This window comes from Arthrobacter sp. 24S4-2 (genome assembly GCF_005280255.1).
Taxonomy (GTDB): domain Bacteria; phylum Actinomycetota; class Actinomycetes; order Actinomycetales; family Micrococcaceae; genus Arthrobacter.
In genome coordinates, this window is sequence record NZ_CP040018.1 from 4,916,957 (window position 1) to 5,563,753 (window position 646,797).

General features: G+C 65.1%; 565 protein-coding genes, 2 tRNA genes, 6 rRNA genes, 33 pseudogenes and 3 riboswitches. Of the genes and pseudogenes, 269 read left to right on the plus strand and 337 right to left on the minus strand.

The genetic code is table 11. The annotated features are described in order from the left end of the window. Positions 1–41 precede the first annotated feature (41 nt). The 10 genes from FCN77_RS22825 to bcp all read left to right on the plus strand — a co-directional run bounded on the left by FCN77_RS22825 (position 42) and on the right by bcp (position 9,451). Positions 42–707, plus strand: a complete 666-nt coding sequence (locus FCN77_RS22825; protein ID WP_137324119.1) for an SRPBCC family protein — start codon at positions 42–44, stop codon at positions 705–707. Positions 708–799: 92 nt separating this feature from the next. Then, positions 800–1,354 carry a hypothetical protein gene (locus FCN77_RS22830; protein WP_175417361.1) on the plus strand — a complete coding sequence of 185 codons (555 nt, stop codon included), beginning with the start codon at positions 800–802 and terminating at the stop codon, positions 1,352–1,354. Positions 1,355–1,494: 140 nt separating this feature from the next. Continuing rightward, entirely contained in the window at positions 1,495–1,671 is a 177-nt protein-coding gene (locus FCN77_RS22835; protein ID WP_137324120.1) for a CsbD family protein, read from the plus strand. Positions 1,672–1,924: 253 nt separating this feature from the next. Next, positions 1,925–2,725 (plus strand): hydroxypyruvate isomerase family protein, encoded by an 801-nt coding sequence (locus FCN77_RS22840; RefSeq protein WP_137324121.1) that lies wholly within the window; start codon positions 1,925–1,927, stop codon positions 2,723–2,725. 54 nt (positions 2,726–2,779) lie between these two features. Next, positions 2,780–3,658, plus strand: coding sequence for a 2-hydroxy-3-oxopropionate reductase (locus FCN77_RS22845; RefSeq protein WP_137324122.1), 879 nt, complete (start codon positions 2,780–2,782; stop codon positions 3,656–3,658). Positions 3,659–3,809: 151 nt separating this feature from the next. Beyond that, positions 3,810–5,600: a glyoxylate carboligase gene (gcl, locus tag FCN77_RS22850; RefSeq protein WP_137324123.1), complete on the plus strand. Its 1,791-nt coding sequence runs from the start codon at positions 3,810–3,812 to the stop codon at positions 5,598–5,600. Between the two features lie 2 nt (positions 5,601–5,602). Continuing rightward, positions 5,603–6,847: a glycerate kinase gene (locus FCN77_RS22855; protein WP_137324124.1), complete on the plus strand. Its 1,245-nt coding sequence runs from the start codon at positions 5,603–5,605 to the stop codon at positions 6,845–6,847. Beyond that, the gene (gene allB / locus FCN77_RS22860) at positions 6,840–8,183 is read left to right on the plus strand and encodes an allantoinase AllB (RefSeq protein WP_137324125.1); all 1,344 of its coding nucleotides are present in this window, start codon (positions 6,840–6,842) and stop codon (positions 8,181–8,183) included. The genes FCN77_RS22855 and allB overlap by 8 nt, the downstream gene beginning before the upstream one ends. A gap of 11 nt (positions 8,184–8,194) precedes the next feature. After that, positions 8,195–8,896, plus strand: a complete 702-nt coding sequence (locus FCN77_RS22865) for a winged helix-turn-helix domain-containing protein (protein WP_137324126.1) — start codon at positions 8,195–8,197, stop codon at positions 8,894–8,896. Between the two features lie 75 nt (positions 8,897–8,971). Beyond that, positions 8,972–9,451 carry a thioredoxin-dependent thiol peroxidase gene (bcp, locus tag FCN77_RS22870; RefSeq protein ID WP_137324127.1) on the plus strand — a complete coding sequence of 160 codons (480 nt, stop codon included), beginning with the start codon at positions 8,972–8,974 and terminating at the stop codon, positions 9,449–9,451. A 220-nt stretch (positions 9,452–9,671) separates the two neighbouring features. Here the strand turns inward: bcp and FCN77_RS22875 are convergent, their stop codons facing one another. Beyond that, positions 9,672–10,658, minus strand: coding sequence for a polysaccharide deacetylase (locus tag FCN77_RS22875; protein ID WP_137324128.1), 987 nt, complete (start codon positions 10,656–10,658; stop codon positions 9,672–9,674). Positions 10,659–10,672: 14 nt separating this feature from the next. Then, positions 10,673–12,193: a cytosine permease gene (locus FCN77_RS22880; protein ID WP_137324129.1), complete on the minus strand. Its 1,521-nt coding sequence runs from the start codon at positions 12,191–12,193 to the stop codon at positions 10,673–10,675. Positions 12,194–12,301: 108 nt separating this feature from the next. Here FCN77_RS22880 and FCN77_RS22885 point away from each other — a divergent pair, with 108 nt between their 5' ends. Continuing rightward, entirely contained in the window at positions 12,302–13,924 is a 1,623-nt protein-coding gene (locus FCN77_RS22885; protein ID WP_137324130.1) for a PucR family transcriptional regulator, read from the plus strand. A gap of 124 nt (positions 13,925–14,048) precedes the next feature. Here FCN77_RS22885 and purU (FCN77_RS22890) read toward each other — a convergent pair whose 3' ends face one another. The 7 genes from purU (FCN77_RS22890) to glyA are packed head-to-tail and all read right to left on the minus strand — an operon-like array spanning position 14,049 to position 22,980. Beyond that, positions 14,049–14,945, minus strand: a complete 897-nt coding sequence (gene purU, locus FCN77_RS22890; protein WP_137324131.1) for a formyltetrahydrofolate deformylase — start codon at positions 14,943–14,945, stop codon at positions 14,049–14,051. Between the two features lie 3 nt (positions 14,946–14,948). Further along, entirely contained in the window at positions 14,949–16,322 is a 1,374-nt protein-coding gene (locus FCN77_RS22895; RefSeq protein WP_137324132.1) for an L-serine ammonia-lyase, read from the minus strand. Continuing rightward, entirely contained in the window at positions 16,322–16,957 is a 636-nt protein-coding gene (locus FCN77_RS22900; protein WP_137324133.1) for a sarcosine oxidase subunit gamma, read from the minus strand. The genes FCN77_RS22895 and FCN77_RS22900 overlap by 1 nt, the downstream gene beginning before the upstream one ends. Continuing rightward, positions 16,950–19,937 (minus strand): 2Fe-2S iron-sulfur cluster-binding protein, encoded by a 2,988-nt coding sequence (locus FCN77_RS22905; protein WP_137324134.1) that lies wholly within the window; start codon positions 19,935–19,937, stop codon positions 16,950–16,952. The genes FCN77_RS22900 and FCN77_RS22905 overlap by 8 nt, the downstream gene beginning before the upstream one ends. After that, entirely contained in the window at positions 19,934–20,365 is a 432-nt protein-coding gene (locus FCN77_RS22910; protein WP_137324135.1) for a sarcosine oxidase subunit delta, read from the minus strand. The genes FCN77_RS22905 and FCN77_RS22910 overlap by 4 nt, the downstream gene beginning before the upstream one ends. Positions 20,366–20,392: 27 nt before the next feature. Further along, positions 20,393–21,613 carry a sarcosine oxidase subunit beta family protein gene (locus FCN77_RS22915; RefSeq protein ID WP_137324136.1) on the minus strand — a complete coding sequence of 407 codons (1,221 nt, stop codon included), beginning with the start codon at positions 21,611–21,613 and terminating at the stop codon, positions 20,393–20,395. Then, complete coding sequence (gene glyA / locus FCN77_RS22920; protein WP_137324137.1) at positions 21,610–22,980, minus strand: serine hydroxymethyltransferase; 1,371 nt, start codon at positions 22,978–22,980, stop codon at positions 21,610–21,612. Before glyA ends, FCN77_RS22915 begins: the two co-directional genes overlap by 4 nt. Before the next feature lie 184 nt (positions 22,981–23,164). On the opposite strand from glyA, the gene FCN77_RS22925 reads away from it, so the two are divergent. Beyond that, positions 23,165–23,836, plus strand: a complete 672-nt coding sequence (locus FCN77_RS22925) for a GntR family transcriptional regulator (protein WP_137324138.1) — start codon at positions 23,165–23,167, stop codon at positions 23,834–23,836. 255 nt (positions 23,837–24,091) lie between these two features. Here the strand turns inward: FCN77_RS22925 and FCN77_RS22930 are convergent, their stop codons facing one another. Beyond that, complete coding sequence (locus FCN77_RS22930) at positions 24,092–24,673, minus strand: hypothetical protein (protein WP_137324139.1); 582 nt, start codon at positions 24,671–24,673, stop codon at positions 24,092–24,094. A 727-nt stretch (positions 24,674–25,400) separates the two neighbouring features. On the opposite strand from FCN77_RS22930, the gene FCN77_RS22935 reads away from it, so the two are divergent. After that, on the plus strand, positions 25,401–26,369 hold the full coding sequence (locus FCN77_RS22935) for an IS481 family transposase (protein ID WP_137324140.1): 969 nt from the start codon (positions 25,401–25,403) through the stop codon (positions 26,367–26,369). 13 nt (positions 26,370–26,382) lie between these two features. On the opposite strand, the pseudogene FCN77_RS27170 reads toward FCN77_RS22935, so the two are convergent. From FCN77_RS27170 to FCN77_RS22985, 10 genes and pseudogenes are all read right to left on the minus strand, one after another. Then, positions 26,383–26,480 (minus strand): annotated as a pseudogene (locus FCN77_RS27170) (sugar phosphate isomerase/epimerase); the annotation flags it as partial. 38 nt (positions 26,481–26,518) lie between these two features. Continuing rightward, positions 26,519–27,197: pseudogene (locus FCN77_RS22945) on the minus strand (Gfo/Idh/MocA family protein); the annotation flags it as partial. A gap of 72 nt (positions 27,198–27,269) precedes the next feature. After that, positions 27,270–28,289, minus strand: coding sequence for an acetylxylan esterase (locus FCN77_RS22950; RefSeq protein ID WP_137324141.1), 1,020 nt, complete (start codon positions 28,287–28,289; stop codon positions 27,270–27,272). Between the two features lie 322 nt (positions 28,290–28,611). Continuing rightward, complete coding sequence (locus FCN77_RS22955; protein WP_137324142.1) at positions 28,612–29,076, minus strand: hypothetical protein; 465 nt, start codon at positions 29,074–29,076, stop codon at positions 28,612–28,614. Between the two features lie 6 nt (positions 29,077–29,082). After that, positions 29,083–29,346 (minus strand): hypothetical protein, encoded by a 264-nt coding sequence (locus FCN77_RS22960; protein ID WP_137324143.1) that lies wholly within the window; start codon positions 29,344–29,346, stop codon positions 29,083–29,085. 172 nt (positions 29,347–29,518) lie between these two features. Further along, on the minus strand, positions 29,519–31,432 hold the full coding sequence (locus FCN77_RS22965; RefSeq protein WP_137324144.1) for a beta-L-arabinofuranosidase domain-containing protein: 1,914 nt from the start codon (positions 31,430–31,432) through the stop codon (positions 29,519–29,521). Positions 31,433–31,506: 74 nt separating this feature from the next. Next, positions 31,507–32,466, minus strand: a complete 960-nt coding sequence (locus FCN77_RS22970; RefSeq protein ID WP_137324145.1) for a glycoside hydrolase family 43 protein — start codon at positions 32,464–32,466, stop codon at positions 31,507–31,509. Positions 32,467–32,468: 2 nt separating this feature from the next. Then, positions 32,469–33,359 carry a carbohydrate ABC transporter permease gene (locus FCN77_RS22975; RefSeq protein ID WP_137324146.1) on the minus strand — a complete coding sequence of 297 codons (891 nt, stop codon included), beginning with the start codon at positions 33,357–33,359 and terminating at the stop codon, positions 32,469–32,471. Between the two features lies 1 nt (position 33,360). Continuing rightward, entirely contained in the window at positions 33,361–34,236 is an 876-nt protein-coding gene (locus FCN77_RS22980) for a carbohydrate ABC transporter permease (RefSeq protein ID WP_137324147.1), read from the minus strand. A 69-nt stretch (positions 34,237–34,305) separates the two neighbouring features. Then, entirely contained in the window at positions 34,306–35,625 is a 1,320-nt protein-coding gene (locus FCN77_RS22985; protein WP_137324148.1) for an ABC transporter substrate-binding protein, read from the minus strand. A gap of 197 nt (positions 35,626–35,822) precedes the next feature. Here FCN77_RS22985 and FCN77_RS27175 point away from each other — a divergent pair, with 197 nt between their 5' ends. Beyond that, positions 35,823–36,401 carry a hypothetical protein gene (locus FCN77_RS27175; protein WP_254678706.1) on the plus strand — a complete coding sequence of 193 codons (579 nt, stop codon included), beginning with the start codon at positions 35,823–35,825 and terminating at the stop codon, positions 36,399–36,401. Then, positions 36,350–37,057, plus strand: coding sequence for a transposase family protein (locus tag FCN77_RS27180; RefSeq protein WP_254678707.1), 708 nt, complete (start codon positions 36,350–36,352; stop codon positions 37,055–37,057). Before FCN77_RS27175 ends, FCN77_RS27180 begins: the two co-directional genes overlap by 52 nt. Positions 37,058–37,072: 15 nt before the next feature. Here FCN77_RS27180 and FCN77_RS22995 read toward each other — a convergent pair whose 3' ends face one another. From FCN77_RS22995 to FCN77_RS23000, 3 genes are all read right to left on the minus strand, one after another. After that, a complete protein-coding gene (locus FCN77_RS22995; RefSeq protein WP_137324149.1) occupies positions 37,073–38,086 on the minus strand; it encodes a LacI family DNA-binding transcriptional regulator in 1,014 nt (337 codons plus the stop codon). 193 nt (positions 38,087–38,279) lie between these two features. After that, a complete protein-coding gene (locus FCN77_RS26435) occupies positions 38,280–38,876 on the minus strand; it encodes a carbohydrate binding domain-containing protein (protein WP_217496188.1) in 597 nt (198 codons plus the stop codon). Then, positions 38,848–40,638: a right-handed parallel beta-helix repeat-containing protein gene (locus FCN77_RS23000; RefSeq protein WP_217496189.1), complete on the minus strand. Its 1,791-nt coding sequence runs from the start codon at positions 40,636–40,638 to the stop codon at positions 38,848–38,850. The genes FCN77_RS26435 and FCN77_RS23000 overlap by 29 nt, the downstream gene beginning before the upstream one ends. Before the next feature lie 185 nt (positions 40,639–40,823). On the opposite strand from FCN77_RS23000, the gene FCN77_RS23005 reads away from it, so the two are divergent. The 3 genes and pseudogenes from FCN77_RS23005 (at position 40,824) to FCN77_RS26120 (ending at position 43,071) form a co-directional block, all read left to right on the plus strand. Beyond that, the gene (locus FCN77_RS23005) at positions 40,824–42,362 is read left to right on the plus strand and encodes an alpha-L-fucosidase (protein WP_137324150.1); all 1,539 of its coding nucleotides are present in this window, start codon (positions 40,824–40,826) and stop codon (positions 42,360–42,362) included. An 11-nt stretch (positions 42,363–42,373) separates the two neighbouring features. Beyond that, positions 42,374–42,612: pseudogene (locus FCN77_RS27185) on the plus strand (carbohydrate ABC transporter permease); the annotation flags it as partial. A gap of 87 nt (positions 42,613–42,699) precedes the next feature. Continuing rightward, positions 42,700–43,071, plus strand: a complete 372-nt coding sequence (locus FCN77_RS26120; protein WP_175417362.1) for a hypothetical protein — start codon at positions 42,700–42,702, stop codon at positions 43,069–43,071. On the opposite strand, the gene FCN77_RS23015 is transcribed toward FCN77_RS26120, so the two are convergent. Beyond that, the gene (locus FCN77_RS23015; protein ID WP_368074347.1) at positions 43,025–43,423 is read right to left on the minus strand and encodes a DUF1349 domain-containing protein; all 399 of its coding nucleotides are present in this window, start codon (positions 43,421–43,423) and stop codon (positions 43,025–43,027) included. The genes FCN77_RS26120 and FCN77_RS23015 overlap by 47 nt on opposite strands. A gap of 91 nt (positions 43,424–43,514) precedes the next feature. Here FCN77_RS23015 and FCN77_RS23020 point away from each other — a divergent pair. After that, a pseudogene (locus tag FCN77_RS23020) lies at positions 43,515–43,934 on the plus strand (ATP-binding cassette domain-containing protein); the annotation flags it as partial. Positions 43,935–43,965: 31 nt separating this feature from the next. Here FCN77_RS23020 and FCN77_RS23025 read toward each other — a convergent pair. After that, positions 43,966–44,565, minus strand: a complete 600-nt coding sequence (locus FCN77_RS23025; protein ID WP_137324151.1) for an SDR family NAD(P)-dependent oxidoreductase — start codon at positions 44,563–44,565, stop codon at positions 43,966–43,968. Positions 44,566–45,132: 567 nt separating this feature from the next. Here FCN77_RS23025 and FCN77_RS23030 point away from each other — a divergent pair. Genes FCN77_RS23030 through FCN77_RS23055 form a run of 6 tightly spaced genes read left to right on the plus strand, consistent with a single transcriptional unit; the run spans position 45,133 to position 50,839 of the window. Then, a complete protein-coding gene (locus tag FCN77_RS23030; protein WP_254678708.1) occupies positions 45,133–46,206 on the plus strand; it encodes a zinc-binding dehydrogenase in 1,074 nt (357 codons plus the stop codon). Beyond that, positions 46,203–46,964 (plus strand): SDR family oxidoreductase, encoded by a 762-nt coding sequence (locus FCN77_RS23035; protein ID WP_137324152.1) that lies wholly within the window; start codon positions 46,203–46,205, stop codon positions 46,962–46,964. The genes FCN77_RS23030 and FCN77_RS23035 overlap by 4 nt, the downstream gene beginning before the upstream one ends. Positions 46,965–46,981: 17 nt before the next feature. Then, a complete protein-coding gene (locus FCN77_RS23040) occupies positions 46,982–47,569 on the plus strand; it encodes a bifunctional 4-hydroxy-2-oxoglutarate aldolase/2-dehydro-3-deoxy-phosphogluconate aldolase (RefSeq protein ID WP_254678709.1) in 588 nt (195 codons plus the stop codon). Further along, complete coding sequence (locus FCN77_RS23045) at positions 47,566–48,516, plus strand: sugar kinase (protein ID WP_137324154.1); 951 nt, start codon at positions 47,566–47,568, stop codon at positions 48,514–48,516. The genes FCN77_RS23040 and FCN77_RS23045 overlap by 4 nt, the downstream gene beginning before the upstream one ends. Beyond that, positions 48,513–49,505, plus strand: a complete 993-nt coding sequence (locus tag FCN77_RS23050; RefSeq protein ID WP_137324155.1) for an aldo/keto reductase — start codon at positions 48,513–48,515, stop codon at positions 49,503–49,505. Before FCN77_RS23045 ends, FCN77_RS23050 begins: the two co-directional genes overlap by 4 nt. Further along, positions 49,502–50,839 carry an L-fuconate dehydratase gene (locus FCN77_RS23055; protein ID WP_137324156.1) on the plus strand — a complete coding sequence of 446 codons (1,338 nt, stop codon included), beginning with the start codon at positions 49,502–49,504 and terminating at the stop codon, positions 50,837–50,839. The genes FCN77_RS23050 and FCN77_RS23055 overlap by 4 nt, the downstream gene beginning before the upstream one ends. On the opposite strand, the gene FCN77_RS23060 is transcribed toward FCN77_RS23055, so the two are convergent. Beyond that, complete coding sequence (locus tag FCN77_RS23060) at positions 50,785–51,561, minus strand: FadR/GntR family transcriptional regulator (RefSeq protein ID WP_137324157.1); 777 nt, start codon at positions 51,559–51,561, stop codon at positions 50,785–50,787. The genes FCN77_RS23055 and FCN77_RS23060 overlap by 55 nt on opposite strands. 22 nt (positions 51,562–51,583) lie before the next feature. Here FCN77_RS23060 and FCN77_RS23065 point away from each other — a divergent pair, with 22 nt between their 5' ends. The 4 genes and pseudogenes from FCN77_RS23065 to FCN77_RS23080 form a co-directional block, all read left to right on the plus strand. Continuing rightward, positions 51,584–52,465 carry an amidohydrolase gene (locus FCN77_RS23065; RefSeq protein WP_137324158.1) on the plus strand — a complete coding sequence of 294 codons (882 nt, stop codon included), beginning with the start codon at positions 51,584–51,586 and terminating at the stop codon, positions 52,463–52,465. A 54-nt stretch (positions 52,466–52,519) separates the two neighbouring features. Beyond that, positions 52,520–52,846 (plus strand): L-rhamnose mutarotase, encoded by a 327-nt coding sequence (locus FCN77_RS27845; RefSeq protein WP_137324159.1) that lies wholly within the window; start codon positions 52,520–52,522, stop codon positions 52,844–52,846. A gap of 1,079 nt (positions 52,847–53,925) precedes the next feature. Further along, positions 53,926–55,108: pseudogene (locus FCN77_RS23075) on the plus strand (IS3 family transposase). A gap of 41 nt (positions 55,109–55,149) precedes the next feature. After that, positions 55,150–55,383, plus strand: a pseudogene (locus FCN77_RS23080) (DUF4913 domain-containing protein); the annotation flags it as partial. An 87-nt stretch (positions 55,384–55,470) separates the two neighbouring features. Here FCN77_RS23080 and FCN77_RS23085 read toward each other — a convergent pair. Further along, on the minus strand, positions 55,471–56,562 hold the full coding sequence (locus FCN77_RS23085) for an IS630 family transposase (RefSeq protein WP_137324160.1): 1,092 nt from the start codon (positions 56,560–56,562) through the stop codon (positions 55,471–55,473). A 155-nt stretch (positions 56,563–56,717) separates the two neighbouring features. Here FCN77_RS23085 and FCN77_RS23095 point away from each other — a divergent pair, with 155 nt between their 5' ends. After that, positions 56,718–57,173 carry a transposase gene (locus FCN77_RS23095; protein WP_175417363.1) on the plus strand — a complete coding sequence of 152 codons (456 nt, stop codon included), beginning with the start codon at positions 56,718–56,720 and terminating at the stop codon, positions 57,171–57,173. A 366-nt stretch (positions 57,174–57,539) separates the two neighbouring features. Then, the gene (locus tag FCN77_RS23100) at positions 57,540–58,115 is read left to right on the plus strand and encodes a hypothetical protein (protein ID WP_137324161.1); all 576 of its coding nucleotides are present in this window, start codon (positions 57,540–57,542) and stop codon (positions 58,113–58,115) included. Between the two features lie 8 nt (positions 58,116–58,123). Here the strand turns inward: FCN77_RS23100 and FCN77_RS23105 are convergent, their stop codons facing one another. From FCN77_RS23105 to FCN77_RS23125, 5 genes are all read right to left on the minus strand, one after another. Further along, positions 58,124–58,915 carry a hypothetical protein gene (locus FCN77_RS23105; RefSeq protein ID WP_137324162.1) on the minus strand — a complete coding sequence of 264 codons (792 nt, stop codon included), beginning with the start codon at positions 58,913–58,915 and terminating at the stop codon, positions 58,124–58,126. Positions 58,916–58,989: 74 nt separating this feature from the next. Then, positions 58,990–60,312: an ISL3 family transposase gene (locus FCN77_RS23110; protein ID WP_175417334.1), complete on the minus strand. Its 1,323-nt coding sequence runs from the start codon at positions 60,310–60,312 to the stop codon at positions 58,990–58,992. A 116-nt stretch (positions 60,313–60,428) separates the two neighbouring features. After that, positions 60,429–60,833: a hypothetical protein gene (locus tag FCN77_RS23115; protein WP_137324163.1), complete on the minus strand. Its 405-nt coding sequence runs from the start codon at positions 60,831–60,833 to the stop codon at positions 60,429–60,431. A 93-nt stretch (positions 60,834–60,926) separates the two neighbouring features. Continuing rightward, a complete protein-coding gene (locus FCN77_RS23120) occupies positions 60,927–61,877 on the minus strand; it encodes an IS1595 family transposase (protein WP_137322286.1) in 951 nt (316 codons plus the stop codon). Beyond that, a complete protein-coding gene (locus FCN77_RS23125; RefSeq protein WP_137324164.1) occupies positions 61,822–62,970 on the minus strand; it encodes a hypothetical protein in 1,149 nt (382 codons plus the stop codon). The genes FCN77_RS23120 and FCN77_RS23125 overlap by 56 nt, the downstream gene beginning before the upstream one ends. A 358-nt stretch (positions 62,971–63,328) precedes the next feature. On the opposite strand from FCN77_RS23125, the gene FCN77_RS23130 reads away from it, so the two are divergent. From FCN77_RS23130 to FCN77_RS23150, 6 genes are all read left to right on the plus strand, one after another. Beyond that, complete coding sequence (locus FCN77_RS23130) at positions 63,329–64,045, plus strand: IclR family transcriptional regulator (RefSeq protein ID WP_175417365.1); 717 nt, start codon at positions 63,329–63,331, stop codon at positions 64,043–64,045. Between the two features lie 330 nt (positions 64,046–64,375). Continuing rightward, complete coding sequence (locus FCN77_RS27440; RefSeq protein ID WP_302646257.1) at positions 64,376–64,507, plus strand: hypothetical protein; 132 nt, start codon at positions 64,376–64,378, stop codon at positions 64,505–64,507. Beyond that, entirely contained in the window at positions 64,504–65,619 is a 1,116-nt protein-coding gene (locus tag FCN77_RS23135) for a styrene monooxygenase/indole monooxygenase family protein (RefSeq protein WP_217496190.1), read from the plus strand. The genes FCN77_RS27440 and FCN77_RS23135 overlap by 4 nt, the downstream gene beginning before the upstream one ends. 16 nt (positions 65,620–65,635) lie before the next feature. Next, positions 65,636–65,953, plus strand: coding sequence for an EthD family reductase (locus FCN77_RS23140; RefSeq protein ID WP_137324166.1), 318 nt, complete (start codon positions 65,636–65,638; stop codon positions 65,951–65,953). After that, the gene (locus FCN77_RS23145) at positions 65,950–66,456 is read left to right on the plus strand and encodes a flavin reductase (protein ID WP_137324167.1); all 507 of its coding nucleotides are present in this window, start codon (positions 65,950–65,952) and stop codon (positions 66,454–66,456) included. The genes FCN77_RS23140 and FCN77_RS23145 overlap by 4 nt, the downstream gene beginning before the upstream one ends. A gap of 345 nt (positions 66,457–66,801) precedes the next feature. Continuing rightward, positions 66,802–68,232 (plus strand): aldehyde dehydrogenase family protein, encoded by a 1,431-nt coding sequence (locus FCN77_RS23150; RefSeq protein ID WP_137324168.1) that lies wholly within the window; start codon positions 66,802–66,804, stop codon positions 68,230–68,232. Between the two features lie 216 nt (positions 68,233–68,448). Here the strand turns inward: FCN77_RS23150 and FCN77_RS23160 are convergent, their stop codons facing one another. The 9 genes and pseudogenes from FCN77_RS23160 to FCN77_RS23200 form a co-directional block, all read right to left on the minus strand. Further along, positions 68,449–69,771: an ISL3 family transposase gene (locus FCN77_RS23160; protein WP_137324169.1), complete on the minus strand. Its 1,323-nt coding sequence runs from the start codon at positions 69,769–69,771 to the stop codon at positions 68,449–68,451. A gap of 179 nt (positions 69,772–69,950) precedes the next feature. Next, the gene (locus tag FCN77_RS23165; protein WP_254678710.1) at positions 69,951–70,397 is read right to left on the minus strand and encodes a recombinase family protein; all 447 of its coding nucleotides are present in this window, start codon (positions 70,395–70,397) and stop codon (positions 69,951–69,953) included. Positions 70,398–70,888: 491 nt separating this feature from the next. Further along, entirely contained in the window at positions 70,889–71,116 is a 228-nt protein-coding gene (locus FCN77_RS26125; protein ID WP_175417366.1) for an integrase core domain-containing protein, read from the minus strand. Continuing rightward, positions 71,071–71,739, minus strand: a pseudogene (locus FCN77_RS23175) (IS3 family transposase); the annotation flags it as partial. The gene FCN77_RS26125 and the pseudogene FCN77_RS23175, both read right to left, overlap by 46 nt. A gap of 38 nt (positions 71,740–71,777) precedes the next feature. Further along, positions 71,778–72,068, minus strand: a complete 291-nt coding sequence (locus FCN77_RS23180; protein ID WP_137322234.1) for a transposase — start codon at positions 72,066–72,068, stop codon at positions 71,778–71,780. A gap of 145 nt (positions 72,069–72,213) precedes the next feature. Further along, positions 72,214–73,869, minus strand: a complete 1,656-nt coding sequence (locus FCN77_RS23185) for an amidohydrolase (protein WP_175417367.1) — start codon at positions 73,867–73,869, stop codon at positions 72,214–72,216. A gap of 49 nt (positions 73,870–73,918) precedes the next feature. Continuing rightward, positions 73,919–74,557, minus strand: a complete 639-nt coding sequence (locus FCN77_RS23190) for a TetR/AcrR family transcriptional regulator (protein ID WP_137324173.1) — start codon at positions 74,555–74,557, stop codon at positions 73,919–73,921. A 22-nt stretch (positions 74,558–74,579) separates the two neighbouring features. Next, positions 74,580–76,058, minus strand: coding sequence for an APC family permease (locus FCN77_RS23195; protein ID WP_254678711.1), 1,479 nt, complete (start codon positions 76,056–76,058; stop codon positions 74,580–74,582). 72 nt (positions 76,059–76,130) lie between these two features. Further along, positions 76,131–76,571 (minus strand): Lrp/AsnC family transcriptional regulator, encoded by a 441-nt coding sequence (locus FCN77_RS23200; protein WP_137324174.1) that lies wholly within the window; start codon positions 76,569–76,571, stop codon positions 76,131–76,133. A gap of 156 nt (positions 76,572–76,727) precedes the next feature. On the opposite strand from FCN77_RS23200, the gene FCN77_RS26440 reads away from it, so the two are divergent. The 5 genes and pseudogenes from FCN77_RS26440 (at position 76,728) to FCN77_RS23220 (ending at position 81,468) form a co-directional block, all read left to right on the plus strand. Continuing rightward, a complete protein-coding gene (locus FCN77_RS26440) occupies positions 76,728–78,527 on the plus strand; it encodes a phosphotransferase (protein ID WP_137324175.1) in 1,800 nt (599 codons plus the stop codon). Next, positions 78,521–79,672 carry an aminotransferase class III-fold pyridoxal phosphate-dependent enzyme gene (locus FCN77_RS23210; RefSeq protein WP_254678712.1) on the plus strand — a complete coding sequence of 384 codons (1,152 nt, stop codon included), beginning with the start codon at positions 78,521–78,523 and terminating at the stop codon, positions 79,670–79,672. The genes FCN77_RS26440 and FCN77_RS23210 overlap by 7 nt, the downstream gene beginning before the upstream one ends. A 74-nt stretch (positions 79,673–79,746) precedes the next feature. Then, positions 79,747–80,142 carry an SDR family oxidoreductase gene (locus FCN77_RS27190; RefSeq protein WP_254678713.1) on the plus strand — a complete coding sequence of 132 codons (396 nt, stop codon included), beginning with the start codon at positions 79,747–79,749 and terminating at the stop codon, positions 80,140–80,142. After that, a complete protein-coding gene (locus FCN77_RS27195) occupies positions 80,073–80,534 on the plus strand; it encodes an SDR family oxidoreductase (RefSeq protein ID WP_254678714.1) in 462 nt (153 codons plus the stop codon). Before FCN77_RS27190 ends, FCN77_RS27195 begins: the two co-directional genes overlap by 70 nt. Positions 80,535–80,580: 46 nt before the next feature. Beyond that, a pseudogene (locus FCN77_RS23220) lies at positions 80,581–81,468 on the plus strand (IS5 family transposase). 49 nt (positions 81,469–81,517) lie between these two features. On the opposite strand, the gene FCN77_RS23225 reads toward FCN77_RS23220, so the two are convergent. Beyond that, on the minus strand, positions 81,518–82,066 hold the full coding sequence (locus FCN77_RS23225; RefSeq protein ID WP_137324177.1) for a hypothetical protein: 549 nt from the start codon (positions 82,064–82,066) through the stop codon (positions 81,518–81,520). 95 nt (positions 82,067–82,161) lie between these two features. Here FCN77_RS23225 and FCN77_RS27200 point away from each other — a divergent pair, with 95 nt between their 5' ends. Together FCN77_RS27200 and FCN77_RS23230 are read left to right on the plus strand one after the other, a co-directional pair. Continuing rightward, entirely contained in the window at positions 82,162–82,452 is a 291-nt protein-coding gene (locus tag FCN77_RS27200; RefSeq protein ID WP_254678715.1) for a transposase, read from the plus strand. Next, complete coding sequence (locus tag FCN77_RS23230; RefSeq protein WP_254678716.1) at positions 82,452–83,345, plus strand: IS3 family transposase; 894 nt, start codon at positions 82,452–82,454, stop codon at positions 83,343–83,345. The genes FCN77_RS27200 and FCN77_RS23230 overlap by 1 nt, the downstream gene beginning before the upstream one ends. 458 nt (positions 83,346–83,803) lie before the next feature. On the opposite strand, the gene FCN77_RS23235 is transcribed toward FCN77_RS23230, so the two are convergent. The 8 genes from FCN77_RS23235 to FCN77_RS23275 all read right to left on the minus strand — a co-directional run bounded on the left by FCN77_RS23235 (position 83,804) and on the right by FCN77_RS23275 (position 91,961). Continuing rightward, a complete protein-coding gene (locus tag FCN77_RS23235) occupies positions 83,804–84,031 on the minus strand; it encodes a hypothetical protein (RefSeq protein ID WP_137324178.1) in 228 nt (75 codons plus the stop codon). A gap of 738 nt (positions 84,032–84,769) precedes the next feature. Further along, on the minus strand, positions 84,770–85,486 hold the full coding sequence (locus FCN77_RS23245) for a YoaK family protein (RefSeq protein ID WP_137324929.1): 717 nt from the start codon (positions 85,484–85,486) through the stop codon (positions 84,770–84,772). A gap of 37 nt (positions 85,487–85,523) precedes the next feature. Further along, the gene (locus tag FCN77_RS23250) at positions 85,524–87,113 is read right to left on the minus strand and encodes a gamma-glutamyltransferase family protein (protein ID WP_137324180.1); all 1,590 of its coding nucleotides are present in this window, start codon (positions 87,111–87,113) and stop codon (positions 85,524–85,526) included. Between the two features lie 49 nt (positions 87,114–87,162). Then, a complete protein-coding gene (locus tag FCN77_RS23255) occupies positions 87,163–87,570 on the minus strand; it encodes a hypothetical protein (RefSeq protein ID WP_137324181.1) in 408 nt (135 codons plus the stop codon). Positions 87,571–88,528: 958 nt separating this feature from the next. Beyond that, a complete protein-coding gene (locus FCN77_RS23260; protein ID WP_254678717.1) occupies positions 88,529–88,726 on the minus strand; it encodes a hypothetical protein in 198 nt (65 codons plus the stop codon). A 99-nt stretch (positions 88,727–88,825) separates the two neighbouring features. Beyond that, a complete protein-coding gene (locus FCN77_RS23265; RefSeq protein WP_137324182.1) occupies positions 88,826–89,638 on the minus strand; it encodes a sulfite exporter TauE/SafE family protein in 813 nt (270 codons plus the stop codon). A gap of 14 nt (positions 89,639–89,652) precedes the next feature. After that, on the minus strand, positions 89,653–91,212 hold the full coding sequence (locus FCN77_RS23270; RefSeq protein ID WP_137324183.1) for a gamma-glutamyltransferase family protein: 1,560 nt from the start codon (positions 91,210–91,212) through the stop codon (positions 89,653–89,655). Beyond that, positions 91,209–91,961, minus strand: coding sequence for a FadR/GntR family transcriptional regulator (locus FCN77_RS23275; protein ID WP_137324184.1), 753 nt, complete (start codon positions 91,959–91,961; stop codon positions 91,209–91,211). The genes FCN77_RS23270 and FCN77_RS23275 overlap by 4 nt, the downstream gene beginning before the upstream one ends. 102 nt (positions 91,962–92,063) lie before the next feature. Here FCN77_RS23275 and FCN77_RS23280 point away from each other — a divergent pair, with 102 nt between their 5' ends. The 12 genes and pseudogenes from FCN77_RS23280 (at position 92,064) to FCN77_RS26455 (ending at position 102,609) form a co-directional block, all read left to right on the plus strand. Further along, the gene (locus tag FCN77_RS23280) at positions 92,064–92,948 is read left to right on the plus strand and encodes an ABC transporter substrate-binding protein (protein WP_217496193.1); all 885 of its coding nucleotides are present in this window, start codon (positions 92,064–92,066) and stop codon (positions 92,946–92,948) included. A 15-nt stretch (positions 92,949–92,963) separates the two neighbouring features. Further along, positions 92,964–93,773, plus strand: coding sequence for an amino acid ABC transporter permease (locus FCN77_RS23285; protein WP_137324186.1), 810 nt, complete (start codon positions 92,964–92,966; stop codon positions 93,771–93,773). 72 nt (positions 93,774–93,845) lie between these two features. Then, entirely contained in the window at positions 93,846–94,604 is a 759-nt protein-coding gene (locus FCN77_RS23290) for an amino acid ABC transporter ATP-binding protein (RefSeq protein WP_137324187.1), read from the plus strand. A gap of 118 nt (positions 94,605–94,722) precedes the next feature. After that, on the plus strand, positions 94,723–95,409 hold the full coding sequence (locus tag FCN77_RS23295) for a TetR/AcrR family transcriptional regulator C-terminal domain-containing protein (protein ID WP_254679059.1): 687 nt from the start codon (positions 94,723–94,725) through the stop codon (positions 95,407–95,409). 311 nt (positions 95,410–95,720) lie between these two features. Beyond that, positions 95,721–97,127 (plus strand): NAD(P)/FAD-dependent oxidoreductase, encoded by a 1,407-nt coding sequence (locus FCN77_RS23300; protein WP_137324188.1) that lies wholly within the window; start codon positions 95,721–95,723, stop codon positions 97,125–97,127. A gap of 95 nt (positions 97,128–97,222) precedes the next feature. Further along, on the plus strand, positions 97,223–97,747 hold the full coding sequence (locus FCN77_RS27850; protein ID WP_137324189.1) for a LacI family DNA-binding transcriptional regulator: 525 nt from the start codon (positions 97,223–97,225) through the stop codon (positions 97,745–97,747). A 138-nt stretch (positions 97,748–97,885) separates the two neighbouring features. Beyond that, a pseudogene (locus FCN77_RS23310) lies at positions 97,886–98,134 on the plus strand (ABC transporter ATP-binding protein); the annotation flags it as partial. A gap of 323 nt (positions 98,135–98,457) precedes the next feature. Continuing rightward, positions 98,458–98,796, plus strand: a complete 339-nt coding sequence (locus tag FCN77_RS23315) for a hypothetical protein (RefSeq protein ID WP_137324190.1) — start codon at positions 98,458–98,460, stop codon at positions 98,794–98,796. Between the two features lie 135 nt (positions 98,797–98,931). Further along, entirely contained in the window at positions 98,932–99,156 is a 225-nt protein-coding gene (locus FCN77_RS23320; RefSeq protein ID WP_137324191.1) for a hypothetical protein, read from the plus strand. Positions 99,157–99,555: 399 nt separating this feature from the next. Beyond that, positions 99,556–100,038, plus strand: a complete 483-nt coding sequence (locus FCN77_RS26445; protein ID WP_217496194.1) for a DUF4158 domain-containing protein — start codon at positions 99,556–99,558, stop codon at positions 100,036–100,038. 256 nt (positions 100,039–100,294) lie between these two features. Next, positions 100,295–100,738, plus strand: a complete 444-nt coding sequence (locus FCN77_RS26450) for a hypothetical protein (protein ID WP_217496195.1) — start codon at positions 100,295–100,297, stop codon at positions 100,736–100,738. Beyond that, a complete protein-coding gene (locus FCN77_RS26455) occupies positions 100,735–102,609 on the plus strand; it encodes a Tn3 family transposase (RefSeq protein WP_217496196.1) in 1,875 nt (624 codons plus the stop codon). The genes FCN77_RS26450 and FCN77_RS26455 overlap by 4 nt, the downstream gene beginning before the upstream one ends. A 25-nt stretch (positions 102,610–102,634) precedes the next feature. Here the strand turns inward: FCN77_RS26455 and FCN77_RS23330 are convergent, their stop codons facing one another. After that, a complete protein-coding gene (locus FCN77_RS23330) occupies positions 102,635–103,240 on the minus strand; it encodes a recombinase family protein (protein WP_137324192.1) in 606 nt (201 codons plus the stop codon). 294 nt (positions 103,241–103,534) lie between these two features. On the opposite strand from FCN77_RS23330, the gene FCN77_RS23335 reads away from it, so the two are divergent. Beyond that, positions 103,535–103,777: a hypothetical protein gene (locus tag FCN77_RS23335; RefSeq protein WP_137324193.1), complete on the plus strand. Its 243-nt coding sequence runs from the start codon at positions 103,535–103,537 to the stop codon at positions 103,775–103,777. 119 nt (positions 103,778–103,896) lie between these two features. Here the strand turns inward: FCN77_RS23335 and FCN77_RS23340 are convergent, their stop codons facing one another. Next, on the minus strand, positions 103,897–104,298 hold the full coding sequence (locus tag FCN77_RS23340) for a nuclear transport factor 2 family protein (RefSeq protein WP_137324194.1): 402 nt from the start codon (positions 104,296–104,298) through the stop codon (positions 103,897–103,899). Here FCN77_RS23340 and FCN77_RS26130 point away from each other — a divergent pair. Next, a tRNA-OTHER gene (locus FCN77_RS26130) sits at positions 104,250–104,370 on the plus strand. The two genes, FCN77_RS23340 and FCN77_RS26130, sit on opposite strands and share 49 nt — an antisense overlap. Positions 104,371–104,494: 124 nt before the next feature. Here the strand turns inward: FCN77_RS26130 and FCN77_RS23345 are convergent. Further along, positions 104,495–105,586 (minus strand): oxygenase MpaB family protein, encoded by a 1,092-nt coding sequence (locus FCN77_RS23345; protein WP_175417369.1) that lies wholly within the window; start codon positions 105,584–105,586, stop codon positions 104,495–104,497. Positions 105,587–105,748: 162 nt separating this feature from the next. On the opposite strand from FCN77_RS23345, the gene FCN77_RS26135 reads away from it, so the two are divergent. From FCN77_RS26135 to FCN77_RS23365, 4 genes and pseudogenes are all read left to right on the plus strand, one after another. Continuing rightward, positions 105,749–106,363: a TetR/AcrR family transcriptional regulator gene (locus FCN77_RS26135; RefSeq protein ID WP_175417370.1), complete on the plus strand. Its 615-nt coding sequence runs from the start codon at positions 105,749–105,751 to the stop codon at positions 106,361–106,363. A gap of 422 nt (positions 106,364–106,785) precedes the next feature. After that, entirely contained in the window at positions 106,786–107,529 is a 744-nt protein-coding gene (locus tag FCN77_RS23355; protein WP_137324197.1) for a hypothetical protein, read from the plus strand. Next, positions 107,526–108,311: an ATP-binding protein gene (locus tag FCN77_RS23360; protein ID WP_137321461.1), complete on the plus strand. Its 786-nt coding sequence runs from the start codon at positions 107,526–107,528 to the stop codon at positions 108,309–108,311. Before FCN77_RS23355 ends, FCN77_RS23360 begins: the two co-directional genes overlap by 4 nt. A gap of 337 nt (positions 108,312–108,648) precedes the next feature. Beyond that, positions 108,649–109,616, plus strand: a pseudogene (locus FCN77_RS23365) (IS481 family transposase). Here FCN77_RS23365 and hxlA read toward each other — a convergent pair. Both hxlA and hxlB read right to left on the minus strand, forming a co-directional pair. Further along, positions 109,613–110,236, minus strand: a complete 624-nt coding sequence (gene hxlA, locus FCN77_RS23370; protein WP_137324198.1) for a 3-hexulose-6-phosphate synthase — start codon at positions 110,234–110,236, stop codon at positions 109,613–109,615. The pseudogene FCN77_RS23365 and the gene hxlA sit on opposite strands and share 4 nt — an antisense overlap. A gap of 68 nt (positions 110,237–110,304) precedes the next feature. Then, the gene (gene hxlB / locus FCN77_RS23375; RefSeq protein WP_137324199.1) at positions 110,305–110,907 is read right to left on the minus strand and encodes a 6-phospho-3-hexuloisomerase; all 603 of its coding nucleotides are present in this window, start codon (positions 110,905–110,907) and stop codon (positions 110,305–110,307) included. A 184-nt stretch (positions 110,908–111,091) separates the two neighbouring features. Between hxlB and FCN77_RS23380 the strand changes: the two are divergent. From FCN77_RS23380 to FCN77_RS23390, 3 genes and pseudogenes are all read left to right on the plus strand, one after another. Then, positions 111,092–112,434: pseudogene (locus FCN77_RS23380) on the plus strand (LuxR C-terminal-related transcriptional regulator). A gap of 64 nt (positions 112,435–112,498) precedes the next feature. Beyond that, positions 112,499–112,906 (plus strand): annotated as a pseudogene (locus FCN77_RS23385) (GNAT family N-acetyltransferase); the annotation flags it as partial. A gap of 155 nt (positions 112,907–113,061) precedes the next feature. Beyond that, complete coding sequence (locus FCN77_RS23390) at positions 113,062–113,871, plus strand: IclR family transcriptional regulator (protein ID WP_137324201.1); 810 nt, start codon at positions 113,062–113,064, stop codon at positions 113,869–113,871. 65 nt (positions 113,872–113,936) lie between these two features. Here the strand turns inward: FCN77_RS23390 and FCN77_RS23395 are convergent, their stop codons facing one another. The 3 genes from FCN77_RS23395 to FCN77_RS27215 form a co-directional block, all read right to left on the minus strand. Next, positions 113,937–115,073, minus strand: coding sequence for an aromatic ring-hydroxylating dioxygenase subunit alpha (locus FCN77_RS23395; protein WP_137324202.1), 1,137 nt, complete (start codon positions 115,071–115,073; stop codon positions 113,937–113,939). A 98-nt stretch (positions 115,074–115,171) separates the two neighbouring features. Further along, the gene (locus tag FCN77_RS27855) at positions 115,172–116,077 is read right to left on the minus strand and encodes an NAD(P)/FAD-dependent oxidoreductase (protein WP_368074299.1); all 906 of its coding nucleotides are present in this window, start codon (positions 116,075–116,077) and stop codon (positions 115,172–115,174) included. Next, on the minus strand, positions 116,068–116,502 hold the full coding sequence (locus FCN77_RS27215) for an FAD-dependent oxidoreductase (RefSeq protein ID WP_254678718.1): 435 nt from the start codon (positions 116,500–116,502) through the stop codon (positions 116,068–116,070). Before FCN77_RS27215 ends, FCN77_RS27855 begins: the two co-directional genes overlap by 10 nt. A gap of 251 nt (positions 116,503–116,753) precedes the next feature. On the opposite strand from FCN77_RS27215, the pseudogene FCN77_RS23405 reads away from it, so the two are divergent. From FCN77_RS23405 to FCN77_RS23450, 10 genes and pseudogenes are all read left to right on the plus strand, one after another. After that, a pseudogene (locus tag FCN77_RS23405) lies at positions 116,754–117,103 on the plus strand (bifunctional 3-phenylpropionate/cinnamic acid dioxygenase ferredoxin subunit). Positions 117,104–117,198: 95 nt separating this feature from the next. After that, positions 117,199–118,170: a formyltetrahydrofolate deformylase gene (gene purU, locus FCN77_RS23410; RefSeq protein ID WP_137324204.1), complete on the plus strand. Its 972-nt coding sequence runs from the start codon at positions 117,199–117,201 to the stop codon at positions 118,168–118,170. Positions 118,171–118,206: 36 nt separating this feature from the next. Beyond that, positions 118,207–120,713: pseudogene (locus FCN77_RS23415) on the plus strand (FAD-dependent oxidoreductase). 61 nt (positions 120,714–120,774) lie between these two features. Beyond that, positions 120,775–122,472 (plus strand): choline dehydrogenase, encoded by a 1,698-nt coding sequence (gene betA, locus FCN77_RS23420; RefSeq protein ID WP_137324205.1) that lies wholly within the window; start codon positions 120,775–120,777, stop codon positions 122,470–122,472. Beyond that, positions 122,469–124,022 (plus strand): aldehyde dehydrogenase family protein, encoded by a 1,554-nt coding sequence (locus FCN77_RS23425; protein ID WP_137324206.1) that lies wholly within the window; start codon positions 122,469–122,471, stop codon positions 124,020–124,022. Before betA ends, FCN77_RS23425 begins: the two co-directional genes overlap by 4 nt. Continuing rightward, positions 124,019–125,053 carry a glycine betaine/L-proline ABC transporter ATP-binding protein gene (locus FCN77_RS23430; protein ID WP_137324207.1) on the plus strand — a complete coding sequence of 345 codons (1,035 nt, stop codon included), beginning with the start codon at positions 124,019–124,021 and terminating at the stop codon, positions 125,051–125,053. The genes FCN77_RS23425 and FCN77_RS23430 overlap by 4 nt, the downstream gene beginning before the upstream one ends. Beyond that, positions 125,053–127,086 carry a proline/glycine betaine ABC transporter permease gene (locus tag FCN77_RS23435; protein ID WP_137324208.1) on the plus strand — a complete coding sequence of 678 codons (2,034 nt, stop codon included), beginning with the start codon at positions 125,053–125,055 and terminating at the stop codon, positions 127,084–127,086. The genes FCN77_RS23430 and FCN77_RS23435 overlap by 1 nt, the downstream gene beginning before the upstream one ends. A gap of 73 nt (positions 127,087–127,159) precedes the next feature. Further along, on the plus strand, positions 127,160–128,137 hold the full coding sequence (locus FCN77_RS23440) for an ABC transporter substrate-binding protein (protein ID WP_137324209.1): 978 nt from the start codon (positions 127,160–127,162) through the stop codon (positions 128,135–128,137). Positions 128,138–128,396: 259 nt separating this feature from the next. Continuing rightward, positions 128,397–130,553, plus strand: a complete 2,157-nt coding sequence (locus FCN77_RS23445; RefSeq protein ID WP_137324210.1) for a glycogen debranching N-terminal domain-containing protein — start codon at positions 128,397–128,399, stop codon at positions 130,551–130,553. Between the two features lie 290 nt (positions 130,554–130,843). Then, a complete protein-coding gene (locus FCN77_RS23450; protein WP_137324211.1) occupies positions 130,844–131,110 on the plus strand; it encodes a DUF1508 domain-containing protein in 267 nt (88 codons plus the stop codon). On the opposite strand, the gene FCN77_RS23455 is transcribed toward FCN77_RS23450, so the two are convergent. Continuing rightward, entirely contained in the window at positions 131,094–131,744 is a 651-nt protein-coding gene (locus tag FCN77_RS23455; RefSeq protein ID WP_137324212.1) for an RNA polymerase sigma factor, read from the minus strand. The two genes, FCN77_RS23450 and FCN77_RS23455, sit on opposite strands and share 17 nt — an antisense overlap. Before the next feature lie 249 nt (positions 131,745–131,993). On the opposite strand from FCN77_RS23455, the gene FCN77_RS23460 reads away from it, so the two are divergent. From FCN77_RS23460 to FCN77_RS23470, 3 genes are all read left to right on the plus strand, one after another. Further along, positions 131,994–132,344: a DNA-directed RNA polymerase subunit alpha C-terminal domain-containing protein gene (locus FCN77_RS23460; RefSeq protein ID WP_137324213.1), complete on the plus strand. Its 351-nt coding sequence runs from the start codon at positions 131,994–131,996 to the stop codon at positions 132,342–132,344. 235 nt (positions 132,345–132,579) lie between these two features. Further along, positions 132,580–132,819 (plus strand): hypothetical protein, encoded by a 240-nt coding sequence (locus tag FCN77_RS23465; protein WP_137324214.1) that lies wholly within the window; start codon positions 132,580–132,582, stop codon positions 132,817–132,819. Between the two features lie 183 nt (positions 132,820–133,002). Beyond that, positions 133,003–134,112, plus strand: coding sequence for an RNA polymerase sigma factor (locus FCN77_RS23470; protein ID WP_217496197.1), 1,110 nt, complete (start codon positions 133,003–133,005; stop codon positions 134,110–134,112). A gap of 48 nt (positions 134,113–134,160) precedes the next feature. On the opposite strand, the gene FCN77_RS23475 is transcribed toward FCN77_RS23470, so the two are convergent. Then, on the minus strand, positions 134,161–134,448 hold the full coding sequence (locus FCN77_RS23475; RefSeq protein WP_254678719.1) for a hypothetical protein: 288 nt from the start codon (positions 134,446–134,448) through the stop codon (positions 134,161–134,163). Positions 134,449–134,615: 167 nt separating this feature from the next. Here FCN77_RS23475 and FCN77_RS23480 point away from each other — a divergent pair, with 167 nt between their 5' ends. Continuing rightward, positions 134,616–135,965, plus strand: a complete 1,350-nt coding sequence (locus FCN77_RS23480) for an alpha-amylase family protein (protein ID WP_137324216.1) — start codon at positions 134,616–134,618, stop codon at positions 135,963–135,965. Here FCN77_RS23480 and FCN77_RS23485 read toward each other — a convergent pair. From FCN77_RS23485 to FCN77_RS23500, 4 genes are read right to left on the minus strand one after another with little or no spacing between them, the layout of a single operon-like run. Then, positions 135,962–138,346, minus strand: a complete 2,385-nt coding sequence (locus FCN77_RS23485) for an FdhF/YdeP family oxidoreductase (RefSeq protein ID WP_137324217.1) — start codon at positions 138,344–138,346, stop codon at positions 135,962–135,964. The two genes, FCN77_RS23480 and FCN77_RS23485, sit on opposite strands and share 4 nt — an antisense overlap. A 10-nt stretch (positions 138,347–138,356) precedes the next feature. Further along, the gene (locus FCN77_RS23490) at positions 138,357–138,977 is read right to left on the minus strand and encodes an MBL fold metallo-hydrolase (RefSeq protein WP_137324218.1); all 621 of its coding nucleotides are present in this window, start codon (positions 138,975–138,977) and stop codon (positions 138,357–138,359) included. Then, complete coding sequence (locus FCN77_RS23495) at positions 138,974–140,098, minus strand: S-(hydroxymethyl)mycothiol dehydrogenase (RefSeq protein ID WP_137324219.1); 1,125 nt, start codon at positions 140,096–140,098, stop codon at positions 138,974–138,976. The genes FCN77_RS23490 and FCN77_RS23495 overlap by 4 nt, the downstream gene beginning before the upstream one ends. A 59-nt stretch (positions 140,099–140,157) precedes the next feature. Further along, on the minus strand, positions 140,158–140,472 hold the full coding sequence (locus FCN77_RS23500) for a hypothetical protein (RefSeq protein ID WP_368074300.1): 315 nt from the start codon (positions 140,470–140,472) through the stop codon (positions 140,158–140,160). Positions 140,473–140,871: 399 nt separating this feature from the next. Here FCN77_RS23500 and FCN77_RS23505 point away from each other — a divergent pair, with 399 nt between their 5' ends. From FCN77_RS23505 to FCN77_RS23515, 3 genes are all read left to right on the plus strand, one after another. Then, on the plus strand, positions 140,872–142,302 hold the full coding sequence (locus FCN77_RS23505; RefSeq protein WP_254678720.1) for an MFS transporter: 1,431 nt from the start codon (positions 140,872–140,874) through the stop codon (positions 142,300–142,302). A gap of 91 nt (positions 142,303–142,393) precedes the next feature. Next, a complete protein-coding gene (locus tag FCN77_RS23510) occupies positions 142,394–143,650 on the plus strand; it encodes an aminopeptidase P family protein (RefSeq protein WP_137324220.1) in 1,257 nt (418 codons plus the stop codon). A gap of 88 nt (positions 143,651–143,738) precedes the next feature. Next, complete coding sequence (locus FCN77_RS23515; RefSeq protein WP_137324221.1) at positions 143,739–144,542, plus strand: IclR family transcriptional regulator; 804 nt, start codon at positions 143,739–143,741, stop codon at positions 144,540–144,542. A gap of 94 nt (positions 144,543–144,636) precedes the next feature. On the opposite strand, the gene opgC (FCN77_RS27220) is transcribed toward FCN77_RS23515, so the two are convergent. Genes opgC (FCN77_RS27220) through FCN77_RS23525 form a run of 3 tightly spaced genes read right to left on the minus strand, consistent with a single transcriptional unit; the run spans position 144,637 to position 147,697 of the window. After that, entirely contained in the window at positions 144,637–145,380 is a 744-nt protein-coding gene (gene opgC / locus FCN77_RS27220; RefSeq protein WP_254678721.1) for an OpgC domain-containing protein, read from the minus strand. Then, complete coding sequence (gene opgC / locus FCN77_RS23520) at positions 145,377–147,203, minus strand: OpgC domain-containing protein (protein WP_254678722.1); 1,827 nt, start codon at positions 147,201–147,203, stop codon at positions 145,377–145,379. Before opgC (FCN77_RS23520) ends, opgC (FCN77_RS27220) begins: the two co-directional genes overlap by 4 nt. Next, positions 147,200–147,697 (minus strand): histidine kinase dimerization/phospho-acceptor domain-containing protein, encoded by a 498-nt coding sequence (locus FCN77_RS23525; protein WP_254678723.1) that lies wholly within the window; start codon positions 147,695–147,697, stop codon positions 147,200–147,202. The genes opgC (FCN77_RS23520) and FCN77_RS23525 overlap by 4 nt, the downstream gene beginning before the upstream one ends. A gap of 280 nt (positions 147,698–147,977) precedes the next feature. On the opposite strand from FCN77_RS23525, the gene uraD reads away from it, so the two are divergent. The 5 genes from uraD (at position 147,978) to purM (ending at position 152,148) form a co-directional block, all read left to right on the plus strand. Further along, positions 147,978–148,475, plus strand: coding sequence for a 2-oxo-4-hydroxy-4-carboxy-5-ureidoimidazoline decarboxylase (uraD, locus tag FCN77_RS23530; RefSeq protein ID WP_137324223.1), 498 nt, complete (start codon positions 147,978–147,980; stop codon positions 148,473–148,475). Then, positions 148,472–148,813, plus strand: a complete 342-nt coding sequence (gene uraH / locus FCN77_RS23535; RefSeq protein ID WP_137324224.1) for a hydroxyisourate hydrolase — start codon at positions 148,472–148,474, stop codon at positions 148,811–148,813. Before uraD ends, uraH begins: the two co-directional genes overlap by 4 nt. Before the next feature lie 115 nt (positions 148,814–148,928). Further along, entirely contained in the window at positions 148,929–149,279 is a 351-nt protein-coding gene (locus FCN77_RS23540) for a hypothetical protein (protein ID WP_137324225.1), read from the plus strand. A gap of 47 nt (positions 149,280–149,326) precedes the next feature. Continuing rightward, complete coding sequence (purF, locus tag FCN77_RS23545) at positions 149,327–150,982, plus strand: amidophosphoribosyltransferase (protein WP_137324226.1); 1,656 nt, start codon at positions 149,327–149,329, stop codon at positions 150,980–150,982. Further along, on the plus strand, positions 150,979–152,148 hold the full coding sequence (purM, locus tag FCN77_RS23550) for a phosphoribosylformylglycinamidine cyclo-ligase (protein ID WP_137324227.1): 1,170 nt from the start codon (positions 150,979–150,981) through the stop codon (positions 152,146–152,148). The genes purF and purM overlap by 4 nt, the downstream gene beginning before the upstream one ends. Positions 152,149–152,232: 84 nt before the next feature. Here the strand turns inward: purM and FCN77_RS23555 are convergent, their stop codons facing one another. The 4 genes from FCN77_RS23555 to FCN77_RS23570 are packed head-to-tail and all read right to left on the minus strand — an operon-like array spanning position 152,233 to position 155,942. Then, complete coding sequence (locus tag FCN77_RS23555; protein WP_137324228.1) at positions 152,233–153,015, minus strand: amino acid ABC transporter ATP-binding protein; 783 nt, start codon at positions 153,013–153,015, stop codon at positions 152,233–152,235. Continuing rightward, entirely contained in the window at positions 153,012–153,938 is a 927-nt protein-coding gene (locus FCN77_RS23560; RefSeq protein WP_137324229.1) for an amino acid ABC transporter permease, read from the minus strand. The genes FCN77_RS23555 and FCN77_RS23560 overlap by 4 nt, the downstream gene beginning before the upstream one ends. Before the next feature lie 8 nt (positions 153,939–153,946). Next, complete coding sequence (locus tag FCN77_RS23565; RefSeq protein ID WP_175417372.1) at positions 153,947–154,888, minus strand: ABC transporter substrate-binding protein; 942 nt, start codon at positions 154,886–154,888, stop codon at positions 153,947–153,949. Next, positions 154,875–155,942 carry a succinylglutamate desuccinylase/aspartoacylase family protein gene (locus tag FCN77_RS23570; protein WP_137324231.1) on the minus strand — a complete coding sequence of 356 codons (1,068 nt, stop codon included), beginning with the start codon at positions 155,940–155,942 and terminating at the stop codon, positions 154,875–154,877. Before FCN77_RS23570 ends, FCN77_RS23565 begins: the two co-directional genes overlap by 14 nt. Before the next feature lie 113 nt (positions 155,943–156,055). Between FCN77_RS23570 and FCN77_RS23575 the strand changes: the two genes are divergently transcribed. Beyond that, positions 156,056–156,682 carry a GntR family transcriptional regulator gene (locus tag FCN77_RS23575; RefSeq protein WP_175417373.1) on the plus strand — a complete coding sequence of 209 codons (627 nt, stop codon included), beginning with the start codon at positions 156,056–156,058 and terminating at the stop codon, positions 156,680–156,682. Positions 156,683–156,709: 27 nt separating this feature from the next. On the opposite strand, the gene FCN77_RS23580 is transcribed toward FCN77_RS23575, so the two are convergent. Together FCN77_RS23580 and FCN77_RS23585 are read right to left on the minus strand one after the other, a co-directional pair. Next, the gene (locus FCN77_RS23580) at positions 156,710–157,591 is read right to left on the minus strand and encodes a VOC family protein (protein WP_137324233.1); all 882 of its coding nucleotides are present in this window, start codon (positions 157,589–157,591) and stop codon (positions 156,710–156,712) included. Beyond that, the gene (locus FCN77_RS23585) at positions 157,588–158,382 is read right to left on the minus strand and encodes a VOC family protein (RefSeq protein WP_137324234.1); all 795 of its coding nucleotides are present in this window, start codon (positions 158,380–158,382) and stop codon (positions 157,588–157,590) included. The genes FCN77_RS23580 and FCN77_RS23585 overlap by 4 nt, the downstream gene beginning before the upstream one ends. A gap of 194 nt (positions 158,383–158,576) precedes the next feature. Here FCN77_RS23585 and FCN77_RS23590 point away from each other — a divergent pair, with 194 nt between their 5' ends. Beyond that, on the plus strand, positions 158,577–159,359 hold the full coding sequence (locus FCN77_RS23590; protein ID WP_137324235.1) for an alpha/beta fold hydrolase: 783 nt from the start codon (positions 158,577–158,579) through the stop codon (positions 159,357–159,359). A 177-nt stretch (positions 159,360–159,536) separates the two neighbouring features. Here the strand turns inward: FCN77_RS23590 and FCN77_RS23595 are convergent, their stop codons facing one another. Continuing rightward, entirely contained in the window at positions 159,537–159,770 is a 234-nt protein-coding gene (locus FCN77_RS23595; RefSeq protein WP_137324236.1) for a DUF3073 domain-containing protein, read from the minus strand. 281 nt (positions 159,771–160,051) lie between these two features. On the opposite strand from FCN77_RS23595, the gene FCN77_RS23600 reads away from it, so the two are divergent. Then, positions 160,052–160,765 carry a septum formation family protein gene (locus FCN77_RS23600; protein WP_175417374.1) on the plus strand — a complete coding sequence of 238 codons (714 nt, stop codon included), beginning with the start codon at positions 160,052–160,054 and terminating at the stop codon, positions 160,763–160,765. 48 nt (positions 160,766–160,813) lie between these two features. Here the strand turns inward: FCN77_RS23600 and clpB are convergent, their stop codons facing one another. Then, a complete protein-coding gene (clpB, locus tag FCN77_RS23605; RefSeq protein ID WP_137324238.1) occupies positions 160,814–163,483 on the minus strand; it encodes an ATP-dependent chaperone ClpB in 2,670 nt (889 codons plus the stop codon). Positions 163,484–163,838: 355 nt separating this feature from the next. Between clpB and FCN77_RS23610 the strand changes: the two genes are divergently transcribed. Then, positions 163,839–164,378: a carboxymuconolactone decarboxylase family protein gene (locus FCN77_RS23610; RefSeq protein ID WP_137324239.1), complete on the plus strand. Its 540-nt coding sequence runs from the start codon at positions 163,839–163,841 to the stop codon at positions 164,376–164,378. On the opposite strand, the pseudogene FCN77_RS23615 reads toward FCN77_RS23610, so the two are convergent. Next, positions 164,375–164,826, minus strand: a pseudogene (locus FCN77_RS23615) (GMC oxidoreductase); the annotation flags it as partial. The gene FCN77_RS23610 and the pseudogene FCN77_RS23615 overlap by 4 nt on opposite strands. Before the next feature lie 160 nt (positions 164,827–164,986). Here FCN77_RS23615 and FCN77_RS23620 point away from each other — a divergent pair. Next, the gene (locus FCN77_RS23620) at positions 164,987–166,321 is read left to right on the plus strand and encodes an FAD-binding oxidoreductase (RefSeq protein WP_137324240.1); all 1,335 of its coding nucleotides are present in this window, start codon (positions 164,987–164,989) and stop codon (positions 166,319–166,321) included. A 246-nt stretch (positions 166,322–166,567) separates the two neighbouring features. On the opposite strand, the gene FCN77_RS23625 is transcribed toward FCN77_RS23620, so the two are convergent. The 3 genes from FCN77_RS23625 to FCN77_RS23630 all read right to left on the minus strand — a co-directional run bounded on the left by FCN77_RS23625 (position 166,568) and on the right by FCN77_RS23630 (position 169,540). Continuing rightward, a complete protein-coding gene (locus tag FCN77_RS23625; protein ID WP_254679061.1) occupies positions 166,568–168,184 on the minus strand; it encodes an HNH endonuclease signature motif containing protein in 1,617 nt (538 codons plus the stop codon). Continuing rightward, on the minus strand, positions 168,096–168,707 hold the full coding sequence (locus FCN77_RS27225; protein ID WP_254678724.1) for a hypothetical protein: 612 nt from the start codon (positions 168,705–168,707) through the stop codon (positions 168,096–168,098). The genes FCN77_RS23625 and FCN77_RS27225 overlap by 89 nt, the downstream gene beginning before the upstream one ends. A gap of 404 nt (positions 168,708–169,111) precedes the next feature. Beyond that, positions 169,112–169,540 carry an N-acetyltransferase gene (locus FCN77_RS23630; RefSeq protein WP_217496198.1) on the minus strand — a complete coding sequence of 143 codons (429 nt, stop codon included), beginning with the start codon at positions 169,538–169,540 and terminating at the stop codon, positions 169,112–169,114. Between the two features lie 375 nt (positions 169,541–169,915). Here FCN77_RS23630 and FCN77_RS23635 point away from each other — a divergent pair, with 375 nt between their 5' ends. Together FCN77_RS23635 and FCN77_RS23640 are read left to right on the plus strand one after the other, a co-directional pair. Next, entirely contained in the window at positions 169,916–170,803 is an 888-nt protein-coding gene (locus FCN77_RS23635) for a DUF4031 domain-containing protein (protein ID WP_137324243.1), read from the plus strand. Further along, the gene (locus FCN77_RS23640) at positions 170,800–171,552 is read left to right on the plus strand and encodes a 2-phosphosulfolactate phosphatase (RefSeq protein WP_137324244.1); all 753 of its coding nucleotides are present in this window, start codon (positions 170,800–170,802) and stop codon (positions 171,550–171,552) included. The genes FCN77_RS23635 and FCN77_RS23640 overlap by 4 nt, the downstream gene beginning before the upstream one ends. 86 nt (positions 171,553–171,638) lie before the next feature. Here the strand turns inward: FCN77_RS23640 and FCN77_RS23645 are convergent, their stop codons facing one another. From FCN77_RS23645 to FCN77_RS23655, 3 genes are all read right to left on the minus strand, one after another. After that, on the minus strand, positions 171,639–172,145 hold the full coding sequence (locus FCN77_RS23645) for an SRPBCC domain-containing protein (RefSeq protein ID WP_175417375.1): 507 nt from the start codon (positions 172,143–172,145) through the stop codon (positions 171,639–171,641). Further along, positions 172,138–172,488, minus strand: a complete 351-nt coding sequence (locus FCN77_RS23650; protein ID WP_137324246.1) for a helix-turn-helix transcriptional regulator — start codon at positions 172,486–172,488, stop codon at positions 172,138–172,140. Before FCN77_RS23650 ends, FCN77_RS23645 begins: the two co-directional genes overlap by 8 nt. A 157-nt stretch (positions 172,489–172,645) precedes the next feature. Next, the gene (locus tag FCN77_RS23655; RefSeq protein ID WP_137324247.1) at positions 172,646–173,047 is read right to left on the minus strand and encodes a YccF domain-containing protein; all 402 of its coding nucleotides are present in this window, start codon (positions 173,045–173,047) and stop codon (positions 172,646–172,648) included. 225 nt (positions 173,048–173,272) lie between these two features. On the opposite strand from FCN77_RS23655, the gene FCN77_RS23660 reads away from it, so the two are divergent. Together FCN77_RS23660 and FCN77_RS23665 are read left to right on the plus strand one after the other, a co-directional pair. Continuing rightward, positions 173,273–174,289: a magnesium and cobalt transport protein CorA gene (locus tag FCN77_RS23660; protein ID WP_137324248.1), complete on the plus strand. Its 1,017-nt coding sequence runs from the start codon at positions 173,273–173,275 to the stop codon at positions 174,287–174,289. Beyond that, positions 174,280–175,380: a serine hydrolase gene (locus FCN77_RS23665; RefSeq protein WP_137324249.1), complete on the plus strand. Its 1,101-nt coding sequence runs from the start codon at positions 174,280–174,282 to the stop codon at positions 175,378–175,380. The genes FCN77_RS23660 and FCN77_RS23665 overlap by 10 nt, the downstream gene beginning before the upstream one ends. A 27-nt stretch (positions 175,381–175,407) precedes the next feature. On the opposite strand, the gene FCN77_RS23670 is transcribed toward FCN77_RS23665, so the two are convergent. The 3 genes from FCN77_RS23670 to FCN77_RS23680 form a co-directional block, all read right to left on the minus strand. Further along, complete coding sequence (locus FCN77_RS23670) at positions 175,408–175,953, minus strand: YceI family protein (RefSeq protein ID WP_137324250.1); 546 nt, start codon at positions 175,951–175,953, stop codon at positions 175,408–175,410. Between the two features lie 92 nt (positions 175,954–176,045). After that, on the minus strand, positions 176,046–177,092 hold the full coding sequence (locus FCN77_RS23675; protein WP_137324251.1) for an LLM class flavin-dependent oxidoreductase: 1,047 nt from the start codon (positions 177,090–177,092) through the stop codon (positions 176,046–176,048). 115 nt (positions 177,093–177,207) lie between these two features. Continuing rightward, complete coding sequence (locus tag FCN77_RS23680; RefSeq protein WP_137324252.1) at positions 177,208–177,804, minus strand: phosphoribosylanthranilate isomerase; 597 nt, start codon at positions 177,802–177,804, stop codon at positions 177,208–177,210. Positions 177,805–177,942: 138 nt separating this feature from the next. Between FCN77_RS23680 and FCN77_RS23685 the strand changes: the two genes are divergently transcribed. Next, the gene (locus tag FCN77_RS23685; protein WP_137324253.1) at positions 177,943–178,605 is read left to right on the plus strand and encodes a HutD family protein; all 663 of its coding nucleotides are present in this window, start codon (positions 177,943–177,945) and stop codon (positions 178,603–178,605) included. A 23-nt stretch (positions 178,606–178,628) separates the two neighbouring features. On the opposite strand, the gene FCN77_RS23690 is transcribed toward FCN77_RS23685, so the two are convergent. Continuing rightward, positions 178,629–180,596 (minus strand): glycogen debranching N-terminal domain-containing protein, encoded by a 1,968-nt coding sequence (locus FCN77_RS23690; RefSeq protein WP_137324254.1) that lies wholly within the window; start codon positions 180,594–180,596, stop codon positions 178,629–178,631. Between the two features lie 239 nt (positions 180,597–180,835). Continuing rightward, positions 180,836–180,901: riboswitch (guanidine-III (ykkC-III) riboswitch) on the plus strand. A 9-nt stretch (positions 180,902–180,910) separates the two neighbouring features. Here FCN77_RS23690 and FCN77_RS23695 point away from each other — a divergent pair. The 6 genes from FCN77_RS23695 to FCN77_RS23720 all read left to right on the plus strand — a co-directional run bounded on the left by FCN77_RS23695 (position 180,911) and on the right by FCN77_RS23720 (position 186,454). After that, positions 180,911–181,234 (plus strand): multidrug efflux SMR transporter, encoded by a 324-nt coding sequence (locus FCN77_RS23695; protein WP_137324255.1) that lies wholly within the window; start codon positions 180,911–180,913, stop codon positions 181,232–181,234. Continuing rightward, positions 181,234–181,578, plus strand: a complete 345-nt coding sequence (locus FCN77_RS23700) for a multidrug efflux SMR transporter (protein WP_137324933.1) — start codon at positions 181,234–181,236, stop codon at positions 181,576–181,578. Before FCN77_RS23695 ends, FCN77_RS23700 begins: the two co-directional genes overlap by 1 nt. Positions 181,579–181,634: 56 nt before the next feature. Next, on the plus strand, positions 181,635–182,309 hold the full coding sequence (locus FCN77_RS23705) for a nucleoside/nucleotide kinase family protein (RefSeq protein WP_137324256.1): 675 nt from the start codon (positions 181,635–181,637) through the stop codon (positions 182,307–182,309). 168 nt (positions 182,310–182,477) lie between these two features. Then, entirely contained in the window at positions 182,478–184,667 is a 2,190-nt protein-coding gene (locus FCN77_RS23710) for a bifunctional diguanylate cyclase/phosphodiesterase (RefSeq protein ID WP_137324257.1), read from the plus strand. A 95-nt stretch (positions 184,668–184,762) separates the two neighbouring features. Beyond that, positions 184,763–185,782, plus strand: a complete 1,020-nt coding sequence (locus FCN77_RS23715) for an aldo/keto reductase (RefSeq protein ID WP_137324258.1) — start codon at positions 184,763–184,765, stop codon at positions 185,780–185,782. A gap of 21 nt (positions 185,783–185,803) precedes the next feature. Continuing rightward, positions 185,804–186,454 (plus strand): MBL fold metallo-hydrolase, encoded by a 651-nt coding sequence (locus tag FCN77_RS23720; RefSeq protein WP_137324259.1) that lies wholly within the window; start codon positions 185,804–185,806, stop codon positions 186,452–186,454. A 113-nt stretch (positions 186,455–186,567) separates the two neighbouring features. Here FCN77_RS23720 and FCN77_RS23725 read toward each other — a convergent pair whose 3' ends face one another. The 8 genes from FCN77_RS23725 to FCN77_RS23760 all read right to left on the minus strand — a co-directional run bounded on the left by FCN77_RS23725 (position 186,568) and on the right by FCN77_RS23760 (position 194,031). Next, positions 186,568–188,469 carry a DEAD/DEAH box helicase gene (locus FCN77_RS23725; protein WP_137324260.1) on the minus strand — a complete coding sequence of 634 codons (1,902 nt, stop codon included), beginning with the start codon at positions 188,467–188,469 and terminating at the stop codon, positions 186,568–186,570. A 273-nt stretch (positions 188,470–188,742) separates the two neighbouring features. Next, on the minus strand, positions 188,743–188,988 hold the full coding sequence (locus FCN77_RS23730) for a ferredoxin (protein ID WP_137324261.1): 246 nt from the start codon (positions 188,986–188,988) through the stop codon (positions 188,743–188,745). Then, the gene (locus tag FCN77_RS23735; protein ID WP_137324262.1) at positions 188,985–190,238 is read right to left on the minus strand and encodes an NADH-ubiquinone oxidoreductase-F iron-sulfur binding region domain-containing protein; all 1,254 of its coding nucleotides are present in this window, start codon (positions 190,236–190,238) and stop codon (positions 188,985–188,987) included. Before FCN77_RS23735 ends, FCN77_RS23730 begins: the two co-directional genes overlap by 4 nt. Continuing rightward, positions 190,235–190,792: a ferric reductase-like transmembrane domain-containing protein gene (locus FCN77_RS23740; RefSeq protein ID WP_175417376.1), complete on the minus strand. Its 558-nt coding sequence runs from the start codon at positions 190,790–190,792 to the stop codon at positions 190,235–190,237. The genes FCN77_RS23735 and FCN77_RS23740 overlap by 4 nt, the downstream gene beginning before the upstream one ends. Continuing rightward, the gene (locus FCN77_RS23745; protein WP_137324263.1) at positions 190,785–191,750 is read right to left on the minus strand and encodes an FAD:protein FMN transferase; all 966 of its coding nucleotides are present in this window, start codon (positions 191,748–191,750) and stop codon (positions 190,785–190,787) included. The genes FCN77_RS23740 and FCN77_RS23745 overlap by 8 nt, the downstream gene beginning before the upstream one ends. 1 nt (position 191,751) lies before the next feature. Continuing rightward, entirely contained in the window at positions 191,752–192,036 is a 285-nt protein-coding gene (locus tag FCN77_RS23750) for a hypothetical protein (RefSeq protein ID WP_137324264.1), read from the minus strand. A gap of 115 nt (positions 192,037–192,151) precedes the next feature. Next, entirely contained in the window at positions 192,152–193,330 is a 1,179-nt protein-coding gene (locus FCN77_RS23755; RefSeq protein ID WP_175417377.1) for a sensor histidine kinase KdpD, read from the minus strand. Positions 193,331–193,362: 32 nt separating this feature from the next. Beyond that, positions 193,363–194,031, minus strand: coding sequence for a response regulator transcription factor (locus FCN77_RS23760; protein WP_175417378.1), 669 nt, complete (start codon positions 194,029–194,031; stop codon positions 193,363–193,365). A gap of 417 nt (positions 194,032–194,448) precedes the next feature. Here FCN77_RS23760 and cycA point away from each other — a divergent pair, with 417 nt between their 5' ends. After that, positions 194,449–195,954 carry a D-serine/D-alanine/glycine transporter gene (cycA, locus tag FCN77_RS23765; protein ID WP_137324936.1) on the plus strand — a complete coding sequence of 502 codons (1,506 nt, stop codon included), beginning with the start codon at positions 194,449–194,451 and terminating at the stop codon, positions 195,952–195,954. Here cycA and FCN77_RS23770 read toward each other — a convergent pair. Continuing rightward, complete coding sequence (locus tag FCN77_RS23770; RefSeq protein WP_137324266.1) at positions 195,951–197,510, minus strand: MFS transporter; 1,560 nt, start codon at positions 197,508–197,510, stop codon at positions 195,951–195,953. The genes cycA and FCN77_RS23770 overlap by 4 nt on opposite strands. 106 nt (positions 197,511–197,616) lie before the next feature. Between FCN77_RS23770 and soxR the strand changes: the two genes are divergently transcribed. Then, positions 197,617–198,132 carry a redox-sensitive transcriptional activator SoxR gene (soxR, locus tag FCN77_RS23775; RefSeq protein WP_137324267.1) on the plus strand — a complete coding sequence of 172 codons (516 nt, stop codon included), beginning with the start codon at positions 197,617–197,619 and terminating at the stop codon, positions 198,130–198,132. Positions 198,133–198,173: 41 nt separating this feature from the next. Here soxR and FCN77_RS23780 read toward each other — a convergent pair whose 3' ends face one another. Beyond that, positions 198,174–199,205: an Lrp/AsnC family transcriptional regulator gene (locus FCN77_RS23780; RefSeq protein WP_137324268.1), complete on the minus strand. Its 1,032-nt coding sequence runs from the start codon at positions 199,203–199,205 to the stop codon at positions 198,174–198,176. Between the two features lie 158 nt (positions 199,206–199,363). Between FCN77_RS23780 and FCN77_RS23785 the strand changes: the two are divergent. Then, a pseudogene (locus tag FCN77_RS23785) lies at positions 199,364–200,582 on the plus strand (M20 family metallopeptidase). A 17-nt stretch (positions 200,583–200,599) separates the two neighbouring features. Continuing rightward, on the plus strand, positions 200,600–201,889 hold the full coding sequence (locus FCN77_RS23790) for an MFS transporter (RefSeq protein ID WP_137324269.1): 1,290 nt from the start codon (positions 200,600–200,602) through the stop codon (positions 201,887–201,889). A gap of 68 nt (positions 201,890–201,957) precedes the next feature. Here the strand turns inward: FCN77_RS23790 and FCN77_RS23795 are convergent, their stop codons facing one another. The 6 genes and pseudogenes from FCN77_RS23795 to FCN77_RS23815 all read right to left on the minus strand — a co-directional run bounded on the left by FCN77_RS23795 (position 201,958) and on the right by FCN77_RS23815 (position 208,323). Beyond that, entirely contained in the window at positions 201,958–202,392 is a 435-nt protein-coding gene (locus tag FCN77_RS23795; protein ID WP_254678725.1) for a TetR/AcrR family transcriptional regulator, read from the minus strand. A 466-nt stretch (positions 202,393–202,858) separates the two neighbouring features. After that, the gene (locus FCN77_RS27230) at positions 202,859–203,389 is read right to left on the minus strand and encodes an NAD(P)-dependent oxidoreductase (protein WP_254678726.1); all 531 of its coding nucleotides are present in this window, start codon (positions 203,387–203,389) and stop codon (positions 202,859–202,861) included. Further along, positions 203,378–203,835: pseudogene (locus FCN77_RS27235) on the minus strand (NAD(P)-dependent oxidoreductase); the annotation flags it as partial. The gene FCN77_RS27230 and the pseudogene FCN77_RS27235, both read right to left, overlap by 12 nt. Positions 203,836–203,840: 5 nt before the next feature. Beyond that, positions 203,841–205,628 (minus strand): TRAP transporter large permease subunit, encoded by a 1,788-nt coding sequence (locus tag FCN77_RS23805; protein WP_254678728.1) that lies wholly within the window; start codon positions 205,626–205,628, stop codon positions 203,841–203,843. A gap of 216 nt (positions 205,629–205,844) precedes the next feature. Beyond that, on the minus strand, positions 205,845–206,876 hold the full coding sequence (locus FCN77_RS23810) for a DctP family TRAP transporter solute-binding subunit (protein ID WP_137324271.1): 1,032 nt from the start codon (positions 206,874–206,876) through the stop codon (positions 205,845–205,847). Positions 206,877–206,970: 94 nt separating this feature from the next. Beyond that, positions 206,971–208,323, minus strand: a complete 1,353-nt coding sequence (locus FCN77_RS23815; protein ID WP_137324272.1) for an NAD(P)H-dependent oxidoreductase — start codon at positions 208,321–208,323, stop codon at positions 206,971–206,973. A gap of 237 nt (positions 208,324–208,560) precedes the next feature. Here FCN77_RS23815 and FCN77_RS23820 point away from each other — a divergent pair, with 237 nt between their 5' ends. The 3 genes from FCN77_RS23820 (at position 208,561) to FCN77_RS23830 (ending at position 211,509) form a co-directional block, all read left to right on the plus strand. Then, positions 208,561–209,589 carry a LacI family DNA-binding transcriptional regulator gene (locus FCN77_RS23820; protein WP_137324273.1) on the plus strand — a complete coding sequence of 343 codons (1,029 nt, stop codon included), beginning with the start codon at positions 208,561–208,563 and terminating at the stop codon, positions 209,587–209,589. Positions 209,590–209,602: 13 nt separating this feature from the next. Next, entirely contained in the window at positions 209,603–209,914 is a 312-nt protein-coding gene (locus FCN77_RS23825) for a putative quinol monooxygenase (protein WP_137324274.1), read from the plus strand. 425 nt (positions 209,915–210,339) lie between these two features. Continuing rightward, positions 210,340–211,509, plus strand: coding sequence for an ABC transporter substrate-binding protein (locus FCN77_RS23830; protein WP_137324275.1), 1,170 nt, complete (start codon positions 210,340–210,342; stop codon positions 211,507–211,509). Positions 211,510–211,631: 122 nt separating this feature from the next. Here FCN77_RS23830 and FCN77_RS23835 read toward each other — a convergent pair whose 3' ends face one another. Together FCN77_RS23835 and FCN77_RS23840 are read right to left on the minus strand one after the other, a co-directional pair. After that, positions 211,632–212,627 carry a Gfo/Idh/MocA family oxidoreductase gene (locus FCN77_RS23835; protein ID WP_137324276.1) on the minus strand — a complete coding sequence of 332 codons (996 nt, stop codon included), beginning with the start codon at positions 212,625–212,627 and terminating at the stop codon, positions 211,632–211,634. Position 212,628: 1 nt separating this feature from the next. Continuing rightward, positions 212,629–213,849 (minus strand): Gfo/Idh/MocA family protein, encoded by a 1,221-nt coding sequence (locus FCN77_RS23840; RefSeq protein WP_137324277.1) that lies wholly within the window; start codon positions 213,847–213,849, stop codon positions 212,629–212,631. Positions 213,850–213,955: 106 nt separating this feature from the next. Between FCN77_RS23840 and FCN77_RS23845 the strand changes: the two genes are divergently transcribed. After that, positions 213,956–214,999: a LacI family DNA-binding transcriptional regulator gene (locus tag FCN77_RS23845; RefSeq protein ID WP_137324278.1), complete on the plus strand. Its 1,044-nt coding sequence runs from the start codon at positions 213,956–213,958 to the stop codon at positions 214,997–214,999. On the opposite strand, the gene FCN77_RS23850 is transcribed toward FCN77_RS23845, so the two are convergent. After that, positions 214,986–216,215: an MFS transporter gene (locus FCN77_RS23850; RefSeq protein WP_137324937.1), complete on the minus strand. Its 1,230-nt coding sequence runs from the start codon at positions 216,213–216,215 to the stop codon at positions 214,986–214,988. The two genes, FCN77_RS23845 and FCN77_RS23850, sit on opposite strands and share 14 nt — an antisense overlap. A gap of 375 nt (positions 216,216–216,590) precedes the next feature. Here FCN77_RS23850 and trmB point away from each other — a divergent pair, with 375 nt between their 5' ends. Next, entirely contained in the window at positions 216,591–217,574 is a 984-nt protein-coding gene (trmB, locus tag FCN77_RS23855; RefSeq protein WP_137324279.1) for a tRNA (guanosine(46)-N7)-methyltransferase TrmB, read from the plus strand. 7 nt (positions 217,575–217,581) lie between these two features. On the opposite strand, the gene FCN77_RS23860 is transcribed toward trmB, so the two are convergent. Next, complete coding sequence (locus tag FCN77_RS23860; RefSeq protein ID WP_137324280.1) at positions 217,582–218,028, minus strand: hypothetical protein; 447 nt, start codon at positions 218,026–218,028, stop codon at positions 217,582–217,584. An 83-nt stretch (positions 218,029–218,111) separates the two neighbouring features. Continuing rightward, positions 218,112–219,689 carry a WXG100 family type VII secretion target gene (locus FCN77_RS23865; RefSeq protein ID WP_137324281.1) on the minus strand — a complete coding sequence of 526 codons (1,578 nt, stop codon included), beginning with the start codon at positions 219,687–219,689 and terminating at the stop codon, positions 218,112–218,114. Positions 219,690–219,970: 281 nt separating this feature from the next. Between FCN77_RS23865 and FCN77_RS23870 the strand changes: the two genes are divergently transcribed. Beyond that, on the plus strand, positions 219,971–220,777 hold the full coding sequence (locus tag FCN77_RS23870) for a DUF1206 domain-containing protein (protein ID WP_137324938.1): 807 nt from the start codon (positions 219,971–219,973) through the stop codon (positions 220,775–220,777). 36 nt (positions 220,778–220,813) lie between these two features. Beyond that, positions 220,814–221,293: an SRPBCC family protein gene (locus tag FCN77_RS23875; RefSeq protein ID WP_137324282.1), complete on the plus strand. Its 480-nt coding sequence runs from the start codon at positions 220,814–220,816 to the stop codon at positions 221,291–221,293. Positions 221,294–221,339: 46 nt separating this feature from the next. Here FCN77_RS23875 and FCN77_RS23880 read toward each other — a convergent pair whose 3' ends face one another. From FCN77_RS23880 to FCN77_RS23890, 3 genes are read right to left on the minus strand one after another with little or no spacing between them, the layout of a single operon-like run. After that, positions 221,340–222,572 carry a pyridoxal phosphate-dependent aminotransferase gene (locus FCN77_RS23880; RefSeq protein ID WP_254678729.1) on the minus strand — a complete coding sequence of 411 codons (1,233 nt, stop codon included), beginning with the start codon at positions 222,570–222,572 and terminating at the stop codon, positions 221,340–221,342. 31 nt (positions 222,573–222,603) lie between these two features. Beyond that, the gene (locus tag FCN77_RS23885) at positions 222,604–223,293 is read right to left on the minus strand and encodes an anti-sigma factor (protein ID WP_137324283.1); all 690 of its coding nucleotides are present in this window, start codon (positions 223,291–223,293) and stop codon (positions 222,604–222,606) included. Continuing rightward, positions 223,290–223,790, minus strand: coding sequence for a sigma-70 family RNA polymerase sigma factor (locus FCN77_RS23890; protein WP_137324284.1), 501 nt, complete (start codon positions 223,788–223,790; stop codon positions 223,290–223,292). Before FCN77_RS23890 ends, FCN77_RS23885 begins: the two co-directional genes overlap by 4 nt. Positions 223,791–224,008: 218 nt before the next feature. Between FCN77_RS23890 and FCN77_RS23895 the strand changes: the two genes are divergently transcribed. After that, a complete protein-coding gene (locus tag FCN77_RS23895) occupies positions 224,009–224,545 on the plus strand; it encodes a hypothetical protein (protein ID WP_137324285.1) in 537 nt (178 codons plus the stop codon). 19 nt (positions 224,546–224,564) lie between these two features. Here FCN77_RS23895 and FCN77_RS23900 read toward each other — a convergent pair whose 3' ends face one another. The 9 genes from FCN77_RS23900 to FCN77_RS23940 all read right to left on the minus strand — a co-directional run bounded on the left by FCN77_RS23900 (position 224,565) and on the right by FCN77_RS23940 (position 234,733). Next, positions 224,565–225,362, minus strand: a complete 798-nt coding sequence (locus FCN77_RS23900; protein WP_137324286.1) for a hypothetical protein — start codon at positions 225,360–225,362, stop codon at positions 224,565–224,567. Beyond that, on the minus strand, positions 225,355–225,909 hold the full coding sequence (locus FCN77_RS23905) for an RNA polymerase sigma factor (RefSeq protein WP_137324287.1): 555 nt from the start codon (positions 225,907–225,909) through the stop codon (positions 225,355–225,357). Before FCN77_RS23905 ends, FCN77_RS23900 begins: the two co-directional genes overlap by 8 nt. A gap of 130 nt (positions 225,910–226,039) precedes the next feature. Then, positions 226,040–226,693, minus strand: a complete 654-nt coding sequence (locus FCN77_RS23910) for a protein tyrosine phosphatase (protein WP_137324288.1) — start codon at positions 226,691–226,693, stop codon at positions 226,040–226,042. 231 nt (positions 226,694–226,924) lie between these two features. Then, positions 226,925–228,631: a cell wall metabolism sensor histidine kinase WalK gene (locus FCN77_RS23915; protein ID WP_137324289.1), complete on the minus strand. Its 1,707-nt coding sequence runs from the start codon at positions 228,629–228,631 to the stop codon at positions 226,925–226,927. 117 nt (positions 228,632–228,748) lie between these two features. Further along, positions 228,749–230,248, minus strand: a complete 1,500-nt coding sequence (locus FCN77_RS23920; RefSeq protein ID WP_137324290.1) for a glycoside hydrolase family 32 protein — start codon at positions 230,246–230,248, stop codon at positions 228,749–228,751. A 73-nt stretch (positions 230,249–230,321) separates the two neighbouring features. After that, positions 230,322–231,200 (minus strand): carbohydrate ABC transporter permease, encoded by an 879-nt coding sequence (locus FCN77_RS23925; protein WP_137324291.1) that lies wholly within the window; start codon positions 231,198–231,200, stop codon positions 230,322–230,324. Between the two features lies 1 nt (position 231,201). Continuing rightward, positions 231,202–232,161 (minus strand): carbohydrate ABC transporter permease, encoded by a 960-nt coding sequence (locus tag FCN77_RS23930; RefSeq protein WP_137324292.1) that lies wholly within the window; start codon positions 232,159–232,161, stop codon positions 231,202–231,204. A 78-nt stretch (positions 232,162–232,239) separates the two neighbouring features. Further along, positions 232,240–233,535, minus strand: a complete 1,296-nt coding sequence (locus tag FCN77_RS23935) for a sugar ABC transporter substrate-binding protein (protein WP_137324293.1) — start codon at positions 233,533–233,535, stop codon at positions 232,240–232,242. A gap of 133 nt (positions 233,536–233,668) precedes the next feature. Further along, a complete protein-coding gene (locus FCN77_RS23940; protein WP_175417379.1) occupies positions 233,669–234,733 on the minus strand; it encodes a LacI family DNA-binding transcriptional regulator in 1,065 nt (354 codons plus the stop codon). Positions 234,734–234,863: 130 nt separating this feature from the next. Between FCN77_RS23940 and FCN77_RS23945 the strand changes: the two genes are divergently transcribed. Together FCN77_RS23945 and FCN77_RS23950 are read left to right on the plus strand one after the other, a co-directional pair. Then, a complete protein-coding gene (locus tag FCN77_RS23945; RefSeq protein ID WP_137324294.1) occupies positions 234,864–236,090 on the plus strand; it encodes a pyridoxal phosphate-dependent aminotransferase in 1,227 nt (408 codons plus the stop codon). 121 nt (positions 236,091–236,211) lie between these two features. After that, on the plus strand, positions 236,212–238,848 hold the full coding sequence (locus FCN77_RS23950) for a GH32 C-terminal domain-containing protein (RefSeq protein ID WP_254678730.1): 2,637 nt from the start codon (positions 236,212–236,214) through the stop codon (positions 238,846–238,848). A 65-nt stretch (positions 238,849–238,913) separates the two neighbouring features. Here the strand turns inward: FCN77_RS23950 and FCN77_RS23955 are convergent, their stop codons facing one another. The 3 genes from FCN77_RS23955 to FCN77_RS23965 form a co-directional block, all read right to left on the minus strand. Beyond that, on the minus strand, positions 238,914–239,759 hold the full coding sequence (locus tag FCN77_RS23955) for a VOC family protein (protein ID WP_254678731.1): 846 nt from the start codon (positions 239,757–239,759) through the stop codon (positions 238,914–238,916). Positions 239,760–239,847: 88 nt separating this feature from the next. Next, entirely contained in the window at positions 239,848–240,141 is a 294-nt protein-coding gene (locus tag FCN77_RS23960; protein WP_137324295.1) for a putative quinol monooxygenase, read from the minus strand. Between the two features lie 73 nt (positions 240,142–240,214). Further along, entirely contained in the window at positions 240,215–241,210 is a 996-nt protein-coding gene (locus FCN77_RS23965; protein WP_137324942.1) for a LacI family DNA-binding transcriptional regulator, read from the minus strand. Positions 241,211–241,374: 164 nt separating this feature from the next. Here FCN77_RS23965 and FCN77_RS23970 point away from each other — a divergent pair, with 164 nt between their 5' ends. The 4 genes from FCN77_RS23970 to FCN77_RS23985 all read left to right on the plus strand — a co-directional run bounded on the left by FCN77_RS23970 (position 241,375) and on the right by FCN77_RS23985 (position 245,402). After that, positions 241,375–242,493 carry a substrate-binding domain-containing protein gene (locus FCN77_RS23970; RefSeq protein ID WP_137324296.1) on the plus strand — a complete coding sequence of 373 codons (1,119 nt, stop codon included), beginning with the start codon at positions 241,375–241,377 and terminating at the stop codon, positions 242,491–242,493. A gap of 19 nt (positions 242,494–242,512) precedes the next feature. Further along, positions 242,513–243,559: an ABC transporter permease gene (locus FCN77_RS23975; protein WP_137324297.1), complete on the plus strand. Its 1,047-nt coding sequence runs from the start codon at positions 242,513–242,515 to the stop codon at positions 243,557–243,559. Beyond that, positions 243,556–244,350: an ATP-binding cassette domain-containing protein gene (locus tag FCN77_RS23980; RefSeq protein ID WP_137324298.1), complete on the plus strand. Its 795-nt coding sequence runs from the start codon at positions 243,556–243,558 to the stop codon at positions 244,348–244,350. The genes FCN77_RS23975 and FCN77_RS23980 overlap by 4 nt, the downstream gene beginning before the upstream one ends. Positions 244,351–244,427: 77 nt before the next feature. Then, the gene (locus FCN77_RS23985; RefSeq protein ID WP_137324299.1) at positions 244,428–245,402 is read left to right on the plus strand and encodes a carbohydrate kinase; all 975 of its coding nucleotides are present in this window, start codon (positions 244,428–244,430) and stop codon (positions 245,400–245,402) included. Here the strand turns inward: FCN77_RS23985 and FCN77_RS23990 are convergent. After that, a complete protein-coding gene (locus tag FCN77_RS23990; protein ID WP_137324300.1) occupies positions 245,375–247,333 on the minus strand; it encodes a glycoside hydrolase family 32 protein in 1,959 nt (652 codons plus the stop codon). The two genes, FCN77_RS23985 and FCN77_RS23990, sit on opposite strands and share 28 nt — an antisense overlap. 146 nt (positions 247,334–247,479) lie before the next feature. After that, positions 247,480–248,400 (minus strand): hypothetical protein, encoded by a 921-nt coding sequence (locus tag FCN77_RS23995; RefSeq protein ID WP_137324301.1) that lies wholly within the window; start codon positions 248,398–248,400, stop codon positions 247,480–247,482. A gap of 177 nt (positions 248,401–248,577) precedes the next feature. Here FCN77_RS23995 and FCN77_RS24000 point away from each other — a divergent pair, with 177 nt between their 5' ends. Continuing rightward, the gene (locus FCN77_RS24000) at positions 248,578–252,048 is read left to right on the plus strand and encodes a DEAD/DEAH box helicase (protein ID WP_137324302.1); all 3,471 of its coding nucleotides are present in this window, start codon (positions 248,578–248,580) and stop codon (positions 252,046–252,048) included. A gap of 17 nt (positions 252,049–252,065) precedes the next feature. On the opposite strand, the gene FCN77_RS24005 is transcribed toward FCN77_RS24000, so the two are convergent. Continuing rightward, positions 252,066–252,452, minus strand: coding sequence for a hypothetical protein (locus tag FCN77_RS24005; protein ID WP_137324303.1), 387 nt, complete (start codon positions 252,450–252,452; stop codon positions 252,066–252,068). Positions 252,453–252,781: 329 nt separating this feature from the next. On the opposite strand from FCN77_RS24005, the pseudogene FCN77_RS27240 reads away from it, so the two are divergent. Together FCN77_RS27240 and FCN77_RS27245 are read left to right on the plus strand one after the other, a co-directional pair. Continuing rightward, positions 252,782–253,188 (plus strand): annotated as a pseudogene (locus FCN77_RS27240) (2-dehydropantoate 2-reductase N-terminal domain-containing protein); the annotation flags it as partial. A 207-nt stretch (positions 253,189–253,395) separates the two neighbouring features. Then, entirely contained in the window at positions 253,396–253,716 is a 321-nt protein-coding gene (locus FCN77_RS27245; protein WP_254679062.1) for a ketopantoate reductase C-terminal domain-containing protein, read from the plus strand. 14 nt (positions 253,717–253,730) lie between these two features. Here the strand turns inward: FCN77_RS27245 and FCN77_RS24015 are convergent, their stop codons facing one another. The 11 genes from FCN77_RS24015 to FCN77_RS24065 form a co-directional block, all read right to left on the minus strand. After that, positions 253,731–254,564: an alpha/beta fold hydrolase gene (locus tag FCN77_RS24015; protein WP_137324304.1), complete on the minus strand. Its 834-nt coding sequence runs from the start codon at positions 254,562–254,564 to the stop codon at positions 253,731–253,733. Between the two features lie 130 nt (positions 254,565–254,694). Then, positions 254,695–255,117: a helix-turn-helix transcriptional regulator gene (locus FCN77_RS24020; RefSeq protein ID WP_137324305.1), complete on the minus strand. Its 423-nt coding sequence runs from the start codon at positions 255,115–255,117 to the stop codon at positions 254,695–254,697. Positions 255,118–255,164: 47 nt separating this feature from the next. Continuing rightward, the gene (locus FCN77_RS24025) at positions 255,165–256,148 is read right to left on the minus strand and encodes a DnaJ C-terminal domain-containing protein (protein ID WP_175417380.1); all 984 of its coding nucleotides are present in this window, start codon (positions 256,146–256,148) and stop codon (positions 255,165–255,167) included. 264 nt (positions 256,149–256,412) lie between these two features. Beyond that, complete coding sequence (locus FCN77_RS24030) at positions 256,413–257,099, minus strand: nucleotide exchange factor GrpE (RefSeq protein ID WP_137324306.1); 687 nt, start codon at positions 257,097–257,099, stop codon at positions 256,413–256,415. Between the two features lie 2 nt (positions 257,100–257,101). Then, a complete protein-coding gene (dnaK, locus tag FCN77_RS24035; RefSeq protein WP_137324307.1) occupies positions 257,102–258,967 on the minus strand; it encodes a molecular chaperone DnaK in 1,866 nt (621 codons plus the stop codon). A gap of 382 nt (positions 258,968–259,349) precedes the next feature. Continuing rightward, positions 259,350–259,772, minus strand: coding sequence for a hypothetical protein (locus FCN77_RS24040; RefSeq protein ID WP_175417381.1), 423 nt, complete (start codon positions 259,770–259,772; stop codon positions 259,350–259,352). 197 nt (positions 259,773–259,969) lie between these two features. Further along, positions 259,970–261,505, minus strand: coding sequence for an alpha-N-arabinofuranosidase (locus FCN77_RS24045; RefSeq protein ID WP_137324308.1), 1,536 nt, complete (start codon positions 261,503–261,505; stop codon positions 259,970–259,972). Between the two features lie 38 nt (positions 261,506–261,543). Next, complete coding sequence (locus FCN77_RS24050; protein ID WP_137324309.1) at positions 261,544–262,446, minus strand: carbohydrate ABC transporter permease; 903 nt, start codon at positions 262,444–262,446, stop codon at positions 261,544–261,546. 2 nt (positions 262,447–262,448) lie between these two features. Continuing rightward, positions 262,449–263,411 (minus strand): carbohydrate ABC transporter permease, encoded by a 963-nt coding sequence (locus FCN77_RS24055; RefSeq protein WP_137324944.1) that lies wholly within the window; start codon positions 263,409–263,411, stop codon positions 262,449–262,451. A gap of 33 nt (positions 263,412–263,444) precedes the next feature. Further along, a complete protein-coding gene (locus tag FCN77_RS24060) occupies positions 263,445–264,776 on the minus strand; it encodes an extracellular solute-binding protein (RefSeq protein WP_137324310.1) in 1,332 nt (443 codons plus the stop codon). A gap of 185 nt (positions 264,777–264,961) precedes the next feature. Then, entirely contained in the window at positions 264,962–265,834 is an 873-nt protein-coding gene (locus FCN77_RS24065) for a TetR/AcrR family transcriptional regulator (protein WP_137324311.1), read from the minus strand. A gap of 143 nt (positions 265,835–265,977) precedes the next feature. Between FCN77_RS24065 and FCN77_RS24070 the strand changes: the two genes are divergently transcribed. After that, a complete protein-coding gene (locus FCN77_RS24070; RefSeq protein WP_137324312.1) occupies positions 265,978–266,907 on the plus strand; it encodes an NAD-dependent epimerase/dehydratase family protein in 930 nt (309 codons plus the stop codon). A gap of 22 nt (positions 266,908–266,929) precedes the next feature. On the opposite strand, the gene FCN77_RS24075 is transcribed toward FCN77_RS24070, so the two are convergent. Beyond that, positions 266,930–269,149: an efflux RND transporter permease subunit gene (locus FCN77_RS24075; protein WP_137324313.1), complete on the minus strand. Its 2,220-nt coding sequence runs from the start codon at positions 269,147–269,149 to the stop codon at positions 266,930–266,932. 162 nt (positions 269,150–269,311) lie between these two features. Between FCN77_RS24075 and FCN77_RS24080 the strand changes: the two genes are divergently transcribed. Next, on the plus strand, positions 269,312–269,875 hold the full coding sequence (locus FCN77_RS24080) for a MarR family winged helix-turn-helix transcriptional regulator (protein WP_137324314.1): 564 nt from the start codon (positions 269,312–269,314) through the stop codon (positions 269,873–269,875). On the opposite strand, the gene FCN77_RS24085 is transcribed toward FCN77_RS24080, so the two are convergent. Next, positions 269,766–271,052 carry an APC family permease gene (locus FCN77_RS24085; protein ID WP_254678732.1) on the minus strand — a complete coding sequence of 429 codons (1,287 nt, stop codon included), beginning with the start codon at positions 271,050–271,052 and terminating at the stop codon, positions 269,766–269,768. The genes FCN77_RS24080 and FCN77_RS24085 overlap by 110 nt on opposite strands. Before the next feature lie 125 nt (positions 271,053–271,177). Here FCN77_RS24085 and FCN77_RS24090 point away from each other — a divergent pair, with 125 nt between their 5' ends. The 4 genes from FCN77_RS24090 (at position 271,178) to FCN77_RS24105 (ending at position 273,859) form a co-directional block, all read left to right on the plus strand. Continuing rightward, entirely contained in the window at positions 271,178–271,993 is an 816-nt protein-coding gene (locus FCN77_RS24090; protein ID WP_137324315.1) for a class I SAM-dependent methyltransferase, read from the plus strand. Between the two features lie 89 nt (positions 271,994–272,082). Further along, positions 272,083–272,556 (plus strand): hypothetical protein, encoded by a 474-nt coding sequence (locus FCN77_RS24095; RefSeq protein ID WP_137324316.1) that lies wholly within the window; start codon positions 272,083–272,085, stop codon positions 272,554–272,556. A gap of 80 nt (positions 272,557–272,636) precedes the next feature. Next, the gene (locus FCN77_RS24100; RefSeq protein WP_137324317.1) at positions 272,637–273,188 is read left to right on the plus strand and encodes a dihydrofolate reductase family protein; all 552 of its coding nucleotides are present in this window, start codon (positions 272,637–272,639) and stop codon (positions 273,186–273,188) included. Between the two features lie 47 nt (positions 273,189–273,235). Further along, a complete protein-coding gene (locus tag FCN77_RS24105; protein WP_137324318.1) occupies positions 273,236–273,859 on the plus strand; it encodes a LysE family transporter in 624 nt (207 codons plus the stop codon). Positions 273,860–273,995: 136 nt separating this feature from the next. Here FCN77_RS24105 and FCN77_RS24110 read toward each other — a convergent pair whose 3' ends face one another. The 6 genes from FCN77_RS24110 to FCN77_RS24135 all read right to left on the minus strand — a co-directional run bounded on the left by FCN77_RS24110 (position 273,996) and on the right by FCN77_RS24135 (position 280,740). Continuing rightward, on the minus strand, positions 273,996–275,567 hold the full coding sequence (locus FCN77_RS24110; RefSeq protein ID WP_137324319.1) for a long-chain fatty acid--CoA ligase: 1,572 nt from the start codon (positions 275,565–275,567) through the stop codon (positions 273,996–273,998). A 42-nt stretch (positions 275,568–275,609) separates the two neighbouring features. Continuing rightward, positions 275,610–277,013, minus strand: coding sequence for an MFS transporter (locus FCN77_RS24115; protein WP_137324320.1), 1,404 nt, complete (start codon positions 277,011–277,013; stop codon positions 275,610–275,612). A gap of 68 nt (positions 277,014–277,081) precedes the next feature. Further along, positions 277,082–277,537 (minus strand): MaoC family dehydratase, encoded by a 456-nt coding sequence (locus FCN77_RS24120; protein WP_137324321.1) that lies wholly within the window; start codon positions 277,535–277,537, stop codon positions 277,082–277,084. 128 nt (positions 277,538–277,665) lie between these two features. Next, positions 277,666–278,889, minus strand: coding sequence for an acyl-CoA dehydrogenase family protein (locus FCN77_RS24125; protein WP_137324322.1), 1,224 nt, complete (start codon positions 278,887–278,889; stop codon positions 277,666–277,668). Between the two features lies 1 nt (position 278,890). Then, positions 278,891–279,784: an amidohydrolase family protein gene (locus tag FCN77_RS24130; protein WP_137324323.1), complete on the minus strand. Its 894-nt coding sequence runs from the start codon at positions 279,782–279,784 to the stop codon at positions 278,891–278,893. Between the two features lie 2 nt (positions 279,785–279,786). Next, positions 279,787–280,740, minus strand: a complete 954-nt coding sequence (locus tag FCN77_RS24135; protein ID WP_137324324.1) for an SDR family NAD(P)-dependent oxidoreductase — start codon at positions 280,738–280,740, stop codon at positions 279,787–279,789. A gap of 125 nt (positions 280,741–280,865) precedes the next feature. Between FCN77_RS24135 and FCN77_RS24140 the strand changes: the two genes are divergently transcribed. Further along, positions 280,866–281,342, plus strand: coding sequence for a MarR family winged helix-turn-helix transcriptional regulator (locus FCN77_RS24140; protein ID WP_175417382.1), 477 nt, complete (start codon positions 280,866–280,868; stop codon positions 281,340–281,342). Positions 281,343–281,408: 66 nt separating this feature from the next. Here the strand turns inward: FCN77_RS24140 and FCN77_RS24145 are convergent, their stop codons facing one another. After that, entirely contained in the window at positions 281,409–281,621 is a 213-nt protein-coding gene (locus FCN77_RS24145) for a hypothetical protein (RefSeq protein WP_137324325.1), read from the minus strand. A gap of 342 nt (positions 281,622–281,963) precedes the next feature. Then, positions 281,964–282,236 carry a hypothetical protein gene (locus tag FCN77_RS24150; RefSeq protein ID WP_254678733.1) on the minus strand — a complete coding sequence of 91 codons (273 nt, stop codon included), beginning with the start codon at positions 282,234–282,236 and terminating at the stop codon, positions 281,964–281,966. A gap of 726 nt (positions 282,237–282,962) precedes the next feature. Between FCN77_RS24150 and FCN77_RS27860 the strand changes: the two genes are divergently transcribed. Beyond that, positions 282,963–283,151, plus strand: a complete 189-nt coding sequence (locus FCN77_RS27860; RefSeq protein ID WP_368074348.1) for a hypothetical protein — start codon at positions 282,963–282,965, stop codon at positions 283,149–283,151. A 7-nt stretch (positions 283,152–283,158) separates the two neighbouring features. After that, a complete protein-coding gene (locus FCN77_RS24160) occupies positions 283,159–283,749 on the plus strand; it encodes a dihydrofolate reductase family protein (RefSeq protein ID WP_137324327.1) in 591 nt (196 codons plus the stop codon). Between the two features lie 44 nt (positions 283,750–283,793). On the opposite strand, the gene FCN77_RS24165 is transcribed toward FCN77_RS24160, so the two are convergent. Then, positions 283,794–284,372 carry a TetR/AcrR family transcriptional regulator gene (locus tag FCN77_RS24165; RefSeq protein ID WP_254678734.1) on the minus strand — a complete coding sequence of 193 codons (579 nt, stop codon included), beginning with the start codon at positions 284,370–284,372 and terminating at the stop codon, positions 283,794–283,796. A 141-nt stretch (positions 284,373–284,513) separates the two neighbouring features. On the opposite strand from FCN77_RS24165, the gene FCN77_RS24170 reads away from it, so the two are divergent. Beyond that, a complete protein-coding gene (locus FCN77_RS24170; protein WP_137324328.1) occupies positions 284,514–285,191 on the plus strand; it encodes an NADPH-dependent F420 reductase in 678 nt (225 codons plus the stop codon). Positions 285,192–285,470: 279 nt separating this feature from the next. Here FCN77_RS24170 and FCN77_RS24175 read toward each other — a convergent pair whose 3' ends face one another. From FCN77_RS24175 to FCN77_RS24190, 4 genes are all read right to left on the minus strand, one after another. Continuing rightward, the gene (locus FCN77_RS24175; protein WP_217496145.1) at positions 285,471–286,709 is read right to left on the minus strand and encodes a hypothetical protein; all 1,239 of its coding nucleotides are present in this window, start codon (positions 286,707–286,709) and stop codon (positions 285,471–285,473) included. Continuing rightward, positions 286,706–287,029: a helix-turn-helix transcriptional regulator gene (locus tag FCN77_RS24180; RefSeq protein WP_123253988.1), complete on the minus strand. Its 324-nt coding sequence runs from the start codon at positions 287,027–287,029 to the stop codon at positions 286,706–286,708. The genes FCN77_RS24175 and FCN77_RS24180 overlap by 4 nt, the downstream gene beginning before the upstream one ends. Continuing rightward, positions 287,026–288,102, minus strand: coding sequence for a site-specific integrase (locus tag FCN77_RS24185; protein ID WP_137324329.1), 1,077 nt, complete (start codon positions 288,100–288,102; stop codon positions 287,026–287,028). Before FCN77_RS24185 ends, FCN77_RS24180 begins: the two co-directional genes overlap by 4 nt. A gap of 253 nt (positions 288,103–288,355) precedes the next feature. Beyond that, positions 288,356–288,910, minus strand: coding sequence for a CGNR zinc finger domain-containing protein (locus tag FCN77_RS24190; protein WP_137324330.1), 555 nt, complete (start codon positions 288,908–288,910; stop codon positions 288,356–288,358). A 97-nt stretch (positions 288,911–289,007) separates the two neighbouring features. On the opposite strand from FCN77_RS24190, the gene FCN77_RS24195 reads away from it, so the two are divergent. Continuing rightward, a complete protein-coding gene (locus FCN77_RS24195; protein WP_254678735.1) occupies positions 289,008–289,679 on the plus strand; it encodes a LysE family translocator in 672 nt (223 codons plus the stop codon). A 193-nt stretch (positions 289,680–289,872) separates the two neighbouring features. On the opposite strand, the gene FCN77_RS24200 is transcribed toward FCN77_RS24195, so the two are convergent. Beyond that, a complete protein-coding gene (locus tag FCN77_RS24200) occupies positions 289,873–290,277 on the minus strand; it encodes a dihydrofolate reductase family protein (protein WP_137324331.1) in 405 nt (134 codons plus the stop codon). Positions 290,278–290,618: 341 nt separating this feature from the next. Between FCN77_RS24200 and FCN77_RS27865 the strand changes: the two genes are divergently transcribed. From FCN77_RS27865 to FCN77_RS24215, 3 genes and pseudogenes are all read left to right on the plus strand, one after another. Further along, positions 290,619–290,795: a PLDc N-terminal domain-containing protein gene (locus tag FCN77_RS27865; RefSeq protein ID WP_137324332.1), complete on the plus strand. Its 177-nt coding sequence runs from the start codon at positions 290,619–290,621 to the stop codon at positions 290,793–290,795. 517 nt (positions 290,796–291,312) lie between these two features. Then, positions 291,313–292,506 (plus strand): annotated as a pseudogene (locus tag FCN77_RS24210) (glycoside hydrolase family 32 protein); the annotation flags it as partial. Positions 292,507–292,815: 309 nt separating this feature from the next. Beyond that, positions 292,816–293,133, plus strand: a pseudogene (locus FCN77_RS24215) (DUF4113 domain-containing protein); the annotation flags it as partial. A 28-nt stretch (positions 293,134–293,161) separates the two neighbouring features. Here FCN77_RS24215 and FCN77_RS24220 read toward each other — a convergent pair. Next, complete coding sequence (locus tag FCN77_RS24220) at positions 293,162–293,512, minus strand: DUF3846 domain-containing protein (RefSeq protein ID WP_137324333.1); 351 nt, start codon at positions 293,510–293,512, stop codon at positions 293,162–293,164. Between the two features lie 111 nt (positions 293,513–293,623). Beyond that, positions 293,624–294,307, minus strand: a complete 684-nt coding sequence (locus FCN77_RS24225; protein WP_254678736.1) for a GntR family transcriptional regulator — start codon at positions 294,305–294,307, stop codon at positions 293,624–293,626. A gap of 331 nt (positions 294,308–294,638) precedes the next feature. Here FCN77_RS24225 and FCN77_RS24230 point away from each other — a divergent pair, with 331 nt between their 5' ends. Together FCN77_RS24230 and pabB are read left to right on the plus strand one after the other, a co-directional pair. Beyond that, positions 294,639–295,187 carry a low molecular weight protein-tyrosine-phosphatase gene (locus FCN77_RS24230; RefSeq protein WP_137324335.1) on the plus strand — a complete coding sequence of 183 codons (549 nt, stop codon included), beginning with the start codon at positions 294,639–294,641 and terminating at the stop codon, positions 295,185–295,187. Next, positions 295,184–297,249 (plus strand): annotated as a pseudogene (gene pabB, locus FCN77_RS24235) (aminodeoxychorismate synthase component I). Before FCN77_RS24230 ends, pabB begins: the two are co-directional and overlap by 4 nt. Before the next feature lie 7 nt (positions 297,250–297,256). Here pabB and cls read toward each other — a convergent pair. Next, the gene (gene cls, locus FCN77_RS24240) at positions 297,257–298,732 is read right to left on the minus strand and encodes a cardiolipin synthase (RefSeq protein WP_175417383.1); all 1,476 of its coding nucleotides are present in this window, start codon (positions 298,730–298,732) and stop codon (positions 297,257–297,259) included. A 123-nt stretch (positions 298,733–298,855) separates the two neighbouring features. Between cls and FCN77_RS24245 the strand changes: the two genes are divergently transcribed. Beyond that, positions 298,856–299,800: an aminodeoxychorismate lyase gene (locus FCN77_RS24245; protein WP_137324336.1), complete on the plus strand. Its 945-nt coding sequence runs from the start codon at positions 298,856–298,858 to the stop codon at positions 299,798–299,800. Positions 299,801–299,883: 83 nt separating this feature from the next. On the opposite strand, the gene FCN77_RS24250 is transcribed toward FCN77_RS24245, so the two are convergent. After that, positions 299,884–300,468 carry a DinB family protein gene (locus tag FCN77_RS24250; protein WP_137324950.1) on the minus strand — a complete coding sequence of 195 codons (585 nt, stop codon included), beginning with the start codon at positions 300,466–300,468 and terminating at the stop codon, positions 299,884–299,886. A gap of 152 nt (positions 300,469–300,620) precedes the next feature. On the opposite strand from FCN77_RS24250, the gene FCN77_RS24255 reads away from it, so the two are divergent. Next, complete coding sequence (locus tag FCN77_RS24255) at positions 300,621–301,268, plus strand: GNAT family N-acetyltransferase (RefSeq protein ID WP_137324337.1); 648 nt, start codon at positions 300,621–300,623, stop codon at positions 301,266–301,268. Here the strand turns inward: FCN77_RS24255 and FCN77_RS27250 are convergent. From FCN77_RS27250 to FCN77_RS24275, 5 genes and pseudogenes are all read right to left on the minus strand, one after another. After that, positions 301,265–301,705 (minus strand): EAL domain-containing protein, encoded by a 441-nt coding sequence (locus FCN77_RS27250; protein ID WP_254679063.1) that lies wholly within the window; start codon positions 301,703–301,705, stop codon positions 301,265–301,267. The genes FCN77_RS24255 and FCN77_RS27250 overlap by 4 nt on opposite strands. Then, entirely contained in the window at positions 301,690–302,403 is a 714-nt protein-coding gene (locus tag FCN77_RS27255) for an EAL domain-containing protein (protein ID WP_254678737.1), read from the minus strand. Before FCN77_RS27255 ends, FCN77_RS27250 begins: the two co-directional genes overlap by 16 nt. A 256-nt stretch (positions 302,404–302,659) precedes the next feature. After that, positions 302,660–303,622 carry a PLP-dependent cysteine synthase family protein gene (locus FCN77_RS24265; protein ID WP_254678738.1) on the minus strand — a complete coding sequence of 321 codons (963 nt, stop codon included), beginning with the start codon at positions 303,620–303,622 and terminating at the stop codon, positions 302,660–302,662. A 2-nt stretch (positions 303,623–303,624) separates the two neighbouring features. Further along, positions 303,625–305,291, minus strand: a pseudogene (locus FCN77_RS24270) (aromatic amino acid ammonia-lyase). Then, positions 305,251–306,546 carry an NtaA/DmoA family FMN-dependent monooxygenase gene (locus FCN77_RS24275; protein WP_137324338.1) on the minus strand — a complete coding sequence of 432 codons (1,296 nt, stop codon included), beginning with the start codon at positions 306,544–306,546 and terminating at the stop codon, positions 305,251–305,253. The pseudogene FCN77_RS24270 and the gene FCN77_RS24275 overlap by 41 nt, the downstream one beginning before the upstream one ends. A 242-nt stretch (positions 306,547–306,788) precedes the next feature. Further along, a riboswitch (SAM riboswitch) is annotated at positions 306,789–306,904 on the plus strand. Positions 306,905–306,977: 73 nt separating this feature from the next. Here FCN77_RS24275 and FCN77_RS24280 point away from each other — a divergent pair. The 4 genes from FCN77_RS24280 to FCN77_RS26460 all read left to right on the plus strand — a co-directional run bounded on the left by FCN77_RS24280 (position 306,978) and on the right by FCN77_RS26460 (position 309,156). Beyond that, positions 306,978–307,241, plus strand: coding sequence for a DUF1737 domain-containing protein (locus tag FCN77_RS24280; RefSeq protein ID WP_137324951.1), 264 nt, complete (start codon positions 306,978–306,980; stop codon positions 307,239–307,241). Then, a complete protein-coding gene (locus tag FCN77_RS24285) occupies positions 307,238–307,657 on the plus strand; it encodes a rhodanese-like domain-containing protein (protein WP_137324339.1) in 420 nt (139 codons plus the stop codon). The genes FCN77_RS24280 and FCN77_RS24285 overlap by 4 nt, the downstream gene beginning before the upstream one ends. Further along, complete coding sequence (locus FCN77_RS24290; protein WP_137324340.1) at positions 307,658–308,866, plus strand: O-succinylhomoserine sulfhydrylase; 1,209 nt, start codon at positions 307,658–307,660, stop codon at positions 308,864–308,866. Positions 308,867–309,003: 137 nt separating this feature from the next. After that, positions 309,004–309,156 (plus strand): hypothetical protein, encoded by a 153-nt coding sequence (locus FCN77_RS26460; protein WP_217496199.1) that lies wholly within the window; start codon positions 309,004–309,006, stop codon positions 309,154–309,156. Between the two features lie 6 nt (positions 309,157–309,162). Here FCN77_RS26460 and FCN77_RS24295 read toward each other — a convergent pair whose 3' ends face one another. The 7 genes from FCN77_RS24295 to FCN77_RS24325 form a co-directional block, all read right to left on the minus strand. Then, a complete protein-coding gene (locus tag FCN77_RS24295; protein ID WP_137324341.1) occupies positions 309,163–309,555 on the minus strand; it encodes a nuclear transport factor 2 family protein in 393 nt (130 codons plus the stop codon). An 81-nt stretch (positions 309,556–309,636) separates the two neighbouring features. Then, on the minus strand, positions 309,637–309,771 hold the full coding sequence (locus tag FCN77_RS27445; RefSeq protein WP_302646258.1) for a hypothetical protein: 135 nt from the start codon (positions 309,769–309,771) through the stop codon (positions 309,637–309,639). 217 nt (positions 309,772–309,988) lie between these two features. Beyond that, a complete protein-coding gene (locus FCN77_RS24305) occupies positions 309,989–311,215 on the minus strand; it encodes a glutamate--cysteine ligase (protein WP_137324342.1) in 1,227 nt (408 codons plus the stop codon). A gap of 46 nt (positions 311,216–311,261) precedes the next feature. Beyond that, complete coding sequence (locus FCN77_RS24310) at positions 311,262–312,785, minus strand: UDP-N-acetylglucosamine 1-carboxyvinyltransferase (RefSeq protein ID WP_137324343.1); 1,524 nt, start codon at positions 312,783–312,785, stop codon at positions 311,262–311,264. A 205-nt stretch (positions 312,786–312,990) separates the two neighbouring features. Continuing rightward, complete coding sequence (locus FCN77_RS24315; RefSeq protein ID WP_137324344.1) at positions 312,991–313,794, minus strand: energy-coupling factor transporter transmembrane protein EcfT; 804 nt, start codon at positions 313,792–313,794, stop codon at positions 312,991–312,993. After that, complete coding sequence (locus tag FCN77_RS24320) at positions 313,791–315,434, minus strand: ABC transporter ATP-binding protein (protein ID WP_137324345.1); 1,644 nt, start codon at positions 315,432–315,434, stop codon at positions 313,791–313,793. The genes FCN77_RS24315 and FCN77_RS24320 overlap by 4 nt, the downstream gene beginning before the upstream one ends. 16 nt (positions 315,435–315,450) lie before the next feature. Beyond that, positions 315,451–316,083: an ECF transporter S component gene (locus tag FCN77_RS24325; RefSeq protein ID WP_137324346.1), complete on the minus strand. Its 633-nt coding sequence runs from the start codon at positions 316,081–316,083 to the stop codon at positions 315,451–315,453. 71 nt (positions 316,084–316,154) lie between these two features. Further along, positions 316,155–316,296: riboswitch (TPP riboswitch) on the minus strand. Between the two features lie 175 nt (positions 316,297–316,471). Here FCN77_RS24325 and FCN77_RS24330 point away from each other — a divergent pair. Further along, on the plus strand, positions 316,472–316,735 hold the full coding sequence (locus FCN77_RS24330; RefSeq protein WP_137324347.1) for a DUF4235 domain-containing protein: 264 nt from the start codon (positions 316,472–316,474) through the stop codon (positions 316,733–316,735). A 54-nt stretch (positions 316,736–316,789) separates the two neighbouring features. On the opposite strand, the gene mnhG is transcribed toward FCN77_RS24330, so the two are convergent. Genes mnhG through FCN77_RS24360 form a run of 6 tightly spaced genes read right to left on the minus strand, consistent with a single transcriptional unit; the run spans position 316,790 to position 323,278 of the window. After that, positions 316,790–317,212 (minus strand): monovalent cation/H(+) antiporter subunit G, encoded by a 423-nt coding sequence (gene mnhG, locus FCN77_RS24335; protein WP_137324348.1) that lies wholly within the window; start codon positions 317,210–317,212, stop codon positions 316,790–316,792. Further along, on the minus strand, positions 317,202–317,480 hold the full coding sequence (locus FCN77_RS24340) for a monovalent cation/H+ antiporter complex subunit F (RefSeq protein ID WP_137324349.1): 279 nt from the start codon (positions 317,478–317,480) through the stop codon (positions 317,202–317,204). The genes mnhG and FCN77_RS24340 overlap by 11 nt, the downstream gene beginning before the upstream one ends. Further along, entirely contained in the window at positions 317,477–318,022 is a 546-nt protein-coding gene (locus FCN77_RS24345) for a Na+/H+ antiporter subunit E (protein WP_137324350.1), read from the minus strand. Before FCN77_RS24345 ends, FCN77_RS24340 begins: the two co-directional genes overlap by 4 nt. Beyond that, entirely contained in the window at positions 318,019–319,653 is a 1,635-nt protein-coding gene (locus tag FCN77_RS24350) for a Na+/H+ antiporter subunit D (protein ID WP_137324351.1), read from the minus strand. Before FCN77_RS24350 ends, FCN77_RS24345 begins: the two co-directional genes overlap by 4 nt. Further along, positions 319,650–320,258 (minus strand): Na(+)/H(+) antiporter subunit C, encoded by a 609-nt coding sequence (locus FCN77_RS24355; RefSeq protein WP_137324352.1) that lies wholly within the window; start codon positions 320,256–320,258, stop codon positions 319,650–319,652. The genes FCN77_RS24350 and FCN77_RS24355 overlap by 4 nt, the downstream gene beginning before the upstream one ends. Beyond that, positions 320,255–323,278, minus strand: coding sequence for a Na+/H+ antiporter subunit A (locus FCN77_RS24360; RefSeq protein ID WP_137324353.1), 3,024 nt, complete (start codon positions 323,276–323,278; stop codon positions 320,255–320,257). Before FCN77_RS24360 ends, FCN77_RS24355 begins: the two co-directional genes overlap by 4 nt. Before the next feature lie 204 nt (positions 323,279–323,482). Here FCN77_RS24360 and FCN77_RS24365 point away from each other — a divergent pair, with 204 nt between their 5' ends. The 3 genes from FCN77_RS24365 to FCN77_RS24375 all read left to right on the plus strand — a co-directional run bounded on the left by FCN77_RS24365 (position 323,483) and on the right by FCN77_RS24375 (position 326,630). Further along, positions 323,483–324,886 carry an MFS transporter gene (locus FCN77_RS24365; RefSeq protein WP_137324354.1) on the plus strand — a complete coding sequence of 468 codons (1,404 nt, stop codon included), beginning with the start codon at positions 323,483–323,485 and terminating at the stop codon, positions 324,884–324,886. Positions 324,887–324,951: 65 nt separating this feature from the next. After that, positions 324,952–325,434: a cation:proton antiporter regulatory subunit gene (locus tag FCN77_RS24370; RefSeq protein WP_137324355.1), complete on the plus strand. Its 483-nt coding sequence runs from the start codon at positions 324,952–324,954 to the stop codon at positions 325,432–325,434. 5 nt (positions 325,435–325,439) lie between these two features. After that, positions 325,440–326,630, plus strand: coding sequence for a cation:proton antiporter (locus tag FCN77_RS24375; protein ID WP_137324356.1), 1,191 nt, complete (start codon positions 325,440–325,442; stop codon positions 326,628–326,630). 71 nt (positions 326,631–326,701) lie between these two features. On the opposite strand, the gene dcd is transcribed toward FCN77_RS24375, so the two are convergent. Beyond that, positions 326,702–327,277 (minus strand): dCTP deaminase, encoded by a 576-nt coding sequence (gene dcd, locus FCN77_RS24380; protein WP_137324357.1) that lies wholly within the window; start codon positions 327,275–327,277, stop codon positions 326,702–326,704. 156 nt (positions 327,278–327,433) lie between these two features. Here dcd and FCN77_RS24385 point away from each other — a divergent pair, with 156 nt between their 5' ends. Continuing rightward, positions 327,434–329,182, plus strand: a complete 1,749-nt coding sequence (locus FCN77_RS24385; protein ID WP_254678742.1) for a CAP domain-containing protein — start codon at positions 327,434–327,436, stop codon at positions 329,180–329,182. 92 nt (positions 329,183–329,274) lie between these two features. Here FCN77_RS24385 and FCN77_RS24390 read toward each other — a convergent pair whose 3' ends face one another. Continuing rightward, positions 329,275–329,718, minus strand: coding sequence for an SRPBCC family protein (locus tag FCN77_RS24390; RefSeq protein ID WP_137324359.1), 444 nt, complete (start codon positions 329,716–329,718; stop codon positions 329,275–329,277). Positions 329,719–330,139: 421 nt separating this feature from the next. Between FCN77_RS24390 and FCN77_RS24395 the strand changes: the two genes are divergently transcribed. The 3 genes from FCN77_RS24395 to FCN77_RS24400 all read left to right on the plus strand — a co-directional run bounded on the left by FCN77_RS24395 (position 330,140) and on the right by FCN77_RS24400 (position 331,606). Beyond that, a tRNA-Gly gene (locus FCN77_RS24395) sits at positions 330,140–330,213 on the plus strand. Positions 330,214–330,299: 86 nt separating this feature from the next. Continuing rightward, positions 330,300–330,449: a hypothetical protein gene (locus tag FCN77_RS26140; RefSeq protein ID WP_175417384.1), complete on the plus strand. Its 150-nt coding sequence runs from the start codon at positions 330,300–330,302 to the stop codon at positions 330,447–330,449. Continuing rightward, positions 330,446–331,606 carry a N(5)-(carboxyethyl)ornithine synthase gene (locus FCN77_RS24400; RefSeq protein ID WP_137324360.1) on the plus strand — a complete coding sequence of 387 codons (1,161 nt, stop codon included), beginning with the start codon at positions 330,446–330,448 and terminating at the stop codon, positions 331,604–331,606. Before FCN77_RS26140 ends, FCN77_RS24400 begins: the two co-directional genes overlap by 4 nt. Here the strand turns inward: FCN77_RS24400 and FCN77_RS24405 are convergent. Further along, positions 331,539–333,068: an MFS transporter gene (locus FCN77_RS24405; RefSeq protein WP_137324361.1), complete on the minus strand. Its 1,530-nt coding sequence runs from the start codon at positions 333,066–333,068 to the stop codon at positions 331,539–331,541. The two genes, FCN77_RS24400 and FCN77_RS24405, sit on opposite strands and share 68 nt — an antisense overlap. 171 nt (positions 333,069–333,239) lie before the next feature. Here FCN77_RS24405 and FCN77_RS24410 point away from each other — a divergent pair, with 171 nt between their 5' ends. Then, positions 333,240–334,094: a LysR substrate-binding domain-containing protein gene (locus tag FCN77_RS24410; protein WP_137324362.1), complete on the plus strand. Its 855-nt coding sequence runs from the start codon at positions 333,240–333,242 to the stop codon at positions 334,092–334,094. A gap of 749 nt (positions 334,095–334,843) precedes the next feature. On the opposite strand, the gene FCN77_RS24420 is transcribed toward FCN77_RS24410, so the two are convergent. Beyond that, positions 334,844–338,371 (minus strand): bifunctional proline dehydrogenase/L-glutamate gamma-semialdehyde dehydrogenase, encoded by a 3,528-nt coding sequence (locus tag FCN77_RS24420; RefSeq protein ID WP_175417385.1) that lies wholly within the window; start codon positions 338,369–338,371, stop codon positions 334,844–334,846. A gap of 383 nt (positions 338,372–338,754) precedes the next feature. Next, the gene (locus tag FCN77_RS24425; RefSeq protein ID WP_137324363.1) at positions 338,755–340,218 is read right to left on the minus strand and encodes an amino acid permease; all 1,464 of its coding nucleotides are present in this window, start codon (positions 340,216–340,218) and stop codon (positions 338,755–338,757) included. A 142-nt stretch (positions 340,219–340,360) separates the two neighbouring features. Between FCN77_RS24425 and FCN77_RS24430 the strand changes: the two genes are divergently transcribed. The 3 genes from FCN77_RS24430 to FCN77_RS24440 all read left to right on the plus strand — a co-directional run bounded on the left by FCN77_RS24430 (position 340,361) and on the right by FCN77_RS24440 (position 342,887). Then, positions 340,361–341,296, plus strand: a complete 936-nt coding sequence (locus tag FCN77_RS24430; protein WP_137324364.1) for a LysR family transcriptional regulator — start codon at positions 340,361–340,363, stop codon at positions 341,294–341,296. Positions 341,297–341,388: 92 nt separating this feature from the next. Next, positions 341,389–341,817 (plus strand): aspartate 1-decarboxylase, encoded by a 429-nt coding sequence (panD, locus tag FCN77_RS24435; RefSeq protein WP_011693710.1) that lies wholly within the window; start codon positions 341,389–341,391, stop codon positions 341,815–341,817. 146 nt (positions 341,818–341,963) lie between these two features. Continuing rightward, on the plus strand, positions 341,964–342,887 hold the full coding sequence (locus tag FCN77_RS24440) for an AEC family transporter (protein ID WP_137324365.1): 924 nt from the start codon (positions 341,964–341,966) through the stop codon (positions 342,885–342,887). Here FCN77_RS24440 and FCN77_RS24445 read toward each other — a convergent pair. The 5 genes from FCN77_RS24445 to FCN77_RS24465 form a co-directional block, all read right to left on the minus strand. Continuing rightward, entirely contained in the window at positions 342,884–345,511 is a 2,628-nt protein-coding gene (locus tag FCN77_RS24445) for a trehalase-like domain-containing protein (RefSeq protein WP_137324366.1), read from the minus strand. The genes FCN77_RS24440 and FCN77_RS24445 overlap by 4 nt on opposite strands. A 151-nt stretch (positions 345,512–345,662) precedes the next feature. Next, positions 345,663–346,775 (minus strand): PP2C family protein-serine/threonine phosphatase, encoded by a 1,113-nt coding sequence (locus tag FCN77_RS24450; RefSeq protein WP_175417386.1) that lies wholly within the window; start codon positions 346,773–346,775, stop codon positions 345,663–345,665. 130 nt (positions 346,776–346,905) lie between these two features. Then, positions 346,906–347,895 carry an LLM class flavin-dependent oxidoreductase gene (locus FCN77_RS24455; RefSeq protein WP_137324368.1) on the minus strand — a complete coding sequence of 330 codons (990 nt, stop codon included), beginning with the start codon at positions 347,893–347,895 and terminating at the stop codon, positions 346,906–346,908. Between the two features lie 195 nt (positions 347,896–348,090). Beyond that, on the minus strand, positions 348,091–350,430 hold the full coding sequence (locus FCN77_RS24460) for a chromosome segregation ATPase (RefSeq protein ID WP_137324369.1): 2,340 nt from the start codon (positions 350,428–350,430) through the stop codon (positions 348,091–348,093). 229 nt (positions 350,431–350,659) lie between these two features. Next, positions 350,660–351,466, minus strand: coding sequence for a hypothetical protein (locus tag FCN77_RS24465; RefSeq protein WP_137324370.1), 807 nt, complete (start codon positions 351,464–351,466; stop codon positions 350,660–350,662). Between the two features lie 380 nt (positions 351,467–351,846). Here FCN77_RS24465 and FCN77_RS24475 point away from each other — a divergent pair, with 380 nt between their 5' ends. From FCN77_RS24475 to FCN77_RS24495, 4 genes are all read left to right on the plus strand, one after another. Continuing rightward, positions 351,847–352,326, plus strand: coding sequence for a helix-turn-helix transcriptional regulator (locus FCN77_RS24475; protein WP_137324371.1), 480 nt, complete (start codon positions 351,847–351,849; stop codon positions 352,324–352,326). Between the two features lie 10 nt (positions 352,327–352,336). Further along, a complete protein-coding gene (locus FCN77_RS24480; RefSeq protein WP_137324372.1) occupies positions 352,337–352,747 on the plus strand; it encodes a VOC family protein in 411 nt (136 codons plus the stop codon). A gap of 494 nt (positions 352,748–353,241) precedes the next feature. Next, positions 353,242–354,981, plus strand: coding sequence for a helicase HerA-like domain-containing protein (locus FCN77_RS24490; RefSeq protein ID WP_137324373.1), 1,740 nt, complete (start codon positions 353,242–353,244; stop codon positions 354,979–354,981). Positions 354,982–355,089: 108 nt separating this feature from the next. After that, complete coding sequence (locus FCN77_RS24495; RefSeq protein ID WP_175417387.1) at positions 355,090–356,082, plus strand: hypothetical protein; 993 nt, start codon at positions 355,090–355,092, stop codon at positions 356,080–356,082. 150 nt (positions 356,083–356,232) lie between these two features. On the opposite strand, the gene FCN77_RS24500 is transcribed toward FCN77_RS24495, so the two are convergent. The 3 genes from FCN77_RS24500 to FCN77_RS24510 form a co-directional block, all read right to left on the minus strand. Beyond that, positions 356,233–358,251, minus strand: coding sequence for an NHL domain-containing thioredoxin family protein (locus FCN77_RS24500; protein ID WP_137324374.1), 2,019 nt, complete (start codon positions 358,249–358,251; stop codon positions 356,233–356,235). Then, positions 358,251–360,398 carry a cytochrome c oxidase assembly protein gene (locus FCN77_RS24505; protein WP_137324375.1) on the minus strand — a complete coding sequence of 716 codons (2,148 nt, stop codon included), beginning with the start codon at positions 360,396–360,398 and terminating at the stop codon, positions 358,251–358,253. Before FCN77_RS24505 ends, FCN77_RS24500 begins: the two co-directional genes overlap by 1 nt. Positions 360,399–360,542: 144 nt before the next feature. After that, on the minus strand, positions 360,543–360,827 hold the full coding sequence (locus tag FCN77_RS24510) for an HU family DNA-binding protein (protein WP_028271010.1): 285 nt from the start codon (positions 360,825–360,827) through the stop codon (positions 360,543–360,545). A gap of 433 nt (positions 360,828–361,260) precedes the next feature. Here FCN77_RS24510 and FCN77_RS24515 point away from each other — a divergent pair. Next, positions 361,261–362,510, plus strand: a pseudogene (locus FCN77_RS24515) (IS256 family transposase). Positions 362,511–362,897: 387 nt separating this feature from the next. Here FCN77_RS24515 and rrf (FCN77_RS24520) read toward each other — a convergent pair. The 11 genes from rrf (FCN77_RS24520) to rpmB form a co-directional block, all read right to left on the minus strand. Continuing rightward, positions 362,898–363,014 (minus strand): 5S ribosomal RNA (rrf, locus tag FCN77_RS24520). Positions 363,015–363,246: 232 nt separating this feature from the next. Next, positions 363,247–366,384, minus strand: a 23S ribosomal RNA gene (locus tag FCN77_RS24525). 538 nt (positions 366,385–366,922) lie between these two features. After that, positions 366,923–368,446 (minus strand): 16S ribosomal RNA (locus tag FCN77_RS24530). Together the 16S, 23S and 5S rRNA genes form the textbook arrangement of a ribosomal RNA operon. A 542-nt stretch (positions 368,447–368,988) precedes the next feature. Continuing rightward, positions 368,989–372,000 (minus strand): glycoside hydrolase family 2 TIM barrel-domain containing protein, encoded by a 3,012-nt coding sequence (locus tag FCN77_RS24535; protein ID WP_137324376.1) that lies wholly within the window; start codon positions 371,998–372,000, stop codon positions 368,989–368,991. A 196-nt stretch (positions 372,001–372,196) separates the two neighbouring features. Then, positions 372,197–373,297 carry a LacI family DNA-binding transcriptional regulator gene (locus FCN77_RS24540; RefSeq protein WP_137324377.1) on the minus strand — a complete coding sequence of 367 codons (1,101 nt, stop codon included), beginning with the start codon at positions 373,295–373,297 and terminating at the stop codon, positions 372,197–372,199. Positions 373,298–373,472: 175 nt separating this feature from the next. After that, positions 373,473–373,589 (minus strand): 5S ribosomal RNA (gene rrf, locus FCN77_RS24545). Between the two features lie 232 nt (positions 373,590–373,821). After that, positions 373,822–376,960, minus strand: a 23S ribosomal RNA gene (locus FCN77_RS24550). A gap of 538 nt (positions 376,961–377,498) precedes the next feature. Then, positions 377,499–379,023, minus strand: a 16S ribosomal RNA gene (locus FCN77_RS24555). 737 nt (positions 379,024–379,760) lie between these two features. Further along, positions 379,761–380,066 carry a 30S ribosomal protein S14 gene (rpsN, locus tag FCN77_RS24560; protein ID WP_011693742.1) on the minus strand — a complete coding sequence of 102 codons (306 nt, stop codon included), beginning with the start codon at positions 380,064–380,066 and terminating at the stop codon, positions 379,761–379,763. Between the two features lie 4 nt (positions 380,067–380,070). Beyond that, a complete protein-coding gene (gene rpmG, locus FCN77_RS24565; protein WP_011693743.1) occupies positions 380,071–380,238 on the minus strand; it encodes a 50S ribosomal protein L33 in 168 nt (55 codons plus the stop codon). Next, positions 380,238–380,474 carry a 50S ribosomal protein L28 gene (rpmB, locus tag FCN77_RS24570; RefSeq protein ID WP_011693744.1) on the minus strand — a complete coding sequence of 79 codons (237 nt, stop codon included), beginning with the start codon at positions 380,472–380,474 and terminating at the stop codon, positions 380,238–380,240. Before rpmB ends, rpmG begins: the two co-directional genes overlap by 1 nt. 479 nt (positions 380,475–380,953) lie before the next feature. On the opposite strand from rpmB, the gene FCN77_RS24575 reads away from it, so the two are divergent. The 3 genes from FCN77_RS24575 (at position 380,954) to FCN77_RS24585 (ending at position 383,788) form a co-directional block, all read left to right on the plus strand. Then, entirely contained in the window at positions 380,954–382,399 is a 1,446-nt protein-coding gene (locus FCN77_RS24575) for a ferric reductase-like transmembrane domain-containing protein (protein WP_137324378.1), read from the plus strand. Next, positions 382,396–382,944 carry an FMN-binding protein gene (locus FCN77_RS24580; protein ID WP_137324379.1) on the plus strand — a complete coding sequence of 183 codons (549 nt, stop codon included), beginning with the start codon at positions 382,396–382,398 and terminating at the stop codon, positions 382,942–382,944. Before FCN77_RS24575 ends, FCN77_RS24580 begins: the two co-directional genes overlap by 4 nt. A gap of 70 nt (positions 382,945–383,014) precedes the next feature. Next, positions 383,015–383,788: an FAD:protein FMN transferase gene (locus tag FCN77_RS24585; RefSeq protein ID WP_137324380.1), complete on the plus strand. Its 774-nt coding sequence runs from the start codon at positions 383,015–383,017 to the stop codon at positions 383,786–383,788. A 28-nt stretch (positions 383,789–383,816) separates the two neighbouring features. Here FCN77_RS24585 and FCN77_RS24590 read toward each other — a convergent pair whose 3' ends face one another. Both FCN77_RS24590 and FCN77_RS24595 read right to left on the minus strand, forming a co-directional pair. Then, entirely contained in the window at positions 383,817–384,578 is a 762-nt protein-coding gene (locus tag FCN77_RS24590; RefSeq protein WP_137324381.1) for an SGNH/GDSL hydrolase family protein, read from the minus strand. Between the two features lie 65 nt (positions 384,579–384,643). Beyond that, a complete protein-coding gene (locus tag FCN77_RS24595; protein ID WP_137324382.1) occupies positions 384,644–385,123 on the minus strand; it encodes a MarR family winged helix-turn-helix transcriptional regulator in 480 nt (159 codons plus the stop codon). 139 nt (positions 385,124–385,262) lie between these two features. Here FCN77_RS24595 and FCN77_RS24600 point away from each other — a divergent pair, with 139 nt between their 5' ends. Beyond that, positions 385,263–385,550 carry a YciI family protein gene (locus FCN77_RS24600; RefSeq protein WP_137324383.1) on the plus strand — a complete coding sequence of 96 codons (288 nt, stop codon included), beginning with the start codon at positions 385,263–385,265 and terminating at the stop codon, positions 385,548–385,550. A 12-nt stretch (positions 385,551–385,562) separates the two neighbouring features. On the opposite strand, the gene FCN77_RS24605 is transcribed toward FCN77_RS24600, so the two are convergent. The 6 genes from FCN77_RS24605 to FCN77_RS24630 form a co-directional block, all read right to left on the minus strand. Continuing rightward, on the minus strand, positions 385,563–386,402 hold the full coding sequence (locus tag FCN77_RS24605) for an SGNH/GDSL hydrolase family protein (RefSeq protein ID WP_137324384.1): 840 nt from the start codon (positions 386,400–386,402) through the stop codon (positions 385,563–385,565). A gap of 167 nt (positions 386,403–386,569) precedes the next feature. Continuing rightward, on the minus strand, positions 386,570–387,631 hold the full coding sequence (locus tag FCN77_RS24610) for a siderophore-interacting protein (RefSeq protein WP_137324385.1): 1,062 nt from the start codon (positions 387,629–387,631) through the stop codon (positions 386,570–386,572). Positions 387,632–387,726: 95 nt separating this feature from the next. Next, positions 387,727–388,557, minus strand: coding sequence for an ABC transporter ATP-binding protein (locus FCN77_RS24615; RefSeq protein ID WP_254678743.1), 831 nt, complete (start codon positions 388,555–388,557; stop codon positions 387,727–387,729). Between the two features lies 1 nt (position 388,558). Continuing rightward, positions 388,559–389,596 (minus strand): iron chelate uptake ABC transporter family permease subunit, encoded by a 1,038-nt coding sequence (locus FCN77_RS24620; protein ID WP_137324954.1) that lies wholly within the window; start codon positions 389,594–389,596, stop codon positions 388,559–388,561. Positions 389,597–389,721: 125 nt separating this feature from the next. Next, positions 389,722–390,789 (minus strand): iron ABC transporter permease, encoded by a 1,068-nt coding sequence (locus tag FCN77_RS24625; RefSeq protein ID WP_137324387.1) that lies wholly within the window; start codon positions 390,787–390,789, stop codon positions 389,722–389,724. 9 nt (positions 390,790–390,798) lie between these two features. Further along, entirely contained in the window at positions 390,799–391,860 is a 1,062-nt protein-coding gene (locus FCN77_RS24630) for an iron-siderophore ABC transporter substrate-binding protein (RefSeq protein ID WP_254679064.1), read from the minus strand. A 338-nt stretch (positions 391,861–392,198) separates the two neighbouring features. Between FCN77_RS24630 and FCN77_RS24635 the strand changes: the two genes are divergently transcribed. The 3 genes from FCN77_RS24635 to FCN77_RS24645 all read left to right on the plus strand — a co-directional run bounded on the left by FCN77_RS24635 (position 392,199) and on the right by FCN77_RS24645 (position 395,597). Then, positions 392,199–394,169, plus strand: coding sequence for an MFS transporter (locus FCN77_RS24635; RefSeq protein ID WP_137324389.1), 1,971 nt, complete (start codon positions 392,199–392,201; stop codon positions 394,167–394,169). Beyond that, positions 394,166–394,723, plus strand: coding sequence for a TetR/AcrR family transcriptional regulator (locus FCN77_RS24640; RefSeq protein ID WP_137324390.1), 558 nt, complete (start codon positions 394,166–394,168; stop codon positions 394,721–394,723). Before FCN77_RS24635 ends, FCN77_RS24640 begins: the two co-directional genes overlap by 4 nt. Before the next feature lie 379 nt (positions 394,724–395,102). Then, on the plus strand, positions 395,103–395,597 hold the full coding sequence (locus tag FCN77_RS24645) for an FBP domain-containing protein (RefSeq protein ID WP_137324391.1): 495 nt from the start codon (positions 395,103–395,105) through the stop codon (positions 395,595–395,597). 155 nt (positions 395,598–395,752) lie between these two features. Here FCN77_RS24645 and FCN77_RS24650 read toward each other — a convergent pair whose 3' ends face one another. From FCN77_RS24650 to FCN77_RS24660, 3 genes and pseudogenes are all read right to left on the minus strand, one after another. Further along, complete coding sequence (locus FCN77_RS24650; RefSeq protein ID WP_137324392.1) at positions 395,753–399,202, minus strand: ATP-binding protein; 3,450 nt, start codon at positions 399,200–399,202, stop codon at positions 395,753–395,755. Between the two features lie 242 nt (positions 399,203–399,444). Next, a pseudogene (locus FCN77_RS24655) lies at positions 399,445–400,107 on the minus strand (DUF4194 domain-containing protein); the annotation flags it as partial. Positions 400,108–400,243: 136 nt separating this feature from the next. Then, positions 400,244–401,692, minus strand: a complete 1,449-nt coding sequence (locus FCN77_RS24660) for a DUF3375 family protein (RefSeq protein WP_137324393.1) — start codon at positions 401,690–401,692, stop codon at positions 400,244–400,246. 347 nt (positions 401,693–402,039) lie between these two features. On the opposite strand from FCN77_RS24660, the gene FCN77_RS24665 reads away from it, so the two are divergent. The 3 genes from FCN77_RS24665 to FCN77_RS24675 all read left to right on the plus strand — a co-directional run bounded on the left by FCN77_RS24665 (position 402,040) and on the right by FCN77_RS24675 (position 405,418). Beyond that, the gene (locus FCN77_RS24665; protein ID WP_137324394.1) at positions 402,040–402,342 is read left to right on the plus strand and encodes a hypothetical protein; all 303 of its coding nucleotides are present in this window, start codon (positions 402,040–402,042) and stop codon (positions 402,340–402,342) included. A 64-nt stretch (positions 402,343–402,406) separates the two neighbouring features. Continuing rightward, positions 402,407–404,392, plus strand: a complete 1,986-nt coding sequence (locus FCN77_RS24670) for an acyl-CoA dehydrogenase family protein (RefSeq protein WP_137324395.1) — start codon at positions 402,407–402,409, stop codon at positions 404,390–404,392. Positions 404,393–404,548: 156 nt separating this feature from the next. Next, complete coding sequence (locus tag FCN77_RS24675) at positions 404,549–405,418, plus strand: TIGR04086 family membrane protein (RefSeq protein ID WP_137324396.1); 870 nt, start codon at positions 404,549–404,551, stop codon at positions 405,416–405,418. A gap of 52 nt (positions 405,419–405,470) precedes the next feature. On the opposite strand, the gene FCN77_RS24680 is transcribed toward FCN77_RS24675, so the two are convergent. Next, positions 405,471–405,887 (minus strand): YchJ family protein, encoded by a 417-nt coding sequence (locus FCN77_RS24680; protein ID WP_137324955.1) that lies wholly within the window; start codon positions 405,885–405,887, stop codon positions 405,471–405,473. A gap of 264 nt (positions 405,888–406,151) precedes the next feature. Here FCN77_RS24680 and FCN77_RS24685 point away from each other — a divergent pair, with 264 nt between their 5' ends. The 5 genes from FCN77_RS24685 to FCN77_RS24705 all read left to right on the plus strand — a co-directional run bounded on the left by FCN77_RS24685 (position 406,152) and on the right by FCN77_RS24705 (position 411,330). Continuing rightward, entirely contained in the window at positions 406,152–406,874 is a 723-nt protein-coding gene (locus tag FCN77_RS24685; RefSeq protein WP_137324397.1) for a hypothetical protein, read from the plus strand. 187 nt (positions 406,875–407,061) lie between these two features. Beyond that, on the plus strand, positions 407,062–408,135 hold the full coding sequence (locus tag FCN77_RS24690) for an aldo/keto reductase (protein ID WP_137324398.1): 1,074 nt from the start codon (positions 407,062–407,064) through the stop codon (positions 408,133–408,135). Positions 408,136–408,186: 51 nt separating this feature from the next. Next, positions 408,187–409,191 (plus strand): aldo/keto reductase family protein, encoded by a 1,005-nt coding sequence (locus FCN77_RS24695; RefSeq protein WP_137324399.1) that lies wholly within the window; start codon positions 408,187–408,189, stop codon positions 409,189–409,191. A gap of 2 nt (positions 409,192–409,193) precedes the next feature. Beyond that, positions 409,194–410,096, plus strand: coding sequence for an SDR family oxidoreductase (locus tag FCN77_RS24700; RefSeq protein WP_137324400.1), 903 nt, complete (start codon positions 409,194–409,196; stop codon positions 410,094–410,096). Between the two features lie 124 nt (positions 410,097–410,220). Beyond that, complete coding sequence (locus tag FCN77_RS24705; RefSeq protein WP_137324401.1) at positions 410,221–411,330, plus strand: sulfite oxidase; 1,110 nt, start codon at positions 410,221–410,223, stop codon at positions 411,328–411,330. Between the two features lie 17 nt (positions 411,331–411,347). Here the strand turns inward: FCN77_RS24705 and FCN77_RS24710 are convergent, their stop codons facing one another. From FCN77_RS24710 to FCN77_RS24730, 5 genes are all read right to left on the minus strand, one after another. Next, on the minus strand, positions 411,348–412,229 hold the full coding sequence (locus FCN77_RS24710; protein ID WP_137324402.1) for a cytochrome c oxidase assembly protein: 882 nt from the start codon (positions 412,227–412,229) through the stop codon (positions 411,348–411,350). 108 nt (positions 412,230–412,337) lie between these two features. After that, positions 412,338–412,829 (minus strand): RpiB/LacA/LacB family sugar-phosphate isomerase, encoded by a 492-nt coding sequence (locus FCN77_RS24715; protein WP_175417388.1) that lies wholly within the window; start codon positions 412,827–412,829, stop codon positions 412,338–412,340. Continuing rightward, positions 412,826–414,577 carry a dihydroxyacetone kinase family protein gene (locus tag FCN77_RS24720; protein WP_137324403.1) on the minus strand — a complete coding sequence of 584 codons (1,752 nt, stop codon included), beginning with the start codon at positions 414,575–414,577 and terminating at the stop codon, positions 412,826–412,828. Before FCN77_RS24720 ends, FCN77_RS24715 begins: the two co-directional genes overlap by 4 nt. Before the next feature lie 45 nt (positions 414,578–414,622). Beyond that, positions 414,623–415,399, minus strand: coding sequence for an SDR family NAD(P)-dependent oxidoreductase (locus FCN77_RS24725; protein WP_137324404.1), 777 nt, complete (start codon positions 415,397–415,399; stop codon positions 414,623–414,625). 46 nt (positions 415,400–415,445) lie between these two features. Then, on the minus strand, positions 415,446–416,270 hold the full coding sequence (locus FCN77_RS24730; RefSeq protein ID WP_137324957.1) for a sugar phosphate isomerase/epimerase: 825 nt from the start codon (positions 416,268–416,270) through the stop codon (positions 415,446–415,448). A 192-nt stretch (positions 416,271–416,462) separates the two neighbouring features. Here FCN77_RS24730 and FCN77_RS24735 point away from each other — a divergent pair, with 192 nt between their 5' ends. The 5 genes from FCN77_RS24735 to FCN77_RS24755 all read left to right on the plus strand — a co-directional run bounded on the left by FCN77_RS24735 (position 416,463) and on the right by FCN77_RS24755 (position 421,002). Next, on the plus strand, positions 416,463–417,800 hold the full coding sequence (locus FCN77_RS24735; RefSeq protein ID WP_137324405.1) for an MFS transporter: 1,338 nt from the start codon (positions 416,463–416,465) through the stop codon (positions 417,798–417,800). A 5-nt stretch (positions 417,801–417,805) separates the two neighbouring features. Beyond that, positions 417,806–418,747, plus strand: a complete 942-nt coding sequence (locus FCN77_RS24740; protein WP_254678744.1) for a transketolase — start codon at positions 417,806–417,808, stop codon at positions 418,745–418,747. Next, positions 418,744–419,766 (plus strand): transketolase family protein, encoded by a 1,023-nt coding sequence (locus tag FCN77_RS24745; protein WP_137324406.1) that lies wholly within the window; start codon positions 418,744–418,746, stop codon positions 419,764–419,766. Before FCN77_RS24740 ends, FCN77_RS24745 begins: the two co-directional genes overlap by 4 nt. A gap of 116 nt (positions 419,767–419,882) precedes the next feature. After that, entirely contained in the window at positions 419,883–420,542 is a 660-nt protein-coding gene (locus FCN77_RS24750) for a GntR family transcriptional regulator (protein ID WP_137324407.1), read from the plus strand. Positions 420,543–420,573: 31 nt separating this feature from the next. Next, positions 420,574–421,002 (plus strand): DUF1003 domain-containing protein, encoded by a 429-nt coding sequence (locus FCN77_RS24755; protein ID WP_137324408.1) that lies wholly within the window; start codon positions 420,574–420,576, stop codon positions 421,000–421,002. Here the strand turns inward: FCN77_RS24755 and FCN77_RS27270 are convergent. From FCN77_RS27270 to FCN77_RS24785, 7 genes are all read right to left on the minus strand, one after another. Next, positions 420,996–421,214, minus strand: coding sequence for an SDR family oxidoreductase (locus FCN77_RS27270; protein WP_254678745.1), 219 nt, complete (start codon positions 421,212–421,214; stop codon positions 420,996–420,998). The two genes, FCN77_RS24755 and FCN77_RS27270, sit on opposite strands and share 7 nt — an antisense overlap. Beyond that, on the minus strand, positions 421,115–421,792 hold the full coding sequence (locus FCN77_RS24760) for an SDR family NAD(P)-dependent oxidoreductase (protein WP_254678746.1): 678 nt from the start codon (positions 421,790–421,792) through the stop codon (positions 421,115–421,117). The genes FCN77_RS27270 and FCN77_RS24760 overlap by 100 nt, the downstream gene beginning before the upstream one ends. Positions 421,793–421,892: 100 nt before the next feature. Then, positions 421,893–422,543 (minus strand): dihydrofolate reductase family protein, encoded by a 651-nt coding sequence (locus FCN77_RS24765; RefSeq protein ID WP_137324409.1) that lies wholly within the window; start codon positions 422,541–422,543, stop codon positions 421,893–421,895. Then, positions 422,540–424,156: a DUF4389 domain-containing protein gene (locus FCN77_RS24770; RefSeq protein ID WP_137324410.1), complete on the minus strand. Its 1,617-nt coding sequence runs from the start codon at positions 424,154–424,156 to the stop codon at positions 422,540–422,542. The genes FCN77_RS24765 and FCN77_RS24770 overlap by 4 nt, the downstream gene beginning before the upstream one ends. Before the next feature lie 41 nt (positions 424,157–424,197). Next, entirely contained in the window at positions 424,198–424,644 is a 447-nt protein-coding gene (locus FCN77_RS24775; RefSeq protein WP_137324411.1) for a flavodoxin domain-containing protein, read from the minus strand. After that, on the minus strand, positions 424,641–425,696 hold the full coding sequence (locus FCN77_RS24780) for a zinc-dependent alcohol dehydrogenase family protein (protein WP_137324412.1): 1,056 nt from the start codon (positions 425,694–425,696) through the stop codon (positions 424,641–424,643). The genes FCN77_RS24775 and FCN77_RS24780 overlap by 4 nt, the downstream gene beginning before the upstream one ends. Then, positions 425,693–426,094 (minus strand): hypothetical protein, encoded by a 402-nt coding sequence (locus tag FCN77_RS24785; protein WP_137324413.1) that lies wholly within the window; start codon positions 426,092–426,094, stop codon positions 425,693–425,695. The genes FCN77_RS24780 and FCN77_RS24785 overlap by 4 nt, the downstream gene beginning before the upstream one ends. 306 nt (positions 426,095–426,400) lie before the next feature. Here FCN77_RS24785 and FCN77_RS24790 point away from each other — a divergent pair, with 306 nt between their 5' ends. Beyond that, the gene (locus FCN77_RS24790; RefSeq protein WP_137324414.1) at positions 426,401–426,697 is read left to right on the plus strand and encodes a hypothetical protein; all 297 of its coding nucleotides are present in this window, start codon (positions 426,401–426,403) and stop codon (positions 426,695–426,697) included. 81 nt (positions 426,698–426,778) lie between these two features. Then, complete coding sequence (locus tag FCN77_RS24795) at positions 426,779–428,287, plus strand: amidohydrolase (RefSeq protein ID WP_137324415.1); 1,509 nt, start codon at positions 426,779–426,781, stop codon at positions 428,285–428,287. Positions 428,288–428,319: 32 nt separating this feature from the next. Here the strand turns inward: FCN77_RS24795 and FCN77_RS24800 are convergent, their stop codons facing one another. Continuing rightward, positions 428,320–428,826 carry a hypothetical protein gene (locus FCN77_RS24800; RefSeq protein ID WP_137324416.1) on the minus strand — a complete coding sequence of 169 codons (507 nt, stop codon included), beginning with the start codon at positions 428,824–428,826 and terminating at the stop codon, positions 428,320–428,322. A gap of 73 nt (positions 428,827–428,899) precedes the next feature. On the opposite strand from FCN77_RS24800, the pseudogene FCN77_RS24805 reads away from it, so the two are divergent. Further along, positions 428,900–430,072 (plus strand): annotated as a pseudogene (locus FCN77_RS24805) (DUF222 domain-containing protein); the annotation flags it as partial. A gap of 156 nt (positions 430,073–430,228) precedes the next feature. Here FCN77_RS24805 and FCN77_RS26145 read toward each other — a convergent pair. Continuing rightward, positions 430,229–430,384, minus strand: coding sequence for a hypothetical protein (locus tag FCN77_RS26145; RefSeq protein WP_175417389.1), 156 nt, complete (start codon positions 430,382–430,384; stop codon positions 430,229–430,231). A gap of 50 nt (positions 430,385–430,434) precedes the next feature. On the opposite strand from FCN77_RS26145, the gene FCN77_RS26465 reads away from it, so the two are divergent. Together FCN77_RS26465 and FCN77_RS24810 are read left to right on the plus strand one after the other, a co-directional pair. Next, entirely contained in the window at positions 430,435–430,578 is a 144-nt protein-coding gene (locus FCN77_RS26465) for a hypothetical protein (protein ID WP_217496200.1), read from the plus strand. A gap of 306 nt (positions 430,579–430,884) precedes the next feature. Further along, the gene (locus tag FCN77_RS24810; RefSeq protein WP_137324418.1) at positions 430,885–431,502 is read left to right on the plus strand and encodes a uracil-DNA glycosylase; all 618 of its coding nucleotides are present in this window, start codon (positions 430,885–430,887) and stop codon (positions 431,500–431,502) included. 60 nt (positions 431,503–431,562) lie between these two features. Here FCN77_RS24810 and FCN77_RS24815 read toward each other — a convergent pair whose 3' ends face one another. Both FCN77_RS24815 and FCN77_RS24820 read right to left on the minus strand, forming a co-directional pair. After that, entirely contained in the window at positions 431,563–432,792 is a 1,230-nt protein-coding gene (locus FCN77_RS24815; RefSeq protein ID WP_137324419.1) for a type II toxin-antitoxin system HipA family toxin, read from the minus strand. Next, positions 432,789–433,067, minus strand: a complete 279-nt coding sequence (locus tag FCN77_RS24820) for a type II toxin-antitoxin system Y4mF family antitoxin (protein ID WP_137324420.1) — start codon at positions 433,065–433,067, stop codon at positions 432,789–432,791. The genes FCN77_RS24815 and FCN77_RS24820 overlap by 4 nt, the downstream gene beginning before the upstream one ends. A gap of 165 nt (positions 433,068–433,232) precedes the next feature. Between FCN77_RS24820 and FCN77_RS24825 the strand changes: the two genes are divergently transcribed. From FCN77_RS24825 to FCN77_RS27275, 10 genes and pseudogenes are all read left to right on the plus strand, one after another. Next, positions 433,233–433,928, plus strand: a complete 696-nt coding sequence (locus FCN77_RS24825) for a FadR/GntR family transcriptional regulator (RefSeq protein WP_137324421.1) — start codon at positions 433,233–433,235, stop codon at positions 433,926–433,928. Between the two features lie 33 nt (positions 433,929–433,961). Beyond that, a complete protein-coding gene (locus FCN77_RS24830; protein ID WP_137324422.1) occupies positions 433,962–435,026 on the plus strand; it encodes an asparaginase in 1,065 nt (354 codons plus the stop codon). 7 nt (positions 435,027–435,033) lie between these two features. After that, positions 435,034–436,454 (plus strand): annotated as a pseudogene (locus tag FCN77_RS24835) (aspartate ammonia-lyase). Between the two features lie 108 nt (positions 436,455–436,562). Then, positions 436,563–438,113 (plus strand): amino acid permease, encoded by a 1,551-nt coding sequence (locus FCN77_RS24840; protein ID WP_175417390.1) that lies wholly within the window; start codon positions 436,563–436,565, stop codon positions 438,111–438,113. Positions 438,114–438,304: 191 nt separating this feature from the next. Then, complete coding sequence (locus tag FCN77_RS24845) at positions 438,305–439,252, plus strand: L-lactate dehydrogenase (RefSeq protein WP_137324423.1); 948 nt, start codon at positions 438,305–438,307, stop codon at positions 439,250–439,252. 162 nt (positions 439,253–439,414) lie between these two features. Continuing rightward, on the plus strand, positions 439,415–440,731 hold the full coding sequence (locus FCN77_RS24850) for an ATP-binding protein (protein ID WP_137324424.1): 1,317 nt from the start codon (positions 439,415–439,417) through the stop codon (positions 440,729–440,731). A gap of 14 nt (positions 440,732–440,745) precedes the next feature. Next, entirely contained in the window at positions 440,746–441,381 is a 636-nt protein-coding gene (locus FCN77_RS24855) for a hypothetical protein (RefSeq protein ID WP_137324425.1), read from the plus strand. Between the two features lie 44 nt (positions 441,382–441,425). Continuing rightward, positions 441,426–442,667, plus strand: coding sequence for a low temperature requirement protein A (locus FCN77_RS24860; protein ID WP_137324426.1), 1,242 nt, complete (start codon positions 441,426–441,428; stop codon positions 442,665–442,667). 147 nt (positions 442,668–442,814) lie between these two features. Further along, positions 442,815–444,194 (plus strand): carboxylesterase/lipase family protein, encoded by a 1,380-nt coding sequence (locus FCN77_RS24865; RefSeq protein WP_254678747.1) that lies wholly within the window; start codon positions 442,815–442,817, stop codon positions 444,192–444,194. Beyond that, entirely contained in the window at positions 444,170–444,325 is a 156-nt protein-coding gene (locus FCN77_RS27275; RefSeq protein ID WP_254678748.1) for a hypothetical protein, read from the plus strand. The genes FCN77_RS24865 and FCN77_RS27275 overlap by 25 nt, the downstream gene beginning before the upstream one ends. Here the strand turns inward: FCN77_RS27275 and FCN77_RS24870 are convergent. Both FCN77_RS24870 and gluQRS read right to left on the minus strand, forming a co-directional pair. After that, positions 444,322–444,927: an HD domain-containing protein gene (locus tag FCN77_RS24870; RefSeq protein ID WP_137324427.1), complete on the minus strand. Its 606-nt coding sequence runs from the start codon at positions 444,925–444,927 to the stop codon at positions 444,322–444,324. The two genes, FCN77_RS27275 and FCN77_RS24870, sit on opposite strands and share 4 nt — an antisense overlap. Positions 444,928–444,936: 9 nt before the next feature. Continuing rightward, positions 444,937–445,833 carry a tRNA glutamyl-Q(34) synthetase GluQRS gene (gene gluQRS, locus FCN77_RS24875; protein ID WP_137324428.1) on the minus strand — a complete coding sequence of 299 codons (897 nt, stop codon included), beginning with the start codon at positions 445,831–445,833 and terminating at the stop codon, positions 444,937–444,939. A 399-nt stretch (positions 445,834–446,232) separates the two neighbouring features. Between gluQRS and FCN77_RS24880 the strand changes: the two genes are divergently transcribed. From FCN77_RS24880 to FCN77_RS24890, 3 genes are all read left to right on the plus strand, one after another. Next, positions 446,233–446,700, plus strand: a complete 468-nt coding sequence (locus FCN77_RS24880) for an Lrp/AsnC family transcriptional regulator (protein WP_137324429.1) — start codon at positions 446,233–446,235, stop codon at positions 446,698–446,700. 104 nt (positions 446,701–446,804) lie between these two features. Next, positions 446,805–448,295 (plus strand): WXG100 family type VII secretion target, encoded by a 1,491-nt coding sequence (locus FCN77_RS24885; RefSeq protein WP_137324430.1) that lies wholly within the window; start codon positions 446,805–446,807, stop codon positions 448,293–448,295. Beyond that, positions 448,292–448,948, plus strand: a complete 657-nt coding sequence (locus FCN77_RS24890) for a hypothetical protein (protein WP_137324431.1) — start codon at positions 448,292–448,294, stop codon at positions 448,946–448,948. The genes FCN77_RS24885 and FCN77_RS24890 overlap by 4 nt, the downstream gene beginning before the upstream one ends. Before the next feature lie 49 nt (positions 448,949–448,997). On the opposite strand, the gene FCN77_RS24895 is transcribed toward FCN77_RS24890, so the two are convergent. Beyond that, entirely contained in the window at positions 448,998–449,453 is a 456-nt protein-coding gene (locus FCN77_RS24895) for an Lrp/AsnC family transcriptional regulator (protein WP_137324432.1), read from the minus strand. Between the two features lie 105 nt (positions 449,454–449,558). Between FCN77_RS24895 and FCN77_RS24900 the strand changes: the two genes are divergently transcribed. Continuing rightward, entirely contained in the window at positions 449,559–450,209 is a 651-nt protein-coding gene (locus FCN77_RS24900; RefSeq protein WP_137324433.1) for a LysE family translocator, read from the plus strand. Positions 450,210–450,238: 29 nt separating this feature from the next. On the opposite strand, the gene FCN77_RS24905 is transcribed toward FCN77_RS24900, so the two are convergent. The 6 genes from FCN77_RS24905 to FCN77_RS24930 all read right to left on the minus strand — a co-directional run bounded on the left by FCN77_RS24905 (position 450,239) and on the right by FCN77_RS24930 (position 455,903). Continuing rightward, positions 450,239–450,598 carry a nuclear transport factor 2 family protein gene (locus FCN77_RS24905; RefSeq protein WP_137324434.1) on the minus strand — a complete coding sequence of 120 codons (360 nt, stop codon included), beginning with the start codon at positions 450,596–450,598 and terminating at the stop codon, positions 450,239–450,241. 58 nt (positions 450,599–450,656) lie between these two features. Continuing rightward, complete coding sequence (locus FCN77_RS24910) at positions 450,657–451,622, minus strand: hypothetical protein (RefSeq protein ID WP_137324435.1); 966 nt, start codon at positions 451,620–451,622, stop codon at positions 450,657–450,659. 65 nt (positions 451,623–451,687) lie between these two features. Further along, complete coding sequence (locus FCN77_RS24915; RefSeq protein WP_137324436.1) at positions 451,688–452,188, minus strand: DUF456 domain-containing protein; 501 nt, start codon at positions 452,186–452,188, stop codon at positions 451,688–451,690. 148 nt (positions 452,189–452,336) lie between these two features. Beyond that, the gene (locus FCN77_RS24920; protein ID WP_254678749.1) at positions 452,337–453,557 is read right to left on the minus strand and encodes an NADP-dependent malic enzyme; all 1,221 of its coding nucleotides are present in this window, start codon (positions 453,555–453,557) and stop codon (positions 452,337–452,339) included. A gap of 303 nt (positions 453,558–453,860) precedes the next feature. Next, positions 453,861–454,436, minus strand: coding sequence for a TetR/AcrR family transcriptional regulator (locus FCN77_RS24925; protein WP_137324437.1), 576 nt, complete (start codon positions 454,434–454,436; stop codon positions 453,861–453,863). 150 nt (positions 454,437–454,586) lie between these two features. Next, on the minus strand, positions 454,587–455,903 hold the full coding sequence (locus FCN77_RS24930) for an MFS transporter (protein ID WP_137324438.1): 1,317 nt from the start codon (positions 455,901–455,903) through the stop codon (positions 454,587–454,589). A 156-nt stretch (positions 455,904–456,059) separates the two neighbouring features. Between FCN77_RS24930 and rraA the strand changes: the two genes are divergently transcribed. From rraA to FCN77_RS24945, 3 genes are all read left to right on the plus strand, one after another. After that, entirely contained in the window at positions 456,060–456,521 is a 462-nt protein-coding gene (gene rraA, locus FCN77_RS24935) for a ribonuclease E activity regulator RraA (protein ID WP_137324961.1), read from the plus strand. 116 nt (positions 456,522–456,637) lie between these two features. Continuing rightward, on the plus strand, positions 456,638–458,302 hold the full coding sequence (locus tag FCN77_RS24940; protein WP_137324439.1) for an MDR family MFS transporter: 1,665 nt from the start codon (positions 456,638–456,640) through the stop codon (positions 458,300–458,302). A 269-nt stretch (positions 458,303–458,571) separates the two neighbouring features. Beyond that, the gene (locus FCN77_RS24945; protein WP_137324440.1) at positions 458,572–460,011 is read left to right on the plus strand and encodes a sugar porter family MFS transporter; all 1,440 of its coding nucleotides are present in this window, start codon (positions 458,572–458,574) and stop codon (positions 460,009–460,011) included. A gap of 160 nt (positions 460,012–460,171) precedes the next feature. Here FCN77_RS24945 and FCN77_RS24950 read toward each other — a convergent pair whose 3' ends face one another. From FCN77_RS24950 to FCN77_RS24975, 6 genes are all read right to left on the minus strand, one after another. Then, the gene (locus FCN77_RS24950) at positions 460,172–461,398 is read right to left on the minus strand and encodes an MFS transporter (RefSeq protein ID WP_137324441.1); all 1,227 of its coding nucleotides are present in this window, start codon (positions 461,396–461,398) and stop codon (positions 460,172–460,174) included. Positions 461,399–461,423: 25 nt separating this feature from the next. Then, positions 461,424–461,873 carry a MarR family winged helix-turn-helix transcriptional regulator gene (locus FCN77_RS24955; RefSeq protein WP_137324442.1) on the minus strand — a complete coding sequence of 150 codons (450 nt, stop codon included), beginning with the start codon at positions 461,871–461,873 and terminating at the stop codon, positions 461,424–461,426. A 121-nt stretch (positions 461,874–461,994) separates the two neighbouring features. Continuing rightward, positions 461,995–462,486, minus strand: a complete 492-nt coding sequence (locus FCN77_RS24960) for a GNAT family N-acetyltransferase (protein WP_137324962.1) — start codon at positions 462,484–462,486, stop codon at positions 461,995–461,997. 187 nt (positions 462,487–462,673) lie between these two features. Further along, positions 462,674–463,828, minus strand: coding sequence for a mannitol-1-phosphate 5-dehydrogenase (locus FCN77_RS24965; RefSeq protein ID WP_137324443.1), 1,155 nt, complete (start codon positions 463,826–463,828; stop codon positions 462,674–462,676). Beyond that, complete coding sequence (locus FCN77_RS24970) at positions 463,828–465,783, minus strand: PTS mannitol transporter subunit IICBA (RefSeq protein WP_137324444.1); 1,956 nt, start codon at positions 465,781–465,783, stop codon at positions 463,828–463,830. The genes FCN77_RS24965 and FCN77_RS24970 overlap by 1 nt, the downstream gene beginning before the upstream one ends. 57 nt (positions 465,784–465,840) lie before the next feature. After that, a complete protein-coding gene (locus FCN77_RS24975) occupies positions 465,841–466,566 on the minus strand; it encodes a TetR/AcrR family transcriptional regulator (protein WP_137324445.1) in 726 nt (241 codons plus the stop codon). Positions 466,567–466,728: 162 nt separating this feature from the next. On the opposite strand from FCN77_RS24975, the gene ptsP reads away from it, so the two are divergent. The 3 genes from ptsP (at position 466,729) to FCN77_RS24990 (ending at position 469,853) form a co-directional block, all read left to right on the plus strand. Further along, positions 466,729–468,414 carry a phosphoenolpyruvate--protein phosphotransferase gene (gene ptsP, locus FCN77_RS24980; RefSeq protein WP_137324446.1) on the plus strand — a complete coding sequence of 562 codons (1,686 nt, stop codon included), beginning with the start codon at positions 466,729–466,731 and terminating at the stop codon, positions 468,412–468,414. Between the two features lie 39 nt (positions 468,415–468,453). Continuing rightward, positions 468,454–468,732: an HPr family phosphocarrier protein gene (locus FCN77_RS24985; protein ID WP_137324447.1), complete on the plus strand. Its 279-nt coding sequence runs from the start codon at positions 468,454–468,456 to the stop codon at positions 468,730–468,732. 227 nt (positions 468,733–468,959) lie between these two features. Next, the gene (locus FCN77_RS24990; RefSeq protein WP_254678750.1) at positions 468,960–469,853 is read left to right on the plus strand and encodes an SDR family NAD(P)-dependent oxidoreductase; all 894 of its coding nucleotides are present in this window, start codon (positions 468,960–468,962) and stop codon (positions 469,851–469,853) included. Here FCN77_RS24990 and FCN77_RS24995 read toward each other — a convergent pair. Then, entirely contained in the window at positions 469,845–470,894 is a 1,050-nt protein-coding gene (locus tag FCN77_RS24995) for an SAM-dependent methyltransferase (RefSeq protein ID WP_137324448.1), read from the minus strand. The genes FCN77_RS24990 and FCN77_RS24995 overlap by 9 nt on opposite strands. Before the next feature lie 133 nt (positions 470,895–471,027). Here FCN77_RS24995 and FCN77_RS25000 point away from each other — a divergent pair, with 133 nt between their 5' ends. The 3 genes from FCN77_RS25000 to FCN77_RS25010 all read left to right on the plus strand — a co-directional run bounded on the left by FCN77_RS25000 (position 471,028) and on the right by FCN77_RS25010 (position 473,280). After that, positions 471,028–471,435: a helix-turn-helix domain-containing protein gene (locus tag FCN77_RS25000; RefSeq protein ID WP_137324449.1), complete on the plus strand. Its 408-nt coding sequence runs from the start codon at positions 471,028–471,030 to the stop codon at positions 471,433–471,435. A 100-nt stretch (positions 471,436–471,535) separates the two neighbouring features. After that, the gene (locus FCN77_RS25005) at positions 471,536–471,796 is read left to right on the plus strand and encodes a hypothetical protein (protein ID WP_137324450.1); all 261 of its coding nucleotides are present in this window, start codon (positions 471,536–471,538) and stop codon (positions 471,794–471,796) included. 134 nt (positions 471,797–471,930) lie between these two features. Then, positions 471,931–473,280, plus strand: coding sequence for an FAD-binding protein (locus tag FCN77_RS25010; protein ID WP_137324451.1), 1,350 nt, complete (start codon positions 471,931–471,933; stop codon positions 473,278–473,280). Between the two features lie 31 nt (positions 473,281–473,311). On the opposite strand, the gene FCN77_RS25015 is transcribed toward FCN77_RS25010, so the two are convergent. Beyond that, positions 473,312–474,532, minus strand: coding sequence for a CdaR family transcriptional regulator (locus FCN77_RS25015; RefSeq protein WP_137324452.1), 1,221 nt, complete (start codon positions 474,530–474,532; stop codon positions 473,312–473,314). Positions 474,533–474,767: 235 nt separating this feature from the next. Between FCN77_RS25015 and ald the strand changes: the two genes are divergently transcribed. Then, the gene (ald, locus tag FCN77_RS25020; protein WP_137324964.1) at positions 474,768–475,886 is read left to right on the plus strand and encodes an alanine dehydrogenase; all 1,119 of its coding nucleotides are present in this window, start codon (positions 474,768–474,770) and stop codon (positions 475,884–475,886) included. A 93-nt stretch (positions 475,887–475,979) separates the two neighbouring features. On the opposite strand, the gene FCN77_RS25025 is transcribed toward ald, so the two are convergent. From FCN77_RS25025 to FCN77_RS25050, 6 genes are all read right to left on the minus strand, one after another. After that, positions 475,980–477,074, minus strand: a complete 1,095-nt coding sequence (locus FCN77_RS25025; protein ID WP_137324453.1) for a Gfo/Idh/MocA family oxidoreductase — start codon at positions 477,072–477,074, stop codon at positions 475,980–475,982. Positions 477,075–477,281: 207 nt separating this feature from the next. Continuing rightward, the gene (locus FCN77_RS25030) at positions 477,282–478,991 is read right to left on the minus strand and encodes an ABC transporter family substrate-binding protein (protein WP_137324454.1); all 1,710 of its coding nucleotides are present in this window, start codon (positions 478,989–478,991) and stop codon (positions 477,282–477,284) included. Between the two features lie 52 nt (positions 478,992–479,043). Continuing rightward, positions 479,044–481,278 (minus strand): ABC transporter ATP-binding protein, encoded by a 2,235-nt coding sequence (locus FCN77_RS25035; protein WP_137324455.1) that lies wholly within the window; start codon positions 481,276–481,278, stop codon positions 479,044–479,046. After that, on the minus strand, positions 481,275–482,258 hold the full coding sequence (locus FCN77_RS25040; protein WP_137324456.1) for an ABC transporter permease: 984 nt from the start codon (positions 482,256–482,258) through the stop codon (positions 481,275–481,277). Before FCN77_RS25040 ends, FCN77_RS25035 begins: the two co-directional genes overlap by 4 nt. A 2-nt stretch (positions 482,259–482,260) precedes the next feature. Beyond that, positions 482,261–483,247, minus strand: coding sequence for an ABC transporter permease (locus FCN77_RS25045; protein WP_137324457.1), 987 nt, complete (start codon positions 483,245–483,247; stop codon positions 482,261–482,263). Between the two features lie 360 nt (positions 483,248–483,607). After that, positions 483,608–484,246 (minus strand): TetR/AcrR family transcriptional regulator, encoded by a 639-nt coding sequence (locus FCN77_RS25050; protein ID WP_137324458.1) that lies wholly within the window; start codon positions 484,244–484,246, stop codon positions 483,608–483,610. A gap of 125 nt (positions 484,247–484,371) precedes the next feature. On the opposite strand from FCN77_RS25050, the gene FCN77_RS25055 reads away from it, so the two are divergent. Continuing rightward, entirely contained in the window at positions 484,372–484,938 is a 567-nt protein-coding gene (locus FCN77_RS25055) for an NAD(P)H-dependent oxidoreductase (protein WP_137324459.1), read from the plus strand. A gap of 213 nt (positions 484,939–485,151) precedes the next feature. After that, positions 485,152–485,985: a hypothetical protein gene (locus FCN77_RS27280; protein WP_254678751.1), complete on the plus strand. Its 834-nt coding sequence runs from the start codon at positions 485,152–485,154 to the stop codon at positions 485,983–485,985. On the opposite strand, the gene FCN77_RS25065 is transcribed toward FCN77_RS27280, so the two are convergent. Next, entirely contained in the window at positions 485,972–486,826 is an 855-nt protein-coding gene (locus tag FCN77_RS25065) for an isocitrate lyase/phosphoenolpyruvate mutase family protein (protein WP_137324460.1), read from the minus strand. The two genes, FCN77_RS27280 and FCN77_RS25065, sit on opposite strands and share 14 nt — an antisense overlap. Before the next feature lie 124 nt (positions 486,827–486,950). Here FCN77_RS25065 and FCN77_RS25070 point away from each other — a divergent pair, with 124 nt between their 5' ends. Together FCN77_RS25070 and FCN77_RS25075 are read left to right on the plus strand one after the other, a co-directional pair. Beyond that, on the plus strand, positions 486,951–488,258 hold the full coding sequence (locus tag FCN77_RS25070; protein ID WP_137324461.1) for a PLP-dependent aminotransferase family protein: 1,308 nt from the start codon (positions 486,951–486,953) through the stop codon (positions 488,256–488,258). Positions 488,259–488,324: 66 nt separating this feature from the next. Further along, positions 488,325–488,756: a universal stress protein gene (locus FCN77_RS25075; RefSeq protein WP_137324462.1), complete on the plus strand. Its 432-nt coding sequence runs from the start codon at positions 488,325–488,327 to the stop codon at positions 488,754–488,756. Here FCN77_RS25075 and FCN77_RS25080 read toward each other — a convergent pair. After that, on the minus strand, positions 488,753–490,336 hold the full coding sequence (locus tag FCN77_RS25080) for an AMP-binding protein (RefSeq protein ID WP_137324463.1): 1,584 nt from the start codon (positions 490,334–490,336) through the stop codon (positions 488,753–488,755). The genes FCN77_RS25075 and FCN77_RS25080 overlap by 4 nt on opposite strands. A 229-nt stretch (positions 490,337–490,565) precedes the next feature. On the opposite strand from FCN77_RS25080, the gene FCN77_RS25085 reads away from it, so the two are divergent. Further along, positions 490,566–490,904 (plus strand): hypothetical protein, encoded by a 339-nt coding sequence (locus FCN77_RS25085; protein ID WP_137324464.1) that lies wholly within the window; start codon positions 490,566–490,568, stop codon positions 490,902–490,904. Between the two features lie 120 nt (positions 490,905–491,024). Here FCN77_RS25085 and FCN77_RS25090 read toward each other — a convergent pair whose 3' ends face one another. From FCN77_RS25090 to FCN77_RS25105, 4 genes are all read right to left on the minus strand, one after another. Beyond that, complete coding sequence (locus FCN77_RS25090) at positions 491,025–492,593, minus strand: dihydrolipoamide acetyltransferase family protein (protein ID WP_137324465.1); 1,569 nt, start codon at positions 492,591–492,593, stop codon at positions 491,025–491,027. A gap of 25 nt (positions 492,594–492,618) precedes the next feature. Further along, entirely contained in the window at positions 492,619–493,599 is a 981-nt protein-coding gene (locus FCN77_RS25095) for an alpha-ketoacid dehydrogenase subunit beta (RefSeq protein ID WP_137324466.1), read from the minus strand. Further along, positions 493,596–494,858: a pyruvate dehydrogenase (acetyl-transferring) E1 component subunit alpha gene (gene pdhA, locus FCN77_RS25100; protein WP_137324467.1), complete on the minus strand. Its 1,263-nt coding sequence runs from the start codon at positions 494,856–494,858 to the stop codon at positions 493,596–493,598. Before pdhA ends, FCN77_RS25095 begins: the two co-directional genes overlap by 4 nt. Positions 494,859–495,007: 149 nt before the next feature. Beyond that, positions 495,008–496,126, minus strand: a complete 1,119-nt coding sequence (locus FCN77_RS25105) for a histidinol-phosphate transaminase (protein WP_175417391.1) — start codon at positions 496,124–496,126, stop codon at positions 495,008–495,010. Between the two features lie 60 nt (positions 496,127–496,186). Between FCN77_RS25105 and FCN77_RS25110 the strand changes: the two genes are divergently transcribed. Next, positions 496,187–496,612: a phage holin family protein gene (locus tag FCN77_RS25110; RefSeq protein ID WP_137324469.1), complete on the plus strand. Its 426-nt coding sequence runs from the start codon at positions 496,187–496,189 to the stop codon at positions 496,610–496,612. Here the strand turns inward: FCN77_RS25110 and FCN77_RS25115 are convergent, their stop codons facing one another. Both FCN77_RS25115 and FCN77_RS25120 read right to left on the minus strand, forming a co-directional pair. After that, positions 496,613–498,040, minus strand: a complete 1,428-nt coding sequence (locus tag FCN77_RS25115; RefSeq protein ID WP_137324470.1) for a hypothetical protein — start codon at positions 498,038–498,040, stop codon at positions 496,613–496,615. Further along, positions 498,040–498,345 carry a hypothetical protein gene (locus FCN77_RS25120; protein WP_254678752.1) on the minus strand — a complete coding sequence of 102 codons (306 nt, stop codon included), beginning with the start codon at positions 498,343–498,345 and terminating at the stop codon, positions 498,040–498,042. The genes FCN77_RS25115 and FCN77_RS25120 overlap by 1 nt, the downstream gene beginning before the upstream one ends. A 190-nt stretch (positions 498,346–498,535) precedes the next feature. On the opposite strand from FCN77_RS25120, the gene purB reads away from it, so the two are divergent. The 3 genes from purB to FCN77_RS25135 all read left to right on the plus strand — a co-directional run bounded on the left by purB (position 498,536) and on the right by FCN77_RS25135 (position 505,686). Beyond that, the gene (gene purB / locus FCN77_RS25125; RefSeq protein ID WP_137324471.1) at positions 498,536–499,978 is read left to right on the plus strand and encodes an adenylosuccinate lyase; all 1,443 of its coding nucleotides are present in this window, start codon (positions 498,536–498,538) and stop codon (positions 499,976–499,978) included. Beyond that, positions 499,975–500,646 (plus strand): histidine phosphatase family protein, encoded by a 672-nt coding sequence (locus FCN77_RS25130; protein ID WP_137324472.1) that lies wholly within the window; start codon positions 499,975–499,977, stop codon positions 500,644–500,646. Before purB ends, FCN77_RS25130 begins: the two co-directional genes overlap by 4 nt. Positions 500,647–500,805: 159 nt before the next feature. After that, a complete protein-coding gene (locus FCN77_RS25135) occupies positions 500,806–505,686 on the plus strand; it encodes an NAD-glutamate dehydrogenase (RefSeq protein WP_137324473.1) in 4,881 nt (1,626 codons plus the stop codon). On the opposite strand, the gene FCN77_RS26150 is transcribed toward FCN77_RS25135, so the two are convergent. Next, entirely contained in the window at positions 505,683–505,841 is a 159-nt protein-coding gene (locus tag FCN77_RS26150; protein ID WP_175417392.1) for a hypothetical protein, read from the minus strand. The two genes, FCN77_RS25135 and FCN77_RS26150, sit on opposite strands and share 4 nt — an antisense overlap. A 328-nt stretch (positions 505,842–506,169) precedes the next feature. Here FCN77_RS26150 and FCN77_RS25140 point away from each other — a divergent pair, with 328 nt between their 5' ends. Together FCN77_RS25140 and FCN77_RS25145 are read left to right on the plus strand one after the other, a co-directional pair. Continuing rightward, positions 506,170–506,673, plus strand: a complete 504-nt coding sequence (locus FCN77_RS25140) for a GNAT family N-acetyltransferase (protein WP_043485551.1) — start codon at positions 506,170–506,172, stop codon at positions 506,671–506,673. Between the two features lie 67 nt (positions 506,674–506,740). After that, on the plus strand, positions 506,741–507,175 hold the full coding sequence (locus tag FCN77_RS25145; RefSeq protein WP_104175167.1) for an acyl-CoA thioesterase: 435 nt from the start codon (positions 506,741–506,743) through the stop codon (positions 507,173–507,175). Between the two features lie 20 nt (positions 507,176–507,195). Here FCN77_RS25145 and FCN77_RS25150 read toward each other — a convergent pair whose 3' ends face one another. The 3 genes from FCN77_RS25150 to FCN77_RS25160 form a co-directional block, all read right to left on the minus strand. After that, positions 507,196–508,245, minus strand: coding sequence for an FAD-dependent monooxygenase (locus tag FCN77_RS25150; protein WP_137324474.1), 1,050 nt, complete (start codon positions 508,243–508,245; stop codon positions 507,196–507,198). An 82-nt stretch (positions 508,246–508,327) separates the two neighbouring features. Beyond that, the gene (locus FCN77_RS25155; RefSeq protein WP_137324475.1) at positions 508,328–509,515 is read right to left on the minus strand and encodes a 4-hydroxybenzoate 3-monooxygenase; all 1,188 of its coding nucleotides are present in this window, start codon (positions 509,513–509,515) and stop codon (positions 508,328–508,330) included. A gap of 142 nt (positions 509,516–509,657) precedes the next feature. Beyond that, positions 509,658–510,425 (minus strand): IclR family transcriptional regulator, encoded by a 768-nt coding sequence (locus FCN77_RS25160; protein WP_137324476.1) that lies wholly within the window; start codon positions 510,423–510,425, stop codon positions 509,658–509,660. A gap of 132 nt (positions 510,426–510,557) precedes the next feature. Between FCN77_RS25160 and FCN77_RS25165 the strand changes: the two genes are divergently transcribed. Next, entirely contained in the window at positions 510,558–511,823 is a 1,266-nt protein-coding gene (locus tag FCN77_RS25165) for an aromatic acid/H+ symport family MFS transporter (RefSeq protein WP_137324477.1), read from the plus strand. Here the strand turns inward: FCN77_RS25165 and FCN77_RS25170 are convergent. Beyond that, positions 511,820–512,896 carry an FUSC family protein gene (locus FCN77_RS25170; protein WP_137324478.1) on the minus strand — a complete coding sequence of 359 codons (1,077 nt, stop codon included), beginning with the start codon at positions 512,894–512,896 and terminating at the stop codon, positions 511,820–511,822. The two genes, FCN77_RS25165 and FCN77_RS25170, sit on opposite strands and share 4 nt — an antisense overlap. 187 nt (positions 512,897–513,083) lie before the next feature. Here FCN77_RS25170 and mscL point away from each other — a divergent pair, with 187 nt between their 5' ends. After that, positions 513,084–513,593 carry a large conductance mechanosensitive channel protein MscL gene (gene mscL, locus FCN77_RS25175; protein ID WP_254678753.1) on the plus strand — a complete coding sequence of 170 codons (510 nt, stop codon included), beginning with the start codon at positions 513,084–513,086 and terminating at the stop codon, positions 513,591–513,593. Positions 513,594–513,653: 60 nt separating this feature from the next. Here the strand turns inward: mscL and FCN77_RS25180 are convergent, their stop codons facing one another. The 10 genes and pseudogenes from FCN77_RS25180 to FCN77_RS25220 form a co-directional block, all read right to left on the minus strand. Next, positions 513,654–514,826 (minus strand): DegT/DnrJ/EryC1/StrS aminotransferase family protein, encoded by a 1,173-nt coding sequence (locus tag FCN77_RS25180; protein WP_137324479.1) that lies wholly within the window; start codon positions 514,824–514,826, stop codon positions 513,654–513,656. 236 nt (positions 514,827–515,062) lie between these two features. Beyond that, positions 515,063–517,657, minus strand: a complete 2,595-nt coding sequence (locus FCN77_RS25185; RefSeq protein ID WP_254679065.1) for a WecB/TagA/CpsF family glycosyltransferase — start codon at positions 517,655–517,657, stop codon at positions 515,063–515,065. Positions 517,658–517,675: 18 nt separating this feature from the next. Continuing rightward, entirely contained in the window at positions 517,676–518,272 is a 597-nt protein-coding gene (locus FCN77_RS27285; protein ID WP_254679066.1) for an acyltransferase, read from the minus strand. 126 nt (positions 518,273–518,398) lie between these two features. Continuing rightward, positions 518,399–518,734, minus strand: a pseudogene (locus FCN77_RS27290) (VanZ family protein); the annotation flags it as partial. Then, positions 518,731–519,864 (minus strand): DegT/DnrJ/EryC1/StrS aminotransferase family protein, encoded by a 1,134-nt coding sequence (locus tag FCN77_RS25195; RefSeq protein ID WP_137324482.1) that lies wholly within the window; start codon positions 519,862–519,864, stop codon positions 518,731–518,733. The gene FCN77_RS25195 and the pseudogene FCN77_RS27290, both read right to left, overlap by 4 nt. Next, positions 519,861–520,517, minus strand: coding sequence for a NeuD/PglB/VioB family sugar acetyltransferase (locus tag FCN77_RS25200; protein ID WP_137324483.1), 657 nt, complete (start codon positions 520,515–520,517; stop codon positions 519,861–519,863). The genes FCN77_RS25195 and FCN77_RS25200 overlap by 4 nt, the downstream gene beginning before the upstream one ends. Then, a pseudogene (locus FCN77_RS25205) lies at positions 520,510–521,684 on the minus strand (DegT/DnrJ/EryC1/StrS family aminotransferase). Before FCN77_RS25205 ends, FCN77_RS25200 begins: the two are co-directional and overlap by 8 nt. Further along, a complete protein-coding gene (locus tag FCN77_RS25210) occupies positions 521,681–522,676 on the minus strand; it encodes an NAD-dependent epimerase/dehydratase family protein (RefSeq protein ID WP_137324484.1) in 996 nt (331 codons plus the stop codon). The pseudogene FCN77_RS25205 and the gene FCN77_RS25210 overlap by 4 nt, the downstream one beginning before the upstream one ends. Then, positions 522,673–523,785 (minus strand): Gfo/Idh/MocA family protein, encoded by a 1,113-nt coding sequence (locus tag FCN77_RS25215; RefSeq protein WP_175417393.1) that lies wholly within the window; start codon positions 523,783–523,785, stop codon positions 522,673–522,675. The genes FCN77_RS25210 and FCN77_RS25215 overlap by 4 nt, the downstream gene beginning before the upstream one ends. Positions 523,786–523,800: 15 nt before the next feature. Next, complete coding sequence (locus tag FCN77_RS25220) at positions 523,801–525,369, minus strand: sugar transferase (RefSeq protein WP_137324485.1); 1,569 nt, start codon at positions 525,367–525,369, stop codon at positions 523,801–523,803. 426 nt (positions 525,370–525,795) lie between these two features. On the opposite strand from FCN77_RS25220, the gene FCN77_RS25225 reads away from it, so the two are divergent. The 6 genes from FCN77_RS25225 (at position 525,796) to FCN77_RS25250 (ending at position 532,122) form a co-directional block, all read left to right on the plus strand. After that, positions 525,796–526,635, plus strand: a complete 840-nt coding sequence (locus FCN77_RS25225) for an ACT domain-containing protein (RefSeq protein ID WP_137324486.1) — start codon at positions 525,796–525,798, stop codon at positions 526,633–526,635. Positions 526,636–527,063: 428 nt separating this feature from the next. After that, positions 527,064–528,341, plus strand: coding sequence for an MFS transporter (locus FCN77_RS25230; protein ID WP_254678754.1), 1,278 nt, complete (start codon positions 527,064–527,066; stop codon positions 528,339–528,341). Between the two features lie 83 nt (positions 528,342–528,424). After that, positions 528,425–529,108, plus strand: a complete 684-nt coding sequence (locus tag FCN77_RS25235; protein WP_137324488.1) for a GntR family transcriptional regulator — start codon at positions 528,425–528,427, stop codon at positions 529,106–529,108. Then, positions 529,105–529,935: an aspartate/glutamate racemase family protein gene (locus FCN77_RS25240; protein ID WP_137324489.1), complete on the plus strand. Its 831-nt coding sequence runs from the start codon at positions 529,105–529,107 to the stop codon at positions 529,933–529,935. The genes FCN77_RS25235 and FCN77_RS25240 overlap by 4 nt, the downstream gene beginning before the upstream one ends. Before the next feature lie 10 nt (positions 529,936–529,945). Next, complete coding sequence (locus FCN77_RS25245; RefSeq protein WP_137324490.1) at positions 529,946–531,385, plus strand: amidohydrolase family protein; 1,440 nt, start codon at positions 529,946–529,948, stop codon at positions 531,383–531,385. Positions 531,386–531,393: 8 nt separating this feature from the next. Then, on the plus strand, positions 531,394–532,122 hold the full coding sequence (locus tag FCN77_RS25250) for an aspartate/glutamate racemase family protein (protein ID WP_137324491.1): 729 nt from the start codon (positions 531,394–531,396) through the stop codon (positions 532,120–532,122). Positions 532,123–532,243: 121 nt separating this feature from the next. Here the strand turns inward: FCN77_RS25250 and FCN77_RS25255 are convergent, their stop codons facing one another. Continuing rightward, a complete protein-coding gene (locus FCN77_RS25255; RefSeq protein WP_137324492.1) occupies positions 532,244–533,230 on the minus strand; it encodes a diacylglycerol kinase family protein in 987 nt (328 codons plus the stop codon). Positions 533,231–533,339: 109 nt separating this feature from the next. Here FCN77_RS25255 and FCN77_RS25260 point away from each other — a divergent pair, with 109 nt between their 5' ends. Further along, a complete protein-coding gene (locus FCN77_RS25260) occupies positions 533,340–533,798 on the plus strand; it encodes a pyridoxamine 5'-phosphate oxidase family protein (RefSeq protein ID WP_137324493.1) in 459 nt (152 codons plus the stop codon). 9 nt (positions 533,799–533,807) lie between these two features. Here the strand turns inward: FCN77_RS25260 and FCN77_RS25265 are convergent, their stop codons facing one another. The 12 genes and pseudogenes from FCN77_RS25265 to FCN77_RS25320 form a co-directional block, all read right to left on the minus strand. Beyond that, a complete protein-coding gene (locus tag FCN77_RS25265; RefSeq protein WP_137324494.1) occupies positions 533,808–534,632 on the minus strand; it encodes an IclR family transcriptional regulator C-terminal domain-containing protein in 825 nt (274 codons plus the stop codon). Between the two features lie 140 nt (positions 534,633–534,772). After that, entirely contained in the window at positions 534,773–535,456 is a 684-nt protein-coding gene (locus FCN77_RS25270; protein ID WP_137324495.1) for a 3-oxoacid CoA-transferase subunit B, read from the minus strand. Position 535,457: 1 nt separating this feature from the next. Next, positions 535,458–536,147, minus strand: coding sequence for a 3-oxoacid CoA-transferase subunit A (locus tag FCN77_RS25275; protein ID WP_137324496.1), 690 nt, complete (start codon positions 536,145–536,147; stop codon positions 535,458–535,460). A gap of 15 nt (positions 536,148–536,162) precedes the next feature. Further along, positions 536,163–537,362, minus strand: a complete 1,200-nt coding sequence (locus tag FCN77_RS25280; RefSeq protein WP_137324497.1) for a thiolase family protein — start codon at positions 537,360–537,362, stop codon at positions 536,163–536,165. 81 nt (positions 537,363–537,443) lie between these two features. Beyond that, on the minus strand, positions 537,444–537,893 hold the full coding sequence (pcaC, locus tag FCN77_RS25285; protein WP_137324498.1) for a 4-carboxymuconolactone decarboxylase: 450 nt from the start codon (positions 537,891–537,893) through the stop codon (positions 537,444–537,446). Next, positions 537,890–538,707, minus strand: a pseudogene (locus tag FCN77_RS25290) (alpha/beta fold hydrolase). Before FCN77_RS25290 ends, pcaC begins: the two are co-directional and overlap by 4 nt. Then, complete coding sequence (locus tag FCN77_RS25295) at positions 538,700–540,166, minus strand: adenylosuccinate lyase family protein (protein ID WP_137324968.1); 1,467 nt, start codon at positions 540,164–540,166, stop codon at positions 538,700–538,702. Before FCN77_RS25295 ends, FCN77_RS25290 begins: the two are co-directional and overlap by 8 nt. Positions 540,167–540,213: 47 nt before the next feature. Then, positions 540,214–540,825 (minus strand): protocatechuate 3,4-dioxygenase subunit alpha, encoded by a 612-nt coding sequence (gene pcaG, locus FCN77_RS25300; protein ID WP_137324499.1) that lies wholly within the window; start codon positions 540,823–540,825, stop codon positions 540,214–540,216. Positions 540,826–540,841: 16 nt separating this feature from the next. Next, positions 540,842–541,768 (minus strand): protocatechuate 3,4-dioxygenase subunit beta, encoded by a 927-nt coding sequence (gene pcaH, locus FCN77_RS25305; protein ID WP_137324500.1) that lies wholly within the window; start codon positions 541,766–541,768, stop codon positions 540,842–540,844. A gap of 44 nt (positions 541,769–541,812) precedes the next feature. Beyond that, positions 541,813–543,801, minus strand: coding sequence for a bifunctional sugar phosphate isomerase/epimerase/4-hydroxyphenylpyruvate dioxygenase family protein (locus FCN77_RS25310; protein WP_137324501.1), 1,989 nt, complete (start codon positions 543,799–543,801; stop codon positions 541,813–541,815). Next, positions 543,801–544,682 (minus strand): shikimate dehydrogenase, encoded by an 882-nt coding sequence (locus tag FCN77_RS25315; RefSeq protein ID WP_137324502.1) that lies wholly within the window; start codon positions 544,680–544,682, stop codon positions 543,801–543,803. Before FCN77_RS25315 ends, FCN77_RS25310 begins: the two co-directional genes overlap by 1 nt. Before the next feature lie 166 nt (positions 544,683–544,848). Beyond that, positions 544,849–545,589 (minus strand): IclR family transcriptional regulator, encoded by a 741-nt coding sequence (locus FCN77_RS25320; protein WP_137324969.1) that lies wholly within the window; start codon positions 545,587–545,589, stop codon positions 544,849–544,851. 352 nt (positions 545,590–545,941) lie between these two features. Between FCN77_RS25320 and FCN77_RS25325 the strand changes: the two genes are divergently transcribed. Then, positions 545,942–547,261, plus strand: coding sequence for an MFS transporter (locus tag FCN77_RS25325; protein WP_137324503.1), 1,320 nt, complete (start codon positions 545,942–545,944; stop codon positions 547,259–547,261). Positions 547,262–547,328: 67 nt separating this feature from the next. Here the strand turns inward: FCN77_RS25325 and FCN77_RS25330 are convergent, their stop codons facing one another. The 4 genes from FCN77_RS25330 to FCN77_RS25345 all read right to left on the minus strand — a co-directional run bounded on the left by FCN77_RS25330 (position 547,329) and on the right by FCN77_RS25345 (position 551,403). After that, positions 547,329–548,411 (minus strand): ATP-dependent DNA ligase, encoded by a 1,083-nt coding sequence (locus tag FCN77_RS25330; protein WP_137324504.1) that lies wholly within the window; start codon positions 548,409–548,411, stop codon positions 547,329–547,331. An 84-nt stretch (positions 548,412–548,495) separates the two neighbouring features. Next, positions 548,496–549,869, minus strand: a complete 1,374-nt coding sequence (locus tag FCN77_RS25335; protein ID WP_137324505.1) for an NAD(P)(+) transhydrogenase (Re/Si-specific) subunit beta — start codon at positions 549,867–549,869, stop codon at positions 548,496–548,498. Further along, on the minus strand, positions 549,866–550,162 hold the full coding sequence (locus tag FCN77_RS25340; protein ID WP_137324506.1) for an NAD(P) transhydrogenase subunit alpha: 297 nt from the start codon (positions 550,160–550,162) through the stop codon (positions 549,866–549,868). Before FCN77_RS25340 ends, FCN77_RS25335 begins: the two co-directional genes overlap by 4 nt. Further along, positions 550,162–551,403, minus strand: coding sequence for a Re/Si-specific NAD(P)(+) transhydrogenase subunit alpha (locus FCN77_RS25345; protein ID WP_254678755.1), 1,242 nt, complete (start codon positions 551,401–551,403; stop codon positions 550,162–550,164). The genes FCN77_RS25340 and FCN77_RS25345 overlap by 1 nt, the downstream gene beginning before the upstream one ends. Before the next feature lie 203 nt (positions 551,404–551,606). Here FCN77_RS25345 and FCN77_RS27295 point away from each other — a divergent pair. The 3 genes and pseudogenes from FCN77_RS27295 to FCN77_RS25360 all read left to right on the plus strand — a co-directional run. Continuing rightward, positions 551,607–551,988: pseudogene (locus FCN77_RS27295) on the plus strand (LLM class F420-dependent oxidoreductase); the annotation flags it as partial. Between the two features lie 27 nt (positions 551,989–552,015). Further along, on the plus strand, positions 552,016–553,293 hold the full coding sequence (locus FCN77_RS25355) for an alpha-amylase family glycosyl hydrolase (RefSeq protein ID WP_368074349.1): 1,278 nt from the start codon (positions 552,016–552,018) through the stop codon (positions 553,291–553,293). Between the two features lie 293 nt (positions 553,294–553,586). Further along, complete coding sequence (locus FCN77_RS25360; protein ID WP_043485642.1) at positions 553,587–553,823, plus strand: hypothetical protein; 237 nt, start codon at positions 553,587–553,589, stop codon at positions 553,821–553,823. Positions 553,824–553,828: 5 nt separating this feature from the next. On the opposite strand, the gene FCN77_RS25365 is transcribed toward FCN77_RS25360, so the two are convergent. From FCN77_RS25365 to FCN77_RS25375, 3 genes are all read right to left on the minus strand, one after another. Then, positions 553,829–554,116 carry a MoaD/ThiS family protein gene (locus tag FCN77_RS25365; protein ID WP_137324507.1) on the minus strand — a complete coding sequence of 96 codons (288 nt, stop codon included), beginning with the start codon at positions 554,114–554,116 and terminating at the stop codon, positions 553,829–553,831. 9 nt (positions 554,117–554,125) lie between these two features. Continuing rightward, the gene (locus FCN77_RS25370) at positions 554,126–555,259 is read right to left on the minus strand and encodes a sialidase family protein (protein WP_137324508.1); all 1,134 of its coding nucleotides are present in this window, start codon (positions 555,257–555,259) and stop codon (positions 554,126–554,128) included. 70 nt (positions 555,260–555,329) lie between these two features. Next, positions 555,330–555,530, minus strand: coding sequence for a hypothetical protein (locus FCN77_RS25375; protein WP_137324970.1), 201 nt, complete (start codon positions 555,528–555,530; stop codon positions 555,330–555,332). 188 nt (positions 555,531–555,718) lie between these two features. On the opposite strand from FCN77_RS25375, the gene FCN77_RS25380 reads away from it, so the two are divergent. From FCN77_RS25380 to FCN77_RS25405, 7 genes are all read left to right on the plus strand, one after another. After that, positions 555,719–556,225 (plus strand): universal stress protein, encoded by a 507-nt coding sequence (locus tag FCN77_RS25380; RefSeq protein WP_137324509.1) that lies wholly within the window; start codon positions 555,719–555,721, stop codon positions 556,223–556,225. A 232-nt stretch (positions 556,226–556,457) separates the two neighbouring features. Continuing rightward, positions 556,458–556,781, plus strand: coding sequence for a DinB family protein (locus FCN77_RS27300; protein ID WP_254678756.1), 324 nt, complete (start codon positions 556,458–556,460; stop codon positions 556,779–556,781). Positions 556,782–557,089: 308 nt separating this feature from the next. After that, positions 557,090–557,746: a hypothetical protein gene (locus FCN77_RS25390; protein ID WP_137324510.1), complete on the plus strand. Its 657-nt coding sequence runs from the start codon at positions 557,090–557,092 to the stop codon at positions 557,744–557,746. Between the two features lie 88 nt (positions 557,747–557,834). Continuing rightward, positions 557,835–558,182, plus strand: coding sequence for a metal-sensitive transcriptional regulator (locus tag FCN77_RS25395; RefSeq protein WP_137324511.1), 348 nt, complete (start codon positions 557,835–557,837; stop codon positions 558,180–558,182). 75 nt (positions 558,183–558,257) lie between these two features. Beyond that, a complete protein-coding gene (locus tag FCN77_RS25400; protein ID WP_137324512.1) occupies positions 558,258–558,488 on the plus strand; it encodes a heavy-metal-associated domain-containing protein in 231 nt (76 codons plus the stop codon). A gap of 38 nt (positions 558,489–558,526) precedes the next feature. Beyond that, a complete protein-coding gene (locus tag FCN77_RS27305) occupies positions 558,527–558,976 on the plus strand; it encodes a heavy metal-associated domain-containing protein (protein WP_254678757.1) in 450 nt (149 codons plus the stop codon). Continuing rightward, a complete protein-coding gene (locus FCN77_RS25405) occupies positions 558,916–560,925 on the plus strand; it encodes a copper-translocating P-type ATPase (RefSeq protein WP_254678758.1) in 2,010 nt (669 codons plus the stop codon). The genes FCN77_RS27305 and FCN77_RS25405 overlap by 61 nt, the downstream gene beginning before the upstream one ends. 43 nt (positions 560,926–560,968) lie before the next feature. Here the strand turns inward: FCN77_RS25405 and FCN77_RS25410 are convergent, their stop codons facing one another. Beyond that, complete coding sequence (locus FCN77_RS25410; RefSeq protein WP_137324513.1) at positions 560,969–561,241, minus strand: DUF2277 domain-containing protein; 273 nt, start codon at positions 561,239–561,241, stop codon at positions 560,969–560,971. Positions 561,242–561,467: 226 nt separating this feature from the next. Here FCN77_RS25410 and FCN77_RS25415 point away from each other — a divergent pair, with 226 nt between their 5' ends. Next, the gene (locus tag FCN77_RS25415; RefSeq protein WP_137324514.1) at positions 561,468–561,731 is read left to right on the plus strand and encodes a hypothetical protein; all 264 of its coding nucleotides are present in this window, start codon (positions 561,468–561,470) and stop codon (positions 561,729–561,731) included. A gap of 98 nt (positions 561,732–561,829) precedes the next feature. Here the strand turns inward: FCN77_RS25415 and FCN77_RS25420 are convergent, their stop codons facing one another. Further along, complete coding sequence (locus tag FCN77_RS25420; RefSeq protein ID WP_137324971.1) at positions 561,830–562,801, minus strand: DMT family transporter; 972 nt, start codon at positions 562,799–562,801, stop codon at positions 561,830–561,832. A gap of 185 nt (positions 562,802–562,986) precedes the next feature. Here FCN77_RS25420 and FCN77_RS25425 point away from each other — a divergent pair, with 185 nt between their 5' ends. Together FCN77_RS25425 and FCN77_RS25430 are read left to right on the plus strand one after the other, a co-directional pair. After that, a complete protein-coding gene (locus FCN77_RS25425; RefSeq protein ID WP_137324515.1) occupies positions 562,987–563,544 on the plus strand; it encodes a CGNR zinc finger domain-containing protein in 558 nt (185 codons plus the stop codon). Between the two features lie 69 nt (positions 563,545–563,613). Continuing rightward, a pseudogene (locus tag FCN77_RS25430) lies at positions 563,614–565,097 on the plus strand (IS1182 family transposase). Between the two features lie 132 nt (positions 565,098–565,229). On the opposite strand, the gene FCN77_RS25435 reads toward FCN77_RS25430, so the two are convergent. From FCN77_RS25435 to FCN77_RS25445, 3 genes are all read right to left on the minus strand, one after another. Then, on the minus strand, positions 565,230–565,622 hold the full coding sequence (locus FCN77_RS25435; protein ID WP_254678759.1) for a hypothetical protein: 393 nt from the start codon (positions 565,620–565,622) through the stop codon (positions 565,230–565,232). Between the two features lie 82 nt (positions 565,623–565,704). Next, positions 565,705–566,304, minus strand: a complete 600-nt coding sequence (locus FCN77_RS25440) for a hypothetical protein (protein WP_175417394.1) — start codon at positions 566,302–566,304, stop codon at positions 565,705–565,707. Positions 566,305–566,369: 65 nt separating this feature from the next. After that, positions 566,370–567,722, minus strand: coding sequence for an MATE family efflux transporter (locus FCN77_RS25445; protein ID WP_137324516.1), 1,353 nt, complete (start codon positions 567,720–567,722; stop codon positions 566,370–566,372). 155 nt (positions 567,723–567,877) lie between these two features. Between FCN77_RS25445 and FCN77_RS25450 the strand changes: the two genes are divergently transcribed. Beyond that, a complete protein-coding gene (locus FCN77_RS25450; protein ID WP_137324517.1) occupies positions 567,878–568,312 on the plus strand; it encodes a DoxX family protein in 435 nt (144 codons plus the stop codon). 108 nt (positions 568,313–568,420) lie between these two features. Here the strand turns inward: FCN77_RS25450 and aztD are convergent, their stop codons facing one another. Further along, positions 568,421–569,521, minus strand: coding sequence for a zinc metallochaperone AztD (gene aztD, locus FCN77_RS25455; RefSeq protein ID WP_254679067.1), 1,101 nt, complete (start codon positions 569,519–569,521; stop codon positions 568,421–568,423). 404 nt (positions 569,522–569,925) lie between these two features. On the opposite strand from aztD, the gene FCN77_RS25460 reads away from it, so the two are divergent. Beyond that, positions 569,926–570,903, plus strand: coding sequence for an acyl-CoA thioesterase (locus FCN77_RS25460; RefSeq protein ID WP_137324518.1), 978 nt, complete (start codon positions 569,926–569,928; stop codon positions 570,901–570,903). Positions 570,904–570,959: 56 nt separating this feature from the next. On the opposite strand, the gene dnaB is transcribed toward FCN77_RS25460, so the two are convergent. Further along, entirely contained in the window at positions 570,960–572,342 is a 1,383-nt protein-coding gene (dnaB, locus tag FCN77_RS25465) for a replicative DNA helicase (RefSeq protein ID WP_137324519.1), read from the minus strand. 688 nt (positions 572,343–573,030) lie between these two features. Between dnaB and FCN77_RS25470 the strand changes: the two genes are divergently transcribed. Together FCN77_RS25470 and FCN77_RS25475 are read left to right on the plus strand one after the other, a co-directional pair. Next, on the plus strand, positions 573,031–573,498 hold the full coding sequence (locus FCN77_RS25470) for a hypothetical protein (protein ID WP_137324520.1): 468 nt from the start codon (positions 573,031–573,033) through the stop codon (positions 573,496–573,498). A 2-nt stretch (positions 573,499–573,500) separates the two neighbouring features. Further along, entirely contained in the window at positions 573,501–574,067 is a 567-nt protein-coding gene (locus FCN77_RS25475; protein ID WP_137324521.1) for a hypothetical protein, read from the plus strand. Positions 574,068–574,144: 77 nt separating this feature from the next. On the opposite strand, the gene FCN77_RS25480 is transcribed toward FCN77_RS25475, so the two are convergent. Next, positions 574,145–574,771 carry an FMN reductase gene (locus FCN77_RS25480; protein ID WP_137324522.1) on the minus strand — a complete coding sequence of 209 codons (627 nt, stop codon included), beginning with the start codon at positions 574,769–574,771 and terminating at the stop codon, positions 574,145–574,147. Between the two features lie 149 nt (positions 574,772–574,920). Here FCN77_RS25480 and FCN77_RS25485 point away from each other — a divergent pair, with 149 nt between their 5' ends. Further along, a complete protein-coding gene (locus tag FCN77_RS25485; protein ID WP_137324523.1) occupies positions 574,921–575,343 on the plus strand; it encodes a DUF1801 domain-containing protein in 423 nt (140 codons plus the stop codon). Positions 575,344–575,468: 125 nt separating this feature from the next. Here the strand turns inward: FCN77_RS25485 and rplI are convergent, their stop codons facing one another. From rplI to rpsF, 4 genes are all read right to left on the minus strand, one after another. Next, the gene (rplI, locus tag FCN77_RS25490; protein WP_137324524.1) at positions 575,469–575,921 is read right to left on the minus strand and encodes a 50S ribosomal protein L9; all 453 of its coding nucleotides are present in this window, start codon (positions 575,919–575,921) and stop codon (positions 575,469–575,471) included. A gap of 17 nt (positions 575,922–575,938) precedes the next feature. After that, positions 575,939–576,178, minus strand: coding sequence for a 30S ribosomal protein S18 (gene rpsR / locus FCN77_RS25495; RefSeq protein WP_003800144.1), 240 nt, complete (start codon positions 576,176–576,178; stop codon positions 575,939–575,941). Positions 576,179–576,304: 126 nt separating this feature from the next. After that, complete coding sequence (locus FCN77_RS25500; RefSeq protein ID WP_018775330.1) at positions 576,305–576,880, minus strand: single-stranded DNA-binding protein; 576 nt, start codon at positions 576,878–576,880, stop codon at positions 576,305–576,307. 55 nt (positions 576,881–576,935) lie between these two features. Further along, positions 576,936–577,241 carry a 30S ribosomal protein S6 gene (rpsF, locus tag FCN77_RS25505; RefSeq protein WP_137324525.1) on the minus strand — a complete coding sequence of 102 codons (306 nt, stop codon included), beginning with the start codon at positions 577,239–577,241 and terminating at the stop codon, positions 576,936–576,938. Positions 577,242–577,508: 267 nt separating this feature from the next. Between rpsF and FCN77_RS25510 the strand changes: the two genes are divergently transcribed. The 6 genes from FCN77_RS25510 to FCN77_RS27870 all read left to right on the plus strand — a co-directional run bounded on the left by FCN77_RS25510 (position 577,509) and on the right by FCN77_RS27870 (position 585,716). Continuing rightward, a complete protein-coding gene (locus FCN77_RS25510; protein WP_137324526.1) occupies positions 577,509–578,177 on the plus strand; it encodes a DUF1345 domain-containing protein in 669 nt (222 codons plus the stop codon). Between the two features lie 274 nt (positions 578,178–578,451). Then, a complete protein-coding gene (locus FCN77_RS27310; RefSeq protein WP_254678760.1) occupies positions 578,452–580,056 on the plus strand; it encodes an ATP-binding protein in 1,605 nt (534 codons plus the stop codon). A gap of 368 nt (positions 580,057–580,424) precedes the next feature. Further along, complete coding sequence (locus FCN77_RS27315; protein WP_254678761.1) at positions 580,425–581,156, plus strand: LuxR C-terminal-related transcriptional regulator; 732 nt, start codon at positions 580,425–580,427, stop codon at positions 581,154–581,156. A 717-nt stretch (positions 581,157–581,873) separates the two neighbouring features. Continuing rightward, entirely contained in the window at positions 581,874–582,536 is a 663-nt protein-coding gene (locus tag FCN77_RS25520) for an acetyltransferase (RefSeq protein ID WP_137324527.1), read from the plus strand. 111 nt (positions 582,537–582,647) lie between these two features. Then, positions 582,648–583,982 carry an oligosaccharide flippase family protein gene (locus FCN77_RS25525; RefSeq protein ID WP_254679068.1) on the plus strand — a complete coding sequence of 445 codons (1,335 nt, stop codon included), beginning with the start codon at positions 582,648–582,650 and terminating at the stop codon, positions 583,980–583,982. Between the two features lie 879 nt (positions 583,983–584,861). Then, positions 584,862–585,716 (plus strand): glycosyltransferase, encoded by an 855-nt coding sequence (locus FCN77_RS27870; protein WP_368074350.1) that lies wholly within the window; start codon positions 584,862–584,864, stop codon positions 585,714–585,716. Here FCN77_RS27870 and FCN77_RS25535 read toward each other — a convergent pair. From FCN77_RS25535 to FCN77_RS25540, 3 genes are read right to left on the minus strand one after another with little or no spacing between them, the layout of a single operon-like run. Next, entirely contained in the window at positions 585,700–586,929 is a 1,230-nt protein-coding gene (locus tag FCN77_RS25535) for a glycosyltransferase (RefSeq protein WP_175417396.1), read from the minus strand. The genes FCN77_RS27870 and FCN77_RS25535 overlap by 17 nt on opposite strands. Then, entirely contained in the window at positions 586,895–587,734 is an 840-nt protein-coding gene (locus FCN77_RS26155) for a chain-length determining protein (RefSeq protein WP_175417397.1), read from the minus strand. Before FCN77_RS26155 ends, FCN77_RS25535 begins: the two co-directional genes overlap by 35 nt. Next, entirely contained in the window at positions 587,731–589,143 is a 1,413-nt protein-coding gene (locus FCN77_RS25540) for an O-antigen ligase (protein WP_137324530.1), read from the minus strand. Before FCN77_RS25540 ends, FCN77_RS26155 begins: the two co-directional genes overlap by 4 nt. 249 nt (positions 589,144–589,392) lie before the next feature. Here FCN77_RS25540 and FCN77_RS25545 point away from each other — a divergent pair, with 249 nt between their 5' ends. Then, the gene (locus FCN77_RS25545) at positions 589,393–590,670 is read left to right on the plus strand and encodes a hypothetical protein (RefSeq protein WP_175417398.1); all 1,278 of its coding nucleotides are present in this window, start codon (positions 589,393–589,395) and stop codon (positions 590,668–590,670) included. 206 nt (positions 590,671–590,876) lie between these two features. Here the strand turns inward: FCN77_RS25545 and FCN77_RS25550 are convergent. The 3 genes and pseudogenes from FCN77_RS25550 to FCN77_RS25560 form a co-directional block, all read right to left on the minus strand. Further along, positions 590,877–595,639: pseudogene (locus FCN77_RS25550) on the minus strand (DUF4082 domain-containing protein). A 236-nt stretch (positions 595,640–595,875) separates the two neighbouring features. After that, complete coding sequence (locus tag FCN77_RS25555; protein ID WP_137324531.1) at positions 595,876–597,249, minus strand: M18 family aminopeptidase; 1,374 nt, start codon at positions 597,247–597,249, stop codon at positions 595,876–595,878. Between the two features lie 46 nt (positions 597,250–597,295). Then, positions 597,296–598,210, minus strand: coding sequence for an intradiol ring-cleavage dioxygenase (locus FCN77_RS25560; RefSeq protein WP_137324532.1), 915 nt, complete (start codon positions 598,208–598,210; stop codon positions 597,296–597,298). A 265-nt stretch (positions 598,211–598,475) separates the two neighbouring features. On the opposite strand from FCN77_RS25560, the gene FCN77_RS25565 reads away from it, so the two are divergent. Next, entirely contained in the window at positions 598,476–598,757 is a 282-nt protein-coding gene (locus FCN77_RS25565) for a hypothetical protein (protein WP_137324533.1), read from the plus strand. Positions 598,758–598,782: 25 nt separating this feature from the next. After that, positions 598,783–599,103: a hypothetical protein gene (locus tag FCN77_RS25570; protein WP_254678763.1), complete on the plus strand. Its 321-nt coding sequence runs from the start codon at positions 598,783–598,785 to the stop codon at positions 599,101–599,103. 57 nt (positions 599,104–599,160) lie between these two features. Here the strand turns inward: FCN77_RS25570 and FCN77_RS25575 are convergent, their stop codons facing one another. The 13 genes from FCN77_RS25575 to FCN77_RS25635 form a co-directional block, all read right to left on the minus strand. Continuing rightward, on the minus strand, positions 599,161–600,609 hold the full coding sequence (locus FCN77_RS25575) for an amino acid permease (RefSeq protein WP_137324534.1): 1,449 nt from the start codon (positions 600,607–600,609) through the stop codon (positions 599,161–599,163). Positions 600,610–600,836: 227 nt separating this feature from the next. Next, positions 600,837–601,592 (minus strand): response regulator transcription factor, encoded by a 756-nt coding sequence (locus FCN77_RS25580; RefSeq protein ID WP_137324535.1) that lies wholly within the window; start codon positions 601,590–601,592, stop codon positions 600,837–600,839. After that, positions 601,589–602,905: a sensor histidine kinase gene (locus FCN77_RS25585; protein WP_137324536.1), complete on the minus strand. Its 1,317-nt coding sequence runs from the start codon at positions 602,903–602,905 to the stop codon at positions 601,589–601,591. The genes FCN77_RS25580 and FCN77_RS25585 overlap by 4 nt, the downstream gene beginning before the upstream one ends. Positions 602,906–602,943: 38 nt before the next feature. Beyond that, complete coding sequence (locus tag FCN77_RS25590) at positions 602,944–603,861, minus strand: ABC transporter permease (RefSeq protein WP_137324537.1); 918 nt, start codon at positions 603,859–603,861, stop codon at positions 602,944–602,946. Positions 603,862–603,864: 3 nt separating this feature from the next. Next, on the minus strand, positions 603,865–604,809 hold the full coding sequence (locus tag FCN77_RS25595; RefSeq protein ID WP_137324538.1) for an ABC transporter ATP-binding protein: 945 nt from the start codon (positions 604,807–604,809) through the stop codon (positions 603,865–603,867). 152 nt (positions 604,810–604,961) lie between these two features. Then, entirely contained in the window at positions 604,962–606,479 is a 1,518-nt protein-coding gene (locus tag FCN77_RS25600; protein ID WP_137324539.1) for a bifunctional phosphatase PAP2/diacylglycerol kinase family protein, read from the minus strand. Positions 606,480–606,522: 43 nt separating this feature from the next. Then, positions 606,523–607,710 (minus strand): MFS transporter, encoded by a 1,188-nt coding sequence (locus FCN77_RS25605; RefSeq protein WP_137324540.1) that lies wholly within the window; start codon positions 607,708–607,710, stop codon positions 606,523–606,525. After that, positions 607,707–608,477, minus strand: coding sequence for a DeoR/GlpR family DNA-binding transcription regulator (locus tag FCN77_RS25610; protein ID WP_137324541.1), 771 nt, complete (start codon positions 608,475–608,477; stop codon positions 607,707–607,709). The genes FCN77_RS25605 and FCN77_RS25610 overlap by 4 nt, the downstream gene beginning before the upstream one ends. Positions 608,478–608,662: 185 nt before the next feature. Next, positions 608,663–610,345: an ABC-F family ATP-binding cassette domain-containing protein gene (locus FCN77_RS25615; RefSeq protein ID WP_137324542.1), complete on the minus strand. Its 1,683-nt coding sequence runs from the start codon at positions 610,343–610,345 to the stop codon at positions 608,663–608,665. A 39-nt stretch (positions 610,346–610,384) separates the two neighbouring features. Continuing rightward, positions 610,385–612,187 carry an S-layer homology domain-containing protein gene (locus tag FCN77_RS25620; RefSeq protein WP_137324543.1) on the minus strand — a complete coding sequence of 601 codons (1,803 nt, stop codon included), beginning with the start codon at positions 612,185–612,187 and terminating at the stop codon, positions 610,385–610,387. Positions 612,188–612,337: 150 nt separating this feature from the next. Beyond that, positions 612,338–614,326: a penicillin-binding transpeptidase domain-containing protein gene (locus FCN77_RS25625; RefSeq protein ID WP_137324544.1), complete on the minus strand. Its 1,989-nt coding sequence runs from the start codon at positions 614,324–614,326 to the stop codon at positions 612,338–612,340. A 124-nt stretch (positions 614,327–614,450) separates the two neighbouring features. Beyond that, entirely contained in the window at positions 614,451–615,107 is a 657-nt protein-coding gene (locus FCN77_RS25630; protein WP_137324545.1) for a response regulator transcription factor, read from the minus strand. Beyond that, the gene (locus FCN77_RS25635; protein ID WP_137324546.1) at positions 615,104–616,405 is read right to left on the minus strand and encodes a sensor histidine kinase; all 1,302 of its coding nucleotides are present in this window, start codon (positions 616,403–616,405) and stop codon (positions 615,104–615,106) included. The genes FCN77_RS25630 and FCN77_RS25635 overlap by 4 nt, the downstream gene beginning before the upstream one ends. Positions 616,406–616,608: 203 nt before the next feature. On the opposite strand from FCN77_RS25635, the gene FCN77_RS25640 reads away from it, so the two are divergent. Next, positions 616,609–617,721, plus strand: a complete 1,113-nt coding sequence (locus tag FCN77_RS25640) for an ABC transporter permease (protein WP_137324547.1) — start codon at positions 616,609–616,611, stop codon at positions 617,719–617,721. A 39-nt stretch (positions 617,722–617,760) separates the two neighbouring features. Then, the gene (locus FCN77_RS25645; RefSeq protein ID WP_137324548.1) at positions 617,761–618,474 is read left to right on the plus strand and encodes an ABC transporter ATP-binding protein; all 714 of its coding nucleotides are present in this window, start codon (positions 617,761–617,763) and stop codon (positions 618,472–618,474) included. Here the strand turns inward: FCN77_RS25645 and FCN77_RS25650 are convergent. After that, on the minus strand, positions 618,435–618,797 hold the full coding sequence (locus FCN77_RS25650; protein ID WP_137324975.1) for a helix-turn-helix domain-containing protein: 363 nt from the start codon (positions 618,795–618,797) through the stop codon (positions 618,435–618,437). The genes FCN77_RS25645 and FCN77_RS25650 overlap by 40 nt on opposite strands. A gap of 109 nt (positions 618,798–618,906) precedes the next feature. Here FCN77_RS25650 and FCN77_RS25655 point away from each other — a divergent pair, with 109 nt between their 5' ends. Further along, a complete protein-coding gene (locus tag FCN77_RS25655; protein WP_137324549.1) occupies positions 618,907–619,539 on the plus strand; it encodes an NAD(P)-dependent oxidoreductase in 633 nt (210 codons plus the stop codon). A gap of 12 nt (positions 619,540–619,551) precedes the next feature. Here the strand turns inward: FCN77_RS25655 and FCN77_RS25660 are convergent, their stop codons facing one another. Then, entirely contained in the window at positions 619,552–620,991 is a 1,440-nt protein-coding gene (locus FCN77_RS25660) for an NAD(P)/FAD-dependent oxidoreductase (protein WP_137324550.1), read from the minus strand. Next, complete coding sequence (locus tag FCN77_RS25665) at positions 620,984–622,456, minus strand: glycosyltransferase family 87 protein (protein ID WP_137324551.1); 1,473 nt, start codon at positions 622,454–622,456, stop codon at positions 620,984–620,986. The genes FCN77_RS25660 and FCN77_RS25665 overlap by 8 nt, the downstream gene beginning before the upstream one ends. Before the next feature lie 252 nt (positions 622,457–622,708). Here FCN77_RS25665 and FCN77_RS25670 point away from each other — a divergent pair, with 252 nt between their 5' ends. Then, on the plus strand, positions 622,709–624,160 hold the full coding sequence (locus FCN77_RS25670) for a glycosyltransferase family 39 protein (RefSeq protein ID WP_217496201.1): 1,452 nt from the start codon (positions 622,709–622,711) through the stop codon (positions 624,158–624,160). 156 nt (positions 624,161–624,316) lie between these two features. Here the strand turns inward: FCN77_RS25670 and FCN77_RS25675 are convergent, their stop codons facing one another. The 3 genes from FCN77_RS25675 to FCN77_RS25685 form a co-directional block, all read right to left on the minus strand. Then, positions 624,317–624,568, minus strand: a complete 252-nt coding sequence (locus FCN77_RS25675) for a hypothetical protein (protein ID WP_137324553.1) — start codon at positions 624,566–624,568, stop codon at positions 624,317–624,319. Positions 624,569–625,180: 612 nt separating this feature from the next. Next, the gene (locus FCN77_RS25680; protein WP_137324554.1) at positions 625,181–625,765 is read right to left on the minus strand and encodes a histidine phosphatase family protein; all 585 of its coding nucleotides are present in this window, start codon (positions 625,763–625,765) and stop codon (positions 625,181–625,183) included. Beyond that, positions 625,766–627,256 (minus strand): CCA tRNA nucleotidyltransferase, encoded by a 1,491-nt coding sequence (locus FCN77_RS25685; protein ID WP_137324555.1) that lies wholly within the window; start codon positions 627,254–627,256, stop codon positions 625,766–625,768. 208 nt (positions 627,257–627,464) lie between these two features. Here FCN77_RS25685 and FCN77_RS25690 point away from each other — a divergent pair, with 208 nt between their 5' ends. From FCN77_RS25690 to trxA, 5 genes are all read left to right on the plus strand, one after another. Further along, entirely contained in the window at positions 627,465–627,965 is a 501-nt protein-coding gene (locus FCN77_RS25690) for an NUDIX hydrolase (protein ID WP_028271870.1), read from the plus strand. A gap of 69 nt (positions 627,966–628,034) precedes the next feature. Continuing rightward, positions 628,035–630,128 carry a murein biosynthesis integral membrane protein MurJ gene (gene murJ, locus FCN77_RS25695; protein ID WP_254678764.1) on the plus strand — a complete coding sequence of 698 codons (2,094 nt, stop codon included), beginning with the start codon at positions 628,035–628,037 and terminating at the stop codon, positions 630,126–630,128. A gap of 166 nt (positions 630,129–630,294) precedes the next feature. Then, positions 630,295–631,932 (plus strand): ABC transporter substrate-binding protein, encoded by a 1,638-nt coding sequence (locus tag FCN77_RS26160; RefSeq protein ID WP_175417399.1) that lies wholly within the window; start codon positions 630,295–630,297, stop codon positions 631,930–631,932. 191 nt (positions 631,933–632,123) lie between these two features. Further along, positions 632,124–633,080: a thioredoxin-disulfide reductase gene (gene trxB / locus FCN77_RS25715; RefSeq protein WP_137324560.1), complete on the plus strand. Its 957-nt coding sequence runs from the start codon at positions 632,124–632,126 to the stop codon at positions 633,078–633,080. A gap of 37 nt (positions 633,081–633,117) precedes the next feature. Then, positions 633,118–633,444 (plus strand): thioredoxin, encoded by a 327-nt coding sequence (trxA, locus tag FCN77_RS25720; RefSeq protein WP_137324561.1) that lies wholly within the window; start codon positions 633,118–633,120, stop codon positions 633,442–633,444. A 7,261-nt stretch (positions 633,445–640,705) separates the two neighbouring features. On the opposite strand, the gene FCN77_RS25725 is transcribed toward trxA, so the two are convergent. From FCN77_RS25725 to rpmH, 8 genes and pseudogenes are all read right to left on the minus strand, one after another. Then, positions 640,706–641,902: a ParB/RepB/Spo0J family partition protein gene (locus FCN77_RS25725; protein WP_137324562.1), complete on the minus strand. Its 1,197-nt coding sequence runs from the start codon at positions 641,900–641,902 to the stop codon at positions 640,706–640,708. A 65-nt stretch (positions 641,903–641,967) separates the two neighbouring features. After that, positions 641,968–643,035: a ParA family protein gene (locus tag FCN77_RS25730; RefSeq protein WP_137324563.1), complete on the minus strand. Its 1,068-nt coding sequence runs from the start codon at positions 643,033–643,035 to the stop codon at positions 641,968–641,970. A gap of 87 nt (positions 643,036–643,122) precedes the next feature. Further along, a complete protein-coding gene (gene rsmG, locus FCN77_RS25735) occupies positions 643,123–643,773 on the minus strand; it encodes a 16S rRNA (guanine(527)-N(7))-methyltransferase RsmG (RefSeq protein WP_137324564.1) in 651 nt (216 codons plus the stop codon). 19 nt (positions 643,774–643,792) lie between these two features. Continuing rightward, positions 643,793–644,359 carry a R3H domain-containing nucleic acid-binding protein gene (locus FCN77_RS25740; RefSeq protein ID WP_137324565.1) on the minus strand — a complete coding sequence of 189 codons (567 nt, stop codon included), beginning with the start codon at positions 644,357–644,359 and terminating at the stop codon, positions 643,793–643,795. Further along, positions 644,359–645,335, minus strand: a pseudogene (yidC, locus tag FCN77_RS25745) (membrane protein insertase YidC). The gene FCN77_RS25740 and the pseudogene yidC overlap by 1 nt, the downstream one beginning before the upstream one ends. 16 nt (positions 645,336–645,351) lie before the next feature. Continuing rightward, positions 645,352–645,747 carry a membrane protein insertion efficiency factor YidD gene (gene yidD / locus FCN77_RS25750; RefSeq protein ID WP_137324566.1) on the minus strand — a complete coding sequence of 132 codons (396 nt, stop codon included), beginning with the start codon at positions 645,745–645,747 and terminating at the stop codon, positions 645,352–645,354. Beyond that, a complete protein-coding gene (rnpA, locus tag FCN77_RS25755) occupies positions 645,740–646,150 on the minus strand; it encodes a ribonuclease P protein component (RefSeq protein WP_137324567.1) in 411 nt (136 codons plus the stop codon). Before rnpA ends, yidD begins: the two co-directional genes overlap by 8 nt. A 42-nt stretch (positions 646,151–646,192) precedes the next feature. Continuing rightward, on the minus strand, positions 646,193–646,330 hold the full coding sequence (gene rpmH / locus FCN77_RS25760) for a 50S ribosomal protein L34 (RefSeq protein WP_003800212.1): 138 nt from the start codon (positions 646,328–646,330) through the stop codon (positions 646,193–646,195). Positions 646,331–646,797 lie beyond the last annotated feature (467 nt).

Consider the following 646,797-nt stretch of genomic DNA (forward strand, 5'->3'; position numbering starts at 1 on the left):
ATGACTCCTCATCAGCTTCGGTTCCAGTCGAAGGAGACGCTGTGAGCACGAAAGTTGAAAAGCAAATTGTGGTCAACGTGCCGGTGAGCACGGCCTACAGCCAGTGGACCCAGTTCGAGGACTTCCCACATTTCATGGCCGGCGTGGAGAGCGTCACGCGGCTCGGCGATGATCGCCTGAAATGGGTAGCCCACATCGCAGGGGTCCGCCGGGAGTGGGAGGCCAGCATCCTTGAGCAGGTTCCGGACCGGCGGGTGGCGTGGGCGGCCACCGCGGGTGCCACCAATTCCGGTGCCGTGGAATTCGGCGACGCCGGCGGCGGGAGGACGTCGCTGAAGCTCACCCTGGAATACCTGCCCGAGGGCGTCGTGGAGAAAGTGGGCGCCCTGCTCCATATAGTGGGCCGCCAGGCCGAACACGATCTCAAGGGATTCAAGAAATTCATCGAGCACGAAGGACATGCAACAGGCGCCTGGCGGGCAGCTGCTGCCGGCGGCACCGAAGTCACGGCCGGCACAGATGCAGCCGCCCCGGAGTACAACCGGTTCGCGCACCCGTTCGACCAGACCAACGGACTGGTCGACTTCGAGGGCGAGTCCGATGAAACAGCGGAGGGCGAAAACTACAGCGCCGCTGAACGTCAGCGCGAACTGCACCGCCACGACGGCCATCTCCCGCCGATGGGAGGCGGCCTGGGCCAGCACTGACCGGCTTCGCCCGTCGGAATTCACTTTCCCCAGCACTAAGGCACTCCCGCAGCACAAAGCACCGTCCCTGTCCGGAGCGGACGGGCGGGACGATGGCGGGCCTCTACTTCGCCGGGCTGCTCGCGGGCGTGATTGCATCCCTCGCTGCATCCCTCGTGGCGCTCCTGCTGCTGGCTTCGAAACCCCGGGGCCTGACCGCATTAGGGGGCGGACTTGTGGCTGTGCCGTTCGCTTCATGGGAGATGGAGTGGGTTGTCGGCCTCGTAGGGCACACCAATGTCCCCGTCGCAGTGCCGTCAGTTGCTCGCTGGATCCCCGCCATCCTCGTCGGTTGCGCCCTGGCCTGGTGCGGCCTTCGACCGGCGCGGCGGGCTGCGGTGTGGCTCGTAAACCTTGCCCTGTTGTGGGTGGTTCCCGCCCTCTTCATCTCAGTGAACTACGTTCTCGGGACGCGAGTACTGGCCGGCGACCTGCAGGAGATGCTGCTGATGAGCAGGCAGATCCTGGCGGCCAGTCTCGGACCCGACGGCGGAGCACTTCCCACAGTCTTCCTGGCCTTTGCCGTCGCACTGGCGGGGCTGGGCATCCGCTACGTTGCCGCTCGCAGACGGCCGGGGCAACACTCCTTAACTTTGTCCTCGCGCTGAACCACCGCCCCAGCCGGCATCTCGGTAAGTAGCCGATTTGAAACCGCCGGGGCCGTTCCCCAAGGCCATTTCTTCCTACAATTTAAGAGGCGGGAATTGCGGCAACCAGCCGCATGGGCCGCACCACAAGGAGGACCGCAATGGGTTTGGGTGACAGGATCCACAACGCCGCGGAGCGACTTCACGGCAAGGGAAAGAAAGCCGCCGGCGATGCCAGCGGAAACCGCCGGATGAGGGCGGAAGGCAAGGGCCAGGCGATTAAGGCCGACCTCAAGCAAGCCGGCGAAAAGTTCAGGCACGCCTTCAAGCGGCACTGATATCCGGCTGAATCGAATGGGCGGCTCCCCCCGGGGGGCCGCCCATTCCTTTGCCCTGCGGGCTCCGGGTCATGGCCGGGCCAGCCCGACCCACCCGGTCAGGCCCGGGGGCTCACCCACCATTAACGGTTGACGTCAACGCCCGGCTGGTCCTACACTTTTCATACAGCAGAATATAACTTCCACAATACGAAATAATGACGGAAGTTACTGTTGGACAGACGGAACCCCCGGACCACGCAAGGACATGACAATGACGTACACAGTGAACTGCTCCATCCTGCTGACGGAACTGCCGCTCCTGGAGCGGCCCGCCACAGCGAAGGCCGCCGGCTTTGACGCCGTCGAATTCTGGTGGCCCTTCGAAACCTCCGTCCCCACCGACGCCCAGGTCACCGAGTTCGAGAACGCCATCACCGACGCTGGCGTGCAGCTCACGGGCCTGAACTTCAACGCCGGCAACATGCCCGGCGGTGACCGCGGCCTGGTCTCCTGGCCCGAACGCTCCACCGAATTCCAGGACAACATTGACGTTGTCGCCGGCATCGGCGAGCGCCTCGGCTGCAAGGCCTTCAACGCCCTCTACGGCAACCGTGTCGACGGCGAATCCGCCGAGAAGCAGGACGCCATCGGCGCAGAGAACCTCGCGGCTGCGGCGGCCGGCGTCGCCCGCATCGGCGGCACCGTCCTCCTCGAACCCGTCAGCGGCGCACCCAGGTACCCGCTCCTCACCGCCGACGATGCCCTCAAGGTCATCGCCCGGGTCAGGGAAGAATCCGGCGCGCAGAACATCAAGCTCCTCGCCGACTTCTACCACCTGGCCGTCAACGGGGACGACGTCGCCGCCGTCATTGAAAACCACGCCAAGGACTTCGGCCACATCCAGATCGCAGACAACCCCGGCCGCGGGGCTCCCGGAACCGGGCAGCTTCCCCTCGGCGAGTGGATCGCCCGCAGCCGCGAACTCGGCTACACCGGCTACATCGGCCTCGAATACAAGGAACCGCAGGAAACGGCCTTCAGCTGGGCCATCCGCCAGCGCGTCTCCCGGTAACGGTTTCGACAGCCTCACCCCCACCCCACCAAAGACTTCAGAAAGAGAACCACAATGAGCAATGTTGCAGTCATCGGACTCGGAATCATGGGCCTGCCCATGGCCATCAACCTAGTCAAGGCCGGCCACACCGTCACCGGCTTCAACCGCAGCCAGGACAAGATCGACAAGCTCGTCTCCGAAGGCGGCAAGGGTGCCACCAGCATCGTCGACGCCGTCAAGGACGCCGACGTCGTCATCACCATGGTGCCGGACTCCCCTGATGTTGAGGGCGTAGTCAGCGGCAAGGACGGCGTCTTCGCCAACGCCAAGCAGGGCACGCTGTGGATTGACGCGTCCAGCATCCGCCCGGACGTGGCCAAGCGCCTGGCCGACGACGCCAAGGCCGCCGGCATCCGTGCCCTCGATGCCCCGGTCTCCGGCGGCGAGCAGGGCGCCATCGATGCCGCACTCTCCATCATGGTGGGTGGGGAAAAGGGAGACTTCGAGGCAGCGCAGGACGTCCTCAACGCCGTCGGCAAGACCATCGTCCACGTCGGCCCCGCGGGCTCCGGCCAGACCGTCAAGGCAGCCAACCAGCTGATCGTCGCCGTCAACATCGAGGTCCTGGGCGAAGCCATCGCGTTCCTCGAGGCCTACGGCGTTGACACCGACGCAGCACTCAAGGTTCTCGGCGGCGGCCTCGCCGGCTCCAAGGTCCTGGAACAGAAGGGCCAGAAGATGCTCGACCGCAACTTCGACCCCGGCTTCCGCCTGGCCCTGCACCACAAGGACCTCGGCATCGTCACCTCAGCAGCCCGCGAAGCCAATGTCGCCGTCCCGCTCGGCGCCGTCGTCGCACAGCTGGTCGCCGCCGCCGTCAACCAGGGCGACGGCGGACTGGACCACTCGGGACTCTTCAAGCAGGTCCTCCAGCTCAGCGGCCGGAAGTAAGCCAGCCGCGCTGACCGACCACAACTGCGGCACTTCGGCACGGACACGCCGGCCGCCGCCGTAATTTACGACGCCGACTCCCCCAAAGTGCACCGCGGCGAACGCCGGGCCTTCCATCAGCACACCCAAAAAAACTTCCTAGGAGTACACAATGACCAAGATGCGCACCGTAGACGCTGCCGTCGCAATCCTGGAAAAGGAGGGCGCCACCGAGGCGTTCGGCCTGCCAGGCGCGGCAATCAACCCGTTCTATTCGGCCATGCGTGCCCATGGCGGCATCCGCCACACCCTGGCCCGCCACGTTGAAGGCGCCAGCCACATGGCCGACGGCTACAGCCGGGCAAAGGACGGCAACATCGGCATCTGCATCGGCACCTCCGGCCCCGCCGGCACCGACATGATCACCGGGCTGTACGCGGCATGGGCCGACTCCATCCCCATGCTCTGCATCACCGGCCAGGCCCCGGTTGCCAAGCTGCACAAGGAAGACTTCCAGGCCGTGGACATCGAGTCCATCGCCAAGCCCGTCACCAAGATGGCCATGACCATCCTGGAGCCCGGCCAGGTTCCCGGCGCCTTCCAGAAAGCTTTCCAGCTGATGCGCTCCGGCCGTCCGGGCCCCGTGCTGCTGGACCTGCCGATCGACGTTCAGATGACTGAGATCGAATTCGACATCGACACCTACGAGCCGCTGCCCGTGGAGAAGCCCAAGGCCAGCCGCAAGCAGCTGGAAAAGGCCCTGGACATGCTGACGGCCGGCGAGCGCCCGCTGATCGTGGCCGGCGGCGGAATCATCAACGCCGGCGCGTCCGCACAGCTGGTGGAACTGGCCGAGCTGCTGAACGTCCCCGTGATCCCCACGCTGATGGGCTGGGGCGCCATCCCGGACGACCACACCCTGATGGCCGGCATGGTGGGCCTGCAGACCTCGCACCGCTACGGCAACGAGAACTTCCTGCGCAGCGACTTCGTGATCGGCATCGGCAACCGCTGGGCCAACCGCCACACCGGCGGCCTGGACACGTACACCGAGGGCCGCAAGTTCGTGCACATCGACATCGAGCCCACCCAGATCGGCCGCGTGTTCTCCCCGGACTTCGGCATCGCGTCCGACGCCGGTGCCGCCCTGGACGGGCTGCTGGAACTGGCCCGCGAACGCCGCGACGCCGGGTCGCTGCCGGACTACACCGCCTGGGTTGCCGAATGCGCCGAGCGCAAGGCCACCCTGCACCGCAAGACCCACTTCGACAACGTGCCGATCAAGCCGCAGCGCGTATACGAGGAGATGAACAAGGCGTTCGGCAAGGACACCACCTACGTGTCCACCATCGGCCTGTCCCAGATCGCCGGCGCCCAGATGCTGCACGTGTTCGGCCCGCGCAAGTGGATCAACGCCGGACAGGCCGGCCCACTGGGCTGGACCGCCCCCGCTGCACTGGGCGTGGTTCGCGGCAAGCCGGACGAGACCGTTGTTGCCCTGTCCGGTGACTACGACTTCCAGTTCATGATCGAGGAACTGGCCGTGGGCGCGCAGTTCAACCTGCCGTACATCCACGTGGTGGTGAACAACTCCTACCTGGGCCTGATCCGCCAGTCGCAGCGCGGCTTCAACATGGAACAGAACGTGTCCCTGGCGTTCGAGAACATCAACAGCGCGGACCTGTCCGAAAACACCAGGGGCTACGGCGTGGACCACATCAAGGTGGCCGAGGGCCTGGGCTGCAAGGCCATCCGCGTTGAAAACCCCGAGGACATGCCCGCCGCGTTCGACAAAGCCAAGGCACTCATGGGCGAGTTCCAGGTGCCCGTGGTGGTTGAAGTGATCCTGGAAAAGATCACCAACATCTCCATGGGCCTGGAAATCAACGCCGTGAACGAGTTCGAAGAACTGGCCCAGACCCGCGCCGACGCCCCCACCGCAATCCTGGCCCTGCAGGCATAAGAATGCGCGTCGTAATAGCGCCGGACAAGTTCAAGGGCTCGCTGTCCGCACCCGATGTTGCCCGGCACCTGGAAACAGGGCTCCAGGCGGCAACAGGCCACAACCTTGACGTCATCCGGATTCCGGTGGCCGACGGCGGCGAGGGTACCCTCGACGCCGCCGTCGGCTCCGGCTTCACCCGCCGGAGCGTCGTGGTCAGCGGCCCCACCGGGCAGCGGATCCGGGCAGAATTCGCGGTCCGCGGACGCGAGGCGGTCATCGAAATGGCCGCCGCGTCCGGCCTGGCAGTCCTGCCCGGCGGCGCCGGGTCCGGCGAAGGCGGCTCCAGCGGCCGGCCTGATTCGGCCACCGCCAAAGCCGCCACCAGCCTGGGCACCGGCGAACTGATCCGGGCAGCGCTCGACGCCGGGTGCCGGCAGATCATTTTGGGCGTCGGCGGGAGCGCCAACACCGACGGCGGCGCCGGCGTCCTGCAGGGACTCGGCGCCAAGCTCCTCGACGCCGACGGCAACGACCTGCCTCCCGGCGGCGCGGCCCTGGCCCGGCTGGACCGGATCGACTTCTCCGGCTTCGACTCCCGCCTGGACGACGCCCGCTTCATCCTCGCCAGCGACGTGGACAACCCCCTGCTCGGAACCGAAGGCGCCCCGGCGATCTTCGGCCCGCAGAAGGGTGCCACCCCCGAGGACGTGGCAACGCTCGACGCCGCCCTGGCCCACTTTGTGGACGTCCTCTCGGCCGAAATCGGGCCCCGCGCCCGGAAGGCCGCGGACGCACCGGGCGCCGGAGCGGCGGGCGGCGTGGGCTACGCGGCCATCGCGGTCCTGGCCGCAACACGCAGGCCTGGCATCGACGTCGTACTTGAATTCACCGGACTGGCCGACCGGCTGGCCGGCGCGGACCTGGTGATCACCGGCGAAGGCAGCCTGGACGAACAGAGCCTGCTCGGCAAGACGCCCATGGGTGTTGCGCGGGCGGCTGCGCGGGCCGGCGTGCCCGTGGTGGCCGTCTGCGGCCGGACCACGCTGACGCCCGGGCAGCAGAAGGATTCCGGTTTCCGGCAGGTCTACCCACTGACCTCACTGGAGGCCAAGGTAGAAATATGTATAGCCGAAGCAGGACCCCTGCTTGAACAATTGGGAAAGCACATCGGCGTGGAACTGGCGGACCTGGCCCCGGCCCACGCCGCGGTAGATTCCACCCCGTCAGCGAACATTGCCCGCACAAAGGAGCCCCTCAATGTCTGAAGAAACCTTTGACCTCGTCATCCGGGGCCAGCGCATCCTCACCACGGCCGGCATCGCAGCCCGTGAAGTGGGCGTGCGCGGCGGCAAGATCGTGGCCATCGAGCCGCTGGGCAACGGCCTTTCCGGCGCCGAAGTGATTGAGCTCGCCGACGACGAAACCCTCCTTCCCGGCCTGGTGGACACGCACGTCCACGTCAACGAGCCCGGCCGCACCGAGTGGGAGGGCTTCGCGTCCGCCACCCGCGCCGCCGCAGCCGGCGGCGTGACCACCATCATCGACATGCCGCTGAACTCCATCCCGCCCACCACCACCGTGGAAGGCCTCAAGCTCAAGCGCGAGGTGGCCGAGGACCAGGCGTTCGTTGACGTCGGGTTCTGGGGCGGCGCCGTGCCCGGCAACAAGTCCGAACTGCGCGGCCTGCACGACGAGGGCGTGTTCGGCTTCAAGTGCTTCCTGTTGCATTCCGGCGTGGACGAGTTCCCGCATCTGGAAGCGGACGAGATGGAAGAGGACATGGCCGAGCTCAAGTCCTTCGATTCGCTCATGATCGTCCACGCCGAGGACTCCCACGCGATTGACCGCGCACCGCACCCCGGCGGCGACCACTACTCCACCTTCCTGGCTTCCCGCCCCCGCGGCGCCGAGAACAAGGCCATCGCGGAGGTGATCGAGCGGGCCCGCTGGACCGGAGCCCGCGCCCACATCCTGCACCTCTCCTCCTCGGACGCGCTGCCCATGATCGCGTCCGCCAAGCGCGACGGCGTCCACCTCACCGTGGAGACCTGCCCGCACTACCTCACGCTGATGGCCGAGGAAATCCCCGACGGCGCCACCGCCTACAAGTGCTGCCCGCCCATCCGCGAGGCCTCCAACCGCGAGCTGCTGTGGAAGGGCCTGGAGGACGGCACCATCGACTGCATCGTCTCCGACCACTCCCCCTCGACGCTTGACCTGAAGGACCTGGAAAACGGCGACTTCGCTGTGGCCTGGGGCGGCGTCTCCTCGCTGCAGCTGGGCCTGTCGCTGATCTGGACCGAAGCCCGGCACCGCGGCATCCCGCTGGAGCAGGTGGTTTCCTGGATGGCCGAAAAGCCCGCCGCACTGGCACGCCTCTCCAACAAGGGCCAGCTGGCACTCGGGTACGACGCCGATTTCTCCGTCTTCGCACCGGACGAGGCCTTCGTGGTGGACGTCTCCAAGCTCAAGCACAAGAACCCCATCACGCCGTACGACGGCAAGGCACTCTCCGGCGTGGTCCGCAAGACATTCCTGCGCGGACATGTAGTGGACGGCCAGACCCCCAGCGGCAAGCTCATCCGCCGCGGCGGCGTCTGAGGCACCACGCCATGGCTGTCCAGGTACATTCCCCGCGCGGCATATGCGCGACGCGTCCGGCGCTGGCGAAGCCCGCATCGGCGGGTCCTGCGTTGAAGGCCCATGGCCTGGCCGTCTGGGTGACCCTGGACGGCGATGAGGACATCGATGACGCCGTGATGGCGCGCGCCGCGGAACTATTGCTGGCGCGCGCACTGAAGATTGCTCCGGAGGCGGAAGTCCACGTCTGGCCCGCCGCCGGAGCTGCAACCTCCGCTGCCCACGCTGCCCCGCCGGGGGGACCGCACGGGCCAGCAGGCAGCGGAACCCAGGGGCCGTCGTCGTCCGTTCCGGAGGACTCCCCGGAGGACGACGACGGCGCAACCCACCTCCCGCCGCTGGCCGGACCCGCCAGCCTGGTGTCGGTGGATCTTGCCGCCGGCGAAGTGCAACTGGACGGACAGCCCGTGCCGCTGACCGGAGTCGAGTTCAAGCTCCTGCGCTATCTCGTGGAGAATTGTTCGCGGGCCATCAGCCGGGAAGAGCTTCGGCTGTTCCTGGAATCGTTCGATTCCCCGGCGGCGGCCTCCCGTTCCATCGATGTGTACGTGGGCCGGGTGCGGCGGAAGTTGCGGGGCGGCCGGCATGCGATCGCCACGGTGCGCGGCGGCGGCTACCAATTCGTCCCGGGCCCGCATGCCAAAGTGCGCGGGCCTGCGGAATACTGCATCTGAACCCGTGGTTGTTTCAGTAGAAGCCGACCCAGTACTCATCGCTTTTGTCAGTAATCAGACTCCCGAAGGATCATCATGAGCCCCACTCTGACCACCAAGCTCCAGCCCGGAACCCAGGCGCCGGACTTCACCCTGCCGGACGCCCAGGGCAAGCCGACGTCATTGGCTGACTACCGCGGCAAGAACGTCATCGTCTACTTCTACCCGGAAGCGGCCACACCCGGCTGCACCACCGAGGCCTGCGACTTCCGCGACAGCCTCGAGTCCCTGAAGGGCTCCGGCTACGAGGTCCTGGGCGTCTCCCCCGACGCCCCCGAGAAGCTGGCCCACTTCACCGGCGACTTCGCCCTGACCTTCCCGCTCCTGGCCGACGAGGACCACTCCGTGGCACTGTCCTACGGCGCGTGGGGCGAAAAGCTGCGGGACGGCGAAGTCACCGAGGGCATCGTCCGCTCCACCGTGGTGCTGGACCCCGAAGGCAAAGTGAAGTTGGCCCAGTACCAGGTCAAGGCGCAGGGCCACGTGGCAGCGCTGAAGGAAACCCTCGGCCTCTAGGACGCTCTCTCACCTTTTGCACGATTTGGGTTGACGCTCTCTCACTTCCCGCGCGATTCGGGCCGACGCTCTCTCACCTTTCGCAACAAAAGCCGGAACGCTCTCTCACCGTGGTGAGAGAGCGTTCCGGCTTTTCCTGTATGTAGTGAGAGAGCGTCCCGGATTAAGCGGCGGGAAGTGAGAGAGCGTCGTCTGGTGGATCAGCTGTGTGACAGGCCGGTCAGGAGGCCCATCCGGACGGGCCGGCGGCAAGCTCGGTTTGGCGGACCTCTGCTGGCCGTAAGCTGGCCGGAGTGAAACAGGCGCCGGCGTCGGGAAAGCCCGGAACCACAATGCGGGCGTGGCTCTGGACTTCGGTCACGGTGTCCCGGGTGTGCTCAGCGATTTTGGCCATGGTGGTGACCCACATTCCGTCCATGGCCTTGACCCGGCTGATCAGCTGTTCCAGTGCCACCGCCTTGGAGGGCCGGCCGGAGATAAACGGGTGGTTGGTCAGCACGAAGCAGCTTCCGGCGGCGTGGTGCGCCTCCGCTTCGAGCGTCCACATTTCCAGGACCTTTGCGGGGCTTTCGATAACTCCGCTTCCGGTCACCCCGGGGTAGAAGGCGTACTGCTCCCAGTCGTCGAGCGCCCAGTCGACCGGGATTTCAACCAAGTCCCTGGGGTCGCCGTCGGCGACGCTGAAGCGGTAGGGGGCGTCGCCGTCGAGCAGGCTTGAGTCGTAGAGGAAGCCGCGGTCCGCCAGGAGGGCCGGCGAGTGCCAGTTCAGCTCCCACCAGGGGGCCCGGTAGCCAACCGGCCGCACGCCAGCGACCTTGGCCAGTGCTTCCAGCCCCCGGTCGATGTACCGTGCCTCTGTGGCGGCATCGATGCCCTGCATGGGTTCGTGCAGATAGCCGTGGTGGGCGACCTCATGGCCGGCGTCAACGATCCGGCGCACCACGTCGGGGTAGCTTTCGGCGGTGAAGCCGGGGATGAAGAAGGTGGCCGGGATGTCCTGGCGCTGCAGGATCTGCAGCAGCCGCGGCACCGCAACCTTGGGCCCGTAGGACTGGTGGGTCATGAGGGACATGCGGCGTGTGCTGGTGGGGTCGTGGGCGATGGTGCAGGATTCCGCGTCAACATCGAAGGTGAAGGAGGCGGCCGCCCGGTATCCTTCGGGCCAGGTGATGGGATGGGCAGAATCCGGGAATACGGGGAAGTCCATGGTCCGGTTCCTTTCTAGCGGGAGACGGCGGTTGCTGAGGGACTGGCTACTGTCTCCGGGACGGCTGCCGGGACGGGCTGCGATCCGTCACTGACCAGAAACCTGCGGTGGACCCGGGGGCCCAGGACGGCGTAGCACGCTGCGCTGCTGGCTCCGCCGGCGAGCCAGGAGAGGTCCCAGCCGCCCAGGGCCACGGCGATGGGGCCCTGCATGATCGGAATCAGGCCGTACATGAACAGCCAAGTGGCGAAGATGCCGACCAGGAGGGACACGACGCCGGCCCAGTTGACGCCGGGGAGGCGCTTGGTGCCCACGCCGTCGAACAGCCGTGCCGTGTCATCAGGCCAGCGCTTCTCGATCCAAAAGTAGTGGACCAGCATAACGCCGCCCCATGCGGCCACCCAGGCGACCAGGCCGATCAGCCAGGCATCGAGGACCGACGCAAAATCTTCCTGGAAGATGAAGAAGACGACGGCGGCCAGCGAGAAGACGCCGACGAAGAGGTTCAGTCTGCGCCTGCTGATGGAGATGTCCAGCGCCTGTGTAGCGACGGAGAAGGTGTAGATGTTGAGGATGTTGGTGGCAATGGGGCCGTGGAGCACCATAAGCAGCACGGGGAGGGCCAGCGCACCGAAGTTCTGAACGATGAGTTTGCCGGGGTCGATTTCACCCGTGTTGGTGGCCAGGCTGGCACCGAGGACGCCCAGCCAGACGACGGGGATGAACTGGCCAAGGACCGAGGCGAGGTAGACCTTGCGCTTGGGCACCGTGGTGCTGACGAAGCGGGAGTAGTCGGCGGCGTAGGTGAACCAGGTGATGCCCCAGCCGATGCCGATGGCCGTCATGACCGCGCTCATGGCCGCGATTCGTTCCGATCCTTCCAGGATGTGACCAGCGGGGCCCGCGTAGGTCCAGTTGATCTTCATGCCAAACCAGGCCACTGCCGACATCACGGCAAGGATGAGGATGGTGGGCGGCACAGTCCACTTTTCGAACGCCGCGATCGCCTTGTAGCCGAACCAGGCGATGGCAACCTGGACCGCCATAATGAAGGTGGCGATGCCTATCTTCCACGCGTAGTTATGCGCTTCCGGGTCAACCCACCCGAGGGTCCCGAACAAAGCCATCACCAGGTCCAAGATGATCCAGGTGTTGACCGCACACCAACCGATCACCAGGAGCGCCTGGATGGATGCCGGCAGGTAATTTCCGCGGCGGCCGAAGGCTGCGCGGGCGAGCACCATGCCGGTGGCTCCTGTCTTCTGGCCCAGCAGAACAAAGCAGCCGAAGAGCAGCATCCCGATCAGGTTCCCCAAAACCAGAACGGTGACGGTATCGGCAAAGCCCAGGCCGAGCTGGATGCCCAGCGCTCCGAGGACCCAGTTGATCGGGGCCAGGTTGGCACCGGCCCAGATCCAGAACTGGCCGGAAACCTTACGGGTGCGCTGGGATTCGGGGATGGGTTGGAGCCACGCTTCGTGGTCTTCGCCGGCCGCGGACGCTTGTCCGGCCGGGGCAGTGGAGTTGTTGTGCACGTGGGGCCTCCGTAGGGGGAAAGGGATAACCCAAGATTATGTGTCGCAGACCACACCCAACAAGATACTATGTGTACAACACAACGCCCATCCATGTTACGGATCGTCATGCCTGTATTGCTCACCGAAGTGCTGAAACATCCCACCCTCACGGCCGCCGATCCCGTGATCCGCGCCGGGGCGGTTGCAGCGGCGGGTACGCAGCTGCGCTGGGTCCATTCCAGTGAGGTGCTGGACATTGCACCGCTACTTAGCGGCGGCGAACTGCTTCTCACCGGCGGCGACGCCCTGGTCTCGGCCACAGACGGGCGACGCGTAGATTACATCCGGCAGCTGGCTGAGCGCGGCATCGGCGCCCTGGCCGTGGAGACGGGCCATACCCTCCCGTCACTTCCGTCCTCGATGATCCGGGCCGCGGAGGAAGCAGGGCTGCCCCTCATTGAATTCCGCAAAGTGGTGCCGTTCGTGGGCATCATGCAGGCCATCAACTCGATGCTGGTCAGCGAATCGGTTGCACACCTGCGCCGCGCGGACGAGGCCAGCCACGCCATGGCCGTCGAGCTGGCCCACGGGAGCAGCCTGGACCGGATTCTTGCCGTGCTGGCCGGAATCATTGACGCGACCCTGGAGCTCTCGTCGGTGTCCGGCGTGACGCTGGGAAGCGCCGGCCCGGATAGCGACGGTTCGAACCCGGCGGACGGTTCCGCTCCCCGGAACGAGCCGGGGCAGGCAGCCGGTTCCGCTCCGGCAGCCGGTTCCGTTCCCCGGGAAGAGGGGCAGGCAGCCGGGCCGGGCGCTGACGGAACTCTGATCAATATCGATGTACCCGTCCGCGGCGTGCCGTCCGCGAGGCTGGTGATCAATGTTCCCGCCCACAGCGACGTCAACCTGGCGCGCGTTGCCGGCGGCCGCTGCGTTGACATCCTGTCGCTGGCGCTGCTGCAACGCATGCCGCCCGGGCTGAAAGAGGTGGCAGGCACGGCACTGCTCCGTGCTGTCAGCTCCGGCAGCCAGCCCTGGCGGCTCAAACAGCTCTCCCCCGCAGCCGGGATCCCGGCCTCCGCAACGGTGGTCGCCGTCGTCGTCAGGACGTCCACGTCCCAGCAGATGCGGGCGGCAATGGACAAGATCCTGAAGCGTTCTGCCCAGCAGAGCGCCAGCTACGTAGACAATTCAGAGCTTCTGGCCCTCGCCGCGTTGCCTTTTGACGGCGCCCTAGCCGCCCGTGCGGAACTCGTCGCCGCCTTACAGGAGCTCCCCGTGGAGGTCGGAACCATGACGGCGGTGGGCCCTTTGGCGGCCGGGATCGAAAACGCGCCGTGGTCGCTCTCGGAGGCGAAATGCGCCCTGGATCTGGCCCTGAACGGATCACTCCGCTTGGCGGCGCGGCCGTCGTCGGAAGCTGCAGGCGTGGTGGTCGACGTCGAAGAACTCGCCGTGGAGCGGTTGGCCGCGCAGCACCTGGAGCAGGGGGCGCGGCAGGACTACGTGCAACAGCAACTGGGCCGCCTACTTGAACACGACGAGCGGCGCAACTCCCAGCTGCTGACCACGTTGTCGGTCTGGCTCGACTCCGGCTGCAACACGGCGCAGGCCGCCAGGGAATTGCACGTGGAGCGGCAGTCGATGCATCACCGGCTGCAGCGGATTTTTGACTTGTGCGGAGGGGATCCGCGCGGGACGGGCCGGCTCGTGGCCCTGCATCTGGCCACCCGGCTGGCCGGCATGTAGCCCCGCCGGGAAGAACGCTCTCTTGCCTTTCGTACGAAAAACCGGGACGCTCTCTCACTTCCTTGGGGGAAGTGAGAGAGCGTCCCGGCTTAAGCGACCGGAAGTGAGAGAGCGTCCCGGTAGGTTAGCGGAGCACCACTGTCCTGTTGCCCTGCAGGATCACCCGGCCCTCGCAGTGCCAGCGCACCGCGTTGCTGAGCGCCTTGCACTCGGTGTCGCGGCCGGCGGCCACCAGGTCTTCCGGTCCGTAGGTGTGGTCCACCTCCACCGTCTGTTGGGAGATGATGGGCCCCTCGTCGAGCTCGCCGTTGACGTAGTGCGCCGTGGCACCCACGGTCTTCACGCCGCGCGCGTAGGCCTGGTGGTACGGCTTGGCGCCCTTGAAGCTGGGCAGGAACGAGTGGTGGATGTTGATGGCACGCCCGTCCAGCTTGCGGGTGAGGCCGTCGCTGAGGACCTGCATGTAGCGGGCCAGCACCACGAGTTCGACGTCGAACTGGTCGATGAGCTCCAGCAGCCTGCCCTCCGCCTCCGGCTTGGTGGCGGCGGTGACGGGCACGTGGAAGAACGGGATGCCGTGCCATTCCACCAGCGTCTGATGGTCAGTGTGGTTGGAGACCACGGCCACCACGTCAATGGGGAGTTCGCCGATCCTGGCGCGGAACAGCAGGTCGTTGAGGCAGTGTCCGAACTTGGACACCATGATCAGCACGCGGCGCTTGGAGCCGTGCGGTTCCAGCCGCCAGCTCATTCCGAAGCGTTCCGCCACGGGGGCAAAAGCGGCCCGCAGGGTGTCCGCGGTGGAGGCGTCGCCGTCGGACGCGAAGTGCACCCGCATGAAGAAGTGCCCCTCGGAGCGTTCGCCGAACTGCTGGTTGTCGATGATGTCGCAGCCGTGTTCCAGCAGGAAGCCGGAGACGGCGTGGACGATGCCCGGCGACTCGCTGCAGTCCAAAGTCAGGACGTGCTCCACGGTGGTCGCCGGTTGAGAAAACGGGGTTTCAGTCTGAATGGCGGTCATGGCTCAGCACTCGATCACATTCACGGCGAGGCCCCCGCGGGAGGTCTCCTTGTATTTGGTTTTCATGTCCGCTCCTGTCTCACGCATGGTTTTGATGGCTTTGTCCAGCGACACCTTGTGGCTGCCGTCCCCGTGGAGAGCCAGCCTCGCGGCGTTGATGGCCTTGACGCTGGCGATCGCGTTCCGTTCGATGCAGGGAATCTGCACCAGGCCGCCCACGGGGTCGCAGGTCAGGCCGAGGTTGTGCTCAATCCCAACTTCGGCGGCGTTCTCCACCTGTTCGGGGGTGCCGCCCAGCACCTCGCACAGCCCGGCGGCAGCCATGGAGCAGGCCGAGCCCACCTCACCCTGGCAGCCCACTTCCGCGCCCGAGATGGAGGCGTTGATCTTGAAGAGAATCCCGACGGCGGCCGCCGCTAGCAGGAAGCGGACCACACCGTCGTCGTCGGCTCCCGGAACAAACTTGACGTAGTAGTGCAGGACCGCTGGCACAATGCCGGCCGCGCCGTTGGTGGGGGCTGTGACGATGCGCCCGCCGGCGGCGTTTTCCTCGTTGACGGCCAGGGCGAAGAGGTTCACCCACTCCATGGCCCGGAGCGGGTCGGTGACGCCGGTGTCCGCCGTCAGGGTCTGGAATAACGACGGCGCCCGCCGCCTGACGTTCAGCCCGCCGGGAAGGATTCCTTCCGCGGCGCAGCCGTTGTCCACGCATTCGCGCATGACGGCCCAGAGGCCCAGCAGCTTCTCGCGGAGCTCCGCTTCGCTGCGCCACACGAGTTCGTTGGCGAGCATCACGTCGGAGATGGACATCCCTTCGCGGCGGCAGATCTCCAGGAGTTCGTTGGCCGAGGTGAACGGGTACGGCAGCGGGGTGTCATCGGCCACCACCTGGTCGCCGCCGTCGGCATCGCCGTCAACAACGAAGCCACCCCCAACGGAATAGAAGCTCCGTTCGCTGAGCACGGCGCCCGTGTGGTCCAGCGCCCGGAAGGTCATGCCGTTGGGGTGGGCGGGCAGGGACTTGCGGCGGTGCAGCACCACGTCCTCGTCCCAGTTGAAGTCCACCCGGTGGTCCCCGCCGATCCGGAGTTCGGCGTCGAGGGCTGCCGCGGCCACCTGGTCGTCTGCGGTGGAGGTGTCCACCGTTTCCGGGTCCAGGCCCTGCAGGCCCAGCACCACGGCCTTGTCGGAGCCGTGGCCGCGGCCGGTGGCGCCGAGCGATCCGAAGAGTTCGGCCTGGACGCGTGTGGTTGCGCTCAGGTGGCCGTCGCCTTTGAGCCCGTCGGCGAACAGCTTCGCAGCCCGCATCGGGCCGACCGTGTGTGACGACGACGGCCCGATGCCAACGGAGAACAGGTCCAGGGCGCTGAGCGCCATCAGGGCACCTCGGGGGAAGCGAACTCCCTCATGGCGTCCAGGAGCCAGCGGCCCAGGAAGTCCGCGAACGAGGCCCGCGGGAACAGCCGGAAGCTGTCCTCGCCGGTCTTCAGCAGGGTGACCGGGATGTTGCCCACCTCCGTGGTCAGGGCGGTCCCCGGGGTGAAGCTGCGGGGGTGCAGGTCAAGGGCGCAGCCCTTCTCCAGCACTGCCCGGGCGCGCGGGCCGGAGAGCTCGAAGGTGGTCCGGTTGGCGGAGAGGTCCACTACCTGGCCCGGGGCGTCGCCGAGGGCGGCCGTGAGCGAGCCGATGAGGTCGCCGCCCAGGGAGTCGTGGGCCTCTTCCGGGGCCACAACAAGGAACTCTGACGGGCCCAGCCAGAGGACGCTGAGGCCCTCCGTGCCGCTTACCTCGCCGCAGCGGGCCGGCAGGCCGCCGGCGACGGACGCGATCCGGGCGCCTTCCTCCGAGCCGGGGTCAACGCGGACGCCGGCCATGGTCTGGAACGGGCCCTCCTTGAGGACCACCTTCCCTGCTATGGAGCCGGCGTCCAGTGCTGCGGCCAGGTGTGAGGCCGGGCTGCGGCGGATTTCCCGGAGTCCATTGATGCCTGTGAGTGCTGCGGTGTTAGCCATCTTTACGGGTCCCTTCGCGGTCAAAAAGTACGGTTTCGGCGACAACAACATCAACCAGCTGGTCGCCGGCGGCGGCCACGAGGGTCTCGCCGATGCGGTTGCGTCCGTTTTTGATCAGCGCCAGTGCGAACGACCTGCCGAGCGCGGCGCTGTGGTAGCTCGAGGTGACGAAGCCCTGCATCGGGACGGGTCCGTAGGCGGGGTTCGTGGTGATCCCCTTTTCCACCAGCTGGGTGCCTTCCGGCAGCCGCAGCGTCCCGTCCACGGGAAGCACGCTGACCAGGTGCTTGCGGTCCTGGCGCTGGGCGTCGGCCCGGGCGTAGGAACGCTTGCCGATGAACTCCTTGGCCTTCGAGACCACCCATTCCATCCCGGCATCCTGCGGGGTGACGGTGCCGTCGGTGTCCTGCCCGACGATCGGGTAGCCCTTCTCGGCCCGGAGCACGTGCATCGTTTCGGTGCCGTACGGGGTGATGTTGAATTCGGCGCCTGCGGCGGCCACGGCTTCCCAGGTGTTCAGCCCGTACCAGGACGGCACGTTGATCTCGTAGGCCAGTTCGCCGGAGAACGAGATCCGGCAGATCCGCGCCTGCACGCCGGAGGCGAGGGTGGTTTCGCGGAAGGTCATGAACGGGAAGGCGTCCGCCTCCAGCCCGCCGCCGGCGGCGAGTTCCGGTGCCACCTTGGCGATCACCGCGCGGGATTTGGGCCCGACGACGGCAATGGTGCTCCACTGTTCGGTCACCGACGTGCAGTGCACGTCCAGTTCCGGCCATTCGGTCTGCAGCCATTCCTCAAGCCAGTCCAGCACCTTCGCGGCGCCGCCGGTGGTGGTGGTCATGAAGAACCGGTCCTCGTCGAGGCGAAGGGTCACGCCGTCGTCGAAAATCATGCCGTCCGCCATGCACATGACGCCGTAGCGGGCGGACCCCGGCGCGAGCTTCTTGAACGCGTTGGTGTAGATCCGGTTCAGGAACTCACCGGCGTCCTTGCCCCGGATTTCGATCTTGCCGAGCGTAGTGGCGTCCATGAAGCCCACGGACTCGCGGACGGCGGCGCACTCGCGCAGCACGGCGGTGTCCATGTCCTCCCCGTCCTGCGGGTAGTACCAGGGGCGCTTCCACTGCCCGACGTCCTCGAACAGTGCGCCCTGTGCCACGTGCCACGGGTGGATCGACGTGACGCGGGCGGGGTCGAACAGTTCGCCGCGCTGGCGTCCGGCGAGTGCCGCGAAGGCCACGGGGGTGAACGGCGCCCGGTAGGTGGTGGTGCCGATGTCGCCGATGCCCCGGGAGGCTTCGCCGGCCTGCCGGAGGGCCGCGGCGATAACGCCGATCGCGTTGACGCCGGACGTCTTGCCCTGGTCGTTGGCGGTGCTGATGGAGGTGTAGCGCTTGATGTGTTCGACGGACCGCATGCCGGCCCCGGTGGAACGGAGGACATCGGCCACGGACTGGTCCCGCTGGAAGTCGACGAAGTGGTGGTGCCAGTCGTCCGGGGTGCCGGCCTGACCCGGCACCAGCCACAGCTGGCGGGTGGGACCGGAGGCTTTCGGCTCGCCGAGGACGGACGGCTCTACATCGGAGCTGAAGCCGGCCGCGATGGCCGCCGAGGCTCCGGCGGAGATACCTTCGGCGAGGCAGTCCCCGAGTTCGAAGCTGCCGCGGCCGGAGCCGACAATCTGCTGGTTGGGGACCACGGTGCTCGGCACGAACGCTGCCAGGTCCTCGTCCCAGCGGAGCTTGCCCTGCCGCTGCGAGTGCAGGTGCACCAATGGGCTCCAGCCGCCGGAGACTGCCAGCAGGTCGCAGGCGATCTCTTCGACGCCGGAGGTGAGTTCGCCGTCGTCGTTGATGCTGCGGACGGTGACGGCGTTCAGCCGGCCGTCGCCGGACTCGGAAGAAGCGGTGATTGTTCCGGCGGCCGTGTCGGACTCGGTAGAGGCGGTGTTGGCCACGGCGCTGCCGATCAGCACCCGTGTCCCGGATTCGACGGCGGCGGCAGCCACCGGGGTGAGGCCGGGGCGGGCGTCGACGACGGCCGCGACCTTGACGCCGGATGCACGCAGGTCCGAGGCCAGGGCATAGGCACTGTCGTTGGTGGTGCTGATGACGACGCGCTTCCCGGCGGCGACGGCGTAGCGGTTGAGGTAGCTGCGGACGGCCGAGGCGAGCATGATTCCGGGGCGGTCGTTGTTCTCGAACACCAGCGGCCGTTCGTGGGCGCCGGGAGCCAGGACCACCTGGTTGGCACGGATGTGCCAAATACGCTGGCGGGACACGCCCGGGGCGGCCGGGCTGGAAAGGTGGTCGGTGCGGTTCTGGACTGCCACGACGTAGTTGGCATCGTAGGCGCCGAAGGCCGTGGTGCGGTTCAGGACGGTGCATTCGGCGGCCGAGACGAGTTCGGCTTCCACGTCCGCCACCCATTCCAGGGCCGGCTTGCCTTCGATGGCCTCGGCCAGGCCGGGGGCGGTCGATCCGGACAGGAGCGTCCCGCCCAGTTCGGGCTGGTCATCGAGCAGCATCACACGGGCACCGGTGCGGACGGCCTCGCGGGCCGCGGCCAGGCCGGCGGGGCCGCCGCCGATGATCAGGACGTCCGTGTGCACGAACTTCTTGTCGTACTCGGCACGGTCTTCCTCGGGGTCCAGGCGGCCCAGTCCGTTGAGCAGGTCCGCCTTCAGGCCGTCCACCAGGGTGACGGTGGTGGCGGGGAGCATGGATTCGGACACGTGGCCCGGGAACCGCGCTTCGATCCGGACCATCGCGTTGGCTTCCTCCACCCCGGCGGACATGATGCCGCGGGGGCGGTCCTCGTAGAGCGAGTTGCCGGCGGCAATCCGGCCGTTGGCGAGCAGGGCCGAGGCCAGCGTGTCGCCGGGGTGGCCAGTGAATTCCTCGCCGTCCACGGTGAAACGCCAGGAGATGCTGCGGTCGATGCGTCCGCCGGCGGAGAGGCGGGCGTTCCGGGAAGTCACTTGGTTGCTCCTTCCGGGGCGGTGGTGCTGGCGGTGGTGCTGGCGGCGGTGCTGGTTGGAGAGATGCTGGTTGCGGAGGTGCTGGGCGCGGCTTCGCCGGTGGTGGTGCTGTCAGCAGCCGTGCTCGCAGTGCCGGATTCGGCCGCGGTCGCGGCCGCAGCAGGCCGGGGCGTGCCCATCGGGTAGACGGCCTGGATGTCGTAGGTGACCGTGTCACGGAGCATGTTGAACCACTGGCGGCAGCCGGTGCTGTGGAGCCAGCGTTCGGCGAAGCTGCCCTTGGTGTTGTCGCGGTAGAACAGGAACTCGGCCCATTCGCGGTCGTTCATGTCGTTCGGGTTCTCCGGGTACGGCACGTGGGCCTGGCCGCCGTAGTGGAACTCGGTCTCGTCGCGCGAGCCGCAGTTGGGGCATGAGATAAGCAGCATGTGCGTCTTCTTTCTATGGGACGGCGGCTAGTGGGCGACGGCGGCTGCGCCGTGTTCGTCGATCAGGGCACCGGTTTCAAAGCGTTCCAGCGCAAACGGCTTGTTCAGCTTGTGCGGGGTGCCCGTGGCGATCGTGTGCGCGAACGTGAGTCCCGCAGCCGGGGTGCCCTTGAACCCGCCGGTCCCCCAGCCGCAGTTGACGAACATGTTCTCCACCGGGGTGGTGCCCACGATCGGCGAGGCATCCAGTGTGGTGTCCACGATGCCGCCCCAGGTCCGGAGCACGTGGGCCCGGGCAAAGATGGGGAACAGTTCGACGGCGGCTGCCATCTGGTGCTCGATCACGTGGAAGGACCCGCGCTGGCCATAGCCGTTGTAGGAGTCGACGCCGGCGCCCATGACCAGTTCGCCCTTGTGCGCCTGGGAGACGTAGACGTGCACGTGGTTGGACATCACCACGGTGGGGTGGACCGGTTCGTGCAGTTCGGAGACCAGCGCCTGCAGGGGGTGGGACTGGATGGGGAGCCGGAAGCCGGCCATTTCGGCCAGGACCGAGCTGTGCCCGGCTGCGCACAGGCCCACCTTTTCGGTGTTGATGGTGCCGCGGTTGGTCTTGACGCCCACCACCCGGTTGCCGTCCTTGACGAAGCCCGTGACCTCGCAGTTCTGGATGATGTCCACGCCCAGTTCGTCACATTTGCGGGCGAAGGCCCACGCCACATGGTCATGCTTGGCGATGCCCGCGCGCGGCTGGTAGGTGGCGCCCATGACGGGGTAGCGGATGTTGTCGCTGATGTTCAGGATGGGGCAGAGTTCCTTGACCTGGTCCGGCTCCAGCCATTCCGCATCCACGCCGTTGAGCTTGTTCGCTCCCACGCGGCGGATGCTCTCGCGGACATCGCCCAGGGTGTGGGCGAGGTTCATGACGCCGCGCTGGCTGAACAGGAAATCGTATTCGAGCTCTTCCGGCAGGATTTCCCAGAGCTTCAGCGCGTGTTCGTAGATGGCCGCGCTCTCGTCCCAGAGGTAGTTGGAACGGATGATGGTGGTGTTGCGGGCCATGTTGCCGCCGGCCAGCCAGCCCTTTTCCAGGACCGCGATGTTGGTCATCCCGTGGTTCTTGGCCAGGAAGTAGGCCGTGGCCAGGCCGTGCCCGCCGCCGCCCACGATTACGGCGTCATAGGAGGACTTGGGCTCCGGGTTGCGCCAGAGGAAGTCCGGGTGTTCCGGGAGCTGTTGCGTGTTCACTGGGCTGCTCCAATCATTTCTGTTTCAAACGTGGCAATCTCGGCTTCGCCGGACAGGTGCGGGTAGAGGGGGAACTGTTCGGCGAGCGCGGTGACCCGGGAGCGGAGTTCGACGGCGGTGTCCTCGCTGAGCGGTCCACCGGCGGTTTCGCCGCCTGCGTCAGTGCCAGTTCCGGCGGAGGCGATGAGCGCCGTCGCGATGATGTCCGCGACTTCGGTGAACTCCACGGCGCCGAAGCCGCGGGTGGCCAGGGCGGGGGTGCCGATGCGGAGGCCGGAGGACACCATCGGCGGGCGGGGATCGAACGGCACGGCGTTGCGGTTGACGGTGATGCCGATCCGGTGCAGGGCGTCTTCGGCCTGTTGCCCGTCCAGTTCCGAGTTGCGGAGGTCCACGAGGACCAGGTGTACGTCGGTGCCGCCGTTGACCACTGAAATGCCGGCGGCGGCAACGTCCGGCTGGAGGAGCCGTTCGGCCAGCAGCTTGGCGCCCTCGAGGACGCGCTCCTGGCGTTCCTTGAATTCGGGGGTTCCGGCCAGCTTGAAGGCCACGGCCTTGGCGGCGATGACATGCTCCAGCGGACCGCCCTGCTGGCCGGGGAACACGGCGCTGTTGATCTTGCGGGCGTACTCCTCCTTGGCGAGGATGACGCCACCGCGGGGTCCTCCCAGCGTCTTGTGGGTTGTGGTGGTGACGACGTCGGCGTACGGCACCGGGTTGGGGTGCAGCCCTGCCGCCACCAGGCCGGCGAAGTGGGCCATGTCCACCATCAGGTAGGCGCCCACGAGGTCGGCAATGCGGCGGAACTCGGCGAAATCGAGCTGGCGGGAATAGGCGGACCAGCCGGCCACAATCAGTTTTGGCTTGTGCTGCAGGGCCAGCGCTTCGACCTCGGCCATATCGATCCGGAGGTCGGATTCGCGCACGTGGTACGGGACCACGTTGTAGAGCTTGCCGGAGAAGTTGATCCGCATGCCGTGGGTGAGGTGGCCGCCGTGTGCAAGGTCCAGGCCCATTATGGTGTCGCCCGGGTTCAGCAGCGCAAACATTGCCGCGGCGTTGGCCTGCGCGCCGGAGTGCGGCTGGACATTGGCGAACTCGGCGCCAAAGAGGGCCTTCACCCGGTCGATGGCCAGCTGCTCGATCACGTCAACGTGCTCGCAGCCGCCGTAGTAGCGCTTGCCCGGGTAGCCCTCGGCGTACTTGTTGGTCAGGACCGAGCCCTGTGCCTCCATGACTGCCGACGGGGCGAAATTCTCCGAGGCGATCATTTCCAAGGTGGACTGCTGCCGGCCCAGCTCATTCACGATGGCCTGCTGGACCTCGGGATCGACTGCGGAAAGTCGCTCGTTCAACTGCTCAACCACGGATGCTCCTTTGAAATACCACTATTGCTATGACTGATATATCAGTGTGAGGTCAATGGTATGATTGGGATCACAACAGAGTCAATAGCTGGAAGTAAAGTGGCACTGAGCTTCCGCTTGGAACTCGGACACCGACTACGATCCGACCAGTGACCAACCGAGCAGCGAAGAACGGAGCCGCGCCGTGAATGCACTTCCAGCCCTGCCGCCGGCAGATGACGAAGCCCCCTCCCAGGCGGAGGCCGCGTATCGGCAGCTGCGCGACAAGCTGATCATGCTGGAAATCCGGCCGGGCGACCCGCTCAATGACGGACAGCTGGCCGCCGAGCTCGGCTTCGGCCGCACGCCCGTGCGCGAGGCGATCAAACGGCTTGAAGTGGACCACCTGGTGGTGTCCTATCCGCGCCGTGGAACCTTTGCCACCACTGTGGACTTCACGGAACTGGCCGATGTTTCGGAAATCCGGGAACTGCTGGAACCGCTGGCGGCCCGCCGCGCGGCCACCCGGGCAAACGCCGCAATGCGCCGCGAATTACTGGATGTCGCCAAGACCATCGCGGAGCTGGCCCCTAGCCCCGCAGAGTCCCGTGAACTGATGCGCTACGACCTGACGGTGCACCGGCTGATTTATCGGGCGGCTGCCAACCCGCACCTGGAAGATACCCTGATCCGCTATGACAACCTGGCCACGCGCATCTGGTGCCTGGTCCTGGACAAGGTCCCGTCGGTGAGCGGTCACATCACCGAGCACGTTGAGCTACTCAGGGCGGTGGCCGCCGGCGACGCGGACAAGGCGGCCGAGCTGGCCCTGCACCACGTAACGAGCTTCGAGCAGACCATCCGGAAGGTGCTCTAGGGGCGACGCCCCCTGCAAACGCTCTCTCACTTTCCGCAACCAAAGTCGAAACGCTCTCTCACAGGTGAGGGAGCGTTTCGTTTCAGGCGACAGGAAGTGAGAGAGCGTTGCGCTTCAGGCGACAGGAGGTGAGAGAGCGTTGCGCTTCAGGCGACAGGAAGTGAGAGAGCGTCCGGAATAGGCAGAGTCCCCCGGGCTGCGAATGAACTGCACCCGGGGGACTGTTGCGTTTACGCCGTGTAAACGCCCTGCTTCCTAGTGTCCGCCTCCGCCGATCACGCCCTTCTCCACGGCCTTGGTGACGGCGTCGGCCTCTGCCTGGTTCAGGGTGCCGTCGCTAACGGCCTTGTCCAGCTTGGTCTTGAGTGCCGCCGCTCGCTCCGACTGCTCAGCCGTGCGGATTTCCGCCAGGGCAGCCGTGACCTTGGCTTCGTCAACGCCCAGCGACGCCGCCAGGGACTTGGCCATCGCCGCGTCCATGGCGGCGCGGTCCGGCTTGGCACCTTCCGCCGGTGCCGTGCCCTCCGCCGGGGCAGCGGCGGGCTTGTTGGCATCCCGGAACGCCTGGAGGGCCTCGGTCACCTTGGCCTCGTCCACGCCAAGCTTCGTGGCAAGGTCGGCTGCCAGTTGGTCGCCTTTGTGGCCGCCGCGCATTCCGTTGTCGGTGGTTGCCGAGCCGGAGGTGGATCCGTCGGTGGACCCGGTGCCCTGCGCCGATGCACTGACACTCGGGGTTGGGGTCTCGGCAGCCGATGCCATCCCCGTGACTCCCAGTCCGGCACCCAGCGCCAATGCGCCGGCCGTCAGGCCAAGCGTTACTTTCTTCATGCGTGACATCTGATGTCTCCTCGATCCGCCGTACGAAACGGCTCTTTACGGAAGAACGGCTGGTTTGCACCGCCCTTCACACAAAGATGCCGCCCCAAGGTATGGCGGGCCTGTCCGGAAACTGTCACAGTGCTGTGAATGCCGGCCGGGAGATCATGCGGCCGGTCAACGGCGGCCGGGCCTATGGGTCAGCCGTGCCTCTTCCAGCGTTTGGGCCACCTGATGTTAAGCAGCAGCAGTCCCAGCAGGAGTGAGTCCACGGTCATGATTGCCGCCGTGAGGTAGGCCCAGCCGATCATCATGAGTTGCTCACCGCCAACCGGGAGCGCGAAGTGCGGGGGTGCATCCTAATGCCCATAACGATCTCCTGACGTGGATCCCCCCAGTCAATCGATAGTCCACCAAGTGTGGCATGGCCTCGGTCCGGACGGAACGGCGCCCACTACTCGAATCCGGTGCTGAAATGCACGGGTTGGCGCGCCGGACACTTGCTCCGCCACGGACAGCAGCCGGCCCGGACAGGCCGGTGGGCCGGGCGCAACGCAAACGGCGGCCCGCACCAAAAGGTGCCGACCGCCCGTCGTGCCCTGCAACCGCGGGCAGCGCCCTGTGGTCACCGCCTGCTAGATGTATTGACCACGGAGGTTAGGAACATGCGGCGTGGTTAGGTGACAAAAAGAAGACCTCCGAGTGGGGTGGGGCTTGTCTAAGAGTCCGATCCACAAGGAGGTCTTCAATGTCCCATGCTAACGCGCTTCTGACGCCGAAGGGGCGGCTCCGGCTGGCCCGGTGCATCGTCGATGATGGGTGGCCGCTGCGCCGTGCTGCTGAGCGGTTCCAGGTGTCGGTGACGACCGCGGCGCGGTGGGCGGCCCGATACCGGGAGCACGGTGAGCACGGGATGGGTGATCGTTCCAGCCGGCCCATCAGCTCCCCGCGTCGGACCTCCATGCGACGGGAGCGGCGGATCATTGCGATCAGGGTCAACCGCCGGTGGGGGCCGGCGAGGATTGGCTATCAGCTGGGCATCCACCCCTCCACGGTGCACCGGGTCCTGTCCAGGTTCGGGCTGGCCAGACTGTCGTGGCTGGACCGTGCCACGGGCCGGGTGATCCGCCGCTACGAACACCCCAGCCCGGGGGACTTGGTCCACGTCGACATCAAGAAACTCGGACGCATCCCCGACGGCGGCGGCCACCGCAGTGTTGGCAGGGCCGCCGGTAACCGAAACAAGACCGGCGCCGCGGCCAACAGGAGACCGGGTCACGCTTTCTTGCACAACGCCGTCGATGACCACTCCCGGCTCGCCTACACCGAGATCCTGACCGATGAGAAAAAGGAAACTGCAGCCGGATTCCGGGAACGCGCCAACGCCTATTTCGAGTCCTGCGGGATCACCGTCAAACGGGTCTTGACCGATAACGGTTCCTGCTACCGCTCCTACGCGTTCAAAGACGCCTTGGGCCCGCAGATCAAGCACAAACGCACGCGCCCCTACAGGCCCCAGACCAACGGCAAAGTCGAACGCTACAACCGCACCATGCTCGACGAATGGGCCTACGCCCGTCCTTACAGATCAGAGGCCGAGCGTGTTGCCGGTTTCGGGGACTGGCTCCATCACTACAATCATCATCGAGGCCACACCTCACTCAAAGGTCAACCACCGGCCAGCCGCGTCACCAACCTCTCAGGTCAATACACCTAGGCCGCCCGTTGGCGTCGTCTTCAACCACTCGCTGGGGATCCAGGTGATCTCCCCAGCGGGCGATCTCCCAGCCGTCAAAGCCCGACGCCGTGGCACTTCCTCAACCGGCAGATCGGCTCACTGGCTGGTGAAGAGGGTGATGGGACTGGTCATAATGCTTCGTTCTGCCAGTGGCTTGCGTTCTCTGCGCTGGCCTCTGCCGCGGCCAGCACCTTTTGCACCTGCAAACCATCGGCGAATGTCGGCGAGGGCTGCTCGCCTGCGCCGATGGCAGTGACGAGGTCGACCACCTGATGCGTGAACCCGTGCTCATAGCCAAGGCCGTGTCCGGTGGGCCACCAGTTGCCGGCGTAGGGGTGGGACGGCTCGGTGACCATGATCTTGCGGATGCCTGCGTCCGGTTCCAGCGCGGAATCGTAGAACTGCAGGTAGTTCATATCCTCGAAATCGAAGGCAATCGAACCCTTGGTGCCGTTGAGTTCCAAACGCACGGCATTCTTGCGGCCCAAGGCAAACCGGGTCGCTTCGAAGATGCCAATGGGAGTTCGTTCCTTCACGAACGTCTCCAGAAGGGCCGAAACGCCGGTGATGTTGTGTCCGGTGATCCACTGCGCGGCGTCAATGCTGTGCGCGCCGATGTCACCCAGTGAACCGGAGCCGGACTTGGATTTATCCAGCCGCCACGTCAGGGGAGCGTCCGCGTCGCTGAGCCAGTCCTGGAGGTACTGAGCGGACATGGCGGATTTGGCCCAGACGGCCCTCCTCCACCGTTCTTTTCGCCAGGGCCAAAGCAGGCGTACGGCGGTAGCTGAAACCGCTGGGGACCCCTGCGAGGTTTCGGTCGCAAATGCACAACCATTCAGTAGCTGGTTTGTCTTTTCGGGCGACTAGAACCGAGCGTTAAGCTAGGAGCCTACGGAGAAAAAGCACCTGCTTTATCCAGTGGTGTTCCTGCCCTCCTTCATGGTTGTTGAACCTATACACCTCAATTTCCTTCGTTGGGCCGGGACCGGACGCATCAGAAGTGCCCGAGCCGTACGCGTTGAAGCTGGCGAAGACAGTAGAAGGCGGGCAGATGTCGTCACTTAGCGCTGCCGAGTACAGCGTCGGCGCTGTAGCCCATCGTCCGAGGTTGACGCCGTCGAAATAGCGTAGGACGTCAACTACTTGCTCATACCGGTCCCGGTGACGGGCAAGGAAGGCGGCGATTTCCGGGTACGGGCCACGCGGGGTGATGTCGATGGCGCGCGTAAAGTCCTGCAGGAACGGGACGTCGGGCAAAGCGGCCACGACGCCGTCGAGCCGGCCGGCTACCAGCCCGGAGACAGCTACCACAATGCCGCCGCCCTGACTTCCACCGGCGAGGACGACTCGTGCCGGATCCACCTCGGGGTGGGATTGTGCTGCCTCCACTGCCCGGAAGGCATCCGTGTACACCCGCCGGTAGTAGTAGTCTTCGCGGCTGCCGACGCCCCGGGTCATGAAGCCGGCATAACCTACGCCGCCAGCCGACGGATGGAGATCAGCAGTCTCACCCAGAGCAAAACCGTAGCCCTGGCCACGGGTGTCCATGATGAAATGCGCGTACCCCGCCTGCGCCCACCCTGTTTCCTGGTTCGCCAGTCCCCGCCCGCCGGAGTAGCCGACGTATTGGACCACCACAGGCAGCCTGGAACCTGAGTCCCTAGTGGCCGGGAGGTGCAGCCAGCCCTTGATGGGTTCCCCACCGTACCCTGCGAAGGTCACGTCAAAGGTGTCGATCACAGAAAGGTAGTTCTCCACGGGCTCAAACCGGGCGTTCAAGGGGTAGGCTCTGGCATCCCTGATCGTGGCATCCCAGAATTCGCGAAGGTCGTCCGGCATCGTCACATCGGAGATGTAGCTGCGGAGCTGGGACAACGGGAGGTCAAAGAGTGGCATCGCGTCCGTTTCTGTTGTTTTCGGGAGGGGTTGGCCTAGCTAGCAGACGGCTTGGGTGAGATTACTTTGCATGGAGGCCAACACGGTTGCGTTACCCGCCAGTACCTGAAGGGATATGTTGGCGTTCCCAGCGTAGCTTTATCTACCCATGCCGGGTCTCGCCAACTACGTTCCTCGTTCTGGAGGTACGCGCCTGTCTGCGAGTACCGAAGTAACGGAGTCAGGAACTTGCGGGCTCTACCAGGCCGTTGGAAGCTGATCCAATCAATTCCCTGCCCAACAGTGTGGGGCGAACTGTCGGCCGTGGTCAGCGGAGAGGTTATCAGTGGATCGGGCTGGGCATTTCCGTACCATGAGCCGGTCCGAGGACGGCAGCAGCGGAGAAGGCGCCATCGTTTGACCAGGAGTGGAGGACGGCGGCCACGTCCTGCCGCTTCTCGTCCCGGACGGCCACTTCGTAGGAACGTTCCAGTAGTGCGCGGATCTGCACCCGCCTGCCGGTGGCTGCGCTATCGATGAGTCGCTCCGGGCTGTCGGAAGGATCGAACGGTGAGATTCCAGACAGGTTGAAGGAGGTGAGAGCGTCGACGGTGACGGGTGCCGACGAATCGTTGACGAGTGCCACCTCCACCGTGACGTGGCGATCCCCCGTCCGGTGGGTCAGTGAGTGCTCTAGGCTGATGCCTTCGGCCGACCGAAACGCGGTGATAACGCGGGTGATGGCCCCGCGATGCTCAACTAGGTGATCGGCGAGGCGGAATCGGGCGGTGGAGGGCGACCACCGCATCGTGCGTCATTGGGCCCACCCATCTGTCGCAGCATCGCCCCGTAGCGCTGCATGCACCAGGGGATCGACTGTGCGCGCGGGCGGGTTGTCGGTGCCGGGTTGATTGGCGATGTAGGGCTCGTCGCCGATTCCAGTGCGCGCCGGGACCGGCTGCAGCGATGCGGGACACAGCACGAGTCCTACCTGCTCCGACTCGTCCACCCAGTAGTGGGCTGTCATGTCACCCAGTTCGTATATCGCGAGCTCACGCATTGTCATCTCCTGTGTCATGGCGTTCCCTTTCCGGTGCAGCTTAATGTCGCCCTCATCGTCGTGGCCGCCCACGGTCGCAAAACGATCGGTGCAGATTCCGACGCGAGGAGGGCCTCCAGTGCCTGTTCAAGCATGAGTTTAGAGGAAAGAGAGGTCTGGGTTGCGGAACCACTCGAAGCTCCGGGTCGGGCTACCGCCCGGCTATTTGAGTCGGTTGCTCATCGCCGCACTCCACGGGAAAGTAGACGGTGTAGGCGCCTTCAATGATGTCGCTTAGGGGTACGAATTTTATATCCGGGGTGCGGATGGTGCGATACGTGCCTGCATTCCACCAGTTGTGTGTCCTGCTCTCATCTGGTGCGAGAATCGTGGTCGCGTCGCCGTCCCCGCCGCGTGCACGCTCGACGGGTACGCGCTGTGCGACGAGCCCAGCGAGAACATAGGGTCCGTCTTCGAAGGAGACCACTGTGGGGCTATCGGGGGCAGGGACGGCCCGCACCTGGATTGGAAATTCGATACGCACGACATCACCCGCAGTCCAGTCGCGATCGACGAGAGCCCATCCCTCGTCGTCGACGTACGCAAGCTCATCCCCCTTGCAATACACGCGAAATGGGGCATGCACCCAATCCGGTATCCGCAGTCGCAACCCGAACCGCGCCGTTTGGTCTGGACGCACTTCGATATCGAAAACCATTCGGTCGGGGCGCTCGGTCGGCAGATCCGGCACCAGACGTTGGATGGCGTTGAGACCGCGCGGCGTTCCGGTTTCTCCGAATACCACTCCGGCGAGAGGATCCTGCTGAATCCGGATGGCGACGCTCGTCTCAGCGACATCGTCCCAACGCGTGTCAGAGGGTATGTATTGGCTGATGCGAAGACCGTCTTCGTCCCGCTGCACGGCAGCCGTCGCGTGCTGAGAGTGCGCTTGCAGGAGGGTGCCGTGGCAGCACCAGAAGTCGTTGGTGCGTGAACCCCATTGTTTCTCACTGCCGGGCGCGAGAGGAAGAAAGTACGCCACCATGCCTGTCTTCGGGTTTTGCTGTGCGAAAATTCCGTTGACCAGGTTGCGTTCCCAGTAGTCCGCGTATGTCTTTTCGCCCGTCCAGCTGTACAAGATTTGCGCCAGACGCATCATGTTGTAAACCGTGCAATGCTCCTGCACGCGGTGCAAACGGGAAAGTATTTTCTGCGCAGGCTGCCAGACTTCTCCCGATGTGGACCCGCCCGTACAGTACGTGCCACGCGAACTAACGGCCTGAGACCAAAACGCTTCGACGATGGCGCGCCAGCGGCGGTCTCCAGTGACCTCCCACGCTCGGGCAGCGCCTAGTATTTCCGGGATCTGTGTATTGGCGTGCCTGTTGGTCAACACGTCCTCACCGGCGAGCAGGCGATCAAAGAACCGTGGCCGGTCGTAGCGACTCATCAGCAGTGAGTATTTACTCTCGCCCGTTTCGCCGTAGAGATTCGCCCAGATCTCCAGCATCCCCCCCGTCTCGACGTCTAGAACATCGTCAAGCTTGTCGCGACTCATGTGATCCGTCCACTGCACGAACCAATCAGCGAAGTGCGTGAGCAGGGTGAACGCTGAGGCGTTGCCACCGACCGCATACATGTCCCAAAGCCCCATGAGGATCTTGTGAACCGTGTATTGCGGCGCCCACACCTCGTGGCCCTGGACAACCCGGTCCATATACCCGCGCGGAATCCCAGCCACCCACTGACCGCCATTCGCCTCCTGGCATCTGACCAGCTCGTTGACAATATGGTTGGCTCTAGCACGCACCTCGTCGTCATGTGTTGACAAGTAAGCCGCGGCCGATAGCCAGTGACCGAGGGTATGCCCGCGAAGATCACTCGTGGGCGATTCCCATCCCCAGTGCCAATTTTCGGGGCCGTCGGCTGCAGTCTCTCCGATAGTTGTCCCTACAGAACCGGAGTATCGCCACAATCCCGCCTCAAGGAGATAGGGGCGAAGTAAGTTCTCAGCGGTGAGACTCATCAAGTATTCGCGATTCATCTGTGCTCTGGACAGTGCGGGACCCTCGAGTAGTTCCGCATCGCGAGGACCAACGAAGCCAACCTGACTTTTCAAATTCATAGGATCTCCCGATCAGGGCAAGAACGGACACTAAGGAAGGCCAGCGGGCCAGGCCAGCGAGGCGATCGTTTTGTTTAGTTGGAATGGCCGGCATTAGCAGCTGGGATCAGATAGATCCCGTTGGTTTCAGCCACGCGTCTGATGGTCAGCCTTTCAAGCGTGAGTTCATTGGGCTGGTGAAACACCAGAAAGCGTTCATTTCGTGTTGTGAGCAGCATTGCATGTCCGCCATCAGACCCAACGAGGGGTTGAGGGTGGTGCACCCATGGTCCGGTGATGAGACCTGTGGAGCTGCGGGCCACGCCGACTGAGTAGCCTCCTTCGCCGCCGCTCGACCAGAGGAGTGCGAGCCCCGCGTCGTCGCGAACCACGAAGGGACCATCGGTGATGAACGCGACGTCGTCGTAACCCGTTTCTTCATTGCGAAAGGGTCGTGTCCAGGGCGCTTGCGAGGCAGTGAATAGGAGGATCGGAGCGCCTGTCGAGGTACGCAGGTCGTCACTGAGACGCTGCGCGTAGATCGCGCCCTCCCCGGCCTGCAGCCATTCATGGCAGAAGATTAGCCATGGAGCGCCGGCCTGGTCCTTGAAGAATGTGCCGTCAAGACACATCCACTCCGGTGGGGTGACGGGTCCGTCGCTCCAGGGTTGGAACAGTCCGTCTGGATCGGTTCCGATCAGAACCTGAGTGCCGCGACGGCCTGAGTGGTCGGCGAATGTCGCAAACATGAACCAGGCACCGTTGTAGGAATGCACTTCCGGCGCCCAGAACTGGGTTTCGCCCCAGAATCCAGGACCCGGGCGAAAGGCGGGAAATGGTCCCCTCCACCGCTCGAGATCATCGCTCTCGTACCGGTCGAACCCGACTCCCGGCCCCTGCCAGGGGCTCGGATCTGTCGTACCGAAGAGCAGGTAGCGGTCGTCGTGCTCCACGATGTACGGGTCACGGATGCGCAACTCGGACCGATCGATCATGTTGTGGCGTGGATAGGTGGAGTGGAGTGAGCTTTCCTGTTGTGACTTGTTGTGCGCCATAGTTACGACTTCACGGCACCCATCGTGAGTCCGCTCACGACGTGCCGCTGCAAGAAGGCGAACACGATGAGGAGTGGCGCGACGCCGAGCAACGCGGCGGGAAAGAGCAGGCTCGGGTCGAGCGTGTAGCTGCCAACGAGGGAGTAGGCGTTCACCATCACCGTTTTCAATGATGGATCCTGCAGGAAGACCAGCGGCACGAGCAGGTCATTCCAGACGCTCAGGGTCAGGAACGTGGCAAGGGTCGCCGTGACCGGCCGAAGGAGGGGGAACAGCACGACAAAGAAGGTGCGAATCGGTCCCGATCCGTCGATCGCCGCGGCTTCCTCGAGCTCTATCGGAATCTGTCGGAAAAAAGACGTGTAGAAGAAAATCGCGACCGGAAGGTTCATGGCCGTGTATGTGAGAATGACTCCCGCGTAGCTGTTCAGCAGGCCAGCGTCTCGGAGCAAGAGGTACAGCGGGGCAAGCAACACGAAGATCGGGACCGTCGAGCCCGCGATGAAGAGGCGGTAAACCCACGTCGCCCACGACCGGCTGATACGGGCAAGCGGGTACGCGGCAAGTGATCCGAGAACGATGGTGAAGATCAATGCGCCAGCCAAGACGATGGTCGAGCTGAACAAGCCCTGCGCGTAGTTCATCTTCGAATACGCGTCGGTGATGTTGGTGATGGTCAGGTTCGTGGGCCAGCCAAGCGGATCTTTGACCAGGTCCGAAGCGGGGCGCAGAGACGTCACTACCGTGTAGGCGAACGGCGCAAATATCAGGAGGACGGCGATGCCCAGTATCACGTCGCCGATCAGCGTTGCTGGTCCGCGTCGTGGTCGTCGCCGGCCAGCTCGACGTTCCTCACGGGACGCCGTCTGGGTTGTCTGGATTGTGGTGGCCATTTCAGATTCGCTCCTCGCGACGTCGAAGGAAGGATTGGGTTATTCCGCCAAAGAGGAGGACGAGAACGAGAAGGAGGAAGGCGATGGTAGCGCCATAGGCAAAGCTTCCCTGCCCCCCGAAGATCTTGGCGAAGATCAGCATTGTCAGGGTCGTGGTAGAACCGGCTGGTCCACCGTTCGTCATCACGAAGGGGAGCTCAAATACTTTGAGGGACCCGAGCAGGGAAAGGGTGACAGCCACGGTGGTGGCCGGGGCGAGAAGCGGCCACTCGACCGAGACGAATCGGCGCCAGCCTGCTGCTCCGTCCACGCTCGACGCGTCGATGAGTTCGGCCGGCAGGTTCATATATCCGGCCAAGAAGATGGCGGCTGAGTAGCCCGAGAACATCCATATGTTAACCAGCGCGATTGCCCAGAGTGCCGTCGAGGGATCGCCGAGCCACACGTGCGTGAGAGTGCTCAAACCGAGCGATCTCAAGAGGGAGTTGATCGCTCCGTCTGGCGCGAGAAGAGAGTTCCAGACGAACGCGGCCATGACGGCCGACATGAGAGTGGGAACGAGAATGAGGGTGCTGCCCAGTTGGCGGATCCGCGGGCGCATATATAGGGCCCTGGCGAGGACCAGACCGACCACGTTCTGCACGACAACCACTACGGCGGCGTACGCAAGCGTGATGCCCAGTGCTCGCATGACATCACTGTCGCTTCCCAGCGCGACGTAGTTTTTCGCGCCGACAAAGTTGCCGGCATTGCCGATCTTGCTGTCCGTCGCGCTCAAAACGAGCCCTTGCACCAACGGGTACAGAATGAGGACGAGGTACATGGCCAGGGCCGGAGCCATGAACGCGACGGCTATGAGAGGTTTGCGGTGGATCATCAGGTTTCCTTCAATTGAACGGAACGGCGGGGGCCGAGCTTGATGCGACTCGGCCCCTGCCGCAGGTGTTCACTTCGTGGGCTTGAGCTTCTCGTCGAGATTCTTGACAGTCTGATCGATGCTCTGCTGCCCCAGCCAGAGGGCCTGGACCTGCTCTTGCAGTGTCTTCTCGCCCGCGGCACTCAACCACGTGTTGGAAGGAAGGATGCGGTACCTTCCGTCGTTCACCGCCGCAACGAAGGTCTTGGTCGCGGCTCCCGACGGGTTCTCGCCGTTGGTGAACGGCGACACTGCATTCTCGGCCTCCAGGTAGAGCGAGGCGTTCTTGCCCGCAGACCAGAACTCTACGTACTTCTCTGCAGCCGTCTTGACCTTCGACTTGGCATTGACGCTGAGCATCGTGCCGACGAACAGGTTCGCGTTTGAATCGGGCTTGTCCGTGGCCGGCCATGGAATGAAGGAGTTGTCCAGTCCGGCCTTCGTGAACGTCGACTGGTTCCAGGCACCCTGCAAGTAGAACGCGCTCTTGCCAGCTTGGAAGTCTGAGATGCCGGTGCTCCACTCATCAACGCCGAGCTCGCTCTTGAAGTCGATGAACCCTTTCGACTGCAGGTCCATCATTTGTTGCAGCGACGACTTCCACGAAGAGAATGACGCCTTTCCTTGAACGAAGTCTGAGTCGAATGACGGCTGGTTTTTGTAGACGAGGGACGCGGCAATGGCGTTGATCGCCGCGTCGCCCGTCCACCCACCCTTGTTGGGCAAAGACAGTGGCGTGATTCCGGCGTCTTTCGCCTTCTGAAGGTCTGCCTCGAACTCGGGCCAGGTGGCCGGGTTCTGCGTGATTCCTGCCTTCTGAAGCAGTGCGTTGTTGGCGAACAGCGAGATGCCGATCACCTCCATCGGCATCGAGTAGGTCTTGCCGTCGTTCTCAACGAAGGGCTTGAGCTCCTTGCGCACTCCGGTCACCCACGGCTGCGACGACAGGTCTTCGAGGTATCCGGAAGATCCCCAGTCCTGAACCTTGGCCGAGTCGGTCATGATGACGTCGGCGGCGTTTCCGGCAAGAAGCTCGGACTGCACCCGCTGGGGGTATGCGGCGGAGGGGATGAACGAGTACTCGAGCGTGATGTCGGGATTGGCCTTCTCGAACGCGGCGTTGATCTCCTTCACGTTCGCCGGCTCGGCGTCTCCGCCCTTCCAGCCGTAGACCTTCAGGACCGTCTTGTCGCCGGCGCCGCCGGCGCCGCCGGCGCCGGTCGACGTACAGCCCGCGAGAAGAAGTGAGCCAACCGCGAGCATCGTGATGGCCACGAGGCGTCCACGGCTATTTCTAGTGCTGTCCGCAGGATCGACGCCCCTGCGAACTTTTCCGGTGCTGTGTTTCATTGTGCCCTCTCCATTGAGAATTTGTAGCGCTCCAAATCGCGTAACTACAGGATTGCTACACCCAGTGGGTTTGTCAAGTCAGCGACGAGACTCACCAATAGTGCTCGCGAAACGGGGTGCATGCCTCATTTGAGAAACGCTCGCGAAATCACGGGCCGCTGCGGGCACGGCGGTGACGATGAGGGATAGACCTGTCGATGGCAACGCGTAGGGAAATCACGAAGAAATACGTGGCCGATTATGCGAAGTCATCGAAGACGGCCAAGGGTTTGGTTCTGGACGAGCTGGTCGCCGTCACGGGGTGGTCCCGAGCCAACGCCCGCCGGGCACTGTCCACCGCGCGTAAACGAAAAGGCCCGGCGAAAGCGGTGGTGCGGAAGCCCCGGGGACGGACCTACGGCTATGACACCCTCAAGGTCCTGATCGGTGTGTGGCGGCTCGCCGGGATGCCATCGGGCAAATACCTGGCAGCGACCATGGACCTGTGGCTGCCCAAGCTTGAAGCCTTCGGGGAACTCAACGCGAAGAGGCTGACACCGGCTGTCAGGGCGCAGCTGATGCAGGTCTCCGGGGCTACGATCGACCGGCTCCTCAAGCCCACCAGGGACGCGGCCCGACCCAGGGCCTGGCCGCGACGAAGGCCGGGCCGCTGCTGCGGAACTCGATCACGGTCCGCAAAGCCGGGGACGAACGTGAACAGTCACCGGGGTTCATCGAGGCGGACATGGTCGTCCAGTGCGGCCCCACCCTGGCCGGGGAATTCGCCAGGACCCTGACCGCCACGGACGTCTTCACCGGCTGGACCGAGAACGTCGCGGTCCGGAACGGGGCACACAAATGGGTGCTGGCCGCCATGGACGAGGTCGTGGCGCGCCTGCCGTTCCCCCTGGTCGGCCTGGACACCGACAACGGCGGGGAATTCATCAACCATGCCCTGATCAGATGGGCCGGCGAGAAGGACATCTACTTCACCCGTGCCCGGCCGTACAAGTCCAACGACAACGCCCACGTCGAGCAGAAAAACGGCGACGTCGTCCGCCGGCACGCCTTCCACTACCGCTACGACACCGCAGCGGAACTGAAGCTCCTCAACACCCTTTACGCTCTGGTCCGGGTCTGGCTGAACCTCTTCACCGCGACGACGAAGGCCATCGGCTGGCGCTCGAACAAACACGGCAGGAAGACCCGCATCTACGACAATCCCCGGACCCCGTACCACCGCGTCATCGACTCCGGGACCCTCACCGAAGCCAAAGCCGCTGAACTCGCGGACCTGATGGAGACCACCAACCCGGCCGACCTCACCCGCGGCATCACCGCCATCCAGACCCAACTGATCGCCCTTGCCGCAGCGAAAACACGGGCTCTGGAAGCATCAGCCACGCGAGCAGAAATAGCTGAGGCACGCACAACACTTTCGCGAGCATCTTGACGTGAGTCGTTACGGTCAGCGGTACAGAGCGGTCGATTCGCGCGCGAGGAGGTGGAAGGGAACGCTGAGTTGTTCCGGAATCGAGTCGGGATCGGCGAGTTGCTTGGCGAGCAGCCGGACGGCCTCGCGCGCCATCCACTCCTTGTCGATGAACATCGTGGAGAGCGTGGGTGAGGCGAACCGGCCATCTTCGATGTCGTCGATTCCGATCACCGCGACGTCCTCCGGCACCCTCAGCCCGTGCCGCCGAAGGGCCGACAGTGCCCCCAGCGCGAGCAGGTCGTTGGCGCAGAAGACCCCGTCGAACCCGAAGCCCGCGTCGAGAAGCTCATCGACGGCGCGAGCTCCATCTTCGCGGGTCCAATCCCGAACGGCCCCAACAGGCCCGGCTTCGCGGAGGCCGGCCTCCTCCAACGCCTGATGGAATCCAGCTTCGCGCTCCGACACGACGAACGGGTCACCGAAGGTCTTGTCTCCGATCATCACCAGTCGTGAGCGGCCCTGATCCAACAGGTGCTTGGTGGCAGTATGCGAGATCGCCACCGAGTCGATGCCGACGCGATCGACGGACGACAACTTCGATCGCTCGCCCAACAGCACGAGCGGGGCGCGACCTCGCCTCACCTCGATCTCTTCGTCCTCGATCACCGATGGGCTGAAAATAAGACCATCGGCGGAGCCCAGGTTCCACGAGTCCGCAGCTTCTCGTTCACGCTCCAACAGATTGTCGGTCTGCTGAACGATCAGGCGCATCCCGGCATCGTCGGCTGCGGCAACCGCGGCCCGCGCCAACTCGGCGAAGTAGGGTTGCGCGAAATTGGGGATTGCAAGGCTCACAAGACCTGTCCGCCCCGAGACGAGGTTCTGACCGATTGCCTGCGGCCGGTAGCCGAGTTTGTCGATTGCCGCGTTGACGCGCTGGCGCATCGACTCCCGAACGTTCGGATGGTTTCGGATCACGTTTGAAACGCTGCTCTTCGAGACGTGCGCCTCGGCGGCGACGTCCTCTAATGTTACTTGCCGACCCATTCCCGTCCTTAAATCCTTGCCGCCTCGACGGCCCTTTCGGCCAGAGTCTCATTTGGAGCGTACCAAAATTGGGCATGGCGCGCGGGATGTGGCTGTGTCGACGAGTTTTCGACGCAGCCACATCCCGAGGTGATGACTAGCCCACGGCCATCAGTGCGAGGTCATCGCATGCTCCCGCACCCGATCCCGCCCCTTAGTAGCAATAGACGGTTGCTTGCGTGCTGGCAGTGCCCGTGGTGAACACCACCGCGGCGGGTGCGTATGTCGCCCCGGCCACCGCATGGAACGACTCCGCGGCGCCGAATGACTTGACGCCGAGAGCAATCTGCTCACCCGACACCGCATGCAGCCACCCCGTGAGAACGTACGTCGTGCCGGGCTGGAGTCCGCTGATCGTCTGCTGCACCCCGCTGTTCGCCGCTCCCGTCGCGAGCCCGAACGACCCGCTGTGGGCAGCCGAGGCGGTGACGTTGACTGCGACCGTCGACGACAGGCCCCACGGTGCTCGCGAGCCGGTCTCGAAGCCTCCGTTCACCACCAGGTCGGCAGGGTTCGACAACTTGACGATGCTGAAGTCATCACAGAAGCCCGGGCCGGAGCCGGTGTTCTTGTAGCAGTGGATCGTCGCGCTCGTGCTGGTTGGTCCGGTGGTGAACTGGACGGTATCGAGTGCCCAGGCTGCGTCGGTCGATTTGCTGAAAGTCTCCGTTCCGCCGTAGTTCTTGACCCCGATCGCGACCTGCTCACCGGCGACCCCGACCTTAACCCACGCCGAAACCCACGCCGACAAGAGGTAACTGGTCGACGTGGGTTAAGCCGCTCACGACGTTCTCGACTCCGCTGTTCGAGTTCCCCGTCTGCACTGCAGAGCTGCCGTTGAACGGCGTGCTCGTGGTGAGTGACGATCCTGCCCCACTGAGGGTCCACGGCGTGAGAGCCCCGGAATCAAAGCTGCCATTTCGAACGAGATTCGTGTCGGCTGTCTCATAGGCACCGATACTGGGTACCGCCGCGATCGGGTTGCCGGCGATATCCCGGCCGCCGTTGGAGGGGATCGCGACACCGGCGCCCAAGGCGGGCGACGATTCGCGGGGCTGATAGGCCGCCATACCGCCCGAGGCCTGGGTCGCAGATTGGAGGGGACCGACCACCTGGGGCGACAAGTAGATCGTGCCGGTCGTCGGCTCATTGTTGTTGCGTGGCCCGTACAGCAGGTTGTTGGCGAAGACGGAACCGGTTGTCTGCAGGTAGCCCTTGGATCCGAAGTTCAGCACCAGGTTGTTTCGGAACTTGTAGGAACCGGGTTGCGTGTTGCCGGTCCGCGTTCCGGTCACCGATGTGGCGCGGCCGGACGAGATGTAGATCGTGTTGTTGTAAATGTCTGGAAGGGGTGCGGCCGAACCGCTCTGGTTGGGAATCGCCCTCGGAAAGTCGAACACGTTGTGCGCTCTGTTGAAGTTGCTGGTAATTGGGCAGCCAGCCGTGTTCGTATCGTCTTCGCTCACGTTGTAGCGGACGACCGTTCCGTCGCTCGGGAGTTCGCCCCCGATCTGCTGCATCATCAAGAGAAAGCCACCGGAGTTATTGCGCGAGTAGTTGTACTGGATTGTTGTGTTGTGGTTGCCCCAGTCGACGTCGAACGCCATGCCGTCCTGCTGGTTGATCGTGCACGCCACCGTATTGTTCTGGATAGTCGTGTCGCTGCTGCCGGCCACCCAGATCGAAGCTGCCGCCGTATTGCAGATATTCCCGGAGGGCGGGCATCCGGTCGTCGCTTTGGGCCCGCCGTACGCCGCATCATTCCCGTCAATCAGCGCTCCATCGCCGTTGACGACCAGAATGTCGTCGCCGCCCGAGTACCGGATGTTGTTGTTCAGGATGCGAACGTTCGTCGTCATGCCGGTACCACGACCGTTGCCCTCTGGTGTGACAGCAATAGCGATGCGGTCGACGTGGTCGAAGGTGTTGTTGTCGATCGTGATGTCGTTCCAGGTGGAGACGGACGCGGTTTGGTCGGTCTGGATGGCGACTCCCGCGTTCGACGAGTACCAGCCGCCCGACCATCCGGAGATATTGCGAACCGTCATGTCGGTGATGGAAATGCCCGAGAGCGTCGTCCCCGACGAGTTCTCGACCAGCACTCCGGTCCTGAACGCGGGGGACGCCGCGGCGTTTCGGACCTCGAGTCCCGAGAGCTGCCACTGCTGGACGTTAAGAAGCTTGATCGTGGCACCCACCACGCCATTGCCGTCGATGATCGGCTTGGCGCCAGATCCATAGCTCGTGATGACGGCGGGGCTGCCTGCTGCTCCCGACCCGGACGGCGTCAGCTGACCGACGCAGGTCGTTCCCGCCTTGAACAGTACGCGTTCGCCAGGGCCGAACTGCAGGGAATTCACCGATGCCAGCGAATTCCACGGATCCGCCTGAGTCCCCAGGCCATTCGTGCTGGCCGAGCAATCAACGAAGTGGTCTGATCCTGCGGCGTTTGCCACCCCGGCGTTGCTTTGTGCCGCCACCGTAAGGAGCACGGCGGCGAGGAGGGAAAGCATGGCTCGTGGACGTTTCGGACTTTTCAACATGGGATGTCCATTCTCCTTTGAACGGCGGAATCCTTGGAGCGTTCCAAGGATGTGGGGTACGCTGTCCCGCAGAACGCCCAAGCTGTCAACCCACCATGCGGGTCGGTCTGGTCCAACGACCTCGATTTCACTGACGCTCGCGAGAAGGATCCACAATGACGTTGCCCTTGATCAACCCTGACGACCTCCCTTATCAGGTCGATGTTTCTGATAACACAGCAGCCTTGGCTGGCGTGAAGCAGGTCATCGACGCCGGGCCCTACGACTCGACCTGGGAATCGCTGCAGAGGTACCGGGCACCGCTGTGGTACCACGACGGCAAGTTCGGCATCTTCCTCCACTGGGGAGTGTTCTCCGTCCCCGCCTTTGGCGACGAGTGGTATTCCCGCTCCATGTACCTCGAAGGGACGAAAGCGTTCGAGCATCACGTCGAGACCTACGGACCGCAGAATGCATTCGGCTACAAGGACTTCATCCCGAGCTTCACGATGGACAAGTTCCAGCCCGACGACTGGGCCGCGCTGTTCAAGGAGGCCGGCGCGCAGTTCGTGGTGCCGGTGGCCGAGCACCACGACGGTTTCGCCCTGTACGACACCGGCCGTTCGCGGTGGAGCGTTACGAACATGGGCCCGCGCCAAGACATCTTGCGTAAGCTCGGCGACGCAGTGGATCGCGCCTGGATGGTTCTCGGCGCCTCAAGTCATCGCGCAGAGCACTGGTTCTTCATGAACGGAGGGAGCCGGTTCGACTCCGACGTTCGCGATCCCGCCTACGCGGACCTCTATGGGCCGGCCCAGCGTGAAGAGATCGCGCCGAATGAGCGCTTCCTCGAGGACTGGCTCCTGCGATGCGTCGAGATCGTCGACAAGTACCGCCCGCAAATCTTCTACTTCGATTGGTGGATCGAGTCGGCTGCATTCGAGCCGTATCTGAGGCGCTTCGCCGCGTACTACTACAACCGCGCCGCCGAATGGGGTCGTGAGGTCGTCATCAATTTCAAGTGGAACGCCTTCGCGAAGGGGAGCGCTGTCTACGACATCGAACGCGGGACCATGGGTGGCATCCGCGAAGACGTTTGGCAAAACGACACGTCGGTGTCGCGAACATCGTGGAGTTGGGTTGAGGGGCACGACTACAAGGACGCGCAGGAGCTGATCGCCGAACTGGCTGACACCGTGTCGAAAAACGGCGTGCTCCTCCTGAACGTCGGACCCAAAGCCGACGGCACGATCCCAGAAGAGGAACGTCGGCTCCTCCAGGCCATCGGGGAGTGGCTGACGCGAAACGGCGAAGCGATCTACGGCAGCCGACCGTGGATCATTCCCGGCGAGGGCCCGACCGTGGTCACGGTCGGCTCTTTCGTTGACAGCTCCTCGCCGGAGTACACGGCGGCAGATGTTCGCTTCACCACACGAACCGACGTTACCGGCGACTACGTTTACGGAACATTGCTTGCACACCCGCAGGACGGAATAGCCCGCATCCGTTCGTTTGGAAGCGGGGCCGGGCTCCTTACCCGAGGAATCCGGGAGGTTCGAGTCCTCGGTTCTGCCGAAGACGTTGCTTGGCAGCGATCCGCTGAGTCGCTTGAGGTGACGTTGCCGGCCCAATCGCAGACCGCGGCGGGTCCGGTCGTGCGGCTCTACCTCGAAGACGAGGCTCGGCCACCCCGTCACGACTTCTTGCACGGATGAGGAGGATTTCCGTGCTGGGCATGTCCTCAGTGATTGAGGCGGCGCGGGGCCCTGCGCACCTTCGGGTCGATAGTGCTTCCGCTGAGCAGGAATTCGCTAATTTCCGCCGCGCTCTTCACGTTCCTCTTTAGCTGGAACGACTTCCTGTTTGCTGTGACACTGACCACCACCGATCAGGCGGCGGACGGTGAACTTGGGCATCTCCCAATGCATCGGCGCATATGTGAACGGCTGGAGCTCGGAGGTTAGTGATCCAGACCAGAACGATGAAACCCGCCGGGACATCGAGGGCTCCCTGCGAGAATTCGTCACAGCACGTCGCACCGGCAAGGAGCCCATGGGAGAAGTGCACGGAAACATCATGGGTCTGGCCATGGTTGAAGCAGCCATGGCCAGTGCCTCAACCGGCCGCCGCATCATCTTGCAGGATCTGCTCGAGGAGTCCTACCAGCAGGCCCAGGCCGACGAAACCAATCCGGATGTCCTGGAGGTCCTCCAGTCCTGGGCCAGTGCTTCCGCATGGTTGACCGGGACCCCGCACATGGGCCCCAGTTCACCGGCGCACCACCAGCCGACCAGCTCCCTGTCAAGTAGTGCCCGTGGGAACGCCGACGAACTCTTCTCCCCACGTGAGCCCGGAGAACGAAGGACAGACTGCACTGTTATGGGTGGAGGCTGGTGTCCACGTCTGTTTTGCGCCACGAGGTGAAATTCACGACGAGGCCCGCTCGTGACGGAGCGCAGCAGAACGGCCCGGCGGTGACCGTAGCCGCAGGGCTGAGAGGTGCCACCCGAACCAGGCGCCACCCTTCGTCATCCACCCGGGCCCGGATCGTCACCGCGTCTCCCGAACGGCTTGCCCGCGTCGTCACGGTGCGACCAGCCCACCCAGAAGCTGGTCCAAGCGACCAGTCGGACACGCCACGGGTCACGACGGCGCCGAGGCTTGCCTCGCCATCGCTCCACTCGACGCCGGCCTTGATCGATTCCGTGTCGTCGACGCGGAGGCTCCGCCTGATCGAACTGTTCTGAGAAGTCCAGTTCGAACGAAAGCTCGACAGCCGCGTCCTGCTCTAGGGGAGCAAGGAGTGCATGGGCAATCCGGTTGCCGGGTGCGGAGAATCACCTCCATTTGGACAGGCGAGTCCGCGCCGGTACCCGCGGGAGTTCAGTGGTGGACAGCGTCAGCGAGTGGCCATCGCTCGGTCCCTCGCGCTCAAACCTCGACTGATCGTCTGCGACGAGCCCGTCTCCGCACTCGACCTCACCACCCAAGCGTGAGTCTTCGACCTTCTCGTCGACAATCAGCGCGAAACCGGAGTCGCCTACCTCTTCATCACCCACGAACTGCAGATGGTGCGCCTCGTGAGCCATCGCATCGCGGTGATGTACCAGGGCGAATTGGTCGAGACCGGGTCCGCAGCCGACGTCACGTTGAATCCACGGAACGAGTACACCAGGAGTCTGCTCCTCGCCTCTCTAACGGCCGACCCCGATCGGCAACGCCAACGACGGGAGCTGCGGAAGGCTCTTCGCGCAAGCACCACTGATCTTGTGGCTCGATCACACTGAATTGATACCGAGCTGCGCGCTCGGGTACGAGTCAGAAGACGGACTCACCGCCGTCCGAGGTCAGAATGGCTCCGTTCACGTTCACGCTGTCGTCGCTGAGGAGGAATGTGATCGACACCGCGAGGTTCTCGGGCAACGCGATCGGGACCGGCGGCGAGAAGCTCTGCACGCGTTCCGGTCCGTAACCACCCGTGATGACGGGGCGCATGCCGGTCAACGTTCCACCTGGAGCGACGGCGTTGACTCTGATGCCGTTCGGCTCGTACGTGAACGCCATGCTGCGGGTGACTCCGATCACCGCATGCTTCGAGGCGGTGTACGCGAGCCCAGACGAGGACCCGCGAAGCGCGGCCTCGGATGCGACGTTCACGACGGTGCCCCGTCCCGCGTCCAACATTAGGGGGACGACGGCGCGGGTGAGGCGTATCAAGGCGCGGGTGAGGCGTATCAAGGCGCGGGTGAGGCGTATCAAGGCGCGGGTGAGGCGTATCAATCCGAAGACATTGACGTTGAAGGTACGTTCCAGGACCGCGTCGGTCACCTCATGGATTGCACTGAAGTCGTCGGAGAGCCCTGCGACGTTGGCGAGACAATCGATTCTCCCGCCCGCCGCCTCGAGGACACGCGCGATCGCACTCTCGTCAGTGGACGAGAGGCGATGGTTTTCAAGGTCTTAATTTCCTATTACAGAATATGCATCCGATCAATCAGCGATCCCACTGGCGCCGACCGCGAAGTTTCGTTCGCGCGACGGATGGCCGCAGGTGCGTGAGCCTGTGAGACACACCAAGCCGCCAACTCATTCACCACTGGGCGCATCCAGCGTAGATTGATCATATCTATAACTGGCCACGGACCGTAAATTAGCAGTTTTAAGCAGTAGACATCTGATGAATAACCTGTATATAGTAATTTGGCTCTCGATCAGTAGAGCTAAGCCAAGAGTGGAGGCCGCTATCGTGCGTATTCGATCAATGGGGATCGCTGTAGGAACTGTTGTAGGAGTAGTGGCATTGGCGGGGTGTTCCGGAACCGAGCTGGATCAACTTCCTCAACGGGGCGATCATCCTCGGCGCACTGGTCATTAGCCGCCTGGCGTCCGGCAAGGACCAGAACGACTAAGGTCACCTACCCGCTGATTCGCGGCGCCGACCGCGGCTGGCCAAAACGACAGGGAACGTCACACCTCTCCGCGGGCGTGCGCAGCAACGCCGCGCCTGTGAACAGACATCAGGAGTACCAACGCATGAAAGCAGTCACCTATACCGGGGAACGCAGATTCACCCTCACGGACATCGAGCCGGAACCGGTTCGCCCCGGCAGCGTCAGGGTCGAACCGGCATATGTCGGACTCTGCGGGACCGATCTTCACATCTTCCATGGGCACATGGATTCGAGGGTCACGAAACCGGCAATCATCGGCCACGAAATGGTCGGCGTTATCACTGAACTTGGTGCTGATGTGTCCGGATGGAACATCGGTGACGTTGTGACCGTGATGCCCCTGGTCTGGGACAACACCTGTCCTGCCTGCCAGTCCGGTCATTCCCATATTTGCCAGAACCTGCAGTTCGTCGGCATCGACACCGCCGGCGCCCTGCAGCAGCAGTGGGTTGTTCCATCCGACCTTCTTGTCCGTGTGCCCGAAGGTGTTCGGCTGGCACATGCTGCCCTGGTCGAGCCCGTCGCCGTTGCAGTTCACGATGTGCGCCGATCCGAACTGACCAGAGGGCAGCAGGCCGTAGTCATCGGTGCCGGACCGATCGGTGTTCTCATCGCGACCGTCGCCCGGAGTGTAGGCGCCGATGTGGCGGTCATGGAACTGGATCCGGGCAGGCGCGCCCTGGCACAGGAACTCGGCCTGACCACTATCGACCCAAGCCAAGTCGATCCCGTGGCCTGGGTAACGGAGTGGACTCATGGAGCAGGAGCAGACGTCGTCTTCGAAGTTGCCGGCGCAGCAGCAGCGATCCGCACGGCAACTAATTTGGCAAAGGTACGCGGGACCGTCGTTGTTGTAGCGATTCACCCGGAACCGCGTCTTGTGGACCTCCAACGAGTTTTCTGGCGCGAATTGCGGATTCTCGGGGCCAGGGTCTATCAGCGCACCGATTTCGAAGAAGCGGTGAGGCTGATCGAGGCTGGGCTGATACCCGCTGAACAGCTCATCACAGAGATCGTACCGCTGAATGAGGTGCAGTCCGCGTTTGAAAAGTTGGAAGCAGGCGCCGCCCTGAAGGTACTCATCGAGGTTGGAGGACCGCAGCAATGAATCCCTTCGATCTGACAGGAAAAACGGCACTCGTCACCGGGGCAAGCCGCGGAATCGGCCTGGCAATGGCAGACTCTCTCGCAACCGCCGGGGCGGATATCATAGCCGTCTCAGCAACACTGGATCTGCACGGATCAGCTGTCCAGAAAGCGGTAGAGTCGCACGGACGATCGTTCACTGGGTACAGGGTCGACTTCGCTGACCCGGACGCCGTAACGTCATTCGGAGCAGAGCTCATCCAGTCCGGTTCGCCCATTGACATTCTTATCAATAATGCCGGAACTATCGAACGTGCACCGGCCGCACAGCACTCTGCGGACTCCTTCTCACGCGTAGTCCAAATCAATCTCACCAGCCAATTTTTGCTCACCCAGCTCATTGGGCGCGCAATGCTTGCCCGCGGAAACGGCCGCATCATTTTTACCGCCTCGCTGCTCTCATTTCAGGGAGGGATCAACGTGCCCGGATACACCGCATCCAAGTCAGCAATCGCAGGACTTATCCGCGCCCTCGCCAACGAATGGACTGCCTCGGGAGTGACAGTCAATGGAATCGCACCTGGATATATCGCCACCGACAATACGGCGGATCTGCGAGCGGACCTCGGTCGGAGGCAAGCCATTCTAGACCGCATTCCCGCGGCCAGATGGGGCGAACCGGAAGATCTCGGTGGAGCTGCCGTCTTTCTCTCCTCAGACGCAGCCCGCTATATCAGCGGTGCAATCCTCCCCGTCGACGGTGGGTGGCTCGGACGATGACCGTCATAACGGGCCCATTGCTTCCAATCGTAGTCGTCGACAACGCAGAGCACGCGGAGGCCCTCGGCACCGCACTCCTGGATGGTGGAATCAATCAGGTGGAGGTGACGCTCCGCACCGAAGCGGCAGTGGAGGTGATCCGCCGCCTAGCGGCTATCCCCGAACTCACCGTTGGTGCGGGAACAGTTCTCTCCGCAACTGATGTCGATCGCGTCACTGACGCAGGCGCCAAGTTCCTTATCAGCCCCGGGTGGGACGAAAAGGTTCACCAAAGCGCCCTCGATCACGGCGTCCCCTGGTTCCCAGGGGTAGCCACCGCTACCGAACTGATGACGGCACGCTCCGCTGGTATCAAAACCGTCAAACTTTTCCCCGCCGCGCAGCTGGGCGGAACAGCCTTCATTGACGCACTGACAGCAGCCTTCCCCGGAACCACATTTCTCCCTTCGGGAGGCATCAATATCGCCGAGGTCCCCGAGTACCTCCGTCGCCCCTCCGTCCTGGCAGTAGGTGGAAGTTGGATCGCGGGGCGCTCCCTCATCGCTTCGGGATCCTTCATCGAGATCGAAGACAGCTGCAGGAACGCCATGAGGACACTGCAATGAAGCGGCGGGTATTCACCTTTGGTGAGACGATGGCATTGTTCCGGGCCGGCTCGCCCGGAGGAATAGAGACGACCAGCGAAGCCAAAATTGGTATCGGTGGTGCTGACAGCAACGTCGCCATAGGCCTCAGCAGACTAGGCGTGTCGACCCAGTGGGTAGGTAGGGTAGGCGACGACTCCCTCGGAAGGCGTATTCAGCGGGAACTGCGGGCAGAAGGAATCGATACCCATGTAATCGTCGACCCGGCTCCCACCGGGCTCATGATCAAGGACCATCGTACGCCCCACACCACTCAGGTGCTGTTCTATCGACGCCACAGCGCAGGCAGCCGGCTCGCACCAAAAGACATCTCTCGGGACATGATCGCCCACGCCGGCATTGTCCATATCACAGGGATCACGGCGTCGCTCTCCAGCTCAGCTGAGGACGCCACCTTCACTGCCATCCAATACGCCCGCGAGGAAGGCGCCCAGGTGAGCTTCGACGTCAACCACCGACCAAGGCTCTGGCTCGACGATGACCCTGCTCCGTTGTACCGGAAAATCGCTAAGAGCAGCGACATCATCTTTGCCGGAAGCGATGAAGCACGGCTTCTGCTTGGCCAGGGAATCAGCTCCAACTCGACCTGGCTCGCCTGTGAGCTCGCAGAACTCGGACCGCGCGAAGTCATCATCAAACTCGGTGCAGACGGCTGTGTCGCAGATATTTCGGGTCAGGCATACACCCAGCCCGCAGTGCCGGTCACTGTCGTCGACACGGTCGGGGCCGGGGATGCGTTCGTCGCCGGTTATCTGGCTGCGCTCATCGAAGGAGCAGACCCCGCGGCGCGACTACGCCGCGCAGCAACCGTTGCAGCGTTCAGCTGTTTGAACGACGGGGACTGGGAAGGCCTGCCCCGGCAAGAAGACCTGCATCTCCTGGAAACACAGGACCCGGTGGACAGATGACTGAACTGACAATGAACACCTTGCGCACCGGTGTCCGCATATCCAACCTTGGCTTGGGCGCATCTCAGTTCGGCAACCTGAACCGGCTCACGACCGACCAGGCATCAACAGAGGCCGTCGCACGCGCATACGAACTAGGGCTGCGGTACTTCGACACCGCTCCCCACTACGGTCTGGGACTTTCGGAGTTGCGGCTTGGCGCTGCACTGCAGGCGCTGGACCGCGACGACATCGCCGTGTCCACGAAAGTTGGCCGACTCCTGCTCGATAGTCCGGAGACAGCGGATCGACTCGACGACGAAGGCTTCCTCGTCCCGGCCGCACGCAAACGAGTTTGGGACTTCAGCCGCGATGGCATCCTCCGATCTGTGGAGGAGAGCCTTCAACGGCTTCAGGTCGACACACTTGCGATCGCGTACCTACACGATCCGGACGATCACTGGGAACAAGCATCTACCACCGGAATCAATACACTCATCGAGCTCCGCGACCAGGGCGTCGTACGCTCGATCGGAGTGGGCATGAACCAGGCCGACATGCTTTGCGAGTTCATCCGCAACACCGATATCGATGTCGTTATGATCGCCGGCCGACTCACACTGCTGGACCAGTCCGCAACGACAGAGCTTTTGCCGCTAGCGCAGAGCAGAGGAGTGGGGATAGTTGCAGCTGGCGTTTACAACTCAGGCCTGCTCAGCTCCGTCACCGTAAAGGACGGTGCCAACTTCGACTATGCGCCAGCCTCGGACGCGATGACGGCAAGGGCACGTCGAATCGCAGCAACCTGCCAAGCCCACGGCCTTAGCCTTCCCGACGCCGCACTTCAGTATCCGCTCCGACATCCCTCCGTCCTGTCCGTGGTCGTCGGCACCCGCTCGACCTCACACGTCGACAGCAGTCTTGAACGCTTCCTCACCCCAATTCCCGACGAGCTCTGGGCCGAGCTCGACGCTACGGGCCTGGTCCCTGATCTGAACGGAACACCATGACCACCATTATCGACGCGCAGGTATATGACCTGCGGTTCCCCACGTCCCTGAGCCTGGATGGTTCCGATGCAATGAACAAGGACGGTGATTACTCAGCTGCCTACGTCGTACTTGTCACGGACGATCCGCAGCTGTCCGGATATGGGTTCACTTTTACGATCGGGCGGGGCAACGATCTGTGCGTGGCAGCTGCCCGCCAGCGTGCACTTCCGCTTATTGGCCGCGATGTCGCCAACATGGTAGGCGATCTCGGCGGTGTGTATCGGGATCTGGCCGGTGATACGCAACTGCGGTGGCTTGGACCGGAAAAGGGCGTCGTCCATCTGGCGATGGCAGCTGTGATGAACGCAGTCTGGGATCTTGCGGCGCGTCTGGCTGGGAAACCGGTATGGCGGCTGCTGTCAGACATGAGTCCGGAAGAACTTGTCGACGTTGCCGATCTGCGCTACCTTTCCGACGCACTCACGAGGGACGAGGCAATCGAAATTCTCCGCGAGATGGAGCCGACACGTCAAGAGCGAATCGACGAACTGGACCGTCGCGGTGGATACCCGTGCTACACCACAAGCGCAGGGTGGTTGGGATACAGCGATGACAAATTGCGCCGGCTGCTCAAAGAAGCTGTCGACAGCGGATACCAGCATGTGAAACTGAAAGTCGGTGCCAATCTCGAGGACGACCGGCGCCGAATGGGCATTGCCCGCGAGGTGATCGGATGGGACGCCAAGCTGATGATTGACGCGAACCAGGTGTGGGACGTCCCCGAAGCCATCGATTGGGTGAACGAGCTCGCGCATTTCAATCCCCTGTGGATCGAGGAACCCACCAGCCCCGATGACGTCCTCGGCCACGCAGCTGTACGCCGCGCCGTTGCACCCATCGGGGTCGCGACCGGAGAACATGGCATGAACCGGGTCTTGTTCAAGCAGATGTTCCAGGCAGGTGCAATTGATTACTGCCAGCTCGACGCGGCGCGGCTGGCAAGCATTAATGAAATTCTCGCCGTCTATCTCATGGCAAAGAAATTTGGTGTGCCGGTGTGCCCGCACGCAGGCGGAGTTGGATTGTGCGAACTGGTCCAACACCTGTCCATTTTCGACTACGTCGCGGTTTCGGGCACCCTTGAGAACCGTGTCACGGAGTACGTCGACCACCTGCATGAGCACTTCGTCGATCCATGCATCGTTGTCGAAGGGAATTATGTCCTGCCTTCGCAGCCCGGATACAGCGCCAAAGTGTTCCGCGAAACACTCGACGTGTACTCCTATCCGAAGGGAAGCTACTGGGCGGCTGCATCAGAGTCTGAGTCTGTAGGTGCGGTGTCGATATTGTGAGTGTCTGCGAAGTCTTCGACGGCGAGCAGGTGAGCGTGCATCCGCAACCTGGCCCGGTCGGGGTCGCGGCGGCGAATCGCCTCCAGAATCCCGCGGTGCTCAGCTTGGGTCGTTGCCGTCGCGCCCTGCTCGGTCATCGCCCTCCATACACGCGTTCGATAAGTACGGCCCGCCAACGAGTCAACGAGCGCTCCCAAAAGAGGGTTTCCCGAGGCGCTGGCGATGCTTCGGTGAAACTCAGTATCCACGTCGATGATTGCACTGACACTGGTTTCATCTATGTCTCCGTCCAGCAGGGCATCGACGCGAGCCAACAAAGAACTCATCTGTTCTACTTGTCTGTCCGTTACCCGCCTGGCGGCCAAGGATGCGCTCTCGGCTTCCAAAACCCGTCGCACATGAATCAATTGCGAGGGTTCTGCAGCCATCTGGCGGTTAGCAAAGAGTGTCAAAGGGCCGAGCAGCTTACTGGCGTCCAGGGAAGTGACGTAGGTACCATCCCCTTGACGGGTTTCCAGCACACCGAGGACCGCAAGCGCACGGACGCCCTCGCGCAAAGAGCTTCGCGAAACCCCTACGAGCTCGGCCAGGTCTTTTTCAATGGGAAGTCGATCACCAGCAGAGAGCCTCCCTTCATCCACCATGGCCAAGATGGATGCAACGACATGGTCGGTTTGCGAGCGGCGCACTGTCGGCAGGCCATCCGATGAGGAATCATTCATCTGATCATTTTAGAGGGGCACTGTGATTATTGACTCCCATATGCACGTCTGGGATCTTCAACGAGTCTCATATGACTGGCTGGGTCCGCATCTGCCGGACGTCAACCGCACCATCTCGTTCGATGAGATCGCGCCCGTCCTGGCTGATCTGAGCGTGGAGGGCGTCCTCCTCGTGCAGTCGGCAGATAACGCCGAAGATACACGCAACATGCTCGAAGTCGCTGCAGCGCACCCGGAAATCCTCGGTGTCGTCGGTTGGGTTCCCCTCGAGAACCCGGCAGAAACCCCGGTTCATCTCGCCAAACTGGTTCAATGTCCCGAGATCGTGGGCATACGGAACCTCATCCACGATCGGACCGATCCCGACTGGGCGCTTCGCCCCGCTTTCGATGACGGACTCACGATCATTGAAGAGCACGGGCTCCCGTTCGATTTTGTTACGAGCGGTCCGGAAGCCATTTCCCGGCTGATCACAGCTGCAGGCCGCCATCCCCGGTTGATGTTTGTGCTCGATCATCTCGGAAAACCCCCAATAAATGCCCCGGTGCGGGAGCTACGACGATGGGAGGACCTCATTGCCGCTGCGGCAGAACAGCCGAACATCGCCGCGAAAGTTTCAGGCTTATACCCCACAACAGGGTTAGCATCGGCATGGACCGTAGACCAGGTGGCCGGAATAGTCGAAACTGCGTTGGAAGCGTTCGGAGCGGAACGGCTCCTCTACGGCGGAGACTGGCCAATGTCAATCTCAGCTGGTGGGTACAGGCGAATGTTTGCCGCCCTCAGTTCGATTGTTTCTGCCTGGCCAGCCCACGCACGGGAGCAATTCTGGTCAGGGACCGCAACCCGTATATACCGGCTGAAAGGTACCCGGATATCCGGAACTGATCCGGATCACCGTTAGCACTTTGCAAGTCCAAACCAAATTTAAACTCGCAACAACGAACCGGAGGGCAGCATGGAACGTGTGGCACAAAGAATCGATCTGCCGCGATCGAACCAAGAGGAGTACCTCCGGCTTCACCGGTCTGTATGGCCAGAGGTGGAAGCCACACTAACCCGCGCGGGCATCCGGAACTACAGCATTTTTCTGGCCGATGAAATGCTCTTCGCATACTTCGAAATAGACTCTGCGACATCGTTTGCCCATGCTTCTGCGACCATTGCACAGGACCCGAAGACCCGGGAATGGTGGAAACTCACGGACCCCCTGCAGCGACGGGTGGAAGGAACGCCTGATAACGAACAGTGGTTTAGGCTCCAAGAAATCTGGCACCTCGACTGAATGACCTGACGAGGTGGACAACGTACCGACCGGACTTAAACATTTCCGCGAAGCGGATTAGGACCTCGAAGCCATCCGGGCAGAAAGCAGTCGTGGCCGCAGGCGCATGTGCCTCGGGGTCTTTTGGCCTGCTGGTAGCAGTAGCCGCAGATTCCTCCGTCTGTCCACCGGGCCGCGATTTGGTGGTATTAGGCGCAGCGCCGTCATGATTCAGGCCATTTGACGGGGTCGCTGGTTTTTCGTGTGGCGTAGTTGCGACATGCGTTCCCCTCGATAGTTCCCTGCCCGTCCTGCAGCAGACACGACCCTCAAAGCGATCGGGCCAGTGCGGACCTTCGAATTCTGCAAGGGGCCATGTCGAACGGGTGCCGTGGTTGGACGTAAACCTGACAATTAGCACCAATCCGGATCAGCAACAATTCCGACTTCGCCCACACCCCTCTACCAACCGAATAACGACGCTCACAGGTGGGTACCGATCAAGCCGTCCTGGTGTGTTAGCTGCAACTTTAAACTGACCAGAGACGGCAATTTGGATTGACCGTTCGCGGCAGTGGTTTTGACCAATGGCTGCAAGTACTTTTGACCAGTTCTTGGCCGTGCGTGTGGCCGGGGCTTGCTGGGATTCCCTTGTCCATCCCCCGTGTCATTACGGGGAGAGCCCCTTCCTTCCGCGGTGAAATAGCGATGCCAATCGTTTTTTGTTTCACCCATCGTGGGAAGGAAGGGGCTTGATGTGAAGTCTCCAGGAGAGTTCATGGAAATTTTAGCTGCTTATGATTTGACCCGGTCGTACCGGGATGCCGCGAAGATCTGCGGCGTTTCGCACAACACTGTCCGTTCGTATGTGAAGGCCCGGCAGGAAGGCGTCCAGGCGCCGGTCGCCCGCCAGCGGGGCCGGATCACCGACCCGTTCCTGCCGCAGATGAAGTCGCTGGTCGAGCAGTCCCGCGGGAAGATCCGCGGGGACGTTGTGCACGGAAAACTCGTTGATCTGGGCTATCCCGGATTGAGCTGCCGCGGAGATCTCGGACAGTGGGCCCTCTTAAAATGGGGGTCTACCGAAAGTAGAGATCAGCATGACCGCATCACGGAAGCGATTTACCCAGGAGTTCAAGGACGAGCTGTGCCGCGAGGTGATCAACACGTCCAAGCCGATCAAGGACGTGGCCACCGCATACGGTGTCGGCCCCGAAACGCTCCGCAACTGGCTGGTCAAGTACCGCGCGGCCAACGGCGGCACGGAGGCGGATCTGACGGTGTCGGAACGGGCCCGGCTGAAGGAGCTCGAGCGTGAAGTTCAAGAGCTGCGGGCGGAGACTGCCTTCTTGAAAAAAGCCAGCGCTTACTTCGCGCGGGAGCAGCGGTAGTGAGCAAGTATGAATTCATCAATCCCAAAAAGCCGAGCCCGCCAATCTGAATTCGGTCGTGAAAATGTGCCGCTGGTTGGCCGTGTCAACGTCCGGTTTCTATCACTGGGCCACCCGCCCGCAATCGGCCACAGCGGCCCGCCGCCAGGCCCTGACCGCGCGGATCCGGCATTACTTCGAGGCGTCCGACGGGACCTACGGGTACCGGCGCATCCACGCCGATCTCGCCGCGGAACAGACCGAGTGCTCACCCGAGCTGGTGCGGCAGATCATGCGCCACCAAGGCCTGGTGGCCTGTCAACCACGCCCGTTCCGCGTCACCACCGAGGCTGATGCTGAGGCAGCCGCGGGCATGCCCGACCTCCTCAAGCGGGACTTCACCGCCGACCGCCCCGGGGTGAAGTTCGTCGGCGACATCACCTACATCCACACCTGGCAAGGATTCGTCTACCTCGCCACCGTCATCGACTGCTATTCAAAGAAAGTCGTCGGCTGGTCCATCGCCGATCACATGCGCACCGAGCTCGTCGCCGACGCGCTCAAGAACGCCGCCGCTACAACCGGGATCGAGCCTCTCGCGATCTGGCACTCCGATCGGGGCAGCGTCTACACATCGACCGATTTCAGGGCCCTGGTAGCCGGCCTGGGCATGCGCTCCTCGATGGGACGCACCGGCGTGTGCTGGGACAACAGCATGGCCGAATCGTTCTTCTCAGCCCTGAAAAACGAGCGCGTCTACCGGACCGTTTACGCGACCAAAACACAAGCCCGGAGCGACATCATTCGCTACATCGAGGGGTTTTACAACAGCCGGCGCCGTCACTCCGCGCTCGGTTACCGTCGGCCCAACGAAGTCCACTATGGTTATCAACAGCCAGCCCTGGCAGCGTAGAAGTATCCACTAATTCCGCTGTCCGAAATCCCCGAAGCAGCTCAGTCTCCCGCGTGGCAGCCTTGTGGCGTTCCTGGGAGCACCTGCGCCTCGACCCGGCAACCGGCATGAGCGTCTGGTGGCGGGACCATGCAGACCACCACATGAAAGTCCTCTTGGACCCACAGGGACCGTTCTACAACTGCGGCATGAAAGAACACCGCGACCCCGAACACCTCGAACCCAGAAAAGCCCCGGCGGGATGGTTCCCAGACGTTCGGACTATTCCGGGCTGACAGGGACACCTACAGGACGCGACTTAAAAAAGAAATCAGGGCTGGAATCGGTTATCGGTTCCAACCCTGATTTTGCTTTTTCTGGTTCTAGTGTCCTGCGCCTGAAATTCGGTTCAGAAGTCGGCCGATGGATTCGAGGATTTGTTCTGCTGTTTTTGTCCATGTGAAGGGTGTGGGGCTGGTGTTCCACTCGCTGACCCATTTGCGGATGTCGGACTCGAGGGCCTGGACGCTGCGGTGATCGCTGCGCCGCAGCAGGTCCTCGGTGACGAAGCCGAAGAACCGCTCGACCTGGTTCAGCCAGGATGAGTACGTCGGGGTGAAGTGCATGTGGAACCGCGGGTGGTTCTGCAGCCAGGTCTTCACGCCGGGTGTCTTGTGGGTTTGGTAGTTGTCGCAGATCAGGTGCACGTCCAGGCCCTCGGGGACCTGTGCGTCGATCTTGGCCAGGAACTTCCTGAACTCGATGGCCCGGTGTTTGCGGTGCAGGGACGAGATCACGGACCCGTCCGCGGTGTTCAGTGCCGCGAACAAGGTGGTGGTCCCGTGCCGGACGTAGTCATGGGTGCGCTTCTCCGGCAGGCCGGGCATCATCGGGAAGGCTGGCTGGGACCGGGCCAGCGCCTGGACCTGCGATTTCTCGTCTACGGAGAGCACCACCGCGGATTCGGGCGGGTTCAGGTAGAGTCCCACGACGTCATAGACCTTCTCCACGAAGAAGGGGTCGTTGGTGAGCTTGAACCCGTCGGCGCGGTGGGGTTTGAGTTCGAACGACCTCCAGATCCGCCCGATCGTTGACTTTGAGAGCCCCGACCGCTCGGCCATCTTCGCCCGTGACCAGTGTGTGGCGTTCTTCGGCGTTGATTCCAGCGTCGCGACCACGACATCCTCGACCTGATCACTGGTGATACTGGCCGGACGGCCGGGTCTGGGATCATCGACCAGCCCGTCCAGCCGACGCTCCAGGAAACGGCGCCGCCACTTCGCCACGGTATGAGGTTCGACCCCGCACCGGGCGCCGACCTCCACGTTGCTCAGGCCCTCGGCGCTGCCCAGCACGATCCTGGAGCGCGTCGCCAGCGCCTGGGCCGATTTGGCCCTCCGCGCCCACCGGGACAGGGTTTCCCGCTCTTCATCCGACAGTTCCAAAGGGGCCTTCGGCCGCCCAACACTCGCCATACCCCATTCTACAATTACGAAGCGAATTTAAGGCGCAGGACACTAGTGAGCGGCTTCGTACTTCTCGACGACATCCGCTTGGATACGACCGCGCGCGTTTACCTGGATGCCATCTCAGCCGCCCACAGACGTACCCCTTTCGCATCCGGGCCGTCGTGGGAGGACTTCGTACCCAGCAGGTCAAGGGCCGCCGGTGCAGGGCCGTCGACAAAGCCTCGGCCCACCGCATGCTGCTCCTGCGCCCGGGCGATTCGCTCAGCCCCAGAGCAGCCAATCGGCTGGAGGAAGTATTCACCGTCAACGATCCGGCGGGCACCCCGCAGGCGGTCTGGAAGGTCAAGGAACAACTCAGGGCCCTGCTGCGCAGCGGCTCTCTGGAGGACGCCGCGGCAGCCAAAATAAAACTCGAAGAGCTCGTCGCGGCAGCTACGAGGCCGGAGACGAAAAGGCTCTACCGCACTGTCTGCAGATGGTGGAAGGAGATCGAGGTGCTGATCAATACCGGCGCTACGACAGGCAAGGTCGAGGCCAACAACACCGCGATCCAAAACATCAAACGCACCGCCCGCGGGTACCGCACGCCACCGACTTCAAATCGGTTATTCTTCTGAGAAGTGCCGTACGGACGGCGGCATGACACGCATCCCAGGGATCGAAATCCCCACGAACCGTGAAGAGCCTCTTTACTTGTGTAGATTCGCAGCCGAGAGTAGCTGTACTACGCTAAAGCGCGAGAGAACACGGTGGAGCTAATGAATCTGGATTGGTTGAACCAGTCGTTTGCACAATACAGTCTATTCTGGCTAGTCCTATCCGGGGTTATCGGAGGACTAACTGGAGCATCCTCAAAGTTTATCTTCGAAGACGTACTGCGTCCACGATTGAACTCAAACCGATCGATTGACGCGATTACTAAGCAGCATTCTGTGCCAATAATTCGCGCAGCAGATAATCTTGAGCGACGGATAAATAACCTCGTGCGCAACGCCGACAGGGGGTGGTACGCCAGTTCGGATCATTATAAAATCAGCACACTGTTCATTTTCGGGGAGTTTCTCGCGATTGTCCGCTCCATCGAACGTGAATTGGGATATCTACCTCATGAGTCCACGAACCGCGGAAAGAGTTTTAATGCTAAAGTATATGGACCTTTCCGAGCGATGACCAGCTTTGCATATTTCCGCACGGTAGCAGCAGACGCAGACGATATAGGCGCGTCAGGTGTTCCCCGCCTAATGCTAACAGCGATAGGTGAAAAGATGCTTACGGAACAGGGCCGAGTGCGAGAATTTACCGATTTTGCAACCTTGTTTTCCAATGATCCGAGGTTTCGGAAGTGGTTCGACGATCTGGATAAATTCCTCCTCGAGGCGACTACTATCAACGAACTAAGCTGGGATCGACTAATTGCCCTCGGCGCGAACCTTCGGCTTCTTGTAACGTTTCTCGATCCGAAATCGAAGTTGCTTGACCAACGCGATGTCGCAAATCTGGATTTGATCAAAAATCAGCAGGTTCGCTCAGCCCTCAATGCTGAAATAGCGGAACAATAAGCACTAAATCATACGCTTCCGAAACCAAGCAACTTATACCGCAGTGCTTCTTCAACCGCCAATTCTGCCTCCTCATCTGGTTCCCACTTAGAAGCGTCAAAGATACAGGCGTTAAATAATTGTTCACTGTTTTCGAAAGATACAACCGCCGCTACAGCACCTAACTTGGATGCATACTGTCGAAGTCTTAGGAGGCCGTGGATAGCCTCCTCCGCGTCCGAATATTCCGTCTTCGCTGCAAGACAAAAGAAGAATATCCCCAAGCTCGCTTGTCCGTCTTCCAGGAACTCCACGTATTGGGAACAATCCTCATGTGAGTCCAAGGTCGATTTCTTTACCTCACGCGGAACCGAGTTGGCAATTTGCCGGCTCGCTTTATCGAGGTTGAGTATGGCTTCGCTCACTCGCAGCCACCCAGGTGGCCGATTGCGTTCCAGGACGTTGAGCAATAGGTTGACGACCGGTTCCTCTATGCGTCTCGGCCTACTTGCCACGCTACGCCGCTCGCCATTTTTATGACCGTACCAATCGAGTAGATCATCGGCGAGGCCCGGAGTAAGCTCCGTATCGTCTGAAGCCGGAGATAGTCCCCAAGACACATAGTGCATCAAGTAGTCCAACTCGTCCCTGGCTAGGATCTTAGCAGCAGAGGCCCGGCGTTGTTTGAGGTAGTGGATGAATTCACTAGGCCTATCGAGAACCTCTTGGAGCACCTCCAAATCGTGAATGTTGAGAAGTAAAGGTGTCTCTGTTCCCGGAGGGCAAAGCAAGCTTTCTGCGAGGTCCTCCGAAACGGTCACAATGTGATTGAGGTCCTCTAAGGTAACTGCCAGAACATAGACCTCGGTGACAGCGCTTACGTGGCCCTTCGCATTTAGGCATGGTTGGTCGATTTGGTCCGGTAGGGCCGGTGGCCGCCGGCGGCGAGTAGGCATCTGAGTCTGTAGTTGGTGAAGTTGCGGAAGCCGCGGGCGATGCGGCGGGTGGTTTCGATGACGCCGTTGATTGCTTCGGTGGGCCCGTTGGAGGCGCCGTTGGTGTCGAAGTAGGCGAGGACCGCGGTCTTCCATTGTTTGAGTGTCCGGCCGAGCCGGGCCACTTCCGGGATCGGGCACGTCGGGAATGAGGAGATCACTTCGGTCACGAGTTCCCGTCCCCGCGACGGAAGGGCATGGTAGATGTTGCGGACCTTCTGGTAGCACTGCCAGGCCAGAGTGACTTCGTGGTCCGGATCCCCGGCGGTGAGTTTGGCATCGAGTCTTGCGGTTTGTTTGTCGGTGAGGTGTTCGGCGCCTATCTGCAGGGTCCGACGGATCCCGTAGAGCGGGTCCCCCTTGCGTCCGCGGTGCCCGAGGGTGTCCTGCTGGACCCGGCGGCGGACCTCATCGACCATGGCCGTCCCGAGCTTGACGACGTGGAACGCGTCCAGGACGGTGATGGCTTCGGGTAGTTCGTCGCGGATCGCATTCGCGTAGCCGCGGAACGGGTCCAACGCAGCGGTCTTGATACCGGCAGTGAACTCCTCGCCGCGCGCTCTGAGCCAGTCAGCGTAGGCCTTCCCGGACCGTCCCGGCACGAGGTCGAGAAGCCGTGCATGGACAGTGCCGTTGGCGTCGCGGGTGTGGTCCACGATGCCGGTGACCATGCCCGATCCGGGCGGGCCAGTGTGGGACCAGACATGCTCGTCGACGCCAAGCGCGTCCACGCCGGCGAGCCGGTCCGTGATTCCGATGCGTCTGGTGGCCTCTGCCTTGACGGCGTCCCAGACGGTGTGCCAGGAGACGCCGAGCTGGTGGGCCAGGGCTGAGACTGAGGTGTCGAACCGGGCCAGCGCGTCGGTCGCCCATGCCACTGCTCGGGCGGTGAGTTTCGCCCGCGGCCCTGCCAGTGGGTGTTCCTCGGTGAAGGTGTTCCCCGGACAGTCTGGGTCCGGGCAGCGCCAGACCCGCTTTGCCCACAGCAGCCGCACCGGCCTGCCGAAACAGGGAATGTCATGAAGCTGGACCTGCCGGCGTCCGTGGCCGATCGCGATGACGCCGCAGTCCGGGCAGCCGCTGAGGGTTTCCCCGGTTTCGACGCGCAGAACCAGGCCGTTCTCGGTTGCCGTGACGGAGCTGATGTGGATGCCCTCGACACCGAGCAGAGCATCAGCGCGCGTGCACCAGCGGCCACCGGAACAAGACATAGAGTTATTCATGTCAGGGTCTCTTTTGGGTATTGGTTTGCTTGGTCGCTACCAATTCAAAGAGGCCCTGACCTCTTTCCAGCCGCACCACGCCGCACCGCTCCGCACCATGCCACGCGGCGGTGCTCTCAGCCAGCCCTAACCATGCCTAAATGCGAAGGGCCGCTTACGTCGAGGAGCATGTTCTTCTTTATAACCTCAACCTGCGCCTTCATCTTGAAGTCAGTTGCGCGACTAATGCGTAGATGAGTGTTGTCCAATAACAACGGCCTAATTCGTTCACCTTGTTCAACAGCTGTTTTGACTAGCGGCTCTAAGGCTTGCCACAGAAGTTCGGGTGGGTCTAGAACATTGTGGGCGTTCGGGCGGAGACGATTGCTTTTCGCTTCTACAACTACTGCAATATTATCTAAAATAAGAAGACCGTCAGTCTCATAAACAACTTTGTTTGACGCGAAGTCCCGGTAGTAACACACGTTTGCCAGTGCGATGTCAGGATGCACCGCCTTCTCAAGAAGTTCTAGGGCTCTCACCTCCAAGTACTTGCTTCTATGGGCTAGGTATTCCTGATTTTGCGGATCGTACAGAGCCGCCTCGAAAACGCGCCTAGTGGGTATCCGGTTAGCTCAGGTAACGGGGTCCGATCCCGGATCGTGGGCAGTGATTTGGCGGTAGGTCGTCGGTGCTTGCGTAGTGCCGAGGCCGAGCAGGGACTGGAAGGCCGCCATGGGCGTGCCGCGCCTGTTGTAGCGGAACGTGAATTCATCCAGGTACACCTGTAGGTGTTCATTGCCTACGGAGCGGTGGGTTCCCCGCAGCCAGGTCTTGAGGTTGCTGATGGCGCGGTGCACGCGGGGAAGGACCGGGTCGGTGTCGCCGGCCTTCTTGGCAGCCCGCTGGGAGCGAGGGCGGTGGGTGTAGCCCTTTTTGGCCAAGGGGGCGTAGCCCATCCACCCGTCAGTATGCACGATGGCCCCAGGGGCCACGGTGTCCATCACGAAACCGGTCAGAGTGTCACCGGAGGCATCGTGGATCACTTTCATTCGCACCCTTCCCGAGCCCTGGCCGCGCACCTCCACTGCGACGACGACCTGCGTGGCCCGGGCTGTGAGGCTCCTGCCGCCGCGTCTGCCGATCTCAGGACCGCCGACCTCGCACTCGTCCACCTCGACCTCACCGGTCAGCAAGGTGCGTTCCGGGTTGACCATAGCCCGGCGCAGCTTGTGCAGCATGGTCCACGCCGTCTCGTACCGGGACAATCCGAGCTGTCGCTGCAGCTGCCGGGCGGAGATCCCCGGGGTACCCGTCGTCATCAGGTAGGCCGCCCAGAACCATAAATGCAGCGCTGTGTGGGTCTTGTGGAGCACAGTACCGGCCGTCAGCGAGACTTGGTAACGGCAGGCGGCGCATTCCCAAAGTCCCCGCGCCGCCAGGGGCCAGGCATACCGACCCTGACACCGCGGACACACGTAGCCGTCCGGCCAGCGGCACTCAGCCAGATAGTCCAGACACGCCTTCTCGTCACCAAACCGTGCCTGGAACTCCAGAATCGTCCGCGGAAAATCCGGTCTTGACATCTAGCCAGACTACCTGAGCTAACCGGATACCCACTACGCGCCTTATGCCAAAGATTATCCACGACGGCTGCACCAAGACCCACCGAATCTGCCCGTCGCCGGCGGCGGTCCGAATGAACGGTCGAGTAACCAGAGGGTTTTCTCCGTTTAGAAAGTCGTCCGTGAGCTTACCTTCACCACCGTCTAAGTCTATGGACATTCGGAGGAGTATTTCGTTTAGCGTGTCTGGATCGATCCCGGTTGCGGCTTTGAGCTCCTCCAGGCTAAATGACCCCATTTTTGCTGGTTTTGCAATTGCCGTCATTCGTTCGTCGTCATCATGCTGGGATTCCATCGCTTGCATAAATAGCATGAGATCTGCCGCAGCGCCCTTATCACCTAGGAATGAGACGCGGTCTAGGTAGCTTTCATAGCGTGGCGGAACCATACGTTCAAGGAAAGCTTGGCGGACGAGGAGTACATCTTCTAAGCCAAATCCCAGTCTTGCGATTAATTCAGCGTGGACGGCACCCGAAAAGAGCGTGCGCAGCATCTTTATTTCTTTGTCCTCAAAGTGAGCGTTGCGCAGGTGAAGCTCGCGCGCCAAAAAACCGAGCCTTATTCTTGGCGCAACAAACCCAGGAGTGTGGATAGCTGATGGCTGGCTCTTACTGTGCATTTGCATGGCCACTCGTCGCTGCTGTACAACGTAGAGCACGTGTACAAGGTTACTAATTAACTTTATAACTCTAATGCCTGCAATATGTTGTTTTTTTGAATAGACTGCGTTTGGCTTTTTGCGCGAAACCATGACGAGCGCAAAAAACTCGGGGGCTGAAAGCTCGGGTTTCCATTCAGATTCCTTATATGTTTCAGCATTTGTGAGCGTGCAATACAACCACAACCTTGGAATGATGTCGAGGGCGTCATATGCTCGACTGAAATAAGAAAGTAATAAATAAAGTGCAGAACGTGTGAGGCCCAATATGAGAATGGTAGGGGTGTATAAACGTAGAAAACGGATAACCCGGACAAGCGTAAGCGACCGATTCATTGTCGTTAAAAGTCGGCGTCCTTGAGGAGTGTCTCTAACTTTCATAGCATCGATAACCATGCGCACGCAGGTTAAAGTCGATTGCGTTGTCCTTCATACCCCTTGCTTTACATTTCGTCGTATCCTGCAACACTGTTGATCCGTTGCTTAAGGATTTTTCGTAGCAGGCGTTAGTCATGAGTTATTCTCTCTTTCACTGGATTTGAAGTTTACGCCAAGACCCCTCAGTGGGGATGATGTTTCCATCCTTCTTGGGCCACAAGAAAGTTGCCTTGAGATAGGGGCCGCGTACGGTGTCGGTGACGGTCGAAAAGTGAGCCATTGTGACGGTTGAGAACTGAGCCACCTGTTCCAAACGATTGGGTGGGTGATCACTCCGATAAGCTATTGGCAAGGTACGTGGGAGAAGGTGGGGGCATTGAGTAGCGAACGGGCTTCGCTGGACCCCAAGTCGAACCGAGGCGTGCGGTCCCAGACCCTGGAACGCGCCTTGGACGCCCTGCAAATTCTTGCGGACGGCAAACGGCGAACAAGCCAGGAGCTGGCGGACGAACTCGGCCTGCACCGGTCCATCGTGTACCGAATCCTCCGTACTCTCGAGGACTATTCGCTCATCGCCCGCGCCTCCGACGGGAAGTACCTGCTGGGACTGGGCATGGCTGCACTCGCGAAGTCCGGTATGGGCGATCTCGAGGTGCAGGTTGCCGCCGTGCTCCAGGAATTGTCCAACGTGACGGCCGCAACGGCAATTTTCTGCGGTCCCCAGAGGGACGATGCCGTCGTCTTGGCGTCCACACGGCCGTCACAGCGGCCCGCCTCGGTCGCCATCCGGACCGGAACGCGGTTCCCACTCAACGGCGGGGCACCAGGGATGGCCATCCTCGCACTCCGGGACCCCCGGGAGGATGAGTCGGACGAGACGGCCCTCGCCCGGCAGACTGGCATCGTCCACACTAAGGGTCAGCCGTTCGTCGGCCTGGAGGCGGTGTCCGTCCCGATCAGGATGCCGGACGGGCAGGAAGCCAGCCTCTCGTTGCTATTCCCCGTTGGCGACGCCGAGGCCACGACGGTCGCGCGCGAGCTCCGGACCTACAGCGCTCGGCTTGTCCTGCCGTCCGAGGTCTGGCAGCACTAAAGTCCGGACCGCTGGAGGCTTCCTCCCATGCGGCCAAGCCGGGAACTTCACCGCCCACGCGCAGCCCGACTCCGTACCGGCCGCGTCCCGCCCGCGGGGCAGCTGTCCATCAGCCGGCCGTTCGGCGTAAAGCTCGCCTCACCTCCTCGCGCCCGGCGACTGCCGCAAACTGCCCAAGTAAATGCACGACGCTCTTGCGTGACATGCACCACTGTCGCTACAGTAGAGCTCACATATAGAGCAGTATCTATAAGATTGCTCCTATATAGAGCACACGCTTCTGGGTCGCTTTGCGGCCTGGACAATGACGTCCCAGCAGAAGGCAGGACTATGAAGAACATCGGCATTATCGGTGCAGGCGTCGCGGGCCTCCACCTTGGTCTGCAACTACGCCAGCACGGCATTCCCGTGACCATTTACACCAACAGGACCGCCGAGCAGGTTCGCGGGGGCGGGTCATGAACAGCGTCGCCCACATGCACGTCACCCTGGCTTTGGAGGCCGATCTCGGCATAGACCATTGGCCCGGTGAGGAGTACACGTACAGCGCGCACTACCACCACAACGGCTGGGGCGATGAGCGCACCTACGCCGGCGAATTCACGGCCCCGTCGCGTACGCTCGACTACCGCATCTATCTGCCCCGGCTGATGGAGGACTTCACCGAGCGCGGCGGCGTGATGGAATACCGAGACCTGTCCGCCGGGGAGATCCACGCGCTGACAGACGTGCACGACCTGGTGGTGGTATCGACGGGCAAGGGCGAGATCGGGGCGATGTTCCCCAAACGAACCGACAAGTCGCCGTATGACCGTCCGCAGCGAAAGCTGGCGGTCGGGTTCTGGCATGGTGTTGCCCGCCGAGATCCGAACGGTGTGGAGATAAGTATCATCCCCGGCGTCGGCGAACTCCTGGCGATCCCGATGTGGTCATTCTCGGGACCGGTGATGGCCCTGTTGTTCGAAAGCGTGCCCGGCGGACCCCAGGAAGTGCTCACCGACCAGCGGTTCGAGGACGACCCCGAGGCCTACCGCAAACTGACGCTGGACGTGCTCGGGCGCTACCACCCGACCGTAATGGAACGCGTCGACGTCGATGGGTTCCGGATCCAGGGCGAACAGGACATCCTCCAGGGCGGAGTGACGCCCGTGTTGCGGGAAGACTACGTGCGGCTCCCGAACGGGAAGTTCCTCCTCGCCCTCGGCGACGTCCACCTGACAGTCGACCCTGTCCAGGCACAGGGCGCCAACGCCGCAGCCTACTCCGCCCGGGTCGTGGGCGACGCGGTCCTCGAGGACGAGGTCTTCGACGAGCGCTTCATGAAGAAGGTCGCCAGCCGCCGTGCCGAGCGCATCGAGGCCGCGAACGACTGGATCAACACAATGATCCACAATCCCCCCATGCCGCAGATCCCGGCGCTCTTGACCGCCATGGTCGGAAACCAGGCCCTGGCCGACGAGTTTACAGAGAACTTCAACTACCCCATCCGGCAGATCGATCTACTCGGCAGCGAGGCGAGGGTGGACGCAGCGATCGAGCGCGCCGCCGCCCGGACCACGGTGCCGGCAAACTAGCGAAAGGACCAGACAAATGCACAAGCTAATCGTGCTGTACCCCGAACCCGACAACCGGCAAGAATTCATCGACTACTACACGGCGAACCACCTCCCACTGGCCGCCCGGCTCCCCGGACTCGTCGGCTGGCGGTACTCGCTGGAGGTCTCGGACGGCCCGGCGGGAACGGCACCGTACTTCGCCGTCTTCGAGGCCGAATTTGCGCACGCCGAAGCGTTCCGGGCCGCAATGGCCTCCCCCGAGGGCCAGGCCGTCGGGGACGACGTGCCGAACTACGCCACGGGCGGCGCCATCGTCCTCGACTACGCAGTGTCGAGTGGAGGTCTCTCATGAGCGACCTGAAGCCGGACCAGCTGCAATTCCGCCAGGCCATGGCGCACCTCGCAGCTGCGGTCAACATTGTCACCACCGAGGGGCCGCATGGGCGGCTGGGCATCACCGTCAGCGCCGTCTGCTCGGTGACGGATTCCCCGCCCACCGTCCTGGTGTGCGTGAACCAGCGCAGCGCCGCGCACGACGTGTTCACCTCCAACGGCGTGGTGGCCATCAATGTGCTCGCAAGCGAACAGTCCGAGCTCGCCCGCCACTTCGCCGGAGCCACGAGCGTGCCCATGCAGGAGCGCTTCGCGTGGGACATCTGGGATGACGATGCCGCCGCGCCCACCCTGCGGCACGCGCGCGTCGCCATGGTGGGCAGGATCCGGGACACGTTGTCCCGGGGGACCCATTCAGTCATGTTCGTGGAGATCGACTCCATCCACATCCGCGACGACGCCGAGGGTCTCGTGTATTACGACCGCGGCTTCCACCGCGTCAGTGAACTGACAGCCATCTGACCGGTCACCAACGCCGGCCACTTCTTCTACGCACCGGTTTCCGCGCCGGGCGGGACGACGCCGCCCAGCAGTTCGCCGATACGCCGCGCATCACCGACCCGTACCCGAAGGCACCGGTGACGGTCCGCAGTTCGTGACCATGCTCCAACGACCCTGGGCCAGCACCTGCTCGCCGGAGCAACCGCAAACGGATGGGGCGGCCCCATACATGGGACGGCCCAAGGCGGGCTCGCCGCCGACTGCGCGGGGCGGCGGCGAGCCCCCACAAAGCAGAACCCACGATTCTTTCCCGTCCGCCACCCCAGCACACCGTCCGCCCGGGCCATTAACCAACAGGAGATAACGATGACCACCGACACCTCCACCACGTCCACAACCGCCGAGGACCTACTCGATGCCGTCCAGCCGACCGAGGGCGGCCGGGAGATCAAGGACCCGGCCACCGGGGAGCCGGTCGGCCGGGCCCCTGAGCACACAGTCGCGGACCTGGAGACCGCGATCGCCGCGGCCGGCGCCGCGCAACCGGCTTGGGGAGCACTGTCCCACGAGGAACGCTCCGCGTACCTGAACCGCGCCGCGGATGCCGTCGAGGCGAACGCCGAGGCCCTCGCGGTGCTGCTTTCCCGGGAGCAGGGCAAGCCGCTCAACGGCCCTAACGCGCGCTTCGAGGTTGGGGCCTGCGCCGCCTGGCTGCGGGCCACGGCATCGTTCGAGTTGGAGCCCGAGGTGCTGGTCGACGACGACGGCGGCCGCGCCGAACTGCACTACCGCCCCCTCGGGGTCGTCGGCGCAATCGGGCCCTGGAACTGGCCCATGATGATCTCCGTCTGGCAGCTCGCCCCGGCCCTGCGCATGGGCAACACCGTGGTCGTCAAACCCTCAGGCAACACGCCCCTGTCCGTCCTGACCCTGGTCCATGTACTGAACACCGCTCTTCCAGCCGACGTGCTCCACGCGGTGTCGGGCCGGCGCGATATCGGCGCCGTGATGGTCCGCCACCCGCGCATTGCCAAGATCATGTTCACCGGCTCCACCACCGCCGGCCAGGACATCATCCGCTCCTCTGCGGACACAGTGAAGCGCCTGACCCTCGAGCTCGGCGGCAACGACGCCGGGATCGTCCTCCCCGACGCGGACCCGAGGGCCATCGCCGAAGACCTCTTCTGGGGCGCGTTCATCAACACCGGCCAGACCTGCGCGGCCCTCAAGCGCCTGTACGTGCACGAGGACCTCTACGACCAGGTCTGCGAGGCCATGGTCGAGGTCGCTACCCGGATGCCGATGGGCGTCGGGCTGGACGAGAACAACGTCCTCGGACCCTTGCAGAACAAGGCCCAGTTCGACATCGTCGCCAACCTCGTCCAGGCCGCGAAGGACGCCGGGGCCAGGATCCTCCTTGGAGGCAATCCCGAGCCCGGGCAGGCGGGCCACTTCTACCCCACGACCCTCGTCGCAGACATCGACAATGACAACCCGCTGGTCGCCCAGGAACAGTTCGGACCCGCCCTGCCGATCATCAAGTACTCCAACATCGACGATGCGGTCGCGATGGCCAACGGCCTCGACGTCGGCCTCGGCGCCTCCGTCTGGTCCTCCGACAAGGAAGCCGCCCGCGCTGTCGCCGCCCGCATCGAGGCCGGCTCCGTGTGGATCAACAAGCACGGAACCGTGGACCCCCGCGTCCCCTTCGGCGGAGCGAAGCAGTCCGGATACGGCCTCGAGTTCGGGACTGAAGGCCTCAAGCACCTCGGACAGCCCCAGATCATCAGCTACTAGCCACGAACCGGCGGGGCCCCTCCACAGGGAGGCGGCCCCGCCGTATATCTGCCGCAGTTCCGCGTCCTGTGATGGCACTCATGGAGAACCCCCGGCTACCCCTTCTGGGTCTCGAAATGACGGTAGATTGTGGGTCTCGTGACACTGAACTCGGCCGCGATTGCCGACACGGTGTGAACCCGCTTGCCGTCGGTGCCGGTTTCTGGCCCTTCGCATTTAGGCATGGTTGGTGTCTTTGATCCGGTAGGGGCGGTGGCCGCCGGCGGCGAGTAGGCATCTGAGTCTGTAGTTGGTGAAGTTGCGGAAGCCGCGGGCGATTCGGCGGGTGGTTTCGATTACGCCATTGATCGCCTCGGTGGGCCCGTTGGAGGCTCCCTGGGTGTCGAAGTAGGCTAGGATGACCGCCTTCCATTGCTTGAGTGTCCGGCCCAAACGCGCGACTTCAGGGATCGGGCAGGTCGGGAACGACGCAGTCACCTCGGCCACGAGTTCACGGCCCCGTTCCGGCCTGGCGTGGTAGATGTTGCGGAGCTTCTGATAGCACTGCCATGCCAGGGTGACTTCGTGGTCCGGGTCCCCGGCGGTGAGTTTAATATCCAGCCTTGCAGACTGCTTCTCACTGAGGTGTTCGGCGCCGATCTGCAGGGTCCTCCGGATCCCGTAGAGCGGATCGCCCTTGCGTCCGCGGTGCCCGAGAGTGTCTTGCTGGACCCTGCGGCGGACCTCGTCGACCATGGCTGAGCCGAGCTTCACGACATGGAACGCGTCCAGGACGGTGATGGCTTCGGGCAGTTCGTCTCGGATCGCGTTGGCGTAGCCGCGGAAGGGATCCAGCGCCGCGGTCTTGATGCCGGCGGTGAACCCGCTGCCCCGGTCTTTGAGCCAGTCGGCGTAGGCTTTCCCGGACCGGCCCGGAACCAGGTCAAGCAGCCGGGCATGCACCACGCCGTGGGCGTCGCGGGTGTGGTCCACGATGCCCGTGACCATTCCGGTGCCGGGCGGGCCGGTGTGGGCCCAGACATGTTCGTCGACGCCAAGCGCATTCACCCCTTCGAACCGGCCCGTATCAGCGATCCGTCTGGATGCCTCCACCCGCACCGCGTCCCAGATGGTGTGCCAGGAGACGCCGAGCTGGTGGGCCAGGGCCGAGACCGAGGTATCGAAATGCTGGAGCGCATCGGTTGCCCAGGTCACGGCGCGGGCGGTGAGTTTCGCCCGTGGTCCTGCCAGCGGGTGTTCCTCGGTGAACGTTGTTCTGGGGCAGTCCGGGTCCGGGCAGCGCCAGACGCGCTTGGCCCACAGCAGCCGCACGGGACGGCCGAAACAGGGAATGTCGTGGAGCCGGACCTGCCGGCGTCCGTGGCCGACCGCGACGACGCCGCAGTCCGGGCAGCCTGCGAGGTCCTCCCCGGTTTCGACGCCCAGAACCAGTCCGGCCGCGGTTGCCGTGACGGAGCTGACGTGGATGCCCTGGACACCGAGCAACGCGTCCGCGCGCGTGCACCAGCGGCCGTGGGAACAAGACATAGAGTTATTCATGTCAGGGTCTCTTTGTGGTTTTGGTTGCTTGGTCGCTACCAATTCAAAGAGGCCCTGACCTCTTTCCCGCCACACCACGCCGCACCGAAACGTTCAACGCCCCGGCGGCAGTCTCAGACTGCTCTAACCACGCTCATCTGCGAAGGTCCCGGTTTCTTCGTACATTTCCCGGGCGATCTTCACCTGCCGGGGAGTGAGCTTCGGCTTCTGGCCGCCGGTCCGCCCCGGGCGCGGGCGGCGGCGAGCCCGTCGCGGGTCCGTTCGGACATCAGGGCGTGTTCGAACTCGGCGATCGAGCCGAGGATCTGGAAGAACATCCGCCCGGTGGCGGTGGATGTGTCGATGCCCTGGTCAAGGACGACGAGGTCAACACCGCGCTCCTGCAGGGTGTTGGACAAGTCGGTGAGGTTTTCCAACGACCGGCCGAGACGGTCGAGTTTGGTGACGACGAGCTGATCGCCTGCCCGGTTGGCCGAGAGCAGGGCCTTGTCGAGTTCGGGTCTGCGGGCGAGCTTTCCGGAGGCCGTGTCGAGGAAGACCTGCTGGCAGCCGGCCGCGGTCAGGGCATCGTGTTGGGCTTCGGGGTGCTGATCCCGGGTTGAAACCCGTCCGTATCCGATTCGCATTTCGGAAACGTATCACTAACCCGGTAGAACGTTACATAGGCGAGTACACGGGAAGCGTTACAAAATGAGCTCCGTGTTTCCGTGCCTTTTCGAACATGACCTGGAGTGTCTTGCGAACGATCCTTTCCCGACACCGGTCTAAGCGTGACATTCCCGAGCGCTGGTCCTCAAACCCCAAGATCCGCCGGTTTGATCCACTAGCGCCAACGGCGGCACGGCTCCTACTCAACCCCGAGCTTGAAACATCGGAATCCCGATATTTAGCAGACACGCCCTAGCCCCTGAGAGCGCCCTTCCGCGTGAGGAGGCCTGTGTATGCCCTCCAACGCGTCAGGCACCGTCAGCGGGGCGAAAATCTCGTCCTCGCAGACACGGGAAGTGTGCCGTTTAGCGCCCCTTCACGGACAGTTCACCGGACCGGTCTCAAGGGACGCCGCTTTCTCCGTGGGGTGTGTCAAGGATGTGAGACAGCCGGTTAGTTTCTTTTTGGGTTAGGCGGCCGCAGGTAGCGGCTGGTTTTTGGTCTTGAAGTTGGCCATTGCTGTTGCCGGCGGCAGCCCATCATTGTTGGTGTGGGGCCGCCAGCGGTTGTAGAAGACCTCGATGTAGCGCATGGTCGCCCGGCGGGCGTCCTGCCGGGTGGCGAAGCTGTGGTGGTGGTAGAACTCGTTCTTCAGGGATGAGAACGCCGACTCGGCGACGGCATTGTCCCAGCACACCCCGGTGGCCCCATGGACTGACGCACAGCGTTTCCGGTGCACCAGGCGCCCATTTCCCGGGAGGTGTATTGGGTGCCGCGGTCGCTGTGGAAAATGGCATTCGGGGCCAGGTGTCCTCGGTCCCGGGCCATCGCCAGCGCGCCCGTGACAAGGGAGGCGCGCATGTGATCGGCCATCGCCCAGCCAACGACCATGCGGGTGCACAGGTCGATGACGGTGGCCAGATACAGCCAGCCCTCGCCGGTACGCAGGTAGGTAATATCCCCGACGAGCTTCGTGCCGGGAGTATCTGAGGTGAAGTTCCGGCCGATGAGATCGGCAAAAACCTTGTCCGGGTCCGAGGGGATGGTCGTGCGTTTGAAGGCGCGCATCCGCTTGGCCGCCCAGCCGTTATCCGCCATGATGGCAGCGACCGTCCCCACGGAAATCTCCACACCCGTGGCGGCGAGTTTGGTGTGGACCATGCGATGGCCGAAGATCCCGTCGGAGGAATCGAACATCGCCTTGACCAGTCCGGTCAGCTCACGGTGCCGGGCAGCCGTCGGTGATTCTTCGTGGTCCAGCCACCGGTAATACGAGGCCCGCGGAATGCCCAGCCGGGCGCACATCCAGGTGACAGGGAATTCGGCGTTCTTCTCCTGAACAAGCCGGTAGAGGTCCTCTACCGTTGTTCTTTGGCGAAGAACGCCGAAACTTTTTTCAGGAAATCATTCTCCCTTTCCAGCTCCCGCAGCCGTGCCTCCATCGCCTTGTATTTCGCGGGATCCACCGGATCATCAGGCTTGCCGCCGGCCCCGGCCTCTCCTTCACGATGCAGCTGAACCCACCGCTTCAGCGCGGTCACGGAGATCCCCAGCTCGGGGGCAACTGAGGCGGGCGAACGGCCAGAGGAAATGACGAGATTCACGGCATCGGCCTTGAACTCATCGGAATAACTGGGACGGGAAGACATGGGCACAATCCTTTCAAACTGTGTCTCACATCAGTAGTACACCTCACCGAAGCAGCAAGGTGAATCGCAGCGATATGGGTCCTGGGGCGATCGCGTTGAGTTCTCCGGCTCTAAAGTCCTTCGTCCCGGCGGTCTGGAACTACGCCTAGCGGAGGTGAACGATTCGTGTTGCAAGGGCCAGACGGTTATCAACAACAACTTTCCCGTCAACCACGGTCAGGATCACCGGAGTCTGGGCGAACTCGTCCGGCTCTGTTGTCAGTGGATTGTGCCCTACCACCGTCAGGTCGGCGCGGGCCCCCTCCTCAACGATTCCGCCTTCTTCACCAACTGACCGCCAGTATTGGCTGGTGTAGCCTTCGAGCGCGGAACGCGCGGACAGTGCCTGTTGGAGCTGGACGGGTGGGACGTCCGGCCTTCCCGCTGGACGTCGTGTCTGGGCTGAGGCGATGATGGCCCGCGGGTCGAAGGGAGCGATGGGCCAGTCCGAACCGAGGGCAACGACGGCTCCGGCGTCCCGCAGGTCGCGGGTCCGCCAGGCGTGGTTGGCCCGTTCGGTGCCGAGCCTGCGAGACCAGTTGTCTGTGTGGTCGGCGCGGCTGTAGAGGGTGCAGTGGGTCGGTTGCAGGCTCGTGGTGGCGCCGGCGTGGATGATCTCTTCCAGGACTGAATCCGGGATGGACTCGATGTGCTCGATCCGGTGGACCGTGCCGTTCTTGGGAAGGTCTCCGATGGTCCGCGCGACGAAGGAGACGGCTTTGTCGCCAATGGCGTGCGTGGTTGTGGGTATCCGGTGTTCGTGGAAGAACCTCATGGCTGCTGCTAGGGCCTCAGGATCGTGCCAGAGCGGATGGAGGGATTCTCCGTGGGTGTCTGGCTCAAAAAGCCAGGCCGTTCCGTTGTCGATGGTGCCGTCCATCATGAGCTTGATCCCGTGAACGTGCCAGCGCCTGCCGTGCCGGCCCTGCATCGCGAGCATGGCCCGCAGATCCTCATCGGTGGCGCCGGGCATGAGCCACGGGGAGATCCGCAGCCGGATGCCGAGATCCCCTCGGAGCTCGAGGGCCTCCAGCACCTCAATGGTTTCCGGGACGCCGAAGTCAAGCATGTGGCCCGCTACCAGCCCGGACTCGGCCATGGAACGCAGGAGTTTCTCGAGTTCGTCGACGCGTTGCTCGAAGGAGCGCTGGGGCAGGATGCTGCGGACGAGGTCCTGGGCAGCCATTTCGTAGAGCATGCCGTTGGGCTTGCCGAGCTGGTCGACGCCGACATAGCCGGTACTCGGCAGCTCTTCCGCTCCGGTGATGCCGGCGAGGTTGAGGGCGGCGTCGGAAACGAGCGCGGCGTGGCCGTCGAAGAGGGTGATGAACACGAGTTCGTCATCGAGGATTCCGTCGAAGAGGGAGTTGTTGAAGCTTGCCTCCCCGAAGATGATCGGGTCGAGCCCCCAGGCGAAGAGCCACTCGGAACCAACGGTGTGGCCCGTGGAGGCTGCGTGTTTTACAAGGGCGGCGCGAACGGCGTCGAGCTCGGTGATTCCGTTCAGGTCAAGGCCACGTGCGATGTCCGCCCCGGCGATGGGGTGGATGTGGGCGTCAATCAGGCCCGGGCATACTGTTGCATCGCCGACGTCGACCACGTGCTTGGCCAGCGCAGTCCATTCTTCGGCTGCCTCGGCTCGGCCGACGAGGACGATGCGGCCATCGGAGACCGCGACGAAGCCGGCCGTTTCCTTGAGCTCCTCGCCGTAGAGAATACGGGACGAGAGGATGATGAGATCTGTGGGCTCGGGCGTGGTCAAGATATGACTCCTGGTTGTATTCGGGTGTTCGACGCCTGCCCGGGAAGGATCAGGCGTCTCTGATGGCGGCCCGCAATCCTGCCGAAAGGACATCGGCAAGGAAGCTGAAGCGGTCCACGGGGTGCTCTGCCACGGCTCTCTGTGCCGCGGTCAGATGGGGAAAGGTGCCTTGATCCTCTTCCTTGATGCTCCAAGCGGATTCCATGGTTATCGCGTCGAGGCTCGCGCCGATCGCGGCGCTGTCAAGGGTTTCCAAAACGGGAAGGACAAGATGCCTTGGCGTCCCCGCGAGCTCAAACGCTTCGGCAAAACGGTCGTAGGCCTCCAATGCTGCCGGGTGTGACACCGGTTGCGTGAGCAGGAGGGGGAGGAGCGCCGGCGCCAGGCTGTAGGCCGTTCGGAGTGCGTCAAAGGTCTGGCGGATGACATCGTCAAGGCTGCCGGACGTCAGTTCTGGCTTCGGAGCCCGCTCCACCAGGGCGCCACGGGCCAGTTCGATGATCTCCTGCCGGCCCGTAACGTGCTTGTAGAAGGATGACTGCCGGACACCGAGACGTTCCGCGAGCCGCGGGATTGAAAGGCTCTCTTCCTCTTCGAACATCTCAAGTGCCGCGCGGCCGATTGCCTTCCGTGAGAGCCTGGGTGTCCGTGGCCGTCCTAGCTGGCTGGTTTTGCTGGGATTCTGCATCTCTCAAGACTAGGCTCCGGATTCATTCTCCTTTGCCCTGTCCGATGCGCTGGTAAATGTCGGGCCGGACGCGGCGGAGGATGAGGGCTATGACGACGCCGACGATAAAGATGGCCGGCAAGACCATGATAAGGATCGTGTTAAGCGCGCCCCCGGCTGCTGCACCGGTCATCAGTTCGAGGTTGCTCAGCAAGAGGAATGAGACTGCGAACATGACGAGCGTGGCGATGATGGCCGATGGAATCACGTACCATTTGAGCGTCTTGTCCTTTTGGCGGATAAAGAAGACCACCACGCCGATGCTGGTGAGGGCCTGCAGGAAGAGCACGCCGAGTACTCCTGGGGTATTCATCCAGATCAGAAACTGGGTGAATGGATCCAGTTCGAGTGCCGCGAACACAACCACAGAAGCTACGGCCAGTACGGACTGGACAATTCCGGCGCTCGACGGCGTGCGGTAGCGGGGGTTGATCATGCCGGCCCACGCGGGGAAGACCCCTTCCCTGCTCAAAGACAGCGTGTAGCGGTTGATGGTGTTGTGGAATGCCAATTGAGCGGCGAAGATGCTCGTTACGATCAGTATGCTCATGAGGTTCACGCACCACTCGCCGACGAAGTTGCCCGCCGCGATGTAGGCGGTGTCCCCGGCGTCCAGGTGGCCTGCGGCGAACTCTTGGACAACGTTCGGGCCGAAGGCCTGGACGATGATCCAGACGGCGAAGGCGTAGAATGCGCCGATGAAGGCGATGGAGATGTAGGTGGCACGCGGGACACTCCGGTCGGGGTCCCGCGCCTCCTCGCGATACAGGGCTCCGGATTCGAAACCCATGAATGCCGAGAAACCGAGGGCGAGGACCGCGGCGAACTGCGGGGAGAAGATGGCCTCGGGGCTGAACGATTCGAAGCCGATCCCGTGTGCGCCTCCCTGGGCCAGGACGAACGCGGCGAGGATGGCAACGATCGCGGTTTCGAGAGTGAGCAGGACGGCGACCACCTTGGCGCCGACATCGATCCCGCGCCAGCCCAGGTACCAAACGGCCCCGATGGCCACGATCCCGTAGAGCCACCACGGGACTTCGACGCCGGTGATGGACTTGACGGCGAGATTGGCCTGGATTCCCAGCAGTCCGTAGAGGCCAATCTGAAGGCCGTTGTAACTCATCCATGCGGTGAGGCCGGAGCCAAGGCCGACGACGCGGCCGAGGGTCTTGGAGATGTAGCCGTAAAAGCCGCTGTAGGAGTTGACGTGTCGGGTGAGGGCCATGAAACCGATCGCGAAGAGCGCCAGGCTCAGTGCCGCGACGATATAAATGACGGGGGCGCCGACGCCGCCCACAGCGAGGGCGAGCGGGGCAATCCCCACCACGACGGTCAGCGGCGCGGCCGCTGACACCAACAAGAACACGATGTCGCGGGTTCCGACTGCGTTCTTTTTTAATCCGCCGTCAATGCCGACGGTCGCGGGCGGCATGACTGCTGCCTCTTTATTAGTGAAAGCCATTCACTTATTGTGATGGGCGGCACATGTATGAGTCAAGAGGGTGCTTCGGGAAAACTTTCCAGCGATGGGCGGCTAGTGAACGCCCCAAGTGAACCGGTGGGTGTGGGTCCGGTAGTAGGTGTAGGTTTCGACTGAGGCTATGCCGGAGACGAAACGGATCCTTCTGTTGATGACATCGAAGAGGCCTTCGTTATCGGGAGCGATGACTTCTGCGAGAATGTCGATCGAGCCCGCAGCGAGGACCACGTAGATAACTTCCTCCATGCGCCCCAATGCGTCAGCGACTTCCTCGACATCACCCTGGACGCGGATGCCGAGCATTGCCATGCTCCGGTACCCCAGCTTAAGAGGGTCGGTGACGCCCACCACGTCCAAAATTCCACGCTCTTTGAGCCGCTTAACCCGCAGGCGGGCACCCCCGGCAGACAGGCCTGCCGCGGCTGCCAGATCCGAGTACGGCATGCGGCCATCCTTCTGCAGGTGAGTGATCAGCACACGGTCTACAGCGTCCACATGCTCTAATCCTTGGTTCTGGGCTGATGCAGCATCGACCGATGACTCCGTATCAAACTCTTGATCGTCCATAGAACCATCGTATAGGATGATGATTCGTTATTAATTGTTCATCATGAGTGACTTTTCATCATCAATCTTTTCAAGAGAGTAACTATGTCTGCTTCAGTTATTGATCAAGAAGGCCTTCCCCGCCCTGATGTGTCCCCACAGGAAGCCTCCGAGCTGGCGCGCGACCTCTTCGACGTGGATGTAACGTCCATCAAGGAACTGGGTAGCCAGCAAGACCGCAACTTCCTGGTGTCAGATGGCGGCCAGCGATGGTTGCTGAAAGTCAGCAACCCGGCGTTCTCATCGGACGAAATTGCCGCGCAGAACGCAGCGATGGAACGGCTTGCCGCCGCGGGTCTCAATGCCCCGGTCCCGGTGTCTTCCCCTGCCGGGTTCCCCATCCACGTCACCTCAATAGCAGGCAGGGACCACTGCGTCCGGCTCCTCACCTTTGTCGACGGGACGCCGCTCATTGACAGGCAGCACCTCTCCCCCACGGTTCTGGGCGCACTGGGAAGTACCCTCGCCGAAGCCGCCAGCGTCCTTGCCGGCTTCGAGCACCCAGGACTGGAACGGGCCCTCCAGTGGGACCTTAGAGTAGGCGAAGAAGTCGTCGCCGAATTGCTGCACTTCGTCCGGGATCCCCATAAGCGCGACTTGCTTGAGAGCGCCTTGTCCCGCCTGAGGAAACGACTCCGGCCGCTCAGAGACGAGTTGCCTGTCCAGGCGATTCACGGGGACATTACCGACGACAATGTCGTGTTCTGCATAGATGAAACAGGTGGCACGCGGATCGCAGGCATCATCGATTTCAGTGACACGATGTACAGCTGGCGCATCAGCGAGCTCGCGGTAGCCTGTGCGTCCGTATTCCACCATGCCCCGGAGCAACCGCTGGCGCTTCTTCCGCTGGTCAAGGCTTTCAACGACGTACTTCCTCTGACCGAAGCTGAGATTACAGCTTTGTGGCCCCTGATCGTTCTTCGCGGAGCGGTGCTGGCGGTCAGCGGTGAGCAGCAAATCGCCATCGATCCAGACAATGAGTACGCTTCCTCGGCCATTGACCGGGAATGGGAGTGCTTCAACGTTCCGGCAAGCTTCGACTGGGATGTCGCCGAAGCCAGCATCAGGGCCGCCATCGGTCAACCGAAGACTCCAGCCGAACCCTCCCCACAGATGGTGCAACCGATGCTCCGCACTCAAGCCCGGACAGTGAATCTGGGCTGGGACAGCGACTCCTTCAGCGAAGGTTCCTGGCTGGAAGGTCGAGGTCAGGAACAGCGCCTCATTGACGGGGACCTCGTGGACGCCGAGGTCCTACTGACCCGCTACGGTGAAGCCCGCCTTACCCGGGCCCGTCCCCACAGCGAACTTGAACCGATCAACGTCGCTCTTGCCGTCGAGGTGCATGCAAAGGACCGACAGAGCCTCTACGCTCCCTTCGCAGGTTCGGTCACCTTCGACACCCAAACTGCCGTCCTGACACTGACCGGCACGCACGACACCATCACCCTGCAGGGACTATCAGAGGTCCCCACCCTCCCGGAAGGTCTACCGTCAACGTCGGGGATTCTCTCGGACTCATCGGCGCCGAGGGAATCACGGTCTGGCACACCCGCAGCGCGCTGGAGAACACCCGACCGCATCCGCCCCGTTTCGTCCGCGCTTCCGAGTTCTCTGGCTACTCAGCCCTGTACCAGGACCCATCCCAGCTGCTCACAGGAGCACCTGGATTCCTCGGGTCCGAAATGTCGAAGAATGGAGACACCGACGCAGTGCTGGAGCGCCGCCGGGGAGCCTACAACTCCTTGCAAGGCTATTACTACGACGCACCGCCTCAGATCGAGAGAGGGTGGAAAGAACATCTCATTGACACGAACGGCCGCCACTACCTGGACATGGTAAACAACGTCTCAGTCCTGGGCCACGGAAACCCGGTAATTGCCTCAACGGCCTACCGGCAGTGGAGCAGGCTGAACACCAATTCGCGGTTCAACTTCAACGCCGTGGCCGAATTCTCAGAAAGATTGCTGGCCAAGGTCCCCAAGAACCTGGACACCGTCTTCCTGGTCAACAGCGGCACAGAGGCCGTGGACCTGGCGCTTCGCCTGTCCAAGGCTTTCACCAAGCGCGAGGACGTTCTCTGCTGTGAAGAGTCCTACCACGGCTGGTCGCTTGCAGCCGATGCTGTTTCCACCTCCACCTCGGACAACCCCCAAGCAGCACAGAGCCGGCCAGCCTGGGTCCATGTGGTGGATGCGCCCAACGACTATCGTGGCACGCACCGCGGTGAAGGTGCAGGAGTTCGCTATGCAGAGGACGCCGCAAGGCTGCTGCACCAACTTGAACGAGACGGCAAACCCATCGGCACGTTCATCGCCGAGCCACGCAACGGCAATGCCGGAGCCATCGGAACGCCACGGGGTTACCTGAACGCCGTGTACGCCACTGTCCGGAACCACGGCGGGGTATGCATCGCTGATGAAGTCCAGGTTGGCTACGGGCGGCTGGGCGCCCACTTCTGGGGTTTCGAAGAGCACGGCGCCGAACCGGACATCATTACGATGGCAAAAGCCATGGGCAACGGTCATCCCCTTGGGGCTGTCATTACTCGCCGCGAGATAGCCGATGCCCTCGCAGCTCAAGGCGCCTTCTTCTCCTCATCCGGCGGAAGCACGCTGAGCAGCCGCATCGGTCTGACCGTCCTTGACGTGATCGAATCCGACAAGCTTCAGGCGAACGCAGCCGCAGTCGGCCAGATTCTCACTGACGGTTTCACCGAACTCATGAACAAACACGACATCATCGGAACTGCCCACGGCATGGGCCTGTACCAAGGGCTTGAATTCGTGCGCGACCACGTCACCTTGGAACCGGCCGCGGAAGAAACACGCGCGATCTGCGCCAGGATGCTCCAACTTGGAATCATCGTGCTGCCCACCGGGGACCGTCAGAACATTCTCAAAATCAAGCCGCCGCTTTGCTTCACTGCTGAGAGCGCCCGATTCTTCCTGCGAATGCTGGACAAAGTACTCAGGGAGGGGTGGTGACCTTGCTGGTTCCGACCGCTTCCGAAGACGGAGCTCGGCCTGTGGTCCATGTCCTCACCCACGAAAGGAGCCCTGTGCCCCACCACACCCAGGCCAGTAACACGATGCCGGTTGCATTGATTACGGGAGCCGGCAGCCAGACCGGAATCGGCATGGCGTGCGCCCGCCGTCTGGGCGCAACCCACCGACTCCTCATTACCTCCACCAGCGACAGGATCCATCGGCGAGCCCAGGAGCTGAACTCCCGCGGAATCCACACAGTGTCGGTAACCGCGGACCTGACCGACCCGCGCCACGCCACGGAAATGGTGGCAAACGCGATCGACCTATTCGGCAGGCTTGACGTGCTGGTCAACAACGCAGGAATGGCTGCGGTGGGAGAGACAGCCGAGAGCTCCCCGTGGCAGGAACCACGGACACCCAATGGCACCGATCCATCGCTCGCAACCTGGACACAACATTCTATATGACCCGCGCGGCGCTGGCGCCTATGCTCGAGGCCGGCTACGGGCGGATCGTGAACATGTCCTCGCTGTCGGGGACGGTCATGGCATACCGCCATGACGCCGGCTATCACGCAGCCAAGGCCGCCGTCGCCGGCTTCACCCGAGCTACGGCACTGGAGGTGGCCAGCTCCGGAGTGACGGTCAATGCTGTTGCTCCAGGATGGATCGCCACTGCTTCCTCTACGGCGCACGAGCTCAGTATGGGCGAAGCTACCCCGCTGGGACGCCCGGGCTGCCCGGACGAGGTAGCGGCCACTATTGCATTCCTGGCTTCACCGGGTGCGTCCTACATCACCGGCCAGGTCATCGTCATCGACGGCGGAAATTCCATTGCCGAAGAACGGCTCAGCCAGTAGGGCGTGTCTGCTAAGTATCGGGATTCCGATGTTTCAAGCTGGATAGATGGTTTGTGCGAATGTGATTTCAGATGAGTTGTGGACGGTTATCGAACCTGTCCTGCGGACGGCACCGGGCCGACGGGGCGGCCTTGGAATAATCACCGACTGACGCTGGAGGGCATCTGCTGGCGGTTCCGCACCGGTTCGCCGTGGCGGGATCTGCCGGCCGATTTCGGTGCCTGGCAATCGGTGTGGGAGCGGCACCGCCGCTGGTCGGCCGACGGATCATACGCGCGGATGTTCGCCGCGGTAAAGGAATCCACCGGGGTATGCGACATGGAACTGGAGTCGCTGCTTTCGGTTGATTCCACCAGTGTCCGGGCTCATCAGCACACCGCTGGAGCGCCGAAGCTGAAGGTCGATCCGAGCCACACAGGGGGCAGGAGCGAGTTACAAGTTTCTGCCCGACGAGCCTGCTGATCACGCCATCGGGCGCTCCAGAGGCGGGCTGACGACGAAAATCCACGCCCTCACCGACCAGGCATGCGCGCCGGTCACGATGCTGCTGACTCCCGGCCAGGCGGGTGATAATCCGCAGCTGTTGCCGCTGCTGGAAGCCCATAAGATCCAGGACGGCATCTGCTTCCGGTTACTGGCCGACAAGACCTATTCCCACCCTTCAACCCGCAGCGAACTGCGCTCCCGTAGGATCAAGCACACCATCCCGGAACGGTCCGATCAGATCGCACGGCGGAAGGCCAAAGGCTCAGCCGGTGGCAGGCCGCCGGCTTTCGATCCAGCAATCTACAAGGAACGCAACACCGTCGAACGCGGCTTCAACCGCCTCAAACACTGGCGCGGGATCGCCACCCGCTACGACAAATACGCCACCACGTTCCTGGGCGGAGTGCTACTCACCGCGATGGTCACATTCCACCGAGTCCACAATTAACAGACACGACCTAAAAATCACGGCTTCGCCGACTTAGCCTTCTAGGCGGCTAAGAGGTCCAGCGATGGATAAAAAAGGCCAAAGCCGAGGTGGCTGCGCTAAACCGGAACAGGGCCTCTTGCTCGCTGCTTAGGCCCGGGTGCGAGCCGTTCGTGTGGCTCATTTTCCAGAAGCCTTTAACGTAGTCGTGTTCGCCGGGTTCGAACATCCCTACTTCACTGAGTTTTTCGATGGCGGGGGTTCCATTGCTCTGACCTGGCCTGGGAGAGAAGTTTGCTTTCACCGCGGCAACTTCCACAAAGAAGCCCTCAATCGTGGCGCGGGTGGACGCGTTGCAGGCCTCCCAGTCCCGCCTTTTGAAAGCAGAGAAGGCCTGCTGGTAATGGTTGGCCGACACGGTGAATCCCTTGTCAGTGAGGGCAGCTTCCAGATCGGAAACTTGGGGAGACAATGGTATTTCCGCAGCACCTACCGGGGCGATAGACCACTTTCTCTTATTCACGCTGAGACTGTAGCCGTCGTCGAGCAGGCTTGAGCGCAACTCGGCCACCCATTCCTGGTCGCCGCTGGCGCGATCATTCAGGATTTTCGTTCCCAAGGCTATAAGGGAGTCATTGCTAGGGTTGAGCTGCCACAGAGATCTCGGACAGTGGGCCCTCCTAAAATGGGGGTCTACCGAAAGTAGAGATCAGCATGACCGCATCACGCAAGCGATTTACCCAGGAGTTCAAGGACGAGCTGTGCCGCGAGGTGATCAACACGTCCAGGCCGATCAAGGACGTGGCCACCGCGTATGGTGTCGGCCCCGAGACGCTCCGGAACTGGCTGGTCAAGTACCGGGCGGCCAACGGCGGCACGGAGGCGGATCTGACGGTGTCGGAACGGGCGCGGCTGAAGGAGCTCGAGCGTGAAGTTCAAGAGCTGCGGGCGGAGACTGCCTTTTTGAAAAAAGCCAGCGCTTACTTCGCGCGGGAGCAGCGGTAGTGAGCAAGTATGAATTCATCGATTCCCAAAAAGCTGAGCCCGCCAATCTGAATTCGGTAGTGAGAATGTGCCGCTGGCTGGCCGTCTCGACGTCGGGTTTCTATCACTGGGCCACCCGCCCGCAATCGGCCACGGCGGCCCGCCGCCAGGGCCTGACCGCGCGGATCCAGCACTTCTTCGAGGAGTCCGAGGGCACCTACGGCTACCGGCGCATCCACGCCGATCTCGCCGCGGAACAGACCGAGTGTTCTCGGAGTTGGTGCGGCAGATCATGCGCTGCCAGGGCCTGGTGGCCTGTCAACCACGTCCGTTCCGCATCACCACCGAGGCTGATGCTGAGGCGGCCGCGGGCATGCCCGATCTCGTCAACCGGGACTTCACCGCCGACCGCCCCGGGGTTGAAGTTCGTCGGCGACATCACCTACATCCACACCTGGCAAGGATTCGTCTACCTCGCCACCGTCATTGACTGCTACTCGAAGAAAGTCGTCGGCTGGTCCATCGCCGATCACATGCGCACCGGGCTCGTCGCCGACGCGCTCAAGAACGCCGCCGCCACAACCCGGATCGAGCCTGACGCGATCTGGCATTCCGATCGGGGCAGCGTCTACACCTCGACCGAGTTCAGGGCCCTGGTGATCGGCCTGGGCATGCGATCGTCGATGGGACGCACCGGCGTGTGCTGGGACAACAGCATGGCCGAATCGTTCTTCTCAGCCCTGAAAAACGAGCGTGTGTATCGGACCGTTTATGCAACTAAATCACAAGCCCGGAGCGACGTCATCCGGTACATCGAGGGGTTTTACAACAGCCGGCGCCGTCACTCCGCGCTCGGTTACCGGCGGCCTAACGAAGTCCACTATGGTTATCAACAGCCAGCCTTGGCAGCGTAGAAGAATCCACTAATTCCGCTGTCCGAAATCACCGCAGCAGCTCAGGTTCTTACCGAGGGCCGCGCTCACGCGTGTTGGTTTGTTGTTCCAACTCCCGTTGGGCTTCTCCGGTCAAGGGTCGTTCTTCCCAAGATTGGCATACTTCAACAGTGCGGTCAGTTCGCCGTGGCTGTATTCAGCAGCGCGTGCGCTGATGATCGCCTCAGTGCGTTCGGAGAGTGGCATGAATGCAGGTTACCTAGGCAAATTGAGATTGCTAAACGGATTTCAGGTACTCATTTCCGTTTCCTTGTTCGCAGCCAGCATCCTTCAGCGCTTCAAGGCCCCGGCACTCCTGTCCCTTTGTGACAAGTGTTACCGGATGCCATGTTACTTAGCGTTGGATTTTCGACGAATTCACAAGGCACCCCATTTTTGGGTCCGACCGGACGGAAGGGCCGCAACAGTGTCTGCAGTAGTCAAGCGGTTTGGCGTCCGGAATCGAGTTGATCCGTGTAGCCAAAGGGGACTGCATTGCTGAGGCCGACGACGAAGTGTCCGTCTCCGAGCCGGGTCACCATGATGCCGTGCGTCCGTTGCCGCTTGGCGCTCTCGATCATCCGGTCGACCGCGGCAGTGATGCGGCGGTCCATGGAGGCCCTGTCGCGGACCTTGATTTCGATGGGTTCCACATCCTGCATGTTCATGACTTGCTCACCTCGCTGGGTCGGATAAGTAGGGCGGTATAGCCCTGCGCTTTTTCGTACAGGGTTCGAGGTTCGACGCCGTAGGCTTCCAGCCAGAGAGTGTCCGCAGTAACGGCTACGTCCTCGACATACCCGGTCCGGATAGTTCGGCCTTCTTTCTGAACCTTGACCTGTCTGCCGGCCAAGTCCTTCCAATCTGCGTGGTCTCGCATGGAGCTGCCTTTCGTATCGCAATTCATGGTTTTGCTTGTGCCTGCGGCTTATTCCGCGGGAATTCCAAACCATCGGTCGACTCGGACCAGCATCGTGCGCTCCATGGCTGCGATCTAGCCACGCCTATTGGGTGACACACCGTAGGCCTTCGCGCTCTCCCCACCTCGAGTATTCGCTTGAGGTCGTCGGATGATGGTGGCGGCGCCGAGTGATTTCGGGGGTTTCCGGCCCTCACCGAGTGTGTTTCGGCTGGCCGTCTGTGGGCATCTTTGATGGCCGTGACCGGGCAAACCCCGTGGCCGCCACCGTGCACCGAACTGGCCGCCTGTGGGCAGTTTTTCATGGCCGCTAACAAGGGGTAAACCTTAGCGAAGTAGGCCAGTTCCGCCCATCGGCACACCTAACAGTGGGTACCGTTCTAGCCGTACTGGTGTGCTCCAAACAGTTGACAGAGTCAGAATGGACGCAGATGTGGCTACCCAGCACTCAACCCTCTCTAGTTTTGCTGACATGGAGTTTGGTTGGTTAGAGCGTGGAAGCCTGCATGCTCTGTGCCTTTGCGGAGTTGCTGTCTTGGGGCACGTTCCACTTGCTGATGCCGATTATCGTCACTGTCGCCGTGATCGCGGCTGAGACGAAGACGGGCACGCTGAGGCACAGATGCATCAACCCTGCTCCGGCCACGGCACCACAAAACAGGACGGCCACCGCTGCGAGCCTTCGGTTCCAGAGACGGTTTCCGGAGCTGAAGAAGGATTCCCCGGCGAGGGAAGCAAGGGTCGATGTGACAACGACTGTCGTCATGTCTTTTACGGCAAGGAAGCGGGCTATCAGGGCTTGGGAGCCCATTTGGACGGAGATGGCACAAGCTATGGCAATGCGGATCCATTCGGGTTGGGTGTCCGCCGTGGTGAGGAATAGTCCCGAGGCGATGAGTACTGCCGTGCCGGTGGTGAGGAGGATCGTTACACGAGTGTTCCATCCCGAGGTTTGGCGCCTGAGGACAGCCCCGGCTATCGCTGCGCCCAGCGTGAAGGCGACCAGGGCGAGGGCTGGACCCAGGATGTGCAGGCCTTCGCCGCCGGCCGCTGCCATGCCCAGAATGACGACGTTGCCGGTCATGTTTCCGGTGAAGATACGGTCCAGGCCGATGTAACCAACTGCATCCAACGCGCCCGTGACAAAGGTCAGGGCCATCATCAGCCATAGCCTCAACCGGGCGTTTCGCTCGTGTTTCAACATTTGCAGCTGTTCTGTTTGGAGGTCTGTGCGTCGCACATTAATTCCCTGCCCAGGCGGCGCCGTCGCTGCGGGGATCGGCCCCGGCATCGAGTGAGCCGTCGGCGTTGAGTCGGGCAACCATGGAATGTCCTGCGTCGCTGTCGAGTTCCTTCCCCAGGGTGACGGTCATGGTTGTTCTCCGGATTTCTGCGGCCCGGTCGTTTTCCAGTGAGGGCTCGATCATGATCCGGTCGTTGCTGCTTCCGGCTTCGAGGCCTCCAACGATGAACCGGGGTGCTGCAACTATTTGTAGAGGCGAGAGGCCCTGCAGGTAGCGGAGGATGAGTTGTGTATGGATTTGGGACTGTGCTTTGCCGCCCATCGTGCCGTGGGCGGCAACTGTACCGTCCTCGTGTTCGACGATGACTGGGACGAGTGTGTGTGCAGGGCGTTTCCCGGGCAGTAACTGGTTCGGTGATGTCGGGTCCAGAGTGAAGAATGCAGCCCTGTTGTGCAGGACAAGTCCCGTTCCGGGCTCCAGCAGCTGTGATCCGAAGGAGTGGAACACCGATTGGATTAGGGACACAGCCGTGCCATCGGCCGACACCGCTGCGACACCGACCGTGTCGCCGCCGGGCCGGGGCGTCCTGGCGAACTGTGGACGACCGTTGCCTGCAAGGCTGTTCTGTGCGGATGCGACGGCCCGGGCCAGTGCTTCCTCCGAAAGTTCGGCGTCGACATCAACCTTGACGAAGCGTGGGTCGGCCAGTTGGTTGTCCCGTAGCGCATCGGAGCTGTAGAAGAGTTCAGCCAGCAATCCGGCATTTACCGCGGAAGGGTCGTCGGTGTGCGCGAAGACGGCCCCGAGGTTCCTGAGCATGGTGTAGCCCTGTGAGTTCGGTGCCGCGGTCGACACTGTCAGCGGGCCGAAGGAGCCGGTCAGGGCGGATTCGATGCTGGGCCTGTGGCTCGCAAGATCCTGCTCCGTGACGGGGACACCCAAGGCTTTGAAACCGGCGGCGAGCCGGCCGGCGACGGCTCCCCGGTACATGGAGTCCAGGCCTTCACCGGCAAGCTGCGCGAGAGTTTCCGCCAGCGCGCTCTGGACGATAATGTCTCCGGCACGTCGGGGCGCGCCGTCGACGAAGAACATCGACCTCATCCCTTCGTCCTGGAGAAGGGTTGCCTTGTCCAGTTCAATGGCCTCAGCCAGCCCCGGGCTGACAGTCATCCCGTCCTTGGCGAGACGGATGGCGGGAGCAAGGACGTCGGCTACGGGCAGTGAGCCGCCATGCTCCAGCAGGGCGGCCCAGCCGGAGACAGCGCCGGGAACCGAGACGGTGAGCGGGCCGAGAATCGGCATGTTTCCGCCAGTCTCGGCCAGAGCAGCAGCTGCTTCTGGCGCTGACCCGTAGGCGCCTGATGCGTTGATGCAGATTTGCTGACCGTCGGGCTTTCTGATCAGCGCAATGACATCCCCTCCGACACTGCACATGTGCGGGTAAACGACGGTCAGCACTGCCGCCGCAGCGACTGCGGCGTCAATCGCGTTTCCTCCGGCGGCCGTTACCTCCCGGGCAGCTTCCACCGCCGCAAAATGAGGTGCGGCGATGGCGACGCTTTGAGTGTTGGAGGGGACGGTATTCATAAGTTAACTCCAGAATGTGTTGCTTGGTGAATGTAAGGGGACGAGGGGCTCAGAGCATTCGAACTTTGCGGTTTAGTGCCCGGTAGACGAGGTAGAGCGTGATGGCTGCTGCGATCGAGCCGAGACCAACGACCGAGAAGAACAGGCCTTCATTCTCGGGTGAGTACGCCTGGGCGACGACCCCGGAAAACGTTGAGCCTCCTGCCATAGTCAGGAAGTACAGCGAGGTCATCTGCGCCGACGCTGCCCGTGGGGCCAGCCGTGCAGTCAACGACAGGGCAGTCGGCACGACAACGATCTCAGCGACTCCGAATAGGACCATCGCAATAAGTACGATCAGAACGCTGTTCACCGGGCCTTCGGAACCGCCCATGAATGCGAAGCTCAGCAAGGAGACCGCCATACACGCGATGCCGGCAAGTACTTTTTTGCCCGGCTCAGGCTGTGAGGTCCCCATCTTTGACCATGGCCGGCTAGCCCGCTACAAGATTCCAAAGTCTGGACACCCATCCCACCGACCTGCACGGATGGCGCCGCTCCGGGCAGGCGCCCTGGTCCCAGCGGAGGGGATCTCAGTACATCGGAAGACTGTTCCGAATAGAATCTAGCGGTTCTTGGCTTCGTCACCGAGGATCTGCTGCGTCGCAGTGATAACCGCAGCGTCCAGGCCCTCGAAGCCCGACATCCGCAAAATGGGTCACCGAGTGGAACCTCACCCGGATCGGCAAGGGCCGCAGCTGAGGAGCTGACGTGCTGCCGGGGTTCACGACAGCCCTTTGACCGTCCGCGGCGTGCCCGGGCTTGCGGTCTCGGCTATGGCGGTTCTGCATTGATTGCGCGATTTTTTCATCCGATGCAATATCTGGAAGTGGTCGGCTGGCCTGCGCCGGCTGACTCCCCTATCCGTATAAGAGTCGTCCACGCGGACTGAGCCCCAGGAGGCAGGCCGGCAGGAGCTGGCTTGCAGGCGGAATGGTGGAACACTTGCATCCCATGACTCTCACCATGACCGGCTCACGTGATGTGCCAAGTGCGTCACAAACTGGCCTTTCAATGACCCCGTGGCATCAGGATTTCCCTCGCAGCAAATCGATTTCCCGGGTGGTGCCGAACGCGACCTCGGGGCTGAGGGCGATCGTGAATGTTGTGAAGTCGACCCTCGTTACAAGAATGCCGCAACCAATGGCTTTCTCGCGGAGTAGTGAAGAGGCCCGCTCCAGTTGTAGGTCTCGTGAAGCTGGGTCCTGGACTTTGACAGTATGCGTTGATGTTACGTTCGCCATAATCGTTCTTCTTTTCTCGTAGAGGGACAGCTCACAGAAAACGGGGGAGACTGCCAACAGGCGGTCTCCCCCTTTCTCTGGCCCGAATGAACATCCCTCCGGGATGGACCGGGCCATGGTCCGTGTACTGGGTTAGTGGCGTTTGAGGAAGAGGCTGACGTCGTCGTTGCTGATGAGGTCCGGTACGGTCCAACCGTCGAGGTCGTATTCGGCCAGGCACTGGTCCGCGAATCCCTTCATGGAATCGGTAGTTCCTTGGGCCTGCGCGGCGAAGAGGATCTCGGCCTTCACGTTCTCGTGGTGCTCTGCGGGCTCGGATCCCGGCATCATCGAGTAGCTCAACTATGGCCGTTTTCCACGGCTACCGCTCGTGCCCCGGCAACGCCGTAGATGCTCTCTCCTATAATGATTCGCTGGATACCCAATTGTTCAACTCCTCTTCAAACGCGTACGAAGGCGCTTGACGAGAAGCTGGATTGCAACTCCAGCCATCAGAACAGAGAAGGCCGCGTTGGACCAGAATGGGGATATCGCGTGTGCCGTCAGCAGTCCGAGCGGGGATGCGGTGCAGGCGCTAATGCCGACGAACGCCGCGATCCGCAGGTTGAAGTTCCGACGGCGTGTGTTACCGATGGTGGCAGAGATCGAGCCCGGGACCATCATCAAAAGTGACGTCCCCTTCGCGATGAGGTCGCTCGCGCCGAAGAAGAAGATGAGAATCGGCACGATAATGATTCCTCCTCCTACGCCGAGGAGAGCAGAAAAAATGCCGGTGACGATGCCAGTGAGAATGAGTGCAATTGCGGAGATTGGCGTCAGTGAGATGGCGTCGTCTCGTTGCGGTATTACAATCCACAGACTCACCACAACCGCTGTCATGAATACAAGGAATAACCAGAACAGTAGATCCTTCGGCAGCCTGGCCAGTAAATAGGAACCGAGCTGCGCTCCCGCGATAATTCCGAGGGCGAGCATGAGTCCGGCGAGCCAGTCGACGTCGCCGGATATGGCGTAGCCGGCAGCACCAACGATAGAGGTAGGCAGGATCGCAGCAACTGAGCTTCCGACTGCGATGCGCTGATCTACTCCCAGAAGTAGTAGCGCAGGAACTACCACCACACCACCTCCCACCCCAAAGAGACCTGAGAGGTAGCCTGTGACGATCCCAAGAAAGATGAGGACGAGGGGGGATGGGGCTGGCCTGGCAGGTGTTATCGATGGTAGTTCACTTGTTCGTGTCATGGGGTACGGTCCGCTCAGCTTCCGGCTTCGACGACGATCGCCGAGCCGTCAGATCGAGGGTCACTTGCAGCGTCGAAATTTGAACCAAGAATGCGAATAACGTTGGAGTGACCTAGGCGTTCGTCTCGTGGTTGAACCAGCTTGAGTTCACCCGAGCTACTCCTGAGTGAGCCGAGCGCCTTAGCGGACACATCAACTTCGACTGTCAACGTTGCCGGAGTGTCACCATCGTCTTGCGCACCAACGACCCAACGAGGCGCGCTCGTCGCTTCTATCGCCGATGCCCCTGTTAACAATCGCAAGAGCAGTTGCGCGTGGATCTGCGCTTGGGCTTGACCTCCCATTGTTGCCAAGGCGTAGGCGAGTTCTCCATCGCGAAGCACGAGCACAGGCATCAGGGTGTGTGGAGGCCGGGCTCCAGGAGCAAAGGCTGCAGGGTGGCTTGCATCCAGCGAGAAGGAGGTTCCGCGGTTTTGGAAGAGGACTCCAGTTGACGGTTCAAGTAGGGCAGATCCGAAGGCCCAATACACGGATTGCACAAGCGAAACTGACCAGCCATCGTCACTGACGGCCACTAATCCGACGGTATCCCCGCTAGCGGCCCTTGCGTCGCTTTCGCTTCCCTCAGCTGCCATGGAAATAAGATCGTCTGCGCTGAATGGACCAACGTCTGGATCAGCAAGCCAGCGGGACCGCACGACGTTGTTGGCAGCGAAAATTTCGGCAAGCCTGCCGGCATCCGCTTCCAGAGGGTCGTTGATACCTTGGTTTTGCAGGGCGTTCAGCGTGCGCAAAAGTGAAAAACCTTGAGTATTGGGAGGACTTGTCAAAACTTCAAAACCAGCTATTTTCGCTGTGATTGCAGATTCGATAGTGGGCGAATATTCCGCGACTTCATCCTCGGATATCGCACTTCCAAGCAGCCGCAGCCCCTTTACCCACTGGTGGGCTATCGCGCCTGTATAGAAGGCGTCGGGCCCCTGTGCCATTAGCTGTTCGAAGGTTGCAGCAAGTGCTGGTTGACGCAGCAAGTCGCCCTCCATCAGGGGAGAACCGCCGGGGAGAAAGATCTCGCGACAACCGGCGTCGGCTTGCAGCGCTTCGTGATCGAGTTGAATCGCTCGCCCCACTGATCGTGAGACTGGGATGCCGTCCAGCGCGCATAGGTGGGCCGGTGAAAGCAGATCTTCCCACCCAAGTTTGGCTCCCTGGTTAGCAAGCGCAGCCCAGCCCCGGACACCGCCAGGTATTGTGACGGTGTCAATGCCACGGTTAGGCAGTGCATTGCCGTGCCGCTGTCGAAGGGTTTCCAGCCCTAATTTTTTGGGGGCCCTTCCAGTTGCGTTGACAAAGGTAACTGCGCCTGAAGGATCACGAACGAGGGCGACCAAGTCTCCCCCAAGGGCAACATTGTTTGGGTACACCACGCAGAGGACGGCCGCCGCAGCGATCGCGGCATCGACCGCGTTGCCTCCCATCCGCAGAGCCTCAGCCCCTGCTTCTGTCGCCCGGTAGTGGGAAGTAGCTACCGCACCGCCTACGGCGGTCTGCTTTGATTTGTATTCGCCGTTCATGCCCGCTCCTCCACTTTGTGGGTCCAGTTTGAGGAAACCACCTTCAACGCCTCACGCAGAACCGAGTCAACGTGTGCCCGGGCCTCTGCCTCAGCCCGGGCAACATCATGCTCAGCTAAAGCTTCGAAAATTCGACGGTGATCAGCACTGGAAGCGTTCCTTCGTTCAGCACTTTGCACCGCTCGGCGCCTGCTAGGCGCTATCTCCTTGGAGATCAGATCGGTGAGCTGTGCCAACAACGGGTTATGCGTGTACTCGGAGATGGCCTGATGGAATTGCCGATCAAGATCGGCATACCTCTCGAGATCTACCTCTCGCTCCATCTCTTCGACAAGAGTGCGAAGTTGTTCAGCGTCCCGGCTCGTTAAGCGTTCTGCGGCAAGAGCAGCAATCGGCGGTTCGATAATGGCACGCAGCTCCATAATCCGAGCCAGTTCGGTCGCGCCGTTGGCCGACGCGGTAAGTAGTGCGTTAAGTGTCATACCAGCCTGGCCACCTCTGGAGGCAAGCGCGAGGACAGTAGTCCCCCGCCCCGGTTTTCGGGCAATGAGCCCCCGTGATTCCAGCTCATGAAGCGCTTGGCGGATCGACACGCGAGAAACCCCGAAAAGTTCGCTGAGCTCCTTCTCCGCCGGCAAACGATCGCCCTCCTTCAGCTCCCCCTCCAAGATGAGCCTTTCCAGATCCACCGCCAGGCGGTCAGGAACCGATAGCGGCGCCGAGCTCCGAGTCAGTGACGACCAATCCATATGCACTCCTCCCAGGGGTAGGCCGGGATCTCCCGCCTACATCAGATTCCTAAGCTTGACAGTTGGTCCTACCAACTGTCAAAGTTTTAGAAACATCTAAACGTGAGGAAAATCATGAACCGTAGGATTCCAGCCCGGCACCACCTTGCATCCGTAGGCGTTGCTTTCATCGCTCTATCGCTCGCCGCCTGCGGTGGCGGGCAGCCCGGCACTTCTGGCGCGTCAGGAACACAAGGGACCAGCAGCTCTGATCTGCCCTTGGTTAAGGAAGGCGTTCTGACATCCTGTGCGAATTTCAGTACGCCCCCAAATATTTTTGCGGAAGCGGACGGGACACCGGTTGGCGCTGAGGTAGACATCGCTAAAAGCATTGCCAAGGAGATGGGGCTGAAGATTGCTTTTCCTGAATATTCCTTCTCCGGCCTGATCCCAGCGCTGCAAGCAAAGCAGTGTGACGCGATCATCTCCGCGTTGTATATCAAACCGGAGCGAGAAAAGATTGCTGATTTCGTTCCGTACTTGAGGTCGGGATCCGGTGTCGCAGTCTCCAAAGAGAACCGTGCGAACGTGACCGGATACGATCACTCACTCTGCGGTGTCAGGGCTGTTGCCATCACCGGCGCTACCGGCGCCGGACTCCTGGAGAAGATGTCCGCGGAATGTGCAGCTGCGGGGCTGAAACCGACGGAGATTACTCTTCTGGACCGAAGCGCAGATGCGCTGCAGCAAATCATTGCCGGACAGGCAGATGCTTTCATGGACACATCCGAGTTGATGAGCTACTACGAGAAGCAGTCCGGGGGCAAATTCGTCGTCGTCGGGGAAACGGTCGGGCAGATCAACATCGGAGCGGCCACTCTGAAAGAGAACGTCAAACTGCATGAAGCTCTCAAAACCGCTTTTGACAAGGTCGTCGAAAGCGGTCGCTACGCCGAAGTCCTCAGTGAATGGGGACTTAAGGCGCAGGACATTACTAAAGCTCAATAATTCTGGAGAAATCACATGAACTTCGACTGGTCCTACTTTTGGGAAAGTCTCCTTACCCCCAGCCCTCAGTTCCTCAAGGGGCTCGCGCTCACAATTATCATCTCAGTGATCGCTATGTCTCTCGCTCTTGTCCTGGGTCTGATCGTTGGTCTTATGGGGCGGAGCAAATTGCTCCCATTTCAACTCTTCGCGAGCCTCTATATTTGGGTGATCCGCGGCACGCCGCTGCTGGTCCAGCTCGTTATCATCTACACCGGGTTTGCGGCCGCTGGCCTATTCCGATTTGAAGACACCGATATATTCGGGGCACTCATAAAGGGAGCGGTCCAAGCCGCGATCGTTGGCCTGATGCTCAACGAAAGTGCCTACATCTCGGAAATCGTTCGATCTGGCCTCGAATCGGTGGACCGCGGGCAAAACGAGGCTGCCCTCTCCCTGGGCATGACCCCCATGCATGCGATGCGCAGAATCATCGTCCCCCAAGCGATCCGCATCATGGTGCCCCCCTTGGGCAACTCATTCAACGGTTTGATGAAGAGTACCTCGATTTTGTCGATTATCGGCGTTAGTGAGATGTTCCAAGTAGGCAGCACCATGAGCGCTGCGACCTTCAAAGTCTTCGAGATTTACATGGTCGTTGCCCTTTATTACCTCCTTCTCACTACAGTCTGGACATTCATCCAAACTGCGATCGAGAACACTTTGAACGTTAGGGCCGGCCTCCCGCCCGCGGAACCTGTTTACAAGCGCCTCTTTGGTATTAGGAGCCGCAAGCAGCAAACAACGACTACCACCCCAGCCCTGCAGCCTGCCGACGCCGTCTAACGGAGTGAAAATGACCATGCCATACACTGCCCCAATGCAACTTCCGACCGCCTCTCCACACCGCCCGATGCCATTGTGCAGGCCCGCGACGTGTGCAAATCGTTCGGTGACAAAAGCATTCTCAAGAACGTAAACCTGGAGGTCGCACGTGGGGAGGTCGTCGTCATGGTTGGTCCCTCAGGTGCTGGCAAAACAACCATGCTGCGAACGATCAACCGGCTGGAATCCATCGATTCTGGCGAAATCCGCGTCAACGGAGACCTAATAGGGCAACGCCTCAATCAGCGTGGCAAGATAGTGAACCGTTCCGCTCGCGACCTTGCAAGACAGCGGGCCGACATCGGATTTGTTTTCCAGCACTTCAACCTTTTCCCCCACATGAGCGTGCTGGAAAACATCTGGCGCTCTGTTGTTGATGTGAAGCATGAACCCAAGCCCGAGGCCATTAAACATGCGCGGGAGCTACTTGATCGTGTCGGACTCGCCGACAAGGCGGATGCAAGGACACGCTCCCTTTCTGGCGGTCAGCAGCAGCGCGTCGCTATCGCCAGGGCGTTGGCAATGCGCCCAGCTCTAATGTTGTTTGACGAACCGACCAGCGCCTTGGACCCGGAAATGGTCGGCGAGGTCCTCACCGTCATGCGGGACCTCGCAGATGCTGGTATGACGATGATTATCGTCAGCCATGAGATGGGCTTCACGCGTGAGGTTGCAGATCGGGTTGTTGTCATGGACGCAGGTACCATCATCGAGAGTGGCAAGCCAGAACTGGTTTTCACTACACCGCAGCACGAGCGTACACGTCAGTTCCTTTCTAAAGTGCTCCAGTGAGGCCTTCCGCAGCCTCCTTGAGTTTCAAATCCGCTCATCCGCCTCGGCTCGTAGTGGAATAGGGACGAGGGTGGTGCGCACGGAGAGAGTCGGCGTGAATAGACCTAACGGAAATGCCATCCATGCCAGCAGAACCTGCGGTACAAGGACTCCGCCCGCAAGTGAAGGTCTTTCCAGAAGACGAGCGGGCAGACCGTTCGCGGCGATACTGGATAAAACACGCATCACCTCGGCGGCACTGGAAATTATCGGAAGGAAGGGCTACGACGGCCTCACCATGGCCGGGCTGGCCAAACAGCTCGAGGTGGCACCCTCGGCCCTCTACAACCACGTGACCGCCAAACGAGACGTACTACAGCTGGCGGAGGACCACCTTATATCCATGGTTGATGTATCCCTTTTCGGAAGGGCGCCCTGGGAAGAAGCTGCGCGCGTATGGGCCTGGAGCTATCGGGATGTTTTCGCGCAGCATACGTCCCTGATCCCAGTCATCGCTGTCCTTCCTGTGACGAATGCGCCGCAGACTCTTGAAATGTACGAAACCGTTACAAGGGCCTTTGCAGCCGCGGGCTTCCCCCAGAACCTCATCGTGTCGTCGATTGTAGCTTTTGAGTCCTTCATTTTTGGCTCAGCGTACGATGTCACAGCTCCCGATGACATCTTTGAAGCAGGATCGACGGTTGACTCGACTCCGCACTTCAGGGCAGCACTGAAAGCCGGCCGGGTAAACGAGCGGCCTGCAGATACTGCCTTCGAACTGGGGCTCGAGGCGCTGATAGCCGCGCTGGCCCGGTCTCTCTGCTGATGGTATCCAGCAGGCGCAATGCAATCACCGAATCTTCATGCCTGGGTTGCCCGCCCTAGCGTTCTTCCTGAGCGGGGGGTTGTGAGCGACGGGCGACTACGTCGGTTTTCCGGATCTATGACGGCGGTACCTCTGCAGGTCCGTCGTCTGGTCCTACCAGCAAACCAATGGGATGGCTGAATCTATGTCACGAAAGGCTTGCCTGGCGCGAGTTGCTTGACTTATGTGGTAGGACCAGTAAATCTCTTCAGTGTTGTGAACGGCATTCATTTATTAGCTCACTTAGCCTAGTGGGCCCAGAGGAGGACATTATGTTGAACCTGAACCGCGACGTTGTGGTCGTTGGAGCCGGGCCGTCCGGACTGACCGCGGCACGCGAACTGAAGAAGGCCGGCCTGAGTGTCGCCGTGCTTGAGGCGCGCGACCGTGTAGGCGGCCGCACCTGGACCGACACCATTGATGGAGCGATGCTGGAGATCGGCGGCCAGTGGGTCTCGCCGGACCAGACCGTGCTCCTGGAGCTGCTTGATGAGCTGGGCCTGCAGACCTACTCCCGGTACCGCGACGGCGAGTCCGTCTACATCGGCGCAGACGGGGTCCCCGTGCGGTACGCCGGTGACACTTTCCCGGTGGAGCCGGACACCGAAGCCGAGATGAACAAACTCATCAGCCTGCTGGACGGACTCGCAGCTGAGTTCGGCCCTACCGAACCCTGGGCGCACCCCAGGGCCCGCGAGCTGGATACCATCTCCTTCCACCACTGGCTCCGCCAGAACTCCGCCAACGAGGAGGCCTGCAACAACATCGGCCTGTTCATCGCCGGCGGCATGCTCACCAAGCCCGCGCACGCCTTCTCAGCGCTGCAGGCCGTGCTGATGGCAGCCTCCGCCGGCTCCTTCACCCACCTCACGGATGAGGACTTCATCCTGGACCGCCGCGTGGTGGGCGGCATGCAGCAGGTTTCCCTGCTGCTCGCGCAGGAACTCGGCGACGACGTCGTCCTCAATACCCCGGTACGCACCATCAACTGGGAGCCCGACGCTGACGGCGGCCACCGCGTCACCGTCGAATCCGACCTCGCCACGGTCAATGCCCGGTTCGTGATCATGGCCGTCCCGCCCAACCTGTACTCCCGCGTCTCGTTCAACCCGCCGCTGCCCCGGCGCCAGCACCAGATGCACCAGCACCAGTCCCTGGGCCTGGTCATCAAGGTCCACGCCGTCTACAGCCGACCGTTCTGGCGAAACTCCGGACTTTCGGGCACCGGTTTCGGCGCCGACGCGCTGGTCCAGGAGGTCTACGACAACACCAACTACGGCGACACCCGCGGCACCCTGGTGGGCTTCATCTCCAATGAAAAGGCCGACGCCGTCTTTGAGTTGAGCGCCGACGAACGCAAGCGCGCCGTCTTGGAGTCAATTGCCGGTTTCCTCGGCGCCGAGGCGCTGGAGCCGGAGGTCTACTACGAGTCCGACTGGGGCTCGGAGGAATGGACCCGCGGCGCCTACGCCTCCAGCTACGACCTGGGCGGGCTCCACCGCTACGGCAAGGACCAGCACGCACCCGTCGGACCCATCTACTGGTCCTCCTCCGACCTGGCGGCCGAAGGCTACCAGCACGTTGACGGCGCCATCAGGATGGGCCAACAGACCGCGGCCCGCATCACCAAAGAAGCAGGGGTTACAGCTGAAGCCAGCCTTACCGGAACTCTTAGATGACCAGCGACAGCTTCCCAAGCTCCGGCCGCAATTCAGGCCGCCGCGGAAACTGAGTGCGCGAACTTCAACGGTTATCACAGACCAGGAGCTTCAACATGCTGGACAAAATCCCATTGGGGGAACTAAAAAGCCCGGGAGTTAGAATTCGCGACATTGCCGCTGTCGCAGACCTCTCCGTCTCCACGGTCTCAAAAGCCATCAACCGTCCGCATCTGGTGGCCGCTGAAACGAGAGAGAAGGTCGCCTGCTTAGTTAGAGAGCTTAACTTCCGTCCAGTCCTACACCCACAAGAGCTGCGACCGCCCGTCCCGGGTCCCCCCTACCCATCCGCGGGCGTTGCGCCATCTTCCACCCAAGATTCACAGATCAGTTCCTCTGATGCAAGACAAGATAATCGGATTCAGCCTTACCGAAAAACCGAAAAGGTAAGGATAGAATCAGCGCTCCTCGTGCCAGGCGAACATCTATGTTTATGGACGGAGCACGAAGCTATGAGCGGCACCGTAGACGCTGTGATGGCTGACGAGTCATGCTTTTGGATCTGGGTGGACGGCGGTCTAGGCCGACGTATGGTGATTGCCAGTGATGTGCTCGCGCTTCAGACTGACAGGGTCGGCTAATCCCCCCCGTGGTGGATTCCAAAGAATGACCACGGGCCGAGGAGGTCACAAATATAGTTCTGACAGCTTTTCAGTCGGGATCTATTCCTAAAAACTGCTTGCGAAGTGGCCCCGCCCCTTTTGTATTCGTTCAAAGGGGAGCCCAAGCTGATCCTTGCCGATGGACTCACCGGGAACCTGGACGAGCAGACGGGTAACCACATCATTGAGCTCCTCAGGTCGCTCAGCCGGGACCACAACACCACCATCCTCGTGGTTACTCATGACCGCGCCCTGGCCAACAAGACCGACCCCCGCTTCCGGCTCCAGCAGGGGAAACTAAGCGAGGAAGCAGTGCGCAGTAGGCCTGCAGTAGCCACGCCGGCCATTTTGCCTACGGCAAGCTGAGGGCATCAGAGTTTCGGGCAATTGTGCGGCCCTTCGCAGTTAAGCATGGCCGGTCTGTTTGGCCGGGCAGGGGACTGGCGGGGCGGTGTTGAAATCAAAGACCGGGCCACCGGGACGGGGAGAACGTGGCCTTGGAAGCCGCCGTCTCGTCTTTGGTTGCGTGTCCGCCATCGGGGAAGCTGCCGGCCTACTCCCGGTGGCGGACAGCGCCCCCTCTGCGGCCCCAGGCCTGGTGGGGAGGAATCCACCGCGAACGCCCCTTTCTGCATATCGAGAGCACTTCCACAAGGGCCAAGACCCTCAAAGACCCGAAGGACAGATCGATGATCACCAGCCCCTCCGACCTGGCCCCCACGGTCCCCGTCACCTCCCGTGGCGCTGGAGAAGAAGCTTTCGCGCACATGTCGCGGGACGGATCCCAGGCCATGGCCCAGGCGGTGATCCTCGAACTCTCCGTCAGGATCAGCCGCAGAGTTGTTCTCTTGGAGGCGTCATCCAATGACCCGGCTCGATGCTTCGAGGACATGGCCGCCCTCGCATGGATCCAGCGGACCCTGGAAGACGTGGAAGCCACCCTCATTGGACTCTCTGCAGTACATCGCCGCCGTTCTGCGGCGTTCCAGGGTCCGGGCCCTTCTTCTGCTGGAAACCCGGTTACCTAAGGTTCCGCCGGGGCCGGCCGCCGCCTCGATCACGGCTGCTGTTGGCCATGCCGGCGGCCCTGCCGTTCCTCCTCTGGTCGCCAAGAGCATCTGGCGTGCCCGAAGTACGTATCACCACCATGAGAGTAAGGATTCATGACCATGAACGCAGCACCCTCTTGTCTCGTTGTAGCCGTTCAAACCCGAAAGGAGTTAGACGCCGCCCTGGATGAGGCGGTGGATCTTCTGAAGCCGGCGGCGATGACCGGACACGTCGGCATCTCCGTGACGCGGCTGGCCCTGGGGCGCTATGAGGCGCGTCTGAACAGCGACGTCCCGCCGCGCATGACCATCGAAAGATGGGCGAGTGATCCGCGATGAGCGAGCATCAGGGAGGTGTGCCCGGTGCGCCGGCCAGTAACGGTTTTAATATGGCGCCCGGGCCCCCAATCCAATGGCCGGATCGGTCCCGCTCCCGGGTCCAGGGCTTAGAAGCAGTGCATACAAAAGGGACAGCCCATGCCAATGGAGCCGTTTTCCACTCAAGAATTGACCGCTGCCCCAGGCCGGACGGACCGGGTGCCCGGCGCAGCACGTGCCGATGCTCCGCAAGGGGTCGGCCCGTCACGAACAATGGAACAGGATCCGGCGCTAACGGTCCTGGCTCGTTGATCTGGGCAAAGGCAGCGGCGGTGAACCTCGCCGAGCGATAGCTGGAACGCCTGTAACAGTTCTTCCGTTCTGTGATGTCTGTCGGGTCTTGGCTCTATGTTGGGGTTTATGCCGGTTGAGTTCCTCACTGATGTCCAGGCCGCGGCCTATTCTCGTTTCACACAGCCGCCGTCATTGGCGGAGTTGGAACGGTTCTTTTTCCTCGACGACACGGACATGGCGCTGGTGAACAAGCGGCGCGGAGACTACAACCGGTTGGGCTTCAGCCTTCAGCTGGGCACAGCGCGTCTGCTCGGTTCGTTCCTGGCGGATCCGTTGGACGTGCCGACTGAGGCGGTCGATTTCCTCGCCGAGCAGTTGGGGGTGGCTGACCCGTCATGTCTGAAGGCGTACGGGGAGCGGGAGAAGACCCGGCTGGAGCACCAGTGGGAGATCGCCCGCGAGTTCGGGTACCGCGACTTCCCAGCCGTCGAGGCTGAGCTGGTGCGGTGGGTGGATGACCGGGCGTGGAACACCGGGGATGGTCCGAAAGCGCTGTTCGAGGGGCGGTGGTGTGGCTTCGGGAACGGCGGGTCCTGCTGCCAGGGGTGACTATTCTCGCGCGACTGATCGCACGGGTCCGTGACGAGGCGATGCAGCGGTTGTGGGACGTGATGGCCTCGATGCTGACGGCCGAGCAAGCCCGGCTGGTGGAGCGTCTGCTGGAGGTTCCCGAGGGTGCGCGGGTTTCGGATCTGGAGCGGTTGCGGAAGGCGCCGCGGCCGCCGTCCGGGCGGAACATGGTCAAGTCCTTGGATCGGGTGGCTGAGGTGGCTGGGTTGGGGGTGGGGCGTTGGGCCTGGACGCGGTGCCGCATCGGCGGGTGGTGGAGCTGGCCCGGTGGGGCATCTCGGGGACCGCCACGGCGCTGCGCCGTCATCGGCGTTCCCGCAAACTCGCCACCATGCTCGCCACTGTGGTGTATTTGGAGGCCAAAGCGACTGATGACACCCTGGAAATGTTCGATGTCCTGATGACCACCGATCTGCTCGCTCGGGCGGAGCGGGAGTCCAAGACGGAGAAGCTGCGACGCTACCCGCGGTTGTCCAAGGACGCCGCGAAGTGCGCCGCCGCGGTGGAGGTGATGCTGGCTTCCACCGAATGGGGCGAGGAGATCACCATCGAGTTGCTGTGGGACGCGATCGAAAGCGTGGTCTCGCGCGCCGAGCTCCGCACCGCGGTGACCAACCTGAGCGACGTCATCCCCCGCCGGACGCCGACCCGAACGGGGACTGGCGGGCCACACTGGTGACCCGGTTCGCCGCGGTGCGGGGATTCCTGCCGCTGCTCACCGAGGTAGTCGCATTCGGGGCTACGGCCGAGTCCACACCGGTGCTCGACGCGATGCGTGCCTTGCCTGCGTTACTCGCGGCCAAGGCGAGCAAGCGTGTACCGGCCGGGTTCCTCGATGCACGGCTGGTTGCGGTGGACCTGGTACCGGCAGGGTGGTGGCGGCCGCTGGTGTTCCGGCCCGGACGTCCCGAAGGCACCGTCGACAGGGCAGGGTACGTGTTCTGTGTGCTGGAGCAGTTCCACCGGCACCTCAAGCGCCGCGACATCTACGCCGCTGCCTCGACCCGGTGGGCTGACCCTCGGGCACAACTGCTGACCAGGGCAGCGTGGGACGCCGCCTGCGGCCCCGTCCTCAACGACCTTCAGCTTCCCTTGGCCCCCGCCGAGCTATTGGCCAGCCGGGCGGGCGACCTCGACGCGGCCTGGCGCCACGTGGCCGCGGGGTTGGACGGTGACGCCGGGGTCCGCATCGATGACGAGGGGCGCCTGCACGTGAAAAAGGACCCTGCGATCACGGACCCGCCGAGCTTGACCGACTTGCGCAAACGCTGCGAGGCGATGATGCCCCAGGTTGACGTCGGTGAGCAGATCCTGGAGGTAATGACCTGGGAGCCAGATTTCTTCAAGGCGTTCACCGCCGCATCCGGCGGGCAGACCAGGCTGGATGACTTGCAGGTCACGATCGCGGCAGCGTTGACCGCGCAAGCGCTCAACGTCGGTTTCACCCCAGTCATCTCCGGGGCCCAGGCCCTGACCCGCAGCCGGATCAGTCATGTGGACCAGAACTACCTGCGGGCGGAGAGCTACGCCGCAGCCAACGCCTCTCTGATCACTGGTCAAGCTGAGGTGGCGCTGGCTCAGGCATGGGGCGGCGGGCTGGTCGCCGCGGTCGACGGGATCCGGTTCGTCGTCCCGGTACGCAGCGTCGACGCCCGCCCGAACCCGAAATACTTCGGTCGGGGCCGCGGCGTGACCTGGCTCAACATGGTCAATGACCAGTCGGTGGGCCTGGCCGGGCGGGTCGTGTCCGGAACCCCGAAGGATACCCTGCACTTGGTCGACCTGATCTACAGCCAAGACGGCGGCCGCCGACCGGATGTGATCATCACCGACTCCGGGTCTTACAGTGACATTATCTTCGGGCTACTTCAACTCCTGGGCTTTGACTACCGGCCGCAGCTGGCCGACCTGCCTGACGCGAAGCTGTGGCGGACTGATCCGGACGCCGATTACGGACCGCTCAACAGCGCCGGCCGCGGCAGGATTGACCTGACACGAATTGACCGGCACTGGCCAGAGATCCTGCGGGTGGTCGCTTCCATCCACACCGGTGCGGTCAGCGCCTACGACGTCATCCGGATGCTGCAACGCGATGGCCGCCCCACGCCGCTCGGGGACGCCTTCGCGCACTACGGGCGGATCTTCAAGACACTGCACGTTCTTCGTGTCGTCCAGGACGAGTCATACCGGCGCGAGATCAAGGGCATGCGCAACCTCCAGGAAGGCCGCCATGACCTGGGCCGGCACCTCTTCCACGGACGCAAGGGCGAACTGCGCCACGGCTACCGAGAGGGCATGGAAGACCAGCTCGGCGCGCTCGGACTGGTTCTGAACTGCATCACCCTTTGGAACACCGTCTACCTCGACCGTGTCCTGGACGCCTTGCGAGCGACCGGCTATCCCGTGCTCGACGCCGACGTCGCCCGGCTTTCGCCCTACATGCGCAAACACATCAACGTCCACGGCCACTACTCATTTTTACTACCCGAGCTCCTCAACGGCAGACGACCGCTGCGCGATCCAGTCGCCGCCACTGCCGAGGAAGACTAACCCCTGCCGGGGATGGTGGGAGTCGTTAGCCCTGGGCGCTGATCCAGTGCTGAGCTTCGATGGTGGCGATGCGTCGGTAGAGGGTTGCTCTGGACATGCCGAGGTCTTTGGCGACTTGGGTTGCCGATTCGCCTCCGTCGATGAGGCGGCGGGCGTTTTCGATTTGGCTGGTGGTGAAGGTGCTTCGTCGGCCGCCGAGATCTCTGCCGGCTGCGCGGCGTTTGCTGACACTGTCTATGATGCGTTCGCGTTTGATGTCGAGTTCCATTTGCGCCAGGGCGGCCATGACGGTGAAGGCCATCGCACCCATGGGGGTTCCGGTATCGACGTCTCCGCCGCCAAGGTTGAGGACGCGCAGGTTGATGTGCCGCCGACGCAGCTCAGTGGCGAGGTTGAGCATGTTGGCTGTGGAGCGTCCGAGCCGGTCCAGTGTTGTGATGGCCAGGGTGTCGCCTTCTTGCAGGGCCTGCAAGGCCAGGTCGAGTGCGGGGCGGTGGGCTCTGGCTCCACTGACGCCGTGATCGGCATAGAGGTCATCGCGGCGGACCCCTGCAGCGATGAGGTCAGTGATTTGCCGGTCTGTGGCTTGCGCCTTGTTGGAAACTCTGGCGTAGCCGATCGTTTTGCTCAATGCCCGGCCCCGTTCGTGTCTTGCAACAGTGGTTGGATACAGACATTCCAACTTGAAGTTGTGATACACGGTAGCAAGATATTTGCGCCAAGTATTTGCTAGGCGCCTGCAGCGCCCGGGTGTCTTGTCGGCGTGTCTTGCATCCGTAGGGATGCGAGACGGTCGAAGTCTCGAATGGTTGCATCCTAAGCATTCTTCTTTCAACAGATCATACGAGTTCGATTCTTATCAGCCTCTCCAAACGCTAGCCTTCTAAGCGGCGCGATTGCGCTCTCGTGCGAATGGAGCTTTCGGATGGCAGTCGATCCAACTGAGCATGGACGTCGCGCCAACGTGTGGCGCTACAGAGAGGGCACAATGTGGGGCCAAGACGAGGTCTGGGTGACCGGGGCTGGCGATGTCATCCCTGTCGAAGACATTCAGCCAGATCATCTGGATCGCATAATCCGTCGCAGCGAGCAGGGCAGCAATGCGGACATTATCGAAGGGACGCCGCTGATGCAACGGCTCCGTGAGCTCGACAACGACGACTCGTAGCGCGCGACGCGCATCCCGATATCAGATGCGCTCAGGACTCTCGTACTGGTGAAGACCGTTATCCGTTTTCACACTAAGGCGACGCGCAGACCGCTCTTGTCGAGTCGCTGGCGACTCACTTAGCCTGAATTTTCCGCGTGGTGCTGGCGCGTCCAGGAGTCCCGGATTGGGTGGGTGTCGTACACGATGTGAAGCCTGAAGATCAGGCCCCGCTCGTCGAGCTCAGCGACATCCACGACGGTGAACGGGGCTGGTGTTCCGTCTGCGAGGACCCAGCCGAAATCGAACCAAAATGCAAGAGTTGAGCCGTCCGGGCTGAGTAGTGTCTTTCGTAGCGAGAGCACGGATTCCGCCGTGTCCGCGAAGAGCATCGGGTAGAACTCGCGTGCTGGCAATTCTCCGTAGAGCGGCGAGTTCACGATCCCATCCGGGGTGAACAGACTGATCACCCGAGCCGCATCGGCGTCGCTGAGCGCTTGTAAGTAGGTCTCGACAAGGGCGTCAGCGGTCGGGGATTTCATCAGACCATTCTGCCGCCTTTGCTCGGAGAACCCGCACGGGTTCCGAGGGTTCAAATCCCTCCGGGCGCACCAGCGAGTGAGGCTTCGAATCCCTCCCTTGGCAATTCCTCGAGCCGTTCGGCGTCCGCTTGGTGCTCGCGCGCGAGCAGTCCAGGCCTTCCTTGGGATGCGATTTGTGCGCAGGCCCGCGACCGGGCTATGTGGTCTCTTGGAGTGCTGCTTCTTGGAGGCCCCGAGCGTTCCGGATGAGGTCAACGCCATCCGGTCCCCACAGAAGACGCATCAGACGAGCCTCGTTCTCGGGATTCTGAATCTCGCGGATGCCCTTCTCGTGCCGGGCGATGATCTCATCCGCTGAATCGATCTGCTCCCGGCTGAGGCCCGCTGCCGCTTGGAGTTTTTCAGGCAGTACCGCGGTCATGACATCGCTCCACTGCTCGTAGACCTCGAAAAGCGCATCGGTGGCCAGCTTGTGCGAAGGATCCCAGTTCTTCTGAGCGACGTCTTTATATTGCGCGATCATGTGGACCCCTGTCTCACGATCTGCGAACACACTCTCCTTGTGCCCGAAGTAGGGCCAGTACTTTTCGTAGAGAGCATCCAGCTCTGCCATGTTCCTGGGGATCTCGGACTCTTCGGCGCCGACGAGACGCAAGTAGGACCCGAGCTCCAGGACGTATTGATCCCGCTCCGCCGGCGTCAGCGGATGAGGCGCCTCGTCGCCGTTCCAGGCCAACTTCTCGTAGGCGCACAGGGTCGCGTGGAGCTCGGTGATCGCCGCCCACATTGCATCGCGCGGTTCGGCAGCCGCGTAGCCGCCGAGCGAAGGATCATCGGGATCGATGACGGGCCCTGTCACGCGACCGTGGATCCTGTGCAGATGAGCGGCCATGTTCTGTGCAGTAGGGGTGTCGCCGAGCCACATCGGAGCATGCATCCCGGAGTTCCGCTGAAAGCGTTCGAAGAAGTCGAACATCGTGAACGTCCCACGTCTGGCTTTCCGGGAGATGGGGTCTAGGTCGCGAATGCCTGCGGTGATCGGTTTGTAGAGGAACTGGGCCGCCGCCTGGGCGGCCGTCTCGAAGACGATCGTCGCGGGATGAAGAAGCACTCGCCAAGCGACCGAGCCCGGCCCGAATACGCCGTAGTCGGGGAAGCCGTTGCTGTCGAGCGATTGGCCCGCGGGGACAACCTCGCCAAACCTGCGCCAGCGCGATGCATTTCCGAGCATGAGCTCTTCAGTCAAAATCGGAATACCCGGCTCTTGTACTTCAACGCGTGCATCCACAGAAAGACTCCTTCGTCGTTCGCAAGTATTAGTTTCCATTTACGTACGAGATTCGTACGTAAACTGGACAGCACACCGACCTGCCCTCCATCGCAAGCTGCTTACGGCTCGCCAGACGGGAGACTCGATAATGGGGGGACGCGACGATTGAGTGGTGAAGTAGTGGAGCAGAAAAAATTGGCTGGACGACCCAGGGACCCAGAAATCCGGAAGAGGGTACTTCTAGCCGCTCAACGCGTCTACGTTCGCGCCGGCTTCAGCGGCATGACCTTCGAAGCTGTGGCCAGAGAAGCTGCCGTGGGTAAGCCTGCAATCTACCGAAGGTGGGCTTCCGCGGAAGCGCTCATGGATGACGTACTGTCGTCCCACGTCCTGGTCCCCGACAGGTCAATGCGAGGTGAGATCAGGCCGGTGTTGCGGGCGATAGCCATGTCTGTATTGCGCCTTGCCCATTCCGAGGAGGGTGCGTTCGTCCTGCGGGTGAGTTCTGAACGAGCCCTGCACCCAAAGTTGTTCGATCAGTATTTTGAAAGACTCCGAAGCGTCATCCACTTCCAGAATCGAGCGCTAATAGTGGAGGCCACGAGTCGGGGTGAGCTCGTGGAGAACTGCAACCCGGACATCCTCATTCAGACAATCACAGGCTCGGTTCTGGTGAGCGCGCTGATGGGCTTCACCGTGGCACCCGACAAGGATGAGGAAGGGGCCGCGCGGTACTGCGACGATCTAGTCGCTCAGATCCTGCGAGGCGTGGCGAGTGACCCGACGAGGCGCTGAGAGCGAGCAGCCTGCGGTCAGTCCTCCCGTGACGGCCGCACGAAAAGGCCCGATCAGCATGAGAATCGGGGGAGCGATGTCTTGTTACCCGTTTTCACACCATGTGCAGTTTCCGTACATAGTGTGTCTTCTTTACATATGCAGGGTTAGCCGTGGCGTGCTTCGCCAGCGTCGGATTGGAACCGGAGGATGATCGGCTCACGGGCGCCGGTGTGAAATTCCCTAAGTGATCCGCGTGTCTCGAAACCCGACTGTCTCGTAACCCATGGCTTCCAAGACAACCCTGTTGGCGGCGCCAGTCCACGTGTTGGATATTGCCGGCCCGATTAACGAACCCTTAGCGCCGGATACTGTTCCGTTGTTCGTGATAGGCCGACTCCTTTGCCGAGCTGGAAGCGGCGTGCGAGGCGTTTATGGAGGATGTGAATTCCAAGGTGCACCGTGCCACCCTGGAGATCCCCAGGGACATGCTGAGACTGATCGAACAGCCCAAGCTGCACCCGGTCCCGGCAGTGCCGGTGACGGCCAGTTTCGGGCAGGTCCGGCAGGTCCCGCCGAACACGCCCATGGTCACCTACGAGCACTCCCGCTACTCCGTCCCGCACACGCTGATGGGGCAGAGGCTCTGGGTGCGCGGCACCGACGCCGAGGTCATCATTGTCCATGTCGGCGAGCAGGGGCCGGTGGAAGTCGCCCGGCACGAACTTACCCGCCCCGGCGTGCCGGCGATCATTGATTCCCATTTCCCTCCTGCTTCCGGCGGGGCCCTGGAACGGGTTATTCGCCCCACGAACAAGGCCGAGGAGGAGTTCCTGGCCTTGGGCGCCGGGGCAGCGCTCTGGCTCAAGGAAGCCGCCGCGGCCGGGACGAATAAGATCCGCCACAAGATGGAACGCGCCGCCACCCTGGCCAAGGTCATGGGCAATGACGTGGTTGACCAGGGCCTCGGCGCGGCCGCCGTGCACCACCGCTTCAGCCACGAGGACCTGGTCTCCATCATCACCAACACCGCCACCGGCCAGCCGCCAAGCACCATCAGCACTACCCGGCACACCGTCACCGATCAAGGCCAGTGGCTGAGTCAGGGCACCAGCGCATGGGCCAACTTCGGCACCGCCAGCACAAATACCAGCGACGATATTGATCTTGAAGGAGCCACCGAATGAGCGCGACAACCCTTGCCGCCAGCCCGCTGGCGGATGTGGAGCACATCATCGCCTTGATGCGCACCACCCGCATGCCGCACGCCCGCGCCGTGGTCGCCGAGGTGTTGGCGACCGCGAAGGCCCAGCGCTGGGACCCCACAGAAGTCATTCGCGTCCTGCTCGAGGCCGAGGCGACCGGCAGGAACCGGTCGATGCTAACCACCCGGCGTAAACGCGCGGGGTTTCCCACCGGGAAAACCTTCGATGTCTGGGACGAGTCCCTCTCCACCCTCCCTGCGGCGACGACCTCGTTCCTGCGGACCCTGGAGTGGGTGCGGCGGCGGGAGAACCTGATCGCGTGCGGGCCCTCCGGGACCGGGAAGACCCTGCTGCTGGAATCCCTGGGCCAGCAGGCCATCGACGAAGGCATGTCCGTGTCGTGGCTGAGCCTGGAGGACCTCGGCGCCCTCGTGCGCCGGCACCGCATCGATGACAGCGTGAACAAAGCCATCACCCGCGTTACCAGCGTGGATTTGATTTGCATCGATGACATCGGACTCCTGCCGGTTTCCGGCGATGCCGCCGAGGGCTTCTACCGCGTCGTGGAGGCCTCCTACGAGAAGCGATCCCTGGCGATCAGCTCGAATATCCACCCCAGCGGCTTTGATGAGCTGATGCCCAAAACCATCGCCACCGCGACCGTGGACCGGCTTATGCACCACGCGCACCTATGCCAAACCAGCGGCGAGTCCGTCCGGCTCATGCAAGCCCAAAACGGGAAAGGAACCCGCCCGATGAACTAACCCGCAACGTGGTCAGGCGCCCCAACCCCAGCATGCCCCAGGCGCCTGACCAGTGTTCAAAAGTACTTGCCGCCACCGGTCAGTCCATTGCAGCCACCGGTCAACGCAAACTGCAGCCAGCGGTCAGTTTAAAGTTGCAGTTGACACTGGTGGTCCCCAAACGAGTTGACACAATCAAACACCCACTGTGCAGAGAAATCCCCGGAGCCTAGATGTTGTTCGTATCTAGGTGTATTAACCACGGACGTTAGGAACGTTCGGCGTGGTTAGGTGACAAAAAGAAGACCTCCGAGTGGAGTGGGGCTTGTCTAGAGTCCGATCCACAAGGAGGTCTTCAATGTCCCATGCTAACGCGCTCCTTACGCCTAAGGGCAGGCTCCGGTTGGCCCGGTGCGTCGTTGATGATGGGTGGCCGCTTCGCCGGGCGGCTGAACGGTTTCAGGTGTCGGTGACGACCGCCTCACGCTGGGCTGGCCGCTACCGGGATCACGGCGAGCACGGGATGAATGACCGTTCCAGCCGGCCCGTCAGGTCCCCGGGCCGGACGTCCGTGCGGCGGGAGCGACGGATCATCGCGATCAGGGTCAACCGCCGGTGGGGACCTGCCAGGATCGGTTACCTGCTCGGTATCCACCCCTCCACGGTGCACCGGGTCCTCTCCAGGTTCGGGCTGGCGAGGCTGTTCCGGCTGGACCGTGCCACGGGCAGGGTGATCCGCCGCTATGAACACCACAGCCCGGAGAGCTGGTCCACGTCGACATCAAAAAACTCGGGCGGATCCCTGAAGGCGGCGGACACCGCACGGTGGGCAGGGCCGCAGGCAACCGGAACAAGACCGGCACCACGGCGAACCGGCGACCGGGCTACGCCTTCCTGCACAACGCGGTCGATGACCACTCACGGCTGGCCTACACCGAGATCCTGGCCGATGAGAAGAAGGAAACCGCGGCCGGGTTCTGGGCGCGCGCCAACGCCTACTTCGAATCCTGCGGAATCACCGTTAGACGGGTCCTGACCGATAACGGCTCCTGCTACCGCTCCCACGCCTTCAAGAACGCCTTGGGACCGGAGATCAAGCACAAACGCACCCGCCCGTACAGGCCGCAGACCAACGGAAAAGTTGAGCGCTACAACCGCACCATGCTCGATGAATGGGCCTACGCCAAACCCTACGCATCAGAGTCCGAGCGTGTTGCCGCTTTCACCGAGTGGCTCCATCATTACAATCATCATCGAGGCCACACCTCACTCAAGGGTCAGCCGCCGGTCAGCCGCGTTACCAACCTCTCGGGTCAATACAGCTAGATGATCGCGGCGCGGAGCTGCTTGGCGGCGAGTGCGGGATCGTCGGCGCTGTAGATCGAACCGCCCACGACGGCGACATCCGCACCGGCGCGCTGCACGGCGCCGATGGTGGAGAGGTTCACGCCGCCGGCCACGGAGAACGGAACGCGGGCTTCCTCGCCGGCGCTGAGCAGCACGTCCAGGTTGTAGCCCGGCTTGGCCTGCTCGTCGAGGCCGGCGTGGAACTCGATGAACTTGGCTCCCAGGGCGCGGGCTTCCTTGGCACGGGTCACCTTGTCCGCCACGCCGATCAGGTCCACCACGATGCCCTTGTTGTGGGCCTTGGCTGCCTTGACCGCTCCGGCAATGGTGGAATCGTCGGCGCTGCCGAGGACGGAGACCAGGTCCGCGCCCGCGCCGAAGGCAATCTCGGCTTCCAGTTCGCCGGCGTCCATGGTCTTCATGTCCGCGAAGACGATCTTGTCCGGGTGGGCAGTCTTGACGGCGGTCACGGCGGACAGTCCGGCGTTCTTCACCAGCGGCGTGCCGAGTTCGATGATGTCCACGTATTCGGCAACTTTGCCGGCGAGTTCGAGGGCGGCTTCGACGGTCAGGACGTCCATGGCGACTTGCAGTTTCACGTTGTGGTCTCTTTTCTGGTTTGGTTTTCTGTTTCGATGGAGCAGGGTTTGGTCGGTGCGGGCTTGGGCTATTCGAGGTTCGCGTGGCGCTGCCAGAGTTCCTCCGCGGCTGCCGCGTCCTCGTCCCAGAGGCTTTGGAACACCGCTTCAGTGGTGGCAAACAGCACCTGTTCGAAGAGACTGCCTGAATACTGCCGGGTCACGGCTGAGCCGTGGTCCGTCTTTTGGGCGGCCGGGATGATTACGACGGCGGCAGCAACTGCCGCGAGCGGGGAACCGGAGCTGGTGGTGTAGGCGGCAACCCGCGCACCCTGTCCGGCCGCAGTTTCCGCCGCCTTAACGACGCCGGCGGTAGTGCCGGAACCGGAAGCCGCGAGCAGCAGGTCGCCGGCGCGGATGGCAGGCGCGGTCGTCTCGCCCACCACGTGTACGGTCAGCCCCAGGTGCATGAGCCGCATGGCCGCCATTTTCAGGACAAGGCCGCTGCGACCGGCGCCGGTCACAAAGATCCTGCCGGCCAGCCTGAGCTCGGTCACCAGGGCCGCGACCTCCGCCGGGTCAACGCGCTGGAACACTTCGCTGATTTCGTCCCGTACAAGCTCCCGGTTGCGGCTGAAAGCCCGGGACGTGTCGGCCAGGGCGGCCGGAACGGTTTCTGCGATGACGCTCATTGGCGGTACCTCCTTCACGAAAGTTGTTACCTACTCATCCTCACCTGCCTGTTGGACGGGTCCAACGCCATGATCGGACGGTTGTTACTACCCAAAGGGATAGGCAGATTCCGGAAAGCCGTAAACTGGGCAGGTGGCAACCCTCACCGATGCACCCGACGCCCATTCCCTGCCGCGGCCGGACCTGCCCAGGCTCGTTGGCGAGGCGCAGCCCCTGCTCGAAGCCATCGCGGCCCTGTCCACCTCCCAGCTGTCCACCATTGCCCAGCGGCTGCGGGAGGCCACCCTCCCCTACCTCGGCAGCAGCGCCCTGGTCATCTTCACCGAGGACTGCACCGGCCGGCCGCAGAAGAAGGCCGGCGACGAGGCAATCATCAGCCGCGTGTCCATCGCCGAACTCGACCACATCCGGGCCCTGCTGCCCGATGGCGGGAGTACGGATGGCGGGAGTACGGCTGGCGGGACTGCAGGTGGCGGGAGCACCGGCACCGGGAGCACCGCCTCCTGGCAGGGCGAAGCCGTGCTCGGAGGCAGCGAACACCAGGTCCTGGCCTTGTCCTCGCCGAGCAACGCACTGCTGGTCCTCGCCGACCCGCAGCCCCTCCCGGACCCGGCCGACCAAGCCGCGGCAGAGGACATGCTGCGCTACCTCTGGACGCTGGCTGCCGAGCGGATCCGGGAGAAGGTGGCCGATGCGCCGCCGTCGTACCTCATTGAATCCCGCGCCGCCTCTGCCGAGCGGGTCAGGGTGACGGCCGAACTGGTGGACCACCACTCCACCACCCTCGAGACCCTGCTCGCTGCACTGCGGTCGCCCGCGCTGGGCGACGATGCTGCCCGGAAGTCGGCCACCGACGTCGCCGCCAAAGCCCTGGTGGGTCTCCGCACGCTCAACGACCGCACCACAGAACTGGTGGAGGAACCCGTCGCCACGGCGTTCCAGCGCCTCCGCGAGGACCTGAGGCCGCTGATGCATTTCAGCGGCATCGACGTGCAGTTCATCGAGCCTCCCGTCAACGGCCGCGCCCTGCCCGGCGAGGTGGCGCACGCGGCCCGGGCGATCGTCCGGGGCTGGTGCTGGCCATGGTGGACCAGGGCGGGGTCCGCAGGGTCCGCACGCAGTGGGATTGCGACGGCGAGAACCTCCTGGTCAACGTCCGCGATGACGGCCCCGGCGAACTGTCCGCGGAAGCACCGAACATGGCCCGCCTCGCCCACCGGGTGGAGGCCCTGGACGGCCGCATGTCGGTCGATGTGATGCCCGGCTGGGGTGCCGACGTCGCCGTCTCCCTGCCGCTCGATCCGCCGGCGCGCCAGGTGGCCGACGTCTCTGAGTGGAAGCTCGGCGAGCGCGAGCTCGAGGTGCTGCAGCTGCTTGCCGCCGGCCAGCGGAACCGGGGCATCGCGGCGAAACTGCACATCAGCGAGAACACCGTGAAGTTCCACCTGCGGAACATCTTCCGGAAGGTGGGCGCCTCCTCCCGGACGGAAGCCATCGCAATGGCCCACAGCAACGGGCTTCGCTGAGCCCGGAACAGGAACACGGCCCGGGTGCCGTAAACAGGATCCGGGAACGAAAGGACTCCACGGAATGGCGATCGAGGTTCGTCCGGCGACGCGGTTCGAGGACGTAAGGACGATGGTTGGACCCAAGCGGTCCGATGCCACCGTGTGCTGGTGCCTGAGCTACCGCATCCCCTCCAAGCAGAACGTGGAGCTGCGCGGCACTGACCGCGGGCAGCTGGTGGAGCAGCTCGTCGGGCAGGACCCGCCGCCCGGGGTGATCGCGTACGACGGCGACGAAGCGGTGGGCTGGGCCGGCGTCCACCCCCGCGCCGACACCAGCTTTGCCCGCAACCGCAAGATCCCCCACGTGGATGACCTGGACGTGTGGTCGGTGCGGTGCATCCGGGTGCGGCCCGGACACCGCGGCGAGGGAATCGCCCATCACCTGCTGCGGGGCAATGTCGACTTTGCCCGCAGCTACGGTGCGCCCGCCCAGTGACGTGCAACGTGCGATAAACCGCTTAACGCAATGCCGGCTCCGTCGCACCTCCCGGCATAGGATCGAAAGTGTGCAACTGACCGAGAGGACGCTACAGGCGGCCTTGTGGCGGGTAAGCAAGCCGCAGAAACTACTTGAGAGTATGGATCATGGCTTCGAAGAATGACCCCGAATCCGACGTCGATGCGGAAGGCGGCCAGCACGGCGGCGTCCAGTCGGTGGACCGGGCCCTCGCGGTCCTGGAGATCCTGGCGCGGGACGGCCATGCGGGCGTGAGCGAAATCGCCGAGGAGATGGGCATCCACAAGTCCACGGTCTCCCGGCTACTGGGCTCGCTGGTAAGCAGGGAAATGGTCCACCAGAACAGCGACCGCGGAAAGTACCAGCTGGGCTTCGGCATCCTGCGGTTGGCCAGCTCCATCCCCGGCAGGCTCAGCCTGGTCCGCGAGGCCCGGCCCGTGTTGGAGAGCCTGGCGGAGGAATTCAAGGAGACGGTGAACCTGGCCGTCCTGCGGTCCAGCTACGCCGTCAACGTGGACCAGGCCATGGGGCCGTCAACGCTGGCCACGTACGACTGGGTGGGCAGCCTGACGCCACTCCATGCCACGTCCAGCGGAAAGGTCCTGCTCGCGGCGCTGTCCGCAGACGACCGGGACCGGATCCTGAAGGAGACCGGGCTCCCGGCCCGGACTCCGCGGACCATCACCAACAGGAACAAGCTCGAAACCCAGCTCCTCGACGTCGCCCGAGACGGCTACGGCGTGGTCCGGGAAGAGTTCGAAATCGGCCTCAACTCGATGTCCGTGCCGATCTACAACCACGTTGGCGCGGTGATGGGTGCGGTCAGCATTTCCGGGCCGGCCTTCCGTTTTGATCCCGAGAAGGAGCCGGGTCTGCTCGAAGCGCTGAAACAGGCAGGACTGCAGATCAGCGCGAAAATGGGCTACACCCGGCGTTAAACGCCAAACTGGTGGTCGAGCTTGTCGACTCGACAAACTCGACCACCAGTCACCGGAAGTAAGCCTCAGGAGCCGGGAACGACGTCCCCTACCTTCTCCTGCACCCAGTCGTGGAAGGCTCCGATGTGGTGCTCGCTCGGCACCAGCACCCCGCCCTTCGCGTAGACCTTCGAGCCCATGGCCGGCTGGCAGCGCTCGCAGGCGTCGAAGTCCTGCTCGTTGACGCGGTGGAAAAGCTCCACCGAGGCGCTGACATCCTTGCCGCTTTCCACAACGCTGGGAAGGTAAAGCCAGTCGCATTCAACGATGGTGTGGTCGGCTGCCATGGGGAACATGCGGTGGATGATCACGTGGTCCGGAACCAGGTTGACGAAGACCGTCGGCTTGATGGTCACTGCGTAGTAGCGCCGGTCCTGGTCCTCCCCCACGCCCGGAATCCGGTCCAGCCCTTCTGAGCCGTCGATGGTGAAGCCTTTGATGTCCTCGCCGAATTCGGCACCGTGGCCGACGAAGTACTGGGCGGCCAGGCCGTCCGCGAATTCAGGCAGCACCTCCGTGAGTTCGGGGTGGATTGTGGCGCAGTGGTAGCACTCCATGAAGTTCTCGATGATGAGCTTCCAGTTGGCCTTGACGTCGTACTTGATCCGGCGGCCCAGGCTGAGGTTGGCAACGTCGTAGCCTTCGATCGCCTTGAGGTCGCCGAGACGCTCCTCGATGGCGCCCATGACTTCCTCTTCGAACGACGGCGGCTCGTCGGCCAGGCACACCCATACGTAGCCCAGGTATTCGCGGATGTGGACCTTCACCAGGCCGTACTCGTCCCGGTCGATGTCCGGCATCTTGGTCAGGTTGGGCGCCGCGATGAGCTTGCCCTCGAAGTCGTAGGTCCATGCGTGGTACGGGCACTGGAACGAGCGTGCCGCTTCGCCCTTTTCTTCCATGCACAGCTTGACGCCGCGGTGCCGGCAGATGTTGTAGAAGCCGCGGATTTGGCCCTTGCGGGTGCGGCTGATCAGCACGCTCTCCCGCCCGATCTGGACGGTCTGCCAGGCGCCTGCCTTGTCCAGGTCCGCGGACCGCACGGCGCAGAACCACATCTGCTCAAAAATGCGCTCCTGCTCGGCCCGGAATACGGCTTCATCCACATACGTGTAGCCCGGCAGGGTGGGGATCAGACTCGGGGCACTTACCTCAACAGACAATTTGTCCTCCTAACGAACAACAGATCAACAAAGCCAGAAATTGTAGGGACGGGGTTTCAGGTACTGATTTCAGGACCGGGTTTTCCGGACACGGGGTTTTAGGACACGGATTTCAGTGCACGGTTTTCAGTGCACGACGCCGGCGGCCCCACGAGTGCGGAGGCGTCCGAACAGGCAGCCTGCTTGCCCACCCGGTCGGCCGGCCGCGCGGGCGGACGGACCGCCACCGGCGCCTGGGCAGGTGCCGGCACCGGTGCCTGGGCAGGTGCCGGCACCGGTGCCGCGAGGCTCCGCCGCCACTTGGTGAACAGCCGCGGCTGGTTCATGCCGAGCACCGCCACCGGGTCATCCCCCCGGTAGTACACCGCAAGGCAGCTGTGGGTGCGGGTGTCGCCCACCTCGATCTCCAGCCGGTCGTAGCCGGCGGAGTGGCCCGCGAACTGCAGCTTGACGCCGTACTGGTCGGACCAGAAATAGTGCGGCTTGTGCGGCTTCTGCGCGGCGCCAGGGTCCAGCAGCGCCTCGACGGCCAGCGCCGCCCGTTCCAGGGCGCCGGTCCAGTGCTCGATCCGGCGGTGCGCGCCGGCGGACTCGTCGAACCAGGCGGCGCAGTCCCCCACCGCCACGATTCCAGGGAGCCCGGTGCGGCCCATCGCGTCACACACGACGCCGCCGCGGAGCTCCAGGCCCGAACCTTCCAGCCAGCCGGTGTTCGGCTCGGCTCCAATGCCAACCACCACCACATCGGCGGCCACGTAGCGTCCGCAACCCAGCCGCATTCCGGTGACGTTGCCTTCGCCGCTGTAGAAGTCCTCGATGGTTGCCGATGAAATGAGTTCCACGCCGTTGGCTGCGTGGAGTCCGGCGACGACACCGCCCATCTCCGTGCCGAGCTGGGCGGCGAACGGTACGGGCTTGGTGTCGATCATGGTGACCTCCATGCCCCGCAACGCCGCGGCGGATGCCACCTCAGCGCCAATGAAGCCGGCGCCAATCACAGCCATCCTGCTTCCGGGCACCAGCTCGGGGCCAGGCTCTGCGCATCCGCGAGCGTGCGCAGCGTGAACACATTGCTCAGCCCGGCCAGCGTAGGGAGCTGCCGCGCCTTCGCGCCGGTGGCAATCACAATCCCGTCAGCCTGCACAGTGCGGCCGTCCTTCAGGAGGATGGTCCGGGAGGAGGCATCCAGGGACACAGCTTCGGCGCCGAGCAGCCAGTCAGCCTGCAGCTCGTCCGCGTCGGCCTCCAGGAATAGGTCATCCGCCGTGACCGTACCGAGCAGGAAGTCCTTGGACAGCGGCGGCCGGTCGTACGGGCGGTGCGGTTCATCGCCAATGATGACCAGCCGCCCGGTGAAACCTTGGGCGCGGGCCGCCCGGGCGGCGGAAAGCCCCGCCAGGGAGGCTCCCACAATCGCAAGCGTCTGCATCTCGGACCCTCTTTCAATTGCTTCTTACGCAACAACAATCGCTATATGCAACAGCGTGATCTATGCCACGGCCGCTGTCAAGGGTGCTTCCCGGGAGAAGTCAAGGTACCGAAACAGAGAAGAAAACCCTTGACAAGCACTGTGACCTAAAGCACTCTGTTGCATATTGCGATTGCTGTTGTTTAGTACGGAACTCCATCCAGTGATCGTCCCACAGCCAAGGATCCCCGAAACAAAGAAGAGGTCCCTCCATGCACAAGGCATGCCCGCTCAGCGAACTTGCGCCCGGGGAAGCGCTGCGGCTCGATACGTCGCCGCCCATCGCCGTCTTCCATACCGAGGAGGGCGAGCTCTTCGCCCTTGACGACACATGCACCCACCAGGATGCATCCCTGGCGGACGGCTGGGTGGAGGACTGCTGGGTCGAGTGCCCGCTCCACGCGTCAAAGTTCAACCTGCGCACGGGAAGCGTCGACGCCCCGCCGGCCAAGCTGCCGGTCCGCTCCCACCAAGTCACAGTGATCGATGGCGACATCATGATCACCGAATCCGAAGAGGTTCCCAACCTCCCCCAGGCCTGACAGTGGACGGCCACGTCTAGCACCAGCCCATGAAGCCGGACAAAGGGTCGCTGCCCTGGTGTTGAAACGAGCAGCGACGCCATCAAAGCCAACGGCAGCAACTAGGAGAGCAACCGTGACCACAATCATTGAAAGCCGCCCCATCGGCGCCGCCACCGGACCAGCGACGGCCGTATCGGGCGCCGCGACGACCATCGCCAAGACCCGCGCGGTGAATTTCGTGCTCACCCTGGCCTGCCCCGAGCGGCCCGGCATCGTCCGGGCGGTCACCGCCTTCCTGGCCGACCGCGGCTTCGACATCGTGGAGCATCAGCAGTTTGATGACCACGTCAGCGGCAAGCTTTACCTGCGTACAGCCTTCACCGGAGGCTCTTCCGGTGAAGGTGACCGGGCCCGTCGGGAGCACGGCAAGGTCGCAGAGGGCCTCAGCGCCGAGTTTGGGCCTACGGCCGAGGAATTCGGCATGGATTTCACCATCCACGACGGCAGACCGCAGCGACTCCTGGTGATGGTCTCGAAGTTCGGGCACTGCCTCAATGACCTTATCTTCCGCTCGCAGGCGGGCAGCCTTGGCGCGGAAATCGCCGTCGTGGTTTCCAACCATGAAGACCTGCGCTCCATGGCCGAAACCGCCGGACTGCCCTTTATCCATGTTCCGGTGACGCCCGGCACAAAGCCCGAGGCCGAGGCGCAGCTCCTAAAGCTCGTGGCCGAGTACGACGTGGACTTGGTGGTCCTGGCCCGCTACATGCAGGTGCTGTCCAACGATCTGTGCACCCAGCTGCGCGGCCGGGCCATCAACATCCACCATTCTTTCCTGCCCGGCTTCAAGGGCGCCAAGCCGTACCACCAGGCCTACGACCGCGGGGTGAAACTGGTCGGTGCCACGGCCCATTACGTCACGCCGGACCTGGACGAGGGACCCATCATCGAGCAGGAGGTCTTCCGGGTGGACCACAGCCTCGATCCCGATGCTTTGGTGACTGTGGGGCGGGACGCCGAATCGCAGGCCCTGTCCCGGGCGGTCAAGTGGCATTGCCAGCACCGCGTCCTGCTCAACAACACCCGCACCGTCGTATTCCGCTAATTTTTCCGCAAACGCGAACCAGGAGAACCACTGAACATGAGCGCATCACCACGCGTTGTCATCATCGGTGCCGGCATCGTCGGCACCAATCTCGCGGACGAACTCGCCAGCCGCGGCTGGACCAATATCACTGTCGTCGAACAGGGGCCGCTGGAGCTGGCGGGCGGTTCCACCTCGCACGCCCCCGGCCTGGTCTTCCAAACGAACCCGTCCAAGACCATGACGGAGTTCGCCAGCTACACGGTGGACAAGCTGCTGTCCCTCAGCGCGGACGGAGTGTCCTGCTTCAACCAGTTGGGCGGCCTCGAGCTGGCCACCACCGAGTCCCGCCTCGAGGACCTCAAGCGAAAGCTCGGCTACGCCACGTCCTGGGGAATCGATGGCCGGCTCATCGACGCGGACGAATGCGAGAAGCACTGGCCGCTACTGAACAGCGGCGCTCTTGCTGACGGCCGCCAAGTCCTCGGCGGCCTGTACGTCCCGTCGGACGGGCTCGCCTCAGCCGCACGTGCGGTCCAGCTACTGATCAGCCGGACCCGGGAGGCCGGGGTGACCTACCTGGGTTCCACCACTGTCACGGGCATCGCCCAGTGGGCGGGCAAGGTCACCGGCGTCGAAACCTCCTCCGGCGTCATCCCGGCGGACATCGTGGTGTCCTGCGCCGGCTTCTGGGGCCGTGAACTCGGCAAGCTGGTCGGCGTGAAGGTGCCGCTGCTTCCCCTGGCCCACCAGTACGTCAAGTCCACTCCGGTGGCCGAGCTCTCCGGCAGCAACGAGACGCCCAACGGCGCCAGCAAGCCCATCCTGCGCTACCAGGACCGCGACCTCTACTACCGCGAACACGGCGACCGCATCGGCATCGGCAGCTACGCCCACCGTCCCATGCCCGTCGATATGAACGCGCTGCCGAAGATCGGCGCCGGCGAGATGTCCGAGCACCGCATGCCGTCCCGGCTGGACTTCACCCTCGAAGATTTCGCTCCTTCGTGGGAGGACAGCATGGACCTCCTGCCCGCGCTTCGCGGGGCCCAGATCGAGGACGGCTTCAACGGCATCTTCTCCTTCACGCCCGACGGCGGGCCGCTCATGGGCGAGGCGCCAGACATCGAGGGCTTCTTTGTTGCCGAGGCCGTCTGGGTCACCCACTCCGCCGGCGTGGCCAGGGCCATAGCCGAGCTCCTCATCGAGGGCCAGTCCCGCACGGACCTGCACGGCTGCGAGCTGACGCGCTTCGAGAAGGTCCAGACCAGCGACCAGTACGTCAGCGAGACCTCCCAGCAGAACTTCGTGGAAATCTACGACGTGCTGCACCCGCTCCAGCCCAAGGAATCCCCCGGGACCTGCGGGTGAGCCCGTTCAACGTCCGGCAGAAGGAGCTGGGAGCGTTCTTCCTGGAGTCCGCCGGCTGGGAGCGCCCGCACTGGTTCGAGGCCAACCGCGGCCTGCTCGACGAGCTGCCGGCAGAATGGCAGGCGCCGGAGCGCGACGACTGGTCCGCGATGTTCCACTCCCCCATCTCGGCAGCCGAAGCGTGGAAGACCCGCACCGCCGTCGGGCTCTATGACATGACGCCGCTGAAGCGGTTGGCCGTCACCGGGCCCGGCGCCCAGGACCTGCTGCACCGGCTCAGCACCGGAAACATCACCAAGAAGCCCGGTGCCGTGACGTACTGCCTCCTGCTGGCGCACGACGGCGGCATCCGCAGCGACGTGACCGTGGCCCGGCTGGGCGAAGAGGACTTCCAGCTCGGCGTGAACAGCAACGTGGATTTCGACTACCTGCGTGTCGAGGCCCGGAAGCAGTCGGCAGCCGACCCCGCCCAGTGGGTGCACGTCTCCGACATCACCGGCAGCACGTGCTGCATCGGGCTGTGGGGTCCGCTGGCCCGTGAAGTGATCGGCAAGGTCAGCGCGGATGACCTCAGCAACGACGGCCTGAAATACTTCCGGACCAAGGAAATTTCGGTCGGCGGCATCCCCGTCACGGCCATGCGGCTCTCCTACGTGGGCGAGCTGGGCTGGGAGCTCTACACCACTGCCGAGTACGGGCTGAAGCTCTGGGACCTGCTGTACGAGGCCGGGCAGGAGCACGGCATCATCGCTGCTGGGCGCGGCGCGTTCAACAGCATGCGGCTTGAAAAGGGCTACCGGCTGTGGGGCACGGACATGACTTCCGAGCACCACCCCTACCAGTCCGGCCTGGGGTTCTCCATTGCAAAGGACAAGGAATCCTTCGTGGGCGCGGAAGCCCTCGCCGAACGCCGCGCGCAACCGGCTGCCATGCAGCTGCGCTGCCTGACGGTCGACGACGGGACATCGGTGGTGCTGGGCAAGGAACCCGTTTATTTCAAGGGCGAAGCCGCGGGCTACGTGACCAGCGCAGCCTACGGCTACACGGTGAAGCGGCCGATCGCCTATGCCTGGCTCCCGGCCAGCGCCTCCGAGGGCGATGCCGTGGAAATCGAATACTTCGGTACCCGGATCGCAGCAACGGTTAGCCCCGAGCCGCTGGTGGACCCGGGCATGGAACGCCTGCGCGGCTGAACCGGGACCCATCCGGACCCTTCACACGACTCCCAGACCACGCCCCAAGGAGATTTACCTGATGACGAACGAGAGCTACGACTACGTGATTGTCGGCGGCGGAAGCGCCGGATCTGTCCTGGCGGACAGGCTGAGCGCGGACGGGACGCACACCGTGCTGGTCCTTGAAGCCGGACGCAGCGACTACCCGTGGGACCTTTTCATCCAGATGCCGGCAGCGCTGACCTTCCCCAGCGGCAACAGGTTCTACGACTGGCAATACGAGTCCGACCCCGAACCCCACATGCACGGGCGGCGGATCGCGCACGCCCGCGGCAAGGTGCTGGGCGGCTCCAGCTCCATCAACGGCATGATCTTCCAGCGCGGCAACCCCTTGGACTACGAACGCTGGGGAGCCGACGCCGGCATGGAAACCTGGGATTTCGCGCATTGCCTGCCCTACTTCAAGCGGATGGAAACTGCGCTGGCCTCTGCTCCGACCGACGAACTGCGCGGCCACGACGGACCCCTGGTCCTGGAGCGCGGGCCTGCCCGCAATCCCCTGTTCCAGGCCTTCTTCCGCGCCTCTGAGGAAGCGGGTCACAAGCGCACCGATGACGTCAACGGGTACCGGCAGGAGGGCTTCGGCCCGTTCGACCGGAACGTCCACAAGGGCCAGCGGCTCTCGGCGTCCCGCGCCTACCTGCGCCCCAATAAGGGCCGGAAGAACCTGACGGTACGCACCCGGGCGCTTGCCGCCAAGGTCAAGTTCGACGGCACAACGGCCACGGGGGTCACCTACCGCCGGAACGGCCGGCTGCACACGGTCAACGCCAAGGAAGTGGTGCTGTGCGGCGGCGCGATCAATACACCCCAGTTGCTGCAGCTCTCCGGCGTGGGGGATTCCGCGCTCCTGTTGTCGCTGGGCATCAAGCCGGTGGTGGACCTGCCGGGCGTCGGCGAAAACCTGCAGGACCACCTGGAAGTGTACGTCCAGCACTCCTGCACACAGCCGGTTTCCATGCAGCCGTACCTGAGCCTGTGGCGCTACCCGCTGATCGGTCTCCAGTGGCTGCTCGGCCGCAAGGGCCCCGCAGCCACCAACCACTTCGAAGGCGGCGGCTTCGTCCGCTCCAACGAGGACGTCTCCTACCCCAACCTGATGTTCCATTTCCTGCCGGTGGCTGTGCGCTACGACGGCCAGAAAGCCAATGCCAAGCACGGGTACCAGGTCCATGTTGGCCCCATGTACTCCGACGCGCGGGGAAGTCTGAAAATCACCTCCACGGATCCGGCCGCACATCCCTCAATGCAGTTCAACTACCTGTCCACGGAACAGGACCGGCGGGAATGGGTGGAGGCCATCAGGGTCACCCGCGACATCCTGTCCCAGCCGGCACTGGATCCCTTCAGCGGCGGGGAACTCTCCCCCGGCCCGTCCGTCCAGACGGACGAGGAGATCCTCGACTGGGTGGCGCGGGACGCCGAAACGGCCCTGCACCCCTCCTGCACCGCCAAGATGGGTCCGGCCTCCGACCCCCTGGCGGTAGTGGACCCGCTCACCATGAAGGTCCACGGCACAACGGGGCTCCGCGTGGCGGACGCCTCGGCCATGCCTTACGTGACCAACGGCAACATCTACGCCCCGGTCATGATGCTGGCGGAGAAGGCTGCGGACCTGATCCTGGAACGTACGCCTCTGGCACCCGAGCACGCGGACTTCTACCGGCACGCCACCGACGTGGCTCCCGAAGCCGCACCAAGCCTGGGCCGCGCATGAGCGGCGTTCAGCTTGCCGGCATCAGCGGACGGACCGTAGGGGACCAGGACCCGGCGCCGGCACGGGGCCTGTTCGTGGACGGTCGGTGGAGCGGATCGGGCTCCGGGAAAACGCGGGACATCATGTGCCCCGCGGACGGCGAAAAAGTCGCCGAGGTGGCCGAATGCACTGCCGCCGATGCCCAGGCCGCAGTGGCCAGCGCCCGCAGGGCGTTCGACGGCGGAGCGTGGCCCGGCACCAGTGAAAAGGAACGCGGACAGGTCCTGCTCCGCACCGCCGAACTGCTGGAACGCGACAAGGCGCTTTACGCCCGGGCCGAAGCCCTCGACACAGGCAAGCGCTACGTCGAAGCGGAATACGACATCGACGATATCGCCGCCTGCTTCCGGTACTACGGCGGCATCGCCGGAACGGACGCCGGCCGCGTGATCGATACAGGGGTCCCGGGAACCATCAGCCGGGTGGTCCATGCCCCGGTGGGCGTGTGCGGGCTCATCACGCCATGGAACTACCCCCTCCTGCAGGCATCATGGAAGGTGGCCCCCGCCCTGTTGGCCGGCAATACCTTCATCCTCAAGCCCAGCGAGCTGACTCCCTCCACCTCCATACTGCTGATGGATACCCTCCTCGAGGCCGGGCTGCCGGCAGGAGTCGCCAACCTCGTCACCGGCACCGGTCCCGAGGTGGGCGCGGTCCTGAGCGAAAGCCCGGACGTTGACCTGGTCTCTTTCACCGGCGGCCTGGCCACCGGGATCAACATCATGAAGACCGCCGCCGACACTGTGAAGCGGGTTGCCCTGGAGCTGGGCGGGAAGAATCCGAACATAGTCTTCGCCGACGCCGACCGTGAGTCGGCCCTGGACAACGCCCTCACCGCGGTGTTCCTGCATTCGGGGCAGGTGTGCTCGGCCGGCACCAGGCTCATCATCGAAGAATCGATCCACGACGGGTTCGTGGCGGAGCTGGTGCGGCGCGCGCAGGCCATACGGCTTGGCGGTCCCTTCGATGAGCTCGCGGAGACCGGCCCGCTCATCTCGGCCGCACATCGTGACAAAGTCCATGCCTACGTCCAGGCCGGCATCGAGGAAGGAGCCACACTTCTGTGCGGCGGCTATATCCCGGACACCGGCTCGATGGCGCTCGGCAGCTACTACCCTCCCACCATCCTGGACGGGTGCCACACCTCCATGGAGGTAGTCCAGGATGAGTCGTTCGGACCGGTCCTGACCGTGGAGACCTTCAGCACGGAGCAGGAAGCCATCAAACTGGCCAACGACACCACCTACGGACTGGCCGGCGCCGTCTGGACAAACGACGGATCTCGGGCGCAGCGCGTGGCCGGTGCACTCCGCCACGGCACCGTATGGATCAACGACTACCACCCCTACGTTCCCCAGGCTGAGTGGGGCGGATTCGGCAAGTCCGGAAACGGCCGCGAACTGGGGCTCCAAGGTCTCGCAGAATACCGCGAAACCAAGCACATCTGGCAAAACATCAATCCCAAGCCCAGCCACTGGTTCGAGCCTCCACAGGCAGGAGTACAGCAATGAACAGCCCCGACATCTCAGTGCGCAACCTATGGAAGGTCTTCGGACCCGGGGGCGATAAAATCCCCAGCAATCCAGAGCTCTCGGCCCTCAACTCCGCGGAGCTGCTGGAACGCACCGGCTGCGTGGCAGCCGTCCGCGACCTGAGCTTCGACGTGGCCAAGGGCGAGGTCTTTGTGGTCATGGGACTTTCCGGATCAGGCAAATCCACCCTGATCCGCTGCCTGACCCGGTTGATCGAACCCACATCGGGGCAGGTCCTGGTGGACGGGAAGGACGTCCTGCAGGCAGGGGTCGCCGAGCTGCGCGAACTGCGCCGGCGGAAGATGTCCATGGTGTTCCAGCACTTCGGTCTCCTCCCCCACCGCACAGTGTTGGACAACGTCTCCTACGGGCTGCAGATCCGCGGGGCGGCCAAGAACGAACGCTACGCCAGGGCGCGGGAAATCATCGAGCTGGTTGGCCTGAAAGGCTACGAACAGCACTACCCGGACCAGCTGTCCGGCGGAATGCAGCAGCGCGTCGGCCTGGGCCGGGCCCTGGCCGGTGATCCGGACACCATCCTCTTCGATGAACCCTTCTCCGCACTGGATCCGCTCATCCGCCGCGACATGCAGGCGGAAGTCATCCGGCTGCACAAGGAAATGGGCAAGACCATGGTGTTCGTGACCCACGACCTCTCCGAGGCGCTCAAGCTCGGAGATCGCATCCTGATCATGCGCAACGGCGAGAAGGTCCAGTGCGGCACGGGGGACGAGCTGGTGGGGTCCCCGGCGGACAAGTACATTGAGGACTTTGTGTCCGAAGTCCCACGCGCGGATGTCCTTACCCTGAAATGGATCACCCGGCCCGTGGCAGCCGGAACGCCGGGAGACGCGCCGGTCCTCAGTTCCCGGATGATCATCCGGGATGCCATAGCGGCGGTCATGCACTCCTCCTGCCCCGTCCTGGTGGAGGATGCCGGCAGGATCACCGGGCAGATCGACCGCGACAGCATCCTGTCGGTGCTGCAGCCGGCGGAAGCAGCGGCCTGATGTCCACCCTCGTCCGCGACCGAACTACGGTCCAGCCCCCACCGGCCGCTGTCCGTGAGCCCCGCCGCCGGCCCAGCCGGCGCACACTCCTCCTGGCAGGCGCCGCCGTCGTCTGGATCCTGGGATTCCTCGTCCTGCGCGGAACGTCCACCCTGACCTTGCCCGCCTCAGAGCTGACGGACCTGCACCGGTCCCTGAACCAGTTCAACGCATGGGTGGCAGCGAACCGCGCAGACAACCCCGTCTTCCTGTACGTCTTCACGCCCTTGCGTGCCGCCGTCGACGCCGTGGCCAACCTGTTCATCACCACCTTTGCCGCGAGTTCCACGGGCCTGCGCCTGCCGGAGATCGGCTGGCTCGGAACCGTAGGCCTGCTGGGTTGGATCGCCTTCGCGATCGGCAACGCGCGGGTCGCGCTGCTCACTGTCGCCGTCTTTACGTTCTTCGGCCTCCAGGGTCTGTTCCTCGAAGCTACCTATACGTTCGCCCTGGTCCTCACAGCCGTGCTGCTGACCCTTCTGGTCGGGATCCCGCTCGGCGTTCTGGCCGGCGTCTACGGCCGGGTCGCCAAGGTGATCACGCCCGTGCTGGACTTCATGCAGACCCTGCCGACATTCGTGTACCTGGCCCCGCTTGCCCTGGTCTTCCTCATCGGCCCGGCGTCGGCCGTCATAGCCACCGTGATCTACGCTGCACCGCCCGTGATCCGGCTGACAGCACACGGCATCCGCGCCATCCCGGAAAACACTCGCGAAGCCTCCGATTCGCTGGGCACAACGGGCATGCAGCGACTGGTCACCCTGCAGCTTCCCATGGCCCGGCGGACCATCGTCATGGGAATCAACCAGAGCACCATGGCGGCCCTGTCCATGGTCACCATCGCGGCGCTGATCGCGGCACCCGGGCTTGGCCAGGTGGTGGTACGGGCGCTGCAATCGCTCGACGTCGGCACAGCTGTTAACGCCGGGCTCTCCATCGTCCTGCTCGCGATCGTGCTGGACCGGGTCACCACCGCCGCCAGCCGCCGCGCAGACCCGGGGACGGCCCGGAACCGCAGGGTTTCCCGCAGGACCAGGTACATCCTCCTCGGCGTCACCCTTGTGCTGGCACTGGCCATGGTGCAGTTCTCCCGGACCATGCTGTGGGCAGCAGCGTTCCCCAAGGATCTCAACATCGGTCCTGTCATCGTCCAGGCGGTGGCCGCGGCCAGCCAGTGGATGCAGACCAACCTCTCGCTGTTCACGGTGTCCTTCAGGGAAGCCGTCACCACTGGAATCCTCAACCCGTTCCAGTCGCTGCTCACGGACACTCCCTTCTTCATCCTCGTGGCCGTCATTGCCATCGCGGCCTACGCACTGGGCGGGTGGAAGCTCGCTACCCTGACTACGGCCTGCCTGGGCGTGATCATCTACCTCGGCCTCTGGAGCGACTCCATGGTCACCCTTGCGGGAACCCTGGTGGCCACCGCAGTTGTCATGGTCCTGGGCGTCATCTTCGGGGTGGCCATGGGCCGGTCCGAGCGGGTGGACCAGATCATGCGGCCCCTGCTGGATGCGGGTCAAACCATGCCCGCCTTTGTGTATCTTGTGCCGTTCCTAGGCCTCTTCGGGGCCACCCGCTTCACGGCGATCATCGCCGGCATCATCTATGCCGCCCCCGTAGCCATCAAGATCACGGCTGACGGCATCGCAGCGATTTCCCCCACCGTTGTAGAAGCTGCCGTTGCCAGCGGCTCCACGTCCTGGCAGGTCATCACCAAGGTCCAGCTTCCGATGGCCAGGCAGACACTGGCCCTCGCCGCCAATCAGGGCCTGATCTATGTCCTGGCCATGGTGGTGGTTGGCGCACTCGTGGGCGCAGGCGGCCTCGGATACGACGTCGTGGCCGGCTTTGTCCAAAGCGCGCTCTTCGGCAAGGGCCTCGCCGCAGGCGTTGCCATCGTCTTCCTCGGCATCCTGCTCGACAGGATGACGCAGGCTGCCGCAGCCACCCCGGTGCGGAAAATCCCCTCAACCAAGTCCAAAGCAACGTAACCGCATAACCGCCTTGCGCCTGGCGCAGGGCATGGAGGACCCCCACGCATTCCCCCCAACAAGGAGATCTAAGATGAAAAAAGCTGGACTGCTGTTCAAACGAGCTGTCCCGGCGGTGGCTGGAGCTGCTGCTGCCGCCCTGCTCCTGGCAGGCTGCGGCGGCGCCTCGGTGAACCAGGTGGCTGCTGCTAGCGGTGCCGCCGGTGCGCCCTGCGGAAGTGTCAATGTCGCGATGAACGCTTGGGTAGGGTATACGGCCAATGCCGCTGTGTACAGCTACGTGGCGAAGAACAAGCTTGGCTGCACCGTGGTCCAGAAGGACCTGAACGAGCAGATTTCCTGGCAGGGCTTTGCCTCTGGTGAGGTGGACGTCGTCATGGAAAACTGGGGCCACGATGATCTGGTGAAGCAGTACATTACGGATCAGAAAGTGGCCATCGACGCCGGTACCACCGGCAACGAAGGCCACATCGGCTGGTACGTGCCGCCATGGATGGCAGAAAAGTACCCGGACATCACCGACGGCAAAAACTTGAACAAGTACGCCTCCATGTTCGCCACCTCAGAGTCCGGCGGAAAGGGACAGGTCCTCGACGGCGATCCCGCCTTCGTTACCAACGACGAGGCCCTCGTCAAGAACCTGAACCTGGACTACAAGGTGGTGTTCTCCGGTTCGGAGGCCGCCCTGATCCAGTCGTTCCGGACGGCAGAGCAAAACAAGACGGCGCTCCTTGGCTACTTCTACGAGCCGCAGTGGTTCCTGTCCGAAGTGCCGCTCAAGAAGGTCAAGCTGCCGGAGTGGACCCAGGGCTGCGACGCGAACGCGGAAAAGGTAGCCTGCGACTACCCGGTCTACAAGCTCAACAAGGTTATTTCCAAGAAGTTCGCGGACAGCGGATCGCCCGCAGCCAAGCTGGCCAAAGCCTTCAAATGGACCAACGAGGACCAGAACTCCGTAGCCACGGACATCCAGGGCGGCATGGCGCCCGAGGCCGCGGCCAAGAAGTGGGTGGACGCGAATCAGAAGATTGTAGATTCCTGGCTTAATTAAGCGCGACCGTACCAGGAAAAGTCACCCACCCAGGGAGATCCGTGGGTGGGTGACTTGTTTCCCACGCTTCTGTTTCGCGCCGCAGGCGCTGGGTAATCAGTTCGGCGGCCCAAGGAATTGCTCAAGTTCTGCACGGTCCTCCACTCTGGCGTCGCTGGGTGGCCCGGCGTAGCGTCTGGAGAATAAGCAAAGGCCGCTGCGGGGGTTGTTTCGTGTCCAACCGCGGCCTCACCGGTGACAACCTGTGAAGGAGTCAGTAATGGCTGGATGGAATGCTGACACAGCGGCCGGGCCCTTGGGCGCCGGGACGATCACCCTGGTGGAAGGTTCCTCGTTCTGTATTTCCGCGGCGAACGGGGATATCCAACCGGAACACCCGCACGGTGTATTTTATGAAGACACCCGGATCCTGTCCCGTTGGAACCTGACGGTCAACGGCCAGGAAATAGAGCCTCTTGCCGCCGAGACCAGGGAGCCCTACCGGGCATTGTTTGCCGGCCGCGTTCCCCGCTCGGACGGGTACGCGGACAGTCCCCTGATCGTGGAGCGCCTACGTGAACTGGGTGCCGGAATCGCGGAGGAAATCAGTGTCCGGAACTACTCTTCAGACGCTGTTGAGTGCGTGGTTGCACTGGCCGTTGAATCGGACTTCGCGGACCTGTTCGAGGTCAAGGAAGCGCGGATCCAGCGGCGCTGGGAACAAAGCCGCCAGCCGGACGCCGACTCGCTGACCATCCTGGCCGCCTGGCAGGACGTCCGGAAGGGAGTGGTTGTCCACTCAAGGGACGCCGACGTCGGACCCGAGACCCTGAGCTACCGGGCGGTGATTCCGCCGCACGGACAATGGACCACCCACGTGAGTGTGGTCCCCAAGGGCGCCGGACCGGGCCCCACTGCCCCGTTCGTGCATCCTGCCGCGGGAGAAATGTCCCCGCGTGACCAGCGCCGGCAGGCCTGGGTGTCCAAAATTCCCGTGCTGCAGATGGGCAACCGCACCATTGAACGGACCCTGCGCCGCAGTTACGACGACCTGGGAGCGCTTCGCATCGAAGATCCCCGCGACCCGGACCGCATCGTTGTGGCAGCCGGCGCCCCATGGTTCATGACCCTGTTCGGACGGGACTCGCTGTTTGCTTCGATCATGGCTATGACGGTGGATCCCTCCCTCGCTCTTGGCACCGTGCAGACACTCGCCGACCGTCAGGGCGCCGTGGTGGACCTGATGAGCGAGGAGGAACCAGGCAAGATCCTGCACGAGGTGCGGCTCGACGTCTCCAGCGGGCTGGCGTTGGGCGGAAAGTCCGCTTATTACGGCACGGCGGACGCGACGCCACTGTTCGTCCTGGTACTCGGCGAGGTGAGCCGCTGGGGCTTTGGCCCGGACGCGATCGCCGCCCTGCTGCCCCATGCGGACCGGGCGCTCGAATGGATTTGGAGCTACGGCGACCGCGACGGAGACGGGTTTGTCGAGTACGCGCGCCTCAACGACAGAGGCCTGATCAATCAGGGCTGGAAGGACTCGTGGGACGGCATCAACTTCGCCGACGGCCGCCTGGCCGAGGCACCGATCGCGCTCTGCGAAGTTCAGGGCTACGTCTACGGCGCCTACATGGCGCGCGCCTGGATGGCTTACGACGGCGGCGATGAGGCTTTGGCCGCCGGCCTCCGGGCCCGCGCGGCACGGCTGAAGAAGCAATTCAACGAGCAGTTCTGGCTGCCCGAGCGCGGCTACTACGCCATCGCCCTGGACAAGGACAAGCGGCCCGTCGATGCGTGCGCCTCCAATATGGGGCACTGCCTGTGGAACGGCATCATCGACGAGGACAAGGCGCCGCTGGTGGTGGAACGGCTGATGTCGCCCGAGATGTTCAGCGGCTGGGGCGTCCGGACTCTGGCAAGCGACATGGGTGCGTACAACCCGGCGAGCTACCACAACGGCTCGGTCTGGCCGCATGACAATGCCATTATCCAGGCCGGCCTCCTGCGGTACGGGTTCGTCGAGGAGGCGCAGCGGATCTCCACGGCGTTGCTGGAGGCGGCCGAATACTCGGAGGGACGGCTGCCAGAACTGTTCTGTGGCTTCGACCGGCAGCATTTCGCCGCTCCGGTGCCCTACCCCACGGCGTGCTCGCCGCAGGCCTGGGCAGCCACCACACCGATCTACCTGGTGACCAACCTGATGCGTTACAACCCGCATGTTTCCCAGGGCGGCTTGTGGATGGATCCTGTGCTCCCGGAATCCTATGGCGACCTGCACATCACCAACGCACCCATGGCCGGCGGCCGGATCACCATCGACGTCTCCGGTTCTGACGCCACCGTCCAAGGGCTGCCCGACGGGATGGTGTTCCACCACGGAACCCGGCCGTGGATGGCCGACCTGGTACAACGGGCCGAGCTGCCCGAAAAGGACTGAGACCGCGCTTGAACCAATTGAATCAGGGCTGGAACGGCCCCACTTCGAACCGCTGTTCGATCCCGGCATGGAGCGGATCCGGGGGTAAGCGGTCCCCGGCCGTCCTGACCCTCTTTTTGAGTCAGAACGACTCCTGAGTCGACACGACGGCGACACACCGGCAAGCCCGGAGTGTCGCCGTCGTACTTGGCTAAACCGGGCCGATGCGCCCGGCTGCCGTCACGATCACCGCTCCATGCGGTTAAGACCCTGCGTTGTGAAGGATTCGCATCACGTTAGGAGAACGACTCATGACCGCTTTGTTCGAACTGTATATGGACGGCGACGATTGCTACAGGTTCCGACTGGTCGCAGAGGATGGTGAGGTGATGCTCACCTCGGTGGCATACGCGTACGAGGACGTCGCAATTGCCGGGATCTGGGCCGTGCGGGAAGCAGCAGTCAGCGGGAGCATCGTGGATCTCACTGGCATGAAACCCACGATCCAGGGCAGCGAGCCTCCGGGGGCTGCTGACACTGCGCCCATGTTCCCCGCCAGCGTCAGTTCGCTTCGCTGACGGAACTCAGTTCCGATCCGCTCTGTTGCTCGTATGCGGTGCGCAGCCCCGCCTTGGCACGGATTAGCAACGCGGACACCGCGTTGGGTTCGAGGCCCAGGATCGGTGCTATGTGTCGTGGCTTCTCGCCCATGACCTCGGCGTACCAGAGCACCGTCCGCCACCGCTCCGGCAGGGAACGCATCGCAGCAGCGACGTGTCCCTGCTCGAACACAGTCAGGACCGTCTCGAGTCCCTGGTCGTCAGCCGGTCCCGGATCCAGGTGTTCGTCCGGTGCCGGCTGCTCACGAACGCGCTTGTTCCAGAATGTCATCGCGACGGAACGGATTGCGGTGCACAGATACGGGCCAAACACATCCCTGGGCCCGTATCCGTTCCTGATCGCGCCAACAGCCTTCGCGAACGCGTCATGCAGCACGTCCTCGGACTCCTGGGCGCCGGACATCAGGCCCCGGATGAACCGCAGCCCCGGCTCGCGATACCTTTCATACAGCACCGCCATGGCCTCCGCGTCCCCGGCCCGGACGCCGGCAATCACATCCGATTCATCGCCCCCGGTGCTGCCGGATGACTCGTCGGATACTGCACGGCGCAGATGCCCGCCCCTCTGTGAAACGGGCTCAATTGTTTCCATATGGTTGCCTGCCCTCGATGCCGAAAAGGGAGAACGCCATGCAAGCGCCTCACCCCATTCACCCTGGGCGGGCCTGTTTCATGACGCGGACACCGAAATTGTTGTGAAAGCGTTTGCAGGGGGTTCGCGAGTCCGGGCGTTTGGAGCCGGCCCACAGTTGTCCGTCACGGACTCCTTGCAGCACGGTTAACACTCCGTGTGATTCCGCCGTCGCGGCGGGATCCTAATTACTGCGGAAGGATTCTTGTGATGCCGGACGGCCAGCAGACATGGTCAACGCGCTCCATTGAGCTGCAGCGGGCTCGTCCGATCTCTGAACTGCGCCTGCCTGCACGGGCAACGAACAGCCTCGCCCGACACGGCGTGAACACCGTCGGACAGCTGATTGCACGCTCGCGGCAGGATCTAAAGAACGAGATTCACGGCCTCGGGATCGGCAGCATCAGTGACATTGAGGGCGCCCTGAAGCAGGAAGGCCTGAGTCTCGCGAGCTCCGGAAGGGCGTTGCGGTATACGCGTCCACTCAGCCGGCATGCCCGGAATCACCGCGCATGGTTGGCAGGTCCGCCGATCTTGAAAGAGGCGGACAGAGTTCAGTGAAGTATTGCCGATTTCCGCCGTCCTCCCTGGTCCGCACCGGCCGCGTGGTCCAACAACACCCGCGAAACGACTGCCAGCCGGCAGACCGTGGCCGGCGGTTCGTTTGCGGCTGGCAGCAGCGCAACTGCGGCGGGCCGTTCCTGCACGGGATCCGGTGGCCTGTCGAAAGGCCGGATCGCCGCTGACCGGTAAAATGAGGACCAATCAGCACACGCAGCAATGGGGGGTGATCGGTATGTCCGAAGGACCTGACGGGCGGCTGACCGTATCGGTGGGCCGGCGGGAGTTCGAGCTACTGAACCGTGAGTGGGCTGACTACGTCGCCGCGACCGGTGCGGGAGCAAGCCCGGTTGATCCAGTTCTCACCCTAAGGCGCACCGGCGGGGTTCTGCGGTCCCTGGACCGGTTGCTGGCGTCGATCGAGCGCGAGGACAGCCAGGCCCCATCAGCCGCTGGCGCCGAGCCCCGCGAGTAGGGGCCGTCGCCGTCACGCGCTGACTTCTTCATGTTTTTTATGACCAAAACGCCTTCAACGCTTCATTACGTGATTACGTGAGCGCTAACACATCCTGCCACCAGGAATTCATCGTCCGCCCGGAGTCACTATGTTCCCAGTTTGCCGTCACTCACGTGCCGCGTCCGCGTGCCGGGCAATGCTGTGAAGGCCACCGCAAGCCCGCCGGACGGCGCGTCTGCGGGTACGGGACCCGCCGCGGCAGAAGCCGAGGCGCGGCTCGTCCAGGATTGCCGGGAAGGCAAGACCGGGGCCGTTCTGGAATTGTTCAGGACCCACTGGGAGCCGGCCTTGGCTTATGCCAACGTGCTGAGCAGATCCTCACATGATGCGGAAGATGCCGCCGCGACGGCATTCCTTAAATCCCTGACCGCAATGCGACGCGGCAAAGGGCCGGACGGCCCGGTCAGGCCTTATCTCCTCAGGGCTGTCCGCACTGCGGCAGTCGACCGCCATTCGTCCGGTGAGCATCCGTCCGGGCGAATCATGGAGCTGGCTGACGGCCAGAACACTGACGGGCTCCACAGCGGCGCGCAGGAGCACGACTTCGTCGCGGAGGCCTTCGCGACTCTCCCCCTTCGTTGGCAAAGAGTCCTTTGGTATGTCGAGATTGAAGGACTGAAGCCGCGCGAGGCCGCGCCGCTCCTCGACGTCGCCCCCAACGCACTCTCTGCCCTCCTTCGGCGTGCTCGCAAAGGACTTCGTAAGGCCTATCTCCTGGTGTATCTGCGCGACTCCGAAATCCGCGGCTGCGACTCCATGCTGCAGGTGTTGGCCGAATCTGTTCTCGCCCGCACCACGGTGGCGGGCCAGGCAAGAGTCGACGGACATATCCGCACGTGCCGGAACTGCCGCGGGGCACTCCAAGGTTTGCGTGATGTCCGTTCCAGAATGCAAAGTCTCCTGAATCCGGGCCTCCTGCCGGCGGTGCTCTCGCCACTCACCGCTGTCCGGATCCTCGAAACCCTGTCATCCCCGTCCCATTGCCCCTTGGGCCACCTCGCGGAAACCATCAATGAATCTGCTGACTTTGTACGTACGCTCTTCCACGGACTGAAAACGATTGGCGTATCGGCGGCGGTCGTCGTGCTCATGGTCCTGCCGGCAGCACCGAACGCTGCAACGCCCGAGCAGGAACCCCCTGGTCGCATAGGTGGTTGCGGCCCTTACGGAACATCCGTCGGTTGCGTGTACCGTTCAGCCACCGCCCCGGATTACCTCCAGTTGCGGGCAGGGACCCGCTCATCCCAATAGCCCTACTAGCTGATATGGCGTCACGCCGCCCTGACCGTCGTTCCTCGGCTAGCTCGCGGCGTAGGTTTTGGCTTCACGCTGAATGAGCCGGGTAACCTTTTCGACCCGTTCAGACATATACGAGCCGACCTGGAGCCGGTCGCCGGGCCAGCTGGAAGACTCCCGCGAGTCCTCGAGGGCTTTGGCCAGGGCACGGGAAAGTGAGTACACCTTCCAGGAGTGTTTCAGGTAGTGCAGGGCCCGCCTCTTGTACTCGGGGCTTTGCCTCACCAGCCGGACGACGGCGCGCGCCATGGCTTCGCCCAGCAGTTTCTCCCCGGCTTGAATTTTTTCCATGCGGACCTTCACCATCCCCAGTGTGCGGCCAGTTTCTTCCTTGAACCCTTCCCTTCGAGTGTGGCGAAGGCCGCTCAGCATCGACTCAAGGCAATGCAAGGATTTGCTCAAGACCCAGCCACAGGGCTTACGGAGTATGTTGGGAAGCCGACGAAAGGTGGATCTCAATGACGGAGCCGGACTGGGTCCAACACGCTATCTGGTGGCAGGTCTATCCGATCGGCTTCGTGGGCGCGGAGCCTACGGCAGGGGCGGGCCGGCCAGTGGTCCATCGGCTGGGCCAGCTGGTTCCCTGGCTCGATTACGTCCTTGAACTCGGAGCTTCCGGCCTCGCGTTGGGGCCCGTCTTCGCCTCGGAGACCCACGGCTACGACACCACGGACTACTTCCGCATCGACCCGCGGCTGGGTGATGACGCGGACTTTGACGAACTGATCGCGCAGTGCCACGCCCGGGGACTGAAGGTCCTGCTGGACGGCGTCTTCAACCACGTGGGCCGCAGCTTCGGGCCCTTCCAGGGGGTGCTCGCCGACGGACCCACGACGCCCGCCGCATCCTGGTTCCGCCTGCAGTGGCCGGACTCCGGGTGGGCGCCGGGCGCTGAACCCGGCTACGACGACTTCGAGGGCCACCATCACCTGGTGGCGCTCAACCACGACGATCCCGGGGTCGCTGCCCTGGTCACGGACGTGATGAAGCACTGGCTGGGCCGCGGCGCGGACGGCTGGCGGCTGGACGCGGCCTACGCCGTGCCGGCGTCGTTCTGGGCGCCGGTGCTGGCCGAGGTGCGCCGCGAATATCCGGATTCCTACTTCGTAGGCGAGTACATCCACGGCGATTTCGCCGACGAGGTGGAGCGGAGCACCCTGGATTCGGTCACACAGTACGAACTGTGGAAGGCCGTCTGGAGCTCGCTCAACGATGCCAACTTCTACGAGCTCGCCTCCGCGCTCGAGCGGCACAACGGCTTCCTGGACAGGTTCGTGCCGCTGACGTTCTTGGGCAACCACGACGTCACCCGCCTGGCCAGCAAACTGGACAACCCGGACCAGCTGGCCCTTGCGCTCACGGTCCTGCTGACTGTGGGCGGGACGCCGAGCATCTACTACGGCGATGAGCAGGCCTTCCGCGGCATCAAGGAGGACCGCGCCGGAGGAGACGACGCTGTCCGTCCCGCGTTCCCCGCCGGCCCCGCGGAACTGGCAGGGTCCGGCTGGCCGGTGTACCACCTGCACCAGGAACTGATCAGCCTCCGCCGCCGGCACGCCTGGCTGCACGGCGCCCGCACCAAGGTCCTGACGCTCAGCAACGAGCACCTCGTCTACGAAGCCCATGGCGACGGTAGTGCAGGCGACGGCGGTGCGCTGACAGTCGCGCTGAACCTTACCGGCAAGCCGGTGGACCTGCCCGTACCGTCCGGGTCCGGGGCACTGCTGGCCGGGCGGGCCCACCGGCATCCGGAACGCGACGCGGTGGGGCTGCCCGGCTACGGGTGGGCGGTCCTTGGCAGCGGCTAGCCCGCCGCGGCGGTTGCCTCGGTGCGCTCCGCAAGGGCATCCGCTGAGGCCGTCTCCAGCGCGCCGGCCGCCGCAGCCTCCGCGGGGTGGGGGACGAAGCGGACGAACATGGCTTTGAATCCGGGGGTGTTGGATTCCCGTGCCACGTTTTCCTTGTGGACCAAGGCGTTGGCCTCGGGGAAGTAGGCCGCGGCGCAGCCCTTCGCTGTCGGGTAGGCCACCAGCCGGAACTTGTCCGCCTGCCGGTCGTGACCCCGGAACGTGCTCACCACGTCCACCAGGTCACGGTCCCGGAAACCAAGCTCGGCCAGGTCCTCCGGGTGCACCAGGATCACCCGGCGCCCGTCCGAGATCCCGCGGTACCGGTCATCCAGGCCGTAGAACGTGGTGTTGTACTGGTCGTGGCTGCGGATGGTCTGCAGGACCAGGTGGCCGTCCGGCGGAGTCAGGTATTCCAGCGCGCTGACCGTGAACCGGCCACGGCCGATGTCCGTCTTGAAGGACCGGGTGTCCCGCGGCGGGTTGGGCAGCACAAAGCCGTTCCTGCTCCGGACCCGGGCGTTGAAGTCCTCGAAGCCCGGAATGACGCGCGAGATATGATCGCGGACCACGTCGTAGTCCCCGGCCATGGCCTTCCAGTCCACCGGATGGTCCTCGCCGAAGGTGGCGTCGGCCATCCGGGCGATGATCACCGGCTCGGCGAGCAGGTGCTCGGAGACCGGCTGCAGCCTGCCCTGCGTCGAGTGGACCACGGACATGGAGTCCTCCACGGACAGGAACTGGGCGCCGCCGGGGTGCTTGTCGTCCTTGTCCGTCCGGCCCAGCGTGGGCAGGATCAGCGAGGTGCGTCCGTGCACCACGTGGGAACGGTTCGGCTTGGTGGAGACGTGCACGGTCAGGCCGATCCGCTGCATCCCCGCTTCCAGGGCCTCGGTGTCGGAGCAGGCCAGCGAGAAGTTCCCGCCCATGGATACAAAAACGTCCACGTCGTTCCGTTCGAAGGCCTCCATGGCCTCCACGGCATCGAAGCCGTGGGGGCGCGGCGACGTGATCCCAAATTCCTTGTCCAGGGCTTCGAGCAGCCATTCCTTCGGTTTCTCCCAGATGCCCATGGTCCGGTCGCCCTGGACGTTGGAGTGCCCGCGGACCGGGCAGGCCCCCGCGCCGGGCTTGCCGAAGTTGCCCTGCAGGAGCAGGACGTTGACCATTTCCTTGATGGTGTCCACCGAGTGCGGCTGCTGCGTCACGCCCAAGGCCCAGCAGAAGATCGTCGCCCTGGACCGGATCAGCATTCCGGCCACGTTCTCGATCTGCTGCCGGGCCAGGCCGGTCGCCTTCTCGGTCTCCTCCCAGTCCAGCTCCCGGCGTGCGTTGCGGTAGGCATCGAAGCCGTCCGTCTGCGCCTCGACGAAGGAACGGTCGACGACGGTGCCGGGGTTCCGCTCTTCCTCCGCCAGCAGCAGGTGGCCCAGGGCCTGGAACAGCGCCAGGTCCCCGCCCACCTTGATCTGCAGGTACTCGTCGGCCAGCGGTGTGCCGTTTCCGACCACCCCGGAGAAGGTCTGCGGGTCCTTGAAGTTGAACAGTCCGGCTTCGGGCAGCGGGTTCACCGCCACCACCTTGCCGCCCTTGTCCTTGCATTCCTTCAGCGCCGAGAGCATCCGGGGGTGGTTGGTGCCCGGGTTCTGCCCCACCACGAAGATGAGCTCCGAGTCGTGGATGTCGTCCAGCGAGACGGTCCCTTTGCCGATGCCGATGGTCGGGTTCAGCGCGGAGCCCGAGGACTCGTGGCACATGTTGGAACAGTCCGGCAGGTTGTTGGTGCCCAGGGCCCGCGCGAACAGCTGGTACATGAACGCTGTCTCGTTGGCCGTGCGCCCCGAAGTGTAAAAGACGCAGCGGTCCGGCAGGCTGGCCCGGATGTGCTCGCCGATCAGCTCGAACGCCTCCGCCCAGGAGATCGGCGAATAGTGGGTTTCCCCTTCGCGGATCACCACCGGTTCGCTCAGCCGGCCCTGGTTGCCCAGCCAGTACTCGGTCTTCCCCGAGAGTTCGGCAATGGAATGTTTGGCCCAGAACTCGGCCCCGACGGTTCGCAGGGTGTTCTCCTCCGCCACCGCTTTGGCGCCGTTCTCGCAGAACTCGGCGACCTTGCGCTTCTTGTCCGTTTCCGGCCAGGCGCAGCCCGGGCAGTCGAAACCGCCGCGCTGGTTCAGGCGCAGCAGCGACTGCGCCGTCCGGGACACCCCGGCCTGGGCCACGGCGCGCTCCAGAGCCACCATCACGGCCTTGACGCCGGCCGCTTGGGTCTTCGGCGCGTGGACCTCCAGCTCGTCCTCGTTGATGTCCGCGACGGGGGCCGGCTGCCTGCCGAACTTCAGGGGACGCCTTTCATGCGGTGACCTTGGCCAGCGTCTCCCGCTCCGCTCCGATGGTGGTGTTGTCCCCGTGCCCGGTGCGCACCACAGTCCTGGCCGGCAAGGTCAGCAGCCGCTCCCGGATCGAGGCGAGGATGGTCGGGTAATCGCTGTAGGACCTGCCCGTGGCGCCCGGGCCGCCGTTGAACAGCGTGTCCCCCGTGAATACCGTCCCTTCGTTCTCAAGGTGGAAGCATGTGGACCCCGGCGAATGGCCCGGTGTGTGAATGGCCCGCAGGGTGGCCCCGCCCACCTGGAACACGTCGCCGTCAGCAAGATAGCGGTCCGGTTTGACGTCCGGGTAGACCTGTTCCCACAGCACCAGGTCGTCAGGGTGCAGGTGGATCGGCGCCTTCACGGCCTCCGCCACGGCACGCGCCGCACCGATGTGGTCGTTGTGCGCGTGGGTGAGCAGGATGGCCAGGACTTTCCGGCCGCGTACCTGCCTGATGATCGCTTCGGCGTCATGCGGGGAATCGATGATCACGCATTCGTCCTCGTTCCCCACGATCCAGACGTTGTTGTCCACATCCCAGGTGCCGCCGTCGAGCGAAAAAGTGCCGGAGGTGACGAGGTTCTCGATGGTGACACTCATGCGGACGCCACCGTCGGCTGGATGTCTTCGACGGACTGGACCTCCACCACGGAACGCAGCACCTTGCCCTCGTGCATCTTGCCAAAGGCCTCCTCCACCTGGTCGATGGTGATGCGCTCGGTCACGAAGGCATCCAGGTCCAGGTTGCCCAGCTTGTACTGCGCCACCAGCATCGGGAAGTCCCGGGAGGGCAGGCAGTCGCCGTACCAGGAGGACTTCAGCGACCCGCCGCGGCCAAAGACATCCAGCAGCGGCAGCTCGAGCAGCATCTCCGGCGTCGGGACGCCCACCAGCACCACTCGGCCGGCGAGGTCCCGGGCGTAGAACGCCTGCTTGTACGTTTCGGGGCGGCCCACCGCCTCGATCACGACGTCGGCACCGTTGCCGCCGGTCAGCGCCCGGATGGCTTCGACCGGGTCTTCCTTGCTGGAATCGACTCCGTGGGTGGCGCCGAGGGACTTGGCCATTTCCACCTTGTTGGCGTCGATGTCGACGGCGATGATCGTGGTGGCGCCGGCCAGCTTCGCGCCGGCGATGGCGGCGATGCCCACGCCGCCGCAGCCAATCACGGCCACGGATTCGCCGCGCTTGACCTCGCCGGTGTTGATGGCGGCGCCGATGCCTGCCATCACGCCGCAGCCAAGCAGCCCGACGGCGGCGGGATCGGCGTCCTCGTCAACCTTGGTGCACTGCCCGGCGGCCACCAGCGTCTTCTCGGCGAAGGCGCCGATGCCCAGCGCGGGAGAGAGTTCGGTGCCGTCCTCGAGCGTCATCTTCTGGGTGGCGTTGTGCGTGTTGAAGCAGTACTGCGGCTGGCCCTTGGCGCAGGCGCGGCATTCGCCGCACACGGCACGCCAGTTCAGGATCACCCGGTCGCCGGGAGCCACTTCGGTGACGTCCGGTCCGACGGCGCTGACCACGCCGGTGGCTTCGTGGCCCAGCAGGATGGGGAAATCGTCGGTGATTCCGCCCTGTTTGTAGTGCAGGTCCGTGTGGCAGACGCCGCAGGTGAGGATGTCCACCAGGGCCTCACCCGGTCCGGGATCCGGCACCAGGATGGTCTCGACCGAGACCGGTGCGTTCTTTTCCTTGGCAATGACGGCCTTGACTTTGTGAACCATGATTCCTGTGTTCCTTTCCTGAGCCCGGGGGCTCTTTGGCAACGGCGCCCGTTGCCAATCTAGCTGACTCGTTGCGGTTCCAAATCTTCGTCCAGCGGCTCGATGCCCCGTTCAGGGCAGCCGTTCACGTGGTCGGTCGGCGGGAAGCCGGATTCCTGTGCTGCTTTGAAGAAGGCTTGGAACAGCGGGGTTGCCGGACCAGGTTCCAGCACGCTGAGGACCTCGCCGCGGGCATGGGCAACCCGGTGGCCGCCCATGTGCGGCTCCGGATCCGACTCGTAGCGCCAGTCGTGGAGGGATTCCCGCTGGGGAAGGTCAGGCCGGGCGGCATCTGAATGAACAGGTCCCAGGGGTCGTTCTCTGTCATTGTGCAAAGCCTCCTTGTACGTCGTGCGGACCCGGCGTGGCAACGCCCGGCCTTTCCTTGATCGAGAAGCCGGCCTGCGGATACAAGGCCTGTTGAATTGCGTATTACACAACACGATGCACATAGCGCGTACTGGAAAATATGTCAGCCGTCACACGGGGGTGTCAATAGGTGCCAGCAGCGCGGCATTCCTGGACCACCCATGGATGTTTAGATGTGCATCAATAATGCAACCGCGTCCCGAGCAGTGCAACGACGCGAGTGCAGCCTGGTCCCAGATCCACTATGGACCCCCTTGAGGAATTTACAAACGGGAAGCGAAAAGGCATTGACTGTGTTGCATGTCACGCCTAATCTGGTGCAACAGCGTTGCGCTGAATGCAACTCCAAAACACTTGGTGGATACATGAGTAACGAAACTTCCTCCCCCGTCACTATTGCGGGACCGACCAGCCCGGAGTCGAATAGCCGGCATGGCAGTACATCCTCCGGACACACCACGTTGAGCGGCCGCGTGGACCCGGCCAGCGGCGGTGATGTCAGCGGTGGCATCAGCGGTGGCATCAGCAGGGAAACGCGCCGCCGGGTGGTCACGGCCAGCTTCATCGGCAATTTTGTCGAGTGGTTCGACTACGCCGTCTACGGCTACCTGGCCGCCACCATCTCGTCGGTCTTCTTCCCGGAGGCCGACCGGCAGGCGGCCCTGTTGGCCACCTTCGGCGTCTTCGCAGTCTCGTTCTTCGTCCGGCCCCTCGGCGGATTCTTCTGGGGACACATCGGCGATCGCCTGGGCCGGCGGAAAGCACTGTCGCTTTCCATCGTCATCATGTCCGTATCGACGTTCTGCATCGCACTGATCCCGGGGTACGCCAGCATCGGTGTGATGGCGCCGATCCTTCTCCTCCTCGTCAGGATCGTCCAGGGCTTCTCCGCCGCCGGGGAATACGCCGGCGCTTCGGCCTTTCTGGTGGAGTACGCCCCTGCCAACAAGCGCGGCCTCTACGCCGCCGTCGTTCCGGCCAGCACGGCGGCCGGCCTCCTGCTCGGCTCCCTGATTGCGGCACTCCTGAGCACCGTCCTCACCACCGAGCAGCTGCACGAGTGGGGCTGGCGGCTGCCGTTCCTGCTCGCAGCGCCCATGGGCCTGATCGGCCGCTATATCCGCACCAAGCTTGAAGACACCCCAGCGTTCCAGGCACTTGCCGCCGAGGACCACACAGTCAAGACCCCGGTCTTCGCAATGTTCCGGACATACCGCAAGCAGCTGATCATTGCCACCGGCGCTGTGCTGCTGAACGCCGTCGGGTTCTACGTGATCCTCAGCTACATGCCCACGTACCTCTCGGAGGAACTTGGCTTCGGCGCAGCGGAATCCTTCCTTGCCACCACCATCGCCCTGGCCAGCTACATCGGCTTCATCTTCCTGACGGGCATCGCCTCGGACAGGTTCGGCCGCAAACGCATGCTGATCACTGCCTCAGTGCTCTTTATCCTGCTGACCGTCCCGGCCTTCATGCTGCTGGACACCGGCAATTTCCTGGTCATCGTCGTGGTCCAGATCCTGCTGGGCGGCATGCTGACGCTCAACGACGGCACCCTCCCAAGCTTCCTGGCGGAGCTCTTCCCCACCCGCGTCCGCTACAGCGGGTTCGCCGTCAGCTTCAACCTCTCGAACGCGCTCTTCGGCGGTACGGCCCCGTTCATGGCCACGCTCCTCATCGGCCTCACGCAAAGCAAGGTGGCCCCGGGCTGGTACCTGGTCGCCGCGTCGGTCGTCTCCCTGGTCGCCGTCCTGTTCGCCGCCGAGACGTCCAAGAAGCCACTCAGCCAGGACTGAACACCTTCCTGCGCTGCCCCCTCAACCTGCCTCCGGCGGGTCACCACACACTTTCCTCACTCAATTCAGCACTAACGAAAGGTACGAACCCATGACCACCATCGAAACCGAGGCCGTCAACGATGTCGCCAAGCTGGACCGCCTGAAGGTCCTCAACAACGGCGAAAGGGTCCGGCTGACATTCTCCGGCACGGAGTTCGAACGCCGGTTGTCCGGCCTGCGCCGCATCATGGCCGAGAAGGACCTGGACGCCGTCGTCCTGACCAGCTACCACTCGATCAAGTACTACTCCGACTTCCTGTTCACCTACTTCGGCCGCTCGTACGCCATGGTGGTCACGAAGGACGACACCGTCACCGTGACGGCAAACATCGACGCCGGCATGCCGTGGCGCCGCAGCTATGGCGACAACATTGTCTACACGGACTGGCGCCGCGACAACTACATCCACGCTATCCAGGAAGTGCTGCGCACCCGCGGCATCAATGCCCGCCGGATCGGCGTCGAGGACGACTCGCTGCCGCTGGACAACCGCAACAAGTTCCAGGTCGCCTTCGCATCGGCAACGCTGGTTGATGTGGCCCAGGCGGCCATGCGCCAGCGGATGATCAAGTCCGCCGAGGAGATCGAGGTCATCAAGCACGGGGCGCGCATCGGCGACCTCGGCGGCGAGGCCATCCGCAATGCCATCACGGCCGGCGTCACCGAGTACGAGGTGGCGCTGATCGGAACCGAAGCGATGGTCCACGAAATCGCCCGCACGTTCCCGGACTCGGAAATCCGCGACACCTGGGTGTGGTTCCAGTCCGGCATCAACACCGACGGCGCGCACAACTGGGCCACCACCCGCAAGATCCAGGAACACGACATCCTGTCGCTGAACTGCTTCCCCATGACCTCGGGGTACTACACGGCGCTGGAACGCACCCTGTTTTACGGCGAACCGGATGCCCGCTCCCTGGAACTGTGGAACATCAACGTGGAGGTCCACAAGCGCGGCCTTGAACTCATCAAGCCCGGCGCCGTCTGCCAGGACATTGCCGCCGAACTGAACGAGATCTACGTGGGCCACGGACTCCTGGCGAACCGGACCTTCGGCTACGGGCACTCCTTCGGCGTCCTCAGCCACTACTACGGCCGGGAAGCCGGGCTGGAGCTCCGCGAGGACATCGACACGGTGCTGGAACCGGGCATGGTGGTTTCGATGGAGCCGATGATCACGGTCCTGGACGGCCAGCCCGGTGCCGGCGGCTACCGCGAGCACGACATCCTGGTAGTCGGCGAAGACGGCGCCGAGAACATCACCAAGTTCCCGTTCGGCCCGGAATACAACATCATCGGGGCATGACAGCACCATATCTGCCTTCACCGCGAAGCGGCGCCACGTACTCCGTGGCGCCGCTTTCCGGCTCACATACGGAATGATGGTGGACACCATGACCTCTGCAGAAGCAACCGAAACCGGCAGCAACGGCGACACCAAGGGCACCTCCGTCATTGTCAACGCGATCGCCGTGCTGCGCAGTTTTACCGCGAACGAGCCGCTGCTCGGCGTTACCGAGATCGCCAACCGCATTGGCCTGCACAAAAGCACCGTTTCGCGCATCCTGGCTACGTTCGAACAGGAACACCTCGTGGAGCGCGATCCGGAAACCCGCCGCTTCCGCCTGGGCCTGGGCCTGATCGCCGTCGCCGGGCCGCTGCTCGCCGAGCTCGAAGAAAGGCGTGTGGCGTACCCCGTGCTGCGCGAACTGGCAGAGCAGACGGGCGAAACCAGCGCTCTGATGGTGTGGAACGGTTCCGAGTCCATGTGCGTTGAGCAGATCGCCAGCCACCATCAGATCAAACACACCACCCCGCTTGGCGCCCGGTACAACGACGCCCTAAGCGCCTCCGTGCAGGTCTTCCTCGCCGCCGAACAGGCCGAGCGCGTCCGGGTGCTGCTCCGCAGCGGCGAAATCACCTATCCGGGCCTGGACGACACCAGCCTCGAGGCCTACCTGATCCGGCTCGGCGACGTCGCCAAACGCGGCTGGGCCATCAACTACGGCGAGTCCTCACTGGACGAGGTGGGCCTGGCGGCCCCGGTCTTCGACCACCGCGGCGACATCGTGGCGGCCGTCCTCATCCCGGCACCCCGGTTCCGTGTCTCCCCGGACACGCTCCAAAGTCTCGGCGAATCCTGCAAGGCGGCCGCGGACCGCATCACGGCACGACTCGGCGGCGCGGCCCCCGCCTGACGCTCTCTCACCTTCCGCGCGTTTCCACCCAACGCTCTCTCACTTCCCGAACGTTTCCACGCGGCGGATTCACGCGACCGGAAGTGAGGGAGCGTCAGGTGGGGACGACGCGGAACAGGAACCGCGTCCGAACCATCACCCAGAGAAGCGCCACGATGGCCGCATAGGCCGCCGTGTTCAGCCAGACGTTTCCCTGCTGCAGCGCGGGAATGTTGGCCACGACGGCGATCAGCACCACGTGCATGATGAACACGTACAGCGTGCACTGCCCCAGGGGTATCAGCAGCCAGCCCACCGCGCGTTCAATGGGTTTCCAGTACGCAGTGAGGAACGCGTAAACGGTCACCAGCAGGGCCAGGACGTTGAGCAGCCGGCCAGGTTCCAGATATGTCCGACCGAAGAATCGGTCGTAGATGGCCCGGTAGTTCGCATCCGAAGTCAGGACAAGCCGGACGTCGAACTCATTGGCGAGATACGGGTTGCCCCAGGACATCACCGCGAACGCCATGGTGACGGCGGCGCACACTCCTACCGCCCAGCGGTGCCCGGAGAGCCAGGCCACGATGGTCCGGCGGTAATAGCCGCCCACCAGGCCCAGCACGAAGAGGACCTGCCACACCAGCAGCGGGAAGGAATCCTCGAACTGCGACGGCAGGATCCTGAACCGGAACACGGTGCCCACGACATACACGGCGGTGGTGGCGGCCAGGACCCACACCACTTTGCCGCGGGTCAGTGCCAGCAGGATGAGCGGGCTGATCAGCAGCATGATCACGTACAGGCCCATGACATTGAACTGCCAGGGACCGAACTGCAGGAGCAGCACCGCCGGAATCACGGCCCGGACACCGGGAATTGCAGCAGACCCTGCATGCCGGCGTAGAGGTCGTACGTGCGTCCCGTTCCCGACCTTCCGGCACCGCCCGTCCCCTGGTCCGTGAACGTGGTCAACGCGTCCGAATTGAAAGCCGGGATGAGGCTGATGAGAAATACCAGGACAACAACCGCCAGTGCCGTAACGTAAAGCTTTCCTGCCCGCCGGCTGGTTTTCTCGGCCACTTGGCCAAGGCCGTCCTGCGCCTTGGGCCCGTAGACCATCCCAAGCACCAGCCCGGACAGCAGCACGAACAGCTCGGCGCCGGACACAAAGCCGACGGCTTCCTGGGTGAACAGCTGGAAAAGGGATGTCATGCCCACGTGGTTCACCACCACGAGCACGATGGCGAAGCCGCGCATCAGGTCCACCCGGGAGTCCCGCGACGTCTTGCCCGAATACAGCCAGGCCTTCGCGGAGCGCAAGCGCACAGGCACCAGCCACAGCAGGCACGCGCCGACGAGCAGTGCCGCCGCCGCAATCCCGGCTGAGACGCCGCTGAGCGCGTTGCCGGACAGTGGCCCGCCCCGCCCCTGCACGGTTTTGGTGACAGGACCGGTCACCAGCGTGGACTCCCGCACAGCCTGGCCTGCCGTGGCCGCCAGGGCCGCGTTCCTCGTGAGCCGCCAGTCGATGATGGTGTTGCCGGCGTCACCGACGTCCGTTTTTTCGTCCCAGACGACGGCCGCGATCCGCTCCGACTTGCCCGGTGCGGCCTCACCCAACACCTGCTTCCACCAGCTTGACTTGATCTCGGTCTCCGCGGGGCCGCCCGCAGACGGGCTGTAGTACGCCGCCGTTTGGAGCAGCAGGGGTTTGTTGCGCTGCGTGGCGTAGGAGTCGTAGAAGTTCGCGTCGCCGACGGCGGGTCCCGCCGAACCGCCGACGCTTCCGGACGCTGCACCCGGGGCGGTTCCCCTCAGCATGGCGGCGAATTCGCCGTCGTCCGGCAGCGAATTGACGGCGGCTCCGCCAGCCGTGTCATCGTGCAGCGCCGTCAGGCCCACCCAGTCCACGACGTCGTCGCCCGGGTAATAGGGCGCGTACGGCGCATCCGATCCGTTCCAGGCGCCGTCCGAGTTCGTGTCCAGCACGGCGAAGCCTTGCGTGCCGGGCGCCGGGGCGTTCCGGTTCCTGGTGAAGGGATAGTCCCTGCCCTGGAACGGCTGCCACACCATAACTGCGTTGCTTTTCGACTCGAAGGCCTGGGCCATGGCGCGGTACGCAGGCACGAACGCCCCGGGCTGCTGGCCCCAGGACACCCAGCTGGCATTCATGTCCGGGGCGAAGCGGATCAGCAGCTTTCCGGGGAAACCGGCAGCCAGCTGTTCGAGCTGTCCGGCAAAATCCGCGGCGCCGGCAGCAGTGACTTCCGCCAACGGCACCGTGGGGTTAACGGTCACCAGGGCGTGCGCACCTGCCGCGGCGCTCTGCCCGAGGAACTCCCGCAGATAGCCCTTTTCGGCCGCCTTGATGGGAAAGGATACGTCGTGGCCAAGGACCGACGGCGCGGCCTGCAGCCGCCCGGCGAACCCGGCGGCGTCATCCTCGCCCCACTCAAGGACGCCGCCCAGAAGCGGTTTTCCAAGGGAGGCGCCGAGGTCCTCACCACCGTTGATGTTCGACGCCGGGAAGCCGGGGAGCGCCGTTGGGCCGGTTTCCCGGGCGGCCAACGGAAGGCCGCCGGAACCACCGGCCACGGCAGCCCGGGCGGCGCCGGCCGGCAGGAAAACCAGAAGAACCAGCAGCAGCGCTGCGGTCCGAAGAGTCGCCCTAGGCGGCGTCATCCCGGCCGCCGTTCGGGAAGAAAGCTGAAACCGTCGTTTCGCCTCCGGGGGTTTCCGTGATTACGAGTTCTCCCCCCGTGTGACTTCACGATCCGCACGCACGTCGGGAGTCCCAGCAGTTCCGCGTCCGCGGATTCCAGCGCGGCACAGCAGCCGAACCCGTCGCCCAGGTCGCTGACCGCCTCTGCCCCGGCGCCCTGGAGGGACACGGACTGCCGACGCAGGGTACCTCCCACCCGGGAGTATCGGAGGACGTCATCGAGCATGCCCAGCATCCGCAGCCCGCTGCCGCCGATGCGCTGCAGGTACCCGGCCGCCGGGCTGTCCGGAAGGACGTCGGCGTCGTCTTCGCTCAGTTCCACATAGCCCAGGATGGTGGTCAACGGGATGCGAAGGTCGTGGCTGACCCGCCCGGCGAATTCCGCGAGCTTGCGGTTGCTGTGCCCAAGTTTCAGGTCAGCATTAAAAAGGATGCACCCATCTGCTCGAGCCACTGGAGTCCCTCCCCGCATTCAGGACAGCCGGCTAGGCGCCGCAGTCCCCCAGCAGGAGTCTAGCGGAGCGGATCGCCCCCGGCCTGGGTGCGGTAGTCTCTTGACACCACCGGCAAATTTCCGGTTAACTATTACGCATGCTGAAATAACAGTTCCATGATGTGGAATGCAGGCAGTGCTGCGGTAAAAGTCCACAGCGCTGTTCCTGCAGCGGGGGCATACCCCATATCCGCATAGCCGACGCCATGGATGGCAGCATTTGCACGAGGGATGATCAAGCATGGAGCTTGCCGTATTCAACGGGGCGGACCGCGCGGAAGTCACCGCCGCGCTTCGCCCCTGTATCGATGTCCAGCGCTGGGTGGACCAGATCGCGGACGCCCGTCCGTTCGCCAGCAGCCAGGCCTTGCTGGCCTTCGCCCGCGACGCCGCCGCCCCGTTCACACCGGACGAGGTGGAGTCCGCCATGGCGCACCACCCGCGCATCGGCGAACGCCCCACGGCCGCCACCACCGAGGCGTCCATGTCCCGTTCGGAGCAGGCCGGCGTGGATCCCGCGGACCAGGACGTGAGCACCGCGCTGGCCGAAGGTAACCGCGCCTACGAGGAAAGATTCGGACGGGTCTTCCTGATCCGCGCCGCAGGGCGCACCGCCCCCGAAATCCTGGCCGCGCTGCACGAACGCCTTACGCACACCCCCGACCAGGAAGACGCAATTGTGGCCCAGCAGCTGCGCGAAATCGCCCTGCTCAGGCTTGAAGGAGTGATCAGCGAATGACCGTTTCACAGGTGACCACGCACATTCTGGACACGGGGGCCGGGCGCCCGGCTGCCGGCGTCGCCGTCGTTCTTTACGCGCGCGCCGGCGCCGGCTGGAACCTCGTTGCTGCCGGAACCACCGATGCAGACGGGAGGGCGAAGGACCTTGGCCCTGCGCTTCTGCCAGCAGGGACGTACCGGCTGAACTTCGACACAGGGACTTATTACGACGGCCTGGGCACGGCCACCTTCTTCCCGGAGGTGGACCTGGTGTTCGCTGTGTCCGACGCGGGCGAGCACTACCACGTGCCGCTGCTGCTGAGCCCGTTCGCCTACTCGACCTACCGCGGCAGCTAACGCCACCGGGACGTCCCACCACCGCCCAAGATGAGTTTTTGTCCACATATCGAGCCCAAACGCGCCTTAAAGGCGCATTATGTGGACAAAAACCCGGGGCAGTAGGCTAGAAGGCATGGCTTCTGAAGACACCCCCGCCGAGCGCCGCGAGATTACCGTCCGTCGCGCGCCCAAATACGTGCCGTTCCTCATACTGGGCGGGCTCGTGGGCATCATCGTGGCGGCGGTCATCGCATATGCGCTGCCGGGAGACGCGAGTTACGATCCCAGTTCCGTCTTCGGGTTCTTCATGGTCCTTTGCGGCGCCGGCGGCGTGGTTTTAGGCGCCATCGTTGCCCTCCTGCTGGACCGGCTCAGCGTCCGCCGCACCGAACACGCCGTCGTCGAAGCCCTTCAGGACTCAGAGTCCGGCACCGGTCCGGACGACGGCGACGGCGGCGGCCCGGTTGCCGGCCAGCAGTCATAAACGGGCAGCCGGAAAACTCCTACCCCATCACGTGAGATAATCGACCAGTGGCACGCGGCGATGGAAAACTTTCTCATGATCTTCTCCCTGGCGAAAAAGGCCCCCAGGACGCTTGCGGCGTCTTCGGGGTCTGGGCACCAGGTGAAGAAGTAGCAAAACTCACCTATTACGGGCTGTATGCATTGCAGCACCGCGGTCAGGAGTCGGCTGGCATAGCAACCAGCGACGGCAAGCGGATCAACGTCTATAAGGACATGGGCCTCGTATCCCAGGTCTTCGACGAGACCACGCTGAACACCCTGACCGGGCACCTGGCCGTCGGCCACTGCCGCTATTCCACTACCGGCGCCAGCCACTGGGCCAATGCCCAGCCCACGCTTGGCGCCACCGCCACGGGCACCGTGGCCCTGGCCCACAACGGCAACCTCACCAACACTGCCGAGCTCAATGCCATGATCATTGAGCGCAACGGCGGCCAGCTCAGCGGCGAAATGAAGCAGGGCAACACCTCGGACACCGCCCTGGTCACCGCACTGCTGGAGGGCGAAGAGGGGAAGTCCCTCGAACAGACCGCCATTGAACTGCTGCCCAAGATCAAGGGCGGCTTCTGCTTCGTCTTTATGGACGAAGGCACCCTCTACGCCGCTCGCGACACCTACGGCATCCGTCCGCTGGTCCTCGGCCGGCTGGAGCGAGGCTGGGTGGTCGCTTCCGAGCAGTCCGCCCTGGCCACGGTGGGCGCCAGCTTCATCCGCGAAATCGAACCCGGCGAATTCATCGCCATCGACGAGGATGGCGTGCGGTCCCAGCGCTTTGCGGAACCGACGCCGGCGGGTTGCGTTTTCGAGTACGTGTACCTCGCCCGTCCGGACGCCGCCATCGCGGGACGCTCCGTGTACGAATCCCGCGTGGAGATGGGCCGCCAGCTGGCCCGCGAAAACACCCAGGAAGCGGACCTCGTCATTCCGGTTCCCGAATCCGGCACTCCCGCAGCCGTGGGTTACGCCGAGGAATCCGGCATTCCCTTCGCGCACGGCTTCGTCAAGAACTCCTACGTGGGCCGCACGTTCATCCAGCCCTCGCAGACGCTGCGCCAGCTGGGCATCCGGCTCAAGCTCAACGCCCTTGAGTCCGTGATCCGCGGCAAGCGCGTTGTGGTGGTGGATGACTCAATCGTCCGCGGCAACACGCAGCGTGCCATCGTCCGGATGCTCCGCGAAGCCGGCGCCGCGTCCGTCCATGTAAAGATTTCCTCCCCGCCCGTGCAGTGGCCCTGCTTCTACGGCATCGACTTCGCCTCCCGCGCGGAACTGATCGCCAACGGCGCCACCATCGAGGAAATCTCCCAGGCCATCGGCGCCGACTCGCTGGCCTACATCTCCGAAGACGGCATGATCGACGCCACCCGGCAGCCTCGCGAACGCCTCTGCACTGCCTGCTTCACCGGCAAGTACCCGATCGAACTTCCCGGCGCGGACAAGCTCGGCAAGAACCTGCTGGAACGCACCGACCTCGGCGGCCTGCCCGTTGCAGGAACCGCGGGAACCGCCGCTGGAGCCGCCACCGCCGCGGCTGTCGACACCGCCGAGGACCCGGCCGGAAAGCCCGGCGCCACGGGCTGCGATCCGGGACCGGACGCCGAGTTCGAAAACCTGCTGACCGACGCCGACCGTCTGACCGCTGACAAGAAAGAGTCCGTATGACTTCCGCATCACCCGCCGCCGGCAACGCCTCAGAGACAGCCCGCGGCATCACATACGCCTCCGCCGGCGTCGACGTCGAAGCGGGTGACCGCGCCGTTGAACTGATGAAGGACGCCGTCAAGGCCACCCACAATTCCTCGGTGATCGGGGGCGTTGGCGGCTTCGCCGGGCTCTACGACGTCTCGAAGCTCCTCACCTACAAGCGCCCGCTGCTGGCCACGTCCACGGACGGCGTAGGCACCAAGGTGGCCATCGCCCAGGCCATGGACATCCACGACACCATCGGTTTCGACCTGGTGGGCATGGTGGTTGACGACATCGTAGTGGTAGGCGCCGAGCCGCTCTACATGACCGACTACATCGCCTGCGGCAAGGTGGTCCCCGAGCGCATCGCGGACATCGTCCGCGGCATCGCGGCCGCCTGCTCCGTGGCCGGCACCGCCCTGGTGGGCGGCGAAACCGCCGAGCACCCGGGCCTGCTGGGCGAGCACGAGTACGACGTCGCCGGTGCCGCCACCGGTGTTGTCGAGGCCTCCGAGCTGCTCGGCCCGGACCGTGTCCGTGCCGGCGACGTTGTGATCGGCATGGCCTCCTCCGGCCTGCACTCCAACGGCTACTCCCTGGTCCGCCGCGTCATCAACCACGCCGGGTGGGCCCTGGACCGCCAAGTCTCCGAACTCGGCCGCACCCTGGGCGAGGAGCTCCTGGAACCGACCCGCGTCTACGCCGCCGACTGCCTGGACCTGGCACGCACCTTCCCGGTGAGCGGCTCCGCAGCCGGCAAGGCCGTGCACGGCTTCAGCCACGTCACCGGCGGAGGCCTCGCGGCCAACCTGGCCCGTGTTCTCCCGCAGGGCCTCATTGCCACGGTGGACCGCGCCACGTGGGAACTGCCTGCCATCTTCAAACTGGTCTCGGAACTGGGCAATGTGCCGCTGGCCGACCTCGAGCGCACGCTGAACCTCGGCGTGGGCATGGTGGCAATCGTCTCCCCCGAGGCCGCCGACGCCGCCGTGAACCGTCTGAACGACCGCGGCCTGCCCTCCTGGATCATGGGCACCGTCGAAGAGAACTCGGACTCCATCGTCAAGACCGGCCCGGACTACGTCCAGGGTGCCAAGGGTGTTGACGGCGGCGCAGTCCGACTGGTGAACGCCTACGCCTAAGGGTTCCTAAACCTCATCGAGTGCTCCGCAACCGCCGTTTCGAGACCTGAAAACGGCAGTTACGGAGCACTCGTCGTTTAAGACCTAAAGTACGGCGGACAGAAAGGCGCGCGTCCGTTCGTGCTGCGGATGGTTGATGACCGCTTCAGCTGGACCTTCTTCAAGGATGCGTCCACCGTGCATAAACACCACACGGTCAGCCACATCCCTGGCGAACCCCATTTCGTGCGTGACCACAATCATCGTCATGCCGGTCCGGGCAAGGTTTTTCATGACGCGCAGGACCTCGCCGACGAGTTCCGGATCCAGGGCGGACGTGGGCTCGTCAAAGAGCATCAGCTTCGGTTCCATGCAAAGCGCACGGGCGATCGCCACACGCTGCTGCTGCCCGCCCGAGAGATGGCGAGGATAGGCCTGCGCCTTCTCTGCCAGCCCCACCTCCTCCAGGAGTCCGAGGGCCCGACGCCGGACCTCGTCCTTCCGCTGCCTGAGCACCCTCAGCGGGGCTTCCATGAGGTTTTCGAGGACGGTCATGTGCGGGAAGAGGTTGAAATGCTGGAAGACCATGCCGATGCCGGCCCGGTCGGCGCAGATCTCGTTGTGGGACTGCTCGTGCAGCTTGTGGCCCTTGAGGCGGTAGCCCACCACCCGGTCCTCCACGCGGAGCAGCCCGCCGTCGATCTTTTCCAGATGGTTCACGCACCGCAGGAAGGTACTCTTTCCCGATCCGGACGCGCCGATGATACAGACCACTTCGCCGCGCCGGATTTCAAGATCGATGCCTTTGAGGACCTCGTTGTTGCCGAAGCTCTTTCGGACGTCCTCGGCGCGCACCAGCGGCTTTTGTTCTGCTGTCCCGGTTGTCATGATTGGCTGCCCCTTCCTGAGGCTTGTGGGGAGTGGACCCTGAAGAAACGACGCAGGCGCTCGGCCGCGGACGGCGGCAAGGACCGGGAGGTACCGCGGGAGAAACGCCGTTCCACGTAGCCCTGGCCAACGCTGAACACGGTGGTGAAAATGATGTACCAGATGCTGGCCACGAGCAGCAGCGGCACCACCTGGAGGTTCTTTGAGTAGATGATCTGCGCTGAATAGAGCAGTTCCGGGACGGCGATGACGCTGACCAGTGATGTCATTTTCAGCATTCCGATGAACTCGTTGCCGGTGGGCGGGATGATCACCCGCATGGCCTGCGGCAGGATCACCCGGAACAGGGTCTGCAGGCGGGACATTCCCAGGGCGCCGGCAGCCTCGCCCTGGCCCTGGTCAATGGACTGGATCCCGGCACGGACGATCTCCGACATGTAGGCCGCTTCGTTGAGGCCCAGGCCCAGGATTGCCGCGGCCAGCGGTGTGATCAGCTGATTGGCATCCAGGCTGACGCCCGGGATACCGAACGTGATTTCGGGATACAGCGCTGACAGATTGAACCAGAACAGCAGCTGCACCAGCACAGGAGTGCCGCGGAAGATCGTCACATACATGCCGGCTGAAGTCTTGACCACCGGATTGGCGGAGAGCTGCATTACGGCCAGGATGACGCCCAGGGCAACGCCCACTGCCATGCAGACGAGGGTCAGCATCAGCGTGATGCCAATGCCGTTGACGATTGTGGTGTCCCGGAAGTACAGGGCCACTTTGTCCCAACCGAAGCGCGGGTTCGTCACGGCTGAGGCAAGAACGAGAAGGACGACGGCGGCGACCGCCGCTGCGGCGACCCAGCGCCATGGGTGCCGGGCCGTAACCACGGTGTACTCTCCCCTGGCGCTGGCGGTCTTTGGAATGCTCATCGTGCCGCTCACCGGGTGGCACCTGCGTCGACCTGGTCCGCGCTGACCTTCACGGAATCGGGGATGCCGTACTTGGCGTTGATCGAGGTGTAGGTGTCACTTGCCACCAGCGCCTCGACGGCCGCCACGACGGCCTTGGTCAGCGGCGAGCCCTTCGGCATGGCGATGCCCACAGCCGTGGGATCCCAGCCGGTGCCGGGGGCAAGTTCGAAGGAGCCTCCGGACAGTTTGCTGGCGTAGGCCATGCCGATGTCTCCGGACAGGACGCCGTCCACACGGCCGGAGGTGAGGGCCAGGTTGGCCTCGTGCTGGGAGGGGAAGAGCTGGATGTCGATCGGGGGCCGCCCCGCGTCCATGCACTGCTTCGAAAAGGCCGGCAGGGTTTCGATGCCCTGCGACGTTCCCTTTTCGCCGCCGATCTTGGTGCCGCACAGCTTCATGGCGTCAAGGGCGAGGTTCTTCGGATTCCCCTGCTTGACTGCCAGGCCCGAGCCGCTGTTCATGTAGGTGGCGAAGTCGGCGTTCTTCTTCCGCTCAGCGGTGACGTTGAATCCGGAGATGCCGACGTCGTACTTTTGCGATCCCACTCCCGGGAGGATGGTGTCAAAGGTGGCCGGGATCATCTTCACTTCGAGGCCAAGGGTTTCCCCGAGGGCCCTGGCGAAGTCTGCGTCCCAGCCTGTCACTGTCTTGTTGTCCTCGGCGTAGAACTCGTAGGGCGGGAAGGTCGGGTCTGTTCCGACCAGCAAGGTTCCCTTGGACCTGACCTCCGCGGGCAGCAGGTCAGCGGCCGTCTGGTTGAGCGGCGCGGCGGATATGGCGCCGTTCTGCCCAGGCAGGGGGTGAGCGGCGGCGCTCCCGCCCTCAAGGGATGCGTTGGTGCAACCGCTCAGCCCCACGATGGCTGCGAGCAGCCAAGGGCCGGTGGTCACGACATTACGATGAGACATAGTTGCCTTCCGGGTGAGTTGTTCCATGGTCAACGGCGATGTTGACCATGGTGGTGCCGACGTTGACGGGGGCCGGATGCCGAACGATGGCAACCACCCCGTCAATGGGTGCAAAGAATTCCTTGGATGGGCGGTCGAGTTCCTCGACTGAATGGACCCTGGCCACGACGTCCCCCGCCGCCACGGATTGCCCCAGCTCAACGGTGGGTTCGAAGAGTCCGGCCATGGTGGAGTTCACCGGGGACAGCGGCGTGAGTTCCACCCACCGGACCGGGGATTGGGCGCCCGGTAGGACGGTGGCCCTTTCCCTGGCATGTCCCGGGGGCTGCCCGATCGCGAGGAGGCCCCAGTGGCCCAGAAGGGCCCGGAGTCCTGTCCGGGCGCGCTCCAGGATCCGCAGTGATACCGTCCCGCCGCCGCCCAGTTCGGTGGAGATCATGGGAACACCGGCCCGGTCGGCGGCGCCGCTGATGGAGCCGGATTTCAGCATGGGCTGCACCACCACCGAGTACGGCGCGTTGAAGGCTGCCACGGCTGCGGTCTTTTGTGCCCAAAGTTCCGGCGTGGGTCCGTGGTAGACGAACGCTGAAGGCACGTATTCGGAGGCGATTCCGCCGGAATGGATGTCCATGACGAAATCCGCCAGCGGGAGGAGCTCCTCCGCCACGATGGAAGCAATTTGCTGGGCGGGCCCACCGCCGGCGTCGCCTGGAAGGGCCCTGTTGAGGTTCACGCCGTCCACGCTGGCAACCCGGCGCCCTTCCCTGACCGCAGCGATGTTCAGCGCGGGCAGGATGATGAGGCGTCCGGAGACTTCCTCCGGATTGGTGGACCGGATGAGCTCCTGCAGGAGGATCTGGCCTTCGTACTCATCGCCGTGGGTTCCGGCGATCAAAAGCACTGTGGGGCCCGGGCCGCCGTTGAGAACAGCGATAGGGGACGGGATAACGGCCGCGTCGTGGGCGTTATCCGAATGTTCGATCTCCAGGTAACCGAACTGCCTGCCCGCAGCCAAGAAATCAATACCGGGAATTCGGGGGATACACAGGGTCATGGGCTTGCTTTCGGCTAGACTGAGAAGGATTGGATTCACTGTATACAGTGAATACTGTGATGTAAAGCACGTAGAATCGAATGGTTCTTGGGACCAGTGAGGGGATGAGGCAAATGGCTGCGCAAGTTGCCAGGAAGATGCGGCCGCTGAGCGAGCAGGTCTACGAGCGGATCAGCGACGAAATCGTCAACGGCGTGGTTGAGCCGGGCGCACCCCTGGTCCAGGAGCAGCTTGCGGACGAATACGGAGTTTCAAGAACCCCGGTCCGCGATGCGCTGAACCGGCTGGTACACGAGGGTTTGGCAACTTTGGTTCCGGGCGCCGGATACTTCGCGACGACCTTGACGCCGTCGAACGTGGCAGAGGTCTATGAGGTCCGCAAGGCCCTGGAGATCATGGCCATCAGGCAGTTCGGCGCCCAGTATTCGCCTTTGGAGCTGGCCCGGCTGGAGCTGATGATCGCCGAGGGATCCGCCAGCGCCGACGCGGAGGCGCTGTTCGCGGCAACACGGCGGTTCCACCTGAACATCGCAGCGCCGTGCCCGAACAAATTCCTGCTGACCACCCTCGAATCCGTGTGGGACAACCCCGTCCAGCGCCTGATCAGCCGCTCATATCCGCTGGACGAGGCCAAGCTGGCCCGCGTTGCCGATGCGCACAGCAAGATTCTGGCCGCAGCCAGGGCCGGCGACCCTGACCTCCTGATTTCCCTCCTGGATCTGTGCCACGAGCAGGACTAGGCGTAACGGCCGGAGCACCCGATCTGTTTAGACCTCCAACACGCTGAACACGCCGCCCTGCGGGTCTTGGAGCGTGGCCACGCTTCCGGCGTCCTCGTCGTCGGGGTCACCCTCCGGTTCGATCAGGACGATGGCACCCGCGGCGACAGCGGCGGCCACCGCGTCCGCGACGCTGGAGACGCCAAAATAGACCTGCCAGCCCGTCTGCAATGCATGCTCGTCCGGCTCCGCTTTGTCCCCGTTGCCGGCGGGGTACTCCGGCTCCGCACCCCAGAACTCCGCCTCGTCCTCCTCGTCGGCATCGTCGGCATCGTCCGCCGGGAGCGCAGCGATCCCTGCCACCTCGGCCGAGTCCACCATCAGCGTGGTGTACGTGCCGCCGTCGTCCTGCGGGTACTCGGTGACGTCATGACCGAACAGCTGCTGGAAGAAAGCGACGGCGGCCTGGGGCTCCGGGGTCAGCAGCTCCGCCCAGGCAAGCGCGCCGGGCTCGTTGTAGCGGGCGGCGCCGGTATGGGTTCCGGGCTGCCAGACCCCGGTGGTGCCGCCGCCGGGAGGCGCCAGGAAGACCATGATGCCGGTGTCCCCCACTTCCTCCGGTCCGAACTCCACTGCGCCGCCGGCATGCGGGGTTTCCTCCACTATGGCTCCGGCATCAGCGGCAGCAAAGTAGATGTTCCACTGCGCGGGCGTTCCGGAGGCTTCCTGCTGCGGGTTCTGCGGCGCGATGACGGTGACGAGGTCATCGCCCAGGAAGGCCTTCGAATAGCTGCGCCCGTCCGGGGTGGGCAGATTCTCGTAGCGCCAGCCAAACACTGCCGCATAGAAGGTCTTGGCCGCGGGCACGTCCTTGGTCTGAAGGTCGGCCCAGCAGATCTCACCCGCCTTGAACGTGGTGCGCCCGGTCACTGGGCTGCCGTGCTTTCGGCGGCCATGATGCTGAAGGCGGCCCCGTTCGGGTCCGCGAGCACGGCCAGACGGCCCACGCCGGGGACGTCGAATCCGGGAACGTGGACCTGCCCGCCGAGCTCGGCCGCACGTGCCGCGGCCACCTCCACATCCTCAACCTTGAAATAGGTCATCCAGAACGGCGGCCCGCCTTCCATCGGCGGCTTCATGGCCCCCGCCACGGGCTTTCCGTCCACGATGAAGTTGGTGTACTCGCTGAGCTCGCCCGCCGGCCCCGTCTGCGAGGTGCATCCGGTCACGGCCTCATAGAACGCGACGGCCCGGGGCACGTCGGCGGTCTGCAGCTCACTCCAGACCATGGTGCCGGGTTCGTCCACCAGTCCGGACCCGATATGGGACCCCGCCTGCCAGAAACCGACCTGGGCCCCTGTGGGATCCGCCGCAAAGAACCTCCGGCCGCCGCCGTTCTCGACGTCATCAACCGGATACACCAGCGTTCCGCCTGCCTCGGTGACCTTCGCGGCGGCCTCATCGGCATTGTCCACGGCAAGGTAGCTGGCCCAGTAGGAGGGCATGCCGGCAGCTGCCATGTCCGGCATCTGCTGCATCATCCCGGCTACGTAGCGGCCCTGCAGCCTTGCCATGTAGTAGGTCATCTCCGGCCGCGCGGGCATGGCGTCCAGCTCCCAGCCGAACAGCTGCGAGTAGAACGCCTTGGCCGCCTCGATGTCGCTCGCAGAGAGGTCCGCCCAACACGGCGTGCCCTGCTTGTAGCTCTCAACCTCTGGCATGGAATTCAATCCCCTTCGACCGCCGATGGGCCCGTCAATGGAACAGCCCACGATCAACCTAGTACGGGGGTGCGACACTGACAACAGCCGCCCCTGACCTCTCGCCGGGCCCGTTGTAGCGCCGGCTTCGCGGGAGGACAATGGCCGCAGGGACGGTCCGCCACCGCCGAAGGACCGCCGGGATGGAGTGCGTCATGGCCAGCCGCGTGGACATTAACGGGCACCCGACCTGGGTGGATGACCGCGGCGGCCAGGGCGAGCCACTCCTGCTGTTGCACGGCGGCCTGGGCAACAGCGACGACCTGCTGAACAGCATGGGTCCGGGCTTGTCGGAGCATTTCCGTATGGTCGCCTTCGACCGGCGCGGCCACGGTTACACCGCGGACACCGACGCCGACTTCCACTACACGGATATGGCCGACGAGACGGTGGCGGTGCTTGAGAAAGTCGTGGGCGGCGCGGCCCACCTTGTGGGATGGAGCGACGGCGGCATCATTGCGCTGCTCGTGGCACTCCGCCGGCCGGACCTGGTCCGCAAGCTTGTGGTGATTGGCGCGAACTACCACTTCGAGGGCACCGTGCCCATGGACATGGACCCGGAGTCTCCCGTGGCACAAGAACTGGGGAACGCCTACATCGAGCGGTCTCCGGACGGGGCAGCCCATCTGGAAGCCGTCATGGACAAGAGTTTCAGGATGTTCCGGTCGGAGCCGACGCTTACAACAGCTGACATCGCCAGAATCAGCATGCCGGTTCTCGTTGTCGCGGGCGACGATGACATTGTGGGCCTGCCGCACACCGTGTCCCTCTACGAAGCCCTGCCCGATGGACAGTTGGCGGTGGTTCCCGGCGCCTCCCATGGGCTTCCCCTGGAACAGCCGGAAACCGTCAGCCGCCTCATCCTGGATTTCCTGGCCGGATCCGCGCCGCCCCGGACACTCATGCCGGTACGGCGCGCCCGGGCCGCTGGTTTGTGACAGCAGAAAGGCCCGTTCGGGTACGCCGGATTCCGGCGTACCCGAACGGGCCTAATAGCTGAGGTCGGCACCGGGGTGCCGGAAAAGAAGAGCCGACAAGCCGCACGGCTCACTGTGGTGAACGGTACGACGGCGGCACGCCACTGGCTGCCTTACGGCAGGTTCAGTGGGCGAAAACTAGCCGATTCGACGGGTGTCAACCTCGTCGTCGTCTTCTTCCAAATCGTCCGCGTACTTATCCACATAAGCCGAATAGTCCGGCTCAACCGGCTCATTCGTGAAACGGCTCGGTGCACGACCCTCAGAGCTCTTGAGCTCACGCTGAAGCGCAGAGTAGTCAGTGTTCGGGGAATAGTACTTAATATCCCGAGCCTGCTTGGTAGCTTTTGCCTTTTGACGGCCGCGCCCCATGGCGTGACCCCCTTTTGTACTCGGACCGGAGGTGGTCACCATTGGCGTTAGTGAGGCCCCGGAATGTTTGGTCAATTTGTCGTACACCTAGATTACATGCTTTCAGCGGTAACTGCTCGCCGGCTCGGCCCCCCGGAGCAGTGTTCCCGCGTTTGCGCAGGTCGCGGCCATATCCGGCCCGCCGTTTTTCTTCGGTAGAGTCGTTTGATCGGCTCCGCCCCAGCAGCCGCATCCGGGCAGGCCCGCCGAGGAAACAGACACCGGGAAGGGTGAATCCTCAAGTGAATGACGAGAACACACCAGGCACCAGTGCCGGAAATCACGGGACATCTGCGGGCAAGGGATTGCCTCCGGTCCCGCCTCCGCCCTCGCGGCCTCCCACCAGCAGCCTTCCCGTTCAGCCGCCGGCCGTTACGGACGATCCCACGCCCAGTGACAACCCGTCCCATGACACCCCGCCGGCCGAGCGAAAGCAGACCCTCCTGAAGGCCGGCTTGGTGGTAGTCGGGCTGGTTCTGATCGGGTTCCTCATCTGGTGGCTCACGGCCCTGCTCGCCAGCAGCAACGAACAGGCAAACCAGGGCCCCGCGCCGGCGGCGTCGGGGTCCTCGTCCCCGACCGCGCAGGCCACCCGAAGCCAGCTCCCGCAGGATGGGGTGGGCGCCCTGGACTACCAGCTGGGCGACTGCTTCGAGAACTTCGATCCCGAAGCCACGGAATCCCGCGTTGTGGCGTGTACCACCGGTCACTCGGCACAACTGGTGGCCGTGCACCGGTACGCGGAATCGGACTCCTACCCGGGCATCGCCGCGCTGCGCGAGAAGGGCCGCGAGATTTGCCAGAACGCCGCGCTGACAGACGCCGTGGCCAACTACGTCCTCCTTCAGCGCAATGCGTACCCCAGCGACACGAGCTGGGCACAGGGCGACCGTCGGGTGGACTGCTATGTCACAGCGGACAAGGGCAACATCATTATGGAATCCCTTATCCCGTAGGCCGGGTTCCTCTGCCTGACCCCTCTGGCCTACGGGATAACCGACTCGCTAGTCCTTTCGCCGCACGGACAGCCCGGTGCCGGCGGGGGCGCCGCCGGCGGGCCCCACCAGGGCCTCAAGCCCCGCAACGGTGAGTTCATCGACGTCGGACCCGATGTCCACCACGACGGTGTCCCCGTCGTTGATGTCGCCGGCGAGGATGGCCTTGGCCAGGCGGTCGCCGATTTCGCGCTGCACCAGCCTGCGCAGGGGCCGCGCACCGTAGGCCGAATCGAAGCCGGACATTGCAAGCCAGGCGCGGGCGCCGTCGGTCACCTCAAGGGCGAGCCGGCGCTCGTGCAGTCTCCTGCCCAGCTCGGCCACCTGCAGCTCCACGATCTGTGCGAGCTCATCCACGGTCAGGGCATCGAAGAGCACCACTTCGTCCAGGCGGTTCAGGAACTCCGGCTTGAAGGAGGCATTCACGGTGCCCATCACAGCGCTCCGCTTGGCCTGCGCGTCCAACGACTGGTCCACCAGGAACTGGCTGCCCAGGTTGGAGGTCAGCACCAGGATTGCGTTGCGGAAGTCCACGGTGCGGCCCTGGCCGTCGGTGAGGCGGCCGTCGTCGAGCACCTGCAGGAGGATGTCGAAGACTTCGGGGTGCGCCTTCTCCACTTCGTCGAGCAGCACCACGGAGTACGGACGACGGCGGACGGCTTCAGTCAGCTGGCCGCCTTCCTCGTACCCCACATAGCCCGGAGGCGCCCCGACCAGCCGAGCCACGGAGTGCTTCTCGCCGTATTCGGACATATCAATCCGCACCATGGCGCGTTCGTCGTCGAACAGGAAATCAGCCAGCGCCTTGGCCAGCTCAGTCTTACCCACACCGGTGGGGCCGAGGAACAGGAACGAACCGGTGGGCCGGTTGGGGTCGCTGATGCCGGCCCGGGCGCGGCGTACGGCGTCGGACACGGCAGTCACGGCCTTGGACTGGCCGATCAGCCGCTTGCCGAGTTCCTCCTCCATGTGGAGGAGCTTCTGGCTTTCGCCCTGCAGCATGCGTCCGGCGGGGATGCCGGTCCAGGCGGAAATCACTTCGGCAATGTCGTCCGCCGTGACTTCCTCGGCCACCATGAGCTCCTGCTTGGCGCCGCCGCCGGCCACCCGTGCCGACTCTGCCTCGGCGGCAGCGTTCAGTTCGTGTTCGAGCGCGGGAATCTCGCCGTACAGCACGCGCGACGCCGTTTCCAGGTCGCCTTCGCGCTGGGCCTTGTCCGCCTTGGAACGGAGCTCGTCCAACTTGGCCTTCAGGTCGCCAACCCTGTTCAGTCCGGCTTTTTCGGCTTCCCAGCGGGCGTTCAGGGCGGCCAGCGCCTCTTTCTTGTCCGCCTTGTCCGCGCGCAGGGCAGCCAGTCGCTCCACAGAGGCGGCGTCCTTCTCGTTGGCCAGGGCCAGCTCCTCCATGGTCAGCCGGTCCACCTGGCGCCGCAACTGGTCGATCTCCTCCGGTGCGGAGTCGATCTCCATGCGCAGGCGGGACGCAGCCTCGTCCACCAGGTCGATCGCCTTGTCCGGCAGCTGCCGCCCGGAGATGTAGCGGTTGGACAGCGTGGCGGCGGCAACGAGCGCGGAGTCGGCGATGGCCACCTTGTGATGGGCCTCGTACCGCTCCTTGAGGCCGCGGAGGATGCCGATGGTGTCCTCCACACTCGGCTCGCCCACGTAGACCTGCTGGAAGCGGCGTTCCAAGGCCGGGTCCTTCTCGATGTTTTCGCGGTACTCGTCCAGGGTGGTGGCACCGATCAGGCGCAGCTCGCCGCGGGCCAGCATGGGTTTGAGCATGTTGCCGGCATCCATGGAGCTGTCCCCGCTGGCGCCCGCCCCCACCACCGTGTGGAGCTCGTCGATGAACGTGACGATTTGCCCGTCCGAGTTCTTGATCTCCTCCAGGACGGCCTTGAGCCGCTCCTCGAATTCGCCGCGGTACTTCGCTCCGGCCACCATGGAGGCGAGGTCCAGGGCGATCAGGGTCTTTCCGCGGAGGCTTTCCGGAACGTCGCCGGCCACGATGCGCTGCGCCAGACCCTCGACGACGGCCGTCTTGCCCACCCCGGGTTCGCCGATGATGACGGGGTTGTTCTTGGTGCGGCGGCTCAGTACCTGGATGATGCGCCGGATCTCCGTGTCGCGGCCAATCACCGGGTCCAGTTTGCCCGAGCGTGCCATCGCGGTGAAATCCGTACCGAACTTCTCCAGGGCCTGGAAGGTGTTTTCCGGATCCGGGCTGGTGACCTTGCGGTCGCCGCGGACGCCCGGCAGGGCGGCGAGCAGCGCCTCATGGGAGGCGCCGGCGTCGCGCATTAACCGCCCGACGGCGTCGCTGCCGGCGGAGAGCCCCAGCAGAAGGACCTCGGTGGACACGAAGGTGTCACCGAGTTTGTCGGCTTCGTTCTTGGCATTCTGGATTGCCTGCAGCGCGGGCCGGGACAGCTGGGCCTGCTGCGTGGAACTTCCCGACGTTGCCGGCAGTGCCTTGATGGCGGTGCTGGCCTGGACACTGACGGCATCCGCATCTGCGCCTGTGGCACGGAGCAGGGCGACGGCGACGCCCTCCCGCTGGTCCATAAGCGCCTTGAGGAGATGGGCAGGCTCAACCTGCGGGTTCCCTGCCGTGGAGGCGTTCATGGCTGCTGCCGAAAGAGCCTCCTGGCTCTTGGTGGTGAATTTGGCGTCCAAAGAGAGCTCCTTTCGGGGATAGTTCAACTCTTGAAGTTGAGTGTACAACGCTCAACTTTACGGACAGCGCCATAAGGTCCATGTTTGCCGACGGCGAAATGGCTGTCTAGGGGCGATTGGCCCGAAGCGCCGGGCCCACCCCGGCAACTCTGCCCGGACATGCAGGAGGGCGGCTCCCCCAAGGAACCGCCCTCCGGCTGGCGTGGCATCCGGTGCGCCACGCAGTGACTTCATTTGGCGGACCGCCGCCCACCGAAGGCAGGCGGGCGATCCGCTGGAAACACTACAGCCCTTTTGTGGCCGTGTCACGAAAATGACAAAACCTGTCATTCGCGTGCTGAGTATTCTGGGAGCCATGGACCAGACTCGCCAAGCCGACAACCCCACCTCGCAGCACATCTTCATCGACAAGGAGAACCCGTCCGTATGGCGGGCCCTGAACGGCCTGGGCCTGAAGGCACGTGAGGCGGCTGACGAAGCCGGTATCGGCCGGGCGCTTACCGAACTCCTCAACGTCCGCATTTCGCAGATCAACGGCTGCGCCTACTGCCTGAACATGCACGTTGCCGACGCTATGAAGCAGGGCGAGACCAGCCAGCGGCTCGCCGTTCTGTCCGCCTGGCGGGACACCGCCGTGTTCACCGAGAAGGAACGGGCGGCACTGACCCTGGCGGAGTCCATCACCACGCTTCCCGACGCCCACACGCGTGACCGTGAAGACGCCTACGCCCGCGAGCATCTCAGCGCCGCCGAATACTCGGCGGTCAGCTGGCTGGTAATCACCATGAATGCGTTCAACCGCGTGTCCATCACCAGCCAGCACCCTGTTCGCCGAGAACAGCAGGAACCGGCTCCGGTTCGCCCCGACGCAACGGAAACTTCCGCGGCGCGCTAGGAACCCTGCGCCCGCGCGGACTTTACCAATCCGGCGCAGCGTTCCGGATCATCATGGTGGTGATGTCCGGGTTCCAGCGGGACATCGCGTCGTCCACAGCGCCCATCCGGACCGTTCCCGCCGGGTGGTACCCGGTGTTGTGCGTCTTGCGGATGTAGTCGGTGATCTCCTCATCGCTCTGGATGGCCTCGCCGGGGTAGAGCTCCTTGCCGGCCCATTCGGCCATCTCCGGACGGGCCTCGATCTCCCATGCCTTGCGGATGCGGGCCACCATCACACGCATATCGTGCGGATCGGTGAAGTAGCGCGGGCCCACCTTGGGCTTGTCCCGGTAGTCGCGGTTGCGGAGCCGGACCGTTCCGCGTGACCTGGCGTGCGTGAGGTTGGGCGTGAGGCAGAAGCCGTTGCCCGTCGGGAAGTCCTGGCGCAGCGTGTGCATGTCGAACGGACCCCCCAGTTTTATGAGCCTACTCACTCGTTTGGTGCCGTTTACGGCCGTTCGAGGAACTTTGCCGTGAACGTTCGGCGCCAGGAAGCCGTAGCCCGCCGCAGGCAGCGGTAGTACGATTTCTTGTGGGGCGGAGCCGCCAGCGCCGAGGAGCGTTGCAATGAAATGGATCAGGCCGGACAGCCCGGATTACGACGAATCACGGAAACTCTTCAATGCAATGATTGACCGGCGCCCGGCCGTCATTGCCCAGTGCAGCACACCCGGCGAGGTTGCCGAAGCCCTGCAGCATGCCCGCGACAATGAACTCGCCGTCGCCGTTCGCGCCGGTGGCCACTCCGTGGCTGGCGCGTCCACGAACGACGGCGGACTGGTTGTCGATGTACGCCCGATGAAGTCCATTCGCGTGGACCCGGAAAACCGCACCGTGACCGTCGGTGCCGGCGTCACCTTCGGTGAGTTCGATCGCGCCACGCAGCAACACGGACTGGCCATGACCGGCGGGCGTGCCTCCACTACGGGGGTGGCCGGCTTCACGCTGGGCGGCGGCTCCGGCTGGCTGGAACGGGCATACGGATTCGCCTGTGATCACCTGACTTCGGTGGACCTCGTCACGGCCGGCGGAGAGAGGGTAACTACCAGCGCTCAGGAGAATCCCGAACTGTTCTGGGCCCTGCATGGCGGGGGTGGAAACTTCGGTGTAGCCACGTCGTTTAAATTCGCCCTCCACAAGCTGGGCCCCACTGTCCAGGCCGGCCTGATGCTCTGGCCCGGCGACGCTGCGCCGGAGGTCAGCCGGGGTTACCGGGACCTGGCGCTCAAGGCGCCTGATGCCGTCGGGTCAGCCTTGGTGTACCTGACGGCCCCGCCGGAACCGTTCGTGCCGGAGGACATGGTGGGCAAACTGGCCGTGGGTATGGCATTTGTATTCGCAGGAGACGCAGCCGAAGGCGCGGAACAGGCAAAGCCCTACCGCGGGTTGGGTCCCGCCGTGGATCTTGTGGGCGACATGGACTACGCCGATTTCCAGTGCATGATCGATGATCCGCCCAACCTCTACAACTACTGGAGCGCCGATTACCACGACGAGCTCTCAGACGATGCGCTAGACATCATCATCGATTCAGCTCACAGCCTGCCTGGGCCGCATTCCCAACAGCTGATTGCCCGGTGGGGCGGAGCCGTGGGTGGGCCAGCTGCCGCTCTAACTCCCCTGCAGAACCGGAACGCCAACTGGGTCAGCCACCCGTTCGGCATCGAGGAGACCCCCGAACGCGGTCAGGAAGCCAAAGCGTGGGTGAAGCATTTCCGCCACGACATCGCGCCCTACTCCACGGGCGGCGTGTGGCTGAACTTCATCGGCGACGAAGGGCAGGCCCGCGTCCAGGCAGCCTTCGGAAACGAAAACTATGCCCGGCTGTCTCAGGTGAAACGCGAATTCGACCCCGACAACGTGTTCCGCGGAAACCAGAACATTCCGCCCGCCCCGGCATAGACACATTGACCGCGCCCGTCAGCGACATACGACTCTGGTAAGTGGCAAAGGCTGTTATGCGACGTGGGGAGATGACAAAGGCTGTTACGCGCCCCAGGGATGATCACGTGCTCCGATGGCAGCCCCCGGCTGTACTTCGCCACCAGCATCTGGCCGATTGCGAACCGCGCTCCCGGCTCGACCCGATCGGCCGTGCTACCCGAGGGTTTCGTCGGTGCGCGGCAGGGCCAAGCTTCGGCCGGCAGTTCAGGTTTTGAAGTACCTGTTTCGTTGTGGTTGTTGGTGGGGGTCGATGTGGGGTGGCGGGATGAACCAGGGGATGCCGGTTTTGACCTGGATGGTCCACAGTTCTTTGTGGATGAGGTGGTGGTGATGGGAGCAGAGCAGGGTTCCGTTGTCGGTGCTGGTGGGTCCGCCGTGTGACCAGTAGGTGATGTGGTGGGCTTCGCACCAGGGTGCGGGGATGGTGCAGCCGGGGAAGGCGCAGCCCTGGTCGCGGGCGGTGATGACTTTGCGGATGTGGGGCGGGAAGATCCGGGTGGTGCGGCCGATGTCCAGGATGCGGCCTTCGCTGCCGAGCAGGACGGGGATGATGCCGGCGTCGCAGGCGATCTTCCGGACGGTGGCGGCGGTGACCGGGCCGGTGAACGTGAACGACCCCGTGCCCGGGATCCCGGTGGGCCCGTGGTGCCCAGCTGTAGCGCTTCCGAAGCCGTCGAAGCCATGGTCGGTGTGGTCGCCCGCATCGCGCGGGCCCTCACCCGGGGCGCAGCTCGTTGCGGGGCCGGCGTGGTTTCCTGTGGCATCATCGTAGCCGGCGTTGTCGGGGTGGCCAGCGCTGCCGGGGCTCCCCGTGCTGTTGTAGCCGGAGCTGGTGTCTGCGGTTCGGGAGCGGTAGCGGGGTCCCTGGTTGGTGGTGTGTTCGAGGAGGTCGCGGTAGTCGATGGTGACCATGACCTGGGGCCGTAGCCCGCCCGCGGCCGGGAGGGTGCCGGTGGCGAGGGCTGCCTTGCACGCGCCGATGAGGCCGTCGAGGAGCCGCTGCGGGAGGGTGCGCAGGTCCAGATCGGCATCAAGTGCACCGCTGTTGCCGCCGGTCTCATCGCAGCTGTCCCCGGCGCCACCGCCGGTCCCGCCACCGCCGTCCGCCACTGAACCGCCGTCCGTGCCGGTTCCGGTGTCCGCCATTACGCCCGTGTCCGCCGCCGCACCGTTGGTTGTGGTTGTGGTTGTGGCTGTGTCCGCGTCTGCGTCGTTGCCCTCAGTGGTCTTGGCCGGGGTGCGGGGGTTGGTGGCGGTGTTCATGACGGTGAGGAGGGATTCGTACTGGTCGGGGGTGGCGAAGATTTCCAGGTGGTGCAGTCCGCGGCGGGCCGGGCGGAGGAACGCACCCTGGCGGCGGCGGAGTTCTTCCTCGGAAGGCTCCGAACCGTCCTGGTCGATCGCATCGGTCCACTGGCGGGCGATGCGGGTCAGGAAGTCGGTGTCGCGTTCGGCCGCGGTGCGGGTCAGTGCATGTTCCATCCGGGCCAGGGCCTCGTCCGGGGCGTGGTGCCGGACCCGGTCCAAAGCCAAGGTGATGATGGTCGCGGGACGGGAGCCGATGGTCCCGGCCGCAACGGCGGCGGCGAGTTCGGGCCGCTCAGGGGGCTCCGTGTGGCCCGTGAACCCTGTCCGGGGCAGCACCGCCGATGCGAGAGTGATCCGGCGGCGTGCTTCAGCGGCGCTGATCCGCAGCCGGGCACGGAGGAACCCGGGGGCGTTCCGGGACCCGTCATCCGCAGGATCCGGCGGGGCGGATCCCGGCCCGCCGCTGGCCGCCGGATCCCGGCCCGCCGCTGGCCGCCGGATCGCTGGCCTCAGGGCTGCTTCCCGGTTGGCCGGTTTGGCTGTCGCCAGGCCCACTGTCCGTTTGACTGGCTGACCCCGTGACCCAGCCCACCGGCTCGCGCACGGCAGTCTCACCCCATCCCGTAACCCAGCCAACCGCCGCGCCCGACCCTGCACGCGCCGCTGCTGTGGCCTGGCGCCGGCTCCGGTCCACAGCACCGGCCGCAACAACCTGCAAGTATTCGACCGTCCGGGAGACTTCCTCGACGTTGGCGGCGAAATCCGCGGCCTCACGGAAATCAAGCAGTGCGGCCTCGGCGACCACCGTCGAACTAAGGCTTCTGAGCAGCTCAAGGCTCCGGGCCAGATCACTGGCCCCGTCGCCGTCGGACCCTACAGCCGGCTGCCCGCCGTCGCACTCCGGCCGGCCGCCGAAGCAGCTAGCCGGAGGAACAGCGCGCAGGGTCCGCCTCAGCGGCTCCGGCACCAACCGCGCGTCGGAACACTCCCCGAGGCGCTTGGCCTGGTTCGGGGCGAGTTCTCCAACGGCTTCCATGGGATAACTCTGCCAAGGGGGTCAGACATTCTAATGCCTGGTATTTGGCGCAGACGAACTGGCCAGGCGTGGTCCTAAGGACCGCCCAAGGGATCCGCCCGCCGGGGCAGCGGCCGGTCACCCGTCAGGGCGTCCGCCGGTCCGGCTCCGGCCCACTGCCCATGGTCTGTAAGTCTTTCCCTGGCTGCTCTGGGAGTGGCTGGCAGTCTGGTGCTGTGACCTGGCTGGGGTGTGACTCACCCATGGTTTTGCCTCCGACCTGAGCTTTTGTCGGAGCGCGCTTTGCTTGGACATGTCCGCCCCGGACGGGCCCGCGTCGGATTCCAGATCGCCGCACCCAGTCTGATCCCCACTCTGGGGTTCGCGCAAACGTGACCAAACGCAGCTCGTTCCTAGATCGGCTTTCATAGCTCCTTGAAGTAGACGGCAACAGCAATCTGCGCGCAGCCCAGGCTTTCGTAAAGGCTGCGGGCAGGGGCATGGAACGCGTCACCTCCGGTACCGATCTCAACGATTCGAGCCCCGAGGTTCTTCATCCTGGCCATGGCATGCTCACACAGCTGCCGGCCCACACGGGCGCGCCGGTGCCCAGACGCCACGGCGAGGATGCTGATCTCGCCATGCTCCCGGGCTACGTCTATCTGCCAGCTGACGAATCCCGCGACGGTGCCCTCAACTTCGCCCACGTCCACATACTTACCGGCACCAGGGGCATGCAGCCCGGGGATAGTCCTGGCGTATTCTTCGCGCCAGTCAGCGTGCTGGACGGCGAAAATAGCCTCGCCCATCGTCGGGCGGAACGATCCCTCGTAAAAGGGCTCGAACGTGGTCAATGTTAGGGCGACGATCGTTTGCTCATCTTGAGCAGCAAAAGGGCGAATAAGCATGATGTGAGCCTTTGATCGAGAAAAAGAGGGCATAACTCAGGCCACCTACAACCAAACGGGAGGCGGGCGGTCGTTCCTCAGAGACGCGTACGCGTCAAGCAAAAGTGCTCCACGCAAGACACCCTAGACGGAGCGAGCTACTTCCTACAATCGACCACAACTTCAGGGCGCACTAGAACTCGCGGGCTCTTCCGTGCAAGGCAACTGGTCTCTTCGACCACTCACAGGACATTCCACCGACGTAGTGGCCAAGATCGCTGCTTGACGAATATAGAAGCATCCCGCACGGACCACGGGAGCCCACGGCATTAGACTTCCCCCATGGCCGTCTACCTCGATCCGCCGCTCTGGCCAGCCCACGGAACCCACTTTTCGCACCTGATCTCGGACACGTCCCTCGACGAACTGCACCGCTTCGCCGAGGCCGCCGGCATTTCGGAACGGGCCTTCGACGGCGACCACTACGACGTGTCCGAGGCCCGCTATGACGCCCTCGTGGAGGCCGGTGCGGTCCCTGTGGAAGCGCGGATCCTGGTCCGCAAGCTGATCGCGAGCGGGCTCCGCATCCCCGCCCGCGAGCGCGGCAAGGCCCTCAAGGTGCCACTGCTTAACCGCTGGAACGCCGTGCTGCCCGGACACGACGCCCTTTTCCTGGACCTCCTGGACCGGTGGGGCGAGGAGCACCGGAAGTACCACGGGCACACCCACCTGCTGTCCGTCCTCGAGGCCCTGGACCTGCTGACAGAACCGGCCGATCCTCCCCGCACGGTACTCCTCGCCGCCTGGTTCCACGACGCCGTCTACCGCGGCATCGCCGGCCAGGACGAGGAGGAATCAGCCCGGCTGGCCGAGGACAGGCTCCTGCACGCCGGGCTGTCCGAGGACCAAGCGTACGAGGTGGGGCGGCTGGTCCGGCTCACTGCCGACCACCGGCCGGATGCCGGGGACGACGACGGCTCCCTCCTCTGCGACGCCGACCTGTCCGTCCTCGGCAGCGAACCCAGGCAGTACGCCCGGTACCTCAGCGCCGTCCGGGAAGACTTCGCGCACATTGGCGACGACGACTTCGCGGCCGGGCGGGCCGCCGTCGTCCGTCACCTCCTGGAACTGGACCCGCTGTTCAATACGGCCCGCGGCCGGGACTTGTGGCTGGATTCTGCACAACGCAACCTCCAAGGCGAACTCAACCCAAAAGACGGGCCCGCGTGAGCGAGGTGCCCGCCGCGCACCGGCAGCTGCCATTCACGGTCCGCTTCGAATGGGGTCCCGACGGCGCCATGGCCGTGGGGCCCGGGGCCGAACTGGCCGTGGTGGTGGACGTCCTGTGCTTCACCACCTGTGTGAGCGTCGCCGTGGACCGCGGAGCCGAGGTGCTGCCCTACCGGTGGAAAGACAACACGGCGGCGGAGTTCGCCGCGGAGCAAGGGGCGGTGCTGGCCGGCCGCCGCGGCGGGCCTGGCGTGAGTCTGTCTCCCGCCAGCCTGCGGGACGCGCAGGTCCTGGACCGGGTGGTGCTGCCCTCGCCCAACGGCTCCGCGCTGGCCCACTCCCTGGCGGGAGAGGTTCCCCGCGTGGCGGCCGTCTGCCTGCGTAATGCCCGCGCCACAGCGGAATGGGCTGCCCGGAACCTGCCGCCGGCCGCGGTGATCGCCGTCGTTGCGGCCGGCGAAAGATGGCCCGACGGCGGACTTCGCCCGGCGCTCGAGGACCACCTGGGCGCCGGCGCCTTCCTGGCCGCCCTCCCCAAGTACCGCAGGGCAGGCTTTTCCCCCGAAGCCCGCTGGGCCATGGAGGCGTTCCTGGCGGCGGAGCCGGACCTCGCTGAATCGCTGCTGGAATGCTCCAGCGGACGGGAGCTAGTGTTCGCCGGCTACCAGGAGGACGTGGAAATCGCAGCGGAACTCAACGGGAGCGCCGGCGTCGCACTTCTCGACGACGGCGCGTTCCGCCGGCCGTAATACCCGGCGGAAATCGCGCTTGGAGAGAGCTCCCTCCCCCAGGAAAGCGCCCCGCCGGAAAGCGAACGCCCTGTCGGCGGGGCGGCTCAGCCCGCGCTGCCGATGTGCTCGGCCAAACGGTCGAGGGACTCGCCCCAGCCGGCGCCATGCCCGTCGCGGTTCTCGTTAGTGTCGAAGGGCCCCTGGGTGAAAGTCATCCGGGTGGTGTCCGGGCCTGTTTCCTCGAGTTCGAAGGTCACTTCGGTTTCGAAGCCCCGGGTTCCGTCCGCGTTGTCCCAGGCATGGGTAAACACGAAGCGGTGCGGGGGATCGATTTCGGTGTGGATCCCGCTCCACCAGAGCTTCTCCCCGGTGGCTTCCCTGATCATGCAGGCGCGGTACATGCCGCCTACTTCAAAGTCGGCCTCGATGGTTTCCCTCGGCGTGTGGAAGCCGCGAGGACCCCACCACGCCGGAGCCTGGTCAAGGTCCGTGAGCGCGGACCACACCACGCGGATGGGCGCTGCGAAGTCGCGGGTGATCACCAGCATGGCGTCATCCGGCGCCGAGGGCTGCGAAGAAACTTCCGTTGCGGATCCTGCTTTGTCAACCATTTGACTCATCCTCGGTTTCCTGGGATTGGATTCTCTTGAGGTGCGCGTCCAGGCGGTCGAAGCTGGAGTCCCAGAACCCGCGGTACGTGTCCATCCACTGGGTGGCTTCCCGGAGGGGACCGGCCTCAAGGCGGCTGGACCGCCATTGCGCGGAACGGCTGCGGGAAATCAGCCCGGCGGCCTCCAGTACCTTCAGGTGCCTGGAAATGGCCGGGAGGCTGATCTCGAACGGCTCCGCCAGCTCGCTGACCGTGGCATCGCCGCTGGCTAGGCGCGCCAGGATTGCCCGCCGCGTAGGATCTGCCAGTGCCGCGAAGATCATGCTGAGCTGATCAGCCGCCATCGCATATAACCTATCCGTTAATTAACTAATAAGTTAAATATGGACCGGACAAGCGCCGGCGTCAAGCCCCTGGAGCAGGCCGCCGGGCTCAGGCTCCTCCGGGGCAGACTCCCGGGGGAGCACGCCGCTTGGGGCGGGCCGCTGCGGGGCAAGCGCCTTAGCGATAGCTGCTGATGAACGGCCGGTCCGTGGGCACGATCTGTTTGCCGAGGGGCATCAGCGAAACCGGGATGAGCTTCAGGTTGGCGATGGCCAGCGGGATGCCGATGATGGTGACGGCCATGGCGAACGCCGTCACCACATGGCCGATCGCGATCCAGATGCCGGCGACCAGCAGCCAGATCACGTTGCCCATCAGCGCAAACACGCCATTGCCGCCCGGCTTGTCCACAACCATGCGTCCGAACGGCCACAGCGTGTAGGAGGCAATCCGGAAGGATGCGATGCCCCACGGGATCGTCACGATAAGCAGGCAGCAGATGACCCCAGCGAGGAAATAGCCCAGGGCCAGCCAGAGTCCGCCGAATACCAGCCAAATGATGTTGAGCAATGTCTTCATAATGCCATTCTCCCCCGCGGCCGGCCCCTCCGGGCTCGGGGTTTGCCCTGAATCGGCCCTGAAATCGGGCCGTTGCACCGCAGTACTTGGCCGGACCCCTGTCTTTACGAAATCCTTACGCCGGCATCCCATAGCTGCGCGGCGGCGCTAGCGCATACTGTTGGCAGCGTGCCGGGGAAAGGCCACCGTCACGCCCCGGGGCCTTCCGGAGAAGGAGACGCAGCCGTGACCATAGTTGATAACGCCGTCTATGTGGACGGCAGGCGCACAGCCGATCCGGAGGGGCTGGAAGAGACGTACTTCCTGCTGCGGCAGCGTGAGGGCATGGCCTGGATCGGGCTGTACCGGCCGGACGCGCACGAGCTGCGCTCTGTTGCCGACGAATTCGACCTCAGCCACTTGGCGGTGGAGGACGCCCTGACCGGGCACCAGCGGGCGAAGCTGGAGCACTACGGCGATACCCTGTTCCTGGTGCTGCGCCCCGCCCGCTACCTCGACGACGTCGAAAAGGTCGAGTTTGGCGAGATCCACGTTTTCGTTGGCCAGGATTTCGTGGTGACCGTCCGGCATGCCGAGTCACCGGACCTGGCACGCGTCCGCCGGCGGATGGAAGGTGAACCTGACTTCCTGGCGCTGGGACCGGACGCGGTGCTGTACGCCATCCTGGACCAGGTGGTGGATGAGTATGAGCCTGTGGCCGCCGGGCTGGAAAACGACATCGACGAGATCGAGGATGACCTCTTCAGCGGCGACCCTGATGTCTCACGCCGGATCTATGAACTTTCCCGCCAGGTCATCATGTTCCAGCGCGGAACGAGTCCACTGGCGGGCATCATGCAGGCCCTCATCACGGGATCGCACGAGCACCGGCCCGGGCCGGAGCTTCAGGACCACCTCAGGGACGTCCTGGATCACGTCCTGCGCCTGGGCGAACGCACCGCGTCCTTCCGCGCCCTGCTCCAGAACGCACTCACGGTTAATGCTGCGTTGGTGGCGCAGCGGCAAAACGATGAAATGCGGCGCCTGACTGAATCCAGCTTCGCCCAAAGCGAGCAGGTTAAACGCATCTCCTCCTGGGCCGCCATCCTCTTCGCACCTACCCTGGTGGGCACCATCTACGGAATGAATTTCCGCACCATGCCCGAGCTGGACTGGATCTTCGGCTACCCCATGGCCCTGGGCCTGATGGCCGCCATGGGCGTAGCCTTGTACGCGGCCTTCAGGCACAACAAATGGATCTGACCGCGGTCCGGGCCGCCCTGGCCGAGACTGCCCGCGGGGCCAACGTTCCCGGAATGTCACTCGCGGTTGTATCGCGGGACCGGGTGCTCTATTCCGGCGGCACCGGCTTTGCTGACCTGGCTTCGCAATCTGCCGCAACCGCAGACACGGCGTACCCCTGGTTTTCCATGACGAAGCCCGTAACAGCCACCGCAGCCCTGCGGCTAGCCGATCAGGGGCTCCTGGACCTGCACGCCCCCGTCCACGAGTACGTCGCCTGGCTGCGGGCCCCCGGCCGGGCCCAGCCCACCATGTGGCAGCTGCTGACGCATTCGTCCGGGCTGGGCAATCCGCTGCCGGTGAAATGGGTCCATCCCGCGGGCTCCCCGGGGCCGGACCAGGAGGAGATGCTGCGGAAACTGATGGCCCGCCGCCGCCCGTTCCGCCACAGGGTGGGCGGAACGGGCCACTATTCCAACGTCGGCTACCTGGCCGCGGCACAGATCATCAGTACGGTGGCCGGCGAGCCGTTCCAGAGCTACGTCCAGCGAGAAATCCTCACACGGCTGGGCATGGCCGCAACTGCGTTCTCCTCCCTGCCGGGGCACCAAGCGGCCACCGGCTACGTTCGGATCCCCCGGCCGCTGACGCCCCTTCTGGCCGGCGTCCTGCCCGCAGGTATTGTCGGCCCCAGGCACGGCGGCTACTCCTCGCTCAACCCGTTTCTGGTTGACGGGGCCGGTTACGGCGGCCTGTTTGGCAGCGTGTTGGATGCCGCCACATTCGCCCGGCTGCACCTCAATGACGGGCTGGCGGCACCTCAAGGAACAGCCTCCGCGCCTGAGGGACGCCGCGTCCTGCAGGAATCCACTGCACGGACGATGCGCGATATCCACGTCAAAGGGAAGCGGTTCGACCACTCCGCAGGCTGGTTCCGGAAACACACCAAGGGGCCCCAAGGTTCCTACGTGGAGCACTTCGGCACCGGGCTGGGGTTCTGGAACATCATGCGGCTCTACCCGGAACGGGGCAGGGGAATGGTGATTATGTCCAACAGCACCTCGAGCTATGACTACGCCGCGCTGTTTTCGCTGATCCTCCGCATGCCCTGAACCTGAGGACTCCTGCCCCAGCGGCGTTTACTCCTTCTTGACCAGGGCCGCCTCAACGTTGATCTTGACCTTGTCGCTGACCAGCAGTCCGCCCGCCTCAAGTGCCGCGTTCCAGGTCAGCCCGAACTCCTTGCGGCTGATTTCGGCCTCCGCGCTGAATCCTGCCCGGGTGGCGCCAAACGGGTCAACAGCCACTCCGCTGAACTCCACCTCGAGCTCAACGGGCTTGGTGACGCCGCGGATGGTGAGGTCCCCGGTGACGGTGTAGTCCTCGCCCTCACCCTCGATGCCCGTTGCCCGAAAGGTCATCTCGGGGTAATTTTCGACGTCGAAGAAGTCGGCCCCGCGCACGTGGCCGTCGCGGTTGGCGTCACCGGAATCAAAGCTTGCGGTCTTCACGGTGGCATGCAGGCTGGAGGCCGTGAGGGAATTGCCCACATGCGCCTCCGCTGAGGCGTCGGTGAAGCGGCCCCGCACTTTGCTGATGCCGGCGTGGCGGACGGTGAACCCGATCTCGCTGTGGGACATGTCGAGGGTCCAGATGCCGGGGGTAATACCTTGGGGCAGTGTCACAGCGGGTCTCCTTCGACGCGGTGGCGGGCTCGGGCCCGCCGGTTTTCGGGGTGCTCCCCCAGCTGAATGCTAGCGAAGACCCCCAGCCACGGCTAGCCTTCCACCAGCGACGGCCACTTCCGCTGCCAGCCGATGGCCGGGGCGATGTGGCTGGCAATGTTGCCGAGGAGCTTGGCGTTGAAGTCCACGCCGAGCTGGTTGGGAACCGTGAGGAGGAGCGTGTCCGCAGCCTGCACAGCAGCGTCGGCGGCAAGGTCTTCGGCGAGCGCGTCAGGCTCTCCCACGTAGCTTTTGCCGAAACGCGCCACCAGCCCGTCGATGATCCCCACCTGGTCCCGTCTTTCGCGCAGGGCGCTGAGCCCGAAGTACCTGCGGTCCTCGTCATCGACGATCGGGAGGACGCTGCGGCTGACCGATACCCGGGGTGTGTGCTGGTGGCCGGCCTTGGCCCAGGCGCTGCGGAACATGCTGATCTGCTCGGCCTGGAGCTCGTCGAAGGGCACGCCGGTGTCTTCGGTGAGCAGCGTGGAACTCATCAGGTTCATGCCCTGTTCGGCCGCCCACACGGCAGTGGCACGGGATCCGGCTCCCCACCAGATCCGCCGGGCCAGGTCCGGGGAGTTCGGCTGGACCGGCAGCTTGCCGGAGCCGCCGCCGTAGCGGGGATCCCCCTCGGCCACTCCGGCGCCGGTGATGGCATGGCGGAACACCGCGGTGTGCCGGCGGGCCATGTCCGCCGGGCTTTCGCCGTCGGCCGGGACATGGCCAAACACCGCCGCACCGTCCTGCGCCGGCTCGGGTGAGCCCCGGCTGATGCCCAGCTGAAGCCTGCCGCCGCTGATCAGGTCGGTGGCGGCCGCCTCTTCTGCCATATACAGCGGGTTCTCGTACCGCATGTCGATCACGCCTGTGCCCACTTCAATCCTGCTGGTGCGGGCGGCGATGGCGGCCAGCAGCGGAAACGGCGAGGCCTGCTGCCGGGCGAAATGGTGGACGCGAAAGAAGGCGCCGTCGATTCCGAGTTCCTCCGCAGCCACGGCGAGGTCGATGCCCTGCAGCAGGGCATCCCGGGCGGTACGGGTCCGGGAACCCTCAACGTTGCCCCAGTGGCCGAAGGAAAGAAATCCGATGCGCTTCATGACTGCGGCAACAAGAACCCGGCACCCTTCATTCCGGCAGGCCGTGTTCCGGCCGTGTGTTCCGGCCCCCTATTCCGGCGCCTGCTTTCCGGCAGGCCGTGCATTCTGTGGCCGGCTACGCCTTCGCAGCGAGCACGAATGCCCGGATCTTCGCCAGGTCCTTCACCCCGCGGGAACTTTCGACGCCGGAGGAGACATCCACTCCCCACGCACCGGCTTCGCTCGCGGCCCGGGCGACGTTCCCCGGGTCGAGCCCGCCGGCGAGCAGCCAGTTGCGTTGGCCCAGTCCCTTGGCCCGGACGGAACCGTAGTCCCAGGCCTCGCCGGAGCCGGGCACGGCGGCATCGATGAGCAGCAGTTCCTCGCCCCAGCTTTCGAACGCGTCCGGCGCGGCACCCATGGTGACGGCCCGGATCACCATCATGCCGGCGTCGTGCGCTGTTTTGACGTCCGCCGGGGTGCGGTCACCGTGGAGCTGGATCCATTCGAGTCCGGCCTCGCGGGCGAGGACGACGGCGTCTGCCGCCGGTTCGTGGCGGAACACACCCACCGCCGGGGTGCCCGGCGGAACGTGGGCCAGGAGTTCCCGTGCCCTGGCGGGCGTGACTTCGCGGGGGCTCTTGGTCAGGACGAAGCCGACGGCGTCCGCACCCGCGCCGGCCGCTTCCCGGACGGACTCCGGCGTACTGAGCCCACACACCTTCACGAACATCCCCGGCTCCTCCTGCAATTCATTCCTCCACCTGAGGTTAGCAAGCCTCCGCGGGGCGGCGCGGACGTTACGCCGGGGCGCTTCATGTGGACGTGGTCATTTGGACGTGGGCCGCCGCGTGGCCGCTAGGCTGGGCGGATGGAGATCATCCGCTATGCAGAACTCAGGGCCGAACCGTGGCGCAACGCCGGCGGGGTGACCCGCGAACTGGCCAGCCATCCGAAGGCCGCGTCCGCGCAGAATGGCGCCTGGGACTGGCGGGTGAGCATCGCCGAAGTATCAAAGGCCGGCGCATTCTCGGCGTTTCCGGGCATGGAGCGCGTGCTCACCGTAATCGACGGCGAGCTCCTGCTGCTGACCGTGGACGGCGCCGAACATCCGCTGGAAAAGTACCGGCCGTTCCGGTTCTCCGGCGAGGCTGAGACAGCCAGCGCACTGCCCACGGGCGACATCCGCGACCTCAACGTCATCACTCGGAACGGCGCGTTCAAGGGCTACACATCCATCATCGAGCTCTCCAAGAAGCGCGCCCATCCGGTCTTCGAAGGCCAGCTCGGGATCCTGTTGCAGGGCCAGGCCACGGTCAGCCCGGGTACCGCGGGCGATTCAGCCGCTGCTGATTCAGCCGGGGCCGGCGACACCGGCGCCACCGATTCAGGCACGCCCGAAGCAGCCCCGGCCCCCGGTGAACCGGCGACGCTGGGCCGCTACGACGCCGTCGTCGGCTCCGATTCCCGGACGCCAGAGATCCTGGGCCGGGGCTTCCTTGCCGTTGTGTCGATCGACCGCGTTACGGGCTAGCGCCGCTGCCGGCCGGCACCGCGTTACCTGGTAGCGACGGCCCCGGACGGCTGCGGCAGTTTCTCCTGCTCCGGCCCCGCCGGAGTCAGCGCCGCGGCGATCACCACGGAACTGGCCGAAGCCCACGCCTGCGGACGGCAGCTGGCGGGAAACGGCACAGGCGTACGCATGGTGTCCGAACCGTGGCCGCCGAAGAGTTCCGGAAGCCGCCAGTCGTTGGCCTCGGCCACATTCAGCAACCCGGCAGCGAGCTGCGCCGCTTCACCCGGGAAGCCATCGGCCAGCATGCCGCTGATGATCAGGGCCGTGTCATGGCTCCAGACCGCGCCGGCGTGGTAGCGGGTGGGCCAGTAACCGCCGTTGGTGGTGGAGAGCGTCCGAACGCCATAGCCGGAGAACATGGTGGGGTCCATGACCCGGCGCACCACGATCTGCTGCTCCTCCTCGTTTAGGATGCCTGTGCCCAGCAGGTGCCCCATGTTGGAGGTCACGCCGTCCACGGGTTTCTTCTCCGCATCCAGGGCGAGCGCCGGATAAGGGCCCAGATCGTCCTCGCACCAGAACTGCGCGCGGAAGCGCTCGGCCATGCCTGCTGCGTAGTTCCGCCATTCCGCGGCTCCCGGGCGGCCGAAGGTGTCGAGTAGTTTGGCGCCCACGACGGCGGCCTCGTAGGCGTACGCCTGGACCTCGGCCAGGGCGATGGGCCCCTTTGCCAGCGATCCGTCATGCCAGCGGATGGCGTCGCCGGAGTCCTTCCAGCCCTGGTTCACCAGGCCCTGGCCGGAGGCGTCAAGGTATTCCAGGAAACCGTCCCCATCGAGGTCGCCGTGGTCCCTGAGCCATTCAAGGGCGTCCTGGAGGTTCGGCAGGAGTTCCTCCACCTCAGCATCCGGCATGCCGGCCTTCCAGGCATCGTGCAGGAGGCAGATCCACAGGGGTGTGGCGTCAATGGTGCCGTAGTACACCGGCGGCAGGCGCAGGGCCTGGCCGCTCTCGGCCATGGTCAGGACGGTCCGGCGCACCTCATGCAGTATTTTGCCGGGCTGGACGGCCGTGGTGTGATCCGTCTCCGTGCCCTGCCGGCCGGCCAGCGCCCGGAGCGTCCCGCCGGCAATGGCGGTGTTGACGGGCAGCAGCATCCGGGCTGCAATGATCGAGTCGCGCCCGAACATGGTGAAAAACCACGGCGCCCCTGCCGCCAGGAAGGTGTCGTTCGGATGCGAGTAATGGGCCAGCCGCAGGCTGTTGAGGTCGCTCACGGACCGTTCCAGGAGGCGGTGCAGCCGGGGATCGTCGGAGGCCGGAGCCGCGATGGGCTCGCCGTCCGCGGCGAGCATCGGCGAATCCGCATCCGTCAGGTCAACCGCCCAGGCCAGCTCCACCGGCACACCGGGAAGCACCTCCACCGACCATTCGATGGTGACCTTGCTGCCGTGGATGCTCACTGCCCCCTTGGACGCCGTCAGCGCCAGGGTGGTGTCCATGTCGCGCCAGGACCAGGTGGTTCCCGCCGGTTCCACCGACCCGCCATCCCGGAACCCCTGCTTGATGTCTTCCATAGTGGTGTTGTCCGCGCCAAGGCTCAACCGGACCGTCAGTGCCACTGGCTCCCGCATGGCCGATTCAAGGCGCAGCGTCTCTGCCACCCGACCCGAGCAGCCGGTGAGGCTCTCGGTGTCCTCACCGGGCCGGATCCGGCCGGAATCGGCTGTGCGCGTGCGCACCAGGGAAAGCAGCGGATCGGCCACCTCAGCCTCGGCACGCACAAAGTAGATGTAGTCGGTTTCCTTGGACGAACGCAGCTGGGTGGAAACCCATTCAGGCTCGCGTCCGTCCACGGTGAGGACCGCTGTGTTGAGGACGCGGTCATCGCCGCAGTAGATCCCCTGCGCGCCGTTGTGGCGGATCTGCCCGTGGGCGTCGGACCACGCCTGGATGGGCGCGCTGAAAACGCCGGAAAGGTTGTGCAGGTATGGCTGTTCAGAGGCCACGGTGAGACAACTCCTCGTTCTGCTGGGTTGGGTGCGGAGGCTGGCGTCCGCATTACCGGGCGTGAACCTGGGCGCGCACATCTGATCGGTCAAATTGCGCGGTTAAATTTTCTCACACGTTACGGAGGGATGGAAAAGTCCGGCATTGCTGGCCGGTGCTTGCCCGTGCTGGTGCCGGGAGCCCGGTGACCTTGGCCACCAACGGTGGCCGCCCGGCGTCGGGCGTTGCTAGGCTGGAATCAAGGTTCCCCTCCGGAACCTCCGGACGACGGTTCAGTACCCGGCACGCGACAAGACTGGCCAAAGGATCCGTCATGTCGTGGTTAATCCTCCTCCTCTCCGGGGCGCTCGAGGCCGTGTGGGCCGCAGCGCTGCACCGGACCTCCCGGGCAAAAGGCCGCCGGCGGGTGCTGCCCGTGGCCGTCTTCCTCGTTTCGGTCATCGCGAGCACCGGCGGACTCGCCATCGCCATGCAGTCCATCCCCACAGGCACCGCTTATGCGGTGTGGGTTGGCGTGGGCGTGGTGCTGACCTCGGCCTACGCGATCATCACCAAGGTGGAACGCGCGACGGCGGCGCGGCTGCTGCTGCTCGCCGGGATCGCCGCGTGCGTGGTTGGCCTTAAGGTGGTGGCGTGATGCTTGGGAACTCCGCCGGCGCCTGGCTGGTCTTGCTTGCCTCCGCCGTGCTGGAAGCCGTCTGGGCCACGGCCCTGGGGCTATCCGACGGCTTCACCCAGGCGCTGCCTACCGCCGTCTTTGCGGTCACCGCCACGCTGAGCATGGCGGGCCTGGGAATCGCCGTGAAGAGCATCCCGCTGGGGACCGCCTACGCCGTGTGGGTGGGGATCGGCGCTGCCCTGACCGTCGGCTGGGCCATGGCCACCGGCGTCGAGCCTGCCAGTCCGCTCAAGCTGCTGTTCATCGCCGGGATTGTTGGCTGTGCGGCGGGCCTGAAGCTCCTGCCGGCTCAGGACTCCTAGCGCCGGACTCCCGGCCCCGCACACCTAACCGGCGTTCCGCCGGTTAGGCTTTTGGCATGGCGACTCCTCCCGTGACCTCTCCGCGGACGTTCAGCGGTACCGCGCTCCGGCATCCGGAGGTGGCGGCGGCAGTGGATGCCCTCCGGCAGCGACTTGCCGGCGGAAACCGCGTCCTGCTCGGGATCACAGGTTCGCCGGGGTCCGGCAAATCAACGTTCGCCGCCGGCCTGCACGCCCTCTTTGCTGCCGGCACCGCTGTGGTGGTCCCCATGGACGGGTTCCACCTTGGCAACGCGATCATCGACGGCACACCGTTGCGGCAGCGCAAGGGCGCAATCGACACGTTCGACGTCGGGGGCTACTTTTCGCTGGTGGAGCGGCTCGCGAGGCGGGACGAGCCGGTGGTTTACGCCCCGGATTTCCGCCGGCAGATCGACGAACCCGTGGCGTCCTCCATCGCTGTTCCAGCCTCCGTGCCGCTGGTGATCACCGAGGGCAACTACCTCCTCGCGGACGATCCGCGCTGGCGCCGGGTGCGCGAACAGCTGGACGAGGTCTGGTTCCTGGACACTCCCCCGGCGCTTCGACTGGCCCGGCTGGTTGACCGGCATGTGAGGTTTGGAATGGAACGCCGGGCGGCCGAGGAATGGGCGGCCGGTTCGGACGAGGCAAACGCCCGGCTGATCGAATCCACGCGCACTGCGGCGGACCGGATCGTTCCCTGGTCGTAACACCTCGGAACGTGGCCTGCGGATGCCTTCACACAGAAAGTTTTTTCGGTGGCACACGGTGCGGCACCTGCCACCCTGTTAGCCTGCTCCTAGGATCACCGGACCGTTGAAGGGTCTCAGCCGGTGGCTGGGTCCCTGGCGGCTCCTGGACGCAGAGGACAACAGCACATGGATGCGAAAGCGCCGGGCAATGCTTCAGAAACGGCCCCGACGGCGGAGCCGCTGACAGCCCCTGCGGATCCGGCGCGCACGTGGAGCCTGCAGCGTGAATGGTCCAGGGCATTCCTGCTGATGCTGGCGGCACTGCTGCTCGGCGCTACCGTAACGATAGTCGGCGTACGGGGACTCATGGAGCAGGTGCATTCGACGGCGGCCCGGCTCCATGCAGAGGTGGATCACGTTGAGGCGCTCCGCGCCGCCCTCGACGCCCACGAGCTGCAAGGGCACCTGTTGCTGTCCAAGGCCCCCGCTGACCGATCGGCCTTCCTCCTGGAGCAGGACCGCATCTCCCACCTGTTCGAGGAGGCCGCCGTTGTTCCCGCGCCCGGGATGCGGGAAGAACTCCTCGCCGCCCGCCAGGCCTGGCAGGAATCCCTTTCGGCACATGGCCTCTGGGGCAGCCAGGTGGCGTCGCTGCAAGGCAACCATGTTGACGAGACCCCGTCCTTCGCGGCGGCCAGCGCCGGGGTTCGCCAGCAACTTGCGGAAATCCGCCATTTCTCGCTTGACGAACTGGACAAAGGGCTCGCCCACAGCGCCGAGCTTGAACAGCTTCTGTTTGTCGGGCGCATCACACTGTTCTTCGTGGCGGTGGTGGTAACGGTGTACTTCCGCCGCAGGATGGTCAAGGACCTGATGCGGCCTGTGAACAGCCTTCACCAGGGCGTACAGAAGCTGCGCAGCGGGAATTACAACCACCGCATCGAGGTCTTCCGCCGCGACGAACTCGGCGAACTCGCGGAGGCCTTCAACGGCATGGCCGCTGCCGTCCACAACAGCCATCTGGTCCTCACCCACCGCGCCACGCATGACCCCCTCACCGGACTGGCCAACCGTGCCGCGCTGATGGAACGCCTCACGGCATCCTTTGGCCCCGGCACCACCCGCAGGAACCGGCAGGAAGGGCTCCTGTTCATCGACATCGACAACTTCAAGGAGGTCAACGACTCCCTTGGACATGAACGCGGTGACGCGCTGCTGGTCGAGCTGGCCACGCGCCTCAAAGCCTGTGTCCGCGGCAGCGACCTCGTTGCCCGCCTCGGCGGGGATGAATTCGCCGTGGTGGTGATGGACGACGACGCCGGTTCCGTCACCGCCGGGATAGCCGAACGGATCCATGAGGCGTTGCGTCCGCCGTTTGTCGTTGGCGATGACCGGCTGACCGTCACCGCCAGCATGGGGGCCGTCCAGCGGCGCCCGGAAACAGCCGATGCGGCCGAGCTGCTGCGGCAGGCCGACTTCGCCATGTACCTGGCCAAACACGGCGGGAAGGGCCGCTACCAGCTGTTCGACGCCGAGGGCTACGACCACATGACGTACCGGGCCGCCCTCAAGCGCGACCTTGCCACGGCGGTGGACGAAGGACAGCTCCGGCTCGAATATCAGCCCGTTGCCGATTTGCGCACCGGGGAAATCGTCGGTGTGGAATCCCTTGTTCGCTGGCAGCATCCCACCCTGGGCCTGCTGCCCCCCTCGGAATTCATTCCGCTCGCCGAGGAGACCGGCGACATCGATGCTGTGGGCTGCTGGGTACTCGACACCGCCAGCCGCCAGGCGGCCAGCTGGCGGGCAACCTTCCCGCACTGCGCAAACCTGTGGATTGCCGTCAACCTCTCGACCATCCAGCTCCCCAATCCGCGGAATCTGGCGGCCATCAAGCGGATCCTGGCCCACCCCGCGGCGGAGGCCCACAAGGTGGTCCTGGAAGTCACGGAAACGGCCCTGGCGGGCAGTACGGACGGCGGCGTCGCTGCGCTCAAGACGCTGAAGGATACGGGCGTCCGCGTGGCTATCGACGATTTCGGGACGGGTTATTCTTCCCTCAGCTCATTGGCGGTGCTGCCCGCTGACATCCTCAAGATCGGGCGTTCATTCCTGGGGAGGCAGGCATCCCAGGCCCAGGCCGCCGCGATGCTCGAAGGCATCCTGGGGCTGGCCCGAATGCTGTCCCTGGACGTCATCGCCGAGGGCATCGAGGAACCAGGGCAGCTGGAGCTCCTCCGCGAGCTGGACTGCCAGATGGGGCAGGGATACCTCCTGGCCCGCCCCTGCCCGGCCGAGGCGCTCGCGGCGCTGTTGGCCGCAGGTGCCCGCCTGCAGCCCGGCCCGGCCGCCCTCGAGAAAGCCATCGATTCCTGAGGAATACCGGGCCGCCCGCCGCGGTTCTTGGCAAGGACGGCTGTTCCCTAACAGGCACCTTCCCAAAGCGGCAAGGCAGCGAAACGGAGACTCACATGGCACGGACATCTGCACCAAAGGTTCACCTCGGCGACGGCTTGGGCGTCAGCCCGCTCGGCTTCGGCGGCATGGCCCTCACGCCGGTCTACGGCGCCGTGGACCAGGGCGAGGCATTGCGCACCCTCCACCACGCGGTGGACGCGGGAGTCACCTTCATCGACACCGCGGATATCTACGGCGGCGGCAGTAACGAGGAGCTCATCGCCCGGTTGCTCAAGGAACGGCGGGACGAAGTGCAGCTGGCCACCAAGTTTGGCCTGGTCGGCAACCCGGCGAACGGCTACACGGACATCCGGGGCGACCGCGCCTACATCCGGCAGGCGGTCGAGGCCAGCCTCAAACGCCTCGGCACGGACACTATCGACCTGTACTACATGCACCGCCGTGACCTCCGCGTTCCGATTGTGGAAACCGTGGAGGCCATGGCGGAGCTGGTGCAGCAAGGCAAGGTGCGGCACCTCGGCCTGTCGGAAGTGACCGCCGGGGAGCTGCGCGAGGCCAGCAGCGTCCACCCCATTGCCGCCGTCCAGAGTGAGTGGTCCATCTGGAGCCGCGATGTGGAACGCAACGTTGTTCCCGCGGCGGTGGAGCTTGGAGTGGGTTTCGTACCGTATTCGCCCCTGGGCCGGGGATTCCTCACCGGCACCGTAGATGCGTCGCAGCTGGGGAGCGACGACTTCCGCCGCCGGATCCCCCGCTTTGCCGACGCTGCCGCGGATGCCAACCAGGAAGTGGTTGCCGCCGTCCAGGCGGTCGCCGCTGAATTGTCCGTTTCCGGACATTCCGCAACGCCGGCGCAGGTGGCGCTCGCCTGGCTCCTCGCCCAGGGCGAGAGGCTGGGCTTGCCGGTGGTCCCGATTCCCGGTACCCGCAAAGCGGCAAGGATCGACGAGAACCTCGGCGCCCTGGCGCTCAGCTTCACCCCGGCGCAACTGGAGAAGCTCGACGCCGCTGCAGACGCCGTCGTCGGCTCCCGGTCCGCGGACCCCAACTGGGTGTCCGAGGGCCGTGAATAGGGCCTCCGTAGACTGATCCCCATGGATTCCCTCATTCACGACTTGCGTGACATCACCATCCGCCGGATTTCAGTCAGCGAGATGGACAACAACGTGTACCTGCTCACCGCGAAGGGGTCCGGCGCGCAGCTGCTCATTGATGCGGCCGATGACCTGGCCGCCATCCAGGGACTGCTGGCCGACGCCGCAGCGGATACCGCAGCGGAACCTAAACTGGCCCTGATTGCCACGACGCACCAGCACTGGGACCACGTCCGTGCGCTGCCCGGACTGGTGGAGGCCACCGGAGCCAGGACTGCTGCCGGAACAGAGGATGCTCCGGAGCTGCCCGTGCCGGTGGATGTGCTGCTGGATCACGGGGATGTGGGCAACTTCGACGGCTTCGACGTGACGGCCGTCCACCTGCGCGGGCACACCCCGGGGTCCGTCGCGCTGGTGTACCAGGACCCGGAAGGCCCGGCGCACATTTTCTCCGGAGACTCGCTGTTCCCCGGCGGCGTGGGCAACACGCAGCAGGATCCTGAGCGGTTCAACCAGCTGATCAAGGATGTGAACGAGCGGCTGTTCGGGGCCTATCCGGACGACACCGTGGTGCATCCGGGCCACGGCAAGCCGACCACCCTTGGCGCGGAACGCCCGCACCTCGCGGAGTGGCGCGCCCGCGGCTGGTAGTAGGCGCTGCGCTTTGTAATTTGCGCTGCGCGAAATGCCGGTCGCTGCGAATTTCCCGTAGCGTCCGGCATTCCACGTAGCGCGAGCTACTTTATGTAGCGGAAACCCGAACCTTAGCGGCTGCGGCGTTCGTTCGACGCCGGAGCTGACGCGCGGCGGGGGCCGCTACGTGCCGGACGGCCTTCGCCGGAGCGGCCGTTGCCGCCGCCGGAGTATGATCCGCCCGAGGTACCACCGGTGTTGGAGGACCAGACTGCGGCGTTGCCGCCGGCCGAGCCGGACTTGCTGCCGGCAGCAGCGCGCTGGCCCGTTGCCGGACGTCCGCTGCGCTGGCCGCCTGTTGCCGCGCCGGTGCGGGGAGCACCGCCACGGGCGGACCCGCTACGGGGTGCACTGGTGCGGGTTGCGCCGCCGCGGGCGTCACCGCGCCCTTCGGTCGCACGGGCGTCGGACCCGCGGCCGGCCGATGCACGGCCACCTGCTGCGGGAACGTCGTTGTGGTGCGAGTAAGCGGTGGTGCGGCCACGGCCGCGGGCATTGCGGCGCTCGGCGCGCTCGGCGTCGGCGCGGTCCTGGTTCTTCTCCGCCACGCGCTCAGCGGCGTTGCGGGCAGCTGCCTGGCCTTCGTAGGCCACGGCGCGGCGTTCCGAACGCGGAAGATCCGTGCGGGGAGCCTCGGCCGAAACCCGGCCGCGTCCGCCACGGCCGCCGCGGCCACCCGCGGTGGGTGCAGCCTGGGTGGTGCGGCGGGCGCGCTTGCGCTCTGCATTGGCACCGGTGGAGCTGCCGCCGCCCTGGTTGGACTTGGCGGCCAGCAGTGCGGCGCGGGTGCGGGGATCGATCTTGTCGGCCATTTCGCCGACCAGTTCTGCAACCAGCGGTGAGTTGGCGGTGACGCGCTCGAAGTTGACCTCGACGCCGGCAGCCTTCATGAGCTTCTTGACGTCGGACTGCTGCTCCGGCAGGGTTAGCGTGACCACGGTGCCGTCGGAGCCGGCGCGGGCGGTACGGCCCGAGCGGTGCAGGTATGCCTTGTGCTCTGTGGGCGGATCCACGTGGATGACCAGCTCCACGTCGTCGACGTGGACGCCGCGGGCCGCGACATCGGTGGCCACCAGGACGCGGACTTCGCCGGAGGAGAACTCGGCCAGGTTCCGGTCGCGGGCGTTCTGCGAGAGGTTGCCGTGCAGATCGACGGCGGGGATGCCGGCGTCGGTCAGGGTCTTGGCAAGCTTGCGGGCGTGGTGCTTGGTGCGCATGAAGAGCACGCGGCGGCCGGCGCCGGAGGCGAGCTCGACGATCAGCTGCTTCTTGACGGTCTGGTCGTTGACGACGAGGACGTGGTGTTCCATCGTGGTCACGGCGGCCTGGGATTCATCCACGGCGTGGGTCAGCGGGTTGGACAGGTAACGCTGGACGATCTTGTCCACGCCGTTGTCCAGGGTGGCAGAGAACAGCAGGCGCTGGCCCTGGCTGGGGGTCATGTCCATGAGCTTCTTGACCACCGGCAGGAAGCCGAGGTCGGCCATGTGGTCGGCCTCGTCCAGCACGGTGATCTCGACACCTTCGAGGGTCAGGATGCGCTGGCGGATCAGATCCTCCAGGCGGCCCGGGCAGGCGATGACGATGTCCACGCCGGCACGCAGGGCCTTTTCCTGGCGGGCCTGGGAGATGCCGCCGTAAATCACGGTGGTGGTCAGGCCCATGGCCTTGGCCATCGGCTCGATGGTGGCGTTGATCTGGGTGGCCAGCTCACGGGTCGGCGCGAGGACCAGGCCCATCGGGCGGCCGGGCTTGCGGAAGTGCTTGGCTTCCCGCTCGGCGAGTCGTGCCACAAGCGGGATGGCGAAGGCGATGGTCTTGCCGGAGCCGGTGCGGCCGCGGCCCAGGACGTCGCGTCCGGCCAGGGTGTCCGGGAGTGTCTTGACCTGGATCGGGAAGGGCTCCACGATCCCCTGGGCGGTCAGGGTGTCGGCAAGTGCTTTGGGCGTGCCGAGGGCAGCAAAAGTAGTCATGTGTTTCAAAGGTCTTTCAGGCGGTATCCGTTTGGATATCGGCCCCCGGCGCCGGTTGGCCCAGGGGTTCGCCGAAGAAAAGTCAGGTGATCAACCGGGCTGCTACTAACCTTGCGGCAGCGGCAACCGGGACCAAATAGAACGCGTTCATCGACGCAGGATGTGCCTCTCACATGAAAAAAACCCACTCCCTGCCGGTTGGAACCTTAGGGGGATCCGGTTGATGAACCGGATCAAAGTGGGCATCACTGCACATCAAGTTCCATCAGTCTATCATCTGGCGGGCCGCCCACCGGACCCGCCGCTGCCGCCGACCACCCGGAGTGCCAGCCTGGGGCAGAGCTTGACGGCTTCGTCCGCGGCATCCGCGTCGTCCCGGCCGATCGCAATATCCGTGCGGTCGCCGCGCCGGGCCACCGGATAACCCCAGTCGTCGCGCCCCAGCAGTCCCGGCAGCAGCTCAGTGCACAGGCCGCGGCCGTCGCACTTGGTCCAGTCGATGTGCAGGGTCCGGCTCACGCGGCCCTCCCGTTCACGGTTGTGCAGGTGCCGGCCAGGTGCGCCTTGATCTCATCGGAGAAGACGTCCAGCGCGCTGCTGATCAGTTGGATGGTTCCGTCCGGATGGTGGCAGGCTCCCCGGCCCGCGACGAGCTTGCCCAACCGTTCCAGCTCCTTGACCAGCCGGGGGTCCCGTTCGCGGTAGGCGATGCGGTTGAGGACCCCGGCCATCGCGGGCAGCCCGAACATGCAGGGACCGCACTGCCTTGCGGACTCCCCCGCCAGGTAATCGACGATCCGGGCCGTGGTCTCCAGCCCGCAATACCCGGCAGGGAGTACGTGGAACACACCCGCGCCCGGGCGGACCGCATGGCTGGCCGGCCCGGAAACGGACAGCTTGTAATCATGGGGCTTCACCCAGCGGCCATGGTAGCCGCCGACCAGCACCGCGGCTACGTCGGCCGCGTCGATTTGGGAGCTGTAGAGAATCTCCCCTAGAGATTCGTTCCCTGCCACCTCCAGAACCTGGTCCGGGCCCGGACCCGACACGGAAATCAGCCGGGTGCCCGGATCGACGGCGGACCCCACGCTGCGGAACCACACCGCCCCATAGCGGGCGATCAGGGCGATGTGCGCCAGCGTCTCCACATTCAGCACCAGCGTGGGGCGGTTCTTCAGGCCGGATTCGCTCAACCGGCGCCGTTTGTCGAACGGCAGCGCAGAGCCCGTTGCGATCGCGTTGACCGCGGCGCTCGCCTCACCCGCAATGAACCGGTCCGGAGCTTCCACCAACCGGATCCCGCGGGCGGCCGGTCGCTCGGAGATGGCCCGTTCCACGGCAGGGAAACTTGCGGCCCCGGCGTACAGATACAGCTGCGAGCCGCCGACGGCGCGTGAGGCCGCCAACAGCCCATCGATCACCAGGTGCGGGGCCTCGGCCAGCAGCGTCTTGTCCTTGAAGCTGAGCGGTTCTCCCTCGGCGCCGTTGCCAATGACAACGGGCCGCGGCGCAAGGATCCCCGCAGACCGGGATTGCGCCGTGGCGGCCAATTTGCGCCACGATGCGAAGGCTGCTCCGCCGCGCCCGGTCAGGCCCGAGGCTTTCAGCACGCTGATGAGTTCCGGGCCCACGCTGTCCAGGTCCAGCGGACCGAACGTATCCACATGGCGCGCGAAACCGGCATGAGTACCTGCCGCGAACAGCCGAAACGTGCCGAACGGCGCGCGCCATCCGGTCGACTCAGGAAGGGCGGTCTCCTTGAATGTCATCGCAGGCCTCCTTCGCGGGCTTTGGCTGTTTCGAGGAAAGTGGAGGAAAGGCGCCAGATGACCGCGCCGCCAACGGCCGCCACGGAAGCGACAGCAAGCACCAGGAACCATTTGCCGGTTCCGTCTGTCCCATTGCCGATTGCGTGCGCCAACGCGATGGGCCACATGGCGTACGTGAGCCAGTGGACTGCTTTGAACGTGCGTTGGCCGAGCCGGTGGCGCAGGAGTCCTGTGACGACGACGGCGGCCACAAGGTCCAGGGCAACGGTCCCCAGCCCCTGCCAAAACGGCCGGTATGCGCCCACGAAAGGAACCAGGACGTCGATCACGTTGAGCTTGGCGTAGGAATCGAACAGCAGCGAGCCCACATGCAGGCCCAGGAACACGGTGGCGAGTAAGGCGATATTACGGTGAAGCAGCGAGATGGAAAACCGGGGAAGCACCAGCAGCGGGCGGCCTGAACGGTTCAGGATGCCCAGCAACACTGAAAAAGTGAACAGGGCCAGGGAAACGAACCCACTCACGCGGCCAAATGCCCACAGAGCCTCATCCATTGACTTCCCCTCCCGCGATGGCATGGTGGTCCGCCGCTTCCGCCGGCCACCCGCCGGTGTGAACGGTCCGCCCGTTCCCGTCCACGAAACGCGCGGGAATGCCCTCGCGCCGGAACCAGTCCACAGCAGCAAAGCCACGGACCACGCCGGCCGTGCTGTAGGCGTTGGCTTCCAGGCACGTGGGCGCGGCCACTGTGACCGAACGCCACACCGGCTCCGAGGGCAGGCCGAAGCGGGGATCAAGAATGTGATGGACCTGCGCCCCGGCGTGCTGCCAGCGGCGCTTTTGGGTACTGGAGGTCGCCATGGCGAACCCCGATCCCAGCGTGGTCTGCTGCACCGGGTCGTCCTCAAGGTCCTGGACGGTGACCTGCCAGCCGCCCCGGGGCGCCGGGCCGGCGGTGGCGAGGTCTCCGCCCAAGGCAACCAGGACGCCACATCCCAGAGCAGCGTGCACCCGGGCGGCGGCACGGTCCGCAGCGACCGCCTTGGCGGTGGCGCCCAGGTCCAGCCGGATGTCGGGAGGCACCGTGATGGTCTGTCCCGTTACGGTGACACGCCGCCACCCCTCGGGCCTGCGGGCGGGCCCGCGACGAGCAGTGACGGGCCCGGGGGAGGCAGCCGCATCCGGGGACAGGCGGACACTGACGATGTCCCGGTCATATCCCAAAGCATCCAGGTCCCGCCCCAAAGTGGGGTCGACGTCGCCCCCGGTCAGGACGGCGGCCTGAAGGGCGCGCTGGACCAGCAGGGCAAGCAGCGGGCTGGCCTCCGCGCCGCCAGCGAGCTGTGGCTGGAGTCGTAACAGTTCCGAGTCGGTCCTGAAGCGGCTGCAAGCGTCATCCACGTCCGCCACCACGGCGCGGACCACCCGGACGGCCTCGGCGATCGCACCGGGGCGGGTCACGGTGACGGCCGCCTCAAGGCCCCAGACCGTCCACGAGAAGTGGGCTTCCATGTCAGGATCCCGAGGACTTTCCGTGGACCGCACCCCCGCTGCCGGGCTGGACGGGGCTCACCCTGGAATAACTCTTGCCGGGGCGGGTACCGTTGTTGCTTGTGGCGCCGCTGCTGGAAGTTCCGCCGCTGCTGGAACCGGTGGAGGTAGTGGTGGCGGTGGATTTGGTGGCGGTCGTATTGGCGTACACGACGGCGGACGCCACCCCCGCGGTGGCCAGGCTGCCGAGCGTTGCCGCGGTGGTGATACCGATGGCCAGCCGTTTGCCGTTACTTCGAATGTTCATGGCCTGTTCCACCTGTCCTTGACGTGAATGCCCTTAACTCAATAGTCCTCGCGGATTCTTTGTGATTTCTTAGACGTCCCTGTCAGTCTGCTTTGGGTGTCAGTCTGGTTTGCTGTCAGGCAAGCGGCAGGGTGACCACCACGGCGGCTCCGCCCGTAGGGCCGGAATCAATCCCCACCGTGCCCTTATGGAGCGTGGCGATCTCAGCCACGAGGGCCAGGCCGAGCCCATAGTGCCGGGACACGCCCTCCTTTCCCGCGTCCGCACGTGAGGAGGCAAAGCGTTCAAAGGCCCGGGTGTCAAAGTCTGGCGGAAAACCGGGCCCGTCATCCGCAACCCGGATGACGGCCTCGCGGCCCTGGGCGCTGACCTGGATTGTGACGGCGCTTCTTGCGTGGTCCAAGGAGTTGGAAATCAACGCAGTGAACACCCGCCCCAGGGACACTTCGGAGCCGCGCACGGTTACGGGCACCGAAGGGAACTTCGATTCCAAAAGGATGGACCGTTTCTGCGCCTCCGCTTCGGCCAAGGCGGTCGCGTTGGCCCCAATGCTGCCAAGATTGACCGGCTCGTAGTCAGCAGCGGCGCGGGGATCGGCGGAGATCAGCAGATCATCCAGGATTCCGGTGAGGAGCTTTGCGTCTTCGACGATGCCCTCCACGCCGTCAGCCACTTCTTCGGGAGCCGGCCCGGCGCCGGGCCGCGTTAGTTTCCTTCGCAGCATCTGTGCCCTGGTGCTCAGCAATGTCAACGGGGTGCGTAGCTCGTGGCTGGCATCGGCCACGAACCGGCGTTGCAGGGCCAGGCTCTCGGCAAGCGGGCGCAGTGCCCTGCCGGCCATCCACACGGATACCAGTGCAGCAAGGACGGCGGCCGCCGCTCCGGTGGTGCTCATTGCCAGAACCAGCCGGTCTGCTTCCTCCTGGCTCTCATGGCGGTCCAACGCGGCCTGCGCCACCCTTCCGTCATGGAAGGCGGTCAGCACCGCGTAGCTCCTCCCTCCCACTTGGCTGGTCCCCGTTTCACTGCGGTGCGATGCCAGCACGCGGCTGATCGCGGAGGTATCGGGAAGCCCTGCGGGCATGTTGCGCGATACCGCCAACTGGCCATTGTTGAATATGGCCACGAAGACGTCCAGGGGGGCGTCTCTGGGCGAATCGATCAAGGTGGCTGCCGCCATCTTCCGGTTGTCCGACTCGCTGGCGGCGGTGGTAACAATCGAATACAGTAAGCCGCCCATGAGGGCGAGGATGGCCACGATGAGCGCCGTGAACTGAATCGACAGCCGCGTCACCGCGCGCCTGAATTCTGACTGGTCCCGCGTGGTCACTGGGCTTCACCGAGGCGGTAGCCGATCCCCCGGACGGTAAGCACAGAGGTCCGTCCCAGCTTCTTGCGCAGGTAGTGCACGTAGGTGTCCACCACCCCGTCGTCGTCGGCATCGGGAAAGACAGCTGCCCGCAGCGCCTGCCTTGTAAATATCTGCCGCGGACGGCGACCCAGCTGGGCCAATAGCCCGCTTTCCCGTTCGGACAGGACCACCACCGCCCCGCTGCCCAGCGTGACAGTCCGGCCGGTGATGTCCAGCATGCCGCCGGGGACTGGGACCGCATCCGCGCGTGTGGAGTGCCTTCGCAGGAGGGACCTGAGCCGCGCCAACAGCTCGTCGATGTCGAACGGTTTACCGAGGTAGTCTTCGGCCCCGCGGTCCAGGCCCTCCACCCTGTCGGCGGGATTGCTCAGCGCCGACAGGATCAAGGCAGGCGTGGAAATTCCCTTGTTGCGGAGCCTGCCCAGCACGTCCAGCCCTTCAATGGCCGGAAGTCCGCGGTCCATCAGCAGGACGTCGAAAGATTGGCTGAGGCCTTCGTGCAGGGCGCGCTGTCCGTCCGCCGCCAGGACCACCTCGTAGCCTTCGCCGACAAGTAACTCCCGCAACATCGAAGCCAGGACGGTGTCGTCTTCCACCAGCAGCACTTTCGGGCCGTCGCTCATGCTGTGAAGTATAGGTCCGCCGCACGGGCCATTGTTAAGTCCAACAACGGACTACGATTGATGCTTTGCGACTCGACGTTTGTCGAGGACCAAACGACGCGGACAGCGGCGGGCCCGCTCTTTCCGGGACCACGGAACAGGGAGGCGCCGCCATGGCCACGCAGCCCGGCAGCAAGCCGGAGAACGCCCTTTCCCACTTGGCGGCGCCGGACGCCATGCCGGACGTCCGCCGTCGGAATCGGGGCGATCCGCCGAACGGCAAGAACCACCGCCCCGCCGGAAAGCCCCCAATGTTGCCCCTAGTCTTAATCCACACCCCAACTGTTACCTCCGTCACATTTGTGGCGGCTCCGTGCGGATGGCGGCGCGGCACCTTGACCGCGACGCCGTCCGCCTGTGACAAGGAAAGAAGCAATGATGTCTGAACGCACCACCACGGTTGCCAGGAACACTGCAACGGAACCAACCAGCGGAGGCCACAGCCAGGAACCGCATCTTGCCCGCGCGCTGAGCAACCGGCACATCCAACTGCTGGCCATCGGCGGCGCCATCGGAACCGGCCTGTTCATGGGCTCCGGCAAGACCATTTCGCTCGCCGGCCCTTCCGTCATCTTCGTCTACATGATCATCGGCTTCATGCTGTTCTTCGTGATGCGGGCCATGGGCGAAATCCTGCTTTCCAACCTAAACTACAAGTCCTTCAGCGACTTCGCCGGAGACCTCCTTGGCCCCTGGGCCGGGTTCTTCACCGGCTGGTCCTACTGGTTCTTCTGGGTTGTCACCGGAGTCGCGGACATCGTGGCGATCGCCGGCTACGTGGACAAGCTGGCCCCCGGAACCCCGCTGTGGATCCCGGCGCTCCTCACCCCCGTGGTGCTGATCCTGCTGAATCTCCCCACGGTCAAGGCCTTCGGCGAAGCAGAGTTCTGGTTCGCCATCATCAAGGTCGTAGCCATCGTGGCGCTGATCGGCACCGGCATCGTGATGATCGCAACGAACTTCACCTCCCCCAACGGCGCTGTGGCCAACCTGGCCAACATGTGGAACGACGGTGGCATGTTCCCGCACGGGATGTTCGGCTTCATCCTCGGATTCCAGATCGCCATCTTCGCCTTCGCCGGCATCGAACTGGTGGGCACCGCAGCTGCTGAGACCAAGGACCCGGAGAAGAACCTGCCGCGGGCCATCAACTCCATCCCCATCCGCGTCCTGCTCTTCTACGTAGGCGCCCTGGTGGTCATCATGGCCGTCAACCCATGGCGGACCATCGACGCCGCCAGCAGCCCATTCATCGGCATGTTCACCCTGGCTGGCCTGGGCATCGCCGCAGTGGTCATCAACCTGGTGGTCCTCACCTCCGCGGCCTCCAGCGCCAACTCCGGCATCTACTCCACCTCGCGCATGGTCTACGGCCTGGCCCAGGACGGCAACGCCCCCAAGGCCTTCGGCAAGCTGAGCATCCGCAAGGTTCCGCAGAACGCCCTGCTGTTTTCCTGCATCTTCCTGCTGGCCGGCCTGGTGCTGCTCTACTCGGGCGACTCCGTCATCGGCGCGTTCACTGTGGTCACCTCGGTTGCCTCCGTGCTCACGATGTTTGTCTGGTCCATGATCCTGGTCAGCTACATCATGTTCCGCCGCCGCCGGCCCGAACTGCACGCAGCCTCGGCCTTCAAGATGCCCGGCGGCACCTTCATGCCGTACGTGGTGCTGGCTTTCTTCGTGTTCATGTTGGTGGCGCTGGCCCAGGCCGATGACACCCGTCTGGCCCTGTTCGTGGCTCCCCTCTGGTTCCTGATCCTGGGCGCGGCCTGGCACTTCAACCGGAAGACGCCGTTGCAGCAGGCACGGATCGCGGAGTGGACGGCTGAGTCCGCAACGGACAAGGCCGCCGCCGGCAAGACAGGTGCCAACACCCCGAGCTAGGACGTTTTGCGTGCCGCAACCCGCGGCGCGACAACCACAGCGACGACGGCGATGGCGGCCGTGAGGGCGAACACTCCCGCGAAGGAGGCGCCCGACACCCCGCCCGCCGTCGTCGTTGCCGTTAATGCAGTGAACACGATCCCGGTGGTGGCGAGGGACAGAGCACCGCCGAGGGAATCGGAAATGGACATGGCCGAACTGTTGAAGCCTTCGGTGTCCGGCGTGGACATGGCCAGCGTCATCACGCTCAGGCGCGGATACATCAGCCCCATGCCACCGCCGGCGAGGATCCAGCCGGCGATCGCGACGGCAGCCGGCCAGCCCAGGAGGGTGGTGGCCAGCGCCAGGGCGACGGCGGCGAGCACCATCGCGGTACCGATCATGATGGCCAGCCGGTGGTTCAGCTTCGCACCGAGCCTGCCCTGGACCCCTGAGGCGGCGGCCCAGGCGATCGCGCCGAACGTCAGGGTCAGCCCGGCGAAGGTGGGTGAATAGGCGTACCGCTCCACCAGCAGGTACGGCAGGTAGACCTCCGCCCCGAAGAACGCTGCCGACACCAGCCCGCGGGCCAGGATGACGCTCGGCAGCCCGCGCCGGGCCAACAGGGTGCCGCGGGGCACCAGCGGCCGCACCGCCACGAGGGCAATCACGACGGCGGCCGCCGCCAGCGCGCTGCCGGCCACCGGGACGTGCGCGGACAGGTTCAGCCCGAGCACGGCTAAGGCGGCGAGGGCAGCCCAGCCAAGCCGGCCGTAGGACCACCGCTTGGGGTCAGTGGCTTTCCCGGGCCTGTCAGCAGCCGCGGGGGCCCGGCCTTTTTCGAGGGCATGGTCTTTTTTGGGGTCATGGTCTTTTTTGGGGTCATGGTCTTTTTTGGGGTCATGGCCTTTTTCGGGGACACGGTTTTCGGGGAGATGGTTTTCGGGGAGATGGTGCAGCCCGCGCAGCGCCGGCACGATCATCAGGAGCGCCGGAACCACCAGCCCCACCACACCCAGGAACACCCAGTGCCAGCTGGCCGCCTGCGCCACGATTCCGGCTGCGAAGGGCCCCACCAGGGACGGGATCACCCAGGCCGCGGAGAAGGCGGCGAAGATCTTCGGGTGCAGCACGGGAGGGTAGACGCGCGCCACCACAACGTACAGGGCCACGGTCATGGCGCCGCCGCCCAGGCCCTGCACCAGCCGCCCGGCCACCAGCACCGCCATGCTTCCCGCGGTGCCGGCAATCAGCAGGCCCAGCACGAACATGGCCACCGACGCGTACAGCGGCCCGACGGGCCCACGGCGGTCCGACCAGTTGCCGGCCGCCACCATACCGATCACACCCGTGGCGAGCGGTCCGGCGAAGGCCAGGGCGTAGAGCCCTGCACCGTCCAGTTCGCGGCTTACCACCGGCATGATGGTGGTGACGGCAAGGGATTCGAAAGCGGCCAGGAACACCAGCGCGCACGCGCCGGCCGTCACCAGGAGGTAGCGGCGGTGCAGGATACCTGCGGTCTCGGGGGCGGAGGCGGGGGCGCTACGTTGCACGGTTGTGGCCTGATCAGTAGTCATGGACGTTACCGTAAGACCTCAACTAAGGTTGAGGTCAAGGTGCCGCCCGGGATGGAAATGACGCTCGGAGCTTCGGTGGGGCCTTCGTAAAAGCCTAGGGGGAAGCATGCCACAGCTTGCGGGCGGAGCACACCATGCCCTGAGCATCGGCGAGCTGTCCGAACGGAGCGGAGTGGCGCCGTCGGCCCTTCATTTCTACGAACGCAACGGCCTCCTCTTCGCCGAACGGACATCCGGAAACCAGCGCCGGTACCGCCGCGACGCACTGCGGCGCGTCGCGTTCATCCGGGTTTCGCAGCGGGTCGGCATCCCGCTGAAGGAGATCCGGGCCGCGCTGGACTCGCTGCCCGAAGGCCGCACACCCACCAAGCGCGACTGGTCCCGGCTTTCGCGCCTGTGGCGCTCGGAACTGGACGCGCGCATCGCTGCCCTTGAGCACCTGCGGCGGGACCTGGACGGGTGCATCGGCTGCGGCTGCCTCAGCCTGAAGGCGTGCCGGCTGCAGAACCCGGAGGACTCGCTGGGCGACGGCGGCACGGGCGCCCGGCGCTGGGACGCCGCGTCCGGGGACGCCGGCGCCGTGGGCGCTGGCATGGTGGACCCCGACGCCGGGAGCTCCTAAAGACCGGGCGCCCACGCCGGGCCCTCCGAAAAGTCGGACGCCTAACCGTCCAGCCGCAACCCGACGGACGGCACGACGGCGCCCGTCGCCGTCGAGTCCGGGTTCAGCATCCAGCCCACCCGTTTGACGCTGCTGAGCATCACCACGCTTTCCACCAGCTCAATCCCCGGGATGCGCTGCTGCAGCGCGAGTTCCTCGGTCAGGACATCGGCCACCGACTGCAGCCACATGATGATCACAAAGTTGGTCCGCCCGGTGGTCGAGGCGGCCAGCCGGACGTTGCGGAATCCCCGGAGTTCGGCCGCGGCCGCGTCATGCTGGCCCGGCGGAACATTCGCGAACCACTGGCACGTCACCGGGAACCCGGAGTATTTCTGCGCGATCTCGCAGCGGAAGGAGAGCACCCGGCTGGCCAGCACGCGGTTCAGCTGCCGCTGGACCGTGGCCGGATGCCGCCCCAGGGCGCGGGCAATATCCGCAGCAGTCGCCCGGCCGTCGCGGGCCAGGAACGGCAGCAGGTCCAGGTGGCTGGCGGGCAGAGGCTCGCGAAGGGACAGCGGCGGAGCGGACCCCGCGGCCTCCGGTCCTGCCTTGGCCCGCAGCGCCGCCACCTGGGCGCGGTCCAGGACGTTGAGCCGCCAGGAGTAGGCGCCGGTGTGCAGCCGAGTGCACAGTGCTGTCTGGTACTTGACGAGGCCGTCGATGTCCTTCAGTCGCGCGGCCACGGCCGTGCCAAACTCCTCCAGCGACTGCGTGATCGCGGTCAGCATCAGGTCACGGTTGCTGGCTGCTTCTTCCACGGTGACTATTTCCGGCACCGCCGCCAGGGCCTCTGTCACGTCGTCCCGGCGGTGCATCTCGCACTCCACGTCCACAAACGCCAGGCACATCTGCTGCGGGTCGCCCATCAGGTGGGCGGTCACCCAGGAAGCCCCGGCGGAACGCAGCCGCTCCCAGCGCGCGGCCAGCGTGGTGGCGTGGACGCCCAGGACGTCGGCGGCGTCGGCCCAGCTCAGCCGGGGCGCAATCTGGAGGGCGTTGATGAGGGCCAGGTCCTCCTCGCTGAGTTCCATTTATCCCTTTCCCGGCTGTTCCTGCTGAGTGAATCCTGCGTCAGATATTGCTGATATGCATTTTTCCAGCCATTCGGCGGTATGTGAAGTGTGTCACGACAGACTGGAGACCCGGGCCGCAGATCCGCTGATGGCCCGCCGAGAGATCAGGAGCACGGATGCCGATCGTCGCCGACGCCAAGGAGCTGCAGGGGACCTTGCAAGGTTCAGGCACCAGCTGCACCAGGAGCCGGAAATCGGCCTTGACCTTCCGCGGACCCAGGAGAAGGTGCTGAAGGCGCTGGACGGGCTGCCCTACGAGATCACGCCCGGTGAGAGCACGACGTCGGTCACGGCAGTCCTGCGCGGCGGCGCACCGCACGCTTCGTCCGCGAAGCCGGCGGTCCTGCTCCGCGCGGACATGGACGCCCTTCCGGTGCAGGAAAAGACCGGCGCCGCATTCACCTCGAGGATCGACGGCGCCATGCACGCCTGCGGCCACGACCTCCACACGGCCATGCTGGCGGGAGCCGCCACACTGCTGGCCGAGCGCCGGCACGATCTGGCCGGCGACGTCGTGCTGATGTTCCAGCCGGGCGAGGAAGGATTCGACGGCGCGGGCCACATGATCCGTGAAGGCGTCCTCGATGCCGCCGGGCGCCGGGTGGACGCTGCCTACGGCATGCACGTATTCTCCGCCCTTGAGCCCTACGGAAAATTCTGCACCCGGCCCGGCGTCATGATGAGCGCCTCCGACGGGCTGTTCATCACGGTGCTCGGCGCCGGCGGACACGGTTCGGCGCCGCATTCGGCCAAGGATCCCGTGACCGCGGCGGCCGAGATGGTCACCGCGCTGCAGGTGATGATCACCCGGCAGTTCAACGTGTTCGACCCCGTGGTGCTGTCAGTGGGCGTCCTGCAGGCCGGAACCAAGCGGAACATCATCCCCGAAACAGCCCGGATCGAAGCCACCGTGCGCACGTTCTCCGAAGAATCCCGGGAGAAGATGATGACTTCCATTCCCGTCCTGCTGAAAGGTATCGCCGCGGCCCACGGCCTGGAAGTGGATGTGGAATACCGGGCCGAGTACCCGCTGAGTGTCACCGACGTAGATGAAACCAACACCGCAGAGAACGTGATCCACGGGCTGTTCGGCGAAGGGCGGCACACCCGCTTCGCCACCCCGCTGAGCGGCTCGGAAGACTTCTCCCGCGTTATGAACGAGGTGCCGTCCACTTTTGTCGGCCTCAGTGCCGTTCCGCCCGGCGCCGACCACACTGCCGCAGCGTTCAACCACTCCCCTATGCCACGTTCGACGACGGCGTCCTCGCCGACGGCGCCGCGCTCTACGCCGAACTGGCCCTCTCCCGCATCGCCACCCTGGCCGCCCGGTCCTGAGAACCCTGGAGAACACCATGACAACCACCGTCAGCCCGCAGCGAGCGGCCCGCACCGCCACCAGGAAGACCATCATCGGCACCGGCATCGGCAACGCCGTCGAATGGTACGACTGGGCCATCTACGCCACCTTTACGCCCTTTATCGCCAGCCAGCTGTTCAGCAAGGCAGACCCGGCCTCCGCGGTGCTGTCCACCCTGGCGATCTTCGCCGTCGGCTTTGTGGCCCGCCCTTTCGGCGGCTTCCTCTTCGGCTGGATCGGGGACCGGATCGGCCGCAAGGCGTCCATGACCTTCGCCGTGGGCCTGGCTTCCCTGGGCAGCCTGATGATCGGCATCGCCCCCACCTTCGCGGCCGTCGGAGCCTGGGCATCGCTCATGCTGCTGGTGGCCCGGCTGGTACAGGGCTTGGCGCACGGCGGCGAGCTGCCGTCGTCGCAGACCTATCTTTCCGAGATGGCGCCGCGGGAACACCGCGGGTTCTGGGCCACGCTGATCTACACGTCCGGCACCGTGGGCATCCTCTTCGGAACCCTCCTGGGCGCTGTTCTGAACATGGCGCTGAGCACGGAAGTGATGAATGCCTGGGGCTGGCGGATCCCGTTCCTGATCGGTGCCGCCATGGGCCTTTACGCCCTGATCATGCGGTCGAAACTGCACGAGACGGACGTGTTCGAAGGCGAGACCAGCACGGAAAAGCGGGCACCCATCTGGCCGCAGATCGTGCGCCACCGCAAGCAGGCGCTGCAGGTGATCGGCCTGACCGTGGGCCTGACGGTGATCTACTACATCTGGGGCGTGGTGGCACCCAGCTACGCCACCACGGCACTGAAGATCGACCGCGGCGAAGCCCTCTGGGCCGGCGTGGTCGGCAACGTCGTCTTCATTGCCGCCCTGCCGTTCTGGGGCAAGCTGTCCGACCGGATCGGCCGCAAGAAGGTCCTCTGGGCCGGCGCCATCGGAGCGGCCGTGATGCACTTCCCCATGACCTGGCTGCTGAAGGATTCCGCGTGGCAGTTGGCCGTGGGCATGTCGGTGATGCTCATCTTCATCGCCGCCAGCGCCGCGATCGTGCCCGCCGTCTACGCTGAGCTGTTCCCCACCAGCATCCGCACCGTGGGCGTCGGCGTCCCCTACTCCATCTGCGTGGCCCTGTTCGGTGGAACGGCGCCGTACCTCCAGCAATGGCTCGGGACCACGCTCCAGCTGCCCAGCCTGTTCAATATCTATGCCGTGGTGCTGCTGCTCATCAGTGCGGCGTTCATCTTCACCATCCCCGAAACCAAGGGGAAGGACCTGCGCAGCTAGTGTTGCTTCGCGGGTGAATCGGCGAAGGCCGGGCGGCTTTGCCGCCCGGCCTTCGTTGTGGTGGGTCCTCACGCCGCCCGAGGCAGCGCAGGCCAGCCGCATAGCCGGAGCGTGGGGGCGGTGTCTTCTAGTTGCGGTGGTGGTCGATGAGCCAGCCGGCCATCTGCTGCGCCCGCCTGGACGCCAGGAAGTCCCCTTCGGGGCCGAGATCCGTCCCGGGCCAATGCGTCGAACATGCCGAGCAACTGGTCTGCCGGGTGGGTGGCGAACGGTCCCGCCGCCTGCTTCAAGGCTGCAGCCCAGCCGCTGCCCAGGTCATCGACATAGGCCAGGACCAAGTCATCCCTAGTGGCGAAGTGCTTGTAGAAGGTCGCCTTGGCCACGCCAGCCTCGGAGATTATGCGGTTGATGCCGACCTGGTACAGGCCTTCCGCTGCGAACAGTTCCGACGCAGTCTTGAGGATACGGTCGTTGACATCCCCCTTCCGGTTCGGGTTATCCATGGTGCACATCCTCGGCAGACGACGCACGGACAGATCCCGCCGGGTCGACAAGTTATGTGCGTGGATTGACGTTTGTTGGGTACGCCCGTTTCTTTTGGCAAAACGAATGAAATACCCACTTCCACTGTACGCCCGGCTACCGGAACGAAGGCGGGCTGCGCGCTAAGGTCGCGCGGGGCCGCGGTGCGGGCCACCTGGATCATTGGTATTGCTCCGGAATCAATGGTTGCCCGGAACCATTGACTGCCCGGGGAGCCATGCGCCCAACACGGCCAGCGCACTAAACCAGGTAGTTGCCTGCCGTTTCCGGCCCGCACCGTCGGGGTCTGACTATTTTCCAACGGCCCCGTTTGTCTTGGCCAGACCGGACTGTCTTGACCAGGCCGGGTCTGCGGAGTGAGGCCGAGCAGCGGCAACAGCAGGCGGCCCGTTGAACAGTCAAGGGCGCCTTCGCGGGCCGCCGCCCTCACCCAGGCAGTGCGTCGTGCGCGCGCATCCCTGAGACAAGACCACCTGTTCTAGCGGTTGTACCCGCGGGCCCTGCCGCAATGGTCCGATAGATTCCGGTATGGTCCAGGTCGCCGTCGCCCTCATGGATCATGCGGGCGAACACACTCCGGATCCGGGAAGAGAGCGGCAGGTTCAGGCCGCATTCCTCCGCAATCGCCGCTATGAAGTTCAGGTCCTTGAGCTGGTTTTTCGCCGAGCCGCCGCCTTCGAAGTCCCTATCAATCCAGCGTCGTCCCTTCTGACGCAGCACCTCTGAGTTGGCCAGTCCGCCGGAGAGGACGGACTGTACTTTTTCGAGATCCAACCCGGTGGTCGCGGCGAGGGCCATCGCCTCGGCCAGGGCCGTTACCGTGGCGGCGACGACAATCTGGTTGCAGGCCTTCACGGTTGATCCCGCACCTGTCTCGCCGAACCGGACAACCGTCGAGCTGTAGAGCCTGAAGAGCGGTGTCAGGCGTTCCACGACGCCGGGAGGGCCGCCGACCATGGTGCTTAGCCGTCCCTCCTCCGCACCGATGGTTCCGCCGCTGAGGGGGCGTCAATGACAGTGACTCCCCAGTTGCGGCGGCAGGCGTCGGCGAACTCAACGACCGCCACTGGGGACACGGTGCCGTGGATGACAAGGATTGGATGGTCTATTCCGGCAGCCTTCCATCCTTTCAAAAGGCCGTCATCACCGTGCAGGAGGGCTTCGACCTGCGGCAGGTCCGGCAATACGGTCAGCACGATCTCGCGTGCGGCGTCGGCCGGGGAGACCGCGACGGCGCCCCCTTCAATGGCCTGCGCCTTTGCTGGGGTGCGGTTCCAAAGGGTCAGTGGAATTCGGTTGGCGAGGATGTTTCGTGCGATCGGCGCCCCCATCGGTCCAGTGCCCATGAGTGCCACGGACAGTGGGATGCCGGGCACCTTCTGCTCAAATGTCGGAGTTGTCATGCCGTTTAGAAAGGGATCAGTCCGGCGAGGGCGGGAAGGAAGGTGCTGAACCACGGGACGGCGGCCAGCACGAGGAGCCCGAGGAACACGGCGATGAGGTAGGGCCAGAAGTGTTTGAGGCTCTTCTCGACGGTTTCGTGCGCGGTTGCACAGGCGACGTAGAAGCCCACACCTGCCGGTGGTGCGAACGAGCCGATACCCATGGAAATGATCAGCACCATGGCGTATTGCACGGGGTTGACGCCGAAGTCGACGGCGATCGGCAAGAGCAGGGGCGCGAAGATCAGTACCGCCGGAAGGCCTTCCAGTAGCTGGCCCATGATGATCAGCAGGACGACCGTGAACAGCATAAAGAGCAGCGGTGAGTCGCCCAGTCCTGACATGAGGTCGTGGATCTGCTGGGACACACCTGCGAGGGCGAGGGTCTGGGCAAGCGGGGACGCGGCAGCGATGATGAATAGGACCATTCCCGCCGTCGTCGTCGTTTCCCGCAGGGTGTCCCCAAGCAGGCGCTTGCTGCCGCGTCGGTAGGCGGCGGCAAGGATGAAGGCGTAGGCGACGGCCACGGACGACACTTCGGTGGGTGTGGCGAAGCCGCTCAGGATGCCCACCACCATGCCCACAGGAAGCAGAAGAGTCGGTATTGCGAAGAAGGTTGCCGACCCGCGAGCACGCCAGCTGGACTTGGGACTAGCGACGCCCCCTTGTTTGCGGGCTCGGAAGAAGACGAGCGCCATGACAACCAGGGCAAGGAATGCAGCGGGGACGAATCCGGCCAGGAACAGCGTGGTGGTGGAGATGGTGGTGATGGATCCGAGGATCAGGAGCACGATGCTCGGCGGGATGGTTTCGCCCATGATGGCCGAGGCCGACAGGACCGCGACGACCTCGCCGCGGGGGTACTTGCGCTCTTCGAGCATGCCGCGCATCGTCGTGCCCACTGCTGCGACGTCGGCCACCTTGGAGCCGGAGATGCCGGAGAAGATGTACATGGTCACGACGACCACCTGGAGCAGGCCCCCGCGCAGGTGCCCGATCAGCGCGTCGACGAGCTTGGCCAGCGGGAGGGTCAGGCCGGCGGAGTTCATGACCGTGCCGGCAAGGATAAAGAACGGGATGGCCAGAAGGACGAAGCCTTTAGCCCCGGAAGCCATTCCGATGGGGATGGCGCTGACCTCGGAAATGCCGCCGAGATAAAGGTAGATCCCGGATGCCAGTGCCAGAACGAATGCGATGGGCAGGCCCAGGAACAGCAGCATGAACAACAGCAGAAGGACGACGCCGAGAAGGACGTTGGGCGTGGCGTAGTAGAAAAGCGGTTGGGCCAAAAGGACGAGAACAATCAGTGCGGCCGCGATGCCCGCCGCAGTGAGCGCCGGGCGACGCTCCTGGCGCCAGAGCTTGAGGAGTGCGAACCAGGCGATCAGCACCATGCCGACGGAAAAGGGCAGTGAGACCCAGAAGACGGGGAGCTGCAGGATCGGGGTCTTTTCCTCCATCTGCTGGACAAGGGTGGGAACGAACAGCGCAAATGCCCCTGCGCTCATGACGAAGACCAGCCAGTCGACCAGGGCGGCCAGGTAAGGCTTCCATGCAGCCGGGAGGCGCATGATGAGGGCCTGGACGGACATGTGCGCACCCTTGGGGTACGCGATGGCGCCGCCCATGAACGCGATGGTCAGCAGCGCGATTTCGGAGACCTCCTGGGTCCAGAGCACGGAATCGCCGGTGACGACCCTGACCATGATGTTCAGCAGGATGACGACAAGCTCCGCGAGGATGGCAGCGCCCACGACCCATTCGAGCGTTTTGTCGAGCCACAGGGCGCCGCTCCAACGCGGGGGACATGGCCGTGGTGGAGGATCTCTTCCGCATCCGAGGGGAGGACCTCCTCGAGTTCCTCTGGCGTAGTGATGTTTTTCATGGGCTTCCAGACTGTCGACATTGAGAGTGGGGGCTTTTCCTTACGGGTGGCCCGGGGAGCAGTCGGCTCCCCGGGCCGGCGACGGCTACTTGGTGGTGGTGAAAGCGATGGCCTGATCGAAGAAGTCCTTGCCGATCAGCTGGGAGAAGACCGGGTAAAGGCTCTTGGAAGCCGCTTTGAATTCCTCCAGGCCGGAGGCGCTGAGTTCGTTTGATTTCATGCCCTTGGCGGTGAGTTCCTCGAGCTGCTTCTTGGACTGCTCGGCGTCGTAAGCTGTTTTAAAGGTGGCGGTTTCCTCAGAGGCGTCCGTGAGGGCCTTCTTTTGGTCATCGGTGAGGGTGTCCCACTTTTTTGAGGAAAGTGCTAGTACCCAGGCGTCGTTGATGTGGTTGGTCATCGAAATGTACTTCTGGACTTCGGAGAACTTGTTGGTCCATGGCACTTCAATAGGGTTTTCCTGGCCGTTGATCGTTCCGGTCTGCAAGCCGGTGAACACCTCAGAGAACGCCATGGTGGTGGGGCTGGCGCCCAGCTTGCCGAAGTAGTCGGTCCACAACGGGTTGCCGGGGACCCGGATCTTCAGTCCCTTCAGATCCGAGGGCTGCTCGATCGGGCGAACTGAGTTCGTAATCTCCCGCCCGGTCCGGGTGAGGAAGGAAAGCGCGACGGTGTCTTTGGCGGCGAGCTTCTCCTTCAGCGCCTGGCCCGGCTTTCCTGCCAGGAACGCCGCTTCCTCGGTGGTGTCTTTGAAGAGGAACGGAATGCTGATGGCGTTCATTTCAGGTACGACGGCGGCATACACGGACGTCGAGAGGATGAGTGCATCGAGGGATCCGCCCTGCAGGCGTGTCACAGCCGCGTTCTGGTCTCCGCTGAAGCTCGTTCCGTTGGGAACTACGGTGACAGTCACGGACCCGTTGGATGTTTTCTTGACCTGGTCGGCGAAATGCTGGGCCGAGACGCCGACGGAGGACGTGAGTGGGTCAGGGATCGAGAGCTGGATCTTGGCTACCGGTGCTCCAGCCCCGCCGGGGGCCCCGGAGGCGCATCCGGCGAGGACTGAGGCTGCGAGGGTGCAGGCCAGCACTCCGGTGAGGGCGCGCGTCTTGGATTTCATGTGATGCCTTTCTTCATTGGAAGGAGTCTTGGTCCGGAAGCGTGAACCACGTCGGCTGAAGTTCATTGCCGCGCCCGGTTTGGTGCGGGGAGCGTCAGACGTTGAGGGCGGATTCCGCCACGAGCGCTTCGGTTTCCCGGCGAACCTCCAAGGCCTGGGACAGGGAATCGTCCATGATGACATCGCCCCAGCCGACAACCCCGCCCTTGGTTACGTCGTTCCGCAGCTTCACGTGGTGGGCCAAAGCAACCGGGAGCGCGCCCGTGGCGACGGAGTGCCTGGCCGAAACCAGCTGGCCCCAGACCGTGTACCCGCCTTCGCCGTCGAGGAATTCACCGGCTTTGAGGTCCTTCTTCGCTGTCGCTACAACGTCGCCGAAGAACCCGATCGGCGAACCCGTGGCGATCCCGCGGAGAGCCGCGTTGGCGATGGACATATTCAGCTCAAGGCCCACGTAGTGGTAGGGGCGGTATAGCGCGGCGTACTGGCCGGTGGGGTCCGGGTGCCACGGGTACTCAGTAAAGCAGCCGGAAACGTAGTCGTTCGTGGCCTTCACCACGACGAACACGCCCTCCTGGGTGTTGTGGGGGATCCAGGTGCCGTCGCGGTTGACGCTGGACATGACGTCGACGCTGCCTTCGTGGGCGAGGACTCCCCCGACGTCCGCCGGACGGCAGATGGTGGCGATCTCCTCGACATCCCCCGGCGTAAACGTCAGTCCGCTGTCGGAAGGTACCAGTCCGGCGCCGTTGGCAACGGCGGCCATCTCGATGGAGGCCTTGGTGCCGTCACGGAAGGAGGTGTGCATGTTCGGGTTCAGCTGCCCGGAATCGGTGAGTTCCTGGGAGAACTCCCAGTTCTCCCAGACGTTGTCCGGGTTCATCTCGTGATAGTGGTCAAGGAACTTTGCGCCCTTGCCGGCACAGACAACGTCGAAGCCGCTGGTGCGCGCCCAGTCGACAAGTTCCATGATGAGGGCCGGCTGGTCGCCGTAGGCCATGGAGTAGACCACACCGGCGGCTTCCGCGCGCCTGGCCAGGGCAGGACCGGCCAGGGCGTCTGCTTCCACGGTGACCATGATGATGTGCTTCTTCGTCTCAATGGCACGCAGTGCGTGCTTCACGCCGACGATCGGGTTGCCCGTCGCTTCGACAATGACGTCGATGTCTACGTCAAACAGCTCGTCCGCGTTGGCAACTATCGTCGTGGAGCGGTCGCTGAGGGCGGTGGCGATGTCCGGGGCGATCTGGCTCTTCGGCCATCCGACCAGTTCGAATGCACCTTCGGCGCGCTTGACGTTGATGTCGGCGATCGCGACCACGTGGATGCCCGGGATGTTGTTTGCCTGGGCCAGGTACATGGTGCCGTAGCGGCCAGCTCCGATGAGTCCGACCCGAATTGGGCGGCCCTCTCGCTCGCGGTCGCTAAGAAGCTTGTGGAGGTTCATGGGGATCTCTCTGGTTGACGTTTCGCGCCGGAGAGGAGCTCTCCACCTGACTGGCGGAGCAACTTCTTCGTCGCAAATTGGAATTTTAGGACCGGAGTGGAATCGGTTCCACTTTTGTACCAGTCGGTGATAGGCTGTGTCAACAGTCACACCGGAGCGCAATCGTGGGTTTCCCAGGTACGCATCCCAGTCCGTGCTGATCGCCTGGCGGGACCGGACCCTCAACGAGGAGAAGAAGTGAAAAAGGCACCAACTATTCGCGATGTCGCGTCGGCGGCCGGAGTCTCGGTCTCCGTCGTGTCCCGGGTCCTGAACCCGGACTCGGGCCCGGTCGCACCGGCCAAGCGCGAAACGGTGCTTCGCGTGATCGGAGAACTCGGGTACCGGCCACGTGCCGCCGCCCGCGAGCTCAGCGCCGGCCACGCACTTACTGTTGGACTCGTGGTTGCGGACCTGGCCAACCCCTTCTTCGCCCAGCTTGCCGACCGCGTGGTATGGGAAGCCCGCAGCCACGGGGTGCAGGTGGTGGTCATGACCACCCAGGAGGATCCCCACCTTGAGGCCGACTCCCTGGACACCCTGCTGGACCGCTCGGTGGGCGGCGTCATTGCGACCCCGACCGGCGGGAACATCGAGAAGTGGGAGCGGCTGCGGGACCTGGGCGTACACGTCGTGTTCGTCGATCGCACCATCCCTGAACTTGAGGACGTGGACGTCGTCAGCATCGAGAACTCAGACTCGGCCCGACGTGCCACCGAGCACCTCATCGCACTCGGCCACAGCCGCATCGGCCTCATCACCGGCCCCACAAGCACGTCAACCGGCCGGGCGCGGATCGAGGGCTACCGAACCGCCCACGAAAACGCCGCGCTCGCGGTGGACCCCATGCTGATCCGGGATGTACCGTTCCGCGGAGACGGCGGCGGCGACGCCGTCGGGTCCCTCCTGGCACTTCCGGACAGTCCCACGGGAATCATCGTGGCGAACACCGCCCAGGTGCAAAGCTCTGTCCGGCGCCTCGTCCAGGTCGGCGTGCGGATACCCGAAGAACTGTCAGTCATCGTCTTCGACGACAACCCGTGGACCGAACTGACAAACCCGCCGCTCAGCATTATCCGCCAACCGATCGACATGCTAGCGGTCCATTCCCTGGAATTGGTCCTCGGCCGGATGCAGGGCCGGCTCCCGGCCGGCGCCCGAACCATCGAGGTCAAGGCGGACTTCGTTCCGCGCAACAGCACCGCCCCCTCATACGCTCCGCCGTAAGTTAGGAAACCCCATGCCCGTCATCGTTACCGCCGTGTTCACGCCGAAAGAAGGCGCCTTCGACGACGTCGTCGCGGCCCTCTCCCCCGCCATCACCGAGGTTCACGAGGAACCAGGCTGCCTGCTCTATGCCATCCACGAGCACCCGAACGGCCAGATCCTGATGGTGGAAAAATGGGAAACGGCGGAACTGCTCGACTCCCACGGCGAAGGCGATGCGGTCAAACGCCTGAACGCCGCACTCGAAGGACTCCTGGAGGAGGCGGTGGAAGTGACCCGCCTGGCGCCGATCCCGGCGGGGACGCAGCACCAAGGCACGCTCTAGCCAAAAGCGACAAAGCCCGCGGGCTGAGTTACCGCCGTCGTCCGATCCGGCGGGAACTCAGCTCCCCCCAGACACAGACCTTCTCCACCACGGAACCGCGACGGCGGCCGTTACGTTCGGTGACGGCCCTGTTACGTTTCGGGCGCCCCGGACTGCCGGTTTGGGCCCCTGGATGACGCTTCGAGTCACCCCGTTACCGCCGATGAACGCAGGCGACGCGGCGCATTGTTTACGCCGGATGCCGGAGCGTAATCTCAGTCCAAGCGCTGGGACCGGGGCACCGGACAAGCTCCACAAGAGCAACAGGCCCAGCAACTGGCCCACGACGAAGGGCTGCACAAGACTGCCGCCGCGAGCCTTCGTCCCCTCGACTGCTGTCCGGCGGCGGCCCCTTGCGGGGCTGCCCCACTCTTGAAGGAATCCCCATGTCATCGCATCAGAACCCTGAAGGATCCACCCGCATCGTTGCGGGCCAAACCTCCCAACCAAAGCGCAAACGCGCCCTCGGCATCGGTGTCGCCGCAGGCCTCGTAGCCCTGATCGCCGGCGGCGCGGCAGTGGCATCGAATCTCAACCGCGGCACCGAAGCGCAGCCTGCTGCCCCTGCCGGGACGCCTGCCGCGGAGCTGAAGCTTGGCTACTTCGGCAACGTCACCCACGCCCCTGCCCTGGTCGGGGTGAAGGAGGGCTTCATCGCGAAGAACCTCGGGGAGACGAAGCTGAGCACGCAGGTGTTCAACGCCGGCCCGGCAGCGATCGAGGCGCTGAACGCGGGCGCTATCGACGCCACGTACATCGGCCCGAGCCCGGCCATCAACTCGTTCGTGAAGAGCCAGGGCGAGTCCGTCAGCATTATCGCCGGTGCTGCCGCGGGCGGGGCGCAGCTGGTGGTCAAGCCGGAGATCGGTTCCGCGGCGGATCTGAAGGGCAAGACCCTCGCCTCGCCGCAGCTGGGCGGGACCCAGGATGTGGCGCTGCGGGCCTGGCTGGCCGGGCAGGGCTACAAGACCAACACCGACGGCAGCGGCGACGTGGCGATCAACCCGACTGAGAACGCGCAGACGCTCAAGCTGTTCCAGGACGGCAAGCTCGACGGTGCGTGGCTGCCCGAGCCCTGGGCGTCCCGGCTGGTGCTGCAGGCCGGCGCGAAGGTCCTGGTGGACGAGAAGGACCTCTGGGACGGCTCCCTGACGGGCAAGCCGGGCGAGTTCCCCACCACCATCCTGATCGTGAACAGGAAGTTCGCCGCCGAACACCCGGACACCGTCAAGGCACTGCTGAAGGGCCACGCCGAATCCGTCAAATGGCTCAACTCCGCTGCCGCGGACGAGAAGTCCACGGTCATCAACGCCGCCCTGAAGGAAGCCTCGGGCGCCGAACTGAAGCCGGACGTCATTGAGCGGTCACTTACGAACATCGTCTTCACCGTGGATCCGCTGGCCGGAAGCTACAAGAAGCTGCTCGAGGACGGAGTGAAGGCCGGCACCACCAAGCAGGCCGACATCAACGGCATCTTCGACCTCACCGCCCTGAACAGCGTCACCGGTGCGACCGGCGGCGACAAGGTCAGCGCTGCGGGGCTTGGCAAGGACTAGTCACTCAAGGACCGAACCTCGGAACTGAACAAGCACACCAAAACACACCAAGAACAGGGGCACCTGCCGGCATTTCCCGGCAGGTGCCCCTGGCGTTCCCGTGGCTTCGCCCGCGGCAGCGCTCAGTACTCGACCTTTTCGGTCCGTCCGCTGTGCAGGGACCGGGTGGCTGCCTCGGCGATGGCCTGCGCCTTGAGCCCGTCCTCCAGCGACGGGGTCGGGGCCGCGCCGTCCTCCAGGGCGGCTACAAAATGCGAGAGTGCTGCTGCGTAGGTGGGCTGAACCCGTTCAAACCAGCCGGGGTGCAGGCCGTCGTCGATGACCTGCCCCGCCCCGTAGCGGGACACGGCACCGGTGCGGCGGCGCTGCGTCTCGGCCATCCCCCCGGAGCCGAACACCTCGATGCGCTCGTCGTAGCCATAACTGGTGCGCCGGATGCTGTCGATCTGCACGAGCGCCCCGGTGGGGAGGCGGAGCGTCACGGCGGAGGTGTCGACGTCGTCGTATTCGGCCAGACTCGGTTCCGCCAGGGCGGAGCCGACGGCGGACACCTCCACCGGATCCAGTCCGGTCAGCCAGCGGACCAGGTCGAAGAAGTGCACCGTCTGGTCCCGCATCTGGCCGCCGGACGCGGCGATGTAGGACAGCGGCGGCACCGCCGGTCCGCGAGTGGACATCTGGAGGAGTTCGACGTCGCCCACCTCCCCGGCGTCGATGATCCGTTTGAGTTCGACGTAGTCACGGTCGAAGCGGCGGTTGAAGTCGACCATCACCGGAACGCCCCGCCCTGCCGCGTGGGCAGCGGCCTCGCGGGCCCGCCGGAGGTTCAGGTCGATCGGCTTTTCGCACACGACCGCCAGGCCGGCGTCGGCGGCGCGGACAAGATGCTGGGCGTGGGTGTCGGTAGAGGAGGCAATGAACACGGCATCGACGTGCCGGGGATCGAATACCTCGTCCAGGTCGCCGACGGCCTGAGTTCCGTGCGTTTCTGCGAGAGCCTTGGCCCGATCATGGTCGATGTCATAGATGCGGGAGAACTCGACGCCCTGGTGTGCGGCAAGGTTGGCGGCGTGGACGGAGCCGATGAACCCGGCTCCCAGGAGGGCGAAGCGCTGCATGTCAGATTCCTGCTTTCTGCGTTGATACGAACGGCTGGAGTGAGGCGCCGGGCTGGATGGATGCCACGGGGGAGACCCAGGCGGAGTCCTGGTGGTGCGAAGCGGCCACAGCCTCGACAAAACGGACTCCGATAAGCCCGTCGATGCCGGTGGGGATGGTCAGTTCGCGTGCCGGGGACGGGGTGCCGTCGCGGCGGGCACGCAGGATGTCCGCCAGGTCGCGGTAGAAGTTCGCAAAGGCCTCGAGGAACCCCTCCGGATGCCCAAGCCCCACCCTGGTGAGGCGGGTGGCGTCTTCGGAGAGCGTGCCCTGGCCGTGGGTGAGGACCGTGGTGGCGCCGTCCAGGTCCTGGACCGTGAGGTGGTGCGGGTCCTCTTGCTGCCATTCCAGGCTGCCCTTGTCGCCAAACACCCTGATGCGCAGGCCATGGTTATGTCCGGTGGCGGCCATGCTTGCCCACAGCCGGGCGGGCACTGCCCCGCCCAGTTCCAGCTCCACGGTGGCGTGGTCGAAGACGCGGCGCCCCGGCACCAGGGTGCCCAGCCGGCCGGACACGCGGTCCGCGTCCAGCCCCGTGACGTAGCGCAGCAGGTGATACGCGTGGGTACCGAGGTCCCCCACAACGCTTGGGAACCCGGCAATATCCGGATCGGTGCGCCAGCGCGCCTGCTTGTGTCCCTCCTGTTCGAGCGGCGTGGCCGCCCAGCCGGAGGCGTGCTCGACGTCGACAAACGTCACCCGGCCCAGCTCGCCGTCGCGGACCATCCGGGCCGCGTGCCGCACCATCGCGTAGGCGGAGTAGCAGTGCGGGACCGCCAGGAACACTCCCTTGTCGGCGGCGAGGCGCACCAGTTCGGCAGCGGTTTCCGAGTCCTGGGTCAGCGGCTTCTCGCACACCACCGAAATGCCGCCCTCGAGGAAGGTGCGGGCAATGTCAAAGTGGCTGTCGTTGGGAGTGGCCACCACCACGACGTCGGCGCCGTCGGGCCGGGTGGCCTCCGCCGCAGCCATTTCCGCGTAGTCCCGGTAGGCCCGGCCCTTGTCGATTCCCAGCACGGCGGCCACGGCGAGGGAGCGTTCCCGGTCGCGGCCGAAGACACCGGACGTTAGCTCGAACTGGTCGTCCAGCCGCATCGCATAGCGGTGGGTCTTGCCGATGTCCGCCCCCGCTCCCCCTCCGACCATTCCTGCGACCAGCCGGCGTGTGCGCGGTTCACTCATGACAGTTCCTTCGGTTTTGGACAACTATTGGACCGGTCCATAATGAAGGTGAAATGACGCGTTAGTCAACCCCTTATGCTGAGGTTGGACCGAGAGGAGAAGCAGCATGGACAGTTCGCCCGCCGTCGGTGACCAGCCGCGCCGTCCCACTATCCGGGACGTTGCCGAGCTTGCCGGAGTCTCCAAATCGCTTGTGTCTTTGGTGCTGGGCGGTTCCGCCAGCGTGAGCCCCAGCCGCCGCCAGGCTGTGCAGGACGCGGTGGCCGAGCTCGGCTACCGGCCCAACCAGCTGGCCCGGGGACTCTCGAGCCCGCGCAGCGGAACCATCGGTGTGCTGCTCAACGACCTGCGCAACCCTTGGTTTGTGGAACTGCTCGAGGGGCTGACTGCCTCGCTGCATTCGGCCGGGGTCTCTCCGGTCCTGGTCGACTCGTACACGGACCACCGGGTGGGCCGGAATTCGGTGGAGACACTGCTCGAACAGCGCATTGACGGGATCGTCGTCGTCGGCACCACCACGGAAACCGCCGCGCTCGAGGCAGCGGTCAGGACGGTCCCCGTGGTCCTCGCCGGCACGCGCGAGCCCGACCTGGACAGGACCGACGTCGTGGTCAACGACGACGAGGCCGGTGCCCGCCAGGCCACGGAGCACCTGATTTCGCTGGGCCACCGGCGCATCGCCCACCTTGAGGGGCCGGGCCGGATCGCCGAGCTGCGGCGGGAAGGCTATGAATCCTCCATGCGCGCCGCAGGGCTGGAGCCGCTGGTGGTGGCAGGCGGCATGAGCGAGGAGAGCGGGTACGACGCCACCAAGCGGCTGCTGGCCCGGCAGGAGCGCCCCACCGCCATCTTCGCCTTCAACGACATCGCCTGCATCGGCGCGTTGTCAGCAGCTGACGACCGCGGCCTCAGCGTCCCCGACGACCTCTCCCTGGTGGGGTACGACAACACTTACCTCGCCAAGATCCGGCACCTCTCGCTGACGTCGGTGGACAACGGCAACATCGCCGTCGGCCTGCAGGCCGGCAAGTTCATCCTGGAACGGCGGGAACGCCCGGACCTGCCGCAGCGGCTGCACCTGATCCCCACCCAGCTCGTCGTCCGGGGGTCCACCGGGCACGCGCCGCCGTCGAACGTCAACCGCCGATGAAGCGGTTCCGTCCGGCCCGGTAGCCGAACACGGCGGCGAGCGCCCCGACCGCCAGGAACAGCACGCCCGCGGGGACAAATGAGCCGGTGGCCTGGTGTAGCTGCCCCACCATGAGCGTGCCCGTGGAACCGACGCCGTAGCCCACGCCCTGCATCATGCCGGACAGGTGCGCGGCAGTGTGCCCGTCCCGGGTGCGCAGCATGATCATGGTCAGCGCCACCGCGGTCAGGCTTCCCTGCCCGAGACCCAGCAGCCCGGTCCACACCCAGATGAAGTCCAGCGGCCCGAAAATGCTCAGCGCGAACCCGCCGCCGGTCATCAGCGCCACCACCGTGTTGATGGTCCGCTGGTCGCGGAACCGCGCGGCCAACGCCGGCGCGAACAGCGAGCCGAGCATCTGCAGCACGATGGACGCGGACACGATCAGGCCGGCCGTTCCGCCGTCCACTCCGCGCTCCCGCAGGATGGGCGCCAGCCAGGCGAAGACGCTGAAGGACATCATGGCCTGCAGCACCATGAAGATGGTCACCTGCCAGGCGACCGCCGAGCGCCACACGTTGACGCCGTCGGCCACGGCTTGGTGCCGCGGATGCCGCTGCCGGATGGCCAGCGGAAGGAACAGGAAAAGTACGACGGCGGCGGGGAGCGCCCAGAACCACAGCGCCGCCGTCCACTCCCCCGATGCGGCGAACACCGGGTAGGTGAACCCTGCGCCCAGGGCGGCCGAGGCGCAGATGGCGGTGGTGTACAGCCCGCCCATCAGCCCCAGCCGGTGCGGGAAGTCGCGCTTCACCAGCCCAGGCAGCAGCACGTTGCAGAGGGCAATGGCGGCGCCGCAGGCCGCTGTTCCGACAAGGAGCGCGGGCAGGTGGCCGGCACCGGGAAGGTCGACCGGGCGGAGCAGCAGCCCCGCGGCAAGGACAGCCATGGCTCCGAGCAGCACGCGTTCGGCGCCGAAACGCCGGGCGAGGATCGGCGCCAGCGGAGCGAAAACGCCCAGCAGGGTGACCGGCACGGTGGTGAGGACCACCACCGCCCAGCCCGGCAGCCCGGCGTCGGACCGTAGTTCCGGCAGCACCGCGGCGAAACTGGAGAATACCGTGCGAAGGTTCAGCCCGATCAGCACCAGGCACACGCCGAGGTAGACCAGCGCGCGCGGGCCGCTGATGCGGGTGGGTTCGGCGGCAGGCACCTCATCGATTTCAGCGTCCACCAGCGTGCCGGAAGTATCGTTCCGGACGCGGCCGGGGGCCTTGGCTTTCGCGGCGGTGGTTGTGGCTTCGTTGCTGGCTTGGTTCCTGGCTTCGGTCACCGGCCCATTCTCGCAGGAGTTATCCACATAGCGACGATTCCCAGCTGCGGCCTGGGCATCGCAGCCGTCAGGGGTTCCGCGCCCCGATCGAACAGCTGGACGGCCGCCGCCTCAAGCCTGTGGATCTCCGGACTGCAGGTCGCCGCCGGGCTGGCTCTCGTGCTCCGGAACGGGGATCTCATGATTTTGTTCTGACCGCGCACAATCCCGTACGTGCTGGCTTCGGGCCAGCGGCCGTCGGCCCGGTTCCGCCTGACGATGTCCACTATTCTGGAAAGGATGAGTGAATCCCCAGAAACCCCTGAACCGACGAACGCCCAAACGCCGGAGGCCGCACCGGCTTCAGCCCAGGAATCAGCCCCGGAACCGTCCCAGGCGGCCCGTCCGGTAACCCCTGGGAGCCAGGCTTCGTTCGGCACATACGGCGGGCGGCCGGTCAGTTTCGTGCGCCGCGGCACCCGCCTGCAGGGACGCCGGCAGCTGGCCTGGGAGGAGCATTCGGACCGCTGGGCAGTGGACGTTCCGCGGCACATCGCCAACACCTCCGTACACCCGGACTACGTGTTCGACGCCGAGTCGGAGTTTGGCCGCAAGGCGCCCCTAATCGTGGAGATCGGCTCGGGACTGGGCGATGCTGTCTGCCATGCGGCCGAAGAGAACCCAGGCTGGGACTTCCTTGCCGTGGAGGTCTACACGCCGGGCCTTGCCAACACCATGATCAAGATCAACAGCCGCAAGCTCAGCAACGTCCGGGTGGTCGAAGCCAACGCCCCGGAGGTGCTTGCCACCATGCTGCCCGCGGGCTCCGTCAGCGAGGTCTGGGTCTTCTTCCCCGACCCCTGGCACAAGTCCCGCCACCACAAGCGCCGTCTGATCCAGCCTGAGTTCGCCGCCCTCGTCGCGACAGCTCTGCAGCCGGGCGGCCTGTTCCGGGTGGCCACGGACTGGTCCAACTACGCCGTGCATGTCCGCGATGTCATGGACGGCTCCGCCGACTTCGTGAACCTGCACGACGGCGAGCGTAAGGGACCCGAAAGCCCCCTCACCCAGGTGTGGCAGTCCGGCGTCGAGTCCCTGGTGGGCGGCGCGCCCGTGAAGGAGGGCCGCGCGCCGGTCAGCACTGAACATACCGGCCCGAACGAGGGCGTGGATGAAACCGGCGGCTGGGCACCGCGGTTCGAGGGGCGCATCCGGACCAGCTTCGAAAACAAGGCCCACGAAGCCGGCCGCCTCATCTTCGATCTTTGCTACCGGCGGCTGTAGGCGGGTGTCAGTTCACGCTGATGGCGCCGACCACTTCTTTGAGCAGGCCGATCCGCGGCTCCAGTTGGGGGTCAACGTACGGCCAAATGACCACAACGCCGATGAAGCGGCCCTTTTCCCATACCCCCACCGTGGCGGCCGCTTTTGCGTCGCCCCGCGCATCGTCATAACCGACCACGACCGCGTACGCGGCTTTGCCGGGAAGGTTCAGTTCACCCTCGGTCAGCAGGCTCCCGCCGCGCTCCTCCAGATAGTGGCCTGACATCAGGTGGGCCCAGCCGTTGGCCTGGGCCGGGCCGTCCACGGAGTTGTCATCCTTGATGACCGTGACCAGGATGTCCCCCAGCAGCCCGTACTGCTCGGTGCCGGGACCGGCGCTGGAATCGTCCAGCACCAGGGTGTGCTCGGGGAAGTCCGCCGTGAAACCAAGCGGGGATTCGATGTGAACTGTCATGGCTGGTGGTTGCTCCTTCAGCGAGGTTCAAGCAGCGGGGGTTCAAGTTGTGGGTTTTCAAGTTCTGCGGACCGGCACGTGGACTACATCCGGGACAGCTTCGTGTCGTTGGGGACCTTCTGGTACGTGCTGACGTTGGTGCTGACCTGGTTCTCCGTGCTCACCTTGACTTCACCGGCCTTGATGTCGAAGCCGGCCTCGTTGGAGGCTGTCACTACACTGTTCACCTGCACGGTGGCCGAGCCCGCTTCGTACAGTGTGGCGGCGTCCTGGGCGGCCGCGGCATTGTTCCCGAGCGCCACGTTCCGCATGTAGCTGTCGATCACGGCGCTGTTCTCCGGGGTGTAGTCGATATCGATCTTCACGGTCCCCTGGGTGCCGGCCGTGACGCTGGACTCGATATTGCCCGCCTTGACGTCCAGGCCTTCCTTGACGCCCTGCGCCACGGTTCCTTCCATGGACAGCGACACCGAGCTGACGTTGTTCTCCTTGTCCATATTCAGTTCCAGGCCGCCCTTGCCCGAAGCCTCGAACGTCCGCCCGTCCAGATCCAGGTTGCCTTCGGCGGAAACCTCCACGCTGGCCTTCGAGGTCCCGTCAGTCAGGTTCTTCTCGTAGGCCAGGTCCAGTTTGGCGGAGCCCGCGGCATCCGTGGACTTGGCCCCCGCCTCGAGCGAGAGCGATCCCTTGGCCTTGTCCTCGTGGCCGCTGGAACCGTTGTCCTTGGCGGCCCCGTCCAAGGTGTCCAGGATGTAGTCCGGCGGATTGCCGGCCACGTCCTTGATGTCACCAACACTGTCCGGCGGAAGGTCCTCGTACATCTGGTTCCGGGCCGCCATGGCCTCTTCGATGCTGTCGAACGTGTACTCGCGGGCCACTTCGCCGGTGAGGGTGGCCCCAGCGGAGCCCGTGGCGTCATTAACGCCCAGGCCCATGTTTCCATACACCTTCACCGTGGCTGAACCGTCCGCGTTTTCCACCACTTCGGTGCCCACCTCGGCGCCGCCGTGGACCCACAGGACGCGGGCTTCGATGGAGGCCCTGCCCGTCTCCGTGTAGACAGGGATGTCCTCCTTCGCCAGCTCCAGGAGGTGTTCGCGGGCGAGGTCCTGCGCGGATTCCGGGATCCCGCCGTCCATGGCCATCAGGTCCTTGGCCAACGGGCCGTCCGGGCCTTCGCCTTCGATCAGGTACTTCTTATCCTGAGCGGACAGGCTGTCCCACCATTTGGCCTGCTCCTCCGGGCCGGCACCGGACATCCTGTCCAGTTGGTCCTGCAGATCGGCCCGGTGCTCCGCCGCTTCACGGGCTTCCTCCAGCTTCTCCTGCGTCCAGTTCTTCAGCTGCTCGAACGTACCGGCCAGACCGCCGGCGCCCGCAGCGGTGCTGCCGGTGCCGGCCGCCGAGGACTTCTCCTGCTCGGCGGCGTGCTGGAGCAGGACCTTCGAGTTCCGCCGGAGGCTGGCCACCACCCGCTCGATGCTGGGCCGGTGGCTGCTGGTCCATTCCTGCCGGAAACGCTCGCCGTCGCCTCCTTTCCAGGGGGCGGCAAGAATCTGGCTCTGGAGCGACGAGGCCCTGGTGCTGAGCAGCGACGCAGCCTTGTCCGCCGCCTTGGCCAGCTCGCGAAGCTGATTGACGTCAGCACCGTAGAAAGTCATATGTCCCCCGGAGAATCAATCGGCTGCGAAGTAGCGGCTGCTCCACATCGTGCCATGGTGCACACGGGCCCGCCATGGGCATCACTCCCCATCAGGGCTCCGTCAACGCCCCCATCACGGGACGGGGATCTGTTCGGCAGCAGGTTCGCGTGGCACGATTGGGCCTACAACTGCCGGCGGGAACAGCCCCGCCAAAAGAACTTCACAGCGAAGAGAACTGCACGGCGAAGAGAACTGCACGGCGAAGAGAACTGCACGAGGGCCCCACCATCAAAAGAGAACTGAGAGAGGCCGCGGATACGGCCGAAGAAGTCACCAATTCACGTCCGCTGGAAATCATGGCCCGGGCCGGCTTCGCTGTGAGCGGCGTCCTGCATTTCCTGATGGGTTCCATCGCCCTCCGCCTTGCCATGGGCGGGGAGGGCAAGGCGGATGTCAGCGGTGCCGTGAAGGAGCTGGCCAGCCAGCCGGCCGGGCCCATCCTGCTGTGGAGCAGCTTCGCGGCCTGCGTGGCCCTGGCCATCTGGCAGACCAGCGACGCGATTTTCGATTACAGCCACCTGCCGAAAAAAGAGAAGGTCGGCCGGAAGCTCAAGGCCGCGGGGCAGGCCGTGGTGTTCGCGGCGTTCGCCGTCACGCTGGCCTCGTTCGCCATCGGAACGGGCAAGGACAACAGCCAGTCCACCAGCGACTTCACCGTGACCCTCATGAAGGCACCCGGCGGCGTTGCCCTGCTGATCATCATTGGCGCAGCGGTCGCCGTCACCGGAGTGGTGTACGCGATCCGCGGCGTCCGGAAGTCGTTCGAAAAGAACCTCAGGATGCCTGCCCCGGGCACCGCGCGCACGGCGGTCACCGTCCTGGGCGTGGTGGGTTACGTCGCGAAGGGCGTCGCGCTCCTGCTGGTCGGCCTGCTGATTGTCGTTGCCACCGCGAGGTCGCACCCGGAGGAATCCACCGGGCTTGACGGTGGATTGAAGGCGCTGCGGGACCAGCCGTTCGGCCTATACCTGCTGGCCGCCGTCGGAATCGGCCTCATCTGCTACGGGGTGTATTCGATGATGCGGGCAAAGCTGGCCAAAATGTGAGGCCGCCACTTACCGGCGCCCCGTTAGGGTGGAGGCATGCCCCAGGTACGCGCCGAACGATTCATCCGACTCGATCCGGAGACCGCCTTTGCGTTCTCCCAGACCACCGGCGACTTCCGGCTGAAGTGGGATCCCTTCATCTCGGCGCAGGGCTGGCTGGACGGGGCCCGGGCCGCCGGCAAGGGCGTCCGCACCCGCACCGTCTCAAAGATGGGGCTGGTGATGGTGAGTGAATACGTCTCCTTCTCACCGCCCCGGAATGTGGGCATGACCATGGTGTCCGGCCCCTGGTTCTTCGGCAACTTTGGCGGCGGGTGGAGGTTCACCCCGGCCGACGGCGGCACCCGCGCGGTCTGGAAGTACACCTTCTCCTGCCGGCCGGCATGGCTGCGGCCCGTCGCGGAGCGGGTGGGCAGCTGGCTCCTGGGCCGCGAAATCGAAAAACGCATCGAGGCCTTCGCCGGGGCGTGCGAGGACCCGCAACTCGTGGCGGAGTTCCGCGCCCTGCACCCCTAAGCCCACACCGCCGAAACCGTGGGTCCGTGCCGGGAGCTGCGTGCCGTCACGCAGTCGCCGGGCCGACCCCGCGGATTCGCTCGGCCGACGCCGGGCCGTACGCGCGATCCCGTCCGGAGTCCCCGAGGGCGGCCCGGACGCGCGCCCCGATTCCCTGCAGCCGGCCCAGCGGTTCAGTAGCGTAGACCAGCCGCACATACCGCGGCGCCACGTCCTGGCCCCACGCCGTCATGGGAGTGGCGGCGATCCGGCCGGCAGCCAGGAGCCGCCGCGACAGTTCCGGCGCATGCATCCCCAGCGCCTCGGCGTCCAGCAGCATCGACCACCCGCCCTCGGGAACCACGATGGGCAGCCCGGCCAGCTCGGCGATGACCAGGTCCCGGCGCGACTGCCACTCGCGGACGGCCCCGGCGATGCCGTCGTCGTCGTTGGTCAATGCGGCCAGCACCCCGGCCTGGCCGAAGCCGCTGGCCACGGTGGTGTTGTAGATCGCGGCGAGCGCCACGTCTCCCATAACCTCCGCCGGTCCGGCCGCCCAGCCAACCCGCCAGCCGATCATGCGGTAGTTCTTGGAGACGCCGCCCAGCGTGATGGTGCGGTGGGCAAGCTCGGGGAACGACGCCGGATGGCGGTAGGGCAGGCCGTCGAACAGGATCCGGTCCATGGCGGCGTCGTACAGCAGCCAGCAGTCCGCATGTTGGCAGGCATCACGGACGGCGCCCCATTCGGCGTCGTTGAACACGTGGCCGGACGGCATGGACGGGCTCATCAGCAGGATTGCCCGCGTGCGGGCGGAAACCGCTGCGGCCAGCCGTGCCGGGTCCAGGCGCCAGCGCCCTTCGTCAACCATCAGCGGGACAAACACCGGCACCGCCCCGGCAAGCCGGACGCGGTTGATCATGCCCGCATAGGTGGGGTCAGTGAGTATTACTTCATCGCCGTAGTCAACAGTGGCCAGGAGCACGCTGAGCATTCCCGCCAGAGCTCCTCCGGTGATCACCACCTCCGAGCGTGGATCGTAGGAGAGTCCCGTTTGCTGACGGAGCCGGTGCGCCACCGCCTGGCGGAGGGCCAGCGTTCCGGTGAAGGGGAGCCAGCTGTTGGCGGCCCTGCTTCCCACTGCCTCGCGGGTTGCGGTGATGGCCGACGGCGGCGGGGCCACATCCGTGTCCAGGTTCTCCATGCGGAGCACGTCGGGATCACCACCGACGGCGGCAGCCACCTTGTCGATGCCGAACGGCTCAATCCGGGCGAACCTCCCGGTCCTGCCGCGGACCATGTGCCCAGCGTCCCACCGGGCGCTGGCGGCGTCAATGGGCGCCGGAGGAGCCGTCCACCATGGAAATGACCGCTACCTTCTGCTGCCGTTCGTCGCGCAGTTCCACGCTGCTGATCCGGCTGATCTGGGTGGGGGTTGCCCCGGTGATCCTGGACCGGCCTCCGGGAGTCGCGGACCAGCTGCAGGCCCGGTCCTCGGTGCCGTTCTGGCCCTTGACCCACAGGGACAGCGTGCCCTGGGTGGGCAGGCTGGTCCCCGTGAACGAGACCTCAGTTCCCCAGGCTTTCTTCAGGAGGGCCAGCTGGACCTGCAGCCCGCCCGGGGCCTCCACCGAATAGCTCGCATCGGGCTTGGGCGGCTGGTTGAACAGCGGAGCGGCCACGACTCCCAAAGCCAGGCAGGCGGCGGCCACCGCCCCGACGAACGCCGCCCACCGCCGTCGGGATTTCCGCCGCCGCACGGCCAGCTCGTCCAGCAGCACGGCGGGGTCCCCCGCGGAAACCGCGTCCCCCAACGAAGTGGTTTCCGCGGGGCCGGTCAGGGCGACGGCGTCGGGAACAGGAAGGGCATCCAGCAGCGCGGGCAGGCTGGCGAGATCGTCCAGCTCCCGGCGGCAGTCCGCGCACCCGGCCAGGTGCTCCTCAAACACCAGCGCGTCGGCAGGCTCCAGCCCGCCCAGAAGGTACGCCCCCAGCAGCTGGTGCAGGTCCTCGGCGCTCACCGCTGCACCCCCATTTCGTCCAGGATGGTCCGCAGCGCCCGCACCGCGTAGAAGGCACGCGACTTCACGGTACCTGCGGGGATGTTCAGTTCCACGGCCGCTTCCGTGACCGTGCAGCGGCGGTAGTGCAGGGCCACCAGGACATCCCGGTGTTCGGTGCTCAGCCGCAGCAAGGCTTCCTCCATCAGCACGCGGTTGAGCAACTCATCAACGCGTTCGGTTGCTTCCGCCGGATCCGCCATGTCCCGTTCGCCCGCCTCGACCGGACGGCGCTGGGCCTTGCGGTAGTTGTCGATCATGATGTTCCGGGCGGTGCGGAACAGGTAGCTCCGCAGGCTGCCGGTGATCTGCGGCGCCTGCTGCCAGACGCGGAGCACTGTCTCCTGGACCACATCGTCAGCGAGCTGCGGGTCCCGGGAGGCGCTCAGCACGAAACGCCGCAAGGCGGCGCCGTGTTCGCGGTAGATCGCCGCCACCACATCTTCATCGAGCGGCATCCGTGCCCCTCCCGCTGTGCTGATCGTTTCCTGCATTGTGTGTGCTGCCTCGTGATGCTTCCGCGGCCGGCCGAACGCCCGCCGTTCCCTCGTTACGACGCCCATGGGGCACAAACGGTTCAGAGTGCCGCCGCATTGAACCATTCTCCGCCCAAGGACGTCGTACCGGTTAGCGCCGGGCCGCTCCGTTTGGCCGGCACGAAACCAAGGAGCTGGACATGAAAAAGCAACTGGGTATCAGCTTGTCCGTTGTGGCGCTGGCAGCGGTTCTCGCCGGCTGCGGAGGAGGTGCGGGAACATCGTCACCCACCACCGCGGAGGGTTCGACGGCGGCCTCCGCCCCGGCGGAAAGCTCGGCGCCGGCGTCGTCCCCGGTCCCCGCCGGCGCGGCAGAACTGAAAACGGCTTCATCGGGCGCCGGCCAGATCGTGGTGGACGCCAAAGGCATGAGCGTCTACTTCTTCACCAAGGACGTCAAGGACTCCGGGACGAGCGCCTGCACGGGCTCGTGCATTGTGGCATGGCCGCCGGTCCTCACCGACTCGGCGTCGCCCGCAGTTGAGGGCGTCACCGCCACGGTGGGAACCATCCCGACGCCGGAGGGCAAGAAACAGCTGACCGTTAACGGGCTGCCGGTGTACTACTACGCCAAGGACAAGTCCGCCGGGGACATCACCGGCCAGGGCGTCGGCAACGTCTGGTATCTGGTGGGCCCGGCCGGCGACATGGTGAAGGCCATGACCGGAGGGTACTAGCCGGCCGCTACAGCGGGGGCTAGCTCCCCGGCGACGGGCTGTGGCCAGGGAGCGGCAGGTCCACGGGCGGTGTGGGCACCAGCCCGGACGGGTCGGGGCTCACCGGCGAAGAAGGCAACGGCTTTCCGGAAGGCAGCTGGCCTGATCCCGGCAGTGTGCCCAGGTCCCGGGGATCGGGTTTCGGCAGGTTGAGGCCCGGGGTGTGGGCTTGGCTTGGCGACGGGGAGGCGGGAACGGCCGGCCTCCCCTGGCCAGGGTGCCCGCCAGGCACGGAACTGCCGTCCGAGGGAGAAGGGGCCGGCGCCGTGGGCGTGGACGCGGGCGAACCCGGCACCGCTCCGGCGGGATCCGTGGCGGGCTGGCCGCCGGTCTTTCCCCCGGTTCCAGAGGTCACCGTCCCCACAAAGAGCGTCACCGCATGGCCGACGTTTCCCAAGGTATGGCGGATGTTTTCATCCGACGCGGCGGCAGCGGCTCCGCCGGCGGCAAGGGCGGCCGCGACAGACAGGGCTGTGAGCGGGAGCCGGCTCTTGCGCCGGCGTCGGGCAGCCAGTTCGTCAACCACCGGTTCCGCCTGCCCGGCAGCCGGCAGGCCGGAGGCAGCTTCGGCGGGCACGGGAAGCGGCAAGGGGAGAGCCGCCAGCGTCGCGGGCGTGGCCATCAGCGCTTCCACTGCGGCGGACGGGCGGGGGCTGCCGCCGGCCAGGGCACGAAGTTCCAGCAGCACGGGGCGAAGATCGCCGGCGTCGTCCATGCCGGCGTCGGCCAGCAGTTCGTCGATGATCCGCTGGTTCGGGGATGAGGAGTTGTCACTCATGATGTGCCTTGCTTCCTATTGAGGCGCGTTCCCTGAGGGCGCAGAGCGCCCGGCGATACAGCTGTTTAACGGCTCCCGGCGTCCTGCCCATGATCTCCGCGGCCTGTTCAATGGACAGGTCCGCGACCACCCTGAGGGCGAGGACTTCCTGGTAATCCGGGCTCAAGCCGTCGAGGAGGGCTCCGGCGCCGCCATCAACCTTGGCGAGTGCGAGGTCCTCGGCCGAGGGCGTTCTGCGTGCGTCGAACTCGGACTCATAGGGGCTGAGGGACGGGGTGCGTTCATTGCGGCGGTAATGGTCCACCATGCGCGCGTGGGCAATGGAGAAGATGAGTGACTTTGCGCCCTGGACTCCGCCCTGCAAGCCGTCGAGCTTCGGGTAAAAGGCCAGGAACACGTCCTGGGTGACCGCTTCCGGGTCATCCACGCCCCGGGCCCGCAGGTAGCCGAGCACCGCGCCCGAGAACTTGCGGTAGACAAGGGTGAACAGCACGGCGGGGTCGGCCCCGTCCGTGTGAACGTATTCATCTGCCAAAGTTTCGAGCACCCTAGGGCTCCTCCATCCCACGCAGCGCGGTCACCTGTTCCAGGTCACGGAAGGCAGCGGACCAGCGCCTGTTGCACCGCGGGACTCCCGCCAAAGCGAAGGAGTCCCGCGATCCACCATAGCGGCTGTACTACGGACGGCCGGCAGAGGTGGGCAGCTCGGGGAGATGGGTGGGGACCTCAGCGGGGAGCTCAGGAGCCGAGGGAACTGCTGCCTGGGTGGGGAGTTCCGGGGCGGCCGGAACTGCCGGCGCTTCCGGGGCCTCGACGTTCGCGGCGGCGTCGCCCGATCCGGAAACCTCAGCCTTGTGGCTGCCGGATTTGCCTGCTGCGTTACCTGCCGCAGCTACGTCTGCGCAGAAGGACTCGATGTTGGCTTCGCCCTTGGCAGCAACGGTGAGGGACTTGAAACCGGTGGAGCTTGCGTCCAGGCCGCCCTTCGTGAAGGCTGTGCACAGGCCGAAGGCGGCGGGGCCGGTTGCATCCGGACCAACAGCCGTTGCGGATGCCTTGGCCTCGGCGTTCTCGCCCTCAACGGCGCCGGCAGCAGCAGCTGACGGGGCGTCAGACGCAGTGGCTTCAGCGTTGGCGTCGGCCGTGGCGGTCTTGGACACGCCGCCGACGTGCGGGGCGGGGGCGCCGAGCAGCTCGTGGGCGCTCTGCTGGACGTCAGAGGGAAGCGCTCCGGCAAAGGCGGCTGCGCCGGTGCCACCGACCGCCAGCGTGCCGGCCGCCAATACGCTCGCGGCAACCTTACTAGTGGCAAAAACAGTGAACAAAGACATGGAACCCTCCGAAAACATATACAACAGTGTCAGTAACGGCCAGGTTGATTCCGGCCTCAAGCTGCGCGGACGCGGTCCGCACTCCCCTTACATCGCTGCGGATTCCGAAAAGGTTACGCGGCGCCCAAAATTCTTTTCGAAGGCGTCCGCGGTGGCGGCATTAGGTCGTGGCTCTCCGGCTGGACGCCCCGGCGAAGGCGCTCCACCGGAACAGCTGACCCGGGGTCAGCGTTAGGCGGCGGGAAGGATGAAGGTCACCGTAGTGCCCGCGCCCGGTGCGCTGGTCAGGCTGATTGAGCCGCCGTGTCCTTCGATGATGGTCTTGCTGATGGGGAGGCCAAGGCCCGCCCCGGGAATAGCTGTGTTGCGGGCCCGGGCGGAACGGAAGAACTTGGCAAATGCCTGTTCCTGGTCCTCCTCCGTCATGCCGATGCCCGTGTCGGTGATCGAGCAGACCAGGTCTTTGCCGTCCCTGCGGGCCCGGGCGGTGATCCGTCCGCCGTCCGGTGAATATTTCACTGCGTTCGACAGCAGGTTGCCCACCACCTGCCGGATCCTGACGGGGTCCACCCGGGCGGTCAGCGGTTCCTCGGCGTCGAGCACCAGGTCCACTCCGCAGATGGCCGCCTGCGCGTGGGTAGCAGCCACGGCACCGGCCAGGAGCTTCGCGATGTCCGTCTCCTGCAGGACGAGGTCCACCTTTTCGGAAGCGACGGCAATCAGGTCATTCACGAGGCCCATCAGGTGGTTGGCATTCCGCTCCACGATCCGCAGCTCAGCCTCTATGCCCTCATGGCCGGGCTCGTCCAGGGCCAGTTCCAGGTAGCCGAGTATGGACGTCAGCGGCGTGCGCAGCTCATGGGAAACCGTGGCGACGAAGTTGTCCTTGGCGGCGAGCGCGTTGATCAGGGCCGTCACCTCGGCGAAGGTGACGACGGCACCGGCACTGGCGCCGTCCCGGGACCGGATGGCACGGCCGCTGACGGAATACGCCCGTTGCTCTGCGTCCTCGCCGGACCAGTACAGCTCATTGGCGAAAGTCTCACCGCGGGAGGCCCGCGCGGAGGGGAGTCCGTCCGGCGGGACAGGGGTGGTCCTGTCGCTGTGAAACAGCGCCGAAGGCCCCGCGGCCGGGGCAAGCCGGGCCAACGCAGGATCGGTCCGCATCGCCCGGTTGGTCAGCACGTCCTTGCCGTGCCCGTCCACCACCCACACGCCAACATCCACGGTTGAAAGAACCGCATCAAGCAGCCCCTGCCGTTGAACGCTCTCGGCGAGGGTGGCTGCCAGATCGCGGTCCTTGCTGACCAGTGTCCTGCGTTGCCGGTAAAGAGCGCCGGCTACGAGGTGGGCGGTCACGGCGATCGCGGCCATCACCAGAGGGAGGAAGATTGTCCGGATCATCGAACCCTGCGCCAGGTCCGCACCCAGGGCTGCTGCGGGGACCACCGTGCTGAGGACGGTCGCAATGACTGCCAGGACAACACGGTGCCGGTATCGGCTCGCGGACAGCCAGATCACCGGGAAGACCAGCATCAGGCTGAGGACGTTAAAGCTGGGTCCGCCGGCCTGCCGCGTAAATCCGACCGCCACGCAGTCGAGGACGGGAATCAGCGTGAATGCTTCGGGATGCAGCCGCCCCCAGGGAACAGCTGCACAGAGTGCGAACAGCGCGGCATGGGCCAGCAACGCAATCCGGAACGTGCCGTCCGCCAGAGTTGCCGGGCTGAAAATCGCCGCGGCAGCAACAACGAGGACCATGGTGACCGTGAGGGGCAACTGGCTCATCACCATCCGCCCCCGGACGCCTAACCTGCCGAATATCCGGTCGATCCCGTCGGCCAGCAAAGTGGCGTCAGCAGGTGGGCTGCTGACGTTGGACCCGGCCGGCCGCCGCACCACGCGAAGCGGACGACATAGTTCTTGGATACGATTCATGGCTCTGTCCCCCCGGCACAGAAAAGAAGCCCCCGGGCTGCTTCAAGGGCGCTGCCCACAGTGTAAACCGGCACGGCGCGGGAATGCCATGCGACGCCACCGTGACGCGACCCGCCCCTAACGGACGACGTCGAGCCTCACCACAGTGCCGCCGTCGCGGTCCGCGAACAGCGCCACCGCCGTGCTGGACTCCGCGGGGAAGACCTGGTCCGTGAGCGTGGCCAGGCCGTCCTGCGCAAAGACCTCCACCGAGCATCGGTCCAGATGGATCTCCAGCTTCAGGCGCCCGCCCTCCAGCGGCACCGCCACGCGTTCCACCGACGCGAAGGCCTCATGGAACTCCGTGTTGCCGGACGCCCGCCGGTCCAGGCTGAGCACGCCCAGGCCGGAATCGTAGGCCAGGACAGTCTGTTCGCCATTGCCGCAGCGGAGCAGAAGGCCCGTTTCCCCGGCCGCCGCCGGCTCCAGTTCGACGTCGATCCGCAGCACGTCGCCGGAGGCGTCCGACGGCAGCCATGTGGTGCCGGCGTCCAGCGGCTGCCCGGCCAGGGTGTACGCCGCAGCCGGGCTTCCGCCGAACGGGTCCACCGCTGCCTGGACCAGCACCACCTTTCCGCCGCGGCGGGCCAGCCTGACTTCCCGGACCAGGGACATGGCGCCGCGCCAGCCGGTGGTGGGTGTGGCGGCGCCGTACTGCCAGTTGCTCATCCAGCCGATCATGAGCCGCCGGCCGTCCGGTGCGTTGCTGAAGGAAACGGCCGCGTAGTAGTCCCGGCCCCAGTCCAGCCAGCCGTACTCCGCCATCCTGCTGTCATCTTGCTGGAGTCCCCCAGTGACAGTGGTCTCCGAAACGAACGCGACGCCGTCGAACGTTCCGATGAAGTACTGGCCGCCTGAGCCGCCGGCGATTCCGCCGGGGCTCAGGTTCACCACCAGCACCCACTTGGTGTTTTCCGCGTCGCCGTCCACCGGAAGTTCAAACAGGTCAGGGCACTCCCACACTCCGCCGGTGGCGTTCGCCGGGCCGAAGGTGCTCAGGTACTCCCAGGTCTTCAGGTCCGCGGACTTGTAGAGGACCACTTCCCGGTCCGTTGCCTCCACGGCCACCATTACCCAGTAGCTGCCGGCGTCGCCGTCGTACCGGAAGACCTTCGGGTCGCGGAAGTCCGCGGATGCGCGGTCCAGCACCGGGTTCCCGGCGTACTTGGTCCAGGTGGCGCCGTCGTCCGTGCTGTAGGCGAGGGACTGCGCCTGCCGGCCGCCCAGCTGGGAGGCGGGCGAATAGGCGCTGGTGTAGACGGCCACCAGCGGGGGGTTGTCCGCGGTGCCGAAACCGCTGGTGTTCCGCACGTCCAGGACGGCCGAGCCGGAGAAGATGGCTTCCTGTCCGTCGCAGGAGATGGCCACGGGCTGTTCGTCCCAGTGCAGCAGGTCCGTGGAGGTGGCGTGCCCCCAGGACATGTTGCCCCAGTCGTTCCCGGCGGGGTTGTGCTGGTAGAAGAGGTGGTACGTGCCGTTGGCGTAAACCAGTCCGTTGGGGTCGTTCAGCCAGTTGCGGCCGGCGGTGTAGTGGTGCTTCGGCCGGTACCGGCAGTCGAGCGCGGTGGTGGTTGTCATGGGGTTGTTGTCTGCTTTCACGGTGTGGCCGGGGCGGTGCGGGCCAGAGCGAGGGGGTACGGAGCGGCGGGCTTTAGCCCTTGACGCCGCTGGACGCGATGCTGTTGATGAAGGAGCGCTGGAAGGCGATGAAGAGGACCACCACGGGAACCGTGATGAGTGAGGCATAGGCCATTACTTCGCCCCAGGAGACGTTGAGCTGGAAGAAGTACTGGATGCCGATCATCACCGGGCGCAGTTCCTCGGACTGGACCACCATGAGGGGCCACAGGTAGGAGTTCCAGGCCGGCAGGAAGGTCAGGATCGCCACCGTGGCGGTGGCGGGTCCGGCCAGCGGCATGACCACCTGGCGGTAGATCTTGAACCAGCCCGCACCGTCGATACGGGCGGCCTCATCCAGTTCCTTGGGAATCGACTCGAAGTACTGGTGGTAGAGGTAGATGGAGAACGCGTTGGCGATGAACGGGATGATCTGCACCTGGTAGGTGTCCAGCCAGCCCTTGGAAATCTCGAGGCTGAAGCCGTTGAGTTCGAAGTATGGCAGCTGGTTGACCCACCAGACCAGGGGCAGGGCCAGGGTCTGGAAGGGCACGATCAGGGTGGCCAGGATGACGGTGAACACCACCCTCTTGCCGCGCACTTCCATGCGGGACAGGGCGAACGCGCAGAGGCTGTTGACGAAGATGCCCAGGACCACCGTGACGGCAGAGATGCCGATGGAGTTCACCAGGAAGCGTGCCGCCGGGACACGGTCGAACACGGCCGCGTAGTTGTCGATGGAGATGTTTCCCACCGGCAGAAAGGCCGCCACAGAGGACATGTCCCCGAAGATCTGGGTGTCCGGCTTCAGCGAGGACACCAGCATGAAGACGATCGGGAAGGCGGCGACGGCGGCAAACAGGATCCGCACCAGCATGGTTGACGCAGTACTGAGTCGAAGCGAATTTTTCACGTCAGTCCTTCTCTCGGGTCAGGTAGCGCTGCACCGCTGAGATGAGCAGCACCAGGACGAAGAAAACCAGCGAGATCGCGGAGGCGTAGGAGGTTTCCTGCTGCTTGAAGCCGGAGCGGACGGCCTCGTAGATGATGGTGGTGGTGGAGTCGAGCGGGCCGCCCTGGGTCATGACACTGACCTGGTCGAAGAGGCCGAGGGCCTGGATGGTGATGGTCACCAGCACCAGGCTGCGGGTGTGCTTCAGGCCGGGCCAGGTGACATACCGGAACTGGTGCCAACGGCTCGCGCCGTCGAGCTGGGCCGCCTCGTACAGTTCACCGGAGATGCTCTGCAGCCCGGCGAGCCAGATGATCATGTGGAACCCGGCCGCCTGCCAGATGGACAGCGCGATGATGGCCGGCATGGCCGTGGCGGGGTCGTTGAGCCAGTCCGCGCCCTGGATGAGGCCGAAGCTGAAGGTGGACAGCAGTTCGTTGATCAGGCCGTCCTTGCGGTACATGAACAGCCACAGCAGCGAGACCACCACCATGGAGGTGACCACGGGCAGGAAGTAGATGGTGCGGAAGAAGTTCACGCCGCGGAACTTCTTGTTGATCAGCAGCGCCATGGCCAGGGCCAGCGCGGACTGCACCGGGACCACCACCACGGCGAAGTACGTGACGTTCAGGAGCGCGCGCCAGAAAGTGGGGTCCGCGAACAGCCGGGCAAAGTTGTCCGCGCCGACGAATTCCACTGGCCGCGGCGAGATCAGCCGGGCGTTGGTGAAGGCCAGGCCGAAGCCCAGGATGGCCGGAAGGAACACAAAGAGCAGCAGCAGTATTGCCGCAGGGGAGATCATGCCCCAGCCGCTGATCTGTTCGCGCAGGAAGCCTGCCCGGCGGCGCGGTGCGGCCGGCACCGGGTGGGACGCCGTCTTGACGGCGGGACGGGGACGGGTGGGAAGTGGGCTGGTTGTCATGGGATTCTCCGTTGACCTGCAGCGCCGGGGTACGACGACGGCGGGACGCACCCGCCGCCGTCGTGCTCCGCGGCTGCGCTAGTTCTTGTAGCCGCCGTTGGACTTGATGTTGGCGTCGATGGCCTTGACCGCCTTGTCCAGGGCCGCCTGCGGATCGGCGCCGGCCAGGACGTCCTGGACGGCCTTGCCGAATTCGGTGGAGATGAACGGGTAGGCCGGGGTTTCGGGACGCATCACCGCGTACTTGCGGGAGAAGTCCATGAAGATCCGGTTCGCGCCGCCATCGGCGAAGGCGGGGATCAGGGCCGCGGCCTCATCCGTTGCCGGAATGGTTCCCGTTGCCTTCGCCACCGCGGCCAGGTTGTCCGGCTTCAGCGAGTAGGAAATGTAGTCCATGGCGGCGTCGGTGTTCGCGCAGCCCTCCGTGACGCCCCACTGCCAGGAGGCGCCGCCGATCTTGGGGCCGTTGCCGAGGTCCACCGTGGGCATGACCACCAGGTCCTCGCCGAGGGCGGCGCGGGCCTTGTCCGCGGCCCACGAGCCTGTGTACAGCAGGCCGCTCTTGTTGTTCAGGAAGTCCTGGGTGGAGTCCTTGCCGCTCTTCGTTGCCATAAAGCCCTGGTCCGCCAGCCCGCGGAACCACTTGGCCCACTCCACGGCCTTGTCCCCGTTGAGGACGCCGTCCGCCGACTGGAAGCCGTCGCGGTTGATGAGGTCCGCGCCGAAGGACTGCAGGAACGGCGAGTAGCCGTAGGGCAGCCATTCCCCGCTGCCGGCCGTGCCCATGTCCAGCGGGTACTCCCACTTGCCCAGGGCCTTGAGTTTGGTCAGTGCGTCCTGGAACTCGTCCTTGGTCCAGGGCTTGTCCACCGTTGCCACCCGCACGCCGGCGGCCTTGAGGTCGGAGGCCCGGGCCAGCATGGCCAGCGCGACGTCGTAGTAGCCCACGGCGTAGGTTTCCCCGTTCCATTTGGCCACGGTGCTGGGGAGGTTCTTGGACAGGTCCGTGGACAGCTTCAGCGGCGTCAGGTACTTGGCCCACGCCCAGTTGGGCACGTTGGGCCCGTCGATGTCCACGATGCAGGGCAGCTTGCCCGCGGCCGCTGCGGAGACAACGGAGTCGTTGTAGGAGTCCTGCGGAAACGCCTGCACCTTGATTTTGGCCTTGGCGCCGCTGCTCTTGTTATATGAGTCCACGACGCCCTGGATCGCCTTGAGCTCCTCTGGGTTTCCGGCGTTGTGGGTCCACATGGTGATCTCGTTGGAGCCTTCGGACGTGGCCGAGGCGCTCCCCTTGCCGCAGGCGCCCAGGCTGCCAACGAGGGCGGCCGCGGCTATGCTGGTGGCCAGGATCCGGGTGAATCGCTTGTTCATGAGCGGAGTCTTTCTGCTTATTTTGTATGCGGATGATTAGCCCGGGTCCGTTGGGGGCGCGGCCGGTGCAACGGCTGCGTCCCTTTTGCGGGAACCGGGTGGGGTGCAGTGCTGTGAAGCGTTGGAGGTTGCGCTAGTGGGGCGGGACCAGGCCAGAGGGACTCAGTCGGAGGGGCTCAGGCGGCGGCGGGCCGACCGACCCTCTCTCGATGAGCGGGCAGGAGACTTTCTCCTGGACCGGCGCCGATCCGGGAGTTTCGATATCGTCGAGGAGCCGGGTGACGGCCCAGCGTCCCATTTCGTAGTGCGGAAGGGCCACGGTGGTGAGGCCGGGCCAGAGGGCCGCGGCGATCAGCTCGAGGTTGTCCGTTCCAACAACCGACAGGTCCTCCGGTATGCGAAGACCCAGGACGGAGGCGGCCTGGTAGGCGCCCATTGCCACGCGGTCGCTGAAGCAAAACAGTGCGGTGGGCCGCTCCGGACGGCTCAGCAGTTCCAACGCGGCTTCCCGTCCGCCTTGGGTATCGGCCACACCGGTGGTCACGAGGTCCGGGGTGAACCCGAGTCCGTGCCGGCCCAGGGTGTTCCGGTAGCCCTGCAGCCGTCCGTGGGTTGCCGGGATGTCGTCAGCGTTGTTCAGCATCCCGATCCGGGTATGGCCGGCCTTGATCAGTGCTTCCACTGCCGTTTCCGCCGCCGCAACCTCGTCGGGGACCACCGAAGAGATGGATTCGTCGGAGCTAACGGCATCGAGAAGGACCGTGGGCAGTGTTCCCAGTTCCGCCGGGAAGCTGACCCCCTGGTGGTACATCCTGGCGTAGACGATCCCGTCAACCTGGTGCTGCTGCAGCGTGCGGATTTCGCGGTTTTCCAGTTCAGGGTCGCCGCCCGAATTGACCACCATGAGCACGTAGCCGCGTTCGTAGGCGGCGTCCTGCGCACCCCGGATCATGGCGCCGGCAAAGGGTGTGGTGGTGATTTCGTCGCTGACGAGGCCCAGGATCTGCGAGCGCTGGTTGCGCAGCCCGCTGGCCAGCCGGTTCGGCGCGTAGCCAAGGTCTTTGGCAATTGCGCGGATGTGCTCCTGGGTTTCCGCTTTGACCCGGGAGCCGCCGGTGGTGTTGAGGGCGTGGGACACCGTGGTCACGGAGACCCCGGCAGCTTTCGCCACGTCCCTTATCCCGACTTTCGTCACCATTGACTGTCCTTTGCAAAACGTTTTGGCATGTTGTGTCCATCACACTACACAAAACGTTTTGGCACTGTCAAGCGACTTAACCGCAGGGAGGCAGGAAAGACCTCAGGCCGGTGCTGTGAAAAGATCAAGCATGCGTCCGATGCAGCACTCCAGCAAACTCCAGAATGTCCGCTATGAACTCCGCGGGCCCATCCTCCAGGCGGCCAAGGAGATGGAGGCAGAAGGGCACCGCATCCTCAAGATGAATCTTGGCGACACCGCACCATTCGGACTGGAAGCGCCCGAATCCGTTGTGGTGGACATGATCCACCACCTGCGCGGGGCGCAGGGCTACAGCGATTCCAAGGGCATCTTCTCGGCCCGCACCGCCATTTCGCAGTACTACCAGACCCGCGGGCTCATGCAGATCGGCGTCGAGGACATCTTCATCGGCAACGGCGTGAGCGAACTGATTTCCATGTGCCTGCAGGCGTTCATGGAAAACGGCGACGAGATCCTCATTCCCGCCCCCGACTACCCCCTGTGGACTGCGGCCGTGACACTGACCGGCGGCAAGCCCGTGCACTACCTGTGCGACGAGGACGAGCACTGGTGGCCGGACATGGCCGACGTCGAGGCGAAGATCACCAAGCGCACCAAGGCCATCGTGATCATCAACCCGAACAACCCCACGGGCGCTGTCTACCCTCGGCACATCCTGGAGCAGTTTGCGGAGCTGGCCCGCAAGCACCACCTGGTGCTGTTCTCCGATGAGATCTACGAGAAGATCCTGTACGAGGAGGCCCAGCACATCCATACGGCCTCCGTGGCCGAGGACGTCTGCGTCCTGACTTTCAGCGGCCTCTCCAAGGCCTACCGGATGCCGGGGTACCGCGCGGGCTGGGTGGCCGTCACCGGCCCGCTCGCGGCAACACTGGCCTACCGGGAAGGCCTGGAGCTGCTGGCGTCCCTGCGCCTCTGCCCCAACGTCCCCGCCCAGCACGCCATCCAGACGTGCCTTGGCGGCTATCAGAGCATCGAGGCCCTGGTCCGGCGCGGCGGCCGCCTTCGCGAGCAGCGGGACCGGGCCCATAAGCTGCTCACGGCCATTCCCGGCGTCACGTGCGTCCCCGCAGCGGCGGCCATGTACCTGTTTCCCCGGCTGGATCCTGAGCTCTATCCGTTCCAGAGCGACGAACAGTTCGTCCTGGACCTGCTGCGCGAACAAAAGATCCTGGTCTCACACGGCTCGGCCTTCAACTGGCCCCGGCCGGACCACTTCCGTTTCGTCATCCTGCCCGCCGTCGAAGACATCGAGGAAGCCGTGCGGCGGATCTCCACGTTCCTCGCCTCGTACCGGAGCAGCGCAGCGGAATAGGGATGCCGCCCCGGGGTCCCCGGCACCCGCCAGTCCATCGCGGACCGTTGACTTGTCTCGTGGACTTAATTTAGCGTTCCCCGAACTGACAACGTTGTCTTCCTGCGGAAAGGCACGCGCGATGAAGGGCGACCTCAGCACTATGTACACAACACGAACCGTAAGCTTGCGGGCAATCACCGGCGTGGCATTGGCGGGCCTGGCCCTCGCGGGTGCCCTGGCCGGATCCGTCCCGGCCGGAGCGGCCACCACGCCGGGCGAAGAGCAGTACCGCCCGGCGATCCATTTCTCGCCGGAAAAGAACTGGATGAACGATCCCAACGGGATGGTCTTCTACAAGGGCGTTTACCATCTCTACTACCAGCACAATCCGTCCGGAAACACATGGGGAAACATGTCCTGGGGCCATGCGACGTCCACAGACCTGGTCCACTGGAAGGAGCAGCCGCTGGCCATCCCCACCGATGACCAGCAGGACATCTTCTCCGGCAGCGTGGTGGTGGACAAGAACAATTCCTCCGGCTTCGGCACGGCCACGAATCCTCCGCTGGTGGCCATTTTCACGAGCGCCTACAAGGATGCGTCCCCGTACCGCGGGCTGCAGGCGCAGTCACTGGCCTACAGCCTGGACCAGGGCCAGACCTGGACCAAGTACGCCCAGAACCCCGTCCTCAACCGCAACTCGCCCAACTTCCGCGACCCGAAAGTCTTCTGGTACGAAACCCCCGATGGCGGCGGCTACTGGGTGATGGCCGCGGTGGAGGCCCTGGACCACAAGGTGCTCCTTTACAAATCCAGCAACCTCAAGGACTGGACGGAACTCAGCGCCTTCGGGCCGGCCAATGCAACGGGAGGCCTGTGGGAATGCCCCGACCTGTTCCCGCTGGCCGTGGACGGGAACCCGGACAACGTCAAGTGGGTCATGGTGGTCAACATCAACCCCGGCGGCGTGGCAGGGGGTTCTGCCGGGCAGTATTTCGTTGGCAACTTCGACGGCACCACCTTCACTTCGGACACTACCGACCCCGTGGATTCCCTGCCGGCCGGAACCCCGCTGGCCGGTTTCAACGACGGCAGCTACGGCGGCTGGACGGTCAACAACGAACCGGGCAACTGGAAGAACGGGCCCTTCGGCAGCGCACCGGCACAGGGAACCCTGACCGGCCAGAACGAGGTGACCGGCTATGCGGGTGCGGGGCTGGTCAATTCCTTTAACGACGGCGACTGGCCGCTGGGCTCCGTGAGTTCACCGCAGTTTACGGTCGGCAGTGACTACATCAACTTCCTGGTGGGCGGCGGACAGCATCCGCGTGTGTCGGACAAGCTGGATAACGCCGCACCGGCAGGAGACCTGCTGTTCAACGGCTTCGAGGTTCCGGACGGCAGCACCCTGGCCGATGCCGGCTGGACCGGAACCGCGGACCTGGCGCCCGAGTTCCAGCCGGCCACGGCAGGCGGCGATTACTTCATCGGGGCCAAACGGATCAACACCTTCGAAGCGGGCGGCGCCCCGGGTGATGACCGCCAGGGCACCCTCACGTCCCCGGCCTTCACCGTCACGCGGAACTTCATGAGCATGCTCGTGGGCGGCGGTCAACGCGGCGCGGCCTCCGGGGAGGTCCTGGAAGCCCAACTCCTGATCGATGGCAACGTTGTCAGGACCCTGAGCGGAGATAACGCCGGCGCCCTCAATTGGAAGGGCTGGGACGTTGCTGAGTTCGCCGGCCGGAGTGCCCAGCTGAGGATTGTGGACCAGGCGACCGGCGGCTGGGGACACCTCACCCTTGACCACGTCATGCTGACCGACCAGGCGGCCGTTCCCCGCTCGGACGAGACCACAGCCAACCTCGTGGTGGACGGGCAGGTGGTCCGGTCCGCCACCGGAGCCAACAGCGAAGTCCTGGACTGGGCATCGTGGAATGTCGCGGAGTTCAGGGGCCGTCAGGCCAGCATCCGGATCGTGGACAACAACCGTTTCGGCTGGGGGCACATCCTGGCCGATGAGTTCGTTGCTTCGGCACGGCCGGCCAAGCCCCGGCTGCAGGGCTATGACTGGCTGGACTACGGTCGCGACTACTACGCCTCGGTTTCCTTCGGCAACATGCCCCAGAACAAGCGCGTCATGCTCGGATGGATGAACAACTGGGACTACGCCAACCTCGTCCCCACTTCCCCTTGGCGCAGTGCCATGTCGCTGCCCCGCGAAGTGGGCCTCACCCAAACGGCCGACGGGCCCCGGCTGACCCAGAAGGCGGTGAGCCAGGTGGACAAGCTGGCCGCCAAGTCTTCTTACAGCGAGAAGACGGCCCGCAGTATTGCACCGGGCGTCCACCCGCTTCCGGCCGCGGCGTCGGGCGATGTCCAGAGGATCGATGTCACGTTCGCCCCGGGGACGGCAGCCAAGTCCGGCATAACGGTCCTGGGAGACGGAACAACGTCCACCGAGATCGGCTACGACGCAGCAACCGGCGGGGTCTACGTGGACCGGAGCAATTCCGGCAACACCGGCTTCCACCCGCTGTTCACGTCGGTGGACTCGGCGCCCGTGACCGTTGATGGAAGCGGCAACGTGACCCTGCGGATCTACGTTGACCGCGCGTCGGTGGAGGTTTTTGCCCAGAACGGCCTGCGCACCATTACGGACCAGGTGTTCCCGGGTGCCGGCGCCGGTCAGGTGGCCCTCTTTGCCGAAGGCGGCACGGCCAGGGTCAAGTCGCTCACGGTCACCCCGCTGGCCGGGTCAATGTTCACGAGGTAGACCCCTGGTGGTCGGGCCCGTTGGATCGCGACGGGCTCGACCACCGGCAGGCTCGCTCCCCGATATCAGCCCGACGGCGGCGTGAACTGGCTCGCTGTGAACTCTGCTCCCCAGGGGTCGCGGATCCGCGCCGAACGCGTCCAATCGGTGTCGTACCGTTGAAGGACTGCGGCTCCGAGGCGCCTGGCCAGATCTGCTGTCTGGTCCCGGTCAGCGACCGTGAACGAGACGTGCCACTGCGCCGGCTCACCGGGATCCGCCGGCTTGACCCAGGCGACCGCGTCCTCGAAGCCGACTGGAGTAAAGTCCCCGGCCTGCCGGGCCCTGATGTCAGGGTCCACGGTGGCCTCCAAGTGGTCGCCGTACCCCGGCCTGCGGATCATCGTCCCGAAGCCCAGCTCATCGAACTGCCAGCCGAATGCCGCCACGTAAAAGCCCGTTGCCGCTGTGATGTCAGCTGTGTGTAGGTCGCTGAAATTCCAGCCGCCGGGCACGTTGACCGCCTGGGCGCCTGGCCGCGCCCCGGCTTGCCACAACCGGAAACCGGCGCCTTCAGGATCGGTCAGCACTGCCCGCACGCCCCCGGCCCCGCTTTCAGCCGGCGCCGACTGAAGAGCCGCTCCGAGGGACACCAGGTGCCGCACGGCGGCATCAGCGTCATCCACCGCCACATGCGTATTCCACGCGGCGGGCCCGTTGCGTGGACCGCCGACGGCTCCGACTTCCTGGCCGTTGAGCGTGGCCACGGCGTACCTGCCATGTGCACCGGGAACCAGGGCTTCTTCGAATTCCCACCCGAACAGTCCGCCATAAAACCGGATGGCAGCATCCATGTCGGGCTGCCCGGTGTCCACCCAGGAGGGTACGCCTGGCGGATACGTCCGGCCGGTCACATCTGGAAGTCGTTCCATGGATACGACCCTAGACAGCCCGACCGGATCCGGCAACGCCTCCGGGCCATCCACTGCACCGTCAACCGGCGGCTGCCAGCGGGGGCTGTCAGCCGACGGGCTGGAGCCAGGTCAGGACTGAACCGTCCCCTTCGATGTGGCGCCCCAGCTCGCCGTTGAAAACCGCACCATAGTCCGCGCTGATGTGTTCCTGGAACGCGGCCTCGTCCCGGTACACCTCGAAGACGAAGTACTCCCTCGGGTTCGACTCGCGCGTGTAGGGCAGGAACAGTTCGTTGCCCGGTTCGCTGCGGACCTTCTCGGTGAGCTCGCGCATCATTTCGGCCACCCGGGCTTCGCTGCCGGGCTTCACGGTGAATTCGGCGTAAAGCGTTTTGGTCATGGTGCTCCCTTTCGAGGATGTGTGTGCATTGGGTCTGTGCTGGGGCGAGGCAAAAGCGGACGGGGCCGGCAGCTCAGGACGGCGGGATCTCACCGGAGCCCCGCAGGATGAGTTCCGACGGCACGACGTACGTCGCCGGGGCAATCCGGTCGCCGTCGATGCGGGCCAGCAGGCGCTCCGCCGCGAGCTTGCCTATGCGCTCCGGGTGCTGGGCAATCACGGTGATCCCCGGTTCCATCATGTCCGCCAGAGTGAAGTCGTCGAACCCCACCAGCGCCACGCGTTTGCTGGCACCCAGCTCCTTGAGCGCCCTCATCACTCCGAAGGTGACCAGGTTCTGGCTGGAAAAAATGGCGGTGGGCGGGTCGTCCGAGGCCAGGAGCTCCCGTGCCGCCAGCCGGGCCGACTCCTCGTCATGCAGTCCTTCGCGGACGGGAACAGCTGACGTCGCGACGCCGGCCCTCCCGAGTTCCTCGATGAATCCCCGCCTCCGCTCCCGCGCCGTTTGGATTTCGGTGCGGTCGCCCAGGTAGGCGAGCTTCCTGTGCCCGTGGGCCAGCAGGTGGGAAGCCGCTGTAGCGGCACCGACGGCGTTGTCCGTCACCACGGCATCGGCTTCGATGCCTACGGGTTCGCGGTCGATGAACACCATGGGCAGGTCCCGGGAGTGCTCCGGGATGACGTAGGCCTGGCTCTTGGCAATGGGCGTCAGCACCAGGCCGTCCACCCGCCGGCCCAGGAAGGCGGCGACAAGTGCTTTCTCACGCTGGGGATCGTCGTCCAGGCTGGCGGCGAACACCGCGATCCCGCGTGCAGCGAGTGCGTCCTCCAGCGCCCGGTGGATCTCTCCGCTGAACGGGTTGGACACGCTGGGCAGCAGCAGGCCGATGCTCAGCGTCTGCCGCCCGGTCCGCCGGAGGCTTCCCGCCGCCATGTCCAGCTGGTAGTTGAGCTGCTGGGAGGCCCCGAGTACGCGGAGCCGGGTGGACTCGGAAACGCCCGGTTCATCGTTCATGACACGCGACACCGTCTTGATGCCAACCCCGGCCAGCGCCGCCACATGGCGCATTGTGGGCCTGCCCTGCATCGCCTCTGCTTGGTAACGATTAGACATCGTTGTCAAACCTCGTCCTTCATTATCGATTTATCCCTTGACTGTACCCTGTGAGCTTGGTTACATATTCCATGACATCGTTGTCAGGCACAACCCGTGCCAAGGAAACAGGAGATTCAATGTTGAGTTCCACAGCCCCGCGGACCGTCGCAACCCGTTTGTTCGCCCTCGGCGCCGTCCTGAGCCTCGGCACGCTCAGCCTGACGGCGTGCGGCGGAAGCCCCTCCTCCACCGGCTCCACCGGCGGTTCGTCGTCGGACAAGATCGGCGTCTCGCTGATCGTCAAGACCACCTCCAACCCGTTCTTCGTCTCCATGCAGGACGGCGCCAAGAAGGCCGCCGAATCCGGCGGCGTGGACCTCAAGCTGGCAGCCGGCAAGGCGGACGGCGACGAAGACACCCAGATCCAGGCTATTGAAAACGCCATCTCCAAAGGCGACAAGGGCATCCTGATCACGCCTAACGGCCCATCGGTTGTGGACGCGCTCAAGAAGGCGCGGGACGCCGGCCTGTTCGTCATCGCGCTGGACACGCCGCCGGACCCCGCGGACGCCGTGGACATCACGTTTGCCACGGACAACTTCGCCGCCGGCGAGCTCATCGGTAAGTGGACCGCCGCGCAGCTGGACGGCAAGAAAGCCACCATCGCGCTCGTGGACCTCTTCGATGACAAGGTGGTGTCGGTCGACTACAACCGGGACCAGGGCTTCTTGACCGGCCTCGGGATCGACACCGCGGACAAGAAGAAGAACGGCGACGAGGCCAAGACCGGCAAGTACACCGGCGGCAAGGGCGGCGACTACGAGATCGTCGGCAACCAGGCCTCGCAGGGCGCCGAGGACGGCGGGCGCACGGCCATGGAGACGCTGCTGTCCAAGAACCCGAACATCAACGTTGTCTACACCATCAACGAACCGGCCGCGGCAGGCGCCTTCGAGGCGCTGAAGTCGGCGGGCAAGGAAAAGGACGTCCTGGTGGTGTCCATCGACGGCGGCTGCAGCGGCGTGAACAACGTCAAGTCCGGCGTCATCGGCGCTACCGCCCAGCAGTACCCGGTCAAGATGGCCGAGCTGGGCGTGAAGGCCATCGTGGACCTTGCCAAGAACGGCACGAAGCCGTCAAACTCCGAGGGCCTGGACTTCTTCAACACCGGTGTGGAGCTGGTGACCGACAAGGCGGCGTCCGGCGTCAAGAGCATCACCACAGGTGATGCTGCCAAGATCTGCTGGGGCAAGTAGTCCCGTGACAGGAGCAATCGTGACACAGCAACAAACGGCGGGACCGCCCGGCGCCGGGCACGTTGACCTGGCCGAGGAGTTCCTGGACCGCCAGACACCCCTCAGCCGGATCCGCAACGTCCTGCACCGCTACCCGGCACTCAGCCCGGCCATCGTCCTGCTCGTGGCGGTGATCATCTTCGGACTTCTCAACGACCGCTTCCTGCGGGTGGAGAACCTGTCGCTGATCACCCAGCAGGTGGCCGTCGTCGGCACCCTGGCCATCGCGCAGACGCTGATCATCCTCACCGCGGGCATCGACCTTTCCGTGGGCGCCGTGATGATCCTGGCCTCCATGGTGGTGGCCCAGCTGGCCGTCGGCAGCGGGATGCCCGGGCCGCTCGCCCTGCTGGCCGGACTCGTCGTCGGCCTGGCAGCCGGTGCGCTCAACGGCTTCCTGGTGACGCGGTTCAGGCTCCCCCCGTTCATCGTGACGCTGGGAACCCTGAACATCTTCATCGCGCTGACCCTGCTGTATTCCGGCGGGTCCACAGTCCGCGGCTCCAGCATGCCGGCGCTGCTGACCTGGACGGGAAGCACCTTCCCCATCGGGCCGGTCCGGATTTCCACCGGTGTGGTGATGATGCTGCTGCTGTACGTGGTGGTCGCGTTCATTCTGGGTAAGACAGCATGGGGACGGCATGTGTACGCCGTGGGTGACGACAAGGAAGCCGCCCGGCTCGCGGGCATCCCGGTAAACCGTGTGCTCATGAGCGTGTACCTCGCCGCCGGCGCCGTCCTGGCCATCGGCGCCTGGATCCAGATCGGCCGGACCAACGCCGCCAGCCCCAACGCCGGCGTGGATCTGAACCTGGACTCCATCACCGCCGTCGTCATCGGCGGAACCAGCCTCTTCGGTGGCCGCGGCTCGGTCTGGGGATCACTCCTCGGTGCCCTCATCGTCGGCGTGTTCCGTAATGGCCTGTCCCTGGCCGGCCTGGACGTGCTTTACCAGACGCTCGCCGTCGGCATCCTGATCATCCTCGCTGTGTCCATCGACCAGTGGATCCGAAAGGTCAAGTCATGACCGCCACAGATATCCCGCCCACGAAGACGGAGACGCGCCAGCCGATCCTCCAGGCCCGGAACCTCGTCAAGACGTTCGGCCGGGTGGTTGGCCTGGACGGAGTCAGCCTGGACCTCTACCCCGGCGAAGTGCTGGCCGTCATCGGCGACAACGGCGCGGGCAAGTCCACACTGATCAAGTGCCTGACGGGCGCAGAGATCCCGGACTCCGGGGAACTGATGGTTTCCGGCCAGCAGGTCCATTTCAAGCGGCCGCAGGACGCCCGGGTACACGGCATTGAAACCGTGTACCAGAACCTGGCAGTCTCGCCTGCCTTGGACGTGGCCTCCAACCTCTTCCTGGGCCGGGAGGAACGCCTGTCCGGCCCGCTCGGCAAGATCTTCCGCGTCCTCGACACCAAAGGCATGCGCCGCAAGGCCAAGGAAGAGCTGAACCGGCTGGGCATCTCCACGCTGCAGGACGTGACAGTGCCGGTGGAAAACCTTTCCGGCGGCCAGCGCCAGGCGGTCGCGGTGGCAAGGGCCGCCGCGTTCGGCTCCAAGGTAGTTGTCCTGGACGAGCCGACGGCCGCGCTTGGCGTGCGCGAATCCAACCAGGTCCTGCAACTGGTCCGGGACCTGCGGGACCGCGGGCTCCCCGTGATCCTGATCAGCCACAACATGCCGCACGTGTTCGACGTCGCGGACCGCATCCACATCCAGCGGCTAGGCAAGTGCGCTGCCACCATCACACCGCAGTCCCACAGCATGACGGACGCGGTTGCCATCATGACCGGCGCAGCCACGGCCTAAAACACCCCCGCAGCATCCCCCAGCTCCGTCCGCGGACCGGACCACCGGTCCGCGGACGGCTTCACGAAAGAGACCAAATGTTAAACGCCGATACGCAGTCCTCCCCCGCCCGACGCCTCGATGTGGTTGTTGTCGGCGAGGCCCTGATCGACGTCGTCAGCCGTCCGGACGGCGACGTCGAACACCCCGGCGGCTCGCCGGCCAATGTCGCGTACGGGCTCGGGAGGCTGGGGGTCACCACCGGGCTGCTGACGGCAATCGGCGACGACGCCCGCGGCGCGGCGATCGAAGCCCACCTGGCGTCCGCGGGAGTGGAGCTGCTGCCGGGTGCCCGGTCCCTCGCGCGCACCGCATCCGCCACGGCCACCATCGCCCCGGACGGTTCGGCCAGCTACGTTTTCGATATCGACTGGAGGCTGGAACCGCTGGCCCCGGCATACCTTCCCAAAGTCCTCCACACGGGATCGATCGCCTCCTTCCTGGCGCCGGGCGCCGGCACCGTCCGGTCATTGCTGGAGCAGGCCCACCGGGAATGCATGGTCACCTACGACCCCAACATCAGGCCGGCGCTGCTCGGCAGCCACGCCGAAGCGAAGTCCGCGTTCGAGGAACTCGTCCCGCTGACCGACGTCGTCAAACTCAGCGACGAAGACGCGCAGTGGCTGTACCCTGGCCAGGATCTCGAGCAGACGGCGGAGCGGATCCTGCAGCTGGGCACGGGACTAGCCGTGATCACGGCCGGAGCCGAAGGGTCCCTGCTCCGCACCCAGGGGACACAGCTGAGCATTCCCTCCGTGACCACCTCCGTGGCGGACACCATCGGCGCCGGCGACTCCTACATGGCAGCCCTGATCCTGGGGCTCCTGACCCGCGGCACCGCCGGGCTGGCACCGGCAGTGCTCGAAACCATCGGCCGGACTGCATCGGCCGCGGCAGCCATCACAGTCAGCCGCCCCGGCGCCAACCCGCCCACGCTTGACGAACTCCGGGCCTCTCTGGACTCGGCGGCCGGGGATACGGCGGCTCAGGACGTGGCAGCCATCGGCGTGTAGCTGAAGGACCTGAGCGTCAGTGTTTTGTCCGTGGTCAGCGCCCTGACGCCCTTCGGGGCGCCCGCGGGGAAGACCAGCGAGCTCAGCGTTCTCTCACCGCCGTTCACGAACACCTCCACAGAGCTGTAGTCCACATAGATGCTGAGCCGGACCTGTCCGTCACGGGGAGCGGATTTGGCCCGCCGCACCGTGCCATATTCCGGCGCGAGGGCGGCGGTTTCCTTGGCGGCCCCGTCCCGGGAGACGAACGCCGTTTCTGATTCGAAGTCATAGCCCACGGTGGCGAAGACGCCGTTCTCGGCGAGGAGTTCCACCTTGGCTTCGGAGCCGTCGTCCCCGGCGGCCCTCTCGAGGGTCAGATCAAGCCGGTAGGCACCGCCGCCGGGTGCCGGCAGCCCGGCAGTACCGCCCGGAGTGAGTTTCCTGTCTTCCACAGTGACAGTGTCGCCGTCCAGTGACTTCAGTGCACTGGTCGGAGAGGAGACGAGGGTGGGCCTGCCGGAGACAGTCTTCAGCCGGATGTCCCTGACCACGGTATCGGTGCCGCCGTGCCAGTCCTCCGTGGGCAGCTTGCGTGCGTAGCTCCAGTTGTTCAGCCAGCCAATGGCGTGGCGGGCACCCATGCGCTGACCTTCCGTGAGCCGGGGGTCGTCCCAGGTCACGGCCGCGTAGAAATCGGAGCCCTCATCCAGCCACTGGTGCTTCTCTTCCGCCGGTGAGAACCGTGTGCCGTCCCAGGTGCCGGTCCAGTAGGCGACGCCGGTGGGCTTTCCTTCCTCGGCGCCGTTGGCGCTGGCGGCGAGCACCCATGTGCGTTTGGACGGATCGCCGTCGACGTCGAGCTGGAAGAGTTCGGGGCATTCGAGGACGCCCAGGCCATTGCCTTCAAAGCCCGAAAGGTAGCGCCACTCCTTCAGGTTCGAGGATGCGTACAGGCCGATCTTCCCGCCCTCCGCCAAAGCCATGACCCATTGCTTGTTGGCTTCATCGCGGATGATCTTGGGGTCGCGCCAGTCCTTCTCTCCGGGATTGTCCATCACGGGGTTCCCGTCATAGGCCTTGAAGGAATACCCCTTGTCGGTGGAATAGAACAGCGACTGCCGCTGGATGCCTTCGTCCTGCTGGGTCATGACCGCAATCACAGCGCCCTTGCCGAAGCCGGCGGAGTTCTCGTAGTCCACCACGGCGCTGCCCGTTTCGATGTCGCCCAGGCCGTTCTTGTACTTTTCGATGGCCACCCCTTCGTCTTTCCAGTGCACCAGGTCGGTGCTGGTGAGGTGGTACCACTCGGTGCCGTTCCCCTCGGGGTAACCGGAGTTGTAAAGGTAGTAGTAGTGCCACAGGCCGTCCAGCCAGAAGGGCCGCTGGGGATCGTTCATCCAGTTTTCCCGGGGTGTGATGTGGTAGCTGGGCCGGTAACCGGAGGCGCCCGCCGGGCGTTCGAACGCCGAGGCTGCCGGCGCAGGCAGCTCCGGCGCTGCCCCCAGGTCAGCCAGCATGGCACCCACCGCTGCCGGGGTGATGCAGTCCGGCAGCGGAATTTCGTCGGAGCCCGCCCGCACCACCTGGTCCCGCACGCTGGACCGCGCAAAGACGTCCTGTCCCACCCTCGCGGCGGCCACCCAGCCACCGGCACATTCGATGCTGCGGAGATCTGTGACTCCGGAGGTCCGCAGCGGATGCGCCAGCTCTTCCAGGCTGCGGTCTCCCCCCGTCAGCCAGAATGAGCCGAAACGGCCTGTGTCCTTCTTGGCCTCCGCCTGGGCGCTGGCAACGTCAGCCAAGGCTTCCTCCGCCGGGTTCCGCGGGTCCGGCCGCGACACCGCCCCGACCACGATGGCCACGGCCACCAGCACGAGCGCCAGGGCCGCGGCCACGGTTGCCCAAAAGGCGCGCGGCGTGAGCTTGCTGGGAAGAAACCTGAGTGACATGTCCACCGATCATCGTGACGCACGAACGCCGGCGCCGGTTTCAAGCCGGCGCCGGCGTTCGTGGATACTGGTCTGATTTCCCTCGATTTTACAGGGGACGCAGCTCGGTGTTCCCGCCGGGACCTCGGACGGCGCTGTGCGGGGACCTAGGCGTCGGCCTCTTCGAACTCCACCGCGGCAACAATTTCCTTGGTCGAGGGGCTGATCATGTAGGCCTCCTCGTCGTCCTCAACCATGATGAAATCACCATGGTTGGTGGTGAAGTGCCAGGCGAGGGTGGTCTCGCCGTTGTGCTCGTAGTTGGGATCGCCCATGGTGATTTTCCGGAGCTCCTGGCCCGCGACGTCGCACAGTTCGCGGATGATCAGTTCGAACTCCGGCGCGTTCTCAAGAGCCTCTTCCGCCGCTTCGGCCTGGCGTTCGGCCAGGTTGGGGATCTGCGCCACGCGCTCGGCGATGTGCAGCTCCAGCTGCTCGTCGTCCAACAGCAGCAGGCCTTCCTGGCTGCGGAGCCACGCGGCGTTGAGGGCAAGGATGTCCTCGGTTTCCAGCAGAGACTCGAATTCTTCGTCTAGCTCTTCGAGTTCCCGGACCGCCTCTGCTGACCGGTCCGCCTCCGCGGAGGCGGACCCGCCGTCGTCATCGGTGCTGTCTCCGTCAGTGTCTTCACTGTCGACACCGGCAAGGACGTCCGTATCCCCATCCAGGTATGCATCGGCGTCGTCTTCGGAGAGGGCATCAAACGCAGCGACCGTGCGGTTGAACAGCTCAAGATGGGCAGCGGCGCCCATCCCGTCCAGGCCTTCACGGACGTAGGCGTCGATCTCTTCGCGCTCCGGCACCGTGAAGACGTACTGCGCAAAGCCGCCGGCCAGCGCCTGGGTGAGGTAGAAGTCCACGTAGTAGCTGCGCAGGGCGTTCGGCGCGATTTCCGGAGCGTCGAGCAGTTCCTCGTACATGGCGTTGACCACCGTCACATTGGAATCAACCACCTCCTCGTTGGCCGTCTCGGTGCTGCCGGTTGTCAGGACGACGGGGTGCTTGCTGGCGGGCTGACCGGTGCTCATGGGAAATCCTCACTGCTGAAAGCGGGTGGTACTCAGGACCCTTTCACGCTATGCGGCGGACCAGTCGGCGGGTTGGAGGGGAGTTGAACGTTGGGCGAAGTTTCAGGGCCTCTCCCGGCTCGGTAAGATGGATCAGATAACCTGCAGATTTTTGACCTGCTGAAAGTAGCGCGCACCATGCCATCCCAACCGGACGAGAGTGCGGCACTGGCAATACAGACCCCCGCGATCAACGACCGCTCCCTCGCGGCCGGACTCGCCTACGCCATGGGCAGCCGGGTCTCGGGGATTTCCTTCGATGCCGCCACCGGCCTGATGCTCGGGAAGGTCCGCGGCGGCTCCGACGCACCCTACTCAACCACCGCGAAGCTGGTCCGGAAGGCCGGCGGCTGGAGCTGCACCGTGGGTGTGTGCAGCTGCCCGGTGCGCAAGGACTGCAAGCACGTGGCCGCGCTGCTGTTCGCTGCGGAGGACAACCCGGCCACCCGCGTCCAGCTCCTGGCCCCGGCCGAGTCCACGCGGCTGTCCCGCGAGCCCGTGGCGCTGGAGATGCCTGACTGGGAGCAGGCCCTGGGCCCGCTCATCGCCCGGCCTGGCATCACGCAGTCCACCAACGGCATCCCGCTGGCGCTGCAGTTCGACGTCGAAGAACCCGCCCCGCACTTCTCCTACACCGGCCGCCGTGATCCGCTCCGCAGCGTCCGCCAGCTCAAGGCGCGCCCCGTGATCATGGGGGCCAAGGGCAAGTGGATCCGCGGCGACGTCTCCTGGAACACCCTCAGCTACCTGAATTACCGGCGGGAATGCAACGAGGCGCATGTTGAGTGGATGCAGGAATTCCTCGCTTCCCATACCGCCCTCGCCAACCGGCAGCACAATTCCACCGCGCCGTGGCTGGGCCTGAACACCTACGCCGGGAAAAACATGTGGAGCCTGCTGGTGCAGGCCCGAAAGATCGGCGTCGCGCTGGTCCATGCCCGCGGGCTGGAACCGGTGCGGTTCGTGGAGGATCCGGCCGCCGTCGGACTCAATCTGACCCGCAGCGGGACCCCCGTTGAGGGCGAAGGCGCCGCTGCCGGCGGGAAAACGCCCGACGACGGCGGGCTGACGCTCGCGCCCACCATCACCGTTGAGGGCGAAGTGGTGGATCCGGCATCGGTGGGGACAATCGGCAGGCCTGCGCACGGCATCTTCCTGACCTCCGGCGGGGATGGCCTGCCGGGAGTGGCCACAGACTCCGTCATCACGCTCGCTCCCCTGGAAAACGGGCTCAGCGAGGAACTCCTGACATTCGTCACCGCGGGCAGTACCCTGCACATTCCGGCGCGCGACGAGACCCGGTTCCTCACCGGTTTCTATCCCAAGCTGAAGCAGGCTGCCCGGGTCACCGCATCGGACGAGTCGGTGGAGCTGCCCACGCTGGCCGTTCCCACGCTGTCCCTCCTGGCCAACTACGGCGCCGACCATAAAGTGCGGCTGCACTGGGAATGGCACTACAAGTCCGGAAACCTGGTCACGGCGCAGCCGCTGTGGCGGCACCCGGGCGACCACGGCTACCGTGACGACCCCACGGAAGCCCGCATCCTTGAGACGGTGGGCCAGCCCTGGGAAACAGTGCCGAAACTGGGCGAATCTGCCACCGGCGGCTGGGGCACGCCGCGGCTGGCAGCGTCGGCCGAACTGAGCGGCCTGGACACGCTGACGTTTACCGAGGAAGTCCTCCCCCGGCTCCGCAACACCCCCGACGTCGTGGTGGACACCGCGGGCGACATCGCCGATTACCGCGAGGCCGAGGAAGCTCCGGTGGTGGCCATCTCCACCAAGGCCACCGACAGCCGCGACTGGTTCGATCTGGGCATCGTGATCACCCTCGAGGGCCAGCCCGTGTCCTTCGCGGCACTGTTCTCCGCCCTTGCGGCTGGCGAAACACGGATGCTCCTGCCCAGCGGCGCGTACTTCTCCCTGGACCTGCCCGAACTGCACCAGCTGCGGGCACTGATCGACGAAGCCCGTTCGCTTCAGGACAACAAGGACGCGCCGCTGCAGATCAGCCGCTTCCAGGCCGGGCTCTGGGACGAGCTGGCACACCTGGGCATCGTGGACGAGCAGGCAGCCGCCTGGCGCGACGCCGTGGGCGGACTGCTGGAAGGCGGCATAAACGGGCTGCCCCTGCCTGCGGCGCTGAACGCCGAGCTGCGCCCGTACCAGCTGGAGGGTTTCAACTGGCTGAGCTTCCTCTACAAACACGGCCTGGGCGGGGTGCTGGCCGATGACATGGGCCTGGGCAAGACCGTCCAGGCGCTGGCGCTGATCTGCGCCGCGAAAGAGCACACCCGGGTTCCGGACGGAACAGCTGACGGAGGAAAGGCAGCCTCCGACGGCGCCGCCCCGCCCGCCTCCCCGGGTTCCGCTCCCTTCCTCGTAGTGGCCCCCACCAGCGTGGTGGGCAACTGGGAAGCCGAAACCGCACGCTTCGCCCCCGGGCTTACGGTCAAGGCCATCGGCGAAACCTTCGCCAAGAACGGCGTGGACCCGGCCGAGGCCATGGCCGGCGCTGACATCGTGATCACGTCCTATGCCCTGTTCCGGATCGACTACGAGGCATATGCGTCACGGGAATGGTCCGGCCTGGTGCTGGACGAGGCCCAGTTCGTGAAGAACCACCAGTCCAAGGCATACCAGTGTGCGCGCAAGCTGCCGGCCGTGTTCAAGCTGGCCATCACCGGCACCCCGCTGGAGAACAACCTGATGGAGTTCTGGGCCCTGACGTCGATCGTGGCGCCGGGCCTGTTCGCGAGCCCCAAGCGGTTCGCCGAGTATTACCAGAAGCCGGTGGAGAAGAACGGTGACAAGGGGCAGCTGGACAAGCTCCGCCGTCGGGTCCGTCCGCTGATGATGCGCCGCACCAAGGAGCAGGTCATCCACGACCTGCCGCCGAAGCAGGAGCAGATCCTTGAGGTGGTGCTTAACCCGCGCCACCAGAAGGTGTACCAGACGCACCTGCAGCGGGAACGCCAGAAGATCCTGGGCCTCATTGACGACGTCAACAAGAACCGCTTCACCATCTTCCAGTCCCTCACCCTGCTGCGTCAGCTGAGCCTGGATGCGTCGCTGGTGGATCCCTCGCTGTCCGGTGTCCGGTCCAGCAAACTGGACGTGCTGTTCGAACAGCTGGAGGACCTCGTTGCCGAAGGGCACCGGGCGCTGATCTTCAGCCAGTTCACCGGTTTCCTGGGGAAGGTCAGGGAGCGGCTCGTCGAAGAGAACATCGAGTTCTGCTACCTCGACGGCGGCACCCGCAACCGGTCCGATGTGGTGAACGAATTCAAGAACGGCTCCGCACCGGTGTTCCTGATCAGCCTCAAGGCCGGCGGCTTCGGCCTGAACCTGACCGAGGCGGACTACGTGTTCCTGCTGGACCCCTGGTGGAACCCGGCCTCCGAGGCGCAGGCCGTGGACCGCACCCACCGGATCGGCCAGGCCCGCAACGTGATGGTCTACCGGCTGGTGGCCAAGGACACCATCGAGGAAAAGGTCATGGCGCTCAAGGCCAAGAAGTCACAGCTGTTCGCCGACGTGATGGAGGGCGATGCGCTCTCCGGCGGTTCCCTGACGGCCGAAGACCTGGCGGGGCTGTTCAACGACTGACGGTTAACAACGGGCGGTCAGCCCATCGCGGGCGCGAGGGACCTTCCCGGCGACAGCTGCTTCCGCGCCCAGCCGGCGAGCTTCTTGCCTTTGCCCTTCCACCAGTTGTCCTCGTCCTTGTCGTGGTGCAGGCGGAAGACGATCATCACCATCACGAAGACGCCCATGGCGACGTCCATCCAGGACCAGAAGACGGCGTCAACCAGAACGCTGACCCCCATGACCAGGACGGACGGCACTGCCAGTGTGCGGAAAACGGTGCTGGCCACGTAGCGCCGGTGGGACCTGGGCACGGACAGGGCGCGGACCATGTCGAAACAGAGGCACACCACCACCATTGTCTGGCCCAACGACAGCAGCACTTGCCCGGCCATGGACCCTGCGAACATGGCAACGGATGCCATTCCCGGGCTCATCGGACGTCACCGGCCGTTGCAGGACGCGGGCAGCACACCACGGGATTGCAGAGACCACACATAAGAAAACCCCCAGAGACCAGAAACTACGCTGTGAGACCCAGCTGTGCTCCATTCAAGCGGCTGCCGCTAAGGTGCGTCACGAGTAGCGTGTACTCTATTCTGCCCGGGCCGGCGCCTGGCGCCGATTCACGGGTACTCAGTTCGGCGCACCCCGCACCCGCGTTGGGCAGGATACAGGCGTGGCAAAGTTGACCCGGAGCAGCTACGCCGCCGTCCTCTTCGGATCCGCAGCGACACAATCCCCAAGGAGCAGAATGACCAACCAGCCGAATGCCCCAAGAATCCTGGTTGTCGGAGCCGGCGCCACCGGCGGATACTTCGGCGCGCGCCTGGCGCAGGCCGGCCGGGACGTGACCTTCCTGGTCCGCCAGGGGCGGGCCGCCACCCTGCGCCGGCGGGGACTCCGCATCACGGGACTGGGACGCGAAGACGTCATTGAACCTGCCCTGGTCACCGCGGCGGATATCAACAGCCCCTACGACCTGGTGCTGGTTACGGTAAAAGCCTCCGCCCTCCCCCAGGCACTGGCCGACGTGGCGCCGGCTGTGGGGCGGAGACAGTCATCATTCCGTTCCTCAACGGCATGGCCCACATGGACACGCTGGAAGCCGCTTTCGGCGCCGACCGCGTCTTGGGCGGGATCGTCAAGGTGGTCACAACCGTCACCGACGACGGTGACATCCTGCAGATGAATCCCCTGGCGACGCTCACGGTCGGGGAACAGCACGGCCCGCCGAGTGAGCGCGTCCTGCGGGCAGTGGAGCTCTTCACGGTGCCCGGGTTCAAGGCCTCGTCCACGGCGGATGCGTTGGCATCCATGTGGCACAAATGGGTCTTCATCGTCGCCGCTGGCGCCGTGACCTGCCTGATGCGGGGACCGGTGGGCGCCATTGTCGCGGTAGCCGGCGGGACGGAATTCGTGCACTCCGTCCTGGCCGAGGCCGGTGCCGTCGCTGCCGCCGCCGGCTTTCCGGTGCCGGACCACGAAGTCGAAATGTCCGTCGGCATACTTACGCAGCCGCGATCCACCTTCACGTCGTCCCTCTACCGCGACGTCGTTGCCGGGCTCCCCGGGGAGACCGAACACCTGCTAGGCGACTTCACCCGGCGGGCACGCCTCCTCGGGGCCGGCACGCCGCTGATCGACCTGGCCCTGATGCAACTCAGGGTCCACGCCGCCACCAGCTAGCGTGCCGCCCGCCGTTACTTTTTGAGGAACGCCAGGAGTGCGCTGTTGACCTCCGGCGCGTGGGTCCACAGCAGTCCGTGCGGGGCGCCCTCAATCTCCACGTAGTCTGCATCGGGCAGGGCTTCCTTGAAGCGGCGGCCGGTGACGTCGATGGGCAGGATGTTGTCCGCCGTTCCGTGCACAATGAGCGCGGGAACGTCGATCTTGGGGATGTCCTCGCGGAAGTCCGTCAGCCATGTCGGCTGCGCGGCAACCGAGGCGTGCGCGGAGGACCTGCTAGCCGTGGCCCAGCTGGCCCGCAGCGCTTCCTCGCTGAGGCGGCTGCCAAGTGTGTCGTCGGTGTTGAAGAAGTTCTTGAAGAACTCGGTGAAGAAGGCGTAGCGGTCTTCCTTCACGGCACCAAGCAGGCCGTCGAACACCTCCTGCGGGACGCCGTCGGGGTTGTCCGCCGTCTGCAACAGGAAAGGCTCGAGGGACGCGAGGAACACGGCCTTGGACACCCGGCCCGATCCGTAGGTGCTGAGGTAGCGGGCAACTTCACCGGTGCCCATCGAGAAACCCACCAGGACAGCGTCGGCCAGGTCCAGTTCCGTGAGCAGGACATTGAGGTCCGCCGCAAAAGTATCGTAGTCGAAGCCCTCAGTAGGCTTGCTGGACTTGCCGAACCCTCGGCGGTCGTAGGTGATCACCCGGTAGCCGGCTTCCAGCAGCGCGGCGGTCTGCCGTTCCCAGGACGCGCCGTCGAGCGGATATCCATGGATGAGGACCACCGGCTGTCCCTGTCCGTGGTCCTCGTAGTACAGCTCAACGGTGGTGCTGTTTTCTTTTCCGACAGAGACAAAGGCCATGTGGGCGTTCCTTCCGGGGCAGTGAAGACTGGCAGTGAACAGGCGTAACCATTCACTCTGTTCCGGCACGCTTCGCGTGTCAAGGAACGGCGCGCCGGCCCCACACCGGGCCAGGTGGAGGGGCGTCCGGTCAGCCGGAAGGGCGGGGACGCCACACCACGACGGCCTGGGAACGCGCGCGCGGCCGCTGGCCCCGTGCCAGGCTGACCACGTCGCCGGCAGTCCCGGCGGCGAAAATGCGTGAATCGAGAGGGCTGCGGCGCCGGCCCAGTTCCTCGGTCAGCTCGGCCACCCGGTGCTGCAGCGCAGCCACCTGGTTCTCCAGGTGCAGGATCCGCTTGATGCCCTCCAGTGACACCCCTTCGTGCGAGAGCCGCTGCACTTCACGGAGCATGTTCACGTCACGCTGGGAGTACCGGCGGGATTTTCCGGGGGCGCGGCTGGGCGAGACGATGCCAAGGCGGTCATACTGGCGCAGCGTCTGCGGATGCATGTCCGCCAGCTCCGCCGCCACGGAGATGACGAAGATCGGCTGGTCGAAATCGATGTCCATGCCCGGCCCCTCTCCTGAAACCCTGTCCCTGCCGCCGAGTCCGAGTCCTAGAGGCGCGCCTTGGCGGCCAGCCCGGCACGGACTTCGGCACCGGACGTTGCTGCGGCGAACGCCTTGACGGCTTCCTCCGCTTCCTTGTTCAGCTTCTGCGGAACCACGACGTCGATGGTCACCAGGAGGTCGCCCGTCGCCTTGGAGTGCTTGACCCCGCGGCCCTTGACCCGAAGGGTGCGTCCCGACGGCGTGCCCGCGGGAACCCGGACCTTGACCGTGTCGCCATCGATGGTGGGTACCTCGATGTCGGCACCCAAGGCGGCCTCCGGGAAGGTGACCGGAACATGGATGCGGAGGTTGTCGCCGTCGCGGGTGTAGAAGTCGTGGCCCTTCACGTTGACGGTGACCATGAGGTCGCCGTTGCCGGCGGGGCTGTACTGGCCCTTGCCACGGACACGGACCTTCTGGCCGTCCTTGATCCCGGCCGGAACACGGACGTCGATGACGTCCCCGTCGGGTTCACGCAGGCCGATGGTGGTGCCGCGGATGGAACCCGCGAATGAAATGGTGGTGGTCGCCGTGCGGTCGGCACCCTTTTGAGGGGCGCGCTGGAAGCCTGCGGGACCGCCTGCCCCGCCGAAACCTCCGCCGAACAGGTCGGCGAACTCAGGCGGGACGCCGCCTGCCGTGCTGAAGCCGCCCGAGTGACGGCCGGCATTGCCGGTGAACAGGCCGCCGAAGAGGTCCTCGAAGCCGCCGTTGGAACCGGCGCCGGCACCGTGCGGAGCGAAACGCGCTCCCCCTCCCATGGCACGGATCGCGTCGTATTGCTGCCGCTCATCGCGATCCGACAGCACCGAGTAAGCCTCGGAGATGTCCTTGAACTTCTTCTCCGAGGCGACGTTCCCCGCGTTGGTGTCCGGGTGGTGCTGCCGCGCCAGCTTCCGGTACGCCTTCTTGATGTCAGCGTCGGAAGCGTCCTTGGCGACACCAAGGATCGCGTAAAAGTCCTTGTCCACCCAATCCTGGCTAGCCAATGGCGTTTCCTTTCAGATTTGTTGCCGAGCTCTCCGCGATACATGGGCCCCCGCCCCTTCGCGTGGCGGCTCAGTCCTTACGGACCGAGCCGCCACGCTCCGGCAGGCCCGATGCCACTCCCGGGGCCCATGTATCGCTGCGAGCTTGTGTTCACCTCACCTTAGGCGAGAAAACCGCTGGCGCGGAGGCCGGGTATGGGGCGGCGGTGTGGAGGGCACCGCGAAGCGGGCACCGCCCCATATCCGGCGTAGCGCCTGGCGTGGCTACGCCGGAACAGCCACAATCACTTGCGCTGCCCGGAGGACACGTTCGCCGGACTTGTAGCCGGAGCGCAGGACCTGGCTGACGGTGTCGATTTCGACATCCGCGCCGGGCTGCTGGATGAGGGCCTCGTGGATGGTCGGATCGAACTCCACGCCGGTCTCATCGATGCGCACCAGGCCGTAGGTCTTCAGCGCGTTCTCCAGCTTGGCGGCGATCGCGGCGAACGGGCCGTCCGCCAGGTCGCCGTGCTGGCGGGCAGCATCGACGTCGTCCAGGACCGGAAGCAGCGAGTTCAGGACGCCGATGACGGCCATCTCCCCTGCCACGGCACGGTCGCGTTCCACGCGCTTGCGGTAGTTAACGTACTCGGCCTGCAGGCGGCGGAGATCGTTCCTGAGTTCCTCCGCTTCCTCCGCGCCTACGCCCTGGGCCACCGACTCCTCGGCCGGAACCTCAACGCTGTTGAGGATGTCCTCGGCCTGGGACAGTGCGTCCCCGGACCCGGAGTGCCCAGCGGCAGCGGGTTCCTGGTCAGGGTGGCGGGCCTGGCCGGTCTTCGGATCAACCTTGCGGTTGTCGTGGATCACCGGCTTCTGCGGCTCGTTCTCCTGGCGCTCGTTCTCCCGGCTGTCGCGGCCGTGGTCTTTGGAAGAGTTGTGCTCTTCCTCGTTACCGTGATGCGGCATGATTACTTCTTCTCGTCTTCGTCAACGATCTCGGCGTCGACGATATCTTCATCAGCCTTGGCGTCACCGGCGGGGGCGCCTTCTGCGCCTGCGGCACCCGTGGCACCGTCCGGCGAACCGGCCTGTGCGTAGATGGCTTCGCCGAGTTTACTCTGGGATGCCTGCAGCTTCTCAAAGGCGGTTTTTACGGCGGCGTCGTCGGCGCCTTCGAGGGCCTTCTTGAGGGCGTCGACGTCGGCCTTGACCTCGGTCTTGACCTCTTCAGGCAGCTTGTCGGCGTTGTCAGCGATCAGCTTGTCCACGGAGTAGGCGAGCTGCTCGGCCGTGTTGCGGGTGTCGGTTGCCTCGCGGCGGGCCTTGTCCTCGGCTGCGTGCTCTTCGGCGTCCTTGACCATGCGGTCAATGTCTTCCTTGGAGAGCGCGGTGCCGCCGGTGATGGTCATGGACTGTTCCTTGCCGGTGCCCTTGTCCTTCGCCGAGACGTGCACGATGCCGTTGGCGTCGATGTCGAAGGTGACCTCGACCTGCGGGACGCCGCGCGGAGCCGGAGCGATGCCGGTCAGCTCGAACGTGCCCAGCGGCTTGTTGTCGCGGGTGAACTCGCGCTCGCCCTGGAAGACCTGGATGGCCACGGACGGCTGGTTGTCGTCAGCGGTGGTGAAGGTCTCGGACCGCTTGGTGGGGATCGCCGTGTTGCGCTCGATCAGGTGCGTCATGACACCGCCCTTGGTTTCGATGCCGAGGGACAGCGGGGTGACGTCGATCAGCAGCACGTCCTTGCGCTCGCCCTTCAGGACACCTGCCTGCAGTGCGGCGCCGACGGCGACGACCTCGTCCGGGTTGACGCCCTTGTTGGGCTCCTTGCCGCCGGCCAGTTCCTTGACCAGGTCGTACACGGCGGGCATGCGGGTGGAACCGCCCACGAGGACGATGTGGTCGATCTCGGAGAGCTTGATGCCGGCTTCCTTGATGACGTCCTGGAACGGCTTCTTGGTGCGGTCCAGCAGGTCCTTTGTGAGGTCCTGGAACTTGGCGCGGGTGAGCTGCTCGTCCAGGTGCACCGGACCGTCGGGGGTGACGGAGAGGTACTGGAGCGAGACGTTGGTGCTGCTGGAGGAGGAGAGTTCCTTCTTGGCCTGCTCTGAGGCTTCACGGAGGCGCTGCAGGGCGATCTTGTCCTTGGACAGGTCGATGCCCTTGACCTTGAGCTGGTTCAGCAGGTAGTCGACAACGCGCTGGTCCCAGTCGTCGCCGCCGAGGTGGTTGTCACCGGCGGTGGAGCGGACCTGGATGGTGGAGAAGTTGTCTTCGTCCTTGCCCACTTCCAGCAGGGAGACGTCGAACGTTCCGCCGCCGAGGTCGAAGACCAGGATGAGCTCGTCTTCCTTGCCCTTGTCCAGGCCGTAGGCGAGTGCGGCCGCGGTGGGCTCGTTGACAATGCGGAGGACGTTGAGGCCCGCGATCTCGCCGGCTTCCTTGGTGGCCTGGCGCTGGGCGTCGTTGAAGTACGCGGGAACGGTGACCACGGCGTCGGTGACCTTTTCGCCGAGGTAGGACTCGGCGTCGTTCTTGAGCTTCATCAGGATGCGGGCGGAGATTTCCTGCGCGGTGTACTTCTTGTCGTCAATGGCGACGTTCCAGTCGGTGCCCATGTGGCGCTTAACCGAGGCGATGGTGCGGTCGATGTTGTTGACGGCCTGGCGCTTGGCGATCTCGCCGACCAGGACTTCGCCGGACTTGGAGAACGCAACGACGGACGGCGTGGTGCGGCCACCCTCGGCGTTGGCAATAACGGTGGGCTCGCCACCTTCGAGAACGGAGACGACGGAGTTGGTTGTTCCGAGGTCGATACCTACTGCACGTGACATGTGTTGCTTCCTTCTTTCCGTGGAAACGATCCGGCGCCGGGTCGCCGGGGTGGACGATTCAGGCTGGTCGAAATTCAGGCACGCCCACTGATTGAGCGATCTGCACTCAACTTTACCTACAGCCGGATTTAAGTCAATCCAAAGTTGAGCGAACTCGACTCAACTTTGGGTTTTAACGATGGAGGAGCCGGGCCAAAAAGCCGGGATTCCACGGTTTTCAGCCAGTACGACGGCGGCCGCGGTCCGGTTTCGCTGTGCGTGAACGGGCCCCGGGCAGGCAAAAGGCGGCCGGCTCCATCAGCCCGGCCGCCTCCTTCGCACAGTCACCGAAAGCCCCGTCGCGAACTGCCCAGTTGCGGTCGGCCCAGTACCAGTCCGGCCCTCAGTCGCGCGGTGCCGCGGTGTCCGTGCCGTCCTCGGCGTCGTTTTCCGGCGTCACGTCCGCCTCGTCATCGACGAGCCGGTGTTCCGCACGCTCGCCTGTGGTTCCCGCCGCGCCGTAATCGCCGTCGGAGTATTCCGCGTCATCGGCCGTGACGAGGTTCTCGCCCACAGTCCCGGCGTTGCCGTAGTCGCCGGACTCGTATTCGCCTTCCACGGCGCCGGCCGTTTCCTCCACGACGTCGCCGGCGGCGCCGTAGCTGCCATCCGGATAATCGCTTTCTGCGGCGGCTGCCGTTTCCTCGCCCGCGATGCCTGCGCTGCCGTAGTCGCCGTCGACGTACTGGCCGGGCTCACCTTCAACGATCGCATCCCGGTCATCGGCGGGGAGCTTTTCTGGTTCAAATTCGCTGTTCTCTGACACTGACGGATCCCTCCTGGAAGAATCGGACGCCCGGACGGGCGCACGGGCATTCTATCCATCCTTCCGGCGCTCCAATAGGGGCGCACGGCACTGGTCCCGGCCCGGTCTCCGGCCCGCAAACGGGCGGCGGGCGGCCACGAAAACGTGCCGCCCGCCGTCGTCCGTCACTGCTCAGTCCGTTACCTCTGTCCGTTATCTCAACTGCGCACGACCTCCAGCTCGATGGCCGTCCAGGACAGGGCAGGCAGTGTCGCGCGGACCTCTCCGCCGGCGGCCTTGACGCCCTCCAGCGGGGTGAGGCCGACAGCGTCGGGGTTCTCCTGCGTGTTGATGAGGAAGCGGTCCGCGCCGTCGGGAACCCGCAGTACGTCGGCCCGGATGACCTGCCGGGCGTCAAAGCCGCGGAGGACCACTTCGACGCCGGCAGCCTCCTCCAGCCCGCGGTTGGCAAGGAACAGCGCCATGCGCCCGGTTTCCTCGTTCCAGGTGGCGCTGACGTCCACGAGGTCTGTGTCGCCGAACTTCGCGTTGCTGTATTTGTCCGAATCCACCGCCAGCCGGAGGACCTGGCCGTGTGCCAGCTCGGCCATGCGGGCGAAGGGATGGAAGATGGTCTGCTTCCAGGCCGGCCCGTTTTCCTCGCTGAGAATGGGGGCGATCACGTTGACCAGCTGCGCCTGGTTGGCGATCTTGACGCGGTCGCCGTGCCGCAGGAGGGAGTTGAGGAAGGTCCCCACTACAACGGCGTCGGTCACGTTGTACTTGTCCTCGATGACGCGGGGGTGCTCGCGCCAGCCGTGCTTGCCCACTTCCTCGGGGCTGTCGGCGTCGCCGGGGCGGGTGTACCAGACGTTCCATTCGTCGAACGAGAGGTTGATGTGCTTCTTGTGCTTGCCCTTGGCCCGGACGGCGTCCGCCGTGGCGATCACGGATTCGATGAAGTAGTCCATGTCCACGGCGCTGGCCAGGAAGCTTCCGGCGTCGCCGTCGTGCTCCTGGTAGTAGGCGTGCAGCGAGACATAGTCCACCTGTTCGTAGGTGTGGGTCAGGACGGTCTGCTCCCACGCGCCGAAGGTGGGCATGCCCGAGTTGGAGCTGCCGCAGGCCACCAGTTCAATGTCCGGATCCACGAAGCGCATGGCTTTCGCCGCTTCCTGCGCCAGCCGGCCGTACTCCTCGGCCGTCTTGTGGCCGATCTGCCAGGGGCCGTCCATCTCGTTGCCGAGGCACCACAGCTTGATGTTGAACGGATCCTCGTGGCCATTCTTGCGGCGCAGGTCGGACAGCCGCGTGCCGGAGGGAATGTTGGCGTATTCCACCAGCTCGCGGGCCGCATCGACGCCCCGGCTGCCCAGGTTCACGGCTTCCATGACCTCCACCCCGGCTTCGCGGGACCAGTCCACGAATTCGTGCAGGCCGAAGGCGTTCGTTTCCAGCGTGTGCCAGGCGCCATCCAGCCGGCGCGGCCGGTCGGCCACCGGCCCGACGCCGTCCTCCCAGTTGTAGCCGGACACGAAGTTTCCGCCGGGATACCGCACCACGGTGGCGCCGAGCTCCTTGACGAGGTCCATGACATCGCGGCGGAAGCCGCGCTCGTCCGCCCGGGGATGGCCCGGTTCGTAAATGCCGGTGTAGACACAGCGTCCCATGTGCTCAACAAAGGATCCGAAGATCCGGCGGGGAACCTCGGCTACGGTGAAGTCGCGGTCAATGGTGATTCGTGCGCGGGACATTTTGTTCCTGTCCTAGGTGTGGTTTGCGGGGTTCCGGCTCAGGTGCCGGCGAGGCCGGTGGTGGCCACGCCCTTGATGATCTGCCGCTGGAAGAAGAGGAAAACGACGATCAGCGGCAGTGCCGCCAGCAGCGCGGACGCCATGTTCTGGGCGTACTGGATGCCGTAGGCGCTCTTGATGGTCTGCAGTCCCACCGGAAGGGTCAGCAGGGAGTTCTCGTTGGTGGCGATGAACGGCCACAGGAAGTTGTTCCAGGCTCCGATGAACACGAAGATCGCCACAGCGGCCAGGATGGGCCGGGACAGGGGCAGCACAATGGTGGTGAAAATCCGCAGCCTGCCGGCTCCGTCCATCAGCGCCGCTTCTTCGAGTTCCCGCGGAATCTGGTCGAAGAACTTCTTCAGCACGAACACCATGGGTGGGTGGATCACCTGGGGCAGGATCAGCGCCCAGTAGGTGTCGATCAGGTTCAGGGACTGCATCTGCTGGAACAGCGGGATGATCAGGACCGGCGGCGGAATGATGATGGACGCCACGATGACCCCCATCATCACGTTCTTGCCACGGAAGTCGATCCGCGAGATGGCGTACGCGGCGGACGCGGAAATCACCAGCGTGATGGCCGTGATGGCCACGGAGGTGAAGAGGGAGTTGAACGTCCAGGTGGGGATGTTGCCGCTGCCCAGCACCTTCGCGAAGGCGTCCAGGGTGAAGCCCGACGCCGGCAGCCAGGAAATGGGGGTGGCGGCGGCTTCGGTTTCGGTCTTGAGGGCCGTGACGGCCGCCCAGGCGAAAGGCACCAGCCACGCGACGGCGAGGACCGCGACGATGGCGGTGGCCACCACGCGGGACAGCGGCATTTTCCTGCGCCGGCCGGAAGTGCGGCCGGCGACGGCGGTTCCGGCCTGTACTGCCGGCCGGGGAAGTGTTTGGGTTGCCATGGCTATGCGCTCCTTTTCCGGGTGATGAACAGCTGCGCGAGCGAGATCAGCAGGATCAGCCCGAAGAAGATGTAGGAAATGGCGGCCGAGTACCCCAGCCGGTAACCGGTGAATCCGGCTTCGAAGATGTACTGCACCACGGGGCGGGTTGTTCCGCCGGGTCCGCCGCCGGTCATCTGGTAGATCTGGTCGAACACCTTCAGCGAGGCGAGGACCTGGAGGATCACGATCATCACCGTGGTGGGGCCCAGCTGCGGGAGCGTGATGGAGAAGAACTGCCGCCAGCCGCCGGCGCCGTCGAGCGATGCCGCCTCGTAGTGCTGCTGCGGGATGTTCTGCAGCGCGGCCAGGTACAACAGGAAGTTGAAGCCCACCGTCCACCAGACGGTGGCGATGACGATTGCCCACATGGCCACGGAGGGATCGTTCAGCCAGGCGACCGGCGGAAGTCCCAGCTTCATCAGGATGTCGTTGAACAGGCCCAGTTCCGGGTTGTACATCCAGGCGAAGAAGAGCGAGACCACTGTGGAGGCAAGCAGGAACGGCGAGAAGAAGGAGAGCCGCCACAGCCACTGCGCCGGCAGGCCCATGTTCACCAGGGCCGCGAGGGCAAGGGCGACGACCACGAGCGGGACAGTGCTGATCAGCGTGAAGTAGAGGGTGTTCCCGAGGGACCGCCACATGTCGGGGTCGGCGAAGGCTTCGCCGTAGTTGGCAAGGCCGATGAAGGTGTCATTGGCACCGGTCAGCGATTTGCCGGTCAGGCTCATGTAGGCGCCGGACATCATCGGCCAGACGAGGAACATCAGGAAGAAAGCCAGGAACGGGGCCATGAAGGCCCAGCCCTGCCAGTTTTCGCGCAGCCTGCGGCGCGGGGCGGAACGGTGCGGGACTGGATTGCCCGGTGCGGAAATACCCGGAACGGTGCGGGGCTGGCGCCTTTGCGGCGCGGCCAGGCGGGGCATGGTCATGTGGACTCCTTTGTCACAAAGGGCTGGTCAGACGGGGTTCGGTTTGGCAAGGAGGGCATCGATCCGGGCGATGAACGCGTCCCATCCCTCTGCGGACTTGATCCTGCCCAGGAAGACGTTCTGGACGTTCTCGGCAAAGTACTTCTGGAAGTCGGAGCCCGATCCGGTGAACCAGGCCTGGGGGTCGTAGTTGATGATGTCCGCCGCGTGGGCGTAGTGGGCCTGGGGAAACAGGGCTGCGTATTCCTTGGACCGCACCACCGGCTGGTATGCCGGGATGTGCCCGGCCTCCGCCCATTCGAGCGAGCCCTGGAGCATTGAGGCCACGAACTTGTAGACATCCCGCCGCTTCGTCTCGTCTGTCTTGGCCTGGTGTGGCAGGACGAACGCATGCGAATCGGCGAACGCGGCGGGAGTGCCGAAGAGCGTGGGAATGGTTGTCGCATCGAGCGGCACGCCGGCAGCCTTCATGGTGGGCAGCTCCCAGACTCCGGTGAACAGCATTCCCGAGCCCTGGCCGGCGAACTCGGCAATGGCGGTTCCGCCGTCGCCGCTCTTGGTGGCAATCGTGTCGTCCAGCATGGATTTGATGAATTCGAGGCAGTCGATGGCGACGTCCCGGTCCACCTGCGCCGGCTTGCCCGGTTCCAGCACCATGTCCGCACCGTGCTGTTTGTAGAACGTGTAGAACATCCGCCACATCTGGGCGCCGTCCCCGAGGAAGCCGTAGGAGAGTCCGTGCTTCCCGGTCACGCGCTGCAGTTCCCGCGCCACCTCCAGGAACTGCGAGGGGGACGAGATGCCGGTGAGCTGTCCGTTGGCGCCCAGGACTCCCGCCTTGCCGGCCACCTCGGTGTTGTAGAGCAGGATGAACGGATGCGAGTCCAGCGCGATGGAGAAGACTTTCCCGTCCAGCTGGCTCTTCTGCCAGATGCGCGCGGTGAAATCTTCGGGCCGGACGCCGTACTCGGCCAGGAGCCCCAGGTCCCATGCGTCCAGCAGGCCGCCCGGGGCGTAGCCGGGCACCCTCGCGGCGTGCATGATCGCCACCTCCGGCGGACGGCCGCCTGCAGATGCCATGGCCAGTTTGGTGTAGTACGGCGGACCCCAGGCGAGCACCGTGGGCTTCACGGTGAATTCCGGATGGGCTGCGTTCGCCCGGTCAATCATGGACTGCATCTTGATGCCGTCACCGCCGGAGAGCAGGTGCCAAAACCGAAGATCGTTCCCCGCCGCCTGGGCCGCACCTCCGCAGCCGGTCACGCTTGCTCCGAGGGCAAGGCTGCCTGCGAGCACACCGCCCCCGAGCAGCAATTGCCTGCGGCTCAATTGCATCGGTCGTGAATCAACTTGCTTCACCGTCACTCCTTTGGACGTAGCCGTTGGAAAGAATTGCCCACCGTTCGGCTGCTGGCGGCCCGCGGGCCGCCCCTGACGGCTGTGGGCTGAACCACACTTTATATCGTTGTAAATTGAGTTACAAGACATTTTTGTTAGCGTTCACAAATTGAGGGTTATTACGCCACTGGCTGATGTGGCGGGAGTCAGACGAGTCCGGCCACACCGGCCATTACTTGCAGGTGATGCTCGAACAGTTCATCCCTGGCCGCGAAGGTGCCCTCGCCGTACTGGCCAAAGACTTCGAAGCTGACGGCGCCGAAAAGCGAGGTCCAGACGAGTGCCCCGCGGGCAAGCAGCGCGTCCGGAACCGCCAGCCCGAGCTCCGCCCGGATCGACCCCAGGTCCGCCGCCAGGGCAGGCGGAATCGCGGCGGCAGGCGCGGAGCCATCATCCGGGGAGTTGCGGCGGCGAGACTTGTGGCGCAGGGACGTCTCATGCAGGGCGCCGGCACGCCAGCCGGCGTCGAAAATTGCCATCAGGCTGTAGACCACCCTGGTCCCGGGCGCTGTGGTGCGCTCCGCAGGGGCCCGGTAGCCGGGCACGGGACTGCCGAAGAGGAGGGCGTAGCGGGCGGGCTCGCGGACCGCCCAGCCGCGGGCGGCCCGCCCCAGCGCCAGGAAGCGCCCGGTGAAGTCCCCTTCCGGCAAGCGCCCGACGGCGGCATCCACCTCATCGCCCAGCTCGCCATAGGCGTCGATGAGCAGGAGCGTCAGCAGCTCATCCCGGTTTTCCACGTAGCGGTACACGGCCGAGGACACCACGCCCAGGTCCCGGGCGACAGCACGCAGCGAGAGCGCCGCGGCGCCGTGGACCGCCAGGTGTTCCCGGCCCAGCCGGACAATGTCGGCAACAGTCTGCGCCCTGGCACGCTGGCGCGGGGTGCGGAGCGCCGACGTCAGGGTCGGGGTCGGTGTCGGCGCCGAGGTCCCGCCGCTGGGTGCGGGTGCGGGTGCGGGTGCGGGTGCGGGTGCGGGTGCGGGTGCGGGTGCGGGTGCGGGTGCATCGTCGGCTGGCATGAGCCCAGCATCGCACATTTCAGAGCACTGTCAACAAAGGAGAACAGTGCTCTTGACAATTCATTTCCGGACGATCATTCTTGCTTCTGAGAGCACCGCTCTCGCCCATGTAGCGCATACTGATGCCGAGGAAAGAGAACCCAATGTCCGAACTGTATGTGGTCACCGGAGCCGGCCCTGTCGGCTGGACCGTCGCGGAGCAACTCGCAGCCCAGGGAAAGCGCGTGCGGCTCCTCACCCGCTCGGGCAGCGGCCCCGAACACCCACTGATTGACAGGATGCAGGTGGACGTCTCCAACCCAACGCTCCTCGGCCGGGCGTTCAGCGGTGCATCGGCTGTCTTCCACTGCATCCACGGCTCCGCCTATGCCGCGGATGCCTGGCAGCGGGAACTTCCCAAGGCCGAGGACGCTGTCCTTGCGGCGGCCGGCGCGGCGGGCGCCGTCGTCGTATTTCCTGAAAGCCTGTATTCATACAGCCGGCCGGACGCCGTGATGGCGGAGGACAGCCCGCGGGAGGCGCAGGGCGGCAAGCGCGGCGTCCGCACGGAGCTGCTGAAGGCCCGTGTAGCCTCCCCCACCAACACCGTCAGCGTCGTGGCGGGCGATTTCTTCGGCCCCCGGGTGCGGACCTCGCATGCCGGCGAAAGGATCGTGCCCGCGCTCCTGGCCGGGAAACGGCTGCTGGTGATCGGCAGCGCCGCCCAGCCGCATTCCTTCACCTACGTGCCGGACCTGGCCGCGGCCATGATCCGCGCCGCACAGACGCCGGCCCTGTGGAACCGGGTATGGCACGCGCCCACGGGTCCTGCCGTGACGCAGCGGCAGCTCGCGGAGGCCTTCGCAGCGGCCGGCGGCGTGCCTACGCCCCAGGTTGGCGCCATACCCGGCTGGTTGCTGCGGATAATGGGGCTGTTCGCCCCAGGAATGCGGGAGGTTGCCGAGATGCTGTACCAGTTCGAGCGGCCGTTCGTGATGGCCTCGCAGGCCAGCGAGGCCGCTCTGGGACTCCGTCCGACGCCGCTCCCGGAGGCGGCGGCGGCCACGGTGGCATGGTGGCGGGCGCAGGATTGAGGCTCCGGACTGCGGGCCCGGCCTACCGGCGGGCAACGCCCTCCAGGTCAGACTCCGGGCGGTCCGCGGTGTCCCGCCGCGCAACCGAATCGGGCTCAGGCTTGCTGAGCTTTCCGGGCCACCAGATGCGCCGGCCAAGGTCGTAGGACAGCGCCGGAACCAGCAGCGAGCGGACCAGCACGGTGTCCAGCAGCACCCCGAAGGCGACGATGAAGGCGAGCTGGACCAGGAACATGATGGGGATGACGCCCAGCGCCGCGAAGGTTGCGGCGAGGACCACGCCGGCGGACGTGATCACGCCGCCCGTCACGCCCAGGCCCCGCAGGAGCCCCGGCCTGGTGCCGTGTTTGAGGGACTCCTCGCGGACCCGGCTCATCAGGAAGATGTTGTAGTCCACGCCGAGGGCCACGAGAAACACGAAGCCGAAGAGCGGCACCGTGGCGTCGGCTCCCGGGAATCCGAAGATGTTGTTGAACACCAGCGCTGAAACGCCCATGGCGGCGGCGTAGGACAGGACCACAGAGGCCACCAGCAGGACGGGCGCCAGCACGGAGCGCAGCAGCAGCATGAGGATGACCAGGATGACGGCCAGGACCACGGGGATGATGGTCACGAGGTCCCGCTGGGCCGTGGTGTTGGTGTCCAGTGCCGTGGCCGTCACGCCGCCCACCAGCGAACCTTCATCGGCCGTTTTGACGCTCTCGCGGAGCTTCACCACAACGTTTTCGGCATCAGTGGAGTCGGCCGCATAGTCGAGGATGGCGTTGATCAGCACCTTGCCGTCCCGGACACCGGGCGCCGTGGGTGCGCCGGGCGCGGCCGCTGCACCGCTGATGATGGGCACACCGCCGTCGGAGAGCAGGTAGGCCCCGCCGATGCCGTCGGTCGCCTTGACCTTGTCCAGCACGCGGTCGGCCGCGGCCTGGTCGGCGACGATCACCACGGGGCTGCCGGAGCCGGCGTCGAAGTGGCGGGCCAGGGCGTCCTGGCCGTCCACCGCGTTGGAAGCGGTCAGGATGACGTCGGTCTGCGGCACACCGTTGGCCTTGAGCTGCAGGATGCCGGCGGAAGCCGCCAGGAGCAGCAGCACGGAGGCGACCCATACGGTCCGCGGCCGGCGGGAGACCAGCGAGCCAGTGGCACGCCACAGCCCCTTCTGTCCTTCGAGCCCGGTGACCAGCTGCGGTTCACGCTCGGTTTCGGGCACCAGTTTTGGCCGGAACGGCCAGAAGGCGGCGCGGCCCAGCAATGCCATCATGGCCGGAAGCAGCGTCAGGGCCGCAAAGAGAGAACAAAGGATGCCGGCAGCCGCCACCGGGCCTAGCGCCTTGTTGGAGTTGAGGTCGGAGAACAGCAGGCAGAGCAGGGCAATGATCACGGTGGCGCCCGAGGCGAGGATGGGCTCGAAGGAGGCCTTCCAGGCCGTGAGCACGGCGGCGGTGCGGTTGGTGGTGTGGGTCAGGGCTTCACGGAACCTGGCCACGAAGAGCAGCGCGTAGTCCGTGGCCGCACCGATCACCAGGATGGACAGGATGCCCTGGCTTTGGCCGTTGAGCTGGATCCAGCCCAGCTTCGCCATCCCGAACACCAGCAGGATGGCGGCGCAGAGCGCGAACACCGATGTGAAAAGCACCGCGATGGGCAGCAGCAACGACCGGTAGACAATCAGCAGGATAACGAACACGGCGGCGAGGGCCACCAGCAGCAGGATGCCGTCAATCCCGGCGAAGGCGCTCACCAGGTCCGCCGCCAGGCCCGCCGGCCCCGTCACGAACGTCTGCATTCCTGCCGGCGCGGAAGCCGTCACTTCATCCCGGAGTTCCCGGACGATCTCTTTAACCTCCCCCGCGGACGGGATGGGCACCACGAACTGCACCGCCCGGCCGTCTTCCGACGGGATAGGGCCGATCACTGCGCTACCGGCCTGCAGGCTTGCGAGTTTGGCCTTGAGGACCGCGGCCTCGCCCAGCTGCGCGGGGGTGAACGCGGAATCGTTTTCGACCACGATGACGGCGGGGATCTCGTCCGAGTCCCTGAACCTGGCCTCCCAGCCCTGGGCCTCCGTGGCTTCCGCGCCGGCGGGAAGGAACGATGCCTGGTCGTTGGACGACACTTCATCCAACCGGCCGAAGGTGGGGCCGCCAACGCCGGCGATGGCCAGCCAGGTGACGACGAGCAGCACGGGGACCAGCCAGCGCAGCCAGAACGGGACGCGCGCGGTGCCGGAATTTCTCTGTTTCATGTGTCCTTCTGGTGTGCGCCGGGCAGGGCTAGAATCTATTCCACAATAGACTATCTCTACTATAGAGATAAATAGCAAGCGAAAAATCGTCGCGGATGATCCGTCAATGAGAGAATTTCCGCGGGGCGAAAGCATTCACCAGGGCAAAGAAGGAGGTTCGCCGTGTCAGAGGAGTCATCCGGGCGCCCCGAGCCTGCCGCGCCCCAGGGCCTGGTCCGGCTGCTGCAGGAGTTCACGCTCGAAGCCAACCGCTACGTGGACTCGGCGGGCGGCAGGAACCACATGCACCGCACGGACCTCAATGCGCTCGCCGTGATCATGCGGCATACGGCCAAGGACCAGATCGTCACTCCCGGGGTGCTCCGGAAGGAACTGAACCTCAGCTCCCCCGCCACCACCGCCTTGATCGACCGGCTGCACAACTCCGGCCACGTGCTGCGTGAGCGCCAGGGATCGGACCGCAGGCAGGTCCAGCTTCGCATGACACCCAAGGCCTACCGCGACGGCGGCGCCATGTTCCTTCCGCTGGCCCGCCAGATGGGCGCGGCGATGGCGGAGTTCACCCCGGCCGAGCTCGAGATAGCCGCCCGCTTCATGGGTTCGATGATCGAGGCGACTATCCGTGCAGCACAGGAAGCGGCCGGGCAGGACGCGGCTGGAAGCGTGCGCCCAGCCACACCGCAGCCGCAGCCAGCAGCACCGGAACCGCCAGCGCCCAGCCGCTGAAAAGCAGGATCAGCACCATCACGGCGGCCGCCACGATGACGCCGTACCAGGCCGCCGTACCCGGCCGCAGCAGCCGCGTTCCCGCAGCCAGGCCGAACGCGGTCACTGCGGTGAAGCAGGCCGAAGCCGCCCCGATCTGGAACTGCATGCTGGCCAGTCCGGCGATTGCCGCGCCGAAGGACAAGAGCGTCATCCCGGCCAGGGCGGCGAGGCTGGCGGCAGGCACCTCACCGGGACCGCCGCCGCGCGCCATCGCCGGCGGCAGCACGCCGTCGGCCGCCAATCTGGCGCCGAGCCGGCTTGCGCCGGCAATGAACGTGTTGAGCGGGCCGAACGTCAGCACCGCTGCGGCCACTGCGGTGAGCGGGGCGGCCAGGGGCCCCAGCCCCTTTTCGAGCAGGTCGGCAACCGGGACGGAACTGTCCGGCAAATCCGGGCCCAGTACCGCAACCGCCGCGGCGACGACGCCGATGTACACCACGCCGACGACGACGAGCGTCAGCCAGGTGGCGCGTTTGAGGTCGCGGCCAGGATTGCGGAACTCGGCCGCCAGGTGGGTCACCGCTTCCCAGCCGGCGAAGCAGAAGAACAGCAGGCTGGCCACTCCGCCCACCGGCCAGTGCCCGTGCGGGGCGAATGGTGCAAAGTTCCCAGCCCTGGCATAGGGCGCGGCCACGGCCACGGCGAGCGCGAGCAGGGCCACGAGCAGGACCATCAGCATCAGCTGGATGCGGCTGGAAAGCTTGATTCCGACGGCGTTGCTCGCGAATCCGGCCGCCAGCAGCAGTGCTGCGGCCACCAGCGCGGTCCCGTGGCCGCCACCAAGGGCATTGGCGATGTAAGTGCCGCCGATCACGGCCGTGGCGGGTGCGCCGAACGGAATGGCGAAGAAGAACAGATAACCCGCCACCACCGAGGCGCGGCGCCCGAAAGCCCGGGTGACGAAATGGGCGATCCCGCCGGCGTCGGGCTCCTGGCGGCTCATTTCGGCGAAACTGAGGGCGACCGGCGTGCAGAACAGCAGCAGCGCGGCCCAGGCAAGGAGCGAGGCCGGTCCCGCTTCCCGGGCGGCGATGGCCGGAAGGACCAAAACCCCGGATCCGAGGATCGCGCCCACGTAGATTCCTGTTGCCCGGAACAGCCCGAGCCCTGCCTTGCCTGCCTTGTTGTTTCCCACTCTTCCAATCCACCGCGAAGGCGGGTGCCGCAGAACCGGGGAAACTGACGGCCATGGACAATAAACTGCCTGTTTTCGTTCCGTCCGTTGCACGCATTTCCGCTCCGGAGTTGTAGCGTTTCCTTATGAGTGCGGAGCAGCCTGAAGATGTGTACACGCATGGACACCACGAGTCCGTGGTCCGCGCCCATGCCTCGCGGACCGCCGAGAACTCCGCCGCGTTCGTGATCCCCTACCTCACCCGCGGCTCGTCCGTGCTGGACGTCGGCTGCGGGCCCGGGAGCATCACCTGCGACTTCGCCGGCCTCGTCGCGCCGGGGCACGTGACCGGGCTGGACCGCTCTCCGGACGTGATCGCCCACGCCACCGAGCTCGCCTCCGATCGCGGCGTGGAGAACGTCGAGTTCGTGGCGGGCAACATCTATGACCTCGACTTCGAGGACGGAACGTTCGACGTCGTCCATGCCCACCAGGTGCTGCAGCACCTGACGGATCCGGTGGAGGCGCTGCGGGAGATGCGCAGGGTGGCCAAGCCGGGCGGCATCGTGGCCGTGCGCGACGCCGATTTCCACGGCATGAGCTGGTACCCGGCCATCCAGGAACTGGACGAATGGATGGACCTGTACCAGCGGATCGCGCGCCGCAACGGGGCGGAACCCGACGCCGGACGCCGACTCGTTTCGTGGGCCCAGGCGGCAGGGTTCGCCGACGTGGCGCCCACCAGCAGCAACTGGCTGTACGCCACAGGCCAGCAGCGCCGGTGGCAGGCCCGGGTGTGGGGCGAGCGCGTGCTGCACTCGGCGTTCGCGGACCAGGCGCTGGAATACGGCTTCGCCAACGCGGCGGACCTGGCCCGGATCTCTGCGGGATGGCACCGCTGGGGCTCCACCGACGACGGCTGGTTCCTGATCCCCAACGGCGAGGTCATCGCGCGGGCCTGAGTTTCATCCTTCGCTGAAACAGCGGTGCGATATCCACATAGGGCAATTAACTCCTGAGTCGCGATCCCTGCCGGCAATAGCCTCAAGGAATGATTATTCAAGCAGGCTTTGACCTCCAGATTCTGGCCCGGCCGCTTATCGTCCAGCAAGGGAGGGTCCTCCCCAGGCTCGTCGTAATAGGGCTGGATGCCGAGATGCAGCTGGACGGCGTTGAGGTTGTCAGTGACGAATTCGCCGGATCGCTGAAGCCCCATCACGATGCAATTCTGGATGGGCTGGATCCCGAGTGGACGAAGTATTTCGCAATCGCCCATGCCGGGATCTGGACCGAGCACAACTACCACTGCGACGATCCAATCCTCCTTGAGGCAGCGGAGCTGGAAACCGTGGCGGCCCATCGCGGATTCCACATGATCGGCCATTTTGGCCAGGACGAAACCGGGTACATGTCTGCCGGAGCGCATTCGTACTTTGACCAATATCCGCGCCATGTGGAGCTCCCCTGCACCATGACTCACTGGGTGAATTCGAAGGTCAGCACCTGTTGGCGCTGCTGCGTCTGACGAATTTTCCTGCAGCCCATTCCCTGGCCACCGATCTGTCCCTAGGATGCGAAGGAAAACCACCGGCGAGGAGAACCCCAATGCGTACATTGACCGCAGGCCTTTTCTATTCCGTGGACGGCGTGGTTGAGTCCCCCAACCTGTGGCAGTTCGACAGTTTCGACGAGGAACTCGGCGCCGGGATGAATCAGATGATGACCCGGGTGGAAACCGGGATCCTGGGCCGGGTGGGCTACGAGCAGTGGGCCAGTTTCTGGCCCAGCGCGGCCGACGACGCCAGCTTCGGCGAGTTCGTCAACAAGCTGCCGAAGTTCGTGGCCTCGAGGACCCTTTCGGGTGAGCTCGGATGGCAGAACTCCCGCCTTATGGACGCCCCGCTGGAGGAGTTCGTGGCCGGCCTCAAGAACGGTGATGGGGGCGAGATTGCGGTCTTCGCCAGCATCTCGCTGACCCGCCAGCTGCTGTTCGCGGGCCTGCTGGACTCGCTGATGCTGATGGTCCACCCCGTTATTGCGGGGAGCGGGCGGCGGCTGTTCGAGGACGGCGACCCCGTAACGCGGCTGGAGCTGCAGGATTCCCAGCGCACCAGCAAGGGAAACATGATCCTCAGCTACGGTGTCCGCGCAGCATAAGGCGGACAGCGACGTTGCGGCAGCTTTGCCGCCCCTAAACTGGATTGGTGCTCCCTTCACTTTGGCTGGCCCTGGCCGGCGCCGGCGTCCTGATCAGCTTCACTCCCGGAGCGGGTGCCATCAACACGATGAGCAACTCGCTGAACTCGGGTTTCCGGCGCTCCATCTGGGGAATCCTGGGCCAGCAGGCCGCGCTGGTGATCCACGTCCTGATCGTGGCACTGGGCGTGGGCGTCCTGGTGGCCAGCTCCCCTGTGGCATTCAACGTGATCCGGTACGCAGGAGCTGCCTACCTGGTCTATCTGGGCATCCGGCAGTTCCTGCACAAGCCCGATCTCGACCAGGAGAAAGCCGCCGAGCTCCGGAATGAACCGGCCGCCTCCATGTTCCGGCGCGGTCTGTGGGTCAACCTGCTGAACCCCAAGGCCATCGTCTTCTTCCTGGCCTTCATGCCGCAGTTCATCAGGCCTGAGCAGCCGCTGCTGCCCCAGTATTTGGTCCTGACGGCCACCGTGGTGGTCATCGACATCCTGGTCATGTGGTTCTTCTTTGCCGCCGCGGCCAAGTCATTCCAGCGGTTCACGCACAACGCGCACGGGCAGAAAGTCCTCAACCGGACATTCGGGGTGCTCTTCGTGGCCGTGGGCATCCTGCTGGCGCTGATCCACTAGCGGGGGTTGGTCCACTAGCGCGGCCCGCGAAAACAAGGCCACAACTGCCCGTTCGCGCTTAAAGCGCCGACTGCCCGAACCCGGATCCATGCCAGGATCCGGGTTCGGGCAGCTTTGGTTAGGGCTGCAGCTTTGGTTAGGGCTGCAGCTGCCCGTTCGCGGGCGTGAGCTTCCGCAGGTCCGCTTTCCGGATTTTGCCGCTGGCCGTCCGGGGCATCTCGTCCACGAACACCACCGACTTGGGGATCTTGTAGCGGGCCAGCCGGCCATCCAGGTGGGCCCGCAGCTGTTCTTCGCTCAGCTGTGCGCCCTCCCGCAGGAGCACCACGGCCCGCGGCACTTCACCCCACTTTTCGTCCGGCACACCGATCACCGCAACGCTGCCGACGGCGTCGAGCTCGGTGATGGCCTGCTCCACCTCCGCCGGATAGATGTTCTCGCCGCCGGAGATGATCATGTCCTTGAGCCGGTCCGAGATGAACACGAAACCGTCGTCGTCCTTGTAGCCCATGTCGCCGGACTTGAACCAGCCGTCCCCGGTGTAGGAGTCGGCGGTCGAGTCGGGACGGTTCCAGTATTCGTGGATGACGTTCGGGCCCTTGATCTGTATCTCGCCCACCGTGCCCGGTTCCGCGGGCATTGCGTCAGGATTGGCCAGGTCCGCTATCCGGACCTCCGTGAAGAAGTGCGGAAGTCCGGACGATCCTGCCTTGTCCCGGGACCGCGCCGCCGGCAGCGTGGTGGCTCCCGGCGCCGTCTCGGTCATCCCATAGCCGTTGGAGAAGCGCAGCCCGCGTTTCTCGTAGGCCTCCAGCACGCGCACCGGCACAGCTGATCCGCCGCAGGTGAGCTTGTTCAGGGAGCTGAGGTCCGTGGCTTCCCAGGCGGGATGTTCGCAGAGCATCTGGTACGTGGTGGGCACACCGCTGATGGTGGTGGCCCGGTGGTGCTCGATGAGCTGCAGGGTCCGGAGCGGATCGAACCTGGGTTCCAGGACCACGGTGCCGCCTTTGAGGAGCGTGGGCAGGACGCCCATGTCCAGGGAGGCCACGTGGAACATCGGCGAGATCATCAGGGCAACGTCCGTGGAGGCGAAGTCGAAATCGACAATCACGTTCATGCAGTTCCAGGTGATGTTTCCGTGTGTCAGCAGGGCGCCTTTGGGATGTCCGGTGGTTCCGGACGTGTAGAGGATCATGGCGCCGTCGTCCAGGCCCACCGGCTCGTCCGGGGCCACGTCCGCGCCGGACGCGACGACGTCCTCATAGTCCTCGGCCGCCGTCGTGCCTTCCTGTCGGGTGTCACCGGGGGAACGGTCGACGGCGATCCGCCGGCCTACCGCCGTCCCCGCCCCGCCGCGGACCGCCAGGTCCGAAAGGCTGTCGGCGTGCACCAGCAGGACTGCGCCGCAGTCCCGGAGCTGGAACTGGATTTCGGGCGGAGCCAGGCGCGTGTTGAGGGGGACGAAGACGGCCCCGGCCAGGCCGCAGGCGAAGAGTGTCTCCAGGAAGGACGGATCGTTCTCGCCCAGGTAGGCCACCCGGTCCCCGCGGGCAACGCCGCGGTCGCGGAAGGCGTTGGCGAGCCGGCTGGAGCGTTCCGCCAATTCCTCGTAGCTGAGCTCCCGGTCGCCGGCGATGATTGCTGTCTTGTTGCCCGACTTCGGGCGGCGCCGTTGCAGCCACGAGCCGATGCCAAAATTTTCCACGGCAAATCCTTTCTAATTAGACGGTAGTCCCTGGTGGCCGGATCAGGGCCGGACGGTCTGGAGATCGTTGTTCCTGGGCTCCCGGGTCAGCAGAATGAAGACGATCGAGACCACAGACATGATGGCCAGGTACCAAACCACGGAGCCCGTGTTCTGACCGGAATCCTTGAAGATCTGCGCCACGATGCCGGGCGTGAAGCCTGCACCGAGCAGCGTTGCCAGCTGGTAGCCCAGCGAGGCGCCCGTGTAGCGGGACGTGGTGCCGAACTGCTCGGACACGAACGCTGCGAGCGGCCCGAAGAGCGTGGAATGGATCATGAGCCCCACCGCGAACGCCACGAAGATCAGCATGATGTTGTTGGAGGACAGCAGCTGGAACATCGGCACGAGGTAGGTGATGAACACCAGCAGTCCGCCCACCATCACGGGCCGCCGCCCGAGCTTGTCCGAGAGCCTTCCGCCCAGGACCACAAAGACGATGGAGACCAGGGACGCGGCGGCGTAGGCGTAGAGCACTCCCTGCCGGTCGGCGCCCTTGGAGACGGCGAACGTCACAGCGAACGTTGCCAGCACCACCTGAAGGGCGAACCCCGCGGCGCCGGCCAGCATGGTGAAGATCAGCGTCTTGGGCCGGCGGAGCACCTGCAGTAGCGGGATTTCGCGGCGCACCGGAGCGGCGCTGCCCTGCGCGCCTTCGGCCTGGTCTCCTTCGGCCTGGTCTCCTTCTGCCTGTTCGGCGTCTTCCTGCTCCCGCTTCTCCTGTTCAAGGGCCGCCTTGAAGATGGGGCTCTCGGAGACCTTCAGGCGGACAAACATGCCCACGCCCAGCAGCACGAAGGAGAGCAGGAACGGCACGCGCCAGCCCCAGGCGAGGAACTGGTCGTTCGGCAGGGAAGAGAACGCGCCCAGGATGAACGTGCCCAGCACGGCGCCGGTCGGGGCGCCGGCGTTCACGAACGACGCCGCAAAGCCCCGCCGTCCGGACTCCGAGTGTTCCAGCGCCATCAGGGCGGCGCCGCCCCACTCGCCGCCGACGGCGATGCCCTGGAAGACACGGAGGATCACCAGCATCACGGCGCCCCAAGGGCCAACCACGGAGGCCCCCGGGACCAGGCCGATGAGCGTGGAGGCCACACCCATGACCAGCATTGACACAATGAGCATTCCCTTGCGGCCCACCCTGTCGCCGAAGTGGCCGAAGATGATGCCGCCCAGCGGGCGTGCCACGTAGCCGGCGGCGAAGGTGCCGTAGGCGGCCACCACGCCTACCCAGTCGTCCATTCCGGAGAAGAAGACCTTGGGGAAGACCACCGCGGCGGCCGTGGCGTAGAGGAGGAAGTCGTAGTACTCGATGGTGCTGCCCAGATAGCTGGAGGCGATGACCGTGCGCGCTTCCTTGCGGCGTTCGGCAGTACCCATGGCTTGGAGCTGAGTGAGTCCGGACATTGCTGTTCCTTAGGACAGAGGGACAAAAGGGTTGGTTACTTGTAGGAGCGGAAAACTGTAGAAGCGGCTTACTTGTAGAAGCGGGCCAGGAATTCGGCCACGACGGCGGGGCGTTCCTGGCCTTCGATCTGGATGGTGTTGGACACCTTGATCTGGGCGCCGCCCTTGACCTCGGTGACTTCGGCGATGGTGGCCTGCATGCGGATCCGCGATCCCACCTTCACCGGCGAGGTGAAGCGGACCTTGTCGAGGCCGTAGTTCACTTTGGTGGTGACGCCGTCGACGTCGAACAGCTCTCCCCAGAACGGGATGATGAGCGAGAGCGTGAGGAAGCCGTGGGCGATCGGGGCGCCGAACGGCCCGTCTTTGGCGCGTTCCGGATCCACGTGGATCCACTGGTCATCGCCGGTGGCGTCGGCGAACTTGTTGATCTGTTCCTGGGTGATTTCGCGGTATTCGGTCACGCCGAGGTCGGTGCCGGCGAGGGTGAGCAGTTTGTCGAAGTCGACGACGAGATTGGGCATCTTTGCCTCCTGTTGTGGTTCTTGGAGTTGCGGAAGTACGACGGCGGTGCGGTGGGGCCGCCGTCGGGTTTCAGTTGTTGTTCGGGTTCAGTCAGTGCGGCGCAGTTTGCGCTGTTCAGTTAGCGGCGTCAGCGGGTGAAGGCGCTTTCGCCGGTGAGGGCGCGGCCCACGATGAGCGCGTTGATTTCGTGCGTGCCTTCGTAGGAGTAGACGGCCTCGGCGTCGGCGTGGAACCGCGCGACGTCGGATTCGAGCGTGATGCCGTTGCCGCCCACCACTTCGCGGGCCAGGGCCACGGTTTCCCGCATCAGCAGGGACGTCTGCATCTTGGCCAGGGCGGAGTCCTGGTCGCGGTAGATCCCCTTGGTTTGCTGTTCGGTCAGCCGGACCACCAGGGACAGGGAGGCCGTGACGTTGCCGAGCATCCGGGCCAGTTTCTCCTGGACCAGCTGGAAGGATCCCAGCTGGCGGCCGAACTGCCGGCGTTCGGTCACATAGCGGAGGGCCGCTTCGAACGCACCGGCCTGGATGCCCGTGGCGATCCAGGCGACGTCGGAGCGCATGGCCCGGAGCATCGCGGCCACGTCCCTGAAGGAGTTCACGTCGTGCAGCCGCATGGATTCCGGCACTCGGACGCCGTCCAGGGTGATGTGGGCGTTCTGCATCATCCGCAGCGCGGTCTTGCCGTGGATCTTCTCCAGCGTCACGCCGTCCGCCTCGCGGTCCACCAGGAAGGCCTTGACCTGCCCGTCGGCCACGTCGCGGGCGAACACCGCCAGGACGTCCGCCGTGGCGGCTCCCCCGATCCAGCGCTTGGCACCGTCCAGGATCCACGAGTCCCCCTGCCGGCGGGCGATAGTGGAGAGCCCGCCTGCGATGTCCGAGCCGGACTCCGGTTCGGTCAGCGAGAAGACGCCTTTGAGCGTGAAGCCGATGACTTTGGGCATCCATTCGGCCTGCTGCTCGGCGGAGGCGCCAACGCGGATGGCCGTACGGAACAGCCCGGCCTGCGCGGTGTACCAGGTGGCCAACGACGCGTCCGTGCGGGCCAGCTCGAAGATCCGGAAGCCCTGGTAGATGCCCCGGGCGGGGCTGCTGCCCGGGCCGGTAAGTACTGCCGGTTCCATCAGGTCCAGATCGATCAGCGGCTGGGCGAGCTGCTGCGGAAACTCCCCGCGTTCCCAGTACTCGGCCAGCAGCGGCTGTGCTTCGCGGTCCAGGAAGCTCCGCAACCGTCCCAGCACGCGGCGCTCTTCCCCGGTGAGGAGGGACTCGGCGTCGTAATAGTCGCAGACGCCGTATAGCCGGGTCTTTTCGGCAGTAGGCGTCTGCTCAGCTGTAGTGGCACTCATGTCAGCCGTCCAGCCCGAGCAGGCGCACCGCGTTGTGCTTGAGGATCTTTGGCCGGACCTCGTCCTTGAGCTGAAGGTCCGCGAAGGCGCCCAGCCATTTCTGCGGCGTGATCAGCGGAAAATCGGTGCCGAAGAGGACCTTGTCCTGCAGGACCGAGTTGGCCATGCGGACCAGGGACTCCGGAAAGTACTTCGGGGACCAGCCGGAGAGGTCGATGAACACGTTGGATTTGTGGGTGGCGATCGAGTTGGCCTCGTCCTGCCACGGCACGGAAGGGTGGGCCATGATGATCTGCAGTTCCGGGAAGTCGGCGGCCACGGCGTCCAGGAGGAGCGGGTTGGAGTAGGCCAGCTTGATGCCGTAGCCGCCGGGAAGGCCGGCGCCCATGCCGTTCTGACCGGTGTGGAAGATGGCCGGCAGACCCAGTTCCTGGAGGGTTTCCCAGAGCGGGTAGAACTGTTCGTTGGAGGGGTCGAAGCCCTGCAGGCTGGGGTGGAACTTGAAGCCGCGGGCGCCAAGGTCGATGGCCTGGCGCTTGGCGCCCTGGATGGCCTCGGCGCCGGTGCGCGGATCCACGCTGCCGAAGGGGATCAGCACGTCGTTGTTCCTGGCCGCGCCGACGATCAGGTCCTCGATGCTGTTCGGTTCGTGCTTGAGCTGGGTGCGGGCGTCCACAGTGAACACGACGGCGGCCATGTTCAGTTCCCGGTAGACCTCCGCGATCCGGTCCAGCGACGGCGTGCGGTCCTCGGACTTGAAGTACTTGGCCGAGGCCTCGGTGAGTGCCGGCGGGAGCGACTCGTGGCCGTGGCCGTCCACTTCGAGGTGGACGTGCATGTCGATCGCGTCGAGCTTCGGGGCGTCGATGCCGAGCTCGTAGCGGGTGGCAGCCATGGCTAGCCGACCTTCGCAGGAGCTGCGGCCGGCTGCGCTTCCGGCTGGAGGTCTTCGGGCAGTGGCAGGAATTCCTCGCCCACGCCCTGCAGCTTGCCGCCGAAGAGCGGGCCGAAGTTCTCCACGAGGTCCTCGTAGCGCCAGCCGCCCTCGCGGTATTCGGTGGCTGCGGCCTCGGGATGGGTCCAGAGCTGGAGCCGATCGCCGCCGGCGCCGATGACCTGGCCGGTGATGCCGGCCGCCTCATCGGAGGCGAGGAACGCGACCAGTCCGGAGACGTCGCCGGCCGTTCCAAAACCGAGTTCGTGGCGGAAGAACGCCGGCATCGCCTCGCCGCGCTCATCCGCTTCCACCGCCTTCCGGAAGTACGGGACGGTCTTTGTCATGGCCGTGGCGGCCACCGGGATGACGGCGTTGGCGGTTACGCCCGCCTTCTTCATCTCCAGCGCCCAGGTGCGGACCATGCCCACGATCCCGGCCTTGGCCGCGGCGTAGTTGGTCTGGCCGAAGTTGCCGCGCTGCCCGGTGGGCGAGCCGATGGTGATGATGCGGCCGGCGATGCCGTTTTCCTTGAAGTAGGCGAACGCTTCCCGGACGCAGGTGAAGGTGCCGCGGAGGTGGACGTTGATGACGGCGTCGAAATCCTCGTCGGTCATTTTCAGCAGGCTCTTGTCGCGCAGGATGCCGGCGTTCGTGACCAGGATGTCCAGGCGCCCGAACGCCGTGACGGCTGCCTGCACCAGCTGCTTGGCAACGTCCGTGCTTCCGACGGGAGCGACGACGGCGGCTGCCTTCCCGCCGTCGGCCTCGATGGTCCGGACCGCTTCCGCAGCCACGTCGGCGTCGACGTCGTTGATGACGACGGCGGCACCCTGCCGGGCTAGTTCCCGGGCGTAGGCCATGCCCAGGCCCCGGCCGCTTCCGGTGACGATTGCTACTTTGCCTGACAGGCTCATGGCTGCTCCTTTGCTAGCTGACCTTGTGCATCCCTGCCATCGACGTGGGATGCTGTTCTGTATCCATGAAAATATGGATAGTTGAAAATGTCAACGATTTATTTTGACGATTATTGGAGTTGGGCATGACGATCGAGACACAGGGAGGTCAGCGGACCGGGCAGGCCCACAAGCTTGTTGCCGCGTCCATCAGCCAGGACCTGGGGTTTCTGCTGGCCAAGCTGCATGCCACGGGTTCCGTAGTGAATAACAGGGCGTTGGCCGAGTTCGACCTCAAGGAACGCTCGTACTCGATCCTCATGCTGGCAAACAGCGGGCTGGAGCCGACGCAGCGCGAAATGGCGGGCTTCCTCAGCTTGGATCCCAGCCAGATCGTGGCCCTGGTGGATGAGCTGGAGAAGCGGGGGCTCGTACTGAGGGCGCCCGGAAAGCAGGACCGCCGGGCGAAGACCGTCACGGCCACCGCCAAGGGAGGAAAGCTGCTCGAGCAGGCCGGCATTGCCGCGCGAAAGGCCGAAGCGGAAGTGCTCGACGGCCTGCCCGCGGAGGAAGCGGCCCAGCTCAAGGCCCTGCTCCGCAAGGCACTGTGGGGTGTCGCCTAACGTCGCGGAGCGTCCGGGCGTGGGGTGTCGGTTAGCCTGCCGGGTTGTCCGGGCCTTGGGTGTCGGTTAGCCTGCCGGGCTGTCCGGGCGCGGGCGCCCGTGGCATGCGGCGCCGTTCCGCCGCGCCAGCTCGGCCACGACCGCAGGGCTCACCAGACCGGCATGGTTCGGCCCGGGATTGCCGGAGTGGTTCCTCAGGAGGTCCACCAGGGCCTGGAGCTCGCCGGTCGGAACGGCCGACAACGAGGCGTAAGACTTGAAGATGCGCCGCTCAGCCATGCCTGAGACGCGGCTCCCCGGCGCGTTCAAGTCGCCCTCGAAGAGGGTCTGGCGGCAGCGGCTGATGCAACCGGGAGACGGACTTTTTCGAGCATGGGACATCCTCAGTGAAGAATCCGGAGGCTGCCTGCATAACCCGAAGCCAGAATACCGCAGGCACCCGGCGCGCGGAATCCCGTCCGGGAGTCCTGCCCTACACATAAACTGCGCCGGTCGGAAGGGCCGACGGCGACTGGGGACAGCCCGGGTCTCAGCGGGCTTTTCGCCGCCGGCCCCATAACAATTTTAGGAGATTCTGGCCCTCCGCGGGCGAGTGGAGGCTACCCGTTTTCGCCGGTTCGCCTAGGCGGACTTGGTCCCGGACACGCGGCCTTCGGCGCGGGCTGAGCGGCGGTTCCGGAGCCAGCGGCGGAAGAGGTCAACCATGGCCAGCAGGCCCGCGAGGGGCGAGAGCACCGCTGCGGAATAGACGAAGAGCAGCCAGGTGAGCGTCGCGATCGGCGGCTGGTTGGTGCTCAGGAGTGACAGCCCCCCGAAGAATGCAACGGTCCAGAAAACCACGACGCCAAAAAGCACCGCCGCAGCAGGGAAATACTCGTTTGTCACTACGGTCATCACAGTGTTCAATGCTCTTCCTCCTGACTGGTTTGGCGCCGGATATCACCGCGTCATTCTCAGTATGGGGGCACCGAATCCCGGATCCCGGCAGGACGCAGAAAGCGTGACCAAAATAACCCTTGCGCGTCGCCGGCCGCGCTCTGCCCAACGTGACAGCGGTATCGGCGACCGGCTGGTGTGCCGGACGCCGACACCCCGCCCCGCTCGTCACGTCAGGCCGGCGACGTTCCGGCCCGGCTGAGGTGGCGGGCGAAGAACCGGGTCGCGCTGTCGGCCTCGAATCTTGGCACGTCGCCATGCCCGCCCGCGTTGGCGTGCAACGTCTTTCCTTCGAGGCGAAGGCGTCGAACAACGCGAGACCGGATTGCCGGTCGACGTGCTCGTCGTCCCACTGGAGCAGAAACTCGATCGGGACGGTGATCTGTGCCGCCGCCTCGGTCAGGGATTCATGCCCGGGACAACCGAAGACCGCCGCCGTGATCCTGGGTTCGACCGCCGTCAACGGCACGCCGATGCCCGTCCCTGCATGATGCCCCAGAAGCCGATCGGATCGCGGGGTGGCGGGCGGCCAATTCTTCGAAGCCTTCACGACCTGAGTCGTCCGGCAGCAACCAAAGCCATGCCCGCCTCCCCTGGGTAGCCACGACCCTACAACGGCCACGGAAGACCACCCGGCAACAACATAAGGATCATCAACCAGGTGACCGCCGGCCCCGCGACGTTATCGATGTCGGTCGAGCCTGGATCCGCGGTGAGGTGCGTATGGGTGACGCACACCGGGCGGCCTTCCAGGCGAATGACGCGGCCGCCGCTACTCGGCATGGGCCGTTGTCGTGTCCTCACCTACGAGCGGCACGGCGGCGGCAACTATTGGCCGCTCAGCCGGACCCGCACCGCCGAGTGGTGACATGATGGGCGCATGAGCCGAGTCACGTGTGATCTGACCATCTCCCTCGACGGATTCGCCGCCGGCCCGAATCAAAGCCTGGCGGAGCCCCTGGGCGAGGGCGGAGAGCTGCTGCACAGATGGCAGTTCGAAGAAGCCCAAGCCAACGCGGCCGCCCGCGAAGGCATCCTCGCGGCCGGCGCCTACATCATGGGACGGAACATGTTCGCTGGGCCCGGGGCGTGGGATGAGGAATGGCGGGGATGGTGGGGTGAGGAACCGCCCTATCACGCCCCAGTGTTCGTTCTCACCCAGCATCCACGCGAGCCCCTGGAGATGCAGGGCGGCACGACGTTCAACTTCGTGACCGACGGGATCGAATCGGCGTTGGCCCAGGCCCGGAAGGCTGCTGGCAGCAAGGACGTGGCCATTGCCGGAGGACCGCAGACCGTCCGCCAATACCTTTCGGCGGGGCTGATCGACGAGCTGCGGCTCCACATCGCGCCCATCGTCCTGGGAGCGGGCGAGCGGCTGCTCGACGGCGTCGCGAACCTCAAGCTTGAGCCGACGGAAGTGAGCGGTACCCGCCTCGTCACCCACGTGCGCTATCGGGTAATCCGCTGAAAAGCTGACGCTCAATCGTCGGCGCCATCGCGCGTAAGGAGGCCCTAGGAGGGCGGGCAGGCGTTGTCAATAAGGAGCCGGGCCAGGCGGAGGGCGCGCTTGCCGTATGTGGCGCCGTCGAGGACGGCGGCGGTGGCGTAGGCACCGTTGAGGACGATGAGCAGTTCGTCCGCGAGCTGGCCGGGGTCCTGGGCGTCGGCGTTGACGGCAAGGGAGCGGAACCAGCCCCGTACCTGCTTCTTGTGTTCTATGGCCACCAGGTGTGCGGGGTGCCGGCCCTCGGGGAACTCCGTGCTGGTGTTCAGCATCGGGCACCCCCGGTAGGAGGGGGCGGCCGTGTCCCCGGCGAGCACTTCGAAGACAACCATCAATTTGCCCCTTGGAGTGGACGGCTCCTCGGCGGCCAGCTGCATGCGCTCGAACCAGGCGTCCGCTCGCCCCTGCACGTAGGCTGTGGCGAGGGCGTCCTTAGTGGGGAACTGGCGGTAAATGGTGGCGTTCCCTACGCCGCATTCCTTGACCACGGTGTCCATCCCGACCGCACGGATGCCCCGCTGGTAGAACAGGCGCGTCGCCACCTCAAGCACGTTGCGCCGGTTATCCTCGCCACTCTTGCGTGCCACGGAAACCTCACTCCTTCTGAATTTTCACCTGAACTTTGTTTCCTCAAGTTTGACAGACGGATCGATCCGTCACAAACTATTCGAGAACGATCCGTCACATCGGGTCGCTTGTTACAGAAAACGCATGAAGGAGATCACCCCATGAAGACCGCTATCCTCGGTACTGGGCACGTCGGACGCACGATCGCAGCACGGCTGGCCGAACTCGGGCACACCGTCACCATCGGCACCCGCGACCCTGAGGCCACACTTGCCCGCACCGGCACCGACACCACGGGCACTGCGCCGTTTGCCGCCTGGGCTGCAGAGAACGCCGGCATCACCCTGGCCAGCTTCCGCGACGCCGCAGCGGGGGCCGAGCTCATCGTCAACGCCACCAACGGTGCCGCATCCCTGGACGTCCTGGCCCAGGCAGCGGCCGAAAACCTCGACGGCAAAGTCATCCTCGACATCGCCAACCCCCTCGACTTCAGCCACGGCATGCCCCCGACCCTGTTCGTCAAGGACACCGATTCCCTCGGCGAGCAGATCCAGCGCGCTTTCCCCGCCGCCCGCGTCGTGAAGTCCCTCAACACCCTCAACGCCGACCTCATGGCACATCCGGCCTCACTCCCCGACGGCGGCACGGTCTTCGTCTCCGGGAACGATGCCGACGCCAAGCACACCGTCACCCAGCTACTGAAGGAGTTCGGCCACCAGGATGTCATTGACCTCGGCGACATCACCACCGCCCACGGCACCGAAATGCTCCTGCCCGTCTGGCTTCGCCTTTGGGGCGCACTCGGCACGCCCGCCTTCAACTTCAAGATTGTCCGCTAAGCCCTGGAGACGGGTCCTACGGCTTCCAACGCCAGGCACGCGCGGTTGACACACTCCGCTGCCGCAGAACGCCGCCCGCCGCTCACCGGACACTTCTCCGGACGGGTCTTACGGGACGGTCCGCCGTGAGTTCAGCCAGACTGAAGTCCCATTCCGTGGAACCCACGGCTTTTTTCGGGATGAAATGCGATAACCGGCGCGGTTCAGATTTCGCCATTGCGCATGGGGCCGTTGAGGGTGATTGACCTTCCGGGCTTAACCGCCGTGTTCGAGCTGGGCTTAGGTGATGGCTTGGGCGAAAGCGGTGTATCTGCTCGCGGTGGTGTGGCCTATGTTGAAGATCAGGGCGAGGTGCAGGGGGTCGGGCCCGATGCTGAGCGCTTCGTGAAGGATCCGATCATTGCGGATGCGGTCGATTCCTACACCGTCTGGCAGCAGCTGGTCTGTGATGTACGTCTGGCTGACGGAGCCGACGCCGTGGGCGGTGCCGCGGGAGATGAGCAGATGCGGGTTGGGTGTGTGCGGCCACGTGCTGCGGCGGTGTTCGGTCCAGACTTTCAAGGCCCGATGGGCCAGTGGCCCGAGAGGCTGGGCGACGCCGCGGAGGGTGATGCGCCGGTTGGGGAGGTCGACGTCGTCGAGGATGAGACCGCGGATGGTCGTGGCGTCGGCGGCGTGGACGGCCGCCAGGGCGACGACGAGCCGCTGCGCGGGGGTGGTGACGCGGGTTTCGATCGCACGGATCTCGGCGTCGGTCATCGGCAGCAGGCTGCGCTCACCGCCGGGATTGGTCAGGCGGGCTGTGGGATTGGTGAAGACGACCCGCCGTCGGGTGGCGAAGCGGAACAGTGAGCGCAGCGCGGTGATCGTGTTGCTGCGCGGCCATCCGCGCAAGGGCTCGATTGCGGTCGCGATGTCCGTGGAGGTAATCTCGCGCAAGTGTCCGCGGCTGGCTGACCACTGCTCCAGCAGCGGTCTGACGGAACCGAAGTAGCTGTAGACCGTTCGCGGCGATCGTGGCCGGCTGCGGGTGTCGCCGTCGAGGAGCACGAGCAGCCAGGCACGGACATCGGAGGCGAACGCGGCCGGCAGTTCATTGGTGCGGCGGTGGATCCAGGAACGGATCGCCGGCTCGGTGTCATCATCGAGCAACCCTGCGGCAGCGAGCACTTCGGCGATTCGGACACCGCGGCCTCGCTCGGACGCGCGGTGCCTGACCTCGGTGAGCGGGACAGTGTCGCCCGGAGCCCGGTCGTTGAGCAGCAGTGTCAGGCCGTCCAGCACGTAAAGGAAGGTCGCAGGTGACCAGCCGTGGGCCTGGCCGACCTGTTCGGCGCGGGCAGCCGCGAGGCGCAGGGCCGGCTTCTCGGAGCCGAGCGCCGGGTGACGCCATCTCGGGGGCGGCGGGGTTCCGGTCTGGCACCGGATCTCCGAGGCTCGTTTCCGGCAGTTAGGTCTGCAGTAGAGCCGGTCTCGGCGGCCGTCGGTGAAGACGGAGCCGCAGCGGACGCAGATCACCGCGGGGGCAGCGACCGCCCGGTGCGGGCGCGCGGTTTGACTGCGTGGTCCTGGCCGACAGCGAGGGTGCGCTCGGTGCTCGCCGGCGTCGGCGCGGGCACCGAGTCGGCGTCGGGCAGGAGCAGATCCTCGACGCCGCAGCCGAGCACCGCGCAGATCACATCGAGCTCGTCGAGACGGACCGTGTTTGGCTGGCCGGACCACAGCCCTGACATCTTCCCGGCGCTGATCACGAGGCCGCGCTCGGCGAGCATCCGCTTGAGCTCGCTGGCCTTCCAGATTCCGCGATTTGCCGCGGCCAGCCGGAGATTCCACTTCATGAGGTCAATCCCTTCCAACGGTCGGTGGCGCGCTCGTGGCCGCGCAGCCAGGCCTCTTCAACGTGAGAACGGTGGACATGGACGTACCGGGCCGTCGTTCCGGTCCACGTATGGCCCAGCAGCTCCTGAATCGCGAACAGCGTCATCCCGGAACGGTAGAGCTGGGATGCGCAGTAATGCCGCAGCACGTGCGGGGTGAGCTTGCCGGACCAGGCAGGCAGGTGCGCGTCCGTGGCTTCGGCCAGTGAGCGCCGGAACACGTCCGCGGTCGCACGAGCGCACGACCCATCGCCATTCTTGCGCTCGGACGGAAACAGTGGGGCACCAGGGCGAGCATCGTCGGCGTCGAAGTGGCCCCACACGTCCTCGATGAACCAACGCAGACTGCGGTCGGCGCCGTTGATCAGCGGTACCAGCCGAGGTTTGGGCCCCTTGCGACGCGAGCCCTTGCCGTGGCGGACGTTCAGCTTGCCGAACCGGCCCAATTCCCACCGCACGTCATCGAGGTCGAGCATGCGGGCCTCGTTGATCCGCAGCCCCACATCGGCAGCCAGCCGAGCCACCGCATAGTTGCGGGCAGCCGGACCGAACTTCCGGCAGGAGACCAATTCCTCCCGCCACCCGGCGAACAACCGGTCGATCTCGGGTTCGGTGGGCGGCACCCGCAACTGCGGGTCCGTTGAGGCACGCGGGCGGTTCATCTCATCCAACGGGCATTCGATGACACGTCCAGTAAGGCCGTGCAGCTCGACTTTGTGGCGGAGCTCGAGGAACTCGAAGAACACTGACAGCGCGCCCGCCCGACCGGTCCGAGTTGCTGGCCTGGCATCACGCAGTACCTTGCCGAAATAGGCATCGGCATCGGCAGGCTGCATCTCCCAAAGAGGCCGGCCGAACCAAGCCCTGATCAGCTCGAGATGGTTGGTGTCGTTGCGGATGGTGCTGTCGACCAATCCCGCCGAGGCACGAGCCAGCACGAACTCGGCGAGCAGGTCGGTCTCGAAGTCTGCGATTTCTTCTTCAGTCATCAACCGCTGATGTTCACGAAGATCACGCACAAGTGCCAGAGTCACGACTTGCCTCCTACTTCGAGTTCATCCTGAATGAAGCAATCACCTTCTAGACGAAATTCTGACACGCTTGGTGACAATCTTTCAGGAGGAGCCTCAGGTGAGTCCTGCCGGCATTAATAGCCCGAATCCGGGGCTATGGGGCCATGTATAGACGGCAGCCGGATCCAACGAACTCGTCGACTATTGCCCACTGTTTAGACCGGTATTGCAACGTCGCAGGTCAGAGTCCCAGATTCCCCGTAGCGGGACCGGCCTATGACACGATGCGGTCTTGCTTCGCGCGGGCGCGGTGTTTGCGGACGTTGTCACGGTTTGCGCAGCGCACGGAGCAGTAGCGCTGGCGACCGTTGCGGGTGACATCGACCACCACTGCCCTGCAGGGATCGCCTGATGACCTCCCTGCGGCGCATCGGCTGAGCCTATGAGCGCCGCGAGTGCTGAGGTGCAGCGCCGTTCCGACACTGATCACGGCGAGCAACACATGCGGAAGAGCCTGGTCAAGGTCGCGGTAGTGAAGGTGCCATCCTTCACCGTCGTGATCGGTGAGGCGCGGATAGGCGGCGGCAGCAGCCATCTGGGCGTTCAACAGAGCGGCCCTGTTCTGTGGATCGGGTTCATCGACGACTGAGAGCCACTCGTCAATGACGTCGCGGGTTTGCTCATAATCGTCTCCGGCGGAGAGCTTGTAGTCCATCGTCATACCGAACTCACGGGTCCGCTGCACGAGACCGTCCCTATCGGCTGGCCAATCGTTGGCCAACGAGGCGGCGAGGAGTACCGCGTATTCACCGTAAGGGTTGAGATGCATAAGGCTATTACATCATTGTTGGAGTCATGACGATTCTTCCTTGGGCTGCCGATCTGCAGACACGATATATGTATCCAGCGAGCAGGACGGTTCGCTCGTGATCGCGGCGACAGACTTCGGAACGGGAGTCTCGCTGGTCGCGGCAAGCGGGATGGCTCTAACGGCACTCGGCATGGTGCTCACGCCGGGCCCGAACATGGTCTACCTGGTCTCGCGCAGTGTGAGTCAAGGGCCAGTGGCGGGAATGATCTCTCTCGCCGGCACCTGTGCTGGCTTCCTCGTCTACATGACGATGGCGAACCTCGGGCTCGCGATGGTGTTCGTCGCGGTGCCGTGGCTCTATGCCGGAATGAAAGCCGCAGGAGTCCTCTACTTGGCCTACCTCGCGTGGCAGGCACTCAAGCCCGGCGGTCGCGGCGTCTTCGACGTTCGTGCACTCCCTCGCGATTCCGCACGCAAGCTCTTCCGCATGGGCCTCCTCACGAACCTGCTGAACCCAAAAACAGCCGTGATGTACCTTGCGCTTATTCCGCAGTTCATCGACTCGGGCCGGGGAGGAACAATTGCCCAGGGCTTCTCCCTCGGAGCGATCCAGATTGCCCTGAGCATGCTTGTGAACGCACTTATCGTCCTCGGTGCCGGGTCGATCTCTGCATTCCTCTCCACCCGGCCGAGCTGGACGAAATGGCAGCAACGTGTCACCGGCTCGGCGCTTGGCGTGGTGGCGGTCCTCCTCGCGCGGGAAGTGCCTGAAAAAGCACGCATGTAGCGATTCTGAGGATGAGAGTTCGCCGGGCCTATGTGCCCACACCGCCGGCGCGGCCAGCCTTAGCGTAGGCTGCCTGTGCGGCTACAGCCCTAGCCATCTGGATATTCGACCGAAGAATCCCGCACTGACCGCCGCGCCCTCCGCCCAAAAATCAAATGGCAGCCTGTAACCCGGCTCCCGACGGGTGTGCCCCTTAGGCGCCGTCGCCCGAGTAGTGGAGCAAAACCACGCCGTTGCCGAACGTCCGCGTCCCCTCGAGCCTGAGGTCCATCCGGACACCAGGGGCCTCGTGAATCACCGTGGTATTCCAGCCTGCCCGCGTGAGGGTCCGTGAAAAGACGAACTTGGGCATCTCGCGCCAGATCCCGGCGAACTCGACGAGTTCCGCCGAGATGTCCGGATCCTGGTCGGCAGTGGGCCAGTAATCGGCCATCAGCTCATGGGTGACGCGTCCGAACATGAAGGCTCCCATCGTCCGGAACTGCTCGTTCAAGTGGCGAAGGAGTTCGTCATCCACCAGGTGCCAGCTGATGTCCCGGTCGGGCGTCTCGAAGAACCCGTCCAAGGAGACCGACATCATGAGGATGATCTGGCGCATTCGAGTACCTCCGGTGGCGGCGAAAGGCGGCGTGGCCGTCGTCGTACCTTTCAGTGAAGCACTCCCGGATCCGGCGGAAAAGGGCATGACCCAAGCGGCAGCCTACCCGGTCCTTCGTCGGTGCAATTTCGCAAGGTGTTGGTGGACCTCCAAGTAGGTTTCCACCGAATTCAGTCCCTGCTGCTGGAAGAGTTCATATCTCCCGTGGTGTATTCGAACGCTGGCGGTAGGGTTTCTCGTATCCGCTAGCTACTCGGTCTTTGGGGGACGATGATGATAGGAACCGCAGTCGAGATGGCAGACCCTCTGGTGCCGTCTTTGGGATCCTGGGTTTCTTATTGATGGTGAACGCGGTCCTATTCATAGGTGCGCTGATCAGTATCGCGCGGACCAGGAATCACACCACCGGAAGCCAGGTCGTTTGGGCATTGATCGTGCTTGCGTTGCCGGTCATTGGAGCGTTGACGTGGTTCCTGATTGGGCGCAGAGTGAAGAACACCGCCGCCCTGAAGCAGTAGGGGCCAACTAGTTACCAAGTAGCATTCCGACGAGTTCGGGCTGTATTGAGGCCACGTTTGACCTCGCACCTTAGTGATGAGCTACCCCGTTCACGGCGGGGGTCTTAGTTCCTTGTTTTGCCGAGCAATCCCTAGTGGGGATGGCCATCACGCAACGGCTCAATGGAGAATAGCGCCATGGGCGGATCGATGTACGAGCGCAGGGACTCCGTCCCACACCACTCCTCCCTCCGTGACCGCATGAGGGCGGAACTCGAAGCCTTTGGCCCCTACGCAGTCCGCACAGACACAAAGGGAATCGAGCCTGGCAGCGTATCCACACCCTCACAGCGAGGTACAACCGGAGAGGCGGTCATTGCACGCTTCGCCATCGCGTCAGGGCCGGGCGCCGGAGCCGACGCACCCGAGTGCCTGGCGACCTTCAAGCCCGATCGACCCGGGCCCTATCACGCAGCATTCCTCCTGGCAGCCCTTACCAACGAGCTGACCGAGTTTGCCAGGACGCGGTTGCTCTCAGGTCTACACGAGCGCCTTCAAGGAAGGCTCGGTGCACCACGGGACACAAGCCCAGTCTCTCGCGTTCTCCACGGACGCCGGCATGACGTGGAACAAATACGCAGGCAACCCGGTGCTTGGCCGCGGCTCGGCCCATTTCCGGGATCCCAGGGTGTTCCGCTACGAGGGACCGGCCGGTTCCTGCTGGGTCATAGTGGCGGTGGAGGCCCAGCATCAGCAGGTTGTGCTGTACTGCTCGGCCAACCTCAAGGATTGGGAATACCTGAGCACCTTCGGCCCTGCAAACGCCACAGGAGGCGAATGGGAATGTCCCGACCTGTTCCCGCTCCCCGTCGACGGAGACCCGGACAGCGTCAAGTGGGTCCTGGTGGTCAATATCAACCCGGGTGCCGTGGCCGGCGGCTCGGGAGGGCAGTACTTCGTCGGCGACTTCGATGGGGTGCAGTTCACCGCAGAACCTGATTCACTCGTTCCAGCGGATGCCGACGGGACCACGGATCTCAGAGACTGTCTGTGGCTCGACTGGGGACGTGACTACTACGCCGCCGTCTCCTTCAGCAATGCCCCGGAGAACCGTCGCATCATGATCGGCTGGATGAACAACTGGGACTATGCCAACTCCTTGCCCACGTCTCCGTGGCGCTCCGGGATGTCGCTTGCCCGCGAGGTCGAGCTCGCGACGGTGGACGGTTTGCCGCGCCTGGTGCAGCGCCCGGTGCTCCCGTTGGACTGTGGGGAGCCGGCCCGCACCGTCCAGGACGTGGAACTTCACGACTCCCTGCTGCAACTGTCCGACGCGACGCCCGGATCAGCCCAGCTGATCGAGGCCGAGATCCTGCCCGGCACGGCCCGGACCGTTGCTTTCAGGCTTCTCGGCGCATCGGGCGGGAGCGCCGCAACGGTTCTCAGCTTCGATGCCGTTACGAGCCAGCTCACCCTGGATCGCCGCAACTCCGGAAACACCGCCTTCCACGGAAAGTTCGCGTCGGCTGAGTCGGCACCGGTGAAGCTCGACGACGGCGTGCTAAGGCTCCGTGTAATCGTCGACCAGAGCTCCGTGGAGGTCTTCGCCCAAGGCGGCAGGGTTGTCCTGAGCGATCTGGTGTTCCCCCTGTCCGGGAACCTGGGCACCGAAGTGTGCGTGGAAGGCGGCACGGCCATTGTGCGGAAACTGGCCGTCACGGCCTTGTCCTAAAGACAGCACCGCACTCCAGTGCCCACCCACGGCCTGCCGGAAACATCGGCAGGCCCCACGACTGGTCTATCAGGGCGCTCTCCCCGGGCCGATTCGGTTTGTCGGAGCCGACACCAGCTGTAGGACTGTCTCTGGCTAGCGTTTTGGCCAGATCCTCACGACTTTCACGGCCCGTTCCAGCTCCTCGCGCAGCGCCCGGTTCTCGAGAGTGAGGCGCTGGAGGTGAGCGATGGCGACTTCGAGCTGGCCGCGGAGGCGGGCTTTGTCGTTGCGCAGCTGTGCGATGGCGCTCATCGCGTCCGTACCGGGCTGCAGGCCAAGGTCCTCAACGCGTTCGCCGGCACATCGCACTACAACCCGCTGGATACGTCCTACCCGACTGTCACTGTGACGTTGCCCTTGCCCACCGCGGATCCGGTGCTGCTGACGAAAGCCTCGCACGCGCTGCTCCCCCGGATCCAGGAAGGAACCTTGCTGGAGGACATCAGCCGCAAGTACGGGCGGGGCTCGGTGGGCCTGGGACATGCCGGCATCCGGGGCGGACCCGACTGGTCCATGGAACGCGGCATGCTCTCGCCGCGGTACACCACCAACTGGGACGAGCTGCCAGTCGTCCGGGCAGCCTGAAGCGGAGGGACCATCCCGCGCCCTGCCCCTATGCCGCCAGCGGGGAGCCGAACATTTCCGCGGCGCGCCGCAACAGGTGCTCCGGGACGTCAGCTTCGCCGCCGCGTTCGGTCCGGCCAAGGAACACAGCTGTTCCGCGGGCCGCGTCTGACAGGTCGAGGCCGGCCTCGTAGATGAGTTGCGCCGCGCGGATGTTCGGCGGCAGGTTCATGGAGTGGCCTTCGGCGTTGAGGTAAACATGCCAATCGCCGCGGCTGACGGACTCCAGATGTCCCCCGACCAGCACCTGCAGGACATCCGGGGTAGCGTCGAGGGCCACGGTTCGCAGGGCTTCGTTCAACCGGACCGGAATGACAAGGGCGGTACAAGTGGTGCTCATTTTTTGTCCTCATTACTGACAACTGAAATGCCCTTCAATCTGTTCCCCTGAACGGCGGTTTTGACCGGCTCCGTAACGTGGATTTAGGCCCGGTAAAGGGGGCCCAGCGTGTCAGGGTTCCAGTGTCTGGGCCAGCCCGGCCAGGACAGGCTCGCGGCCAAGCTCGATGTGCGAGTACGCGAGCGAATACGCCAGATCCGCCTTCCCGGCAAGGATGGCATTGCACAGTTCCATGTGTTCGTCACGCTGGAGTTCGTTGCTGCGGTTGTGCGCCAGGCCAAAGATCCAGCGCATGCGTCCGAAGAGCGGTTTTACCGATTCGATGAGGAGGCGGCTGCCGGAAAGCCGGACGATTTCGGCATGGAATTCGGCACTGAGCCGCGCGACGTCGTCCCCCCGCCCGCCGTCGATCGCGTCCCGGGTTTCGTCCAGCAGCTCCTGAAGCAGGCGACCGGATTCGCCCCCGGATACACGCGTGGCTGCCATCCGCGCAGCAAAGGTTTCCAGGCAAAGCCTGACGTCGAACAGCTCGTGCACGTCGGTGAGGGTCAGCCGGCGCACCACGGCGCCGCGGCGCGGGAATGTCTCCACAAAGCCGTCCTGCTCCAGTCGCTGGATGGCTTCCCGGACCGGAATCCGTGAGACGTCATAGAGTTCGGAGAGCTCGCGTTCGCGCAGCCGCATGCCCTGCTCATATTTTCCGGCCACGATGCCCTCGAGGACCAGCTGGTAGACGTGCTCGGCGCGGGCTTCGTCGTCGCGGCCGTTCAGCGTTTCGGGCACAGGCTTGGCCACGTTCGCATTCCCCTCCGTACAGTCACCTTCGGGGCCGGAGGCACGGCCCCGCTCAGTGTTCCACCCGAGCATACACGGGCGGAAACAGCTCGGCCGCGGTCCTGCGGGACGCATCCCGCAGCGGGTATGCGGCCCGCATTTTGTCGAAGAGTTCCTGCCCCGTGCGACCTCGGGTACCCGAGGTCGACGCCGTCAATTAGCCGAGCCGGGGTGCGCTCGGCGGCTTGCCGCAGCGTCAGATGTGACCGGATCCGTAACATTGCTTACCCACCGGTAAAGGCGGACGGGCCGTGACTAGCCAAGAGGGGGCACCATCCCGCATGCTTGCTCCATGTCCTCAGTGTCGAGCCCATACCGGATCATCGCGGTCTGCACCGGAAATATCTGCCGGTCCCCGATGGCCGAGCTGATGCTGGCCGAGGCCTTCGCAGCAGCGGGGCTCGCCGGCGCCGTCGTCGTGGATTCAGCCGGAACCACTGCCTATGAGGCCGGCCGCCCCATCGATCCCCGGGCCGCCCGCAAACTGGCTGCCCACAAGCTGGCCTCGGACCGGCACATTGCGCGGGAGTGGAGGCCCGAGTGGTTCCGTGACCGCCACCTGATCCTCGCCCTCGATGTTGACCACTACGGCTGGCTCCGGGCCACTGCCCCGGGTGGGGAAGCGCTGGCGCGAATCCGGATGCTGCGCAGCTTCGATCCGGCCGTGGCCGGCAGGGACCTCCTGGACCAGGGCATCGAGGACCCCTGGTACGGCGGTCACGCGGACTTTGAGGTCACCTGGGACCTCATCAAGGCGGCCGTTCCGGGAATCGTGGAGCATGTCCGCCAGGAAGTGCGGCAACAGAACCAGCCCGGGCAGCAGGTACGCTCTATTTCATGACCCCTGCACCCGTGATCATTGCCATAGACGGCCGGTCCGGCGCAGGAAAAACCACCCTTGCAATCGAGCTTGCCGCCCGGCTGCGGGAGCACCGCAAAGTGTCGCTGTTCCACCTGGAGGACATCTATCCCGGCTGGAACGGGCTCGCGGCGGGCATTGAACGGTACATCACCACGGTGCTGGCCCCGCTCCGCCGCGGGGAGGCCGCCGAATGGGTCAGCTGGGACTGGGCCAGCCACTATGACGGCAAGGCCCGCACCACGCTGCCGGCAGAAATCGTGATCGTAGAAGGTGTCGGGGCCGCGGCCGAAGCGGCCCGCCCACTGCTGGATGCCGTGATCTGGGCCGAGTCGTCCGACGATGAACGGCGCACCCGCGCCCTGGCGCGGGACGGCAGCACGTACGAACCGTTCTGGGACCAGTGGGCGGCGCAGGAAGAGGCGTGGCTGGCGGCGGACGCCGTACAGGAGCACACCGACGTCCGCGTCTCCAACCGGGCAGACGGCAGCGCGCCGGACGACGTCCTGCAGGCGCTCCAGTACCTTCCCGCCCTCGCTTCAGTGCTGCTGCCTGAACTCTCGGCGCGCCGCGGCCTCCAGCTCCACGCCGAGCGGCTGGATGCCGGGCCGGATGCCGCCCGGCTTTTCGATGCCCTCTTCGGCCGCTCGCCGAATGCCGTGTGGCTGGATTCTTCCCTGCCGCCGGAGGGCAAAGCCGCCGAGCGCAGTCGGTTCAGCATTATGGCGGACGACGGCGGCCGGTTCGGCCAGCACGTCAGGCACCGTTCCGGAAGGACGACGCTGACCACCGGCACCGCCACGGTGGAAACCGCCGGACCGTTCTTCCGGTGGCTGGACGGCGTCTGGGGCCGCCGCGCCCTCCGTGCACCCGAGGGCTATGCCTGCGAGTTCACCCTGGGCTGGCTGGGATACCTCGGGTACGAACTCAAACGCGAAACCGGCGGCAGCGACGTCCCCTCCGGCACGCCGGACGCCGCCCTCATCTTCGCGGGCCGCGCCGTGGTCCTGGACCACCTTGAACACAGTGTCTGGCTCCTGGCCCTGGAAGCACCCGACACCGCGGAGTGGCTGAAGCATGCCCGCGCGGCGGTCACTGCGGTCACCGCGCCTGCAGCGCAGGCCGAAGCGGTCGAAAGCGCCGCCGGCGGCACCAGTAGCCATGGCGCCCCCGCCTTCACCGGCCGCGACACAGAACGGGACTACAAACTCAAGATCGCCGACGCCCAGCACGAAATCGCCGAGGGGAACACGTACGAGGTCTGCCTCACCACCGCCGTGAGTGCCTCGGTGCCGGCCGGACCAGGCGGCACCGCGGGACTGGACCCCTGGCGCGCCTACCTGGCGCTGCGCCGGAAGAACCCGGCGCCGTTCGCCAGCTACCTGCGGTTCGGTGAGCTCACCGTGGCCAGCACGTCGCCGGAGCGTTTCCTGAAAATAGCGGCCGACGGCGGCATGCGCGCCGAGCCGATCAAAGGTACCCGGCCCGGGCCGCGGAACCTGCCCGGGACGAGGAACTGCGGAGCGACCTGGCGTCCTCCCCCAAGGACCGGGCCGAGAACATCATGATCGTTGACCTGCTCCGCAACGATCTCAGCCACTTCGCCGTGGCCGGATCCGTCACTGTCAGCCGGCTCTGCGCGATCGAAAGTTACGCCACGGTCCACCAGATGGTCAGCACCATCGATGCGAAGCTGAAACCCGGGCTGCCGCGTGCCGAAGCTGTTGCGGCGTGCTTTCCCGCCGGCTCCATGACGGGGGCTCCGAAGATCAGCACCATGGCCATCCTGGACCGTCTGGAAGGAGCGCCGCGCGGGGTCTATTCGGGCGCCATCGGCTACTTTTCCCTCAGCGGGGCCATGGACACGGCCGTGGCCATCCGGACACTGGTGATCCGGGCCGACGGTGCGGGCCGCACGGAACTGAGCCTCGGCGTCGGCGGCGCCATCACAGCGGATTCCTCGCAGCAGGAGGAGTACGACGAAATCCGGACCAAGGCGTACGGCGTCCTCGCCGCGCTCGGCACGGGATTCCCCGAAAGCTGACGCCCGCCTACTGCAGGGTGGCCGTGAGCCGCGCGACGTTGTCCACGTATTTGGCCGCCATGGGCCGCTGCATCCAGTCCTCGAGCTTGAGCTCGTGGGAAATGTCCCGGTAGGTGTCCTCCACGGCACGCATCTTGGCCACGATGTCGGCGCCCAGGAGCATCACCGAAACCTCCAGGTTGAGCGAGAAGGACCTCATGTCCATGTTGCTGGAGCCCAGGACGGCAACTTCGTTGTCGATGGTGAAGTGCTTTGCGTGGAGCACGAACGGTGCCTTGTACAGGTAGATCCGCACGCCCGCTTCCAGCAGCGCCTCGTAGTAGGACCGCTGCGCGTGGTGGACCAGGAACTGGTCCCCCTTTTCGGATACGAAAAGTTCGACGTCGACGCCCCGCTGCGCCGCCGTCGTCACCGCATAGAGCAGCGAATCATCCGGAACGAAGTACGGGCTGCAGATGGAGATCTTGTGCTGGGCGGAGTAGATGAGGGTGTTGAAGAGGCGCAGGTTGTTCTCGGTGATGAAGCCGGGGCCGCTGGGAACGGCCTGGGCGGTCACGCCGCCCGGCGCAATCTCGGGCCGGTGGGCCAGCTGGTCCTCGAGCGATTCGTCCGTCTCACTGAGCCAGTCGGTGGCGAACACAACGTTGAGCGTGGTGACAATCGGCCCGCGCAGGCTGGCCATGAGCTCCACCCATTCACGCCCCACTTTGCGGTGGCGGGGGTTGTTGTAGGAGGGCTCGATCAGGTTCTGGGAACCCGTGAAGGCGATTTCGCCGTCGATCACCATGATCTTGCGGTGGTTGCGCAGGTCCGGACGGCGCCACTGCCCGTGCACCGGCCGCAGCGGCAGCATGGGCCGCCACTGGATCTTGCTCGCCTTGAGGCGCCTGATGAGTTTCCGGTAGCCCTTGATCCGCAGGGTGCCGAGGTGGTCGAAGAGCACACGGACCTGGACTCCGCGCTCGGCGGCCTCTTCCAGGGCGGCGAAGAGGTCATCCGTGATGTGGTCGGTGCTCATGATGTAGAACTCGGCGTTGACGAATTCCTTCGCCTCGCGCACGGCGGCCGCCATGGCGTTGATGGAGTCGGGGTATCCAGGCAGGAGCTCAACGCTGTTACCGTCCACCATGGGCAGGGACCCCAGTGTCTTGTTCAGTTCCGCGGCGGACGCCACCCATTCGGGGCCGCCGTAGCGGCTTTCGACGGCGTCCAGCTGGGACGTGCCGGCCCGGACCCGTTTGTTGACGGCGTCCTGCTGCGCCCGGCGCCTGCGGGACAGCTTGAAGTTCCCGAACAGCAGGAACAGGATCAGGCCGAGGGCCGGGACAAAGAAGATCCCCAGCAGCCACGCCATGGCCGTGGTGGGGCGGCGGTTTCCGGGAATAATCCCCAAAGCCAGCACCCGGATGACCAGGTCAACGAGGCTCAGCGCAAAGACAAGCCACGTGGGCGCGGTGCCCACCAGCGGAAACGGCCACAACACAGACAGACTCCCACGGTTCCTCGCCAGCCGGACCGGTTCCGGAACTGGCGCTCAGCACAGCCTATCCCGCGCAGGGCCGGGAACATCGGTGGGCTGACTGGAGGCCGCGGCTAAGCTGGAGACATGACTTCCGTTGCCCCGGCCACCGTGCTGGTATTCCTTGACCCCCGGTTCGACGACGGCCGGATCGCCGATGCCTCACAGCCGCAGCTGATGGCTACGGACCAGGGCGCCACCCGCGGCGACGGCGTCTTTGAATCAATGCTCGCCCTGGGCGCAAACCCACGAAAACTCGATGCCCACCTGAAGCGCCTGGAAGGTTCCGCCAGGGCACTGGACCTGCAGATTCCCGCCGAGGACGCATGGCGCCGGGCCATCGGGACGGCAGTCAGCGAATACCGTTCCCAGCACCCGGCCGGCACGCCCGAAGAGGACGAGGCCGTGGTGAAGCTGATCTGCACCCGGGGCACCGAAGGCACATCCACGCCCACATGCTGGGTCCAGGCATCGCCGGTTCCCGCAGCCGGCAAGCGTCAGCGGGAGACCGGAATCGACGTCATCCTCCTGGACCGCGGCTACGACAGCGAAGTGGGAGAACGCGCGCCGTGGCTGCTCCTCGGCGCCAAGACGCTTTCCTACGCCGTGAACATGGCCGCCTTGCGGTACGCCCACAAACAGGGGGCGGACGACGTCATCTTCACCTCGTCCGACGGCCGGGTCCTGGAAGGCCCCACATCAACGGTACTGCTCGCGCACCTTGACACGTCCGACGACGGCGCCGGCGGCACCCGCACTGTCCGCCGCCTCATCACGCCCCAGCTGGACAGCGGCATCCTCCCCGGCACCTCGCAGGGCGCACTTTTCGCAGCGGCCAAGGCGGCAGGGTGGGAACTCGGCTACGGGCCGCTGGAACCGCAGGACCTTTTTGATGCCGACGCAGTATGGCTGATTTCGAGCATCCGGCTGCTGGCTCCCGTGAACCACATCGACGGCAAGGAAATCGGCACCCCCGCACTGCGCAAGCAGCTGACCGCCGAGCTCAACGAACTCTTCGCCACGATCGCGTAGGGCTGCTCCCGACGCTCTCTCACTTTTCGTTGGGTTAATCCGGACGCTCTCTCACTTTTCGTCGGGTTAATCCCGACGCTCTCTCACTTTTCGTCTGCTGCCGCGCGGGCGGCCGCCTCGATCCGGGCCCGGTGGGCGACCCATTCTTCGGTGGTCCGCGTGGTCAGATTGGGGTCCCCGGGCCGCTGGCCAGCTGATCCGTCGATGAGCTCGCGGAGGATGTCGGCGTGGCCAAGGTGCTGGGCGGTTTCCACGCACATGTGAACCAGGATCTGGTGCAGTGTCACGTGCCGCCGCTCTTCGGGCCACCACGGCACCACACCAGGTGCGTCCAGCGGGAGGGCGTCAATCGTGGCGTCGCTGTGCTCGGCAGAGAACCGGTGGAGTTCCACGATCTGTTCCCGCGTCTCCTCCGTGCCGGCCCACAGGTCGGCGTCGGGCTCGGCATCATCGTCAAGCCACGGCAGTTCCTTGGGCGCAGGCCGGCCGAAGACCTCGCCGAAGTATCCCAGTTCCACACTTGCCACATGCTTGACCAGGCCCAAGAGGTTCGTGCCAGTCGGCGTCAGCGGCCTGCGGGCGTCGTACTCGTCCAGGCCGTCGAGCTTGCCGAGGAGGTCATCGCGCCGCGTGCGCAAGTAGCGGTGCAGGGTTGCCTTGTCATCCATAGCGGGCACTATACCGATCCTCTCTCACTTCCTGCCTCAAAATCCCCGACGCTCTCCCACTTCCAGCGGGAAAATCACCGACGCTCTCTCACTGGGTCCGAGGGAAAGCCCTGAGGTCCCTTCGTGGACAGTCACCCTGATTGAATGGCGTGATGATTCGAAAGGCGAACCGTGGGGACCTCAGCAGGATGCAGGCCATCGAAGTCAGTGCGGGCGAGCCGTTCCGCGGTCTCGGTATTGCATCCGTCGCCGATGATCCGCCGCTAAGTTCGGATGTGCTGGCAGCTTACGCGGATGCGGGGAGGGCTTGGGTGGCCACGGACAGCTTCGATTATCCGGCGGCGTACATTCTGGTGAGCGAGATCGACGGCTGCGCACACGTCGAGCAGGTTTCCGTGCACGCGCGTCACGCCCGCGAGCGCCTAGGCCAAGCCCTCATCGAAGAAGTAGGACGCTGGGCAGCTGCCTCGGGCCTCCAAGGACTCACCTTGACCACATTTGCGTGCGTGCCTTGGAACGGACCGTACTACGCACGCTTGGGATTTGTGCCGGTTCCTGAGGACCGCTGGTCGCCGGGGCTCCGCGAGATGGTCGCGGAAGAAGCGGCCCACGGTTTGGATGCCTGGCCTCGCGTTGTCATGAAACGGCCGCTCTCCGCCGTCGGTGATCCGCAGGAACTGCGACAGCGTCACCACCCGGACGACAGTAACTGCGACAGCGTCCCGATTCGGGCGGCAGGAAGGGAGAGAGCGTCCCAACCCACGCGACGGGAAATGAGAGAGCGTCCCGATTCGGGCTAGGCTGCCGGGCCGGCCGATCCCGAGACGGACGTCTTCTCTCCGGCAGCGGTGTGCCAGGCGGCCCAGTCCAGCGGCTGGACGGAGGGTCGGCCCAACAGGTATCCCTGCCCGGTGACCATTCCGAGCTCCATGACGGAGCTGAGCTCAGCCTGGGTTTCGATGCCTTCGGCCACCAGGTCCGCGCCGATCTGCCTGGAGAACTCCACCATGGCCGCGCCAAGGGTCTGCTGCCCTGCGCCACGGTCAATCCCGGCGATCATGTTGCGGTCGAGCTTGATGATGTCAGGGCTGAGCTGCTTGACCTGGCTCATCGATCCGAAGCCTGCTCCCGCACCGTCCACGGCCACGCGGAGTCCGCGCTGCCGCAGGGGTGCAAGGGCAGCGACGAGGGGAGCATATTCATCCTCGGCAAGCCGTTCCGTCAGTTCGATGACCATCCGGTCCACGGCCAGCCGGGATTGTTCCACAAACACCCGGAGGCGGGGTCGAGGCACGCGGCCGGTGACAGGTTCAGGCTCACATAGACGTCCGCCGGCAACTGTTCCGCAGCAACAAGGGCTGCCTGCAGTGCGGCGAACTCCAGGTCGGGGCCGAGGCCTACCGCGGCGGCCTCGTTGAACCAGTGATCCGCGCTGGCGCCATCGTCGCTGACAAAACGCGTCAGCGCCTCCGCACCAATAACGTTCCGGCTGGCAAGTTCATGGATGGGCTGGAACGCGGTGAGGAGCATCCTGTCGCCCAGGATCGCCTCAATGCGGCGCCTGCTGCGGCGGGTAAACAGCACGGGCTCGCCGTAGTCCTCATCAGGCAGGGGCAAATCGGGGGTGGGAAGGTTTTCTTCCTGAACCAGGTGCAGGCCGGGCTCGTCCGTCTGCTCGTCGGTGATGCCCCTGGTTGCAATCAGGTGCTCCAGCAGGGCGCGCTCGGGATTTCCCGGGTGTGATTCCATCCGGCTGCGCAACTGGTCTCGAGCCCACTCGCTCTGCGGAGTAGCGTCATCCAGCACAGACTCGATGATGTCCCGCGCCTGTCCGCGGATCGCCGAATCACCAGCGTCCGCGGACGGGATCGACTGGGGTCCCCTGCCCGTCGTCGATGCTCCATCGGTCAATGCTGGAAAAGAAGTCTCATCCATTGACATTGGCTATTCCTTTATAAGTGCTGGTCCCGGCTGAGCCCGGGACCCGTCCGTGGATACACCGCATTCTTAATTCGAGGATGCAGGAACCGCGAACGTTTCAAAAGCGTACAACGCGACCGTGTTGTCTGTCTGTACCTGTCTCCGAACTTGTGTCCGACTCGTGATACTAAGCGGACGCGCTATTCCTCCACGAATTCCGCTGCCAAATGGATGCTGTTGTCCGCCAGCCACACCGGGTTGAACGCCTTGCTTAGGTAGTTGCTGCCCGAGTCGGGGCCATTGCCACCACTACGGATCCGTGCGGGGCGGCGCGCGCAACCCTGAGGGCGGCGGCCACAGCCAGTCCCGAGGAGGGCCCCAGGGACAGCCCCTCCTCGTTCAGCAGCAGGTGCTCGGTGGTGTAAACCTCGTTGTTGGGGATGCGCAGGAAGCGGTCCACGATGCCGCGGTCGAAGATCTTGGGCCACTCGGCTTCCGGCCAGGAATTCCCTACCCCGTCCACCAGGATCTCGCCGGGGTGGCCGCCGCTGTATACGGAGCCGAAGGGATCCGCGGCGATCACCTCAACGTGTCCGCCCGTCTTTTCCTTCAGGTATCGGCCGGTGCCGCTGATGGTGCCGCCGGTGCCGATGCCGGCCACTAAATGCGTTATCTTGCCGGAGGTCTGCTGCCAGATTTCCGGTGCCGTTCCTTCGTAGTGGGCCAGCGGGTTGGCGGGGTTGTCGAACTGCTGCGGCCGCCAGGCGCCCGGATTTTCCGCCGTGATCCGGGCCGCCACAGCCCGCGCGTTCTCCGGCGACTCCGCCGGCGCCGTCCAGTCCGTCATCACCACCCGGGCGCCATATCGGTGCAGGGCTGCGAGCTTTTCCGACGAAATCGTGTCCCCGGTGACCACCACCACAGGATGTCCGGTCAGCGCACCGATCAGCGCCAGCCCGATCCCGGTGTTCCCCGAGGTGCTCTCCACGATGGTCGCACCTGCCCGGAGCTCGCCGCTGCGCTCCGCGGCGCGCACCATGCTCAGCGCGGTGCGGTCCTTGATGGAGCCGCCGGGATTGTCAGATTCCAGCTTGGCGTAGACAGTACTGCCCAGCCCTCTGCTCAGGACGTTCAAGGGCACCAGCAGAGTGTTTCCCACCTGCGCCAGCACGGCGGCAGCGTCCGCCGCAACGTCAGCTTCCTGAACCGCGTGCCTGCCTGTCATGGTGCTCATGCTCACCTTTCCACTCCGCCCTTGACGGCGCCGCTGAGGCCGCCCCGGAGGGCGCCGTTCAAGAAGCCGTTCAAGAAGCCGTCCAGGGCACCATTGAGGGCGCCGTTCAGTTCGGCGCGCGCCTGGTCCACCAAGTCTGCCGCCGGCAAGTGCCGGGCCAGCAGCCCGGAAAGAAGGTCGACGACGACGCCGGTCCCCTTCCCCAGCGGACGCACCGCCCGCGCTTCCGCCCCGCCCAGCAGATACACGGCGGTGAGGGCCTCGATCGCGAGCAATTTTTCGGCCGCGTCCACGGATCTCTCCAGCTGCTGCAAGGCCAGCGGCGCCAAAGTGGAGTGGTCCTCCACATCCGCGGACAGTGTGGGTGCACCCAGGGTGGCCGGCCCCGCGAGGGCCTTGAGCTCGGCCAGCAGCCCGGCCGCCGAATACCAGAGAAGACCGGGCAGCTGTTCCGATTCGAGGGCAGCCCCGTTCCTGGCTGCCTCGAGGTGGCGCTGACGGATGCGCCGCTGCGGCGGGTAGAGCTTGGCGATCCGGCGTTCGCTGCTGATACCCAGATGGGCCAGCCCCAGCCGCAGCGCCTCGAACGAGAGAGCCAGCTGCATGGGCTGGAAGTTGCCGCCGGAGACCATCCGGCCGGAGGCGAGATCGGTGAGCGGGTTGTCCCCCCGCCCGTTGAGCTCCACCTCCAGTGCGTCTTCCAGGGCAGTGACCTGCCACCTAAAAGCTCCGTGGGTCTGGGGTGCCGCCCGGAAGGACAGCGCGTCCTGCACGGACACCTCCCGGTCAGGATCCTCCAGCCAGCCCCCTTCAAGGAGCCGCAGCACATGGGCCGCCGTGACAGTCTGGCCCGCCACCATCTTGGCCGCCTGCACCGCCGGCGAAAACGGGCTAAGGTTCCCGCCGCCGTCGTGCCGTGCCGTCGCCTCCAGCGACAACGCCAGCGCAGTGTCCGCCAGGTCGGCGAGCCGCAGGCTCCGGTGCAGCACCAGCGCGCCGACGCCGATCGAATAGGAATTGGAGCTGACCAGTGCCAGCGCTTCACCGGGCGCCAGTTCCAGCGGCGCCAGCCCGGCTTCGGCGAGCGCCTGCCCGCCCGGCAGCAGGCCGCCGTCGGGCGATACCGCCCGGCCTTCCCCGATGGCGACGGCGGCCACGGCGGCGAGGTGGGTCAGGTCGGCGGAGCCCACGGACCCATCACGGGGGACCGCCGGCACCACGCCCCGGTTGAGCATTTCGGCATAGAAGCGGGCCGTTTCCGGCCGGACGCCGGAGCCGCCGCGGCTGAAACCCACCAGCCGCGCCAGGATCACCGCGCGGACCTCATCAGCGGCCAGCAACTCCCCACACCGCTGTTGTGGTAGCGCACCACCTGCACCTGGTACGCGAGGATCGACTTCTCGTCCACGGCAGTGTCACGCCCCGAACCGAGCAGGGTGTTCAGTCCGTACACCCTGTGGCCGGAGTCGATGGCCTGCTGCACCACTTCCCGGGAGAGCCCGATCAGCTCCAGCGCGTCCGTGCTCAGGACGAATTTCATGGCCGGATCCGCCGCGGCCTCAGCGATGTCCTTGGCACGCACGTGCGCCGTGCCGATGAGGAAAGTGCTGCCGCCGTTTCCCATGGCGCTAGAAGTCCAGCAGGTTCCGGCGGAACCCGCCGTCGCCATAGCTTGTACGGAGCAGCCCCCGCCGCCGCAGCACCGGCGCCAGGCGATCCAGGACGCCGTGAACAGTGGCCGGGTCTACGAAGCCGGAGAACAGGAACCCGTCCCCACCCACCTGGGCGCCGGTCTCCTCGAGGTACTCCGCAATGTCCTCGGCCGTGCCGATGATGCTGTCGCCCGCGCCGCCGCTGCGTGCCTGCAGGAGCTGGCGCAGCGTGGATCCGGGCGGACCTGCCTTGGCGAAGTGGTCCAGGGTCCCCTGGTTGCTGTTGGTGGTGAGTTCGGGGAGCGGCGCGTCGAGGTCGAACTGTTTGAAGTCGATGACCGAGAGGTAGGAGATGGAGTTCAGCTGGCTGTCGATGTCGCGCTGCGTGAGCTGCCGGCGCTGCTCACGGAGGTCATCAGCCTCGGCGCGGGAGCCCACCACGGTGGGTTTGAGGACGAACAGCACCTTGACGTCGTCTGGGTTCCGGCCGGCCGCGGCGGCCTCCGCCCGGATGGAGTTGCGGTAGTCCTTCATGCCGTCCGCGCCCCGGGCCAGGGCTATTGCGACGTCGGCGTTTGCGCCCGCGAAGGCCTTGCCCCGCGGCGACGCGCCGGCCTGGACCAGCACCGGCTCCTCCGGCAGCGGTGCGGTGTTCAGCGGCCCCCGGACCTTGAAGAACTCGCCGTTGTGGTTGATCGGATGGACCTTCGTGTGGTCCGCAAAGACGCCCGCTTCCGCGTCCTCCAGGATGGCGTCGGGGGCCCAGCTGCGCCAGAGTTTGCGGACAACGACCACGAACTCCTCGGCTTTCTCGTAGCGGAGGTCATGCTCGATCTGCTGGTCCAGCCCGTAGTTCTGCGCGGCAAGGTCGCTGCCGGACGTCACCACGTTCCAGCCCAGCTGGCCGTTGGAAAAGTGCTGCAGGGTGGCCAGCAGCCGGGCTGCCGTAAACGGCGGGTAGAAAGAGGCGCTGACCGTGGGAACAATGCCCAGGTGTTCCGCGGCGGAGAGCAGGTACGGGACCAGTGCCAGCGGATCGTGCTTGGGCGCAAAGGACGCCTGCGCCAGCGACACCTCGGCACTGCCGCCGTAGGTGTCCGGAACCGTGAGGGAGTCCTCGATGATGAACAGGTCCAGCCCGGCCCGCTCGAATTCGCGCACGGCGTGCTGATAGAGCGCCGGCTTTTTCCAGTCGTAGCCGACGCCGTAGCCGGGCGTTCCCCAGCCCTGGACGCCAAATCCGTGACCCACAAACCAACCGAAGTGCAGCATGGGACTGACTGTATTCCCGTTGGATCTGTTCACGGCTGCCTGGTTTCATCCGGCGTTACAGCGGTTCATCTCCCGTCATTATCCTCCCGGTGCGGCCATTTGTAACTGCAACGCAGGGTCATGTACGGGCCGCAATAACCCCCGATTGGCTCCGGGTTGATTGCGCATTGCGCGTGGTCCCGTTACGGAAGATGACGACGACGGCGGTGCGGGCCGCCGTCGTAAGTGTTACGTTTTTGGGGAGTAATGAGAACCGGTGCCAAGCCCTGACTGGCCGGTCGGCAACCCTCCCTTTCGCGGCGGGGTGCCTCAGGTGAATACTCGGCATATCGACCAATTCGAGCTGCAAGCGTGAGAGAAGGAGACCCGTCGTGTCTGACGCCCCCGCCCAACTGGTTCCGGCCGCCGCCCCGGCTGCCGCTGGCCAGGACCTGTCCCAGGAAAAGCTGGCGTACCGCCTGATCACCGGCCCGGATGACCGTTCCTTCTGCGAGCGCATCTCCGCGGCGCTGGCCGAAGGCTACGTCCTGCACGGGAGCCCGGCGGCCACGTTCAACGGCACCACCGTGATCGTTGCGCAGGCTGTGATCCTTCCGGCAGCCATCGCCACTGCCGACGCTGCTGTGGCAACCGCGGTGGACGAGCTCGACTTCGACGCCGACTTCCCCGGCGACGGTTTCGAGGGGCACGCGTGAGCTACGCCGGAGACCTGAGCCCGCAGGACGCCTGGGCCAAGCTGGAACAGGGCGCAGTCCTGGTGGATGTCCGCACCGAGGGCGAGTGGGCGCATATCGGCATCCCGGAAACGGCGTCCGCCAACGAAAAGCGAAATGATCCCCTCTTCATCCAGTGGACCTTCCCCGGCGGCATCCCCAACCCGGATTTCGTCGACCAGCTGAAGCAGCAGGCTCCGGAGGACACCGGCGTCGAATTGGTGTTCCTTTGCCGTTCCGGCGCGCGCTCGGTGGCCGCCGCAATTGCCGCCACGCAGGCCGGGTTCACGGCCTACAACGTCCTTGAAGGCTTTGAGGGCGAACCGGACCGATGGGGCGAGCGCACCGTCAACGGCTGGAAGAACCGCGGCCTGCCCACCAACCTCGGAAAGAACTAAGTGACCTTCAACCCCGACGCCGCCGGCTGGAGCCCTGACACCCAGGCTGTTCGCGGCGGTCTTGACCGCACCAATTTCCAGGAGACCGCGGAGCCGATCTTCCTGAACTCCGGCTTCGTGTATGAATCCGCGGCAGCTGCCGAGCGCGCCTTCACCGGCGAGGACGAACGGTTTGTGTACTCCCGCTACGGCAATCCCTCCGTGGCCACGTTCCAGGAGCGGCTCCGGTTGCTCGAAGGCACCGAAGCGTGCTTTGCGACGGCGTCGGGAATGTCCGCCGTCTTCACGGCACTGGGTGCCCTGCTGGCTGCCGGTGACCGCGTTGTGGCCGCACGCTCGCTGTTCGGCTCCTGCTTTGTGATCCTGAACGAGATCCTGCCCCGGTGGGGCGTGGAAACTGTGTTTGTGGACGGCCCGGACCTTGAGCAGTGGCGCGCCGCCCTTTCGGAGCCGACGACGGCGGTCTTCTTCGAGTCGCCGTCCAACCCGATGCAGGAAATCGTGGACATCGCCGCTGTCAGCGAACTGGCACACGCGGCAGGGGCGACCGTCGTCGTCGACAACGTCTTTGCCACTCCCCTACTGCAGCGCTGCGGCGAACTCGGTGCCGACGTGATCGTTTACTCCGGCACCAAGCACATCGACGGCCAGGGCCGGGTCCTTGGCGGTGCCATCCTGGGCACCAAGGAGTTCATCGACGGACCGGTCAAGCAGCTCATGCGCCATACCGGGCCGGCGCTGTCCGCATTCAACGCCTGGGTCCTGACCAAGGGCCTGGAAACCATGGCGCTGCGCGTCAACCATTCCTCCGCCTCCGCACTTCGCCTGGCCGAGTGGCTTGAGGAGCAGCCCGCCGTCAGCTGGGTCAAGTACCCGCTCCTGAAATCCCACCCGCAGTACGAACTGGCCGCCAAGCAGATGAAGGCCGGCGGCACAGTGCTCACGCTGGAGCTTTCAGCGTCCGGGGGCCGTACGGCGAAGGAGGCCGCCTTCGCGCTGCTGGATTCGCTGCGGATCATCGACATCTCCAACAACCTCGGCGATGCGAAGTCACTGATCACCCACCCGGCCACCACCACGCACCGCGCCATGGGTCCGGAAGGCCGTGCGGCCATCGGGCTGAGCGACGGCGTGGTGCGGCTGTCCGTGGGGCTCGAGGATGTTGACGACCTCATCCGCGACCTGGAGCAGGCACTCAAGCAGATCTGACCAACGCAGATCGGAATAGCGCGAACGAACAGCGCGAACGGGCAGATACGGCCCTGATTCCTGCATTTTGAGGGCCTTAACTGACCGTTCGCGCTAAAAAAGCGCCTTGCGGGTCACCCGGCGCCCCTCCGTCAACCGTGGGTTCTGGCTCTGGCCGCTACCGCTGGGGGGATACCCGGGTGGTGGCGCAGTGGGATGACGTTGGTGTGGCCGAGGCGTCGGTTCCCATCAGTGGCGAACTGGTTGCGGCCGCGGTGCCGGAGGTGCGGAAGTACTGGGTCTCGCTGTAGGTTCGGCTAGGCCCAGAATGCGTCGCCTTTCGCGGTGTCCTGGAAGAACTCCCGCCCCTCGGTGATCTTGCCGTCAGCCACCCGGAATGCAATTGCGCCGTCCTGGTCCAGGGCCCGGCCGCCGTTCTCTGCACGGTTGTTCTGCACCGCAACGGTGTTGGTTTCCCCACCGATGATCTCCTCAACGGTCACCTTCAGGTTGCCTCCGGAACGCGTTCCGAGTTCACCGAAATAGGCCAGGATGGCGTCGCGCCCCTCCTTCTTTCCGGACAGCACGCCGTCTCCGGCCACATGCCAGACTGCATCCTCCGCGAACATCTCGCCAAGGGTTGCCATGTCACCTGCGTTGAAGGCCTCGTAGCCGCGCCGGACCAGTTCAACATTCTCCTGGGTTCCCATATCGGGTACCTCTCCGTCATCGTCGTCGGGTAATTCTCGGACGGTTCAAGGCTATTCCCGCGGAATTTGCTTGTCGATGGGTCAGGTGTCCAGCTCCCAGTGGACGCGGATGGCATCGGCAACGGGCGCGGCGCCGACATCCACCCGGAAAGCCACCGGCGCTGTCCCCGTCTCTTCGATAACGGTGTCGTGGTAGACGCGGCCACAGGAGGGCACAGGGTATAGAGGTCCTCGTCGTCCGGCCAGGCAGCCAGCCCGGCAGGGACGGGTGTGTCCCCGCCAGGGTGAACAGGCATGCCGTCGGAGTTGGCTTGTATCAGTCCTTCATCGCCCACCGTGTTCCCGCAGACGCACACGATGGTGGTGACATCGTGGTCGGTGACTTTGGCGTATTCGGGTTCCATGGCGCGCTCCGGGGGTAGTTGGGCCTTAATCAGGACTGGCGGACGCGCAACAGCACCGGCGCCTGCTCCTCTGCGGTGGCGGCTTCGGCCCGGCTCATACTGACTTCCACAGAGTGGGCCACCACGGCGGCCAGGCCGGCGGCGGCGTCCGCGGTTGCAGCGAGTCCTTGCTGCATGGCACGGCGCTGCTGTTCGGAGCCCGTCCCGCGGGCAAGGATCCTACGGACGCCCTTCCGGGCCAATTCCAGCTCGCCCTGTTCCGCCAGGACGGGTGCCACGTACTCCACCAGCGCCTCCACCACCTCAGCGGCGGGTGCCGGACGGAATGTGCCGAAATCGAGCAAGTCACCGCGAAGGCCGCAATTGCTGGCCTGCCATGCCGCCATCTTCAGGAGCACGGTGGGTACCGGAGCCGGGTCCACACCGGCCAGCCATTCCCTGCTGGCAGATTCCACCAGGCCGCGCACCAGCACGGCAATTAGGGCGGCGTCCTCCGCCTGCAGGCAGACGTCGGCCACACGGACTTCCACGGTGGGGTGGTTACGGGAGAGCCGCGCATCGAAATAGATCATGCCCTCATCCAGCAGCACGCCGCTGTCCAGCAGCCGGGTCACCACGCGACGATACATGGAGTGGGTACCGAAGATCTGGGACGGCCCCGACGTCGGCCAGCGGTTCCAGGCCTGCGTGCGGTAACTCTCGAACCCGGTCTCCACACCATTCCAATATGGCGAGTTCGCGCTGAGTGCGGTGAGCACCGCCAGCTTGTCCCTGATCCGGTCAATGACGGCCACACCCTCTTCGGGCGACTCGACGAAAGTGTGGACGTGGAAGCCGCACGTCAGCTGTTCATGGACGGTGAGCCCAAACCGCTCCTGCATGGTGGCGTAGCGGGGGTTCGGCGTGGTGTGCGTTGTAGAGGCGATGGGCGATGTTGCCAGCGCCGCCACCCGGGCATCGTGTTTCTTCGCAGCATTGTCCGCCAAGGCGCGGCCCTGGCGGATCTGCAGGAGCAGCTCCTCATAGTTCAGGCAGGGACGCGTCTGCGTCTCGATCTGCTCAAGTTTCAGCTCGGCAGTCAGGCCGGTGCCGCCGTCGTCATGGGTTGCATCATGGGGATCCGGGAGCCGGGGCTTGTCCGGTGCGTCGTCGGCAGCGAGCTTCCGCCCTGTCAGGAGGGCGTCCGCCAGCGCCAGCGGCTCCCCGGTCACGGGGTCCACAATCAGCAGCTCTTCCTCAACCCCGAAAGTTCGCATGCATACATTGTGCCCCCGTGACGCGCCGTAAGACAGGAGCCGTCATTCAGTCCTGGAAGTACTCGATCTTCGCGCCGATGGAGTTGAGCCGCTCGGCCAGGTCCTCGTAACCGCGCTCGATCACATAGATGTTGCGCAACTCGGACACGCCGCGGGCCGCCAGCATGGCCAGCAGGAGGCACGCAGCCGGGCGGAGGGCCGGCGGGCAACCGACTTCCGCGGCGCGCCAGCGGGTGGGGCCGTTCACGTAGATCCGGTGCGGATCCAGGAGCTGCACGCGGGCGCCCAGCTTGTTCAGTTCGGTCAGGTAAATGGCGCGGTTCTCGTAGACCCAGTCGTGGATCATGGTCTGGCCTTCGGCGTTGCCGGCAATGACGGCGAAGAACGGCAGGTTGTCGATATTCAGGCCCGGGAACGGCATGGGGTGGATCTTGTCCGTGGGGGCATGCAGTTCGGAGGGCTTGGTGGTGACGTCCACCAGCCGCGTGCGGCCGTTCCGCGCAAAGTACTCGCCGGAAATCTCCAGTTCCTGGCCCATCTGTTCCAGGGTGGCGAGTTCGATCTCCATGAATTCGATCGGCACCCGGCGGACGGTGACCTCGGAATTGGTCACGATGCCGGCGGTGATGAGGCTCATCGCTTCGATGGGGTCCTCGGACGGGAAGTATTCAATGTCGACGTCGATGGTTGGGCGTCCGGTGATCTTCAGGGTGGTGGTCCCCACGCCGTCAATCTCCACGCCGAGGCCCTGCAGGTAGAAGCAGAGGTCCTGGACCATGTAATTGGGGCTGGCGTTGCGGATCACCGTCGTGCCGCGGCGGTGGGCGGCCGCCATGATGGCGTTTTCGGTGACGGTGTCACCGCGTTCGCTCAAGACAAAGGTGCGGTTGTCGCCGTCGGCCGGCGGTGCCTGCACGGAATAGAAGCCGGACGTGGCTTCCACTGAAAGGCCGAACTGGCGCAGGGCCTGCATGTGCGGCTCAACAGTACGGGTGCCCAAATCGCAGCCGCCCGCGTACGGGAGTCGGTACTCGGCGGACTCGTCCAGGAGCGGGCCCAGCAGCATGATCACGCTGCGGGTGCGCCGGGCGGCTTCCACATCCATGGAGCCCAGGTCCAGGACGGCGGGGCGGCGGAGCTGCAGATCGTTGGCGTTGAGCCACGTGCATTCGACGCCGATGCTGGTGAGCACCTCGACGATCCGGTTCACTTCCTCGATCCGGGCCAGCCGGCGCAACGTGGTGGTTCCCCGGTTGATGAGGCTGGCGCACAGCAGCGCCACCCCGGCGTTCTTGCTGGTGTTGACGTCCACCGAGCCGGACAGCGTGCGGCCGCCCTCGACCCGGAGGTGGGTCATCTGCGGCCGGCCCACCTTGACGATGCTGCGGCCCACAATGGCCTCGAGCCGCTGGATCATTTTCAGGCTGAGGTTCTGCTTGCCCTGTTCCATCCGGGCGATGGCGCTTTGGCTGGTTCCCAGCTCGGCCGCCAGCTGCCCCTGGGTCCAGCCCTTCTCGCCGCGGGCGTCGCGCAGCAGCAGGCCTACGTGTTCAGCTGTCTCTTGAGTCATACGAAAAAAATATCACGCATGAGCTATTTGGGCGCACGAAACGCCGGAAAGTGCACTTGAACTCACAGAATATCCACTTCGTGCGATATATGCGGGTCATCTGCGCAACGGTTCCGCCAGCGCCCAGGCGCCGGATACTCGTCCCATTGCCCGCCCAGCCGCCGTGCAGCAGGATGAAGTGGAACGCCAGTCCTTCCGGACGCGGCTACTGCTGCCCGAGGAACACCATGTTCCACGTGCCTGCGCCCACTGCGGCGGACACGGCTGTGGCGGCAATGAGCAGCCCGCCCAGGACCACCCAGATGTCCAACGCACTGTACGTGGACTCCCGCGCCCAGGTCCGCTGCGCGCCGCCAAAGCCGCGCGCCTCCATGGTGACCGCAAGCCGTGACGCCCTGCGGACCGCCTGGACCAGGAGCCCGAAGCTTTGCCCCAGCGTCGCGCGCAGGCGCTGCGCCGGGCTCCCGTGAGAGCCCACGCCGCGGGCGCGCCGGGCCATGCCGATGGTCTGCCATTCCTCGGCCATCAGCCCCACCAAACGCATGGCGGCCAGCGTGCCGAGCACAAAGCGGTGCGGCAGTTTCGCCTTCTGGGCCAGGGCGTCCGCCAGGTCCGTGGGGTCCGTGCAGCTCATCAGCAGCACCGCGGGGAGGGCGATCGCCAGTCCGCGCAGCAGGAATCCCAGCCCCAGCTCCAGCGAGCCTTCACTGATGGACCAGATGCCGACGTCGAGCAGGATCCTTCCGCTGTCCGGCGCCAGGATCGAGGTGCTCCAGCCGCCCAGCGCCGCCGCCAGGATCAGGGGCCAGCCGCGCTGCCACAGCAGCCCGGCGGTCAGGCCCGCGAGCGGGAAGAGCAGCAGTTCGAAGGCCAGTGCCACGGACGCGGACACCCAGTCAATAGACAGCGCCAGCACCACGGTCATGAGCATCACGACGGCGAATTTGGCCAGCGGGTTGGCCCGGGTGAGCAGGGCGTGGTTGGCGTGCAGGGTCAAGGCTTCCCTCATGGGGCGGCCACCTCCGGATTCAGCAGGCCGGGTTCCTGCGCAGCGAGTTTCAGCTGGGGTGCGCCGAGCTTCAGTTCGGTGCCGCCGAGGACGTCGCTGAATTCCTGGTCGTGGGTTACCGACACCACTGCTGTGCCGGCGTCGAGGAGTTCGGAGAGGAAGGAGGCCAGCTCCGCCCAGGTGTTGGCGTCCTGGCCGAAGGTGGGCTCGTCGAGGATCAGCACGCGGGGATGGGCGGCCAGCACGGTGGCCACGGACAGCCGGCGCTTCTCCCCGCCCGAGAGCGTGTAGGGGTTCGCATCCACCAGCTTGGTGAGCCGCAGGCGCTCGAGCAGTTCGTCCACGCGCTCCTCGCCGCGGCCCAGGTGCCGCGGGCCGAACATCAGCTCGTCCAGCACGCGGCCGGTGACGAACTGGTGCTCCGGTTCCTGGAACACGGTGCCGATCCGGGCGATCAGCTGCTCGGCCTTCCACTTGTAGGGGTCGATTCCCGCGCCGCCGCTGAGGTCAACGGTGGCGGACACCTTGCCAGCCACCGGCTGGAGCAGTCCGGCGAGGGTCAGTGCAAACGTCGATTTCCCGGAACCGTTGGGGCCCGTGATGGTCAGCGCCTGGCCGGCCCTGACCTGGGCCGTGATTCCGGACTGCACCGGGAACGGCGGGATGAATTTGAAGCGCCGCCGCCGGGGCCGCTCGCGGGAGACGGCCAGGTTTTCCGCCGCCAGCAGCAGGTTCCCCTGACCGGGCGCACCGGCGTCACCGGGCGCACCGGGCGCACGGGCGGCACCCGGCCCACCCCCGGCCCCCGTCCGCGCACGGGTGGCGGGCACATACCCGGGCACCCAGACGCCGGCGGCCACGAGCATGTCCCGCGCCTGGGCCAGGACCTGGTCCGGGGCCCCGTCCAAGAGGACCGCCGAATCAGTGCCCGATCCGGGCTGCAGCACAACGATCCGGTCAACGAGGTCTTTCCACACGCCCACGCGATGCTCCACCACCACGAGCGTGGCCCCGGTTTTGTCCAGGCACCGGCCCACGGCGTCGCGGACTTCCAGGACCCCCGCCGGGTCCAGGTTGGCGGTGGGCTCGTCAAGGAGAAGCAGTCCGGGGCGCATGGCCAGGATGCCGGCGAGCGCCAGGCGCTGCTTCTGCCCGCCGGAGAGGGCCGACGTCGGGTGGTCCAGCGGCAGGTGAGCCAGCCCGACGTCGTCGAGCGCTTCCTCCACCCGCTTCCAGATGTCCCGGCGCGGCACGGCGAGGTTTTCGGCGCCGAAGGCGACGTCGTCCCCCACGCGTGAGAGGACCACCTGCGTTTCGGGATCCTGCTGCATCAGGCCGGCGCGACCGCGCTGGGCGCGCGGCGGGGCGCCGTCGATCAGCAGGGTGCCGGTCTCGTCGGAGTCCTCGGCGTCGGGCGTGCCCTCACGGTGGGCGCCGGCGTCGCTGTCACCGAGCACCCCGGCGAGGGCGTGGAGCAGCGTGGATTTGCCGGCGCCGGAGGGACCCAGGAGCAGCACGCGTTCGCCCGGCTGGATCTCCAGGTCCAGGCCGCGGACTGCGGGCTGGTGCCGGCCGGCGTGCCGCCAGCCCCAGCCCCGTGCCGTGACCGCTGCGGGGCGGACGCTGTCGGAGGACGTCATGATCAGTGTGCGTTCATCAGGAGAAAACGGACTCCGTTGCTGCCTTGCGGGAGGCGAAGGAGCTCAGCACGCCGGTCCTGGCCAGGCCGCGGGTGGCGATCCAGGACAGCGCGCCGGCGATGATGGCGCCCGAGATGGCGGTGAAGATGATGTAGGTCAGTTTGTCCCCGGCGGCGTAGGCGATGTTCCAGCCCCACGGGGCGAAGGAATCGTTCAGGCCGCAGAAGAGCCCTGCGCCGGCGCCTGCCAGCAGCGAGACAGGCAGGTTGAACTTTTTGTAGACGAGCACTGCGAAAATGATTTCCGCACCGAGGCCCTGCACGAAGCCGGAGAACAGCACGGATGCGCCGTACTGCGAGCCCATGATCAGCTCGCCGGTGGCCGCCACCGTTTCGCAGAACAGAGCAGCTCCCGGCTTGCGGATGATCAGCATGCCCAGGACGGCGGGAATCATCCAGCCGCCGGCGATGAGGCCGGTCAGCGGCGGGTAGACGGCGTTCATGGGCGGCGAAACGGCGGCGGCGCCCTGGGACCAGGCCCAGAAGATCACGCCTCCGGCAACAGCGATCAACGCTGCCACCACGATGTCCACCACGCGCCAGTAGTATTTGCGATTGCCTAGCGTCTGCTTGGCGGTAATTCCAGTCATGTCTGCCTCCTGAGGTACAGGAGGGGAGAGTGTTCCCGACGGGACCGCGGCTTCCGCCGCCTGCTGCCGGACACTCTGAGAACTCGACTCCCTTGCGCCGGTACTAACCGGATCAGGTTCGAGGGTCTGCGGCTGTCCGCACTCTCAGCGCCCGCCTCCGGTTACTGGATAGCTCCAGTTAGGCCCGACGGCGGCGCTCCCCTGTCGTATCAAATCGCCCTTGTGGGCATTGACCAGTTTACACCCGCAGGACCGCTAAATCCCGGGGAAGTTGTCACAATCGGAAGCTGCACCGCGGCGCGGCCGGACCCCCGAACCTGGAAGCACCCGCGCACCGATGAGGCTAGGCTAGGGGAAGCCCTGTTTCCGTCCGCTGAGGAGTACCTAAATGAGTTTTTTCATCAAGCTGCTTGGAACCGGAGTGAGCCTGCTGGCCGGATTCGCCGGCACCAAGGCCGTTGACGTCGTGTGGGAAAAGGTCACCGGCAGGAAGCCGCCCAAGGGCGATAAGGACGACGTCCCCACCACCCTCCGCAGCGCCCTGACCTTTGCCCTGATCTCCGCGGCCGTCAGCGCCATCATCCAGGTCCTCGCCAACCGCGGCACGCAGCGGGCCGTCACCCGTTTCGCCAAGAGCCAGGACATCGTCTAGGCATTCATTCGGCGGTTGGGCCGGCTTCGGCAGGCCCAACCTCCGGCTTCCGGCTCAGGCATCGTCGTCTGCTGCCCGTTTGTCGGCTGCTTTCTCTCCGGCCGCCTTCTGCCCTGCCGCCTTCTGCACTACGGCCTCCAGTTCGTCCGTGGTGAGCAGTTCGCGGTGCAGGTGCTTGGTGCGGTAGCCGGCCCGGCCCACCATGTGCGCGGACACGGGCACGGTGAGCACCTGGAAGATCCATGCCACGAACAGCACGGGCCACACCCACCATGTCCGCAGCTGCAGCCCCACCGAGGCCAGCAGCAGGAAGAGGCCCAGCACCTGCGGCTTGGTGGCGGCGTGCATCCTGCTCATCAGGTCGGGGAAGCGCAGGAGTCCGACGGCGGCGCCGAGGGACATCACGGCGCCCGCCACCATAAAGACGGCCGAAACCGTGTCGATGACCGTATCCACGGCGGATACCTCAGGATTCATTGGGCCGCTCCCGCCGGTCTGCCACGAAACGTGCCACGGTGACGGAGCCGATGAACCCGATGATGGCCAGCGCCACGAGCAGCATCAGGTTGTTCAGGTGCCGGTTGACGGCCATGTCGATGCACAGGGCAGCTCCGATGATGGCCAGCAGCACGTCCGAGGCCAGGACCCGGTCCAGCAGGGAAGGGCCGATGGCGATCCGGACTATGGCACCCGCCGCCGCAAGGGACAGGATCACAGCCGTCACGGTCAGGACAATTTCCATCATGCGCCCACCTCCTGCTGCAGCGCGGCAAGTTCGTCTTTCGTGCCCATGATCCTGATCAGCCCGGCTTCGGTGTCCCGGACTTCCTTTCGCAGGCTCACAATGTCCTCTCCGTTTCGCACATTCAGGCCGTGGATGTAGAGCGTGGACGTGGAGCGGTCCACCTCCACCACCAGGGATCCCGGAATAAGCGAGATGACGTGGCCGGTTGCGGTCACCATCAGGTCCGAATGGCTTCGGAGCTGGACGGCGACGACGGCGTTGGTCACCTTGGGGCCGCGGGCCACCGCCAGGTACAGCACCTGGAGGCTGGCGGCCACCACCTTGCCCAGGAACACCACAGCGAACGGTACGGCACGCAGCACGTTGAACCGGCCGCCCAGTTCCACCGGGGGCAGGTAGAAGAGCCGGGCCACCACCACGGCGATGAGCGCCCCGAAGAGTAGGTTCCCGGGGCTGAAGTCCTGCCACAGCGCACCCCAGACGAAAACAAGCCAGACCAGGAGCGGCAGTTCCTGCCGGAGGGAGATCCGCCGTCGGCTCATTTCTGCGCCTCCTGCTGTGCGGGTTCAGGCTGTGCCGGTTCGGGCTGCGCGATCGGGGGCACCGGGGCGTTTTCGCCCAGCACCGCCTGGATGTAGGAGGACCTGTCCAGCATGTCCGCGGCGGACTGGTCCGCCACTTTGAACAGCGGCCCGGCGAAAACGGTCAGTGCCACGCCGAAGATCACCAGCCCCATGGTCGATCCCACCATGGTCCGGGGCAGCAGCGTGACGTTGCGTTTGCCCGCACGGGCGCCGGTGTCGGACTCCTCGGCTGGCGCCAGCAGCACCGGGTCCGGGTTCTCGGCGTCCTCGGGCTTGCGCCAGAATGCGCGGTTCCATACGCGGGCCACGGCCAGCAGCGTCAGCAGGCTGGTCAGGACGCCGCCGATCACCAGGGCGTAGGCCAGGGGGGTGCCGAGCTGCACGCCTGCCTGCATCAGCCCGAGCTTGCCGAGGAAGCCGGAGAACGGCGGGATCCCGGCCAGGTTCATGGCCGGGATGAAGAACAGCAGGGCCAGCACCGGGGACAGCTTGGCCAGGCCGGCCACGCGGTCGATAGACGAGCTTCCGCCGCGTCGCTCGATCAGGCCCGTGACAAGGAACAGGCTGGTCTGGATGGTGATGTGGTGGGCCACGTAGAAGACTGCGGCTCCGAGCCCGGCCACGGACGACATGGCCAGCCCGAACACCATGTAGCCGATGTGGCTCACCAGGGTGAAGGAGAGCAGACGCTTGATGTCGCTCTGCGCCAGCGCACCGAGAATTCCCACCACCATGGTGAGCAGCGCCGCCACCATCAGCGGGGTGTTCAGCGAGTCCCCCGGGAACAGCAGGGTTTCGGTCCGCACCATCGCGTAAACGCCCACCTTGGTCAGCAGGCCGGCGAACACCGCAGTGACAGGGGCAGGCGCCGTCGGGTACGAGTCAGGCAGCCAGAAGGACAGCGGGAAGACCGCCGCCTTGATGCCGAAGGCAACGAGGAGCATCACGTGCAGCAGCATCCTGGTCCCCGGATCCAGGTCCGCGAGCTTGATCGCGAGATCTGCCATGTTGATGGTGCCGGTGGCCCCGTAGATCATGGCGATGGCGATCAGGAAGAGGATGGACGAGACCACGGAGACCACCACATAGGTCACGCCGGCGCGGATGCGCGGACCGGTTCCGCCGAGGGTCATGAGCACGTAGCTTGCCGTCAGCAGGATCTCGAAGCCCACATAGAGGTTGAAGAGGTCCCCCGACAGGAACGCGTTGGACACCCCGGCCACCAGGATCAGGTAAGTGGGGTGGAAGATCGACAGGGGTGCGTCCTCGTCGCCGTCGGCCATACCCTGGCCGGTGGCGTACACCAGGACTGCGAGGCTGACGGCCGAGGAGACCACCAGCATCAGGGACGAGAACTGGTCCACCACCATCACGATGCCCCACGGCGGCAGCCAGCCGCCGATGTTGACGGCCGCCGTTCCGCCGTCCCACACCGAGGCCAGCAACGCACACTCGAGCACGAGGGTCAGGGACAGCAAGGTGATGCTGACTGCGCGCTGCGCCCGCGAGTGCCGGATCAGCACGAACGTCAGGGCGGCACCGAGGATGGGGAGGACGACGGCGAGCGGGGCAAAGCTTGCGACGTTCACTTCACGCCTCCTTCCGGGCCGGGGGTTACGTTCTGGGAACCTGGCTGTTCTTCCGCGGCGGCGTCCTTGGCTTTGATCTTGCGGTCGCCTGCTTTCACCATGGGGGTGCCGCTCTCGGCACTGTCGCCGTAAACATCGGAGCCGGACATGCCGGCGTCGGAAATGCCCTGGCCGTCGGACCCGATCATGGTCAGCGGAAACTCGGACGTCTCAACGGGGATCTCGGAATCGTCCTCGGCGTCGAAGCTGGGGGTTTCGGCAACGCGGATATCTTCCACGTCGTCCTGGATCTCATCGCGGCGGGCCAGCACCCAGGAACGGTAGATGATGCCCAGCATGAACGCCGTCACAGCGAAGGAAATCACGATGGACGTCAGGATCAGCGCCTGCGGGAGCGGATCGCTGTAATCGTGGGGGTCTGTGTCCTTGCTGAACATGGGTGCCAGGCCGGCGTGGCCGCCGGTGGCCAGGATCAGGAGGTTGGTGGCGTTGGCCAGCAGCATCAGTCCCAGGAGCACACGGGTGAGGCTGCGTTCCATGAGCAGGTAGATGCCGCAGGCGTAGAGAGCGCCCATGACCGTCAGCAGTGTCAGGTTGACGCTCATGCCCTCCCCCTCCCCGTGGTTTCGGCGGGGACTCCATCGGCTTCCTGGCCCTCGGTCTCGCCGGCCGGTTGTTCTTCGAAGTGCTCGTCGATCTCGGCGCCCAGGCTGCGCAGCACGTCCAGCACCAGCCCCACCACCACGATGTAGACGCCGATGTCGAAAATGGTGGAGGTGACGAACTTGATGTCGCCAAACACCGGCAGCCAGAGTTCGATGATGGCGCTCTGGAACACCTGGCCGCCAAGGAGCAGCGGCACCACGCCGGAGGCCGCGGCCGTCGCGAGTCCGACTCCCAGGAGGGTTCCCGCGCCCACCGGAGAAGCCTCCCGCAGTTCGAAACGGCCGCCGGCCAGGTAACGGATGGTCAGGGCAAGCCCGGCCATCAGTCCGCCGGCGAAGCCGCCTCCCGGAAGGTTGTGGCCGGCCAGCAGCAGGTAGATGGAGAAGACAACCATCGAATGGAACACCAGCCGGGTGACCACTTCGAAGATGATGGAGCGGCGCTCCGGGGCCAGGGTGCGTCCGGCAACCAGCCAGGCGTCGCGGGCGGACGCGGCAAACTGGCGCGTCAGGGCCAGTGCGGCATTGTCGCGGCTGCTCTGGCCCGTTGCCGTCCGGCGTCCGACGGTTCCCTCGGCCACGGTGGAGGAGGCGCGGATGCCGTCGCCGCGGCCCTTCACAAAGATGAGGCTGGCCACGCCGGTGGCGGCAAGGGCCAGCACGGAGATCTCGCCGAAGGTGTCCCACGCCCTGATGTCCACGAGGGTGACGTTGACAATGTTCAGTCCGCCGCCGCCTTCGTACGCGAGCCGCGGGAACTCCAGCGAGACCGGCGTCGCAGTCCGGGCACCCATGGCGTAGATGGCCACGAAGACCATGGTGACGCCGAACGCCGCCCCGATGATCACGCGGATCACCCGGTACTTGCCGCCGGTGCGGTCCCTGAGCTCGGCCGGCAGGCTGCGCATCGCCAGGACGAACGCCACCAGGATGATGGTTTCCACCAGCATCTGGGTCAGGGCAAGGTCCGGCGCGCCCTGCAGGGCGAACATCAGGGCGATGCCGTAGCCGGTCACCGAGACCATCAGCACCGCGAGGAACCGCTTGTTGGCCCGCACCGCCGCCAGTGCCCCGATGATGATGCCCGCGCCTGCCACCAGCTGGAGCGGCGAGTTGGGATCGATGAAGTACAGGCCGCCCGGGAGGGGCTTTCTGGCAATAATCAGGGCGGTGAGGGGAAGCGCGAAGGCCACCGTGAGGATCACCGCGAGGTAGAAGAACAGCGAACCACGCTGCGTGCGGCCGGTGATCCAGACGGCGACGTCGTCCAGGGCGCCGATGGTGACCTGGTAGGCACGGTCGCCGTCCACCCAGGCCGGGACCCGGCTTTGGGCACGGGCCACGAGGTTGCGGCCGTAGAACATGGCCAGGCCCAGCACGAAAGTGATGGCCGTCAGCCCAAGCGCGGGAGTGAATCCGTGCCATAGCGCGAGGTGCCCGGCGGCGCCGGCCGGTTCCCCGCCGTCGTGCACGAAGTCCGCCGCGTACGGCTGGATCCACTCATCCACGGGCGCCGGCCACAGGCCGTACACGATGGTCAGCAGGCTCAGCAGCGCCGGGGCGGCCAGGAACGACGGCTTAATGGATTTGAAGGGCGTGGGTTCCAGGCCCGGCTTCGCCGCGAAGGCACCCCACATGAAGCGCGCGCTGTACGCGAAGGTCAGGATGGACCCCAGGACCAGTCCGGCGAGCACCACCAGTCCCCAGGGATCCTGCTGTCCGCTGCCGTCGTGAGAGGCGTAGTGGACGAACGCCTCGAACACGGATTCCTTGGCCACGAAGCCGGCCAGCGGCGGGATTCCGGCCATGGATGCCGCGCCGATGGCCGCCACGACGGCCAGCGCCCGGGACGATTTGTAGACGCCGGACAGCTTGCGCAGGTCGCGGGTTCCGGACTGGTGGTCGATGATGCCCACCACCAGGAACAGGGTGGCTTTGAAGAGGCCGTGAGCCAGGAGCAGGGCCAGCCCGGCCAGCGCCGCGTCCGGCCTGCCGAGCCCCACCACCATAGTGAGGAAGCCCAGCTGGCTGACCGTGCCGTAGGCAAGGATGAGTTTGATGTCCGTCTGCCGGAGCGCCCGGTATCCGCCCACCAGCATGGTGGCCAGGCCCAGGCCCAGCACCATGGGCAGCCAGTACGCCGTTTCTGCGAACCCCGGGGCCAGCCGCGCCACAATGTAGACGCCGGCCTTCACCATGGCTGCGGCATGGAGGTACGCGCTCACCGGGGTGGGCGCCGCCATGGCTCCGGGGAGCCAGAAGTGGAACGGGATCAGTGCGGACTTCGTCACCGCACCGATAAGGATCAGTACGACGGCGGCTGCCACGGCCGCTGCAGCCGGCCCGGCTGCCAGCCCGGGGGCCTGCGCCAGGATCGCTGAGATCCGGTAGGTTCCGGCGCTGGAGCCCAGAATGATGAGGCCCACGAGCATGGCCAGGCCGCCCGCGGTGGTGACCATCAGGGCTTGCAGGGCCGAGCGCCTCGCGGAGAGCCGGGTGCGGGCGTAGCCGATCAGCAGATAGGACAGGACGGTGGTGAGTTCCCAGAAGATGAACATCAGGAGCAGGTCATCGGCTATGACCAGGCCGAACATCGCCCCGGCGAAGGCCAGCAGCTGGGCCCCGAAACCGCCCAGGTCGCTGTCCTTGTTCTTGAAATAGCGCGCACAGTAGACCAGCACCAGCGCGCCCACCCCGAGCACCAGCAGGGACATGATCCAGGCCAGGGCGTCCATCCGGAACGCGAGCTCGATCTTGAGTTCGGGAATCCAGGGAATGGTCTCGGTGATGGCGCCGGCGTCCGCTCCGGCCTGGTACACGGCGTCACGCTGCAGCAGCAGCCAGACGAACGAGCCGGCCGGGACCGCGGCCAGCGCGTAGAACGAATTCCTGCGGAACTTCCTGAAGAAGAACGGCGCCACAGCGGCCACCGCGAAATGCACGGCAAGGACTGTGATCACTGGTATCTCCGCAACGTCAGGAATTCGATTGTCAAAAGTTGGAGCAGGCGGCTATTCGTCAGGTTCGGTGCCGACAGTTTATCAAGCGGACGCAAACACTTTTGACGCGTGTTCACGCGCTGCCGCACGGATTCCCCGTGACGGCGGGGAGTTTCCACCCGCCGTTCACCGTCCGTTGCGCTTAGGGCGGATACGATTCAGCCTATGAACCCCGTGACAGCTTCCGCGGCCACCCAGCCTCCGTCCGAACTGGAGTCAGGCCCTCCGGCCACCAGCAAGGGCCGCGTGCTTGCCTGGGCCGCCTGGGACTGGGGATCGGCGGCATTCAACGCCGTCATGACCACCTTTGTGTTCACCGTGTACCTCACGTCCAATGCCTTCGGTGGCGAAGACCAGGCATCCGCGGTGCTCGGCGGCGCCCTGGCCATTGCGGGAGCGGCCATCGCACTCCTTGCTCCGGTGACGGGCCAGCGCTCGGACACCGGCGGACGCCGCAAGCTGTGGCTTGGCGTCAACACAGCCGCCGTCGCCGTCCTCACGGGACTGTGCTTCTTCGTCTTCCCGCGGCCGGAGTTCCTGCTGCTCGGCGTCACGCTGATCGCCCTGGGCAATGTCTTCTTCGAGTTCGCCGGCGTCAACTACAACGCCATGCTGGCGCAGATTTCCACCCCGAAGAACATCGGCAAGGTGAGCGGTTTCGGCTGGGGCATGGGCTACCTCGGCGGCATCGTGGCCCTTTTGATCGTGCTGCAACTGTTCGTCCAGCCAAGCTTCGAGTGGTTCGGCGCGTCCACCCAGGACAGCCTCAACATCCGGCTGGTGGCAGTGTTCTCCGCCCTCTGGTTCTTCATCTTTGCGCTGCCGGTGCTGTTCGCCGTACCTGAGCTGCCCAAGCCGAAGCAGGCCGCCAAGCTCGGGTTCCTGGCCTCGTACGGGTTGCTGGTCCGCCGTATCAAGGCGATCTACCGGACCAGCCCGCACACCATCTTCTTCCTGCTCGCCAGTGCCATCTTCCGGGACGGCCTGGCCGCCGTCTTTACCTTTGGCGGGATCATCGCGGCGGGGACGTTCGGTTTCGAGCTGAAGGAAGTGATCTTCTTCGCCATCTTCGGCAACATCGTGGCGGCCGTGGGCGCCATGATCGGCGGCTTCCTGGACGACCGCGTCGGGCCCAAGGCCGTCATCATCGGCTCGCTTGTGGGACTGCTGGTTGCGGGCACGGCCATCCTGGTGCTGGGCAACGGGAACTATGTCTTCTTCGGCCAGGCCTGGGCTGGTACCAGCACGTTCTGGGTGTTCGGGCTGTTCCTGTGCCTGTTCGTTGGCCCGGCCCAGTCCTCCTCCCGGGCCTACCTGGCCAGGGTTGCTCCGCACGGCGAATCCGGGGAGCTGTTTGGCCTGTATGCCACCACGGGCCGCGCCGTCAGCTTCCTGGCGCCATCGCTCTTCACCCTCTGCATCGCGGTGGCGTCGCCCCTTGTGGCGCCGGGGGAAGCCCAGCGCTGGGGGATCCTCGGCATCATGGTGGTGCTGCTGGCCGGGCTGCTGGTGCTTCTGCCGGTAAAGCCGCCGGGCAAGGTGGAAATCGCGGTGGTTCCCGAGGCCTGAGCCGGCCCTTGGGAAATCGGCGGTTCCCCACCTCCAACGGCCTGTACGCGGACTAGGCTGGTGCCATGAACGTGGATGAGACAGACCTCCCTGGCCTTGGCAGGCGCAAGGATTTCATGACCGCCTCGGGACGCCGGATCGGCGTCGTTGAGTACCGCGAAGGCCAGACCGAATTGATCGTTTCCACCTGGGACGATCCCGACACGTGCCAGGCTTCGATCCCGCTGACCGCCGATGAAGCCGCGGCCCTGGGCAACCTCTTGGGCGGACAGCGCCTGGCCATGCAACTCTCTGAAGAGCACCGGGAGATCCCCGGGATCGTCACGCGCCAGTTCTCCATTGGCGGGGACTCACCGTTCGTCAACCAGCCCATGGGGAAGGCCTGCATCCGCACCCGCAGCGGCGTCTCCATCGTTGCCATCATGCGGGAGGGAGAGGTGGTTCCGTCGCCGGGACCGGACGTCTTACTTCATCCCGGTGACCTGCTTGTGGCGGTGGGAACGCAAGACGGACTAGACAAAGCGGCCGATATCCTGCGCAACGGCTAAGCGGCATGGACCCGCTCGCGCTAACCCTCATCGAGTTGGGGGCCGTCGTGTTCTGCCTCGGCCTCCTGGCCCGGCTGGCCGGACGGATCGGCATGTCCCCCATCCCCCTGTACCTGGTGGGCGGGCTGTTTTTCGGGGCCGGCGGCCTGGTGAAACTCGAAGGCATGCACGAGTTCGCACACCTCTCCAGCGAGATCGGCGTGATCCTCCTGCTGCTTATGCTCGGATTGGAATATACGGCCGCCGAGCTGGTCACGGGACTGCGCCGGTCCTGGAAGGCCGGTGTCCTGGACTTTGTGTTGAACTTCCTGCCGGGAGCCGGGCTGGCCCTGCTGCTGGGCTGGGGTCTCGTGGGAGCCATGGTGATGGGCGGCGTCACCTACATCTCCTCCTCCGGCATTGCGGCGAAGGTGATTACGGACCTCGGACGGATCGGTAACCGCGAAACCCCCGTTGTGCTCTCGATCCTGGTCTTTGAGGACCTGGCGATGGCCATCTACCTGCCAGTGCTGACCGCCACGCTGGCCGGCGTCAGTTTCCTTGTGGGCCTTCAGACCGTGGGCATCTCCCTGGGCGTGGTCACGGTGGTGCTCGTGGTGGCCCTGCGGCACGGCCACCACGTGTCCAAGGCAGTGCACAGCGAAAACTCCGAGGTGTTCCTGTTGAACCTCCTCGGCGCGGCACTCCTCGTGGCTGGCCTGGCCGCCGCCATGCAGGTCTCGGCAGCTGTGGGCGCGTTCATGCTGGGAATCGCAATTTCCGGTGCCACGGCACACAGCGCCACCCGGATCCTCGAGCCGCTGCGGGACCTCTTCGCCGCCATCTTCTTCGTGGTCTTCGGCCTTAACACGGACCCGTCCTCCATACCGCCGGTACTCGGGTGGGCACTGATTCTGGCCGTCGTCACGGCTGCCACCAAGATGATCACGGGAATCTGGGCGGCAAGGAGCGCAGGAATCGCCCTGCCCGGCCGTTTCCGTGCAGGAGCCGCCCTCATTGCCCGCGGCGAGTTCTCAATCGTCATCGCCGGGCTGGCCGTCGCCTCGGGAGTGGTGCCGCACAACCTGGCCGCACTCGCCACGGCCTACGTGCTCATCATGGCCATCATGGGACCGCTGGCGGCACGGTATGTGGAGCCGATGGTCAAGATGCTGCGGCGCCCGGCAAAGTCCCGGCCTGCCGCCCGCCCCATCTGACGCTCTCGCACATCCCGTCGCCAAAACCGCGACGCTCTCGCACATCCCGTCGCCAAAACGGCGACGCTTCCTCAGATGTCGGTGCGGTGGAAGTTCAGGTGGCTGCGGCTCGCGGTGGGGCCGCGCTGACCCTGGTAGCGGTTGCCGTACTCTCCCGATCCGTACGGGAATTCGGCGGCCGAGCTCAGCCGGAAGAAGCAGAGCTGGCCTATCTTCATGCCCGGCCACAGCTTGATGGGCAGCGTGGCCATGTTGGAGAGCTCCAGCGTGACGTGCCCGGAGAACCCGGGGTCGATGAAACCTGCAGTGGAGTGCGTCAGCAGCCCCAGCCGGCCGAGTGAGGACTTGCCTTCGAGGCGCGCCGCAATGTCGTCCGGCAAGGTCACCGTCTCGTAAGTGGAGCCAAGCACGAACTCGCCCGGGTGCAGGATAAACGGTTCCCCGGCGTCCACTTCCACGAGGCGCGTCAGCTCAGGCTGGTCCTCGGCGGGGTCGATGTGCGCGTATTTGTGGTTGTCGAACAGCCGGAAGAACCGGTCGATCCGGACGTCCACAGAGGACGGCTGGACCATCACGGGATCATAGGGATCCAGGACAATCCGTTGGGAATCAATTTCGGCACGAATATCGCGGTCAGAGATCAGCACACTCAAAAATACCGCATCCATTGCCGACCCCGTGGTCCGGCATTACTGTTACCACTGTTAGGGAACGTCATCTCCGATAAACAATGAGGCTGATGTTGCCGCTGTTACGGAGCCTCTCCCCACAACGGAGACGGCACCGACGGACCTGGGGTTGGCTTGAGGAAAATTTCGGCACGGGCACTGGCGGCCATGATTTGCGTTCTGGCCCTCATCTCGCCTGGCGCCGGCCAGTTGGGGGGATCTTCCTCAAACCCTGGGCCCGCCGCCTCTTCCGCGTCGCCCCTCATTGTCCCCGGCCCGCCGTCGGCCGTTTACGACGGCGGCTCAGGCGCCGCTGATGCGGCACCGGGGCTGGGACTCGCCCCTGCAGTGGAGCCTGATATCCGGAGGGGTAACCCTGACGGCGTTGCCGCCGCGTTGGCCGACACGTCCGGCGCGGCCTCGGCAGTCGCCCCAACCGGGATGTCCGCCGCTCCTTCAGCGCAGGAGCCGCCCAAGCCGGCGGCCATCCCGCCGCTGTCTGCCACGGAGGCGGATCTGGCGGCGCTCAGCCAATCTCAGACGCCCTCGATGCAGACCCAGGCCGGGCCAGCTGCCAGCGCCGAATCCCTCCAGTCCCAGGCCCTGACCACGGAAGCGCTCGTCCGGGACGACGCCTCGGCCCAGATCAGTGCCGTCTTTAACGCGGTCAACACCTACCGGGCATCCTTCGGCCTTCCCGCCGTGAAGTACCACGCCACGGTGGCCGCCATGGCCCAGGAGTGGTCCGACAGCATCGCGTCCCGCGAGGTGATCGAGCACCGCTCCAGCTTCTGGACCGACCCCAGGGCGCTCAGCCCCACCAACGGCGCGGGCGAGGTGATCGCCGTCCGCTGGGACCGCGACGCCGCCCAGCTGGTGGAATGGTGGAAAGGCTCGCCCGCCCATAACGCGATCCTGAAGGACCCCCGGTTCAATGTGATGGGCATCGGCATCACGTTCACCGACGGCAACTGGCAGACCACGCCCAACCGGTACTCCATGTGGGGCGTGGTGGACTTCTTCGGCTACGGCACGCTGCCAGCGGGAACCACCGCGAGTCCCGGCGGCAGCGGTGCACTGCCGGTGCCGGCCGCAAGCGTGTGCGATCCGTTGGTACGCCATATGCCGCCGACGGCGGGCCTAACGGCTGCTGCCATCAAGGGTCCCGGAGACCTGGTGTCGGTGAACTCGTCCGGCGAACTCCTCAACCGGCCGTCCCTGGGGAACCGCCAGTTCGGTGCGCAGCAGGTCATCGGGAGCGGGTTTGGCGCGGCCAAGGAAGTGTTTGTCACGGACTGGGAGCGGGACGGCGTCTTTGACGTCCTGGCCCAATGGACTGACGGGCGGGTCACCCTGCACTCGGGCGTGGCCGGCGGCGGATTCCTCCCTGCCGTGACGCTGGGCCAGTCCGGATGGGCGGGCATGACGCTGGCGCTGGGCGGCTGGTGCGCGAACAACCGGCTGCCCCAGTTGGTGGCCCTGGACGGCTCCGGGAATCTGTGGCTTTACCTGAACCGAGGCAAGGGCGACCTGACGGAACGGACGCTGATGGCGTCCGGCGTTTCGGCGAACCGGCTGGCGATGGTGGATTACGACGCCGACGGGTTCCAGGACCTGTTGGCCCGCCAGCCGGACGGAAACGTCCGCCTCTACCGCGGCTCCGGCGCCCCTGCACCGCGTGCGGAAAGCCGCGCCCTGGTGGCCAGCGGCTGGACAGACGTCACGTCAATCCGTCCGCTGCGGGACGTCACCGGACTGAACTCCACAGGTGTGGCCCTTCGCCGGGCCGGCGACACAGTGCAGTACTGGGACCTCAGCATCGGAACGCTGGCCACGCCGTCGTCGGTTCCGGGTGCATGGACGGGCCAACGCCTCGCGCAGTAGCTGCCCTGCCGTTACTGTCCAGGCGCGTTACTGTCCAGGCTCGTTACTGTCCAGGCGCGTTACTGCCCTACCTTTACTGCTCAGCCCAAGTACTACTCCGTCGGCTGGGCTTCCAGGACCGCCTTGAGCCGTTCCAGTTGGGCCACTTCCGACTTCATGGTCCGCTGGATCATGAAGTCCATCAGCCCTGCGAGGCCCTTGGAATGGTGTTCCAGCGCGAACCGGACGCGGGTGTGCTTGCCCTCGGTGCTCAGGTAGTACCCGCCGCTCGGCCGGGCGGGGCCGGCAACCACCTGGAACTGGATCTCGGCGCCCGGCCGGAGCTGGGTGATCTGGAAATCGGCGGCGATGGGGCGCCCGGCGTGGCCGGTCAGGGTCTGCTGGTAGACGGCCCCCTTGGCGCCTACGGCGCCGGACCGCAGTTCGATGCTGCGGATCCCTTCCCGCCACGAAGGGAGATTTAGTCCATCCAGCAGAAATCGGTACACGGTCATCGCATCACGTTCAACAACAACCTCGAACTCTGCAAATGCCACGGGGATCCCTTGATTGTCGGACAGCTTTCTGACGTAGCCCGTTCCCCTGATACTGCAGCTAACCCCCTCAGGATATTCAGCCAGGACGGCTCGGGAGCGGCTGCGGCCGTGCCTTAACCGAAGAGTTATCGAAAGGAGTGAAGTGTTATCAAAAGCGGACCGCAGCCTCGTCGGTAAGCAGGGAAGTCGGGAAGCAGGGAACATCTTGACGGTGGTTTGCCCGACGGCGAGATTGAGAGCCTCAGGCGCGGAGGATTTTCACTTCCCGAGGCGGGACGCGATGGACGGCAAGGAAGTCGCCAGCGTCACTTTGGCGATCGGCTATTCCGGTGTCCCTGTTCGGGGACGGCGCGCGGCTGGGGTAAAGTAAATCCGGTTGACGCAACCGGGATTATTGACCAATTTATTGGCTGGTCCCCATGCGGCTGTAGCTCAATGGTAGAGCGCTAGCTTCCCAAGCTTGATACGCGGGTTCGATTCCCGTCAGCCGCTCCAATTTTTCCCCGCGCCGCCAGGGCATTAGGCGCCTACCTGTATCGTCAGAAGTCAGGAACCCCTTCGGTTCCGCTACAGGAGCAATCATGGCTGACAAGTCCCCGCGTCAAGCAGCATCCAAAAAATCCGGCAAATCCATCAAGGAAAAACGCGCCGACAAGAGGGCCGCGGAAGCGCCCGCCAGCTCCCTCGACAAGGCAACCGCCACAAAGTCCGCGAGCCCCAAAAAGAAGTGACCGGTTCCGTGAACCACCTCACCCTCGGAGTCCTTGCCAGCACGCGAAAGCCTGACGAACGGCGACTCCCGCTCCACCCCCTTCATCTGGACCGCATAGCACCGGAGCTCAGGCGGCAGATCATCCTTGAACAGGGTTACGGTGAACAGTTCGGCGTCTCGGACAGCCACCTGGCCTCCCTCGTGGGACGGATTGCCACCCGCGACCAGGTCATTGCCGACGCCGACGTCGTCCTGTTGCCCAAACCGCAGCCCGAAGACCTTGCCGAACTCCGCGACGGGCAGGTCCTGTGGGGCTGGCCGCACTGTGTCCAGGACCGCGCCATCACGCAGCTGGCCATCGACAAAAAGCTCACGCTTATCGCCTTCGAGGCCATGAACCACTGGGCCGGCGACGGCGGCTTCGGCCTGCATGTCTTCCACAAGAACAATGAGCTGGCCGGCTACTGCTCAGTTCTGCACGCCCTGTCACTGACCGGGTCCACAGGCGACTACGGCCGGCGGCTCACCGCCGTCGTCATCGGTTTCGGCGCCACCGCCCGCGGTGCCGTCACGGCGCTGAACGCCCACGGCATCCACGATGTCCAGGTGCTCACCAACCGGGGCGTGGCCGCTGTCGGCTCGCCGATCCACTCAGTGCGGATCGCCCAGTTCGACCACGACAGCGAGGCACCGTTCCTGAGCCAGGTCATCACCGAGCGCGGCAGGGTGCCGCTGGCACCCTTCCTCGCCGCGAGCGACATTGTGGTCAACTGCACCCTGCAGGACCCCAACGCCCCTCTGACCTACCTCCGGGAAGAGGACCTGGATGCCTTCAGGCCCGGCAGCCTGATCGTGGACGTGTCCTGCGACGAAGGCATGGGCTTCAGCTGGGCGAAAAACACCACTTTCGCCGAACCCATGCTGACCGTGGGCAACCACATTGACTATTACGCCGTGGACCACAGCCCGTCCTACCTCTGGAACTCCTCCAGTTGGGAGATCAGCGAGGCGCTGCTGCCCTTCCTGGAAACCGTCATTTCCGGCCCCGAGGCCTGGGCCGGAAACGAGACGATCGCCCGCGCCATCGAAATCCGCGACGGGCAGATCCTCAACAAGGACGTACTGCAGTTTCAGCAGCGGCAGGCTGGGTACCCGCACGCCCCTCTGGACGTGTAGCCGCCGGAGCGGCCGGCCGCTGTGCCGGCCGCTTCGCCGTGCGCCTCACGATGCGGAGCAGATGACGGCGGTCCTTGAGATTCACTTTGAGCGTCAGCTCACCGCGCCGGGCCAGTACGACGGCGACAGTCACCGCCGCCAGCGCCGGCACCCCGCCTGAGACCAGGATGGCTGTGTGCGGATCCAGGTGTTCGGCAATCCAGCCGATCATCGGGCCGCCGATGGCCTGGCCGCCGATCAGCACCATGATGTACAGGCTCATCACGCGCCCGCGGATCCCCATGTTGGAACTGATCTGGACCAGCTGGTTTGAGGCTGTCAGGAACATTAAGGCCCAGAATCCGGAGAGCACCATGGCAGCGCCGAACCACACCATGGACGGTGCCAGGGCCGCCAGGCAGAGCATGAGGCCGTACATTCCGGCGCCCAGGACCACCGACCGCAGCCGGAGGTGCCGGCGCCGGGTGGAGGCAATTGCACCGGCGAGCGCACCGAGCGCCACCAGCGCGTTCAGCAAGCCGTAGCCGCCGGCGCCGACGTCGTACACGTGGTCCGCGAAGGCAGCCAGCAGCACCGGCAGGCTCATGGCGAAAACCGAAATGAAGCCGGCCATCAGCCACGGCCAGTAGATGGTCGGCTTGCTGAGTGCGTACCGCAGCCCCTCCCGAAGCATGCCCTTCCGCTTGGGTGCCGGGGCACTGATGAACAGCTGGTCCTTGCGCAGGAGCAACAGCATGCTCACCGTGGAACAGCAGGCCACGGCGTTGGCGGCGAAGGCCCAGCCGGCGCCCACCGCTGTCAGTAGCAGGCCGGCAAGTGCGGGGCCGATGAGCCCGCCCAACTGGAACGTTGTGGAGTTCACGCTGATGGCGTTGCGCAGGTACGTGGGGCCCACGAGTTCGTTCACGAACACCTGCCGGGCAGGCTGGTCCAGGACGGTGACAAGCCCCAGCACCAGGGCGATGGAGTAGACGTGCCACACTTCGATGCGCTGGCTCAGCGCCAGCACGGCAAGGGCCGCCGCAAGAACGGCCGCCACCGACTGGCAGAGGATGAGGATCTTCCGCTTGGCAAACCGGTCGGCCACCATCCCGCCCCCCGGCCCCAGCAACAACGACGGCATGAACTGAAGCGCCACGGTGATGCCCACTGCCGTGACCGAGCCGGAGAGCTCCAGCACCAGCCAGTCCTGTGCGATCCGCTGCATCCAAAGGGCGATCACCGCGACGAAATGCCCGATGGCGAAAATGCGGAAGTTGGGGGCCCGGAGTGAAATGAACGTGTGGCGCCACGGCAGCCGTTCACTCACGACTGCGATCGGCTGGGTGACGCTCTGCGCCGGCGCAGTCTGCGGTGACGCTGACTGCGGTGACGCAGACTGCGGTGGCGGGGAATCGGCGGAGGCTGCGGAATCGATGACGGGCTGGCTGACGGTGGCCGTGGAAGGCGGAGGGGGTGCCACAGTGAATCCTCAAGGGTGCGGGTGAGCGGGATACCTCCACGCTAGGGTGGCCCGGACGGATTATGGAAGCGTATTGTTCCTATAACTAAGATTACGAACCGCAATGCCATCTTGTCCGTCCCCGATTCAGCGGCCACCGGCCCGGCGGCAGCCCGCGAGCCTAGGAGTGCCATGTTTGAACCCGCCCAGCTCAGATCCTTCCTGGCGGTGGCCGAGACCCTCAGCTTCACCAAGGCAGCCGAGCGGCTGGGCTTGGCCCAGCCCACGGTCAGCCAGCATGTGCGCAAGCTGGAAGCCGCGGCAAAGCGGGTGCTCATAGCCCGGGATACCCGTGACGTACGGCTGACGGACAACGGTGATGCCATGGCCGGTTTTGCGCGGACCATCCTGGCGGCCCACGACGCCGCCTCCCGCTACTTCTCCGGGTCCGCCATGCGCGGCCGCCTGCGGTTCGGCACGGCGGACGACCTCGCCATCACGGGCCTCCCCCGCATTCTTCGGGAGTTCCGCCAGATCTACCCTCAGATCAACCTGGAACTGACTGTGGGCCAAAGCGACCAGCTGTACAGGAAACTGAATGCCGGCCAGCTTGACCTGGTGTTCGTGAAGTGGGTTGCCGGGGCCAAGGACGGCACTGTGGTCCAGCACGACGCCTTCGCGTGGGTGGGTCTGGAACAGACGGCACTCGAACCCGGGGATCCGGTTCCGCTGATCGCCTACCCGTCGCCCAGCCTCAGCAGGAAGCTTGCCATCGACGCCCTCGAGTCCCGCGGCCGGACGTGGCGCATTACCTGCACCACGCGGCAGATCAGCGGAGTCCTGGCCGCCGTCCGGGCCGGAATCGGCGTCGCCGTTATGCCGTCGTCGCTGGTCCCGGAGGACCTCAAGATCATCACCCGCCGTTTTGACCTGCCGCCCGTGGGGGACGTCGACTTCACCCTGATCCGCAACCCGCTGGCCAATGCCGAGGTTATTGAGGCGCTCACCCAGGCAATCGTGGGGCGCACACTGAAGCGCTCGGCCTAGGAGCGGGTATCTGCCGAGTAAAGCCACGGAAACTGAATAATTGCGTAAGTATCTGCCCGAGTGCAAGTGGTAATTGCACGTAAGTGATTGAAGATATTACGTGCGTAATTTATGCTGAATTCTGTTAAAGGTTAAGCAGAAGCCAATGACAACGTTTCGATGACGAACCGTGTCCGCCGCTGCCGCCTTGGGGGCGCCTGACGGACAACGTTCGGGATAGGCATGCGATGACGCCAACCACGAACCACCCGCATCTCTCAGTCTCAAATCCAGTCCATTCCCTAAAAACGGTACGCCCGCTGACCCTGGGGACGCACCGCAACACGCCAGCACATCATGAAATGAGTGCACACGCTGAGCCGGTCACTCAGCGCGAACCGCACGCCGCCGCCACCCTAGTGGACACCGAGTTTGTGGGCAGCCCTACTGCGAGCGCTGCGGCACGGATGAGTTTATTTACTTGGAGACCTTCGTCCCGGCAAAGTACCGGCACGACGGCACCCTCCGGAAACCGGGCGAAGTTACGTACTTCTGCACCGGATGCGAAGATTTCTCGGCACACTCGGTCCCAGCCTCGTGGGTGCCGCCCGGCTGGTATTTGGGCTAGGCACAATCCGTCACATCCAACTACGCATACAAGAATCGCCGCCTGCACGCGCACCCGAGGGTGCAGTGCAGGCGGCGATTGCTTTGCGGCCGGTTGCCTTCGGCGGATACCCCTGCGGGCACGCCGTTACATCACCGGCCCCTTAGATCAAACTGTCGGAGAGGTGGTTGGGCGTACCGAAGCGGTGGGCGGTGATGCTGACGGCCTGCTCGTGCAGGAACGGCAGCAGCTCCACGCGACCGGCCTCGGTAACGGGGTGGGCGTAGATGGCAAGGTCCGGGCGCCCGCCCGTGGCTTCGGCCAGCGCCGTCGCGTCCCCGCCGAGGAGGCGGATGCGTCCGCCGGACAGCTTGCCCGCCTCGGCGAGCCGCGCTGCGGCGGCCAGCCACGCGGCGTCGTCCTCCACTGTGACGGTGATGTCCAGGGCGCCGACCGCTGCCTGCAGCGGAGCGGGGAGTTCGACGGCGGTGGACACGGTCAGGGCCGAACCGGCCAGAACGCCGGCTGCCACAGTCCGGACCAGGTCAGCGAGGGGTTCGCCGGCGGACAGACGCACCGTCACCGGCAGGGGCCGGTAGCGGAAGATGTTCCGCTCCGCGCTCAGGCCGGAGACATCCTTGGCCGTGCCGAACTCCTCGGCCCAGGCGAGGGCATCCGAGCCGAGGGCACGCTGCAGCGCTCCGAACTCGGCGGCGTCCAGTGAGGCCTTCGCGGCACCCACCAGACGGCGCAAACCCGGGTGGGTGACGCCCGCCTTGGCACCGGCAGCGATGCTGGACTTGCTGACCCAGTCGCCGAGCCCGGCGAGGTAGTTGGGTCCGCCGGCCTTGGTGCCGGCGCCGACAGCGGATTTCTTCCAGCCGCCGAAGGGCTGCCGCTGCACGATTGCGCCGGTGATACCGCGGTTGACGTAGAGGTTGCCGGCCTGGACGGTGTCCAGCCAGAGCCCGACTTCCTCGGTATTCAGCGAGTGCAGGCCGGCGGTCAGGCCGTACTCCACCTGGTTTTGGATGGCGATGGCGTCTTGCAGGGTGTCCGCGGTCATGACACCGAGCACCGGTCCGAAGAATTCCGTGAGGTGGAAGTAGGATCCTCGGCGCACGCCGTAACGCACACCCGGGCTCCAGAGCCGGCCTGTCTCGTCGAGTTTCCGCGGTTCAACGGCCCAGTTTTCGCCTTCGCCGAGGGTGGTGAGGGCGTTGAGGAGCTTGCCGTTGGCGGGCTCGATGATCGGACCCATCTGGCTGGCCGGATCCTCGGGGTAGCCCACCTTGAGGGAGGTGACAGCGTCAATGAGCTGGTTGTGGAAGCGCTTGGACGTGGCAACGGAGCCCACCAGAATCACCAGCGATGCTGCGGAGCACTTCTGCCCGGCGTGGCCGAAGGCGGAGTACGCGACGTCCTTGGCAGCAAGGTCGAAGTCAGCACTCGGGGTGACGATGATGGCGTTCTTGCCGCTGGTTTCGGCCAGCAGGGGCAGGTCCTTGCGGAAGGAGCGGAACAGTTCGGCCGTCTCGTAACCCCCGGTCAGGATGACGCGGTCCACGGCCGGGTGCGAGATCAGCTGCCGCCCGAGCTCACGCTCGCCGAGCTGCACCATGGTCAGCACGTCGCGGGGAACGCCGGCCTCCCAGAGCGCCTCGACCATCACGGCACCGCTGCGGCGGGCCTGCTTGGCGGGTTTGATCACGACGGCGGAGCCGGCGGCGAGGGCCGCGAGGGTGGAACCGGCGGGGATGGCCACCGGGAAGTTCCACGGCGGGGTCACCACGGTGAGCTTCGCCGGGACGAAAGTGGCGCCGTCGACGTCGTCCAGCTTGCGGGCGGACTCGGCGTAGTAGTGCGCGAAGTCGACGGCCTCGCTGACCTCGGGATCGCCCTGGTCGATCGTCTTGCCGGTCTCGCTGGCCATGACCTCGAGCAGGTCGGCCCGGCGGGCCTCCAGGATGTCGCCGGCACGGTGCAGGACGGCGGCGCGCTCGGCGCCGCTGAGGGCGCCCCAGGCCTGGCCCTTTTCGACGGCCGTGGCGATCACAGCGTCGAGGGTCTCTGCGTCCGTGATGGTCGCGGCTTCCACGGCGGCGTTGCCCAGGGTGGAGAACGGAACGCGTTCCAGGATGGCCCGGCCCCAGTCGCGGTTGGCGGGCAGTGAGGGGTCCGTGTCCGGGGTGTTCCTGAATCCCACGTGCGGCAGGGGCTGCGGCGGGAGGCTGCGGTTCTGCCGGCGGTTGGCCGGCGGGACCTCGTCGTCGAGCTCCGCCAGGGAGGCGAGGAAGCGCTGCTTCTCACGCTCGAAGAGCGCTTCGTTTTCGCTCAGCTCAAAGACAGCGGACATGAAGTTGTCCTGGCTGGCGCCCTCTTCGAGGCGGCGGATCAGGTAGGCGATCGCGACGTCGAACTCGGCGGGGTGCACCACGGGCGTGTAGAGCAGCAGCGAGCCGACGTCCTTCTTGACGGCCTCGGCCTGGCCCTGGGCCATGCCCAGCAGCATTTCGAATTCGATGCCGGACTCCACGCCGCGCTGCTTGGCGAGCAGCCAGGCGAACGCGATGTCGAAGAGGTTGTGGCCGGCCACGCCGATCCGGATGTTCTTGATCCTGTCCGGGTGCAGCGAGTAGTTGATGACGCGCTTGTAGTTGGTGTCCGAGTCCTGCTTGGTGCCCCAGGTGGCCAGCGGCCAGGCATGCAGGGAGGCTTCGACCTGCTCCATGGGCAGGTTGGCGCCCTTGACCACGCGGACCTTGATGGCGGCGCCGCCGTCGGCGCGGCGGGCAGCGGCCCAGTCCTGTAGCCGGATCATGGCGGACAGGGCGTCCGGGAGGTAGGCCTGGAGTACGATGCCGGCCTCGAGGTCCTTGAATTCGGGCTTGTCCAGGATCCGGGTGAAGACCGCGATGGTCATGTCCAGGTCCTTGTATTCCTCCATGTCCAGGTTGATGAACTTGGCCTTCTGTCCTGCGCCGGCGAAGGAGGCTGCGCGGGCGAAGAGGGGGGTGAGCTTCTCCACGACGTGCTCCACTGCCTCGTCGAAGGCCCAGGCGGAGTGCGGGGCGACGGTTGAGGACACTTTGATGGACACGTAGTCCACATCCGGGCGGGCCAGCAGCGTGTGCGTGCCTTCGAGCCGGCGGGAGGCTTCATGCTCACCGAGCACGGCCTCGCCGAGGAGGTTGACGTTGAGTTTGATGCCGTCCTTGCGGATCTTCGCGATGGCGGGGCCGAGCTTGGCGTCGGTGGCGTCGACGATGAGGTGGCCCACCATTTCGCGGAGCACGCGGCGGGCGATCGGGATGACCACCTGGGGCAGGACCGGGGCCATCGTGCCGCCGAGACGGACGGCGCTGCGCATGTGCCACGGCAGGAAGGCCGGGACCTTCGGCGCGAGGGCGGCGAGGTTGCGGGCGGCCACGTGAAGATCTTCGGGACGGACCACGCCGTCCACGAATCCCACCGTAAAGTCGAGGCCGTTCGGGTCCTTCAGGACGCCGGCGAGCTGTTCAGCGGAGGCATCCACGGGGACCTTGGCGGCCTCCGTGAGCCAATGGCGCACCAGCCCGATTGCTTCCCCGGCAATGGCCTGGGCATCGGGCACGTGGGACGTGGCTGGAACGGCTGGTGCAGCGGCCCTTTTCCCAGTGAGGACACCGGACTCCGTTGAAACGTTGGTCATATCTAACACTCGTTCTTTCCGTTGGTGAGGACGTTCTTTCCATCAGTATGAGCCTCCGCTCACTTAAGATAAAGCGACGTTTTCTGAGCAATACAGGTTAGAAAACCCAATGCTTGAAAATCCTGTCCGAACGTTCGGAAACCACCCCAAACGCTCTCTCACCTCCCGCACCTTTTTGGGCGACGCTCCCTCACCTTTCGCCGCCTCCCGGGCGATCCTCTCTCACTAGCACTAGCTGCCGCTTCCCGGGCGGCGCTCCCTCACTTCCCGCATTAAACTGACGAACCCTCCCGCACCGAGGTGAGGGAGGGTTCGTCACTAACGCGCCATACGTGAGAGAGCGTCCTGTGATTTGCAGCAGGAAGTGAGAGAGCGTTGGGCTGCTACCCCAGGGAGCGGTGCATCTCCACGGCTTCTTCGTGCCGCGGGCTGTTCGGGTTCATCAGCGAGTGCTTGCGGCCGTAGCCGAAGTAGATGATCAGGCCAACCACCAGCCAGACGAAGAATCGCAGCCAGGTCTCCCAGTGCAGTTGGAACATCAGGAAGGCGGACGCAAACATGCCGAACGCGGGAACCAATGGCATGAACGGCAGCCGGAAGGTACGCGGTGCTTCAGGCTTCTTGTACCGGAAGATGATGACCGACAAACAGACGACAACGAAGGCGGCCAGGATGCCGATGTTGGTCAGGTCTGCGACGGCTTTGATCGGGAACACCCCAGCCAGGAGAGCCGAGGCGACGCCGGCGATCCAGGTGACGCGCTGCGGGGTGCCGTGGCGGTCCGTCTTGGCAAACCACCCCGGGAGCAGCCCGTCGCGGCTCATGGAGAACCAGACGCGGGTGACGCCGAGGAGGAAGGTCAACATCACGGTGAGGATGGACAGCACCGCGAAGACCGAAATGATGGTGGCAATGATGGGCAGTCCCACACCGGTGAAGGCGGACGCGAAGCCGGCCTTGGGGTCAATGTCCTTGTAGTTCTGCATGCCGGTCAGGACCAGCGTGGCGGCGACGTAGAGCAGCATCGCGACAATGAGTGACAGGATGATCGCCTTCGGCATGTGCTTCTTGCCGTCCTTGGCTTCCTCGGCCGCGGTACTCATGGCGTCGTAGCCGAAGACCGCGAAGAACACGGTGGCGGAGCCGGCCAGCACCGGGCCGAAGCCGCTGGGCATAAACGGGTTGTAGTTGTTCGTGTCGATATAGAAAATTCCCAAACCGATGATGAACAGGATCAGCACCACCTTGATGGCCACGGCGACGAGTTCGAACCGGCCAAAAGCCTTCGTGCCGCGGGACAGGATCCAGGTCACCAGGAGGCAGACCAGGATGGCCGGAATGTTGATGATGCCGCCCTTGCCCTCGTCCGCCGTCGAGGTCATCCACGTAGGGAGATGAATTCCAATGCCGGAAAGGAAGGCGTCGAAGTAGCCGGAAATGCCGATCGCCACAACGGCCACAATGGCGATGTACTCCAGCAGAAGATCCCAGCCGATGAACCAGCCGATCACCTCACCGAGGGCCACGTAGCCGTAGGTGTATGCCGAACCGGCACGCGGAATCATGCCGGCGAACTCCGCGTAGGAAAGCGCCGCGGCCGCGGACGCCAAGCCTGCGATCAGGAAGGAGAACAACACCGCCGGACCAACGCCGGGCGTGTCTCCGCTGCCAGCAGCCACCAGCCCGGCCAGGGAGAAGATGCCGACGCCGATGATCCCCCCCACGCCGATTGCCGTGAGCTGCCACAGGCCCAGGGACTTGAATAGTCCGCTGTGTTTGTTCTCTTCTTCAATGTCGTCAATGGGCTTCCGCCGCATTATCGACTGGGTTGAATCTTTTGTGCTCATCAGGGACTCCTGCGTAGATGCGATTCCCATCAATCCGCCCTGTGATGGGGATAACTCGGTTTGATCAGTATGCAAGTACGATTGCATTAGATAAAGTGAATTCTCCTAATTAGTATTCATTAGATTTAGCGAAGGAACAGTCATGCTCGACGTCCGGCGGTTGAGGCTGCTCCGTGAACTGAAGATCCGGGGAACCCTCGCCGAAGTGGCAGACGCCCTCCAGTACAGCCCCTCGTCGGTGTCCCAGCAGTTGGCGCTGCTGGAAAAGGAAGCCGGAGTCCAGCTCCTGCGCAAGACCGGACGCCGGGTCCAGCTGACCCCGCAGGCCGAAGTCCTCGTGGCACACACCGCCCATCTGCTCGAAACGCTGGAGCAGGCCGAGGCGGACTTGGCGGCCTCGCTGACCACCGTTACGGGCACGGTCCGGATCGCCGTCTTCCAGTCCGCTGCCCTTGCCCTGATGCCCGGCACGCTGACGCGGATGGCGGCCGCTTACCCTGAGGTCAGGATCGAGATGGTCCAGCGGGAGCCGGAAACGGCACTGCATGAAACGTGGGCCAGGGACTTTGACCTGGTTATCGCGGAACAGTATCCCGGCCACGCCGCCCCGCGGTACGCGGAGCTGGACCGCGTCCGGCTGACCAGCGATGCCATCCGGCTGGCCATCCCCGGACCGGACAAGGGCTTGGCGCCCGTCAGCTCGCTCGAGGACACGGCGGACCTCGCGTGGGTGATGGAACCGAGGGGCGCGGCATCCCGGCACTGGGCCGAACAGGCATGCCGGAGCGCCGGCTTTGAGCCCGATGTCCGGTACGAAACTGCCGACCTGCAGGCGCAGATCCGGTTGATCGAGTCCGGCAACGCCGTCGGCCTGATGCCGGACTTGGTCTGGACCGGAAGGGGAACCTCGGCGCAGCTGCTGCTCCTGCCGGGCAATCCGCACCGGACCGTCTTCACCTCCGTGCGGCGGTCCAGCGTCAAACGACCCGCCATCCTTGCTGCCCGCGAGGTACTCGCCATAACCGCCGATTCGATTGCGCCGGCCGGACCGGTCCCGCCGGAGGCCAAGTCCGCCTGATGCCTGGGCATCATTTGAGGATGTTCACCGTCCTACAGGGAGTTGCCTGCGTCACAGCGCGGAAGTACGCCGCGCGTTAGACTGAACAGGTTATGAACCGCACAATGTTTAAGTCCAAAATTCATCGGGCCACTGTCACGCACGCCGATCTGCACTACGTGGGGTCGGTCACTGTTGACCTGGACCTGCTGGAGGCCGCTGACATTCTCCCCGGAGAGCTCGTGGCGATCGTCGACGTCACCAACGGCGCCCGCCTGGAGACGTACACCATTGCCGGCGAGCGCGGTTCCGGGGTTATCGGCATCAACGGCGCGGCTGCGCACCTGATGCACGAGAACGACATCGTCATCCTGATCACCTATGCCGAGATGACCACCGAAGAAGCCAAGGCCTACACGCCCAAGGTGGTCCATGTGGACAAGGACAACAAGATTGTCCAGATCGGCAACGATCCCGCCGAGGGGCACACCCGCGGCCTCATGCGGCCGCCGTTCGCCCTCAACAACTCCGCCCTAAACTAGGCCCGCTCCGCGCGGACCGGCCCCGTCCGGATACCGAGATCCTGCCCACACTCCGGCTTCAGGCTGAATAAATCTGATTAGGCTGGGATGGTGAACGCCAACCCCCGCCCGCCCGGCCTGCCAGGGGAACTGCCAGGGACATCCGGGTGCTAGGCGTTCTCGCTGGCTTCTTCGTGGTGTGGTCCATCATCCTGGTGGGCATGTTCGTGGGCCGCCGGAATGTGCTGGGAGAAAACGCCCGGTCAGTGCTCAGCGCGCTGACCTTCTTCGTGGCGAGCCCGGCACTGCTGTTCGAAACCCTCAGCAAGGCCAAGCTCCACGATGTCTTCGCCGCTCCCCTGCTGGTGACCGCCGCCGGAGCGATTGTCACGGCCGCAATGTTCTTCGTGATCGTCCGGTTCCTGCTGAAACGGACCGTCCCCGAATCGCTGATGTCGTCCATGAGCGCGTCCCTGGCGAACTCCGCCAATCTGGGTATTCCCATTGCCGTGTACGTCCTTGGCGACGCAAGCTACGTGGCGCCGCTGCTGATCTTCCAGCTGGCCTTCTTTACCCCCCTGTTCCTGATGGCCCTGGACGCCACCACCAGCGCACACCGGACCACACCCGCCGGCTTTGCGCTGATGATCGTCAAGAACCCGATGATCGTGGGCTCCGCGCTGGGCCTGGTGGTCGCCGGAACGCACTGGCAGGTGCCGGAGCTGGTCATGCAGCCCATCCACCTGATCGGCGGGGCAGCCATTCCGGCCATGCTGATCGCCTTCGGCATGAGCCTGAACGGATCGCGGCCCCTCCATGCAGCCGCCGGCCGCCGCATCGACACGCTGCTCGCCAGCGCGTTCAAACTCGTGATCCACCCGGCCATCGCCTACCTGGTGGCACGGCTGATCGGCATGGAGGGGCAGGCCCTGTTCGCCGTCGTCGTGACCTCCGCACTGCCGACCGCCCAGAATGTTTTCGTCGCGGCCAGCCGCTACCGGACAGGCATCACAGTGGCCAAGGACACCGTCCTGATCACCACGGTGGTGGCCGTCCCGGCCATGATCTGTGTGGCACTGCTCCTGACCTAGTTCTTCTGGTGCTGGTCCAGGAGCCGTGCACAACGGATGAAGCCCAGGTGGGAGTACGCCTGCGGATGGTTGCCCAGGTGGGTTTCGGTTCCGGGATCGTATTCCTCGGGCAGCAGTCCGGTGGGACCGAACAGGTTCACCAGCTGGTCGAACAGGTCCCAGGCCTCCTCGATCCGGCCCACCGCCACGTAGGCCTCAATCAGCCAGGTGGTGCAGATGTGGAAGCCGCCCTCCAGGCCCGGCAGGCCGTCGTCGTACCTGTACCGGAAAACGGTGGGTCCCACGCGAAGCTCCCGCTCCACGGCGGTGACGGTGTCCAGGAACCGCTGGTCGTTGACGTCCAGCAGGCCGGACAGGCCGATGTGCAGTACGGCAGCGTCCAGGTCCGGGCTGTCGTAGGCCACGGTGTACGACGCAGCGCGGTCATCCCAGCCTTCCCGGAGGACTTCCTCGCGGATGGTCGCGGCGGTGGACTCCCAGGAGGGTTCCGGCACCCTACCGTGCCGGGCAGCCGTGCGCAGCGCCCGGTCCAGCGTCACCCAGCACATGACCTTCGTGTAGACATGGTGCCGCGGGGCCCGGCGGGCTTCCCAGATCCCGTGATCGGCCTCGTGCCAGCGTGCCATCACGGCGGACGCCATCTGCACCATGAGCTCCCAGTGCGAGTCCGCCAGCGCGCCCTCGCGTTGGCTCACCGCGCAGATCAGTTCCGCGATGGGCCCGAACACGTCCAGCTGCACCTGGTGGTCCGCGGCGTTGCCGATCCGGACCGGACGTGATCCCGCATAGCCGGGCAGGCTTTCGATGATGGCCTCGGTGGACAGCGGCGCTCCGGTGACCGAGTACAGCGGGTGCAGCCATTCCGGCCCGGGCGCGTTGTCCAGGATCCGCCCCAGCCAGCGGAGGAACCCGTACGCCTCCGCGGTGGAGCCCAGGTCCACCAGCGCATTGACGGTCATGGATCCGTCCCGCAGCCAGCAGTAGCGGTAGTCCCAGTTCCGGGTGCCGCCGATTCCCTCGGGCAGCGACGTGGTGGGCGCGGCAAGCACGGCACCGGTCGGTTCATGCACCAGGGCGCGGAGCACCAGGGCTGAGCGCCGCACCAGCGACGGCTTGACGCCGGGCAGGTCCAGGTCCTGGACCCACCGCCGGGACTGATGGGCGACGGCGGCACGGCGCTCCGTTTCTCCGCTCACCTCTGCGTGGCTCGGATCGGTGTCACCGCAGCGCAGGTTGAGCACCACGGGCCCGTTCCGCAGGTTGACGTCGGCGGTGGCCGTGGCATGGCGGCCGTCCGAGGTGATGGAAAAGGTGACGCCGGGAGCCAGCAGGATGATGGGATCGGAGGTGCCCACCACATGCAGTTCCTCGCCCCGGGCCTCCATGCTGAACGGTGCGTTGGCGTAGTCGGGGCGCGGCGCGAAGACGATTCGCGCCGCTCCGCTCCCGGAAAGGACACGGACCAGGCTGGTGATCCCGTCCGGAGCAGGTTCGAGGTAGTCGGTCACCGTGACGTCGGCCCAGCGGGTTTCCACGATCATGGTGCTGTCCACGTAGCGCTGGCCAAGCACCTGGGACGCCTTGACCGGTTCCACCGAAAAGTGGCCCGCAGCGTCTCCGCCCAGGATGTGGGCGAACAGGGACCCGGAGTCCGGCAGCGGGTGGCTCATCCAGCAGACTTTGGCTTCAGGGGTGATCAGTGCCGTGGACGAGCCGTTGCCGATCATGGAGTGGCGTTCCAGGCCAACGGCGTCCTCCCCGAACAGCCACGCCCGGCGGAGTTCAAACAGGATGGCCAGGACCCGGGCGAAGGATTCAGGATCCCGGAGACGGTGGGCCGCGTTCGTGGGTCCCTCCCCCACCTTGATGCCCATGTCCGGCCCCCGGAGCGTGGCCATGGCCAGTTCGTCACTGGAGGCGTCCCCGGCGTAGAGGGCGGCGCTCACGCCCAGGCGGGCGCGGAGATGTTCCAGGGCGTCGGCCTTGGACGGTTCAACCACAGAAAGGTCCAGCACGGAACCGTCAACAATGTAGAAGAGGCCGTGGGCGCGGGCCACTTCCTCGGCCTTCTCCAGCACCTTCCCCACGATCGCGGGCGAGGCCGGGCGGGTGTGCACGGACACCGCCACCGGCTTCCGTTCGATGCTGATCCCCTTGTACGCGCCAATGGTCTCAGCCAGCGCCTGGCTGGCCTGCTGCAGCACGGATTCGGTGGCCAGCGAGAGCCCGTGGGCGAACCCCATGTCGAACTCGGCGCCGTGGGACCCCACCAGGTGCACCTCCGCCGGGAGCCTGGAGACGGCGGCCAGGTCCCGCAGCGACCGGCCGGAGATGACGGCGGCATGGGTATTGGGCAGGGCGGCCAGGGCCCGCAGGGCGATCGCGGCGCTGCCCAGCGGCAGGGTCTCGGTGGAGATGCCCTCCGCGTCGCAGAGGGTGCCGCCGTAATTGCAGGCCACCAGCAGCCCGGGCGTGCGGGCAATCATCTTGAGTTCGGCGAGCAGGTGCGGCGTGAGTCCGTCGTCGGCGGCGTCCGACTGCACAAAGGCTCGGAGCAGGCCGAGCGGCAACGACCGGGTCAGAAGGGCGGAATCGGCCACGGTCTGGTTTAGCGGAGTAGGCACAGGCGACGTCCTTCGGATAATCCCCAATAATGCGTGAGAAAGTCCGGCGAGGGACATACCCCCAGTTTCCTGTGCCGTGGTTACACCAGAATATCCCCGTCATTGCGGGAATGTAACGTGTGGGCGGACCTGTTTGCGGCAGCCGGCGAGGTTACGGCAGCTGCCGCGGCGCCCGGGTCAGCACAACCACGGTGGTGTCGTCGGAAACGTCGCGGCCGGAGGCCAGTTCCAGGACGGCGTCGCAGGCTTCCTGGGCGCTGGCGCTGCCGGAGACCGTGCCGGCCACTACCGCCGTCAGGACCTCGACGTCGGGGTAGACGTCCAGCAGGCCGTCGCTGACCACTGCCAGCGAGTCACCCGGCTCGAGCGCAACCTGGTGCGCATCCCATTCCTGGCCGGGCCAGGCTCCTACGGGTGGTCCGCCGGTGATGAGCCGTGCGGAACTTCCGCCGGCCTTGATGTGCAGCGCCAGTCCGTGGCCGGCGTCCACATAGTGCAGGACGCCGGTGGAGGCGGTGAGCCGGGCATGGAACAGGGTGACGAAGGATGCGGACTGCTCCAGGTCGGCTTCCAGGATCCGTGCGGCCGACCTGAACGCATCGCCCAGCGGTTCATTGTGCGCCACCGAACGCATCACGGCGCGGACGGTGGCGGCGATCAGCGCGGCACCCATGCCCTTGCCCATGGCGTCCGCAAGGGTCAGCTGCAGACCGCCGTCTTTCGGGTACCAGTCGAAAAAGTCACCGCCAACGTTGCGGGAGGGACGGAAAGCGCCGGCGATGTCGAACCCGTCGAGGGACAGGCCCTCGGCCGGGAGCAGGCTGCGCTGGACCTCGACGGCGCGGCGCAGATCGTCCTGGATTGCAGCTTCGTGGACGGCACTGGCACGAGGCCGGCGGAAAAGCGCGGTGATGCGGGACCCGAGTTCGCGTGGGCTGAACGGTTTGGTGAGGTAGTCGTCTGCCCCGGTGTCCAGTCCGGTGAGCCGGTCCAGCTCCTCGCCGCGGGCGCTGATCATAAGGATGTAGGCGTCGGAAAACTTGCGCAGTTCACGGCAGACTTCAACGCCGTCGATGTCCGGGAGGTTCAGGTCCAGCGTCACCAGTTCGGCGCCGTCGCGCTGCATCAGCTCAATGCCGGCTCGCCCCGTTGAGGCGGAAGACACCTGGAAGCCCTGCTTGGTCAGAATGTGGACCAGTAGGCCCCGGATGTCCTCATCGTCCTCAATGACCAGTGCACGGCGTACGTCCGGCTCATCAGTCATGCCCTTATTAGACTCCGTGCGGACCGCCGTTGTCACATCCGTATCATCCGGACTGTTCTGCCACACCAGTCGGTTCTGCCGGACGACGCCGGTCAGCCAGGCGGCGGGAGCGCCCCACGGCGGGAGGCGCCTAGACCCGGGCCATTCCGGCGGCGGCCGCGAGCAGTTCGACGGACCGCAGGCGGGCCTGAGTTCCGTTGCTCTGGTGGGCGACGATCAGTTCGTCCGCGTCAGCGTGTGCGGTGAACCCGTAGAGGTACTCCATCACCACATCCGGGGTCCCGATCGCGGAGTACTTCATCATCTGGGCCACGTGCTGGCCCTGCGGGGAATCGAGGATCATATCCGCCTCATCGTCGGTGAACACCCTGCCGTTGCCGAAGAATAGGGACACCCGGGCGCGCTTGGTGGCCTGGAACATCTCCTGCGCCTCGTACGCGGAATCTGCGGCGATGACGTTGACACCGGCGATGACATGAGGCGCGTCCAGCTGGGCCGATGGCTTGAATTCGCGGCGGTAGATGGCCACGGCATCCTGCAGTGCGTTGGGGGCGAAGTGCGACGCAAAGGCGTACGGAAGTCCCAGCTGCGCTGCCAGCCGGGCCCCGAATAGCGAGGACCCGAGGATGTAGAGCGGGACGTTCGTTCCCTTGCCCGGCGTCGCCTCGACGCCCTGGATGCGGGTTGGGCCGGTCAGGTAGCCCTGCAGTTCCAGGACATCCTGGGGAAAGCTGTCTGACGACATCGGGTCGCGGCGGAGGGCGCGCATGGTGTTCTGGTCGCTGCCGGGCGCCCGTCCCAGGCCGAGGTCGATGCGGCCCGGGTGCAGCGTCTCCAGGGTGCCGAACTGTTCGGCGATGGTCAGCGGGGAGTGGTTGGGCAGCATCACCCCGCCGGCGCCCAGCCGGATGCTGCTGGTGTTGGCGGCGATGTGGGCGATGAGCACGCTGGTTGCCGAGGAGGCGATGGAGGACATGTTGTGGTGCTCCGCGTACCAGACCCTGCGGTAGCCCAGCTCTTCGGCGCGTTGCGCCATGGCCACACTCCCGGCGAAACTCTCCGCCGCCGTCTGTCCCTTAGCAATGGTGGCCAGGTCAAGGATGGAAAGCGGAACAGTCACGGAGGAGCCGGCCTTTCGTAGCGGAGCGGTGTGGCGGTCCGTTCCGGTAGCGGAACGGACGCACTTGCGACAACGACGGCGGCGGCCGGGTTATTTCTGGATGTCGCCGTGGCGCCGGACACGCAGGAGCGGGGCCGCCATTTCCGGCGACCCCTTCCCTGCGTTTTAGCACATGCGTGCTACTTGCTTGCCGTTCTAGGCCACGCAACCGCCGAGGGCAATCTGTCCGTCGATGGCAGCGATCTGGTCCTGTACGCTGCCAAGCTGGGCCTGGAGGGACTTGACCTTCGCCTTCTGCGCATCGATGGCGTCCTTGTTGGCCTTCTTTTGCGCGGTCAGAGTGTTGAGCTGGCCCTGGGCGGACGTGACCTGCAGGTCCAGTGCTGTCAGCTGCGCCTGAAGCGTCTTGAGCTGAGCCTCCGTGGCGCTGATCTCGCCGTTGAGCTTGTTCAGCTGGTCCAGCAGCGGCGCCACCCGGGTCTGCAGATCGAGGATCTCCGCTTCCTTGGCGGCGATCCCCGCGTTGAGGGACGCAAGTTGGGCCACGAGCGTGTCCAACTCCCCGTTCAAAGTCGCGATCTCACCCTGTTTGGTGGAAACCGACGCGTTGGCGCCGTCCAGCGTGGCCTGCAACGCCGGCAGTTCGCCTTGCAGGCTGCTGACCTCTGCCTTTTTGGCCTCGACGGAGGAGTTTGCAGCGGCAAGGGCGTCCTTTGCTGCCGCCAGAGTGGCTTCCAGGCCACCCAGCACGGTCTTCTGCTCCGCGATGTCCGCTTGGGCCTCAGCCACGCCCTCGGTCAGTCCCGGCAATGCGGCCTCAAGGTCCGCTACGAGCTTTTGCTGCACGGAGACGTTGTCCGCGGCCGTGGCTGCGGCGCTTTGGAGTGCAGGCAGTTGCCCCTGCAGGGCACTGAGCTCACCCTGCTTGGCGGTGACGGCGGCGTTGGCATCGCTGACCGCAGCCTGAAGCGTCGGCACCTGGCCCTTAAGCGTTGCGATCTCGCCTTCCTTTGTGGCAACGGCGGTGTTCGCTGTAGTCAGGGCGGCCTGCAACGGCGCGGCCTGCTGCTGCAGGGTGCTGCTTTCCTGCTGCTTGGCCAGAAGCTGGGCGTTGAGGTTGTTGACCGAGTTCTGAAGAGCGGTCAGGTCACCCTGGTACCCGGAGATCTGGGTATTTTTGGTGGCGATCTGGGCGTTCACTGTGTTCAGCTCGGTCTGCTTGGCAGCGCGTTGGTCCTCAAGCTCCCGCTTCTTGCTCGCGTTTGAGTTTGGCGGAAACTCTGTGTTGATTCTGAGGGTAAGTGCGGCGATCTCCGACTCCAGGGATGTCTTACTGGCCTGCAAAGTAGTGAGCTGGCCCTGCGCCGTGCTCAGTTCGGACTGTTTGGCCGCGATCTCGGTGTTTTTCGCCGCGATCTGCGCCTGGAGCGAGGTGATTTCCGCATTGACTGCGGCGGTCTTGTTCGTGTTTGCGGCGAGCGCCGAGGCCGCCGAGGCCGCGTTCGTGTTAAGCGTGGTCAGCTCTCCCTGCGCCGTGGTGATCGCAGCGTTCTTGGCGGCCAGGGCGTCCGCAGCCTGGCTGGCGGCTGTTTGCAGCGCCGCGAGTTCGCCCTGCGCCGTGCTGATCTCTGAGTTCTTGGCGGCCACAGCCTCCGCTGCTGTTTGGGCTGTGGACTGAAGGGTCGCGAGCGTGGCTTTTGCCTCGGCAACCTTCGCCTGCTGGGCGTCGAGCTGCGCCTGCGCGGTATCCCCGATGCCCTGGAGCCGCCCGAGCTCGGCCTCGGCATCGGTGACTGCCTGGGCCGCTGCGGTGACGGCCGCGGCCGCGGTGTCCGCTACGCCCGTCAGCTTTGCCAGGTCTCCTTGCGCCGTAAGGATTTCGGCGTTCTTGCCGGCGAGGGAGTCCGCCGCGGCGGCGGCTGCGGTCTGGAGCCCGGAAAGTTCGCCCTCTGCGGCGCTGATCTCGCTCTTTTTCGCAGCTTCCTGAGCTTCGAGGTCTGCCTTCTGTTTGTCCAGCAGCGCGGCAGCGGCCTGGGCAACGCCGAGCTCTTCCTGCAGCGGCGTGAGTTGTGCTTCGGTGGCGGCTTTCTCCGACTCGAGTCCGTCCAGCGCCTTCTCGGCATCGGCAACCGCCTGAATCACGTTGGTCTGGGCCACCTTAAGCCCGGCAAGTTCGGTTGCCGCCGAGTCCATGTCCGAGATCAACTGCTGTTCCTCCGCGTTGAGGGCGGCAATTGCCTTGTCTGCCGCGGCGATGTCTGCCGAGAGGCCGTCCGCCGTTGACTGCAGTGCCGCCCGCTCCGCCTGCAGGGATGCGATGAGCACCGCGTTCTTGCGAGCCGCCGCCTGGAGGAGATTCTCCTGCACAGTGCCACGGTGGGCCAGCTGGTTCACCACCCCGTTGCAGATGCCGGTGGCGTCGCCGGCCGCCTGAGTCGCCGGGGCCAATACCAGCATGCTGGTCAGGACGCCGGGCAGGACGACGGCGGCAGCCAGCCGGCGGGCGAACACGGACGTAGTGGATACATGTTGCATGGAAACCCCCGGGTGCGAAATGGGAAATGCGACCATCATTGGCCGCACTAATAGTCCCGATGCTAAGGGTGCTTACCTAGGGAGACACCAGTAGAGTCCACTCGACTTCGGCTGGATCCATACCTGTTTTGTCCACGCAGTACTCACTTGTTCACTGAGTCTGACTCCTGCTGAATTGCGGCACTTCCGTCACACAGTTCACGCTGCCGCAGCTGGCGTCACGCGTTGGCTACTTGCAGGCGACGTCATAGTCGAGGCCGGCGGATACATACTGGGTCACCGTCACGCGGCTGCCCGGCGTGAGCCCTGCCAGGGCACAGTTCGACTTCGCGCCGTTCAGCGTGCGGGCACCAGCAAGCCAGCTGGGTAGCCCCGCCAGATTGCTGCTGGAGGGAACAGTACCGGCGATCTGGCCCCACTGGTAGCCGGTGGAGTAGAGGCCCACCTCGGCGCCGATGCTTTTGAAGTAGGCGGTCATGCCCTCGAGATCGGCCCTGTTGGCCACCTTATCCGGCTGCCAGCTGTTTCCGGTCTCCACGTCCAGCCACCAGAAATAGCCGCCCGGGTCGTTTACCCCGCGCACCACGGCGTCGTCGTACGCCTTCGCGTAGCCGTAAATATAGGCACACGCCTGGTCGTTCTTGCCCTCGCACCTACCGTACGGGTTGGCCACGGTGGTTCCCTGGTAGACGTTGGAAGTGGGCCACCAGGAGCCGGCCAGCCCCGGATTGGCGGTGTTCACGTAGAGGGCCACGCGCGGCTGCGCCGTCGCCTGCGGCTTCTTGATTGTCGTTTCGGCCCAGTCCAGCTGCGCGGCCAGGCAGGGGTTGGTGGTGTTCGCGAGTCCGTTGTTGACTCCCACTATTGCGAAGGCGAGTCCCGAGGGAAGCGTCTTTCCGCACTGTGGCCAGGACACATCGATGCCCACGGGATCGGCCGGTCTCGGCGGGGCCGCCATCGCAGGGCTGCCGCCCAGCAGGGTCAGCAGAACCGTGGTGGCAATCGACAGAACCATCTTCAGCATTGATGCGGCCATACCAAAGCTTACTGCCGGGCCCGCGGCGGGCCAGCGAATGTCCGGCACTTTAATGCACGTCGCGGCGCTGCCCCGGAGGATTCCGTGACGTCCCCTGACGCCTGATTAACCCCGGTTACCCTCTGTATCGCCGCCCTGCCGGATAGTTGCTGGCACACCCAATGCGACGACAGCCTTCAAGGCGGCCTCAGACACCAAGACCAAACTGGCAGGCCTGAACCAGCTGATCGAAAACGCCAGCTATGCCACGATCCTCGAGCGCTGCGGCCTCACAGCGGAGGCCGTTCAGACGTCCAAACTGAACCCTGCGGGCCTGCCGAAGAAGTAGTCCGGCTTTCGGTACCGTGGAAAACCCCGGCACGGCGGCGTACGCTCATGGCATGACCCCACAAGAGCTCGCCAACCTGGCTCACCTGCGCCGGGCCCGGGACCTGATCGATAGGGACTTTGCCCATGCATTGGACGTGCCCACCATGGCCCGCAAAGCCCTGATGTCCCCTGCGCATTTTTCGCGGCAGTTCCGGGCGGCTTACGGCGAGACTCCGTACAGCTACCTGATGACCCGCCGGATTGAGCGGGCCATGGCACTGCTCCGCGGCGGCATGAGCGTGACCGATGCCTGCATGGCCGTGGGCTGTACTTCGCTGGGATCATTCAGCTCACGCTTCACCGAGATCGTGGGCGAACCGCCCAGCGCCTACCGGACCGGCGAACACAGCGCGGTGGAGGCCATGCCCGCGTGCGTGGCGAAGATCCGGACAAGGCCCGCCCGGCACAGCATGGGGGCCGAAGCAGCCGGGGCTGAGGACGGAGTCCAAGCGAGCAGGATTCGAGAAGCGATGCTGACGCCGGCCGAATAGCGTTATTTGCATGAACATCTCACTCCAGTACTGCAACATCACAGTCAACGACACCGAAAAAGCCCTCACCTTCTACCGGGATGCCCTCGGGCTCGAGGTGCGCAACGACGTCGCCTCCGGAGGATTCCACTGGGTTACGCTCGGCAGCGCCGCCCAGCCGGACCTCGAGATCGTGCTCTCCGAACCGCATGCCGGCCGTTCCCAGGAGGACGGGGACATGATGCAGGAGCTCCTCACCAAGGGAGTCCTGCCCATGCTCGTTTTCCGCACCGACGACCTGGACGCAACGTTCGAAAAAGTCCGGGCGACCGGCGCCGAGGTAATGCAGGAGCCCATCGACCAGCCCTGGGGTCCGCGCGACTGCGCCTTCCGGGATCCCTCCGGCAACATGGTCCGGATCTCCCAGGCCACGAAGGCGTAACGTTCCACACCACAAATGAACAACCCGGGAATCCCCCGCCGGAACGTCCGGCGGGGGATTCCCGGTTTGGCGGGAAGGCCCAAACATTGGTCCGGCGGGCGGGCCTGGATCCCTGGAGGTGCTGCTGCCAGACCGTCAGCTGCAGCTTTCCGGAATCTGCCGAATATTGGTCAGCATCTTCCACTTCCGTCCCGGACACCTGGCCACCCATCGGCTCAGACCCTCGCTTCCGATGTTGCCGGCCTGGAGGTGGCGTCTGCAGCGCCGGCCCGCGCGCTGCTGATCGTCCAAGAGAACGGCGACTCGGTGGCAGGCGGCGCCCTCCGCAGGCACAGGATCTGGACCCACTCCGCCCACCGCCGCCGCGGACCGGCCCGATTCGTGCTGGCCGAAATTCAGGGTACGAGCCGCAGGTCGACCTGGCCTCGGATCGGGAAACCATCAAATTCCTGGCTTTCACGAAAGATCTGGACCCCCGCAGCTAAGCTATCGGCATGGCCATCAAATCCACTGCAGATAAAGTCGCCACCATCCAAAAGGGGTACACCCTGGAGGGCGCCACCATCGAGCTGGGAGCCGCCATCGTCGACGGCGAACTCCACAAGGATGCCCCCGTCCGGCTGCCGCTCTCCATGATGAACCGGCACGGGCTGGTTGCCGGCGCAACGGGCACGGGCAAGACCGTCACGCTCCACATGATGGCGGAACAGCTTTCCAATGCGGGAGTTCCCGTGTTCCTGGCAGACATCAAAGGCGACCTGTCCGGGGTAGCCACAGCTGCCATCGGCAGCGAGAAACTGAAGGTGCGCACGGACAGCATCGGGCAGGCCTGGGCCGGCAAGACGTTCCCGGTGGAGTTCCTGGCGCTCGGCGGGGACGGCAACGGCATCCCGGTCCGTGCCACCATCACCTCGTTCGGGCCCATCCTGCTCTCACGTATCCTGGACCTCAACGACACCCAGGAATCCAGCTTGCAGCTCGTGTTCCACTTTGCGGACAAGAACAACTTGGAGCTCATCGACCTCAAGGACCTCCGGTCCGTCATCCAGTTCCTTACCTCGGACGAGGGCAAGGACGAGCTTGAGGCACTGGGCGGCCTCTCCAAAGCCACGGCCGGCGTCATCCTCCGTGAACTCGTGACCCTCGAGGCCCAGGGCATGGAGGCGTTCTTCGGCGAGCCCGAGTTCGACACCGCCGAGCTGCTGCGCACCGCCCCCGACGGCCGCGGCGTCATCAGCTGCCTGGAACTGCCCACGCTGCAGACCAAGCCCCTGGTGTTCTCCACCTTCCTCATGTGGCTGCTCGCGGACCTCTTCGAGGACCTGCCGGAGGCCGGCGACCTGGACAAGCCCAAACTCGTCTTCTTCCTCGACGAGGCCCACCTGTTGTTCAACGACGCTTCCAAGGCATTCCTGGAGGCCATCACCACCACTGTCCGGCTCATCCGGTCCAAGGGCGTGGGCATCTTCTTCGTGACGCAAACACCGAAGGACGTTCCGGCCGACGTCCTTGGCCAGCTGGCCAACCGCATCCAGCACGCGTTGAGGGCATTCACCCCGGAAGATGCCAAGGCGCTGAAAGCCACGGTGTCAACGTTCCCGATAAGCGACTATGACCTTGAGGAAACCCTCACCTCCGCCGGCATCGGCGAGGCCGTCATCACGGTCATGAATGAGAAGGGCGCGCCCACACCGGTGGCCCTGACCCGGCTTCGCGCTCCGGAATCCGTGATGGGGCCCAGCTCCGACGAACTGGTCAAAAGCACCGTGGCAGGTTCCGCGCTCCTCGCCAAGTACGGCACGGCCGTGGACAACGTCTCCGCCTACGAAAAAATCACTGGCAAGGCCGCCGCACCCACGGGGGCCGCAGCACCGGGCCAGCCCCCCACGCCGTCCACAGGCGTGTTTGTGCCCGGGAGCCCTACGCCCGGTAGGCCTGACCCCGGGGCCATGGACCAGGCGGCGGTCGACGCCGACGCCCGGCGCATCGAGGAAGAAATCCTGGGGCGCCCCAGCAGCCGTCCGGCACCTGCGCCGGAACGGCCCAGGAACGTGGAACGCCAGGCGCCGCCGGCATCCCAGGGTTCCGGCGGCGGAATGGTGGGCGACCTCGGGGAAGCCTTGGGCGGCGCGCTTGGCGGTGGGCTCAAAAGCATGGCCCGGTCGCTGGGAACCCAGCTTGGCCGGGAGCTCCTGCGCGGCGTTTTCGGCACCTCCTCAAGACGCCGCCGGTAAGGCTGGCCAGCCGCCGCCGGACTGTCTGACAGCCGCCGGGCGGCGTCACGCGGGACTGCCGCTAATCCTGCTTTCGCGCACCTTGCAGGTAACGTAAGGTGCGTGCAGATGAGTCAAGCGTTGGTGAGGATCGCAGCCGGGTGGCTGCTGGGCCTTATGCTTGCCATCGCCGGGGCCGTAGTGGCCGTCAACCTCGTGAACGCCTCGGTGGCAGGTCCGGAGCAGCCCGTCCGCGAATATCTGGACGCTTTGCAGAAGGGCGAAGGCGAAAAGGCACTGGGCCTCCTGCGCGCATCGGTGCCTAACAGCGACGCCGCCATGCTCGACGGAACGGCGCTGCAGACCGCCGCGTCCCGCGTCACGAACGTGAAGTTCGGCGAGACCCAGGAGCGCCCCGGCAACCAGGTGATGGTTCCCATGGAGTACACCATCGACGGCAGCCGGCTGAACACCGAATTCCTGTTGGAGCGGACCGGGTCCGAGTGGCTGTTCTTCAACAAGTGGGCGTTTGTGCCGGCAGCACTGCCGGTCCTGGACGTCACGGTGGTCAACTCCAGCCAGGCCACGCTCAACGGTGTCCCGGTGAACATGCCCAATGGCCGCAATTCGTTCGCCGTCTTCTACCCCGGCGAATACGAAGCCAGCCTCAACGGCGAATACTTCTCAGCCCCCGCCACCCGCGCCACGGTGTCCGGCCGCGACGTTCCGACGGCCCCGCTGAGCCTGCTGACGCAAGCCACCCAGGGGCTGAAGGATGCTGTTGGCGCCAAGGTCAAGGAATTCCTCGACACCTGCGCCGCCGAGGCCGTGAAGGCACAGAAGCTCCAGCCCGACTGCCCGTTCTATCACGCCACCTTCAACCGGGTGACGCTGGGAACCATCGACTGGAGCATCAGCGAGTACCCGAAGGTCTCCATTGAGCCCTTCGGCGGCCGGTGGGTGGTGGCTCCGCTGGACGGGAAAGCACGGCTCAAGGCCCAGCAGACCGACCTGTTCACCGGCGCTGTGAGCGATCTGAACGTGGAACACGATTTCAGCTTCACCACCCGCCTGGACGTCGACGGCGACACCATCCGGGTGACCCCGCTGCTCAGCTACTAGGCCGCCGGACCTACGCGCGGCCGCGTTGGCGCACCTTTTCCGGCCCACTGGCTCACTTTTCCCGCCGGCACCAACAGAAATGGCCCGGCCATCAGCCCGCGAGGGTCGAAAACCGGGCCACTTCAGCGTACTTAAAGGGATGGCTGGACCTCAGTCCATGCCGCGGAGGTCCAGCACCAGTTCCGTGTCGCCGTCGGGCTGCAGCACCACCGGGATGCCCCAGTCCTGCTGGTACAGGTGGCAGGCCGCGTGGTCCGGGATCTCGCCATCCTCGGTTTCGGGGCCGTCACAGGCTGCCGCGCGCGCCGTAATGTGCAGCACGCCCTCGGGAATGTCGGAGGACAGCTCCAGGGTCCGGAGCAGGCCCACGGAGGTTCCGCCGCCGCTCACCAGCAGTTCGGGCGGCGTGGAGGAGATCTTAAGCTGCGTGGGGTCGCCCCAGCGGTCGTCGAGCTTCTGGCCGGTGGGCGCGGTGAAGCGGACAGTCAGTTCCAGCGGGCCCGCAGCCACGGGGCTCTTGGGCCGGTGCGTCTGCACGGCACCTTCGTCCACCTGCTGTGCTTCCTTGGGGATGGGAACGTAGACCAGCTGGTGCTTGTTGGCCTCCACCACCACCAGCAGCGGCTCGGAGCCGGCAACGTGCGTGTGGTCCACAATAACGTCGGACGGCTCGGACAGCCCCCGCGCAAGCGTGGACACGGTTCCGGTGGCGGGGTCGTAGCGGCGAACGGCGCCGTTGTAGGTGTCGGCGATGGCCACGGAGCCGTCCGGCAGCACCGTCACGCCGAGCGGGTGCTGCAGCCGCGCTTCGGACGCCGGCCCGTCACGGAAGCCGAAGTCGAAGAGGCCCTTGCCGACGGCGGACTCGACGGTGACCGTTCCGTCGTCGTCAATCACCAGTTTGCGCAATGCGGAGGTCTCCGAATCGGCCACCCAGATGTTGCCGTCGGCGTCCTCGGCCAGCCCGGAGGACTGCGCGAACCAGGCCTCGTGCGCAGCCCCGTCCAGGAGGCCCTCCAGTCCGTTTCCGGCCAGGATGGACACGGTTCCGGAGATCGGATCGAAGCTGAAGATCTGGTGCACACCGGCCATGGCAACCACCACGGCGTCCAGCTTGGCGGACCATACAACGTCCCACGGCGAGCTCAGCGCTACGTCCAGGGGATGGTCGCTAAGGCGTCCGGTGAATCCTGCCGCGTCCTCATCCACCCGCGCGGGTCCGGTCTCGAGCAGGCGCTGCACGCCGCTGCCGACGAGAGTGGTGACAGTTCCGTGCGCGAGGGACAGCCCCCGCAGGCGGTGGTTGACGGAGTCAGCGATTACGACGTCGTAGCCCGTCTTCGCTGCCACGTCTTCCGGCAGCAGGACAAGACCCTGCGGCTCGTTGAACTGTGCGGTGGGCCTGACGGAGTCGACGTCGGCACCGGCGCCGTCGGCGTAGCCCTTGGTCCCGGAACCGTAGGTGCGCAACACCGTGTGGAAGTCCGTGTCCAGCTCCACCAGGCGGTGGTGGCCGGTGTCCGTGACGAGCCAGGAGCCGGCGTCCGGAGTCCCGCCGTCGGAAGTCCCGCCGTCGGAAGCTCCGTTGGAGCGGGTGCCCCGCCCTGCCGGGAGGAAGAGGGCCTTGCCCGGGAAGCGCAAGGTGCCCGACGTCGGCTCCGGCGCAACGTACGGGCCGTGGCCGCGGTGCAGGGTCCCCTTTGCCTCATGCTGGGCGATAAGCTCCGGGATCAGCACCGACAGGCCGTCCGCATGGCCTTCACCGGAAAGGTGCGCCACGATGTAGCCCTCGGGGTCGATGACCACCAGGGTGGGCCAGGCGCGGGCCGTGTAGGCCTTCCAAGTCTCCAGCTCGGGGTCGTCCAGGACCGGGTGGTGGATCTCGTAGCGCTCCACGGCGGCGCCGAGGGCAACGGGGTCGGCCTCGTGCTCGAACTTCGGGGAGTGCACGCCCACCGTCACCAGGACGTCGGAGTACTTCTCTTCGAGCGGGCGCAGCTCGTCGAGCACGTGGAGGCAGTTGATGCAGCAGAAGGTCCAGAAGTCCAGGAGCACGATCTTGCCGCGCAGAGCTTCGAGGTCCAGGGACTTCCCGCCGGTGTTGAGCCAGTTGCGGCCCACCAGTTCGGAGGCGCGGACCCGGTGGTGGGTGCGTACGGTTTCGCTCATCAGCGTCCTTCCAGCTTTGAGTTGCGTTCAGCCAGCTTGGCGTCGCGTTCAGCCAATTTGGCAAACATATCGTTGTAAGCAGTGAGATCGGCGTCGTTATTCCTGTCGGCCGCACGGTCGGTCCTTTTGGACTCACGTGCATCGGACCGCGACCACATGACGGCGACGCCGATCGCCACCAGGAGGGTCGGCACTTCGCCGATGCCCCAGGCCACTGCGCCGCCCATCTGCTGGTCCAGCAGCGCTGACGGCCCCCAGGCCCGGCCCAGGTTGCCGAAGTAGTCAGCAGCGAGGAGGTTGGTCCCGCCCATGATGGAGACGCCGAAGAAGGCGTGGAAGCCCATGGTGGCCAGCAGGAGCAGCAGCCGCATGGGGTAGGGCGCACGCCGGGGCAGCGGGTCTGTGCCGATCATGGTCAGCACGAAGATGTAGCCGGTCAGGGCGAAGTGCAGGTTCATGAGTTCGTGGCCCACGTGGTCCCGCATGGCGTAACCGAAGGCGTCGGAATAGTAGAACAGCACGATGGAGCCGGCAAAGTTGGCGGCGGCGAAGAGCGGGTGCGTGACCAGCTGCGAGACTTTGGAGTGCACGAAGAGCAGCAGCCACTCGCGCAGACCCCGTGACCCGTCTCCGCGTGCCGGCAGGGCCCGCAGCGCAAGGGTTACGGGGGCACCAAGCACCAGGAAGATCGGGGCCACCATGGTGAGCGCCATGTGGTCCACCATGTGCGCGGAGAACAGAACACGGCCGTAGACCGACGGCGGGCCGGAGGTGATGTAAGTCAGGACTACCAGGCCGATCACCCAGTTGATGCTGCGGAACCAGGACCAGCTGTCGCCGCGGCGCAGCACCTTGGCCACGCCCAGGGAGTATGCCACCAGGCCGAAGGCTGCGATGGCGATCCACAGCCAGTCGAGGCGCCACTCCGTGAGCCAGCGTTCCGGGGTCAGCTCGGGCGGCAGCTCGTAGCCGGAGAGAATGAACGCCGGGGAGGCGTCGGGGGCGAACGTTGTGGGCTGGGGCGGCGCTGAACGGCCCAGGGCGACGGCGATGCCTGAGGTGACGCCCATGATCAGCAGCTCTGCCAGGACGAGCTGCCACAGCACGCGGCGTGAGGACAGCGCGGCGCCCTTGCGGCTGAGCTGCGGGATGACCCACTGGCGGTGCATGAGGCCGATGCCGCCAAGCAGCAGCGTGGCTACGGCCTTGGCAAGCACCATTTGCCCGTAGGCGGAGCCGAACAGGTCGTGCCAGCTGGTGATCCGGATGCTGGCGTTGATGACACCGGAGGCCAACACCAGGACGAAGGCAAAACCGGCCAGCGAGGAAAACCTCCGGAGCGTGGACTCGGTGATGTCAGCCTTGCCGGCTGCTTTTGTCCCGGTCAGGATGCCGGACAGCACGGCCAGCATGATGATGCCGCCCACCCACGCCGAGACACCCACCAGGTGCAGGGCCAGGGAGTTGATGGCGCCTTCGTGGTCGCTGGAGCTCGAGGAGTGGCCGATAAGGGCGATGGGCACCATTCCCACCAGGGTCAGCACCAGGGTGAGGGCCAGCCCGGTCAGGGACCGAACACCGAAGAGGGCCGTGGTTACCACGGCGGCCACGATCGTGACGGCGAGCCACGCGCGGCCAGTCTCGATGTCCGTCATGAAGTAGACCAGTGCCCGGGTGAATTCCGCGTCCCCCGACAGCGACTGGCCTGCCACATCAGAGTAGGTCAGCACCAGCACGGCGATCGCGGACAAGGTCCACGCGGCGCCAGCCGCCGCGGCCACCGCCAGTGCACGAGTGAACGCCGGGTGCTCGGGGGCTGTCGCATCCCTGGACCGGGAACCGTTGGCGTTCCGGGGCACGATGGCGACAGCGAAGATGAGGCCACCAATGACCGTGGCCAGCGACACGTTGTGAATGGCCTTGCTGATGGGGAGTCCCCAGCGGATCAGGGCACCGGGATCGGACACTTCCCGTGCCGCAGCTGCTCCGGAGAACAGGAGCGCGGCCGCAAGGCCCAGGAAGAGTGCTGCAAGCCCGGCAAGCTGCCATGGCCGCGAAATGCCTGCAGCACCGCCAGTTGCCCCACTCTTTCCCTGGCTCGGGGAAGGCTGCGGAAGTGTGGGACGGGATTTTGCTGCGGAGGGCACCTATCCATTGTCCGCTACGGGTGCCTGCGCCGCGAATCGGGCAACAGCCCACAAAAGGCTCCCTGCTGGGGTGCGGAGGGGGTAACGCAAAGGGAGCGTCAACCCTCAGGTTGCCGCTCCCTTATAAGCGTTGGACGCCGGATGCTACTTCTTGGAGACAGCAGCCTTCAGCTTGGAGCCGGCGGTCAGCTTGACGCTGTGGCCAGCGGCGATCTGGATGGTCTCGCCGGTCTGCGGGTTGCGGCCGGTACGGGCTGCACGGTCGGTACGCTCAACAGCGAGCCAGCCCGGGATGGTGATCTTCTCGCCCGCGGCGACAGAGGTCTCGAAAACCTCGAACAGTGCATCCAGCACGGAGTTGACGGCTGCCTGGCTGGTGCCGGCCTTGCCTGCTACCTCGGAAACAAGTTCACTACGGTTCTTAGCCATTGATGTCCTCCTGGACGGTCATGATTTCTGGAGCCTGAACGCGGCATGCGTACAAGCCACTGTTCGAAAACTTACCAGCTTGCCGCGGTCAGGTCCGCAAATTCCGCGTGTTTCCGCCATTTTTTGAGGTAAATCACCGGTAATGAGGCCTTTTTGGCCCGTATTTCGCCGACAGCGGACGGCTCCCGCAGCTGGCGCGGGATAGGGGCGGAACGGGCGGCGAGGGACGGAAGGGCGGGGGTGGACGGCCGAAGGCTCCTTCATCTTTCGCACTCCCCCGGGCCAGGACGCCCTCTCACTTCCCGCGGGAAAATCACTGACGCTCTCTCACTTCCCGCGGGAAAATCAGTGACGCCCTCTCGGGAGGGTCTGAATAACGGTGGATCCGGGATTGGCCTGACACGCCGGCGATGCCTGGCGGGGAGGACTGATCATGAGCGGAACCATGGATCCCATGGCGACTGAAGTGGATCAGCAAGAGTTAGCGCAGCAGCTCCTGGCCCAGGCCAGGGAACAGGGCATCGCCCTTGTCGGCCCGGACGGGCTGTTGAACCGGCCTACCAAAAGCGTCCTGGAGACCGCCCTGGAAGCGGAAATGGACGGGCACCTTGGATACGAAAAACACGACGTTGTTGGCGCGGAAGCAGGAACTCCCGTAACGGCACCCGCACCAAGACCGTGCTGACCGAGATCGGGCCGGTGGAGATCGACGTGCCGCGCGATACCGGTTCAACGTTCGATCCGCAGATCGTGAGGAAACGGCAGCGCCGGCTGAGCGGTGTGGATGAGATCGTGTTGTCGCTGAGCGCGAAAGACCTCACGACCGGGGAAATCGCGGCGCACTTCGCCGAGGTGTTCGGCGCCAGCGTTTCCAAGGACACTATTTCCCGGACCACGGAGAAGGTCATCGGGGAGATGACCGAGTGGCAGAACCGGCCGCTCGGCCGTGTGTTCCCGGTGGTGTTCATCGACGCGATCCACGTCAAGGTGCGCGACGGGCAGGTCACGAACCGGCCCGTTCGCGTAGCTATTGGCGTCACGGTCAACGGCGAACGGGACATTCTCGGGTTATGGGCCGGGGACGGCGGCGAGGGGGCGAGTTCTGGCTTTCGGTCCTGACCGAGATCAAGAACCGGGGCGTGCAGGATGTCTGCATCACGGTCTGTGACGGGCTCAAGGGCCTGCCGGAAGCCATCACCGCGGTCTGGGAGCGTGCTGTGGTCCAGACCGGCATAAGATCCATCTGATCCGCAACACCTTCCGGTATGCGGCCCGGCAGTACTGGGACGAAATGTCCCGTGATCTGCGCCCGGTCTACACAGCGCCGTCCGAGGCCGCAGCCAAAGAGCGCTTCGTGGACTTCTCGGGCAAGTGGGGCAGGCAGTACCCGGCGATCATCCGGCTGTGGGAGAACGCGTGGAGCGAGTTCGTGCCGTTGGACTATGACGTCGAAATCCGCCGAGTCATCTGGAGTACCAACGCGATCAAATCCGTCAACGCCCGTTCCGGCGCGCGGTCAGGGCCAGGGGACATTTCCCTACCGAACAGGCGGCCCTGAAATGCCTCTACCTGGCCACACCCGGGCACTGGACCCCGACAGGCAAAGGCAGGGCACGATGGGCCACACGATGGAAGCCGGCCCTGAACGCTTTCGCCATCACCTTCGAAGGAAGAATCAACTAATGCCAACCCCGGGCCACCGAAAAAGTGACACTCCCGCTCTCTCACGTGTTGTGTCCGGGGACGACGGCGGTGTGCGGGCGTGGGTGCCTCGCCGGCCCTTCGCGGAAGGAACGGAGCGTCCCGGGTTGCGGTTCAGGATCTGAGAGAGCGTCTTCCGAAAATTTGAAGGATGTGGGAGAGCGTTCGGGGTTTCGGTGCAGGATGTGGGAGAGCGTTCGGGGTTTCGGTGCAGGATGTGGGAGAGCGTTCGGGGTTTCGGTGCGGGATGTGGGAGAGCGTTCGGGGTTTCGGTGCGGGATGTGGGAGGGGGTGCCTGGGTGCGGGAGTGGTGGTTAACGTGGGAGAGCCCCGACCAGTTGCCTGGTTGGGGCTCTCGACCTAATGGTTGTCCGGCGGTGACCTACTCTCCCACACCCTCCCGGGTGCAGTACCATCGGCGCTGTGGGTCTTAGCTTCCGGGTTCGGAATGGGACCGGGCGTTTCCCCCACGCTATGACCGCCGTAACCCTTGTACCCGTTCCGCCCTGGCTTTGACCGGGGTGGTGGGAAATCTGTGGTTACAACATGTTCCTGCCGGTTAAGGCAGGTGTGGTGTTGTTATTCAGTTATCGGTTTCCGTGCAACGTGCCCGTGGTGCGGGTTTGTTGGTTGGGAACCACATAGTGGACGCAAGCAGTCTTGTTTCTTTTTACCATTGTTGGTGTGAACCCCTTTTGAACGGGTTCACCAATGGTGTGTGGTGTAAGTTATCGGCCTATTAGTACCGGTCAGCTTCACGAGTCGTTAGTCCTCGCTTCCACATCCGGCCTATCAACCCAGTGGTCTGGCTGGGGGCCTCTCACACACAAGGTGTATGGAAATCTCATCTCGAAGCGAGCTTCCCGCTTAGATGCTTTCAGCGGTTATCCCATCCGAACGTAGCTAATCAGCGGTGCACTTGGCAGTACAACTGACACACCAGAGGTTCGTCCGTCCCGGTCCTCTCGTACTAAGGACAGCCCTTCTCAAATTTCCTGCGCGCGCAGCGGATAGGGACCGAACTGTCTCACGACGTTCTAAACCCAGCTCGCGTACCGCTTTAATGGGCGAACAGCCCAACCCTTGGGACCTACTCCAGCCCCAGGATGCGACGAGCCGACATCGAGGTGCCAAACCATGCCGTCGATATGGACTCTTGGGCAAGATCAGCCTGTTATCCCCGAGGTACCTTTTATCCGTTGAGCGACGGCCATTCCACAATGTACCGCCGGATCACTAGTCCCGACTTTCGTCCCTGCTCGAGATGTCTCTCTCACAGTCAAGCTCCCTTGTGCACTTACACTCGACACCTGATTGCCAACCAGGCTGAGGGAACCTTTGGGCGCCTCCGTTACTTTTTAGGAGGCAACCGCCCCAGTTAAACTACCCATCAGGCACTGTCCCTGACCCGGATTACGGGCCGAAGTTAGATGTCCAAAGTGACCAGAGTGGTATTTCAACGATGACTCCACCCGAACTGGCGTCCGGGCTTCAACGTCTCCCACCTATCCTACACAAGCCACTCCGAACACCAATACCAAACTATAGTAAAGGTCTCGGGGTCTTTCCGTCCTGCTGCGCGTAACGAGCATCTTTACTCGTACTGCAATTTCGCCGAGTTTATGGTTGAGACAGCGGGGAAGTCGTTACTCCATTCGTGCAGGTCGGAACTTACCCGACAAGGAATTTCGCTACCTTAGGATGGTTATAGTTACCACCGCCGTTTACTGGGGCTTAAATTCTCAGCTTCGCCTTGCGGCTAACCGGTCCTCTTAACCTTCCAGCACCGGGCAGGAGTCAGTCCGTATACATCGTCTTGCGACTTCGCACGGACCTGTGTTTTTAGTAAACAGTCGCTTCCCCCTGGTCTCTGCGGCCCCGATCCCCTCCCCACAGCAAGTGTGGTTCAAGGTTGGGGCCCCCTTCTCCCGAAGTTACGGGGGCATTTTGCCGAGTTCCTTAACCATAATTCTCTCGATCGCCTTAGTATTCTCTACCTGATCACCTGTGTCGGTTTGGGGTACGGGCGGCTAAAACCTCGCGTCGATGCTTTTCTCGGCAGCATAGGATCACCAAATCCCCCCGTGAGGGGGTCCCATCAGATCTCAGGCATCATGAACGGCGGATTTGCCTACCGTTCGCCCTACATCCTTAGACCGGGACAACCATCGCCCGGCTCGGCTACCTTCCTGCGTCACACCTGTTAATACGCTTACCTCCCAGGATCAGGTCCCGCGCTCCACCAAAACCCACACACCCCGAAGGGTGCTAGGGCAGGTCTCGGGCGGTTAGTATCCCCTGTTCAGCATGGGCGGTTTTTCGCCGGTACGGGAATATCAACCCGTTGTCCATCGACTACGCCTGTCGGCCTCGCCTTAGGTCCCGACTTACCCAGGGCAGATTAGCTTGACCCTGGAACCCTTGATCATTCGGCGGACGGGTTTCTCACCCGTCTTTCGCTACTCATGCCTGCATTCTCACTCGTGTAGGCTCCACCGCTGGTTTACACCGCGACTTCACTGCCCACACGACGCTCCCCTACCACTCCAGACGCCTGAACCAACCCCACAAGGGAGCGGCTTGGCTACTATCTGAAATCCACAACTTCGGCGGTGTACTTGAGCCCCGCTACATTGTCGGCGCGGAATCACTTGACCAGTGAGCTATTACGCACTCTTTTAAGGATGGCTGCTTCTAAGCCAACCTCCTGGTTGTCTTCGCAACTCCACATCCTTTCCCACTTAGCACACGCTTAGGGGCCTTAGTTGGTGGTCTGGGCTGTTTCCCTCTCGACTATGAAGCTTATCCCCCACAGTCTCACTGCTGCGCTCTCACTTACCGGCATTCGGAGTTTGGCTGACGTCAGTAACCTTGTAGGGCCCATTAGCCATCCAGTAGCTCTACCTCCGGTAAGAAACACGCAACGCTGCACCTAAATGCATTTCGGGGAGAACCAGCTATCACGAAGTTTGATTGGCCTTTCACCCCTACCCACAGCTCATCCCCTCCATTTTCAACTGAAGTGGGTTCGGTCCTCCACGACGTCTTACCGTCGCTTCAACCTGGCCATGGGTAGATCACTTCGCTTCGGGTCTAGATCACGCCACTGCAACGCCCTATTCAGACTCGCTTTCGCTACGGCTGCCCCACACGGGTTAACCTCGCGACGTAACACTAACTCGCAGGCTCATTCTTCAAAAGGCACGCCGTCACCAGAATCAGACTGGCTCCGACGGATTGTAAGCACACGGTTTCAGGTACTGTTTCACTCCCCTCCCGGGGTACTTTTCACCTTTCCCTCACGGTACTGGTCCGCTATCGGTCATTAGGGAGTATTTAGGCTTATCAGGTGGTCCTGACAGATTCACACGGGATTTCTCGGGCCCCGTGCTACTTGGGATACTCTCACAGGCGGTACACAACATTACGGTTACGGGGCTCACACCCTCTCTGGCCGGCCTTTCAAGACCGTTCACCTATGCCTGCACATCACACCCCACTGTCCCGGCAGAGACAGTACGGAAAGTCCCACAACCCCGCCCATGCAACGCCCGCCGGCTATCACACATGGAACGGTTTAGCCTGATCCGCGTTCGCTCGCCACTACTAACGGAATCACTATTGTTTTCTCTTCCTGCGGGTACTGAGATGTTTCACTTCCCCGCGTTCCCTCCACGCACCCTATGTGTTCAGATGCGGGTCACCAGGCAGCTCGCGCCCCTGGCGGGGTTTCCCCATTCGGACACCCTGGGATCACAGTCCGGTTATCGACTCCCCCAGGCTTATCGCAGATTCCTACGTCCTTCTTCGGCTCCTAATGCCAAGGCATCCACCGTGTGCTCTTAAAAACTTGACCACAAAAGATCAAAAACGCTAATTTTCGAGAGAACCACAGAAACCAACCACACCCAACAACCACCAACCCCCAAAAGGGCCAGCCATCATCACGCGCAGCCAGATCCAGGTTCATATTCTTGGAAATTGCTTCTTATAAAAGATGCTCGCGTCCACTATGTAGTTCTCAAACAACAACCCCAAACCACACACCCCACACACCGGCATCTCCCAAAGGAAAAACCATCCGCGCATGATCGCTGCAGCCAGGAAACCAGAAACAAACAAATCCCGGGGCTAACCCCGGTCCTGTTGCCTCAGGACCCAACAGTGTGCCAAACACTAAACCGCGGTCCCCCCACCCGCACCGTTCCAGGACACCAGGCTCCAAAGAACCGGCATCCGTACTAGGCAGGATGAACAAAACCCGCGGCCGCTATCTGCTGATATTCCACCCGTGAGCACCCGCCGCAGAACAAACGTCTGCGCAACGGGCGTTACTCCTGACAACCCCACCACACGGGCATACGCCCGGCAGGGTGATTGTAGGTGCTCCTTAGAAAGGAGGTGATCCAGCCGCACCTTCCGGTACGGCTACCTTGTTACGACTTAGTCCCAATCGCCAGTCCCACCTTCGACAGCTCCCTCCCACAAGGGTTAGGCCACCGGCTTCGGGTGTTACCAACTTTCGTGACTTGACGGGCGGTGTGTACAAGGCCCGGGAACGTATTCACCGCAGCGTTGCTGATCTGCGATTACTAGCGACTCCGACTTCATGGGGTCGAGTTGCAGACCCCAATCCGAACTGAGACCGGCTTTTTGGGATTAGCTCCACCTCACAGTATCGCAACCCTTTGTACCGGCCATTGTAGCATGCGTGAAGCCCAAGACATAAGGGGCATGATGATTTGACGTCGTCCCCACCTTCCTCCGAGTTGACCCCGGCAGTCTCCCATGAGTCCCCGCCATTACGCGCTGGCAACATGGAACGAGGGTTGCGCTCGTTGCGGGACTTAACCCAACATCTCACGACACGAGCTGACGACAACCATGCACCACCTGTGAACCGGCCCCAAAGGGGAAGGACTGTTTCCAGCCCGGTCCGGCCCATGTCAAGCCTTGGTAAGGTTCTTCGCGTTGCATCGAATTAATCCGCATGCTCCGCCGCTTGTGCGGGCCCCCGTCAATTCCTTTGAGTTTTAGCCTTGCGGCCGTACTCCCCAGGCGGGGCACTTAATGCGTTAGCTACGGCGCGGAAAACGTGGAATGTCCCCCACACCTAGTGCCCAACGTTTACGGCATGGACTACCAGGGTATCTAATCCTGTTCGCTCCCCATGCTTTCGCTCCTCAGCGTCAGTTAATGCCCAGAGACCTGCCTTCGCCATCGGTGTTCCTCCTGATATCTGCGCATTTCACCGCTACACCAGGAATTCCAGTCTCCCCTACATCACTCTAGTCTGCCCGTACCCACCGCAGATCCGGAGTTGAGCCCCGGACTTTCACGGCAGACGCGACAAACCGCCTACGAGCTCTTTACGCCCAATAATTCCGGATAACGCTTGCGCCCTACGTATTACCGCGGCTGCTGGCACGTAGTTAGCCGGCGCTTCTTCTGCAGGTACCGTCACTTTCGCTTCTTCCCTACTGAAAGAGGTTTACAACCCGAAGGCCGTCATCCCTCACGCGGCGTCGCTGCATCAGGCTTGCGCCCATTGTGCAATATTCCCCACTGCTGCCTCCCGTAGGAGTCTGGGCCGTGTCTCAGTCCCAGTGTGGCCGGTCACCCTCTCAGGCCGGCTACCCGTCGTCGCCTTGGTGAGCCATTACCTCACCAACAAGCTGATAGGCCGCGAGTCCATCCAAAACCACAAAAAAGCTTTCCACCCCCCACCATGCGATGAGGAGTCATATCCGGTATTAGACCCAGTTTCCCAGGCTTATCCCAGAGTTAAGGGCAGGTTACTCACGTGTTACTCACCCGTTCGCCACTAATCCACCCACAAGTGGGCATCATCGTTCGACTTGCATGTGTTAAGCACGCCGCCAGCGTTCATCCTGAGCCAGGATCAAACTCTCCGTTGAAGTAAAACAAAAACAGACACACCATGCGCCCCCGGGAAAACGGGATGCACACAATGCACAAAATTTGAAACCAGCTGTAAAAACCAGACCACACCACGGGGTGGCATAATCCAGTCAATTCAACCAATCCATATAAACAAATTGGTATCAACAAACTTGGCACACTATTGAGTTCTCAAACAACAGACACACCCGGCACCACCACAACCAACAATTCGGTCGCGGATCGCTCCGGAGCAACTTCCCAAACTTACCCGCTTTCGAGGAACTTTGCAAATCAGCGTTTCCGCCGATTTCCATGTCCACAAGAGGTTCCCCACCCGGTTTCCGCACGCCATAAAAGCGCCGTTTTTCAGGCCATTCAGAAGGGGGTCGGTCGCTATCTTTCCGCATCAGCGGCGGCGACTCGAATTACTTTACACGGCCCGGGCACCCCACGCAAATGCACCCAATCGCCAAAGGCGTGGGCCGAAGATCCGCGGAATTCCGCGGATCTTCGGCCCAGTCAGCCGCTTCAGGGCGTCCCTGACGGCGGAGCGACCTTATGTGGACTGAGTCACATCGAATGCAACCGTGAAATCGGCCTCACGCGGCTCCAGGCGATAGCCGTCCAGGACCCCCGGGCCGCAGGCCGCAGTGCCGACGCCATGGAGCACGTGGTCGATGTAGACGTATGTGCGGCCATCCGGGACCAGCTCCGGCTGATGTGTGGCGGCGGCCAGGACTTCCTGGCTGTAGGGGCGCACGGTAAGTGCAAACGGTGCACCGCTTATGGCGAGCCGGCCGGCGTCGAGCTTCAAAGCTGCCGAGTACACGCCGGAACGGGCGCCCGATTCCTGGGGCCGGACATAATCCACGTCCATGTCCTGCAACGGCAGTTCGTACCAGCCCAGCTTGGTGCCCTGGCCTGTATCCGGGTAGCTGTGGTGCGGTCCCTGGCCAAACCACTCCACGGATCGGGTGGACGTGCCCATGATCATTTCAAACCCGATTCGAGCCCAGGTCACCGGCCACCCGGCGTTGGTCCACGACCCGTCGGGTTTGACCCTGGTCCGCAGGCTGACGCCGGTTCCATCGCTGGACCACGTGTACTCGGCAAGGACCCCGAACTGTTTCCCGGCAGGGGCTACCCGTGTCCGCACCACGAGTTCCTCTCCGCCGTCTGCCGAGGGGCGGGCAGCGATGCCGACCAGCCGCGCGTGCATCCGGTTGAGGCCCGCGTCCAACCACTGCTTCGCCGCGGGACGAGGATCCGGGCTCCCCCATTCCGCTCCGAGATCGTTGTCCGTGGGGGCGCGCCACAGCATGAGCCTGAGCCCTTCAACGGGGGTTTCGCCCAACCGCGCAAGTACACCTGTGGCACGGTCGAAGACCGCTGGCCCCAGGCGAAGAACATCATCTTCCACCTCTACCCTGGCGGCGGCCACCACCGCGGGGACCGCTGACGCATTGGCGAACGCCTGGCCCCAAGCAAGTTCATGCCCTGCACCTGCCCACGCCGCGTCCTCCCGAAGTACGGCACTGACCGTGAGCACCACGGGGGCCTGGACAGATCGTTCCAGCAGGCCAGCCGGCAGCCGGACGTCGGCGGATTCATGCGGCGCGACGGGCGCAACGTCAACCCGGCCGCCGTCGACCGTCACGCCGTCGGCCTCCACCGTGTACCGGAACTCCAGCCCCGAAGTGTCAGCAAAATCGAAACGGTTGGTGAGCGAGAACCCGGTTCCATCCCCTGATACCTCGATGGACAGCGGCTCGATCACTTTCTTGAAATCCAAAAGGCCCGGGCGAGGGTTCCGGTGGGCGTCAACAAGTCCGTCGGTGACGAAGTTGCCGTCGTGGACTTCCTCGCCGAAATCGCCGCCGTAGACGAAGTATTCTTTCCCGTCCTCGCCGGTGCGGACAATGCCGTGCTCGAGCCACTCCCACACAAAGCCGCCCATCAGCCGGGGGTAGCGCTCGAAGAGCTCCTGGTATTCGGTCATGCCGCCCGGGCCGTTGCCCATGGCATGGACGTATTCGCACAGGACGAACGGCATTTCCCGCCGCCGTGAGTCGAGGCCCGCATCATCCAAGGGAGGCTCCACGCCCTGGCCGATCAGCTCGGTCTCCGCCTGGCTGGCGTACATCCGGGAGTAGACATCGACGTACGCCGAGCTCCAGTCGCCCTCGTAGTGGATAGGCCTGGACGGGTCACGGAGCTTGGTCCAGCGGGACATCGCCGCAAGGTTCTCCCCCGTCCCCGCCTCGTTGCCCAGTGACCACATGATGACCGAGGCGTGGTTCTTGTCGCGTTCCACCGTCCTGGACATCCGGTCCACAAGAGTGGGCTGCCACTGCGGATCGGCGCTGGGGTTCTGCAGCCAGCCGCCTTCTTCGAAACCGTGGGTTTCCAGATCGCACTCGAGGACAACGTAGAAGCCCAGCTGGTCCGCCAGCGCCAGGAAATCCGGGTGGGGCGGATAGTGCGACGTCCGGATGGCGTTGATGTTGTGCTGTTTCATGAGCCGCAGCTCGCTCTCCATGACCTCCCTCGGCACCACGCGGCCCAGCCTGGGATGGTGTTCGTGGCGGTTCACACCGCGGAGCAGGATCCGGCGCCCGTTGACCTTGAACTGGGCATCTTCGATGCTGACGGTGCGGAAGCCGAGCTGCACGGCGACCGTCTCCCCCGGCGTGCTGACGCTCGCCCCGTACAACCGAGGCAGTTCCGCCGACCACGGGTCGATGCCCGGGAGCCGTTGCTCCGCCCCGGCCGGCAGCTCCAGTCCCAGTTCCGGGACGCGCACGACGGCGGCAATCGGCTCGCCTGCCCGGCTCACCTCGACGCGCAGGATCCCCTCCCCCGTGTGGTGGTCGAAGTCCGCATGGACAAAGACGTCGTCAATCCGCTCCGCCGGGCGCGCCTGCAGCGTGACGTCCCTGAAGATACCTGGCAGCCACCACATGTCCTGGTCCTCCACGTAGCTGGCGGCCGAGAACTGGGCGACTTGAACAGCGACGACGTTCCTGCCCGGTACCAGCACCCCGGTGACATCGAATTCGTGCGCGAGCCGGCTGCCGCGCGTGGTGCCCAGGAACGTGCCGTTTAGCCACACCGTGCCGGCAGATTCGAGGCCGTCAAAACGGAGTAACGCGGACGGGAAATACTCCGGGCCCGCGGCAAACTCGAAGAAGAGGTCGCCGACAGGGTTGGCGTCCGGCGCGTGCGGCGGTTCCACAGCGAAGGGGAATTGAACGTTTGTGTACCAGGGTGTCCCGTGGCCGTGCATCGGCCAGCTGGACGGCACTGGGAGATCGACGAAGTCCGGACGGTCCCCGCCCGATTGCCAGCCGTGCTCCGGTGCCCGACGGATCCCGGGGTGAAGCCTAAACTTCCACGTGCCGTTTAGGGATAGCCGGGGTGCGCTGCTTTCGAGGTAGGCACGCGCCGGCAGCGTGCCCTGCGGCGGTGCCAGGGACGCGAGCCCGGCAACCTGCTCAGCGGCCAGGTCAAGGGCGGATTCCGCTACGGCGACGGCGTCGTGTCCGGTGGTCGTGTGCTCAACTGACATGGCGTTTCCTCGGGTTGGGTTGTTCCGCTACCGGGGGCCGCGGAGTTGCGGATCAGCGGCATCCTAGTTTGCGTGAACGTTCACGTTTCCCAACGATCCTACGCGAACGTGCCATTTTTGAACAGGGTGTCGACAGCTTGGAGACGGCGGCGGCACCCAACCCGGCCGCGGCTGCCGGAAATGCCGGCGAAGCAGTTCAGGCCGAGCTTCGGAGGATCAGTTGATGCTGCAGCGTCAGCCGGGCATCCTTCGAGCCGGGCGCGACGGCCCCCGTTAGGAGACCGTCAAGGAGTTCGACGGCGGCCCGGCCAACCTCCCGCAGGTCCAGCGCCAGAGTACTGAGCTCAGGTGTCAGGAGTTCGCCCAACGGGATGCCATCCATGCCAACGACCGCGCAGTCTTCGGGGACCCGGAGCCCTGCATCAGCTACAGCCTTGAGAACGCCGGCAGCCATTAGGTCATTGAAGACCAGGATCCCATCGGTCCCGGGCCGCTCCTGCAGCAAGGCAGTCGCAGCCGCCCTCGCTGCGTCGGCCGTTTCCTCTGCTGCGAACAGTGACCACGATGCCCCGGTCTGGTCCAGTCGCCCGGCTACGGCCCGGCCGCGGACCGTGATCGACCCTCTGACGCCATCCGGCGATGGGGCGGGGTCCCGCTCGTCGGCACTCCCCTGCCGGACTGGGTTTTCCGGTGCCGGCCCGGGCGCCCTTCGACGGTAGTCGCTGGCGTCCAGATAGGCGATGTTGCGCCGGTTCGCGTTCCACAGATGATCCACGGCCAGCCTCGCCGCGTGGGCGTAGTCAAAGTTGATGCTGCCTGCCGCACCTCCCGGAGTCTCGTCCAGGACTATCAGCGGCCGCCGGCCCAGCGCGGCTTGGGCCTGATCGGCGTACCCGCCCAGGTATCCGATAATGGCGTCAACTTGGGGCGCCAGATGGTCCACCGCATCGAGCCCCGTCCGGCCGCCGTGGCCATAGTCGTCAACAACGACATGCCAACCCCGCTGCGTGGCCAGTTCCACCACGCTCGAAGCAAATGCTGGGAAATAAGGGTTTGTGAGATCGGGGATAGCAAGCCCTACCGAAGTCCTCGATCCCTGGACGAGGCCCTTTGCGAAGCGACTTGGTGTGTATCCAAGTTCCCGTGCAAGCTCCTGCACGCGTTCCCTGGTGGTTTCCTTGATCCCTGGCATGCCGTTCATGGCGCGTGTGACTGTTTGGCGTGAGACCCCTGCGGCGGCCGCTACGTCGAGGATTGTTGCCGGCTTGGCCGGGCGTCCGGAGGATGTGGGGCTCATGGAGAGTAAGTCTAGAGGTGACGCTGGGAGAAGGCTGCCCGAAAGGCTGCGGGATGTGGGAGAGGGTTGCCTGGAGGGCTGCGGGATGTGGGAGGGGGTGCCTGGGTGCGGGAGTGGTGGTTAACGTGGGAGAGCCCCGACCAGTTGCCTGGTTGGGGCTCTCGACCTAATGGTTGTCCGGCGGTGACCTACTCTCCCACACCCTCCCGGGTGCAGTACCATCGGCGCTGTGGGTCTTAGCTTCCGGGTTCGGAATGGGACCGGGCGTTTCCCCCACGCTATGACCGCCGTAACCCTTGTACCCGTTCCGCCCTGGCTTTGACCGGGGTGGTGGGAAATCTGTGGTTACAACATGTTCCTGCCGGTTAAGGCAGGTGTGGTGTTGTTATTCAGTTATCGGTTTCCGTGCAACGCGCCCGTGGTGCGGGTTTGTTGGTTGGGAACCACATAGTGGACGCAAGCAGTCTTGTTTCTTTTTACCATTGTTGGTGTGAACCCCTTTTGAACGGGTTCACCAATGGTGTGTGGTGTAAGTTATCGGCCTATTAGTACCGGTCAGCTTCACGAGTCGTTAGTCCTCGCTTCCACATCCGGCCTATCAACCCAGTGGTCTGGCTGGGGGCCTCTCACACACAAGGTGTATGGAAATCTCATCTCGAAGCGAGCTTCCCGCTTAGATGCTTTCAGCGGTTATCCCATCCGAACGTAGCTAATCAGCGGTGCACTTGGCAGTACAACTGACACACCAGAGGTTCGTCCGTCCCGGTCCTCTCGTACTAAGGACAGCCCTTCTCAAATTTCCTGCGCGCGCAGCGGATAGGGACCGAACTGTCTCACGACGTTCTAAACCCAGCTCGCGTACCGCTTTAATGGGCGAACAGCCCAACCCTTGGGACCTACTCCAGCCCCAGGATGCGACGAGCCGACATCGAGGTGCCAAACCATGCCGTCGATATGGACTCTTGGGCAAGATCAGCCTGTTATCCCCGAGGTACCTTTTATCCGTTGAGCGACGGCCATTCCACAATGTACCGCCGGATCACTAGTCCCGACTTTCGTCCCTGCTCGAGATGTCTCTCTCACAGTCAAGCTCCCTTGTGCACTTACACTCGACACCTGATTGCCAACCAGGCTGAGGGAACCTTTGGGCGCCTCCGTTACTTTTTAGGAGGCAACCGCCCCAGTTAAACTACCCATCAGGCACTGTCCCTGACCCGGATTACGGGCCGAAGTTAGATGTCCAAAGTGACCAGAGTGGTATTTCAACGATGACTCCACCCGAACTGGCGTCCGGGCTTCAACGTCTCCCACCTATCCTACACAAGCCACTCCGAACACCAATACCAAACTATAGTAAAGGTCTCGGGGTCTTTCCGTCCTGCTGCGCGTAACGAGCATCTTTACTCGTACTGCAATTTCGCCGAGTTTATGGTTGAGACAGCGGGGAAGTCGTTACTCCATTCGTGCAGGTCGGAACTTACCCGACAAGGAATTTCGCTACCTTAGGATGGTTATAGTTACCACCGCCGTTTACTGGGGCTTAAATTCTCAGCTTCGCCTTGCGGCTAACCGGTCCTCTTAACCTTCCAGCACCGGGCAGGAGTCAGTCCGTATACATCGTCTTGCGACTTCGCACGGACCTGTGTTTTTAGTAAACAGTCGCTTCCCCCTGGTCTCTGCGGCCCCGATCCCCTCCCCACAGCAAGTGTGGTTCAAGGTTGGGGCCCCCCTTCTCCCGAAGTTACGGGGGCATTTTGCCGAGTTCCTTAACCATAATTCTCTCGATCGCCTTAGTATTCTCTACCTGATCACCTGTGTCGGTTTGGGGTACGGGCGGCTAAAACCTCGCGTCGATGCTTTTCTCGGCAGCATAGGATCACCAAATCCCCCGTGAGGGGGTCCCATCAGATCTCAGGCATCATGAACGGCGGATTTGCCTACCGTTCGCCCTACATCCTTAGACCGGGACAACCATCGCCCGGCTCGGCTACCTTCCTGCGTCACACCTGTTAATACGCTTACCTCCCAGGATCAGGTCCCGCGCTCCACCAAAACCCACACACCCCGAAGGGTGCTAGGGCAGGTCTCGGGCGGTTAGTATCCCCTGTTCAGCATGGGCGGTTTTTCGCCGGTACGGGAATATCAACCCGTTGTCCATCGACTACGCCTGTCGGCCTCGCCTTAGGTCCCGACTTACCCAGGGCAGATTAGCTTGACCCTGGAACCCTTGATCATTCGGCGGACGGGTTTCTCACCCGTCTTTCGCTACTCATGCCTGCATTCTCACTCGTGTAGGCTCCACCGCTGGTTTACACCGCGACTTCACTGCCCACACGACGCTCCCCTACCACTCCAGACGCCTGAACCAACCCCACAAAGGGAGCGGCTTGGCTACTATCTGAAATCCACAACTTCGGCGGTGTACTTGAGCCCCGCTACATTGTCGGCGCGGAATCACTTGACCAGTGAGCTATTACGCACTCTTTTAAGGATGGCTGCTTCTAAGCCAACCTCCTGGTTGTCTTCGCAACTCCACATCCTTTCCCACTTAGCACACGCTTAGGGGCCTTAGTTGGTGGTCTGGGCTGTTTCCCTCTCGACTATGAAGCTTATCCCCCACAGTCTCACTGCTGCGCTCTCACTTACCGGCATTCGGAGTTTGGCTGACGTCAGTAACCTTGTAGGGCCCATTAGCCATCCAGTAGCTCTACCTCCGGTAAGAAACACGCAACGCTGCACCTAAATGCATTTCGGGGAGAACCAGCTATCACGAAGTTTGATTGGCCTTTCACCCCTACCCACAGCTCATCCCCTCCATTTTCAACTGAAGTGGGTTCGGTCCTCCACGACGTCTTACCGTCGCTTCAACCTGGCCATGGGTAGATCACTTCGCTTCGGGTCTAGATCACGCCACTGCAACGCCCTATTCAGACTCGCTTTCGCTACGGCTGCCCCACACGGGTTAACCTCGCGACGTAACACTAACTCGCAGGCTCATTCTTCAAAAGGCACGCCGTCACCAGAATCAGACTGGCTCCGACGGATTGTAAGCACACGGTTTCAGGTACTGTTTCACTCCCCTCCCGGGGTACTTTTCACCTTTCCCTCACGGTACTGGTCCGCTATCGGTCATTAGGGAGTATTTAGGCTTATCAGGTGGTCCTGACAGATTCACACGGGATTTCTCGGGCCCCGTGCTACTTGGGATACTCTCACAGGCGGTACACAACATTACGGTTACGGGGCTCACACCCTCTCTGGCCGGCCTTTCAAGACCGTTCACCTATGCCTGCACATCACACCCCACTGTCCCGGCAGAGACAGTACGGAAAGTCCCACAACCCCGCCCATGCAACGCCCGCCGGCTATCACACATGGAACGGTTTAGCCTGATCCGCGTTCGCTCGCCACTACTAACGGAATCACTATTGTTTTCTCTTCCTGCGGGTACTGAGATGTTTCACTTCCCCGCGTTCCCTCCACGCACCCTATGTGTTCAGATGCGGGTCACCAGGCAGCTCGCGCCCCTGGCGGGGTTTCCCCATTCGGACACCCTGGGATCACAGTCCGGTTATCGACTCCCCCAGGCTTATCGCAGATTCCTACGTCCTTCTTCGGCTCCTAATGCCAAGGCATCCACCGTGTGCTCTTAAAAACTTGACCACAAAAGATCAAAAACGCTAATTTTCGAGAGAACCACAGAAACCAACCACACCCAACAACCACCAACCCCCAAAAGGGCCAGCCATCATCACGCGCAGCCAGATCCAGGTTCATATTCTTGGAAATTGCTTCTTATAAAAGATGCTCGCGTCCACTATGTAGTTCTCAAACAACAACCCCAAACCACACACCCCACACACCGGCATCTCCCAAAGGAAAAACCATCCGCGCATGATCGCTGCAGCCAGGAAACCAGAAACAAACAAATCCCGGGGCTAACCCCGGTCCTGTTGCCTCAGGACCCAACAGTGTGCCAAACACTAAACCGCGGTCCCCCCACCCGCACCGTTCCAGGACACCAGGCTCCAAAGAACCGGCATCCGTACTAGGCAGGATGAACAAAACCCGCGGCCGCTATCTGCTGATATTCCACCCGTGAGCACCCGCCGCAGAACAAACGTCTGCGCAACGGGCGTTACTCCTGACAACCCCACCACACGGGCATACGCCCGGCAGGGTGATTGTAGGTGCTCCTTAGAAAGGAGGTGATCCAGCCGCACCTTCCGGTACGGCTACCTTGTTACGACTTAGTCCCAATCGCCAGTCCCACCTTCGACAGCTCCCTCCCACAAGGGGTTAGGCCACCGGCTTCGGGTGTTACCAACTTTCGTGACTTGACGGGCGGTGTGTACAAGGCCCGGGAACGTATTCACCGCAGCGTTGCTGATCTGCGATTACTAGCGACTCCGACTTCATGGGGTCGAGTTGCAGACCCCAATCCGAACTGAGACCGGCTTTTTGGGATTAGCTCCACCTCACAGTATCGCAACCCTTTGTACCGGCCATTGTAGCATGCGTGAAGCCCAAGACATAAGGGGCATGATGATTTGACGTCGTCCCCACCTTCCTCCGAGTTGACCCCGGCAGTCTCCCATGAGTCCCCGCCATTACGCGCTGGCAACATGGAACGAGGGTTGCGCTCGTTGCGGGACTTAACCCAACATCTCACGACACGAGCTGACGACAACCATGCACCACCTGTGAACCGGCCCCAAAGGGGAAGGACTGTTTCCAGCCCGGTCCGGCCCATGTCAAGCCTTGGTAAGGTTCTTCGCGTTGCATCGAATTAATCCGCATGCTCCGCCGCTTGTGCGGGCCCCCGTCAATTCCTTTGAGTTTTAGCCTTGCGGCCGTACTCCCCAGGCGGGGCACTTAATGCGTTAGCTACGGCGCGGAAAACGTGGAATGTCCCCCACACCTAGTGCCCAACGTTTACGGCATGGACTACCAGGGTATCTAATCCTGTTCGCTCCCCATGCTTTCGCTCCTCAGCGTCAGTTAATGCCCAGAGACCTGCCTTCGCCATCGGTGTTCCTCCTGATATCTGCGCATTTCACCGCTACACCAGGAATTCCAGTCTCCCCTACATCACTCTAGTCTGCCCGTACCCACCGCAGATCCGGAGTTGAGCCCCGGACTTTCACGGCAGACGCGACAAACCGCCTACGAGCTCTTTACGCCCAATAATTCCGGATAACGCTTGCGCCCTACGTATTACCGCGGCTGCTGGCACGTAGTTAGCCGGCGCTTCTTCTGCAGGTACCGTCACTTTCGCTTCTTCCCTACTGAAAGAGGTTTACAACCCGAAGGCCGTCATCCCTCACGCGGCGTCGCTGCATCAGGCTTGCGCCCATTGTGCAATATTCCCCACTGCTGCCTCCCGTAGGAGTCTGGGCCGTGTCTCAGTCCCAGTGTGGCCGGTCACCCTCTCAGGCCGGCTACCCGTCGTCGCCTTGGTGAGCCATTACCTCACCAACAAGCTGATAGGCCGCGAGTCCATCCAAAACCACAAAAAAGCTTTCCACCCCCCACCATGCGATGAGGAGTCATATCCGGTATTAGACCCAGTTTCCCAGGCTTATCCCAGAGTTAAGGGCAGGTTACTCACGTGTTACTCACCCGTTCGCCACTAATCCACCCACAAGTGGGCATCATCGTTCGACTTGCATGTGTTAAGCACGCCGCCAGCGTTCATCCTGAGCCAGGATCAAACTCTCCGTTGAAGTAAAACAAAAACAGACACACCATGCGCCCCCGGGAAAACGGGATGCACACAATGCACAAAATTTGAAACCAGCTGTAAAAACCAGACCACACCACGGGGTGGCATAATCCAGTCAATTCAACCAATCCATATAAACAAATTGGTATCAACAAACTTGGCACACTATTGAGTTCTCAAACAACAGACACACCCGGCACCACCACAACCAACAATTCGGTCGCGGATCGCTCCGGAGCAACTTCCCAAACTTACCCGAACTCAAGACTCAAAGCAAATCAGCGTTTCCGCGACCCACCCGTCATCGAGACCAGCCCCGCCTTCACACAGCACGCCAAGTGGCGAACCGTTTTTCAGGCTGTTTAGAAGGGGATTGGCCGCCTTCGGTAACCAGCTTCTCGCCGGCCCCCTCTCGGCGACTTAGAAAACAATACACCCACTTTGCCCCCACCGCAAACCCTCCCCCGTATCGGCACCAATCCCCGCCAATCCGGGGCGAAACGGGCCCCGGAGGCGCCCTCCCGGGCGCCGGCGTCGTTCTTGGTGTCTGTGTGGTGCGTCACCACGGACAACCCTCTGCAGATGCCGCCTGCATGAACCGGATATCGATGGCATCTCCGGAGCGCCTGCCCGGCAGGGCTAACTCGGGTTAAACGCAAGAAGGGCCGGCAACCCTGAGGTTGCCGGCCCTTCCTAGACCACTGGAATCAGCAGTGCTGACTTAGCAGCAGCTCTGAATTACCAGGAAGACTTGGTGATGCCCGGGAGCTCACCGCGGTGAGCCATGTCGCGGAAGCGAACACGGGAGATACCGAACTTCTGGAAGGTACCGCGAGGGCGGCCATCGATGATGTCGCGGTTACGCAGACGTACCGGTGAGGCGTTGCGGGGCAGCTTCTGCAGGCCGAGGCGTGCAGCTTCGCGTGCCTCGTCGGTCGACGCGGGGTCAACCAGGGCCTTCTTCAGTTCGAGGCGCTTTGCAGCATAACGCTCGACGATGACTTTACGCTGTTCGTTCTTAGCGATCATTGACTTCTTAGCCATGTGTTTAGCGCTCCTCTCGGAATTCGACGTGCTTGCGGATGCGGGGGTCGTACTTCTTCAGAACCATACGGTCCGGGTCGTTACGACGGTTCTTGCGCGTCACGTAGGTGTAACCCGTGCCCGCGGTCGACTTGAGCTTGATGATCGGACGTACGTCCTTATCCTTAGCCATTAGAGCTTCACTCCTCGTGCCAGGATGGCGGCTACGACAACGTCGATGCCACGCACGTCGATGGTCTTGATGCCACGTGCAGAGACCTGCAGGGTGACGTTACGGCGCAGGGACGGAACCCAGTAGCGCTTCTTCTGGATGTTCGGGTCGAACCGACGCTTGTTGCGTCGGTGCGAGTGCGAAATGCTGTGTCCAAAGCCCGGCTCGGCTCCGGTCACCTGGCAGTGTGCTGCCATGACGACTCTCCTCATGAAAATAAATGAAACGGTCCGCAGCGTTCCGCGTACCGTGCGACAGGCGGCGTCCGCATCCAGCGTTCACATGTCCGGTGTTCCGCAGGCGTGGACATCCGGCGAAAGCCGGCTGTTTTCCGCACTGCGGCGAAGATGATTAGCCACGAGTACCGGGCAGAGGAATCCACTGCGAAGTACCGGGATGCTGGGCGAATACAGGAGTGCACGCAACTTGAGCCCCTAACTACCGGCCTTTAGGACTGCCATCATTGAGGACAAATCCCGCCAACCGGAGCAATTGCACACGCTCCGCGCCACCTAGCGCCTACCAAGTCTACGAGCTTGACTAATTAAAGGCCAATCGGGTAGCCGTCATCGCGCCCGGCGGGTGTATAAGCCCGGCCGCCTCACCGTGCCGAAGTCATATCTGGGCCGCAGTAGTTTCACAGCAGAATGAAAGGCTTACGCCCGACTCTTGAGTCATGAACACACACCTCCTGCCGGCTCTGGCCGCCGATTCACGGGGCCAGGACTCCTCCCGGGGCAGCTTCAAAGCCAGGCACCGCCGTCGCCTCTTGCGTGCCGACCTGCTGACAACCGCAGCCTGGGCCTCCGTTGCCGCGGCCGTGGCGCTGTGGCTGGCCGACGGCGGCGCAACAGGATTCTCGACGATCGCCGGATCATTCACCGCCCTGGGCATCGTGGCGGGCCTTGCCGGCATGGACTTGGTGCTCCTGATGCTGTTGCTGGCGGCACGGATTCCGCTCATTGACCAGACAGTCGGCCACGACCGCGCCCTGGAATTCCATCGGAAACTTGGGAAACCGTCGCTCTACCTGCTGCTGGCGCACGGAATCCTCATCGCCATCGGCTACGGCATGGCCGAAGGGCTTGATCCCGTCAGCGAAGCGGTATCGCTCTGGGTGCTGGTGCCGGATATGTGGCTCGCGTTCGTCTCCATTGCGCTGTTCATCGCGGTTGTGGTGACCTCCCTCGTCGCCGTCCGGCGCCGTTTTCCGTACGAGTTCTGGTACGCGGTGCACCTGCTGACCTATGCCGCCGTCGCAACCTCGTTGCCCCACCAGTTCAGTGTGGGCGGGCTGTTCGCCGAAGGTACGTGGCAGCGCTGGTACTGGCTGGCGGTGTGCATCGCCACCGGTGCAGCACTCCTGCACTACCGCGTCCTGGAGCCGATCATTGCAACATTCCGGCACCAGCTGACAGTGAGTCGCGTGGTGCCGGTGGCACCCGGCGTCGTCAACATTGAAATGCACGGCCTCCGGCTCAACGAGCTCGCCGGAACGGGCGGCAGGTTTTTCATTTGGCGTTTCCTGGCCCAAGGGCTGTGGTGGCACCCACACCCGTTCAGCCTCTCGGCAGAACCGCTCCAATTCGACGCTGCAGGACGCGGCCTGCTCAGGATCACTGTCCGGAACCTCGGCAAGGGATCGGCTCAGCTCGCAGGGCTGCAGCCCGGAACGAAGGTCGCCCTGGAGGGTCCGTACGGAATCTTCAGCACGGCGGCCCGGAGCCGGGACAAAGTGGTGATGGTCGGGGCCGGCATTGGTATTACGCCGCTTCGGGCGCTGCTTGAGTCGACGCCGTTCGCACCAGGGAACGCCACCGTAATCCTCCGGGGCCGCAGCGATCAGGAACTCTACCTCGGCCAGGAGATCCTCGAACTAGCCCGGGAAAGGGGCGCCACCCTGTTCCACCTGACTGGCCAGCGGTCGGCCCGGAACACCGACAGCTGGCTTCCGGAAAGTGCCACCAGCGCCGGCCATCGCCTGAAGGATTACGCCCCCGATGTGGCAGATGCGGACGTGTATGTCTGCGGGCCGGCGGCGTGGGCCCGGAACGTCCTCCAGGACGCCCGCGCCGCAGGCGTCAAGGAAGACCAACTCCACTACGAAAGGTTTGACTGGTGAGAATACGGGCAGCAGTATCAGCAGCACTTGCCTCCGCGGGGATACTCCTGGCGGGGTGGCAGTCGGGCATCCACGTGGAGGACACAGGGAGCGACGCAGCCAGCACGTCGGCAGGGACAACAGGGGCCTCCGGGTCGTCGGCCGCAGGCTCGGCCGGAACCGGGACCACTGGTTCCACGGGAACCGGGCCCACCGGTTCAACCGGCACCGGAACGGGAACGGGAACGGGAACGGCCGCGGAGCCCACCACCGGCGCCGCGGCGAAGGCCGGCGGAACGTACGCGGGCAGCGTGGTGCAGACGAGATTCGGTGCCGTCCAGGTGCAGATCACGATGAAGGCCGGCTCCATCACCGACGTCCAGGCCCTGCAGCTGACCGACGACGACCGCAAGTCCGTGCAGATCAGCAACCGGGCAGCACCCCTGCTGCGGGCAGAAGTGTTGGCTGCCCAGTCAGCCGATGTACAGACGATCGGAGGCGCCACCGTGACCAGTGACGCCTACCTGAACTCCCTCCAGGCAGCCATCGATGCAGCGAACCTCTAATCATTCCGCGCTCCAAGGGGCGGCTCCGAAACAAGACGGGCCGGCGCTGCGGGCGAGGACCTTCAGCTGCATGGGAACGGTCATCAGCCTTACCCTGCCTTGGGCGTCCGGCGAGGACAAGCTGGTAGCCGCCACCGGCGTCGTCGAACGGCTCTTCGCGGGCCTGGACGAAACGTTCAGTCTGTACCGCCCGGAATCTGAGGCCAGCCGGCTGGCCCGCGCTGAGATCAGGCTGCCCGACGCATCCGAAGAGATGCGCCGGCTCTATGCCGACGCGGTCGGCTGGCGGCTGCTGACCGAGGGTGCTTTCACCCCTGAACGGCCCGACGGCGTCCTGGACCTGTCGGGGATCGTCAAGGGATTTGCGATCCAGGAGGCCGGCACGTCCCTGCTGGCGCTGGGCCTCCACGACTGGTGCCTCAATGCCGGCGGTGACGTGCTGGCCAGCGGATCGCCCGCACCGGGGAGCACCGAATCCGGAAAACGGCAGCCGTGGCGGGCGGGGATTGTGGACCCCGAGGACCGCCGCACGCTGATTGCCGGCTATCCGCTGGGCGGCCGGGCCGGGGCGAAACTGGCGCTGGCAACATCAGGCTCAGCCGAACGGGGGGACCACATCTGGGCCGCGGGTGCGGGTAGTGGAGCCCGGGCGGGAGCCTCGCCGCAGGTGTTCCGCCAGGTGTCCGTGGCCGCGGCGGACATCGTGACGGCTGACGTGCTGGCGACGGCGATCGTGGCGGGCGGGCAGCCGATGCTCGACCGTGCCACGGACGGTTGGGACATTGAGGTGCTGGCTGTGCGGACCGGCGGCGGGCTCCTCGCGACGGCCGGCTTCCGGCGCTAGGCGCAGTTCAAACCGGCGCCGGTTGAGGCTAGATCCGTGTGAGCTGGCCGTACCGCGGCTGGAGGCCGTCGCCGGAGGACTTGCCCGTAATCCGGCGGACAACCCACGGTCCGGCGAATTCGCGCACCCAGCGTGCATTCGCTCGGATGGCTTCGGCCCGGCTGAGTTCAGGCACCGGCGCCATGGGCGGCACCTCGATGGAGTGGTCATGTTCAAGTACAGTCAGGACCCTTTTCGCCATGTTCGCGTGGCCGGCCGGGGACATGTGCATCCGGTCCTTGGCCCACATGCCCCAGTCGTAGTACTCGCTGAAACGCCAGTAGTCCACCAGCAGCGCGCCGTGGTCTCCCGCGATGCCGCGGACCAGTTCGTTGTAGATGGCGGTGCGGCCGCGGGTGGTGCTGAAGACCTTGGAACCCCGTGAGTCAAAGCCCGTGAACATCACCACGGTGGCGCCGGTGGCGCTCAACTTGCGGATGCCGGCGTCGTACTCCACCAAAAGGTCATCGATGTCCACCTTGGGCCGAAGGATGTCGTTGGCCCCCGCGTAAATGCTCACCAGTGTGGGTTTAAGTTCGACGGCGGCGTCCACCTGCTCGGCCATGATTTGCCGGAGTTTCCTGCCGCGGATGGCGAGGTTTGCGTAGCCGAAGGAGGGGTCCGCGGCGCCCAGCTGTTCCGCGACCCGGTCCGCCCAGCCGCGAACACCGTTGGGGCGGGCCGGATCGTCGTCGCCGACGCCTTCCGTGAATGAATCTCCCAGAGCTACGTAGCGGGCGGCAAAGTCCATGCCGCTAGTCTGCCACCCGTTGCCGGGAGCAACAAAGCCGTGCCTGCAGCCCTCAGGGTTGCCGGTCAGGACTCGCGCAGAATCCAGTGACCGGAATCCAGGCGGCCCACAATTTTCTCGCCGATGCGGGCCAGATCGGCGACGTCGCGCTCGGAGAGTGCGTCAAGGAACAGCGAGCGGACGGCTTCCACATGGCCGGGCGCGAGTTCCACGATGGTGCCCATGCCGTCGTCGGTCAGGTGGGCGGTGGTGACGCGGGCATCACGCGGATGCGGACGGCGTTCCACCCAGCCGCGGTTTTGCAGCTTGGTCACCACGTGCGACAGCCGCGACAGCGAGGCGCTGGTGCGCGCGGCGAGTTCGCTCATGGGCAGGAAGCGGCCCTCAGCTTCGGAGAGCATGGCCAGCACGTTGTAGTCGAACAGCGAGAGCTTGCCCGCCGCGTGCAGCTTCGTGTCGAGGGCCGCCGGTAGCAGGGTGTTGATGCTCAGCAGGGCAAGCCAGGCACGGCGTTCGTCGGTATTGAGCCAGCGCGGTTCGGTCATGGATACATCCTAGGAGAAAAAATCATTGACAGTTCAAGCCACGGTTCTGATGATCACCGCCTTGGTCAGCGACGCACGACGGCGGGCCAAGGGTTGTTGCCCCTCGCAGGGACGATTGTGGAACCGGTAGGCTGGCCGCATGTACGTAGTCTCCCTGACCTACAAGGTTCCCGAAGAGATCGTCGATTTCCATCTCAAGGCGCACGTCGCGTGGCTGCAGGAAGCATTCGACCAGGGCATCTTCATTGTCGCCGGCCGGAAGATCCCCCGCACCGGCGCGCTGCTGCTGTCCAACGCGGACCGTGCCAGCCTGGACGCGGCGCTGGTCAAGGACCCCTTTTATGCGAACGGGGTGGCTGAGTTCGACGTCGAGGAATTCCACGCCGGCAGGGTGGCACCGGGTTACGAAAACCTCCTGGACGCTTAGGCCCTTAGGCGGCTAGTAGTCGCGGGCCGCCTTTTCCATCAGCTTCTTCAGTCCGCCCTTGCGCGGGACCCTTACCGGTTCCGGCCAGCGGGGGCTCAGCCTGTCACCGAGTGTGACGCCACGGAGCTTGCGGCCAAAGAGCGGCAGCACCCAGTCGTGCACCCAGCGGCGCTGCCGGCGTTCCCACTCCCGCAGGCTCAACCTGTCCGGCGGCTCCCAGTCCAGCGGGCTGATCTTATGCGGAACGCCGAGATGGTCCAGCACTTGGGCGGCAAGGTATTTGTGGCCAGCCTTCGACATGTGCAGGCGGTCCGAGTCCCACATGCGGCGGTCATGGAATGCGTCAAAGCACCAGTAGTCCACCAGAACGGCATTGTACTTTGCCGCGATTTGGCGGACCCGGTGGTTGTAGGCGGTGTTGCGTTTCTTCAGCGGTTCCAGGACAGCGGACACCTTGACGTCGAAGCCGGTGAACAGCACCACGGTGGCACCCGTAGCGGCGAGCCGGGCCACGAGGGCTTCATACTCGGCCATGAGGGAATCCATGTCCGTGCCAAAATCCAGGATGTCGTTTCCGCCCGCGTACAGCGTCACCAGCGTGGGTTCCATCGCAAGCGCCGGCGCCAGCTGCTCGTCGATGATGTGGCGAAGCCTTTTGCTGCGGATGGCCAGATTCGCGTACTCCCACCCCGGCTGCGCCTTTGCCAGCTTCTCAGCCACACGGTCAGCCCAGCCTCGCACCCCGTTGGGCAGCCGCTTGCTCCGGTCCCCCACACCCTCGGTGAAGGAATCCCCCAAGGCAACAAACCGCCGTCGCCCTCCCCTATCCGGCAGTAAAGGAAAAGAACCCACCCCGGCACCCTAGCCCCCGAAAGAAACGACAGGGTTAACGGCCAGCAACAGGACGTGCGAGAGCGTCGGCGATTAAGCGGCAGTATCTGCGAGAGCGTCCCAAAAGACCTGCAGGAAGTGCGAGAGCGTTAGGACCGGCACCGACGGCGCACCAAACCGGCAATGGCTTACAGCTCAGCCTTGCCCTTACGCCAGTAGCCCATGAACGCGACCTGCTTCCGGTCGATCCCGACGTCGCGCACCAGGTACCGCCGCATGTCCTTGATGACGCCTGCTTCGCCGGCAATCCAGGCGTAGAACGGCATGGCACCGGCGGGCATTCCGGGGTTCTTTGTGGCGGTGATGGCTGCGGTCTCCATCCTCGCGGGCGTTTCCCAGAGGATGTCCTGGTCCACGTCCACGTCCTCCGGTTCCGGGCCGGCCCCGCTGGCGGATGCCTTAATGCCCACCCAGCCGGGCTCGGGAACAGCGGCGCGGACGGCCTCCTGCAGGAGTTCGCCGTGCGGACGTGATCGGCCGATTGAGGCGCCGCGCGCCAGCCAGGTGATTTCGACGTCGGCGTCCGACTTCAGGTCCAGGAAGTCGCCGGCTTCCGGGACCTCAAGGAAGGCGTGCCCGCTCATGTAGGCCGGGAGGCTTTCCAGGATGGCGCTGATGGCCGGAACGGCGGTCTCGTCACCGGCGAGCAGCACGCGCTGGGCCAGGCCCGGACGCCATTCGATGCCGGAGTAGATCTCGGCGGTGACGCAGTGCGCGGCCCGGTTGTTGGGGCCGATGATGGTGAGGGCGTCCCCGGGTTTGGCGTTCAGGGCCCAGTTGGCGGCGGGACCGCCGTTGTCCTCGGCGTCGAAGTGCATCACGAAGTCCACGTCAATCTCGGGATAGACGGCGTCGAGGCGCTCCTGCCGCACGGTGTAGGTGCGCATGGAGCCGCGGGTTGCGGGATCCATGGCCAGCCATTCCCGGTACCAGCCGGACTGCCCCATCCGGAAGACCGGCAGCGGCAGCTGCGTGCCGTCTTCGGCAAGCGACGGGATCATCAGCTTCACGCGAAGGTCCAGGGTTCCTCCGTGGACACCGAAATCACGCAGGGAGTACCCGCCGAAGGTGATGCGGCGGAAGCTGGGGCTGAGCTCCTGGACGGCGGAGACGGTCACGTCGAAAGCCAGGGTCATGGGTTCGGTGGCCGGATGGTCTTTGACCGCCGAACTCGCACGGGCCGAATTCATACGGGCCGAACTCGCACGGGCCGAATTCGCACGTCGCGCCCGGGCCTCGCCCATGTCTGTTGCGTTGCTGTCAATTGCATTGCTGCTATCTGCCGTCATGGGACCAGCTCCAGGGTTGTGGTTTCGGCTTTGGGGAAATCGGTGTGGTGCCGGCCGAGCGGAATGATCAGCGGCGTGCCGGAAATAGGGTCGGGAAGAACCCGCGAGTCCAGGCCGAACACGTCGCGGACCAGGTCCTCGGTGACCACGTCGGTGGAGGTACCCTCGGCCACGATCCTGCCGCCCTTCATGGCGATGACGTGGTCTGCGTACCGGGCAGCAAGGTTCAGGTCGTGCAGGACGATGGCCACGGTGGTGCCGCGCTGCCGGTTCAGGTCGGTAACCAGGTCCAGGACCTCTACCTGGTGGGCCAGGTCCAGGTACGTGGTGGGCTCGTCGAGCAGCAGCACCTCCGTTTCCTGGGCCAGCGCCATCGCGATCCAGACGCGCTGGCGCTGCCCGCCGGAGAGTTCGTCGACGTTCCGCCCGGCGAGCTCCAGCGTTTCGGTGGCTTCCAGCGCGCGCTGCACCGCGGCGTCGTCGTCCGCTGACCAGCTGCGGAAGAAGCCCTGGCGAGGGTAGCGCCCGCGGCCCACGAGGTCCCTGACCAGGATGCCGTCCGGTGCTGTGGGGTGCTGCGGGAGCAGGCCCAGGATGCGGGCGAGTTCCTTGGCCGGGCGGGAATGGATGTCCTTGCCGTCCAGGGTCACGGTACCGCCGGCCGGCTTGAGGAGCCGGGACAGGCCGCGGAGGAGCGTGGATTTGCCGCAGGCGTTGGCGCCCACGATCATTGTCACTTTGCCCTCGGGAATCTCCGCGGTGAGGCCTTCCACGACGCGGCGCTGGTCGTACTGGAGGGTCAGGTCCTTGGCGTTGAGAACTGCCATGTCAGGCGTCCTTTCGGTTGGCTGTGACCAGGAGCCACAGCAGGAACGGGGCACCGAGGGCGCCGGTCACAACACCAACGGGAAGGACCGTTCCGTCCAGCAGCAGGGGGGCGATGTTGGCGGCGAAGTAGTCCGCGGCGAGGACAAGCAGGGCACCGACGAACGCGCCGGCCGGGAGGCTGGCCTTGCCGGTGAAGCGGCGGGCGATTGGGCTCGCCAGGAAGGCCACGAATGCCACCGGCCCGGCTGCTGCCGTGGCCACCGCGGCCAGGGCGACGGCGGTGGCCACGATGCCCAGCCGGGTGATGCCCACGCCGATGCCGAGTCCGGCGGCGGCGTCATCTCCGAGTTCAAGGATCCGGAGGGGGCCGGCGAGGAATGCGACGGCGGGCACCAGGACCACCAGCGCCAGGGCAAGGACCCCGGCGCGGTCCCAGCTGGTCGAGTTCAGCGATCCGTTCAGCCAGATCAGGGCTTCGGCCGCGGTGCGGATGTCGGTCCGCGTCATGAGGAAGTTGACCACGGCGTTCAGTGCCGCGGCGATGCCGATGCCTGCCAGGATGAGTCGGCTGCCGGCTGCGTTGCCTCGGTTGCCGCCGCCGGAGACGAGGGAACCGCTCCTGGAAATTGCGTAGATGACGACAGCCACGGCCATGGCCCCGCAGAGCGCAGCGCCCGAAACCGCCGCGCCGGACGCCCCGAAAACGACGAGCGCGGTGACCGCCGCCGCGCTGGCCCCGTAGCTGATGCCGATGACGTCGGGGCTGGCCAGCGGGTTGCGCAGCATGGTCTGGAACAGCGTGCCCGAGAGCCCGAAGGCAATGCCGATCATGGTGCCGATGACCGCCCGCGGCAGCTTGTTTTCCATCACGATGAAGCTGGCGCCGGGAATCTTCTCGCCGCCCGTGAGGTGCGCGGTAAGGATTTTGAAGAAATCAGGGATGGTGACGGTGTAGCTGCCCAGCAGGATGCTGACGGCGAGGAGCACCACAGCGGCGAACGCCAGGATTACGGTGCGGTTCAGGACGATCCGGCCCAAGCCGCGAGCGCGAACTGGCAGATAATGCCCTGCTGGCGCGGTTTTGAGGGCATTATCTGCCAGTTCGCGCCCTGCGGGGGCGTTGTCTCCCAGCCCGTGCCCAACGTTGGCCAGGTCTGCCTTGCTCACAGCCCGGCCCCCTTTCCGCGGCGGACCAGCCACACGAAGACAGGCGCACCCACGAGGGCCGTCATGATGCCCGCGGGGACTTCGCCGGGCAGCAGGATGACACGGCCCGCCACGTCCGAAAGCAGGAGCAGCGCCGGCGCCAGGACCAGTGAGAAGGGCAGGATCCAGCGGTAGTCCGGGCCGGTCAGGAAGCGGACGGCGTGCGGAACCACCAGGCCGACGAATCCGATCGGCCCGGCCAGCGCCGTGGCCGAGCCGCAGAGCAGCACGATGCCCAGTGCGGTGATGCCGCGGGCAAGGCCGACGCGCTGGCCCAGTCCCCGGGCGATGTCGTCCCCGAGGGCAAGGCTGTTCAGGATCCGTCCGGTGAAGAGGACAATCAGCGCCCCGGCGGCCAGGAACGGCAGCCCGGGCAGCACTACAGACCAGTCCCGGCCGGCGATCCCGCCGACCTGCCAGAAACGGAAGCGGTCCAGGGTGTCCTGGCTGGAGATCAGGATGACGTTCATCAGCGAGTACAGTCCGGCGCTCAGTGCCGCGCCGGCGAGGGCGAGTTTGACCGGCGTCGCCCCGTCCCGCCCCATGGAGGCGATCAGATAGACGACGACGGCGGCCACTGCGGAGCCAATGAACGCGAACCAGATATAGCCGGTCAGGGACGAAACGCCGAAAACGTAGATGCCGGTGACCACGGCGAGCGCAGCGCCCGCGTTGACGCCGATGATGCCGGGGTCTGCGAGCGGGTTGCGGGCCACGCCCTGCATGGCCGCGCCGGCGAGCCCCAGGGCGCCGCCGGCGACCAGTCCCAGCACGGTGCGGGGGATGCGGGCGTGGATGACGGCGTGGTTGCCGTCGGTGGGGTCGAACTGCGTGAGTGCCTGCCAGACGGTACCAAGGGGAACCCCGCGGGCACCGACAGCCAGGGACGCCGCACAGACCAGGACAAGCACGACGACGGCGGCCAGCAGCCAGGCAGCCTGCTTCGCGGCGGATTTCTTCCCGGTGCGGACCGAAGGTGCGCTGAGCGCACTGGCGGCGGGCGCCGTCGTCGTACTTTTCATCATGGAAAGGCCTTACTTCGCTGCGGCAGAGACTTTATCCGCTGCGCTGGCCAGCTGCGGCAGGAACGTGTCCAGCGACCACGGCAGGCTCAGCGGGGAGGAAGCGGAGACGGATAGCGTGAGCGTGTTGTCCGAGTCGGCAACCAGGGCGCCGCTCTTGATGGCCGGGATCTGGCCAAGCAGGGGGTCGGCCTTGATGGAGTCGGCGGTGGCCGCATCCGGCACCCAGGTCACGAAAATGTCCGACTTGAGCTCGTTGGCCTTTTCGGCGGACCACGGGATGAAGAATTCCTTGGAGCCCTTCGAGTTGTCCTCCACAACGGAGGCGAGCTTCATGCCGATTTCGCTGAGGAAGCGCGGACGGTTGTCGTTGGCGGTGTAGACGTTGACGCCGTCGCTCCTGTCCGGCTCCAGGTTGCCGTAGATGAAGGACTTTCCGGCGATCTGCGGGTACTTGGAGACCTTGTCCTTGATGGTGGCTTCAGTATCCGAAACCAGCTTGGTGGCCTCGGCTTCCTTGCCCAGGGCCTTGCCGATGATGGTGGTGGAGTCCTGCCAGGAGGTGCCGTAGGCGATCTCCGGGTGCGCCACGACCGGGGCGATTTCGCTGAGCTTCCTGTAGTCCTCCTCGGTCAGGCCGGAGTAGGCACCCAGGATGACGTCCGGGTTGAGCTTGGCGATCTCGGTGAAGTTAATGCCGTCAGCCTCGGAGAACTGGACGGGGGCCTTGTCCGAACCGAAGCCGGCGCCGAGCTTCTCCAGCGCGGCGTCCTTCCACGGGGTGGAGCCGTTGTCGTTGCCGCCCCATTCATTCTTGGGGACGCCCACGGGAACCACGCCGAGGGCGATGGCGACATCGTCGTTGACCCAGGAAATGGTGACCACGCGCTTGGGCTGTTCCTTGATGGTGGTCCCGCCGAAGACGTGCTGGATGGTCACCGGGAACTGCGAGCTGGCGGACTGGCTGGCTGCTGCGCTGCCGGAGCCGGATGCCGCCGGGCCGGTGGAGCATGCTGTGAGCGAGAGGGCAGCTGCGGCCAGGACGGCCGTTGCCTTGCCGGCTGTCTTGAGCAGCGTGCGGCGGGACGGGCCGGCGGCGACGCCGCTGTGGCCGGCTGCGAAGCCGCTGCCGGCGCCCGGGCCGGAGAAGAAGGGGGAAGTCACGGAACTCCTTAGGTGAATGATGCGAACCTAAGTAAGGTTAGCCTATCCTTCAATGAATTACGGAACGTTTGCGTAACGTAATTGCCTCGGTCATGCGTTGATTGCGGATCGATCGCGAGGGCCGCCGGGCAAAAGTGAGCCTTCACACCCAGAAATCTGTTGATGGCCCCGGGTGAACAATGGTTCACTCTTATAGAGAGTAAACGCGCGTTCACCCCTTGTGGCCGCCTCACGCCCAGAAGGCCCCCATGTCACAACCCCGCAGTAGATCCCTGTCCCCCGGCGCCATCACGGCCGTCCTCGCGCTGAGCGGAACCGTGGTGGCATTAATGCAGACCCTCGTGGTGCCGCTCCTTCCGGACTTTCCCAAGATCCTCGGAGTAACGGCCGACGACGCCTCCTGGCTGGTGACCGCCACCCTGCTCTCCAGCGCCGTGGCCACGCCCATCGTGTCCCGCAGCGCGGACATGTACGGCAAGCGCAAAATGATGGTGATGTGCCTCGCCATCATGGTGGCCGGCTCCATCGTCGCGGCAGTCGGGGGCAGCTTCCTCTGGCTCATCATCGGCCGGGCACTGCAGGGCTTCTCCTCGGCCCTGATTCCCGTCGGCATCAGCATCATGCGCGACGAACTGCCCAAGGAAAAAATGGGGTCCGCTGTCGCCCTCATGAGTGCCACGCTGGGCATCGGCAGCGCCCTGGGCCTTCCGCTGGCGGGGCTGCTCTATGAGGGCCTCGGCTGGGAGTCCATCTTCTGGGTCTCCGGCGCCGCGGGCACACTGCTGCTCGCCGCCGTCGTACTGGTGGTTCCCGAATCCAAAGTGCGCACGCCGGGCCGCTTCGACTACCTCGGCGCGGTGGTGCTCTCCGCAGCCCTGGCCGCCCTGCTCCTGGCCATCTCCAAGGGCGGCTCATGGGGCTGGAGCTCCGAGCCCGTGCTGCTGCTGTTCCTCGCCTCCGCGATCCTCCTGGCCATCTGGGTGCCCTACGAGCTGAAGGTCAGCCAGCCGATGGTGGACCTCCGGACCTCCGGCCGGCGCCCCGTCCTCCTGACCAACCTTGCCTCGCTGCTGGTGGGCTTCGCCATGTTCGCCAACATGCTGCTCACCACCCAGCAACTCCAGCTGCCCACGTCCACCGGCTACGGTTTCCAGCTGAACGTTATTACTGCGGGCCTGTGCATGGTCCCGTCCGGCCTGGCCATGGTGGTGTTTGCCCCCGTTTCCGGCGGGATCATCCGGCGGTTCGGCGGGAAGTCTGCGCTGATCTCGGGTGCCGCCGTCATGGTGGCGGGCTACGTGGCGCGCGTTTTCTTCTGGGACTCCATCGCCTGGGTAATCATCGGATCCACGGTGGTGAGCATCGGCACAGCCATTGCCTACGCCGCGATGCCCACCCTGATCATGGGCGCCGTGCCAATCACTGAAACGGCGTCCGCCAACGGACTCAACAGCCTGGTGCGGTCCATTGGAACCTCGACGTCGAGTGCGGCCGTCGCCGCCGTCCTCACCTCTGTGACCATCACCGTGGGCTCCGCCCGGCTGCCATCCTTCGAGGCGTTCAAGGACGTCTTCTGGATGGCGGCCCTGGCTTCCACCGCTTCCATGGTTGCCGCCGTGTTCATTCCGAGGGCCGCGACCGCCGCCAAGGCAGCAATCCCGGCTCCGCCCGCCACCGAACTGGTGGTACAGGGGCGCGTCCTGACTGCCGACCGCCGCCCGGTCACTCCCGCCGTCGTGACCGTCCTGCAGACCAGCGGCGAGCCCGTGGACTGGAGCCGGGTGGACAGCGACGGCAACTATTCGGTGGCCCTGCCCGGTGCGGGGAAGTACCTGATGGTGGCCAACGCCGCAGGCTGGGCGCCGATGGCCGAGGTCTTCGATTTCGACGGGCGGACCCTGCAGCAGAACTTCCACCTGGATGACCGCCTGGAGCTGGGTGGAACCGCAACAGTGGCTGGCGCCGCGCTGCCGGACGCCGTCATAACGCTGCTGCAGGCCTCCGGTGAACATGTGGCAACCACCCGGACCGGTGCCTCGGGCAGGTATTCGCTACCGCTTCCCCTCGCCGGGCGCTATATAGTGACCCTCCTGCACCCCGCGACCCATCAGGCCATGGCGCGGAAACTGGCCGTGGACAACCGATCGGTCACGGCGGACCTTGCCATGGACGCTCCGGCCGCACAAGACGTCACCGCCGGAAAGCTGGTGGACGCGTGAGCGCGGCGGCGGTTTCCAGCCGCGACGCGATCCTGGATTCGGCCGGGAGGCTGTTCGGCGAGCGCGGCTACCGCGGCGTGACGGTCCGCGACATCGCCTCGGACGCCGGGGTGTCCGCTGCCCTTGTGATGAAACTGTTCGGCTCCAAGGAGAAACTCTTCGCTGCCGCCAAGCCGGACGAATCGCTCCTGTCCGATCTCGACGTTCCCGCCGCCGAACTGGGAGGCACGCTGGTGTTCCGTGTACTGATGCGCCGGGAGCGCGGGCTCAAGGAACCCTGGGCCATGATCCCGTTCACCATCCAGGACTCCCCCACGCCCGACACCGCCCGCTCGGAAACGCGCGAACGGTATCTCGCCAGCATCGCCGGACTGATTGAGGACACGACGCCGGAGCGGCGTTACGCTTCCACCGTCGTCGCGCTCATGACCGGTTTCGGTGAGGCGGTGCGTACCCTCGGCATGTTCGATGGCTGGGACTTCGACGAACTGGTTGCCCACTACGGGGCGATCGTCCAGGCGCAGATCGACGCCTGCCAGGCACACCGCCCGTGACGCTCTCCCACCTTCTGCCGCCTTTCCCCCAAAGGCATTCCCCAACATCCCGTGTCCGCGTTGCCGGGAGGGCCGGGATTTGGGAGGATGGCTGGGCGGGCCGCTGGCGCCCGGCCATAAGGCGATTCGGATCGAATCGGCCGGTAACGAGGGGATGAGCATGCTGAAGACCGTTGAGGTCATCGCAGCCGTGGGAAGCGGGGCGGCCGCAATGGCCTGCTTTGCGTCCGCCGCGACGTCAGCCTTCCCCCGCCGGATCAGCTTCTAGCCGTCCCAAAGTGCAATGCCCAGGGCTGGGCTTCCTTTAGAGTGCGTGGATTCTGCTGACACCAACCGTCATTTCCCCTAAGGAACCACACGACTTCGAAAGCTCACAGCCATGCAAAAAATCACTGCCCGGCAGATCCGTTCATCCTTCGTAAATGCCAGCCGTTCCGAGGCAGCAAAGATGTCCTTGCCCCGCGACTTCGACACCCTGGACTGGGACAGCCTGGACTTCCTCGGGTGGCGGGACCACAAGATGCCGCTCCGCGGGTATCTCGTTCTGCCTGGCCAGGGAGGCCTCACGGGGATCATGCTCCGTGCCCCTGAAGGCGGAGCAAAGAAAAGCCGTTCCGTGCTCTGCGAGCTCTGCCGCGACGTGTTCTCCAAAGATGACGTGCTGATGTGGGTTGCCAAACGCGCCGGACAGTCCGGCAGGGACGGCAACACCGTGGGGACGCTTATCTGCGCCGATTTCCTCTGCTGCGGCAACGTCCGCGTGGAGCCACCGGCCAACGAGATCAACCCGGACCCGGCCGCCGTCGTACTTCGACAGATTGACGGGCTGAAAGCCCGGACCGGCCTGTTCCTGGACCGGGTTCAGGGACGCTAGCGTCGCACGCACTTCCGCCTCAGCCGCGGACGCTCCCTCACCCCCCGTGGGAGAGCGTCCGTGGAAACCCTGCGAAAAGTGAGAGAGCGTCGGCCGATTCGCTGCAGGAAGTGAGAGAGCGTCCTGATGGGCGGGCCGGGTTATGCGCGCGGGGGTTAGCGGAGGACGATGTCCACCGGGTTCGCCTCGGACCTCCACTGGCCCTCGGAACCGGCCCTCGGGCCGATCACCGGGGCCGTGAGCACACCGGAGCGGTTGGTCCGCTTGTCCCGGAGGATTTCCGTCACGGAACCGAGGTGCCGGGACAGGTCGATCACGTTTTCCGGGGCGGCCAGGAGCAGCTGGAAGCCGAATTCGTGCAGCGCCTTGATGCCCGCGCCGGCGAATTCCTCCGAGGCCAGGACAAACGCCTCGTCCATCATCACGGTGCCGTACGTGGTGAAGCCCTGCTCCGCGATGCCCAGCTGGTAGCTGAGCGCAGCCGCCATGATGAACGCCGTGAAGCGCTGCCGCTCGCCGCCGGACATGGAGCCCGTGTCCGCGTGCATGAACACGTCGGTCCGCTTGCCGCCGCGGGAACCTAGCACTTCGCGGTGCTCCTTGCACTGTATAAACAGGTGCCCGCGAACGTCCAGCACCTCGGCGCGCCAACGCCGGTCTTCCGGCGTCTGCGACCCCAGACGCTTCACGAGCGTTTCCAGGGACTTGTAACGGTTGGTGAGCTCGGCGTCGTCGTCCGTCTCCGAAGCCGCTGCCGACGCCGAGCGCGAGGGCCGCGTGTGCCGTGTCCTCAACGCGTTCTGGATGGCGTCCTTGAACTGCTTCGCCGTGGGCGGCAGGGTCTGCTTGATGTCCAGTTCCAGGAAGCTGCCCTCATGGAAATTGACCTCGGACAGGATCCCGTTCAGCGGCAGGATGCGGCTGGTGATGGACCGGCGTTCCTCGTCCAACAGGTGCAGCAGCGTGCTGAACGATTCGTGCGTGCGCTGGTTGAAGAACTGCCGGAACTCGGCCTCCTGCGCGGGCAGGCCGTCACTGACAATCGCGTGGTACCGGGCTTCGAACTCGCCGGCGGCGCCGATGGACGTGCCGTGGTCCGCCGAAATCGCCGTGCCCCATTCCCGGACGAAGCCCTCGAACATGCGGGTGAGCCGCTCTGACGTAGCCTGCCCGCGGGACTCCGCGGCGTGCAGTTCGGCAAGGAGCCGGGTCCGGACCTGGTTGGCCAGGTTGTCCAGCTCATGCATCTCGGTGACGTCGTCGAAACCGGCGAAGTACGGTTCCAGCGCCGTGACGGTGGAGTCCGACGACGGCGCCTGGCGAAGGCGGGTGCGTGCGGCTTCCAGCAGCGAATCCCCTGCGGTGAGCTGCTGGTCCAGCGCCTTGTACTCGCTCTGCAGGACGGCTGCAGCCTCGGTGCTGGACTGGTGCTTCTGCCGCGTCGCCTCGATGTTGGCCCGCAGCGGTTCCAGGTCCGCCTGCGCTGCAAGGGCATCCTTGAGGCGCTGCTCGATTTTCCCGAGCTCGTCCTGCGCCACGGCCGCGGAAACCTGCTCCCACGGCCGGTGGTCCTCGGCGATCCGGCGCAGGGCATCCAGCTGCCGGGTCATTCCCTGGTGCGACTCTTCGCGGCTTCGCGCAAGTTCGGCGGCCTTGGCCAGTTCCTGCTGCAGGTCTTCCACCTGCGCGGCCACAAGCTCAAGTTTCGAGGCGTTGTCGAAGCCGAGGACGTAATCCTGCCTGCCGGTGAAGCGGTCGTCCTTCTCCACCGTGTGGCGGTTGCGCTTAACCACGCCGCCCAGGCTGAGGCCCTTGTCCAGCCCGGCGAGCTCGTCCGGGTCCTCGACGCACGGATAGGCGAAGTCGACGGCGATCCGCTCACGGATCCACTGCCCGGCGTCGGCCACCGGCCCAATGGTGAGAATGTCCAGCTTGGTCAGCAGCTCGCCGTCGGCCACGTCCTCCACGGCCAGCGCGCCGCCCACGAGCGGCTTGGACACGTCAACGGCGCGGAGTGCACCGCGGACAGAGTGGCCGTTGAGGTAGCGGGTGACGGCGGCGAAGTGTTCGCCGGGAACCAGCAGCGTGGTGGCCAGGTTCCGCAACGCCCGCTCGGCGGCCGGCCGCCACTGTTCTTCCCCTTCGGCGAGGTCGATGAGCTCGCCGCCGAACGGCATCTGTTCTTCGGGCACCCCGGTTGCCGAGGCGATCGCTGCCCGGTTTTCAATGCTCGACGGCGGCAACAGGGACTTGCGTGTCTTCAGCGACACGAGCTCCTGCTGGGCCGCCGCGAGTTCACGTTTCTTGGTGGCATGACCGTCGAAGGCCTCGAAGCGCAGCTCCTTGAGGGTCTCCGAATCGTCCTGCAGTTCGGCCGAGCGGTCTGCTGCGTGCGTGTGGGCCTGCTCCCAGCCCTCGGAGGTCCATTCGAGGGCCAGGCCGGCGTCGGCCAAGGCCCGGCGTGCGGCCTCTTCGACCTGCTGGCGGAGCTTGAGCCCCACACGGGCGTTTTCCAGCGACTGCTCGATCGCCGAGATCGCGTTGCCGCCCTGGTTGTTGTAGTCCGCCTCGAGCTGGCGCAGTTCCTTGGCCAGCCCGTCACGGATACCGCGCTCGGCGCCGAGCTCCTTGGCCTTTGCCTGGGCGAGTTCCTTGTAACGGACCAGGGTCTTCTCGTGAACCGTTACCGCGAGCTGCTGCTTGTAAGCATCGAACTCTTCGCCGGCCAGTTCGCGCAGCCGGTTGGCGTCCAGCAGTGACTGCGCATATTCCTTGTTCAGCGCGGGCACCGGCGCGAGCTGGTCGCGCTGCTGGCGGACATCCTCCAGCCGCTGCCGAATGGACATCAGGTTGCTGAATTCCTCGACGACGTCGTCCGCCGCCGCCAGCGTGGCCGGTGCATCGAGGACCTGGTCACGGAAGAACGTGTTGACGCTGCCGCCCAGCCCTTTGCCGGCCTGGATCACGCGAAGCAGCGGCAGGGCCTGGTCCGAGTTGATGCCCAACAGCCGGCGGAACCGCTCGGCGAACGCCTTGTGCACATCGAAGACCTGCGCGTCCGGGAAGATCGCGTCCAGCGCGGCCTTGGTGAAGCGCTTCTCCGCGATGCCCTCGATCGCGGCAAGGTCCAGCGGCTTGTTGTCGATCAGGTAATAGCGCCCGACGCTCGACTCCGTGCCGTTCTTCGGCAGGTCGAAAAGCGCCGACACCGTCACCTTTGTGCCCGCTGCGTTATCGAACGTCAGGGCGACGGCGGACCAGGTGGCACCGGGCCGCTGGAAGGCACTGGCCGAACCCTCGCCCACGGCCTTGTCGCCCACCTTGCCGCGCATATACGTGAACGTGGTCCGCTTGTCCTCCACAGCACCGGAGCGCTGCGCGGCGGCCTCGTTGGAACGCGGCCGGGCGTCGAACACGCGCAGCATCGCGTCGAACAGCGTGGACTTGCCGACGCCCGAGTTGCCGGTCAGCAGCGTGCCGTTGCGGTCCACGTGCATCGTGTGGGCGCCATGGAACGTGCCCCAGTTGACCACCTGAACCAGCGCGAGCCGCATCTGGCCGGGGTTGGTCAGCTCGCCCATCGGCAGCATGGTTGCGATGCTCACTTGGCTGCCTCCGCTTCGTCAGTGTGGTTGCCTTCCGCGACCCCACCGGCCACATGCTCTGCATGCTCGCTCGTTCCTCGCTTAGACGCATGCTGCCGCATGTCCCCGGCGCGGCCGCTGTCTTCAGCGCTCAGGGGCGACGACGCCGGTGCCGCCCAGGGAGTGGCGCCCGGCTCAGGGGCGGTGGCGGCATCGGCGTCGTCGTCTGCCTCTTGGTCATCCGAGCTAGCGGGGTTCTCGCCGTCGAGCTCTATCAGGGCTTCCGTACCTGTGGGGTCTGCCGTGGCTGCTACCAGCGCCTCGATCTGGGCCGGGATGTCGCCGATGTTTTCGAAGGGGAGGGCCAGCGGGAGGGCGTTGGAGATGGTGTAGACGTCGTCGAGGCCCGTGGTGATGAGGAGCTGGCGGGCCAGGAGCTTGGTGATCGCGCGGTTGACGACGTCGGAGTCCCGCAGCGCGTCCTGCTGGCCGGACGGCTGGTAGTGGGCCACCAGTTCGGCGATTTCCTCTTTCGTGATGGTCGGATCCGTCTGGGCCGTGACGTGGCGGTCCAGCAGGAGCCTCAGGCGCAGCAGCACGATGGTCTCCACCCGGCTGAGCGCACGCTGCTGGCGCAGGATGCTGGAGCGGGTGCTGCCGCCGATGGCTTCCGGGTCAACCGGGCGCAGCACGGCAACCTTGCGCTCGTGGTCCAGCTGGAGCGTCAGGAACAGCTCGGACAGGCGGCTGCGCAGGATCAGCTGGTGGTCCAGCAGCGTGGTCCACAGTTTCTCGTCCCGTCCGCCGTCGACGTACGGACCCTTCAGCAGCTTCACGAGAGCCTGCCGGACCTTCATCGGGAGGACGCCGGTGTCCCCCGGGAACAGCGCAGCGCCGTCAACGAAGGTGTCCCGGGGGGTGACCAAAAAGGGGTCGGCGTGGGTGTGTGCGGGCGCCGGGGGGCTTCCTGGCTGTCCGCTTCCGCGGTGTCCGCTTCCTGGGTGTCACCGTCAACGGCAGCTTCCGCCGCTGCGCTTGTGGCGTTAATAACGTCAGTCATCGTCAGTCCTTCTTGAGGGTGACCACCGGCAGGAAGGCCTGGCGGGTGGTTCCGTCTATCTGTTCGAAGTCGATGGCATCCCAGCCGGCGCGGTCAAAGCCGGCACCATCGTGCAGTGCGTGCGACAGCAGGGCGCGGATGGAGTTGATATGGCGTTCCTCGGGCGGAAGCTGCTTCCACGCCTCCGTCAGGGTGGCAGCTCCGGCGAGCGCGGCGCGGATGGCGGCCGGCTTGGCCTTGCCCGTGCGCGGTGCGCGCACCCGGTCGGAGTCGCTGAAGGCGATGGGGTCCGCAAGTTTGGGCGGCGCCGCGAACTCATCGGGGTCGAAGAGTTTGACCATGGACAGGGACTCGAAGCCGGCGTTGAACAGCACCGGACCAGCCACCAGGCCCGGGCGTTCGCGCTCGTAGGGCAGGGAACGGATCGCCTGTTCAGCCTCGCGGAGCACCTTGCGGAGCCGCACTGACTGGCGGAAATCGTCACTCTGGATATAGGTGTTGAGGCTCTCGCTGAGCTTGCCGTAGATCCGCTGGATCTGGCTGTGCTGGGTGCGGAGTTCGGCCACCAGGTTCTTAAGCGTTTCGCGGTCCTCGTGGCTGAGGTCGTCCGCGAACTGCCGGCTGAGCACCTCGCCGATCGCGGACCGGAAGCGCAGCTGCTGCTGCGGGTCCTCCAGGAAGGCCGTGAATGACCGGAACGTCCGGCCCTCGGGACTCTGCCGAAGCCGTTTGTCCGCCTCGAGCACCTGCGCCATGGTGGCGCCCTTGCTTAAGGATTCCTCGATGATCTGGTTGCGGAGCTCGCCCACCAGCTCCTCGATCCGGTCACGCATCTTCTTGTAGTCCGCAGGCAGGCTGGCCGCGAGGTCCAGGATGTTTCCGGCGGCCTCCACAGCTTCGTCGTCGTCCAGGAGCCCGTCGAAGTCGCCGGAGCTGATGTCCTGGATGAGCTGCTGCCGTTCCTCGATCTCGTCCTCGAGGGACTCCAGCCGGGCGGTCTGGTCCGGGTTGGTCTCATTGGCGAGTTTTTCGACGTCGCCCAGCAGCGTCCCCAGCCGGGAACCGTTCAGGGTGGAGCGGTCGCTGGAGAGGCTGTCCAGGAACGCGAGGACACGGGCCGCCGGCTCGGTGACTTCGTAGACAATCTGCCCTGACTGGTTACGGCGGGTCAGGAAGTTCTTCCGGGTCCACTCGTCGCCAAAGGACTTTCCGTTGGCGCTGCCGCCCAGTCCCGGGTCCTGGCGGCGGAGCTGCTCCAGCAAGGCGTCGACGTCGGCGTGGAACTCTTCCAGCGGAAGCTGCGGACGGGTTCGGGTGAAAGAAGCCTGCAGGACGGCAATGACCCATGGTGCTGACCGGGTGAGCGCCCATGCAGGCCCCTTGGTGAGGAGTTCGAGGTCCCGGAGCCGGGCGCTGATCGCGTCCGCGGAGGACGGGGCGGAGCGGGACACACACTCTCCTTCAGCTGCCTCGAGACTCGTCGGGCAGCGGAAAACCCGAAAACTGCCAACTACAAGGTTAACGCAGTGGGCCGCCCGGCTGGCCCGGCGGCTGTGCCGGCCACCCCCTGCACCCCCGCCCGGGCCGTCCCGCGCCTCCCTTGGCAGGCGCGGGCCGCGAATTACTGTTACGCGTGTTACGGGTGGGGTTTCAGTGACCGCGCCGTGACCTACGGCCCGGTAGCATTTCGATCCCGTATCAACGCCCCCCGCCACGGCGTCGGACTCTGGTTGACGGGCGTGCCGCGCCCTACGCTCGTGCTACTTGATCCAACCAGGCAATGACGCAGGGGGAAACCATGCAGTTCGATCTCAGCGCAGTAGAGACAGGCACTTTCGTGTTCATCGGAACGCTCGTGTTTGGCCTGCTGATCGTGGGTTTCATGATGTCAGCCGCTTTCGTGGCGATGGTGATGGTGGGGGTGGGCCGCTTTGCCTGGTTCGTCATCGCCGGCGCCCTATTGGGGTTGGTCCACGGCATCAACCACCTGTGGGACCGGCTGGTGCACCACGCCTCAACCGTGGAACTCCCGGGCGACTTTCAGGGCCAGCCAGCCCCTAGCACGGGAACCTACCCGCGGGTAGCATTGAGGGACAGCTGAAGGGTTCTCCACCCGAGGCGGACCCAGGGCTCGAACCGGCCACCCCGGTTAGAGGAGATGCCCCGTGAGCTCTGCCACTGACAGTCCAGCCGCCGACGTTCCTGTCGCACCCGAACAGATCGGTCCCGGTGCCACCGAGGCGGACGCCCGCGCCATCACCGAGGCCGCCCGTGAAACCGCCTGGGACAGGCCCAGCTTCGCCAAGGGGCTGTACCTGGGCAACTTCGACCTCTCACTGATCCATCCCTGGCCCGAGGCCAAAACGGAGGACGTGGAACGCGGCGACGAGTTCATGACCCGCCTCACCGCCTACTGCAGGACCATGTCCGGCCGCGTAATCGAGCGCAACGCAAAAATCCCCGACGAATACCTCGCGGGCCTGGCAGACCTGGGTGTCTTCGGGATGAAGATCCCTCGCGAATACGGCGGCCTGGGACTGTCCCTGGTGTATTACGGCCGGGCCCTGGCGCTGCTGGGCTCGGTGCATCCGAGCCTTGGCGCGCTGCTGTCCGCGCATCAGTCCATCGGCGTGCCGGAGCCCGTGAAAGTGTTCGGCACTCCGGAACAGAAACAGGAGTACCTGCCCCGCTGTGCGGCCGGCGCCATCACGGCGTTCCTACTGACAGAGCCCGACGTCGGCAGCGACCCCGCGCGGATGGGCAGCACAGCTGTTCCCACGGACGACGGCGACGCGTACATCCTCGACGGCGTGAAACTCTGGACCACCAACGGCGTAATAGCCGAATTGGTAGTAGTGATGGCTGTGGTTCCGGGACACACCGATTCCGACGGCACCGTCCACAAAGGCGGCATCAGCGCATTCGTGGTGGAAATGGACTCCCCCGGCATCACGGTGGAAAACCGCAACGCCTTTATGGGGCTGCGCGGCATCGAAAACGGCGTGACCCGTTTCCACCAGGTGCGGGTTCCCGCGGCCAACCGGCTGGGCCGCGAGGGCCAGGGCCTGAAAATCGCCCTCACCACCCTCAACACCGGACGGCTTTCCATTCCGGCGCTCTGCGTGGCATCCGGTCGGTGGAGCCTGAAGATCGCCCGTGAATGGTCCAATGCGCGCACCCAGTGGGGCCGGCCGGTGGGGAAGCACGAGGCCGTGGGCAAGAAGATCGCGTTCATCGCGGCGAGCGCGTTTGCCCTGGACGCCGTGTTCGAGCTGTCCGCAGAAATGGCCGACGCCGGCCAGAAGGACGTCCGGATCGAGGCCGCCCTGGCCAAACTCTGGTCCACCGAGATCAGCTGCCGGATCGCGGACGAACTGGTGCAGATCCGCGGTGGCCGCGGCTTCGAGACCGCTGATTCACTGGAGGCCCGCGGCGAGCGTGCTGTCCCGGCGGAACAGCAGCTCCGTGACCTCCGCATCAACCGGATCTTCGAGGGTTCCTCGGAGATCATGAAACTGCTAATTGCCCGGGAGGCCGTGGACGCCCACCTCGCGGCCGCCGGGGACCTTGCCTCCGCGGATGCCAGCCTGTCCGACAAGGCGAGGGCTGCCGTCGGCGCCTCAGGTTTCTACGCGAAGTGGCTGCCCAGGCTGGTGGCGGGCGCCGGCATGGACCCGCGCTCCTACACCGAGTTCGGCAGGCTGGCCAAGCAACTGCGGTTCGTGGAGCGATCCTCGCGGCGGCTTGCCCGGCAGACCTTTTACGGAATGGGCCGCTGGCAGGCCAAACTCGAGCACAAGCAGGCGTTCCTTGGGCGGATCGTGGACATCGGCGCCGAGCTGTTTGCCATGGCGGCATGCTGTTCGCGGGCCGAGGGGATGCTGCACACCGCACCCGAACGCGCCGCAACGGCCTACGAACTCGCCGAGGCGTACTGCGAACAGGCGCGGGTGCGGGTTGACGAGTATTTCGACCAGCTGTGGCGGAACACGGACGACGCCGACCGCGAGCTCACGGAAAAGGTCCTCGCCGGGGACTACACCTGGCTGGAGGCCGGAGTCCTGGACCAGTCCGAAGGCACCGGGCCGTGGATCGCCGATGCCTCTCCCCGGGCATCCACCAAGGAGAACCTGCATCGCAAATACCGCTGATTCACGCTGATTTTCGCCCCGTCCGGGATACTAAGCATCCTTGCTACCACCTGCGTGCCGTGGTTAGGTGGAGAGGAGGCCACCATGCAGGTCCGCATAACGGCAGCCGGGGTCCAACAATGGGACCGGTTCTAGCGATGAAAGCGAGAACGCCTGATGAGCAGCACAGCAGGGTCCAACGACAGACCGACGCGCCGAGGCGCCCGCGCCGAGGACACCGGCCGCATTGATGCGAGCGGCACCGATGCCGGCACCGGCACGAGCCGCGTCGAAAACAGCAACGTTGAAGACAGCAACGTTGAAGACAGGCTGGAGGGCCGGCGCCGCTACGCTGACGGCCCTGAGGCGAGCCGGAACTACGACGCCGGCACCGGCTACAGCGACGATACCCGCGCCTACGCAGTGTCCCCCGCCGCCGAGACCGCCATGGTCGCTGACCCGAATGCCGCCACCCGTGAGACTGTAGCGGCGCGCGAAAGAGAGCAATTCGGCGGAATCAAAATTGGTTCGGCCTTCTTTGGCTGGCTGGCCGCGACGGGAATGTCCGTATTGCTGACCGCACTGGTGGCCGCCGCGGGAACAGCGGTGGGGCTTGCCACCAGCACGGACGTCAACGAGGCCGTGAACCAGGCCTCCTCCAACCAGACCGTGGGGCTGGTGGGCGTCATCGTGCTGCTGGCCATCCTGTTCGTCGCGTACTACTGCGGGGGCTACGTGGCAGGCCGCATGGCCCGCTTCAACGGCCTCAAGCAGGGTTTCATGGTGTGGGTCTGGGCCCTCATCTTCGCGGTGCTGGTGGCGCTGCTGGCCATGATCGCCGGCGAGCGCTTCAACATCCTGGCCAACCTGAACAGCTTCCCGCGCATCCCCGTCAACGAGGGACAGCTGACCACCACCGGCATTATCGCCGCCGTCGTAGTGGCCGTGGTGGCGCTGATCGGCGCCGTGCTGGGCGGACTGGCCGGCATGCACTTCCACCGCAAGGTGGACCGCGCCGGCTTCACCCCCGTGGAAGTTGAGGAGTAAGGCTAAGCCCGAACGCCAGCGCTGAACGGCCAACGCCGGGCGGCCTTCACGGCTAAAGCATCACCGCGTCGAGGTAGTACCAGCGCCGGTCCACGCGCAGGAACCGGCTGGTCTCGTTGTGGACGCCATGCTCGCCGTCGTGGCGGAAGTGGGCTTTGAACTCCACGGTCCCTTCGGAGTCCAGCGGACCGCCGCGGCCTGTGGACACAATATCCAGCCGGCGCCACTGCATGGCCGGATCCAGTTCAAGTTCGCCTGGCCGGGTTTCCGGGTGCCAGGTGCGGAGCAGGTAGGCGGCGTTACCGACCACGAACGCGCTGTACCGCGACCGCATCAGCTGCCCAGCCGTCGGGGCCTCGGCTTTCCCGCTGTGGAACCGGCCGCAGCAGTCCGCGTACTGCTCACCGGACAGGCACGGGCAGTTTCCGCGGAACTCCGGCGAACGGGCTTCCCGGACCTCACCATTAATTTCGGCTCGGGGATTTTCAGGCAGGGACTGCGACACGGAGGGTCCTTTCGGGGAGGCCGGGCGAGGGGCCAACTTGACTGGTTCCGACTATATGCGCAGCCGGACGGCACCCGCTTTGTCATATCGGATAACAGCTTCGACACAACCGGGCAGCAGACCCGCGATGCGGGCGTGTTGTCCCGCAAAAGTCCGTATTGTTAAGGGGTGCCATTGCCGGGTGATTGTTGCCGGCAGGCAGGTGCAGCAGGCTGTGAGGAGAGGTAAATGGAAGATCCCACCACCATTGCCCTGAACCTGACCTTTTTTGGCACCCTCGGTGTGGCCTTCGTCATGTTCATCGGACTGTTCCTGGTTTTTGTGGCCACGCTGGTGATTGCGGGCCTGGGCCGGCTGGTGGGCGTCCTGGTGATGGCACCGTTCGGCCGTCGGCCTCCATCGGCCGCGGGTGTCCGAACGCTGCGCCCACTGAAGGCGGCTGCCGGCCAGGACACCGCGTACGACGGCGCCACGGGCCTTGCGCCGGAACCGGAAGCGTCCGCCGACGCGCCACGCCGGACGCCCGGCCTGAAGACATTCCTTGCCAAGGGCCCGCTCTTGACTAAGGGGCGTGCTAAGACTGAGCGCCCGCCACTCGGCCTTCCGCACCGGGAACCACACATCCTGTCCGAGGACTGGGCCGCAGCGGTTGCCCAGGCGGACGCCCGTGCCGAAGCAAGGGCGAGGGCCGAGGTGGCGCCTGAGGTGAAGGTCACCGTCCGTGATCTTCCCAGCCCCGATGCTCCGGTGGAAGAGGTTAGGGCGGTGGCTCCCCTCGTGGAGTCCGCGACGGACCAGCATGCCATTGTGAACGCAATACCGCGCGCCTTCGAGAAACCTCCCGGCCCCGGACGCATGGCCATGCTGGAAACAGGTTCCCTGGTTTCGCTGGCCGGCCACCCGGCCGCCTTGAAAGGCACCCTCCCGGTGGAGCGCCGCCGCGCCGGCTAACGAGGCCGCCCGCGTCAACCGAGCGCCGCCAAGTCCGGTTTTCAAGTCGTCATTGGCGCGCCCTTCGTTACCCCGGACTACGGAAAGCTAAGAAGTGCTTCTCCTGCGTCCTGCGCCCGGCTGATTCTGTGTAGCCTCGTGACGATCCACAGCAATCAGCGTGGGAATCAAACGTGAGGAAACCGGGATGAGCCTCAACCAGCTACGGGTGTTCGGGCGCAGCGGGACGCTGATCAGCCCGCTCACATTGGGCACCATGAATTTCGGCGAAGGCGCGCCTGCAGGTTCGGCCGCAACAGGCGGCGCCTCAAAGGGCTACGCTCCCACCAGCGCGGACGATAGCATCCGCATCATCAATGCGGCACTGGACGCCGGCATCACTGCAGTGGACACGGCGGACGTCTATTCGCAGGGGCAGAGCGAACTGGTGGTGGGCCGTGCCCTGAAGGGCCGCCGCGACGACGTCTTCATCGCCACCAAATTCCACGGCCAGATGAGCGCCAACCCCGCCCACTCGGGCAACTCCAGGCGCTGGATCATGCAGGCCGTCGAGGGCAGCCTCCGCCGCCTGCAGACAGACCGGATCGACCTCTACCAGGCACACCGGCCCGACTACAATACGGACGTCCTCGAGACCATCACGGCCCTCAACGACCTCATCCGCCAAGGCAAGATTCTCTACTACGGGACGTCCGTCTTCACCCCGGCGCAACTGGTCGAAGCGCAATGGCTGGCCACCACCAACCACCTCATCCCGCCCGTCGCCAACCAGGTCCCCTATTCGATGCTGGTCCGCGGCACCGAGCGCGACGTTCTTCCCATCGCCCAGCAATACGGCCTGGGCGTTCTGGCCTACGGCCCGTTGGCGGGCGGCTGGCTGTCCGGAAGCTTCGTCCTGGACGCCGGAAAGCCGCCAACACGGGTGCACTCCCTGCCCGGCCGTTACGACATTTCCGGTCCTGCCAGCGAGCGCAAGCTGCTCGCTGCAGATTCCCTGGCCAGACTGGCGGACAAGCTGGAACTTCCGCTGGTGGACCTGGCAGTCGGCTTCGCGCTGAACCATCCAGCCGTCAGCAGCGTGATCGTTGGCCCGCGGAGTGAGGAGCACCTGCGCGCCTACCTCAAAGCCGCGGACACAGTGCTGGACGAATCCGTACTGGATGCCATCGACGAACTGGTGCCCCCTGGCACCAACTTCTTGGAACGGGACGCCGGCGCCGTGGTGCCATCGTTGGAGTATGCGGAGCTTCGCCGAAGGTAGCCTGGGGGAAAGCCCTTACCCTGAGCAACCAAGTGGGCTACGGTGAAAACCATGGAATTCAGATACCTCGGCAACAGCGGCTTCAAGATCTCGGAAATCACTTTCGGCAACTGGCTCACGCACGGCTCCCAGGTGGAGAACGATGTGGCCACCCAGTGCGTGCGGGCGGCACTGGACGCGGGAATCAGCACGTTCGACACCGCCGACGTTTACGCCAACACGGCGGCGGAAAAGGTACTGGGCGAAGCCTTGAAGGACGAGCGCCGTGAGTCCCTGGAGATTTTCACCAAGGTGTTCGGCCCCACCGGGCCCAAGGGCCACAACGATGTGGGCCTGTCCCGCAAGCACGTCATGGAGTCCATCAACGGTTCCCTGACGCGCCTCCAGACCGACTACGTGGACCTCTACCAGGCCCACCGCTATGACTACGAGACACCGCTGGAAGAGACCATGCAGGCGTTCGCGGACATTGTCCGGCAGGGCAAGGCCCTGTACATCGGCGTCAGCGAATGGACGGCCGACCAGATCAGGGACGGCCACGCACTGGCCAAGGACCTGGGGTTCCAGCTGATCTCCAACCAGCCGCAGTACTCCATGCTGTGGCGGGTCATCGAAGCCGAAGTGGTCCCGACATCCGAAGAGCTTGGCCTGTCCCAGATCGTCTGGTCCCCCATGGCCCAGGGCGTGTTGAGCGGCAAGTACCGGCCGGGGAAACCGGCCCCGGAGGGAAGCCGCGCCACGGACACCAAGGGCGGCGCCCGGATGATCGAACGCTGGATGTCCGACGAGGTCCTGAGCGGAGTGCAGCAGCTCAAGCCGATCGCGGAGGAGGCCGGGCTCACCATGGCCCAGCTGAGCATCGCGTGGGTGCTGCAGAACAAGAACGTTGCCTCGGCAATCATGGGCGCGTCCCGCCCTGAACAGATAGCCGGCAACGTGGCGGCCGCCGGCGTCAAGCTGGACCAGGCCATTATGGACAAGATCGATGGCGCCATCGGGTCCCTGGCCGAACGGGACCCGGCCCAGACCAAGTCGCCCGCGTCCCGGGAGGCCTAGCCGTGGCGGCCGGGGAAGCAGCGGCGGACACGGGGACGGCTCCACCGACGGTCGGGGACCTGCCCGATCTGGCCGTCACCGGCTCCACGGGGCAGCTCGGCGGACTCGTCGCCAGGATCCTCGCCGACGCCGGGCTGCCGCAGCGGCTGCTGGTGCGCGACGCCGCCAGGGCGCCTGGCCTTCCGGGCGGGGTTCCGGTGGTCTCGACTTATGCGGACCCTGTGCTGGCGAAGGCCTCCCTGGCGGGCGTGAAAACGCTTCTTATGGTCTCCGCCGCGGAGGCAGAGGACCGGCTCCAGACGCATTTCGCGTTCGTTGACGCGGCCGCCGCGGCCGGGGTTGAGCACGTGGTGTACACGTCCTTCTTCGGCGCGTCCGCAGACTGCACGTTCACGCTGGGCAGGGATCATTACGCCACCGAGGAGCGCATCAAGGCCTCCGGGATGAGGTACACGTTGCTGCGGGACAACTTCTACCTCGACTTCCTGCCGCTGCTCACCGGAGACGACGGCGTCATCCGCGGCCCGGCGGGCGACGGCGTCATGGCTGCCGTGACCCGCGGGGACATCGCCCGGTGCGCCGCGGCCGTGCTGCGCGATCCGGCCGTGCACGTGGGCCGCACCTACAACCTGACCGGGCCGGAGGACATTTCCCTACAGCGGGCCGCGGAGCTTCTCACTGCGGGCACCGGACGGACCGTCTCTTTCCACCACGAAACCGTGGAGGAGGCCTACGCCTCCCGGGCGTCCTACGGCGCACCAGCCTGGCAGGTGGACGCCTGGGTGAGCACATACACGGCCATAGCGCGCGGCGAACTGTCCGGACCGACGTCGGACGTTCATGGCCTCACGGGCAGGGAACCGCACGGGCTGGCGGACTTCCTGAAGGAGGCGCACCGCCTCTAGCCGCGAGGCCGCGGAGGTGGTCTTGACGGGCCGGTGGAGGCGGGCGTAAACCTGTGAACACGGGCAAGCTCCCGACGCAGAAACCGCACACCCAGAAACCGGCCCTACCCAGAATCGCAGTGCCATGACGAAGCAGATTTCCCGGCGCCGCCAAGCCGTACAGCCCACGGCGCATGCCGGACAACCCACCCACGGGCCGATCACCGCAGAAGAATTGCAGCTTGCGGTCAGGAACCATTCGATGCCGCTGGAGGCGTTGCGGGAGGACACCACGCCGCCGGGGCTGCACTACGTGCTGACGCATTTCGACATCCCGTTTATTGACGCCGGTGCCTGGCACCTGCGGATCGGCGGTGCCGTGCAGCGGGCCGTCGAAATCAACCTCAAGGCGCTCCGGCGGGACCCTGCCATCAGCATCCCGGTCACGCTGGAGTGCGCCGGCAACGGCCGCTCGATGCTGCGTCCCCGGCCGCTGAGCCAGCCGTGGCGGCTCGAAGGCGTGGGCACTGCGGAGTGGACCGGGGTTCCGCTGGCCTACCTGCTGGCCCAGGCCGGAGTTGATGAGGACGCCGTCGAAGTGGTGTTCACCGGCGCCGACGCCGGCATCCAGGGCGGCGTCCGGCAAAAGTACGCGCGCAGCCTGCCGATCAAGGAAGCGATGCGCCCCGACGTCGTGCTCGCGTACGAAATGAACGGCCGCGAGCTGCCGCCGCAGCACGGCTACCCGCTGCGGCTGGTGGTCCCCGGCTGGTACGGCATGGCCAGCGTCAAGTGGCTGGAGTCCATCCAGGTGGTGACGCATCCTTTTGAAGGCTTCCAGCAGGCGGTGGCGTACCGCTACCAGAAGGACGCGGACGACGCCGGCACTCCGGTGTCCCGCACCAAGATCCGTTCGCTGATGATTCCGCCGGGTATCCCGGACTTCTTCACCCGCAGCAGGGTCCTTTCCGCCGGTCCGGTAATGCTCACAGGCAGGGCGTGGTCCGGTGAAGGTGCCGTGGTCCGCGTGGAGGTGGGGATCGACGGGAAGTGGGTGGCGGCGCACCTTGGCCATCCGGCGGGGCCGTTTGCGTGGTGCGAATGGTCGCTGCCCTGGGTGGCGGACCGGGGCGAGCATGAGCTCGCCTGCCGCGCCACCGATTCCACCGGAGCGATGCAACCGCTGGAGCAGGCCTGGAACTACCAAGGCATGGGCAACAACGTGGTGCAGCGCGTGAAGGTCAGCGTGGAGTAGTGCCCAGGGCGGGGAACTTAGCGGCCCCGCCGCAGGTGCTCCGCGTTCAGTTCGTCCAATTCCTCGTCCGTGAGGTCATCGAAGCCGCTGGCCTCACGTTTGTCACTGCGGGAGAAGCGGATGAACATCAGGATGATCAGGGGCAAATCGACAATTTCGCAGATGAACCACAGGACGTCCCCCGCCAGCTGCTGGTCGCGTAGGGCGTCGGGGAACCAACCCGGCGGGGTTGACACGCTTGTGACGTGATCGAGGACCTGTCCGTTGAGGCGCAGCAGGATCCCGGGCACGGCATCGACCAGCAGTTCGATGAACACAAACACGAATTCCAGGATGAAGAAGGCGCTGGAACGGCGGAAATCCGCCTCCTCGATGATCGGCAGGGCCATCATCATGCCGAGCAGCGGGACCCCGACTACCAGCAGGGCCTCGGCCAGCGGGGCCGTACGCAGCGTGTAGAACGCCGGCGTGAGGAACGTTGAGAAGAGGGCGAGGCCCAGGAGCGGAGCGGCCATTGAGTTGCCGGCCAACCGCACCGCACGGTGTGCGAGCACTTTGTTTAGCCGGTCGACGCCCCGCGCCGGGAGGGCCGCCCGGGCAAGGGAGATCGGTTTACCCAAGCCGATCAGCAGCGGCACCACGAAGAGCAGCAGGGAAACCTTGAGCGTGAACGCCCACCGGAGCTGTGCACTGAACACGCCGGGGAAACCGCACGTCAGCACGGTCAGGGAACCCAGGCCCAGGAGGTAGAACGCCAGCGTCCGCCAAACGGGCTGGCGGTGGCCGCGCGCCGCCGCAGCCCTCAGGCCCAGCGCATACAGCACCGCCGAAACGCTGATGAGGGCAGCGGCGGCCCAGTCGATCTGCCAGGCGGTGAGAACTACATCAAGGGGCGGCACGGGCCCATGATAGGCGCCTTTCCTTGGAAGACCCCGGGTTTTCCAAGGAAAGGCCGGGGTTCCCTGGAAAACGGCCCGTGCGCCGCCGGTCAGCTGAGGCGGCCTGCGTCAGCAGCCTTCGAAGTCGGTGAGGACTTTCACCTTGCATGCCGAGGCGGAGGTGGGGTCGAAGGTATAGCCGAGCCACTCCTTGGCCAGCCTGCGCGCAAGCTCCACGCCCACCACGCGCTGGCCCATGGTGAGCACTTGGCAGTCGTTGGACAACACGGACCGTTCCACGGAGAACGAGTCGTGGGCCGTAGTTGCACGGATCCCGTCCACTTTGTTCGCCGCGATGGCCACACCGATGCCGGTGCCGCAGAACAGGATGGCGCGGTCCGCGAGCCCGTCCCGGATCATTTTCCCGGCGGCGATCCCCACATAGGGGTACGGAGTGGTGAACTGCTCCGGGGCATCACTGCGGTTGACGCCGATATCGATGATTTCGCTGACCCGGGGATCGTTCCGCAGGTCCGCCAGAATCCGGTCCTTGTAGTCAACGCCGGCTTCGTCGGCGCCCACGATGAGTCGGATGCCTGCCGGCTGTCCTTCCGTTGTCATGACGGTGTTCCGGCGGTGTGTCGCGCTTCAACCGGTCCAGCAAGGTGCGGGCCCATGACCGTGAAGATCATCGCCAGCGAAGTCGCCCCCGGGTCCGCCGTGCCCACGCTCTTCTCCGCCAGCGGCCGGGCGCGCCCCTTGCGTGGACGGAGCGAAGCCGTGGCTTCCGCAGCAGCGGCGGCTGCTGCGGTGGCTTCCGTCCAGGCCCGTGAAGGGTCGCCGCCTTCCGACACCAGGCGGCTGAATGTCTCAGTGAAGGGGAGCAGCGCGTCAACCATGGTCTTGTCCCCGGGCTCGGCCTTGCCGAGGCCGGTGATCCGCGCCGCGAAGGCGCCGACAGCGGTGGCCAGGTCCGTGGAGCCGGGTGACTGTTGGTTGCCGAGGGATTCGCCGAACGCCCGCAGGCCGGCACCCCACAGCACGCCTGAGGTTCCGCCGGCTTTGTCCGCCCAGGCGTCCCCGGAGGCTGTCAGCACGGCGCCTGCCCCTGCACCACGGGCAATGGTATCGCTGGCGGCTGCCACGGCGGCGTCGATGCCGCGGACCATTCCGCGCCCGTGGTCGCCGTCACCCGCGACGGCGTCCATGTCCCCCAGCCGGGTTTCGGCACCGTGCAGGGATTCCCGGGCGGCAGCGAGAGCGGCCACGCAGTTTGCCGCATAGCCACGCGACTCCTCGGTGGCGTCGAAAACGGCGGGTGCGGCGGTGTCGTCGGACGCGCGCTCCGCCATCCGGTCGCCGGGATGGAGGGCGGCATTGCCCCGCCGGTAGGCCGGCGTTTCGGCCGGAGCAGTCCACAGCGGCTCAAGTTCGTCGTCCAGCCAGGTGATGGTGAGGGAGACGCCGGACATGTCCAGGCTGGTGACCAGTTCGCCCACCTCCGGCATCACCAGCGTGTAGTCGGCGGCACGGAGCAGAGGAGCCACGGTGAGCCAGAGGACAAAGAGTTCCTCATGCTTGGTGGAGCCCAGGCCGTTGAGGATAACGGCGATGCGGTCGCCGGCGCCGTGCGGCGTCTCGGCCAGCAGCCGGGATACGAGTTCCTGGCCCAGCTCCTTGGCGGGCGGCAGCTCGGTGTCGAACAGCCCGGGTTCGCCGTGGATGCCCAGGCCCAGGCCCATCTGACGGTCCTTGAGGGTGAACAGGGGCGCCTCAGCACCCGGGAACGTGCAGCCGTGGAAGGCGCTGCCGATGGTACGGGTCAGGCTGTTGGCCTTCCGGCCAAGACGCACGACGTCGGCCAGGTCAGCGCCCGCCTCGGCGGCCGCACCCATGACTTTGAAGACCGTGAAGTCACCGGCGATGCCCCGGCGTTTGTCCGCTTCCGACGGCGGGGCGCTGGCGACGTCGTCCGTCACCAGCACGTTTTCCACCCGGATCCCCTCGGCCCCGAGACGTTCGCTGGCCATGCCGAAGTTCAGGACGTCCCCGGCGTAGTTGCCGTAGGTGAACACCACACCGGCGCCGGAGTCAGCGGCCTTGGCTACGGCGTAGGCCTGCTGCGCGGAGGGCGAGGTGAAGATGTTGCCCACCACGGCGCCGTCGGCAAAACCGGTGCCGATCAGCCCGGCGAAGGCCGGGTAGTGGCCTGAACCGCCGCCCGCGAGGACAGCCACCTTGGGCTTGGCTGGCCGGTGGCGGCGCACGGCCCCGCCCGTTACCTGGCGAACCAGGTCTGAGTGGACATCGCAGAACCCGGCAAGGGCTTCGTCGGCAAAGTCGGAGGGATCGTTGAAAATTCTGGTCATGGTGGGCTCTCCAGGTTGCGCTTGGTCTTCTGAACGGCGCGGCTGCTAGTGGATGTGGCTTCCGCCGTTGATGTCGATGGTGGTTCCGGTGAGGTAGGCCGATTCCTCGGAGGACAGGAACGTGATGACGGCGGCGATCTCCTCGGTGGTGGCGTTGCGGCCCAGGGGGATGCCGGCGTTGATGGCGGCCTCCTGCTCCTCCGTGCTGCCCACGCGGATGTTGGTGTCTACGGCGCCCGGCGTGATCGCGTTGACGGTTACGCCGGTAGCGCCGATTTCGCGGGCCAGGGACTTGGTGAAGCCGAGGATGGCGGCCTTCGCGGCCGAGTAGGGGACCTTGCCGAACACGCCGCCGCCGCGCTGTGCTGAGACGGAGGACATGTTGACGATCCGGCCCCAGCCGCTGGCGATCATGTCCGGGAGGAATGCCTTGGTGACCAGGTAGGTGCCGGTGGCGTTCACGTCCATCACTTTGTGCCAGAGTTCCAAAGTGGTTTCCAGAAACGGGACCGGCGAGGTAATGCCGGCGATGTTGGCGAGGGCACCCACTGGCGGCAGGTTGCCGGCGCTGACTTCTGCGGCCACAGCCTTGTACGCGGCGTTGACGGAGCCCTCATTGGCGACGTCAATCTCGTGGCCGAAGGCGGGGACGTTGAATTCGTTGCCGATTTCAGCGGCGACCTTGGCGGACTTCTCGCCGTCGAGGTCCAGGATCACCACCGCCCAGCCCTGGTTGGCGTAGCGGCGGGCGGTGGTGATGCCAATGCCGCGGTCCGAGGTGGCTCCGGTGAGGACGGCGGTGCGCTGGATGGTGGTGGTCATGATGATGCTCCTTGGAATTGGTAGTAGGCGTTGCTGATGAAGTGGTTCAGATGAGGTCGGTGATGAAGCTTGCCGCCTTGGCGGCTGCCGCGGGTCGTTCGTCATGGGTGACGTCCCGGGTTTCCAGTTCCAGCGAGAAGTGTCCGGTGTAACTGCGGTTGGCGAGGGAGCGGAGCCCGGCAGCAAAGTCCACGTGGCCGTTGCCGATGCTGAGGTTGATGTTGCCGGGAACTGCGTCACGCAGGTGCACGTGGGCGATCCGGCCTTCGTGGCGGCCGATGTATTCCAGCGGGTCCTCGCCGGCGGCGACGATGTGGCTGAAGTCCATCACGATCCCCACGCCGGAACCTGCCAGCCGCTGGGCCAGCAGTTCCGCGCGCTCCAGGTTCCAGCAGAAGCGCAGGAAGTGCAGGGATTCTGTCCAGAGTTCGACGCCGAACTCAGCGGCACGCTGTCCGGCGTGGATGAGCTGGGCCGCGATGGTGTCCAGGTCCTCGTCAACGCTACGGACCGGGTCGTGGCCCAACGCGCCGCACGGAAGGACCAGCGCTTTCGCGCCGGTGTTCGCGGTGAGGGTCAGCAGCGCTTCCAGGTGCCGTTCGCGGGCGGCAAGCTGGCCGGCGTCGAGCACTGCGTTGAGGTCCCCGATGTCCCCGTTGATCGAGCGGACGCGGAGTCCCGAGGCAGCAACCTCCGCCGTGACGGCCGTGACGGCGTCCGCATCCAGGTCGTAGGGGACGTGGTCGCAGACGCCGGGCAGGGCGCCAAGGTCGACTTCCTCGAAGTCCAGGCCGCCGATGGTCCGCAGGGCGGTGCTCAGGTCCTGGTGGCGGAAGCTGATGGACGAGCAGCCGAGTCGGGAGTTGAACATCTTCGTTGATCCTCTGGTCATGCCCGGGGCGGTAGTGATGGAAACCACACTACGGAAGTTAACTGTCAACAGTCAACCCTTGAAGTTGACTGTTGACAGATCTTCATGATGCGGGTCACACTGGCGTATCATTTGTTAACAGTCGACAGTGCCGATGCGGAAGCGTCGGTAGCTCTTCGAAAGGGATTCACAATGAGCAAAGAAGCTCTCACCATGCGGGGACCGGTCCACGGCACCAAAGACGCCAAGCGCGTCGCCATTGGGTCCAGCGTCGGCGCAGTCATCGAGACCTATGACTTCATCGGTTTCGGCACCGCAGCAGCCCTGTACTTCGGCACTGCCTTCTTCCCCACCGGAGACCCGGTGACCGGGACACTGGCCGCCTTCGCCACCCTGGGCGTCGGCTTTGCCGCCCGCCCGATCGGCGGCATCATCGGCGGCCACCTCGGAGACAAGCTCGGCCGCAAACCCGTCCTGGTCGCGTCCCTGATCCTCATGGGCGTCGCCACCTTCATCATCGGATTGCTCCCCACCTACAGCCAGGTTGGCCTCCTTGCCCCTGCGCTGCTGGTGTTCGTCCGGATCGTCCAGGGCCTGGCCTTTGGCGCTGAATGGGGAGGCGCCATCCTGATGAGCTACGAGCATGCACCCTGGAAGTCCAAGGGCAAATACACCGGAATGGTCCAGGCCGGCTTCCCGGTAGGCCTGCTGCTCGCCAACCTGGTGTTCCTGGTCAGCGTCCAGCTCGGCGGCGAACTCGCCTGGCGCATTCCCTTCCTTGCCAGCATCGTGCTGGTGGTTGTCGGCCTGATCATCCGCTCCAAGGTCCCCGAATCCCCCGTCTTCGATGAGATCAAGGACAGCGGCACCATCGTGAAGTCCCCCATCGTCGAGGTCCTCAAGACCGACTGGCGCAACATCGTCAAGGGCATCGGCCTCCGCATCGCCGAGACCGCCGGCTACGCCGTCTCCATCACGTACATGATTTCCTACCTGAACAGCCAGCACCTGGCCGACAAGACCCAGACGCTCGTGGCCCTGTGCATCGCCTCCGCAATCGGCATCTTCGCCACGCAGGCCTGGGCCCGGCTGACGGACAGGATCGGCCGGCGCCCGCTCTACATCTGGTCCTGCGCCTTCGCCCTGCTGTTCGCGATCCCCATGTTCCTGCTGGTCAACACCGGCCTGTTCATCTTCGTCATCGCCACCCTGGTGCTCTCCTACGCGGTCTGCCAGAACTCACTGGCCGGCGCCCAGGGTGCATGGTTCCCCGAGCTCTTCCAGGCCAAGACCCGAGCCTCCGGCGCCTCGCTGGCCTACCAGATCTCCGCCATGGTCTCCGGCTTCACCCCCTTCATCACCACGCTCCTGTTCGTCAGCTTCGGCTGGATGGGACCGGCACTCCTCTTCGGCACCTACGCCGCCATCGGCCTGTGGGCCGCCGTCGTCACCCGTGAAACGTGGGGCAAGCGCGAACGCGAGTTCGCCGACGAAGCCACCAAAAGCACCCCCCAGTCGGTGAACGCCTGATGGCAATGACCCAGGAACTGCAAAGCGCGGCACGCGCAGGAAACGAACAAGCAGGAAACGAACAAGCCGGGAACGAACCAACGGCCGGGGAAACGCCGGCGGCTCGCCTCGAGCGGGTTTCCGCTGCCGCCTACCGCATCCGTCACCATGCCCTGAATATGGGTGAGGTGCAGGGCCAGGGCTATGTCGGCCAGGCGCTCGGCGCCGCGGACATGCTGGCTGTGGTCTACGCGGACCAGCTGCGCTTCCGGTCCGAGGATCCGGAATGGGAGGCGCGGGACCGCTTCCTGCTCTCCACCGGGCACTACGCGATCGGACACTACGCCGCACTGGCCGAGGCCGGCATCGTCCCGGTGGAGGAGCTGGAGACCTACGGCTCGGACGATTCCCGGCTGCCGATGTCCGGCATGTCCACCTACACACCGGGCATGGAGATCTCCGGCGGCTCCCTGGGCCACGGCCTCACCATCGCCATCGGCATGGCACTGGGCCTCCGGTACCAGGACTCTGCGGCGAGGATTTACAACTTCCTCTCCGACGGCGAACTGGACGAAGGCTCCACGTGGGAGGCCGCCATGGGCGCGCACCACCACCAGTTGGGCAACCTCACCGCCATGGTGGACATCAACGCGCTGCAGGCAGACGGGAAGACGGACACCGTGCTTCGCACGGAGCCCGTGACGGAGAAGTGGGAGTCCTTCGGCTGGTACACCCAGCGCGTGGACGGGAACGACGTCGGTGCGCTGCTGGCGGCGTTCGACAACGCAGCCGCCCAGGCCGCCGCCGTCGGACGTCCTTCCGTGATCCTGTGCGACACAAAGGTGGGCCGCGGAGTACCGCTGCTGGAGAAGCGCGAGAAGGCGCACTTCATGCGCATCGAGGAACACGAATGGCAGCAATGCCGCGAGCAGCTGACCGCAGGATTCGAAGGAAAGGCCGCACGATGAGCGCCGCCACCGCCTCAAAGGGCACAGCAGTAAAGGGCGTCGCCCCCAAGCTGAAGACCTCGGCCATGATCGCGTCCTTCGCTGATCCCGGCCAGAAGACCGCCTCCGCACCGTTCGGGCACGCCCTGGTCAAGGCCGCGCAGGAGAACGACAGGATCGTTGGCCTCACCGCGGACCTGGGCAAGTACACCGACATGCACATCTTCGCCCAGGCCTTCCCCGAACGGTTCTTCCAGATGGGCATGGCCGAACAGTTGCTCTTCGGGGCGGCCGCCGGATTGGCCGAGACCGGCTTGGTGCCGTTCGCATCCACCTACTCGGTGTTCGCGGCGCGGCGGGCCTACGACTTCCTCTGCCTGGACAGCGCCGAACCGAACCTGAACGTGAACATCGTGGGAGGCCTGCCCGGGTTAACCACCGGCTACGGCCCCAGCCACCAGGCCACCGAGGACATGGCGATCTTCCGCGGCATGCCCAATCTGACCATCGTGGATCCCTGCGACTCGATCGACATTGAGCAGGCCGTCCCACAGCTCGCGACCAGTGAGGGCCCCACGTACCTGCGGCTGCTGCGCGGCAACGTGCCCACCGTGCTGGACGAGTACGGCTACACCTTCGAGCTCGGCAAGGCGAAGGTCCTGCGCGGCGGGAACGACGTCGTCTTCATCTCCAGCGGACTCATGACCATGCGGGCGCTGCAGGCCGCCAAGGCGCTGGCCGAACACAACGTGGATGTCGCCGTCGTTCACACGCCCACCATCAAACCTTTCGACGCGGCGACCGTCCTCGCCGAGATCAACACGGACCGCCTGGCCGTGACGCTGGAAAACCACAGCGTGATCGGCGGCCTGTTCGAAACCGTCGCGTCCGCCGTCGTGACCGCGGGACTGGGCAAACGGGTGGTGCCGGTGGCGTTGCCGGACGAGTTCCTCGATGCCGGCGCGCTGCCCACGCTGCACGAGCGCTACGGCCTGTCCGTCCAGCGGATCGTGGCGAAGGTCCTCGCAGAACTGGGCTAGGCCGATCGGCAGAAGCGCGGACCCGGATACAAGACGGGTCCGCGCTTCTGCCGTAAGATCAACAGTTAACACACCGACTGTAAACAGTCGACCACTGACAGTGAGGAAGTGCCGCGATGGCCGGAGTGACAGCGCCCCTGTTGGGACTGCAGAAGAAGAGCCTCCGCGAGCAGGCACTTTCTGCCCTGCGCACCGCCATCACCAGCGGAGAGCTGGAACCGGGCCGGCACCTGGTGGAAACCGAACTCTCGGACATGCTCCAGATCAGCCGGGGAACCCTCCGGGAGGCGTTGCGGCAGCTGGAGCAGGAGGGCCTGTTGTCGGCCGGACCGCGGGGCCGCCTTTCCGTCCGGCACCTCGACGCCAAGGAAATCCGGGACATCTACTCTGTGCGGGCGGCGCTGGAATCCCTCGCAGCGCGCACCCTGTGCGAACTGCCGGACCGCCAGTACGTGATCGGGTCGCTGCGCGCGGCCATCGGTGCCATGGATGCCGCGGCCAAGGGTAGTCTCGAGGAGCGGATCGAATCGGACCTCGATTTCCACCGCACCCTGTGCCGTCTCACGGGCAATGAGACGCTCCTCCACTCCTGGGAATCCCTGGAAGGCTCGATTCGTATGTCCATCATGTTTGCCGGCCTGGAAAAGGGCGTTTCGAACATGAGCGTGGACCGGCACCACGACATCGTGGCAGCCATTGAAACCGGCGACGCCTCCCTGGCCCGGAAGACCATCCGGGAACACATGGACACCGCCGCGGACAACCTGGTGGCGTAGAAGGCCCGGCTCCACGGCCTACGCTGGGCACATGACCGAGCAAAAGAAGACGTGGCACGCCGAACACAAAGCCGGCCTGAGCAGGGGGCAACGGGCAGCTGACGTCCTGCGCAACGGCATGGGCAGCTGGCCGTTCGTGGGAATCTTCATAGCGTCCATGATGGTGTGGGCACTGCTCAACTCAATTGTTCTTGCCAACAATGCCTGGGATCCCTATCCCTACATCCTGCTGAACCTGTTCCTGTCCATGCTGGCTGGCCTACAGGGCGCCATCCTGCTCATCGCCGCCAAGCGGCAGGATGCCATCGCAGCCGCCATGGCCCAGCATGACTACGACACGGATGTACAGGCGGAAGACGAAATCCAGAAACTCACCGCCATCAACAACCAACAGCTGGAGATCCTCCGGGAACTGCGGCAGCTCCTGGCCGAACGTGACGGCAAGGCGACGGCTCAGTAGTCCACGATCGCGCCGCAGGAAATATTCACCGTGGCGTCAGTGATGGCGCCGGCCCGGTCCGAGGCGATGAATACAGCCACGTTGCCCACGTCTTCCAGCGTCGCCGTCCGGTTCAGGTGAGCAGTCCGGGTGATTTCCTCCACGATCTCCTCACGGCCTTCGGCTTGCCAGGGAATGGTTTCCACGATCCCGCCCGTAACCAGGGTGACCACCCTGATGCCGTTCTTGCCGAGCTCCAGCGCCCACTGCCGGCGCTGACCCTCCATGGCGTCCAGCGCGATCTTGAACCCGCCCAGCCCGGCCAGGGTCTGGGGCCGGAGCCGCCGAACATCAGGACGACGCCGGACCGCTGCCTGATCATGTGGCGCGCCGCGGCGCGGGTGGTGAGGAAGTGCGTGCGCGTCGCGGCGTTGATGGGCTGGGTGAAGTCATCGGCTGAGATGTCCATCAGCGGCTGCTGGACGTCCCCGTACGAGATCAGGTTGAAGGAGACGTCGATGCGCCGGCTCTTCTTCGCCGCCTGGTCCACGAACGCGTTCACCTGGGTTTCGTCCAGGGCGTCCACGACGGCGGTTTCCGCCACGCCGCCTGCCTCACGGATGTCCCGGGCTACTTTCAGGAGGCGGGACTCCGTGCGGCCGGCCAGGAAGACATCCGCGCCTTCCGCCGCGAAGGCCCGGGCGACGGCACCACCGACGGGACCGCCCGCCCCGTACACGAGGGCGGTGCGGCCCCGCAGCAGGCCGTTTGGGACTGTCCCGTTGGGCTCCTTACCGTTTTCCAGCAGCATTGCGGGCCTCCTGCCCCGGAGTGGTGAATCCCTCCACTATGTTCTTGCGGGCGGCAGGTCGCAAGGGTTCCACTTCGGCTGGAGGCTCAAGCGCAGCGGCTCATTCCTTGATCTGCTCCCGCCCCTCCTGCACTTCGAAGTCCCCCACCTCCAGCTCGCCAGCACCAAACGCTGTGGGCTCCAGGACCAGGTAGACCGCGCCTGACGCCGTGGTCTTGCTCCGGGCCAGGGTGAAAGCGGACGGCGCGGCCCCCGATTCAAAGAGCCGCTTGCCCTGGCCGAGCACCACGGGAAAGACGATAATCCTGTATTCGTCCACCAAGCCTGCATCGTGCAGGGCGCGGGCCAGACGGTGGCTGCCGTGCACCTGCAGTTCCCGGCCGGGGCCGGACTTGAGGTCGTCGATCGCTTCCAGAAAGTTGCCGGAAAGAATGGTTGTGTCGTTCCAGGTGGCTTCGGTGATCGTGTTGGAAACCACGTACTTGGGCAGGGCGTTGAGCGCTGCTGCCACGGTGTTGTCCGGGTCGGTGACCTCTTCCCAGTAGGGCTGGAACAGCTGGTACGTGGTCCGGCCGAGAAGGATGGCATCGGCCTCGGCGAACCAGCCGTCAACGATCCGGCCGAAGTCGTCGTCAACGTGCGGGACCAGCCAGCCGCCGAATTCGAATCCGCCACTGGTGTCCTCTTCCCTGCCGCCAGGGCCCTGCATGACGCCGTCGAGGGTCAGGAACGTGTGGACCGTGAGTCTCATGGTTCGCCTTCCGGGGTTTGCGTTTCGGGACGGGCGGGAACCGGCGGCGGGTAGCCTACCGGCGGAGCGTCGGCGGGGTCTGACGGGCCCATGTCCAGGCGGAACGGAGGGTATTCGTCCCGCATCAGCGCCACGTAGGCAATGACGCGGTGGGTCCAACGGTTCAGGCCGATCAGCAGGTCAAAGAGCCTCCGGCCAAAGCGGCCGGTGAACAGCAGGCTGAAGCCGGCCACGATCACCAGCAGCCCGATCAGTGAGATCCCGCCGCCGCCCTGGTATCCAACCCAGGTTCCGTCAACCCAATTGCCGTCCACCCATCTGCCGTCCACCCAAGTGCGCCGGGTGCCCCAGGTGCTTGCCGCCCCTGAGAATGCGGAGACAATCAGGAGCTGGGGAAGGGCCAACAGCCACCATTTGATCAGCACCAGGCCCCGGGAGAGGTGCTCGGGGTACTCGACGTCGAAATCCGCCGGGTAGTCGGTCCTCGCCAGCGTAAAGGGCGGGTAGCGGTCCGTCCCGATCGCTGCGTAAGCGTAGAAGGCAACACGCCAGTTCCACCGCAGGACGCCTACGTTGAAGTTGAACAGCGAGCGCGGATAGTGGCCGGTGAACAGGATGGCGAAGCCGGCCACGATGGTGGTTACGAAGAACGCGAACCACAGGAAGAACAGCACGATGTAGTGCGGGATCGCCAGGAACCACTTGATCAGCCACATTCCGCGGGAGAGTCCCGGGTCCAGATACCCATTCAACCGCACGGGGTACCGGGATGTCTCTGAGGGCTGCGGGTCCGTGGGCAACGGTCTGCCACCCCCTCCTGGCGGTATGGGCGCAGCGGCTGTGGCGTAAGGGGCCTCGGCGTTCGGGCCGTGGGCATCCGGCCCCACCGGCACGGCGCCTGGGGCCACACGAGCGGCCTCCGGGTAGTGCGGCGGCGGGCCGTGCCTGCCGAGTCCTGCGGCGCCAGCCACAATCAGCGGCACCCCTACCACCAGCAGGGCGATGCCGCCGATCAGGAGCCCTATGAAGACCGGCCACAGCAGATCGGACCGGACGCCTGCCTGCAGGTCAACGGAAACCGGAGCGGCGCCGTCGGCGTTCATGACCACCACTGCCCAGCGGCCGCTGCGCAGGTCCCACTCAATCTGCTGGGTCCCGGTTCCCTGGGCGGATGTGGACCAGAATGGCTGCGTTCCCGGGGCAACGGGTACGGCGTCGCCGGGTACTTCGCGGTACTGGACGCGGAACGGGTAGGAGTTCAATTCGGTGATTTCAGAATGCCGGACGTTGTCAAGGTACCGGGCCACGTCCTCCTGGGGTCCGATGCCGATGAAGATCTGTTGTCCCGCTGCCCCCGTGCCGCGCAGCAGCAACCGGCCCGCACTGTCCACCGGCAGGACGTCCGGCAGTTTCTCGTCCACCAGGACGTTCAGGCCGGGCGAGGTGATGGCCCGCGTGGCCACGTCATAGCGCTCGGTGGGCGTGGTCAAATATCCGTTGTCGCGCTGCTGAAAGTTGACCCATCCGACGGCGCCGGCGGTTATCAGCAATCCAAGCCCCATCAGGGCGGCGAGGGTGCCGAGCACCAGCATGACTATCCGGCCTGGTTTCATGGCCGCAGTCCTTTCTTGCCTCTTGCCTGGCCCCCCGGCGGCTATCCACCCACTCTTTTGAGCAGGTCCGCGGCCCATGCGGCCGCTTTGTCGAGTTCCCCGCTGCTCAACGGGCCCTCGCTGCCTTGCACGTAAAACGCCATGGGCTTGGAGATGATGTCGGCGCCGCCGGCCCTCAGGGATTTGGTCATCTTCTTCGCCGCGTCCCCGTGGAGGAAAAACCTGACCCGAGTGTCGAAAGCGGCCGCCTTGACGCCGTTGAGGCGGCCACCGCCGAGCGTCGTAAGCATCTCGGTGACCTTCGGCGTCGGCCGCCAGCCGTTGATGGGGCTCCCAACGACGAGAAGGTCGCCTTCTGCGAGCGCGGGTGCCTCGAAGTCCGTTACGGAAAGAGCCGCAGCCTGCAAAGGCTCCAGGGAGGCGACGATGGCCTCGGCCACCTGCCGGGTGTTTCCGTAGGCGGAGTCGTAGACAACCAGGGCTTTCACGCAGTGATCACCACTTTGAGGGCCTTGGTTTCGGCGGCGCGGGCAAAGGTGTCGTAGGCGTCCATGAACTGGTTGAACGTGAAGTGGTGGGTGGCGAATTTCTCCGCCGGAACCTTCTTCTGGGCCACCAGCTTCAGGAGCATCGGCGTGGTGTTGGCGTTGACCAGGCCCATGCTGATGTTGATGTTCTGGATCCAGAGGTTCTCCACGTGCAGCTCCACGGACTTGCCGTGCACGCCCACGTTGGCCACGTTGCCGCCGGGCCGGACGATGTCGGTGCACATGGTGAAGGTCGCCGGGATGCCCACCGCCTCGATGGCCACATCCACACCCTGTCCGTCAGTGAGCGCCAGCACCTGTTCCTTCCAGTCGGCGTCGCCGGAGAGAACGACGTCGGTGGCACCGAACTCGCGGGACTTTGCCAGCCGGTTCGCGTCAAGGTCGATTGCGATGATGGTTGCCGCGCCGTACAGCCCGGCGGTGGCGATTGCTGCCAACCCGACCGGACCCGCGCCCACAACCGCCACGGTGTCCCCCGGCTTGACCCGCCCGTACTGCACGCCGATTTCGAAGCCGGTGGGCAGGATGTCGGAAAGCATCACGGCCTGGTCGTCGCTGACCCCTTCGGGAAGGAGGTGCAGCGAGTTCTCGGCGTACGGGACGCGCACATATTCGGCCTGCGTACCGTCAATCAGGTGGCCGAAGACCCAGCCGATCCCCGCTGCCCCTTCCTCGCCCATGCAGTGCGAGTAAAGGCCGGTCCTGCAGTTTGCGCAGTGGCCGCAGGACTTGATGCAGGAGATGATGACCCGGTCCCCCACCTTCAGGCTGGTGACCGAGGCGCCCACCTCGGTGATGGTCCCCACGCCTTCGTGGCCCAGGATCCGGCCTTTCTGCACTGCGGGCACGTCCCCCTTGAGGATGTGCAGGTCCGTTCCACAGATGGTGGTGGTGTCCACCTTGACGATCACGTCGCTGGGGTTCTGGATGGTGGGATCCGGGACGTCCGTCCACGACTTTTCGCCGGGACCGCCGTAGACGAGCGCTTTCATGCGTACTCCTTGACTTTGTGGATAAAGCCGGGATCCACGATTTTCACGCGGCACGGCACTTCCGAACTGTCCACTCCGGACGACAGTCGGGACAGCCGGGCACACTCGTGGAGTTGCTCGAGGACCGTGTCGGTTGCCCGGGCGCGGGAGAGATCGATGGTGAGGTCTTTGCCATGCAGCAGCGATGTGGTGCGCCGCGCGATCACGTAGAGTGCGCGGAGGCTGGCCCCGGTCACAACGCCGTGGACTTCCATGCTGGCAGCCTCCAGGTCCGCCTCAATGCGGACCATGATCTTCAGGCGATGCTCAGAATGGTCGTAGTGCGTGGTGGATGCGGCTCCATGACGGGAGGCGACGGAGGTTCGGGTACCCAAGACGGTACGGGTCTGGTGATTCATGAGGCCGTGGTCTCCTGCTATATCCGGGAGGCGCACTGCGCCAGCCCTTCCCCAATGTCGTAGCGAGACCTTTTGCTGATCGGCGAAGCATTTCCCTTCCCAAGGTGCGTGCGTGAGTAACGCAGGCGTGAGATGCCCCACATCAAGGATGGCTGGTCCGCGCAGCAAGGGTAAGGGACGAAAGTCCCGGATGTTCCAGGTGCGGTCCGGGCCGCCGACCGGCTATTGACAGGCACAACGCCGGGGTCTGGTACTGGCCGTGTCAGGCATGTGCCACCGTCCCAACTCCCACCGTTAGGAGCAGAAATGACTGCCACTGCATATGGAATCGTGCACTTTTTCGCCGGAGGCACCAAAGAGCAGTATGACGCCTCGATTGCCGCGGTTCACCCGGGCGAGGGCGCGCTGCCGGAGGGCCAGGTCTTCCACGCCGCCGGCCCGTCGGCCGGCGGCTGGACCATCATGGCCGTCCATGAGTCGAAGGAGAGCTGGGAGAAGTTCCGCGACGGAATCCTCATGCCGCGGATGCAGGCGGGCATCGAGGGCGGGTTCGCCGCACCGCCCGAAGAGACCGTCATTGATCTCTACAAAGTGATGCCCTAGCAGCGGCAGGAACACCTTCAATGGGCGAGTTGTGGACGCGCCCGGATTGTTGCCGCGACGTCCGCACCCTAGCCTGTTCGTATGCCACACGGAGCCCAGCCTGCCCTCGTCCTTGCCTCCCTCCGGCAGCCCGGGGAAACGGAATCCCGGAACATTCACATATCCGGAGGTGTTGTCACCCGGATAACGGCCGCACAGGATGGCCCGCCAGGTGCCCGCATCGTTGACTTCGGCGGCCGGTACGTCATTCCGGGCCTGTGGGACGAGCATGTGCACATGACCCAGTGGGCAATGGCGGCGAAGCGGACCGACCTGTCGCACGCCGCATCGGCCCGCGCCGCCGTCGACATCATCCGCTCACGGATGGCCGGCGACCACGGCCAGGACGGCGGCGGCGGCCCGACGCTGGTGGGCGTCGGCTTCCGCGACGCCGTCTGGGCGGACGACCCCAGCCTGGAGATGCTCGACGCCGTGACACAGGGCCTTCCCGCGGCGCTCATCAGCCACGACCTCCACTGTGTCTGGGTGAACAGTGCCGCCGCGAAACGCTACGGCGTGGACGTGGGCGCCAGCGGCCTGCTGCGCGAGGATCCGGCGTTTGCCCTGACCCGCGAGCTCGGCCGCCTGCCGGACTCCGTGGTGGACGCCTGGGTCCGGGAAGCCGCACAGAAAGCCGCCGCCCGCGGGGTGGTGGGCGTAGTGGACTTTGAGATGACCTGGAACCGCGACGTGTGGCTCAGGCGCGTCACCGGTGGCTTCGGCTCCCTGCGGGTGGATGCCGCCGTCTATCCCGAGCATCTGGACCGTGCGCGGCTTGAGGGCATGCGGACGGGCCAGGACATTCCCGGCGGGAACGGCCTGCTCCGGGTGGGGCCGCTCAAGGTGCTGATCGACGGCTCGCTCAACACCCGGACCGCCTACTGCGTGGACCCTTATCCGCATGGCGGCCGGGGCATGCTCACCGTCAGTGAAGCGGAGCTGCTGGCCCTGCTGGTCCGCGCCGGAGGGGAAGGTTTCTTGCCCGCCGTCCACGCGATCGGCGACGCCGCCAACGAAGTGGCGCTGAACGCATTCCAGGCTGCCGGCATCCGCGGACGGATAGAACATGCCCAGTTTGTCAGGCAGGAGGACTTCGCCCGCTTTGGCCGGCTGGGCCTGACTGCGAGCGTCCAGCCCGCGCATGCCCTGGATGACAGGGACGCTGCCGACGCCAACTGGGGCGACCGCACTGACCGGGCGTTCCCATTGCGGTCGCTGCTGGCTGCCGGGGCCACGCTGGCATTCGGCTCTGACGCGCCGGTGGCGCCACTGGATCCGTGGACCGCGATGTCGGCCGCGACCACAAGGTCCGCCCTGGACGGCCGCGGGCCTTGGCACCCGGAGCAGGCGATCACCCGGGCGGAAGCCTTGTTTGCGTCTTCCCGGGGACGGGTCCGGATCCGCGTGGGAGATCCGGCGGACATCGCGGTGCTGGACGCCGATCCGCTCGGCGTACCGGACAGGACGTTCGCGTCCATGCCGGTAGCGGCGACGCTCGTTGCGGGGCAGTTCACGTACGACGGCGGCGCGCTGGCTATGCAGGGCGGCTGACCAGCGCGAACGGTCACTTGCGCCCCCCAACGCTAGCTTTTCGAGCGGGCCTGGACGAGGTTGGCGAACGGCAGGCGGCCGAATTCCCCGCGGAAGTCAGCGTGGTACCCCGCTTCGGCCGCGTTGAGCTGCTCAACAGGCAACTCTTTCCACGCCACAACCAACGAACCGGCCGCGGCCAGCTGCCAGATCAGCCGGCCGTCCCAGTGGCCCGGTGGCCTGCCCCTGCCAAAGTCGGCGAATTCCTGGATCTGCCGGCGCAGTCCGCGGTTGCCCTTGCTGCCGGGGCCGGCCTTGCCCACGTAGAGGACGTCGGCGCCGTCAACCCATTCGGCGTCGAGCTGCTCCGTTTTCAGGGTGGGGTCCTTCTTCTTGAAGATTCCGGCCGTGCTCTTGGCCAGGAACTGCGGCTGGAAGCCTTCGGGCCGCAGCACGGCGAAGATCCCGGGTTTCTGCGGGATCCGGTTGATGTCCAGGTCCGCGAGCGGCCGGAATCCGGTGAACCCGTCCTGTTTCAGCGACTGTCTGTTGATCGGCATGAGTTCCTTGGCTCGGGGGCGTTGCTAGTAGCTTACGGATTCGCGGGTTCCGTGGCCGCTTTATTGTCAGTGGTCGCAGCGCCGCGACCAGGCCCGCGCTGGTGTGCCCGCCGAAGAGCTGGGCGCTGGGATCGCTGCGCAGATCGCCCTCGCCCGGAGGGAATCACCGGCCAAGGGTAGCCGGCTGCTGGGTCTGGCGAAGGCGCTCGTCACCGAGATGCCGCATGCCCTTGCCGGGCTGGAGACAGGCCGGCTCAATGAATGGCGCGCCACGCTTTTGGTCCGTGAGACCGCTTGCCTGTCCGCGACTGACCGCAGCGCCGTCGACGAAGAATTGGCGTCCGACGCCGGGAGGTTCAGTGGAGCGGGCGATCGTGCCGTTGTCGCCGCGGTACGGTCCGCCGCATACCGGCGGGATCCTCGGTCTGTTGCGGATCGAGCCAGCCACGCCGCCGCCGAGCGCCACGTGAGTCTTCGGCCGGCGCCCGACACCATGTGCTACGTGACGGCATTCCTCCCAGTCGCCCAGGGCGTGGCCGTCCACGCTGTCCTCACCAAGCATGCCGACACCCTCCGCTCCAACGGGGACCCGCGGTCGCGCGGCCAGCTCATGGCCGACGCGCTGGTTGAACGCACCACGGGGACGGCAGGTGGACTCAGCGGCATCGAGATCCAGCTCGTGATGACCGACCGCACGCTGTTCCAGGCAGACAGCGAACCGGCACGGCTCCCGGGCTACGGCATCGTCCCTGCGGGGTGGGCCCGCGAGATTGCTGTTCAAAACCAGGACCGACCCATGAACATTTGGCTCCGGCGGGTCTACACCGCCCCGGGTACCGGAGATCTGGTGGCGATGGAGTCGAAAGCGAGGCTCTTCCCGCCCGGATTGCGCCGCCTTGTCCAAGTCCGGGATTATACGTGCCGAACGCCGTATTGCGACGCCCCGATCAGGCACCTGGACCACGTCCTCCCGTGGCACAGCGGCGGAACCACGACCCAGAGCAACGGCGCCGGGCTCTGTGAAGCCTGCAACCACTCCAAGGAAGCACCCGGGTGGAGCACCCGCCCCCGGCCGGGCCCCCGGCACACGACCCAACTGACAACGCCCACCGGGCACAACTACCAGTCCACGGCCCCGCCGTTACCCGGACATCCGTATCCCGAAACAGCAGCCTCCCGCCGCCGGCGCCAACTCCGGCACTTGGCCAAGGCGCTCAGGCGTGGCAGGCTCAGGACCGCGGCATGAGTCGCAGCGGGTTAACCTGCTGACGCACGCGCCTGAACGAGGTTGGCGAATGGTAGTCGACCGTGGAGCCGGCGAAACTCTGTAGAGGACATCAACGCCGCCTACCCACTCGGCGGCCAGAGCTGCTGCGCTCAGTGAGGGGTCATTCTTCTTGAATCAACCGCCCACGCTATCTTTCAGGAAGTGTGGTTCATACTCATCAGGCACAAGGACGGCATAGATCCCGGGAGACTGCGGAACCTCGCTGAGTTCAAGTTCGGCGAACGGTCTAAACCCGACGAAGCCATCTTCGATAAGCGTGCGCCTCTTCATTCTTGCTCCTTCGATCAGGACTGGGTTCTGCCCTTAGCTACACAGCAGTTTTGGCAGCAGACCCCGCCGTCCAGGCGAAAGCGAAAATGCTGACCGAAACCGGCAAGACGGTATACCAGGCAGTAACCAGCCCCGAAGCCAAACGGGCGTACCGCCAAGCTGCAGAGGTAACAGGGAAGATGCGAAAGAAGTAGCGCGCAGCCTCACCGGCACCACGCTTTAAACAACAAAGACCTGCAGGTACCTTCGCGATCTCGCTAAGAGACGGCCCGGACATTCGCATGTCCCGAACGGCCCGCGTTATCTGAACGGTTACCTGCAGGCGCTTTAAGCGTACGCCCGTACGGTCCGCCTGAAAATAGGTCAGGAGCCCCTTGCCTGGGACCCGAATGGGGCGCCGTCACTGCTGCTGCCAAAATCCGCCGAACATCAACCCCGGCCAAAAGCGTAGAGTGGAACCAGACGCCTGATTCTGGACGCCGTGTGCTGAGGGAGAAATCGTGACGATTGACTGGGACGAAAAAAAGGCCCTGCTGCAGGAACCGAACATCGCTGCTGTAACCCAGCTTTGCGACGAACTCATGGAAAAGAAGCCGGGCTCCGTTGTCCCGTACATCGACCCCGTCCATGACGAGGACGAATGCAGGATCGTCAGTCTCCATGTCAGCCCCGGCAAGGGCACCGAATCGGGCTTCGTTTCGCATTTCAACGACGACGAAGCGGCCCGGCGGGCCACCTCAATCTACGAAATCGTGGAACTCGACGCCCGCTATGTCATGCCGTGGAACGCCTACCCCTGGGTGCGCGACCCCGACCTGCCCTCGGCCCTCAACGTCCAGGAAAAGACGGACGGCCTCAGGCCCTTCCGCCAGTTCCTCAAGATCAACAGGCGCGTCTCGGCCATCATCGCCCACGGCACGGACGCCCAGACCTTCCTGACTCTCTTCGAAAAGACCTACCATCAGTCTTTGAAGAACTCCGGGATCAAGATCTACAAGGCCAGCGCCCTCGGCGGCCGCGCCTTCGCGGTCTCCGCGAACAAGCAGGAAGAGCTGCTGAGCAGGAGCGTCGAAATCTACAAAGACGCGATGCAGCGGGCCGGGATCCAGCACCTCTAGCCACCGCCTCGCCATAGGTAACGCCCGACGCCGGGACTAGCCATAGCCGTGCGCCCTCCCTTACGCTTCCAGCAGCCGGCGTCGGTGCTTGAGTTCCTTGAGCCAGGACCTGGTGACCATCGCCGAAAACGGCGAGGCGCCGTCGTCGTTCGTTCCCGAAAAAGCCGTTCCCGCTTCCAGATCCGCCACCAGCGGACCCGACGCCTTCAGTCCCAGCTCCAGCACCTGCGACGCCGCGCGTTCCGCTAGCCCCAAGCCGGTGGCCCACGCCAGGAAATGCTTCCGCGAGATCCCGGTCCGCTTGCCGTCCAACGTGAGGGCGAGCGTTTTGTCGCCGTAAACCACCGTGGAGGGGATGTCGTACACGGGCGCGATGGACCATTCCCCCGACGGCTGCTGCACCATGGACACGTTCTTCGCATGAAGGTCGCCGTTCCCGCTCAGCCATGCGAAGGCGGCCTGGATGGCCAGGTTCCGCAGCGCCGGCAGCGGCGCCGCGCAATAGTCCGCCAGCGCATGGCACACCTGCCCGTAGCCCACGTTGTACTTGTCCGCCGGGTAGAGCCGCAGCACCTGCGCACCGTCCTCGACAGCGAGCCGCTGCACCGCGCCGTGCACGCCGCCAGCCAGCGGAATCCGGTCGAAGCGCTCCACCAGAAGCCCCGGCCGGCCGCCGACGTCCCGGATCAGCCGCACCTTGCTCAGCGGAAGCCGCAGCCTGGCCGCATACCGGAACATCACGAACTCGTTCTCCACCACATGCGGGAACTCTGGCGCATTGAGCTTGAGGATGTAGCGCCGGCCTGCACTGGCCACGGGCATGGAGATCATCCCGGCGGACAACTTGTCCTGCACGCCGGCCAGGGCAACGGGGTCGATCAGCCCGGAATCGCCGAGCAGCGCATCGAAATCGACCGGTGCCCTGGGGTTCAGCTCGACGGCGTGCTCGTCCGGGTCCAGCGGTTCGCCGTGCCCCACGATCTGCACATTTCCCACCGGGTTGGCGCCCGCCGCGATGAGCAGTGAGAGTTCGTCGTCCACGCTGGTCTTCACCGAACGGCGCAGCGCGTTCAGCCGCCTGCCCTCCGGCAGCAGCCCCGTAAAGTAGGGCGGCGCGGCACCCGCCGCGGACAGCACGGGTTCGGCTGTTAGAGGCAGGGAACTGGCGACGGCGGGACCTCCCGCTGCCAGGTACGCCGGCAGGTAGCTGAACCTGGTGCCGCCCTCATGCCTTTCGAGCCGAGCAGCCAGCACGCCGGCCTTGTAGACATCGGCGACGCGGTGCCTCATGGCTGGTCCCCTGGCAGGGGTTGGTTTGTGGCCCGGTGTCCGTCGATGGCGCGGGCCGCGGCGCGCGTCCGCCGGGTCAGCTGAAGCTCCAGCCCGAGCGTCTCAAGCAGCGCCAGGAGCGAGTCCAGCTGCACGCTGCGCTTCCCCTGTTCCACGAAGCGGACGAAGCGCTCGGACACTCCGGCGAGCTGGGCCAGCTCGTGCTGGGTCAGCCGGAGGGCCGCACGCCGGGCCCGGACCTCTGCCGCGAGCCCGTCGGTGAACGTTTCCGTCAAAATGAACCTCCCGATAGGCACGAACGTACCGTTTTCTGCTGGATTCCATTCTATTGAGTGGCTCGCGAACCCGTATAGGGCAATTTCGGAACGAACGTGCCGGATTCAGCACCCGCGACCGGAATCACAATTGACAGCCCGTGTGACCCGTGCCATATTTGAAGTGTGAACCTGTCAGACAGCCGGACAGCAGGACAGCCCCTCGCCCGCCTTAGCGCGGCCGAAGCCGTCTTCAACGTCCTCCGCACGGATATCGAATCCGGCAAGCTCGGGGTCGGCGCCAAGCTGAGCTCCGAAGCCACCCTCGCCCAGCAGTACGGGGTGAGCCGTTCCGTGGTCCGTGAGGCATTGCGCTCCTGCAACGCCCTCGGCCTGACCATGACCAAAACCGGCCGCGGCACGTTCGTCGTGGCCGACCGGGTTGCCAAGGACCTGGTGCTCGGCCAGTATTCCGCCCTGGACCTGACCGAGGCCCGCCCGCACATCGAAGTTCCCGCCGCCGGCCTCGCCGCCGAACGGCGCACCCCGGAGGAACTTGAGGCGTTGCGGGACATCGTTGCTGCCATGTCCACCGAGGACGATCCCGAGGCCTGGGTAGGCCTCGACTCGAGCTTCCACGCAGCCATCGCCCGGGCCAGCCGCAACAAGGTGTTCGAGAACGTCGTCTCCGACATCCGCGACGCCCTGGCCTACCAGTCCGAAACGCTCAACATGGTGGCAGACCGCCAGCACGCCTCGGACCAGGAACACCAGCGGATCCTGGCCGCTATCGAAACGGGCAACGCCGCCGAGGCCCGGGCCGCCATGCAGGACCACCTGCATGCCGTAGGCCTGGCCCTCGAATCAATCCTCAGCCAGTAGCTCCCAGCAACCGACACCAATCACAAGGACCCCATGCTCTCCCCAGCCTTGCCCGTCCATGCCCAGACTCCGGTTCATACTCCGGATGTCATGGCCCTGCCGCAGCACGCCGCTTTGGCCGTGCAGACCCGCGACGGGCTCGTGGAAAGCATCCACTACGGCTCCGTAATCGCTACGGCCCCGGACGAAACCGCTGACGACGGGCTCCGCACCCTGCTCTCCGCAGGCGACCCGCTGGCCCCTTTCTACCCGCGGTCCTCCCTCAAACCCCTGCAGGCCGTCGCCATGGTCAGCGCCGGCCTTGAGCTCCCCGCCGATCTCCTGGCCCTCACCGCGGCCAGCCACTCCGGAGCCGCAATGCACCGCGACGGCGCGCTCCGCATCCTCGAAATGCACGGACTGACGGCCGATGCCCTGGGAAACAGCACGGACCTCCCGTACGGCACCGACGAGCGGGACGCCTGGCTCCGCAACGGCGGAACCGCCACCCAGCTGACCCAGAACTGCTCCGGCAAGCACGCTGCGATGGCCGCAACCTGCGTCATCAACGGCTGGCCCGTAAGCGGCTACCTTGATCCGGAACATCCTCTGCAGCAGCTCGTGGCCACCACCGTCCGGAACCTCACGGGCGAAGCACCGGAGCGCACCAGCACCGACGGCTGCGGGACTCCCCTGTTCGCCCTCACCCTCCGCGGCATGGCCCGCGCGTTCGGACGCCTAGCCACCGCTGTGGTGACCGACCCGGAAAGCACGGAAGCCGCCGTCGGCCGCGCCATGATGCAGCACCCCGAAATGGTTGCCGGCGTAGGCCGCGATGTCACCGAACTGATGCGCCTCTCCCCCGGGCTCCTGGCCAAGGACGGCTTCGAAGGCGTGCAGCTGGTGGGGCTTCCGGACGGCCGCGCCGTGGCAGTGAAGATTTCCGACGGCGGGGACCGCGCCCGCATGCCCGTCACCGTCCGTGCGCTGGAAGCGCTCGACGTCGACACCGCACCGCTCGCGGGCATCGCCACCGGCGTTGTCCTCGGCGGGGGACGGCCCGTGGGCCTGCTGCAGGCCACCGATTTCTTGTCCACGCCCGTCACCGAAGCCCTGTGAGGACCCCATGACCACCATTGCCGATACCGCCCCGGCCGCTTTCCGTTCCGAGCACGATCTCCTCGGTGACCGGGACGTCCCGGCCACCGCGTACTGGGGCGTGCACACGCTCCGCGCCGTGGAGAACTTCCCCATCACCGGCCAGCCGCTGTCCACCAACATGCATCTGGTCCGCGGCCTCGCCGCCGTGAAACTCGCCGCCGCCCGCACCAACCGCGAACTCGGACTCCTGGACCCCGAACGCGCGGACGCCATCGAAGCCGCCTGCACCGACGTGATGAACGGACACCTGGCCGAGCAGTTCGTCGTGGACGTGATCCAGGGCGGTGCGGGGACGTCCTCGAACATGAACGCCAACGAGGTCATCGCCAACCGCGCCCTGGAAATCCTCGGCCACCCCAAAGGCGACTACGCCCGCCTGCACCCCAACGACCACGTCAACCTCTCCCAGTCCACCAACGACGTCTACCCCACCGCCGTGAACCTCGCGACGATCTTCGCCGTTCGGGAACTCCTCGCCGCGCTGGCCGAACTCGAAGAAGCGTGCGCGGCCAAGGCCGTGGAGTTCCGCACCGTCGTCAAAATGGGCCGCACCCAGTTACAGGACGCCGTCCCCATGACCCTGGGCCAGGAATTCGGCACCTACGCCGTCACCATCGGCGAAGACCGGCTCCGGCTCGCCGAAGCGGACCTGCTCATCCACGAAATCAACCTCGGCGCCACCGCCATCGGCACCAGCCTGAACGCCCCGGCCGGCTACGCCGACACCGCCTGCCGGCACCTGGCCGAAATCACCGGCCTGCCCCTGGTCACCGCCATCGACCTCATCGAAGCCACCCAGGACGTCGGCGCGTTCGTGCACCTCTCCGGCGTCCTCAAACGCGTCGCCGTGAAACTCTCCAAAATCTGCAACGACCTGCGCCTGCTCTCCTCCGGCCCCGCGCCGGATTCGGCGAGATCAACCTGCCCGCCGTGCAGTCCGGATCCTCCATCATGCCCGGCAAGATCAACCCGGTCATCCCCGAAGTCGTCTCCCAGGTCGCCTACGAAGTGATCGGCAACGACGTGACCATCACCATGGCCGCCGAAGCCGGGCAACTCCAGCTCAACGCCTTCGAACCCATCATCGTCCACAGCCTCCACAAGAGCATCTCCCACCTCGAAGCCGCCTGCCGCACCCTCACGGCACGCTGCATCCGGGGCATCACCGCCAACACCGAACACCTCCGCCTCACCGTGGAACAATCCATCGGCCTGGTCACCGCCCTGAACCCCCACCTGGGCTACACCACCGCCACCGCCATCGCCCAGGAAGCCCTCGCCACCGGCAAGGGCGTCGCTGAACTCGTCCTCGAACACGGCCTCCTCACCGACGAACAACTCCAGGAACTCCTCAGCCCCGAACGCCTGGCCAACCTCAGCAAATAATCCCAACCGCTCCCTAACCCCGCAAGCCCGGCTAGGGAACCCAGCGGTTGCAGCCCCACCCACCGAAGCACCTCCGGCTCCTCCCCAACAGGAAACCAAAGGACTCCCATGACACAGCCCCAACAGGACACTGCCCAAAAGCGTGTCGTCACTGACCACACCATTCCGGCGCACGCGCACGCCTCCGAAGCCACCCTCCACCGCGAGGACGAGGGCTACCACAAGGGGCTCAAGCCCCGGCAGGTCCAGATGATCGCCATCGGCGGCGCGATCGGCACCGGGCTCTTTATGGGTGCCGGCGGCCGTCTTGCCAGTGCCGGGCCCGCCCTCGTCATCAGCTACGCGGTGTGCGGGTTCTTTGCCTTCATGATCCTGCGCGCCCTCGGCGAACTGGTGATGCACCGCCCCTCCTCGGGATCGTTCGTCTCCTACGCCCGTGAGTTCTTTGGCGAGAAGGCCGCCTTCGTCACCGGCTGGCTGTACTGGCTGAACTGGGCGATGACCGCAATCGTGGACATCACCGCCGTCGCGCTTTACATGAACTTCTTCAAGAAATACTGGGCACCCATTGCGGATGTTCCCCAGTGGGTCTGGGCACTGACGGCCCTGATCCTGGTGCTCGGCCTCAACCTGATCTCCGTCAAGGTGTTCGGTGAGCTCGAGTTCTGGTTCGCCCTCATCAAGGTGGTGGCGCTGGTGACCTTCCTTGTGGTGGGCATCTACTTCGTCATCTTCGGCACGCCGGTGGACGGCCAGCAGGTGGGGTTCAGCCTGATCGCGGACAACGGCGGCATGTTCCCCAACGGGCTGCTTCCGGCCATTGTGGTGATGCAGGGCGTGGTGTTCGCCTACGCTTCTATCGAGCTGATCGGCACCGCAGCCGGTGAAACCGAGAACCCGGAAAAGATCATGCCCAAGGCCATCAACACGGTGATCGTCCGTATCGCGGTGTTCTACGTCGGTTCCCTGGTGCTGCTTTCCCTGCTCCTGCCGTACACCTCGTACAAGGCCGGCGAAAGCCCGTTCGTCACCTTCTTCGGCTCCATCGGGGTCGAAGGCGTGGACGCCATTATGAACCTGGTGGTCCTCACCGCGGCGCTGTCCTCGCTCAACGCCGGCCTGTACTCCACAGGCCGCATCATGCGCTCCATGTCCGTCACCGGTTCCGCCCCCAAGTTCGCCGCCCGCATGAACAAGGCCGGCGTCCCCTACGGCGGCATCGCACTGACTGCTGCGGTGGCCGTCTTCGGCGTGGTGCTCAACGCCCTCGTTCCCGCGGAAGCCTTCGAGATCGTCCTGAACGTCGCCTCGTTGGGCATCATCAGCACCTGGGCCGTGATTGTGATGTGCCAGATGCAGCTGGCGCGGCTGGCCAAGCGCGGTGAACTCCTCCGCCCGGCGTTCCGGATGCCCGGCGCCCCGGTGACCGGCTGGATCACGCTGGCCTTCCTGCTGGCGGTGCTGGTCCTCATGGCCTTCGACTCCCCCGTGGGCACCTGGACCATCGCTTCACTGCTGGTGGTCATCCCGGCGCTGATGCTGGGCTGGCGCCTCTGCCGGGAACGTGTCCTGGAGCTCGCCGCGGTCCGTGACGGCTTCACCGGCCCGTACCCGCTGGTAGCCAACCGCCCGGGACCGGGCGCGAAGGACAAAAGCTAGCCCTCCCTGCAGCCAACAGTCCCCATAGCGTGAACGGACACTTGCAGCCCCGAAATCTTCGGATTCAAGGGCAGCAAGTGTCCGTTCGCGCTGGTGCACGGCCAGCCCTAAATCGGTAGCATGAAGCCATTGCGGACGGTTGCACCATCAGCGCGGGTTCTGGAGCTCCGGGGCCGGGGAAGAGGTAGCTCATGTCAGGATCCAAACTTGCCGTGGTGGGAGCCGGAAGCGTGGGCACCTCGCTGGCCTACGCCGCCCTGATCCGGGGTTCGGCAAGCAACATCGCCTTGTTCGACGTCAACGCCCTCAAGGCGGAGGCCGAGGTCCTGGACCTCGCCCACGGCACCCAGTTCGCCGCGGCGGCCGCCACCGTCACGGGCGGCGGCGACATCGCCGTGACCGCGGGCGCCGACGTCGTGGTGATCACTGCCGGAGCTAAGCAGGCGCCGGGCCAAACGCGCCTGGACCTGGCGGGCACGAACGTCCGCATCCTGGAGCAGCTTATGCCTCAGCTGCTCCAGCATGCCCCGGACGCCGTCTATGTCCTGGTCACCAACCCCTGCGACGTGCTCACTGTTGCAGCGCAACAGATCTCCGGGCTGTCGCCGGGACGCGTTTTCTCCTCCGGCACCGTGCTGGACACGTCGCGGCTGCGGTGGCTGCTGGCCCGCCGCGCCGGCGTCTCCGTGGCCAGCGTCCATGCCAGCATGGTGGGCGAGCACGGCGACACGGAGTTTCCGGTGTGGTCCGGCGCCACCATCGGGCCCATCCCCATCCGTGACTGGGAAGCCGACGGCGAACAGGTCTTCACCGCGGATTACCTCGCCGAAACGGCCCGTGAAGTGACGCAGGCGGCCTACAAAGTCATCGCCGGCAAAGGGGCCACGAACTACGCCATCGGCCTCTCCGGCGCGCGGATCGTGGAAGCCCTGCTCCGGGACGAGAACGCCGTGCTGCCCGTTTCCACCGTCCTGGACGGCCCCTACGGAATCTCCGGCGTGGCGTTGTCCCTTCCCAGCATCGTGGGGCGCGGGGGCGTGCACCGCGTCCTTCACACGCCCATGGACGACGGTGAACTGGCTGCCCTGCAGCATTCGGCTGAAACTCTGCGGAACACGATGAGTACGTTGGGAATCTAGGCTGCAAGCAAGGAAGCAAGCCTCGCCTCGCTGCTATCCCTTGGTCCCGGTTGCGACGGCGTAATGCAACGCCGCCGCAACCCCCGGCGGGTGCGGGTTCGCATATGCTCAGCAGAGAAGTTCACGCTGGCTCAACGACGAACCACCACAGGAGAAGCGCACATGACCACCTGGCGGATCAGGGATTTCCATTCGGCCGATCTTGACGGCATCCTGCACCTCTGGGAATCGCTCAAGGCCAGCAACGTGGAGCCCGTCTACGCGCTCTCCGAAGTCCTGGCCTCCTGCGAAAAGGACCACGCCGTGGTGGCCGTGCAGGGCGAGCAGGTGGTGGGCGCCGCCGTCGGCCGCGCCGCGCACGACCAGGGTTGGATCGTCTTCCTGGCCACCCTCCCCGAATACCGCGGCCGCGGCATCGGCACCTCACTGCTGGCCGCCGTCGAAAACCGGATGGCCCCGCACGGGCTGAACAAGCTGTCCGCGCTGATGCCGGAGTCCGAAACCCGCGTGGAGGCATTCCTGAGCCGCGGTTTCGTGCTCAAAAAGAACCTCCGGTACTTCGAACGCACCATCCCCGTGCAGCGCCAGGAACTCGAGCCCCTGGGCCTCCTCGGCGGCCGCATCCTGGCCCGCGATCTCTGGGAGAACGTGGCCGGCATGCGCAGCGAGAAGGAACTGCTGGAACGCCGGCTGGTGCTCCCCCTGGCCGAAGCGGACCTTGCGGATGAGTTCGGCGTGGTGCCGCCGCGCGCCGTCGTCCTCTTTGGTCCTCCCGGCACCGGCAAAACGACGTTTGCGAAGGCCATCGCGTCCCGCCTCGAATGGCCGTTCGTGGAAGTATTCCCCTCCAGGCTCGCCGCCGATCCCAAGGGCCTGGCCGGCGCGCTCCGCGAAACCTTCCTGGAAATCGCCGAACTGGAACATGCCGTTGTGTTCATAGACGAGGTGGAGGAGATTGCATCCCAGCGTTCAGGCGAACCGCCGTCGCCACTGCAGGGCGTCACCAACGAGCTCCTCAAAATCATCCCCGCCTTCCGGGAGCAGCCCGGCCGGCTGCTGGTGTGCGCCACCAACTTCATCCGCGCGCTGGACACCGCCTTCCTGCGGCACGGCCGCTTCGACTACGTGATCCCCATCGGGCTCCCCGATGCCGAGGCCCGCCGCGCCATGTGGGAACGCTTCATCCCGGCCACCGTGGTGGACGACGTGGACGTCGAGCTGCTGGTGGACCGCACCGAGGGCTTCTCCCCCGCGGACATTGAGTATGCGGCCCGGAGCGCCTCCCAGCGCGCCCTGGAAAAGGCAGTGTACGACGACGGCGGGCTGGCCTCCGGGGGCGATGTCTCCGTCCGCGAAGCTGTCCGGAAGGGTCCGGCCACACAGGATTACCTCGACGCGATCGCGGACACGCGGACCACGGTGAGCAAAGAGGTCCACGAGCTGTTCCTGGAGGACATCGACTCACTGGGACGTGTGTAAGCCCAGGTAGTCCGATGGTCCTGTTCCTCACTGTGGTCAGCGGCATCGCCTGGACGGCCGTTTACATCGACGCGATCCGGATCGGGTTCAGGGACCGGAGCTATGCAATCCCCGCGGCCGCGCTGGGCCTCAACTTCGCCTGGGAGAGCATCTACGCGACGCGCTCGGCGGTCACAGCGCTGTCCGTGCAGGGCGTCATCAACATCGTGTGGGCACTGGCGGACGTCGTCATCCTGTACACGTTCTTCAGGTTCGGACGGTCAGAGCTCCCGGCCTGGGTGACGCGTAAGCTCTTCCTGGGCTGGGCCCTCCTACTGGGCGTCGCGTCCTTCGCCGTGCAGCTGCTGTTCGTGGCGGAATTCGATTGGGAGGCTGCGTCGCGCTACTCGGCCTTCCTGCAGAACCTGCTGATGTCCGGGCTTTTCATCGCCATGTTCGCTGCCCGCGGCGGCACCCGGGGCCAGTCCCTGCTGATTGCCGTGGCCAAATGGATCGGTACGCTGGCGCCCACCATCGTGTTCGGCTGGTTCGGAAACTCGCCGCTGGTCCTGGGCGTCGGCGCCCTCTGCAGCATCTTCGACCTTGTGTATATCGGCCTGTTGTGGCGGGCTCGGGCGGTGGCGCCGGTCCGGGCCGCCCTGCGTTCCTGAGCGGCGCTGGAGCTGCCGCGACTCCCGGCGGTACTCTTTGAGCCATGTCCAACAATCCCCTCCGGCATGCGATGGCCCGCATGGGCGGCCGCGACCCGCATGAGCAACACCGGGCAGCCACCCCGCTGGAGCTGTTCTTCGACCTGACGTTTGTGATTGCCTTCGGCGTGGCGGGAAGCCAGTTCGCCCACGAGATCGCGGAAGCCCACTTCGGTGCCGGCCTGCTGGGTTTCTCCTACGCGATGTTCGCCGTGATCTGGGCCTGGATCAACTTCACCTGGTTCGCCAGCGCCTACGACACCGACGACTGGGTGTTCCGCGTGGTCACCCTGGTCCAACTGGTTGGTGTGCTCATTCTGGCCATGGGCATCGAGCCGCTGTTCCACTCGTTGGTGGACGGCGACCATGTGGACAACGCCGTGATCGTGGGCGGCTACGTAATCATGCGACTTGCCCTGGTGTTCCAGTGGCTGCGCGCGGCGCGGCAGGACCCGGCCCGCCGGCAGACCTGCCTGCGCTACGCGGTCTACCTGGGTACGGTGCAGCTCGGCTGGATTGCGGTGCTGATAATTCAGGCCGACCTGTTGACGACCATCCTGATGACCGTGCCGCTCTACGTGCTGGAAATGGCCACGCCCTACGTCGCCGAGCGCTCCATGCGGACCCCGTGGCACGCGCACCACATCGCCGAACGCTACGGGCTTCTGGCCATCATTGCCCTTGGCGAATGCCTGATCGGCGCGATCGAAACCCTCCGCGCCATCGTGGCCAACCATGGCTGGAGCGTCGATGCTGCGCTGGTGGGTTTCGGCGGAACGGCGCTGGCGTTCGGCATGTGGTGGATCTACTTCATCCTTCCCGCCGGCCAGGCCCTGCACCTCCAGCGGCACCGCTCGTTCTTCTTCGGCTACGGGCACATCCCCATCTTCGCCGCCATCGCCGCGACAGGCGCCGGACTCCATGTGGCGGCCTTTTACATCGACCATGAGGCGCACATCAGCGCCGCCGTGGCCGTGGCCAGCATCGCCGTGCCCGTGGCCATTTTCAAGGCGTCCCTGACGTGGCTGTTCAGCATGATGATCTGCGTGGACCGCACCGTCATTGCCGTGGCAGCCGGCGTCCTGGCCGCGCTGGCAGGCAGCGTGGGACTAGCCGCCGCCGGGGTCTCGGTGCCCGTCTGCCTGCTGGTGATCGTGCTCGCGCTGGCCGTTTCCATTGTCATTGATGAGAAGCGCGGCACCGAACGGATGAACGCAGCGCTCGAGCAGCTGAAAGCCGGAGCCTAACAGGCCCCGTCCGGCCGGGTGCCCGCCGCTGCCGCGGTCTCGTCAGGCTCGCTCTCCAGGGGGTGACCTTCGGCCCTTCAACCGCACCACGGTGGGGTGCCAAGGTGACACTGTGGCCGGAAATCCTCGACCGTGAAGGTAGTAGGCATGAACACTGTCGTCAAGACCGCGCACGGCCTGCTGCGCGGGAGCGTTGCCGACGGCGTGCACGGTTTCCTGGGCATTCCATACGCGGCGCCAACGTCAGGCCAGAATCGGCTCCTCCCGCCGCAGCCCGTCCAGCCTTGGAGCGGAGTCCGCGACGCGACGAGCTACGGAGCCTCCCCTCCCCAGGTGTCGCCGCCGGAAAGTGCGGGCACGGAGTGGGACACGGCACTGGCCGGAGAGGACTGCCTGAACCTGAACGTCTGGACACCCGACCCCGGCAGCACCGGGCTTCCGGTGATGGTCTGGATTCAGGGCGGCGCTTTCGAAATCGGCTCCACGGCGGCGTACAACGGCAGGAATTTTGCCAGGGACGGCGTCGTCTGTGTGGTGATCAACTGGCGGGTAGGCGCCGACGGGTTCCTGGACCTTGGCGACGGGCAGGCCAACGTCGGTCTCCTCGACCAGGTCGCGGCCCTGCGCTGGGTCCGCGAGAACATCACAGCCTTCGGCGGTGATCCCGGCAACGTCACCGTGTTTGGCCAGTCGGCAGGTGCCATGAGCATCGGAGTTCTCCTCTCGATGCCCCGCGCCGAAGGGTTGTTCCGGCGGGCCATCCTACAGAGCGGGGCCGCCCACCATGTGCTCCCCGCCCAGAGCGCCCACCGTATCGGCCGGTCCCTTGCCGAGAAGCTTGGGGTGCCGCAAACCCGGGAGGCAATGGCAGGCGTTCCCGTCCCGCGTTTCCTCGAGGCGCAGGCGGAACTGCAGGCAGATTTCCGTGCCCACCCGAACCCCGAGCTCTGGGGACACGAGGCAGCGACGAGCATGATGCTCTGGCAGCCTTCTATCGACGGTGATGTCATTCCCCGGCGCCCCATTGACCGGATTCGTGCCGGCGCCAGCGCGACGGTGGACCTCATGGTGGGCACCAATACTGAGGACTGGAAACTGTTCCTGGCCATAACGGGCGTGATCGCCAAGGTCACGGAGCAGGACCTGGCGGAGTCCCACAGCGTCGACGGCTTCCCGCCGATTGGTGTGTACGGCCTCCCCGCCGGGACGGCGCTCGACGAGTACCGCTCCCACTATCCGGGCAGTTCTCCTGGCGAGCTGCTCGCCGCCGTGGAAACCGACTGGTGGGTGCGGATGCCGGCGATCCGCCTGGCGGATGCCCACGCGAAGGCAGCGTCGACGACACCGGCGCGCACGTACATGTACGAGTTTGCCTGGGCCGCCCCGGCCTCGGCGCAGTCCACGCCCTGGAAGTGCCGTTCGTTTTCGACACCCTGGACAAAGATTCCAGATTGTTCGGACCGCTGCTCGGAACGGACCCGCCTCAGGAACTGGCTGACGCCATGCACGCCGCGTGGATTTCCTTAGCCTCTACGGGCGATCCCGGCTGGCCGGGCTACGATCTCGAGCGCCGGACCACCATGCTGTTCAATACCGGTTCAGGCGTCGTTTACGACCCCCGGGCATGGGAACGGGACCTCTGGAAGGGCGTCCGCTAGGACTCGTAGGAGAGGTTCTCGTAGTCGGTGTCGTCCGCCTCGTCCAGGCGGTCATCCAGTTCCTCCAGCAGCCAGGGATTCACCCGGGCCAGGATCATCCGGACTTCCTCCACCGGTACGGCGTCATAGAGCACCGGCCGGGCCTCGTCGTAGCGCGTGACCGGCGGCTTGTCCGGCCACTTTTCGGCCAGGGCCTTGACGCGCTCGGGAAGGGAGTTGTGGGCGTTGTCCGCGATCTTGACCAGGGTGGCGTCGTGGTCCTCGGCGATAAACCGGATACCGGCCTGATAGTCGTCCGGGTCGTCGTGCAGCCGCTTGGTGACGCGCTCAATGATGTCCACGGCGCGCTCGGAGACGCCCATGTCCAGCAGCGCCTGCCGCGTGATGGGGGTGTCCTCGGCAATATCGTGCAGGTAGCCTGCGATCCGGATGTCGTCGTCGAAATCCGCCAGGGCATCGCCGACGGCGAGAACATGATCGCGGTACGGCCGCTTGAGCTTGTCCTTCTGGCGGTTGTGGGCAACTTCGGCGAGGACCTTGGCCGTCTCAACAGTGAATCGTGGCTGGGGGACGCTTGCGTCCGTGGTTCCTGTTTCTGGCATGGTTCCAGCCTACGCGCCTGCGTCCGGCACACCGGGCCACACCCACGGCTCCCGGGGCAGCGCCGAGGGATGAAAGTGCGCAAGGGCCCGCTGCAGCGGTCCGGCCGGCAGCCCCAGCGACTCAAGGATGGTGTCCCGGACACGGTCAGCATCCAGCCCGGCCGCCGCCAGGTCCGCCAGCGTCACGGCACCGTCCCGCTTGGCCAGCCGGGCGCCGTCGGAATTCACCACAAGCGGCACATGGGCATATTCCGGTACGGGAATATGCAGCAGGGAAGCCAAATAGGCCTGCCGCGGCGTGGACGGGAGGAGATCGTCCCCCCGGACCACCTGGTCGATCCCCTGCGCTGCGTCGTCCACCACCACGGCCAGGTTGTAGGCAGTCACCCCGTCATTGCGGCGCAGCACGAAGTCGTCCACCACGCCCGTGTAGGTGCCGTGCAGAATGTCCTCCACGGTCCAGTCAGCAACGCCCGCGCGGAGCCGGATGGCTGCCGGCCGGATGGTCCGCTTGAATTCCAGTTCAGCAGGGTCCAGGTTCCGGCAAGTGCCGGGGTACGCACCCTGCGGGGCGTGCGGCGCGGACGGTGCTTCCTGGATTTCACGCCGCGTGCAGAAACACTCATACGTGAGCCCCGCGGTGGCCAGCCGGCTGATCGCCGCCGCATACAGCGGCTCCCGCTCGGTCTGGCGCACAACGGCGCCGTCCCAGGTAACGCCAATGGCTGCCAGATCGCGGAGCTGCTCCGCCTCAGCGCCAGCCCGGGCCCGGTCCAGGTCCTCGACGCGCATCAGGAACTGCCTGCGCGTGGAGCGGGCGAACAGCCACGCGAGGATCGCCGTCCGAAGGTTCCCCACGTGGAGTTCGCCGGAAGGGCTCGGGGCGAAGCGGCCGGCTGATGTCATGGCACCAGCCTAGGCCGGGCAGCACGGCGTTCAGCAACCACGCGCGAAACACCACTAAAGGGCCAAACACAAGAGCCCCTCAGCTACCGAACTCTCCGGGTGATCGGGGGTCGGTGGCTCAGGGCTCTTGCCGTGCCGGGTCCGCGAGCGTGGCTCCGGACCCCTTGCACTGCTTTGCGGAATGACGATGCGTGAACAAGTGTCAATCAGCGGCGGCATCCTTGCGGGATGCGTGGTCCAGGGTCCGGGTGGTGTGCCGGGGTCCCTGTAGCCTGCGGGATCCGGCGGTAGCCTGCGTCCCTTGTTGCCACTATTTGAGCAGAAGCCATACAGTAGGCGCAACGAGCAACTGCTTCCCTGGTCAATCTGATCAATCACGGAGCGCTGCCCAGGCAGGAAGTGATCAGATTGCAGGAACTCGACGCCACCGACCGGCGAATCCTCGCGGCTCTCGACGAAGACCCCCGCGTCCCCATCATGGTGCTGGCGCAAAAGCTCGGCCTGGCGCGCGGAACCGTGCAGTCGCGCCTGGAGCGGATGGCGTCGTCGGGGGCGCTCCGTCCCAACAGCAGCAGGGTCCTGCCCTCGGCCCTCGGTCGCGGCGTGGCCGCATCGGTGAGCGCGGAACTTGACCAGAGCCACCTGAACGAGGCCATCGCCGCGTTGCGTAAGATCCCCGAAGTCCTCGAGTGCCACGCACCTGCCGGCGACACCGACCTCCTGATCCGCGTGGTGGCCAAGAGCCCGGACGACCTCTACCGGGTGTCCGAGGAGATCCGGCTCTGCCCGGGCATCGTCCGCACGTCCACCAGCATGTTCCTGCGCGAAGTCATCCCGTACCGCACCACCGGGCTGCTGGGCGCCTGAGCGGCTTCTCTTTCCTCATCGGTTGCCCGGGACGGGGACCTCTCCCCATCGCCGCCTTCGCACCAAAGCCGTTAGGCTGACCGTGGACTTCAACAGGGGGAAACATGGCGGGGAACTTCTACGGTGCGGACGTCGCGCAGCTGCGCCAGCTCGCCAAGGACCTGGCGAACGGCGCCAGCCGGCTGGACCAGCTGGGGCAACAGCTGGGCAGCTCAATCGCTTCCAGCCCGTGGAAGGGCCACGACGGCGACCGGTTCCGGAGCGACTGGAACAGCTCCCATGCGAAGGCGCTCCGGGCGGCCGCCGCCGGCATCCAGCAGGCATCGAAAGCATTGCTGCAGAACGCGGGTCAGCAGGACCGGGCCAGCGCCGCCTCGACAGGAGGCGCAGGCGGAACCGGCACCGGCGCGGGCAATGCTCCGACCGACGGCGCCGCGCAGGAACTGACGGACAGGCTCAACGGCATGAGTCCGGCCGAACGTGCGGCCTACCTGAACAGCGACGAGTTCAAGAAGTGGGCGCTGGAAAACCCGGACGCCGCCAAGGCCGCCCTGGACGCGGCCGCAGACTCCGGGCTGGTCGACAAGAACTCCCCGGAATATTCGCACTTCCTCACTGATTACTGGAACCAGCAGGCCATGCGGGACATGGGCATCGACCCCGCCGACTGGGACACGTCCAAGGGCACGGAGTACAACTGGGAGACCATCAAGAAGGTCTACGACTTCTACGGCCAGGCATACCTGTCCAACCCCGACCTGCAATGGGCCGGAATGGCCAACATGATCGGCCCGTCCTTCGCAGGAGGGTTCAAAGACATGGCCATGATGCGGGACCTCGCCCAGCAGATCGCCGACAACCCGGCGTCGGACATCCCCCTGCCGGTGCTGGACCAGATCGAGCAGCTGGCGGGCATGACCGACCAGGAGATCAAGTTCTACGAAACCAGCATGCTGGACATGAACAAGGAGATCTTCCTGGACCAGGCCCGGCAGCACCAGGCCTACATGAACGGCGGCCTGGACGAAATCAACCGGCTCCGTGATTCCGGCGCCATCGACCCCGAAACGGCACGCTCGTGGGCACAGATCGATTCCGGCGACCCCGCCCAGGTGCAGGAAGGCAACACCGCGCTCCTGTACCGCGAGCAGAACGAAATCATCGCTGACGACTACGACAGCATGCGCGGCCACCCGGGCGGGGAGGCCGTGACCTACATGGTCACGTTGGCCGGCGAACCGTCCATCCCCGGCGCCAAGAGCTACCCCGAGGTGTTCCCCTACAAGTTCAGCGTGGAGAGTCCGGGACCGGAGAACGTGCCGTTCACCAACTGGGACAACCCCACGCAGTTCCGCACCGACTTCACCACCGGCTTTCCGGACGGCAACATCGCCAACGCCGACCAGCGCTGGGCACTCATCCAGCAGGACACCCTGCCGGCCTACCAGAACCTGCTGGCCACCGACCCGGCCCGGGCCGAACAGATCATCGGCTCCGATTTCAACGACCGGGTGGACCAGTACCGGCCCACCAACAACATTCCGGGCATCATGGACCGCTTCGTCTCCGGCTTTGACGCCGAGGTGCACCAGTGAGGCCCGCCCGGCTGACCTCCCGCCGGTGCTTTCGGCGGCAGGCCGCCGTCGTCCTCTTTGTCCTGGCCGGAAGCTTCGCCCTCACCGGCTGCCAGATCAGCAGCCCCATCGCCACCGAACCGACGTCCCAAGGGAGCACCGTGAGCACCTCCGAATTTTCCACCCTCGACGCCGCCGGAGTGGAACAGATCCGTGCCACGAAGACCGCGCGGCTGGACATGAGCTCGGGCTCGTTGAAAAAGGCCGACGTGCGGGTCACCGCGGACAGCTTCGGCCCGGAAATCAACACGCAGGACACCGGCAAGATCGCGCTGACGGTTGTCGCACCCAACGGCGAGATCACCGGCGAAACCGACCGCATCCGCTTCAAGACCACCGCCGCGCGCACGGACTTCAGCGAGGTGACCTACTTCCTCACCGCCGACTCGCCGGAAGCCTACTTCAGCCTCATCCGCGACGGCGTGCAGCGGTATGGAATCGACAGCGCCTCCGCCGAACGGTGGATCACCTCAGCGGAAGCGGACCCCGCCACGAAGAGCGACTTTTCCATCACCTCAGGCACGGACACCGGCCTGGAAGTCAACTACGACCTCCGGTACGACGGCGCCAAGGACACCCAGGTGATCATCGTCCATGTCAGCCCGGCCGCCTGACTGTTCCGCGGCCTAACGGGCAGCGCCCGACGCACCGCAGCCGCACAGCCTAGACCGGCGGTCCGGCGTTCGACTTCAGGTTCTTCATCACCAGCGTTGATGTCAGCCGCTCCACTCCGGGCAGGGACGTCAGCTCGGCGTCGTAGAACCGTTGGTACGCCGGCAGGTCCTCCGCGATGACCTTCAGGAGGTAGTCCGGTGAGCCGAACAGCCGCTGCGCCTCCACGATGTTGGGATTGTCCGCCACGCGGCTCTCGAAGATCTCCATGGTGGGCCGGTCCACCTGCCGCAGCGTGACGAAAACGATCGCCTCGAATCCGAGCCCGACGGCGGCGGGGTCGATGTCCGCGCGGTATCCCCTGATCACGCCAGACGACTCCAGGTCGCGCAGCCTCCGGTGGCACGGCGCAACCGTCAATCCCACCTTCGCGGCAAGCGCCGTAGCCGTCATCCGGCCATCCTCCTTGAGGTAGCGCAAGATATTTCTGTCAATGTGGTCAATCACGCAATTATCTTACTCGCTGACAGCATTTCCTGAGTAAATCAGGGAACACTTATGGCGCGAAGTTGCCTAGAGTTGCTCCTATCAGCAGACCGTAGGAGGCCGCCCGTGAATCCCCAGCTATTCCTCGCATTCCTGGTGGTCGCGTGCGCCCTTGCCTGCACGCCCGGCGTGGACTGGGCGTACTCCATTGCGGCCGGCCTGAAACAGCGCAGCTTCGTCCCTGCGGTGGCCGGCCTCTGCGGCGGCTACGTCCTGCACACCGTACTGATGGTGGCCGGCCTGGCCGCACTGCTCGCCGGCCTTCCGGGTGTCCTTGGCTGGCTGACCGTGGCCGGCGCGGCTTACCTGCTGTGGCTGGGCTTCGGCACCATCCGGTCCTGGCGCAGCGCCACCTTCACCGCCGAGGTGACTTCGCCGGCATCTTCCACCCAGCTCCGCAGCTTCCTGCAGGGCGTGGGCACCAGCGGAATCAACCCCAAGGGGCTGCTGTTCTTCGTGGCCCTGGTTCCGCAGTTCGTCAGCCCGGAGGCGGCCCTGCCGGTTCCGGTGCAGTCCGGGCTGCTGGGCCTGACGTTCGTTTTGTTGGCGGGCGTCGTCTACACCTGCGTGGCGTTGCTCTCCCGTAAGCTGCTGCACTCGCGCCCGGGGGCAGCCCGGCGGGTGACGCTTGCCAGCGGGGTCATCATGATGGCACTGGGGACCGCGCTGCTGTCCGAGCAGCTGATTCCCGTGGTGGCCGGGTTCGCCTGGCAGTAGCGCCAGCCGGCGGGGCTGGATCGTGTCTTTCAGACCTTGCGTTCCATGAACCATTCTGTGAAGGCGGTGGCGCGGCCGTCCGGTGCGAGCCGGACCACCCAGAGGTTCTCGTAGCTGGGCCGGTCCCCCAGATACGTGGTGCGCCCCTGGACAAAGTGCAGGTCGCCGTCCGAGCCGAGCGGCGACCATTCGAAGGTCCATTCCTCGGGCTCATCCGCCTCGGTCAGCCAGTGTTCCACGATCTGCCCGTGGCCGCGCCACGCGTCCGGGTCGTAGGGCCGGGTGGCATAGACCGCGTCCTCTGTGAAGAGCGCCCGGATGTCGTCCGGTTCATTGGTGGTCCACGCCGTGAGGTATTTTTCCATCCACTGCCTGATTGCATCGCTCATTGGTCCGTTGTACCGCGGCGCGCCACCGCCCACAAGGGCGTCGGACCCGGCCGGCGGGTCATTCCCCGTCCAGCTTCTTCCATTCCTGTTCCCACAGGCGGCGCTCCTCAACGTCCTTGCGGATGACTTCAAAGGTTTCGAGTTCGGCGGGCCGGCCCCGCAGCCAGTCACGCGGGTTGAGGGACTTGCGCCCGTTGTCCAGCAGCAGCAGGGCGCGGTCGGTCAGGGCATCGTTGCGAAGTGCCAGGTCCGTCTTCCGCCGCCGGAGGACCTCCTTCAGCGCCTGTTGTGCCGCGGAGTGCGCGCCGAGCCGCCGGAGCGAGCGGGCCCGGATCAGCAGCAGCGCGGCGGAGAGGTCGTCCGCGTTAAGCAGCCCCTCGGTCCAGACCACCACTTCCTTATCCCTCTCCAGCGAATACGCCAGCGAACAGCGGGCCAGTGCGGCGGGCAACGACGGCGGCAGCATGGCCACCGTCTGCAACGCCGATTCCAGATGTCCCGTTTCCCGGAGGGAGTGCGAAAGGGTCAGGAACACTGCCTCCTCACTGAACAGCACCGGAACCTCGACGCGTTCGGCGACTTCGACCGTGGTGACCACACGCGTCAGGTAACTCGCAGCGAACTGGTTGGCGTCGTCGTCGTTCCTGGTGGAAAGGCCCCGCTGCAGCAGTTCCGAGGCGCGCAGGTAGCCGCCCTGCTTGTAGGCGAGCAGCCCTGCCATCACGCCGCAGAGCCCAGCCCAGCCCGGGTACTCACGGCCCGTGGCGATCAGGCGGTTGGGATCGGCATTGTGGAAGATCGCGTCATACACGGCCCTGGCGGCCCTGCCCGGGAGCCGTTTGAGTCTGGGGACCGGGCCGTCAACGCTGATCAGCGCACCGCCGCGGCCGCCCAGGACACTGTGGAGGATCCCGCCGACGCCGCCGGCGAGGTCACGCACCGGCGTGCGGATCTGCCCGTTGCCGAACGGGGTGAGGTCGCGGGTGTCACGGTAGATCGGTCCAGAGGTCTGCCCGGCGGTCATTCCTCCATGCTAGTAGTGCCCGCTGGACAAAGGCCGGAGGGGCCGGCTCGCAGCCAGCAGTGCAGCTAGCTGGCCGCTGCCACCCAGACGCCGATCACCCACGTGCTCGCGGCGAGGCATGCCAGGCCGAATTCCACCAGCATGCCCAGCCCCGTGGCCTTGAGCGCTGCCCAGCTGGTGGTCACGGCGGTCCTGAAATCACGCGTGCGGTGCGATTCGCTGAGCAGCAGGCCGGCGGCGAAGCCCACAAAGAGGCCCACCACCGGAATGAGGAACATGCCGACAACGCCAAGGACCAGCCCCACCGCCACGCTGCGGCTGGGGATCCGGTGCTCCCGGAGTTTGCGTCCCGTGAGCACGGCGCTTGCCGCCATTCCGGCCAGCACAAAGGCCATGCCGATGCCGAACACCACCCAGCCGCCGGTTCCCGCACCGCCCCAGATGGCCCAGGCAAGCAGGCTGAGGGCGATGAGGATGCTGCCCGGAAGGACAGGGATGACGGTGCCGGCGACGCCTACCAGAATGGCCAGGCCGCAGAGGATGGTCACGAGGATCTCGGGGTTCATGCACCTCAGTCTAGGTTCCGCCAGGGACAGCATGCCTTCGAAGACGTCGGCGGCTAAGGACAACGATGGCGAACGGCAACGACGGCGGCGCCTCCCCAGCACGGGAGGCGCCGCCGTCGAACTTGCTGGCGGAAGGGTTACTCCGCGGTTACTCCGCTTCGGCCGCGGCGGCCACGGCGGCTGAAACTGCCGGAGCGACGCGGGGATCCAGCGGGCTGGGCACGATGTAGTCCGCGGACAGCTCGGGCTCGGCCAGTTCGGCGATGGCGCGGGCGGCGGCAAGCTTCATGGCGGGCGTGATCCGGCGGGCACCGGCGTCGAGCGCCCCGCGGAAGATTCCCGGGAAGGCCAGCACGTTGTTGATCTGGTTGGGGAAATCGCTCCGCCCGGTGGCCACGACGGCGGCATAGCGGGAGGCGACCTCGGGAAGGACTTCAGGGTCCGGGTTGGACAGGGCGAACACGATGGAGCCGTGGTTCATCAGCTTCAGGTGCTCCTCGTCCAGCTGCGAGGAGGAGACGCCAATGAACACATCGGCGCCGAGCAGCGCCTCGCCGGGGCCGCCGGTGATGCCGCGCGGGTTGCTGCGCTGGGCCATCTGGGCCTTCTTGCTGGCGGCGTCGGCAGCGATGTCCGCACGGTCCTTGTTGATGACGCCGCGCGAGTCAAGCAGGACAACGTCCTGGATGCCGGCGGTGAGCAGTATTTCGGCGACGGCGATGCCTGCGGCACCCGCACCGGAAACCACCACACGGAGTCCTTCAAGTTCGCGGCCGGTCACCTTGGCAGCGCCGGTCAGTGCGGCGAGGACCACGACGGCGGTGCCGTGCTGGTCATCGTGCATGACAGGGCAGTCCAGGGCTTCGATAAGCTTCTCTTCGAGCTCGAAGCAGCGCGGTGCGGAGATGTCCTCAAGGTTCACGGCGCCGAAGCTGGGGCGCAGGCGGACCAGGGTCTCAACGATTTCGTCCACGTCGGTGGTGTTGAGCACCAGCGGGATGGAGTCAAGGTCGCCGAAGGACTTGAACAGGGCAGACTTGCCTTCCATGACGGGCAGCGACGCGCTGGGGCCGATGTTGCCAAGCCCCAGGACGGCGGTGCCGTCGCTGACCACTACAACCAGGCGCTGGGCCCAGGTAAGGGTCTTGGCGAGCTCCGGTTCGGCGTGGATCGCGCGGCTGACCTGGGCAACGCCCGGAGTGTAGGCAATGGAAAGATCGCGCTTGCTGGAGAGCGGGACGGTGCTGGAGATGGACAACTTGCCGCCCTGGTGGGCTTCGAAGATCTCCTCGTCGGACAGCACGGTTGCCGTGTCCGAGGAGTCATTAGCGGAACTGCTGTCAGCGGGAGCGATGATTTCAGTGGACACGTCGTTGTCTCCTAGGGCTAGCCGTGGGCGCACGGCACAAAAAAGGCTCAAGCACATAGGGGGCTCAAGATGGACAGTCGGGAAATTCTGCGGTCCAAGGATGGCGGACCGCGGTGAAGCTCCTGCAAAGTACGGGCTGCTAGCCACTCCGGTCCTGCAATCGTAAACAACTGGGCCCACCCGAATTGCCACTGGGCCGACCACCGGTCATGCTAAAACGTTTATTCACTCCTGGGCGTGATCCACATCACACAAAAACCGAGCCGGAAGGCCTTTAGTGGTCTAGACCGGTTACGGCTTCGGTCAGCACCGGGTGAGCAGCGAGCAGGCTTTCTTCAGGTCTTCCTCGGCCTCAAACAGCGACAGCCGGCGGCAGCGGACGGCCTGCACCAGACCGGAGACCGTCAGCAGGAGCACGCGGGACTTGGCGGCGTCGCCGCTTGCCACCGTGACTGCCTGCTCGGCAATGACGTCGATCTCGCGCAGGAGGCCCGTGGTGTCCTTGTCCTTCGTGTAGACACCCTGGCTCAGGCACTGCTCCACCGCGGGCTGCATCAGCCGCATATGGAAGATCTCCATCACCACGCCGGCCAGCGAACGCACGCGGCTGCCCCCGGTGTCCGGCCAGCTTCCCACCTGCAGTTCACTGAGCTGCTTCCGGTAGAGCGCCAGCATCAGGTGCGCGGGGGACGGGAAATACCGGTACAGGGTTCCCAGCGGAACATCGGCCTTGGCCGAGACTTCGGAAAGGCTCACGGAATCCAGGCCCTTCCGGGCGAATCCGGCGGCGGCGTCCAGGATCCGGGCATAGCGGATCTGCTGTCTGGGCAGGGTCGGCGGCGCGGCCATGGGCGGGATATCTGAGTTGAGTTCAAGCATCAGCAGCGTTCCGGGAGTGGGTTTCGTACAGCGGTCAGGCGGATCCCCATCACAGCACTGCCGCAGCAATTCGAGTCCACTATACGGCACCAATCTTGGCGCCAATCAGTGAAAAGGCTGTGCAGCGGGGCAGCGCTTTGCCACGTGTTCTCAGTCCACGCCCTTGATCTTCACGACGAAAACGGCTCCCAGCAGCCCGATCACGGCGGCCGCGACATACAGCGAAACATAGCCGCCCCACAGCGTGACGAAGGGGAAAGCGATCAGGGGCGCCAGGACCTGCGGGAGCGAGTTGGCGATGTTGATGACCCCCAGGTCCTTGCCCCGGTCCAGCGCGCTGGGAAGCACCTGGGTTATCAGCGCAAAGTCAACGGCCAGATAGGCGCCGAAGCCGATTCCCAGCACCGTGGCGCCGGCAATTGCCCCGGCCCAGGTGGGCGCAAAGGCAAGGATCAGCGATGCGACCGCGATGATCACCGACGAGGCGATCACCAGCGGCTTCCGCTTGCCCATCCGGTCGCTGAGCGGGCCGCCGATCACGCTGGTCACGATCACCATCACCGCGTACAGGCCGGTGAGGATCAGCACGCCGAAGGCCGGCTCGATCCCCTGCGTCTCCTTGACGTGCACCGCGTCAGTCAGGAAGAACAGCAGGTACAGGGTCACCATGTGGTTGCCGATGTTCACCAGCAGCCGGGTCAGCCAGGCCCAGGCGAAATCCGGATACAGAGCCGGCGAAATCCAGAACCCCCGGGCGAACGCGGCCAGGCTGAACGGCGGCCGGCCCTCCGCGGGAAGGCTCACGTCGTCGCTCTTGAAGAAATACAGCGCGACGCCGGCAACCAGCGCAGCCGCGCACACGAGGTACCCCACGCCGAAGTTCCCGCTGACGACGGCGGCAATCACCGCGCCGATCAGGATGCCCACCGTCTGCCCCATGGCTGCGAGCCCGCCCACCGTGCCGCGCTGCGGCACCGGCACCCGGTCCGGGATGGCAGCAGTGATGGCGGCGTACGCCCCGTTGCAGCCAGCCTGGACCAGGCACCACAGGAACGTCATGACGGCCACGTTCGGGGCGCCGGCCAGGGCGATCAGCGCGACGGCTCCAAGGATGGCCCCGAAGAGCACCCACGGAACGCGGCGGCCCAGCCGCGACGTGGTGCGATCGCTGAAGGCGCCGAACAGCGGGTTGGCCACCAGCGAGACGGCTGCTCCGGCGCCGGTGACGAGCGCCAGGATGGCTTCCTTGTCGCCTTCGCTGAAATGAGCCGCCTGCTGGCCGAGCAGCACCTGGATGGGCCCGAAGAAAGCCGCATTGATGCCGACATTCACCAGCACCACGCCGGTGGTCCAGAGCGGGCGGACGCGCCGCTTCGGCTCGGCGAGGGCCGCCGTGCGCCATTCCCCCGGCGATGCAGCCGCAACGGAAGGATCCGGGACGTGCCCCGGCAGGTCGGACAGGCTCATTGCGGCTCCCCCCAAGGAACTGATGGTCGGTGTACTTTCAGACTATCGTGAGCACCACGGCCCGCACCCGGGTTGTCCACAGCCATTCCGAGGAGAACCAATGACCGCTTCGCCCGCAGACACGCCCCAGGGTTCCACCACCCCGGCCGCCCCAGCATTAATACCGCCGACCTCTACGACGAACGCGGCGAGGAACTCGATTCGTTAGCGCTGCAGTTCCAGTCGCTGGGCGGGCTGTCGCACTTCAGCGGGCCGGTCCGCACCATTAGGTGCCTCGAGGACAACGCCCTGGTCAAGTCCACCCTGGGGACGCCGGGCGAGGGCGCCGTGCTGGTGGTGGACGGCGGCGGCTCCCTTCGCACAGCGCTCATGGGGGACATGATCGCGGCGAGCGCCGTGGCGAACGGCTGGGCCGGCGTCGTCATAAACGGCGCAGTAAGGGACCGCGAGGTCCTCGCCGACCTGCCGCTCGGGGTCAAGGCGCTGGGCAGCAATCCGCGCAAGAGCGCAAAGGACGGCGCCGGAGAGACCGATGTTGAGCTGGAGATCGACGGCGTCACGGTGCGCCCCGGCGCCATGATCTGGTGCGATCCGGACGGGATCCTGGTGGAACGCTGAGGTAAATTCCTCATTTCGCAGGGCTTTCACAGAGCCAGGGGAACAAATCACGACGTAAGATAGTTACTGAAAGCAACTATCAAGCTTGAATCCCCTTTCTTTGTAATGGAGCAGTCATGTCCAAAACCGCCGCCGGGCCCGCAGCCGGGGACGTCCTGACCAAGCGTCAGACCATCACAGTGATGGTGGGTCTCATGCTCGGCATGTTCCTGTCATCACTGGACCAGACCATCGTGTCCACGTCGATCTACACCATCGCAAACGACCTCGACGGCCTCTCCCTGCAGGCCTGGGCCACCACGGCATACCTCATCACGTCCACGGTGAGCACACCGCTGTACGGCAAGCTCAGCGACATCTTCGGCCGCCGCCCGCTCTACTTGGCCGCCATCGTGATCTTCCTGGCCGGCTCCCTGTACGCCGGTTCCGTGCATTCCATGACCGAGCTGGCCATCGCCCGCGGCATCCAGGGCATGGGCGCCGGCGGCCTGCTGGCCCTTGCGCTGACCATCATCGGCGACATTGTGGCCCTTAAGGACCGGGCCAAGTTCCAGGGCTACTTCATGTCCGTCTTCGGCATCTCCTCCGTCCTGGGACCCGTGGTGGGCGGCGCCTTCGCAGGCTCCGCGAACATCCTGGGCTTCGACGGCTGGCGCTGGGTGTTCTTCATCAACCTGCCCATCGGCCTCGCCGCGCTGGCGGTCGTCTTCCTGTACCTGCACCTGCCCGCCAAGCACGTGAAGCAGAAGATCGACTACTGGGGCGCCGCGGCCATCACGCTGGCCATCGTTCCGCTGCTTCTGGTGGCCGAACAGGGCCGCAGCTGGGGCTGGACCTCGGCGGGCTCCCTGCTGTGCATCGGCCTGGGCATCGTGGGCATCATCGCCTTCCTGCTGGCCGAGAAGCGCGCGGGCGACTACGCCCTCATTCCGCTCCGGCTCTTCCGCAACCTCACCTTCGGGCTGTCCTCGCTGCTGAACTTCATCATCGGCATTGGCATGTTCGGTGCCATCGCGATGCTCCCGATGTACCTCCAGCTGGTCAAGGGCCTCACCCCCACCGAGGCCGGCCTGATGATGATCACCTTCACCGTGGGCATCCTGACCGGTTCCATCACGGCCGGACGGACCATCTCGGCGTCGGGCACGTACCGGATCTTCCCCATCGTGGGCACGGCCGTGCTGACCGCCGCAGCCCTGGTAATGGGCTTCTCGTTGGGCGTGGACACCGGGCTCTGGGTTCCGGGCGTCATCGCGGTGTTCTTCGGCCTGGGCCTGGGCTTCTGCATGCAGCCGCTCACGCTGGCCATGCAGGTGTCCGTTCCGCCGAAGGACATGGGTGTGGGCACCTCCTCCGCGGCGTTCTTCCGGTCCATGGGCGGCGCCGTGGGCACAGCGGTCTTCATCTCCATGCTGTTCAGCCTGGCCGCGGACCGCATCGCCACCGGCATGAAGGACGCCATGCAGAACGCCGACTACCTGAAGGTCCTGAAGGACCCCGCCGTGGCGGCCGACCCGGCCAACGCCAAGCTTTACGAGTTCTTCCAGAACGGCGCCAGCAACGATTCCCTCAATGACACCAGCTGGCTGCACACGGCCAATCCGGTACTCACCCGGCCCATCACCGAGGGCTTCGCACAGTCCATCGACGCCGTGATGCTCACGGCCGCCGTGCTCACCGGCATCGCCTTCCTGATCAGCTTCGCCCTGCCGAACAAGAAGCTCACCGACCCGAAGGCCGTCGCGCAGCGAGCAGCATCTGAATCCGTCCCGGCCCACTAGGTCCGCTTCCCTCGCCGGGGTTCCGGCTCACCTCACGGCAGGCAGTCTTCGGACTGCCTGCCGTTGTGTTTTTTGCGGTTGTGTATTCGGCCGTTTCTTCGACGACGGCGGCGCCTCCCGCCGTCGTCGTCCTCCGTCCCTAAGTGGAACCTCACAGCGTGAAGTGGCACACTGTTTAGCGCGTGTGCGCCGGCCAGCAGGGCCGGTTCCGTGGTCAACGATGTCCGCACAGCTAAAAACCCAACGCATCAAAATCCCAAGGGAGATCCATGTCCACATCCAGCACCGAAGGCCGCCCTGGCGTTCCCCGCAAGGTGATCGGCCTCGCCATCGCGGGAGCGGTGGGCGGGTTCCTCTTCGGCTTTGATTCCTCCGTTGTCAACGGCGCCGTAGACGCCATCAAGGACGAATTCGCCCTGAGCGAGGCGGTCACCGGCTTCGCCGTGGCGGTCGCCCTGCTGGGCTGCGCCGCCGGCGCCTTCCTGGCAGGCAAAGTGGCAGACAAGTACGGCCGCATCCCCGCCATGAAGCTCGGCGCCGTCCTCTTCCTGATCAGCGCCGTCGGCACCGGCTTCGCGTTCGGCGTCTGGGACCTGATCTTCTGGCGCCTGGTGGGCGGCCTCGGCATCGGCCTGGCCTCCGTCATTGCTCCGGCCTACATCTCGGAGATCTCGCCGCGGCACGTGCGCGGCCGGCTCGCATCGCTCCAGCAGCTTGCCATCACCACGGGTATCTTCGCCGCCCTCCTCTCCGACGCCCTGTTTGCCAACTCCGCCGGCGGCGCGGACCAGGCGCTCTGGCTCGGCATGGAAGCCTGGCGCTGGATGTTCCTCGCGGGTGCTGTCCCCGCCGTTGTCTACGGCTGGATCGCCTACACCCTGCCCGAATCACCGCGCTTCCTGGTCTTCAAGGGCAAGGAGGACGAGGCACGCAAGGTGTTCGAAACCATCGCCCCGTCCGAGGACACCGACCGCCACATCCGCGAGATCCAGTCCGCCATTGAGGAAGACAAACTCGCAGGCCAAAAGGGCTCGCTGCGCGGCAAGGTCTTCGGGCTGCAGGCTGTGGTGTGGATCGGCATTACCCTTTCGGTGCTGCAGCAGTTTGTCGGCATCAACGTGATCTTCTACTACTCCACCACGCTGTGGAAGGCCGTCGGTTTCCAGGAGAAGGACTCGCTCTCCATTTCCGTGGCCACGTCCATCACCAACATCCTGGTCACGCTCGTGGCCATCGCCCTGGTGGACCGCATCGGCCGCCGCCCCATCCTGCTGGCCGGCTCCATCGGCATGGCTGTTTCGCTGGGCGCCATGGCCCTGGCCTTCGCCTCGGCCACCGGATCCGGTGAAGAGATTTCGCTGCCCGGCGCGTGGGGCCCCGTAGCCCTGGTGGCTGCCAACGTCTTCGTGATCAGCTTTGGCGCCTCCTGGGGCCCGCTGGTGTGGGTGCTGCTGGGCGAGATCTTCCCGTCCCGGATCCGCGCCCGAGCCCTGGGCCTGGCCGCGGCCGCCCAGTGGATCGCCAACTTTGCCATCACCCTGAGCTTCCCCGTCATGGCGGTAGCTTCGCTGCCGCTGACGTACGCCATGTACGCTGCGTTCGCGGCGGCGTCGTTCTTCTTCGTGATGTTCAAGGTGCCGGAGACCAACGGCATGTCCCTGGAGCAGGCGGAGACGCTGTTCGTGCCGAAGGGGACCGTCAAGGTCTAATGCCTGTCTGAGGGCACACGTCCGAAGGCACACGCCGAAGTGACCTGCCCGACGCTCTCTCACTTGCTGCGCGAAAAGCACGAACGCTCTCTCACCCGCCGAACCGGGGTGGGAGAGCGTTGGTGAAAGACCGACAGGAAGTGAGAGAGCGTCGCTCCGGCTAAACGACGTGGGGTTCGTGGGCCGCGAGGTACCGGCGGCCCAGGAAGGCAATGGCGATGGCCACCACCATGGCCAGCGCACCGGCAAAGAACGGGACCTGCGGGCCGAAGTGCTCAGCCAGCTGCGCGGCGGCGAACGGGGCCAGGGCACCGCCCATCCAGCGCACAAAGTTGTAGCCGGCCGACGCCACGGGCCGCGGCGTATCGGAGACGCCCATTGCCAGTTCGGTGTAGACAGTGTTGTTGATGCCCAGCAGCGCCCCCGAGACCACCACGAGGACGACGACGGCCGGCACAGAGTGCCCGGCTGCCAGTCCCAGCCCCAGCAGGTCCAGCATCAGGACGGCCAGCGTGCCGGTGAGGACGCGCGTGGCACCGAAGCGGTTCTGCAGCACAGGCGCCACGAACACCGAGAAGACCGCGACGGCCACGCCCCAGCCGAAGAACACCCCGCCGATGCCGTAGGCGTCCATGCCGAGGATGAACGGCGTGAAAGCCAGGATGGTGAAGAAGCCGTAGTTGTAGAACAGGCCGCTGGCCGCCGTCGTGCGCAGTCCCTTGTGCCCCAAAGCGAGCAGCGGGTCGCGGAGCCGGACCTTCTTCTCGGGCAGCGGGGTCCTGGGCAGGAGCGCGATCAGGGCGATGAAGGCTGCCGCCATAAGCACGGCGGTGCCGAAGAACGGTGCCCGCCACCGCCAGCCGCCCAGCAGGGCGCCGAGGAGCGGGCCCAGGGAAATGCCCAGGCCGAGTGCCGCCTCGTAAAGGATGATCGCCGTGCCGGCGCCGCCGCTTGCCACTCCCACAATGACGGCGAGGGCGGTGGCCACGAAGAGCGCGTTGCCCAGCCCCCAGCCGGCGCGGAAGCCGATCAGCTCACCCACGCTGCCGGACAGTCCGGACAGTGAGGCGAAGACCACGATCACGGCCAGGCCGATAAGCAGGGTCTTCTTGCCGCCGATCCGGGATGACACGTAACCGGTGATCAGCATGGCCACCGCGGTGACCAGGAAATAGCTCGTAAACAGGAGCGACACCTGGCTGGGCGTGGCGTCCAGGTTCTTGGCGATCGCCGGGAGGATCGGATCCACCAGCCCGATCCCCATAAACGCGAACACCGCGGCCAGGGCCGTGGCCCAGACCGCCTTTGGCTGCTTGAGTAAGGAGGCCTTTTCGGCTTCCAGGGTTTCTTCTACTGCTGGCCGCGTGGCGGCGAGCTGGCCTTCCATGAAGGGCACTCCTAAGTCTTGGGTTTCAGTTCTGAAGTGTGCTGTTGATCTTCTCGATCACCGGCAGCGCAGCGGCGAGGGCTTCCCGCTCGGCGCCGCTGAGCGCCACCAGGATCTTCGCCATCACGGCGTTGCGCCGCTCATTGGCGGAGTCGACGGCGGACCGCCCCTCCGCCGTCAGCACAACGCGGACGGCGCGGGAATCGTCAGGATCAGGCTCGCGGCGGGCGAGGCCGGCTTTCTCGAGCTTAATGATCTGTTCGGTGGCGCTGGGCACCTTGACTCCCAGGTTGCGTGCGATCTCGCCGACGCGGACGCCGTTGTGGAGCAGCATCTTCAGCGTGCTGAGCTGTGCGGCGCTGAGCTCACCGTCCGCATCGAGGCGGCGGACCAGGTAGACGCTGTGCCGGAGCGCCTCCCGGAAGTCCTGGGCGAGGGCCTGCAGCGCAGCAGGTGTCGGCTCGGGTTCGTTCATAGTTAGGTAGACTAACAGTTAGGGCACCTAACAGTCAATGCGCACCCTCTCTCACTTTTCGCACGAAAAACGCCCACGCTCTCTCGCGCGGACACGGCTCCCCGCGCGTCCAGGGTGGGCGTCAGAGGATGAGTTTCATGCCCTCGTGGCTGGCCGCGAATCCGAGGCGTTCGTAGAAGCGGTGGGCGCCCGTCCGGGACTTGTCGGTGGTGAGCTGCATCAGTGAGCAACCGCGGCGCCGGGACTCTTCTGCCGCCCAAGTGACCATTGCGGCCCCGATCCCGTGGCCGCGCAGCTCCGCCGCCACCCGGACGGCTTCGATCTGGCTGCGCCAGGAACCGCGGCGGGACAGGCCCGGAAGGAAGCTCAGCTGGAACGTGGCCACGACAGGCCCGGCCAGCGCCCCGGGCTCCAACAGCTCGCCCACCACCAGCAGGTGGGCAGGGTCGGCGTCGATCGCCTCGAAGGCCCGCTCATAAGGGGCCATATCGGAGGTGACCTCGCGGTTGGCACCCAGCCGGTCGTCGGCCAGGAGCCGGAGGATGTGCGGCACGTCCGCCCGGTTCGCCGGACGCAGCCGGAAGGTCCCGCCGTCGACGCCGAAGGTCAGCAAGGCGGGCTGGTCACGTTGTTCTGAAGTCACCGGACCAGCTTGCCACGGCCGGACGCTCTCTCACCTTTCGCACGAAAAACCCCAACGCTCTCCCGCCTCATGTTTTGGGGTGAGAGAGCGTTGGGGTAAATCCGGCAGGAAGTGAGAGAGCGTCCTGAAAGGCGTCGTCGGCAGGGAGTGATGCCTCCTACGCCTTAACTTCCGCCTTGATCTCTTCCATCAGCCCCTCGACGGCGGCGAAGAGCGGGTGTCCGGGCGCCAGGCCCGTCACCTTCTCGGTCGCTTCCGCTGCCGTGGACGATGCCACGATCTGCGCCAGTTCGGCAGCTTCGGCGTCGGCGGGATCGTTGAAGCGCAGGGCAGCGGCAATGGCTCCAAGCAGCGCCTCGGGCACGATTCCGCGTTCGGCCAGTTCCGCAGCCGGGCCGATGAACCGTTCGTGCCGGCTGAGCTTGCGGAGCGGTGCCCGGCCCACGCGGTTCACGGTGTCCGGCAGGTGCGGGTTGGTGAAGCGGCCCAGGATCTTCTGGACATAGGCCTCCTGCTCCTCGCCGTTGAAGCCGTGCTTGTGGATCAGCAGTTCCTTGGTCTCGTCCAGGACGGCGCGCACGTCGGCGGCGACATCCTGGTCGGCCATGGCCTCAGAAATCTTGCCAAGCCCTGCTTCGAAGCCAAAGTAGGCGGCCGCGGCATGCCCCGTGTTGACGGTGAAGAGCTTCCGCTCAATGTACGGCTCGAGGTTGTCCACGAAGGTGGCGCCCGGGATCACGGGCACATTGTCCCCGAAGGGGGTGCGGTCGATGACCCACTCGTAGAACGTCTCCACCGTGACGTCGAGGCCGTTGCCCGGCTCCTGGTTGGGAACGATCCGGTCCACGGCCGTGTTGGCGAAGACGGCCGCGGACTCCAGCTGGCCGGCGGCCGGATCCCAGAGCGCAGCCACTTCGTCCCGCAGGATGTCGGTGGCGTTGATGGCGTTCTCGCATGCCATCACCTGCAGCGGGGCCAACCCCGCGGGCCTGGCGGCGATGCCCTTGGCGATCACTGGCGCCACGAATTTCAGGATGTGCGGTCCCACCGCGGTGGTGACGATGTCCGCCGTCGCGATCTCCGCCACGACGTCGGCTTCCTGGGAACCGGAGTTCAGCGCCCGGAAGTTGTCCACCGTCCTGACCGTGGGGTTTTCCCCCACTTCGTGGACCTCATAACTGTCCGCGGCGGCGAGTTGCGAGATCAGGTCTTCCGCCACGTCGGCAAACACGAGTTCGTAGCCTGCATGGTGCAGCAGCAGTCCCACGAAGCCGCGGCCGATGTTGCCGGCTCCAAAATGAACAGCCTTCACTATGCGTTGACCTTTCCGAACAGCCCCAGCACTTCGTCCACCGAGGTGGCGGCCTCAAGCTGGGCCACCTGGGCCTTGTCGGTGAAGACCTTCGCGATGGAGGACAGGATGTGCAGGTGTTCGTTGTTGATGCCGGCCACGCCGACCACGAACTTGACTTCCTTGCCGTTCCAGTCGATGCCGTTCGGGTAGCGGATCACGGATACAGCCGACTTCATGATGTGGTCCTTGGCGGCGTTGGTGCCGTGCGGGATCGCGAGGAAGCTGCCCATGTACGTGGAAACGGATTCCTCGCGTTCGTGCATGGCATCGATGTATCCGCTGTCCACGGCGCCGCGGTCCAGCAGCAGCCGGCCCGCTTCGTCGATCGCGGCGTCACGGGTTGTGGCCGTGCCGTTGAGGATGACGCTGTCAGCCACCAGGATGTCCGACGGCGGGGCGGCGTCAGCGGATGCCGCGGCTGCAGCAGCGGGAGCACCGGTCTCGGCAGCCGTTCCTTCGGTGTTGCTGCTCTTGACCAGCTCCACGATCTCGTCATAGCGCGGGCTGTTCATGAAGTTGTCAACGGACACATGCACGGCGCTGGCCGTGGCCGGCTTGGCCCGCTCTGTCAGGTCCTGGTGCGTGATGACCACATCGTAGGTGTCGCTCAGGTTGGCGATGGCGGAGTTGGTGACCTTGACGTCCGGGAAGCCGGCCGCCTTGATCTTGTTCCGCAGCACCGAGGCGCCCATGGCGCTGGAGCCCATGCCGGCGTCGCAGGCAAACACGATGTTCCTGACGGGACCTGCCATGACGGCCGTGGTTGCGCCTGCACCGGTCAGCAGGGAGGAAACGGAGCTCTTCTTGCCCTTCATGGCTTCCATCCGGGAGGTGGCGGCGCTGAGGCTGTCCTCCTCGGTTTCACCCACGGGGGTCTTGCTGGACTTCAGGATCACCGAAGCGATGAGGAACGATACCGTGGCGGCCAGGAGCACCGAGAGCGCCACTCCGAAGTAGCTGTCGCTTGCCGTTGCCGCGAAAACGGCGAGGATGCTGCCCGGGGCTGCCGGGGACCGCAGGCCCGCACCGGTGAGCACCAGGGTGAAGATGCCGGTCATGCCGCCGCCTATCGCGGCGAGGATGATGATCGGCTTCATCAGCACGAACGGGAAGTAGATTTCGTGGATGCCGCCAACGAACTGGATCAGCGCGGCGCCGGGTGCCGAAGCCTTGGCCATGCCCTTGCCGAAAATCATGTAGGCGAGCAGGATGCCCACGCCGGGGCCGGGGTTGGCCTCAAGCAGGAACAGGATGGACTTGCCCTGGGTGAGCGCCTGCTCGGTGCCCAGCGGGGTCAGGATCCCGTGGTTGACGGCGTTGTTAAGGAACAGGACCTTCGCGGGCTCGATGAAGATGCTAGTGAAGGGCAGCAGGCCGTTGTGGACCAGGAATTCGACCACGGCGCTGGCGCCGTTGCTGAAAGCCTTCACCACCGGGCCGATCACCAGCATGCCGAAGATGGCCATGACGGCGGCGACGATGCCCGCGGTGAAGTTGTCGATCAGCATCTCGAAGCCGGGCTTGACCTTGTTCTCCCAGAGGCTTTCGATCTTCTGCAGGATCCAGGCCGTCAGCGGGCCCATGATCATGGCGCCGATGAACATCGGAATGTCGGTACCGACAATCACGCCCATGGTGGCGACGGCGCCAACTACACCGCCCCGCACGCCGTAGACCATACGACCGCCGGTGTAGCCGATCAGGAGCGGCAGCAGGAAGGTGATCATTGGGCCCACGAGCTTGGCCAATTCCGTGTTGGGAGTAATGCCAGCCGGGATGAAGAGGGCGGTGACGAAGCCCCAGGCGATAAAAGCCCCGATGTTGGGCATGATCATGCCGGACAGGAACGTCCCGAACTTCTGGACGTGAACCCGCATGCTGGTCCGCGGTTTTGCAACTGTCTCTGTTGCCATGTGATTTCCTAACCGTGATTCCTGCTGCACCGCAGGATGGTCCGATATTTTCGACGACTAGCTGGTGGAACTGGTGGAGATCCGGTGGAGCCATTCGAGAAAGAGCTTGAGTTCCGAGCTGGAGAGCTGATCGGAGTGGGATGCCTGAAGGGCAGCGTTCAGGGCGATCGCTGCCACCACCACCGACGACTTGCCGGAGTCTTCCGGAGCGCCGCTGGCCTGCTCCGCGGCGACTGCGAAGATCATGGCGTCCCGGGTCATGGTGGACAGTTCAAGGTTGCGCTCGGCGGCCGTCTCCGCGATGAGCATGAGCGTCACGCCCACGTTCGCCGCCAGGATGCTCCTGGCCGCTTCGCGCGGCTGGACGTTCAGCTGGCCTGCAGCCGCCGCCTTGTTCAGCATTTCCTCCATGAGGGCCTCCGCATCGGCAACGATGGCCGGCCGGCTCTCAGGGCGAATGTTGCCAAACATGACCAGGTACAGTTCCGGCTGGTTGAGCCCGAACATGACGTGGTTGTCCCACATCCGGCGGATGTCTTCCAGCGGATGCCCGGACGGCGCGAAGTCGCGTTCGCCTGCTACATATTCTTCAAAACCAGCCGTGACGACGGCGTCGAACAGCCCTTCCTTGTCACCGAAGTGGTGATACAGAGTGGGGGCCGTAACACCTGCCAGCTGCGTGATCTGGCGGGTGGAAACGGCCAATCCCCCGGAATTGGCCAGCAATTCGGCTGCCGCACGCAACAGCCTCATTTTGGGTGGCAGCTGGCCATCGAAACTCATAACCGCTACCCTATCACCTATAGCACCGCTATATGAACTGCATCACATACAATTTTTTCAGGCACCGCAAAACACCGTCGGACGTAGCCGTCGCGGCGGTCTGGGCAATCGTCCAGGCATGGAATGGCGGGCCTGCTTACCGGCAGAGAATGAGGACCTTCAGTGCAGAACTTCCCAGGAGTAGGCGTCAGCCCCGGCCGCATCATCGGCACCGTCCGCCAAATGCCCAAACCGATCAGCGAACCGCCGGCAGGCGAACAGCTGCCGGCCGGCGTCACGCCCGAAGACGCAACGGCAGCACTCAAGACAGCCTCGCAGGCCGTCCACGACGAACTGAAGAGCCGGGCCGCGCACGCCACCGGAGACGGCAAGGCTGTCCTGGAAGCCACGGCACTCATGGCCAAAGACACCATGCTGATTAAGGGCGCGGCCAAACTCGTTGCCCGCGGTGTCTCGAGCGAGCGCGCCATCTGGGAATCCGGCTCCTCAGTCTCGGAAATGCTGCACAACCTGGGCGGCTACATGGCTGAACGCGCCACCGACGTCCTGGACGTCCGCGCCCGGATTGTGGCGGAACTTCGCGGCGTCGCCGCCCCCGGCATCCCTTCCTCCAGTACGCCCTTTGTGCTGGTGGCCGAGGACCTGGCCCCGGCCGACACGGCAACTCTGGACCCGAACAAGGTCCTGGCACTCATCACGGCGGGCGGCGGCCCGCAGTCCCACACCGCCATCATTGCGCGTTCGCTTGGTCTGCCTGCCGTGGTGGCTGCCGTGGGAGTGGACGAGCTCCCGGACGGCACCGAAGTCTATGTGGACGGCGCCGCAGGAACCATCACGTCGGATCCCGACGACTCGCTGCGTGCCGCAGCGGAGGCTTGGGCGGCCACGGCTTCCCTGCTGGCCGAGTTCAGCGGCACGGGCACGACGGCGGACGGTCACCTGGTGCCTCTCCTCGCCAACGTCGGCGGTGGCAAGGACGCCCAGGCTGCGGCCAAGCTCGGCGCACAGGGCGTGGGGCTGTTCCGCACCGAATTCTGCTTCCTGGAACGGGACACCGAACCCACCGTGGAAGAGCAGGCCGCGGCCTACAAGAGCGTTTTTGATGCGTTCCCGGGCAAGAAGGTGGTGCTCCGAACGCTGGACGCCGGCGCCGACAAGCCGCTCCCGTTCCTGACCGACTCCACCGAACCAAACCCTGCCCTGGGCGTCCGCGGCTACCGCACCGACTTCACCACCCCGGGTGTCCTGGACCGGCAGCTGGAAGCCATCGCCCTGGCCGAAAAGGAGTCCGAAGCGGACGTCTGGGTCATGGCGCCGATGATTTCGACGGCGGAAGAGGCGGCCCGCTTTGCCTCCATGTGCGCCGACGCCGGCATCAAGACGCCCGGTGTGATGGTGGAAGTTCCGTCCGCAGCGCTCACCGCCGAGGCCATCCTGCGCGAAGTGGGCTTCGCCAGCCTTGGCACCAACGACCTCACCCAATACGCCATGGCCGCCGACCGGCAACTCGGTCCGCTGGCGGCGCTGAACACGCCGTGGCAGCCTGCCGTGCTCCGCCTCGTCGGCCTCACCGTTGAGGGGTCGCGGGCGGAAGGCCACAACAAGCCGGTGGGCGTCTGCGGTGAGGCAGCGGCGGACCCCGCCCTCGCCGTCGTGCTGACCGGGCTGGGCGTTACCACCCTGTCCATGACCGCACGCTCGCTGGCGGCCGTGGCTGCAGTGCTCAAGACCGTCACGCTGGCCGAAGCGCAGCAGCTGGCCAAGCTGGCCCTGTCCGCGCCGAGCGCCACCGAAGCCCGGGCGTGGGTGCGCGAAAAGCTGCCCGTGCTGAACGAACTCGGCCTTTAACCGCCGCCGCCCAACGACGAAAAACCATCAGGAGTAGCAATGCCCGAACGTACCGCAACCATCGCCAGCCGCTCCGGCCTCCATGCCCGCCCGGCCGCCCTCTTCGCCGAAGCCGCCGGCAACGCCGGCGTCGACGTCACGATTTCCATGCAGGGTGAACCTGCGGACGAAGCCCTCGACGCCGCCAGCATCCTCTCGCTGATGACGCTGGGGGCCGCCAAGGGCGACGTCGTGGTGCTGCGCGCCGACGGCGACGGTGCCGACCAGGCACTGGACGCCCTGGTCACGCTTCTGGAGACCGATCTCGACGCCGAATAGCGGCGAGGGGCCGGGAGTCGGGTCCGGGCAGCGAACGCCGAAGGCTGGCGGGTGCCATGAGCCGGGTGATCTTCGCGTTCTCCTCCATCGGGATCATCCGCCCGGAGTCTGGTCAATCCGACTGGCGTGTGCTGTGATGTTGCCCAGTCGAGGTAGAGCGCTGGAAGCGCCCAACAGCTGCCCGGCAACTTATTCGGCAGGACACAAGGCCCCAGGAGGCGAAGACGATGGCTTCCATGGATGGAACCGTGGCGCTGGTGACAGGCGCGGCGAGCGGCCTGGGAAAAGCTGTGGCAACCGGCCTTGCGCGCGAAGGAGCCTTGGTCGTGGTGGTCGGGCGCTCCACAGCCCGGGCGGAAGAGGCGGTAAAGGGCATCCGCCTGCTCGTCCCTGCCGGCCGCCTCGAGCCACTGGCCTGCGACCTCTCAGTCCAGTCCTCGATCCGTACGGCGGCGGCTGAGTTCCTGTCCCGCCATGACAGGCTCGACGTGCTCGTCAACGCAGCGGGTGTGTTTCGCAAGGAGCGCCAGGTGACCCCCGACGGGCTCGAACTGACCTTCGCCACCAACGTGATGGCCTACTTCCTGCTGACCAACCTCCTGCTGGGCGCGCTCAAACACGCCGCCGTGACAGGAGGAAGCGCCGGGACTGCGGACCGGCCGGCCGCACCGGCGCGCACGCCCCGCATCGTGAATATCGCGTCCAAATACGGCAACACCAAACTCCACTTCGACGACCTCCAGACTGCGAAGGGCCGGTACAGCTACCTACGCTCGACGCCGCCCACAATGCTTGCCCGAGTTCTCCTCACCAAGGAGTTCGCTGAGCGCTTGCACGGCTCGGGCGTGGTAGCGAATGCCGTCCACCCGGGACTGGTCAGGAACACGTCGTTGCTGCAAGACGTCGGGGGCCCGTTCCGTTGGATCACGAACGCGTTCGGTGCGCCGGCCGAAAAGGCGGCAGACACGGCGCTCTGGCTCGCCACATCAAGGGAAACAGCGGCGGTCTCCGGAAAGCTCTGGGCAAAGCGCAAGGAACTCCCGACGCCCGGCATGGGATCGGGCTCCGAAGCCCGCCGACGCCTGTGGGACGCATGTTCGCACCTGGCCGGGCTACCGTGAAATTGTGTGCCTGATGTGGTGTCGGGCGGAACTGGAAGCAGGAACTTCGCCCACGGTGGCCGTAACGAATCCACCCGGGGATTGCCGCCGTCGGGTTTCTGATCCGAAATTGCGGTGCTCCTCAAGGTTCAAGCCGAAGGCTGCCACGAATTTCGCAGCGCTCTCTCTGGCCGGAGGCGTGTTGTCGATCCCGAATGTGAGCGGCTCTCCCACGAACTTCGCCGCGGCACGGGCGTAGCGCATGAGTGGCGATCGGGACGCGATGGTGTCGGCGGAGAAGTAGTCAAAGGCGACGACGCTGCCTGGGGCTGTCCCGGCGATCCGGCGAAGGGTTTCCTCCACCGATGCCCGGTCCAGATACATGGTTACCGCTTCCCAGAGGAAGAACGTGCGCCGGCCCGGGTCGAAGCCGGCCGCGACGAGTCTCTCGAACCATTCCTTGGCCTGAAAGTCGGCGGACACGTACGTGGACAGGTGTGTTGAGAGGCCCGCTTTCTTCAACATCCTGAGCTTGAATGCCTGCGTTGTGGGCCGATCGATCTCGAAGCACCGCACGTGGTCTTCCGGGGACAGGCGGTAGACACGGGTGTCGAAGCCGGCGCCAAGGATGACGAGCTGGTTGATGCTGGGGAGGTGCCGTCCCAGGGCCGCGTCGTAGAAGCTTGTTCGTGCGGTTTGCTGATGCCGCATCGGGGGCTCGCCATCGTACGGGTAGCGGTAGATTCGGGGAACGTAGCCGGTCAGGAGATGGCCCGCCATGGTGGGGGCGGTCTCCAGTCGGAAGGCTGTCCGGGAAACATTGGGCATAACCATCAACAGCCGGGCGGCTGGCTCGTCCGGCCTCGTCCCCAGCCGGTGTTGCATGTATCGGGTGTAGAGCGAAGCGAGCAGCGTTGCCGATACAGCAGTCTGCCGGCTGTAGACGAGCAGCTTCGGAACGCCCCACAGATAAGCCACGATCCCCACCGGCAGGAGTGCCACCTGGATCACCCGAAACAAGGCAGCCGCACGCAGTACGGAGATTCCGCGCAATTCCCGCATTCGCCCCACTCCTTCCACGCGCCCGGATTCATGCTCCTCCGGTGGGCAACGCCGGTCAACTGGTTGAGCCAGGTAGACGCGTCGCGTGCTGCGGGCGAGCCTTCGACGACGTTGCGGGCGCTAGGATTTCCGCATGGCACTGATTGCTCCCCGCGTGACGGCCGGGCTCCCCGGCGACGAAGCCCTGAAACTCAAGCATGCCCTCGACGGCAGCCACGACATCACGGTGTTCGTGGACGGCACCGTCCACCGGGTGCCGCCCCAGGCGCGGGACGCCGTCGTCGACCTCCTTGCCCGCTTTAGCCGGGGCGAAGCGGTGACCGTCAGCAGCGTCGAGGAAATGCTCACCACTTCCCAGGCTGCGGAACTCGCCGGGATCTCCCACACCTACCTCCGGAATATGACGGACCGCGGTGACATCCCGGTGGAATACCGCGGCACGCACCGGCGGATCAGGCTCGCGGCCATCATGGAATGGCTGGAGACGCAGAAGAAATCCAAGGCGGCCGGCGCCGCCCCGGATAACTCCGTTGACGGGTAGCATGTCAGCGGACGCGCAGTTTGTGAAGCAGTGATAAGGATCAAGCAACGATCCCCGGTAACCGCCAAAACGCCCCAAACGCCGGGGTTACCCTTTATTTGTGGGTAAGTTCAGAGGGTGGCACATTGTGGCGGGGTTCGCCGCCATGCTGCTGACTGCCGCCCTCGGAACGGCCATGGGCCTGAACAACACGGCCGCATTCATGGCCAGCTGCGTCGCCTTCGTCGCGGTCTCCAAAGGCATGGAAAGCCATTTGGCCCGGCGCCGCCGCGATGCCGCCGCCCGCCTCCTGGAGCGAAGCAAGTCCGCCCCTTCTGCCGCCCAGGACGGCTGGAGCGGCCGCGAAGGTCACGGCCCCTGAGCGGCGCCACGCCCCGTCGCGGCGCGTGCCACCCGAAGTGTGGATAGCCATTGACACGACACCGAGCACCTCAGCAGAATTGTTAGCGATAACATATTGCCGGTGGCCCGTTGGTCCGGCGCGAAAGGGATGCAATGCGCACTGAGATCAGCGAACTGCCAGGACTCGGCCGGCAGGCGGACAGCACCAGCGCGGGCGGGGACTCGGCACCGGAACTGAACTGGGCCGGAAACTACCGCTACACCGCCCCGGCCATCCACCGCCCGCAGACTCTTGAAGAAGTCCAGGAAGTGGTAGCCGGCGCCGTGAAAATCCGCGCGCTGGGCTCCCGGCACTCCTTCAACGCCATCGCCGATTCCCCCGGGGCCCTGATCTCGCTGGAAGACCTGGACCCCGGCATCCGGATCGACGCAGCAGCCCGGACCGTCACGGTATCCGGCGGTACCCGCTACGGAACACTCGCGGAAAAGCTGGAATCCAACGGCTACGCGCTGCCCAACCTGGCATCCCTGCCGCACATCTCCGTGGCCGGCGCCGTCGCCACCGCCACCCACGGCTCCGGCGATGCCAACGGAAACCTTGCAACCTCAGTCGCCGCACTGGAAATTGTGGCAGCGGATGGAACCGTCCACCACCTCAGCCGCGGCATCTCGCCGGACTTCGACGGCGCCGTCGTCGGGCTCGGCGCACTAGGCGTGGTCACGAAGGTGACGCTGGACGTCGAACGCACGTTCGCGGTGCGGCAGGACGTCTTTGAAGCCCTCCCCTGGGACACGGTTCTGGGAGATTTCGACGCCGTCACCTCCAGTGCCTACAGCGTCAGCCTGTTTACGGACTGGAGCGGGGACGCCGTCGCGCAGTCCTGGCTGAAAAGCCGGGTTTCCGAGGACGCTGCCGGGGCAAAGCAGGCGGCGGACTTCTCCGGCGCGACCTTTTTTGGCGGGAACCGCGCCACCGTTGCCCACCATCCGCTGCCCGGTGTCTCTGCCGAGAACTGCACGGAACAGCTTGGTGTCCCCGGTCCGTGGTCCGAGCGGCTGGCCCACTTCCGGATGGCGTTTACGCCCAGCAGCGGCGCGGAGCTCCAGAGCGAATTCTTCGTCCGGCGCGAGCACGCCGTCGCCGCCATTTCGGAGCTGCGTGCCCTCTCGCACCGCGTCACTCCCTTGCTCCTCGTTTCGGAAATCCGGACCGTGGCCGCCGACCAGCTGTGGCTGAGCACAGCCCACGGCCAGGATTCCGTGGGGTTCCATTTCACCTGGAAGCCGTTGCAGGATGAGGTGGAAGAGCTGCTTCCCGTGATCGAGGCGGCCCTGGCTCCGCTGAATGCCCGGCCGCACTGGGGCAAGCTGTTCCACGCGGACGCCGCAACCGTGGCCGGCCTCTACCCCCGCTTCGCCGACTTCAAGGACCTCGCGGAGCGGATGGACCCGGAGCACAAATTCCGCAACGACTTCCTGGCCCGGAAGGTGTTCGGAAGCTAGGGGCGCTGGAAGCGGCCACCCGGGTTACCGGCTAGATCCGCGGCCGCCCGGACCAGCGGCGCGCCTTCAGCGCGGCGTGCAGCTCCAGCCGGGCCATGCCCTTGAGCGGGTCCACGCCGAGGACCTGCCGGATCCGGCCCAGCCGGTTGTAGATGCTGCTGCGGTGCAGGTGAAGCTTGGTGGCCACATCCTGCACCGAGCCGTCGTTGTCGTACAGCAGCTCGAGCACGGGGAGCAGCTCCCCGTTCCGGTCGTGGTCTTCGAGGATCCGCGAGTACACCGATCCGGCGTCGGCCCACGCCCCGGCGCCGCCGCCGGCCGAGGCCAGCAGCTGGTACACGCCGGTTGCCCGGCAGTCCACCAGTTCGCCCAGTTGCGGGTCCACCGTGGCGGCCTGGGCCGCCTGCTTCGACTGCAGGTAGGCATCAGCCAGTTCGCGGGGCTTGGCGAAGCCTTCACTCGTCCCGAGGATGATCCGGTGCACGGGCCGCCCGGACCGTTTGGCGAGTTCCAGCTGGTAGTGCACCAGCACCTGTGCGTGGGCCGCCCGGCCGATGGACTCCCGGAACAGGATCACCGCATGGGTCTCGGTGCCTGCACTGAAAAGCGCCGCATCCACCCCGATGGTCGCCTGCAGTGCGGCTGAGCGGTGGATCAACGTGGACGCGATCGGATCGGATCCTTCCGCCCAGCCGTCGGCGTCGAGGACGGTCACCAGCTGCCACGGGCCGCGCCCCTGGACTTCCTTCCAGCCGGCGACGGCGGCAACGGCGTTGGCCTCGCCGCGGCAGGCACTCATGAACTCCTGTTCCCTGCGGCGCCTGAATTCGGATTCGGCCGTGTTGGACTCCAGGAGCAGCCCGGACAGCAGCTCGAGCTCGTCCCGGACGGCAGGCAACTGGGTGAGGATCGCCGTCGCACTTTGGTCCTCGATGTCCTGCTGCACCCACAGGTAGCCGACGCGGAAGCCGCGCACCAGCAGCGGCACGCACACGCGCCCCAGCATGCCGAGTTCCTCATTGGCAGGCACGACGACGGGACGCACAGCCGTCGCAATGCCGTGCGAAAGCTGCCACGCCTTCACGTCCACCGGCACCCGCTTGCTGAGCAGGAAGTTCACGCGGACGCGGTCCGCGTGCGACTGGTTTGAGCTGTAGGCGAGCAGGAGGCCGTCGAGGTCCTCGAGCGAAAGTCCACGGCCAAGCTTTTCGGCTACCTGCTCAACGAGCTGTTCCACATCCTGCTGGTGCATGGTTGCCACATTACTGCCCGCAGCCCCCGGGGCGTGAACGGACACCAGGCGACACCTGACGCTTGGCGACTCGACAGATGTCTATCCGGGAAAAGCGAAAACCCCGGAAACAAGCGGAACGTGCGCCGCCCGGCCGGCCCCATCCTGTCAGGTACCTCACATGCGGATTTATTCTGGAAGTACAGATTCCCCGCTCACCACGGCCTACCAGGCCATAAACGATGGAGCCCCAGAAATGATCATCGGCGTCCCCAAAGAAATCAAGAACAACGAATTCCGCGTGGCCATCACCGCCGCAGGAGTCCACGAATTCCGCACCCACGGCCACACCGTGCTGGTGGAACGCGGCGCAGGCCTGGGCTCCGGCATCACCGACGAGGAGTACGCCATTGCGGGCGCCGAGATCGTCGCCGACGCGGACGACGTCTGGGCCCGCGCCGACATGGTCATGAAGGTCAAGGAGCCCATCGCCGCGGAATACCACCGCTTCCGCAAGGACCTGATCCTCTTCACGTACCTGCACCTGGCCGCCGAGCCGGAGCTGACCCGCGAGCTGATAAACGCCGGCGTCACGGCCATCGCCTACGAGACCGTCCAGGAAGGCCGCACCCTTCCCCTGCTGGCCCCGATGTCCGAGGTTGCCGGCCGGCTCTCCGTCCAGGTCGGCGCCACCTCCCTGATGGCCCCCGCCGGCGGCAAGGGCGTCCTCCTCGGCGGCGTCCCCGGTGTCCGCCCGGCCAAGGTTGTTGTCCTGGGTGCGGGTGTTGCCGGCACCAACGCCGCGGCGATGGCCCTGGGCCTCGGCGCCGACGTCACCATCCTGGACATCAACATCAACCGCCTGCGTGAACTGGACGCCCAGTATCAGGGACGGCTGAAGACGGTCGCGTCCAACAAGTACGAGATCGAAAAGTCCGTCGTGGATGCGGACCTGGTCATCGGCTCCGTGCTGATCCCGGGCGCCAAGGCCCCCAAGCTGGTCACCAACGAGCTCGTCGCCCGGATGAAGCCCGGCTCCGTGCTCGTGGACATCGCGGTGGACCAGGGCGGCTGCTTCGAGGACACGCACCCCACCACGCACCAGGAGCCCACGTACAAGGTGCACAACACCATCTTCTACTGCGTGGCCAACATGCCCGGCGCGGTCCCGAACACCTCCACGTACGCACTGACCAACGTCACGCTGCGCTATGCGGTGTCGCTGGCCAACCTTGGCGTGAAGGCCGCATTCGACCGCGATCCCGCCCTGGCTGCCGGCCTCAACATCGCCGCCGGCCACGTGGCACACCACTCGGTCTCCGAGGCGCACGGCCTGCCCCTCGTAGCTGACTGGCACGAACTGGTCGCTGCGTAGTCCGTTTAGTTGCCGTTTGAACGGCAGTCATCCAACGCGTGCTGCTCCTTCGTCGCTTTGACGCGCGCTTTCTGGATGGCTGCCGTTCAAACGTTAAGCCGTCGCCCTCTCAGCAACCAGTTCCCGTGCTTTTTCTATTAGTTTGAGGACTTCGATGGGGCCGGCGGGGTCTACCGGGAGGGGCAGCGGCGAGGATGCGCCGCCGTCGTTGATCTTGTCCGCAAGGATCCGGTAGAACTCCGGATAGGCCCCGCGTTCGGTGGACAACCGGTCCAGGTGCCCGTCGCGCCCCAGGGAACCGGCCCATTCGCCGTCCTCGATACCGTACTCCTCGTCCAGGGGGCCGCCCCCGGCCACGATGTAGGGCTCCTGCGGATCCACGCCGTGCTTGGTGAAGCCACCCTCCGACCCCAGCAGCCGGTACCGCGGGCCCTGCTGGGCACACAGCATGTTCATCCACAGGTGGCTGGTCACACCGGAATCGTGCTGCAGGGCCACGAACACGTCGTCGTCTGTCCTTTCTCCCGGCCGCCGGGCCCGCAGTTCCACGTGTGCGACGGCGGCCGGTCCGAACAGCTGAAGGGCCTGGTCCAGGAGGTGGGTGCCGAGGTCGAACAGGACCCCGCCGCCGTCGTCGGCCGTGGCATCGGCCTTCCAGGCTTTGGAGACTTCCGGGGCCCAGCGTTCGAACCGTGATTCAAACCGGGTGACAGTGCCCAGGGCGCCGCTGTCCAGCAGACCTTTCACCGTGAGGTAGTCCCCGTCCCAGCGGCGGTTCTGGAACACCGTCAGCACGCGGCCCAGCCGGGCGGCGAGTTCCATCAGTTCCTGCCCTTCGGCGCTGCGCACCGCAAACGGCTTGTCGACCACGACGTCGAGGCCTGCCTCGAGCGCGGCCTTGGCCAGCGGAAAGTGCGTGGCCGGCGGAGTCCCGAGGACTATGAGGTCGAGGTCGCCGGCGAGCGCGATGATGCCGGCCGGGGTGTCCACGAGCCGCACGCCAGGGTAGCTTGCGGATGCCTCAGCCTGCCGCCCCGCGTCTGACGTGGATATCACGTCCAGCGAGTACGCCGGGTTGGCGGCGATCAGCGGCGCATGGAACACCCGGCCGGACAGTCCGAAGCCTGCCACTGCAGTGCGGATCGTGCGTTTTCCCGCGCCCGTGCGGGGAGTTGGTTCTGTGCTCATGGACCAACGCTACCCCCGGACGCTCTCTCACTTCCGGCAGCTTTTGGCCGGATCCTCTCTCAGATCCTGCAACGTTCCACCCGACGCTCTCTCACCTCATTTGGAGCAATGCGAAGGAAGTGGGAGAGCGTCGCCCAAAAAGCGGTGAAAAGTGGGAGAGCGTCGGCGGGGCGCTGCGTTTGCGTCGGCAGTATTGCGCGGCTGGTGTTACTTCTTTTCCCAGCCGATGGTGGTCCAGTCCGGAACCTGCGAGGCGCTCTTGAACAGGGACGGGCCGTAATTGGCCAGGCCACTGCGCACGAACGAGATCTGCGGTCCGTTCATCACCACACCCATGGAGTAGTACTTGGCCATGTGCTTCTTTTCGACTTCCATGGCCGCCTTGTTGCGTTCGGTGTTGTCCTCGATGCTGCTGAGCTTCTTGATCTCCGCATCCAGCTCGGCATCGCCGAGTCCGTTTTCATTGGTCTTGGAGTCGTAGAACTGCTTGACGGCGTCCGTTGCGTCGGCGCCCACCCCGTAGCCTGAAACTGCCAGGAAGAAGTCACGGCTGCCTATCACCTTGCCGAAGTCGGCGGAGGCCCGCTGGTCGATCCCTACGTCCATGCCGCCGGCCTGGAGCTGCTTCTGCAGGGTCTGCGCGAACGCCAGGATGGTGGTGTCGTCGCCGAAATTGCTGATTTTGAAGGCGGCGGGGACACCGTCCTTCTCCATGATGCCAGCGGCGTTGGGCTTGTAGCCGGCGTCGGTCAGGACTTTCTTGGCTGCCTCGGGACCGGTCTCCGTGACGGGGTAGTTGTCCTGGTAATACTTGGAGAACGGCAGCAGCATCATCGAGCCGGAGCTGGTTTCATCCCAGTTCAGCCCGTTGAAGCGCACCTTGCGCAGGGCTTCGCGGTCCACGGCTGCGAAGATGGCCTTGCGGATGGCAACGTCGGTCAGCGGGGCCTTCTGTGCGTTCAGGTTCAGGCCGCCTGCGAAGAGCCGCTGGCCGCGGCGGACCTCGGAGTTCTTGGTGCCGTCAAGCTGCTTGTACAGTGCGATGGTGTTGGCGGAGACGCCGTCGATCTCGCCGTTTTTGAACGCGGCGACCGAAGCGCTGGTCTCCAGCTGGCGGAAGACAACCTTGTCCAGGACGGGCTTAGCGCCCCACCACTTGTCGTTCCGGGCCAAGGTCACGGTCTTGGCGGCGCTGTCGTACTTGTCCACTTTGAACGGTCCGGCCATCCACTCCGGGTGCATCTCACCGGTGAAGCCGGTGTTGAAGATCTCCGGCGTGTTCACGGCAGGGTGGATGAGGCCGGCGAAGAGGGCGTCCAGCGGGAAGACCGGCTGGGTGGTGGTGACCACAACCTCCTTGTCGCTGGACCCGGCTTTGACGGAATCAACGAATTCGTAGGCGCCGGAGGTGACGACGTCGATGTCCTTGTTCTCACCTTTGAGCATGTTCCAGGTGTTCTGGAAGGTCTTGACGTCGATCGGCGTGCCGTCGTTGTACGTGGCTTTCTCGTTCACCTTGATGGTGATGGTCTGCTTGCCGTCCTTGACCTCGCTCTTGACCTCCTCGCAGAAGTCCTTATTCGGCGTGGCCGTGCCGTCGAAGTCGAAGTTCCAGCAGCCCCAGGTCCCGGCACCGTCGATGGGACGGTGCAGCGCAGTGTTGTCCCCACTGTTGCCGGTGTTGGAAAAGCCGTTGAAGTCCGGACCGATGCTGCCCAGCGGAAGCGTCACGGTGCCGCCCTGTTCCAGGTCCTTGGCGTCCTTGGCGTTGATGCTGATCAGCTTGGTGAGGTCGCTGCCGGCACCCTGGCCTTTGCCGGCGTCGGGGCCGGAGGGGGTCCCGCCTCCGCCGCAGCCGGTAAGCGCGAGCGCTGCCGCGACGGCGGCCACCCCGCCAATCTTGGTCAGATTCTTCATGGTTTTCCCTTCATTTTTTGGTGCGAGATTGGTTCTTTGGGGATGGGGCAAGTCATGGGCCTTCGCGGACTACCAGCATGTCAGCGTCTAGTTCGCCGTCGGGGAAGAAGCAGGCGAACTCCTGATCCGGCGCTGCCTGGTCGGTGTTCTGGCCCGGCACCTGGGCCGCTTGCGGTGGAGCGAGCGGTTCAAGGGGCGGCTCGAGGGTGAGGCATTTTTCCTGCTTTGCCGCCGGCAGGGCCGCGAACACGGGGCAGCGCGTGGCGAAGTTGCAGCCCTGGGGCGCATCCAGGGGCGAGGGGAGGTCACCGTGAAGGATGATGCGTTCGCGCGTCCGTTCCAGGTGCGGGTCCGGCACCGGGATCGCGGACAGCAGCGCCCGCGTGTAGGGGTGCCGCGGGTTGTCGAAGACGCTGTCGACGTCGCCGATTTCCACGATCTTGCCCAGGTACATCACGGCCACGCGGTTGGAAATATGGCGCACCACCGAGAGATCGTGCGCCACCAGAAGGTAGCTGAGGCCAAGTTCGGCCCGGAGCTTGTCCAGGAGGTTGATGACGCCGGCCTGCACGGAGACATCCAGCGCTGAAACAGGCTCGTCGAGGACCACGAGCTTGGGGTTCACGGCGAGGGCCCGGGCTATGCCGATCCGCTGCCGCTGGCCGCCGGAGAACTGGTTGGGGAAGCGGTTGACGTGGTCCGGCTGCAGGCCCACGAGCTTCATCAGCTCCATGATCCGTTTCCTGACGGCCGGCTTGTCCATGCCCTGGTTTTCCAGCGGCTCGGCCAGGACTTCGAATACGGTGAAGCGCGGGTCTAGCGCGCCGGTGGGGTCCTGGAACACCATCTGGAGCTCCTTGCGCATGGCGCTCCTGGTCCGTGCATCGGAGGCTGCCTTGTTGCTCAGGCCGCCGATGGTCACTTCACCGTCCTGGTTCTTGTGGAACTCCATGATCTCCAGCAGCGTGGTGGTCTTGCCGCAGCCGGACTCGCCCACGATCGAGAAGCACTCGCCCTCGCGGATATCGAAGCTCAGCCCGTCCACGGCTTTGACCGTGCCGATCCGCCGCTTGATCAGGGCGCCCTTCAGCAGCGGAAAGTGTTTGCGCACGTCCTTCAGCTCCAGGACCGTTCGCCGCTCCAGCCGCGGCACAGCGTCGAAACGGGAGACCGGAACGGCCGGGGCCTGGAAGATCTCGCGGACCTCCACTTCGGCGCCCAGGGAGTCGGCCCTGATGCAGGCAGCCTTGTGGGCATCGGAGCCGCGAAGGCCCGCTCCCTGCGGACCGCCGACCGGCAACAGGTCCGGTTCCCCCTGCAGGCAGGCGTCGCTAACCAGCGGGCAGCGGGGCGCGAAGGAACAGCCCGTTGGCTTGTGGATGAGGTTCGGCGGAATGCCTTCGATGGGCACCAGCGAGATCTTCTCCGAGATGTCCACGCGGGGAACAGCCCCCAGCAGCCCCATGGTGTATGGCATCCGCGGGCTGTAGTAGACCTCGTCAACGCTGCCGGTTTCCACCGGTTTTCCCGCGTACATCACCATGATGTCGTCCGCCATGCCGGCCACCACGCCCAGGTCATGCGTGATCATCACGACGGCGGCGCCCGTTTCCTCCTGCGCGGTGTGCAGCACCTCCAGCACCTGGGCCTGAATGGTGACGTCGAGCGCCGTCGTCGGCTCATCCGCAATGAGCACGCGCGGGTTGTTGGCGATCGCAATGGCGATCATGACGCGCTGGCGCATGCCGCCCGAGAATTCGTGCGGGAACGCCTTCAGGCGGTCCTTGGGGCTGGGAATGCCCACCATGCGAAGAAGTTCCACGGCGCGGGTTTCCGTGGCCTGTTTGCTCATCTTCGGGTGGTGGACCGTCAGCGCCTCGACGATCTGGTGACCCACCGTGTACACCGGGGTGAGGGAGGACAGCGGGTCCTGGAAAACCATGGCGATGTCGTTACCGCGGTACCGGCACATGGCCTTGTCGCTGAGGCCCACCAGTTCCGTGCCGTTAAGCCGCACCGAACCGGTGATCCCGGCGGCGGTGGGGAGCAGGCCCATGATGGCCAGGGAGGTCACGGACTTGCCCGAGCCGGACTCACCCACAATGCCGAGCGTCTTGCCGGGAAGGAGGTCGAAGTCGACGCCGCGGACCGCGTGGACCACGCCGTTTTCCGAGTTGAACCGGACGTTCAGGTCCCGGACCGACAGGACTGCATCCGCCGGGGCATCGCCGGTGGCGTGCAGCCCGGCGACGTGGAGGCGCTCCGCGGTCAATTTTTCGCTGCTCATTTGTTCTTCTTTGCGGTCTTGTTCGTGTTAGTCCCCTTGGCGCTGCCAACGGAACTGGAACTGGGGTCGAACGCGTCACGCAGGCCGTCGTTCATCATGGCCAGGGACCCCGTCAGCAGGAACATGGCCACCAGCGGAACCCAGAACATCCAGGGGAAGGTCTGGACCTGGGAGGTGGCCTGGTTGATCAGGACGCCCAGGCTAACGTCCGGGACCTTGATCCCGATGCCGATGAACGAGAACGCGACCTCGGCCAGGATGGCGCCCGTGACGCCGCGGGTGATGTCCAGAACCAGCAGGGAGCCGATGTTGGGGACCAGGTGCCGCCAGACAATCCGGCGGGCGGGAATGCCCATGTACTGGGCGGCCTTGACGAAGTCGCGCTGCATGAGCGACATCGAGAGGGAGCGGATCAGGCGGGCAGTGCCCATCCAGCTGAAGACCAGGAGCACAATGACCAGCAGGAGCCAGCTGGGGAGGTTCTCCCGCAGGCCGTTGCCACCGCCGCTGGTGGCCACTGCCACAACCAGCAGTGCAGGCATCATGATGAGGGCTTCCAGGACAAACAGCATGACCTTGTCCACTTTGCCGCCGAAGTAGGCCATGGTGCAGCCATAGACGGCGGCGATCAGCACCGAGACCAGGCCGACTACCAGGCCGATGAGGATGGAAACCCGCATGCCCTCCACCATGAGTGCATAGAGGTCGATGCCGGCCTGGGACGTTCCCAGCGGGTGGTCCGCGGACGGCGGCATGGCGATGTTGAGGGGGTCGATGGTTTCCTTGTCCCAGGTGGAGAGGAAGCCGCCCACGAAGGAGAGGACCGTCAGGGCGAGGAAAATGACCAGGCCGGCCACGGCTGTCCTGTTCCGAAGGAAGCGCCGCAGGATGATCGCGGACTTGGCGATCACCACGCCGCCGTTCTCGATCTTTGCTTCCTCCGCGACGGCGGCGGGGTCGATCGCGTTCAGGTTGGTCATGGCTACTGCACCCGTACTCTGGGGTCGACGAGGGTGGTGGCAAAGTCGGCGAGGATGGCCCCGATCGCGAAGATCACGGAGCCGTAGGCCAGGGTGGCGGTGGCCGCGTTCACGTCCTGGAGGGCGATGGCGTCGATGGACCAGGAGCCCACCCCGTGCCAGGCGAAAATCTTTTCGGCAAAGAAGCCGCCGGCGAAGATGGCCGGGATGGTGAACGCGATGCTTTGCGCCACCGGGATAAACGAGACCCGCAGGGCGTGGCGGGTGATGGCCTGGTTGCGGGTGAGGCCCTTGGCGCGGGCCGTCCGGACAAAGTCGGCGTTGACGTTGTCCAGGAGGTACTGGCGCTGCGCGATCTGGTAGGTGCCCCAGCCCACGATGGTGATGGCGAAGGTAGGTACCGCATAGTGGGCCAGCATGTCCACGAACTGGACCCAGCCGTCGCCTTCAAGCCCCGGGGTGGAGATGCCGGTGACGAACAGGATCCGTTCGCCCACCGTTTCGTTGATGTTGATGGCCCCCAGCTGGACCAGGAAGTAGGCGATCGGCGCGGGCACTATGTACACAAGGTAGCTGTAGGACGTGATGACCCGGTCCTGGAACTTGTACTGCCGGGCCGCGGTGTAGACGCCCAGTGCGACGCCGATGATCAGGGTCAGGATGATGGAGGCGAGGAAGAGCCGGGTGGAGATCCACACCCTGTCACCGAATTCAGCGTTGATGAGGGCGCCGTTGGGGCTTCGGCCCCAGTCCCAGCGCGTAACGATGGCCGTGAGCCAGTCAACGTAGCGTTCCCAGGGGTTGAGCGTCGGGTCCAGGCCCTTGAGCCTGAAGGAGTTGGCCACCTGCTCGGGTGTCGGCTTCGGGATCCGTTCCTGCTCCAGCAGCGCCGGCTGGAGGGTGCTGACCGCAAGGAAGTACCCCGCCGTCGTAGTCAGGAAGATCATGAGCACGTAGGTGGCTGCCCGCTTGGCGAGGTACCGGAACATGTCTGCCTAGCTCTGGATCGCCGTTGCCAGTTCTGCGCCACTTAATGACGGTGGCGCTTCGGCAGCGACCTTCCGGGCCGGTGTCATTTCAGCGTTCACAGCAATCGATCCTTCCGTCGTCCCCCATTCGGCGCGGGTTCCGCCGCCGATCCGGGATCAAGGCCAGCGGGTGTCTGGCCCCCGCCGGCCTTCTGGGCCAAGTCCTTATGTGGACTATGTTGCGGGTCACATTCCAGAGGAAACTACCACATATGATGCGCCTTCCCGGGTGTCGAACTGCGGAATTGCGGGGCGCCTGTACCAGATCGTTATGAATAAATCACGAGGATTGATTTGACTGGCCGGGCTCCGCATCATGGCCTACTCCTCGCCCGCCCCGTGGGCATCACCGGAGCCGCAGCTGACCACGCGGGTGACCAGTTCCCGCCAGGATTCAGCGAGCCGCTCCGGGGCCACGCGATGAACGCGCACTGCGTGGAGCAGCCGCTCCGGGTCCAGGGTTGAACTGAGCGACATGGCCATAAGCCAGGGGTCGGCGGTGACGCCGGCAGCGCGCAGGAGCATTTCGATGTGCCGGTGCCAGAGCACTGCGGCCGGCACGTCGAAGCGGTTGTAGGCAGAGGAGTCTGCGGCCCGGGCCAGTTCTCCGAACTCCAGGACGAAGGCGATCCGCTCCGCCCCGAAGGCGACAAGCCGCTCCAAGGGTGGGGCGCCGGGACCCAGCGGCGGTGGCCCGAACATGAAGCGGCCCTGGAAGGCGGCTTCGGAGTCACTCAGCAGCGTCATCATGAGCCCCGCCCGGGAACCGAACCGCCGGAAGACCGTGCCCTTGCCCACACCCGCCCGTTCGGCCAGCCTGCCCATGGTGAGGCCGTCCGCCCCGCATTCCTCGATGAGTTCGCGGGCAGCCCTGAGCAGCAGCTCCCGGTTGCGGGCGGCGTCGCTGCGTTCCGTTTCCCCGCCGAGTGGCGATCCGGACCGGATTGGGATGAGGCTCACAGGAAATATTCTAGCCCCGGGAATAATATCCGGACCGCAGTCCGTTTAGCATGGGTGAAGGCATCAACCGCCTCCACGATTATCCAGCCGTCGGATCACCCCGCGGCCAGACAATAGGAGTTCACATGTCCAAGAGCACCGTACTCACACTGGTCGGCAGCCTGCGCGCCGAATCCACCAACCACAAACTCGCCGAGGCCATCCAGCTGAACGCACCGGAGCAGGTTGAAGTTGTTATCCACGACAGCCTGGGAAACATCCCGTTCTACAACGAGGACATCGACGTCGAGGGCAAGATTCCGGCCGCCGCAGCTGCCCTGCGCGCCGCCGCCAACGAGGCCGACGCGTTGCTCCTGGTCACCCCCGAGCACAACGGGACCGTTCCGGCGTCGCTCAAGAACGCCATCGACTGGCTGTCCCGCCCCTTCGGCGCCGGTGCCCTCAGCGGCAAGCCGACCGCCGTCGTTGGCACCGCCTTCGGCCAGTACGGCGGCGTCTGGGCCCAGGACGAAGCCCGCAAGGCCGTCGGCATTGCCGGCGCCCGCGTCCTTGAAGACGTCAAGCTGGCCGTCCCCGGCTCAATGGTCCGTTTCGCCGAAGTCCACCCCAAGGACGACGCCGAGGTTGTTGAGCAGATCAAGGGAATTTTTGCCGTCCTGGCCACCGCCCGGACCGCTGCCGAAGCAGCCTGATTCATCCGCTGAACCCAGCCGCGGCGGGTCCGGCACGCGCTGTGCTTGTCCCTTCCGCCCGCATCAAACGCCCCCGGCAGTGCCGGGGGCGTTTTGCGTCATCATTCCGTGACTGAGCTGACGCAAAACCGTCACTCGGCGCATATTCCGCACGCTGGCACACCGCCGTAACGTGGAGATGGGGGACGTGCGAGCTGGAAGTGCGGTGCCTTCATGATTTTCACGCCTGGGATCCGGGCTGCGGCGGCCGGGGCGGCCATTATGCTTCCGCTGTGGCTGGGATCGTGCTCCCTGCCCGCTGCACCGCCCCCGGAGGGTGCTGCGGCCCAGGCGGGCGGCGTGCCCGACCCCCGGCCCCTGCCGTTTCCGGTGATTCCCTCCGCCGAGGCCACGCCCACGGAGTCCGCCACGTCCGCTCCGGCCAAAAACCTCCGGCCCGGCGGCAGCGTTCCCCCGCAGGCCAGTGCAAGTTCCGGCGGTTCACCGGCGCAGGGTGCCGATACTGTGGAGGGCGCGGGCTCGGGCCAACTGCCGCCCGGCAGCACCGCTTCCGGGGGCGCCGCGGCCGGAAGCTCAGGAGCATCCGGGGCGGGAAACCTGGCGGCTCCTGAGGCAGCGGTGGGAGGCCAGGCCGCGCTGCCCGGCGAACTTCCCGGCGGGACGCCCGTTTACTTCGTCTCACTGGACGACGGCGGCACCACAGGAGTGAGGTTCGGCTGCAACGACAGCCTGGTGGCCGTCTTCCACAGCCCCGGCGCCGCTGAAGAACCCCTGCGGAGCTCCTTCGACATATTACTCGGCGGCGGGGACCCCCCTGACGGGCTGTACAACGCGCTGGAAAATTCGGACGTGGAGTACGTGTCGGCCTACTTCGACGGCACCACAGTGGTTGTTAACCTGACCGGGACCCTCCGGCCGGGCGGCGTTTGCGATCTCCCCCGGCTGGAGGCCCAGCTCACCCACACGGCGGTCTCCGCCGTGGGCGCCTCAAGGGCTGAAATCTATGTGGACGGGCGGCTCCTGGCAGACATCCTCAGCCTCCGTTAGGCCGCCGGAACAGTTCATCCATGGCCTCGTGGCTGCGGGCGCCGGCCAGTTCGGACCAGTTGCCGTCCCCCAGCACGTCCTGGGCCACCCGGAAGACCGTCGCATAAGCTGCTTTGGCGGTGTTGCCGCCGATGCTGATCCGCCGGACGCCGGCGTCGTGCAGTTCCCCCACGGAGGGCGCGCCCAGGCTGGCGAGGGCATTCAGCGGCGCGTCAATCCGGTGGGACAGGTCGTGGAGCACGTGCAGGTCCTGCACGCCGGGCACGAAAATCCCGTTGGCACCCGCGGCCAGATAAGCGTCCGCGCGGCGCAGGGTCTCCTGGTACGCGGAATCGGGAAAGTTTCCCGACAGGTATGTATCCGTCCGCGCGTTGATGAACAGATTGACGCCGGCCTCCTCCGCTGTGCGCCGGACTACGGCGATGCGGCGCGCCTGCTCCTCGACCCCGGTCAGAGGCTGCCCGCCGGAGTCCTCAAAATTCACGCCGACTGCCCCGGCGGCGAGAACCTTCCGGACAGTTTTGGCCAGCTCGCCATCAGTGAAGGCGCCGTCGAGGCCGGCGTAGCCCGTTTCGATGTCGGCGGTGACGGGCAGGTCCGTCGAGGCCGCAATCCGCTGGAGCGCCTCCATGGCGAGTTCCCGCGGCAGCTGGTTGCCGTCCGGATAGCCGCAGCTCCAGGACAGGGCTGAACTGGACGTGGCAAGCGCCGCCGCCCCTGCTTCCTGGACCAGGCGGGCGGACGCAACATCCCAGACGTTCACCAGGACCAGCGGCGCGGCGGCCGCATGGAGTGCGTGGAAGGCGTCAGCCAGGGGTACGGGTCGGCTCTGCGTAGTCATGGGTCTATTCCATGCCCTGGACCGCCCAAGGTAAAGCAATTCCCGGCCGCGGCAGTCTGCGTCCCGGGAAAATTTTGACAACAAACGTTGCCTAATTGGCAACATGTGGCTGTATCCTGTGAGTGTGACCCACGAAACACTTGATGCCGCGGCGGAAGTCCTGCCGGCCGAAGCCATTGACGCAATCGAACGCGCGGCAACGTCCGCCCACCGCCACGATGAACTCTTCTCGGAGCGCGCAGCCAACATCAAGCAGTCCGCCGTCCGCGATGTCTTCGACATCTCCCTGCGTCCGGGCCTCGTGTCCCTGGCCGGCGGCAGCCCGTACCTGCAGTCCCTGCCGCTGGAACGGCTCGGCCAGACGGCAGCGAAGATCATCGCCGACCAGGGCATGACCGCCCTGCAGTACGGCAGCGGCCAGGGTACGGAAGAGCTCCGCACGCAGATCTGCGAGGTGATGGCGGCCGAGGGCATCCTCGACGCCGACCCCCGGAACGTGGTGATCACCGCCGGCTCGCAGTCTGCCCAGGACGTGGCCACCAAGGTGTTCTGCGATCCCGGCGACGTTGTCCTCGTGGAGGACCCCACGTACGTCGGCGCCCTCAACACGTTCGAGGCCTACCAGGTGGAAGTGGCCGCCGTTCCCATGGACGGGCACGGCCTGGTTCCGGACCTCCTGGAGGCGCGGATCGCCGCCCTGCAGACAGCGGGCAAGAACATCAAGTTCCTGTATACGATCCCCAACTTCAACAACCCCTCCGGCATCACCATGGCCGAAGAGCGCCGGCAGGAAATCGTCAACATATGCCGCAATGCGAATATTCTGGTGCTGGAGGACAATCCATACGGCCTGCTCCGCTTCAACGGCAAGCCTTTGGCTCCGCTGCGGGCGGCAAACCCCGATGACGTCATCTACATGGGCTCCTTCTCCAAGATCTTCGCACCGGGCCTGAGGATCGGCTGGGCGCTGGTGCCCGCGCACCTGCAGCGCCGGTACTACCTGGCCTCCGAGGCTGTCACGTTGTGCCCGTCCACCCTCAACCAGATGCTGGTATCCGCCTACCTGCGGGACTACGACTGGAAGGGGCAGATCGAGACGTACCGCGGACTGTACTCCGAGCGGTGCCAGGCCATGCTTGCCGCGCTGGAGCAGTACATGCCGGAGGGGCTGAGCTGGACGCGGCCCGAGGGCGGCTTCTTCGTCTGGGTGACGCTCCCCGAGGGCGTCGACACCTATCCATTGCTGCGCAAGGCAATAGATGCCGGCGTGGTGTTCATCCCGGGTGCGGCCTTTACGCATGCCGATGGGCCGTCCAACAAGCTGCGCCTCGCATTCAGCGCCGTTCCGCCGGAGACAATTGCCGAAGGTGTACGGCGGCTCGCCCCGGTGCTGCAGGATGCCATCGCCGCACTGGAGCCGGGGGCGCTGTAGCCTGAATCATCGCTGCACTGCGCTAGGCTCTTCCATTAGCTTGACCGATCCAAAAGGAGCAGGACCATGACCGGAATTATTGTCGTCGGCGTTGACGGCAGCGAGACTGCCATGAGGGCTGCGGAAACAGCCCAGGGCCTTGCCGTATCGCTGGGAGCAACGCTGCACGTGGTCAGCGCCTTCGACAGCGACCGCACCGAGGTGTACGGCAGCGGCAGCGACCGGTGGATTGTTTCCGACGCGGGCGAGGCCGAGAAAGTGGCCAAGGACGTGGCGGCCCGGCTGAACACGGAAGGCCTGAAGGTCACCTATTCCTCGGCCCGCGGCAAGCCGGCGGAAGCCCTCATCAGGGAAGCCGAGCGTTTTGACGCCCGCATGATCGTAGTGGGCAACCGCCGGATGCGCGGACTGGGCAGGGTGCTGGGCAGCGTGGCCAACAGCGTGGCCCACAACGCCCCCTGCGACGTCTATATAGCCAAGACGGACGTGGCCGACTAGCCCTGCTTCAGGAGCCGGCGCAGGATCTTCCCGGACGCTGATTTGGGTACGGCGTCGATGAACTCCACCCGGCGGACCTTCTTGAAGGGTGCCACCCTGCCGGCCACGAAGTCGACCACAGCTGCTTCATCCAGCGCCTGGCCCGGCTCACCCGGCTGACGCACCACGAAGGCCATGGGCACTTCCTGGCCATCGGCGTCGGGCGTTCCGATTACGGCGGCATCGGCGATGCCGGGATGCGTCAGGAGCAGCGCTTCGAGTTCAGCCGGGGCGATCTGGTAGCCCTTGTATTTGATGAGCTCCTTGAGCCTGTCCACGATGGTGACCAGGCCGTCTGCCCGGACCGTGGCGATGTCGCCGGTGTGCAGGAAGCCGTCCGCATCGAGGGTGTCCGCCGTTTCCTCCGGCCTGTTGAGGTAGCCCAGCATCACGTTGGGACCGCGGCACAGCAGGTGGCCCGGGGCGCTGGTGCCGTCCGCCGGGATCTCGATCTCTTCACCGGTGGCGGGATCCACCAGCCGGCAGTCCATGTTGGGCACCGTGAAGCCCACGGAACTCACCGGCACTTCCGTGGCGTCCCGCGGAATCAGGTGGGACACCGGGCTCATCTCCGTCATGCCGTAGCCCTGCAGCACCCGGCAGCCCAGCCGGTCCGCCAGGGCGCGGCCCAGCTCCCCGTCCAGCGGCGCGGCGCCGGAGAGCGCGGTGTGGACGGAGCTGAGATCGTAGTCGGCAACGAGGGGATGCTTGGACAAAGCCACAGCCACCGGCGGAGCGATAAACAGGTACGTGCATTTGTGGTCCTGGATGGTGCGCAGGAAGTCGGCGAGGTCAAACCGGGGCATGGTGACCAGGCAGGCGCGTTCCCTCAGGGCCAGGTTCAGGAGCACCGTCAGGCCGTAGATGTGGAAGAACGGGAGCAGGGCAAGCAATCTGTCCTCGGGCGCCACGTTCAGCAGGCCCCTGGACTGTTCTACGTTGGCCACCAGGTTGCGGTGGCTGAGCTTCACGCCTTTCGGCCGTCCCGTGGTGCCGGACGAGTACGGCAGCACCGCCACATGGGTGGCCGGATCGAAGGAAATCCCGGGCGCCGTGGCGTCAGCTGCCAGCAGGTCCGTCAATGACGGGTGACCTGCGGCGCCGTCGAGCACCACCAGCCGGTCAGCAGAAATTCCGGCGCGTTCGGCGGCCTGCTCGGCGCCCGGGAGGAGCGCAGACACGGTAAACAGCCACGTGGCTTCGGCATCCTGGAGCTGCAGGGTCAGTTCATCGGCCGTGTAGAGGGAGTTGACGGTGGTGACGGTGGCGCCGGCGCGAAGCAGCCCGTGGAACACCGCGGCGAAGGCCGGGACGTTGGGGCAGAGCATCGCGGCAACCCCGTCGGCGCCGAGTCCGAGCGCGGACACCGCGCCCGCCACGGCGTTGATCTGCTCCAGCAGCTGGCGGTAGGTGGTCTGTTCGCCGCTGGCACCGTCCACGACGGCGGTCCGGTCCATATCCGCCTCCGTGAGACCGCCGAAGAGGTACTCATAAAGGCTTTGGTCGGGGATGACCACGTCCGGGAAAGGGCTCGAAAACACGCAAGATCTCCTTTGATCCGCTCCCGCCAGCCGGCGGAAGCTGCCGGCGGCAGCTGGTGCCACTCTAGTGCGGCATGTCAAGCATCCGCCGCCGCGGCTTGACCGGCGTCACTCGCCCTGGTGGGCAGCCTCACCCGTTTTTCGGCGGAATGGCGCGGTTTGCAACGGTAAAATTGGAGTGTGCTCGATGGTGCGGACATCCGGGTACCATCGACTTCAGGGGAACACCATGCTCACACTCCAGCGCCGCCAGCTGGTAGGCCACGACATCCTTCTGGCCCGCCACGGCAACCACATCAGCACCATGCGCGTGGACCGTGTCAACGACCGGGTGGTCGCTTTCCTCGACGACGGGTCAACGGACAGCGCCCCGAACCTCATCACGCCCGGCCTGAACCTGCCGGAGACCTTCCGGACCGTTATGCGCGATGACTGGAAGTTCTTCGCGGTGGTCACCACCTGCGTCACCGGGTTTGCCGGCGCGATGATCGCCGCGGCGGTCGCCCTGAGCGGGATGACGTCGGACCCGGCCCTGGCCCAGATGCTCGCGAACTACCCCGCCTATTAGGACGTCCCCTTCAACTGCCTTCTGTCGATTGACGCAAAGGAACCCCGCCGCTGAATTCCAGCCGCGGGGTTTCCTTTTTGCCAGGCAGCACTGGTTTAGGAGGTCCTGGTTTAGGAGGTCCTAGTCCAGGAGGAGGGCAGGCTCCTCAAGAATGGCTGCGACGTCGGCCATAAAGCGTGCCGAGAGGTCCCCGTCCACCACGCGGTGGTCGAACGATCCGCCCAGGGTGGTGATCCACCGCGGGATGACTTCGCCGTCCAGGACCCACGGCTTCTGCTTGATGGTGCCGAAGGCGACGATTGCCACTTCGCCCGGGTTGATGATCGGGGTACCCGTATCGATGCCGAGGGCGCCGATGTTGGTGACGGTAAGGGTGCCGCCCTGCATCTGGGCGGGCTGGGTCTTTCCGGCGCGTGCCGTGGTGGCCAGCTCGTTGAGCGCAAGCGCCAGTTCCTTGAGGGACAGGTCCTGGGCATTTTTGATGTTCGGAACCATCAGGCCGCGGGGTGTTGCCGCCGCAATGCCAAGGTTCATGAAGTGCTTGACATGGATCTCGGCGGTATCACTGCCGTCGGCGTTGTCCACCCATGTGGCGTTGACGCTGGGGTTCCGGGCGGCTGCCCAAATGACCGCCTTGGCCAGGATCAGCAGCGGGGAGACCCTGATGCCCTCGAAGTCGCGTGACACCTTGAGGCGCTTGACGAACTCCATGGTGCGGCTTGCATCAACGTCCACGAAGATGCTGACGTGCGGAGCGGCGAACGCGGACTCCACCATCGCCTTGGCTGTTGCCTTGCGGACTCCCTTGACGGGTATCCGCTCGATGCGCTGGTCCTGCGGCCGCCCGGACTTGCCCCAGAAGGTGTCCGCCTTGTCCACCTCGGCGTCGCGCTGGGCCTGGTAGCTCACCAGGTCCTCGCGGGTGACCTCGCCCCGCGCGCCGGTGGCCACGACGTCGGCGAGGTCGATCCCGAGGTCCCGGGCGATCTTGCGCACCGGCGGCTTGGCCAGGACCCGGTTCACCAGGCCGCTAATAGTTCCGCCGAGGGTCGGGCGTGCTGTGCCTTCGTCGGGTGCGGCGCCCTGGTCGGCGGCGGACGCGGGGCCGGCGCTGATCCAGATGCCCTGGGACTCGACGGGCTCGGTCACGGGGGCGGCGGCCGGCGCCGGTGCTGTCCTGGAGCCCGCCGAAACGGCGGCGGCAGTGGCTGACTTGCGCGGACGGCGCTTGACGGCGTCGGCCTTCGGGCCGGAACCCACGAGCGGCCCGGCCGCACTTCCAGCCACGGGGACGGCACGCGCTGCCGGTGCCTCGCTGTCTTCCTCAGACAGCGTTCCGTACATCGGTGCGCCGGCTGCGGGCTCCAGGCTAGGGGCCTGCTGCGGGGCGGCCGGCGCCGCCGCGGCGGCGGCGGCCGGAACATCCGCCGGCGTGGGGTCGCCGGACACGGCGTCGCTCACGCTGATGATCGGAGTGCCGACGTCGACCGTCACGCCTACCGGCACCAGCAGCTCGGTGACTGTTCCGGCGAACGGGGACGGCAGCTCCACCAGGGACTTGGCCGTCTCGATTTCGCACAGGATGTCGTTTATTGCGACGCTGTCACCGGGCTTGACGTTCCAGGAAACGATCTCGGCCTCGGTGAGTCCTTCGCCCACATCGGGGAGGTTGAACTTGTTTACAGTCATGGGGTCCTCGGTTTGGAAGGCGACGTCAGTAGGCAAGGGCGCGGTCCAGCGCCTCGAGGATACGGTCGATGTCCGGCAGGTAGTCCTCTTCGACTTTGGCCACCGGGTAGGGCATGTGGAAGCCGCCCACACGGATCACCGGGGCTTCAAGGGACAGGAACGCACGTTCGCTGACGCGGGCCGCAATTTCGCCGCCGATCCCACCGAAGGTCGGTGCCTCGTGCGCCACGATGAGCCGGCCGGTCTTCTTGACGGAGTCCGTAACGGTGTCGAAGTCGATCGGCGAAATCGAGCGCAGGTCGATCACCTCGACGCTGTGGCCGTCCTCGGCTGCCGCAGCGGCAGCAGCCAGGGCCACCGGAACCAGCGGGCCGTAGGCCACCACGGTGGCGTCCGTGCCTTCGCGCAGCACGTGTGCCTTGAACGGGTCCGCGGAGGCGCCGGGCGACTCCGTGTCGACGTCGCCCTTGAGCCAGTAGCGCCGCTTCGGCTCGAAGACGATCACCGGGTCCTGGCAGTCGACGGCCTGCTGGATCATCCAATAGGCATCGTGCGGGTTGGACGGGGTGATGATGCGCAGGCCGGCCGTGTGCGCGAACAGTGCCTCCGGGGACTCGGAGTGGTGTTCAATCGAGCCGATGCCGCCTCCGTACGGGATGCGGATGACAACGGGAACCGTGAGGTTCCCGTTGCTGCGTGCGTGCATCTTGGCCAGCTGGGTGGTGATCTGGTTGAAGCCCGGAAAGACGAAACCGTCGAACTGGATCTCACAGACCGGCAGGTAGCCGCTGAGGGCAAGTCCGATCGCGGTTCCGATGATGCCGGACTCGGCCAGCGGGGTGTCCACGACGCGGTCGGCACCGAACTCGCCGATCAGGCCGTCCGTGACCCGGTAGACGCCGCCCAGCGGACCGATGTCCTCGCCCATGAGCAGAGTCCGGGGATTGTTGCTGAGGGTAGCGCGCAGGCCTTCATTGATTGCCTTTGCAATGGTCATCGTGGTCATCGCTTGGCAGCCCCGTCCTTGTTTGCCTGCTCGGCGTTTGCCTGGTCGGCATCTTCTTCGTCAGCGAATCCTGCGCTGTATTCCTCAAACCAGGCCAGCTCTTCAGCCACCAGCGGGTGCGCCTCGGCGTACGTGTTCGCGAACGCCGTCCGGATGTCCGGGGTTTCGAGGTCGTGGGTCGTCTTGCGGACGTAGGCGGCGAGCTCGTCCCCGTCGGCTTTGACCTTTTCAAAAAAGGCGTCGTCTGCGAAGCCCTCGGTGCGGAGGTACTTCTCGAGCCGCTCGAGGGGATCCTTCGCCCGCCACTGCGCCTCTTCGTCGGAGCCGCGGTATTTAGTGGGATCGTCGGCCGTCGTGTGCGCGCCGACGCGGTACGTGAAGGCCTCGATCAGCACCGGGCTCTTGCCCTCGCGGGCACGCTCGAGTGCCCACTCGGTGACAGCGTGGACCGCGATCACATCGTTGCCGTCCACCCTGATGCCCGGGAAGCCGTAGCCCTTGGCCCGGTTGGACAACGGGACGCGGGTCTGCACCGTGCTGGGCACGGAGATGGCCCAATGGTTGTTCTGGCAGAAGAACACCACGGGCGCGTTATACGACGCAGCGAACACCATGGACTCGTGCACGTCGCCTTCGGAGCTGGCACCGTCGCCGAAGTAGACCATGACGGCGGCCTTGGGTTCCTGCGGCTGGCCCGGGGTGGCGTTGGCCGCCGCAAGTTTCTGGTCCCGCTGGATGCCCATGGCGTAGCCCACGGCATGCGGAGTCTGCGCGGCCAGAACCAGTGTGTACAGGTGGAAATTCGTGTCCTTGGGGTTCCAGCCGCCGTTCGACACCCCGCGGAACTGGCGAAGGAGTTCGGCCAGGTCCACGTTGCGGGTCAGTGCGACGCCGTGTTCGCGGTAGGTCGGGAAGATGTAGTCCTGCGGCTGGCTGGCCCGGCCCGAACCGATCTGCGCGGCCTCCTGGCCGGTGAGCGGCACCCACAGGGCCAGCTGGCCCTGACGCTGGAGCGCGGTTGCTTCCTGGTCGAAGCGCCGGATGGCTGCCATGTCAGCGTAGAAGCCGCAGAGCTTTTCGGCATCGAGACGGTTGGCGTACTCGGAGAAGACCGGGTCCTCACCCAATGTGCCGTCCGGCCCAAGCAGCTGGACCATGTGGGCGGCAGGCTCACCCAGTAGGGCCTCGGCCTTCGCCTCGAGCTGGTCGTCTACCCCGGTTCCGTCGAACTCGGTAGCAGGCAGATGTGTGGCGCCCATACCGTCTCCTCGCTTGCCGCACCTGCGTGCGTCGCAATCTCGCTGGGATATATGCCGGATCGGGAATACATTCCCGATCCGGCATATATTTTGGCTTACTGTCCCTTACTTTATCCGCAGTAGGCGGGCACCGGGCGCTATGTTAAGCGCTAGGAACGCCGTGGCGGGTTTGTATAGTTCGCACAGAGCTCCAGGAAGCGGGTGTTGGCTTCCGTCTCGCCGATACTCACCCGGACTCCCTCGTTGCCGAAGGCCCGCACCGACAGGGCCTGCCCACCCGCCAGCGCGGCGAACTCCGCACTGTTTTCGCCCAGATTCAGCCACACGAAGTTGCCCTGCGCATCCGGCACAAACCAGCCAAGTTCGCGGAGGCCGGCGGTGACGCGATCCCGTTCGTCCACCAGGCTTTGTACCCTTTCTACAACCTGACTGAAATTCTGCAGGGAGGTGACAGCGGCGTTCTCGGCGATCTGGGATACGGCGAACGGCGTGGCGGCCACGCGGAGGTGCTGGGTCAGCTCCGGATTGGCGACACTGTACCCCACCCGCAGGCCGGCCAGCCCGTGAGCCTTGGAGAAGGTCCGGAGCACCACCACGTTGGGGTATCTGCGGTACAGCCCGATGCCGTCCACGGCATCCTGCGCGCGGACGAACTCCTGGTAGGCCTCATCGATGACAATGACGACGTCGGACGGGACAGACCGGATAAACCGCTCGGTCTCGTCTTTTTCCAGAACGGGACCGGTGGGGTTGTTGGGAGTGCAGAGCAAGATCACCTTGGTGCGCGCTGTCACGGCTGCGGCCATGGCGTCGAGATCGTGCCGACCGTCGGCGGTCACGGGGATCCGGACGCTCTCGGCCCCTGCCAGTCCGACGCAGATGGGGTAGGCCTCGAAGGACCGCCAGGCGTAGATAACTTCATCCGCCTTGCCGTCGTCATTCTGGCCCGCGAAGGTCACGAGAATCTGGTTCAGGGCGCCGAGGCTGCCGGCACCGGTGACGATGTCCTCGGCGGGAACATCCAGGAACTCGGCGAGCGCTCCTCGGAGCTTGGTGCTGAGGGGATCCGGATAGCGGTTGAAATCGGTCTGGGCCGCGATGGCCTGCAACACTGCAGGAATGGGCGGAAGCGGGTTTTCATTGGACGAGAGCTTGTAGCTCGTAAGGCCCTCGACGACGGCGGGAGGCTTGCCTGCGGCGTAGCGGGGAAGCATGTCCACAACCGGCCGCGGCCTGATTCCGGCCGCGCTGTTCTCTGGTGAAGTCATGCCAACTAGCCTACTTGTCCCTCCCTGCCGCTTACCGCTGCCGTATGAAAGCATGGAGCCATGTTTTCTTTCATCGTGCGGGTACTCATCAACGGCCTGGCCCTCGGGATCGCGAGCTGGATCCTTCCCGGCCTGGACATCTCCACCACCGCCACGACGGAAGCCGTGGCGCAGGGCGGCGTCTCACAGGGAACCGACCCGATCGGCATCATCCTGGCGTACCTGTTCATCGGTTTGATCTTCGGCCTGGTCAACGCGCTGGTCCGCCCGATTGTCAGCCTGCTCTCCCTGCCCATCACCATCCTGACCCTGGGCCTGTTCACCATCGTCATCAACGCGGCGATGCTGTACCTGACGTCCTGGCTGAGCAGCTACACCCCGGTCCACTTCACCATCGATTCGTTCTTCTGGACTGCGGTGCTGGCAGCCATCATCATCACGGTGGTCTCGCTCGTGGCAGGCAGGATCACCGGCGTCCGACGCTAGCTACCGCCCAACCCATCTGGCCGCGCCCGATGGCGGCGTGCCCTGCTGGCGCGCGGGCGTAACCTGCGGTACCCGGTTCACGGCGAAGCGAGTCGCCGTCCCTGCGCCGCCCGCACCCAGTACGCCGGCGAGGACGGCGGTGTTTGCCACCAAAGAGGGGTCCTCACTCGCGGCAACGGCTCTGGCGCCTGCCTCGTAGTTGACGATTTTGTGGCCGGGTCCAAGTCCGGGGTCTTCGCCCGGCAGGGTGAGCGCCCTGTCGGTCAGTGTGACGGTGACCCTGTCCCGGGTATCCGGGTTGGGCGTTCCGTCGCTGCCGGGAACCCAGTCCTGGCGGTGCTCCAGGTGGAGCGAGGTGATTCCTGGTTCCGGCGTGATACCGCCGACCGGCGATCCGGCCGTCAGCACATATTTCAGGTCGAATTCGGCGAGGAACGCCTTGTCGCTGCTGAGGTTCATGGCGTGCGCCCCGCCCTGGCTGTAGCCGACGGCGACCACGTCGTCCCCCTTGACGGCACCGGCCTGGTGCAAGGCGGACAGAATGGCGGCGTTGAGATGCTCGGAGCCGTATCCCAGGGCCTCCGCAATTCCTGCCTCATCCAGCGGGTTTGGGCCCCCGGGCGGATCTGTGGGCTGCGTGCCGGGAACGAGGACCACATAGGCCTTGCGGCCCCCGTTGTCGACCTGTATGACTTCTATCTTTCCGTGGCCGTCCGCGTCCAACTCCCGCAAGCTTGCCAGGAGGCCGGCAGGAGATGTGTCCACTGTCTGCTCGCGCGTGAGTTCCTCGACGGCCGTGACGGGGCGCGGCCTCAGCTCCGGGAGAAATGCCTCGATGAACCTGCGTACCAGCGGGCCTACGGCGGAAATGTCCCTGCCGGCGGCTATCTCCGCCGCCAGAAAACGGGCGAGATCCGTCGGTGCAATCCCGGCCATCAGCCTGAGTGACAAAAACAGTGCCAAGGCCTCGGCGGCGTCACGGCTTGGGTAGTTGGAGGAGGTCAAGTCCACGAAAAGGTTGGGCACGAAGCCCCAGCCGTCGTCCGGCCATCGGATCCCTGCGGCGGCGAGGGCCTCGGCCGCCTCGTATTCCCGGTGGCTGGCCCGCACCTGGCTGCCGAGGCGCTGGAGTTCTTCCCTGACGGCGCGCACCGACTGGCCGCCCTCGCCCACCGCGATCAGCGCGGCCGTGCCGCTGGGGCGCGGATCGTTTTCGTAGGGACAAAGCTCTTCCCAGATGCGCCGCACGCTGACTTCAATGGCTGAGAGTTCGCCGGCCAGGCCTTCCAGTTGTGCGGCGCCGGCCATGAGTTCCTCCAACTGGAAGCGGATACCACCGACACCGCCGCGGATCCGCAGGCTTCCGTCCTCGCCCGGCCGCAACGGACCCAGCGGACCGCCGCTTCCCGACGGCGTGACCTCCGTCATTAGTAACCGCCCCCGGGGGTCCGTTGCGATGAAACGGAAACCTGCTGCGAATGGCGTCGGACGGCGTCGGACGCGGCAAACAGCCGCTCCCGCGCACGACTCAGCGCGGCCGCCTGCAGTGACACGGCAGTGCGGTACGCCTGCCCGGCCGGCGACTGCCACTCCGTCAACTGAACCTGACGGAACCGGAGCATCAGTGTGTCCAGGCTGTGCGCGCACTCAGCGACCCGCCAGGCCAACTGCTGGACCTCGAAGCTCCGCGAGCCACACGCGTCCGCATCTGCTGCCGTGATGCTGCCGCTCATTATGTATCCCCTGACTTTGTTCACCTGCGTGTTCGGTGAAAACGACGCTACGGAGCGGGCCGCGGACCCGGAACCGCCGCCGCCGGCTATGTGGAAAACCGAAGGCCCCGAAGAACCCCAGGCCTGGTGGGGGAAAGTCACACGGAACGCGCGCTTAAGGGGCGGCGGAACTTCATGAAAGAATCAGGACATGCCTGAAACTGCCGCCACAGCTGACACCCGTACGCCTTCCGGACGCCTGGCCCTTGCCGCCTCGCCGGACCAGATTGCCCTCGGCCCGCTGGACGGCCGTTACCAGTCCGCCGTCGCACCGCTGGTGGACTACCTCTCCGAGGCGGCGCTCAACCGGGACCGCGTGGCCGTAGAAGTCGAGTGGCTCATCCACCTGACCAGCAACAACGTCCTTCCGGGAGCGGGCCCGCTGACTGCTGAGCAGCAGGAACAGCTCCGCGCGGTGGTCACCGAATTCAACTCCGCGTCGGTCACCGAACTGGCCGAGATCGAGGCCGTAACGGTCCACGATGTGAAGGCCGTGGAGTACTACATCGGCCGCCGCCTGCCGGCCATCGGCATCGAACGCCTGACCGCGATGGTGCACTTCGGCTGCACTTCCGAGGACATCAACAACCTCTCATACGCGCTGGGCGTCAAGGGCGCTGTGGAGGACGTGTGGCTGCCGGCCGCCCGCGCCCTCATTGCGCAGATCAGCAAGATGGCACAGGACAACCGGGCCGTTCCCATGCTCTCCCGCACCCACGGCCAGCCGGCCACACCCACCACACTCGGCAAGGAACTGGCGGTCATCGCGCACCGCCTGACCCGCCAGCTGGACCGCATCGCCAAGACCGAATACCTCGGCAAGATCAACGGTGCCACCGGCACCTACGCCGCACACGTTGCCTCCGTTCCCGGCGCCGACTGGCAGCAGGTTGCGAAGTCGTTCGTGGAGGGGCTGGGCCTGACCTGGAACCCGCTGACCACCCAGATCGAAAGCCACGACTGGCAGGCTGAACTGTACGCCGACGTGGCACGCTTCAACCGGATCCTGCACAACGTCTGCACGGACATCTGGAGCTACATCTCCATCGGCTACTTCGCGCAGATCCCGGTGGCCGGCGCCACGGGCTCCTCCACGATGCCGCACAAGGTCAACCCGATCCGCTTCGAGAACGCCGAAGCGAACCTGGAAATTTCGTCCGGACTGCTGGACGTGCTGGGCTCCACCCTGGTCACCTCGCGGTGGCAGCGCGACCTCACCGACTCGTCCAGCCAGCGCAACATCGGTGTGGCCTTCGGCCACTCGCTGCTGGCCATCTCCAACGTGGCCAAAGGCCTGGACCGCCTGGATGTGGCGGAAGACGTCCTGGCCGGAGACCTCGACACCAACTGGGAAGTGCTGGGCGAAGCCATCCAGATGGTGATGCGCGCGGAGGCAATTGGCGGCGTCGAAGGCATGGAAAACCCGTATGAACGCCTCAAGGACCTCACCCGCGGACAGCGCGTGGATGCAGCCCGGATGCAGGAATTCGTGCAGGGCCTTGGCCTTTCCGCGGACGCAGAAGCCCGGCTGCTGGCGCTGACCCCGGGCAAGTACACGGGCATCGCGGACCGGCTGGTGGACCACCTCAAATGAGGCTCCTGCTCATACGCCACGGCCAGACCCCGGGCAACGTCCTGGGCCAGCTGGACACCGCGCACCCCGGGCCCGGGCTGACGGAACTCGGCGAGCGGCAGGCGGAGGCGCTCTCGCGTACCCTGGCGAATGAGCAGATCCATGCCCTCTACGCCTCCACGCTGATCCGGACCCAGATCACGGCTGCGCCGCTGGCGCGGCTGCACGGGCTCGACGTCGAGGTGCTTGACGGGATCCACGAGATTGAGGCCGGGGCGCTGGAGAAGCTCACGGACCACGAATCCCACAAGCGGTACCTGGGCACCATCTTCGCCTGGGCGGACGGAGAGCTGGACCGGCGGATGCCGGCCGGTCCGAGCGGCCGGGACTTTTTTGACCGCTACGACGCCGCGATCGCCAAGGTTGCCGCACTGGCCGACGGAGCGGCCAACCGGGGGTCGCTGGCCGTCGTCAGCCACGGCGCAGCCATCCGGGTGTGGGCCGGCCTGCGGGCCGGCAACATCGAAGCCGACTTTGCCATCCGCCATGCCCTCGCCAATACCGGCATCGTGGCACTGGATGGGGACCCCGACGCCGGCTGGAACCTGATCCACTGGGACGACAGCCCGGTGGGCGGCCTGGCATTGGCTGACCCTACTGCCGAGGACCCCGCGGGCAAGCCGGCCTAGCGGCCGCCGCCCTGGCCGGCCCGGCCCGCCGTGCCACGCCCGGCCACGAACATGCACTGGACTGCTCCCCGGAAGCCAGCCATGATGAAAGCAGGCGCGGGGGACAGAACAGTCGGCCGCGGCGTGCGGTGGCTCCCCGCGTAGTGGAGGCGCAGTGGCATGTCACGCAAGGCGGTACACACGGAAGATGCACCGGCTCCCGGCCACCCCGGGCCAGACCAGCCCTTCCTGGCGGCTTACTACGAACATGTAGCGCCGGAGGACCTTCAAAGCTACAGTCCCGAGAACCTGGAACAGCGGGCCGCGGCACACCGGGGACTGGCCGGCGTCCGCCCGCCCGGCACAGCCGCCGTCGACGTCCTCAATGAAAGCGATGCCAGCGTCCTGCTGGTGGTCACGGACGCCATGCCGCACCTGCTCCATTCGCTTACGGCCGAGCTGGCCCGCGAAAACGAGTCCATCAGGCTGTTGGTCCATCCCACGTTCCTGGTACGTCGGGATCCGGAAACGCACCAGTTACTGGAGATCCGGCCCGGATCGCCGCAGTCCGGCCTGCCGGCCGGAATTGCGCATAGTGCGGACCCCGCGGCGGCCGACACGGCGAATGACCCGCCGGGCTGGTCGTCGGAATCCTGGGTGGCCGCGGAGATCGGTCGCCTGCCGGGGGCACGGGGCATCCGGGAACTTGTTGCCAACGTGCAGCGCGTGCTGGCTGACGTGAAACTGGTGGCCGATGACACACCCGCCATCCATTCCCGGCTGGCGCAGGCCACCGGCACCGTGGACAGGCTCTCCAGCGGTTCGGCTCCAACTCCGGAGCAGCTCGGAGAACTCCTGCGCTGGCTGGACCGCGGCAACTTCCTGTTCCTGGGTTACTGCGAATACGAATATTCGGCAGCGGACGGCCGGGCTGCCCTCAAGTTGCGGCCGGGAACCGGACTGGGCCTGCTCAGGGAGGACCGGCCCGAAGCCAGCCAATCGTCGCCTGGCATCCCCCACTCGGAGGTTTTCACGCTGTCCATCTCGGACATGAGATGCTCCGTCCCGCGCCCGGCCTACCCGGACGAAATCCATATCCAAACCTTCGAGCGGACAGGACGGGCGACAGGCGAAATGCGCTTCGTGGGCCTGTTCGCCCCGGGCGCCACGGGCCGGTCCGTGCGGCGCATCCCGGTCATCCGGGACAAGGTCCAGGCGGTCCAGCGGCACTTCGGGTTCACCGAGGCCTCCCACCCCGGCAAGCAGTTGCTGGCCGTTCTCGAATCCTTCCCCTTGGACGAGCTGTTTCATCTGGACCCGGAGGAACTGTCCCGGCTGTCCCGCGAGATCCTGCTCCTGCAGGCACACCATCAGACACGCGTGTTCCTGCGGGCCGACAGCTACGGCCGCTTCATGTCTGCCCTGGTGTTCATTCCCCGCCACAGGTACAGCACCGCCGTCCGGCTCCGGATAGAGCAGGAGCTCAAGCAGGCTTTCAGGTCCTCGTCGCTGGAATTCGAGGTCCGGGTCAGCGAATCGCCCATGGCCCGCGTCTTCTTCCGGATCCTGCTGCCCGTGGGCGGGGCGCGCGACGTCGACGCTGCCGCACTGGAGCGGAGCCTGGTCAGCGCAACACGGACGTGGGCCGAAGGCCTGGACGAAGCGCTCCGGGACAGGTTGCCCTCCCCAGAGGCCGGCCGGCTGTCCGTCCTCTGGTCCGCCGCGTTCCCCGCCAGCTACCGCGCCGACTTCGAGGTCGAGGACGCGGTGGAGGACATCAGGCGGTTTGAAAAGTTCGACCTCGACGGCGCGGGCGGGCGGCCGCTCAGCGATCCGCAGCTGGCGGTTTACTTCCGCACCGATGCGTCCCCCACGCTGGCCGAAGACGCACGGATCCGGCTGTACCTGACCGAGCCGCAGAGCCTGACACAGATCCTGCCCTTCTTCCACAACCTTGGCCTGGAGGTGCTGAACCAGCGCCCCTTCGACGTCGTGCGGGGTAGCAACCGGCCGCTGTTTCTGTATGATCTCGGCGTCAAGTATCCACCCGGTGTAGACCCGGCCGGAACCAGCGCGCTGCTGGCGGATGCCTTCAGTGCAGCTGTCCGGGGGGACGAAGAGTCTGACCGCTTCGACGCCCTTGTGCTCCGGGAGGAGCTCACGTGGCGGAAGGTGGTCATCCTGCGCAGCTACGCCAAGTACCTGAGGCAGCTGGGGACCATCTACACCTACGGCTTCATCGCCGACACCCTGCTGGCCAACGTGCCCGCCACCCACGCGCTACTCGGCCTGTTCCATGCCCGCTTTGATCCCGAGCTCAGCCCCTCCCGGCGGCTCCAGGATACGGCTGCCGCCCGAGCCGCAGTGGCCGAGGCGATCGACGCCGTCCCGTCCTTGGAAGCGGACCGGTTACTGCGGACCTTCCTGAACCTGATCGAGGCGACAACCCGCACCAACTTCTTCCGCCACCGGCCCTACCTGAGCTTCAAGCTCCGGCCGTCCGACATTCCGGGAGCACCCTACCCCCGGCCTAGATTTGAGATCTGGGTCTATTCACCCCGCGTGGAAGGCGTGCACCTGCGGTTCGGACCCGTGGCGCGCGGGGGCCTGAGATGGTCGGACAGGCGTGAGGACTTCCGCACCGAGATCCTTGGTCTCGTCAAAGCCCAGACGGTCAAAAATTCGGTGATTGTCCCCACCGGAGCCAAGGGCGGCTTCTATCCCAAACGGTTGCCCAGTCCGGCCTCTGACCGTACCGCCTGGCTAAAAGAAGGGGAGGAAAGCTACAAGGACTTTGTCCGCGGGCTGCTGGACGTCACGGACAACCTGGACACGTCCGACGTCGGAACGGCGCCATCGCGCGGAACGCGCGGGACCCCCGGCCGGGTCATCTCACCGGAGAATGTGGTGAGGCACGACGACGACGATTACTACCTCGTGGTGGCGGCTGACAAAGGAACGGCCGCATTCTCCGATACGGCCAACGGCGTGGCATTCGAGTACGGCTTCTGGCTGGGCGATGCCTTCGCCTCAGGCGGCTCCGTAGGCTACGACCACAAACAGATGGGCATCACGGCCCAGGGTGCCTGGGAGTCCGTCAAGCACCATTTCAGCGAACTCGGCATCGACTCGCAGCGGGAAGACTTCACGGTTGCCGGCATCGGCGACATGAGCGGCGACGTGTTCGGCAACGGGATGCTCCTCTCAAACCACATCCGGCTCGTGGCAGCCTTCGACCACCTGCACATCTTCCTGGACCCGGCTCCGGACCCGGCGGTTTCGCTGGCGGAACGCCGCCGCCTGTTCATGCTGCCACGATCGTCGTGGGCGGACTACGACGCCTCGCTGATCAGCCCGGGCGGCGGAGTGTATTCGCGCCATGCCAAGTCCATCCCCATCACCGCCCCGGTAGTTTCGGCGCTCGGGCTCCCGGGCACGACGTCCAAGATGACTCCGCCCGAGCTGCTGCAGGCCATCCTGCGCGCGCCGGTGGACCTTATCTACAACGGCGGCATCGGGACATACATCAAGGCCTCCTCCGAAACTCATGGCGAGGTGGGCGACAAGGCAAACGACCCCGTCAGGATCAACGGCAATGAGGTCCGTGCCAAGATCATCGCCGAGGGGGGCAATCTCGGCGTCACCCAGCTCGGCCGGATTGAAGCCGCCCTGGGCGGCGTCCTGCTCAACACCGATGCGATCGACAATTCGGCCGGGGTGGACTGCTCGGACCATGAGGTCAACATCAAGATCTTCATCGACCGCATGATCGCCACAGGCAGGATGGGAGCGTCCGAACGCGCCGGGTTCCTGCACTCGCTCACGGACGAAGTGGCACGGCTTGTGCTGAAGAACAACCAGGACCAGAACACCCTGCTGCTCAACGACCGGGCCCTGGTCCTGAATTGGAGCCCCGGCTTCGAGCGAACCATGGACTGGCTGGAGAACGCCTCCGACCTTGACCGGCGCCTGGAAGGACTGCCCAGCGCCGAACAGCTCCATGCGCGGCTGCTGACCGGCAAAGGCCTCACGGCACCCGAATTGTCCGTGCTGGCGGCCTACGCCAAGATCGAACTTGCCAAGGAACTGAACGAGAGCGACGTCGCCGAGGACCCGTGGTTCGAACGCGTACTCCGCAGCTACTTCCCGCACCAGCTCGCGGACCGATTTGGCCCGGAACTCAATGCCCACCCGCTGCGCCGGCAGATCATCTGCACCGTCCTGGCCAACGACATGATCAACCTCGGCGGAATCACTTTCGCCTTCCGGACCATCGAGGAAACCACCGCCACCGCCGCAGCTGTTGCCAGGGCATTCATCGCAACCCGCGAAGCATACGACCTGCAGCGGTTCGTGGACCGGGTGGCCGAGCTGCCCCCCGAGGTCCCCAGCGAACACGCCGCAGAGCTGACCCTGCATATGCGCCGGATCCTCGACCGGGCCATCCGGTGGTACGTCACCCACGACCATCGTGACCAGCCCGTTGCCGGGGCCCTCGCCAGGATCACGCCCACGCTGGAGCTGCTGCGGAACAGAACCCGGGACTTCCTGCGCGGTGACAGCATCGACCTCGTCGAGGAACGGCAGGCACACTGGGACGGCGTCGGGCTGCCCCATGACCTGGTACGCCGCGCCGCCGACCTCCTTGAGAGCTTCGGGCTGCTGGACATCTCCCTGATATCGGAACAGATCGATGAACCCATCGAACGGATCACGGACCTGTACTGGACAGTGTTTGCGCGGATCGGCGCACTCAAGTTACTGCTGCGCATCACGGCTCTTCCCCGGGAGAACCGGTGGGAGGCACTCGCCCGGGCAGCACTGCGTGACGATGTCTATTCAGCCGTTGCCGACATGACGATTTCGGTGATGGAGATGACGAAGGGCGCTGACGCCGAAGGTGCTGATTCAATCGAGCGGATCGTGGCCTGGGAACGCGGCCACCAGGAGCAGCTGGTGCGGATCAAGGACACGTTCGCGGAAGCCACCAGGCCCGGACAGACTGACATCCACTCGATCTCAGTGGCGCTCAAGCTGCTGCGGACGCTGGTGCGGCACTAGGCGATGGCCCTGGCTGCGGCCGTCACATTCGGCAGGGAGTCGAGCTGGAAGCCGCAGCTGCACCGCCACAGGGCCGGGAGTTCAGCAGGGGCCTCGGCAGCGTCATAGGAGTAGGCGTATTCAGCCGGGCCGGAGCTCGGAGTGGTCCACTCCATTGCGGCTCCGCAGTGGAACGGTGCGCCAAATGACAGTAGGGGCTCAGCTGTAGCCAGCCCCGAAATGTACCCGGGAAATTCAGCGAGGGTTACCAACTGCCACACGACTCCTTATGCAAACCGCCCAAAACACGGATAGTAAGCATACATACAAATCCGCGTGACGGCCATCACGGCGACTGCCGGATATGTCCGGACGCGGAGGCCGGCCCCTGCGCCCACCGCCGCGACACCGACAGTTCTCCGGACGCTTACGCGCAGGAAACACCGCGGAAATGGCCCCCTCTTAGGCTTATTTTGCATAACCCTTCGGCGAATCGAGGCAGCGATGCAGACCAACCCCCGACTCAACATCAGGCAGGTCACCTGGGCCAACCCCGTGGGCGCCGACCTGCGTGCAGCACAGCAGGCGGAACTGGATGCCCGCTTCGGCACGAAGGACCACGAACCCGGACCGCCGCCGTCGGAAGTGGACACGGCTGTTTTCCTGGTGGCCTACGAGAAGAGCTCGGGGCAGCCCGTTGGCTGCGGCGGACTGAGGATGCTGGACTCCACGACGGCGGAGATCAAGCGCCTCTACGTCCTCCCGTACACGCGCGGTTCCGGCGTGGCGAGTTCCATCCTGGCTGCCCTGGAGGCGCACGCATATGGCATGGGCGTCACATCCATCACCGCCGAAGCGGGCTCGGCCCAGCCCGACGGACGGAACTTCTACCAGAGCTGCGGCTTTGACGAAGTGCCGAACTTCGGCCCATACATCGGCGTGGAGCACTCGTACTGTTACGCCAAAAAGATCGATTCCCACAGCGCCGCCCACACGGCGATGGCCTGACGGCGTGAACCGCCCGCCGCCGCCGTCACACTGCGGGCGGCGGGCCGCTGTCGGCTAATCTCGCATTATGGAATCGGCAGACATCACTTTCCGCACGCGCAAATGGGTGCGCCCTGAGGACCTCAACGCCAACGGCACGCTGTTCGGCGGAAGCCTGCTGAAATGGATCGACGAGGAAGCGGCCATCTATGCCATCCTCCAGCTCGGCAATGGCCGCGCAGTCACCAAGTACATCTCCGAAATCAACTTCGTCAGCTCGGCGGTGCAGGGCGACCTCATTGAGATGGGGCTGACCGCCACCCGCTTCGGCCGGACCTCACTGACCATGCGTGCCGAAGTACGGAACATGATTACGCGCCAAAGCATCCTCACCATCGAGGAGATCGTGTTCGTCAACCTCAGCCCGCACGGCAAGCCCGAACCGCACGGCTACACCGAAATCACCTACGACCGCGACCGGATCCCCACCCACCACCTGACGGAGACCCTGGAACAGGACTAACGAACGCCGTCGGCTCCGGATCAGGAACGTCCGACGGCGGCTGCCCGGCTTTTCCGGGCGGCAACCCGCAGCAGGCGGTCCCGCAGGGGCTGGGCCCGTTCGGCGAGCGCGAGGCGCGTCATGCCGGCGGACGCCAGGCGCAGGAGCTGCGTCCGGACAACCCGCTGCCTGTTGTACGCCGCGAGCGCTGCGGGAACGGGCCGGGAGTTCAGCAGCTGCGCCAGGGTTGCAGCGTCCACGAGCGCTTCGCAGGCGCCCCGCCCAAGGTTGGGCGTCATCCCGTGAGCGGCGTCGCCCACCAGCACTGACCCCTTCCGGCCATAATCGGCGAGCAGCGGTACGGTCCAGATCCGTTGGGCCAGCGTTGTCTCCGGAGCAGCGGTTTCCAGGACGCGGCCGACGGCGGCGGCGCCCCCGGCGAAGCGTGCCCGCGTTTGCCGCAGGGCCTCGGCCACATCCACTCCGGCCGGCCCCAGGCCAGACCTGAACGATGCATACCAGTAGGTCCCGCCGCGGGACGTGGGGGCAATGCCGAAGAGCGTCCCGCGACCCCAATACTCGCCGCCTGCGTCCTCCCCCACAGGCTCAGCAAGAACTCCGCGCAGCGCGAGGTACGGGGTGGGCCTTGCATCCGCGTGCCCATCCCGGAACGCCCGGCGGACCACGCTGTGCACGCCGTCCGCGCCCACCAGGAGACCGGACATGGCCGAGGTGTCCTCCACCCGCCGCGTGACGCGGTGCACCGACCGCGGCACGGCGGCCTCGAGGACGCCGAGTAGCCCCGCCCGGGACACGCCGAGGACACCACGCACTTCAGGGGAGAGCCAGGCGATGCCGGCGCCGTCCCGAAGCGCCATGCCGCCCAACGGGACAGCAATCTTCTGCACCTCCGGCAGGATGCCCAGCGCGGCCAGGGCACGCTGCGCCTGCGGCCACATGGCGAGCGACGACTCCACCGACGGCAGTCCGGGCCGCTGCTCGTGGATGGTGACGTCGAAGCGTTGCGTGTCCAGGCCCGCCGCGAGCGCCAGGCCGGCAACGCCACCCCCAACAATGGTTATGGCTTCCATGGACCGATGTTATGCCCGACGGCTGTGAAGCCCGACCCTGTGAAGCCCGACGGCGGCAGCCGCGTTGCGCGGCCCCGGGCTGCTAGGCGGAAGGCCATCCGGTGTACGCCTCGGCGAGGTATGCCTTGCCGTGCCGGGATGAGACCACGGAGTTGAGTTCGCCGAGCTGGCGGGCGCGGGAGAAGTCGTCGGCATCCGCCGGAGTGTGGAGCATGGAGGTCATCCAGTAGGAGAACTGCTGGGCCTTCCACACACGTTCGAGGGCGCGGTCGCTGTACGCGTCCAGGAGCGCAGAGGACCCGCCGTGGTAGTAGCTGTCCAGTCCCTCAAACAGGACCTTGACGTCATGGATGGCCAGGTTCAGACCCTTGGCCCCGGTGGGCGGGACAGTGTGCGCTGCGTCCCCGGCCAGGAAAAGCTTGCCGTGGCGCATCGGCGCGTGCACGAAGCTGCGGAACTTCAGCACCATCTTGTCGAGGACCGGGCCCTCCTTGAGCTCGAAGCCGTTGCCGTTCACCCGGCTCCGGAACGCGTCCCAGATGCGCTCCTCGCTCCAGTCGTTCACGTCCTCGTTGGGGTCGCACTGGAAGTACATCCGCTGTACGGTCTCGGTCCGCTGGCTGATCAGGGCAAAGCCGTTGTCCGAATTGGCGTAGATCAGCTCGTCGGAGCTGCGGGGCGCTTCAGCCAGGATGCCGAACCAGGCGAAGGGGTATTCGTGGAAGTACCACTTGCGCTGCGCCTCCGGGATCTGGAAGCGGCAGTGGCTGCGGGACCCGTCGGCACCGGTGATGAAATCGGCCTGCAGCTCGTAGTCCGTGCCGTCCGCATCCGTGAACCAGACCTTCGGCGATCCCTCGATGTCGTGGATGGTGGTGTCCGTGACGGTGAAGCGGACATCCCCACCGTCGGCCTCGCGGCGTGCGGCGAGGTCCATGAACACGTCTGTCTGCGGGTACAGCCACACGGACTCCCCCACCAGGTCCTTGAAGTCGATCCGGTGGCTTTCGCCGTTGAAGCGCAGCTCGATGCCGTCGTGCCGGTCCCCTTCCCGCAGCACCCGGTCCGAGACGCCGCTGTCCACCAGCATGTTTACGGTACCGTGTTCCAGGATGCCGGCACGAACGGTCTCCTGGATTTCCTGGCGGCTGCGGATTTCGATCACGGTGGATTCGATGCCGGACTTGGCCAGCAGGTGGGAGAGCATCAGTCCGGCCGGGCCTGCGCCCAGAATGGCCACTTGGGTGGTGATGACTTTACGGGCTGCCATGGTGTTCCTCGCTTCATTGCGCGGCCCCGGCGGAAGTGTCCGGTGGCCTGTTGGATCGTCTGGCTAACAGTGTGCGCCGCGGCCCGTGATCCGCGTTACAGAAATTCCGTTGAATGGAATTTTCCGGGCAGTCTCACGCCGGTCAGTCCCGCCAGTCGGCTGCGCTGTGCGATTCAGCTAGGCGGCGCCCGATACCCCGGGCGGCCGTCTGCAGTGCGGGCACCAGCGCCTGCAGGCGCACCTCCCGCAGGGGAACCACGACGCCGATCGCGGCCACCGTCCGCTTCTTCCGGTCCATCACCGGGACGGCGATCCCCCAGGTATCCGGATCCACCACGCCGGCCAGCTGCGCGTAGCCCTGGTGCGCCGCCTCACCCAGCTGGATCCGCAGCTCCTCGCGGGTCAGCCGCCCGGCCGGATCCGAAAAGCCGTCAAGGTACTCCGCCTGGACGGCGTGGGGCTGGTTAGCCATCAGGACCAGCCCCGCGGACGACACATGCACGGGCATGCGGCCCGCCACCTGGGCCCGGTTGGCCACCGAGCCGCGCCGGGACAGCCGCTCCACAAAGAGAGCTTCCCAGCCGTCCAGCACGGCAAGGTTCACGTTCTGGTTCAGCACCTGCTGGATGTCCTCCATGAAGGGCATCGCGGCCTGGCGCAGCTCGAGCGTGGGGGAATTTCGGTTCACCAGCTCCCACAGCCGAAGGCCCAGCTGCACCGTGCCGCCGGGCCCGACGTCCAGGAGTCCATGGCCGGCCAATTGCCGGACCAGCCGGTGGGCCGTCGTCAGCGGCAGCCCGGCCCGGGCGGCCAGTTCGGAGAGCTGCAGGACGTTGATGCCTTCGGGAAAGGCGGAAATAACGCGGACTACACGGTCCACCACCGAATCGCCTGACCCTGAGTTGGCCACGTCTTTCCTTCCATTGAATGGTTTGAAGTGTCCCACACAACACGGTGCAGTGGTACAAATCTCAAAAGGGGAACCTCCGGTCCCGGCGGGACCGCCAGCAATCAACCGGCAAACATCGATCCTGAGGTAGCAATGTCAACGACGTCGTTGGAACACAAATCACGCTGGCCTGTCTGGCTATGCTGGCTGGCCATGGTCCTGGACGGCTTTGACCTCGTGGTCCTGGGAACGGTGATCCCCACCCTCATCAAGACCCACGAACTTGGCTTCGACGCCGTCGGCGCCACGTTCGCCGCAACGATCTCGCTCGTGGGCGTGGGCCTCGGCGCCCTGTTCATTGCCCCGCTTTCGGACCGCTTTGGCCGGCGGAACCTGCTGGTGGCGTGCGTTACGTGGTTCTCCATTTTCACCATCGCCGTGGTCTTCGCCCCCAACGTGGCCATCTTCAGCCTCTTCCGGCTGCTGGCCGGCCTGGGGCTGGGGGCCTGCCTTCCCGCCGCCCTGGCGTACATGAACGACTACGCCCCGGCGGGATCGGCCGGAAGGTCCACCACCCGGACCATGACCGGATACCACGCCGGCGCCGTGGCCACCGCTTTCCTGGCCCTGATGGTCATCCCCGATTGGCGCGTCATGTTCGTTGTGGGCGGTGTTGCCGGTTTCGCCCTGGTGCCGTTCCTGTGGTTCAGGCTGCCCGAGACGCTGCCCGCCGTCGTGGTCCTCCCGGCACTGGACAAGGCCCCCGCGACAGAGCCCGCAGCGGCCGCCGAGGAACGCGCCAGCTTCAAGGACCTCGGCCGGAAACCATATCCCCTCATTGCCGCCGGCGTTGCCGTGGCTTCCTTCATGGGCCTGCTGCTGGTCTACGGACTGAACACCTGGCTGCCGCAGCTCATGTCCTCGGCGGGTTACACCCTCAGCGCCGGGCTCTCCCTTCTGCTGGTGCTGAACGTGGGAGCAGTCGTGGGCCTGGTGGTGGCCGGCATCCTGGCCGACAAGCACGGCACCAAGAGGATCGTGCTTCTCTGGTTCGGGCTCTCGGCGGTGTTTCTGGCCGTGCTCAGCGTCAAGATCCAGAACGAACTTCTCCTGAACGCGGCTGTCTTCGTGACCGGCGTCTTCGTCTTCAGCTCCCAGGTGCTGGTGTACGCCTGGGTCAGCCAGCTGTTCCCGGCCCGGCTGCGCGGCACCGCGCTGGGCTTCGCCGCAGGGGTGGGCCGCCTCGGCGCCATTCTTGGCCCGGCAGTGACAGGTACCCTGGTGGCCGCCGGAATCGCCTACCCCTGGGGCTTCTACGTGTTCGCCACTGCAGCCGTCCTGGCGGTTGCCGCGCTGGTGCTGGTCCCGCAGGTGGTCGCTGAAGCGGCAGGCAAGCGGACCGCCGTCGGGCCTTCCTAGGCGGGCAGCCGCTGGGCGGCGGTATTGGCCCGGATGCGCCGCCAAACGGCGGGTGCCACCACGACGGCGATGCCGACGGCCGCGCCGATAACCGTCTCCACGATCCGGTCACGCAGCAGCAGCTCCGGGGCCGTAGGCGCCGCCAGAAGTGTTGCGCTCAGGGCCAGCGGCGTAACGAAAACCTGCGCCAGGACGTATTGCCGCGCGATGAACATCTCGGCGCCGAACTGGCACACGGCAATCACCAGGACCGTCTGCCACGGCACGGGGTGCAGCAGGAGGACACCGGCAAGGAGGATGAGGCCCAGCACGGTTCCGATGATCCTCTGGATGCCCCGCGCCACCCGGTGGCGGGTTGTGCGGCCGACCAACGGGACGACGGCGGCCACCATGGCCCAGTAGTTGTGGCCGAAGCCGAGCCACTGGCCCACCAGGGTAGCCAAGGTCCCGGCGAGCCCGGCGGCCACGAGGTAGCCCACCGCTTCGAGCCCGGCAGCCCGCTCTTCCTCCGGGGTGAGCCGTACGGGCTCGGGCGTGGCCCACGGGGTGCGGCGGCTCCGCACCAGGCGCGAGGATATTCCGATCAGCAGGCAGAACACGGTGGTCAGGACCGAGACGAGCAAGCACTGCCACAGCGGCGGCTGGCTGGGAATGGAGGCGATGGCTGCGAACGCGAAGATGTGGAACAGCGAGCCGGCCGGACGGTGCCGCCACCTGGCAATCACCAGGGAACAGGCTCCGGCCACCAGGGTGGTGGCTGCCACCTGGGCCCAGGTGGCAGCTGTGTCCGACAGGCCCAGCGCCTGGCCCGCCCGGGCGGACAGAGTGGCAAGCAGGATGACCAGGAGCATGAGCGATCCGGCGCGCACCTGGATTAACAGCCGCTTCCGGTGCATCTCGCCGCGCCCGTAAATTCCGGTGAAGGCACCGAAGGAGGCAAAGATGGCCAGGTCCGTGCGGCCAAGCAGGACCAGGATGATCAGCGGAACGAAGACGCCCACGGCGCAACGGATGGCGACGTGATGGTCCTTATTGCCCGGAGCGATGGTGAACATCTCGGCGAACAGCTTCACGTGGGGTCACGCCTTTCGATACGGTGCCAGTCTGGTGGCGGCAGCGTTGGCGTCCACTCCAAATCCTACGCCCGGGCCGGACGGCACCGCCCCCGGCGCACTGCGCCGGGGGCGGGGGCGGTGCGGGGCGGGGACTGGTAGTGTCTATCGGTTAAATCACAGACCGAAATGCATACCGGAGGCACCCATGCTCAAAGGATTCAAAGATTTCATCCTTCGCGGCAACGTGATCGAACTGTCCATCGCCGTCGTCGTTGGCACCGCCTTCACGGCCTTGGTCGGCGCGTTCACCACCAATATCGTGAACCCCATCATCGCGGCGGCCGGCGGCGTCCAGACCGAAGGGCTCGGCGTCCACATCTGGCCCGGCAACGACAAAACGTTCGTCAACTTCGGCGGGGTCATCACTGCCTTCGTGACATTCCTCATCACCGCGGCCGTGGTGTATTTCATCTTCGTGGCGCCCATGAACAAGATCAACTCGCTGGTGAAGAGCAGGCTGGCGACGGCAGAGCCCGAGGAAGAGCCCATCCCGGCGGACACGGCACTCCTGGCGGAGATCCGCGACCTGCTGACGCAGCTCGCCGGCAGCGACAAGGAACTCACGTCAGCCGGCGCGGCGTCGGGCGTTTCCGCGGGCGCAGCCGCGGCCGTTTCCGCGGCTGTGCAGCATAGGGGTTCCGAAGCGTCACGCTGACGTCGCCGGCGGATCAGGCGGTGGCAGATGACGGCGCTGGACAGACCAGGTCCGTACTGATCAGGCGCTGGCCGCCTCCGCCCGCCGGAACCCTCCGTTCCATTTGCCCCGCCGCACGGTGACGGGTATGCCGGCGGCGGCGAGGCGCACCGAGCGGACCACGCGGGACTGCTCGCCCGGAGTCAGCTGGTGGTAGACGGGCAGGATCACCGTTCTCTCCGCCAGACGTTCCGTAACGGACAGGTCCGCCGCGCCGTAGTCCAGGCCCAAAAAGGCCGGCTGGCGATGGACCGCCGTCATCCCCGTGCCGGCGGAGATTCCGTCGCGCGATAACCGTTCCAGCAGCTCATTGCGCCCCGAAGCGAATGACGGCAGCACTTCAAGCCAGAAGGACTGGAAATTGCTGGTGCCGTAAACGGGGTCCTGGATGCAGCGCACCCCCTGGATGCGCGCAAGTGCCAACTGGTAGCTGGCGACGATTTCCCGGCGATGGGCCACAGCTTCCTGCAGCCGTCCAAGCTGAACCAGGCCGATCGCTGCCTGCAGCTCGGTCATGGGGTAGTTGAAGCCGGCGCCCGCTGCCTCATCACGCAACTGCCGGGCGCGGTTTGCCCATGCGGTGCTCGGGGTGGTCAGCATCCCGCCTTCCCCGGTGGTGAGGACCTCATGTGAGTCGAAGGACCAGGTGGTCAGTTCGGCTCCGGCTCCCACCGGACGGCCCTGGTAGGTGGAGCCCACACCGCCGCCCGCGTCCTCTATCACCGTGACGCCTAGCCGGTCACACAGGTCCCGGATCGGCGCGAGTTCAACCGGCATGCCTCCCTGGTCCACAACGATCACAGCGCGGGTGGCGGGTGTCAGCGCCGCTTCGACCGTCCGGACGGATACGTTGCCGGTTCCCGCCTCGACATCGGCAAAGACCGTCCTGGCGCCCAGCTGGCTGACGGCGTTGGCTGTGGCAACGGCAGAAAACGAGGGCAGGACGACGTCGTCCTCCGGTTCGACCCCGGCGACACGCAGCGCCAGGTGGAGTGCGGCTGTGCCGCTGGACACCGCGACGGCGTGCGGTGCCTGCTGCGCCGAGCCGAACGCCTCTTCAAACTGCCCTACGCGCGGCCCTTGGGCAGTTCGGCCGGAAGCCAGCACTTGGACGACGGCATCGGCTTCCTCCTGTCCCACCCACGGCCTCATGACACCGATGCGGCTTACCGCATGATTTTCGCTGATAGTCACCGTGTCCTCCCACTCGCCAAAGGGGCATCAGTTGATGCCCCTTTCATTGAACGCGTCGCTCCTGGACGCCGTCACGAGAGTGGCGTACCCGTATTTACCCGCATGACACCACGGTTTAGGGGTGGAATACCCGCTTGGGAATGGCGGTGTTGAGCCGGTATCGCGGCAGTACTTGGATTGCCTGCGGCGCGATACCCCGCCGATACCTGTGCGGGCGGTTAGTCTGCCGGCCCGGGTCAGTCACCCGCCAGAGTGCGGCTACTTTCATCGCGCTCCCACGTCCCCGGCCCGGCGGCGCCCTGGCGGCCGGCCACCGCGAACCCCAGGTAGACGGCCGCGTGGACTGCCGAAAGCGGGCCGCGAATAGAGCGGAGCACCTCACCGAGGGTCTGCCGGGCAGTGCTGTGCTCGCCGGCGGCGCCATTCTGCTCGGCGTTCCCGCGGTAGACGCGATGAAGCACCGCCAACTGGGCCCTGGGTGTCCTTGGCGGACTGATCACCACGGGGTCCACGTCGAGGACAGCCTTTTCCTCCGCCCCGAACAGCCGGTCAACAAACAAGTCGTCTGCGGTCAGATCGGGAAATGCCCCAAATCGCTCGCGCCCCTGTTTGGAAAGGCCATACACGCCGCCAGCCCAAAGCCGGTTTCTGGCCGACGGCAGACGCAGCCGGGTGCGGTAGTAGGAGTGGATCAAGGGGTGGGCGTCCTGAAGGTCGAACTGCACGGCCGGTCGCGCGGCCAACGGGCCGCCGGGGGCCAGCGCCGTCAAAACGTCCCTGACTGCATTGGCACTGATCCGCACATCGGCGTCGAGGTACAGCCTGGGCCACAGTGTCGCAGCCGCATCGCCTGCATTGAGGGCCGCCGGCTTGGAAGGCCGGTCAATTTCCAGCACAGTTACGCCCTCGAAGCTGCGGGCGATCGCGGCGGTGTCATCCGTACAGCCGTTGCACACCACAATCACCTCAACCGTCCGGGCCGCAGCAAGAGGGGCGAGTGGGGCAAGCGTCCGGGCGATAACGCTGGCCTCGTTGTGCGCCGGAACGATCACCGAACCGTCAGGGAAAGGCACAGGGACCGGGTCCCTGGTGGCACCCGGCAGGGCAGACCAGCTGCTTTCGTCGAGAATGGTCCGCAGCACCCCGCGGCGGTCCGGTTTCCAGCACCGCAGAAGTTCCGAGAGGATGACGGCGCCGTGGAAGACCGTCGCGTGGGGGGCCGAATGGTACTTGCGGAAGTACCGGACACGGTTGACGGCCAGCAACGCATTGAGCTCCGGTGATGTGCCGGATCCTGCGCCCGCATGCGTCATGACGGCGGCCGGCTCGTACCAGACGGTTTCACCCATCGTCCGCAGGCCGCGGAAGAAGTCCACCTCCTCTGAATAGAGGAAGTACGACTCGTCCCACGCCAATGAGTCGGCAAGGCTGCGGCGGACCATCAGGGCAGCCCCGGTGGCCCAGTGCACGGTATGGGGATGGGCGTAGCTCTCCGTGTTGTAGTCGGTGCCGGCCAGCCAGCCGGGACGGTCGGGGAACCTGCACCCCACCAGTGCGTCGCTCAGGGCATTGGCGAGGCTTGGCTCGCGGTACAGCGAGCGGCTCGTTTCGCCGCGCTCGTCCAGGAGCCGCGGAACAACTGCCCCGGCCCGGGATGAACGCAGCCGGTGCATCATGGCCATGAGGCTACCGCGTTCCAAAGTGACATCGGGGTTCAGGACCACCACTGTGGCAGCGTCCCCGGCCCGCCGCATGGCCGCATTGATGCCTCCTGAGTACCCCAGGTTGCCTCCGGTGGCGAACGCAATCACGTCCGGATGGGCGCTGCGCACCAGTGCCAGGGTGCCGTCTGTCGAGGAATTGTCCGCCACGAGCACGCGCAGGGTCAGGTCCGCCGTCTCCTCCCGCAGGCTCTCCAGCAGCGAACCGATGCCGTGCCCGCTGTTGTAGGCGACGACGACGACGGCAGCATCCGCAGCGCCGTCCGGTCCGGTGAAGCGGCCCGGCGTCCGCGGGGCGGCAGCGGACGATGGCCCGGATTCCGGCCGGGCGTGAGGTACGGTGCACGATGCTGTGCGCAGCTTCAGGTACGCGGGCGGGCCGTCGATCAGGTAGCGGCTGGCCAGCCGTTTGGGCTCCAGAGCCAGCCGGTACCCCCATTCCAGTCCGTGGTCGCTGGCCCATTGGGGCGCGCGGTGCACCCTTCCGGCCAGGAAGTCCACCGCTGCGCCGAAGGCGAGGAGCACGGCGGCGCCGGTCAGGGCTGCGTAGTGGTCGATCCAGAGTTCCTGCCGTGGCTTGCCAAGTCCCACGTAGAGGATCTGCACTTCGACTGCGGCGATCTCCGCGGCGATCCGCATTGAGTCGGCGGCGGAGGCGAGTGCTTCACGGTCCGGGGACCACATTCCTGCGACGTTCAGGCCCGGGTGCTCCGTGGCAATCTTTTGCGCCAGCAGCTGCTGGTTCTCGGTTGAACCGCCAAGGAAACCCACGCGGAGGCCCAGCTGCTCGGCCCGGTCCAGCAGCGGCGAGGCGAGGTCGCTCCCGGCCAGGCGCGGCCAGCGGTGCCCGGTGAGCCGTTGGGACTGCGACACCAGCGGCGCGCCGTCGAGCAGGTAGAGCCAGTCGACGGTACTGGCCGGATCCGCGTGGAGCGTGCCTTCCCAGCGGCCGCCGGCACCAAAGTGGTGGAGGTGGTCCAGGTTGACGGAGGCAACACCAAGGGGCGGCAGGCCCCGCCGTCCGGCCCGGGCCAGGATGAGGTCCAGGGCCGGCTCGGGATCCATCAGATCAACCGGAGTGCCACCCAGGATGACTTTGTCGACGTTCATGTTTTCCACGCCGCCTCCTCAGTAGCTTTCCGCAGGCATCAGTCGCCCGTTGGTTTCGATATAGCGGTGCCCGGTGACGGGGCAGAGCCAGCTGCCGCCGTCGTCCTGCTTGAGCGGATGGCCGGCCTCGCCCACCCAGCCCATTTGCCGCGCCGGCACGCCGGCCACCACGGCATAGGCAGGGACGTCCCGGGTCACGACGGCGCCCGCCGCCACGGTGGCCCACTCGCCAATGGTCACCGGGGCGATGCACACCGCCCGCGCGCCGACGGAAGCGCCCCGGCCAACGGTCACGCCGACGGCGACCCAGTCCTCTGCACCCTTGAGCGCCCCGTCCGGAGTGATGGCCCGCGGATGCAGGTCGTTGGTGAGGACGGCGGCGGGCCCGATGAAAACACCGTCGGACAGCCGGGCCGGTTCATAGACCAGGGCATAGTTTTGGAGCTTGCAGTTGTCACCCAACCGGACGGCCGGCCCCACGTACGCGCCACGGCCGATATTGCAGTTGCTGCCCAGGGTGGCGTCTTCCCTGATCTGCGCCAAGTGCCAGATCCGGGATCCGTCTCCGACGCTGGCGGTCTCTGCCACGTCTGCCGTGGCGGCGATGGTGATCATGTGCTTCCTCCCAGGGATGGTGGCGCCGGAGACCGGCGACGTTGGTGGTTTGCTGTGCCGTCGGCGCACCAGGACAACCGCGAGCGCACCGAGCAGCGCACCGGCAGTGTTGCTTGCGACGTCGCGGAGGGTGGCCTGCCGCTGGTCCAGCGCGAGGAACTGGACTGCTTCAATAACGCAGGAGGCAACCAGGCCTGCCACGCCGCCGAGCCACCAGCTGCGCGCCGGCAGCAACGCGGCTATAAGCAGTCCCAGCGGAACGAAGAGCACCACGTTGGCGGCCACCTCGACGTGACCTGCCCGGATTCCTGCCGTCAGGGGCTGGTCCTGGAAAAAGTTCAGAAAGCCATGAAGGAGGCCGTCAACGGGCCGTTCCACGGGCGTGGGCCAGAACCCGACGCACGCCAGGCAAGACAGGCAAATGAACAGCGCGGCGAAGAGACTCCAACGGCGCCGGATCATGGCCGCTCCATTGCTGATAGCAGCTGTTCTATGACGTACTCCTGCTGCTGTGCCGTGATATGCGGGTAGATCGGCAGCGAAAGCATGGTTGCCGCGGCTTCTTCGGCCACCGGGAACGCCCCGCGGCACAGCCCCAAGTGCCGGTAGGCGCCACTCAGGTGCATCGGGACCGGGTAGTGGATGCCCGCACCGATACCGGCGGCGTTCAGGGCTGCAAGGATGCGGTCCCGTTCAAGGACCCTGACCACGTACAGATGCCAAACATCCACGTTGCCTTCAGCCGTGCACGGCAGCACGATGCCGGGCACGTCCTGAAGCATGGCCAAATAGCGGGCGGCGGCTTCCCGCCGTCGTTCGTTCCAGGCCGCAAGGCGGCGCAGCTTGGTGTTGAGCACCACTGCCTGGATGGTGTCCAGGCGGGAATTCATGCCGATCTCGTCGTGCTCGTATTTGACCAGGCTGCCGTGCGCGCCCAGAAGGCGGACCCGGGCCGCTATCCGGTCGTCATCCGTCAGGACCGCTCCGGCATCACCGGCCGCGCCGAGGTTCTTGCCCGGGTAGAAACTCGTTCCCGCGACGATTCCCAGCGTGCCGGCGGAGCGTCCGTTCCGCGACGCGCCCTGGGCCTGGGCGGCATCCTCGACAATCACGGCGCCGGCCCGGTCCGCCGCGGGCTTCAGCTTTTCAACGAAGGCAGTCTGCCCGAACAGGTCGACGGCCACGATTGCCTGCGTATTCGCAGTGATGGCCTCGCTGACACGTGCTGGGTCGATGAGCAGATAGTCCGGGTCAACGTCGACGGGTACGGGGACCGCCCCGATCCGGCTGACGGCCTCCGCAGTGGCAATAAAAGTGTTGGCGGGCAGAATAACTTCCCCGCCTGGCCGGACCCCGGCGGCGCGGAGTCCCAACTCCACAGCATCGGTGCCATTGGCTACGCCGACACAGTGCCTGACTCCGAGGAAGCCGGCGTAGGCCTGTTCAAATTCGGTCACCTCAGTGCCGCCGATGAAGGCCGTCCGGGCAAAGACTTTCCTGATGCCGTCCTCAACTTCATGGACGATTTCTTCCTGCTGCGCACCGAGGTCCACGAGCGGAACCGTCAATGGGAACGTTGGTGAAAGAGTCATCGTGCGCCTCCCGAAATAGCAGCTGTCTCCAGGGCTCGCGCCGGAACGCCCACCCACGTCTGTCCGGCCGGCACGTCAGCCAGCACCACGGCCCCCATACCCACGATGGCGCCGGCGCCGATGACGGTCCGTTCCCGGACGCATGAGTTCATGCCCAGGTACGCTGCCCTCCCCACCCGTACGCCGCCGCCGAGCGAAACTCCCGCCGCAAACGTGGCAAAATCCTCCACCACGTCGTCATGGGTGAGGGTCACCCCGGGCATCACCACCACGTGGTTGCTGATCGTGACGCCGGCCGTCAGGGTGACGTGGCCCAGCAGGATGTTGCCCCGTCCAACGTGGCATCCCTCCGGGAGCCGCACTGAGGCGTCCACCACCGTGGCATAGCGCCGGTCCGGGAACCCCAGACGGGCAAGCCTGTCCACGATCCGGTCCCTGCCGCTGCCCGCGCCGACACAGACCACCACCTTGGCGTCCGGAAGGTTCAGGGCATGGCTGACCGGCCCCAGGATGTGCGCGCCATCCAGGGCGGTGCCGGCCCTGGCGGGGTCGTCGTCGAGGATTCCCACGACGTCGAACTGGCCGCTGTCCCGGACGGACGCGAGCACTTCCCGGGCGAGGCCGCTGGCCGCGATGAGAATGAGGTCAGCCATGGTTGCGCTCCCCGCCGGCAAGCCGGATGGAACGCAGCACCCGGGACTGCTCGCCGGGAGTCAGCTGGTGGTACACCGGCAGGATCACCGTGTTGTCAGTGAGCCGTTCGGTGACGGACAGATCGGCAGGACCGGTGTCCCGTCCGGAATAGGCGGGCTGCCGGTGTGCCGCCATGATCCCGCGGCGTGCGGATATCCCGTCGCGGGCCAGCCGCTCCAGGAGTTCATCGCGGTCCACCCGGAACGACGGCAGGATCTCCACCCAGAAGGACTGGAAGTTGCTGGTGCCGTACTCGGGGTCCCGGACCGGCCGGAGACCTTCCCCCGGCTGAGCGCCGACTGGTAAGCGGCCACGATCTGCCGCCGCCGGGCCACTGCCTCGCCCAGCCGCCCCAACTGGACCAACCCCACCGCGGCCTGCATGTCAGTCATCCGGAAGTTGAATCCGGCTTCCAGGTACTCCTCTGCCGGCGCAAGGAGGGATGCGTGGCGGTCATTCGCCGAAACGCTCATGGCATGCTCACGCAGCCTGCGTGCCCGGCCTGCCCACGCCGGGTTGGGCGTGGTGAGCATGCCGCCCTCGCCGGTGGTCAGGATCTTGCGCGGGTGGAAGGACCACGCGGCCAGGTCTGCACCCGCCGCCACCGGCCGGCCACGGTATGTGGATCCCGCGCCGCAGGCTGAATCCTCAATCACCGTGATGCCGAGCGGGTCACAAAGGGCCCGGATGGGGTCCAGGTCCACGGGCATTCCGCCCTGGTCCACCACGATCACTGCCCGGGTTGCCGGGGTCAGGGCAGCGGCAATAGTCTGCGCCGAGACGTTGCCGGTTTCCGCTTCAACGTCGCAAAACACCGTCCGCGCCCCCACATAGCCGGCAGCGTTGGCCGTGGCGATGAAGGAGAAGGAGGGCACCACCACGTCATCGCCCGGGCCAAGGCCCGCCACGGTCAGCGCAAGATGCAGCGCCGTGGTGCAGTTGGAAACGGCGACGGCGTACGTCGCCTTCTGGGCGGCGGCGAAGGCTTCCTCAAACTGCGCCACGCGGGGTCCCTGCGCCACCCAGCCGGACGCAATCACCTCCGCCACGGCCTCGGCCTCTTCGGTCCCAAGCCAAGGCTTCATGACATTGATCCGGCTCAGCGCCTGCTCCTGGCTGATGGTCACCGCACGCCCCCCAACCGGGAGGCGGCGATTTCGCTGCGCAGCGGACGCCACCAGTCGACAAGTTCCCGAAGACCGTCTTCAAGCCCGGTTTCGGCCGTAAAGCCAAGGTCCAGCCGGGCCGCGGAGGTGTCCGCGAGGCGCCGGACCACGCCGTTGATGGCACGGTCCGGGCCGTGTTCCACCTGCAAATCCGAGTCCATGGCACGCAGCAGTGCCTGGGCCAGTTCCAGCAGGCTGGTCTCCTCGCCGCTGGCGATGTTGTACACACCCTCGCGGGCGCCGCTGCCGGCGGCCAGGATATTGGCGCGGGCTACGTCCCGGGTGTGGATGAAATCCATGGTCTGCCGGCCGTCACCGAAAATCATCGGCGGCTGGCCGTCCGCTATGCGTTCCATCCAGCGCACCAGCACCTCGGTGTAGAGCCCATGCACGTCCATCCGCGGTCCGTAGACGTTGAAGTAGCGCAGCAGCACATAGTCCAGGCCGGTCATGGCACGGAAGCTTCGGGCCATGCCTTCGTTGAAGGACTTGGCCGCCCCGTAAAACGTGTCGTTGTTGTGGTGGTGGTGGCGTTCGGTGGTGGGAAATTCCTCCGCCATTCCATAGACCGAGGCGCTGGAGGCCGCCACGAGCTTGCCCACACCATGGTCCGCCGCGGCCTCGAACACGTTGAATGTGCCGTCCACCAGGACTTCCAGGGCAAGCCGCGGTTCCTCCGCGCACTGGGTGATCCTGATGGCGGCCTGGTGGAAAACGATGTCCTTGCCGGTGGTGAGGTCATGGACCAGGTCGCGGTCGCGGAGGTCCCCCTCAACCAGCTTGACCTTGCCCGTGGCCACCGCATCATCGAGGTTGGCTCGGCGGCCGCGGACCAGGTTGTCCAGCACATCGATGCGCTCGGCTCCGGCGGCGATCAGATGGTCGACGATCGTGGAACCGATGGTGCCGGCACCGCCGGTGACCAGGATCCGCGCGCCCTGGAGAATGCTCATCGCAGCCCCTCCATCTGCGTTTCGTTGCCGGTGACGGCGATGGACTGGCCGTCACCGCTGAGGCTCCGGCTGACGGCTTCGAGCACCGAAAGCACGCGCAACCCGGAGACGCCGCTGGTCCTGGCGGGCCGGTGATGCCAGATGCTGCTGGCAAATTCCGCAACCATCTGGCCAAGGGCCTCGTGTTCCGGCAGCGCGGGCGACCACGTGTCGCCCAGCCGGTACGAAATCGCTGAGGCCTTCCTTTCCGCCGGGGACCGGTACTTCCTGTCCAGGCTGACGCCGCGGTCGTAGACACTGAGCCGCTGCTGCGGATTCAGGTCGTCCCAGACAAGGGTCCGCTGGGAACCTCCAACCACCATTTGCCGGATCTTGGTGGGACTCAGCCAGTTCACGTGCACGTGCGCCATCGCGTCGTTGGGCAGGGCAAACGTCAGGTGTCCCACGCAGTCCCGTCCGGTGCCCAGCGGATCGGCGCCGTGGGCCGCTACTTCAACTGGCCGGAGGCCGCCGGGAAGGATGAAATCGATAATGGACAGATCGTGCGGCGCCAGGTCCCAAAAGACGTCCACGTCCGGCTGGATGAGTCCCAGGTTGATCCGTACCGAGTCGATGAAGAGGATCTCCCCCAGGGCGCCGTCCGCAATCAGTTCCCGGATCTTGAGTACGGCGGGGGTGTAGCAGTAGGTGTGGTCCGCCATGAGGACCAGGCCGCGTTCTTCGGCTTCGTCGACCATTTCCACACCCTTGGCCCTGCTGTCCGCCAGTGGCTTTTCGACCAGCACGTGCTTGCCCGCCCGGAGCGCTGTCAGGGCGATTCCGTGATGGGTATGCGCCGGCGTGGCAATGGCGACCGCGTCCACGTCGACCGTATCCAGCAGTTCGTCGATGGACTCGCAGACCGGAACACCGCCGTTCGCTGCCGCGAGCTTGGCGGCGCGGTCCCGGTCCATGTCCACGACGGCGGCCAGCTTCCAGTCGGGGCTGGACTTGAAGTTGCGGGCAAGGTTGGGCCCCCAGTAGCCGGCGCCGATGACGGCGGCCCGCAATGGTGCGGCGGAGGCCATAAGGTCAAGGTCCCTGCGGTAGGACTCCTGTGACGCGTCCATGTTCGTCCCCTCTTTTTAATACGCGCCCGAAGGCATGCACATTGCTTTGAAGGTCCGCCACATGATGATGACGTCCCCCATGATTGACCAGTTTTCGACGTAGTAGAGATCGAGGCGCACGGCCTCGTCCCAGGGCAGGTCCGAGCGGCCGTTGACCTGCCAAAGGCCTGTGATTCCAGGTTTGATCAGCAGCCTGCGGTGGGTGTGCCGTTCGTAGGCCTCCACCTCGCGCTGCAGCGGCGGCCGCGGGCCCACCAGGCTCATCTCACCGGTGAGCACGTTCCAGAACTGCGGCAGCTCGTCCAGCGAGTACCGGCGCATCCAGCGCCCGCAGCTGGTGACGCGGGGATCGTTCTGCATCTTGAACAGCACCCCGGCCCCCTCGTTGTGTGTCATCAGTGCAGCGAGTGACGCTTCCGCGTCGGTGACCATGGAGCGGAACTTGATCATCCTGAACGGCCGCCCAGCCTTGCCCACCCGCTCCTGCTTAAAGAAGACGGGGCCGGGGCCGCTTCGCCTGACGATGATGGCGAGGGCCAGGAACAGCGGCGACAGCAGCGCGAGGGCGACGGACGCGACCACGATGTCCAGCAGCCGCTTGAGCACATGCTTGCCGCCGCTGTACTGCGGCACATCCACGTGCATCAGCGGGAGGCCCTCCACCGGGCGCCAGTGGATCCGCGGCCCGGCCACATTCGTCAGGGAGGATGCCAGCACCAGTTCGGCAGAATGCTCCTCGAGCCGCCAGCCCAGCTCCCGGATGTACTGGTTGCCGCCCGGCACCGGGCCGGACACAATGACAGCCTCGGCGCCGTGCCGCCCCACCGTGCGGACAATGTCATCGGTGGACGACAGCACCGGGACCCGCCGGCCGTCGACGTCGAGCATCATTCCCCGGCGTGCCCCCGGAAGCGACACCCCAAGAATTTCGTACACGGCCCCGGTCTTCTTGGCGATCCGCTTGAGCACGTAGCGGACGTCTTCAGGCTCACCGATGACGATTGCCTTGACCAGGAACTGGCCAACGGCCTGCTTGCGGTTGTACCAGCGGCGCGTGAACCACCGGTTTGCCACCAGCGCCAACAGGCCCAGCGGGAACGATGCCACATAGAACGCCCAGGCCGGTTCCAGGCGGAACACCACCAGGAACATGGCCAGCAGGCCAAAGACCCGGGTGGTGGAAACGGCAACGCGCTTGTATTCGCTGGAACCGACGCCCAGGACCTTCGGGTCACGGGTCCGGTAGAAATGGAGGGCTCCGGTCCACACCACCACCAGTCCCACGGACAGGGCGCCGCCCAGGGCGTTGTCACGGCTTTCGGCAAAGGAATGGCCGCCGTCGAACCTGATCACGTAGCCGATGAAAACAGCCACCACTACCAGCAGGGAGTCGGTCAGCCGGAGGAACCGCGCCAGGTAACGGGCCCACTCACGGCCGGAGGGCCTGCCTCCCGAGGGTTTCCCTTCCGGTCGGTTCAGCGAGGGTCCGACGGCGGAAGGCGGCGGACTTGTGACCGTCGCTGCGCTTGCGCCAGAACCCTGCAGCTTGAGCACGAACGGGCCCGATTTCCAGAGCTGGCTCATTGCGGCCCCCGCGCTGTATCGGCTGATGGGAGCCCCGTGCAGGCAAACGTCGTCGCCATGGCCTATCCCCCACAAACATTGGTAGGCGGCACCGGTTGATGCCTTCCCCAATGAAAGCCGGGGGCTTGTCCCGGCGTCACGAGGGCCCCTACCCGGCTTTTTATGCAGGTGTGCGGGGCTTTATACGGGTATTACTCGGACGGGTAGCGGGCCGTTAGGTAGCCTGCCCGCTATCATGCGTATCCCTGATCCCCCGGGACACCCGGGCCTACCTGAAACCGGGGCAGGACGCCGGGCTGTCCGGGACCTGCAGCATCCGACGGCCGCGGCACTGTGTGGGACCAAAAAACCGCGCCAATTCAGCGATGTGGGCGTTCGTGACGCGGGCGCAATCCTCCCGAAACAGGGGGCGGACATGATGTGAGTATGAAGCGCAAGGCACAGTCCTCCGAAACGGCCGACTTGAGCTGCGAAGTTTGCGGCCAGATGCCGGAACCCACAAAAACCCGGCTCACACTGGCGAATATCATCGTCATGCTGCCGATTGAGCTCCTGGTGCACGCCGCCGTCGTGGAAACGCATCTCCCCTATGTGGCGAAAGTCCTGGTGCTGACCCTGACCGCCACTGTGCTGGTGATCTGGGTGGCCGAACCTTCGGCAGCCCGCGTGCTGAGGAGCTGGCTGCACGCCCCTGCCCTGCGCCACCGCAGGCGTCTGGGCACGGCGCCTGCCCTGTGGCGTGCGCGGATCGTGCTGCGGGACCAGCCGGGGTCGCTGCAGCGAATCACGCAGGCACTGGCCCGGCTCGATACCAACATCCTCAGCATCCACGTCCACCCCGTGGCGGGCGGGGTCCTGGACGAGTTCGTGCTGTCCGCCCCCGGCCACCTCGGCGAGCGTGAGCTCCTCGAGGCGCTGCGCGACGGCGGCGGACGGCACCCCCATGTCTGGCCCACCACCGCGCTGGCGATGGCCGACGGACAGACCAGGGCCCTGAGCCTTGCCGCCCGGATTGCCGGCAATCCGGATGAGCTTCCGCTGGCGGTGGCCGAGCTGCTTTCCGCAAGAATCGTGCCCGTTTCCGTGGAGGGGAGCCAGGAACTGCCGGCACCGGCCGACGCCGGGACGGTCCTGAAAATCCCGACGGCCTGGCACGGCCCCATCACCTTCTACCGCCCCGGGGAGCCTTTTACGCCCGCCGAATCCGCCCGGGCGCACCGCCTGGCTGAGCTGGCCGAGATCCTGGCGCACAGCGACAGCCGGTAACGGGGCGTTACGGCACGGCGGTCCGCCGCAATAGGGGTGGGCCGAACGACAGTCACAATCGGTAAATAGGCTTCCGGGCCGGGTTTGCCGGAAAAACCCTTGACAGTGGCGGGGGTCACTTCTATCTTTAATTTTGGGATCCCAAAACGGGATCCCAAAAAGTGAACAATTTCCCCGGCCTTGGCGCCACAGCTTGGCGCACCACCAGATCCAGTCCGGGACAGCTTGGCCGCCGCCGAATCCGGCCGCCGGCCAGCCACAGCACCAGAGTCTTTCCCCTGCCCGCAAATCTTCCCTGTGAAGGAGAAACTGTGTCTCTTCCTAGTACCGAAACTTCCAGTACCGAAACGTCCAGTACCGAAACACCAGGTGCCCAACCCGATCCAACAGCAGTTCAGACCCCTGAGGGCCAAACCGGCAAGGACGGCGTGCAACGGCGCACCAATGTCCGCTGGAAGCTGTTCCTGCTGCTCCTCGTCCTGGTCTCCGTCAACTACATCGACCGGGGATCCATCTCGGTGGCCTTGCCCATCATCCAGAAGGAATTCAACATGGCCCCGGAGCTGGTGGGCCTGCTGCTCTCCGCCTTCTTCTGGACCTACGCCCTCATGCAGATCCCGGTGGGCCTGCTGATCGACAAGTTCGGCCCACGCAAGGTCATGACAGCCTCGTGCGTGGGCTGGGGTGCCGCAACGGCCGCCTCGGGCATGGCCGGCGGCTTCCTGAGCATGTTCATTGCGCGGCTCGGCATCGGCGTCACCGAAGCCGGCGTCATGCCGGCCGGCGGAAAGCTCAACGCCATCTGGATGCACAAATCGGAGCGCGGCCGCGGTGCCACCATCCTGGACGCCGGCGCTCCCCTCGGCGCCGGACTGGGCGGCATCCTCATCGCCAGCCTCATCGCCGCCACCGGCAGTTGGCGCAGTTCCTTCGTCATCGCCGGTGCCGCAACGGTCCTGATGGGCCTGGCCGTCTGGTGGTACGTCCGGGACAACCCGCGCCAGCACCGCGGGGTCAACGCCGCCGAGGCGGAATACATTGAGGCCTCGCACGCCGCGGAGGACGCCGAAGCCGAACTGGACGGCAGCAAGGGCAAGCGCGCCCTGCTCCCCTACCTGAAATTCCGTTCCTTCTGGGCCATGTGCTTCGGCTGGCTGGGTTTCAACGGCGTGTTCTACGGCCTGCTCACCTGGGGACCGCTCTACCTCGCCCAGGCCAAGGGCTTCGACCTGAAAACCATTGGCTGGTCCACCTTTGTGATCTTCGGTGCCGGCTTCGTCGGCGAAATCCTGGGCGGCACCATCGCCGACAAGTGGCGGGCAGCCGGCGCCTCGGCCAACCGCGTCATGCGCACCCTACTGGGCATCTCCAGCGTCGTGGTGATTGGCGGCCTCGTCGGGGTGACCGTCGTGGCGGACCCGACCACCGCCGTCGTCCTCCTCTCCGTGGTGATGTTCTTCCTCCGCTGGGTGGGGCTCTTCTGGAGCATCCCGTCCATCCTCGGAGGCCGGACCAACGCCGGTGTGCTGGGCGGGGCGATGAACTTCAGCGGCAACATCTCCGGCTTCGTCACCCCCATCGCGGTCGGGCTGATCGTTGGCGCCACCGGCTCCTACACCTGGGCGCTGCTGTACTTCGTGGGGTCCGCGATCATCATGGGCGTGTCCGTCCTGACCCTGGACTACAACAAGCGCCTCCCTGTCTAAGCGCTCGGCCCTAAGCTAGGCACCGCAGCACCCCTCCCGGCGCCGGGAGCGCACTACCCGTCACGAAACCCGAATGGAGCACCATGCTTACCGCAGAAGAAACCCAGGACAAGGACCGCCCCCTCCGCGAGACTGTCCGGGACACGCTCCGCACCAGGATCTTCGAAGGGCACTACGCTCCCGGCACCAGGCTGGTGGAACGCGACCTCGCCGCCGAGTTCAACGTCTCCCGGCTGCCGGTCCGGGAGGCGCTGCGGATGCTGCGCCAGGAAGGCCTTCTGAGCGACCGGGGCGCCCGCGGCGCCGAGGTCAGCTCGCTGAGCCCCAAGGACGTGGAGGACCTCTTCGATGTCCGCCAGTCACTTGAGGTGCTGGCCTGCCGCCTCGCCGCCGTCCGGGCCACCGCCGAGGACCTTGAGTACCTTGACGGGCTGCTGGATGAGGCCGAACGCTGCCTCGCCAAGGGCGCCGTCATGGAGGCCCACCGGGCCAACAGCGAATTCCACGACGCCATCACCCGGATCGCCGACAACGGCTTCCTCAGGTCAGCCCTGGAACCCCTGCAGGGCCGCATGCACTGGCTGTTCAGGCATGTCAGCGACCTGCCCGAACTGATCCAGGAACACCGGGAACTGTACGGCGCCATAGCCAGCGGCGATCCCGACCGTGCCGCCGCCCAGTCGGCGTCGCACATCGGCAAATACCGCGAACAGTTCCCCGACGACTTCCAGAAAACAGAACCCGCTCTTCACCGGAAGAAAAAATGAAACTCCTTGTCATCAACCCCAACATCAGCGACGACGTCACGGCGCTGATCGAAGCGGAGGCCCTGCGCTCCGCCTCGCCGGACACCGAGCTGGTGGTCCGCACCGCCGGGCACGGCGTGGAATACATCGAAACCCGCTTCGAGTCCCTGATCGCCGCCGGCGCGGTGGCCGAGATCATCGCCGAATACACCCCGGAAGCTTCCGACGACGGCCCGACCGGTGTCGCTTATGACGGCAGCGCCGCCCGCGCGGACCGCATCGACGGTGTCATCGTGGCGGCCTTCGGGGACCCGGGAATGCCGGCCCTGAAGGAGCTCGCGGACGTTCCCGTCATCGGCATCACCGAGGCCGCACTGTGCGCCGCTGCCCTGCAGGGCCACCGCTTCTCCGTCATCGCCATCTCGGACCGGATCCGGCCCTGGTACCTGGACTGCGTGGAACGTTTCGGCCTCGGCGGCCGGCTGGCCTCCATCCGCTCCATCAACGAGAGCCTCAACGGCATCGGTTCCGTGCAGCAGGACTTCAAGGAAACGCTGCTGTCCCTGAGCCGGCGGGCCGTCACCGAGGACGGGGCCGACGTCGTGATCCTCGCCGGCGCGCCCCTCGCCGGGCTGGCCCGCGAACTTCGCGGCCAGATCCCGGTCCCGGTGGTGGACGGCATCTCCGCCGGCATCCGCATGGCCGAGGCCGTCGTCGGACTTCAGTCCGGGCCGCACCGCGCCGGAGCCTTCGCACCGCCGCCGGCAAAGGCCCGCAAGGGCCTCTCCGAAAACCTCGACGCCGCCCTGGCGGCCGCACAGTCTGCACCCGCCGCTTCAAAGAACTAGGAGGACAAAGATGTCCCGCATTCCAGACCTCGTCATCGCCCACGGCACCGTGGTCAACAGCTTCGGCCGCCGGCACGCCCACATCGTGGTGCAGGACGGCCGCGTCGAGCAGCTCATCGACGCCGCGGAGCCCGTCCCAGCGGCTACCCGCACCATCGACGCCACGGGCCGGCTGGTGATTCCCGGCGGAGTGGACGGCCACTGCCACGTGGCGCAGGTGACCGGCCGCTTCCGCACCCTGGACGACTACTGCACCACCTCAACGGCAGCACTCTGGGGCGGCACCACCACCATCATCGACTTCGGCATTCCCCGTGACGCCCAGGAAACCCCGCTGGCCGCCGTGCTGCACAAGAAGGAACTGGCCCGGGAGTCCCGCTGCGACGTCGCCCTCCACGGCTCAGTTGTCAGCTGGGACGAAACCGTGCCGTGGCAGCTTGAGCAGCTGGCCGCGGAAGGCGTGCGCTCCGTGAAGATGTACACGACAAACCGCGGCACCACCATGGCGGACGGGGACACCATCCTGAAGGTGATGCGCGAGATGGTCCGGCTGGACGGCCTCACCTATATCCACGCCGAGCACGACCCCATCATCAGCGACTGCACCCAGCAGCACGCCGACGACGGCAGGATCGGCATCGAACACCTGCACCGGACCCGCCCCGAGCTGGCCGAGGAAATCTCCGTCGGGGAAACCCTGGCCATGGCCGAGTACACGAATGCCCCCGTGTACTTCGTGCACCAGTCCACGCCGGGCGCCGTCGACCTGGTCACCGCCGCAAGGGCCCGCGGCGAGGAAGCCTACTCCGAGACCTGCCCGCACTACCTCACCCTCGATGACACGGTGTACGGCTCCGCGTTCCCCGAGTGGTACGCCTGCTGCCCGCCCATGCGCAGCGCCGAAACGGTTGCCGCGCTCAGGGAACGGCTGGCCGACGGCGCCATCCACGCGGTTTCCTCGGACCACTCCTGCTACGACCTGTCGCAGAAACGCGAGCGCACGGACGACATCCGCGCCATGCCACACGGCCTGCCCGGGGTGGAAACCCGGATGCCCGTCACCTTCACGGCCGTGGCTTCCGCAGGCAGCACGGTGGAGGACTTCGTGGAGGTCTTCGCCGCCGGCCCGGCCCGCATCAACGCGGTTCCCGGCAAGGGGACCATCGCCGAGGGCTTCGACGCCGACCTGGTGGTCTTCGATCCCGCCGAAAAACGGGCGGTCGACGGCGGCGCGCTGCACATGGGCACTGATTTCTCGCCGTTCGACGGCCGGACGCTTACCGGCTGGCCCGCCGTCGTGGTGTCCGCCGGGCGGGTGGTGCTCGACGGCGGCGGCTTCCACGATCCCGGCGCCGTGGGGCGTTTCGTGGCCCGGAACGGCTTCCGCGAACACCTCTCGTCCGCTGCCGCGTCCGCCGCCACTCCCGCAACCCTCTCCGCAGCAAAGTAGGAGCAGCCATGCCTTCCGCAGCACGCAAGACCCGCATCGGCATGATCGTGCCGTCCTCCAATACCTGCCTGGAGCCGCAGAGCTACCGCATCCTCGGCGATCGGGACGACGTCACCATCCACTTCACCCGTATCCCCGTCACCCGGATCGCCCTGGATGACTCCTCGGACAGGCAGTTCGACCCCGCCGTCATGAGGGGCGCCGCCGAGCTCCTGGCGACGGCGGATGTGGACGTCATCGCCTGGAACGGGACGTCCGGCTCCTGGCTCGGCGCCGACCACGACCGCGAGCTGGTCGGCGAGATCGTGGATGCAACGGGCATACCGGCCACCACGTCCACGCTCGCCTACCTGGCGGCTTTCGAGTCCTTCGGCACGGAGCGGATAGGGCTTTTCACGCCGTACACGGAGGACGTCAACCGCGCCATCATGGCCTCCTACGAACGGGACGGCATCAAAACCCTCGGACACCGGGCACTGGGGCTGAGCGACAACGAGTCGTTCGCCCGGGTCACGGACGACGAGATGCGGCCGGGGTCGCTGGAGCTCGCGGCAGCCCGCCCCGACGCCCTGATCTACCTCTGCACCAACCTGTACGGCGCCAACATCGCAGCGGAAGTGGAGGCAGAAACCGGCGTTCCGGTGCTTGACTCCGTGGCCGTGACGCTGTGGCACTGCCTCAAACTTGCCGGGTCCCCCTTGCTCGCACCGAGGTGGGGCAGGCTGCTGGCCGGCTAAACGCCGGGCAGGCTGCAGTTCAGGCAGCCTGCATTTCGCGCAGCCCAGGCAAGAACCGCCGGCGGCCCGCCCACTGGGAGCGGGCCGCCGTCGAACCTTTCTTAGTCTTGGTGCGCTGCGGTTACACCTTCGGCGGAGCCGTCATCAGGATCTTCAGGGCATTGGGCTCCACCCGGATGGCCAGGTGCTTCCCGGTCCCCACATGGTCGCCGTCCAGCTGGAATTCCTGCTCGTGCTCCAGGGTGATCTCGGCGGATTTTCCCTGGAAGTACTCCACGGATTCCGTCTCGTCCTTGTTCCGGCCGAAGATACCCGCCACTACTCCAAGCCAGCCCAGCCGTCCCTTGGGCGCCATGATGAGCAGGTCCAGGACGCCGTCGTCCAACTTTGCATCGGGGAAGATTTCCACGCCGCCCATGATCCGGCCACAGTTGCCGATCATCACGCTGCGGATGTGCCGGCGCACCGGGTGCTGTCCGTCAATGCTGACGTGGGCCTTCACCGGCTTGCCCGGCAGTTTGCGGATGCCGGCTTCCACATAGGCCAGCCAGCCCATGCGGTCCTTGAGCACGTCCACGGTGTCGGACATAATGGCGGCGTCGTAGCCCAGCCCGGCCATCACCAGGAACACCTGTTCGTCGTCCGAGTGGTCAAGTTTTGCCTTGACCACGTCCACGGTGCGTTCGGTGCCGTTCAGGACGTCGAACGCCGCTGACACGGGGTCGGTGATATCGAGGCCGAGGTTGCGGGCCAGCAGGTTGCCGGTGCCCAGCGGAACAAGCCCCAGAGGTATTCCCGTTCCCGCGAGCACCTCCGCCACGCAGCGCACGGTACCGTCGCCGCCGGCGGCAATTACGACGTCGACCCCCGCCTCCACCGCCTCGCGCGCCTGTCCCTCGCCCGGGTCTTCAACGGTGGTCTCAAGCCACAGCGGCTCCGCCCAGCCCTGCGTTTCACAGAGCCGGAGCAGGGCGCCGCGGAGATCGTCGCCAACGGCTTTGGCAGGGTTGACGACGACGGCGGCGCGCCGATTGTTGGTACCGATCCGGGCCGCCGGGGTGCTCGCCGGAGCGCTGGTGTTCTCCGGCTCATCGTTGTGCTGGGTCATGGCATCCTTCACGGGCAAAGGGGTCTGGGTACTCCTAGGGTGAAGCGTAGCCGAAATCCGGGTCTTGCTCCCCTGCCGCTGCGCGTGCCGCACGCCTAGGCTCAGCAACATGAATACCTCTGAGCTGGGGCCGGAAACAACAGATCTCACCGTCCATGAATGCTGGAAGCACCTTCGCTCGGCTTCCGTGGGAAGGCTGGCGGTCATCAGCGATGCGAGGCCGGAGATCTTTCCGGTCAACTACCTGCCGGATGAAGGTACGGTGATTTTCCGGACCGGCCCCGGGACCAAGCTGAACGCTGTGCTCTCCGGGGAGCCGGTGGTTCTTGAAGCAGATGGGCTGAATACCTACGGGACCATCGCGTGGAGCGTGGTGGTCAAGGGGATTGCTGCGCCTGTGCAGGCCGGTGAGGATGCTCCTGCCGAGATCCCGTCGCCCTGGGAAGAAGGGGCCAAGGACGTCCTGGTCCGGATCACCCCCAGCGAACTGAGCGGGCGCCGGTTTGTCATCGGGCCGCCCACGAAATGGTGGCCGCCGCTGGAGCCAGCCACGGGGCAGCAGGAGTAAGCCGAGGCCCTAGTGCTTGGCTGAGAGGTCAGCGGAGATCAGCCGGGCCGTCTCCACGGTTTGCTTCCGGACCATGTCCAGATAGGCCGTGGGGTCAGGTTTCGCGGCCACCGACTGGGCCTGCAGGGAGACGTTGATGGCCGCCACCACCTTGGCCGGGCCGTGATACACCGGCGCAGCAATGGACATCAGGCCCAGTTCGAGCTCCTGGTCCAGGAGACACCAGCCCTGGGCGCGGACCCGGTCCAGCACGGCCACAAGGTCCTTCCTGGTGCCGATCGCCCGGGGTGTGAGGGGCTTGATTTCGGCGCCGGCGAGGTACTCCTGGAGCTTGGCCGGGGGCAGCGCGGCGAGCAGCACGCGGCCCATGGACGTGGCGTACGCGGGGAAGCGCGTGCCCACCGTGATGCCGACGTTCATGATGCGCCTCGTTGTGACGCGCGCGATGTAGGCGATGTCCTGCCCGTCCAGGACGGCGGCCGACGTCGACTCCCCCAGCCGCAGCGAGAGCTCCTCCAGGTGCGGCTGGGCCAGCTGCGGCAGGGACAGCCCGGACAGGTACGCGTAGCCTAGCTGCAGCACCTGGGCCGTGAGGGCGAAGGCCTTGCCGTCCGTGCGAACGTACCCCAGCTCCACAAGGGTGTGCAGGAAGCGTCGGGCGGTGGCGCGGGTGAGATCGGTGCGTGCCGCGACCTCCGTGAGGGTCATCACCGGGTGGTCGGTGTCGAAGGCGCGGATCACGGCGAGGCCGCGGGCCAGGGACTGGACGTACTGGTCGCTGGCCTGCGGCGCAGAGGAGGGCCTGGGCGGGGTCTCGGCTGCTGCGTCGGTCATGGTTACCAATCCTATTAGCCCGCCCGGTCACCTGAGCGCGAATTGACACTTCCGGCCCCACCGGCGGGCGCGAACGGGCAGCAGATGACCCCAGATCGGGGGTTTGAGGTCATCTGCTGCCAGTCCGCGCTGTGTCGGGGTTAGCGTTCGACGGCGGGGGCTGCTGTCAGGGGAACCGGTACCAGGGCCTGGAGCTCCTCGAGGGTGCAGCCGAAGGTTTCGCGCACCTGGACGCCGTCCGGCCCGGTCAGGAACACGGCCTTGTCCGTGTACACGCGGGTCACGCAGCCCACGCCGGTGAGCGGGTAGGTGCAGGCCTCCACGATCTTGGACGCGCCGTCGCGGGTCAGGAGCGTCATCATCACGAAGACGTCTTTCGCACCGGTGGCCAGGTCCATCGCACCGCCCACGGCAGGAATGGCGTCCGGCGCCCCGGTGTGCCAGTTGGCGAGGTCACCCGTCGCGGAGACCTGGAACGCGCCCAGGACGCAGATGTCCAGGTGCCCGCCGCGCATGATCGCGAACGAATCGGCGTGGTGGAAGTAGGACGCCCCCGGGAGTTCGGTGACGGGGATCTTGCCCGCGTTGATGAGGTCCTCATCGATCTCGTTGCCCTTGGCCTCGGGCCCCATGCCGAGCATCCCGTTCTCGGTGTGGAGCGTGATGTTCTGCTCCGGCTCGAGGTAGTTGGACACCAGGGTGGGCTGGCCGATTCCCAGGTTCACGAACGAACCGGGCTTGATGTCGCGGGCCACCAGCCTGGCCAGGTCGTCGCGGCCCAGGGGCCTGTCGCTGGTCTGAAGGGATGTTGTCTGGATGCTCATGTCACGCCACCTGTTCTGTCTTGCCGGGGGCGGCGCCCACACGGACAATGCTGTTCACGTAGATGCCGGGGGTCACGATGTTCTCCGGGTCCAGTCCGCCGGTGGGGACAATTTCGGAAACCTGGACAATGGTGTGCTTCGCCGCGGCGGCCATGATCGGGCCGAAGTTCCGGGCGGTCTTGCGGTATACGAGGTTGCCCAGGCCGTCGGCCTTGAGCGCCTTGATCAGGGCGACGTCGGCGTGGATGGGGGTCTCGAACACCTGTCCGCGGCCGTCCAGGATGCGGGTTTCCTTGCCCTCGGCCAGCATGGTGCCGTAGCCCGTGGGGGTGAAGAATCCGCCGATTCCGGCCCCGGCGGCACGGATGCGCTCGGCCAGGTTACCCTGCGGGACGAGCTCCAGCTCAATCTCTCCGGCCTTGTACTTGGCGTCAAAGTGCCAGGAATCGGACTGCCGCGGGAAGGAGCAGATCATCTTCCGGACCCGGCCTTCCTTGATGAGCAGGGCCAGGCCCTGGTCGCCCTGGCCGGCGTTGTTATTGACCACGGTCAGGTCCGTGGCGCCGCCGTCCAGCAGCGCGTCGATCAGCTCGAACGGCTGGCCGGCGTTGCCGAAACCACCGATCATCACGGTGGAACCGTCCTTGATGCCGGCGACCGCCTCGCCGACGGTGTCAACAAAATTCAGCATGATCAGCCCTTTCCTTTATGCCGCAGCGCCGGCAGTGACGTTTTCGAGGACGACGGCGAGGCCCTGGCCGACGCCGATGCAGATCGCCGCGACGCCCCAGCGCTGCCCGGAGGCCTGCAGGGACCGGGCCAGGGTGCCCAGGATGCGGCCGCCGGAGGCACCCAGCGGGTGGCCCATGGCGATCGCGCCGCCGTGCCGGTTCACGATCGAAGCGTCGATGCCCCAGGCGTTGATGCACGCCAGGGACTGCGCGGCGAATGCTTCGTTAAGTTCGACGGCGCCCACCTGCTCCCAGCCGATGCCCGCCTTCGCGAGGGCCTTGTTCGCCGCCTCCACCGGGGCGTACCCGAAGAACTGCGGATCGTTGGCGTGCGCACCGCGCCCGGCGATCCGGGCCAAAGGCTCCAGCCCCAGCAGCCCGGCGGCGTTCTCGGAACCGATCCAGGCCGCGGAGGCGCCGTCGGACAGCGGGGACGCGTTCCCGGCGGTGACGGTGCCGTTCTCGGCACGGAACACGGTCTTCAGCCCGGCGAGCTTCCCGGCCGAGGACCCGGCGCGGATGCCTTCGTCCCGGACCAGGTCCGTGCCCGGCACCGGGGCCACGAGGTTGTCGTAGAAGCCCTCGTCCCACGCCGCGGCGGACAGGTTGTGGGAGTTCGCGGAGAACTCGTCCTGCGCCTGACGGCTCACCCCGTACTTCCCGGCGAGGCGTTCGGTGGCCTCGCCCAGGGAAATGGTCCAGTCCTTCGGCATGGCCTTGTTCACCAGGCGCCAGCCCAGCGTGGTGGAGGCCAGCGTCATGTCCCCGACCGGGTAGGGCTTCTCGGTCTTGGGCAGCACCCAGGGCGCGCGGGACATCGACTCGGCGCCGCCGATCAGCATCAGCTCCGCGTCCCCGGCATTGACCTGCCGCGAGGCGATGATGGCGGCGTCCAGGGAGGACCCGCAGAGCCGGTTCACCGTCGTCCCGGGGATCGAGACCGGCAGGCCGGCCAGCAGGGTGCCCATCCGGGCAATGTTCCGGTTCTCCTCACCGGCACCGTTGGCGTTGCCGAACACCACCTCATCGATCCGCTCAACATCGAGCTTCGGGGCGCGTTTGACGATCTCACCGATCACATGCGCGGCAAGGTCATCCGGACGGACACCGGCCAGGCCGGCACCGAACTTCCCAAACGGCGTGCGAACAGCGTCGTACACAAAAGCCTGGTTCATGTTGCTCCTCTAAATTCTGTGGGCCCCAACTAGGTCGCAGTTGATGTCGTTATGACGGCTCAAAACGACACCTGCTGCTACCTACTTGGGTGGGGTGACTGCGTCAAGCTCGGCAAAGACCTGCTGTGCGGTCTTGAAGGCGGTGTTGGCGGAGGGAACTCCGCAGTAAATGGCGGTCTGCAGCAGGATTTCCTTGATTTCGTCCCTGCTCAGGCCGTTGGTGATGGCTGCGCGGATGTGCATGTCCAGTTCTTCCCAGTGCCCGTGCGCCACCATGGCGGTGATGGTGACGGCGGAGCGCATCTGCCGGGTCAGGCCCGGCCGGGTCCAGATGCCGCCCCAGGCGATGCGGGTGATCATGTCCTGGAAGTCTTCGGTGAAGGCGTCCTTGTTGGCGTTGGCGCGGTCCACATGCGCGGCGCCCAGCACCTCGCGGCGGACCACCATGCCGCCGTCGTAGATTTCCTGGCTGGTGGCGTCCGGCTGGACTACTCCGTGCCGTTCTGCGCCGGATGCTTTTGCGCCCGTCATTTGGCTGCCCCGCTGGTTTCGCTCCAGCTAATGAGGCTGCGCAGCAGCTCGGCGACGTGGGCGGGCGCTTCGGCCGGAGCCAGGTGTGCCACGCCTTCCAGTGTCACCGCGTTTGCGGTTCCGCCGCCGGCGGTGATGCCGGCCACGATTTCCTTGGCGAACGACGGCGGCGCAACAGAGTCCTCCGCACCCGCCACGGCCTGGGTGGGAACCCGGATGCTGCCCAGCTCAGCGCGGACATCGAATCCGGCCAGGGCCTCGCAGCAGAAGGCGTAGCTGAAGCGGTCCGTGTCCCGGAGCGAGTGCAGCAGCTTGCTGCTGACCTCGGGTTCGCGGTCCATGAAGCCGGGGGCGAACCAGCGCTGCGCCGAACCCTGGATCATCACCGCGGCGCCCTGGGTACGGACGGTTTCGGCACGTTCCAGCCAGCCCTCGGGCGTACCCAGCTTGGCCCCGGAGCACTGCACGGAGAGGCTCTTGAGGCGTTCGCCATGCTTGATGCCCAGCTGGAGTCCGGTGGCCCCGCCGAGAGACACGCCCGCGTAGTGGAACCTCTCGCCCGGGGCGATTGAATCGACAAGTTCGACGACGGCGTCAGCCAGTTCGGCGACGTCGAACGTTTCCGTCGCGGCCGGTGACACGCCGTGGCCGGGCAGATCCCAGGCGACGACGTCGAAGTCAGTCCCGAGCAAGGCGCCGGCCTGCGTCCACAGCACTGAGGACGTTCCAAGTGACGGCCCCACCACCACGAGGGTTTGTCCCCCAGCGGTCGCTGCGGGGAGAGCAGTACTGCCTTGACTGTTGGTCTAGCCACGGGAGTCTCCGTTCAGGTCTGTTCGGGTGGGAATGTCTTGATTCAGGTCGGCCGGTGGTGCGCCGTTGCCGGAAAAGTCGGGGAAAGCGGCCAGGATGCGGCGGGAAATTTCAGCGGCCTGCCCCAGATAGCCGGCAGGATCCAGGAGTTCTTCCAGCCGTTCGTCGGACAACACGCTGGCGGGCACGGCCTCACGCAGCAGGCGTCGGTACGTTCCGGACTGTTCTGGGGGCGGAGCCTGGAGCGTCCGGTCCACCACGTCCTGGAGCTGCTGCTTGCCGTTCACTGGATCAAGCAGCGGCACCACCGCGGCGGACACTCCTTCGCTCAGCAGCAGCGGTCCGGACAGTTCCAGGTTGCGGCGCATGGCATCCGGGAAAACCTGCAGGCCTTCGGCAAGCTCCCGGAGGTGCCCGGCCGAGCCGAGTGCCAGGCGGAGCAGCTGCCGGAAAGCCGGCCACTCGCTATGCCAGGCGCCGTCGGGACGCTCATCGTTGAAGTTAGCCGCCGCCAGATGCAGCTGCGCGGCAAGGTTCGGGGCCTGCAGCGCGGCGCTGCGGACCAGCACGGACAACACGGGGTTCTGCTTCTGCGGCATGGCCGAAGACACTCCGCGCCCGGCGGCCCGGGGTTCGGCGAGCTCGCCCGCTTCCGGCCGGCTGAGGAACAGCACGTCGCTGGCGATCTTGCCCAGCGCATCCGTCACCGCCGTGAGGGCATCGCCCAGGGACGTGACGGCCAGCCGGTTGGTGTGCCACGGCCCCGGCGTTGCCGCCAGGCCAAGGTTCGCTGCCAGGTTTCCCGACAGGTCGAAGGGCGTGTCCACCGAGTCCTTGGCCAGCACCGTCCCGGCGGCCAGCGTCCCTGCGGCACCGCCCGTCTGCAGCGGCAGCTCGACGGCTTCAAGACGCCGTGCCGCAGCGGCCAGTCCGTGGAACCACTGAGCCGCCTTGAGCCCGAACGTATACGGCAGGGAGTGCTGCGTCAGACTCCTTCCGACACACAGCGTGTCCGCATGCTGCTCCGCCAAAGCCGCCAGCGCCGTCGTAATTCCGCGAAGGTCAGTCAGGAGCACAGTAACGGCGTTCCTGGCCAGCAGCATCAGCGCCGAGTCCAGCACGTCCTGGCTGGTCAGCGAGGTGTGCACGGCACGCAGGGCACCTACGTGCTCCGTGTCCAGGGCATTGACTTCGCTCCGGAGGTCAGCCAGCAGCGGGATGACCGGGTTGGCTCCGCCCTGCGCGCGGACGGCGATGCCGGCCACGTCATAGCGGGTCACGTCCGCGGCGGTAGCCACGACGGCGGAGGAGCCGGCCGGCGCCAGGCCGGCCTTCTCCAGCACCGACGCCCAGCCGGACTCGACGGCGAGGATTGCCGCCAGCACCGCCCGGTCCCCCGTCAGCGCCGCCACGGCGGGCGACGCCGACACGGGGCTCAGGAGCCCGACGTCGCCGTCCATGCCGCCCGCGGCATATTCGCTGAATGCGCTGGCTGTTCCGGAGTTGTTCACTGTGCGGCGCCCCCGGCAGCCGCTCCCTCAAAGGCAGGTTCTCCCTCGAAGTCGAGGAACACGGTTTCGCCCTCGCCCTGCAGCCGGACGTCCCACGTGAGTCCGCCGTCGGCGTCGCGACGCGCGATCAGCGTGCTGCGGCGTTCCGGGTCCAGGGAAGAGAGCAGTGGATCGGCCGCCAGCGCTTCCCCGTTCTCGGGCAGGTAAATGCGGGTGAAGAGGCGGTTCATCAGGCCGCGGGCAAACACTGCCACGGAGATGAACGCAGCCGCGCCGGGCTTGGTGGGTCCAGGGTTCACCGTGGTGAAGGTGTACACGCCGCTGTTACCAACGGCGCTCCGGCCGAAGCCGGTGAACGTGTAGCCGTCGCGGACCAGCGAACCGGTGCGGTGCACGATGTTTCCCTCGGAATCCGGCTGCCAGATTTCCAGGATCGCGTCCGGGATGGGGTGGCCTGCACCGTCGTACACGGTGCCCTGCAGGCGGATGGAGCCCGGCGATCCCGGGGCCAGCAGTTCGCGGTCCTTCTCGTACGGCAGGGCGTAGCCGTAGAACGGGCCGACGGTCTGGCCAGGGGTGGGGGTGAGCTTGGTGGGGTTGTTCCTCATCTGGCTATTCCTCTGCCTATTCACTCTCGTCACCTGCTGTACCAAATGCTTCGTTTTCGGTCCAGGTCCGTTTGGAGCCCGTCAGGACAATGTCCCACGTGTAGCCCAGCGCCCACTCGGGCTGGGTGAGGTCGTGGTCGTAGCTTGCCACCAGGCGGTCCCGGGCGTCCTGGTCCACGATGGACTGGTAGATGGGGTCCAGGGGGAACAGCTGGTCACCCGGGAAGTACATCTGGGTGACGATGCGCTGGGTGAACTCCTGCCCGAACAGCGAGAAGTGGATGTGCGCCGGACGCCACGCGTTGAGGTGGTTCTTCCACGGGTAGGCGCCGGGCTTGATGGTGGTGAAGCTGTAGGAGCCGTCGGCGCCGGTGATGCAGCGGCCCACACCGGTGAAGTTGGGGTCGAGCGGGGCCGGGTGCTGGTCCCGCTTGTGGATGTAGCGGCCGGAGGAGTTGGCCTGCCAGATCTCCACCAGCTGGCCGGCAACGGGGCGGCCGTCGCCGTCGAGCACGCGGCCGGCAACGATGATGCGTTCGCCCTGGGGCTCGCCGTTGTGCTGGATGGTCAGGTCGGATTCCAGCGCGTGCACGTCCTGGTGCCCGAAAGCCGGCGAGTACAGCTCGATGGTCTCCGGATCGGCGTGGTGCAGGCTCTTGGTAGGGTGGCGGAGGATGCTGCTGCGGTACGGCGCGTAGTCCAGCCGCGGCTGGGTCTCCGGAGCCTTCCCGCTCTTCAGGGCCGCAGCGTACGCGTCCCCCAGAGCCTTGATCTCCGCATTGAGGTCCTGCTGGGTTTCCACGGCAGCCTTCGGCTTGGCTTGAGGCGCAGCCTCCGCTGCAGCCTGCGGTGCGGTCCCGGTTGCGGCCGGGGTTGCCACATCCGACACGTCTTCGGTAATCGGATCGGCATTGAATATTTCAAGGTTGATTTCTTCAGGCACGGCAGCCTCCTTTCGGTTGATGGTGTTGATGGTTGGGGGTCGGTTCAGGTGGTGCGCTTCAGCTGGTGCAGGTGGTCGTACTGGACGGCGTGCCGGACCGGGGCGTTGGGGGCGCCGTAGCCGTCGTAGCCGCCGCGGCGTTCCACCATTTCGAAGAACACGCTGCCAACGGTGGCGGTGTAGAAGTGCAGGAATTCGCCGTCGGCATCGCGGTCGTACAGGAGGTTCAGTTCCCGGAGGGTGGCCAGGAACGCAGGGTCCAGGTCGAAGCGCGCGTCCAGGTCCTCGTAGTAGTTCGCGGGGATCTGCAGGAAGTCCAAGCCGCGGTCGCGGGCGGCCCGGGCGGTGGCCACGAGGTCGTCCACGGCGAAGGCGATGTGCTCCTGGTACGTCTTCCGGTGGTCGGTACCGGCGTCCGCTCCGTCCTGCTGGATGACGGGCGCCAGGTTCAGCACCAGGCGCACGGCGCGGTCTGCAGTGAGCATCACCTGGGAGCGGACCAGCCCGCTGGGGCTGGGCACCTCCGCGAACGGCTGCGGTTCCAGGGCCAGGGCGCTGGTATAGAACAGCACGGCTTCGTCAAAGTGCTGCCACGGCTGCGCGAGGTTCACGTGGTCAATCACGGCATTGCGGGCGCCGGCGGCAGGAACCTCGAGCCCTGGGCCGAATTCACCAAGCTCGCCGAATTCACCAATCCACGCAGCTGTGCCGTCCGGGCTCCCCTGACACAGGAAGATCTCGGTGGAATCCGGTGCGGCGAAGCCTTGGAACACTTCCTCGTTGGCCTGGCTCTTGCGCGGCACGGCCGGGGCCTTAAGCTGCTGGGCGCGGGCGGCGGCGATCACGGGCGAATCGACGTCGAAGCCGAGGGCGGCGATGACGGGGGCGGAACCGGCGGAGGCACCCACGGCGGCCGCGCCGTCTGCCGCGTCCGGCCCGGACGGATCCTGCTCGTTGATGATCACGCGTGCGTGGCCCATGGTCCACAATTGCACGTCCTTGGTGCGGTGTCTGCCGTTGAACTCGAATCCCAGCTGGCCCAGCACCTTCTCGAGGCCTGCGGTGTCCGCGGCCTTCACCTCGGCGAAGTTGAAGCCGGCGGGTTCGGCCACCTGCGGGAGGGTGGCCAGTTCCATCGGATATCGACGGCGGCCAGGGGCTGCAGGCCCACTAACAACAGTACCCACGCCACCTGCACCCGCAGGGGCGTTAGAGTCCAGCCATTTGGCGCTTTGTTCCTCCAGCCAGATCAGCGACCGCATGGCGTCGACGGCGGTGCGTTCGACGTCGGACTGCCGGAAGACGTCGTTAAAGACTTCCAGCGAGACCGGCCCGATGTACCCGGCGCGGACCACGTGGCCCATGAATTTGGCGAGCTCGAACTGGCCCTCGCCCGGGAACACCCGGTAGTGCCGGCTCCAGGACAGTACATCCATGGAGAGCTTGGGGGCGTCGGCCACCTGGACGAAGAAGATCTTGTCCGCGTTGAAGGCCTCGATGGGTGCCGTGTCCCAGTCGCGGGACAGGATGTGGAAGGAATCCAGGCAGGTGCCGAGGTTGGGGTGGTCCACCGTTTGCACCAGCCGGTGGGCGTGCTCGTAGTCGTTGACGTACTTGCCCCAGGCGAGTGCCTCGTAGGCCACCTTGACGCCGTGGTCACCGGCGAGCCCGGCCAGCCGGGACAGCTGCTCGGCGCGCAGGGCGTCATCGTCAATGCTGGCGGTGCCCACGTTGGAGCAGACCAGGATGGTGTCCATGCCCAGGCGGGACATCAGCCTGAACTTGGCCTCGGCCCGGCGGAGGTTGGCGGCGAGGAGGTCCTCGGGAACGCTGTCGAAATCGCGGAACGGCTGGTAGAGGTCCAGGGTCAGGCCCAGATCCGCGGCCATCGTCCGGACATCCTCGGGGCTCAAGGAGGACGTAACGAGGTCCTGCTCGAAGATTTCGATTCCGTCGAAGCCGGCAATGGCACACGCCTGCATTTTTTCCCTCAGCGTGCCGGACAGGCACACCGTGGCGATCCCGGTGCGCATCAGGCAGCCACTTCTTCCGCGGCCACGAGTTCCAGGAAGTGGGACCGCATGCGGTCCGCGTCGGCCTCCAGGCCTGTGAAGATCCTGAACGCGTCCGCTGCCTGGCCCACTGCCATGCGGCCGCCGTCCAGCACCTCGCAGCCCTTGGCGCGGGCTTCGCGGACCAGTTCGGTTTCGATCGGGCGGTAGACAATGTCCGCCACCCAGTGCCGCGGTTCCAGCAGGGCCAGGTCCAGCGGGACGCCCGGGTGGGCGGCCATGCCCACGGGGGTGCAGTGCACCAGGCCGTCGGCGAGCGGCATCAGCCGCGGCAGCTCCGCCGTCGTGCGGGCCGCAATGGTGCTGTCCGGGAAGAACCCGGCCAGTTCGGCGGCGCGGGCGGCGCAGCGGGCCGCATCCGTGTCCACAAGGTCAAGGTGGCGGACGCCCGCGGTGAGCAGGGCGTAGGCGACGGCGGACCCGGCGCCGCCGGCACCCAGCTGGACCACGTGGTCGAGCTTGGCGTCCGGAAGTCCGGAGGCGAGGGCGGCCGCGAAGCCGGAGAAGTCGGTGTTGTGGCCGGTGAAGCGCCCGTCCAGGATGGTCACGGTGTTGACGGCGCCGAGGCGGCGGGCGTCCGGGGCGACTTCGTCGAGGTGCTCGAGCACCAGCTGCTTGCAGGGGTGCGTGATGTTCAGCCCGTTGAAACCGAGGCGGTGGGCGCTGCGCAGGAGCTCGCCTACGGATTCGCCCGGCAGGCCCAGTTCAAGGAGGTCGATGGGGCGGTAGAGGTACCGCAGGCCCTGCACATCGCCTTCGCGCTCGTGCATGTGGGGCGTCAGCGACGGCATGACGCCATCACCTACGAGGCCCACCAGAAAGGACTCTGCTCGATTGCTCATCCGTATAGCTCCTTTGACAACGGCATCCGGCTTGCGGGGGCGCCCTGGGCGCTGGCGGCATGCCGGGTGATATGGCTTACAGTACAGGAAATGTTCACATGTTGCACTGATGTTCTTATTGCGAACAAGTAAGGACGACGGCGGACGGTCACTGAGGCGGCGCGCCTCACCGCTGCGGCAGCCTGGCGGACAGCTCGGATGCGGCCTCCTGGAGCACGGGAACCAGGGCCACCAGGTCCTCCATACTGAGCCGGAAGACCGGCACGGCCGTGGCCAGGGATGCAAACGCATAGCCCTGGGCATTGAAGACGGGAACGGCGACGGCACGCATGCCCAGTTCGTTTTCCTCATCCATGACGGCATAGCCGCGGCGGCGGACCTGCTCGATATCGGCGCGGAAGGCATCCCGGTCCGTGATGGAAAATTCCGTGAGCGGCTCAAGCTCCAGTTCCTCCAGGAGGCGCACTCGCTCGGAATCCTCGGCGAACGCCACCAGGGCCTTGCCCACCGAGGTGGTATGGAGGGCGCCCAGGTGCCCCGGGTCACTGGTGACGCGGAAGGTCTGCGGGCCGTCCACCTTGTTGACGGTGAGGTGGTGGTTTCCGTCGCGCACGGAGAGGATGGTGGCTTCGCCGGTCTTTTCGGTGACGCGGCGCAGGATGGGCAGGGCGCTGCCGGCAAAACCGTGGTGGTTGGATACGCGCTGGCCCAACTGGAAGACGCGCAGGCCCAGGTGGTAGCGGCGGCCGTCCGGTTCGTAGTCCACAAAGCCGTCCCGCGTGAGCGAGCCCAGCAGCCGGTAAGTGGTGCTGAACGGCAGCTCAGCCCGGCGTGACAGCTCCGCCGCACTGGCGCCCCGGGGCTCGTCGCCCAGCAGCACCAGCAGGCCCAGGGCCTTGCCCACCATGTCCGTCCGGGAGTCTTCCCTGGCTGCCTTGGGAGCCTTGGCCGCGGCCACGGCCGCCGCGGCGTCTTCAGCCGCGGCCTCTTCTATGTCTTGATTCACACTCATAACTCGATGTTGCCACATCGTGAGAGCTATTTCTAGATGGTGATTATTTTTCTTGACAGGTGACAGCCCTCACAGTCATCATTGCTGTATCGCACAAGTAGCTCCCACCATGTGGCTACTAGTCCGGGTCTTCACAAGGACCTCCAGCCGCCGCCAACTGGGCCTCCATCTGAGTCTCCAGCGCAGACGGCGGCAGCTGCGAACATCCTGATCCGTCCGCGACAATGTCGTCACACAAAGGAACACCATGAGCCAGACACTCCCGTCCACGACGCCGGGCACCGTTGCACCGGCCGGGACCCCGAAAAAGGCAGCCCTCGCCAGCTTCCTGGGAAGCGCCGTCGAGTACTACGACTTCTTCATCTTTGGTTCGGCCGCCGCGCTGATCTTCCCGCACGTGTTCTTCCCCAGTGCTGATGCCAATGCCGCCATCATGTCCTTCGCCACCTTCGGCTTCGCCTACGTGGCCCGCCCGGTTGGCGCCGTCATCCTGGGCCACTTCGGCGACCGCGTGGGCCGCCAGAAGGTCCTCATGTTCACCCTGGTGCTGATGGGTGCATCAACGTTCGTCATCGGCTGCCTTCCCGACTTCAGCACGGTGGGCTGGTGGGCTCCGGCCCTGCTGGTGCTGGCGCGCCTCTGCCAGGGCCTCTCCGCAGCGGGCGAGCAGGCCGGCGCCTCCTCCATGACCCTGGAACACGCCCCGGACAACCGGCGCTCCTTCTTCACGTCCTGGACCCTCACCGGCACCCAGGGCGGCCAGATCCTCGCAGCCCTCGTCTTCATCCCCGTGCTCGCTCTGCCCGATGAGATCAAGTACGGCATCGGCTGGCGCATCCCGTTCTGGCTCAGCGCAGTCGTGGTCGCGGTTGCCTTCTTCATCCGCCGCACCCTGCATGAGCCGCCGGCATTCGCCGAAGCCCAGAAGTCCGCAGCCATCTCCAAGCTGCCGGTTGCCGATCTGCTGAAGCACCACTGGCGCGACGTGCTCCGCGTTGTGGCCTGCGCCTTCATCGCCGCCGTATCAACCGTGTTCGGCACCCTCGCCATCAGCTACGCCAAGACCGTGGCCGGCGTGGACGGCACCACCACCCTGTGGCTGGTGGTCGGCGCGAACTTCGTGGCCCTGGGCACCCAGCCCCTGTTCGGCATGCTGTCGGACAAGATCGGTCGCAAGCCCGTCTTCATCTACGGCGCCGTTGCCAGCGCCATCCTGACGCCCGTCTTCCTGCTGAGCCTCGAATCCGGCAGCGTTCCGCTCATGTTCCTTGCCGCCATCGGCTTCTTCTCCTTCGGCTACGCAGCCTCCAACGCCGTCTGGCCGTCCTTCTACGCCGAGATGTTCAGCACCAAGGTCCGGTTCTCCGGCCTGGCGATCGGCACGCAGCTGGGCTTCCTGATGGCCGGCTTCGCCCCGGCAATCGTGGCGGCAATGGGCGGCATCAAGCCCGGCGGCTGGGTCCAGATCAGCATCTTCACGGCGGTCATCTGCGCAGTCGCAGCGGTTTCCGCCCTCACGGCCAAGGAATCCTTCAGGACCCCCACCCGGGAGCTCGGCCTGAAGTAACAGCTATCCGGACGCACGACGGCGGCCCGTCCCCTTTGGGGGCGGGTCGCCGCGGTTTGAACGGGAGTCAGGTGGCCAGCACCTCGGCGAGGTCGAAGCTGACCGGCTCCTCCAGCTGCCCGTAAGTGCAGGATTCCGGGTCGCGGTCCGGCCGCCAGCGGACAAACTGCGTGGTGTGGCGGAAACGTTCGCCCTCCATGTGGTCGTACTTCACTTCCAGCACCCGTTCCGGGCGGAGCGGGATGAACGACAGGTCCTTGCCGGCGCTCCACCGGCTGCCCTGGGCATTGCGCGGCGTCCGGGTGCCTTCCTCCTGCTTGGCCCAGGCCCAGGGGTGGTTGTCGAAGTCCGTCACCAGGGGCTGGAGTTCCTCGAACAGCTCCTTGCGCCGCTGCATCGGGAAGGCCCCCACCACGCCCACGCTGGCCAGCACGCCGGCGTCGTCGTAGAGCCCCAGCAGGAGGGACCCGATGCGGTCCGGTCCGCTGGTGTGCACGCGGTAGCCGGCAAGGACGCAGTCCGCGGTGCGTTCGTGCTTTATCTTGAGCATCACGCGTTTGTCCGGCTGGTAGGTGCCGTCCAGGGGCTTGGCCACGATCCCGTCGAGCCCCGCTCCCTCGAACTGCCGGAACCACTGCTCGGCGGTGCCGTTGTCGCGGGTCGTGGCGGTCAGGTGCACGGGGGCCGAACTTCCGGCCAGCACCTTTTCCAGGGTGGCCCGCCGCTCGGAGAACGGGCGCCCGGTCAGGTCCTCATCGTCGAGGGCCAGCAGGTCGAACGCAACAAATTTTGCCGGGGTCTGGGCCGCCAGCAGCTTCACCCGGCTGGCCGCGGGATGGATCCGCTGCTGGAGCGCATCAAAGTCCAGCCGGTCACCGGAGGCACCCACCAGGACAATCTCGCCGTCCAGCACGCAGCGCGGCGGCAGGTTCTCCTTCAGCGCCTCCACGAGTTCGGGGAAGTAGCGGGTCATGGGTTTACCGTTGCGGCTGCCGATCTCCACCTCGTCGCCGTCCCGGAAGATGATGGACCGGAAGCCGTCCCATTTGGGTTCAAAGCTCCACTTCGGGCCGGAATCCGGGACATCGGGCACGGCGCTGACGGCTTTGGCGAGCATGGGCGCGATCGGGGGCATCACCGGCAGTTGCATAACGCCCATTCTTGCCCGGCGGTCCACTTCGCACCAGCCCCGCTGTTTAGAGCCGTGAGCGGCACCCGGGCTGGGCGTCCGCGGCTACAGGGCCTTGACCGCACCCAGCACCTTAGTCAGCGAATCCTTCGCATCGCCGAACAGGAGCGTGGTCTGCGGTTCGTAGAGCAGCTCGTTCTCGATGCCCGCGAAGCCGGGGCGCATGGAGCGCTTGAGGAACACCACCTGCCGCGCGTCTGCCACTTCCAGGATGGGCATCCCGAAGATGGGCGACCCGGAGGACGTCTTCGCGGCGGGATTGACCACGTCGTTGGCGCCCACCACGAGCGCAACGTCGGCGGTCTTGAATTCCGAGTTGATCTCGGTCATTTCCTTGAGTTCCTCATACGGCACGTTGGCTTCCGCCAGGAGCACATTCATGTGACCGGGCATGCGGCCGGCCACGGGGTGGATGGCGAAGTCCACCTGAATTCCGCGCAGCTGCAGGGCCTTGGCCAGTTCCGCGGCCGTGTGCTGGCCCTGCGCCACGGCCAGGCCGTAGCCGGGAACGATGATGACGCGCTGCGCGTAGCCCAGCAGCACGGCGACGTCCTCCGCGCTGGAGGAGCGTACCGGGCGCTCACTGACCGCCGTGGAGCCCGCCGTCGAACCTCCCCTGAACGCCCCGAACAGAATTCCCGCCACGCTGCGGCCCATGGCGGCGGCCATGGCGCGGGTCAGGATGGTACCGGAGGCTCCTACCAGGGTGCCCGCCACGAGCAGCAGCACATTGCCGAGCACCAGGCCGGACGCCGCAACGGCCAGGCCGGTGAAGGCATTCAGCAGCGAAATGACGATCGGCACATCCGCGCCGCCTACCGGCAGCACCAGAAGGAGGCCGGCGGCCAGGCCCAGCACCAGAAGCAGCAGTGCCAGCGGCAGTGAACCGGTCAGAAGGACGGCGACGGCGGCACCCACCGCGGCAAGCAGCACCGCCGCCATGATCACGGGCAGTCCGGGAAAGACCACCGGCCGGGTGGTCATGAGCTCCTGCAGTTTTGCGAACGTGACGGCGGAGCCGGCGAAGGAGACCGCGCCCACCAACAGCGTGAACGCGATGGCAAGGCGCACCCCGGCGTCCTCCGTGTGGGACAGTTCAAGCAGCGCCACGAGCGCCGCGGCACCACCGCCCACCCCGTTGAAAGCCGCCACCAGCTGCGGCATCTGGGTCATCTTGACGCGCCGGGCTACGGGCGCGGCCACGGCGGAACCTACGGCAATCGCGCCAAGGATCCAGGGAATGTTGTCCAGCCGCGCCGAAAGGAACACCGTGACCACGCCGAGCGCGGCTCCCGCGGCGCCAACGAGGTTGCCGCGGCGGCCCGTGCGGGGAGAGTTGAGGCCCATGAGGGCCAGGATGAACAACGCGGCGGCCACGAGGTAGAGCAGCCCCGTCCAGGTCGGGTCCAGGAAGCTCATCGCGGCCCCTGCCGGTCCCGGCGGCCGCGGAACATCTCCAGCATGCGGTCGGTCACCACGAAGCCGCCCACCAGGTTGGCGGTGGCCAGGACGACGGCGAGCAGCGCCACAGCGAGCACCCAGGGATCGGTGGCCTGGCCGGCCACGATGATGGCGCCCACCAGGATGATGCCGTGGATGGCGTTGGCACCGGACATCAGGGGCGTGTGCAGGGTGCTGGACACTTTCGAGACCACTTCGAAGCCCACAAAAACCGCCAGAACGGTGATCGTGAGCAGGCTGATGCCGTCCATCAGACCACCCCCTCGTTTTCCGACTCGCGGTTTTCTGACCCGCGGCTCCGGCGCTCGGGGTTCTCAGGCTCGCCGGGTGCCGCGGCGGCGGGCGCCGTCCGGAGCGCCGCAAGGGCCTCCGCGGTGGGCGCGTGCCGCACCTCGCCGTCGTGCGTCAGGCACGTGCCGGCCACCACCTCATCACCGAAGTCCAAGGCCAGGGATCCGTCCCGGACCATCAGTGCGAGCAGGTTGGCCACGTTCTTTGCATAGAGCCTGGAGGCGTCCCCGGGCATGGCGGACGCGGCGTCCTTCACGCCCACCAGGGTGACTGTTCCCTGGCCGTCGGCGGTGGGCACCTGGATGTCCTGGCCGGGAACAGATCCCTCCACGTTGCCGCCGGACTCCGCGGCAAGGTCCACCACCACTGAGCCGGGCTTCATGCCCTGCACCATCTCCCGGCTCACCAGGAGCGGGGCCCTCCGGCCCGGGACGGCCGCCGTCGTGATCAGTACATCGGCCTGGGCCACGTGCGGGGCGAGGAGACTGCGCTGCAGGGCCCCGCGGTCCGCGCTGAGCTCCCGGGCGTAGCCGCCGGAGGCCTCGGCCGTCTCCAGGTCGAGTTTGATGAAGGTGCCACCCATCGAAGCCACTTCGTCTGCCGAGGCGGGCCGGATGTCGTTGGCGGAGACGCGTGCACCCAGCCGTTTGGCGGTGCCGATGGCCTGCAGGCCGGCCACACCGACGCCGAGCACAAGCACGCGGGCCGGCGGGATGGTCCCTGCGGCCGTCATGTACAGGGGGAAGAAGCGCGGCAGGCGCATGGCCGCTTCGAGCACGCAGCGGTAGCCCGCCACCAAGGCCTGCGAGGACAATGCGTCCATCGACTGCGCCCGGGAGATCCGCGGCACCAGTTCGAGCGCGAAGGAGGTCACCCCGGCGGCGGCCAGTGCCCGTACGGTGGGCAGTTCGGACGACGGCGACGCGAAGCCAGCGGTGACTGCCCCGCGGCGCAAAGCCGCCGCCGTCGCGGGTTCCAGCGGCCGCACGTGCGCGAGGACATCGAGTGATCCGAGATCCAGGTCGGGGACAATCCGGGCACCTGCCCGGACGTACGCGTCGTCACTGTGGCCCGCCGCGGTCCCCGCCCGGGATTCGACCAGGACCTCGAGCCCCAGCCCAATCAGTTGCTTTACCGTCTCCGGGGTCGCGGCCACCCGCCGCTCACCGTCACGGCGTTCCCGCGCTATGCCTAACTTCACCCGCCACTCCCCTTCCAGCGTCATCGCTGTCCCGGGCCATCACTTTCCCGAGTCGGTATTGGCTAGAGTCTATGCAGAAAGATCCGGCTCCGCGTGGTCGCCGCGGCACGATCCCCCGCAAAGGCGCCACCGCGCGGGCGGATAGTTTCAAGTCCCCTGCCAGTTTCCTCTACACGCCCCCGCCCCGGCGGTAGACATTAACGATGGCTACTATCGGTTTTCATGCATCGCATGAACAGATCAGCCCGGGCCAACTGCTCCAGGACGTCCAACTGGCGGAGCAGGCAGGCTTCGACGCAGCCATGTGTTCGGACCACATTGAACCCTGGTCCGCCCGGCAGGCACGTCACGGGAGATGCGTGGCCGGCCAAGGAAACCCGCCAGCCGCACGCGAAGCAGAGGGAAATGCTCGCCGCTTACCGCGACAACGGCGGCCGGGGCAAGGCCGTGCTCCAGGTGCACCTGTGCTGGGCCCCGCAGGAGGAAGACGCAGTGTCCGTTGCCCTGGACCAATGGCGCTCCAGCGTATTCGCCCCGCCCGTCCCCTGGGACCTGCCCACCGCCGCCCACTTCGACGGCGTCAGCGCCGATGTCGGCGGCCTGATCCAGCGCGTGGACTATCTGGCGGCGCTGGATGTCACGTGTATCTGCCTCATGCCGTTCTACCCGTCCCCGGACCGGGACGACGGCTACGACGTGACCGACATGTACGGCGTCGACCCCATGCTCGGCACCATGGGCGATGTTGTGGAGTTCATCAGGACTGCCAAGGACCGCGGAATGCGGGTGATCGCGGACTTCGTCATCAACCACACCCCTGACCAGCACCCCTGGTTCAAGGAATCCAGGAAGTCCGTGGACAGCCCGTTCCGCGATTACTACGTGTGGCGGAGGGGCACTCCCCCGGACACCTCTGACCAGGTGGTGTTTCCCGGCGAGGAAACGTCCATCTGGACCCAGGACAAGGCCACGGGCGAGTGGTACCTGCACATGTTCTCCAAGCACCAGCCGGACCTGAACGTCGCCAATCCGAAAGTCCGGGATGAGATCGCCAAATCCATGGATTTCTGGCTCCAGCTGGGCCTGGACGGCGTCCGCCTGGATGCCGTGCCGTTCTTCCTGGAGCTGCAGGGCGTGTCCAAGGAGGAGGCGGGAAAGATCGACCCGCATGACTACCTGGCTGCGCTGCGCAGCTTCATCAACAGGCGGAACGGCAGCGCCATCCTGCTGGGCGAGGTCAACCTGCCCTACAAGGAACAGCTGAAGTACTTCGGCGGGCCCGCCGGAAACGAGTTCTTCTCCCTCCCCGGTACCCCGGTCCTTTCCTACGGCGAGGAACTTGGGATGGGTGAGGACCTGCGCGCCAAGGGCCGCTCCGCCATACGCTCCCCGATGCAGTGGAATGACACGGAAAATGGAGGCTTCTCCACGGCGCCGGCGGAGCAGCTTGTGGCCAAGATGGTTGACGGCTACTTCGGGCCGAAGAACATCAACGCGGCCCGGGCCAAACGGGACCCTGACTCGCTGTGGAATTTCATCGCCGCGCTCATCCGAAGCTACCGGGAAAGCCCGGAGCTCGCCTGGGGCGACTTCGAGCTCATCAAGCAGCCCAACCCGTGCGTGCTCCTGCACAGCTGCACGCGCGCAGGTTCAACGCTGGTCCTGGCCCACAACATGGCCGCGAAGCCCGCCTCCGTCACGGCAAAGGTGTTGTCGCCGGAAGATCCGGAGGAGACCCTTGGGGGCGCCGTCCTGCTGGACCTGCTCGACGGCGACATCGTTCCCCCTGTCGGACGACGGCGGATTCGGGCTGGAGCTGGAACGGTACGGCTACCGGTGGTTCCGGATCCAGCGGCCGGCGGACCGCAGGATCTGACGCCAGTCCGCTGAGCCGCGGTTTCTTTCACCGCCGCGAACCCCAAGCCAGCTGTTGGCCACTTAAAGCGGTGACTCTCCGAATAGTTTGGATTCCAGGCCGGTTCCCAGCCCGGGACTCTAGTGGAATCACTCTAAGCCTTGTCAATAGTTTTGGTGACGTGCCGCACAGGGCCCGAAACAGTGGAGGCGCGGAAAACTAACCAGTCCATTACCGGCATGAAACGCGGCGGCAACATTGGCGCAGGACACTGGATGTGCCGGCAATTGCAGGCAAAAGCACAAGCTCCAGCTCAGGAGGCCACGCCATGTTGAAGGAAGCCAAAGCCCATGTGACCCGTGTTCGCGCCCTGGACCAGTTGCACCGCGGCGACGAGATCGAAGCCCGCCTGTCCGTGGGCCCCAGCTATGACGACGTTGTAATACGCCGAGGCCGCGTGCAGGAGACGGCGCCGGGAATCGGAGTCGTGTGGATCATGGACCGCCAGACCGGGATGCGCAAGGCGATCAATACGGACGAATGCAGCGTTTGGCGAGTAGCCTGAGCCCTTCAGCCGCCGGCCACGGACTGGATGATCACCACTTCCTGGCCGGCAGCCACTTCGGTTTCCAGCCCATTCAAACGCCGGACCTCGTCACCGTTCACGTAAATATTCACGTAGCGGCGGAGGGCGCCGGTTTCATCCCTCAACCGCCTCGCGAGCACCGGGTAGTCTCCGGCCAGCGAGTCCAGCAACAGCCCCACAGTCACCGCCCCGTCGGCGGGCGCAGTCAGGATGGACTGCCCGCCGGCGAGCGGCTGGAGGATACTGGGCAGCACTATGCTGATGTCAGCCACAACGGACCCTCAGGCGGGTACCGGAGCGCCAGGCACCAGGGCCGCGGACACCACAGCAGCACGGACACACAGCACGTCCGGCAGGTGTGACGCCACTTCGGTGAAGTGCTCGCCTTCGTCCGGGCTGGCGTAGACCGAGCCGCCGCGCGTTCCGAAGTACACCCCGGCCGGTTCCGCGGAATCAACGGAGGCAGCGTCACGGAGCACCGCGTTGTACTCGCCCTGCGGCAGCCCGGAATCCAGGCGCTTCCAGGTCTTTCCGGCGTCATCCGTCCGGTGCGCGGCCAGCTTGGCGTCCGGCGGGATGCGTTCTCCGTCGGCCTTCAGCGGCACCACCCACGCCGTGCCGGCCCGCCGCGGATGCGTAAGCATCACAAACCCAAAATCGGCCGGAAGGCCGTCGGCAATCGATTCCCAGGACTCGCCGTTGTCGTCGGTGCGGTATACGCCGTGGTGGTTCTGCGCGTAGAGGCGGCCTTCGACGGCGGCATCCGCCGCGATCTTGTGCACGCACTGGCCGAACTCGGGGTTGGGATCCGGCATGAAGTAGGCCGAAATTCCCTTGTTTCGCGGTTCCCAGGAGGACCCGCCGTCGAGCGACCGGTACACGCCGCCGGTGCTCATGGCGACATGCACCTTGTCTCCCGAGGGATCCACCACAATTGAGTGCGCGGCCGCTCCGCCGTAGCCGGCACCCCATTCGCTACGGTGCGGATGGTCCCAGAGGCCGCGGTTCAGTTCGAAGTGTTCGCCGCCGTCGGTGGACTTCCACACGGAAATAGGCTCGGCACCGGCCCAGACAACGCCGGGGCGGGATTCGGCGTCCGGATAGATCTGCCAGATGCGTTCCACGGCGGCATCGGTGCCCTCCGGGAATTTGATTGCACCCTGTTCCGGTTCGGTCCAGGTCGCCCCCAGGTCATCAGAGTGCGCAACGGTGGGGCCCCAGTGCTCGGAGCGCACACCAACCATGATGCGGGTCCGGCCGTCACGGGTATCGATGGCGATGCTGGGGACCTCGCTCATCAGGAAGTGCGGGCCGGACATGGACCATTTCTGCCGGTCCTGGCTGGTTGCCAGCCAAAGCCCTTTTTTCGTTCCGATCGCTAGGACATAACTCTCTTCTGTGGCCATGCACCCCATGCAACCACTCGAGCCCGGGGGCCGCAATGGCTTTGGCCCTGCGTTCTGTGCCCTTCGGCGCCCCCGCGGCTCAGTCGACGAACTCGGACTGCGTCTCGATGAAGTCCCAGTCGGCGGCCGTCAGCGCGCCCGTTGCGGAGTCCGGGTGCGGGCCGCCGGCCGCGGCAATTCCTTGCAGCACGGGCAACGGCAATTCGTCCGTGCGCAGGTTTTCGCGCAGCCACTCCTTGCTGTCCAGATCAAGATCAAGCCACCACATGTAGATTTCCACCACGGACCACCTCTCCCTATGCCTCAACGTTATTCCGCGGCAGAAGGCTGTACAAGGCCACACGTCCATACTGCAGGGCACTCTCCCGGAGGGCACTCTCCCGGAGGCATCTGGCCCCGGCCGCGATGCAGCCGCGACGCGCCTGCCGGGGCGCTGTTCAAGGGCTGCGGCCGGGGCCACAATGGAGTATGTCTCCCGAACGCTTCAGCGGGCCGCCTCCTCTTCTGGTCGGAGTGTTGCCCGGCCAGCATGCAGAGGTTCTGCGGTCCGCCACCGGACTTGCGGAAAAGATCGGCGCTCCGCTGCTGTGCGCGTACGTGGATGAGGCGAGCTACCTCGTGGAGTGGGACCCGGCGCGGTCAGCGCACCGGCTGTCCCTGCACCCGGATAAGGACGACGCCGACGTGCGGGCCGTGAGCGAAGAACTGCGTGGCGTGGTGGGGGCCGCCTGCGCCGGGAAAAACGTTGAATGGACGCTGCGCGTTTTGGCCGGCGACCCGGCCAGGGCTTTGGGGAGGGTCGCTGCGGAGGCCAACGCCGCCATGATCATCGTGGGGACGCCCGAGCGCGGCCTGGGGCACCGGTTATCGGCAGCACTCAACGGTTCCGTGGCGGCGTGGCTAACCCACCACCAGGACCGGCCGGTTCTCGTGGTGCCCGCCCACATGGGTGCCCACCGGGACGAACCCGGGTGACCTCAACACCGGGCAGCATTCACCACGGCTACGAGCGCAATTGCCGGGAACTCGAGCGGTGGCTGGCCGCCGCGTCGGACACCGATCTTCGACGCCGCAGTGCCGGCACCCGCTGGACCAACGAAGAACTCCTGTTCCATATGGTGTTCGGCTACATGGTGGTGCAGGCGCTGCTGCCCCTTGTCCGCACCTTCGGCGCGCTGCCGCCCCGTTCAGCCGCGCCTTCGCCTCGATGCTCAACGCCGGAACTGCACCGTTCGACGTCGTCAATTACCTGGGGTCCAAAGCGGCGGCCCGCGTGTTCAACCGGAAGCGGATGGCCGCCAAGCTCCGACGGGTCACGCAGGCCCTCGAGCGGCAGATGGAGGGCGAGCCCGCTGCGTCGATGGCCCGGAGAATGTCCTTCCCTGACCGCTGGGACCCTTTCTTCACACCGTGGATGTCGGTGGCTGATGTCTACGCCTACCCCATCCGGCACTTTGACTTCCATGCCGGGCAGCTCAGCCTTGGCCCCGGGCGCGCACCGGAGGGAAAGTCGGGACTTAAGACCCTGTGAAACTAAAGCGAAAGTACTTATTCGGGGTGGTAGCGCTCACCGCTGCCGCCAAGTATGCTGGATTTCGCAGGAAGATGTTGTACCTGCCCCATAAGCTGCTCCGGAGTGCGTATCCCCCAATAACGCACTCCGGAGCTTTTTAAAGCACTGCAAGGTAACGCCCGGCCAGCTTTTCTGGTCATAGGCCGAAAGTGCGTAAATCCCAGGTGTGCGTGATCGCCCTGCCGAGGCTTTGCGTGTGAGCGAAACGCACTCCCGCCACGCAGAAAGGCCCCGCAATTCCAAGACCAAAACGTCACCTCAATCCGTTGATCCGCAAGTACCTCAAGGCCAGCCACCCCGCACAGGCAGAGGCCAGGGGCCTCGGCGAGCTCAAGCCGGTCGAGCCGGCCGCCCGGCGGGCAGGGGCGCCCCTCCTCGGCGATGATCAGGTCTACGTAATGAAGTACGGGAGGGAGTACCACACGGCCTGGTGCCAGGTTGTGGCCGACAAATGGGGCCACGCACCCAGAGGACTGCTGGTGACCCTGTTGGCCGACGTCGGGGCGCGGACCCGGTGCACGGAATGCGACCGGCCATTGACGGCGGCCAGGGCGTCGCCTGCGCAGGACTACCAGATGCAACCGCGACCCACCCCGGAACCCCCGCCGCCTGAGGCGGTGATCCCGCTGAGGGTCATTGGGATCGCCCATGGAATCCTCTTCCTGGCGGCGGGCCCGGAATATCAGGAACGCCTTAGGGAAACCACCCTGGAGCCAGCGACGCCCCTGTCCGCGGACGGGCGGCGCGACGGCATGGTCGTACGGCTGGACGCCTCCCGCGCGGAACCACTCCTGGTTGTCCAGTTGGACCCCCGCGCAACGTTCCTGAATGGACCGTACCAGGTGCGCCTGCGTCGTCCACTGCAGCGTTCGGCGACCAAACCGTATGCCGTGGCGTCAGTCGAACCGGTGCCTCGGGCGTAGCACTTAGAACTTTAGGGCCCCTGCCGAGGAAAGCTGATACCCCCTGGGGGTACTTGTTTTATACCCCTTAGGGGTATACGTTTGGCGTATGGAATCATCCGAAGACGCGGTCACCCCGCCCACGGACGCCACAGCCGTCCCGCAGCATGGCTACACCGCAAACAAAGAGGCGTACCTGCTCAGGCTTAAACGCATTGAAGGCCAGGTCCGCGGAATCGCCCGGATGGTCGATGAGGACAAGTACTGCATCGACATCCTCACCCAGGTTGCCGCGGTGAACAAGGCACTTCACGCAGTGAGCCTCGGCCTCGTTGAAGAGCACATCGGCCACTGCGTTGTCGGGGCGGCCTCGGAGCCTGATCCGGCCCTCCGCGCGGAAGCGATCGACTTCAAGGTCAAAGAGGCCACCAATGCCATCGGGCGCCTGCTGCGATAGCGCCAACCCGCCCACTACGTCGTCAGGCTGGTCCACCCCGGCCAGCCCGGTACCGCCCAAAACAAGGAGCAAGCCATGAGCCCCGTATCCACCATCGTCAATGTGTCCGGCATGACCTGCGGACACTGCGTGTCCTCGGTCAGCGAAGAACTGGAGGCCCTGGACGGCGTGGAAGCGGTCGACGTCGACCTCAACGCCGGCGGTATCTCCACCGTCACCATCACGTCCGAGAAGACGCTTTCCCGCTCCGAAATCGGCGAAGCCGTGGCCGAGGCCGGATACCTGGTCGTTGCCAACGACGCCTGACCCTCTCCCACCACCCGCACGCAACGCAAGGACACCCCGTGAGTAACGAGCACCTGCTGAACCGGCCAGGGAGCCGGGTGATTGAACTCGACATCGAAGGCATGACCTGCGCTTCCTGCGTGAACCGGGTGGAACGTAAACTCGGAAAGCTCGACGGCGTCCAAGCCTCGGTGAACCTGCCCCTGGAATCCGCCCATGTCACGGCCCCGGCCGGCATCACGGACGAACAGATCACGGCCACCGTAGAAGCCGCAGGCTACAAGGCAAGGGTCCGCCCACCGCTCTACCCGAGCCCGACCATCGGTTCCGGTGAGCCACCCACGAGCGGCGACGCCGGTGGCGTGCGGCAGCATGCGTCTAGGGAGGAACGACCGAGCATGCAGAGCATGTCGCCGGTGACGCCGGTGACACTACGCCCGGTGATCACATGGCCCACGGTGGCGCCGCAGCCAAGTTGGCGCCGAGGCTCATCGCCGCGGCCATTCTGACCGTCCCGGTGTTCGCAATTTCGATGTTCCCGGCGTTCCAGTTCGCCAACTGGGGATGGGTGGCGGCGGGTCTCGCATTGCCCGTGGTGACGTGGACGGCCTGGCCCTTCCACCGTGCCGCCGCCGTCAACGCCCGGCATTTCGCCTCGACCATGGACACGCTGGTATCCATCGGCGTCATCGCCGCCTACGCGTTCTCTGCCTGGCAGCTCCTCGCCGAGCCCCGCATGACCGAACACCCGGGCATGGAGATGGGCTCGGGCGGGCTCTACTTTGAAGTGGCCTCCGTGGTCACCACCTTCCTGCTGCTGGGCCGCTACCTGGAAGCCAACGCCAAGCAGAAAGCCGGCGACGCCCTCAAGGCGCTCCTGAACCTGGGTGCGAAGGATGCCACGGTACTGGCTGACGGCGCGGAGTTCAGCATTCCTGCCGGCCAGCTGGCGGTGGGTGACGTGATTGTGGTCCGCCCCGGTGAAAAGATCGCCACGGACGGCGTGGTCATCGAGGGTAATTCCGCGGTGGACGCCTCCCTGGTGACCGGCGAGTCGGTGCCGGTGGAAGTGGGCCCGGACAGCCCGGTCACCGGCGCCACCATCAACACGTCCGGCCGGCTGCTGGTCCGCGCCACCCGTGTGGGCTCCGAAACCACCCTGGCGCAGATGGCCCGGCTGGTGTCCCAGGCGCAGACGGGCAAGGCTCCCATCGCCCGCCTCGCCGACCGCATCAGTGCGGTATTCGTTCCGGTCGTGCTGGTCCTCGCCGTCATCACTTTCGCCATATGGCTCCTGGTTGCGGGCCCGTCCGTCACTGATGCGGAACTGCGCGCGGCCTTCACCGCCGCCGTCGCCGTGCTGGTCATCGCCTGCCCCTGCGCACTGGGACTGGCCACGCCCGTCGGGCTGCTCACCGGAACCGGCCGCGGCGCCCAGCTGGGAATTCTCATCAAGGGACCGCAGGTGCTGGAGGACACCCGCACCGTGGACACCATCCTGCTGGACAAGACCGGCACTGTGACCACGGGGCACCTCGCAGTGGACGCCACCCAGGCCTTCGGAACTTACAGCAGCGCCGAGGTGCTGCGTCTTGCCGGCGCGGTGGAGGCCGCTTCCGAGCACCCCATCGCCCATGCCATCGCCGCCGCAGCGCTGTCCGCCGGGAGGGGGAACGACGACGGCGGGCGCCTCCCCGCCGTCGAGCAGTTCCGTTCCGCTCCGGGCGGCGGAGTTGCCGGCAGCGTCGGGGGCCGCCTCGTCACCGCCGGGCGGACGGGCTGGCTGCAGGAAGACGGCATACCGGTCACCGCTCAACAGCAGGAGGCCCTCCGTACAACCGAAGAATCAGGCGCCACCGCCATCTGGGTCGCCGTGGACGGGGAAGCGGCGGGGATTGTCTCGCTGCGCGACACCATCAAGCCGGGTTCGGGCGCTGCGATATCGCGGCTGAAGCAACTGGGCCTGCGGCCCATCCTGCTGACCGGCGACAACGCCGCGGTGGCCGCGCAGGTGGCCGCCGCCGTCGGGATCGACGCAAGGGATGTCTTTGCCGGCGTCCTGCCGGAGGGAAAGGTGGACGCGGTCCGCAGGCTGCAGGCCGGCGGGGCCACGGTCGCCATGGCCGGCGACGGCGTGAATGACGCCGCGGCCCTGGCACAGGCCGATCTGGGCATCGCCATGGGGTCGGGAACGGACGTGGCCATCGAAGCCGCGGACCTGACCGTGATGGGCAACGACCTGGGGCAGGTGGCACAGGCCATCGAGCTGTCCCGGCGGACGCTGGGCACCATCAAGACGAACCTGTTCTGGGCGTTTTTCTACAACGCCGTCGGCATCCCTGTGGCGGCGCTGGGGTTGTTGAATCCGATGATCGCCGGGGCAGCAATGGCCGCGAGCTCGGTGCTGGTGGTGGCCAATTCCCTGCGGCTCCGCAGCTTTGGCAGGCCCGCCCAATGAGGTAGCCGCTGAACCAGGTAGCCGCTGACCGGGGCCGGGCGGCTCAGGCGGTGCCGTAGCGGACGGCCGCCCTGGCACGCGCCTTGGCGGCCTCCTCGTCCCGGTGCTTCGCCGGGGCATGCGTCACCAGCGAAGCGAGCAGGTGCTCGGTAATATGGGCGATCTCGTGCACGGCACGGTTGAACGCTTCCTCGTTTGCCTTGGAAGGCTTGGTGCTGCCGCTAACTTTGCGCACGTACTGCAGCGCTGCGGCTTCCACCTCGGCCGACGTGGCATGGGGCTCAAAATTATGCAGGGTCCGGATGTTTCGGCACATATCCCTATGCTAGGCTCTGGACCGCCTGGGATCGAGGCCTGAGCCGCCTGCCTGTGGCCGGACCGGCACCCTGGCAGCAGTCCGCATGGCGGGTGCTGCATGGGGAGCGGTGCCCATCGACGGTGGTGGGGGCGCGGGATAGGTTCTAGGTAATGGATCTTCCGGATGAGCCGGGGGCCGCTGGGGAGCCGATCGGATCGGGTCCGTTGACTGAAGGAGAAAACTAATGGCTATTTGGGGTGCAGACATTGCTCAGCTCAAGGCGCTGGGAACCAAGCTTCAGGCTGGTTCGTCCGAGATTGAGAAGCAGAAGTCGCAGCTGACGAAGGCTCTTGACGGCACCGACTGGAAGGGCCCGGACGCGGACAAGTTCCGCAGCGAATGGTCCGGTTCGCACGTCACGGCCCTGGCCAAGGTGGCGCAGGCGCTGCAGGAAGCCGGCAAGCAGGCTACCAAGAACGCTTCCCAGCAGGAAGAGGCTTCCCGCTAGGAACGCCTCACCCGGGAGTATGTTGCCGGATGCCCCGGACGCAGCAACGCGTCCGGGGCATCCGGCCTTTAACCGCCCAGACTCCCTTACGGCCCGGATCAGGGGACGGGTTCGACGTCGTTTGCATGGTCCAGCGGGGCAGCTACGGCCGCGGGGGCGGGAACGCCGCTGGCGGCGCCGCGGAGTTCGTCCACGCGGACCAGAACCACTCCCCCGACGATCAGCACCCCGCCGAGCAGCTGGATGGGACCGGGAAGCTCTCCCAGGAGGAGCCACGCCCAGATCACGGCGAAGAGGACTTCGGTGAGCGACACGAACGACGCCACCTTGGAGCCAAGTGCCCGTGCGGCAACGATGCCTGAGACGTAGGCCAGGACGGTGGCCATCACGATCAGCCCGCCCAACGAAACCCACCAGGGCGTGACCCACGGCCCCAGCTTCGTGTCGGCAGTGCTGAACGCCATGGGCAGGAGCCCCGTGGCGGCGGTCAGCCACATGACGGCTGCGCCCACCATCAGGCCTCCGGAAGCCAGCACTATGGGCGGGAGCGTGTCATTCTCCTTGGCCGTGATGAAGAAGTAGATCGCCAGGCACACCGCGGCGGCGATTCCCCACAGGACGCCGACGAAATCGATCTTCACTGCACCGGTCAGGTCCAGCACCAGGACCAGGCCGCCCAGCGAAAGCAGCGTTCCCGCAATGGTGAGCGGGCGCGGCCGTTTGCGGCTCGCCGCCCAGAGCCACAGCACAATGATCACCGGGGCCAGGTACTCAAGGAGGAGCGCGACGCCCACGGAAAGGCGTGCCACGGCGTTGAAGTAGAACAGCTGGCAGGCCGCCACACCAATGAGACCGAACAGCAGGATGGTCAGCCAGTTGTCCTGCAGCTGGTGCCAGCGGCCGCGCAGTGCCGGGACCGCCGGGACCGCCAGGATCAGGGCAGCGCCGGTAAGGCGTGCGGTCACGGCCGCGCCGGGGGTCCAGCCGGTTTCCAGCAGGGCCTTGGCAAACGAACCGGACAGTCCGAAGACGGCCGAGGAGAACAACGCGACACCCAGACCGGATGCCAGGAAGCCGCCGGCGGACGGTCGGGCGCCGGCTTGGGGGGCCGCGGACGGTCGGGCGGCTCCGGGCCGCGCTGTGCCTGTGAGGGACGCTTCGGCGCGTTTGCGTAGGGCAGGCACGGGTGCCTCCTGTCAGGAGTAAAGTGGGGTAATGGTCATGACATTACGCCCGCATCCTGTAAGGAGTCAAGATGGTTTTTGCCCCTGACACTGAAGTGGCCCTGCGCACCGTCGTCAGGCTGATCAACAGCGCGGCCAACGGAGAAGAGCATCTCGCCGCGGTGGGGGATTTGGACCGCTTCCTCCAGGAAGAAGGGTTCTCCGGCGCGAGGGCCCGGGACGCGGCCGAACTGGCCAGCGTCCATAAGCTCCGGGGCCAGCTCACGGAGCTCTGGACCATGGACGAGGACACGGCCGTGGATACGGTCAACCGCCTGCTCCGGGAAGCCAACGCGCTTCCGCAGCTCATCAAGCACGATGAATGGGACTGGCACCTGCACGCCACTACGCGGGAGGCCCCGCTGGCGGACAGAATGAGCACCGAGGCCGCGATGGCACTCGTGGATGTGATCCGCAGCAAGGAGATGGACCGGATGCTGGTGTGCGCAGCGGAGGATTGCGATGCCGTGGTCCTGGACCTCAGCCGGAACCGGTCCAAGCGCTACTGCGACACCGGGAACTGCGCCAACCGGGCGCACGTGGCGGCCTACCGGGCACGGAAGGCCGCCCCTAGGAGCGCGGGTCAGTAGTCGGCCGGGTTCTTAAAACGCCGTGTGAATTGCCGGGGTGCGGGAGGGGTGGCTGGAAGAATCGGGAGTATGAATTCCGGTTCCCAGGATGGCCTTTTTGATGAAGCTCTCGTGGAGCGGGTGGAGCGTTTTGATGACGGGATCGTTGAGGCCGGTGCTGGTGTGAAGAAGCGGTTCAAATCCTTTGAGCCGGACGCGGTGATGCTGGTCCCGCCGTCGCTGGATGAGTGGTTGCCGGGCAATCATCTGGCCCGGTTCATCGCTGATCTGGTGTCCCGGGAGCTGGATCTGTCCCGGTTCTACGGCTCGTATGGGAAGACGAAGGGCCAGCCGCCGTATGATCCGCGGTTGATGGTCCGGGTCCTGCTTTACGGTTACTGCGTCGGGGTGCGTTCCTCCCGGGAGTTGGAGCGGGCGTGCGTGGACGTGGTCGCGTTCCGTTGGCTGGCCGGGCAGCAGGCACCGGATTTCCGGTCCATCGGCCGGTTCCGCAAACGCCATCTCGCGGCGTTGGGGAACGTGTTCCTGCAGGCGCTGGAACTCTGCCGGGCCGCGGGCATGGTCTCCTTGGGCCGGGTTGCCCTGGACGGGACGAAGGTCCGGGCCAACGCGTCCCGGCGAAAGGCGATGAGCTACGGACGGCTGACCGAAAAACAGAGGATCCTCGCCGCGGAGGTCTCGGACATGCTCGCCGACGCCGAGGCCGTGGACAGGGAGGAGGATGCCCGGTTCGGGGCGGATACGCGCGGCGATGAGCTCCCGCCGGACCTGGCCGACCGGCAATCGCGGCTGGCGAAGATGGCCGCGGCCCGCAAACAGCTCGAAGAGGACGCGGCAGCCAAAGCACGCCAAGAGGCGGAGCAGAAAGCCCGGGACCGCGGCGATGACGACGGGGCGGCTGCGGCCAAGGGCGAGGAAGCCGCGGCCAAAGCGGAGGTCAGACCGAGGGCCCAGCGCAATTTCACGGACCCCGACTCCCGGATCATGAAGACCGCAGACGGCTCGTACCACTATTGCTACAACGCCCAGGCCGTGGTCGACGCGGACCATCAGGTCATCGTCGCCACCGATCTGAACAACACCGCGGTGGACGTGCAGCAACTGGTCCCGATGACCGAACGCACCGCCGAAACCCTGGGCCGGATGCCCGCCCAATGGACCATTGATGCCGGATATTGTTCAGCAGCCAACCTCGAACACGTGAAGGAAATCGAGGCCGCCGGCGGGACCGAGTTCTTCATCGCGACCGGCCGGCTCAAACACGGCGAAAAGGTTCCCGAGACGCCCCGGGGCAGGATCCCGGCCACCGCCACACTCCGGGAACGGATGGCGAGGAAACTCAAAACCAAGAAGGGCCGGGCCGTTTACGCGCGGCGCAAGGCGATCATCGAACCGGTCTTCGGCAAATCCACACCCGCCAGGGCAAACACGTACTCCTGCGCGGCCTCGAACAAGCCAAACACGAGTGGGAACTGATGGCAGGCTGTCACAACCTGCTGAAATTGTTCACTTTCAAAGCCAAAGCCGGTCTCAACGCCCCGGCCGGAGCCTAACCCACGGGCCAAGGCGGCCACGGCTGCCCGGCCATCAAGATGGCAACGTGTCACCGGTCAGTAGACAGGACCACCCCTGGATGACGGAAACCACTACCGCCCCACGCTCCTAGGACTGCGGCCGGTACGGACCTAGCGGGGGTCGTTGCCGGGCGTGGAATCCGGCGCAGCGGCGCCCTGGCTCTCCGGGCGCGGATTTCCGGAGCGCGGCGTTTCGGAGCGCGCGGAATGGCCCCCGTGGCCGGAGGACTTCCTGGAACTCAGGTTCACTCCGGAACCCTTGCCCAGGTGTTCGGCATTGTCCTTGTGGCTCATCGAAAGCATTGCTGCGATGACCAGTGTCACGATGAAGGCAATGCCGGCGCCGGTGAAGGCGAGGTCAAAGCGGGGCGACCGGGCGCTGCCGCCGGAGGCGAAGATCAGCACGGCGAAGAAGGCCAGCACCGCCCAGAACGCGGAGAACATGAGGGGGCCCTTGACCGAGGTCCGCAGTTTGCGCGGTTTTCCTGGTTTCTGGTGTGCCAAGGTGTTTCCTCCCGTGCAGCACGGCCGCGGCCGTGCCACTGTATTCAAGCGATTGTTCTACGCCGAGTAGAACCGTTCCCTACTAGTTTACGGCCTCGCTGGAAACCGGCCGCGCATCGTGCCGCAGGGTCAGTGCCGAGAGAATCCAGAGAACGCCGGAGATGATCGCCCCGCCGCCGGCAACGCCGAGGAGGGCATGCGCTCCAAGGCCGATAAAGAAGGGCAGCGCCAGGGCGGTGCTGAGGCCGATCACGCCGGATGCCAGCCAGTCACGGGACAGGATGCTGCGTCCGCGGTACAGGAATCCCAGATACAGTTCGGCAGCTCCGAGCAGGCCCAGGCCAAGGGCCGCAATGACGCCGAATACGAGTTCACTGCCGAGGAACACCACAGCCACTCCCGCGCCCGTCATCGCTGCCGCAGCGGCTGCCATGATCTTCCCGGCCGGAAGCTTGGCTGCTGCCGGGCCCAGCTTCCCGATTCCACGGATCAGCGTCACGCCGGTGGCAAGCAGGTAGAGCCCGCCGGCCCAGCCCATTCCCGATGCCGAAGGCGCCGCCCAGAACACAGTCACGGCACCGAACGCCAGGGCCACCAGGGCCCGTGTCAGTACTGGCTTCCACAGGTCCGCCGCGGGAGCGGGAAGGGCGGCGGGATCGGCAGGAGATGCGGGAAGGGTCACCCGTCCAGTTTAGTGCGCCGGGGAATCCGCGCGAACCGGGCCGGCTTTCGGGACTAAATAGGCACTCAGGAGGAGCCTGGGACCATCCACTTGTCGGTCCGTGCCCGGAGGCCCAGCGTCACCGCCCGGGCGCACATGTAGCCGAGCGAAAATGCCGCCCAGAGCCAGGCCAGCCCCGCCGCGCCGTCGGCACCCCAAACCCTGACCGCCAGCAGCAGCGGAAGGTACACCGCAAGATTTACGACGCCGGCAATCGCCAGGTACTTGGCGTCGCCCGCTCCGATGAGGACGCCGTCGAGGACGAACACGAAACCGGCCACCGGCTGACCGGCGGCGAGCACCCAAAGGGCGAGCGTCAGGGCGGACTGGACGCCGGCGTCGGACGTGAACAGGCCACCAGCCCAGGGGGCCGCGGCTGCAAGCAGCGCCCCCGTGGCCACTCCGAAGCCCGCGCCCCAGCGGATCATGGTCCGGGTCAGCTCGCGGACCTTGGCGGGATTGGCCGCCCCCAACTCCTTGCCGATCAGGGCCTGGGCCGCGATGGCCAGCGCGTCCAGGGCGAAGGCAAGGAACGTGAAGATGGTCATCGCCAGCTGGTGCGCCGCCAGGTTGACGGATCCCTGGGCCGTGACCACCAGCACCGTTGCGAGGATCGCGATGCGCAGGCTCAGCGTGCGCAGCATCAGCCAGGAGCCAACCCTGGTCATGGAGCGCACTCCCCGCCAGTCCGGCCGCAGCGATACCCCGTGGTTGCGGGCGTTGCGGCGGACGATTACCAGGTACACCAGCGCCATGGCCCACTGCGCGACACTCGTACCGACCGCCGAGCCCGTGACGGACCAATTGAGGCCATAGACCAGGATGAGGTTGAGAACAATGTTCAACGTGAAGCCCGCGGAGGCGACGACGAGCGGGGTGCGGGTGTCCTGCAGGCCGCGAAGCACGCCCGTGCCGGCGAAGATCAGCAGCATGGCCATGAGTCCGGGCATGGACCAGCGGAGATAGTCGACGGCGAACTGTCGGACCTCCCCGGAGGCACCCATCAGGTCAACGAGCAGCTCGGCCCCCACAAAACCCGCCGCTGCCAGCGCGAGACCCAGCACAATCGCCAGCCAGACGCCGTCCCGGCCTGCCGCCAGGGCCTTGGCAAGCTTGCCTTCGCCGATGGCCCTGGCCACCGCCGGCGTGGTGGAGTACGCAAGGAACACCATGAGGCCCACTGCCGTGTGGAGCACCGCCGACGCCAGCCCTACCCCAGCCAGCTGCGCAACCCCGAGATGGCCCACTATGGCGGAATCCGCCAGTAGGAAAAGCGGCTCGGCGATGAGGGCGCCGAACGCCGGCACTGCCAGGCGGAGGATCTCCCGGGCATTCCGGCTGGCGGGAACAACCCCGGTAGCCTCGCGTGATTCTGGCACAGGTTCAGCCTAACGGGAGAGACCTGTCACAAGCCGCCACAAATTGTTGACTCTTCAACTAATTCTTGGCAGTGTTAATGATTGAAGTTTCAATGGCGCGTTCCTCACCTTGCGCACGGCAATGTCCCCCGATCTCCTAAAAAGGCGAAACTCCCATGAACCAGTCCACACTGACCACCACAGCACTCACGATCCTGCGCGTCATAGCTGGGTTCCTCTTCGCAGCCCATGGCTGGCAGAAGTTCAACGAATTCACCATCGCCGGAACCCAGGCCTCGTTCGCCAAAATGGGCGTACCTGCCGCCGAACTGGCAGCCCCGGCTGTGGCCACCCTGGAGCTGATTGGCGGCGTCGCGCTGATCCTGGGCGTGCTCACCCGCGTCTTTGCCGCCCTCCTCGCGCTGGATATGCTCGGCGCGCTGTTCCTCGTTCACGCGTCCGCCGGGATATTCGCAGCTACGGGCGGCTATGAGCTGGTTCTGCTGCTTGCCGCCGGCGCCCTGGCACTTGCCCTGACCGGCGCGGGCAAGATAGCCGTGGATCAGGCGCTGTTCGGCCGCAGCGGCTCAAAGCTCGGTGCCCTCGCGTAGGCAGGCATACGCCGCTTACCAACCCAAAGCTCGGCGGCGGGCCGGTCACTTTAGGTGGCCGGCCCGCCGCCGCCTTCACTCATCCATGAATATTCTGCTCTGGGAATATTAACCGGAAACGCCGGTCAGTTCGTTGGGCACATGGGAAAGTTTCGCCGATTTGGTGACCTTACCGGAGGCCAGATCAACCGCGTGGATGCTGCGGCTTGCCGGCTCGGTCACATACGCGGTGGCCCCCTGCACAAAGAGTGTGGGGCGCGGGTCCTGCCACGTCTCCGGCTCCTCCCATGCCTCCACTACTGCGGTGGTGGAGATGATCTGCCCGGTGAGGGGGTCAATGGTCCGCAGTGCGCCGTCCGTGCCGAGCACCAGAGCCTCGCCGCCCGGCCCCCGGCCGAGCGAGCGGAAGGAGTAGCTCGCACCGAGCTCCACCAGCCGCAGGGTCCCCGCGTCCGTGTTCACGAGCGATACGCGGGTTGGCCGCTCCAGCGCCGCGTCCTTGTCGACTTTGTAGTCGCCCAGGACAACCGGTGATTTGGGCGAACCGGCCTGGTTTCCCATCCGGCCATAGGCGTCGGGGCTGGCCACCTTGGAAATGCGCCCGTCCCGGTAGATGAGCATGCCGTTTTCACACCCCACCACCACGGCACCGGGGCCCGCTGCCGCCTCGCCGTGTGCGCCCGGGCAGTCTTCATTTCGCAGCAGCTCTGTCCTGTCCTGGCCAGTTCCGGCCGCCAGGACGGCGATTCCCGATCTCGCCTCGTCATTGCCCAGGGTGACGAGCAATTTCCCTTCCTCCAGCGGCACCGCCACTCCATGATGGGCTTCCGGAGCGGTGTAGATGTCCGTTGCGGGAACGGTGCCCCCGGCTGCATCTTCCAGCCCGGCGGGGTCGAAGATCTCCACCATTCCCGACCCGTCGCTGAACAGGGCCGTTTTGCCGGCATGCGCCACGGCATGGCCGGAGTTGCTGGCCTCGAAGGCACCGTTCGTGAGCGCCGGCCGGACGGCATAGGAGTGGCCATGATCGCCGTGCTTTTCCGTCCAGGCGCCGGCGTCAAAAACCCTGAAGGCATCCCCCGTGGACACCAGCACATGCCTGCCGTCACCCGCGGGGTTCAGGCGGTTGAAGCCGGGGAGCCCCGTTTCCGCCACCACGGAAAGCGTGGTGGCATCGAGCACGGTGATGCCTTCGGCGTGGGTCAGCACCAATCTGGGCGCCGGCGCCTGAACCTCCCGGGGAGAGGAGCTATCAGCCGGCTTCGCAGGTGTTTGCGTGCCGCGGGCAGGGGCGCATCCGCTGAGCAGGAGCACAGCGGATGCCATCGACGCCACGAGGGACAGGGCACGGGCTCCAACCGGAAAACCGCGCCGGAACCCCGCCAGCCGGCCCTGGGATGAACCTTTGAAACGGGATGGGGGCAGGAAACGCGTCGGGATACTGCTTTGGATCGACATAATCTAAATGATAGTCATTCTCAATTAGACGGCAAGTCCATGTCTTCTCATCCCGGCCGGACGATTCACGCTCGGCTACCCCGCATATGGCGGGTGGGCCGGCGTTTGTGTCATTCCGACCCGCCGGTACACCGCGTCATCAGTAAACTCTCAGCATGAGCGAGACTGCCGCCAATTCAGTGACCCTCCGCTTCCTTGCGGCCCCCACGGACGTCGGCCACAGCGGCTCCGTTGACGCCGGGACAGTGCTTGAGTGGGTTGACAAGGCCGCCTACGCCGCTGCCGTCGGATGGGCCAAGTCCTACTGTGTGACGGCGTATGTGGGCAACATCCACTTTGCCGATCCGGTCAACAGCGGGGACATGGTGGAAGTCACCGCCACGATTGTCTACACCGGCCGGTCCTCGATGCATATCCGCACTGTGGTGTCCTCCGGCGACCCCAAAGGCGGGCCTGCCACCATGCGCAGCCAGTGCATGGTGATCTTCGTGGCAGTCGGCCCGGACGGGAAGCCGGTCCCGGTCACGCCGTTCGAGCCCGCCACTCCGGAGGAAATCGAACAGCGCGACCACGCGCTGGCGCGGATCAAGGTCCGCGAAGACATCGTCCAGGCCATGAGCGCGCAGGAATACACCGACGCCGGCACCGCCGAGCGCGTTGTCCTGCGGTTCATGGCTGCCCCCACCGACGTGAACTGGGGAGGCAAGGTGCACGGCGGGATCGTCATGAAATGGATCGACGAGGCCGCCTATGTGTGCGCTTCCCGGTACAGCGGCAAGGACACCGTGGCCGTGTTTTCCGGCGGCGTCCGCTTCTACCGCCCGCTCCTTATCGGGCATGTGGTGGAAGTGGAGGCGCGGCTGGTGTACACAGGCACCAAAGGGATGCACATTGCCGTGCACGTCCGTTCCGGGGACCCCAAGGGCCGGGAAATGAACCTCACCACCTACTGCCTGACCGTTATGGTGGCCCGCGACACTGCCGGCAACTCCGTGCCTATTCCGCCCTGGGTTCCGGTCTCCGAGGAGGACAAGCGCCTGCACGCCCACGCCCGCGAACTGCTGGAAATCAGGGGAAGGGCGCCCGGAAACAGGCTGCCTAACCACCTGATGTCGACCGGCGGACAACCTTAGTCAGCCGGGGCCGTTCGGAGCCATCGGCCGGAACCAACACGGCAACGGCGTCGCGTTTAGAAGCCGCCGCCTCCGGCGTCGGCCGCCATGTTGGCAAAGCGCGAATAGTGCCCCTGGAACGCCACAACGATGTCCTTGGTGGGGCCGTTTCGGTGCTTTGCAATCAGGATGTCGGCTTCTCCTGCACGCGGCGACTCCTTGTCGTACACGTCTTCGCGGTGGAGCAGAATAACCATGTCCGCGTCCTGCTCGATGGAACCCGACTCACGGAGGTCCGAGACCATGGGCCGTTTGTCCTGGCGCTGCTCGGAACCACGGTTCAGCTGCGAAAGGGCGATCACGGGCACCTGGAGTTCCTTGGCCAGCAGTTTCAAGGCGCGGGAGAACTCGGAGACTTCCTGCTGGCGCGACTCCACCTTCTTGCCGGAGCTCATGAGCTGCAGGTAGTCGAGGATAACCAGCTTGAGGTCATGCTGCTGCTTCAGCCGGCGGCACTTGGCCCGGATTTCCATCAGGGACATGTTGGGGCTGTCGTCAATGAACAGCGGGGCGTCGTTCATGCGTCCCATCGTGGTGGCGATCTTGGACCATTGCTCGTCCTTGATCGTACCCTTGCGGAGATCCTGCAACCCGATGGTTGCCTCCGCGGAGAGGAGGCGCATGGCGATCTCGTTCCGGCCCATTTCCAGGGAGAACATAACGGTGGCCAGATTGTTCTTGATGGCCGCCGAGCGGGCAAAATCCAGCGCGAACGTGGACTTACCCACGGCCGGGCGGGCGGCAATGACGATCATCTGCCCCGGGTGGAGGCCGTGCGTCAGCTCGTCCAGTTCGTAAAAACCGGTGGGCACGCCCGTCATCCCTTCACCACGGTGTCCGGAGGCCTCGATTTCATCCACCGTGGATTCCATGACGTCTTTGAGGACCACGTAGTCCTCGGCCGTGCGACGCTCGGCAACGGCATAGATCTCGGCCTGGGCCTGGTTGACGAGATCTTCGACCTCGCCGTCTGAGCCGTAGCCCAGCTGGACGATCTTGGTGCCGGCGTTGACCAGCCGCCGCAGGACCGCACGCTCGGCAACGATTTCCGCGTAGTACCCGGCGTTGGCCGCCGTGGGGACGGTCTGGATGAGCTCGTGCAGGTAGGCCGGTCCGCCGATCCTGTTGATCTCTCCGCGCTTGGTGAGTTCATCAGATACCGTGACGGCGTCCGCTGGTTCGCCGCGGCCATAGAGGTCAATGACGGCTTCGTAAATGGTCTCGTGGGCAGGACGGTAGAAGTCCTGGCCACGAAGGATTTCAACGACATCGGCAATGGCGTCCTTGGACAGCATCATGCCGCCGAGCACTGACTGCTCCGCAGGAATGTCCTGGGGTGGCTTGCGGCTGCCTTCGGAACCCCGGGTGCCTTCGATTGCGTCCAGGTGCGTTACTGACAAAGCTGCCGTCCTCCGTTGTGTACCGCGGCGGTTTCCGATTGCCGGCGGTGCGTGTGCCATCTGCCTTGGGTTGCCTCGCGCAGCGGAAACCCGCTGCGCGGCAGGACTAGTCTTACCAGCCGGCACTGACAGTCTTCGGGCGCCGGCAGAGTGCCGACGACCGCCCTTCCGGCCATCAATCCGGTTATCCCCAGCTTGCGGAGGTTATCCACAACTGAGCGCCAGCGACGGTTCCCGGGGGCCCGGAAAAGGGTCTTTCCGGACAATGGAAACTAGGTACTTGCGCCCCAAAAACAGGTATCCCGCTACGTTAGTACCCGTTGCTCTGGCCACCAAGCCCACATACATGCACAGCTGTGGATAAGTTGTGGATTAAGGGCCCCTGCTTGTGCACAGCCTGTGTGGCTACCTGTGGAAACAAAAAAACTTTGACCCTTAATATGGCCCTGACCTGCGGAAACGCTCGAAATTCCATGTGGATGAAAGATTCTTTTAAGGAACGTTCATCCACAGCTTTCAGGTTGGCACTGGGGATACTGGCCAGTACGACGGCCCGACGTGACGGAAAATATACTGCTGTTGTGATGTACGCCACGAATACGGCACCGAATTGACGCGGTCCGGATCAGGCGGTATGCGCGGTCCAGAATATGCTGTGGATAACAGCGAACTGGCATAAGCTCTATTCATGGGCGATGTACTGATAGTCATACTGCCTGCCCTCATCTTGGCGGCAGTGATCTGGGCGATCTCGACGGCCCTCAAACCGCGGAACACCGGCATCTCGGACGCGGAGCGCTATCAGCTGGAACTGGCCATCCGTTCGCAAGCCCACTACGCCTCCCAGGTAAAGGCAGCCACGGAAGCACGGGCACGGGTTGATGCGGCTACGCGGCCCAGCCAGAACGAGCAGCAACAGTCGCAGCAGGCTGACCATGCGCGGGCGGCGCTGCATGCCCAGGCCGGGTCAGGTCCGGGCGTTGGAACCCACGGCTACCAGGGTCCGGTCCTCCCCGGCGGCCAGCTGAACCCGCAATTTGCGCTGCAGCTGCAATCCATGGCCCGCAACGGCCAGAAACTCCAGGCCATCAGGATGCTGCGGCAAGCCACGCATTCAGATCTCCTGACCGCCAAGAATTATGTAGATCGGCTGTAGTAATGGAATCGCTAGTGATCCCCGTTCTAATCCTGCTCGCCGCGGGAGCGGGCGTTCTGTTGGTTGCCCGCGTCATGGGGCGCCGCGCCGCCGGCCGCAGGGCAGGCGGCCACACGCCGCCAGCCGATCCGGTGGAGCTGGCCCGGGCCGCAGCGGCCCGGCTCACCGAAGACGAACACCGGCGCCTGTATGCCCTGATCGCCCAAGGCCAGGCCATGGCCGCCATCAAGCTGTACTACGAGGCCTCAGGCGAGGGCCTGCGGGCCTCCCGTGACGCCGTTGGCGCCCTGGCAGCCCACCCCCAACCGTTTCGCCCAGCAGCCCCTGAGGCCCCGGAGCCGGACGACGACGACACCCCCGAGCGATTCCCCTACCGTTACCGGGCCATCGCCAGCAAGGGCGACGTCACCCGCGAGGTCAGCAGCAACATGCTGAACGACGAAATCTACGGCAGGATCCGCACGCTGGCCCGGAGCGGCGACATTGAGGCCGCGGCAACGGCCCTGACAAAACACTCCGATATTTCCATGAAGCAGGCCAGGGAATTCATCGCGTTGCTCGACGACTGAGTCTTCAGCCCGGGCGGTCGCCCTGAGCCGGGCGGAGGGCTGGCGGCGCTCCCGCGTCAGCTCCTACTGCCCCGCGGTCAGCGGCTGTTCGCGATTCCGGCGAGTAGCTGTTCGAACGGCAGGGACTCCGCAATGTCCGCTTTCGGCCGTGGCCGCGCAGCCTCCAGCAGGGCGGCGAACTCACCCGCTGCCCGGTCGATCCGCACCGAAAGGGGCGAACCGCCGTCGTCCGCGTTGCCCCAGTCCTGGGGGCCGGCGAAGACTCCGGTGGCGGCAATGCGCGTCCGGAGGTAGCTGAACAGGGGACGCATCGCGTAGTCCAGGACCATCTGGTGGCGGTCCGTGCCGCCGGTAGCGCCGAGCAGGACAGCCTTGCCATCCAGGGACTTGGGGTCAAGCACGTCGATGAAGGACTTGAAGAGGCCGCTGTAGGAAGCACTGAAGACAGGCGTGACGGCGATGATGCCGTCCGAGTCCTCTACGCCGGCAATCACGTCGGCGAGGCGCGGCGCCGCATAGCCCGTCACGAAATTATTGGCAATGTCCACCGCAAGGTCACGGAGTTCCACAACGTCCACGGTCACTACATAGCCGGCTGCGGCCAGTCGCTGTTCGGCTGCCACCGCCAGTTGGTCAGCCAGAAGCCTGCTCGACGACGGGACGCCGAGTCCGGCGGAAAGGACGGTTATGCGGCGGGTTTCCACGGTATTCTCCTGAAGGTCAGCGTTAAATCCAGAGTACATGCGTTTGCATCTACCTACTAAACCGGCCGGCTGCGGTGTTTATTCCGGCGCTCCAGGAACGGCTGCGTGGTCATGCTGACAAGACGGGCAGCGTCTGCCAGACTGCCGTCATGGCGGAAAACAAGACCCAGGCAACCGAGGCCTCCGTCGGGGAATTCCTGGAGGGCGTGGAGAATCCTGCGCGCCGACGCGATGGCCTGCGGCTACTGGAGCTCATGAAGGAAAACACCGGAGAGGCCGCCGTGATGTGGGGTCCCAGCATCGTGGGTTTCGGCAGCTACCACTACCGGTACGAGAGCGGCCGTGAGGGCGACACTGTGGCTGTTGGGTTCTCACCGCGCAAGGGGAGCCTTTCGCTGTATGGACTCACCTACGCGCCCGAGGCGGCGGAGCTCCTGCCGCGGCTCGGGAAGCATACGATCGGCGCCGGGTGTCTGTACATCAGCAAATTGACGGATGTGGATGAGGCGGTCCTGGCCGAGCTCATCCGGGCCGGTCACCGGCATTCCACCACCGTGATGCACCAGGGCTAGGCGCCCGGAGAAAACCTCTGCGTTAAGCGCAAAAAGCCCCCGCGGTCGGTTCCGAAGAGGAATCCGAAAGCGGGGGCCTTCAGCAGTTCAGGACTGCGTAGTGCTCTGGCGAAGCGCCGGAGGGACTACTTGCCTGCGACTACGTCGAGTTCGATCACAGCGGCAACGTCGTCGTGCAGACGAACGTTGGCCTGGTAGGAACCGACCGACTTGATGTGTGCCGGCAGTTCAACCTTGCGCTTGTCGATGCGGCCAAGGCCAGCGGCCTCAACAGCGTCGGCCACATCGCCCTGCTTGACGGTGCCGAACAGGCGTCCGGTCTCGCCAGCCTTGACGACGAGCTTGACCGGCTTGGCGGAGAGTGCAGCAGCCTGCTTCTGAGCGTCTTCCAGGGAAGCGTGCTCGCGGGCAACGCGGGCAGCCTTGATGGACTCAACCTGCTTCTCGCCGCCCTTGGACCAGGTCAGAGCGAAACCGCGGGGCAGCAGGTAGTTACGTGCGTAACCGTCCTTGACCTCGACAACGTCGCCAGCAGCACCGAGACCGGTTACTTCGTGGGTCAGAATGAGCTTTGCCATGTTAGTTAATCCCTTCCTTAGCCGCGGCCAGCGCCGGAGTAAGGCAGCAGAGCAACTTCGCGGGCGTTCTTGATTGCCTGGGCGATCTTGCGCTGTTCCTGCACCGTGACGCCAGTGACGCGACGGGCGCGGATCTTTCCGCGGTCGGAGATGAACTTGCGCAGCAATGCTACGTCCTTGTAGTCGATGACGGTGATGTCAGCGGCCTTCAAGGGGTTGGACTTTGGTTTGGGCTTACGGAGTTCAGCCTTAGCCATCGTGGAGCTCCTATTCTAGGGAGCCCGTGGATATTGATCCACGGGATGGTGGTGGTCCGACGGCGGCACTCACCCGGGAGCCGTGAGGCATCCCGGCGGGTTCCGGCGCCGGACCTGAATTATTGGTTAGAAGGGAGGTTCGGAATCCGGGCCGTTGCCCCAGCCGCCGCCCGCATTGCTGACTCCGGGCGTTGCCCAAGGGTCTTCCTGCGCTGCGGGCTGGTTGCCGCCCCATGTTCCGCCGGTGTTGCCGCCCTGGTTTGCACCTTGGCCGCCACCGAAGCCACCGCCGCTGTTGCCGCCGCCGAAGCCACCCTGTCCACCCTGACCGCCGGAGCGCTGGGTGCGGTTGACCTTGGCGTTGGCGTAACGCAGGCTCGGGCCGATTTCATCGACTTCGAGCTCGATAACAGTGCGCTTTTCGCCTTCTTTGGTTTCGTAGGAACGGCTCTTCAAACGGCCGGAAACGATAACCCGCATGCCCTTAGTCAGGGATTCTGCAACGTTCTCGGCTGCTTCACGCCATACCGACGCGCGGAGGAACAGGGTTTCCCCGTCCTTCCACTCATTGGACTGACGATCGAAGGTGCGGGGCGTAGAAGCGATGGTGAAATTCGCTACTGCCGAACCTGACGGTGTGAACCTCAGTTCGGGGTCATTGGTGAGATTACCGATGACCGTAATAGTGGTTTCGCCTGCCATCTACTGCCTCCTTGTTCGTTCCTGCGGGGTGAAGATTGAATGCCGGGAGCTGAAATTACTCAGCAACGACCTTCTGCTCTTCGGGGCGGGTGATCTTGGTGCGCATGATGGTCTCATTGAGACTCAGCTGGCGGTCAAGTTCCTTGGCGGTGTCCGGCTTGGCGGTGAAGTTCACCACTGCGTAGATACCTTCAGTCTTCTTCTTGATTTCGTAAGCCAGGCGACGACGGCCCCAGATGTCAACCTTTTCGATGGTTCCACCATCGTTGGTGATGACGTTCAGGAACTTCTGAAGCGTTGGCTCAACGGTACGCTCTTCGACCTCGGGGTCGATGATTACCATCAATTCGTAAGGACGCATATGTGAACCCACCTCCTTTGGGCTAAGCGGTTACGGCATTTCCGTAACAGGAGGTTCATTTGCGGTGCCGTGCACGTACGGCCACCAAAACGGAGGCAGGACGCAGCACAGACTTCAATATCCTAGTGCATTTGGGCCGGTTTCGGCGATTCGTGTCCCGTTCAGGCTAGTCCGCGGCGGCGGCGGACGGAATCACCCCCACGGGCTATGTGGAAAACCGGGCACGAAAGCCCGGCACGGCCTGTTCGCTTGGCTAGAGTACGAGGCATGGACACCACCCCCCACACCACAAGGATCAAACGCAGCCGGCTGCGGTTTCTTGCCATGGTTGCGGCAGGCCTCGCGGCCTCGGCGGGCACCGGACTGTCCGGACACTGGGTCGAGGCGCCGGCAGTCGGATGGGGCAGCGCGGCATTGGTCTATGTTGCCTGGGTGTGGCTCGTGGTGGGAAGGCTCGGGCCGGCCGGAACCCGTGCGCACGCGACGTCCGAGGATCCGTCCAGAAGGACAACGGACCTGCTGATCCTGGTGGCCAACGTTGCCAGCCTGGCCGCTGTAGCCGCGGTTGTGGTGGATTCCCATCGGGCGGACGGTGGCTCGCAATTGAGCGGCGGCATGCTGGCCCTCGCTTGCGTGGCCGTGTCCTGGATTCTGGTGCAAACATTGTTCACGCTGCGCTACGCCGAGCTCTACTACAGCACGGGGAAACGCGGCGGACACGAGGTAGGCGGCATAGATTTCAACCAGGACCGGCCGCCACAGTACACCGACTTCGCCTATCTGGCCACGAGTCTTGGTATGACGTACCAGGTGTCTGACACCAATCTGCAGAACCACCTCATCAGGGCCGAGGCCCTCAAGCACAGCCTCCTGTCCTACCTCTTCGGCACAGTCATCCTGGCCACCACCATCAACCTGGTGATCGGACTCGCGTAGGGACCGGGTGTTCCAACGGGAGGAACACTCGATTTTTACGCACCCGGTACCTGTTTATCGCGGAACGCTAGTGACCTGGTTCAACGCAAGTTATATTTGCATCAACATGGCACCAGTTGGTCGGGAATTCCACTCCAGATAGAGCGGACTCGGGCTCTCCTTTGAGAATCACTGATGCATGACACATGAATACGTCAGCCTAAACTCCACTTTTTTGAAGCAACAATTTAAAGCGTAGTTAATGGGCGGACCCTGGGGAATGGAATGGGGCCCGATGGTTCTGTTCGGCCGAGAACAAGAAATGGAACGCGTCCTCGCTGTTGTACGGGATCCGCGAGATTCCGCTTTGGCAATTATAGGCGGCCATGGAATTGGGAAATCATCGGTACTTGCGGGGATTCCGAATTTACACAACTACAAAACGGTCCTGCTCCGAGTCAATTCTTCGGAATCCGGCTGGCCCTTATCCGGCCTGACCGCCGTTCTCAACGGCCTTGATGACCCTGCACTGAGCCAGATCCTCGGCAAATTTAACGACCCCTCCGCCGAAGGTGCTGACTTTTCAGCCATATCGTCGATGCTCCTTTCCGCGCTACACGACCGATCCGCGCCCAGGACCGTCATTGCGGTTGATGATGCCGATCAAATGGATTCGGCCAGCCGGGTCGTCATCGGATTCTTAGCCCGACGTCTTGCGAGTACAGGAATCGTCCTGATCACAAGCATGCGAAAAGAGGAATACGAAAGTCCGCTTGCAGGGTTACCAACACTTCATTTATCCAACCTCAGCCACGGCAACACCGTGAAAATGCTCGAGGCAATTCCGGGCGCGACAATAAGCACGGCTGCAATTCATGCCGTGGCAACAGCTACCCAAGGGGTGCCGCTGGCATCCATTGAACTCCATAAAGAGTTGGTTCAGCGCCAACTGCAAGGCAAGTACGCAATGCCGATTCCCCTGCATTGGAAAGGGAGTTTCGAATCCGACCTTGAATTATCGGTGGTTGGCCTTTCATCATGCGCCAGGCAGGCACTGGATCTGCTGTCCCTTTCCTACCGCAGCAGCATTGATGTTCTGGAAGAACTACCCGTTGATTTGCGGCCCGGAGTTGATGAGATTATTGCGGCCGGCGTCGCGGTCCATTCGGGATCATACGTCCGAATCCAGAATCAAATGCTTCGCGCGCATGTCTTCTCTGCGATGTCACCCGAAGCGCGGTTGGCCAATCATCGGTTGTTGGCTGACGCTGCGGCAACCAAGGATCCACTCGCGTGGCCGTGGCACGTGAGCCACACCGCGGCGCGGCGGGACACGTCGTTCGGACTGCTCCGCTTCGCCGTTGAGTTAGTGCGGGCCGAGGAAACCGAATTCGCCGTCGAATACATCGAACGCGCTCTTACTATCAACCCTTGGGAGGCCGAGACAGCGGCCCGGTTGACGACTATTGCCGAGGTGCTTTTCAGCAGGGGTGAGTTCGTCCACGCGAAACGTTACCTCGACTGGGCACAGAGTATCGCCAGAAGCCGAGCCCTGACGCTGCGCCTTACCGGGCTTGATTTCCAGATCGAACTGATGCGGGGCAACTCTGTGAGACCGAGTATGGTGCTGCGGCTGGTCAAGGAGTTCGGGCACCATGATCCGGCCTTTTCAGCATGCCTCTTGTCCATCGCAGCCCTGTATGTGTCGGAGCACTGGGAACTTGGGGAGGCGCACCATCTTCTACAGCACGCGGAACCATTTCTCGGCGATGCTTCCGGCGAAACCCTGGCAGTCAACAGACGCGCGCAGCTGTTGGCGGCGGCGGTCGGGGGGACATCACGGGAGTCTCCCGGACGGCAGACGGTTCCGGCAACAACTCTGCGGCATCGCTGCTTCTAAAGGGCCGTGCCCTCACATACTCGGAAAACTACGAGGGAGCGCGGGACCTCTTTGCAATTGTCCGGAACCTCAGCGCCGTCAGCGATGCGAACTGGAAGGAGTCGGCTCGCTATTTTGCTGCCGACAATGAGATCCGCTCCGGAAACTTCCGCTCGGCGATCGCCCTTGTTGACGAAATTGCCCGTTCCGAATCCAGCCAGAAATACCACAAGGGAATGCGGATCATTCTCCTCCTCTGGAGGGCTCATGCCGTAGGCGATGAGCCGGAAGCTCAGTCATGCCTTGCGGAAGCCCAACGTTTCGCCGCGGCCGGCGCCCAGGCCCCATTGGCGGCCCGCATCGCTGCGTGCCAGGGACAGTTTGCTCTGATGCGCGGCGAACTCGCCGAAGCATATGCACAACTGAACCGGGCTTCTGAGCTCGGATTGGGCTTTTCCAACCCTGCCCTTTTGCGTTCGGAGCCCGACCTTGTGGAAGTACTCGTAAGGCTTGGTCATCACCGCGAGGCTGTCCAGGCCCTGACACGGCTGGAGCACCGGTCCTCCGGGCTGAGATCCCGGTGGTTGCAGATGACGATTTCCCGCTCACGCGCCTTAGTCACGGATGGTGAACATTCACTTGAACTCTTCGCCCGTTCCTTAGAGGCGTGGACGAGATACGACTCCGTGTTCGAGCGGGCCAGGACGCACCTCTGTTATGGCGAACGACTGAAGACATTTGGTCGGCTCAAGGAAGCCAAGGACTCATTCCTGAGAGCCAAGGCGCTCTTCGAAGAAACGGGGGCGGCGGCGTGGACCCAGCGTGTGGACGCGCTGCTCTTCGACGGCCGAGTCGGGGATATGCCGGAGATCCAAAACCCGGCGCTCCTGCTGCTCTCAGACCACGAGCGCGAACTCGCTCAGATGGTGGCCCGGGGCCGGCGGAACAAGGAAATAGCGGCATCCCTGTACGTGTCCGTTCGGACAGTTGAAGTTCGACTCACGGGTATCTACAGGAAGTTGGGAGTGCAGTCACGCTCACAGCTGACGTCCCTGGTGACCGTCAGGGAACCGCTCCGGGCGGGAGAACTCGTCCGCACAACATCACCGGTTTCCGTATGAACACCGGCGTCCCGCGGGATTCCCGCAGTTTCCGCAGACTTCCCGCGCGTCGACCGCATGAAGTTCTCTATTCGCGTTCTCCGTCCGGTGTGAGGGCTAGCTTTTATATGCGGGCATGCACCAAAGAGGGGCAGGCAGCCCGAACGGATCCAACCGCGGCTTCGAACCGCGTTGCTTCAGCGAACGAGGGGGGAGCAATGCCGAATGTTCCATTGGCCGATCCCGTTTGGGCCGCTGACGGCAGCACGCGAGATTCCGCTCGCAGGAAGTTTCTCCCCGGTGCGGCCAGCAGAAGGACGGCCTTTTCCAGGTTCAATCCGCCCGCCTTTGGACGGATTGCCGGGTCTGTTGCTGCACAACGGACCTACGAACAGGGACTGGCGGCATCTGGACCCGACGGAACCCGGGTTCTGATGCCGCCAGTCGCCGTCGTCGTAGCAACGAGCCAGGACGACGGGACCAGCATCAAACGGAGAGAACAGAGCTGCATGCCGGCCGCCGGCCCACGAAGAATCGCGTTCGGGGAAAGAAAGAATGACATGAGTTCACTAATAGATCCCTACTGTGCAGCGGCTCAGAGACGTGCCCGCCCAAATCCACCATTGAGCAATGCCAGGACCGTGCCAGAGGCGGCCCGTACTGTGTTCCGCCCGCCCAGTGACGCCGCGATCTCGGGCGCTCCTGACGGCTCCTTGGCAGTATCGGGTGGGTGACCACGTGAGCGAACTCTTGCTGATTGCCGCCAGCGGCCTTGGCCGCGAAGTACTTGTCTCAGTTCGCAGCAGCGGACAGTACGACATCGTCGGCTTCCTTGACGACAATGAGGAATTATGCGGAATTGACGTGGATGGCGCCCCGGTTCTGGGGCCCATCAGCGACGCACCCAAGTACAAGCACGCCTTCGTTCTGGTTTGCATTGGTTCCGGCCGGGCCCGGAAGGCGGTGGTGGACCGATTGACTGCGATGGGGATTTCAGCAACACGTTATGCCACAGTCATTGATCCTTCAGTGCGCACACCGGAGGAATCTCGGGTTGGACGCGGCAGCATCCTGCTGCAGAACGTGACCCTGACCGCTTCCGTGACTCTGGGTTCCCACGTAGTTGCCATGCCAGGAGTCACCTTCACGCATGACGACGACGTGGCGGATTTTGCGACGTTCGACGCCGGAGCCTCCCTCGGCGGCGGCGTGCGGATTGGACGAGCAGCCTACCTCGGCATGAATTCCAGCGTCCGGGAACGGACGTCGATTGGCGCCTACGCAACAATCGGCATGGGCGCCGCAGTGCTAAGCAACGTCCCCGAAGGCGAGACTTGGGTCGGCGTCCCGGCGCACCCCATCGACCGCGACAGGTTCGACAGGATGGCGGCAGCGCAGTGAAACGCGCTACGAGTGGGGGAGGCTAGCCGACATGAACTCGGTTCAGACGATCGGCCGCCCGACATTGGTGCTACTGCGTGACAGTCCATTTGAGGGAGCCGGGTGCCCACGATGAAGGAGTCCGGGGCGCCCACCGCCGCCCTTCTCAAAGAGGACTCCGCCTCAACGGGTCACCGGAAAGGCGCCGGGGCGAGCGCCGCTCTGGGCTGGAGCCTGCTCAATACCGGCGTGGCCAAACTAGGTACGCTCGGTATCGGAATCGTGCTCGCGCGGCTCCTCGGTCCGGGTTCCTACGGCACATTCGCCGTGGCCATGGTCGCACTACTGGCGGTACTGACGTTCAACGAACTGGGAGTAAGCCTCGCCATAGTCCGCTGGCCTTGCGATCCGGCGGCAATCGCTCCAACCGTCACAACGATATCCATCCTCGGCAGCGTCCTCTTCTGTCTGGGAGGCCTGGCCGGCGCCCCTTCGTTTGCGGCGGCTATGGGCGACCCCGGGGCGACCGAAGTCGTCCGGGTCATGGTGTGTTGCGTTCTGGTGAGCGGCGTCGTCGCGACTCCGGCGGCGCTCATGCAACGCGGGTTCGACCAGAAGACCAAGATGGTCATTGACCAGGTAAACGTGTGGGTCGGCGCCACGGTATCAGTGGTCCTGGCCCTTGCCGGGCTCGGTGCCATGAGCCTTGCAATCGGCCGGCTCGCAGGAACAGTGGTCTCGGGACTTCTCTTCGTCACCAAGTCACCACTCCCTTTCCGGATGGGATGGGACCGGAGCGTGTTGATGCCGTTGCTACGGTTCGGGTTGCCGTTGGGGGGAGCCAGCGTCATTGTCTTCTGTGTGGGTTACCTGGATCAGCTAGTTACAGGAAACCTGCTCGGGTCCACCATGCTCGGCCTGTACGTGCTGGCCTTCAATCTGGCGAGCTGGCCTGTGACCGTCTTCTCACAGCCGCTCCGAAGCGTCGCACCTGCGGTTTTGGCTCGTCTTCAGCACGATCCCGCCAGCATGCAAGCAGCCATGACAGCCCTGCTGGGCGTGCTGACTTCCATCACCCTTCCTATGGTGGTTCTGCTGGCCACAGTATCCGGACCGATTGTTCGGTTCGTTTACGGCGAACCGTGGGCCGCGGCCGCCGCGGCCCTGTACTGGCTGGCACTGCTGGCCGGTTTCCGCATCCTCTTTGAACTCATCTATGACTATCTGGTGGTCGTCGGCATGACCGGCTCAATAATGTCTACCCAGTTGTGCTGGCTTGTCGCCCTTGTTCCGGCCTTGCTTCTCGGAGCGGGGGAGGGATCGCCGGCGTGGCAATGGCGCAGTTGCTCGTTGTGGCCGTGGTGGTCCTCCCGATCTATCTCTGGCGGCTCAATTCAGCCGGAGTACGCCTGCGGCACGTCGCACGGCAGGTCGCGCTGCCCATCGTGGGCTCGGCAGTGCTTCTGATTGGTAACGGATTCCTCGATGGCGCCCGTTTGCCAATTCCGCTTGGCCTGATCATTTCCTCCGTCGCTGCCCTGGCAATCACGGCAGGGCTGCTGTGGCTAAAGAGGGCAGAAGTGGCCATGCTGAGGCTCATAGGGAAGCGTGGACGCCTTGATGGACGTTGAAGACAACCGAAACGTCTTCACTGGCCTTGCTCAGGAGGCCGTGTCGCTCGTCGCTTCAGGTTCGTGGGAGGACGCCGCGGTCCAGACGCAACTTGCGGCACGCTTTGCCTGGCTGAACCACCCGGGGCTGTTCGCCAGCAGTGATCTGGAGACGGTGGTCGGACACATTCGGGAATCCATCCCGAAATACACGTGGACGAGGCAGGCACTCCCAAACTCACAGCTCAGGGTTGTCCATGTGGGCACACAACTCTACGCTGCAGGTGGCCACACACAGACGATTTCACGCTGGGTCCGCGAGGATCCGTCCTCGGACCACCGGTTGGTCCTCACCCGCCAAGGAAGCACAGCTGTACCGCGGAAAATCATGGAATGCTTCGCGGGTTCCCGTCGGATAGAGCTGTTGGATCGAAGGCCGGGAGGTCTCCTGAAGCGTGCCACGGTGCTACGAAAAATCGTATCGTCGGCCGATGTGGTCATTGTTCACGCGCATCCACATGACGTTGTTCCGGCCGTGGCGCTCGGCACGGAGGACTCCCCGCCAGCTGTCTATGTCAACCACGCAGACCATGTGTTCTGGCTGGGCACTTCCGCAGCAGACGTAGTGCTGAACCTTCGATGGAGTGGGCGCGATCTGAGCGTTCGACGGAGGGGCATCGCACCCGACCGCTGCCTCGTGGCAAACCGCCCGCTCGAACTGGCCCCCCGGACGTCAATGGAAGAAGGACTACGTTCGCGGTCCCGCTCACGCTGGGGCGTAAACGATGAGTTCCTGGTGGTATCGGCCGCAGCGGAAAGCAAATACGACCCTGTGGGAGATCACTCCCTGATCCGTCTCTTCGCGGCCTTCCTAAAACAAAGGCCCAACTCGAAGCTGCTGGTGGCCGGGCCATCCGCGCATGGCCAGTGGGCCGAAGCCTGCGCCGCGACATCCGGAAGGATCCGGGCCTTGGGCCGGCTCTCTGACGTTCCCGCGCTGCTATCCGCCGCGGACGTGTACGTTGACTCGTTTCCGTTTGCGTCATTGACTTCCATGTTGGAGGCGGGAGCACACGGTCTACCCCTCGTAACATTCCGCGGTCATCCTCCGGAGTGCGCAGTGCTCGGCGCCGATTCCCCGGGACTCGAAGCAGAACTCTTTACCCCCTCCGGATCGGATGAATTTTCGGCGGTTCTCGCTTCGTTGGCAGATTCACCGTCGTTGCGGAAAGCACGCGGTGCGTCCACGCAAGCCGCAGTTCTGGCCGGACACAGTCAGGCCGCCTGGCGCGAAACCGTGCGAGCAATCTATGAGAGAGCTCGCTGCGGAACAAGACGTTTGGAAACGGGCGTCTCGGCCTGGCAAAACGGGCCATTGGATCAGATGGTCGCCCGCGTCCAGCAGCAAACAGGATTTTCTGGTCTCGACGCGGCTGTGGCGGATGTCCTGTCGCTCCGGCCGGCACCGGAGCGAATCAGGCAGTGGAATGAATTGCGAAAGTCCCAACCTGTGGGGCTTTCCCACCTCCTGCCGGAATGGATCCTCGCTGGAGCCGCCGCCGTCCGCAGAACTGTCAGCTCGCCTTCATAGCGAACGGTGTTGAGTGCCGCGTCCGGTAGTACGGGATGGCTGCCGCAACGGCCGGTCCGATCAGCATCCACGGGCCGGTGTTCCCATGGAAGCCGACAATAATCTGACGGTCCGCCAGCGCCTCTGCAATGTCGCCGGCGCCTCCGAAGCCTATGTTCGTCAGGGCGATCGATTCATCTGCGGGAAATGAGCGAAGCAGTGACGGCAGGTCGGGTGCCAAGGCGGAGTGGAACCTAAACCTTACTTCCCGGCGGTTCAGCTCTAAGGGACGGGCCACCGGCGTGGCCTCCAGACCGGAAGGTATGGCACTGATGACCAAGGCAGAGTCCAGCCCGGCTGCTGAACAGATCTCGTCGATATCCCGGCGAATATCACCCAACACCGTGACAGCTTTGGCATTTTTGCGTAGTCGATGGGCGGCCAACGATTCGACGAGCCAGCGGTACCGCCACTTGTGGATCTCGAAGAGCCTTCCGAACAGGGGAATCGTTCGGGCCCGCGTGGGGACGTGCACCGTCCCGCAAGTTGTGACAATGGGCATTTGCTCGGGATAGGCAGCGGCGATCCAGGCATGGGCCTCGGCAAGGCGATCCAAGTTAATCGTGAGGCTGTTGTGCGTAAGCGGGACGTCGGCTACGACGACCCTAAGCCCAAGGGAGCGCATTCGCACTCCGTATTCCACGGCATAGGCATGCCAGGAGAGTTCTGGGTCCTCAGCTAAAGGGTGGGCAGAGATCTGTTCCTTGCGGGCCATAAAAAGCACTTCATCCAAGCTGTCCACGTCGGACAGCCCGCTTCTGCGTTCACCAGAGAATACGATTCGGTCTCGTATGAGCCCCATCACCTGCCCGCCGTGCGTCACGCCGACGGCACCCAGGAGGCCCACGGATGGGTCGTCCATGAGTATTGCTGCTGACGCCTCCAGAGCTGGCAGGGAGTGCAGATAAACGTCCTGATGCACAAAGACGAGAACGTCGTTTCCCGCCAACGAAGCGCCGTAATTAAGGGCAGCTCCCGCAGAGGAAAACTGGCTGGACGTGTTATCAACAGGAATGAACTCCGTGCCCGGCGCTTCGGCGATTCCGGCCTTCACGGATGCATGAAGGCATTCAGCCAGCACAGAGGGGTTGTTGAACACACAGATCACAGAAACGGGATTGGCGGCGTTCTGCTCCTGCTCAGCCCTTGACTGCGACATCGGATTCTCGATCATAGTCGGGGGTAGTGCTCCCGGGTTTGGCGAGCGGACTCCTAATGTCCTGTGCGGGCGGCTGCGGCTCTTCGCTGTCCGCGGGTGCGTCTTTGCCGTCCGCATGTGCGGCAGCTTTGTGTGCCCGATTGCGTTCAGCGGAGCCCTTTCGGGCAGACGACTTGGTTCTGGCTTTTCGCGTCGTTTCAACGGCTCGAGCGATGGAAACTGCACCGAAGAGCAAGATAATGCCACCGATTAGGACGACAATGAGGGACCGGAGACGACTGGAGAATTGTTCCGTAGCCTTATTGGGGGGGTCGATTTGGAGCGCGGTGAAAAGATATCGGTCGTCCGCACCATTGACCTTTTGGGCGGAGCGCAACTCGGCGGTCAGCCGCGTGCCCAGAGTCTCGGCCGTGGCAATCGCTTGCTCTGGACTCTCTCCCGATGCTTCTATCCGGATCAGCTGGCCAACCCCGGAGGTGCTCGGAAGAGTGATCGTATAATCCCGCGACAATCCGGCGGCAGCCATCGCATCGACGGTGTCGGCGGAACCGAGCTTTGTAGCCATCACCTGGGTAATGAGTGAGCTGTCGGCGGAACGGAGGTAGGGATTGTCGGAATTCAGCGCCGCAAGCGCCGGATCCTTCATTAGCTGTTCACTGGAGGGTACCTTTGGGGTCACGAGCACGTAAACCGTGGAAGCTGAGTAGTCGCGCGGTGCAAAGAAATAAACGTATGACCCTGCCATAAGGGTGAACAGTAAAACCGACACCATGGAAATCTTGTGATGCCACAGCATTTTGAGAACTGAAAATGGAGTCATGCCTGCCTTTCAGGTACGCCAATGGCAATATTGTGCTGCTTCTTAACGGATACCAGCACACGCCGTTCCCGTGCGACCATGAGCCAGGCTACTCCGGATAGCCCTACGCAGAACGGATACACGAGCGCGATTACGGGAAACCCCAGTAAGTCAAAGGCGGCTGTTGACGGGGCGGCAACCAGGCATGCGGCCGCTAATGCCCCGGAAAATGCCTTCAACTGCTCATCCTTGGCATAGAGGGCCGCGATCCATGCGGCGGCACCGGGCACCACCATGTAGGCCAGCAGCGCGACGAACCCAGGAATACCCATTTCCACCATTGTCTTGAGGTACTGGTTGTCGAGTACTTCAATAGCGTTGGGGGCCAAGTATGCGCCAGGACCGATACCTGTCCAAGGACGCGCCGACACCATCGCTTCCACGCGGGGGAAGTCCTGCAACCTGGCCGTTATGGAAGTGTCAGCCGTGCCTGCGGTGGCCGTCCCAAAAAGTGTAGCCATCAGGCCAGGCACGGCCACAAAGAGGGCAACCGCGGCGCCGACGAAGCCGAGCACGGCCCACTGCCTGGCCCGTGCGGGCATAAAGGGAATGTAAACAAGCGCCACGGTGGCTATCCCCACCATGCCTGACCGTGAAACAGTGGCGGCGACGGCAAAGATCAAAAGGCCAGTTCCTGCCCAATGCATCCATTTCTGCCCCGTGCTGTCATACATCGCCCGCCAAAGCGACAGGGGAACCAGCATCGAAGCTATGACACCCAGCTCAATTGGGTGGAAGGTGCTTCCGGCGACACGCAGGAAGCTGCCGCGTTCCTGAAACGGCTGGTTTCCGCCGTTGTTGGTAAAGCCAGGCATCATATTCTGTATCCACACCATGGGATCGGCGTGCGTTACAAATTGGATCACCGCAACTATGCTGCAGAACACGGCACCCCGCAGAACCGTACGCACCATGATCATGGCCGAATCGACTGTCCTGATGGTCTCCGTCGTCATTAGGACAATCCCAAACGATGCCGCCATGAGCAGCATCCAACGGTCGGCTGCGGCCCGTGTGGTGACGCTTGAAGGGCCGCTTATCCCCGCGTACATGGCGGCGTAGGCCATGCACGAAACAACGACCAAAGCCGCGACGGCGATTCGTCCGGGGTGGTCGAATTTCAGGGTGCGGTGCAGGCCCAGGGCCACTGAGGCGAGCCAAAGTAGCATAACAAGGAGTGCCAGGATGTGGGCCACGTAGCCCGCGGCGCCAAAGGGACCAAGAATCATGTTTGCGGGAAAAATAAAGCAAGCCAGCGCGGTCGCCTGAAGCAATACCGGCGGCCCAGGATCGGACTGCAACGGACTTGATAAGGTCAGCGATCCGGAAACTGGATGCATTAGGGGACTGGCCGGCAGATGCTTGCCCACACCCCCCCATCCTGCGTCCCCCAACCGAGTCGCATTACCGTTTACGCCGAATGTGACGAGTGATACTCTAACCCGAAAGCTCCCGGCTTGTCGCTGATTTTACGCCACGGCTCGGGGTCCGCGGGGAGTCTACTTTCCAGGCAGGAATTGGCGATGAATGCATCACTCCAAACCCCACGATGCAAAGGATCCGGAACTCCCAAGAAAGTAGGCTGGGCCTGGACATTCGCTGTCCTGCTGGCGACGGCCATGATCGGCGGCTGCACTCCGCCGGTCGGTGACATTATCGGCCACCGCACGGTCGCACAGGATCCGTTGCCGAAGAGTGTCAGTATTCAGGAAGTCGACGGTGGCCGGGACTTTTACAGCCGCTTTTCGCCGTCACTGCCGAATGGGGACGGGTATTTTCCTGTCGGCGTGTGGTTTGAAAGCGTTACACAGCCAAGTGATGTGGATCAGGACCGTGCCGCCGGAATAAACACCTACATCCAGCTCACCGCCAACTCGGACCTCTCCCTCATCAAGGCAAGCGGACTGCAGGCGCTTCCGTCCTCACCATCGCCCCTGGCCTCGGGATATCTGCTGTCAGACGAGGTCGACATGTGGGCAGGCGGTGGGTCGAACAAGTGGACCGGCAAGTCGCAAGGCGAAGGCGTCATTTGCGATCCCCCCGATTCCGGGTGCGGTTTCACGGTCCAGGAAGCCATGGCGGGCAAGCTGCCGGCCAATGCCCTTACCTACGCGAACTATGGGAAGGGCGTCACTTTTCATCTCAAGAACCCAGAGGCTGCGCAATTCGTCAATTCATATCAGGATGTCATCTCGGCGGACAACTACTGGTTTACGGATCCGTACATCTGCAGTTTGGTTGAGGGCGGTGCCGTGTTCGCCGGTGGCCGCGACCTGACCGACGGCGAGTGCCGGATTGCCGCACACTACGGCTGGACCGTGGACCGCGTACGCTCACTGGTGCAACCAGCGCGGAGTAAGCCCGTGTGGGCCTTCGTCGAAGTTGGCCATCCTTTTTCTGAACCTGGATCGCTGGCCATTACGGCTCCGCAAATTCGCGCCGCTGTATGGAGCAGCATCATCCACGGCGCCCGGGGAGTGGTTTACTTCAACCACAACTTCGGCGGCGAGTGCCTGTCACAGCACGTTCTGCGGGATGACTGCGGGGCGGCCGTGAGACCAACCGTCACGGCATTGAACCAGCAGATCCAGAGGCTGGCTCCCGTCCTGAATTCCCCGACCGTAAACGGGTTGGTATCCGCCGACGGAAGACGAGTGGACGTGTTAGTGAAGGCCTACCAAGGGCAGTTCTACCTGATGGCCGCGGCCAATAGCGAAGCAAATCAGTCGGTGACGTTCTCCTTCGCCTGTGGCAGTCCCGTCACTGCAGAGGTCCTGGACGAGAACCGCTCCGTCAACGTGTCGGCAAATTCATTCACGGACAACTTTGCGGACTCCAACGCGGTCCATATCTACAAGTTCAACAGTGGAAACACCTGCGGGCTGGGACTCGGATAGGGCCTCGGTAGGGCCTCCCCCGATGGTCAGATCGAGGGTCCCGGGACGCACTTTGCACCATCACGTCGTCAGAGCCGTTGGTTTTGGGCCCGGTAACTTTTCCGCCGTAGCGTCCTGGCGAACATGCTCGCCCCTTAGGAGACACCGTGACAGAGACATGGCGCGCCGGCCAGTATTGCCGGCACGCCATGCCATCTACCGACTGCTCATGGCGTGGTAACTTCGACATCCACCCAGTAGTTGGTCGAATTCCAGCTGTTGCTCGGGAACCCGCCGGCGCCGTAGAGGTAGACGCCGTTGGGTCCGGAGGTGCCGTCGGCCAGACCGTGCAGTATGCCCCGGTCGGCGGACTTTCCTGCGAAGAACGCACCGTCAGCCGAGTAGTAGCCGTTGGGCGCGAGGTACGACACCACATATGTCGTGTTAGCTGTGATGGCGATGGGAGTCGCGAATGTTGCCCGCTGCCACCCCGAGGCTGTTTCGTTCGTGAACGTCACGCTTCCGAGTAGCTGCCCCCGGAGGTCCAGAGCTTGCCTACGTGCGTTCCCGTGTTCTGCGGTCCCTTGTAGAACTTGACTGCTGTCACTGTTCCGGCCGCATCGGACTGGAATTTCATGCCGAGTTCGACGGACGATCCGTCTTGCTCCGTTATCGTCGACGGCACCGCCGTCTGTGCGAAGACGGTGCACGGGCAGCCGGCGGTTGCCTGCGGCGCCGTTGTGAACGACCAGGTGTAGGGCGTTGCCATGGCCTGGCCGTTGCTTCCCTTTGCTCCGGAAACGGTGGCCGTGAACGCGGTGTTATAGGCCAGCGCCGCCGTCGGCGTGAATATGGAGGTGTTGGTGAGGCTGTTGTAAGTCAGCGTGCCGGGTACGTTGGCGTTCGCGGCGTCCTTGACGTTGAAGACGACGGTGCTTGGATCCACGGCCCTGTCGTACGTGGCCTGGACGGTGGTCGTGGTGGCCACATTGGTCGCGCCGGATGTCGGGACTGTCGACGAAACTGTCGGCACGCTCGGTGACGAGGAGCCGTTCAGGACCACGTCCACCCAGTAGTTCGCGTTGTTGTAGCTGCTGGACGGGAACCCGGAGGTTCCGTACCGGTACACGCCGTTGAGTCCGTCGACGCCGCTGGCCAGCCCGTGCAGAGGGTAGTTGTTGACACCGGTGTTAAAGAACCCGCCGTCGGCCGAATAGTGGCCGTTGGGAGCGTAGTACGAGACTACGTAGGTGGTGTTCGCCTGGATGGTGACGGGCGTGGACAGATTCGCCTGCTGCCAGCCGGAGGCCGATTCGCCGGTGAAGGTTACGGTGGCCAGCAACTGGCCTCCGCTGGTCCACAGCTTTCCGGTGTGCGTTCCGAAGTTCTGGACGCTCTTGTAAAAGCGGATGCCGGTAACATCGCCGGCGACGTCGGAGCGGAACTTCATACCCAGTTCCACAGACGAGCCGTCAGGCTGGTCGATGGTCCCGGGCAGGGCATTTGCCGCAAACACGGTGCAGGGGCAGCTGACGCCCGGCTGGGCGGCGGTAGTGAACGTCCAGGTGTAGGGGCTGGCCATTGTCTGGCCGGTGGAGTTCGTTGCGCCGCTGACCGTCGCCGTGTAGGTAGTGCTGTAAGCCAGCGCCGAGGTGGGCGTGAACGTCACCGTGTTTCCGCTGTAAGAGCGGGTTCCGGCCACGTTAGTAGTTCCGGCCTGGAGCGTGAACGTGATGCTGCTGGCCGTTACCGTCTGGTTGAAGGTCGCCGTGGGAGCGGTGTTGACCCCCACCCCCACGGCCTGGCTGACGGGCGTTGTGGAAGCCACAGCCGGCGGCACGGGTGCCGCGGCGGTGGTGAATGTCCAGGTAAACGGACCAGTCATACTCTGGCCGCTGGCATTCGTCGCCCCGGTGACAGTTGCCGTGTAGGTGGTGTTGAACGCCAGCGCGGCGCCGGGCGTGAAGGTGGAGGTGTTGGTGGTGGAGTTATAGCTAGTGGTGCCGGCGACAGTTGCGTTCGCCGGGTCCTTCAGTGTGAAGACCACCGAGGCAGCCACAACCGCCTGGTTGAAGGTCACCGACGGTGTCACCGACGCCGGAACCCCGGTTGCCTGGTTGGCGGGCGAGGAACTGGTGACTGCGGGAGCCGGTGGTGCCGCCCCCGTAGTAAACGTCCAGCTGTAGGGGCCCGTCATGGCCTGTCCTGAAGCGTTGGTGGCGCCGCTGACCGTTGCCGTGTACGTGGTGCTGTACGCCAGGGCAACGGACGGCGTGAACGTTGCGGTGCCTGAACTGTAAGAGGTGGTACCGGCAACGGCTGTGTTGTCCGGCTTCTTCAGGGTGAACGTGATGCTGTTGGCTGTGACGGCCTGGTTGAAGGTGGCGGTCGGCGCGGCAGTAATTGCCACACCCGTGGACGCGTTGGCAGGCGTAGTTGAGGAGACTGCCGGGGCTATTGGCGCGGACGGAGTAAAGCGGACGTCCACCCAGTAGTTCTCCGCGTTATAGGAGGACGACGGGAACCTGCTTGTTGCCCCATATGTATAGACTCCGTTACCTGAAGTGGGCGTGTTTCTGAGGCCGTGCAGTACGCCGCTGTCCAGGGAGGAGTTACCGGCCGGCATAGGCGAGGGGTTGGGATACATATAGCCCGGCGCCTGGGCGTAGTGCCCCTGGGGAGCATAGTAGGAAACCACGTAGACGCTGTTCGCTGCGATGGCCACGGGCGTCGAGAAGTTGACGTTTTGCCATCCCGTTGTGGTCTCCGCCGTGAATGTGGCTGTCGCCAGCAGTGCACCGCTGGCGGACCACAAATTGCCGATGTGGGTGCCCTTGTTGAGACTGGACTTGTAGAAGCTCACGCCGTTGACGACGCCAGCCGTCTGCGTGGTGAACTTCATGCCGACTTCCACGCTGCCGCCGTCTCCCGAGTCCGGAGTGTCCGGGATAACGCTCGAGCCGAAGATGGAGCACGGGCATGAGACGTTGACGGCGGCCCCGGCACCCGGTGTTTCCACGTTGCCGGAATCGTCCACCGCGCGGGTCTTCACAGCGACCGACGGGCTTCCGTGGACAGTCCAGCTGTACGTCCAGTTGGCGGTGCCCGTGGCCGGATGCCACGTCGTACCGCCGTCGGTGGAGACTTCGACGCCGCCAACGACCCCGCCTGTGTCGGATGCGGTCCCCGAGATCGTCACTTTTGAACCATCCGCGAGTGTCTGGCCGTTCAGTCCGGAGGTGATCGTGGAAACGGGCTTACTGGTGTCCGTTGAGTTGGAGGCCGCCACGAGGCCGGTAATGAGGGTGGATGGCTGGACGCCCATGTCGGCGAAGAGGTTCACGGTGGCCTGACGCATGTTTTTGTCCGGATTAGCGAGCGTCGTGAAGCCGTCCAGTCCGTAGGCCCACTGCACGGTGCCTGCGCCAAATACGAGGGCACCGCTCGGAGCACGGTACATGGTCAGGTTGTGGGTCTGCGTCGAGGGCGCAGTGGTGCTTCCATAGTCGGTGAACGCTTCGGGCACGGCCACGGTTGTGGAGGACAGCTTAAATGCCCCGGCGGGTCTGAATCCGTTGTCGGCATCTATGTCCCACTCATAGCCCAGGGTGTCCAGGCCACTGCCCAGAGTCAATGACTGCGTTCCGGTAAGGCTGGCCGCCGCCGTGTTCCGCCACAGCCGCATGGCTGCGTACTGGGCTGGAACCTTGATGTCGGCAGACCCGGCATTGACGATGAAGAACTGACCTGTCACGGAGTTCTCCGGGTTTCCGGCACCTCCGGTGGTTCCATACCGGGGATCCCGCCAGGTTCCGGTCCATTCGACCGGGTCGACTGGGGCGTTGAAGTGGGTGTCCTTGTACGAGACCAGGGTTCTACCGGCAGCCTGGCTGGCGTCGATGGACGCCTCCCAGCGGGTGCGCCAGAACATTTCGTTGCCGCTGAAGAAGGCCAGGTTCACGCCGGCGTCCCGCGCGGCCTCCACATTGGCGCGTTGGGATCCGCTCCAATATTCATCGTGGCCAGAGGAAATGAACATCTTGTGGTTCAAGAGCAGGCTGCCACGTGTGGCGGTGTCCAGACCACTCATGTAACTCACGTCGTAGCCATTTGCCTCGATGAAGCGGATCATCGGGTATTCGGTGTCCATGAGCCAGCTGTGGCCGAGATCTCCGGTCGAGAGGAATGGTCGGTTGTAAGAGACTTTGAACGCGGATTTGTAGGCCAGCGGACTTCCTGGCGGGCACGCGACCGTGCAACTGTAGAGGCTGTTGCCACCATATGTGTTGTAGGCCTGCCAGGTGGTGTCTGAAGTCTGGAGCAGGATGCCGCTGGTACTGGCATCGTTGCGGACGACGAACGGAATCATGCTGTCTCCGCCATTGTCATTTCGCACGAGATGCGCGAAATAGACCCCAGAGACGGCCGTAGCCGGCACGGCCCAGTTGGCGGAAACAGCCCAGTTGCCACAGTCAACCAGACCCGATGACGACTGTGTCAGGCAGGCCGGTTGTGACTGCGGTAGCGTAACCGCGAGCGGGATGTTGGCGGCTATCTTCCGGGCCCCATCACCCTGGTAATAGCCGAAGCGAAGGATGTCGATGTGGTAGGCAGAGACTGAGGTCTTGATCTTGAAGCTGATGGTCTGCCCCAGGTTTACACTCATGGCGGTGCCGAACCCCTGGATCGATGAGTCGCCCGATCCGTTGACTTCCCAGTCTGACGACGGAGTGCCCGGCAAGGAATTCTCGCAGGCAATGGCGTTAACGACAGGCGGGGTACAGGCCGCCGCCTGCGCGGTCGGTGCCTGCACCAGGGATGAAGTGAAGGAGAGGGACGCGGCAACCAAGACCAGCGCGACAGAAGACGCTGTCCGACGGAGACCACGGGGAACAGATTCTATTTTTGCAAACACGCTAACTCCAGTTCGAGACGCGAATAATCGACGTTCGGACCTCAGGCGTCTGCACCACCCGTGACCGTTGTGCATAAATGGCAAGCCAACATCAGACGAACAAGCTATCTGGTACCTCACGGGCCGAGTGCGCGGAAAGCCGAAACTTCTCCGCGCGATCCGGAACCTGGACGCGCGGCCTTGGTGATGCCAGATGATTTGATGCTATGCAGGGCTGAATGCTTCCACCAGACGGTCACGGGGAACCCTGTGGGTATCCGCAGGATCAATGTGGATACCCTGCGAGGGTGTTTCGGGCGGGTAATGCCCCGCTATGAAGCCGCCGTCCGGAAGAACAGTTCGGTCACCCGGGCCAGCCGAAATGGGTCCTCGACGCCGCATAGTTCGCGGGCGGAGTGCATCGACAGAAGCGGCACCCCCACGTCCACCGTCCTGATGCCCAGCCGCGTCGCCGTCAGTGGTCCGATGGTGGACCCGCACGGTATGACGTTGTTGGAGACGAACTCCTGGTACGGAACCCCGGCCTCGCCGCACAGCCGCGCCCAGAAAGCTGCCCCGGGCCCGTCAGTGGCGTAGCGCTGGTTGGCGTTGATCTTCAGCAGGGGTCCGCCATTGAGGACCGGACGGTTGACGGGATCGTGGCGCTCGGCGTAGTTCGGGTGGACGGCGTGGCCGGCGTCCGCCGACACACAGAACGACGCCGCCAGGGCCTGCCGTCGCTGGCTCGGCGAAGCACCAAGGCTGTCCGAGATGCGCACCAGGATGTCCTCGAGCAGCGGCCCGCAGGCACCTGAGCGTGAGTTGGAGCCGATCTCCTCGTGGTCGAAGGCGGCGAGCACGGCGATCGGCGCTGAAGCGGCGCGGTTCCCCGAAGATCCCGTCCCCGAAGAATTCTTTGCCGGAGCCTCGGCATGTGCGATCAGCGCCGCCAGCCCGGCGTGCGTGGCGGACAGGTTGTCCAGCCGGCCGGAGGCGAAGAACTCACCTTTGGCCCCGAAAACCGCAGCGGGCTGCGTGTCCGCAATGACGACGTCGTACCCGCCGATCTGGGCGGGATCCACCGGCGCGGAGTCCGGGCCCGCTGCGGTGGCCCGTTGCGCCAGCAACGCGAGGAGGTCCTCACCTGCCGGATCGCCGAGGCCGAAGACGGGATTCATGTGCTGCTGCTTGTCCAGCGCAAGCCCGTCGTTGACCGCACGGTCCAGGTGGATGGCCAGCTGCGGGAACCGAAGCAGGGGTCCGGTGGCCGTCAGGCATTGGGTGCCGTCCAGCATCACCAGCCGCCCCGCCAGCTGCAGTTCCCGGTCCAGCCAGGAGTTGAGCAGCGGCCCACCATAGACCTCCACACCGGCCTGCAGCCAGCCGAATTTGCCCGTGGTGGGCTTGGGCTTGAGCTTGAACGACGGCGAGTCAGTGTGCGCACCGAGGACGTTGAACCCGGTGGTGGGGCCAGCGTTCTCCGGCGTCACCCAGGCGATCAGCGCACCGTCCCGGACCACATAGAACCGGCCTGCCGCGCCTGCACCCGCCGCGGCAGGCCACGCCTCGAGCTCGTCCAGGCCGGTGAAGCCTGCCTCGTCCAGCCGCCGGGCGGCTTCCTGTACGGCATGGAAGCTCGACGGCGACGCGCTGACATACGCGCCGAGGTCCCGGATGTGGTCTGCGGCAGTGGCGTGGGAAGGCATGGCTCCGAGTCTAGCGGTGCCACGGCAGGCCGCCCCGAAGGCCCTGCTAGACCGTGACGTTGAGCCCGGCTGCGTATCCGGCTGCCACCGAGCCGGACATGGTGGCCAGCTGGTAGATTCCGCCGTCGTCGCCAAAGACGTTGTCCGAACTGAGCGTGGTGTTGGGAAAGTTCCGGGCGCTGGATTCGTAGCCGGCCGAGGCGTAAACCTCGTTGCAGGCCGCCTCGGTCATGGCGATCTGGGAGACCGCCAGCACCTGCCCGGCCAGCGTGGCGTTGCTCATGGACTCGAAAACCTCGAAGTGGATATGGGGCCAGCGGCCGTTGTAGGCGCCGGGGTAGATGGTGATGAACGTGACCTGCCCGTTGGCGTCGGCTTCCTGCACCCCGCGGAGGAAGTTCTCATTCTCCAGGCCGGAATCGTACATGGAGTACTTCCCGTCGCGGTCGCAATGCCAGGCGTAAACAGCTGCACCTGCGAGGGGCTTGCAGCCGTTGGCGTTGTCCAGAAGCGTCAGGGTAACTGTCAGCGGGATGCCTTCGGCCTTGGCGCTCGAGGTCCCGAAGCTTGAGGTGATGTCCTGCCGGACCACGCCTGAGGCTTCCAGGACGTTGGGCCCGTTGGAGCCGTCCCCCGGATAGGGTCCCGCGGTTTCCTGCGGAATTTCCACTCCGCACTCGGCGATGGCACGCGTAAGCGTGGGGGACGCCGAGGGCGTAGCTGACGCGGAAGCGGTGGGCGTCGCCGTCGTGGTTGCTGAACTGCTGGCGGAGGCCGACGCCGTGCTGCCGGCCCCGGAGGTGGACCCTCCCGGAGTGCACGCCGCAAGGGCGGTGGCCGCCGTGCCGGCGCCGAAGAACAGTCCCAGGGAACGGCGGCTGATCAGGGTGGAGAGGTCGAACTCCAGGCCGCGGTCATGGTTGGGGTGGGGTTCGCGGGGAGGCTGCGGTGAAGTGGTCATGGACCCATAAAACTCCGAAGGCCTATGCCGCGCATAGGCCATTCCTGTGAGCCCGCTGTGCGTCACCCGCCAGCCGCGGAGGAGGTGAAGATCCTTTGAACGGATTAATTGCTGATTCTTCGGATTGCCGTCCCCATAAAACAGCCGAGGGATCCGCAATCCGGGGACTTTGGTCCCTATTCCCCGGCACCCGCAGGGGTGTCTACTGGTCCTTGGGTCTGCCCCTGCGGCTGCCCCCTTTGCCAGAGAGCAGCCAGGAGAAGCCATGTCCGGTGCGTTGAAATGGTCCCCGTTCGATTCGTCGCGCTGGCCGTCGGCAACGGAGGGGACCGGCCGGACGCCGCCGCAGTTCATGGCTTCGATGGGGCGCGCCTATGAGTCGGGCGACGAGCCTGCCACCGTTTGCGTCGAGGAGAACACCGACGCGACGACGCTGGTGGTGGAGGCGCAACGCGGGGAACAGGAAGCAGACCGGGACGCAGAACACTTTCCGTCGGGACTGCGGTACAGCCCCTTCACCGGCAAAATCCCCCTGCTGGGGGACTGACAGAAAACATGGAACGGGTCTCTCTATGGAACTGAAATCGCAATGGCACCGGCTTGATCCAGCGACCCGCCGGTGGCTCCTGGACAATCCCGGCTGCGTGGTGCTGCCGCGGACGATTTCAACGATCGTGGCCAGAGTTGCGGACGAGCCGGTGGTTCGGGACCAGCACGGCGCCATCCAGCTCAGCGCTGCGGATGTCAGCTTCATTCGGGCCAGGCTCCACGGTTCGATCCCCGAGGCCGGCGGACACCGATTCTTCGACGCCGTCCAGCCCGGCAGCGGCCCAGAGCCCGGCAGCGGCGCCGAGCCCCAAAACGGAGGAGAGTCCGGCCACCACCTGGACTAAGGTGGCCGGACTCCGGTTCCGGCGGGTTACACCCGCTGCTGAGCTAGCGGCTGTGAATTACGACGCCGGACCTGCACCTACGCCGGCCTCTTCGGCTGTGCGGTCCGTCCCGTTCGTGCTTGCTTCAGAAGTTGCGGCAGGCTCCGCCGCGGTTTTGCCGCCGCCCTTGCGGTAACGCCAGACGCCGATTCCCACCACCACTGCGGCCAGAGCCAGCGAGAGCAGCAGCGATTCCCGCGTTGCCTCCAGGAGCACCATGCCGATCAGCAGCGCAACGATGCTGACGATGGACGCCCACGTCAGGTACGGGAAGAGCCACATCTTGAGCGCAAGCTCCTTGGCGGCAGCACCCATGCGGCGGCGGAGGATCAGCTGCGATGAGGCGATGACCAGCCAGACGAACAGCGCGATCGCGCCCGAGGTGTTGACGAGGAACAGGAACACCGTGTCCGGCGCAACGTAGTTCAGGCCCACGGTGATGAACCCAACAACGGTTGACGCCAGCACGGCGGCGGCGGGCACACCTCGCTTGGAGATCTTCATCCATGCACGGGGAGCGTCCCCCCGGCGGGACAGCGAGAACAGCATCCGGCTGGCGGTGTACAGGCCCGAGTTCAGGCAGGACAGCACCGAGGTCAGCACCACAACATCCATGATGGTGCCGGCGCCGGGGATGCCGAAGAGCTCGATCACAGCGACGTAGGGGCTCTTGGCCACGGAAGCGGAGTTCCACGGGAGCAGGGTGACCACGATGGCAATGGAGCCGATGTAGAACACCAGGATGCGCCACACGGTGGACTTCACGGCCTTCTTCACGGCGTCCACCGGGTTCTCCGATTCACCGGCCGCGATAGTCGCGATTTCGGCGCCGAAGAAGGAGAAGACCACTACGAGGATACCGGCGAGCACGGCCCCGGGACCGTTGGGGAGGAATCCGCCGTTGTTGACCAGATTGTCCAGACCCGGTGCCGGCACGCCCGGAATCAGGCCCAGGATGGCGGCGACGCCGAACAGGAGGAACAGCACGATGGCCGTCACCTTGATGGAGGCAAACCAGAATTCAAATTCTCCATAGGATTTGACGGAGCCCAGGTTGGTCAGCGTCAGGAGCACCATCAGGACCAGGGCCCATACCCACTGGTCGATACCCGGAACCCAGCGGTGCATGATGGCGGCGCCGGCAGTTGCCTCAATGCCCAGGACGATGATCCAGAACCAGGCATAGAGCCAGCCGATGCTGAATCCGGCCCACCGGCCCAGCGCTTTGTCCGCGTAGGTGGAGAAGGATCCTGTTTCGGGGTTGGCCGCCGCCATTTCGCCGAGCATACGCATCACCAGGATCACCACGATTCCCGCGGCCATGTAGGCGAGCAGAATGCCCGGTCCGGCCTGCTGGATGGCGGCGCCGGAGCCCACAAAGAGTCCGGCGCCAATCACGCCTGCGATGGCGATCATGGACAGGTGCCGTGGTTTCAGGGACTTGGATAGCTGTTGGTCAGCGTGCATGGAAGCGCCGTCCTTCGTTGGGGGTGTGGGCCAGGTCAGGCACGGATCCCCGTGTGCCAGGCCACATTTCCCCTTCACCCTAGACCGGACAATGCACGCCCCTTCTTGTGCAGTCGAACATTTTGGCCCCCGCTGAAACAGAGCTTCCCACAACCCAGAGCATCAATACGTAACTAAAGTTGCCCTCAAGACAAAATTGAAATGTGCCCGAAATCTACTCGGAGTAGCTAGTAGTCAGGATTGCTGGGCACAACAAGCCCCGTCTCATAGGCATAAACCACGGCCTGCACCCTGTCCCGGAGGTGCAGTTTCGCAAGGATCCGGCGCACGTGTGTCTTCACCGTTGCCTCGGACAGGAAGAACCGGTGGGCGATCTCGGCGTTGGAAAGGCCCTCCGCCATGGCTTCGAGCATTTCCGTTTCGCGGGGTGTCAGGGCTTCAAGCAAGGGATCCCGCTGCTGCTCTTCACCGTTCGGCTGCCGGCCCCTGGGTGTTCCGGACGGGGACGCCGCCGTTCTGTGGCCCGTGACCGGGGACCACGCATGTTCCCTCCGCACATAGGCCTCCAGCAGGCGCCGGGTGACACGCGGGGCCACCACGGCGTCGCCACTGGCCACCACACGGACGGCAGTGACCAGATCGGCCGGCGCCACATCCTTGAGGAGGAACGCCGACGCCCCCGCCTGCAGACCGGCAAAGGCATACTCGTCGAGATCGAAGGTTGTCAGGATGATCACCTTCGCGTGGGACCCGGAAGCGGTAATTGCCCGGGTTGCTTCGATTCCGTCCAGCACCGGCATCCGGACGTCCATCAACACGACGTCGGGGCTGGTTTCCCGGACCTGCCGGATGGCTTCCGCGCCGTCGGATGCTTCGCCCACGATCCGGAGGTCATCTTCGCCTTCGAGGATCAGCCGGAACCCCATCCTCAGCAGCGGCTGGTCGTCCACCAGCAGAACACTGATCGGTGCATCGTCATTCATGATTTTCCTTGGTCCCCATTCCAATTCAGTACAGCCCTGACGCGCCAGCCGCCTCCGGCCGGCCGTCCCGCTTCCACCGTACCGCCGTAGATGCCTGCCCGCTCCCGCATGCCGGTCAGGCCCTGGCTGGATCCCAGGGGATTGGGGACGGCTGCCGTGCCCGCGCCCCCGTGTCCCACCGTCCCTTTGCCGTCGTCGAGCACTTCAATGGCCACCGTGCCGTCCGCCCGGACGATGTTCACGTCCACGCGGCTCAGCGCACGGCCGTAGCGCAGCACGTTGGTCAGCGACTCCTGCACGATCCGGTAGACGGTCAGTTGGAACGCCGGGTCGTCCGGCAGCGCCGGACCGGTGTGCGAATAGTGCAGCGGCAGGCCTGCAGTGCGGAATCCCTCCAGCAGTTTAGCCAGGCTGTTTCCGGCGCTCAGCGGCTGCCGCGGTGCCGGTCCTGCCGGCGTTTCGTCGCGGAGCACCCCCAGCACCCGCCGCATGTCAGCCAAGGCGGTCCGTCCGGTCCGGGAAAGTTCGGACAGCACCACTGCGGCGCGGTCCGGACTTTTCCGGACCACCACGGCGGCGCCGTCCGACAAGGTGACCATCACCGTCAGCGAGTGCGCCACGACGTCGTGCATCTCCCGCGCAATCCTGTTGCGTTCGTTGACCGAGCCCAGCTCGGCTGTCCGGGCCGCCCAGGCGGCGATTTCCTTTTCATGGTCCCGCCGTTGCCGGACAGAGATGCCGATTCCGGTGGCGATGATGTTGGACAGCGTAATGGTGATACCGGCGACGATGCCGAAGACCAGTTGCGAATTCTCCGGGGCGGCTGGACCGCCGTCGGGAAGGGCACGTTCCAGCGGCCCCACGAGCGTCAGGAAGTACAGCAAGGACAGCGGGGCATTGGCCAAAGCCAGCGCCACTATGGAGAACCGGCGGGAACGCTGCGTTGCCAGGGCGTACAGGGCGAACCACAGCCCCGCGGAAACATTGGACCCCCACGGGTGCAGGAGGGTGATACCCGCTTCCAGTACGGCCACGACCACGACCACTGCAACCGGACGGGAGCGCCGGAAGAAAAGCACGACGGCGGCCGCGGCAAGCAGCGACGTCGCCCCCCAGCCGCCGTCGTGCACGCTGTCCACCACGGTGGGCGTGACGAGGAGGGCGTAGCAGAGCACCACCAGGGCGTCCATCACGCGCGGGTGGCGGTGTAGGTAACGGCGGACCCGGCCGCGGCGGCGGTCCGCGAGCTCAGCAAAGGACGCATCAACCAGGGTCACGGCTGATGCGTCCTTCGCCAGCGGTTCCTCACGCACGGTTTGAGCCTAGACGGCGCTCCCGCGGCAGGCCTTGCTCATACGTCGCGCTTCTTCAGCAGGATCATGGCGAGCACTGCCGGCACAACCACCCACGCTCCCAGCACCAGGGCCGCCTGCCACACCTCAAGGGTTCCATCGATGTGTTTCACGGCGGTCAGGGGGTCCACGGTGTTGCCGGGCAGGTACTTGCGGGCTTCCTCGAAGAATTCGCCGGGAATCAGCTGGAACGCGATCGGTGCCACGAAGAAGAGGCCCACCAGGCTCATGATCCCGCCGGCGGAATTCCGGATGATGCTGCCCAGGGACATGCCGATGGATGCCACGGCCGCCACGTACAGGCTATTGACGATCAGTAGCTTGACGGACTGGGAGCTGCCCAGGTCCAGGCCGAGGTCGTAGTTTGCCAGGATCGGCACCGACACCAGTCCGGCCAGCAGTACGGACGCGGCGGTGAGGACGAAGGACACCACCACAACCACGACGAACTTGGCCACGAACGCGGGAATCCGTTTGGGGACGGCCGCGAACGTGGATCGCGCCATGCCGGTGGTGAACTCGGAACTCATCAGCAGCACGCCGAGGGACCCGAGGATCAGCTGGGCAAAGGCGATGCCGGATGTGGGCGCAGTCACGGCAATGTCGCCGCCCTGGGCCGCCATCTGGGCGGCGACTTCCGGGTCGGAGGCCATCCGCTCGCGGAACTGGCCCGTCGACCAAGCAGCCAGGGCACCGAAGCCCACCATCACCAGCATGGTGGACCCCAGCAGGATAAGGGTGGACAGCAGTGTCCGGAACTTGATGAATTCCGAGTTCAGGACGCGCAGGAAGCTGGGACCGGGCCCTGGCGATGCCGGACCGCCGGCCGGACGTACCGGCTGTCCGGCGGCCTGTGGGTCACCGGCGCCTTGTGCGCGGCGGCCTGAGGGGTTGGGTTCCAAAGTGGTTGAGCTCATGGCTTAGTTGCCTCCGGTCTGGGCGGGAACGGGGGCTCCCGTGGTAATCAGCGAGTGGTATTCGACCTCATCCTTGGTCAGCTCCATGTAGGCCTCTTCGAGGCTGGCCTGCAGCGGGGTGAGTTCGTAGATCATGACGTGGTTGTCCAGGGCGGCGCGGGCGATCTGCCTGGGATCCAACCCCTTGACCTCCAGCAGTTCGTGTTCCCGGGCCTCCACCGAAACTCCAGCGCCGGCGAGGAGGTGCATAAGCTGTTCGGGCTGGTCGGTGCGGACGCGGGTGCGGCTCGCGCCCTTGCCGGTGATGATGTCCTTGATGGGGGCATCGGCAATGATTTTGCCGCGGCCGATCACGATCAGGTGGTCCGCCGTCACGGCCATCTCGCTCATGAGGTGGCTGGACAGGAAAACGGTCCGCCCTTCCGAGGCCAGGTACTTCACCAGGTTGCGGACCCACACCACGCCCTCCGGGTCCAGCCCGTTGACCGGCTCGTCCAGGATGATGGTCTGCGGATCCCCCAGCAGCGCCGCGGCGATGCCCAGCCGTTGGCCCATTCCGAGCGAGAAGCCCTTGACCTTCTTTTTGGCGACGTCGGCCAGGCCTGTCATTTCGATGACCTCGATGACGCGTTTCTTGGGGATGCTGTGGGTGGCGGCCATGGCCAGGAGGTGGTTGTAGGCCGAACGGCCGGTATGGACGGCCTTGGCGTCCAGCAGGGCACCGATTTCGCGCAACGGAGCGCTGTGCCTGGCGAAGGGGACGCCGTTTACGGTGACAGAGCCCGACGTCGGCGTGTCCAGCCCCATGATCATTCGCATGGTGGTGGATTTGCCGGCTCCGTTGGGGCCCAGGAAGCCGGTGACCTGGCCTGCCTGGACAATGAAATCTACTCCGCCGACGGCAGTCTTATCGCCGTAGACCTTGGACAGGCCCTTTGCTTCAATCATGGAAGCGTTCCTTTGCGTAGCTGTGGATGCGGTGACGGCCTCTGCGCGCCGCAGATCCGTTCGTACCCACCACGCTACAGACGCGAGGCTCCGATTTCGCCGGTCTCAGGGATGATTCAGGGTGGAATCAGGGTAGTCCGAACGGATGACCCTCAGTCCGTGCCAGCTGCCTGTTCCGGCTTCGGGGAGTAGTAGGTCAGGGCGCCGGGCAGCACGGAAAATTCCACCCGCCGCACGCCGGGCATGGCTTCGCCGTCCACTGCCAGTGCCATGGGCGACCCTGCAGCTTCCACAGTCACCGACGTTGATTCGCTCAGGTGCGTGATCCGGGACGTGGCCACCGTGCCCGTCAGCACGGACCACAGCAGCCGGAGCCGTGCAAACGACTCATCGGCCGTGATCATCCGCAGGTCCAGGACGCCGTCGTCCATCACCGGACGCACCAGCGGGGCATGGTCGCGCGGGTAGTACCGGCCACGGCCAATGTAGAGGATCCAGAGCTTGTGCCGGACACCGTTGACGATCATGGTGGTCGGCGTCCCGGCGGCGAAGGTCCGGAACATGGCCGCAACCCCGGCCAGCGGCTTGCCCAGGGCAGGCTGGAGGTGCTCCCGGCGGCGGACCAGGTTGGGATAGAGACCGATGCTGGCAGTGTTGAGCATGATCCGTTCCAGCATTTCGGGGCTTCCGGCGAGGCCCCGCTCCACCAGGACGTGCCCCACATCGGCCCGGGCGGCCTCCCCGGTGGAGGCCGCCTCTACGGCGTCCTTTAGGGTGGAGGTTCCGGCGTCGCGGGCGAAGTGGTTCAGCGTTCCGCCGGGCAGCACCAGCAACGGGAGTGACCGTTCGACGGCGAGAGCTGCCGCGGTCCCCACCGTTCCGTCGCCGCCCCACACCCCGAGGGCCGCCACGCCCGGCCGGGTAGCGGCTGCCCTAATCTCGGCGGCCACCTCAGCTTCCTCGCCGATGTCATGTATATGCGCTAATGGGAATACATCCTGGAGCGCCTTAATGGTTTCCGGCGCATATGAGCCGCCCAGCGTGTTCACGGCAATGCCGAGCCCTTCACCGTCGGGCAGCGGCGCGGCGTTGGCCGGCGTCCGGCTCGTGGCCGGGAAGGGGGGCCGGACCGGCCACCACTTGCGCGTAATCATGGCGGCGCCGGCTCCGATGGCCGAGCCAAACAGGACGTCCGAGGGCCAGTGGGCGCCCGTATGCACGCGGGAGTAGGCCACACCGGCCGCGAGCGGGGCCAGGGCCGCGCCAATGGCTGGCTGTACCAGCCCGACCCCCACGGCGAAGGCCGCCGCGGATGCGGCGTGGCCGGACGGCATGGACGAACTGGTGGGCTGCGGATTGACGAACCTGAACACGGGAAGATGTTCGGGCAGCGGCCTGGCCCGTGGAAGGAGCGTTTTGAAGACCACGTTGGTGACGGCCGAGGCCACCCCCTGGGCAATCAGCCCGTGCACGGCCGCCCGCCGGGGCTTGCCGGGAAAGAGTGCTAGCACACCCGCAACGCCGAACCACAGTTTTCCGTGGTTGGCTGCCGCCGAGAGGCGCCGGAACAGGAGGTCATGATTGCCGCCGGGCAGGCGGGACACTGCCTTGAGTAGGGTCCGGTCCAGACCGGCGACCAGGCCCGGTCCCTTCCTCAGCATGCTTCGCATTTCCCCACCCTACCGCCGCTGTCTGGACGGGAGGTGTGACTGCCTACCTGACGTGCAGGGGCTTCGCGGCACCGGCGAGCAGCAGCGCCACCAGGATCGGGGCCATGATTGCCAGCAGGGCCATGTGGATGCCGGTGAGGTCGCCCAGGTAGCCCAGGAGCGGCGGGCCCGCGAGGAATGAGATGTAGCCCAGCGTGGACACCACCGACACGCGCGCGGCGGCCTTCTTCGGGTCGTCGGCGGCCGCAGACATTCCCATGGGGAAGGCAAGGGCGGCGCCAATGCCCCAGAGTGCGGCGCCGGCCGTCGCCGGCCACACATTGCCCGCCAATACGAAGAGTCCCAGCCCGGCGGCGGCGGTGGCCATGCTCGCGCGCAGGACGGCAACCCGGCCGTACTTGTCGATCACGAACCCGCCGCAGAACCGCATCGCCGTCATGGCCAGGACAAAAACAGCAAACATCAGTGCGCCGGTGGATTCGCTTGTGCCCAGGCCGTCCACCGAGGCCTTGGCGATCCAGTCATTTCCGGCCCCCTCGGTCAGCGTGGCGCCAAGGACCACCACGCCGATCAGCAGGGTACGGCTGTCACGCCACGCGGACCGGCCCTTCGGCGTTTCGGTTCCCCCCTCGGAGTGGACCCCGGTGGCCAGGTGCGGCAGGAAGTAGCGCGGCGCAACCATGGTCAGCACAGCCACCACGGCGGCAATGACCAGCAGGTGCGCCGGCAGGCCAACGCCCAGCCCGGACAGGCCGGCGCCGATCAGCGCACCCACGAATGCCCCGCCGCTGAAAGCCGCGTGGAACTGCGGCATGATGGTGCGCTTAAGCCGGTGTTCGACGTCGGCCCCTTCGATGTTCTGCGAAACGTCCCACAGTCCTATGCCGATACCGAAGAAGAACAGCGCCACCGCCGTCCCGGGCACCGACTCGGCCGTCAGCGAGAGCGCGATGCCCACTCCGGCAATGGCAGCGAGGAGGCCACTGGCCCGGACGGTGTTGGCCGTTCCGATCCTGCCGACGACCAACCCGGCTGTAGGAAGGGCCAGCAGCGAACCGACGGCTGTGCACAGAAGCAGGGTTCCCATCTGCCCGGAGGTCACGTGGAGGATCTCAGTGACGGCCGGGATGCGCGCTGCCCAGCTCGCGAAGACTAGCCCGTTGATCCCGAAAATCAGGAACGTCGCGGCGGCCGCGGCGTTCAGTTTCTGGTCGGAGACAGCGATGCTCATACGTTCACTACTTTCACTGAGTGTTTTCCAAGTTGCGCGAGTTCCTGCGGGCTGAATGCCCCGTCTGTAACGATGACGTCCACGGACTCCAGGTCCGCCACGAGCGCCACGGCGGCTGCGTTCCATTTGGCGCCGGCACTGGCAACGATCACCCTGCCAGCTGATTCCAGGCCGGCGCGTTTCACGGCCGCGTCATCGAGGTCGTGCGCCAGCAGGCCGTCCTTAAGGTTCAGCGCACAGGGCGTCACCACGGCGGTATCGAATCGAAGCGAGCGGATGTTGGCTTCCGCCATGGGTCCGCGGAAGCACAGCTCACCCGGGATCAGGCTTCCGCCCGGCACAAGGATCGCCGGCCGGTGACCGGCGTGGCTTTCCGCAGTAAGCACGTAAAGGGCCCGGAGGGACATGGGCATGAGGGTCAGTTCGCGTTGCCGCAACTGGCGGGCGACCTCGGTCGCGGTGGTGCCGCTGTCCAGCCAGACATGCTCGCGGTCCCGCAGCAGGCCCGCCACCCCGGCGGCAATCCGGGCCTTGGCGTCCTGCCCTTCCAGTTCCCGCTGGCCGTACCCCGGATTTTCGCCGCGCAGCACCAGGCTCCGGGCACCGCCATGGACCCGGCGGAGGACGCCGCGGCTGGCCAGGGTGTCCAGGTCGCGGCGGATGGTGGCGCCCGACGCAGCGCACTCCGCTGCCAGCTCGTCGACGGTAATCTCTTCGCGGCTCCGCAGCAGTTCACCGATCAACCGGTGCCGCTCTTCAGTCCTCATGCTTAAATGCTAACCGAGCATGATCATTTAATCAGAAATTGTGCACATATTGCGGGCGCAGCGCGTCTTTTGGGTTGAGAAATAGCCCAACGCTCTCGCACTTCCTGCAACAAAAACGCCAACGCTCCCTCACCGGATGAGAGAGCGTTGGCGCGAAACGTGCAGGAAGTGAGAGAGCATCCGGTTTAGCGGGCGCGCTCCACGCGCTTCTCGTCCCAGACGGGCTCGGGCGATTCGTACACCTTGCCGTCGGAGCCGAAGACCAGGAAGCGGTCGAAAGTGCGGGCGAACCAGCGGTCGTGGGTTACCGCCAGGACGGTTCCCTCAAAGTGGTCGATGGCGCGTTCCAGTGCCTCAGCGGAGTGCAGATCCAGGTTGTCCGTCGGCTCGTCGAGGAGCAGGAGCGTGGCGCCGGAGAGCTGCAGCAGCAGGATCTGGAACCGGGCCTGCTGGCCACCGGACAGGGACTCGTACTTCTGCTCCGACTGCCCGGCCAGCCCGTAACCGTCCAACGCGCCCGCCGCGGCTTCACGGCCCAGGCCGGAGCGGTGTTCGTCGCCGCGGTGCAGAATCTCGAGCAAGGTCTTGCCCAGCAGGTCCGGGCGGACGTGCGTCTGCGCGAAGAAGCCGGGACGGATCCGGGCGCCGAGTTTCACGGTGCCTTCGTGCGGCACTTCGGCGATGTCGACGTCGGACACGGGCAGGTGCTCGCGTTCCGGATCGGTGCCCCCGGTGGCGAGCAGGCGGAGGAAGTGGCTCTTGCCGGAGCCGTTGGAGCCCAGCACGCCCACGCGGTCGCCGAACCAGACCTCGGTGGAAAACGGCTTCATCAGTCCGGTCAGTTCCAGCCTTTCGGCCACGACGGCGCGCTTGGCGGTCCGGCCGCCTTTGAGCCGCATCCGGACGTTCTGCTCGATCGGCAGGGCCTCGGGCGGACCCGCCTCGAGGAACTTCGCCAGCCGGGTCTGGGCGGCATGGTACCGGTTGGCCATGTCCGAACGGAAAGCCGCCTTGTTCTTGTACATGTTGACGAGTTCCTTGAGCTTTACGTGCTCCTCGTCCCAGCGCTTGCGCAGCTCCTCAAAACGGGCGTTCCGGTCGGCACGGGCGTCCACGTAGGAGCCGAATCCGCCGCCGTGGATCCAAGCCCCTGCGCCGTTGATGCCCGGTTCGAGGGTGACGATGCGTCCGGCGGCGTTGTTGAGCAGCTCGCGGTCGTGGCTGATGAAGAAGACCGTTTTCCTGGACTCGTTGAGCTTCGCCTCAAGCCAGCGCTTGCCCGGCACGTCGAGGTAGTTGTCGGGCTCGTCGAGGAGGAGCAGTTCGTCGGGGCCGGCGAAGAGGGCTTCCAGCACCAGCCGCTTCTGCTCGCCGCCCGAGAGGCTCGACGCCGGGCGGTGCTGCGCGCGGTCAAACGGCAGTCCCAGCGCGGCCATGCAGACCTCGTCCCAGACGGTCTCGACGTCGTAGCCTCCGGCGTCTCCCCAGTCCACGATCGCCTGGGCATAGGCCATCTGGGTGGGCTCGTCGTCGTGCTCCACCATGGCCAGCTCGGCCTCGTCCACGGTGCGGGCGGCGGCGGCCAGGGCCGGCGGGGCGGCGGACACCAGAAGGTCGCGGACAGTCGAATCGTCCCGGACCTGGCCCACGAACTGGCGCATGATGCCCATGTTTCCGGAGCGGCCGATCACGCCTTCATCCGGGACGAGGTCGCCGGAAATGATCCGGAAAAGTGTGGTCTTGCCCGTTCCGTTGGGCCCGATCAGTGCCGTTTTGGTGCCGTCCGGCACCTTGAAGGTCACCCCGTTGAGCAGCTGCGTGCCGTCGGAGAGGAAGTAATCAATATTGGAAACGTCAATATGAGCCACGTGTCCAATCTTCCCACGGTGGTTCGGGCGGATTGGCCCTTAGGCGGGACGGCAGCCTCCGTTGGCGGCCTGGTAAGTGTCCAGCCGGTGGATGAAGGCCGCCATGGCCTCGCGGCTGATCGGATCCAGCGGCCGGTAGGTGCCGTCACTCCAACCGTTTGAGATTCCGGTGAAGCTGGTCCAGTCGATGTCACCGTAGAACAGGCTCCCGACAGAGACGTCGTCGAACGGCGACGTCAGGGACTCCGTGTGGGCCACCGTGGCCGGAACCCTGCAGTACTCGCCGCTGTACCTGTAAATGAAGGCCGCCATCGCTTCACGGCTTATGGACGAGGCCGGGCGGTACGTGCCGTCGTCCCAGCCGTTGGCCAGCCCTTCCGCCTCCAGCCAGGCGATCTGCTTGTAGAAGAGGCTGCCGGTGGGAACGTCAACGAACGGAGACGTGGACGGAGGAGTGAAGGCAGGGTTGCCTGCCAGCCGGTACATAAATGCTGCCATGGCCTCGCGGCTGATCGGCTGGTACGGCCGGTAGGTTCCGTCAGACCATCCGGTGGTCAAGTGGCTGTCGTACATCCAGATAATGTCCGAGCGGAAGCCTGATCCGCTGATGTCGTTGAACGGGTCCGGCGCCGTTATGGTAACGCCCGCCGCGTCGGCGGAAATGTAGTCGATATGGACGCGGGTGCCGGCATGGGTCACAAACGTGCTGCCGGCCTGCCAGGCCTCGTTCTTGGCGTAGTAGCCATCGAAAGGCAGGGTTGATGGCATCAGCAGCAGCGATGAAACCGCGGTGGCTCCTCCCCGCTGCACGACCTTGACCCCTTTGTTGCCGTCAACTGCCAATCGCGCGTCATATCCCACCGGAAGGCGGAGCTCAAGGAAGTACACCTCCCCGCTCTTCGGATCCGTGAATTTCAACGCACGGTTGGCCTCTGTGCCTGCCCAGGCCTTCAGTGTGTAGCTCTTGCTGCCGTCCGCGATGCCGGTGTTGCGGATTTCGTCGCCGCGGCCAAAACCGCCGGTTTCCCAGAGGCTGGAGCTGATCGTGGGCAGTTCGAACCAGCGGGATGCGCCCATGAGGTCCATGGTGTCGCCGTATTCACGGACGCTGCATGAGCCGTCCAAATAGTTCCCGTTGATGTCCGCGCCGACATCGGATGTACCGCTGAGGCACTGGAGGCTGTCGGCGTGCATCAGGCCAAGGACATGGCCGAACTCGTGCGCCACCACGTTGTTGGTGAAATTGCCCGGCAGCGGCATCAGGATCCGGCCGCCCTGGTTGCCCGCGCTCCAGCCCGCTCCGAGGGCACCCCAGGACAATTCGGTCACGGGAAGGAAGACCACGAGTGCCTTGTACGGCTCGTTGACCCAGCCCAGCTCGCGGGTCACGGTGTCCATGATCTCGTAGTACGTCTGGGTGGACCGTGCCGCGGACGCCACGCCCGTCCTGGTGGAAGCGACGGACATGGAAAGCCGGTTGTTCGACATCGTCTTCCAGTACGAGCTGGATGCGTTGACGCCGGCCGTCGCCGCATTGATGTCGATCGCAGCTGTCTGTTCTGCTGTCTTGTCGGCAAGTTTTACGGTCACCAGCGTGACCTTGATGTCGCCGGCCCGGGTCAGGCTGCTGGCAGCACCCTGTGGGGTCTCCGCCTCCCGGATCGCCTTGAGGGCACCGGGTTCAAAGGTGTGGTCGGAATGCGGCGTACCCTCCGCAGTGGTTACCGGCGGGAGGGCCGGGTCTGAGGGGGCGGCCTGCGCCGGCACGGACAAGACGTTGAAGGAGGCCGCCGAAAGGAGCAGTGCCGAAATGACGGCGGCTGTCCGGTGAAGGAGATGCATCGGGCGTCAGCGCTTCTTTCAGGGTCAGCAATCGGGTGCAGTAGGCCGCCGCGGGGCGAGCCCTCCCAGAATAGGGTGCGTTTTCGTGCTTTCCGGGCACCCGCGCCAAATCCTGACAGAATCCTGCGCTGAAGCTGCGCTGATGCTTGACTACCCCGCCGCGGTCAGGAATTCCTTGAGCAACGGGCCCGAGGTCGTGGCCCCCAGGCCACCTTCCTCGACGAACACGGCCACGGCCAGGTCGCCGTGAACGGCCACGATCCAGGCGTGCGTTTTCGGCGGATTTTCGTTGCCGAACTCCGCGGTACCCGTCTTCGCTCCGACAGGCTCCCCCGGAACGGAGGCCAGGAAACCGGCGTGGCCCGAGGTCACTACGGCACGCATCATGTCAGCCAAGGCGGCCGCTTCTGCGGCCGTGACGGGTTTTTCCGCCGCTTTCGCCGGCGCCGGAGCGCTGGAGGACGACGGCGCGGAGCCTCCGGCGGACGGGGTTCCTGACTCGGCCGGGGCTGCGGCACCATTGGCGTCCGCATTCAGCACCAGGGCGGGCGACACGGGGGAGCCCTTGGCCACAGATCCGGCCATCACGGCGGCAGCCAGCGGGGACAGGAGAACCTTGCCCTGGCCGATCATGGAGGCGGCGTGTTCAGTGCCTTCGGCTTCGCCCGGAACCGAGCCCAGGAAAGCGTCAGCTCCCAGCCCCGGCGCCTCAACGGCAACACCGAGCGACGTTGCTGCTGATTCGAGCTGGGCCTGGCTGACGGAATCACGGGCCGCGATGAAGGCAGTGTTGCAGGAGTGCGCAAACGCATCCCGCAGGGTGACGGACCCCAGCGAGCCCTCCGGATAGCCCTCTGCGTTCTTGAACGTCCGGCCGTCCACCGTAAGAGTGGGGGTGCACTCGACCTTCGAGTCCGGCGTCATGCCGTTGCGGATCATGGCAAGCGAGTCCACCATCTTGAACGTCGAGCCCGGGGCATACTGGCCCAGCATGGCCGTGTTGTAGCCGTTGCTGCCCGGTCCGGAAGCGGCGGCCAGAACCGCACCGCTGGAGGGACGCAGTGCCACGATGGCCGAGGCGGGTCCAACTTCTGCGAGAACGTCTTCCGCAAGCTGCTGCAGCTTTGGATCCAGGGTGGTTTTCACCGGGGTTCCCGGCTTGATCTCAACCTGGAACAGGGGCCGGCGGCCACTGTTGGGCAACGCCTGCTTCTCCTCGGCGGTGAGGCCTGCCTTTTCGGCAAAGACCTGGATTCCGTCGGTGCCGCGGAGCTGCGCGTCGTACTGCTGCTGAAGGCCGCCGGTGCCGGTGGTGTCCCCGGCCTTGAGTGTTCCGCCGGATTTTTCGATTTGCTCGGCATTCGCCTCGGCTGCGGTGCCCAGGAGGGCACGGGCGAAGGTGCGGGTGGGCGCCAGCGGCTGGTAGTCGGAGATGGACCTGGCGCCGGGAATCTCGGCGATCTGCGCGTCGGTGATGGTCCTGCCGTCCTGGCGCAGGGTGATGGCGGTGACGAACGCTTCGGGGCCGGCCGCCTGGACCTGCTGCGTGTAGGCGGCCGGGTCCACTCCGACCAGCTGGGCCAGTTTCGTGGCGGACGCCGCCGGATCGGCAGCAGCCAGCTTGGGCTTGTCGATTCCGACGTTGACTACCGGCCGGTAGGTGACCAGCTTGGCGTCAGCGGCGCCGAGGATTTCAGCCCGCTGCGGCGACTGTGTGGCCATGCCGAGGACTTCGCCGTCAGCCAATTCGGGTGCCAGCAGATCCGGCTTCCACATGGTCAGCCATTTGTCGCCGGACTTCTTCAGTTCGGCTGACACGGTGTATTTCCACTCCTCGGAGCCGACCTTCCAGCTGTAGTTCAGCGGGACCGTTGCGGTGTCCTTCTCGAGTTTCAACTCGCCGGCTTCAACTGCCGGCTTGGCAGGATCGAGCGCCTGGAACACCTCTTTCAGCTGCTCGTTGGCAGCCGCGGCGTCCTTGCCGTCAAAGGCAACGGAGCCCACGTCCAGCGCCGCCACGGCAGAAGCGAGCTGCTTCGCCGCGTCCTGCGCGCCGGCACGGCCGTCATCGCAGGCCACCACCGATCCGCCAATTATTAGTCCGACAAGTGCAAGCGAAAGTTTCTGAAAGTTCCCCACCGCGCCATTATGCCCGTTGACGCGGACAAACTTCTTGTCACAGGGTCATTGCCGGAGCCCGACCGCCCCGGCGGCCCCGGGCTCCGCCCACTCAGCCAGCGGTGACAGCTGTGGCGGTGGTCCTTCAGGCGGGGCGGATGATTCTGCGCTGCGCGGCGACCGAAATCGCGGCAGTGCGGTTGTCCACGCCGAGTTTCGTGTAGATGTGCACCAGGTGTGTCTTGACCGTGGCCTCGGAAATAAACAGTTGCCGGGCGATGGTGCGGTTCGGCAATCCGGTGGACAGCAGCTGCAGCAATTGGATTTCCCGCACCGAAAGGGCCGGTTCGGGATTCCGGATCCGGCCCATCAGCCTGGCCGCCACCTCGGGCGCCAGTGCCGTGTGGCCCGACGCCGCCATCAGGACCGCCTGGCGGATTTGCCCGGGCGGCGCATCCTTGAGCATGTACCCGCTGGCACCGGCTTCGACGGCGGTGAGGATATCGGCGTCGGAATCATAGGTGGTGAGGATCAGCACCGGCGGGGGCGGCGTTCCGGCCTCGCCCGCCTTGATTTTCTCGGTGGCCACGACACCGTCCATGCCCGAACCCATTTGCAGGTCCATGAGGACAACATCTACGGGCTCTCCCAGGGTGTTGAGCCTGGAGAGCTGGGCCAGTGCAGAGGCGCCGTCACCTGCTTCTGCGGCCACAGTAATGCCTTCGAAATCGCTCAGCATGGCGCGGAGCCCGGCCCGGACCACCGGGTGGTCGTCCACCAGCAGGATGCGGATTCCGGTCATTGCCGTTCTCCGCTCTTCGGTTCCCCGGCCGCCGCGCCAGGTTCCAGCAGCGGGAGCCGGATGGCCACCACCGTTCCCTCACCCGGCGCGGACTCGACGTCCAGTGTTCCGGCCAGCGCCGCCACCCGTTCCCGAAGGGACCGGAGGCCGTACCCGGAGCCGTCCGTCCGGGCGGAGGTTCCGCCGGCTTCCGCCGCCTCCGGCCGGAACCCGACGCCGTCGTCGTAAATGTCCATGGCCACTTCGGTACCCATAAAGGACAGGGTCACGACGGCGTTGCTTGCCTTCGCATGGACCCACACATTCGCAAGGCTCGCCTGCGCGGCGCGAAGGAGAGTGGTGGAGTACGGGTTCGGGAGCTCCACGGGTGTGCCTTCGAGGTCGAAGCGGCAACGAAGCCCCGCCCCGCGTGCCGCCGCCTCAGCCTCGGTCTTTTCGCAAAGCCTGCGAAGGCTGCCTGCCAGGGACATCTGCTCCAGCTCCGGGGATTGCAGGCCGCGGACAAAGTTGCGCGCCTCGGCAAGATTCGCGGACGCCGTTTTCTGCACTGTCCGGAGCCGATCGCGGGCGGCTGCCGTGTCGCCGCCGTCGAGCGCCTTCTCGGCCGCACGGCCCATCAGCACAATGCTGGAAAAACCTTGGGCAAGCGTGTCGTGTATTTCGCGCGCCAGCCGCGCCCGCTCAGTCAGGGTTCCGGCCGCGTGCTGGCTGCGGGCGAGTTCCCCGCGCGTCCGGCGCAGCTCCTCGGCCGCCAGCCTCTGGTTTTCCGCCTCAAGATACAGCGCGCGGTACGCAGGGCCCGTAATCACGGCGAAGGCTGCACCGAACACCGGCCCCAGCACCATGGGCAGCTCCAGCCCCGGACCGGCATTTCCACGGTTGTGGAACCAGAGAGCCACGACAACCAGCACGGTGGACACCGCAATCACTGGCAGCGCCACACGTCGCGGCAGCACGTGGAGCTGCAGGAAGAAGAGCGGAAAGGCCAGCCAGACGAAGTCCGCGCTGGCCCAGATGAGCACCAGCCACAGGAGTGAGACGGCACCCAGCCACCATCGTGCATAGGGTGCGGGGTCAAAGCGACTTGCGTCGGTGGAATGGCGCTTCTCCAGGACAGTGCCAACCAGGTAGACGGTGGCGAGCAGCAGCGCAAGTGCCAGAGCCGGCCAGCCCGACGGTACCGGACCGGACATCAGCACCCGTGCCATGGCCACAAGAAGCAGGGCAGCGAAGCCCACATGGAGGCTGAGCCTCAGGAGCCGCAGAATGATGGCGGAACCGCTGGATTCGCCGTGCATCAACAAGTTCCTCGCATCAATCCAGCGTATCCGCCGCGGCCTTCGTTCCTGGGCGAAAAGGAACGCCAAGGGCGGAAATCAACCTTTTGGTTGAGCCGCTGTTCCATCCCGCGTCTTCAATGGATCCACCTGGCTGCCGATGTGCGCTGCCCGGCGCGGCGGAAGAGTGGAAGGAAGACAACACCCGCCACGAAAGGAACCCCGTGTTTCTCGCCATTCGCGATCTCCGCTTTGCCAAAGGACGCTTTGCCCTGATGGCAGCTGTCGTCGCCCTAATCACCTTTCTTCTTGTGATGCTCTCGGGACTGACCGCCGGTCTCGGAAACCAGTCGACGTCGGCGGTCGCCGGACTGCCTGCCGATCAGCTCGTGTTCGGTGCCCCCGCAGGCACTCCAGCCAAAGCATCCTTCACAGAGTCAGAAGTAACCCGGGACCAGCTTGCCGCCTGGGCCGGCCGGGCCGGCGTTTCCGGAGTGGAGGCGCTTGGCATAAGCCAGGTCCGGGCGAAGGCCTCCGGCTCAGCCGGAGAGCCCGGCGGCACCGCAAACGTGGCAGTCTTTGGATCGGGCAACGGATTGTCCGCGGACCCGCCAGGCGGCCTTCTGCACGGTAAGCCGGCTGACGGCACTGTGGTGGTGGGCCGGGCCCTTGCCGGCGAACTGCATCTGAGCACCGGTAGCTCCCTCGTGGTGGGTGGAATCGAGTTGGCCGTTGCCGGCATCGTCCCGGACCAGTGGTATTCACATACCGGCGTCGTCTGGACGTCGCTGGATGACTGGCGTCAACTGGCCCGCGCAGGCAACAGTTCCCTCGGCACTGTGCTGGCCGTGACGTTCGACGCCGGTTCACAGGTTGATCTGGCAGCTGCCAACGCGGAGGCCGGGACAGTCAGTGCCACCCGGGAAGGTTCGTTTCAGGCCCTCGGTTCCTTCCGGAGCGAAAACGGGTCACTGATGCTGATGCAGGCGTTCCTGTACGGAATCTCGGCCCTCGTCATCGTTGCGTTCCTGACGGTGTGGACCGTGCAGCGGACCCGGGACATTGCCGTGATCAAGGCCATGGGAGGATCCCCGGGCTACGTGCTCCGCGATGCGCTGGTGCAGGCCGTCATCGTGCTGGCCGCCGGCACAGCCGCAGGTGGCGGACTAGGCCTGATCGGCGGATTCCTTGCGGCAAAGGCTGCCCCGTTCCTGATCACACCCGCCACCACGCTTGTGCCCGTTGCGGGTGTCCTGTTCCTGGGACTCGCGGGGGCAGCGCTGGCCGTTCGCGGTGTCACCCGGGTCGATCCCCTGCTTGCTCTCGGCGGCAACTAACTAATTCTCGGGAAAAACATTCCTCGAAAGGAATATTCATTGGACACCCTGCTCAACCTCTCCGACGTGACCCTCGAGTATCCGGACGGAGACGGCACGCTCAAGGCGCTGGACCGGGTCAGCCTTGACCTCGGCGCAGGCGAGTTCCTGGCCCTGGTGGGACCTTCGGGGTCCGGAAAGTCCTCCATGCTGGCGGTCTCTGCGGCACTCATCCGCCCCACTTCCGGCACGGTGACCATCAACGGCCAGCAGGCCACGGACCTGCGGGACGCTGAGCTGACAGCGCTGCGCCGGGAGAAGGTGGGCATCATTTTCCAGCAGCCCAACCTCTTGCCCTCCCTGACTGCGGTCGAACAGCTCCTCCTGGCCGACCACCTGCGCGGGAAGCCCCTGACTGCGGCCCGCAGGCGCGCGGACGGGCTTCTGGACGTGGTCGGACTGGGCCCGGTCCGGGACAAACGCCCGCATCAGCTGTCCGGGGGACAGCGTCAGCGCGTTAACATTGCCCGCGCCCTTATGGGCAGCCCTGCGGTCCTGCTCGTGGACGAACCGACGGCTGCCCTGGACCACGCGCGGAGCGGCGACATTGTCCGGCTGCTGCGCAAGGTTACTGACGAATTCCGGCTGGCCACGGTGATGGTCACGCACGACACGGAGTTCGTGCCGCTGACGGATGCCGTAGCCGTCATGCGGGATGGACGGATCTCCGCCCTTCAGCCTCCCAGCAGCGATCCTTCCCGGGCGTCGTCGTAGGCGTCCCTCGCGTCGAGAATGCTGGGCACGTTCGTCTCCGCCCACTCCCGGAGCACACTCAGCGGACCCAGCAGGGACTGCCCCAGCTCAGTCAGCTGGTAGTCGACCCGCGGCGGGACCTGAGCGAACACGGTCCTGGTGATCAAGCCGTCCCTCTCAAGGGTCCGCAGTGTCTGGGTCAGGACCTTGGGCGTTATCACGTTGACGCTCTGGCGCAGTTCAGAGAACCGCACGGGACCGTCGGCAAGAACCTGGACCACCAGCGAGGCCCACTTGTCGCCGATCCGCTGGAAAACAATCCGTGACGGACACTTCGGATCCATAATGTCGGCACCCCATGGCGTGGTATCCAATCGGTAACTCACTTCCTTCGCAGCTCTAGGTATCCTATAGATACTGTGAGTTTCAACGGTACCCAATACAAGGAGCGAGATGAGAATCGCAGTGTATGGCGCCACGGGCATGGTCGGCGGACAGATCGTCAAAGAGTCCCTGCGGCGGGGACACGAGGTAACTGCCATTTCCCGTACTGGCGCGGCAGTTCGGGGCGCCGTTGCCCGGAGCGCCGAACTGGCTGATGTGCGGACGTTCACACGGGTGGCTGAGGACCACGACGCCGTTGTGTTGGCGACGGTTCCCAGCCGCGCCGGCGGCGATCACGGCGAATGGCTGGGCGCAATGAGGGCGGCGTTCGGCAATGCCGCCGGCACCCGGCTGTTGGTGGTGGGCGGAGCCGGGTCTTTGGAAATCAACGGGGTTCGCCTTTGCGAATCCCCCAATTTCCCCGAACCTTACCGGCCAGAGGCCCGTACCATGGCCGCCGCCTACGATGAGATCAGGTCGGCCCCGGAGGCCCTCAACTGGACCATGCTGGCGCCGGCGCCCGTCATGCAGCCGGGACGGCGCACGGGGACCTACGTAACGGCGGACGATTCACCCGCCGGCCACTCCATCTCCACCGAGGACTTTGCCGTGGCGATGCTGGATGAGCTGGAGAAACCGGCCCACCCCCGCTCCAGGTTCACTGTGGCCAACACTGTTCCTGGCAACGATCGGCTCGACTAGCTTCAGTACGGGCTAACGGCTAAGACTGGGCACAGGAAGCCCGAATATGTCCTTCAAGGCATACCTCGCGGCGTGGTATCCGGGCATTCCGGTGACTCCTGGCCCCGGCGGGGTGGACGAGGAGCACAGGTACACACCCGCCACGGGCGTGCGCCACGGTACGGGGCTGACCACCGGACGCTGGATCAGGCCCCGGAGGTCCATAAGACCCGCAGCGAAGTCTCCGCCGACGTAGTTCTGGTTGTAGTCGGCCAGCCCGGCCGCCGTCGTCACCTGGACCTGGACCACCAGGTCCCGGAAGCCCGGCGCGAACCGCTCAAGCTGGGCCGTAACGGCTCCTGCCATGTCAACCGTCGAACCGGCCGGAACGTGGCAGTACGTCCAAAGGATATGGCGCCCGTCCGGAGCGCGGGAGGCATCAAACCGTGACGGCTGGGACACCAGGACGTAGGGCCTCTCGGGGTGCCGGCCGGAGGCCACCACGTTTTCCGCCTGGGCCATCTCCGCCCGGGTGCCCCCCACATGGACGGTCCCGGCATCAGCCAGTCCAGCGGCCTGCCAGGGAACCGGTTCCTGGAGGATGAAGTCCACCTTGCAGGCGGCGTTTCCGAACCGAAAGGACTCCAGCGAGCGGCGGTAGCCGGCGGGCAGCCTGTTACCGGTCAGCCTGAGCAGAGCCGGCGGCGCGATGTCCAGCAGGGTGGCCCTGGCTGGCGGCAACTCATCAAGCGAATCGATCCGCCGTCCTGTTTCGACGGTTCCGCCGTGTGCTTCGATATCTTCAACCATGGCACGGGCGATGGACGCGGACCCGCCCACCGGAATCGGCCAGCCCTGCGCGTGCGCCAGCATCCCAAGCATGAGCCCGGCACCCGCAGGTGCCAGCGACGGCAAACGGCCCACGGAGTGCGCTGCAGCACCGGTCAGCAGCGCCGGCGCCAGATCCTCCCGGAACCTCATTCCCCACGCCGGTGAGCCCTGCTCGAGCGTCCGCAGACCGAACAGGATGGCTGCAAGCGGGTCGTGCGGGATCCGCAGAAGCTGGTTGAGCGTGAAGTCGGCTATGCCGTTTACCCGGCGCACGAGGGGAGCCATCAGGCGGTGGTACGCCCCGCCGTCGCGTCCCAGCCCGGCGGCCGTCCGGTCCAGTGAGCGGTACGCCAGAGCGGCCCGGCCGCCGTCCAGGGGCGTCCCGAAGGAAAGCTCCGGCGTGACGAGGTCAATTCGCCGGGACAGTTCGAACGCCCGGAAGAACGGCGAAGCCAAGGCCATCGGATGCACCGCCGAACAAATATCGTGGAGATGGCCCGGCTGCATGAGTTCGGACGTCCGGAGGCCGCCGCCCGGAGTTTCTGCCGCTTCGTAGACGTGGACGCCAAGGCCGGCACGGGCCATCGTCACCGCGGCGGCAAGTCCGTTCGGTCCGGAGCCGACGACGGCGACGTCAGGCATCGCTGGCCGCGCGTCGGCGCCAGGGGAGGACCGAGGCTGCGGGTTCCGCCGGATTCAGCCGCAGCCAGTCGGGTGCTCCCTCGAACGGTCCGCCCTGGGGGTCGTCCATTGCGTGGCGGCGGATGACGTCGTAGCCCGGGTCCCAGATGTCCCACGCCACACGGACCATAAGGTAGCCGGTGGCAATCATGTGCAGGCCCACCGCCAGCACGTAGTACGGCATGTCGATGTTGTGCTGCGTCGGGCCGCCGCTGGTCACCTGCCCAAGGAACATCCAGACCGCCGCCCAATGGAGCCCTTCAATGCCCTGCCAAATGACGAAGTCCCGCCAGCGCGGACGGGCCAGGGCCAGAAGCGGGATGAGCCAGATGACGAACTGGGGTGAGTACACCTTGTTGGTCAGGATAAAGGCCGCCACGATCAGGAACGCCAGCTGGGCCAGCCGTGGGCGCCGCGGTGCAGTCAGCGCAAGCACGGCGATAAGCACGCAGCTGATGAGGAACAGGTTCAGGGCCAGGGTGTTGATCACTTCCGGGCCCAGCGGCAGCCACTCGAGCCGGCCGGCCACCAGGTTGTAGGCGAACCAGGGGGAGCTGTAGCCGGCGGGGCGGTCCTCCGTGAACTGGTAGAAGTATTTCCAGCCGGAGGGGTTCATGGCGGCGATGGGGAGGTTGACGGCGAGCCAGGCCGCGGCGGCTGCGGCTGCGGTGACCAGCAGGGGACGGATCTTCCCGGTACGAAGCGCCAGCAGGAGGATCGCACCAAAAACCAGGACCGGGTACAGCTTGGTGGCCGTGCCCAAACCGATGAGGATACCGGCCAGCACCAGCCGTTCGCGCGAGAAGAAGTACATCCCGACGGCGAGCAACCCAACGGCCCACATGTCCCAGTTGATCACTCCGGCGAGGACGATTCCCGGTGCCACAGCCACCATGGCCGCGTCCCACGGCCGGCGCCGGCTCATGCGCGCGGTGGCCAGGACCGTAACGATCCAGACGGCGGCGATCAGTGTGGCGTTGACGTCGAAGTAGCCGAGGATGCGCTCATCGGTGGCTCCCTGACCCGGGACCAACAACGCTGTCAGGCCCGCGATGATGCCCATCAGGACCGGATACTCGAAGAAACTTCCTTCGCTGAAGAAAGGGAAAGTGCCGTCGCCGAGCCCGCGGTTCCGGAAGAGCTCCGGGAAATCCGAGTAGCAGGTGGAATAGAACTGGCCCGGTGACTCCCAGCCGTTTGCACGGCAGTAGTTCTTGACCATGATGCTGGCCAGGGCAGCCAGCACCGTGAGGATGACAAGCACGCGTTCAACCGTGAAAATCCCGGGTGAGACGATGCCCGGTGCGGCCCGGCGCCCCATTGGCCCGCCGATCAGCTCCGTGAAGTTCCTGAGCAGGAGATCACTTCGGCTCGGGATAACCAGGCGCGTCCGTTTTCGGTGCGCCTGCGGCATTGTCTCCTGCATTCCTCGAGCTTACCGTCGCTCTTGCGCCATCAGTCGCCGCCGGGGCGGGACGGTGTATCGTCAAATGTGTGCGCCGTGTGGACATTCCCACGATGGCCCCTTCCGCTCTTCCGTTCAGGAGCAGACTCGAGGTCGGTCTGTTCGTTGCAGCCATCAGGCCTCAGGGGGCATCCCGTTGTGAATCAGCTTTCCCGTGTCCGCGACCGGCAGCATCCGCGGCAGGCTAGGTCGGCGGAGCACTCAAGCCGCCTTTTGTGGGCTGGCCGCTGGACGGCACCGGCGGGCATCGGACTGCTTGCGTTCGCGGTGGCATTTATCGGTTCGTGGATTCCGTCTTTCTGGGACGACGAAATCGCCACCATTTCCGCAGCGGGACGGTCACCGGCCGAGCTCCTGGAACTGCTGCGGTCAGTGGATGCCGTCCATGGCCTCTACTACTTCTTCATGCATGCGTGGACGTCTGTCTTCGGGTTCTCCGAAGTGGCCATGCGCACGCCGTCGGCACTGGCGGTGGGGCTCGCGTGTGCCGGGACCGTGCTCATCGGACGAAAGCTCGGTTCCGAATCAATCGGCATTGCCTCCGGCCTGGTCCTCGCCTTGCTTCCCCGCATGGTGTGGGCGGGGACCGAGGCCCGCCAGTCCGCCTTCACGGCGCTGCTGGCCGTACTGCTGACCCTGCTGCTCGTCAGGGCTTGGCAATCCAATCGCCCCATCGACTGGGTGCTCTACGGCATCTGCGCCGTTGTGGGCGTCTGCATGTTCATGTTCTTTGTTCTGGCCATCGTCTCCCATGCGGTGGCAGCCCTCATTCTTCGCAGAAGGCCCCTCGCCGTGCTCATCACGTGCGCGGCCGCCGGGGCGGCCGTCTTGCCGTTCCTGCTCTTTGCCATGACGCAAAAGGCCCAGGTCGAGTGGATCCAGAACCGGTCCCTGGTCGAAAACCTGGCGATCGCCGCCGTCAAACAGTTCTTCTACGGGGACGACCGCCCCACCGGCAACCTTCCCCCGCAGTGGATTCTCGGCTTTGTGCTGATCCTGGGAGTATCCCAGGTGGCCCTCGTCGCGTGGGGGCTGTGGTCTGTGCGCCGTGCCTCCACCTACCGACCGCTGGTGGTCCTCGGCCTTGCGGGGGTGGCTCTTCCCATGGCTGGCCTCCTCCTGGTGAGTGTGGTTGCGCAGCCCGTCTATGTTGCCCGCTATCTGACGTTCACTGCCCCGTTGTTTGCGCTTCTGGTGGGCCTGGGCCTGGACCGGCTCCGCACGGGCCGCAAGTGGATCCTGCCTCTGGCTGCCACACTGGTTGTCCTTGGCAGCCTCGTTCCCCAGCTCACGATCAAGAGCGTGGTGAACGAACCGGCAGACACCGAGCGGCGGATTGCTGCCCTCATTGCGTACGAAACAACGAAGCCGTCCGCGGCCGTCTACGCCTACCCTGAGCTGGCCGATATGGCGATTGCCTATCCGGAAGACTTCCGTCTCATCACGAACCTCTCCCTCGCCGAAAGTCCGGCGGATTCCGGCACTCTCTGGGGAAGGAATGCCCCGGTCACCGCTGAACGGCTGAGGGGTCGGGGAGACGTCTGGTTCGTCGGAGCCGGCGGGGGAGCGCCCAACGATCTGTCCGCATTCGAGTCAGCCGGATGCCAGCAGACGCGAAACCTGTCCTTCCGGCGGATGGCCCTGATTTCGTACACCTGCCCCTAAGGGATGGCTTCCGAAAGGGAGCAACGCCGGCAAACAAAAAGCCCACGCGACGCCGCGTGGGCTTTTTGTGCATGGATATGAGTCGCCGCCAACAGGTCCTCCTGGTTATTCCGATCCCGGCTGCAGCGCGGGACGTTCAGAAACGAAGGTCCCGCCTCAGCGCATGACGCCCATCTGGTGCAGGACGACGTATACGTCTTCGCGCTTCTGATCGAGCAGCTGGCCGTCGAACAGTACCTTCTCCTTCAGGGCGGGCTGCCAGCCCAGGCGCAGGACGCTCCGGAGTAGTTTCATCATGGTTACCTCCTTCTTGGGTGTGTTTCGCCGGTGTCGCACCCGGCGGTCGCTGACGGCGGACTCGCCGGCCTTAGGAGTGGTGCGGCGGGTGGTGCTTGCAGTGGTGCTCACGCTGGGTCCTTTGGTGGTTTTGAATCTGCCCCGAATTGGGCATGACAATTAAGGCCCACTAATTGTTTGAATTAATGGCTTGAATTAGGACATGGGAATGCCCGGTGAATTTGCCCAGGCAAAAAAGCCCGAAGCAATTAACGGATTTCGCTAAGCGAAAAGTGGCCCCTGAATGCAGTTACGCGGCAATCCCCAACAAGAAGCTGGGTTCCGAACTATGGGGGTGTGGTGCGTACCAGAAAGGGGCCCGCATGGACGGTCGCCTGCCGGACGGCTTCCTGGTCGGGAAGCCGTTTCACCGGTACTCCGGCCCGGAGGGTCGGAGTCAGGGGATCAGGAGGCGGTCAGTCCGGAAAGTGGGCGCGATTCAGCCGCAGAGGCCGGGGACGCGGTGATGGTCATCTTCCATCCGCTAGTCAAAGTAATCATTTTCCCAACCTCCTTTTCTGTTTTGCCGCTGCTTCAGTTGACTAACTGGACAATTGCCCAGCTGAACAGCGCGCGCCGGTGACTCTGGCAAGACGCACTGGAGTCAGGAATAAAATTACACTACGTTCAGGCCTTCTGCCTACTGAATTGAGAATATTCTCTGAAGTATTTGATAAATCGTCTTTATAGTCCCCAGCGGACCACTGCGGGAGTCTTCTTATCCCATCCCAGGGTGCAGACCTTCGCGGTCCCCAGGATGAAATGCCGGCCGTCGTGCGCGTCCAGTCCAAGCCACCGTGCGGTGAGGATCCTGGAGAAGTGTCCGTGGGCCACAATGAGGACGTTGTCCAGCCCGGATTCCAGCACCCTGGCCACGATTTTGTCCGCCCGCGCGGCCACTTCTTCAAGGGCTTCGCCGTTGGGCACGCCGTGCGTCCAGATCAGGTACTCCGGGTTGTCCTTGCGGATCAGGTCGGAGCTGATCCCTTCGTAGTCGCCGTAGTTCCATTCCACTGCGAGGGGTTCCTGCTCGGCGTCGGGAAATCCTGCCAGCTCCGCCGTCCGGCGTGCACGCCGCAGCGGTGAGGTCAGCACCAGGTCGAAGTCGACGGCGTCGAGCACCTTGCGTGCCTCCACGGCCTGCTGTTCGCCCTCCACCGTCAGGGGAAGGTCAGTGAGACCGGTGTACTGGCCGCTCTTTGACCATTCCGTCTCGCCGTGCCGCAGGATCCAGAGCTGGGGGCGGGCGGTGCTGCTGGGTGAAATCACTTAAGGCTCCTCGGTAGTGGAAAGTTCGACGCCGGCGGCCGGCTCGTGGTGGGCGGCCTCGGGCTGTTCCGCCCACCACTGTCGCAGCTTTGCCTCTGCGACGTCCGGGTCGAGCGGGCCGTGCTCCATGCGCTGGTCCAGGAGGAACTTGTACGCCCTGCCCACCACGGGCCCCGGTTCCAGGCCGAGCATGGCCATGATCTGGCCGCCGTCGAGGTCGGGCCGGACGGCCTCCAGGGACTCCTGTTCGCGCAGCGCGGCGATGCGGGCCTCAAGATCGTCATAGGCAAAGGACAGCCGGTCTGCCTTGCGCTGGTTGCGCGTGGTCACGTCGGAGCGGGTCAGCCGGTGGAGGCGTTCCAGCAGCGGACCGGCGTCCGTTACATAGCGCCGCACTGCGGAGTCGCTCCAGCCGGCGTCGCCGTAGCCGTAAAAGCGCATATGCAGCTCCACGAGCCGCGCCACCGCCTTGATGGTGTCGTTATCGAAGCGGAGGGCCTTCATGCGTTTCTTGGTGAGCTTGCTGCCCACGAGGTCGTGGTGGCGGAAGCTGACCGAGCCGCCCGGCTCAAAACGGCGCGTAGCCGGCTTCCCGACGTCGTGCATCAGTGCCGCGAACCGCAGGACGAAATCGGGGCCGGGCGCGGCACCGTCGGGACCCGTCTCAAGGGAGGCGGCCTGCTCCAGCACCTGGAGGGAATGCTGGTAGACGTCCTTGTGCCGATGGTGTTCGTCTGCTTCAAGGCGGAGTGCGGACACTTCCGGCAGGACGAACTCAGCCAAACCGGTGTCCACCAGCAGGTCTATGCCCACGCGGGGATAGGCCCCGCAGATGAGCTTCACGAGTTCCTCGCGGATGCGCTCGGCGGAAATGATGTTTATCCGCTCCGCCATGCTGGACATGGCCAGCCGCACGTCATCGCGGACTGCAACGCCCAGCTGGGACGCGAAGCGCGCCGCCCGCATCATCCGCAGGGGGTCATCGGAAAAGGATGTCTCGGGGGCGCCGGGCGTTGTGAGCACCGAGGCGTGCAGGTCTCGGACGCCGCCAAACGGGTCCACCAGCTCCAAAGAGGGCAGGCGAAGGGCCATGGCGTTGATGGTGAAGTCGCGGCGAAGGAGGTCATCGGTCAGCGACGAGCCGAAAGCGACCACGGGCTTGCGCGACTCCGGGTCGTACGCCTCGGCGCGGTAGGTGGTGATCTCGATCTGGAAGCCGGACTTCTTCATGCCGATCGTCCCGAAAGCCCGTCCGATCTCCCAGAAGTTGTCCGCCCATTTGCGGATCAGGGCAACGGTCTGGTCCGGCGTCGCGTCCGTGGTGAAGTCCAGGTCGGGGGAGAGCCTGCCCAGGAAAAGGTCCCGCACCGGGCCGCCCACCAGTGAGAGTTCATGGCCCGCGTCGACGAAGCGTTGACCGAGCTCCAGGACCACGGGGTCCACCTGGAAATCGACGGTGTGGGAGTCGGACTTTTGATGTGCGTGCGCCATAGTTACTTAAGCTTGTCAGAAAACCACGCCAACAAGCACCAATGGTGGCCCCCGAACCAAGCCGTTACGCCGCCGGATCCGGAATTTGCGTCATATGCAGTCCACTTTCCTGTCATGTTCCGGTCATCACCAAGGGGCAAGAGTCGTTAGAGTGGACTTCATGGCCCATCCCGTACCGAGTGCTCCAGGCAGGAGGACAAACCCACCGTTGCCGTCGGCAATCGGTGCCCATGTCGCGCCCGCCCAGCACCCGGGGCCGGCCTCCCTGCCCACCGTCGAGGAAATCTCCGCCGGCGGCGTTGTTGTCGACACGTCCGACGGCGAACTCCGGGTTGCGATCATTGCCCGCCTTAACCGCGGGGGACGCCTGGAATGGTGCCTGCCGAAGGGCCACCCGGAGGGCAAGGAAAAGAACGAGGAAGCGGCCGTCCGCGAGATCGCCGAAGAAACCGGCATCAGCGGCAACATCCTGGCGCCGCTGGGCAGCATCGACTACTGGTTCACCGTCAGCGGCCACCGTGTCCACAAGACCGTCCACCACTACCTGCTCCGGGCCACGGGCGGGGAACTGACCATCGAAAACGATCCTGACCAGGAAGCCGTGGATGTCGCCTGGGTCCCCATCCAGGAACTTGCCCGCAAACTGTCCTTTCCGAATGAGCGCCGCATCGCCGACCTCGCCAGAGAAGTCCTGCCGGAACACCTCTGAGGTCCTGTGACTGATCCCGTGAAGCGCCGCCCGCGTGCGTAACCGCGCACCTTTGAGACGATGAAGGCCATGTCAGCAGCCAACCCAGCTTCCCCCGACCCCGGCTCCGCCGAGTCCAAGACCGGATCCAGGACTGTCCAGCAAGGAGAGGCACGTTCCAGCGCCATCATGGCCGCCGGAACCCTGGTCTCCCGCTTCCTTGGCTTCGGCAAGACGTGGATGCTGGGCGCGGCCCTTGGTCTGGGATCCACGGTCAATGACACATTCATCAATGCCAACAACCTGCCCAACCTGATCTTCCTGCTGGTGGCCGGCGGGGTGTTCAACGCTGTCCTGGTGCCCCAGATCATCAAGGCCAGCAAGGCCCCGGACCGCGGAGCGGACTACATCAGCCGCCTGCTTACGCTGGCGGTCCTTGTGCTCGTCAGCCTGACGCTGCTCGTCACGCTCCTGGCGCCGTGGGTCATTGAGCTGACCACCCAGGGGTATTCGCCCGAACAGAAATCGCTGGCGGTTTCCTTCGCGTTCTGGTGCCTGCCCCAGATATTCTTCTACGGCCTCTACGCCCTGCTGACGCAGGTGCTGAACGCCAACGGGGCGTTCGGCCCGGCCATGTGGGCGCCCATCATGAACAACATCGTGGCCATTGCGGGCCTGGGAATGTTCATCTTTATCCTGGGCGCCAACGTCACGAATCCGCATACGCTGGACAGCTGGGGTCCGTTCCAGACCTTCCTGGTGGCCGGGTTCTCCACCGTCGGCGTGGTGGCCCAGACCGCCATCCTGCTGGTTCCGGTGTTCCGGCTCCGGCTGGGCCTTCGCCCGAGGTTCGGCTGGCGCGGGGTGGGCCTGGGGCAGGCCGCAAAGCTGAGCATCTGGACGCTGCTCACGGCCGCCGTCGGGCAGCTCGCCTTCCTTTACGTCATGCGCATTGCCACCATTCCGGGTGCGGAACGGCTTCGCCTCGAGCATGCGGGAGACCTCGCCGCCGCTGCCACCCTGCCGGGCAACGCCGTGCTGGAAGTGGCCAGTCAGCTGTACCTGCTGCCGCACTCCATCATTGCCCTGTCCCTCGCCACGGTCCTGTTCAACCGCATGACCCGGGCCGTCCAGGACGGTAACCGGGGCGAGCTGCGGGACGCGCTGTCACACGGCCTGAGGACCATGGCGGTGGCCACCGTTTTCGGGGCACTGGCGCTGTTCGCCCTGGCCGGGCCGCTGGGCATGTTCTTCTCGGGCGGAAAAGTGCAGGACGGCGTAATGCTGGCCCAGACGCTCACCATCCTCGCGCTAAGCACCCCCTTCATGAGCGCCAACTTCATGATGTCCCGGGTCTTCTATGCCAACGAGGACGCCCGGACGCCGTTCTACATCCAGCTGGTGCTGGCCCTCGTCAACGTGGTGTCAGCGTTCTGCATCCAGTTCCTGCCCTTCGACCGGATCATTTTCGCCATTGCCATCCTGTACACGGGCGGAAACATCCTGTCCGTCATCGTCAGCGCCCACTTCCTCCGCCGCCTGCTGGGCCACCTGGACGGCCCCCGCATCGCCAACTCCTACATCCGGATGGGCTACGCGGCGCTTGGGTCAGCCGTGGCCGGCGCCGGTGCGCTGTGGCTGATGGGCAGCTACAGTGCCGACGGTTTTGCCTGGAGGGGCAGGATCGAGGCCCTGGTGACCATCGTCGTCGTCGGGCCCGTGATGCTCGTGGCGTACCTCTTCCTGCTGAAGCTGTTCCACGTCACGGAACTTCGGGACCTGCTGCAGCCGTTGCTCGGCCGCCTGGGCCGCCGGTCCGTGCCCGCCGGGACGCCGGCAGGATCCGCCGCGGGAACCCCGGCGGGCACCGTCAGGGAGCGGACGACGCCGGAACGCGCCACTGTCTCGGTGGACACCGGCCTGATCCCCCGGATCTCCGGTGAGTTCGACGCCGCGTCGTTCCGTGCCGGTCCGCAGGTTGAAGAACCGGCGGCGGACCACAGCGCGCCACGGCCCACTTCTCCTGACGGGTACCTCGCGGCCGAGGAAGTCCCCAACACAGCGCGGGGGAGCTTTGTGCGCGAAGAGATCCCGCTTCCGGGGCGCCGGACCTACCAGGGAACGGCCGGCCGCAACCCATACTTCAGCAGGCGGTCAGAAAGCCGGCGGAGGAAGAAAAGGTGACAGTGCGCGGATTCCACAGCGCCTGTCTCACACGGCGGACATGCAGCATCGGCTAGGATCAGAAGCTAACTAGGGTAGTTACAGACCAGAAATTAACCGGCTAACCGGCGTATCCGCTTTGGCATGATCGAGGCGGGCGATTCACCGGACAGTCTAGGAGGAACCCGTGTCCCACCCGATCGATGTTGGATCAGTGCTCGGCGGCCGCTACAAGGTCACCGCCACCGTATTGACCTCACACGACCATGATCTGGTGCTGGATGGCGTTGACCAGGTCCTCAACCGCCCGGTGAGCATCCTCGTGGCCGGCCCCGACAACGCAGAACAGGTAGCCCAAAGCGCGCGCGAGGTTGCCACCGGAGAGCGGCCCGGGAATGTGCAGATCCTGGATCTCGGCGTCAGCGATTCCACCACCTACCTGATTACCAACCACACATCCGCGGCCGACCTCCTTGACCTTGTGGTTGCCTCCAACCCGCCCTACGTAGAGCCGTTCTTCACGGACACCCTGGGCAGCGAGATTTTCGGCCAGGCCCGGTCCCACGAGCCTGAGACCTATGACGGCCTGTACGACGAAGAAGAGGTCGACGCCGGTTACATCAACTACGGCAACAACCAGTCGGCCGGGCAGAACCGCAGGCAGGCTTCACCGCCGGTAGTTCCACCCGTGGTTCCTGCGCGCGACGCACCGGTGCGCCCGTCGTCCGCGCCGTCGGTTGGCACTGCTAGGTCCGGAGCCGCGGCCGCTGGGGCAGCCGGGGCTGCGGGGGTGGCTGCCGGAGCAGCGGCCGCCAAGGCCGACAGTGGGCCCTCCACCGCACCGCAGGCCACAACACCGCAGGCAAGCGCACCGCAGGCCACGGCACCGCAGCAGGCCGTTCCGCTGCCCAGCGGCCAGGGAAAAACGGAGCAGCGCGCCGCCGTCGAGCCTCACGGCGGCGAGCGGAACACCGAGTCCCACAGTGGGGCCTGGGCTCCGGAGGCTCCAAAAGTGTCCCTGTGGGCTGAGGATGACTATGACTACCCGGACGAGGAGGCACCCTCCACCGGTCCCGCACGGACGGCCCGCGAACGGATGGCGGGCACCTTCCCGGCTTTCGCCCGGAACAGCCGTGACGACGAAACGGACGAGTACTACGACGACGAACCCCCGGAGCGGGAGCCCCGGTCCATGCGTTGGCTGGTCGGAGGCATTCTTGCCGCCGTGCTGGTGGTGGGCCTCATCTTCGCCGTCTCCAACCTGGGAAGCCTGTTCAAGAGCGAGCCCCAGAGCAACCAAGCTCCCGGCACCAGCAGCGCCTCCCAGCCCCAGGCAACAGGGACGGCTACACCGAGCCCGAGTTCGGCCCCCGCCGCGGGCCCGCCGGCCATCGAGGGCGTTACCCGCCTGGGCAACTTCGATTTTGCCGCAACGTACGATGGCGATCTTTCAAAGACGTTCGACGGCAACGGTGCAAGCTACTGGTCGGACATGGAGTTTGCCACGGACAACTGGGGCGGCCTGGCTCCGGACGTCCCGCTTGTGGTCAAGCTGAAGAGTCCCTCGAAGGTCTCTTCCATCACGCTCAGCCAGTTGGGCGGCTCCGGCGGCAGCATCAGCGTTTTCACCAACGACCGTCCATCAATGGATGGCGCCAAGCAGGTCGGAACCAACAGCTTCACCTCCCCGGACCTCACCATGCCGCTACCTGAGCCCGTGACGGCTCAGTACGTGATTGTCTCCATCAAGAACCTTCCCAAGCTGGCAGCTCCGAAGACCCGCTTCGGTTACGGTCTCCGTCTCGCCGAGGTCAAGGTTCAGTAGCGCGCGCAGCCCATTAGCGTAGCCCGGAGTCCAGTAACACGGCGACTCTCCGAGCATCAAGACGGTACCCTGAGTGGTGGCGTCTTGTTGTGCTATCCCATCCCCGGAATATTCAGCACAAACAAAGAGTTGTGCCATGTGGCCGGCCAGCAAAGGCAGGCGCATCGACAAAGGAAGAGGTTCACCGTTCAGTGAGCAACGCAGAAAACACCGCGTCCCAGGTACGTGATGTCATCATCGTCGGCTCCGGCCCTGCAGGCTACACCGCTGCAGTCTATACGGCACGAGCCAACCTGAAGCCGCTGCTCCTTGCCGGTTCCGTCACCGCCGGTGGGGAACTGATGAACACCACCGATGTGGAAAACTACCCCGGATTCCCCGAAGGCATCATGGGACCGGACCTCATGGAAAACTTCGAAAAGCAGGCCGCACGATTCGGCACGGAGATCCAGTTCGAGGACGTCACAGCCCTGGACCTCGACGGCGACATCAAGACGGTCACCATCGCAACGGGGGAGACGTTTCAGGCGCGCTCCATCATCCTGTCCACCGGTTCGGCCTACCGCGAGCTCGGTCTTCCGAACGAGAAGCGCCTGTCAGGCCACGGCGTGAGCTGGTGCGCAACCTGCGACGGTTTCTTTTTCAAGGACCAGGACATTGCCGTTATCGGCGGTGGCGACTCGGCCATGGAGGAGGCACTGTTCCTCACCAAGTTCGCTAAGACAGTAACCGTTGTACACCGCCGGGATACCCTCAAGGCGTCCAAGATCATGGGTGACCGCGCCCAGGCGCACGAGAAGATCAATTTCGTCTGGAACACGGCCGTCGAAGATGTTCTTGGCGGAGACAAAGTCACCGGGCTGAAGCTGAAGAATCTCGTGGACGGCACCGAGTCCGAGCTCGCCGTCACGGGCGTGTTCGTGGCCATCGGTAACGATCCACGAACTGACCTCATCAAGGACAAGCTGGACCTTACGGCAGAGGGAACCATCGCCGTCGAGGGCCGCAGTTCCAGGACCAGTGCCAGGGGCGTCTTCGCCGCGGGCGACGTCGTGGATCCCACGTACCGCCAGGCGATCACCGCCTCCGGTTCGGGCTGTGTTGCAGCCATCGATGTAGAGCACTACCTCGCAGACTTCCACGCCTAATCAGCGCACTATTGATCCGAAGGGAAACATCAAGGTAATGAGCAACGCAAAAGACGTAACGGACGCAAGTTTCAGCACGGATGTACTGTCGGCCGACAAGCCGGTCATCGTGGACTTCTGGGCCGAATGGTGCGGTCCCTGCCGCAAGCTCGGTCCTATTCTGGACGAGATCTCGGTTGAGTACAGTGAGAAGGTGAATGTGGTCAAGGTGAACGTTGACGACAACCCCGCCATCGCAGCCGAGTACGGCATCACGTCCATTCCTGCCGTATACCTCTTCCAGGGTGGCGAGGTGAAGAGCACCGTCATCGGCGCCAAGCCGAAGCAGTTCTTCGAGAAGGAATTCGCTGACGTCCTGTCCTAGCATTCGACCGGCCTGGGGCGGACTTCCCGACTCGAGTGAGTTTTGAACTACGCTTGCTGAACTAATGCGGGCGTCTTCGCAAGGAGCGGTGGCCATCACTTACTCAAGTGGTGGCCACCGCTTTCTTGTCGCCGCACCGGACTATCCCGACGCTCGTCTTACCCGCACCGATTGTTGTGTCCGGAGTTCTTGTTGTGTCCGCAGCTTTGCGGTGGAGCCGACCCGTGTCTGTTGGCCGTGGTCGTTCCTCGGCGCCGCTGGATCTGCAGCTGCAGAACCCTCCCGGGGGAGGGTCGGGGTTTTGATGTGGCGTTCCATTGTCAGCGATACGTCATAATGCCGAGATAGCGGCATCACAGCTCGATCGTGATGCATCCCCAACCGTTATTAGTTGTTCACCGTTCTAGCCTTCCGCAGGAGCCGCTGAGAAGAAGCAGCTGTCTGGCCCTTACCAGGAGTAGGGCTACATCGGCCAAAATCGCGATGCTAGTCCCTTTCTGATTTTGGGCAGTCCGTCGGCACTGGTTCACCGGAGTTGAATCCCGTCGCACCTTGTCCCGACCGGAGACGCATTTCGCCTGGCTCCTTAGGGTCTGGACGCTCGGGAGTGGCCTGCTGCTAAAACCGAGTGGGCGCAATCGAACGCATCACCTGCCTGCCGCTATCCTTCATTTTCCTACGGATGTTTCACGTGAAACACATACGGCTGTTGCTGCGATCGACAAGCGAAACGCTATTTGCGTTCCTATCTCGCACAACCACCGCTCTCCGCCGCCACGTGTGCCTATTGCACCACGTGCCCCGCCTCACCTCGCGGAGTGCAGGCAAGGACAAACTTCCCGGAACTCGCTCACCGTCAGACGAGCGAACAGGCGCCTGTTTCACGTGAAACCGTAGCGACAACCGGCCATCCTTTCGCGAACGACCTCTTGGCATACCAGCCAGGCGGGACTGCAACTTCCGACTACCATTCCGGCGGGAAGTGCTGGGCACTGTGCCTAACTGATCGACAGTCCGGCTCGTCAGGGACGTTGCTCTATGCCGTCTGCACAGAGGAGTGCTCACGCCTCACTCCAAAAGTGAGCCCGGCCCGTCGGGTACTCCCGTGAGCCCGGTAGAAAATGGTCACTGTCGCCCCTTTCATGTCAGCACAACGAACCATGCCGCAGACCAGCGCGGACCGGAGCCTGGGAGGCGCCGATCGGCGCTGGAGTGAGGCCTGTCAGCAGGCCTGCCGCGGACCGATTTGACCGCTGTGGGGTTGCGCAAGGAATACAGACTGCAACCCGACGCATCCACTGGCAGTATCCACGGCCGCCTGGGCCGCCGATGATGACCGGCCAGGTGCAGATCCGGTGCCGATTCAGCCGGGTGCAGGAACCACCTACAGCCCGGTTTGCTCCGGTAACATCCGCAAATCCATGTCATCAGCCCCGGAAACCGCGACGTACTCCCGCTATCGAAGTCAGGCCCAGATGTCGCTGCAGCGAAATCCTGTAGCATCAACCAGCACACGGCCACACCAGCCCAAAACCCAACCAGATTCATCAGACTGCCGGCTAAGCCGTCCGCTGCCTTCGTGGCTCCTCGGAGCCAGCCTCATCACTGCAGTCGCGCCGGGTCTCAGTGCACGGCATCAGCGCGGACACGGACATTACGGCGGAATCCAATACTGCACAGTTGGCTCCTCGAGTGAGGCCTCAGCCCAGGCAACAGCCGGGTGGATGCTAGTCGTCACAACCCAGATGGCAGCCCCGTTGAAGCTGCCCTGCTGGCGCTGCACACTAATGTTCGGACCAAACCAAAAGTTCGCCGCCTGTTTCACGTGAAACATCTGGGGCCATCCCCAGGCCTCGAGTTCAAACCGACTGTCCGTTTACTAAGCAGCCATCGCGCCAATGGGATACTGCGATCGAGCTCTCATCCACGCGGAGGTCAAATCAACCCATAGGAGGCGGCATCGCCCCAATCGCGATGCCCGAAACCCCGGCCTCGACCCCAAAGGCATCTGCTGCAAGGGACCTCCCGGAAACCGTACCCGTACCCGGGGGACCGTCCGTACTCCTAACCTCGAATCCCTGACCCACTTGGTCCTCAACAGCACAGAACCAGAGAGCCGGCGGACGACTACAAGGCACCAGCCTGTTTGTGAATTTCGATCCATTCCCTGGCGATGCCAGTCCCCGTTCCCCTCCAAGGGTCGCCCCTCCTAGCCATCGGAAACCCTCTGACCAACGCCGTTGACCGGTGCCGCAATGAGTCAACAATTCAAGCATGCTCGTGGCAGCTAGCCGCACGAAGGTCCAAGGAGCACGACAAAGTGGCTGCAGGTGGCCCAGCCAGCAGCATTGGAACAACCGAACCTTTAGCTTCCGAAGGGCTTGGGTGGCCACACCCAAGTCATGTTTCACGTGAAACATGGAACTCAATCAGCCACTTGGAAACCAAATCCGCTTGCGCAGACTCCTCGGCAGGACAATAGAACCAGAGCCCGGAGCCACGGAATATATATCCCACAGGGCACAGGGCGCTGGACCACCGCGCGCGAACGCAATCGCAAAGCCCATGGGAGGCCTTCGGCGCATCATTCCAACCGCACCACCACGGACTTCCGAGACACAGCGGGAAATTGCAAGGATCTCGAATTCGAAGCAGCTCTGCGGAACAAATGGCAAACAGGCTCGGCCTTCCCGTCAGGGACCTGCACCCTTGCCGCATGCACGGAGTACAACCGCAAGTTACAGGCGGCATGGAACCAGGCAGGACGCAACAGCCCACACCCAAACCCGCCACGTAAACGACCAAAGCCCCACACCACCACGGAAGGCCCAGCCCGATTCCGACACCCAGCGAAGAACTACAGCGGCCAGCAAGGACCCGACTAGGCGAATGCCACAAGTCACGTTCCGGCAAAAGCGAACTATCCAAGACGCGGTGAACCATCAGCCAATTGGGGAACCCCTCCAAGTCGGCCTTCCCGATGGCCTTGTAAGTGACGGGGGCGGCTTGCGATGTCCTGGGTGGGGACCGGCTCCTCAGAGAGATCAGGCGTATTTTCAAGACCTTGGCAGGTTCACGCTCCCTTGTGCATGGCAGTCCCTAACGTCTGACACGACCGCACATTCCTTGCGGCAGCACCATGTTCCTTGCGGCAGCACCATGCCCGGGGGAGACCCGACCGCACATCCCGCGTCCTCCTAGCCGCTCTCCATGGTAGGCTCCTACTGCTCCGGACCCGGATGTCGGGCGAGGTTCCACGTAGCGCGGTGCATAGCCAGCAGGCTGTCCCAAGGCCTTGGACGCCGTGTCGTCGCGGCTGCGCCGTTCCACACGCAACGTTCCTGTCAAGCATGCTGCATCCCCGTGGAGGCTTCCGCGTATCTCCAAGGGCTGGAAGAGCTAACCCGTTACGTCGAATTGGCGCCTGCCGACATCAGCGGTAGTCCGGCGAGCTGAGCCCGGTCCCGCCGTCGCGGCCACGGCTGCCCGCACCAACAGCAACTGCCGCAACGCCACCCAAGTTGCCGATCATGTTCTAACGACCGGGCTGACGAGAGTCCATTAGTCCTCGGGCCAAAACGGAGACTAGGCTTCCGCATGGGTCGGTCTCCGGCGGATGCGCCGGCCCGTACGCGGTCCGTCGTGCCGGCCCAGGGCGCGACCGTTTGGTGTCTCCCACTTCCCAACCGCATAGTCGCTCGTCCGTCCGACGAGTTGCGGTCGATTGCCTAAAGATGAGGGACCTTGCAGGGTATCCTTGCCCATCTCGCCTGGTGATGTCGCGGCACGCTCAACCATCGCGAGGACGAGCGCCGAGGCTGCCGGCACGTGTCCGTTGACATGTCCAGGCTGTCAATCTGCACCGACGATAGCCCCATCCGAGGCGGGCCTGAACGCAGAAAGTTTTGGAATCTGGCGGTGGATTCGTGGTGAGTTTGGCACTTATCCCCAGTACCTCTGTCAATTCTCCACAGATGTTATCCACATGCTTATCCACACCCATGTCCGTGCAGTGGGGATTGTGATTCCGGACATATCCACAGCCGACATTCCATCCGTCACCAATGTGGCGCAGGTCACGAGATGTGCTCTCTGTGGAGCGAGCTGGTTGCACGTTTGCTGCTGGGCTGATTTGCCAACAAAACGGTCAGATTCCTTGATAACTCGTTGTTTTCAATGAAATTTTGGATCCAACAGCGAGCGTTGGGATGTTTCACGTGAAACGGGACAGGTTTACGGCCCGTACTCCAATCCGAATGCTGGGTTGCCACTGAAGTCCGCGCGTTCAGCCAATCAGATCCCACTGCTCTATCCACAAAGTTATCCACAGCGATATCCACTGGTTTATGCACCGGGTTATGCACCGTGGGTCGGAGAAGATGAGCAGACGCTGGTTCTCGCCTGAGGCGCAAAGAGGCCAACCAGGAGCCTTGCACCATGCCCTCGGCTTGCCCCAGCATCGACCCAAGGAAGCGCATTCGTTCAGCGGAAAATCCAGTTGGCTAATCCACTGACCTTGTCCCCAGTCTGAATTCGTCAGCCGCGGAGGCTAAACCCGGTCCACCTTTACGGGATCTATCTCCTCACCCAGGCCCAGGTACCCACGCATGGGGCCCCGAAAACATACATCACGTATCGGGGACTGACGATATTCACGGCCAAGATTGACCAAGAGCATCACTCGGAGATGACCGTACTTTTTCAGAGCAGTGACCTTTTTCAGAGCAGTGACGCGGAGGACATCCAAGTTCCGGCAGGGAAGCGCGCCCAACGGAAGTGTAGGATCGCGGGGGGAGCGTCGGCACACCGGGCAGGGCTCTCAGTCCGAGCCGCAAATCGGGCGGACTGCGCCAAGACATGTACATGTTCGCCGCTTATCCAACCATCCCCGTGGGTAGGGTCGCATACGTCCAGCTCGACTCCAGTACATACTGCACGTACTTCCAGTGGGCACACTTACACGACCTACCCTGGTCGGCGGGACATCACGAGTGGTTTGAAAGCTCCAGTGAACGTCGTGAACTGTGGCTTTGCCCGGAGGACCACGATTCACGCCAAGAGTATTCTCGGGCTCTCCGGGCCAGCTGCGTTAGATTGAGCGTCGCTGGCATAGGATCAGCTGTCGCTACTACGGACCTAGCTACTACGGACGTCGCTACTACATTGGTCTAATCCGTCGGCACATACCACCAACAAGGGGATAGCTATGGACCAGGCTCGACGCAACGAACAGAACCACTTTCGGCACCTCAGTAGTCGGGGAACACACTAACGTCCATCGAAGACTCACTGCAGTCACCCATCCGATCCCGGCGCAATCGCGAGTGCCCTCGGTCGGCCCGAAATGGAAGCCTACTGAAGCAACTGGATTTCCGCAGTAGCTATTGCTCGCCGCCGCAAAGTCCGGAGCAAGAACCCGTCAGTCGATCATTCCGCCGGCGGCTGATCCCTGCTTCCAGAATGGCCAGACATCTGCGGGGGACTCTCCGAACAGTCAGCCTGTTGGTCGCTGTAATCTGGCTTCGGCCGTGCAGCTGCGAATACCAATGTGCCGCGAAACTTGGGACCGCCATAGTGGACGGCTTTCCGTCCTCGCCGCACCTCGGCTCCGGCAGAATAAATATGATGACTGCTGCGGCGGCGTACGGCCTGACCTAACGGACTACTGTTTCACGTGAAACACGGCACCACGCAGTGGGGCCGGGTCTTCTCAGCCGACGGAATGCGTATGTAGACGCACCCACGTGCGAGTGTCAAAAGGAGCCCCAGGGTTTCCCGTCCCGACTGAACTGGAGATGGGGGACCGACACTCTGATCCCCGAGCCCGTATGGGCCCAAATCAGGATAGAGCGGAGCTCCTGGTCGATGTCCATACAACGAGTCCATAAGGTGTCGGTGCCGTCCAGGGGACCCACCGAACGGAATGGGGAAACGATCAAACACGGAAGATGGAAGCGCAGCCCGGGAGTACGCCAGGACAAGGACATCGCAATCGACTCTGTTCGGTGCTGCCCTCGTCCAGTGTCCTTCCCTGTGTTCCTGTCCCTGTGGCCGAACTCGCCGGTGTCTTCCCCGGTGGCCGAACCGGACGAATGCGCCTTAACACCAACCACATCCATTACGCGGTAACCCCAGTACCCATTAGCGGCGGTCTGGCACCGCATAATCCGCCCTTTCAGGGGTGCCTGCTCGACTGCAACAGCGACCTCTGCACACTTCGCCCTGGGGTCTTTGACTCCCAATACCATCGCGCCTTGCACCATCACCCCTTCTGCCTGTCCACAACACGAACGATGAATTCCAGCCATGTTGTTCAAGAGGCCAACAGGCCGCGGTAATCAAACCAGGGGCGGCTATAGCCACATACGCTCGAGCACCGCATATGTTTCACGTGAAACCAACGCCACCTGGATCCACGTGCCCTCAGAAGGGCCCGCTCCACGAGCGATAGGCCGGCATCTGCCGCAGACTCAAAAGGCGCTGAACAGACGCTCGGAGGCGTGGTCATCTGCCCGGCTCGTATCCCAACGGAATGAACCAACTCCCAAGCAGCGATGGCCCGCAGGGCGCCCATCATGCTGTTGTGGTTGTCCGTCGCTAGGCGTCAAACGATTCAAAGAAAGACAATAGAGTGAAGGCTCCACTGAGAACAACGAAGTTGCCAACGCACGCACCACCATGCAGGTAGCTCAGCAGCGCCTCCACCCTAAAACTCCGGGGGGCTTGGTATTCAACGGCCACCTCGGCGCAATTCGCCTGCTAGCACTCTTCCGCCGGATTAGTGGTCCCTCAGCGGTTGAGGGGAGCCCCTGCTCGTTCAAATTGTCCCGAACGGCGCTCTGAACGCCCCGCGGTACGGCTGGCCGTCGTCTGTTGGAATGAGCATGCCGACCCCATTAGCCGGCCTCGAGCCCAGAACCACCTTGGGTGGCGCCAGCAGGCGGTGCGCCAAGCGACCATTGGCGGTGCCCGAAAGGCCCGTGGGCGGTGCCCGTGGAGCGCGCAGCGGTGTCGATGGGCGCTGATTGCGGAGCCCGCAGCCAGGGGGCGGGACCAGGGGCAACAACGGACGTCCCGGCCGGGGACCGCATCGAGCCCAATGAGAAGCCTCGACGCGAGAAGAGGCCTCGACGAGTCATCGAATGCCGTCAATGAGCCCAAGCTGACGCCGTTGGCCGCGTTCCAGTGCCTACTGCCCAATATTTGGGCAAAAGATAGGGCCTGTTTCACGTGAAACAGGCCCTACTTTGCCAGCGGCGATTTAGTTCTCGGATCCCGGGCTGAGAACTTCCATGATCCGGTTCAAATCCTCCACGCTGGCGAACTCGATGCTTACGCGGCCCTTCCTCGCACCAAGGGAGATCTTGACGTTGGTGTCCAGGCGGTCCGAGAGCGATGAGGCGAGATAGTCCAGCCGCTCATGCCGCGCGCCAGGGCGGGGAATGTTGTTCTTAGTCGGAGTCGCAGGGCTTTGGTAGAGCGTAACCGCTTCCTCAGTCGCGCGAACCGACATGCCTTCGGCAACAATCTTCTGCGCCAGCCGTTCCATAGCGGCCGCGTCCGGAAGGCCGAGAAGGGCACGGGCATGACCCGCTGACAATACACTCGCAGCCACGCGCCGCTGGACCAGCGGGGGCAGCTTGAGGAGACGAAGAGTGTTGGAGACCTGGGGGCGCGAACGGCCTATGCGGTCGGCAAGCTGTTCGTGGGTGGTGCCGAAGTCTTCAAGCAGCTGCTGGTAGGCCGCCGCCTCTTCCAGCGGGTTTAGCTGGCTGCGGTGGAGGTTTTCGAGAAGCGCGTCCCGCAGCAGGTCGTCGTCGGTGGTGTCCCTGACGATTGCCGGGATTGTTTCGAGTCCGGCAGCCTGTACGGCCCGCCACCGGCGTTCACCCATGACGAGCTCAAACGGTTCGCCACCTTCTTCGGTTGAAGTACGGACAACAATTGGCTGGAGGACGCCAATTTCCCTGACGGAGTGGATGAGCTCTGCCATGTCGTCTTCATCGAAGACGGAACGTGGTTGCTTGCGGTTCGGGTGGATGTCCCCGACTGGAATCTCTGCGAACCTGACACCGGGCACTTCGACAAGTTCCGGTCCCTCGTCTTTGGCGTCAGCCGCCGACAACGTGTCCGACACGTTCGGTTCGGGAGCCTCGTCCGAGCCGGTTGTTGCCGCGGCGTCCGAACCCTTATCGGTCGAGGGCTTCCCTGTGGCGTATTCTTCTGTCGCAGCAGGATCCGCCGCGGACTGCAGGTTACGTGACGTGGACCGGGCTGCCTCAGCGGCGTCCTCTTCGATGAGAATGCTCGCGGCCGACGTCGGTTTCTTGCGGGCCTCCGGGAAGAACAAGTCCACTGGCCGTGAAGGCGCTGCACCGTTGCCGGAAGCGTTAGCCGGAGCGGAACTTGGAATGAGTGCGCCAAGACCACGACCGAGGCCGCGTCGCTTATCGCTCATGGATAAATCCCTCCAATGGAAGAGCCCGGCAGACCCGGCTCTGGCTAGTGCAATTGTTGAAAATTCTAACGTTCAGCGATTTCCGCTGCGGCTTCCAAGTAGGACAGTGCACCGCTGGAGGACGGATCGTAGGTCATCACGGTCTGCTGGTAACTGGGCGCCTCGGAAATCCTGACCGATCGGGGCACCACGGCGCCGAGGACCTGGTCGGGGAAGTGCTGCCGTACCTCTGCAGCTACCTGGGCTGCCAGGTTCGTGCGCCCGTCGTACATCGTGAGGAGGATGGTCGACACGACCAAGTCCGCATTGAGGTGCTTCTGGATCATCTCGATGTTCTTCAGCAACTGGCTGAGGCCCTCCAGCGCGTAGTACTCGCATTGGATGGGAATGAGGACTTCGTTGGCCGCGCAGAAGGCGTTGACCGTCAGGAGGCCCAGGCTCGGCGGGCAGTCAATGAAGATGTAGTCCAGCCGGGCCTCGCCGGCTTTCTCGCGTTCCTTGGCATAAACGTCGATGGCGCGCCGGAGCCGCTGCTCCCTGGCAACGAGCGAAACCAGTTCAATTTCGGCGCCGGCGAGGTGGATGGTTGCCGGTGCACAAATCAGATTATCGATGTCCGGGCACTGCGCCACGACGTCTTTGAGCGGCAAGTCGTTAATCAGGACGTCGTAAATGCTGTCCACGTCAGCGTGGTGTTCGATGCCGAGTGCTGTGGAGGCGTTGCCCTGCGGGTCTATGTCGATGACAAGGACGTTGAGTCCGGCAGCGGCGAGGGCAGCGGCGATGTTCACCGTGGTGGTGGTTTTGCCCACTCCGCCCTTCTGGTTGGACACCGTGAAGATGCGGGTCTTTTCCGGCTTCGGAAGATCCCGGCCAATCAGCCGTTCCCGGCGCTTGTTCTCGTGCGCCAGTTCGCGTGCGATCGGACTGGAGTCATCGATGGAATCCATGATGTTCCCACTGAGGGAGTCGGCAGTTTCACGTGAAACCGCCGTCGACTTGGAGCGGTTCGAAACCGAATTCAGATGATTCCACGAGTCACTCTGGGCAATTGAGGGCGCAACGATGGCCCGCGCGGACCCCAGGGACACGAACGGGGGTATCCGCTGTGTGGAGGCTTCGCTACTGGTCACTGTGACACACTCACTCTCATTCGGCTTTTTCTGCCGTTCACTAGCCTAACCGCTTCCCCCTAATGTCCTGCGGCACCGGGCCAGCAGCTAGGCAATCTTTTGCGTCTTATTAACAATGATCCGGACCACGGTGGTGGGTTCCTCCAACAGGTCCTCACCGACTACCACGACAGACGTCTGAACGCCGCCGAGCTTGCGGATGGCCTTGGAAGCCTTCTCTATTTCTTCACCGGCGCTTCGCCCCTTGATGGCAACGACCTCGCCCTTGCCGCCCAGCAACGGGATCGTGAGGCCGGCCAGATTGGACAGCGCCGACACCGCGCGGGCCGTGACGACGTCTGCGTTGACCATGCCCACGGCCAGTTCAGCGCGGGTGCGCATCACGGTGACATTCGTAAGGCCAAGATCATCCACCACTTCCTGGAGCCAAATCACCCGGCGTTCCAACGGTTCGATCAGGGTCAGTTCCAGATCCGGGCGGGCAATCGCGAGGCACAGACCGGGGAGTCCGGCTCCGCTGCCTACGTCCGCAACATGGCTGCCCTGCGCGATTTCACGTTCAATCACGGCGCAATTCAACACGTGCCTGCTCCAGAGCCGGGGAATCTCGCGCGGGCCGATCAGGCCCCGCTCGGTCCCTGATGTGGCCAGGTGCTCCACATAACGTTTGGCGAGATCCAGGCGGTCACCAAAAATCGCCTTGGCGGCCTTTAGCTCGGAAGCAGTGATATCAACCATTGTCAGCGTCCCGACGCCTTCAGTCTGCGGAGACAACGATGTGCCTCCCGGCACCTTCGCCTTCGGATTCGCTGACGAATCCAAGATCGGCAACTGCGTCATGGACGATCTTCCGCTCGTAAGCGCTCATCGGTTCCAGGGCAACAGCATCGCCGGATTCCTTGACTGAGGCCACAGCGTCTTCTGCGATCTTCTGCAGGTGGCCGGCTCGCTCCTGGCGGTAACCATTGATGTCCAGCACCAGCCGGGAACGGTTCTCCGTGGCGGAAAGAACCGCAAGGCGGGTCAGTTCCTGCAGTGCTTCCAGGACTTCACCGTCCCGTCCAACAAGGCTCTCAAGCCCTGTCGACTCTTCCTCGGCCACGATGGAAATGTAAGTCCGCCCGTTACGGACCTCGATGTCGATGTCGCCGTCAATGTCAGCAATGTCCAGCAGTTCCTCGAGGTAATCGGCTGCGACGTCGCCCTCTTCTTCCAGCCGGCTCGCGGAAGAACCCTTGCCGGAATCCTGGATCTCGTCCCGGGCGTCGTCCTGGTCTTCAACGGCCTCGGCGGAAACGGCGTTTTCGGTGCTATCGACAGACATTACTTCTTCTTCCTGTTCTTGCGTTGTGGCTGGATGCGCTGGCTCCTGGCGTCCGCGACAGCAGCGGCAGCAGCGGCAGCTTCAGCCTCGGCGTCGGCCTTCTTGCCTCCCAGAATGGGTAGGGCTGGCAGGCCCTTGGCGGCCCTGCGCTCGGCCAAGGCCTTGGCGGCGGGTGATCCCGGCGTCGGCATGCGGCGGATGACGAAGAACTGCTGACCCATGGTCCAGAGGTTGGTGGTGGTCCAGTAGATCAGCACACCGATGGGGAAGTTAATGCCGCCCACGCCGAAGACAAGCGGCAGGATGTAGAGCATCATTTTCTGCTGGCGCATGAACGGGCTGGCCATGGCCTCTTCAGACATGTTCTTGGCCATGATCTGCTTCTGCGTGATGAACTGCGAGGCCGTCATGGCCAGGATCATCACGATCGACAGGACCCACACAACCACCTGGTCGCCGCCGCCGCCATGCAACAGGGACGCCGACAGGGGGCCCCGAAGATGCTGGATTCGTCGAACTGCACCACCTGCTCGTGGCTCATCGCCCCTATGCCAATGCCGGTCTGGCGCGCAGCTGTGATGCCTGAGAGCACCTGGAACAGCGCGAAGAAAAACGGCATCTGGATCAGCATGGGCAGGCAGGCGGAGAACGGGTTGGTGCCGTGCTTCTTGTACATCGCCATCTGTTCCTGTGCCATGGCCTGGCGGGACAGCTGGTCGGTCTTGCCCTTGTACTTGTCCTGGAGCTTCTTCAGGTCCGGCTGCAGGAGCTGCATGCCGCGCTGTGCCTTGATCTGCTTAACGAAGACGGGAATCAGGGCGGCACGGATCACCAGCACCAGCCCGATGATGGACAGTGTCCACGTCCAGCCGTTGGCAGCCGGCAGGCCGATGGCGCTCAGGCCATCATGGAATCCGATCATGATGATGGAAACCAGCCACTTGAACGGGGCCATTATTGTTCCAAAGAAGTCCATACGATATCCCTATTCGTTAGGCCGCAACGCGGCCTTCTCCATCAGTCTGAGCAACCAGGTACTTGTCCGGATTGTTCAGCACAACAATTGTGGGGGTCTGGTTTTCAGGCCAGTGACGGTGACCGGCGGGGACGTGGTCCACACCACCGGCATTCCAAGGATGGCAGCGCGCCAGGCGCCGCGCCGCGAGCCAGCTTCCCTTGACGGCGCCGTGCACCGTGATTGCTTCGAGGGCATAAGCCGAGCACGAAGGAAAGAAGCGACAGACCTGCCCGTACAAGGGTGAAATCACCTTGCGGTAGGCCATGAGCAGCAGAATGAGAAAGTTGCGGGGCACGTTCCAAAGGAACCTGCCCACGAGTACCGCTGGTGGTTTTAAGAAACGGACGACGGCGGCAATGGAGTTACGCACGCGGTGTCCCTTCCTGTGTTGTTGTCCGTGATTCCGCTGACGCGGCCCGAGGACGGCGGCCGCCCAGCCGTTTCATGGTCGTTTCCAGAGCGGCGTTGTAATCTGCCAGCAGTTGGTCCCAGCTGGCAGCCGCGGCCGCAGGCAGTGCCCGGACCACGATGGCGAACCCGGTACCGTATTCCTGCAACGACAAAGCGCCGGCTTCCCTCAGTCTCCTCTTAACGAGATTCCTGACAACAGCGTTCCCAACACTCTTGGAAACGATGAATCCGATCCGGCTTGGTTCGTCAGCAGCAATAGCTACCGTATATAACACTACGTTCCGGCGTCCATTGCGGACGCCGGAACGTACAGTTGTTGAAAAATCGGTTGATGTCCTCAGACGGTTCCTGGTGGCTAGCACCGTTAAACTCGCAAAGGGATGGTGACCGACGAGTCAGTGTATTTAGGCCGACAGTTCGGTGCGGCCCTTGCCACGACGGGCTGCCAGGATGGCACGGCCGGCACGGGTACGCATACGAAGGCGGAAGCCGTGCTTCTTGGCTCGACGGCGGTTATTCGGCTGAAAAGTCCGCTTGCTCACGTTAGTTACTCCAGTGGATCAAAGGTGCGCCCACCCGATCAAAAAAGGGGAAGAACTGGCCGACGCTAAGTTTTGTATGTGGACGCTGCCCTCGACTCGTAGGACGCAGAACGTCAGAGAGATACAAATGAGGTCGAAAAGCGGACACAAAGGACTTCACAACGTTAGGCCAAAAAGCGCCCCTCAGTCAAACCGGGTCAGTCTTCACCACCCTGGACCCGCTGTGGTTAACGTCTGCCCACAGCCTGTGGATGAAGTGGCTCACAGGGCCCGGTTTCGAACCACAACGGTGTAATTATCCACAAGGCTCAACCCAGCTATCTTCTAGGCTTTTGATCCCCTAGAGTGGCTCAGTAGCCGATTATCCACGCTCTGTGTATAACCCTGTGGATTAAGCCGAACCAGCCCGCTGGTTCAGGACTTGTGGCTGCAGGTAATGCAGGCAAGCAAGTTTGAGGAACTGATTG

Excerpts from the sequence above, each read along its gene's own strand:
- FCN77_RS25250 (WP_137324491.1), top strand. The coding sequence starts at position 531,394 with ATGCCTTCCGCAGCACGCAAGACCCGCATCGGCATGATCGTGCCGTCC.
- FCN77_RS27865 (WP_137324332.1), top strand. The coding sequence starts at position 290,619 with ATGGTGAACGCGGTCCTATTCATAGGTGCGCTGATCAGTATCGCGCGG.
- FCN77_RS24905 (WP_137324434.1), bottom strand. The coding sequence starts at position 450,598 with ATGAGCGATGCAATCAGGCAGTGGATGGAAAAATACCTCACGGCGTGG.
- FCN77_RS24465 (WP_137324370.1), bottom strand. The coding sequence starts at position 351,466 with ATGGCCGCATCAATGCTGAAGATGGTTCTGTCGATTGCCACCACGGTT.
- FCN77_RS24480 (WP_137324372.1), top strand. The coding sequence starts at position 352,337 with ATGAACATCTCACTCCAGTACTGCAACATCACAGTCAACGACACCGAA.
- FCN77_RS23320 (WP_137324191.1), top strand. The coding sequence starts at position 98,932 with ATGACCATGAACGCAGCACCCTCTTGTCTCGTTGTAGCCGTTCAAACC.
- FCN77_RS27200 (WP_254678715.1), top strand. The coding sequence starts at position 82,162 with ATGACCGCATCACGCAAGCGATTTACCCAGGAGTTCAAGGACGAGCTG.
- FCN77_RS23000 (WP_217496189.1), bottom strand. The coding sequence starts at position 40,638 with ATGCTTTCCCTCCTCGCCGCCGTGCTCCTTACGGTGGCGGCACAAAGC.
- FCN77_RS24795 (WP_137324415.1), top strand. The coding sequence starts at position 426,779 with ATGCCACACGGAGCCCAGCCTGCCCTCGTCCTTGCCTCCCTCCGGCAG.
- FCN77_RS24850 (WP_137324424.1), top strand. The coding sequence starts at position 439,415 with ATGACCACCTGGCGGATCAGGGATTTCCATTCGGCCGATCTTGACGGC.
- FCN77_RS24245 (WP_137324336.1), top strand. The coding sequence starts at position 298,856 with ATGACTTCCGTTGCCCCGGCCACCGTGCTGGTATTCCTTGACCCCCGG.
- FCN77_RS23620 (WP_137324240.1), top strand. The coding sequence starts at position 164,987 with ATGAAATGGATCAGGCCGGACAGCCCGGATTACGACGAATCACGGAAA.
- FCN77_RS24595 (WP_137324382.1), bottom strand. The coding sequence starts at position 385,123 with ATGACCGAACCGCGCTGGCTCAATACCGACGAACGCCGTGCCTGGCTT.
- FCN77_RS26140 (WP_175417384.1), top strand. The coding sequence starts at position 330,300 with ATGGCTGACAAGTCCCCGCGTCAAGCAGCATCCAAAAAATCCGGCAAA.
- FCN77_RS27280 (WP_254678751.1), top strand. The coding sequence starts at position 485,152 with ATGATTTTCACGCCTGGGATCCGGGCTGCGGCGGCCGGGGCGGCCATT.
- FCN77_RS24780 (WP_137324412.1), bottom strand. The coding sequence starts at position 425,696 with ATGAAAGCGCTCGTCTACGGCGGTCCCGGCGAAAAGTCGTGGACGGAC.
- FCN77_RS25150 (WP_137324474.1), bottom strand. The coding sequence starts at position 508,245 with ATGGAAGCCATAACCATTGTTGGGGGTGGCGTTGCCGGCCTGGCGCTC.
- purB (WP_137324471.1), top strand. The coding sequence starts at position 498,536 with ATGCCTGAAACTGCCGCCACAGCTGACACCCGTACGCCTTCCGGACGC.
- FCN77_RS25280 (WP_137324497.1), bottom strand. The coding sequence starts at position 537,362 with ATGAACCAGGCTTTTGTGTACGACGCTGTTCGCACGCCGTTTGGGAAG.
- ald (WP_137324964.1), top strand. The coding sequence starts at position 474,768 with ATGATCATCGGCGTCCCCAAAGAAATCAAGAACAACGAATTCCGCGTG.
- gluQRS (WP_137324428.1), bottom strand. The coding sequence starts at position 445,833 with ATGACATCAGCCGGCCGCTTCGCCCCGAGCCCTTCCGGCGAACTCCAC.
- FCN77_RS23725 (WP_137324260.1), bottom strand. The coding sequence starts at position 188,469 with ATGACTACTTTTGCTGCCCTCGGCACGCCCAAAGCACTTGCCGACACC.
- FCN77_RS24830 (WP_137324422.1), top strand. The coding sequence starts at position 433,962 with ATGCTCTCCCCAGCCTTGCCCGTCCATGCCCAGACTCCGGTTCATACT.
- FCN77_RS24770 (WP_137324410.1), bottom strand. The coding sequence starts at position 424,156 with ATGAAACCAGGCCGGATAGTCATGCTGGTGCTCGGCACCCTCGCCGCC.
- FCN77_RS27440 (WP_302646257.1), top strand. The coding sequence starts at position 64,376 with ATGAAGAACATCGGCATTATCGGTGCAGGCGTCGCGGGCCTCCACCTT.
- FCN77_RS25535 (WP_175417396.1), bottom strand. The coding sequence starts at position 586,929 with ATGATCGAGAATCCGATGTCGCAGTCAAGGGCTGAGCAGGAGCAGAAC.
- FCN77_RS24740 (WP_254678744.1), top strand. The coding sequence starts at position 417,806 with ATGACCCAGGAACTGCAAAGCGCGGCACGCGCAGGAAACGAACAAGCA.
- FCN77_RS24840 (WP_175417390.1), top strand. The coding sequence starts at position 436,563 with ATGACACAGCCCCAACAGGACACTGCCCAAAAGCGTGTCGTCACTGAC.
- mnhG (WP_137324348.1), bottom strand. The coding sequence starts at position 317,212 with ATGAATCCTGAGGTATCCGCCGTGGATACGGTCATCGACACGGTTTCG.
- FCN77_RS25140 (WP_043485551.1), top strand. The coding sequence starts at position 506,170 with ATGCAGACCAACCCCCGACTCAACATCAGGCAGGTCACCTGGGCCAAC.
- FCN77_RS23180 (WP_137322234.1), bottom strand. The coding sequence starts at position 72,068 with ATGTCTTCCCGTCCCAGTTATTCCGATGAGTTCAAGGCCGATGCCGTG.
- FCN77_RS25320 (WP_137324969.1), bottom strand. The coding sequence starts at position 545,589 with ATGGTGGGCAAGGCCCTGGGCCTGCTGGTGCTGCTGGGCGACGAGCCC.
- opgC (WP_254678722.1), bottom strand. The coding sequence starts at position 147,203 with ATGACGCCGCCTAGGGCGACTCTTCGGACCGCAGCGCTGCTGCTGGTT.
- FCN77_RS24955 (WP_137324442.1), bottom strand. The coding sequence starts at position 461,873 with ATGAACGAACCCGAGCCGACACCTGCTGCGCTGCAGGCCCTCGCCCAG.
- FCN77_RS23935 (WP_137324293.1), bottom strand. The coding sequence starts at position 233,535 with ATGAACAAGCGATTCACCCGGATCCTGGCCACCAGCATAGCCGCGGCC.
- FCN77_RS23635 (WP_137324243.1), top strand. The coding sequence starts at position 169,916 with ATGGCCGTCTACCTCGATCCGCCGCTCTGGCCAGCCCACGGAACCCAC.
- FCN77_RS25115 (WP_137324470.1), bottom strand. The coding sequence starts at position 498,040 with ATGACGGAGGTCACGCCGTCGGGAAGCGGCGGTCCGCTGGGTCCGTTG.
- FCN77_RS23810 (WP_137324271.1), bottom strand. The coding sequence starts at position 206,876 with ATGAAATCCAAGACGCGCGCCCTCACCGGAGTGCTGGCCTGCACCCTC.
- FCN77_RS24160 (WP_137324327.1), top strand. The coding sequence starts at position 283,159 with ATGAGCCGAGTCACGTGTGATCTGACCATCTCCCTCGACGGATTCGCC.
- FCN77_RS24860 (WP_137324426.1), top strand. The coding sequence starts at position 441,426 with ATGTCCAACAATCCCCTCCGGCATGCGATGGCCCGCATGGGCGGCCGC.
- FCN77_RS25650 (WP_137324975.1), bottom strand. The coding sequence starts at position 618,797 with ATGGATCCGAAGTGTCCGTCACGGATTGTTTTCCAGCGGATCGGCGAC.
- FCN77_RS23005 (WP_137324150.1), top strand. The coding sequence starts at position 40,824 with ATGACGTTGCCCTTGATCAACCCTGACGACCTCCCTTATCAGGTCGAT.
- FCN77_RS22950 (WP_137324141.1), bottom strand. The coding sequence starts at position 28,289 with ATGCCACTCTTTGACCTCCCGTTGTCCCAGCTCCGCAGCTACATCTCC.
- FCN77_RS22840 (WP_137324121.1), top strand. The coding sequence starts at position 1,925 with ATGACGTACACAGTGAACTGCTCCATCCTGCTGACGGAACTGCCGCTC.
- FCN77_RS23970 (WP_137324296.1), top strand. The coding sequence starts at position 241,375 with ATGTTGAGTTCCACAGCCCCGCGGACCGTCGCAACCCGTTTGTTCGCC.
- FCN77_RS23160 (WP_137324169.1), bottom strand. The coding sequence starts at position 69,771 with ATGAATAACTCTATGTCTTGTTCCCACGGCCGCTGGTGCACGCGCGCG.
- FCN77_RS23050 (WP_137324155.1), top strand. The coding sequence starts at position 48,513 with ATGACTGAACTGACAATGAACACCTTGCGCACCGGTGTCCGCATATCC.
- FCN77_RS25555 (WP_137324531.1), bottom strand. The coding sequence starts at position 597,249 with ATGCCTTCCCACGCCACTGCCGCAGACCACATCCGGGACCTCGGCGCG.
- FCN77_RS24855 (WP_137324425.1), top strand. The coding sequence starts at position 440,746 with ATGGTCCTGTTCCTCACTGTGGTCAGCGGCATCGCCTGGACGGCCGTT.
- FCN77_RS23275 (WP_137324184.1), bottom strand. The coding sequence starts at position 91,961 with ATGGATTGGTCGTCACTGACTCGGAGCTCGGCGCCGCTATCGGTTCCT.
- FCN77_RS24925 (WP_137324437.1), bottom strand. The coding sequence starts at position 454,436 with ATGCTTGAACTCAACTCAGATATCCCGCCCATGGCCGCGCCGCCGACC.
- FCN77_RS25120 (WP_254678752.1), bottom strand. The coding sequence starts at position 498,345 with ATGAGCGGCAGCATCACGGCAGCAGATGCGGACGCGTGTGGCTCGCGG.
- FCN77_RS25380 (WP_137324509.1), top strand. The coding sequence starts at position 555,719 with ATGTCTCCCGAACGCTTCAGCGGGCCGCCTCCTCTTCTGGTCGGAGTG.
- rpmB (WP_011693744.1), bottom strand. The coding sequence starts at position 380,474 with ATGGCAGCACACTGCCAGGTGACCGGAGCCGAGCCGGGCTTTGGACAC.
- FCN77_RS24645 (WP_137324391.1), top strand. The coding sequence starts at position 395,103 with ATGCAAAAAATCACTGCCCGGCAGATCCGTTCATCCTTCGTAAATGCC.
- FCN77_RS24125 (WP_137324322.1), bottom strand. The coding sequence starts at position 278,889 with ATGAGTGCCACTACAGCTGAGCAGACGCCTACTGCCGAAAAGACCCGG.
- FCN77_RS22965 (WP_137324144.1), bottom strand. The coding sequence starts at position 31,432 with ATGAATTTGAAAAGTCAGGTTGGCTTCGTTGGTCCTCGCGATGCGGAA.
- FCN77_RS24420 (WP_175417385.1), bottom strand. The coding sequence starts at position 338,371 with ATGACCAACGTTTCAACGGAGTCCGGTGTCCTCACTGGGAAAAGGGCC.
- FCN77_RS23700 (WP_137324933.1), top strand. The coding sequence starts at position 181,234 with ATGCTTGGGAACTCCGCCGGCGCCTGGCTGGTCTTGCTTGCCTCCGCC.
- FCN77_RS22855 (WP_137324124.1), top strand. The coding sequence starts at position 5,603 with ATGCGCGTCGTAATAGCGCCGGACAAGTTCAAGGGCTCGCTGTCCGCA.
- FCN77_RS25405 (WP_254678758.1), top strand. The coding sequence starts at position 558,916 with ATGGCCCACGGTGGCGCCGCAGCCAAGTTGGCGCCGAGGCTCATCGCC.
- FCN77_RS25425 (WP_137324515.1), top strand. The coding sequence starts at position 562,987 with ATGGTTTTTGCCCCTGACACTGAAGTGGCCCTGCGCACCGTCGTCAGG.
- FCN77_RS23560 (WP_137324229.1), bottom strand. The coding sequence starts at position 153,938 with ATGAGCATTCCAAAGACCGCCAGCGCCAGGGGAGAGTACACCGTGGTT.
- FCN77_RS25410 (WP_137324513.1), bottom strand. The coding sequence starts at position 561,241 with ATGTGCCGAAACATCCGGACCCTGCATAATTTTGAGCCCCATGCCACG.
- FCN77_RS24150 (WP_254678733.1), bottom strand. The coding sequence starts at position 282,236 with ATGACCGTAGTGACAAACGAGTATTTCCCTGCTGCGGCGGTGCTTTTT.
- FCN77_RS24190 (WP_137324330.1), bottom strand. The coding sequence starts at position 288,910 with ATGCATCTCAACCCTTACGGTGAATACGCGGTACTCCTCGCCGCCTCG.
- FCN77_RS23210 (WP_254678712.1), top strand. The coding sequence starts at position 78,521 with ATGGTAAACAACGTCTCAGTCCTGGGCCACGGAAACCCGGTAATTGCC.
- FCN77_RS27855 (WP_368074299.1), bottom strand. The coding sequence starts at position 116,077 with ATGGCTGTGATTGGCGCCGGCTTCATTGGCGCTGAGGTGGCATCCGCC.
- FCN77_RS24065 (WP_137324311.1), bottom strand. The coding sequence starts at position 265,834 with ATGCCAGCCGACGATGCACCCGCACCCGCACCCGCACCCGCACCCGCA.
- FCN77_RS24635 (WP_137324389.1), top strand. The coding sequence starts at position 392,199 with ATGTCACAACCCCGCAGTAGATCCCTGTCCCCCGGCGCCATCACGGCC.
- FCN77_RS25575 (WP_137324534.1), bottom strand. The coding sequence starts at position 600,609 with ATGCACGCTGACCAACAGCTATCCAAGTCCCTGAAACCACGGCACCTG.
- FCN77_RS22895 (WP_137324132.1), bottom strand. The coding sequence starts at position 16,322 with ATGGCGCTCAGCGCCCTGGACCTGTTCTCCGTTGGCATCGGGCCGTCG.
- FCN77_RS25335 (WP_137324505.1), bottom strand. The coding sequence starts at position 549,869 with ATGAGCTTCCTGGACCCGACCTGGACGGGGCTGCTCTACCTCGTGGCC.
- FCN77_RS26120 (WP_175417362.1), top strand. The coding sequence starts at position 42,700 with ATGGGAGAAGTGCACGGAAACATCATGGGTCTGGCCATGGTTGAAGCA.
- FCN77_RS22930 (WP_137324139.1), bottom strand. The coding sequence starts at position 24,673 with ATGTCACGCATGAAGAAAGTAACGCTTGGCCTGACGGCCGGCGCATTG.
- FCN77_RS23930 (WP_137324292.1), bottom strand. The coding sequence starts at position 232,161 with ATGACAACCAGCCCACTTCCCACCCGTCCCCGTCCCGCCGTCAAGACG.
- FCN77_RS23955 (WP_254678731.1), bottom strand. The coding sequence starts at position 239,759 with ATGGAACGACTTCCAGATGTGACCGGCCGGACGTATCCGCCAGGCGTA.
- purU (WP_137324131.1), bottom strand. The coding sequence starts at position 14,945 with ATGACCGCCATTCAGACTGAAACCCCGTTTTCTCAACCGGCGACCACC.
- FCN77_RS27315 (WP_254678761.1), top strand. The coding sequence starts at position 580,425 with ATGCGCGGCGAACTCGCCGAAGCATATGCACAACTGAACCGGGCTTCT.
- FCN77_RS24200 (WP_137324331.1), bottom strand. The coding sequence starts at position 290,277 with ATGCGCCAGATCATCCTCATGATGTCGGTCTCCTTGGACGGGTTCTTC.
- FCN77_RS22830 (WP_175417361.1), top strand. The coding sequence starts at position 800 with ATGGCGGGCCTCTACTTCGCCGGGCTGCTCGCGGGCGTGATTGCATCC.
- FCN77_RS23945 (WP_137324294.1), top strand. The coding sequence starts at position 234,864 with ATGCGTCCGATGCAGCACTCCAGCAAACTCCAGAATGTCCGCTATGAA.
- rpsN (WP_011693742.1), bottom strand. The coding sequence starts at position 380,066 with ATGGCTAAGAAGTCAATGATCGCTAAGAACGAACAGCGTAAAGTCATC.
- FCN77_RS25310 (WP_137324501.1), bottom strand. The coding sequence starts at position 543,801 with ATGCGCACCGGGATCGCCACGGTGTGCCTGTCCGGCACGCTGAGGGAA.
- FCN77_RS24665 (WP_137324394.1), top strand. The coding sequence starts at position 402,040 with ATGCAGTTCGATCTCAGCGCAGTAGAGACAGGCACTTTCGTGTTCATC.
- FCN77_RS27180 (WP_254678707.1), top strand. The coding sequence starts at position 36,350 with ATGGTCGTCCAGTGCGGCCCCACCCTGGCCGGGGAATTCGCCAGGACC.
- rpsF (WP_137324525.1), bottom strand. The coding sequence starts at position 577,241 with ATGCGTCCTTACGAATTGATGGTAATCATCGACCCCGAGGTCGAAGAG.
- FCN77_RS25035 (WP_137324455.1), bottom strand. The coding sequence starts at position 481,278 with ATGAGCAGCGAAAAATTGACCGCGGAGCGCCTCCACGTCGCCGGGCTG.
- FCN77_RS24345 (WP_137324350.1), bottom strand. The coding sequence starts at position 318,022 with ATGAGCCGACGGCGGATCTCCCTCCGGCAGGAACTGCCGCTCCTGGTC.
- FCN77_RS23920 (WP_137324290.1), bottom strand. The coding sequence starts at position 230,248 with ATGACAACCACCACCGCGCTCGACTGCCGGTACCGGCCGAAGCACCAC.
- FCN77_RS23390 (WP_137324201.1), top strand. The coding sequence starts at position 113,062 with ATGGCTTCGAAGAATGACCCCGAATCCGACGTCGATGCGGAAGGCGGC.
- FCN77_RS25340 (WP_137324506.1), bottom strand. The coding sequence starts at position 550,162 with ATGGACGGCATCAGCCTGCTCACGATCACCGTTCTGGCGGTTTTTGTG.
- FCN77_RS23750 (WP_137324264.1), bottom strand. The coding sequence starts at position 192,036 with ATGAACATTCGAAGTAACGGCAAACGGCTGGCCATCGGTATCACCACC.
- FCN77_RS25210 (WP_137324484.1), bottom strand. The coding sequence starts at position 522,676 with ATGAGCATTCTCCAGGGCGCGCGGATCCTGGTCACCGGCGGTGCCGGC.
- FCN77_RS23595 (WP_137324236.1), bottom strand. The coding sequence starts at position 159,770 with ATGGGGCGCGGCCGTCAAAAGGCAAAAGCTACCAAGCAGGCTCGGGAT.
- FCN77_RS24940 (WP_137324439.1), top strand. The coding sequence starts at position 456,638 with ATGTCCAAAACCGCCGCCGGGCCCGCAGCCGGGGACGTCCTGACCAAG.
- FCN77_RS25740 (WP_137324565.1), bottom strand. The coding sequence starts at position 644,359 with ATGTCTGTCGATAGCACCGAAAACGCCGTTTCCGCCGAGGCCGTTGAA.
- FCN77_RS27275 (WP_254678748.1), top strand. The coding sequence starts at position 444,170 with ATGCACGCCGCGTGGATTTCCTTAGCCTCTACGGGCGATCCCGGCTGG.
- FCN77_RS25315 (WP_137324502.1), bottom strand. The coding sequence starts at position 544,682 with ATGAGCAATCGAGCAGAGTCCTTTCTGGTGGGCCTCGTAGGTGATGGC.
- FCN77_RS25525 (WP_254679068.1), top strand. The coding sequence starts at position 582,648 with ATGAAGGAGTCCGGGGCGCCCACCGCCGCCCTTCTCAAAGAGGACTCC.
- FCN77_RS24690 (WP_137324398.1), top strand. The coding sequence starts at position 407,062 with ATGAGCCTCAACCAGCTACGGGTGTTCGGGCGCAGCGGGACGCTGATC.
- FCN77_RS25055 (WP_137324459.1), top strand. The coding sequence starts at position 484,372 with ATGTCCAAGAGCACCGTACTCACACTGGTCGGCAGCCTGCGCGCCGAA.
- FCN77_RS23300 (WP_137324188.1), top strand. The coding sequence starts at position 95,721 with ATGTTGAACCTGAACCGCGACGTTGTGGTCGTTGGAGCCGGGCCGTCC.
- FCN77_RS25155 (WP_137324475.1), bottom strand. The coding sequence starts at position 509,515 with ATGGCAGCCCGTAAAGTCATCACCACCCAAGTGGCCATTCTGGGCGCA.
- FCN77_RS24315 (WP_137324344.1), bottom strand. The coding sequence starts at position 313,794 with ATGAGGGAAGCCTTGACCCTGCACGCCAACCACGCCCTGCTCACCCGG.
- FCN77_RS24075 (WP_137324313.1), bottom strand. The coding sequence starts at position 269,149 with ATGAAACAGAGAAATTCCGGCACCGCGCGCGTCCCGTTCTGGCTGCGC.
- FCN77_RS23845 (WP_137324278.1), top strand. The coding sequence starts at position 213,956 with ATGGACAGTTCGCCCGCCGTCGGTGACCAGCCGCGCCGTCCCACTATC.
- FCN77_RS24845 (WP_137324423.1), top strand. The coding sequence starts at position 438,305 with ATGTCAGGATCCAAACTTGCCGTGGTGGGAGCCGGAAGCGTGGGCACC.
- FCN77_RS24885 (WP_137324430.1), top strand. The coding sequence starts at position 446,805 with ATGGCGGGGAACTTCTACGGTGCGGACGTCGCGCAGCTGCGCCAGCTC.
- FCN77_RS24100 (WP_137324317.1), top strand. The coding sequence starts at position 272,637 with ATGCGTACATTGACCGCAGGCCTTTTCTATTCCGTGGACGGCGTGGTT.
- FCN77_RS27225 (WP_254678724.1), bottom strand. The coding sequence starts at position 168,707 with ATGGAAGCCGTTGGAGAACTCGCCCCGAACCAGGCCAAGCGCCTCGGG.
- FCN77_RS25240 (WP_137324489.1), top strand. The coding sequence starts at position 529,105 with ATGAAACTCCTTGTCATCAACCCCAACATCAGCGACGACGTCACGGCG.
- FCN77_RS23915 (WP_137324289.1), bottom strand. The coding sequence starts at position 228,631 with ATGAATCGTATCCAAGAACTATGTCGTCCGCTTCGCGTGGTGCGGCGG.
- FCN77_RS23245 (WP_137324929.1), bottom strand. The coding sequence starts at position 85,486 with ATGTTGAAACACGAGCGAAACGCCCGGTTGAGGCTATGGCTGATGATG.
- FCN77_RS24610 (WP_137324385.1), bottom strand. The coding sequence starts at position 387,631 with ATGAATTCGGCCCGTGCGAGTTCGGCGGTCAAAGACCATCCGGCCACC.
- FCN77_RS27845 (WP_137324159.1), top strand. The coding sequence starts at position 52,520 with ATGGAACGTGTGGCACAAAGAATCGATCTGCCGCGATCGAACCAAGAG.
- FCN77_RS23510 (WP_137324220.1), top strand. The coding sequence starts at position 142,394 with ATGACCACCATCGAAACCGAGGCCGTCAACGATGTCGCCAAGCTGGAC.
- FCN77_RS24910 (WP_137324435.1), bottom strand. The coding sequence starts at position 451,622 with ATGACCGCCGGGCAGACCTCTGGACCGATCTACCGTGACACCCGCGAC.
- FCN77_RS25325 (WP_137324503.1), top strand. The coding sequence starts at position 545,942 with ATGAGCCAGACACTCCCGTCCACGACGCCGGGCACCGTTGCACCGGCC.
- purM (WP_137324227.1), top strand. The coding sequence starts at position 150,979 with ATGACTTCCGCATCACCCGCCGCCGGCAACGCCTCAGAGACAGCCCGC.
- FCN77_RS24020 (WP_137324305.1), bottom strand. The coding sequence starts at position 255,117 with ATGGACATCGATTTCGACCAGCCGATCTTCGTCATCTCCGTGGCGGCG.
- FCN77_RS23950 (WP_254678730.1), top strand. The coding sequence starts at position 236,212 with ATGAAGGGCGACCTCAGCACTATGTACACAACACGAACCGTAAGCTTG.
- FCN77_RS27285 (WP_254679066.1), bottom strand. The coding sequence starts at position 518,272 with ATGATCACCATCGCCGCCACGGCAGACGTGGCAGAGACCGCCAGCGTC.
- FCN77_RS24785 (WP_137324413.1), bottom strand. The coding sequence starts at position 426,094 with ATGAATCACCAGACCCGTACCGTCTTGGGTACCCGAACCTCCGTCGCC.
- FCN77_RS25590 (WP_137324537.1), bottom strand. The coding sequence starts at position 603,861 with ATGAGCTCAACCACTTTGGAACCCAACCCCTCAGGCCGCCGCGCACAA.
- FCN77_RS24365 (WP_137324354.1), top strand. The coding sequence starts at position 323,483 with ATGAACCCCGTGACAGCTTCCGCGGCCACCCAGCCTCCGTCCGAACTG.
- FCN77_RS24790 (WP_137324414.1), top strand. The coding sequence starts at position 426,401 with ATGACTGCCACTGCATATGGAATCGTGCACTTTTTCGCCGGAGGCACC.
- FCN77_RS24295 (WP_137324341.1), bottom strand. The coding sequence starts at position 309,555 with ATGGGAACCCAGGAGAATGTTGAACTGGTCCGGCGCGGCTACGAGGCC.
- FCN77_RS23035 (WP_137324152.1), top strand. The coding sequence starts at position 46,203 with ATGAATCCCTTCGATCTGACAGGAAAAACGGCACTCGTCACCGGGGCA.
- FCN77_RS24355 (WP_137324352.1), bottom strand. The coding sequence starts at position 320,258 with ATGAGCGTCAACCTGACACTGCTGACGGTCATGGGCGCTCTCTACGCC.
- FCN77_RS24600 (WP_137324383.1), top strand. The coding sequence starts at position 385,263 with ATGTACGTAGTCTCCCTGACCTACAAGGTTCCCGAAGAGATCGTCGAT.
- FCN77_RS23270 (WP_137324183.1), bottom strand. The coding sequence starts at position 91,212 with ATGAACGGCGAATACAAATCAAAGCAGACCGCCGTAGGCGGTGCGGTA.
- FCN77_RS23910 (WP_137324288.1), bottom strand. The coding sequence starts at position 226,693 with ATGTCTTTGTTCACTGTTTTTGCCACTAGTAAGGTTGCCGCGAGCGTA.
- FCN77_RS22985 (WP_137324148.1), bottom strand. The coding sequence starts at position 35,625 with ATGAAACACAGCACCGGAAAAGTTCGCAGGGGCGTCGATCCTGCGGAC.
- FCN77_RS25135 (WP_137324473.1), top strand. The coding sequence starts at position 500,806 with ATGTCACGCAAGGCGGTACACACGGAAGATGCACCGGCTCCCGGCCAC.
- FCN77_RS25145 (WP_104175167.1), top strand. The coding sequence starts at position 506,741 with ATGGAATCGGCAGACATCACTTTCCGCACGCGCAAATGGGTGCGCCCT.
- FCN77_RS24095 (WP_137324316.1), top strand. The coding sequence starts at position 272,083 with ATGATTATTCAAGCAGGCTTTGACCTCCAGATTCTGGCCCGGCCGCTT.
- dnaK (WP_137324307.1), bottom strand. The coding sequence starts at position 258,967 with ATGTCACGTGCAGTAGGTATCGACCTCGGAACAACCAACTCCGTCGTC.
- FCN77_RS24990 (WP_254678750.1), top strand. The coding sequence starts at position 468,960 with ATGGCTTCCATGGATGGAACCGTGGCGCTGGTGACAGGCGCGGCGAGC.
- FCN77_RS24950 (WP_137324441.1), bottom strand. The coding sequence starts at position 461,398 with ATGGAAGGCCAGCTCGCCGCCACGCGGCCAGCAGTAGAAGAAACCCTG.
- trmB (WP_137324279.1), top strand. The coding sequence starts at position 216,591 with ATGAGTGAATCCCCAGAAACCCCTGAACCGACGAACGCCCAAACGCCG.
- FCN77_RS25580 (WP_137324535.1), bottom strand. The coding sequence starts at position 601,592 with ATGAATGACGATGCACCGATCAGTGTTCTGCTGGTGGACGACCAGCCG.
- FCN77_RS24265 (WP_254678738.1), bottom strand. The coding sequence starts at position 303,622 with ATGAGCACCATGACAGGCAGGCACGCGGTTCAGGAAGCTGACGTTGCG.
- FCN77_RS24370 (WP_137324355.1), top strand. The coding sequence starts at position 324,952 with ATGAACGTGGATGAGACAGACCTCCCTGGCCTTGGCAGGCGCAAGGAT.
- FCN77_RS25075 (WP_137324462.1), top strand. The coding sequence starts at position 488,325 with ATGACCGGAATTATTGTCGTCGGCGTTGACGGCAGCGAGACTGCCATG.
- FCN77_RS22900 (WP_137324133.1), bottom strand. The coding sequence starts at position 16,957 with ATGGCTAACACCGCAGCACTCACAGGCATCAATGGACTCCGGGAAATC.
- FCN77_RS24140 (WP_175417382.1), top strand. The coding sequence starts at position 280,866 with ATGACGATCGAGACACAGGGAGGTCAGCGGACCGGGCAGGCCCACAAG.
- FCN77_RS24510 (WP_028271010.1), bottom strand. The coding sequence starts at position 360,827 with ATGGCTAAGAACCGTAGTGAACTTGTTTCCGAGGTAGCAGGCAAGGCC.
- FCN77_RS24800 (WP_137324416.1), bottom strand. The coding sequence starts at position 428,826 with ATGCCGATCAACAGACAGTCGCTGAAACAGGACGGGTTCACCGGATTC.
- FCN77_RS22995 (WP_137324149.1), bottom strand. The coding sequence starts at position 38,086 with ATGGGTCGGCAAGTAACATTAGAGGACGTCGCCGCCGAGGCGCACGTC.
- FCN77_RS23440 (WP_137324209.1), top strand. The coding sequence starts at position 127,160 with ATGAAAAAAGCTGGACTGCTGTTCAAACGAGCTGTCCCGGCGGTGGCT.
- FCN77_RS23980 (WP_137324298.1), top strand. The coding sequence starts at position 243,556 with ATGACCGCCACAGATATCCCGCCCACGAAGACGGAGACGCGCCAGCCG.
- FCN77_RS24070 (WP_137324312.1), top strand. The coding sequence starts at position 265,978 with ATGTCCGAACTGTATGTGGTCACCGGAGCCGGCCCTGTCGGCTGGACC.
- FCN77_RS25600 (WP_137324539.1), bottom strand. The coding sequence starts at position 606,479 with ATGCGAAGCATGCTGAGGAAGGGACCGGGCCTGGTCGCCGGTCTGGAC.
- FCN77_RS24730 (WP_137324957.1), bottom strand. The coding sequence starts at position 416,270 with ATGTTCAACTCCCGACTCGGCTGCTCGTCCATCAGCTTCCGCCACCAG.
- FCN77_RS24450 (WP_175417386.1), bottom strand. The coding sequence starts at position 346,775 with ATGACTGATGAGCCGGACGTACGCCGTGCACTGGTCATTGAGGACGAT.
- FCN77_RS23655 (WP_137324247.1), bottom strand. The coding sequence starts at position 173,047 with ATGAAGACATTGCTCAACATCATTTGGCTGGTATTCGGCGGACTCTGG.
- FCN77_RS22980 (WP_137324147.1), bottom strand. The coding sequence starts at position 34,236 with ATGATCCACCGCAAACCTCTCATAGCCGTCGCGTTCATGGCTCCGGCC.
- FCN77_RS25545 (WP_175417398.1), top strand. The coding sequence starts at position 589,393 with ATGATCGGCGGCTGCACTCCGCCGGTCGGTGACATTATCGGCCACCGC.
- FCN77_RS24945 (WP_137324440.1), top strand. The coding sequence starts at position 458,572 with ATGTCCACATCCAGCACCGAAGGCCGCCCTGGCGTTCCCCGCAAGGTG.
- FCN77_RS23760 (WP_175417378.1), bottom strand. The coding sequence starts at position 194,031 with ATGAGCGACGGCCCGAAAGTGCTGCTGGTGGAAGACGACACCGTCCTG.
- pcaC (WP_137324498.1), bottom strand. The coding sequence starts at position 537,893 with ATGACGGGCGCAAAAGCATCCGGCGCAGAACGGCACGGAGTAGTCCAG.
- FCN77_RS25665 (WP_137324551.1), bottom strand. The coding sequence starts at position 622,456 with ATGCAGGAGACAATGCCGCAGGCGCACCGAAAACGGACGCGCCTGGTT.
- FCN77_RS24760 (WP_254678746.1), bottom strand. The coding sequence starts at position 421,792 with ATGCTGCTGGAAAACGGTAAGGAGCCCAACGGGACAGTCCCAAACGGC.
- FCN77_RS23540 (WP_137324225.1), top strand. The coding sequence starts at position 148,929 with ATGGCTTCTGAAGACACCCCCGCCGAGCGCCGCGAGATTACCGTCCGT.
- FCN77_RS23430 (WP_137324207.1), top strand. The coding sequence starts at position 124,019 with ATGAACAGCCCCGACATCTCAGTGCGCAACCTATGGAAGGTCTTCGGA.
- FCN77_RS23455 (WP_137324212.1), bottom strand. The coding sequence starts at position 131,744 with ATGGAAACAATTGAGCCCGTTTCACAGAGGGGCGGGCATCTGCGCCGT.
- FCN77_RS23110 (WP_175417334.1), bottom strand. The coding sequence starts at position 60,312 with ATGAATAACTCTATGTCTTGTTCCGGTGGCCGCTGGTGCACGCGCGCT.
- FCN77_RS26145 (WP_175417389.1), bottom strand. The coding sequence starts at position 430,384 with ATGAAGAGGCGCACGCTTATCGAAGATGGCTTCGTCGGGTTTAGACCG.
- FCN77_RS23825 (WP_137324274.1), top strand. The coding sequence starts at position 209,603 with ATGCCCGTCATCGTTACCGCCGTGTTCACGCCGAAAGAAGGCGCCTTC.
- FCN77_RS25295 (WP_137324968.1), bottom strand. The coding sequence starts at position 540,166 with ATGGACGGCGACGTCGGGCTCCTGAGCCCCGTGTCGGCGTCGCCCGCC.
- FCN77_RS23610 (WP_137324239.1), top strand. The coding sequence starts at position 163,839 with ATGGACCAGACTCGCCAAGCCGACAACCCCACCTCGCAGCACATCTTC.
- FCN77_RS24275 (WP_137324338.1), bottom strand. The coding sequence starts at position 306,546 with ATGCTGCACTTCGGTTGGTTTGTGGGTCACGGATTTGGCGTCCAGGGC.
- FCN77_RS23085 (WP_137324160.1), bottom strand. The coding sequence starts at position 56,562 with ATGGCGAGTGTTGGGCGGCCGAAGGCCCCTTTGGAACTGTCGGATGAA.
- FCN77_RS23795 (WP_254678725.1), bottom strand. The coding sequence starts at position 202,392 with ATGGATAACCCGAACCGGAAGGGGGATGTCAACGACCGTATCCTCAAG.
- FCN77_RS22875 (WP_137324128.1), bottom strand. The coding sequence starts at position 10,658 with ATGGACTTCCCCGTATTCCCGGATTCTGCCCATCCCATCACCTGGCCC.
- FCN77_RS23770 (WP_137324266.1), bottom strand. The coding sequence starts at position 197,510 with ATGACTACTGATCAGGCCACAACCGTGCAACGTAGCGCCCCCGCCTCC.
- FCN77_RS24045 (WP_137324308.1), bottom strand. The coding sequence starts at position 261,505 with ATGTCCCGCGCACGAATCACCATTGACCGCGACTTCACCGTAGCCGAG.
- FCN77_RS27250 (WP_254679063.1), bottom strand. The coding sequence starts at position 301,705 with ATGGTCATCGAACTGACGGAACGGCTTGCCGAGGATGAATATGCTCCC.
- FCN77_RS24625 (WP_137324387.1), bottom strand. The coding sequence starts at position 390,789 with ATGATGAAAAGTACGACGACGGCGCCCGCCGCCAGTGCGCTCAGCGCA.
- FCN77_RS25270 (WP_137324495.1), bottom strand. The coding sequence starts at position 535,456 with ATGAGCATCCAGACAACATCCCTTCAGACCAGCGACAGGCCCCTGGGC.
- FCN77_RS22845 (WP_137324122.1), top strand. The coding sequence starts at position 2,780 with ATGAGCAATGTTGCAGTCATCGGACTCGGAATCATGGGCCTGCCCATG.
- rplI (WP_137324524.1), bottom strand. The coding sequence starts at position 575,921 with ATGGCAAAGCTCATTCTGACCCACGAAGTAACCGGTCTCGGTGCTGCT.
- FCN77_RS25470 (WP_137324520.1), top strand. The coding sequence starts at position 573,031 with ATGGGCGATGTACTGATAGTCATACTGCCTGCCCTCATCTTGGCGGCA.
- FCN77_RS23570 (WP_137324231.1), bottom strand. The coding sequence starts at position 155,942 with ATGACCCTGTGTATCCCCCGAATTCCCGGTATTGATTTCTTGGCTGCG.
- betA (WP_137324205.1), top strand. The coding sequence starts at position 120,775 with ATGACGAACGAGAGCTACGACTACGTGATTGTCGGCGGCGGAAGCGCC.
- FCN77_RS24320 (WP_137324345.1), bottom strand. The coding sequence starts at position 315,434 with ATGACGTCCTCCGACAGCGTCCGCCCCGCAGCGGTCACGGCACGGGGC.
- FCN77_RS25475 (WP_137324521.1), top strand. The coding sequence starts at position 573,501 with ATGGAATCGCTAGTGATCCCCGTTCTAATCCTGCTCGCCGCGGGAGCG.
- FCN77_RS25685 (WP_137324555.1), bottom strand. The coding sequence starts at position 627,256 with ATGGCGCACGCACATCAAAAGTCCGACTCCCACACCGTCGATTTCCAG.
- FCN77_RS23145 (WP_137324167.1), top strand. The coding sequence starts at position 65,950 with ATGAGCGACCTGAAGCCGGACCAGCTGCAATTCCGCCAGGCCATGGCG.
- FCN77_RS27255 (WP_254678737.1), bottom strand. The coding sequence starts at position 302,403 with ATGGATGAGACTTCTTTTCCAGCATTGACCGATGGAGCATCGACGACG.
- FCN77_RS24120 (WP_137324321.1), bottom strand. The coding sequence starts at position 277,537 with ATGCCCAATCTCGTCGTCGACTTCGACAAACTGCTCACCCTCGCCGGC.
- FCN77_RS24460 (WP_137324369.1), bottom strand. The coding sequence starts at position 350,430 with ATGCAACATGTATCCACTACGTCCGTGTTCGCCCGCCGGCTGGCTGCC.
- FCN77_RS24475 (WP_137324371.1), top strand. The coding sequence starts at position 351,847 with ATGACCCCACAAGAGCTCGCCAACCTGGCTCACCTGCGCCGGGCCCGG.
- FCN77_RS22885 (WP_137324130.1), top strand. The coding sequence starts at position 12,302 with ATGCCTGTATTGCTCACCGAAGTGCTGAAACATCCCACCCTCACGGCC.
- FCN77_RS23460 (WP_137324213.1), top strand. The coding sequence starts at position 131,994 with ATGCCGGACGGCCAGCAGACATGGTCAACGCGCTCCATTGAGCTGCAG.
- FCN77_RS23585 (WP_137324234.1), bottom strand. The coding sequence starts at position 158,382 with ATGCCAGAGGTTGAGAGCTACAAGCAGGGCACGCCGTGTTGGGCGGAC.
- uraH (WP_137324224.1), top strand. The coding sequence starts at position 148,472 with ATGACCGTTTCACAGGTGACCACGCACATTCTGGACACGGGGGCCGGG.
- FCN77_RS24865 (WP_254678747.1), top strand. The coding sequence starts at position 442,815 with ATGAACACTGTCGTCAAGACCGCGCACGGCCTGCTGCGCGGGAGCGTT.
- FCN77_RS25450 (WP_137324517.1), top strand. The coding sequence starts at position 567,878 with ATGAACCAGTCCACACTGACCACCACAGCACTCACGATCCTGCGCGTC.
- FCN77_RS23860 (WP_137324280.1), bottom strand. The coding sequence starts at position 218,028 with ATGACAGTTCACATCGAATCCCCGCTTGGTTTCACGGCGGACTTCCCC.
- FCN77_RS24135 (WP_137324324.1), bottom strand. The coding sequence starts at position 280,740 with ATGAGCCTGTCAGGCAAAGTAGCAATCGTCACCGGAAGCGGCCGGGGC.
- FCN77_RS23675 (WP_137324251.1), bottom strand. The coding sequence starts at position 177,092 with ATGAAGCGCATCGGATTTCTTTCCTTCGGCCACTGGGGCAACGTTGAG.
- FCN77_RS24585 (WP_137324380.1), top strand. The coding sequence starts at position 383,015 with ATGGGAACGGTCATCAGCCTTACCCTGCCTTGGGCGTCCGGCGAGGAC.
- FCN77_RS24720 (WP_137324403.1), bottom strand. The coding sequence starts at position 414,577 with ATGACCAGAATTTTCAACGATCCCTCCGACTTTGCCGACGAAGCCCTT.
- FCN77_RS23425 (WP_137324206.1), top strand. The coding sequence starts at position 122,469 with ATGAGCGGCGTTCAGCTTGCCGGCATCAGCGGACGGACCGTAGGGGAC.
- FCN77_RS24000 (WP_137324302.1), top strand. The coding sequence starts at position 248,578 with ATGCCATCCCAACCGGACGAGAGTGCGGCACTGGCAATACAGACCCCC.
- FCN77_RS24745 (WP_137324406.1), top strand. The coding sequence starts at position 418,744 with ATGAGCGCCGCCACCGCCTCAAAGGGCACAGCAGTAAAGGGCGTCGCC.
- FCN77_RS25460 (WP_137324518.1), top strand. The coding sequence starts at position 569,926 with ATGAGCGAGACTGCCGCCAATTCAGTGACCCTCCGCTTCCTTGCGGCC.
- FCN77_RS24170 (WP_137324328.1), top strand. The coding sequence starts at position 284,514 with ATGAAGACCGCTATCCTCGGTACTGGGCACGTCGGACGCACGATCGCA.
- FCN77_RS27230 (WP_254678726.1), bottom strand. The coding sequence starts at position 203,389 with ATGGTCGGCGGCCCTCCCGGCGTCGTGGAACGCCTGACACCGCTCTTC.
- FCN77_RS24615 (WP_254678743.1), bottom strand. The coding sequence starts at position 388,557 with ATGGCAGTTCTCAACGCCAAGGACCTGACCCTCCAGTACGACCAGCGC.
- FCN77_RS22910 (WP_137324135.1), bottom strand. The coding sequence starts at position 20,365 with ATGCTGCTTATCTCATGCCCCAACTGCGGCTCGCGCGACGAGACCGAG.
- FCN77_RS24325 (WP_137324346.1), bottom strand. The coding sequence starts at position 316,083 with ATGACTGGAATTACCGCCAAGCAGACGCTAGGCAATCGCAAATACTAC.
- FCN77_RS23900 (WP_137324286.1), bottom strand. The coding sequence starts at position 225,362 with ATGAGTGACAACTCCTCATCCCCGAACCAGCGGATCATCGACGAACTG.
- FCN77_RS23680 (WP_137324252.1), bottom strand. The coding sequence starts at position 177,804 with ATGTTCGTGAAGGTGTGTGGGCTCAGTACGCCGGAGTCCGTCCGGGAA.
- cycA (WP_137324936.1), top strand. The coding sequence starts at position 194,449 with ATGTCTGAACGCACCACCACGGTTGCCAGGAACACTGCAACGGAACCA.
- FCN77_RS25225 (WP_137324486.1), top strand. The coding sequence starts at position 525,796 with ATGAAGCGCAAGGCACAGTCCTCCGAAACGGCCGACTTGAGCTGCGAA.
- FCN77_RS25635 (WP_137324546.1), bottom strand. The coding sequence starts at position 616,405 with ATGCACGGCGAATCCAGCGGTTCCGCCATCATTCTGCGGCTCCTGAGG.
- FCN77_RS25015 (WP_137324452.1), bottom strand. The coding sequence starts at position 474,532 with ATGCACCAGCAGGATGTGGAACAGCTCGTTGAGCAGGTAGCCGAAAAG.
- FCN77_RS27175 (WP_254678706.1), top strand. The coding sequence starts at position 35,823 with ATGGCAACGCGTAGGGAAATCACGAAGAAATACGTGGCCGATTATGCG.
- FCN77_RS24755 (WP_137324408.1), top strand. The coding sequence starts at position 420,574 with ATGACCGAGCAAAAGAAGACGTGGCACGCCGAACACAAAGCCGGCCTG.
- FCN77_RS24750 (WP_137324407.1), top strand. The coding sequence starts at position 419,883 with ATGGCCGGAGTGACAGCGCCCCTGTTGGGACTGCAGAAGAAGAGCCTC.
- panD (WP_011693710.1), top strand. The coding sequence starts at position 341,389 with ATGAACCGCACAATGTTTAAGTCCAAAATTCATCGGGCCACTGTCACG.
- FCN77_RS25165 (WP_137324477.1), top strand. The coding sequence starts at position 510,558 with ATGTCAACGACGTCGTTGGAACACAAATCACGCTGGCCTGTCTGGCTA.
- FCN77_RS23555 (WP_137324228.1), bottom strand. The coding sequence starts at position 153,015 with ATGACAACCGGGACAGCAGAACAAAAGCCGCTGGTGCGCGCCGAGGAC.
- FCN77_RS26150 (WP_175417392.1), bottom strand. The coding sequence starts at position 505,841 with ATGGAGTGGACCACTCCGAGCTCCGGCCCGGCTGAATACGCCTACTCC.
- FCN77_RS25275 (WP_137324496.1), bottom strand. The coding sequence starts at position 536,147 with ATGCTGAATTTTGTTGACACCGTCGGCGAGGCGGTCGCCGGCATCAAG.
- hxlB (WP_137324199.1), bottom strand. The coding sequence starts at position 110,907 with ATGAGCGTCATCGCAGAAACCGTTCCGGCCGCCCTGGCCGACACGTCC.
- FCN77_RS25415 (WP_137324514.1), top strand. The coding sequence starts at position 561,468 with ATGGCTATTTGGGGTGCAGACATTGCTCAGCTCAAGGCGCTGGGAACC.
- FCN77_RS24430 (WP_137324364.1), top strand. The coding sequence starts at position 340,361 with ATGCTCGACGTCCGGCGGTTGAGGCTGCTCCGTGAACTGAAGATCCGG.
- FCN77_RS25000 (WP_137324449.1), top strand. The coding sequence starts at position 471,028 with ATGGCACTGATTGCTCCCCGCGTGACGGCCGGGCTCCCCGGCGACGAA.
- trxA (WP_137324561.1), top strand. The coding sequence starts at position 633,118 with ATGAGCAACGCAAAAGACGTAACGGACGCAAGTTTCAGCACGGATGTA.
- FCN77_RS27215 (WP_254678718.1), bottom strand. The coding sequence starts at position 116,502 with ATGCAGACGCTTGCGATTGTGGGAGCCTCCCTGGCGGGGCTTTCCGCC.
- FCN77_RS23190 (WP_137324173.1), bottom strand. The coding sequence starts at position 74,557 with ATGCAGAATCCCAGCAAAACCAGCCAGCTAGGACGGCCACGGACACCC.
- FCN77_RS25605 (WP_137324540.1), bottom strand. The coding sequence starts at position 607,710 with ATGAGCATCGCTGTCTCCGACCAGAAACTGAACGCCGCGGCCGCCGCG.
- FCN77_RS27310 (WP_254678760.1), top strand. The coding sequence starts at position 578,452 with ATGGTTCTGTTCGGCCGAGAACAAGAAATGGAACGCGTCCTCGCTGTT.
- FCN77_RS22865 (WP_137324126.1), top strand. The coding sequence starts at position 8,195 with ATGGCTGTCCAGGTACATTCCCCGCGCGGCATATGCGCGACGCGTCCG.
- FCN77_RS23335 (WP_137324193.1), top strand. The coding sequence starts at position 103,535 with ATGGCAGTCGATCCAACTGAGCATGGACGTCGCGCCAACGTGTGGCGC.
- FCN77_RS25400 (WP_137324512.1), top strand. The coding sequence starts at position 558,258 with ATGAGCCCCGTATCCACCATCGTCAATGTGTCCGGCATGACCTGCGGA.
- murJ (WP_254678764.1), top strand. The coding sequence starts at position 628,035 with ATGTCAGCAGCCAACCCAGCTTCCCCCGACCCCGGCTCCGCCGAGTCC.
- FCN77_RS24410 (WP_137324362.1), top strand. The coding sequence starts at position 333,240 with ATGTTTGAACCCGCCCAGCTCAGATCCTTCCTGGCGGTGGCCGAGACC.
- FCN77_RS27850 (WP_137324189.1), top strand. The coding sequence starts at position 97,223 with ATGCTGGACAAAATCCCATTGGGGGAACTAAAAAGCCCGGGAGTTAGA.
- FCN77_RS24305 (WP_137324342.1), bottom strand. The coding sequence starts at position 311,215 with ATGCGAACTTTCGGGGTTGAGGAAGAGCTGCTGATTGTGGACCCCGTG.
- FCN77_RS23260 (WP_254678717.1), bottom strand. The coding sequence starts at position 88,726 with ATGATGCCGGGATCCGAGCCCGCAGAGCACCACGAGAACGTGAAGGCC.
- FCN77_RS23480 (WP_137324216.1), top strand. The coding sequence starts at position 134,616 with ATGACGGAGCCGGACTGGGTCCAACACGCTATCTGGTGGCAGGTCTAT.
- FCN77_RS22970 (WP_137324145.1), bottom strand. The coding sequence starts at position 32,466 with ATGGCGCACAACAAGTCACAACAGGAAAGCTCACTCCACTCCACCTAT.
- FCN77_RS24535 (WP_137324376.1), bottom strand. The coding sequence starts at position 372,000 with ATGTCAGTTGAGCACACGACCACCGGACACGACGCCGTCGCCGTAGCG.
- FCN77_RS24490 (WP_137324373.1), top strand. The coding sequence starts at position 353,242 with ATGGCCATCAAATCCACTGCAGATAAAGTCGCCACCATCCAAAAGGGG.
- FCN77_RS24005 (WP_137324303.1), bottom strand. The coding sequence starts at position 252,452 with ATGGCATCCGTTGCCATGTTCGCAGGGTCCATGGCCGGGCAAGTGCTG.
- FCN77_RS25215 (WP_175417393.1), bottom strand. The coding sequence starts at position 523,785 with ATGGACGCGTCACAGGAGTCCTACCGCAGGGACCTTGACCTTATGGCC.
- FCN77_RS23045 (WP_137324154.1), top strand. The coding sequence starts at position 47,566 with ATGAAGCGGCGGGTATTCACCTTTGGTGAGACGATGGCATTGTTCCGG.
- FCN77_RS23435 (WP_137324208.1), top strand. The coding sequence starts at position 125,053 with ATGTCCACCCTCGTCCGCGACCGAACTACGGTCCAGCCCCCACCGGCC.
- FCN77_RS24715 (WP_175417388.1), bottom strand. The coding sequence starts at position 412,829 with ATGACAACGGAAGGACAGCCGGCAGGCATCCGACTCATCGTGGGCGCC.
- pcaG (WP_137324499.1), bottom strand. The coding sequence starts at position 540,825 with ATGAGGAACAACCCCACCAAGCTCACCCCCACCCCTGGCCAGACCGTC.
- FCN77_RS22955 (WP_137324142.1), bottom strand. The coding sequence starts at position 29,076 with ATGCGGTGGTCGCCCTCCACCGCCCGATTCCGCCTCGCCGATCACCTA.
- FCN77_RS25085 (WP_137324464.1), top strand. The coding sequence starts at position 490,566 with ATGCTCACACTCCAGCGCCGCCAGCTGGTAGGCCACGACATCCTTCTG.
- FCN77_RS25725 (WP_137324562.1), bottom strand. The coding sequence starts at position 641,902 with ATGAGCGATAAGCGACGCGGCCTCGGTCGTGGTCTTGGCGCACTCATT.
- FCN77_RS24995 (WP_137324448.1), bottom strand. The coding sequence starts at position 470,894 with ATGCGGGAATTGCGCGGAATCTCCGTACTGCGTGCGGCTGCCTTGTTT.
- FCN77_RS25660 (WP_137324550.1), bottom strand. The coding sequence starts at position 620,991 with ATGCCTGACGTCGCCGTCGTCGGCTCCGGACCGAACGGACTTGCCGCC.
- FCN77_RS23685 (WP_137324253.1), top strand. The coding sequence starts at position 177,943 with ATGGAGATCATCCGCTATGCAGAACTCAGGGCCGAACCGTGGCGCAAC.
- FCN77_RS23565 (WP_175417372.1), bottom strand. The coding sequence starts at position 154,888 with ATGTCTCATCGTAATGTCGTGACCACCGGCCCTTGGCTGCTCGCAGCC.
- FCN77_RS23720 (WP_137324259.1), top strand. The coding sequence starts at position 185,804 with ATGGATTCCCTCATTCACGACTTGCGTGACATCACCATCCGCCGGATT.
- FCN77_RS24255 (WP_137324337.1), top strand. The coding sequence starts at position 300,621 with ATGATTCGAAAGGCGAACCGTGGGGACCTCAGCAGGATGCAGGCCATC.
- FCN77_RS23360 (WP_137321461.1), top strand. The coding sequence starts at position 107,526 with ATGAGCGCGACAACCCTTGCCGCCAGCCCGCTGGCGGATGTGGAGCAC.
- FCN77_RS26155 (WP_175417397.1), bottom strand. The coding sequence starts at position 587,734 with ATGACTCCATTTTCAGTTCTCAAAATGCTGTGGCATCACAAGATTTCC.
- FCN77_RS22835 (WP_137324120.1), top strand. The coding sequence starts at position 1,495 with ATGGGTTTGGGTGACAGGATCCACAACGCCGCGGAGCGACTTCACGGC.
- FCN77_RS25610 (WP_137324541.1), bottom strand. The coding sequence starts at position 608,477 with ATGAGGACTGAAGAGCGGCACCGGTTGATCGGTGAACTGCTGCGGAGC.
- FCN77_RS25565 (WP_137324533.1), top strand. The coding sequence starts at position 598,476 with ATGTCCGGTGCGTTGAAATGGTCCCCGTTCGATTCGTCGCGCTGGCCG.
- FCN77_RS23895 (WP_137324285.1), top strand. The coding sequence starts at position 224,009 with ATGAAAAAGCAACTGGGTATCAGCTTGTCCGTTGTGGCGCTGGCAGCG.
- rpsR (WP_003800144.1), bottom strand. The coding sequence starts at position 576,178 with ATGGCTAAGGCTGAACTCCGTAAGCCCAAACCAAAGTCCAACCCCTTG.
- FCN77_RS23695 (WP_137324255.1), top strand. The coding sequence starts at position 180,911 with ATGTCGTGGTTAATCCTCCTCCTCTCCGGGGCGCTCGAGGCCGTGTGG.
- FCN77_RS23740 (WP_175417376.1), bottom strand. The coding sequence starts at position 190,792 with ATGGATGAGGCTCTGTGGGCATTTGGCCGCGTGAGTGGGTTCGTTTCC.
- FCN77_RS25265 (WP_137324494.1), bottom strand. The coding sequence starts at position 534,632 with ATGACCGACGCAGCAGCCGAGACCCCGCCCAGGCCCTCCTCTGCGCCG.
- FCN77_RS23735 (WP_137324262.1), bottom strand. The coding sequence starts at position 190,238 with ATGACATTCAAGGAGACCGCCCTTCCTGAGTCGACCGGATGGCGCGCG.
- FCN77_RS24090 (WP_137324315.1), top strand. The coding sequence starts at position 271,178 with ATGAGTGCGGAGCAGCCTGAAGATGTGTACACGCATGGACACCACGAG.
- FCN77_RS23165 (WP_254678710.1), bottom strand. The coding sequence starts at position 70,397 with ATGCGAATCGGATACGGACGGGTTTCAACCCGGGATCAGCACCCCGAA.
- FCN77_RS24975 (WP_137324445.1), bottom strand. The coding sequence starts at position 466,566 with ATGAGTTTCGATGGCCAGCTGCCACCCAAAATGAGGCTGTTGCGTGCG.
- FCN77_RS24055 (WP_137324944.1), bottom strand. The coding sequence starts at position 263,411 with ATGCCCCGCCTGGCCGCGCCGCAAAGGCGCCAGCCCCGCACCGTTCCG.
- allB (WP_137324125.1), top strand. The coding sequence starts at position 6,840 with ATGTCTGAAGAAACCTTTGACCTCGTCATCCGGGGCCAGCGCATCCTC.
- FCN77_RS23940 (WP_175417379.1), bottom strand. The coding sequence starts at position 234,733 with ATGGTGACGAAAGTCGGGATAAGGGACGTGGCGAAAGCTGCCGGGGTC.
- FCN77_RS24575 (WP_137324378.1), top strand. The coding sequence starts at position 380,954 with ATGAACACACACCTCCTGCCGGCTCTGGCCGCCGATTCACGGGGCCAG.
- FCN77_RS25560 (WP_137324532.1), bottom strand. The coding sequence starts at position 598,210 with ATGACCACTTCACCGCAGCCTCCCCGCGAACCCCACCCCAACCATGAC.
- FCN77_RS25595 (WP_137324538.1), bottom strand. The coding sequence starts at position 604,809 with ATGATTGAAGCAAAGGGCCTGTCCAAGGTCTACGGCGATAAGACTGCC.
- FCN77_RS24230 (WP_137324335.1), top strand. The coding sequence starts at position 294,639 with ATGTCCTCAGTGTCGAGCCCATACCGGATCATCGCGGTCTGCACCGGA.
- FCN77_RS23790 (WP_137324269.1), top strand. The coding sequence starts at position 200,600 with ATGACAACCACCGTCAGCCCGCAGCGAGCGGCCCGCACCGCCACCAGG.
- FCN77_RS25245 (WP_137324490.1), top strand. The coding sequence starts at position 529,946 with ATGTCCCGCATTCCAGACCTCGTCATCGCCCACGGCACCGTGGTCAAC.
- FCN77_RS25105 (WP_175417391.1), bottom strand. The coding sequence starts at position 496,126 with ATGACTTCACCAGAGAACAGCGCGGCCGGAATCAGGCCGCGGCCGGTT.
- FCN77_RS23995 (WP_137324301.1), bottom strand. The coding sequence starts at position 248,400 with ATGAGCACCGGTCAGCCCGCCAGCAAGCACCCCGTCGTCCTGACAACC.
- FCN77_RS24375 (WP_137324356.1), top strand. The coding sequence starts at position 325,440 with ATGGACCCGCTCGCGCTAACCCTCATCGAGTTGGGGGCCGTCGTGTTC.
- FCN77_RS25030 (WP_137324454.1), bottom strand. The coding sequence starts at position 478,991 with ATGAAGAATCTGACCAAGATTGGCGGGGTGGCCGCCGTCGCGGCAGCG.
- FCN77_RS26445 (WP_217496194.1), top strand. The coding sequence starts at position 99,556 with ATGCCGGTTGAGTTCCTCACTGATGTCCAGGCCGCGGCCTATTCTCGT.
- FCN77_RS23515 (WP_137324221.1), top strand. The coding sequence starts at position 143,739 with ATGACCTCTGCAGAAGCAACCGAAACCGGCAGCAACGGCGACACCAAG.
- FCN77_RS25260 (WP_137324493.1), top strand. The coding sequence starts at position 533,340 with ATGAATACCTCTGAGCTGGGGCCGGAAACAACAGATCTCACCGTCCAT.
- FCN77_RS23645 (WP_175417375.1), bottom strand. The coding sequence starts at position 172,145 with ATGGTTGACAAAGCAGGATCCGCAACGGAAGTTTCTTCGCAGCCCTCG.
- FCN77_RS22935 (WP_137324140.1), top strand. The coding sequence starts at position 25,401 with ATGTCCCATGCTAACGCGCTTCTGACGCCGAAGGGGCGGCTCCGGCTG.
- FCN77_RS23830 (WP_137324275.1), top strand. The coding sequence starts at position 210,340 with ATGTCATCGCATCAGAACCCTGAAGGATCCACCCGCATCGTTGCGGGC.
- FCN77_RS24500 (WP_137324374.1), bottom strand. The coding sequence starts at position 358,251 with ATGAGCGAAACCGTACGCACCCACCACCGGGTCCGCGCCTCCGAACTG.
- FCN77_RS23590 (WP_137324235.1), top strand. The coding sequence starts at position 158,577 with ATGGCCAGCCGCGTGGACATTAACGGGCACCCGACCTGGGTGGATGAC.
- soxR (WP_137324267.1), top strand. The coding sequence starts at position 197,617 with ATGCCACAGCTTGCGGGCGGAGCACACCATGCCCTGAGCATCGGCGAG.
- FCN77_RS24425 (WP_137324363.1), bottom strand. The coding sequence starts at position 340,218 with ATGAGCACAAAAGATTCAACCCAGTCGATAATGCGGCGGAAGCCCATT.
- FCN77_RS24130 (WP_137324323.1), bottom strand. The coding sequence starts at position 279,784 with ATGGCTGCCACCCGCTACGAGCTCGGCATCGACGCCCCGAAGCTCGAC.
- FCN77_RS23285 (WP_137324186.1), top strand. The coding sequence starts at position 92,964 with ATGAACTTCGACTGGTCCTACTTTTGGGAAAGTCTCCTTACCCCCAGC.
- FCN77_RS24970 (WP_137324444.1), bottom strand. The coding sequence starts at position 465,783 with ATGGCAACAGAGACAGTTGCAAAACCGCGGACCAGCATGCGGGTTCAC.
- FCN77_RS27245 (WP_254679062.1), top strand. The coding sequence starts at position 253,396 with ATGCGGGGACCGGTGGGCGCCATTGTCGCGGTAGCCGGCGGGACGGAA.
- FCN77_RS25360 (WP_043485642.1), top strand. The coding sequence starts at position 553,587 with ATGTTGAAGGAAGCCAAAGCCCATGTGACCCGTGTTCGCGCCCTGGAC.
- FCN77_RS23450 (WP_137324211.1), top strand. The coding sequence starts at position 130,844 with ATGACCGCTTTGTTCGAACTGTATATGGACGGCGACGATTGCTACAGG.
- FCN77_RS23985 (WP_137324299.1), top strand. The coding sequence starts at position 244,428 with ATGTTAAACGCCGATACGCAGTCCTCCCCCGCCCGACGCCTCGATGTG.
- mscL (WP_254678753.1), top strand. The coding sequence starts at position 513,084 with ATGCTCAAAGGATTCAAAGATTTCATCCTTCGCGGCAACGTGATCGAA.
- FCN77_RS27870 (WP_368074350.1), top strand. The coding sequence starts at position 584,862 with ATGGAAGAAGGACTACGTTCGCGGTCCCGCTCACGCTGGGGCGTAAAC.
- FCN77_RS24540 (WP_137324377.1), bottom strand. The coding sequence starts at position 373,297 with ATGAGCCCCACATCCTCCGGACGCCCGGCCAAGCCGGCAACAATCCTC.
- FCN77_RS24050 (WP_137324309.1), bottom strand. The coding sequence starts at position 262,446 with ATGGCAACCCAAACACTTCCCCGGCCGGCAGTACAGGCCGGAACCGCC.
- FCN77_RS25235 (WP_137324488.1), top strand. The coding sequence starts at position 528,425 with ATGCTTACCGCAGAAGAAACCCAGGACAAGGACCGCCCCCTCCGCGAG.
- FCN77_RS24015 (WP_137324304.1), bottom strand. The coding sequence starts at position 254,564 with ATGGCCTTTGTCTCTGTCGGAAAAGAAAACAGCACCACCGTTGAGCTG.
- FCN77_RS24765 (WP_137324409.1), bottom strand. The coding sequence starts at position 422,543 with ATGAGACTCACGGTCCACACGTTCCTGACCCTCGACGGCGTCATGCAG.
- FCN77_RS23475 (WP_254678719.1), bottom strand. The coding sequence starts at position 134,448 with ATGGAAAAAATTCAAGCCGGGGAGAAACTGCTGGGCGAAGCCATGGCG.
- FCN77_RS23960 (WP_137324295.1), bottom strand. The coding sequence starts at position 240,141 with ATGACCAAAACGCTTTACGCCGAATTCACCGTGAAGCCCGGCAGCGAA.
- FCN77_RS24310 (WP_137324343.1), bottom strand. The coding sequence starts at position 312,785 with ATGACTCAAGAGACAGCTGAACACGTAGGCCTGCTGCTGCGCGACGCC.
- FCN77_RS23815 (WP_137324272.1), bottom strand. The coding sequence starts at position 208,323 with ATGAACCTCCACAAGCTTCTTAGCGACCGCGAGCGAGAGGGCCGCCCA.
- FCN77_RS23875 (WP_137324282.1), top strand. The coding sequence starts at position 220,814 with ATGCCCCAGGTACGCGCCGAACGATTCATCCGACTCGATCCGGAGACC.
- FCN77_RS25655 (WP_137324549.1), top strand. The coding sequence starts at position 618,907 with ATGAGAATCGCAGTGTATGGCGCCACGGGCATGGTCGGCGGACAGATC.
- FCN77_RS22960 (WP_137324143.1), bottom strand. The coding sequence starts at position 29,346 with ATGACACAGGAGATGACAATGCGTGAGCTCGCGATATACGAACTGGGT.
- FCN77_RS25045 (WP_137324457.1), bottom strand. The coding sequence starts at position 483,247 with ATGTTCCGGTACCTCGCCAAGCGGGCAGCCACCTACGTGCTCATGATC.
- FCN77_RS25485 (WP_137324523.1), top strand. The coding sequence starts at position 574,921 with ATGGCGGAAAACAAGACCCAGGCAACCGAGGCCTCCGTCGGGGAATTC.
- rsmG (WP_137324564.1), bottom strand. The coding sequence starts at position 643,773 with ATGGTTGATATCACTGCTTCCGAGCTAAAGGCCGCCAAGGCGATTTTT.
- FCN77_RS24330 (WP_137324347.1), top strand. The coding sequence starts at position 316,472 with ATGAGTTTTTTCATCAAGCTGCTTGGAACCGGAGTGAGCCTGCTGGCC.
- FCN77_RS23495 (WP_137324219.1), bottom strand. The coding sequence starts at position 140,098 with ATGGTTCACAAAGTCAAGGCCGTCATTGCCAAGGAAAAGAACGCACCG.
- FCN77_RS24220 (WP_137324333.1), bottom strand. The coding sequence starts at position 293,512 with ATGAGCACCACTTGTACCGCCCTTGTCATTCCGGTCCGGTTGAACGAA.
- FCN77_RS24985 (WP_137324447.1), top strand. The coding sequence starts at position 468,454 with ATGCCCGAACGTACCGCAACCATCGCCAGCCGCTCCGGCCTCCATGCC.
- FCN77_RS25620 (WP_137324543.1), bottom strand. The coding sequence starts at position 612,187 with ATGCATCTCCTTCACCGGACAGCCGCCGTCATTTCGGCACTGCTCCTT.
- FCN77_RS24725 (WP_137324404.1), bottom strand. The coding sequence starts at position 415,399 with ATGACCACCACCATCCAGCGCACCGCCGTCCTCACCGGAGCCACCTCG.
- FCN77_RS25095 (WP_137324466.1), bottom strand. The coding sequence starts at position 493,599 with ATGACCACGATGACCATTGCAAAGGCAATCAATGAAGGCCTGCGCGCT.
- FCN77_RS23140 (WP_137324166.1), top strand. The coding sequence starts at position 65,636 with ATGCACAAGCTAATCGTGCTGTACCCCGAACCCGACAACCGGCAAGAA.
- FCN77_RS24915 (WP_137324436.1), bottom strand. The coding sequence starts at position 452,188 with ATGAACCCCGAGATCCTCGTGACCATCCTCTGCGGCCTGGCCATTCTG.
- FCN77_RS23255 (WP_137324181.1), bottom strand. The coding sequence starts at position 87,570 with ATGGGGACCTCACAGCCTGAGCCGGGCAAAAAAGTACTTGCCGGCATC.
- FCN77_RS23235 (WP_137324178.1), bottom strand. The coding sequence starts at position 84,031 with ATGAACATGCAGGATGTGGAACCCATCGAAATCAAGGTCCGCGACAGG.
- FCN77_RS25330 (WP_137324504.1), bottom strand. The coding sequence starts at position 548,411 with ATGCAACTGCCGGTGATGCCCCCGATCGCGCCCATGCTCGCCAAAGCC.
- FCN77_RS23315 (WP_137324190.1), top strand. The coding sequence starts at position 98,458 with ATGATCACCAGCCCCTCCGACCTGGCCCCCACGGTCCCCGTCACCTCC.
- FCN77_RS25025 (WP_137324453.1), bottom strand. The coding sequence starts at position 477,074 with ATGAGCACAGAACCAACTCCCCGCACGGGCGCGGGAAAACGCACGATC.
- FCN77_RS24115 (WP_137324320.1), bottom strand. The coding sequence starts at position 277,013 with ATGTCCGGACTCACTCAGCTCCAAGCCATGGGTACTGCCGAACGCCGC.
- FCN77_RS23990 (WP_137324300.1), bottom strand. The coding sequence starts at position 247,333 with ATGTCACTCAGGTTTCTTCCCAGCAAGCTCACGCCGCGCGCCTTTTGG.
- uraD (WP_137324223.1), top strand. The coding sequence starts at position 147,978 with ATGGAGCTTGCCGTATTCAACGGGGCGGACCGCGCGGAAGTCACCGCC.
- FCN77_RS23340 (WP_137324194.1), bottom strand. The coding sequence starts at position 104,298 with ATGAAATCCCCGACCGCTGACGCCCTTGTCGAGACCTACTTACAAGCG.
- FCN77_RS23055 (WP_137324156.1), top strand. The coding sequence starts at position 49,502 with ATGACCACCATTATCGACGCGCAGGTATATGACCTGCGGTTCCCCACG.
- FCN77_RS25200 (WP_137324483.1), bottom strand. The coding sequence starts at position 520,517 with ATGGCTGACCTCATTCTCATCGCGGCCAGCGGCCTCGCCCGGGAAGTG.
- FCN77_RS24495 (WP_175417387.1), top strand. The coding sequence starts at position 355,090 with ATGAGTCAAGCGTTGGTGAGGATCGCAGCCGGGTGGCTGCTGGGCCTT.
- FCN77_RS23465 (WP_137324214.1), top strand. The coding sequence starts at position 132,580 with ATGTCCGAAGGACCTGACGGGCGGCTGACCGTATCGGTGGGCCGGCGG.
- FCN77_RS25040 (WP_137324456.1), bottom strand. The coding sequence starts at position 482,258 with ATGACCAACCTGAACGCGATCGACCCCGCCGCCGTCGCGGAGGAAGCA.
- bcp (WP_137324127.1), top strand. The coding sequence starts at position 8,972 with ATGAGCCCCACTCTGACCACCAAGCTCCAGCCCGGAACCCAGGCGCCG.
- FCN77_RS23265 (WP_137324182.1), bottom strand. The coding sequence starts at position 89,638 with ATGACACGAACAAGTGAACTACCATCGATAACACCTGCCAGGCCAGCC.
- FCN77_RS24815 (WP_137324419.1), bottom strand. The coding sequence starts at position 432,792 with ATGAGGCACCGCGTCGCCGATGTCTACAAGGCCGGCGTGCTGGCTGCT.
- FCN77_RS23745 (WP_137324263.1), bottom strand. The coding sequence starts at position 191,750 with ATGGAAGCCCACTTCTCGTGGACGGTCTGGGGCCTTGAGGCGGCCGTC.
- FCN77_RS24735 (WP_137324405.1), top strand. The coding sequence starts at position 416,463 with ATGAGCAAAGAAGCTCTCACCATGCGGGGACCGGTCCACGGCACCAAA.
- rpmG (WP_011693743.1), bottom strand. The coding sequence starts at position 380,238 with ATGGCTAAGGATAAGGACGTACGTCCGATCATCAAGCTCAAGTCGACC.
- FCN77_RS25500 (WP_018775330.1), bottom strand. The coding sequence starts at position 576,880 with ATGGCAGGCGAAACCACTATTACGGTCATCGGTAATCTCACCAATGAC.
- FCN77_RS24030 (WP_137324306.1), bottom strand. The coding sequence starts at position 257,099 with ATGCCGCATCACGGTAACGAGGAAGAGCACAACTCTTCCAAAGACCAC.
- FCN77_RS23710 (WP_137324257.1), top strand. The coding sequence starts at position 182,478 with ATGGATGCGAAAGCGCCGGGCAATGCTTCAGAAACGGCCCCGACGGCG.
- FCN77_RS23665 (WP_137324249.1), top strand. The coding sequence starts at position 174,280 with ATGGATCTGACCGCGGTCCGGGCCGCCCTGGCCGAGACTGCCCGCGGG.
- FCN77_RS23705 (WP_137324256.1), top strand. The coding sequence starts at position 181,635 with ATGGCGACTCCTCCCGTGACCTCTCCGCGGACGTTCAGCGGTACCGCG.
- FCN77_RS24870 (WP_137324427.1), bottom strand. The coding sequence starts at position 444,927 with ATGCCAGAAACAGGAACCACGGACGCAAGCGTCCCCCAGCCACGATTC.
- FCN77_RS23150 (WP_137324168.1), top strand. The coding sequence starts at position 66,802 with ATGACCACCGACACCTCCACCACGTCCACAACCGCCGAGGACCTACTC.
- FCN77_RS27300 (WP_254678756.1), top strand. The coding sequence starts at position 556,458 with ATGCTCAACGCCGGAACTGCACCGTTCGACGTCGTCAATTACCTGGGG.
- FCN77_RS23840 (WP_137324277.1), bottom strand. The coding sequence starts at position 213,849 with ATGAGTGAACCGCGCACACGCCGGCTGGTCGCAGGAATGGTCGGAGGG.
- pdhA (WP_137324467.1), bottom strand. The coding sequence starts at position 494,858 with ATGGGCGCCACACATCTGCCTGCTACCGAGTTCGACGGAACCGGGGTA.
- FCN77_RS25110 (WP_137324469.1), top strand. The coding sequence starts at position 496,187 with ATGTTTTCTTTCATCGTGCGGGTACTCATCAACGGCCTGGCCCTCGGG.
- FCN77_RS24250 (WP_137324950.1), bottom strand. The coding sequence starts at position 300,468 with ATGGATGACAAGGCAACCCTGCACCGCTACTTGCGCACGCGGCGCGAT.
- FCN77_RS25185 (WP_254679065.1), bottom strand. The coding sequence starts at position 517,657 with ATGAACGTCGACAAAGTCATCCTGGGTGGCACTCCGGTTGATCTGATG.
- FCN77_RS23965 (WP_137324942.1), bottom strand. The coding sequence starts at position 241,210 with ATGCGCCATGTGGCGGCGCTGGCCGGGGTTGGCATCAAGACGGTGTCG.
- FCN77_RS24685 (WP_137324397.1), top strand. The coding sequence starts at position 406,152 with ATGGAAGATCCCACCACCATTGCCCTGAACCTGACCTTTTTTGGCACC.
- FCN77_RS24340 (WP_137324349.1), bottom strand. The coding sequence starts at position 317,480 with ATGATGGAAATTGTCCTGACCGTGACGGCTGTGATCCTGTCCCTTGCG.
- FCN77_RS24695 (WP_137324399.1), top strand. The coding sequence starts at position 408,187 with ATGGAATTCAGATACCTCGGCAACAGCGGCTTCAAGATCTCGGAAATC.
- FCN77_RS23135 (WP_217496190.1), top strand. The coding sequence starts at position 64,504 with ATGAACAGCGTCGCCCACATGCACGTCACCCTGGCTTTGGAGGCCGAT.
- FCN77_RS25395 (WP_137324511.1), top strand. The coding sequence starts at position 557,835 with ATGGAATCATCCGAAGACGCGGTCACCCCGCCCACGGACGCCACAGCC.
- FCN77_RS25370 (WP_137324508.1), bottom strand. The coding sequence starts at position 555,259 with ATGGGGTGCATGGCCACAGAAGAGAGTTATGTCCTAGCGATCGGAACG.
- gcl (WP_137324123.1), top strand. The coding sequence starts at position 3,810 with ATGACCAAGATGCGCACCGTAGACGCTGCCGTCGCAATCCTGGAAAAG.
- FCN77_RS23250 (WP_137324180.1), bottom strand. The coding sequence starts at position 87,113 with ATGAATACCGTCCCCTCCAACACTCAAAGCGTCGCCATCGCCGCACCT.
- FCN77_RS23715 (WP_137324258.1), top strand. The coding sequence starts at position 184,763 with ATGGCACGGACATCTGCACCAAAGGTTCACCTCGGCGACGGCTTGGGC.
- FCN77_RS23505 (WP_254678720.1), top strand. The coding sequence starts at position 140,872 with ATGAGTAACGAAACTTCCTCCCCCGTCACTATTGCGGGACCGACCAGC.
- FCN77_RS24145 (WP_137324325.1), bottom strand. The coding sequence starts at position 281,621 with ATGGCTGAGCGGCGCATCTTCAAGTCTTACGCCTCGTTGTCGGCCGTT.
- FCN77_RS25255 (WP_137324492.1), bottom strand. The coding sequence starts at position 533,230 with ATGACCCAGCACAACGATGAGCCGGAGAACACCAGCGCTCCGGCGAGC.
- FCN77_RS26440 (WP_137324175.1), top strand. The coding sequence starts at position 76,728 with ATGTCTGCTTCAGTTATTGATCAAGAAGGCCTTCCCCGCCCTGATGTG.
- FCN77_RS23195 (WP_254678711.1), bottom strand. The coding sequence starts at position 76,058 with ATGGCTTTCACTAATAAAGAGGCAGCAGTCATGCCGCCCGCGACCGTC.
- FCN77_RS25510 (WP_137324526.1), top strand. The coding sequence starts at position 577,509 with ATGGACACCACCCCCCACACCACAAGGATCAAACGCAGCCGGCTGCGG.
- FCN77_RS25570 (WP_254678763.1), top strand. The coding sequence starts at position 598,783 with ATGGAACTGAAATCGCAATGGCACCGGCTTGATCCAGCGACCCGCCGG.
- FCN77_RS24930 (WP_137324438.1), bottom strand. The coding sequence starts at position 455,903 with ATGAGCCTGTCCGACCTGCCGGGGCACGTCCCGGATCCTTCCGTTGCG.
- FCN77_RS23780 (WP_137324268.1), bottom strand. The coding sequence starts at position 199,205 with ATGGAACTCAGCGAGGAGGACCTGGCCCTCATCAACGCCCTCCAGATT.
- FCN77_RS23060 (WP_137324157.1), bottom strand. The coding sequence starts at position 51,561 with ATGAATGATTCCTCATCGGATGGCCTGCCGACAGTGCGCCGCTCGCAA.
- FCN77_RS24590 (WP_137324381.1), bottom strand. The coding sequence starts at position 384,578 with ATGGACTTTGCCGCCCGCTACGTAGCTCTGGGAGATTCATTCACGGAA.
- FCN77_RS23835 (WP_137324276.1), bottom strand. The coding sequence starts at position 212,627 with ATGCAGCGCTTCGCCCTCCTGGGAGCCGGGTTCATCGGCTCCGTCCAC.
- FCN77_RS23865 (WP_137324281.1), bottom strand. The coding sequence starts at position 219,689 with ATGACTTTCTACGGTGCTGACGTCAATCAGCTTCGCGAGCTGGCCAAG.
- FCN77_RS25065 (WP_137324460.1), bottom strand. The coding sequence starts at position 486,826 with ATGACTACGCAGAGCCGACCCGTACCCCTGGCTGACGCCTTCCACGCA.
- FCN77_RS23125 (WP_137324164.1), bottom strand. The coding sequence starts at position 62,970 with ATGGTTATCGATGCTATGAAAGTTAGAGACACTCCTCAAGGACGCCGA.
- FCN77_RS25010 (WP_137324451.1), top strand. The coding sequence starts at position 471,931 with ATGCGCACTGAGATCAGCGAACTGCCAGGACTCGGCCGGCAGGCGGAC.
- FCN77_RS25630 (WP_137324545.1), bottom strand. The coding sequence starts at position 615,107 with ATGACCGGAATCCGCATCCTGCTGGTGGACGACCACCCGGTGGTCCGG.
- FCN77_RS25195 (WP_137324482.1), bottom strand. The coding sequence starts at position 519,864 with ATGACTCTTTCACCAACGTTCCCATTGACGGTTCCGCTCGTGGACCTC.
- FCN77_RS23890 (WP_137324284.1), bottom strand. The coding sequence starts at position 223,790 with ATGCCGCTCGATGAAGATGTGGTGGCGGCGATCTACCGCGAACACGGC.
- FCN77_RS24705 (WP_137324401.1), top strand. The coding sequence starts at position 410,221 with ATGACGAAGCAGATTTCCCGGCGCCGCCAAGCCGTACAGCCCACGGCG.
- FCN77_RS22975 (WP_137324146.1), bottom strand. The coding sequence starts at position 33,359 with ATGGCCACCACAATCCAGACAACCCAGACGGCGTCCCGTGAGGAACGT.
- FCN77_RS25090 (WP_137324465.1), bottom strand. The coding sequence starts at position 492,593 with ATGACTGTAAACAAGTTCAACCTCCCCGATGTGGGCGAAGGACTCACC.
- FCN77_RS23575 (WP_175417373.1), top strand. The coding sequence starts at position 156,056 with ATGGCTGCGCAAGTTGCCAGGAAGATGCGGCCGCTGAGCGAGCAGGTC.
- FCN77_RS23490 (WP_137324218.1), bottom strand. The coding sequence starts at position 138,977 with ATGAGTGTCACCATCGAGAACCTCGTCACCTCCGGCACTTTTTCGCTC.
- FCN77_RS23120 (WP_137322286.1), bottom strand. The coding sequence starts at position 61,877 with ATGTCAAGACCGGATTTTCCGCGGACGATTCTGGAGTTCCAGGCACGG.
- FCN77_RS24180 (WP_123253988.1), bottom strand. The coding sequence starts at position 287,029 with ATGAAGTGGAATCTCCGGCTGGCCGCGGCAAATCGCGGAATCTGGAAG.
- FCN77_RS24675 (WP_137324396.1), top strand. The coding sequence starts at position 404,549 with ATGAGCAGCACAGCAGGGTCCAACGACAGACCGACGCGCCGAGGCGCC.
- FCN77_RS25220 (WP_137324485.1), bottom strand. The coding sequence starts at position 525,369 with ATGAGCCAGCTCTGGAAATCGGGCCCGTTCGTGCTCAAGCTGCAGGGT.
- FCN77_RS23650 (WP_137324246.1), bottom strand. The coding sequence starts at position 172,488 with ATGGCGGCTGATCAGCTCAGCATGATCTTCGCGGCACTGGCAGATCCT.
- FCN77_RS25130 (WP_137324472.1), top strand. The coding sequence starts at position 499,975 with ATGAGGCTCCTGCTCATACGCCACGGCCAGACCCCGGGCAACGTCCTG.
- FCN77_RS23445 (WP_137324210.1), top strand. The coding sequence starts at position 128,397 with ATGGCTGGATGGAATGCTGACACAGCGGCCGGGCCCTTGGGCGCCGGG.
- FCN77_RS23880 (WP_254678729.1), bottom strand. The coding sequence starts at position 222,572 with ATGGTCCGCGGCAGGACCGGGAGGTTCGCCCGGATTGAGCCGTTCGGC.